At 70.2% G+C, this 912,399-nt stretch carries 891 protein-coding genes, 19 tRNA genes, 1 other RNA gene and 3 pseudogenes (2 of these 914 cut by a window edge); 494 read left to right on the forward strand and 420 right to left on the reverse strand.

The genetic code is table 11. The features are described 5' to 3' along the window. The 4 genes from CLV68_RS02110 to CLV68_RS02125 all read right to left on the reverse strand — a co-directional run. A protein-coding gene (locus tag CLV68_RS02110) for an ABC transporter permease (protein ID WP_121388926.1) crosses the window boundary here: on the reverse strand, nt 1–133 show its 5' portion. It extends 674 nt beyond the left edge of the window; the window shows 133 of its 807 coding nt (coding positions 1–133); the start codon lies at nt 131–133; its stop codon lies beyond the left edge, outside the window. Nucleotides 134–293: 160 nt separating this feature from the next. Continuing rightward, nucleotides 294–683, reverse strand: a complete 390-nt coding sequence (locus CLV68_RS02115; protein ID WP_211346415.1) for an RRQRL motif-containing zinc-binding protein — start codon at nt 681–683, stop codon at nt 294–296. Further along, nucleotides 680–949, reverse strand: a complete 270-nt coding sequence (locus CLV68_RS02120; protein ID WP_121388927.1) for a hypothetical protein — start codon at nt 947–949, stop codon at nt 680–682. The genes CLV68_RS02115 and CLV68_RS02120 overlap by 4 nt, the downstream gene beginning before the upstream one ends. Continuing rightward, a complete protein-coding gene (locus tag CLV68_RS02125) occupies nt 946–1,170 on the reverse strand; it encodes a hypothetical protein (protein ID WP_121388928.1) in 225 nt (74 codons plus the stop codon). Before CLV68_RS02125 ends, CLV68_RS02120 begins: the two co-directional genes overlap by 4 nt. A gap of 189 nt (nt 1,171–1,359) precedes the next feature. On the opposite strand from CLV68_RS02125, the gene CLV68_RS02130 reads away from it, so the two are divergent. Further along, nucleotides 1,360–2,211, forward strand: a complete 852-nt coding sequence (locus CLV68_RS02130; RefSeq protein ID WP_121388929.1) for a GntR family transcriptional regulator — start codon at nt 1,360–1,362, stop codon at nt 2,209–2,211. Next, a complete protein-coding gene (locus tag CLV68_RS02135; RefSeq protein ID WP_246009632.1) occupies nt 2,208–3,116 on the forward strand; it encodes an NAD(P)-dependent oxidoreductase in 909 nt (302 codons plus the stop codon). The genes CLV68_RS02130 and CLV68_RS02135 overlap by 4 nt, the downstream gene beginning before the upstream one ends. A gap of 56 nt (nt 3,117–3,172) precedes the next feature. Here CLV68_RS02135 and CLV68_RS33260 read toward each other — a convergent pair whose 3' ends face one another. The 3 genes from CLV68_RS33260 to CLV68_RS02140 all read right to left on the reverse strand — a co-directional run bounded on the left by CLV68_RS33260 (nt 3,173) and on the right by CLV68_RS02140 (nt 7,005). Then, on the reverse strand, nt 3,173–4,591 hold the full coding sequence (locus tag CLV68_RS33260; protein WP_147459857.1) for a hypothetical protein: 1,419 nt from the start codon (nt 4,589–4,591) through the stop codon (nt 3,173–3,175). Nucleotides 4,592–4,605: 14 nt separating this feature from the next. Beyond that, complete coding sequence (locus CLV68_RS33265) at nt 4,606–5,211, reverse strand: hypothetical protein (protein WP_147459858.1); 606 nt, start codon at nt 5,209–5,211, stop codon at nt 4,606–4,608. A 702-nt stretch (nt 5,212–5,913) separates the two neighbouring features. Continuing rightward, the gene (locus tag CLV68_RS02140) at nt 5,914–7,005 is read right to left on the reverse strand and encodes an alpha/beta hydrolase (protein ID WP_121390907.1); all 1,092 of its coding nucleotides are present in this window, start codon (nt 7,003–7,005) and stop codon (nt 5,914–5,916) included. Nucleotides 7,006–7,064: 59 nt separating this feature from the next. On the opposite strand from CLV68_RS02140, the gene CLV68_RS02145 reads away from it, so the two are divergent. After that, nucleotides 7,065–7,622, forward strand: a complete 558-nt coding sequence (locus CLV68_RS02145) for an NADPH-dependent FMN reductase (protein ID WP_121388930.1) — start codon at nt 7,065–7,067, stop codon at nt 7,620–7,622. A gap of 270 nt (nt 7,623–7,892) precedes the next feature. Here CLV68_RS02145 and CLV68_RS02150 read toward each other — a convergent pair whose 3' ends face one another. After that, entirely contained in the window at nt 7,893–9,734 is a 1,842-nt protein-coding gene (locus CLV68_RS02150; RefSeq protein WP_121388931.1) for a S9 family peptidase, read from the reverse strand. Nucleotides 9,735–9,816: 82 nt separating this feature from the next. On the opposite strand from CLV68_RS02150, the gene CLV68_RS02155 reads away from it, so the two are divergent. Further along, nucleotides 9,817–10,473 carry a hypothetical protein gene (locus CLV68_RS02155; protein WP_121388932.1) on the forward strand — a complete coding sequence of 219 codons (657 nt, stop codon included), beginning with the start codon at nt 9,817–9,819 and terminating at the stop codon, nt 10,471–10,473. 105 nt (nt 10,474–10,578) lie between these two features. After that, nucleotides 10,579–11,235 (forward strand): hypothetical protein, encoded by a 657-nt coding sequence (locus CLV68_RS02160; protein WP_121388933.1) that lies wholly within the window; start codon nt 10,579–10,581, stop codon nt 11,233–11,235. Nucleotides 11,236–11,379: 144 nt separating this feature from the next. Here the strand turns inward: CLV68_RS02160 and CLV68_RS02165 are convergent, their stop codons facing one another. Together CLV68_RS02165 and CLV68_RS02170 are read right to left on the reverse strand one after the other, a co-directional pair. Then, the gene (locus tag CLV68_RS02165; RefSeq protein WP_121388934.1) at nt 11,380–12,060 is read right to left on the reverse strand and encodes a hypothetical protein; all 681 of its coding nucleotides are present in this window, start codon (nt 12,058–12,060) and stop codon (nt 11,380–11,382) included. Nucleotides 12,061–12,368: 308 nt separating this feature from the next. Then, entirely contained in the window at nt 12,369–13,817 is a 1,449-nt protein-coding gene (locus CLV68_RS02170; RefSeq protein ID WP_121388935.1) for a catalase, read from the reverse strand. 88 nt (nt 13,818–13,905) lie between these two features. On the opposite strand from CLV68_RS02170, the gene CLV68_RS02175 reads away from it, so the two are divergent. Beyond that, the gene (locus tag CLV68_RS02175) at nt 13,906–15,135 is read left to right on the forward strand and encodes an MFS transporter (protein ID WP_121388936.1); all 1,230 of its coding nucleotides are present in this window, start codon (nt 13,906–13,908) and stop codon (nt 15,133–15,135) included. On the opposite strand, the gene CLV68_RS02180 is transcribed toward CLV68_RS02175, so the two are convergent. The 3 genes from CLV68_RS02180 to CLV68_RS02190 all read right to left on the reverse strand — a co-directional run bounded on the left by CLV68_RS02180 (nt 15,085) and on the right by CLV68_RS02190 (nt 18,196). Continuing rightward, nucleotides 15,085–15,768 carry a hypothetical protein gene (locus tag CLV68_RS02180; RefSeq protein WP_121388937.1) on the reverse strand — a complete coding sequence of 228 codons (684 nt, stop codon included), beginning with the start codon at nt 15,766–15,768 and terminating at the stop codon, nt 15,085–15,087. The genes CLV68_RS02175 and CLV68_RS02180 overlap by 51 nt on opposite strands. Before the next feature lie 98 nt (nt 15,769–15,866). Then, nucleotides 15,867–16,931, reverse strand: coding sequence for an aspartate-semialdehyde dehydrogenase (locus CLV68_RS02185; RefSeq protein ID WP_121388938.1), 1,065 nt, complete (start codon nt 16,929–16,931; stop codon nt 15,867–15,869). Further along, complete coding sequence (locus CLV68_RS02190; protein ID WP_092786160.1) at nt 16,931–18,196, reverse strand: aspartate kinase; 1,266 nt, start codon at nt 18,194–18,196, stop codon at nt 16,931–16,933. Before CLV68_RS02190 ends, CLV68_RS02185 begins: the two co-directional genes overlap by 1 nt. A 186-nt stretch (nt 18,197–18,382) precedes the next feature. On the opposite strand from CLV68_RS02190, the gene CLV68_RS02195 reads away from it, so the two are divergent. Then, the gene (locus tag CLV68_RS02195; RefSeq protein WP_246009633.1) at nt 18,383–19,600 is read left to right on the forward strand and encodes a glycosyltransferase family protein; all 1,218 of its coding nucleotides are present in this window, start codon (nt 18,383–18,385) and stop codon (nt 19,598–19,600) included. Further along, nucleotides 19,590–19,982 (forward strand): annotated as a pseudogene (locus CLV68_RS02200) (nitroreductase family protein); the annotation flags it as partial. The gene CLV68_RS02195 and the pseudogene CLV68_RS02200, both read left to right, overlap by 11 nt. A 147-nt stretch (nt 19,983–20,129) precedes the next feature. Here the strand turns inward: CLV68_RS02200 and CLV68_RS02205 are convergent. Together CLV68_RS02205 and CLV68_RS02210 are read right to left on the reverse strand one after the other, a co-directional pair. Further along, nucleotides 20,130–20,471 (reverse strand): hypothetical protein, encoded by a 342-nt coding sequence (locus CLV68_RS02205; protein ID WP_121388939.1) that lies wholly within the window; start codon nt 20,469–20,471, stop codon nt 20,130–20,132. 5 nt (nt 20,472–20,476) lie between these two features. Further along, entirely contained in the window at nt 20,477–20,773 is a 297-nt protein-coding gene (locus tag CLV68_RS02210) for a hypothetical protein (RefSeq protein WP_092786154.1), read from the reverse strand. A gap of 238 nt (nt 20,774–21,011) precedes the next feature. On the opposite strand from CLV68_RS02210, the gene leuA reads away from it, so the two are divergent. Continuing rightward, the gene (leuA, locus tag CLV68_RS02215) at nt 21,012–22,802 is read left to right on the forward strand and encodes a 2-isopropylmalate synthase (RefSeq protein ID WP_211346416.1); all 1,791 of its coding nucleotides are present in this window, start codon (nt 21,012–21,014) and stop codon (nt 22,800–22,802) included. Between the two features lie 55 nt (nt 22,803–22,857). Here leuA and CLV68_RS02220 read toward each other — a convergent pair whose 3' ends face one another. Further along, a complete protein-coding gene (locus tag CLV68_RS02220; protein WP_121388940.1) occupies nt 22,858–23,040 on the reverse strand; it encodes a hypothetical protein in 183 nt (60 codons plus the stop codon). A gap of 124 nt (nt 23,041–23,164) precedes the next feature. Between CLV68_RS02220 and CLV68_RS02225 the strand changes: the two genes are divergently transcribed. Next, the gene (locus CLV68_RS02225; RefSeq protein WP_121388941.1) at nt 23,165–26,275 is read left to right on the forward strand and encodes a hypothetical protein; all 3,111 of its coding nucleotides are present in this window, start codon (nt 23,165–23,167) and stop codon (nt 26,273–26,275) included. 52 nt (nt 26,276–26,327) lie between these two features. Here the strand turns inward: CLV68_RS02225 and CLV68_RS02230 are convergent, their stop codons facing one another. The 8 genes from CLV68_RS02230 to CLV68_RS34895 form a co-directional block, all read right to left on the reverse strand. Then, nucleotides 26,328–27,383: an ABC transporter ATP-binding protein gene (locus CLV68_RS02230; protein WP_425454811.1), complete on the reverse strand. Its 1,056-nt coding sequence runs from the start codon at nt 27,381–27,383 to the stop codon at nt 26,328–26,330. A gap of 11 nt (nt 27,384–27,394) precedes the next feature. After that, nucleotides 27,395–28,468, reverse strand: coding sequence for an ABC transporter ATP-binding protein (locus CLV68_RS02235; RefSeq protein ID WP_170224038.1), 1,074 nt, complete (start codon nt 28,466–28,468; stop codon nt 27,395–27,397). After that, nucleotides 28,465–29,478 carry an ABC transporter permease gene (locus tag CLV68_RS02240; protein ID WP_121388942.1) on the reverse strand — a complete coding sequence of 338 codons (1,014 nt, stop codon included), beginning with the start codon at nt 29,476–29,478 and terminating at the stop codon, nt 28,465–28,467. The genes CLV68_RS02235 and CLV68_RS02240 overlap by 4 nt, the downstream gene beginning before the upstream one ends. A gap of 95 nt (nt 29,479–29,573) precedes the next feature. Beyond that, the gene (locus tag CLV68_RS02245; protein WP_121388943.1) at nt 29,574–31,343 is read right to left on the reverse strand and encodes an ABC transporter substrate-binding protein; all 1,770 of its coding nucleotides are present in this window, start codon (nt 31,341–31,343) and stop codon (nt 29,574–29,576) included. A gap of 50 nt (nt 31,344–31,393) precedes the next feature. Beyond that, nucleotides 31,394–32,398, reverse strand: a complete 1,005-nt coding sequence (locus CLV68_RS02250) for an ABC transporter permease (protein ID WP_121388944.1) — start codon at nt 32,396–32,398, stop codon at nt 31,394–31,396. 280 nt (nt 32,399–32,678) lie between these two features. Continuing rightward, nucleotides 32,679–33,242, reverse strand: a complete 564-nt coding sequence (locus CLV68_RS02255; protein ID WP_342772754.1) for a uridine kinase family protein — start codon at nt 33,240–33,242, stop codon at nt 32,679–32,681. An 82-nt stretch (nt 33,243–33,324) separates the two neighbouring features. Then, complete coding sequence (recR, locus tag CLV68_RS02260) at nt 33,325–33,921, reverse strand: recombination mediator RecR (RefSeq protein ID WP_092786247.1); 597 nt, start codon at nt 33,919–33,921, stop codon at nt 33,325–33,327. A 7-nt stretch (nt 33,922–33,928) separates the two neighbouring features. Further along, entirely contained in the window at nt 33,929–34,243 is a 315-nt protein-coding gene (locus CLV68_RS34895) for a YbaB/EbfC family nucleoid-associated protein (protein WP_246009634.1), read from the reverse strand. A 98-nt stretch (nt 34,244–34,341) separates the two neighbouring features. On the opposite strand from CLV68_RS34895, the gene CLV68_RS02270 reads away from it, so the two are divergent. After that, nucleotides 34,342–35,241, forward strand: coding sequence for an N-acetylmuramoyl-L-alanine amidase (locus tag CLV68_RS02270; protein WP_246009635.1), 900 nt, complete (start codon nt 34,342–34,344; stop codon nt 35,239–35,241). A 24-nt stretch (nt 35,242–35,265) separates the two neighbouring features. Next, a complete protein-coding gene (locus tag CLV68_RS02275) occupies nt 35,266–36,198 on the forward strand; it encodes a hypothetical protein (protein WP_121388947.1) in 933 nt (310 codons plus the stop codon). Nucleotides 36,199–36,206: 8 nt separating this feature from the next. On the opposite strand, the gene CLV68_RS02280 is transcribed toward CLV68_RS02275, so the two are convergent. Next, nucleotides 36,207–38,198, reverse strand: a complete 1,992-nt coding sequence (locus CLV68_RS02280) for a DNA polymerase III subunit gamma and tau (protein ID WP_121388948.1) — start codon at nt 38,196–38,198, stop codon at nt 36,207–36,209. Nucleotides 38,199–38,272: 74 nt separating this feature from the next. Here CLV68_RS02280 and CLV68_RS02285 point away from each other — a divergent pair, with 74 nt between their 5' ends. Next, entirely contained in the window at nt 38,273–39,295 is a 1,023-nt protein-coding gene (locus CLV68_RS02285; protein WP_121390913.1) for an LLM class flavin-dependent oxidoreductase, read from the forward strand. A gap of 3 nt (nt 39,296–39,298) precedes the next feature. Here the strand turns inward: CLV68_RS02285 and ffs are convergent. Next, nucleotides 39,299–39,393: signal recognition particle sRNA small type (ffs, locus tag CLV68_RS02290), an RNA gene on the reverse strand. A 183-nt stretch (nt 39,394–39,576) separates the two neighbouring features. On the opposite strand from ffs, the gene CLV68_RS02295 reads away from it, so the two are divergent. Then, complete coding sequence (locus tag CLV68_RS02295; protein WP_121388949.1) at nt 39,577–41,913, forward strand: vWA domain-containing protein; 2,337 nt, start codon at nt 39,577–39,579, stop codon at nt 41,911–41,913. Then, on the forward strand, nt 41,910–43,169 hold the full coding sequence (locus CLV68_RS02300; protein WP_121388950.1) for an ABC transporter substrate-binding protein: 1,260 nt from the start codon (nt 41,910–41,912) through the stop codon (nt 43,167–43,169). The genes CLV68_RS02295 and CLV68_RS02300 overlap by 4 nt, the downstream gene beginning before the upstream one ends. 42 nt (nt 43,170–43,211) lie before the next feature. Here the strand turns inward: CLV68_RS02300 and CLV68_RS02305 are convergent. Continuing rightward, nucleotides 43,212–43,301: transfer RNA gene (locus CLV68_RS02305), tRNA-Ser, on the reverse strand. Between the two features lie 885 nt (nt 43,302–44,186). Then, a complete protein-coding gene (locus CLV68_RS02310; RefSeq protein ID WP_121388951.1) occupies nt 44,187–44,519 on the reverse strand; it encodes a winged helix-turn-helix transcriptional regulator in 333 nt (110 codons plus the stop codon). Nucleotides 44,520–44,609: 90 nt separating this feature from the next. Here CLV68_RS02310 and CLV68_RS02315 point away from each other — a divergent pair, with 90 nt between their 5' ends. Continuing rightward, on the forward strand, nt 44,610–45,473 hold the full coding sequence (locus tag CLV68_RS02315; RefSeq protein ID WP_121388952.1) for an NAD(P)-dependent oxidoreductase: 864 nt from the start codon (nt 44,610–44,612) through the stop codon (nt 45,471–45,473). Here the strand turns inward: CLV68_RS02315 and CLV68_RS34900 are convergent. From CLV68_RS34900 to CLV68_RS02380, 14 genes are all read right to left on the reverse strand, one after another. Continuing rightward, on the reverse strand, nt 45,435–46,556 hold the full coding sequence (locus CLV68_RS34900; protein WP_147459859.1) for a DUF2786 domain-containing protein: 1,122 nt from the start codon (nt 46,554–46,556) through the stop codon (nt 45,435–45,437). The two genes, CLV68_RS02315 and CLV68_RS34900, sit on opposite strands and share 39 nt — an antisense overlap. A 91-nt stretch (nt 46,557–46,647) precedes the next feature. Further along, nucleotides 46,648–46,785 (reverse strand): hypothetical protein, encoded by a 138-nt coding sequence (locus CLV68_RS33625; RefSeq protein ID WP_170224039.1) that lies wholly within the window; start codon nt 46,783–46,785, stop codon nt 46,648–46,650. Between the two features lie 42 nt (nt 46,786–46,827). Then, complete coding sequence (locus CLV68_RS02325; RefSeq protein WP_121390914.1) at nt 46,828–48,243, reverse strand: aminopeptidase P family protein; 1,416 nt, start codon at nt 48,241–48,243, stop codon at nt 46,828–46,830. Nucleotides 48,244–48,272: 29 nt separating this feature from the next. Continuing rightward, entirely contained in the window at nt 48,273–49,559 is a 1,287-nt protein-coding gene (locus CLV68_RS02330; RefSeq protein WP_121388954.1) for an aldehyde dehydrogenase family protein, read from the reverse strand. Then, nucleotides 49,556–50,554, reverse strand: coding sequence for a proline racemase family protein (locus tag CLV68_RS02335; RefSeq protein WP_121388955.1), 999 nt, complete (start codon nt 50,552–50,554; stop codon nt 49,556–49,558). The genes CLV68_RS02330 and CLV68_RS02335 overlap by 4 nt, the downstream gene beginning before the upstream one ends. Before the next feature lies 1 nt (nt 50,555). After that, on the reverse strand, nt 50,556–51,464 hold the full coding sequence (locus tag CLV68_RS02340; protein ID WP_121388956.1) for a dihydrodipicolinate synthase family protein: 909 nt from the start codon (nt 51,462–51,464) through the stop codon (nt 50,556–50,558). Then, nucleotides 51,461–52,741, reverse strand: coding sequence for an NAD(P)/FAD-dependent oxidoreductase (locus CLV68_RS02345; RefSeq protein WP_121388957.1), 1,281 nt, complete (start codon nt 52,739–52,741; stop codon nt 51,461–51,463). The genes CLV68_RS02340 and CLV68_RS02345 overlap by 4 nt, the downstream gene beginning before the upstream one ends. After that, entirely contained in the window at nt 52,738–52,980 is a 243-nt protein-coding gene (locus CLV68_RS02350; RefSeq protein WP_121388958.1) for a (2Fe-2S)-binding protein, read from the reverse strand. Before CLV68_RS02350 ends, CLV68_RS02345 begins: the two co-directional genes overlap by 4 nt. Next, nucleotides 52,971–54,095, reverse strand: a complete 1,125-nt coding sequence (locus CLV68_RS02355; RefSeq protein ID WP_425454837.1) for an NAD(P)/FAD-dependent oxidoreductase — start codon at nt 54,093–54,095, stop codon at nt 52,971–52,973. Before CLV68_RS02355 ends, CLV68_RS02350 begins: the two co-directional genes overlap by 10 nt. Before the next feature lie 54 nt (nt 54,096–54,149). Next, nucleotides 54,150–54,737 (reverse strand): helix-turn-helix domain-containing protein, encoded by a 588-nt coding sequence (locus tag CLV68_RS02360; protein ID WP_121388960.1) that lies wholly within the window; start codon nt 54,735–54,737, stop codon nt 54,150–54,152. A gap of 71 nt (nt 54,738–54,808) precedes the next feature. Then, nucleotides 54,809–54,898: transfer RNA gene (locus CLV68_RS02365), tRNA-Ser, on the reverse strand. Nucleotides 54,899–55,002: 104 nt separating this feature from the next. After that, on the reverse strand, nt 55,003–55,218 hold the full coding sequence (locus CLV68_RS02370; RefSeq protein WP_092786104.1) for a CsbD family protein: 216 nt from the start codon (nt 55,216–55,218) through the stop codon (nt 55,003–55,005). A 74-nt stretch (nt 55,219–55,292) separates the two neighbouring features. Beyond that, on the reverse strand, nt 55,293–55,763 hold the full coding sequence (locus CLV68_RS02375; RefSeq protein WP_121388961.1) for a nucleoside deaminase: 471 nt from the start codon (nt 55,761–55,763) through the stop codon (nt 55,293–55,295). Then, nucleotides 55,760–56,245: a tRNA adenosine deaminase-associated protein gene (locus tag CLV68_RS02380; protein WP_092786239.1), complete on the reverse strand. Its 486-nt coding sequence runs from the start codon at nt 56,243–56,245 to the stop codon at nt 55,760–55,762. The genes CLV68_RS02375 and CLV68_RS02380 overlap by 4 nt, the downstream gene beginning before the upstream one ends. 77 nt (nt 56,246–56,322) lie before the next feature. Here CLV68_RS02380 and CLV68_RS02385 point away from each other — a divergent pair, with 77 nt between their 5' ends. From CLV68_RS02385 to CLV68_RS02395, 3 genes are all read left to right on the forward strand, one after another. Continuing rightward, complete coding sequence (locus CLV68_RS02385) at nt 56,323–57,546, forward strand: M20 metallopeptidase family protein (RefSeq protein ID WP_121388962.1); 1,224 nt, start codon at nt 56,323–56,325, stop codon at nt 57,544–57,546. Nucleotides 57,547–57,576: 30 nt separating this feature from the next. Then, entirely contained in the window at nt 57,577–58,554 is a 978-nt protein-coding gene (locus tag CLV68_RS02390; RefSeq protein ID WP_121388963.1) for a prephenate dehydrogenase, read from the forward strand. 112 nt (nt 58,555–58,666) lie between these two features. Then, nucleotides 58,667–60,607: a fibronectin type III domain-containing protein gene (locus tag CLV68_RS02395; RefSeq protein WP_147459860.1), complete on the forward strand. Its 1,941-nt coding sequence runs from the start codon at nt 58,667–58,669 to the stop codon at nt 60,605–60,607. Here CLV68_RS02395 and CLV68_RS02400 read toward each other — a convergent pair. From CLV68_RS02400 to CLV68_RS02415, 4 genes are all read right to left on the reverse strand, one after another. Beyond that, a complete protein-coding gene (locus CLV68_RS02400; RefSeq protein WP_121388965.1) occupies nt 60,604–61,233 on the reverse strand; it encodes a putative glycolipid-binding domain-containing protein in 630 nt (209 codons plus the stop codon). The two genes, CLV68_RS02395 and CLV68_RS02400, sit on opposite strands and share 4 nt — an antisense overlap. Continuing rightward, nucleotides 61,230–61,430: an antitoxin gene (locus CLV68_RS02405; RefSeq protein WP_121388966.1), complete on the reverse strand. Its 201-nt coding sequence runs from the start codon at nt 61,428–61,430 to the stop codon at nt 61,230–61,232. Before CLV68_RS02405 ends, CLV68_RS02400 begins: the two co-directional genes overlap by 4 nt. A 72-nt stretch (nt 61,431–61,502) precedes the next feature. Continuing rightward, the gene (locus CLV68_RS02410) at nt 61,503–63,389 is read right to left on the reverse strand and encodes an FUSC family protein (RefSeq protein WP_121388967.1); all 1,887 of its coding nucleotides are present in this window, start codon (nt 63,387–63,389) and stop codon (nt 61,503–61,505) included. Between the two features lie 67 nt (nt 63,390–63,456). Continuing rightward, on the reverse strand, nt 63,457–64,668 hold the full coding sequence (locus CLV68_RS02415; protein ID WP_170224040.1) for a thioester domain-containing protein: 1,212 nt from the start codon (nt 64,666–64,668) through the stop codon (nt 63,457–63,459). Nucleotides 64,669–64,952: 284 nt separating this feature from the next. Between CLV68_RS02415 and CLV68_RS02420 the strand changes: the two genes are divergently transcribed. Continuing rightward, a complete protein-coding gene (locus CLV68_RS02420; protein WP_147459861.1) occupies nt 64,953–65,753 on the forward strand; it encodes a DUF8017 domain-containing protein in 801 nt (266 codons plus the stop codon). Here CLV68_RS02420 and CLV68_RS02425 read toward each other — a convergent pair. Continuing rightward, entirely contained in the window at nt 65,750–67,402 is a 1,653-nt protein-coding gene (locus CLV68_RS02425; RefSeq protein WP_121388970.1) for a DUF885 domain-containing protein, read from the reverse strand. The two genes, CLV68_RS02420 and CLV68_RS02425, sit on opposite strands and share 4 nt — an antisense overlap. Before the next feature lie 119 nt (nt 67,403–67,521). Between CLV68_RS02425 and CLV68_RS02430 the strand changes: the two genes are divergently transcribed. Further along, entirely contained in the window at nt 67,522–67,974 is a 453-nt protein-coding gene (locus CLV68_RS02430; protein WP_121388971.1) for an SRPBCC family protein, read from the forward strand. Here CLV68_RS02430 and CLV68_RS02435 read toward each other — a convergent pair. Continuing rightward, entirely contained in the window at nt 67,971–68,444 is a 474-nt protein-coding gene (locus CLV68_RS02435; protein ID WP_246009636.1) for a GbsR/MarR family transcriptional regulator, read from the reverse strand. The two genes, CLV68_RS02430 and CLV68_RS02435, sit on opposite strands and share 4 nt — an antisense overlap. Nucleotides 68,445–68,506: 62 nt before the next feature. Between CLV68_RS02435 and CLV68_RS02440 the strand changes: the two genes are divergently transcribed. Next, nucleotides 68,507–69,406, forward strand: coding sequence for an ABC transporter ATP-binding protein (locus CLV68_RS02440; RefSeq protein WP_121388972.1), 900 nt, complete (start codon nt 68,507–68,509; stop codon nt 69,404–69,406). Further along, on the forward strand, nt 69,403–70,995 hold the full coding sequence (locus CLV68_RS02445; protein ID WP_121388973.1) for an ABC transporter permease: 1,593 nt from the start codon (nt 69,403–69,405) through the stop codon (nt 70,993–70,995). Before CLV68_RS02440 ends, CLV68_RS02445 begins: the two co-directional genes overlap by 4 nt. 43 nt (nt 70,996–71,038) lie before the next feature. Here CLV68_RS02445 and CLV68_RS02450 read toward each other — a convergent pair whose 3' ends face one another. Beyond that, nucleotides 71,039–71,230 (reverse strand): hypothetical protein, encoded by a 192-nt coding sequence (locus tag CLV68_RS02450; protein ID WP_121388974.1) that lies wholly within the window; start codon nt 71,228–71,230, stop codon nt 71,039–71,041. A 134-nt stretch (nt 71,231–71,364) separates the two neighbouring features. On the opposite strand from CLV68_RS02450, the gene CLV68_RS02455 reads away from it, so the two are divergent. From CLV68_RS02455 to CLV68_RS02470, 4 genes are all read left to right on the forward strand, one after another. Continuing rightward, entirely contained in the window at nt 71,365–72,609 is a 1,245-nt protein-coding gene (locus CLV68_RS02455; RefSeq protein WP_246009637.1) for an MFS transporter, read from the forward strand. A 174-nt stretch (nt 72,610–72,783) separates the two neighbouring features. Then, nucleotides 72,784–72,984: a hypothetical protein gene (locus CLV68_RS02460; RefSeq protein ID WP_147459862.1), complete on the forward strand. Its 201-nt coding sequence runs from the start codon at nt 72,784–72,786 to the stop codon at nt 72,982–72,984. Nucleotides 72,985–73,053: 69 nt separating this feature from the next. Further along, nucleotides 73,054–73,530 carry a hypothetical protein gene (locus CLV68_RS02465; protein ID WP_121388976.1) on the forward strand — a complete coding sequence of 159 codons (477 nt, stop codon included), beginning with the start codon at nt 73,054–73,056 and terminating at the stop codon, nt 73,528–73,530. Between the two features lie 667 nt (nt 73,531–74,197). After that, nucleotides 74,198–76,120 (forward strand): family 20 glycosylhydrolase, encoded by a 1,923-nt coding sequence (locus CLV68_RS02470; RefSeq protein WP_121388977.1) that lies wholly within the window; start codon nt 74,198–74,200, stop codon nt 76,118–76,120. A gap of 199 nt (nt 76,121–76,319) precedes the next feature. On the opposite strand, the gene CLV68_RS02475 is transcribed toward CLV68_RS02470, so the two are convergent. The 3 genes from CLV68_RS02475 to CLV68_RS02485 all read right to left on the reverse strand — a co-directional run bounded on the left by CLV68_RS02475 (nt 76,320) and on the right by CLV68_RS02485 (nt 78,333). Continuing rightward, nucleotides 76,320–76,392, reverse strand: a tRNA-Arg gene (locus tag CLV68_RS02475). Between the two features lie 35 nt (nt 76,393–76,427). Then, nucleotides 76,428–76,517 (reverse strand) — tRNA-Ser (locus CLV68_RS02480). A gap of 70 nt (nt 76,518–76,587) precedes the next feature. After that, a complete protein-coding gene (locus CLV68_RS02485; RefSeq protein ID WP_425454812.1) occupies nt 76,588–78,333 on the reverse strand; it encodes a phosphatidylglycerol lysyltransferase domain-containing protein in 1,746 nt (581 codons plus the stop codon). 115 nt (nt 78,334–78,448) lie between these two features. Between CLV68_RS02485 and CLV68_RS02490 the strand changes: the two genes are divergently transcribed. Both CLV68_RS02490 and CLV68_RS02495 read left to right on the forward strand, forming a co-directional pair. Then, a complete protein-coding gene (locus CLV68_RS02490) occupies nt 78,449–79,213 on the forward strand; it encodes a CoA transferase subunit A (RefSeq protein WP_121388978.1) in 765 nt (254 codons plus the stop codon). A gap of 1 nt (nt 79,214) precedes the next feature. Next, entirely contained in the window at nt 79,215–79,868 is a 654-nt protein-coding gene (locus CLV68_RS02495; protein ID WP_121388979.1) for a CoA transferase subunit B, read from the forward strand. A gap of 31 nt (nt 79,869–79,899) precedes the next feature. Here the strand turns inward: CLV68_RS02495 and CLV68_RS02500 are convergent, their stop codons facing one another. Together CLV68_RS02500 and CLV68_RS02505 are read right to left on the reverse strand one after the other, a co-directional pair. Then, complete coding sequence (locus CLV68_RS02500) at nt 79,900–80,670, reverse strand: ESX secretion-associated protein EspG (RefSeq protein WP_170224041.1); 771 nt, start codon at nt 80,668–80,670, stop codon at nt 79,900–79,902. Further along, a complete protein-coding gene (locus CLV68_RS02505) occupies nt 80,667–81,338 on the reverse strand; it encodes a dienelactone hydrolase family protein (protein ID WP_121388981.1) in 672 nt (223 codons plus the stop codon). Before CLV68_RS02505 ends, CLV68_RS02500 begins: the two co-directional genes overlap by 4 nt. A gap of 181 nt (nt 81,339–81,519) precedes the next feature. On the opposite strand from CLV68_RS02505, the gene hisC reads away from it, so the two are divergent. Next, the gene (gene hisC / locus CLV68_RS02510; RefSeq protein WP_121388982.1) at nt 81,520–82,587 is read left to right on the forward strand and encodes a histidinol-phosphate transaminase; all 1,068 of its coding nucleotides are present in this window, start codon (nt 81,520–81,522) and stop codon (nt 82,585–82,587) included. 3 nt (nt 82,588–82,590) lie between these two features. Here hisC and CLV68_RS02515 read toward each other — a convergent pair whose 3' ends face one another. Both CLV68_RS02515 and CLV68_RS02520 read right to left on the reverse strand, forming a co-directional pair. After that, complete coding sequence (locus CLV68_RS02515) at nt 82,591–83,346, reverse strand: sulfite exporter TauE/SafE family protein (protein WP_121390918.1); 756 nt, start codon at nt 83,344–83,346, stop codon at nt 82,591–82,593. Between the two features lie 52 nt (nt 83,347–83,398). Next, complete coding sequence (locus tag CLV68_RS02520; RefSeq protein ID WP_246009638.1) at nt 83,399–84,088, reverse strand: GntR family transcriptional regulator; 690 nt, start codon at nt 84,086–84,088, stop codon at nt 83,399–83,401. A gap of 158 nt (nt 84,089–84,246) precedes the next feature. Here CLV68_RS02520 and CLV68_RS02525 point away from each other — a divergent pair, with 158 nt between their 5' ends. Together CLV68_RS02525 and CLV68_RS33630 are read left to right on the forward strand one after the other, a co-directional pair. After that, nucleotides 84,247–85,491: an MFS transporter gene (locus tag CLV68_RS02525; protein WP_121388984.1), complete on the forward strand. Its 1,245-nt coding sequence runs from the start codon at nt 84,247–84,249 to the stop codon at nt 85,489–85,491. A 74-nt stretch (nt 85,492–85,565) separates the two neighbouring features. Next, a complete protein-coding gene (locus CLV68_RS33630) occupies nt 85,566–85,721 on the forward strand; it encodes a hypothetical protein (protein ID WP_170224042.1) in 156 nt (51 codons plus the stop codon). A 52-nt stretch (nt 85,722–85,773) separates the two neighbouring features. Here the strand turns inward: CLV68_RS33630 and CLV68_RS02530 are convergent, their stop codons facing one another. The 3 genes from CLV68_RS02530 to CLV68_RS02540 all read right to left on the reverse strand — a co-directional run bounded on the left by CLV68_RS02530 (nt 85,774) and on the right by CLV68_RS02540 (nt 92,039). After that, nucleotides 85,774–88,665 (reverse strand): SdrD B-like domain-containing protein, encoded by a 2,892-nt coding sequence (locus tag CLV68_RS02530; protein ID WP_170224043.1) that lies wholly within the window; start codon nt 88,663–88,665, stop codon nt 85,774–85,776. 161 nt (nt 88,666–88,826) lie between these two features. Further along, entirely contained in the window at nt 88,827–89,726 is a 900-nt protein-coding gene (gene ypfJ, locus CLV68_RS02535; protein WP_121390919.1) for a KPN_02809 family neutral zinc metallopeptidase, read from the reverse strand. 612 nt (nt 89,727–90,338) lie between these two features. Then, entirely contained in the window at nt 90,339–92,039 is a 1,701-nt protein-coding gene (locus tag CLV68_RS02540; RefSeq protein ID WP_121388986.1) for a bifunctional metallophosphatase/5'-nucleotidase, read from the reverse strand. 109 nt (nt 92,040–92,148) lie between these two features. On the opposite strand from CLV68_RS02540, the gene CLV68_RS02545 reads away from it, so the two are divergent. Together CLV68_RS02545 and CLV68_RS02550 are read left to right on the forward strand one after the other, a co-directional pair. Beyond that, nucleotides 92,149–92,619, forward strand: a complete 471-nt coding sequence (locus tag CLV68_RS02545; protein WP_121388987.1) for a MarR family winged helix-turn-helix transcriptional regulator — start codon at nt 92,149–92,151, stop codon at nt 92,617–92,619. Between the two features lie 61 nt (nt 92,620–92,680). Further along, nucleotides 92,681–92,765, forward strand: a tRNA-Ser gene (locus CLV68_RS02550). Nucleotides 92,766–92,957: 192 nt separating this feature from the next. Here the strand turns inward: CLV68_RS02550 and CLV68_RS02555 are convergent. Beyond that, nucleotides 92,958–94,844, reverse strand: coding sequence for an SdrD B-like domain-containing protein (locus tag CLV68_RS02555; protein ID WP_121388988.1), 1,887 nt, complete (start codon nt 94,842–94,844; stop codon nt 92,958–92,960). 268 nt (nt 94,845–95,112) lie between these two features. On the opposite strand from CLV68_RS02555, the gene wsfD reads away from it, so the two are divergent. Next, nucleotides 95,113–96,522, forward strand: coding sequence for a glycan biosynthesis hexose transferase WsfD (gene wsfD, locus CLV68_RS02560; protein WP_246009639.1), 1,410 nt, complete (start codon nt 95,113–95,115; stop codon nt 96,520–96,522). Nucleotides 96,523–96,576: 54 nt separating this feature from the next. Here the strand turns inward: wsfD and CLV68_RS02565 are convergent, their stop codons facing one another. Together CLV68_RS02565 and CLV68_RS02570 are read right to left on the reverse strand one after the other, a co-directional pair. Continuing rightward, the gene (locus CLV68_RS02565; protein ID WP_121390920.1) at nt 96,577–98,151 is read right to left on the reverse strand and encodes a M28 family metallopeptidase; all 1,575 of its coding nucleotides are present in this window, start codon (nt 98,149–98,151) and stop codon (nt 96,577–96,579) included. Nucleotides 98,152–98,388: 237 nt separating this feature from the next. Continuing rightward, nucleotides 98,389–99,933, reverse strand: coding sequence for a M28 family metallopeptidase (locus CLV68_RS02570; protein WP_121388990.1), 1,545 nt, complete (start codon nt 99,931–99,933; stop codon nt 98,389–98,391). A gap of 158 nt (nt 99,934–100,091) precedes the next feature. Here CLV68_RS02570 and CLV68_RS02575 point away from each other — a divergent pair, with 158 nt between their 5' ends. Continuing rightward, entirely contained in the window at nt 100,092–101,063 is a 972-nt protein-coding gene (locus CLV68_RS02575) for an NAD(P)H-quinone oxidoreductase (RefSeq protein WP_121388991.1), read from the forward strand. Between the two features lie 31 nt (nt 101,064–101,094). On the opposite strand, the gene CLV68_RS02580 is transcribed toward CLV68_RS02575, so the two are convergent. Beyond that, on the reverse strand, nt 101,095–102,297 hold the full coding sequence (locus tag CLV68_RS02580) for a cysteine desulfurase-like protein (RefSeq protein WP_121388992.1): 1,203 nt from the start codon (nt 102,295–102,297) through the stop codon (nt 101,095–101,097). 60 nt (nt 102,298–102,357) lie between these two features. Here CLV68_RS02580 and CLV68_RS02585 point away from each other — a divergent pair, with 60 nt between their 5' ends. Next, entirely contained in the window at nt 102,358–102,891 is a 534-nt protein-coding gene (locus CLV68_RS02585) for a bacterial proteasome activator family protein (RefSeq protein WP_121388993.1), read from the forward strand. 953 nt (nt 102,892–103,844) lie between these two features. Here CLV68_RS02585 and CLV68_RS02590 read toward each other — a convergent pair. Beyond that, on the reverse strand, nt 103,845–104,504 hold the full coding sequence (locus CLV68_RS02590; RefSeq protein WP_121388994.1) for an acylneuraminate cytidylyltransferase family protein: 660 nt from the start codon (nt 104,502–104,504) through the stop codon (nt 103,845–103,847). Nucleotides 104,505–104,581: 77 nt separating this feature from the next. Between CLV68_RS02590 and CLV68_RS02595 the strand changes: the two genes are divergently transcribed. From CLV68_RS02595 to CLV68_RS02605, 3 genes are all read left to right on the forward strand, one after another. After that, complete coding sequence (locus CLV68_RS02595; RefSeq protein ID WP_211346417.1) at nt 104,582–105,229, forward strand: hypothetical protein; 648 nt, start codon at nt 104,582–104,584, stop codon at nt 105,227–105,229. After that, a complete protein-coding gene (locus CLV68_RS02600) occupies nt 105,226–105,627 on the forward strand; it encodes a hypothetical protein (protein ID WP_121388995.1) in 402 nt (133 codons plus the stop codon). Before CLV68_RS02595 ends, CLV68_RS02600 begins: the two co-directional genes overlap by 4 nt. Before the next feature lie 978 nt (nt 105,628–106,605). Beyond that, nucleotides 106,606–107,175, forward strand: coding sequence for a transposase family protein (locus CLV68_RS02605; RefSeq protein WP_211346418.1), 570 nt, complete (start codon nt 106,606–106,608; stop codon nt 107,173–107,175). Nucleotides 107,176–107,264: 89 nt separating this feature from the next. Here the strand turns inward: CLV68_RS02605 and neuC are convergent, their stop codons facing one another. Next, nucleotides 107,265–108,377, reverse strand: a complete 1,113-nt coding sequence (gene neuC, locus CLV68_RS02610) for a UDP-N-acetylglucosamine 2-epimerase (RefSeq protein ID WP_246009640.1) — start codon at nt 108,375–108,377, stop codon at nt 107,265–107,267. A 22-nt stretch (nt 108,378–108,399) separates the two neighbouring features. After that, entirely contained in the window at nt 108,400–109,437 is a 1,038-nt protein-coding gene (locus tag CLV68_RS02615; RefSeq protein WP_121388997.1) for an N-acetylneuraminate synthase family protein, read from the reverse strand. 137 nt (nt 109,438–109,574) lie between these two features. Here CLV68_RS02615 and wzm point away from each other — a divergent pair, with 137 nt between their 5' ends. The 3 genes from wzm to glfT1 are packed head-to-tail and all read left to right on the forward strand — an operon-like array spanning nt 109,575 to nt 112,163. Beyond that, complete coding sequence (gene wzm / locus CLV68_RS02620) at nt 109,575–110,462, forward strand: galactan export ABC transporter permease subunit Wzm/RfbD (RefSeq protein WP_121390922.1); 888 nt, start codon at nt 109,575–109,577, stop codon at nt 110,460–110,462. A 16-nt stretch (nt 110,463–110,478) separates the two neighbouring features. Continuing rightward, nucleotides 110,479–111,267 (forward strand): galactan export ABC transporter ATP-binding subunit Wzt/RfbE, encoded by a 789-nt coding sequence (wzt, locus tag CLV68_RS02625; protein ID WP_121388998.1) that lies wholly within the window; start codon nt 110,479–110,481, stop codon nt 111,265–111,267. After that, the gene (glfT1, locus tag CLV68_RS02630) at nt 111,267–112,163 is read left to right on the forward strand and encodes a galactofuranosyltransferase GlfT1 (protein WP_121388999.1); all 897 of its coding nucleotides are present in this window, start codon (nt 111,267–111,269) and stop codon (nt 112,161–112,163) included. Before wzt ends, glfT1 begins: the two co-directional genes overlap by 1 nt. A gap of 49 nt (nt 112,164–112,212) precedes the next feature. On the opposite strand, the gene CLV68_RS33635 is transcribed toward glfT1, so the two are convergent. Beyond that, nucleotides 112,213–112,719 (reverse strand): DUF6817 domain-containing protein, encoded by a 507-nt coding sequence (locus CLV68_RS33635; protein ID WP_170224044.1) that lies wholly within the window; start codon nt 112,717–112,719, stop codon nt 112,213–112,215. 94 nt (nt 112,720–112,813) lie between these two features. Here CLV68_RS33635 and CLV68_RS02645 point away from each other — a divergent pair, with 94 nt between their 5' ends. After that, nucleotides 112,814–113,086: a hypothetical protein gene (locus CLV68_RS02645; protein ID WP_121389002.1), complete on the forward strand. Its 273-nt coding sequence runs from the start codon at nt 112,814–112,816 to the stop codon at nt 113,084–113,086. 4 nt (nt 113,087–113,090) lie between these two features. Here the strand turns inward: CLV68_RS02645 and CLV68_RS02650 are convergent, their stop codons facing one another. Beyond that, nucleotides 113,091–113,513, reverse strand: a complete 423-nt coding sequence (locus CLV68_RS02650) for a GtrA family protein (protein ID WP_121389003.1) — start codon at nt 113,511–113,513, stop codon at nt 113,091–113,093. 77 nt (nt 113,514–113,590) lie between these two features. Between CLV68_RS02650 and dprE1 the strand changes: the two genes are divergently transcribed. The 3 genes from dprE1 to CLV68_RS02665 all read left to right on the forward strand — a co-directional run bounded on the left by dprE1 (nt 113,591) and on the right by CLV68_RS02665 (nt 119,079). After that, nucleotides 113,591–114,958 carry a decaprenylphosphoryl-beta-D-ribose oxidase gene (dprE1, locus tag CLV68_RS02655; RefSeq protein WP_121389004.1) on the forward strand — a complete coding sequence of 456 codons (1,368 nt, stop codon included), beginning with the start codon at nt 113,591–113,593 and terminating at the stop codon, nt 114,956–114,958. Further along, a complete protein-coding gene (gene dprE2, locus CLV68_RS02660) occupies nt 114,955–115,710 on the forward strand; it encodes a decaprenylphospho-beta-D-erythro-pentofuranosid-2-ulose 2-reductase (RefSeq protein WP_121389005.1) in 756 nt (251 codons plus the stop codon). Before dprE1 ends, dprE2 begins: the two co-directional genes overlap by 4 nt. Nucleotides 115,711–115,980: 270 nt before the next feature. Further along, the gene (locus tag CLV68_RS02665; RefSeq protein WP_121389006.1) at nt 115,981–119,079 is read left to right on the forward strand and encodes an AfsR/SARP family transcriptional regulator; all 3,099 of its coding nucleotides are present in this window, start codon (nt 115,981–115,983) and stop codon (nt 119,077–119,079) included. Between the two features lie 86 nt (nt 119,080–119,165). Here the strand turns inward: CLV68_RS02665 and CLV68_RS02670 are convergent, their stop codons facing one another. The 4 genes from CLV68_RS02670 to CLV68_RS02685 all read right to left on the reverse strand — a co-directional run bounded on the left by CLV68_RS02670 (nt 119,166) and on the right by CLV68_RS02685 (nt 123,004). Further along, entirely contained in the window at nt 119,166–120,092 is a 927-nt protein-coding gene (locus CLV68_RS02670) for a decaprenyl-phosphate phosphoribosyltransferase (protein ID WP_121389007.1), read from the reverse strand. Beyond that, complete coding sequence (locus CLV68_RS02675; RefSeq protein WP_245782744.1) at nt 120,089–120,571, reverse strand: phosphatase PAP2 family protein; 483 nt, start codon at nt 120,569–120,571, stop codon at nt 120,089–120,091. The genes CLV68_RS02670 and CLV68_RS02675 overlap by 4 nt, the downstream gene beginning before the upstream one ends. 108 nt (nt 120,572–120,679) lie before the next feature. Further along, nucleotides 120,680–121,897 carry a UDP-galactopyranose mutase gene (gene glf / locus CLV68_RS02680; RefSeq protein ID WP_121389008.1) on the reverse strand — a complete coding sequence of 406 codons (1,218 nt, stop codon included), beginning with the start codon at nt 121,895–121,897 and terminating at the stop codon, nt 120,680–120,682. 120 nt (nt 121,898–122,017) lie between these two features. Further along, nucleotides 122,018–123,004 carry an LLM class flavin-dependent oxidoreductase gene (locus CLV68_RS02685; RefSeq protein WP_121389009.1) on the reverse strand — a complete coding sequence of 329 codons (987 nt, stop codon included), beginning with the start codon at nt 123,002–123,004 and terminating at the stop codon, nt 122,018–122,020. Nucleotides 123,005–123,084: 80 nt separating this feature from the next. Here CLV68_RS02685 and CLV68_RS02690 point away from each other — a divergent pair, with 80 nt between their 5' ends. Continuing rightward, nucleotides 123,085–123,900: an HAD family hydrolase gene (locus tag CLV68_RS02690; RefSeq protein WP_121389010.1), complete on the forward strand. Its 816-nt coding sequence runs from the start codon at nt 123,085–123,087 to the stop codon at nt 123,898–123,900. A gap of 77 nt (nt 123,901–123,977) precedes the next feature. On the opposite strand, the gene CLV68_RS02695 is transcribed toward CLV68_RS02690, so the two are convergent. Next, nucleotides 123,978–124,334 carry a hypothetical protein gene (locus tag CLV68_RS02695; RefSeq protein WP_092785998.1) on the reverse strand — a complete coding sequence of 119 codons (357 nt, stop codon included), beginning with the start codon at nt 124,332–124,334 and terminating at the stop codon, nt 123,978–123,980. A gap of 245 nt (nt 124,335–124,579) precedes the next feature. Between CLV68_RS02695 and CLV68_RS02700 the strand changes: the two genes are divergently transcribed. After that, nucleotides 124,580–124,783, forward strand: a complete 204-nt coding sequence (locus CLV68_RS02700) for a cold-shock protein (protein WP_092785996.1) — start codon at nt 124,580–124,582, stop codon at nt 124,781–124,783. Between the two features lie 285 nt (nt 124,784–125,068). On the opposite strand, the gene CLV68_RS02705 is transcribed toward CLV68_RS02700, so the two are convergent. The 6 genes from CLV68_RS02705 to CLV68_RS02730 all read right to left on the reverse strand — a co-directional run bounded on the left by CLV68_RS02705 (nt 125,069) and on the right by CLV68_RS02730 (nt 132,767). Next, nucleotides 125,069–126,961, reverse strand: a complete 1,893-nt coding sequence (locus CLV68_RS02705) for a glycosyltransferase (RefSeq protein WP_121389011.1) — start codon at nt 126,959–126,961, stop codon at nt 125,069–125,071. Between the two features lie 70 nt (nt 126,962–127,031). Further along, nucleotides 127,032–128,933, reverse strand: coding sequence for a glycosyltransferase (locus CLV68_RS02710; protein WP_121389012.1), 1,902 nt, complete (start codon nt 128,931–128,933; stop codon nt 127,032–127,034). Nucleotides 128,934–129,164: 231 nt separating this feature from the next. Next, on the reverse strand, nt 129,165–129,614 hold the full coding sequence (locus tag CLV68_RS02715; RefSeq protein WP_121389013.1) for a DUF2304 domain-containing protein: 450 nt from the start codon (nt 129,612–129,614) through the stop codon (nt 129,165–129,167). A gap of 9 nt (nt 129,615–129,623) precedes the next feature. Then, a complete protein-coding gene (locus CLV68_RS02720; protein ID WP_121389014.1) occupies nt 129,624–130,361 on the reverse strand; it encodes a glycosyltransferase family 2 protein in 738 nt (245 codons plus the stop codon). A gap of 70 nt (nt 130,362–130,431) precedes the next feature. Beyond that, complete coding sequence (locus CLV68_RS02725; protein WP_121390923.1) at nt 130,432–131,760, reverse strand: lipopolysaccharide biosynthesis protein; 1,329 nt, start codon at nt 131,758–131,760, stop codon at nt 130,432–130,434. Beyond that, a complete protein-coding gene (locus CLV68_RS02730) occupies nt 131,757–132,767 on the reverse strand; it encodes a glycosyltransferase family 2 protein (protein WP_121389015.1) in 1,011 nt (336 codons plus the stop codon). The genes CLV68_RS02725 and CLV68_RS02730 overlap by 4 nt, the downstream gene beginning before the upstream one ends. 86 nt (nt 132,768–132,853) lie before the next feature. Here CLV68_RS02730 and CLV68_RS02735 point away from each other — a divergent pair, with 86 nt between their 5' ends. Then, complete coding sequence (locus CLV68_RS02735; protein WP_121389016.1) at nt 132,854–133,954, forward strand: UDP-N-acetylglucosamine 2-epimerase; 1,101 nt, start codon at nt 132,854–132,856, stop codon at nt 133,952–133,954. A gap of 493 nt (nt 133,955–134,447) precedes the next feature. On the opposite strand, the gene CLV68_RS02740 is transcribed toward CLV68_RS02735, so the two are convergent. From CLV68_RS02740 to CLV68_RS02755, 4 genes are all read right to left on the reverse strand, one after another. Continuing rightward, a complete protein-coding gene (locus CLV68_RS02740; RefSeq protein ID WP_121389017.1) occupies nt 134,448–135,131 on the reverse strand; it encodes an LbetaH domain-containing protein in 684 nt (227 codons plus the stop codon). A gap of 7 nt (nt 135,132–135,138) precedes the next feature. Beyond that, nucleotides 135,139–136,089: a Gfo/Idh/MocA family protein gene (locus CLV68_RS02745; RefSeq protein WP_121389018.1), complete on the reverse strand. Its 951-nt coding sequence runs from the start codon at nt 136,087–136,089 to the stop codon at nt 135,139–135,141. Beyond that, complete coding sequence (locus CLV68_RS02750; RefSeq protein WP_121389019.1) at nt 136,086–137,183, reverse strand: DegT/DnrJ/EryC1/StrS family aminotransferase; 1,098 nt, start codon at nt 137,181–137,183, stop codon at nt 136,086–136,088. The genes CLV68_RS02745 and CLV68_RS02750 overlap by 4 nt, the downstream gene beginning before the upstream one ends. Before the next feature lie 76 nt (nt 137,184–137,259). After that, nucleotides 137,260–138,951 (reverse strand): glycosyltransferase family 39 protein, encoded by a 1,692-nt coding sequence (locus tag CLV68_RS02755; protein ID WP_147459863.1) that lies wholly within the window; start codon nt 138,949–138,951, stop codon nt 137,260–137,262. A gap of 158 nt (nt 138,952–139,109) precedes the next feature. Here CLV68_RS02755 and lhgO point away from each other — a divergent pair, with 158 nt between their 5' ends. From lhgO to CLV68_RS02775, 4 genes are all read left to right on the forward strand, one after another. Beyond that, nucleotides 139,110–140,303 carry an L-2-hydroxyglutarate oxidase gene (gene lhgO, locus CLV68_RS02760; RefSeq protein WP_121389021.1) on the forward strand — a complete coding sequence of 398 codons (1,194 nt, stop codon included), beginning with the start codon at nt 139,110–139,112 and terminating at the stop codon, nt 140,301–140,303. Between the two features lie 38 nt (nt 140,304–140,341). Beyond that, a complete protein-coding gene (locus CLV68_RS02765; RefSeq protein ID WP_121389022.1) occupies nt 140,342–141,415 on the forward strand; it encodes an acyltransferase family protein in 1,074 nt (357 codons plus the stop codon). A gap of 403 nt (nt 141,416–141,818) precedes the next feature. After that, nucleotides 141,819–142,913: a helix-turn-helix domain-containing protein gene (locus CLV68_RS02770; protein ID WP_121389023.1), complete on the forward strand. Its 1,095-nt coding sequence runs from the start codon at nt 141,819–141,821 to the stop codon at nt 142,911–142,913. A gap of 420 nt (nt 142,914–143,333) precedes the next feature. Further along, nucleotides 143,334–143,882, forward strand: a complete 549-nt coding sequence (locus CLV68_RS02775; RefSeq protein ID WP_121389024.1) for a hypothetical protein — start codon at nt 143,334–143,336, stop codon at nt 143,880–143,882. A 409-nt stretch (nt 143,883–144,291) separates the two neighbouring features. On the opposite strand, the gene serS is transcribed toward CLV68_RS02775, so the two are convergent. The 4 genes from serS to CLV68_RS02795 all read right to left on the reverse strand — a co-directional run bounded on the left by serS (nt 144,292) and on the right by CLV68_RS02795 (nt 147,937). Continuing rightward, nucleotides 144,292–145,554 carry a serine--tRNA ligase gene (gene serS, locus CLV68_RS02780; protein ID WP_121389025.1) on the reverse strand — a complete coding sequence of 421 codons (1,263 nt, stop codon included), beginning with the start codon at nt 145,552–145,554 and terminating at the stop codon, nt 144,292–144,294. Between the two features lie 65 nt (nt 145,555–145,619). After that, complete coding sequence (locus CLV68_RS02785) at nt 145,620–146,090, reverse strand: DUF350 domain-containing protein (RefSeq protein ID WP_211346419.1); 471 nt, start codon at nt 146,088–146,090, stop codon at nt 145,620–145,622. 37 nt (nt 146,091–146,127) lie between these two features. Further along, the gene (locus CLV68_RS02790; RefSeq protein ID WP_121389026.1) at nt 146,128–147,291 is read right to left on the reverse strand and encodes a glutathionylspermidine synthase family protein; all 1,164 of its coding nucleotides are present in this window, start codon (nt 147,289–147,291) and stop codon (nt 146,128–146,130) included. Between the two features lies 1 nt (nt 147,292). Beyond that, the gene (locus CLV68_RS02795; protein ID WP_246009642.1) at nt 147,293–147,937 is read right to left on the reverse strand and encodes a hypothetical protein; all 645 of its coding nucleotides are present in this window, start codon (nt 147,935–147,937) and stop codon (nt 147,293–147,295) included. 131 nt (nt 147,938–148,068) lie between these two features. On the opposite strand from CLV68_RS02795, the gene CLV68_RS02800 reads away from it, so the two are divergent. Further along, nucleotides 148,069–149,022: a septum formation family protein gene (locus tag CLV68_RS02800; RefSeq protein WP_121389027.1), complete on the forward strand. Its 954-nt coding sequence runs from the start codon at nt 148,069–148,071 to the stop codon at nt 149,020–149,022. Beyond that, nucleotides 149,019–149,369 carry a metallopeptidase family protein gene (locus CLV68_RS02805; RefSeq protein ID WP_092786216.1) on the forward strand — a complete coding sequence of 117 codons (351 nt, stop codon included), beginning with the start codon at nt 149,019–149,021 and terminating at the stop codon, nt 149,367–149,369. The genes CLV68_RS02800 and CLV68_RS02805 overlap by 4 nt, the downstream gene beginning before the upstream one ends. 67 nt (nt 149,370–149,436) lie before the next feature. Here the strand turns inward: CLV68_RS02805 and CLV68_RS02810 are convergent, their stop codons facing one another. From CLV68_RS02810 to CLV68_RS02820, 3 genes are all read right to left on the reverse strand, one after another. Next, entirely contained in the window at nt 149,437–149,946 is a 510-nt protein-coding gene (locus CLV68_RS02810) for a hypothetical protein (RefSeq protein WP_121389028.1), read from the reverse strand. Continuing rightward, complete coding sequence (locus CLV68_RS02815; protein WP_121389029.1) at nt 149,943–155,783, reverse strand: RHS repeat-associated core domain-containing protein; 5,841 nt, start codon at nt 155,781–155,783, stop codon at nt 149,943–149,945. Before CLV68_RS02815 ends, CLV68_RS02810 begins: the two co-directional genes overlap by 4 nt. Nucleotides 155,784–155,859: 76 nt before the next feature. Continuing rightward, nucleotides 155,860–161,835 (reverse strand): LamG domain-containing protein, encoded by a 5,976-nt coding sequence (locus tag CLV68_RS02820; protein WP_121389030.1) that lies wholly within the window; start codon nt 161,833–161,835, stop codon nt 155,860–155,862. Nucleotides 161,836–162,171: 336 nt separating this feature from the next. On the opposite strand from CLV68_RS02820, the gene CLV68_RS02825 reads away from it, so the two are divergent. After that, a complete protein-coding gene (locus CLV68_RS02825; protein WP_121389031.1) occupies nt 162,172–162,912 on the forward strand; it encodes a DddA-like double-stranded DNA deaminase toxin in 741 nt (246 codons plus the stop codon). Beyond that, nucleotides 162,909–163,352 carry an Imm1 family immunity protein gene (locus CLV68_RS02830; RefSeq protein WP_121389032.1) on the forward strand — a complete coding sequence of 148 codons (444 nt, stop codon included), beginning with the start codon at nt 162,909–162,911 and terminating at the stop codon, nt 163,350–163,352. Before CLV68_RS02825 ends, CLV68_RS02830 begins: the two co-directional genes overlap by 4 nt. Here CLV68_RS02830 and CLV68_RS02835 read toward each other — a convergent pair. The 3 genes from CLV68_RS02835 to CLV68_RS02845 form a co-directional block, all read right to left on the reverse strand. After that, nucleotides 163,349–164,482: a macrolide family glycosyltransferase gene (locus CLV68_RS02835; protein ID WP_121389033.1), complete on the reverse strand. Its 1,134-nt coding sequence runs from the start codon at nt 164,480–164,482 to the stop codon at nt 163,349–163,351. The genes CLV68_RS02830 and CLV68_RS02835 overlap by 4 nt on opposite strands. A 198-nt stretch (nt 164,483–164,680) precedes the next feature. Beyond that, nucleotides 164,681–165,859 (reverse strand): RtcB family protein, encoded by a 1,179-nt coding sequence (locus CLV68_RS02840; RefSeq protein WP_121389034.1) that lies wholly within the window; start codon nt 165,857–165,859, stop codon nt 164,681–164,683. 42 nt (nt 165,860–165,901) lie between these two features. Further along, nucleotides 165,902–166,801 (reverse strand): AurF N-oxygenase family protein, encoded by a 900-nt coding sequence (locus tag CLV68_RS02845; RefSeq protein WP_121389035.1) that lies wholly within the window; start codon nt 166,799–166,801, stop codon nt 165,902–165,904. 138 nt (nt 166,802–166,939) lie between these two features. On the opposite strand from CLV68_RS02845, the gene CLV68_RS02850 reads away from it, so the two are divergent. From CLV68_RS02850 to CLV68_RS02860, 3 genes are all read left to right on the forward strand, one after another. Next, nucleotides 166,940–167,902, forward strand: a complete 963-nt coding sequence (locus CLV68_RS02850; RefSeq protein WP_121389036.1) for an SDR family NAD(P)-dependent oxidoreductase — start codon at nt 166,940–166,942, stop codon at nt 167,900–167,902. Between the two features lie 76 nt (nt 167,903–167,978). Next, nucleotides 167,979–168,566: a glucosaminidase domain-containing protein gene (locus CLV68_RS02855; RefSeq protein ID WP_121389037.1), complete on the forward strand. Its 588-nt coding sequence runs from the start codon at nt 167,979–167,981 to the stop codon at nt 168,564–168,566. Nucleotides 168,567–168,706: 140 nt separating this feature from the next. Beyond that, nucleotides 168,707–169,372, forward strand: coding sequence for a sigma-70 family RNA polymerase sigma factor (locus CLV68_RS02860; protein ID WP_121389038.1), 666 nt, complete (start codon nt 168,707–168,709; stop codon nt 169,370–169,372). Between the two features lie 204 nt (nt 169,373–169,576). On the opposite strand, the gene CLV68_RS02865 is transcribed toward CLV68_RS02860, so the two are convergent. From CLV68_RS02865 to CLV68_RS33640, 3 genes are read right to left on the reverse strand one after another with little or no spacing between them, the layout of a single operon-like run. Continuing rightward, a complete protein-coding gene (locus CLV68_RS02865) occupies nt 169,577–169,915 on the reverse strand; it encodes a nucleotide pyrophosphohydrolase (protein ID WP_121389039.1) in 339 nt (112 codons plus the stop codon). After that, nucleotides 169,912–170,253: a PASTA domain-containing protein gene (locus tag CLV68_RS34905; RefSeq protein ID WP_246009643.1), complete on the reverse strand. Its 342-nt coding sequence runs from the start codon at nt 170,251–170,253 to the stop codon at nt 169,912–169,914. Before CLV68_RS34905 ends, CLV68_RS02865 begins: the two co-directional genes overlap by 4 nt. A gap of 10 nt (nt 170,254–170,263) precedes the next feature. Further along, nucleotides 170,264–170,413 carry a hypothetical protein gene (locus tag CLV68_RS33640; RefSeq protein WP_170224045.1) on the reverse strand — a complete coding sequence of 50 codons (150 nt, stop codon included), beginning with the start codon at nt 170,411–170,413 and terminating at the stop codon, nt 170,264–170,266. A gap of 195 nt (nt 170,414–170,608) precedes the next feature. Between CLV68_RS33640 and CLV68_RS02875 the strand changes: the two genes are divergently transcribed. After that, on the forward strand, nt 170,609–172,309 hold the full coding sequence (locus CLV68_RS02875; protein ID WP_121389040.1) for a sensor histidine kinase: 1,701 nt from the start codon (nt 170,609–170,611) through the stop codon (nt 172,307–172,309). Then, nucleotides 172,306–172,944 (forward strand): response regulator, encoded by a 639-nt coding sequence (locus CLV68_RS02880; RefSeq protein ID WP_121389041.1) that lies wholly within the window; start codon nt 172,306–172,308, stop codon nt 172,942–172,944. The genes CLV68_RS02875 and CLV68_RS02880 overlap by 4 nt, the downstream gene beginning before the upstream one ends. Here CLV68_RS02880 and CLV68_RS02885 read toward each other — a convergent pair. Next, nucleotides 172,941–173,138, reverse strand: coding sequence for a hypothetical protein (locus tag CLV68_RS02885; protein ID WP_121389042.1), 198 nt, complete (start codon nt 173,136–173,138; stop codon nt 172,941–172,943). The genes CLV68_RS02880 and CLV68_RS02885 overlap by 4 nt on opposite strands. A 197-nt stretch (nt 173,139–173,335) precedes the next feature. On the opposite strand from CLV68_RS02885, the gene CLV68_RS02890 reads away from it, so the two are divergent. Both CLV68_RS02890 and CLV68_RS02895 read left to right on the forward strand, forming a co-directional pair. Then, on the forward strand, nt 173,336–174,217 hold the full coding sequence (locus CLV68_RS02890) for a helix-turn-helix domain-containing protein (protein ID WP_121389043.1): 882 nt from the start codon (nt 173,336–173,338) through the stop codon (nt 174,215–174,217). Further along, nucleotides 174,214–174,384: a DUF397 domain-containing protein gene (locus CLV68_RS02895; RefSeq protein ID WP_121389044.1), complete on the forward strand. Its 171-nt coding sequence runs from the start codon at nt 174,214–174,216 to the stop codon at nt 174,382–174,384. The genes CLV68_RS02890 and CLV68_RS02895 overlap by 4 nt, the downstream gene beginning before the upstream one ends. Here the strand turns inward: CLV68_RS02895 and CLV68_RS02900 are convergent. Continuing rightward, the gene (locus tag CLV68_RS02900) at nt 174,381–174,956 is read right to left on the reverse strand and encodes a DUF4232 domain-containing protein (RefSeq protein ID WP_246009644.1); all 576 of its coding nucleotides are present in this window, start codon (nt 174,954–174,956) and stop codon (nt 174,381–174,383) included. The two genes, CLV68_RS02895 and CLV68_RS02900, sit on opposite strands and share 4 nt — an antisense overlap. Nucleotides 174,957–175,095: 139 nt before the next feature. On the opposite strand from CLV68_RS02900, the gene CLV68_RS02905 reads away from it, so the two are divergent. Beyond that, a complete protein-coding gene (locus CLV68_RS02905) occupies nt 175,096–176,379 on the forward strand; it encodes an MFS transporter (RefSeq protein ID WP_121389046.1) in 1,284 nt (427 codons plus the stop codon). Between the two features lie 19 nt (nt 176,380–176,398). Here the strand turns inward: CLV68_RS02905 and CLV68_RS02910 are convergent, their stop codons facing one another. The 4 genes from CLV68_RS02910 to pheA all read right to left on the reverse strand — a co-directional run bounded on the left by CLV68_RS02910 (nt 176,399) and on the right by pheA (nt 179,847). Continuing rightward, nucleotides 176,399–177,208, reverse strand: a complete 810-nt coding sequence (locus CLV68_RS02910) for an ABC transporter permease (protein WP_121389047.1) — start codon at nt 177,206–177,208, stop codon at nt 176,399–176,401. Next, nucleotides 177,205–178,218: an ATP-binding cassette domain-containing protein gene (locus CLV68_RS02915; RefSeq protein WP_121389048.1), complete on the reverse strand. Its 1,014-nt coding sequence runs from the start codon at nt 178,216–178,218 to the stop codon at nt 177,205–177,207. Before CLV68_RS02915 ends, CLV68_RS02910 begins: the two co-directional genes overlap by 4 nt. A gap of 112 nt (nt 178,219–178,330) precedes the next feature. After that, on the reverse strand, nt 178,331–178,933 hold the full coding sequence (locus tag CLV68_RS02920) for a histidine phosphatase family protein (protein ID WP_121389049.1): 603 nt from the start codon (nt 178,931–178,933) through the stop codon (nt 178,331–178,333). Further along, nucleotides 178,930–179,847, reverse strand: a complete 918-nt coding sequence (gene pheA, locus CLV68_RS02925; RefSeq protein ID WP_170224046.1) for a prephenate dehydratase — start codon at nt 179,845–179,847, stop codon at nt 178,930–178,932. Before pheA ends, CLV68_RS02920 begins: the two co-directional genes overlap by 4 nt. A gap of 85 nt (nt 179,848–179,932) precedes the next feature. On the opposite strand from pheA, the gene CLV68_RS02930 reads away from it, so the two are divergent. The 4 genes from CLV68_RS02930 to CLV68_RS02945 all read left to right on the forward strand — a co-directional run bounded on the left by CLV68_RS02930 (nt 179,933) and on the right by CLV68_RS02945 (nt 183,528). Beyond that, entirely contained in the window at nt 179,933–180,562 is a 630-nt protein-coding gene (locus CLV68_RS02930; protein ID WP_121389051.1) for a macro domain-containing protein, read from the forward strand. 127 nt (nt 180,563–180,689) lie between these two features. Then, nucleotides 180,690–181,619, forward strand: a complete 930-nt coding sequence (coaA, locus tag CLV68_RS02935) for a type I pantothenate kinase (protein ID WP_092775810.1) — start codon at nt 180,690–180,692, stop codon at nt 181,617–181,619. A 7-nt stretch (nt 181,620–181,626) separates the two neighbouring features. After that, nucleotides 181,627–182,259, forward strand: coding sequence for a response regulator (locus tag CLV68_RS02940; protein WP_121390927.1), 633 nt, complete (start codon nt 181,627–181,629; stop codon nt 182,257–182,259). A gap of 90 nt (nt 182,260–182,349) precedes the next feature. Then, nucleotides 182,350–183,528: an acyltransferase family protein gene (locus CLV68_RS02945; protein WP_170224047.1), complete on the forward strand. Its 1,179-nt coding sequence runs from the start codon at nt 182,350–182,352 to the stop codon at nt 183,526–183,528. On the opposite strand, the gene CLV68_RS02950 is transcribed toward CLV68_RS02945, so the two are convergent. The 4 genes from CLV68_RS02950 to CLV68_RS02965 all read right to left on the reverse strand — a co-directional run bounded on the left by CLV68_RS02950 (nt 183,503) and on the right by CLV68_RS02965 (nt 190,335). Beyond that, nucleotides 183,503–184,645, reverse strand: coding sequence for a GAF domain-containing sensor histidine kinase (locus CLV68_RS02950; RefSeq protein ID WP_121389052.1), 1,143 nt, complete (start codon nt 184,643–184,645; stop codon nt 183,503–183,505). The two genes, CLV68_RS02945 and CLV68_RS02950, sit on opposite strands and share 26 nt — an antisense overlap. A gap of 13 nt (nt 184,646–184,658) precedes the next feature. After that, nucleotides 184,659–187,751 carry a thiol reductant ABC exporter subunit CydC gene (cydC, locus tag CLV68_RS02955; RefSeq protein ID WP_121389053.1) on the reverse strand — a complete coding sequence of 1,031 codons (3,093 nt, stop codon included), beginning with the start codon at nt 187,749–187,751 and terminating at the stop codon, nt 184,659–184,661. A 65-nt stretch (nt 187,752–187,816) separates the two neighbouring features. Further along, the gene (cydB, locus tag CLV68_RS02960) at nt 187,817–188,824 is read right to left on the reverse strand and encodes a cytochrome d ubiquinol oxidase subunit II (RefSeq protein WP_121389054.1); all 1,008 of its coding nucleotides are present in this window, start codon (nt 188,822–188,824) and stop codon (nt 187,817–187,819) included. 23 nt (nt 188,825–188,847) lie between these two features. Beyond that, on the reverse strand, nt 188,848–190,335 hold the full coding sequence (locus tag CLV68_RS02965) for a cytochrome ubiquinol oxidase subunit I (protein ID WP_121389055.1): 1,488 nt from the start codon (nt 190,333–190,335) through the stop codon (nt 188,848–188,850). A gap of 316 nt (nt 190,336–190,651) precedes the next feature. Here CLV68_RS02965 and CLV68_RS02970 point away from each other — a divergent pair, with 316 nt between their 5' ends. Further along, nucleotides 190,652–191,251, forward strand: coding sequence for a TMEM165/GDT1 family protein (locus tag CLV68_RS02970; RefSeq protein ID WP_121389056.1), 600 nt, complete (start codon nt 190,652–190,654; stop codon nt 191,249–191,251). A gap of 52 nt (nt 191,252–191,303) precedes the next feature. Here the strand turns inward: CLV68_RS02970 and CLV68_RS02975 are convergent, their stop codons facing one another. Genes CLV68_RS02975 through CLV68_RS02985 form a run of 3 tightly spaced genes read right to left on the reverse strand, consistent with a single transcriptional unit; the run spans nt 191,304 to nt 194,044 of the window. Next, complete coding sequence (locus CLV68_RS02975; protein WP_170224332.1) at nt 191,304–191,933, reverse strand: helix-turn-helix domain-containing protein; 630 nt, start codon at nt 191,931–191,933, stop codon at nt 191,304–191,306. Nucleotides 191,934–191,984: 51 nt separating this feature from the next. Beyond that, nucleotides 191,985–193,181 carry a fumarylacetoacetase gene (gene fahA, locus CLV68_RS02980; RefSeq protein ID WP_121389058.1) on the reverse strand — a complete coding sequence of 399 codons (1,197 nt, stop codon included), beginning with the start codon at nt 193,179–193,181 and terminating at the stop codon, nt 191,985–191,987. Continuing rightward, nucleotides 193,178–194,044, reverse strand: a complete 867-nt coding sequence (locus CLV68_RS02985) for a DUF488 family protein (RefSeq protein ID WP_281245049.1) — start codon at nt 194,042–194,044, stop codon at nt 193,178–193,180. The genes fahA and CLV68_RS02985 overlap by 4 nt, the downstream gene beginning before the upstream one ends. A gap of 94 nt (nt 194,045–194,138) precedes the next feature. Here CLV68_RS02985 and CLV68_RS02990 point away from each other — a divergent pair, with 94 nt between their 5' ends. Together CLV68_RS02990 and CLV68_RS02995 are read left to right on the forward strand one after the other, a co-directional pair. Further along, the gene (locus CLV68_RS02990) at nt 194,139–195,314 is read left to right on the forward strand and encodes a homogentisate 1,2-dioxygenase (RefSeq protein WP_121389059.1); all 1,176 of its coding nucleotides are present in this window, start codon (nt 194,139–194,141) and stop codon (nt 195,312–195,314) included. 162 nt (nt 195,315–195,476) lie between these two features. Next, nucleotides 195,477–196,037 carry a hypothetical protein gene (locus CLV68_RS02995; RefSeq protein WP_121389060.1) on the forward strand — a complete coding sequence of 187 codons (561 nt, stop codon included), beginning with the start codon at nt 195,477–195,479 and terminating at the stop codon, nt 196,035–196,037. Here the strand turns inward: CLV68_RS02995 and CLV68_RS03000 are convergent. Beyond that, on the reverse strand, nt 196,001–197,095 hold the full coding sequence (locus tag CLV68_RS03000; protein WP_121389061.1) for a hypothetical protein: 1,095 nt from the start codon (nt 197,093–197,095) through the stop codon (nt 196,001–196,003). The two genes, CLV68_RS02995 and CLV68_RS03000, sit on opposite strands and share 37 nt — an antisense overlap. A gap of 116 nt (nt 197,096–197,211) precedes the next feature. On the opposite strand from CLV68_RS03000, the gene CLV68_RS03005 reads away from it, so the two are divergent. Together CLV68_RS03005 and CLV68_RS03010 are read left to right on the forward strand one after the other, a co-directional pair. Next, nucleotides 197,212–197,997: a DUF2470 domain-containing protein gene (locus CLV68_RS03005; RefSeq protein ID WP_121389062.1), complete on the forward strand. Its 786-nt coding sequence runs from the start codon at nt 197,212–197,214 to the stop codon at nt 197,995–197,997. 10 nt (nt 197,998–198,007) lie between these two features. Then, nucleotides 198,008–198,814, forward strand: coding sequence for a CPBP family intramembrane glutamic endopeptidase (locus CLV68_RS03010; protein WP_121389063.1), 807 nt, complete (start codon nt 198,008–198,010; stop codon nt 198,812–198,814). Between the two features lie 3 nt (nt 198,815–198,817). Here CLV68_RS03010 and CLV68_RS03015 read toward each other — a convergent pair whose 3' ends face one another. Beyond that, a complete protein-coding gene (locus CLV68_RS03015; RefSeq protein WP_121389064.1) occupies nt 198,818–199,231 on the reverse strand; it encodes a hypothetical protein in 414 nt (137 codons plus the stop codon). Between the two features lie 81 nt (nt 199,232–199,312). On the opposite strand from CLV68_RS03015, the gene ligD (CLV68_RS03020) reads away from it, so the two are divergent. Further along, nucleotides 199,313–200,758 carry a non-homologous end-joining DNA ligase gene (ligD, locus tag CLV68_RS03020; RefSeq protein ID WP_121389065.1) on the forward strand — a complete coding sequence of 482 codons (1,446 nt, stop codon included), beginning with the start codon at nt 199,313–199,315 and terminating at the stop codon, nt 200,756–200,758. Further along, complete coding sequence (gene ligD, locus CLV68_RS03025; protein ID WP_121389066.1) at nt 200,755–201,666, forward strand: non-homologous end-joining DNA ligase; 912 nt, start codon at nt 200,755–200,757, stop codon at nt 201,664–201,666. The genes ligD (CLV68_RS03020) and ligD (CLV68_RS03025) overlap by 4 nt, the downstream gene beginning before the upstream one ends. Before the next feature lie 99 nt (nt 201,667–201,765). Here ligD (CLV68_RS03025) and CLV68_RS03030 read toward each other — a convergent pair whose 3' ends face one another. Continuing rightward, complete coding sequence (locus CLV68_RS03030) at nt 201,766–202,377, reverse strand: pentapeptide repeat-containing protein (RefSeq protein WP_121389067.1); 612 nt, start codon at nt 202,375–202,377, stop codon at nt 201,766–201,768. 44 nt (nt 202,378–202,421) lie between these two features. Beyond that, on the reverse strand, nt 202,422–202,994 hold the full coding sequence (locus tag CLV68_RS03035; protein WP_121389068.1) for a DM13 domain-containing protein: 573 nt from the start codon (nt 202,992–202,994) through the stop codon (nt 202,422–202,424). A gap of 169 nt (nt 202,995–203,163) precedes the next feature. Between CLV68_RS03035 and CLV68_RS03040 the strand changes: the two genes are divergently transcribed. The 3 genes from CLV68_RS03040 (at nt 203,164) to CLV68_RS03050 (ending at nt 205,774) form a co-directional block, all read left to right on the forward strand. Continuing rightward, entirely contained in the window at nt 203,164–204,345 is a 1,182-nt protein-coding gene (locus CLV68_RS03040; protein WP_121389069.1) for an arginine deiminase, read from the forward strand. 42 nt (nt 204,346–204,387) lie between these two features. Continuing rightward, nucleotides 204,388–204,954 carry a DinB family protein gene (locus tag CLV68_RS03045; protein WP_121389070.1) on the forward strand — a complete coding sequence of 189 codons (567 nt, stop codon included), beginning with the start codon at nt 204,388–204,390 and terminating at the stop codon, nt 204,952–204,954. A 289-nt stretch (nt 204,955–205,243) separates the two neighbouring features. Continuing rightward, the gene (locus tag CLV68_RS03050) at nt 205,244–205,774 is read left to right on the forward strand and encodes a ferritin (RefSeq protein WP_121389071.1); all 531 of its coding nucleotides are present in this window, start codon (nt 205,244–205,246) and stop codon (nt 205,772–205,774) included. 49 nt (nt 205,775–205,823) lie between these two features. On the opposite strand, the gene CLV68_RS03055 is transcribed toward CLV68_RS03050, so the two are convergent. The 5 genes from CLV68_RS03055 to CLV68_RS03075 all read right to left on the reverse strand — a co-directional run bounded on the left by CLV68_RS03055 (nt 205,824) and on the right by CLV68_RS03075 (nt 209,196). Then, the gene (locus CLV68_RS03055; protein ID WP_147459864.1) at nt 205,824–206,609 is read right to left on the reverse strand and encodes a hypothetical protein; all 786 of its coding nucleotides are present in this window, start codon (nt 206,607–206,609) and stop codon (nt 205,824–205,826) included. Between the two features lie 5 nt (nt 206,610–206,614). Continuing rightward, entirely contained in the window at nt 206,615–207,145 is a 531-nt protein-coding gene (locus CLV68_RS03060; RefSeq protein WP_121389073.1) for a SigE family RNA polymerase sigma factor, read from the reverse strand. Nucleotides 207,146–207,150: 5 nt separating this feature from the next. Next, a complete protein-coding gene (locus CLV68_RS03065; RefSeq protein WP_147459865.1) occupies nt 207,151–207,813 on the reverse strand; it encodes an RAD23 family protein in 663 nt (220 codons plus the stop codon). 100 nt (nt 207,814–207,913) lie between these two features. Further along, nucleotides 207,914–208,249, reverse strand: a complete 336-nt coding sequence (locus CLV68_RS03070; RefSeq protein WP_121389075.1) for a DUF952 domain-containing protein — start codon at nt 208,247–208,249, stop codon at nt 207,914–207,916. Next, on the reverse strand, nt 208,246–209,196 hold the full coding sequence (locus CLV68_RS03075; protein WP_121389076.1) for a DUF5926 family protein: 951 nt from the start codon (nt 209,194–209,196) through the stop codon (nt 208,246–208,248). The genes CLV68_RS03070 and CLV68_RS03075 overlap by 4 nt, the downstream gene beginning before the upstream one ends. Before the next feature lie 118 nt (nt 209,197–209,314). Here CLV68_RS03075 and CLV68_RS03080 point away from each other — a divergent pair, with 118 nt between their 5' ends. Then, nucleotides 209,315–210,478, forward strand: a complete 1,164-nt coding sequence (locus tag CLV68_RS03080) for a cytochrome P450 (protein ID WP_121389077.1) — start codon at nt 209,315–209,317, stop codon at nt 210,476–210,478. A 232-nt stretch (nt 210,479–210,710) separates the two neighbouring features. Here the strand turns inward: CLV68_RS03080 and CLV68_RS03085 are convergent, their stop codons facing one another. From CLV68_RS03085 to CLV68_RS34460, 12 genes are all read right to left on the reverse strand, one after another. Next, nucleotides 210,711–211,529: a DUF4328 domain-containing protein gene (locus CLV68_RS03085; protein ID WP_246009645.1), complete on the reverse strand. Its 819-nt coding sequence runs from the start codon at nt 211,527–211,529 to the stop codon at nt 210,711–210,713. A gap of 74 nt (nt 211,530–211,603) precedes the next feature. Then, a complete protein-coding gene (locus CLV68_RS03090) occupies nt 211,604–211,933 on the reverse strand; it encodes a rhodanese-like domain-containing protein (RefSeq protein WP_121389078.1) in 330 nt (109 codons plus the stop codon). A gap of 50 nt (nt 211,934–211,983) precedes the next feature. Next, on the reverse strand, nt 211,984–212,817 hold the full coding sequence (locus CLV68_RS03095; protein WP_121389079.1) for a hypothetical protein: 834 nt from the start codon (nt 212,815–212,817) through the stop codon (nt 211,984–211,986). Continuing rightward, nucleotides 212,817–213,311: a SigE family RNA polymerase sigma factor gene (locus CLV68_RS03100; RefSeq protein WP_246009646.1), complete on the reverse strand. Its 495-nt coding sequence runs from the start codon at nt 213,309–213,311 to the stop codon at nt 212,817–212,819. Before CLV68_RS03100 ends, CLV68_RS03095 begins: the two co-directional genes overlap by 1 nt. Nucleotides 213,312–213,371: 60 nt before the next feature. After that, nucleotides 213,372–215,162: a sodium/solute symporter gene (locus CLV68_RS03105; RefSeq protein WP_121389080.1), complete on the reverse strand. Its 1,791-nt coding sequence runs from the start codon at nt 215,160–215,162 to the stop codon at nt 213,372–213,374. 4 nt (nt 215,163–215,166) lie between these two features. After that, the gene (locus CLV68_RS03110) at nt 215,167–215,553 is read right to left on the reverse strand and encodes a hypothetical protein (RefSeq protein WP_121389081.1); all 387 of its coding nucleotides are present in this window, start codon (nt 215,551–215,553) and stop codon (nt 215,167–215,169) included. After that, on the reverse strand, nt 215,550–216,359 hold the full coding sequence (locus tag CLV68_RS03115; RefSeq protein ID WP_092775891.1) for a LytR/AlgR family response regulator transcription factor: 810 nt from the start codon (nt 216,357–216,359) through the stop codon (nt 215,550–215,552). The genes CLV68_RS03110 and CLV68_RS03115 overlap by 4 nt, the downstream gene beginning before the upstream one ends. A 121-nt stretch (nt 216,360–216,480) precedes the next feature. Next, nucleotides 216,481–217,350, reverse strand: coding sequence for a S49 family peptidase (locus CLV68_RS03120; protein ID WP_121389082.1), 870 nt, complete (start codon nt 217,348–217,350; stop codon nt 216,481–216,483). 56 nt (nt 217,351–217,406) lie between these two features. After that, nucleotides 217,407–218,660, reverse strand: a complete 1,254-nt coding sequence (locus CLV68_RS03125) for a GAF domain-containing sensor histidine kinase (protein WP_092775896.1) — start codon at nt 218,658–218,660, stop codon at nt 217,407–217,409. A gap of 870 nt (nt 218,661–219,530) precedes the next feature. Next, complete coding sequence (locus tag CLV68_RS03130) at nt 219,531–220,394, reverse strand: Fpg/Nei family DNA glycosylase (RefSeq protein WP_121389083.1); 864 nt, start codon at nt 220,392–220,394, stop codon at nt 219,531–219,533. 68 nt (nt 220,395–220,462) lie between these two features. Continuing rightward, nucleotides 220,463–220,900, reverse strand: a complete 438-nt coding sequence (locus CLV68_RS03135) for a DUF983 domain-containing protein (RefSeq protein ID WP_170224048.1) — start codon at nt 220,898–220,900, stop codon at nt 220,463–220,465. A 155-nt stretch (nt 220,901–221,055) separates the two neighbouring features. Next, on the reverse strand, nt 221,056–222,651 hold the full coding sequence (locus tag CLV68_RS34460; RefSeq protein WP_425454813.1) for a sigma-70 family RNA polymerase sigma factor: 1,596 nt from the start codon (nt 222,649–222,651) through the stop codon (nt 221,056–221,058). A gap of 244 nt (nt 222,652–222,895) precedes the next feature. On the opposite strand from CLV68_RS34460, the gene CLV68_RS03145 reads away from it, so the two are divergent. Further along, nucleotides 222,896–222,968, forward strand: a tRNA-Gly gene (locus CLV68_RS03145). Between the two features lie 46 nt (nt 222,969–223,014). On the opposite strand, the gene CLV68_RS03150 is transcribed toward CLV68_RS03145, so the two are convergent. Beyond that, nucleotides 223,015–224,388: a DUF2252 domain-containing protein gene (locus CLV68_RS03150; protein ID WP_121390931.1), complete on the reverse strand. Its 1,374-nt coding sequence runs from the start codon at nt 224,386–224,388 to the stop codon at nt 223,015–223,017. 191 nt (nt 224,389–224,579) lie between these two features. On the opposite strand from CLV68_RS03150, the gene CLV68_RS03155 reads away from it, so the two are divergent. After that, nucleotides 224,580–224,822, forward strand: a complete 243-nt coding sequence (locus CLV68_RS03155; RefSeq protein ID WP_246009834.1) for a type II toxin-antitoxin system Phd/YefM family antitoxin — start codon at nt 224,580–224,582, stop codon at nt 224,820–224,822. After that, a complete protein-coding gene (locus tag CLV68_RS03160) occupies nt 224,819–225,079 on the forward strand; it encodes a Txe/YoeB family addiction module toxin (protein WP_121389086.1) in 261 nt (86 codons plus the stop codon). The genes CLV68_RS03155 and CLV68_RS03160 overlap by 4 nt, the downstream gene beginning before the upstream one ends. A gap of 204 nt (nt 225,080–225,283) precedes the next feature. Here the strand turns inward: CLV68_RS03160 and CLV68_RS03165 are convergent, their stop codons facing one another. The 3 genes from CLV68_RS03165 to CLV68_RS03180 form a co-directional block, all read right to left on the reverse strand. Beyond that, nucleotides 225,284–226,663, reverse strand: a complete 1,380-nt coding sequence (locus tag CLV68_RS03165; protein WP_121389087.1) for an MFS transporter — start codon at nt 226,661–226,663, stop codon at nt 225,284–225,286. A gap of 286 nt (nt 226,664–226,949) precedes the next feature. Beyond that, nucleotides 226,950–227,852: a hypothetical protein gene (locus CLV68_RS33645; protein WP_170224049.1), complete on the reverse strand. Its 903-nt coding sequence runs from the start codon at nt 227,850–227,852 to the stop codon at nt 226,950–226,952. A gap of 53 nt (nt 227,853–227,905) precedes the next feature. Further along, nucleotides 227,906–228,718, reverse strand: coding sequence for a hypothetical protein (locus tag CLV68_RS03180; protein ID WP_121389090.1), 813 nt, complete (start codon nt 228,716–228,718; stop codon nt 227,906–227,908). Nucleotides 228,719–228,794: 76 nt separating this feature from the next. On the opposite strand from CLV68_RS03180, the gene msrA reads away from it, so the two are divergent. The 4 genes from msrA to CLV68_RS03200 all read left to right on the forward strand — a co-directional run bounded on the left by msrA (nt 228,795) and on the right by CLV68_RS03200 (nt 232,134). After that, the gene (gene msrA / locus CLV68_RS03185; protein ID WP_121389091.1) at nt 228,795–229,463 is read left to right on the forward strand and encodes a peptide-methionine (S)-S-oxide reductase MsrA; all 669 of its coding nucleotides are present in this window, start codon (nt 228,795–228,797) and stop codon (nt 229,461–229,463) included. Nucleotides 229,464–229,543: 80 nt separating this feature from the next. Next, the gene (locus tag CLV68_RS03190) at nt 229,544–230,140 is read left to right on the forward strand and encodes a hypothetical protein (RefSeq protein WP_121389092.1); all 597 of its coding nucleotides are present in this window, start codon (nt 229,544–229,546) and stop codon (nt 230,138–230,140) included. A gap of 14 nt (nt 230,141–230,154) precedes the next feature. Then, entirely contained in the window at nt 230,155–230,349 is a 195-nt protein-coding gene (locus CLV68_RS03195) for a hypothetical protein (RefSeq protein ID WP_121389093.1), read from the forward strand. Nucleotides 230,350–230,388: 39 nt separating this feature from the next. Beyond that, entirely contained in the window at nt 230,389–232,134 is a 1,746-nt protein-coding gene (locus CLV68_RS03200) for a gamma-glutamyltransferase family protein (protein ID WP_121389094.1), read from the forward strand. Here CLV68_RS03200 and CLV68_RS03205 read toward each other — a convergent pair. Together CLV68_RS03205 and CLV68_RS03210 are read right to left on the reverse strand one after the other, a co-directional pair. Next, nucleotides 232,131–232,649 carry a DUF1697 domain-containing protein gene (locus CLV68_RS03205; RefSeq protein ID WP_121389095.1) on the reverse strand — a complete coding sequence of 173 codons (519 nt, stop codon included), beginning with the start codon at nt 232,647–232,649 and terminating at the stop codon, nt 232,131–232,133. The genes CLV68_RS03200 and CLV68_RS03205 overlap by 4 nt on opposite strands. Further along, nucleotides 232,646–233,593, reverse strand: coding sequence for an oxidoreductase (locus CLV68_RS03210; protein WP_121389096.1), 948 nt, complete (start codon nt 233,591–233,593; stop codon nt 232,646–232,648). Before CLV68_RS03210 ends, CLV68_RS03205 begins: the two co-directional genes overlap by 4 nt. Nucleotides 233,594–233,692: 99 nt before the next feature. On the opposite strand from CLV68_RS03210, the gene CLV68_RS03215 reads away from it, so the two are divergent. Beyond that, nucleotides 233,693–234,682, forward strand: coding sequence for an aldo/keto reductase (locus CLV68_RS03215; RefSeq protein ID WP_211346422.1), 990 nt, complete (start codon nt 233,693–233,695; stop codon nt 234,680–234,682). Nucleotides 234,683–234,724: 42 nt separating this feature from the next. Continuing rightward, the gene (locus tag CLV68_RS03220; RefSeq protein WP_121389097.1) at nt 234,725–235,486 is read left to right on the forward strand and encodes an SDR family NAD(P)-dependent oxidoreductase; all 762 of its coding nucleotides are present in this window, start codon (nt 234,725–234,727) and stop codon (nt 235,484–235,486) included. 388 nt (nt 235,487–235,874) lie between these two features. On the opposite strand, the gene CLV68_RS03225 is transcribed toward CLV68_RS03220, so the two are convergent. From CLV68_RS03225 to CLV68_RS03245, 5 genes are all read right to left on the reverse strand, one after another. After that, nucleotides 235,875–236,888: a copper resistance D family protein gene (locus CLV68_RS03225; protein ID WP_121389098.1), complete on the reverse strand. Its 1,014-nt coding sequence runs from the start codon at nt 236,886–236,888 to the stop codon at nt 235,875–235,877. Further along, a complete protein-coding gene (locus tag CLV68_RS03230; protein ID WP_121390932.1) occupies nt 236,885–237,424 on the reverse strand; it encodes a copper resistance CopC family protein in 540 nt (179 codons plus the stop codon). Before CLV68_RS03230 ends, CLV68_RS03225 begins: the two co-directional genes overlap by 4 nt. A 12-nt stretch (nt 237,425–237,436) precedes the next feature. After that, nucleotides 237,437–238,204 carry a YcnI family copper-binding membrane protein gene (locus CLV68_RS03235; protein WP_121389099.1) on the reverse strand — a complete coding sequence of 256 codons (768 nt, stop codon included), beginning with the start codon at nt 238,202–238,204 and terminating at the stop codon, nt 237,437–237,439. Between the two features lie 61 nt (nt 238,205–238,265). Beyond that, nucleotides 238,266–238,802, reverse strand: coding sequence for a hypothetical protein (locus tag CLV68_RS03240; RefSeq protein ID WP_147459866.1), 537 nt, complete (start codon nt 238,800–238,802; stop codon nt 238,266–238,268). Between the two features lie 51 nt (nt 238,803–238,853). Beyond that, nucleotides 238,854–239,312 (reverse strand): DUF6474 family protein, encoded by a 459-nt coding sequence (locus CLV68_RS03245; RefSeq protein WP_121389101.1) that lies wholly within the window; start codon nt 239,310–239,312, stop codon nt 238,854–238,856. Nucleotides 239,313–239,406: 94 nt separating this feature from the next. Between CLV68_RS03245 and CLV68_RS03250 the strand changes: the two genes are divergently transcribed. The 3 genes from CLV68_RS03250 to CLV68_RS03260 all read left to right on the forward strand — a co-directional run bounded on the left by CLV68_RS03250 (nt 239,407) and on the right by CLV68_RS03260 (nt 242,814). After that, the gene (locus CLV68_RS03250) at nt 239,407–241,047 is read left to right on the forward strand and encodes a TM0106 family RecB-like putative nuclease (protein WP_211346423.1); all 1,641 of its coding nucleotides are present in this window, start codon (nt 239,407–239,409) and stop codon (nt 241,045–241,047) included. Between the two features lie 67 nt (nt 241,048–241,114). After that, nucleotides 241,115–242,200: an S-(hydroxymethyl)mycothiol dehydrogenase gene (locus tag CLV68_RS03255; RefSeq protein WP_121389103.1), complete on the forward strand. Its 1,086-nt coding sequence runs from the start codon at nt 241,115–241,117 to the stop codon at nt 242,198–242,200. Beyond that, entirely contained in the window at nt 242,200–242,814 is a 615-nt protein-coding gene (locus CLV68_RS03260; protein WP_121389104.1) for an MBL fold metallo-hydrolase, read from the forward strand. The genes CLV68_RS03255 and CLV68_RS03260 overlap by 1 nt, the downstream gene beginning before the upstream one ends. Before the next feature lie 739 nt (nt 242,815–243,553). On the opposite strand, the gene CLV68_RS03265 is transcribed toward CLV68_RS03260, so the two are convergent. From CLV68_RS03265 to CLV68_RS03275, 3 genes are read right to left on the reverse strand one after another with little or no spacing between them, the layout of a single operon-like run. Next, nucleotides 243,554–243,919, reverse strand: coding sequence for a hypothetical protein (locus CLV68_RS03265; protein WP_246009647.1), 366 nt, complete (start codon nt 243,917–243,919; stop codon nt 243,554–243,556). A 52-nt stretch (nt 243,920–243,971) separates the two neighbouring features. Next, a complete protein-coding gene (locus CLV68_RS03270) occupies nt 243,972–244,865 on the reverse strand; it encodes a phosphotransferase family protein (RefSeq protein WP_121389105.1) in 894 nt (297 codons plus the stop codon). 37 nt (nt 244,866–244,902) lie between these two features. Beyond that, on the reverse strand, nt 244,903–246,273 hold the full coding sequence (locus tag CLV68_RS03275) for an NsdA family TPR-like regulatory protein (protein WP_092787104.1): 1,371 nt from the start codon (nt 246,271–246,273) through the stop codon (nt 244,903–244,905). Nucleotides 246,274–246,490: 217 nt separating this feature from the next. Here CLV68_RS03275 and CLV68_RS03280 point away from each other — a divergent pair, with 217 nt between their 5' ends. The 3 genes from CLV68_RS03280 to CLV68_RS03290 all read left to right on the forward strand — a co-directional run bounded on the left by CLV68_RS03280 (nt 246,491) and on the right by CLV68_RS03290 (nt 248,076). Continuing rightward, nucleotides 246,491–246,802, forward strand: coding sequence for a hypothetical protein (locus tag CLV68_RS03280; RefSeq protein ID WP_246009648.1), 312 nt, complete (start codon nt 246,491–246,493; stop codon nt 246,800–246,802). Between the two features lie 13 nt (nt 246,803–246,815). Then, entirely contained in the window at nt 246,816–247,166 is a 351-nt protein-coding gene (locus CLV68_RS03285) for a hypothetical protein (RefSeq protein WP_092787106.1), read from the forward strand. 268 nt (nt 247,167–247,434) lie between these two features. Beyond that, nucleotides 247,435–248,076 carry a TetR/AcrR family transcriptional regulator gene (locus CLV68_RS03290; RefSeq protein ID WP_246009649.1) on the forward strand — a complete coding sequence of 214 codons (642 nt, stop codon included), beginning with the start codon at nt 247,435–247,437 and terminating at the stop codon, nt 248,074–248,076. On the opposite strand, the gene CLV68_RS03295 is transcribed toward CLV68_RS03290, so the two are convergent. Next, on the reverse strand, nt 248,061–249,293 hold the full coding sequence (locus tag CLV68_RS03295; protein ID WP_121389107.1) for an amino acid deaminase/aldolase: 1,233 nt from the start codon (nt 249,291–249,293) through the stop codon (nt 248,061–248,063). The genes CLV68_RS03290 and CLV68_RS03295 overlap by 16 nt on opposite strands. Before the next feature lie 53 nt (nt 249,294–249,346). On the opposite strand from CLV68_RS03295, the gene CLV68_RS03300 reads away from it, so the two are divergent. Beyond that, nucleotides 249,347–250,663, forward strand: coding sequence for a D-arabinono-1,4-lactone oxidase (locus CLV68_RS03300; RefSeq protein WP_121389108.1), 1,317 nt, complete (start codon nt 249,347–249,349; stop codon nt 250,661–250,663). On the opposite strand, the gene CLV68_RS03305 is transcribed toward CLV68_RS03300, so the two are convergent. The 3 genes from CLV68_RS03305 to CLV68_RS03315 all read right to left on the reverse strand — a co-directional run bounded on the left by CLV68_RS03305 (nt 250,656) and on the right by CLV68_RS03315 (nt 252,658). Continuing rightward, nucleotides 250,656–251,303, reverse strand: a complete 648-nt coding sequence (locus CLV68_RS03305) for an SDR family oxidoreductase (protein ID WP_121389109.1) — start codon at nt 251,301–251,303, stop codon at nt 250,656–250,658. The genes CLV68_RS03300 and CLV68_RS03305 overlap by 8 nt on opposite strands. A gap of 19 nt (nt 251,304–251,322) precedes the next feature. After that, nucleotides 251,323–251,949, reverse strand: a complete 627-nt coding sequence (locus CLV68_RS03310) for a hypothetical protein (protein WP_092787162.1) — start codon at nt 251,947–251,949, stop codon at nt 251,323–251,325. 626 nt (nt 251,950–252,575) lie between these two features. After that, a tRNA-Leu gene (locus CLV68_RS03315) sits at nt 252,576–252,658 on the reverse strand. A 129-nt stretch (nt 252,659–252,787) separates the two neighbouring features. On the opposite strand from CLV68_RS03315, the gene CLV68_RS03320 reads away from it, so the two are divergent. From CLV68_RS03320 to pknB, 7 genes are all read left to right on the forward strand, one after another. Then, entirely contained in the window at nt 252,788–254,011 is a 1,224-nt protein-coding gene (locus tag CLV68_RS03320) for an FHA domain-containing protein (RefSeq protein WP_121389110.1), read from the forward strand. A gap of 247 nt (nt 254,012–254,258) precedes the next feature. Beyond that, entirely contained in the window at nt 254,259–254,717 is a 459-nt protein-coding gene (locus CLV68_RS03325; protein ID WP_092787118.1) for an FHA domain-containing protein FhaB/FipA, read from the forward strand. After that, complete coding sequence (locus CLV68_RS03330; RefSeq protein WP_121389111.1) at nt 254,714–256,177, forward strand: PP2C family protein-serine/threonine phosphatase; 1,464 nt, start codon at nt 254,714–254,716, stop codon at nt 256,175–256,177. Before CLV68_RS03325 ends, CLV68_RS03330 begins: the two co-directional genes overlap by 4 nt. Beyond that, a complete protein-coding gene (locus tag CLV68_RS03335; RefSeq protein WP_121389112.1) occupies nt 256,177–257,646 on the forward strand; it encodes an FtsW/RodA/SpoVE family cell cycle protein in 1,470 nt (489 codons plus the stop codon). Before CLV68_RS03330 ends, CLV68_RS03335 begins: the two co-directional genes overlap by 1 nt. Beyond that, the gene (locus CLV68_RS03340; protein ID WP_121389113.1) at nt 257,643–259,130 is read left to right on the forward strand and encodes a peptidoglycan D,D-transpeptidase FtsI family protein; all 1,488 of its coding nucleotides are present in this window, start codon (nt 257,643–257,645) and stop codon (nt 259,128–259,130) included. The genes CLV68_RS03335 and CLV68_RS03340 overlap by 4 nt, the downstream gene beginning before the upstream one ends. A gap of 3 nt (nt 259,131–259,133) precedes the next feature. Further along, nucleotides 259,134–260,582, forward strand: a complete 1,449-nt coding sequence (locus CLV68_RS03345; protein ID WP_121389114.1) for a protein kinase domain-containing protein — start codon at nt 259,134–259,136, stop codon at nt 260,580–260,582. A 77-nt stretch (nt 260,583–260,659) separates the two neighbouring features. Continuing rightward, nucleotides 260,660–262,648 carry a Stk1 family PASTA domain-containing Ser/Thr kinase gene (pknB, locus tag CLV68_RS03350; protein ID WP_121389115.1) on the forward strand — a complete coding sequence of 663 codons (1,989 nt, stop codon included), beginning with the start codon at nt 260,660–260,662 and terminating at the stop codon, nt 262,646–262,648. Nucleotides 262,649–262,699: 51 nt separating this feature from the next. Here the strand turns inward: pknB and CLV68_RS03355 are convergent, their stop codons facing one another. Then, nucleotides 262,700–263,347 carry an aminodeoxychorismate/anthranilate synthase component II gene (locus tag CLV68_RS03355; RefSeq protein WP_121389116.1) on the reverse strand — a complete coding sequence of 216 codons (648 nt, stop codon included), beginning with the start codon at nt 263,345–263,347 and terminating at the stop codon, nt 262,700–262,702. A 155-nt stretch (nt 263,348–263,502) separates the two neighbouring features. Here CLV68_RS03355 and CLV68_RS03360 point away from each other — a divergent pair, with 155 nt between their 5' ends. Next, nucleotides 263,503–264,300 (forward strand): hypothetical protein, encoded by a 798-nt coding sequence (locus CLV68_RS03360; RefSeq protein ID WP_147459867.1) that lies wholly within the window; start codon nt 263,503–263,505, stop codon nt 264,298–264,300. Between the two features lie 36 nt (nt 264,301–264,336). Here CLV68_RS03360 and CLV68_RS33650 read toward each other — a convergent pair whose 3' ends face one another. After that, a complete protein-coding gene (locus CLV68_RS33650; RefSeq protein ID WP_092787132.1) occupies nt 264,337–264,492 on the reverse strand; it encodes a hypothetical protein in 156 nt (51 codons plus the stop codon). Next, the gene (locus CLV68_RS03365; RefSeq protein ID WP_246009650.1) at nt 264,492–265,370 is read right to left on the reverse strand and encodes a class E sortase; all 879 of its coding nucleotides are present in this window, start codon (nt 265,368–265,370) and stop codon (nt 264,492–264,494) included. Before CLV68_RS03365 ends, CLV68_RS33650 begins: the two co-directional genes overlap by 1 nt. 149 nt (nt 265,371–265,519) lie before the next feature. Between CLV68_RS03365 and crgA the strand changes: the two genes are divergently transcribed. Together crgA and CLV68_RS03375 are read left to right on the forward strand one after the other, a co-directional pair. Next, nucleotides 265,520–265,786: a cell division protein CrgA gene (crgA, locus tag CLV68_RS03370; protein WP_092787136.1), complete on the forward strand. Its 267-nt coding sequence runs from the start codon at nt 265,520–265,522 to the stop codon at nt 265,784–265,786. A gap of 134 nt (nt 265,787–265,920) precedes the next feature. Beyond that, nucleotides 265,921–266,349, forward strand: a complete 429-nt coding sequence (locus tag CLV68_RS03375) for a PH domain-containing protein (protein WP_121389119.1) — start codon at nt 265,921–265,923, stop codon at nt 266,347–266,349. Between the two features lie 19 nt (nt 266,350–266,368). Here CLV68_RS03375 and CLV68_RS03380 read toward each other — a convergent pair whose 3' ends face one another. Then, nucleotides 266,369–267,259: a rhomboid family intramembrane serine protease gene (locus CLV68_RS03380; RefSeq protein ID WP_121389120.1), complete on the reverse strand. Its 891-nt coding sequence runs from the start codon at nt 267,257–267,259 to the stop codon at nt 266,369–266,371. Continuing rightward, nucleotides 267,260–267,805 (reverse strand): peptidylprolyl isomerase, encoded by a 546-nt coding sequence (locus tag CLV68_RS03385; RefSeq protein WP_246009651.1) that lies wholly within the window; start codon nt 267,803–267,805, stop codon nt 267,260–267,262. Nucleotides 267,806–267,902: 97 nt separating this feature from the next. Here CLV68_RS03385 and CLV68_RS03390 point away from each other — a divergent pair, with 97 nt between their 5' ends. Beyond that, nucleotides 267,903–268,574, forward strand: a complete 672-nt coding sequence (locus tag CLV68_RS03390) for a hypothetical protein (protein WP_121389122.1) — start codon at nt 267,903–267,905, stop codon at nt 268,572–268,574. Nucleotides 268,575–268,629: 55 nt separating this feature from the next. On the opposite strand, the gene CLV68_RS03395 is transcribed toward CLV68_RS03390, so the two are convergent. Further along, entirely contained in the window at nt 268,630–269,175 is a 546-nt protein-coding gene (locus tag CLV68_RS03395; RefSeq protein WP_121389123.1) for a DUF2020 domain-containing protein, read from the reverse strand. A 142-nt stretch (nt 269,176–269,317) separates the two neighbouring features. Between CLV68_RS03395 and CLV68_RS03400 the strand changes: the two genes are divergently transcribed. After that, nucleotides 269,318–269,746, forward strand: a complete 429-nt coding sequence (locus CLV68_RS03400) for a DoxX family protein (RefSeq protein ID WP_121389124.1) — start codon at nt 269,318–269,320, stop codon at nt 269,744–269,746. 85 nt (nt 269,747–269,831) lie between these two features. Here CLV68_RS03400 and CLV68_RS03405 read toward each other — a convergent pair whose 3' ends face one another. From CLV68_RS03405 to dnaA, 12 genes are all read right to left on the reverse strand, one after another. Next, a complete protein-coding gene (locus CLV68_RS03405; protein ID WP_121389125.1) occupies nt 269,832–270,263 on the reverse strand; it encodes an OsmC family peroxiredoxin in 432 nt (143 codons plus the stop codon). 214 nt (nt 270,264–270,477) lie between these two features. Continuing rightward, nucleotides 270,478–270,550, reverse strand: a tRNA-Ala gene (locus tag CLV68_RS03410). Between the two features lie 35 nt (nt 270,551–270,585). After that, a complete protein-coding gene (locus tag CLV68_RS33655; RefSeq protein WP_170224051.1) occupies nt 270,586–270,723 on the reverse strand; it encodes a DLW-39 family protein in 138 nt (45 codons plus the stop codon). Between the two features lie 344 nt (nt 270,724–271,067). Continuing rightward, nucleotides 271,068–271,141 (reverse strand) — tRNA-Ile (locus CLV68_RS03415). A gap of 58 nt (nt 271,142–271,199) precedes the next feature. Continuing rightward, nucleotides 271,200–272,030, reverse strand: a complete 831-nt coding sequence (locus CLV68_RS03420) for a DUF3566 domain-containing protein (protein WP_121389126.1) — start codon at nt 272,028–272,030, stop codon at nt 271,200–271,202. A gap of 38 nt (nt 272,031–272,068) precedes the next feature. Then, the gene (gene gyrA / locus CLV68_RS03425; RefSeq protein ID WP_121389127.1) at nt 272,069–274,696 is read right to left on the reverse strand and encodes a DNA gyrase subunit A; all 2,628 of its coding nucleotides are present in this window, start codon (nt 274,694–274,696) and stop codon (nt 272,069–272,071) included. Between the two features lie 56 nt (nt 274,697–274,752). Then, entirely contained in the window at nt 274,753–276,729 is a 1,977-nt protein-coding gene (gene gyrB, locus CLV68_RS03430) for a DNA topoisomerase (ATP-hydrolyzing) subunit B (RefSeq protein WP_121389128.1), read from the reverse strand. Between the two features lie 203 nt (nt 276,730–276,932). After that, complete coding sequence (locus tag CLV68_RS34910; RefSeq protein WP_281274628.1) at nt 276,933–277,469, reverse strand: DciA family protein; 537 nt, start codon at nt 277,467–277,469, stop codon at nt 276,933–276,935. Nucleotides 277,470–277,686: 217 nt separating this feature from the next. Continuing rightward, a complete protein-coding gene (gene recF / locus CLV68_RS03440; protein WP_121389130.1) occupies nt 277,687–278,844 on the reverse strand; it encodes a DNA replication/repair protein RecF in 1,158 nt (385 codons plus the stop codon). Continuing rightward, nucleotides 278,844–279,755 (reverse strand): phosphogluconate dehydrogenase (NAD(+)-dependent, decarboxylating), encoded by a 912-nt coding sequence (gnd, locus tag CLV68_RS03445; RefSeq protein WP_121389131.1) that lies wholly within the window; start codon nt 279,753–279,755, stop codon nt 278,844–278,846. Before gnd ends, recF begins: the two co-directional genes overlap by 1 nt. A 30-nt stretch (nt 279,756–279,785) precedes the next feature. Continuing rightward, on the reverse strand, nt 279,786–280,916 hold the full coding sequence (dnaN, locus tag CLV68_RS03450) for a DNA polymerase III subunit beta (RefSeq protein WP_121389132.1): 1,131 nt from the start codon (nt 280,914–280,916) through the stop codon (nt 279,786–279,788). 1,634 nt (nt 280,917–282,550) lie between these two features. Further along, entirely contained in the window at nt 282,551–284,224 is a 1,674-nt protein-coding gene (gene dnaA / locus CLV68_RS03455; protein WP_121389133.1) for a chromosomal replication initiator protein DnaA, read from the reverse strand. Between the two features lie 450 nt (nt 284,225–284,674). On the opposite strand from dnaA, the gene rpmH reads away from it, so the two are divergent. The 8 genes from rpmH to CLV68_RS03495 all read left to right on the forward strand — a co-directional run bounded on the left by rpmH (nt 284,675) and on the right by CLV68_RS03495 (nt 289,991). Next, a complete protein-coding gene (gene rpmH, locus CLV68_RS03460; protein ID WP_018684246.1) occupies nt 284,675–284,812 on the forward strand; it encodes a 50S ribosomal protein L34 in 138 nt (45 codons plus the stop codon). A 15-nt stretch (nt 284,813–284,827) separates the two neighbouring features. Beyond that, nucleotides 284,828–285,241 (forward strand): ribonuclease P protein component, encoded by a 414-nt coding sequence (gene rnpA / locus CLV68_RS03465; protein ID WP_121389134.1) that lies wholly within the window; start codon nt 284,828–284,830, stop codon nt 285,239–285,241. Continuing rightward, nucleotides 285,238–285,561 (forward strand): membrane protein insertion efficiency factor YidD, encoded by a 324-nt coding sequence (gene yidD, locus CLV68_RS03470; RefSeq protein ID WP_092786683.1) that lies wholly within the window; start codon nt 285,238–285,240, stop codon nt 285,559–285,561. Before rnpA ends, yidD begins: the two co-directional genes overlap by 4 nt. 4 nt (nt 285,562–285,565) lie before the next feature. Continuing rightward, nucleotides 285,566–286,618, forward strand: a complete 1,053-nt coding sequence (gene yidC / locus CLV68_RS03475) for a membrane protein insertase YidC (protein ID WP_121389135.1) — start codon at nt 285,566–285,568, stop codon at nt 286,616–286,618. A gap of 60 nt (nt 286,619–286,678) precedes the next feature. Next, entirely contained in the window at nt 286,679–287,188 is a 510-nt protein-coding gene (locus CLV68_RS03480; protein WP_245782774.1) for a Jag family protein, read from the forward strand. Between the two features lie 173 nt (nt 287,189–287,361). Beyond that, entirely contained in the window at nt 287,362–288,054 is a 693-nt protein-coding gene (gene rsmG / locus CLV68_RS03485; protein WP_121389136.1) for a 16S rRNA (guanine(527)-N(7))-methyltransferase RsmG, read from the forward strand. Nucleotides 288,055–288,123: 69 nt separating this feature from the next. Further along, complete coding sequence (locus CLV68_RS03490) at nt 288,124–289,020, forward strand: ParA family protein (protein WP_121389137.1); 897 nt, start codon at nt 288,124–288,126, stop codon at nt 289,018–289,020. Then, entirely contained in the window at nt 289,017–289,991 is a 975-nt protein-coding gene (locus tag CLV68_RS03495; protein ID WP_121389138.1) for a ParB/RepB/Spo0J family partition protein, read from the forward strand. Before CLV68_RS03490 ends, CLV68_RS03495 begins: the two co-directional genes overlap by 4 nt. A 63-nt stretch (nt 289,992–290,054) precedes the next feature. Here CLV68_RS03495 and CLV68_RS03500 read toward each other — a convergent pair whose 3' ends face one another. Then, complete coding sequence (locus CLV68_RS03500; protein ID WP_121389139.1) at nt 290,055–290,999, reverse strand: D-alanine--D-alanine ligase family protein; 945 nt, start codon at nt 290,997–290,999, stop codon at nt 290,055–290,057. Between the two features lie 79 nt (nt 291,000–291,078). Then, complete coding sequence (locus CLV68_RS03505; RefSeq protein ID WP_121389140.1) at nt 291,079–292,398, reverse strand: aminotransferase-like domain-containing protein; 1,320 nt, start codon at nt 292,396–292,398, stop codon at nt 291,079–291,081. A 172-nt stretch (nt 292,399–292,570) separates the two neighbouring features. Here CLV68_RS03505 and CLV68_RS03510 point away from each other — a divergent pair, with 172 nt between their 5' ends. Then, nucleotides 292,571–293,203 (forward strand): GNAT family N-acetyltransferase, encoded by a 633-nt coding sequence (locus CLV68_RS03510; protein ID WP_121389141.1) that lies wholly within the window; start codon nt 292,571–292,573, stop codon nt 293,201–293,203. 72 nt (nt 293,204–293,275) lie between these two features. On the opposite strand, the gene CLV68_RS03515 is transcribed toward CLV68_RS03510, so the two are convergent. From CLV68_RS03515 to CLV68_RS03555, 9 genes are all read right to left on the reverse strand, one after another. Further along, nucleotides 293,276–294,418: an N-acetylmuramoyl-L-alanine amidase gene (locus tag CLV68_RS03515; RefSeq protein ID WP_121389142.1), complete on the reverse strand. Its 1,143-nt coding sequence runs from the start codon at nt 294,416–294,418 to the stop codon at nt 293,276–293,278. Between the two features lie 180 nt (nt 294,419–294,598). Then, nucleotides 294,599–294,928: a thioredoxin gene (gene trxA, locus CLV68_RS03520; protein ID WP_092786703.1), complete on the reverse strand. Its 330-nt coding sequence runs from the start codon at nt 294,926–294,928 to the stop codon at nt 294,599–294,601. A 34-nt stretch (nt 294,929–294,962) separates the two neighbouring features. Continuing rightward, nucleotides 294,963–295,958, reverse strand: a complete 996-nt coding sequence (trxB, locus tag CLV68_RS03525) for a thioredoxin-disulfide reductase (RefSeq protein ID WP_121389143.1) — start codon at nt 295,956–295,958, stop codon at nt 294,963–294,965. 192 nt (nt 295,959–296,150) lie between these two features. After that, nucleotides 296,151–296,930, reverse strand: coding sequence for a hypothetical protein (locus tag CLV68_RS03530; protein WP_121389144.1), 780 nt, complete (start codon nt 296,928–296,930; stop codon nt 296,151–296,153). Then, nucleotides 296,927–297,556: an RNA polymerase sigma factor SigM gene (sigM, locus tag CLV68_RS03535; RefSeq protein WP_092786780.1), complete on the reverse strand. Its 630-nt coding sequence runs from the start codon at nt 297,554–297,556 to the stop codon at nt 296,927–296,929. The genes CLV68_RS03530 and sigM overlap by 4 nt, the downstream gene beginning before the upstream one ends. 98 nt (nt 297,557–297,654) lie before the next feature. Beyond that, on the reverse strand, nt 297,655–299,208 hold the full coding sequence (locus CLV68_RS03540; RefSeq protein WP_170224052.1) for a protein kinase family protein: 1,554 nt from the start codon (nt 299,206–299,208) through the stop codon (nt 297,655–297,657). Between the two features lie 69 nt (nt 299,209–299,277). Beyond that, entirely contained in the window at nt 299,278–300,915 is a 1,638-nt protein-coding gene (gene murJ, locus CLV68_RS03545; protein WP_121389145.1) for a murein biosynthesis integral membrane protein MurJ, read from the reverse strand. 26 nt (nt 300,916–300,941) lie between these two features. Further along, entirely contained in the window at nt 300,942–303,116 is a 2,175-nt protein-coding gene (locus tag CLV68_RS03550; RefSeq protein WP_121389146.1) for a DUF6049 family protein, read from the reverse strand. A gap of 21 nt (nt 303,117–303,137) precedes the next feature. Further along, a complete protein-coding gene (locus CLV68_RS03555) occupies nt 303,138–303,686 on the reverse strand; it encodes an NUDIX hydrolase (RefSeq protein WP_092786713.1) in 549 nt (182 codons plus the stop codon). Between the two features lie 80 nt (nt 303,687–303,766). On the opposite strand from CLV68_RS03555, the gene CLV68_RS03560 reads away from it, so the two are divergent. Then, nucleotides 303,767–305,275: a CCA tRNA nucleotidyltransferase gene (locus CLV68_RS03560; RefSeq protein ID WP_121389147.1), complete on the forward strand. Its 1,509-nt coding sequence runs from the start codon at nt 303,767–303,769 to the stop codon at nt 305,273–305,275. Here the strand turns inward: CLV68_RS03560 and CLV68_RS03565 are convergent. Next, nucleotides 305,192–306,478 (reverse strand): MFS transporter, encoded by a 1,287-nt coding sequence (locus CLV68_RS03565; protein ID WP_121389148.1) that lies wholly within the window; start codon nt 306,476–306,478, stop codon nt 305,192–305,194. The two genes, CLV68_RS03560 and CLV68_RS03565, sit on opposite strands and share 84 nt — an antisense overlap. Nucleotides 306,479–306,786: 308 nt before the next feature. Here CLV68_RS03565 and CLV68_RS03570 point away from each other — a divergent pair, with 308 nt between their 5' ends. Then, entirely contained in the window at nt 306,787–307,359 is a 573-nt protein-coding gene (locus tag CLV68_RS03570) for a YqgE/AlgH family protein (RefSeq protein ID WP_092786720.1), read from the forward strand. Here CLV68_RS03570 and CLV68_RS03575 read toward each other — a convergent pair. After that, nucleotides 307,356–307,763 carry an SdpI family protein gene (locus tag CLV68_RS03575; protein ID WP_121389149.1) on the reverse strand — a complete coding sequence of 136 codons (408 nt, stop codon included), beginning with the start codon at nt 307,761–307,763 and terminating at the stop codon, nt 307,356–307,358. The genes CLV68_RS03570 and CLV68_RS03575 overlap by 4 nt on opposite strands. 66 nt (nt 307,764–307,829) lie before the next feature. Here CLV68_RS03575 and CLV68_RS03580 point away from each other — a divergent pair, with 66 nt between their 5' ends. Then, nucleotides 307,830–308,957, forward strand: coding sequence for an esterase-like activity of phytase family protein (locus CLV68_RS03580; protein WP_121389150.1), 1,128 nt, complete (start codon nt 307,830–307,832; stop codon nt 308,955–308,957). Nucleotides 308,958–308,960: 3 nt separating this feature from the next. Here the strand turns inward: CLV68_RS03580 and CLV68_RS03585 are convergent, their stop codons facing one another. Next, nucleotides 308,961–309,692 carry a TetR/AcrR family transcriptional regulator gene (locus CLV68_RS03585; protein WP_121389151.1) on the reverse strand — a complete coding sequence of 244 codons (732 nt, stop codon included), beginning with the start codon at nt 309,690–309,692 and terminating at the stop codon, nt 308,961–308,963. A gap of 157 nt (nt 309,693–309,849) precedes the next feature. Here CLV68_RS03585 and CLV68_RS03590 point away from each other — a divergent pair, with 157 nt between their 5' ends. Then, nucleotides 309,850–311,961: an MMPL family transporter gene (locus CLV68_RS03590; RefSeq protein ID WP_246009652.1), complete on the forward strand. Its 2,112-nt coding sequence runs from the start codon at nt 309,850–309,852 to the stop codon at nt 311,959–311,961. On the opposite strand, the gene CLV68_RS03595 is transcribed toward CLV68_RS03590, so the two are convergent. Beyond that, complete coding sequence (locus CLV68_RS03595) at nt 311,958–313,178, reverse strand: pyridoxal phosphate-dependent decarboxylase family protein (RefSeq protein ID WP_170224054.1); 1,221 nt, start codon at nt 313,176–313,178, stop codon at nt 311,958–311,960. The genes CLV68_RS03590 and CLV68_RS03595 overlap by 4 nt on opposite strands. 52 nt (nt 313,179–313,230) lie before the next feature. On the opposite strand from CLV68_RS03595, the gene CLV68_RS03600 reads away from it, so the two are divergent. Next, nucleotides 313,231–313,776 (forward strand): TetR/AcrR family transcriptional regulator, encoded by a 546-nt coding sequence (locus tag CLV68_RS03600; protein WP_121389154.1) that lies wholly within the window; start codon nt 313,231–313,233, stop codon nt 313,774–313,776. Here CLV68_RS03600 and CLV68_RS03605 read toward each other — a convergent pair. From CLV68_RS03605 to CLV68_RS03640, 8 genes are all read right to left on the reverse strand, one after another. Beyond that, entirely contained in the window at nt 313,728–314,588 is an 861-nt protein-coding gene (locus tag CLV68_RS03605; protein WP_121389155.1) for a ribokinase, read from the reverse strand. The genes CLV68_RS03600 and CLV68_RS03605 overlap by 49 nt on opposite strands. Nucleotides 314,589–314,805: 217 nt before the next feature. Further along, nucleotides 314,806–315,693, reverse strand: a complete 888-nt coding sequence (locus CLV68_RS03610) for a LysR family transcriptional regulator (RefSeq protein WP_121390935.1) — start codon at nt 315,691–315,693, stop codon at nt 314,806–314,808. 44 nt (nt 315,694–315,737) lie between these two features. Next, nucleotides 315,738–316,919 (reverse strand): glycine C-acetyltransferase, encoded by a 1,182-nt coding sequence (locus CLV68_RS03615; protein WP_121389156.1) that lies wholly within the window; start codon nt 316,917–316,919, stop codon nt 315,738–315,740. Then, complete coding sequence (gene tdh, locus CLV68_RS03620) at nt 316,919–317,947, reverse strand: L-threonine 3-dehydrogenase (protein ID WP_121389157.1); 1,029 nt, start codon at nt 317,945–317,947, stop codon at nt 316,919–316,921. The genes CLV68_RS03615 and tdh overlap by 1 nt, the downstream gene beginning before the upstream one ends. A 129-nt stretch (nt 317,948–318,076) precedes the next feature. After that, on the reverse strand, nt 318,077–318,706 hold the full coding sequence (locus tag CLV68_RS03625; RefSeq protein WP_121389158.1) for a DUF1707 SHOCT-like domain-containing protein: 630 nt from the start codon (nt 318,704–318,706) through the stop codon (nt 318,077–318,079). A 9-nt stretch (nt 318,707–318,715) separates the two neighbouring features. Beyond that, nucleotides 318,716–319,354 carry a response regulator gene (locus tag CLV68_RS03630; RefSeq protein WP_121390936.1) on the reverse strand — a complete coding sequence of 213 codons (639 nt, stop codon included), beginning with the start codon at nt 319,352–319,354 and terminating at the stop codon, nt 318,716–318,718. Between the two features lie 16 nt (nt 319,355–319,370). Then, nucleotides 319,371–320,519, reverse strand: coding sequence for a MacS family sensor histidine kinase (gene macS / locus CLV68_RS03635; RefSeq protein WP_121389159.1), 1,149 nt, complete (start codon nt 320,517–320,519; stop codon nt 319,371–319,373). After that, nucleotides 320,516–321,724, reverse strand: a complete 1,209-nt coding sequence (locus CLV68_RS03640; RefSeq protein WP_121389160.1) for an AI-2E family transporter — start codon at nt 321,722–321,724, stop codon at nt 320,516–320,518. Before CLV68_RS03640 ends, macS begins: the two co-directional genes overlap by 4 nt. A gap of 55 nt (nt 321,725–321,779) precedes the next feature. Here CLV68_RS03640 and CLV68_RS03645 point away from each other — a divergent pair, with 55 nt between their 5' ends. The 3 genes from CLV68_RS03645 (at nt 321,780) to CLV68_RS03655 (ending at nt 328,325) form a co-directional block, all read left to right on the forward strand. After that, complete coding sequence (locus tag CLV68_RS03645) at nt 321,780–324,029, forward strand: translocation/assembly module TamB domain-containing protein (RefSeq protein WP_121389161.1); 2,250 nt, start codon at nt 321,780–321,782, stop codon at nt 324,027–324,029. Between the two features lie 233 nt (nt 324,030–324,262). Continuing rightward, nucleotides 324,263–325,072, forward strand: coding sequence for a hypothetical protein (locus CLV68_RS03650; protein ID WP_147459868.1), 810 nt, complete (start codon nt 324,263–324,265; stop codon nt 325,070–325,072). Nucleotides 325,073–325,259: 187 nt separating this feature from the next. Next, nucleotides 325,260–328,325 (forward strand): beta strand repeat-containing protein, encoded by a 3,066-nt coding sequence (locus CLV68_RS03655; RefSeq protein ID WP_121389163.1) that lies wholly within the window; start codon nt 325,260–325,262, stop codon nt 328,323–328,325. Nucleotides 328,326–328,383: 58 nt separating this feature from the next. On the opposite strand, the gene CLV68_RS03660 is transcribed toward CLV68_RS03655, so the two are convergent. Together CLV68_RS03660 and CLV68_RS03665 are read right to left on the reverse strand one after the other, a co-directional pair. Next, on the reverse strand, nt 328,384–329,160 hold the full coding sequence (locus tag CLV68_RS03660; protein WP_121389164.1) for a dioxygenase family protein: 777 nt from the start codon (nt 329,158–329,160) through the stop codon (nt 328,384–328,386). A 59-nt stretch (nt 329,161–329,219) separates the two neighbouring features. After that, complete coding sequence (locus tag CLV68_RS03665; RefSeq protein WP_121389165.1) at nt 329,220–329,570, reverse strand: MarR family transcriptional regulator; 351 nt, start codon at nt 329,568–329,570, stop codon at nt 329,220–329,222. A gap of 32 nt (nt 329,571–329,602) precedes the next feature. On the opposite strand from CLV68_RS03665, the gene CLV68_RS03670 reads away from it, so the two are divergent. Continuing rightward, nucleotides 329,603–330,043 carry a MarR family winged helix-turn-helix transcriptional regulator gene (locus CLV68_RS03670; RefSeq protein WP_121389166.1) on the forward strand — a complete coding sequence of 147 codons (441 nt, stop codon included), beginning with the start codon at nt 329,603–329,605 and terminating at the stop codon, nt 330,041–330,043. 313 nt (nt 330,044–330,356) lie between these two features. Here CLV68_RS03670 and dnaB read toward each other — a convergent pair whose 3' ends face one another. The 6 genes from dnaB to CLV68_RS03700 all read right to left on the reverse strand — a co-directional run bounded on the left by dnaB (nt 330,357) and on the right by CLV68_RS03700 (nt 334,928). After that, nucleotides 330,357–331,730: a replicative DNA helicase gene (dnaB, locus tag CLV68_RS03675; RefSeq protein WP_092786760.1), complete on the reverse strand. Its 1,374-nt coding sequence runs from the start codon at nt 331,728–331,730 to the stop codon at nt 330,357–330,359. A 436-nt stretch (nt 331,731–332,166) separates the two neighbouring features. Further along, on the reverse strand, nt 332,167–332,625 hold the full coding sequence (gene rplI, locus CLV68_RS03680; RefSeq protein ID WP_121389167.1) for a 50S ribosomal protein L9: 459 nt from the start codon (nt 332,623–332,625) through the stop codon (nt 332,167–332,169). A 13-nt stretch (nt 332,626–332,638) separates the two neighbouring features. Continuing rightward, entirely contained in the window at nt 332,639–332,887 is a 249-nt protein-coding gene (gene rpsR, locus CLV68_RS03685) for a 30S ribosomal protein S18 (protein WP_054053205.1), read from the reverse strand. A 60-nt stretch (nt 332,888–332,947) separates the two neighbouring features. Next, complete coding sequence (locus CLV68_RS03690) at nt 332,948–333,484, reverse strand: single-stranded DNA-binding protein (RefSeq protein WP_121389168.1); 537 nt, start codon at nt 333,482–333,484, stop codon at nt 332,948–332,950. A 2-nt stretch (nt 333,485–333,486) separates the two neighbouring features. Further along, nucleotides 333,487–333,777 (reverse strand): 30S ribosomal protein S6, encoded by a 291-nt coding sequence (gene rpsF, locus CLV68_RS03695; RefSeq protein ID WP_092786788.1) that lies wholly within the window; start codon nt 333,775–333,777, stop codon nt 333,487–333,489. Nucleotides 333,778–333,926: 149 nt separating this feature from the next. After that, on the reverse strand, nt 333,927–334,928 hold the full coding sequence (locus CLV68_RS03700) for a hypothetical protein (protein WP_121389169.1): 1,002 nt from the start codon (nt 334,926–334,928) through the stop codon (nt 333,927–333,929). Nucleotides 334,929–335,134: 206 nt separating this feature from the next. On the opposite strand from CLV68_RS03700, the gene CLV68_RS03705 reads away from it, so the two are divergent. Genes CLV68_RS03705 through CLV68_RS03715 form a run of 3 tightly spaced genes read left to right on the forward strand, consistent with a single transcriptional unit; the run spans nt 335,135 to nt 337,709 of the window. After that, nucleotides 335,135–335,905, forward strand: coding sequence for a deoxyribonuclease IV (locus CLV68_RS03705; protein ID WP_121389170.1), 771 nt, complete (start codon nt 335,135–335,137; stop codon nt 335,903–335,905). Further along, complete coding sequence (locus CLV68_RS03710) at nt 335,902–337,323, forward strand: glycosyltransferase family 87 protein (protein ID WP_425454814.1); 1,422 nt, start codon at nt 335,902–335,904, stop codon at nt 337,321–337,323. Before CLV68_RS03705 ends, CLV68_RS03710 begins: the two co-directional genes overlap by 4 nt. Further along, nucleotides 337,320–337,709, forward strand: a complete 390-nt coding sequence (locus CLV68_RS03715) for a DUF3052 domain-containing protein (RefSeq protein WP_121389171.1) — start codon at nt 337,320–337,322, stop codon at nt 337,707–337,709. Before CLV68_RS03710 ends, CLV68_RS03715 begins: the two co-directional genes overlap by 4 nt. Here the strand turns inward: CLV68_RS03715 and rarD are convergent. Both rarD and CLV68_RS03725 read right to left on the reverse strand, forming a co-directional pair. Beyond that, the gene (gene rarD / locus CLV68_RS03720) at nt 337,706–338,614 is read right to left on the reverse strand and encodes an EamA family transporter RarD (RefSeq protein WP_121389172.1); all 909 of its coding nucleotides are present in this window, start codon (nt 338,612–338,614) and stop codon (nt 337,706–337,708) included. The two genes, CLV68_RS03715 and rarD, sit on opposite strands and share 4 nt — an antisense overlap. Nucleotides 338,615–338,671: 57 nt before the next feature. Continuing rightward, complete coding sequence (locus CLV68_RS03725) at nt 338,672–339,574, reverse strand: AraC family transcriptional regulator (protein ID WP_170224056.1); 903 nt, start codon at nt 339,572–339,574, stop codon at nt 338,672–338,674. Nucleotides 339,575–339,652: 78 nt separating this feature from the next. Here CLV68_RS03725 and CLV68_RS03730 point away from each other — a divergent pair, with 78 nt between their 5' ends. Together CLV68_RS03730 and CLV68_RS03735 are read left to right on the forward strand one after the other, a co-directional pair. Next, entirely contained in the window at nt 339,653–340,498 is an 846-nt protein-coding gene (locus CLV68_RS03730) for an NAD-dependent epimerase/dehydratase family protein (RefSeq protein ID WP_170224057.1), read from the forward strand. 31 nt (nt 340,499–340,529) lie between these two features. Beyond that, nucleotides 340,530–341,834 carry an amidohydrolase family protein gene (locus tag CLV68_RS03735; RefSeq protein ID WP_121389174.1) on the forward strand — a complete coding sequence of 435 codons (1,305 nt, stop codon included), beginning with the start codon at nt 340,530–340,532 and terminating at the stop codon, nt 341,832–341,834. 797 nt (nt 341,835–342,631) lie between these two features. Here CLV68_RS03735 and CLV68_RS03740 read toward each other — a convergent pair. The 4 genes from CLV68_RS03740 to CLV68_RS03755 form a co-directional block, all read right to left on the reverse strand. After that, nucleotides 342,632–343,309 carry an SDR family oxidoreductase gene (locus CLV68_RS03740; protein ID WP_121389175.1) on the reverse strand — a complete coding sequence of 226 codons (678 nt, stop codon included), beginning with the start codon at nt 343,307–343,309 and terminating at the stop codon, nt 342,632–342,634. A 63-nt stretch (nt 343,310–343,372) separates the two neighbouring features. Then, on the reverse strand, nt 343,373–345,445 hold the full coding sequence (locus tag CLV68_RS03745; RefSeq protein WP_121389176.1) for a PhoX family protein: 2,073 nt from the start codon (nt 345,443–345,445) through the stop codon (nt 343,373–343,375). A gap of 245 nt (nt 345,446–345,690) precedes the next feature. Next, complete coding sequence (locus CLV68_RS03750; RefSeq protein ID WP_121389177.1) at nt 345,691–346,782, reverse strand: inositol-3-phosphate synthase; 1,092 nt, start codon at nt 346,780–346,782, stop codon at nt 345,691–345,693. A gap of 85 nt (nt 346,783–346,867) precedes the next feature. Further along, nucleotides 346,868–347,410, reverse strand: coding sequence for a PadR family transcriptional regulator (locus tag CLV68_RS03755; protein WP_092782336.1), 543 nt, complete (start codon nt 347,408–347,410; stop codon nt 346,868–346,870). Between the two features lie 297 nt (nt 347,411–347,707). On the opposite strand from CLV68_RS03755, the gene CLV68_RS03760 reads away from it, so the two are divergent. From CLV68_RS03760 to CLV68_RS03775, 3 genes are all read left to right on the forward strand, one after another. Continuing rightward, on the forward strand, nt 347,708–348,103 hold the full coding sequence (locus CLV68_RS03760; protein ID WP_092782191.1) for a DUF5318 domain-containing protein: 396 nt from the start codon (nt 347,708–347,710) through the stop codon (nt 348,101–348,103). Nucleotides 348,104–348,837: 734 nt separating this feature from the next. Beyond that, on the forward strand, nt 348,838–351,162 hold the full coding sequence (locus CLV68_RS03770) for a transglycosylase domain-containing protein (RefSeq protein ID WP_121389179.1): 2,325 nt from the start codon (nt 348,838–348,840) through the stop codon (nt 351,160–351,162). Between the two features lie 241 nt (nt 351,163–351,403). Next, nucleotides 351,404–352,987 carry a glycosyltransferase family 87 protein gene (locus tag CLV68_RS03775; protein ID WP_246009838.1) on the forward strand — a complete coding sequence of 528 codons (1,584 nt, stop codon included), beginning with the start codon at nt 351,404–351,406 and terminating at the stop codon, nt 352,985–352,987. 21 nt (nt 352,988–353,008) lie between these two features. Here the strand turns inward: CLV68_RS03775 and CLV68_RS03780 are convergent, their stop codons facing one another. The 8 genes from CLV68_RS03780 to CLV68_RS03815 form a co-directional block, all read right to left on the reverse strand. After that, nucleotides 353,009–354,103: a nitric oxide synthase oxygenase gene (locus tag CLV68_RS03780; RefSeq protein WP_246009653.1), complete on the reverse strand. Its 1,095-nt coding sequence runs from the start codon at nt 354,101–354,103 to the stop codon at nt 353,009–353,011. A gap of 79 nt (nt 354,104–354,182) precedes the next feature. Next, nucleotides 354,183–354,821, reverse strand: a complete 639-nt coding sequence (trmB, locus tag CLV68_RS03785) for a tRNA (guanosine(46)-N7)-methyltransferase TrmB (RefSeq protein ID WP_246009839.1) — start codon at nt 354,819–354,821, stop codon at nt 354,183–354,185. Nucleotides 354,822–354,883: 62 nt separating this feature from the next. Next, a complete protein-coding gene (locus tag CLV68_RS03790; RefSeq protein ID WP_342772774.1) occupies nt 354,884–355,495 on the reverse strand; it encodes a hypothetical protein in 612 nt (203 codons plus the stop codon). A gap of 169 nt (nt 355,496–355,664) precedes the next feature. Then, complete coding sequence (locus CLV68_RS03795; RefSeq protein WP_121389181.1) at nt 355,665–356,414, reverse strand: hypothetical protein; 750 nt, start codon at nt 356,412–356,414, stop codon at nt 355,665–355,667. Then, nucleotides 356,411–357,361, reverse strand: a complete 951-nt coding sequence (locus CLV68_RS03800) for an ABC transporter ATP-binding protein (protein WP_121389182.1) — start codon at nt 357,359–357,361, stop codon at nt 356,411–356,413. The genes CLV68_RS03795 and CLV68_RS03800 overlap by 4 nt, the downstream gene beginning before the upstream one ends. 145 nt (nt 357,362–357,506) lie before the next feature. Further along, on the reverse strand, nt 357,507–358,232 hold the full coding sequence (locus CLV68_RS03805; protein WP_121389183.1) for a hypothetical protein: 726 nt from the start codon (nt 358,230–358,232) through the stop codon (nt 357,507–357,509). Further along, the gene (locus CLV68_RS03810) at nt 358,232–358,999 is read right to left on the reverse strand and encodes a hypothetical protein (protein ID WP_121389184.1); all 768 of its coding nucleotides are present in this window, start codon (nt 358,997–358,999) and stop codon (nt 358,232–358,234) included. The genes CLV68_RS03805 and CLV68_RS03810 overlap by 1 nt, the downstream gene beginning before the upstream one ends. Nucleotides 359,000–359,003: 4 nt before the next feature. Beyond that, nucleotides 359,004–359,948 (reverse strand): ABC transporter ATP-binding protein, encoded by a 945-nt coding sequence (locus tag CLV68_RS03815; RefSeq protein ID WP_121389185.1) that lies wholly within the window; start codon nt 359,946–359,948, stop codon nt 359,004–359,006. 250 nt (nt 359,949–360,198) lie between these two features. Here CLV68_RS03815 and CLV68_RS03820 point away from each other — a divergent pair, with 250 nt between their 5' ends. Both CLV68_RS03820 and CLV68_RS03825 read left to right on the forward strand, forming a co-directional pair. Continuing rightward, the gene (locus tag CLV68_RS03820; RefSeq protein ID WP_121389186.1) at nt 360,199–360,795 is read left to right on the forward strand and encodes a TetR/AcrR family transcriptional regulator; all 597 of its coding nucleotides are present in this window, start codon (nt 360,199–360,201) and stop codon (nt 360,793–360,795) included. Further along, nucleotides 360,792–361,703 (forward strand): SDR family oxidoreductase, encoded by a 912-nt coding sequence (locus tag CLV68_RS03825; RefSeq protein WP_121389187.1) that lies wholly within the window; start codon nt 360,792–360,794, stop codon nt 361,701–361,703. The genes CLV68_RS03820 and CLV68_RS03825 overlap by 4 nt, the downstream gene beginning before the upstream one ends. Before the next feature lie 272 nt (nt 361,704–361,975). On the opposite strand, the gene CLV68_RS03830 is transcribed toward CLV68_RS03825, so the two are convergent. Further along, nucleotides 361,976–362,632, reverse strand: coding sequence for a response regulator (locus tag CLV68_RS03830; RefSeq protein ID WP_121389188.1), 657 nt, complete (start codon nt 362,630–362,632; stop codon nt 361,976–361,978). A 21-nt stretch (nt 362,633–362,653) separates the two neighbouring features. Then, nucleotides 362,654–363,814 (reverse strand): sensor histidine kinase, encoded by a 1,161-nt coding sequence (locus tag CLV68_RS03835; RefSeq protein ID WP_425454838.1) that lies wholly within the window; start codon nt 363,812–363,814, stop codon nt 362,654–362,656. A 168-nt stretch (nt 363,815–363,982) separates the two neighbouring features. Between CLV68_RS03835 and CLV68_RS03840 the strand changes: the two genes are divergently transcribed. The 8 genes from CLV68_RS03840 to mctP all read left to right on the forward strand — a co-directional run bounded on the left by CLV68_RS03840 (nt 363,983) and on the right by mctP (nt 373,591). Further along, nucleotides 363,983–365,563, forward strand: coding sequence for a dynamin family protein (locus CLV68_RS03840; RefSeq protein WP_121390943.1), 1,581 nt, complete (start codon nt 363,983–363,985; stop codon nt 365,561–365,563). Between the two features lie 87 nt (nt 365,564–365,650). Then, nucleotides 365,651–366,148 carry a nucleotide exchange factor GrpE gene (grpE, locus tag CLV68_RS03845; RefSeq protein WP_121389189.1) on the forward strand — a complete coding sequence of 166 codons (498 nt, stop codon included), beginning with the start codon at nt 365,651–365,653 and terminating at the stop codon, nt 366,146–366,148. Next, the gene (locus tag CLV68_RS03850) at nt 366,145–367,974 is read left to right on the forward strand and encodes a dynamin family protein (protein ID WP_092782149.1); all 1,830 of its coding nucleotides are present in this window, start codon (nt 366,145–366,147) and stop codon (nt 367,972–367,974) included. The genes grpE (CLV68_RS03845) and CLV68_RS03850 overlap by 4 nt, the downstream gene beginning before the upstream one ends. 99 nt (nt 367,975–368,073) lie before the next feature. After that, complete coding sequence (locus CLV68_RS03855; RefSeq protein ID WP_121389190.1) at nt 368,074–368,799, forward strand: DUF6802 family protein; 726 nt, start codon at nt 368,074–368,076, stop codon at nt 368,797–368,799. Nucleotides 368,800–369,220: 421 nt separating this feature from the next. Continuing rightward, nucleotides 369,221–371,044, forward strand: coding sequence for a phosphoenolpyruvate carboxykinase (GTP) (locus tag CLV68_RS03860; protein ID WP_121389191.1), 1,824 nt, complete (start codon nt 369,221–369,223; stop codon nt 371,042–371,044). A gap of 160 nt (nt 371,045–371,204) precedes the next feature. Continuing rightward, nucleotides 371,205–371,423: a hypothetical protein gene (locus CLV68_RS03865; protein ID WP_147459869.1), complete on the forward strand. Its 219-nt coding sequence runs from the start codon at nt 371,205–371,207 to the stop codon at nt 371,421–371,423. 264 nt (nt 371,424–371,687) lie between these two features. Further along, complete coding sequence (locus tag CLV68_RS03870; RefSeq protein WP_121389193.1) at nt 371,688–371,960, forward strand: DUF3311 domain-containing protein; 273 nt, start codon at nt 371,688–371,690, stop codon at nt 371,958–371,960. Then, nucleotides 371,957–373,591 carry a monocarboxylate uptake permease MctP gene (mctP, locus tag CLV68_RS03875; RefSeq protein ID WP_121389194.1) on the forward strand — a complete coding sequence of 545 codons (1,635 nt, stop codon included), beginning with the start codon at nt 371,957–371,959 and terminating at the stop codon, nt 373,589–373,591. Before CLV68_RS03870 ends, mctP begins: the two co-directional genes overlap by 4 nt. Before the next feature lie 56 nt (nt 373,592–373,647). Here the strand turns inward: mctP and CLV68_RS03880 are convergent, their stop codons facing one another. From CLV68_RS03880 to CLV68_RS03890, 4 genes are all read right to left on the reverse strand, one after another. Next, nucleotides 373,648–374,106, reverse strand: a complete 459-nt coding sequence (locus CLV68_RS03880) for a hypothetical protein (RefSeq protein ID WP_147459870.1) — start codon at nt 374,104–374,106, stop codon at nt 373,648–373,650. Between the two features lie 762 nt (nt 374,107–374,868). Next, a complete protein-coding gene (locus tag CLV68_RS33660; protein WP_170224059.1) occupies nt 374,869–375,012 on the reverse strand; it encodes a hypothetical protein in 144 nt (47 codons plus the stop codon). Between the two features lie 281 nt (nt 375,013–375,293). Then, the gene (locus CLV68_RS03885; RefSeq protein ID WP_092782127.1) at nt 375,294–376,487 is read right to left on the reverse strand and encodes an ATP-binding protein; all 1,194 of its coding nucleotides are present in this window, start codon (nt 376,485–376,487) and stop codon (nt 375,294–375,296) included. Between the two features lie 112 nt (nt 376,488–376,599). Continuing rightward, entirely contained in the window at nt 376,600–377,880 is a 1,281-nt protein-coding gene (locus CLV68_RS03890; protein WP_121389196.1) for an acetyl-CoA C-acetyltransferase, read from the reverse strand. 77 nt (nt 377,881–377,957) lie between these two features. Here CLV68_RS03890 and CLV68_RS03895 point away from each other — a divergent pair, with 77 nt between their 5' ends. Together CLV68_RS03895 and CLV68_RS03900 are read left to right on the forward strand one after the other, a co-directional pair. Beyond that, nucleotides 377,958–379,289 (forward strand): 3-oxoacyl-ACP reductase, encoded by a 1,332-nt coding sequence (locus CLV68_RS03895; RefSeq protein ID WP_121389197.1) that lies wholly within the window; start codon nt 377,958–377,960, stop codon nt 379,287–379,289. After that, nucleotides 379,289–380,092 carry a MaoC/PaaZ C-terminal domain-containing protein gene (locus CLV68_RS03900; RefSeq protein ID WP_121390944.1) on the forward strand — a complete coding sequence of 268 codons (804 nt, stop codon included), beginning with the start codon at nt 379,289–379,291 and terminating at the stop codon, nt 380,090–380,092. The genes CLV68_RS03895 and CLV68_RS03900 overlap by 1 nt, the downstream gene beginning before the upstream one ends. Nucleotides 380,093–380,858: 766 nt before the next feature. Here CLV68_RS03900 and CLV68_RS03905 read toward each other — a convergent pair. Next, entirely contained in the window at nt 380,859–381,518 is a 660-nt protein-coding gene (locus CLV68_RS03905; RefSeq protein ID WP_121389198.1) for a TetR/AcrR family transcriptional regulator, read from the reverse strand. Between the two features lie 135 nt (nt 381,519–381,653). On the opposite strand from CLV68_RS03905, the gene CLV68_RS03910 reads away from it, so the two are divergent. Further along, nucleotides 381,654–382,223 carry an SCP2 sterol-binding domain-containing protein gene (locus CLV68_RS03910; RefSeq protein WP_121389199.1) on the forward strand — a complete coding sequence of 190 codons (570 nt, stop codon included), beginning with the start codon at nt 381,654–381,656 and terminating at the stop codon, nt 382,221–382,223. A 55-nt stretch (nt 382,224–382,278) separates the two neighbouring features. Further along, a complete protein-coding gene (locus CLV68_RS03915) occupies nt 382,279–382,869 on the forward strand; it encodes a hypothetical protein (protein ID WP_121389200.1) in 591 nt (196 codons plus the stop codon). Between the two features lie 13 nt (nt 382,870–382,882). Here CLV68_RS03915 and CLV68_RS03920 read toward each other — a convergent pair whose 3' ends face one another. The 4 genes from CLV68_RS03920 to pdhA all read right to left on the reverse strand — a co-directional run bounded on the left by CLV68_RS03920 (nt 382,883) and on the right by pdhA (nt 387,339). Then, nucleotides 382,883–383,527 (reverse strand): class I SAM-dependent methyltransferase, encoded by a 645-nt coding sequence (locus CLV68_RS03920; RefSeq protein ID WP_121390945.1) that lies wholly within the window; start codon nt 383,525–383,527, stop codon nt 382,883–382,885. A gap of 159 nt (nt 383,528–383,686) precedes the next feature. After that, entirely contained in the window at nt 383,687–385,105 is a 1,419-nt protein-coding gene (locus CLV68_RS03925) for a dihydrolipoamide acetyltransferase family protein (RefSeq protein WP_121389201.1), read from the reverse strand. A gap of 3 nt (nt 385,106–385,108) precedes the next feature. After that, nucleotides 385,109–386,134: an alpha-ketoacid dehydrogenase subunit beta gene (locus tag CLV68_RS03930; RefSeq protein WP_121389202.1), complete on the reverse strand. Its 1,026-nt coding sequence runs from the start codon at nt 386,132–386,134 to the stop codon at nt 385,109–385,111. After that, on the reverse strand, nt 386,134–387,339 hold the full coding sequence (gene pdhA / locus CLV68_RS03935; protein ID WP_121389203.1) for a pyruvate dehydrogenase (acetyl-transferring) E1 component subunit alpha: 1,206 nt from the start codon (nt 387,337–387,339) through the stop codon (nt 386,134–386,136). Before pdhA ends, CLV68_RS03930 begins: the two co-directional genes overlap by 1 nt. A gap of 446 nt (nt 387,340–387,785) precedes the next feature. Between pdhA and CLV68_RS03940 the strand changes: the two genes are divergently transcribed. After that, a complete protein-coding gene (locus CLV68_RS03940) occupies nt 387,786–389,207 on the forward strand; it encodes a M20/M25/M40 family metallo-hydrolase (protein ID WP_121390946.1) in 1,422 nt (473 codons plus the stop codon). Here the strand turns inward: CLV68_RS03940 and CLV68_RS03945 are convergent. The 8 genes from CLV68_RS03945 to CLV68_RS03980 form a co-directional block, all read right to left on the reverse strand. Next, nucleotides 389,204–389,923 carry an endonuclease V gene (locus tag CLV68_RS03945; RefSeq protein WP_211346425.1) on the reverse strand — a complete coding sequence of 240 codons (720 nt, stop codon included), beginning with the start codon at nt 389,921–389,923 and terminating at the stop codon, nt 389,204–389,206. The two genes, CLV68_RS03940 and CLV68_RS03945, sit on opposite strands and share 4 nt — an antisense overlap. A gap of 114 nt (nt 389,924–390,037) precedes the next feature. Further along, nucleotides 390,038–390,466 (reverse strand): hypothetical protein, encoded by a 429-nt coding sequence (locus tag CLV68_RS03950; RefSeq protein WP_121389204.1) that lies wholly within the window; start codon nt 390,464–390,466, stop codon nt 390,038–390,040. Beyond that, complete coding sequence (locus tag CLV68_RS03955) at nt 390,463–391,086, reverse strand: hypothetical protein (protein WP_121389205.1); 624 nt, start codon at nt 391,084–391,086, stop codon at nt 390,463–390,465. Before CLV68_RS03955 ends, CLV68_RS03950 begins: the two co-directional genes overlap by 4 nt. Further along, entirely contained in the window at nt 391,083–391,520 is a 438-nt protein-coding gene (locus CLV68_RS03960) for a hypothetical protein (RefSeq protein ID WP_121389206.1), read from the reverse strand. The genes CLV68_RS03955 and CLV68_RS03960 overlap by 4 nt, the downstream gene beginning before the upstream one ends. Beyond that, nucleotides 391,520–393,460: a WXG100 family type VII secretion target gene (locus tag CLV68_RS03965; RefSeq protein ID WP_121389207.1), complete on the reverse strand. Its 1,941-nt coding sequence runs from the start codon at nt 393,458–393,460 to the stop codon at nt 391,520–391,522. The genes CLV68_RS03960 and CLV68_RS03965 overlap by 1 nt, the downstream gene beginning before the upstream one ends. Continuing rightward, a complete protein-coding gene (locus tag CLV68_RS03970) occupies nt 393,457–393,765 on the reverse strand; it encodes a type VII secretion target (RefSeq protein WP_121389208.1) in 309 nt (102 codons plus the stop codon). The genes CLV68_RS03965 and CLV68_RS03970 overlap by 4 nt, the downstream gene beginning before the upstream one ends. Nucleotides 393,766–393,779: 14 nt before the next feature. Beyond that, on the reverse strand, nt 393,780–394,322 hold the full coding sequence (locus tag CLV68_RS03975) for a YbaB/EbfC family nucleoid-associated protein (RefSeq protein WP_121389209.1): 543 nt from the start codon (nt 394,320–394,322) through the stop codon (nt 393,780–393,782). A gap of 82 nt (nt 394,323–394,404) precedes the next feature. Beyond that, entirely contained in the window at nt 394,405–395,520 is a 1,116-nt protein-coding gene (locus CLV68_RS03980; protein WP_246009655.1) for an ADP-ribosylglycohydrolase family protein, read from the reverse strand. Nucleotides 395,521–395,818: 298 nt separating this feature from the next. Between CLV68_RS03980 and CLV68_RS03985 the strand changes: the two genes are divergently transcribed. The 9 genes from CLV68_RS03985 to CLV68_RS04025 all read left to right on the forward strand — a co-directional run bounded on the left by CLV68_RS03985 (nt 395,819) and on the right by CLV68_RS04025 (nt 406,070). Further along, nucleotides 395,819–396,658, forward strand: a complete 840-nt coding sequence (locus tag CLV68_RS03985; RefSeq protein ID WP_211346426.1) for an ABC transporter substrate-binding protein — start codon at nt 395,819–395,821, stop codon at nt 396,656–396,658. After that, nucleotides 396,655–397,485 carry an amino acid ABC transporter permease gene (locus tag CLV68_RS03990; protein WP_121389212.1) on the forward strand — a complete coding sequence of 277 codons (831 nt, stop codon included), beginning with the start codon at nt 396,655–396,657 and terminating at the stop codon, nt 397,483–397,485. Before CLV68_RS03985 ends, CLV68_RS03990 begins: the two co-directional genes overlap by 4 nt. Nucleotides 397,486–397,492: 7 nt before the next feature. Next, on the forward strand, nt 397,493–398,242 hold the full coding sequence (locus CLV68_RS03995; protein ID WP_121389213.1) for an amino acid ABC transporter ATP-binding protein: 750 nt from the start codon (nt 397,493–397,495) through the stop codon (nt 398,240–398,242). 58 nt (nt 398,243–398,300) lie between these two features. Further along, a complete protein-coding gene (locus CLV68_RS04000) occupies nt 398,301–400,499 on the forward strand; it encodes a translocation/assembly module TamB domain-containing protein (RefSeq protein WP_246009656.1) in 2,199 nt (732 codons plus the stop codon). Nucleotides 400,500–400,581: 82 nt separating this feature from the next. After that, on the forward strand, nt 400,582–401,004 hold the full coding sequence (locus CLV68_RS04005) for an Imm1 family immunity protein (RefSeq protein WP_170224060.1): 423 nt from the start codon (nt 400,582–400,584) through the stop codon (nt 401,002–401,004). Between the two features lie 54 nt (nt 401,005–401,058). Beyond that, on the forward strand, nt 401,059–402,873 hold the full coding sequence (locus tag CLV68_RS04010; RefSeq protein ID WP_121389215.1) for an NHL domain-containing thioredoxin family protein: 1,815 nt from the start codon (nt 401,059–401,061) through the stop codon (nt 402,871–402,873). A 70-nt stretch (nt 402,874–402,943) separates the two neighbouring features. Next, nucleotides 402,944–403,237, forward strand: coding sequence for a GroES family chaperonin (locus CLV68_RS04015; protein ID WP_092782310.1), 294 nt, complete (start codon nt 402,944–402,946; stop codon nt 403,235–403,237). Nucleotides 403,238–403,267: 30 nt separating this feature from the next. Then, on the forward strand, nt 403,268–405,163 hold the full coding sequence (locus tag CLV68_RS04020) for a VanW family protein (protein ID WP_121389216.1): 1,896 nt from the start codon (nt 403,268–403,270) through the stop codon (nt 405,161–405,163). A gap of 106 nt (nt 405,164–405,269) precedes the next feature. Beyond that, complete coding sequence (locus CLV68_RS04025; protein WP_246009657.1) at nt 405,270–406,070, forward strand: DUF1206 domain-containing protein; 801 nt, start codon at nt 405,270–405,272, stop codon at nt 406,068–406,070. Between the two features lie 22 nt (nt 406,071–406,092). Here the strand turns inward: CLV68_RS04025 and CLV68_RS33270 are convergent, their stop codons facing one another. After that, nucleotides 406,093–407,790: a hypothetical protein gene (locus CLV68_RS33270; RefSeq protein ID WP_147459871.1), complete on the reverse strand. Its 1,698-nt coding sequence runs from the start codon at nt 407,788–407,790 to the stop codon at nt 406,093–406,095. A 118-nt stretch (nt 407,791–407,908) separates the two neighbouring features. Between CLV68_RS33270 and CLV68_RS04035 the strand changes: the two genes are divergently transcribed. After that, nucleotides 407,909–410,254: a tetratricopeptide repeat protein gene (locus tag CLV68_RS04035; RefSeq protein WP_170224061.1), complete on the forward strand. Its 2,346-nt coding sequence runs from the start codon at nt 407,909–407,911 to the stop codon at nt 410,252–410,254. A 106-nt stretch (nt 410,255–410,360) separates the two neighbouring features. Here CLV68_RS04035 and CLV68_RS04040 read toward each other — a convergent pair whose 3' ends face one another. Together CLV68_RS04040 and CLV68_RS04045 are read right to left on the reverse strand one after the other, a co-directional pair. Further along, nucleotides 410,361–412,193: an acyl-CoA dehydrogenase gene (locus CLV68_RS04040; protein WP_121389219.1), complete on the reverse strand. Its 1,833-nt coding sequence runs from the start codon at nt 412,191–412,193 to the stop codon at nt 410,361–410,363. A 124-nt stretch (nt 412,194–412,317) separates the two neighbouring features. Then, nucleotides 412,318–413,031, reverse strand: a complete 714-nt coding sequence (locus CLV68_RS04045; RefSeq protein ID WP_121389220.1) for a response regulator transcription factor — start codon at nt 413,029–413,031, stop codon at nt 412,318–412,320. Nucleotides 413,032–413,310: 279 nt separating this feature from the next. Between CLV68_RS04045 and CLV68_RS04050 the strand changes: the two genes are divergently transcribed. The 3 genes from CLV68_RS04050 (at nt 413,311) to CLV68_RS04060 (ending at nt 415,717) form a co-directional block, all read left to right on the forward strand. Then, nucleotides 413,311–413,820 carry a DUF4304 domain-containing protein gene (locus CLV68_RS04050; RefSeq protein ID WP_147459872.1) on the forward strand — a complete coding sequence of 170 codons (510 nt, stop codon included), beginning with the start codon at nt 413,311–413,313 and terminating at the stop codon, nt 413,818–413,820. A gap of 2 nt (nt 413,821–413,822) precedes the next feature. After that, nucleotides 413,823–414,950 (forward strand): DNA adenine methylase, encoded by a 1,128-nt coding sequence (locus CLV68_RS04055; RefSeq protein ID WP_211346427.1) that lies wholly within the window; start codon nt 413,823–413,825, stop codon nt 414,948–414,950. A 230-nt stretch (nt 414,951–415,180) separates the two neighbouring features. After that, entirely contained in the window at nt 415,181–415,717 is a 537-nt protein-coding gene (locus CLV68_RS04060; protein WP_121389222.1) for a snapalysin family zinc-dependent metalloprotease, read from the forward strand. A 436-nt stretch (nt 415,718–416,153) separates the two neighbouring features. Here the strand turns inward: CLV68_RS04060 and CLV68_RS04065 are convergent. Next, nucleotides 416,154–416,224: transfer RNA gene (locus CLV68_RS04065), tRNA-Gly, on the reverse strand. Between the two features lie 73 nt (nt 416,225–416,297). On the opposite strand from CLV68_RS04065, the gene dcd reads away from it, so the two are divergent. Then, on the forward strand, nt 416,298–416,879 hold the full coding sequence (gene dcd, locus CLV68_RS04070; protein ID WP_121390951.1) for a dCTP deaminase: 582 nt from the start codon (nt 416,298–416,300) through the stop codon (nt 416,877–416,879). Here dcd and CLV68_RS04075 read toward each other — a convergent pair. Both CLV68_RS04075 and CLV68_RS04080 read right to left on the reverse strand, forming a co-directional pair. Beyond that, nucleotides 416,855–418,012 carry an MFS transporter gene (locus CLV68_RS04075; protein ID WP_121389223.1) on the reverse strand — a complete coding sequence of 386 codons (1,158 nt, stop codon included), beginning with the start codon at nt 418,010–418,012 and terminating at the stop codon, nt 416,855–416,857. The genes dcd and CLV68_RS04075 overlap by 25 nt on opposite strands. A 101-nt stretch (nt 418,013–418,113) precedes the next feature. After that, on the reverse strand, nt 418,114–420,348 hold the full coding sequence (locus CLV68_RS04080; RefSeq protein WP_121389224.1) for a (Fe-S)-binding protein: 2,235 nt from the start codon (nt 420,346–420,348) through the stop codon (nt 418,114–418,116). A 192-nt stretch (nt 420,349–420,540) separates the two neighbouring features. Here CLV68_RS04080 and CLV68_RS04085 point away from each other — a divergent pair, with 192 nt between their 5' ends. The 7 genes from CLV68_RS04085 (at nt 420,541) to CLV68_RS04115 (ending at nt 427,178) form a co-directional block, all read left to right on the forward strand. After that, on the forward strand, nt 420,541–421,110 hold the full coding sequence (locus CLV68_RS04085) for a TetR/AcrR family transcriptional regulator (RefSeq protein ID WP_121389225.1): 570 nt from the start codon (nt 420,541–420,543) through the stop codon (nt 421,108–421,110). 296 nt (nt 421,111–421,406) lie between these two features. Then, a complete protein-coding gene (locus CLV68_RS04090; RefSeq protein WP_170224063.1) occupies nt 421,407–422,204 on the forward strand; it encodes a DUF4097 family beta strand repeat-containing protein in 798 nt (265 codons plus the stop codon). Then, nucleotides 422,204–422,965, forward strand: coding sequence for a TetR/AcrR family transcriptional regulator (locus tag CLV68_RS04095; protein WP_121389227.1), 762 nt, complete (start codon nt 422,204–422,206; stop codon nt 422,963–422,965). Before CLV68_RS04090 ends, CLV68_RS04095 begins: the two co-directional genes overlap by 1 nt. 103 nt (nt 422,966–423,068) lie before the next feature. After that, nucleotides 423,069–424,928: a molecular chaperone DnaK gene (dnaK, locus tag CLV68_RS04100; protein WP_121389228.1), complete on the forward strand. Its 1,860-nt coding sequence runs from the start codon at nt 423,069–423,071 to the stop codon at nt 424,926–424,928. A gap of 31 nt (nt 424,929–424,959) precedes the next feature. Beyond that, nucleotides 424,960–425,580 (forward strand): nucleotide exchange factor GrpE, encoded by a 621-nt coding sequence (gene grpE, locus CLV68_RS04105; protein ID WP_121389229.1) that lies wholly within the window; start codon nt 424,960–424,962, stop codon nt 425,578–425,580. Nucleotides 425,581–425,601: 21 nt separating this feature from the next. Then, entirely contained in the window at nt 425,602–426,759 is a 1,158-nt protein-coding gene (gene dnaJ, locus CLV68_RS04110; protein ID WP_121389230.1) for a molecular chaperone DnaJ, read from the forward strand. Further along, the gene (locus CLV68_RS04115) at nt 426,756–427,178 is read left to right on the forward strand and encodes a heat shock protein transcriptional repressor HspR (protein ID WP_092782002.1); all 423 of its coding nucleotides are present in this window, start codon (nt 426,756–426,758) and stop codon (nt 427,176–427,178) included. Before dnaJ ends, CLV68_RS04115 begins: the two co-directional genes overlap by 4 nt. Before the next feature lie 807 nt (nt 427,179–427,985). Here CLV68_RS04115 and CLV68_RS04120 read toward each other — a convergent pair. The 3 genes from CLV68_RS04120 to CLV68_RS04130 form a co-directional block, all read right to left on the reverse strand. Continuing rightward, entirely contained in the window at nt 427,986–428,462 is a 477-nt protein-coding gene (locus CLV68_RS04120; RefSeq protein WP_121389231.1) for an SRPBCC family protein, read from the reverse strand. A gap of 68 nt (nt 428,463–428,530) precedes the next feature. Further along, a complete protein-coding gene (locus CLV68_RS04125) occupies nt 428,531–428,713 on the reverse strand; it encodes a hypothetical protein (RefSeq protein WP_121389232.1) in 183 nt (60 codons plus the stop codon). A 61-nt stretch (nt 428,714–428,774) separates the two neighbouring features. Then, nucleotides 428,775–429,773: a glycoside hydrolase family 76 protein gene (locus CLV68_RS04130; RefSeq protein ID WP_121389233.1), complete on the reverse strand. Its 999-nt coding sequence runs from the start codon at nt 429,771–429,773 to the stop codon at nt 428,775–428,777. Nucleotides 429,774–429,823: 50 nt separating this feature from the next. On the opposite strand from CLV68_RS04130, the gene CLV68_RS04135 reads away from it, so the two are divergent. After that, a complete protein-coding gene (locus CLV68_RS04135; protein WP_121389234.1) occupies nt 429,824–430,855 on the forward strand; it encodes a DUF4037 domain-containing protein in 1,032 nt (343 codons plus the stop codon). Here CLV68_RS04135 and CLV68_RS04140 read toward each other — a convergent pair. From CLV68_RS04140 to CLV68_RS04180, 9 genes are all read right to left on the reverse strand, one after another. After that, nucleotides 430,839–431,513 carry a TrmH family RNA methyltransferase gene (locus tag CLV68_RS04140; protein ID WP_121389235.1) on the reverse strand — a complete coding sequence of 225 codons (675 nt, stop codon included), beginning with the start codon at nt 431,511–431,513 and terminating at the stop codon, nt 430,839–430,841. The genes CLV68_RS04135 and CLV68_RS04140 overlap by 17 nt on opposite strands. Continuing rightward, entirely contained in the window at nt 431,474–431,848 is a 375-nt protein-coding gene (locus tag CLV68_RS04145; RefSeq protein WP_121389236.1) for a DUF2784 domain-containing protein, read from the reverse strand. The genes CLV68_RS04140 and CLV68_RS04145 overlap by 40 nt, the downstream gene beginning before the upstream one ends. Nucleotides 431,849–431,934: 86 nt before the next feature. Further along, on the reverse strand, nt 431,935–432,528 hold the full coding sequence (pyrE, locus tag CLV68_RS04150; protein ID WP_121390952.1) for an orotate phosphoribosyltransferase: 594 nt from the start codon (nt 432,526–432,528) through the stop codon (nt 431,935–431,937). A 61-nt stretch (nt 432,529–432,589) separates the two neighbouring features. Next, nucleotides 432,590–433,414, reverse strand: a complete 825-nt coding sequence (locus CLV68_RS04155; RefSeq protein ID WP_121389237.1) for an LURP-one-related family protein — start codon at nt 433,412–433,414, stop codon at nt 432,590–432,592. A 10-nt stretch (nt 433,415–433,424) separates the two neighbouring features. Further along, complete coding sequence (locus CLV68_RS04160) at nt 433,425–434,204, reverse strand: SDR family NAD(P)-dependent oxidoreductase (protein WP_121389238.1); 780 nt, start codon at nt 434,202–434,204, stop codon at nt 433,425–433,427. A 38-nt stretch (nt 434,205–434,242) separates the two neighbouring features. Beyond that, nucleotides 434,243–434,953, reverse strand: a complete 711-nt coding sequence (locus tag CLV68_RS04165) for a type III secretion system chaperone family protein (RefSeq protein WP_211346428.1) — start codon at nt 434,951–434,953, stop codon at nt 434,243–434,245. Nucleotides 434,954–435,467: 514 nt separating this feature from the next. Then, nucleotides 435,468–438,059: an ATP-dependent chaperone ClpB gene (clpB, locus tag CLV68_RS04170; protein ID WP_121389239.1), complete on the reverse strand. Its 2,592-nt coding sequence runs from the start codon at nt 438,057–438,059 to the stop codon at nt 435,468–435,470. Between the two features lie 370 nt (nt 438,060–438,429). Further along, entirely contained in the window at nt 438,430–438,885 is a 456-nt protein-coding gene (locus CLV68_RS04175) for a MarR family winged helix-turn-helix transcriptional regulator (RefSeq protein ID WP_121389240.1), read from the reverse strand. 77 nt (nt 438,886–438,962) lie between these two features. Continuing rightward, nucleotides 438,963–439,460 carry a pyridoxamine 5'-phosphate oxidase family protein gene (locus tag CLV68_RS04180; protein WP_121389241.1) on the reverse strand — a complete coding sequence of 166 codons (498 nt, stop codon included), beginning with the start codon at nt 439,458–439,460 and terminating at the stop codon, nt 438,963–438,965. 293 nt (nt 439,461–439,753) lie between these two features. Between CLV68_RS04180 and CLV68_RS04185 the strand changes: the two genes are divergently transcribed. Next, a complete protein-coding gene (locus CLV68_RS04185) occupies nt 439,754–440,854 on the forward strand; it encodes an FAD-binding oxidoreductase (protein WP_121390953.1) in 1,101 nt (366 codons plus the stop codon). A gap of 7 nt (nt 440,855–440,861) precedes the next feature. Here the strand turns inward: CLV68_RS04185 and CLV68_RS04190 are convergent, their stop codons facing one another. Continuing rightward, complete coding sequence (locus CLV68_RS04190; RefSeq protein WP_121389242.1) at nt 440,862–441,857, reverse strand: LacI family DNA-binding transcriptional regulator; 996 nt, start codon at nt 441,855–441,857, stop codon at nt 440,862–440,864. A gap of 12 nt (nt 441,858–441,869) precedes the next feature. On the opposite strand from CLV68_RS04190, the gene CLV68_RS04195 reads away from it, so the two are divergent. Together CLV68_RS04195 and CLV68_RS04200 are read left to right on the forward strand one after the other, a co-directional pair. After that, entirely contained in the window at nt 441,870–442,538 is a 669-nt protein-coding gene (locus tag CLV68_RS04195; protein WP_281274629.1) for a nucleoside/nucleotide kinase family protein, read from the forward strand. 81 nt (nt 442,539–442,619) lie between these two features. Next, complete coding sequence (locus tag CLV68_RS04200; protein ID WP_121389244.1) at nt 442,620–442,994, forward strand: VOC family protein; 375 nt, start codon at nt 442,620–442,622, stop codon at nt 442,992–442,994. Nucleotides 442,995–442,998: 4 nt separating this feature from the next. Here CLV68_RS04200 and CLV68_RS04205 read toward each other — a convergent pair whose 3' ends face one another. Continuing rightward, nucleotides 442,999–443,640: a DedA family protein gene (locus CLV68_RS04205; RefSeq protein WP_121389245.1), complete on the reverse strand. Its 642-nt coding sequence runs from the start codon at nt 443,638–443,640 to the stop codon at nt 442,999–443,001. 137 nt (nt 443,641–443,777) lie between these two features. Between CLV68_RS04205 and CLV68_RS04210 the strand changes: the two genes are divergently transcribed. Beyond that, nucleotides 443,778–444,356, forward strand: coding sequence for an ABC transporter ATP-binding protein (locus CLV68_RS04210; RefSeq protein WP_246009658.1), 579 nt, complete (start codon nt 443,778–443,780; stop codon nt 444,354–444,356). 393 nt (nt 444,357–444,749) lie between these two features. On the opposite strand, the gene CLV68_RS04215 is transcribed toward CLV68_RS04210, so the two are convergent. Both CLV68_RS04215 and CLV68_RS04220 read right to left on the reverse strand, forming a co-directional pair. Further along, nucleotides 444,750–447,332, reverse strand: a complete 2,583-nt coding sequence (locus tag CLV68_RS04215; RefSeq protein ID WP_121389246.1) for an MFS transporter — start codon at nt 447,330–447,332, stop codon at nt 444,750–444,752. A 115-nt stretch (nt 447,333–447,447) separates the two neighbouring features. After that, nucleotides 447,448–448,401: an alpha/beta hydrolase gene (locus tag CLV68_RS04220; RefSeq protein WP_170224065.1), complete on the reverse strand. Its 954-nt coding sequence runs from the start codon at nt 448,399–448,401 to the stop codon at nt 447,448–447,450. A gap of 85 nt (nt 448,402–448,486) precedes the next feature. Between CLV68_RS04220 and CLV68_RS04225 the strand changes: the two genes are divergently transcribed. Then, nucleotides 448,487–449,890: an FAD-binding oxidoreductase gene (locus CLV68_RS04225; protein WP_425454815.1), complete on the forward strand. Its 1,404-nt coding sequence runs from the start codon at nt 448,487–448,489 to the stop codon at nt 449,888–449,890. A gap of 138 nt (nt 449,891–450,028) precedes the next feature. After that, nucleotides 450,029–450,625 (forward strand): hypothetical protein, encoded by a 597-nt coding sequence (locus CLV68_RS04230; RefSeq protein ID WP_121389248.1) that lies wholly within the window; start codon nt 450,029–450,031, stop codon nt 450,623–450,625. A gap of 4 nt (nt 450,626–450,629) precedes the next feature. On the opposite strand, the gene CLV68_RS04235 is transcribed toward CLV68_RS04230, so the two are convergent. The 4 genes from CLV68_RS04235 to CLV68_RS04250 all read right to left on the reverse strand — a co-directional run bounded on the left by CLV68_RS04235 (nt 450,630) and on the right by CLV68_RS04250 (nt 453,488). Continuing rightward, a complete protein-coding gene (locus CLV68_RS04235) occupies nt 450,630–451,298 on the reverse strand; it encodes a DedA family protein (RefSeq protein WP_121389249.1) in 669 nt (222 codons plus the stop codon). Between the two features lie 106 nt (nt 451,299–451,404). Then, nucleotides 451,405–451,623, reverse strand: coding sequence for a hypothetical protein (locus CLV68_RS04240; RefSeq protein ID WP_121389250.1), 219 nt, complete (start codon nt 451,621–451,623; stop codon nt 451,405–451,407). Between the two features lie 9 nt (nt 451,624–451,632). Further along, complete coding sequence (gene nagA, locus CLV68_RS04245; protein ID WP_121389251.1) at nt 451,633–452,772, reverse strand: N-acetylglucosamine-6-phosphate deacetylase; 1,140 nt, start codon at nt 452,770–452,772, stop codon at nt 451,633–451,635. Between the two features lie 101 nt (nt 452,773–452,873). Then, nucleotides 452,874–453,488, reverse strand: coding sequence for a SigE family RNA polymerase sigma factor (locus CLV68_RS04250; protein ID WP_092781936.1), 615 nt, complete (start codon nt 453,486–453,488; stop codon nt 452,874–452,876). Between the two features lie 66 nt (nt 453,489–453,554). Between CLV68_RS04250 and CLV68_RS04255 the strand changes: the two genes are divergently transcribed. Then, nucleotides 453,555–453,842 (forward strand): YciI family protein, encoded by a 288-nt coding sequence (locus CLV68_RS04255; protein ID WP_121389252.1) that lies wholly within the window; start codon nt 453,555–453,557, stop codon nt 453,840–453,842. Between the two features lie 13 nt (nt 453,843–453,855). Here the strand turns inward: CLV68_RS04255 and CLV68_RS04260 are convergent, their stop codons facing one another. Together CLV68_RS04260 and CLV68_RS04265 are read right to left on the reverse strand one after the other, a co-directional pair. Beyond that, a complete protein-coding gene (locus tag CLV68_RS04260) occupies nt 453,856–454,320 on the reverse strand; it encodes a pyridoxamine 5'-phosphate oxidase family protein (RefSeq protein ID WP_121390956.1) in 465 nt (154 codons plus the stop codon). Nucleotides 454,321–454,341: 21 nt separating this feature from the next. Beyond that, the gene (locus tag CLV68_RS04265) at nt 454,342–455,265 is read right to left on the reverse strand and encodes a short-chain dehydrogenase/reductase (RefSeq protein ID WP_121389253.1); all 924 of its coding nucleotides are present in this window, start codon (nt 455,263–455,265) and stop codon (nt 454,342–454,344) included. Nucleotides 455,266–455,556: 291 nt separating this feature from the next. Here CLV68_RS04265 and CLV68_RS04270 point away from each other — a divergent pair, with 291 nt between their 5' ends. After that, nucleotides 455,557–455,790 (forward strand): hypothetical protein, encoded by a 234-nt coding sequence (locus CLV68_RS04270; RefSeq protein WP_121389254.1) that lies wholly within the window; start codon nt 455,557–455,559, stop codon nt 455,788–455,790. A 184-nt stretch (nt 455,791–455,974) separates the two neighbouring features. Here CLV68_RS04270 and CLV68_RS04275 read toward each other — a convergent pair whose 3' ends face one another. Together CLV68_RS04275 and CLV68_RS04280 are read right to left on the reverse strand one after the other, a co-directional pair. After that, nucleotides 455,975–456,913, reverse strand: a complete 939-nt coding sequence (locus CLV68_RS04275) for an aldo/keto reductase (RefSeq protein WP_121389255.1) — start codon at nt 456,911–456,913, stop codon at nt 455,975–455,977. Nucleotides 456,914–456,957: 44 nt separating this feature from the next. Continuing rightward, nucleotides 456,958–457,242, reverse strand: coding sequence for a DUF427 domain-containing protein (locus tag CLV68_RS04280; RefSeq protein WP_121389256.1), 285 nt, complete (start codon nt 457,240–457,242; stop codon nt 456,958–456,960). 83 nt (nt 457,243–457,325) lie between these two features. Between CLV68_RS04280 and fbaA the strand changes: the two genes are divergently transcribed. Continuing rightward, entirely contained in the window at nt 457,326–458,360 is a 1,035-nt protein-coding gene (gene fbaA, locus CLV68_RS04285; RefSeq protein WP_121389257.1) for a class II fructose-bisphosphate aldolase, read from the forward strand. 50 nt (nt 458,361–458,410) lie between these two features. On the opposite strand, the gene CLV68_RS04290 is transcribed toward fbaA, so the two are convergent. Further along, on the reverse strand, nt 458,411–459,547 hold the full coding sequence (locus CLV68_RS04290) for a hypothetical protein (RefSeq protein WP_121389258.1): 1,137 nt from the start codon (nt 459,545–459,547) through the stop codon (nt 458,411–458,413). Between the two features lie 104 nt (nt 459,548–459,651). On the opposite strand from CLV68_RS04290, the gene CLV68_RS04295 reads away from it, so the two are divergent. Then, nucleotides 459,652–460,062 carry a DUF3151 domain-containing protein gene (locus CLV68_RS04295; RefSeq protein WP_121389259.1) on the forward strand — a complete coding sequence of 137 codons (411 nt, stop codon included), beginning with the start codon at nt 459,652–459,654 and terminating at the stop codon, nt 460,060–460,062. Here CLV68_RS04295 and CLV68_RS33665 read toward each other — a convergent pair. The 3 genes from CLV68_RS33665 to CLV68_RS04305 form a co-directional block, all read right to left on the reverse strand. Next, a complete protein-coding gene (locus CLV68_RS33665; RefSeq protein ID WP_170224067.1) occupies nt 460,059–460,235 on the reverse strand; it encodes a hypothetical protein in 177 nt (58 codons plus the stop codon). The genes CLV68_RS04295 and CLV68_RS33665 overlap by 4 nt on opposite strands. 46 nt (nt 460,236–460,281) lie before the next feature. Continuing rightward, complete coding sequence (locus tag CLV68_RS04300; RefSeq protein WP_121389260.1) at nt 460,282–460,908, reverse strand: HNH endonuclease family protein; 627 nt, start codon at nt 460,906–460,908, stop codon at nt 460,282–460,284. A 214-nt stretch (nt 460,909–461,122) separates the two neighbouring features. Further along, nucleotides 461,123–461,800 (reverse strand): hypothetical protein, encoded by a 678-nt coding sequence (locus CLV68_RS04305; RefSeq protein WP_121389261.1) that lies wholly within the window; start codon nt 461,798–461,800, stop codon nt 461,123–461,125. 101 nt (nt 461,801–461,901) lie between these two features. Between CLV68_RS04305 and CLV68_RS04310 the strand changes: the two genes are divergently transcribed. From CLV68_RS04310 to CLV68_RS04335, 5 genes are all read left to right on the forward strand, one after another. Further along, entirely contained in the window at nt 461,902–463,188 is a 1,287-nt protein-coding gene (locus CLV68_RS04310; protein WP_121389262.1) for an adenylosuccinate synthase, read from the forward strand. Between the two features lie 432 nt (nt 463,189–463,620). Then, nucleotides 463,621–464,445, forward strand: a complete 825-nt coding sequence (locus CLV68_RS04320) for an ABC transporter permease (RefSeq protein ID WP_425454816.1) — start codon at nt 463,621–463,623, stop codon at nt 464,443–464,445. Continuing rightward, entirely contained in the window at nt 464,430–464,951 is a 522-nt protein-coding gene (locus tag CLV68_RS04325; RefSeq protein ID WP_121389263.1) for an ATP-binding cassette domain-containing protein, read from the forward strand. The genes CLV68_RS04320 and CLV68_RS04325 overlap by 16 nt, the downstream gene beginning before the upstream one ends. Then, on the forward strand, nt 464,938–465,999 hold the full coding sequence (locus CLV68_RS04330; RefSeq protein WP_121389264.1) for an ABC transporter substrate-binding protein: 1,062 nt from the start codon (nt 464,938–464,940) through the stop codon (nt 465,997–465,999). Before CLV68_RS04325 ends, CLV68_RS04330 begins: the two co-directional genes overlap by 14 nt. Continuing rightward, a complete protein-coding gene (locus tag CLV68_RS04335) occupies nt 465,996–467,141 on the forward strand; it encodes an LLM class flavin-dependent oxidoreductase (RefSeq protein WP_121389265.1) in 1,146 nt (381 codons plus the stop codon). Before CLV68_RS04330 ends, CLV68_RS04335 begins: the two co-directional genes overlap by 4 nt. Nucleotides 467,142–467,275: 134 nt before the next feature. On the opposite strand, the gene CLV68_RS04340 is transcribed toward CLV68_RS04335, so the two are convergent. Continuing rightward, entirely contained in the window at nt 467,276–468,868 is a 1,593-nt protein-coding gene (locus CLV68_RS04340; protein ID WP_092781888.1) for a Na+/H+ antiporter, read from the reverse strand. 14 nt (nt 468,869–468,882) lie between these two features. Here CLV68_RS04340 and CLV68_RS04345 point away from each other — a divergent pair, with 14 nt between their 5' ends. After that, nucleotides 468,883–469,140 carry a UBP-type zinc finger domain-containing protein gene (locus tag CLV68_RS04345; protein ID WP_121389266.1) on the forward strand — a complete coding sequence of 86 codons (258 nt, stop codon included), beginning with the start codon at nt 468,883–468,885 and terminating at the stop codon, nt 469,138–469,140. A gap of 52 nt (nt 469,141–469,192) precedes the next feature. Here CLV68_RS04345 and CLV68_RS04350 read toward each other — a convergent pair whose 3' ends face one another. Beyond that, the gene (locus tag CLV68_RS04350) at nt 469,193–470,317 is read right to left on the reverse strand and encodes a glycerophosphodiester phosphodiesterase (protein ID WP_211346430.1); all 1,125 of its coding nucleotides are present in this window, start codon (nt 470,315–470,317) and stop codon (nt 469,193–469,195) included. A gap of 788 nt (nt 470,318–471,105) precedes the next feature. On the opposite strand from CLV68_RS04350, the gene purD reads away from it, so the two are divergent. The 10 genes from purD (at nt 471,106) to CLV68_RS04395 (ending at nt 479,273) form a co-directional block, all read left to right on the forward strand. After that, nucleotides 471,106–472,374 carry a phosphoribosylamine--glycine ligase gene (gene purD, locus CLV68_RS04355; protein ID WP_121389267.1) on the forward strand — a complete coding sequence of 423 codons (1,269 nt, stop codon included), beginning with the start codon at nt 471,106–471,108 and terminating at the stop codon, nt 472,372–472,374. Between the two features lie 83 nt (nt 472,375–472,457). Continuing rightward, nucleotides 472,458–472,868, forward strand: coding sequence for a PE domain-containing protein (locus CLV68_RS04360; protein ID WP_121389268.1), 411 nt, complete (start codon nt 472,458–472,460; stop codon nt 472,866–472,868). 17 nt (nt 472,869–472,885) lie between these two features. Next, nucleotides 472,886–473,476, forward strand: coding sequence for a DUF3558 domain-containing protein (locus CLV68_RS04365; protein WP_281274665.1), 591 nt, complete (start codon nt 472,886–472,888; stop codon nt 473,474–473,476). A gap of 10 nt (nt 473,477–473,486) precedes the next feature. Beyond that, the gene (locus CLV68_RS04370; RefSeq protein WP_121389270.1) at nt 473,487–474,743 is read left to right on the forward strand and encodes a PPE domain-containing protein; all 1,257 of its coding nucleotides are present in this window, start codon (nt 473,487–473,489) and stop codon (nt 474,741–474,743) included. Between the two features lies 1 nt (nt 474,744). After that, on the forward strand, nt 474,745–475,509 hold the full coding sequence (locus CLV68_RS04375) for an ESX secretion-associated protein EspG (protein ID WP_092781869.1): 765 nt from the start codon (nt 474,745–474,747) through the stop codon (nt 475,507–475,509). A gap of 64 nt (nt 475,510–475,573) precedes the next feature. Further along, nucleotides 475,574–475,873 (forward strand): hypothetical protein, encoded by a 300-nt coding sequence (locus CLV68_RS04380; protein ID WP_121389271.1) that lies wholly within the window; start codon nt 475,574–475,576, stop codon nt 475,871–475,873. Nucleotides 475,874–475,881: 8 nt separating this feature from the next. Continuing rightward, entirely contained in the window at nt 475,882–477,030 is a 1,149-nt protein-coding gene (locus CLV68_RS04385; protein ID WP_121389272.1) for a transglycosylase SLT domain-containing protein, read from the forward strand. A gap of 46 nt (nt 477,031–477,076) precedes the next feature. Next, nucleotides 477,077–478,231, forward strand: coding sequence for a pyridoxal phosphate-dependent aminotransferase (locus CLV68_RS04390; protein ID WP_211346431.1), 1,155 nt, complete (start codon nt 477,077–477,079; stop codon nt 478,229–478,231). A gap of 91 nt (nt 478,232–478,322) precedes the next feature. Then, nucleotides 478,323–478,490: a hypothetical protein gene (locus CLV68_RS33670; protein WP_170224071.1), complete on the forward strand. Its 168-nt coding sequence runs from the start codon at nt 478,323–478,325 to the stop codon at nt 478,488–478,490. A gap of 33 nt (nt 478,491–478,523) precedes the next feature. Beyond that, nucleotides 478,524–479,273, forward strand: a complete 750-nt coding sequence (locus CLV68_RS04395; protein ID WP_121389273.1) for a potassium channel family protein — start codon at nt 478,524–478,526, stop codon at nt 479,271–479,273. On the opposite strand, the gene CLV68_RS04400 is transcribed toward CLV68_RS04395, so the two are convergent. Next, nucleotides 479,239–480,276 carry a threonine aldolase family protein gene (locus CLV68_RS04400; RefSeq protein WP_121389274.1) on the reverse strand — a complete coding sequence of 346 codons (1,038 nt, stop codon included), beginning with the start codon at nt 480,274–480,276 and terminating at the stop codon, nt 479,239–479,241. The two genes, CLV68_RS04395 and CLV68_RS04400, sit on opposite strands and share 35 nt — an antisense overlap. A 134-nt stretch (nt 480,277–480,410) precedes the next feature. Here CLV68_RS04400 and CLV68_RS04405 point away from each other — a divergent pair, with 134 nt between their 5' ends. The 9 genes from CLV68_RS04405 to CLV68_RS04445 all read left to right on the forward strand — a co-directional run bounded on the left by CLV68_RS04405 (nt 480,411) and on the right by CLV68_RS04445 (nt 487,103). Then, nucleotides 480,411–480,929, forward strand: a complete 519-nt coding sequence (locus CLV68_RS04405) for a SigE family RNA polymerase sigma factor (RefSeq protein WP_121389275.1) — start codon at nt 480,411–480,413, stop codon at nt 480,927–480,929. Between the two features lie 17 nt (nt 480,930–480,946). After that, nucleotides 480,947–481,708 carry a hypothetical protein gene (locus tag CLV68_RS04410; RefSeq protein WP_121389276.1) on the forward strand — a complete coding sequence of 254 codons (762 nt, stop codon included), beginning with the start codon at nt 480,947–480,949 and terminating at the stop codon, nt 481,706–481,708. Between the two features lie 27 nt (nt 481,709–481,735). Then, the gene (locus tag CLV68_RS04415) at nt 481,736–482,317 is read left to right on the forward strand and encodes a TetR/AcrR family transcriptional regulator (RefSeq protein WP_121389277.1); all 582 of its coding nucleotides are present in this window, start codon (nt 481,736–481,738) and stop codon (nt 482,315–482,317) included. An 11-nt stretch (nt 482,318–482,328) separates the two neighbouring features. Then, nucleotides 482,329–483,771 (forward strand): adenylosuccinate lyase, encoded by a 1,443-nt coding sequence (gene purB, locus CLV68_RS04420; protein WP_121389278.1) that lies wholly within the window; start codon nt 482,329–482,331, stop codon nt 483,769–483,771. 160 nt (nt 483,772–483,931) lie between these two features. Beyond that, nucleotides 483,932–484,729 carry an ABC transporter substrate-binding protein gene (locus CLV68_RS04425; protein ID WP_121390961.1) on the forward strand — a complete coding sequence of 266 codons (798 nt, stop codon included), beginning with the start codon at nt 483,932–483,934 and terminating at the stop codon, nt 484,727–484,729. After that, entirely contained in the window at nt 484,729–485,472 is a 744-nt protein-coding gene (locus CLV68_RS04430) for an amino acid ABC transporter permease (protein ID WP_121389279.1), read from the forward strand. The genes CLV68_RS04425 and CLV68_RS04430 overlap by 1 nt, the downstream gene beginning before the upstream one ends. Beyond that, entirely contained in the window at nt 485,444–486,172 is a 729-nt protein-coding gene (locus CLV68_RS04435) for an amino acid ABC transporter ATP-binding protein (protein WP_170224073.1), read from the forward strand. Before CLV68_RS04430 ends, CLV68_RS04435 begins: the two co-directional genes overlap by 29 nt. 18 nt (nt 486,173–486,190) lie before the next feature. Next, entirely contained in the window at nt 486,191–487,003 is an 813-nt protein-coding gene (locus CLV68_RS04440) for an MOSC domain-containing protein (RefSeq protein ID WP_121389281.1), read from the forward strand. Nucleotides 487,004–487,019: 16 nt separating this feature from the next. Further along, a tRNA-Leu gene (locus CLV68_RS04445) sits at nt 487,020–487,103 on the forward strand. Here CLV68_RS04445 and CLV68_RS04450 read toward each other — a convergent pair. The 6 genes from CLV68_RS04450 to CLV68_RS04470 are packed head-to-tail and all read right to left on the reverse strand — an operon-like array spanning nt 487,085 to nt 491,786. Continuing rightward, complete coding sequence (locus CLV68_RS04450) at nt 487,085–488,842, reverse strand: recombinase family protein (protein ID WP_121389282.1); 1,758 nt, start codon at nt 488,840–488,842, stop codon at nt 487,085–487,087. The genes CLV68_RS04445 and CLV68_RS04450 overlap by 19 nt on opposite strands. Then, nucleotides 488,832–488,972 carry a hypothetical protein gene (locus tag CLV68_RS33675; RefSeq protein WP_170224075.1) on the reverse strand — a complete coding sequence of 47 codons (141 nt, stop codon included), beginning with the start codon at nt 488,970–488,972 and terminating at the stop codon, nt 488,832–488,834. Before CLV68_RS33675 ends, CLV68_RS04450 begins: the two co-directional genes overlap by 11 nt. Next, nucleotides 488,969–490,993: an FtsK/SpoIIIE domain-containing protein gene (locus CLV68_RS04455; protein WP_121389283.1), complete on the reverse strand. Its 2,025-nt coding sequence runs from the start codon at nt 490,991–490,993 to the stop codon at nt 488,969–488,971. The genes CLV68_RS33675 and CLV68_RS04455 overlap by 4 nt, the downstream gene beginning before the upstream one ends. Next, nucleotides 490,990–491,307, reverse strand: coding sequence for a hypothetical protein (locus tag CLV68_RS04460; protein WP_121389284.1), 318 nt, complete (start codon nt 491,305–491,307; stop codon nt 490,990–490,992). Before CLV68_RS04460 ends, CLV68_RS04455 begins: the two co-directional genes overlap by 4 nt. Continuing rightward, nucleotides 491,304–491,606, reverse strand: a complete 303-nt coding sequence (locus CLV68_RS04465) for a WhiB family transcriptional regulator (RefSeq protein ID WP_246009660.1) — start codon at nt 491,604–491,606, stop codon at nt 491,304–491,306. The genes CLV68_RS04460 and CLV68_RS04465 overlap by 4 nt, the downstream gene beginning before the upstream one ends. Before the next feature lie 3 nt (nt 491,607–491,609). Then, nucleotides 491,610–491,786 (reverse strand): helix-turn-helix domain-containing protein, encoded by a 177-nt coding sequence (locus CLV68_RS04470; protein ID WP_121389285.1) that lies wholly within the window; start codon nt 491,784–491,786, stop codon nt 491,610–491,612. Nucleotides 491,787–491,930: 144 nt separating this feature from the next. Between CLV68_RS04470 and CLV68_RS04475 the strand changes: the two genes are divergently transcribed. The 3 genes from CLV68_RS04475 (at nt 491,931) to CLV68_RS04485 (ending at nt 494,238) form a co-directional block, all read left to right on the forward strand. Next, entirely contained in the window at nt 491,931–492,287 is a 357-nt protein-coding gene (locus CLV68_RS04475; protein WP_121389286.1) for a helix-turn-helix domain-containing protein, read from the forward strand. A 107-nt stretch (nt 492,288–492,394) separates the two neighbouring features. Beyond that, nucleotides 492,395–493,891, forward strand: coding sequence for a helix-turn-helix domain-containing protein (locus tag CLV68_RS04480; RefSeq protein WP_121389287.1), 1,497 nt, complete (start codon nt 492,395–492,397; stop codon nt 493,889–493,891). Next, the gene (locus CLV68_RS04485; protein ID WP_121389288.1) at nt 493,888–494,238 is read left to right on the forward strand and encodes a signal peptidase I; all 351 of its coding nucleotides are present in this window, start codon (nt 493,888–493,890) and stop codon (nt 494,236–494,238) included. The genes CLV68_RS04480 and CLV68_RS04485 overlap by 4 nt, the downstream gene beginning before the upstream one ends. Here the strand turns inward: CLV68_RS04485 and CLV68_RS04490 are convergent. Further along, the gene (locus CLV68_RS04490; protein WP_121390963.1) at nt 494,175–495,683 is read right to left on the reverse strand and encodes a helix-turn-helix transcriptional regulator; all 1,509 of its coding nucleotides are present in this window, start codon (nt 495,681–495,683) and stop codon (nt 494,175–494,177) included. The two genes, CLV68_RS04485 and CLV68_RS04490, sit on opposite strands and share 64 nt — an antisense overlap. A 209-nt stretch (nt 495,684–495,892) precedes the next feature. Between CLV68_RS04490 and CLV68_RS33275 the strand changes: the two genes are divergently transcribed. The 5 genes from CLV68_RS33275 to CLV68_RS33280 all read left to right on the forward strand — a co-directional run bounded on the left by CLV68_RS33275 (nt 495,893) and on the right by CLV68_RS33280 (nt 497,844). Continuing rightward, nucleotides 495,893–496,111 (forward strand): hypothetical protein, encoded by a 219-nt coding sequence (locus tag CLV68_RS33275; protein ID WP_147459873.1) that lies wholly within the window; start codon nt 495,893–495,895, stop codon nt 496,109–496,111. After that, on the forward strand, nt 496,108–496,347 hold the full coding sequence (locus tag CLV68_RS04495) for a hypothetical protein (protein ID WP_121389289.1): 240 nt from the start codon (nt 496,108–496,110) through the stop codon (nt 496,345–496,347). Before CLV68_RS33275 ends, CLV68_RS04495 begins: the two co-directional genes overlap by 4 nt. Nucleotides 496,348–496,350: 3 nt before the next feature. Beyond that, nucleotides 496,351–496,593 carry a hypothetical protein gene (locus CLV68_RS04500; protein WP_121389290.1) on the forward strand — a complete coding sequence of 81 codons (243 nt, stop codon included), beginning with the start codon at nt 496,351–496,353 and terminating at the stop codon, nt 496,591–496,593. A gap of 160 nt (nt 496,594–496,753) precedes the next feature. Further along, complete coding sequence (locus CLV68_RS04505) at nt 496,754–497,191, forward strand: hypothetical protein (protein WP_147459874.1); 438 nt, start codon at nt 496,754–496,756, stop codon at nt 497,189–497,191. Continuing rightward, the gene (locus tag CLV68_RS33280) at nt 497,191–497,844 is read left to right on the forward strand and encodes a helix-turn-helix domain-containing protein (protein WP_147459875.1); all 654 of its coding nucleotides are present in this window, start codon (nt 497,191–497,193) and stop codon (nt 497,842–497,844) included. Before CLV68_RS04505 ends, CLV68_RS33280 begins: the two co-directional genes overlap by 1 nt. 337 nt (nt 497,845–498,181) lie before the next feature. Here CLV68_RS33280 and CLV68_RS33285 read toward each other — a convergent pair whose 3' ends face one another. Further along, nucleotides 498,182–499,075, reverse strand: coding sequence for a hypothetical protein (locus tag CLV68_RS33285; RefSeq protein ID WP_147459876.1), 894 nt, complete (start codon nt 499,073–499,075; stop codon nt 498,182–498,184). A gap of 785 nt (nt 499,076–499,860) precedes the next feature. On the opposite strand from CLV68_RS33285, the gene CLV68_RS04525 reads away from it, so the two are divergent. Then, a complete protein-coding gene (locus tag CLV68_RS04525) occupies nt 499,861–500,103 on the forward strand; it encodes an excalibur calcium-binding domain-containing protein (protein ID WP_147459877.1) in 243 nt (80 codons plus the stop codon). Nucleotides 500,104–500,219: 116 nt separating this feature from the next. After that, nucleotides 500,220–500,786, forward strand: a complete 567-nt coding sequence (locus CLV68_RS04530; RefSeq protein ID WP_121389296.1) for a LuxR C-terminal-related transcriptional regulator — start codon at nt 500,220–500,222, stop codon at nt 500,784–500,786. Nucleotides 500,787–500,823: 37 nt separating this feature from the next. Here the strand turns inward: CLV68_RS04530 and CLV68_RS04535 are convergent, their stop codons facing one another. The 4 genes from CLV68_RS04535 to CLV68_RS04550 form a co-directional block, all read right to left on the reverse strand. Beyond that, entirely contained in the window at nt 500,824–502,437 is a 1,614-nt protein-coding gene (locus CLV68_RS04535; RefSeq protein ID WP_121389297.1) for an Eco57I restriction-modification methylase domain-containing protein, read from the reverse strand. Between the two features lie 1,908 nt (nt 502,438–504,345). Further along, nucleotides 504,346–504,927, reverse strand: a complete 582-nt coding sequence (locus CLV68_RS04540; RefSeq protein ID WP_170224077.1) for a DUF4365 domain-containing protein — start codon at nt 504,925–504,927, stop codon at nt 504,346–504,348. 161 nt (nt 504,928–505,088) lie between these two features. Continuing rightward, nucleotides 505,089–505,517, reverse strand: coding sequence for a helix-turn-helix domain-containing protein (locus CLV68_RS04545; RefSeq protein ID WP_246009661.1), 429 nt, complete (start codon nt 505,515–505,517; stop codon nt 505,089–505,091). A 466-nt stretch (nt 505,518–505,983) separates the two neighbouring features. Then, entirely contained in the window at nt 505,984–507,426 is a 1,443-nt protein-coding gene (locus CLV68_RS04550) for an aldehyde dehydrogenase family protein (RefSeq protein WP_121389299.1), read from the reverse strand. Nucleotides 507,427–507,475: 49 nt separating this feature from the next. On the opposite strand from CLV68_RS04550, the gene CLV68_RS04555 reads away from it, so the two are divergent. The 3 genes from CLV68_RS04555 to CLV68_RS04565 all read left to right on the forward strand — a co-directional run bounded on the left by CLV68_RS04555 (nt 507,476) and on the right by CLV68_RS04565 (nt 511,944). Beyond that, nucleotides 507,476–508,120 carry an MBL fold metallo-hydrolase gene (locus tag CLV68_RS04555; protein ID WP_121389300.1) on the forward strand — a complete coding sequence of 215 codons (645 nt, stop codon included), beginning with the start codon at nt 507,476–507,478 and terminating at the stop codon, nt 508,118–508,120. A 127-nt stretch (nt 508,121–508,247) separates the two neighbouring features. Continuing rightward, on the forward strand, nt 508,248–509,996 hold the full coding sequence (locus CLV68_RS04560) for a S8 family peptidase (RefSeq protein ID WP_121389301.1): 1,749 nt from the start codon (nt 508,248–508,250) through the stop codon (nt 509,994–509,996). 187 nt (nt 509,997–510,183) lie between these two features. Next, a complete protein-coding gene (locus CLV68_RS04565; protein ID WP_246009662.1) occupies nt 510,184–511,944 on the forward strand; it encodes a S8 family peptidase in 1,761 nt (586 codons plus the stop codon). On the opposite strand, the gene CLV68_RS04570 is transcribed toward CLV68_RS04565, so the two are convergent. After that, a complete protein-coding gene (locus CLV68_RS04570) occupies nt 511,941–512,771 on the reverse strand; it encodes an SAM hydrolase/SAM-dependent halogenase family protein (RefSeq protein WP_246009663.1) in 831 nt (276 codons plus the stop codon). The genes CLV68_RS04565 and CLV68_RS04570 overlap by 4 nt on opposite strands. Before the next feature lie 21 nt (nt 512,772–512,792). Here CLV68_RS04570 and CLV68_RS04575 point away from each other — a divergent pair, with 21 nt between their 5' ends. After that, entirely contained in the window at nt 512,793–513,674 is an 882-nt protein-coding gene (locus tag CLV68_RS04575; protein WP_121390966.1) for a phosphoribosylaminoimidazolesuccinocarboxamide synthase, read from the forward strand. 50 nt (nt 513,675–513,724) lie between these two features. Continuing rightward, on the forward strand, nt 513,725–514,414 hold the full coding sequence (locus tag CLV68_RS04580) for a DUF2334 domain-containing protein (RefSeq protein ID WP_121389302.1): 690 nt from the start codon (nt 513,725–513,727) through the stop codon (nt 514,412–514,414). Here the strand turns inward: CLV68_RS04580 and CLV68_RS04585 are convergent. Both CLV68_RS04585 and CLV68_RS04590 read right to left on the reverse strand, forming a co-directional pair. Further along, on the reverse strand, nt 514,400–520,108 hold the full coding sequence (locus CLV68_RS04585) for an Ig-like domain-containing protein (RefSeq protein ID WP_170224079.1): 5,709 nt from the start codon (nt 520,106–520,108) through the stop codon (nt 514,400–514,402). The genes CLV68_RS04580 and CLV68_RS04585 overlap by 15 nt on opposite strands. Nucleotides 520,109–520,231: 123 nt before the next feature. Next, nucleotides 520,232–521,221: an NAD-dependent epimerase/dehydratase family protein gene (locus tag CLV68_RS04590; protein ID WP_121389304.1), complete on the reverse strand. Its 990-nt coding sequence runs from the start codon at nt 521,219–521,221 to the stop codon at nt 520,232–520,234. Between the two features lie 111 nt (nt 521,222–521,332). Between CLV68_RS04590 and CLV68_RS04595 the strand changes: the two genes are divergently transcribed. The 4 genes from CLV68_RS04595 (at nt 521,333) to purL (ending at nt 525,329) form a co-directional block, all read left to right on the forward strand. Beyond that, complete coding sequence (locus CLV68_RS04595; RefSeq protein ID WP_121389305.1) at nt 521,333–521,875, forward strand: hypothetical protein; 543 nt, start codon at nt 521,333–521,335, stop codon at nt 521,873–521,875. A gap of 243 nt (nt 521,876–522,118) precedes the next feature. Further along, complete coding sequence (gene purS / locus CLV68_RS04600; RefSeq protein ID WP_092781753.1) at nt 522,119–522,358, forward strand: phosphoribosylformylglycinamidine synthase subunit PurS; 240 nt, start codon at nt 522,119–522,121, stop codon at nt 522,356–522,358. Beyond that, nucleotides 522,355–523,026, forward strand: a complete 672-nt coding sequence (gene purQ, locus CLV68_RS04605) for a phosphoribosylformylglycinamidine synthase subunit PurQ (RefSeq protein WP_121389306.1) — start codon at nt 522,355–522,357, stop codon at nt 523,024–523,026. The genes purS and purQ overlap by 4 nt, the downstream gene beginning before the upstream one ends. After that, the gene (gene purL, locus CLV68_RS04610; RefSeq protein WP_121389307.1) at nt 523,023–525,329 is read left to right on the forward strand and encodes a phosphoribosylformylglycinamidine synthase subunit PurL; all 2,307 of its coding nucleotides are present in this window, start codon (nt 523,023–523,025) and stop codon (nt 525,327–525,329) included. The genes purQ and purL overlap by 4 nt, the downstream gene beginning before the upstream one ends. A gap of 71 nt (nt 525,330–525,400) precedes the next feature. Here the strand turns inward: purL and CLV68_RS04615 are convergent, their stop codons facing one another. After that, nucleotides 525,401–527,491 (reverse strand): putative bifunctional diguanylate cyclase/phosphodiesterase, encoded by a 2,091-nt coding sequence (locus CLV68_RS04615; protein ID WP_246009664.1) that lies wholly within the window; start codon nt 527,489–527,491, stop codon nt 525,401–525,403. A gap of 335 nt (nt 527,492–527,826) precedes the next feature. Here CLV68_RS04615 and CLV68_RS04620 point away from each other — a divergent pair, with 335 nt between their 5' ends. The 6 genes from CLV68_RS04620 to CLV68_RS04645 all read left to right on the forward strand — a co-directional run bounded on the left by CLV68_RS04620 (nt 527,827) and on the right by CLV68_RS04645 (nt 533,100). Then, complete coding sequence (locus CLV68_RS04620) at nt 527,827–528,618, forward strand: lysozyme (RefSeq protein WP_121389308.1); 792 nt, start codon at nt 527,827–527,829, stop codon at nt 528,616–528,618. Between the two features lie 22 nt (nt 528,619–528,640). After that, nucleotides 528,641–529,555, forward strand: coding sequence for a pentapeptide repeat-containing protein (locus CLV68_RS04625; protein ID WP_342772755.1), 915 nt, complete (start codon nt 528,641–528,643; stop codon nt 529,553–529,555). A 91-nt stretch (nt 529,556–529,646) separates the two neighbouring features. Continuing rightward, nucleotides 529,647–530,165: a WXG100 family type VII secretion target gene (locus tag CLV68_RS04630; RefSeq protein ID WP_121389309.1), complete on the forward strand. Its 519-nt coding sequence runs from the start codon at nt 529,647–529,649 to the stop codon at nt 530,163–530,165. After that, the gene (locus CLV68_RS04635; protein ID WP_121389310.1) at nt 530,166–530,954 is read left to right on the forward strand and encodes an ESX secretion-associated protein EspG; all 789 of its coding nucleotides are present in this window, start codon (nt 530,166–530,168) and stop codon (nt 530,952–530,954) included. Beyond that, a complete protein-coding gene (locus tag CLV68_RS04640; protein WP_121389311.1) occupies nt 530,951–532,276 on the forward strand; it encodes an alpha/beta hydrolase in 1,326 nt (441 codons plus the stop codon). Before CLV68_RS04635 ends, CLV68_RS04640 begins: the two co-directional genes overlap by 4 nt. 5 nt (nt 532,277–532,281) lie before the next feature. Beyond that, a complete protein-coding gene (locus CLV68_RS04645) occupies nt 532,282–533,100 on the forward strand; it encodes a hypothetical protein (protein ID WP_147459878.1) in 819 nt (272 codons plus the stop codon). A 61-nt stretch (nt 533,101–533,161) separates the two neighbouring features. On the opposite strand, the gene CLV68_RS34920 is transcribed toward CLV68_RS04645, so the two are convergent. From CLV68_RS34920 to CLV68_RS04660, 3 genes are read right to left on the reverse strand one after another with little or no spacing between them, the layout of a single operon-like run. After that, entirely contained in the window at nt 533,162–533,419 is a 258-nt protein-coding gene (locus CLV68_RS34920) for a PIN-like domain-containing protein (RefSeq protein ID WP_121389313.1), read from the reverse strand. Between the two features lie 8 nt (nt 533,420–533,427). Then, entirely contained in the window at nt 533,428–533,817 is a 390-nt protein-coding gene (locus CLV68_RS34925) for a PIN-like domain-containing protein (RefSeq protein WP_121389314.1), read from the reverse strand. A gap of 30 nt (nt 533,818–533,847) precedes the next feature. Then, the gene (locus CLV68_RS04660; RefSeq protein WP_342772756.1) at nt 533,848–534,315 is read right to left on the reverse strand and encodes an SRPBCC family protein; all 468 of its coding nucleotides are present in this window, start codon (nt 534,313–534,315) and stop codon (nt 533,848–533,850) included. A gap of 115 nt (nt 534,316–534,430) precedes the next feature. Between CLV68_RS04660 and CLV68_RS04665 the strand changes: the two genes are divergently transcribed. Continuing rightward, the gene (locus CLV68_RS04665; RefSeq protein WP_121389315.1) at nt 534,431–535,279 is read left to right on the forward strand and encodes a helix-turn-helix domain-containing protein; all 849 of its coding nucleotides are present in this window, start codon (nt 534,431–534,433) and stop codon (nt 535,277–535,279) included. On the opposite strand, the gene CLV68_RS04670 is transcribed toward CLV68_RS04665, so the two are convergent. Next, a complete protein-coding gene (locus CLV68_RS04670; RefSeq protein ID WP_121389316.1) occupies nt 535,221–535,817 on the reverse strand; it encodes a type VII secretion system-associated protein in 597 nt (198 codons plus the stop codon). The genes CLV68_RS04665 and CLV68_RS04670 overlap by 59 nt on opposite strands. A 251-nt stretch (nt 535,818–536,068) precedes the next feature. On the opposite strand from CLV68_RS04670, the gene CLV68_RS04675 reads away from it, so the two are divergent. From CLV68_RS04675 to CLV68_RS04690, 4 genes are read left to right on the forward strand one after another with little or no spacing between them, the layout of a single operon-like run. After that, on the forward strand, nt 536,069–536,413 hold the full coding sequence (locus CLV68_RS04675; RefSeq protein ID WP_121389317.1) for a hypothetical protein: 345 nt from the start codon (nt 536,069–536,071) through the stop codon (nt 536,411–536,413). Between the two features lie 48 nt (nt 536,414–536,461). After that, nucleotides 536,462–537,790 (forward strand): PPE domain-containing protein, encoded by a 1,329-nt coding sequence (locus CLV68_RS04680; RefSeq protein ID WP_121389318.1) that lies wholly within the window; start codon nt 536,462–536,464, stop codon nt 537,788–537,790. Between the two features lie 23 nt (nt 537,791–537,813). Further along, the gene (locus CLV68_RS04685; RefSeq protein ID WP_246009665.1) at nt 537,814–538,602 is read left to right on the forward strand and encodes an ESX secretion-associated protein EspG; all 789 of its coding nucleotides are present in this window, start codon (nt 537,814–537,816) and stop codon (nt 538,600–538,602) included. A gap of 8 nt (nt 538,603–538,610) precedes the next feature. Beyond that, nucleotides 538,611–538,985, forward strand: coding sequence for a sterol carrier family protein (locus CLV68_RS04690; protein ID WP_121389319.1), 375 nt, complete (start codon nt 538,611–538,613; stop codon nt 538,983–538,985). Here the strand turns inward: CLV68_RS04690 and CLV68_RS04695 are convergent. Then, nucleotides 538,982–539,635, reverse strand: a complete 654-nt coding sequence (locus CLV68_RS04695) for a TVP38/TMEM64 family protein (RefSeq protein WP_121389320.1) — start codon at nt 539,633–539,635, stop codon at nt 538,982–538,984. The two genes, CLV68_RS04690 and CLV68_RS04695, sit on opposite strands and share 4 nt — an antisense overlap. 120 nt (nt 539,636–539,755) lie before the next feature. Here CLV68_RS04695 and purF point away from each other — a divergent pair, with 120 nt between their 5' ends. From purF to arfB, 6 genes are all read left to right on the forward strand, one after another. Continuing rightward, nucleotides 539,756–541,288 carry an amidophosphoribosyltransferase gene (purF, locus tag CLV68_RS04700; protein WP_211346432.1) on the forward strand — a complete coding sequence of 511 codons (1,533 nt, stop codon included), beginning with the start codon at nt 539,756–539,758 and terminating at the stop codon, nt 541,286–541,288. A 33-nt stretch (nt 541,289–541,321) separates the two neighbouring features. Next, nucleotides 541,322–542,404: a phosphoribosylformylglycinamidine cyclo-ligase gene (purM, locus tag CLV68_RS04705; protein ID WP_121389321.1), complete on the forward strand. Its 1,083-nt coding sequence runs from the start codon at nt 541,322–541,324 to the stop codon at nt 542,402–542,404. Between the two features lie 554 nt (nt 542,405–542,958). Continuing rightward, nucleotides 542,959–543,468, forward strand: a complete 510-nt coding sequence (locus tag CLV68_RS04710; protein ID WP_121389322.1) for a SigE family RNA polymerase sigma factor — start codon at nt 542,959–542,961, stop codon at nt 543,466–543,468. 60 nt (nt 543,469–543,528) lie between these two features. Further along, nucleotides 543,529–544,305, forward strand: a complete 777-nt coding sequence (locus CLV68_RS04715; RefSeq protein ID WP_121389323.1) for a hypothetical protein — start codon at nt 543,529–543,531, stop codon at nt 544,303–544,305. Between the two features lie 70 nt (nt 544,306–544,375). Then, complete coding sequence (locus CLV68_RS35570; protein ID WP_281274631.1) at nt 544,376–544,498, forward strand: hypothetical protein; 123 nt, start codon at nt 544,376–544,378, stop codon at nt 544,496–544,498. Nucleotides 544,499–544,513: 15 nt separating this feature from the next. Continuing rightward, nucleotides 544,514–544,942: an alternative ribosome rescue aminoacyl-tRNA hydrolase ArfB gene (gene arfB / locus CLV68_RS04720; RefSeq protein ID WP_121389324.1), complete on the forward strand. Its 429-nt coding sequence runs from the start codon at nt 544,514–544,516 to the stop codon at nt 544,940–544,942. On the opposite strand, the gene CLV68_RS04725 is transcribed toward arfB, so the two are convergent. Together CLV68_RS04725 and CLV68_RS04730 are read right to left on the reverse strand one after the other, a co-directional pair. Next, nucleotides 544,943–545,602: a response regulator gene (locus CLV68_RS04725; protein WP_121389325.1), complete on the reverse strand. Its 660-nt coding sequence runs from the start codon at nt 545,600–545,602 to the stop codon at nt 544,943–544,945. It lies immediately after the preceding gene. After that, the gene (locus tag CLV68_RS04730; RefSeq protein ID WP_121389326.1) at nt 545,599–547,152 is read right to left on the reverse strand and encodes a sensor histidine kinase; all 1,554 of its coding nucleotides are present in this window, start codon (nt 547,150–547,152) and stop codon (nt 545,599–545,601) included. Before CLV68_RS04730 ends, CLV68_RS04725 begins: the two co-directional genes overlap by 4 nt. Nucleotides 547,153–547,289: 137 nt before the next feature. On the opposite strand from CLV68_RS04730, the gene CLV68_RS04735 reads away from it, so the two are divergent. The 4 genes from CLV68_RS04735 (at nt 547,290) to CLV68_RS04750 (ending at nt 551,454) form a co-directional block, all read left to right on the forward strand. Beyond that, entirely contained in the window at nt 547,290–548,282 is a 993-nt protein-coding gene (locus tag CLV68_RS04735) for a Bug family tripartite tricarboxylate transporter substrate binding protein (protein ID WP_121389327.1), read from the forward strand. Beyond that, a complete protein-coding gene (locus CLV68_RS04740) occupies nt 548,279–548,806 on the forward strand; it encodes a tripartite tricarboxylate transporter TctB family protein (protein ID WP_121389328.1) in 528 nt (175 codons plus the stop codon). Before CLV68_RS04735 ends, CLV68_RS04740 begins: the two co-directional genes overlap by 4 nt. 21 nt (nt 548,807–548,827) lie before the next feature. Next, nucleotides 548,828–550,300 carry a tripartite tricarboxylate transporter permease gene (locus CLV68_RS04745; protein ID WP_211346508.1) on the forward strand — a complete coding sequence of 491 codons (1,473 nt, stop codon included), beginning with the start codon at nt 548,828–548,830 and terminating at the stop codon, nt 550,298–550,300. Between the two features lie 95 nt (nt 550,301–550,395). Next, nucleotides 550,396–551,454: an NADH:flavin oxidoreductase/NADH oxidase gene (locus tag CLV68_RS04750; RefSeq protein ID WP_121389330.1), complete on the forward strand. Its 1,059-nt coding sequence runs from the start codon at nt 550,396–550,398 to the stop codon at nt 551,452–551,454. Between the two features lie 116 nt (nt 551,455–551,570). Here CLV68_RS04750 and CLV68_RS04755 read toward each other — a convergent pair whose 3' ends face one another. Then, a complete protein-coding gene (locus tag CLV68_RS04755) occupies nt 551,571–551,753 on the reverse strand; it encodes a DUF3073 domain-containing protein (protein ID WP_092781678.1) in 183 nt (60 codons plus the stop codon). 217 nt (nt 551,754–551,970) lie between these two features. On the opposite strand from CLV68_RS04755, the gene CLV68_RS04760 reads away from it, so the two are divergent. Continuing rightward, a complete protein-coding gene (locus CLV68_RS04760) occupies nt 551,971–552,855 on the forward strand; it encodes a DUF8083 family protein (protein ID WP_121389331.1) in 885 nt (294 codons plus the stop codon). Nucleotides 552,856–553,895: 1,040 nt separating this feature from the next. On the opposite strand, the gene CLV68_RS04765 is transcribed toward CLV68_RS04760, so the two are convergent. The 5 genes from CLV68_RS04765 to CLV68_RS04785 form a co-directional block, all read right to left on the reverse strand. Next, entirely contained in the window at nt 553,896–554,837 is a 942-nt protein-coding gene (locus tag CLV68_RS04765) for an asparaginase (RefSeq protein WP_245782557.1), read from the reverse strand. Nucleotides 554,838–554,854: 17 nt separating this feature from the next. Further along, entirely contained in the window at nt 554,855–555,424 is a 570-nt protein-coding gene (locus CLV68_RS04770; protein WP_121390971.1) for an RsiG family protein, read from the reverse strand. A gap of 55 nt (nt 555,425–555,479) precedes the next feature. Beyond that, nucleotides 555,480–556,328, reverse strand: a complete 849-nt coding sequence (locus CLV68_RS04775) for a beta-keto acid cleavage family enzyme (protein WP_121389332.1) — start codon at nt 556,326–556,328, stop codon at nt 555,480–555,482. Nucleotides 556,329–556,484: 156 nt separating this feature from the next. Next, nucleotides 556,485–557,603, reverse strand: a complete 1,119-nt coding sequence (gene ygfZ, locus CLV68_RS04780; protein ID WP_121389333.1) for a CAF17-like 4Fe-4S cluster assembly/insertion protein YgfZ — start codon at nt 557,601–557,603, stop codon at nt 556,485–556,487. Then, nucleotides 557,600–557,980 (reverse strand): transcriptional repressor, encoded by a 381-nt coding sequence (locus tag CLV68_RS04785; RefSeq protein WP_170224338.1) that lies wholly within the window; start codon nt 557,978–557,980, stop codon nt 557,600–557,602. Before CLV68_RS04785 ends, ygfZ begins: the two co-directional genes overlap by 4 nt. A 107-nt stretch (nt 557,981–558,087) precedes the next feature. Here CLV68_RS04785 and CLV68_RS04790 point away from each other — a divergent pair, with 107 nt between their 5' ends. Together CLV68_RS04790 and CLV68_RS04795 are read left to right on the forward strand one after the other, a co-directional pair. Further along, nucleotides 558,088–558,930 carry an aminodeoxychorismate lyase gene (locus CLV68_RS04790; protein ID WP_121389334.1) on the forward strand — a complete coding sequence of 281 codons (843 nt, stop codon included), beginning with the start codon at nt 558,088–558,090 and terminating at the stop codon, nt 558,928–558,930. Nucleotides 558,931–559,035: 105 nt separating this feature from the next. Further along, nucleotides 559,036–559,323, forward strand: coding sequence for a hypothetical protein (locus tag CLV68_RS04795; protein ID WP_121389335.1), 288 nt, complete (start codon nt 559,036–559,038; stop codon nt 559,321–559,323). Nucleotides 559,324–559,342: 19 nt separating this feature from the next. On the opposite strand, the gene CLV68_RS04800 is transcribed toward CLV68_RS04795, so the two are convergent. From CLV68_RS04800 to CLV68_RS04835, 8 genes are all read right to left on the reverse strand, one after another. Then, nucleotides 559,343–560,203, reverse strand: a complete 861-nt coding sequence (locus tag CLV68_RS04800; protein ID WP_121389336.1) for a 5-oxoprolinase subunit C family protein — start codon at nt 560,201–560,203, stop codon at nt 559,343–559,345. After that, a complete protein-coding gene (locus CLV68_RS04805) occupies nt 560,200–560,814 on the reverse strand; it encodes a 5-oxoprolinase subunit B family protein (RefSeq protein ID WP_121389337.1) in 615 nt (204 codons plus the stop codon). Before CLV68_RS04805 ends, CLV68_RS04800 begins: the two co-directional genes overlap by 4 nt. Before the next feature lie 13 nt (nt 560,815–560,827). Continuing rightward, complete coding sequence (locus CLV68_RS04810) at nt 560,828–561,469, reverse strand: heme-binding beta-barrel domain-containing protein (RefSeq protein WP_121389338.1); 642 nt, start codon at nt 561,467–561,469, stop codon at nt 560,828–560,830. A 209-nt stretch (nt 561,470–561,678) separates the two neighbouring features. Continuing rightward, entirely contained in the window at nt 561,679–561,984 is a 306-nt protein-coding gene (locus CLV68_RS04815; RefSeq protein WP_121389339.1) for a DUF1416 domain-containing protein, read from the reverse strand. Between the two features lie 40 nt (nt 561,985–562,024). Continuing rightward, nucleotides 562,025–562,858: a sulfurtransferase gene (locus tag CLV68_RS04820; protein WP_121389340.1), complete on the reverse strand. Its 834-nt coding sequence runs from the start codon at nt 562,856–562,858 to the stop codon at nt 562,025–562,027. Further along, nucleotides 562,855–563,313, reverse strand: coding sequence for a DUF4395 domain-containing protein (locus tag CLV68_RS04825; protein WP_121389341.1), 459 nt, complete (start codon nt 563,311–563,313; stop codon nt 562,855–562,857). The genes CLV68_RS04820 and CLV68_RS04825 overlap by 4 nt, the downstream gene beginning before the upstream one ends. A gap of 260 nt (nt 563,314–563,573) precedes the next feature. Next, nucleotides 563,574–563,987 carry a thioredoxin family protein gene (locus CLV68_RS04830; RefSeq protein WP_170224082.1) on the reverse strand — a complete coding sequence of 138 codons (414 nt, stop codon included), beginning with the start codon at nt 563,985–563,987 and terminating at the stop codon, nt 563,574–563,576. Further along, entirely contained in the window at nt 563,987–564,877 is an 891-nt protein-coding gene (locus tag CLV68_RS04835; RefSeq protein WP_121389342.1) for an LmeA family phospholipid-binding protein, read from the reverse strand. Before CLV68_RS04835 ends, CLV68_RS04830 begins: the two co-directional genes overlap by 1 nt. 440 nt (nt 564,878–565,317) lie before the next feature. On the opposite strand from CLV68_RS04835, the gene CLV68_RS04840 reads away from it, so the two are divergent. The 11 genes from CLV68_RS04840 to CLV68_RS04890 all read left to right on the forward strand — a co-directional run bounded on the left by CLV68_RS04840 (nt 565,318) and on the right by CLV68_RS04890 (nt 575,504). Continuing rightward, nucleotides 565,318–566,046 carry a winged helix-turn-helix transcriptional regulator gene (locus CLV68_RS04840; RefSeq protein ID WP_121389343.1) on the forward strand — a complete coding sequence of 243 codons (729 nt, stop codon included), beginning with the start codon at nt 565,318–565,320 and terminating at the stop codon, nt 566,044–566,046. A 29-nt stretch (nt 566,047–566,075) separates the two neighbouring features. Continuing rightward, nucleotides 566,076–567,002 (forward strand): mycothiol synthase, encoded by a 927-nt coding sequence (mshD, locus tag CLV68_RS04845; protein WP_121389344.1) that lies wholly within the window; start codon nt 566,076–566,078, stop codon nt 567,000–567,002. A gap of 206 nt (nt 567,003–567,208) precedes the next feature. Continuing rightward, nucleotides 567,209–568,336, forward strand: coding sequence for a phosphate ABC transporter substrate-binding protein PstS (gene pstS, locus CLV68_RS04850; RefSeq protein ID WP_121389345.1), 1,128 nt, complete (start codon nt 567,209–567,211; stop codon nt 568,334–568,336). A 184-nt stretch (nt 568,337–568,520) separates the two neighbouring features. Then, complete coding sequence (pstC, locus tag CLV68_RS04855; protein ID WP_246009666.1) at nt 568,521–569,450, forward strand: phosphate ABC transporter permease subunit PstC; 930 nt, start codon at nt 568,521–568,523, stop codon at nt 569,448–569,450. Further along, a complete protein-coding gene (gene pstA, locus CLV68_RS04860; protein WP_121389347.1) occupies nt 569,447–570,358 on the forward strand; it encodes a phosphate ABC transporter permease PstA in 912 nt (303 codons plus the stop codon). The genes pstC and pstA overlap by 4 nt, the downstream gene beginning before the upstream one ends. An 8-nt stretch (nt 570,359–570,366) precedes the next feature. Further along, nucleotides 570,367–571,143 carry a phosphate ABC transporter ATP-binding protein PstB gene (gene pstB / locus CLV68_RS04865; protein ID WP_121389348.1) on the forward strand — a complete coding sequence of 259 codons (777 nt, stop codon included), beginning with the start codon at nt 570,367–570,369 and terminating at the stop codon, nt 571,141–571,143. Between the two features lie 297 nt (nt 571,144–571,440). Continuing rightward, nucleotides 571,441–571,983 carry a DUF3558 family protein gene (locus tag CLV68_RS04870; RefSeq protein WP_170224084.1) on the forward strand — a complete coding sequence of 181 codons (543 nt, stop codon included), beginning with the start codon at nt 571,441–571,443 and terminating at the stop codon, nt 571,981–571,983. A 98-nt stretch (nt 571,984–572,081) separates the two neighbouring features. After that, complete coding sequence (locus CLV68_RS04875) at nt 572,082–572,462, forward strand: hypothetical protein (protein WP_121389350.1); 381 nt, start codon at nt 572,082–572,084, stop codon at nt 572,460–572,462. Nucleotides 572,463–572,464: 2 nt separating this feature from the next. Continuing rightward, nucleotides 572,465–573,037: a DUF3558 family protein gene (locus CLV68_RS04880; protein WP_170224087.1), complete on the forward strand. Its 573-nt coding sequence runs from the start codon at nt 572,465–572,467 to the stop codon at nt 573,035–573,037. 19 nt (nt 573,038–573,056) lie between these two features. Continuing rightward, nucleotides 573,057–574,736 carry a hypothetical protein gene (locus CLV68_RS04885; RefSeq protein ID WP_147459879.1) on the forward strand — a complete coding sequence of 560 codons (1,680 nt, stop codon included), beginning with the start codon at nt 573,057–573,059 and terminating at the stop codon, nt 574,734–574,736. A 6-nt stretch (nt 574,737–574,742) separates the two neighbouring features. After that, on the forward strand, nt 574,743–575,504 hold the full coding sequence (locus tag CLV68_RS04890) for an ESX secretion-associated protein EspG (protein WP_121389353.1): 762 nt from the start codon (nt 574,743–574,745) through the stop codon (nt 575,502–575,504). 55 nt (nt 575,505–575,559) lie between these two features. On the opposite strand, the gene phoU is transcribed toward CLV68_RS04890, so the two are convergent. From phoU to dusB, 5 genes are all read right to left on the reverse strand, one after another. Next, the gene (gene phoU, locus CLV68_RS04895) at nt 575,560–576,225 is read right to left on the reverse strand and encodes a phosphate signaling complex protein PhoU (RefSeq protein ID WP_121389354.1); all 666 of its coding nucleotides are present in this window, start codon (nt 576,223–576,225) and stop codon (nt 575,560–575,562) included. Nucleotides 576,226–576,295: 70 nt separating this feature from the next. Beyond that, a complete protein-coding gene (locus tag CLV68_RS04900; protein ID WP_121389355.1) occupies nt 576,296–581,374 on the reverse strand; it encodes an LCP family protein in 5,079 nt (1,692 codons plus the stop codon). A gap of 230 nt (nt 581,375–581,604) precedes the next feature. Further along, a complete protein-coding gene (locus tag CLV68_RS04905; protein WP_092781593.1) occupies nt 581,605–582,537 on the reverse strand; it encodes a GGDEF domain-containing protein in 933 nt (310 codons plus the stop codon). Between the two features lie 164 nt (nt 582,538–582,701). Further along, nucleotides 582,702–583,148 (reverse strand): hypothetical protein, encoded by a 447-nt coding sequence (locus CLV68_RS04910; RefSeq protein WP_121389356.1) that lies wholly within the window; start codon nt 583,146–583,148, stop codon nt 582,702–582,704. Beyond that, on the reverse strand, nt 583,148–584,281 hold the full coding sequence (gene dusB / locus CLV68_RS04915; RefSeq protein WP_121389357.1) for a tRNA dihydrouridine synthase DusB: 1,134 nt from the start codon (nt 584,279–584,281) through the stop codon (nt 583,148–583,150). Before dusB ends, CLV68_RS04910 begins: the two co-directional genes overlap by 1 nt. A 118-nt stretch (nt 584,282–584,399) precedes the next feature. Between dusB and CLV68_RS04920 the strand changes: the two genes are divergently transcribed. Beyond that, entirely contained in the window at nt 584,400–584,696 is a 297-nt protein-coding gene (locus CLV68_RS04920) for a hypothetical protein (protein WP_121389358.1), read from the forward strand. After that, nucleotides 584,693–585,001 (forward strand): hypothetical protein, encoded by a 309-nt coding sequence (locus CLV68_RS04925; protein ID WP_121389359.1) that lies wholly within the window; start codon nt 584,693–584,695, stop codon nt 584,999–585,001. Before CLV68_RS04920 ends, CLV68_RS04925 begins: the two co-directional genes overlap by 4 nt. A 35-nt stretch (nt 585,002–585,036) precedes the next feature. Here CLV68_RS04925 and CLV68_RS04930 read toward each other — a convergent pair whose 3' ends face one another. The 6 genes from CLV68_RS04930 to CLV68_RS04955 form a co-directional block, all read right to left on the reverse strand. Continuing rightward, entirely contained in the window at nt 585,037–585,699 is a 663-nt protein-coding gene (locus tag CLV68_RS04930; protein ID WP_121389360.1) for a hypothetical protein, read from the reverse strand. Nucleotides 585,700–585,786: 87 nt separating this feature from the next. Continuing rightward, nucleotides 585,787–586,674, reverse strand: coding sequence for a phosphotransferase (locus CLV68_RS04935; RefSeq protein ID WP_121389361.1), 888 nt, complete (start codon nt 586,672–586,674; stop codon nt 585,787–585,789). Between the two features lie 8 nt (nt 586,675–586,682). Further along, on the reverse strand, nt 586,683–587,777 hold the full coding sequence (locus tag CLV68_RS04940; RefSeq protein ID WP_121389362.1) for a saccharopine dehydrogenase family protein: 1,095 nt from the start codon (nt 587,775–587,777) through the stop codon (nt 586,683–586,685). After that, the gene (locus CLV68_RS04945) at nt 587,770–588,798 is read right to left on the reverse strand and encodes a saccharopine dehydrogenase (RefSeq protein WP_121389363.1); all 1,029 of its coding nucleotides are present in this window, start codon (nt 588,796–588,798) and stop codon (nt 587,770–587,772) included. The genes CLV68_RS04940 and CLV68_RS04945 overlap by 8 nt, the downstream gene beginning before the upstream one ends. A 20-nt stretch (nt 588,799–588,818) precedes the next feature. Further along, the gene (locus tag CLV68_RS04950; RefSeq protein ID WP_121389364.1) at nt 588,819–589,643 is read right to left on the reverse strand and encodes an isocitrate lyase/PEP mutase family protein; all 825 of its coding nucleotides are present in this window, start codon (nt 589,641–589,643) and stop codon (nt 588,819–588,821) included. Between the two features lie 36 nt (nt 589,644–589,679). Continuing rightward, on the reverse strand, nt 589,680–590,606 hold the full coding sequence (locus tag CLV68_RS04955; protein ID WP_121389365.1) for a DMT family transporter: 927 nt from the start codon (nt 590,604–590,606) through the stop codon (nt 589,680–589,682). 233 nt (nt 590,607–590,839) lie between these two features. Between CLV68_RS04955 and CLV68_RS04960 the strand changes: the two genes are divergently transcribed. Next, nucleotides 590,840–590,912: transfer RNA gene (locus CLV68_RS04960), tRNA-Lys, on the forward strand. 43 nt (nt 590,913–590,955) lie between these two features. On the opposite strand, the gene CLV68_RS04965 is transcribed toward CLV68_RS04960, so the two are convergent. Then, on the reverse strand, nt 590,956–591,714 hold the full coding sequence (locus CLV68_RS04965; RefSeq protein WP_121389366.1) for a helix-turn-helix domain-containing protein: 759 nt from the start codon (nt 591,712–591,714) through the stop codon (nt 590,956–590,958). 102 nt (nt 591,715–591,816) lie between these two features. Between CLV68_RS04965 and CLV68_RS04970 the strand changes: the two genes are divergently transcribed. Together CLV68_RS04970 and CLV68_RS04975 are read left to right on the forward strand one after the other, a co-directional pair. Next, complete coding sequence (locus CLV68_RS04970; protein ID WP_121389367.1) at nt 591,817–592,227, forward strand: hypothetical protein; 411 nt, start codon at nt 591,817–591,819, stop codon at nt 592,225–592,227. Further along, on the forward strand, nt 592,224–593,147 hold the full coding sequence (locus tag CLV68_RS04975) for an LLM class flavin-dependent oxidoreductase (protein WP_170224089.1): 924 nt from the start codon (nt 592,224–592,226) through the stop codon (nt 593,145–593,147). Before CLV68_RS04970 ends, CLV68_RS04975 begins: the two co-directional genes overlap by 4 nt. Nucleotides 593,148–593,282: 135 nt before the next feature. Here the strand turns inward: CLV68_RS04975 and CLV68_RS04980 are convergent, their stop codons facing one another. Then, entirely contained in the window at nt 593,283–593,828 is a 546-nt protein-coding gene (locus CLV68_RS04980; RefSeq protein ID WP_121389369.1) for a snapalysin family zinc-dependent metalloprotease, read from the reverse strand. A 678-nt stretch (nt 593,829–594,506) separates the two neighbouring features. Between CLV68_RS04980 and CLV68_RS04985 the strand changes: the two genes are divergently transcribed. Beyond that, nucleotides 594,507–596,072 (forward strand): methyl-accepting chemotaxis protein, encoded by a 1,566-nt coding sequence (locus tag CLV68_RS04985; RefSeq protein ID WP_121389370.1) that lies wholly within the window; start codon nt 594,507–594,509, stop codon nt 596,070–596,072. Here CLV68_RS04985 and CLV68_RS04990 read toward each other — a convergent pair. Further along, nucleotides 596,069–596,668 (reverse strand): nitroreductase family protein, encoded by a 600-nt coding sequence (locus tag CLV68_RS04990; protein WP_121389371.1) that lies wholly within the window; start codon nt 596,666–596,668, stop codon nt 596,069–596,071. The two genes, CLV68_RS04985 and CLV68_RS04990, sit on opposite strands and share 4 nt — an antisense overlap. A gap of 52 nt (nt 596,669–596,720) precedes the next feature. Here CLV68_RS04990 and CLV68_RS04995 point away from each other — a divergent pair, with 52 nt between their 5' ends. From CLV68_RS04995 to CLV68_RS05005, 3 genes are all read left to right on the forward strand, one after another. Continuing rightward, nucleotides 596,721–597,575 carry an exodeoxyribonuclease III gene (locus tag CLV68_RS04995; protein WP_121389372.1) on the forward strand — a complete coding sequence of 285 codons (855 nt, stop codon included), beginning with the start codon at nt 596,721–596,723 and terminating at the stop codon, nt 597,573–597,575. Between the two features lie 142 nt (nt 597,576–597,717). Further along, nucleotides 597,718–598,434, forward strand: coding sequence for a Crp/Fnr family transcriptional regulator (locus CLV68_RS05000; protein WP_170224091.1), 717 nt, complete (start codon nt 597,718–597,720; stop codon nt 598,432–598,434). Between the two features lie 92 nt (nt 598,435–598,526). Further along, entirely contained in the window at nt 598,527–598,985 is a 459-nt protein-coding gene (locus CLV68_RS05005) for a hypothetical protein (protein WP_121389374.1), read from the forward strand. Nucleotides 598,986–599,394: 409 nt separating this feature from the next. Here the strand turns inward: CLV68_RS05005 and CLV68_RS05010 are convergent, their stop codons facing one another. Beyond that, nucleotides 599,395–602,316 carry an AfsR/SARP family transcriptional regulator gene (locus CLV68_RS05010; protein ID WP_170224093.1) on the reverse strand — a complete coding sequence of 974 codons (2,922 nt, stop codon included), beginning with the start codon at nt 602,314–602,316 and terminating at the stop codon, nt 599,395–599,397. Between the two features lie 200 nt (nt 602,317–602,516). Between CLV68_RS05010 and CLV68_RS05015 the strand changes: the two genes are divergently transcribed. From CLV68_RS05015 to CLV68_RS35945, 3 genes and pseudogenes are all read left to right on the forward strand, one after another. Further along, on the forward strand, nt 602,517–603,713 hold the full coding sequence (locus CLV68_RS05015) for a hypothetical protein (RefSeq protein WP_121389376.1): 1,197 nt from the start codon (nt 602,517–602,519) through the stop codon (nt 603,711–603,713). Next, nucleotides 603,706–604,002: a hypothetical protein gene (locus tag CLV68_RS33290; RefSeq protein WP_147459880.1), complete on the forward strand. Its 297-nt coding sequence runs from the start codon at nt 603,706–603,708 to the stop codon at nt 604,000–604,002. Before CLV68_RS05015 ends, CLV68_RS33290 begins: the two co-directional genes overlap by 8 nt. Before the next feature lie 101 nt (nt 604,003–604,103). Further along, nucleotides 604,104–604,292, forward strand: a pseudogene (locus CLV68_RS35945) (PfkB family carbohydrate kinase); the annotation flags it as partial. Nucleotides 604,293–604,354: 62 nt separating this feature from the next. Here CLV68_RS35945 and CLV68_RS35950 read toward each other — a convergent pair. From CLV68_RS35950 to CLV68_RS05035, 4 genes are all read right to left on the reverse strand, one after another. Continuing rightward, nucleotides 604,355–604,597 (reverse strand): hypothetical protein, encoded by a 243-nt coding sequence (locus tag CLV68_RS35950; RefSeq protein WP_425454817.1) that lies wholly within the window; start codon nt 604,595–604,597, stop codon nt 604,355–604,357. A gap of 360 nt (nt 604,598–604,957) precedes the next feature. Beyond that, on the reverse strand, nt 604,958–607,054 hold the full coding sequence (locus CLV68_RS05025) for a tetratricopeptide repeat protein (RefSeq protein ID WP_121389378.1): 2,097 nt from the start codon (nt 607,052–607,054) through the stop codon (nt 604,958–604,960). Between the two features lie 180 nt (nt 607,055–607,234). Next, nucleotides 607,235–607,750, reverse strand: coding sequence for an OsmC family protein (locus tag CLV68_RS05030; RefSeq protein ID WP_121389379.1), 516 nt, complete (start codon nt 607,748–607,750; stop codon nt 607,235–607,237). Between the two features lie 67 nt (nt 607,751–607,817). Continuing rightward, complete coding sequence (locus CLV68_RS05035) at nt 607,818–611,249, reverse strand: indolepyruvate ferredoxin oxidoreductase family protein (protein WP_121390973.1); 3,432 nt, start codon at nt 611,247–611,249, stop codon at nt 607,818–607,820. Between the two features lie 144 nt (nt 611,250–611,393). Between CLV68_RS05035 and CLV68_RS05040 the strand changes: the two genes are divergently transcribed. From CLV68_RS05040 to CLV68_RS05050, 3 genes are all read left to right on the forward strand, one after another. Continuing rightward, nucleotides 611,394–611,867 carry an Lrp/AsnC family transcriptional regulator gene (locus CLV68_RS05040; RefSeq protein ID WP_121389380.1) on the forward strand — a complete coding sequence of 158 codons (474 nt, stop codon included), beginning with the start codon at nt 611,394–611,396 and terminating at the stop codon, nt 611,865–611,867. Nucleotides 611,868–611,976: 109 nt separating this feature from the next. Next, entirely contained in the window at nt 611,977–612,528 is a 552-nt protein-coding gene (locus CLV68_RS05045; protein ID WP_121389381.1) for a hypothetical protein, read from the forward strand. A gap of 34 nt (nt 612,529–612,562) precedes the next feature. Continuing rightward, nucleotides 612,563–613,303, forward strand: a complete 741-nt coding sequence (locus CLV68_RS05050) for a maleylpyruvate isomerase family mycothiol-dependent enzyme (protein WP_121389382.1) — start codon at nt 612,563–612,565, stop codon at nt 613,301–613,303. Nucleotides 613,304–613,669: 366 nt separating this feature from the next. Here the strand turns inward: CLV68_RS05050 and CLV68_RS05055 are convergent, their stop codons facing one another. The 5 genes from CLV68_RS05055 to CLV68_RS05070 all read right to left on the reverse strand — a co-directional run bounded on the left by CLV68_RS05055 (nt 613,670) and on the right by CLV68_RS05070 (nt 617,179). Continuing rightward, a complete protein-coding gene (locus tag CLV68_RS05055) occupies nt 613,670–615,016 on the reverse strand; it encodes a sensor histidine kinase (protein ID WP_121389383.1) in 1,347 nt (448 codons plus the stop codon). Then, the gene (locus CLV68_RS05060) at nt 615,013–615,699 is read right to left on the reverse strand and encodes a response regulator transcription factor (RefSeq protein ID WP_121389384.1); all 687 of its coding nucleotides are present in this window, start codon (nt 615,697–615,699) and stop codon (nt 615,013–615,015) included. The genes CLV68_RS05055 and CLV68_RS05060 overlap by 4 nt, the downstream gene beginning before the upstream one ends. A 12-nt stretch (nt 615,700–615,711) precedes the next feature. Then, nucleotides 615,712–615,876 carry a hypothetical protein gene (locus tag CLV68_RS33685; protein ID WP_170224097.1) on the reverse strand — a complete coding sequence of 55 codons (165 nt, stop codon included), beginning with the start codon at nt 615,874–615,876 and terminating at the stop codon, nt 615,712–615,714. Beyond that, nucleotides 615,876–616,259 (reverse strand): hypothetical protein, encoded by a 384-nt coding sequence (locus CLV68_RS05065; protein ID WP_121389385.1) that lies wholly within the window; start codon nt 616,257–616,259, stop codon nt 615,876–615,878. The genes CLV68_RS33685 and CLV68_RS05065 overlap by 1 nt, the downstream gene beginning before the upstream one ends. A gap of 167 nt (nt 616,260–616,426) precedes the next feature. Beyond that, nucleotides 616,427–617,179 carry a transposase family protein gene (locus CLV68_RS05070; protein ID WP_121389386.1) on the reverse strand — a complete coding sequence of 251 codons (753 nt, stop codon included), beginning with the start codon at nt 617,177–617,179 and terminating at the stop codon, nt 616,427–616,429. A 678-nt stretch (nt 617,180–617,857) separates the two neighbouring features. Here CLV68_RS05070 and CLV68_RS05075 point away from each other — a divergent pair. Next, nucleotides 617,858–618,853 (forward strand): annotated as a pseudogene (locus tag CLV68_RS05075) (MFS transporter); the annotation flags it as partial. Nucleotides 618,854–618,961: 108 nt separating this feature from the next. Here the strand turns inward: CLV68_RS05075 and CLV68_RS34930 are convergent. Further along, nucleotides 618,962–619,552 (reverse strand): DUF5134 domain-containing protein, encoded by a 591-nt coding sequence (locus tag CLV68_RS34930; protein WP_121389388.1) that lies wholly within the window; start codon nt 619,550–619,552, stop codon nt 618,962–618,964. Nucleotides 619,553–619,565: 13 nt separating this feature from the next. Next, a complete protein-coding gene (locus CLV68_RS05085; protein WP_092781492.1) occupies nt 619,566–619,793 on the reverse strand; it encodes a hypothetical protein in 228 nt (75 codons plus the stop codon). Between the two features lie 226 nt (nt 619,794–620,019). On the opposite strand from CLV68_RS05085, the gene CLV68_RS05090 reads away from it, so the two are divergent. Together CLV68_RS05090 and CLV68_RS05095 are read left to right on the forward strand one after the other, a co-directional pair. Next, nucleotides 620,020–621,342: a hypothetical protein gene (locus tag CLV68_RS05090; protein ID WP_246009667.1), complete on the forward strand. Its 1,323-nt coding sequence runs from the start codon at nt 620,020–620,022 to the stop codon at nt 621,340–621,342. A gap of 11 nt (nt 621,343–621,353) precedes the next feature. Beyond that, nucleotides 621,354–622,328 (forward strand): glutamate ABC transporter substrate-binding protein, encoded by a 975-nt coding sequence (locus CLV68_RS05095; RefSeq protein WP_246009668.1) that lies wholly within the window; start codon nt 621,354–621,356, stop codon nt 622,326–622,328. Between the two features lie 213 nt (nt 622,329–622,541). On the opposite strand, the gene CLV68_RS33690 is transcribed toward CLV68_RS05095, so the two are convergent. Next, nucleotides 622,542–622,715 (reverse strand): hypothetical protein, encoded by a 174-nt coding sequence (locus tag CLV68_RS33690; protein ID WP_170224100.1) that lies wholly within the window; start codon nt 622,713–622,715, stop codon nt 622,542–622,544. A gap of 384 nt (nt 622,716–623,099) precedes the next feature. Further along, nucleotides 623,100–623,549, reverse strand: coding sequence for a hypothetical protein (locus CLV68_RS33695; protein WP_170224000.1), 450 nt, complete (start codon nt 623,547–623,549; stop codon nt 623,100–623,102). Nucleotides 623,550–623,756: 207 nt separating this feature from the next. Between CLV68_RS33695 and CLV68_RS05105 the strand changes: the two genes are divergently transcribed. Continuing rightward, nucleotides 623,757–625,955, forward strand: a complete 2,199-nt coding sequence (locus tag CLV68_RS05105; RefSeq protein ID WP_425454818.1) for a serine/threonine-protein kinase — start codon at nt 623,757–623,759, stop codon at nt 625,953–625,955. A gap of 126 nt (nt 625,956–626,081) precedes the next feature. Next, complete coding sequence (locus CLV68_RS05110) at nt 626,082–627,128, forward strand: RICIN domain-containing protein (protein WP_121389391.1); 1,047 nt, start codon at nt 626,082–626,084, stop codon at nt 627,126–627,128. Nucleotides 627,129–627,461: 333 nt separating this feature from the next. Here CLV68_RS05110 and CLV68_RS05115 read toward each other — a convergent pair whose 3' ends face one another. The 3 genes from CLV68_RS05115 to CLV68_RS05125 form a co-directional block, all read right to left on the reverse strand. Continuing rightward, a complete protein-coding gene (locus tag CLV68_RS05115; RefSeq protein ID WP_121389392.1) occupies nt 627,462–628,592 on the reverse strand; it encodes a metallophosphoesterase in 1,131 nt (376 codons plus the stop codon). A gap of 10 nt (nt 628,593–628,602) precedes the next feature. After that, on the reverse strand, nt 628,603–629,184 hold the full coding sequence (locus tag CLV68_RS05120; RefSeq protein WP_121389393.1) for a PaaI family thioesterase: 582 nt from the start codon (nt 629,182–629,184) through the stop codon (nt 628,603–628,605). 382 nt (nt 629,185–629,566) lie between these two features. Further along, complete coding sequence (locus CLV68_RS05125) at nt 629,567–630,829, reverse strand: MFS transporter (protein ID WP_121390976.1); 1,263 nt, start codon at nt 630,827–630,829, stop codon at nt 629,567–629,569. A 215-nt stretch (nt 630,830–631,044) separates the two neighbouring features. On the opposite strand from CLV68_RS05125, the gene CLV68_RS05130 reads away from it, so the two are divergent. The 5 genes from CLV68_RS05130 to CLV68_RS05155 all read left to right on the forward strand — a co-directional run bounded on the left by CLV68_RS05130 (nt 631,045) and on the right by CLV68_RS05155 (nt 634,217). Continuing rightward, nucleotides 631,045–631,497, forward strand: a complete 453-nt coding sequence (locus tag CLV68_RS05130; protein WP_121389394.1) for a PE domain-containing protein — start codon at nt 631,045–631,047, stop codon at nt 631,495–631,497. After that, on the forward strand, nt 631,497–632,702 hold the full coding sequence (locus CLV68_RS05140; protein WP_170224103.1) for a PPE domain-containing protein: 1,206 nt from the start codon (nt 631,497–631,499) through the stop codon (nt 632,700–632,702). The genes CLV68_RS05130 and CLV68_RS05140 overlap by 1 nt, the downstream gene beginning before the upstream one ends. Continuing rightward, nucleotides 632,699–632,965, forward strand: coding sequence for a hypothetical protein (locus tag CLV68_RS05145; RefSeq protein ID WP_121389397.1), 267 nt, complete (start codon nt 632,699–632,701; stop codon nt 632,963–632,965). Before CLV68_RS05140 ends, CLV68_RS05145 begins: the two co-directional genes overlap by 4 nt. A gap of 206 nt (nt 632,966–633,171) precedes the next feature. Continuing rightward, the gene (locus CLV68_RS05150) at nt 633,172–633,702 is read left to right on the forward strand and encodes a hypothetical protein (RefSeq protein WP_121389398.1); all 531 of its coding nucleotides are present in this window, start codon (nt 633,172–633,174) and stop codon (nt 633,700–633,702) included. Further along, nucleotides 633,699–634,217, forward strand: coding sequence for a hypothetical protein (locus CLV68_RS05155; RefSeq protein ID WP_121389399.1), 519 nt, complete (start codon nt 633,699–633,701; stop codon nt 634,215–634,217). Before CLV68_RS05150 ends, CLV68_RS05155 begins: the two co-directional genes overlap by 4 nt. Here CLV68_RS05155 and CLV68_RS05160 read toward each other — a convergent pair. Continuing rightward, entirely contained in the window at nt 634,210–634,974 is a 765-nt protein-coding gene (locus CLV68_RS05160) for a helix-turn-helix transcriptional regulator (RefSeq protein WP_121389400.1), read from the reverse strand. The two genes, CLV68_RS05155 and CLV68_RS05160, sit on opposite strands and share 8 nt — an antisense overlap. A 91-nt stretch (nt 634,975–635,065) precedes the next feature. Further along, the gene (locus CLV68_RS05165) at nt 635,066–636,274 is read right to left on the reverse strand and encodes a L,D-transpeptidase (protein ID WP_121389401.1); all 1,209 of its coding nucleotides are present in this window, start codon (nt 636,272–636,274) and stop codon (nt 635,066–635,068) included. Nucleotides 636,275–636,654: 380 nt separating this feature from the next. Between CLV68_RS05165 and CLV68_RS05170 the strand changes: the two genes are divergently transcribed. Next, a complete protein-coding gene (locus tag CLV68_RS05170) occupies nt 636,655–636,858 on the forward strand; it encodes a cold-shock protein (RefSeq protein WP_026425160.1) in 204 nt (67 codons plus the stop codon). 88 nt (nt 636,859–636,946) lie between these two features. Here CLV68_RS05170 and CLV68_RS05175 read toward each other — a convergent pair whose 3' ends face one another. From CLV68_RS05175 to CLV68_RS05190, 4 genes are all read right to left on the reverse strand, one after another. Continuing rightward, nucleotides 636,947–637,288 (reverse strand): hypothetical protein, encoded by a 342-nt coding sequence (locus tag CLV68_RS05175; protein WP_092781452.1) that lies wholly within the window; start codon nt 637,286–637,288, stop codon nt 636,947–636,949. Between the two features lie 325 nt (nt 637,289–637,613). Further along, nucleotides 637,614–639,827 carry a heavy metal translocating P-type ATPase gene (locus tag CLV68_RS05180; protein ID WP_121389402.1) on the reverse strand — a complete coding sequence of 738 codons (2,214 nt, stop codon included), beginning with the start codon at nt 639,825–639,827 and terminating at the stop codon, nt 637,614–637,616. Then, the gene (locus CLV68_RS05185) at nt 639,824–639,997 is read right to left on the reverse strand and encodes a heavy-metal-associated domain-containing protein (RefSeq protein WP_246009844.1); all 174 of its coding nucleotides are present in this window, start codon (nt 639,995–639,997) and stop codon (nt 639,824–639,826) included. Before CLV68_RS05185 ends, CLV68_RS05180 begins: the two co-directional genes overlap by 4 nt. An 87-nt stretch (nt 639,998–640,084) precedes the next feature. Beyond that, the gene (locus CLV68_RS05190) at nt 640,085–640,381 is read right to left on the reverse strand and encodes a metal-sensitive transcriptional regulator (protein WP_092782234.1); all 297 of its coding nucleotides are present in this window, start codon (nt 640,379–640,381) and stop codon (nt 640,085–640,087) included. A 231-nt stretch (nt 640,382–640,612) separates the two neighbouring features. Here CLV68_RS05190 and CLV68_RS05195 point away from each other — a divergent pair, with 231 nt between their 5' ends. From CLV68_RS05195 to CLV68_RS05275, 17 genes are all read left to right on the forward strand, one after another. Next, nucleotides 640,613–640,858 (forward strand): hypothetical protein, encoded by a 246-nt coding sequence (locus tag CLV68_RS05195; RefSeq protein ID WP_121389404.1) that lies wholly within the window; start codon nt 640,613–640,615, stop codon nt 640,856–640,858. A 396-nt stretch (nt 640,859–641,254) separates the two neighbouring features. Further along, nucleotides 641,255–641,327, forward strand: a tRNA-Glu gene (locus CLV68_RS05200). 29 nt (nt 641,328–641,356) lie between these two features. Next, nucleotides 641,357–641,430: transfer RNA gene (locus CLV68_RS05205), tRNA-Asp, on the forward strand. A 177-nt stretch (nt 641,431–641,607) separates the two neighbouring features. Continuing rightward, a tRNA-Phe gene (locus CLV68_RS05210) sits at nt 641,608–641,681 on the forward strand. A gap of 79 nt (nt 641,682–641,760) precedes the next feature. Beyond that, the gene (locus tag CLV68_RS05215; RefSeq protein WP_121390977.1) at nt 641,761–641,982 is read left to right on the forward strand and encodes a type II toxin-antitoxin system HicB family antitoxin; all 222 of its coding nucleotides are present in this window, start codon (nt 641,761–641,763) and stop codon (nt 641,980–641,982) included. Further along, on the forward strand, nt 641,979–642,200 hold the full coding sequence (locus CLV68_RS05220) for a type II toxin-antitoxin system HicA family toxin (protein WP_121389405.1): 222 nt from the start codon (nt 641,979–641,981) through the stop codon (nt 642,198–642,200). Before CLV68_RS05215 ends, CLV68_RS05220 begins: the two co-directional genes overlap by 4 nt. A 731-nt stretch (nt 642,201–642,931) precedes the next feature. After that, nucleotides 642,932–644,452, forward strand: a complete 1,521-nt coding sequence (locus CLV68_RS05225; protein WP_245782551.1) for a sugar transferase — start codon at nt 642,932–642,934, stop codon at nt 644,450–644,452. A 93-nt stretch (nt 644,453–644,545) separates the two neighbouring features. Beyond that, a complete protein-coding gene (locus CLV68_RS05230; protein ID WP_121389406.1) occupies nt 644,546–645,613 on the forward strand; it encodes a Gfo/Idh/MocA family protein in 1,068 nt (355 codons plus the stop codon). After that, the gene (locus CLV68_RS05235) at nt 645,610–646,620 is read left to right on the forward strand and encodes an NAD-dependent epimerase/dehydratase family protein (RefSeq protein WP_121389407.1); all 1,011 of its coding nucleotides are present in this window, start codon (nt 645,610–645,612) and stop codon (nt 646,618–646,620) included. The genes CLV68_RS05230 and CLV68_RS05235 overlap by 4 nt, the downstream gene beginning before the upstream one ends. After that, on the forward strand, nt 646,620–647,747 hold the full coding sequence (locus tag CLV68_RS05240) for a DegT/DnrJ/EryC1/StrS family aminotransferase (protein WP_246009670.1): 1,128 nt from the start codon (nt 646,620–646,622) through the stop codon (nt 647,745–647,747). The genes CLV68_RS05235 and CLV68_RS05240 overlap by 1 nt, the downstream gene beginning before the upstream one ends. Beyond that, the gene (locus tag CLV68_RS05245) at nt 647,744–649,882 is read left to right on the forward strand and encodes a glycosyltransferase (RefSeq protein WP_121389408.1); all 2,139 of its coding nucleotides are present in this window, start codon (nt 647,744–647,746) and stop codon (nt 649,880–649,882) included. The genes CLV68_RS05240 and CLV68_RS05245 overlap by 4 nt, the downstream gene beginning before the upstream one ends. A 2-nt stretch (nt 649,883–649,884) precedes the next feature. Continuing rightward, the gene (gene asnB, locus CLV68_RS05250; RefSeq protein ID WP_170224105.1) at nt 649,885–651,738 is read left to right on the forward strand and encodes an asparagine synthase (glutamine-hydrolyzing); all 1,854 of its coding nucleotides are present in this window, start codon (nt 649,885–649,887) and stop codon (nt 651,736–651,738) included. Continuing rightward, nucleotides 651,735–652,376, forward strand: a complete 642-nt coding sequence (locus tag CLV68_RS05255) for an acetyltransferase (RefSeq protein ID WP_121389410.1) — start codon at nt 651,735–651,737, stop codon at nt 652,374–652,376. Before asnB ends, CLV68_RS05255 begins: the two co-directional genes overlap by 4 nt. Nucleotides 652,377–652,446: 70 nt before the next feature. Beyond that, complete coding sequence (locus CLV68_RS05260; RefSeq protein ID WP_121389411.1) at nt 652,447–653,553, forward strand: DegT/DnrJ/EryC1/StrS family aminotransferase; 1,107 nt, start codon at nt 652,447–652,449, stop codon at nt 653,551–653,553. A 17-nt stretch (nt 653,554–653,570) separates the two neighbouring features. Continuing rightward, nucleotides 653,571–654,128, forward strand: a complete 558-nt coding sequence (locus tag CLV68_RS05265) for an acyltransferase (protein WP_246009671.1) — start codon at nt 653,571–653,573, stop codon at nt 654,126–654,128. Nucleotides 654,129–654,631: 503 nt separating this feature from the next. Next, nucleotides 654,632–658,582: a DUF4082 domain-containing protein gene (locus tag CLV68_RS05270; RefSeq protein WP_170224107.1), complete on the forward strand. Its 3,951-nt coding sequence runs from the start codon at nt 654,632–654,634 to the stop codon at nt 658,580–658,582. Nucleotides 658,583–658,600: 18 nt separating this feature from the next. After that, nucleotides 658,601–659,644 carry a glycosyltransferase family 2 protein gene (locus CLV68_RS05275; RefSeq protein ID WP_121389414.1) on the forward strand — a complete coding sequence of 348 codons (1,044 nt, stop codon included), beginning with the start codon at nt 658,601–658,603 and terminating at the stop codon, nt 659,642–659,644. A gap of 173 nt (nt 659,645–659,817) precedes the next feature. Here the strand turns inward: CLV68_RS05275 and CLV68_RS05280 are convergent, their stop codons facing one another. Both CLV68_RS05280 and CLV68_RS05285 read right to left on the reverse strand, forming a co-directional pair. Further along, the gene (locus CLV68_RS05280) at nt 659,818–660,348 is read right to left on the reverse strand and encodes a GNAT family N-acetyltransferase (protein WP_342772757.1); all 531 of its coding nucleotides are present in this window, start codon (nt 660,346–660,348) and stop codon (nt 659,818–659,820) included. Next, the gene (locus CLV68_RS05285) at nt 660,345–661,265 is read right to left on the reverse strand and encodes an XRE family transcriptional regulator (protein ID WP_147459882.1); all 921 of its coding nucleotides are present in this window, start codon (nt 661,263–661,265) and stop codon (nt 660,345–660,347) included. The genes CLV68_RS05280 and CLV68_RS05285 overlap by 4 nt, the downstream gene beginning before the upstream one ends. A 161-nt stretch (nt 661,266–661,426) precedes the next feature. Here CLV68_RS05285 and CLV68_RS05290 point away from each other — a divergent pair, with 161 nt between their 5' ends. Then, entirely contained in the window at nt 661,427–661,903 is a 477-nt protein-coding gene (locus CLV68_RS05290; RefSeq protein ID WP_121389416.1) for a glycine-rich domain-containing protein, read from the forward strand. 86 nt (nt 661,904–661,989) lie between these two features. Continuing rightward, nucleotides 661,990–662,811, forward strand: a complete 822-nt coding sequence (locus CLV68_RS05295) for a phosphotransferase family protein (RefSeq protein WP_246009672.1) — start codon at nt 661,990–661,992, stop codon at nt 662,809–662,811. On the opposite strand, the gene CLV68_RS05300 is transcribed toward CLV68_RS05295, so the two are convergent. Beyond that, on the reverse strand, nt 662,808–663,050 hold the full coding sequence (locus tag CLV68_RS05300) for a DUF397 domain-containing protein (RefSeq protein WP_121389418.1): 243 nt from the start codon (nt 663,048–663,050) through the stop codon (nt 662,808–662,810). The two genes, CLV68_RS05295 and CLV68_RS05300, sit on opposite strands and share 4 nt — an antisense overlap. An 8-nt stretch (nt 663,051–663,058) precedes the next feature. Next, the gene (locus tag CLV68_RS05305) at nt 663,059–663,919 is read right to left on the reverse strand and encodes a helix-turn-helix domain-containing protein (protein ID WP_121389419.1); all 861 of its coding nucleotides are present in this window, start codon (nt 663,917–663,919) and stop codon (nt 663,059–663,061) included. Nucleotides 663,920–664,070: 151 nt separating this feature from the next. Between CLV68_RS05305 and CLV68_RS05310 the strand changes: the two genes are divergently transcribed. The 3 genes from CLV68_RS05310 (at nt 664,071) to CLV68_RS05320 (ending at nt 665,679) form a co-directional block, all read left to right on the forward strand. Then, entirely contained in the window at nt 664,071–664,289 is a 219-nt protein-coding gene (locus tag CLV68_RS05310) for a hypothetical protein (protein ID WP_121389420.1), read from the forward strand. A 64-nt stretch (nt 664,290–664,353) separates the two neighbouring features. Further along, the gene (locus CLV68_RS05315) at nt 664,354–664,851 is read left to right on the forward strand and encodes a SigE family RNA polymerase sigma factor (RefSeq protein WP_121389421.1); all 498 of its coding nucleotides are present in this window, start codon (nt 664,354–664,356) and stop codon (nt 664,849–664,851) included. A 12-nt stretch (nt 664,852–664,863) separates the two neighbouring features. Next, nucleotides 664,864–665,679, forward strand: coding sequence for a hypothetical protein (locus CLV68_RS05320; protein ID WP_121389422.1), 816 nt, complete (start codon nt 664,864–664,866; stop codon nt 665,677–665,679). 19 nt (nt 665,680–665,698) lie between these two features. On the opposite strand, the gene CLV68_RS05325 is transcribed toward CLV68_RS05320, so the two are convergent. The 5 genes from CLV68_RS05325 to CLV68_RS05345 form a co-directional block, all read right to left on the reverse strand. Beyond that, nucleotides 665,699–666,520, reverse strand: coding sequence for a glycosyltransferase family 2 protein (locus CLV68_RS05325; RefSeq protein WP_121389423.1), 822 nt, complete (start codon nt 666,518–666,520; stop codon nt 665,699–665,701). Then, on the reverse strand, nt 666,517–668,070 hold the full coding sequence (locus CLV68_RS05330; protein ID WP_121389424.1) for an oligosaccharide flippase family protein: 1,554 nt from the start codon (nt 668,068–668,070) through the stop codon (nt 666,517–666,519). Before CLV68_RS05330 ends, CLV68_RS05325 begins: the two co-directional genes overlap by 4 nt. After that, on the reverse strand, nt 668,067–669,509 hold the full coding sequence (locus CLV68_RS05335) for an O-antigen ligase family protein (RefSeq protein ID WP_246009673.1): 1,443 nt from the start codon (nt 669,507–669,509) through the stop codon (nt 668,067–668,069). Before CLV68_RS05335 ends, CLV68_RS05330 begins: the two co-directional genes overlap by 4 nt. Before the next feature lie 2 nt (nt 669,510–669,511). Beyond that, a complete protein-coding gene (locus CLV68_RS05340) occupies nt 669,512–670,495 on the reverse strand; it encodes a hypothetical protein (protein WP_147459883.1) in 984 nt (327 codons plus the stop codon). A 167-nt stretch (nt 670,496–670,662) separates the two neighbouring features. Then, the gene (locus CLV68_RS05345) at nt 670,663–672,294 is read right to left on the reverse strand and encodes a hypothetical protein (RefSeq protein WP_147459884.1); all 1,632 of its coding nucleotides are present in this window, start codon (nt 672,292–672,294) and stop codon (nt 670,663–670,665) included. Nucleotides 672,295–672,683: 389 nt separating this feature from the next. Here CLV68_RS05345 and CLV68_RS05355 point away from each other — a divergent pair, with 389 nt between their 5' ends. Next, complete coding sequence (locus tag CLV68_RS05355; RefSeq protein WP_147459885.1) at nt 672,684–673,727, forward strand: right-handed parallel beta-helix repeat-containing protein; 1,044 nt, start codon at nt 672,684–672,686, stop codon at nt 673,725–673,727. A 67-nt stretch (nt 673,728–673,794) separates the two neighbouring features. On the opposite strand, the gene CLV68_RS05360 is transcribed toward CLV68_RS05355, so the two are convergent. Both CLV68_RS05360 and CLV68_RS05365 read right to left on the reverse strand, forming a co-directional pair. Next, the gene (locus tag CLV68_RS05360) at nt 673,795–674,760 is read right to left on the reverse strand and encodes a hypothetical protein (protein WP_121389428.1); all 966 of its coding nucleotides are present in this window, start codon (nt 674,758–674,760) and stop codon (nt 673,795–673,797) included. Next, nucleotides 674,757–675,995 carry an MFS transporter gene (locus CLV68_RS05365; RefSeq protein ID WP_121389429.1) on the reverse strand — a complete coding sequence of 413 codons (1,239 nt, stop codon included), beginning with the start codon at nt 675,993–675,995 and terminating at the stop codon, nt 674,757–674,759. Before CLV68_RS05365 ends, CLV68_RS05360 begins: the two co-directional genes overlap by 4 nt. Nucleotides 675,996–676,193: 198 nt before the next feature. Between CLV68_RS05365 and CLV68_RS05370 the strand changes: the two genes are divergently transcribed. Together CLV68_RS05370 and CLV68_RS05375 are read left to right on the forward strand one after the other, a co-directional pair. After that, a complete protein-coding gene (locus CLV68_RS05370; RefSeq protein ID WP_121389430.1) occupies nt 676,194–677,579 on the forward strand; it encodes a glycosyltransferase family 4 protein in 1,386 nt (461 codons plus the stop codon). Nucleotides 677,580–677,608: 29 nt separating this feature from the next. Continuing rightward, nucleotides 677,609–678,916, forward strand: coding sequence for a UDP-glucose dehydrogenase family protein (locus tag CLV68_RS05375; protein ID WP_121389431.1), 1,308 nt, complete (start codon nt 677,609–677,611; stop codon nt 678,914–678,916). Nucleotides 678,917–679,009: 93 nt separating this feature from the next. Here CLV68_RS05375 and CLV68_RS05380 read toward each other — a convergent pair whose 3' ends face one another. Next, nucleotides 679,010–679,819 carry a hypothetical protein gene (locus CLV68_RS05380; RefSeq protein ID WP_121389432.1) on the reverse strand — a complete coding sequence of 270 codons (810 nt, stop codon included), beginning with the start codon at nt 679,817–679,819 and terminating at the stop codon, nt 679,010–679,012. Nucleotides 679,820–680,686: 867 nt separating this feature from the next. Between CLV68_RS05380 and CLV68_RS05385 the strand changes: the two genes are divergently transcribed. Together CLV68_RS05385 and CLV68_RS05390 are read left to right on the forward strand one after the other, a co-directional pair. Beyond that, nucleotides 680,687–680,896, forward strand: coding sequence for a sigma factor-like helix-turn-helix DNA-binding protein (locus tag CLV68_RS05385; protein ID WP_092781370.1), 210 nt, complete (start codon nt 680,687–680,689; stop codon nt 680,894–680,896). Then, nucleotides 680,897–681,442 (forward strand): Clp protease N-terminal domain-containing protein, encoded by a 546-nt coding sequence (locus CLV68_RS05390; RefSeq protein ID WP_121389433.1) that lies wholly within the window; start codon nt 680,897–680,899, stop codon nt 681,440–681,442. A 65-nt stretch (nt 681,443–681,507) separates the two neighbouring features. Here CLV68_RS05390 and CLV68_RS05395 read toward each other — a convergent pair whose 3' ends face one another. The 3 genes from CLV68_RS05395 to yczE form a co-directional block, all read right to left on the reverse strand. After that, a complete protein-coding gene (locus CLV68_RS05395; protein ID WP_121389434.1) occupies nt 681,508–681,870 on the reverse strand; it encodes a VOC family protein in 363 nt (120 codons plus the stop codon). An 85-nt stretch (nt 681,871–681,955) separates the two neighbouring features. Further along, nucleotides 681,956–683,038, reverse strand: a complete 1,083-nt coding sequence (locus CLV68_RS05400; protein WP_121389435.1) for a calcium:cation antiporter — start codon at nt 683,036–683,038, stop codon at nt 681,956–681,958. A 10-nt stretch (nt 683,039–683,048) separates the two neighbouring features. Then, entirely contained in the window at nt 683,049–683,690 is a 642-nt protein-coding gene (yczE, locus tag CLV68_RS05405; protein ID WP_121389436.1) for a membrane protein YczE, read from the reverse strand. Nucleotides 683,691–683,749: 59 nt separating this feature from the next. Here yczE and yczR point away from each other — a divergent pair, with 59 nt between their 5' ends. From yczR to CLV68_RS05420, 3 genes are all read left to right on the forward strand, one after another. Then, nucleotides 683,750–685,192: a MocR-like transcription factor YczR gene (gene yczR / locus CLV68_RS05410; RefSeq protein WP_121389437.1), complete on the forward strand. Its 1,443-nt coding sequence runs from the start codon at nt 683,750–683,752 to the stop codon at nt 685,190–685,192. Nucleotides 685,193–685,958: 766 nt separating this feature from the next. Next, complete coding sequence (locus CLV68_RS33700) at nt 685,959–686,123, forward strand: hypothetical protein (RefSeq protein ID WP_170224109.1); 165 nt, start codon at nt 685,959–685,961, stop codon at nt 686,121–686,123. 364 nt (nt 686,124–686,487) lie between these two features. Continuing rightward, nucleotides 686,488–687,597: a S8 family peptidase gene (locus tag CLV68_RS05420; protein WP_147459886.1), complete on the forward strand. Its 1,110-nt coding sequence runs from the start codon at nt 686,488–686,490 to the stop codon at nt 687,595–687,597. Here the strand turns inward: CLV68_RS05420 and CLV68_RS05425 are convergent. The 4 genes from CLV68_RS05425 to CLV68_RS05440 form a co-directional block, all read right to left on the reverse strand. After that, the gene (locus CLV68_RS05425; protein WP_121389440.1) at nt 687,517–689,511 is read right to left on the reverse strand and encodes a CHAT domain-containing protein; all 1,995 of its coding nucleotides are present in this window, start codon (nt 689,509–689,511) and stop codon (nt 687,517–687,519) included. The two genes, CLV68_RS05420 and CLV68_RS05425, sit on opposite strands and share 81 nt — an antisense overlap. Beyond that, on the reverse strand, nt 689,499–689,894 hold the full coding sequence (locus tag CLV68_RS05430; protein ID WP_121389441.1) for a hypothetical protein: 396 nt from the start codon (nt 689,892–689,894) through the stop codon (nt 689,499–689,501). The genes CLV68_RS05425 and CLV68_RS05430 overlap by 13 nt, the downstream gene beginning before the upstream one ends. Next, nucleotides 689,891–690,457: an RNA polymerase sigma factor gene (locus CLV68_RS05435; RefSeq protein WP_246009675.1), complete on the reverse strand. Its 567-nt coding sequence runs from the start codon at nt 690,455–690,457 to the stop codon at nt 689,891–689,893. The genes CLV68_RS05430 and CLV68_RS05435 overlap by 4 nt, the downstream gene beginning before the upstream one ends. Before the next feature lie 255 nt (nt 690,458–690,712). Then, entirely contained in the window at nt 690,713–691,879 is a 1,167-nt protein-coding gene (locus tag CLV68_RS05440) for a pyridoxal phosphate-dependent aminotransferase (protein WP_121389442.1), read from the reverse strand. An 86-nt stretch (nt 691,880–691,965) separates the two neighbouring features. Here CLV68_RS05440 and CLV68_RS05445 point away from each other — a divergent pair, with 86 nt between their 5' ends. Beyond that, nucleotides 691,966–693,177 (forward strand): DUF445 domain-containing protein, encoded by a 1,212-nt coding sequence (locus CLV68_RS05445; RefSeq protein WP_121390981.1) that lies wholly within the window; start codon nt 691,966–691,968, stop codon nt 693,175–693,177. 86 nt (nt 693,178–693,263) lie between these two features. Here CLV68_RS05445 and CLV68_RS05450 read toward each other — a convergent pair whose 3' ends face one another. Beyond that, a complete protein-coding gene (locus CLV68_RS05450; protein WP_121389443.1) occupies nt 693,264–693,506 on the reverse strand; it encodes a hypothetical protein in 243 nt (80 codons plus the stop codon). 69 nt (nt 693,507–693,575) lie between these two features. Then, on the reverse strand, nt 693,576–694,049 hold the full coding sequence (locus CLV68_RS05455) for a CGNR zinc finger domain-containing protein (protein WP_121389444.1): 474 nt from the start codon (nt 694,047–694,049) through the stop codon (nt 693,576–693,578). Between the two features lie 87 nt (nt 694,050–694,136). Between CLV68_RS05455 and CLV68_RS05460 the strand changes: the two genes are divergently transcribed. From CLV68_RS05460 to CLV68_RS05475, 4 genes are read left to right on the forward strand one after another with little or no spacing between them, the layout of a single operon-like run. Continuing rightward, nucleotides 694,137–694,505, forward strand: a complete 369-nt coding sequence (locus CLV68_RS05460; protein WP_121389445.1) for a VOC family protein — start codon at nt 694,137–694,139, stop codon at nt 694,503–694,505. A gap of 48 nt (nt 694,506–694,553) precedes the next feature. Next, complete coding sequence (locus tag CLV68_RS05465) at nt 694,554–695,078, forward strand: PadR family transcriptional regulator (RefSeq protein ID WP_092781333.1); 525 nt, start codon at nt 694,554–694,556, stop codon at nt 695,076–695,078. Next, nucleotides 695,075–695,755 (forward strand): ABC transporter ATP-binding protein, encoded by a 681-nt coding sequence (locus CLV68_RS05470; protein ID WP_121389446.1) that lies wholly within the window; start codon nt 695,075–695,077, stop codon nt 695,753–695,755. Before CLV68_RS05465 ends, CLV68_RS05470 begins: the two co-directional genes overlap by 4 nt. Nucleotides 695,756–695,807: 52 nt before the next feature. Continuing rightward, entirely contained in the window at nt 695,808–698,120 is a 2,313-nt protein-coding gene (locus tag CLV68_RS05475; RefSeq protein ID WP_121389447.1) for an FtsX-like permease family protein, read from the forward strand. A gap of 204 nt (nt 698,121–698,324) precedes the next feature. Here CLV68_RS05475 and CLV68_RS05480 read toward each other — a convergent pair whose 3' ends face one another. From CLV68_RS05480 to CLV68_RS05495, 4 genes are all read right to left on the reverse strand, one after another. Next, nucleotides 698,325–699,017, reverse strand: a complete 693-nt coding sequence (locus CLV68_RS05480; protein ID WP_170224111.1) for a phytanoyl-CoA dioxygenase family protein — start codon at nt 699,015–699,017, stop codon at nt 698,325–698,327. A 50-nt stretch (nt 699,018–699,067) separates the two neighbouring features. Next, nucleotides 699,068–700,936, reverse strand: coding sequence for a helix-turn-helix domain-containing protein (locus tag CLV68_RS05485; protein WP_121389449.1), 1,869 nt, complete (start codon nt 700,934–700,936; stop codon nt 699,068–699,070). Between the two features lie 72 nt (nt 700,937–701,008). Next, nucleotides 701,009–702,325 carry an MFS transporter gene (locus CLV68_RS05490; RefSeq protein WP_121389450.1) on the reverse strand — a complete coding sequence of 439 codons (1,317 nt, stop codon included), beginning with the start codon at nt 702,323–702,325 and terminating at the stop codon, nt 701,009–701,011. Between the two features lie 20 nt (nt 702,326–702,345). Then, a complete protein-coding gene (locus CLV68_RS05495) occupies nt 702,346–703,113 on the reverse strand; it encodes a 3-hydroxybutyrate dehydrogenase (RefSeq protein WP_121389451.1) in 768 nt (255 codons plus the stop codon). A gap of 123 nt (nt 703,114–703,236) precedes the next feature. Between CLV68_RS05495 and CLV68_RS05500 the strand changes: the two genes are divergently transcribed. Continuing rightward, complete coding sequence (locus CLV68_RS05500) at nt 703,237–703,620, forward strand: TFIIB-type zinc ribbon-containing protein (protein WP_092781310.1); 384 nt, start codon at nt 703,237–703,239, stop codon at nt 703,618–703,620. A gap of 14 nt (nt 703,621–703,634) precedes the next feature. Next, nucleotides 703,635–704,249 carry a P-loop nucleotide/nucleoside kinase family protein gene (locus CLV68_RS05505; protein WP_211346510.1) on the forward strand — a complete coding sequence of 205 codons (615 nt, stop codon included), beginning with the start codon at nt 703,635–703,637 and terminating at the stop codon, nt 704,247–704,249. Here CLV68_RS05505 and CLV68_RS05510 read toward each other — a convergent pair. After that, the gene (locus CLV68_RS05510) at nt 704,236–704,739 is read right to left on the reverse strand and encodes a DinB family protein (RefSeq protein WP_121389453.1); all 504 of its coding nucleotides are present in this window, start codon (nt 704,737–704,739) and stop codon (nt 704,236–704,238) included. The genes CLV68_RS05505 and CLV68_RS05510 overlap by 14 nt on opposite strands. Before the next feature lie 134 nt (nt 704,740–704,873). Between CLV68_RS05510 and CLV68_RS05515 the strand changes: the two genes are divergently transcribed. The 6 genes from CLV68_RS05515 (at nt 704,874) to CLV68_RS05540 (ending at nt 708,338) form a co-directional block, all read left to right on the forward strand. Then, nucleotides 704,874–705,302 (forward strand): helix-turn-helix domain-containing protein, encoded by a 429-nt coding sequence (locus CLV68_RS05515; RefSeq protein ID WP_092781301.1) that lies wholly within the window; start codon nt 704,874–704,876, stop codon nt 705,300–705,302. After that, complete coding sequence (locus CLV68_RS05520) at nt 705,280–705,888, forward strand: hypothetical protein (RefSeq protein WP_121389454.1); 609 nt, start codon at nt 705,280–705,282, stop codon at nt 705,886–705,888. Before CLV68_RS05515 ends, CLV68_RS05520 begins: the two co-directional genes overlap by 23 nt. An 84-nt stretch (nt 705,889–705,972) precedes the next feature. Beyond that, nucleotides 705,973–706,266 carry a DUF2516 family protein gene (locus CLV68_RS05525; protein ID WP_121389455.1) on the forward strand — a complete coding sequence of 98 codons (294 nt, stop codon included), beginning with the start codon at nt 705,973–705,975 and terminating at the stop codon, nt 706,264–706,266. Then, nucleotides 706,260–706,997 (forward strand): alpha/beta fold hydrolase, encoded by a 738-nt coding sequence (locus CLV68_RS05530; protein WP_246009676.1) that lies wholly within the window; start codon nt 706,260–706,262, stop codon nt 706,995–706,997. The genes CLV68_RS05525 and CLV68_RS05530 overlap by 7 nt, the downstream gene beginning before the upstream one ends. Beyond that, on the forward strand, nt 706,994–707,533 hold the full coding sequence (locus CLV68_RS05535) for a YbaK/EbsC family protein (protein WP_121389456.1): 540 nt from the start codon (nt 706,994–706,996) through the stop codon (nt 707,531–707,533). Before CLV68_RS05530 ends, CLV68_RS05535 begins: the two co-directional genes overlap by 4 nt. A gap of 112 nt (nt 707,534–707,645) precedes the next feature. Continuing rightward, nucleotides 707,646–708,338 (forward strand): response regulator, encoded by a 693-nt coding sequence (locus CLV68_RS05540; RefSeq protein ID WP_245782543.1) that lies wholly within the window; start codon nt 707,646–707,648, stop codon nt 708,336–708,338. Here CLV68_RS05540 and CLV68_RS05545 read toward each other — a convergent pair. After that, a complete protein-coding gene (locus CLV68_RS05545; protein ID WP_121389457.1) occupies nt 708,327–709,448 on the reverse strand; it encodes an LOG family protein in 1,122 nt (373 codons plus the stop codon). The two genes, CLV68_RS05540 and CLV68_RS05545, sit on opposite strands and share 12 nt — an antisense overlap. A 43-nt stretch (nt 709,449–709,491) precedes the next feature. Between CLV68_RS05545 and CLV68_RS05550 the strand changes: the two genes are divergently transcribed. Then, nucleotides 709,492–709,926: an SRPBCC family protein gene (locus tag CLV68_RS05550; protein ID WP_121389458.1), complete on the forward strand. Its 435-nt coding sequence runs from the start codon at nt 709,492–709,494 to the stop codon at nt 709,924–709,926. Here CLV68_RS05550 and CLV68_RS05555 read toward each other — a convergent pair. The 5 genes from CLV68_RS05555 to CLV68_RS05575 form a co-directional block, all read right to left on the reverse strand. Then, complete coding sequence (locus CLV68_RS05555; protein WP_121389459.1) at nt 709,923–710,750, reverse strand: GNAT family N-acetyltransferase; 828 nt, start codon at nt 710,748–710,750, stop codon at nt 709,923–709,925. The genes CLV68_RS05550 and CLV68_RS05555 overlap by 4 nt on opposite strands. Nucleotides 710,751–710,997: 247 nt before the next feature. Continuing rightward, nucleotides 710,998–711,870, reverse strand: coding sequence for a formyltetrahydrofolate deformylase (gene purU, locus CLV68_RS05560; RefSeq protein ID WP_121390983.1), 873 nt, complete (start codon nt 711,868–711,870; stop codon nt 710,998–711,000). A 279-nt stretch (nt 711,871–712,149) separates the two neighbouring features. Further along, nucleotides 712,150–712,881 (reverse strand): MerR family transcriptional regulator, encoded by a 732-nt coding sequence (locus CLV68_RS05565; protein WP_121389460.1) that lies wholly within the window; start codon nt 712,879–712,881, stop codon nt 712,150–712,152. A gap of 66 nt (nt 712,882–712,947) precedes the next feature. Further along, entirely contained in the window at nt 712,948–713,766 is an 819-nt protein-coding gene (locus CLV68_RS05570; protein ID WP_121390984.1) for a class I SAM-dependent methyltransferase, read from the reverse strand. Nucleotides 713,767–714,927: 1,161 nt separating this feature from the next. Then, entirely contained in the window at nt 714,928–715,413 is a 486-nt protein-coding gene (locus tag CLV68_RS05575) for a DUF2505 domain-containing protein (protein ID WP_121389461.1), read from the reverse strand. A gap of 25 nt (nt 715,414–715,438) precedes the next feature. Here CLV68_RS05575 and CLV68_RS05580 point away from each other — a divergent pair, with 25 nt between their 5' ends. Next, a complete protein-coding gene (locus tag CLV68_RS05580) occupies nt 715,439–716,527 on the forward strand; it encodes a UDP-N-acetylmuramate dehydrogenase (protein WP_246009678.1) in 1,089 nt (362 codons plus the stop codon). 101 nt (nt 716,528–716,628) lie between these two features. On the opposite strand, the gene CLV68_RS05585 is transcribed toward CLV68_RS05580, so the two are convergent. Then, nucleotides 716,629–717,363 carry an SDR family NAD(P)-dependent oxidoreductase gene (locus CLV68_RS05585; RefSeq protein WP_121389463.1) on the reverse strand — a complete coding sequence of 245 codons (735 nt, stop codon included), beginning with the start codon at nt 717,361–717,363 and terminating at the stop codon, nt 716,629–716,631. Nucleotides 717,364–717,537: 174 nt separating this feature from the next. Here CLV68_RS05585 and CLV68_RS05590 point away from each other — a divergent pair, with 174 nt between their 5' ends. The 18 genes from CLV68_RS05590 (at nt 717,538) to CLV68_RS05675 (ending at nt 734,797) form a co-directional block, all read left to right on the forward strand. Then, a complete protein-coding gene (locus tag CLV68_RS05590) occupies nt 717,538–718,707 on the forward strand; it encodes a L,D-transpeptidase (protein ID WP_425454839.1) in 1,170 nt (389 codons plus the stop codon). After that, on the forward strand, nt 718,704–719,534 hold the full coding sequence (locus tag CLV68_RS05595) for an alpha/beta fold hydrolase (RefSeq protein ID WP_121389465.1): 831 nt from the start codon (nt 718,704–718,706) through the stop codon (nt 719,532–719,534). The genes CLV68_RS05590 and CLV68_RS05595 overlap by 4 nt, the downstream gene beginning before the upstream one ends. Before the next feature lie 7 nt (nt 719,535–719,541). Then, nucleotides 719,542–720,834: a D-inositol-3-phosphate glycosyltransferase gene (gene mshA, locus CLV68_RS05600; RefSeq protein WP_121389466.1), complete on the forward strand. Its 1,293-nt coding sequence runs from the start codon at nt 719,542–719,544 to the stop codon at nt 720,832–720,834. A 26-nt stretch (nt 720,835–720,860) separates the two neighbouring features. Next, nucleotides 720,861–721,361: a type III secretion system chaperone family protein gene (locus CLV68_RS05605; RefSeq protein ID WP_425454840.1), complete on the forward strand. Its 501-nt coding sequence runs from the start codon at nt 720,861–720,863 to the stop codon at nt 721,359–721,361. 75 nt (nt 721,362–721,436) lie between these two features. After that, a complete protein-coding gene (locus CLV68_RS05610; protein ID WP_121389468.1) occupies nt 721,437–722,378 on the forward strand; it encodes a DUF4349 domain-containing protein in 942 nt (313 codons plus the stop codon). Between the two features lie 553 nt (nt 722,379–722,931). After that, the gene (locus tag CLV68_RS05615) at nt 722,932–723,678 is read left to right on the forward strand and encodes a phosphoglyceromutase (RefSeq protein WP_121390985.1); all 747 of its coding nucleotides are present in this window, start codon (nt 722,932–722,934) and stop codon (nt 723,676–723,678) included. Between the two features lie 312 nt (nt 723,679–723,990). Continuing rightward, nucleotides 723,991–725,208, forward strand: a complete 1,218-nt coding sequence (locus CLV68_RS05620) for a sensor histidine kinase (RefSeq protein ID WP_121389469.1) — start codon at nt 723,991–723,993, stop codon at nt 725,206–725,208. Next, complete coding sequence (locus CLV68_RS05625) at nt 725,205–725,894, forward strand: response regulator transcription factor (protein WP_026425837.1); 690 nt, start codon at nt 725,205–725,207, stop codon at nt 725,892–725,894. The genes CLV68_RS05620 and CLV68_RS05625 overlap by 4 nt, the downstream gene beginning before the upstream one ends. 24 nt (nt 725,895–725,918) lie before the next feature. Further along, nucleotides 725,919–726,872 carry a Ppx/GppA phosphatase family protein gene (locus CLV68_RS05630; protein WP_121389470.1) on the forward strand — a complete coding sequence of 318 codons (954 nt, stop codon included), beginning with the start codon at nt 725,919–725,921 and terminating at the stop codon, nt 726,870–726,872. Between the two features lie 96 nt (nt 726,873–726,968). Beyond that, on the forward strand, nt 726,969–728,405 hold the full coding sequence (locus CLV68_RS34465; protein WP_211346434.1) for a hypothetical protein: 1,437 nt from the start codon (nt 726,969–726,971) through the stop codon (nt 728,403–728,405). Next, nucleotides 728,402–729,181 carry a sugar phosphate isomerase/epimerase family protein gene (locus CLV68_RS05640; protein ID WP_121389471.1) on the forward strand — a complete coding sequence of 260 codons (780 nt, stop codon included), beginning with the start codon at nt 728,402–728,404 and terminating at the stop codon, nt 729,179–729,181. Before CLV68_RS34465 ends, CLV68_RS05640 begins: the two co-directional genes overlap by 4 nt. Nucleotides 729,182–729,255: 74 nt before the next feature. Beyond that, nucleotides 729,256–730,182, forward strand: coding sequence for a proline dehydrogenase family protein (locus CLV68_RS05645; RefSeq protein ID WP_092781237.1), 927 nt, complete (start codon nt 729,256–729,258; stop codon nt 730,180–730,182). 62 nt (nt 730,183–730,244) lie between these two features. Further along, nucleotides 730,245–731,087 carry a thioesterase family protein gene (locus tag CLV68_RS05650; RefSeq protein ID WP_092781234.1) on the forward strand — a complete coding sequence of 281 codons (843 nt, stop codon included), beginning with the start codon at nt 730,245–730,247 and terminating at the stop codon, nt 731,085–731,087. 155 nt (nt 731,088–731,242) lie between these two features. Continuing rightward, nucleotides 731,243–732,073 carry a pyrroline-5-carboxylate reductase gene (proC, locus tag CLV68_RS05655; RefSeq protein WP_121389472.1) on the forward strand — a complete coding sequence of 277 codons (831 nt, stop codon included), beginning with the start codon at nt 731,243–731,245 and terminating at the stop codon, nt 732,071–732,073. Nucleotides 732,074–732,193: 120 nt separating this feature from the next. Next, nucleotides 732,194–732,412, forward strand: coding sequence for a helix-turn-helix domain-containing protein (locus tag CLV68_RS05660; RefSeq protein ID WP_092781228.1), 219 nt, complete (start codon nt 732,194–732,196; stop codon nt 732,410–732,412). A gap of 152 nt (nt 732,413–732,564) precedes the next feature. Beyond that, on the forward strand, nt 732,565–732,666 hold the full coding sequence (locus tag CLV68_RS05665; protein WP_018684825.1) for a 30S ribosomal protein bS22: 102 nt from the start codon (nt 732,565–732,567) through the stop codon (nt 732,664–732,666). A 143-nt stretch (nt 732,667–732,809) separates the two neighbouring features. Further along, nucleotides 732,810–733,835: an NAD-dependent epimerase/dehydratase family protein gene (locus CLV68_RS05670; protein ID WP_121389473.1), complete on the forward strand. Its 1,026-nt coding sequence runs from the start codon at nt 732,810–732,812 to the stop codon at nt 733,833–733,835. Next, nucleotides 733,832–734,797 carry a lysophospholipid acyltransferase family protein gene (locus CLV68_RS05675; RefSeq protein ID WP_121389474.1) on the forward strand — a complete coding sequence of 322 codons (966 nt, stop codon included), beginning with the start codon at nt 733,832–733,834 and terminating at the stop codon, nt 734,795–734,797. Before CLV68_RS05670 ends, CLV68_RS05675 begins: the two co-directional genes overlap by 4 nt. 46 nt (nt 734,798–734,843) lie before the next feature. Here CLV68_RS05675 and CLV68_RS05680 read toward each other — a convergent pair whose 3' ends face one another. The 4 genes from CLV68_RS05680 to CLV68_RS05695 all read right to left on the reverse strand — a co-directional run bounded on the left by CLV68_RS05680 (nt 734,844) and on the right by CLV68_RS05695 (nt 739,227). Beyond that, nucleotides 734,844–736,094, reverse strand: coding sequence for a cytochrome P450 (locus CLV68_RS05680; protein WP_121389475.1), 1,251 nt, complete (start codon nt 736,092–736,094; stop codon nt 734,844–734,846). Nucleotides 736,095–736,158: 64 nt separating this feature from the next. Continuing rightward, complete coding sequence (locus CLV68_RS05685; RefSeq protein WP_121389476.1) at nt 736,159–737,052, reverse strand: HAD family hydrolase; 894 nt, start codon at nt 737,050–737,052, stop codon at nt 736,159–736,161. Between the two features lie 71 nt (nt 737,053–737,123). Further along, nucleotides 737,124–738,428 carry a DUF5667 domain-containing protein gene (locus CLV68_RS05690; protein WP_121389477.1) on the reverse strand — a complete coding sequence of 435 codons (1,305 nt, stop codon included), beginning with the start codon at nt 738,426–738,428 and terminating at the stop codon, nt 737,124–737,126. Nucleotides 738,429–738,579: 151 nt separating this feature from the next. Next, on the reverse strand, nt 738,580–739,227 hold the full coding sequence (locus CLV68_RS05695; protein ID WP_121389478.1) for a sigma-70 family RNA polymerase sigma factor: 648 nt from the start codon (nt 739,225–739,227) through the stop codon (nt 738,580–738,582). Between the two features lie 252 nt (nt 739,228–739,479). On the opposite strand from CLV68_RS05695, the gene CLV68_RS05700 reads away from it, so the two are divergent. The 17 genes from CLV68_RS05700 (at nt 739,480) to CLV68_RS05780 (ending at nt 755,381) form a co-directional block, all read left to right on the forward strand. Continuing rightward, nucleotides 739,480–741,030 (forward strand): AMP-binding protein, encoded by a 1,551-nt coding sequence (locus tag CLV68_RS05700; protein ID WP_246009680.1) that lies wholly within the window; start codon nt 739,480–739,482, stop codon nt 741,028–741,030. After that, a complete protein-coding gene (locus CLV68_RS05705; protein WP_121389480.1) occupies nt 741,027–741,260 on the forward strand; it encodes a glutaredoxin family protein in 234 nt (77 codons plus the stop codon). The genes CLV68_RS05700 and CLV68_RS05705 overlap by 4 nt, the downstream gene beginning before the upstream one ends. A 42-nt stretch (nt 741,261–741,302) precedes the next feature. Continuing rightward, the gene (locus CLV68_RS05710; RefSeq protein ID WP_121389481.1) at nt 741,303–742,820 is read left to right on the forward strand and encodes a molybdopterin-dependent oxidoreductase; all 1,518 of its coding nucleotides are present in this window, start codon (nt 741,303–741,305) and stop codon (nt 742,818–742,820) included. 1,007 nt (nt 742,821–743,827) lie between these two features. Beyond that, on the forward strand, nt 743,828–744,496 hold the full coding sequence (locus CLV68_RS05715; RefSeq protein WP_121389482.1) for a fasciclin domain-containing protein: 669 nt from the start codon (nt 743,828–743,830) through the stop codon (nt 744,494–744,496). Between the two features lie 178 nt (nt 744,497–744,674). Beyond that, a complete protein-coding gene (locus tag CLV68_RS05720) occupies nt 744,675–745,490 on the forward strand; it encodes a redox-sensing transcriptional repressor Rex (protein WP_121389483.1) in 816 nt (271 codons plus the stop codon). Continuing rightward, entirely contained in the window at nt 745,487–746,815 is a 1,329-nt protein-coding gene (locus tag CLV68_RS05725; protein WP_121389484.1) for a glutamyl-tRNA reductase, read from the forward strand. Before CLV68_RS05720 ends, CLV68_RS05725 begins: the two co-directional genes overlap by 4 nt. Next, nucleotides 746,803–747,759, forward strand: a complete 957-nt coding sequence (hemC, locus tag CLV68_RS05730; protein WP_121389485.1) for a hydroxymethylbilane synthase — start codon at nt 746,803–746,805, stop codon at nt 747,757–747,759. Before CLV68_RS05725 ends, hemC begins: the two co-directional genes overlap by 13 nt. 21 nt (nt 747,760–747,780) lie before the next feature. Continuing rightward, on the forward strand, nt 747,781–749,313 hold the full coding sequence (locus CLV68_RS05735; RefSeq protein WP_092777417.1) for a bifunctional uroporphyrinogen-III C-methyltransferase/uroporphyrinogen-III synthase: 1,533 nt from the start codon (nt 747,781–747,783) through the stop codon (nt 749,311–749,313). A 70-nt stretch (nt 749,314–749,383) separates the two neighbouring features. Continuing rightward, entirely contained in the window at nt 749,384–750,361 is a 978-nt protein-coding gene (hemB, locus tag CLV68_RS05740; RefSeq protein ID WP_121389486.1) for a porphobilinogen synthase, read from the forward strand. Nucleotides 750,362–750,377: 16 nt separating this feature from the next. Further along, the gene (locus CLV68_RS05745; protein WP_121389487.1) at nt 750,378–750,872 is read left to right on the forward strand and encodes a hypothetical protein; all 495 of its coding nucleotides are present in this window, start codon (nt 750,378–750,380) and stop codon (nt 750,870–750,872) included. Beyond that, nucleotides 750,869–751,321 carry a hypothetical protein gene (locus CLV68_RS05750; protein ID WP_121389488.1) on the forward strand — a complete coding sequence of 151 codons (453 nt, stop codon included), beginning with the start codon at nt 750,869–750,871 and terminating at the stop codon, nt 751,319–751,321. The genes CLV68_RS05745 and CLV68_RS05750 overlap by 4 nt, the downstream gene beginning before the upstream one ends. 65 nt (nt 751,322–751,386) lie before the next feature. Further along, nucleotides 751,387–751,926, forward strand: coding sequence for a hypothetical protein (locus CLV68_RS05755; protein ID WP_121389489.1), 540 nt, complete (start codon nt 751,387–751,389; stop codon nt 751,924–751,926). 128 nt (nt 751,927–752,054) lie between these two features. Continuing rightward, complete coding sequence (locus CLV68_RS05760) at nt 752,055–752,477, forward strand: hypothetical protein (protein ID WP_121389490.1); 423 nt, start codon at nt 752,055–752,057, stop codon at nt 752,475–752,477. A gap of 26 nt (nt 752,478–752,503) precedes the next feature. Then, on the forward strand, nt 752,504–752,830 hold the full coding sequence (locus CLV68_RS05765) for a hypothetical protein (protein WP_121389491.1): 327 nt from the start codon (nt 752,504–752,506) through the stop codon (nt 752,828–752,830). 36 nt (nt 752,831–752,866) lie between these two features. Continuing rightward, nucleotides 752,867–754,186 (forward strand): glutamate-1-semialdehyde 2,1-aminomutase, encoded by a 1,320-nt coding sequence (hemL, locus tag CLV68_RS05770; RefSeq protein WP_246009681.1) that lies wholly within the window; start codon nt 752,867–752,869, stop codon nt 754,184–754,186. Beyond that, on the forward strand, nt 754,183–754,812 hold the full coding sequence (locus CLV68_RS05775; protein WP_121389493.1) for a histidine phosphatase family protein: 630 nt from the start codon (nt 754,183–754,185) through the stop codon (nt 754,810–754,812). The genes hemL and CLV68_RS05775 overlap by 4 nt, the downstream gene beginning before the upstream one ends. After that, the gene (locus tag CLV68_RS05780; RefSeq protein ID WP_425454841.1) at nt 754,809–755,381 is read left to right on the forward strand and encodes a TlpA family protein disulfide reductase; all 573 of its coding nucleotides are present in this window, start codon (nt 754,809–754,811) and stop codon (nt 755,379–755,381) included. The genes CLV68_RS05775 and CLV68_RS05780 overlap by 4 nt, the downstream gene beginning before the upstream one ends. Here CLV68_RS05780 and CLV68_RS05785 read toward each other — a convergent pair whose 3' ends face one another. Beyond that, entirely contained in the window at nt 755,382–755,888 is a 507-nt protein-coding gene (locus CLV68_RS05785) for a hypothetical protein (RefSeq protein ID WP_147459887.1), read from the reverse strand. It lies immediately after the preceding gene. 376 nt (nt 755,889–756,264) lie between these two features. Between CLV68_RS05785 and CLV68_RS05790 the strand changes: the two genes are divergently transcribed. The 5 genes from CLV68_RS05790 to CLV68_RS05810 all read left to right on the forward strand — a co-directional run bounded on the left by CLV68_RS05790 (nt 756,265) and on the right by CLV68_RS05810 (nt 762,266). Beyond that, nucleotides 756,265–756,993, forward strand: coding sequence for a GAF and ANTAR domain-containing protein (locus CLV68_RS05790; RefSeq protein WP_121389496.1), 729 nt, complete (start codon nt 756,265–756,267; stop codon nt 756,991–756,993). 63 nt (nt 756,994–757,056) lie between these two features. Then, entirely contained in the window at nt 757,057–757,827 is a 771-nt protein-coding gene (locus CLV68_RS05795; RefSeq protein ID WP_092777440.1) for a cytochrome c biogenesis CcdA family protein, read from the forward strand. Between the two features lie 47 nt (nt 757,828–757,874). After that, nucleotides 757,875–759,368 (forward strand): cytochrome c biogenesis protein ResB, encoded by a 1,494-nt coding sequence (gene resB / locus CLV68_RS05800; protein ID WP_121390987.1) that lies wholly within the window; start codon nt 757,875–757,877, stop codon nt 759,366–759,368. Beyond that, on the forward strand, nt 759,368–760,327 hold the full coding sequence (gene ccsB, locus CLV68_RS05805) for a c-type cytochrome biogenesis protein CcsB (RefSeq protein WP_121389497.1): 960 nt from the start codon (nt 759,368–759,370) through the stop codon (nt 760,325–760,327). Before resB ends, ccsB begins: the two co-directional genes overlap by 1 nt. Nucleotides 760,328–760,475: 148 nt before the next feature. Then, nucleotides 760,476–762,266, forward strand: coding sequence for a MinD/ParA family ATP-binding protein (locus CLV68_RS05810; RefSeq protein ID WP_425454819.1), 1,791 nt, complete (start codon nt 760,476–760,478; stop codon nt 762,264–762,266). Between the two features lie 9 nt (nt 762,267–762,275). Here CLV68_RS05810 and CLV68_RS05815 read toward each other — a convergent pair whose 3' ends face one another. Together CLV68_RS05815 and CLV68_RS05820 are read right to left on the reverse strand one after the other, a co-directional pair. Continuing rightward, nucleotides 762,276–762,467, reverse strand: a complete 192-nt coding sequence (locus tag CLV68_RS05815; protein WP_121390989.1) for a hypothetical protein — start codon at nt 762,465–762,467, stop codon at nt 762,276–762,278. Between the two features lie 111 nt (nt 762,468–762,578). Next, a complete protein-coding gene (locus CLV68_RS05820; RefSeq protein ID WP_121389498.1) occupies nt 762,579–762,788 on the reverse strand; it encodes a BldC family transcriptional regulator in 210 nt (69 codons plus the stop codon). 173 nt (nt 762,789–762,961) lie between these two features. On the opposite strand from CLV68_RS05820, the gene CLV68_RS05825 reads away from it, so the two are divergent. From CLV68_RS05825 to cds1, 3 genes are read left to right on the forward strand one after another with little or no spacing between them, the layout of a single operon-like run. Beyond that, nucleotides 762,962–763,420, forward strand: a complete 459-nt coding sequence (locus CLV68_RS05825) for an Lrp/AsnC family transcriptional regulator (protein WP_092777448.1) — start codon at nt 762,962–762,964, stop codon at nt 763,418–763,420. 10 nt (nt 763,421–763,430) lie between these two features. After that, nucleotides 763,431–763,700, forward strand: a complete 270-nt coding sequence (locus tag CLV68_RS05830; RefSeq protein ID WP_121389499.1) for a DUF4229 domain-containing protein — start codon at nt 763,431–763,433, stop codon at nt 763,698–763,700. Nucleotides 763,701–763,758: 58 nt separating this feature from the next. Beyond that, nucleotides 763,759–764,850: an L-cysteine desulfhydrase Cds1 gene (gene cds1, locus CLV68_RS05835; RefSeq protein WP_121389500.1), complete on the forward strand. Its 1,092-nt coding sequence runs from the start codon at nt 763,759–763,761 to the stop codon at nt 764,848–764,850. On the opposite strand, the gene CLV68_RS05840 is transcribed toward cds1, so the two are convergent. From CLV68_RS05840 to menE, 3 genes are read right to left on the reverse strand one after another with little or no spacing between them, the layout of a single operon-like run. Continuing rightward, on the reverse strand, nt 764,847–765,719 hold the full coding sequence (locus CLV68_RS05840) for a 1,4-dihydroxy-2-naphthoate polyprenyltransferase (protein WP_121389501.1): 873 nt from the start codon (nt 765,717–765,719) through the stop codon (nt 764,847–764,849). The two genes, cds1 and CLV68_RS05840, sit on opposite strands and share 4 nt — an antisense overlap. 57 nt (nt 765,720–765,776) lie before the next feature. Further along, nucleotides 765,777–766,517, reverse strand: a complete 741-nt coding sequence (locus CLV68_RS05845) for an N-acetyltransferase (protein ID WP_121389502.1) — start codon at nt 766,515–766,517, stop codon at nt 765,777–765,779. Nucleotides 766,518–766,558: 41 nt separating this feature from the next. Further along, entirely contained in the window at nt 766,559–767,689 is a 1,131-nt protein-coding gene (menE, locus tag CLV68_RS05850) for an o-succinylbenzoate--CoA ligase (RefSeq protein ID WP_121389503.1), read from the reverse strand. A 70-nt stretch (nt 767,690–767,759) separates the two neighbouring features. Between menE and CLV68_RS05855 the strand changes: the two genes are divergently transcribed. Continuing rightward, nucleotides 767,760–768,707, forward strand: coding sequence for an arylamine N-acetyltransferase family protein (locus CLV68_RS05855; RefSeq protein WP_170224113.1), 948 nt, complete (start codon nt 767,760–767,762; stop codon nt 768,705–768,707). A 25-nt stretch (nt 768,708–768,732) separates the two neighbouring features. Here the strand turns inward: CLV68_RS05855 and CLV68_RS05860 are convergent, their stop codons facing one another. Then, a complete protein-coding gene (locus tag CLV68_RS05860) occupies nt 768,733–769,644 on the reverse strand; it encodes a 1,4-dihydroxy-2-naphthoyl-CoA synthase (protein WP_092777462.1) in 912 nt (303 codons plus the stop codon). 72 nt (nt 769,645–769,716) lie between these two features. Here CLV68_RS05860 and CLV68_RS05865 point away from each other — a divergent pair, with 72 nt between their 5' ends. The 9 genes from CLV68_RS05865 (at nt 769,717) to CLV68_RS05905 (ending at nt 778,847) form a co-directional block, all read left to right on the forward strand. Then, entirely contained in the window at nt 769,717–771,042 is a 1,326-nt protein-coding gene (locus tag CLV68_RS05865) for a hypothetical protein (protein WP_121389505.1), read from the forward strand. Between the two features lie 348 nt (nt 771,043–771,390). Beyond that, entirely contained in the window at nt 771,391–773,073 is a 1,683-nt protein-coding gene (menD, locus tag CLV68_RS05870) for a 2-succinyl-5-enolpyruvyl-6-hydroxy-3-cyclohexene-1-carboxylic-acid synthase (protein WP_121389506.1), read from the forward strand. A gap of 32 nt (nt 773,074–773,105) precedes the next feature. After that, nucleotides 773,106–773,576, forward strand: coding sequence for a DUF3592 domain-containing protein (locus CLV68_RS05875; RefSeq protein ID WP_121389507.1), 471 nt, complete (start codon nt 773,106–773,108; stop codon nt 773,574–773,576). A 42-nt stretch (nt 773,577–773,618) separates the two neighbouring features. Continuing rightward, nucleotides 773,619–774,548: a 1,2-phenylacetyl-CoA epoxidase subunit PaaA gene (paaA, locus tag CLV68_RS05880; RefSeq protein WP_121389508.1), complete on the forward strand. Its 930-nt coding sequence runs from the start codon at nt 773,619–773,621 to the stop codon at nt 774,546–774,548. Then, nucleotides 774,545–774,832: a 1,2-phenylacetyl-CoA epoxidase subunit PaaB gene (paaB, locus tag CLV68_RS05885; RefSeq protein WP_092777472.1), complete on the forward strand. Its 288-nt coding sequence runs from the start codon at nt 774,545–774,547 to the stop codon at nt 774,830–774,832. The genes paaA and paaB overlap by 4 nt, the downstream gene beginning before the upstream one ends. Nucleotides 774,833–774,844: 12 nt before the next feature. Next, a complete protein-coding gene (gene paaC / locus CLV68_RS05890) occupies nt 774,845–775,729 on the forward strand; it encodes a 1,2-phenylacetyl-CoA epoxidase subunit PaaC (protein WP_121389509.1) in 885 nt (294 codons plus the stop codon). Then, a complete protein-coding gene (paaD, locus tag CLV68_RS05895) occupies nt 775,723–776,214 on the forward strand; it encodes a 1,2-phenylacetyl-CoA epoxidase subunit PaaD (RefSeq protein ID WP_121389510.1) in 492 nt (163 codons plus the stop codon). Before paaC ends, paaD begins: the two co-directional genes overlap by 7 nt. 2 nt (nt 776,215–776,216) lie before the next feature. Then, the gene (gene paaE / locus CLV68_RS05900) at nt 776,217–777,269 is read left to right on the forward strand and encodes a 1,2-phenylacetyl-CoA epoxidase subunit PaaE (protein ID WP_121390990.1); all 1,053 of its coding nucleotides are present in this window, start codon (nt 776,217–776,219) and stop codon (nt 777,267–777,269) included. A gap of 9 nt (nt 777,270–777,278) precedes the next feature. Continuing rightward, nucleotides 777,279–778,847, forward strand: coding sequence for a phosphoenolpyruvate--protein phosphotransferase (locus tag CLV68_RS05905; protein WP_121389511.1), 1,569 nt, complete (start codon nt 777,279–777,281; stop codon nt 778,845–778,847). On the opposite strand, the gene CLV68_RS05910 is transcribed toward CLV68_RS05905, so the two are convergent. From CLV68_RS05910 to CLV68_RS05920, 3 genes are read right to left on the reverse strand one after another with little or no spacing between them, the layout of a single operon-like run. Further along, nucleotides 778,815–779,567 carry an alpha/beta fold hydrolase gene (locus tag CLV68_RS05910; RefSeq protein ID WP_121389512.1) on the reverse strand — a complete coding sequence of 251 codons (753 nt, stop codon included), beginning with the start codon at nt 779,565–779,567 and terminating at the stop codon, nt 778,815–778,817. The genes CLV68_RS05905 and CLV68_RS05910 overlap by 33 nt on opposite strands. Before the next feature lie 28 nt (nt 779,568–779,595). Beyond that, on the reverse strand, nt 779,596–779,940 hold the full coding sequence (locus tag CLV68_RS05915) for a YciI family protein (protein ID WP_121389513.1): 345 nt from the start codon (nt 779,938–779,940) through the stop codon (nt 779,596–779,598). Between the two features lie 19 nt (nt 779,941–779,959). Next, the gene (locus CLV68_RS05920) at nt 779,960–780,790 is read right to left on the reverse strand and encodes an inositol monophosphatase family protein (RefSeq protein WP_092777480.1); all 831 of its coding nucleotides are present in this window, start codon (nt 780,788–780,790) and stop codon (nt 779,960–779,962) included. 177 nt (nt 780,791–780,967) lie between these two features. On the opposite strand from CLV68_RS05920, the gene CLV68_RS05925 reads away from it, so the two are divergent. The 3 genes from CLV68_RS05925 to CLV68_RS05935 are packed head-to-tail and all read left to right on the forward strand — an operon-like array spanning nt 780,968 to nt 783,921. After that, complete coding sequence (locus CLV68_RS05925) at nt 780,968–782,083, forward strand: glycosyltransferase family 4 protein (RefSeq protein WP_211346435.1); 1,116 nt, start codon at nt 780,968–780,970, stop codon at nt 782,081–782,083. 3 nt (nt 782,084–782,086) lie between these two features. Further along, nucleotides 782,087–783,196, forward strand: a complete 1,110-nt coding sequence (locus tag CLV68_RS05930) for a glycosyltransferase (RefSeq protein ID WP_121389515.1) — start codon at nt 782,087–782,089, stop codon at nt 783,194–783,196. A 35-nt stretch (nt 783,197–783,231) separates the two neighbouring features. Further along, nucleotides 783,232–783,921, forward strand: coding sequence for a demethylmenaquinone methyltransferase (locus tag CLV68_RS05935; RefSeq protein ID WP_121390991.1), 690 nt, complete (start codon nt 783,232–783,234; stop codon nt 783,919–783,921). Here the strand turns inward: CLV68_RS05935 and CLV68_RS05940 are convergent. Then, entirely contained in the window at nt 783,918–784,640 is a 723-nt protein-coding gene (locus CLV68_RS05940; RefSeq protein WP_121389516.1) for a DUF4328 domain-containing protein, read from the reverse strand. The two genes, CLV68_RS05935 and CLV68_RS05940, sit on opposite strands and share 4 nt — an antisense overlap. Before the next feature lie 112 nt (nt 784,641–784,752). Between CLV68_RS05940 and CLV68_RS05945 the strand changes: the two genes are divergently transcribed. From CLV68_RS05945 to CLV68_RS06035, 19 genes are all read left to right on the forward strand, one after another. Then, nucleotides 784,753–786,045, forward strand: a complete 1,293-nt coding sequence (locus CLV68_RS05945) for a geranylgeranyl reductase family protein (protein ID WP_121389517.1) — start codon at nt 784,753–784,755, stop codon at nt 786,043–786,045. Between the two features lie 50 nt (nt 786,046–786,095). Continuing rightward, the gene (locus tag CLV68_RS05950) at nt 786,096–786,677 is read left to right on the forward strand and encodes a hypothetical protein (protein WP_246009682.1); all 582 of its coding nucleotides are present in this window, start codon (nt 786,096–786,098) and stop codon (nt 786,675–786,677) included. A 730-nt stretch (nt 786,678–787,407) separates the two neighbouring features. Next, a complete protein-coding gene (locus CLV68_RS05955) occupies nt 787,408–787,824 on the forward strand; it encodes an NADH-quinone oxidoreductase subunit A (protein ID WP_425426283.1) in 417 nt (138 codons plus the stop codon). Nucleotides 787,825–787,840: 16 nt separating this feature from the next. Then, entirely contained in the window at nt 787,841–788,392 is a 552-nt protein-coding gene (locus CLV68_RS05960; RefSeq protein WP_092777490.1) for a NuoB/complex I 20 kDa subunit family protein, read from the forward strand. 4 nt (nt 788,393–788,396) lie between these two features. Continuing rightward, nucleotides 788,397–789,191, forward strand: coding sequence for an NADH-quinone oxidoreductase subunit C (locus tag CLV68_RS05965; protein WP_121389518.1), 795 nt, complete (start codon nt 788,397–788,399; stop codon nt 789,189–789,191). Further along, on the forward strand, nt 789,188–790,510 hold the full coding sequence (locus CLV68_RS05970) for an NADH-quinone oxidoreductase subunit D (protein ID WP_121389519.1): 1,323 nt from the start codon (nt 789,188–789,190) through the stop codon (nt 790,508–790,510). Before CLV68_RS05965 ends, CLV68_RS05970 begins: the two co-directional genes overlap by 4 nt. Then, nucleotides 790,507–791,400 (forward strand): NADH-quinone oxidoreductase subunit NuoE, encoded by an 894-nt coding sequence (gene nuoE, locus CLV68_RS05975; protein WP_121389520.1) that lies wholly within the window; start codon nt 790,507–790,509, stop codon nt 791,398–791,400. The genes CLV68_RS05970 and nuoE overlap by 4 nt, the downstream gene beginning before the upstream one ends. Beyond that, nucleotides 791,397–792,710 (forward strand): NADH-quinone oxidoreductase subunit NuoF, encoded by a 1,314-nt coding sequence (gene nuoF / locus CLV68_RS05980; protein WP_211346436.1) that lies wholly within the window; start codon nt 791,397–791,399, stop codon nt 792,708–792,710. Before nuoE ends, nuoF begins: the two co-directional genes overlap by 4 nt. Beyond that, nucleotides 792,707–795,148, forward strand: coding sequence for an NADH-quinone oxidoreductase subunit G (locus CLV68_RS05985; protein ID WP_121389521.1), 2,442 nt, complete (start codon nt 792,707–792,709; stop codon nt 795,146–795,148). The genes nuoF and CLV68_RS05985 overlap by 4 nt, the downstream gene beginning before the upstream one ends. Then, nucleotides 795,145–796,446, forward strand: a complete 1,302-nt coding sequence (gene nuoH, locus CLV68_RS05990) for an NADH-quinone oxidoreductase subunit NuoH (protein WP_121389522.1) — start codon at nt 795,145–795,147, stop codon at nt 796,444–796,446. The genes CLV68_RS05985 and nuoH overlap by 4 nt, the downstream gene beginning before the upstream one ends. After that, entirely contained in the window at nt 796,443–796,970 is a 528-nt protein-coding gene (gene nuoI, locus CLV68_RS05995; RefSeq protein WP_121389523.1) for an NADH-quinone oxidoreductase subunit NuoI, read from the forward strand. Before nuoH ends, nuoI begins: the two co-directional genes overlap by 4 nt. Next, nucleotides 796,967–797,803: an NADH-quinone oxidoreductase subunit J gene (locus tag CLV68_RS06000; RefSeq protein ID WP_121389524.1), complete on the forward strand. Its 837-nt coding sequence runs from the start codon at nt 796,967–796,969 to the stop codon at nt 797,801–797,803. The genes nuoI and CLV68_RS06000 overlap by 4 nt, the downstream gene beginning before the upstream one ends. Beyond that, nucleotides 797,800–798,099, forward strand: coding sequence for an NADH-quinone oxidoreductase subunit NuoK (gene nuoK, locus CLV68_RS06005; protein WP_121389525.1), 300 nt, complete (start codon nt 797,800–797,802; stop codon nt 798,097–798,099). The genes CLV68_RS06000 and nuoK overlap by 4 nt, the downstream gene beginning before the upstream one ends. Nucleotides 798,100–798,111: 12 nt before the next feature. Then, nucleotides 798,112–800,067 carry an NADH-quinone oxidoreductase subunit L gene (gene nuoL / locus CLV68_RS06010; protein ID WP_425454820.1) on the forward strand — a complete coding sequence of 652 codons (1,956 nt, stop codon included), beginning with the start codon at nt 798,112–798,114 and terminating at the stop codon, nt 800,065–800,067. Then, nucleotides 800,064–801,668: an NADH-quinone oxidoreductase subunit M gene (locus CLV68_RS06015; protein WP_121389526.1), complete on the forward strand. Its 1,605-nt coding sequence runs from the start codon at nt 800,064–800,066 to the stop codon at nt 801,666–801,668. The genes nuoL and CLV68_RS06015 overlap by 4 nt, the downstream gene beginning before the upstream one ends. Next, the gene (gene nuoN / locus CLV68_RS06020; protein WP_121390995.1) at nt 801,668–803,248 is read left to right on the forward strand and encodes an NADH-quinone oxidoreductase subunit NuoN; all 1,581 of its coding nucleotides are present in this window, start codon (nt 801,668–801,670) and stop codon (nt 803,246–803,248) included. The genes CLV68_RS06015 and nuoN overlap by 1 nt, the downstream gene beginning before the upstream one ends. A gap of 136 nt (nt 803,249–803,384) precedes the next feature. Further along, complete coding sequence (locus CLV68_RS06025; protein ID WP_246009683.1) at nt 803,385–804,392, forward strand: polyprenyl synthetase family protein; 1,008 nt, start codon at nt 803,385–803,387, stop codon at nt 804,390–804,392. A 146-nt stretch (nt 804,393–804,538) separates the two neighbouring features. Next, a complete protein-coding gene (locus CLV68_RS34935; protein ID WP_246009684.1) occupies nt 804,539–806,578 on the forward strand; it encodes a sunset domain-containing protein in 2,040 nt (679 codons plus the stop codon). Between the two features lie 141 nt (nt 806,579–806,719). Next, the gene (locus tag CLV68_RS06035; RefSeq protein ID WP_147459888.1) at nt 806,720–807,109 is read left to right on the forward strand and encodes a sunset domain-containing protein; all 390 of its coding nucleotides are present in this window, start codon (nt 806,720–806,722) and stop codon (nt 807,107–807,109) included. Between the two features lie 2 nt (nt 807,110–807,111). Here CLV68_RS06035 and CLV68_RS06040 read toward each other — a convergent pair whose 3' ends face one another. The 8 genes from CLV68_RS06040 to CLV68_RS06075 all read right to left on the reverse strand — a co-directional run bounded on the left by CLV68_RS06040 (nt 807,112) and on the right by CLV68_RS06075 (nt 816,238). Further along, on the reverse strand, nt 807,112–808,194 hold the full coding sequence (locus CLV68_RS06040) for a hypothetical protein (RefSeq protein ID WP_121389529.1): 1,083 nt from the start codon (nt 808,192–808,194) through the stop codon (nt 807,112–807,114). Further along, the gene (locus CLV68_RS06045; protein WP_121389530.1) at nt 808,191–810,080 is read right to left on the reverse strand and encodes a hypothetical protein; all 1,890 of its coding nucleotides are present in this window, start codon (nt 810,078–810,080) and stop codon (nt 808,191–808,193) included. Before CLV68_RS06045 ends, CLV68_RS06040 begins: the two co-directional genes overlap by 4 nt. After that, nucleotides 810,077–810,964, reverse strand: a complete 888-nt coding sequence (locus CLV68_RS06050; protein ID WP_121389531.1) for a nucleotidyl cyclase domain-containing protein — start codon at nt 810,962–810,964, stop codon at nt 810,077–810,079. The genes CLV68_RS06045 and CLV68_RS06050 overlap by 4 nt, the downstream gene beginning before the upstream one ends. A gap of 67 nt (nt 810,965–811,031) precedes the next feature. Beyond that, complete coding sequence (locus tag CLV68_RS06055) at nt 811,032–811,664, reverse strand: Crp/Fnr family transcriptional regulator (protein WP_170224115.1); 633 nt, start codon at nt 811,662–811,664, stop codon at nt 811,032–811,034. Nucleotides 811,665–811,820: 156 nt separating this feature from the next. Further along, nucleotides 811,821–812,879 carry a 2-oxoacid:ferredoxin oxidoreductase subunit beta gene (locus tag CLV68_RS06060; protein WP_121389533.1) on the reverse strand — a complete coding sequence of 353 codons (1,059 nt, stop codon included), beginning with the start codon at nt 812,877–812,879 and terminating at the stop codon, nt 811,821–811,823. After that, entirely contained in the window at nt 812,876–814,777 is a 1,902-nt protein-coding gene (locus CLV68_RS06065; protein WP_121389534.1) for a 2-oxoacid:acceptor oxidoreductase subunit alpha, read from the reverse strand. The genes CLV68_RS06060 and CLV68_RS06065 overlap by 4 nt, the downstream gene beginning before the upstream one ends. Before the next feature lie 235 nt (nt 814,778–815,012). After that, nucleotides 815,013–815,777, reverse strand: coding sequence for an enoyl-CoA hydratase (locus CLV68_RS06070; RefSeq protein WP_121389535.1), 765 nt, complete (start codon nt 815,775–815,777; stop codon nt 815,013–815,015). A gap of 11 nt (nt 815,778–815,788) precedes the next feature. After that, on the reverse strand, nt 815,789–816,238 hold the full coding sequence (locus CLV68_RS06075; RefSeq protein WP_092777529.1) for an Lrp/AsnC family transcriptional regulator: 450 nt from the start codon (nt 816,236–816,238) through the stop codon (nt 815,789–815,791). A gap of 74 nt (nt 816,239–816,312) precedes the next feature. On the opposite strand from CLV68_RS06075, the gene ddaH reads away from it, so the two are divergent. Together ddaH and CLV68_RS34940 are read left to right on the forward strand one after the other, a co-directional pair. Continuing rightward, nucleotides 816,313–817,179: a dimethylargininase gene (ddaH, locus tag CLV68_RS06080; RefSeq protein WP_342772758.1), complete on the forward strand. Its 867-nt coding sequence runs from the start codon at nt 816,313–816,315 to the stop codon at nt 817,177–817,179. Nucleotides 817,180–817,402: 223 nt separating this feature from the next. Beyond that, complete coding sequence (locus CLV68_RS34940) at nt 817,403–817,891, forward strand: GIY-YIG nuclease family protein (protein ID WP_483902889.1); 489 nt, start codon at nt 817,403–817,405, stop codon at nt 817,889–817,891. Nucleotides 817,892–818,103: 212 nt separating this feature from the next. On the opposite strand, the gene CLV68_RS06090 is transcribed toward CLV68_RS34940, so the two are convergent. Together CLV68_RS06090 and CLV68_RS06095 are read right to left on the reverse strand one after the other, a co-directional pair. After that, nucleotides 818,104–818,625: a TetR/AcrR family transcriptional regulator gene (locus CLV68_RS06090; protein WP_246009686.1), complete on the reverse strand. Its 522-nt coding sequence runs from the start codon at nt 818,623–818,625 to the stop codon at nt 818,104–818,106. After that, on the reverse strand, nt 818,622–820,145 hold the full coding sequence (locus tag CLV68_RS06095) for an amidase (protein ID WP_425454821.1): 1,524 nt from the start codon (nt 820,143–820,145) through the stop codon (nt 818,622–818,624). Before CLV68_RS06095 ends, CLV68_RS06090 begins: the two co-directional genes overlap by 4 nt. On the opposite strand from CLV68_RS06095, the gene CLV68_RS06100 reads away from it, so the two are divergent. Together CLV68_RS06100 and htpX are read left to right on the forward strand one after the other, a co-directional pair. Continuing rightward, complete coding sequence (locus CLV68_RS06100; RefSeq protein ID WP_170224119.1) at nt 820,026–820,808, forward strand: siderophore-interacting protein; 783 nt, start codon at nt 820,026–820,028, stop codon at nt 820,806–820,808. The two genes, CLV68_RS06095 and CLV68_RS06100, sit on opposite strands and share 120 nt — an antisense overlap. A 75-nt stretch (nt 820,809–820,883) precedes the next feature. Next, on the forward strand, nt 820,884–821,747 hold the full coding sequence (gene htpX / locus CLV68_RS06105) for a zinc metalloprotease HtpX (protein WP_121389539.1): 864 nt from the start codon (nt 820,884–820,886) through the stop codon (nt 821,745–821,747). On the opposite strand, the gene rfbA is transcribed toward htpX, so the two are convergent. The 3 genes from rfbA to CLV68_RS06120 form a co-directional block, all read right to left on the reverse strand. Continuing rightward, nucleotides 821,744–822,625: a glucose-1-phosphate thymidylyltransferase RfbA gene (rfbA, locus tag CLV68_RS06110; RefSeq protein ID WP_121389540.1), complete on the reverse strand. Its 882-nt coding sequence runs from the start codon at nt 822,623–822,625 to the stop codon at nt 821,744–821,746. The two genes, htpX and rfbA, sit on opposite strands and share 4 nt — an antisense overlap. A 147-nt stretch (nt 822,626–822,772) precedes the next feature. Then, on the reverse strand, nt 822,773–823,129 hold the full coding sequence (cutA, locus tag CLV68_RS06115) for a divalent-cation tolerance protein CutA (protein ID WP_121389541.1): 357 nt from the start codon (nt 823,127–823,129) through the stop codon (nt 822,773–822,775). 56 nt (nt 823,130–823,185) lie between these two features. Next, a complete protein-coding gene (locus CLV68_RS06120; RefSeq protein ID WP_121389542.1) occupies nt 823,186–823,677 on the reverse strand; it encodes a YajQ family cyclic di-GMP-binding protein in 492 nt (163 codons plus the stop codon). A gap of 158 nt (nt 823,678–823,835) precedes the next feature. On the opposite strand from CLV68_RS06120, the gene CLV68_RS06125 reads away from it, so the two are divergent. The 3 genes from CLV68_RS06125 (at nt 823,836) to CLV68_RS06135 (ending at nt 825,915) form a co-directional block, all read left to right on the forward strand. Then, nucleotides 823,836–823,916: transfer RNA gene (locus CLV68_RS06125), tRNA-Tyr, on the forward strand. A gap of 351 nt (nt 823,917–824,267) precedes the next feature. Beyond that, on the forward strand, nt 824,268–824,819 hold the full coding sequence (locus CLV68_RS06130; RefSeq protein WP_121390998.1) for an NUDIX domain-containing protein: 552 nt from the start codon (nt 824,268–824,270) through the stop codon (nt 824,817–824,819). Between the two features lie 544 nt (nt 824,820–825,363). Next, entirely contained in the window at nt 825,364–825,915 is a 552-nt protein-coding gene (locus CLV68_RS06135; RefSeq protein ID WP_147459889.1) for a hypothetical protein, read from the forward strand. A gap of 68 nt (nt 825,916–825,983) precedes the next feature. Here the strand turns inward: CLV68_RS06135 and CLV68_RS06140 are convergent, their stop codons facing one another. Then, nucleotides 825,984–827,201 carry a hypothetical protein gene (locus CLV68_RS06140; protein WP_147459890.1) on the reverse strand — a complete coding sequence of 406 codons (1,218 nt, stop codon included), beginning with the start codon at nt 827,199–827,201 and terminating at the stop codon, nt 825,984–825,986. Then, nucleotides 827,198–827,707 carry a sigma-70 family RNA polymerase sigma factor gene (locus CLV68_RS06145; protein ID WP_170224121.1) on the reverse strand — a complete coding sequence of 170 codons (510 nt, stop codon included), beginning with the start codon at nt 827,705–827,707 and terminating at the stop codon, nt 827,198–827,200. The genes CLV68_RS06140 and CLV68_RS06145 overlap by 4 nt, the downstream gene beginning before the upstream one ends. 99 nt (nt 827,708–827,806) lie before the next feature. On the opposite strand from CLV68_RS06145, the gene CLV68_RS06150 reads away from it, so the two are divergent. Further along, nucleotides 827,807–828,226: a VOC family protein gene (locus CLV68_RS06150; protein WP_121389546.1), complete on the forward strand. Its 420-nt coding sequence runs from the start codon at nt 827,807–827,809 to the stop codon at nt 828,224–828,226. Beyond that, the gene (locus tag CLV68_RS06155) at nt 828,223–829,164 is read left to right on the forward strand and encodes a winged helix DNA-binding domain-containing protein (RefSeq protein WP_170224123.1); all 942 of its coding nucleotides are present in this window, start codon (nt 828,223–828,225) and stop codon (nt 829,162–829,164) included. Before CLV68_RS06150 ends, CLV68_RS06155 begins: the two co-directional genes overlap by 4 nt. Here the strand turns inward: CLV68_RS06155 and CLV68_RS06160 are convergent. Beyond that, complete coding sequence (locus tag CLV68_RS06160) at nt 829,161–830,045, reverse strand: GNAT family N-acetyltransferase (protein ID WP_121389548.1); 885 nt, start codon at nt 830,043–830,045, stop codon at nt 829,161–829,163. The two genes, CLV68_RS06155 and CLV68_RS06160, sit on opposite strands and share 4 nt — an antisense overlap. A 32-nt stretch (nt 830,046–830,077) precedes the next feature. Between CLV68_RS06160 and CLV68_RS06165 the strand changes: the two genes are divergently transcribed. From CLV68_RS06165 to rplA, 13 genes are all read left to right on the forward strand, one after another. Continuing rightward, nucleotides 830,078–830,842 (forward strand): PhzF family phenazine biosynthesis protein, encoded by a 765-nt coding sequence (locus CLV68_RS06165; RefSeq protein WP_121389549.1) that lies wholly within the window; start codon nt 830,078–830,080, stop codon nt 830,840–830,842. A 144-nt stretch (nt 830,843–830,986) separates the two neighbouring features. Continuing rightward, entirely contained in the window at nt 830,987–833,704 is a 2,718-nt protein-coding gene (locus CLV68_RS06170) for a putative bifunctional diguanylate cyclase/phosphodiesterase (RefSeq protein ID WP_121389550.1), read from the forward strand. 76 nt (nt 833,705–833,780) lie between these two features. Further along, a tRNA-Thr gene (locus tag CLV68_RS06175) sits at nt 833,781–833,853 on the forward strand. A gap of 62 nt (nt 833,854–833,915) precedes the next feature. Continuing rightward, nucleotides 833,916–833,988 (forward strand) — tRNA-Met (locus CLV68_RS06180). Between the two features lie 162 nt (nt 833,989–834,150). Continuing rightward, entirely contained in the window at nt 834,151–834,315 is a 165-nt protein-coding gene (gene rpmG / locus CLV68_RS06185) for a 50S ribosomal protein L33 (protein WP_092777594.1), read from the forward strand. A gap of 125 nt (nt 834,316–834,440) precedes the next feature. Then, complete coding sequence (locus tag CLV68_RS06190; RefSeq protein ID WP_121390999.1) at nt 834,441–834,899, forward strand: MaoC family dehydratase N-terminal domain-containing protein; 459 nt, start codon at nt 834,441–834,443, stop codon at nt 834,897–834,899. Further along, nucleotides 834,896–835,297, forward strand: a complete 402-nt coding sequence (locus CLV68_RS06195) for a MaoC/PaaZ C-terminal domain-containing protein (protein ID WP_121389551.1) — start codon at nt 834,896–834,898, stop codon at nt 835,295–835,297. The genes CLV68_RS06190 and CLV68_RS06195 overlap by 4 nt, the downstream gene beginning before the upstream one ends. Before the next feature lie 62 nt (nt 835,298–835,359). Then, nucleotides 835,360–836,457, forward strand: a complete 1,098-nt coding sequence (locus CLV68_RS06200) for an aminotransferase-like domain-containing protein (protein WP_121389552.1) — start codon at nt 835,360–835,362, stop codon at nt 836,455–836,457. A 208-nt stretch (nt 836,458–836,665) separates the two neighbouring features. Further along, nucleotides 836,666–836,738 (forward strand) — tRNA-Trp (locus CLV68_RS06205). Nucleotides 836,739–836,799: 61 nt separating this feature from the next. Then, nucleotides 836,800–837,216: a preprotein translocase subunit SecE gene (secE, locus tag CLV68_RS06210; RefSeq protein ID WP_121389553.1), complete on the forward strand. Its 417-nt coding sequence runs from the start codon at nt 836,800–836,802 to the stop codon at nt 837,214–837,216. A 55-nt stretch (nt 837,217–837,271) separates the two neighbouring features. Beyond that, nucleotides 837,272–838,174: a transcription termination/antitermination protein NusG gene (gene nusG / locus CLV68_RS06215; protein WP_121389554.1), complete on the forward strand. Its 903-nt coding sequence runs from the start codon at nt 837,272–837,274 to the stop codon at nt 838,172–838,174. 110 nt (nt 838,175–838,284) lie between these two features. Then, a complete protein-coding gene (gene rplK / locus CLV68_RS06220) occupies nt 838,285–838,716 on the forward strand; it encodes a 50S ribosomal protein L11 (protein ID WP_092777606.1) in 432 nt (143 codons plus the stop codon). Between the two features lie 117 nt (nt 838,717–838,833). Continuing rightward, the gene (rplA, locus tag CLV68_RS06225) at nt 838,834–839,553 is read left to right on the forward strand and encodes a 50S ribosomal protein L1 (protein WP_121389555.1); all 720 of its coding nucleotides are present in this window, start codon (nt 838,834–838,836) and stop codon (nt 839,551–839,553) included. Here the strand turns inward: rplA and CLV68_RS06230 are convergent, their stop codons facing one another. Next, entirely contained in the window at nt 839,554–839,820 is a 267-nt protein-coding gene (locus CLV68_RS06230; protein ID WP_121389556.1) for a hypothetical protein, read from the reverse strand. Between the two features lie 147 nt (nt 839,821–839,967). Between CLV68_RS06230 and CLV68_RS06235 the strand changes: the two genes are divergently transcribed. Further along, entirely contained in the window at nt 839,968–840,483 is a 516-nt protein-coding gene (locus CLV68_RS06235) for a hypothetical protein (RefSeq protein ID WP_147459891.1), read from the forward strand. A 16-nt stretch (nt 840,484–840,499) separates the two neighbouring features. On the opposite strand, the gene CLV68_RS06240 is transcribed toward CLV68_RS06235, so the two are convergent. From CLV68_RS06240 to CLV68_RS06250, 3 genes are read right to left on the reverse strand one after another with little or no spacing between them, the layout of a single operon-like run. After that, nucleotides 840,500–840,943, reverse strand: a complete 444-nt coding sequence (locus CLV68_RS06240; protein WP_121389558.1) for a type II toxin-antitoxin system VapC family toxin — start codon at nt 840,941–840,943, stop codon at nt 840,500–840,502. Next, nucleotides 840,940–841,227, reverse strand: coding sequence for a toxin-antitoxin system HicB family antitoxin (locus tag CLV68_RS06245; protein ID WP_170224125.1), 288 nt, complete (start codon nt 841,225–841,227; stop codon nt 840,940–840,942). The genes CLV68_RS06240 and CLV68_RS06245 overlap by 4 nt, the downstream gene beginning before the upstream one ends. Before the next feature lie 38 nt (nt 841,228–841,265). Then, nucleotides 841,266–842,036 carry a hypothetical protein gene (locus CLV68_RS06250; protein ID WP_147459892.1) on the reverse strand — a complete coding sequence of 257 codons (771 nt, stop codon included), beginning with the start codon at nt 842,034–842,036 and terminating at the stop codon, nt 841,266–841,268. Nucleotides 842,037–842,306: 270 nt separating this feature from the next. On the opposite strand from CLV68_RS06250, the gene rplJ reads away from it, so the two are divergent. From rplJ to CLV68_RS06335, 17 genes are all read left to right on the forward strand, one after another. Further along, complete coding sequence (rplJ, locus tag CLV68_RS06255; protein WP_121389560.1) at nt 842,307–842,867, forward strand: 50S ribosomal protein L10; 561 nt, start codon at nt 842,307–842,309, stop codon at nt 842,865–842,867. A gap of 62 nt (nt 842,868–842,929) precedes the next feature. Further along, entirely contained in the window at nt 842,930–843,313 is a 384-nt protein-coding gene (gene rplL, locus CLV68_RS06260) for a 50S ribosomal protein L7/L12 (protein WP_121389561.1), read from the forward strand. 446 nt (nt 843,314–843,759) lie between these two features. Next, on the forward strand, nt 843,760–844,833 hold the full coding sequence (locus CLV68_RS06265; protein WP_121389562.1) for an ABC transporter ATP-binding protein: 1,074 nt from the start codon (nt 843,760–843,762) through the stop codon (nt 844,831–844,833). Then, nucleotides 844,830–845,618: an MlaE family ABC transporter permease gene (locus CLV68_RS06270; protein WP_170224127.1), complete on the forward strand. Its 789-nt coding sequence runs from the start codon at nt 844,830–844,832 to the stop codon at nt 845,616–845,618. Before CLV68_RS06265 ends, CLV68_RS06270 begins: the two co-directional genes overlap by 4 nt. 1 nt (nt 845,619) lies before the next feature. Then, a complete protein-coding gene (locus tag CLV68_RS06275; RefSeq protein ID WP_121389563.1) occupies nt 845,620–846,423 on the forward strand; it encodes an MlaE family ABC transporter permease in 804 nt (267 codons plus the stop codon). Continuing rightward, nucleotides 846,420–847,748 carry an MCE family protein gene (locus tag CLV68_RS06280; protein WP_121389564.1) on the forward strand — a complete coding sequence of 443 codons (1,329 nt, stop codon included), beginning with the start codon at nt 846,420–846,422 and terminating at the stop codon, nt 847,746–847,748. Before CLV68_RS06275 ends, CLV68_RS06280 begins: the two co-directional genes overlap by 4 nt. Further along, nucleotides 847,745–848,779 carry an MCE family protein gene (locus CLV68_RS06285; RefSeq protein ID WP_121389565.1) on the forward strand — a complete coding sequence of 345 codons (1,035 nt, stop codon included), beginning with the start codon at nt 847,745–847,747 and terminating at the stop codon, nt 848,777–848,779. Before CLV68_RS06280 ends, CLV68_RS06285 begins: the two co-directional genes overlap by 4 nt. Continuing rightward, complete coding sequence (locus CLV68_RS06290; protein ID WP_121389566.1) at nt 848,776–849,771, forward strand: MCE family protein; 996 nt, start codon at nt 848,776–848,778, stop codon at nt 849,769–849,771. The genes CLV68_RS06285 and CLV68_RS06290 overlap by 4 nt, the downstream gene beginning before the upstream one ends. After that, complete coding sequence (locus CLV68_RS06295) at nt 849,768–850,961, forward strand: MCE family protein (RefSeq protein WP_121389567.1); 1,194 nt, start codon at nt 849,768–849,770, stop codon at nt 850,959–850,961. Before CLV68_RS06290 ends, CLV68_RS06295 begins: the two co-directional genes overlap by 4 nt. Beyond that, the gene (locus CLV68_RS06300; RefSeq protein ID WP_121389568.1) at nt 850,961–852,133 is read left to right on the forward strand and encodes an MCE family protein; all 1,173 of its coding nucleotides are present in this window, start codon (nt 850,961–850,963) and stop codon (nt 852,131–852,133) included. The genes CLV68_RS06295 and CLV68_RS06300 overlap by 1 nt, the downstream gene beginning before the upstream one ends. Further along, the gene (locus CLV68_RS06305; RefSeq protein WP_121389569.1) at nt 852,133–853,398 is read left to right on the forward strand and encodes an MCE family protein; all 1,266 of its coding nucleotides are present in this window, start codon (nt 852,133–852,135) and stop codon (nt 853,396–853,398) included. Before CLV68_RS06300 ends, CLV68_RS06305 begins: the two co-directional genes overlap by 1 nt. Before the next feature lie 27 nt (nt 853,399–853,425). Next, entirely contained in the window at nt 853,426–853,986 is a 561-nt protein-coding gene (locus tag CLV68_RS06310) for a hypothetical protein (RefSeq protein WP_121389570.1), read from the forward strand. Nucleotides 853,987–853,997: 11 nt separating this feature from the next. Beyond that, the gene (locus CLV68_RS06315) at nt 853,998–855,041 is read left to right on the forward strand and encodes a hypothetical protein (protein ID WP_121389571.1); all 1,044 of its coding nucleotides are present in this window, start codon (nt 853,998–854,000) and stop codon (nt 855,039–855,041) included. A gap of 333 nt (nt 855,042–855,374) precedes the next feature. Further along, on the forward strand, nt 855,375–858,878 hold the full coding sequence (gene rpoB / locus CLV68_RS06320) for a DNA-directed RNA polymerase subunit beta (RefSeq protein ID WP_121389572.1): 3,504 nt from the start codon (nt 855,375–855,377) through the stop codon (nt 858,876–858,878). Nucleotides 858,879–858,977: 99 nt separating this feature from the next. Beyond that, entirely contained in the window at nt 858,978–862,874 is a 3,897-nt protein-coding gene (locus tag CLV68_RS06325; protein ID WP_121389573.1) for a DNA-directed RNA polymerase subunit beta', read from the forward strand. Nucleotides 862,875–863,195: 321 nt separating this feature from the next. Then, entirely contained in the window at nt 863,196–864,263 is a 1,068-nt protein-coding gene (locus CLV68_RS06330; RefSeq protein ID WP_170224129.1) for a glycosyltransferase 87 family protein, read from the forward strand. Nucleotides 864,264–864,421: 158 nt separating this feature from the next. Beyond that, nucleotides 864,422–865,456 (forward strand): glycosyltransferase 87 family protein, encoded by a 1,035-nt coding sequence (locus CLV68_RS06335; protein WP_170224131.1) that lies wholly within the window; start codon nt 864,422–864,424, stop codon nt 865,454–865,456. Here the strand turns inward: CLV68_RS06335 and CLV68_RS06340 are convergent. From CLV68_RS06340 to CLV68_RS06350, 3 genes are all read right to left on the reverse strand, one after another. Next, entirely contained in the window at nt 865,392–867,095 is a 1,704-nt protein-coding gene (locus CLV68_RS06340) for a DUF4082 domain-containing protein (protein WP_121389575.1), read from the reverse strand. The genes CLV68_RS06335 and CLV68_RS06340 overlap by 65 nt on opposite strands. Nucleotides 867,096–867,110: 15 nt before the next feature. Continuing rightward, complete coding sequence (locus CLV68_RS06345; RefSeq protein ID WP_170224133.1) at nt 867,111–867,959, reverse strand: DUF4082 domain-containing protein; 849 nt, start codon at nt 867,957–867,959, stop codon at nt 867,111–867,113. Nucleotides 867,960–868,275: 316 nt separating this feature from the next. Next, nucleotides 868,276–868,473: a hypothetical protein gene (locus tag CLV68_RS06350; RefSeq protein ID WP_121389577.1), complete on the reverse strand. Its 198-nt coding sequence runs from the start codon at nt 868,471–868,473 to the stop codon at nt 868,276–868,278. A gap of 144 nt (nt 868,474–868,617) precedes the next feature. Between CLV68_RS06350 and CLV68_RS06355 the strand changes: the two genes are divergently transcribed. From CLV68_RS06355 to truA, 44 genes are all read left to right on the forward strand, one after another. Continuing rightward, entirely contained in the window at nt 868,618–869,487 is an 870-nt protein-coding gene (locus CLV68_RS06355) for a helix-turn-helix domain-containing protein (RefSeq protein ID WP_246009688.1), read from the forward strand. A gap of 14 nt (nt 869,488–869,501) precedes the next feature. Continuing rightward, nucleotides 869,502–869,666, forward strand: a complete 165-nt coding sequence (locus CLV68_RS06360) for a DUF397 domain-containing protein (RefSeq protein WP_121391003.1) — start codon at nt 869,502–869,504, stop codon at nt 869,664–869,666. Further along, nucleotides 869,663–869,812 carry a DUF397 domain-containing protein gene (locus tag CLV68_RS06365; protein ID WP_121389578.1) on the forward strand — a complete coding sequence of 50 codons (150 nt, stop codon included), beginning with the start codon at nt 869,663–869,665 and terminating at the stop codon, nt 869,810–869,812. The genes CLV68_RS06360 and CLV68_RS06365 overlap by 4 nt, the downstream gene beginning before the upstream one ends. 88 nt (nt 869,813–869,900) lie before the next feature. Beyond that, nucleotides 869,901–870,041 (forward strand): hypothetical protein, encoded by a 141-nt coding sequence (locus CLV68_RS33705; RefSeq protein ID WP_170224135.1) that lies wholly within the window; start codon nt 869,901–869,903, stop codon nt 870,039–870,041. 246 nt (nt 870,042–870,287) lie between these two features. After that, complete coding sequence (locus tag CLV68_RS06370; RefSeq protein ID WP_246009689.1) at nt 870,288–876,485, forward strand: PA14 domain-containing protein; 6,198 nt, start codon at nt 870,288–870,290, stop codon at nt 876,483–876,485. A gap of 288 nt (nt 876,486–876,773) precedes the next feature. Continuing rightward, nucleotides 876,774–877,001, forward strand: a complete 228-nt coding sequence (locus CLV68_RS33295; protein ID WP_147459893.1) for a hypothetical protein — start codon at nt 876,774–876,776, stop codon at nt 876,999–877,001. A 404-nt stretch (nt 877,002–877,405) separates the two neighbouring features. Then, entirely contained in the window at nt 877,406–877,780 is a 375-nt protein-coding gene (gene rpsL, locus CLV68_RS06380) for a 30S ribosomal protein S12 (RefSeq protein WP_092777655.1), read from the forward strand. A 1-nt stretch (nt 877,781) separates the two neighbouring features. Next, the gene (gene rpsG, locus CLV68_RS06385) at nt 877,782–878,252 is read left to right on the forward strand and encodes a 30S ribosomal protein S7 (protein ID WP_026424116.1); all 471 of its coding nucleotides are present in this window, start codon (nt 877,782–877,784) and stop codon (nt 878,250–878,252) included. Between the two features lie 66 nt (nt 878,253–878,318). Next, nucleotides 878,319–880,424, forward strand: a complete 2,106-nt coding sequence (gene fusA, locus CLV68_RS06390) for an elongation factor G (protein WP_121389580.1) — start codon at nt 878,319–878,321, stop codon at nt 880,422–880,424. Between the two features lie 136 nt (nt 880,425–880,560). Then, nucleotides 880,561–881,754: an elongation factor Tu gene (gene tuf, locus CLV68_RS06395; RefSeq protein ID WP_121389581.1), complete on the forward strand. Its 1,194-nt coding sequence runs from the start codon at nt 880,561–880,563 to the stop codon at nt 881,752–881,754. A gap of 334 nt (nt 881,755–882,088) precedes the next feature. Beyond that, entirely contained in the window at nt 882,089–882,394 is a 306-nt protein-coding gene (gene rpsJ / locus CLV68_RS06400) for a 30S ribosomal protein S10 (protein WP_003938093.1), read from the forward strand. A gap of 35 nt (nt 882,395–882,429) precedes the next feature. After that, complete coding sequence (gene rplC, locus CLV68_RS06405) at nt 882,430–883,080, forward strand: 50S ribosomal protein L3 (protein WP_121389582.1); 651 nt, start codon at nt 882,430–882,432, stop codon at nt 883,078–883,080. Beyond that, the gene (gene rplD / locus CLV68_RS06410; protein WP_121389583.1) at nt 883,080–883,763 is read left to right on the forward strand and encodes a 50S ribosomal protein L4; all 684 of its coding nucleotides are present in this window, start codon (nt 883,080–883,082) and stop codon (nt 883,761–883,763) included. The genes rplC and rplD overlap by 1 nt, the downstream gene beginning before the upstream one ends. After that, nucleotides 883,760–884,059, forward strand: coding sequence for a 50S ribosomal protein L23 (rplW, locus tag CLV68_RS06415; protein ID WP_018682831.1), 300 nt, complete (start codon nt 883,760–883,762; stop codon nt 884,057–884,059). Before rplD ends, rplW begins: the two co-directional genes overlap by 4 nt. Before the next feature lie 14 nt (nt 884,060–884,073). Beyond that, a complete protein-coding gene (gene rplB, locus CLV68_RS06420; protein ID WP_092777665.1) occupies nt 884,074–884,910 on the forward strand; it encodes a 50S ribosomal protein L2 in 837 nt (278 codons plus the stop codon). A gap of 16 nt (nt 884,911–884,926) precedes the next feature. Further along, nucleotides 884,927–885,208, forward strand: a complete 282-nt coding sequence (gene rpsS / locus CLV68_RS06425; RefSeq protein WP_092777667.1) for a 30S ribosomal protein S19 — start codon at nt 884,927–884,929, stop codon at nt 885,206–885,208. Nucleotides 885,209–885,258: 50 nt separating this feature from the next. Next, nucleotides 885,259–885,687, forward strand: coding sequence for a 50S ribosomal protein L22 (gene rplV / locus CLV68_RS06430; RefSeq protein ID WP_092777669.1), 429 nt, complete (start codon nt 885,259–885,261; stop codon nt 885,685–885,687). Continuing rightward, nucleotides 885,688–886,515, forward strand: coding sequence for a 30S ribosomal protein S3 (gene rpsC / locus CLV68_RS06435; RefSeq protein ID WP_121389584.1), 828 nt, complete (start codon nt 885,688–885,690; stop codon nt 886,513–886,515). It begins immediately after the preceding gene. Nucleotides 886,516–886,518: 3 nt separating this feature from the next. After that, nucleotides 886,519–886,938, forward strand: a complete 420-nt coding sequence (gene rplP / locus CLV68_RS06440) for a 50S ribosomal protein L16 (RefSeq protein WP_092777673.1) — start codon at nt 886,519–886,521, stop codon at nt 886,936–886,938. Beyond that, nucleotides 886,938–887,183 (forward strand): 50S ribosomal protein L29, encoded by a 246-nt coding sequence (gene rpmC / locus CLV68_RS06445; protein WP_121389585.1) that lies wholly within the window; start codon nt 886,938–886,940, stop codon nt 887,181–887,183. Before rplP ends, rpmC begins: the two co-directional genes overlap by 1 nt. Next, nucleotides 887,180–887,470, forward strand: a complete 291-nt coding sequence (gene rpsQ, locus CLV68_RS06450; RefSeq protein ID WP_121389586.1) for a 30S ribosomal protein S17 — start codon at nt 887,180–887,182, stop codon at nt 887,468–887,470. Before rpmC ends, rpsQ begins: the two co-directional genes overlap by 4 nt. Nucleotides 887,471–887,541: 71 nt before the next feature. Beyond that, nucleotides 887,542–887,910, forward strand: a complete 369-nt coding sequence (gene rplN, locus CLV68_RS06455) for a 50S ribosomal protein L14 (protein WP_018682823.1) — start codon at nt 887,542–887,544, stop codon at nt 887,908–887,910. 1 nt (nt 887,911) lies between these two features. Next, nucleotides 887,912–888,229: a 50S ribosomal protein L24 gene (gene rplX, locus CLV68_RS06460; protein WP_121389587.1), complete on the forward strand. Its 318-nt coding sequence runs from the start codon at nt 887,912–887,914 to the stop codon at nt 888,227–888,229. 2 nt (nt 888,230–888,231) lie between these two features. Continuing rightward, nucleotides 888,232–888,795 (forward strand): 50S ribosomal protein L5, encoded by a 564-nt coding sequence (gene rplE, locus CLV68_RS06465; protein WP_121389588.1) that lies wholly within the window; start codon nt 888,232–888,234, stop codon nt 888,793–888,795. 3 nt (nt 888,796–888,798) lie between these two features. Then, nucleotides 888,799–888,984, forward strand: a complete 186-nt coding sequence (locus CLV68_RS06470) for a type Z 30S ribosomal protein S14 (protein ID WP_035279543.1) — start codon at nt 888,799–888,801, stop codon at nt 888,982–888,984. A gap of 120 nt (nt 888,985–889,104) precedes the next feature. Beyond that, nucleotides 889,105–889,503 (forward strand): 30S ribosomal protein S8, encoded by a 399-nt coding sequence (gene rpsH, locus CLV68_RS06475; protein WP_121389589.1) that lies wholly within the window; start codon nt 889,105–889,107, stop codon nt 889,501–889,503. Between the two features lie 12 nt (nt 889,504–889,515). Further along, nucleotides 889,516–890,055, forward strand: coding sequence for a 50S ribosomal protein L6 (rplF, locus tag CLV68_RS06480; RefSeq protein ID WP_121389590.1), 540 nt, complete (start codon nt 889,516–889,518; stop codon nt 890,053–890,055). A gap of 2 nt (nt 890,056–890,057) precedes the next feature. Beyond that, nucleotides 890,058–890,459, forward strand: coding sequence for a 50S ribosomal protein L18 (rplR, locus tag CLV68_RS06485; protein WP_170224137.1), 402 nt, complete (start codon nt 890,058–890,060; stop codon nt 890,457–890,459). Nucleotides 890,460–890,490: 31 nt separating this feature from the next. Further along, nucleotides 890,491–891,156: a 30S ribosomal protein S5 gene (gene rpsE, locus CLV68_RS06490; RefSeq protein ID WP_092777689.1), complete on the forward strand. Its 666-nt coding sequence runs from the start codon at nt 890,491–890,493 to the stop codon at nt 891,154–891,156. Between the two features lie 5 nt (nt 891,157–891,161). After that, nucleotides 891,162–891,344 carry a 50S ribosomal protein L30 gene (gene rpmD / locus CLV68_RS06495; RefSeq protein ID WP_092778305.1) on the forward strand — a complete coding sequence of 61 codons (183 nt, stop codon included), beginning with the start codon at nt 891,162–891,164 and terminating at the stop codon, nt 891,342–891,344. Further along, nucleotides 891,341–891,793 (forward strand): 50S ribosomal protein L15, encoded by a 453-nt coding sequence (gene rplO / locus CLV68_RS06500; protein ID WP_121389592.1) that lies wholly within the window; start codon nt 891,341–891,343, stop codon nt 891,791–891,793. Before rpmD ends, rplO begins: the two co-directional genes overlap by 4 nt. 288 nt (nt 891,794–892,081) lie before the next feature. After that, nucleotides 892,082–892,696 (forward strand): LysE family translocator, encoded by a 615-nt coding sequence (locus tag CLV68_RS06505; RefSeq protein WP_121389593.1) that lies wholly within the window; start codon nt 892,082–892,084, stop codon nt 892,694–892,696. Between the two features lie 207 nt (nt 892,697–892,903). Continuing rightward, nucleotides 892,904–894,205: a preprotein translocase subunit SecY gene (gene secY / locus CLV68_RS06510; RefSeq protein ID WP_121389594.1), complete on the forward strand. Its 1,302-nt coding sequence runs from the start codon at nt 892,904–892,906 to the stop codon at nt 894,203–894,205. After that, nucleotides 894,202–894,756 (forward strand): adenylate kinase, encoded by a 555-nt coding sequence (locus tag CLV68_RS06515; RefSeq protein WP_121389595.1) that lies wholly within the window; start codon nt 894,202–894,204, stop codon nt 894,754–894,756. The genes secY and CLV68_RS06515 overlap by 4 nt, the downstream gene beginning before the upstream one ends. A gap of 53 nt (nt 894,757–894,809) precedes the next feature. Then, the gene (map, locus tag CLV68_RS06520) at nt 894,810–895,580 is read left to right on the forward strand and encodes a type I methionyl aminopeptidase (RefSeq protein ID WP_121391005.1); all 771 of its coding nucleotides are present in this window, start codon (nt 894,810–894,812) and stop codon (nt 895,578–895,580) included. 181 nt (nt 895,581–895,761) lie between these two features. Continuing rightward, nucleotides 895,762–895,983, forward strand: a complete 222-nt coding sequence (infA, locus tag CLV68_RS06525) for a translation initiation factor IF-1 (protein ID WP_005166804.1) — start codon at nt 895,762–895,764, stop codon at nt 895,981–895,983. Between the two features lie 79 nt (nt 895,984–896,062). After that, nucleotides 896,063–896,176, forward strand: coding sequence for a 50S ribosomal protein L36 (gene rpmJ, locus CLV68_RS06530; RefSeq protein ID WP_018682809.1), 114 nt, complete (start codon nt 896,063–896,065; stop codon nt 896,174–896,176). Between the two features lie 178 nt (nt 896,177–896,354). Next, entirely contained in the window at nt 896,355–896,735 is a 381-nt protein-coding gene (gene rpsM, locus CLV68_RS06535; protein WP_121389596.1) for a 30S ribosomal protein S13, read from the forward strand. Next, complete coding sequence (locus tag CLV68_RS06540) at nt 896,732–896,914, forward strand: hypothetical protein (protein ID WP_121389597.1); 183 nt, start codon at nt 896,732–896,734, stop codon at nt 896,912–896,914. Before rpsM ends, CLV68_RS06540 begins: the two co-directional genes overlap by 4 nt. A 15-nt stretch (nt 896,915–896,929) precedes the next feature. Beyond that, complete coding sequence (gene rpsK / locus CLV68_RS06545; RefSeq protein ID WP_121389598.1) at nt 896,930–897,337, forward strand: 30S ribosomal protein S11; 408 nt, start codon at nt 896,930–896,932, stop codon at nt 897,335–897,337. A gap of 23 nt (nt 897,338–897,360) precedes the next feature. Further along, nucleotides 897,361–897,966: a 30S ribosomal protein S4 gene (gene rpsD, locus CLV68_RS06550; RefSeq protein ID WP_121389599.1), complete on the forward strand. Its 606-nt coding sequence runs from the start codon at nt 897,361–897,363 to the stop codon at nt 897,964–897,966. 123 nt (nt 897,967–898,089) lie between these two features. Further along, nucleotides 898,090–899,139, forward strand: coding sequence for a DNA-directed RNA polymerase subunit alpha (locus tag CLV68_RS06555; RefSeq protein ID WP_092777705.1), 1,050 nt, complete (start codon nt 898,090–898,092; stop codon nt 899,137–899,139). A 46-nt stretch (nt 899,140–899,185) separates the two neighbouring features. Further along, entirely contained in the window at nt 899,186–899,743 is a 558-nt protein-coding gene (rplQ, locus tag CLV68_RS06560; RefSeq protein WP_121389600.1) for a 50S ribosomal protein L17, read from the forward strand. 68 nt (nt 899,744–899,811) lie between these two features. Continuing rightward, complete coding sequence (gene truA, locus CLV68_RS06565; protein ID WP_246009846.1) at nt 899,812–900,585, forward strand: tRNA pseudouridine(38-40) synthase TruA; 774 nt, start codon at nt 899,812–899,814, stop codon at nt 900,583–900,585. Between the two features lie 100 nt (nt 900,586–900,685). On the opposite strand, the gene CLV68_RS06570 is transcribed toward truA, so the two are convergent. The 5 genes from CLV68_RS06570 to eccE all read right to left on the reverse strand — a co-directional run bounded on the left by CLV68_RS06570 (nt 900,686) and on the right by eccE (nt 905,086). Continuing rightward, the gene (locus CLV68_RS06570) at nt 900,686–902,332 is read right to left on the reverse strand and encodes a S8 family peptidase (protein WP_121389601.1); all 1,647 of its coding nucleotides are present in this window, start codon (nt 902,330–902,332) and stop codon (nt 900,686–900,688) included. Nucleotides 902,333–902,746: 414 nt separating this feature from the next. Next, a complete protein-coding gene (locus CLV68_RS06580) occupies nt 902,747–903,475 on the reverse strand; it encodes a hypothetical protein (protein WP_121389602.1) in 729 nt (242 codons plus the stop codon). After that, complete coding sequence (locus tag CLV68_RS35575) at nt 903,472–903,594, reverse strand: hypothetical protein (protein ID WP_281274634.1); 123 nt, start codon at nt 903,592–903,594, stop codon at nt 903,472–903,474. Before CLV68_RS35575 ends, CLV68_RS06580 begins: the two co-directional genes overlap by 4 nt. Further along, nucleotides 903,591–903,905 carry a hypothetical protein gene (locus CLV68_RS06585; RefSeq protein ID WP_121389603.1) on the reverse strand — a complete coding sequence of 105 codons (315 nt, stop codon included), beginning with the start codon at nt 903,903–903,905 and terminating at the stop codon, nt 903,591–903,593. Before CLV68_RS06585 ends, CLV68_RS35575 begins: the two co-directional genes overlap by 4 nt. After that, complete coding sequence (eccE, locus tag CLV68_RS06590; protein WP_121389604.1) at nt 903,902–905,086, reverse strand: type VII secretion protein EccE; 1,185 nt, start codon at nt 905,084–905,086, stop codon at nt 903,902–903,904. Before eccE ends, CLV68_RS06585 begins: the two co-directional genes overlap by 4 nt. Before the next feature lie 498 nt (nt 905,087–905,584). Between eccE and eccB the strand changes: the two genes are divergently transcribed. From eccB to CLV68_RS06610, 3 genes are all read left to right on the forward strand, one after another. Further along, nucleotides 905,585–907,219, forward strand: coding sequence for a type VII secretion protein EccB (gene eccB / locus CLV68_RS06600; protein WP_121389605.1), 1,635 nt, complete (start codon nt 905,585–905,587; stop codon nt 907,217–907,219). A gap of 79 nt (nt 907,220–907,298) precedes the next feature. Further along, nucleotides 907,299–907,613, forward strand: a complete 315-nt coding sequence (locus CLV68_RS06605; RefSeq protein ID WP_121389606.1) for a hypothetical protein — start codon at nt 907,299–907,301, stop codon at nt 907,611–907,613. Nucleotides 907,614–907,623: 10 nt separating this feature from the next. Further along, a complete protein-coding gene (locus tag CLV68_RS06610; RefSeq protein WP_246009690.1) occupies nt 907,624–908,859 on the forward strand; it encodes a WXG100 family type VII secretion target in 1,236 nt (411 codons plus the stop codon). Nucleotides 908,860–908,868: 9 nt separating this feature from the next. On the opposite strand, the gene CLV68_RS06615 is transcribed toward CLV68_RS06610, so the two are convergent. The 3 genes from CLV68_RS06615 to eccD all read right to left on the reverse strand — a co-directional run. After that, nucleotides 908,869–909,255 (reverse strand): hypothetical protein, encoded by a 387-nt coding sequence (locus CLV68_RS06615; RefSeq protein ID WP_121389607.1) that lies wholly within the window; start codon nt 909,253–909,255, stop codon nt 908,869–908,871. Nucleotides 909,256–909,622: 367 nt separating this feature from the next. Next, on the reverse strand, nt 909,623–911,074 hold the full coding sequence (gene mycP, locus CLV68_RS06620) for a type VII secretion-associated serine protease mycosin (protein WP_121389608.1): 1,452 nt from the start codon (nt 911,072–911,074) through the stop codon (nt 909,623–909,625). Beyond that, nucleotides 911,071–912,399: the 3' portion of a type VII secretion integral membrane protein EccD gene (gene eccD / locus CLV68_RS06625; protein WP_170224139.1), read on the reverse strand. It continues 66 nt past the right edge of the window; 1,329 of the gene's 1,395 nt are visible here — the last part of the coding sequence; the start codon falls outside the window, past its right edge; its stop codon occupies nt 911,071–911,073. The genes mycP and eccD overlap by 4 nt, the downstream gene beginning before the upstream one ends.

Consider the following 912,399-nt stretch of genomic DNA (forward strand, 5'->3'; position numbering starts at 1 on the left):
CGGACGCCTTTGGCGCACCCACCTTGAACGTCTTGATGACCCGGTTGCGAGACGGCCACTCCCCCAGGTCTGCGGCCAGTTCGCGGACCTTGTCGGCCAGGGCGTCGAGCGGGGTTGGGTAGGCGCTGGTCATCGCCGCTCCCCCTTCGTCGGGTGGGTGGAGCGGGGAGCGCTCGACGTGCAGGTGGATAGCATCAGGTCCCCACTTCCCTGGTGGTTGTTGGGCGCTCCGGGCCGGCGGGTGTTCTTGGCAGAGTGGCCGCCGGTCCGGATGTTGAGCAGGTGGGTGGACCTCATGCGGCCTCACCGCCGGTCGTGCGGTCGCAGTCCCAGCAGCGGCGGCCGTTGAACTTCGGCAGGCGGTATGGCGCGGTCTCGCCGCACTCCGTACAGGTACGCAACACCTGGTTGGCCTTCCACAGCGAGTAGAGCTGCGCGGTGGTCGCGCCCGGGGACGGCTTGGCCATGTCGAGCCGGTAGAGCGCGGCCCAGGACCTACCGCGGCGCCACTTGAGCTGCGCCACCCAGTCCTGACCGCCGGGGCAGAGCCCGGCGTTCCGCAGTTGCCGCCGGGTCACGAGTCCCGCCGGGGCGTCGCGGAAGCCGAACGTCGGAACGCCGTTGTCGACGCGGCCCGGCCAGCTCTGCCCGTTCCAAGGCAGGGTGACCACGCGCGCGCTCATCGGGAGCCCCCTGGTCCCAGCTCACCGCGGCGGCGGCGCTGGACCGGCTTGCGCGTGGGCTTGTCGTCGGTTCTCTCCGCAGTCGCGGTGATCGGGCCGGACTCGGCAACGCGCGCCTCGACGTAGACGCGAACACCGAACCCACCGCGGTTGGGGTACTGGCGCCCGTTCCCTGCGGTCTCGATCCCGGCAGCGTGGAGGACGGCCAAGAGACGGCCGATGTCTTCGGCCTCTCCCAGCAGGCGGAGATCCACGGTCCCGCTCATGCGGCCTCACCTCGGGAGACGACAACGCGCACCGGCAGCGAACGGACCTGCGCGCCCATCGCCCGGTTCATCTCGCGGCGCTCCCGCCGCGTGTCGATCTCGTGCATGGCGAACGGGGAGGTCGGCCGCTGGATGGGCTCGACCGTCGCGTCCATCTCCGCCAGCAACGCGTCAACGATCGGCCCCGTGAGGCCGTCGGGGTAGTGACTGGGGTGAGTCACTGCATACCTCGCTCTGGTCTCGCACCCTCCGACGTGGTGACCAGCGAAAGCTAACAGTTGTTTGGTTAGCGGGTCAACTGTTAGCTGACAAAAGCTGGCCATTTTGCGTCTGACCAGCATGGATGCTTCGGTGGTGGTGTTAGGTAACTGGTACGCTCACCTGACCAGCAACACACGTTTGGAGCCCGCATGGCAGGCGAACCCCCGCGCCTCTCCCGTTCCGAGTCCCTGCACCAGCAGCTGGCCCGCAACATCCGCAACGACATCGAGTCAGGACGCCTGCGAGACGGTCAGCCGCTGCCGTCCACGCGCGACCTGGCCAAGCAGTGGCAGGTCAGCGTCTTCACGATCAACGAGGCGATGAAGCTGCTCATCGACGAAGGGCTAGTCGACAGCAGGCCGCGGGCGGGTCGGATCGTGACGGCCCCGGAGCAGGCCAAGCGCGTTGAGGTGCGGACCAGCCGTCCCAAGGTGCTGTTGATCGGCGGCTACGCGGGCAGCGGGAAGACCGAACTCGGTCGCATCCTGGCCCGGGAGACCGGGTGGCCGATCCTGGACAAGGACACCCTGACCAGGCCGGTTGTCGAGGCCGCCCTTGAGTTCATCGGCTGCTCCCCGAACGACCGGGAGTCGGAGAAGTACCTGACCGCGATCCGGCCGCGCGAGTACGAAGCCCTGCGCAGTGCGGTGATGGAGAACGTCCAGTGCGGCAACAGCGCGATCGTGACCGCGCCGTTCATCAAGGAGCTGCACGACACCGCGTGGATCGACCGTACCCAAGCCACGTTCACCGCCGCCGACGCTGACGTCACCATCGTGTGGGTCTATTGCGACCTCGACACGATGCTGACCTACGTCCGCCACCGCGGCGCCGCCCGAGACGCCTCCAAACTCGACAACTGGCCCACCTACGCCGACTCGATCGACATCGACTTCCGCCCCCCTGTCGACCACATCGTCATCGACAACAGCGCCACCGGCACCCCACTCCAAACCCAGGCTCGCGAACTGATCGCCACGATCCTGGGAGCCGACACGTGACCCGACCCGTGCGCGTCCTCGTCAGCAGCGAGGAAGACGACCAGGTCGGCCACGAACTGCTGTCCCAGACCCCCGGCCTGGAAGTCATCCCCTATGACCCCAACTCCCCCGACCTGGACTCCCACCAGGCATCAGCCCACGTCCTCATCCCGCCCTACCGCAGCAGCCACCGCCCCATCCGACTATTGCCCTTGCTCCCCAACCTGCGCATGGTCCAACTGCTCTCCGCCGGCACCGACGAATGGTCACCCCACGTCCCTGACGGCATCATCCTGTCTAGCGCACGCGGCGCTCACGCAGGTCCGGTCTCGGAGTGGATTCTCTCCGCCATCCTGACCCAGTACCGCCAGTGGCCCGCCCTCGTGAGATTCCAAGACCAGGGCATCTGGGCTCACCGCAAGTTCACCGCGGACACCCTCGCCAGCAAACGCGTCCTCATCATCGGCGCAGGCAGCATCGGCATGGCCACCGCCCGCCGCCTACGGGCCTTCGACGCGCACCCCACCCTGGTCGCCCGAACAGCCCGCGACGGCGTCCACGCCACCACCGATCTACCCGCCCTCATCCCCGGCCACCAGATCGTCGTACTCACCGCCCCCCTGACAAACGCCACACGCGGCCTGGTCAACGCAGAGTTCCTAGCCACCATGGACACCGGCGCCCTACTCGTCAACGCCGCCCGCGGCCAAATCGTTGACACTGATGCCCTTATGTCCGAACTCCGGACGGGTCGACTGACAGCTGTGCTTGACGTGGTCGACCCCGAGCCAATTCCCACGGGCCACCCGCTGTGGGCACTACCTGGACTTGCCATTAGCCCACACTCCGCACGAACTGTCCCCGGAACAAACCTCCTCTGCTATGCAGCGGCGGCCCAAATAGTCAAGGTAGCCCTTCTGCGTTAGCAGGAAGGTGGTAGCTCGACATACGCTCGATGTAGTAGCAGAGGGCCGTCTAAAGGCTATATTGGAAACAGGCCCGGAGGGTTGGCCACCTCGGAGTTTTGCCGACGCAGCTCAAGAATGGAGCTGGAGTCTTCGGCATCGAGGGCCGCCAGCAAAGGCACTGCAAAAGCAAAGAAGTCCGCTAGAGCAAACTTTGCACCGGTTCGCCCGGCGGCCGTCTTGCTCTGGTAGTCACAGATCAAAGACCGTGGACCTGGCAGAGCGGCGGTGGCTCGCTGAACTAGCATGGAGTCACCCAACGAGGCTGACATAGCTTCCAGTTGCGGATCAGCTGCGATGTTTTGGGCGCTCGATTTTAGTGTAGAACCGTAATTAATCTGACGTGCCGTCGTCGTTGCAGTCATCTGAAGACTTTCCAGCGGAACGCCGTTCCCCTGCGCGCGCTCGAGAAGGTCTGCAAGAGGAATCCCGCTCGCGCGCCCTCGAAGATCCTCGGTCGCCAAGTCTCGATTCATAGCGAACCTCACGCGTGCCTGCCGACCGTCCCAGATTACCGACCTGTCGTCCACCCGCCACGAGGAGTTGGCGTCATCGGCCGAACCGGCTGCGACAATCGACTGTACCCCACAAGACTTGCCGACTATTCGATCCAGGTTAGCCGTAATTAGACGGTCTAGATTGTCAGACGACGCAGGCGAGATGGCCAAGAGCCTCTCGACTGTTAGATTGCCTCCCACGCGCCGCCAGTATTCAAGCGTGCTGTTTTGTTCGAAATCGAGGAGAAACCGGAGCGCTTCATCTGTAAGTCCGCCGGATGTTGACGACGCCGAAGGGAAGTCTGACAACATTCCGCCAGCTCCGACCCATACCGCCCGGAGAAAATCAGTTAGGCGCGCAGCAAAGATCCTGCTAAAAACCCGCTCGATCAGCAGGACAGCTGTACGGGTTTCTTCAGTTCGCAGGTTCTCGGCTCCCAAGAATCCTCGCGCCAACCCTGACGAAACTTCGAAAGCAATGCGTTCGTCAAAAACGCCACGACCGCCTTGGAGGAGCGATGGTGCGGCGAGCTTCACAACGCGACTCGACCGTTTACGTGAACCGACTTCGCTCATTCCCGCCGCATCCGTTAGCAGCGTATCGGCACGTTGAAGTGTTATGTCAGAGTCTTTCGGTGCATGACGCCCCGGTGGCACTGGGTCCAGATTGAAAATGATCGGCCGGGAACTTCCGATCTGTCGCACGTCTTCGGCGAGTTCCCCTGACGACTCATCTTGACGTACGAATAGCTGCCTTTCGATCGCGCCGCCGTTCCAAGTCAGGACCAAGTCTGGCGCGAAAGTATGATTGAAGTACTCAGTACTTCGGATTACAACCCGATCGTCCACTTCATGTATCTGATTGATAATCGCTTGCTTTACCGCGTATATGACACTGCCCGGGTTACTCTGGGAGTAAGCCTCATCCAGAGCCGACACGTAAGCCGCACTAGTCACAGTGATCCCTCCCCAGCGGCATTGCCATACACAATTGCGCGATCACTCGAAGTTATTATTAGATTCTCTTGCTGAGGTGACACAACGATTGGCGTCCACACTTTGGTGGACAACTTCGCAACTAGATCAAGATCGATCTGGGATTTAGCATCCTCCGGGTCGCAACCGAAAACGCGCCGACTCTCCTGAAGGAGACCTCGACTAATGTACTCGGGAGTGGTCAGGTTCGACCAGAGGCTAACCGAGAACGGGTGCCTTGTGAGCCACAGGTAATGATCGTGAAAGTCGGGCACGAGACTTTCGGTGACATAGCACTTGGCCAGATAGCTCCGAAATTCGGAATCCTGATGGTTGCTATGATTGTTGTAAGCTTTGCACTCGGCCAGAAAAGTGTCATTGTCAATATCGCCAGCTCGAAATATTCCGCCGAGGTCGAATGAAAAGGATTCAGGGTCCTCGGGCCACTTGAAAGTCATGCGCGAGGCGGTGCGGCCTTGAGTGTTCATCCAGACCGTCTTGACACGGGTCGTCGCCTCAAGCCAACGCTTGAATGCCTTCGCGCCGTCATCGCCCGCCTTGTGGAGGGCCTCGCCTGGCTGCACTCGCAGAGGGTACCGGTCCGTGCCCGAACCGTGCAGCGCGCCGTCGATGGCGTGATGGGTAGCAACAGCTGGACGTACAACGTCTTGCTCCCTCCGGCCTCATACCGCCTGCTCACGGGGTGTGAGCTGTGTCAACTGCACATCTGACTATAGGCCGCGCGCGTTGCGGGCGACTAGATCTGGACATGGCCTGTGGATAAGTCGTTCCCTGCTCCGTCTGGCTGGCAAAGGTGCACGTGGCTGGCCACACCGCTGCTCCGCGGATGCGCTGGGTTGGTCGGTCACCCATGTCACTGCTGTCACTCGCCGCCTTTGTCAGCCAGCTCCGCGGTCTAGGTGCCGCTGCTTGTCAATCTGCGTGACAACGCGGGCGGTTCGATGCGAACGGGTGCGGACAGCTGCGGACGGCGTGTGTGCGTTGACCTGGGCGAACGCGAGGTCGGGGGAGGTGTGGTGTGGCTTCGGGACGAAGAGGTCGCAGGTTCAAATCCTGTCACCCCGACGACCGACGGCCGACCCATGTTCGCGGAGAACGCGAACGGGGTCGGCCGTTTTTCGTTCTGGGGGGCGACCCCCCAGACCCCGACGGTGCGGTGGGCGAGCGGCGTTGATCGGCTGCGGTTTGCGGGTGAAGGCGTCGGAACAGCGCGGATTGATGCGCACGCACGGCTAGGGATGTCCGCTGCGGCGTAGGTGGGGTGGTTAGAGGGTGGGGGTTAGGGCTAGGGCGGTTTTGAGGGTGGTGGTGGCTTCGTGGAGGGCTTGGCGGAAGTGGGGGGCGGCTAGGAAGTTGATGTAGCCGTGGATGAGGTCTTGGTGGCGGGTGAGGATTGTGGGGACTCCGGCGGCGCGGAGGGCGTTGGCGTATGCCTCGCCTTCGTCGCGGAGGGGGTCGAAGCCTGCGGTGGCTATGTAGGCGGGTGGGAGGCCGGTGAGGTCTTCGGCGCGGAGGATGGAGAAGCGGGGGTCGGCTCGGTGTTCTCGTTGGGACGCGTAGTGGTTGAGGAACCAGTCGATGTCGCGGTCGGTTAGGAAGTAGCCGGTGGCGAAGAGGTCGCGGGAGCGGCGGCGCACTGTGGCGTCGGTGCCCGGGTAGAACAAGAGCTGGAACGCGGGCGAGGTGGCCCCTGTGCGTACGGCCTGGTGGGCGGTGACAGCGGCTAGGTTGCCCCCGGCCGAATCTCCGCCTACCGCGATGCGACTCGGGTCAACGCCTAGAGAGTCCGCGTTCTTAGAGGCCCAGACGTACGCGCTTAGGGCGTCGTCGGCCGCAGCGGGGAACGGGTGCTCTGGGGCTAGGCGGTAGTCGACGGAGAGGACCTTGACTTCGGCGTTCTTGGCGATGAAGCGGCAAGGGTTGTCGTGCGTGTCTAGGTCGCCGAGTACCCAGCCGCCACCGTGGTAGAAGACCAGGAGCGGGGCGCGTTCGCCGACGCCGTCAGGGGTGTAGAGGCGTGCAGGAATGCCGTCTAGGTCCAGGCTTCTTACCGCTACCGGCTCGATCTGCTCGCCCGCGATAAGACGGCTGGACCTGCGCATGTCGACGCGAGAGCGGTCGGGGTCGCGGTGGGCCATGCCGTCGCCGTTGGCCAAGCGGTTGAGAGTGAGCAGGAGTTGGGCGTCGAGAGCCAACTCCTGGCCGTCCACCCGGATGGGCTTGCCTGCGATGAGGCGGCGGATCGAGCGGGGCAGGGCGAAGACAGCCCGCACCGCGGCGGTCTGCACGTGGGTCGGGATCGCGTCGAGCAGCACCGACGACACGTTACTTGCCAGTAGTGACGTGGGCAACGCCATGTGGACCTCCACCGCGATGGAGGTCGTACCGTCACCCCCACCGGTGGAAGGATGGTCAGGTGACGGTCTCAGTGGTGGGAATCGGCGGGTCGCTGCGCGCGGACTCGCAGTCCGAGCGCGCACTGCGCATCGCACTCGCGGGTGCCGCGGAGGCGGGGGCCAAGACGACCGCCCTCTCGGGTACCGACCTGGTGCTGCCGTTCTACGACCCCGCGGTGCCCGACCGCACCGACGCCGCCCGCAGGCTCGTCGACGAACTCCGCGAGGCCGACGGCGTCATCCTGGTCTCCCCCGGCTACCACGGCACCGTGTCCGGCCTGGTCAAGAACGCCCTGGACTACGTCGAAGACCTCCGCGAGGACGAACGCGTGTACCTCGACGGCCGCGCGGTCGGCTGCGTCGCCACCGCCGCAGGCTGGCAAGCAGCCGTCAACACCCTCACCGCCCTCCGCTCGGTAACCCACGCCCTCCGCGGCTGGCCAACCCCTCTCGGCGCCGCCATCAACACCATCGGCACCAAGTTCGACGAAACCGGCGGCTGCACCGACCCCAACGTCCCCACCACCCTGCGCACCATCGGCCTCCAAGTAGCCGAGTTCGCCCTATCCCGCGCCTGACCCCCACACACTTCTCCCCACCCCCGAGGTTCCCCACTCCACCCGCGACTCGGACCGAGCGCGACACCGCCGCTCATCCACACCCGCGACTCAGACTGAGCGCGACCCGCCGCTCGCCCACCGCACCGTGGGGGTCTGGGGGGTCGCCCCCCAGAACGAAAAACGGCCGACCCCGTTCGCGTTCTCCGCGAACATGGGTCGGCCGTCGGTCGTCGGGGTGACAGGATTTGAACCTGCGACCTCTTCGTCCCGGACGAAGTGCTGGTAGGGCTAGCGGAGTTTGAGGGCTCGTAGGGCGAAGTGGACTTCGATGAGGGACTGTTTGATGGTTTCTGCTACGACGAGGGAGCCGTGGCCTGCGTCGTAGAGGTAGATCTCGTGGGGGTGGTTTCTGGCTGCCAGGCGGGTTAGGTAGTTGTTGATTTGGCGGATGGGGCAGCGGGGGTCGTTTTCGCCGGCTAGGACTAGGACGGGGGCTTGGACTTGGGCTACGTAGGTGATGGGGGAGCATTCTTCGTAGAGGGGGCCTAGTTCGGCTGGGGAGCCGCCGAAGAGGGCTCGGTCGAAGGCTCGGAGGGGTTCCATTTCGTCTTCGTAGGCGGCCAGGTAGTCGGCTACGGGGACTCCTGCGACGCCTGCGGCCCAGAGGTCGGGTTGGGTTCCTAGGGCCAGCAGGGCCAGGTAGCCGCCCCAGGAGGCGCCGTTTACTACGCAGCGGGTGGGGTCTGCGAGGCCCGTTGAGACTGCCCAGGTGTGGACGGCGGCTACGTCTGCCAGTTCCGTCAAGCCTGGTTTGCCTTCGATCGCGTCGCGCCAAGCGGAGCCGTAGCCGGTGGAGCCTCGATAGTTGACGTGGACTACCGCGAAGCCTGCGTCCAGCCACATGGCGCGGTAGGCGGAGAACCGGTCTTCATCAGCGGCGTGGGGGCCGCCGTGGAGGCTGAAGACCGTGGGCAGGGGGCCGTCCGGGGCGTCGAGGGGGCGGGCTACCAGGGCGTGGACGGTGCCGTTCTCGGTTTCGACGAAGGCGTCGGTCAAGGGGGCGCTGACTGGGGCTCGGTCGCCGGGCGGTGTAAGAAGCACGCGGTCAGTGCCGTCGCTGAAGAGGGCGCGGACGGCCGAGGGTTCCGCTGCGCTGGACCAGGAGTACTCGACGGTGCCGTCGGGGCGGGTGTGGGCGGAGCCGATCGTCCCGGGTGGAGTGTCCAAAGTGGTCAATGAGCCGGTGGCGATGTCGTAGCGGTGCAGGGTGTTGCGGGCCTGGTGCGTGTGCGCGACGAGCAGTGCGGTGCCGTCGGTGTACCAGTCGGCCTCGACCTCGCCCGGGAGGTCGAGGGCGATCTCCCGCTCGGTGTCGGACTCGACGTCCCAGATCAGGAGTTCCTCGCGGCCGCGGCGCTCGTGCAGCACCAGCAGCCTGCTGTCGCCGACCACGGGGCTGAACGCGATACCGCTAAGACCCTTGCCCTTGCCGTCCCACTTCTCGGCGACGGTAGATCCATCCGCGACAGACAGCACGCGCAGCGCCGGGTGGCGGTTGTCGCCGTGCTCGGAGTGCGCGATGGCCAGCAGCCGTTCGTCGTAAGAGAGCGCGGCAACGCCACCGTCGTGCTCGTTCTGGTAGATCACCTCGGCCTCGGCGCCGCCACGGGACAGGTAGACCGTGGTGCCGTCGTCGTCGGCGACGCCGACCACCTGCACCTCGTCGCCGATCTCCAGGCCCGCCGGGTACCCGGCCTTCGCGCCCAGCACCGCGGGACCGGCCTCGGTACCCGCCGGACGACCGGCGAACGGCTCGGCGACCCAGGTGCCGAACTCGTCGCCGTCGGTGTCGGCGAACCACCACACCTGCTCGCCGTCCGGCGACACCGTGGCGTGCAGGGTGCCGTTGGGGCGGTCGGTGACCTGGCGGTGGGTGTCGGTGGCCCGGTCCCAGGCGTAGACCTCCCACACGCCGCTGGCGTTGGAGATGTACACGGTCCGGTCCGGCGCCGACAGCGCCCAGTCGGGCAGGCTGACCCTGGCGGCGTGGAAGCGCGCCCGCCAGCGGGCCTCGGCCTGCTCGTCGTCGAACAGGCGGTCCGGTACCTCGGCGACTGGATGAGTGCTCACCCGTCCGATCCTGCCAGGCCGCTAGACTGGCGTCGCCCGCTGATCGAGCGGGAAACGCACGTGACCTGGGGGCGGTGTCGCGATGTCCGAACAACCCTGGGCGGGTCACCACGGCGGGGTCCCGCCGGTCGGGGGCCACGGCTACACCCTGACGATCCCGCCGCGGCGGCGCAGGCCGTGGCTGTGGATCGCGCTGGGGACCGTGCTCGCGGTGCTGGCGGGGACGCTGGTCTGGCTGGTGGTCGACACCGCGCCGGACGCCCCGCCCGCGGCCCGTGGCGAGGTCGGCCAGACCAAGGTCGTCACGGCCACCGACGGCCACAGCAAGCTGACCATCCCGGTCGACTGGGAAGAGCTGCCGGACGAGTACCAGGCCGAGGGCGCCACGCTGACCTACGGGCAGATCTTCCAAGAGCGCTACCTGATGATGTTCACCGACGAGAAGTCCGACTTCGACGACTTCGCCGACTACGAGGACAGCGCCGTCATGCTGATGGCGGACCTGCCCTCGGAGGCCACCAGGGTCGGCGAGCGGGAGCCGATCCGGGTCGGCGGGCTGTCGGGGGCGCGCTACGAGGTCACGGGAACCTTCGACGGCGAGCCGTGCGTGTTCTGGTTCACCCTGGTCGAGGGCGACCGCCGGTACTACCACCTGATGACCTGGACGCTGGCCGCGCGCAAGGACACCGCCGGGCCCGCGCTCGCGAAGGTGGTCGACTCGTTCCAGGAGTCGCCCTAGCCCGCCGAGCGGCTGGATCCGCCCAGGTCAGGCCGCACGATTCGAACACTTGTGTCATACCCCGGCGGTAGGATGGAGATCGACACCGACCGAGGGAGAGCCGCGATGGGCACGACGGCACAGCGGGTGGACGGACAGGCCAAGACGGTGGTGACGAGCGCGACGGCGTTCGCGGAGTACGCGGCTGGCGGTCGGGCCAGGCGCACCGAGATCGTGGTGTCGGCGCACGAGCGCGAAGGCGTTCCCGACCACTTCGGCCGGGTGTTCTACCAGCCGATCCTCGCCGCGATCGAGGTGGCGGCGCGTGCCGAGGACCCGGCCGCGGTCTTGGCGGAGGCCGTCGAGGCGGCGGAGTTGACCGGCCAGCCGCGGGCGTACGAGGAGGTCGCGGCGGGCTTCCTCGCCTGGTGGCGCAAGGCCAGGCTGGCGGCGGTGGACTGCGGCGCGACGGTGCTGCGGGTCGGCGGCGTGGAGTTGACGGTGGCGCCGCACCTGGCCGCGCGGGGGCGCTCCGGCGGGCTGCAGGTCGTGCTGTTCCACCTCAAGGAAGCGCCCTTGACCAGGGACGGGGCGAACGCGGCGCTGCGGGTGCTGGCGGTCTGCGCCGACGACCTGCTGGCAGGCGCCGAGCCGCTGGTGGTGGACCTGCGCCGGGCCAGGGAATACCGGCTGGCGCGCAACACCAATGTCGACAACCTGGACGCGTGGCTGACCGCGGAGGCCGCCGCGTACGCCTCGCACTGGCATTCCACCGCGCCCTGATGCACCAATAGCGGCGAAAATTCACCCGCCGCCGCGCTCTTTTCCGAAGGGCGTGAAATAAAGGGCCGGTAACCCGATCCGAGCGGGATCGGATTACCGGCTCTCCGTGCCACTATCGGCACACCAGTAGTACTAGCGGGTCGGTCAGTGACCCAGCAGGCCACCGACGAGCGGCAGGCCACCGAGCAGACCGGTGAGCAGGCTCGCACCCGGGATGGAGCTGGTCAGGCCGCCGAGCAGGCCACCGGCACCGCCGGGCAGACCGGTCGGCAGACCACCGGTCAGACCACCGGTCAGGCCACCCACCACCGGCAGGCCGCCCAGCAGGCCGGTGAGCGCGCCGAGACCGGGCAGGCCACCGGTCACGCCACCGACGCCGGGCAGGCCACCGGTCAGGCCACCGAGCGGGAGGCCGCCCAGCAGCGAGGTCAGCAGGTTGGTCACGGTGTTGATCAGGCCCTGCAGGCCGCTGAGGCCCGGGAGCCCACCGGGGAGCCCGCCCGGCAAGCCGCCGGTCAGGCCACCGAGGTCGGGAATCGGCAGCCCGGGCACGATGCCCTGCAACTCGCCGAGTGCGGCGTCGAGCTTGAGAGCTGTCTCGTCACCGGACTGGGCCAGCGACGAGCGGAGGTCGGCGAAGGCTACCTGGACGCCTGCGAGGTCTTCGTTGGTGACGGCCGTCAGCAGCGCGCTGTCGGCCGTGGCGATGCGCTCGACGGAGGCCGAGGAGATCGTGGCTGTTTCAGCCTGTGCCAATCCGGCACTACCGAGGGCGAGAACAGAACCCGAGACTGCCGCGGCGACGAAGCGAGCGATCTTGTTCATCGAGATTCTCCTTGTCGGTTGTCCGTGTGGACTATCAAGTCAGTACCGGGGAAATCCGACGAGAACCATCGCTGAATCGGGAAATGCTTTTTTGATCACTCAGAGCGTGAGCGGAGTGCGATTCACGTTCCGAGACGTCGGGTGACTGGGGGTGGCCATACCATGACACTGCGTTGCCGCGGCCGAGAGGTTCGGACCGGCCCGCCCCGACCGAAGGGCGGTCGTAGCCCGATCGGGGCCGATTGCGGCGGAACCCGACCTGTCGGGTGACAGATCGGGCTCCGCGGTACCGGTTGGGGCTGACAGCCCTACCCGTTCAGCCCAGTGGCGACCTTGTCGCCGAGGTTCTTGTCGACATTGCGCCAGTACTGGATCACGCGCTCTAGGACCGGCCCGCTCACGTCGGCGGAGGCGTGGCCGACGATGTTGGCCGCGAGCCGCTCGCGCTGCGCGTCGTCCATGACGTCGCGCACGAGGGCGCCCGGCTGCCCCCAGTCGTCGTCCTCGCTGTGCAGCTTGTACGCCGAGCGGATGACCTCGTCCTCGATGCCGTAGGTCGACACGGTCTCGCCCGCGTAGGCAGCGTCAGCGTGCGGGCCGCCGTAAGAGTTCGGGGCGTACACGGGGTCTGCCGGGTTGGCGTAGCGCATGGCGCCGTCCTTGGCGTAGCTGTTCACCGGGGACTTCGCCGCGTTGACCGGGAGCTGGCTGTAGTTCGCCCCGATGCGGTAGCGGTGCGCGTCCGGGTAGGCGAAGAGGCGCCCTTGCAGCATCTTGTCCGGAGAGGGGCCGATGCCCGCCACCAGGTTCGACGGCTCGAACGCGGCCTGCTCGATCTGGGCGAAGTAGTTCTCCGGGTTGCGGTCCAGCACGTACCGGCCGACCTTGATCAGCGGGTAGTCGGCGTGCGACCACACCTTGGTCAGGTCGAACGGGTTGAACCGGTAGTCGGCGGCGTCCTCGTACGGCATGACCTGCACGTGCAGGGTCCAGCTGGGGTGGTTGCCGGACTTGATCGAGGTGAACAGGTCGCGGATGTAGTGGTCGGCGTCGTCGCCTGCGAGCTTGTCGGCGTCGGCCTGGGCGAGGTAGCCGATGCCCTGGTCGGTCTTGAAGTGGTACTTGACCCAGAACTTCTCGCCGCCCGCGTTCTCCCACAGGTAGGTGTGCGAGCCGTAGCCGTTCATCTCGCGCCAGTTCGACGGGATGCCGCGGTCGCCCATCAGCCAGGTCACCTGGTGCGCGGACTCGGGCCGCAGGGTCCAGAAGTCCCACTGCATGTCGGCGTCGCGCAGGTGGTTGTCGGCGCGGCGCTTCTGCGAGCGGATGAAGTCGGGGAACTTGATCGGGTCGCGGATGAAGAAGACCGGGGTGTTGTTGCCGACCAGGTCGTAGTTGCCCTGCGAGGTGTAGAGCTTCACCGCGAAGCCGCGCGGGTCGCGCCAGGTGTCCGGCGAGCCGCTCTCCCCCGCGACCGAGGAGAACCGGATGAGGCTCTCGGTGCGGGTGCCCGGCTGGAACACCGCGGCCTTGGTGAACTGGCTGACGTCCTCGGTGACCTCGAGGAACCCGAAGGCGCCGCCGCCCTTGGCGTGCACGACGCGTTCGGGGACCCGCTCGCGGTTGAACTGGGCGTTCTTCTCGATCAGGTAGTGGTCTTGGAGCAGGATCGGGCCGTTGGCGCCGAGGGTCAGCGAGTCGTTGTCGCTACCGACCGGGATGCCGACGTTGTTCGTGGTGGGTCGCTGGGCGGTCATGGTGTCCCCTTTTCTGGAGTTAGTCCAGAAAAGCCACCGTAGTGGTTAATGGGTTGACCCGCCGGGTGGACTCGGGTGCCATCGGGGCATGCAGCAGTACCGCCGGATGCTCGGCCTACCGGGCGTTCGCGCGCTGATGGTGTTGATGCTCTTCGCCCGCATCCCGCTCGCCGCGACCTCGATGGTGTTCACCCTGCTCGTGGCGGTCGGCCTCGGCGGCAGCTACGGCGCCGCGGGGCTGGTCGGCGCGGCGAGCCTGGTCGGGGTCGCGGTCGGCGCCCCGCTGATGGGCCACGTCGTCGACCGGTTCGGCCTGCGGCCGATGGTGTTGTTGGCCACCCTGTGCGAGGGCGGCTTCTGGCTCAGCGCCCGGTTCATGTCGTACCCGGTGCTGCTCGGCACGGCGTTCTTCGGCGGGCTGCTCGCGCTGCCGACGATGTCGATCGCCAGGCAGGCCATCGCCGCGATGGTGCCGGAGGAGCTGCGGCGCACGGCGTTCTCGCTCGACTCGATCTCGGTCGAGCTCAGCTACATGGTCGGCCCCGCGGTCGCGGTGCTGCTGGCCACCCAGCTCTCCCCGCAGGCGGCCACCACGGCGCTCGGCTGCTCGGTGCTGGTCGTCGGCCTGCTCATCGTGGCGTTCAACCCCAGGGTGCGGGCCGACCACGAGCGGGCGGACACGGAGCGGATACCGCGCAAGGAGTGGCTGACGCCCCGGTTCATCGGGGTGCTGCTGGTCGGCGGCGGCGCGGTGTTCGTGCTGGCGGGCACGGACGTGACCATGGTCGCGGCGCTGCGCGAGAGCGGGCAGCTGGACTGGACCGGGCTGCTGGTGATCGTCATCTGCACCGCGTCGGCCGCGGGCGGGCTGGTGCACGGCGCGGTGCGGCGGTCGCTGCCGCAGGTCGTGCTGATGGGCCTGATGGGGCTGCTGACCATCCCGGCGGCGTTCTTCATCGGCGAGTGGTGGCTGCTCGCGCTCGCCCTGGTGCCCAGCAGCGCCCTGTGCGCGCCGACGATCGCCACCACGGGCGAGGAGGTGGCCCGGCTGGCCCCGGTGTCCATGCGCGGCGCGGCGACCGGCCTGCAGAGCTCCGCGTTCACCCTGGGGGCGTCGCTCGGCGCCCCGACGATCGGCTTCGTGGTCGACCACACCTCACCGGCCTGGGGGTTCGCCGCGGCCGGTGTTGGCGGGGTGCTCGTCGCCGTGGTCGCCGCCCTGGCAGGCAGGTCCAGCAGGCGCACCGGTCCACTCGGGACAGCTGACTCAGTCGAGGCAGCGGACGGACAGCACCAGGCGGAGGTTGCCAAACCCTGACTCCGGCACGCCGCGGATGTCGACCAGGGCCAGCTCGACCGCCCGCGACACCGCGCCGTCGCCGGTCAGGCACTCCGGCCTGCCGCCGACGTGCTTCTGCCCGGTCCGGTCGACCCACATCGGGTTGTCGAGCGGGTACTCGACCGCCACGCCGCCGCCGTCCCTGACGAAGCCGAACACCCCGCGGTCGTGGTCGACGCGCACCGCCACGCCGGACACCAGCGTCGGGTCCGGCACGCGGGCGGGCAGGGCAGCGGCGACGAACCCCATCCCGACCACGGCCACGGCGGCAGCACCGGCGACCAGCCACGGACGGCGGCGATCTGGATCGGACCGAGCGGCAAGCGGCCCGGTGGCGGTGAGGTGGGCCAGCACGATGAGCCCGACGCCGAGCGCCGCGGTGGCGGGCACCAGGTCGGGCAGGAAGCCGACGAACTGCTCCAGCAGGTTCTCGGGGGCACCGGTCGAGCGCCACAGGCCGAACCGGGCCAGCAGGAAGACCACCCAGGACGCCGCGAACACCGCGCAGCCAACGGTGAACAGGACAGCGGCCCGCTGCCCCGCCCTGATCCGGCCGATCCCGAGCCAGACGCCCGCGAGCGGGATGACCAACAGCAGCGCGCCGACAACCACGATGCCCCCGTTCCCTCAGCCGACACCGAGGAGATGACGACGGCCGGTGCCGGACGGGGGGATTCCCCGTCTGACACCGGCCGGTCGGGCGTCGACGATCAGAAGGTCTTCGCGAGGGTCTCGGCGATCTCGTAGGTGTTGAGGGCGGCACCCTTGCGCAGGTTGTCGCCGCACACGAAGAAGTCGAGCGTGTTCGGGAAGTCCAGCGCCTGGCGGACCCGGCCGACGTAGGTCGGGTCGCCGCCGACGACATCCGCGGGGGTCGGGAACTGCCCGTTCGCCGGGTCGTCGACCAGGACGATCGAGGGCTGGGCGGCGAAGATCGCGTGCGCCTGCTCGACGGTGACCGGGCGGGCGAAGGTGGCGTGGACGGCGAGCGAGTGGGTCGTCACGACCGGGACGCGCACGCAGGTCGCCGACACCTTCAGGTCCGGGATGCCGAGGATCTTGCGGGCCTCGTTGCGGACCTTGAGCTCCTCGCTGGCCCAACCGTCGGCCTTGAGCGAGCCCGCCCACGGCACGACGTTGAGGGCGAGCGGGGCCGGGAACGGCGAGTCGTCCTGCGACAGCCCGGCCGCGGCCAGCGCCTCGCGGACGTCGCCAGCGCGGTTGCCGACCTCCTTGCCAGCGACGGCGGCGTACTCGGCGTAGAGCCGGTCGATGCCGTCCTGGCCCGCGCCGGACGCCGCCTGGTAGGAGGCGACGACCAGTTCCTTCAGCTCGAACTCGCGGTGCAGCGCGCCGAGCGAGGCCATCATCGACAGGGTGGTGCAGTTGGGGTTGGAGATGATCCCCTTGGGCCGCGCGCCCACCTTGTCGTTGTTGACCTCGGGCACCACCAGCGGCACCTCGTCGTCCATCCGGAACGCGCCGGAGTTGTCGACGGCCACCGCGCCGCGCTCGGCGGCGATGGGCGCCCAGTGCGCCGACACCTCGTCGGGCACGTCGAACATCGCGACGTCGACGCCGTCGAACACCTCGGGCGCCAGCGCGAGCACGGTCAGCTCCTCGCCGCGCACGGTGATCTTCTTGCCCGCCGAGCGCGGTGAGGCGATGAGCCGCACCTCGCCCCACGGCCAGCTCTTCCTGCCGTTCATGATGTCGACCATCACGGTGCCCACGGCACCGGTGGCGCCGACCAGGGCGAGAACAGGTCCGGCCATCAACGACCACTCCCCGCGTAGACGACGGCGGCTTCCTCGCCGCCGAGCTCGAATGCCTGGTGGATCGCGCGCACCGCTTCGTCGAGCTGGGTGTCGCGGATCAGCACGGAGATGCGGATCTCCGAGGTGTTGATGATCTCGATGTTGACCCCCGCCTTGGCAAGGGCCTCACAGAAAGTCGCCGTGACCCCGGGGTGCGAGCGCATGCCCGCGCCGACCAGCGACACCTTGCCCACGTGGTCGTCGTAGAGCACCTGGGTGAAGCCGAGCTCCTCGCGGATCTTCTCCAGCGCGGCGACCGCGGTCGGGCCGTTGCTCTTGGACAGGGTGAAGGTGATGTCGGTCTTGCCGGACACGGTGCTGGACACGTTCTGCAGGACCATGTCGATGTCGATCTCGGTGTCGGCCACCGTGCGGAAGATCCGCGCCGCCACCCCGGCGGTGTCGGGCACGCCGACCACGGTCACCTTGGCCTCGGACCGGTCGTGCGCGACGCCGGTGATCATCGCCTGTTCCACGGTCAAGTCCTCCATTGACCCGGAGACGATCGTCCCCGGCTTGGTGCTGTACGACGAACGGACATGGATGGGCACGCCGTAGCGGCGGGCGTACTCGACGCAGCGCAGCATGAGCACCTTGGCCCCGCTGGCGGCCATCTCCAGCATCTCCTCGTAGGTGACCCGGTCGAGCTTCTTGGCGTCCGGGACGATCCTCGGGTCGGCTGAGTAGACGCCGTCCACGTCGGTGTAGATCTCGCAGACGTCGGCGTTGAGGGCGGCGGCGAGCGCGACGGCGGTGGTGTCCGAGCCGCCGCGGCCCAGCGTGGTCACGTCCTTGGTGTCCTGGCTGACACCCTGGAACCCCGCGACCAGCACGATGTGGCCCTGGTCGAGCGCCTCGCGCACCCGGCTGGGGGTGACGTCGATGATCCGGGCCTTGCCGTGCGTCGAGGTGGTGATGACGCCTGCCTGCGAGCCGGAGAAGGAGCGCGCCTCGGCGCCCAGGGCGCTGATGGCCATCGCCACCAGGGAGTTGGAGATGCGCTCACCGGCGGTGAGCAGCATGTCCATCTCGCGCCCCGGCGGCACCGGGTTGACCTGTTTGGCGAGGTCGAGCAGCTCGTCAGTCGTGTCCCCCATGGCGGAGCAGACCACCACCACGTCGTTGCCCGCCTTGCGTGTGGCGACGATGCGCTCGGCCACGCGTTTGATCCGGTCGGCGGATTCGAGCGAGGATCCGCCGTACTTCTGGACGACGAGCGCCACTTGCGTGCAACCTCCTCATGCCGGTGCGCGTGCTCCCGGGAGGCCCTGAGCGCGTCGCACTGCGTCTGTGCCGGTGAGCGTACCTGCGCCATCACGCGGTTTTCGGCGCTCATGTGGCCCCCGCCACTGCTCGGGCGGTGCGACTACTGTGAGCACGCCGAGCCAGTGAGTCGGGGAGGATCGCCGGTGTCCGCCACGGACGTGAGCAGCACGGCCGTCGAGGCCGATGTCGATGAGCCCGAGACCGCCGAGCGGGGGCCGGGTTGGCGGGACCGGGTCACCCCGCCCCGCCTGCTGCGGTTGCTCGCCCCCGCGCTGGTCTTCCTCGGTGTGCGCGAGGTGGGGCTGCTGGCGCTGAGCTGGATGGCCGGGCGCAACGGGTCCTCGGCCGGTGACGCGCTGCGGTCGTGGGACGGGCAGTGGTTCCTGTCCATCGCGGCCAACGGGTACGCGGGGGTGCCGGGGAACCTGGTCGACGCGTTCGGCAAGCGCAGCGCGGAGACGCCGCTGGCGTTCTTCCCCGGGTACCCGACACTGGTCGGCTGGGTGCACGACCTGGGCTTCCGGCTGGTGCCGTCGGCGTTGGCGGTGACGATCGCGTTCGGCGTGGTGTGCGCCTACGGGCTGACCCGGCTGGGGACGATCATCCGCGGTGGGTCGCGCCGGGTGGGCTTGATCCTGGTGGCGCTGTTCGCCGGGTCGCCGCTGTCGATCGTGCTGTCGATGGCGTACTCGGAGGCGATGTTCTGCGCGTTCGCGATCTGGGCGCTGGTGTTCGTGCTGCGGCGGCAGTGGCTGGCGGCCGGGCTCGCGTGCGCGGTGGCCGGGCTGGTGCGGCCGACCGCGGCGGCGCTGGTGCTGGCGGTCGGGCTCGCGGCGCTGGTGGCGATCACCCGGCGGCAGGACGGGTGGCGGCCGTGGGTCGGCGCGGCGATCGCCCCGTTCGGGCTGGTGCTGTACCTGGCCTGGGTCGGCGTGCGCACCGGGGAGTGGGACGGCTGGTTCGCGTTGCAGGAGCGCGGCTGGGACTCCGGGTTCGACGGCGGCGCGGCGACGGTGAAGTTCAGCGTGGACGTGCTGGCCGACGGCCGGTCGGTGCTGGAGGTGGCGACGGTCGGGCTGATCGTGGGCGCGTTGGCGCTGTTGGCGATCGGTGTCCGGCGCCGGGTGGAGTGGCCGCTGCTGGTCTACACCGCCGGGGTGCTGGTGATGGACCTCTGCTCGAACGGCTTGATGAACTCCAAGGTGCGGCTGATGGTGCCCGCGATCGCGTTGCTCGTACCCATCGCGTTGGCCCTGGCGAAACGGCGTCCCTCGACGGCGGTGGCCGTATCGGCGGCGTTCGTGCTGACCGGGTCGTGGTTCGGTGCCTACGCTGTGACAGCGTGGGGTTATGCGATTTGACGAGCTGCATCCCCTGATCAGGGATCGCTGGAGCCCCCGCTCGCTCGACCCGGACGGCGTGGTAACGAAAGAGGCGCTGCACCGCCTTCTGGAGGCCGCGCGGTGGGCGCCCTCTTACGGCAACACCCAGCCCGCCCGGTTCCTGGTCGGGCCGCGCGGCACCGACACGTTCGATCGAATCCTGGCGCTCCTAGTCCCGGGCAACCAGAACTGGGCGCGCAACGCGGGTGCGCTGTTCGTGGCGTGCGCGGAGACCTCGAACGAGAAGGGCGAGGTCCCCTACGCCGAGTACGGAGTGGGGCTGGCTGCCCAGAACCTTGTCTTGCAGGCCGTGGCTGAAGGCTTGGTCGCGCATCAGATGGCCGGTTTCGACACCGCGGGCGTCTCGGTGGAGTTCGGACTACCGGACTCGATCCGACCTCTTACCGCTATCGCCGTTGGGGTCCTGGGCTCGCCGGAGTTGCTACCTGAGGAGAAGCGGCTCGCGAAACCGCGCCCCGGCAACGCAACCCGATCTCGGGCACGGCGTTCACCGGTCGGTGGGGCGAGCCGTTCGGAGTCGACGGATGAGCTTGGCGACCACAGAGGACGCCACGAGCCAGAACACCGCCGCGATGCCGTAGTTGAGGAGCACACCGAGTTTGGTGTCCTCCAGGGTGAACAGGGACTTGAAGGCGAGCGCCAACACCCCGGCGACACCGCGCACCTCGGCGGTGAGCGGGTTGGCCCTGGAGGCGTCCGCCATCACCAACACGACGTGCGCGACCAGGATCGCCGCGGCGATGAGCCCCACCCACCGGACGACGCCAGCCAGGACCCCGACAGTGCGCGACCACACGTGGTGGCGCTGTCGGGTGTCCTGGCCGGACACCTCGGTCAGCGGAGCAACCGGGCGATGAACCCGGCGACGACGAGCCAGAACACGGCCGCCAGTCCATAGTTGACGATCACCGCGAGGGTGGGGTTGGCGATCGGGAAGAGACCGGGGAAGAACAGGGCGAGCGGTTCGGCCAGCGAGGCGATGAACCGCACGAACGCGTTCCCCGCGTTGGCGCCGAGGACGACCAGCAAGATGTAGACGACCTCGATGATCGCGAAGATCGCGCCGATTGCGGTGACGATCCGAGCAGCGGACCCGCGGGTGCTGGTGCCGTGCCATCTACGAGTAACCATGCCTGGAAAGTGCCCCTGACCAGGACACCTGTAACTACTCCGAACGGCCCAACCCCGCGCGCGCCCACGATGTGGACCGTGGATTCCACACGGTAGCGCGGATGTGGTTAGGCTGGCGGCGTGGCTCACGCTCTCCTGCTTCTCCGCCGCGACGGGGTCTGACCAGACCGGCTCCCCGTCGCGGAGTTCGGCGTTGCGCCGGTCGACACCCACCGTCGAACCCGGAGAACCCCTAGCGATGAGCACCCCAGACTCGATGGCGAACGGCCCCAGCCGCCTGCGCACCCCCACCCGCCCGGCCCCCGCCGAGCAGCCCGCCTGGAACACCCAGCGCGGCTCCGCCATGCCGGTGCACCGCTACCGCCCGTTCCACGAGCTGGTCGAGCCGGTGGACCTGCCCGACCGCACCTGGCCGTCGAAGCGGATCACCGCCGCCCCGCTGTGGTGCGCGGTCGACCTGCGCGACGGCAACCAGGCGCTGATCGACCCGATGTCGCCCGCCCGCAAGCGCCGGATGTTCGACCTGCTGGTGCGCATGGGGTACAAGGAGATCGAGGTCGGCTTCCCGGCCGCGAGCCAGACCGACTTCGACTTCGTGCGCGAGATCATCGCCGAGGGCGCGGTACCGGAGGACGTCCGGGTGCAGGTGCTGACCCAGGCCCGCCCCGAGCTGATCGAGCGGACCTTCGAGGCGCTGGAAGGCGCGCACAGCGCCGTCGTCCACCTGTACAACTCGACCTCGATCCTGCAGCGGCGGGTGGTGTTCCGCTCGGACCGCGCGGGCATCAAGAAGATCGCGACCGACGGCGCGGAGACCGTGCTGGCCTTCGCCGAGAAGTACGGCGAGACCGACTTCCGGTTCGAGTACTCCCCCGAGTCCTACACCGGCACCGAGCTGTCCTACGCGGTCGAGGTGTGCGCCGCGGTCGCCGACGTGTGGCAGCCGACCCCGGACCGGCCGATGATCGTCAACCTGCCCGCGACCGTCGAGATGGCCACCCCGAACGTCTACGCCGACTCGATCGAGTGGATGCACCGCAACCTGCCCAACCGCGAGTCGCTGATCCTGAGCCTGCACCCGCACAACGACCGGGGCACCGGGGTCGCCGCCGCCGAGCTGGGCTACCTGGCCGGGGCCGACCGCATCGAGGGCTGCCTGTTCGGCAACGGCGAGCGCACCGGCAACGTCGACCTGGTCACCCTGGGGATGAACCTGTTCAGCCAGGGCATCGACCCGCAGATTGACTTCTCCGACATCGACGAGATCCGCCGCACGGTCGAGTACTGCAACCAGCTGCCGGTCGCCGAGCGCCACCCGTGGGGCGGCGACCTGGTCTTCACCGCGTTCTCCGGCAGCCACCAGGACGCCATCAACAAGGGCCTGGACGCGCTGGCGGTGTCCGCGACCGCGGCCGGGGTGCCGATCGACCAGCACGACTGGGAGGTCCCGTACCTGCCGATCGACCCGAAGGACGTCGGCCGCTCCTACGAGGCGGTCATCCGGGTCAACTCGCAGTCGGGCAAGGGCGGCGTCGCCTACGTGATGAAGACCGAGCACCAGCTCAAGCTGCCGCGCCGCCTGCAGATCGAGTTCTCCCAGGTCATCCAGGCCGTGACCGACAGCGAGGGCGGCGAGGTGACGCCCAAGGAGATGTGGGACGTCTTCGCCACCGAGTACCTGGACCGGGTGTCGCCGCTGCGCCTGCGCCGCCACAGCATCTCCGACGACGGCGAGGGCCGCGACGAGATCACGGCGGTCGTCGAGGCCGAGGGCGACGCGCACGACGTGCGGGGCGCGGGCAACGGGCCCATCGCGGCCTTCGTCGACGCCATCGCCTCGGTCGGGTACGACGTGCGGGTGCTGGACTACTCGGAGCACGCCCTCACCTCCGGCGACGACGCGCGGGCGGCGGCGTACGTCGAGTGCGCGGTCGGGGAGAAGGTCCTGTGGGGCGTGGCCGTGGACAGCTCCATCGTCACGGCCTCGCTGCGCGCGGTCGTCTCGGCCGTGAACCGCGCCCTGCGGTAAGACGCGACCCACGGGCGCCGGGTGTCCTGAGTGGACACCCGGCGCTCAGTGGGGATCACCGGTAGCTGCCGATCACCGTGTAGGCGACGAGCACCGTGGTGGCCCACGCCCCACCCGCGATGGTGAGGCAGGTGGCGATCGACTTCCCCTCGAGCCTCGCGACGAAGCCCGCCACCACCGCGACGACCGTCGCCACGGCGGTGACCAGGAGCAGCAGCAGAACCTGTTCGGTTGTCATGGCCGAAGGCTCTCCGTCCACCCGGGGTGTCCGGCTACAACCGCCGAGGAAATTGGCACTGACCAGCGGATACCGTGCTGTCCAGTCGGCGGTGTCCAGCACCTGACCCCGCTAGGGTGGACAGGTGGAGATCAACTACTTCGCGCTGGCCGGGCACCTCAACACTGCCGTCACCGGCCCGTTGAAGGGGTACGTGAGCCAGAACGACCTCGCGGACAAGATCGAACGCAGCTCGAGCACCATCGCGGCGTGGCTGCGCGAGAAGGTGTTCCCCGACCGGCTGGACGACATCCTCGCCGTGGTGGCGATGGTGCGGCAGGTGGCCGAGCAGCACGGGATCACCCTCAAGGTCGACCTCGACGAGAGCACGTGGCGCGCGGCCTACGAACGGCACCGTGCCGCCGTCACCGAGCAGACGCGGGTCGCCGCACAGGCCGCGCGGGCGCGCAGGAACCTGCTGGATGACGTCGTCGGCAAGCCGGTGGCCGAGTACGCGGTGGATCCCCTGCTCCTCGGGGTTCGGCCCGCCATCGACCCCGGGCGGCGGGCCGGGGTCGACTCGCCGCTGCCGTCGTACGTGCGCAGGCGGCACGACGAGGACCTGGCCGAGGTCGTCCGAGCGGCGGTCGGTGGTCAGAACAAGATCGCGGTGCTCGTCGGGGACCCGGGAACCGGGAAGACCCGCGCCTGCTGGGAAGCCGTGCGCGAGTTGGACGACTGGCTCGTGTGGCACCCCAGCGGCGCCGACCCCGGGCAGGCGTTGGTGGCGGGCCTGCGCCAGGTCCGGCCGAACACCGTCATCTGGCTGAACGAGGCGCAGCGCTACCTGCACCACCCGGAGACCGCCGCCCGGCTGGCCGAACTGCTCGCCGACCAGTCCGCCGCCCCGGTGCTCGTCCTGGGCACCTTGTGGCCGGACCGCTGGGCAGCCCTCACCGCCGAGGCCCGCCACGACGGCGAGGACCCGAGCTTCCACACCCGGGACCTGCTCCGGGCGCGCACCATCCCGGTACCCGCCGCGTTCAGCCCGCTGGACCCGAGTGCCCTGCGCACCGCCGCCCAGCGCGATCCCCGCATCGCCCGCGCGGTCGCGGAGGCCACCGACCACGAGATCACCCAGTACCTGGCGGGTATCCCGGTGCTGGTCGAGCGCTACCGCAACGCCACACCCGAGGTGCGGGCGTTGCTCTGGGCCGCGATCGATGCGCGTCGCTTGGGCGTCGGTGAGGACATCCCGGTCGCTTTCCTGGAGGCGGCTGGTCCCGGCTACCTGTCGCCCGCCCAGTGGAACTTGGCGCGGCAGTCCGAGGAGTGGTTCCGGGCGGCACTGGACACCGCAACCGAGCCTGCGCGTGGCGTGCTGGGTCCGCTCATGCTTGACCCCGACAACGACGAGTACGTCCGCCTCGCTCCCCACCTGGAGGAACTCGGTGCCACCGAGCGCCGAGCGGCCTTACCGCCAGCGAGGTTCTGGGCAGCCAACGGACATCTCACGCCGTCCGACACGGCACGGTTGGCGTGGGCGGCACAATCGCGCGGCCTGTACCGAGTGGCGGTGCGGTTGCTGCGGGAGGCAGTGCTCGGGGGTGCGCCCGAAGACGCCTATCGCTTGCCCGGGCTTGTCAAGCGAGTCGACCCAGCGGGTGCGGCAAGGGCGCGCGAATGGCTGGCTGCCTATTTCCCGGTCGAAGGCAAGGGTTTGCGACAACTGGCGGACACTCTCCACCACGTGGGCGATGTCGAGTCGGAGTCCGCTCTCGTGCTCCGTGCTGCCCAAGAGATCCCGTTGGCCGACGCCGTCGTGACTGCGGAGATCCTCGACTACGCGACGCGGCGGGGATTCCAGGACGCGGTCGACGCCCTGCTCGACCGCGACTTGGTGGCCAACACCCGACTGTCCAAGCCGCGCAGGGTGTGCGACCTGATCTACGCGCTGATGCGCGTCGGAGAATCCGCTGTCGGCCAAGCCCGGTCGCTGGCCCAGCGGTGTCTGGGGTCGGGGTCCGACCACGACGTCCTGCTGGCGAGCCGCCCGCTGGCCGACGAGGACTGGTGGCACGAGGCCGCACTACAGGTCGTACGACAGGCGAATCCGATCGGCCTGCGGGAAAGCTGCGTTCTCCTCGGGGCGGATGACATCGCCGCACTCGACGTCGCCAACCGCGTCGACATCGCCAACGACTCCCAGACCTGCCTGGTGCTGAACCACTTCGCGGAGGTGGACGCCGAGGAACCCTTGGCGCACCTGCTGGACCGCCTCCACCGCCTCGTCCCCGAGCGGCCGCCGGAGTGGCCACTGCGGTTGCGGGACGTCGCGGTCGAGATGAGCTGCGACGACAGCGTTGTCGCGCGCCTGCCCGAGCCCCCGGATGACATCGACCTGGACCTCGACAACACCACGGTCCTGCACTGGTTCCTCAGGCGACTCACCGACGCGGACCCGGCCCAGCGGGTCGATCTCGGCGCCCGCCTGGTTTCCGCCGCGCGCGAGCTGACCAACCCGAATGTCCTCATCAGACTGCTGAGTGACCTGGAGACCAACGGGCTCGCCGCGGAAGTCGCCGCTGTGCTCGGCTGCGGCCCGGCGCTCACCGGTCTCGGTGCAGGCCACCTCGTCCGGCTGCTGGAGTATGCGCGTGACACCGGTCAGGTGGCGCAGTTCGCCGGTGTGGCGGCCACGTTGGAGATCACCGCGACCCAGGCCGAGCTGTTCGGCGTGTGGAACCTGACGAAGCTGCTCGACTTGCTGGTCGAGGCCGGGCACACCGAGGAAGCGACGACCCTGGCAACGCGGATGGCGCAGGAGTGCGACCTCGCGGATCCCGACACCGTGGCGACCCTGCTGAAAGCCTTTGGTGAGCACGGTTTCCCCGACCTGCGGAGGCGGTTGTCGGAGCGCGACCCGATCGCCTTCCCGGACGGCTTCGACCGGTTCAGCCTCAAGTACTCCGCAGCCGAACTCCTGCACATCCTCACCGAACTGGGCGAGCCTGCCCTCGCCAAGAGGTTTGCCACGAGAGTGGTCACCGACGCCGACGCGGTGGGCAAGATGGCTCGCAACACAGCGGCGGCCCTGCTGGCGATCGGCCTACCGGAGTTGGCCGAGGACATGCTGGTCAAGGCCGCCAACAGCGGCTACTACTGGGTCTTCGCCGAAGTCCACCGCGAGGACTTCCCCTACGGCCGCGAACCTTCCGGCAAGGCATCGCCCCCCTGGCGGTGGGAGGAGCGGTAGAACGCGAACGGGGCCCGCGCCGTCTCCGGCGCAGGCCCCGTCCACATCGGACTCAAGCAGCCGACCCCGTGGGGTCGATGGTCAGCTTGGTGGTGTTCTCCGGGAAGTGGCACGCGGCCTGGTGTCCCGGGGCGAGCTCGGCCAGTGGCGGCTCGGTGGTCTTGCAGACCTCTTGCGCCTTCCAGCACCGGGTGTGGAACCGGCAGCCGGACGGCGGGTTGATCGGGCTGGGCACGTCGCCGGTGAGGCGGATGCGTTCCCGGTTGTCGCGGCGCGCGGTGTCCGGGATGGGGACCGCGGACAGCAGGGCCACCGTGTACGGGTGCATGGGGCGCTCGTACAGCGAGGTCCGGTCGGCGAGTTCCATGATCTTGCCCAGGTACATGACCGCGACCCGGTCCGACACGTGCCTGACCACCGACAGGTCGTGGGCGATGATCACGTAGGTCAGGTCGAACTCGTTCTGCAGGTCTTCCATCAGGTTGACGACCTGGGCCTGGATGGAGACGTCCAGCGCGGACACCGGCTCGTCGGCGACGATGACCTTGGGGCGCAGGGCGAGCGTGCGGGCGATGCCGATGCGCTGGCGCTGGCCGCCGGAGAACTCGTGCGGGTAGCGGTTGTAGTGCTCGGGGCTGAGCCCGACCAGCTCCAGCAGCTCCTGCACCGCGCGCTTGACGCCGTGCTCGGTCTTCACCTTCTGCAGGCGGAACGGGGCACCGATGATGGCGCCGACGGTGTGCCTGGGGTTCAGCGAGCCGTACGGGTCCTGGAAGATCATCTGGATGTCGCGGCGCAGCGGGCGCATGGCCCCGCTGGACAGGTGCGTGATGTCGCGGCCGTCCAGGGTGACCTTGCCGCCGGTCGGCTCGATGAGCCTGGTCAGCAGCCTGCCGGTGGTCGTCTTGCCGCAACCGGACTCGCCGACCAGCGACAGCGTCTCGCCCCGCTTCACCGAGAAGGTGAGGCCGTCGACCGCCTGCACGGCGCCGACCTGGCGCTGCAGCAGGCCGCGCCGGATGGGGAAGTGCTTCTGCAGGTCGGTGGCGACCAGCAGGTCCTCGCCGAGGCGGCGGTCGGCCGCTGCGGTCTCAGTCTTGGTGCTCACGGCGTCCTCGCTCACAGCTTCGGCCTGATCTCGGTCTCCCAGATGCGCTGGCGGTCCTGCGCACCCAGGTGGCAGGCGATGTGGTGACCGCCGCCGACGTCGCGGAACTCCGGGCGGACCGTGAAGCTCAGGTCGCCGTTGGTGCCCGCGTACGCGCACCTGGGGTTGAACGGGCACCCCTCCGGCACGTTGATCAGGCTCGGCGGCGTGCCCTTGATGGGCTGCAGCCGTTCGGTGCGCTCCCGGTCGAGCCGGGGCATGGACCCGAGCAGGCCCCAGGTGTAGGGGTGCTGCGGGGAGTTGAAGATGTCGGCGGCCGAGCTGTACTCGACCGCGCGACCGGCGTACATGACCATGATGTCGTCGGCGAGTTCGGCGACGACGCCGAGGTCGTGGGTGATGATCACGACGGCGGAGTTGAACTCGGCCTGCAGGTCGCGGATCAGGTCCAGGATCTGCGCCTGCACGGTCACGTCGAGCGCGGTGGTCGGCTCGTCGGCGATGAGCAGTTCCGGGTCGCACGACAGCGACATCGCGATCATCGCGCGCTGCCGCATGCCACCGGAGAACTGGTGCGGGTAGTCGTCCACCCTGGACTTGGGGTTGGGGATGCCGACCCGGTCGAGCAGGTCGATGGCGTGCTTGCGGGCCACCGCCTTGCTGACCTTGTTGTGGATCCGGTACGCCTCGATGATCTGGCTGCCCACCGTGTAGAACGGGTGCATCGCCGAGAGCGGGTCCTGGAAGATCATCGCCATCCGCTTGCCGCGCAGCTGGCGGACCCGGTCCGGCGCCATGCCGACGAGGTTCTGCCCGTCGAGCAGGATCTCGCCGGTGATCTTGGCGGTGCCCTTCTTGTGCAGGCCCATGATCGACAGGCTGGTCACGCTCTTGCCGGAACCGGACTCGCCCACGATGCCGAGCGTCTTGCCCCTGTCGACGCTGAAGGACAGGTTGTCGACCGAGCGCACCACGCCGTCGTCGGTGGGGAAGTGCACGCGCAGTTCGCGGACCTGCAGGAACGCGCCGTTGTCCGCGGGGGGCCGGATCGCGGCCCCGCCGAGGGTGTCTTCTTGCTGGGTCACTTGGCACGCACCCTCGGGTCGACGACGGCGTAGAGGAGGTCAACGACCAGGTTGGCGAGCACGACGAAGAACGCCGCGAGGATCGTCACGCCCATGACCTTGGGCAGGTCGTAGTTGGTGATCCCGTCGATGGCGTACTTGCCGAGGCCCTGCAGGGAGAACGCGCTCTCGGTGAGGATCGCGCCGCCGAGCAGCAGGCCGACGTCGAGGCCGAAGATCGTCAGGATCGGGGTGAGCGCGCCGCGCAGGCCGTGCCGGACGACGACCGTCCGCTCGGTCAGGCCCTTCGCGCGCGCGGTCCGGATGAAGTCCTCGTTCATCGTCTCCAGCATCCCGGCGCGGGTGAGCCGCGCGTACTGCGCGGAGAACAGCAGCGCCAGGGTGATCCACGGCAGCAGCAGGTTGTAGGCCCACTCACCCGGGTTCTCCAGGAAGGGGACGTACGACCCGCCGACCGCGGTCCAGCCCAGGTTGTAGCTGAAGATCGACAGGGACAGCAGCCCGGTGAAGAAGATCGGGAGCGACACGCCAGCGAGCGAGATGCTCATCGCGGCGCGGTCGAAGATGGTGCCCTTGCGCAGTGCGGACAGCGTGCCGACGGCGACACCGCCGAGCAGCCACAGCACCGCGGCGCCGACGGCCAGCGACATCGTGACCGGCAGCCGGTCCATCAGGTCGGGGAACACGGGCTGGTTGTTGCGGAACGAGTAGCCAAGGCACGGCGCGGGGCAGTGCTCGACGCCGGTGCCGTAGCTGTAGTCGGCGCCGACGAAGATGCCCTTGGCCCAGTCCCAGTACTGCACGTAGATCGGGTCGTAGAACCCGAGCCGCTCGGCGGTCTCGCGGACGGTGTCGGCGGTGGCGGCGCGGCCGACGTAGCGCGTGGCCAGGGTTTCCGGCGACGCCCCGACCAGCTTGGGCATGAGGAAGAAGATCGCGAACGTCACCGCGCTGACGACGAACAACAGCACGATGGCCGCGAAAAGCCGCCTGATGATGTATGTGATCACAGTGGCCGGCAGGCGGAGAACAGGCCCGGGAGGTCGTCCCGGGCCTGTTCCCCTGTCGCCTTCACCTACCTAACGTCAACAGTCACAGGGAAGGTCTACGCAACACCGAAGGACAGGTAGTCGTACTGGCCGTACGCGGCGGAGACGAACACGTTGGTCAGCTTCTTCGGGCGGACCAGCAGCGCCTTCGCGTGCACGCCGGGCAGGATGACGGCCTCTTCCATGACGCGCTTGTCGATGGCGCCCCAGTCGGACTCGCGCTTGGACTTGTCGGTCTCGCCGATCGCCTCGTCGAGCAGCTTGTCGACGTCGGGAACGCGCACGGAGATGTTCGACGAGCCACCGGTCTCGCGGATGACCCGGCTGTCCACGATCTGCGACAGGAAGCCGAAGCCGTCCGACCAGTCCGCCTGCCAGCCGTTGAGCGCCAGGCCCAGCTTGTTGGCGACGACGTAGGGCGGGTTACCGGCGAACTGGGAGAAGTAGTCACCCTGCGGGAACGCCTTCAGCGTCAGCTTGATGCCGACCCGACCGAGGGACTGCTGCAGCGCCTCGGCGGCCGCCTTCTCCTTCGGGCGCTCGGCCCGGTAGGCGATGTTGGTCTCGAAGCCGTTGGGCTGGCCGCACTCCTGCAGCTTCGCCTTGGCCTTCTCGACGTCACCCTTGTTGTCGGCACCGGCCGGGTACAGGTCGAACTTGGTCGAGCCCGGGATCTGCGGCGGGAGCAGGTTGGTCGCGATGTCGCCGCCGGAGAACGAGCCGCCGTAAGCGGTCTGGTAGCCGGTGCGGTCGACCGCGTACTGCACGGCCTCGCGGCACGCCTTGTTGTCGAACGGCGCGACGGTCGGGGAGATGCTGGTGTACCAGAGGCGGGCCGAGGACGGGTTGTCCGCGCCTGCCTTGAGCGCCGGGTCGCCGAGCACGCGGCTCAGGGACGCGGGCTGCACGCCGGTGCCGGTGATGTCGAGGTCGAGGTCACCGGAGATGACCCGGTTGTCGATGTCGTCGGCGTTGACGTTCATGGTGACCTGGTAACCGTCCGGCAGCGCCTTGCGGTTCGGGTCGGTCGTGGCGTCCCACTGGTCGTTGCGGACCAGGGTGAAGCCCTTGTCGATCTCGTTCTTGTCGAACTTGTACGGGCCCGTCGAGATGACGTGCTCCTTGTACTTCGCGCCGGTGTCCTTGGCCTCGGGGACCGGGGCCGTCTGCGGCATCATCGCGAAGTAGTCGAACCCACCGAAGGGCTGCTTCAGGTGGAAGACGATCGTCTGGTCGTCCGGGGTCTCGATCGCCGAGTTGGTGTCGACGCCCTTGGACTTGTACGGGCCCTTGTAGCCGTCGGGCAGGTTGAGGTAGCCCTCGAAGTACGCCGGACCGTTGGGGAAGGTCTCCTTGTCGGTCGAGCGCAGCACCGCGTACTTGACGTCCTTGGACGTCACGACGCTGCCGTCCTCGAACTTGACGCCCTTGCGGATCTTGTACGTCCAGGTCTTGCCGCCGTCGCTCGCCTCGCCCAGGCTCTCCGCCAGGTCGGGCACCAGCTCGGACGAGCCGTCGCCGGGGGCGGGCTTGAACATCACCAGGGTGCGGGTGTAGGTCCTGGCGAAGTTCCAGGAGTAGCCGTAGTAGGTCTCACCCGGGTCGAGGGAGTCCCACGTACCCGCGTTGGCGACCCGGACGGTTCCGCCCTTCTTGTCGGAAGGGTTGAAGATGGTCGTCATGGCCGCGTTGAAGGCCGGGGTGTTTGTGCCCCCGTTGCCCCCGGTGCTGCCGCCGCTGGAGCTCGTTCCGCCGCCACAGGCGGACAGCCCCATCACGACAGCCGCGCCCGCGGCGACCGCGGTTACCAAGCGCTTGCTGTTCATTGTGCTGTTGCACCCTTTCTTCCAGGAGCAATTCCGGGACTACAACTCACCTATCGGGCACGGGGGTCGAGCGCGTCGCGCAGGCCATCGCCGAACAGGTTGAACGCGAGCACGGTCACGAAGATCGCGAGACCGGGCCAGAGCATGAAGTGCGGCATCGTGTAGAAGCGCGACGCGTCCGAGAGCATGCCGCCCCAGGTCGCGGTTGGCGCGTTGATGCCGACTCCGAGGAAGGAGAGAGCCGACTCGAACAGGATGTTCGTCGGGATCAGCAGCGTCGCGTAGACCAGGATCGGCGCGACGAGGTTGGGCAGCAGTTCGCGGAAGAGGATGTACGGGCCGCGCGCGCCGAGGCTGCGGGCGGCGTCGACGAACTCCCGCTCGCGCAGGGACAGGGTCTGCCCGCGCACGATGCGGCCGATGTAGGGCCAGTTGAAGAAGCCGATGATGAAGATCAGCAGGCTGATCCGGACCATCTCCGGCGAGAGCCCGAACGCGGTGTCTGGCAGCACGCCGACCAGTGCCATCGCGAAGACCAGCAGCGGGAAGGCGAGGAAGACGTCCATCAACCGGCTGATCAGCGTGTCGACCCAGCCGCCGAAGTAACCGGCGATGATGCCCATCGTGGTGCCGATGACCACCGAGAGCACGGTCGCCAGGCTCGCGATCAGCAGCGAGATCCAGGAACCGGCGAAGATGCGGGCCAGGATGTCGCGGCCGTTGACCGGCTCGATGCCCAGCGGGTGGCTGCCGGAGATGCCGCCGAAGGTGCCCAGCGGCGCCAGGGTGCCGTTCTCGGTGTCGATGAGGTCCTGGTGGAACTCGTTGGGGTGCACCACGTCGAAGACGCGGTCGAGCAGCAGCGCGGCGATCGCGACCAGGATCAGCAGCGCGATCACGATCGCACCGCCGATGGCGACCTTGTCGCGCTTGAGCCGCATCCACGCGATCTGGCCGAGTGAACGACCCTGGATCGCCTTCTTGCTCACGCCCTTGAGACTGGCCTCCGGGTCCGCTTCCGCCGCGGTTCCGGAGACGTCCGGTGGAGCCGTCATGCCGCCGACCGTCCCCGTCCGGGCGACTGCGCGACAAGTCGTGGGCGGCTGGTGTTGCCGTCCGGTCGACCGGTTCGCGCGGATCGCTGGTAAGCCATCACGCACTCCTCGTGTCCGGTTCACTGACTCCGGGATCTCACCGTGTGGTGGCCGACCATAGCCGCTCAGATCACCATCCCTTAGCTACGGGAGGTCACGATCCGGCCAACTGCCATACACAGAATCACCGGTACGCGATCAAAAAGACACTCAGAGTGAGATCAGGCCCCGATTTGTCCGCTCAACGGACGGAAGAGGTACGTGACCGGTCACACAGGACCACGATCGACGCACGGTCCCTGGTTCGGTCGACGGGGTACCAACCGGACTCGAAAGCCTGCCAGCGCACCAGTTCCGCGCGCGAGTCGGCGCCGTCGCGGGCCACCGCGCGTTCCAGGCGGCGCAGGGGGTCGGGCAGCTCGCACCAGATCAGCGCGGACAGTGACGACATGATCGACCGGCGGCCGGAGGACACCCCCTCGACCAGCAACGTCCCGGGAACCGGCACGTCGACCCAGTCCCCCGGCCCGGGTTTCCCGTTCACCCACTGTGTTCGGCGGTATCGACCGGGTCGGCCTGCCCCGAGCGGGTGGAATACCCCCGCCACCAGCCTCGGCCACCACGCGATCGGGTCGTCCCAGGTGGCGAACTCGTCGGTGGAGACGAGCCGGGAGTCGGGGATCTGCGCGGCCAACTCGGCGGCGTAAGTGCTCTTGCCCGAGCCGGATGGACCATCGATGGCGACCAAACGGACCCGGCCGAGCCGCGGTGGTGTCGCGAGAACGGCGGCGGCGACCCGATTCACCCCTGACGGGCGACCCCTGCCCCGTTCCCAGTCATCCACAGTATTGGACATGGCAGCAGTCCACCGCGTCCTTTGTGGAGGGTCAGACCGCGCGGCGGCCGGACAGCGCCCGGCCCAGGGTCAGCTCGTCGGCGAACTCGAGGTCGCCGCCCATCGGCAGGCCGGAGGCGAGCCGGGTGACGGTGAGCCCGGGGAAGTCGCGCAGCATCCGCACCAGGTAGGTGGCGGTCGCCTCGCCCTCGGTGTTCGGGTCCATCGCCAGGATGACCTCGGTGATCTCCTGGGCGGAGATCCGCGACAGCAGCTGCCGGATGCGCAGCTGCTCGGGACCGACGCCGGAGAGCGGGTCCAGCGCGCCGCCGAGCACGTGGTAGCGGCCCTTGAACTCGCGGGTGCGCTCGATCGCGAGCACGTCCTTCGGTTCCTCGACCACGCACACCGCGGTCGGGTCCCGGCGCGCGTCGCGGCAGATGCGGCAGGTGGCCTCCTCGGACACGTTGCCGCAGACGTCGCAGAAGACCACGCCCTCCTTGACCTTCTGCAGCGCGTCCTGCAACCGGCCGACATCGGCCGGTTCGGCGGCCAGCAGGTGGAAGGCGATCCGCTGGGCGCTCTTGGGACCGACGCCGGGCAGCCTGCCGAGCTCGTCGATCAGATCCTGGACCGGTCCCTCGTACACCGCGCCCTCACAGCCCCGGCAGGCCGAGGCCGCCGCCGCCGAGCCCACCGGCGAGCGGACCCATCTTCTCCTCGGCCAGGCGCTGGGCGTTGTTGCCCGCGTCCCTGACCGCGGCGATGACCAGGTCGGCCAGCGTCTCGGTGTCGTCGGGGTCGACCACCTTCGGGTCGATGACCAGGGCCTTGAGCTCTCCGGCACCGGACACCGTCGCGGTCACCAGACCACCGCCCGCGGTGCCGGTGACCTCGGCGTCGGCCAGTTCCTGCTGTGCCGAGAGCAGTTGCTCCTGCATCTTCTGCGCCTGCGCCAGGATCGCCTGCATGTCGGGTGCGCCGCCTCCGGGAAACACCGCGGCCCCTCTCGTCTCGGGTTGGTGCCATACCCAGCTTAGAGGGCCGCGCTCTATGGCATCGTGGGCCCGTGCTGAGACGACGTGCCGGGCTGGCCCTCGGCTGTGTGCTCGCGGTAGTGCTGTCTGGTTGCGGTGGGCAGGAGCCCGCTCAACCACAGACATTGGGGACGAGTTCGTCAGTCCCGACTACCACCACCACGACGACCTCGACCAGCTCCTCCACTGCGACTCCCCCACCTTCTTCTACGACGACAACCACGACCACCACCAAGCCCAAGGCGACGACCACGACCACCAAGCCGCCCGTGAAGGCGGTCCCCGGTGGGAAGGTCGTAGTGCTCGACCCGGGGCACAACGGCGGCAACGCCAGCCACGCGGCCGAGATCAACCGGCTGGTGCCAGCGGGTCGTGGTCGGACCAAGCCGTGCAACACCACCGGTACGGCTACCGCGGGCGGTTACGCCGAGCACGCCTTCACCTGGGATCTCGCGATGCGCGTGCGTGACGCGTTGACAGCCCGGGGCGTCAAGGTAGTGCTGACCAGGCCGGACAACACCGGCGTCGGCCCTTGCGTCGACCGGCGTGCGGCTATCGGGAACGACTCCGGCGCGGACGCCGTGGTCTCCCTGCACGCGGACGGATCGACGAGCGCGGGCGCGCACGGTTTCCACATCGCCTACTCCTCGCCCCCGCTCAACGACGCCCAAGGCGAGCCGTCGATGCGGTTGGCCAGGTCCCTGCGCGACGGCATGGTCGCGGCCGGGCTGGCGACCTCCACCTACATCGGCTCGCAGGGCCTGTCGGCGCGCGACGACCTGGGTGGGCTGAACCTGTCGACCCGGCCCATCGCGCTCGTCGAGTGCGGCAACATGCGCGACACCGCGGAGGCCGCGGTGCTCTCCAGCGCGCAGGGCAGGCAGCGCTACGCCGAGGCGATCGCGAACGGGGTCCTCGGGTACCTGGGCTGACCTCCCTGTGACAAGGTGGAGATCATGTCCGGGATGCGGGTGCTCGACGTCGACGAGCAGGAGCGGGTGCTGATCGCGCTGCCCACTGGTGGCGCGCGGGCCGCGGGTGGTGCACCGTCCACAGGCGGCGAGGTCCGCTTGGTCGAGGTCGACGCGAAGGGCAAGAGCCGGGAGCTGGCCGCGGTGGCGGACGCCGCCGCGGCGCGCTACCTGCCCGGTGAGCGCAAAGTCGTGGTGCAGCACGGAACCCCGGCTCGGCTGTCGCTGGTCCAGATCGGCGGCAAGCTCACGCCGCTGGTCGGTTCCGACGACCACGCCAACGAGCTCCTCGGGGTCCTGCCCGGTCGGATCGTGTACCGCACCAACAGGAAACACCGTCTGCTCTACAGCGTCGTGATCCGCAACGTGCTCGTAGGCGAGGAACAAGCCGTCTACGACCGCGGCGGTGCGGTCATAGAGTCGGCGGTCAGCCCTAACAGCCGCTACATCGCGATTCGCTTGCCGCGCAAGCTGCTCCTGGTCGACACCATGCCGGTGACCGAGGACGACCACGTCCGGCTGATCTCCGCCGAGCCCGCCGCCCGCGGTCGGGCGAACCTGCGCTGGCTGCCGGACTCGGCGCGGCTCACGGCGGTGGAGTACGAGCCGGAGTCGGCCAGGGTGGTCCGCTTCGACGTGGCCAGCGAGAGCTGGCACCCGCTGGTCGTGTCGCTCGACCCGACCGCCAGGGGCTGGACGGCGCCGGACGGCCGTCGGGTCGCGGTCGCCGTCGGCAACGAGCTCTCGCTGTACCAGACCGACAACGGGCGCTTCCTGCGATCCACCACTGTGGACGGTGAGATCGAGGACTTCCACTGGTCGCCGGACTCCCGCGCGATCGCGCTGCGCACGACGACCGGGCACGTCGCCGTGGTGCGGGCGGAATCCGCGGCCACCCGCCTGGTCCAGGTGGGCTGAGCAGGCCGCTACTCGACCGGGCGCGCGCCCAGGGTGTCGGCGAGGAGCTTGAGCATGACCGCCTCCGGGTCCTGCTGACGCGTCGAGGCGTCGTTGGGATCCGGTTTGACGGCGGCCTGGGCCATCATCTCCTCTTCGTCCTCCGGCTCGGGCGGGAGGTCGGGCTCCGGCGGCTCAGGCGGGGGGATCTCGTCCGCTGGTGCTGCCGTCGCCGGTGGGGGGACCTGACGCCGAGAAGGCTCATAGGTACGGGTGGGCTCCGGCGCCGGGCGGGACTGACGGGCGGGCTGCGCGGCCGCGGCGCCGGGCTCGGCGTGGACGCAGCGGACCTGCCACCGGCCGCCGAGGACCGAGACCAGGGCCTGGGCGATGGCGTCGGTGTTGCGCGGGTCGGCGAGCCTGCGGGCCAGCGGGGCGGCCGGGTGCGCGATCACCACCGTCTCCCCCTCGACCGACTGGACCGTCGCGTTGGTCAGCATCGCCTCGGTGCTGCGGCTGGACGAGCGGACGGCCGAGAGCAGCTCGGGCCAGACCCGGCGGATCGCCGCGGCGTCCAACCCGCCAGGGGCACTGGTCTGCTCCGCCGCAGGTTCCGAGGTGGGCTCGGGTTCGACCGCGGGAGCGGGCTCCGGCGCGGGTTCGGGAGCGCGGGTGCGCGGCGGTTCGGGAGCGTGGACCGGTTCAGGGGCTCGAACGGGCTCCGGAGTGCGCACGGGCTGCGCGGCCGGCGCGGGCTGCGCGGCTCGAACGGGCTCGCGAGCGGGTTCCGGCGCGCGCTGGGACGGTCGGGTGGCGACCGGGCGGGCGCTGGGTTCTGTGACGGGAGCCGCTGACAGCCTGCGCTCCATCTGCTCCAACCGTTGCAGGACAGCCGAGTCGGCCGCCGCGTCCGTTGGCACCGCGCCCGGTAGGAGCATCCGGGCGCACAGCAGCTCTAGCAGCAGCCTCGGCGCGGTGGCGCCACGCATCTCGACCAGGCCGGTGTGCACGATCTCGGCGTACCGCGCCAAGGTGGCAGCACCGAGCCGTTCGGCCTGGCCGACCATGCGGACCAGCTCGTCCTCCGGCGCGTTGACCAGCCCGCGGCCGGCCGCGTCCGGCACGGCGCGGATCAGGACCAGGTCGCGCAACCGGTCGAGCAGGTCGGAGGCGAAGCGGCGCGGGTCGTGTCCGGCCTCGACCAGGCGGTCCACCGTGCTGTAGACCGCCGACGCGTCGCCTGCGCCGAGACCGTCGACCATGTCGTCGATGAGCGCCACGTCGGTGACACCGAGCAGCGACACCGCGCGCTCGTAGGTGACCCCCTCGGGGCCTGCGCCCGCGAGGAGCTGGTCGAGCACCGACTGGGTGTCACGCGCCGAACCACCGCCTGCCCGGATGACCAGCGGGAAGACCGCGGGCTCGATCTTGGCGTTCTCGGCGGCGCAGTTGCGCTCCAGCAACTCGCGCATCGAGCTGGGCGGGATGAGCCGGAACGGGTAGTGGTGGGTGCGCGACCGGATGGTCGGCAGCACCTTCTCCGGCTCGGTGGTGGCGAAGATGAAGACGAGGTGCTCCGGCGGCTCCTCGACGATCTTGAGCAGGGCGTTGAAGCCCTGCGTGGTGACCATGTGCGCCTCGTCGACGATGAACACCCGGTAGCGCGAGCTGGCAGGCGCGTAGAAGGCGCGGTCGCGCAGCTCGCGGGCGTCGTCGACACCACCGTGGCTGGCCGCGTCGAGCTCGACGACGTCGACGGTGCCCGGGCCGTTGGGGGCCAGACCGACGCACGAGTCGCACACCCCGCACGGCTCGTCGGTCGGCCCCTCGGCGCAGTTGAGCGACCGGGCCAGGATGCGCGCGCTGGAGGTCTTGCCGCAGCCGCGCGGCCCGGAGAAGAGGTAGGCGTGGTTGACCCGGCCCGCCGCCAGTGCCGTGCGCAGCGGGATGGTGACGTGTTCCTGTCCGACGACCTCGGCGAAGGTCGCAGGCCGGTACTTGCGGTAGAGGGCGAGCGCCACGTCGCGACACTACCGGTCGGCACCGACAGGCCGGGAATCCGACCGCCCCCGGCTGCGTTGGTCGGTACGTGCCTATCCCGTACTCGGTCCTCGACCTCGCCCCGGTGGCCAGTGGCTCATCGGAGACCACGGCGCTGCGCAACAGCCTCGACCTCGCCAGGGCAACCGAACGGCTCGGGTACCACCGGTACTGGGTCGCCGAGCACCACAACATGCCCGGCATCGCCAGCTCGGCGCCCGCGGTGCTGCTCGCGCACATCGCGATGGCCACCGAGCGCATCCGCGTCGGGTCCGGCGGGGTGATGCTGCCCAACCACGCGCCGCTGGTGGTGGCCGAGCAGTTCGGGATGTTGGAGGCGCTGCACCCCGGTCGGGTCGACCTGGGGATCGGACGGGCACCGGGCACCGACCAGGTGACGGCGCGGGCGTTGCGGCGCACAGAGGGTTCGCTGTCGGCCGACGACTTCCCCGAGCAGCTCATCGAGTTGGCGAACTACTTCACCGGTCGTGACTCGAACGGGGTCACAGCCGTACCCGCACTGGGCAACCAGCCCACGATCTGGTTGTTGGGCTCTAGCGGCTACAGCGCCCAGGCGGCCGGGTACCTCGGTCTGCCCTTCGCGTTCGCCCACCACTTCAGCTCGGAGAACACCCTCCCGGCGCTAGAGCTGTACCGGGAGAAGTTCAAGCCCTCGGCCATCTTGTCCCAGCCATACTCGATGATCGCGGTCAACGTGGTCTGTGCTGAGGACGACGAGACGGCACTACGCCTCGCCGAGCCCGCCGCGCTGCAGTTCCTCCAGTTGCGCAAGGGGTCCCCGGGGCGCCTGCCCTCGCCGGAGGAGACCGCCGCGTACCCCTACAGCGAGCTGGACCGGCTGTTCATCGAGGAGCGGATGTCCAGCCAGATCGTCGGCGGGCCGGAGACGGTGCGCCGGAAGATCGAGGACCTGCTGGCCAAGACCGGGGTGCACGAGCTGATGATCACCACGAGCGTGTTCGAGCACGCCGACCGGGTGCGCAGCTACGAGCGGGTGGCCGAGATCGTGGGATTGGCCGCCGCGACGGTGGCGGGAGCGCCGAGCGGACCGGCGTAAGACGAAAGGGGACCCCGCGCACCTGCCAGAGCCCGCTTATCCTTGCTGCCTTCCGGCCCTGGGGAGGTTCGCGAGATGAACACCGCGCGGGGTCCTCGGTCAGTGTAGCGGGAGTCGGGCAACGCCACCCCCGGCGGGGCGGGTAGCCCTAACACCTGCGGGAACAGCCGCGAACAAGACAAGACCTGGACATCTGCCCACCAGTGGTGTGATTCAGACCACGAACTCCGCTCGTACGGCGGTACCCTGTACGCCCTGAGGCGACCTATCGGGAGCAGGGCGTGTCTCATTCCGCGGACAAGCACACGAGCATCCTGGCCGTCGACGTCGAGAGCTACGGCGACGTCCGGCGCACCGACCGACACCAGAAGGTGGTCAGAGACGGCCTCTATGCCGCTCTTCACCGCGCGCTCGATCGAGCCGAGTTGCCGTGGGGCTACCACGAGGACCGCGGCGACGGCCTGTTCCTGCTCATCCCGGACGTCCCCAAGGGTGAGTTGGTGGCGTCCCTACCGCACGAGTTGGCAGCGGCGCTGCGTGAGCACAACGCCGACCACGGGCCCGAAACGCAGATCCGGCTCAAGGTCGCCATCCACGCCGGGGAGGTCGGTAGCGACGACAACGGCAAGCACGGCACGGACCTGAACCACACCTTCCGGCTGCTGGAATCGCAGCCGCTGCGCAGCGCACTCGCTGGTTCCCCCGGCGTTCTCGCTCTAGCGGTGTCGGACTGGTTCTACGAGCACGTCGTGAAGCACCAGCCAGCCGCGAACCCGGCCATCTACCGGTCTCACACCGTGCAGCAGAAGGAAACCAAGACCACGGCGTGGATCTGCACCCCGGACTATCCCCGCCCGGTAACACCAACGCCCACTCTTCGCCTACCTACGGTGCAGTGGCCGAAACTGCCCAAGGTCCGGCTACCCAGGCCGAGATGGCAGGCGGTCGTGCTCACCGCGCTGCTGCTGCTCGCCCCCATGACCAACCTCTTGGCGGGCGCGGCCGCACCGGCTATGCGTTGCGCGAACCCCGTGCAGCTCAACGTGCTCACATCGACGGAAATGGCGCCCACACTACGACTTCTCGCGTTGAACTTCGAGCGGAAGTCCTATCAGGCCGATGAGAACCGGTGCAGGCAAGCGCGGGTGTTGGTCGTGGCCGACACCTACGGCGGCGCGGTCGACGCACTCGGACAGGGTTGGTCCGGTCGCAACGACCTGCGTGACCACGGGCCGGAGCCGCACGTGTGGATCCCCGACTCCAGTATCGACATCGACCATGTAGCCGCCAGACTGGCGCGGGTGCCGGGGATCGGCGCGACGCTGGAGCCCAGGCCGGGCATCGCGCGGTCACCGATCGTTCTCGCGGCGCCGAAGGCGATGGTCGACGCGCTACGACCCACCGACGGCAAGTGGGTCACCTGGCAGTCCATAGCGCTAGCGGCGAGCAGCGGCGATGGTTTCACCCGGCCAGACCCGCGGTCGTCGAGCGCGGGGATGCTCGCGACGATCGCGTACTACCGACACCGCTTGGAGCAACCCGAGCTCACGTCAACCGCGATGACCGGGGATTCGGTGCCACGCGTCGTGCACAGCGCGGAACGGGAGATCCCGTACGCACCCGACCTCGACAGCGGGAACCTGCTGTGCACGATTCGCAACAGGCCGGGGCAGACGGCCGCGTTGGTGTCGGAGAAGGCAGTCATCGACTACAACCGGGGCAGGCAGCTCGGGAGCGACTGCTCGGCGTCAGTGCGCCCGGAAGCGCTAACGCCGCTCTACCTCCAGACAGAGTCACCGGTCCAGGATTACCCGTTCGTGGTCGTGCGGTGGACCGACCGACCCGAGCACCACCAGCGCCATCAGGTGATCGACAGGTTCTATGAGTACCTGATGAGCCCGCCTGCCAGCGCCGACCTGCACAACTCGGGTTTCCGCCACCGGGACGGGCTCGACGGCGGACCGGTGCTGTCGACCGCCCTGCCGGTCGGCCCGGCAACCGCGTTCGACCTGATCCAGACCGCGGCGGCGGTGGGGAGCACACACCCCCGGGTGCTGTTCGCGGTCGATACCGGACTGTCGATGAGCGCGCCGTTCCAGCGCGGGACGCGGGTCCAGGCGGCGACCGAGCTGGTGCGCAGGTTGCTCCAGCAGTTCGGCGACGACGACGAGGTCGGCCTGATGACCTTCGGCACGACCACCCAGGACATCGTGCCGCTAGCACCGGACCAGACGACCGCCATCCGCAAGGCCGCGCGCCCCGACTTCCCTCTTACCCCAGGCGACTCGGACGTCTACGGCGCCATAGAGGCGGGTATGGAGCGACTTCGGGCAGACAAGAACGCCCGCGGTACCGACCTACTCGTCATCATCACTGATTCCGCTACCGCCGACGTGAGCCAGACGGACATGCCTGCGCTGAAGATGAAGGTGACCGGGCAGGACCCACGGGTTACGCGGCTTCTAGTGGTCAACCTGCTGACGGGACGGTGCGAGTCAGCTGGCCTTACCGAGCTGGCGAAGGCGGCGGCCAGCAGCTGCGTGGACCTCACCTCGGTCGAAGACGACATACCGAAGTTGTCCAACCTGGTTGCAGCTGGACTCTGGAGGCAGGAATGAACAAGCTCCTCTGCGCGGGCCTAGCGGTGGTTCTTACGGCCTCGGGTGCGTGTTCCACTCAGCCAGCAGCCGACGACCGCGTCCACGCCAGAGGTCCGATCACCTTCGTCGACGGGCGTGACACCACTCAGGACAGTCAGCTGGAACGGTTGGTGGAACGGTGGAACAACCGTCGCGGCATCAAGGAGCAGGTGACGTTCGTCGAGCAGTCGTCGTCCTCCGACTCACACCGGGCCTCCCTCGTGGCCGCGGCCCAGGACGGGGCGCTACCCGGGGCGCGAGGTAGGTGCAACGACGTCATCACCGTCGACGCGGTGTGGACCGCGGAGTTCGCCAGAGCCGGGTACCTGCTGCCGTTGAACCCGGACGAGTTCGACATCGGCAAGTTCCTACGCGTACCGGTCGAGAACGCCACTGTGGACGGCAAGCTCTACGCGATCCCGGGCCGCACGGACGCAGGACTCCTCTTCTACCGCAAGGACTACTTGGACGCGCAGGGGCTCCGTCCGCCTAAGAGCTGGGATGAGCTCATAGCGATCGCGAACAAGCTGAGGCCCATCTATGGCATAGACGGCTACGTGGGCCAGCTACAGCGGTACGAGGGTCTTACCGTCAACGCCCTAGAGGCCATCTGGTCCAAGGGCGGCAACCTGACCACGGACCACGCCATCACCATCAACTCACCCCAGGCCAAGCAAGGCGTCGAGATGCTCGCCACGGGCCTGCGCGACGGCTGGATCCCGCGCGCGGCCACCGGGTTCAACGAGGAGCGCAGCCGCGAGCACTTCCAGGCGGGCAAGGCCCTGTTCCTGCGCAACTGGCCCTACGTGTACCCGATCATGACCGCCCCCGACTCCCCCATCGCCGCCGGGGTCGGCGTCACCACCCTCCCCGGCCCCAGCGCCCTCGGCGGCTGGAACCTGGCCATCTCCCCCTGCTCCCAGCACCAGGAGACGGCCCGCGACTTCATCCGCTTCTACACCGACGAAGACCAACAACGAGAACTGTTCGCCAAGGGCGGCTTCGCCCCCACCGTCCGCAGCCTCTACGCCGATCCCGTGCTGCGCAGCAAGTTCCCCTACCTCGAACACCTGCACCACAGCCTCGACACCGCCCGGGACCGAGTCCAAACCCCCCAGTACGACCGCGTCTCCGACCTGATCCAGGAGAGCCTGCACAACGCCCTGGACCGCCCGGAAGCCGTCCCCCTCCGCCTCGACCAACTCGCCGACGACATGCGCACCACCCTGCGCTGAACGACCGAAGCGCCGGTCACCCAGGGTGACCGGCGCTTCCGGTGGCGGAGGATGGGGGATTTGAACCCCCGAGGGTTTTAACACCCAACACGATTTCCAATCGTGCGCACTAGGCCACTATGCGAATCCTCCGCCGGAGAGGATACCGGACACCAGCACAGCCAGCCAAAACGGGGGTCCACACCCACCACCACCAGCACGAACGCCGCCAACGGCTCGGCTCGCCGCAGACAGGCCGACCCCCACGTTGCCCGACTCCCGGCAGCGAGGGCACGACAACTGCTCATCCGAAGAACCTCGCAACAGGAGCAGGCGGCGATCGCGTTTCACCCTGTTCGGGCTGCGGCGCACCAATCATTGGACCGGCAACGCACAAGTGCGCAATCCTTCCCAGTCTTGGCGAGCTTTTCGCAATCGTGTTGAAGTTTGCGCAACTCAAAGTTTGATACCTACCGCCCGGGCAGGCCGCGTATACCACAGAAGGTAGACTGGGCATGCCGGAGATATCGCGGCGGAGTCGGTGTGCAACCACCGACTCCGCCGCCTGCGGTGGTGCTACTTCCGTCGTCCGGCCTGCTTAGCAAGGACCCGGAGAGCGCCCGCTAGTGGCCTTGTGCACGTGGCAAGGCCACTAGCACCGCAGATGTCGGCGACCACGCCGACCGCGTCGACCACCAGGGCACACCGTTCCAACACCTCGGGTGCGCTCGGGAACTCTCCTCGAAGGAACCACCGCCGTCGGCCTGGCATCCACATCTCCTCTTACCGTGCCCGTTCATCCCGGGTGGGACAAAACCTCGGACACGGCGACCTGAACGCCTCCGTTCGATGGGACGACCGACAGCTCCAATAATGCCACCAGCCGTGGCGGCCACTTCTAGCCCCCACCCTCTATCAACGCCACGAAATTGCCGCAATCGCAACGATTGCAATGATTGCAACTTTCGAGTGATGCCAACCCGGTCGCGATCGCGCTCCGTGGCAGCACAGCCGCGCATCCGGGCGATGGCGAACGGGCTACGCGTTGAGGACGTGGGTGGTGCCCCAGTTGCCGAGGGGGGTCAGGGCGTTGTTGAGGGCGTGGCCAGCGGGGGTGAGGGAGTACTCGACGCGGGGTGGGGTTTCGGGGTGGGCTTCGCGGTGGACTATGTGGTGGGCTTCGAGTTCTCGGAGGTGGGTGGTGAGGACCTTCTCGGTGATGCCGGGCAGGTGGCGGCGGAGTTCGCCGAAGCGGCAGGGGTGGTCCTTGAGGGCCCAGAGGATGAGCACCTTCCACTTGCCGCCGATGACGTCCATCGCCGCGTCGATGCCGCACTGGTAGGGGCCGCCGGGGCGTGGGGTCGTGGCCATGGCTCCAGGGTGCCGCAGGCAGGCTGCGGCGCGCCACGCACTTCGAAGTGCGTACTTGATCACCGGGAGGGCCCGGACCAGCCTGGGGGCATGGCAGTCACCCTTCTCGGCCTCGGCGCGATGGGCTCGGCGATCACGCGGGCCTGGCTCGCGACGGGCATCAAGCCGACGGTCTGGAACCGGACCCCCAAGGCACCCGCGGGCGCGGTCGTGGTCGATACCGCGGCAGCGGCGGTCGCGGCGAATCAGTTGGTCGTCGTCTGCCTGCTCGACGACGACTCGGTCACCGACGTGCTCGACGGCATCGATCTGGCAGGCAAGGACCTGGTCAACCTCACCACCAGCACCCCCGAACAAGCCCGTGCCCGCGCAGAGTGGGCTACCGGCCGCGGCGCGCGTTTCGTCGACGGCGGGATCATGGCCGTACCTCCGATGATCGGCGCAATAGGCGCGTTCATCTTCTACAGCGGCTCGCAGGCTCTCGTGGAAGAGCACACCACCGTGCTCGCAGCACCAGCACGCATCCACTACGTCGGCGAGGACCCCGGTCACGCGGCGCTCTACGACATCGCGCTGCTCTCTGGCATGTACGGCATGTTCGCGGGCATCACGCACGCCTTCGCCTTACTGCGTGCAGACGGCATCGACCCAGTCGCCTTCGCCCCACTGCTCGTCGACTGGGTCACTACGACCACCGCATCCGCCTACGGCATCGCCCAACGACTACACACCGGCAACCACACCACCGACGTCACGTCCAACCTGGCCATGCAGGTGGCAGGCATCCCCACGTTCCTCGACACGGCCAAGGCCCAGGGCGTCGACCCGCACCTGCTCGCCCCGTTCTTCGACCTCATGGCGCGACGCGTCGAGGCAGGCGGCGGCCAGGAGGACCTCGCGGCCTTGGTCGACCTGCTAGCTGGCCACGCGGCGGTGGGGGTGCAGGTCGGCTAGGTCGGCGGCAGCCAGGCCAGCGGTCCAGCCGGAGGGGTTGGTGGCGGTGGTGCGGCGGGTGCGGATGCCGGGGAAGAGGGCGGCGAACTTGGCGTCGACCGCGGCTTCCCGGGAGGCGAGGACCGGGACCAACGCGGTCGAGTGGGGGCGGACCTGGGCCGCGGCGTCCACCAGCCGCTGGTGGACGCGGTGGGCGTAGGCGACCAGGAATGCCTGGCGGTACGCCCGGGTGCGGCCGGGGGCGCCGGCCAGGGCCCGGGTGGACTGGGTGGCCAGGGAGGTCGCGAGCAGTTCGGTGATCTCCAGGTCGGTCTCGTGGCCGACCAGGCCGACGCAGCCCAGGCGGGGGTAGAAGACCGAGCGGCAGCGGTTGGCGCCCGCCACGGCCTCGACCAACTGGGCCTTCGGCGCCTGGTACGGCCCGCTCAGCCACAGCCTGCGGGCGGTGGCCTGCTGCGGGTGGTCGGCGGTGATGACGGCCTGTTCGAAGGCGTACCGGGACATCAGTTCCTGGGCCTTGGCCGAGAGCGCCTCGGCCTCGGCGGCGAACGGGGTGGACTCGGCCTTGGTCAGCAGGCCGCGCACCTTCGCCATCACCCGGGGGTCGACCCCGGCCGTACCGGCCCGCACCTCGGCCTCACACGGACCGGGCACCAGCCTGGGCAGCTGCGGCAGCGACATCAGCACCGCGACCAGCTCGACGACCCGGCGCAGCGCGGGGACCAGCGGCTCGGCCAGTTCAACGGGGGCGGTGTCCAGCGCGGCCAGCTGGGCACGCCACACCGGGTGCAGGCGGGCGGTCGGGTAGCGGCGGCACTCGTGCCCGATAGCGGCCGTGACCAGCGCGGTCAGCGGCTTCGGGACCGCGGCGACCGCCTCGCCGGGCAGCCAGCCGCGCTGCCAGAGCAGCTCCAGGGCCCGCGACAGCGACGCCACCGATGCGACCGTCGCCAGCTCGGCGCCCTGCGCGGCGACCTGCTGGATCCGGTCGAGAGCGGCACCCGGCCCGAGCGCGGCGGCCTCGGTCAGCCGGGCGGCGAGCAGGGCCACCGACCCGCGCGTCTCTCGATCAGGTGTTCGCATGGTGCCCATACTGCACCCTGGACACCGGTTCGTTCAAACACCTGTTCGAACCCGGGCGAGGCGCGGCGCGCGGCCGCGCCCCACCCGGCGTTCACTCGTCCTCGGGCGCCGCGTGGTCGGGCTTGCCCGGGTTCGGGTCACGGGCCAGGTCGATCAGCGGGTGCCGCTCGGCTCCCTCCGGCGCAGCGTGCTTCCCGGTCCCCTCCGGTCGATCGTCGTGGTCGGTCACGACGTCCCTCCTTCATCTCCCCTGTCTACAACGGACTCGAGGCTACCCCCGCCGCTGCCGGACCCACTCGGTGATGCCGTCCGCGGTGATGGGCAGCGCGTCGGAGATCACATCGGCGCCGGTCGCGGTGACCACCAGGTCGTCCTCGATGCGCACGCCGACGCCGCGCAGCTCCGGCGGGACGGTCAGGTCGTTCGGGTGGAAGTACAGGCCCGGTTCGACCGTCAGCGCCATGCCCGGCTCGAGGGTGCCCTCGTGGTAGGCGGCGGCGCTGGCCCTGGCGCAGTCGTGCACGTCCATGCCGAGCAGGTGGCCGATGCCGCAGACGATGTAGCGGCGGTGGTGCTGCCCGTTGAGCTCCAGGGACTTGTCGACCGACCCGGGCAGCAGGCCCCAGTCGTGCAGGCCCTCGGCGAGCACGCGCATGGCGGCGTCGTGGAACGCCTTGTACTCGCGGCCCGGCTTGACCTCGGCGATCCCGGCCAGGTGGGCGGCGTGCACCAGGTCGTACACGCGGCGCTCGGCGTCGGTGAACTCGCCTGCGACCGGGAAGGTGCGGGTGACGTCGGCGGTGTAGAGGGTGCTGACCTCGACACCGGCGTCGAGCAGCAGCAGGCCGTCCTCGGCGACCGGGCCGTCGCACCTGGTCCAGTGCAGTACCGGGGCGTGCGGACCGGCGGCCACGATGGAGGTGTAGCCGGGGCCGTTGCCCAGGGTGCGGGCGCGCCGGTCGAAGGTGCCCTGCAACCAGCGCTCGCCGCCGCCGCGCACCGCCGTGTCCAGCTCGCGGGCGACGTCCTCGAACCCGAGGTAGGTCGCGTCGACGGCCGCGCGCAGCTGCCCGATCTCCCAGTCGTCCTTGATCCGCTTCAGCTCGGCGAGCACGGTGCGCAGCTCGGGGCTGTGCGCGCCGACCAGGGCGTCGAGCAGAGGGTCGACCCCCTTGGCGGCGAGTACCTCCGGCAGTTGGCCGCGCAGCGCGCGAGGCAGCTCCTCCAGCGGGCGGCACTCGAGGCGCAGCGCGTCCGACCACTCGGCCAGGCCCGGGACGGCGCCGATCCACAGCTCGCCGTCACGGGCGCTGGCGAAGAAGTCCGGCTCGCTCGGGCCAGCGGGTTCGCGCAGGTAGAGCACCGCGTCGTGGCCCGCGCCGTTCGGGTTCATGACCAGGACGGCGGCCTCGGCGTGGCAGTTGGTGAGCCAGGCGAAGTCGCTGTCGACGCGCAACTGGTAGTCGGTGTCGTTGGACCTGGTCGGGGCGATGCCCGCGGCGAGGGCGATGCGCTTGCCGGGGAACGCCGCGGACAGCCGCGCGCGGTGCGCCTGCGCCGCCTCGGCCGCACCGGCGACGGTGTGCACCGTGCGGTCGGCCGGACCCCAGTCGTCGCGGACGAACTCGCGGAAACCCTCGGCCTCCACCAACTTCGACGGATCGCGCCGAGCCGGGCGGTCGTTCATCTGGAACACCTCTTTCACCTGGTCAGGGACTATCGGGACAGCTGGACGGTGCGGCTGAGGGTGTAGAACGCGGCGGCGGCCTTGCCCTGCTCCTTGCCGCCGTAGCCGGAGCCGCGCTCACCGCCGAACGGCAGGTGGAAGTCCACGCCAGCGGTCGGCATGTTGACCTTCACCAGCCCGGACTCGCACCGCTCCACATAGGACACCACAGCGGTCAGGTCCGCGGTGTAGAGCGAGGTGACCAGGCCGTAGTCGGTGGCGTTGGCCAGCGCGATCGCGGCGTCGACGTCGGCGACCTCGGTGAGGGTGGCGATGGGGCCGAACACCTCCTCGCGGTCGAGCCTGCTGCCGGGGCCGACCAGGGTCGGCCGGACGAACCAGCCGTCGGCGTCGAGCACCGCGCCGCCCGCCTCGACCACCCGGTCCCTGGCGGCAGCGCTGATCACCGGCCCGACGGCGGTCGTCGGGTCGGTTGGGTCTCCCACTCGCAAGGTGTCCACGGCGGATACGAGCGCTTCCCGGGTACCCGAACCCACGACTATCACCCGTTTGGTGGCCGTGCACTTCTGACCGGCGAAGCCCATGGCGGCGTACGCGATGTCGGTGGCCGCGCGGTCGAGGTCGGCGTCGGGCAGCATGATGGCCGCCGAGAGGCCGCCCATCTCGCACTGCGCCGGGATGCCCCGTCCGGCGGCGGCGATGGCCACCTGGCGACCGACGCCACCCGATCCGGTGAACGACACGACATCGGCCGAGTCGACCAGGGCGGTCCCGACCTGGGGACCGCCGGGGACGACGGCGAACAAGCCGTCCGGCAGGTGCCCCTCGACGATTTCGGCGAGCCGCAGCGCGCACGCCGTGGCGTCCGGGGACGGCTTGATCACGGCGGCGTTGCCGAAGGCGAGCGCGGGGGCCGCCTTCCAGACCGGGATGGCGACGGGGAAGTTCCAGGGCGTGATCAGACCAGCGACACCTCGCGGCCTGCGCACGGTGAAGAACAAGCCGCCGGGGTAGGTCTCGCCGATCGGGTCGTACGCCTGCTGCGCGTAGTAGCGGAAGATCGCGACAGCGCGGGCGACCTCACCCTTGGCCTCGGTGATGGGTTTGCCCACCTCCCGCACGATCAGCTGGGCCAGGTCGGACCCGGCAATCGCGTCCGCGATCGCGTCGAGAGCAGCCGCACGAACAGCGGGGCCGGTAGTCGCCCACTCTCGTTGAGCGGTACGAGCACGTGCGACAGCGCCAACGACGTCCCCCTCCGGAACGTCGATCACGACGTCGTCGGGCGACTGCGGCGAGGTGGACACGATCCTCACAGGACGAACCCCCTAGGGAACGGGTCGGTGGGGTCGAGCATGTACTGGGCTGTACCGGTGATCCAGGCGCGCCCGGTAACGGTAGGCACAACAGCTGTCGTCTCGCCCACCTTCGTCGACCGCACCAGCCTGCCGACGAAGTGGGTACCGAGTAGGGACTCGTTGACGTAGTCCTGATCGAGGTCGAGTTCGCCGCGAGCGTGGAGTTGGGCCAACCGCGCGGAGGTACCCGTACCGCAGGGAGAGCGGTCGAACCAGCCAGGGTGGATCACCATGGCGTTGCGGGAACCGCCGTCCGCGCGCGGCGCGACGAGCTGCACGTGCTTGCACCCGCCGAACGCCGGGTTCTCCGGGTGCGCGGGCCGGTTGGTGGCGTTGATCGCGTCCATGATGGACAGACCGGCGGCGAGCATCCGGTCCTTCTCGGCCCGATCGAAGGGGATACCCAGGTCGGCGATGGGCAGGATCGCGTAGAAGTTGCCGCCGAAGGCCATGTCGTAACGGACCTGGCCGAGGCCGGGTACGTCGACGGTCGCGTCCAGCTCGACCGCGAACGACGGTACGTTCTCGATGGTCACCGATTGCGCGCGGCCGTCGCGCACGGCGACCCTGGCCTCGACCAGGCCCGCGGGGGTGTCGAGCTTGATGACCGTCTCCGGCTCGGCGACCTCGACCATCCCGGTCTCCACCAGGACCGTGGCCACGCCGATGGTGCCGTGCCCGCACATCGGCAGGCAGCCGGACACCTCGATGTAGAGCACGCCCCAGTCGGCGTCGGGCCTGGTCGGCGGCTGGAGGATGGCGCCGCTCATCGCCGGGTGGCCGCGCGGTTCGTTGACCAGGAACTCGCGCAGGTGGTCGAGCTCGGCCATGAAGTGCTCGCGGCGCTCGGCCATGGTGTCGCCGGGGATGACGCCCACGCCGCCGGTGATCACCCGGGTCGGCATGCCCTCGGTGTGCGAGTCGACCGCGTGCAGGACGCGGGTGGAGCGCATGTCAGGCCGCCTGCACTGCGTCGACCGCGCGGCGCATGTCGGCCTCTAGCGCCGACAACTGCTCCGGGGAGAGCGGCCCGCGCGGCGGTCGGCACTGACCGCCGAACCGGCCGACCATGTCCATGCTGTGCTTGATGGCCTGCACGAACTCGGTTCGCGAATCCCAGCGGAACGCGGCGACCATCGGCTCGTAGAGTGCCCGCGCCTCGGCCACCTTGCCCTGGAGCGCGAGCTCGTAGAGGCGGACGGACTCGACGGGGAAGACGTTCGGGAACCCGGCGAACCAGCCGGTGGCACCCATCAGCAGCGACTCGAGGACAACGTCATCCGCTCCCGCGACCACGGTCAGGTCCGGCGCGGCCTCGCGGATCTCCAGCACCCGCCGGACATCCCCGGAGAACTCCTTGATCGCGACGACGTTGTCGATCTGGGCGATCTCGGCCACAAGAGCGGGCGTGAGGTCGACCTTGGTGTCGATCGGGTTGTTGTAGACCATGACAGGTAGACCTACCGACGCCACGGCCGCGAAGTGCTCGATGACCTCGCCGGGGTTGGCCCGGTACATGGTCGGCGGCAGGCACAAGACACCGTGAGCACCGTCTTCGGCCGCGACCTCAGCCCAGTGCTTCGCCTGGTGCGCACCGACGCCGTGCACGCCGACGACCACGATGCCGTTGTCGCCCACGGCCTCGATCGCGGTCCTGGCCACCTCACGGCGCTCGGCGTCGGTGAGCGAGGAGTACTCGCCGAGGGAGCCGTTGGGGCCGACACCCCGGCAGCCGCTCTCGACCAGCCACCGGCAGTGCTCGGCGTAGCGGTCCAGGTCGGGGCGCAGCCCGGCGGGCGCGGCGTCGTCGGGGGTGTAGGGCAGGGCGGTGGCCACGATGACGCCGTCGAGACGCTCGGTCACAGGTCCTCCTCTGGCAGGGATGCGAGTTCGGCCAGCCGCAGCGGCGTGGCGATGGGGCGGCGTTGCAGGTCAGCGGGGGTGAAGAAGGTCCGCCGGTCGCCCGAGAGGGCGGTGGCGATGTCCACGGCGGCACGGGCGCAGGTCCGGCCCTGGCACAGGCCGAGGCCGATCCGGCTGGTCAGCTTGAAGGTGCGCGTACCGGAGGCGTCGAGGTCCACGGCCGCGCGGAGGTCTTTGTACGTGACCTCTTCGCAGCGGCAGACCAGGGTGTCGTCGGTCAGCCAGGTGTGCCAACCGGAGCGGATCGGGTGGGCATCGGCTAGAGCGGCGGCGAACCTCCGGCCACTACGCACCTTGGCCAATGCCTTCGCGGGGCAGGAGCCTCTTGCGGCTGCTGCGCCAGCTACCTCACCTTCGGCAGCCGCAAGGTCGGCCCCACCGATACCGGTGACCTCACCTGCCGCGTACCAACCTGGAACTGAGGTAGCACCGGTGTGGTCCACCTGGACGAATCCGTCGGCGAGGGCGCAACCGGCGGCGACGGCCAGTTCGAGGCGTGGCGTGAATCCGTGGCCGACGCAGACGGCGTCAACCGCGACTCGCTCTTGGCTTCGGATGGTCCAATCGGGATTCAGCTTGGCCACTGTCACGGCGTTGACCCTGTCTTCACCTTGTGCGGCAACGACTGCTGTTCGGGGGCGCCACACCGCGCCTAGGCGAAGGGCATAGCCGAGCAGTTCAACGAGCTTCGCCGGGCTCGCGGCGCGCGGGCGTCCGAGCCATCCCAGACCGGTGTTGGCGTCGCAGATCCGCAGCACGTCAGCACCAACGGCTTTGAGCGACTCCGCGACCGGTAGCAGGAACGGGCCGGTGCCTGATACCACGACTCGTTGACCAATGGCGATCTTCTGGCCCTTGGCAAGCGCTTGTGCTGCCCCAGCGGTGTAGACCCCGGGAAGGTCCCAGCCCGGGAACGGCACTACGCGGTCGTGCGCTCCGGTAGCGAGAACCACGGCATCGGCGTTCAGAGTCTCGCCGGTGCGGCTTGGGCTATCCGCCGGGCCAGTGCGTACGTGCAACCGCATGCCCTCTATGGCCCAGACGGTGCTGTTGGCCAGGTGGCGGACCTTCGGATCAACCCGCTGCGGGTCACCTCGGTGGAACTGGCCACCGAGCGTCGGTTCGCTGTCGACAAGTACCGTGTACGCGCCTGCCCCGGCTGCTGCGCGCGCCGCCGCCAGGCCCGCGGGACCGCCTCCGATCACGACTACCCTCACGGCCCCTCCGTGCGGATGTCGTCGCCGTCGACCAGGAGTCGTTGGCAGGCGCGCACATCAGCGACGCCGTTGACCGTCACGAGGCAGTCGAAGCACACACCGATCCCGCAGAAGACGCCGCGCGGCCTGCCCTTGAGGCGGGTTGTCCGCCACGACGTGCGACCGGCGGCCAGCAGCGCGCCCGCCACGGTCTGCCCCGGGGCTGCCTGGCTCGGCACGCCGTCGATGGTCACACGCATTCGAGCACCCCCGGTCGGTCCACTCGGAACGGTGTCGGGTCCAGGTGCGGAGTCGCGCCGGTGAGCAGCTCGGCGAGCAGGGCACCGGTGGCGGCGGCCAAGCCGATGCCCGCGCCCTCGTGTCCGGTCGCGTGCCAGAGACCTGGGATGCGCGGATCGGCTCCGATGACGGGTAGGTGGTCCGGTGCGTAAGGGCGGAAACCGCCGTAAGCACGCATGACAGGGACATCCGCGAGCGAGGGGAACAACGCGACGGCTTTGCGCGCCAGCTCCCGTAGGACCCGGATGCGGATGGACTCGTCGAACCCGACCCGCTCGCGGCTGGACCCGATGAGGATGGTGCCCGCCGCCGTCGACTCGACGACCGTTGACGTCTGGAGGTCAGCGTCACCGCTGGCGACAGCGCCTACGTAGTCGGCGTCGTAGACCTTGTGATGGACAGTGGGCGGCAACGGCGCCGTCACAAGAACCATCCCGCGCCGGGGAGCGATCGCGATAGGCGCACCGAGTGCTCGCGAGACCTCTCCAGACCAGGGGCCGCAAGCGTTGACGACGTGGTCGCAGGCGATGACGCCCTCGGACGTGTGGACGCCCCTTGCGTCTAGACCGACAACAGTGACACCCGGGCGCAAGACGCCACCACGGCGTCGAACGTTCGATAGAAGTGCCTGCGCCGCGAGGACTGGCTGGACTTGAGCGTCCTGCGGGTAGTGGACGGCAGCGGTCACCCGTGTCGTCAGGTGCGGTTCGCGTTCCAGCGCCTCGGCCGGGGTGATCCACCGCGCGTCGACACCGGCTTCCCGCTGCACGGCGGCGAAGTGCGCCAGCGGCGCCGGGTCACCGGTGGCGACCACTAGACCGCCCTTGGGATCCCACTCGATGTCAGTGTCTCCGACAAGCGCAGGCCAGCGGCTTAGAGAGGACAGGGCCAGGTCTAGCTCCGGACCGGGTTCCTTGTCGGAGACCAGGATGTTGCCCTCACCCGCGGCACTGGTCCCGGAGGCGAGCGGTCCGCGGTCGAGCACGGTGACGCGGAGGCCGGCAGCCGACAGCGCGTCGGCACACGCGGCACCGATCACCCCGGCGCCCACCACGACCACATCCACGGCCCGCACTCCCATCGTTCATTGAAGTGAACGACCTGAGCGTAAGCAGCGCGGGCGGAGCGGTCAATCCCCGTGTACCCCGATGGCGGGCCGATCCCCGGTGGCGGGGTACTCGAGCAGCAGGATCGAGGTGACCGGACCGTCGACAGCCGAGTACACGTGCGGGCCTGCCGCCGGGAAGCACACGTAGTCGCCCGGCCCCACCTCGTACGGGTCCGTCGGCGGCCCCACGCGCAGCACACCCTCGGTAACCAGCACGTGTTCCCGCCCGGTGTGCCCAGGCGAGTACTGGGTCTCCCCCGGTCTGACCCGCTGGTCGTAGACCTCGACCACGGTGTCGGCCAGGTCGAGCCTGCGCACCATCCGCAGGTCGACGGCGGTCCCGGAGAGCACCTCGACCTCGGCGCCGCGCACCAGCACGACCTCCGACTCGGCGGGGGCGGTCAGCAGGCCGGACACCGGCACCCCGAGGGCGTTCGACAAACTGAACACCGTTTCGATGGTCGGGTTCCCGGTCCCGGACTCCAGCTGCGACAACGTCCCCTTGGCGATCCCCGACCGCCGCGCCAACTCGGACAACGACAGGCCGCCCAGTTCACGCAGTGCGCGCAGGTTGTCCGCAAGCACCTGCCCCGCCTGCCTGCTCACCACGCGACCTCCTGGACCACCTGTGCTGAGAAACGACAAGAGGACCGGTCAGTGTTGACCGGCCCTCTTAGTCTTGGCGGTGGCGGTGGGATTTGAACCCACGGACGGGGTGAACCGTCACGCGCTTTCGAGGCGCGCTCCTTCGGCCGCTCGGACACGCCACCGCGCGTGAGAGTACTAGACGCCACGATCGCGGCAAGAACGGGATCCCCGAACAAGAACAGGCCCGCCTCCCGGGGGATAGGAGGCGGGCCTGTGACCTCGGGTGTTACCGCCGGTCGCCGTTCAGGCGCTCCTTGGCGTCGTGCACTGCACCGGCCACCTTGTCGCGCGCCGTGTGGCCCGCTTCCTTCGCATGACCGCTGACCTGGTCTGCCTTGCCGGAGTTCTCCAGGTCGCGGTTGTCGGTGGCCTGGCCGAGCTTCTCCTTGACCTCGCCGATCACCTGTTCGGCCTTGTCCTTGGCCTTGTCGAACACGCTCATCGCCATTCCTCCGTTTCGCTCGCACCAGTGGGGTGTCCGTTCCCGGCGAGAACCCAACGGCAATGTGACGCAAGTCACTGCTTGCGCTTGGCGGCGAAGAACCCGGCGACCAACTCGGCGCACTCGGCCTCGAGCACACCCCCGACGACCTCCGGCCGGTGACCGAGCCGCCGGTCCCGGACCACGTCCCACAATGAGCCAACAGCGCCGGTCTTGGGCTCCCAGGCGCCGAACACCACCCTGGCCACCCTGGCCAGCACGGCCGCCCCGGCGCACATCGCGCACGGCTCGACCGTGACCGCGAGCGTGCAGCCGGTCAGCCGCCAGCCGTCGCCGTGGACGACGGCGGCGGCGCGCAGCGCGATCACCTCGGCGTGCGCGGTCGGGTCGCCGAGCGCCTCCCTGGCGTTGCACGCTGCCGCCAGCGCGGTGCCGTCCGGCCCGAACACGACCGCGCCGATCGGCACGTCGCCGGTCGCCGGGGCCGCGCGGGCGGCGTCGAGCGCGGCGCGGACGAGTCTGTCCAGGTCAGCGCCGGTGCTCACTGCAGGATGGTGTCCAGGTGCTTGGTCAGCTCCGCCGCGAACCCGCACCGCTGGGCGATCATCTGCAGCTGCTCGTCGGGGTACAGGTCGACCTCGTCGATGATCACCTGCAGCTCGGGGGCGGGCAGCCCGAGATCGGCCAGGATGTCGAGCGAGCCCTCCGGCCACACCTCGTCCTCGTCCTCCGGCGGGTCGACCCGCAGCAGGTCGAGCGCGTCGGCGGCGATGTCGTAGTCCAGCGCGGCCGCGGCGTCGGACAGCAGCAGCGCGACCCCGCCAGGGCTGGGGCGCAGGACGACGAAGAACTCGTCGTCGACGGCCAACAATCCGAATACCGCCCCGGTGGAGCGGGTCTTGCGCAGCTCGGTGATCGCGGCATCGAGTTCACGCAGGGCGATGTTGTCCATCTGATCGCACCGCCACTTGCCGTCCTCGCGGATGACAGCGACCCCGAAGCCCGGTACCGGCTCCTCTCCCGACATGCACACACCGTATTCCGCTAGGAGGTCACCCGGAAGAAGCAGTCCCCCATACCGGCGCGCGATGACACTATCGAGAAATGACGAACCAGTCTCCGTTGGCGGGCGACCCCCGGTTCAGCGGGTTGCTCGACGCCGCCCACGCGCTCCAGCCGAACACGGTCGCGCTGCGCAGACAGCTCCACCAGCACCCGGAGCAGGGCCTCGCGCTCCCGCACACCCAGGCCGCCGTCCTGGCCGCGTTGGACGGCCTCGACCTGCGGGTGCACACCGGGGACGGGCTCGGTTCGGTCATCGGCGTGCTCGACGGCGCGCGCCCGGGTCCCACGGTGCTGCTGCGCGGGGACATGGACGCGCTGCCGCTGCAAGAGGACACGGGGCTCCCCTTCGCCTCGCAGGTCGACGGATCGATGCACGCCTGCGGTCACGACACCCACGTGGCGATGCTGGCCTCGGCGGCCCGGTTGCTCGCCGACCGCCGCGACGAGTTGGCGGGCACCGTCGTGTTCATGTTCCAGCCGGGCGAGGAGGGCCACTACGGCGCGAAGTTCATGCTCGACGAGGGCGTGCTCGACGTCGCCGACCGGCCGGTGGACCGGGCGCTGGCGCTGCACATCACCTCGAAGGAGACCTCCGGGGTGCTGCGGTGCAGGCCGGGGCCGATCATGGCGAGCGCCAACTCGTTCACCATCCGGATCACCGGCAAGGGCGGCCACGCGTCCAACCCGTCCGACGCGGTCGACCCGGTACCCGCCGCCGCGGCCATGGTCGGCGCCCTGCAGACGGTCGTGACCAGGCGGATCAGCGTGTTCGAGCCGACCGTGCTGACCATCGCACGGATCACTGCGGGCACCACGTCGAACATCATCCCGGAGACCGCAGAGCTGGAGGGCACGCTGCGCACGCTGTCCGAGGCGTCGCGGGCCACGATGCTGGCCGAGATCCCGCGGGTGTGCGCGCAGATCGCGGCGGCGCACGGGTGCACTACGACCTTCGAGGTCGACGCGGGCTACCCGGTGACGATCAACGACGACGAGGTCGCCGCGCGCGTGCACGACATCGCGGGCGCCACGCTGGGGGCCAGGCACGTCAACCCCATGACGAACCCGCTCATGGGCGCGGAGGACTGGTCTTACGTACTGCAGCGCGTTCCGGGCGCGATGGCGTTCCTCGGTGCGTGCCCACCTGGGGTGGATCCGGGCGACGCCGCACCGAACCACTCCAACCGGGTCCACTTCGACGAGTCAGCGCTACCGCATGGAGTCAGCACTTACGCAGCGTTCGCTCTAGACATGCTGCGCTGACAGGTGATCCATACGGCACAATCCGGCTACATGCGATCCGTGTGCGTGGTCGGGTTGGGGCTCATCGGCGGTTCCGTCCTGCGGGCGGCCGTGGCGGCTGGGCGGGACGTGTGGGGGACAGCGGGCTCATCGGCGGACGCGCAGGGCGCGATCGCCGAGGGGTTCACCGTCCTCGACGTGGACGCGGCGCTGCGCCGGGCCGCGGAGCAGGACGCGTTGGTGGTGGTCGCGGTGCCGCTGCCCGCGGTCGACGCCGTGCTGCGCAAGGTCGGTGACCTGGCCCCGGAGAACCTGCTCACCGACGTGGTGAGCGTGAAGGGGCCGGTGGCCGACGCGGTCGCCAAGTACGCGCCGTCGACCCGCTTCGCGGGCGGGCACCCGATGGCGGGCAAGTCGGAGTCGGGGTGGCAGGCGAGCACGTCGACCCTGTTCACCGACGCGGCGTGGGTGGTGACCGCCGACGAGGAGACCGCGCTGCCCGCGTGGCGCGAGGCCGCCCAGCTCGCGCTGGACTGCGGTGCAGGCGTGGTGCCGACGACCACGCTGGAGCACGACGCCGCGGTCGCGCGGATCTCGCACCTGCCGCACGTGCTGGCCGCCGTCCTGGGCGCTGTGGGCGCCGATGGCGGGCCGCTGGCGCTCGCCCTGGCCGCCGGGTCGTTCAGCGACGGGACGCGGGTGGCGGGCAGCAGGCCGGAGCTGGTGCTGGCGATGTGCGAGGGCAACCGGGCCGCGCTGCTGGACGCGGTCGACGAGGCGCTGGGCAGGCTCGGCGCCGCCCGCGGCGCGCTGGCCTCAACGGGCGCGCTCGGCGCCACCGTGCAGGCAGGGCACGCGGGCAGGGTCACCTACGACGCGTACCGGTCGGCGGGGCGCGCGCAGGCGATGGTCGACCTGACGGGCGCGGACCCGATGGAGGAGCTACGGCTGGTCGGGGCCCGCGGTGGGCGGGTCGTCGGGTTCGACGGCGACTTGGCGGCGGTAGCGCTACCCGTGCTGGCCGACTGAGGTATCGGCTCGGCAACGAATCGGCAAGGGGCCGCTGAACGACGCCTACGTTGGGCCGGTGGATCTCCCGGGACCATTACCAACGCCGGTTCGACCGAACCGGGTGCGCCGGTTGGCGGCCATCGCGGCGGGCTTGGCCGTGCTGGTCGGGGCGGTCCTTGTGCTGCGTACGCCGCCAGAGGACAAGGCAGCACCAACGACGGTGCAGGTCCCACCGGCGCAGACGACCGTCAAGCCGTTCGCCGCCGAGGGCGTCATCGTGCCGCGTCCGGCGGAGAAGCCCAAACCCCCGGCGGCCATCAAGGTCACTCCTGGCCCACAGCGCCTCCAGCTGCGGTGGGGGCCGGATGAGCCGAAGGGCGCAGCGGGCTACGACGTGCGTTGGGGTCGCATGGGGACGATGGAGTTCACCCGCTTCGTTGCCTATACCGGCGCGCAGTTGGACGCCCTCGACAACAACACCGCCTACGACATCGAGGTCCGCACGGTCGACGCTTACGGTCAGCGGTCCGAACCGACCAAGACCAACGCGACGCCGCTAGAGGTAGCGGACGATCCGCCCTGGTCGTTCAACGATCGGTTCACCTCCCGCGTCATTCCCGACCCGGTCAAGTGGACGCTGGCCAGCAGCAACGGCTGCGGTAAGGCCACCAGCGGGGAGGGCGAGGACGGTCGACGGCTCGTGATCAGCGCGAAGTGCGGGACCGACCCGGTCGCGCTGCGGGCCCGGCCGCCGTTCCGGCTCCGGGACACCCCCGTGAACGGCGAGTACGGGCGGCTGGTGGTCGAGACCGACCACGTCGGGCTGGGCGGCGTGCTGCACCTCGACCTGGTCCCCGGCCCGGCGGACCTGATCGACGGTTCGCCGAACGGCCCCAGCGCCACACCGCACCCGGCGGGCGTGGCCACAGACGACCCGACGCTGCCGCCGGGGACCATCCGGGTGTGGATCGCGGGCCAGGGCGCCTCGACCGACGTGGGCGTTCTGGTCGCCCCCGGGACTCCGCGCACCACGCGAGGCGGCGGAGTCACCGCGCCCAAGCCGCCGGAGATCGGGTTCACGGTCCGCTGGGAAGTGGTCTTCAGTGAGTCCGGTGTGCAGGTGCTCCAAGACGGCGTTGTCGTCGGTGCGAGTGATGTGGTCCCGACGTGGCGAGAAGCTACGGCGCTGGTGGGGTTCACCGGCCCGGCCAATGTCTACGCGGCGGTCAACCTTGTCGGGTTCATCGGCGCACCTACGACCGTCCCGGTCCTCGTAGTGCCGCCACCGATCGACCCTGGTCGCATCGTCGTGAGCCCTGACGCGCCGCTGTCGACGTCCGCGTCCGGCACCCAGGTCAAGGGGACCCGCGGCGGACAAGTACGCGCGGTGCTGGTCCCGCAGAACCGTCCGGGCGACGCGACTACGGACACCTTCAGCATCGAGATCGGTGGCGCCATCTTCCCCGCTAGACCTGCCGTCGCCGGACAGCCCATGTCCCGGGGTGTGCGCTATCCGATCGTGGCTGACGTGCCGCCGGAGGCACTCGTGCTGGCCGCTGGCGGCAAGACGCTGCCTCTGCGGGTGCGAGGGCCACTCCACCAGGGCCAAGCAGCGACGAACGTCATCAACGTCGCGTTGGAGCTAACCGCGCCCGAAGGAGCTGTCTCACCTGCGGCCGGTAGCGGTACCGACCTGCCTTTGCCCCGACCCAGGCCCGCGTTGGCCGAGCCGAGCGGGACGTTCCTGGACGCGGCGGGCAAGGCGATCCCCGAGGGCACCGAGGTCCGGGGCGGGCGCGTGGTGCTGGAGGTGCGCACCGACGGGCTCGACGGCCAGCGGGTCGCCGGGCGGCTGGCGAGCCTGGCCGGGATCGAGGTGCGGCTGGACGGCCAGCGGATCGCGGGGATCCCCACCACCGTGGACGGACCCGGCGTCGGCGGCCGGTGGACGCTCGCGCTGCCTACCGGCGGGCTGAACGCCGGTAGGCACACCGTCGAGGTGAAGGCCATCGGGGTCGACGAGAAGGCGATCCCCGGGTTGGCCTACGCGTCGTTCCAACTGGCCGGTTAGACGCGGGTCGCGACACCCGGGTAGTCCAGGACCACGCCCTCGGGGTCCACCGTCAACTCGGTGCTGAACTCGCCCTGGGTGAACGCGATGACCGCGCCGCGCTCGTCGACGGAGACCGTGCGGAAGGTCTGGTCGACCAGCCTGACCTGCAGGTCGGGCAGTGACACGTGCACGACCGGGATCTCGAACTCGCCGGGGGTGCGGTGCAGCCCGAGCCGCCGGATCGGCAGCGTGGCGAAGGTGACCGCGCCCGCGACGTGCACGGTGACCGACCCGCCGAAGTTGTCCCTGGCCGAGGTGTGGCCGTGGTCGACGAGCCAGGTGCCGTCCTCGGCGCGGCTCAGCGAGATCTGCCGCTCCTGCTCGGCGGTGGTCGTGCGGAGCAAGAGCCTGCCCGCCTCCTCACCGCGGTCGAGGGATGCCTCGTAAGAGGCGCTGTACGCCTCTACGCCCGCCGAACGGTCGGCGGCGACGATGAGCCTCCCGGACGCGCGGAGCCTGCCGTCGGCGAGCAGCAACCGAACCGACTCGAGTGAGGTCGGCTCGGTGCCGTGCCAGGTGACCACCGCGGGGTTGCGCAGCCGGGCCGCGGTCTCCGCCCGCTCGGTCGAGGTGGGTGAGCTCACGCCTGGTCGCCCTGGGTCTGCGGCTTGTCCGGGATCAGGTCCTGGACCTTGTCGACGACGGCGTCGACCTGCGCGTCGTGGCCGAACTTGCCCTTGACGAACTCGCCCGCCTTCTCGACGCCCTGCTCGATCTTGTCCCCGTGCTGCTCGACCAGGTTCTCCGCCTGCTGCTTCAGCTGGTTGAAGTCGATGCCCATGTTGCTCCTCACGCCAAGCTGGAAGGTTACCCAACCGATCCAGCAGTGCCCACTGCCAAACAATCAAGATACCTACTCCGGCACCGGCGTTCGACGCCCTCTGGCAAGTACCGGTCCGCGCAGGGTGGCGTTCACCGAGGTCAGCTCGCCGACCACCCGGTCAAGCCGGTCGTCGTCGGGTAGCGCCGCCCGCTTGGGCGCCCGTTCGCCGCGCACGGCCTTCCCGGCTTCCCTGACCGCCGCGGCGATGGCCTTGGTGTCGGCATCGGCCACCGGGTCGGCACCCCGGTCGATCGCGACGGCGACGCCGGTGACCGCGTCGGTGAGGCGCTCGAGGCCGATGATCACCGGCCACCACGCGGCGGCCTGGCGGCCTGCGGCGGAAGGCTCGACGATCGACTGCTGGAAGGCAGTCCTAAGGTCGGAGAGGGCTCGGTATGCCTGCCTGCGCAAGGTGGACTTCTCATCTGTCCTGCCTGAGAGGGCGTGTTCGAGGTAGTCGGCGATGGTGTCGAGGGTCGCCGCCAGGTCCTCGCCGACTCGGGGACGTCTAGCGCCTGGCCACAGCAAGTAGCCCACTACGAGCACGATGGCGCAACCGATGGCGGTGTCCAGCAGCCGCGCACCGACCAGGCTCCACTGCCCTGCCTGGGCGATGTCCAACTGGACCAGCACCAAGGGGGTCACGAACGTGCTGAACATCCCGTAGTTGCGAACCTGGCCGATGGGCAATGCCGCCGCCGCGACCGCCATCAACCCCACTAGGACCCAACTGGGTGGGGCTAGGGCCAGCACACCTGCACCGAGCAGCACTCCGATCGCGGTGCCGATGCCGCGCAGGACGGCCCTGCCGAACACCGACCCGAAGTCGGGCTTGAGCACGATCGCCACGGTCAACGTCACCCAGTACGCGTGCTCTAGCTCCAAGAGCCGTCCGACGGCGACCGCGAGCCCCACACACAGCATCAGGCGCAGCACGACCAGCCAGGTACGCCTGCCGAGGAGAACCCGCAGGTCCAGCCGCTCGCCCTCTTGGCGCCGGTCGGTGTCGTGGTCGCCACGGCGGAACTCGGCGACCGCGCGCAGCCCGGCGTGGAGTTGGGCGACTGCGCGGCCCTCATCAGGCGGGCTCGGCGGTTCGGCCAAGGGCTCTCGGACGCGGATCCGGTAAGCGGCGTCGAGCAGGTAGGTGGCGTACTCCGGCGGCGCCTGCTTCTTGGCGTTGACCAGCGCCACGGCTGCCTCGATGACCGGGGTGGTCTCGGTGAGAAGGACGAACAGGCGTCGGTAGGACCGGTCGCGACCGGCCAGGTGAGAGCGGACGTTGAACAGGGCGTCGTAGGCGGTGTTGAGCGCGTCCGTCAGGTCCCTGCGGGCTTGTCGTGCGGCAGCGGTACCGGAGGCGGCCAGCATCACCGCGATCTGGTCGTAGACCGCCGCCACTGCGGCTCGCTCGTGCGCCGCACCCCGGACAGGCCAGGCAGCCAGCGACAGCACCAACGCGAACGCTGCGCCCAAGCCGAAGCACCGGACAGCCAGCCACGGCTCGGCGATCTGCCCGGTCCCCAGGACGGCGAACACCAGCAACTGGAGCCCAGCCATAGATGCCGTGCTGCCTATAGCGCTGACGAGAGCCGACACGCCTGCGACCAGGACTAGTACCCACACCGCTGAGCTGGCCAGATGTGCGCCTACGAGGTATCCGACGACGCCAGCGAAGGCAGCCCAACCCGTGCGCTGGAACCTATAGGGATAAGGGCCGTCTATGTCCGCGAACACGACACACAGCGCGCCGAGGGACACGAGGACCCCCAGGTCGATCCGACCCGCGGCCAACCCGACCGCGACCGGGCCCGCGATCGAGGCGGCGGCCCGCAGACCGCGCTTCCACGGCACCGGCGCGGGCTTCTGGCTCAACAGGCCCCGCAGCCAGTGCGGTGCCGCCACGTCGTCGCTCACACCGTGACGGTAAGACGCCGATGCCCTCCCCGGCGGACCAGGGAGGGCATCGGTTCAGATCAGCTGGTTACGCGGCGCGGCGGCGGTGCCGCACGTAGAGCAGCGCGCCCGCGCCGCCACCGAGCAGGCCGAGGCCCACCAGGACGGGCAGCAGGATGGAGGCACCGGTGTCCGGCAGGCCAGGGCTGGGCTGCGGGATCGGGGCGACCGTGGTCGTCGTGGTCGGCGGCACCGTGGTGGTCGACGGCGAGGTGGTCGCGGTGGTCGACGACGACGGCGGGGTGGTCGGCTTGACCTTCCAGTCGACCTTGGCCTGGACGTTCAGGTCCTTGGTCTCGGAGTCGGCGACGATCAGCGGCTGGGCCTGGTTGCCGTTGGCGTGCGTGCCGGTGAACAGGCGGCCGAGCTCGATCACCGGGGACTTGCCGGAGATCTTCACGGTGCCGTTGCCCGCGGCGGCGCCTGCCGGGACCTCGATGTAGAACTCGGTGTCGTTCTTGATGTCGGCGGCGGTGAGCACCTTGCCCTTGTCGTCGGTGATCTTCACACCGGCGGGGAGCTGGGCCTCGAGCGCGGTGACGGTGCCGTTGGTGGTCACCTTGAACGGGCCGACGCGGTCACCGGCGGTGCCGGAGAGGGAGCCCGGGTTGACCTTGAGCTCACCGGCGGACCACGGGCCGATGCCGACGTTGGCCTCGCCGATCAGGTACTTGTAGAGCGCGAGGACGTCCTTCTCGGCGTCGTCGGCCGAGTTGCCGTCGTCCGAGACCGGGTTGCTCTCGTCGAGGTTGTACCCGTCGCTGAGGTGCCAGAGCGCGGCCTGGGTGGCCGAGACGGCCTCCTCGAGCTCGATGCCGTCGGCGTTGGTGTCGAGGCCGAGCTTGTTCAGGTCCGCGAGCGAGGCGTTCGGGTAGCCGTGGTGCAGCACCCAGTTGATCTTGTCGGCGTTGGCCTTGAACGGGGCGTTCTCGTCGGGGTAGTCGCCCCACGGCACCTCGGTCATCGCGTTGGTCGCGAAGGACCACTCGATGTCGATGCCCACGCAGTAGACGCCGAGCTTCTCGCCGCCCGCGAGCTTGAAGGCGAGCAGGTACGGCTTCACGTCCTTGGTGTGCTGGCCCTTGACCATGTTCACCGAGTAACCCTGCGCGACCGCGTCCTCCAGCGGCAGGAGCGTGCCCTTGGCGGACTCAGCCGCCGCTGCGGGGATGGCGGCGAGCGACACCGATACCGCGGCGAACGACAAGGCGGCCGTGGCCACCTTCCAACGACTCCGCATTGACTCTCCTCTGCGCACGTGAACGTCGATCCGTGAACCTGGCGCGGCACCGGCCCGACACAGCCCGCCGCCACTGACGTGCATAAAGATCGACTCACTCGATTGAGGTCGAACTGACACGTCAGCGTGGGCGGACTCTACTAAGCGCTCATTTAAACCCCACGATGGGGGTGAATCTGAGTCCAAAGTGTTGTCATACGTTCACTTGAGACGGTGACATCTACGCGGAGAGTAACCAACCGAAATGGCAATTCCCGGCTCGTCGCCCGGCTATCGTTCGCCGCGTGACCGGCTGGCAGGACGACAACAGACCCCGGCGGGCGTCCCGGGTCCCCATGGCGCTCAGCGTCGTCGCGATCGTCGCCGCGGTCGCGACGGTCGTCGTGTTGGCGCTGGTCAACCGCTCATCGGGGGACACACCGGATGAGGCGGCGGTGACGTCGACCACAGGGGCCCGACCGTCCACACCCACGTCGCGGCCGCCGACCACGACCTCGAGGCCACGCCGCACATCGACCACCGCGCCGCCGCCACTACCCGGGCGCGTGATCGACAATCCCGCCGCGCACCTGTCCTATCGCGTTCCCACCAACTGGCAGGTGGACGCGACAGCAAAGCCGACCGTGGCCGGGGTGGACTTCAGCGGTACGGCTGCCTATGGCCCCTATACCTGCGGCGGCACGGGCTACAGCAGAGCGTTCGCCACTAGTGCGACCGCGCAAAACCCAGCGGACAAGGACGTCACGGCCGAGAAAACCGCCACAACTTTCACGTCCGCGTTCGGCCGGGTCTACTTCCCCGGCGCGACAGTTGCGTCACCCAACATCCGACCGCTCCAGGTCGACGGCAAGAAGGCCGTTGTGGCTACCGCCGCGGTCACGTCGACACCGGCTGACCCGAAGTGCGCGTCGACCAAGGGCGAGGTGGCTGTCTTGGCCATCGACCTGGACAACGCCACCGACACCCGTCCCCGCGGCATCGCACTGCTGGTCGTGGCGGCAGACCTGGCAGGTGGACCTGACAAGCCCGCGCCGCTGACCGAGGCCACCGTCGAGGCGATCCTGTCCGGGGCGAGCCTGCGCTAGACCCCCGGCCAGGCGGTCACGACCTCGTCGAGCACCTTCAACGGCAGCGGACCGCCGCACAGCACCAGGTCGTGGAAGGCGCGGATGTCGAACCGGTCGCCCAGCCGCTCCTCCGCCTCGGCCCGCACGCGCTGGATCTCCAGCCGACCGACCATGTACGACAGCGCCTGCCCCGGGTAGGCGATGTAGCGGTCGACCTCGTTGCCGATCTCCAGGGCGGACAGCGGCGTGTTGGCCCGCAGGTAGTCCACGGCCTGCGCGCGGCTCCAGCCCTTGGCGTGCAGCCCGGTGTCCACGACGAGCCTGCCCGCGCGCATCGAGTCCATCGCGAGCATGCCGAAGCGGGCCACGTCGTCGGAGTACAGGCCCATCTCCTCGGCGAGGCGCTCGGTGTAGAGGCCCCAGCCCTCGGCGTAGGCGTTGACGTCGGCGAGCCTGCGCAGCAGCGGCAGCTCGGTCAGCTCCATCGCGATGGTCAGCTGGAAGTGATGGCCCGGCACGGCCTCGTGGAACGCGGTGACCTCGGCGAGGAACTTGTCGCGCTCGTGCGCGCGGTCGGTGTTGGCGTAGTAGACGCCAGGACGTAGGCCGTCGAGAGAGGGCGGCATGTAGTACGCGGCAGGGCCACCGGGGGCCTCGGCCGCAGGAACCGGCTCAACCTGGCAGCGCTGTCCGGGCAGCCTGCCGAACCAGCGCGGCGCGGCCTCTTCAGCGCGTTCGATCGCGGCCCTGGCGTGGCCGAGCAGCTCGTCGGCGTCGCGCCAGCGCAGCTCGGGGTCGGTGATCAGCCGGTGGAAGATCTCGGCCTGGTCGGAGGTGCCGAAGACGCGGGACCCGAGCTCGGCGTACTCCGCGCGCAGGCTCGCGATCACGTCCAGGCCGGTCTGGTGCAGCTCGTCCGGGGTGAGATCAGTGGTGGTGTGCACACGCGAGAGAGCCGCGTATGCCTCATCGCCGCCAGGCAGGGCACACAGACCGGGCTTGTCGTCGGGCCTACCGTGCTGGGCGATCTCGTCGGCCAAGAGCGCGCGGTACGCGGCGAACGCTGGTCGGACCACTTCGGCCACTAGGCGCTCGCGCTCGGCAGCGAAGCCGTTGTCGTCACCCGCCAGCTTCTGGGCCAGCAGCGGATCGGCCTGGAGGTCGGCGCCCAGGTACCGGTCGAGGTGCGCGATGGCGGAGTCGACCAGCTTGCGCACCGGGACCCGCCCTGCCGCCACACCGGCCCGGTGCCGCGCACCGACCTGCGCGAGGTGCTTGGGGACCTCGCGCAACCGGCTCAGGTATGCCTGTCCGCGCTCGGCGTCCGGTAGGACAACCATCGGCAGGAAGGTCAGCAGCGAGGCGGCGGGGCCGACGAAGATGTCGGAGATCGTGTACTCGACCATCCGCGCGTCGACCCGGTCGACGATGGCCTCGGCCTGCTGCTTGACGACCTTGGCGGTGAGGTCGTCCGGGTACTCGCCCGCGCGGGCCGCGATGTCCACGGCGGCGGCCCGCTGGCGCAGCCCGGCCTCCTCGGAGGCGTCGGCCAGCCGGTCGTCGTACCCGGGGACCCCGAGCAGCGTGGCGCCCAGCGGCTCGGCGGCCAGCTGCAGCTCCAGCAGTTCGTCGGCGAGCGCGAGCACGCGGTCGTCGGCAGTCGTCATGCCTGGCCCCTCATCCGGTCCGAGTCGGCGAGCGCGGCTATTCGCCCGGTGGGCAGGCTACGCCGGATCCGGGGTGGAACGATTGCGGTGTCCACAGCCCCGGCACCGGGAGACCGCCCATGGTCGAGCGCCAACGCACCTTCGCCTTCGAGATCAACACGAGCAGCAGCGCCGACGCGGCCGCGCTGTTCACCCTGGTCTCCGACGGCAGGCGGTGGTCGGAGTGGGCGCGGCCAGTGGTGGCTGAGTCGTACCTCGAACGCGAGGGCGATCCTTCACCTGGTGGTGTTGGCGCTATCCGCGTGTTGGGCCGCAAACCGGTCCTAGTGCGCGAGGAGACGGTCGAGTACGAACAGGACCGTCGGCACGTCTATGTGCTCCGCTCGTCGGCGCCGGTCAAGGACTACCGGGGAGAGGTCACGTTCATCCCGCGCGACGGCGGTGGGACTGACCTGGTGTGGCGGATCAGCTTCGTGGAACGCATCCCGGGGACCGGCCCCGTCGTGCGCGCGGGCTTGCGCACGTTCATCCAGGACCTGGCCAAGCGGCTGGTGCAGGCGGCCGAGCGCTAGCGCTGGGCGCGCCACCGCTCGGTCAGCTCGTCCATCTCCCGGCGCAGGAACTCGAAGAACCGCTGGCTGGTGGCCATCCGCCTGCCCGCGGGCGAGTCGGCGCCGAGCATCTCGGCGCCGTCGGCCATGGCCGAGGACCAGGCGGCGAGCACCTTGTCCCGGTTCATGATCGCCTCGAACCACGCCTCGTCGGGGACTGCGTAGTGGTCGCGACGCTGACCAGGATCACGGCCGCGCGTGACCATGCCGACGTGTTCGAGGTAGCGCACTGCGCCCGAGATCGCCGCCGGGCTTACCTGCAGCGCTTGGGCCAACTCGGTCGCGGTGGCCTTACCGGAGTCCGTGACCAGCAGCCGCGTGAACACCCGAGAAGGCATCCTGGGCATGCCCGCGTCCGACAGGAGCAACGCGAACCGCTCCACGTAGTGCGCCAACGGGTCTTCCGCCACTGCCTCACCCTTCCGGTCCACATCACAACGTTAGCCTGTTTCGAACGTTCACAAAGTTGTGAACTAAGAGTACGTTCTGAACCATGACAACCGCAATCTCGGTGTCCGGCCTGGTCAAGACCTTCGGCCGGACCCGCGCGCTGGACGGTCTCGACCTGACGGTGCGGACCGGGGAGGTCCACGGCTTCCTCGGCCCGAACGGGGCGGGCAAGTCCACCACCATCCGCGTGCTGCTCGGCCTGCTGCGCGCCGACTCTGGCAGCGCCACCCTGCTCGGCGGGGACCCGTGGCGCGACGCCACCGAGCTGCACCGCCGTCTCGCCTACGTGCCCGGCGACGTCTCCCTGTGGCCCAACCTGTCCGGCGGCGAGGTCATCGACCTGCTGGGCAGGCTGCGCGGCGGCCTCGACCAGCGCCGCCGCGCCGACCTGCTGGAGCGGTTCGACCTGGACCCGCGCAAGAAGGGCCGCACCTACTCCAAGGGCAACCGGCAGAAGGTGGCGCTAGTGGCCGCTCTTGCCTCTGACGTCGACCTGCTCGTCTTGGACGAGCCCACGTCCGGTCTTGACCCGCTGATGGAGTCGGTCTTCCAGGACTGCGTGCGCGAGGAGCGCGACCGGGGGCGCACGGTTCTCCTGTCCAGCCACATCCTGGCCGAGGTGGAGACCCTGTGCGATCGCGTGAGCATCATCCGCGCCGGTAAGACGGTCGAGACGGGCACGCTCGCCGACCTGCGGCACCTGACCCGCACGAGCATCAGCGCGGAACTGGCGGCCCCACCCAACGGCATCGCCACGCTGCCCGGCGTGCACGACCTGGTCGTCGAGGGCAACCGGGTCAGGTTCGACGTCGACACCCGCGAGCTCGACGTGGCGCTACGGGCGCTCGTCGAGTCCGGCGTGCGCTCGCTGACCAGCCAGCCGCCCACGCTCGAGGAGCTGTTCCTGCGCCACTACCAGGACGACCAGGCGGGCGTCCGATGACGGGCACGTGGCCGCTCATCCGGCTGGCCCTGCGCCGCGACCGGGTCATCCTCCCGATCTGGATCGTGGTCCTGAGCGTGATCCCCGGGTCGACCGTGTCGGCCTACGAGAAGCTCTACCCGACCGTCGCCGCCAGGGCCTCCCTCAACGCGGGCAGCGGCAGCAACCCGTCGGTCGCCGTGCTCTACGGGCCCGCGTTCGACCTGTCCACCCCCGGTGGCTGGAGCGCGTGGCGGTACGGCTCGTTCCTCGCGCTGTTCATCGCCCTGTTCGCGATCTTCACCGTCACCCGGCACACGCGTGCGGAAGAGGACTCGGGACGGCTAGAGCTGCTTGGTTCCGCCGTAGTGGGTCGGTATGCCGCCCTTACCGCTGGCGTGATCGTCGCCGGCGCCTCCAGCTTGCTGATCGGCGTGCTCATCGCCGCAGGTATGGCGGGTGCTGGTCTCCCCGTGGCGGGTGCTCTGACCCTCGGGTTGACGCTCGCGGGCACCGGCCTGGTGTTCACCGCGATCGCCGCTGTCACCGCGCAGCTCACCGAGTACTCCCGTTCGGCCAACGGCCTGGCGACGACGGTCCTGGGTGCGGCGTTCCTGCTGCGCGCGCTAGGGGACTCGACCCCGTCGGCGAGTTGGGTGTCGTGGCTATCGCCGTTGGCGTGGCCGCAGTGGTCGAAGCCGTTCGTGAACAACGACTGGTGGGTGTTCCTGCTGGCGATCGGCGTTGCCGCTGTCGTCGCCTCTATCGCCTACCAACTGGTTCCGCGCCGGGACATCGGCGCCGGCCTGTTCCCCTCTAGGCCCGGCCCGGCAACGGCCGCGAAGTCGCTGTCGAGCCCGCTGGGGCTCGCGTGGCGGTTGCAGCGCGGGTCGCTGTTCGGGTGGACGGCCGCCGTTGTCGTCATGGGGGTGATCTTCGGCGCTATCGCCGACGGCATCGGCGGCCTCGTGGGCGACAGCGAGCAGGTCAAGCAGATCATGGAACGCATGGGCGGGACGCAGGGTCTGGTCGACGCCTACCTGTCCGCGATCGTCGGCCTGTTCGGGATGCTCAGCGCCGTCTACGCGGTGCAAGCGGGGTTGCGGACACGGTCCGAGGAGACCGCTACCCACGCGGAGTCGGTGCTCGCGACCGGGGTCAGCCGCATCCGGTGGGCAGGTAGCCACCTGGTGTTCGCGATCGCGGGCCCGGCCGTACTGCTCGCCGCCTCGGGTCTTGCCGCAGGTCTCGCGCACGGGCTGCGCTCGGGAGACCTGGGGCACCAGCTCTCGCACACGCTCGGGGCCGCTATGGCCCAACTCCCCGCGGTATGGGTGATCGCAGGTATCGCTGCCCTGCTCTACGGGGCGTGGCCCGCGCTAGCCGTTACCGGGGCTTGGGCCGTGGTCGCGGTGTCCGTGCTGCTCGCGCTGTACGGACCGGTGATCGGTCTGGCCCAAGCGGTGCTGGACGTGTCCCCGTTTGCGCACGTGCCCAAGCTGCAACCGGGCACCACGTTCACCGCGACCCCTCTGATCTGGCTGACCGGTGTGGCTCTAGTCGCGGTCGTGGCTGGTCTAGCTACCTTCCGGCGCCGCGATATCGGATAAGGGCGACCGGGGCCGGGTGCTCGCCCGACCCCGGGCTGCCACATCACACCCGATCGGAGTCGGCCTCCACCGGCAGGTTCGCCTGCTCGCGGACGATGCGTTGGGCGAGGGCGAGCCCGGCGGCCTGGCCATCGCGGTAGGACTCGTCGGCGGTCAGCTCGCGGGCATCCCGTTCGGCCTCGGCGAGCTTGGCGAGCAGGGCGATGACCTCGACGGTGTCGAACGGTTCGGACATCGGCGTTCCTTAGCTAGTGCGGGTGACCACACCCACATACCCCGTCCAGACCTGTCCCGGACAGGGAGTACCCGATTGGTTCGTCCCGGCCTATAGTTCGCAGGGCTAAGCAATGCGCGAGAGGAGTCCAGACGGTGGCAGCGATCGGACAGCGGCCATCGGCGCTCCCCCGCGAGGTGTGGGTCATCGTGGTGGCGAACTTCATCATCGCGATCGGGTTCGGCCTGGTGGCACCGGCGTTGCCCAGCTTCGCCCGCAGCTTCGACGTGAGCGTGACCGCCGCGTCCATCGTGGTCAGCGCGTTCGCGTTCACCCGCCTGGCGTTCGCACCTGTCAGCGGCAGGTTGGTGACACGGCTCGGTGAGCGCAAGGTGTACCTGACAGGGCTGACCATCGTCGCTGTCACCACCGGCTCCTGCGCGTTCGCGTCGCACTACTGGCAGTTGGTCGCCCTGCGCGGGATCGGCGGCATCGGGTCGACCATGTTCACCGTCTCGGGCATCGCGTTGCTGATCCACCTGACGCCCCCGGACGTGCGCGGTAAGGCTTCCGGGCTCTGGGGAACCAGTTTCCTGCTCGGCAACGTGGCCGGTCCACTTGTCGGAGGTGGACTGATCGGGATCTCGCTGCGCGCGCCATTCCTCGTTTACGCCACCGCGCTCATGGTGGCCGTGGGCACGGTGTGGCTGTTCTTAAGGAAGTCGACGCTGATCACGCCTGCGGGTCAGCACACCACGGATGTCATGCCGCTACGTAAGGCACTGCGCGACAGCGGCTACATCGCTTCACTTACCTCTAGCTTTGCTGGCGGCTGGGCGGTTTTCGGAGTCCGGGTCTCACTGGTTCCTTTGTTCATCACCGAGGTCTTGCACCGTGACGGCGCGTTCGCGGGAACAGCGCTCTCGGTGTTCGCCGCCAGCAACGTGGTGATGCTGATGGTGTCCGGTCGGTTGTCGGACCGGTGGGGCCGCAAGCCGCTGATCCTGTTCGGGCTGGTCGTTTCCGCGGGTGGGACCATCTGGTTCGGTTTCACCGAGACGGTCACCGAGTTCCTCATCGCCACCGTGGTCGCGGGTCTCGGCACCGGCGTGTTGACCCCGCCGCAGCAGGCCGCCGTCGCCGACGTGATCGGCAAATCCCGCGGCGGGCAAGTGCTCGCCACCTACCAGATGGCCGCGGACGTCGGCGCGATCCTCGGTCCGATCATCGCCGGGATGCTCGCCGACCGGCTGTCGTTCGGCTGGGCTTTCCTGGTCACAGGCGGTTTGACCGTCGTCGCGGCGCTGGTGTGGCTGCCCGCGCGCGAGACGCTGGACCGGTCGGCGAGCGCGGTCACCGAAGTCGTCGACGCCGAGCGACCGCGGGAGTCCGCGCGGTAGCCGTTCGGGCGAGCGATTCGTCGGTTTGCGGCCGATCACTGCTCCGTTGGGGCGGATTCCGTGCTACCTGGTGGGTAATGTGGGGTGCCCCGCTGCGTTCTGATGCGTGAGGTGGGAGCCTTTGGGGTACCCCATCCAGCGGGTTGGCAACGGCTGATGCGGAAGTGGTGACCGATGGCTACCGCACTGTGGATAGTGGCCGCGGTGGTCGCCGTGGCGATCATCGTCTGGCGACTGCGAAAGGCCGACACCACACTTGAGACGATCCTGCGCGAGGAACGCGAGCGGGTCGACCCGGTCGACGACGATCCGGACGAGATCGACGAGCCCGTCGACGAGCCGCACTCGGTCGGCAGGAGCCGTTGGCGCCGCTAGGCAAGTCCCCCGATCGGGGCTGTGGATAACTTTCTCCGCCCCTGCCGCGAAATCCCTACTGTTGCGGACATGGCATTCAACCTGGAATACACCAGCAAACGACAGGACCTCAGCTACGCGTTGACCGTGGCCGCCGATGACGACGGCGAGCTCGGTATCGACGTCATCGCCAAGGACGACCACGGCGAGGTGGTCGCCGAGGGCGCGGTGCGGCTGCCCCCCGGCGGCGCGGCGGAGACGGCGAAGCTCCTGCGGGAGGCGCTCGTCGCGATCACCGCGCTGGAGGGCAAGCGGCGCACCGTCGGCAACGCGAACCAACCCTGGTCGGCCGAACAGGACTCCACCCTGCGCGAGTCCTGGCTCAGCCACCCCCCGACCCGCTCGGCGACCGAGGTGATCCGCGAACTGGCCACCCTGCGCCAACGCTCCCCCGCCGCGATCCGCGCCCGCCTCCCCCGAGTCGGCTGCGACCCGGACGTCAGCGGCCGCCTCCTCACCGAGACCACCGCCGCCATCGTCGGCCGAGACGCGGTGATCGCCTCCTGACCCCAGCCCCTCCCCGGGCCTCTCCGTCCCCCGGTCCCCCCGGTTCCACACGAGGAGACAACCACGACCGCACCCATCTCGCGGTAGTCCCGACCAACACCGCAGCGCCGGGCAAGACTTGGCGCCACGGTCGAGCAACGCCAGCGGCGGACGAACCCGCGCTGGCGCAACCGGGACCGGGACCGGGACCGGGACCGGGACCGGGACGACGATCCCGCCGACTGCAGCGACAACGGACAGGATCGCCGCCGCGAAGTCAGAGAGCTCGCCCAGCGTCTACTCGCACGAGTAGGCACCAGCGATCCCGACGCTGGAGGCCGAGGGCGGTGTGAAGCAGTCGGGCTCAGGCCCTCCGTTGTCGCTTCTGGGGTTGCTGTTGCTGTGGTTGTCCTCGGTCGACCTCTTGGTGGGCAACAGGATGTCGTTGGTGCCGATCCACTCGGTAGTGGTTGGCAGGCTACTTGGGTTTGCTGCCAGCACATCGTGAGTTCGGCGCGGCGCGGGGAGGGTTGGCGGATCGTTGGTTGTCCAATCAGGACAAGGTGTTTCGGCGTGGGTTCGGCAGCGGGGCCCGGGCGGGCGGCTAGGCCGACCGAGTGATTGACGGGTGTGGATGGCAGTTCCTATGGTCTAGACCATATGTCCGACTTGGCCCTGGGAGGGTTCGATGCGGAGGACTTGGCGCACGGTCGTGGTCGCCGCGGTGGCGTTGGTGGCGATGCCTGCCGCGGCGGCGCCTGCGACGCCTGTCGCGAGTGTCGAACCGGGGGTGCAGCGGCTGTTGCCCCGGCCGGTCGAGGCGGTGGCTACCGGTCGGGCTCCGTTCGCCCTCGGGGAGGACAGCCACATCGTTGCCAGAGGGGCGGCCAGGCAGGTCGGTGACTACCTCGGTGACCTGCTGCGACCGGCCACGGGGTACCGGCTGCCGGTGACCGCGCGGAGCCCGCGCCGGGGTGACATCGTGCTCGACCTCGGGCCAGGCAAGGCGCCGGCGGGGCACGCGGCCGAGGGATACCGGCTGGTGACCGACGAGCGGTCGGCGACCATCTCCGCCGACACCCCCGCCGGTCTGTTCCTCGGCGTGCAGACGCTCCGGCAGCTGCTGCCCGCGTGGGCGGAGAGCCGGACCAGGGTCAGCGCGGTGTGGCAGGCGCAGGCGGCGCGGATCAGCGACTACCCGCGGTTCGCGTACCGGGGGGTCATGCTCGACGTCGCGCGCAGCTACCTCACCGTGGCGGAGATCAAGCGCTACATCGACACCGCGGTGCTGTTCAAGGTCAACACGCTGCACCTGCACCTGACCGACGACCAGGCGTGGCGGATCGCTGTCACGCCCCCCCGGGACAACCCCTCCGGGCTCGACTACGACGCGCTCACCCGGGTCGGGTCGCTGGGCGGCGCCGACATCTACGCCAACGGGAACCCGCTCGGCACCGGTCCGGCCATCCGCGGGTACTACACGCAGCGCGACTACGCGGAGGTCGTCGCGCATGCCAAGGCCAGGTTCGTCACCGTCGTGCCCGAGATCGACGGGCCCGGGCACACCAACGCCGCGCTGGCGTCGATCCCGAAGCTCAACCCCGACGGCGTCGCCAAGCCGATGAACACCACCGCCGACGTCGGCTACTCGACGCTGGACGCCAACTCGCCGGTCACCTACGAGTTCCTGCGGACCGTGTTCAGCCAGATCGCCGCGCTCACCCCCGGCCCGTACCTGCACATCGGCGGCGACGAGGCGCTGGTGACCGGGCACGACAACTACCTCACCTACCTGCGCAGGCTCCTGCCGGAGGTGGCCAGGCTGGGCAAGCTGCCGATGGGCTGGAACGAGTACGCCGCGGTCGACCTGCCGCCCGGCGCGGTGATCCAGTTCTGGCGCGGCTCGACCCTGGCCGACGTCCTCAAGCAGGTCTCGCGCGGCGCGAAGGTCGTCATGTCCCCGGCTGGCACCACGTACATCGACCAGAAGTACGACCCGAGCAGCCCCATCGGGCTGAGTTGGGCCTGCCGCAACGCGTGCGACTTCGACCGCTACTACGACTGGCAGCCGGTCCGCGACGGGCTCACCGAATCCGACGTGATCGGTGTTACCGCGCCGCTGTGGTCGGAGACGGTGCGCGGCTTGGCGCAGGCCCAGTGGTTGAGCTACCCGCGCCTGGTCTCCATCGCCGAGGTCGGCTGGACCCCGCAGGCCGACCGGAACCTCCCCGACTTCACCGCCCGCCTGTCGTCCCTCGGCAGCAGGCTCACCATCGCGGGCGTCAACTTCCGCCCCAGCCCCGCGGTCCCCTGGACCACCGACATCACCGCCCCCACCCAGCACACCCGAACCCTCCGCGGCGAGGTAGCCCGCTTCACCGCCCCCTCGGCAACAACCCCCCTAGCCACCCTCACCTACGGCGACGGCACCACCGCCGACGTCCCCGTCACCCCCACCACCCCCGCGGGCCCGCTAGCCGCCCCCGGCCTGTGGAAGGTGACCACCCCCGACCACCGCTACCCCCGACCAGGCACCTACAAGGCCACCCTCACCATCACCACCCCCACCGGCGTGGCCACCACCCACTTCACCATCCACGCCCACCACTGACCCCACCCCCCAGCCACGCGTCGGGGAGCCGCCCGCACCCGGCTCCCCGACGCCTTCCCCTGACACCGTGGGAGAACCAACGAGGTCGATCACCACGCCGGGTGGCCGTGATCACGCCACAGTGGACCGTGCCACCGGGCGCCGGACCCCATAACGACGAAGAAACCGCGGCGATGAGTCTCGCCGCGGTTTCTCGAAGTGCACCCGAAGGGATTCGAACCCCTAACCTTCTGATCCGTAGTCAGATGCTCTATCCGTTGAGCTACGGGTGCTTGTTCAGTTGTCACCCAGCGAGCTGGGTGTACAGCGGAGGCTCCGGGATTTGAACCCGGGAGGGGCGTTGAACCCCAACCGCATTAGCAGTGCGGCGCCATAGACCAGACTAGGCGAAGCCTCCCGGGGCCCCAGTGGCCGCTCGGGAGGTAAGACTACACAGGTGCCTGACCGGAGGGCAAAACGCCCCCCGGTCAGCGGCGGAGGGCGCGCAAAAGTGCTGGTGGGCGACCTCCGAAGCCCTCTGCCTCGATGGCGGCGATGGCGACTCGCGGCAGGTCGCGGACGGCGGGGAAGACCAGGAAGCGGGGGTTCCAGGTGGGGGCGAACTTGGCGTTGAAGCGGTAGAGGGTCTCGATCTGCCACCAGCGGCTGCCCAGGCGCAGTGCCCTGGCCCAGAGGCGGGCGACGGGGCCCGCGCCGATGCGGCCGCCGCGTTCGAGGGCGGCGCGGAAGACGGCGAAGTTGAGCGAGACGCGGGTGACGCCCAGATCGGGGCAGGCGGCGAGCATGTCGGCGATCATCAGTTCGTTGAGGCCGTTGTCGCCGACGGCGCGGTCGCGGCGCATCAGGTCGAGGGAGAGGCCGTCGCTGCCCCAGGGGACGAACTGGAGCAGGCCGGCGACCTCGCCCTCGCGGGACGCGGTGACCAGGACGCAGTCCGGGTCGTCCGGGCCCGCGAGCCGGGACAGGGCCATGGAGAAGCCGCGTTCGGTCTCGGTGCCGCGCCAGCGTTCGGCCAAGGTGGACAGTTCGGCGCGTTCGCCCTCGCCCAGCGCGGCTGAGCGGCGGACCTCGACGGTGTACCCGGCGCGGCGGAGCTTGGCGACCGCCTGGCGGACGCCGCGCATGGAGCGGCCGTCGAGGGTGAAGGTGGCGGCGTCGACGATGGCCTCGTCGCCCAGTTCGATCGCGTCGAGGCCGTAGCGGACCCACACCGTGGCGCCGCGCTCGGAGCAGCCGATGACCGCGGGCACCCAGCCGTTGTCGCGGCACCCGGCGAGGAACACCTCGATCGCGCCCGGCCACGCCTCGAGGTCGCCGAGCGGGTCACCCGAGGCGAGCGCCACCCCGGCGAGCACCCGGAACGGCACCGCGGCCTTGCCGGACGGGGAGAACACGACCGACTTGTCCCGGCGCAGCGCGAAGTACCCCAGCGAGTCCTCCGCGCCGCGCGCGGCGAGCAGTTCCCGCAGCCGGAACTCCTCTGCCGGCGCCAGGCCCGGCTTGGGTTCGGCCGAGCGCAGCAGGAAGTAGCCGCCGATCAGGAGCGCGCCGACGCCGAAGGACAGGCCGACGGCGGCGGAGAGGTCGTCGAGCCACGGCACCGGCTGGACCGGGCCGGACACGCCGATCAGCGCGAGCAGGGCGTGCAGCGCGCGGTCGGTGAGCGGGGCGTTGTCGGTGTAGCGCGACGGCGTCGAGCTCAGCAGCACCAGGTTGGCCAGGAACCCGGCCAGCAGGATCTGCGCGGTGACCCGCAGCGCGCGCCACTTGCCGTGCACCGGGTCGGCCTTGGCGGTGAAGTGGCTCCTGGTCGCGACCAGGGCGACGCACAGCACGAGCGCGGTGACCCCGGACCCGATGCCGTGCCGCCAGCCGAGGTGGGCCAGCGCGATGAGGCCGGTGACCCCGACCGCGACCTGCCAGGCCCTGCGTTTGCGCCTGCGCAGCGCGGTGGCGAGCATCATCAGCATGACGCCGCTGGCCAGGACCGCGACGCCGGAGGCGACGGTGGCCTCGGTCGGCAGGTCGAGCCAGCCGCCCACGGTGTCGCGCAGCCTGCGCCGCCCGACCGGGAACACCACCGACACGACCGCGAGCAGCCCCACCAGGCGCGCCGACCAGGTCAGCAGCCGCAATGTCAGTTCGTCACTCGGCCGCCACCGGCGACCGTCAGCACTGGGCCGCACCGGGCGGCCCTCTTCCTCGACACCCACCAGCACAGTGTGCTCGTCCACCGGGCCGCGGCGATTTATGGCGATCTCGAACACATCGGCAACGGCGCCCGCCCCGCTAGAGTCGCCGGTGCCACACCCAGAAGGAGGGGCACACATGGACAAAGTCGTCCCCAGCGCCGCCGCGGCGGTGGCCGACATCCCGGACGGCGCGAGCCTCGCCGTCGGCGGGTTCGGCCTCTGCGGCATCCCGAGCGCCCTCATCCAGGCGCTGCTCGAGAAGGGCGTCTCCGGGCTCCAGGTCACGTCGAACAACTGCGGCGTCGACGACTGGGGCCTCGGCCTGCTGCTGCGCGAGAAGCGGATCAGCAGGATGACCAGTTCCTACGTCGGTGAGAACAAGGAGTTCGCCCGGCAGTACCTCTCCGGTGAGCTGGAGGTGGAGCTGACCCCGCAGGGCACGCTGGCCGAGCGGTTGCGCGCGGGTGGGTCCGGCATCCCCGCCTTCTTCACCCGTACGGGGGTCGGTACGCAGGTCGCCGACGGGGGCGTGCCGTGGCGCTACGACGACTCGGGCAACGTCTCGGTGTCCTCCCCGGCCAAGGAGGTGCGGGACTTCGACGGGCACGACTACGTGCTGGAGCGGGCGATCGCCACGGACTTCGGCCTGGTGCGCGCGTGGAAGGGCGACCGGCACGGCAACCTCGTGTTCCGCGACTCCGCGCAGAACTTCAACCCGCTGTGCGCGATGGCGGGCCGGGTCAGCATCGCCGAGGTGGAAGAGCTGGTCGAGCCGGGTGAGTTGGCCCCTGGCGAGGTGCACCTGCCGGGCATCTTCGTGCAGCGGGTCGTGCTGCTGTCCCCGGACGAGGCCGCCGAGAAGCGCATCGAGCGCCGGACCGTGCGCACCAAGGAGGCGTGAGATGGGACTGACCCGAGAGCAGATGGCTGCCCGTGCGGCGGCAGAGTTGTCCGACGGCTCTTACGTGAACCTGGGTATCGGCCTGCCGACGCTGGTGCCGAACTACGTGCCCGACGACGTCGAGATCGTGCTCCAGTCGGAGAACGGGATCCTCGGTGTCGGCCCGTACCCGTGGGCGGGGGAAGAGGACGCCGACCTGATCAACGCGGGCAAGGAGACGGTGACCGTCCGCAGGGGCGCTTCCTACTTCGACTCCGCGCTGTCGTTCGGGATGATCCGCGGCGGCAAGGTGGACGCGGCGATCCTCGGCGCCATGCAGGTGTCCAAGGTCGGTGACATCGCGAACTGGATGATCCCCGGCAAGATGGTCAAGGGCATGGGCGGGGCGATGGACCTGGTGCACGGCGCCAAGAAGGTCATCGTGCTGATGGAGCACGTCGCCAAGGACGGGTCGTACAAGATCGTCGACGAGTGCTCGCTGCCCTACACCGGGCTGCGGGTGGCCCAGCGGATCATCACCGACCTGGCGGTCATCGACATCACCGGCGACGGCCTGGTGCTGCGCGAGGTGGCGCCCGGGGTCAGCGTGGACGAGGTGCGCGAGAAGACCGAGCCGGAGCTGATCGTCACCGACGTGGTGGAAGCCGCCGTCTGACGCACGCGGGGGGCGGGGTCACCCGCCCCCCTCAGCGCGGTGCGACCGAGGCGACCAGTTCGCGCAGCCGCTGGGTCAGCCGGGGCGCGTCGGCCGGGGCGAGGGTCAGCCAGTCGACGCCGTCGCGGGTGGTCGGCAGCGCCAGGTAGCGGCCCGCGGTCGTGTCGAACCAGTTGACGACGTCGGTGCGCGTGCGCCTGCCCATCCGGTCGAGGCTGTTGGCCGCGACCTGGCCGCCGCCGTGCCGCGAGTTCTCCACCAGGGTCGCGATGGTGCGCATGTCGCGGCCCGCGACCCCGCCCTGGTTGAGCATGGTCTCCAGGCCGGCGAACCCGGACTCGACGTAGGCGTCTATCGCGTTGTGGAACACCGACTTGGGCAGTGTCACCGCGGTGCCCGGGCCGGGTTCGGCGTCCGGCAGCAGCGCCATGATCTCGGCCACCACGCCGCCGCCGCGCAGCGCTCCGATGCGGATGCGTTCGCCCGTCTGCACGGCCAGCACCGTTCGGCTGCCGCGACCGGCGCCGAGCACCCGCACGTGCCGACCGAGCGAGAGCAGCCCGTCGACGCTGTAGTCGTGCTGCGCCAACAGGGTCAGCGAGTCCTCCAGGTCCCGGTCGACGTCGGTGCCGTCGTGCAGGCCGCGCGCCACGAGTCCCTCGATGACCTCCTTGCGCAGCTGCTCGCGCTCGTCGGTGGTCTCGCCGAAGGAGGGCACGTCGAGCGGGTACGGGCGGTCAGTGCGGCCGAGCGACTCCCAGAGCAGGTCGAACTCGACCAGCGTGAGCGATGCGACCTTCACCGCAGGTGCGCGTCGAACCAGTTGAGGGCGCGCTGCCACGCCTCGGGGGCACCGGGCTCCGGGCGGTAGCGGACCACGTCGGTGGCGATCTTGGCGGTGCTCGCCGCCTCGCGCAGCTTCTCGACCTGTTGCAGGATCGCCTGGTCGCTGTCGTCGCGGTAGAGGCCGAGCCACGGCACCCGCAGCTCGCCTGCGACCTCGACCAGCGCGGGCAGGCCGCTGGAGAGCGGCTCCAGGATCCCGCCGCCGGAGACGGTGACCGCGGCGCCGATGTCGCGGCTGGCGGCGACCACCAGCGCGACCGAGCCGCCCAGTTCGAACCCGATGACGCCGATCCGGTCCGCGGCCAGGCCGTGCTCGGCCAGCCAGGCGAACCCGATGTCGGTCGCGGCGAGCACCGAGTCGCCGGAGAGCTCGCTGACCTTGTCCCTGGCCTCGTCGTGGCCGACCTCCGCCGACCCGGCCTCACCCGGGTACAGGTGCGGGACGACGACCAGCCAGCCCTCGCCCGCGAGCCGGGCCACCATGGCGGTCGTGGTGTCGGTGATGCCCCTGGCCTCGTGGAGCACGACGAGACCGCCTCTGGTCACCCCGTCGGGTTCGGCGTAGGTGAGGCGCAGCGCACGGCCGTCAGCGAGCCGGAAGTCCTCAGTGCGGGTCTGGGCCATGACATACCCAACCATGCCGGGGTTAATAGCAGTCAACGTGATCACACGCTCACCCGTCCGCAGGAAAACGGCTATTTTCACCCGGTCGTCGGCGCACGGAGAACGGACAGTCGTGTCCGCTCGGTAGCATGCGGGGCAGTGCCGACGAGGTGTCGCCACTGTGGATCCACGAGGAGCCCTCATGACCGTGCGTACCCGCGCTGACCTGGACTCGCTGCCCGGCTACATCCCGGGCAAGAGCGTCGCCGGGGCGGTGAAGCTGGCCAGCAACGAGGTCTCGCTCGGCCCGCTGCCCAGCGTGGTGACCGCCATCGCCGAGGCGGCGGCCAACATCAACCGCTACCCCGACAGCGGCGCGACCGAGCTGGTGGCGGCCATCGCGGCGAAGCTGGGCGTCGACACCGGCCAGGTCACCGTGGGCTGCGGGTCGGTGACGCTGTGCCAGCAGCTCATCCAGGCCACCTGCACCGGCGGCGACGAGGTGCTGTTCCCGTGGCGCTCGTTCGAGGCGTACCCGATCCTCACCCACGTGGTGGGCGCGAGCCAGGTCCGCGTCCCACTCACCGCGGGACACGCGCTCGACATCGACGCCATGATCGCCGCGGTCACCCCGGCCACCCGGTTGGTCTACCTCTGCACCCCGAACAACCCGACCGGGACCGCGCTGCGCGAGGCCGACCTGGAGCGGTTCGTCGACGCCGTGCCCAGCGACGTGCTCGTGGTGATCGACGAGGCGTACCGCGAGTTCGTCGCCGACGACGAGGTCCCGGACGGCGTGGCGTTCGCCAAGGAGCAGTGGGCGCGCGGCCGCGACAACGTGGCGGTGCTGCGGACCTTCTCCAAGGCGTACGGCCTGGCCGGCCTGCGGGTCGGCTACCTGGTCGCGCCCGAGGCGGTCACCGACGCCGTGCGCAAGGTGTTCGTGCCCTTCGGCGTGAACGCGATCGCGCAGGTGGCGGCGCTGGCCTCGCTGGCGGCGGAGGACGAGCTGCTCGCCCGCTGCCGCGACATCGTGGCCGAGCGCGGCCGGGTGCGCGCCGAGCTGCTCGACCTGGGCTACGAGGTGCCGGAGACGGAGGCGAACTTCGTGTGGCTGCCGCTGGACGAGCGCACCGCCGAGTTCAACGAGCACTGCCTCAACCACAAGGTCGTGGTGCGCGCGTTCGCCGGGGACGGTGCTCGGGTCACCATCGGCACGCCGGAGGAGAACGACCTGTTCCTCTCGGCGGCCAAGGCGTTCGACCGCTGAGCGCTACTTCAGCAGCAGTTGCACGATCGCCGCGGTCCCGACCACGACGATGACGCCGCGCAGGACGGTGGGCGAGAGCTTCTTGCCCACCCTCGCGCCGATCACGCCGCCGATGGTCGACCCGACGGCGATCAGCGCGACCGCCCACCACGCGACGTCGGCGACGAACACGAACACCACGCCCGAGGCCAGGTTCACCACGGCGGCCAGCACGTTCTTGATGGCGTTGACCCGCTGCAGCGACTCGCTGAGCAGGATCCCCATCACCCCCATCAGCAGGATCCCCTGCGCGGCACCGAAGTAGCCGCCGTAGACGCCGACCACGAAGGTCGCGACCAGCAGGCCGATCCCGCCGTGCGGGTGGCGTTCGCCCTGCCGCTCGGCCAGTTTCCCGGCCAGCCACGGCTGGAGCACGACCAGCACCAGCGCCACGGCGATCAGCGCCGGGACGATCGCCTCGAACGCGCCGGGCGGCAGGACGAGCAGCAGCACGGCACCGCAGGCGCCGCCGACGGTGGCGACGGCGCCGAGCCGCAGCAGGATGGGGCGCTGGCCGACGAGGTGGTCCCGGTAGCCGATCGCGCCGGACACCGAGCCGAACACCAGGCCCATGCCGTTGGAGACGTTGGCGACCACCGGGGGGTAGCCGACGGCGAGGAGCACCGGGAAGGTGATCAGGGTGCCCGAGCCGACCACCGAGTTGATGCCGCCCGCGAGCACCCCGGCCACGAAGACCAGGACGCCTTCCCAGACGGTCAGCGTCACTGGACAGGTCCGATCATCCGCACCCGGTCGACCCTAGTGGCCGGACCTAGCGGTCGCTGCTGAACGCGGCGAGCATCTCGGCCCCGGCGTCGTCGAGGTACTCGTGCAGCAGGCCGACCGCGCCTTCCACGTCCCCGCCCGCCACCGCGTCGACGATGCCCGCGTTGCGGGTGAGGTACTTCTCGTGGAACGCGCGCGGGTCGCCCATCCCGTGGAAGCCCAGGCGCAGCTCGGCGGTCAACTGGCCCATCAGCTCGTCGAGCCGCGCGCTGCCGACCGAGGCGACGATCGCCTTGTGGAAGCGCATGTTCGCGGTCCCCACGCCGAGCCAGTCGTGGGCCCGCGCGCACGCCTTGCCCTTGGCGACGGCCGCGCTCATGGCGGCCCAGTCGGCCTCGCGGGAGCGGCGCAGCGCGGTCAGCTCGATCAGCACCCGGACGGTGAACAGGTCGCGCACGTCGTCGGCGGTCAGCGTGCGGACGAAGACGCCGCGGTTGACCTTGTGCTCGATCAGCTTCTCGTGCGCCAGCAGCCGGAACGCCTCGCGCAGCGTGTTGCGGGAGACCTCCAGCGGCCCGAGCAGGGACTCCTCGACCACCCGGTCGCCGGGGCGCAGACCGCCCTCCATGATCAGCTCCCGCAGGGTGTCGGCGGTGACCTCGGCCGCCGTCCCGTGCACCCGCCGCCGCAGCCCAGCCAGGTCCCGCAGCCTGCCCAACGCGTCCTCGACGCTCAACGCACCCTCCCGCACCCGTCGCCGCACCCGGCGGATCGCAGATCGTTCAACAATCCTACGGTTCACATGTCGAATCGTCCAATTGAAGTATTGTCATATTGTTGAACAATCGCCACACTGGGGGTACACAGCAGGTGAGCGACCGAGTGGGGTGAGTGATGGCGCACACGACGGAGCACGCGGCCACCATGCGGGGCCGCTGGTGGCGGGATCTGCCAGGACGCGGCAAGAAGGCCGTGGTCGGGGCGTTCCTGGGGTACGGGCTCGACTCCTACGACTTCTGGGTGCTCCCCCTCGGGCTCACCGCCATCGCGGCGACCTTCGGGCTGAACACCGGCCAGACCGGCCTGCTGTCGACAACCACCCTGGTGTTCTCCGCCGTCGGCGGGGTCGCCGCAGGCGTGCTGGCCGACCGGCTCGGCCGGGTCACGACGCTGATGATCACGGTCATCACCTACGCCGTGTTCACCGCGCTGTGCGGCCTCGCCCCGAACTACGAGACGCTGCTGGCCCTGCGCGCCATGCAGGGCCTCGGCTTCGGCGGCGAGTGGGCGACCGGCGCGATCCTGGTCGCCGAGTACGTCGGCGCCGCGCACCGGGGCCGGGCGGCGGCACTGGTGCAGAGTTCGTGGGCGGTCGGCTGGGGCCTGGCCGCGCTGGTGTCGACGCTGGTGTTCAGCGTGACCGACCCGCAGACCGGCTGGCGGGTCCTGTTCTTCACCGGCGCCCTGCCCGCGCTGCTGGTCGTCTACCTGCGCCGCGGCATAGTGGACGCGCCGGTCTTCGCCAAGGAGAAGGCCCGCGGCTCACTCAGGGCCATCTTCCGGCGGGACCTGCTGCGCCGCACGGTGTTCGCCTCGGTGCTGGCCACCGGGTGCCAGGGCGGCTACTACACGCTGGCGACCTGGCTGCCCGCGTTCCTGAGCAAGGAGCGCGGCCTCACCGTGATCGGCACCGGCGGCTACCTGGCGTTCCTGATCAGCGGCGCGTTCCTCGGCTACCTCACCGGCGGCCAGTTCGCCGACCGGTTGGGCCGCAAGGCGACCTTCCGGCTGTTCGCCGTGCTGGCCGCGGCGCTGCTGCTCGCCTACACGCAACTGCCCGGCTCGGTCGGCGGGTACGTGATGTACCTGGGCTTCCCGCTCGGCTTCTGCTCCTCGGCCATCTTCTCCGGCTTCGGCGCCTACCTGGCCGAGCTCTACCCGAGCCGCGCCCGCGGCGCCGGACCCGGCTTCACCTACAACTTCGGCCGCGCGGTCGGCGCGTTCTTCCCGGCCGCCATCGGCTTCCTCGCCCTGCGCTACGGGATCGGCGGTGCGATGGCGTTCGGCGCCCTCGCCTACGGTCTCGCCTTCGTCTCCCTGTTCTGGCTACCGGAAACCAAGGATCAGGAACTGTCCTGAGAGGAGTGTCCGTGCGGGATCCACGAAGAGGAGACGCCGTCGAGTAACACCTGACTCAACCAGGGGGTAAGACCATGTCCGACCTAGGGATGATCGCGTTCGGGGTGTTGGTGGTGTGCCTGGGCGCGCTGTGGTTGCTCGGCAAGGCCGAGCTGTTCGGCAGGTTGGCGGTGACCGGGTTCGTGCTCGGTTCCCTCGCCACGCTGTCGTTGTTCGTGATGTTGGGCTGAGAAAGCGGTGGGGGGCGGTGCCAGTCCGGCACTGCCCCCCACTGGCTCATTCTCAGGCGGTCTTGCGGCGGCGAGCGCCCATCAGCGCGCCCGCGCCCAGGATCAGCGCGACGAAGCCGAACCAACCGAGGCCGACGACACTGGCACCGGTGTCAGCGAGACCACCGCTGCCACCCGAACCGCTGGTACCGCGCGGGGTCAGGCCACCCTGCGCGACCGGCTGCCCGGTGCCGGTCGTCCCGGTGTTCGCCGCGGTGATCGGCTGCCCCGGGACCGGGACCACCTCGGCGGTGTCGGTGACGAAGACGTAGCCGTGGCTCGGCGACGAGCCGTCGGCGACCACGGCGACGCCGATCATGGCGCGAACCTTTGCGCCCCAGGGGATCTGGCCGGTCACGGTCACCGTCTTGCGCTGCCCGGGCTCCAGCGTCAGGCCGGGTCCGCCGGGACCGATCGGGTCCCAGGACGGCTGGGCCTGGAAGTCGCCCTCGGCGTGCATGCCGCGCACACCGACACCGGTGAGCCGCTTCGTCCCCTTGTTGCTGAAGGAGAACGTGAACGTGGCGGTGTCACCGGGGTGGTAGCGGTCGCGGTCGAAGGACACCGACGCGTCGAGCGACCGGTCGAGCAGCAGGTACGCCCGCACTGTGGCGTCGTGCCCGGCGCTGGGCACCGAGACGAGGTCGCGGCCCGTGCCCGACCCGCCGGGGATGGTGTAGTCCGCGTCTTCGAGGCCGTAGTGCACGGAGTAGACGGTTCCGGGGATGTCGAGGAAGGCGAAACGCCCGTCCGCGTCGGTCTGCCGGTCCATGACCCAGCCACCGCCGTACGACGACGCGGTCAGCATCACCCCGGGCAAGCCCTCACCCTGGTCGAACACCCCGTCGCCATCGCGGTCGACGTACACGACACCGGTGTAGTCACCGGTGACGGCGACCGAGGTGGCACTGACCTGGACGGAGTTGTTGCTCGCGTCCAGCTCGGCGCTGTCGGTGACGACCGACCCGCCGAACAGCACGGTGCCGCCCGCGGCCGGGGTCGCCCCGTGCAGCACGAACTCCCTGGTCTCACCGGGGGCGAGGGTGATCCCCTGGTCGGCGGACGGCAGGCCACCGGTGTCGAACACGCGCAGCTGCGAGCCGGTGGACTGGTCCCGGTTGAACCAGACCCCGGTGGCGGGCCCGTCCCCGATGTTGCGGATGGTGACCGTGGCCTCGACCACGTCGCTCGTCACGTACTCCGCCTTGTCCAGGTGCGCGGAGACCCGCAGGTCCGGGTAGTCGCCGAAGTCGATGATCACCGGGATGAACACCCGCCCCGAGGGCTTCGCGGTGATCGGGAAGGCGAACGGCGCCACCAGCAGCCCGTCGACCCGGTACGGGCCGTCGATCAGCAGCGAGTAGGTGTCGACCGGGATCCCGCTGAAGTCGATCTCCCCGGCCTCGGTGGACGTCGCGGTCGCCACGATCGCGCCGGTGACCCGGTCGCGCAGCCTGGTGGTGGCGAACCGCATCGGCTCCGGGCCGAACACGCCGTTGATCTGCAGCCTGCCCGCGCCGGTGCCCAGCACGCCGTCGACCCGCGCCTCGGCGGTGAGCTCGGCGAGGCCGGGCAGCTGGGTGGAGTTGAGGGTGCAGTCGGCGACGACGTACCCGACGTCGGCGGCGTCGGCCGGGACGACGTCGGAGATCGTGTACGTGACCGAGCGCAGGCCGGGCAGCGTCACCCCCGGGCCGCCGTCGACGAGGTCGCCCCACGCGGAACTGGTGCCCAGGCCCTGCGGGTGGCACTTGAGTGTCACGCCGGTGAGGTCGTTGGGGTAGCGGTTGTAGAGCACCACCGTCGCCTTGACCTGGTCGCCGGGGCGGTAGCTCGGCTTGTCGAACAGCAGCGAGGCGTGCACGGTGGCGAACATGTCCAGCCAGGTCCGCACCGCGATGTCGGCGAAGGCGGTGCCGGACAGGAACAGCGTCTCGGTGGCCGCGCCGGTCACGCCCTGGACGCGGAACTGGTGGTGGTTGGGCGTGTAGGTGACCGAGTAGCTGCCCGAGGGCAGGTCGCCGAAGTCGAACCGGCCGTCCGCGCCTGCCGTGCGCTCCACAGTGGACCCGTCGGCGCGCTTGGCGGTGACCTTCACGCCGGGGGCCTGCTCACCGGCATCCGGCCTGCCGTTGAGGTTGCGGTCCTCGAACGCGGTCCCGCCGAACCTCGCGGTCGGCGTCACCTCGACAGCGGCACTGGCCGTGCCGGTGTTGTCCGCGGTGTCGGTGTCGCCCTCGGGGACGATCGCGGTGACCTTGAGGTCCACCTCGCCGTTCTCGACGTCGCGGATCCGGCCGGTCAGCTGCAGGGTGCGGGTCGACCCCGGCGCCATGCCCTGGCCCCACGGGTTCAGGAACCCGCCCCAGGTGTTGGACACCGCCAGCTTGCCGCTGTAGTCGACGCGGACGCCGTTGGCGACGACCGAGCTCTTGTTGGTCAGCTTGACCGTGATGGCGACCGTCTCCGCGGGCGCGTAGCTCGCCTTGTCGAAGGACACCGACACCGAGACGTCCGCCTGCGCAGCGGCGGCCGCCTTCGCGCCGACCTCGGCGGCGGGCTGCACCGGCCGCGCACCGGGTACCGGCACCGCGGGCGCGGTCTCGGCGGGCGCGGGCGGCGCGGTCTCGGTCGGCCGGGTCGGCTCGACGGGCGGGGTGGTCTGGACCGGCTGTTCCGGAGTGGTCTGGACCGGTTCAGCAGGCGGGGTCGTTGGCGGCACCGGCGGCGTTTCCGCGGGCGCCGTCTCGGTCGGTGACGGTTCGGCAGGTGGTTCGGACGGCTGTTCGGTCGCCGCCGGGGTGGGCTCGGTGTTGTCCTGCGCGAGGGCGGACGGCACGGCGAGCGACCCGGTCAAAGCGAACGCGGCAACGACTACGCCGATGCGGGAAACCGCTCGGCGCACGGATGTGCGGCGCACTGTGGTTCGACTCTCCCCAGAATCGTTAACCGCTCGACGCCCCGATGGGTTCCCCCGAAACCCACGCCGCGCGGTGAGATCTCAACCCGCGCAGCGTACTGGTATGTCCGGTTGCTGCCGCAATCGCCTGTGTGGAAGTGCCGGTCTCAGCCCAGGTTCCTGGCGCCGAAGGTGTCGCACTCGGCCGGGTTGCCGCCGTTGATCCCGGTCAGGAACCACTGCTCGCGCTGCGCGGAGGACCCGTGCGAGAACTGGCTCTCGTCGACCTTGCCGCCGCCGAGGTTCTTCTGGATGAAGTCGTCGCCGATGCGGGCGGCGACGTCGAGCGCCCGGTTCACGTCGTCCTGGGAGATGGAGCGGATCAGCGGCTTGCCGCTGGAACTGGGCGTGGTGGTCGCGTGGTTGGCCCACACCCCGGCGTAGCAGTCGGCCTGCAGTTCCAACCGGACCCCGTCCGAGGTCGGGCCGGTGCCCTCGCGGACCTTGCCGGAGGTGCCGAGCAGGTTCTGCACGTGGTGGCCGTACTCGTGGGCGAGCACGTACGCCTCGGCGAAGGTGCCGCCCTGGGCGCCGAAGCGGGTCTGCAGCTCGCGGAAGAAGGTCAGGTCGACGTAGACCTTGCCGTCGGCAGGGCAGTAGAACGGGCCGACGTCGCTGGTGGCGCTACCGCAGCCGGTGTTGACGCCGCCGCTGAAGAACGTGGTGGTGGCCTGCTTGTAGGTGCGGCCGGAGCGGGCGAACTGGTCGGACCAGTAGCCCTGGATCGAGTTGATCAGCGCGACCCTGGCGCAGTCGGGCTTGGTGTTGGCGTCCTTGCCGGTGCGGCACTCGGTGGCGAGGTCACCGCTGCTGACGCTCTGGCCACCGCCGACGCCGTCGGTGCTCAGCGGGATGCTCGCGGGCACGCCGCCGAGCTGGGAGAGCACGAAGTACACGATGAAACCGACGATCCCGAGCCCACCGCCGCCCAGGGCCACCCGGCCGCCGATCCCCCTGGCGTCGGAAACCTGGGACGAGTCCAGCCCAACGCTGTCGTCGAACTCCACGACCACTCCCCGTGTCCCGCGCCGCCGTGCTCCGTGGGCATGAGGATAGTGCGCCGCCACCGCGTGGACCGCATGAGCGGGGTCCGCGTCGACCTGGGCGTGGCAGACGCCTGGGTGCGACCGCCTGTCGTCGGCGGTCGCACCCGGGGTCGTCACATCGCAATGGCCCACCGCTTCGGCGGTTGGCGTGGAGCCCAGCCGAGCGGATCAGGAGACGCGCCCGATGCGGGGATCAACATCGTCGAGGTGCGTGATCGACACGCGTCGCGTGCCGTGCACTCGAAGTGATCCGTCGAGCTTGCCGCCCTCATCCACGGCCAAGTCGGTTCTGTCGGCTCAGCCGCGGGGTTGCGGCAGGCGGCAGACCATTACGGGAGTTGTCTGCTTCGCCACGGCACCACCTACCCTTTCCCGGCGGGCGCGGTGACCGAATGGGTTTCGGCGTTTCGCGCGGTCTTGCCGAGCCGGCCGTCTCCTCCATGGTGCGCCTGCTGTCCCAGTAGGACAACCCCACCGCCGAACTCGAACCGGTGAACCTGGGTAACGCCGCGTCCCTGTCCCGAGAGGACGGACCGGGGCGGCTGACCACAGAGGACAGCCGCCCCGGATCCGCTACGGGACGACGGTGACCCGCGTCGACGCGGGCGGCGCCAGGTTCGGGTGCGCGGTCAGGTACGCGGCGAACGCGTCCAGGTCGACCGGACCACCGGCGAGGTTGGTGCCCTTGGCCAGCTCGGTGAACCCGTCGCCACCCGCGGCGAGGAAGTTGTTCACCGACACCCGGTAGGACGCCGCCGGGTCGACCGGCTGCCCGTTGACGGTGATCGCCGAGACCCGGTTGCCCTGGGTGCCCGACTGCGCCCAGGTGTAGTTCAGCGACGCCGACACCTGCAGGAAGCGGGTGATGGTGGTGCCGTTGGACTGCGGCTGCCACTGCTGCTCGAGCACGGTCTTGAGCTGCGCGCCGGTCAGCGTGATGGTCTGCATGATGTTGCCGAACGGCTGGACCGCGAACGCCTCGCCGTAGGTGACCACGCCGTTGCCCTCGCCCGCGGGCGAGGTGTTGTAGGTGAGGTCGGTGCGGATGCCGCCCGGGTTGGTCACGGCGATCTGCGCCTGGTTGCCCTGGGTGGCGGCGAGCTGCGCGTCGGCGATGACGTCACCGAGCGGGCTCTCGCCGGACGGGGCCGCGGCGCGGACCAGGTCGGCGGTGATGGTGCCGACCTGGCGGTTGGCGATCGGGCCCGCCTTGGTCACGGCCTCGTCGACCAGCGCCTGCACGCCCGCGTCGGGGGTGATGGTGCGGGTGACGACCTCGTTGTGCGCGACGGTCGCGGTGCGCACGACGTCGCGGGTCTTGCGGTCGATCTTGAGGTCGATGACCGAGAGCAGCCTGCCGAACGAGGCGCCCTGGATCAGCGGCCGCGGCTTGCCTGCGGGGTCGGTGACCACGCAGTTGTACTGCTGGTGGCTGTGGCCGGTGAAGAACGCGTCGATCGACGGCGAGGCGGCCGTGGCGATCTGGCGCGCCGGGCCGGGCAGGGTGCGGCAGTCGTCCGGGCCGCCGCCCTCGGTGCTGTCGCCCTGGTGCACCAGCGCGACCTGGGTGCGGATGCCCGCGAGGTCGAGCAGCCGGGAGGTGCGGTTGAGCGCCTGGACCTCGTCGCCGAACTTGAAGCCCTTGACGACCTCGGGCGTGACCACCGAGGGCAGGTCCTTGAGCGTGACGCCGATGATGCCGACCGGGATGCCGTCGACGAACTTGACGGTCACCGGGAGCACGGCGGGCAGGCCGTTGTCGAAGGTGATGTTCGCGGCCAGGAACGGGAACCGCGCGCCGCGGTAGGGCTGGTGGAACTGGCAGCCGTCGGTCGGGTGGCAGCCGCCGAACTGGACCCGCAGCAGCTCCGCGTAGCCCTCGTCCCACTCGTGGTTGCCGATCACGCTGGCGTCGGTGCCGATCTTGTTCATGAACTCGACGGTCGGCTCGTCGTGGAACAGCGCCGAGGTCAGCGGCGAGGCACCGATGTTGTCGCCCGCGGCGAGCACCAGCGAGTTCGGCGCCTGCCCGCGCAGCCGGGTCACGTGCGCGGCCAGGTACGCGGCGCCACCGGCGTCCACCGTGGTCCCGTTCGGCAACGTCACCCGACCGGACGAACCGGCGGGCGGCTGCAGGTTGCCGTGGAAGTCGTTGAAGGCGATCAGGCGCAGGTCGGTGGTGGCTGCCGGGGCAGCCGACGCGGTACCGGCAAACCCGGAGAGCGCCAGCCCGACCACGGCCGCGACGGCCGCGATCCGCTTCGTGACGATCATCAGTCCTCCGTCCAGGCACCGGGCACCCACCCGGCGCGAAGGAGGTGGAGTCTGCCGGGGACAGATGGCTAGGACCAGGGCCATCAGGTGAACGCCGTAACCTGGACGCGTGACATCAGTGCGAGCCGACCCCCGGTGGCTGGACCCGGACGAGATGCGCGCGTGGCGGGCATACGTCATCGGCAGCGAACTGCTGCGCCAGCAGCTCAACCGCGAGCTGCAGGAGAACCACGGACTGGCCCTGCCCGACTACGAGGTGCTGGTCCGGTTGTCCGAACGCGAGGGCGGCCAGATGCGGATGAGCCAGCTGGCAGGCCAGCTCGCCTCGTCCAAGAGCAGGCTCTCCCACCAGATCTCCCGCCTGGAAAAAGCGGGCCTGGTCCGCCGAGTCGGCTGCGCCGAGGACGCCAGGGGCGTCGTCGCCGAACTCACCCCCAAGGGCAGCGAGACCCTCCGCACCGCCGCCCCCGTCCACGTCGACGGCGTGCGAGCCCACCTGGTCGACCTCATGACCCCGGAGGAACAGCGCGTCATGGCCGGCCTCTTCGAACGCGTCATCGAGCACCTGGACCTCACCTAGCCACCACGCCTCACCTAGCCACCAACGAGGCCCACCAACCGACTAGGCTTGGAGCCGCACTGGAGGTGTGGCAGAGCGGCCGAATGCATCCGCCTTGAAAGCGGAAGAAGGGCAACCTTCCGGGGGTTCAAATCCCTCCACCTCCGCGGGCTCAGGGGACCCGTGTCCACGGAAAGCGTGGACCGGGTCGCCCGCCACCGACCTGGGGGGCGACCCCCCAGACCCCCGCGGTGCGGTCGCTCTCGACCCAGCGTGATCACTTGGCCTTTCGGCCATCATGGCGAAACAGAAGCGGGCGGTCCCCCATGACCAGGGACCGCCCGCTTCTCTGTTGTCCGCTATGCCTTTCGGCGGCGGCGTGCGGTGAGGGTGGTGGCGAAGCCTGCCAGGACGGCGAGGGTGCCGATGGCGGTGAGGCCGAGGACGTTCGCGCCGGTGTCGGCCAGGTCGGTGCTGGTGGTGCTGGTGGTGATGGCGGCCCGGGCCTGGGGCACGGGGTTGGTCACCGGGGTGACGACCGGCGGGAGGTTCGTGCCGGGGCGGATGGGGTCGACGTCGGTGTTGCCGTCTTCGGGGACGACTGGGCCGGGGAGGAGGCGGACCGTGGTGTCGCCGCAGTGCTGGCAGGTGCCGACGAAGGTGAAGATCATGTCGTCGTGGTACTCGTCCGGGCGCCAGGGGCCGAACGGCTTGAGGCCGTAGAGGCCGGCGGGCAGGTTCCTGACGACGATCTTGCCGTTCGCGTCGGTGCGGACCTTGGTCACGAACGCGCCGGTGAAGCCGTCGTACACGCCGATCGCCACGCCTGCGAGCAGCTCGCCGTCGTCGATGGTCCAGTCGTCGTCGCGGTCGTGGAAGAAGGACGCGCTCAGGTCGGCGGGCGGTGCCGAGACCCGTGCCACGGCGGCGGGCGACGGGAAGCCCTCCGGGTCGTCACCGGGGCCGAAGTCGCAGCCGTAGATGACCACCCCGTACTCCCCGGTCTCCGCCGAGATGGAGCCGGTGATGGTGTACGTGCGGGACTGGCCCGCGGGCACGGCCACGGTGTTGGGCCACGCCAGCGGACCCAGGTCGACGTCGCGCAGCTCGGGGCCCTCGCCGCCGCTGCGGTCGCAGCCGGTGACGATGCCGGTGAGGTCGGCGCTGCCCTTGTTGGTCAGCGTCACGCGGATCTCGGCGTGGTCACCGACGTTGTAGACGTCCTCGGTGAACTCCATCGTCGCCTCGAACCGGTCGCTGAGCGGGCGGACACCGCGCAGCTCGATGTTCGACGTCGAGTCGGTGCCGTCCACCAGGAGTTCCCGGTAGCGGTTCTCGATGGTCCAGCCGTCCGGCGAGCTCGCGGCGTTGAGCGTGTACGCCGCCAGCGGCAGGCCGGTGAAGCGGAACCGGCCCTGCGCGTCGCTGGTGGTGATCGGGGTTTCCGGCAGCCCGCCGCCCAGGCTCACCTGGACGCCCGCGAGTCCCTCACCGGCGTCGAACGAACCGTTGTCGTTGCGGTCGGCGTAGGCGCGACCGGCGACGGTGCCGCTTGCCGCGTTCGGGGCCTTGAGCGGGATCGACAGCGTGTACGCGACGTAGAGGGCCGCGTTGTCGTAGGCGATGAGCTGGATCACCGGTGCGGCGGCGTTCCAGCTGTAGACGACTCCCTGCACCGTGCGGACGAGGCTCTGCCCGGCGGGGACGGTGACCCCGGTGCCGTTCCAGCCCAGCTCGCCCCACTGGTCCGAGCCGATCGAGAAGGAGGACCCGGACACCGACCGCGAGTCCGCCTTGACCCCGGTCGCGTCGGCGTCACCGGGGTTGGCGATGGTGACGGTGACCGGGATCTGCTGGCCGACCAGGAACGGACCGGCCGCGACGGTCGCCGAGATCGAGAGCTGGGCCGCGGCGGGCGCCTGGGCCCCGTTCTCCGCCTGCTGCGGCGGCGCGGGCAGGCCGGGCGCGGTGACCTCGACCGAGTCGGTCGGGTCAGCGGGCCCGGTCGGCTCGGCGACCTCGACCGGCTTGGCCGCGGTGGCGGGCTCGGCAGCGACCTCGGCGGGTTCGTCAGCCTTGGCGGGCTCGACAGCGGGCTCGGCCGGTGCCTGCGGTGCGGGCTCGGCCGAGGTCGGTGCCGCCTCGGGCGTGCTCGCCGACGTGGTTTCGGTGGCGGTACCGGCTGCCTCGATCTCCTCGGCGTGTGCGGTACCGGCCAGGGTCGCGGTCAGCGTGAGCGCCGACACCAGAACGACCGTTCTTCGCGCAAGACGACGCGCGGAATTGCTCATCAAAGCCCCCATGTGAAAGAAGTGCGGGCACAAAGTAACCGACGCCCCCGGGAAAACCCACCGTGATACCGGTAACTGCCGACTGGGTCACGAAGTTCGGCCCCGCTGTAACGCGGCGGCATTCGCGGGCGAATACCCCGGGCCCCGCCGGGTGCTCGTTCAGGCACGGGGCGCGTTGGGGTTCGCACCGCGGGTGGTTACCCTGCTTCGAGTGTGGAAGCGCGTGAGCTTTGTCGGGACCTTCGCCCTCTGGCTCGTCGTCATCGGGGTGCGGTGGTTGGTGCCCCGGCCGGTCGGCATCGCCGACAACGGCGACGGGTGGCGGATGCTGTGCAAGCTCGGCCTCAACGACCGCGCGCGGGTGTCGGAGCTGGGCGTGCAGCTGTTCTACGCCCCGGCCCCGCCGTGCGGCAGCACCTACGTGTCGTCGCAGTTCTGGGTCGACCGGGTGGCCGTCTCGATCGGACAGTGGCTCGGCGGGCCGCCCGGGCTGAACCTGAAGCTGGTGGGGGCCATCGGCTGCGTGCTGGTGGCGCTCGGGCTGACCGTCGTGGTGCACGCGCTGCCGGTGCGGCCGTGGTACCGGGTGGCGGCGGGCGCGATCGTCGCCCTGGTGGTGCTGGACTCCGCGTTCTTCGGCTACTTCACCTCGATCATCAGTGAGGGCGCTGCCTTCGCCGGGCTGCTGCTGACCTGCGGCGGCCTGCTCCTGCTGCGCCGCGACGGCGCCGCCAGGTGGTTCGGCGCCGGTGTCGTGGTCGCGGGCGGGGTCCTCGCGGTCAACGCGAAGTCGCAGACGCTGATGGTGTTGCCGCTGCTGCTGGTGGCGCTGCTGGTGCTGGCGTTGCTCGACAAGCGCCGCGCGCGGTGGGTGGTGCCCGGGGTGGTCGCCGTGGGCCTGGTCGCGGGGACCTACGCGCTGCAGAGCACCGGTGACTTCGCCAACGAGGAATACCGGGAGATCAACGCCTACCACGCGATCTTCAACAGCATTGTCGACGGCAAGCACGACACCCAGCGCGATCTCGCCGACCTGGGCCTGCCGCCGCATTTCGCGCAATACATCGGCACCACGTGGTGGAGCCAGAAGCCTGCGCACACCGACCCGGACTACCCGAGGTACCAGAGCAGGATCAGCAACGAGAACATCATCGACTACTACCTCTCGCACCCGGTCCGCACCGCGCAGATCCTCGACCAGGCGGCGTCCGACATGCTGACCGGGCGGCCGGAGAACATGGGCAACTTCGCCCTCGGCGCTGGCCAGCCGGACAAGGCCAAGGAGTACCGGGTGCCGGTGCTGTCCGGGATCACCGGGCTGCTCGCCCCGGCCGGGCTCTTCGTCGCGGTGCCGCTGTGGCTGCTGGTCGGCTGGCTCGGCATCCGGGCGCTGCGCCGCGACCGCCGCGACCTCGGTGTCGTCGTGCTGTTCCTGCTGCTGGTCGGGATCGGCCAGGTGCCGCTCGCCGGGCTGGCCGAGGGCATCGAGGGCGTCAAGCACCAGGTGATCGCGTTGTTCGCGACCCTGCTGGCCGCCGCGTTCGCCGCGGTCAGCCTGCTGCCGACAGGGCGCGGTGAACCGGAGGAAGCGGATCGGGAACCGGCGACCGAGCAGTTCGCGATCCCCGCCTGAGAACACAAGAAGGGCCCCGCCGGGTGGCGGGGCCCTTCTTCGTCAGCGGGTGGATCAGATGGCGAGTTCGTTCACGTGGATGCAGCCTGCCCCGTGGGCCTCGGCCACCTCGTCCTCGTGCACGAGCTGGGCGCGCGCCTTGGACTTGGCGGCGACGCGGGCCTGCGCACGGGCAGCGCGCGGCGGGACGCCGTTGATGTCCTCGGTGCTGATCGCGTAGGACGCGGTCACCCAGGCGATGGCGTCGGAGTTGCGGTCGAGCGCGACGCGGTCGATGTTGCCGAGGTTGTCGCCCTTGCCGTGGTAGTTCTTGTCGTAGGCGACACCGGCGACGCCGCCCCACTTGTCGGCCTGCGCCTGGGTCTTGAGCTGCTCGGCACCGGTGAACAGGCCACCAGCCGGGATGCCGTTGGCGATGAACTCGCCGTAGTCCGAGCGGCCGGTGAAGTCGGTGCCCTCGGTCGGGGTACCGGTGGTGTTGAGGAACGAGTGGAACGCGGCCTCGATCTGGGCCGAGCCGTACGGGCCCTCACCGGCGCCGACACCGTCGGAGTTGTCGCCGTCGTAGACGAAGTAGCCGGTGTTCGGCGAGGCGATCATGTCGAAGTTGAGGTACAGCGCGATGTCGAGCTGCTGCTCGAAGGTCAGCGACTGCACGTACTTCTTCGAGCCGACCAGGCCGAGCTCCTCGGCGCTCCACCAGGCGAAGCGGACCGCGTTGTTGACCTTCGGCGAGCCGCCGAGCTGGATGGCGGTCTCCAGCAGACCCGCGCTGCCGGAACCGTTGTCGTTGATGCCGGGGCCCGCCACGACGCTGTCGAGGTGCGACCCGGCCATCACGACGTTGTTCTTGCGACCGGTCTTGGTCTGGGCGATGACGTTGTAGCTGGTGCGGTCCTCCCGCAGCGCGCGCAGCTCCAGGGTCACCGAGGCACCGTTGGCGGAGGCGGCCAGACGCTCACCGTCGGCCTTGCTGACGCCACCGGTGGGCAGCTTCGCGTTGGCCGGGTCGCTCAGCGTGCCCGCGAGCCCACCGTCGACGTTGTTGTAGATGATCGCGCCGACCGCGCCAGCGGCGAACGCGTTGGCCTGCTTGTCGGCGAACGGGCAGGCGCCGCGCTGGATCAGCGCGATCTTGCCGGTGACCCCGGCGAAGTCGGTGACCTCGCAGCCGGGGGTCGCGTCGACCGGGACGACGGCCAGCGGCGCGGTGATGCCACCGGTCGGCGTCGACAGGCTGTAGGTCATGATCGAGATCGGCACCGCGGCACCGGCCACGGTCAGCTTCTCGGCCAGGGTCTGGGTGAAGGTGAACGGGAACTCGTGCCGGGTGACGTCGAAGCCCGCGGCGACGAGCTGCGACTCCACGTACTCGGCGGACTGCCGGTGACCGGGAGTGCCCGCCGCGCGGTTGCCACCGTTCTTGTCGGCGATGCGCTGCAGGGCGATCAGGTGCCGGTTGACCCCCGCCCCGGTCACCTTCTTCGCGAGGTTCCGCGCGAGCGCGGGTCCGTCGGGGAGTTCGGCGGCCGCGGACGGCGCCGCCGAGGACGGGATGGTGGTGAACGCCAACGCGCCGGTGGCCGCGAGGATGGCGGCTCCGACCCGTAGCGTCTGACTCTTGCGCATGCAGGTCCCCTCGTTCACGGGTAGGTGCGGCCGCGAACCGTGACCACCCCGACGCGGTCCGTGTTCCGGCGTGGGCTCACCCTCGCCCGGAGGAGCACCCTGGTCAAGGGGTGTTCATTGCCAAGTTGGCCTGCCTTCGGGTACCGATCGTCCCACTACTGCGGAAAGGCCCCGTGGCGTAGTCGCCACGGGGCCTCCCGTTACTCCTAATGCAGCAATCCCGGCAGATAACGATTTCTACCGAACAGCGGCGTGTGACACCTTTGCCGCCTTGCCCTTCTTGGCCTGACCCGCGATGAGGGACTTGCGGGCGGCGGCCTTGGCGGCCTTCGCGACGTTGTTCTTCGGCGGGACGCCGTTGATGTCCTCGGTGCTGATCGCGTACGTCGCGGTCACCCAGGCGATCGCGTCGGCGTTGCGGTCGAGCGCGACGCGGTCGATGTTGCCGAGGTTGTCGCACTTCGAGTGGTAGCACTTGTCGTACGCGACCCCGGCGGTGCCGCCCCACTTCTCGGCCTGCGCGGCGGTCTTGACGCCCTCGGCGCCGGTGAAGATGCCACCGGCCGGGATGCCGTTGGCGATGAACTCACCGTAGTCGGAACGACCGTCGAAGTCGGTGCCCTCGGTGGGGGTACCGGTCTCGTTCAGGAAGCCCGCGAGAGCGGCCTCGATCTGGGTGGAGCCGTACGGGCCCTCGCCTGCGCCGACACCGTCGGAGTTGTCACCGTCGTAGACGAAGTAGCCCGCGTTCGGCGACGCGATCATGTCGAAGTTCAGGTACAGCGCGATGTCGAGCTGCTGGTCGAAGCTCAGCGACTGGACGTACTTGGTCGAACCGACCAGGCCCAGCTCCTCGGCGCCCCACCACGCGAAGCGCACGGCGTTGCTGACCTTGGGCGAGGCGCCCAGCTGAAGCGCGGTCTCCAGCAGCGCGGCGCTGCCGGTGCCGTTGTCGTTGATGCCGGGGCCCTCGTCGACGCTGTCGAGGTGGGAGCCGACCATGACCACGTTGTTCTTGCGGCCGGTCTTGGTCTCGGCGATCAGGTTCCGCGAGGGCTTGTCCTCGGTGTGGAAGCGCATGTCGACGGTGGTGGACACACCGTTCTTGCCGAACAGGGTGTCGCCGTCGGCCTTGCTGATGCCCCCGGTCGGGATGGTCGCGCCCTCACCGACGGTCACGCCCTGCAGCGGGCCGTCGGCGTTGTTGGCGACCAGGATCGCGATCGCGCCAGCGGCGGCCGCGTTGGCCTGCTTCTGGTTGAAGGTGCAGGCGCCGCGGCGGACGAGCGCGACCTTGCCCTTGACGTCGAGGCCCGTGTAGTCGGTCGCCTCGCAACCTGGGGTGGCGTCCTGCGGGACGGCCACCAGCGCGCCGGTGACACCGCCGACCGGGGTCTGCGGCGAGAGCTGCATGGCGAACGCGTCGACCTTGGTGCCGCCCGCGTTGGCGAACGCGGCGTCGGTGATCTGCACCGGGTAGGTGAACGCGGGCGTGCTGACCTCGAAGCCCGCGGTGCGCAGCAGCCCGGCGACGTAGTCGAGGCTCTGGTCGTAGCCCTTCGTGCCCGCGGCGCGGTTGCCACCGTTCTTGTCGGCGATGCGCTGCAGGGCGATCAGGTGCCGGTTGATGCCGCTCGCGGTGACCTTCTTGGCCAGGTTCTTCGCCAGCGCGGGGCCATCCGGCAGCTGCTGGGCAGATGCGGGCACCGCCGCGAACGCGAGCCCGGCGCACGCGGCGAGCACGAGCGCACCCGCGCGGACCGTTGTCCTGGGGGACGACATGGGCAAACTTCCCTTCGTGGGGGTGGAAAGTGCCGGCTCATGACGGAACCCCGACCGACCCTCGTAATCCGGCGAGCGTGACTCTTACTCGCAAATCGCCGCCGGTCAAGTGTTCCGGTTGGACTGTGACCGTCGGACAGCCGGGATACCGTTGTCGTATGCGCGCGATCACGATCAGCGAACCGGGTGGCCCCGAGGTGTTGCGGTGGACCGAGGTACCGGATCCGGCCCCGGGACCGGGTGAGGTGCTCGTCCGGGTGGCGGCCACCGCGGTCAACCGGGCGGACCTGTTGCAGCGCAAGGGCTTGTACGCGCCGCCGCCGGGCACGACCGAGGTGCCCGGGCTGGAGTGCTCCGGTGTGGTCGCCGCGCTCGGCGCCGGTGTCAGCGGGTGGCAGGTGGGTGACCGGGTGTGCGCGCTGCTCGCGGGCGGCGGATATGCCGAGCAGGTGGTGGTTCCCGCCGGGCAGCTGCTCCCCGTACCGTCCGGAGTGGACCTCGTGGCCGCGGCGGGTCTGCCCGAGGTCGCGTGCACGGTGTGGTCGAACGTGGTCCAGACCGGCAGGCTCGTCGCGGGCGAAACCCTGCTGGTGCACGGCGGCGCGGGCGGCATCGGCACGCACGCCATCCAGGTGGCCAAGGCCCTCGGCGCGACCGTCGCGGTGACCGCCGGTTCAGCCGAACGGCTCAACCGCTGCGCCGAACTGGGCGCCGACACCACGCTGGACTACCGCGAGAGCGCGTTCGAGGACGAGGTGCGCGCGGACGTCATCCTGGACAACATGGGCGCGAAGTACCTGCGCCGCAACGTCGCCGCGCTGAACCGGGGCGGGCGGCTGGTGGTGATCGGCATGCAGGGCGGCACCGTCGGCGAGGTCGACCTGAGCGTCCTGCTGCGCAAGAACGCCACGGTGTCGGCGACGAGCCTGCGGTACCGACCGGTGCCGGAGAAGGCGGCGATCGTGGCCGAGGTGGTGGCGAACGTGTGGCCGATGATCGCCTCCGGCAGCGTCCGCCCGGTGACGCACGCGGTCCTGCCGATCACCGAGGCGGGCGAGGCCCACCGGTTGCTGGACGAGGGCGGCGTCTTCGGCAAGCTGGTGCTCGCGGTGGATCGGGAAGCAGACTGAATCGGCCACGCGTTCAGGGCCTGAGTGCCGTTCAGGGCCTGAGTTCGGCGAGGGCCTCGACGAGTTGGTCCACTTCGACGGTGTTGGTGTAGTGGGCCAGGCCGACCCGGACGGCGCCGCCGACCTCGCCGACGCCGAGGGTGGCGAAGACGCCGGTGGGGGTGTCGTCGGCGAAGGCGCAGATGCCGCGCTCGGCGAGGTGGACCACGGCGTCCTGGGCTTTGACGTCGGCGACGGTGAAGGCGAGGGTGGGGACGCGGCGCATGGCGTCGCCGATGACCATGATGTGCCGCAGGCCGCGCAGGTCGCCGATGAGCCGGGACAGCAGACCGGCCTGGTAGGACTTGGCCGAGCTCAACGAGGTGACCAGGCGTTCACGGCGGGTGCCGGTGGCGGCGTCGTCGAGTTCGGCGAGGTAGTCGACCGAGGCGACCAGACCGGCGAGCAGCGGGTAGGCGTGCTGGCCGAGTTCGAGGCGCTCCGGGCCTGCCGCGCGCGGGTCGAGCGAACTGGCCGGGAGCCGGTCGAGCATCGCGGGGTCGGCGAAGGCGAGCGCGGCGACGGCGGGTCCACCCCACGCGCCCGCCGACACGGCCACGACGTCGACCCCGGCGGCCTGCATGTCGATCGGCACGAACGGCGCCGACGCGGAGGCGTCCACCACGACGACGGCGTCCTGCGCGCGGGCGAGGTCGGCGATCCTGCCGAGGTCCGGCCGGGTGCCGACCGCACCGGACGCCGAGGTGACCGCGACGACCTTCGTGCGGTGCGACACCAGGTTCTCGTACTGCCACGCGGGCAGCTCGCACGTCTCGATGTCGATCTCCGCCCACCGCACCGTCGCCCCGGCTCGCTGGGCGACGCGCAACCACGGCGCCGTGTTGGCCTGGTGGTCGAGGCGGGACAGCACGACCTCGTCGCCGATCAACCACCCGTCGCCCAGTGCTTCCGCGAGCCTGGCGAGCAGCACCGCCGTGTTCGGCCCGAGCACGACCCCGGCCGGGTCCGCGTTCACCAGGTCCGCGACCGCGCGCCGGGCGGCGTCGACGATCGCCTCCGCGCGTTGCGACGCGGGGAAAACACCGCCGGGACCGGACACCGGCGCGCGCAACGCCGTCGACACCGCGGTCGCCACCTGTTCGGGGACCTGCATGCCCGCGGGCGAGTCGAGGTGGACCCAGCCGTCACCCAGCGCGGGGAACAACCCGCGAATGCGCGCGACGTCGAAGGCCATGCGCCACACCGTACGAGAGTCCCCCCGCCCCACGCCGCGTGGGGCACTACCCTCGAACGCGTGACTCAACCCACCCCTGGCTCGGACGACGCGCACCACGTGGTGGTGGTCGGACCCGACGGTTCCCCGCTCGGCACCGCGAAGATCCCGGACAACCCCGACGCCGAGTCGGTCGGCGACATGGTCGAGCAACCCGCGAAGGTCATGCGGATCGGCACCATGATCAAGCAACTGCTGGAGGAGGTCCGCGCCGCACCGCTGGACGAGGCCAGCCGGGCCCGGCTGCGCGAGATCCACAAGCGCTCCATCGCCGAACTCGAGGACGGCTTGGCGCCCGAACTGCGCGAGGAACTAGAGCGGCTGTCACTCCCGTTCACCGAGGAGCACACCCCCTCGGACGCGGAACTGCGCATCGCCCAAGCCCAACTCGTCGGCTGGCTCGAAGGGCTGTTCCACGGCATCCAGACCGCGCTGTTCGCCCAGCAGATGGCCGCCCGCGTACAACTGGAACAAATGCGCCGCGGCCTGCCCCCCGGCACCGGCACCGAGGACCAAACCCACCTGCGCACCGGCGGCAGCGGGCAATACCTGTAGCCACCCCACGCGAAGGCAGGCACCAGGACTCCCAGGTGCCTGCCTTCCGTCATTCCCGGACGATCGCTGCCCGCGGGCGCTCCGCAGAACGCCCACTCACGGACGAACCCGACTGACTTCGCGCCAGTCCACCCGCACGCAGCCCACCGACCCGGACGGTCCTCGGCCATTCACAACCAGCTCCGCACCAGGAGCCCACACGCAAGCCACCAGACCCGAGGCAGTCCCCAGCTATTCAAGACCAATTCCGCACCAACTCCCCGCCCGCAAACCACCCGACCCCAGGCGACCTCCAGCCATTCAAGACCAGGTCCACACCAACTCCCGCACGCAAGCCAGCTGACCCGGGGCAGTCCTCGGCCATGCAAAACCAGCCCCCCACCAGCTCCCGCAAGCAAACCACCCGACCCGGGCGGTCTCCGGCGATTCAAGATCAGCTCCGCACACGCAACCCACCCGACCCGAGGCACGTCCCGACCAAGACCAATTCCGCACCAGTTCCTCGCCGCAAACCACCTGACTCGAGGCGGCCTCGGCCCAAGTCCAACTCCGCACCAACTCCCCGCACGCAGGCCGCCCGACCCGAGGCAGTCCCCGGCCTAGATCAACTCCGCGCCAGTCCGCTCACGCAGCCCACCCGCCCAGGCCCGGTCCTGCCCGCACAGGCCCGCCGCCCCAGCACGCGAGGCCGGCCGACCAAGATCAACTCCGCTCCGGGGGCCCACCCTCCCGGGGCCCGGGGCCCCATCTCTGAACGTATCGAGCTCGGCGACTTGTCAATAGGGGCCGCGGGTGGGCTGTGGATGATTGGTGGGGTTGTGGACAACACGGTCCGGCGGGGCCTGGTCGTGGGCAATGAGGGTGGACTGCGGGGGGCTGGCGAGGTCCGCGGATGCCAGAGGCTCGCGCGCCGGTGATCGACTGCGGCAACCACAGCGATCGACGGGGCGCCGTTACTGGTGGACGCGGGCGAGGTCGGCCGGGGTGTCGATGTCGATCGCGCGGTGTGGCGGGATCACCTGGGCCAGGACCTCGGGGATGAAGAACCTGCGCTGCGCACGGAGATCAGCGGCACCCACGACGTAGACGCCACCGGTCGGTCGCAGCACCGGCGGCAGGATCTGGCGCGGGGCCTCAAGATCCGACCACTCGTGCGCGGGTTCGATGCGGCCGTCGTGGACGACGCACGACTTCCACGGGTGGTGCGCCCGCACCTCGACCATCTGGACGACCGACCCGGTGCGCCGGTCGCCGTGCAGGGTCAGGCAGTCCGCGATGTCCTCGGCGGTGCGCAGCGGGGTGGTCGGCTGCACCAGCACCAGCACCGTCCCCGGGTGGAGTCCCAGGTGGTCGACGACGTGCAGGACGGCGTCGACGGAACGGCTGTCCGGACCGGACAACCCGGCGGGCCGCGCCACCACCTCGGCGCCCGCGCTCTGCTCGGCGATCGCCGGGTCGTCGGTCGTGACCACCACCCGGTCGACACCCCTGGCGGCCACCGCGGTCAGCACCGCGTGCGCGACCAGCGACCTGCCCCGGAACAGCGCGAGGTTTTTCCCGGGGAACCCGCTGGACCCACCGCGCGCGGTCACCACCGCCACGACTTCACCCATGTTGCCCCTCCCGCACTGCGGCGATCAGCCCAACACTCTAGGCTTAACAACCCAGTACACCCGACCCCCCACCGGTGATGAACATTCTTCTCCAGCGTTCGGCCGCCGTGCTCGCCGAACTGCTCGACAGCTACGCCAGCAACCACCCGCCCCGCGCCATCGCCGTGGTGGGCAACGCCCCCATGCCGCCGTGCGCGGCCCGTTCGCGTGCCATCGACGCCGCCGACCTGGTGATCAGGATGACCAGTTTCGCCGTCGACCCCGCCGCGCTGGGCACCCGCACCGACGTGGTCGTCCTGCACCGCGGCGTGATCGCCAGCCCGCACACCTTCGCCGACTACACGGCCCGGCTGTACCTGCTGGTCGAGCCCGGCAGGCTGCACTGGGAACCGGAGGCGATCCCCGACTGGTGGCCAGCCGACCTGGGGTTCGTGCCCGTGCCGAACCACGAGTTCACCGTCGCGCTCAACGACCTGCTCGGCTTCGACCCGGCAACGCCGACCTGGTCGACCACCGGGACCATGGCCACCTACCTGGCCACCGAGTTGTTCCCCGAGGCCCGGGTCCTGCTCACCGGCACCTCGATCGTCGACACCCCGGACCAGACCACCTTCCCGCACGCCTGGGGCGACCCCGTCGCGGTCACCGCCGAACACAGCCTGATCGCCGAGTCGACCCTCCTGCGCACCTGGGAGTCGACGGGCAGGATCGAGATCCTCAGATGAACCCCCTCGCCCTCCTCCGCACCCGCGTCCGCGCCCTGGCCCAACGCGAAGCCGCCGCCGCTGCCGCCGAGGTCCGCACCGAGTTAACAGCCCTGCGCGCCGAGTTCACCACGAAACTGGACGACCTGACCCCGCGCCTCACCCACCTCACCGAGACCCTCGACTGGCTCAACGGCGAACACCGCCGCATAGCCCCCCAACTAGCCGCCGTCGAATCCCGCCTGGCCACCGTCGAGCACCCCCTCCCCCGCCCCACCCCCAGCACCGACCCCACCGTCACCGCCATGACCACCCTGGTCGCCGAGATCCGCGAAGAACACTCCCGAATCCGCGCCCGCCTCAGCCTCATCTCCCGCTACGAAGAACGCCTCTCCCGCCTGGAGATCGCCTCGGACTAGCCCCACACACGCGGTGGGCTCACCCAGCCACCACCACCCCCCGCCCAGCGCCCTCCCAGTCCCAGCCCCACGCGATCAGCGCGACGAGCACCCCCAGCACCCGCGCCACCGCCAGCGTCCCGCAACGCCCCGACCAAGATCAACTCCGCTCCGGGGGCCCACCCTCCCGGGGCCCGGGGCCCCATCTCTGAACCTATCGACCCTGGTGGTTTGTCAATAGGGCTTGGCCGGGGGTTGTGGATGGTTGAAGGGGTTGTGGACAGGTACCTGCGCAGGACGATCGTCGGCTCGAAGCGGCTGGTCCGAGCTGGTGGAGACTCGGCGACGGTGGCCCCAACCCGGCCCTCACGATCGTTGGCCCAACGCGCTCCTCACAGGCGTTGGCCCCAACCCGGCCTTCACGATCGTTGGCCCACCACGCGCCTCTCTGAAACGTTGGCCCCCAAGGCGCCCCTCTACGGCGTCGGCCAACCACGCGCTCCTCGGATCCGCTGGTGCCAAGCCGGCTCGATGGGGTGGACTTGTTTTGTGTGGGGGAGCACCAGTCGTAGCGTCGTTCGCGGACAGGGCCATGCTCTTCGGCCCCTGCTTTGCGGTCCTGCCACGGCTGGTGTCGGGGCCCCGCGCAAAACAAGTCCACCGCATCGAGCTTGCTCGAAACTCGCGCCCCGGCCAATGCCGAAGGCGAGGCGTTCACCATCGACGCCGCAGGCGAGACCGAGAGCCGCCACCCCCCAGCCCAAGATCAAACCCGCCAAAGCACCCCCCGATATACAGAGGATTATTCAGGAGATTGTCTGTCCGAGTCTTGCGCGACCCCCTGATCATGTGGGCGGCGGCCCGTTTGAGAGAATTCGGTTACCACGCCAAAACTCTCACACAAACGGGCCGCCGACATGTATCATACCACTGGCCTGCGCCGGGATCAGGTGACCGATCTCTGTGCGACCATTCACCGGGAAACAGTGGATGTTCGGGGTGTCGCAGTCGACGATCAGTCGGGCGATCACCGCGATGACACCGTTGCTGGCGAAGTTGCTCGCCGAGTGCGTGCCCACCGTCGACGAACTGGATTCCCGGTCCACCTATGTCGTGGACGGCACGTTGTTGCCGTGCTGGTCATGGGTGTCGCGCGAGAAAACCTTGTACTCGGGCAAACATCGCACGACCGGGCTCAACGTCCAGGTCGCCTGCACACTTGATGGCCGGTTGGCATGGGTGTTGGACCCGTTACCCGGCAATTGGCATGACACTCGTTGCCTGACCGAGTCGGGTGTCCTCGACAGGGATGTGTCCCAGTGGATGGGAGACAAAGCCTATGTCGGCATGGGGATCCTCACCCCGATCCGCACACCCGCCCGACGCGAGTTGGTGAAGTGGGAGAGGAACCTCAACTACGAACACAACGCGATCCGCGTCCGTGTCGAACACGTCATCGCCAACCTCAAGACCTGGCGCATACTCCACACCGACTACCGGAGACCTTTCACCACCTTCGCGACAACCATCACCGCCGCCCTCGGCCTGCAATTCTACCGCCAAGCCTGAATAACCCTCACAGCTTACCGGCAGGGGCCGATAAAACGTCCAGAGCGAGCCATCGCCCTGTGGACAACTCCACCCCGGGTGGACACCCCCTACCCACTCACCACCCGATCCACAAACTCCTTATAAAGCGACGGCCCCCACAACTCATCCCCCTCAAACAACTCAATAATCCGCCGCCGAGCCCCCGGCGCCCCAAACCCATGGAACGCGCCCAACCGAGGCAACCCCACAAGCGACTCCACCGCAGCCCCAATCACCCCAGCATCAGCAGCCACATTAACCACCCCCAACGCCTCAGTCCGCCCCCGCTGGCGAGTCCCCACGTTCACCGCCCGCGTCCCCACAACCGGCGCCTCCCGCACCCCCGACGACGAATTCCCCAGCACCACATCCGCGTTGCGCATCAACGTCACAAAGTGCTCGAACCGCATAGACGGCAACCGCGCGAACCGGGGCCCCACGCACCGGTCCAACTGGAGCCGAATATCAGCACACCCTTCATCATTGTTCGGGTCGATGATCACCCAGTTCCCCGCAGAACCCAGCACCGCGTCCACCACCGACGAAGCCAACGCCCCGGTCGCCCCGGCTTCGTTGGTCACCGGGTGCATCACCAGCACTCCGTAGCGGTCGAACGGGATGTCGTACCGGGAGCGCACCGCATCAAGCGGCGGTAAGTCGGGTGACGTCAGGATATCGATCTCCGGGCTCCCCACCACGAAGATCCGGTGCGATTCCTCCCCCATCTGCTCCAGCCGCAGCCGAGCCCGGTCGTTGGCGACCAGGTGCACGTGCGCGTGCTTGGAGATCGAGTGCCGGACGGAGTCGTCGATGGCGCCGGAGAGTTCGCCGCCTTCTATGTGGATTACCCGGACGTTGTGGAGGGAGCCGACCAGGGCGGCGGCGAGGGCTTCTACGCGGTCGCCCTGGACTACTACGGCGTCGGGGCGTTCTTCGTGGACGAGGCGGGCGAGGGCTTGGACCGTGTTCGCCAGGACCAGGGCGGTGGGTTCGCCCTCGACCTGGTTGGGGATCAGGTGGAGCCGGCGCAGGCCGACGCGTTCGACCTCGTGGACGGTGTAGCCGTAGCGGCGGAGCAGGTGCATGCCGGTGACGACGACGCGGGCCGACAGGTGGGTGCTCGCCTGGACGGCCAGCATGATGTCGCGGAGCTTGCCGAAGTCCGCTCTGGTGCCGGTCACGAAGAGCACCTCGCGGCGGCCGTCAGCCATCCGCGAGGTCGCCCGGGGACAGCTGGTGGTCGGTGGGCAGCGCCACGCGGACCCGGCGGCCGAGCAGGGTCGGGTACTCGGCGGCGCGGAGTTCGCCGGTGCCGGGGCGCTTGACCCACAGGTTCGCCGCCGTCAACACGTCCCCGGCGGCGACCGGCGCGATTGTGACGACGCTGGCGTAGGCGAAGTCGATCGTGGGTTGTTCGGCGGCCAGGACTTCTTTCGTCCCACCGAGTGCGGCGTGGATCAGCCGGGAACCCGTGACCAGCTCGGCGAACTCGGCGGGCGTCGACGACACCGGGATGTCCGGACCGGGCCACCCCGGGTCCGACGTGAAGTGCCGCTCCAGCACCCGGGCCCCGAGCGGGACCGCGCCGAGGCACGGGTAGATCGACGTCGTGTGGTCGGACAACCCGAGGACCGCGTCCGGGAACGCCGCGCCCAGTTCGGCGAGAGCACCCAGGCGGACCAGTTCCGGCGGTGTCGGGTACAGCGAGGTGCAGTGCAGCAACGCGAACCCGACCCCCGCCGCCCGCAGCACCGCCACCGCCGGGGCGATGGCGGCGATGTCGTTCATGCCGGTGGACAGGACCACCGGCTTGCCGAGCCCGGCGATGTGCTCGATCAGCGGGTAGTTGTTGCACTCCCCCGAGCCGATCTTGTACGCGGCCACGTCCAGTTCGGCGAGGCGGTCGGCGGCCGCGCGGGAGAACGGCGTGGACAGGAACACCATGCCGCGCTCCTCGGCGTGCGCCTTGAGCTCGCGCTCCACCGAGGCGGGCAGCGCGCAGCGGCGCATCATCGCGTAGATGGGCTCGTCGGCGTTGCCCGGCACGACATCGTTGGGCACCATCTCGTCGTCGACCACGTGGGTCTGGAACTTCACGCACTCCAGGCCCGCGTCGGCGGCGTCGTCGACCATCCGGTGCGCCTTCGCCGGGTCGCCATCGTGGTTGATGCCGATCTCGGCGACGACCAGCGGGGGGTGGGCGGGGCCGACGGGACGGGTGCCGACGAAGAACTCGACCAAGGTGCGTCCTCCCGGATCCTCGGAAACGGCCAGTCTAGCCGCGCGCACCCCGGCCGCGCGGTGTCAAGACCGGGCACACACCGCCGGACGAACCGCCGGTAGGCTCCGGCCCCGTGCAGGTAACGAGCCCGATAGACATCCCGGAGAAACCTGTCGTGCACTCCGGTCGGAGTTCGGCGCGCGCCGCGAAGGACATCCGGGACGGGATCGCGGCCCGTGAGCTGTGGGGCCACCTCGGCTGGCAGGACATCAAGCAGCGGTACCGGCGCTCGGTCATCGGTCCGCTGTGGATCACCATGAGCATGGGTGTCACCGCCGCGGGCCTGGGATTCCTCTACTCCCAGCTGTTCGGCATCGAGGTCAACACCTTCCTGCCGTACCTGACCGTCGGGTTCATCGTCTGGGGCTTCATCCTGGGCTGCCTGACCGAGGGCTCCGACGCCTTCATCTCCAACGAGGGGCTGATCAAGCACCTCCCGGCGCCGCTGACGGTCTACGCGCTGCGCACCGTGTGGCGGCAGACGCTGATGCTGCTGCACAACATGCTGGTGTACGCCGTCGTGCTGGTGCTGTTCTTCGGCTCCATCAGCAAGGCGGGCTACGTGCTCTCCCCCGGCGGCGTCGGCCAGCCCGGGCTGAGCTGGACCATGCTGCTGGCCATCCCCGCGTTCGTGGTGCTCGCCCTCAACGGCGCGTGGGTGACGCTGCTGTTCGGCATCATCAGCACCCGCTACCGCGACATCCCGCAGGTCATCAACGCACTGACCCAGCTGCTCTTCTACGCGACGCCGATCGTGTGGCCGGTCGACATCCTCACCCAGAAGCTGGGCCCGGGGGACTGGAAGCACCTGATCGTCGAGCTCAACCCGCTCTACCACTTCATCCAGGTCCTGCGCGCCCCGCTGATCGGCAGCGAGCAGAGCTGGCACCACTGGGCGGTCGTCGGCGTCATCACGGTGGTCGGGTGGACGCTGGCCTTCGCGGCCATGCGCAACTACCGTTCCCGTGTCTCCTACTGGGTCTGAGCGAGGCAGTCACACCATGGTCAGCATCGATGTACGCAACGCCTGCGTGGACTTCCCGATCTTCGACGCCAAGACGCGCTCGCTGAAGAAGGCCGTGCTCGGCAAGGTCGGCGGCAAGATCGGCACCGAGGCGCGGGTCCCGATCATCGAGGCGCTGCAGGACATCAACCTCGGCCTGCGCGACGGTGACCGGGTCGCCCTGATCGGGCACAACGGCGCGGGCAAGTCGACCCTGCTGCGCCTGCTGTCGGGCATCTACGAGCCGACCAGGGGCACCTCCGAGATCCACGGCAAGATCGCGCCGGTGTTCGACCTCGCGGTCGGCATGGACCCGGAGATCTCCGGCCTGGAGAACATCCTCATCCGCGGCCTGTTCCTGGGCATGACCCGCAAGCAGATGCAGGACCGGGTGGAGGACATCTCCCAGTTCACCGAACTCGGCGACTACCTGCACCTGCCGCTGCGCACCTACTCGACCGGCATGCGGGTGCGGCTGGCGCTGGGCGTGGTCACCTCGATCGACCCGGAGATCCTGCTGCTCGACGAGGGCATCGGCGCGGTCGACGCGGCGTTCATGGCCAAGGCGCGGGACCGGCTGGTCGACCTGGTGCGCCGGTCGGGCATGCTGGTGTTCGCCTCGCACTCCGACGAACTGCTCTTCGAGCTGTGCAACACGGCCATCTGGATGGACGAGGGCCGGATCAAGATGCACGGCGACCTGCGCGAGGTGCTGACCGCGTACAAGGGCCGCGACCCGCTCGAAGGCATGAGCCCGGAGACCCTGGAAAGGCTCGGCGAGAAGTGATGAGGCGGTTGCCGACGGGTGCCGTGGTGGCCGTGGTGGTCACCAGGCACCGGCGAGCACTCCTGTCCGACTCCCTGAAGATGATCGCGGCGCAGACCCGGCCGCCGGACCACCTCGTCGTGGTCGACAACGGCCCGGACGACTCGGCGCAGGACGTGGTCGAGTCCTGCCCGCTGCCCACCACCTACCTGCCGTCGCACCGCAACCTGGGCGGCGCGGGCGGCTTCGCGCTGGGCATCCTGCACGCACTGGCGATGGGCGCCGACTGGCTGTGGCTCGCCGACGACGACGGCCGCCCCGCCGACGAGTCGGTGCTGGCGACCCTGCTGGACGTGGCCGAGCGGCGCGGGCTCGCCGAGGTGTCGCCGATGGTGACCAACATCGAGCACCCGGAGAAGCTGGCCTTCCCGCTGCGCCGCGGCCTGACCTGGAAGCGCGACGCCGACCAGCTCGGCGAGGACTTCCTGCCCGGCATCGCGTCGCTGTTCAACGGCGCCCTCTTCCGCGCCGACACCCTCGACGTGGTCGGCGTCCCCGACTACCGCCTCTTCTTCCGCGGCGACGAGGTCGAGATCCACCGCCGCCTGATCCGCTCCGGCCTCCCCTTCGGCACCTGCCTGCGCGCGGCCTACCTGCACCCGGACGGCAGCGACGAGTTCAAGCCCATGCTCGGCGGCAAGCTGCACGCGCAGGACCCGGACAACGCGGTGAAGCGCTACTACACCTACCGCAACCGGGGCTACCTGCTGTCGCAACCGGGCATGCGCAAACTGGGCATGCTGGAGGTCTTCCGCTTCGGCCTGTACTTCCTGGGCACCAAGCGCGACCCGAAAGCCTTCTACGAATGGCTCAAACTGGTCCGTCGAGGGCAGCAAGAGCGCTTCTTCCGGCACTAGAGCTACCCCAGCAGGCGCTAGAGCTATCCCGGCAGGGAGCCGTCCGCGTTCAGAGTCGTTCCAGGGCCTCTACTGCGGGCAGGCTCGCGTAGGCGGACCACGAGCTCAAGCGCAGGCGGAGTTCGGCGGCGTGGCGGCGGCGTAAGAGGGGGCTTTGGGTCATGACGTCGAGTTCGTTGGCGTAGGTGAGTTCGACTATGTCGCGGAGTAGGCCGTTGTCGACTTGGCTGGCGGTGCCGGTGAAGCGGTCGCGGACGATGCCGGTCAGGAGGCGGGGGTAGCTGAAGGCGCGGTCCAGGGCGCAGTAGGCGTACACGATGGCCTCGGCTTCGACGCCCACGTAGTCGACGAGGACCGGGCGTTCGTGTGGGGAGAGCAGGGAGTGCGGGAAGCCGTCGGTGCCGTAGGCGGCGTGGGCGAGGCCCGCGGTCTGCAGGGCCGGGCGGGCGCCCCAGGCCGCCAGGGCGTCGCGGGTGCGACCGAGGTGGGCGAGCAGGGTGCCGCCGGGGTGGGCGAGTTCACCTGCCCCGCGGGCGGCGAGCAACTCCTCGATCATGGTTGCCAGGCTACCCCGGCGTTTCCGCTCTCAGCGGATCCGCTACGGGTGAACTTCCCTTGCCAGGCAACGGTTGTCGTGGTGTCCTCAGCCCATGAGCGAACAGCGGCACGCCCTCGTCCTGCACCTCGTCAGCGGCGGGGAGCCCCTCATCTTCTCCCTGTCGGAGCGCAGTGCCAAGAGCCTGTCCGCGCGGCTGCCGGTGCTGATGGCCTCCGGCGGCGTCGACACCCCGGAGCTGGCGGACGGGACCACGGCGGCGGTCAACTTCGGGCACGTCGCGAGCGCCCACATGGACACGCTGCCCGCGCACGTGAAGGTCTACGGCACCCCCGGCAACCGCACCCACGGGTTCGCCAGCAACTAGCCACCTAGCGACCGGCGCGGAACACCACCGTCCGCAGCAGCACGAAGTTGATCGTGGTGCCGACGCCCTGGGCGATCACCCAGGCCACCGCGTACTCCCAGCGGAAGGTCGGCAGCACGGCCAGCATCAGCGCGTTCGTGCCCACGTTGACGAAGAACGTCACCGTGTAGAGCAGCGCGAACCCACCGGCCTGCCCGGCGCCCCGGTCCGCGGCGTCGGTGAAGGTGAACCGCTTGTTGAGGAAGTACGCCGTGGTGGTGCCCAGGATGAAGCTGAGCGCCTTCGCCAGGTGCACCCACAGGCCCGACTGCAGCAGCAGCCAGTAGGCCCCGGAGTCGACCAGCGCGCAGAAACCCCCCACCAGCACGAACCGGATGAGCTGCTGGAGCAACCCGACCCGCTGGGTGTCGTCCCGGACCTCGGCCATCTCGTCACGTCCCCTGTTCGGCCCCGACCGCGGGGACAAGTCTAGGAGCGCGCGACGGCCCGGCTACCCTGGGTCCGGTGGAGCCAGGAAAGTACGAGACGCGGAGGCTGACCGGCTGGGGGCGCACCGCGCCGACGGTTGCCTCGGTCGCCACCCCGACCACTCCCGACGACGTCATCGCCGCGATCGCCTCGGCAGGCAGGCGCGGGGTCATCGCCCGCGGCCTCGGCCGGTCCTACGGCGACCCGGCGCAGAACGCGGGGGGCCTGGTCGTGGACATGACCGGCCTCGACCGCATCCACTCGATCGACGCCGACTCCGGCATCGCCGTGCTCGACGCCGGGGTGAACCTGGACCAGCTGATGCGGGCGGCGCTGCCGTTCGGCCTGTGGGTCCCGGTGCTGCCCGGCACCCGCCAGGTGACCATCGGCGGCGCGATCGGGTCGGACATCCACGGCAAGAACCACCACAGCGCGGGCAGCTTCGGCAACCACGTGCGCTCACTCGACCTGCTGATCGCCGACGGCTCGGTCCGCACCCTCACCCCGGACGGCCCGGAGTCGGACCTGTTCTGGGCGACGGTCGGCGGCATGGGCCTGACCGGGATCATCCTGCGGGCCACCGTGGCGCTCAAGCACACCGAGTCGGCGTACTTCATCTCCGACACCGACCGCACCGCGAACCTGGACGAGACGCTGGCGGTGTTCTCCGACGGCTCGGACGACACCTACGAGTACTCGATGGCGTGGTTCGACTCGATCTCCACCGACGGCAGGCTCGGCCGCGCGGTGTTCTCCCGGGGTTCGCTGGCCAAGCTCGACGAGCTGCCCAAGAAGTACCGCAAGGACCCGCTGCGCTTCGACGCCCCGCAGTTGCTGACGCTGCCGGACGTGTTCCCCAACGGCCTGGCCAACAAGCTGACCTTCCGGATGCTGGGCGAGGCGTGGTACCGCAAGGCGCCGAGGCAGTCGCGCGGGCAGGTCATGAACCTGACCGCGTTCTACCACCCGCTGGACATGTTCGGTGAGTGGAACCGGGCCTACGGCACCCACGGCTTCCTGCAGTACCAGTTCATCATCCCGTTCAGCGCCGACACCGAGCTGCGCGCGATCATCCGGCAGATGGCCGAGTCGGGGCACGTGTCGTTCCTCAACGTGTTCAAGCGCATGGGCGAGGGCAACCGGGCGCCGTTGTCGTTCCCCCAGCCGGGGTGGACGGTCACCGTCGACTTCCCGATCGCGCCGGGGCTGCACGAGTTCTGCGCGCGGCTGGACGAGCAGGTCTTGGCCGCCGGTGGTCGGCTCTACCTGGCCAAGGACTCGCGCACGGCGCCGGAGACCTTCCACCGGATGTACCCGGGGCTCGACGAGTGGCGCAAGGTGCGGCACTCGGTCGACCCGGACGGCCTGTTCACCTCGGACCAATCGCGAAGGCTCGGACTTTGATCAACGCAGTCGGTACCCCGCAGTCCCTGCTCCTGCTCGGTGGCACGTCCGAGATCGGGCTGGCCGTCGCCGCCAACTACGCCAAGCAGCGCCCGCTCGCGGTGACCCTGGCCGCGCGGCCGTCGCCCCGGCTGGACGCGGCGGCCGAGCAGCTGCGCGGCCTGGGCGCCACGGTGCGCACGGTCGCCTTCGACGCCCGCGACTTCGACTCGCACCCGAAGGTGGTGGCCGAGGCGTTCGGCGACGGCGACATCGACGTGACGGTCGTCGCGTTCGGTGTGCTCGGCGACGCCGAGCAGCTGTGGCAGGACCACGCCGCCGGGGTCGAGGCGGCCCAGGTGAACTACACGGCGGCGGTGTCGGTGGGCATCGCGCTGGCCGAGCGGCTGCGCGCGCAGGGCCACGGTTCGGTGATCGCCCTGTCGTCGGTCGCCGGTGAGCGGGTGCGCAGGTCGAACTTCGTCTACGGCTCGACCAAGGCCGGGTTCGACGGCTTCTACCTGGGCCTGGGCGAGGCGCTGCGGCCGCAGGGGATCACCGTCACGGTCGTGCGGCCCGGGTTCGTGCACACCAAGATGACCGAGGGCCTCAAGGCCGCGCCGCTGGCCACCACGGCCGACAAGGTCGCCCAGATCGCGGTCGACGCGGTCCGGTCGCGTCGCGAACTGGTGTGGGCACCCGCGCCGTGGCGGGTTGTGATGTCGGTGCTGCGGCACGTCCCGCGACCCCTTTTCCGCAAACTTCCCATCTGATCGTTCGCCCCATCGCCCGGTGCGCGCCGGGCTAGCATCCCCACCAGGTGGCGGAGGGGGACCGATGGCGCTCGACGGGGTGTTTGCGCAGGCCGGGACGGGGTCGGCGCGGTGCCCGTTGTCGATCACCCGGCGGCGGGGCACCGGGGTCGGCGTGCGCGCCGAACGCGTCGATGCCACCGGTCACCGAGCCGCTGACGCGGTGGTGGTGACTTCCCGGACGCGACGGCCGATAGTGGTCACCAAGCACACTGACCTGGGGGTAGAGACGTGCGCATCCTGGTGCTGGGGCAGGTGGAGATCAGATCCGACGAGTCGGAGGAGCCGGTCATCGCCCTCGGCGGGGCGAAACCGAAGGCGCTGCTCGCCGCGCTGATGATGCAGCCGCGGCAGGTGGTGCCGACCGAACGGCTCATCGACCTGCTGTGGGACGACTCGCCACCGGCGTCGGCGGTGGCGCTGGTGCACACCTACGTGTCGCTGGTGCGGCGGGCGGTCACGGCGGCCGGGCGGCGGGGGTCGCTGACCACCAAGGCCCCCGGCTACCTGCTCGACGTCGACCCGACCGACAGCGACCTGGAGAGCTTCGAGAACCACCTGTACGCGGCCAGGCACGCCGAGCGCCAGCTCGACCACGACTCGGCGACCGGCCTCTACGAGCAGGCGCTGCGGCTGTGGCGGGGACCGGCGTTCGGCGGGGTCGACGCCGGTTTCGCCAGGACCCGCTCGGCGGGTCTGGCCGACGAGCGGTTGGCCGCCGAGGAGGGCCTGGCCAGGTGCATGCTGCACCAGGGCAGGGCCGGTGAGGTCGCCGCCCACCTGCGCCGCCTGGTCAACACGCACCCGCTGCGCCAGCAGTCCAGGGTGCTGCTGATGCGCGCGCTGCACGAGAGCGGCAGGCAGGGCGACGCGCTCGCGGTGTACCGCAACGGCCGCGAGCACCTGATGGCCCAGCTCGGGGTCGAGCCGGGCGACGAGCTGCGGGAGCTGCACTCGGCGATCCTCAACGGCTCGCTGCGCTCCACGGCCACCAAGCGCAGGCCGAGGTCGCCCTCGGTCGTGCAGCACACGGTGCCGAGGCACCTGCCGCCGGACGTCAGCGACTTCACCGGTCGGGCCGAGCAGCTGCACGCGATCATGGCGTTGAGCGAGGCTGGTGCGGCCGCGGCGCCCGCCGTCCTGGTGTCCGGCGCCCCGGGGACCGGCAAGTCGGCGTTGGCGGTGCACGCCGCGCACCGGCTGCGGGCGCGCTACCCGGACGGGCAGCTGTTCGCCGACCTGCGCGGCAGCGGCCGCGACCTGGGCGCGCACGAGGTGCTGAGCCGGTTCCTGGGCGCGCTCGGGGTGGCCGCTGCCGATGTGCCGACCGACTTCGCGGAGCGGGTCGAGCTGTTCGGCAGGCGGGTCGCGGACAAGCGGCTGCTGGTGGTGCTGGACAACGCCAGGGACGCCGAGCAGGTCAGGTACCTGCTGCCGCAGGCGCCGAACTGCCTGGTGATCGTGACCAGCAGGACGCGGCTGCCCGGGCTGCTCGGCGTGGTGCGGGTGGAGCTGGACCTGCTGTCCACCGAGGCGTCGATGCGGATGCTCGGCCGGGTGGTCGGGCTGAGCCGGGTGGAGTCGGAGCCGATCGCGGCCGCCACCATCGCCGAGCTGTGCGGCGGGATCCCGCTCGCGGTGCGCGCGGCCGGGGCGAAGCTGCTGGCCAGGCCGAACTGGCCGCTGCGGGCGCTGGCCGCCCGGCTGTCGGACGAGCGCGGCAGGCTCGACGAACCCGCTGGCGGCGACCTGGCCGTCCGGTGCGGGCTGCGGCTCACCTACGCCGAGCTCGACGACGTCCACCGGCACGCGTTCCACCTGCTCGCCCTGCTCGACCTGCCGGACTTCGGCTCGTGGCTGGCCGCCCCGCTGCTGGAGGTCGGCGTCGACGAGGCGGAGGACCTGGTGGAGCGGCTGGTCGACCTGCGGCTGGTCGAGGTCGCCGGGATCGACGCGATCGGCCGGGTGCGCTACCGCTTCCACGACATGGTGCAGCTCTTCGGCGCCGAGCAGGCCAACCGCGAGGAACCGGCGGACGCGGTCGCGGCCGCGGTGTGCCGCACCCTGGCGGCGTGGATGTGCCTGGTCGAGGCCGGGGCGAGCAGGCTGCCCAGGGTGACGCTGGGGCTGCGGACCACGCCGCGGGCCGGGTTGGAGCTGGACGCCAGGCTGGTCGCGGAGACCGAGCAGGACCCGTCCGGCTGGTTCCGCTCGGAGACCGCCGCGGTGGTGCGGACCGTGGAGCGCGCGCACGAACTGGGCATCGACGAGATGACGACGATGCTGATCGCCGCGCTGCTGTCGTCGCCGTTCGCCGCGCGCAACGAGTTCGACGGCTGGCAGCGCACCCACGAGGTCGCCCTCGCCGCCGCCAGGGACACCGGCGACACCCGCGCGGAGGCCACCGTGCTGACCGGGCTCGGCCAGCTGTACTACGAGAAGGACGAGTACCCCGACGCCCTGGCGCACTTCACCCAGGCGGCGGACGGCGCGAGCAAGGTCGACGACGACGCGACCCTGGCCATCGCCCTGGTCGGCATCGGGACCGTGCACCGCGACCTGGCCCAGTTCCGGCTGGCCCGCGAACACCTGGCCAGGGCCACCCAGGTCGGCGAACGCGGCGGTGATCTCGGCGTGGTCGCCGCAGCCGACTTCGGCCTGGCCTCCATCTGGCGCGACCTGGGCGACATGCCCTCGGCGGCCGCCCGCTTCACCCGCTGCGCCGACGCCTACCGGGCGCTGGGCGACCCGCGGGGTGCGGGCTTGGCGCTGCGCGGGCTGAGCCTGTGCCACCGGGCGGTGGACGAGGCGGACCTGGCCGCGACCCTCAGCGAGCAGGCCGAGGCCATCCTGCGCGGGGCTGGCGACCAGCTGGGGGCGACGTACGCGGCCCAGTCACTGGCCAAGGCCAGGATCCGGCAGGGCCGGGTGGCGGGGGTGGCCGAGGCGCTCGCGGACTGCCTGACGCTGTGCACCACCCAGGGCGACCGGTTCGGCGTGGCGCTGGTGACCAGGACGCTCGGGGAGCTGGCGCTGGCCGAGGGGGAGGCCGAGGCGGCCGTGCGGCTGCTGGCCGACGCGCTGGGGAAGTGGACGGAACTGCGGCTGCCGCTGTGGCAGGCGCGGACGCTGCGCGACCTGGCGGCGGCCGAGGCGGACAGCGACCCGGCACTGGCGGACGCGCACTGGACCAGGGCGGTGGCGCTGTTCACCCAGGTCGGCACCCGGGAGGTCGGGGAGCTGGCGGACCTCACGCCCGGGATGTGGTCGATGCGGGTCAGGCGCTGCTCGACGGTGACCGCCGAACAACGCCTGACAACGGGAACCTGAGCTTACGGACGCTGCCCCCACGCACGACAAGTTCGCCCCATCGAGCAGTGTTCGTGTGGAGGGCCTGGCCTGGAAGTGCCTGGGAACTACAGGTAGATCGACAGGGCCAGGCAGGCCACCCAGGACAGGCCGAGGACCTGGAGGACCCGGTCCTTGAGGGCGATGTCCTCCGGCGTGCCCGCGTGCCCGCCGTCGACGTCGACCGCGTAGCGCAGGACGGCGATGACGAACGGGACGATGGAGATGACCGCCCAGACCGAGTTGTGCGGGTTGCGCTCGCGGATCTCGAACGCCCACAGCGAGTAGGTGGTGATCATGACGGCGGCCGCGGTCGCCCACACGAAGCGCAGGTAGCTCGACGAGTACTTCGACAGCGACGCGCGGATCTTGGCGCCGGTCTTCTCGAAGAGCACGATCTCGGCGTAGCGCTTGCCGGAGACCATGAACAGCGAGCCGAACGCGGTGACCAGCAGGAACCACTGCGAGAGCGGGATGCCCGCCGCGACGCCGCCTGCGATCGAGCGCAGCAGGAAGCCGGAGGCGACGATGCACAGGTCGATCACCGGCTGGTGCTTGAGGCCCAGGCAGTAGCCCAGCTGCACCGCGGCGTACACCGCGAGCACCACCGTCAGCTGCCACCCGGCGAGCAGGCTCACCCCGAGCGAGCCGAGGAACAGCACGACCGCGGCGACGTAGGCCAGCCGCACCGGGACGATGCCCGAGGCGATCGGGCGGTTGCGCTTGGTCGGGTGCTCCCGGTCGGCCGCGACGTCGATGGCGTCGTTGACCAGGTAGACCGAGGAGGACACCAGGCAGAAGGACGCGAACGCGATCACGGCCGCGACCAGCACGTCCTGCTCGAAGATGCGGTTGGCGGTGAACGGGGCCGCCAGCACGAGGACGTTCTTGACCCACTGCCGCGGCCGCGCGGTGCGCAGCAGCCCGGCGAGCACGCCCGGTCGCGCGGCGGGGGTCTCCGACTCGGTCCGGTGTTCGGTCGCCTGGTCGCTCACCGCTTGCCTCCCCGCAGCTTGCGCCGCAGCAGCCCGCCGACGACGGCGCCGAGTGCGGAGCCCGCCAGCACGTCGGTCGGGTAGTGCACGCCGAGCACGAGCCGCGAGAGCAGCATCGGCGGGACGAGCACCGGGACCAGCTTGCGGCCGGTCAGCCCGGAGAACAGCACGGCTGCCGCGGTGGTGGAGGTGGCGTGCGATGACGGGAAGCTGAGCTTGCTCGGCGTGCCGACCAGGACCTGCACCGACGGGTCGTCGGGGCGGGGCCTGCGCACCACGCGCTTGATGGCGATCGAGGCTGCGTGCGCCGCGACCACCCCACCGGCGGCGACCAGCCAGTCCTTGCGCCGGTCCTTGTCGACGGCGGCACCGAGCAGGCCGAGCGCGAACCAGCCCGCGCTGTGCTCGCCGAACAGGGACAACCCCCTGGCCGCTTTCACCACCGGCGGCGTGCCGATGGCGCTCTGCACGCGGCTCAGTGCGGCGGTCTCCCGCCCGGCCGCGGACGCGCTGCGGTCCACTTGGCTTTCCTCCCAGTCGTGGTGTTCCCCCGACAGAGCATCGGGGGAGCAGCCGCGGTGTTTCGCCTAGACGTCGATCGAACCGTCGAGCGGGGCGCCGTCACGCAGGTGGGGGGCCACCTTGTTGTCGAAAACCGACAGCGCGGAGCCGATCGCCATGTGCATGTCGAGGTACTGGTAGGTGCCGAGCCTACCGCCGAAGATGACGTTCTTCGCGGCCGCTTCGCCCTTGGCCAGGTCGCGGTAGGCGGCCAGCTTGGTGCGGTCCTCGGCGGTGTTGATCGGGTAGTACGGCTCGTCGTCGTCCTCGGCCGAGCGCGAGTACTCCTTGACGATCACCGTCTTGTCGGTCGGGTAGTGGGTGCGCTCCGGGTGGAAGTGCCGGAACTCGTGCACCCGGGTGTAGGGCACGTCCTGGTCGTTGTAGTTCATGACCGAGGTGCCCTGGAAGTCGCCGATCGGCAGGACCTCCACCTCGAGGTCGACCGTGCGCCAGCTCAACCGGCCCGCGGAGTAGTCGAAGTACCGGTCGAGCGGTCCGGTGTAGACGGTCGGGGTGCCCGCCGGGACCCGGTCCCGCACGTCGAAGTAGTCGACGTCGAGGCGCACGTCGATGTTCGGGTGCGCGGCCATCTTCTCCAGCCACGCGGTGTACCCGTCGACGGGCAGGCCCTCGTAGGTGTCGTTGAAGTACCGGTTGTTGAAGTTGTAGCGCACCGGCAGCCGGGTGATGATCGACGGCGCCAGTTCCTTCGGGTCGGTCTGCCACTGCTTGGCGGTGTAGCCGCGGATGAACGCCTCGTAGAGCGGGCGCCCGATCAGCGAGACCGCCTTCTCCTCGAGGTTCTTGGCCTCGTCGGTGGCGATCTCCGAGGACTGCTCGGCGATCAGCGCTCGCGCCTCGTCCGGGGTGTGCGACTTGCCGAAGAAGGTGTTGATCAGGGCCAGGTTCATCGGGAACGAGTAGACTTGGTCCTGGTACCTGGCGAACACCCGGTGCTGGTAGTCGGTGAACTCGGTGAACTGGTTCACGTAGTCCCACACCCGCTTGTTCGAGGTGTGGAACAGGTGCGCGCCGTAGCGGTGCACCTCGATGCCGGTCTCCGGCTCGTTCTCCGAGTAGGCGTTGCCGCCGATGTGCGGGCGGCGTTCGAGGACGAGCACCCGCTTGTCCAGTTGGGTCGCCGTCCGCTCGGCGATCGTCAGGCCGAAGAACCCGGACCCGACGATGACCAGGTCGTACCCGTCGTAGTTGTCATCACTGGTTTCTGCAACCGCGCTCACGGTGGGCCAGGCTACCCGCGCACCGGATTTCGCTTGACGGCGAGGCAGGGATCACTCCCCGGGTGGGGACGGCGATCGGCCCCGGCGTCCTCCCCCGGGCGCCGGGGCCGATCGTTCCCCCTATTTCCCTCCCCCGCCTTCTCGGACGCCTGACACCCCGGACCCGTTGCCCGGGTTCGCGGAGTTGTCGGCGTCGCGGCGGGTAGCCCTACCGCCCAGCAGCGGCAGTACGTCGGCGGCGACCTCTTCGAGCACCAGTTCGCGGCCCGCGTACGGCCCGTCCGGCCGCGGCCAGTGGATGACGACGTCGGTGAACCCGGTGTCGCGGGCCCGGCTGACGTGCTCGGTGAACGCCTCGACGCTCTCCAGGGCGAACAGCGGCGAGGCGTCGACGCTGACGTACCTGTCGATGGTCGAGGGGTCGCGGCCGATCTCCTCGAGCGCCCGGTCGAACCGGGCGGCCCGCTTGGCCACGTCGGCCCACCAGGCGTCGACGGTCTCGGCGCCGCCGGGGCGACCGGTGGTCACCCAGCCCTGGCCGAAGCGGGCCGCGAGGCCCATCGCCTTCGGGCCGTTCGCGGCGATCAGGAACGGCACCCTGGGCCGCTGCACGCAGCCGGGGGCGTTCCTGGCCTCCTCGGTCCGGTAGTACTCGCCGGTGAAGGTGGTCTTCGGCCCGGTGAGCAGCGCGTCGGAGAGTTCGACGAACTCGGCGAAGCGGTCGGCGACCTGGGCCTGGGTGATGTCCTCACCGCCGTGGCCCATCGCCTGGCGGTCGTACTGGCCGATGCCGCTGGCCCCGGACCCGAGGCCGAGCATGAACCGGCCGTCGGAGATGTCGTCGATGGCCAGCGCCTGTCTGGCCAGCGGCACCGGGTGGCGGAAGTTGGGGGAGACGACGAAGGTGCCGAGCCGGATCTCGGAGGTCACCATCGCCGCCGCGGTCAGGGTGGGGACCGAGTCGAACCAGGGGCCGTCGACCAGGCTCCGCCACCCGAGGTGGTCGTAGGTCCAGGCGTGGTCGAAGCCGTATTCCTCGGCTCCGCGCCACTTCGGTTCGGCCGCCCACCAGCGATGCTCGGGGAGAATGACAATTCCTACGCGCACCAGGCGAACCTAGCGGCAGCCCGACCCGGGGGTAACGAAGGCCACCGCAACCGGGTCGACGGGTCCGGGAGGATGGGCGCGTGGACTCGCCCCGGCTCGTCGCCTCCGACATCGATGGAACGCTGCTCGGCCCGCTGGAGCGGGTGACCGACCGCACGGTGGGGGTGATCGCCAGGGTCGTCGCGACCGGGACGCCGTTCGTGCTGGTCAGCGGGCGTCCGCCGCGGTGGATCCCGCCGGTGTCCGACAGCGCGGGGCTGGACGGGTACGCGGTCTGCGCCAATGGGGCGATCATCTACGACATCGGCACCGGACATGTGGTCTCGGCACACCAGCTGGACCCGATCCAGCTGCATGACGTGGCGCACGTGCTGGACAAAGCGATCCCCGGTGCCGCGTTCGCGACCGAGCGGGTCGTGGTCGGCGGGCCGCACCTGGAGGCCCCGTACGCCGCGGAGCAGCGCTACTCGAACCCCTGGGGCGACGCGGTCGACGAGCTGACCCTCGCCTCCCGCGCCGAGGTGCTCGGGCGCCCCGCGGTGAAGCTGCTGGTGCGCCACGCGGGGATGCGGAGCGCCGAGATGATGCTCGCGGCCCGCGAGCTGCTCGGCGACAGCGTCGATGTGACGTATTCGACGAACCTGGGCCTGCTGGAGGTCTCCGCGCCGGGTGTGACCAAGGCCAAGGGGCTGGCCGAGGTGGCGGAGATCGCCGGTGTGCCCCAGGCGTCGGTGATCGCCTTCGGCGACATGCCCAACGACATCGAGATGCTGCGCTGGGCCGGGCACGGGGTGGCGATGGCCAACGCGCACGACGACGTCAAGGCCGCCGCGGACGAGGTGACGGCGCCGAACTCCGAGGACGGGGTGGCACAGGTGCTGGAGCGCTGGTTCTAGCGGTAGCCCTGGGTCCTGACGGCTGGTCCTGACGGCGGAGCCCCGTCCCGGTGGCGGGACGGGGCGGTGCCGGTGGGTCAGACCTCGCTGCCGCGGGCCAGGTGTTCGCGCAGGGCGATCGGGGCCCCTGCCAGGTCCTCGTCGTTGCAGAGCAGCTTGACGTCGTAGTACGGCCTGCCCTCGCGGTCGTCGTAGTCGAGGTGGATGGCGATCACGTCGACCGGTTCGCCGAGCCAGTCCTGGGTGCGCCGCAGCCAGGACGCCGCCCGCTCGAGCGCGGTGGGCAGGTCGTCGTCGCGGAACTCGACCGGTCGGTACGGGACGCCCTGGACCTGGTCACCCACATTGGCTGGCCTCGGCAGGTCGACGGATACGCCGACATCATCGAGGCGGAGTGCGATGGACTCGGTGTTGTCACTGGCGAGCTCGCTCACCTTGACAGCGTCTCCCAGCGGGTGGCTGGTCGCAACCCCCGGCATGCGGGTGCGCGGGTGCTGCGGTGTGTGGTTGACTGTATCCGGTCGTGAATTTTCTTGAGTACGTGTTAGATCACGCTCGCAAGAGATCGTTGCGGGCGCGCGGTTTTCCTCCAGGTCAAGCCGGAGAAGTCGCCGTCTGAAACCGACCATGGGTTTGCGCGACCGCGCAGAGCCAAGCGGTACCTGTTGAGGAGATAGACGTGGCACAGGGCACAGTGAAGTGGTTCAACTCCGAGAAGGGCTTCGGCTTCATCCAGCCGGACGACGGCGGCGCCGACGTCTTCGTGCACTACTCGGAGATCCAGGGCTCGGGCTTCAAGACCCTGGACGAGAACCAGCGCGTCGAGTTCGAGATCGGCCAGGGCCAGAAGGGCCCGCAGGCCACCGGCGTGCGCGCTCTCTGATCTTGACGCTAGCAACCTGAGGCCCGATCCCCGCTCCGGCGGAGGTCGGGCCTCAGGCCATTTCCGAACCCTTGTCGGCTCCGGTCGGCAAAATTCACCCTATTGGGCGAAAGATGTGCGCGGACACCCGGAAAGGCGCCCAGATCCGCCCTGGTGTCCCGCACCCGGGTCGACCCGGTGGCACCGCCCGATTCGCCCGTGATCGCCCGAGAAGGGCGGTGAGCGGGCCGCAAACGCACACGAGGGCGGCCCCTTGCGGGAACCGCCCTCGTCGAGGTCGTGCGACTAGTTCTCGAAGACCTTGCGCCAGGACTCGGTCGAAGTGAGCTCCGGCATGGCCGCGCGCCAGGTCTCCCTGGCGGCTGGCCACTCGGTGGCCAGGCGCCGGTAGGCAGCGGCGGCCTGCTTGGACAGCTCGCGGAAGACCTTCGGGTCGCGCCTGCGGAAGGCGACACCGCTGCCGTCGGGGTTGGAGACGGTGGCGCTGTCGAGGTTGCCGAGCAGGAACCACAACGCGCTGCTGGCCGGGACGTTGACCTGCGGGCGGTCAGCGGCCTCCGGGGCCGGGGGGCGCAGGTTGTGCAGCAGCGCCTTGGACGCCTGGGCGGCGATCTTGGCCGGGTTCACCGGCGGCCGCAGCATCCGCTCGGCGTGCACCGCGTCCAGCGACGGCGGCGGGAACTGGCTGGCCGAGGCCAGGGTCTGCGCGTCGGGGTACTGCTTGCGGATGCGCTGGATCTCCGGCAGGGCCGTCGGCAGCAGGTCGAAGAGCCGGTCGGGACCGGCCAGGAAGTCCTCGATCGCCTTGATCTCGATCGCGACCGTCGAGTACTCCATCGACAGCAGCCTGCGCAGGGTGTTGCGCATGCCCTGCTTGACCAGCACGGCGCGCTGGTCGTGCGGGCTGTGCAGCGCCGCGACCACCAGCCGGTTGCGCAGGTGGAAGTAGACCGTCCAGTCCGACAGGTCGTTCTTGTCGGTCCACGGCATGTGCCAGACCGCGGAGCCGGGCAGGGTGACCGTGGGGTACCCCTTGGCCAGCGCGCGCAGCGAGTACTCCGCGTCGTCCCACTTGATGAACAGCGGCAGCGGCAGGCCGTTGGCCTCGACGATCTCGCGCGGGAACAGGCACATCCACCAGCCGTTGTAGCTGGAGTCGATCCGCCGGTGCAGCTCTGGGGTCTCGCGCAGCGACTCCTCGCCGAAGTCGTGCTTGGTGACCGCGCCCGGCGCCGGGCGCCAGTAGCAGCTGTGCAGGTCGACGACCTCGCCCATGCTGTGCAGCTGGGCCTTCTCCTGCAGGTTGAGCATCTGCGAGCCGACGATCATCGGGCTGGTCGCCGCCCTGGCGAACGCGCTGGCCCGCAGGATCGAGTCCGGCTCCAGGGCGATGTCGTCGTCCATCAGCAGGATCTGGTCGACGTCGGAGTGCTCGATCGACTCGTAGAAGGCGCGGCTGAACCCGCCGGAGCCACCCAGGTTGCCCTGCTCGATGACCTCGAGCCTGGCCCCGAGCAGCCGGGCGGCCTCGGCGAAGCGCGGGTGCCCGGAGATCTTCTTGGTGCCCTGGTCGGCCACGTAGACCTTGGTGACCACGTCGAGGATCGCCGGGTCCTCGCCGAGGGCGAGCAGCGAGGCGACGCAGTCGTCGACCCGGTTGAACGTGGTGGTGCCGATGGACAGCTTCACCGGCGGCAGGTCGAGCTCGGTGGCCCACACCGCGTCGGCGAGTTCGAGGGTGGAGTCGTCGGTGAACAGGTCGAACCAGATCCAGCCGCCGTCCTCGAACGGGGCGAGGCTGACCCGGAACTCCGCGGTGGTCCACTCCGCGCCGGAGCGGACCGCCTGACCGGCCAGGTGCGCCTGGTCGCCGTTGGGCTTGGACCGGTACACGTCGATCCGGCCGCCACCGCGCAGGTTCACCCGCAGGATGACCTCGGTGACCTTGGTCCAGCGCTTCCAGTACCCGGCCGGGAACGCGTTGAAGAACGCCGCGAACGACACCCGCGCCGAGACCGGCACGGTCACCGCGGTGCGCGAGGACACGTGGCTGTGCGCAGTCTCCAGCTCGTCCAGGTAGAGCGGTCGCACGTCCACCGGGTCGGTGTCGCGGGGCAGGATCACCCGCTGCAGCACCACCTGGTCATCGCTCCGCTGTGCCACGTCCTGCTCGGTCACTTCGCTCCTCCAGCGAACTGCGCTCACCCGGGGCGGTGTGCTGCCCCGGGCCTGTGGGGTTGGGACCTGCTCAGCGCAGGCCGTACAACCGCTCCCAGTTGTCCTTGTCGGTCAGTGCGGGCACCGCGGCGCGGTACTCCTCCTGCAGCCTGGGGCCCTCGGCGATGATCCGCCGCGCGACCTGGGCCGCCCGCTTGGCCAGCTCGATGGTGGTCGCCTTGTCCCTGGTCCTGACCCGGACCGCGTCCTGGGCGGCGTCGGTGACGACGACCTTGTCGAACTGGGACACGTGCCACCACGCCGAGTCGACCGACGGCACCGCGCCGACCGGGTGCGTCGAGCGGCCGGTCGCCAGGTGCGCGAGCCGCTTGAGCAGCACCAGCCGGGGGCTCTTGGGCGCGGGCGCGGCCTGGATCAGCGGCACCGAGCCGAGGCCGAGCTCACCGAGCTTGCCGATCGGGTGCGCCACGGTGTCGGCGTACTCGGCGCGCAGCTTGCGGATGTCGGCCGCGGCCTGCTGGCCGCCGTCGTGCAGCGCGCGCGGGCCCTCCAGGAAGTCCTCGGCTGCCTTGATCATGGTGACGGCGAAGCCGTACTGCATGGCCAGCAGCGCGCGGGCCACCCGGGAGGTGATCACCCTGGCCACCTGCTTGGGCGGGAACGCCGAGTGCAGGGTGGCGACGATCATCGCGTTGCGGACGGCGAAGTACTCGTTCCACTTGTCGCCGTCCTTCCAGTCGAAGTCGGCGTGCCAGAGGCCCGCGCCGGGCAGGGTCACCGTGTTGTACCCGCGGGAGCGGGCCCGGTAGCCGTACTCGACGTCGTCCCACTGGAAGAACACCGGCAGCGGGAGACCCAGCTCCCTGGCGACCTCGTTCGGGATCAGGCAGGACCACCAGGCGTTGTAGTCGGCCTCGACCCTGCGGTCGCCGCGCACCGGCTGGCCGGTCGGCTCGCCGTTGCCGTCGAGCGCGGGCTCCAGCAGGTCGACGTCGTCGAGGCCGTTGTGCACGACCTGGCCGGGGATGAGCTGGTTGAAGTCGGCGTACTCGGCGCTGGCGATGAGCCGGGTGGGGTGCAGCAGCCGCAGCATCTGGCCGCCGACCAGGGTCGGGCGCTGGGTGCGGTTGGCGAACGCGGAGAGCCGGACCGCGATCTCCGGCTCGCACAGCACGTCGTCGTCCATCAGCAGGATGTTCGACTCGCCGGACTTGGTGATCTCGTACATGCCGCGGCCGAAGCCACCGGCACCGCCCAGGTTCGGCTGGCGCAGGTAGCGCAACCGGCCGCCGAGGGCGTTGTCGAGGTCGTTGAACTGGGGGCGCGACTGCACGGTGTCGGTGCCCTGGTCGACGACGTAGACGGCGTCGAGGACCTCGAGGGCGCCCTCGTCACCGGCGAGGGCACCGAGGGTGCGGGTGCAGTCGTCGGCGCGGTTGAACGTGCAGATGACCACCGAGGTCTGCCGGTAGGTCTCCGGCCCGGCCACGGTCCAGACCAGCCGGTCGACGGCCAGGCCGGTGTCCTCGGTGTCGATCTCGACCCAGAGGAAGCCGCCGTCGAGGAACTTGTCCAGCTTGGCGGTGAGGGTGACGAGCTGGTCGGTGGCGCCGCGCACGTCGGTGGCGGCCTCCGGCCTGGTCTCGCCACGGAAGTCCGAGGCGACCAGCGCGATCTTGGCCGACCCGCTGACCACCAGTTCCACGGTCACCTCGGTGACCACGGTCCAGCGCTGCCAGTGCGACGCCGGGAAGCGACCGAAGTAGGTGTCGGTGCTCACCGCGGAGAACGGCTGCACGGTGATCCGCGCCCGCTCCCGCTCGGCCGCGCCGGAGACGACGGTGGTGTAGAGCGCGTCCGGGCACACCGGGTCGGGACCGCGGAACAACCCGCGTTGGGCGACCAGCCGCGCGGCTGGGGCGGTCGGCTCTGCCTCGGGTGCTGCGGTAGCGCTGGGGGCACTGCGGGTCATGCTTGTTCGGACCTCCAGAGAGCCGCCGCGCGCGGCCGTCTCAGTCGTCGGGCCGGTCACACGACCCGCGGGTCCCGGGGGCGATGGGTGACCGGACGTGGGGTGAACCGGGCGCTGCACGGCGCCCGAGGCACTCCAAGGCTACCTGCTCGCCGCTGCCTTACCCGTTCGGCTGACCCCGAGCCCGGCCGTGGGCGGTGGGACCACGGCCGATGCCCGGTCACGCCGGGTTCAGGACCGCGCCGGGGTGGCGGCGTGCGAGCCGTTGCGCGACGGGGTCCCGGCCGGGTCCTGCGCCGGGGCACCGGGCTCGAGCTGGGCGATCCTGGCGTCCAACTCCGCCCGCGTGCGCTCCAACTCGCAGCGCAGCAGGGCGATCTCCTCGACCGCCGTGCGCGTCTCCTCCTCCAGGTGACCGACCTCACTGCTGAGGTGCAGGCTCACCGCGGCGAGGACGATGCCGGAGAGCAGGAAGGTGAAGTTGGACGCGGTCTGCACGCCGACCAGGTCGGCGAGGTCCTGCGCGAAGTCGGGGAAGATGCCGAACACCAGCACGCCGACGCTGACCAGCAACCACATGCCCGCGTACTTCTCGCGCAGCTTGCGGCGCCGCATCAACTCGACGACGAACAGCAGGACCAAGCAGGCGACGACGACGCTGAGCAACCGCCATCCGGCCATGGGGACCTCCTAGGCAGCGTCGGCCGACTCGACCGACGGACGACGGCGGACGAGCGCCAGCAGCAGGGCCAGCCCGGCCCGGAAAAGGTACACCGCGGCGCGGATCGGGGTCTGGCTCGGCTGGCCGCCGCTGCGCTCCCGCATCTCTACGGGGACCTGCCGGACGACCAGCCCGCCGCGGATGGCGAGCACGAGCGACTCGACGGTGTCACCGAGGTACTCGGCCGGGTAGTACTGGGCGAACATCTTCACCGCGCGCGGCCCGGCTGCCTTGAAGCCGGAGGTGACGTCGGTGAGCTTGGTCCTGGCCAGCCGCGAGATGACGACCGCCAGCACCCACATCGCCCAGCGGCGCGGGCCGGTGGCGCGGTAGGCGCCCTTGCCTGCGAAGCGGGCGCCGATGACCAGGTCGGCGTGGTCGAGGTGGTCGACGAGTTCCCGGACGTGCTCGGGGTCGTGCTGGCCGTCGGCGTCGACCTGGACCACCACGTCGTAGCCGTTGGCGACGGCGTAGCGGAAGCCGGTGCGCATCGCACCGCCGACGCCGAGGTTCACCGCGAGCCTGGCGACGGTGGCACCGGCCTCCCTGGCGCGGCGCGAGGTCTGGTCGGACGACCCGTCGTCCACCACGAGCACGCCCGCGTCGGGCAGCGTCTCGCGCACGTGGCGCACCACGGCGCCGACGTTGTTCTCTTCGTTGAGGGCGGGGAGCACGATGAGGATCCGCCGGGTGGCTACCTCGGCCATGGTGGAACCAATCCGTCGTAGACCTGGAAACGCGGGAAGACGATACCGCGCGGGGCGTCGGGATCCGGTGTCAGGGCCGCGCGGCCGGGTCGACCGGCATGTCCCTGGGGTCCGATTTCGCCACCGCGACCGCGGCGACCAGCAGGCCGACCGTGGGACCGACGACGAGCCCGAGCACGGCCTTGAGCACCGCGTCGCCCGGCCAGAGCGCGACGACCAGGACGGCGGCCGCGGTGACCACCGCCCAGACCGCCAGCACCTGGGTCGGCCTGACCCTGGCGACGAGCACGGCGGCCAGCAGTTGCAGCACGGCGATCAGCACCGACGACCACACCAGACCGGCGACCGCCCAGCCCGCGACCACGAAGTCGGCGCCGAAGAGCAGCGACACCACCCACGGGCCGATCAGCAGCCCGACCAGGCCACCGAGCGCGGCGAGCGCGACGGCGCCGACCGTGCCGACGGCGAGCAGCCTGCGGAGCCTGCGCAGCCCGTCGGGGCTCTGCGAGAGGCGGACCACGACCGGCACCGCGATGGCCTGGACGGCGGAGAACAGCAGCAGCGGCACCCTGGCGACGGCGAGCGCGGCGAACAGGGTGCCGAGCCGGTCCTCGTCGCCGGGCGGGACGAGCAGGCTGACCACGGCCGGGTAGCCGGTGATCACCGCGGCGGTGAGCGCCGAGCTGGCGAACAACATCAGCATCCTGGGCACGACGACGCGCGGCGGGTCGCCGGGCAGCGCCGGGTCGAGGTGGGTGCGGGTCCGCCGGGTGAACAGCACCCAGGCGAACGAGCCGAGCGCGACCGCGACGGCCAGCGGCACCATCCCGCCGAGGGCGGCGAGGACCAGGGCCACGATGACCAGCGGTCGGACGGCGGACTCGACCACGATCAGCCACGAGTAGGCGCCGACCTCGTTGTTGCCGACGAGCACCCCGCGCACCGCGAACTGCACCGCGAACGCGACCCCGGCGACCAGCACCACCACGGCCAGCCAGTACTGGCCGCGGAAGAGGCGCTCGTTGACCGTGGGGATCAACGGGATGGCGGCGACAACGGCGACGGCGACCAGCCCGGTCACCAGGGCGGTGACACCATCCGCGCCGACCTTGGTGCCACGGGCACCGGCGAGCGCGGACTGCCGGGACAGCTCTTGCTCCAACGGGGACAACGCGCTGCCCAGGCCGAACAGGAGGCCCCAGAACGTCATGAAGATGGCGTAGTCGGCCGGGTTGAACAGCCGTCCGGTGAGGATCAGGACCGCGTAGCCGAGGGCCGAGCCCGCGAGGATCGCCAGGCCCACCCGGCCGACCGACTTGCCGACGGCCGCGGTGGACTCCGGTTGCTCGTCCTGCGTGGTCGGTTCGGGTCGGGCGGCCGGGTCGTGCTCGGTGGTCACCGGCGCAGCCATGCCTTGGCGGCGAGGAAGAGTCCGCGCAGGACACCGAGGCCGAAGCCGCCCGCGAACAGCGGCAGCAGCGTGGCGACCGCGCGCGCCTCACCCGGGGTCGCGCCGCACTTGCGGACGGCGACACCCGCGGCCGCGCAGCCGACCACACCCGCGGCGATGGTCGTCTTCGGCTTGCGCACCAGCATCGCGATGGCGACCACACCGACACCGAGGGCGCCGAACAGGGCGGTGCGGGCCGGGCCTGCCGAGGTGAGGTAGCTGTCGACGTAGGTCGTGCCGCGGTAGAGCGACTGCTTGGCGAACTTCTCCAGCGTGTCGCGGCCGTTGTAGACGGCGGCGAACCCGGGCGAGATGTTGATCCGCTCGCGGTCGATGATCCAGCGCAGCACCTTGGTGTCGTCGCTGGCGAGGGAGACGTCGTCGTAGAGCGAGTCGAAGGCCATGACCGCGCCGTCGAGCATGGTCCGCGGTGCGACGAAGAAGCCGGTGCCCTTGGGGTACAGGTCGAACTCGTCGGGGCCGAAGGAGGTGAGCCTCGGGTCCGCGCAGTAGCGGCGCCACGGGATCTTGACCAGCCCGGCCATGAACCCGGCGTACGGGTTACCCGCGGAGGCGACGGTGATGTGGCCGTTCCACACCTTGCGCTCGGGGTGCTCGACGAGCTGGTCGCGCAGGTAAGTCAACGCGTCCGGCTCGACGATGACCCGGCTGTCGAGCAAGAGGACGAACTGGCCCGACGCCTCGGACAGCCCTGCCTTGCGCGCCTCGAACCGGCCGCGGTTGGACTGGGAGACGACGGTGATGCCGTGTGTCTTGGCCAACTCGGCGAGCCTGTCACCGGTGGCGTCAGTACTACCGTCGTCGACGACGACGACCTGCGCCTCCCAGGCGGCCCGCTCCAAGGACTCCACGAGCGCCGCGACGCACCGCGGCACCCAGGATTCCTCGTTGTAGACCGGGATGACGACGCTCAACGTGGGCACTGGCGCGTTCACACCGGCTGACGATACCCGGGCACGGCGGTGGCGCGGACTGCGCCTATGCTGGCCGGGCTCTGCCGTCGAGCCGAAGAGGCCAGCTGGTGATCTCCTTCATCCTCGGCACCACAGCCGAACTGATCAAGATCGCGCCGGTGTACCACGCGATCGTCAACCGGGGCACGAAGCCGAAGATCTGGTTCACCGCCCAGCACGTCGACGAGGTCTCCGAGGTGCTGGCCGACCTCCAGCTGCCCGAGCCGGACGTGTGGTTGGTGCCGCGGTCCAAGGCGCGCAACCTGGAGACCCCGGCCCAGGTCCCCGGCTGGGCGCTGACCGTCGCCCGCAACGCCTGGAACCGCCGCTCGGAACTGCGCGCGATCCTCGCCGAGGACGGCCGCCCACCGCTGGTCATCGTGCACGGCGACACCTTCACCACCCCCGGCGGCGCGCTGATCGCCAAGCGCTTCCTCGGCGCGCGGGTCGCCCACGTCGAGGCCGGGTGCCGCTCGGGCAGCCTGCTCAGCCCGCTGCCGGAGGAGATCAACCGCAAGGTCGCCGCCAAGCTGGTCGACCTGCACTTCGCCCCCAGCGCCCGCGAGGCCAACAACCTCCGCCACGCCCGCGGCGCGGTCATCGACACCGGCGCCAACACCGCCATCGACGCACTGCGGATGGCCGTGAACGGCACCTTCCCGGACCTCGACCTGCCCGACGAGTACGGCCTGGCGACGCTGCACCGGTTCGAACTGGTCTCCCGCGCGGACAAGTACCGCGAGGCACTGGAAGCCCTGCGCGACCACAGCTCGCAACTGCCGATCCTGTACATGGCGGGCGCACCGGAGCGGGAGCGCATCGAGCGGCTCGGACTGGGGAACCTGTTCGACGACAAGCGGTTCATCATCCAGCCCAAGATGCGGTACCTGCAGTTCCTGCCGCTGATGGCCCGCGCGAAGTTCGTGGTGACCGACTCCGGCGGCCTCGGCGCGGAGTGCTTCTACCTCGGCCTGCCGTGCGCGATCCACCGCGAGCGCACGGAATCACCGCAGCACATCGGCGAAACCGTTGTGCTGACCGGGATGCAGAAGGACAAACTGGCCGACTTCCTGTCCACGTACCAGAACCGCCGGGGCGCGTCCCTCGTGGACCAGTACCAACCCAGCGACATCATCGTCGACACCCTGGCCCGACTCGGCCACTGCTGATCTTTCTCATCGTCGACGGGGTGGGCACCGGCTTTCTCAGGTGCCCACCCTTTCGCTTGCGTCAACCCGTCACGTGGACTCCACCTGTGGACAAGCCGCCCGACCGGGTGAACCCGCGCCCCTGAACCACGGCCGCCCGCAGGTCGCGCCCATCCACAACACCCGAGTTGTCCACAGTTCGCGCCAACCCTCTGGCCCTGCAACCGTGGTCCGATAGAATGGAGCCGGGGCCGCCCCCCGGAGAGGGTGGGGGCTGGGGTAGGCGGGGAGGGCCTCCGGAACGGCGGCCGAGGGTGGCCGTGGCGAGCGGCGGGGGTTGGGGGCGGCTGCTGAGGCTGGGCTCACGCCTGCTGGCGGGCTCGCTGTGGTCGAGGGCTGGGGCGGCCTGGTGGAGCTGGGCTCGCTGTGGCCGGGGTCGGTCCGCTAGAGCTGGGGCCCGCGGCGGCTGGAAGGCAGGCGTGGCGGGGGGCAGTTGTCGGGCGCGGCTACCGGCTCAGCGGTTCTGCCACGCCTTGAGCAGGGCGGCGACGTCCGGGGGGAGGTCGGGGAGGGTGTCCGACTGGCCGGAGAGGGTGGGGAGGAGGTCGGCGATGGCCTCGTCGGTGCAGCCGCGGCGGGAGAGGCCGACGGTGTTGTGGCCGATGGAGCGGGCGGGGTTGCCGACGACCTTGGCGAAGGCGCCGACCTCGCGGACCACGACGGTGCCCATGCCGACCATGGCGCCGGGGCCGATCTGGGTGCGTTGGTGCACCACGACTCCGAGGCCGAGGTTGGCGCCGGTCCACACGCGGCAGTGGCCCGCGATCTGGACGCCGCTGGTGATGGTCACGTCGGAGTCGATGGCGCAGTCGTGCGCGATCCACGAGCGGCCCATGACGTAGCAGCCGGAGCCGATCGTGGTGACGCCGAACATGCCCTGGGTGATGGACACCGATTCCTTGAAGGTGTTGCCGTCGCCGATGACCACCCCGCCGCCGTCGACCTCGCCGTCCCAGCCGACCGGGTGCGGGCCGCCGCGGTAGTCGGCGGGTTGGCCGATGTCGGCGCGCGGGCCGAACCAGTTGCCGTCGCCGATGCGGGTCGGGCCGACGAGCACCGAGAACGGGCCGATGACGTTGCCGTCACCCAGTTCGACCTCGGGGCCGATGATCGCGGTGGGGTGGATCCGGTTGCCCATCAGGACATCACGACATCACGGCGGCGACCGCGCGGTGCGACGGCAGGATCGAGCGGCGCTCGGCGTCGGCGTCGACCCGGCCCGCGATCAGGTCGAGGAACCGGTCGAGCTGGGTGGCCAGCGGCTCGCGCGCGGTGACCAGCTCGGGGATCTCGATGATGCTCTGCTGGCGGTAGCCGCGGCCGTCCGGGGTGTAGGCGTCCTGCACGACGTTGCGGTACACGGTCACCGTGCGGCTGAGCAGGTCGACCTCGATGAGCCGGTCGAGCTCGTACACCGCGAGGGTGCGGATCTTGCGCTGCCCGATGCGGCTGGCCGACACGGTGGCGACGCCGGTGGTGAAGGTCAGCACCGCCTCGACGACGTCCTCCGCGCCCGGCACCGACGACGGGTGGAACTGGCCGAGGCCGGAGGACACCCGGACCGGCTCGACGCCGCGGAACACCTGCAGCGCGATGTCCACGTCGTGCACCAGCAGGTCCCACGCCACGCCGGTCTTGATCCGCGGCGCGTACGGGGAGTGCCGGGTGGCGGCGACGTGCACCGGCGCGTCGATCAGGCCGAGCGCGGTCATGACCGCCGGGTTGTAGCGCTCCAGCAGCCCGCACATGATCGGCAGGCCCGCCTGCTCCGAGAGCGCGAGGACCTCCTCGGTCTGCGGGAGGTTGGCGCACACCGGCTTCTCGATCAGCAGCGGCTTGCCCTGGCCGAGCACGTCCAGCGCCAGCTGGTGGTGCGCCTCGGTGGCGGCAGCGATCACCACGGCGTCCACATCGGACAGGTCGCCGAGCTCGGGGCGCCAGGTGGTCCCGTACTTCTGCGCCGCGGCGGTGCCGAACTCCTCGCGCGGGTCGATCACGACGGCGAGCTCGCAGTCCTGGCTCTGCGAGATGACGCGGGCGTGCAGCGAGCCCATCGTGCCGACCCCGACGAGCGCGATCCTGGGCAGTGCGGTCATGCGCCGAGCACCTCGCGAACCGTGGTGACGATGGTGTCGATGTCCCCGGCGGTCAGCTTCGGGTGCACCGGCAGCGACAGGGCCTGCTCGGCGACCTTGGCGGCGACCGGCGCGTCCGAGGCGATGACGCGCGGGTGGTCGCGGTAGCAGTCGTAGTCGAAGACGAGCTTCGGGTAGTAGGTGCCGTTGCCGATGCCGCGCTCGGTGAGCTTGGCGGCGAACTCGTCGCGGTCGACGGCGGCGTCCTCGGTGACCAGCACCGTGTACTGGTGCCACACGTGCTCGCGGCCCGGCAGCACCGCGGGGGTCTCCAGGCCGGGGATGCCCGCCAGGCCCTCGCTCAGCGCGGTGGCGTTGCGGCGGCGCGCGTCGGTCAGCGTCGCGAGCTTCTCCAGCTGCGGGATGCCGACGGCGGCGTGCAGGTCGGTCATCCGGTAGTTGTGGCCCGCGACCTCGTACTGGTACCTGGCGCGCATGCCCTGGTTGCGCAGCACGCGCAGCCGGTCGGCGAGCGCGGCGTCACTCGTCGTGATCACGCCGCCCTCGGCGGTGGTGACGTTCTTCGTGGCGTAGAGCGAGAAGCAGCCGATGCCGTAGCTACCGGCAGGGCGCCCGTCGAAGGTCGCGCCGACGGCCTGCGCGGCGTCCTCGACCAAGGCGAGGCCGTGCTCCTCGGCCAGCGGAACGAGCTTGCCCATGTCCGCGGTCTGCCCGTAGAGGTGCACGGGCATGAGGACCTTGGTCCGGTCGGTGACCGCGGCGGCGACCGAGTTCGGGTCGAGGTTGAAGTCGGTGCGGCTGATGTCGGCGAACCGCGCCGTCGCCCCGGCCTCGAGGATCGCGTTGAGCGTCGCGACGAAGGTGAACGGGGTGGTGACCACCTCGTCGCCCGGCTGCAGGTCGAGCACCTCGATGGCCGCGACCAGCGCCGTGGTGCCGTTGTTCACCGCGATCGCGTGCGGGACTCCTGCGACCTCGGCGAAGGCGTCCTCGAACCGCTTGACCATGGGCCCCTGCGCGATGACGCCCGACCGCAGCACTTCCAGGACCAGCGGCTCGGCGTCGGCGACGTCCACGACGGTGATAGGGATCATGCCTCGCTCAAGCTCCAACCTCGGGGTGGGCGGTCCGGACCGGGCCGCGCCCCCACGGTACCGGCCGCCGCCGGGGTCACTCCGTCTGGCCCGGGCGCAGCACCGGCCCGCAGTCGCGCCGGTTGGCGACGGCGTTCTCCCGCAGGACGGGCTCGACGCGGTCGTGGGTGTAGGTCCGCAGCCGCGCCAACTGGGCCTGGTCGGCGACGAGTTCCTTGCGCACCCAGAAGCCGACCCGGTTGTAGGACAGCAGGATCCCCGGCCACGGCGGCGCCGACTGGTAGACCAGGTAGTAGTCCTGGTCGAAGCGGGCGTCGGTGGTGAACCCGAGGGTGGTGTCCCAGGTGCCGATGAAGGTGATGATGCTGGGCTTGGCCTCGGTGAAGGTGTAGTCGCGCAGGCCCTGCAGGTCGGCGTCGCCCAGGTACTCGGCCATCTTGGCGTCGCCGAGCCCGGCCAGGTCGATCAGCCGCAGGTCGCTGGCCATGGACTGGCCGCCGAGGTCGATGACGCCCGCGCTGAGGCCGTCGCGGCCGAGGATGTCGGCGATGCCGTTCATGGTGCGCGCGTCGCGCTCGACCACGATGCACAGCGGGGTCTTGGCGGCCATCCGCCAGCTGCGCGCGGACGCCTCGAACTGCACGGAGGCCAGCGCGGCCGCGGCGACGAGACCGAGCGCCAACAGGGCCCTGGCGCGCAGCCGCGACGCGTCCCACACGACGGTGAGCGACACCCCGGCGATGAGGGCGCCGAGGGTCCAGATCGGGGTGGCGAACCGGTACTCGCCCATCCAGTCGGCTTGCAGCACGCAGAACGCGGCGACGGCGAGGCCGAGCGGGACGAGCAGGCCCGCCAGCTGCGCCCTGGTCGGGGTGCGGCGGGCGAGGGTGGCGGCGACGAGCCCGACGACGAGCAGCGCGGCGGCCCAGCCGACGTAGCCGACCAGCAGGCTGGGCTTGCCGAGGTCCTCCAGCGCGGGCAGCGGCTGGTCCTTGGCCACGGCGGTGTTGGGCACCAGGCGGTGGAAGGTGAACCAGCGGTAGGCCAGGTACGCCCCGAACGGCACGGCGAACGCGCCGACCGAGATCGCGCAGGCGACGAAGGTCTGCTTGATCCGGTCGCGGCGCAGGAACAGCAGCGCGACGATGCCGAACGCGCCCGCGTAGATCGCGCCGTCCGGCCTGCTCAGCGCGGCACCGGCGGCGAACACCCCGGCGAGCACGCCGGTGCGCCAGTTCAGCAGCCGGTCGGCGGCGATGGCGCGGACCAGGACGGTCGCGACCGCGGTGACGAACAGCGCGTAGACCGGGTTCTCCAGGCCGGAGACGATCCAGATGACGAACGAGGGCATGGCGGCCAGCGCGGCGCCCGCGAGCAGGGTCGCCAGCCGGGGGCGCCGGGTGAGCACCTTGGCGGCGAAGTAGAACAGCGTCAGGATCCCCGCGCAGCAGGCGATGCCCAGCGCCTTGGGGAACAGCACGTAGTCCGGGACGCCGAAGATCGTGCCGTGGTCGAACAGGCCGACCAGCGCGCCGAGGGCGAGCAGCGCCATCCAGACCGGGTTGGAGTAGCCCTCGACCGGGTCGAGCCCCGGCTGGAGCACCGGGCCGTACCCGTCGGCGACGTTGCGGGCGTAACCGAAGGTGATCGCCGCGTCGTCCATGATCCAGTGGCCGTAGACGAACCCGTGCGCGGCGATCAGCGCGGTACCGGCCGCGATCGCGGCGACGGCACCGACCCGACCGGCCAGCACTCCGCTTGGGCGCACAGGTGGGACACTCTGCTCGTCCGGGTTCGGTTCCACCACTCGGTCCTGGGAAAGAGCGACGCTCACCAGGTAGCTCGCTTTCGTCGACTACGCGTTGCTGCGCTTGGGGGCGACCTAGGTTACCGAGCGCGTTCGGCTGAGTTGGAGAGGGTTGTGTCATGGCTCGCAAGGTGACGGTCATCGGCGGCGGGATCGTCGGCCTCGCGGTCGCCAGGTCCCTGGTGCAGCGCGGGGCCCAGGTCACCGTGCTGGAGAAGGAATCCCGGTGGGGCGCGCACCAGACGGGCCACAACTCGAACGTCGTGCACGCGGGCCTGTACTACAAGCCCGGCTCGCTCAAGGCGCGGATGTCCGTCGCGGGCAACCGGTCGATGGTGGAGTACGCGCAGGCCAACGGGGTCCCGGTCGAGGTGTGCGGGAAGCTGGTGGTCGCGACCAGCGAGACCGAGTTGCCCGCGCTGGAGGTGCTCGCCCAGCGCGCCGAGGCCAACGGCGTCCCGGCCAAGACGATCACGCAGGCGCAGGCGCGGGAGTACGAGCCCGAGGTCGCCGCGGTCGCCGCGCTGCGGGTCGAGAGCACCGGGATCATCGACTTCCCCGCGGTCTGCGCCGCCATCGTGCGGGAGCTGGAAACTGCCGGTGCCGACCTGCGGCTGTCCACCCCGGCGCTGGGTATCCGCACGTCGGAGCGGGGAACGGTCGAGGTCGCCACGGGGGGCGCGATCGTGCGGTCGGACGCGCTGGTCAACTGCGCCGGCCTGCACAGCGACCGGGTGGCCAGGATGGCCGGGTTCAGCCCGAGGGCCACGATCGTGCCGTTCCGCGGCGAGTACTACGAGCTGCGGCCGGACCGGTCCCACCTGGTCAAGGGCCTGATCTACCCGGTGCCGGACCCGACGCTGCCGTTCCTGGGCGTGCACCTCACCCGGATGCTGGACGGCAGCGTCCACGCGGGCCCCAACGCGGTGCTCGCGCTGCGCCGCGAGGGGTACCGATGGGGTGATCTTTCGGTGGCCGACCTGCTGGAGACGGCCCGCTTCCCCGGCACCTGGCGGCTGGCCCGCAAGTACGCGTTCCCGGTCGGCTACGAGGAGGTGCGCCGTTCGCTGTCCAAGCGCCGGTTCGCCGCGAGCCTGGCCAAGCTGGTGCCAGCCGTCGGCGAGGACGACCTGGTCCGCAGCGGCGCCGGGGTGCGCGCGCAGGCGTTGCTGCCCGACGGTTCGCTCGTCGACGATTTCCTGGTCGAACAGGGCCACCGGCAGGTGCACGTGCTGAACGCGCCCTCGCCTGCGGCCACGAGCGCGCTGGAAATCGGCAACCACTTGGCGGAGCTGCTTTTCACCACAATGTGACCTAATGTTCCCCCGGGGGTTGATTCTCGGAGGACGCCATGCGGACGATCAGTCACGCCGACTACCTGGCCATGCGCAGGTTCGACGCGTTGGACGGTCTTCGCGCGATAGCGGCCGTATTGGTTGTCTTCTCACACTTCGCGGGACCGCAAGCCGCTTTCCTCAACGGCTACCTGGGCGTGGATCTGTTTTTCGTGATCTCCGGGTTCCTGATCACCACGCTCGCGCTGCGCGAGGAGGGCCGCAACCGCAAGATCTCGATCAAGGAATTCTACCTCAGGCGGGCCTTCCGGATCCTGCCCGCGTACTACGTGATCCTCGGCGCGATCGCGGCCATCCTGTGGCTGCGCCGCGAGTACACCGCGAGCGGCATGCCCGCGCTGATGCCGTACTACCTGTGGTTCAACCAGGAACTGGCGCCGCCGAACTGGTGGTTCGGCCAGAGCTGGACGCTGGGCATCGAGCAGAAGTTCTACATCGTGTGGCCCCTGCTGCTCGGCGCGACGTTCCTGCTGCGCCCGGCGTGGCGGATCGCGGGCACGGCCGCCCTGATGGCAGGCACGTTCTTCCTGCTGCCCTACGCCTCCCCGTACCTGATGATCATGATCGGCTGCCAGGTCGCGTTCCTGCTGCACTCGGCCAAGGGCTTCCGCCTGCTGCGCCCGCTGACCCACCCGCTGACCGCACCCCCGATCGCGGTGGCGGCGTTCCTGGTGCAGACCAACATCGCCAACATCTCGGAGTGGAAGGGCGGCCTGCTGCCGATCATCGGCTACACCGTGCTGTGCGCGATGCTGGTGGTCGCCACCCTCGGCCCCGGCCCGATGCAGTGGCTGCTCACCCTGCGCCCCATGGTCTTCATCGGCGAGCGCTCGTACTCGCTGTACCTCCTGCAGAACATCGCGGGCTTCGTCGTCGCCTCAGCCATCCCGATGTTCGCCCCGCACGGCCTGGCCACCGCAGTCGTCGTCACGGCCGTGGGAGTCCTGATGGCAGACGTGATCTACCGCCGAGTAGAACTCCCCATGATCGCCCTCGGCCGCCGGGTGATCCAGTTCCTGCGCGCCCGCAAACAGCAGCGCACCTCCCCCACCCCCGCCCTCGCCACCTGACGCCCACCCCAACCCATCCCACGGTTCTTCCCACCGGCTGACGCAGTGGGCAGGGCAGGTGTGTCACAGCGGGCACGGACCGACCCGACAAGCGGGCGGCCGACTGGGTGAACCTCGCGGTCAGTCGGGGTTGTGACGCCGGGTCACTGTCGAGTGGCGCCCGGTGGACGTCTACACCATGAGCCAAAACCCTGCCTGAGGGAGGACCACCGGTGCCGACCACGAGACCGATGAACCTGTTTCCGGTCACCAGACCGCGCTGCTCACCACCCCGCGGAACGCGCCAACCCCACGGCCACCAGCAAGCCCACCCCGATCGGTCCACCACCGACGACCAAGGCGCCAGTCGCGGTCAGGTGTCGCCCCTGCACGGGGTCACCAGGGGGAAAGGGCACGCGGGTTCATGACGGCAGCGGAGCAGCCTGACCAGGTCGACCCGGGCGTGGAACTGTTGCGCTACACCGAAGGCTTGTTCGAGGCGGAACAGCAGCGCACAGGTCATCGCCCTGGCTACCGCGAGTTGGCCAAGCGAACCAACTTCTCGAAGTCGACCCTCCAGAAGTACTACGGTCCGTTCCTGGCTCGTGCGGGCCAGAGCCCGCCCCTCAACACGGACATCCTCATGGCCATCGTCGCCGCTCTGGACGGCGATACCATCGAGGCCACACGGCTGCACCAGCGCGCGGTGGGCCACCACACGGCGACCACCACGGCAGCCGAGGATCCCCCCTCTCCACAGGGCGAGGCCGACCTCGTGACCGCGACCGCGGGGGTGTCGTGGTGGACCCGCCACCGAAGGCTCGCCCAGGCCATCTGGCTGGGTGGTGCCGCCGCACTGCTGGGGGGCGCGGTGGTCCTCCTGGTCCACGGGTCACCGGCAGGACAGGCCGGCCCTCTCCTCGCCTCGCCATCGGCTCCCGCCCCCGGCACGACAACCCGGTCGATGGAGGCGTCGCCGTCAGCGACCGTGGTCTCGCCGTCGATCACGCCCCTACCGTCATCACCGAATTGGCCATCGACGACCACGACCGCGACGCCGCGGGATCCCGGCCGACCTGAGCCCCCCACGTGGTCGACCCCCACCGTGACCAGCCCCGTCGTCACAACGGTGGTTACGGCCGCGGGCTATGTCGCCGACCCCAACAGGGAGACGTTCGGCGCGTCGAACAACCGCCCACACGTCGGCGACCCCGTCACCCTGCGGGGGATGGGGTACCCGGCCGCCGACCCCACCCTTCGACGAGGACCACAGATCAATGTCCTCGTCGAAGTCAACGGGGTATTTCGATGCATTCCAGAACCCCCGTACGCGAATGTGAACGGGGAGTTCGACACCGTGTTCACCGGTTCGGCAGTCAGACTGCGCCCCGCCGAATGCGAACCGGGAGAATCACGCATCGAAACCGTCCACCTACCGCCGGGCCCAGTGCGAATACGGGCGAGAGCACTCAGCGACCAGCGGTTCGACCAGATCATCACCCTCAACCTCCAGGGCTGACCCGCCGAGCCCACCCCACGCCCCTCGCCCTGTCCTCGCCGCTCCTGCCCGGCGGACGAGTCCGCCGGGCAGGAGCTTGCCCAGCGCGGGTGTCCGCTGGCCGCCGGACACCCGCGGACCAGCAGCACCACGCCTTTCCCTGTCCGGCGACAGCCGCCGACCCCACCAGCGGACACAGCAGGAAACGCCTGGCCCCACGGCGTCCGCGGGCCGGGCCGCGCGTCCGCCACGGAACCTGTTCGTCCGAGGACAGAACGGACACCGCGACACTGTTCCGCACCGGCCGAGAACGTGGTTGTGTGTTCCACGGAAGCGAGAAGCCCGATGACGTCTCGGGTGAAAGAAATCCTTCTCGCGACCCGAACCCGGGTGCCCGTGCAACACATCCGACCCAATCCACATCCATTCTGGAGTTCTGTCGTGGACACTATTCGGCGTATCCTCGCCAAGATCACCACCGTGATGGTGGTGCTGACCGGCTTGACTGTCCTCACCACTGCTACCAGCGCCCACGCGGCCACAGCTGCCGAGTGCAACACGGCCCGGACCAGCACCGTGTACGCCCACCTCGCCAACGACCCGACCCCCGGCCTCCGCATGGAGACCTGGTTCACCCTGGACCGCGCCACCGGGCACATCGACGCCACCACCCACGTCCACTCACTGCTGCTGGCCCGCGGGTTCACCTCCGCCACCATGGCCGTCGCGTACAACTCCTGCGACCAGGTCATCGGCGTCACCCCAGGCATGAACGCCGGCGTCGACGGCATCTGGTTCGGCAACTCCGACCGGTGGATCCAGTGGCAGCGCGACTGGGACCCCCGCATCTCCTCCCGCGTCGCCCGCATCGAGATCCAGCACCGCTGGAACCCCAACTGGTTCATCACCTACCAGCGCCTGCGCGCCATCGCCTGCACGTCCTGGACCGTGATCTCCCCCGGAACGCAGTGCCCACTACCCGCCATGTAACCCCAACCACCTGAACCACGGCAGGCCCCGCCACGCGTGCGGGGCCTGCCGTGGTTGCCGTTCGGCAGGACCGACGCAATCCGTCCGCACGGTTGTCCGACAAGGACATCGAGGTGTCCCGGCCGCCTCGAACAGTCCTGGCGCACCGGAACGGCCGGACGGCCGCCATCATTGCGGGCGCCACATTCGCGAGCGGTCAGATCGACTCCAGGAGGTACGTGTCGGGGACCGACCCGCGCAGGGCCGTTGCACGGCCAGCGGACGCTCGGTGCGCTGGTTGCGCTCGGTCCCCTCACTCACGCACAGCTCCCCGCGCGGCCACGGAGTCGGTGATCTCCGGCAGCGCACCATCGGGGCCCGGACAAGCGGAAGGCGCCTCCGGGAGGGAGGCGCCTTCTCCACGCTGGGTCTAGTTGGTCGGGCGGAGCACGTCCAGGCCGAGGAACGGGCGGAGGGCCTCCGGTACGACCACTGAGCCGTCTGCCTGCTGGTGGTTCTCCAGGATGGCGACGATCCAGCGGGTGGTGGCGAGGGTGCCGTTGAGGGTGGCGGCGGTTTGCGGCTTGTTGTTCTCGTCGCGGTAGCGGACCCCCAGCCTGCGGGCCTGGAACGTGGTGCAGTTCGAGGTGGAGGTCAGTTCCCGGTACGCCTGCTGGGTGGGGACCCACGCCTCGCAGTCGAACTTGCGGGCGGCGCTGGTGCCGAGGTCGCCGGTGGCCGTATCAATTACCCGGTAGGGGACCTCGATCTTGGCCAGCATCTGCTTCTCCCAGTCGAGCAGGCGCTGGTGTTCGGCGGGGGCGTCCTCCGGCTTGCAGTAGGAGAACATCTCGATCTTGTCGAACTGGTGCACCCGGATGATGCCCCTGGTGTCCTTGCCGTACGACCCGGCCTCGCGGCGGAAGCAGGTCGACCACCCGGCGTACCGGCGGGGGCCTGCCGAGAGGTCGATGATCTCGTCGGCGTGGTAGCCGGCGAGGGCGACCTCGGAGGTGCCGACCAGGTAGAGATCGTCGTCGCGGAGGCGGTAGATCTCGCTGGCGTGGGCGCCGAGGAAGCCGGTGCCCGCCATGATCTCGGGGCGGACCAGGACCGGCGGGATGATCAGGGTGAAGCCCGCGGCCGTCGCTTGCGCGGCGGCGAGGTTCAGCAGGGCCAGTTGGAGCTGGGCGCCGATGCCGGTGAGGAAGTAGAAGCGCGAGCCGGAGACCTTCGCGCCGCGTTCCATGTCCAGGGCGCCGAGGCGGACGCCGAGGTCGAGGTGGTCGAGCGGGGTGAAGTCGAACTCGCGGGGCGTGCCGACGTGCTCGATGACCGCGTAGTCGTCCTCGCCGCCGACCGGGGCGGCCGGGTCGACCAGGTTCGGCAGGGCGCGGTGGGCCTCGTCGAGGGCCTGCTCGGCCGCGTGCTGCTCGGCCTCGGCCTCCTTGACCCCCGCGGAGAGCTCCTTGCCCTTGGCCAGCAGCGCCTCGCGCTCGTCGCCCTTGGCCTTGCCGACCTGCTTGCCGAACAGCTTCTGCTCGGCGCGCAGGGAGTCGGCGCGGGAGATCACCGTGCGGCGCCGGTCGTCCGCGGACAGCAGTGCGTCCACGGTCGCGGGGTCTTCACCGCGGGCGCGCTGCGAGGCGCGCACGGTGTCCGGGTCTTCGCGCAGAACCTTGAGGTCGATCACAGGTGGTGAGGGTAGTCCGCACCGGCCGGGTCCCGCCTGCGGTATACCGGCCGGTGCGGGAAACCCTAGGAGATGGCGACCGCGACGATCAGGCCGAGGGCGATGTGCACGGCGGCGACGACCACGCTGGCCGGGGCGAACTTGTCGTCCTGGATGGTGGAGCCGACGTCCAGCTTGGTCACCCATTCGAGGGTGCGCACGGCGAGCACCTGCACGACGATGCCGATCAGGCCGTAGACCACCGAGGTGATCAGGCCCGCGGTCAGGTCGCTGGCCGAGAAGTAGATCGCCACCACGATGATCAGCGCCATGCTGAGCATGCCGGAGGCGGTCACGATCACCGCGTTCGGCTTGCCGGTGCGGACCAGGTCGGACAGCTTGCCCGGGGTGGTCCAGTCGATGGCGTAGAAGCCGATCAGCATGAGGACCAGGCCGATGATCGCGTACAGGGCGATCGCGCCGATGCCCTTGCCGAGGTCGGCGCCGAAGCCTGCGGGCAGGGCGATGTTCGACACCGCGGCGAGTTGAGTGGTCACGAGGTTCTCCAGGGGGAAGTGCTGAGCGGATGCCGTGTCATTGGGGGATCCTGTGCGGGACGAAGGCGGCGCCGTCGTCGGTGACCAGGCCGGCGGTCTCCCGGATGCCCAGCCCGGCGGCGTTGTCGCCGACGATCCAGGCGCCGAGCGCCGGGCGGTACCCGTCGAACTCGGGCAGCGGGTCGAACGCCTGGTAGACGAAACCCTCGGCCCCGTACACGCCGCCGGTCTGGGTCTCGTAGCCGGTGGCGACGATCTGCACGTTGGCGCCCTCACGGCCGAGCTTCGGTTTGCGCACGTACTCGGTGAGCAGGCCGGGCTCGTCGAGGAACGCGGGCAGCAGGTTCGGGTGGCCGGGGTACATCTCCCACAGCACCGCGAGGATCGCCTTGTTCGACAGCAGCATCTTCCACAGCGGCTCGACCCACAGGGTCCGCGGCAGTGACTCCACGACGCGCTTGCCGAAGTCCTCGCCGGTGACCCACTCCCAGGGGTAGAGCTTGCAGACCGTGGCCATGGTCGACTCGGCGAGGTCGACGAACCGGCCGAGGTCGGCGTCCCAGCCGATGTCCTCGATGGCCAGCCCGACGGTGTCCAGGCCGGCCTCGGCCGCGGTCTCCTGCAGGTAGGCGGTGGTCAGGTGGTCCTCACCGCTGGGGTCGGCGCCGGACCAGGTGAAGTGGACCTCCTGCGAGGGCAGCAGGTCCTTGACCTCGGTCCACCGCTCGACCAGCTTCTCGTGGATGGAGTTCCACTGGTCGTCCTCGGGGAACACGTCGGTCTTCCAGTACCACTGCACGACGGCGGCCTCCAGCAGGGAGGTCGGGGTGTCGGCGTTGTACTCCAGCAGCCGCGCCGGGCCGGAGCCGTCGTAGCGCAGGTCGAAGCGGCCGTACACGTGCGGGTCGCGGCGCTTCCACGACTCGGCGATGTGCGGCCACACCCACTCGGGGATGCCGAAGTCGCGGTACCGCTCGGTGAGCACGATGGTGTCGACGGCTTCCAGGCACATGGAGTGCAGGAGTTCGACGTCCGCCTCGACCGAGAGGATCTCGTCCATCTCGAAGGCGTAGTGCACGGACTCGTCCCAGTACGGGCGCAGGCCGCCCCCGCCGTAGCGGGCGGGGGTGCCGAACACCAGTCCCTGCGACTCGATCCTGGCCCGCCAGTCGCCGCGGGCCGGGTGACGCTCTCGGCGCAAGTCAGCTGCCCCCGCTCTTCCCACCGCTGCTGACGCCGAGACCACCGCGCTGCACGGTCTTACCGGAGTTGGTCTTGACCGTGGTGTCACTGCCCGGCGACACGTAGCTACCGCCGGTGACCTTCTGGCCGACCGAGCCGGAGCCGCCGTAGTTGTAGCGGTACGAGGAGCCGCCGATGAAGATGAAGCCGCCGCTGGAGTACCCACCGTGGCTGGACGCGTACGTCGAGTCGCAGTAGTCGTCGTCGACGATGACGCCGTCGTTGGTGGTGCACTGCGCGGTCACGTCGTCCGGTGTGGACGCGGCGTAGACCACGGCGACCAGCGCCACCACGCCGACGGTGACCCCGGAGCCGATGAGGATGCGCTTGCGCTTCTTGCGCTTGCGCTCGGCCTCCTCGTACTCCGCCTGCTCCGCCTCACGCTGGCGGCGCTGCGCGTCTCGACGGGCGCGTTGCTCGGCCACCGAGGGTTTCTTGGCCCTGGTGGTCTCGTCCTGGTAGCTGACCGACCCGCGCTTGGGCTCGTCCTCGGGCAGTGGCTCCGGGACGTAAGCGGGGACGTCGGTGCTGTTGTCGCTGGTCTTGCCGCTGGCAGGCCCGTCGGCGGGCTGCTCGGCGCCCGAGGGCTTGTCGTTGTCAGTCATGAACCACTCCCGGCGCGAACCCTAGCTGACCAGCGGCGCGGCTGTCGGATGTTTGTCACGATCGCAACCTCTCCCCCGCTGTTGTGCTCCCGTGGCCGCGTCCGCCACCGGGACACGGCATCATGGAGTAGATGTCTGGCAGCGGCGGTTGGTTTCGGTCGAACGACAACACGGCGAAAACCCGGGTCATGATGGGCGGGGCGTTCGCCGGTTCGCTGCTGCTCCTGACCACGAGCATGGTCTTCTCCTGGCCGGTCGGCGCGGGCGGCGCGGACCTGACCCCGGCCGAGGAGGCGGACCTCGCGTTCGACTCCCCCGCGGGCAGCTGTCTCACCTGGACACCCCCCGACGGCACCGACATGGCCCGGGTCGACTGCGCCAAGCCGCACCTGTTCGAGGTGACCAGCAACGTCGACATCTCGGCGGAGTACCCGGCTGACGCGCCGCCACCGGACCAGACCCGCTGGCAGGACATCGCCGAGCAGAAGTGCACCCCCAGCGCGACGTCGTACCTGGGCGGCAAGCTCGACCCGTACGGCCGGTACCGGATCAACGCGCTCAAGCCCGTCGACGCCAAGTGGCTCGACGGCGACCGCAAGGTCCGCTGCGGCCTGCAGCGCACCGCCCCGTCGGGCAGCCTGATCCCGGTGACCGGCTCGGCCGCGCGCCAGGACCAGTCCAATGTGCACGACCCGGGGACGTGCCTGGCGCTGGAGGGCCAGAAGATCGGCGACCCCATCGCCTGCGACAAGGCCCACGCGTACGAGATCGTCGGCACCGTGAACCTGGGCGCGGTCTTCCAGGGCGAGTTCCCCCAGGAGACCGTGCAGCGCGAACGGGCGATCGAACTCTGCGCCACCATCACCACCGAGTACACCGGCGGCGCGGACCTGGCCGCCAAGGGCCTGACCCCCTACCCGGACACCCTCCAGCAGGAGAGCTGGGACGCGGGATCGCGCAAGGTCGACTGCAAGGTGGGCGCCAAACTCCCCGACGGCTCCGGCCTGGCCCCGGTGACCAACAGCGTCCGCGGGACCCCTGGCACCACACCCGCACCCACACCCACGTCGACTCCCGGCGGCTGACGGTGGAGATGTCCCGGGAGCGCTTCGAGGAACTGGTGGCCGAGGCACTCGACGAGATCCCGCGCGAGCTGGCCCGGGCCATGGACAACGTGGTCGTCCTGGTCGAGGACCGCGACCCCGGCGACCCTACGTTGCTAGGGCTCTACCACGGGGTAGCGCTGACGGAGCGCACCTCGCAGTACGGCGGCGAATTACCGGACCGCATCTTCATCTACCGCTCGGCCATCCTGGACATCTGCCAGACGGACGAGGACGTGGTGGAGGAAGTCGCCATCACGGTGGTCCACGAAATAGCCCACCACTTCGGCATCGACGACGCCCGCCTGCACGACCTGGGCTGGGGCTGACACCCCCGCAACGAGGTCCGTGGGAGTCGTCCCGCCGCGATCACGGCCGGGACGACTCCCACCTCGATCAGGACTTGCCGACCACCTCGGCCCACCGCAGCGGGACGAACTCGGAGTCCCACGCCGGGGTGTCCCGGTCGATCTCCTGCCGGGACGCCTCCCCGTACGGCGGGCGCACCTCGGGCAGGCCGGGGATGTCGCCGGTCCAGAACGAGCACCGCTGGGCCTGGAGCTCGATGTCGCCACCGCCTGAGATCATCCCGAGGCTCGCGGTGACCCTCTCCCCGATCTCGAAGGCCGAGGAGACGATGAGCCGCGGCATCGGGTTCCACCGATCCCCGGGGAATTGCCAATTCAGGTTGCGAACGCCGGACAGCAGGATCAGTCCGGCACTGCCCTCGTCGAGCTGGAGGGCGCCACGGAGGTCCACGAGCAGGGCGAGGGTCGACCAGGGCAGGTCGAGCCAGGCGTCTACCAGCTCGACCTCCTGCAGCGAGTCTTGCTCAAGCAGGTAGGTGTCCTCGATGCCGCCCACGGCTCGCGCCTGGGCTCCCACGAGCAGGTCGCGGATCCTCATGATCCTCCCTCGATCGGGATGTGCCGGTACGGGTGCGACGTGGGAATACTATTGCCGGTGAGGGGGTGAATCGGGTCCCTCATCTTGTTGAGGTAGCTGACGTAACCGTTCGGGTACTGGTACTTCCCCTTGGTCACCGGTTCCATTACGCGAACGTAGAAGACCTTGGGATCAACACCAGGTGTGCCGGGCGGGATGTGGTAGATCAGGCCCTTTCCGGTATCGGACAGCTCGCCGGGGCCCATCCCGCCGGGGAGGTCTTCGCCGTTGGGGCCCTTGAACTTCCTGGGCATCGGTGTGGACTCGGCCGCCTCTTCCGCCGCCTTGGCCGCCTTCGTGCCCTTCGCCACTCTGGCGGCGTCGACGCCGACCTCGATGCCCTCCTCCGCGACCTTGGCGATCTTCGCCGCCTTGCCGAGCGGGGGCATGGCGGTGTTGAGCAGCGCCATGCCGCACGCCGAGGTGAACCCGAAGTCCTTCCCGCACTCCACGTACTCGCCGACGAAGAACTCGAGGACGTCCTTCACGGTGAGCGGTTCGGGCGCCTTCGGTGCCTGGCTGAACGAGTCAGGGCACCGCGGCACGGCGGGCGAACCGCAGGGGAAGATCTCGTGCAGCTGCGAGCGCGGGATCCCGATGTACTGACCGGTGCAGTCCAGCACCGGCCCCACCCCGCCAGGGATGGCGTTGCAGTTGCCCTCGACCGAGTAGATGTCGATGCGGACGTCGTACGACTCCCAGCTCTTGGTGTTGAAGTTGTGGTACAGGCCGCGCTTGTAAGGCCCGTGTCCCGAGTTCGCCAGCGGGTTGACGGAGTTGACGAAGGTCAGCTTCGGTCCGCCGCTCATGACCACACCGGTGACGTTCGGCTTGCCGCCGTAGCGGATCTCCTGGCCGGGGTTGTCGTAGTCGGCGATGAGACCGGTCGGGTCCGACGCGGTGACCGGCGAGTTGCCCGCGTAGGCGTAACCGGTCCACGACACGGGGTCGGTCAGGTCAAGCAGCGGGTCGACGCTGACGAACCTGCCGTTCGCCGAGTCGTACTCGCGGGCGCCGATGTGGACGAGTCCGCTCGGGTCGTTGGTCCCGCCGACGAAACCGCGTTCCCCGGCCAGCGCGGGCACGGCCGTTCCCCGTGACCCGCCGAAGGGCAACTGCCACCGCTTGGACACGGTCATCGACGAGGAGTCGACCGCGATCGAGGCGCTGCCCTGGTGGTCGCCCGCCAGCCAGGTGAGCTTGCCGCCCTGCCGCATCGCGACGACGGTGCCGTTGTGGCGGTAGTACCGGGTGACGGTCGGGGTCATCGAGCCCGCGGCCAGCCGTACCTCCTGGTCGCCCAGGTAGAGCGTGGTCGAGTCGGCGTCCTTGCGGAGCAGCCGGACGCCACCGGTGGTGTAGATGGTGGTGCTGACCTTCGGGCCCTCGGTGACCTTGGCGAGCTTGCCCTCGACGTCCCAGTCGAGGGTCTGGTCGCGCCCACCGGCCGTCCGACCGGTGGTGTTACCGACGGCGTCGTAGCGGAACGAGTCGGTGGACGTCGCACCCGCCGGGGTCGACACGGACACGGTGCTCAGCCGGTGCGGTTTGGTCGGGTCGGTGTAGTTGTAGGTGCGCGTCGTGTCGCCCGCCGCGGTATGGCCGATCTCCTTGGTGCGGTTGCCGGACAGGTCGTAGGTGTAGGAGTTCCAGTACGGCGCCGGTCCGGTCAGCGCGCTCGCGCTGGGGTTCTGCGCGCAGTCGGCGTTCGGCGTCCACGCCTCGGTGAGCCGCTGGAGGTGGTCGTAGCGGAAGCACTGCCGGTCGACCGTCCCGCCCTGCGGCTGGTCGGTGATCGACAGGATGTTGCCCGCGGCGTCCCTGGTGTAGTTGACGTCGGCCTGCGACGGACCCGCGGTCTCGGTGTCGACGATGGAGCGCCGCAGCCTGCGGGTGTCGCTCTCGTAGATCGAGGTGATCCACGCCCGGTTGTGCAGCGCCGGGTCCCCGATCTCGACCCGCTGCTCCTCGCCGTACTTGGTGTACAGCGTCGAGGAGACGATGTCGTCCACACCGGCGTTGGAGAAGCTCGCCCTGCCGAGCGCGTCGAAGTTGTTCACCACGGATTCGCGCGCGACGTTGGCCGCGGTCACCGCGGGCATGGTCTCGCTGGCGACCTGGCCGTCGAAGGTGTAGCCGTAGTCGCTGGTGTAGGTGCCCTGGAGGGGACCCTCACTGGCCGGGACCACGACGGACGCCTTCGAGATCTGGCCCATCGTGGTGTAGGAGTCCACCTGCGTGGTGTAGGCGTTGCCGTCGACGAAACGGGTCGCGGCCGCGGGCAGGCCCTTGCCGTTGACCGCCGTGTCGTAGGTGAACTGCTGGCGCAGCGCGCCCGTCAGCGATCCCTGCCGGACCTCGGTGGTGCGGCCGAGCAGGTCGTACTTGTAGGCGAGGGTCTGGTTGCGGCCGTCAGTCGACGACTCGACCTGGTTGACGGCGTTGTACGCGGTGGTCGCCGTGCCCGAGTCCGGGTCCTCCTTGCGGACGACGTTCCCGCGCGCGTCGTAGAACCACCGCCACTCGGTGCCCGCCGGGTTGCGCATCGTGGCCAGCAGGCCGTTCTTGCCGTAGGTGTAGGTGGTCGCGTCGTAGGCGCCGGTCGGCGTCGTCCCCCGGTACTGGCGGGACTCGGTGGTGCGGCCGAGCGCGTCCATGACAGTGGTGATCGGCGTGGCGCCCTGCGGCGGGGTGACGTGCACCCGGTCGCCCTCGTAGGCCGTGGTCGTGCGCCACCGCTCGGTGCTGCCCGACTTGTAGATCGAGGCGACCTCGCGGCCGACGCCGTCGAACTCGGTGAAGGTCAGCCCCGGGATGTCCACATCGGACCCGACGGACAGCGTCGTGTCGACCGCGCCGGAGTTGAAGTAGGGCTGGGTCCGCTTGTACGCCCGCCCCTGCGAGTCGTACCGGGTGTCGGTCAGCAGCCTGCCGCCGTCGGTGGGCACCTGGTGCTGCCGCTCCCGGTAGAGGCCGTCGAGGATGGAGGTGCTGACGGTGTAGAGACCGCTCGGGGTGATCGCGGACGTCGTCACCGCCGACGGACTGTCGTTGCGGACGGTGTAGGCGTACTTCACCGAGGCGCTGTTGCGAGCGCGCGGCCGGTTGGGCAGCCAGACCTGCGTCGTGCGACCGAGCGCGTCGAAGTCGGTCTCGGTGATCTCCGAGCGGGCGCCGACGGTCTTGGTGATCAGGCCGCGGACCGGGTGGAACGTGGTGGTGCTGGCCAGACCGAGCTCACCGGTCGACTTCACCTGGGTGACCGGCCCGCCGTCGGCCGGGGTGTAGGCGATGGTCGAGCGGGCGCCCTTGGGGTCCTTGAAGGTCAGCGGCCTGCCGTAGCGGTCGTAGGTGGCCTCGGTCGAGGCGGTGTAGGTCGTCGGCGCGCCTGCCGCGTGCTCGCGCAGGCCCTGCACCTGGGTCACGTTGCCGGTCGCGGGGACCGCGCCGAAGTCGGCGCCGTCGTAGGCGAAGCGGCTGTCGGACAGCGCGTCGACCGGGAACACCGGGGTGACGCCGCAGCCGACGGACACCGTCTCGACCCTGGTGGCGTAGCTGATCAGCCACTTGGTCGTGTTGTAGCCGTAGGTGGTGGTCGAGCAGGTCTCGTCGCCAGCGACCTGGGTGTCGCCGAGCGAGCTGACCCTGGTCACCTGCCCGTAGGTGTCGTAGCCGAACTCGGTCCTGGTCTTGCGCCACCCGGCGCCCAGCGCCGTCCACGCCTCCTGCGACCCGACACCGACCACGTAGGACTTGAGGCTGTCGCGGGTGGCGGTGGGCCCCTGCCAGGTCGGGGTCGAGAACGCCTTGCTGACCACGGTCTCGCTCTGGCCGAGGTGCTGCTGGGACTCGTACTCGATGCCCTGCAACCAGTCCTCGTCGACGCGGGCGGTGCCCGCCGAGTCGGTCACCGTGGCCGAGCGGGTGCCGGTGGGGAGCTTGTCGCCGTTCATGCCGCGGTAGAAGCGTTGTTCGGTCATGGTGATGGGGCTGGCGTCGTCGGCGGTGCCCTTGTGGGTGCGGACCCGGCCGTAGCCGCGGTACTCGTCCCAGGTCTTGTCGGTGTCCTTGGTGAACTCCGAGGTGTCGCGGTGCCAGGCGGCGCCGTCGAGGTACTCGTAGCGGGTCACCTGGCGCGGGTTGGCGAGGACCTGACCGGCAAGGACGCGGTCGGTGGCGGTGACCGTGTCGACGACGTACTTGTGGAAGTAGTCGGTGCGTTCGGTGAAGTCCTTCTTCGCCCACTTCGCCGGGAAGCAGCGCAGGGTGTTGGTCTCGGGGTTGGCGGGCATCGAGGTACCGGGGACGCAGTTCGGTGCCGCGTAGGCGATCTCGGTGACGCCGCCGGACTCGGCGACCACGGCGGTGACGCGGTAGCGCATCAGCGGGCCCATGCCGGAGACGGTGTCGACCCGGTTGGCCATCGGCCGACCTTCGAACACCACCGGCGGCAGGGCGATGGCCGCGGCGCCCGCGGTGGCTGCGGCGTGGCCGGTGTGCTGGACGCTGCGCAGCCAGAGGGCGGGGCGCTCGCCGTCGCCGGTCGTCGGGAACTGCTGGTCCAGCGCCCAGGAGTCGACGTCGACGAGTGCGGTGCCGTTCCAGGTGCGGGCGATGACCTTGGTCAGCATCTTGGTGGACCAGAACGTCGGCGAGTGCTTGCCCGCGCACGTCGCGGTGTCGCACTTGTCGGTCCACGGGACGTCCGGCCAGTTCGCGGGCTGGGCGGCGGTGCAGGTGCTGCCGCGCACGCAGCGGTCGGCGGTGACGAAGTCGACCACGCCGAGGGCCTGGCCGGGCAGGTCGTCGCGCAAGCCGTACTCGGCCTTGAGCAGGGTGCCGCCGCGGATGTAGGAGACGGCCGCGTTCTGCAGGTTCTGGCCGTAGGAGTTGGTCTCGGTCGCGTAGCTGTAGACGATGGCGTTGCCGCGGGGGTCGACGACCTTGTCCAGGTTCCACCGCCACGCCTGCGTGCACGACGAGGCCGCGAAGGACGAGCCGTTGCAGGGCTCCCCCGCGTCGTCGCCGTAGACCGGCACGGTCCAGGTGGAGCTCGAGGTGGGCCGGGAACCGTAGAAGTACTGGGTGCCGTCGAGCGTGGTCACCTTCCAGTACTCGCCGTTGTTGTCGCCGTTGCCCGCGCCGGTGAGCCGCTGCACCCGGCTGCCGTCGTCCTGCTGGAAGCGGAACGTCGTCTCGTCGACCTTGATCAGCACGCCGCCGGTCGCCGAGACGGCGTTGTCGCTGCGCCAGCACATGTCACCGGTCTTGGGCGGCGTCGTGCCGCCCGCGGTGTCGGCCGAACAGGGGCCGTAGGCGCGCTGGATGAACCCGACGCCGAGGTTCCACCCGTCGCCGACCCAGGACGCCTGGTTGTTCGTCGCCGAGGTCAGACCGTCCACAGCGGACGAGCGGTAGGACAGGCTCAGGCTCGGCGTCAACCCGCCCGGCACCTGGGGTACCGGCATCGGGTAGGACCAGGCGAAGTCACCGGTCTGGGTGGAGACGTTCCACGACGCGGACGCCGAGAGCGGGGTCGCGGTCGAACTGCCGCCGCCGTCAGCGCTACCGCCCGCGGTGCTCTGGTTGCCGGACAACGCGTTCTGCGTCGCCGGGTCCACCGGCCTCGCCTGCATGCCACCTGAGCTGACGGCCACCGACGGGATGTCGGGCAGCCCGACCCCGGGTGCCCCCGCCGTAGCGGGCGATGGGCCCGCTACCGCAGTGATCAGCGACGCGCCCAGCGCCACCACCGCGACCCTGGCGGTCAGCCGGGTCGTTCTCCGCGCGGAACCCACTACGCAATCCCCTCGATCTGTTGGATGACAGCGAAAACCGGGTGGCGCGCTGCCCCAGCGCGCCACCCGGCGTCGATCAGCTCGCGCGCAGCGCGATCTCGGTGTCGGGCACCATGCCCTGGTCGACCCGGACCTCGTCGACCGTGCCGATGAAGGTGTTGCCCGGCTGGCCGTTGACCTTGCCGCGGGCGACGGTCAGCGGGCCGGTCGCCGCCCAGGTGCGGGCGCCGCTCGTGACACCGGCCAGGGTTCCGTCGACGTAGATCCGGAACTGGCCGAGGCCGTGGTCGTACACACCGGTGAGGTGCGTCCACTTGCCGGTCGTCGCGGGGATCACCGACTGGGCGACGACCCATTGGGCCGCGTCCGTGTCGGTGACCGGGGCGCCGAAGACCCAGGCCCCGTCGTTCGCACCTGTGGCCCGGTAGCCCAGTGCGAAGCCGCTGGTCCTGGCGCCGTCCTGGCTGACGGCGGTGACGTCACGGTCACGGCGGTTGAGCTGCACCCAGGCGGAGACGGTGAAGCTGTCCCGGGTGCTGACCAACGGGCCGGAGGCGACCGCTACAGGACCGGTGTAACCGACCAGCGCGCGGCCCTTGGGCCCGTCGGTGTAGATGGCGCCGGTCATGGCCAGGTCGTTGCCCGCCCCGGAGGAGTCGGCACCGGAGTTGGCGTTGAAGGTGTAGGCGCCGCGTGCGAGGGGAGCCCGGTCGTCGTGCACCCGGCGGACCTCGCCCGCGGTGAGCGCCGAGCCGAAGACGCGCACGTCGTCCACGCCACCGCGGAAGAACGCGGCGAACGCGCCGTTGACCTTCGCCCGGCCGACGGTGAACGCGCCGTCGACGTCCAAGATGGACACCCCGGTGCGCGCGACCGCGAGCAGGCCGTTGACGTAGAGCCGGACCTGCCGGTTCGGCGCGTCGTAGGTGAGCGTCAGGTGCTGCCACTCACCCACCGCGGCGGTCTCGGCACCGGACACCACGGTCGTGGCCGGGTTGTCCGCGTCGGCGCCGGGAACGACGACCGCCCACTTGTCGCCCCGGTACTGCACGGCGAAGGTGCTGGTCCGGTTCGCGTCCTGCCCGAACACGGTCCGGTTCACCGACCCGGGGCTGTCTGCCTTCGCCCACGCCGAGACCGAGAAGCTGCGACTGGTCTCCACGACCGGCACCGAGCTGTGCGCGGCACCGCTGACCCCGCCGAGCACCAGGTTCGACCCGTTGACCGACGCGTCACCGTAGGCGGTCAACGTCTGGTTCTTCCCGCTGGAGTCGACCAGCGCCGTCCCCACGGTCTCGTTCAGCTGCCACGCGCCACCGTTGGCCGTGGGCAGCGTCCCGTTGGTGTTGTCCGCGACGTTGGCCGGGTAGCTCTGCCAGAGCGAGGCGACCCGGGCCTTGTCGAAGACGCCGCTGTAGAAGCGGACGTCGTCGATCTGGCCGGACCAGTAGTCCGAGGGCTCACCGGCGAACCGGCCGCGCCCGAGCACGAGGCCACCGTTGGCGCCCCAGCTCGACAGGACGGTGCCGTCGCCCTCGCGGACGCCGTTGACCCAGATCCGGGTCTTCTTCGACACCGAGTCGTAGGTGCCGACGAGGTGGACCCAGGTGCCGAAGTCGGCCGAGGCCGCGGACACCGACGCCTTGGTCACCTCGGTCTCGCCGGAGTACTCCGGCATCTCGAAGGTCCAGCGGCCGTCCGGGTTCTGCCCGTCGATGACCAGGCCGAGCCGGAACTTGCTCTTCGCGGTGTCGTCCTGGCTCACCGCGGTCCACATGCAGAAGCTCGCGGCGCACTCGGTGGCGTTGGCGGGCTTGTCGATCTTGAGCCAGCTGGCCACGGTGAAGCTCTTGTCGGTGGCGAGCGCCAGTTTCGGCGTGGTGGCGATGTCGTCGGTGCCGTCGAAGGCGGCCGCGTTGCCGACCCGGCCGGGCACGTGCCCGACCCCACCTGTCATGGTCGCGGGGAAGGACCCCACGGAGTCTGCCGCCACGGCACCGGAGGGCTCGTCGAGCCGGTAGTGGTGCACCAGCGAGGTGTCCCGCCCGGCCATGGCCCGCACCTCGTCGGAGAACAGCGACCGCGAGTAGACGGCCACGTCATCGATGGCGCCGGGGAAGTAGTCGGTCAGGTTCCCGTTGAACTTCGACCGGCCGATGGTGAACTTGCCAGCCGGGTTGGTCCACGTCTGCGGGTGCGCCGCGGAACCGGTGAGCTCACCGTTGACGTAGAGCTGCACCAGCTTGGCGTCGGCGTCGTAGACCGCGGCCAGGTGTGTCCACACACCCACCTGGATCGCGGGTCCGTAGGCGCGGTCCTGGCGGGGACCACCACCCGTGGCGTCGGCACCGTGCATCACGAACGCCCACCGGCCGTCCCAGGTGGCCTGCACCTGGAACGCGCTGGCGGTGGTGCCGTCCTGCGAGACCACGGACGGGTTGCCGCCGACGCGGTCCAGCTTGGCCCACGCGGCCACCGAGAAGCTGCGGGTGGCGTCGACCAGGTTGGGCGCCTCCACCGCGCCGGTCCCGTCCAGGCGCACGGCCAGGTCGGAGTCGGTCGGCTGCTGGCTCTGACCCGCGGTCCAGTCGACGGTGCCCACGGTGGTGCCGTGCTTGCGGTCGAGTTCGTCGCGGGCGTCGCCGTCGAACTTGTAGGACGCGAGCCGCACGTTGTCGCCCGCGACGATGCCGCGGACCTCGTTGGCGCCCAGCGCCCGGGTGTAGGCGCGGACCTCGTCGACGGAACCGGCGAGATAGTCCACCCACGAGGTGCCCCACTTGGCGCGGCCGACCTCGAACTTGCCGTCGGCGAACCACAGCGGCTTGTCGATGGTCGACTCCGAGGCCAGCTCACCGTTGACGTAGAGCCGGACCTTGCGGTTGACCGCGTCCTGCACCGCGGCCACGTGCGTCCACTCGCCCGCCTTGACCGGGGTGCTGTCGTAGGCGTAGGCGGAGGTGGCCTGGGTGTCCTTCTCGGTGGTCTTGACGTTCCACTCCGGGACCCACGTCCCGTTGCGGTTCATCCCGCGCACACCCACGATGACGCCGCTGGAGCCGGTCAGCCCGGTCTGGCTCACCACCGTCATGGCCGCGTCGCCCTCGGGCAACCTCGCCAGCTTGACCCACGCCGCGACGGTGTAGTTGCTGTCGGTGCGGACCTGCGGGGCGTAGGTCTCGGCGGCGATGTCGACACCGGTGAGCACGAGGCTGTCGCCGACGGCGCCTGGCTCGTAGGCCACCTTGGGAACGTTGCCCGCGTTGTAGCCCTGGCGCGGGATCAGCTCCTCGCCGGTGGTCACCGCGTTGGCGTTGCTCTCGTCGTCGAACTTCCAGTGCCCGGAGGTGACGTTGTCGCGCACCACGGCGCTCTTGATCTCGTTCTCGCCGACCGCGCGGTCGTAGACCTGGACCTCGTCGAACCGGGTACCACCCGCGACCACCTTGCCCGCCGAGCGCATCGCGCCCATCAGGAAGTCGCCGGTCGTGTTCCACGGGGTGTAGGGCACGGCGGTCTCACCGGCGAGGTCGCCGTTGACGTAGATGCGCAGCTTGCCCGCGGTGGCGTCGTACACGCCAGCCAGGTGCGTCCAGGTCTTGGTCTGCACCGGGACAGCCGCCTCGACGCCCCTGAGCTCGGTGCTGCTGTCGGAGACCGCGGCCCCGAACACCCACTTGCCGCCGAGGGCGGGCTGCGCCGGGTCGTTCGGCTTGTACCAGAGCGCGGCGCCGGTCTGCTGGGAAGCGGACTGGCTCAGCACGGCACTGGCGACCTTGGGGTAGCCCTCGATGCGCGCCCAGGTGGCGAAGGTGAAGCTCTCGTCCGTGCGCACGGCGTTCGGGGCGGTCAGGTTGAGGTTGCCCTGGATGGAGTGCGCCAGGCCGATCGCGCCCTGGATGTAGGTGACGTCCTGCACCGAGTTGGCCCGTGCGTCGCGGGAGCCCAGGTAGGCGGTGTCCTTGAAGTTGCCCTCCAGGGACCACTGCGCGAGCGGACCGGTGCCGGGGCGAACGTAGAAGTGGTGGGTGGTGACCGGGGAGCGGTTGCCCGCGCGGTCCACGCTCTGCACGAACAGGTCACGGGGACCGTCACCGGGCGGCGTCAACCGCACGGTGGCCGAACCACCGAGGGCCGGGGCGGCGACGAACTGGTCCGCGGGGTCGGTCCAGCCGTAGCGGTAGCCCGCGACGTCGTTGACCGCGGTCCCGCCGAAGGTGTCGGAGACGCCGTTCGAGCTGAAGGTGAAGTTGCCCGCGACGCCCGCGCCACCGTGCCAGCGGTTGTCGGCCGGGTAGAGGGTGGCGTCGATGAGCGGCGCCTTGTTCGGGATGACGGTGTCGATGTAGAAGGTCTGCGGGCCGGGTGCGTGCGCCCCGACCGAGCCCGCGGAGTCCGCGGCGCCTGCCGACCAGTACACGGACTGGCCGTGCCGACCGGCGAACGGGATCCGGTAGCTGGCCGCGCCGCCGGAGGCCACCAACGGGTTGCCGTTGTACTGCACCAGGGTGCCGTCGAAGCGGGCGTGCCACTGAGGGGACACGCTGTCACCGTCGGGGTCGGAGAAGTTCGCGATCAGGTACGCCTCGGAGCCGCCGACGTACGGGGTGCTGCCGCACAGCGCGCACGCGGTCATCGGCGGGTCGGTGCGCAGACCGGTCGGCGCGTTCGGCGGGTTGTTGTAGGTGATCGTCAGCTTGGTCATGGCCGGGTCGTACTTGCGCCACGCCAGGTCGTCGGTCTCGCTGACCGCCTGCATCATGTACGCGGTCGGGCCCGCGCCGTTGTAGACCTCGTTGACCCGCACGTCGCGGCGCCACTCGACGCCCTTGCGCCCAGCGCAGCCGGGCTCGCGCTGCGACCCGACCGCGGCGTTGCCGACCTTGAACCCCAGCGGCGGCTGGCTGTTCCAGCTGGTGCTCGGGGTGATCTGCGCCCAGGTGACCCACAGGTCGTGGCTGGCGGTGCCGCAGTCGGGGCCGTAGGCGGACGCGCTGGTGAACTGGACCAGGCTCACCGGCGCGGAGCCGATGAACGCGGTGTCGAACTGGAAGTACGACCGGGTCACCAGCTTCTGCTGGTACGCCTTGCCGACCCGCGCCGACGGGTTCGGGATCCACGGCTTGGTGTCCGGCTCGGAGTTGTAGCCGTTCCAGTGCGTGCCGTTGCGCATGCTCGTGGTGCCGTCGTCGTAGATCGTGGTCCAGCCGGAGCGGTCGAGGGTGCGCAGCGTCGGGTCGATGATGACCGGGAAGACCGTGTCGGCCGCGGTGAGCATCGCCTGGTCGGGGACCAGCGACAGCGAGTCCGCGCCGGCCTCGACACCGACCAGGGCCTTGCCGAGGCCGGGGTTGTCGGTCTCGACCCGCGGCTTGGCGTCCCACATGTACGACTCACCGGAGGCGAACACGGTTTCACCGGCGGCGTCGACACCCTCCAGGCCGCCGATGCCGACCTCGCGCAGGGTCACGCCGGTGGACTTGAGGCCGAGCTGGAGGCGGGCCAGGGCGGGGTTTGCGGCGGCCTCGCGGGTCTTGACCACGAAGTGCTGGGCGTACCCGTCGACCTGGGCGGTCATCTTCAGGTCGACGCCGGGCAGCACGTCGGCGTAGGTCGCGGTCGCGCCGTCGACTGCGGGGGCGGGCAGGACGCCCGGCCAGGTCAGCTCGACGCTCTTGTCGCCACGCCCCAGCCGCACGACCGGCTTGCCCGCGCCCCCCGTGGAGAACGCGATGTCGGCGACAGTCGCCACCGGCCGGATGACGCCACCTGCGGAGCGCAGGGTCGGGTCGGGGTCGACCCAGCCGGTGCCCCTGCGGACCCGGGTCGGGACGACGCTGAACTCGGCGCGCATCTGCCCGTCCGGCTGCGCGTAGACGGTACGGGTCTCCGCCCGCTCACCGACCACCTCGACCGGCGTGCCCTGCACCCTGGCCGCGGTCATCGCAGCCACCGCATCCGGCGCCTGCGCCACCGGCGCACCCACAACGACTTCCGGCCTACCGGACACCGCGACAACGGCCACAGCGGACAGCGCGGCAACCGACAACACGGCCCCCACACCCCGAACAAGCGCGCGCGAACGCGCCGTCGACTGACGACGAAACACCTGACCCCCAGGTCGGCTCAAACGCCGCCAGGTGTGGCGACAGAGCAGAAATGTCCAGGAAGTGAATATCAACAACAACTCCGGCCGTGCGGAAGTGGTCGAGATAACACCGATTTAACCTGTGATCCACAATGGCGTCATGCTGGGCCTACTGGGCGAACATCCGCAGCTAGAGCCCTATTTCTGCTGCGGATGACACCCCCGCAACGAGATGGTCCGTCCGGGCGATCCTGATCGAATCCTCTCCGCCGGCGTCCAAGCTCTCCTTAACCTGCCAACGTGTCGATCCCCGACCACATCAAACGGCTGCACACGACCCAAGAACGCCTCAACGGCGCGCGGCAGAACCTCACCCCGCCCACCGAGTGGGTCAGCGAGGCCGAGCAGGTCGCTGGCTACATCTTGGGCTATACAGCTAGGTACGCCCCGGTGATGGGCGCCCTCGAAGCAGCCCGACGGCAAATCGACGCCTTACGCGGCTTCCTGACCGAGGTCGAACGCGCCGTCGAAGCCGCGATAGCCCACCACACAGGGCAGATGGCCACGTCGACCCCTAGCACCTCTGGCCCGCCACCCTGGGTGGCCAATATCCATGGTGACCGCTACCCGGACCGGGTGAATCCCTATCACGATGCTCTTCCTGTTCGCGTAGTGCGAGGTAAGAAGATGCAGATCGTCGGTCTTGTCCAACTCGACGGCAGAGACTTCGGGGCGATCACGGCGACCCGGAGTGACTCGTGGGCCGACTCGGTCGCCCGACGGCTGGCAGAGTTGGGTGGCAACATGAACCTGTTCAACCACGTGGAGATGAAGACCGTGGCCATGATGCTCGAAACTGGCGCGAAACACGGGCAAGTTATCATGAACCACGCGCCCTGCGGTTCCGAACGCGGACATCCTCCAGGCTGCGAACAGGCCCTGCCCTCCTTCATCCCGGCGGGCCGTTCGCTCACGGTGCTGGGAACGGATGCCCAGGGCAATCCATTCGAGCGGACGTACCACGGAGAGGGAACCAGATGACGGATGACATTCCACCCATCACCCACCTCGGATTCATCTCCATGGACACGATCCCGACGGGAACAGATCTCGTCAAGGAGGTGCGAGCACTCAATGCGGCAGGAGTGGAGATCCCGTGGATGTGGGTGCTCACCGAGGAACGGATGGACTTCAGCGACGAGGCACAGCCCGCGCTCGCATTCGGCGTGCACAACGAGGTCGGCGCGGTGCAGTGGCAGATCGGCGGGGAGACGTTTCTTCCTGTCGGGGGCGCGAATCCCGAGTGGGTCGCTTACTGGCTGGCAGGATTCCACGAGTCTTATATGCGACCGCACACCGAAGTGACCGTCGAGACCGCGTTGAGTGCCGTGGCGGAGTTTCTGGAGACTCGGCGACGGCCGACGTGTGTGGAGTGGCGGAGAGGGGAGTCGTTGGTTGAGGCGCTGGAGGGGGCGGACTAGGTCAGGGACTCGATGATGTCGGCGGCTTTGGTGGGGCCGCCGGAGGTGTGGGTTTCGGTGCGGAAGGCGGCGAGGTTGGCGCGGATGGTGGGGTCTGTGGTGATGTGGTGCAGGTCGGACCGGAGGCGGGTGGGGGTTGCCTCTTCCATGGGGAGGTGGGTGCCCAGGCCGAGTTCGGCGATGCGGGGGGCGTTGAGGAATTGGTCTACGGCCTGGGGGACGGCGATCATGGGGACGGCGAAGTAGAGGGCTTCCATGGTGGAGCCCATGCCCGCGTGGGTGATGAAGGCGTCGGCCACCGCCAGGGCGTTGACCTGGGGGATCCACTGGACGACTTCGATGTGCGGGGGGACGGGGCCCAGGGACGCGGGGGCGATGTGCTTGCCCACCGAGAGCAGGACGTGCCAGCCGGCCAGGTCCGCGAAGGCTGTGACGCAGGTGCGGTAGAAGTCCGGGCGGTTGGTGTAGGCGGAGCCCAGGCTGATCACGAGGACCTTCTTGCCGGGTGGCGGGGTCCACTTTCCCTGGTGGGTGCGTTCGTCGATGCCGGGGCCGACGAAAGTGTATTCGGGGCCTACTGTTTCGCCGCGGATCTGCCAGGAGCGGGTGATGGTGACTATGCAGCGGCGGGGGGCGTGTTTGATTTCCTCAGTGGTCAGTGACACGCCACAAGAGGCCACGAAGGCCGAGAACTCAGCATCCATTTCGGCTATTTCGGGGTGCACCGAGGAACCCAGGCCGAAGTACTCGCGCCAGCCCTCGAACGCGACATAAGTGGGCGACAGTTGGACCGCGGGGACGCCCCACTTGGCGGCCAGGACGGGGGCGTGCCAGGCGCCGATGTCGTAGACGACCGCGTCTGGCTCGTCGCCCGCGTACAGGGCCTCCACCTGCGGGGTTACCGCCAGGAACTCGTCGTGGAACAGGCGTTGGGCGCCGACCTCGTCGTCCGGCCAGTCGGCCTCGCCGGACGGGAAGGTGGACGAGTGCGGCAGGGCCTCGGCGCCGGCGGCGGAAACCGCGTCGGTGAAGTCCTGGCGAACCGCGAAGGTGACCCGGTGGCCGCGCCGGACCAGTTCGGCGACAAGGGCGAGACTCGGGTTGACGTGACCGTGCGCGGGGACGGCCATAAACGCTACATGCACAGCGAAGCTCCTCACTCCGAAATGAACAAGGACGACGGAGGGCCGATTACCGGTACAGGAGCACAAGCAACGCTACCAGACACGCAGGCGCCCAATCCCGCGTTTTTCCAGCCGCCACTGGTAGACAGAGGGCATCCGGATGGGCAGGCAGCGAGCTGCTTCCTTACCCACCCGGATGGGGGTTCACCCCTTCACGCAGACGACCTGCTTGAGTCGGGCCACGACCTCGACCAGGTCCGACTGCGCGCGGATCACGTCGTCGATGTCCTTGTACGCCGCCGGGATCTCGTCGACGACGCCACTGTCCTTACGGCACTCGACTCCCGCCGTCTGGACCGCCAGATCCTCTGCGGTGTAAGCCTTCCGGGCCTTCGTGCGCGACATCCGACGGCCTGCGCCGTGCGACGCCGACGAGAACGAGTCCGGGTTCCCGAGCCCGCGGACGATGTAGGACCCGGTGCCCATCGACCCCGGGATGATGCCCATGTCGCCGAGCCCGGCCCGGATCGCGCCCTTGCGGGTGACCAGCACGTCCTCGCCGAAGTGGGTCTCCTCGGCGACGTAGTTGTGGTGCACCGAGATCGGCTCGTCGAACCGCACCCCGTGGAACCGCTTGCGCAGCACGTCGCAGACCAGCCGCAGCATGACCGAGCGGTTGCGCCGCGCGTAGTCCTGCGCCCAGTACAGGTCGTGCCGGTAGGCGGCCATCTGCGGCGTCCCGGCGATGAACACCGCCAGGTCGCGGTCGGGCAGCCCCTGGTTGTGCACCAGTTCCTGCGCGATGCCGATGTGGTGCTGCGCCAGGATGTTGCCGATGCCGCGCGACCCCGAGTGCAGCATCACCCAGACCTGCCCGGACTCGTCCAGGCAGACCTCGATGAAGTGGTTGCCGCCGCCCAGGGTGCCCATCTGGACCAGCGCCTTGCCGCTCTCGCGCTTCACGACCGGCGTCAGGTCACCGAACGCCTTCCAGAACTTCTCCCAGTCGGCCGCGTCGCGCGCGGTGAACGCCTCGCCCTTGTGCGACGCACGGCCCACCGGCACAGCGGCTTCCAGCGAGGTCCGAAGTGGAGCGAGCGACTCGGGCAAGTCGTTGGCCACCAACGACGTCCGGACCGCGGTCATGCCGCAGCCGATGTCGACGCCGACCGCCGCGGGCGACACGGCGCCGCGCATGGCGATCACCGAGCCGACCGTGGCACCCTTGCCGTAGTGGACATCGGGCATGACGGCCACGTGCTTGTAGGTCCACGGCAGCGCGGCGATGTTGCGGAGCTGTTGCATCGCGACGTCTTCGACCTGCTCCGGGTCTGCCCAGAGGCGGATGTCGACGTTCGCGCCGCGGATCGTGGTTGCTGCCATGCGCTGAAGGCTAAGCGAGACAACGCCTGCGGCACGACCGGATTAGCGCAGCAGCCCCGCCCGCTGCCACAGCCGCCGCGACGGCCCGCCGATCATGCCGGTCTCGGTGAGGAACTCGACGACCTTCTCCACCATCCAGCGCCGGGTCTGCTGGAAGTGCGGATTCGCCCGCGCGACCTCCCGGCCGACCCGGGGCGCGATCCCGACTGCCTTGTAGACCCGCGGGTTGACCAGGGCGTCCATCACCGCGATGGCCGTTGCCGCGGTCGCCAGCCGGTGCCACTCCAACTCGGCGCGGTTGAGGCCCGGCACGCCGCGGATCACCTCTTCGCGCGCGTACCGGACGTGCCGCGCTTCCTCGATCACGTGGATGCGGTTGACCATCCTGATCAGCGGCTGGATCGCCGTGTCGTCCATTGTGGACCGCTGCAACCGGTCCGTCGCCTCCTCGGCGACGAGCACCGCGGCGAACATCGACGGCCCGCCCGCGATGGCCTTGTAGACCCGGCCCAGGTTGTGCAACAGCCTGCCGGGGCCGTAGTTCGGCGTGCCGAAGCGGGCGATGGCCTTGGCGAACATGATCGAGTGCCGGGTCTCGTCGCCGACCTCGGTCAGCGCGTACTGGGCGTGCGGGCTGCGCGGGTCGAGGTCGTAGGCGTACCGGATGAGCAGCTGCATCAGGATGATCTCGAACCACAGCCCGACCCCGGCGATGCTGGCCATCTCGTGCTTGGACAGCTCGATCCGCTGCTCCTCGCCGAGCCCCCGCCACAGGTCGGTGCCGTAGAGCGAGACCCGCTCCATCGGCATGTACGCCTTCTCCCGGTCGAGCGGCGCCGCCCAGTCGATGTCGACGAACGGGTCGTAGGAGGTGCGCGCGGACGCGTCGAGCAGGCGGGAGCTCACCTGGTCGGCGTCCTTCGGTCGAAGTACACGAGCCATGGTGTTTCCACCCTCCGGGTCCCGAGGTCAGGAGTGTTACGTCAGGTAACAGTTACTTGTCGTCCAGGGTCACCGAAAACTGGGGGGCCTGTCAAGGAGAACCGGCGGCGGACCGGGCGCCGGACTAGCGTCGGGACCATGAGTGCGGCGACGAAGATCCTCGACACTGTGCTGGACCGGGCGGTCGTGCCGGGCTACACCAAGATCGGGTACGAACTGCGCAGCAAGTTCTGGGCAGCCGACCCGACCCCCGGCGCGCTCGAGGGGAAGACGGCCGTCGTCACCGGCGCCAACTCCGGCCTCGGCAAGGCGACCGTCGCGGCGCTCGCAAAACTGGGTGCCTCCGTGCACCTGGTCGTCCGCGACGCGGCGAAGGGTGAGCGCGCCCGTGACGAGATCGCCGAGGACGTCCCGAACGCGCACCTGGAGATCGGCGAGTGCGACGTGTCGAACCTGGCGAGCGTCCGCGAGTTCGCGAAAGCCTTCACCGCCCAGCACGGCAGCCTCGACGTCCTGGTGCACAACGCAGGCTCACTCCCGCCGAGCCGCAGCGAGACCCCCGAGGGCAACGAGGTCACCCTCGCCACGCACGTCCTCGGCCCGTTCCTGCTGACCGGCCTGCTGCGCGAACCCCTTGCCGCCGCCAAGGGCAGGGTCGTGTTCGTGACCTCCGGCGGCATGTACGCCGCGCGCCTGCACAGCGAGGACCCGCAGTACCGCCAGGGCGAGTACAAGGGCGGCAAGGCTTACGCCAGGACCAAGCGGATGCAGGTCGTGCTCGCCGAGCAGTGGGCGCAGCGGCTGGCCGACACCGGCGTCACCGTCCACAGCACGCACCCCGGCTGGGCCGACACCCCCGGCGTCAGCGGGTCGCTGCCCGGGTTCAACAAGGTCATGGGCCCGCTGCTGCGCACCCCGGAACAGGGCGCTGACACGATCGTCTGGCTCGCCGCGGCCGAGGAGCCGGGTCACTCGACCGGTGGGTTCTGGCACGACCGCCGGATCCGCCCCACGCACTACCTGCCGTGGCAGCACGACGACCCGCAGGACCGCAAGGAGCTCTGGGACCTCTGCGTCCGGGCGACCGGATTGGTGATCTAGTCACCCACAAGGCCACCAGCCACGACCGGGTGAAGGTCAGATTGCGGTGCCGCTGACCTGCGCAGACGCTCGAAGCATGGGTAAAAGACATCGCATCGCAGCCGCAGTCCTCGCCGTGACCGCGCTAGTGCTCGGTCCGGCCCAGGCAGCCGCCGCCCCGCCCGGCAAGCCCAAGACCGCGCACGCCAAGAAGCTCGCCGCGGCGTACCTCGATCGGGCGGGCCCGCTGGCCCGGGCCGTCGCGGTCGAGTTCGGCATCCCCGCGTCGGTCACCGCAGGACAGTCGATCCTGGAGTCCTCCTGGGGGCAGAGCAGGCTCGCGGTCACCGACCAGAACTTCTTCGGCTTCAAGTGCCTCGCGACCGGGCCCGGCCCCATCGCCGTGGCCTGCCACGACTACCCGACCACCGAGTGCACCCCCGACTGCCACCAGGTCCAGGCCCTGTTCCGGGTCTACGACTCGATGCTGTCGTCCTTCCGGGACTACGGCCGCGTGCTCTCTACCAGCAAGAACTACACGGCAGCCCTACCTCTGAAGCATGACCCCAACGCGTACGTGACCGAGGTGGCCAAGAAGTACGCGACCGACCCGAACTACGCGGCCAAGGTCATCCGCATCATGCAGGAGAACAACCTCTACCGACTGGACGCGCCGTCGCCCTAGGTAGTCGATCAGACACGATCGGCATCGGTACCGAGAAAGTTGCCCCCCAGACAAAATAGGGTCCCTAGTCCTGTATTTCGCGCTACCCCCCGCGCTCTGTTAGGGGTGAGAGTCAACGCCCTTGGCGCAGGAGGAACGCGATGTTGTGCACGGTGGAGCTGGACGAGGAGATCGCCGCACTAGAAGCGTCGTTTGGCCGCTGCGTGCCGCAACAGCAGGCCCGCTATGGCGTCCACTTCCCTACCGTCGCCGACCGCGACAACCTGGACCTGGTAGTCGCAGCCGCGATCGGTGGTGACAACAGCGCCACTGAGCAGCTGCTCATCTTCTTGCGCCCGCTGGTGCTGCGGTACTGCCGGGCGAAGCTGGGCAGGCTCCCGCGCTCGTTCGCGACCGCCGACGACGTCGCGCAGGAGGTCTGCGTGGCGGTGTTCCGCGCGCTGCCCACCTACCAGCAGCTGGGCAGGCCGTTCCTGTCCTTCGTGTACGGCATCGCCGCGCACAAGATCGCCGACGTGCACCGGGCCAACTCCCGGGACAAGTCGGACCCGATCGCCGACACCCCGGACACCGTCAGCCTGGAGGACGGCCCGGAGCAGATCACCCTGCGGCACGAGCTGGTCGAGCAGACCGGCGCGCTGCTGCGGACGCTGACGCCGAGGCAGCGCGAGATCCTGGTGATGCGGATCGTGATGGGCATGTCCGCGCAGGAGACCGCCGAGATCGTCGGCACCACCGCCGAGGCGATCCGCGTCGCCCAGCACCGGGCGCTGAACCGGCTGCGCAAGACGCTCGCCAGGCACTAGAGGCACGAGAAGCACTAGAGGCACGAGGGCGGCTAGAGGACTTCCGAGGGCGGGAGAACCGCCAGCCGTGGTCCGGTCGGGGGGACCGGACCACGGCTGGCGTGAGACTCGTCCGGTGTGACTCGCGGGGGGCGAGCCGCACCGGGCGTTGGGGGGAGGACCGCTGGTCGTGGCCTGTGGGGGATGGGCCACGACCAGCGGTTTTCAGCGCTCTAGGGCGGTGCGGCCGACACCCGGCGGGAACCGGGTCTCGTTCCGGTCGATCTTGGCGTTGCCCGCGGCGATGAGGTCTACATCGAGCACGTCAGCCAACCGGACCAGGTAGAGCAAGACGTCCGCCATCTCGTCTTCGATGCGGGCACGCGCATCCGGGTCAGTGGGTGCTGCCTCGGCCTCTTCCGGTGTCAGCCACTGGAAGAGTTCGTTCAGCTCCCCCACCTCCCCGGTCAAGGCCATGACCAGGTTCTTGGGGGTGTGGAACGGCCCCCAGGCGCGGGCGTCGGCGAAGGCTCGTTGCCGGGCGGAGAGTTCTTCTAGGGTCACGGGTCCGTCTTCTTCTTCGACCGGAGCAGGATCTTGTCCGACTGCGGCACGGACTTGCCCGCCGGCGGGATCTGCTCGACGACCACCCAGTTGCGGTCGACCAAGAGTTGCCTACCTTGCCCCGTTGAGTCTTCCTCGGTCAGGTAGTAGAACCCGGCTTTCTGCATGGCGTCTTGTGCTGCCTGGTGGTCCATCCCGACCACGTTGGGCACTTCGGCGTTCTTCACGGCCGAGCTCGGCGGCGCGAGGGTCGGCGGCTCGGGGATCTGGGTCGGGCCAGGACCGCAGGCCACGACGGTGAACAGGACCAGGACGGCGGTGAGCGCGCGGGTCGTCACCGTTCCATGATCAGCGATCCCGACCGGCCACGCCAGCCGCCCGCCTGCGCCTGGCCTGGTGCCACGCGTCCAACTCCACGATCGCCGGGCCGAACGCCATCAGCAGCAACAGGCTGATCCCCAGCACCGCGCCAACCCACACCAGCACCGCTACCACCATCACGCACCTCCGTTTGACGTGTTTCCCCTGCTCAACCAGCGTGCGCCTGGACCGGGGTGTCGCGAATCGGCCGGAGAGGTACGGCGCACGGGCCAAGTGGTCGGTCCTGGTCCGAGCAGGTTCGGCCGATCGGCTGATGCCCGAGCGCCGGTCGACCGAGGCGCCGGGCGCGCGAGGCGCCTACGTTTCTCAGCCATGGAGCTGCTCGCACCCACCCGCCGCTGGCTGGCGGGGCTGCTGGGGATGGCCTACCTCTTCGACGTGGTGGTCAACATCGGTAGCGGTGTACCGGCGGAGGCGCTGGTGCCGGTGCCACTCCTGGCGTTCACGCTGGTGGCGCTCGCCCGACCCGTTCTGGGGGTGGCCGGGGGCGCGCTGTGGCTGGTCGGGGTGTCCGTCGTCGCCCTGGCCACCGGCGTGGGGATCTCGAGCAGGGTCGGTGTGGAGGGCTTCCTGCTCTCCGAGACCGTGGCCATCGGCGCGCTGGCGGCGATAGCGGCCTGGCGGAGCCGGGCGGGTAACGCGGTCGCGCTGGTGGGGCTGCTGGCGACGGGAGGGGCGGTCGCCGCCCTGCTCCGGCAGTTGGCCCTGAACTACGACCCGGACATCGCGTTCGCCGAGGTGGTGCTGTCGGTCCTGAGCGGCGCCGTCGTCGTCGTAGGCGGTTGTCTAGTCGGCTACGCGCTGCGTGCACACGAGGAGCGCGGCTCGTTGACCAAGGCGGGCGACCTGATCCGGCGGCAGTGGCCGTTGGCGTTGGCCCTCGCCGTGCTCAACCTGGTCGACCTGACGAGCACGGCGCGGCAACTGGCGGGCTTCAGCCTGGTCTACATCGCGCTGTTCCTGCTCATCGCGGGGACGGCGGTGTGCGCCGTGCTCAGCCCGACGGCGCCGCTGCGCTACGCGGTCATCGCGACGGTGGCGATGCTGGCCGCCACCATCAGCCTCACGCCGATGATCTTCATCTTCGGCTACGACGACCAGTTCCCGGTCCCGATCAGCATCGCGGGCGCCCACATGGCCCTGGTCGTCTACCTCGTGCGGCACGCGAGTCGCACGGACGCGGCGGTCGGCATCGCCGCGTTGGCAGGCGTGGACGTGATCTCGGTCGTGTCCGTGGTCGGCGTGGTGGGGATGCGCCGGGAATTCCTGCTGATCGCGGCGTTCCTGCTGGTGGTGTCGATGGCGACGGGGCAGTACTTCCGGTCCCGGGACCGGGAGCGGGCGCAGACGGTGCGGGTGGCGGTCACCGGGGCGCAGCAGGCGGAGCGGATGGCGCTGGCCAGGGAGTTGCACGACGTCGTGGCGCACCACGTGACGGGGATCGTGGTCGCGGCGCAGGCGGCGCAGTTGGTCGGTGACGCCAACCCGACGGCGGCGGTGCACGCGCTGGGGCGGATCGAGGCGGCGGGCGGGGAGGCGTTGGCGGCGATGCGGATGCTGGTGGGCAGCATGCGCGGCGCCCCCGTGGCCGGGGCCGAGGGACAGGCGACGATGGACCTGGCCGCCGACCTGCGGTCGTTGGTGGACAACTTCCACGGTCCCGAGATCGACATGAGCCTGGACCTGCCGGTGTCGTTGCCCCCGGAGGCGGGCCGGTCGGTGCTGCGGATCGTGCAGGAAGCGCTGACCAACGTCGGCAAGCACGCCCGCGACGCCCACCTGGTGACGATCACCATCGGCGTGGTCGACGACGAACTGCGGCTGCGGGTCGCCGACGACGCCACCCGCGTGGAGATGCGGCCGCCCGGCGGCTCCGGCGGCTACGGTCTGGTCGGCATGCGGGAGCGCATCGACCTGCTCGGTGGCCGGTTCACCGCCGGACCGGGTGACCCGAACGGGTGGGTCGTCGACGCCGGGTTCCCGCTGCGCACCGACCGGAAGGGCTCAGCATGATCCGCGTGCTCATCGCCGACGACCAGGAGATGGTCCGGGTCGGCTTCCGGATGATCCTGGAGTCCCAGGAGGACATGTCGGTCGTCGCCGACGTCGCCAACGGCCTCGACGCGGTGTCGCGGGCCAGGGAACTGCGCCCCGACGTGTGCCTGGTCGACATCCGGATGCCCGGCATGGACGGCCTGGCCGTGACCAAGACCCTGGCCGGACCCGACGTGGTCGACCCGCTGAAGGTCGTCGTGGTGACCACCTTCGACCTCGACGAGTACGTGCACACCGCCCTGGCCAACGGCGCCAGCGGCTTCCTGCTCAAGGACGCAGGACCGGCGCTGCTGATGGAGGCGGTGCGGGCCGCCGCCCGGGGGGACGCGCTGGTGTCGCCGCAGATCACCGTGCGGCTGCTGCGGCACTTCGCCGCGCCCACCCCGACCGGCGCGAACCCGCTGACCGAGCGCGAGACCGACGTGGTCCGGGCGACGGCCAGGGGACTGACCAACACCGAGATCGGCCAGGAGCTGTACCTGTCGCTGTCCACGGTGAAGACCCACCTGGCCGCCGTCCAGGGCAAAATCGGCGCCCGCAACCGGGTCGAGATCGCCGCCTGGGCGTGGCGAACCGGCCTGATGACCGACTAGGCCGCCAACTTGTCCCTGGCCTCGGCGGCGACCGCGGCGAGCCGGTCGAGGCTCTCGCGGGTCATGACGATCTCGAAGCCCTCCATCCGCCCGCCGAAGTACACCGACATGGCCGACGGCCCATCGGGCGAGTAGCTGATTTCGCACCCGTCGTCGATCTTGGCCCAGGTGTTCATGTGGAAGCTGGAGTGCATCGCGTTTACCTCTTTCGTGAGGGAGTTGGCACGGAAAGCGTGCGGCGTGATGCAACAGGTCCGAGGGTCCGCAGCGCAAGCTTTCACCGGGGTCATTCACCCGTAAAGGCCATGACAACAGCGTTGTATTGCAGGCTGCTCGTCGGGACACTTTCACCGCGAATGCAAGATTCCCGACGAACGAGGAGCAGGCGTACGTGCGTGAGACGACAACCGGCTCGACCGTGCCGCGCAGGCAACTGGGCCGATATCTCCGCGACCTGCGCGGCCGGGCCCGCCTGACGGTCCGCGCGGCGGCGGCGGAGCTGGAGTGGTCGGAGACCAAGATCTGGCGCATCGAGACCGGCCAGACCCCCCTGCGCAGCCTGGACACCGAGGCGATGTGCAAGATCTACGGGGCGTCGGAGGAGGTGACGGAGTACCTCAAGGCGCTGTCCAAGAAGACCAAGGAGCAGGGTTGGTGGCACGGATACGGTGATGTCATCCCGGATGGTTTCGGCCTCTACATCGGGCTGGAAGAAGCCGTCTCATCGATGCAGTGCTACGAAACAGCTCTCATTCCCGGACTGTTCCAAACACCCGACTACTCGCGAATGCTAATCCGGGAGTTCAAGCCGGATTCGACCGATGATGAAATTGAACGACGAGTCGAATTGCGCACGGCACGACAGGCGCTCCTGACCAGACGGACCGCTCGCCCATCCGTTTCAGTGGTACTCAATGAAGGCATCCTCCGCCGCCCGGTTGGCGGGCCTCAAACCATGGCCCACCAGCTAATCCACTTGGCAGGTCTGGCACAATTGGATACAGTCCACTTGCGTGTCATACCGTTCTCGGTTGGCATGTACAACGGGCTGATAACCGGGCCGTTTGTCATCATGCACTTCCCAGACAGCGGAACACGGGACAGCGAGCCACCAGTGGTGTTCATCGAACACCTGGCGGGCGAACTGTTCTTGGACAAGTCCAGCGAGGTCGCCCTCTACGGCACCGTGTTCCACAACACCTGGGAGGTATCCCTGAGTGAACAAGACAGCCTGCACCTGATCCACCAAGCGGTGAAGGAGTTTCGCCAGTGAGCAAGGTCGTGTGGCGCAAGAGCAGCCGCAGCACTCCGGAGCGGAACTGCGTGGAGGTCGCGTTCGGCGATGTCCACACGGTTCTCACTCGGGACAGCAAGCAGGGCGAGGGGCCCCAGTTGCGGTTCGGCCGCAAGGACTGGGCCGCGTTCCTGCGGACCGTCTAGCCGATCGTCTTCACGGTCAGCTGGTTGCCCGGCGGGGTGCCCGCGCACCCCGTTCCCGGCAGGTCCACGAAGGTCGACTCCGTGTCGTGCGGCGGGTAGATCCGCAGCCCGCGGACCGGGGTCGGTTGGCAGACCTGCGGGTCGTAGTTCCGCACGTTCACGAACCCGACGTCGGACGTGGCCGAGGACCCCGGTTCCAGGCGGACCGGGGCACCCTTGGTGCCCACCCGGTACGCCGCCGGGCCGACCTGGTGGCCGTCGTCGCCGGTCACGTACGACACGCCCGGGAAGCCCTGGATCACGCAGGTCCGGGTACCCGCGTTGGTGAAGACCAGCTTGCGGAACACCGTCCCGGCCGCGGCGTCGCCGTCCTTCACAGCCAGCTTCAGCTCGCTGACCTTGCAGTCGTCGGTCGACGCGGGCTCGGGCGGTGTGCTGGAGTCCGTGGTCGGGGGCAGCGACACCGTGGAGGTCGCCGAGGGGATTTCCGCCTGGGGCTGCTGGGTCTCCGAGCGCTGCCCGGCGCAGCCCGCGACCAGGACGAGGACCGCCAACCCGATACCGTTTGCCACCCACCTCATATCTCCACAATGCGCCAGTTTCCCACAATCCGCCACCTGGCGGGTCTTCACACGCGCGAGTACCCCGTGGGAAGAATTGCCGCCCGTTCGGGGGTAGTTACTGGCGGGAACCGGCCAGTAGCGTCGCGGCATGGGGTCGGCACGATTACCCGGGGGCGAAGTGGCCAGGGACCGGCGACTGACCTGGCTGCTCGGCTCCAGCGCGCTGTCCAACCTGGGCGACGGCATCGGCAAGGTGGCCTTCCCACTGCTGGGCGCCAGCCTCACCCGCGACCCACTGCTCATCGCCGGGCTCTCCGCGACCGCCTTCCTCCCCTGGCTGCTGTTCGCCCTGGTCAGCGGCGCCCTGGTGGACCGGGTCGACCGGCGCAAGGCGATGCTGCTGGCGAACACCTCCCGCGCGATCATCGTCGGGGCGCTCGCCGTCCTCGTCCTCTTCGACGCGACGACCATCTGGCTGCTCTACGCCATGGCGCTGCTCATCGGCACCGTCGAGACCATCGCCGACAGCGCGGCGCAGGCGCTCATCCCCGCGGTGGTGCCGCGGTCCGGACTGGAGTCCGCGAACGGGAAGCTGCAATCCGCCGAGATCGTCGGTCAGACCTTCCTGGGCGGGCCGCTCGGTGGCGTCACCTTCGCCGCGTTCGCGGCCTTGCCGTTCGTCCTCAACTCCGCCGGGTTCGCTATCGCGGCGATCTTCCTGCTGGCCATCCGGGGGAGCTACCGGCCCAAGGTCGAAGGCCCGGCGCCCAAGCTCCGGGTGCAACTCGCGGAAGGTCTTAGCTGGGTCCGCAGCCGTCCGCTGATGGTGCAACTGGTGGCGTTCGCGGCCGCGCTGGCGTTGACCTCAGAACTCGCACAGGCCCTGCTCGTGCTCTACGCGCTAGAGGACCTCGGGCTGACCAGCGCCGCGTTCGGTGTCTTCGCCCTAGTCGGCGGCGCGGGCGGTCTCGTGGGCGCGGCGGTCGCGCCGCGGCTGACCAGGGTGCTGTCCCGGCGAGCCGTGCTGACCTCGGCCGTCGCCGGGTGCGCGATCGCGTTCGGCGTCATGGGGCTGGTCTACGAACCCGTCTCGGCGGCGCTGCTGTTCGGCGTGTTCGCCGCCAGCGTCGTGACCATGAACGTCATCATCGGCGCGCTGCGGCACGCGTTGATCCCGGAGCACCTCTTCGGCCGGGTGCTGGGTGTGTGGCGCACGGCCGTGTGGGGCGCGATCCCGATCGGGGCGCTGCTCGGCGGGGTGCTCGCGGCCTGGCTGAACACCCGTGCCGTCTTCTTCATCTCCGGCGCGCTGCAACTCGGCCTGGCCGGGGCGCTGTGGGTCGCCATGGCCAGGTTCGAGGCGGAGATCGACAGCCTCGACGCGGCGGTGGAACCGGTGTTGTCCGGGGAGAGCGCGCCCGCCGGGGCGTAGCGCACCCTCCCCGGCGCGACTACTTGCTCGCGACCTTGCGGTACTTCGACACCGCGAGCGGCGCGAAGATCACCAGGATGCCGACGCAGGCGAGCAGCGCGTAGAGCGCGGCGTGCTGCGCGGGCCACGAGTCGGACTGCCCGAGGACACCCGTGCGGGCCGTGTTGCCGAACAGGTCCCGCGCCGCGTCGGCGACCGCGGTGATCGGGTTCCACTCGGCGACGACCTTCAACGGCCCCGGCATGCTCGACGCCGACACGAACGCCGACGAGATGAACGTGACCGGGAACATCCAGATGAAGCCCGCGCTCTGCGCGACCTGCACGTTGCCCGCCAGCAGGCCGACCCACGCGCCGATCCAGGACATCGCGAAGGAGAACACCAGCAGCAGCAGGTAGCCGAGCACCGCGTCCAGGAAACTGCCCCGGATGCGCCAGCCGACCAGCAGACCGCACAGCGACATCACCAGCAGGCCGATGGCGCTGACCGCGAGGTCCGACGCCGTGCGGCCGACCAGCACCGCCGCCCTGGTCATGGGCAACGACCGGAACCGGTCGATGACGCCCTTCTCCAGGTCGGCCGCCATGCCGATGGTCGTGTACGCCGAGTTGAACGCGACCGTCTGGGCGAAGATGCCGCCCATCAGGAACTCGCGGTAGGCCGACGGGTCGTCGCCGATGCTGTTGCCGAACACGAACGCGAACAGCAGCACGAACATGATCGGCTGCAACGTGGCGCCGAGCAGCAGGTCGGGCTGGCGGCGCACGTTCATCAGGTTGCGCCAGGTGACGACCCCGCTGTCGCGGGCACCGGCGGTGATGACGCTCATCGGGTCTTGGCCTTCCTGCCCTTGGTCTTCTCGGTCTCGGTCGCCTCGACCTTCTCCTCGGCGACGTGGCCGGTGAGGGCGAGGAACACGTCGTCGAGGGTCGGCCGGTGCAGTGCCACGTCGAGCACCGAGACGCTCTCCTGGTCCAGCCTGCGCAGCGCCTCGACCAGCGCCTTCGGGCCGGTGTCGACCTTGACCTGCACCCGGCGCTGGTGGTCGTCGGTGGTCGGGGCGTCCGACCCGACCTCGGCGAGCACCCGCGCGGTCGCGGCCAACTCGGTGGCGTCGGCGACCACGATCTCCAGCCGCTCACCGCCGATCTGGGCCTTGAGCTGGTCGGCCGTGCCGCCCGCGATGACCTTCCCGTGGTCGATCACCAGGATGGTGTCGGCCAACTGGTCGGCCTCCTCCAGGTACTGGGTGGTCAGCAGGACCGTGGTCCCGTCGGCCACCAGCTCGCCGATGACCTCCCAGGTGTCGAGCCTGCCGCGCGGGTCGAGGCCGGTGGTGGGCTCGTCGAGCACGACGACGGCGGGCTGGGCGACCAGCGCGCCGCCGAGGTCGAGCCTGCGGCGCATGCCGCCGGAGTAGGTCTTGGCCGGGCGGTCCCCGGCGTCTTCCAGGCGGAACCGGGAGATGAGCTCCCGGGCCCGCTTCGACGCGTCCGCGCGGGACATGCCGTAGAGCCTGCCGACCATGTAGAGGTTCTCGTAGCCGGTGAGGTGTTCGTCGACGGCCGCGTACTGGCCGGAGAGCCCGATGGAGCGGCGGACCGCGTCCGGGTCGGCGACGACGTCGTGGCCCGCGACGAACGCGCGGCCGGAGTCGGGTTTGAGCAGCGTGGTGAGGATGCGGACGGTGGTCGTCTTACCGGCCCCGTTCGGCCCTAGCAGGCCGAGAACGGTTCCGGCTGGGATCTCCAGGTCGACACCGTCCAGGGCGCGGGTTGACCCGAAAGTCTTGACCAGCGCTTCCGCGCGCACAGCGATCGAGGACGCGGGCGGGGGCATGAGCCCTCCCTGAATAGACAGCAGTTGAGTACGCGGCGGAGGGTAGACCCACCCACCGACAACTTGCCGCGATTTTCGTCAACCGGACTTTCCCCCACTTGGCCCGGGGGCGCTACAGGTCGACTCCGGTCCACTCCAGACAGTGCCACCCGGCCTGGCGCGGCTCCAGCAGCACGTGCCCGGTGTTGGGCAGCAGTGCGGCGTTGGTCACCTGCGCGCCGACGTTGTCCGCCAGCCATTCCGCGCCGAGGCGGATGATCCCGCCGTGGCTGACGACCACGACCAGACCGCTGGGGTGGGACTCGCGAATTCGCTCGATCGTGGACAGGTAGCGCTCTCGGATCTGCTCGCCGCTCTCGCCGCCGGGCATCGCGGCCGCGAGATCACCCTGGGTCCAACGCCTGTAGACCTCACCGAAGCTGCGCAGGGCGTCCTCGTCCGAGCGGCCTTCCAAATCACCGACCTGTAACTCGTGCAGGCCCTCGACAACATCAACGGCCAACCCGTGCTGCTTCGCGACCGGTGCCGCTGTCTCCTGCGCGCGGATGGCGATGCTCGCGTAGACGGCGACCACCTCATCCACCGCGAGGCGCTCGGCTAGCGCTGACGCTTGGCGGTGGCCCATTTCGGTAAGAGACGGACCGGGCGGCCGGGAGTCGAGCGCGTGACGGAGGTTCGAGGGAGTCTCGCCGTGCCGGGCGAGCATCAGTCTCACGGCTGCTCGCCGCGGAGGAGCGCGGCCACCCACGTCCCGGACAACTCGTAGTCGGCAGCGCGATGCGGCGCAGTCACCTCTGTCGCGTTGCCCTCAGCCTTGGGATAGGAACCCAGGAACAGGACCCTCTGGCTGCGGCGGCGGAGCGCGCCTAGAGCGTCGGCGACGCGGGGCTCGGAGATGTGGCCGTCGAAGTCGAGGTAGAACCGGTACTCGCCGAAGCGGTTGCGCAGCGGGCGGGACTCGATGCGGGTCAGGTTGATGCCGCGGCTGGCGAACTCGTTGAGCACCGCCGCGAGCTCCCCCGGCTGGTGCGACAGGACCACGATCACCGAGGTGCGGTCGGCACCGGTCGCCTCGGGCAGCCGCTCGGGGCGGGCCAGCAGCAGGAACCGGGTGATCGCGTCGCGCTCGTCGGCCACGTCGGTGGCCAGCACGTCGAGCGGGTAGTGGTTCGCGGCGACCGGGGCGGTCACGGCCGCGTCGAACTCGCCGGACTGCACGCCGACCGCGGCACCGGCGGTGGACGAGGCGGGCCTGCGCGCCGCGTCCGGCATGGTGTCCTGGATCCAGCGCTCGACCTGGGCGAGGGCGTGCGGGTGGCTGGCGATCGAGCGGACGTCGGCTGCCTTGAGGCCGGGGCGCACCAGGATCGAGAACCGGATCGGCAGCAGGTACTCGGCGAGGGCGACCACCGGCGGGGCGTCCGCGGCGAGGGTGTCCATGGCCGCGGAGACCGCGCCCTCCACCGAGTTCTCGATCGGCACGCACGCCAGCTCCGCCACCCCGGACCGGACCGCGCCGACGGCGTCGGGGATGGTCGGCATGGGCAGGAAGTCGGCGCCGGGGGCGAGGGCCCTTGCGGCCTGTTCGGTGAAGGTCCCCTTGGGTCCGAAGTACGCGGTTGTCGGCACGCGGCCCACAGTACGCAGGCCCAACCGCTGTACGGGGATGTGGCGCTTGCCAAACGGCGGTTACCCCCGGTGTCCCCCGGATGACATGCTGGGAGCCGTGACCGCGGACTCGGAGACCGGCATGGTCGCGGCGCCCCGCCGCGGGCCCGGCCCCCTCGAACTGGTCCTATGCGCGGTGGGTGAATCCCTCGCGACAGCCTGGGAAACAGCCGCCGAAGGTAGGCCGCACATCCGTGTCCATCGTGGATCGGTGCTAGAGGTTCGAGCCGACGCGGTGGTGTCTCCGGCGAACTCTTACGGCTGGATGCGCGGCGGCGTGGACGCTGTCTACGCCGAGCACTTCCCCGCGATCGAGCAGCGGGTCCGTAGCGCCGTCTTGGCGTACCACGGTGGGGAGCTCCCGATCGGCGAGGCGTTGATCGTGCCTACGGGTGCCAAGCGGCCCGCGTGGCTCATCACCGCACCGACCATGAAGGAGCCCGCGCAGGCTCTCGCGGCTGAGACCGTCCACCCCTATCTAGCCGCTAGGGCCGTTTTCCGGCTCTGGCGGGACGGCGTGTTCGACAACGGCGCACCCGTGCGGGCGACAGTGGGGACGATCGCCATGCCGGGGCTGGGTACCGGTGTCGGCGGGGTGCCGCCGCACGTGTGCGCGCGCCAACTGGCCGCCGCCTGGGACGCGGTGTTCGAGCCGGGCAGTGTGGCACGAACCTGATGTTCGCGGCGACGTCATGTGCGCCACACCTGTTGTCCCCTGATCGGTGCATTCGGTCACAGCGCGAACCCCGCCCCAGCACCTACGTTGACTCCCGTACACCCGTTCCGGCGCGAGGGAGCCCGAGATGGCGCGGGTCCGTGAGCTGAGCCCCTACGTGGAGCTGCGCCGCGAGCAGTGGCGGGAGCTGCGCGAGTCGACGCCGCTGCCGCTGAACCTCGACGAACTGGTCGAGCTGCGCGGGCTCGGCGACCCGGTCGACCTGGACGAGGTGGTCGACGTCTACCTGCCACTGTCCCGGCTGATCTCGCTGCAGGTCGCGGCCAGGCAGCGGCTCTACAACACCACCGTCGAGTTCCTCGGTGAGGACAGTCCGGCCAAGGTGCCGTTCGTGATCGGCATCGCAGGCAGCGTCGCGGTGGGCAAGTCGACCACCGCCCGGCTGCTGCGGCTGCTGCTGGCCCGCTGGCCGGACCACCCGCACGTCGACCTGGTGACCACCGACGGCTTCCTGTTCCCGCGCGCGGAGCTGGACCGGCGCAACCTGATGAGCCGCAAGGGCTTCCCGGAGAGCTACGACCGGCGGGCGTTGCTGCGGTTTGTGTCCGAGGTGAAGGCGGGCGCCGACGAGGTCCGGGCGCCGGTGTACTCGCACCTGGCCTACGACATCCTGCCCGGCGAGGAGCAGGTTGTGCGCAGGCCGGACATCCTGATCGTGGAGGGCCTGAACGTCCTGCAGCCCGCCGCGAGGCTCGCCGTCTCCGACCTGTTCGACTTCTCGATCTACGTCGACGCGCACTCCGACGACATCGAGCGCTGGTACATCGACCGGTTCCTGGCGCTGCGGCACACCGCGTTCTCCGACCCGGCGTCGCACTTCCACCACTACGCGAGCCTGACCGACGCCGAGGCCGTCGCCGAGGCGACCCGGCTGTGGAAGCAGATCAACGAGCCAAACCTGGCCCACAACATCCTCCCGACCCGGCCACGCGCGACGCTGGTGCTGCGCAAGGGCGCGAACCACCGGATCAGCCGAGTTCGACTCCGTAAGCTCTAGAGCCGTGATCAGGGTGCTGCTCGTCGACGACCACGAGGTGGTCCGGCGCGGGCTGCGCGACCTGCTCGACGGCGAGGACGGCATAGAGGTCGTCGCCCAGGCTGGCGGGGTCGGCGAGGCTCTTGCGCTGACGTCGTCGTTGGCCTCGTCGCGGCCGGTTGACGTTGCCGTGGTCGACATGCGGCTGCCGGATGGGGACGGGGTAGCGCTGTGCCGGTCGCTGCGGGCTCTTGAGACGCCTCCGGCGTGCCTGGTGCTCACGGCGTTCGACGACGAGGCCGCCCTGGTCGAGGCGATCATGGCCGGGGCGGCGGGGTACCTGTTGAAGCAGGTCAGAGGGCACGACCTGGTGAAAGCGGTGCGTGAAGTCGCCGCGGGTAGGTCACTCCTCGACCCGGTGACGACGGCCCACGTCCTGGACCGGATGCGACGCAGCGTGGCGGCCGACGAACTGGCCGGGCTCACCGAGCGCGAACGCGAGGTGCTCGCCCTGGTCGGCGACGGGATGTCGAACCGCGAGATCGCCGAGCGGCTCTTCCTGGCCGAGAAGACGGTCAAGAACCACGTCACCTCGGTGCTGGCCAAGCTCGGCATGCAGCGCCGCACCCAGGCCGTCGCCTGGTTCGCCCGACGCCGCTGACCGCCGCCCCGCCCACGAAGGCGGGACTGGACAAGGGAACCCGAACGGGTCCCGTAGACTCGGTTGGCCGATTACACCTTTGGGGGCCGTGTGCGAACGCTGGACCACGCCGACTTCCTGGACATGCGGCGCTTCCCCGCGCTCGACGGGTTGCGCGCGTTCGCGGCGGTCATCGTCATCATGTTCCACTTCGCCGGGCCCAAGTACCTGTGGCTGTCCGGCTGGACCGGCGTCTACGTGTTCTTCGTGCTGTCCGGGTTCCTGATCACCACGCTGCTGCTGCGCGAGCAGGACCGCACCGGGCGGGTGTCGCTCAAGGCGTTCTACCTGCGCCGGGTGTTCCGGATCCTGCCGCCCTACCTGGTGATCCTCGGCGGGATCGTGATCTTCGTGTACCTGCGCGGCGAGTTCCGGTCCCGGTTCATGCCCGAGGTGCTGCCGTACTACCTGACCTTCTTCAACGAGTTCCTGCCCGGCGTCTACCCGACCGCGCCGGACAACTTCTTCTCCGGCTCGTGGACGCTGGGCATCGAGGAGAAGTTCTACCTGTTCTGGCCGTTCCTGCTGGTCATGGCCGGTGCGGTCGGGCTGGCGGCGGCGTGGCGCAAGCTGGCGTTCGCGGTGGGTGCGCTCGCGGTGATGATCGCGCTGGTGCCCATCACCAGCGGCTGGCTGATGCACGGCTCGCAGAAGACGCTCTACATCTCCACGATCCACTACTCGATCCTGCTGATCGGCTGCGTGCTGGCCGTGGTGATGCACCACCGGCGCACGTACGCGCTGGTGAAACCGCTGACCCACCCGCTGGCGGCCATCCCGGTCGTCGCCGTGTTCGCGGTGCTGCACGTGAACATGGAAGACCTGTGGTGGGACACCGAGAACAACCTCGCGCTGTTCCTGGTCTACGGCGTGGTCGTGGCCCTGCTGCTGGTCGTGCTGATCGCGCCGGGGCCGATGCGGTGGGTGCTCTCGACCAAACCGATGCGGTTCGTCGGCGAGCGGTCGTACTCGCTGTACCTGCTCCAGCAGCCGGTGCACTTCGTCGTGGTGCTGACCATCCCGTCGCTGGCGCAGAACCGGCTCATCACCGCGCTGGTGGTGGTCCTGGTCGGGCTCGCGATCGCCGACCTGATCCACCGCTGGGTCGAGCAGCCCGCGATCAACTACGGCAAGCGCCTGATCGCCCGGCGCCGGGCCAAGCGCGCCGAGGCCGCCGCGTTGGACGAGACCCAGCCGATCCCGGTCACGAAGGTCGCGACGCCCGCCTGATCGGGACCTCCCAGGTCACGGTGGTGCCGCTGCGCGGGGACGAGCGCACCTGGCAGTGACCGTCGACCTGCTCGGCGCGCTCCCTGAGGTTCTTCAGACCGCGCTCGGAGACCCCCTTCGGGATGCCGCAGCCGTCGTCGGCGATGGTCAGGCGGAGCGTGGTGGGTGTCCGGACGAGGTGCACCGCGACGCGCAGGGCGCCCGCGTGCCTGACGACGTTGGACAGGGCTTCCCGCAGCGCCGCACGGAGGTGGTCGGCCAGGTCAGCGGGCACGTCCGCGATGTCGCCGGTGATCTCGAAGCTCGGGTCGAACCCGAGCAACTCGCGCGCGGTGGCGACCTCCGACTCGACGGACTCGGCCAGGTCGGTCGGCGGCGCGGGGTCGGGGTTGCGCAGGGTGCGGACGACGGCCCGGACATCGGCGATGGCGGCGTCGAGCTGGTCCACGGCGTCGGTGAGGCGGGTGGCGTCCGGCTTGGGGAGCTTGCGGGTGGGGCGGCGGGCCAGGAGGTCCAGCTGCATGCCTGCGGCGTAGAGGCGCTGGATGATCACGTCGTGGAGGTCGCGGGCTATGCGTTCGCGTTCTTCATAGAGGCCGACACGTTCACTGGCGTTGCGGCCTTCGGCTAGGACTAGGACCAAGCCTGCTTGGGCGGCGAAGGCTGTCAGGACCTCTACCGTGCCGCTGGTGAAGGGCTTGCGGCCTCTACGGCGGTAGACGGTGAGGGCGCCTAGACGGGACTCGCGAGTACCGAAGGGGGCGGCGGCGAAGGGGCCGTAGGCGGTGAGTTCACGGGGGACGTAAGGGGACGTGCGCGGGTCCGTGGTCACGTCATCGGCCACGATCGGGACGCCACCTCTAGCGACCCTCGCCGCTGACGACCGCGGCGACAGAACGAGGCCGATGGGGTTGGTAGCGCGGGCCCCGTATGCCGCCTCCACAGTGAGGGAGCCGTCATCGCTACCGGCCATGACCAGCCCAAGATCCGCCTCGGCCAACTCGGCGGCAGCGCGCACTACGAGATCCAGCACCGCATCCGGGTCCTGACCGGAGAGCGCTGCCGTGGCGATCTCGGTGGAGGCGGTGAGCGTCCGCGCGGCGAGGGTGGGGTCCATGGTCACCACCAGGCTAGGCCCTCACTTGTTCCAGTTGGAGGTCGTGGCGCACCGGGTCGGCCTGGGGTGGGGCGAGGTGCACGGTGACGTCGGCGAGGGTGGCTTCTTCGGGGCGGTGGGTGATGTGGAGGACGGTCTTGCCCGCCAGTGCTTCGTGGAGGGTTGCCAGGACGCGGGTGGCGGTGGGGGTGTCCAGGTGGGCGGTGGGTTCGTCGAGCACCACGAGGTCGGCGTCGGAGAGGAGGGCTCGGGCCAGGGCTAGGCGTTGGGCTTCTCCGCCGGAGGTTGTGGTGGCGGTGGCGTTCAGGTCGAAGCCGGGGAGGGCTGCCCGGGCTAGGGCGGCCTCTAGGTCCGCGTCGGTGGCGTGGGGGGCGGCCAGTTTGAGGTTTTCGCGCACCGTGGTGGAGATGAGCATGGGGTCTTGTGGGCACCAGGCGACGGTGGGTGGGCGGGTCAGGGTGCCGGATTCCGGGGTCAGGAAGCCGAGGAGCAGTGCCGCCAGGGTCGACTTGCCCGCGCCGGATGGGCCGACGACGGCTGCGTGAGTGCCGGGGGGCAGGTGGAGGGTGAGTCCGCTCAGTGCGGGTCGCGATGCGCCGGGCCAGCGGGCGGTGACGTTCTCCAGGTGGACGGCGCCGGGGGTCCACTGCGGCGGGCTGGCGGGCGGGGCGGATTCGAGGGCGTTGATGCGGGCGTGGGCCGCGCGCAAGGCGGTCAGGTGGGTTACGGCGGGTGGCAGGAGTGCGAGGACCTCGGCCAGCGCGAGCGGGACTAGAGCCACGATCGGGATCAGAACCGGGTCGATGCCCACGGCCAGGTACGTGCTCACGACCGTGGCCGCGCCAAGGAGCAGGGTGATCAGCGCCTGACCGGCTCCCGCGCCGAATGCCTGTCGCTTGGCGCGGACTACAAGAGCAGCGTCGGCAGAGGCTAGAGCCGCGCGGTGCTGGGTGTGCCTACCGAACGCGATCAGGTCTGCCGCACAGGTGAACAGGGTGAGCACCCCGGCCGCGACGGTGCGTCGACCCTCCGACAGCGCGGTAGTGGCCCGGCGCTCGGCGACAAGAGACACCAGGGGCGCACCTAGACCGGCAAGGACCACCGCAACCGCTAGGGCGAGACCAGCGCTCGGCAGGATCGCGGTCTGCACGGCGATAGCGGCAACGCACGCGCCCAGGGCCACGAGCGGCGGCACCAACACGCGCGGGGTCAGGTCGCGGACCGTGTCGACATCGTCGACGAACCGGCGGAGCCCCTCGCCCGATCGCAGGCCGAGTGCCCGCGCGGGCCCGATGCGGACAAGCGCTTGCCACAGGCGGACCCGCAGGTCAGTGGCGGTCCGGAAGACGGCGTCGTGGACGGCGAGGCGCTCGGCGTAGCGCAGGGCGGCCCGGGCGAGGCCGAAGGCGCGGACACCGACAACGGCGATGGACAGGGTGAGGATCGGCGGCTGCTGGGCGGCCTTGGCGATCAACCAGGCCGACAGTGCGGCGAGCAGCACCCCGCACACGAGCGCCGCCGACCCCAGCGCGGCGCCGCCCAGCATGCGGCGGTTGATCAATCCCCGCAGCGAGCCGCGCCCGGCCACCACCTCGTCGGCGACGTCCACGTGCGGGCGGGCGGCGGGCTCGGCGGACGCCGCCTCGACCACGCGGTGGGTGGCCATGATGACGGCGACGCCCCGGTCTGCGGCCTTCTCGATGACCGCCATGACGGTGGCGGCAGTCGCCGGGTCGAGGTGGGCCGTCGGCTCGTCCAGCAGGAGCAGACGCGTCCCCGGTCGGGCCAGGGCCCGCAGGAGCGCCACCCGCTGCCGTTCCCCCGCCGAGAGTTCAACAATCCTACGATCCAACAAGTGAACAATCCCGAGCTCGGTCGCCAAGGCCGGGTCGCCGACCTCATCGGCTACGACAGCCTCAGCGAACTCAGGTCGCTGCGGCACCCAGGTGACGATTTGCCGCCAAATCGATATATCGACATCAGGTAGGGGAGTGCCATCGACTTCCACCAAGCCCTCGAACGGCACGAACCCGAGCAGCGCGGCGAAGGCGGTCGACTTGCCCGACCCACTGGCTGAGCTCAACCGGACGATCTCGCCCGGCCGCACCACCAACGACAGACCATCCGGCGCGTATCCACCACGTCGACGCACCCGCAGGCCATCGATCCGCAACTCCCTGAACCCATCGACCGCGCGACTCCCACGAGCAGCAACAACCGGGATCTCCGCGACCCGCCGAATCGCCTCTAGGCCGTCTTCGCTGGCGTGGTGGGCAGCCCCAGCGGCCCGCAACGGCAGGTAGCACTCAGGGACCACGATCAGCACAAACAGACCCACCGCCAAGGTGAGGTCACCGGCCACCAGCCGCACACCGATCACGACCGCGACAAGAGCCACCGACAGCGTGGCCACCAACTCCAGGGCGAACGCCGACATGAACGCCACCCGCAGGACTCCGAGCGTGCCGCGTCGATGAGCGTCCGAGACAGTCCGCACTGCCTCCGCTTGCGCTGACGCCCGCCGGAACGCCGTCAGGACCGGCAGCGCGCGCACCAACTCCAGCAGGTTGCCCGACAATCGTTCGGTCGCCGCAGCAGCAGGACCCACCCTGTCCTCGGTGTAGCGACCGATGACCACCGCGAACAGCGGGATCAACGGCACCGTCAGCGCCACCACCAGAGCAGAAGGCCAGTCCACGAACAGAATCGTTGCGCCTACCGCCAGCGGCGCCACGGCAGCGGTAACCAGCGCAGGTAGGTACACCCCGAAGTAGGCGTCCAGCGCGTCAAGCCCGCGCGTCGCCAGCGAGGTCAGCTCCCCCACTCCACGCGCGGCGATCCACTCGGGCCCTAGAGCCAGCGCTCGATCCAGGGTGATCGCGCGCAGTTCCTCCTTCGCCCCAGCCGCCGCACGCGTTGACACCACCTGCGTCGCCCAGCCCAAGAGTGACCGCGCGACCACAGTGCCAGCCAACACAGCCAACGTCCGCGACGAGAACCCAGTAAGAACCGACGCCAGCGCCCACGCTTGCACCACCAGCGCGGCCGCGTTGACGACGGCCAACCCGCCGCTCAAGGCCAACGCCCGGCGCGCCGACGGGGACAACCCCGGCAACGCGCCGAGCGGGCCCCTCCCGGACCGACTGGCGGGTCGAGGCTGTCCGGGAGGAGTCACGGGACGTGCACCGGCGGGATGTGCGCCGTGCTGACCCGCTTGCGGAACACCCAGTACGTCCAACCCTGGTAGACCAGCACGGCGGGTGTGCCGAACAGGGCGACCCAGCTCATGACCTCCAGCGTGTACGGGCTCGACGCGGTGTCCGCGACGGTCAACGAGAAGGCAGGGTCCACAGTAGACGGCAGTACGTTCGGGTAGAGCGCGCCGAACAGGGCGACGACCGTCGCCACGACCGCGACTCCCAGCGCCGCGAACGCCTGGCCCTCACGTCCCGCCGTGAGCCGCTCGAACGCCAGCGCCGCGACGACGAGGACAACGGCCACCGCCGTCCACGTCCACCACTTGCCCGACGTCAACTGCACCACCACGAGCAGCCCGGCCAGCGGCAACAGCGCCCATGGCCCAACTCGTATCGCGAACGCACGCGCCCGGTGGCGGATATCCCCATCGGTCTTGAGCGCGATGAACACCGAGCCGTGGACCAAGGCGAACCCGACCAGCGCCGCCGCCCCCAGCAGCGACTCAGCGGTGACGGCCGCGAACGGCGATCCCACGCGGTTACCGTCAGCGTCGATCGGTAGGCCCAACACCGTCGTGGCCACCAAGAGCCCGACCCCGATCGCGGCCACGAGCGACCCGGCGACGATCACCCGGTCCCACCAGCGGCGCCACCGGTCCGAGTCGACCTTCCCGCGGTACTCGAAGGCGACGCCGCGGCCGATAAGAGCGACCAGGAACAGAAGCAGCAGCAGGTAGGTCCCACTGAACAGGGACGCGTACCAACCCGGGAAGGCAGCGAAGGTGGCGCCGCCCGCGACGAGCAGCCACACCTCGTTGCCGTCCCAGACCGGCCCAATCGTGTTGATCATGACACGGCGCTCGGTGTCGTCCCTGGCCAGTACCGGCATCAGCATGCCGACGCCGAAGTCGAAGCCCTCGAGGAACAGGTAGCCGAGCCAGAGCACGGCGATCACACAGAACCAGAGGTCGGCGAGATCCACAGTGGACTCCCAGTCGATGGCGGCTAGTAGGCGAAGGCGAGGTGGTCGTCGGACGTGCCGTCCGGCTTCTCCGGCGGCATGACCCCGGCGACCCCGCCGCGCACGTACCGGGCGATGAGGAACACCTCGACCACCGCCAGCGCCCCGTACACCAGGGTCAGCGTGATCAGCGACGTCCACACCTCCCCGGTGGTCAGGCCGGACACCCCGCGCGCGGTGAACATCCACACACCGTCCACACCGGACGGATTGGGCACCACCACGAACGGCTGACGCCCCATCTCGGTGAAGATCCAGCCGAAGCTGTTGGCCAGGAACGGTGTCGCGATACCCGCGAGGGCCAGTCGGGGGAACCACTTGCCGCGCGGTATCCGCCCACGTCGGGTCACCCACAGCACCCCGACCGCGGCAAGTGCCGACAGCGCGCCGAAGCCGATCATCAGCCGGAAGCCCCAGTAGGTCACCGGGAGGTTGGGCACGTAGTCGATGGGCTGACCGGAGAGTTCACCCAGCCGGTCGTCCACCGGGTAGTTGGCGCCGTAGCGCTCGCGGTACTCCTGCACCAGGTCCTCGATGCCGCGCACCTCGCTGGTGAAGTCGTTGTGCGCCAGGAAGGACAGCAGCGCGGGCACGGTGATCGACTTGACGTCCTCGCAGTCCGGCCTGCTCACGTCCCCGATCGCGAAGACCGAGAAACCGGCGGGCTGCTCGGTGTGGCACAGCGCCTCGGCCGCGGCCATCTTCATCGGCTGCTGCTCGAACATCAGCTTGCCCTGGAGGTCGCCGGTGATCGCCAGCGCCGCGAAGGCCACCGCGCCGACCCAGCCGCCGTAGCGCACCGAGGCCCGCCACACCGGCCGGTCGCCGTCGTCGCCGTGCTGGTCGTCGCGGGTCCGCCAGAGGTGCCAACCACCGACACCGACCAGGAACGCGCCCGCCACCGCGAAGCAGCCCGCGACCGTGTGCGGGATGGCGGCCAGGGCGGTGTTGTTGGTCAACACGGCCCAGATCGAGGTCAGCCGCGGCTTCCCGTCGACCAACTCGACCCCGACCGGGTGCTGCATCCACGAGTTCGCCGCCAGGATGAAGTACGCCGAGGCGACCGTGGCCAGGCTGAACGCCCACGCGCAGGCCAGGTGCACGCGCTGGGGCAGCCGGTCCCAGCCGAAGATCCACAGCCCGAGGAAGGTGGACTCGACGAAGAACGCGACCAGCCCCTCCATCGCCAGCGGCGCGCCGAACACGTCGCCGACGAACCGGGAGTACTCGCTCCAGGCCATCCCGAACTGGAACTCCTGCACGATGCCGGTCACCACGCCCATGGCGAAGTTGACCAGCAGCAGCTTGCCCCAGAACTTGGTCATCCGCAGGTACTTCACGTCGCCGGTGCGCACCCACGCGGTCTGCATCCCGGCGACCAGCACCGCCAAGCCGATGGTCAGCGGCACCATCAGAAAGTGGTAGACGGTGGTGATCCCGAACTGCCACCGCGCCAACTCCAGAACGTCCACGGTGAACAGTGTCGACCCGCGTCGCGCGTTTCCGCAGGTCCGCGAGTCCTGTCTCGCCGGGACGTAGGTCCCGTGAGCGGACACACGTCGGTGGCCCTACCCACAGCGGTTAGGCTTACCGAGCCAGAGGGGAGTAGTTCCCGCGACCGTGCGCTTCTGCGGTCCGGCGAGGACATCGACATACTGACTCGAGTTTGAGTCCGGTGCCTCACCCGCGTCCACGCGGGCGAACGAGACCTCCGGCCGGGTAGGACCATGCCCGGTCGGAGAACGCTCGCCTTCCTCCGTCCGGGCCTCGGACGTGGAGGACTTTGCTGTGGGAAGTGCCCTTATCGCGTTCGCCAGCGCTTTCGCCCTGGTGCTCGCCGTCGAGCTACCGGACAAGACGCTGGTGGCGACCCTGATCCTGACTACGCGTTATCGCGCGCTACCTGTGTTCGTCGGGGTAAGCGTGGCGTTCGCGGTGCAGTGCGTCATCGCGGCGGCCTTCGGTGGCGTGCTCACGCTGCTGCCCGACCAGGTGGTGGCCGCCGTCGTGGCCGTGCTGTTCGCCCTGGGCGCGTTCCTCCTGCTCAAGGAGGGGTTCGCGAAGCAGGAGGAGGAGATCACCGAGGCCGAGGAGGCGACTCCGACGGTGTCGTTCTGGCGCGCCGGGCTGACCTCGTTCGGGGTGCTGTTCGCCGCCGAGTGGGGCGACGCCTCGCAGATCGCCACGGCGGGGCTGTCGGCCAGGTACGCCGAGCCGGTGTGGGTCGGCCTGGGCGCCTGGCTCGCGCTGGTGCTGGTCGCCGGGATCGCGGTGCTGGTCGGGCGCAAGATCGCCGAGCGGATCAAGCCGCAGCTGATCCAGCGGGTCGCCGGGTTCGTGTTCGTCGGGTTCGCGCTGTTCGCGACCTACGAGGCCATCTTCGGTTAAGAGCCACACCACAGCTACGACCACTGTTGGTCGTAGCTGTGGGGACGTGGGTCTAACGCAGCGACTCGGCGATGATCGCGGCAGCCGCGACCACCTTCGGGCCGACGACAGCGCCATCGAGCGGCTCGAAGGTGACAACGCCAACGCTCGCGCGCAGGTCCAGGACACCGCGCACCGGTGCCGCGATCCCGTAGGCGCCGGGCTGCAACTCCCCTACCGAGCCCAACCACCCCGAGTCGCCCGGACGCATCGTGATGGCCTTACCGGCCGCGCCCTTGTGCAACGGGTGACGGGTGCCGACGCGGTAAGCGACGTGGTAGGTCGTCCACGACGGTTCCACGACGGCGACTGCCTGCGCCTCATCGCCATCCGCGACGGTGAGATGGGCGGTAGCGCCAACAGCCTCCGCCAGCTCACGCAGCGCCGGTAGGGCCGCCACGCGAAGCTGCGGGGCGACCTTCGCGGCGAGCTGGAGCAACCCGAGCCCGAGGCGGACCTTCGACCCCTCACGGCGGACCAGCCCGCGCGACTGCAACGGCACCAACAGCCGGTACACCGCCGCGCGGCTGGCCCCGATCGCCGCCGCGAGATCGCTTATCGTCGGCGCCTCGGTGTCGGAGTCGGCCACCGCCTGGAGCAACGCCAGGCCGCGGTCGAGGGTGAGCGAGCTCTCCTTGGCCACCGGGACCGCCTGCCGGGTGACCGGCCCCGTCGACCGTATGCCAGGCACCGGTCAGTCCCCCGCGGCCAGGATCGTCCCGGCCACCTCGGACAGGCCGATGACCGTGCCGTCCGGACCCGGCGCGGTCGCGGTGATCACGATCGTGTCGCCGTCGAGCAGGAAGGTGCGCTCGCCGCCGCCGTCGAGGGTGATCTTCTCCTTGCCGCCCCAGCTCAGCTCCAGGAACGAGCCGCGCTGGTGCTTCTCCGGACCGGAGATGGTGCCGGAGGCGAACAGGTCGCCGGGGCGCACGGTGGCGCCGTTGACGGTCATGTGCGCCAACTGCTGGGCGAAGGAAAACGCCATGCCCGCGAACTCGGGCTTGCTGACCAGGGTGCCGTTCCAGAACACCTGCAGGTTGATGTCGAGGCCCCAGTGGCTGTCCTCGACGAGGTAGTCCAGCCTCGGGTGGCCGGGATCCGGCACGGGGACGCGCGCGGCCGCGAACGCCTCCAGAGGGGTGATCCAGGCGCCGATAGACGTCGCGAACGACTTGCCCAGGTGCGGGCCCAGCGGCACGTACTCCCATGCCTGGATGTCGCGCGCGGACCAGTCGTTGACCGTGACCACGCCGAACACGTGGTCCGGGGCAGCGGAGGTCGACACACGGCGGGCGACAGGGCCACCGCACACGAAACCGATCTCGGCCTCGATGTCCAGGCGGACGCTAGGGCCGAAAACAGGCCCGTTGTCGCCCTTACGTTGACCGTGCGGGCGCTCGACATCGGTGCCGGAGACGACGACCGTGCCGGAGCGACCGTTGTAGCCGACGGGCAGGTGGCTCCAGTTGGGGAACAACGCATCGCCATCGGGCCGGAAGATGCGGCCGACGTTCTCGGCGTGATTGCGCGACGAGTAGAAGTCGACGTAGTCGCCGACGGTGAACGGCAGCCGGGTCGTCGTCTCCGATAGCGGCAAGAGCACCGCACCCTCAGGCGCGGCCGTTGCCTTAACCAGCTCGATCAGCCGCGCACGCAGCGCCGACCAGGCGGGCCTACCGGCGGCCAGCAGCGGGTCGAGCGAGTCAGCGGCAACGAGCTCGGCCAGCTCCGCCGTGAACTCGTCCGCAAGGGGCCTCAGCGGCAACGCGTGGTCGCCGACGCGCACCGCGACGGCAGGACCCTCCGCGGTCTCCACGACGCCGTAGGGCAGCGTCTGGGGGCCGAAGGGCATGTCCGCAGCGAACGCGGGGTCGTCGATCCAGCTCACAGCAGGCCCAGCCCTTCCAGGTCCTCCACCGGCTCGCTCAGCGAGCACGATCCGTACGAACCGAACACCGCCCGCACCGCGTGCGCGGCCTGGTCGGTCAGCCCCTTGGCCTCCTCGGCGAGCACGGCGCCGTCGGTCTCCGACAGCGCGGCGCGCACGTCACCACCCGCGAGCAGGCGCGAGGTCGCGACCAGCAGGTTCAGGAAGCCGTGGTGGTCGAACCCGGTCTCGTGGTCGGTGTGCCGGACGGCGTTGTGCAGGCCCGCGGTCGCCTTGAACGACGCCTCGCCCCTGCTGATCACCGCCAGGAAGTCGGCCACCTCGTCGACGCTGGGGAACGCCTCGCGGCTGAGGCCACCGCAGCGGATCTTGGGCCAGCTGCCGTGGTCGACGACCCTGCGGATGCCGTCGAGCCACTCGACCCCGCCGCGGCGCGGCTCGACCACGCGGATGACGTCCTCGGGCACGAACTCGTTCACTCGCTCCAGCCACACGTCGTCGACGTCGGCCGGGGCTGGCATCTCCACCATACGCAGCGCGAGCAGCTCGGCCCGCGACTCGACGATGGACAGCGCCTTGGGCACCCCGCCCAGGCCGGTGTCGATGACCAGCGAGAGCGCCACCGGCTTGGCTGGCTTCGCCTTCACCAACTCGGTGATCAGCTCGGGCAGGCGGGAGGCGTTGCACAGGAACAGGCCCATCACGCCCGCGTTCCCGCCGTCGCGCCCGGCGAGGTGCATGCGCACCGCGTCGGGCATGGGTGCGTTGCCCGGGGGGAACAGGGCCGCGTCGTCGACAAGCCGCGCGAACAGCGGCGGGATGCCGCGCGGACCGGGGCCTGGGAGAGGAGCTGCGCTTGACACGGCTGACACGCTAGTAGCGTACCGCCAACTGAACAAAGATGTCCGGTAGGCGGACATAGCAACTGAGATTCTTGAGAGGTCTCCGGAGGAGCACATGCCGCACTACCGGCGCGTTGGGGACATCCCCCGCAAGAGGCATACCCAGTTCCGGTCGCCGGAGGGGACGCTCTACGCCGAGGAGCTGATGGGGGTCGAGGGGTTCTCCTCCGACTCGGCTCTGCTCTACCACCGCCACCTGCCGACCGCGATCGTGAACGCCGAGGTCGTCGAAGACTTCCGCGGCGCGCTGGTGCCGAACCACCCGCTCAAGCCGCGGCACTTCCGCACGCAGGGCCTCAAGTTCAGCGCGGACACCGACGCCGTGACCGGCCGCAGGACGCTGTTCGGCAACTCCGACGTGATCATCGGGTTCGCCACCGCGTCCGCGCCGAGCCCGCTCTACCGCAACGCGGTGGGCGACGAGCTGTTCTATGTGCAGGGCGGCAGCGGCACGGTGGAGACCGTGTACGGCGCTCTTGAGGTGTCCGAGGGCGATTACCTGGTCATCCCGACTTCGACTACCTACCGCGTTGTGCCCAACGGCGAGATGCGGCTGTTCATCGTCGAGGCCGCGGGGCACATCGGGCCACCCAGGCGGTACCTGTCCTCGAAGGGACAGTTCCTGGAGCACTCCCCCTACTGCGAACGCGACCAGAGGGGCCCGACGGAGCCGCTGCTCGTCGAAGGTGAGGACGTCGAGGTCCTGGTCCGGCACCGGGCAGGACTAACGCGGTTCACCTACGCCAACCACCCGTTCGACGTGGTCGGCTGGGACGGGTGCCTGTACCCGTGGGTGTTCCACATCAACGACTTCGAGCCGATCACCGGCCGCGTGCACCAGCCGCCGCCCGTGCACCAGACCTTCGAGGGCCCGAACTTCGTGGTGTGCTCGTTCATGCCGCGCAAGGTCGACTACCACCCCGACGCGATCCCGGTCCCGTACAACCACGCGAACGTCGACTCCGACGAGTTGATGTTCTACGTCGGTGGGAACTACGAGGCGCGCAAGGGCTCCGGAATCGGCATCGGGTCGCTGTCGCTGCACCCGAGCGGGTTCACCCACGGCCCGCAACCGGGCGCGGCGGAGGCGTCCATCGGGGCCGACTTCTTCGACGAGACCGCGGTGATGGTGGACACCTTCCGGCCGCTCGACCTGGGCGAGGCCGCCACCGACAGCGAGGACCCGCGCTACGCGTGGAGCTGGAGCAAGCGCGGACCGGACTGGAACTGACGTCGCGATTGGGCGGTGTTCGCATTGTGAATACCGCCCAATCGCGATCGGGCCACACCGCATTGTCCGCAAATCACCAACTGGAACCAGGGTCGCATTTGGAGGGTGGATTCCCCTAGGATCTTGGCCCTGTCCCGGTACTGGGTGGGGTAAGGGTGGGCAATGGGTTATGCGAGGGAACTAGCCGATCCGTGGGGTCTGCTCCTGGCGGCGAGCGCGGCCGGGGTCGCCTGGGCGATCCACTTACCCCCGTGGATGACGCTGGGGGTCGGCGTCGTGGTGCTCGGCGGCAAGGCGGGCATCGCCCGGCTGATCCAGGAGCCCGAGGAACCACCGGCGCCCGCGATCGAGCCTGACTCCGCCGAGGACGTCTGGCTGCGCCGCTTCCAGGCCACCCGCGCGGAGATCGACCCCAGGTTCGACGAGACCATGGACGTGCTGGACCGGGCGCTGCGGCGGTTCGCGGTCCGGGCGTCGGCGATCGTGCGGGTCGAGGTCGCCGCGGACGACGTCGCCGAACTGACCCGGCTCACCGACACCTACAACACCCTGATCAGCCAGCTGGAGGCCGTGGTCACCGCGGTCGAGGACCTGGTCGGCGCCGAGGACCCCGCCGAGGAGTTGGCCGAGGTCAGGGTGGCCGCCCTGCGGACAGAGCGGGCTACCCGCGGCTGGGGCGACGCCGGTCAAGAACCGAAATCGGCCCGGCTGAGGAACGGATAGCCGGGAATTCCCGCCACCATCTGTTTGCCCTCTCCCGGTATACCTGCCACCCAGAGTTTCCCCGTAGCGGCGACATTCGCGCGGATAGCGTGACCGGCGCGCGTTAGTTTCACCGGAACGGTTCGGCCATCTGCGAACGTGGCTTGCGCGGTCACCGTTTCCCGACCGACCCGAGTCGGCTCCGGTAGGTCTACCGCCACCGCGTTCCACGGTCCCGCTGACAGCAACTTGTCGACCTTTGCCCAGTACAGCGCCTTGTAGAGCCGCCACGCGAAGAAGCCCGCGATGATGAGCGTGCCGACGAACACGCCGATCGCCAACCCGACCTGGCTGGCCTTGATCCCGCGTTGCACCAGGTCGACGACCACGAAGCCCGCGAAGGCCAGGAGGACCACCGGCGCGACCATGTCGGTGCGCGAACGCTTGCGCGGGGCGGCGATGACCTTGGCCAGCACCGCGTCGCCGGAGGCGAGCGAGGCCCTGGCGGGGTCCGGCTGGTCCACAGTGATCTCGTACCCAGTGGACAGGTCCGCCGTGGACACCCGCGCCTGCCCCAGCGGTAGCGCCAACCCGGTCGACCGGATGGCAACCCAACCCTTGTCGTCCGGGCCTACCAGCCAGATCTTGCTGGTACGGGCAAGGATCTGCTGTGCCGCCCACGGCAGCGCCGGGGCCAAGATGCTCAACGACTTGCCGTCAGCCTCTTTGACTACCAGCCGCGCACGCGGAAAACCCTTGCTGGGCCGGTAGACCTTGACCGATGCGGCACGCCACGACTCCGCGCGCAGCAACCGCCCCGCCGGACCGATCCAGAACCCGGTGATCACCAACGCCAGTACCGAGGTCACCACGAACGCCAGCGCGGCGATGGCCAGGACCGCGATCCCGATCCAGCCACCACCGGCGACGATCAGCCAGACCGCCGGGACGGCGAAGACGACGGCGGCCAGGGGCAGGCCGATCAGCGGCAAGCGCAGCGCGGAGAGTGCCCTGGCGGTGGCCAGGTCCTCGATCGCGGGCCTGCCGGTCGGTGGTTCGACGGCGGGTGCCTCGCTCATGTGCCCTCCTTGTCGGGTGCGGCGCGGGCAGCGTAGCCAGTTCGTGGGATACCGACGCCACGACTTCCCAGCGAGCCCACCCGCAAGTTAGGGTGACCTAACTCAGGAGGTGAGTCGTGACCAGATCGGACGCACCACGTCCCCCCGCGCCGCACCCGGCCGAACGCGCGCGCAGCATCGCCGCACTCGGCGGGCGCGCGACGCTCGTCCCCGCCGCGGACCAGGCGCAGGGCGACCGGGTCGTCCCCCTCCTGCACCACGTGCACGCCGACGGCTCGGTCAGCGTCCTGCTGCCCGACGACCACGAGCTGGTCGCCACCGCGTGGCAGGCACCGCGCGGCGAGCTGGCCACGATGGTCGAGCTGGCCGACACCGCCCCGGTCCCGCTGCGCGAACCCGTCCGCGGGCTGCTGTGGATCACCGGCTGGCTGCGGGCGCTCGGCGACGACGAGGCCCGCGCGCAGGCGGTGCTGGTCGCCGAGGAGCGGCCCGACCCCCGGCTGCTCGACCTCGGCCACGGCGCGGCGCTGCTGCGGCTGATCCCCGCCTCGCTCGTGCTCGCCGACGCCGAGGGCACCCACTCGGTCGGCGTCCCCGCCTTCACCCAGGCCGAGCCCGACCCGTTCGTCACCTTCGAGGCGGGCTGGCTGCGCCACCTCGAGCTGTCGCACACCGACGTCGTCGGCTCCCTGGTCCGACACCTGCCGGAGGACCTGCGCGGCGGACACGTGCGGCCACTGGGGCTCGACCGGTTCGGGCTGCGGCTGCGGGTCGAGGCCATCGACGCCGACCACGACGTCCGACTGGCGTTCTCCCGGCCGGTGAGCGACCCGAGCGAGCTCAGCGCCGAGCTGCGCAGGCTGGTCGGCTGCCCGTTCCTGGCCAGCAGGCACACCGGGTAGGTTCGCCCGGGTGGTGAACCTGCGCGCGTGGCTCGCGCCGGAACGGCCCGGCGACGACTTGATCCACGACCCGGCGCAGCGGCGGCTGGTGTGGATCGAGCTGCTCATCGTCTTCGCGATCACGCTGGGGCTGTCCGGGCTGAGCAGCCTGGTGTCGCTGGTCGACGCGCTGCTGCAACCGGTCGCCCTGAACCAGCAGACCGTCGCGATCAACGTGCCGCAGGCCGACCTGGACCTGCTCGACTTCATCAAGCAACTGCTCGGCGCCGTCCGACTCGTCGCCTGGGGCGCGCTGGGGCTGTACCTCCTCTACCGGGCTGGAACGCGGCTGCACCAGGTCGGGCTCGACGGGCGCCGCAAAGGTCGTGACGCCGCTGCCGGGGTCGGCCTGGCGGCGGTCATCGGACTACCGGGCCTGGCGTTCTACCTGGTCGGCCACGCCATCGGGATCAGCCTCGCGGTGGCGCCGTCCACGTTGGACGACTCCTGGTGGCGACCGATCGCGCTGACCCTGCTGGCGGCGGGCAACGCGTGGGCCGAGGAGGTCCTCGTCGTCGGGTACCTGATCACCCGGCTGCGGCACCTGGGGTTCCGGGAGAACTCGTCACTGCTGTTCGCGGCGGTGGTGCGCGGGTCGTACCACCTGTACCAGGGGTTCGGCGGGTTCATCGGGAACCTGGTGATGGGCCTGGTGTTCGGCCGCGTGTGGCAACGGACCGGGCGGCTGTGGCCACTGGTCATCGCGCACACGCTGCTGGACTTCGTGGCGTTCGTGGGCTACTCCCTCCTGCGCGGCAAGGTGTCCTGGCTGCCCTAGCCCTCAGGCCGTGAGCAGGCCGATTCCGATCGAGACCACGCCCACGGCCAGGGAGAGCGCGCCGAGCCAGATCAGCGCGATGAGGCGGTTCGGTTTGGTCACCTCGCCGCGGCCCATGGAGGAGAAGAAGAAGCCCGCGGAGATCAGGGCCGCGGCGGCGGGGACGCCGATGCGGGCGATCCAGCCGATGGCGCCGTCGAGTCCTGCCGCGTCGGCCAGGAGCAAGCAGACCAGGCCGAGGGTGACGAGGACGCCCGCGTGGGCGTGGCCCGCCCGGGCGAACTTCTGCTGGAACGGGGTGAGGCGTTGGTCCCCCCGGGCGAGGCGCAGGAGGAACCAGCCGCCGAACTCGATACCGACGACGGAGAGCAGGACGGTGCCCGCGAGCAGGCGGCTGGGATCGGAGATGGTCAGCATGGCGATAGATTACAGTGTTACGTAACAGCGTTTCAATACCTTTGCCTGGCGGATCACCGCAGCTCCGGGTACGAATGGCTCATGGCGGGGCTGGGCGAGTACCGGCGCAAGCGCGACGCCGGGAAGACCCCCGAGCCCGTGCCGGTCGACGACGCCCTGCCGGTGGGCGGCGACGACACCTTCGTCATCCAGGAGCACCACGCGTCCCGGCTGCACTGGGACGTGCGCCTCGAACGCGGCGGCGTGCTGGTGAGCTGGGCGGTGCCGCGCGGACTGCCGACCGAGCCGGGCGACATCCGGCTGGCCGTGCACACCGAGGACCACCCGGTGGAGTACGCGACCTTCGAGGGCGAGATCCCCAGGGGCGAGTACGGGGGCGGCCGGATGGTGATCTGGGACCGCGGCACCTACGAGACGGTCAAGTGGAGTGACCGCGAGGTGGCCGTAGTGTTCTCCGGCTCGCGGGTGCGCGGTAAGTACACCTTCTTCCACGGGGGTAAGTCCGAGAAGGACTGGATGGTGCGCCGGTCAGAGCCACCGCAGCAGTCCGACTGGGTAGCGCTACCGGCGTCGCATGAGCCGATGCTCGCCAGTCCGGGCGCACTGCCGCCGGACGACGACGCCTGGGCCTATGAGTTCAAGTGGGACGGTGTGCGCGCCCTTGCCAGAGTGGACGGTGGACGGCTGCGACTGTTCTCGCGCAAGGGGAACGACATCACCAGCAGCTACCCGGAACTGCGCACGCTGGGTGAGGAGCTGGGTAGCACTCAGGTGTGGCTGGACGGGGAGATCGTCGCGTTCCGCAACGGGAAGCCGTCGTTCGCCGAGCTGCAGAAGCGGATGCACGTCTCCGACGAGCGGATCGCCCGGAAGCTGGCCGCGGAGACACCGGTGACGTACGTGGTGTTCGACGTCCTGCACCTCGACGGCCGCCCCTGCCTGGACCTGCCGTACACGCAGCGCCGGGAACTGCTGGTCGGCCTGGAGCTGCGCGGGGCGCACTGGAACACCTCGCCCAGCTACCCCGGCGACGGCAGCGCGGTACTGGAGACGGCGCGCGAGCAGGAGTTGGAAGGGATCATCGCCAAGCGGCTCGGCTCGCGGTATCACCCGGGCAGGCGATCACCCGAGTGGCTGAAGATCACCGACCAGCGCGCGGTGGAGGTGATCATCGGCGGCTGGCGGCCCGGCGAGGGGCGGCGGTCGGAGGTGTTCGGGTCGCTGCTGGTCGGCATGCCGACACCGGACGGGCTGCGGTACGTCGGACAGGTGGGAACCGGGTTCACCGACGAGGTGCTGCGCACGTTGACCGCGAGGCTGCACCGGCTGGAGCGCAAGACCTCGCCGTTCGGCAACGAGGTGCCGCGCGACCGGGCGCGCGGGGCGCGGTGGGTGCGGCCGAGCCTGGTGGGCGAGGTCGCGTTCCTGCACTGGACCGACGACGGGCGCATGCGCGCGCCGACCTGGCGTGGACTGCGTGCGGACAAGGACCCGTCGGACTTACCGGTGGCGGGGTGGCGCGAGTGACCGGCGAGGTGATCGTCGAGGTCGAGGGCAGGCGGCTGCGCCTGACGAACCTCGACAAGGTCCTCTACCCGGAGGACGGCTTCACCAAGGGCGACGTGATCAACTACTACAGCCGGGTCGCCCCCGCCCTCACGCCGCACCTGCTCGACCGCCCCGTCACCTTCCGCCGCTTCCCCGACGGCGTGGCCAAACCGGGCTTCTTCGAGAAGAACGCCTCCCGCCACAGCCCCGACTGGATCCGCACCGTCACCATCGAGACCCCAGGCAGCACAACCGGCGCCGAGAGCCTCGACTTCGCCCTGCTGCGCGACCTGCCGTCACTGGTGTGGGCGGCGAACCTGGCCGGGCTGGAGCTGCACGTTCCACAGTGGACTGTCGGCCCCCGTGGCGCGCGGCGCTCGCCGGACCTGCTGGTGTTCGACCTGGACCCCGGCGCACCCGCCACCGTGGTCGAGTGCTGCGTCGTCGCCCTGCGACTGCGGGACGCGATGGCGGCGGACGGCCTGGAGGTCGTCGCCAAGACCAGCGGCTCCAAAGGCATGCAGCTCTACGCCGCCGTGACCACCAGTTCCCCGACCCGAACCTCCGACTACGCCAAATCCCTCGCCGAACGCCTGGAACGCGACCTGCCCACCCTGGTCACCTCCCGAATGGCCAAAACCCTCCGCCCCGGCAAGATCTTCATCGACTGGAGCCAGAACAACCCCAACAAGACCACCATCGCGCCCTACTCGCTGCGCGCCCGCCCCGCCCCGACCGTGTCGACACCGGTGACGTGGGCGGAAGTGGAGTCGTGCACCTCGGTCGCGGACCTGACCTTCACGGCGGACGAGGTCCTGGACCGGATCGGCCACCACGGGGACCTGTTCGCGCCACTGCTCACCAAGGGCCCCAAGCTCCGGCCTTAGCCCGCTGAAGGGTTCTCGTCCGGCAAGAACCTCGACACCTGGGCAGGCACGTTCTCCTTGAACTCGACGGCACGGAAACTGCTGTACTCCAATGCCGCACTATCGCTGTCCGTGCGGATCGCGGTCGGCAGCACGACGCCGTCGAAGACCGCGAGACTGGTGAAGGTGGCACCGTCGAACCAGGCCCTGCCCGAGAAGACGGCCCTGTCGAACCACGCCATGTTTGACGAACGAGGTCTTGTCGAACCAGGCGGCACTGGTGAAAGTCGCGTCGAAGAACAGCACGTCATCGGCGAACGTGGCCCTGTTGAACCACACGTCATCAGCGAAGGTGGTGCCCCGGAACAGGGCATCGCCGATGAAGGTCGCCTCGGTGAAGTAGGCGGTGCCGATGACGCAGCGGTCGAGGTTGAACCCGATGAGCGCCTGCTGCTTCTGTTGTAGGGCGATCTCGGTGGAGCGTTGGCGGCGGTAAGCGAGGTAGAGGCCGAAGAGGCCGCCGGTGCCCAGCAAGACCGTGAGGGCGATCCGCACCAACTCCAGCTGTGTCGGGGCCTGGGCGGAGGTGCCGTCGACCAGGAGCCACAGCAGGGTCAGCAGTCCGCCCAGCGCCACCACGACCCCGACGAGCACCGCAGCGACCACCCGCTTGGAGGGCGGCTTCATCGGGGCGGGTGGTCGCTCGGGACGGGGAACCGGGGCATCCGTCATGGGGTGATGATCGCGCAGTCGCCGCCACCGGGACGGGCGTTCGGTCAGGTCAGCAGGAGCGGGGCCGAGCCGAAGGCGACGTTGAAGCGGTCGCACCAGATCACGGTGCTGCGGATGTCGGTGAGGTCGGCGTCGGCGGGGATGGGGTAGTTCTGGTTGCCGTCGGTGGCCTTGAGGTCGCCGAGGGGGACGTAGCGGATGTCGTCGTAGGCGTGCCAGTCGGCGGCGGCGGGGGTGACGGAGAGCCAGACGTGGACGTCGGGGCCGTCGGAGGTGGAGAAGTTCTCCAGGCGCAGGACTTTGGCGCCGTCCTGCTCGAGGATCCTGGCGGTGCCGCGGGTGGGGTGTTCCTGGCTGACGAAGGTGCCTTCCGCGAGGACCTTCGGGCCGGGCGGGGTCACCGGGACCGCACTGGTGGACGCAGTGGTGGTGGACGCAGCACTGGTGGACGTCGCAGCAGTGGTGGACACGGCGGTGGTGGTGAACGGGAGTGCCTCGTCCACCGAGCTGCGGGTGACCAGGCGCCAGGGCTGGAACAACCACAATCCAACGGCAATGGCCACTGTGACGGCGACAATGCCGCCCCACACCGTCTTACGGCGCAACGATCGACGCATGAAACGAGCCCTTCGGTTAACGAACCAGCTACCGGCCTGGCGATGTGTGGCGTTCTCCGCCATCATGCCCGGTCGCGGGCGGTGTTTTCCGAAGCCAGTCGTTACGCTCGGAGTCGTGACCGCCTTCCCGGATGTCCCCGATGCCGAGCAGACAGCGCCAGCGCCGCGCGTGGACAGCGAGGTCGGACCGCTGCGCACCGTGCTGCTGCACCGCCCGGGCAACGAGCTCAAGCGGCTGACCCCGCGCAACAACGACCAGCTCCTGTTCGACAGCATCCCGTGGGTCGACCGGGCGCAGGACGAGCACGACGCGTTCGCCGACGTGCTGACCGGGCGCGGGGTCGAGGTGATGCGGCTGTTCGACAGCCTGGTGGTCGCGCTCACCGACGAGCGCGCGCACGCCGCGGCCGCCGCCACCGCCGTCGACCGGCGCAGGCTGGGCACCGAGCTGGCCGACGCGCTGGGCGCCTACCTGTCCACTGTGGATGCCAAGGGCCTCGCCGACGTGCTCACCGGGGGGATGACGTTCGAGGAACTGCCCGCGGCGGAGGGCGCGTCGCTGGTGCGCAAGATGCACCACCCGCACGACTTCGTGGTCGACCCGCTGCCGAACCTGCTGTTCACCAGGGACTCCTCGGTGTGGATCGGCAACCGGGTGGCGATCGCGTCGCTGGCGATGCCCGCGCGGGCCCGCGAGACCGCGCTGCTGGACCTGATCTACGCCTACCACCCGCGCTTCCGCACCGCGGGCCGCGCGTACGGCGCCCACTCGGCACCCGTGGAGGGCGGCGACGTGCTGCTGCTGGCCCCCGGGGTCATCGCCATCGGTGTCGGCGAGCGCACCACCCCGGCGGGCGCCGAGTCCCTGGCCCGGTCGGCGTTCCGCGACGGCCTGGCGCACACCGTGCTGGCGGTGCCGATCGCGCAGGACCGGGCCACGATGCACCTGGACACCGTCTGCACCATGGTCGACCGGGACGCGGTGGTCATGTACCCGGCCATCCGCGACACGCTGCGCGCCTACACGCTGCGCCCCAGCGAGACCGGCGTCCAGGTCGACGGCCCGGCCCCGTTCCTCGACGCCGCCGCGGCCGCGATGGGCATCGACCGGCTCCGGGTGATCGACACCGGCCTGGACCCGGTGACCGCCGAGCGCGAGCAGTGGGACGACGGCAACAACACCCTCGCGCTGGCCCCCGGCGTGGTGGTCGCCTACGAGCGCAACGTGGAGACCAACTCCCGGCTGGAGGACGCGGGCATCGAGGTGCTGCGCATCAGCGGCTCCGAACTCGGCACCGGCCGCGGCGGTCCCCGCTGCATGTCCTGCCCGGTCAGCCGCGACCCGCTCTAGCCACCTGACCCCACCACACCCCGGGTGTGGTGGGGTCGGTCCATGATCAGCGACGCCGAGAAGACCTACCTGCACGACGACCTGCGCTGGATCCGCGCGGCCACGCTCGCGAAGCTCGACGGGCTGGGCGAGTACGACATCCGCCGCCCGCTCACCGCCACCGGCACCAACCTGCTCGGTCTGATCAAGCACCTGGCCGCCTGGGAGGCCAGGTACTTCGGCGAGGTCTTCGCGCGGCCGTTCCCCGAGCCGCTGCCCGAGCGCGGCACCGACATGTGGGCGACCGAGCACGAGACCCGGGCCGAGGTCATCGATCGCTACCGGCGCGTGTGCGACCACTCCGACGCGACGATCACCGCGCTCGACCTCGACGCCCCCGGCCACGTGCCGTGGTGGCCTTCCCCCGAGGTGACGCTGTTCAAGGTCCTGGTCCACTTCCTGGCCGAGAACAACCGGCACGCGGGCCACGCCGACATCCTGCGCGAACAACTCGACGGCGCGGTGGGTGACGGGGAAAGCGCTGCCAGTGGGGAACCCGCCTTCTGGGAGAACCGCCGCGCGGAAATCGAGCGGGTCGCCAAGGCGGTGGGCCAGGCCCCGACCGGTTAATTGACCCTAACTAAGGCGAGCCTATCTTTCCCCATTCACCGAACAACCGGCGTAGGGTGAACAGCGCAGCGCCGCCAAGATCATTGTTCGACGGGGTGGGTGATCTTGCCAGGAGCCGGGTCATCCCGCAGGTCAGGACCTATCCCACGATGTGGTGAAGCCAGCCGCCGGGTTAGGAATGGCTAACCTCAACAAAGGTTCGAAAGCCTTGCCTAACGTGATCGAAATAGCCCGCCAAATGGGGTTCCGGTAGCGCGGGAACACGGAAAACCGCGTACCGTCCCATGGCATGACTTCCAAGTTCCACAAGCTGCTGCAGGTGCAGATCCGCAACGAGTTCACCGCCTCCCAGCAGTACGTCGCGCTTGCGGTGTGGTTCGACGGCCAGGACCTCCCCCGCCTGGCCAAGCACTTCTACCAGCAGTCGCTGGAAGAGCGGAACCACGCGATGATGATCACCCAGTACCTGATGGACAACGACATCGCGGTGACCGTTCCCGGTGTCGACGAGGTCCGCAACGAGTTCGCGGACGCCGCCGAGCTGGTCACCCTCGCCCTGCAGCAGGAGCGGGCGGTGACCGACGAGATCGTCAACCTCGCCAAGGTCGCCCGCGACGAAGAGGACTACAAGGGCGAGCAGTTCATGCAGTGGTTCCTCAAGGAGCAGGTCGAGGAGGTGGCGTCGATGCGCACGCTGCTCACCATCGTCAAGCGCTCCAACGGCAACCTGTTCGACGTCGAGAGCCACCTCGCCCGCGAACACGTCGGCGACAGCGGCACCGACCCGCTGGCCCCCCGCGCGGCCGGTGGCGCGCTCTGACCGGAGGTGAGGCGCGGGAGCAGCCCCCAGGCCCGTTCCCGCGCCCCGGCTACCCGAAGCACATCTGCTTGTCGGTGTAGAGCACGACCTCGTCGATCTTCGAGCCGCTGCCGAAGCCGAACGAGTAGACCTTTCCCTGGTCGAGCCGCACGATCCGGTACCCGTGCTGGTCGGTGGTGGCCGCCGGGTACGCGGTGCGGAACTCGGCCTGGGTCGAGCCGTGGCCGATGCCCTCCGGGGTGCGGGCCCCGGTCGGCGGGAAGATCGCGGTGACCCCGTCGGTCGGTGAGATGCCGACACTGCCGTCCGGGTACCCCTTGAACGTGTAGCTCGCGCACTCCGGCAACCCGTTGTCCTGGAGCACCAGGTCCCCCGTGGCCTCCGCCTCGGCGATCGACATGCCGATCCGGATCTTGCCGAACCCCGCGGGCCGCAGTTCCGGCACCGCGGGCGGCTTGGACACCGAGGTGGTCAGCTTGCCGGTGGACGGGGACGGCGCGGTCGTCCTCGCGGTGTTGCCCGCCGAGTTCGACCCGGTGCGGTCCGGCAGCACGGCGACGGTGCTCGGAGTGGCCGTCACCTTGAGCGTGGCCGACATCGTGGGCACGACCTGCTGACCGGGTGGCGCGGACGAGGTGTTCGTCATCCCGCTGAGCACCACCCCGCCTGCCACCAGCGCGGCCACGGTCAGCGCACCCCCCGCCGCCGCCACCACGTGCCGCCGCTTGCGCCGCCTGCCCGCCCCGGTCACCACCGCTTCGGTCGCACCCGGGCGGACCGGGACGTCCAACCGCTCGTCGGCGAACAACCTGCGCAGCTCGTCGTCGATGTCCATGCCCATCACCTGCCCTCCGCGGACGCACCCAGCCGCGTTCGTAGTGTCGCCATCGCCTTGCTGGCCTGGCTCTTCACCGTCCCGGCGCTGACACCGAGCGTGTGCGCGATCTCCGCCTCGGAGAGCCCCTCGTAGTACCGCAGCACGACCACCGCCCGCTGCTTGGCTGGCAACGACCGCAGCGCCTGCCACAGCGGCTCGTCCTCGAAGGCGTAGCGCACCTGGTCGGCCGGGGCCTCCGGGATGTCGGGGACCAGGTTCTCCCTCCTGGCCCGCCGCCACCGGCTGACGTGCGCGTTGGCCATCGCCCGGCGGGTGTAGGCGAGCGGGTCGCCCGCCTTGCGCACCACCGACGACCACCGCGAGCCGATCTTCTCCAGCACCCCCTGCACCAGGTCGGCCGCGTCGTGGGGGTTGCCGGTGAGGGCGTGCCCGTAGCGCAGCAGACCGGGCATGGCGCCTGCGGCGAAGTCCGCGAACTCGTCCATCCCCACGCACTCCCCCTGACGACCGCGTTCCGCGACGATCTCGATCATCGCACTCACGACACGCAGACCTCGTGCTGGTTGCGCAGGGAGAACTGCACCACCTTGCCGTCGACGACGGCGAAGTCGTACCGGTTGCCCGAGTGCCCGGGCACCGCGGTCACCTGGTGCGACTCCGGCCAGCCCTGCTTCAGGTCCGGGTAGGCGCGCTTGACCTCGGCCGAGGTCGACCCGACGCCGATGCCCTCGGGCGTGTGCGCGCCGCCGTAGCCGAAGATGATCGAAACCCCGTACTGGTCGGAGATCCCCACGGCACCGGCGCCCTCGACCTGACCGGGGGCGTCGTGGGCGCGGCACTCCGGGCTGCCCCCGCCCACCGGCTCGCTCAGGATGCGGCCGGTCGCGACCGCCTCCCGTTGGGACATGCCGAGCTTGAGCGTGCCGTAGCCGTCGGGGCCGATCACCGGTCCGCGCTTGGCCTGCGGTTGCGGCCTGGTGGGAGTGCTCCCCACGGCGGTGGGCTTCGGCTGGGTCGTGGGGACGGCGGCCTGGGTCGGCGCTGGTCCTGGTTCGACCGTGGTGGTCGCGGGCGCGCTCGTCACCGCCGCGGTCCGGCTCGGCGTGGCGGCCGGTTCCTGCTCACCGGTGCACCCGGCGAGCAGGAACCCAGCAGCGGCGGAGATCAGCAAAACCCTGTGCGGCAACGACTTCCCAGACATCCGAGTTCCCCCTCGATGTGGCGACCGGCCCCACCGGTCACTGACATCAAGAGCACGCGGAGCCCGGGGCGCCGGTTGCCGTGCGTTACGCCACCGTTATCTACCGCAGCGCGAGCGCGGCCGGGAGCTCGAAGGTGCCGTCCGCGCCAGGGGGGAACTCGTGCACACCGACCACCGCCGAAGCGGGGATCGGCCCGTACACGTGCGGGAACCACGGCCCACCCGGGATCGGCGGCGACCCGGCCTCCCAGCGCAGAGGCACGCCCAAGCGGGCCGGGTCGACCTCCAGCAACAGCACGTCGGTCCGGCCTGCGAACAGGCGGTTGGCGGGCAGGTGCACGGTCCCGGGGTCGGAGCAGTGCACGAACTCGTCGCCGTCGAGCGGGGTGATCTCGTCGGCGGGCCAGGTCGCGGTGGTGACGATGTGCAGGATCACCGGATGGTGATCTGCCGACCGAGCAGGCCGTCGCGGGCGCGGCGCTCGTCGGAGGTCAGCGGCTCGTCGGCCAGGGAGGCGAGCGCGGCGTCCAAGCGGGTACCGAGCTGGTCGACTGCCTCGGTCCACTCGCGGGCGTGCGACTCGCGGTCGAGGTCCCACACCGGCACGAGCAGGCCGTGCGCGCGGAACGAGCCCGCGTACCGGGACCCCTCGCCGAGAGCGAGCTCGCCACGGGCGTGCAGCCTGGCCAGCGCGGCGAGCAACTCCTCCTCGGGCTCCGGGCGCACCCAGCGCAGGTGCGCCTTGTCGCCCGCGTCGACCCAGTAGGCGGCGGGACCGATGCGCTCGGTGGGCAGGATGGCGCTGTTGGCGCGCTCCAGCGACAGGGCGACCTCACCGCTGGGCTCGCTGCCCTCGGGCATCCACCACGAGAAGTCACCGTGCACCGAGGCTTCCAGCGGCGCGTCGAGGTCCACCAAGTCCTGCAAGCGCTCCGGCTTGTCGCCCGCGTCGGTGTCGGGGCCGACGACGGTCAGCACGTCACCCGCCTCGGCGGTCAGCGCCCACCGCACGGCGCGGGCCAGGTCGCGGCTGATGTCGCTGGACCGGGTCTGCACCTGCAACCCGACGTAGGCGACACCATCGGCGCGGACCAGCGCGGCGGCGGCCATCGGCAGCACGGTGGCGAGGGTGATCTCGCGCTCCTGGCCGACCAGCGGCAGCACAGCGGTGCCGGAGGGCACGAACTCGCGCAGCGCGATCAGCTCGCGCTCACCGGCGAGCCCCTCGAACGGCCGCGCGACGGCGACCTCGACCGCGCCACCCGCCGACCCGTGGCACGCCTTGTAGCGCTTGCCCGACCCGCACGGACACGGCTGGCGGGGACCGATGCCGGAGGCGTCCGGCGCCTTGGCCTTGCTCTTCACGGCGGATCGCCTGGACATCGGGCTGCTCCTCGTCGACCTGGGATGCGGTGTGCGCCGACGCTACCCAACCCCGTCAGCCCCCCGGCGACCACACCCCTTAGTCCTTACGCTGACTGACAGGAAGGGGTGACCAGAGATGGCGTTCGACCTGGCTGATCCGGCCTTCATCGATGACCCTTACCCGGTCTTCGCTTCACTGCGCGCCGAGAGAGAGGTCCACTGGCACGAACAGTTGGGCCTACCGGTGGCGTTGTCCCACGCGGCTTGCTCGGCGGTACTTCGCGATCGCGGGCTAGGTCGGTTGTGGAAGGACAAGGAGCCGGTGTCCGCGTTCGCGGCCTTCAACATGCTGCACCGCAACTCGCTGCTGGAGAACGAACCACCTACGCACACCCGGCTCCGACGGCTGGTGTCGGCGGCGTTCGGGCGTGGGCACACCGAGCGGCTACGCCCGATGGTGGAGGCGTTGGCCGATCGGCTGGTGGCGGACCTAGCCGCGCGGATCGCCGCCGACGGGTCGGCCGACCTGCTGGAACACGTCGCGGGGCCGTTGCCGGTCGAGGTGATCGGGGAGCTGCTGGGGGTGCCGCAGTCGGATCGCGGACTGTTGCAGCCGTGGTCGAACACGATCGTGAAGATGTACGAGTACGGGCTGCCCGCGGACCAAGCCGCGGCGGCTGAACGGGCGTCCGGGGAGTTCGCCGCGTACCTGCGCACACTGACCTCGCGCCCCGGCCTGATCAGCGACCTGGTGGCGGTGCGCGACGGGACCGACCGGCTGACCGACGACGAACTCGTCGCCACCGGTGTCCTGCTGCTGATGGCGGGCCACGAGGCCACCGTCAACGTCATCGGCAACGGCGTCCTGGCCCTGCTCCGCCACCGCGACCAGTGGGACCTCCTCGTGTCCACACCGGACCTCCTGCCCAGCGCCGTCGAGGAACTCCTGCGCTACGACTCCCCGCTGCAACTGTTCGAACGCACCGCCACCACCCCCGTCACCCTCGCAGGCCACACCGTCGCCCCCGGCACCAAAATCGCCGCCCTCCTCGGCGCCGCCGCCCGCGACCCCGCCGTCTTCCCCTCCCCGGACCGCCTCGACATCACCAGAACCCCCAACCCCCACCTCTCCTTCGGCGCAGGAATCCACTACTGCGTCGGCGCCCCGCTGGCCCGGGTGGAGGTAGCCGCGGCCCTGCGCGCTCTTGTCACGCAGCTACCGCACCTACGGTTGGCGAGGGAACCCGTGCGCCGCCCGGAGTTCGTGATCCGCGGCCTGCGCAGCCTCCTCGTCGCTTAGTCCACTGAGGACTGTTCAGCGGCTGGCAGTGCGCCACCCGAGGCACCAGCCACCGCACGCGTCCAGCGCGCCTTGAGGAGTGGGCTTCAGGTCGCCGCGCGGGCGGTGGTCGCAGCAGCGGCCATGAAGCCGCCATCAACGGGTGGCCCGCTTGATTCCCGGCGCCGCTGACCAGGCTTCTGTGGCCTCTTGGTCGTTGGCGCACGCCCTGGGCTGGGCGCAAAAGGACTGTTCAGCGGCTGGCGGTGGTGGGGCGGGGCGCGCGGGTGGGGGCGGTGGCGGTCTCGACACGGACTACGCGGAGGCGGCGGACCGACGACGGGACGATGGGGGCCAACAGGAGTGAGAGCCGGTCCACGACGCGGATGGTCAGGACGGCTGTTGCGGCGGCGGCGAGGTTGGTGGCCGCGGTGAGGAGGACGCCGTCGGCTTGGGCTTGGGCTGAGTCTTGGAGGCGCCAGAGGAGGGTGGTGGCGAAGAGGAGGCCGCCAGCGGACCAGGTGAGCCACCAGGTGGTGAGCAGGGGGCTCGGGCGGGGGCGGTCGGTGGCGGGGCGGCGGAGGATGGCGTGTTCGAGTTCCGCCAGGACCGCACCGGGGACGACCAAGTTGACGCCGGGGACCAGGATGCCGGGGACGAGGTGCCAGTCGGGGCGCGCGGGGGTGTAGCCGGCGGCCTCGGCGGCGGCGTCGCGGGCGGCGTGGAGCCACCAGATCACCGTGGTCACGCTGATGATCCCGGCCGCGATCGACAGCACCGAGCCGGTCGTGACCAGGCTGTCCGACCACTGCACCACGCCGCGCGAGAGCGCCCCGGTGCGGCTCTCCAGCAGCAGCACGTACCGCCAGATCTCCGCGCCTGCCGCGATCACGGCCACAGCGGCCAGCAACCACAGCGCCGACGCCGCGAACCGAGCCCGACCACGGACCCGTTCGACCGCGGCGGGCGCCTCCTCCGCGACCCCGACGACAGCCGTCGGCCAGCGCCAGGCCAGGGCGGGAAAACCCCACCTGGGTGGGGTGCGGTAGCGCGGCGGGCCGAGGTAGGGCAAGCGGAGACGCGGGGGCTCCGGTGCCCGCTGCGTGGGCGGTGGGGTCGCCACCCACTCGTAGCCCTGGTACACGGCTAGATGACCTGCGGGTCCTGGCCGGACGCGCTGACCACCGGCTGCCCGAGCGCCGACCAGGTCTGCATGCCGCCGTCGACGTTGACCGCGTCCCAGCCGTTGCCGTTGAGGTACTGGGTGACGCGCGCGGAGCGGCCACCGGAGCGGCAGATCACGAAGACCTGGGCGTCGGCAGGCAGCTCGTCGAGCCGGGCCGTCAGCTCGCCCATCGGGATGTGCTGGGCGGACGGGGCGTGCCCGGCGTCCCACTCGTCCTGCTCGCGCACGTCGAGCAGGACAGCGTCGGCGGGGATGGCGTCGACAGTGGCGGTGGGCACGCTGGAGGGCATCACAGTCGTTGATGCTGCCACGCCGAGGCGTAGGACGCGGGTGAAGGGCCTCACGCGGCGGCGACCCAGGCCGCGAGCTGGGCCAGCTGTGCCTCGGTCATCGGCAGCGTCGTGCGGCCGGGCAACCGCTCGGCGCCCTCGGCGGTCTGCCGGAGGTGGACCGAGCCGAAGCTGCGGACCTCCAGCACCAGCAACGTCCCGTTCGGCCGGAAGATCCGCGCGCGCATGGTCAGGGTCACGAACGGATCGGACGGCACCTCCGGGTAGACCTGCAGGACAGTGCCGTCCGCCGTGACGAGCCGCTTCGGTGGTTCGCAGTTGCTGTCGGTGAACGCCAACTCGTCGGCGAACGAGGTAGGGCTACCGGTGAAGATGGCGCTACGCACGGCGAGACTGCCCACGCCATTGGTGTCGGTGAGGTCGAGGGCGGTAACCGTGCCCGCGGTACCACTGGTCAGCGCGTCCCAGTAGCCGATCTTCGTCTTGGCCAGCACCCTGGTCGCCGCCGTGCGCGCGGTCCCCAGCACGGCGCCGGGCACCTCCCCGTAGCCGACGATCTTGGTCTCCGCGCCGACCGGGCAGACGTACCGCGGTGGATCCCCGCCGTTCCACCGCTGCGGCGTGGTCGACGGGCGCAGGTCGACCCGCGGCCAGTCGGCCTCGCTCGGCAGCAACCGCAACACCGCGGGCGGCATCGGCGCGCCCTGCAACCAGGACAACGACCCCGTGATCAAGCCGACCACCAGCACCATGATCGTGGACGTCCTGGCCGCCCGCACGTAGACCAACCGCTTGCCACGCCGGACGACCTCCTCCAGCGAGGTGGTGCCCGCGGGGGCGGGACCGGCCAGGAGGTCGCGCAGCGCGTGTTCGTCGACGGACATCAGGCGCTCCTCGTGCTCTCCGGGTAGGCGGCCCGCAACGCGGCGAGGCCCCGCGCGGTCTGGCTCTTCACGGTGCCCGGCGAACACCCGAGCGCGGCCGCGACCTCCTCGACCGGCAGGTCGGCGACGAACCGCAGCACCAGAACGGCGCGTTGCCCGGGCGGCACCCCCAGTAGAGCCGCCCGGAGAACGTCGCGCTCCGGTGCCGCGAACCCGCCGCTGACCGCCGTGTCCGGCACCTCGGCGACACTGTGCTCGCGGGCGGGCCCGCGGCGCTTGGTGTCGAGGAAGGTCCTGGTCAGGACCGTGCGCAGGTACGCGTCGGCGGTCTCCGGCCGGACCTTCGACCACCGCGCGTAGACCTTCACGAACGACTCCTGGGCCAGTTCCTCCGCCAGGGACCAGTTCCCGCACAGGGCGTGCGCGATCCGGCGGTAGGTGTCGAAGCGAGCCGAGAAGAACTCGGCGAACTCCTCGTCGCGAACCCGCAGCACCCCGCGCCCTCCCCCGGTCTCATCCGCACATACGCGGCAACCGGACCGGGGGTTGCACGGTCAGCGCCGATGTCGTCCGTTCGCCAGTCGGGTGTGCTCCTCGACGGTGCCGAACCGGGCGATGTCGCGGTCGCGGATGAAGCCGAGCCGGTCCGGGGCGTGCATGCGCAGCCTGGTGCGGTTGGTGTCCGGTGGGACGCGGCTCTGGGTGGCCTTGCTGGTGATCACGACGACCAGGAACGCGACCGGCACGGTGACCAGCGCGGGTTGCAGCAGGAACGACGGCGCCCAGCCGCCGGTGTAGCCGCTGACCGTGGTGAGCACGATCGAGGTGAGCACCATGCTGCCGCCGACGACCATGCCCGCGGCCGCCCCGACCCAGGTGATCTTGCGCCACCAGATGCCGAGCAGCAGTACCGGCGAGAACGTGGACGCGGCCAGCGCGAAGGTCAGCCCGATGCTCAGCGAGATGTCGCTCGGCCGCAGCACCAGCGCCAACGCCAGCGGCACCCCGCCCGCGAGCGCCGTGCCGAACCGGAAGTCGCGCACGCGGCCCTTGAGGATGTCGGTCGACAACACGCCGGCGACGCTGACCACGAGCCCCGACGACGTGGACAGGAATGCGGCGAACGCACCTGCCGCAGTGACTGCGCCGAGGATCTCCCCCAGCGTGTTAGGTGCGATCTTCAGCGGTAGCGCCAACACCGCCGCGTCAGTCCTACCGGCCACCAACAACTCCGGCGCGTACACCCGGGACAGAGCGCCGATCAGGATCGGGAACACGTAGAACAGGCCCAGCAGCAGCAGTACGTGCAGCGTCGTGCGGCGCGCGGCCTTGCCGTCGGGGTTCGTGTAGAACCGCACCAGCACGTGCGGCAGCCCCATCGTGCCCAGGAACAGGCCGATGATCAGCGAGTACGTGGTGAACAGGTCGCCGGTCCCGGTGACCGGCCGCAGCCAGGACGCGTTGTCGAGCACCGCGGGGTGCACCACCGGGGTCTCGCTGCCCGCCGAGAACCGCAGCTCGGTGCCCTCGTCGACCGGGTGGTCGCCGGGGCCCCAGTAGGTCGCGCCGGTGACGGCCGTGCCGTGCACCCGGCCGTTCGCCCACAGCAGCACGCCGTCCTTGACCTGGAGCACCACGTCGGTCTCGACGGTGACCACGGCGTCGCGGGTGAACCGGGGCGGCAGCGGTTCGGACAACCCGGTCGCGCCCAGGCCGCTCACCCCGCCCTGGCTGAAGAACAGCACGCACAGGATGAAGGTCGGCGCGGCGATGGCGAACAGCTTGAGCCAGTACTGGAATGCCTGCACCAGCGTCACCGCGCGCATGCCGCCGCCGAACACGTTGACGATCACCAGCACCGCGACCAGCGCCGACCCGATCCAGCTCGGCACCGACGGCAGGATCTGGTGCACGGTCAGCCCGGCGCCCTGGAACTGCGGCACCAGGTAGAGGATCCCGATGAACACCACGGTCGCGGTGGCGAGCCTGCGCAGACCGGCCGACCCGAGCCGGGCCTCGCAGAAGTCGGGCAGCGTGTAGGCACCGGAGCGGCGCAGCGGCGCGGCGACGAACAGCATCAGCACCAGGTAGCCCGCGGTGAAGCCGATCGGGTACCACAGCGCGTCGGCGCCGTCCTTGAGCACGAGCCCGGCGACGCCGAGGAACGACGCCGCCGACAGGTACTCCCCCGACACCGCCGCCGCGTTGCGCCGCGACCGCACCGTGCGCCGGGCGACCAGGAAGTCCTGGGTGGTGCTGGCCAACCGGGAACTGCGGAACCCGAGGGAGAAGGTGACGAGGCTGACCAGGCCGATCGCCACCACGGCCCACGGGTTCAGCTCCACCGCGTCACTTCTCGACCATGTCGACGAAGTCGCGCTCGTTGCGCTCGGCCACCACGTTGTACCAGTAGCCGATGGCGAACAGGACCGGGAACGGCAGCACGCCCAGCAGCAGCCAGGGCAGCGAGACGCCAGCGAACTCCACGGCGGAGAGCTCGGGGAACAGGTAGAAGGCCAACGGCAGCGCGCCGAAGAGCAGCATCGTGCCGACCGCGAACTTCACCGCGTCCTTGAACTGGGTGCGGATGAACGAGCGGACGACCTCCTCCGCCCAGCTGGTCTGCTCCTCCAGCTCGACCACGGTGCGCAGCACGGTGACCGGCGCGCGCGAGTCGGCGAGGACGACCTTCTTGCGGCGGGGTCTCGGCGCCGGTGAGTCGCCGGGCCCGTTCACGCGCCGCCGCCCCGGACGAGTCTGTCCTTGAGCTCGCGGGTGTGCCTGCGGCTGACCGGCAGCACCTTCTCCTCGTGCCCGATCACCACCGAGTAGCCGGACCCGCCCATCCGCAGCTCGGTGATCAGCGAGATCGGCACCAGGTAGGAGCGGTGGATGCGCACGAACCCGGCCTTCTCCCAGCGCTCCTCGAGCTGCGCGAGCGGGATCCGCACCAGGTGCGAGCCGTCGGAGGTGTAGAGCCTGGCGTAGTCGCCCTGCGCCTCGACCCAGCGCACCGACGCCCGCGACACCAGCTTGGTGGTGCCCGCCAGCTCGACCGGGATGACCTCGTCGTCGCGCTGCTCGGGCACCGGGTTCTGGCTGCCGCCACCGTTCTGGTGGATCTTGGCGAGCACCCGCTCCATCGCCTTGTCGATGCGCGGCTGCTCGGCGGGCTTGAGCAGGTAGTCGACCGCGCCCAGCTCGAACGCCGCGACCGCCTCGTGGCTGTGCGCGGTGACGAACACCAGGATCGGCGCTGGCTTGAACCCGGCCAGGACCTTGGCCAGCTCCATGCCGGTCAACCCGGGCATGTCGAGGTCGGCGAAGACCGCGTCGACGACCGAGAGGCCCTGGTCCTTGCGGCCAGCCAACTCCGGGTCGTCGCCGGAGAGCAGCAGCAGCGCCTCGGTGGCGTCGAACGCGGACAGGACCCGGCGCACGTGCCGGTTGCCGTTGAGCCGCTCGACCAGCACGTCCATGCCCGCCTTCTCGTCGTCGACGGCGAGGACGACGAGTCCGGGGCTGTTGTTCGCAGTACTCACGGGTCAACGCAATCTTGGCGAGTGGTCGGTGGGGGATCCATGGGCGGTGCGCCCGTCCACAGGGTGAAGCATTCCGCGCGATTGTGACAGGGCCGTCACCGTTCGCGCACCCCCGCCCGCTCTAGAGGCCGAACCTGGACCAGGTCGCCCGCTCCTCCAGGGCCTGCACCGCGGCCAGCACTCTGTCCGAAGTGGACGCCAGCACGGCCGGTCCGCCCGCCAGCCCGAGCCGGGCCAGCAGCGCCCGCTTCGGTTCGGCCACCGAGACCTCCGCCGTCGGGAACCGCTCGGCGATGACCGAGCGCAGACTGCCGAGACCGTCGACCAAGCCGAGTTCCAGCGCGCGCCTGCCGGTCCAGACCTCACCGGAGAACAGGTCGGTGTCGCCGCCGTTGAGCCGATCGCCCCTGCGCTCGCGCACCCAACCCGCGAACTGGTCGTGCAGGTCGCCGAGCTGCCCCTCCAGCCACCGGACGTCCTCGTCGCGCTCGGGCAGGAACGGGTCGAGCCGCACCTTGCGCGTCCCCGCGGTGTGCACCCTGCGCTCGACGCCGAACCGCTCGATCAGCCCCACCAGCCCGAACCCGGACGACACGACCCCGATCGACCCGACCAGCGACGACGAGTGCGCGTAGATCTCGTCACCGGCGCAGGCCAGCAGGTACCCGCCGGAAGCGGCGACGTCCTCGCAGAAGGCCAGCACCGGCACGCTCTTCTTGGCGGCGAGCTCCCTGACCCGCTCCGAGACCAGCGCGGACTGGGTCGGCGCGCCACCGGGCGAGTTCACCGCCAACGCGACCGCCACCAGCCGGTCGTGGTCGAACGCCCTGGTCAACGCCGATTCGACGGTGGTCGTGTTGATCGCCCCCCGGGCGATCGGCGACGGCGACGGGGTGATCACACCGTGCAGCCGCACCACCGCGACCACCGGTGCGCGGTCCCCGCGCTCGCCGATGCGGGGCAGCCTCGCCAGCTTCTCGGTCACGCTCATACCGCGCAACCCTACGTCCGCTCGGCTGAGAACGGCGTGTGACCAGGCCCGGGGTGTCACGGGGGCGGGAGGTGACCGTTCGGGCTGTCGTCGTCGGGGTGGTCGTCACCGGCGAAGTTGGGCAGGTCGGGCCGGACCCCGGGGAAGTACTTCGGCACCCGCAGGGTCACCTTCATCCCGGCACCCGGCGCGGTCTCGACCATCAGCGCGTAGTCGTCGCCGAACACCTGCCGCATCCGGTAGTTGATGTTGCCGACGCCGACGTGCGCCCCGCTCTTGTGCGCGTCCCGCAGGTCCTCGAACAACCGGTCGGCGTCCATCCCGACCCCGTCGTCCTCGATCGTGATCAGCGCCTCGTTCCCGTTGTCGTGCGCGAACACGCTGACCGTCCCACCCCCCGGCTTCTTCGCGATCCCGTGCCGCACCGCGTTCTCCACCAGCGGCTGGAGCACCAGGAACGGCACCACCACCGACTGCACCTCCGGCGCGATCCTGAGCCGCACGCTCAGCCGCTCGCCGTACCGGGCGCACTCGATGGTCAGGTACCGGTCGATGTTGCTGAGCTCGTCGGCGAGGGTCGCGAACATCCCGTTGGACCGGAAGGAATACCGCGTGAACGCCGCGAAGTCCTGCAACAACTCCCGAGACTGCTCGGGGTCAGTGCGGATAAGAGAGGAGATGGTGTTGAGCGTGTTGTAGATGAAGTGCGGCGAGATCTGGGCTCTAAGCGCACGCAGCTCAGCTTGGGCTAACTGCTGCTTGGACTCGTCGAGCTTGGCCAGCTCTAACTGGATGCACAGGAACCGCGCGACCTCATCCGCCGCCCGGATCATCCGCTTCCCGTCAACCCCACCCACGACGATCAACGCACCCTCGACCTGCCCGTCGATGATCAACGGCACGATGACGGCGGTCCGCATCGGACAACTACCCCGGCGCCTGCACTGCAGGTTCTCGTGCTGGACGTGCGCCCGGTGCCCCTCCCGGACCGCCTCGACGATCTGCTCCTCGAGATCGGCGTAGTGCTCGTTGGCCTGCCCGTCCCACGAGAGCAACCGCCCATCGCGGTCGGAGATCCCCACGGCCACGCACTTGAGCATCTCCAGCAGATGGGTCGTGGCCTGATCCGCCGCCTGCTCGGTGAGCCCGTTGCGCAGCTCGGGAGCCGCCTTCGACAGGCGCTGCACGGTGTCCAGGACGGCATCGTGCACCGAACCCGCCTTGCGCGGCCTGCAGAGGAAGACGAAGAGCCCGAGCACGATCAACGTCGCCACAACACCGACGAACGCGCGCTCGGTCAGGAAGTCCACCTGGTCATGCTCCCGGTTGGCCGCAGGGCGGGACAAGGACGGGGTCAAGGTACCTGGGGTGTAGGCGGCTCTCGTGCTCGCCTGCGGCGTCGACGATCAACGCCTCGCCTTCGGCATTGGCCTGGGCGCGAGTTTCGAGCTTTGCTCGATGCGGCGAACTTGTTTTGCGCGGGGCCCCTACGACACCCGGGCAGAACCACAAAGCAGGGGCCCAAGAGCAGGCCCTGCCACGGTGAGCGACGCTACGGGTGTCGTCCCCCCACACAAAACAAGTCCACCCATCGAGCCTGCTTGGCACCAGCGGATCCGAGGAGCGGTTGTCGGCCAACGTCTGAGAGGTGCGGTTGTGGGCCAACGTCTGAGAGGGCACGTTGGGGCCAACGTCGTAGAGGGGCACGTTGGGCCAACGCCTGAGAGGGGCGGGTTGGGCCAACGATCGTTAAGGCCGGGTGGAGACCATCGTCGTGGAGGGGCGCGTGGCGGCCAACGTCGCTGAGTCTTGGACTGGCCTTGACCAGCGGTTTCGCGTCGATGATCGGTCAGGACAGGTACTTGTCCACAACCCCGCCAACCATCCACAGCCAGCCGCCGAGCCCTATTGACAGAACGCCAGGGTCGATAGGTTCAGAGATGGGGCCCCGGGCCCCGGGAGGGTGGGCCCCCGGAGCGGAGTTGATCTTGAGCGGGAGGGGCGGCCGAGGCGGTCAGCCAACGCCAGCGGGGGCAGCAGCAGCGGGGGCCTGGCCCCGTTCGATTCGGGGCGCAGGGGCGCCGGGGTTCGGGGTGTAGGCCGGTTCGGGGCGCCGGGGGTGGCGAGTGCGGGGAGTGAGTGCGGAGGTGCGGCAGAGGGCGGTCAGCCAGCGGCGGGGGCTACTTGAGCAGGCGGGAGAGGCGGCGGTCGGCTAGGGGTTTGCCGCCGGTTTGGCAGGTGGGGCAGTACTGGAACGCCTTGTCCGCGAACGAGACCTCGCGGATGGTGTCCGCGCAGATCGGGCAGGGCAGGCCGGTTCGGGCGTGGACCCGCAGGCCGGAGCGCTTCTCGCCCTTGAGGCGGGCGGCGTCCTGGCCGACCGAGCGGGCGACGGCGTCGGTCAGCACTGTGCGCATGGCGTCGTAGAGCTGGTCGATCGACTCCTCCGGCAGGCGCGCCGGAGTGGCGTAGGGGGACAGCCGTGCGACGTGCATGATCTCGTCGGAGTAGGCGTTGCCGATGCCTGCGAGCACGCGTTGGCTGGTCAGCAGGTTCTTCAGGCGTTCGGTGCGGCCCTTCAGCACGGCGCCGAACTCGTCTCGGGTCAGAGCCAGGGCGTCGGGGCCGAGGGTGGCGATCTGCTCGATGGTGGCCGGGTCCTCGACGATCCAGACGGCCAGGCCCTTCTTCGTGCCTGCCTCGGTCAGGTCGAAGCCGGGGCCCTGGCCGGGCGGGCCGAGGTGCACGCGCAGCGCCAGTGGGCCCTTGCCCGGCTTGAGCGGCGTCGCCGACATGGTGTCCGCCCAGCGCAGCCACCCGGCCCTCGCCAGGTGGGTGACCAGGTGCAGGCCGTCCGCCTCCAGGTCCAGGTACTTGCCGTGGCGGGCGACGGCGGTGACCTCGCGGCCGTGCAGCGCGGTCCACGGCGGGCTGGCGGTCTTGAGGGCGCTGAGCGAGGCGACGTCCACCCGCTCCACGCGTCGACCGACGGCGTGTTCGCGCAGGTGGTGGGCTAGGGCCTCGACCTCGGGGAGTTCCGGCACAGCACCAGTCTCGCCGCTGCGGGGCGGTCTGTCATGCCCCGCAGCGGGCGGTCACCGGCCGAGCACGCTCAGGCGAGCGGCTTGAGGACGCCCTCGTAGCTGGGCTGGGTGTCCTGGCTGATCTCCTTGGCGATCCTGGTGATCTCGGTGCGCGCGCTGAAGTAGCCGCGGATCGTGCCCATCCAGCGCTCGGTCGGCTCGCCGTCGCCGTCGTCGCCGGTCTCGGCGACCAGCGTCCACGGCCGCCGCACCGCCCAGCGCGCCGGGAAGAACAGGATGGCCAGCACCAGGAGCAGCACTAACCAGCCCGGCACCACCACGTCGACGGGCATCCAGGCGACCAGCGCGACCACCAGGACCGTGATCAGCACCAACATCACCACGCCGGGGACGTACCCGGCCGCGACGTCGTGCTCGAAGTCGTCCTCGGTGGCCGGGGTGCGCCACTCGAGGGTGCCGTGCACGGTCCACAACCGACCGTTCACGTCACGTACCTGACGCGTCATCTCCTGCCCTCCGGCCGCCGGTGCGCGGCCAGCGGCACGCACCCGGGTCTGACAGCACCGAGGGGCAACGTTACCGCCTCGGCGCTGCGACCAACGGGTGAAATGCCCGACCAGCCCACGCACCGATTCTGGCACCGGCGACCCGAGTTGATCAACTACCGGGGTCGGGGGACCCCCGTCACGGTGATCGAGGAGTACGACTCCACCCTGGTCCCCTGCCGGACGGGGCGCGGGTGGCGGTAGCGGGTGTACTCCGCCTGCTTGGTCGCGACGGTGGTCTGCCTGGCCGAGTTGACCTTGGTGGTGACCCTCGTCTCGGTGACCACGTCGTAGCGGTCGTAGACCGTCCACCGCCGCTCGTAGGTGGTCTGGCTGTACACCACCAGCAGCGACTCGTCGAAGGTCGACACCTGCTGCTGGGTGTTCACCCGGCCCTGGTTGCGCGGCCTGGTCTCCTGGGGCGCCTGCTTCGGCTTCTCCACCTGGGTGTTGGGCTGCGCCTTGGGCGGGGTGGCGACCCGCACCACCTGGCTGGCCGCCTGGGGCGACTGCTGGACGGCGGGCACCTGCTGCTGGCTGGTGGGCGTCTGCTTGGCCTCACCGCCCGCGGGGGCGGTCGGCGTGGTCGACGCCCCCGGTTTGGGCTTGCCCTGGGTCGGGACGACCGTGTTCGTCGGCGCCGGGGCAAGACCACCAGCGGCGGACGGGTCCGGCTCGACGAGCAGCTCGGTCGGGCCGCCGCCGTTGAAGTCGGCGTACGCCTGCTGTTCGCCGGTCGTCCCCCACGGGACCAGGGCGAACCCGAACACGCCGACCGCGGCCGCCGAGGTCGCGGCGAGCGTGACCTGCATCTTCGCCGTCGACAGCAGTCCCTTGACCGCGCCGAGGCCGGTGACCGCGCCGGTCGCGGAGCTGGCGATGCCGATCTGCTGCCACAGCGCGATCCCGGCGATCGGGGCGGCGATGAACGCGGCGTGCGCGCGCAGACCGGAGCAGACGTCCTGGAGCTCGGCCTGCATCGACGTGCACGAAGGGCAGATGGACAGGTGCGCGCGGACCTTGCGCCGCTCGGTGCCCTTGATGCTGCCTGCCGTGTACGCGCCTAGCTTCTCCAACACGGACCGGCAGCCGGTAGAGCCACGGTCGACGGTCAGATGCGCTTGCAGGTAGGCCGCACGCAGCCCCTGACGCGCACGGCGAGCCAACGCGGCGGTGGCGTTCGGGCTGAGACCGAAGTTGCCCGCGACAACAGCGGGACGCTCGCCCTCGACCTCGACCTTCCACAGCACGCTGCGCCACCGCTCGGGGAGGCTGGTGAACGCGCGGGTGATCAGGGTTCGCTCGGTCGACTGACCGGTGTTGTCCGGGCCCGCGCCCACCCGGTGGCTGAGCTCCTCGTCGCTCACCGGGACGTCGCGCTTGCGGGCGTTCCACTCCCACGCGACCCGCCTGGTCACGATCAGCAGGTAGCCGCGCACGTTGTCCACGGGCCCCGAGCCGCGGCGGACCGCCTGCAGCACGCGGAAGAACGCCTCCGCTGCCAGGTCCTCCGCCTCGGCGCGGTCGGCGACCAACCCCAGGGCCAACCTGCGCACGGCGTCGGAGTGCCGGGAGAACAACTCGCCGAAGGCGGCGTCATCACCGGAGCGGAGGCGTTGCAGGAGTGCCAGATCTTCGCAGGCGGCCACTGACGAACCACCCTCGTCAGCGTCGCGACGCCCGCCGGAAGCAGGCCGGTGCATCCCGGTCATCCGGCCCGGTACCTCCTCCTGGCCGTCGTGACAGTGGTGAACAAGATGCCACATGGGGTTGTCCAGCGGTCGATAAACGTGAATAACGTTAAGAGGACCCCATCATCTGCACTAGCCCGTCGGGTAGATCCTGCCTGGCCCAACAGCACCCCCTCGGTCGGCGAGTGTGGGGAACGTACCCCCCGCTGCAACAGCGTGACCGGAGCCTAAGGTATAGTTCCCGTACCCAAGCAAGACTGGGTAGGCGGATGTAGCGCAGCTGGTAGCGCATCACCTTGCCAAGGTGAGGGTCGCGAGTTCGAGTCTCGTCATCCGCTCACGAATGATGGTGGGTGCTCATTGAGCACCCACCATTTTCGTTTGTCAGTCCTCGTGAAGCGCCGGGAGTTTGCCGGTGCGGACGGCGGCTAGAAGGTCTGCGTGGTCAGACTCGGTCTGATCTGCGTAAGAGGTCGCGTACTTGCCGATCGCCTCGTCCAGGTCCTCGCCGCAGTAGCCCGCCAGGAGCCTGGGGTCCACGGAGCGGGTGTGGGCGCGAGCCAACAGAGCCCCCGCGAAGCGGCCGTAGTCGTCCAGGTGGTCCCGCTCCAGCGTTGTAGGATCGATCTCCCCCTTGCGGTTCCTAAACTGCCGGACGATGTAGTGCCTACCGCCGACGGTGGTCCAACCGAGCAGGATGTCGGTCTCGGCCTGGACGAGCCGGGCGCCGTGGACGATGCGCTTGCCCTCGTGCTTGGCGGGTGCCAGCCCGAGGTGGTGCGCCAGCGCCGAGGATTGGGCTTCCTTCACCTGCAGCACCAGGGCCTCGTCGCCGTTGCCGTGCAGCAGCACCAGGTAGTTGCGCAGACCGACGCTGCCGGTGCCGACCACGCGGAACGCCACGTCGGACACCCCGTACCGCATGATCAGGTTCCGCCGGGACTCCCGCAGCGTGTCGACGTACGCGGGCAGGGCGCCGACGACGGCCTCCGCCACCTCGTCGTCGACCGAGGTGAGCACCGGCGGCTCGGTGACGAACCGCCACCGCTGGTCCGCGCCGCGCTGGGTCCACTTCGCGGCGACCCTCGCGCTGGTGTTCTTGCGGGCCTTCTTGGCCGCCTTGGCGAAGTCGTCCAGCAGCGCCTGGCCGTCGACCTTGGCCAGCACCGACTCGTCGCCCAGCGCCGACCACGAGTCGAGGAACGGCTGCTCGGCGAGGTGGTCGAGCGCCTTGCGGTAGGACCGCACCACGTCCTCGGCCGCCTCCCGGCACGACCGCTCGGAGAACCCGCCCTCCCGACCGGCCAGCACGATGCTCGTCGCCAGCCGCTTGAGGTCCCACTCCCACGGCCCCGGCACGGTCTCGTCGAAGTCGTTGATGTCCATCACGATCTGCCCGTCGGGCGTCCCGTACAGACCGAAGTTCGCCGCGTGCGCGTCCCCGCACAACTGCGCGTCCAACCCGCTGCGCGGCGTCGCGACCAGGTCGGCCGCCATCAGCCCGGCACTGCCCCGGAAGAACGCGAACGGCGACACCACCATCCGCCCGACCCGCAGCGGCACCAGGTCCTCGACCCGCCCCGCGTTGCTCGCCGCCACGAAGTCCACGATCGAGGGCCGGTCCGCCGCCAAGCGCACGTCCCGGTGCTCCTTGAGCCCCGTCCGCTCCCGCAGCGCCTTCCCCTGGGCGAACACCTCCCCAGGCTCCACCCACTGCCCCAAAGCCACCGCGGCCCGTGCCCGCGCCCGTTCACCCATGGCGCAGATCATGCCTGCTCATCGGCCCGGATTTCCCCCAACCGGCCACCACCGACTGGATCGCCCCGCCCTAGTCGGACATAGCGGGCGACCCTCCCGGGCCTGCCAGGTCACATGGGCAAACCCTTGCCCCAGCCCCGCAGTCGACGTACATTATTCTGTACGTCGAAGGGAGGGTGTCTGTGAAGACCATGAGCTACTCCGAGTCTCGCGCGAAGTACGCCGAGACCCTTGATTCCGTGGTCAACGACCGCGAGGAGGTCGTGATCACCCGCGCCGGGCACGAACCGGTCGTGATCGTGTCCCTCGACGACTACCAGTCACTCAAGGAAACCGCTTACCTGCTGCGGAGCCCTGAGAACGCGCGGCGACTGATCACGGCCATCGAGCGCCTGGAGTCCGGCGACGGCACACAGCACGACCTGGCGGAATGAAGCTGGTCTGGGACGAATACGCCTGGGCGGACTACGTCTGGTGGCAAACCGAGGACCGCAAGGTCCTCAAGCGGATCAACGACCTCATCAAGGACGTCTGCCGTCACGGCAACGAGGGGATCGGCAAGCCCGAGCCGTTGAAGCACGGCTTCCAGGGCTACTGGTCACGTCGCATCACCGATGAACACCGCCTGGTCTACAAGGTTGCGGACGACTCGGTGCGGATCGCCGCGTGCCGGTATCACTACGGTAAGTAGCACTCTCGCAACACGGTGTTGTTCGAACATTTGTGCACACTGTGGATAACTCCTGTGGATAACCTCGTTCCGGTGCCCACCCCCGGTGACTGCTGAAACAGGTTCAAAAGTTGCCCCCGAGCTGGGGAATCACCCGGTCTGGACGGTGCTTCGGGGGGCTCTGGGCGGGGTTGAGTTATCCACAGGTGGGGACAACTGGTGCGGTCAGGCGACGGCGGGGGTGGCTGTGGAGCGGCGGGTGAGGGTGAGGAAGGCGGTCAGGACCAGGGCGGTGAGGGCGGCCAGGAGCCAGAGGGAGAGGCGGAGGGCGCTGGTGTAGCCGTCGCCCTGGAGGGTGCCCGCGGTGCCGGTGGCGATGATCGAGCCGACGACGGCGATGCTGATCGTCTCGAAGGCGAGGCGGGAGGTGCCGAACATGCCGGAGGCGGTGCCCGCGCGGTCCGGTCCGGCGCTGCTCAGGGCCATGGCGTCGACCAGGCCGGTCGACAGGCCGATGCCCGCGCCGAGGGTGAGCAGCGGTCCGGCCAGCGACAGGGCGGTGCTGGCCGGGTTGATCGTGGTCAGCCAGCCAGCGCCCAGCGCCACCAGGGCGAGTGCGGCGGCGAGCACGGTGTTCTCCGAGGTCCACCTGGCCAGCGCGCCCGCGAGCAGCGGCAGCACCAGGATCGGCGCGGTCATCAGGATCAGCGTGGCCCCGGCCTGCGGCGCCGTCTGCCCGACCACCTCGGTCAGGTACGACGGCAGGTAGACCAGCAGCGGCACCATCACCGCCACGAACGCCGCCGCCGCCATCGCCGCGGCCAGGAAGCGCGGGGTGCGCAGCAGCTCGAAGTGGAACATCGGGTTCGCGACGCGCCGCTCGACCACGGCGAACGCCACCAGCAGGCCGACGCCGAGGACGAACGCGAGCAGCACCGGCGGGCTGGCCCAGCCCAGCGCGGGTCCCTCGATGAACCCGGTGATGACCAGCAGCAACCCGCCGGTGAACGTGATCGTCCCCGGCCAGTCGACGCCGGTCGCGGCCGGGTTGCGGGACTCGGGCAGGACCGGGACCAGGGCCAACGCCACCAGGCCGACCGCGGCGGGGAACCAGAACACCGCCTGCCAGCCGAACGCGCCCATGAGCAGGCTCGACACCGACGGCCCGAACGCGAGCCCGAAGCCGATCGTGGTGCCGAACAGGCTGAACGCGAGTGCCTTGGCCTTGCCGTCGAACGAGCCTGCCAGGATCGCGACGGCGCTGGTCGCGGCGGCGGAGGCACCGATGCCGGACAGGCCGCGCAGCAGGTCGAGCACCAGCAGGTTCGCCGCGACCGCGCTGAGCAGGCCACCCGCGGCGAAGATCGCGGTCCCCGCGGCGAACACCCGGCGCCTGCCCACGATGTCGGCCAGCCCACCGGCGGCGAGCATGAACCCGGCGAAGGTCGTGTTGTAGGCGTTGACCACCCACTGCACCGACGCCAGGTCACCGTGCAGGGCGGTGCGGATCTCGGGCAGGGCGATCGAGGCGCCGGTGAGCGTGATCGGGAACATCAGGACGGCGAGCAGCACGGTGGCGAGGGTGACCGCCTGGTGGGTACGCACCGGGCCAGTTTCGTTGTCAGACGAACTATGCGGCAAGAGCTTTTCCTTCCCCGAGCACCTCGTGCAGGACCGGCCGTGCCGGCGCGGTCGAAAGGTTGGGAGACGTGCTGGCCCACGCGGGCAGATGGCCGATCCTTGATCGTGTCCGCGCTCGACCTGTACGGGAGCTGCGGTTCACGGAGCTGCGGGCGCACATCGGCGCGGACAGCCAAACGCTCAGGCGCTAAGAGCCTTGGAGCGTGACGGGAGAGTCTCCCGAACGGTACCGATAACTGTGGAGTGGTCGCTAACGAGTTTGGGTGGTGCTGTCCGGGCTCGAGTAGCCCGCGCTCGCGGACTTGCTCTCGCCGACGCTCTTGCCCACGAAGAACGCGCCGGTCGCGATGCCCAATACCAGGATGATCGCGAGGATCACCAGCCACACGGTCTTGCCGCGGCCGGGCTTGGTGTCGGTGGCGAACACGTCCGCGTTCTGCGGCCACGCGGAGTTGCCCAGCTCGGGCACCTCCTCGCCCGCCCACCACGGCGGCGCGCTCTCCACCGGTCGCGGCTGGTTCCAGCCCGCGGGGACCACCGGGTGCTGCGGGGCCTGCTGTTGCTGGGGCTGCTGCTGTTGGGGCTGCGGCGGGAAGTTCGTGGTGACCGTGCGCATCTCGCTGCTCGACACGACCTGGGTGCGGTCGGCCTGCGGCTCGGCGGTGGCCGCCTGCTGCTCGGGGTTGCGCACGACCTGCGTGCGGTCGGCCTGCGGCTCCTGCGGGCGCACCGTCTGCACGGTCTGCGTCCGCTCACCGACCGGGATGCCCGGGGGGCGCGGGGTGTCCGGTGTGATCGCCGGGATGATGTTGGTCGCCTCGACCGCCGGGGTGTCGTCCTTCCACTTGAACGCGGGCGGGAAGGGGCCGTCGGCGGGCTTGTCCGCGACGACCGGCGGCGGGGGGACCGGAACCGGGGCGGAGATCGGCGCCGCGACGGGCGCGACCGGGGTGGGCGCCGGGGGCAGCGGGAGCTGGGTGATCGGCTCCGGGGCGGGCTGCACGGGGGTGGGCACCGGCTGGAGCGGCAGGCCGGTGTCGCCACTCGCGGCCTTGGCCAGCACGGCGTCCCGCCGGACGCGGTAGTCGTCAGAGGACAGGCGTCCCGCGGCCAAGTCGGCGTCCAGCTGCCTTAACTCTTCTTGCCAGGTCATCGCCGAGCTCCTCCACCGTGTGCTCGTACCCTACCCAATGTGACTCCGCGAGCTCAGCGGGCAGGTAACGCCAAGAGCGTGCGTGCTAGCACTGAGTCGAAGTAGGCCCGGAATGACACATCGTCGTCCTTCGAGGTGGCCGTGACCAGCACAGTCCAGGTTCCCGAGCGATAGACGGCGCGGTAGTGCTGTGTGCCGCCTTGGCCCGTGCGCACTATCTGTACGCCTTCTGGGGCGGTGTCGTTGGCCCAACCTGTGGCGGCGGCGTAGGCCAGGATGTCTTTAGCCCGATCAGGACCGCCGCCGTTGTCTAGAACGTTGACGGTAAGCGAGCGGGGACCGTCGGTAGAGGCGGCGTTCACGAGGCCAGAGCTGCCGACGTTGGGGACCTCCGGGCCATAGAGGCCGAGCTGGGGGCCAACGGAGACAGGTAAGACCGACGGCTGGGATCTGACCGTGCCGGGCAGCTTGGGTAAGCCCCTAGCGAGTTCGTCCGCCCGGTTGGCGGTCGGAGGAGGAGGGGCGGCTACCGGCGCGGGCTCAGTGGAACTGGAGAACCACCACACGGCCACACCGACCACCGCCGCCGCGGCCACCACACCCAGCGCGACCTTGCCCCTGCGGCCCTCCGACTCGACGAACAGCGACTCACCGTCAACGAAACGCCCCCGTTCGCCCAGCTCGAGCGCCCGCGCCGGGCTCAACTCGCGGCGCGGCAGGAACGCCGACGACGGGATCGGCACCCGCCGGGTCGTCCCCGACGCCTCGGCCAGCGCCTCGTCCCGCAACCGCCGGTGCTCGGCGGCGTCGATCTCCCCGGACGACAACCGGTCGTCGAGGTCGCGAAGGGTGTCCTGCCACTGCATGCGTTGGTCTTCCGCTCGCGGTCAGCTCGGTCCTGTCCCACCCGCACGGGTTGCCGTGGGTCTCTACAGTGGTGTCATGACGCTGTTCAGGCGGGACAAGACCCGTATTGTCGCAGCCGACCAGGCCCTGCCGGGTCGCCAGGAGCCCCTGGTGGTCCCGACGGCGCACACGGTGTACCCCGACCGGCGGATCGTGGCGCCGTTCCCCGAGGGCACACGCACCGCTGTGTTCGCCATGGGCTGCTTCTGGGGTCCCGAACGGGTCTTCTGGGCGGTCCCCGGCGTGTACTCCACCGCGGTGGGCTACGTCGGCGGGTACACCCCGAACCCGACCTACGAGGAAGTGTGCTCCGGCCTCACCGGCCACACCGAGGGCGTCCTCGTCGCCTACGACCCCGCGAAGGTCTCCTACGACGACCTGCTCAAGATCTTCTGGGAAGGCCACGACCCCACCCAGGGCCTGCGCCAGGGCAACGACCTCGGCAGCCAGTACCGCTCCGCCGTCTACTACGCCGACGACGAGCAGAAGAAGTCCCTCGAAACCTCCCTGGCCGCCTACCAGGACGTCCTCACCCGCGCGGGCTACGGCCAGATCACCACCGAAGTAGCCCCCCTCGGCGACTTCTACTACGCCGAGGACTACCACCAGCAATACCTGAGCCCCCAGAAGAACCCCAACGGCTACTGCGGCATGGGCGGCACCGGCGTCTCCTGCCCGATCGGCCTGGGCGTGCGGGAGAACTAGAACGACCCGCGCTGGGTGGTCGACGAGGCATCCCGACCACCCAGCCGATCCACCACTTTGCGTATAGGTACGATTACCGCGTGAAGTCCCAGGCGCTCCAGACCTGGCGAGTTGCTCGCTCAGCGCGACTGGACAACCTCCTCGCCGCCCACGCCCAGGTCAGTGGAGCGACTCCTGGCCGAAAGTGGGATACCGACGAGCTGAACCACGCGATCCTCCTACGCCTGGCGGCGGAGTTCCAAGGTTTCGCCCGCGACCTGCACGACGAGTGCGTTGATGCCGTCGTCGACGCTCTCGGTCTCAGCAACAGCAGGCTCGAGGACATCATCGGCATCGTCAACCTGCGCGCGAACCGCAAGCTCGACTCGGGAAACGCCAGCCCAGGCGGCCTTGGAACTGACTACGCCAGGCTCGGGCTGGCTCTGTGGGCAGACCTCCGGACCCGCTACCCGACCCGGGCCGTGAAGTGGAACCAGAAGCTGGAGTTGCTCAACACGGCGCGCAACGGCATTGCTCACGACGACGAGACAAAGCTGCAGAAGGTGCGATCCGCAGGCTGGCCGATGACGCTGCCGACCGCGCGATCGTGGCGAAGTGCGCTGGACGGCCTGGCTGGAGGCATGGACACTGTGTGCAGGACGCACCTCGACACGCTGTTGGGGCGAGCACCATGGTGACAGGAGGGTGGATCGTGGTCGACGGCATCGAAGTCGGTGGGCGGGTGATCGTGCCCTTCGGTCTGGGCGAGGTCGAAGGTGTGGTCGTGCGGGTTCGGGAGACGGGCCTCGGGGTGCGGGTGACCGTCGAACTGGTCATCGAAGGCGCCGATGAGCACCTGGTGACCACCTATCCGCGTGAGGCGATCACAGCCGTGTCGGCTGCGTGAGCGCTTCCCCGGGGGTGGGGGCGCTCGTATGTTGGGGGTGTGTTCACCACTCGGCCCGAGCTTGCGGGCACCTTCGGGATGGTTGCTTCCACGCACTGGGTGGCGTCCGGGGTGGGGATGGCGGTGTTGGAGGACGGGGGGAACGCCTTCGACGCCGTGGTGGCGGCTGGGTTTGTGTTGCAGGTGGTGGAGCCGCACCTGAATGGGCCTGGTGGGGAGGTTCCGGCGGTGTTCGCGACCGCCACCGATCCGGTGCCTCGGGTGTTGTGCGGGCAGGGGGTGGCGCCTGCGGGGGCTTCGGTGGGGTACTACCGGGGCCTTGGGCTTGATCTTGTGCCGGGGAGCGGGTTGCTGGCGGCGACCGTGCCCGGGGCGTGGGACGGGTGGTTGACGTTGTTGCGGGATCACGGGACCAAGCGGTTGCACGACGTGCTCGGGTACGCGATCGGGTATGCGCGGAACGGGTTTCCGTTGCTCAAGCAGGTGACGGCCGTCGTCGACAGGGTGCGGGGGCTGTTCACCGAGCACTGGCCGACGTCGGGGGCGTTGTGGTTGGGGGCCAAGGGGAGTCGGTTCGCGAATCCCGGATTGGCCGATACCTGGGAGCGGCTGCTCAAGGCGGCCACGGGGCCGACCCGGGAGGCCGAGATCGATGCGGCGCGGCGGGCGTGGTCGCAGGGGTTCGTGGCCGAGGCGGTGGATTCGTTCTGCCGCAATGCTTTCCGGGACGACTCCGGGCGGGACCACGCGGGAGTGCTGACCGGGCAGGACATGGCCGACTGGTCCGCCACCTACGAGCCCGCGACCACCGCCGACTTCGGCCAGTGGACCTTAGTCAAGTGCGGCCCCTGGACCCAGGGACCCGTTCTCCTGCAACAACTCCGCCTCCTGGAGAACGCGCAACTCTCCTATGTGGACGGAATCCCCACCGCCGACACCGTGCACACGGCCCTGGAGGCCACCAAGCTCGCCTTCGCCGACCGGGAAGCCTGGTACGGCGATGCGCCAGTCCCGATCGACGCCCTCCTCTCCCGCGAGTACGCCGCCGACCGCGCCAGGCTCATCTCCGACACGGCCTCGTTCGACCTGCGCCCCGGCTCCCCCAACGACCGCACCCCGCGACTCCCCCGCTACCCCACCGCCCCCGCCACCCTGTCCGGCGCGATCGGCGAACCCACCGTGCGCGCGGACGGCTCGACCAAGGGCGACACCGTGCACATCGACGTCGTCGACCGGTGGGGGAACATGATCTCGGCGACCCCGTCCGGCGGCTGGCTGCAGTCCTCGCCCACCATCCCCGACCTGGGCTTCTGCCTCGGCAGCCGGGCGCAGATGTTCTGGCTCGACGAGGGCCTGCCGAACACCCTCGCACCCGGCAAGCGCCCGCGGATCACCCTCACCCCGAGCCTCGCGCTGCACGAGGGCGTCCCCCGCCTCGCGTTCGGCACCCCCGGCGGCGACGGCCAAGACCAGTGGCAGCTGTGCTTCTGGCTGGCGCACACGGTCGGCGGGCTCAACCTCCAGGAAGCGATCGACGCCCCCGCGTGGCACTCCAACGCCGTGCCCAGCTCGTTCTACCCGCGCGACTTCGTCCCCGGCGAGGCGCACGTCGAGTCCCGCCTCGGCCAGGAGACACTGGCGGCACTCGAAGCGCGCGGCCACTCCGTGGTCGACGTCGGCCCGTGGACCCTCGGTCGCCTGTCCGCGGTGTCCCGCGACCCCGACGGCCTGATGCGCGCCGCCGCCAACCCGCGCGGCATGCAGGGGTACGCGGTCGGGCGTTAGAGCAGGTCAGCCAGCTTCGTCACGGTGTTGAAGTTGCGGGCGGTCACCACGACGCCCCACTTCTTCTCCACGACCGGGACGACCAGCGGCGCGTTGCTGATGCCGTCCGGGCACCACTGGTAGATCACCCGGTCGCCCACCCGCACCCGCTCCGGGTCCAGCGTGACCGGGTCGAACCCCGGCGATTCCGGCACCGACGACACGAACGCGGCCACCATCTTCGACCCGTTGTCGGCCTCGGCGAACGGGTTGCCCGCGAGCACCGCCCGCAGCTCATCGCCGGTGCGCACCAAGCACCGTGTCGTCAGCCCGACCTCGGCGAGCAACGCCCGCTCGACGGCCTGCTCCACGTCCGCCGCGGCCGCATCGGTGCGCAACACGGCGTTGCCGCTCTGCAACAACGTGCGGACATCCGCATAACCGAGCCCGGTCAGCACCGTGCGCAGGTCCGCCATCGGGAGCTTCGAGCGCCCGCCGACGTTCACCCCGCGCAGCAGGGCCGCGTACGCGGTCATCGCGCGGCGAGGCCGAAGGACAGCTCGGTCAGTTCCTCGCTGGTGTCCCACAGCCGCTTCGCGAGCTCGCGGTCGCGCGCCGACTCCAGCGGGTGGACCACCGTCGGGTAGCCCTTCTGCTCCTTGCGGCCGTCCGGCCCGATCAGCTGACCGCCGTCGACGTCCTGCGACACCGCGGCGTAGAGCTGCGGCAACGCGCCCATCTCGGCGTCCTGCGCGGCGAGCCGGTTGGACACCTTCATCGCCAGCTTCATGATCCCGGTCGGCCCGGCCGACTGCAGGTTCGTCGCCGCGTAGCCGGGGTGGGCGAGGACGCTGGTGATCGGCACGGTGTTGAGCCGCAGCCGCCGGTGCAGTTCGAGGCCGAACACGACGTTGGCCAGTTTCGACTGCGAGTAGTAGCCCGTGCGGGAGTACTTGTGCTCGCCGTGCAGGTCGTCGAAGTGGATGCGGCCGCGGCGGTGCAGGAACGAGGTGACGGTCACCACACGCGGGTCGGCGCCCTGCGACAGCACGTCGAGCAGCCGGGCGGTGAGCGCGAAGTGGCCGAGGTGGTTCACGGCGAACTGCAGCTCGTAGCCCTGCGCGCTGGTCGTGCGCGGCGGCATCATCACGCCCGCGTTGTTGACCAGCACGTCGACCTCGTGGATCCCGGCCGCGAACACCTCGACGCTGTCGAGGTCGGCCAGGTCGAGCACCCGCGTCTCGACGGTGGCGTCCGGGTGCTCCGCGCGGATCCGCTCGACCGCCTCAGCACCCTTCTCCGGGTCGCGGGCGGCGAGGACGACCTGGGCACCCTTGCCCGCCAGCGCGCGGCAGGTCTCGAAGCCGAGGCCGCTGTTGCCGCCGGTGACGATGAAGGTCCTGCCGTCCAACGCGGGGATGTCGGCGGCGGTCCAGCCGGGGGCGGTGACCCCCGGCTCACCCTCTGGTGTCGTGCTCATGGGCACAGCCTGCCTTACCGGGGTCACCCACACAGGGCGCGGTCCACGTTACATCCGATGTCTGGCTCACACGCGCTCTCCCGCCCTATCGTCAGCGGTGTGGAGCTCCGTCACCTGGGTGAGTCAGGACTGGTGGTCAGCGCCGTCGGTCTTGGCTGCAACAACCTGGGCCGACCCGGCACGGCCGCCGAGTCGCTGGCGGGTTCCCGCGAGCTGGTGTCCGCCGCCCTCGACGCCGGGGTGACGCTGTTCGACGTCGCCGACGTGTACGGGGCGCCGCGCGGGCGCAGCGAGGAACTGCTCGGCCAGGCCCTGATCGGGCGGCGCGAGAAGGCCGTGGTCGCCACCAAGTTCGGCCTCGACATGCAGGGCGTCAACGGGCCCGACTTCGGCGCGCGCGGGTCCCGCCGGTACGTGCGACGAGCGGCCGAGACGTCGCTGCGCAGGCTCGGCACCGACTGGATCGACCTCTACCAACTGCACCGGCCGGACCCGGGGACGCCCGTCGAGGAGACGCTGTCCGCGCTCGACGACCTGGTCCGCGACGGGCTGGTGCGGTACGCGGGGATCTGCAACGTGCCCGCCTGGCAGTTGGCGGACGTGTGCTGGACGGCGCGCACCGAGCAGGTCGGGCCGGTGGTGTCCGCGCAGACGCACTACTCGCTGCTCGAACGCGGCGCCGAGACCGAGTTCCTGCCCGCCTGCGCCCGGTTCTCGGTCAGCCTGCTGCCGTACTTCCCGCTGGCCAACGGCCTGCTCACCGGCAAGTACGCGCGCGGCGAGACCCCACCGGACGGCAGCAGGCTCGCCGGGCGGCAGCGATTACTCGCCGACGCGCCGTGGGACCGGATCGAGAAGCTGCGCGCCTTCGCCGACGAGCGCGGGATCGGCATGGCCACCCTCGCCATCGGCTGGCTCGCCGCCCAGCCCACCGTCGGCTCGGTGATCGCGGGCGCCACCACCCCCGAACAGGTGACCGCCAACGCGGCGGCCGCGACCTGGCGGCCCAGCGCGGACGACCTGGTCGCCATCGACGGCATCTGCCGCGTGCGCCACAGTGCGGTGGGGCAGGCGCTGAACGGGCGTTAACCTCAGCCGCGGAGCACACCGCACGGGCGAGAGGAACGCACAATGCAGATCGACGGGTCCGCGGCCATCGTCACCGGAGGCGCGTCCGGCCTCGGCGGCGCCACCGCCCACGCCCTCGCCGCGGCGGGCGCCACGGTGTACGCGCTCGACCTGCCGTCCTCCATCGCCGCCGCCCCCGCAGTCGACGGGGTGACCTACCTCGAGGCCGACGTGACCGTCCCGGCGCAGGTCAGCGCCGCCGTCGAGCAGGCAGCCGGTGGGTCGGCGCCGCTGCGGGTCGTGGTGAACTGCGCGGGCATCGGGCCGTCGGCGCGCATCCTGTCCAAGCGCGGACCGCACGACCTCGACCTGTTCCGCAAGGTCGTCGAGGTCAACCTGATCGGCACGTTCAACGTGGTCACCCTCGCCACCGCCGAGATCGCCAAGACCGAGCCGGTCGACGCGCACGGCCAACGCGGCATCGTGATCAACACGGCGTCCATCGCGGCCTACGACGGCCAGATCGGCCAGGCCGCCTACGCCGCGTCCAAGGGCGGCGTCGTCGGCCTCACCCTGCCCGCCGCCCGCGACCTCGCCAGCTCCGGCATCCGCGTCGTCACCATCGCCCCCGGCATCATCGACACCCCCATGCTCGCCACCGTCAGCGAGGAATTCCGCGCCGCCCTGGCCGACGGCGTCCCCTTCCCCAAGCGCCTCGGCACCGCCGACGACTACTCCGCCCTCGCCCTCTCGATCATCACCCACGACTACCTCAACGGCGAGGTAATCCGCCTCGACGGCGCCCTCCGGATGGCCCCCCGCTAGCCCTCAGGACACAGGCGCGCGGGTCAGGATGACGGCGAAGCCGAAGGCCAGGCCCATGATGGCCAGTTCGAGTCCTTCCCAGGTAACCAATGCGGCTGGAGACATCAACAGGTGACCGCCTACGAGTGCGTGTACCTGCAGCGGTAGTGGCAACTGTCCCAGCGAGTGCGGGAACGCGGGCGCGGCGCCCAATCGCGCCGGGTGAGGCGATAGCCGGGTGAGGCGATAGCGGCAGGGTCGTCGTGCACGGGTGACGGATTCGGATCGTCGGGAGGGCGGCCGCCTGCCGAACCAGCACAAGTACATGGCCGGGGCTAGCAGTTCATCGTGGGCGTTCCGTCGAGCCTTCCGCACCGTTGCGTGTTGCCCGGGCAGGCCCACGGCTAGGTCAGGACACAGGCGCGCGGGTCAGGATGACGGCGAAGCCGAAGGCCAGGCCCATGATGGCCAGTTCGAGTCCGGCCCAGGTGACCAGTGCGGTGGGGCGGTGGGCGGCGATGGCGGGCATGAGGTGCCAGCGGATCTTGGCGCCGAAGGCGGCTAGGGCTATCAGGCACGCCGTCTTGAGTAGGACGAGTACGCCGTAGCGGGTGCTGATCAGGGCTTCGAGCAGGGGGATGTTCGGGTTCACCACGAGTTCGACCGCGCCGTTGAACACGCCGGTGGCGGTGACGACGATCAGGCAGATCGTGGCGAGTTTGGAGAAGCGGGGTAGGGCGTGGGCCAGGAGGGTGCGGTTCGCGGCGAGTAGGACGGCTACCGCGCCGAGGCCGCCGGTCCAGGCTGCTGCTGACATGACGTGGAGTTCCATCGAGATCATCGTCAGGTCGTGCCAACGCCAGTTGGTGGCGTGACCGGTGACCGGTAAGGGCAACAGCGCGAACAGCGACACCGCCGCGCGTAGTTCGGCTGGCACCGACTCCCCTACGCGTACCGACCACAGAGACAAGCCGAAGCTGAGTAGGGCGAACGCGGCGACGAACAGCAGGGCCTTACCTGCGCCGACGGTGCCCACGTAGTCCCACACCGCCGCGGCTGACACGTTGGTGCCTGGCCGGAGTTCTGCGGTCTGCAACACCAGGGCAACCAGCGCGGCCACCGCCCACACCAGCGCGCTGAGCATCGCGATCCGCCGCGCGCCCGCGAGCACCGGCTCGGCCAGCTTCGGCCGGTCGAAGCCGATCAGCAGCGGCAGCAGGCAGAGCCCGACCGTCACCACCGCGGCCATGTCCAGCAAGACCCGCACGAGCGGGAGACCCACCCGGACCACCACCGCCGGATCCGGCAACCCGGGGACCGGGTCCGCCGCGGTCACCGCGAGGCCGACGAGGACGCCGACGATCGAGGAGACCACGAGGACCGCGGCGAGTCCCGGGTAGGTGGTGGTCCGGGTGGCGGTCACGTCTGGTCGCCGCCGACCCGCAGTGCGAAGAACACGCCCGCGCCGAGCAGGACGACCGCGCCCGCGATCCACACCCACACCGGGACGCCGCCGTCGTCGGAGTCGGCCGTGGCCGGGTCCGCACTGGCGGCGATCTCGTCGGCGGGTGCCGGGGTGCCGGTGCCCGCCGCGGTCAGGGTGAACTTGATCTCGCCGGAGACCGAGTGGCCGTCGGCGGAGAGGATGCGGTAGCCGACGCGGTAGTCACCGGCTGGGCCGAGCGGTCGCATCGCGACGGACACGACGTTGCTGCGGACCGCCGCCTTGCCGCTCTGCCACTGGCCCTTGCCGTCCGGGCCGACCACGACGATCGTGTTGAGGTTCTCGCCCGCCTGCACCGGCTGGTCGAAGGTCAGCTCGACCGAACTCGGGCCGGTGCCGACCGACGCCTTGTCCGCGGGGGTGCTGGACACGAGTTGGTTGTGCGCCAACGCGGGTCCGGCGAGGCTGACCGTGGCGACCAGGGCCACCGCGAGCGCCGCGAGGCCACGGCCCAGTGCGCGCATCGGCTACTTCCCCGCCTTCGCGGCGGCGACCGCCTTGCGCGCGCGGAGGGTCGCACCGGCACCGAGGCCCAGGCCGAGCGCGCCGACGACGAGACCGGCACCGCCGAGCCAGCGGGCCGTGTTGTCCGACCCGGTGGCCGACGCCGCCTCGGTGTGGCCGGTCTTGGTGTCCGAAGTGGACGCGGGGGCGACCGCCGCGTGGTCGTCGCCGCCCTCGCTCTTCTTGGTCAGCTTGATGACCGGCGCCGGGTGCTCGGGCTCCTCGGCACCGGCGGCGGGCGGCGGGGCGTCCCAGGAGACGACCTTGCCGCTGTCGTAGGTCTGGATCGCGGGGATGACCAACTGGTCGGTCTCGGGCAGCGCGCCGCCGGAGAGCTCGAACTCGGCGAACTCGCCGGGGCCGATGCGGGTGCCCGCGGCCGCGGTCCAGGTGACGGTGCTGACCGCCTCGGTGATCTCGGTGCCGTGCGAGGTGATCGGCTTGTCCAGCTTGGCCTTGGTGATCACCGCGGACCACCCGGCCTGCGGCTTGGTGCGCAGCGAGGTGATCGGGGCCTCCTGCGGGAAGCGCACCTCCAGCTTCACGGTGCCCGCGGTGGCGTCCTCGTTGGGCACCCGGAAGGTGATCTTGGTGTAGCCGCCCTGCACGGCGGGCTCGCCGATGATCTTGGCGGTCACGTGGGCCGAGGCCAGGCCAGGGGCGAGCAGGACAGCGGAACCGGCGACGGCGAGCACGACACCCGCGCGCGCGGCGAAACGGTAAGTCGACATAGCGATGTATCTCCTGAAGTGAGGTCGAGTCAACGCGACTCGTGAGGGGGTGCGGGGACTTTCAGGAGAGGACCGGGGGGCCGCGCCGTCCGCAGACGACGCGTAAGACGACCGCGAGCAGGTGGTCGACCAAGGCGGCGACCGGGATGCTCGGAAGAGGGGTGCTCGGCGCGAGGCTGACCACCAGGGCCCGCACGATGCCCGAGATCGCGGCGGCGACGGCGGTGAGCGCGCTACCTGCCACGGTAAGCAGCACGCCGTTGACCAGCGTGGCCGCGATGTGGGTGGCCAGCATCAGACCGCTGGGCACGACCGGGGTGTGCACATGTCCGTCATGCGAGACCGCGATGTCGGTGAGAAGCACGTGCAGGCAGAGCTGACTGACGCCGAGCAGTGCAAGCGTCGCGAGGAGACCACCGCGGCGGTCGGCCAATGCCGTGCCCGCCCAGGCGACCAGCGCGGTCAACGCCAAGGTGACCGCCGTGTCGGGGACCCCGCCACCGGCCATGCCGTGCGCGGAGATCGCCAGCGCCGTGCTCGACCCGGCCAGGAGCACGCCGCGCACCACGCGGGGCGGACTCACTCGACTGGGGCGCACAAACCAACAGCGTAAGCGTGGGGTCCAGAGGTCTCGACCACAGTCCGGCCGTCAGACGCCCAACGCGGTGAGCACCTGGTCCTCGAGGCGGGCCAGTTCGGTGTTCACGGCCCGGTGCGCGGCCCGCCTGCGCGCGGTCGGCATCCGCTCCGACGCCCGCACCGCGGCCGCGAGCTGGCGCAACCGGTGCTCGGCGTCCTCGGCGAACGCCCGGTCCTGCGCGCTCGCGTCGGACTTGGTCCGCAGCTCGGCGACCGCGTTGGCCGCACCGGCGATCCTGGCGTGCAGCGCGCCGCCGCGGCCGGAGTAGTGGCCGAGGTCGTCCACCGAGACACCCAGCTTGCGGGCCTTGCGCCGGTCCCAGCTGTCGCGGACCACCGCGGCCGACCGCACCAGGTACGGGGTGACCACCGGCAGGACGGCGGGCGCGATCACCTTCGCCACCGCGATCGCGTTCTTCGCCTTGCCGGGCGTGAACCGGGGCAGCTCGACCGCCTTCTTGCGCGCCATGCCCTGAACCTACTTGCCGTGCTCGACGCGGGCACGCCGACCTGCTGATCGGGCGGTACCTGGATCATCCGCTCGCGCAACTAAGCTGCGCAGTGTGACTACTACGGTGCTCCTCGACGCCGGCGTGGTGAGCCGCTGCAGGCGTCGTGTGCACCTCGAGCACGACCCGGCGATGCGCGACGCGCCGCGCGGCACCCCCGACCCCACCTCCGAGCTGCGCAAAGCCGACGCGACCGCGCACCGGCGGGCGGTCGCCGACCAGCTGGCCGCCCGGTTCGGCGAGCGCTGGCACGAGATCCCCACCGGACCGGACGTGCGCTCGGCCGAGCGCGAGGCCGCGACGCTGGCCGCGCTCACCGAGGGCCGCGACTTCATCTGGGGCCCGATGCTGCCCCGCGACCTCGTGGCTGGTCGGCGCGGGAGCATGGACATGCTGGTCCGCACCGCCACCGGGTACGTGCCGGTGCTGGTCGTCCGGCACAAGGTCACCGACCCCGGGTCCGGCGCGCGGACCTCACCGCTCGACGGGCTGGCCGATGTCGGGGGGACGCCGGACAAGAGCCGCAAGGTCCGCCCGCAGCCGCGTGACCAGCTCCGGCTCGCGCACACCCGCCGCCAACTGCAAGCCGCCGGGTTCTCCGACGACCGCAACGCCTACGCCGGGGTCATCGGCCTCGACGGCGACGCCGTGATCTGGCACGACCTGCAGGCGCCGACCTGGCCGGGCGGGCGGACCGCGCTCGCCGAGTACGACACCCGCTTCGCCGACCGCATCGCCGTCGCCACCGCCGCGGCCACCGGTGAACCCGCGCTCGCCGAGCCGTCGCGCATCGTCGAGTGCCGCAGCTGCCCGTGGTGGCCGGTGTGCGAGGCCGACCTGCTCGCGACCCGCGACGTCAGCCTGGTCGTGCGCGGCGAGGACGCCGTCATGCTGCGCGCGGGCGGGGTCACCTCGGTCGACGCCCTGGCCAGGGTCGACCCGCACGACAACGACGTGCCGCTGGTCGGGATGCCGGTCGCGGACGCGGTCGGGTTGGCGCGCGCGTGGCTGGCCGACCTGACGGTCGTGCGGCGCAGCCAGGACATCGACGTGCCCCGCGCCGACGTCGAGGTCGACGTGGACATGGAGAGCTTCGGCGACGCGGGCGCGTACATGTGGGGCGTGCTGCTCTCCGGCGCCGACATCGGGGAACCGCGGGGGTACCGGGCGTTCGTGAGCTGGGAGCCGCTGCCGACCGACGACGAGGCCCGCTCGTTCGCCGAGTTCTGGGCGTGGCTGAGCGGGGTCCGCGCGGCCGCCGCCGAGCGCGGGCTGAGCTTCCGGGCGTACTGCTACAACGAGCTCGCCGAGAACCGCTGGCTGCTGTCCTCGACCAAGCGCTTCGCCACCTTCCCCGGCGTGCCGCGCAAGCGCGAGGTGCTGTCGTTCATCGAGTCCGACCAGTGGTTCGACCTGTTCGGCAGTGTCCGGCAGTACTTCCTGTGCTCGCACGGCAAGGGCCTCAAGACGATCGCCCCGGTCGCCGGGTTCAAGTGGCGCGACCCGGAGGCGGGCGGCGAGAACTCGATGCGCTGGTACCGCGACGCGGTCGGCCTCGACGGCGGTGAGCCCGACCTGCCGCAGCGCAGGCGGCTGCTGGAGTACAACGAGGACGACGTGCGCGCGACCGCGACCCTGCGCGCGTGGATGACCTCGCCCGCGGTGCGCGAGATCCCGTACGTGGGCGACATCTGAGCACTCGCACCCGGTCGGCCGCTCGCATACGGTGGTGCGCATAAGCGAGTGGACGAGGGAGTAGTGCATGCCGCAGCAGGTCCGGGGTGTTGTCGCCCGAGGCAAGGGTCAGCCGGTCAGCGTCGAGACGATCGTGGTGCCCGATCCGGGGCCCGGTGAGGCTGTCGTCCAGGTGCAGACCTGCGGGGTCTGCCACACCGATCTGCACTACCGCGAGGGCGGCATCAACGACGAGTTCCCGTTCCTGCTCGGCCACGAGGCCGCCGGGATCGTGGAGTCGGTCGGCGATGGCGTGACCGATGTGGCGCCGGGGGACTTCGTGATCCTCAACTGGCGCGCGGTGTGCGGGACCTGCCGGGCGTGTCTGAAGGGCAAGCCCTGGTACTGCTTCAACACGCACAACGCCGCGCAGCCGATGACGCTGGAGGACGGCACCGCGCTGTCGCCCGCGCTCGGGATCGGTGCGTTCGCGGAGAAAACACTCGTCCACAGTGGACAGTGCACGAAGGTCGACCCGTCGGTGTCGCCCGCCGCGGTGGGACTGCTCGGCTGCGGTGTGATGGCGGGGATCGGCGCCGCGGTGAACACCGGCGGGGTCGGCCGCGGCGACACCGTCGCGGTGATCGGGTGCGGCGGCGTGGGTGACGCGGCCATCGCGGGCGCCAAGCTCGCGGGCGCGACGACGATCATCGGCGTCGACCTCGACGACCGGAAACTGGAGTGGGCCAAGGGGATCGGCGCCACGCACACCGTCAACGCGGGCTCGGGCGACCCGGTGGAGCAGGTGCGCGCGCTCACCGGCGGGTTCGGCGCGGACGTGGTGATCGACGCGGTCGGGCGGCCGGAGACCTGGAAGCAGGCGTTCTACGCGCGCGACCTGGCCGGCACGGTCGTGCTGGTCGGCGTGCCGACCCCGGACATGCGCATCGAGATGCCGCTGATCGACTTCTTCTCCCGCGGCGGCGCGCTCAAGTCCAGTTGGTACGGCGACTGCCTGCCCTCGCGCGACTTCCCGTACCTGGTCGACCTGTACAAGCAGGGACGGCTCGACCTCGACGCGTTCGTCAGCGAGAAGATCGGCCTGGACCAGGTCGAGGAGGCGTTCACCCGGATGCACCACGGCGACGTGCTGCGCTCGGTGGTGGTGCTCTGATGACGGTGCGCGTCGACCACGTGGTGACCTCGGGGACGTTCAGCCTCGACGGCGGCACCTGGGACGTGGACAACAACGTGTGGCTGGTCGGCGACGACACCGAGGTGGTGATCATCGACGCCGCGCACGACCCGGACGCCATCCTCGCCGCCGCCGACGGCCGCCGCGTGGTCGCCGTCATCTGCACCCACGGCCACGACGACCACATCAACGCCGCCGCAGACCTGGCCGCCCCGGTCTACCTGCACCCCGCCGACGACTTCCTGTGGCGCGCGGTCCACCCCACCACCGACTTCCACCCCCTCCACGACGGCCAACACTTCGAGGTCGGCGGCGTCTTCCTGGAGGTACTGCACACCCCGGGCCACGCCCCCGGCTGCGTCAGCATCCACGCCCCCCAACTCAACGCCGTCTTCACCGGCGACACGCTTTTCGAGGGCGGCCCCGGCGCTACTGGCCGCTCCTTCAGCGACTTCCCGACGATCATCAAGTCGATCACCGAACGGTTGCTGGTGCTGCCCGCGAACACCAAGGTCCACACGGGCCACGGCAGCACGACGACGATCGGGGCGGAGGCACCGCACCTGGAGGAGTGGATCGCGCGCGGCCACTGAGTCTCGTTCTGCCGAGAAGCCGTCTGCCCGTTGCCGGGCGGGCGGCTTCTTCGCTGACTCTTGCTCTCGCTCGCTTCCGCCGCGTTCGCCGAAGCCCTCCCCTGACGACTTCTCCCGCTGAGCCCGCCCGTACCCCAACCGTGTTGCCCCGTCGCTGGCACATCTCCAGCACGACGCCCACATCCCGCTCGAGCAGTGTCCCCCGGTTCAGCGACAGAAGTTGTCCACATCTGGATCTTCGGCGCCCTGTTTCAAGATCGTCTGTCGTGGGGTGCCGGTAGGCTGGGACCTGGGACGCCCCCCGGAGAGGGTGGGGGCTGGGGCAGGACTGGCGTGCGCGCGCGAAGCGGTTGGGGCGGGGTAAGCGGGGCGGCGTGGGGTAAGAGGTTCGGTGTGGGCTAGATGCCTGTGGTGGGCCAGGCGCTTGGCGTGGGGTAGGTGCGCGGAGTGGGGTTGATGCGCAGCACGGGGTGCGGTCGCGAGTCGCTTGCGGGTTGGGCTCCGGCGACCTGGGAAGGCAAGTGCGGCCACTGGGGCTGACCTGGGGATCTGTGCGGGTATCCCCAGTACCCCCGAGTAATCCACACCGAGTTGTCCACAGTTGTGGATGGATTGGGGTGGGTTATCCACAGGCTGGGCGGGCGTTCGTCGCGGGTTTGGGCCGTTCGGCGCCCAACTGCCGGGGTTCGGCAACCAGATGAGCGGTTCGAGGTGGGCCGAACGGGGGAACGCTGAGTGGTCAGTCCCGTTCGGTGAGGTGCGCGGCCGCGGGGTGTGGGGAGCGCAGGTGGGAGAGGCGGGCGGTGGCGATCCGGCCGCGGTTCTCCAGTTCGCGGTAGGAGATCCAGCCGCGGGCGTATGCGCGGTATGCCTGGGCGAGGGTGACCAGTTCGGCGAGGTGGTCGGCCGAGCGGCGGCGGGCGTCGTCGGGGAGGCGGGTCACGCACGCCAGTTGGCTGTCCACCGCCTGCTCGAGAGCGCGGGCGGAGGCCAGGGCGCGTCGCCGGTACCGGAACATGAGCACCTCGCGTGGGGCCGACACGGACAGTGACCAGGTGCGGTATCCGTGCACTTCATCCGGCCCGCTGACCCTGTCGTCGTTCACAATGCGCAATGCGTTACCCGCCGGGATACCGCCATCCGGTCGTAAGGGCCGCTCAGCGGTAACGCGCCCACCGCGCCGATCTATCGCCCGTGCGGAAGTCGCGCAGGCGTCTCAGCAGCTCAGGCCGCACCTCCGGACTGCTGTTCATGATCGGCAGAACGCTGGTGATGAGCTTCAACTCGCGTACTTCGCGAAGTACCGAAAAACCACTCCACAGAGTGACATCGAAGCCGTACCCCTCGGCCAGTTCCCGATACCTGGCAGCGGGCTCGCCGAACCGGCTCACCCCCACGGCCAGCGGCGTCAGGTCCCACTCGGGCGGCCCGAGGCAGCTGGAGTCGAAATCGCACAGGACCGGACCGGCCGGGGTGGGGATGAGGTTGCCGAGGTGGGCGTCGCCGTGCACCAGGCCCCTAGGCAGCGGGAAGCTCAGCGCCCGCAGCCGGTCGTCGACCTCGTCCACCCTGGCCCGCAGGAACACCAGGTCACCGTCGTCGAGGCCCTCCGCCTCGCCCAACCGCCTGCGCACGTCGTCGAGCGGGTCCCACTCCGGCAGGTCCGGCAGTTCCGGCAGCGCGTGCACCACCCGCAGCAGCCGCGCCAGGTCGGTGGCCCTCGGTCGGACGTCGTGCTCGGGCACGGCGTCCCACACGGTGGCGGCGTAGTCCCCGACGCACACCGGCTGCTCGATCCCCGGGGTCAACCGGACCGCGGGGACGCCGTTCTCGGCGAACCACTCGGCGATCCGGACCACCTTGTGCACCCGGTGCCGCAGCGCGACGGAGCCGACGATGCGGACCACCACCGGGGCGTCGGCCAGCCAGTACACCGCGTTGTTGGTGAAGCGCAGCAGCCGCGCGCCCGTCGGGTCGACCCCGACCCGCGAGCACACGGCGGCCAGCGCGGCGGCCAGGTTCTCCCTGGTGAACAACCCATCGGTGGCCATCGGTCCCCACTGCCCTGATGACCTGCCTGCACTCCGGTCAGGCCACGCTGAGGTTGATTATCTGTTCGGCCAGGTCACGCGCGTCGGCGTTGTTGCGCCGCTTGCTCGCCTCGTTGAGCAGCGGCTTGAGCCGGTCCTTCACCCTGGTCGACTTCAGCGACTCGGCGAGGTCCACCGCGGCGCGGCCGACCTTCGCGCCGTGGTCGATGTCGCCCTCGAGCATGTGGTTGGTGGCCAGCGCGCTGAGGTTGAACGCCCTGCTGCGGGCGTAGTCGTCGCCGTAGGAGTCGATCGCCTTGGTCAGCGCCGGGATGGCGAACTTGGTGTGCGTGGGGTCGGTGGTCTGCGCCAGCACCGTGTGCACCGTGCCGATCATGGCGTAGACGTCGGTCTCGTTGAAGAAGCGGACCCAGTCCTCTGCCTTGCCGTGGTCGGCGCGGGCGAACTCGTCGCGGGTCCTGCCGATCAGCTTCATGGTCTGGTCCTTGTGCCCCATCAGCGCGTACGCCCACGCCTGGTTCGCGCAGATCACCGCCACCGCGAGCTCCGAACCCGACTCCTGCGCGGCGATCTGGCCGAGCTGGAACATCTTCAGCGCGTCGTCCGGGGACTCCTTGTGCAGGTACACCCGGCCCATCCGGTACAGGATGTTGGCCACCAGCGGCTCGCTCTTGCCCGCTTTCGCGAGCTCGAGCGCCTTGCCGAAGTGGTTGCGGGCCGAGTCGGTCAGGCCGATGTCGAACGACGTCCAGCCAGCCAGGTTGTGCAGGTCGGCCAGTGCGACGTGCAGGCGTTGTTTGACGTGCTCCGGGCCGGAGGCACCGAGCATCTGCTGACCCCAGGACAGCTGCGCGACCACGGCGTCGCGGCAGAACCCGCCGCCGTACTGGTAGTCCAGCGAGCGCAGCGCTCTGGTCGCCGCCTCCACCTGGCGCACGTCGGTCATGCCGATCCGACCGGGCGCTGGGGTCTGGACGGGGTTGGCGACCCACGACCCGGAGTTGTTGCCCAGCACGTTCGCGCCCACCGTGACGGCGGCCGCGTGTGCCAGGAACTCCCGACGCTTCACCTCTTCGCTCTCCTCAGGCTGCGCGGCCTCACGTGTCACCGCCACCCGGACCGCGGTGACCTCGTCGTAGGCGAGGCCCATGTATCCCCTAGGGACACCCAGTCCGTCGGCGATCCTGGCGAGCACGTCGTAGGCCATCACCTGACGACCCTTGAGGATCTCCGACACCTCGGACTGCGACTGGCCGGTCATCGCCGCGATCTGGCGCTGCGACACACCAGTGCGGCGGAGCAACCGGTAGACGGAACTGACCTCCCGCGCGGCGAGCGCGGCCCGCATCTCGGGCTCCTCCCAGGTGTCGGAAGAAATGGGAGAACCCGATGATCCGATGGAGTTCATTCCGCCCCTCTCAGGCTCCGCCGGGCGTCAACCGCAGAGTAAGCGCACTTCACAGGCGGCGAGAAGGGCCGTTCGCCGAACCTGATCGGCCCGACCGAACTCTCCCGACCGCTCACCGTGAAACGAGCACCGATCGGCGCTGTGACGCTCCAAACCCGTTCCGCACGCATCAATGTAGTTCGTTGTAAGCGTACGAGCACGGAGGGAAACCGGGAACGTGGAACTGCTCAGGTCGGCTCCGAGCCCACTGGTGGCACCGCAGCCGAGGCGGGCGGAACACCACCTCGACGGTCCCCCCGACGGGCGCCGGGACTTCCGCGGCGAGCTGCACGGCTTCGTCGGTGAGCGCAGGGTGTGGCGGATCGCGTGCGGTGACGTGATCAACCGCGACCGGTGCCTGACCGTGCTGGTGGAGAAGAACAAGGTGGTCCTGGTCGGGCCACCCGGTGAGACGGCGGTGCTCTCCAGTGGCCAACTCGGCCAACTGCGCGACGCCCTCCGCGAAGCCGCCGAGCAGGCGGAAAGGTAACGGTGACGTTGAGGTGGACGAGATACTCGGCCAGGTCCTGCGCAGCGCCGTCTGGGAGCGGCTGGACATGCTCACCGAACTGGCGAAGCGGGCCGACGCCCCGTCGTTGCTGTCCGTCGCCCGCTCCGAGCTGCCGCGGCTGACCGAGGGCTGGCGGTCGATGCTGACCGCGCACGAGCCGGACGCCAAGGGCAACTGCCCCACCTGTTCGAGCCGGTGGCGCCAGCAGAAGGCGCCGTGCTCGGTGTGGCGCGCCGCCTACGAACACCTGGTCGCCGGGGGGCTCGCGCCCCAGCACACCACGCGCCGCAAGGCAGAGGGCGGCACGCGCAAGTCGCGCCGCCTCACCGCGAGCGCGCGCTAGGCAGGCGGTCTGGGTTCCGCCGTTCCCCCGGACGCCGCGGAGCCCAGACCGTCTATCCCGGGCGGGTCCGACCGCCCCACGCACTCCGCGGACCGGTGCTGATGTGCTTTCCTGCGTCCCCGACCGGCACCGGTCCGCGGCTCCACTCGGGTATTACCCGTCGGTAGTACCGAAACTCGCTCTCAGAAGTGGGCCCGAGGCCATTTCGCGCGTCTCCCTCAGTCGTTGGACGGGCAAGATGAACGTCTGCGATCCAGGAGGAGACGCTGTGGCAAGCCCTACCCCACTCCGCCGCCAGCCCGTGCAGCAGCGCAGTGCCAAGCGGGTGCAACGGATGCTGGAGTCCTGTGCGGAGCTGGTCGACGAACTCGGCTACGACGGGGTGACCACCACACTGATCGCCGAACGCGCCGGTGTCGCGGTCGGGTCGCTCTACCAGTTCTTCCCGGACAAACGGGCGGTCGTGCAGGCGCTGACCCAGCGCAACCTGGACCACTTCATGACCGAGATCGGCCGCAGGCTCGACGAGGCGCACCTCGAGCACTGGTGGGACGGCGCCGACCTGATCTTCGACAGCTACGTGCGGATGTACCGCGAGGTGCCGGGGTTCAGCCGGATCCGGTTCGGTGACGTGGTCGACCTGCGGCTGATCGACGGCGAGCGGGACAACAACACGGTGATCGCGGAGAACCTGGCCTCGTTCCTGGCCGACCGGTTCGCCATCCCGTTCGAGGACATCCGGCTGCCGGTCGCGGTCGCCAACGAGATCGCCGACGGGATACTGAACCTGGCGTTCCGGCGCAAGCTGTTCCCCGAGGCCGCGGTGATCGCCGAGGCGAAGATGGTGGTGCGCAGCTACCTGTCCGGTCAGATCAAGGCGGCCGGGCAGGACGGTCAACCGAAGCTGTGACCCTCGCCGCGGTAGGTGGGGAGCGCCCGGACCACGCGCTCCCCGTCGACGAGGTGGTACTCGGCGAACCGTTCGGCGAGTTCACCCGCCTTGGCGTGGCGGAACCAGACCCGATCCCCTATGCGCAGTTGATCGACCCCGGCGCCCGACACCGGGGTCTGCACCTCGCCTGCACCCTCCATCGTCAACAGGCGTAGTCCTTCCGGCAGGTGCGGCACCGGGAGCCGGTCCCGGTTCGCCGGGCCGGAGGCCAGGTAGCCGCCGCCGAGCAGGGTGGCGATACCGGGAGCGGGGCGGCGCACGACCGGGACCGCGAACAGCACCGCCGGGCTCGGGGTGAACCGGCTGTAGTGGTCGAACAGGCCGGGGCCGATCAACCCGGAACCGGCGGCGATCTCCGTGACCGACGCGTCCTGCCGGGTGAGCTCGATGCTCCCCGTGCCGCCACCGTTGACGAACTCCAACTGCCGCACCGCGTTCACCGCGGCGACGGCCGCCGCCCGCCGGGTGGTCAACTCCCGCGCAGACCCCCGCTGCACCCAGCGCAACACCCTGCCGAGCAGCGGCTTGCCCGAGGGCGCGTCGCCCATCCCGGCGATCTGGCCCTCGTAGCCCATGAGCCCGACCAGCCGGAACCCCGGCCGCGCTTCGATCGCCGCGGCCAGGTCAGCGGCCTGCTCAGGGGTGAACACCGGCGAGCGGCGCGCGCCGATGTGGACCTTGTCACTGCCGCGCACCGGTCGCCACGACACGTCGAGTTCCAGGCAGAGCCGGATCTCCGGGTGGTCGGCGCCGAGCGCGGCGTCGATGAGGTCGAGGTGCTCGACCGAGTCGACGGTCAGCGAGACCAGGCGGCGGGCGGTGTCGTCGGCGGCGAGCGCGCGCAGCGCCGAGTGGTCCGCGGTCGGGTAGGCGACCAGGATGTCGGTGTCCGCGAGGTCGGTGCCCGCCCACACCCGGGTCAGCCACAGCGCCTCCGGCAGCGCGTAGCTCATCACCCCGGCGAACCCGGGGCGGTGCAGGACCCGTTCCAGCAGCGCGCGGCACCGCACCGACTTGCTGGCCACCCTGATCGGGCGGCCGCCCGCGCGGCGGACCAGGTCGGCGGCGTTGGCGTCGAACGCGGCCAGGTCGACCACCGCGAGCGGGAGGTCGAGGTGCTCGGTGGCGGAGTCGAGTGAGTCGCGGGAGAGGCGCACCGGACAACCGTACGGCATCCGATCTTGAAATGTGAAATGGATTCACTTAGCGTGCGGCACTGGGAGGTGCGATGGCACAGAACACCCCGCCGGCCTGGCGAAACTGGGCGGGCACCGAGACGGCGACGGCGACCGAGATCCGCTCCCCCGCCGACGTCACCGAGATCAGCGCGGCGATCACCTCGGCGGCCGACCGCGGCCTGACCGTGCGGGCGCGGGGCAGCGGCCACTCGTTCACCGCGGCGGCCGCCGCGCACGGCGTCGCGCTGGACCTCTCGCACTGGACCGGGGTCGTCTCCGCCGACGGTGCCGACGTGACCGTCCGGTCCGGCACGACGCTCGCCGAGCTGAACACCGAACTCGACCGGCGCGGCCGGGCCATGGCCAACCTCGGCGACATCGACGCGCAGACCGTCTCCGGCGCGATCTCCACCGGCACGCACGGCACCGGCGCCCGGCTCGGCGGGATCGCGACCCAGGTCAGCGCCCTGGAACTGGTGCTGGCGAACGGGTCGGCGGTCCGCTGCTCGGCGACCGAGCGGCCGGAGTTGTTCGCCGCGGCCAGGATCAGCCTCGGCGCACTCGGTGTGATCAGCACGGTCACGCTGCGCACCGAACCGGCGTTCGTGCTGGCCGCCGCCGAGCGGCCGGAGCCGCTGGAGCAGGTGCTGGAGCAGCTGGACCAGAACTGCGCGGACAACGACCACTTCGAGTTCTACTGGTTCCCGTACGGGCGGAAAGCACTCACCAAGCGCAACAACCGCCTACCGGTCGGCGCTCTCCCCCGACCGCTCGGCCCGGTGCGCCAGTTCTTCGAGTACGAAGTGCTGGAGAACGGCGCCTTCGGCGCTTTGTGCAAGATCGGCCGGTTCGTACCGCAATTGGTTAGACCACTGAGCAAGCTCTCGGCGTCAGTGCTATCTCCCCGCTCTTACAGCGATGTGTCGCACAAGGTTTTCGTGACAAGCAGACGAGTCCGGTTCGTCGAATCGGAGTACGCGATCCCCCGCGAGGCACTTGCGGAGGTCCTCGCCGAACTCCGCGCCCGCGTCCCCCAACTCGCCGACCCGGTCATATTCCCGGTCGAGGTCCGCGTCGCCGCCCGCGACGACATCTGGCTCTCCACCGCCCACGACCGCGACTCGGCGTACATCGCCGTCCACCAGTACCGGGGCATGCCGTACCGCGACTACTTCGCCCTCTTCGAGTCCATCGCCGCCTCCGTCGGCGGCCGCCCGCACTGGGGCAAGATGCACACCCTCGACGCCGAGAAGCTCCGCGACCTATACCCGAGGTTCGACGACTTCGCCCGCATCCGCTCCGAAGTAGACCCGGACGGGATCTTCCGAAACCCTTACACCGACAGGGTTCTCGGCCCGATCAGCTGACGACGGCCGCGACGGACTCGACGACCGGCACGTCACCGCCGACGAGTTCCAGGGTCAACCCCGCGCTGCGCGGCTCGTCCAACACCGCCACCAGCACGGCGGCGACATCCGCGCGGCTCACCACACCCGGTGCGGTGGCGGCGCCGAGCGACACGCGGCCGGTGGGCGCGTCGTCGCTGAGCCTGCCCGGTCGGACGATCGTCCAGTCGAGATCGCGGGCCCGCAGGTCCCGCTCGGCGGCGTCCTTCGCGGCCAGGTAGGCGGAGAACACATCGTCGGCCGAGCCGCGGTCCAAGCCCATGGCGCTGATCTGCACGTATCGCCGCACTTGCGCGATCTGCGCGGCCTCCGCCGTCAACGCGGCGGCACCGCGGTCGACGCTGTCCTTGCGCGGGATGCCACTACCGGGACCGGCGCCCGCGGCGAACACCACCGCGTCCGCACCGGCGAGCACGGCCGCCACCTGTTCCACCGTCGCGGTTTCCAAGTCGAGCACGACACCGTCGCCGCCGTGGGCGCGGATGTCGTCGACGTGGTCGGGGTTGCGCACGACCCCGATGACCGTGTCGCCGCGATCGGCGGCGAGCCTGGTCAGCACCAACGCGATCTTGCCGTGTCCGCCCGCGATCACCAGCCGCATGGGACCGACCCTATAGCGATCAGCTGGTGGCTGCCGCGCCGTCGAGGATCTGGTCGTAGGCCAGTTCGCTCACCCAGCGGTAGAGGGCGTCGACCTCGGGGTAGGCGCGGTCCTGGCGGCCGGGGAGGTCGAGCTCGACCTTGGCGTCCGGCTCGGCGCTGACGATGGCGACGCCGTAGGCACGGGAACGGGGCAGGCAGTTGGCGAGGTAGTCGTGGGTGAGGACCGCGGAGGTGGGCAGGACCATCGCGGTGTCGCCGTAGCGCAGGAAGGGAACCGCGTTCGCCAGGCCGGTGCGCCAGTGGCGGGCGACGGCGATCGCGCCGACGATGCGGACGGCAGGCTCGGGGACCCGGCCGTTGAGCTCGGGCCACGCCCAAGTGGACACGCTCGCGCGGTCGGTGACCGGTTCCTGGCCCAGGCAGATCCGTTCGGCGTGCACATCGGCCTTGAGGTCGACGACCAGGCACACGCGGCGGCCGTGCAGCGTCATCTCCGGCAGCACCGTCCCGTCCCAGCCGAGCGCCGCGGCGGCGGCGACGGCGAGCTCGTGCACCCCGGCGGGCAGCTCCACCGGCGGCGTCAGCTGCGCGGGCAGTGCCTTCAGGCTCTCGGTTACCGCAGTGCGCCCAGGAATGCCGGTCACGAACTTCCGCCCTTCGCTGCCACCCCGCCGCCTGCCCGCTGCCGGGCTGACGAGGTGTTCGAATCGGTACTTCAATTGAGTACCAGTTCGGCACGGACGTTTAAGACCCCAGAACCGCCCTCCTGCGACCGGCGGCGCCAGACGGTCGGTAACCGGTCGACGACCGACATCCCGACTTCACCCCAACTATGCGGCCGTCCGGGTGACCCCCACCCAACCCCCCACCCACCTCAACTACCCACAGTCCCCCAACGAACACCCCCCACCCTGAGTTCCCCCACAATTTGATCTTCCTCCCCCGAAAACCTCGTTGAGGAAACAATTTGTTCAGGAAACCCAAAGAACAGACGTATTTTGTGGGTACCTGACCCACGACCGCGACAGGCGAAGCCTGAGTCGGTCCCCCCTAGTTCCGATGCGACGGCCGAAGGCCAAGCGAGCCCAGCTACGTCCGCCAGGCCCCCACCCCGCTACGCGCTCGCCCCTCGCACTACGCGCCCCCGTTGGCCCCCCGCGCTCCCACCAACTCCACCACCGCACCGTGGGGGCCTGGGGGGTCGCCCCCCAGATACAATGACGACCGACCCGGTCCACGCTCTCCGTGGACACAGATCGGCCGTCGGTCGTGGGCGAGGAGGGAGTTGAACCCTCACGTCCTTTCGGACACACGGACCTGAACCGTGCGCGTCTGCCATTCCGCCACTCGCCCGAGTGGTGTTGCCCCCTGCGGGACGTGGAGAACACTAGCACGGTCGAAAACCCGGTTCGCACATACCCGTGTCCTGCATGGCGCGCCCGGATACGATCGGTCCAGGAGCACGGGCGGGAAGGAGGTCCCATGGGCATCGGCCAGCGGTTGAACCGCAAGCTGGAGGACGTCGTGGGCAGCACTTTCGCGCGCGTGTTCGGTGGCAACGTGGTGCCGCAGGAGGTCGCGCAGGCACTGCAGCGCGAGAGCGAGGACAACATCCGCGAGTTGGCGGGTGGTCGGTTGTTGGCTCCCAACCACTACGTGGTGCAGTTGGGTCCTGCCGACCACCAGAACTTCGCTGGTGACGAGGACCGCATGAGGGCACTGTTGGCGGACTGCGTGGCCGAGCATCTCACCGAGCACGGATGGGATACCTACGGAGACGTCGTAGTCTCCTTGGAGCGCTCCGACGCGCTGCACACCGGACAGTTCCGAACCCGCTCGACCGTCGACCCCGACGTGAAGGCCAGTCCTTCCGGCGGCGGTGCAGGCCACCAGGCAGGCAGACGGCCGGCACAACCCCGCAACGCAGGAGACCGATCCATGAGCCAGCCCCCCGGCTACGGCCAGGCGCCTGATGGCGACCCGTACGGACAGCAGCAATACGGGTACGGCCAGGGCCAGTACGGCAACGATCCCAACTACGGTCAAGGCTACGGCCAGCAGCAGCCCCAGCAGGGCGGCGGCTACGACCAGGGTTATGGCCAGCAGCAGCAGGGTGGCTATGACCAGGGCTACGGCCAGCAGCAGCAGCCAGGTTACGGGCAGCAGCAGGCCGGTTACGACCAGGGTTACGGCCAGCAGCAGCCGGGTTACGGGCAGCAGCAGGGTGGGTATGACCAGGGTTACGGCCAGCAGGGTGGGTACGACCAGGGTTACGGCCAGCAGCAGCCCGGTTACGGGCAGCAGCAGGGTGGCTACGACCAGGGCTACGGCCAGCAGCAGCAGGGTGGGTACGGACAGGACCCGTACGGCCAGCAGGGCGGGTACGCGCCGCCCGCGGTGCAGACCGGTCCGCGGCAGCTGTCGGCGAGCCTGCAGCTCGACGACGGCTCGAACCGCAACTACTCGCTGAAGCAGGGCGGCAACGTCGTCGGCCGGGGCCAGGACGCGGACTTCCGGCTGCCGGACACCGGGGTGTCGCGCAGGCACCTGGAGATCACCTGGGACGGGCAGAGCGCGACCCTGGCCGACCTCGGGTCGACCAACGGGACGACGGTCAACGGGACGCCGGTGCAGACCTGGCAGCTCGCCGACGGCGACGTGGTGCGGATCGGCCACTCGTCGCTGGTGTTCCGCACCCAGGGCTGACGCGGTCGCGCCAGGCGCTCGTCCGGTGGTCGGGCGCCCTCGGGTCGGGGAAGCCCGAGTCGCGCGAGGCAACGAACGAGGTCGGCAGACGTCCTCTTCAGCGAGGTCGGCCAGACGTCTCACCGAGGGCTGTCCGGGGGTCACCCTGGGCAGTCCTCACGTCGAGTTGGACACTGTGCGCTGTGGCCATCCCGTGTGGCCGCGGCTCTGACGTGGACACCCCCTAGGAAGCGAGCGGTCGCAACAAGTGCCTGAGTTGGTGATGCAGCTGACCAGAGCGGGGTTCCTTGCCCTGCTCTGGCTGTTCGTGCTCGCCGCGTTGCGGGTGGTCCGTTCGGACCTCTACGCCGCGTCGGGGTTGCGTGTCGCGGTGCCCGGCTTCCGGAAGTCGACCGCGGCGAAGATGCGCGGGAAGGCGCCGAGACAACTGGTGGTGACGCACGGGGCGTTGGCGGGGACGCGGATCACCCTCGACGGACGGCCGATCATGATGGGGCGGGCGGACGACTCGACCCTGGTGCTCGACGACGACTACGCCTCGACCAGGCACGCGAGGTTGTCGCTGCGCGGGACGGACTGGTACGTGGAAGACCTGGGCTCGACGAACGGGACCTACCTGGACCGGGCTAAGGTCACCCAACCCCTCCGGGTGCCACTTGGTGTCCCGATCCGTATCGGCAAGACGGTGATCGAGCTGCGCTCATGACCCTTGTTCTTCGTTACGCGGCCCGCAGCGACCGGGGCCTGGTGCGTTCCAACAACCAGGACTCCGTGTACGCGGGCCCACGCCTGCTCTCCTTGGCCGACGGGATGGGCGGCCACGTCGCCGGTGAGGTCGCCAGCAAGGTGGTGATCGCCGCCCTCGCGCCGCTCGACGACGACGAACCGAGCGAGGACCTGCTCGGGCAGCTGCGGGAGGCGACGCTCGCGGGCAACGGCGCGATCGCCGAACTGGTGGCCAGCGACCCCGACCTCGACGGGATGGGCACGACGCTGTCGGCGATCCTGTTCGCGGGCAACCGGATCGGGCTGGTGCACGTCGGGGACTCCCGGGTGTACCTGCGCCGCAACGGCCAGTTCACGCAGATCACCCACGACGACACCTTCGTCCAGTCGCTGATCGACGAGGGTCGCATCACCGAGGACGAGGCCGCGACGCACCCGCAGCGCTCGCTGCTGCTCAAGGCGCTGACCGGGCACGAGGTGGAGCCGACGCTGACGGTGCGCGAGGCGCGCCCCGGCGACCGGTACCTGCTGTGCTCGGACGGGCTGTCCGGTCCGGTGAGCCACGAGACGCTGTCCGAGGCGATCCAGATCCCGGACCCGCAGGAGTGCGCGGACCGGATGATCGAGCTCGCGCTGCGCGGCGGTGGTCCGGACAACGTGACGGTGATCATCGCCGACGTGGTCGACGTGGACTACGGGGACAACCACCCCATCGTCGGCGGCGCCGCGGGCAACGGCTCGGACGAGACGCCGCCACCGGACTCGGCCGCCTCGCGGGCGAGCGCGATGACCACCCCCCGGCCGGAGCCGAGGAAGGTCGAGCAGCCCCCGCCGCCGGACCCGAAGGTCAAGCGGCGCAAGCGGGTGCGGCTGGTGGTCGGGCTCCTGCTGCTGCTCGTGCTGCTGGGCGCAGGCGCGGTGGCCGCCAGGATCTGGGTGAACAACCAGTACTTCGTCGGTGAGGGCGACGGCGGGGAGATCGCGATCTTCCAGGGGGTGCGCGGCAGCGTGCTCGGCCTGTCCCTCAACAGCCAGCTGCAGGGCTCCTGCGACCCGAACGTGGCCACGTGCGACAAGTTCTACGTCGACGACCTCGAGCAGTTCGGCAAGGAAGAAGTCCGCAACGGCAACAACACCTTCGGCAACATCGTCGAGGCGCGGGAGTTCGTGCGCGGGCTGCGCAGCAAGTTCGGCCTGCCCGACTGCGACTCCCTGGTGACCTCGCCGAGCACGCCGACGCCGACCACGGAGCCCGGCACCCAGCCGGGTCAGCTGACCAGCACGACGACACCGCTGGTGCCGACCTCCGACCAGGTCACCACGACCACGACCACGCCGACGCTGCCGGGTACGAGTTCGGCGCAGACGTCCGAGCAGGTCGAGCCGCGACCGGGGGTCAACTGCCGCAACCCGCGGGACGAGGACAAGGGCGGCGGCTGATGGGATCTCCGGTCCAGGGCGCGGGTGGTCCGGCGGCCGGGCAGAGCAGCGCAGGCACCGACGCCGCGGCGCCGACCAGGCGCGGCACCGAGCTGCTGCTGCTCGGGTTCGCCGCCTTCGTGGTCTCCGCCGCGCTGATGCTCGTCGAGGCCAACCAGGAGCAGCAGCTCACCCTGCGCATCTTCTGGTACGGGCTGGCGTTCCTCGGCCTGTTCGGCATCGCGCACGTGGCGGTGCGGCGGTTCGCGCCGTACGCGGACCCGCTGATCCTGCCCTGCGTCGCGCTGCTCAACGGCCTGGGCCTGGTGATGATCTACCGGATCGACCTGGCGATGACCGAGAAGGCGCTGCGCGCGGGCCGGGAGATCAACAACGACGTGCCCAAGCAGATCCTGTGGACCACGGTCGCGTTGGCGCTGTTCCTCGCCGTGCTGATCGTGGTCAAGGACCACCGCACGCTCACCAAGTACAGCTACACCTTCGGCTTGGTCGGGCTGGTCCTGTTGGCACTGCCCGCGTTCCTGCCCAGCGTCATCGCCCCGACGATCAACGGCGCGAAGATCTGGCTCAAGGCAGGTCCGTTCTCGCTGCAGCCGGGTGAGTTCGCCAAGATCCTGCTGCTGGTGTTCTTCGCCGCGTTCCTGGTGTCCAAACGCGACCTGTTCATGGCGGCCGGTCGCCGGGTGCTCGGGGTGGACCTGCCGCGGGCGCGCGACCTCGGGCCGGTCGTGCTGGCGTGGGCGGTCTCGCTCGGCGTCCTGGTGTTCCAGAAGGACCTCGGCACCTCGCTGCTGTTCTTCGGCACGATCCTGGTGATGCTCTACGTCGCCACCGAGCGCGCCGTGTGGGTCGTGCTCGGCCTCACGCTGTTCGTCGGCGGCGCGATCGTCGCCTACAACCTGTTCACCCACGTGCAGCAGCGCGTGGCGAACTGGTTCGACCCGCTGGCGACCTACGCCGACGCGGGCGGCGGCTACCAGATCGCGCAGGCGCTGTTCGGGCTCGGCACCGGCGGGGTGGGCGGCACCGGCCTCGGCGCGGGCCGCCCGGAACTGGTGCCGCTGGCCAACACCGACTTCATCGCGGCCGCGATCGGCGAGGAGCTCGGCTTCATCGGGCTCGCCGCGCTGCTGCTGGTCTACACCGTGCTGGCGCTGCGCGGCATGCGCAGCGCGCTCGCCGTGCGCGACACCTTCGGCAAGCTGCTCGGTGGCGGGTTGTCCTTCCTGCTGATCATGCAGGTGTTCGTGGTCGTCGGCGGCGTCACCAAGCTCATCCCGATGACCGGCATCACCGCGCCGTTCCTGTCCTACGGGGGTTCCTCGCTGCTGGCCAACTACGTGCTGATCGCGCTGCTGCTGCGGATCTCCGACGCCGCGCGCAGGCCGCAGACCGGCGCCAGGCCGCGGCCGGTGCCCCAGGCCCCCATCGCGGAGGCGCACACGGTGATGGTGGAGCGGCCGACATGAACACCCCGCTGCGCCGGGTCGGCCTCGCCATGCTCGGCATGATCATCCTGCTGCTGGCCAACGCCACCTACATCCAGATCATCAAGGCCGACGACTACCGCGAGGACCCGCGCAACCAGCGCGTCCTGCTGGAGGAGTACTCCCGCGAGCGCGGCAAGATCCTCGCGAGGGGCGCCAACAACCAGGCCCAGATGCTGGCCACCGTTCTGCCGACCAACGACCGGTTGCGCTACCTGCGCCAGTACACCGCCGGCCCTACCTTCGCCCCCGTCACCGGCTTCTACTCGGTGCGCTACGGCGCGGGCGGGCTGGAGCGCGCCGAGGACCAGATCCTCAACGGCTCCGACGACCGGCTGTTCGTGCGCCGCCTGTCCGACCTGATCACCGGTCGCGACCCGCGCGGCGGCAACATCGAGCTGACCATCAACCCGGCCGCGCAGACCGCCGCCTACGACGCGATGGCCAAGGCCGGGTTCGCCGGCTCGGTGGTGGCGCTCAACCCGAAGACCGGCGAGATCCTGGCCATGGTCAGCACCCCGTCCTACGACCCGAACACGCTCTCCGCGCACGACGGCGTCGCGCAGGAGAAGGCGTGGAAGGACTACAACGCCGACAAGCGCAAGCCGATGCTGAACCGGGCCATCTCGGAGACCTACGCGCCGGGCTCGACGTTCAAGCTCGTCATCGCCGCCGCCGCGCTCGAGGACGGCAAGTCCAAGGAGGACCAGGTCACCTCGACCGACCGGCTCCAGGTCGGCGGTTCCGAGCTGCGCAACTACAACCGCGGCTTCTGCAACGGCACCCCGAACGGGGTGACCATGGAGGTCGCGCTCTCGTTGTCGTGCAACACCGCCTTCGCGCAGCTGGCCAGTGACCTCGGTCCCGGCAAGGTCAGCGAGCAGGCGGCCGCGTTCGGCATCGGCGAGTCCGACCTGGCCGTCCCGATGCGCGTCGAGCAGTCGTGCATCGGCCCGTCCACCGCGTGCATGAGCGTCGGCGACAAGGCCGCGCTGATGCAGACCGGCATCGGCCAGCGCGACGTGCGGCTCAGCCCGCTGCAGAACGCGCAGATCGTGGCCACCATCGCCAACGGCGGCGAGCGGATGCGGCCGCAGCTGGTCAAGTCGGTGCTCGCGCCGGACCTCTCGGAGATCTCCCGGCTCGACACCGACAGCCTCGGCCGGGCCATGTCCCGCGACGCCGCCGGGCAACTGCGCGACATGATGGTCGCCTCCGAGGCCAAGACCGGCGGCGACGGCAAGCGCGACGGGCTGACCATCGCGTCCAAGACCGGCACCGCCGAGACCGGCAACGACCCGAAGAACACCCCGCCGTTCGCCTGGTACGTGGCCTTCGCGCCAGCCGACGACCCGAAGATCGCCATCGCCGTCGTCGTGGAGAGCCAGGACGTGGCCGCGACCGGCGGCAAGCTGTCCGCCGCGATCGGCAGGGCCACCATCGCCGCCGCGCTTGGCGGTGGCTGAGCCGTGTTCACCTCGGGCCAACTGCTCGCCGACCGCTACCGGCTCGCCCGCCGGATCGCGGTCGGCGGCATGGGCGAGGTGTGGGAGGCCGCCGACACCCGGCTCGACCGCAACGTCGCGGTCAAGGTGCTCAAGCCGGAGCTGTGCGGGGACGCCGAGTTCCTGCACCGCTTCCGCACCGAGGCGCGCACGACCGCGTCCATCAACCACCCCGGCATCGCCTCCGTGCACGACTACGGCGAGACCGCGTCCATCGTCGACGGCCCGCAGGACACCGCGTACCTGGTGATGGAACTGGTCGAGGGCGACCCGCTCGCGGCGATCCTGGCCAAGGAGGGCCGGATCGGCGCCGAGCGCACCCTCGACATCCTCGAACAGGCCGGGCACGCGCTCCAAGCCGCGCACGAACGCGGGTACGTGCACCGCGACGTGAAGCCGGGCAACATCCTGATCACCCCGACCGGCGTGGTGAAGCTGACCGACTTCGGCATCGCGAAGGCGGCCGACGCGGCACCGGTCACCCGCTCCGGCATGGTCATGGGCACCGCGCACTACATCGCCCCCGAGCAGGCGCTCGGGCACGAGGCCGAACCCGCCAGCGACGTGTACTCCCTCGCCGTGGTCGGCTACGAGTGCCTGACCGGGCGCAGGCCGTTCCTGTCGGAGAACGCGGTGACGGTCGCGATGATGCACATCCGCGACATCCCGCCGCCGCTGCCGCCGGACATCCCGCCCGGCGCGCGCGCGGTGATCGAGGCGACCCTGGTGAAGGACCCCCGGCAGCGGTACGGCAGCGGTGGCGAGTTCGCCGCCGCGGTGTCCGCCATCCGCGCGGGCCGCCCGTTGCCCGCGCCCGCCGGGTACGCCATGGCCGCCCAGCGGCACGGCCTGCGCACCCCACCGACCGGCACCCACCCCGGCCTGCACCCGGTGGTGCCACCGCCGGGACACCCGAACTCGACCGGTTTCGCGATGCGGCCACCCCCGCAGCGCTCCGGCCGGGGCGGCTTATGGGTGGCCATCGTGGTGCTGGCGATCGCGTTGATCGTCGCGCTGGCGATCGGCCTCCCCGCGATCTTCAGCTCGGACGGGCCCGAGGAACGGCCCGGCGAGCAGGCACCCCGCACCACCACCGCGGTCGTGCCCGACGACAGCGAGGAACCCGGCGGACCACCCGCGGGGCAGCAACCCACCTCGCGCACCCCGCGTCCCACCGAGGGCGAGGACGACGACACGGTCACCATCATCCCCACCCGGTACGCCAAGCGGCCCGCCGACGAGGTGGCCGCGGAGTTGACCAGGCTCGGCGCGTCACCCATGGTGCTCACCGAGGACGGGCTCGTGCCGCAGGACCCGACCGGCTGCCTGGTTGTCGAAGTCTCGCCAGTGGGCCGGGTCCCGCGCGGCGCGCCAGTCACAATCAGGTGCAGGCAGAACGGACCCGCGGGATGAGCGACGACCGGACGACGATGGTCGCCACAGCAGGCATGATGGGACAGGACATTGACTAGGAGCGGGGCAACGCACCGATGACCACACCGCGACTGCTCTCGAACCGCTACGAGATCGGTGAGACGATCGGTTACGGCGGCATGTCCGAGGTCCACCGCGGCCGCGACGTCCGGCTCAGCCGCGAGGTCGCGGTGAAGGTGCTCCGCCAGGACCTCGCCCGCGACCCGCAGTTCCAGGAGCGGTTCCGCCGCGAGGCGCAGAACGCCGCCGCGCTCAACCACCCGGCGATCGTGGCCGTGTACGACACCGGCGAGACCCGCATCGAGACCGGGCCGCTGCCCTACATCGTCATGGAGTACGTGGACGGGCGGACGCTGCGCGACATCGTCAAGTCCGAGGGACCGCTGCCCGGTCAGCGCGCCATGGAGATCATGGCCGACGTCTGCGCCGCGCTGGACTTCAGCCACCGGCACGGCATCGTGCACCGCGACGTCAAGCCCGCGAACGTGATGATCACCCGCTCCGGCGCGGTGAAGGTGATGGACTTCGGCATCGCCCGCGCGCTCGCCGACGGCCAGGTCGCGGTCACCCAGACCTCCGCGGTGATCGGCACCGCCCAGTACCTGTCCCCCGAGCAGGCCCGCGGCGAGACCGTGGACAACCGCTCGGACGTCTACGCCACCGGCTGCGTGCTCTTCGAGCTGCTCACCGGTGAGCCGCCGTTCACCGGTGACTCGCCGGTCGCCGTGGCCTACCAGCACGTGCGCGAGGACCCGCGGCCGCCGTCGGCGCTGAACCCGAGGGTCAGCCCGCAGCTGGACGCGATCGTGCTCAAGGCGATGTCCAAGGGCGCCGCGAACCGGTACCAGTCCGCGGCCGAGATGCGCACCGACATCGTGCGCGTGCTCTCCGGCCAGCGCCCCGCGGCACCGATGGTGATGACCGACGAGGACCGCACCGCGGTGCTGGGCCAGAACCGGCAGCCCGAGGTGCGCGGCCGCCACCGGCCCGAGGTGCTCTCGGACGACTACGACGATTACAACGCCTACGACGCCGAGGACGACCGCGCGCGCAAACGGCGCAAGACGTGGCTGATCGTGCTCGTCGCCCTCGTCGTCGCCGCACTGATCGCGCTGCTGTTCCTGTTGCTCAGCGGCAAGGACAAACCCGCGACCGCCGACTCGTTCGCGCTGCCCGACGTGCGCAAGCAGGTCGAGGCGCAGGCCAACGCGACCCTGGCCAACCAGGGCCTGCAGGTGGTCCGCGAGGCGGTCGCCTGCGAGCAGACCGCCGACGGCCAACCGGGTCCGTGCACCGCCGACGACATCGGCAAGGTCGTCGACACCGCACCGGCCGCGGGCGCCCAGGTGCGCAAGGGCGACCGGATCACGCTGAAGATCGGCACCGCGCCCGGCAAGGTCGCCGTGCCGGACGTGGCTGGCAAGACCCAGGACGAGGCCAAGAAGATCCTGCAGGACGCCAAGCTCGGGGTGGCCGCGGCCGTCGACGAGGTCGAGGTCGACGACGAGAAGCAGATCGGCAAGGTCGTCGAGACCAGCCCGCCGGTCGGCCAGCAGGTCAACCCCGGCACCCAGGTCAAGCTGGTGGTCGGCAAGGGCCCCGACACCGTCGAGGTGACCAACCTGGTCGGCCAGGACTACGACACGGCGTCGAAGAACCTCACCGCGGCGGGCTTCGTGCCGCAGCGCAAGGACGTGTCCTCGGACCGCCCGGCGGGCGAGGTCGTCGACCAGGCGCCCAAGGGCGGCAAGGCGCGCAAGGGCACCACGATCACCCTGAGCGTCTCCAAGGGCGACAAGGTCGACATCGAGATGCCCGACCTGGAGGGCAAGACCCGCGCCGAGGCCGAGGCCCTGCTGCGCCAGCGCGGCTGGTCCGGCCAGTTCAACGTGATCGACGAGCCGACCAACGACCCCGACCAGGTCGGCAAGATCGTCGACCAGCAGCAGCAGGCGGGCGACAAGATCGGCAAGGACACCACGATCGGGGTGCGGATCGGCAAGGCGCGCAACACGCCGACGATCCCGACCTTCCCGACCAGGTAGCCACACGGCAAAGGCCCCCACCGGCTCACCGGTGGGGGCCTTTGCCGTTTCCTAGCTGAGCGCCTTGGTCAGCTCGCGCATGCCACGCTCCAGTTCGTCGACCCGCGCCGGGGGCACCTCGAAGCCCGCGTCGGCGAGGAAGTTGGCCAGCATCCGGTGGCCGCCGTCGGTGAGCACCGACTCGGGGTGGAACTGCACGCCGTGCACCGGCAACTCCCGGTGCCGCATCGCCATCACGATGCCGCTCTCGGTCCGCCCGGTGACCTCGAAGTCGTCCGGGATGGTGTCCGGCACGATCGACAACGAGTGGTAGCGCGTCGCGGTGAACGGGTCCGGCAGGCCGCTGAGCACCCCACCCCCGTTGTGCCGCACCTGGCTCGTCTTCCCGTGCAACAACTCCGGCGCCTGCGCCACGGTCGCCCCCCACGCCACCGCGATCGCCTGGTGCCCCAGGCACACCCCCAACAGCGGCGTCCCCGCGTCGGCGCACCGCCGCACCACCTCGACACTGCGCCCCGCCCGCTCCGGCGTACTGGGCCCAGGACTCACCAGAACCGCGTCGAACCCGTCGAGCACATCGGCCCGCCCCAACTCCGCCGCGTCGTTGCGCCAGACCTCGCACTCAGCACCCAACTGCGCCAGGTACTGCACGAGGTTGTAGACGAAGCTGTCGTAGTTGTCGACCACGAGAACGCGCATGCGGGCCAACCTACCCGCCCGACCGCGCCCCCCGCGCCCGACATATCGACGGCCAGTGATCACCGCCGAGCCATCCGACTGAACTCCCCACCGCCGGGTACACGCGAACCCGCCCACGGCGATCACCCCAGTGGAACAACTCCCGAGGAGGAAGTGTGTTCAGAGCACTGGGAAGACGCAGAGCCGTCTTGCTGCTGGCGGTCGCAGCGCTCATCACCGCACCAGGACCCGCAACGGCGACAACAACCACCCAACCCCTACCCGACGGCACCTTCATCCGCGACGTCGGCGAGGGCAGCGTCTACCGCATCGCGGGCGGGGCACCCATCTACGTCTCGGCCTGGGCCGCCTTCGGCGGGCAGCAGCCGTACGTGGACATCAGCCACGCCCAACTGCTCACGCTCCCCGAGTACCCCACCGACGGAACCTTCATCCGAGGAACCGCCACCGGCTACGTCTACCGGATCGCGGGCGGCGCGCCCGTGTACGTATCGACCTGGACAGCCTTCGGCGGACCACAACCGACCACCGACGTGGACCAGGTGGCCATCCAGAACGCGGGTAGAGGTGGCAAGTGGAACCACATCCGTTACAACCCAGCCGACCAGACGTTCGTGCGCGGTACCGCTACCGGGCAGGTCTACACCTTCGCGGGCGGTGCACCGATCTACGTGTCGAACTGGGCGGCCGTGGGCGGTGAGCGGCCTGCGGTCAACGTCGACCAAGCCGCTCTGGACAACGCGGGCAGTGGGGGTCCGTACGACCACGTCCGCTACTACCCGGAACAGGGCACGCCGTTGGTCACCCTCGACAACCGGTACTGGACGGTCGGCGAGGGCGTCGCCCGCAGGATCGAGCCGGGAGACTTCAGCAGCACCCTGGTGGACCTGCTCGCCGTGCTCAACGCCGGGCAACCGGGGCAGTGGAGCCACCTGATCGGCCACGTCGCGTAGAGGAGGGTGGCGGTCCCCCTGGGGGCCGCCACCGACTCACTGGGTGGTGACCTGGTTGAACGGCAGCTTGGGCTCGACCCACGGGAAGACGACCAGCATCAGCAGGGCGATCACACCGGCGACCAGGACGACGGCGGTCAGCACCCGGACGGCGGTGGGGCCGGGGAGGTGCCGCCAGATCCACCCGTACATCAGCTGGTCTCCTTCAACTCGGGTGGCGTCTCGCCGGGCTTGGTCGGGTCCTTCGCCCACTGCTTGACCAGGACGGCGTGGACGATGAGGCGTTGGCGGTCGGAGAAGCGGGGGTGGCAGGTCGTCAGGGTCATCAGGGTGGCGCGTTCGCCGACGCTGGGGGCGCCGCCCGCCTGGCCGGGGATGGGGGCGATGACGGTGCCCTGGCTGGGGTTGACGATCTGCTGGCCGACCAGGCCGGTGTACGGGCCGCCGAGGGGGGCCACGCCCTGGCAGCGCGGGTCGGTGCCCTTGCCCGCCGCCCAGCCGTCGACCTCGTCCTTCTTGGGCAGCATGCGGTAGACGAACCAGTTGAACCTGGTCTCGACCACGATCGCGTCGCAGGAGCCCAGCAGGTCGATGTCGTTGAACGGGGCGCCCTTGCCGACCCGGTGCCCGGCGACGGCGAAGTTGCCCGGCTCGCCCGGGTACGCGGTGCCCTTGTAGTGGCCGGGCCCGATCTCCAGGGAGCGCTCGGTGGTGCCCTCGATGACGGTGAACGCGTAGTCGGCGCCGAAGGAGGGGATGTGCATCTTGGCGAACCCGGCGCCCTCACCGAGGCCGTCGAAGCGCTCGACCCGCTGCTGCTCCGGTGCCGCAGGGGCCTCGTCGTTCCACTCGGTGTCCAGCTGCGAGGTCGCCTCACGCTGCTTACCTGCGGAAACGATGTCGGTCACGTAGACCTCGTAGACCACGAACAGCAGCACGACCAGCCCGGCGGTGATCAGCAACTCGCCGATCCCGCGGACCGCGGAGCGCACCCGGTCCGGCCGCGCGGGCGGCTCGTCGGGGCTGTCGAGGTCGCCGGCAGGCGGGCCACCGGTGTCGAGCGTTGTCACGCGAGGCTCCTTCCGGCCTGCGGATCCGAACATCGTTGGCGACTGGTGATTCGCCGACCTGCTCAGCTACGTTAACGTGTTGCACCGGCGGGAGTCGTCCCAACACGAGCACGCCCGCACCCGACCGCACCACGTCAGGCGAGGACAGCATGCCGAAGTCCAAGGTCCGCAAGAAGGCCGCGTACACCCCACCGGCCGACCGTCGCACGCCTGTGAAGGTGAAGCAGGCTGGGCCGTCACACCCGATCTACATCGCCGTGATGCTCGGCATCATGGTGCTGGGCCTCGCCTGGCTGGTCGTGAACTACATCGCAGGCGAGAAGATCCCATTCATGACCGACCTCGGCAACTGGAACTTCGCCATCGGGTTCGCCCTGATGATCTCCGGTTTGCTGATGACCATGCGGTGGCGCTGAGCCGACGCACGGCGGTCACGGGTCCCCCGCCCGGCTATCACCACGCTGGGCGACGGGGACTGCTCCATTCAGCGGACAGTCACTGAACCACACGGATGTAAGTAGTCCCCAATGTGGATAACTACTGTGGATGAATGCCCGTGACACCTGAGGACAGGTCGGCGCAGTGGGCTCCCGAGCCCAAGGTGGTGGCCGTCGGCTGGCTGCTGGCGGCTGCTTCCGCGCTGGTCGCCGCCCTGGTCGACGACCCGAGGGGTGCGCTGCTGCTCATCGCGGCAGCGGGACTGCTCGGGGTCTTCGCGCTGCTCGCAACCCTGCGCAGGCCCCGGCTGACCGCGGACGCCCGGGGTATCACCCTCCGGGGGGTACGCGGCAGCAAGCAGTGGAGCTGGGGCGAGGTGAACGTGCGCCTGGTGCACACCCGCAGGCTCGGCCGCGAGTCCAGCGCCGTCGAACTCGACGCGGACAACGCGGCCGAACCGGACCTGGTCCTGCTCGGCCGCCTCGACCTCGGTGCCGACCCGCAGGACGTGGTCGAGCACCTGCTGCGCCTGCGCACCTGAGTCCCGGGCGCCCGCGCGGCTAGACCGGGTAGAGCCAGTCCAGGATCTGCGCCGTGCGGACGGCGTAGAGCCCGATGAGCGCCGCGGTCACCAGGACCACGGTGCTGACCTGCCACGTCCGCCGCTGCTGCGGGGGCGCGTAGATCATCCCGAAGGTCACCGCCGCGCCGACGGCGAGACCGCCGAGGTGCGCGAGCAGCGACACGCCCGGGACGGTCACGCTGATCGCCAGGTTCACCGCGAGCACGCCGAACACGTTCATCAGCGCGTGCTTGTCCTGCTTGAGCCGCAGCACCGCCACGATCAAGCCGCCCAGCAGGCCGTAGATGGCCCCGGACGCGCCAGCGCCCTCGACCCGCAGGTCACCGAAGACGTACGGCGCCGCGCTGCCGCCGAGCAGCGACAGCAGGTAGACGATCGCGAACCGGCCGCGGCCCAGCAGCAGTTCCATGTCCCGCAGGAACCACAACGCGACCATGTTGACCGCGAGGTGGATGGGCCCGAAGTGCAGGAAACCGCTGGTCAGCACCCGCCACCACTCGCCGTCGGCGACCAGCGGGGGGAACTCGGACAGCTCGTGGAACAACGTGGAGCTGTCGTTGTTGATGGGGTCCTTCGCCACCAGCGCGGTGATCACGAAGACCACGACGTTGATCGCGATCAGAGCGGGGACCAGCACCGGCTTGCTCTCCAGCCGGGCACCGGCCACCGTCGTCGGCTGCAACCGGACCTGACGTCCGGCGTTCACACAGTCGACGCAGTGGAAGCCGACCGATGCCTCGACGAGGCACTCGGGACAGGCGGGCCGACCACAGCGCGTGCAGCTCAACCCGGTGAGCCGGTCGGGGTGGCGGACGCAGGCGGGCAGGCCCGCCTGCGTCCCCGGGTCGGACTGGTGTGGTGGGGTCACCTAGCGCTCGATGGTGACCTTGGTGATCACGACGTCGGTGACCGGCTTGTCACCGGGGTTGGTCGCGGTGTTGCCGATCGCGTCCACCACGGTGCGCGACTCCTGGTCGGCCACCTCACCGAAGATCGTGTGCTTGAAGTTGAGCCAGGTGGTCGGGGCCACCGTGATGAAGAACTGGGACCCGTTGGTGTTGGCGCCCGCGTTGGCCATGGCCAGCAGGTAGGGCCGGTTGAACTGCAGTTCCGGGTGGAACTCGTCGGCGAACTCGTAACCGGGGCCGCCGCGGCCGGTGCCGGTCGGGTCGCCGCCCTGCAGCATGAAACCTTCGATGACGCGGTGGAAGATCGAGCCGTCGTAGAACGGGCCCGACTTCCCGCCACTGGCGTTCTCCTTGCCGTACTCCTTGGAGCCCTCGGCGAGCCCGACGAAGTTCGCGACCGTCTTGGGCGCGTGGTCCGGGAACAGATCGATGCGGATGTCACCCTGCGACGTGTGCAGGGTGGCGGTCACCTTGGTCCCGACGAGGGATGCGTTGCTGTCTGCCACCGCCCCATCGTGCCATCTTCGGCGAGATCCGCTCGGAAGGGGCAGGATTGACGGGGTCAGGAAAGGTCCCTGAGCACACGATGGACGAGGTGAAGCCATGACCCGGGCCGGAGAGACGGTGGGCAAGGCCGTCGGCACCGGCTGGCGCGCGGTCCGCGAAGGTGCGGTTCGCGCCTCAGCAGCCGGGGCGGAGGCGGCGCACGCAGCCGAGCAGAAGCTCGCCGCCAAGGGCGTCGCCCCCCAGCAGGTCGCCGAGGCACTGGCCGAGACGGCGCAGGTGGCCAGGGAAGAGGTCATCCAGACCACCCGCCGCACCCGCAAGCGCCTGGCCAAGACGGCCCAGCAGGCCCGCAAGGACCTGGCCAAGGCGGCGAAGCAGGCCCGCAAGGACGCGCTGAAGCACCCGGCGACCAAGCGGGCGAGCAAGGCGACCGGGCCGGTGCGGGCCCAGGTCAAGCAGCTGAAGAAGGACCTCAAGCCGCAGGTCAAGCACTACCGCAAGGAACTGGAGACGCAACTGCGCGCGGCCAGGTCGGCGGCGAAGCAGGCGGCCAAGGACCCGTCGGCCAAGCGCCGCAGGTGGCCGTGGCTGCTGGCGATCCTGGGCATCGGTGCCGGTGCCGCCGTCGTCCTGCGCGGCAAGTCGACGCAGGCCCCGGCCGAGCCCCAGCCGCAACGCCCGAAGCCGCCGGTCAGCGAGACCCCGACCGGTGGGGCCGAGCGCAACGGCCAGGCCAAGCCGAACCAGCCGATCAGCTCCGAGAAGTAGCTCCGCACCGAGGCGGCCGACCTGCGGGGGTCGGCCGCTTCGCCATGCCCCGGGGTCAGAGGCCGAGGTTGGTGATGACGGTCTCGGTGATCCGGCGGGCCTTGATGGTCTGCTCCTGGTTGGTGCTGACCACGACCGCCGTGCCCGCCTTCGCGACGGCGTAGACCGCGCCCTTGTCGCTGGACAGCGAACCGCCGGTCCAGCCCGCCGGGGACGACGCGGGGTTGGACGAGGCGATGGGGGCGGCCTCGTCGACCACCAGCTTCGCGATGGCCGGTTCGCCGGTGTAGACGCGGACGGTGAGCTGCACGCTCCCGTCCGGGCGGTAGTAGAAGCACGCCGGGTGGGGCTTGTCCCCGGACGTGCGCACCTTGGTCACGTGCTGCCCGTTGGCGTCGGCGACCACCGAGCTCTCCAGGTACGGGCACGGTCCGTCGGCGACCGGCTCGGGGGCCGGTGGGGCGGCGGTCGCGGCCCTGGAGGTCGACTGGGTCGGTGCGGCGACGGCGGTGGTGGACCGCGGCTGGTCGGCTGGCGGCTCGGTGCTGGTGCACGCCGCGAGCGCGAGCAGGGGCGCGGCGAGGATCACGGCTCTTCTCATGGCCGGGCAAGTCAACCAGATGGCGCCAAGTGTGGTCCCGGCCACTCATTGAACCGGATGACGGTCAGGGGCATTACAGACAGTGTGGCCTCGGCCACGGATGGATGACCCCCTGTTGTTCCGAAATGAAAGAGAGCCAGGCATGGACCTGTTCGACAGAACAAGGGACCACGTACTAGCCCTGTTCCGGATCGTCATCGGCTTCCTGTTCGCCCTGCACGGCGCGGCAACCCTGTTCGACGTGCTCGGCGGCCCCTCCTCCGGCAAGGTCCCCGCGTTCGCCCAGTGGCCGAGCTGGTGGGCCGCGGTGATCGAGCTCGTCGGCGGCGGACTGGTGGCGTTGGGCCTCGGCACCCGGTGGGCCGCGCTGCTGTGCTCCGGCACCATGGCGTACGCGTACTTCGTCGTGCACCAGAAGGTCGGGCTGTTCCCGATGGAGAACGGCGGCGAGAGCGCGGCGCTGTTCTCCTGGTCGTTCCTGCTGATCGCGGTCTTCGGCCCCGGCAAGTGGGCCGTCGACCAGGTGATCGGGCGTTCCCGCCAGGCCGAACCCGCGGGCGTCGCGGGCTGACAACGCGGTGGTGCGTCCCCCGGTCCGGACACCGGGGCCGACGCCGAGCGGGGCGGGGGACCACGTGTCCCCCGCCCCGCGCCCGTCAGCTCAACGCCGCGTCGAGGGTGATCTCGGTCCCGGTCAGCGCGGCCGACACCGGGCAGATCCGCTTCGCGGTCTCGGCGATCTCCCCGAACTTCTCCCCGTCGAGCCCCGGCACGCTCGCCCTCGCGGTCAACGCGATCCCCAGGATCGCGAACCCGTCGCCCTTCTTCCCGAAGCTCACCACCGCACTCGTCTCGATCCGCTCCGGCGGCGTCCCGTTGGCCCCCAACAACCCGGACAGCTGCATCGAGTAGCACGACGAGTGCGCCGCCGCGATCAACTCCTCCGGACTCGTCTGCCCGTTGGCCTCCTGCGCCCGCGACGGGAACGACACCGTGAACGCCGCCGCCTTCGACGTGTCCAGGCTGACCTCCCCAGCCCCCCGAGCCAAATCCCCACTCCACACCGTCGTAGCCGCGCGCTCAGTCATTCCCCAACTCCCAAGTCCGTAGGTACGCCCCATGCTCGCCCCTACCCCCCAAAGCCGCTACGCAAGCCCCCGACCCACCGCACCCACACTCCAACCCCCGCACGCATCCCCACCCCCGCAACCCCCGCACCGTGGGGGTCTGGGGGTCGCCCCCCAGATATGACAACGGGCGACCAGGTCTGCGCACTCCGCAGACACAAGTCGCCCGAACCCGTGGAGACGAGGGGAATCGAACCCCTAACCCCCGCCTTGCAAAGGCGGTGCTCTGCCAATTGAGCTACGTCCCCGAGTCGGCACGGCGGTGGGCCGTGCCGAGAAGGTCTTAAGCCTTCTTCGCACCGTTGTTGGCGGGTGCGGTGGCCTCACGCCACAGCGCTGCCTCGGCCTTGGCCGAGCTCTTGCGCTTGATGACCAGGAGGACACCACCAGCGACCGCGGCGACCGCGAGGAGCTTCTTCACGACGTATGCCTCCTTAAGGCACCAGAACCCACTTAGCGCCAGCCCACTCTCCCCAGGACCAGCCCCACCAGTCTGCCACACCCCCCACCCGCGCCCCCCAGCCCTCCCACACTCACCCCTCGCACCCCGACCGCGAGAAGGCGAAGCCTCGAGCTGGTCCCCCCAGTGCCTCCGTTGGCCCCGCGCTCGCCCTCGCGCTCCCGCCAACTCCACCCACCACGCAAGCTGCACGGGCTCCACCCACCGCAACCACCGCACCGTGGGGGTCTGGGGGGTCGCCCCCCAGAAATGACGACGGACGACCCGGTCTGCTCTCTCTGCAGACACAAGTCGCCCGAGTCCGGTGGGCCTAGGAGGACTTGAACCTCCGACCTCTTCATTATCAGTGAAGCGCTCTAACCGCCTGAGCTATAGGCCCCTGTGGGAACGCCAGAAGGTTACAGCACGGTCCTTCGGCGCCCCAAATCGGTATCCCCTCACTCACGCTCGGCGAGGGTGACCTCGAGTCCGCCCGCGAGGTCGGCGGAGACGTTGTAGACGAACGCCCCCACCGTCGCCAGGGCGCTGAACAGCACGATGTTGATCGCGCCGATGATGGCGGCGATGCCGAAGACGCGGCCCGCGCTGATCAGCGGGCCGGTGTTGCCGCCGCCGTTGGTGTTGAGGAGGTCGTTGGAGATGCCGTTGACCTTGTCCCAGACACCCATGCCGTCGAGGGCGGCGTAGAGGGCGCCGACGGCGACGAGCCAGACGAAGAACAGGGAGACGCCGAGTACCAGGGACAGCTTGAGCACCGACCACGGGTCGAAGCGCTTGATCTGCAGGTTGGCGCGGCGGGGGCCGCGGCCGGGGCGGCGCAGGGCGCTGGGGGGTGTGCTGCCGGTGCCCGCCGTGCCCGCGCCTGCGGGGCGGGCGGCGCCGCCTTCGAGGTTGACGGAGGTGCGGGGCGGGGTGGGGTCGCTGAACAGGCGCGGGACCGCGGCGCCGGTGACGACGGGGCGCTGCACCGAGATGGTGGCCTCGTCGGCGGGCTGGAACGTCGGGGTGTGGCCGTTGCCGGGGTGCGGCAGGGCCTGAGTGACGTCCGGGTCCTGGTCCTGGGTGGGGAAGCCGGGCGCCGGGGCGTCCGGCTCACCTTCCTGGGTGAGCCGGGCCCACGGCGGTGGCGTGGTCTCGTTGTCCTCGACCGCGCCACCGCCTTCCGCGGTCTCGGGCGCCTCGGCGGGCGTGACCTTGCTCGTCGCGATGACCGAAGTCCGCTCCGGTTCTTCTTGTCCGGCGGTGTCCGGCTTCTCGGGCTGTGTCACGAGCGGCTTCCCCTAGGTCTCGCGCGTCTTATTCGTCTTTACTCGGTCGGCTCTGCGCCGTCGGTCGACTCCCCGTCGACCGGTTCGACCACCGCGTCGGTGTCGGTGTCGGCGTCATCGGTGTCGATGCCGTCGACCTCGGCCGCGTCGACAACCTCGCCGTCGACGACCACACCGTCCACCGGCACGTCACCGTCACCGTCCTCGGCGGCCACCTCGGCGCTGCGGGCGATGGCGACCAGCGTGGTCCCCTCGCCCAGGTTCATCAAGCGGACGCCCTTGGTCTGGCGGCCCGCCTTGCGCACCTCCTTGGCGGTGGTGCGGATGACCCCGCCGGAGGAGGTGATCGCGTAGAGCTGGTCCTCCAGCTCCACGATGACCGCCCCCACCAGCCTGCCACGCCTGCTGTCGTGCTGGATGGTGAGCACGCCCTTGCCGCCGCGGCCCTGCACCGAGTAGTCCTCGATCGGGGTGCGCTTGGCGTACCCACCGTCGGTGGCCACCAAAACGAACGTGCCCTCCTTCACCACACCGATGGTGAGCAGCTCGTCACCGGCGTTGAAGCGCATACCCTGCACCCCGGAGGTGGCGCGGCCCATCGGCCGCAGCGCCTCGTCGCTGGCGTGGAAGCGGATGGACTGGCCGCCCGCGGACACCAGCAGCAGGTCGTCGTCGGCCGAGCACAGCACCGCGCCGACCAGTTCGTCGTCCTCACGCAGGTTGATACCGATGAGACCGCCCGCGCGGTTGCTGTCGAAGTCGACCAGCTTGGACTTCTTCACCAGCCCGTCGCGGGTGGCGAGCACCAGGTACGGGGCCGCGGTGTAGTCCTTGATCTGGATGACCTGCGCGATCGCCTCGTCCGGCTGGAACGCCAGCAGGTTCGCCACGTGCTGGCCGCGGGCGGCGCGGTTGGCCTCGGGCAGCTCGTACGCCTTGGCCCGGTAGACGCGGCCCTTGTTGGTGAAGAACAGGATCCAGTCGTGGGTGGAGCACACGAAGAAGTGCGCCACGATGTCGTCCTGCTTGAGCGTCGCGCCCTGCACGCCCTTGCCGCCGCGCTTCTGCGCCCGGTACAGGTCGGTCTTGGTGCGCTTGGCGTAGCCGGTCCTGGTGATCGTGACGACCACGTCCTCGACCGCGATGAGGTCCTCGACCGAGACCTCGCCGTCGAACGGGATGATCCTGGTGCGCCGCTCGTCGCCGTGCTTGTCGACGATCTCCATCAGCTCGTCGCGGATGATCCCGCGCTGCAGCTCCTCGCTGGCGAGGATCTCCTCGAGCTCACCGATGTAGCGCTCGATCTCGCCGAGCTCGTCGATGATCCGCTGCCGCTCCAGCGCGGCGAGGCGGCGCAGCTGCAGCTCCAGGATCGCGGTCGCCTGGATCTCGTCGACCTCGAGCAGCTCGATCAGCCCGCTCTTGGCCTCGTCGGCCGAGGGCGAGCGGCGGATCAGCGCGATGACCTCGTCGAGCATGTCCAGCGCCTTGGCGTACCCGCGCAGGATGTGCGCGCGCTCCTGGGCCTTGCGCAGCCGGTAGCGGGTGCGCCGGACGATGACCTCGAGCTGGTGGCGCACGTAGTGCCGGATGATCTGGTCGAGCCGCAGCGTCCTGGGGACCTGGTCGACCAAGGCGAGCATGTTGACGCCGAAGTTGTGCTGCAGCTGGGTGTGCTTGTAGAGGTTGTTCAGCACCACCTTCGCCACCGCGTCGCGCTTGAGCCCGATGACGATCCGCATGCCAGAGCGCGAGTTCGACTCGTCGGCGATCTCGGAGATCCCGGTGAGCTTCCCGTCGCGCACCAGCTGCGCCATGTTCTCGATCAGGTTGTCCGGGTTCACCTGGTACGGCAGCTCGGTGACCACGAGGATGGTGCGCCCCTTGGCGTCCTCCTCGACCTCGACCACCGACCGCATCCGCACCGAACCGCGACCCGTGCGGTACGCGTCCTCGATCCCTTGCGTACCAAGGATGAGCGCCTTGGTCGGGAAGTCCGGCCCCTTGATCCTCAGCAGCAGCGCGGCGAGCAGCTCGTCGTCGTTCGCCTCGGGGTTGTCCAACGCCCACACGACACCGTCGGCCACCTCGCGCAGGTTGTGCGGCGGGATGTTCGTCGCCATACCGACGGCGATACCGCTACCACCGTTGACGAGCAGGTTCGGAATCCGCGACGGCAGGACCTTCGGCTCTTCGGTCTTGCCGTCGTAGTTCGGCACGAAGTCAACGGTGTCTTCACCGATGTCCCGCAACATCTCCATGGCCAACGGCGTGAGCCGCGACTCGGTATATCTCATCGCGGCTGCCGGATCGTTGCCCGGGGAACCGAAGTTGCCCTGGCCGTCGACCAGCGGGTAGCGCATGGACCACGGCTGGGCCAGGCGGACGAGGGTGTCGTAGATGGAGGAGTCGCCGTGGGGGTGGTAGTTGCCCATGACGTCGCCGACGACGCGGGAGCACTTGACGTAGCTGCGGTCGGGGCGCAGGCCGGTGTCGAACATCGAGTAGAGCACGCGCCGGTGGACCGGCTTGAGGCCGTCGCGCACGTCCGGGAGGGCGCGGCTGACGATGACGCTCATCGCGTAATCGATGTAGGAGCTCTGCATCTCCTGCTGGATGTCGCGCGGCTCGATGCGGTCGCCGGGCGGCGGCAGGGTCTCGGTCACGACCGGACGTTCCTTTCAACGCGGGTGGGTGTGCGGCGCGGGGGGCGGTGCCCCTGCTACACGTCCAGGAAGCGGACGTCCTTGGCGTTGCGGGTGATGAACGAGCGGCGGGCCTCGACGTCCTCGCCCATCAGGACGCTGAACAGCTCGTCGGCCTGGGCCGCGTCGTCGAGGGTGACCCGCAGCAGCACCCGGTTGGCCGGGTCCATGGTGGTCTCCCACAGCTCGTCGGCGTTCATCTCGCCGAGGCCCTTGTACCGCTGGATGCCGTCTTCCTTGTTGATCTTCTTGGCCGCCGCGAACCCGGCCTCGAGCATGCCGTCGCGTTCGCGGTCGGAGTAGGCGTACTCCGGGTCGGTGCGCTGCCACTTGATCTTGTAGAGCGGCGGCTGGGCGAGGTACACGTGGCCCTGCTCGATGAGCCCGCGCATGAACCGGAACAGCAGCGTCAGCAGCAGGGTGCGGATGTGCTGGCCGTCGACGTCGGCGTCGGCCATCAGCACGATCTTGTGGTAGCGCAGCTTGGCGACGTCGAAGTCCTCTTGGATGCCGGTGCCCAGCGCGGTGATCAGGCTCTGCACCTCGGTGTTCTTCAGCACCCGGTCGATCCGGGCCTTCTCGACGTTGATGATCTTGCCCCGGATCGGCAGGATCGCCTGGAACAGCGAGTCCCGGCCCTCCTTGGCCGAACCGCCAGCCGAGTCGCCCTCCACGATGTAGAGCTCGCACTCCTCGGGCTTGGTCGAGCGGCAGTCCTTGAGCTTGCCGGGCAGGCCGCCGATGTCGAGCGCGCCCTTGCGCCGCACCAGTTCGCGCGCCTTGCGGGCCGCCATCCTGGCCTGCGCCGAGGACACCGCCTTGGTGACGATGGTCTTCGCGTCGGCCGGGTTGCGCTCGAACCAGTCGGCGAGCCACTCGTTGCAGGTCTGCTGCACGAAGGTCTTGGCCTCGGTGTTGCCCAGCTTCTGCTTGGTCTGGCCCTCGAACTGCGGCTCGGCCAGCTTGATCGACACGATCGCGGCGAGGCCCTCGCGCACGTCGTCGCCGGAGAGGTTGGCGTCCTTCTCGCGCAGCACCTTCTTCTCGCGCGCGTACACGTTGACCACCCGGGTCAGCGCGGCGCGGAAGCCCTCTTCGTGCGTGCCGCCCTCGGGGGTGTTGATCGTGTTGGCGAAGGTGTACACCGACTCGCTGTAGCCGGTGTTCCACTGCATCGCGACCTCGACCTCGACGCCGGTGCCCTTGGCCTCGAAGGCGATGACGTTCTTGTGGATCGACTCGCGGCTGTGGTTGATGTGCTTGACGAAGTCCTCGAGCCCACCCGGGTAGTGGTAGGTGCGCTCCTTGATCCGCGCGACGTGGCCCTCGACGTCGGTCTCGGTCTCGTCGTCGGAGACCCGCTCGTCGCGCAGCACGATGGTCAGGCCCTTGTTGAGGAAGGCCATCTCCTGCAACCGCCGCGCGACGGTCTCGGCGTTGTACGTGGTGGTCTCGAAGATCGCCGGGTCGGCCCAGAAGGTGATCGACGTGCCGAGCTCGCGGGTCTGCGCGCCGCGCTCGACCGGGCCGAGCGGCTTGGAGTCGCCGTAGGTCTGGGTCCACACGTAGCCGTCGCGCTTGATGACCGCCAGCAGCTTGGTGGACAGCGCGTTGACCACGGAGATGCCGACGCCGTGCAGACCGCCGGAGACCGCGTAGCTGTCGCTGTCGAACTTGCCGCCCGCGTGCAGCACGGTCATCACGACCTCGAGCGCGGAGCGCTTCTCCTCCGGGTGCTCCTCGACCGGGATGCCCCGGCCGTCGTCGTCGACCCGGACGCCGCCGTCGGCGAGCAGGGTGACCTCGACCTTGGTCGCGTGGCCTGCCATGGCCTCGTCGACCGAGTTGTCCACGACTTCCCAGATCAGGTGGTGCAGACCGCGTTCCCCGGTGGAGCCGATGTACATGCCCGGACGCAGCCGGACCGCCTCGAGGCCCTTGAGCACCCCGATGGAACCGGCGCCGTACGAGTTCTCCTGCTTGTCAGCTGCCACGTGCCCGGTGTCTCCTCGTGCGTCGGAACGGCTGCGGAGCGGGCGGCGGCCACGTTCTCGACCACCTGCGCGCACCCCTCCCGACATAGTACTGGTCGGGTCCCACAGAACGGGGTCAAGGACACCCCTGGTTCGCACACAGAGCCTCGCTTGGGAAGCGGCACGAGGTAGGACGCCACCAAGACTGTCTCGACCCGCGAGGTTCAGCCGTAGGTGTCTCGTGGTCCACGGCCGGAAACGTGCCGGGGGCCGTAGCGCCAACTGGGCGTCGACGGGCCCTGGATCTTCAACCGGGTGACCACGTCGCGGCCGACACCGGCGGCGATGCCCGCCAGGATCTGGCGCTGCAGCACCCGCAGCTGGGTGGCCCAGGCGGTGGAGTCGGCCTGCACGGTCAGCTCGCCGTCCTTGATGGCCAGCGGCTTCGCGTGCTCGGCGATGTTCGCCCCGACCAGTGTGGCCCACTTGCCGAAAACCTGCCCCCCGGCCAGGTTCTCCTGCCAGCCGCGTTCCCTCGCGATCCGCGAGGCCAGCCTGCCCAGCGGCTGCGGGTCGCGTTCGTCGGCCCCCGACGAGGACCACCGGCGGCGCTTGCGGGAGCCCGCGCCCGCTGTTCCACGTGGAACAACGCGCTTCGGGTTGCTCTTGGCGGCCTGCCGGGCGGCGGCCAGGGCGGCTCTGGCAAGATCTGATCCCCGCGGTGGCGGCGTCGACTCGCCCCCGGCATCACCCTGCGTCACGCCTGTGGATGAATCTTGGGGTTGTCCACCCCCCGATGTGGATGAAGCGCGGCGTTTCCCCGGTCCTGGTCCCCCGGATGGCCGCACGGTGACGGTGTTATCCACACTATCCACAGGGTTATCCCCAGTTGTGGGGGCGGCAACGGGCTGCTTGGTCACTCGCTGTCGTCGGGCCGGTGGCGCGGGTGTCGGCTCCAGCGCCCCACCGAACAGGTCGTCAGACACGTCGCACCTCCCCGTCCGCCACCGAGTACCTGGCCCCGGACAGCTCGCCGGGCACATCCTCCGCCACGGCCGCGGTCACCAGGACCTGTTCGGCCCCGACCGCCACCTCGGCGAGTCGCTGCCGCCTGCGCCGGTCCAGCTCGGCGAACACGTCGTCGAGCACCAGCACCGGTTCGCTGCCCTCGTCCTTGAGCAGCTCGTAGGACGCCAGCCGCAGCGCGAGCGCGAACGACCACGACTCGCCGTGGCTGGCGTACCCCTTCGCCGGGGCTTCGCCGAGCACCAGGTCCAGCTCGTCGCGTTGCGGTCCGACCAGGCTGACCCCGCGTTCCAGTTCCGCGTCCCGGCGCAGCGCCATCCGAGCCAGCAGCGCGTCGGCCACCACCTCTATGTCCGCGCGCTCACCGTCAGGCTTGCCGTAGCCGGGGGGCAGCGTCTCCTCTATCTGTGAGCGGTACGCGATGTGCACCGGACGAGACTCCGGTGCGACCCCCGCGTACGCGGCCGCTACCCGGGGCGCGAGGTCGGCAACCAGATCCAGTCGCGCCGCGAGCAACTGGGCGCCGTGCTCCGCGAGGTGGTTGTCCCACACGTCGAGCGTCGACACTGCCTCCGGATCTGCCCTCCGCGCGCGCCGGTTCGATGCCGCGCTCTTAAGGAGTGCGTTGCGTTGGCGCAGCACCTTCTCGTAGTCGGCGCGCACCCCCGCGTACCGGGGCGCGCGCAACACCAACAGGTCGTCGAGGAACCGGCGCCGCTCACCCGGGTCGCCCCGGACCAACGCCAGGTCTTCCGGCGCGAACAACACAGTGCGCAAGATCCCGAGCACGTCGCGCGTGCGGGGAACCGGGCCGCGGTTGATCCGCGCCCGGTTCGCCTTGCCCGGTGTGATCTCCAGTTCGACCGTCAGCTCACGGCCGTCGTTGACCACAGCCGCGCGGATGATCGCCCGCGCGCACCCGTGCCGGACCAGCGGCTGGTCGGACGCGACCCGGTGCGAGCCCAGCGTGGCGACGTACCCGATCGCCTCGACCAGGTTCGTCTTGCCCTGCCCGTTCGCGCCGACCAGCACCGAGGCACCGGCTTCGAGATCCAGGTCCGCGTGCTGCCACGACCGGAAGTCGCTGACCTGTAAGTGCCTTACCCGCACTAGCTCACGTCGCCGGACCCGGAGGTGGGTCCCGCCTTGTGCACCGCGTGCCCACCGAACTGGTTGCGCAGCGCGGCGACCGCCTTCATCGCCGGGGAGTCGGTCTGCCGCGAGGCGAACCTGGCGAACAGCGCCGCGGAGATGACCGGCGCGGGCACCGAGTGGTTGATCGCCTCCTCGACGGTCCACCTGCCCTCGCCGGAGTCCTCGACGTACCCGGTGATCTCGGCGAGGCCCGGGTCCTCCTCCAGCGCCTTGACCAGCAGGTCGAGCAGCCAGGACCGGACGACCGTCCCCCTGGTCCACGCCTTGAGCACCGCGGGTACGTCGGTGACCTCGCTGGCGGCGTCGAGCAGCTCGAAGCCCTCCGCGTACGCCTGCATCAGCCCGTACTCGATGCCGTTGTGCACCATCTTCGCGTAGTGGCCCGCGCCGACCTCGCCCGCGTGGGCGAAGCCCTCCTCGCGCGGACCCTCCGGCCGCAGCGCGTCGAAGATCGGCAGGGCGCGCTCGACGTGCTCCGCGTCGCCGCCGACCATCAGGCCGTAGCCGTTCTCCTTGCCCCACACCCCGCCGGACACGCCGACGTCGAGGTAGCCGACGCCCTTCTGCGCCAGCAGGTCCGCGTTGACCTTGTCATCGGTGTAGCGGGAGTTGCCGCCATCGATGACCAGGTCGCCCTCGGCGAGCAGCTCGCCGAGCTCGGCGACGGTCTGCCTGGTCGGTTCACCCGCGGGCACCATCACCCACACGACCCGGGGGGCGGCGAGCTTGCCGACCAGGTCCGCCAGCGACGCACTGTCGCTGACCTGCGCGTTGCGGTCGTAGCCGACCACTTCGTGGCCTGCCGCGCGCACCCGCTCGCGCATGTTGAAGCCCATCTTGCCCAGGCCGACGAGTCCCAGCTGCACGGTTCTTCCTCTCGCTCTGGCTTCTCGCGATCAGCCCGGGAGACGGACCGGCATGAGCAGGTAGAGGTACCCCGGGATGACGCCATCATCGCCGACCGGCTTGATCAGTGCCGGGCGGTTGGGCGTGGTGAACGACAACTCGGCGCGGTCGTTGTGCAGCGCGGCGAGCCCGTCCTGCAGGTAGCCCGGGTTGAACGCGATGGTGACCGGGTCGCCGGTGAAGTCGACCTGCAACTCCTCCTCCGCGCTCCCCTCGTCGTCGCCACCGGCGGACAACCGCAGCAGGCCGTCCTCGAACTCGAGCCGGACCTGGGTGCCGCGCTCGGCGACCAGCGACACGCGCTTGATGGCCTCGACCAACGGCGGGACGCTGATGACCGCGTTGGAGGTCTGCTCACTCGGCAGCAGTTGGCGGTACCTCGGGAACTCCGCGTCGAGCAGCCGGCTGGTGGTGCGCCTACCCGAACCCGACAGGCCCAACAGCCCGTCGCCGGGAGACAGCGCCAACTCCACCGTGCGCCCGGAACTACCCAGCGCCTTGGCCGCCTCGGCGAGGGTCCGCGCGGGCACCAGCACCGCCGCGTCCTCCACGTCGCCGGAGGGCTTCCACTCGAACTCGCGCATCGCCAGCCGGAACCGGTCGGTGGCCACGAGGGTCAGCTTGTCCCCCGCGATCTCCACCCGGACACCGGTCAGCATCGGCAGCGTGTCGTCCTTGCCCGCCGCGACCGCGACCTGGCTGACCGCCTGGCCGAAGACCTCGCCCTGGAGCTCGCCCGCGTGCTGCGGCATCGTCGGCAGCGCCGGGTAGTCGTCGACCGGCATCGTCGGGAGGCTGAACTTCGCGCTGCCGCAGGTGATCGCGACCCGGGAGCCGTCGACCGAGATCTCGACCGGCTGGTTCGGCAGCGACTTGGTGATGTCGGCGAGCAGCCTGCCCGAGACCAGGGTGCGGCCGCCGTCGGCGACGGTGGCCGGGACCTTGACGGTGGCCGAGACCTCGTAGTCGAAACCGGACACGGTCAGGCCGTCGGTGCCTTCGGCGGAGCCCGCGTCCAGCAGCACCCCGCCCAGGACGGGGACAGGGGGCCGGGACGGGAGGCTGCGCGCGACCCAGGCGACGGCGTCGGCAAGGCCGTCGCGCTCGACGCGGATCTTCATGGGAGTCCTTTCCAGGCCCGACCACCGCGCCGCACCGTGTCGTGCCAGGCCGCGCCGTCGAGCTGTCCACGCTGTAGTGCCCAACCGTAGAGCGTGTGGCGGGGACCCGTCATCCGGGGCGGGTCGGTCCCGGCCCTCCCGGCGGCACCGCGGGAGCCCGCTGTCCCCAACTTCGGCCATCCCCTGTTTCTTCTTTTTTGTTCATCTGGAAGAGAGAAGAAACAGCAGTAGTAGTAAGTCCTGTGGATTGTGTGGATGACCGTGGTCCGCGCAGGTCACACCGCGCGGCGGGCTGTGGAGAACCAGGGGCATCGATCGGTGGACAGATCGGGCCGTCGGTGGATGGTTTGCTCGCTCACCCGTTTGGTCCACAGATCGGCCGAGTTGTCCACAGAACCGTCCCCAGATGTGGGTCGAGTAGCCCCCAGGCAGCGCGGCGACTGCCCACAGGGTTGTACACAGGTCTATCCACGGTTTTCGGTGACGCAGGCCACCTGGGTTCGCTCGTTCGTGATGTTTCTGGCGGTGTGGACGGAGCCTGCACTGCCCCAGAAACCCGGCGATCCGGCGGTTCCCGCCGGGATCCGACCCGAGCTCGACCCGGTCGGCACCCCACCGCGCCCGGCGATCCGGCGCCGTCGACGGCGGTGCGGCGGCCACTCCACCGCCGCAATAAAGAGTGCGACGCGGGCGGGGGCGGCCGAACTTTTCTGCGCCTGGGGATGGGTGGGGGCACTGCCCCTGCGGGACCGAACCGGCGGCGTTCGGGCGGCCGGAGACACACGGCCGCGACGAACCTACTGCGCCGGGCGCTCACTCCACGAGTCGAGGTGGACGCGCGCGGTCAACACCCGCGCGGCGGGCGAAGCGCGACCCCGGTGTCCTGACCCTCCGGGATCCACGACCGCGCGCACCTTATTGCCCCGGTGGGCAGCCCGACGCCGCAGCAATAAAGAGGTGCGGCGGTGCGAACGCGATGACCGGCCACCCGCGGTCGGCGCCAGCCGCCCCAGTTGCCGGGGCTCGACGGTGCCGGGCACGGGTGGCGCGGTCGTCGGCAGATCGTGGGCCTGGCCCGCCCGGAGCTGCCACGCCAGGTTCGGCGCCTGCGCGCGGGACCTCAGCATCCCGGCGCGAGCGCACACGGGCGCGGGCGGCTGCTGCCAGAAACGGCGGGAAACGGGCAGGGCTGGGTCCAGGGACAGCTCAGGAGGTGTCCGACCGCTGGGAGGCGGCGCCGGGCCCACCCGACCTCGCCCCCGCAGGGGCAGTCAGGGTGTTTGTTCGCGATCGCCGCGACGGGCCAGCGGGAGCGGCCCGTGGTGTGGACGAGACCCCCCGACTGAGTTGCACGTCGGCGATACCGAGCGGGTGCTGCGCGCGCTCGGTGAGCGCGGGACGCATCGATATCGAGGAGCACGGCGAGCGCAGCGTGAAGATCACCACCTCGTGCCACCGGCTCCGCGGGCACCAACCCTCGGCTGGCGATCGACCTCGCCAAGACCAGCGCCCGCCTTCCCCTGGATGGGTCGCTCAGAGGGCTCGACCTTGCCTGGCTCGGCTGCTCACCCGGTTCCGGTGACTTGCGGGTGATCGCGCACATCCGGTCCGGCGCGCGGCCCGCGCCGGGTGGGTCAGGCGCGGGCGCGCTGCTTGATGCGGGAGGTCAGCTCCTGCACCTGGTCGTAGATGCGCCTGCGCTCGGCCATCTCCTTGCGGATCTTCTTGTCCGCGTGCATGACCGTGGTGTGGTCGCGGCCGCCGAAGGTCTGGCCGATCTTGGGCAGCGACAGGTCGGTCAGCTCGCGGCACAGGTACATCGAGATCTGCCGGGCCTGCGCAAGCGCTTTCGTCTTGCCGGGGCCGCACAGGTCGTCGATCGAGACGCCGAAGTACTCCGCGGTCACGGCCATGATCGTCGGGGCGCTGATCTCCGGCGCCTGCGAGTCGGGGATCAGGTCGCGCAGCACGATCTCGGCCAGGCCGACGTCGACCGGCTGGCGGTTGAGCGAGGCGAACGCGGTCACCCGGATCAGCGCGCCCTCGAGCTCGCGGATGTTCGCCTCGACCCTGGCCGCGATGAACTCCAGCACCTCGGCCGGGGCGGCCAACCGGTCCTGGGCGGCCTTCTTGCGCAGGATCGCGATCCGGGTCTCCAGCTCGGGGGGCTGGATGTCGGTGATCAGGCCCCACTCGAACCGGGTGCGCAGCCGGTCCTCCAGCGTCTCGAGCCGCTTGGGCGGCCGGTCGGAGGAGACCACGATCTGCTTGTTCGCGTTGTGCAGCGTGTTGAAGGTGTGGAAGAACTCCTCCTGGGTGCCTTCCTTGCCCTCCAGGAACTGGATGTCGTCCACCAGCAGCACGTCGATGTCGCGGTAGCGGCGCTGGAAGGCCACCTTCCGGTCGTCGCGCAGCGAGTTGATGAAGTCGTTGGTGAACTCCTCGGTCGAGACGTACCGCACCCGCATCCCCGGGAACAGCCGCTGGGCGTAGTGCCCGACCGCGTGCAGCAGGTGGGTCTTGCCCAGGCCGGACTCGCCCCAGATGAACAGCGGGTTGTACGCCCGCGCGGGGGCCTCGGCCACCGCGACCGACGCGGCGTGGGCGAAGCGGTTCGACGCGCCGATGACGAAGGTGTCGAACGTGTACTTCTCGTTGAGCCTGGTCTTGGAGGTCTGCGGCTGCGCGGGCGCGGTGAACGGCTGCCCGCTGGCGGGGGGCTGACCGGTGAAGGTCGGCCAGATCTCGTGGACGGTGGCGAGCGCGTCGCCCTCCTCGTCCACCTCCTCGCCGTCGTCGTCGGAGTCGTTGTGGAACGAGTTGTCGCCGTGCGGGGACTCGTACCCGTGCGCCGGGTCGAACCCGTGCGGGGAGCCGAAGCCGTTCGGCGGGTCGAACGTGTCGCTCTGCGCGTCGAGCGCGGCGACGTCGGCGGCCGGGATGGTCAGCGTGTCGCCGTCGACCTCGGCGGTGACCACCGGGGACGGCGACACGACCGGCGCGGCCACCACCTGGGACGGCACGGCCGACGCGCTCGGCGCGGTGGGCGCGGCGTCGACCTTCACCGCCAGCGACACCACCCGGCCCAGCCTGCGGGACAGGGCGTTGGTGATCGGCTCGCGCAGCGCGCGCTCGATCGCCTCCTTGGCGAAGTCGCTCGGCGCCGAGAGCAGGGCGGTCCCGTCGAGCAGGCCGATCGGCCTGGTCATCCGCATCCACGCCCGCTGCGACGGGGACAGGGTGCCCGCGGACAGCTCGCGGACGACCTGCTCCCAGACCACCCCGAGATTCATCTGGTGCTCCGACATCGGCGCCTGCTCCCCTCCCCTCGTCGGCACTGGCGGTAAGGCTGGTCCCGGCGCGTGGCCGCCGTCAAACGGGCATCCACAGGGTTGTCCACAACTGTGCACGAAAGGTACGGCGGACCCAGGGGACACCCGTGCCGGGGGGTCAAAGGTACTCAGTGGCCCGGTGGCGGCGGCGCGGCAGGGCTCCCAATCCCCGGCGCGGCCGACCAGGAGCCCGCACGGTAACAACGGATGTCGGTGGCCACAAGATACGGTCACCGCCCAGGTCGGAGCCCATCCGGCGACCCCCGGTTTGATGCCTGCCCGGGTCGGTGCGTACTCTCAACTGGTCTCCCGCTTGCGGCGGGTGAGTTCCGTGTGCCCCGCGCGCGGCGACCTTCAGTCCTCGGCCGCGTACCGGCCGGGGGCGGGCAGATCTGCTAGAGCTGATGAGTACCGGGAGAACGAGCCGTGAGCAAGCGCACCTTCCAGCCGAACAACCGTCGCCGCGCCAAGACGCACGGTTTCCGCCTGCGCATGCGGACCCGCGCGGGCCGCGCCATCATCGCTGCCCGCCGCCGCCGGGGCCGCGACAAGCTGTCGGCCTGACCCCAGTCGGTCGCCGTGCTCCCCGCGGCCTGCAGGCTGACCAACAGCGCGGACTTCCGGCTGGTGACCAGGCGCGGGCGGCGCGCCGGTCGGCCGAGGCTCGTGGTGCACGCCATCACGGCCGGGGCAGCAACAGAACCCCACGAAGCCGACCCGTCGGCGCCGAGCACCACCGCGGCGCCGAGGGTCGGTTTCGTCGTGAGTAAGGCCGTGGGCAACTCGGTCGTGCGGCACCGGGTGGCGCGCAGGTTGCGGCACGTGGTGGGCGCGCGGATCGGAACTCTGCCCGCGGGCAGTGCGTTGGTCGTGCGTGCGCTGTCCCCTGCGGCAGCGGCGACGAGCGCGGAACTGGGCCAGGACTTCGACGCCGCGATCCGCAGGCTGCGGCTGGCCGTACCGAGCAGTGCCGACGATGGCGGTGGGGCGTGAGTGGAGCGACCGCGGTGGACGACCGCGCTGCCGCCGCGCGTCCGGGACCGGTGGCCAGGGTGCTGCTCGTCCCGGTGCGGGTGTACCGGCGCTGGATCTCCCCGGTGCTGCCGCCCGCCTGCCGCTTCCACCCCAGTTGCAGCGCCTACGCCGTCGAGGCGCTGACCGTGCACGGCGCGCTGCGCGGGTCTTGGCTCGCCGCGCGCCGCTTACTCCGCTGCGGCCCATGGCACCCAGGTGGCCTCGACCCCGTGCCGCCGAGGAGAACCGAGACCGAGTCCGGGCCGAGCCCGGTTGAGCAGACAGTCGCCGAGGAGTAGTCCTGTGCTCGATTTCATCTACTACCCGGTGTCCTTCATCATGTGGTGTTGGCACTGGGTGTTCGGACACGTGTTCGGTGAATCGAGCGCGATCGCCTGGGCGCTGAGCATCGTCTTCCTGGTCTTCACGCTGCGGGCGATCATGTTCAAGCCCACGGTCAAGCAGGTCCGCTCCATGCGCAAGATGCAGGAGTTCGCGCCCGAGATCAAGAAGCTGCAGAAGAAGTACGCCAACGACCGGCAGAAGCAGGCCCAGGAGATGCAGAAGCTCCAGGCCGAGCACGGGGTCAGCCCGCTGGGCGGCTGCCTGCCGATGCTGCTGCAGATCCCGGTGTTCATCGGTCTGTTCCACGTGCTGCGCGAGTTCAAGCCGGGCAAGACCGAGAACTACTTCTTCAGCGAGCGCGGTGTCGCCTCCTACATCGACGCCGACCTGTTCGGGGCCCGGCTGAGCAACTGGATCACCCAGCCCGCCACGGAGCTGGCCAAGTTCGGCGTCGACCGGACCACCGTCGTCCTGGTCGCCATCCCGCTGATGCTGCTCGCCAGCGCGCTCACCCACCTGACCGCGCGGCACTCGGTGTCCCGGCAGAACCCGGACGCGGCCACCACGCAGACCGCGATGATGAACAAGCTGACGCTCTACGTCTTCCCGTTCGGCGTGCTCATCGGCGGCTTCTTCTTCCCCATCGGCCTGATCATGTACTGGCTGTCGAACAACGGCTGGACCCTCTGGCAGCAGCGCTTCGTCTACAAGAAGATCGACGCCGAGGAAGCCACCAAGAAGGCCGTCGCGCAGGAGAAGCGCGCCGCCGCCGCGCCCAAGCCCGGCCAGAAGCCGACCCAGCCCCGCAAGCGGCCCGCCACCCCCATCGCCCCGGTCACCCCCGAGGACGGCGCCACCGCGTCCGCCCCCGAGGCCAAGTCCGACCCGGCGAAGCCCGACGCCGCGAAGCCGACCCAGGCAGGCGCGGACGGCGACAAGGGCGGCACCCAGATTCCCGGTCTGATCTCGGACCGATCCCGTAGCAAGAAGTCAGGTCGCAAGAACCGCTGAGGCGGGCCTCGGCCTGGAGAGGAGTGAACCGTGCCGGAAACGGTGCAGGCGGCGGAGAAGATCGCCGACGGTGGTGCTGCGGCGGAGGGTGCCGCCACCAGTTCGACCGAGGAGCTGCTGGTCCAGGAAGGCGATATCGCGGGTGACTACCTGGAGCAGCTGCTCGACATCCTCGACTACGACGGCGACATCGATCTCGACGTCGAGGCGGGCCGCGCGGTCATCAGCATCGACGGCAGCGAGGACCTGGAGAAGCTCGTCGGTCCCCGCGGCAACGTCCTCGAGTCCCTCCAGGAGCTGACCCGGCTGGCGGTGCAGCAGGAGACCGGCAACCGCAGCAGGCTGATGCTCGACATCGCGGGCTGGCGCGCCGACCGCCGGGAGGAGCTGGCCGACCTCGGCCGGGCCACCGCGCAGAAGGTCGTCTCCAGCGGCGAGCGGGTCCGGCTCCAGCCGATGACCCCGTTCGAGCGCAAGGTCGTGCACGACGCGGTCGCCACCATCAAGGGCGTGCACAGCGAGAGCGAGGGCGAGGACCCCCGCCGCCGCGTGGTGGTCTTCCCCCAGTAGTACCCGCACATCCTCAGTACCCGCACTCCTCGACGCGGCCCGCCGGACTCCGGCGGGCCGCGTTTGCGTTGCCTGGCTGTTTCACGTGAAACACGACGGGCCACCGGTGCTCCGGTGGGTGGCGTCAGGGACAATCGGATCGAGCAGGTTTCACGTGGAACATCGGATGGGGTATGACCGGAGCAGAGCGGCCGCCAGTCGCAGTGGACGTGTTCGGCGACCGGGTCGAGGTGGCTGACCGGTTCGCCCGGCTGCTCACCGAGCACGGCGTCGAGCGCGGCCTGATCGGACCACGGGAGGTGGACCGGCTCTGGGACCGGCACCTCCTCAACTCCGCGGTGATCCAGGAGGTCATCCCGCCGGGGGCCACCGTGGTCGACATCGGATCGGGGGCTGGCCTGCCCGGCGTGCCGCTGGCCATCGCCAGGCCCGACCTCCGGGTGACGCTGGTGGAACCGATGGCGCGGCGGGTGGCGTGGCTGGACGAGGTCGTGGAGACTCTTGCCCTGTCCTCGGTGACCGTGCTGCGCGGTCGGGCCGAGGAGCCGGGGATCAGGTCACGGGTGTCCGGGGCGGAGGTGGTCACCGCCCGGGCGGTCGCCCCGTTGGCCAAGCTCGCCGGCTGGTGTCTCCCGCTGCTCCGGCAGGGTGGCCTGCTGGTCGCCCTCAAGGGCGCGAGCGCCGCGGAGGAAGTGGACCGGGACCGGGCCGAGGTCGCCGCTGTCGGGGGCGGTGCGCCGAGGGTCGAGAGCTGCGGTGCCGAGGTGCTCGAGGTGCCGACGACCGTGGTGCTCATCGAACGCGTGCAGTCCACGGCCGGGTCGGGCCGTCGGGCGAGGAAGGATCAGGGTGCACACCGAGGCTGAGATCGGAGCAAGGATGTTCCACGTGAAACAGGCGGCGAACACCGGAGCCGCCGGGGAGGTGCGCTGACGATGACCCAGCCCTCCCCCGCCTCGGTCGCCGGGTGGACCCCGATAGCGGAGGAAGCCGCCCGGGCCACCCGGGTGAAGCACCCCGACAAGATGTTCCCCCGCCCCACCCACCGCCGGGTCATCACCGTCGCCAATCAGAAGGGCGGCGTCGGCAAGACCACCTCGGCGGTGAACCTGGCCGCCGGGCTGGCGCTGCACGGGCTGCGGGTGCTCGTCATCGACCTCGACCCGCAGGGCAACGCCAGCACCGCGCTCGGCGTCGAGCACCGCTCCGGCACCCCCTCGGTGTACGAGGTGCTGCTCGGTGAGGTGAGCCTGGCCGAGGCCGCGCAGATGAGCGACCAGTCCGACCGGCTCTACTGCGTGCCCGCCACCATCGACCTGGCCGGTGCCGAGATCGAGCTGGTATCGATGGCGGCCCGGGAGTCCCGGCTCAAGGAGGCGCTGTCCGACGAGGCGCTGGACATGCTCGACCCGGACTACGTGTTCATCGACTGCCCGCCCTCGCTCGGCCTGCTGACGGTCAACGCGATGGTCGCCGCGCAGGAGGTGCTGATCCCGATCCAGTGCGAGTACTACGCGCTGGAGGGGCTGAGCCAGCTGCTGCGCAACATCGAGCTGGTGCAGGCCCACCTGAACCGCTCGCTGACCGTCTCCACGATCCTGCTCACCATGTACGACGGCCGGACCAAGCTCGCCGACCAGGTGACCAACGAGGTCCGGCACCACTTCGGCAGCACGGTGCTGACCACCGTCATCCCGCGCAGCGTCAAGGTCTCCGAGGCGCCGGGGTACGGGCAGTCGGTCCTCGCTTACGATCCCGGTTCCCGCGGCGCCATGAGCTACCTGGACGCCGCCCGTGAAGTTGCCGAACGAGGAGCGGAGGCGCCGCGATGAGTGGACCGGCTGGACGCAAGGGCGGGTTGGGGCGCGGCTTGGCCGCCCTCATCCCGCAGGGACCGCCGACCGGCGTGCCCACCGGTGGGCTGAAGCTGCCCAGCCCGGCGGCGCGCAACGGCGAGTCCGTCGACACCGCGTCCGCACCCCAGGTGGTGGCGGGCGCGGTGTACCGGGAGATCCCGACCGCCGCGATCACGGCGAACCCGAAGCAGCCGCGGCAGGCGTTCGACGAGGAGGCGCTGACCGAGCTGGAGCACTCGATCCGCGAGTTCGGCCTCATGCAGCCGATCGTGGTCCGGGAACTCGGCGCGGACAGCTACGAGCTCGTCATGGGCGAGCGCAGGCTGCGCGCCTCGCAGCGGGCCGGGCTGGACCGGATCCCGGCGATCGTCCGGCAGACCGCCGACGACGCGATGCTGCGCGACGCGCTGCTGGAGAACATCCACCGGGTGCAGCTCAACCCGCTGGAGGAGGCGGCCGCGTACCAGCAGCTGCTGGACGAGTTCGCGGTGACGCACGAGGAGCTGGCGAGCCGGATCGGGCGCAGCAGGCCGGTCATCACCAACACCATCCGGCTGCTGCGGCTCCCGCTGCCGGTGCAGCGCCGGGTGGCCGCCGGGGTGCTCTCCGCCGGGCACGCCCGCGCGCTGCTCGGGCTCGACGACCCGGGCAGCCAGGAGGAGCTGGCGACCAGGATCGTGGCCGAGGGGCTGTCGGTGCGGGCGACCGAGGAAGCGGTCACCCTCGCCAAGGGCGCTCCCCCGGCCCGGCCCAAGCCCGCACCGCGCAAGCCGATCCACGCGCCGGGGCTCCAGGACGTCGCCAACCGGCTCTCGGACCGGTTCGACACCCGGGTCAAGGTCGAGCTGGGCAAGCGCAAGGGCCGGATCGTGGTCGAGTTCGGCTCGGTGGACGACCTCGAGCGGATCGTCGACATGATGGCGGAAAATGGGATAAATCAGACATGAGTTCGCCGCAGGGAACCACACCAGGGCGATACGTCACGGTGACGGTTGCCGAAAACGGTGCTGTCAGCGGTTGATGGCGCGGTCGACCAACCCGGCGTAGATCGCGCCGAGTGAGCGGCCCGCCGCCTCCGCCGCCATCGGCAGCAGCGAGGTCTCGGTCAACCCCGGCGACAGGTTCACCTCGATGAAGTAGACCTCGCCGGTCGCGCTCACCACCGCGTCGGTCCGCGACACGTCACGCAGACCGAGCAACTCGTGCGCGGACACGGCGAGCTCCGCGACCTTCGCCGCGGTGGCGTCGTCGAGCCGCGCGGGGGTGTGGAAGGTCGTCAGCCCGGCGGTGTAGCGCGCGGTGTAGTCGTAGACGCCGGACGCGGGCGCGATCTCCACGGCGGGCAGTGCCTCCGGTCCCCCGGGCCCGTCGACCACCGTGAGGGCGACCTCCACGCCGTCGATGAACTCCTCGGCCAGCACGGCGTCGCTGTAGGCCAGCGACCCGACCATCGCGGTCGGCAGCTCCGCGGCCGCGCGCACGACCTGCGCGCCCAGCGCCGACCCGCCCTGGTCCGGCTTCAACATCATCGGCAGGCCCAACCGCTGCACCATCGCGTCCAGCACCGGCTGCGCCCCCAGCTCGCGGAACGCGCTCTGCGGCAGCACCACCCAGTCCGGGGTCAGGATCCCGGCCCGGCGCAGCTCCGACTTCGCGGTCGGCTTGTCCCACGCCCGCCTGCACGACCCGGCGTCCGTGCCCACGTACGGGATGTCCAGCAGCTCCAGGATCGTCTGGATGGAGCCGTTCTCGCCCTCACCGCCGTGCAGCGCGATCACCACCGCGTCCGGCCGGTGCTCCCGCAGCCGGGGCAGCAGGCCCGCGTCGGCGTCCCACTCCTCCACCGCCAGCCCGGCCTGCCGCAGCGCCGCCGACACCCGCCGCCCGGAGCGCAGGGAGACGTCGCGCTCGTGCGACAAACCCCCGGCGAGGACGGCAACCCAGCGGTCGGACACGGTGATCTCCCTTGTGGCGGCACAGCGGACGCGCGGCGGACCCGAAGGTACACGCGCGAGTGGGACCGGGTTCTGCGGTTCAGGCGGTGTCGGGTGCCGGGGTCTGCGGGCCGGACAGCGACCGGCTCGCGGTCGGGCCGAAGGTGTGCAGCAGGTCCAGCTCGTCGGCCAGCACCCCGGCCAGCCTGCGCACGCCCTCGGTGATCCGCTCCGGCGGCGGGTAGCAGAACGACAGCCGCATCTGCCTGCTGCCGAACCCGTCGGCGTAGAAGCCGGTGCCGGGCACGTAGGCGACCCGGGCGGTGACCGCGCGTGGCTGCATCGCCTTGGTGTCCACCCCTTCGGGGACGGTCAGCCAGACGAAGAACCCACCATCGGGTCTCGTCCAGGTGCACCCGGCGGGCATGTGCTGCTCGAGCCCGGCCAGCAGCGCGTCCCGGCGGTCGCGGTACATGGTCTGGAACGACTTGATCTGGCCCTTCCAGTCGTGCGTGGCCAGGTAGCGCGACACGACCAGCTGGTTCAGCGTGGGCGCGCACAGCGCGGCCGATTCCGCCGCCAGCACCAGCTTCTCCCGCACCGCGTGCGGCGCCAGCGCCCAGCCGACCCGCAAGCCGGAGGCGAACGTCTTGGAGAACGAGCCGAGGTAGATCACGTTGTCCGAGTCCATCGACCGCAGCGCCGGGTAGACCTGGCCGTCGAAGCCGAGCAGGCCGTACGGGTTGTCCTCGATGACCAGCACGTCGTGCCTGGCGCAGATGTCGAGCACCTCGGCCCGCCGCGACACCGCGAGGGTCACGCCAGCGGGGTTGTTGAAGTTCGGGATCGTGTAGAGGAACTTGACCCGCCGGTTCGCCTGCGCGGCGGCGGCCAACGCGGCCCGCAGCGCCTCGGGGACCAGGCCGTGCTCGTCCATCACCACGTGCCGCACATCGGCCTGGTAGGAGGCGAAGGTGCCCAGCGCGCCCACGTAGGAGGGGCCTTCCGCGAGCACGACGTCGCCGGGGTCGATGAAGATCCGGGTCACCAGGTCGAGGGCCATCTGCGAGCCGACCGTCACCACCAGGTCGTCCGGGTGGCCGGTGACCCCTTCCAGGGCCATGACCTCGCAGATCTGCTCGCGCAGCACCGGGACGCCGTGCGCGGAGCCGTACTGCAGCGCGACCAGGCCGTCCTCGGCGACGATCGAGGAGATCTGGTCGGCGAGGAAGTCCAGCGGCAGCGCGGCCAGGTTCGGCATGCCGCCCGCCAGCGACACCACCTCGGGGCGGCTGGCGACCGCGAAGAGTGCTCGGACCTCGGATGCCGTCATGCCCTCCGCACGGGCCGCGTACCGGCCGAGGTGCGGGTCGAGACTGCGGGCGCCCAGCCGATCGGGCGACGGTCCGGAGGTGCTCATGGGTGGCTCCCAGGGGGTGGTCCAGCGAAAACAGTGTAACCAGAGGAGTGACTTACCCCTGAGATTGCGCCCTGCGGTTCCGACGCAGGTCACATCGCCCTATTCTGGGTCGGGTCAATCGGCGTCCTCCCTGCGGGCGCGCGAGAACTCTCCGCGAGCACGGGAGGTTGGGGTGTCGCGACGCGTCGTCGGCGTCACGCTGGACAACCTGGAGCACCTCCCCAAGCACTGCCGGGGCTGTGTCTACTGGGAACTCGCGCCGCACCTCAAGGAGCAGGCGGAGGAGTTCGGCACCACCGAGCTCGAGAAGGAAGCCTGGGTCTCCAGCGTCCTGCTCGACTGGGGTTCCTGCGGCCGGGTCGTCTACAGCGACAAGCTCCCGGTCGGGTTCGTCCTCTACGCCCCGCCCAACGCGGTCCCCCGCGCCTCGGCGTTCCCCACCTCGCCGATCAGCCCGGACGCGGTGGTGCTCACCGGCTTCCACGTGCTGCCCGAGTTCCGCGGCGGTGGGCTCGGCCGGATGCTGGTGCAGGCCGTGGTCAAGGACCTCACCCGCCGCGGTGTCCGCGCGGTCGAGGCGTTCGGCGCCGCCCGCCAGGACGAGGAGCACTCCTGCGTCGTCCCGGCCGACTTCCTCACCAGCGTCGGCTTCAAGACGGTCCGCCCGCACCCCAGGTGGCCCCGCCTGCGCCTGGAACTGCGCACCGGCATCACCTGGAAGGAAGACGTCGAGGCCGCCCTCGAACGGCTCCTGGGCACCGTCTCCATCAGCACCGCATCGCCGGTCCTGCAGCGCTCGCCCTAGACGCACCTGTGCCGTCCACCGGCGGTGGACGGCACAGGGTGTGACCTGGGGGAAAGCGTTTGCGCTACTCGACTACTCGGCCTTGGCGAGTTCGTGCGCGAGGACGTCGGCGAAGGTGAAGCTGCCCGTGGGCTGGTCGTTCTCGCCGAGCAGGTAGAGGCGCTTCACGGCCACCACGATCCCCTCGGCGACGACGTCGCGGAAGGCCGGATCGGTGAGCCGGGTGCGGTCCTCGGTGTTGCTGAGGTACCCGATCTCGATGCGGACCGCCGGGCAGCGGGTCAGCCGGAGCAGCTCCCAGGTCTTCGGGTGGGTGCCGCAGTCGCGCAGCCCGGTGCGCTTGGTCAGCTCGCGCTGGATGAGCCCGGCCATGGCCTCACCGAGCGTGGAGGTCGCGGTGCCGTTGCCGGACCCGAAGTGGAAGCAGGCCAGGCCCTGGGCCAGCGGCGAGGCGTTGGCGTCCGAGTGCAGCGAGAGCACCAGGTCGGCGCCTGCCTCGTTGGCGAACTGGGCGCGGGCCGACTCGTCCGGGCACTGGTCGGGGCCGCGGGAGAGCAGCGCCTCCATGCCGGTGGCGACCATGCGGCCCTCCAGGCGGCGGGCCAGGTCCCACATCAGCTCCGACTCGTTGACGCCGTCCACCGACACACCGGTGTCGTTGGCGCCGTGGCCGGGGTCGATGACGATGCGCTTGCCGGTGAGCCGCGGCCCGGACCGGCGGACGCGCTCCTGCTCGCGCAGCAGCACCGGGCGGCCACCACGGGCCCGCGGCGAGAGCTGGCGCAGGGCGCGGATGGTCTCCGGGCCGCAGATGCCGTCCACGGTCAGGCCGTAGTCGCGCTGGAAGTTGCGGAGGGCGGCCTCGGTCTGGGCGCCGAACACCCCGTTCGCCCGGCCCGCGTCGTAGCCGAGCTCGAGCAGCCGCTCCTGCAGGGTGGCCACGTCGTCGCCGGTGATCGGCGCGGAGACGAGGTACGCCAGCGGGCGACCGCCGAGCTGGTAGGTGGCGTCACGCAGCGCGCGGTAGGTCGCCGGGCCGATGAGGCCGTCGGTGATCAGGCCGCGGTGCTGCTGGAAGGCCCGGACCGCGTGCTCGACGGCGTGGTCGAACTGGTCGGTGACCCCGTTGACCGGGGGCAACAGGCCCAACGCCGCCAGCGTGGACCGAACTTCGGCAACGGCCGGTCCCTCGTCGCCGCGGCGCAGTACCCGCATGCACCCTCGCTCTCGTCTTGGGCACCGGGTGACCGGTGCGCGACCCGACAGGTCACCCATTGTGCCTTGCCGGTGTTCGGTTCCCCCGCTGGGATGGCGGGCGGGTCGCCCCACCACGCGAGAACCGGGGCCCCTGTGTCATCTGACGAGACGCACGGACCCCGGTTCCGGGTTGCCTGCTCAGCCGAGGTAATCCTCGAGGTCCTTCACCAACGCCGACTTGGGCTTGGCGCCGACGATCGTCTTCACCGCGCGGCCGCCCTGGAAGACGATCAGCGTCGGGATGGACAGGACCTGGTAGTCGCGGGCGGTGCCCGGGTTGGCGTCGATGTCGAGCTTGGCGACGGTGACCTTCTCCGAGTACTCGGCGGCGATCTCCTCGAGCACCGGCGCGACCATCCGGCACGGACCGCACCAGGTCGCCCAGAAGTCGACGATGACCGGCTTGTCGCTCTGCAGCACGTCCTCGACGAAGGACTTGTCGGACACGGTGACGGTGTTGGCGCCCATCTGGGTGGCTCCCTCGGGGTGGGTTGGGGTGGGGTCAGTTCGTGGGGGCGTAGCCGCCGCCGACCAGCTCGGGCGCGACCTCCGCCGCGGCGGTGCCGTGCTCGGCCAACCAGCGCTCGGCGTCGATCGCGGCGGCGCAGCCGGACCCGGCCGCGGTGATGGCCTGCCGGTAGGTGTGGTCCACCAGGTCACCGGCGGCGAACACGCCGTCGACGTTGGTGTAGGTCGTGCGGCCCTCGGTGAGCACGTAGCCCTCGTCGTCGATGTCGACCTTGCCCGCGACCAGCTGGCTGCGCGGGTCGTGGCCGATGGCGACGAAGAAGCCGGACACGTCGAGCACCGACTCCTCGCCGGTGACCGTGTCGCGCAGGCGCAGGCCCTGCACCTTGCCGTCGCCGAGCACCTCGGTCACCGCGGAGTTGAGCTGCCAGCGGATCTTCTCGTTGGCCTTGGCCCGCTCCAGCATGATCCGCGAGGCGCGGAAGTCCTCCCGCCGGTGGATGATCGTCACCGTCTTGCCGAAGCGGGTGAGGAACAGCGCCTCCTCCATCGCCGAGTCACCGCCGCCGACGACGGCGATGTCCTGGTCGCGGAAGAAGAAACCGTCGCAGGTCGCGCAGGCGGAGACGCCGCGGCCGAGCAGCTCCTGCTCGCCCGGCACGTTCAGGTAGCGCGGCGCGGCACCCATGGCCAGCACCACGGCCTTGGCGGCGTAGCGGGTGCCGTGCGCGACGACGTACTTGACCGGGCCGTCGAGCTCGAGGGTGTCGACGTCCTCGGCGCGCAGCTCGGCGCCGAAGCGACCGGCCTGGGCGCGCATCTGCTCCATCAGGTCCGGGCCCATGATGCCGTCGCGGAACCCCGGGAAGTTCTCCACCTCGGTGGTGGTCATCAGCGCGCCGCCGAACTGGGAGCCCTCGAACACCAGCGGCTCGAGCTGGGCGCGCGCGGCGTAGACGGCCGCGGTGTAGCCCGCGGGTCCGGAGCCGACGATGATCAGGTTTCGGATCTGGTCCGCTTCCGCAGGCATCTGCCCTCCATTGACCTTCGCCGGACGGAGCCGCCCGGTCACACTGGTGTCAACGCGATCGTAGGCGGCGGTTGTTCCACCCCCGCGCGGTGATGGCGCGCACGGCGGCGTACCCCTTCCGCTACGGCGGCCCTGAACAGCGCGAAGCCCGCCCCGGACGCGGGAATCAGGCGTCCGGGGCGGGCTCGGGGATCAGCGGCCGATCTTGTCGTTGAACAGCTGGGTGCAGTCCGGCTGCACGACCAGCACCTGCAGGCGCCCGTTGTCGCCCGGCACCAGGAGCACGGCCATCACCGCGGCCTTGCCGTCGTAGGTGACCGGCCGGACCCCGAGCGGGGCGACCTTCGCGTCGAAGCCGTTGCTCGACAGGCACTTCTTCAGGCCCGCCTCGTCCTTGAGCGGCCCGTAGTCCTTGGTCTTGCCGGTGGTCAGCTTGCCCGCGACCTCGCCGACGTTGCCCCTGCTCACCGCGAGCGGCGCCTCGTCCGGCAGCTGCGCGGACGGCACCGGCTCGGCGATCCCGCCGGTCTCCTGGGTCTTGGGCAACACCCCGTAGCCGATGGCCACCGCCGCGGCCGCCGCAGTCAACAATCCGACACCCCACGCGGTGCGCCTGCCCCGCTTGCGGCGCGCCTCGGCCATGTCGAGCACCGGCGCGACGCCCGGTCGGGGCGGGTCCTGCACGGCGACCCCGCCGAACGCGCGCCGCGCCTCCCCGTCGAGCGCGGCGTCGAGCCGGGCGGCGAGGTGCGCGGGCATCGGCGGCGCCGGTGCTACAGCGAGTTCACCCAGTCCGGCCTGGACCGAGTTGAGCGCGTCGATGACGGCCTTGGCCTCCGGGTCCACGTTCACCCTGGCCCACAGCCGGGCGCTCTGCGCGGGGTCGAGGACACCGGCGTGCAGATCCGCCAACAGGTCGACTGACCACGGCGGCCCCTCGGGGCCCCTAGTGCCCCGATGCTCGTCGGTCATCGTCCCTCCCAGTGGCGCCTGTGCGGCACGTCTCGCCCGTCTGCGACAGCGCCACCTGGGACGTTCGCATCTGCATCGGGGTTCCGCAGATGTCCGAGAACTTTGGCCAACTTGGCCCGCCCCCGGGCGCACCGGGACTTGACGGTGCCCTCCGCGATGCCGAGCAGCTTGGCGGTCTCGGCCACCGAGTAGCCCTCGACGTCCACTAAGAGGATGGGTACCCGTTGCTCCTCGGACAACTCCGACAGCGCGGTCTGCACCACGAGCCGGGTCTCCCGCTCGGCCATCGCGTCACGCGGGGTGACCGGTTCACCCGGTCCGGCCTCCGGCAGCGCCACTGTCGGGCGGGCCTGCTTGCGGCGCACCCGGTCCAGGCAGGCGTTGACCACGATCCGGTGCAACCAGGTGGTGACCTGCGACTCGGCCCGGAACGACCCGGCGGCCCGGAAAGCGGAGATGAACGCCTCCTGCAGCGCGTCCGCAGCCTCCTCGGGATCGCGCAACGTCCGCAGCGCCACCGCCCACATCCGGTCCCGGTGTCTGCGCACCAGTTCGGCGAAGGCGTGTTGGTCTCCCGCGGCGTGCGCCGCGATGAGGTCGGCGTCCGAGCTGGCGGAGGCAGTCACCCGGACAGCGTATAGGGCGGTCGCCAACCCGCCGAACCGCACTTGGACCAGCCAAGACCCTCGTTTTTCCCATCGTTGCGCGATCAGGTGCCGTGGGGTTACTGGGCGCGCAGGAAGCCGATCTCGGTGATCTCGGAGACGTTGCCCTCGCCCAGGGTGGTGATCCAGATCAGCAGGTGCTGGGTGGGCTCGGCGCTGTCGAGCTGCAGGCGGGTCTGGCCCGGTTGCAGGGTCGCCCGGCCGATCACCTTGGTCTCGTCGAGGCCCGGCTTCTCCGACGGCGCGGTGCGGATCTCGACCACGGTGCCCGAGCTGGGCGAGTCGATCACCACCTCGGCGAAGGGCACCGGCTCGGCGAACGCGGCCATCAGCCCGACGCCGGGCTTGAGTGCCGGGAACGGCTGCTGGTACTTGTCGGTCTTCCACGAGGTCTTCGGGTCGCCGTCGGCGGCGCGGTTGGCCCGGCGCGGGCTGTCCGGCGTGCCCTTGACGTTGTAGACCTGCACGCCCGCGGCCTGGATCGGCGCGCCGGGGTTGGGCGGCTTGGGGTTGTTCTCGGCGTTGCCCGGCGCGGAGGCGACCACGGTCGGGCCGCCTGCGCTCGCGCTGTCGTCGCCGAAGAAGCTGATCAGCTGCATGCCCAACCAGGCGAGCACGCCGACGGTGGCCACGGCGAGCGCGGTGACCCCGATGGCCAGCTTGCGCCGCTTGGCCCGGTCGTTGTGCGGGCGCTTGGTCGTCCACAGCGCGCCGTCGTCGTCCTCGGCATCGGTGTCGTCGGGGACCGCGCTGATGCTCTGCGTCGCGTCCTCGTTCAGCTTCGCCCGCTCCAGCACCCGCAGCAGACCGGAGCTGGTGCGGATGCCGCCGGTCGCGTCGTCGGTGAGGCTGCGCACCGCGGCGGAGGACAGCTCGTACGGGATGTACGGGAACAGCGCGCGCGGCGGCACGACCTGGCCGTCGGGGGCGAGCGGGGCGTGCGGCAGGCCGGGGGCGTTGCGCAGCGGCCACCGGCCGGTGAGCAGCAGGTACAGGATCGCGCCGAGGCCGCGCACGTCGTCCTGCAGCGTCGCCTCGGGCAGCGGACCGGGGAAGGACAGCCGCAGCACGCCGTCCGGGGTGACCCGGACCCGCTGCGGGTGGTCGACGCCGAGCACCATGCCCGAGTGGTGCGCCAGTTCGACGGCGGCGGCCAGCGGCTCGAGCAGCCTGGCCGCGGTCGAGGGCGGCAGCGGGTGCTCGGCGATGACGTCGACCAGGTCGGTGCCCTGCGACCAGTCCGCGACCACGATGCCCAGCAGGCCCTCGGTCGGCGCGATGCCGTTGCCGGGGCCGAGCACGTCGAGCACCCGGGAGGTCCCCGGGTGGGTGATGCGGGCGGCGTGCATGGTGCGTTCCAGCATCTTGCGGGCCGCGCCCGCCGCGGTCGCGTTGGCCGGGTCACCCACCAGCAGGGTGAGGCCGACGTCGCGGCGGAGCTGGTTGTCCTGCGCCCGCCAGAGGTGGGCGTCGACCCGCTCGTCGAGCCCGAACTCCGCGAGCAACCGGTACCGACCGTCGCCGACCGCGCTGCCGGGGACCAGGAAGCCCGGCCTGGCCCGGTTGCCAGCCGCTCCCTCGCCAACGGGGTACTCGGTCCGCCTCGTCGTCACCACTCTCTCCACCTGCCGCCTCGGTTCCGAGCCTACGGGAATCCGGCCGGTCACCGGTGACGGAGCGGGTCAGCCCCTGCGCACCAGTCGGGTGATTCGGCTCGTCGCGGGCTTGAGCTCGGGAACCTTCAGCGCGACCAGCACGCCGAAGGCCACCACGCACGCCACCGGTCCCTGCACGAGCAGGTTCACCCACGCCGTGGCCAGCGAGTCGACCGCGGGCAGCGCGACCGTGCTCAACCCCCACGCCGCGCCTGCGCCGACCGCGCCAGCCAGCACGCAGACCGCGATGACCTTGACGACCTTCTTGCTGTGCAGGTTCCCCAGCCGCACCCACAGCCACATCTGGCCGAGCACCGCGCCGACCACGAAGGTCAGCGAGTTGACCAGCAGCACCGCGATGACGACCTGGTCGTCGTCGACGAGCGCGCCGCACATGTAGAGCAGCGGCACCTTCACCGCGGTCATCACGATCATGATCAGGGTGGGGGTGCGGGCGTCCTTCATGGCGTAGAACACCCGCAGCTGCAGCATCACCAGTGCGTAGGGCAGCAGGCCGAACGCGGAGAACGCCAGCGCGTGCCCGAGCCGCTGCGACTGCTCGATGCCCGCCTCGCCCGCGCCGAACAGGGCGACGCCGAGCGAGGCGCCGGTGATGGTGAGCACGGCGCTGATCGGCACCAGCATCACCGCGGAGAGCCTGCTGCCGGTGGACAGGTCGTCGACCAGCCGCTGGGTGTCGCCGTCGGCGGCCGCGCGGCTCATCCTGGGCAGGATCGCGGTGAGCAGCGAGACGCCGATGACCCCGTACGGGAGCTGGAAGAGCAGCCAGGCGTTGGAGTAGATCGTCACGCCGCCGTTCGTGGCCGCGGTGAGCACCCGCTGGGTGATGACCATGCCGATCTGGCTGATCGCGACGTAGCCGAGGATCCACAGCGCCAGGCCGCCGAACTCGCGCAGCCTGGCGTCGATCCCCCAGGTCCAGCGGAACCGGAAGCCGATGCGGCGCAGCGCGGGCAGCAGCACCACCGCCTGCACGACGATGCCCAGCGTGGTGCCGAGGCCGAGCACCAGCACCTTCGGGTCGCCCATCCGCACCGGGTCGAGCGAGATCTCGCCGGGCAGCAGCCAGAAGGTGACCAGGGTCGTCAGGATCACCAGGTTGTTGACCACCGGCGCCCACGCCGTCGGGCCGAACACGTGCTTGGCCTGCAGGATCGCCGAGAGCAGGGCGAACAGGCCGTAGAACAGGATCTCTGGCAGCAGCAGGTAGGCGAACGCGGTGACCAGGTCCGGGTTGGCGCTGTCGGTGGAGCCGTCGACGTAGATCGCGGTGAACAGCGGGGCCGCGGCGACCGCGACCACCGTGCCCACGGCCAGCCCGGTCATGCCGACGGTGAGCAGCCTGCTGGTGTACTCCGCGCCGCCGTCGGGGTCCTGCTGGGAGCGGACCAGCAGCGGGACGACGATGCTGGCCAGCACCCCGCCGAGCAGCAGCTCGAAGATGATGTTGGGCAGGGTGTTGGCGATGGTGAACGAGTCGGTGGCGACGTTGATGCCGATCAGCCAGGCCATCACCATCTTCCAGCCGAACCCGGTGATCCGGCTGACCAGCGTGGCGATCGCCATCGACCCGCTCGCCTTGGCCAGTGACGGCGTCGCCCCGCCTGCAGGCTCGTCCTTGGCCACTGCCGCCGTCCTGTCCATCGCCCGTCCCCTGCTCCGAGCCGCGCTCAGAGGTCGCTCTCGGCCGCCGCCCGCGCCCGCCCGGCCGCCCGGATCCTGCGGAAAAGCCGCAAACCGACCAGGATCACCAACACACCGGCGGCCGTTCCGGTGACCGCGATGGTGATGCTGCCGTACGAGGTGGAGTTCAACTCCAACCGGGAGGACTTACCGAGCAGGGTGCCACTGTCGGTGGTGAGCCAGATCGTGACGGTGAAGCGGCCGGAGCGGGTGACCTCGGCTGGCAGGTAGCGCGGGATGCCCGCCTGGGCCGGGATGCGGACGACGACGGCTTCCTCCGGCTTGAGCCCGGCGGTGACCCCGACGTTGATCTTCGCCCGGACGGTGACCGGCAGGCCGTTGGTGATGAACACCGGCAGCGGGCTGTCCTTGGACGCCAGCGACAGCGGCCTGCCCGGGTCGGTCACCGACACCTGCGCCAACAGCGCCTTGACCTGGTCGTCGACCGCGCCCGCGGCCCGGCGGGCGAGGTCCGGCTCGGCCCGCCACGCGGTCGACCCGGACCGGACCAGGGCGTAGCGCATCGGCTTGACCAGGTCCTTCGGGTCGACCTGGCGGGTGTCGTCCTCGAACAGCACGTTCTCCACCAGGTCCCGCTGCACCGCGTCGACCTCCGCGATCTGCGCGGTCACCGGGGCGGGCACCTCGGCCGCGCTGTCGGTCGCGGTGTACTCCAACGCGGCCGCCGTGCCCCGGTCCGGTCCGCTGACCAGGCCGTCGAGGCCGAGCGGGCGGATGAAGCCCTGGCTCTCCAGCGACCACATGGTCTGCAGGAACACCGTCAGCTCCGCCGAGGTCGCGCTCCACCGGCGCGGCGGGGCGACCAGCACCGACTGGCCGGGGGCGGACTGGAAACCGCCGCGGAAGACCAGGGTGGCCAGGCCGTTCTGGATCGAGGACGTCTTCACGCCCGCGTCGTCGACCTGGGCCTTGGGCGCCAGCGAGGACGCCACGAGCTGGTCGTACGGGATGGTCCGCAGGTTCTGGCCGAGCGTGTAGGGCAGGTCGCCCTGGGGCTCCTTGACCTTGGCCGCGTCGGAGATGACCGTGGTGCGGCCGCTCGCGGCGAGGATGGCCAGGGTGCGCTGGTCGAGCGTGCCGCCGTCCGGCCAGACCGTGCTGGTCAGCGGCTTGGTGCCGAGGGTCGCCTCGACCGACGCGGTCTCCCGCAGCGCGATGTCGACCAGCGCGCCCGCGTTCGCCCGGGTCAACGCGGCGAGGTCGACGTCGGCGTAAGGCAGCGCTATCACGCACTGGCCGCGGGTGAGTTCCTTGACCCGGTCGAGCCACAGCTGCGCGGTGTGGGCGCCGTTGCCCGGGAACACCGTCCCGTCGGCGGCGCGGACGTAGTAGCCCGCGGTCATCTCGGTGACGGTGTCGAGCAGGTCCGGGTCGATCGCGAAGCACAGCGACCGCAGCGCCGACGCGTTCGCCGCCGCCGCCGTGCGCACGGTGTCGACCAGGGTGAACAGCCGCCCGCTGGACAGCGACGCGGACAGCCCGTCGTCGGCGAAGACGGTGCGGCTGCCGTCGGACGGGGTCTGCACGCGGCGCGGGCGCTCGTCGATCAGCGGCCACAGCACGCTGAGCTGGGTGGGCTGCGCGGGCGGGACCGCGGGGCCGCCGCCGGGGACGGCGAGGACCGGCAGGAGGGTGCTCAGCGCGCCCACCCGCTCGGCGCGGCCGTAGTCGGGGACGCCGTTGAAGTTGAGCACGACCGGGTAGACGCCGCGCTTGTCCAGCTTCAGGGCGCCCTTGTCGGAGTTGACCGGCACGGTGATGGTGAACGGGACGCTCTGGTCCCGGTCGAGCGTGCCCGCGACGGGCTGGAACGCGGAGCTGATCGCGGGTCGGGTCAGGGCGTCGGTGCGTTGCGGGTCGCTGAGCGCGGTGCGCAGCCCGGCCTCGGTGTCGAGGACGTCGCCGCGCTGCAGGCGGACCTCGATCTTGTCCACCCGGCGGTCACCCGAATTGGTGATCCGGCCGCTGATGGTCACTGCTTGGGTACTCGCCTCCACGACGCGGGGGACGAGTTGGTCGATGTCGACACGGAGTCGTGCCGCCAGTTCCGCGGCGGCGGGTTGGCCGGTCATGGGCGCGCCGAGCACGGCGCAGACAGCGGCCAGCGCCGCGAGACCGGCGCGGCGCAGTCGAGTGGTCACGGCTTCTCTCCAGCCATCGGGTCAGGCCCGTCCGACTTCAGGTAGGTCTCGCTCAACCGGATCGGGTGAGAGCGGATGCTCGGAGAGTAGTTGTCGGGCCTTGCGGACCAGACGGCGCTCATCGGCATAGGCGAGTCGGTCGTCCAACTCGTCGAGTGCCACCCACGCGACCTCGGTCACCTCCATGTCCTCGTCCGACAGCTCGAAAGAGTAGGCCCGCAGCAGGAAGTGGTGGACGGTTTTGTGGATCCGCTTGGTGCCGTCGGCGACGAACCAGTAGTCGATCGTGCCGAGCGGGCGGATGACCTCCCCATCGATGCCCGTCTCCTCGGCGACCTCGCGCACCGCGGTCTGCTCCGGGGTCTCCCCCGGCTCGATGTGGCCCTTGGGCAGCGACCACAGCAGCCGCCCGCGCCGGTCCAGCCGCCCGATCAGCGCGACCGTGCTGGTCGCCGGGTCGACGACCAGCCCACCGGCCGAGGTCTCGTCGACCGTGGTCAGCCTGCGCCCGCGCCGCCGGAACCGGCGCCCGGACCGGGCACCTCGGGACCTGCCGGACGACGGGGGCATGCCCGCGATGGTAGTGCGAACGGCGCAGTCGGGGCGGGCGTGCGACCCGGGGCGTCGCGGAGCGGATACGCTCGTCCACCGTGTCCCGAACGTCCGCCACCACCAACGCCGCCCGCAACGCCGTCGTCGAACTCCTGCGGGTCTCGCCAGTCGCCGACGACCTGGCCACCCGGTTCGCCGCCGCGGGCCACAGCCTCTACCTGGTCGGTGGCAGCGTCCGCGACGCGATGCTCGGCAGGCTCGGCAACGACCTCGACTTCACCACCGACGCCAGGCCGCAGGCGATCATGAAGATCGTCACCGGCTGGGCGGACGCGGTCTGGGACACCGGCATCGCCTTCGGCACCGTCGGCGCGGCCAAGAGCGGCACCCAGTGCGAGATCACCACGTTCCGCTCGGACGCCTACGACCGGGTCAGCCGCAACCCCGAGGTCCGCTTCGGCGACTCGATCGAAGCCGACCTGGTGCGCCGCGACTTCACCGTCAACGCGATGGCCATCGACCTGTCCACCAGGCAGTTCATCGACCCGCACGACGGGCTCGACGCGCTGGCCGAGCGGGTGCTCGACACGCCCGCGACCCCGCAGGAGTCCTTCGCCGACGACCCGCTGCGGATGCTGCGCGCGGCCCGCTTCGTCAGCCAGCTCGGCTTCACCTGCGCGCCCCGGGTGCTCGACGCGCTGACCGACATGGCCGGGGAGATCACCCGGATCACCCCGGAGCGGGTGCAGGCGGAGCTGTCGAAGCTGCTCTGCGGCGCGCACCCCCGGGTCGGCGTCGAGCTGCTGGTCGACAGCGGGCTCGCCGCGCACGTGCTGCCGGAGCTGCCCGCGATGCGGCTGGAGATCGACGAGCACCACCAGCACAAGGACGTCTACGAGCACTCGCTCGTGGTGCTCGACCAGGCCGTGGCGCTGGAGACCGGCGAGCCGGACCTGGTGCTGCGGTTGGCGGCGCTGCTGCACGACATCGGCAAGCCGGACACCCGGCGGCACGTCCCCGGCGGCGGCGTGAGCTTCCACCACCACGAGGTCGTCGGCGCCAAGCTGGTCCGAAAGCGCTTGCGGGCACTGCGGTACTCGAAGGAGGTCGTCGAGGACGTCGCCCGGCTGGTGTTCCTGCACCTGCGCTTCCACGGGTACGGCAAGGGCGAGTGGACCGACTCCGCCGTCCGCCGCTACGTCACCGACGCCGACGACCTGCTCGCCCGGCTGCACAAGCTGGTCCGCGCGGACTGCACCACCCGCAACCGGCGCAAGGCGAGCGCGCTGCAGCGCACCTACGACGGGCTCGAGGAGCGGATCGCCAGGATCGCCGCCGACGAGGACCTGGCGCGGGTGCGGCCCGACCTCGACGGCAACGAGATCATGCGGCTGCTCGACATCCCGCCGGGTCCGCTGGTCGGCAGGGCGTGGTCGTTCCTCAAGGAACTGCGGCTCGACCAGGGCCCGCTGGACTACGACGACGCGGTGGCCGCCCTGCTGTCCTGGGCGCGCGCGCAGGGGCTAGGCGTGGCCGCGGCTGACGAGAGCGAAACCGCCGACGCCGACGAGGTAGCAGGCACCGGCGCCGAGGACGAGCAGCGGTGACGCGCCGTCCGGGGCGACGACCAGCGCGGCGAGCGCGATCGCGACGACCTGGGCGACGTTGAACAGGGTGTCGTAGAGGGCGAAGACCCGGCCGCGCAGTTCGTCACCGATGTCGCGCTGCACCGCGGCGTCGGTGCACAGCTTCACCACCTGCCCGGCGAACGAGATCACCAGCGCCGCGGCGAGCGTGGTCGGCATCGTCAGCGGCAGGCCGAACCCGACCACCGCGACCGCGCCGAGCAGCAGCCCACCGGCCAGGGCCCTGCGCCTGCCGATGGCGGCCACGATCCGGGCGGTGACCAGGCCCGCGACCAGGATGCCCGCGCCGAACAGGCCCGCGACCTGGCCGAGCCCGCCCAGGCCGGCGTCGAAGCGGAACCGGATGAGCAGCACGGTCAGCAGCAGCGCCACCCCGAAGGCCATCCGGTGCGCCAGCAGCGCGACGAACGCCGCGAGCACGGTCGGGGTCTTGATCGCGGCCCGGCCGCCGTCGAACAGGCCGCGCGCGACGGCGACCGCGGTCTGGGTCGGCTCGTCGACCTCGTCGGGGCCGAGTGCTCCCCTGCTGAACCGGATCGCGAACCAGGCTGAACCAGCGGAACCGATGCACGCGACGGCGGTGGTGATACCGGACCCGACGTTGTGGTCGCCGAAGATCGCCCTTAGACCTACCGCGCATCCGGCACCCAAGACCGCGATGACAGCGCCGAGGGTGGTGGCCAGGGCGTTCGCCTCGACCAGGTTCCGGACCGGGACGACGTGCGGGAGCGACGCGGAAAGCCCCGAATTGATGAACCTGCTGACGCCGATGACGACCAGGGCGAGGGTGAACAACGTCGTCCCGCTCGCGCCCGCGGCGACCGTCACGGCGGCGGCGACGATCAGCGCGCCGCGCAGGACGTTCGCCACGACCAGCACCCGCCGCCGGTCCCACCGGTCCAGCAGGGCACCGGCGAACGGGCCGATGATCGAGTACGGCAGCAGCAGCGCGGTGAACCCGGCGGCGATCGCCAGCGGGTCGGCCTCGCGCTCCGGGTTGAACAGGACCGCGCCCGCGAGTCCCGCCTGGAAGAGACCATCACCCCATTGGGCGGAGAACCGGGTGAACAGCAGCCTGCGGAAACCGCCGAGGGCCAACAGCGCCCGGGCACCGACCCGCGCGTGGTGGGCCTCGTGGTCGGATCCGGTCCTGGCCGTGGTCACGACGGCTGAGCCTATAGGGATGGGCGGCCCCCGAAAGGGCCGCCCATCCTGGCCGACACCCGGTCGCCTCACGGCGAGTTGCGCGACGTGGCTCCAGCCGAGCGGTATTCCACGAAGGCGGTTCTAGTTGAGCCCGGGGGACACGAAGGCGCCGACCGCAGTGTCCAACGCGCGGGACCGCGCCGATGTTCCCGGCGGGGCTCCTCGGGGTTCGGTAGCCCCCGATGGTGTTGTGCCGACCCCAACGGGGTTTCGGCGGTTCCCAACTCCGGTCCCGGCGATCCCCGTCCGGATGGGATCATGTCGTCGTGCCGTCCGATGTCGACGTCGAACCGGGGACGCTGCTGGTAGCGGCGCCCAGCCTGCTCGACAGCAACTTCCGCCGCACCGTGGTCTACGTGATCGACCACCGCGGTGAGGGGACGTTGGGCGTTGTCCTCAACCGACCGAGTGAAGTCCCGGTCGACGACGTCCTGCCGAACTGGGGCCCGCACGTCACCCAACCCGGTGCCGTCTTCGTCGGCGGGCCCGTCGAGCAGAAGACCGCCCTGTGCCTGGCCGCCATGCGCACCGGTGTGGCGGTGGACGGCGTCCGCGGGTTGATCGGCGTGCGCGGGCCCGTCGCGCTGGTCGACCTCGACGCCGACCCGGACGCCCTGGCCCCCAAGTTCCGCGGCCTGCGGGTCTTCGCCGGCTACTCCGGCTGGGACGTCGGCCAACTGGCAGGCGAGATCGACCGGGGCGACTGGATCGTCGTCCCCGCCCTGCCCACCGACGTCGTCGCCCCCGCGGACCAGGACCTCTGGGGTCGGGTCCTCCGCCGCCAGGGCATGCCGCTGGCGCTGCTCGCCACCCACCCGGGTGATGTTCGGGAGAACTAGGAGCGGGTGAGCACGTCGCAGGTGCCGCACTGGCAGCCCGCGCAGCCTGCCGGGAGGGCGGGCTTCGGCTCGGGGACGGCCTCGGCGGCGCGGTTGCCCAGCACGCCAGCGGCGAGGGTGATCACGACCAGGCCGATGACGGCGATGACCGAGACCGTCAGGACCGCGGCGGTGCTGGTCAGGGCGAACGCAGCCGCGGCACCGATGACGCCGACCAGGCCCGCGACCAGGGTGGGCAGGCCCGCGACCTTGTTCGCGGTGCGGAACGCCTCGGGGCTGCGCAGGGCCGCGGGGGTGCGGACGCCGCCGAAGCGGTTGCGCGGGAGGCGTTCGGTGCGGCCGAGTACGCCGATGACGAGGAGCGGGAGGCCGGCCACCAGGGGCGCGATCGGCACGAGGTTCACGTCCAGATGGTAAGAGGTCGTCGCCAGGCCACTCGGTGGACACCCTGGTGCGGTGTGCTTCCCGTCATGTCGAACGCCGCCAGAGTCGCCAGAGCAGCAGCAGTCGCCGTCGTCGCGGTCGGGGTGTTCGCCGCCCCCGCGGCCGCCCACCCGCAGCACGAGGTCCGCCTGATCGGTGTGCGGACGGTCCCCAACGCGCTGGTCTTCCAGGGCACCACCGTCGGTGGCCTCTCCGGCATCGACCGCGACCCGCGCACCGGCGGGTACGTCCTGATCAGCGACGACCGGTCCGACCGGCAGCCTGCCCGGTTCTACACCGCCCGCATCGACGTCACCGCCACCGGCATCGGCCCGGTCGAGCTGACCGGCACCCACGCGCTGCTGCGCCCGGACGGCAAGACCTATCCGCCGCTGTCCACCGGCGACGGCACGACCGCGGACCCCGAGGACATCCGGGTCGACCCGTGGACCGGCGACTACACCTGGAGCCAGGAGGGCGAGCGCCGCCCGAACCTGCTGATCGACCCGTCGGTCCGCTCGGCCAAGCGCGACGGCTCGTTCGCCCGCGAGCTGCCGCTGCCCGCGAACCTGAAGATCACCGCCGACCGGGGGCCGCGCCAGAACCTGGTCCTGGAGGGCCTGACCTACGCCGCCGCGGGCAGCCTGGTCGTCACCGCCGTCGAGGGCCCGCTGCTGCAGGACGGTCCCGAGGCCAACACCGAGCACGGCGCGCTGTCGCGGATCGTCGTGCAGACCCGCGCGGGCCGCCAGCTCGCGCAGTACGCGTACCCGCAGGAGCCGGTGTTCGCCAAGCCGAACCCCTCGACCGGGTTCGCCTCCACCGGCGTCACCGCGATCCTGGCCGTCGACCCGATCGACCCGACCCGGTTCCTGGTCGTCGAGCGCTCGTTCGTGACCGGTGTCGGCAACAAGGTGCGGGTGTTCGAGGTCGACACCTCGGGCGCCACCAACGTGGCCAACCGCGACCTGGCCGACCCGGCCGGGGTGAAGCCGGTCCGCAAGCGGCTGCTGGTCGACCTGTCCGACCTCGGGCTCTCGACCGTGGACAACATCGAGGGGATCAGCTGGGGACCGCGGCTGCGCACCGGCGAGCGGTCGCTGCTGCTGATCAGCGACGACAACTTCAGCGCCACCCAGGTGACCCAGGTCGTGGCGCTGGCCGTCCGGCTCTGAGGTCTAGAGCCCCACGTCGCGCACGAGGTCGGCCAGCATGGACTCGAACAGGGGCTCCGCGTCCGACACCGGGAACGGGAACTGGCCGAACACCTCCAGCGCGACCTGGCCGTAGAGCCGCACCCAGAACTGCAGCATGACGTAGGCGGTGCCGACCCCCAGCTGGTCGGCACCCAGGTCGACGCCGGACTCGGTGATGGTGAGCAGCAGCTCGTCGCGGAAGTGGGTCAGGTCGGCGACGAGGACGTCCGGCACGTCGTGGTCGGGCCGGGTGATGGGCAGGCCGTTGGCCAGCACCCGGCCTGCCACGGTGAGGAAGATCCGGCCGAACGAGTCCCTGACCTGCTCCTGCGCGCTGACCGGGCAGTGCACGCCAGGCGGTGACGGCGAGGCGAACACCAGGGTGAACTCCTGCGGGTGGGCCAGCGCCCAGCGGCGGAAGCCGCGGCAGACGGTGAGGACTTGGCCGATGTGGTCGGTCTCGGCCAGTGCGGACAGGCCCCCCGCCAGTTCGGCGGCGAGGTCGGCGCACACGTCGGCGCGCAGGTGCTCGATGAGGTCCTCGCGGGAGCTGTAGTACCGGTAGAGCGCGGGGGCGGTGATGCCGAGTTCCCTGGCGATGGCGCGCAGGGTGACCGCGGCGGGGCCGTCGTCGACGAGGAGCGACCGCGCCTGCTGGCGGATCTCCCGATCGGTGGCCGCCCGATCGCGCTCGCGGCGTGTGGCCTGCGTCATGTGCCTACCCCGTGCTCTTGTGAACGCCGTTAACTACACCGTAGTGTCCACGAACGAGTGAACGGTGTTAACCGGGCCTCCCGGTGGTCGCTGGACCGCCGGCGCGTTGATCCGGCGATAGCGGAGGAAGCACCCAATGTTCGCATCATGGGGATCGGTGATCCACCGTAGGCGCTGGGTCGTGCTGGTGACCACCCTGGTGGTCACCCTCGGTGGCGGTCTGTGGGGACTCGGCGTCTTCGACAAGCTGACCCAGGGCGGCTACGAGGACCCGGCCAGCGAGTCGTCGCAGGTCAACCAGATCATCGAGGACGAACTGGGCCAGAAGCCCGCCGACGTCGTCGTGCTCTACCGCGCCCCGAACGTGGACGACCCGGCCGTGGCCGACAAGGTCACCGCCACGCTCGACGCGCTGCCGTCGTCCGCCGTGGCCGCCCGGGTCGACTACTGGTCGGCCAAGGCGCCCGCGCTCGCCAATGCCGACAAGACACTGGCGATGGCCACGATCACCCTGGCGGGCGACACCTTCGACGCGCGGCAGGACGCGTTCGCCGCGATCGAGGACGCGCTGCCGGTGCCCGGGGTGCAGACCCAGGTCGGCGGGAAGGTGCCGACCGAGCAGGCGATGACCGCGCGGTCCAACGCCGACCTCGCGGTCGCCGAGGCCATCTCGCTGCCGGTCACGCTGATCCTGCTGGTGCTGATCTTCGGCAGCCTGGTCGCCGCGTCGCTGCCCGTGCTCGTCGGCGCCATGGCCATCCTCGGCTCGCTCGGCGTCCTGCGGCTGCTGAGCCTGGGGCTCGAGGTCAACACGTTCGCGGTCAACGTCGCCACCCTGCTCGGGCTCGGCATGGCGATCGACTACGGCCTGTTCACCGTCGGCCGGTTCCGCGAGGAGTTGGCCGGGGGCCGCACCCCGGCCGAGGCGGTCCGGCGGACGGTCGCCACGGCCGGTCGGACGGTGGCGTTCTCCGCGACGCTGCTGGTGATCGCCCTCGCCGGGCTGCTGGTGTTCCCGATGGACTTCCTCAAGTCGATGGCCTACGGCGGCATGTCCGCGGTCGCCATCGCGGCGGTCGTGTCGCTGACCCTGCTGCCCGCGCTGCTGGGCATCCTCGGGCACCGGGTGGACAAGCTGTCGCTGCCCTGGCGCCGCGCCGAACGCACCGAACCGCGCCTGCTCGGCCGCGTCGCCGACGCCGTCATGCGCCGCCCGCTGCTGTTCGTCATCCCCATCGTCGCGGTGCTCGTGCTGCTCGCCCTGCCCTTCGGCAACGCCCGCTTCGGCGGCGCCGACGAACGCCAACTCCCCCCTGGCGACCCGCACCGCGCCACCGCCGAGGCCATCGCCGACAACTTCCCGGCCGCGGGCAACGACACCGCCAAGATCGTCCTGCGCTTCCCCGGCACCCCGGACGAGGCAGCCATCGGCTCGTTCGTCACCGCCGCCAAGCAGGTCCCCGGCGTCGCCGACGTCGCCCCCAGCGGCGCCCGCGACAACGTCGTCCTGTTGACCGCGCCGCTGTCGGGCGAGTCGTCATCGCCCGAGGCCCGCGCGGCCATCGACGGGCTGCGCGCCCTGCCGTCGTCGGCCCAGGTGCTGGTCGGCGGGTACCCGGCGCTGGTGGCGGACTCGGTGAGCGGGATCGTCGACCGGGTGCCGTGGATGGTCGGGATCCTGGTGCTGGCCACCCTGGTGCTGATGTTCCTGGCGTTCGGGTCGGTGCTGCTGCCGGTCAAGGCCGTGGTGATGAGCGCGCTGAGCCTGTCGGCCACCTTCGGCGTGCTGGTCTTCGTGTTCCAGGAGGGCCACGGCGCCGGGCTGCTCGACGTGACCCCGCAACCCGCCCAGGCCGGGATGATGGTCCTGATCGGCGCCGTCGTCTTCGGCCTGTCGACCGACTACGAGACCTTCCTGCTGGCCCGCATGGTCGAGGCCCGCCACTCCGGCCTGTCCACCCAGGACGCCATCAGGACCGGCCTGGTCCGCACCGGCCGCATGATCACCGCCGCCGCCCTGCTCCTCGGCGTCGTCACCGGCGCCTTCGGCATGTCCTCCCTGCAGAGCATGCGCTTCATCGGCCTCGGCATGATCATCGCCCTCTTCCTGGACGCCACCATCGTCCGCATGCTCCTCGTCCCCGCCATCCTCCGCCTCTTCGGCGACGCCGCCTGGTGGGCCCCCGGCCCCCTGCGCCGACTCCAAGAACGCGCAGGTCTCTCCGAACTCGAATCCCCCGAAGACGACCGCGAACTCGAACGCGTCTAGCTGTAGCGGGCCTCGGCGCCTCGGGAGGTGCCGGGGTTCGCGGTGGCGGCGCGGAGGTCGGTGAGGAAGGTGTCGATCACGCGGTCGTGTTCCGGGGAGATCATCAGGTGCAGGGCGTCGGGGTGGTTCTGGCGGTCGAGGTGCCAGCCGAGGTCGTCGAGGCGGTCGCCGATGGGCATGATCTCGGGGGCGGTGAAGGCGATGACCGAGGCGACGGGGTTGCCGAGGATCTTGAGGTCGAGGTCGGTGAGGGTTGTGCGGATCTTGGTGGCGGTGGCGAGGATCCGGTTGACCAGGCGGGTGTAGCCGTCGGTGCCGAGGTAGCGCATGACGGACCACGCGGCGGCTATGGGGGCGGCGGGGCGGGCGCCGGCTAGGGCTAGGGAGCCGTAGAGGCCGCCGGGCCAGTCTTGGTAGAGGAAGGCTTGGTACTGGAGGACGTGGTCGCCGTTGCGGTGCAAGAGGACTGATGCGCCCTTGGTGGCGTAGCCGTACTTGTGCATGTCCGCGGACATGGTGGTGACGCCGGGGACGCGGAAGTCGAACGGGGGCGCGTCTTGCATGAACGGCAGCAGGAAGCCGCCCACGCACGCGTCGGTGTGGAACGGGATGTCGCGTGCGGCAGCCAAAGCGGCCAGCTCGGGGATCGGGTCCACGACGCCGTGCGGGTAGTTAGGGGCTGAGCCTGCGACTAGAGCCGTGCGGTCGTCGATGAGTTCCGCGGCCGCGTTGACGTCCGCGCGCAGGTCGTCGGCTAGGGGGATGTGGATGAGCTCTAGGCCGAAGTACTTGGCGCCCTTGGCGAAGGCCGGGTGCGCGGAGCGGGGCACGACGAGCGTCGGGTCGGTGACGCCGCGTTCGGCTTTCGCCCGGTCCCGCGCCACCCGGATCGCCTGCATGATCGACTCGGTGCCGCCGGAGGTCATCGAGCCGGACGCGCCCGCAGGGGCGTTGAGCAGGCCCGCGGTCATGGCGACGACCTCGCGTTCCATGTCCGCCAGGGACGGGAAGCGGAACGGGTTGAGCGCGTTCTCGTACAGGTAGAGGTTGTTGGCCTCTTTCAGCACCGCGTCGACGTCCTCGCCTGCCGGGTACACCAGGCTCCACGTGCGGCCGCCGCGCCAGTCGGCGTCGGCGGTCTTGCGGGCGCGCAGGTCGGCGAACAGCTCGGCGCGCGGCACGCCGTGGTCGGGCAGGGAGACGTCGGGCAGGTCCATGCCGCCCATCTTCGCCGAACCCCGATTTACTCGGCCGTGTTATTCTTTACTCATGCAGGTAACAGTGACCGAGGCGGCGCGCCGCAAGCAGATCACCGAGGCGGCGACCGAGGTCATCGCCGCGGACGGGTACCAGAGGGCCTCGTACGCCCGGATCGTCGAACACGCCGGGCTCAGCAGCACGCGGCTGATCTCGTACCACTTCCGGGACAAGAACGACCTGATGATGGCTGTCCTGATCGCCGCGATCGGCACCGTCGACGAGCGGATGACCGCCCGGCTGGACGGCGTCACCGACCGGGTCGGGATGCTGCGCGGCTACATCGAGTCCCAGGTCGGCCTGCTGCGCACGCACCCCGCCCAGGTCAAGGCCATCCGGGAGATCGCGCAGAACCTGCCCGACCTCGCGCCCGTGCTGGCGGACTTCCGCGTCGGCAGGCTCGCCCGGCAGTTGACGCAAGGTCAGCGGGAAGGCGTCTTCGCCGAGTTCGACGTCCGGGTCATGGCCAGGACCATCGCCAGCGGGATCGACGGGGCCGATTCGGAGGACTATGGCCGAGAGTTGGCCGACCTGTTCATCCGCGCCTGCGTGGGATAAGAGGGCTGCGCGCCAGGCAGGGTTACCGACAACGACGCGACCTTCACCGCCGCCCGCACCGCGTCCACCAGGCGTTCCCCGTTCGCTAGACCTACCGCCAGTGCGCCGGTGAACGCGTCGCCCGCGCCGGTTGTGTCGACGACGTCGATCTTGGGTGCGGGCACGGTAGTGGTGCCTTCAGCTGTGACGACATCCGCGCCGAGCGCACCTCGCGTGACCACGGCAGAACGGACCCCTAGCGCCAAGAGGTCTCCCAACCCTGCTGCCTCGTGCTCGTTGACCACCAACGGATCCAGCACAGCGAAGACATCCGGCGACAACACAGCCACCGGCGACAGGTTCACCACGGCTCTTATCCCTGCCTGCTCCGCCGCCAAGACAGCGTGCTCCACCACCGGTAGCGGTACCTCCAACGAGGCGACGACCACCCGCGCCCCGCCCAGCCGCACGTCCTCCGGCAGCAGCGCGCCGTTGGCCCCGGGCGACACGATGATCGAGTTCTCCCCGTCCGGTGTCACCGCGATGGCCGCGACCCCGGTCGGCCGGTCCACCCGCCGCACCCCACCGACGTCGACCCCGGCCTCGGTCAGCGAGCCGAGCAGCAGATCCCCGTACGCGTCCCGCCCGACCGCCCCGATGAACCGAACCGCGGCCCCGAGCCGAGCCGCCGCGACGGCCGTGTTCGCGCCCTTCCCGCCCGGCGCGACCCGGGTGTCACCCCCGAGCACCGTCTCCCCCGCCGCGGGCCGACGGGCCACCGCGACCACCAGATCCGCGTTCGCCGAGCCCACTACCACAAGAGTGCCACCCACGGCATACACCCTAGTCAGCGGCCATTGCCATTAGCGAACGTGCGCAAGTGTGAACGATCAGGTAGCCAGGCGGATCCGGAGTGCCACACTGTGCGTCAGTTGTGACGTACCCCATGAGCGGGGTGCGTAGGTCCCCGGTGAGAGCCGGGCGTGTCACCGGCGTCGGTCGCGTAGCCCCCCGAGCGACCGACGCCGGTGTCGCATCCAGACCGGCCCGCTAGATCGAGATCTCGGACAGCGCCTTGCGCACGGTGTGCAGCAGCGGGTGCGTCTCGCGGCCGCGGCGGGTCGCGGTGACCACGCGGCGGTGGGGTGGGTTCGGGGTCACCGGGATGCCGCGGCAGCCGGAGATGGCGCGCAGCGCGGTGCGGGGGATCAGCGCGACGCCGACGCCCGCCGCGACCAGGGCGGCCTGGGCGGTGAAGTCGTCGGACGTGTGGGTCACCCTGGGCGTGAACCCGGCCGCGGCGCAGGCGGCGAGCAGGACGTCGCGGCACGGGTTGCCGGGCAGCGGGACCACCCAGTCGTCGGCGGTCAGGTCCGCGATGGCCACCTCGGACCGGTCCAGCAGCGGGTGGCCGGGCGGCAGGACCGCGTCGAACGGCTCGGAGTAGAGGACGTCCCACACGATGCGGTGCTCGGTCGGGGTGTGGCCGGTGTGCATGGTGATGGCGATGTCGATCTCCCCGTCGAGCAGCATCGGCAGGCTCTCCTGCCCCTCCGCGTCCCGCACCAGCACGATCACCCCCGGCGCCGACTCCCGCAGCGCCGCGATCGCCGGTGCCACCACGTTGGTGATCGCCGACGCGAACGCCGCGATCGTCACCTGCCCCAGCTCACCGGCCCCGAACGCCGCCAGCCGCGCCTCCGCCCGGTCCAACTCGGCCAACACCGCGTCCGCGTGCTCGACCAACAACTCCCCCGCAGACGTCAACCACACCCGCCTGCCCTTACGCCGCAGCAGCTCCTGCCCGACCTCTGACTCCAACGACGCCAACTGCTGCGACACCGCCGACGGACTCAGGTACAAAGCCTGCGCAGCCGCCGTCACAGTGCCGTGGTCGGCAAGAGCCCGCAAAACCCGCAGCCGTCGAGGGTCGATCACCTGCACATAGTGCCTCAGGCGACCGACCACATCAGACAGCGCGCTCAGGCCATCTTGTCGCGGGCGGCGATGAAGGCGTCGACGGCGTGGTTGACGTCGTTGAGGGAGTGGGCGGCGGACATCTGGGTGCGGATGCGGGCCTTGCCGTGGGGGACGACGGGGTAGGAGAAGCCGATGACGTAGATGCCCTGGTCGAGGAGGAGGTCGGCCATGCGGGCGGCTTCGGCGGCGTCGCCGATCATGACGGGGATGATGGCGTGTTCGCCGTCGAGGAGGGTGAAGCCCGCCTCGGTCATCCGGGAGCGGAACAGGGCGCTGTTCTCGCGCAGCCGGACCAGCAGGTCGGCCGAGGAGTCCAGCAGGTCGAGCGCGGCGAGGGCGGCGCCGGTGATCGACGGGGCGAGGGAGTTGGAGAACAGGTACGGGCGGGAGCGCTGGCGGAGGAGTTCGACGATCTCGGCGCGGGCGGAGGTGTAGCCGCCGCTGGCGCCGCCGAGGGCCTTGCCGAGGGTGCCGGTGTAGATGTCGACGCGGTGGCCGACGCCGAAGTGCTCCGGGGTGCCGCGGCCGGTGGCGCCCATGAAGCCGACGGCGTGCGAGTCGTCGACCATGACCAGCGCGTCGTAGCGCTCGGCGAGGTCGCAGATCTCGTCGAGGGGGGCCAGGTAGCCGTCCATCGAGAACACGCCGTCGGTGGCGATCAGCCGGTAGCGCGCATCAGCCGAGTCCTGGAGCTGCTTCTCCAGGTCGCCCATGTCCCGGTTGCGGTACCGCTTGCGGCCCGCCTTGCACAGCCGGATGCCGTCGATGATCGATGCGTGGTTGAGCTCGTCGGAGATCACCACGTCCCGGTCGGTCAGCAGGGTCTCGAACAGGCCGCCGTTGGCGTCGAAGCAGGAGCTGTAGAGGATGGTGTCCTCGGTGCCGAGGAACCGGGAGATCCGCGCCTCCAACTCCTTGTGCGGTGCCTGCGTGCCGCAGATGAACCGCACCGAGGCCATCCCGAAGCCCCACTCGTCGAGCGCCTGCTTGGCGGCGGCGACCAGCGCGGGGTGATCGGCGAGGCCGAGGTAGTTGTTGGCGCAGAAGTTGAGCACCTCAGCCGACCCGCCGACCCGGACCGCGGCCTGCTGCGGCGAGGTGATGACCCGCTCGGACTTGTAGAGCCCGCCCGCGCGGATCTCGTCGATGGTCCCGAGCAGGTCTTCGCGCATCGCGCCGTACATCAGCTCTCCCAGTCGAGGATGACCTTGCCGCAGTCGCCGCCCCGTGCGGTGGCGAACGCCTCGGCGTGGTCGGTGTGGTGGAACCGGTGGGTGATCACCGGCGAGAGGTCCAGCCCGGCCTGCAGCAGCACCGACATGGCGTACCAGGTCTCGAACATCTCCCGGCCGTAGACGCCCTTGATGGTGAGCATCTTGAGCACCACGGCGCTGAAGTCGACGGCGATCTCACGGGCAGGCAGGCCCAGCATGGCGATCCGGCCGCCGTGGGTCATGTTCGAGATCATCTCGCGCAGCGCGGAGGGCTGGCCGGACATCTCCATGCCGACGTCGAAGCCCTCGGTCATGGTCAGCTCGTCGTAGACGGCCGCGATCCTGGTGGCGCTGACGTCGAGGGCGACCGTGGCACCGATCTTGCGGGCCAGCTCCAGCCGCGGCTCGCTCACGTCGGTGACGACCACGTGCCGCGCGCCCGCGTGCTTGGCGACCGCGACGGCCATCAGCCCGATCGGGCCCGCGCCGGTGATCAGCACGTCCTCGCCGAGGACCGGGAACTGCAGCGCCGTGTGCACCGCGTTGCCGAACGGGTCGAAGATCGCCGCGACGTCCAGGTCGACCTGGTGGCGGTGCACCCAGGCGTTGCCCTCGGGCAGCACCGCGTACTCGGCGAACGCCCCGTTCGTGTGCACGCCGAGGCCGACGGTGTTCGCGCACAGGTGCCTGCGACCGGCCCGGCAGTTGCGGCAGCGGCCGCAGACCAGGTGCCCCTCGCCGCTGACCAGGTCGCCGACCGAGACCTTGGTGACCGCGGCGCCCACCTCGACGACCTCGCCGACGAACTCGTGCCCGAGCACCAGCGGCGCCTTGACCGTGTTCGCCGCCCAGTCGTCCCAGGCGTCGATGTGCAGGTCGGTCCCGCAGATGCCGGTGCGCAGCACCCGCAGCACGACGTCACCGGGACCCGGGGTCGGGTCGGGCACGTCGAGCAGTTCCAGCCCGGGGCCGGGGGCTGGTTTGACCAGAGCCTTCACTTCGTCCTCCCTGCGGCGGGTGGGACACCCCCCGCGCGGGAGTCTCGCGCCGACGCCGGGGTGCGGTCCATCGGGACTTTCCGCACTGCTACGTCAGCGCACCTGCACAGTCGGCGCGCGTGGGCGGCCTCAGGTGTCCCAGCTGATCCTCCACGGCTTGCGGATGGTCAGCGACCCGATGCGGGTGTAGCTGGGTCGCCTGATCTTCACCGACCCGGCCTTGAGCCGCCCGGTCAGCACGAACACCGGCCCGCCTTGCGAGGCGCCGACCTTGTTCTCGACCTTGCCCGCGATCACCTCGACGTCGTCGGCGACGCAGCCGGAGTTCGCGGGCAGCAGCAGCTCGACCGATCCGCCGGTCACGTCGAGCTTGATCTTGACCTCGGGGTGCTGGATGACCGCCTCGGTGAAGTCGAACTCGCTGGAGCCCATCCAGTTGTGCACGACCATCTCGCGCGGCACGTGCCAGGCGCCCTCGCGCTTGATGCTCGACATCCTGGCGCGGAACTCCTGCGGCGGGATCGAGGTGGGGCTGCCCGGCTCGCGGTTGACCACGCCGGGCAGGTCGACCAGCACGGTGTTGAGGTCGGCCCTGGTCTTGGCGGCCAGGGCGATGTCGGTGCGGGCGGTGAACTCGTCGAGGGTGAGCATCCCGTGGCCGATGGCCTTCTGCAGGATGCCGACGACGTGCTCCCGTTCGGCGTCGGAGACCCGCAGGTCCCGCGGGTTGATCGGGGCGGGGAGGGATTCGGTGCTCACCGGTCCAGACTACTGCCGCGGGTCGCCGTCGAGCCCGTGTTCGATCGCGTACCTGGCCAGTTCGACGCGGTTGTGCAGTTGGAGTTTGCGCAGCGTGGACTGCACGTGGTTCTCGACGGTGCGGTGCGAGAGGACGAGCCGGTCGGCGATCTGCCGCGCGGTCAGCCCCTTCGCGACGAGCCGCAGGACGTCGGTCTCGCGGTCGGTCAGCCGGGGCGCGGAGGTCTCCTGGGGGGCGGCTGCCATCCGGCGGTACTCCCCGAGCACCAGCCCGGCGAGGCCCGCGGTGAAGACAGCGTCACCGACGGCGGTACGGCCAACTGCGTCCACTAACTCTTCCGCCGACGCGGACTTGACCAGGTAACCGGACGCCCCAGCCTTAACTGCCTCCAGTACGTCACTGTGTTCTCCGCTGGCGGACAGCACTAGAACCTTGGTCTCGGCAAGCTCGGCGGTGATCTCGCGGGTGGCGTCGACGCCGGAGCCCGCGCCCAGGTTGAGGTCCATCAGCACCACGTCCGGCCGCACCACCCGGGCGATCCGGACCGCGGACGGCGCGTCCCCCGCGGTCGCCCGCACCTCGAAGCCGCGCTCGGACAGGTCCCGCGCCACCCCGTCCCGCCAGATCGGGTGGTCGTCGACGACCATCACCGAGATCGCGCGCTCAGCCACAGTTCCTCCCCCGCATCGGGACCCGGACCTCCCACTCGGTGCCCTGCCCGGGGCCGGTCTCCAAGGTCGCGGTACCGCCCAGCTCTGCGACCCGCCCCCGGATCGAACGGGCCACGCCGAGCCTGCCCTGCGCTTCGGCGTCGTCGAGCCTGCCTGCGGCGATTCCCACCCCGTCGTCGCGCACGCTCACCACTACCTCGTCACCGAGGTCCTCTACCAAGACCCACGCTCTGGCCTCGTCGCCCGCGTGCCGGTCCACGTTCTCTAGCGCCTCACGCACCAAGTAGGCCAGCTCCGCCGCGGCGCACTCCGGCACCAGGACCGGCGTCGCAGGTACGGCTACCTGGTACCGGTCGGTCGCCAGAACCTGGATCCTCGGCCGCAGGTCGGCTTGCCCGTTCGCGGTCGACTCCAGCGGCGCGGCGGCGACCAGCGCGCGTAGCGCCACCTCCTGCGTACCCGCCAACTCGGCCAGTTCCGCAGCCTCGCCACCCAGCTCACGGCCGCGCTTGCGGACCCGGGCCAGCACCTGCAGGACGCTGTCGTGGATGGTCCGCGCCAGCCGCTCCCGCTCGGCGGTCGCCGCCTCGGCGCGCATCGCCATCGCCAGCCGCTCCGCCGACTGCTTGGACGTGGTCGAGGCCAGCCCTACCACGAACCCGACCCCGACCAGCAGCACGAAGTCCCTGGTCAGGTCCGTGTCGAAGTAGCCGCGCACGCCGTAGTTGAACGCGGAGATGACGGTGCCGAACACCGTGCCGCCGACCATGCCGGAGCGGACGGCGCCCACCGCGACCACGGCCGTCACCCAGACCGTCGGCACCAGCGGCACCACCTGGACGGTCAGCTGGTCGTGCGTGAGCACCAGCCGCGACATGCACATCACGCCGCAGCAGACGCCGAGGTCGAGCAGGGTGAACCAGAGCGCGACCTTGCTGCGCCGCAGGTAGTACACCGAGGTGGCCACCGTCCAGCAGGCCATCGCGCCGATCGTCACCCAGGCCAGGACGGTGCTGGCGTACTCCCCGGCGTGGGCGAGCACCACCCCGGCCGCGAACAGCCAGGTGATCCCCCGCAGCAGTGCGGCGGCGCGCCAGAGCGGCTTCAGCGCGTCCTTGCGCACGGCGCGGGGCGAGCTCACGGTCTCGCGGATTCCTCGTCCGCGTCCGACTCGGATTCCTCGTCGTCGTCGACCACGTTGGGTTGGGACGCGGCGTCGTCGAGCACGTCCACCTCGTCCGGATCGGTCTCGCCCTCGTTGATCAGCGACCGGACCCCGGCGTTGAGCACGGCGAGCAGCGGCACCGACAGCAGCGCGCCCGCGATGCCCGCGGCGATGAGGCCGACGCCGATGGCGAGCACGACCGCGAGCGGGTGCAGCTTCACCGCGCGGCCGAGCAGCCAGGGCTGCAGCACGTGGCTCTCGATCTGCATGATCCCGATGACGATCGCGAGCACGACCAGCGACGAGATGAACCCGTTGGCGACCAGCGCGATCAACACCGCGACGGTGCCAGCGATGAGGGCGCCGATGATCGGGATGAACGCGGTGAGGAACACCAGCGCGGCCAGCGGCACGAACAGCGGCACGCCGACGATCCACAGGCCGATGCCGATGCCGACCGCGTCGAACACCGCCACCGCCGCGGTCGCCCGCACGTAGCTGACCAGCGAGGAGAAGCCGCGCTTGCCCGCGACGTCGACCCGGTCGCGCACGATGCCCGGCACCCCGCGCACCACGAACCGCCAGATCCCGCCGCCGTCGAAGAGGAAGAAGATGAGGATGAACAGGGTCAGCAGCAGCCCGGTCAGCACCTCGCCGATGGTGGCCGCGGTGGTGATCGCGCCGGAGGTGATCGCCGACTGGTTGGCCTTGATGGTGTCGATGGCGTTCTGCAGGAACGACTTGATCTGGTCCTGGCGCAGGTGCAGCGGGCCGTTGGACAGCCACTTCTGGATCGTGTCCAGCGAGTCGTTGACCTGGCTCTGCAGCTGCGGCAGGCCGTTGGTGAACTCGGTGATCACGAAGGTGAGCACGCCACCGACCACGGCGAGACCGCCGACGAGCACGATCGCGGTGGCCAGCGACCTCGGGACCCGCCACTCGACCAGCTTGCCGACGCCGGGGGCCATCAGCGCCGCGAGCAGCAGGGCGATCGCGACCGGGATGACGACGTGGGCGAAGTAGCCGAGCAGCCAGATGATGACGTACAGCGCGCCGATGATCACCAGGAACCGCCAGGACAGCGCGGCGCTGACCCGCAGGCCCTTGGGCACGAGCGTGGTGACGTCGGAGCTGGGGAGCGTGGCGCGGTGCTTGAGACCCGCGACGCGGTTTCTGGTCATCGCCGATCACCGTAATCGGTTGAACGGGTCCTCGGGGAACAAGTTGTCTGATGTGATGGGGTCCGTGACCGCCTACGTGCCGCTGGAGGAGCTTACCGACACCGAGCAGGCGGTCAGAGAGGCTTTCGACTCGGGTTCGCGGCTCGACCTCGCGGGCCGGGACGACCGGGCGGTGCGCGGTGAGGTGCTGGCCGCGCTGCTGGTCGGGGCCTACCCGCTCGGCGTCGGCGCGATGCCCGCGCTGCGGCTGGACAACGCCACCGTCACCGGCCGGTTCGACATCGAGGGCCGCGCGGTCGGGTCGGTCATCACGTTGCAGCGGTGCGAGTTCGAGCACGCGCCGGTGCTGCGGATGGCGCGGCTGGTCGCGCTGAGCCTGCGCGGGTGCCGGGTGCCCGGGCTGTACGCGCGCAACGTCCGGGTCGGTAGTGACCTGCTGTTGGAGGCGGGCTTCACCTGCTCAGGGGTGCTCGACCTGACCGACGCGACGGTCGAGGGGACGCTGCGGTTGGCGGGTGCGGTGCTGCGCAACACCGGTGCCGCCGCGCTGCTGGGTGCCCGGCTGCGCATCTCCGGGTCGGTTCACGCGGTCGCTCTACGGGTGTTCGGCGAGCTGCGACTGCGTGGGGCGAACATCGGCGGCAGCGTTCGTCTCACCAGCGCGAGGTTGTCCCACCCGTCCGGCACGGCGTTGGAGGCCACGGGGCTCGTGGTCGCTGGAGACCTGTTCTGCGATGTGGGCGGCGGGCAGTTCGACGCGTCGGGCACGGTAGTTCTGTCTGGCGCGCGCATCGGTGGTGATGCTGTGTTCTCTGGTGCGCAGTTGCACGACGGTGGCGGTGGCGCCGGACATGTCCGGGTGCTGCCTAGAGGCACGGTCGACGACCACTACATCCTCGACGCCGACCGGCTGCGGGTCGATGGGGACGTGAAGCTCGACGAGGGGTTCACCGCGAGCGGCACCGTGGGGCTGCGCAGCGCGCAGATCGGCGGGCACCTGCTCCTCTCCGGCGCGACCATCGGGCACCGGGCCGCGGTGGCGGAGTTGGCGAAGGCGTTCGCCGAGCGGCGGGCGGTGACCAGGGTGCCGATCGCGCTCGTCGCCGACGGCATCGAGGTGCGCGGCGATGTCGAGGCCCGTGGCGCGGTCGGCGGCAAGGTCGACTCCGACGGCAACCCGGGGACCGCGCTGCGCGCTTACGGGCAGGTTCGACTCGTCGACGCTTACGTGCACGGCAGCGCGAGCCTGTCCCGCGCTCGACTGCGCGGCCCGGCCATCGACGTCCTCTTCGCCGACCGGCTGCGCGTGGGCGGCACCTTGTTCTTACGCAAGGTTCGCGCCAGCGGGTCCATCCGGCTGCAGAACGCGCACATCGGGTCCAGCCTCGACTGCTCGGGCGCGCAGCTCACCAAGCCCCGCTTACGCCCGGACGGCTCCCTTAAACCGTCGTTGGACGCGCGCGTCGCGACCGTTGGCAAAGACCTTCTCTGTAGTCATGGCTTCCGCGCGATCGGCGGTGTGCGGGTCCGGTTGGTCGAGGTGGGCAAGATGGCGACCTTCGCGGGCGCCCGACTCGGAGGACGCTCTCGCCCCGGACACCTTCTTACTGACAAGGCGCTGTCGGCCTACGGCCTGTCCGCGCAGGAGCTCGTGCTCGTCTTCCCCGAACGGCGTCCGCCGCAGGGCACGGTGATCCTGACGCGCGCGACGGTTGTGTCCGTCATCGATGGACCTGGGCTGTGGGCGGCCACCGGCGGCGTGGAGATAGAGGACTTCACCTTCACCGCTCTTACCGCCATCCCCGACGTTCCGGTCAAGACGCGGTTGCAGTGGCTGCGCAAGGTTCAGCCTGACTTCGCCCCTGGCCCCTACGAGCGACTTGCCGCTGTCTACTCCGAGGGTGGCGAGGAAGAACTCGCCCAGCAGATCCACCTCGAACGTCAGCGCCGCCGCTATGCCGAACTGCACCTGGCCGGTCGGCTCTGGGGGCGGCTACAGGACATCACCGTCGGGTACGGCTACCGGCCCTGGCTCGCGATGGTGTGGCTCGCGCTGTTCTGGCTGCTCGGGATGCTCTGGTTCAGCGACCACGTCATGGAGAAGCTCGACAACGACGTCAACCCGGTGTGGAACCCGCCGCTGCTGGCCACCGACCTGCTGCTCCCGATCATCGACCTGGGCCAGGACAACAAGTGGCGGATGGTCGGCGCGTCCCAGTGGATCTCGGGTGTGCTGATCGCCGTCGGCTGGATCCTGGCGACCACGGCGGCCACCGGCGCGACCCGGGTGCTCAAGCGCGGCTGATCCACAGCTGTGGACAGGTGCGGCCGATTCTCGCGATCACCTGCCGCAGTAGCTCAGCGTGATCTGTGGAAACACGCTGTGTTCGTCACACGATCCGGTGGGCATCCTGAGTCACGCGTGCATAACGATGCGTGTCCCTGCCAGTGTTCCCGGTGCACGGCGCCCCAGCCGTGCTCCCCCGGATCAGAAGGCGACCCCGGACAGGTATGAGTGGCTACCGCGAGGACCAGCAGGTGAGGACGGCGACCGCAGTGCGGCGCGCCGTCTCCCGCACGCTGTTCGTCCTGGGCGGCACCCTCGCCTCGACCGCGGCGGCCTGGGCCATCTCCACCGCGACCGCCGGGGCCGACGTGGCGACCGACCTGCAGCACGACCTGCGGTCGGTGGTCGACGTCGTCCCCGCGCTCGACGGCCCAGCCAAGGCGGGCCTGATCGAACTCGCCGACCGGGTCGGCGCGCTCGTCGGCGATCCGGTCGACGCCAGCCGGGTCACCCGGGTCAGCCACGGGGCGACCCACGCGGTCGAGGAGTTCGGCCGCGACCTGGCCAAGCAGTTGCCCACCCACCTCAGTGCCCCCCGGATCGAGCTGCCCACGCGCGGCACGGCCTCCGGCACCGAGGTGGCCCCCGCACCCGAGCCGACCGGGTCCACCCCGGTCCTCGGATCCCCCGTCGTCACGCAGGCCACCCCGGCCGCGACCGCCGAGGCACAGCCCGGCGCGCTCGCCACCCGGCACGAACCGGGCGCACAGCGCGCCACCGGCTCCGGCCTGTCCCAGCGCGGCTCCCCCGAGACCGCCGACGAGCGGGTCGACCAGCACGCCCCCGCCCTGCCCACCGGCCCAGCCCCGTTGGCGCCGATGAGCATGCCCGCTCCGACCAACCCGGGTAACCCCGGCGCAGGCGCGGCGGACGGGCTCGGGCACGGCTTGGTCGTCACCACCCCGGCCGACTCCGCCGACACCTCGGCCAGCGCGCCGCGCACCGCTCCGGTCGCGGCCGCCACCACCGTCGACGCGCAGCCTGGCGTCACGCCCGACTGATCCACGGCGCGGCCGGGGAGCACCGCTCCCCACGGTCACGCGCCCACGTCCGCCGTGCCAGGCCGCGTCACGCCCTGCGGGCCCAGTGCCCGCGACATACCCCCGAAATAGCGGGTGACCCCGCCTCCGACGCCCTCGCGTCGCGGTCACCCGTGCCTGCACACCCCAGATGAAGGAGAAACACCAGATGCAGACCTGGGCTAAGCGCGGATTCCAGACCGCGCTGGTCACCGGTGGCTTGCTGATGCTGGGCACCGGCATCGCCTCCGCGGACGACAACATCAACCCCGACCACACGCCGCAGTCGGCGCTGGACGCGAAGATCGTTGTCGACGGCCGCGTGCAGAACAACTCCATCGGCACGGTCCTCGGCGACAAGCACCTGCCGGAGGTCAACCGCACCATCTCCACCAGCCCGCGCGAGGTCCTCGCCGCGGTGCCCGGTGGCTCGCTGGTCACCCCGCTGGCCGAGACCGCGACCCAGCGGCTGGCCACCGACCAGAACGCCCCGCTGCGCGGCAACAAGATCGTCAGCGGCGTGGCCGTCCCGGTCGACGTGTCCGGCAACGCGATCGCCCTCGGCGGCGACTCGTCGGTCACCAACGACTCCACCCAGGAGACCTCGATCTCCCGCCCGGTCACCACGACCGGCGAGGACCGCGCCATCGCGGGCAACATCATCGGCCTCGACTACACCGCGCCGGTGCAGGTGACCGGCAACGCGGTCAGCGTCGCCGGTGACGCCGAGACCGAGAACACCGCCACCCAGAGCTCCACCGTGGACGGCGACTACACCACCAACGGCGCCGACGGTGCCATCTCCGGCAACGTCGTCGGCAGCCACGCCACCACCCCGGTGCAGCTCAACGGCAACGCGATCGCCGCAGGCGGCAACGCCGACGCCGAGTCGACCACCACCTCCGACAGCCTCGTCGGCGGCGTCGTCTACACCGACGGCACGGACAGCACCCTGTCCGGCAACGGCGGGCTCGTCCCGCTCGCCGCCCCGGTGCGCGGCACCGGCACCGCACTCGGCGTGCTCGGCCAGGCCGAGTCCGACTCGATCAACTCCACCACCGCGCAGGCGGGCCAGGAGAGCCCCGACTTCGCGGGCAACCCGGTCTACGTGCACACCAACGGCACGGACTCCACCGGCGGCGGCAACATCCTGCAGCCCGCCATCGCCTCGCCGGTCACCTCCGACTGCACCTCCGCGGTCGCGGTCGGCCAGTCCGACGCGGTCTGCAGCTCCGACCTGGTCGCCAGCGCGGGTGGCGGCAACCGCTCCGACGGCACCGACTCGGTGCTCGGCGGCGCCATCGGCGTCGTCCCGGCGTCGGCGGCGACCAGCGTCATCGGCAACGCCGGTGGCGTCATCGGCGACGCGTCGACCGACCAGAACAACGTCATCGACACCAGCACCGGTGGCACCGCGATCACCCGCGGCAACGACAGCGTCCTCGGCGGCTCGCTGATCAACGCCCCGGTGTCGGCCCCGATCGACTCGTGCGCCAACGGCGGCGTCGTGGTCGGCGACTCCGACATCGCCTGCGAGAACATCACCACCACCAGCGCGGGCGGCGACGCCGGTACCGCCGGTGACGACTCCGTCGGTGGCGGCAACTCGGGCCAGATCCCGGTGACCGCCCCGGCCGAGCTGATCGCCAACGGCGTCGGCGCCCTGGGCGACCAGGACATCTACGCCACGGAGACCAAGTTCTCCAGCGCGGGTGGCGACGCCAACACCGCGGACGACGACGCGGTGCTCGCGGCCAACCTGGTCAACGCGCCGGTCGCCACCCCGCTGCAGGTGTTCGGCAACAGCGCGGGCGCGGTCGCCAACACCACCTCGGACACCGCGCTGGAGAACCAGATCAGCGCGGGCGGCCCGTCGAAGAGCACCGGCATCGGCGGCACCGGCTCCGGCAACATCGCGCAGGCCCCGATCAGCAACCCGATCCAGGCATTCGGTGCCGGGGTCAGCGCGCTGGGCAACGGCAAGGCGCAGGCCAGCAACGTCACCAACTCCACCACCGGTGACGTCGCCACCACCGACGGCTCGGACGGCAACCTGTCCGGCAACCTGATCACCGCCCCCATCGCGGGTGCCACCCAGGCGTTCGGCGACTCGGTCGCCGTCGCGGGTGACAACGAGGCTGGCGCCACCAACGACGTCACCACCTCGGCGGGCTCGTCGGCCACCACCAGTGGCAAGGACGGCAACCTCTCCGGCAACCTCATCGGTGCCCAGGCGGGCCCGCTCGTGCAGGCGTTCGGTGCCGCCGTCGCCGGTGTCGGCGGCGACAACAAGGCGAACTCCAGCTCGGTCAGCGCGACCAACGCCGGTGGCGACCTGGCCACCAACGGCGACCACGGGTTCCTCTCCGGCACCCTGGCCGACGTCCCGGCCGGTGCCTTCGTGCAGCCGCACGGCGACGCCGTGTCCGCGGTCGGCAGCGACGCGTTCGGCATCTCGGACAACAACACCTCCGGCCAGATCGGTGGCACCTCCGACACCAGCGGTCGCGGTGGCAGCCTGAACGGCATCCACCTCACCTCGCCGGTCCGCGGCAGCGCCCCGGTCTACGACGTGCCGGTCGAGGTGGCCGCGGACGCGCTCACCTCCGCCACGCACACCAACACCGCGGTGGTCGGCGAGAACACGACCGACGAGGACGCCCCGCTGCGCCTGCCCACCGCCGGTGGCCTCGGCGTCACGGAGCTGCCCTTCGGCGGCGTGTTCGGCGGCCTGCCCACGCAGCGCTCCGCCTCGGGCAACCCGCTGGGCAGCCTGCTCGGCGGCGGCCTGTCCACCGGGAGCCTGACCGGTGGCGGCCTGCCGACCAGCAGCCTCACCGGCGGCGGCCTGCCCACCAGCAGCCTGACCGGCGGCGGCCTCCCCACCGGGAACCTGACCGGCGGCCTGCCGACCGGGAACCTCACCGGTGGCGGTCTGACCGGTGGCCTGCCCACCGACATCGCGGGCACCCTGGTCGGCGGCGGCCTGCCCACCGCGGGCAACCTGCCGCTGCACGTCTCCCCGGCTGGCCGTTCGCGCTCCGACGTCCCCGGCCTGGGCAACCTGCCGACCGACAACCTGACCGGCGCGTTCTCCGGCTCGCTGTTCCAGGCGCCGTCGCTGCACCAGCTCCCCGTCCAGACCCCGGCCCTGTCCGGCCTGGACACGACCTCCGCGCTGCCCGTGTCGTCGCTGACCGACACCCAGTCGCGCCTGTCGAACCTGTTCGGCTGATAGCCCGCTAGCTGGAACGGCCCCCCGGAGCAACTTCCGGGGGGCCGTTGCGCGTTTGTCAGCCGAACTGCCAGGACCGCTTGGCCAGCCCGTACCAGTAGCCGTCGATGACCGCCCGGTGCTGGACCTGACTGTCCACAGTGGCGCCGAGGGAGACGAACAGCGGCGCGAAGTGCTCGGTCCTGGGGTGCGCCAACCGCGCCGCCGGTGCCTTGCGCTGGAAGTCGACCAGCGCGTCCAGGTCGTGCGCCGCCACCGCCCGGTCCCCCCAGTCGTCGAACTCGCTCGACCACGACGGCGGCGTGTGCGCGGGGTCGCGACCCAGGTCGAGGCCGGACAGGTTGTGCGTGAAGAACCCGCTCCCGATGATCAGCACCCCCTCGTCGCGCAACGGCGCCAGCCTGCGCCCGATCTCCACCAGCACGACCGGGTCCAACGTCGGCATCGAGATCTGCAGCACCGGCACGTCGGCGTCGGGGAACATCTCGACCAGCGGCACGTAGGCACCGTGGTCCAGGCCGCGCGCGGGGTCGTCGGCGACCGGGGTGGCCGGGGTGCGCAGGAGCTTGCGCACCTGCTCGGCGAGCTCGGGCGCACCGGGCGCGGGGTAGCGGACCTGGTAGTAGCGCTGCGGGAATCCCCAGAAGTCGTAGGTGAGCGGCACGGTCGTCGTGGCCCCGATGGTGAGCGGCGCCTCCTCCCAGTGCGCGGAGACGATCAACACCGCCCTCGGCCTGGCCAACTCCCCGGCCCACGCCGCCAACTGCCCAGTCCACAGCCCGTCATCCGCCAACGGCGGCGCGCCGTGACTGAGGTACAACACCGGTTGCGCCATGACCTCACCCCTGATGGTTGAAACTTGAACAACCTATCACGACGTTCGGCCCGCCGCGGTTATTCCTGAGCCAGGTTCCGCACCATCCGCTCCAGCGTCCGCACCGTGGTGAGGTAGTCCTCCTCACTGATCCCGTCCGTCACGGCCTGCCGAACCCGCGCCACGCGAGCACCCAACTCCGCCCTCGCCCGCTCCCCGTCCGGAGTGAGCCGATCACCCTCCACCCACCCGCGCTGCCGCACACTCCGCAACGCCTCAGCCCCATCGAACGGCCCGGTATCCCCCGGCAACGCGTTGAGCACCTGCCACTCCCTGCGCGTGACATCCCCCAACTCCCGCTCGAACCCACGCTCGAGCCGCCCGTCCAACTCCTTGACCCAGTACCCGATCGGCCGCATGCCCAACTCCATGTCTCCTTACAAGTACATGTAAAGTAGCATGCATGGATGCCGTGTCCGAGGTCGAGCGCGCGATGATCACCATCCGCCGCCTGCAAACCCGCCGCACCCTCGCAGGCCCCCACGACCCCACCCTCACCCTGGTCGTCGACGCACTCGAGGCCGCGGGCTCCTGCACCATCACCGACCTGGCCGCCGCGCTGTCCGTAGACCAACCCCGAGCCAGCCGCCTGGCCGCCCGCGCCGTAACCGAAGGTTTAGCCCACCGAACCCCCTCCCAATCCGACGCCCGCCAAGTACTCCTCTCCCTGACCCCCGCAGGCCAAGCCCACGCCACCGCCGTCCACACCACCCGCCGCAAAGCCTTCACCCAAACCATGTCCACCTGGACCGACGAAGACCGCACCACCTTCGCCACCCTCCTCACCACCTTCGTCGACTCCTACACCCAGGTAGTCCACGAACGGTCGACCCGAAGCGACTAGCGCCAACCGCGCACGCCGGGATGATGGGCTGGTGAGTGACCCGACTGGTCCACCGGTACCTGGGCCGCCCGCGTCGGCCCCGGTGTCGTCGGGTAGCAGGCGGGTGCCTTTGGAGCCGATGCCGCGTCGGGCGATTGTGCGGGTTGCCGCGCTCATCGCGGTGGGCACTGTGGGGCTGGTCGTGTCGTTGCGGACTGCCATCGACGGCCACGAGGGCGCTTGGTACCACCTGGTTCGCACCGAGAGACAGCCGCCAGTCGACGACGGTTCCCCTGATACGAGAGGAAGCTCGGCGTCAAAGATCGACCCCCGGTCAGCCCTGGGCGAGGTCGGCGAAGCGGCTGTAGTGGAGTTGGTGGGCCACTACGACGGTGGCGGTGGGGCCTGCTCGGTGTTTGGCGAGGATGAGGTCGGCCTCGCCTGCTCTGGGGTCGTCGCGTTCCCAGGCGTCGGGGCGGTTGATGAGGATGACCATGTCGGCGTCCTGTTCCAGGGAGCCGGATTCGCGCAGGTCGGAGAGCATGGGGCGTTTGTCGGTGCGTTGTTCGGGGCCGCGGTTGAGCTGGCTGATGGCGATGACCGGGACCTCGATCTCCTTGGCCAGGAGCTTGAGCTGGCGGGAGAACTCGGAGACTTCCTGCTGGCGGGACTCGACGCGCTTGCCGGAGCTCATCAGCTGGAGGTAGTCGACGACGACGAGTTTCAGGTCGTGGCGCTGCTTGAGCCGCCTGGCCTTGGCGCGGATCTCCATCATGGTCATGTTGGGCGAGTCGTCGACGAACATGGGGGCCTCGCTGATCTCGCTCATCCTGCGGGCGAGGCGGGTCCAGTCGTCGTCGGTCATCCGGCCGCCGCGCATGTCGCCGAGGCGGATCTTGGCCTCGGCCGAGAGCATGCGCATGGTGATCTCGGTGCGGCTCATCTCCAGCGAGAAGATGACGCTGGCCATGCCGTGCTTGATGGAGCAGGAGCGGGCGAAGTCGAGGCCGAGGGTGGACTTGCCGACACCCGGCCGCGCCGCGACGATGATCATCTGGCCGGGGTGCAGGCCGTTGGTGATCTCGTCGAGGTCGACGAAGCCGGTGGGGATGCCCAGCGAGCTGCCGCCGCGGGAGGCGATGGCGTCGATCTCGTCCATGGTCGGTTGCAGCAGGTCCTCGAGCGCGACGTAGTCCTCGCTCATGCTGCGCTCGGTCACCTCGTAGATCGATGCCTGCGCGCGGTCGACGATCTCGGTGACGTCGGCGCCCTCCGCGCCCTGGTAGCCGAGCTGCACGATCCTGGTGCCCGCCTCGACCAGCCTGCGCAGGATGGCCTTCTCGGCGACGATCTCCGCGTAGTACCCGGCGTTGGCGGCGGTCGGAACGATGGAGATCAGCGTGTGCAGGTACGGCGCGCCGCCGACCTTGCGCAGTTCGGCGCGGCGCTCCAGCTCGGCGGAGACGGTGATCGGGTCGGCCGGTTCGCCCCTGCCGTAGAGGTCGAGCACGCAGTCGTAGACGATCTGGTGCTTGGGCAGGTAGAAGTCGCCCGGGCTCAGCGCCTCGACGACATCGGCGATGGCGTCCTTGGACAGCATCATGCCGCCGAGCACGCTCTGCTCGGCGCGCAGGTCTTGCGGGGGCTTGCGGTCCATCCCGTGCTCGCCGGGCTCCGGCGGCAGGGAGTGGTCGTCGGCCAGCGCCACGGACAGCCCCTCCTAGCAAGACTCGGTGGTTCGCGGACCCTAGGTCGTCGGTACGACATTCGGGTGGTGGTCTACCACCACGAGTCGGGTCGCCAGGCGACGCTAGGACCCCCGAACAGCCCCTTGCAAACCACGGTGGGGACGGTTCTGTGGACAACCTGGGGATGAACCGGGTGAGCTGCGCATAGCTACCCGGCAGGGTGTGGACAACCTGTGCACAAGTCTCCGGCTTGCCGGAGAAACCCCTGGTCAAAGCCTGTGCACAACTTGTGGAGAAGGTCGACTGGCTGTTCCCCGGCGTGTCGCGCCACCGTCGGTTTTCGGCGTGTCGCGCGACCGTTAGCTCGGTGGGGTGACCACAACCTGTGGACAACTGCGCACACGCAGATCCGCCCCACTCAGAGTGACCGAGCGGGGCGGATCTGCGGGTGGTCGATCAGTTCGCGGCGGCGACGTTGACCGTGAACGCGGCGGTGACGTCCGGGTGCAACCGGACGTTGACCGAGTGCTTGCCGACGGTCTTGATGTGACCGGCGACCTCGACGGCGCGCTTGTCCAGCACGGGGCCACCGGCGGCCTTGACCGCGGCGACGATGTCCGAGGTGGTGATCGAGCCGAACAGCTTGCCCGACCCCGAGGCGGCCTTGGCCTTGAGCGGGACGCTGCCCAGCGCGGACAGCGCGGCCTTGACCTCCTTGGCGTGGTCGAGGTTGCGGATCCGGCTGGCCTCCTGCGCCCGGCGGATGACCTGGACCTGCTTCTCGGCGCCCTTGGTCGCCAGGATGGCGAAGCCGCGGGGCAGCAGGTAGTTGCGGCCGTAGCCGTCCTTGACCTCGACGAGGTCACCAGGGCCGCCCAGGCCGCTGACGTCGGTGGTGAGGATGAGCTTCATGATCGTCCCCTCCTGATCAGCGGGCGGTCGAGGTGTACGGGAGCAGAGCGACCTCGCGGGCGTTCTTGACCGCGATGGCGACGTCGCGCTGGTGCTGGCTGCAGTTGCCGGTCACCCGACGCGCGCGGATCTTCCCGCGGTCGGAGATGTACTTGCGCAGCAGCGTCGTGTCCTTGTAGTCAATGTTGACCGGGCGGTCCTTCTTGACGTCCTTGCAGAAGACGCAGACCTTCTTCTTCGGCTTGCGGATGGGTGGCTTGGCCACGGTGAAACTCCTGAGTGGTGATGTCGAGACAAGCGTCTGGGTGTGGGTGCGTGACCCGGGTCAGAACGGCGGTTCGTCGTTGAAGCCGCCGCCGCCACCAGCGGGCGGCGCGGAGCCCCACGGGTCGTCGGGGGGCGCGGACGGGCCGTTGTAGCCACCGCCGCCACCGCCACCGCTGCCGCGACTGCCGCTGCCGCCACCGAATCCGCCGCCACCTTCGCCGCCGGTACCCCGGCTGACCTTGTTGACCTTCGCGGTGGCGTAGCGCAGCGAGGGGCCGACCTCGTCGACCTCAAGCTCCATGACGGTGCGCTTCTCGCCCTCGCGGGTCTCGAAGGAACGCTGCTTGAGCCGCCCGGTCACCAGCACCCGCGCGCCCCTGGTCAGCGATTCGGCCACGTTCTCCGCGGCCTGCCGCCAGATGTTGCAGCGCAGGAACAGCGCCTCCCCGTCCTTCCACTCGCCGGACTGGCGGTCGAAGGTGCGCGGGGTGGACGCCACGGTGAAGCTCGCGACAGCGGCGCCGGAGGGGGTGAACCGCAGCTCCGGGTCCGCCGTCAGGTTGCCGACGACCGTGATGATCGTGTCCCCTGCCATGGTCAGGCCGTCTCGCGCCGCATGACCTTGGTGCGCAGGACGGACTCCTGCAGGGAGAGCTGGCGGTCGAGTTCCTTGACCGCGTCCGGCTCGGCGTTCACGTCGAGCACCGCGTAGATGCCCTCGGCGTGCTTCTTGATCTCGAACGACAACCGGCGCTTGCCCCAGATGTCGACCTTCTCGACGTTCCCGCCCGAAGTGCGGATGACGTTGAGGAACGTTTCCAGCGACGGCGCAACGGTGCGCTCGTCCAGGGTGGGGTCGAGGATGACCATAACCTCGTAATGACGCATGAAGACCACTCACCTCCTGTGGACTCGGCGGCCGCGGACGTTCCGCGGCAGGAGGGTCTCGCCGACGGAGCGTAACAGTCGCCGCTCGCGCCCCGTGCGGCACCCGGCCGGTGACCAGTGCGGCACCGAACGCCGACAACGCAGAGTGGTCAGGCGGTGCGGCGCAGCACCCAGGTCCGGACCAGGGCGGCGGTGACCCCGGAGAGCGCGAACACGGCGAGGAGCACCGGGAGCGCGATGCCGCGGCCGAAGGGGGCGTCGAGCGCCTCCGCGTGCCCGGCCGCCTGGACCCCGTCGGCGTCGCCGGTGCCGAGGATGCCGAACTGGGGCGAGTAGCCGGGGACCGCGCCGCCGTAGCGCACGCCCGGCGAGGGCGCGAAGAGCCCGGCCTGGGCGTACGGGATGCCCGAGTAGTCGGTCATCGGCGAGCGGCCGAAGGCGAGGCCGGACCCGTAGAGCGGCAGGCCGCCGGGGGTGGTGCCGCCGATGACGGAGGTGCCCGGACCGGGGGTGCCCGGGCCGCCGGTGCCGGGGGTCTGCGGGGTGCCGCCGGTGCCCGGGGGCTTGTTCGTCCCGGGCTTGGTCGGCATGCCTGGCAAGCCCGGGAGCACCCGCGGGAGGGCGGCGGCGCCCTGCTCGACCACGCCCGCGACGGCACCCGCGCCGTCCTGGACCGGGGCGGTCACGGCGTTGACCACGGTGACGGTGATCGAGCAGCCCGCGGTCAGCGCGCCCTGGACGCCGGAGATGATGCCGCCGAGCGCGGTCCCGATCAGCGGGACCTTGGCGATCGACTCCTGGATCTTGGGCACCGCGGCCGCGGCGATGGTGCTGCCCGGGATGGTCGTGTTGGCCGCCGGGACGGCGCCGATGGGGATGTTGCCCATCGAGGTCACCGCGCCGCGCACGCCGGTGGCCAGGGTCGGGCCGAGCAGCGGGACGGCGGTGACCACGCGCAGCACCGGGTCGAGCACGGCGGCGGGGCTCAGCGAGATCGGCGTGCCGGGGGCGCCCTGGATCGTCGTCGCGCAGCTGCCCACCACGATGGGCGGCGCCGCGGCGGCCGTGCCGCTGCCCGCGAGCAGGCCCGCGGTGGTGCCGCTGAGGACCAGCACCAACCCGGCCGCGTAAGTCTTGCCACGCCGTAGCATGAAGATCCTCCGGATACCGGCGAGTAGCTTCACTGGGAGACAACGACTGTAACCCGACATGGTGACGTTGACGGGACAGGTTTCCCCGAATGTGCTTCGCGTTAGCCCGGTTGGAGCAGGCGACCCCGGTGGGCGCCCACGCGGGCGTGGAGTGACCGACCACCGAGGGGTCCCACAGTCGGAGGTGGCGACTACCCTTTCCGGCCATGAGCATCGGTGCCCACGTCCGCGATGACGACCCGCTCGACGCAGCCCGCGAACGCGGCGCCGACGTGGTGCAGTTCTTCCTCGCCGACCCGCAGGACTGGAAGGCGCCGAAGCCGCACCCGAGGGCCGACGAGCTGCTCGCGACCGAGGTCGAGGTGTTCGTGCACTCGCCCTACGTGGTCAACCTGGCCTCGACGAACAACCGGGTCCGGATCCCGTCGCGCAAGCTGATCACCCAGCACGCCGACGCCGCGGCCAAGGTCGGCGCCAAGGGCCTCGTCGTGCACGGCGGGCACGTCAACAAGGGCGAGGACCCGCAGGTCGGCATCGACAACTGGCGCAAGTTCTTCGAGCGCCAGCACGCCGAGGGCGGGTTCGGGGTGCCGATCCTGATCGAGAACACCGCGGGCGGCGACAACGCCATGGCCCGGCGGTTCGACATGCTGGCCAGGCTCTGGGACGCGGTCGCCGAGTTCGGCGCCGGCTTCTGCCTGGACACCTGCCACGCGTTCGCCGCCGGTGAGGACCTGGTCGGCATCGTGGAGCGGGTCAAGGCGATCACCGGTCGGGTCGACCTGGTGCACCTCAACAGCTCCCGCGACGAGTTCGGCTCCGCGCGCGACCGGCACGACAACATCGCCACCGGCACCATCGACGCCGACCAGTTGGTCGCCGTGGTCGCCGCCGCGGGCGCGCCGGTCGTGGTCGAGACCCCGGCCGACGGGCAAGCCGCGGATATCGCGTTCCTGCGTGAGGCGCTCGGACGGTGAGCACAGTGCCCGCCGGCGTCACCGCCGCCGCACCGGCAGGCGAGCCGGAGGGCACCCCGGCTCGGCTGGGGGGCGCCGCCCGGCTCGGCCGCGGCGCGCTCGCGGTGGTCGTGCTGCTGTGCGGGCTCACGCTGCTGCTCGGGTTCGCCAACAAGGACCGCTGCACCGGCCCGCAGTTCGACACCTGGGGCCGCAGCCAGCCCGGGTTCGACGAGCGCAAGTACGCCGACGTCTGCTACTCCGACATCCAGTACCTGTGGATCGGCCGCGACGTCGACCGGCACGTGTTCCCGTACGTGCACGGCAGGATCACCGCCGACGGCGCGCTGGAGGGCGGCACGGTCGAGTACCCGGTGCTGACCGGCCTGCTGATCTGGGCGGGCGCGCTGTTCGCGCACACCGACGCCGAGTTCCTGCTGGCATCCGCGCTGATCATGGCCCCGTTCGGGCTGGTGACCGCGTGGCTGCTCGGCCGGTTGTCCCGGTGGCGCGCGCTGATCTGGGTGCTGTCGCCACCGCTGGTGATGTACGCGTTCCACAACTGGGAGCTCCCGGTCGTGGCCTGCGCTGTCGCCGCCGTCTACGTCGTGCACCGCGGGTGGGGTAAGCGGGGTGTGGCGCGGCCGTTGGTGCAAAGGGCCACGGTTAGCGCTGTCTTCCTCGGTCTCGGCTTCGCGTTCAAGATCTACCCGGCGATCTTTGTGCTGCCGCTGATGCTCTATGTGCTGACCGGCGGTCGCGAGGGCCGCGAACTGCCCCCGGGCAAGAGCCGCGACGTCGTGGGCATGGTCCGCGTGGCGTTGGTGGCGATGGGCACGGCGATCGCGGTGAACCTGCCGTTCGCGCTGATCGGCCCGGACGGCTGGCTCGCCTCGTTCGTCTTCCAGGGGCAGCGCAAGGCCGACATCACCGCGAACTCGATCTGGTTCTGGGCGCTGCGCCCTGACTCGGACCCGCAGAACACCGCGCTGCACGACTACATCACCGCCGTCTCGCTGGTGCTGGTGTTCGCCTCGTTCGCGGTGGCCTGCATCATCGGCTGGCTCCGCTTCCAGCGCGAGGGCACCTACCCGTGGATCGCGGTGTCGGCGGCGATGCTGTGCGGGTTCCTGCTGCTGCACAAGGTCCACTCGCCGCAGTACACGCTGTGGCTGGTCCCGATGTTCGTGCTGCTGAACCTGCGCTGGGGCTGGATCGCCGCGTACTGCGTCGCCGACCTGGCGATGGGGATCGGGATCTTCCTCTGGTTCGCCCAGATCGCGGCCAAGCAGCCCTCCGGCATCTACGAGGGCTTCGCCGCGCAGGCGGTGATGATCGGCGTGTGGGGTCGCGCGGCCCTGCTGGTCGGCATGTTCGTCGCGTTCCTCAGCGCCAAGGACACCGTCGACCCCGAACCGGCCCGGCTCGTCCGGGTATGACCGCCGGGTACTCGGGCAAGCCGCTCGCCGCGAAGCTGGGCGTGAAGGAGCAGTCCCGGGTGCTCGTCACCGGCGCGCCCGCGGGGTTCGACCTCGGCGCCCCGCACCACACCCGGGCAGGCCGGGAGCCCTACGACGTCGTGCTGCTGTTCTGCCCGTGGACCGCCGACCTGGTCCGCGGGTGGGAGCCGTCGGTGTCGCGGCTCAAGGTCGACGGCGCGCTGTGGGTCGCCTGGCAGAAGAAGGCCGCGAAGGTGCCGACCGACCTCGACGAGAACGGCGTGCGGGGCTACGCCCTCGACCACGGCCTGGTCGACGTGAAGGTGTGCGCGGTCGACGCGGTGTGGTCGGGGCTGAAGCTGGTCCGCAGGCTCGTCGACCGCTAGACCAGTTCCGGCGTGGGCTCGGCCACCCGGCGCGCGCCCAGGCGGCGGCGGGCGATCAGCGACTCCGCGGTGATGATGACCAGCGCGAGCCAGACCAGGCCGAAGCCGACCCAGCGGGCCGTGGTCATCCGCTCGTGGAAGATCAGCAGGCCGATGCCGAACTGGATGATCGGCACGAAGTACTGCAGCAGGCCCATGGTGGTCATCGGGACCCTGGTCGCCGCGGCGCCGAACAGCAGCAGCGGGATGGCGGTGATCAGGCCGGTGCCCGCGAGCAGGACGGCGTTGAGCCAGCCAGCGTGGCCGAACGTCCCGCCGCCGCCCGCGTGCGTGAACACCAGGTACCCGAGGGCGAGCGGGGCGAGGATCGCGGTCTCCAGCGCCAGGCCCTCGGTGGAGCCGACGTCGGCCTTCTTCTTCATCAGGCCGTAGGTGCCGAAGGAGAACGCCAGGGTCAGCGCGATCCACGGCAGGCGGCCGTAGTCGAAGGTCAGCTCCACGACCGCGCCGAACGCGACCGCGAGGCCGATCCACTGCGCGGGCCGCAGCCGCTCCCCCATGAACACGACGCCGAGGGCGATGGTCACCAGCGGGTTGATGAAGTAGCCGAGCGCGGTCTCCACGACCTGGTTGCTGTTGACGCCGTAGATGTACATGCCCCAGTTCAGGCCGATGGTGACGGCGCCGACGCAGATGTAGAGCAGCTTCCTGCCGTTGATCGCCCGCAGGTGCTTCCAGCGCCTGCCGATCAGCACGATCGCCGCGACGACCACCAGCGACCAGCAGATCCGGTGCGCCAGGATCTCCACCGGTCCGGCCGGGGCGAGCAGCGGCCAGTAGAGCGGGAAGAACCCCCAGGCCAGGTAGGCGAGGAAACCGAGCCAGAACCCCTGTCGACTCGCCATGATCCTCCGATCATCCCACCTATTGGACCTGGTTGACAGTCTCGCACCCGCAGCCTGCTACGCCAAACGGGTAGTGCGGTAGCGGCCGGGTGGCGATCCGGTGGCACGTCGGAACGCCGTGCTGAACGCGAACTCGCTGCCGTACCCGACCTGGGCCGCGACCTGCGCGACCGACAGGTCCGGCTGCTCCACCAGCAGCGCGGTGGCCAGGTCCATCCGCCAGCGGGCGAGGTGCGCGCCGGGCCCCTCGCCGACCAGTTCGCGGAAGCGCGGCGCGAACGCGGCCCGGCTCATCCCGGCGACCTTGGCCAGCCCGGCGACCGTCCACTGCCGCGCAGGCTCGCCGTAGACCGCGGCCAGCGCCCGCCCGATCCGCGCGTCCACCAGCGCCGCCCGCCACGAGCCCGACTCGGCCGGGCGGGCCAGCTCGGCCCGGATGACCTGCAACAACACCAGTTCGACCAGCCGAGCGGCGACCACGTCCGTCGCCGGTCGGCGCTCTCGGATCTCGTCGCGCAGCGCGTCGAGGAGCGCCGCTAGATGGGGCAGGCCGGTCGGTAGGTGTACCAGCGGAGGTAAGGCTCGCAGCAGCAGCGACCTGGCCGCGCCCTCGACGGTCAACTCCGCGCAGAGCAGCACCGTCCGCGGCCCGTCGCCACCGTGGCGGCGGAACACCGAGAGCCCCTCCCCCGCGGGCCACTCCGGCTCGTCGACGAGCACGGCGCCCTGGTCGTTGCGCAGCGTGTGCCCGCCGCTGTGCAGGGCGACCAGGTCCCCGACGCCGATGGGCACGTCGTCCACCCACAGGTCCCCGTCGAGCACCAGGTGCAGCGACACGGTGTCGCGCTCGGCCAGCCGCACCCCCCACGGCGCGCCCAACTCGACCCGCCCGAACCGGGCGACACCGATGCGCACCCGCCGCAGCAACGCGGCCAGCACATCCCCTGGACCGTCTCGCATGAACTCTGGACCCCCACGCATTCCCGCCATCCGCACCGGATTCCTACCTTTGGTCTACCAGCAGAACGGGAGACCACAGTGGACATCTTCGTCACCGGGGCGAGCGGCTACATCGGTTCCGCGCTCACCAGGACCCTCATCGCCCGCGGCCACCGGGTCCGCGGCCTCGCCCGCAGCGCCGCGGCCGAGGCGGTGGTCCTAGGGCACGGCGCCGAGCCGGTGCGCGCCGCGCTGACCGACGTCGACGTCCTCGCCCGAGCGGCCGCGGACGTCGACGCGGTGGTGCACATGGCGGCCACCGACACCGCCGACCGCGCGGACGTCGACCGGGCCGCGGTGACCGCCATGCTCGACGCCGGGCCTGGCGCGTTCATCACGACCACCGGCGCGCCACGGGCCCGGTCCTCGCGGACGCCGGTCGCCGAGGACGACACCGCTCCCGTCGAGGGTCCGCTCGCCTGGTTGGCCGAGGCCGAGGCGCGGGTGCTCGACTCCGGTTCGCGCGGTGCGGTCGTGCGGCCGCCGATGGTCTACGGCGACGGCGGCGGACCGGTGTCACGCCTCGTGGCCCAGGCCGCGTCGGATGGCGTCGCCCGCTACATCGGCGACGGCGGCAACCGCTGGTCCACCGTGCACGTCCGCGACCTCGCACTCGCCTACGCGCTACTCCTGGAAACCGGGGCCACCGGCGTCTTCCACGTCTCGGACGGCCACGAGTCCATGGCCGACTTGATGGCCGCGGTCGGCGCCAAGGCAGGAGTGCCGGTCGCGTCGTGGCCGCTCGACGAGGCACTGGCCACCCAAGGCTGGGGCGCGGGTTTCCTCGCCGCCGACGCGGTCCTCGACGCGTCCCGGATCACCGCGCTCGGGTGGACCCCCGCGGTCGGACTCGGCATCCCGCGCGACCTGCTGTCCACGAGCTGAGCGGCGCGGCGGGACCTGGCAGGATCCACGCATGCCGCTTCGCCTGCACGCTCCCGTGATCCTGCCGTGCGACCCCGAGTGCGGCGTCCTGCGCGACGCCGTACTCGACATCGCCGAGGACGGCCGGATCACCCACGTCGGACCCGCCGCCGACGCGCCGGAGCACCGCGGCCCCAGCAGGCGGCTCACCGGCATCCTCATGCCCGGCTTGGTCAACGCGCACGCGCACAGCCCGATGACCCTGCTGCGCGGACTCGGCGGCGACCTCCCGCTGATGCGCTGGCTGACCGAGGTCATCTGGCCGACCGAGGCCAAGCTGACCCCGGACGACGTCTACGCGGGCATGGTCCTCGGCTCCCTGGAGATGCTGAAGGCAGGCGTCACCACCAGCGCCGAGATGTACTTCCACGGCGAGGAACTGGTGCGGGCCGTCCTCGACACCGGCGCCAGGCTGGTGCTCGCCCCCGCGATCATCGACGCCCCCGGCTGGGACTGGGCCGAGCAACTCGCGAACACCAGCAACTGGATCGACAACGACGGCCTCCGCTTCGGCCCCGGCGAACGCATCGAGATCGGCTACGGCCCGCACTCGGCGTACACCCTGTCCCCCGACGCACTCGGCCAGGTCGGCGCCGCTGCGCGCGAACGCGGTGCGCTGGTGCAGATCCACGTGGCCGAGTCCCTACCGGAGGACGTCGCGCAGCGGGAGAAGTACGGGACTGTGCCTGCACTCCTGGACCAGGTCGGGCTTTTCGGCGGGCGCGTTCTCGCCGCGCATGCGGTGCACTTGTCTGATGACGACATCCAGACGCTTAAGCGCTACGGGGTGGGGGTTGCGCATTGCCCGGGGTCCAATATGAAGCTCGCTTCCGGCATTGCTCGGCTTGCGGATTTGCGCGCTGCCGGGGTTGCGGTTGGTGTTGGGACTGATGGGCCTGCCAGCAATGACGACCTCGATTTGTGGGAGGACGTCCGGCTGGCCGGGTTGCTGGCTCGCGTGTCCACAATGGATTCCACGGTGGTGGGGGCCGCGGATCTGTTGTTGATGGCCACGCGGGGTGGGGCGGCTGCGTTGTCGCGGACGGATATCGGGGTGCTGGAACCGGGGGCCTGGGCGGACCTGGTACATGTCGGGGTTGATGACCCGGCGTTCGCTGGTGGGCTGGATATTGCTGACGAGCACCTGCTGTCGAACCTGGTGTGGGCTGCGGGGTCGCGGACTGTGTCGGATGTGTGGGTGGCTGGGGAGCAGGTTGTTGCTGGGACTGTGCCTACTGGGGTGGATGAGCATGGCGCGTTGGCCAAGGCTCGGGGGGCTGCGGGGCGGTTGGTTTAGGTGGTCTGGGGGTGTGCCCGGGTGGTTGTCCACATAGGTGGAGGTTGTCCACGGGGTGCAGATTCAGCCTTCTGGGGTGAGTGGGGGGATCGGTAGGCTGTATATCGGGGGCTGCTTTGGGCGGTTTGATCTTGCGGAGCTGGTTGTCCACAGGGAGCCCGCTCGCTCTGGCCGTTCTGTCGGTGCTGCTCGGTAAGCTGTGTTTCGGGGGGTGCTGTGGCGGGTTTGATCTTGAGCTGGGGGTGTCCGGCTCTCGGTCTCGCCTGCGGCGTCGATGGTGGACGCCTCGCCTGCGGCATTGGCCCGAGCGCGAGTTTCGAGCTTTGCTCGATGCGGCGAACTTGTTTTGCGCGGGGCCCCTGAACGACCCGTGGCAGAACCGCAAAGCAGGGGCCGAAAAGCAGGCCCTGCCGCGAACGACGCTACGGGCAGTCCTCCCCCACACAAAACAAGTCCGCCCCATCGAGCCTGCCTGGCACCAGCGGATCCGAGGAGCGGTTGTCGGCCAACGTTGTAGAGGGGCGGTTGTGCCAACGTCTGAGAGGGGCGCGTTGAGGCCAACGATTGTGAGGGCCGGGTGGGGGCCAACGTTGTTGGAGGGCGCGTGTGGGCCAACGATTGTGAAGGCCGGGTGGAGGCCATCGCCTGAGAGGGGCGCGTGAGGGTCAAGGGCTGTGGCGGGCACGTGGGGCCAACGTCTGAGAGGGGCACGTTGGGGCTAGCGCCTGGGGGGAGGGCGTCAGGGCAAGTGCCTGTGTGGGGTCAAACGTTGGTGGGGCCAGGGGTGGGGGTGGGGGTCAGGTTGGGCGGACGGTGATTTCGGTGAAGTGGGCTTCGGGGGTGGCTAGGGCGGCGGTGCGGATGGCAGCGGCTACGGATTCTGGGCGTAGGTAGTGGGTGGGGTCGTAGTCGGCGCCTTCGTCCGCTCTAACCGTGCGTTGCATGTCGGTGGCGGTGCGGCCGGGGAAGATTGTGGTTACTCGGATGCCGGAGGTGGGGGTTTCCTCGCCGCGTAGGACGTCGGCGTACGCACGGAGGGCGAACTTGCTGGCGGCGTACGGGCCCCAGCCGGGGTGGGCGTTCTGGCCTGCGCCGGAGTTGATCAGGATTACCTGGCCCTTGGTGGCGCGGAGGGCGGGGAGTAGCAGTCGGGTCAGTTCGACCACGGCGATGACGTTGACCTCGTACATCTCGCGCCAGCGGGCCGCTGTTGCTTCCGCGAGGGGGCCGACTCGGGCGATGCCCGCGGAGTGGACCAGCAGGTCGACCTCCGCCAGGTCCGCGGTGGCGGCGGCGAGGGCGGTCGGGTCGGTCAGTTCGACGGGCCACGGGTGGGCGTCGGGGAGTTCGGCGGCGAGGGAGTCCAGTGCGGCGGTGTCGCGGCCGCCGAGCAGCAGGGTGTGCGTGTCGGCGAGGGCGCGGGCGGTGGCGGCGCCGATGCCGCGGGAGGCGCCGGTGATCAGGGCGAGGGGCATGGGACCAAACCTAAGGGGTCCGTGCGCGCCGGAAAGCGCACGGACCCCCTGGTCAGATCAAGATCACTCGCCGATGCGGCAGCCGGACTTCCAGATGGCGGCGACCGCGGGGCGCGGCTGGGCGGTGCCACCGTCGGGCCAGTGCGTCAGCGGGTTGTCGGCGCTGGCGCCGTCGAGCTCGCCCGGGTGCTGCACCGAGACCAGGATGAAGTCGTCCTCGATGACCGGGCCGCAGGTCTCCGCGCCGAGCGGCACGGTGAGGAACTGCTTGAGGTAACCGCGGTAGCGGCCGGCGACCGGCACCACGAACAGGCCGTCGTTGGAGCCGAGCGCGTTGCCGTCGGTGGAGATCCACAGGTTGCCGTGGCGGTCGAAGGCGACGTTGTCCGGGCAGGAGATCGGGCTGACCTGCGTCTTGTCGTACCCGCCGAAGTAGGTGTCGGCGGTGGCCGGGTCGCCGCAGACCAGCAGCAGCTTCCAGGAGAAGGTGAGCGCCGTGTGGTCGCCGCGGCTCTCCTCCCACTCCAGGATGTGGCCGTGCTTGTTGCCGTTGCGCGGGTTGATCTCGGTCGGGCCTTCCTTGCCCGGCTTGCCGCGGTCGGTGTTGTTGGTCAGCGCGGCGTAGATCCGGCCGTTGACCGGGTTGGGCTGCACGTCCTCGGGGCGGTCCATCTTGGTGGCGCCGACCTTGTCCGCGGCGAGGCGGGTGAAGACGTACACCTCCTCGGCGGTGAAGCCGTCGACGAACGACTTGTCGCCGGAGACCAGCGGGATCCACTTGCCGGAGCCGTCGAACTCGCCGTCGGTGGGCAGCTTGCCGGTGCCGTCGAACTCGGTGGCCGGGCTGTCGCCGGTGAACTGCGCGACGTAGAGGGTGCCGTCGGAGAGCAGCTTCTTGTTGTGCGCGCGGGCCGACGGGCTGTCACCCGGGCGGTAGCGCTCCTTCGAGACGTACTTGTAGACGTAGTCGAAGCGCTCGTCGTCACCGAGGTAGGCGACGACCTTGCCGTTGCGGGCGATCTGGATGGTCGCGCCCTCGTGCTTGAACCGGCCGAGCGCGGTGTGCTTCACCGGCTTGGAACCGGGCTCGAGCGGGTCGACCTCGACGATCCAGCCGAACCGGTTGACCTCGTTGGGCTCCTTGGCCACGTCGAAGCGCCGGTCGAAGTTCTCCCACTTGCGGGTGCTGGCGGCACCGGCGAGGCCGTAGCGGGTGAGCCGGGTCTTGGTGACCGGGTCGGTCACCGAGCCCGCGTTGGCGAAGTACTGGTTGAAGTTCTCCTCGCCGGACAGGATCGTGCCCCACGGGGTGACGCCACCGGCGCAGTTGTTCAGCGTGCCGAACACCTTGCGGCCGGTCGGGTCCGCGGTGGTGCGCAGGAACTGGCTGCCCGCGGCCGGGCCGTCGACCTCGAACTCGGAGGTGACGGTGATCCGGCGGTTGTAGCGGCGGTCGACCTTGGGCAGCAGCTTGCCGGTGCGCCGCTCGCGCTCGACGACCACGACCGACAGGCCGTGCGCGGCCCAGCCGATCTTGACCTGCTCCTCGGTCGGGTTGGCCTGGCTGAAGCCCTTGAACATGGCCGACTCGGTCGTGTACTCGTGGTTGCTCACCATGAGCCAGCGGTCGTGCCCGAACGGCACCAGGCCGCAGAAGTCGTTGTTGAAGCCGAACTGCTTGGCCTGCGCCGCGGCGGTCTGGTTGTCGAAGTCGAACGCGGGCGCGCCGGGCAGCACCGGGTCGCCCCAGCGGATGACGACCGAGTTGTGGTAGCCCTCCGGGGTGACGATCCGGTCCTCGCGGTTGGGCGCCACGGCGGTGAAGTCGAGGCCCTTGGGGCCGCGCGGGCGGCCGTCGCCGCCACCGTGCCCACCGTGGTCGGGGTGCGCGGCGGCGGTGCCCGCCATGCCAGCGACACCAGCACCGGCGACGGCGAGCACCGCGCCCGCCTTCAACATGCCGCGGCGGCTGACGATCGAGCGGACGACGTCACCGAAGTAGGCGTTGTCCGAGGTGTTGGGCGCCTCGTGCGAACAGGCGTTGCCACACCGGTATTCACAGGTGATCGAGGAGCGGCCGAGCGGGTGGTCGGGCGGGAGCAGCGGCAGCGAGATGCGGCCGTCGGTGGTGGTCACGGAGCCTCCGTGGGTGGTGCGGACAGTCGGTGGGAACGGCGTGACCGTAGGAGCCCCAAACCAGTTGAAGCGGTCATCCACATGAACTGCGAGCGAACTCCTCCAGGTCCGCCTGTGTCACTCCCTCCCGCCACCCACCCCCACGTCCCCGCCCGGCATCGTTCCCGGCTGGGGTGTTCGGCCCCGACGGCCGATCGCGAACAGGCCGCCACCCGCGTGGGTGACGGCCTGTTCGCTGGTCGTGACTACCGCTCGACGTCGCCGCGGATGAAGGCTTCGACGGCCTCGTAGGCGTCGTCGTCGGAGTACTGCTCCGGCGGGGACTTCATGAAGTAGGAGGACGCCGAGAGGATCGGCCCGCCGATGCCCCGGTCCAGGGCGATCTTCGCCGCGCGCACCGCGTCGATGATCACGCCCGCCGAGTTGGGCGAGTCCCAGACCTCCAGCTTGTACTCCAGGTTCAGCGGGGTGTCGCCGAAGGAGCGGCCCTCCAGGCGCACGTAGGCCCACTTGCGGTCGTCGAGCCACGGCACGTGGTCCGACGGGCCGATGTGCACGTCGGCCTTGGCCATCTCGTGCGGGATCTGCGAGGTCACCGACTGCGTCTTGGAGATCTTCTTGGACTGGAGCCGCTTGCGCTCCAGCATGTTCATGAAGTCCATGTTGCCGCCGAAGTTGAGCTGGTAGGTCCGCTGCAGCTCCACGCCGCGGTCCTCGAACAGCTTCGCCATCACCCGGTGCGTGATGGTGGCGCCGACCTGCGACTTGATGTCGTCGCCGACGATCGGCACGCCTGCCTCGGTGAACTTGGCCGCCCACTCCGGGTCGGAGGCGATGAACACCGGCAGCGCGTTGACGAAGGCGACGCCCGCGTCGATGGCGCACTGGGCGTAGAAGCGGTCCGCGTCCTCCGAGCCGACCGGCAGGTACGACACGAGCACGTCGACCTCGGCCTCGCGCAGCGCGGCGACCACGTCGACCGGCTCCTCGTCGGACTCGGTGATGATCTCCCGGTAGAACTCGCCGAGCCCGTCGAGGGTGTGCCCGCGCCCGACGGTGACCCCCAGCGGCGGGACGTCGCAGATCTTGATCGTGTTGTTCTCGCTGGCCACGATCGCCTCGGACAGGTCGCGGCCGACCTTCTTGGCGTCGACGTCGAACGCGGCGACGAACTCGATGTCGCGCACGTGGTAATCGCCGAACTGGACGTGCATCAGCCCCGGCACCCGCGTCGTCGGGTCGGCGTCGCGGTAGTAGTGCACGCCCTGCACAAGCGACGCCGCGCAGTTGCCGACGCCGACGATGGCCACCCGCACGCTCTGGCGGTTCTCGCCCATGCCGGTTCTCCTTCTCGTTTCCCGCCGCGCGCCTGGCGCGGTCCGTTCGTCACAGGCACCCGCTGACGGCGGGCCTGCCTGTCGGTCAGTCCGATGGGTCGCGCTGCTCGCTCTGCTCGTGGGCGATCAGCTCGTTGAGCCAGCGCACCTCTCGCTCGCTGGTCTCCAGACCGAGCCGGTGCAGCTCCCGGGTGTAGCGGTCGATCTGCTCGCCCGCGCGCGCCATGGATGAGCGGAGCCCTTCCCTGCGCTCCTCGACCCTGCGCCGCCTGCCCTCGAGGATGCGCATGCGCACCTCGGCAGGCGTGCGGGAGAAGAACGCCATGTGCACGCCGAATGCCTCGTCGTCCCAGGTCTGCGGGCCCGCGTCGACGAGCAGTTCGGCGAAGTGCTCCTTGCCCTCCGCGGTGAGCTTGTAGACGCGTTTGCCGCGCCTGCCCCACGACCGGTCGCCCTCCGGCGCCTCCTCGGCGATCCACCCGGACCGCAGCAGCCGCCGCAGCGTCGGGTAGAGCGAGCCGTAGGAGAACGTGCGCAACGTCCCGAGCAGGTCGTGCAAGCGCTTGCGCAGCTCGTAGCCGTGCATCGGGGCCTCGTGGAGCAACCCGAGGATCGCGAACTCGAGCACGGGCACCCCCTTCGAACCTCGTCTTGCCGCTTTCGCACCGGTCCATTCCCACCCGGCGCACTGGTTGGGTGGGTTGACCTACTGGACACTTATATCGTGCCGATACATCGCGAGCCTCACCAACTCGCCTGCCTGTGTCAATCACCACGTACGAACCACGCCGTTGCGCGTTTGACCGCCCGCTGCCCCGTCCCGGCCAGGTCAGGACCCGCGGAGGTCACGAATCCGGCCGGCGGAGCATGTCGGCGCCGCCAATCGGCTCACCGCCGTGATAACGCGGCCGCGTAGGCTGTCGGCGTGCGAACGCAGCGGCAGGTGGTCGACTACGCGTTGCAGCGGAGATCGCTGCTCGCGGAGGTCTACTCGGGTCGTGTCGGCACCAACGAGGTGTGCGACGCGAACCCGTACCTGCTGCGCGCCGCGAAGTTCCACGGTCAACCCACCGACGTGACCTGCCCGGTCTGCCGCAAGGAACACCTGACCACCGTCAACTGGGTCTACGGCGACGAGCTCAAGCACGCCTCCGGCTCGGCGCGGGCGCCGGAGGAGCTGGTCAGGATGGCGGGGGTGTTCGAGGAGTTCACGGTCTACACCGTGGAGGTCTGCCGGACATGTTCGTGGAACCACCTGGTGCAGTCGTACGTCTTGGGGACCGGGGGAGTCCCCACCCGCAGGAGGACGGCAGCCGAGTGATGCGCTTTGCGTGACCGGGTTCCCTCGCGAGCACATCGCACTGCCGCGCGTGACCACCGAACGACGTCCCGACGCTGGGCGCCGGTCTGGGAGGCTTTTTCGTGAACGACCACAGTGACCATCGACGACGGCCGGAACCGGAGTGGCCGACCGGCGACGAGCCGGACGCGGGCCGTGCCAAGTCCGGTGGGCAACCCGCCCAGCCGGAGGAGCGCACGGGCTTCTGGAGCCCGCTGTGGGAAGAGGACGGCGACGGCGACGACAGCCGTGCGCAGCGCCAGGGTGACGAGGTGGCCGGTCCGCCCGGTGGCCGCGGCCCCGCAGGCCCGCCCGCTCCCGGCCGGGGCGGTCCCGGCGCGCCGATCGGTGGCCGCGGTCCTGGTGGTCCCGGCCCCAACGGCGGCCCTGGCCCCAAGGGTGGCCCTGGTCCGAACGGTGGCCCTGGTCCGAACGGTGCTCCTGGGCCCAACGGCGGCCATGGCCCCAACGGTGGTCCCGGTTCGCAGGGCGGACCCGGTGGCCCCGGTGGCGGTCCCGGCGGCCCAGGTCGACCGGGTGGCCCGGGTGGACCCGGGCGCCCAGGTCCTGGTGGTCCCGGCCCGCGCGGCCCCGTCGGCCCTGGTGGACCCGGCGCGACCGTGATCGTCGGCGGCCCAGGCGGCCCAGGCGGTCCTGGTGGACCTGGTGGACCCCGCAGGCCGGGCCCCGGTGGTCCGGGCCCCGCTGACCCGACCATGGCCATCGCCGCACCGAACCGCGACGCGGACCGCACCGTCGCCCTCGGCCACGGCGCCCGCCCCGATCCCGGCGAGGCGCCGACGGTCTTCATGACCAAGACGCCCGGCCAGGCCCGGTCCGAGCCCGAGCTGCTGACCCACCGCGAGCCCGAGCTCGAAGAGGGCTACGGCGACGACGACTTCGACGACGAGGACAAGGGCCCGACCGAAGAGGAACTGCGCGCCATGCGCAAGAAGAAGATCTGGCGGCGGGTCCGGCGCACCATCTACGTCGCGGCCGCGCTGATGTTCATCGGCCCGGTGCTGGCCTTCTTCATCACCTACCAGCTCGTCGACGTGGACAACCCCGAGGACGTGGCCCGCAACCAGGCCAAGGTCGTCACGCTGCTCTACAACAACGGCGAGGAGATGTCGAAGGTCGCCGGGTCCGGCGCGAACCGGGTGATGCTCAAGCCGGAGGACATCCCGGACGACATCAAGCACGCCGTGTACGCCGCCGAGGACGACACCTTCGAGACCAACTCCGGCTTCGACATCGGCGGCATCATGCGCGCGGTGTGGAGCAACGCCACCGGTGGCGGTGGTGGTGGCTCGACGATCAGCCAGCAGTACATCAAGCAGGCCAGTGGCGACGACGACCCCACGCTCAGCCGCAAGTGGGTCGAGGTCGTGAAGGCGTACAAGATGAACAAGACCTACGACAAGAAGTACATCATCACCGCGTACCTCAACACGGTGTACTTCGGTCGTGGCGCTTACGGCATCGCGGCCGCGGCGAAGGCGTACTACGGCGTCGACGACCTCAAGCTGATCACCCGGCCGCAGGCGGCGCTGCTCGCGGGCATGATCCAGACCCCGGCGAAGTCGAAGCTGCCCGAGTACCAGAAGCGGCGCTACGAGTACGTGTCCGGCCGGATGGTCGTCAACGGCTGGATGTCGGACCAGGAGCGGACCGCGGCCGCCTTCCCGACCCCGCTCGAGGCGCAGGCGGGCAAGACCGCCTCGCTGACCGGGCCGCGGGCGAAGATCCCGTTCCTCGTGCTGGAGGAGCTGGAGGACCTCGGGTTCGACGACGCCAGGCTCAAGCAGAACGGCTACAAGATCACCACGACCATCGACCCGCGCGCGCAGCAGGTCATGGAGGACTCGGTCGCCCAGGTGATGAACGGCCAGCCCGCGAACATGCACATGGGGATGGTGGCGGTCGACCCGAAGACCGGCGGGATCATCGCCTACTACCCCGGCAGTGATCCCAACGGCACGAACTGGGCCAACATCAAGCAGGAACCCGGGTCGTCGTTCAAGCCGTTCGACCTGGTCGGGCTGCTCAAGCTGGGCAAGGGCCTGCAGGAGATGTACGACAGCACGCCCAAGAGCTTCGGCGGGTCGAAGGTCGTCAAGAACGCGAGCAAGCCCAGTTGCGGGGAGTGCACGGTCGCCACGGCCATGAAGGAGTCGCTGAACGTCGTGTTCAGCGACATGGTCTACCACGACGTGAAACCGGCCGGGGTCGCCGAGGCGGCCAAGGAAGCGGGCATCACCTCGGACCTGTCCAAGGCGCTCGACCTCAACATCGCCATCGGCGGTGGCCAGACCCTGGTCAGCGCCAGGGAGATGGCCACCGCGTACGCCACCTTCGCCTCCGGCGGGGTGCGCAGGCCCTCGCACCTGGTGGCCAAGGTCGAGTACCCGGACGGCGGCGCTGCCTGGGAGGCCGCGGCCGAGCCGTCCTACGCCGAGGCGCTGGCGTTCGACCCGAACAACCCGGACACCAACTCCAAGATCGCCCGCAACGTCACCGAGTCGCTGCTGCCGATCCCGAAGTCCTCGAAGATCGAGTGCGCCAAGGACCGGCCGTGCGCAGGCAAGACCGGCACGCACCAGTACACCAACCCGCAGGGCGTGGAGACCGCCGACAACGCCAAGGCGTGGATGGTCGGCTACACCCCGCAGGTGTCGGCGGCCGCCGCGCTGAGCGCCGAGAACGGTGCCCCGCTCAAGGCGGCGGACGGCAAGACGGTCTACGGCTCCGGGTTGCCGGGCAAGGCGTGGCAGAAGTTCATGAACGCCTACCTCGCCGAAGCGCCGAAGGAGAACTTCCCGCGGTTCGTCCCCATCGGCGAGCCGGAGAAGCCGACCCAGTCCAGCGTGCCGAAGCCGACGACGACCGACAACGTCCCGCCGCCGGTGACCACGACCGACCCGCAGCCGCCGGTGACCACCACGACGACGGAGACCGACGACCCGAACCCGTCGGCGACCACCACCCGGACGAAGCCGCGACCGACCACGACGGAGATACCACTACCGGGTAACAACTAGCCGGGAGCTACTGGCTAGATCACCGAACCATCCCGGGGTCGGGGGCGCACCGCCCGCCGACCCCGGGTGTTTTTTGCCCCGCCGCCCTACCCCGTCCGCACACGGTAGGCCGTAGCATCGCCGCGTGCCAGGCGATCCAGAGCGGCCAGACGAGGCCGAGCGACCGGTTGCGGTCGAGCCAGAGCCGTCGGCCGAGTCCCCGGTCGCGGGTGACTCCCCGACCGGTGGCGATGCCCCCGTCGTGGTCGTCCCGGGGGGCGGCCAGGTCGCCGACACCGCGTCGTTGAGCGAGCTGGAGCGGGTGCGCCCGTCCTGGTCGGAGTCGATGGCGGCAGGCGCGTCCGGCCCCATCGGCGGCCCGCTCGGCAGGCACGCGGTGGTCGGCAGGCACTGGTTCTGGACGCCGCTGCGGGTGGCGCTGCTGCTGGCGGTGGTGGGGCTGGCGCTGGGCTGGTTCACCAAGGCCGCGTGCGTGCAGCAGTACAACTCGGGCGACAACCTGGAGCTGGACTGGCGGTCGAACCGGCCGTTCGTGGCGATGTGCTACTCCGATATCGTCCCGCTCTACACCGCGGAGCGGTTGGACAAGCCGGACACCTTCCCCTACAAGACGTCCTGGTACGACGACGAGGGCAAGCCGACCCAGCAGCTGCGGTACATGGAGTACCCGGTGCTCACCGGCATGTTCCAGTGGGTCAACGCCAAGCTGACCCACGGCTACCTCGAGGTCGCGAAGCAGGGCTGGCTGCCGACGGCGCTACCGGTGGTCATCTACTTCACCTTCAGCGTGCTGTGGTTGTCGCTGGCGTGGCTGGTCACCATCTGGACGACCGGCCGCACGGCTCGACATCGACCGTGGGACGCCGCGTTCATCGCGCTCTCGCCGCTGGTCGCCGTGCACGCCTTCACCAACTTCGACACCCTGGCCACGGCGTTCGCCGCCGCCGCGCTGCTGGCGTGGTCGCGCAAGAAGCCGGGGGTAGCCGGTGTCCTCATCGGCCTCGGCGCCGCGGCGAAGCTCTACCCGGCGTTCCTGCTCGGCGCGCTGCTGGTGCTGTGCCTGCGGTCCGGGCGGATGAAGGACTGGTGGAACGCCACCGGACTCGCGGCGTTCACCTGGACCATCTGCAACGCGTGGCTGATCATCCCCGAGCAGTACCGGCAGGGCTGGTGGGAGTTCTTCCGGCGCAACTCCGAGCGCGGCGCCGACCCGGACTCGCTCTACAACGTGCTGATGAAGTTCACCGGCTGGGAGGGCTTCGACGGCCAGGTGCCCTTCGGCGAGTCGCCCACCTGGCTGAACCTGGTCAGCGCGCTGCTGTTCGTCGCGGCCTGCGCGGGCATCGCGTTCGTCGCGCTGCACGCCAAGACCCGGCCGCGGGTGGCGCAGCTGTCGTTCCTGGTGGTCGCGGCGTTCCTGCTGACCAACAAGGTGTGGAGCCCGCAGTACAGCCTGTGGCTGGTGCCGATCGCGGTGCTGGCGCTGCCGAGGTGGAAGCTGCTGCTGGCCTGGATGACCATCGACGCCCTGGTCTGGGCGCCGCGGATGATGTACTACCTCGGCGAGAGCAACAAGGGCCTGCCGGAGGAGTGGTTCCTCGGCACGGTGGTGCTGCGCGACCTGGCGGTCATCGTCATCTGCGTCGTGATCCTGCACGAGATCTACCACCCCGAGCGCGACCTGGTCCGCCGCTTCCCGGGCGACGACCCGGCCGGTGGCGTGCTGGAGGGCGCCCCGGACAAGGTCGTCATCCGCTCGCGCAAGCAGGGGGCGCCGCCGCAGGCCGAGGCCCCCGAGGAGCGCGAGCCGGTCCCGACGGCTTAGCGCACTAGCGCAGGACTGTGCTCATCGAAGGAAGGCGGGCCGGTCCCGGTGGTCGCTCGCCGGGAGGTAGACGTCGGCGGAGTGCTCGATGCTGACGCCCGCCTTGTCGAACGAGTGCAGGACCGCGCGGTTGAGCTCGAGCGCCGCGCGGTCGCGCCAGAGGGTGCGCTCGCGCGTGGTGTCGAGTCCGAGCCGTTCGGCCACGAGCGCGGCCATCCCGTAGGCGGCGTCCTCGCCCAGCACGTCCTCGCCGATGGCGCGGCAGATGTAGACGCCGTTGTAGGGCGCGGCCGGGTAGTCGATGCCGCCGATGCGCAGCCGGGTGTTGGCGATGACCGGCACCGCGTGCCAGCGCAGCCCCAGCTCGGCGAACCAGGCGAGCTCCGGGTGGGTGAGCCGGACCTCGAGCACCGCGTCGCGCGGGATCGGGAACAGCCGCACCCCGTCGTCGCCGCACTCGACCACCAGCGGAAGCAGGTCGAACGCGCCGCGCGGGGTCGGCGGCCGCCACCCGAGCTTGCCGACGCCGGTGGTGAAGTCGATGTACCTGCGGTCGCCGAGCACGTGGGACAGCTCGCGGTAGCCCGCGTACCGGACCAGTTGGTCGTTGCGGATGCGCGGGCCCGGCCGCCACGGCGAGTCGGGCGCGAACACGCTGACCACCGGCCGGATGACGCCCGCGCCGGTGGCCATCCGCAGGTGCCGCACGCACTCGGCGGCGACGTCCGCCGCGGCGCGGACCTCGCGCAGGTCGCGGACCAGCAGGCCGCGCCACGGGATGCTCTCCGGGCACCAGCCGCTCTCGCGCAGCGCGAGCCGGGCGCCGTAGGCCAGTTCGGCCGGGGTGTGCCGGTAGGTGCCGGTCGCGGCGATCTCGGCGCGGACCTTGGCCAGCCGCGCGTCCAGCGGTCCCGCCTTGGGCCTGGCCTCGTGGAAGGCGCGCAGGAAGTGCTCGGCCGCCTGGTACAGCGGGTTGCCGACGGACCGTGCTCGCGCCGCGGGGGCGGGGCTGACCGGAGCCGGGCTGACCGGGGCGGTGGTGACCGTTGGTACCTCGGCGGACAGGGTGGTGCGGGGGGCGGTGGGCAGGACAGGCTCGTCGCGCAGGGCGGTCACATCACTGGATATCGGTACGCGAACCTGCGGCCTCGACTACTCGGTCGTGTGGTCCTGCCGAGAGCGATGTGACTGTCGGTCAGTCATTCACTCGTTCGAAGATGAGATCGCGACTGATTCGCCCCTCTTCCTGCGCGCGCGACTCGAACTTCGTCACCGGGCGCCAGTCCGGTCGGGGTGCCCAGCCGTCGAACCGGTTGCGCAGCAGCGGTTGCCCCGAGAGCACCTCGAGCATCTGGTCGGCGTACTCGGCCCAGTCGGTCGCCATGTGCACCGTGCCGCCCGGCGCCAGCCGCGATGCCAGCAGCGCCACGAAGTCCGGCTGCACCAACCGTCGCTTGTGGTGCTTCTTCTTCGGCCACGGGTCCGGGAAGAACAGCCGCACCGCCGACAGCGAGCCGGGGGCGGTGTGCGCGCCGAGCAGCACGACGGCGTCGCCGCGCAGCATCCGCAGGTTGGTCAGCCCCATCGCCTCGGCCCGCAGGATCAGCTGCGCGAGGCCGGGCTGGTAGACGTCGATCGCCAGGTAGTTCGTCCCCGGCTCGGCCTGCGCGAGCAGCGAGGTGGTCTCGCCCATGCCGGAGCCGATCTCCAGCAGCAGCGGCGCCTCGCGGCCGAACCAGGAGTCGGTGTCGAGCGGGCCAGGCGGCAGTTCCGGGACCTGCTTGCCCAGGCGCGGCCAGGACCGCTGCCACGCCCGGTCCTGGCCGACGGTCATGCGACCGCCCCGGTGCACGAAGCTGACGATCGAGCGCTTGCGGGAAACCTGGTCGGTCGGTGTCACCCGCCCAGGGTGCCATCCGGCCGCTGCTCCGGTCGCAGGGACTCCAGCCGGGACAGGTTCGCGCGCAGGTCCGGCAGGCCCCGCACCGGGACCGGGTCGGGCGGGCTGCCCGCGTGCACCCCGATCACGTCGATCCAGCCGGGGTGGCGGTGGGTGTGCGCCAGGGTGGTGGGCATCCCCGGCTCGGCCAGGGTGCGCTCGGAGGGCATGTACTCCCAGTAGCCCGAGTCGCCGTCCACGCCCCACGGCACGAACACCCAGCCGGGTCTCGCGTCCAGCAGCTTGGCGACCCTGTCCTCCACGGCGAACCCCTCCCGGCGGGAGCTCAGCTCGCCCGAGGCGACCGCGCGCAGCCACCACGGCGCGGGTAATGCGGGATCGGCGGCCACGACCGCGCGGTAGAGGGCGATCACCTGGGCCTCCGGCGCGCGGTGCACCCAGGCGCGGCGCGCGTCGGCCGGGGTGGCCGCGGGTGGGCCACCCGGCTGCTCCAGCGCCTCCGACCACTCCAGGCCGATCAGCGGTTCGACGTGCAGTCCGCGTTGCGCGGGCACGGCGTGGTGCCGCTCGGCGTTCGCGGCGCTGTCGTTCGTGCTGGCGTCAAGCACCGTCAAGGTCCACCTCCATGGGTTCCGAGACGGGTCCGTGAGTCCATCTGACCCCGGGAGCCGACCGAAGTCTTCCGCCTGTGCTCTGACTCACACCTACTTAACGTGGTCTTAATCCTGCTGCTTGTTGTAGGAAAATTCGGGCCCGAAGGCCAGGGTCGGAAGTCCTTCAGGCGTCGCGGCGCTGCGCCGACAAGATTCCGGCGGCCAGCACCGCGGCCGCGACGGCGGCGAAGTAGGCCAGGTAGCCCCACGGGCCCAGCGGCAGGTCCTGCGGCTGCGGGCCGCCGTCCCGCAGGCCGAGGAACCGGTCGGCGGCGAAGAACGGCAGCCAGTGCTGGATGTCGTCGCCGATCTTGGGGATCAGCCCGACCAGGCCCTCCACCAGCAGCGCGTAGACCAGCAGCACGGCGACAGCCCCCGCGGTCTGCCGGATCAGCGTGCCGACGCCGAGCGCCAGCACCGCGGTGATGCCGAAGACCAGCACCTGGCCCGCGACCGCGCGCCAGTCCTGCGCGGTGTCGAGCGCGAGCTCCGGGAACGGGTTGATCGCCTGGAACACCGCCCAGCTGCCGAAGCCGACGACGGCGCCGATGAGCATCGCCGGGACCGCGGTGACCACGGTCTTGGCCAGCAGCGCGGTGGCCCGGTGCGGCACGGCCTGGAAGGTGCTGCGGATGGTGCCGAAGCGGTACTCGCTGGTGACCGACAGCGCCGCCATCACCATCACCACCGCGCGCCCGAGGCTGGACAGCATCTGGGTGAGGTAGACCCCGTTGCCCGTGTCCTCCGGCTGGATCTGGGCCTGGCTGGCGATCAGCGCCGTCAGCCCGACCGGCAGCGCGATGGCGAGCAGCGCGCACCACCACGGCGAGCGGGTCGACAGCAGCTTGATCCGCTCGGCGTTGAGCACGCTCATGCCTGCTCCTCCTGGCTCGCGGCGACATCGGGCGCCAAGTGGCCGGTCTCCACCGTCCGGTACTCGACGCTGTCGCCGGTCAGCTGGATGAATGCCTGTTCGAGCGAGCCGACCTGCGGGCTGAGCTCGTGCAGCGTGATCTGCCGCGCCGCGGCCAGCTCACCGATCGCCGGGCTGTCCATCCCGGACACCCGGAGCGCGTCGCCGTCGTCGCTGATCCCGGCGCCTGCCGCGAGCAGGTACTCGCCGAGCTTCTCCAACTCCGGGCTGCGCACCAGGACCGTGCTCTCGGTGGCGTGCGCGATGAACTCGTCGACGGTGCCCTGGTGGATCAGCTTGCCGCGGCCGATGACGACCAGGTCCTGCGCGGTCTGCGCCATCTCGGAGAGCAGGTGGCTGGAGACGAACACGGTGCGGCCCTCGTCGGCCAGCTTGTGCATGAACTTGCGGATCCAGAGGATGCCCTCGGGGTCCAGGCCGTTGACCGGTTCGTCGAACAGCAGCACCTTCGGGTCGCCGAGCAGGGCGGCGGCGATGCCGAGCCGCTGGGACATGCCCAGCGAGAAGCCGCCCGCGTTCTTGTCGGCCACCGCGGTCAGCCCGACCAGGTCGAGCACCTCGTCGATCCGCCGCTTGGGCAGCTTGGTCGCCGCGGCCAGCCACCGCAGGTGGGCGCGCGCGGAGCGGTTGGGGTGGACCCACTTGGCGTCGAGCAGGGCGCCGACGGTGCGCAGCGGCTGGTGCAGGTCCCAGTAGTGCTGCCCGTCGATGCGCACGTCACCCGAGGTCGGGCGGTCGAGGCCGAGGATCATCCGCATCGTGGTCGACTTGCCCGCGCCGTTGGGCCCGAGGAAGCCGGTGACCTTGCCCTCGCCGACGGTGAATGACAGGTTGTCGACCGCGACGGTGCGGCCGTAGTGCTTGGTCAGACCGGTCGCCTCGATCATGCGCCCGATACTGGCACCAATCCCCCACGCCCGCAGGTCTGACCGCGAAAGTGCCGGAGCCCGGGTCGCCACGTGGGCGACCCGGGCTCCGCATCCCCGGAAGAGGTCCTGCCGCTCCCCGAATGACCGGCGGGACCGCGTTCGATCAGGCGTCTCGCTTGTTGGCGACCGCCAGGGAGGCCACCAGGAGGACGGCCGCGACCCCGGCGAAGTAGGCCAGCGAGGCCCACGGGCCCATCGGCGCGTCCGGCCCGGTGCCGTTGAGGAAGCGGCCCGCCACGGTGAACGGCATCCAGTCGTGGATGTCGTCGCCGACCCCGGGGATCAGCTGCACCAGGTTCTCCACCAGCAGCGGCCAGATGAGCAGGACCGAGATGGCCCCGGCGGACTGGCGGACCAGCGTGCCGACCGCGACCGAGATGACCGCGGCGATGGCGAAGACCAGGCCGACTCCGGCGACCATCCGCCAGTCGGCGCCGGTCGTGATCGCCATCTCCGGGCCGCCGTCGATGGCGTAGGTGGTCACCCAGGAGCCGAACGCGGCGACCTCACCGATCGCCGCGGCCAGCAGCGCCACGACGGCGGTCTTGGCCACCAGCACCGAGGTGCGCTTGGGCACCGCCTGGAAGGTGGCCCGGATGGTGGCGAACCGGTACTCGGTGGTGATCGCCAGCGCCGCCATCACCGAGACGACCATCAGGCCGAACTGCATGCCGAACTGGCTGTGCTCCACGGTCAGCGGACCGCCGTTGTGGTTGAGCCCCACCAGCGCGGCGAAGCCGATGGTGAGCCCGAGCGCGAGGAAGGCGGACCACCACGGCGAGCGGGTGGTGAACAGCTTGATCCGCTCGGTGGCGAGCAGGGTGGTCATCAGGCGTCCCTCCGGTTGGCCACGACGATGGCGATGCCGAGCAGCACGGCGGCGAAGACGGCGAAGACGCCGATCGCGGGCCACGGGCCGAGCACCGCGTCCGACGGCGGCGGCCCCTGCAGCACGTCGCGGGCCGTCGGGTCCGGGTTGCCGGTGACCAGCTTGTTGGCGACGTTGAACGGCATCCACTTGTGGATGTCGTCGCCGACCCTGGGGATGAGCTGCACCAGCGGCTCGACCAGCTGGTTCCAGATGAGCAGGACCGCGATGGCCCCGGCGGAGTGCCGGATCAGCACGCCGACGGCGACCGCGACGACCGCGGACAGCGCGTAGACGAGTCCGACGCCCGCCACCGCGCGCCACTCGTAGGCGGTGTTGATCGCCAGGTCGACGTTGGGCTTGATCGCGCCTGCGATGCCCCACGACCCGAACGCGGCGATCTCACCGACGACCGCGGCCAGCACCGCGACCACGGTGGCCTTGGCGACGAGCGTGGACGGGCGGTTGGGCACGGCGAGGAAGGTGGCCCGGATGGTGGAGAACCGGTACTCGGTGGTGATCGCCAGCGTCGCCATCACCATGACCACGACCAGGCCGAAGCCGTAGCCGAACTGGGTGGCGGCGATGGTGAGCGGGGCGATGGCCTCGTCCGAGGTGCCCGCCATGAGAGCGCCGAAGCCGATGGTGAGCACCAGGGCGATGAGGGTGCACCACCACGGCGAGCGGGTGGTGAGGAGCTTGATCCGTTCTACCGCGAGCAGCGTCATGACGTCACTTCCCCGCTGGCACGAGGGTCGCCGGGGTGGGAGCGTCGGCGATCTCGGTGTGGTACTCGACGGAGTCGCCGGTCAGCTGCATGAACGCCTCCTCGAGCGACCCGCGCTGCGGGCTCAGCTCGTGCAGCACGGTCTGCGTGCGCGCCGCCAGCTCGCCGATGTCGGCGCAGTCCATCCCGGACACGACCAGGCTCGCGCCCTCGTCCCGGATGGACGCACCGGCCTGGCCGAGCGCCGTGCGCAGGTGACCGAGCTGCGGACCGCGCACCAGGACGGTGTTCTCGGTCGCCTGGGCCACGAAGTCCTCGGTGCTGCTCTGCGAGATCAGCTTGCCCCGGCCGATCACCACCAGTTCCTGGGCGGTGAGCGCCATCTCGGAGAGCAGGTGGCTGGAGACGAAGACCGTGCGGCCTTCCTCGGCGAGCCGGTGCATGAACTTGCGGATCCAGAGGATGCCCTCCGGGTCCAGGCCGTTGACCGGTTCGTCGAACAGCAGCACCTGCGGGTCGCCCAGCAGCGCGGCGGCGATGCCGAGCCGCTGGGACATGCCCAGGGAGAACCCGCCCGCGCGCTTGCCTGCCACCGCGGTGAGGCCGACGATCTCCAGCACCTCGTCGACGCGCTTGGCGGGCAGCTTGTTCGACCGCGCCAGCCACTGCAGGTGGGCGCGGGCCGAGCGGTTCGGGTGGACCCACTTGGCGTCGAGCAGCGCGCCGACGGTCCGCAGTGGCTGGTGCAGGTCGCGGTAGCGCTTCCCGTCGATCAGCGCCGATCCCCCGGTCGGGGTGTCCAACCCGAGGATCATCCGCATCGTGGTCGACTTGCCCGCGCCGTTCGGACCGAGGAAGCCGGTCACCCGCCCGGTCGGAACCGAGAACGACAGGTTGTCGACGGCGAGCGTCTTGCCGTAGCTCTTGGTGAGGCCGACTGCCTCGATCATGGTGTGCTCCTTCTAGCGACTGTCGCTGTGCGCTCGTCCCCCAAGCGCTTCCCCCGCTGTCCGGTACCAGGGTGGTCGTCGCGGGTGTGTTCCCGCGTCGTCCTGTGGTCCCCCGGTCCGGTCAACTCACAGGCGTAGCCTCCCGCGTTCGGCAGAGCCCCGGGTATCGGTGACGACCCTGAGTGGACCCTGATCCGCGATGCCGGTCCGCCTGGGTGACACGGTTAATGAACCATGGTTCAATAATGGCGTGCCGCGCCCGAGGACCATCACCGACCAGCGGCTCCTCGACGCGGCGCACGTGGTCGTCGGCCGGGTCGGACCGGGGTTCACCCTGGCCCAGGTGGCCGCCGAGGCCGGGGTGTCGGTCGGGACGGTGGCCACCCGGTTCGGCTCCAAGGACCGGTTGGTCCAGGCCGTCTTCGACAACGCGACGGCCGAGGTCGCCCGCACGATGCGGACGGCGGCGGACGCGGCGGCGGACCCGGTCGACGGGCTGCGCGCCGCGGCGGTGGGCACCTTCATCTCGTTGGGTGACGCCGACACCGCGGCCAACCACTTGGGACAACTCGGGCACGACCTGATCGACCCGGTGCTGCGCGCGAAGCTGGCGACGCACTTCGAGGTCATGAGTGCCGAGTTGGCCCGCGCGTTCGACCGGGCGTCCGGTTCGCTGCCCGGAGCACCCGCGCCGGACGTGGCTGTCCGGGTGCTGCTGTCGCTGGTCAACGGGATCTCGATCGACTGGTCGGTCCGTCCGCACGGGACGTTGGCCGACCGGCTCGGTGCTGATGTGGACGCGGTGCTGGGGGCATGGCGCCGCGGTGACGAAGGAGGACATCGATGACGCTGCACGGGAAGGTCGCCGTGGTCACCGGGGCGACCCGGGGCTGTGGACGGGGTATCGCGGTCGAACTCGGGGCGGCGGGGGCGACGGTCTACGTCACCGGCCGCACGACCCGCTCGTCCGCGTCGCCGATGCGGCGCACCGAGACCATCGAGGAGACGGCTGAACTGGTCGACGCCGCGGGCGGCACCGGCATCCCGGTCCGCTGCGACTTCACCTCGGTGTCCGATGTGGACGCGCTGCGCGACCGGATCGCCGCCGACCACGGGCACGTCGACGTCCTGGTCGACGACGTGTGGGGCGGCGACCCGTTCGTCGAGTTCGGCACGCCCTGGTGGGAGTCCGATCTGGACAGGGGCATCGGGGTCGTGCGCAACGGGCTCGACACGCACCTGATCACCCTGCACCGGCTGCTGCCCCTGGTGCTCGCGCGGCCGGGCGGGCTGGTGGTCGAGGTGACCGACGGCGACGTGGAGGACTACCCGGGGCCGGTGGGGATTCCGTACTACCTGGTGAAGTCCGGCGTCCGCGCGATCGGGCGGTGGCTGGGCGAGGAACTGGCCGCCGTCGGCGCCACCGGGTTGTCGGTCACGCCCGGGTTCCTGCGCTCGGAGATGATGCTGGAGCACTTCGAGGTCACCGAGGCCAACTGGCGCGAGGGCGTCGAGAAGGACCCGAACTACATCATGGCCGAGTCCCCGCGCTACATCGGCCGCGCCATCGCCGCCCTCGCCGCGGACCCCGCGGTGTCCCGCTTCGCCGGACGCACCCTGGCCAGCTGGACCCTCATGCGCGAATACGGCTTCACCGACCTCGACGGCACCCGCCCCGACTGGGGCCGCTGGCACGACGAGGTCATCAAGGCGGGCATCGACCCGACCACAGTGGACGCCTCCACCTACCGCTGATTCACGCCTGTTCTCCCGTCCGGTCCATGCCCCATTCGGCTGAAGCTCCCCTGACCGCACTCAACGCCGAGGTCCTGACCTGCGCGTATGTCCATCCACAACGCCCGACTTGTCCACAGCTCACGCCAACCCTCTGGCCCTGCAACCGTGGCCCGATAGAATGGAGCCGGGGCCGCCCCCCGGAGAGGGTGGGGGCTGGGGTGGGCGGGGAGGGCCTCCGGAACGGCGGCCGGAAGTCAGCTGGGGCCGTGGGCCGGACGGGGAGGCCGGGGTCAGACGTCGCCGGGGCGGACCAGGCCGGTTTCGTAGGCGAGGACGACGGCTTGGACGCGGTCGCGGAGTTCCAGTTTGGACAGGACGCGGCCGACGTGGGTTTTGACGGTGGCTTCGGAGAGGAAGAGCTTGCGGGCGATCTCGGTGTTGGACAGGCCCTGGGCCATCAGCACCAGGACCTCGCGCTCGCGCTCGGTCAGCACGTCGAGCATCGAGGCGTCGCGGAGTTCGCCGCCGCCGGGGCCGAGGAAGCGGTCGAGCAGGCGGCGGGTGACGCTCGGGGAGACCACGGCGTCGCCGCTGGCGACCGAGCGCAGTGCGGAGACCAGGGCGCCGGGCGGGGTGTCCTTGAGCAGGAAGCCGCTGGCGCCGTTGCGCAGTGCGGACAGGGCGTACTCGTCGAGGTCGAAGGTGGTCATCACCAGGACCTTCGAGGTGCCCGCCTCGGTGATGACCTTGGTGGCCTCGACGCCGTCGAGCACCGGCATCCGGACGTCCATCAGCACGACGTCGGGGCGCAGCTTGTCGGCCAGCTCGATCGCCGCCCTGCCGTCGCCCGCCTCGCCGACGACCTCCATGTCGTCCTGCGCGCCGAGCACCATGCGGAACCCGACCCGCATCAGCTCCTGGTCGTCCACCAGCACAACCCTGATCACGCGACCCAAGGTAGCCCTTCCCTAAGCGGTCGTTACGGGCAGCACCGCGCGCACCCGCCAGCCGCCGTCGGTGTGCGGCCCCGCCTGCAGGGTGCCGCCGAAGACGTTGGCGCGTTCGCGCATGCCGATGAGGCCGTTGCCGCCCGCGGTCAGCCCGTGCCGGGGGATGCCGGGGCCGATGTCGGTGATGTCCAGCTCGACCCGGTCGCCGACCCGGCGGACCTCCACCGCGGCCTTCGCGCCGGGGCCCGCGTGCTTGATCGTGTTCGTCAGCGCTTCCTGCACGATCCGGTAGATGCCGAGGCCGACACCGGCTGGCAGGTCGTCCAGCTCGCCCGCCAGGTCGAGCCGCACCGGGACACCGGTGGCGCGCACCCGCTCGGCGAGGTCCGAGATGGACTGGGTGCCCGGCTGCGGGGTCCGGTCGGTCTCGCCCTCGTCGCTGCGCAGCACCCCGAGCAGGCGGCGCAGCTCGGTCAGCGCTTCGCGGCCGGTGGCGGAGATGGTGTGGATGGCCCGCTCGGCCACCTCCGGGTTCGAGCGCACCGCGTAGGCGGCGCCGTCGGCGTGCACCACGATCACGCTCACCGCGTGCGCCACCACGTCGTGCAGTTCGCGCGCGATGCGGGCCCGCTCCTGGCCGACCGCGATCCTGGCCTGCTGGTCGCGTTCGGTCTCCAGCAGCGCGAGCCGCCGCTCGACCTCCAGGTGGTAGGCCCGCCTGGCGCCGGAGAACTCGCCGAGCACCCAGCAGAACGCGAAGATCACCACGATCACCAGGGTCGGCAGGATCGACTGCGGCAGGTCCATCCGCCACGACGCCCACGCCGCGGTGCCGATGGTCAGCCACACCACGTACAGCGCGCCCTGCCTGCGGCCGACGTAGGCGACGGTCGTGTAGAGCGCGATGCCGAGCGCGATGTCGGCGACCCGGATCCTGACGTCCACCCCGTCCGCGCTCGGCCCGTGCGTGAGCAGTTGGGCGAAGCCCGCCGCGAGGATGAGGTACGCCGCGAGCAGCGGGTCGCGCCTGCGGATCACCAGCGGGCCGAGCAGACCCAGGCCGACCAGCCAGTACGCCACCGGGTGCACCCCGCCGACGTGGGCGAACAGCGAGATCGACTCCAGGGCCGCCAGCATCGCGGCGATGATGACGTCACCCGCCATCGGGTGCGCCTTCATCCACAGACTGAGCCTCCGCACGGTGACGAGAGTAGGCACAGCCGGTTGCCGCTCGCGTCAGCCCGGCGTCGCATCGTGGTCTCCGCCCGCAGGCTGAGCGAGGAGTTCGCGGACGGCGGCGGTGCGCGCATGGCACGATTCGCGGGGCGTACTGGGTGAGGAGTGGGTTTGTCGAGCGCGACCGAGCAGCAGCACCTCGCCGGACCGTTGTCGGCGTCGGTGGCCAACCTGTGCCAGCGCCTGCAGCCGCAGGTGTCCGCGCGCACCGCGGCCGGGTTCCGGGAGGTGCTGCGCAGGCTGTCCGCCCCGCTGCAGGTCGCGGTGGCTGGCCGGATCAAGTCGGGGAAGTCGACGCTGGTCAACGCCTTGATCGGGCGCCGGATCGCGCCGACCGACGTCGGGGAGTGCACCCGGCTGGTCACCCGGTTCCAGTACGGCACGGTCGACCGGGTGGAGCTGGTGTTCTTCGACGGCACCAAGCAGGTCCTGCCGTTCGAGGTGGGCGGCATGATCCCGGCCGACCTGGAGGTGGACTTCGACAAGGTCTCGCACCTGGAGGCGTACCTGACCAACGCGGTGCTGCGGGACCTGACGGTCATCGACACCCCGGGCCTCGGGTCGCTCGACCTGGCCTCGGTGAAGCGCACCGAACTGCTGCTCGGCGCGGCCAAGCACCGCAAGGAGGACGGCGAGGAGGTCGAGGACGACGGTGACGACGAGCTCGACGACACCTCGCGCAACGCCGTCGCCGGTGCCGAGGCCGTGCTCTACGTGGTGACCCAGGGCGTGCGGGCCGACGACCAGCAGGCGCTGGCCGCGTTCACCGCCGCGACCGCCAGCCGCGAGGCCGGTCCGGTCAACGCGATCGCCGTGCTGAACAAGGCCGACACCATCACCCCGGAGTCGGTCACCGGCAGCGGCGGCGACGTGTGGAAGGCGGCGACGCTGCTGGCCGAGAAGCAGGCGGCCACCCTCAAGCCCAGGGTCGCCGACGTGATCCCGGTGATCGGCCTGATCGCCGAGTCGGCCGAGTCCGGCGGGTTCACCTCGGCCGACGCCGACGCGCTGCGGCTGCTGGCCCGGCTCGACGACGCCGTCTGGGAGACGATGCTGATCTCGGCGGACATCTTCACCTCGTGGGAGTGCGACGTGCCGACCGGCACCAGGGTGCGCCTGCTGGAGAAGCTGGACCTGTTCGGCATCCGCCACGCCGTCGACGCGCTGCGCGCCGACCCGGACCTCACCGCGGGCGCGCTGCGCCGCTCCCTGCTCGACGCCTCCGGTCTGGCCGGGGTCCGGTCCAGGTTGGACGCGGTGTTCCGCGCCCGCGCCGACGGCATCAAGGCCGCCGCGGCGCTCGCCTCGGTCACCGCGCTCGCCCACGCGTCCGGGGATCCCGGTGAGCGCCAGCGCGTGCACGACGCCATCGAGGTCCTGCTCGCCAAGCCCGAGGCGCACCAGCTGCGCCTGCTCGAGGCGCTGACCCTGGTCACCTCCGGCGCGGTCGACATGCCCGACGACCTCGGCGAGGAGGTGCTGCGGGTCGGCAGCAACGCCGACATCGGCGAGCAGCTGGGCATGAAAGGCCGACCGCACAACGAACTCGCCGCGTACGCGCTCGAGCGCGCTGGGTGGTGGCGCTCCTTCGCCTCCTTCGGCGCGACCCCCGCGCAGGGCCGGGTGGCGCACGTGGTGCACCGCGCGTACTTCCTGATCTGGCAGCAGCTCAAGGCCCAGACCGCGAGCTGATCCCGCTGTGGGCGAACACCGCTGCCCGCGCCGTGGCCGGCTATACGATTCGGCGGCACACGGGCGCCGACAGGCTGGGTGAGGCGGATGGCTTCCTGGTTCAAGAACAAGCGCAAGGACGAGGACTCGACGATCGAGGTCAGGGCCGCGGTGATCGCCGAGGTCGACCGCGAGGCGGACCGGGTCGTCGAGCAGGAGGGGGACGCAGTGCCGCAGGAGGAGCTCAGCGACGACTTCCGGGTGGAGCCCGCGTTGGTGAGCATCGCGCCGGAGGTCTACGACCAGGCCATCGCCGAGCGGCTGTCGCTGGTGTCGCTGTGCCTGTACGCACACGACCGGGCGCGCAGTTCCGGGGTGGCCGAACGGATCGAGGAGGGGTTGGCCGCGGTCGGGGTGCGGGCGGTGCGGCCGGACGGCGACCGGTTCGACCCGGCGTTCCACGAGGCGGGCGGCACGCTCGTCACCGAGGACGCCGCGTTGCAGGGCACCGTCGCCGAGACCGAGGTGGTGGGGTTCAGCGACCGCGGCCAGCTGCTGCGGCCGCCGATCGTCACCGTCTACACCGGCCGGGTCGGCACCGCATGACCCAGCCCAAGGTCTCGCTGCCCAAGCAGGTCGCCCAGACCAGGGAGCAGCTGCTCACCCTGCTCCGCGAGGCCGCGCCGGAGTCGGCGCAGTGGGTGGAGCAGGTCCGCGCGCGCAGGCGCAAGAAACCGTCGGTCGTGGTCGTCGGTGAGACGAACCGGGGAAAGAGCTCCCTGGTCAACGCCATGATCGACACGCCTGGCCTGTCCCCTGTGGACGCCGACGTGGCCACCGCGACCTACCTGGTGTTCGGCCACGCGGAGCAGTGGGAGGCGCGCGCCTGCTACCCGGGGCAGCTCGCGCCGGTGCCGGTGGACATCGCCGAGCTGGTCAACTGGGTGTCGGCGGCGCACGAGCTGCCCGACGGGGAGCTGCCGCCGCGCTACGTCGAGGTCGACGGTCCGGTGCCGCTGCTGGAGAAGCTGGTCGTCGTGGACACCCCCGGGGTGGGCGGGCTCGACTCGGCGCACGGCGAGCTGGCGATCGAGGCGGCCGCGTCGGCCACCGCGCTGCTGTTCGTCGTCGACGCCTCGGCTCCCTTCACCGTCGGCGAGCTGTCGTTCCTGGCCGGTGTCGGCGACCGGGTGGAGACCGTGGTCTTCGTCCTGTCCAAAGTGGATGCCTACCGCGGCTGGCGGCAAGTCCTCGAGGCGAACCAGGCCCTGTTGGCAGAACACGCACCGCGGTTCAAGGACGCCACCTTCCACCCGGTCTCCTCGCGGATGTTCGAGCTGGCGGGCAAGGCACCCACCCCCGAGGCGGCCGCGATGCTCAAGGAGCGCTCCGGCATCGCCGAACTCGTGGAATCGTTGCAGGGCTTGCTGGTCGGCCGCTCGGCGATGCTCGGCGAGGCCAACACCCTGCGTGCGCTGTCGTCCGCGCTCGGTGAGCTGAAGGTGACCCTGGAGAACGAGCGCCGCGCGCTGACCACCGGTGAGGCCGAGGCGGAGGCGTTGCGCGCCCGCAAGGACGAGCTGACCGCGGAGCGCCGCTCGTCGACGAGGGGCTGGCAGGTCAAGCTGCGCAGCGAGGTGCAGCGCGCCCGGCTGGAGAACGCGCACGAGGTCAGCCGCCAGATGCGCGACCTGCAGTCCTGGTTCCGCCAGGCCATCGACGCCGCCGACCGCGACCAGCTCAGGGGGCTGCCCGCGCACGTCGACGCCGCCATGCAGATGGTCAGCGGCAAGGTGTCGGAGTCGGTGGGCGGCAGGCTCAACCAGGTGGCCGACTCCGTCCTCAGTGAACTCTTCAGCGCCGACGAGCTGGAGGTGATCCGCGGCCAGTTCGCCCGCGCCGGTACCTCGCAGGTGGTGCTGCGGGCCGCGGAGAAGCGGCTGCCGACCGCCGAGGACAAGCTGCTGGTGTTCATGGGCGTCTCCGGCGGCATCGGCGCGGGCAAGATGGCCGTCATCCCGTTGGCAGGCGCGATCGCGGCGCCGATCCTGTTGGTGCCCACCATCGTCATCGGCCTGGGCGCCGGGTGGTGGATCGCGCGCACCCGCAAGCACACCGCGGACAAGCAGCACATGAAGCTGTGGCTCAACGACTCCATCGCCGACGCGAGGTCCACATTGGACCAGTTGGTGTCCGAGCAGTTGATCGACGCGGAATCCCAGCTCTCCCTTGCCCTCGACGAGGCGCTCGGCAAGCGGATCAGCGGGATCGAGGAGCAGCTGCGCGAGGTCGACAAAGCATTACGACTTGACGTGAGCGAGCGGCAGAAGCGCGTCACCGTGGTAAACAAGCGCCTGACAGACGTGGTCGCCGGGCGAGAACGGGCGGAGCGGCTCCTTGCCGGTATCCGGTCCGTTCGCGACAAGAACTAACCGCGTAACGGCGGGAACCAGCGGGGCGAAGCGTCAGTCATACCGCCAACAACAAGCCATTGAGCATCCCGCCAAGGGATCAGCCAGAGGGGGCTACCCGTGTACGTTGACGAGACCGGCGCCGACGACACCGCGACCGACACCACGGCCGACGCGGGCCACGACGAGTTGACCGTCGAGGTCGGTGGCGAGGAGTACGAGGTTCAGGAGAACTTCGACTACGACCAGGACGGTGACAACGACACCGCGGTCGTGCAGACCGAAGAGGGCTACGTCGCCTTCGCCGACACCGACGGCGACGGCACCGCCGACACCGCGATCCAGCTCGACGAGCAGGGCAACGTGCTCGCGGCCGCCGAGTACGACGAGGCGTCCGGCGAGTGGACCGAGGCCAACTCCGGTTCCGTCGAGGCCCCCGGCGGCGACGGTGCGGACGAGCACGGCGGTGCCAAGTCCGGCAGCGACGACGACGCCGCCACCCCGGTGAACAACGGTGGTCACGGCGGGGACAACATCACCGTCGACACCAAGTCCGGTGACGTCGACGCGGGCGAGGCGCAGTACGACGCGGACGGTGACGGCACCAACGACACCGCCGTCGTGACCGACGACCAGGGCAACACCTACGTGTTCACCGACAGCGACGGTGACGGTGGCGCCGACGAGGCCGTCGTCATCGAGGCCGACGGCGACGTGACCGTGGCCCAGCACACCGGTGAGGACGAGTGGAGCACCGTCGAGACCGGCCACATCAACGCCGACGGCTCCTACGAGTCGGACTCCGCTGGCAAGACCTCCGGCTCGGACGCCAACTGGCAGGGCTGAGTCCCGGCGTTACGACCAGCGGGCGAGATGATTCCCACCCGCTGATCGCAGACCACGTTCGGTGAGATCCCGGTGCGCCCACGCGTGCCGGGATCTTGCTTTTCCGGCCCCGTTTGCCCAGGTCAACCGGGTGCGAGCTCACTGTGGGTCACGACTGTCCGGTATCCGGACGTCCGATCGGTCGATTTAGCGGCTCGCAAGTGGGTACTGAATCGATTCCCTTATCGTTCTTGTGAGAGAACCGACAGGCAAGGTATCGGTTACCTCGCCGTCACCCCGCTAGCCTCATATGCATTCCTTCACGGCACGCACCCGCTCCACATGGGCGGGGGCTCAGCCATTCGGTTAGGACGTCGCCGTCCCGGTCAGCTCGGTGGCGTCCTGATCGGCATTTCGGCGTTCAGTCAGGAGACGAGGCGAGATGACGGCAGTGACAATCCCTGGCGTTGACCAGGCACCGACGACGCACAAACGACTCCTGGCGTGGGTGCGCGAGGTCGCCGAACTGACCGCCCCCGAGCAGGTGGTCTGGGTCGACGGGTCCGAGGAAGAGTGGACCCGGCTCACCGACAAGCTGGTCGACGCGGGGACCTTCACCCGCCTGGACAAGAAGCCGAACTCGTTCTACGCGGCCTCCGACCCCAACGACGTCGCGCGGGTCGAGGAGCGCACCTACATCTGCTCGGTCGACGAGGCCGACGCCGGTCCCACCAACAACTGGATGGACCCGGCGGAGATGAAGTCGACCCTCACCGAGCTGTACCGGGGGTCGATGCGCGGTCGCACCATGTACGTGATCCCGTTCTGCATGGGTCCGCTCAACGCCGACAACCCGATGCTGGGCGTGGAGATCACCGATTCCGAGTACGTCGTGGTCTCGATGAAGATCATGACCCGGATGGGCACCAAGGCGCTGGACCGGTTCATCGACGCCGACGGCACCGAGCGCGACTTCGTGCCCGCGCTGCACTCCATCGGTGCCCCGCTCGAGCCGGGCCAGGCCGACGTCGCGTGGCCGTGCAACGACACCAAGTACATCGTGCACTTCCCGGAGGAGCGGCTCATCTGGAGCTACGGCTCCGGTTACGGCGGCAACGCGCTGCTGGGCAAGAAGTGCTACTCGCTGCGCATCGCCTCGGTCATCGGCCGTGACGAGGGCTGGCTCGCCGAGCACATGCTGATCCTCAAGCTGACCTCGCCCGAGGAGAAGGTCTACTACGTCGCGGCGGCGTTCCCCAGCGCCTGCGGCAAGACCAACCTCGCCATGCTCGACCCGACCATCCCGGGGTGGAAGGTCGAGACCATCGGCGACGACATCGCCTGGATGCGGTTCGGCGCGGACGGTCGCCTCTACGCGGTCAACCCGGAGAACGGCTTCTTCGGCGTGGCGCCGGGCACCGACTACCACACCAACCCGAACGCGATGCGCACCATCGCCAAGGGCAACTCGCTGTTCACCAACGTCGCGCTGACCGACGACGGCGACATCTGGTGGGAGGGCATCGGCGAGGCGCCGGAGCACCTCACCTCGTGGAAGAAGGCCGATTGGACCCCTGAGTCGACGGAGAAGGCGGCGCACCCGAACTCGCGCTACTGCACCCCGATCGACCAGTGCGACACCAAGGCCGCCGAGTGGGACGACCCGCAGGGCGTGCCGATCTCGGCGATCTTCTTCGGCGGCCGCCGGGCCACCACGATCCCGCTGGTGACCGAGTCCCGCGACTGGCAGCACGGCACCTTCATGGGTGCGACGCTGTCGAGCGAGACCACCGCGGCCGCGGTCGGCGCGGTCGGCGTCGTGCGCCGCGACCCGATGGCGATGCTGCCGTTCATCGGCTACAACGCCGGTGACTACTTCAACCACTGGATCGAGACCGGCAAGCGCGCCGACGCGACCAAGCTGCCGAAGATCTTCTACGTCAACTGGTTCCGCCGCGGCGACGACAAGCGCTTCCTGTGGCCCGGGTTCGGCGAGAACAGCCGCGTGCTCAAGTGGGCCATCGAGCGCATCGAGGGCAAGGCGGCCGCGCGGGAGACCCCGATCGGCTGGGTGCCCACCGCCGACGAGCTCGACCTGGACGGCGTCGAGGGCGACCGCGCCGACATCGAGGCCGCGCTCGAGGTCTCGGCCGAGGAGTGGCGCGCGGAGCTGCCGCTGATCGAGGAGTGGTTCGACAAGATCGGCGACAAGCTGCCGACCCCGCTCCGCGACGAGCTGGAGTCGCTCAAGCAGCGGTTGGGCTAAGAGCCAATACACAGAACCGGCCCTCACCACTTCACGTGGTGGGGGCCGGTTTTGCGTGGGCGCTGTTCTGTGGGTCACAGCCGAGTCGTGCCCGATCTGGGACAGTGTGCGCCGTTCGCCCGAGGTTGGACAGGTGAGCCAGGACTGGGAGGTGTGTTCGATGCCGGAGCAGCGTTGGCGCTGGCAGCGGTCCGGGTACGACGACCGCGTGCACGCCTTCCCCGCCGGGGAGCGGCCCGCGAGCTTCGTCGAGGCCGCCTGCGCGCACACCGTCCCGTACGCCAAGGTCACCCGGTCGCATGAGGGTGCCCGGTGCCTGCCGTGCCTGCTGATCGTCGCCGACCAGCTCGCCACCCGGGTGCCCGGAGCTGTGGACTGACCGGGGATCGACCTGGGGACAGCTCGGCGCGGGCCCGGACCTACTCGTTGGTCCCACACGTCACAGCCGTCGCAGAGTTGTCCACAAGCTGTGGACAGGGTTGTGCACAGCCTGTGGAGAGCGGTGGACAGCCGCCTGCGGGCTGGCGCGATCGGTCGCCAACAAACGGCCAAATGGACTCACAGCGAGTTACCTGGTGACGAAACGGCCGCTCGGGCCTTAGTGTGTCGCGGCACCACTCCCGTCACGGAGAGCGAGACACCGATGACACAACCCGGCCACTCCGGCATCCGCTGGAGTTCGTGGAACCTGCTGCTGCTGCTGCTCCCACTCGGACTGCTCATCACGCCGATCTTCAACCGCACCGGCCCCGAGCTGTTCGGCATGCCGTTCTACTACTGGTTCCAGCTGGCGGGCGTCGCCGTCGGCGTGCTGGCCACCGCGATCGTCTTCGTCATGACCAAGGACAAACCCACGACTCCCGCACCGGGACCGGACCGCGACGTGGACACCCTGGACGAGGGGGCAGGCCGATGAGGTGGACCGAGCTCGTCGTCTTCGTCGTGCTGTTCGGCGTGGTGACCGTCCTGGGGTTCGTCGCGGCCAAGTGGAAGGCGGGCGCCACCCTCGACCACCTCGACGAGTGGGGTCTCGGCGGCCGCAAGTTCGGCTCGTGGATCACCTGGTTCCTCATCGGCGGCGACGTCTACACGGCCTACACCTTCGTCGCGGTGCCCGCGCTCATGTTCAGCGCGGGCGCGGCGGGCTTCTTCGCGCTGCCCTACACGGTGATCCTGTACCCGCTGGCGTTCATGCCGCTGCTGCGGATCTGGTCGGTCTCGCGCGCCCGCGGGTACGTCACCCCAGCCGACTTCGTGCGCGGCCGCTACGGCTCGTCGGTGCTGGCGCTGCTGGTGGCGATCACCGGGATCGTGGCGACCATGCCCTACATCGCGCTGCAGCTGGTCGGGCTCGAGGCGGTGCTGCGCACGTTGGGGCTCAACGGGTCCGGCATCGTCGGGCACCTGCCGCTGCTCATCGCGTTCGTGATCCTGGCGGTCTACACCTACCAGTCCGGGCTGCGCGCGCCCGCGCTGATCGCGTTCGTCAAGGACATCCTGGTCTACCTCGTGATCATCGTGGCCGTGGTGTACCTGCCGATCAAGCTCGGCGGCTGGGGCGCGATCTTCGACGCGGCCGACGCGAAGTTCAAGGCGACGCCTGCGCCGGGCGACGGGCTGCTGCTCAACGCCAACAACCAGTTGCAGTACGCGACCCTGGCGCTGGGGTCCGCGCTCGCGCTGTTCCTCTACCCGCACTCGCTCACCGGCGTGCTCGCCTCGCGCGGCCGCAAGGTGATCAAGCGGAACATGTCGGCGCTGCCCGCGTACTCGTTGCTGCTGGGGCTGTTGGCGCTGCTGGGTTTCGTGGCGATCGCGGCGGGCACCAAGCCGTTGATCAACCAGGCCACCGGCAACCCGGACACCAACACGATCATCCCGAACCTGTTCGCCGGTCAGTTCCCGGCCTGGTTCGCCGGGATCGCCTTCGCCGCCATCGGCATCGGCGCCCTGGTGCCCGCGGCGATCATGTCCATCGCGGCGGCGAACCTGTGGACCCGCAACATCTACAAGGAGTACATCCGCCGCGACGCCACCCCGAAGGACGAGGCCAAGCAGGCCAAGTTCGCCTCGCTGGTGGTCAAGTTCGGCGCGGTGGCCTTCGTGCTGTTCATCGACCCGCAGTTCTCCATCGACCTGCAGCTCATCGGCGGCGTGATGATCCTGCAGACGCTGCCTGCGGTGGCGATCGCGCTCTACACCCGGTGGTTCCACATCTGGGGGTTGATCGGCGGCTGGATCGCGGGCATGGGCTGGGGAATGATCATGCTCTTCAACATCCCGAGCGCTGACGGCAAGCGCAAGCACTTCGGCGCGTCCGCGCTCAAGCTCGGTGAGCTGAACCTGTTCGGCTGGCACCCGTTCGGTGGGTCGACGGTGCAGATCTACGTCGGCTTCGTTGCCCTGGTGACAAACCTGGTGGTGGCCGTGCTGATCACCCTGGTCGCCAGGAAGCTCAAGGTGTTCAACGGCATCGACCAGACCGAGCCAGCCGACTACCACGTCGACGAGGACTCGGCGGAGCTGCGGCCGGTCGCCGCGCACTAGGACGGGCGAAGGGGCGGGGTCCGGTGGTTGTCCGGACCCCGCCCCTTCGGCATCGATCAGCGGCGCATCGCGGCGATGGCGACGAGCAGTCCCGCGCTCAACAGCGCGGGCACGATCCCGGCCAACACGGCGAGCACGACAAGACCGGCGCTGACGCAGGCGAGCAGGAGCATCGCCAGGTGCAGCGTCGGCGCCCAACTGCCGAGCAACCGCTCGGCGAACACCATTGCCCGCGCGTGCGGGCTCAGGCGGCGCACCGGCGCGGCCGCGGTCTCGACCACAGGGGTCTCGACCTGCTCGGCGGCGTCAGTGCTATCGGCGGTGGGGACCTCGGTAGTGCTGCCGACCCGGTTCACGGCGTCGGCCAACTCGACCCGGTGGACGGTGTTGACCCGGCCTGCCTTGCCGACGACGTCGGCTCTGGCCCGGTCCACCGCCCGGCGTGGCACGGGCCGTGCCGGGAGTGCCGGGTCTTCGAAGGTGAGGTGCAACGTGCGACGGACATCCGTGCCCACGGACTCCGTTCCTGTCACGGCCAAGGTGTCAGGCTCCTTCGTGGTACTGCGACTACCGACCAGTTTCGCGCTTGAGCGTTGACGGGTAGGTAACTACTGGCTAGTAGACGATAAGCGGAGCGTGTTCGTCGGTGAGCGGCATCCTTGTGATCCCCCTCACCTATCGGGTGATGTCCTGACCCACTGCTACTGCGGATGGCCTACGACAACCGCCATCAGTCGGCTGTAGAACTGAACGGGTGGAGTAGTGCCGACGCGGTCGGCCCAATCGAGGTCATACCCGGCAATCCAGGCGGAGCAACGTGACGACGCTCGGTGCCCGTGTCCACTTCATCCACACGGCGCAATCCCACGGTGACAGGTGAAATCCGGTCACGCTCCGTTGGTCGTGCGCGGCCGACACTTGATCGACGGCAAACGGTCGACCGGCGAGCGGACGGGTGAACTCCGCGGCGGGGTGGCGGTGCCGTTCGCCGATGGGCGAACCGGGCCACTTCCCGGCGGGGTGTGCGACGCGCGGTGTCCCGGCGGCCGGACCCGGTCCAGTGCCGCGGCGCTCCGACGCCCGTCGGGCGGAGCGGTGATCGCGGCGGGAACCCCAGGTCGCGGCGAGAGCCTTGGGACATAAGGAAACCCCGTAGTGCTGCCAGGTCGGGGGTCCGCCAGCACTACGGGGTCAACCGGAACATCGTGTAGCGCCCCGGCCTTGTTACAACGCACCGGAGATGTGCCCTGCATCACACCTCCGGTGCTCGCTTGTGGTTAGCGCCAGACGTTCTGCGTCTGCGCGAGAGCGATCAGCTCGTGGCGCATCGCGGGCGTGGCGGCCTGGTCGATCGCGCGGTTCACGGCCTTGCGCGTGCGGGCCTGGGCGCGGCGGGCTCGGATCTTCGCGGTCACGTTCATTGCGCTTGCTTCCCCTCTGAGGTCCTGCTAACCGCTCTGGCTGAGTGGCATGGCTCAAGTATGCACCTTCTGGCCGAGGAAAGCACGCATCTGTCCGGTGAACTGGCGCACACGCCGATGAATCATCGGTAGTGACCTGGAGCTCACCGGATAGTGTCCGGTTTCTTGTGACCTGGCGAACAACGTGCTAACGCGCGCGAGCACGCCGCGAGGGTCGATCGCGGTGTATAGAGATATCTAGGATCTGAGCTAGATAGTGCGAGAGTGCGCCAGAAGCGGCGTCACTCCTCCATGCCCAGCAGGTAGCGGCCGAAGTGCGGCACGGTGAAGGCGATCCGGCCGCGCTCGGCGGAGTAGACCAGGCCCTTCTTGATCAGGCTGTCGCGCGCGGGCGAGAGCGACGACGGCTTGCGCCCGAGGAACACCGCGATGTCCGAGGTCCCGGCGCTCTCGTCCTTCCCGTCGGTCAGCTCGGCCATCGCCCGCAGGTACTCCCGCTCGGCCGGGGTGGCCCGCTCGTAGCGCGAACCGAAGAACCCGACCGCCAGTTCCACCTCCGCCTCGGGTGCCGCGACGAGCACGTCCTCCGCGGTGATCGGGTCGGCGGGCGCGGCGTCCCAGGCGGCCTTGCCGAACGCCTGGATGAAGTAGGGGTAGCCGCCGGAGCGCTCGAAGAGGGCGGCCAGGGCGTCCGGGGTGATCCCGGCCTGCTCCCGGTCGACCGGGACGAGCACGGCCTGGTCGGCGTCGGCGCGGTCGAGCCGGTCGATGCGCACGTACCGGAACAGCCGCTCCGAGTAGGACTTGCTCGCCGAGAGCAGCGCGGGCAGGTGCGGCAGGCCCGCGCCGACCACGACCAGCGGCGCGCCGGACTGCGACAGCTCGTGGCAGGCGGCGCACAGCGCGGAGATGTCGTCGGCGCCGATGTCCTGCATCTCGTCGATGAGCACCGCGACCCCGGTGCCGACGTCCTGGGCCAGCTCGGCGACCTCGGTGAACAGCTCCACCAGGTCGATCTCGATGTCGCCGGAGTCGGCCCGGCCCTGGGTGGCGGGCACATCGATGCCCGGCTGCCACCGCTCGCGCAGCTTGGCGCTGTCCGGGTTCGACTTGAGCGCGAACGCCTTGAGCACGCCGAGCACCTGCTCCACCCGCTCCGGCGCCCGGTGGCGCACGGCGAGGTCGCGGATCGCCCGGTGCAGGGCAGCCGAGAGCGGGCGGCGCAGGTCCGCGTCCGGCCTGGCCTCGATCTTGCCCGCGCCCCAGCCGCGCCGGACGGCCATCGACCGCAGCTCGCCGAGCAGGACCGTCTTGCCGACCCCGCGCAGGCCGGTCAGCACCAGGCTGCGCTCCGGCCTGCCCCTGGCGACCCGCTCCAGCACGACCTCGAACGCCTGGAGCTCCTTCTCGCGGCCCGCGAGCTCCGGTGGGCGCTGACCCGCGCCGGGGGCGAAGGGGTTGCGCACCGGGTCCATCCTGCGACGGTATCGGGGTGTCTAGTGCCAGCCCGATATTTCCCTCGGCGTGCCCGGCCGCTTGACGTGTGTCGGGCTCTCTAGAGCTGGTGGTAGATAGCCGTAGAGTCCGCTACTTCTCCAGGATCGCGGTGACGCCCTGGCCGCCCGCCGCGCAGATCGAGATCAGGCCGCGGCCGGACCCGCGCTCGTGCAGCAGCTTCGCCAGGGTCGCCACGATCCGGCCGCCGGTCGCGGCGAAGGGGTGCCCCGCGGCCAGCGACGAGCCGTTCACGTTGAGCTTCGACCGGTCGATCGCCCCAAGAGGCTCGGCGAGCCCCAACCGGTCCTTCGCGAACTCGACGTCCTCCCACGCGGCCAGCGTCGCGAGCACCTGGGAGGCAAACGCCTCGTGGATCTCGTAGTAGTCGAAGTCCTGCAAGGTGAGCCCGGCGCGGGCCAACATCCGCGGCACGGCGTAGGCGGGCGCCATCAACAGGCCCTCGTCGCCGTGGACGTAGTCGACCGCGGCCGTCTCGCTGAAGGTCAGGTAGGCCAGCACCGGGAAGCTGTGCTCCTTGGCCCACTGCTCGCTGGAGAGCAGCACCACGGAGGCGCCGTCGGTGAGCGGGGTGGAGTTGCCCGCGGTCATCGTGCCGTTCTCGCCGCCGAAGGCGGGCTTGAGCTTGGCGAGCTTGTCGGCCGTCGAGTCCGGGCGGAGGTTCTGGTCGCGGGTCAGGCGCTGGTAGGAGGTCACCAGGTCGTCGAAGAAGCCGCGGTCGTAGGCGGCGGCCAACTTCTGGTGGCTGGCGGCGGCCAGTTCGTCCTGCGCCTCCCGGCTGATCCCCCACCGCTGGGCGGTCAACGCCGCGTGCTCCCCCATGGACAGGCCGGTGCGCGGCTCGGCGTTGCGCGGGATGTCCGGGACGATGTGGCCGGGGCGGATCTTGGCGAGCAGCCGGAGTCGTTGACCCACGGACTTGGCGCTGTTGAGCGAGATCAGGATCCGCCGGAGGTCCTCGTTGACCTGGAGCGGAGCGTCGCTGGTCGTGTCGACGCCGCCCGCGACGGCCGAGTCGACCTGGCCGAGGGCGATCTTGTTCGCGACCTGGACGATGGCCTGGAGGCCGGTCCCGCATGCCTGCTGGACGTCGTAGGCGGGGGTGTCGGCGGAGAGCCTGCTGCCCAGCACGCACTCGCGGGTCAGGTTGAAGTCCCGGCTGTGCTTGAGCACGGCGCCCGCGGCGACCTCGCCGAGCCGCTGCCCCTGGAGGCCGAACCGGGCGACCAGACCGTCGAGCGCGGCGGTCAGCATGTCCTGGTTCGACGCGCGCGCGTACGGGCCGTTGGACCGGGCGAACGGGATGCGGTTCCCGCCGAGGACCGCCACTCGGCGCACGGGACTCGGGGCCATGGCGTCCTCCTGAACGAGGGGTCGGGATTGCGCTACGATCCTAACCTACTCAAGAGTAGTTTAGGAGGCGCGCCCCGATGGCAGACCGGTACCAGCGGTTCAGCAACTCCGGCCTCGGCCGGGTCCTGGTCAAGCGGCTCGGCCTGCCGAACCCGACCCCGCTGCGCAGGCACCGCCCCGGCGACCCGGTGCTGGACGGTCCCGCGCTGCTCGGCTCCGCCCCCGGCGGCCGCCTGACCGAGCACGTCGCCGCCGTGTGCCAGGCCGCCGGGGTCGAGGTCCGGACCGACGCGGATGTCTACGGCGCGCTCGTCTTCGACGCCACGGGGATCACTCTCGTAGAGCAACTCCGGGAGCTGTACGACTTCTTCAACCCGGTGCTGCGGTCGGTCGGGACGTGCGGGCGGGTTGTCGTGCTGGGGACGCCGCCGGAGCGGATCGCCGACGCTGAGGAGCTGATCGCCCAACGCGCCCTGGAGGGGTTCGTCCGCTCGGTCGGCAAGGAACTCGTGCGCGGCGCGACGGTCCAACTGGTCTATGTGGAGCCAGGTGCTGAGGGGGACATCGCGTCGACCCTGCGGTTCCTGCTGTCCGGCAAGTCCGCGTACGTCGACGCGCAGGTGATCCGGATCGGCGCTTTCGGTGGCACAGCGGTGGAACCGGACGACTGGACGGTGCCGTTGGCGGGCAAGGTCGCCCTCGTGACCGGTGCGTCCCGGGGCATCGGCGCCGCCATCGCCGAGGTACTGGCCCGCGACGGCGCCCACGTGGTCGCCCTGGACGTCCCCACCCAGGGCGACGCCCTAGCCGAGGTCGCCAACCACGTCGGCGGCTCGACCCTCCAACTGGATATCACCGCCCCCGACGCCCCCGCCCGCCTCGCCGACCACCTGCTCACCCGCCACGGCGGCGTCGACATCGTGGTCCACAACGCGGGGATCACCCGGGACAAGAAGCTGGCCAACATGAAGGACACCGCCTGGGACGCGGTGCTTTCGGTCAACCTGGCCAGCCAACTACGGGTCAACACCGCACTCCTGGCAGGCGTACTCCACGACGGCGGCCGCATCATCGGCGTCTCCTCGATCGCCGGAATAGCGGGCAACACCGGCCAATCCAACTACGCCACCAGCAAGGCAGGCGTCATCGGCATGGTCAACGCCCACGCAGCGGCATTGTCGGAACGCGGCATCACCATCAATGCGGTAGCTCCCGGCTTCATCGAAACCAAGATGACCGCCGCAGTACCCCTGGTCATCCGCGAAGCAGGCCGCCGCATGAACAGCCTCGCCCAAGGCGGCCTCCCGGTCGACGTCGCCGAAACCATCGCCTGGTACGCCAACCCCGCCTCAGGCGCCCTCTCGGGCAACACCGTCCGCGTCTGCGGCCAGAGCCTGCTGGGGGCGTGATGTCTTCTGGGCTGGGCGGCCTCTACCTCAAGGCTTTAACCGGATTCACCAAGCGCGGCGGCGAGTTGCCTGCTCGGGTCTATGAGCGGGTCGGTGTCGCGGTGGACGCGGGGCACTTGGCTTCGTACAGCCAAGTCTGCGGATTTCGACTGAGCGACGAACTGCCTGCGACTTACCTGCACGTGGTGGCTTTTCCCTTGCAGGTCAGGTTGATGACGGATGCCGACTTCCCGTTCCCGCTGATCGGGTCGGTGCACGTGGCCAACCGGATCGTGCAACACCGCCCGGTGGGGGTTGGGGAGCGAGTTGACCTGCGGGTGCACGTGGAGAACCTGCGGCCGCACCCCAAGGGGACGCAGTTCGACATGATCAGTTCTGCCGCGGTGGACGGGGCTGTAGTGTGGCACGGGACGAGCACGTACTTGCGTCGTGGGCCTGGCGCTGGGAGTCCCGTTCAGGATTCGGTGCCGTTGCCTGGTTCGCGTTGGAGCGTTCCTGGAGATATCGGGCGGCGGTATGCGGCGGTGTCGGGTGATCGCAATCCGATCCACCTGCATCCGTTGGCTGCTCGGGCTTTTGGTTTTCGTCGGGCGATCGCGCATGGGATGTGGAGCAAGGCGCGGTGTTTGGCTGCGTTTGAGGGGCGGTTGCCTGGTGGGTTTGAGGTGGATGTTCGGTTCAAGTTGCCGGTGATGTTGCCTGCGGTGGTGGGGTTCTACGCAGACCACGGGACTGGGCGGTTTGGGCTGACTGATGTTGGTGGGACTCGGCCTTATCTGAGTGGGGTTATCAGTTCGCTCTGATGGTGGGTGTCCACATGGGGTGGGGCTGTCCACAGGGGCTGGGTTGGGTGTTCCGGTGGGGTGGGGTGGTTCGTTAGGCTGGAAAACGGGGCTGCTTGGGGTGGTTTGATCTTGTGGGCGGAGGTTGTCCACAGGGGCTGGTTCGCTCGGCCCGGATTGTCGGTGTGCGCCGGTAAGCTGTATATCGGGGGGTGCTTTGGCGGGTTTGATCTTGGGCTGAGGGGATCCGGCTCTCGTGCTCGCCTGCGGCGTCGATGGTGAACGCCTCGCCTTCGGCATTGGCCTGGCGCGAGTTTCGAGCTTTGCTCGATGCGGCGAACTTATTTTGCGCGGGGCCCCGACAGCACCCGTGGCAGGACCGCAAAGCAGGGGCCGAAAAGCAGGCCCTGCCGCGAACAACGCTACTGGTACTGCTCCCCCACACAAAACAAGTCCGCCCCATCGAGCCGGCTTGGCACCAGCGACTCCGAGGAGCGCGTGTGGCCAACGTCTGTGAGGGCCGGGTGGTTGGCGAACGCCTGAGAGGGGCGTGTGGTTGGTCAACGTTGTTCGGGGGCGCGTGGGGGTCAACGTTGTAGAGGGGCACGTAGGGGCCAACGACTGCGACGGGCGTGTGTGGGGCCAACGTCGTAGAAGGGCACGTTAGGGCCGACGCCTGAGAGGGGCGGGTTGGGGCCAACGCCTGAGAGGGGCGTGTGGTTGGTCAACGTTGTTCGGGGGCGCGTGGGGGTCAACGATCGTGGAGGCCGGGGGGCCAACGTAGCGCCTACTCGCCGGTCGGGGTCCAGACCGCGCCGTCGACGAGGTTGCCGAGGCCCATCCAGACCAGGTTCATCAGCCAGGAGGCGACGACCTTCTCGGGGACGTCCGGGTGGTCCAGCCACCAGTCGGCCAGGGACTCGCCCGCGCCCACCAGGGCGGCGGCCAGGGCCTCGGTGGACTTCGTCGCGGTCTCGTCGAGGCCGCGGCTGGTGGCGGAGCGGACCAGTAGTGCGTCGACCAGGGTGATCGCCCGGCTGCGCATGGCCAGGAGCTCTTCGCTGAACGGGCCGCCCTGGGAGGTGGCCTGGCGGTGCAGGACGCGCCAGCTCTCGCGCTGGTCGCCGACGAAGCGGAAGAAGGCGCGCAGGCCGTGCCACAGCTGCATGTCCGGCGGGGCCTCGGCGCGCACCCCGCCCGCGATGGCCTCCATCAGCTGCGACGCCTCGCGCCGGATGCAGGCGGCGAACAGGTCTTCCTTGTGCCCGAGGTAGGCGTAGATCATCGGCTTGGAGACCCCGGCGACGTCGGAGATCTCGTCCATCGACGCGTTGTGGTAGCCGTGCCGGGAGAACACGGTGACCGCGGCGTCGAGGATCTGCCGCTCCCGGACCTCCCGGGGCAGCCGCTTCGCGCGCGCCGGTCGACGCTCCTCGTCGACGCTCACGCCGGACCTCCCGCTGCTCTTGCCGACCTACCTACCCGCCCGTAGCCTACCGTTCAGTAGATACGGGAGGTGTCCACTGCGGGATGGTATCGGTCGGGCGATCACCCCGCGCCGGGTTGACGACCCCCGGCGCCGATGAGCAGGCGGCGGCGCTGGAACCGGCTGCCCCCGGTGACCGTGGTCGACCTCGACGGCCTCGCGGACGCCGTCGACCCCGCGCGGCTCACCGCCGAGCAGTTCGTGCAGCTCATCGAGGTCCTGCACGTGCTCGGCGACGCGGGCACCGGCATCGACCTGGCCGCCATGCGCACCGAGACCTTCCTGCGCTTCCTCGGCCGCGCCTCCCGCGAGCAGGTCGACGCCCTGGTGGCCCACCCCGACCTGCGGCCGGTCGTGTTCGCCGAGCTGTTCCGCCGGATGGCCGAGCACCTCGCCGCCGACGACCTGCGCGCGGTCGTCCACTGGCGGTTCACCGGCCCCGACGGCGAGGACCGGTTCGAGACGGTGATCGACCGCGGCCGGTGCACCTCCGGCCCCGACCCGACCGCCGACCCCCGGGTCACCATCACCATCGACCCGGCCGACTTCCTGCGCGCCGTCACCGGTGCCGCGGCGCTACCGGTGTTGTTCCTGTCGGGCCGGGTGAAGGTCAAGGGCGACATCGCCTTCGCGGCCGGGCTCCTCGGCCACTTCGACCTGCCGTGACCTGTTCGGGGGACGCCGCGTGACAGCCAGGCGCCGAACCCGGACCATGCGACCCGTGGCGGTTTGCGGCAGCACAAAGACCGACGACGGCGAACCCTGCGGCGCCCCGGTGTCCCGGCGCGGCAAGCGCTGCCGCGCCCACACCTGGCTCGGCCTGCTGTTCGCCACACCGGCACCCCCGGCCGTCCCCCGGCAGACGACCCGCGCACCCCGCACCCCGATGCGCGCCGCGACCAGGACCGAGGGCGTCCGGATCGCCACCGAGCAGTGGCAGGCCGTCGTCGCCGCCCGCGCCCGACTCGCCATCCCACCCGACACCTGGCAGGCCCTCACCGGCTCCGACGCCTCGTCCACCTGCACCCGCTTCGCCCAACTCGCCGCGACCGACGACGCCGCGACCCGCGCCCAAGCCCCCGGCCCGGTCGCCATGGAGGTCACCCGGCACGTCGCCCGACGGCACAGCGACTTGGGAACCGACGACCTGCTGCCCCGCTCCCTGCGGGTACTCGGCGTCTACCTGTGCGCCGCCGAAGGCCGCGACCTGGGCGACTGCCGTTGCCTGCGCGACCTCATCGACGACGACGGCCTCGCCGAAGCCAAACGCGTCCTGCAAGCCGCCATGTCCGACCTCGCTGCGACCCGGTGAGCGGGCGCCGACCTCAGGCGGGGCGGCGTGCGAAGAGAAGTGCTTGCGGAACTTGTTCGTCCGGGCCGCACAGCCAGTGGGCCTCGATCTCGAACCCGGCGTCGCGCAGCCAGGCAGCCACCTCGTCCGGCCTGCGGCGGTGCACGTGGACCGCCATCGGGTGGCCGCCGTAGCCCTCGGTCTTCACCCGCGAGGTGTCACCGACGTGGAACCCGAGCTGCAGCGGTCCGCCTGGGCGCAGTACCCGGTGGAAGTGCGCGAGGACCGTCGGTACCTCGTCGTCGGGGATGTGGATCAACGACCACCAGGCGAGCAGGCCCGCTACCGAGGCGTCGCGCAGGGGCAGGTCGGTCATCGAGCCCACCTCGAACCGCAGGTCGGGGCGGGCCCGCCGGGCCACGTCGATCATCCCCGGGGAGAGATCGATGCCGAACGCGTCGACACCGAGTCCTTGCAGGTGGGCGGTGACGTGTCCGGGGCCGCAGCCGACATCCGCCACTGGCCCCCCACCCGCGGCCCGGACTTGGTCGGCGAACACCGCCAGAGCGGCGCGGAGGTAGGGGTCCCCGGCGATGGCGTCGCGCAACTGGTCGGCATAGCTGACCGCGACCGTGTCGTACGAGGCTCGCGTGTCGGCCAACCAGTCATCCGAGGTCACGACCGGCACGGTATTCCATGATCACAACCTCGTCTGCCGCCGACGTGGAGCGGCAGGCCGTGCCGGCACCGATCAGGCAGGCAGCAGGCTCGTTGCCGGTGAACGACGCGGGGCCGTGGGAGGTGACTCCCACGGCCCCGCGCTGTCAGAACTTCGGACTCAGTACGTGATCGCCAGTGCCGGGTCGGCCAGGAGGGCGCCGACCGCGGCGAGGAACTCCGAGCCCTGTTGGCCGTCGACCAGGCGGTGGTCGAAGCTCAGGGCCAGTTGGCAGACCTTGCGGATGGTGATCTGGCCGTCGACCACCCAGGGGGTGTCGCGGATGGCGCCGAAGGCCAGGATCGCGGACTCGCCCGGGTTGATGATCGGGGTGCCGGTGTCCACACCGAACACGCCGACGTTGGTGATCGTGATGGTGCCGTTGACCATGTCGGCAGGCGGGGTCTTGCCCTCCCGCGCGACGGTGGTCAGCGACTCCAGGGCCACCGCGAGCTCGCGCAGCGACAGGGTGTCGGCATCGCGGATCTTCGGCACGATCAGGCCGCGCGGTGTCGCCGCCGCGATGCCCAGGTGCACGTAGTCCTTGAAGACGATCTCCTGCGCGGCCTCGTCCCAGCTGCTGTTGACCTCCGGGGTCCGCTTGATCGCGGTCACCAGTGCCTTCGCGCAGAACACGAGCGGGGTGAGCTTGACGCCGCGGAAGTCCGGGTGGTCCTTGAGCTTGGCGCGCAGCTCCATCATCGGCGTGACGTCCACGGTCAGGAACTCCGTGACGTGCGGCGCGGTGAAAGCGCTGGCGACCATGGCCTGCGCGGTGACCTTGCGGACGCCCTTGATCGGCACCCGCCGCTCGCCGCGCTCCCGGACCGGGCCACCGACCGGTGCCGGCTCCGGCACGACCGAGCCGTTGGTCGCGGCCCGTTCGACATCGGCGCGGGTGATCACGCCGCGGTCACCGGTACCGGCGAGCTTGCGCAGGTCGACGCCCAGGTCCTTGGCCAGCTTGCGGACCGGCGGCTTCGCCAGCGGCACGTACCCGCCGGGCAGGTCCACCAGCGCGGCCGGGCTGTCCGGCACGACCGGGATGGCGGGCCGCACCGGGGTGCTCGGCGGCGGGCTGTCCGGCACCGGGCCCTGGTGGTGCTCGAACGCGGCCGCCACCGTGCTCTGCGCCGCGGCCGCGGCGGCCTCGACCGGGACGGCGGGACCCTTGCGGGCGCGCCGCTTGGCGGTGACGGTCTTGGCGCCGTAGCCGACCAGCGGCTTCATCTCCTCCTCGTCGGCCGCGGCCGGAGCCGGGGTCGACGAGGGAGCGGGCGCCGCCACGCCGCCGGGGTCGACGTCGATGGTGAGGATCGGCGTGCCGACGTCCACCGTCTGCCCCGGCTGGACGTGCAGCTCGGTGACCACACCGGCCCACGGGCAGGGCAGCTCGACGGCGGCCTTGGCGGTCTCGATCTCGACGATGATCTGGTTGACGGTGACCGTGTCCCCCGGCTGGACGTGCCAGTTCAGGATCTCGGCCTCGGTCAGCCCCTCCGCGGTGTCGGGCAGCGGGAAGCTCTTGAAGTCAGGCACGGGTCACCAGGCCAGTGAGCGGTCGACGGCGTCGAGCACCCGGTCGAGGTCGGGCAGGAAGTCTTCCTCGAGCTTGGCCGGGGGGTACGGGGTGTCGAACCCGGTCACCCGCAGCACCGGGGCCTGCAGCGAGTAGAAGCACTCCTGCTGCACCCTGGCGGCGATCTCCGAGGTCAGCGACGCCTCCGACGGCGCCTCGCTGACCACCACGAGCCGACCGGTCCTGCGCACCGACTCGAACACCGGTTGCAGGTCCAGCGGGGACAGCGACCGCAGGTCGATGACCTCCAGCGAGCGCCCCTCCTCCTCGGCCGCGGTCGCCGCGTCGAGCGCGACCTTCACCGACGGCCCGTAGGCCACGACGGTCGCCGTGCTGCCCGCGCGCACCAGGCGCGAGGCGAACAGCGGGTCGGGGGTGGCGGTGGTGTCGACCTCGGCCTTCATGAACCCGGAGTGGTAGTACCGCTTGGGTTCGAAGAACAGCACCGGGTCATCGCTCTGGATCGCCTGCTGGATCATCCAGTAGGCGTCGACGGCGTTGGAGCAGGCCACGACCTTCAGGCCCGCGGTGTGCGCGAAGTACGACTCCGGCGACTCGGAGTGGTGCTCGACGGCGCCGATGCCACCGCCGAAGGGCACCCGGATCACCAGCGGCACCCGCACCCGGCCCAGGGTCCGCGCGTGCAGCTTGGCCACCTGGGACACGATCTGGTCGAAGCCGGGGAAGATGAACCCGTCGAACTGGATCTCGCACACCGGCCGGAACCCGCGCACGGCCAGGCCGACCGCGGTGCCGATGATGCCGGACTCCGACAGCGGCGTGTCCAGCACGCGGTGCTCGCCGAAGTCCTTCTGCAGCCCGTCGGTGATGCGGAAGACGCCGCCGAGCTTGCCGACGTCCTCACCCATCACGATGACCTTCGGGTCGGCCTCCATGGCGGTGCGCAGCCCGAGGTTGAGCGCCTTGCCCAGGGTGAGCGACTGGGTGGTCGCGGACCCGCTCGGCTTGCTGATCACGGGTGCGGCCATCAGTGCTCACCTCCGGCGAAGTTGGCCTGGTAGGCCAGGAACTCGTCGCGCTGGGCGTCGACGAACGGGCTGGCCTCGGCGTAGACGTGGTCGAACATCTGCCGGACCGGCGGCTCGGGCATGGTGAAGCAGAACTCGCGCAGGTCGGCCGCCAGTGCGTCCGCGTCGGCCTGGACCGAGTCGAAGAAGTCCTGGTCGGCGTGCTCGTGCCGGACCAGGTTCACCCGGACCCGCTCGATTGGGTCCTTGAGCTTCCACGCCTCCAACTCGTCGGAGTGCCGGTAGCGGGTGGGGTCGTCGGTCGTGGTGTGCGCGTCCATCCGGTAGGTGAACGCCTCGATGAGCACCGGGCCGTTGCCGTGCCTGCACTCGTCGAGCGCCCACCGCGACACCGCGAGGGTCGCCAGGACGTCGTTGCCGTCGACCCGGATGCCGGGGAAGCCGTAGCCGCGGGCGCGCTGGTAGAGCGGGAGCCGGGACTGGCGCTCGGTCGGCTCGGAGATGGCCCACTGGTTGTTCTGGCAGAAGAACACCAGCGGCGCGTCGTAGACCGCCGCCCACACGAAGCCCTCGTGCACGTCGCCCTGGCTGGTGGCGCCGTCGCCGAAGAAGACCATGGTCGCTTCGCTGTCGCTGTCGCCGACCTTGCCCTCGAACCGCTGCCCCATCGCGTAACCGGCGGCGTTGAGCACCTGGTTGCCGATCACGATCGTGTAGGGGTGGAAGCGCTTGGCGTTGGAGTCCCAGCTGCCGTGGTCGGTGCCGCGGAAGATGCCCAGGATCTCCTTCGGGGAGATGCCCCGGCACCAGGCGACGCCGTGTTCGCGGTAGCTGGGGAACACCATGTCGGTGTCGCGCAGCGCGCGCCCGGCGCCGATCTGCGCGGCCTCCTGGCCCAGCAGCGGGACCCAGATGCCGAGCTGGCCCTGGCGCTGCAGCGCGTTGGCTTCCCGGTCCGCGCGGCGCACCAGGACCATGTCCCGGTAGAGCGCACGCAGGTCCGCTGCCGTGACATCGGCGACGTACCGGTCGAACTCGGGGTTCTCGACCCGCTCGCCCTCCGGCGTCAGCAGTTGGACCAGTTCCGGTCCACCCTCACTGGTCGCACGCAAACCCGCGATCACCTGCTCTGCTGACGGGGCCGCTGCCGTTGCGGCAGGCCCTTCCCGGGGTTCCGGGTGCGTCCACTGTTCTGGGGACGACATGCGCGTTCTCCTCGTGTCTGTGCCGCGCAGTCGCTCGTGGCGACGGCGGACGGCCGCGCCGGCCGGCCACCACCGCCGTTGGGTTGGGGCGTTGGCCGCCGTCGGCACTGACGGCGTTGCTCTCACATCCTGACACGGGAGAGTGTGCAGCAGTGAGCCCGCGCACGCCCTGATTTGTCCACAGGGTGTCGTTGAGCTGCGAAAACGCTTGGACCACCGACCGTAGGGGGTCCCAGGAGAGGGGGGTCGCGGCAGCTCACGTGGACGCGGTTGACACGCCCGCGACCGGCACGTGACCTGCCGGTGACCTGTGTCACATGTGGGGCGCGCGGCGCGGTGCGGGAACTGATCCGGCCGCGCGCCGACCCCGACCCTGCCCGACCCAGCCTGATGAACCCCTGAGACGACCGGCGGTGATGGGGTCGGCCGCCGGTTCTGGTGGCAGTATCGCGACCGTGGACAAGACAGCCGTGCAGCAGACCGTCCGGGAGTTGTGGGAGGCAGAGATCCTGCCCAGCCTGTCGGACTTCGTCGCGATACCCGCCCTCTCGCCGCACTTCGACGGTAACTGGGCCGCCAACGGGCACCTCGACGCCGCCGTCGAGCACCTGCGTGGCTGGATCACCGCGCGCGACATCCCCGGTGCGCGCGTCGAGGTGGTCTCCCTGCCCGACCGCACCCCGGTGCTGCTGCTCGACGTCCCCGCCACCGGTGACGACAAGGGCACCGTGCTGCTCTACGGGCACCTCGACAAGCAGCCCCCGGTGGGCGGGTGGAGCGAGGGCCTCGGACCGTGGCAGCCGGTCTTGCGCGACGGCAGGCTCTACGGGCGCGGTTCCGCGGACGATGGTTACGCCGGGTACGCGGCCACCGCCGCGATCGAGGCCGTTCGCGCGGGCGGCGGTTCGCACAGCAGGTGTGTGCTTCTGCTGGAGACCGGCGAGGAGTCCGGTAGCCCTGACCTGCCCGCTTATCTCGAACACCTCTCCGACCAGCTCGGTCAGGTCTCCCTGGTCGTGTGCCTGGATTCCGGCGGTAGTGACTACAAGCGCCTGTGGCTGACGACCTCGCTACGCGGACTCGCGTCGGTAGACCTGACTGTGCGTGTTCTGGACGCGGGTCAGCACTCCGGCCTGGCCAGCGGGATCGTGCCGAGCTCGTTCCGGGTGATCCGCAGGCTCCTCGACCGCATCGAGGACAGCGAGTCCGGCGAGATCCTGATCAAGGAGATGCACGTCGACATCCCGGACGACCGGGCCGACGAGGCCGCGCAGTCGGTGGCCGCCGCGCCTGGCACGTTCCGCACGGTGTTCCCCCTGCACGCCGACACCCAGCCGGTGGACCAGGACGAGGTCGAGCTGGTCCTGAACAACGGCTGGCGCCCGACGCTGTCGGTCATCGGCGCGGACGGCTTCCCGGTGCCGGTCGACGCGGGCAACGTCCTGCGCCCGTTCACCACGCTGACGCTGAGCTTCCGCCTCCCGCCGACCGCGGACTCCGCAGCCGCCCTCGAAGCCGTCCGCGACTCCCTGACCTCGGACGTCCCCTACGGCGCCACGGTCGAGCTGTCGCGCACCGAGGCCGCGGACGGCTGGAACGCCCCGCAATTGGCGCCGTGGCTGCGCGCCAGCCTGGACGCGCTGTCCGACGAGGTCTTCGGCAACCCGTGGCAGACGGTGTCCCTCGGCGGCTCCATCCCGTTCATGGGCCTGCTCGCCCGGCTCTACCCGGACGCCCAGTTCGTCATCACCGGCGCCCTCGGCTCGGACAGCAACGCCCACGTCCCGGACGAATGGCTTCACGTGAAACAAGCCGAAAAAGTCACCGAGGCGGTCGCGCACATCCTCGACGCGCATGCCAGGTCCTAGCTCCGCGCCAGGTGGTCCGCCTGCCGGGTCGTCTCCGGCAGGCGGTACCGCGGCGCGAGGGTGAGCACCAGGTCAGTGGCGGTGTCGAGGTCCACCAGGTGGCCGACCGACACGAACACCGGCTTGACGTTGTCCTGCGTGCGCAACGCCCGCCCGACAACCTCACCGCCGTCAGTCAGCGCTGACCAGTCGCCTCTACGCGGCCCCGGCTGCTCGAAGTCGCCCAGCGCGTTCTTGCCCACGCCTAGAGCCGGGATGCCCGTGAGCACGCCCGCATGACAGGCCAACCCAAACCGGCGCGGATGAGCCAACCCCTGGCCGTCGCAGACAAGGACTTCCGGTGGGGTTGTCAGCTTGTCCAGGGCTCGCAGCAGCAGCGGAAGCTCGCGGAACGCGAACAGACCTGGGACGTACGGGAAGCTCTCAGGCCCCTGGCAGGTAGCCGAGTCGACAAGCTCCAACGTCTCAAGGTCGACCGTGCACACCGCAGCGACGAGGACGTCGGTGTAGTGGACATCCAGGCCCGTCGCCGTCCGAGGCCGGAATCCCGCGGGCGTCGCGGCCCGAACCCGCCCCCGCAACCGCTCCTGCACGGCGATGGCCTCGACCTCGGTCCCCGGCCAGTCCCGCCCGAAGTCGTCCCCGACCCTGCCACTATCCCCGACCCTGCCACTATCCCCGACCCCGCCACTATCCCCAACCCCGCTGTTGTCCACAGCCCCTCCACCCGCGCCCGGTTCCTGTCGCCCCTGCCCGCAAGGCTGTAGATCGGGGGCTGCTCAGCACGGGATGATCTTCACCCACGCCCCGCCGCGCAGAATCCCCGCTGGTCAGGGCCGAGAAGGAGCCTGGTCGAGCCAGGTCGGGAACAGCAGGTCGGCGTGGTGTTCGCGGAAGTTGGTCAGGTCGCCCACCTGGGTGTTCTTGGCCCACGTGCCCGGGTCGATCTGGACGAACCCGTCCGCGGCGGCCTGGGTCTTGTCCGGGCCCAGGTAGTAGAGCCCCGCCGACCCCTCGGGCGAGATGCCGACCACCAGGCAGTCGTGGCCGAGGTGTTCGGCGCGGGTGGTGACCTCGTCCAACCGGTCCAGCACGTCCAGCGTCACCACGAACTCCCAGCCGCCTGCGGTCTGGGTGAAGCGCGGGTCGACCGGGTCGGTCGGGCTGGTGAGGGTGACCTCGCCACCTTCGACGCCTGCCGGGTACTCGCGGCCGTCGAGTACGGCGATGATGCCCGTGCGGGGGCGCTGGTAGGTCATCGAGGGTCCAAGGGAGTCCAGGTGGACGCTGTCCACAGGGCGACCGGGTGGGGTCCGCGCGGTGTGTAAGCCACGATGCGCGCGCCTCTAGGGATCACGCCAGGCTGCTTCCACCACTCAGGTAGCGCCAACGGCCCGCCCGCGGTGAGTCCCGTACCGGTGAACGGCCAAGGCGCGAACTCAGTGCGGACAGAGTTAGGGTCCACGCCCGCGGCTAGAGCGGCGGCGGTCATCGCGTAAGCAGGTTCGCGGGGGCCGGTCGGGGCGCCGAAGGGCACGACGTAGCGGTCCGGGGCGCCCGCGGTGAACTCCATGGTGTGCAGGACTGGCATGTCCGGGTGGAACGGGCTGCCCGCGTAGTCCAGCCGGAACGCCTGGTGGAAGTCGCGCGGGGTGCGGAGGTTGCCGCAGTCCTGCAGGCGGCCGACGGTGCCGCTGACCAGCCGGTAGTCGAACGGCGGCTGCGAGCCGACCGCGCCGGGCGACACCTCGTGCCGCAGGTAGCGCTCAACCGACCACGGTGCAAGGACCTTGACCAGCCACGTGTCCGGCGCCAGCGTGACGATGGCGTGGACCCGCGCGGTCAACGCCCGCTCGTGGTCGCTCAGACTCCCCGTCACTCGAACGTGCTCTCACGCCACCGGGTGAATCCCAGGTCCCGCTGCTCCTCGTGCACGTCCCCGAGCTCGGCGGCGGGCACCTCGCGGCGGTACTCGTACCGGTCCACCTCGGCGAAGCCGTTCTCCGCGGCCCAGCCGCCGTTCGAGTCGGCGTAGGTGACCGTCGCGACCCCGTCCACGACGGACTCGACGGCCACCCGGTGCCCCTGCCACCTGCCGAACGACCTGGCCGAGTAGACCCGGTCGCAGTCGGTGGAGGTGAGGTCGGCGACCCAGCCGCCGTAGCGCTCGTGCCAGGAGAACAGCGTCGCGTCCGGGTTGTCGGCCTGCTGGGTCTTGAGCACGACCCGGTCGTTGTTCGGCGAGTACGTGCACGGGTGCGTCACCCCGCGCACCACGGCGAACTCACCGGACCGCGGCCCGGCGTACCTCATCACGGCTTCACCCACCCGAGCACACTGTCATACACCGCGACGACGGTCTTGTTGCCCGCCGCGTCGAACTGGTTGATGGTCGCGCCGTCCGGGATCGGCATCCGGCTCGACATCTGGAACTCGGGCACCCCCATCGTCGGGTGCGCGGTCACGCCTGCGCCGGTGTAGGGCCACTGGTTGATCGACGGGCTGTACCGGTCCGGCGGGACGCCCGCGTTCTGCACGGCGTTGACCATGTCGTCGCGCGCGGCCAGCACCTTCGGGTCGGTCGCGCCGAGCCCGCCGGGCACCGCCGGGTCGACCGAGGGCGCGCCGACCGGCGTCCGGTACAGCGACGCGTCGGAGGCGGGGAACTCGATGGTGTGGATGGTCGGCTGCTTCACGTCGTACGGGGTGCCGGTGTAGTCGAGCCGGTTGCCGTTGATCAGGTCGGCCGGGGTGTTGAGCACGCCCGCGTCCTGGTGGCGGGCCACGAAGCCGCCGACCTCGGTGTACTTGCCGTTGAGGTAGTTGGCGACGTCGGCGTCCGGGATCACCTTCTGCATCAGCGTGCCGTTGGTGACCTCGACCTCCTTCATCGCGCGCGCCATCAGGTCCCGCTCGTGCGGGGTGAGCTGGCCGGACCCGGGGACGTCGCCCGCCTTGGGGTCGGCGCCGAGCTTGTCCATGGCCTTCTTGAAGTCGGCCCACTCGGCGTCGGTGAACTTGCCGCGCACGGTGTCGGTCCAGTGCGGACCGGACGAGCCCGGGGTGGTCGGCTTGACCGGCGGAGTCCCGCTACCGCCACCGGTAGTCGAAGGCGTGGACGATCCACTCGGCACGGTTGACGATGACGGCGTGACCGTGGGGGTGGCCGACGACGGTGTGGTTGACGGCGAGACAGAACTGCTGGGCACGGTCGACGACGACGGCGTGACGGTAGGCGTAACCGACGACGGTGTGGTCGACGGCGAGGACGTGCCGCTGGGCGCCGTAGTAGTAGAAGGCGTGGGCGGCGCGCTGCTCGTTGTCGTCGTCGGAGCCGATGACCCGCTCGGCGCAGTGGACGTCGACGGCGCGTTCGTCGTGTTGGGAGTGGTCAGGTTCGGTTGGCCTGTCGTCGACGGCGGGTCGACGTGCGTAGGAGCCTGGCGAACGGCATCCGGCGCGGATGGGGTGTCGGCGCCGCGCGGGGTGGTGCGCAGACCGCGCAGCCCCGACTTGATCGCCTCCCAGATCTCGCCCAGCTTCGCCAGGATCGGCCGCAGCTTCTCCACCGACCGGATCAGCTTGGTGATCACCTCGGTGATCCGCCCGACCCACTTCGACACCAGCGCCCCGACCGAGGCGACGATGTGCGGGGTGGCCAGGCCCAGCGTCAACCCGGCCTCGGCCAGCCACTGCGGCAGCCGCAGCAGCAGCGTCGAGATGCACTCGGCCACCAGGTCGCGCACGATGCCGCGGACCACGCCGACCAGGGCACCGACCACCTCGACGACGGTGCCGATCGTCCCGGCGCCCGAGGCGGCCGCGGTGATGTGCTGGCCCTGCGCCGCGGTGTTGGCGCGGTAGGCGTCGGCGGCCGGACCGGTCCACCCGGAGGTGCCGTTGGCGACCTCGGTGCCGAAGTCGGTGGCGACCCCGCCGACCGCCTGCGACACGTTCTTCCAGGTCGTGGCGTACGCGGCGATCTGGTCGGCGTCGCCTGCCAGCCAGTTCAGCGCGTCGCGCAGCGGGGCGACGTGCTCGATCACCCACGAGATCGCGTACTGCCCGAGTGTGCCGATCGGGTCGAGCGCCAGCGACAGGACCTCCAGGCCGCCGCCGAGCGCGCCGAGCCCGCCCTCGACCCAGGACCCGTTCTGCACGCCGTTGTAGATGTCGGCCGCGGACTCGACCAGGCCGATGCCCGTGTAGCTCTTGGTGGAGTCCTCGCGCGCGGCGACCAGGGGGTTCGTCACCTGGCACCACCGGAGAAGGGCTGGGTGTTGGCGCGCTCGGTGTTGCTGTAAGAGCCCGCGGTCTCGCGAACGCCGTTCGCGGTGGCCTCCACGGTCGTGGCCGTCTCGCGGATCGAGTCGACCGCGGGCTGGCTGACCGCCTGCACGATCGGCACGAAGAACTGGCAGATCACCCCGTACGCCGCGCTGCCGAGGTGCACCTGGTTGGCCGCGTCGAACGCCTGCTCCAGCCGGTCGTTGAGCGCGTCGAGCCTGCCTGCGTGCGCGCCCAGCTCATCTGTGAGGACGCCGTATCCGTCGGGCACCGCTGGACTCCTTCTCAGCGCAGGATCGAGGGTCCGCCCCAGTCGTCGTCCGGGTCGTCGGTGCTCGGGCGGGTCGTCCGGGTCGGTCGCTGTCTCGGTGGTTCGTCACCGTCCTCGACCCGCCCCAGGCGCATCTCGTCGACGGTGCTCGCGGTTGGACGCTCGGGCTCGGGCTCCGGTTCCGGGAACCTGTCCCGATACGACCCGACCACGGCGGCCACGGTCTGCGGGTCGTCGCCGACGGTCCGCTCCATGACCTCGGCCACCGCCCCGGTGATCCGGGACTGGGCCGACCGCATCGTGCGCAGCACCAGCGCGGACAGCTCGGCGCCGCTGATCTCGCGGGCCTGCTCGCTGATCACCAGGTCGGTGACCACGCCGGTGGCGTCGACGGTCACCGTCACCACGCGGTCGCGGTCGGACTCGGAGACCGACACGCGGGCGACCTCGGTCTGCATGACCTGGTAGCGCTCCGCCTTGGCGGCGACGCCCGCCGACCAGCGGCGCAGCTCCTGCTCGGTCTGGAATCCGTCCCCGCCGAACGACGGCTGGCTCACGCGTGGCTCCCGGGCTTGCTCGGTGGCGATGGCGCGGCCAGTGTCCCCGACCGCGCCCGGCTTGTCAGTCCCTTCCGCGCACTCACCAGGCCGGGTAGCGCTCCCGCCAGCCCGCCTGCTCCAGCGAGTTGGTCGGGCTGAACTCGATCAACGCGTCGCGGCCCAGTTCCTCGATGACATCGCGCAGCTCCAGGTCGGCGAGCCACTCGGCGGGCAGCGCGCCGACGCCCTGCGCGGCGCCGAGCAGGTTGCCGCAGATGGCGCCGGTCGAGTCGCTGTCGCCGGAGTGGTTGACCGCCAGCAGCAGGCCGTCGGGCAGGTTGTCGGCCACCAGCGCCGCGCACAGCCCGATGGCCAGCGCCTCCTCGCCGACCCAGCCGCCGCCGAGCTTGGCCAGCGTCTCCGCGCTCGGCCTGCCGCGCCCGGCCATGTCCACCGCGTCGTCGATGGCGTCGACGGTCTCGGCGGACTCCTCCCAGGTGATCAACTCGGCCCGGACCTCGGCGATGGCGGTGGGCAGGTCGGTGCCGTCGAGCAGGCGGTGCACCAGGAACGCCAGCGCACCCGCGGTGAGGTAGCCGCTGGGGTGGCCGTGGGTGAGGGCGCCGGACTGGGCGGCCACGACGAACGAGTCGAGCGGGTCCTCCGACCACAACGCGCACGGCGCGGCGCGCATGACCGCGCCGCAGCCCTTCGAGTCGTTGATGCGGTGCGAGAGGGTGCCCCGGTCGTTGCCCGCGGCGAAGCCCTTGAGCGAGGTAAGAACCGTGGCCCCGGGAGCACGGCGGTGGTAGAGCCCGCGCTCACGGATTAGCCAACCGTCCGGGTCGGCCTCCATGGCGTAAGAGCCGCCCGCTTGGTGCCACGGGGTGCCCTGCGTGTGGTACCAGCGCTGGTAGGCGTGCTGGATCACCGACGCGGGCTGCTGCTCGAAGAACATGAGGCGTCTACCGAGGTGACCGCGGATCATCGCCTCTAGCGTGAAGAGGGCCATCTGCGTGTCGTCGGTGATCCGGCCTCGGCCACCGTATGCCTCCTCATAGCCGGTTACCCCCGCCTCGCCGAAGCGACCACGGATCTCGTCTATGGAGAGGAACTCGATCGGCGCGCCCAATGCGTCGCCGACCGCGCCGGCCAGCAGGGAGCCGAGCCACCGGTCAGCGGGAATCACGCGCTCGTAGGGCAGATCACCGTCCACGTATGGGAAGCGTAGTGGCATCTGGTGACGAGCACCCCTGGCGCCATCTGTTCGCGATCTGTTGCGATGCGGACTCGAAGGGAGAGCTCACACCGCCGCCTCTGCTCGACTCCAGCGGTCCGGATGCCGCGCATCTTTCGGCAAGAAGGCTCGGAGGCGGGAAAAAGTGCGTCCGGCGTCTCGTCTACGCAACAAATAGGATGCGTACATGTGACAAACCGACGAGTAGTGCACAGTTTCGGCACTGGATGGCAGTATGCGTCCCACCTCGCACCTGAGATGAATGAGGAGTGACACCGTGGCGCGTCGATCCAAGCTGAAGGTGCTCGCCCTGCTGCCCGCGCTCGCACTCGCGGTCGCGGCCTGCGGCAGCTCCGACGGCGGCACCACCGGTTCCAGCGGCGGCAACACCGCGGCGAACGGGGTCAAGCTCGTCGAGGCAGGCAAGATCAAGACCTGCACGAACCTGCCGTACCCGCCGTTCCAGTTCAAGCAGGGCGACAAGACCGTCGGCTTCGACGTCGACATGGTCGACCTCGCGGCCAAGAAGCTCGGCGTCACCCAGGAGATCGTCGACATCCAGTTCGACGTCATCAAGAGCGGCGCCGCGCTGAACTCCGGCAAGTGCGACGTCGCCGCCGCGGGCATGACGATCACCGACGAGCGCAAGCAGAACCTCGACTTCACCAACCCGTACTTCGACGAGGTCATCGCGCTGCTGGTGCCCAAGGGCTCCGGCATCACCAGCCTCGACCAGCTCAAGGACAAGAAGATCGGCGTGCAGCGGGGCACCACCAGCCTCGACTACGCCACCGAGAAGGGCTTCACGCCGACCGAGTTCGAGGACTCCGGCAAGCAGCTGCAGGCGTACCAGGCCGGTCAGGTCGACGCGGTGCTGCAGGACCTGCCCGTGGTCAACGAGTGGCTCAAGAAGCAGGGCCTCGGCGAGAAGTTCGAGATCGGCGCCGAGATCGAGACCGGCGCGCAGTACGGCATCGCGGTGAAGAAGGGCGGCAACCCCGAGCTGCTCAAGACCCTCAACGACGCGCTCGACGCCGCCATCAAGGACGGCACCTGGGCCAAGTCGTACGAGCAGTGGATGGGCTCCAAGCCCAAGTCGACCCCGTCGGGCAAGTGAGCCACGGCCAGGAGGCGGGCCCGGCACCCCGGGCCCGCCTCAGCCCGCGCAAGCGGCAGCGGATCGCCCGCAGCGTCCAGTACGCCGTGTTCGCCGCGGTCGTGCTCTTCGTCGTCCTCTCCGCCGACTGGAAGGCGGTGGTGGAGAACTTCGCCGACCTCGAGGTCGCGAAGCAGGCGTTCCCCGAGCTGATCACCATCGCGCTCAAGAACACGATCATCTACACGCTGTCGGCGTACGTGGTCGGGTTCGTGCTGGGCCTGGTCGTGGCGCTCGCGCGGCTGTCGTCGATCGCGGTGTACCGGGGCTTCGCGCTGGCCTACATCGAGGTCTTCCGCGGGCTGCCCGCCCTGGTCGTCTTCCTGATCTTCGGCTTCGGCCTGCCGGTGGCCTTCCCCGGGATGAAGTTCCCGTTCGACCAGTACGGCACGGTCGCCGTCGCGCTCGGGCTGGTGGCCTCGGCGTACATGGCCGAGACGTTCCGCGCGGGCATCCAGGCGGTCCCGCGCGGGCAGACCGAGGCGGCCCGCTCGCTGGGCATGTCGCACACCAGGGCGATGGTGTCGATCGTCATCCCGCAGGCGCTGCGGATCGTGATCCCGCCGCTGACCAACGAGCTGATCCTGCTGTTCAAGGACTCCTCGCTGGTGTTCGTGCTCGGCGTGACCTCGCTGACCACCGAGCTGTCGAAGTTCGGCGGCGACCTGGCGACCGAGTACGCCGACTCCACCCCGCTGGTGCTGGCCGGTGCCGCCTACCTGGTGATCACCCTGCCGCTGGGCTACGTGGTGCGCCGGTTGGAAGCCAAGCAACAGAAGGCCAGGTGAGCCCCCGATGAGCGCTGTCCAGATCCTCGGCCTGCACAAGTCGTTCGGCGACCTCGAGGTCCTGCGCGGCATCGACGCGACGGTCGAGACCGGCGAGGTGGTCTGCGTTATCGGACCATCCGGCTCCGGTAAGTCCACCTTGCTGCGTTGCGTCAACCTCCTCGAACAGCCCGACGGCGGCAAGATCGTGGTCAACGGTGTCGAGATCACCGACCCCGACTGCGACATCAACGCCGCCCGCCGCCGCGTGGGCATGGTGTTCCAGCAGTTCAACCTGTTCCAGCACCTCACCGTGCTGGACAACCTCACCATCGCCCAGCGCAAGGTGCTCAAGCGCGACAAGGCCGACGCCGAGCGGACCGCGATGGAGAACCTGGAGAAGGTGGGCGTGGCCGACAAGGCCCGCGCCTACCCGGCCACCCTCTCCGGCGGCCAGCAGCAGCGCGTGGCCATCGCCCGCGCGCTGTCGATGGGGCCGGAGGTCATGCTGTTCGACGAGCCGACCTCCGCGCTCGACCCGGAGCTGGTCGGCGAGGTGCTCGGGGTGATGCGCACGCTCGCCACCGAGGGCATGACGATGCTGGTGGTCACGCACGAGATGCAGTTCGCCCGCGAGGTCGCCGACAAGGTCCTGTTCATGGACGGCGGCGTCGTGGTCGAGCAGGGTCCGCCGTCGCGGGTCATCGCGGCACCGCAACACGAACGGACCAAGACGTTCCTCGCCCGGGTGTTGGATCCGATCAACCGCGTGGAGTAATCCCCCGGGAACGAAGCGTGACCGGTGTGCGTTCACCCTTCTGAGGGGAGGGGACGCCGTGGCCGGACGCGAGACCGACGAGGTCGGGGGTGTGCTGGACCCGCACTCCCCCGACCCGCCCGAGTGGGCCGTCATGCAGGCTCTAGATGTTGTGCGCCGCGTGGACCCGGAGAACGGCGGGGTGCTGCGGCGGCGTAGACCGACGACGGTTCCGGTAGTCAGCGTCAGTGACCGCTACCTGGTCGGTCCGCTCGATCTACGCGCGGTCGAGTTCCCCTACCTGCTGGAGTTCGTCCGCTGCCGGTTCGAGCAGCCGCCGGACATGCGGCAGGCCCGCCTCGCCGGGGTCGAGTTCCGGAACTGCTGGCTGCCCGGGCTCCAAGGCCGCAACCTGCGCAGCGACAACGACCTCCAGTTCGTCGGCGGCACTGTTATCGCGGGCAGCCTCGACCTGACCGACGGCGAGATCCACGGCACCCTCGTGCTCACCGGCGCCACTCTTGCCCCGACCAAGGGCCCCGCCCTGCACGGCGACCGGTTGCACCTGGCGGGCGCGTTGCTGGCGTCGAACCTCGTCGCGAGGGGCGAGGTCCGCATCCCCGGCCTGCGCAGCGGCGGCAACCTCAACTTCGCGGGCGCCCACCTGGACAACCCGCGCGGCATCGCCATGAACGGCAACGGCCTGCAGGTCGGCGGCAACCTGCACCTCACAGCCGACCCCCGCACCGGCGCCCGGTTCCGCTGCGACGGCCAACTCTTCCTGCCCAGCGCCCGCGTCGACAGCGACTTCTCCCTGCGCGGCGCCCGGCTCACCCCGCGCACCGAGCACTCCCGCCCGGTCCCCCCGGACGACCCGTTCTTCGACCCCAACGCCACCCTCGTCGCCGACCGGTCCAGGGTCGACGGCAACGTCAACCTCGACCGCGACTTCAGCAGCACCGGCACCGTCCGCATCGTCAACGCCCACATCGGCGGCTCCCTGCGCCTGTCGCACTCGCGGGTCGACCTGTCCGGCGGGCGGGAGACGTTCGTCGAACAGGCCGGGGCGCCCGGGCCGTACGCCGATCGCGCACTGCACCTGGACGGCACCGAGGTCCGCGGCGGCATCGACGCCCGTGACGCGCGGGTCGCGGGGCAGATCCGGCTGGTCGACGTCAAGGTGCAGGGCAGCGTGCTGTTCGACCGGGCCGTGCTCAGCAACCGGCACGGCGACGCCGTGGAGGGGCGCCGGTTCTCCGTCGGCGGCAACCTCGACGGCCGGTCGCTGCTGGTGTTCGGCTCGGTGCTGCTGCCGGGCGCGAAGGTCGGCGCGAACCTGGACCTGCGCGGCAGCCGGTTCGTCGCACCGGGCAGCTACGCGCGGGACTCGTCACCGAAACCGTCGCTCGACCTGCGCGTGTCCCACATCGGCCGCGACCTGATCTGCGCCGAACCGTTCGCCGCGCACGGCGAGATCCGCATGCGCCGCGCGGAGATCCTGCGGGAGACCAACTTCCACGGCGCCGAACTCGGCAACGACCACGACCTGGTCGCCCTCAACGCCTTCGGCATCCAAACCCAGGAACTCCGCCTCGACGTCGCCACCGCACCCCGCGGCCGCATCGACCTGCGCCACGCCCGCTGCGCCTTCCTCGCCGACAACGAGATCTTCTGGCGCGCCCAGGGCGGCATCGAACTGGAAGACTTCCGCTACGACGCCCTCACCGTCCCAGTCGAACTCGACGACGACGCCGAGATCGAACGCCGACTCCACTGGCTCCGCGAAAGCATGCGCGACGTCTACCGCCCCGGCCCCTACGACCAATTCGCCCACATGCTCCGCGCCGCGGGCAACGAAGAACACGCCGCGACCGTACTGGTGGAAAAACAACGCTGCCGCTACAACGCACTGGCAGATGGAGCCCGCCTGGCCGCCCCCGGCATCCGCCTCTGGAGCAGGCTCCAACGCTGGATGGTCGGCTACGGCTACCGCCCCACCCGAGCCCTGGCCTGGCTCTTCGGCTTCCTCATCGCCGGAACCCTCTGGTTCGCCCTGATCCCAACCCCCCACGAGTCCAACACCGACGACCATCTCGTCTGGAACCCCGTCCTCTACACCCTGGACCTCCTGGTCCCCATCGTCGACTTCGGCCACAAGAACAAATGGACCGTGGACGGCCCCTCCCAATGGATCTCCGCCGTCTTCATAGCCCTCGGCTGGATCCTCGCCACCACCGTCGCCGCAGGCGTAACCCGCATGCTCCGCCGAACCTCCTGACCTTATGTTGGAGCCGGACGCCGCCGCTCTTGTCCGCTACGGCGAGGCGAGAACGGTCCTAACCCCGCCGCTGAGGAGTGGGATGAGCTTCAGGGCTGCCTGGGAGATCTGCGATCCCCAAGAACTTCCTGCCGACGGCACGCTCGTCGCCCACACCCCAGACGACGTCGATCGCCTGGTAGCCCTGCTATCCGACCCACGCGCCGATCCAGCGATGGTCTTCCACCTGGACCGCCCCTCCGTCATCTCGGAGTTCAGCGGCAAGTCAGTCCCCGACCACCTGCTCTGGGCGCTAGTCCACCGCGGATTCGGTTACCTGTCCCACTACTGCCCGACGCACCCCTTCAGCCTCCCCATCGGCGATCCAACGTCCCCAGCGCGCCACTACGACCACACGGACTTCGAAGCAGGCACCGGACTCGCCCTCGACCTGTTCACCCATGCCCTCAAGGAGTTCCTGGCCACCGCCGCCCGTCCCACCTGCGTCCGGTGGCGGCAGCTCTAGCCCACATCCTGGGCCCAGGAACAGACTGCAACCGCCAGCGTGTTGGATCCACCCGTGAGCACAGCACAACCCCGTCGCCTGTCCCGCGCTGCCGAACTCATCGGGCGCGGTTGGCTGAACACCGGTGACAAGGACCTGCACCTCGGTGACTTCCGCGGCAAGGTCCTGCTCCTGGACTTCTGGACCTTCTGCTGCATCAACTGCCTGCACGTCCTCGACGAGCTCCGTCCCGTCGAGGAGGAGTTCAAGGATGTCCTGGTGACCGTGGGGGTGCATTCACCGAAGTTCGTGCACGAGGCGGATGAGCTGGCGTTGAGGGCGGCGGTTGAGCGGTACGAGGTGCACCACCCCGTGCTCGACGACCCCGATCTGACCACCTGGCAGGCGTACGCGGTCAAGGCGTGGCCGACGTTGGTGCTGGTCGATCCCGAGGGTTATGTCGTGCACGTCGCCGCGGGTGAGGGGCATGCGGAGGCGCTCAAGCGGGTGATCGCCGAGGTTGTGGCCGAGCACGAGGCGAAGGGGACGCTGCACCGCGGCGATGGCCCGTACGTGCCTCCGCCGCCCGCCGCGACGGAGTTGCGGTTCCCGGCGAAGGCGACGGTCACCAGCAAGGGCACCGTCCTCGTCGCCGACACCGCGCACCACCGGATCGTCGAGCTCGAGGACGACACCGTCGTGGCCACCTACGGCACTGGCGCGCGCGGCAGGCAGGACGGCACCGAGCCCACCTTCTCCGAGCCTTCCGCCGTCGCCGTGCTGCCCGAGCACGTAAGAGTGGGCTACCACCTCGTAGTCGCAGACACGGTCAACCACCTCCTGCGCGGCATCAACACCGACACCGGCGAGGTCACCACCATCGCGGGCACCGGTCTGCAATGGCGCAATGGCCCGACCGACGGCCCCGGTCTCGAGATCGACCTGACCAGCCCGTGGGACCTCGTCTGGTGGGAGCCCGCGCAAGGTCTGGTGATCGCCATGGCGGGCAACCACACGCTCGGCCTGTTCGACCCCCGCACCGGCCAGGTCAGCCGCTTCGCGGGCACGACCGTCGAGGGTCTGCACGACGGCCCCGCCGACCAGGCTTTCTTCGCCCAGACCTCCGGCCTCGCCGTCGACGGCGACAAGCTCTGGCTGGTCGACTCCGAGACCTCCGCGCTGCGCTGGATCGACGCCGACCGCACCGTCCACACCGCGATCGGCAAGGGCCTGTTCGACTTCGGCCACCGCGACGGCCCCGCCGACCGAGCGCTCTTGCAGCACCCGCTCGGCGTCACCGTCCTGGCCGACCACTCCGTCGCCATCGCCGACACCTACAACGGCGCGATCCGGCGCTACGACCCGGCCACCGACGAGGTCAGCACCCTCGCCACCGGCCTCGCCGAGCCTTCCGGCGCCGTGCTGCTCGACGGTGACCTGGTCGTCGTCGAGTCCGCCGCGCACCGGCTGTCCCGCCCGGTCGCCGCGGCGCACCTGGTCGACGGCGAGGCGCACCAGGTCCGCAGGCCGCCGACCGACATCGCCGCCGGGGTGCTCGACCTCGCCGTCGTGTTCACCCCGCCGCCCGGGCAGAAGCTGGACGAGCGGTACGGCCCGTCGACCCGCCTGGAGATCACCTCGTCGCCGCCGGAACTGCTGGCCGACGGCGCGGGTGTCGGCACCGACCTGACCCGCAAGCTGACCGTCGCCGCCGGTGTGACCGAGGGGGTGCTGCACGTCGTCGCGCAGGCGGCCAGTTGCGACGACGACGGCACCGAGCACGCCGCGTGCCACCTGACCAGGCAGGACTGGGGTGTCCCCGTCCGGGTGACCGACACCGGCGCGCACCGGCTGCCACTGGTCATGGGCGGGCTCGACGAGCAGCCCTGACCACGCCGGAAGCCCACCCCGAGCAGGCGGTTACCATTCCTCGGTGTCGGAACTGAAGCTCGAGGTCCAGATGCTGCACGACCGGGTCCTCGTGCGGCTGACCCCCGAGGAGGGGGAGCGGCGCAGCACCGGCGGCATCGTCATCCCGGCCACCGCGCAGGTCGCCAAGCGGCTCGCGTGGGGGGACGTGGTGGGGGCGGGGACGAACGTCCGCACGGTGAAGGTGGGCGACCGGGTGCTGTTCAACCCCGAGGACCAGTTCGAGGTCGAGGTCCACGGGCAGGCATACCTGGTGATGCGTGAGCGGGACGTGCACGCCGTGGCGAGCGAGCGCACCGAACACGGGACCGGGCTGTACCTCTGACCGGGGTACCTCTGAGGGGAAAGGTGAACCGTGCCGCAGGACCAGGACTGGCCTGACGGGGCCAGATGGCCGGAGTCGCACAGCGAGCAGACCGACCTGCTGCCCCGGGTGCCGCAGCACGTGGGACCGCAGGCGGTGGGGTCGCCGTTGGACGGTCCGACCGAGAAGCTCGGCACGTCGCAGGACCAGGGGCACGACGAGGAACCGGCCAAGCGCGGGGGTCTGCGCAAGCCCGCCGTCATCGCGGGCGCGGTGGTCGGCGCGTTGGCCGTGCTCTACGGCATCGACCTGGCGATCAGCAGTGGTGACGTGCCGCGCGGGACGACCGTGGCGGGCGTCGAGGTCGGCGGGCTGTCGCAGGTCGACGCCGAGCGCGAGTTGCGCAACAAGATCGAGCCGCGGCTCACCCAGCCGGTGTCGCTCAAGATCGGCTCCGTCGAGGAGAAGCTGGACCCGACCAGGTCCGGGTTGACGCTGAACTGGGGCGCCACCCTGGAGCAGGCTGGCGACCAGCCGCTCAACCCGTTCACCCGGCTCTCGTCGCTGTTCGGCGGTACCCGCGAGGTCGGCGTGGTCACCGCGACCGACGACGCGGCGCTGACCGGTGCGATCGATCGGCTCAAGGCAGCGGGCACCCGCGCCCCGGCCGAGGGCGGCATCCGCTTCGACGGCGCCACCCCGGTCGCGGTCGAGCCGGTCGCGGGCCAGGAGCTCGACGCCGCGAAAGCCAAGTCGATCATCGTCGACGGCTGGGTCGCGGGCGGGTCGCTGACCCTGCCGGTGACCTCCACCCCGGTGAAGACGACGACCGAGGGCGTGCGGGCCGCGTTCGAGCTCGCCAAGGTCGCGGTGTCCGGGCCGGTCGTGGTCAAGGGCGAGGGCAAGGACGCCAGGATCGAGCCAGCGGTGATCGCGTCCGCGCTGGTGTTCGAGCCGGTCGACGGCGGCGGCCTGAACCCGAAGCTCGACCTGGTCAAGGTCACCGACGCGGTGAAGCCGCAGCTCGCCCCCACCGAGAAGGAGGGCAAGGACGCGCAGGTCGTCTTCGAGAGCGGCGCGCCGACGGTCACCCCCTCGGTCGACGGCACCGGGGTCAAGTACGACACCGCGTTCGCCACCCTGCTCGACGTGCTGAAGAAGCAGGACGGCCGCGAGCTCAAGGTCGAGTACACCAAGACCCCGGCGAAGGTGACCACCGAGCAGGCGAACCAGCTCGGCATCAAGGAGGTCATCGGCGAGTTCAGCACCAAGGGCTTCGCCGCCGACTCCGGGATCAACATCCGCACCGTCGCGGCGAAGGTCAACGGCGCCATCGTCAAGCCGGGCGAGACGTTCAGCCTCAACGGGTTCACCGGCCCGCGCACCGCGGTCCAGGGCTACGTCGAGGCGGGCGTGATCAAGGACGGCGCACCGGGCCGCGAGGTCGGCGGCGGCATCTCGCAGTTCGCCACGACGCTGTACAACGCCTCGTACTTCGCCGGTCTCAAGGACGCGGGCCACAAGGAGCACAGCTACTACATCAGCCGCTACCCGGCCGCCCGCGAGGCGACGGTGTTCCAGAACCACGACGGCAGCAGCGTCATCGACCTGAAGTTCACCAACGACGCGACGACCGGCGTGGCCATCCAGACCATCTGGACCTCCGGCTCCATCACGGTGAAGATCTGGGGCACCAAGCGCTACTCGGTCGAGTCGATCACCGGCGGCCGCTCCGCGGAGACCACCCCGCAGGAGAAGCCCGGTCCGACCACCGGCAAGTGCACCCCCAGCAACGGCGCACCGGGCTTCACCACCTCCGACACCCGCGTCCTGCGCGACGCGGGCACCGGCCGCGAGGTCCGCCGCGACACCCGCACGGTCCGCTACAACCCGCAGCCCAAGATCGTGTGCGCTCCTGCCCCGCAGGTGCCGCCCCCGCCAGCCTGAGTCTGCTTGTCGAGGCCCGGTGACCACGTGCGGTCACCGGGCCTTTCACGTTTGAGCAACCCGATCAGGTGACACCTCCTCCCCGGACCGTGACCGAGGAGGCCGCATGACCAGCGCAGTGCACAGCGCGCACCACAACGACGTGGTCAAGGGGTTGGGCCGCGCGGGCATGGCCTGCTACGGGGCGGTGTACGTGATCATCGCGTACCTGGCCCTGCAGGTCGCCTTCGGCAGCGGCGGCCAGGAAGCCGACCAGACTGGCGCCCTGCAGGAGATCGCGAGCACCCCGTTCGGCGCGGTGATCCTGTGGGTCCTCGCCATCGGCTTGCTGGCCTTCGGCGTGTGGCAACTGCTGATGGCCGCCGTCAGCTACCAGTGGCACGACGGCAAGAAGCGCGTCTTCAAGCGCTTGGGCGCGGCCGTGCGCGGCATCGTCGGCATCTCCCTCGGCATCGCCGCCATCCGCATCGCCACCGGCAACGGCAGCCAGAGCGGCGACCAGAAGCAGAAGGAGATGACCGCCCGCCTGATGGAACTCCCCGCAGGCCGCGTCATCGTCGGCTTGGTCGCCCTGGTGGTCATCGGCGCAGGCATCGCGAGCATCGTCTCCGGCTTCCGCAAGTCCTTCATGAAGGACCTCGAAACCACCAACCTCCCCAAACCCCGCGTGGTCGAACGCCTCGGCCAGATCGGCTACACCGCCAAGGGCCTCGGCATCGCCATCGTCGGCGTCCTCCTGGGCATCGCCGCCCTCGACGCCAACGCCTCCGAAGCAGGCGGCCTCGACTCAGCCCTGCGCACCCTCGCCAACCAACCCTTCGGCACCGTGCTGCTGATCGTCGTAGCCTTCGGCTTCGCCGCCTTCGGCACCTACGCCATCGCCGCCGCCAAGGCCCACCGCACCTGAGTCGACTCGTCGGATCCAGTGCTCAGTGTTCGTCGCTGGTCATCGAGCCGATCCACACCGCCGCGGCGACCAGCAAAGCTACTGGGTCGGTGCCGAGGTGGATGGTCGGTTCTCCGTCCATCCACCTCAGTACGCGCCGAACTAGCACCTCGCCGCCCCATGATCGAGCCATCTCGATGGTCTGAGCTCGTGTCTCCGCGGTCTTGCCGAACTCGTCCAAGTGGGAAGCCTGTGCTTCGAGGAAGTCAGCTAGGTCAACCAGTTCATCGGTTGTGGATGCAGTCGCGTCGTCGATGAGTGTGATCACTTCTGTCGCCAACTCTGGGTCGTCGACGATGCTGCGAACTAGTAAGATATTGGAGAGGGCCTTCATCTTCCCGAACTCTGCGTCGAGGTCGGGAACCTCGGTATCGGGGTTCGTTGAAACATATCGATCGACCGCCTCTTGCCAAGCGCGTCGGTCTCCGGCTGTGTGGAAAGAATCGAGCGAGGCTGGAAGCAAGTCCTCAGTCTCAAAAGCGCTGATAATGGCCGGATGCACTTCGAAGCTATGCAGAGCGTTGACCGTACCTTGTTTGGCCAATTCGGGATCTACTCCGAATATCAGATCGCCTGGTGCTGGTGGATGTTCGAAACTATCCTTCGCTCGCCTCAATTGCGCGGCCATGATGGGGCTGAGCGCTACCGTCTTGTAGTCCGTGAAGATCGCTCGCGTGTATCCCAGGCTCAATGCTATCTCAGTCATTTCTGGCCCAGGTGAACGATTCCAGGAGCGGGTAGCCATGTCCACCGGCTCAAGAAACTCGGGTAGCGTCAGCAGTCTTGCCAGCGTGTCAACGGTTGTCAAGCTCTCTGCTGATGCGACGAGGATGGTGTCCAGGACTCTGCTCAGTGGTGACGAGTAGTCGAAGCTGAGGGCCCAAGCCTCAGCGGGCTCGACCAAGTCGAGCAGGTCGTCGACCTGGTAGGCGGCAACGCCGGTGTAGAGCACCACCAGGAGCACCATGGGATCTGTGTCCGTCGGGGCTCCGGCGCGATCGAACAGCCACAGTGCATCTCGCAGTGTGGTTGCATAACTGTCTGGCAAATCAATATCGGCAGACAGGTCTGCCAGGTACTCTTCGGCTAGAAGGACTGACTCGGCCGTCGCCTCTGGTAACTCGAAGTCGGTTGAAGGCCCACATGCGAATCGAGCGTTGGCGAGGAGCGCTTCGGGCCTCAGTGAGGCGGGCAATCGCCGCCTGTTCAGGCCCGCGTCTTCCAGGTGGTTAGCCAATGTGTAGAGCAGTTCGCCGCTATCCAAAGCTAGGCCGGTATCACGACTTAAGTCCATTGCGACGGATACGAACTTCTCTATATCGCTCCAATGTGTCGTGCTGCGGAGTTGTTGAAGCCACGCGGCCCTGGTGTTGGAGAACTCGTAGCCGTTTCTGAAGTTCTTCCCGAATGTCATCCCAAGTATGATCAGATCAAGCGGATTTGTATCGTGTATCCAATCGGGCGTTGTGTCCTCGATCTGGTGGATCACCAGAGAGCCGTAGCCAAGGGCGTAAGCCTCCGCGAGGCTTTGTCGGGCAGCGCCAGCCCTGCGGCACAGCCTGGCAAGCGCGGCGTCAGCGGCGTCCCGCTCGTTCGAGACGTCTGACTTGATGGCTGAGCTAACCCGCGCTTTGGCTGCTTGACCGCGTCCGTCGCGCTTGTTCCGGCGTGCCTTGCCCACGGGGTGGTCCTCCTGTCGAGGCGATGTGCTCTACCAAAGGTAGGACTCCCGCTATGGTTGCCGCCAAGTAGGAGAGTCCGACGTGGTGCGTGCGCCCTACAGACTGATGGAGTGCGACATGACGCCCGACGGCAAGCAGAACACCCCGCCAGAGGGGGTGTGGAATGAGGCCCGGGGTGTTCGTGACAGTCGGATCGTGCAAGTCGGGCATGCGACGATCAATGTGGTCTCGACACCATCAGGAGTCGCGCAGATACCCGATCCCCACTCCTGGCCGCTCGTCAGCGGGTGGACGCCCTTGGCTTCCGGTGTGCACCGGGCCAAGGAGTTGCCTGGCGGGGACATCGTCCCGCCCTACGTCGAACGCGATGTCGACGCCGACCTGCGAGAGAAGATCTCGAACCTCGGCGACGGTGGCGGCTGGGTGCTGCTGCTCGGCCATTCGGCGACAGGCAAGACCAGGGCGGCGTTCGAGGCGATCCGGGCGGTATTGCCGCAGCACCGCGTCGCGACCCCACTCGTCAGTGCGGATCTTGCGCCGATCCTGGACGCTGTCACCCGGTCAGGATTTCGCTGTGTTCTGTGGCTCGATGACCTCGACGAATCGCTTCTCGGGCCAGGAGGGCTGAACGAGAACCTGCTCACCGAGTTCCGGCGTCAGCATGTCGTGGTGGTCGCGACTATGCGGATCCAGCGCCTGAAGACATTCGCTCCTAGTGGGCACGTGGGCATCAGCCCATCGCTGACGCAGGCGGTGAGGCTTGGCGCGCGTGTGCTGGAGATGGCGGAGGCCATCGAGGTCCCTCGACTCTGGAGCGGTGACGAACTGCGGCGCGCTGGTGAGCACTCCGATGAGCGGATCGTCGACGCCGTCGCACACCACGGCATCTACGGCGTTGCCGAGTACCTCGCGGCAGGGCCCGCGATCTGGGCCGAGTGGCGTCGGGCCATCGATGTCGAAGGGCAGCCAAGAGGAGCGGCCTTGGTCGCGGCCGCAGTCGACCTGGAGCGATGCGGGTTGCCAGGCCCGTACCACGAACGCCTGATCACCGGTCTCCACGAGCACTACCTGGAGGCGTACGGCGGCCACGTCCTGCGACCCGAGCCGTTGCCAGACGCTTGGGAATGGGCGGCGAAACGCCGCTACGGAGTGACGAGCCCCTTGCTCCCGGTGTCCCCGACCCACTGGAAAGTCTTTGACTACCTGGTGGACAGCGTCGAGCGGATCACGCCGAGTCCTGCGGTGCCAGACGTGGTGTGGGACCAAGCGGTCGAGCACGCGACCGGTGATCAGCTGATGAACATCGCCGTCAAAGCAGCGGAGACCGGGACCGAGTTCTCGCGTCAGATCGCGGAAGCCATCTGGAGGCCGATGGTCGCCGACAGCCTCGACGGCGCACTGGCGACCTACAACCTCGGCGTGCTCTGCATGGAAACCAGCCGTGCGGACGAAGGCAGGGAGCTGTTTGTCCAGGCTGCCGCTGCGGGTGAGCCAATGGCTGCCTACAACCTCGGTGCGTTGCACGAAGAGGACGGTGACAAGGCCAGCGCGCGCAAATGGATCCTGCAGGCCGTGCAGATGAACTACCCGCCTGCATTCTTCTCTCTCGGATTCGACCTTGAAGAGCAAGGGAAGATTGAGGAAGCAGAGATCTGGTACCGGCGTGGAGCCGAACTGGGCGAGCACCGATCGGCCACCAACCTCGGAAAGATCCTTTCCAGTGCAGGCAGGGTGGACGAGGCGATGCCGTGGTTCATCCTCGCGCATGAAGCGGGGGATCGATATGCTGCTTTCAACATCGGGTTGTTCCACCACGAGGCTGGGCGCTACGAGCGTGCCGAGCACTGGTATCGAGTGGCACTCGAGCGCGGCGTCGCCGAGGCGGCAATGAGCTTGGGCACTCTCCGAGTCCGGGTGGGCGACAGGGCGGGTGCCGAGGAGTGGTTCACGCAGGCTGCCGATGCGGGCGTTCAGGCCGCTTTCGGCAGTGCAGGGACACTGTCCGCCGTATCCGGTGACCTGGGGAAGGCCGAAGCCTGGTTCCGTGCGGGAGCCGAGCACGGAGACCTCACGAGCATCAGGGGGATGGGATTCCTGCTCAACGACGCAGGCCGGTTCGAGGACGCGGCACTGTGGCTTGAGCGGGGCGCTGCGCTTGATGATCACGTCTCCATCGACGCTCTCGGGCAGGTCCTGCACTCTCTAGGTCGGGTAGACGAGGCTATTCCGTACCTGGAAAAGGCGGCCGAAATGGGTGTTGCCAGTGCGATGTTCAACCTTGGCGTCATCTATGCGAATCGGAGGGATCTCGCGGAATCCGCTCGTTGGTACCGGATGGCGGCTGATAGTGGTGATGCTGAAGCTGCCATCAACCTAGCTGATGTCATGTTCCACGACGGCCGCGTGGCATCGGCTGTGTGGTGGGCTCGCCGATCCCGTGTCTTGCGTGCCGAAGCCGGATAGATCGAGAGAACCAGTGTGGACATGTCCATCATGGACAGTAGATGTCGTCCCGGATGATGCCGATGGCCCGCCACCACGGGGGTAGCGGGCCATCGAAAGCGAGTTCCTAGAACGCGGCTTCGTCGACGTCCATCAGGTCCAGGTCCGCGGCCTCGACGATCTTGCGGGCCGCTGACAGCTCAGGCAGCACGTTCTTGGCGAAGAACGACGCCACCGCCACCTTGCCCTCGTAGAACGCCTTGTCGCGCCCGCTGACGCCAGCGTCCAGTCGGGCCAGGGCGATCTCCGCTTGGCGTTGCAGCAGCCATCCCACCAGCAGGTCGCCGGTCGCCATCAGCAGGCGGACGCTGTGCAGGCCGACCCGGTAGATGCTGCGTGGCTCCTCCTGCGACGCGGTCAGGTGGCCGACCATCGCGCCGAGGATGCCCTGGACGTCTTCGAGGGCCTGCTTCAGGAGTTCGCGTTCCCGCTTGAGGCGACCGTTGCCGCTCTCCGACTCCAGGAACTTGCTGATCTCCCCCGCGACGAACGCCAGCGCCTGGCCCTTGTCGCGGATGATCTTGCGGAAGAAGAAGTCGAGGGACTGGATCGCGGTGGTGCCCTCGTAGAGGGAGTCGATCTTGGAGTCGCGGATGTACTGCTCGAGCGGGTAGTCCTGCAGGAAGCCGGAGCCGCCGAGGGTTTGCAGGGATTGCACCAGTTGCTCGGTGGCGCGCTCGGAGCCGACGCCCTTGACGATCGGCAGCAGGAGGTCGTTCACCCGTTCGGCGAGCTTCAGGGATTCCTCGTCGCCCTCGCGGGTCCACAGCTGGTCCTGGAAAGTGGCGTTGTACAGGTACAGCGACCGCAGGCCCTCGGCGTACGCCTTCTGCAGCATGAGGCTGCGGCGCACGTCCGGGTGATGGGTGATGGTGACCCTGGGTGCGGACTTGTCCAGCATGTTCGGCAGGTCGGCGCCCTGGACCCGCTCCTTGGCGTACTCCAGCGCGTTCAGGTAGCCGGTGGACAGCGTCGCGATGGCCTTGGTGCCGACCATCATCCTGGCGTACTCGATCACCTGGAACATCTGCGCGATGCCGTCGTGCACCTCGCCGAGCAGCCAGCCCCTGGCCGGGGTGCCGTGCTGGCCGAAGGTGACCTCGCAGGTCGTCGACACCTTCAGGCCCATCTTGTGCTCGACGTTGGTCACATACGCACCGTTGCGCTCGCCGAGGTCGCCGGTCTCGGTGTCGAAGTGGAACTTGGGCACCAGGAACAGGCTCAAGCCCTTGGTGCCGGGGCCGTGGCCCTCGGGGCGGGCGAGCACCAGGTGCATGATGTTCTCGGTCAGGTCCTGGTCACCCGAGGTGATGAACCGCTTCACCCCGTCGATGTGCCAGGAGCCGTCCTCCTGCTTGACCGCCTTCGTGCGGCCCGCGCCGACGTCCGACCCGGCGTCCGGCTCGGTGAGGACCATCGTCGCGCCCCAGCCGCGGTCGATCATGAGCCGGGCCCAGCGCTTCTGCTCCTCGGTGCCGTTGTTGTGCACCACCATCGCGAAGTTCGGCCCGGCCAGGTAGATGAACAGCGCCGGGTTCGCGCCGAGGATCAGCTCGGAGGCCGCCCACTGGACCGTCGGCGGCAGGCCGAGGCCGCCCAGCTCGTTGGTCAGGCCGAGCCGCCACCACTCGCCGTCCCACATCTGCTGGTACGACTTCTTGAACGACTCCGGCAGCGTGGCGCTGAAGGTCTTCGGGTCGTACTCCGGCGGGTTGCGGTCGGCGTCGACGAAGGACTCGGCCAGCGGACCCACGGCGAGCTTGTTCAACTCGCTGAGCACGCCCCGCGCGGTCTCCTCGTCCGACTCCGCCAGGACCCCCTTGCCCAACCGGTCCCCGACGGCGAACACCTCGAACAGGTTGAACTCGAGGTCGCGGACGTTGCTCTTGTAGTGGCCCATCTCGTCGCTCCGTGTGTCACGCTCGTGAGCAGCGGCTACTCATCGGTAACTTGAGTCTATTACCGGCTGGTAGGAGCGGCAAGGCGCGGGGGGTGCTTCACCCGGTCGGTGGTCGAGATCCCGCTCACGTGCCGGTGCGCGGCCTGCGGGCGGGAGCGATGAGCACACCCGACTTGAACGCCACGGCCACCGCGTGCGTGCGGTCCCTGGCGCAGAGCTTGCGCAGGATGCTCTTGACGTGCGTCCGCACGGTCTCCACCGAGACGAACAGGACCTTGGCGATCTCCTGGTTCTCCAACCCGTCGGCGATCAGCTGCAGCACCTGGAACTCCCGGCGCGACAGCGGCAGCTGCTCGTCGGACACCCCGGCCAGTCGGGCGCGCGGCGCGGCCACGGTGCTCGCCAGCCCGGGGTCGAGGTAGCGGCGGGTCTCGTGGACGGTCCGGATCGCCTCGACGACCTGCGGTGGCTCGACCGAGCGCTGCAGGACGCCGTGCACGCCCGCGGTGATCGCGGCGGCGACGTACTGGGTGGTCCGGTGCGCCTCGCGGACCAGGATCACCACGGCGAGGGCGGGGCACGCCGCGCACAGCGAGGTCGACAGGTGTCCGCGCGGGTCGAGGCCGGAGTCGATCAGGGCGACGTCGGGGCGGAACCGCTCGACGAACCCGAGCGCGCCCTGCGGTGTATCGGTCGCGCCGAGCCAGCGCAGGCCGGGGGTGCGCAGCACGAGCGCGGACAGCCCCTCCCGGAACAAGGGGACGCCGTCGACGAGCGCGACCGTTGGGCCTACCTCCCCGGGCCTGCCGACGAAGGCCCGGTGGGTACTGCGCGGCATGTGTGGCTCCTCCAGCTGTTCACCCGTCCGTGTAGGTGCGACGACCCGATCCGCCACCCGTGACGTGCGGTTTCGATATTTCCGGCCATTTCCGCGACAACCTCACCCACACGGGTGAGAACGCCTGTGTGATCTGTGTTACATACATCGCCGGTTGGTCGCGGTGTGTGTCGTCATCACCTGATGGTGGTTGGCGACCAGGTCACGAACCGGGGTGAGATCGGTGAATGGGTAGGAACGCCGCGGTCCGCCGGATAGGGTCAGGGGAGTACTCCGCCAGTGACCAGTCGGATGCCGAGCGTGGGCGGCCTGACCCAAACAGGGGGCTACGTGGAAGCGGGCGCGGTGCGCAATGCGGACGAGTGGTTCCGGCTGATGGTCGAGACCGGACTCGCCCCCGGCTTGCGGGCGTTGGGCCTGTCCGGCAACGGCAGGCACTTCCGGGTGATCGAGAACGCCCACGTCGGGCAGATCTCCATCCTCCAGTCGGCCAAGTCGAGCACCTACTCCACCCGCTTCACCCTGTCGTTGAGCGTCACCGCCACCGACGAGTGGGCCTCCCAGCTGCGCATCCGGCCGTACACCCGCGCCGCGGGCCACACCGGCCCGGGCTGGCAGGAGCGGATCGGCAACCTGATGCTGGTCGGCTCGGGCGTCCCGATCGGTGACCTGTGGTGGAAGATCGAGGCGGGCCGCCCGTTCGCGAACCTGTCGGCCGAGGTGCTGACCGCCGTGCGCGAGTTCGGCCTCCCGGCGATCCGCGGCCAGATCCGCGCCCGCGTGCACTGAGTGTGGCCGAGGAGAACCCGGACTACCCGCGGACCCAGCTGATCACGTACCTCGGTAACAAGCGCGGCCTCTTAGCCCCGATCGACGCGGCAGTCCGAGCGGTCCGCGAGTACCTCGGTCGTCCCTTACGCATCCTGGACGCGTTCTCCGGGTCTGGTGTCGTGTCCCGTGCTCTCAAGCAGCACGCGTCGACGCTGGTGGTCAACGACATCGAGGACTACGCCCGCGTGGTGAGTGAGTGCTACCTGACGAACGCGGACGAGGTAGACCTACCGGCGTTGGAGGAGGTCGTACGAGACCTCAACCGCCGGGTAGACCTCTCCCCCGGCGACGGGTTCATCCGCAAGCTCTACGCCCCCGCAGACGACGACCACATCCAGCCCGGCGAACGCGTCTTCTACACAACGAGCAACGCCCGAAGACTCGACAGTTACGCCTGTCTGATCCGCCAGGCCCCACCGCACTTACAGCCCCTCTTACTTGGGCCACTGCTGTCGGCGGCATCGATACACACCAACACCGCGGGCCTCTTCAAGGGCTTCTACAAGGACAGAACCACCGGCGTGGGCAGACTCGGCGGCAGCGGCAAAGACGCCTTGTCCCGCATCAAGGGCGAGATCAGGTTGAGCACCCCGGTGCTGAGCACCTTCTCCAGCGCCGTCACCGTCTTGCAGCAAGACGCCAACACCCTGCCCGACGTACTCGACGAGTTGGACCTGGCCTACCTGGACCCGCCGTACAACCAGCACCCCTACGGCTCCAACTACTTCATGCTCAACCTGCTGGTCAACTACACCGAGCCGATGGACATCAGCCCGATCTCCGGCATCCCCACCACGTGGCGCCGCTCCGCGTACAACATCCGCAAGCGCGCCCCCGCCCTGCTGGCCGACCTCCTGGCCCGCATCCCCGCCCGCTTCATCCTCATCTCGGCCAACAACGAGGGCTTCATCTCCCCACCCGCCATGCACCACCTCCTGCGCGAAGCGGGCACGGTCACCGAGTTCACCACCCAGTACAACGCCTTCCGCGGCAGCCGAAACCTCCACTCCCGCACCCTTCACGTAACCGAACACCTGTACCTGGTGGACAAGTCCCGCGAAATCCAACCCGTCGCCGCCCGGGACTGAGTGCGCGACACCAAGGCGAATTCACCCAACCGGATCAGATGGGACATTTCGGCAACCTGCATGGTGAATGGGAACTATTCGGTCGCGCTGGGGTCGACCGCATCCGCGCTGGTTGGGGCGTTGCGGGCGCGGTATAGGCGATGCCTATGTTTCATTGGCATGTACCGCAGATGAAAGGACATCGTCACTGTGAACCTTGTCAATCGTCCCAATGACAAGGAGTTCTCCAGATGTCCGTCAAATCCCTGTTCGTCGGCGCGGTCGGCGTCGCGGTTCTCGTAATGCCGGTGATCGCCGGCTCCGCGTCCGCCGAAACGTCGAGTGCGGCCGCCGCCAAGACGGTCTGCGTCAGCACCTCTGGCGCGCCGCAGTTCCGCCAGTACATCATCGCCGGGCTCGGCAAGTGGAACGAGGCCGTGCGCAACGTCCAACTGAAGGAGTGCGCGGGCGCCACGCTGAGGTACGTCGAGGGCAGTTACGGCCAGCAGGGCTCGCACGCGGTGACCAACGGCCATGGCCAGGGCACCATCTACATCGACTTCCAGCAGATGGCCAAGTACGACAAGGTCCGCATCACCGCGCACGAGACGGGCCACGCACTCGGTCTCAAGGACCACTACCAGGGCCCGTGCTCAGAACTGATGTCCGGCGGCGGCGCCGGGACCTCCTGCCACAACGCCAGCCCGAACGCCCAGGAGCGCCAGTCCATCGAGCGCATGTGGGCCAACGGCTACACCGCCCCCGAAGTCTGGTCCATCCAGCAGTAACCCCATTGCCGGCCGGTCCGGGGAGCCCACCCTCCCCGGGCCCCGCCCATTGCCACACAACCAAACAACGCCATATCCGGAGTGATCACACCGCACGCGATAAACCCATCGGCCACATACTCGATGTGCGGGCCGAAGGTTCAAGCGAATCCCCGCTGGTTCCGCCGCCAACCGCCCCGTAGGCGACAAACCCATTGGTCACATACTCGACGCGAGGGGCCGTCAGCCCCGAACGAGCAACGCTGGTTCCGCCGCCAACCGCCCCGTGGGCGACAACCCTATTGGTCACATACTCGACGTAAGGGGCCGTCAGCCCCGAACGAGCAACGCTGGTTCCGGCGCCAACCGCCCCGTGGGGGCCTGGGGGCTCGGCCCCCAGATGCAATGGCGAAACCACAAGGTCCAAGCATTCCTTGGACATGGGTAGCCCTGGTTGAGCGGATGACGGGAATCGAACCCGCGTATTCAGCTTGGGAAGCTGATGTTCTACCATTGAACTACATCCGCAGTGAAGATCGCCGTCAGCCTACACGGCCCGGGTGGGCGCGTCACGGGGAGGTGGCGCGGTTAGGGTGTGGGGGTGTTGCTGAGCGATCGTGACCTGCGGGAAGAGTTGGCCTCGGGGCGGCTGGGGGTGGAGCCGTTCGAGCCGCTCATGGTGCAGCCGTCGAGTGTTGACGTGCGGTTGGACCGGTTCTTCCGGGTGTTCAACAACACGCGGTACACGCACATCGACCCGCGGCAGCAGCAGGACGACCTGACGTCGTTGGTCGAGGCTGAGGACGATGAGCCGTTCGTGCTGCACCCCGGGGAGTTCGTGCTGGGGTCGACGTTCGAGGCCGTCACGTTGCCGGATGACCTGGCTGGGCGGCTGGAGGGGAAGTCGTCGCTGGGGCGGTTGGGGTTGTTGACGCACTCGACGGCGGGGTTCATCGATCCGGGGTTCACCGGGCACATCACGTTGGAGCTGTCCAATGTGGCGAACCTGCCGATCACGCTGTGGCCGGGGATGAAGATCGGGCAGCTCTGCCTGTTCCGGCTGTCGTCCGCCGCCGAGTTCCCCTACGGCTCGAAGGAAGCCGGGTCGCGCTACCAGGGGCAGCGCGGGCCGACGCCCTCTAAGGCATACCTGAACTTTCACCGGGTCGAGACCAAGCGCTGACCCACCGGGGTGATCAGGGCGGCGGCCAGAGGTAAGGCTGCCGCCAGGGACAGGGCTAACGGCCAGCCGAAGGCGGTTACGACTACCGCGAACAGCGGGGCGATGGCCAGTGCCATGGCGTTCTGACCGGTGTTCTGGATGCCCAGCGCGCGCCCTGCCCAGAACGGGCCCGCTAGTTCTGCCGTGGCGGTGAACGCCAGTCCGTTGTCGGTCACCGAGATGACCAGCACCGCGACAAGCCCCACCACGGCCACCCACGACGACCCGCCGAACGCCCAGATCATCAGCGCCGCCGCCACGGCCACCGCGATGATCCGCATCGGACGCATCCGGCTGCCCACCCGGTCCGACCACACCCCCGCCCCGATCCGGCCCGCCGCGCCGAAGATCTGGACGATGGCCAGTACGACCCCGGCCGTAACCGCGCTCCACCCGTGTTCCGTGACCAGGTAGGTCAACGCGAACGTGCTGGAGATGAACTGGGGCCCCACTAGCAGCGCGCTAGCGGTGTGCACCCGCCACAGCGTCAGAGTCCGATAGGGCGACCGGGTCTCGGTGGCGGTGCGCGCTGCCGTGCGTGGCGGGTCCACCAGCCACAGGGCAACGACGATCGCCAAGGCCAGGCATAACGCCGCAGGTACGAGCAGCGCCGCGCGGTAGCCCCAAGCCTCTCCCGCAGCCGGTAGGACTAGAGCGGCGAAACCGACGCCGATAGGTGTGCACGTCTGCCGGATCCCCATCGCCAGCCCGCGTTCGGACGCCTCGAACCACCCCAGCACCGCCCGCCCGCTGGCCGAGGTGATCGACGCCGAGAACACCCCGGCCACGATCATCAGCACGACCAGCCCCACCACCCCGGTCGTCGACGCGGCGGCCAGGCCCGCGAGCCCGGTGCCCGCCATGCCGATGCCCATCACGAGCCGCTCGCCGAACCGGTCGGTCGCCGCGCCCCACGCGATCAGCGCGACGAGCACCCCGAGCACCGGTGCCACCGCCAGCGTCCCGCCCTCGGTCAGCGACAACCCCAGTTCGGCCCGCAGTTGCGGCAGCATGAAGGGCAGCCCGTAGACCAGACTGGTCACCGCGGCCTGCGCGGCGACCGCGATCGCGAGGATCCACCAGCGTCGTCCCATGTAGTTACCGTAGCTAAATGTTCCTGGATAGCGGAACAACTTTCCCGCGATACGAGAAGCGCCCCCGACCTGGGCAGGTCGGGGGCGCTGTCAAGGACCGGCTACTTGTCCTCATCCGGCAACGGCGTCCCGGTGCCGACCTCGTCGGTCGGGGTGTCCAGCGGCTCCTTGCCCCGCCGCACCGCCGACAGCAGCAACTGCGCGACGTCCACCACCTCGACGTGCTGCCCCGCGAGACCGTCCGCCTGCCGGGCGGTGACCCCGTCGGTCAGCATCACGCGGCAGAACGGGCAGCCAGTCGCGATCTTCGACGGTGCGGTCCCGAGAGCCTCGTCAACGCGGTCGATGTTGATGCGCTTACCGATGCGCTCTTCCATCCACATCCGCGCACCGCCCGCACCGCAGCACATGGACCTATCCGCGTGCCGAGGCATTTCGCGCAACCGCGCACCGGAAGCGCCAACGAGTTCGCGCGGCGCTTCATAGACCTTGTTGTGCCGCCCCAAGTAGCACGGGTCGTGATAGGTGACGTCCTCCGTAACCGGTGCCACCGGAACCAGTCGACGCTCGCGCACCAACTTGTTCAACAGCTGCGTGTGGTGCAAGACCTCATAGTTGCCACCGAGCTGCGGGTACTCGTTCGCGATCGTGTTGAAGCAGTGCGCGCAGGTCACCACGATCTTGCGCTTACCGGCCTCGCGCCCCTCGAACACCGCGTTGATGACCTCGACGTTCTGCTGCGCCAGCATCTGGAACAGGAACTCGTTGCCCGCCCGCCGCGCCGGGTCGCCCGTGCAGGTCTCCTCCGGCCCGAGGACCGTGTACTTCACCTCGGCGGTGTGCAGCAGCTCCGCGACCGCGCGCGTCGTCTTCTTGGCCCTGTCCTCGAACGCGCCCGCGCAGCCGACCCAGAACAGGTACTCCGTGTCGTCGGCCAGTTCGCCGTCGAACACCGGCACCTCGAAGTCGAGGTCCTCGGTCCAGGCCAGCCGGTCCTTGGCGTTCTGACCCCACGGGTTGCCCTTGTTCTCCAGGTTCTTGAACATCCCGCCGAGCTCGGACGGGAAGTTCGACTCGATCAGCACCTGGTAGCGGCGCATGTCGACGATGTGGTCGACGTGCTCGATGTCCACCGGGCACTGCTCGACGCAAGCGCCACAGGTAGTGCAAGACCACAGCACCTCAGGATCGATGACCCCGCCGTCGTCCCCGATAAGAGCCCGCTCGGACTCGGCGATAGCCAGCACATCGATGCCCGCGTACGGGTTGTCCCCGGTTAGACCTACCTCGTCGCCCGCCATGTCCCTGCTCCCGCCCGCGAGCAGGTAAGGAGCCTTGGCGTACGCGTGGTCGCGCAGCTGCGTGATGACCAGCTTCGGCGACAGCGGCTTGCCGGTGTTCCACGCCGGGCACTGCGACTGGCAGCGGCCGCACTCGGTGCAGGTCGTGAAGTCCAGCCAGCCCTTCCAGGTGAAGTCCTCGACCTTGCCCGCGCCGAAGACGTCCTTCTCCGGGTCGGCTTCCTCGAAGTCGAGCGGTTTGCCGCCGGACATCATCGGCCGCAGCGGGCCGAGCGCCACCCCGCCGTCGTCCTCACGCTTGAAGTAGATGTTGAAGAACGCGCTGAACCGGTGCCAGGCCACGCCCATGGTCATGTTCTTGGCGACCACGTACACCCACACCATGGCGCCCATCAGCTTGATGAACGCCAGCGCGGACACCAGGTCGGGGCTCGCCGGGAGGAGCTGCCCGAGCGGGTTGGTCACGAACGCCGCCCAGGTCGGCAGCTCGTGCGCGCCCAGCGCCGCCTTGCCCGCGCGCACGCCGAGGATGCCGACGCCCTCGAAGATCACCACGGCCTCGACGAAGTACGCCTGCCACTGGTTCGACCCCTGGAACCGCGACAGCCGGTCGGCGCGGCGGGGGTGGTTGCGCTGCCTGATGATCGCGAGCGCCACACCGCCGACGATCGTGCCGACGCCCAGCAGCTCCATCAGCAGGTGCCACAGGTTCCAGTGGTCGAGGACCGGCCAGCCCCAGGTCGGCACGAACACCTCGCCGTACGCCTCGAACAGCGCGGCCGACCCGATCAGGAAGCCCCACATCACCAGCCAGTGCCAGGGCCCGACGTGGCGGAACTTGTTCATCCGGGTGTGCGCGGCGAACTCCGCGACCAGCGTCTTCATCCTCGGCACGAACGGCCCGTTGCGGGTCGCGTCGGGCTGGCCGAGCCGGATGACGGCGACCATCCGCGCCACGGTCCGCACGAACATGCCCCACGCGACCAGGCTGACCGCGACCGCGACCAACCCCAGTGCCAGCTGCACGGCGCCCATGTGGTGGTGCCCTTCCGTCGTCGGGGTGCGGGTGGGTGGACCCTACGCTTTCTTACTGGCCGGTAACCGACTTTGAGAAGCCTAAGTCGGTCAAGTGTGGCGCACACCTCGGTAACTTCCTGGACACCTGTTCAGGTAGTTTGGCCCGGTGCCACCGCCCATCCTCCCCGCGATCACCCGGCTCGGCCCGCTGTGAGGACCTACCGCAGGGTCGACGGCCGCAGGACCAGGGGCGACCGGCGCAAGCGCGAGATCATCGGGGCGACGCTGCTGGTGGTCGAGCGCGACGGCGTCGCCGGGGTGTCGCACCGGTCGGTCGCGGCGGCGGCGGGGATCCCGCCCGCGTCGATCACCTACCACTTCGCCGCGCTCGACGACCTGCTCGTCGCCGCCCTCGTGCACTCGGCGGAGGAGTTCGCGGCGCGCACCAGGGACCTCATCGAGTCCAGCCGGATCAAGGGCAGCGGCCCGGCTGGCGCGGTCGCCGAGATGCTGGCCGACGCGCTCGGACCCCGGCGCGGGCAGACCAAGGCGCAGTTCGAGTTGTACCTGCTCGCCGCCCGCCGCCCGGAACTGCGACCGGCCGCCCGGCTGTGGATCGACGTGCTGACCAGCCTCGGCCGCCAGCCGGACGAGGTCGGCTTCCGCGCCTTCCTCGCCGCGCTCGACGGCATGCTCACCCAGGGCCTGATCGACGACGAGCCGCCGACCGCGGCCGAACTGCTCCCGGTCGTGGAGCACCTGCTCGCCCCGCTGCGCTGAAGCCGCCTAGGACCAAAGTCTTACCCGAACCAAGACCCGGGTCCGATGTCGGCGCACACCGGGGACCCTAGTCTCGGGTGCGGGTAGTCGGGGGACGCTGACCAGCGGAAACGGGACGGTGTACCACCTGGGGGTAGGGACAACTTCAGGGCAGGGTCGGGGGCGTCCCGGATCCCGGCAACCGGTCTGCGGTCCTAGCGTCGCGGTAGCGGTTTCTCCTGGTGATGTGCGGTTCCGGTGGGGGTGTCATGGCAAGCGGTGTGGTGGCGGGGCGGTCACGACGAGGGGTGCTGGGGGTGACCGCCGTGGGGGTGGCGGTCCTGCTCTCCTCGTCGGCCGCCTGCGGTATCGCGACGAAGCGGTTCAGCGATGACGCCGCGGTCGGCGAGACGATCCGGGCGGTCCGGATCGAGGGCGCCGCCGGGTCGGTGCGGTTGCGGGTCGGCCCGTCGGCCAGCGTGCACCGCACCGTGTCCTACCTGGACGGCAGGCCGGGGGTGACGCACCGGGTCGAGGGCGATGTGCTGGTCCTGCGGGAGTGCGAGGTGCGCAACTGCTGGGTCGACTACGAGGTGGTCGTGCCGGAGGGCGTGACCGTCTCGGGGGGCCTCGACTCGGGTTCCGTCGACGTCGAGGGGGCGTCGACGGTCAACCTGCGGGTCAGCTCGGGGGAGGTGAAGGTGCGCAGGGTGTCCGGGGCGGTGAACGTCAAGGCCGAGTCCGGTTCGGTGGACCTGGTCGACGTCAAGGGGAAGGTCGCCGTCGAGGCCGAGTCGGGGGACGTCTCGGCCCGTGACGTCGGTGCCGCCACCCTGCGCGCCGAATCCGGCTCGGTCACCGCGCAGGGGGTCGACGGCGCGGTGGACGCGTCGGCGCAGTCGGGCAGCGTCACCGTCCGGTTGACCAAGGCCGCCGGGGTCAAGGCGACAACCAACAGCGGGTCGGTGCAGGTCACCGTCCCGAAAGGGGAGTACCGGGTGAGCGCGCACACCGACAGCGGGGATGTCGACAACGGCATCGGCGACTACCGCGACTCGCCGAACCACCTCGAACTCAACGCGGACAGCGGCGACGTGACGGTGAGGTTCGGCTGATGGCAGAGCAGGTTCTCGCAGCGCAAGGGGTCAAGGGCGAGCCGGGGTCCGGGGTCGGCGCGGTGATCCACGAGCGGGCCGACGCGGCGCGCAACCGGCGGCGCATCCTGGTCGCCGCCCGCGCGCTGTTCGCCCAGCGCGGGGTGGACAAGGTGACGATGGACCAGATCGCCGCGGCGGCCGGGGTGGGCAAGGGGACCCTGTTCCGGCGGTTCGGCGACAAGTCGGGGCTGGCCGCCGCGCTGCTCGACGACGGGGAGCGCGGGCTGCGGGCGCGGGTGGCCGAGGGGGCGGCGCCGCTGGGTCCGGGGGGAGACCCGGCGGCGCGGCTGGTGGCCTTCTTCGACGCGTACCTGACCTTCCTGACCGACCACCTCGACCTGGTGCACCTCGCCGAGACGGCGCGCCCTGGCACCCGGTACCGGATCGCGGCCTACCGCTACTGGCACGGCCACGTCGCCGCGCTGCTCACCGAGGCGGAGGCGGCGGGCGACCGCGACGCCCTCGCACACGTGTTGCTGGCGAGCGTCGCCGCGGACCTGCAGCGCGCCGTGCGGGCTGAGGTGACCGCGGCCGGGATGCGCGCGTCGGTGCTGCACGTCGTGGACACGGTGGTGAACGCGCAGGTCAGCGCACCGGAGTCGGTCGAGGTCAGTGCCGAGCCGGAGCCCGAGCAGCCACCGTCATCACCCGGTTCAGTGGTGGCGCTCACGCCGGGAACAACCGACCGGGGTGCTTCGTTGCGGGTGCAGGAAGGTTGAGCGGGCCGGACTCAAGTTAGGAACTTCAGTCCGGTAGGCTCAACTTTGCCCGGCCCCGCAGTGGGCCGGACACCACAGGCGAAGCACCAAGCAGGAGGAAACCATGGCGCGAGCGGTCGGCATCGACCTGGGGACGACCAACTCCGTCGTCGCCGTCCTCGAGGGCGGTGAACCGACGGTGATCGCCAACTCGGAGGGCTCGCGGACGACCCCGTCCATCGTGGCGTTCGCGAAGAACGGCGAGGTCTTGGTCGGGCAGCCCGCCAAGAACCAGGCCGTCACGAACGTGGACCGCACGGTCCGCTCGGTCAAGCGCCACATCGGTACCGGGTGGAAGACCGACGCGATCGACGACAAGGCGTACACCGCGCAGGAGATCAGCGCCCGCGTGCTGATGAAGCTCAAGCGCGACGCCGAGGCGTACCTCGGCGAGACCATCACCGACGCGGTGATCACCGTCCCCGCGTACTTCGAGGACGCCCAGCGCCAGGCCACCAAGGAGGCCGGGCAGATCGCGGGCCTCAACGTGCTGCGGATCGTGAACGAGCCGACCGCGGCGGCACTGGCCTACGGCCTGGACAAGGGCGCCAAGGAGCAGACCATCCTGGTCTTCGACCTCGGCGGCGGCACCTTCGACGTGTCCCTGCTCGAGATCGGCGACGGCGTCGTCGAGGTCCGCGCGACCAGCGGCGACAACCACCTCGGCGGCGACGACTGGGACCAGCGCATCGTCGACTGGCTGGTGGAGAAGTTCAAGGCGTCGGCAGGCATCGACCTGACCAAGGACAAGATGGCCCTGCAGCGCATCCGCGAGGCGGCCGAGAAGGCGAAGATCGAGCTCTCCAGCTCGAACAGCGCCAACATCAACCTGCCCTACATCACCGTGGACGCGGACAAGAACCCGCTGTTCCTCGACGAGACGCTGACCCGCGCGGAGTTCCAGCGGATCACCGCCGACCTGCTCGACCGCACCAGGGCCCCGTTCAACAACGTGGTCAAGGACGCGGGCGTCTCGGTCGGCGAGATCGACCACGTGGTGCTGGTGGGCGGCTCCACCCGGATGCCCGCCGTCGCCGAGCTGGTCAAGGAGCTGACCGGCGGCCGCGAGCCGAACAAGGGCGTCAACCCCGACGAGGTCGTCGCGGTCGGCGCCGCGCTGCAGGCCGGTGTGCTCAAGGGCGAGGTCAAGGACGTCCTGCTGCTCGACGTGACCCCGCTGTCGCTGGGCATCGAGACCAAGGGTGGGGTGTTCACCAAGCTCATCGAGCGCAACACCACCATCCCGACCAAGCGCTCGGAGATCTTCTCCACCGCCGACGACAACCAGACCACCGTGGGCATCCAGGTGTTCCAGGGCGAGCGCGACTTCGCCGCGGACAACAAGAAGCTCGGCACCTTCGACCTGACCGGCCTGCCGCCTGCCCCGCGCGGGGTCCCGCAGGTCGAGGTCACCTTCGACATCGACGCGAACGGCATCGTCCACGTCAACGCGAAGGACCTCGGCACCGGCAAGGAGCAGTCGATGACGATCACCGGTGGCTCCGCGCTGCCGAAGGACGACATCGACCGGATGGTCCGCGACGCCGAGGCGCACGCCGAGGACGACCGCAAGCGGCGCGACGAGGCCGAGGTCCGCAACCAGGCCGAGTCGCTGGTCTACCAGACCGAGAAGTTCGTCAAGGACAACGACGAGAAGATCCCGGCCGAGGCCAAGGAGAAGGTCGGCGCCGCGCTCGCCGAGGCGAACGAGGCGCTCAAGGGCACCGACATCGCCGCCATCAAGGCCGCGATGGAGAAGCTCGCCGCCGAGTCGCAGACCATGGGCTCCGCGCTCTACGCCAACTCCGGCGCGCCCGCCGGTGGCGCCGAGGACGCGGGCCAGGGTCAGGGCCAGGCCAAGGCCGACGCCGCGGACGACGTGGTGGACGCCGAGATCGTCGACGAGGACAAGGACAAGAAGTGACCTCGACCCCGATCGCAGGTGAGGTGACCGCGTGAGCGAGCAGCACCAGGGCGACCTCCCCGAGGAGCCCCAGGTCCCGGCGCAGGACGCTCGCCAGGAGGCCGACGCGCCCGCGGGCACGCACGCCCCGTCCACCCCGGAGGCCGAGCCCGGCCAGGTCGTCGACGGCAGCGTCGACGGCGTGGTGGAGCCGGAGCTCGACCCGACCGCGGCGCTGAAGGTCCAGCTCGACGAGCGCACCGCGGACCTGCAGCGCCTGCAGGCCGAGTACGCGAACTACCGCAAGCGGGTGGAGCGGGACCGCGAGCAGGTGGTCACGTCGGCGAAGGCCGCCGTGGTCACCGACCTGCTCTCCGTGCTCGACGACGTCGAGCGGGCCGCCGCGCACGGCGACCTGACCGGCGCGTTCAAGGCCGTCGCGGAGAAGCTGACCAGCTCGCTGCAGAAGACGGGCCTCGAACCGTTCGGCCACGAGGGCGAGCCGTTCGACCCGTCGGTGCACGAGGCCGTGCAGCACAACACCTCCACGGAGGTGTCCGGCCCCACGGTGACCGGGGTGCTGCGCCGCGGCTACCGGATCGGTGACCGGGTCGTGCGGGCCGCGCTGGTCGCGGTCACCGACGCGGAAGCCGCACCCGCGGCGCAGGGCTAGCACGAGAGGAGGGGACGTCCGGTGAGTGCCAGGGACTGGATCGACAAGGACTTCTATCGCGAGCTGGGCGTCTCCTCCGACGCCTCGGACGCCGAGGTCAAGAAGGCGTACCGCAAGCTCGCCCGCGAGCTGCACCCCGACGCGAACCCCGGCAACGCCGACGCCGAGGCCCGGTTCAAGTCGGTGTCCGAGGCGTACGGGGTGGTCGGCGACCCGGAGAAGCGCAAGCAGTACGACGAGGCCCGCTCGATGTTCGGCTCCCGCGGCGGGTTCGGCGGCGGCGGGTACGACTTCGGCGACGCGTTCGGCGGCCAGCAGGGCGGGTTCGGCGGCGGTGGCGGCGGGCTCGGCGACCTGTTCGGCAACCTGTTCAACCGCGCCAAGAGCGGGAGCGCCGGTGCCACCAGGCCCCGCCGCGGCGCCGACGTGGAGACCGACGTCCGGCTCGACTTCGTCGAGGCGGTCAGGGGCGCGACAGTCCCGTTGCGACTGTCGAGTCCGTCCACTTGCGACACCTGCCACGGCTCGGGCGCCCGGCCGGGCAGCAGCCCCAAGACCTGCCTCACCTGCGGTGGCGTCGGTCTGGTCAGCCGCAGCCAGGGCGCGTTCGCCTTCAGCGAGCCGTGCCGCGACTGCCGGGGCACCGGCCGCATCATCGACGACCCCTGCCCCGACTGCGGCGGCGAGGGCGTCAACACCAAGACCCGCACGCTGACCGTGCGTATCCCGGCAGGCGTCGAGGACGAGCAACGCATCCGCCTCGCAGGCCAGGGCGAACCGGGCCGCAGCGGCGCGGCGGCAGGCGACCTGTACGTCCGCGTGCACGTCTCGCCGCACCCGGTGTTCGGCCGCAGCGGCAACGACCTGACGCTGAAGGTCCCGGTCAGCTTCACCGAACTGGCCCTCGGCACCACGCTCACCGTGCCCACCCTCGACGGCGTGGTCTCGCTGAACGTCACCCCCGGCACCGCGTCCGGCCGCGTCCTGCGCGTACGCGGCAAGGGCGTCCAACGCCGCGACGGCCAGTCCGGCCACCTGCTGGTGACCCTCCAGGTCACCGTCCCGAACGACCTCGACGACGACGCGAGGGCGGCCCTGGAGACCTACGCCAAGGCCACCGCCGACCTCGACCCCAGGCCGGAGTTGACCGCACTGGTCCAGAAGGCGAGGCAGTCGTGAACCCGTTCCCCCCCGGCACCGACGAGGACACCCCCGTCTTCGTGATCTCGGTGGCCGCCCAACTCTCCGGCCTGCACGCCCAAACCCTCCGCAGCTACGACCGCCAGGGACTGGTCTCCCCCGGTCGCACCTCGGGGGGCGGGCGGCGCTACTCGATCCGCGACATCGCGCTGCTGCGCGAGGTGCAGCGGTTGTCGCAGGAGGCTGGGGTGAACCTGGCCGGGATCAAGCGGATCATCGAGTTGGAGAACGAGGTTGACGCACTGCGGGTGCGGGTGGCTGAGTTGACTGAAGAGTTGGCTTCGGCTTATGCGGCGGCTGAGCAGGCTGCTGCTGCGGTGCACAAGTCGTATCGGCGGGATCTGGTGCCGGTGCGGCAGCAGACGGCGTTGGTGGTGTGGCGGCCGCAGAAGCGGTAGGTGGGTGGGTGGTGGAGGCCGGTCCCGGTGGGGGTCGGCCTCTTTTGTGTTTGGGGGGTGTCCACATGGGGCGGAGTTGTGCACAGGTGCTGTGCTGGGTGTTCTGGGGTGGTGGTGTGCGGTCGTAGGCTGTGTGTTGGGGGGTGCTTGGGGCGGTTTGATCTTGTGAGGTGGGTTGTCCACAGGGCGGTGGCTCGCTCTGGGCGGTTTGTCAGCCCCTGCCGGTAAGCTGTATATCGGGGGGTGCTTTGGCGGGTTTGATCTTGGGCTGGGGGGTTGCGGCTCTCGTGCTCGCCTGCGGCGTCGATGGTGAACGCCTCGCCTTCGGCATTGGCCTGGCGCGAGTTTCGAGCAAGCTCGATGTGGCGAACTTGTTTTGTGCGGGGCCCCGGCAGCACCCGTGGCAGGACCGCAAAGCAGGGGCCGAAGAGCATGGCCCTGTCCGCGAACGACGCTACGGGCACTGCTCCCCCACACAAAACAAGTCCGCCCCATCGAGCCGGCCTGGCACCAGCGACTCCGAGGAGCGGTTGTCGGCCAACGTTGCAGAGGGGTGCGTAGTTGGCCGTTGCAGAGGGGCGCGTGGTTGGCCAACGTCTGTGAGGGCCGGGTGGTTGGCGAACGCCTGAGAGGGGCGCGTGGTTGGCCAACGTCGTAGAGGGGCGTGTGGTTGGCCAACGTTGTTTGGGGGCGCGTTGGGGCCAACGTTTGTGAGGACCATGACGGCCAGGTTGGGGTGTCCGTCACAGCACCGAGCCCCCTTGGGCGACTGCCCAGGGGGGCTCGGGGTCTAGCTGTTACAAAGTCTTACAGTGGCGGCGGGGTTTGGGTGGGTGCTGCTACGTCGCCGCGCCAGGCGCCGGATTCTGTGCCTTGGGTTTCGATGAAGTCTTTGAAGCGCTTGAGGTCTGACTTCACTCGGCGGTCGATGATGCCGAGTTTGTCGGCGACGTTCTCGGCGAAGCCCTCGGGGTCGATGTCCATCTGGGCCGTGACGCGGGTTTCGCGGTCGTTGAGGCGGTGGAAGGTGATCACGCCTGCGTGCTCGGGGCCGTCGACAGACTTCCAGGCGACGCGTTCGTCGGGGATCTGTTCGGTGATGGTGGCGTCGAACTCGCGGGTGATGCCGCCGATCTTGGTGACCCAGTGGGTGTTGCGGTCGTCGACCTGGCGGATCTGCTCGACGCCCTCCATGAAGGCGGGGAAGGATTCGAACTGGGTCCACTGGTTGTACGCGGTGGACACGGGGACGGCGACGTCAACGGTCTCGATGATCGTGCTCACACTCGATCAGCCTCCTCGTGCTTCGTCGGGTTCTCCCAAGGCATACCCGAGGGGGCGGGGCCTACACATCACGCGGCGCGGTGGTGCTCACGTTTGCCGCCGATCTCGGCGGAGAGGCCGAGCATGTCGAGCAGCATCGCGCACTCGGCGGCGTCGGCCGCGATGCCCGCGACCACCCTGGCGGCGCGGCGCTGCTTGTCCTCGGGGACGGACGTGTCCAGGTCACCGGTGAAGCCGAGGTCGTCGGACATCGGGTCAACTCCTCCCAACGGGGGCGGCAAGTGGCCCCGACATACCCGCGATCGGGCCGGATCACACCCCGTTCGGCGAAGCTCCGCCCGCGCGGGCGAGCAGCGCGGCCGCCTCCAGGGTCATCCAGGCCGACAACTGCACCGACAGGTCGCGCTGCTGGCCGCTGCGAGTGGTCCAGTCGGTGCCGAACAGCGGCCCGTCGGCGGTGATCACCCGGTGGCGCCAGAGCGCGTCGGCCGAGGCGAAGACCAAGCGGCGGGCGGTGTCCGCCTCGGCGGTGGGCAGCCGGAGCGCGGACTGGGCCAGGTAGCGGGCCAGGATGCCCGCGAACAGGCCGCCGTCGCCGGTGCCCTGCCCGGGGAGGACGTGCGCGGTGGCCACGTGCCTGCGGACCGCACGGATGGTGCGTGCCGCGAGGTCCGGTGTGGACAGTTCGACGGCGGCACCGATGAACACGCCCTGGCAGTAGGTGTAGATCGTCTCCACCACCTCGCCGCCGACCCGGACACCGTCCCAGAGCAACCCGGTCTCGGGATCGACCAGCGTCCGGTCCATCCAGTCGAGCGCGGTCCTCGCCCAGGCGTGGTCACCCCGCCGGGCCAGGAAGATCGCGGCGGGGCCGTTGGCGGGGACATTCTTGAACGTGTCCCCCTTCCGCCACCAGATCCCACCGCCCAGGTCGTCTGTCCACCCTGAACGCAACCTGGCCTCGATGGCGGCTAGAGCCCGCTCCGACCCACCCGCCCGCTGTAGCGCCAACCCGAGCCAGGCTATGTCGTCGTAGTAGCGGTTGGTCCACGCTCCGAAGTTGCGCACGTGGATACCCCGCACCAGCGCCGCGATCACCTTGTCCCGCTCGGCCTCTGGTTCACGCAACCTGGCATCGACAAGGCAATCAAGCAGATGCGCCTGCCACCAGTAGTTCCACCGCAGGTGCAGACGGCCACCGACGCGCGGCAGCCCCAACCGCGTCCCAGGCAGGGCGAAAACCCGCCGCAGGAACCGCGCCCGAACCGCATCCTCCGCAATTCCCGCGCGTGCCGCCCACAGCCCAGCCATACTCCATGGTGCGTCAGCCACCGGCCTGATCGCCACACGCAGGGGGATCTGTGATCAAGGGGCTCGATCTCGCCCGGCGCTTCTACCAAGAGGCGGTAGCGCCGACACTCGACGTGCCGCACTCCGCTGGACGGCTCGGCAGCGGGTCGGAAGTCCTCGGCTTCGACACCGCGATCTCCGCCGACCACGAGTGGGGACCGAGGTGCCAGATCCTCGTCGCGGACCCCGCCGAAGCCGAACGCATCCAGGACGACCTGTCGCACACGCTGCCCAAGACCTTCCTGGGCTACCCCACGCACTTCGACGCCAACCCCCTCGGTTCGATGGCGGTGACCGACGGCCCCGTCAACCACCGCATCGACGTCGCCGAGACCGGCACGTGGGCCGTCCGCGCTCTCGGGTTCAACCCGCTGGATGGCGTCACCACCTTCGACTGGTTGTCCACGCCGACCCAGGCGTTCGCCGAGATCACCGCAGGTGCGGTCTTCCACGACGGTCTCGATGTCCTGCACCCGCTACGCGCCGCGATCGCCTGGTACCCCGATGACGTCTGGCGCTATGTCCTCGCCTGTCAGTGGCAGCGGTTAGCGCAAGAGGAAGCGTTCGTCGGACGCGCCGGTGAGGTGGGGGACGAACTCGGGTCCGCTGTCGTCGCCGCGAGGCAGGTCCGTGAGCTGATGCGGCTGTGCCTGTTGCTGGCCAAGCGGTATCCGCCGTACAGCAAGTGGTTGGGTAGTGCCTTCGCGCAACTCCCGCATCCCACGCTTCAGGTGACGCTAAGAGGCGTGCTCGCCGCACAGGACTACCGCAGCCGTGGCGAGCTCTTAGCGGATGCCTACGAGGCCGTGGGAGCCCTGCAGAACGCCACCGGCCTCACCGACTCGGTAGACCCGACGCGGCGTGACTACTACGAGAGGCCGTACCCCGTCATCCGGGCCGATAGGTTCGTCGACGCGCTGCGCGACTCCCTGGATGCCGAGCTGAGGAACCTGCCGCTGACCGGCGCTGTCGATCAATGGGTGGACAGCACGGACTTCCTGATGAGCGCGGCGCTGCGGCGGGCGGCTACCAGGCTTGGGTGAGGTCGGCGTGTTCGCGGACCCAGGCGTGCATGACGATGCCCGCCGCGACGCCCGCGTTGATGGAGCGGGTCGAGCCGAACTGGGCGATGGACACCAGCAGGTCGGCGCCCGCCCGTGCCTCGTCGGTGAGGCCGGGGCCTTCCTGGCCGAAGAGCAACACGCAGTCGCGGGGCAGGGACGCGGTCTCCACCGGGACCGAGCCGGGGGTGTTGTCGACGCCCACGACCGCCAGGCCCATGCGGCGGGCGGTTTCCACAAAGGACTCGACGGTCGGGTGGTGGTGGATGTGCTGGTAGCGGTCGGTGACCATGGCGCCACGGCGGTTCCAGCGCTTGCGGCCGACGATGTGCACCGCGCGGGCGGTGAAGGCGTTGGCGGTGCGGACCACGGTCCCGATGTTGTGGTCGTGCTGGAAGTTCTCGATGGCGACGTGGAAACCGTGCCTGCGCCGGTCGAGGTCGGCGACCACCGCGTCGCGGCGCCAGTAGCGGTAGGCGTCGACGACGTTGCGGCGGTCGCCGTCCGCGAGCAGGTCGGGGTCGTAGTGCGCGCCCGCAGGCCACTCACCCGGCCACGGGCCGACCCCGACCGGCTCGCCGAACACCCACTCGGTGGGGCCTACTTCACCGGCACCATCAGGCTTTTCCGATTCCGCCACAGCAGATACGCACCCACATACGAGAAGACGAGCACCAGTAGGGCGACAGCGGCCACGAGGTCGACGTGCCCCTCGGGGACCAGCGTGCCGTAGACGTAGAACTCGTTGAAGCCACCCGGAAGCGGACCGAGTCCCTGCTTGGCGCGGAAGTAGTTCTCCACCGCCGTCAGCGGGCACTGGACCGGGGTGGAGTTGACGAGCACGCCCCAGATCGCGAAGAAGACGTGTACGAAGATCGACTTGGGCCACTTCCAGGCGAGGAAGCCGCCGAAACCGATGTAGAGCAGTGCCGCGAAGTGCACGACGACCGTCGCGGCGGCGAGCAGACCGAACACCGGGCCACCTCCCCAACCACCGAGAACTCGGCGAGCACTTCCCACGGTACCCGGAGTTGGGGGAGATCAACCGGAATTAACCCTGGTCAGTCACCGTCGACCAGGCCGAGATCGGCCAGGCCCAACAGGGACCGGTAGGGCAGCCCGCGCGCCTCGATGGCCTCGCGGGCACCGGTGTCGCGGTCGACGACGGTGGCCACGCCGATCACGACGGCACCGGCCTCGGTCAGCGCGTCGACGGCGGTGAGCACGCTGCCCCCGGTGGTCGAGGTGTCCTCCACCGCCAGCACGCGCTGACCGGCGACCTCGATGCCCTCGATCCGGCGCTGCATGCCGTGCGCCTTCGCGTCCTTGCGGACGACGAACGCGTCGAGCACCTCACCGGCGGACGCGGCGGCGTGCATCATCGACAGCGCGACCGGGTCGGCACCGAGGGTGAGGCCACCGGCGGCGACGTAGTCCCAGTCGGCGGTGAGTTGGCGGAGCAGGCGCCCGATGAGCGGGGCGGCGGCGTGGTGCAGGGTCGCCCGGCGGAGGTCGACGTAGTAGTCGGCCTCCTTGCCGGACGAGAGCGTGACCTTGCCGTGCACGACGGCGAGTTCGGTCACCAGGCGGGCTAGTTCGCCCTGGGCAGCGGGGTCGACAGACGGAGCGGTTCGCACGAGGCGCAAGCCTCTCATGCCGACCCGGTCCACTGACAACGCTCCCGGACCACGGGCTCCCCCGACCGCGCGGTGGTGATCAGCCGAAGCCCCTGCTGTCCTGCTTGAGCGCGGTGTCGACGGTCAGCGCCGAGGCGACGACCATGCTGATCAGCGGGTCCTGCAACTGCCGGTGGATCTGCAGCACGTAGTTGTCCGCGCTGGTGAACATGGTCTTCGCGATGCCCTCGAAGGTCTTGGTGATGCGCGCGATCTCGGCGCCGGTGTGGTCGAGCACGGCGAAGTTCCACGCCCGCCAGTTCTCCGCCTGGATGCCGCCGATCTCGTGGCCGCCAGCCAGGAACGAGAAGCGGATCTTGCCGAAGACGTTCTGCTGGACGATCTCGCCGACCGGCGTGCCGTCGCCGCGCTCGACGATCATCCGGGACTTCACGAACTTGGCGGGCCGGGTCAGCCGCAGCACCGTCTGGTGGTTGGCGTCGCGGACCTCGAGCTTGTGGGTGAAGAACTGGTCGTAGCTGCCCAGGAACCGCACGGCCTTCTTCAGCGCGCTCTGCCCGACCTGGGCGACCGAGCCGATCTGGCGGCCGTGCTGGTCGAACACCGAGTACTCGTTGCTCATCTCGATGAGCTTGACCTTCTGGTTGACCACCAGCACCGGCTCGCTGAACAGCGTGCCGCCGCCTTGGCCCGCCTGGCCGACCCCGGCCCTGCGCTGCTGGTCCCTGATCTTGTTCGGGTCGGTCGGCCCCTGGCCGAGCGGGATCTCCCAGCCGCTGGCGTCGCTGCGCGGCTGCTGCGGCGGGGCCTGCTGGGTCTGGTTGGTCCACTGGTTCCCGTCCCACCAGCGCAGGGACGTTGAGCCGGGGCCATCGGGGTACCACCCGGGCTGCGGATTCGTCATGGCGGGGAGCCTAACCCCGGTCGCGACCCGCCGACGCGCGTTGCGACAGGAACCGCAGCAGGCCCCTGGGCAGGAGTTTCGTCACACCCAGCAGCGTTTTGTACTGGATGCCCGGAACTGACCGGTCGCGGTTGTGCCGGAGGTCGGCCAGGGCGTCCGCGACGACTCTGTCGGCCTCTAGCCATAAGAACTCGGGGAACCCGTCTATGTCGTCACCGGCGCGCTCGTGGAACTCGGTGCGGGTGAACCCGGGGCACAGCGCCACTACGCGCACGCCCGTGCCCGCGAGGTTGGCGGCCAGGCCCTCGGACAGGGCCGTGACGTAAGCCTTCGTCGCGCCGTAGGACGGGCCGGTGACCGGGAAGAACCCGGCGATGCTGGACACGTTGATCACCCCGCCGTGCCCGCGCTCGATCATCCCGGGCAGCGCCGCCCTGGTCAGCCGCATGACGCTGGTCACGTTCACGTCGAGCTGGTTCTGCAGCCAGTCCGGGTCGGCCTCGGCGAAGGCGCCCCTGGTGCCGAAGCCCGCGTTGTTGACCAGCAGGTCCACCGGCCGCTCCGGCTCGGCGAGGCGCGCCTCGACCCGCTTGCGCGCCCTGGTGGTCGACAGGTCCGCGGTGAGGGTCTGCACCGACACCCCGGTCGCCCTGGTCAGCTCGGCCGCGACCTGCTTGAGCCGCTCGGTCGTCCTGGCCACCAGCACCAGGTCGTACCCGTCTGCGGCCAGCCGCCTGGCGAAGGCGGCGCCGATCCCTGCGGTGGCCCCGGTGATGAGCGCGGTAGGCATGCGATCAACCTACTAAGTGGTAACCGGGGTCGGAACCGCTACTGGTCGGTCGGCTTCCCGCTCGGCTGCGGCTCGTCCACCTGTCGGTCCTCGACCGCGTGCGGCACCTCGGGCGTGTCGAACGGGTCCACGACGTCGGCGATCTCGCCGATCCCGCGCAGCAACCGCTCCAACCGCGACGGGCTCGACCCCGGCGCCGCGGCGGCGAGCACCCAGCCCGCCTCGATCCAGGCCACGGCGATGTCCTGCCCGATGTCCTCGGTCGCGTCGACCAGGTCGGGGGTGATCAGCGCGCGCGCCGCCCCGATGTCGGAGACGAACGCGTACCGCTGGCCGACCGGGCCGAGCAGCTCGGGCATGTGCTCCCGCTGGAACGGGGTGCTCGGCACCCACAGTTCCAGCACCACAGGGTGCGTCCTGCGGCACTGCACGGCCACGATCACCACGTTGACCCGGCCACCGGCCTCGAGGTCGAACACGGCGACCTTGCGCCTGCCGTCCGCGGTGAAGGTCGTCCCCACCACGACGTCCCTGGCCGTGCCGTCGCCGTAGTAGGCGACCGCACCCCCGGACCACTGCCGCGGCAACTCCGGATCCGTCTCGGCGAACTGCCACCCGCGCAGGGCGGCCCAGCGGCGCCGCTCCCGGTTCCGGGAGGTCAACACCGCCCGATCGCGCATCAGGAACAGGCCGCCCGCGACACCCGCGACGACCGCGACACCGAACCACACCCACGCGGGAACGCCCACGTAGGGCAGCGTAGTCGCCACAGCCCCGTCTTCAAGATCACGGGCCAACTTGGCCCGGGGTGTCGCAGAAACCCGCCCCGCCGCCCCGTCCCCCCGCCGTTCCGGAGGCCGTCCCCGCCTACCCCGGCCCCCACCCTCTCCGGGGGGCGGCCCCGGCTCCATTCTATCGGGTGACGGGTGCAGGGCGGGCGGAGTGGCGGGAGTTGTGGACAAGTCGAGCATTGTGGACAGAGGAATCCGCAGGTCGGGCCCTCGGGGAATGCAGGGGCTGAAGTCGGATTCAGTCGAATGGGGCATGGTGGGGCGACTATCCCGGGGCCGGTGCAAGCGGGATTTACCCGTGCCGGGCCGGAGCAATTCGCGGGCGCCCCGGATCGACGATGGCGACCCGATCGACGATGGCGGTGCCGCGAATCCGATCGTCCATTCGGTACGGCCGAGCGAGTCGAGCGCAAAGCCCGGAAACGGCACCAGCCACCCCGGGAAGCCCGAGGTGGCTGGTGCGGGAAAGGGATCAGGCCGTGCTGGTGACCGTCAAACCCGAGTTGTCGCCGATCGCGTCCACGGTGACCGTGTCGCCGTCGCGGATGTCGCCCGCGAGCAGGGATTTGGCGAGTTGGTCGCCGATGGCTGTGGCGACCAGGCGGCGCAGGGGGCGGGCGCCGTAGATGGCGTCGAAGCCGTTGAGGGCGAGCCACTCGCGGGCGGCTGGGGTGACCTCCAGGGTCAGCCTGCGGTGGGTGAGGCGGCGGGCGAGCTTGGCGACCTGGATGTCGACGATGGCGGTGAGTTCCTCTGTGGCCAGTGCGTGGAACACGACCACGTCGTCGAGGCGGTTGAGGAACTCGGGCTTGAAGTGCCGCTGCACCACGGCCATCACCGCGTCGTGGCGGCCGCGGTCGTCGAGCGCCGGGTCGGTGATCGACTGGCTGCCCAGGTTCGAGGTCAGCACCAGGATCGTGTTGCGGAAGTCCACCGTGCGGCCCTGGCCGTCGGTGAGCCTGCCGTCGTCGAGGACCTGGAGCAGCACGTCGAACACGTCCGGGTGCGCCTTCTCCACCTCGTCGAGCAGCACCACCGTGTACGGGCGGCGGCGGACCGACTCGGTGAGCTGGCCGCCCTGGTCGTAGCCGACGTAGCCGGGCGGGGCGCCGACCAGCCTGGCCACCGAGTGCTTCTCGGAGTACTCGCTCATGTCGACCCGGACCATCGCCCGCTCGTCGTCGAACAGGTACTCGGCCAGCGCCTTGGCCAGTTCCGTCTTGCCGACGCCGGTGGGCCCGAGGAACAGGAACGCGCCGGTCGGGCGGTCCGGGTCGGACACCCCGGCGCGGGCCCTGCGCACCGCGTCGGACACCACGCGCACCGCCTCGGCCTGGCCGATGACCCGCGCGCCGAGCTCCTCCTCCATCCGCAGCAGCTTCTGCGTCTCGCCCTCCAGCAGCCGCCCGGCCGGGATGCCGGTCCACGCGGACACGACCTCGGCGACGTCGTCCGGCCCGACCTCCTCCTTGAGCATCACGGCCTGGTCGGCGGCGGCGGTCGCCGCGGTGGCGGCGTCGAGGTCCTTCTCCAGCGCCGGGATCCGGCCGTACCGCAGCTCGGCGGCCCGGCCGAGGTCGCCGTCGCGCTCGGCCCGCTCCGACTCGCCGCGCAGCGCCTCCAGCTGCTCCTTGAGCTGGCGGACCCGGTCGATGGAGCCCTTCTCGTTCTGCCAGCGGGCGGTCAGCGCGGAGAGCACCTCGCGCTTCTCGGCCAGCTCGGCGCGCAGCGCGGACAGCCGCTCCTTGGAGGCGAGGTCGTCCTCCTTGGACAGTGCCATCTCCTCGATCTCGAGCCTGCGCACCGCCCGCTCGACCCCGTCGATCTCCACCGGCCGCGAGTCGATCTCCATCCGCAGCCGGGACGCGGCCTCGTCGACCAGGTCGATGGCCTTGTCCGGCAGGAACCTGGCGGTGATGTAGCGGTCGGACAGGGTGGCGGCGGCGACCAGGGCGCTGTCGGTGATCCGCACGCCGTGGTGCACCTCGTAGCGCTCCTTGAGCCCGCGCAGGATGCCCACGGTGTCCTCGACGGACGGCTCGCCGACCAGCACCTGCTGGAAGCGGCGCTCCAGCGCGGCGTCCTTCTCGATGTGCTGGCGGTACTCGTCGAGGGTGGTCGCGCCGACCATCCGCAGCTCGCCGCGGGCCAGCATCGGCTTGATCATGTTGCCCGCGTCCATCGCGCCCTCGCCGGTCGCGCCCGCGCCGACGATGGTGTGCAGCTCGTCGATGAAGGTGACCACCTGCCCTGCGGAGTCGGTGATCTCCTTGAGCACCGCCTTGAGCCGCTCCTCGAACTCGCCGCGGAACTTGGCCCCGGCCACCATCGACCCCAGGTCGAGCGAGACCACCCGCTTGCCGCGCAGCGACTCCGGCACGTCACCGGCGATGATCCGCTGGGCGAGGCCCTCGACGATGGCGGTCTTGCCGACGCCGGGCTCGCCGATGAGCACCGGGTTGTTCTTGGTGCGCCGCGAGAGCACCTGCACGACCCGGCGGATCTCGGCGTCGCGGCCGATCACCGGGTCCAGGTCGCCCTTGCGGGCCCGCGCGGTCAGGTCGACCCCGTACTTCTCCAGCGCCTGGTAGGTGCCCTCCGGGTCGGGGCTCGACACCCTGGCCGAGCCGCGGACCTTCGCGAACGCCTCGCGCAGCGCGTCCGGGGTGGCGCCGTGCCTGCTCAGGAGTTGGGCGACGTCACCGCCCTCGGCGGCCAGGCCGACCAGCAGGTGCTCGGTGGAGACGTACTCGTCGCCCATCTCGGTGGCCAGCTTCTGCGCGTGCGTGATCGCGCGCAGCGCCTGCTGCGAGAGCCCCGGCGAGGACACCGTGGCGCCGGTGGCCGAGGGGAGGGACCTGGTGAGCGGCTCGAGCTCCTTGCGGACCACGTTCGGGTCGACGCCGACCGCGATGAGCAGCGGGGTGGTCAGGCCGTCGCCCTGGTCGAGCAGGGCGGTGAGCAGGTGCACCGGCCGGATGTCGGGGTTGCCCGCCGCCGACGCCGCCTGCGCGGAGGTCGAGATCGCCTGCTGGGTCTTCGTCGTCGGGTTGAACGCGTCCATCTCCCACCTCGGGGTCTTCACCAACGCCTGTTGCTGTCACCGTGCACAACGTCAGAAAAGTTGAGCCAGTTCCGCTCAAGTACATCTTGACCCAGATCACCCCGCGCGGGTGAACGCCAGGCGTACGACAACCCGAACGCGCACCCGCATCGCCCGGTAGGGCCGTCACCCACATGTCGCAGTGCGGCTATCCACACAAGTAATCCACTTATCCACAATCCCCAGGTGCTTGTCCACAGGCGACCACCGGATCGGTCCACTCCGCGGCTCACCCCGCCGGGGCAGCGGCCGCGCGGGTGGTGACCAGCGGCTATTCGATCACCGCGTGCGGTCGGTCAGGTCGGGTTAACAACGGGCTACGAGACGGCGGTCACAGGTCGCTGTTGAGCCTGCCGAGCAGCCGGGAGAACTCCTCGATGTCGACCGTCGACCAGTCGGCCAGCGTCGCCCGCAGCTGCCTGCGCCGGTCCTCGCGCACCTCGGCCAGCCGCGCCGCGCCGGTCCCGGTCAGCTGCACCAGCCGCGCCCTGCCGTCGGACGGGTCGGCCACCCGCTCGACCAGTGCCAGCTCCTCCAGCCGCGCGATCTGCCTGCTGACGGTCGACTTGTCCAGCCCGGTCAGCTCCACCACGTCGGCCGCCCGCACCGGCGCTATCCCGCTCAGGTGCACCAGCAGCGCGTACGAGGCGCTGTCCAACCCCGGGTGCACCCGCGCCGCGAAGGTCAGCGAGAGGCTGCGCGCCCGGCCGAACAGCTTCGACAGCTCGCGCTCCAGGTCCTGAGCAGCGGTTTCCCGCCCTTCGGTACCCGCACCGACCTCCGACACGCGCGTCCCTCCCTCGAACCGGCCAGCAGCACGCTAACCGGACATCCCCGGCACCGGGGCCGCGTGGCTCAAGGGTCTCATCCAGCGAACGGCCCGGCGTGCAGGTATGCCTCATCGACCAGCACGACGACCCACCGCGAACCCGCGAAGCGCGGCGGCAGGCAAGGGTGCGCGGCCCGCAGCCACGTGTCGTCGACCACCCCGGCGTGCCCGTTCACGTGCAGCCCGCGCCGCCCGTCGACCAGGACGACGCTGATCCGGGGGTTGGCGGCGAGGGTGGCCAGCCGCGGCGCCTGGTCGAGCAGCGCGCAGGCCAGCCGCCGGTCGTCGAGCACGTGCACGAACCCCGGCGGCCCGGCGCACAGCGCGAAGTCGCACTCGCCGTCGGCGTCGGCGGTGGCCAGGAACGCGCGGTCCATCCGGGTGATCAACTCCACCATCGGGGTGGTGAGCCGGTCGAGCACCGGTTGGCGCGGCCGGACCGGCTCGCGCGGTCGGTCCTCCGGCGGGGTCGCGGGCGGCGGTTCGGCGAACCCGAGCCGGAGCAGGTCGGTGGGGTATTGGTCGGTGGACACAGGGCACCACGGTGGCACGCCCGCGCGGCATTGCGTAGAGCGCTCGGACGATGTACCCCATTGGAAGGAGAGGCCAGTACGGGGAGTCAGCGAGAATGACACGAAGGTGTGATCTCCGCGTTCAACCAGCCAAATCCGGTCTACTGTCGACACCGTCGGGGGATGGGATGCACGAGTACCGTGGTGAAAGCCCGAGAGGTGGAGTCGACACCCCGATCATGACAGCCAACGCAGTGGTGAGCCCCATTCCGGCCTCGCAGTACCGAATCGAGTCGCCCACCGCCGTCAGCCACATGGTGCGGTTGGTGCGGCAGAGTTTCGCGGCGGTGGAACCGCAGGCCGATCAGGTGGCCCAGTTCTTCTACGGGATGCTGTTCAGCATCGAGCCAAGCGCGCGGGAGATGTTCCCGGCGAACATGCAGGTGCAGCGCTCCAGGCTGCTGCGCGCCTTGGTGCACGTGGTGCAGATGGTCGACCGCCCGGACGACCTCGCGCCGTTCCTGAACCAACTCGGACGCGACCACCGCAAGTTCGGTGTGGTCAGCTCCCACTACGAGGCGGTCGGCAGCGCGCTGATCGGCGCGGTGAAGCGCTTCTCCGGTGAGGCGTGGACCGACGAGGTCGAGCGCGCGTGGGCCGAGGCGTACACGATCATGGCCCGCGCCATGCTCGACGCCGCGGCCGCCGACGACGGCCCCGCGTCGTGGCCCGCCCGCATCGTCGACCACGAGCGCCTCGGCTGGGACCTCGCGGTGGTGCGCGTGCAACCGGACTTCCCCGTGCCGTACCACCCGGGGCAGTACGTGAGCGTCGAGGTGCCGCAACGGCCCCGCCTGTGGCGCTACTTCACCCCGGCCAACGCCCCGCGCTCGGACGGCATCCTCGAGTTCCACATCCGCGGCGTGGAGAACGGCTGGGTCAGCCGCTCGATCGTGGCGCACGCCAAGGTCGGCGACACCTGGCGGATCGGGCCGCCGATGGGCCGCATCAGCGTGGACCGCAAGGCGGGCCGCGACATCCTGATGATCGCCGGTGGCACCGGCATCGCGCCGATGCGCGCCATCGTCGAGGACCTGGCCCAGTGGGGCGACAACCCCCGGGTCCACCTGTTCAACGGCGGCCGGGTCCGCAGCGACCTCTACGACCTGCCGCACCTGCAGAACATCGCCGCGTCCAACCCGTGGTTGACGGTGACCCCGGTGCTCGAGCAGGAGCAGGCGGTCGGGTTCGAGCAGGGCACGCTGGCCGACATCGTCACCAAGCACGGCACCTGGGAGGACCGCGAGGTCCTGGTGGCAGGCTCGCCGACCATGATCCGGTCGACCGTGTCGCGGATGCTGGTGGCGGGCACGCCGCTCGACCACATCACCTACGACCCGTTCACCCTGGACTGAGCGCCGGTCAGGCTGCCCGGCAGCCGCAGGAGGACCGGTGGTTGAGCGTGGGCGCCAGCAGGATCGTCTCCGGCGCCCTGGTGGGGTCTTGCAGCCGGGCCAGCAGCAGGCGGACGGCGGTGCGGCCGATCTCGTCGACCGGGTGCGTCATGGTCGTGATGGCCGGGCTGACCAACTCGGCCCAGTCGACCTCGTCGTGGCCGGTGATCGCGAGGTCGGTGCCGATGGTGAGGCCGTGCGCGCGGGCCTCCCGGTAGGCGCCCGCGGTCATGGCGCCGTTGCCGGTGATGACGGCGGTGGGGCGCTCGGGCACGGTGAGCAGGCGGCGCATGGCGAGGACGCCGTCCTCGTGGGAGGCGCCGCCGCCCGCGACGAGGTTGGAGTCCCAGCGCAGGCCCGCGCGGCCGAGGCCGAGGCGGTAGCCCAGCGTGCGCTCCTCGCTGGCGCTCATCCACTCGACGCCGCTGATGAAGGCGATCCTGCGGTGCCCCGCGGTGGCCAGGTGCTGCACGAGGGTGGAGGTGGACTGGATGTTCTCCGGGCCGACCTGGTCCAGTTTGATCTTGTGCGACACCCGGTCCACCAGCACGGCAGGCACCCCGGTGCGGGCCAGTTGCTCCAAAGTGGACGTGTCGCCGGGTGCCGGGGTGAGCAGCATGCCGTCCACCCGGCGGGCCTGCAGCTTGCGCACGGCCGCGCGCTCGCCGTCCTCGGCGTCGAGGGTGTCGCCGAGCAGCACGGTGTACCCGGCCGCCGTGGCCTCGGCGTCGATGGCGTGCATGAGCTGCGGCAGGTGCGGGTTGGCCAGCAGCGACATCGCCACCCCGATGGACTTGGTGCCGCCGGTGACCAGGGAGCGGGCGATGGCGTTGCCGGTGTACCCGGTCGACTCGATGGCGGCGAGCACCCGCTCGCGGGTCGCCCCCGCCACCGGTCTGGTCTCGTTGACCACGTGTGAGACGGTGCTGATCGAGACCCCCGCCAGCTTGGCGACGTCCTCCATAGTGGCCACTGCGTGCACGCTCCAGCTCGGGGGGCAAACGCTTGCGGGCACACTACATACCGGGAGGTAGCGCCCATGCACTGGGATGCGCTAGTGGCCCGTGCCACCGCTCTCGCGGTGCCCGGCCACCGCAGGATCCTCGGCATCGCCGGTGGACCGGGCGCGGGCAAGTCGACCCTGGCGCGGCGGCTGGTCGACGCGCTCGGCTGGCGGGCCGCGCTGGTCGGCATGGACGGCTTCCACCTGGCCCAGGCCGAGCTGGAGCGCCTCGGCCGCGCCGACCGCAAGGGCGCCCCGGACACCTTCGACGCCGACGGCTACGTCCACCTGCTGCGCCGGTTGCTGGCCAACACCGACCCGGTCGTCTACGCCCCCGAGTTCCGCCGCGAGATCGAGGAGCCGATCGCCAACGCCGTCCCGATCGGGTGTGATGTTCCCCTCGTGGTGACCGAGGGGAACTACCTGCTGCTGTGGCCGGGGGTGCGGCTGCTGCTGGCCGACGCCTGGTTCGTCGACCCGGGCGATGACGTCCGCCGGGACCGGCTTCGAGCACGCCATATGGCCTACGGCCGGACCCCGGCGGAGGCGACGGCGCGCACGGGCGGTTCGGACGAGCGCAACGCGCGGCTCGTCGCCGGGACCACCTCGTTGGCAAACCTCGTTGTTCGAAAGGTCGACTAAGCAGTAGCCAAGGCGTCACCCGGCTGGGGCACTATGGCGGACGGCCCGCCCCCGAACGGGTCAAGGAAGGACGGATAGTCGATGTCCGCGTTGACCGGCGTCCACCACATCGCCCTGACCGTCACCGATGTGGACCGCAGCGTCCCCTGGTACGAGCGCGTGCTCGGGTTCGCCACCGAGAGCCGCACCGACCACGACGGCGGGCAGAGCACGGTCCGGCTGCGGGGTCTCGGCGTCACCCTCACCCTGGTCCAGCACCCGCACGGCGCGCACGCCCCGTTCGACGAGTGCCGCCCCGGCCTCGACCACCTGACCTTCTCCGTGCCGGACACCGGGACCTGGCCCGCGCGCCTGACCGAGTACGGGGTCCCCTACTCCGACACGCCGGACGGCGTCGCACTACGCGACCCGGACGGCATCCGCCTCGTCTTGGCCTGCCCTGCCGTGGTGGGGTAACCGGCTATTCCGTGACTGACACCGTGTCCACGGGCCTGCGCATCTCCTGCCGGTAGCGCCAGATCCCCCACACGGTCCCGCCGACGAAGAACGCGATACTGCCGACCACCGCCACCGTCTGGAGCCAGGGCAGGTCTTCCAGCAGGCCCGCCGCGTAGTAGCCGAGCAGCACGAGGGTCGGCACCCAGGCGATGCCGCCGACCGTGGTGGCGAGGGCGAAGCGGCGCGCGTCCATCTTCGCCGCGCCCGCGACCAGCGGGGCCAGCGTGCGGATCCACGGGATCCAGCGGGCGACCACGATGGCGAAGAAGCCGCGCCGGTCCAGGAAGTCGCGGGCGCGGTCGAGGTTGTGCTGGTTGAGCACCCGCCCACCGACCCTGGTGATGATCGCGTGGCCCGCCTTGGCGCCGATGTAGTAGCCGAGCTGGTTGCCCGCGACCGCGACGACGGTCGCCGTGCCGGACAGCCACCACGCCTGGTGCTCGTGGTCGTGCTGGGCGAGCACCACACCCGCGGCGAACAGCAGCGAGTCGCCGGGCAGGAAGAGGCCGACGATGAAGGCGCACTCGGCGAAGACGAATCCGAGCACGATGGCCCACACCAGCAGTGGGCCTGCCGATTCGAGCACGCCGAGTGCGGTGTTCACGGCCGTAGGGTACGGCGGCGAACGGCTACCGCGCAGACGATCCACGCCGTATTCACCGACCCTTGGCTGAGGCGAAACGCCAGCGGTACTCACTCGATGGTGCGGAACCCCGCGGTGCGCCCGGACGTTGCCCCGGTGTGTCGGATGTGATCGTTTCCGCCAGGGGGATCGGCGTGCTCGTCGGCGACGAGCGGTGGCTTTTCCGCGACCTCGACCTCGCCGTCACCCGGGGCAGCTGCCTGGCGTTGACCGGGGAGAACGGCTCGGGCAAGTCGACCCTGCTGCGGTGCCTCTACGGCCTCCAAGACCCGACCGAGGGCACGGTCGAGGTCGCGGGCCACACCCCGGACGAGACCGACGTGGCGTTCCGCCGGGATGTCTCGGTCCTGCTCGACGACTCGGCGCTGTTCGACGAGTTCACCCCCGCCCAGCACTTCGACCTGCTCGGCGGCGGTCAACCCGCCCACGACCTGCCCGAGGTGCCCGCCCGGGGGCTGTCGGCGGGACAGCGCAGGCGGTTGCTGCTGCTCGGCGCGCTCACCAAGCCGCACAAGGTGTTGCTGCTCGACGAGCCGGAGCGCGCGGTGGACGCCGCCGGGCGGGACTGGCTCAAGCAGATGGTCAACGCCGCCAAGGGCGCCGGGTCGGCGGTGGTGCTGGCGAGCCACTTCCCACCACTGGTCAACGCGGTCGCCGACGAGGTCATCACCCTGTGAGGCGGCGGCTCTCCCGCCTGTCCGACTCCGCGCTGGTCCTGCTTGTACTACTCGGCCTGACCTGTCTGGACCAACCCCGCCCAACTCGCGTGGGACGACCACCACGATCGTGATCGGCTGCCCCGTCGCCGGTTGCTGGGTAGAGCTATGGGGACCGTTCCTACTGGCCCTAGCAGAGTTCTGTTCGCCGGACCGGTAGCGCTGAAGGCTGTCTTGGCGGTTCTTGTTGTCGCCGCAGTCCCTAACACCCGGGCGCTCAAGTTCGCCGTGCTGACCGTGGCCGCCGCGTTGTGGGCGACCACGGTCGTGCTGTTCGGTCTCCCGTTCGTCTCGCTCGCCGTTCCCAGTGCTGCGCGGTCCCGACCTGCTGCTGTTCGGCCTGCTCGTGCTCGGCTACTTCCACTCGTCGTAGCCGAGGACCACGTCGCGGGTGCCCGCGTCGCCGCGGCGCAGGCTCACCTCGTGCGCTGATGGTGAGTACCCGCTGGCGATCACCGTGTAATCGCCCTCGGCCAGTGCGTCGATCGAGTACCAGCCGGACTCGTCGGTGTTGGTCACCGCGACCACCTCGCCGGAGGAGTCGAGCACGGTGATCCGGGCGTTCGGCACCACGGTGCCGTCGCCGGTGCGCGCCATGCCCTCCAGTGCCGCGGCGCCGACGAGTTCGACGTCCTGGCGCAGCGGTCCGGAGTCCGGGACGGCCAGCGGGATCGCGGCGGGCTGGAACTCGTCCGCCACCACGACCAGGGTCGCCTCGCCCTGGCGCACGCCGACGAACCGGAAGCTGCCGTCCGATGCCGTCGACTGGGTCTCCACGACCTCGCCGAGCGGGTCGGTCAGCGTCACCTGGGCCAGGCCGACCGCGGTGTGCCCGTCCGCGGTCATCACGAACCCGTGCACCACCGTGGCCCCGGCCAGCACGACGTCCAGTGTGGACTGTCCGGATCGGACCTTGACGGTGGTCGCCTTCGGCTGGTGCTCCGGCGCCGAGGCGATCAGCACGTACGACCCCGGGTTCGGCGCGTCCAGCAGGTACTCCCCCGTGCCGTCGGACCCGACCCGGCTGACCTGCCTGCCGCCCGGGTCGAGCAGCGTCAGCGCCGCACCCGCCACCACCGACCCGTCCGGGTGGCGGACCTGCCCGCGCAACCCGACCAGCTCGCCGCGCAGCGCGGTCGGCTCCGACGCGTGGTACCCGTTGTGCCCGTTGGACTCCGCGCTCCCGTTGGTCTCCGGCTTGGCGTCGACCTCGGGCTCGTCCTCCTCGACCGAGGCCAGGCTCTCCTTGGCCTCGTCCGGCAGCAGCGCCTCGCCGCCCTCCATGATCGCCGCGGGGGAGGCGCCGGTGCGCAGCGGGATCTCCTTGATGAACACCGAAACCAGGAACGCCAGCACCATCACGCCCGCGCCGACCAGGAACACCAACTGGATCGACTCGACGAAACCCTCCTGGAACGGCCGCGCCAACCGGGGGTCGATCTGCTGCAGGAACGACGAGTCCTGCAGGACGCCGCCGCCACCCCCGCCGCGCAGCGCCGCGAACACCGGGTCGTTGACCGGGTTCGCGCGCACCGCCGGGTCGGCCAGCGCCGCCTGGAACTGCGGGTTCGCCGCCGCCGAGCGGAACGCGTTGGCGATGTTGTCGGCGACCGTGCTGAACAGCAGCGACAGGAACACCGCGACACCGAGCGTGCCACCGAGCTGGCGGAAGAACGTGATCGCCGCCGTCGCGACACCCATGTCGCGCATCTCCACCGAGTTCTGCGCGGCCACCGTCAGCGTCTGCATGCAGAAACCGAGGCCGAGGCCGAACACCACCATGTAGACGATCGGCTGCCAGATCCGGGTGTCCACGTCGACGAGGTGGAACAGCAGCAGCCCGGCGATCAGCAGCAGCGACCCGATGATCGGGAAGACCTTGTAGCGACCGGTCTTCGAGGTGATCTGCCCGGACACCACCGAGGCGAACATGATGCCCAGCATCAGCGGCACCATCATCAGCCCGGCCTCGGTCGGGGTGAACCCGCGCACGATCTGCAGGTACTGCGGGATCATGGTGATCCCGCCGAACATCCCGATGCCCAGGATGGTGCCCGCGATGATCGTCATGGCGAAGGTGGAGGTGCGGAACAACCGCAGCGGGATCAGCGCCTCGTCCTTCATCGCCCGTTCCACGAGCAGGAACCCCACCAGGCCGACGAAGCCGATGCCGTAGCAGAGCAGCGAGCGCTGCGACTCCCAGCCCCACTCCCTGCCCTGCTCGGCGACGATCAGCAGCGGCACCACCGCGACCGACAGGAACACCGCGCCGAAGTAGTCGATGCGGTGGTCGTGGCGCTCGTGCGGGACGTTGAGCACCTTCATCACCACGAACAGCGCGATGATGCCGATCGGGACGTTCACCAGGAACACCCAGCGCCAGCCGGTGATGCCCAGGATCTCGCCCTGGCCTGCGAAGAAGCCGCCGATGACCGGGCCGAGCACGCTGGAGGTGCCGAACACCGCCAGGAAGAAGCCCTGGTACTTGGCCCGCTCCCGCGGCGGCACGATGTCGGCGATGATCGTCAGCGCCAGCGACATCAGACCACCGGCGCCCAGGCCCTGGAACGCCCGGTACGCGGCGAGTTCGTACATCGAGGTGGCCAGCGTGCAGGCCAGCGACCCGATGATGAACAGCGAGATCGCGGTCAGGAAGAACGGCTTGCGGCCGTAGATGTCGGACAGCTTGCCGTAGAGCGGGGTGGAGACGGTCGAGGTGATCAGGTACGCCGTGGTCGCCCACGCCTGCAGGCTCAGCCCGTTGAGGTCGTCGGCGATGGTCCTGATCGAGGTGCCGACGATGGTCTGGTCCAGCGCGGCGAGGAACATGCCGAGCATCAGCCCCGACATGATCACCAGAATCTGCCGGTGGGTCAGACCTGCCCCGGTCGGCGCGGCGTGCTTGGCCGGGGTGTTCTCGGCCGTCGCTGCGGTCATGCTGGTTCCCCTAGCTGGTGTGCTGCTGGTGGGCCCGCCTGGCGGCGGGCAGCCCTGATCGACACAACTGGTTGCGGTGGCCAAGCATGTTCCTGCTCGGCCCGAGGTGCAACTCTCAGGCGGCGAGGGTCCTGACCAGGGCCCCGCGCAGGAACTCGCCCGCCTGCCGCAGCGCCACCCGGCCCTCCGGGACGATCGGGTAGAACGCCGGGAACACGTGCACCTGGCCCGGCCACACCCGCAGGTCGCAGTGGGCGCCCGCCGACGCCATCGCGTCGGCGAGGCGGCGCGCGTCGGCTAAGAGGCACTCCGCGTCCCCCACGTGCACCAGCGTCGGCGGCCAGCGCCGCATCGACCCCCGCAGCACGTCCAACCGCGGGTGGTCGACACCCAGGTCGCCCGCGTAGATCGCGGCGACCTCGCGCGCGCGGTCCGGCGGGATGTACGGGTCGCGGCACAGCGCGTCCTGCTCGTCGAGCCGCGCGCAGGTCAGGTCCAGGAACGGGGAGAGCAGCACGACCGCGCCGGGCATCGCCGCGCGTTCCCTGGTCAGCGCCGCGAGCAGGCCCGCGGTCAGGTGCCCACCCGCGGAGTCGCCAGCCAGCACGATCCGGTCCGCCGAGTAGCCCTGGTCGAGCAGCCAGTGGAACGCGGCGAGCGCGTCGTCGGCCGCGGCGGGGTACGGGTGCTCCGGGGCGCGCCGGTAGTCCAGCAGCAGCACCGGCAGGCCGCTGGTCTGCGACAACGCCGCCGCGATGTGCCGGTGGCTGCGCAGCGACCCGAGCACGAACCCGCCGCCGTGCAGGTACAGCACCACCCCGGCCCGCTCATCGGCGTCCCGCGCGGTCAGCATCAGCCCGGTCACGTCGCCGTAGCCGTGCGGCTCGGACACCGCGCGGACCCGGGTGCCCCTGGGCAGCGGGGTCAGGCCGATGGTGTCGAATGCCTCCCGCACCACCCGCAGTTGGCCGCCCCGCAGGCGCAGCCGCTCGGCGACCGGGCGCGCGCAGGTGCGCAGGTACCGCGCCAGCGCCCTGGCCTGCACACTCGGCCCCGGTAGCTCGGCCATCCCACACCCCCGACCCGGCATCGACAGTGACACCCAACACATCAACTGTAGGTCAGCGGTAGGACGATCGCCTACGGTTGCCGATGTGCACGCCTCGGTGACATCCACGGAGTTGCTTGCCCGGCTCCGGTCGGTCCTCGACCACGACGGGGTGATCACCGACGCCGACGTGCTGCCCGGCTACGAGCGGGACATGATGCCGCTCGCCCCCTTCGGCACACCGCTGGCGGTGGTGCTGCCCAGGACGACCGAGCAGGTCCAGGCCGTGGTCCGGGCGTGCGCCGAGCACGGTGTGCCGATCGTCCCGCGTGGCGCTGGCAGCGGGCTCTCCGGCGCGGCCAACGCCATCGAGGGCTGCGTCGTGCTGGTGATGACCCGGATGAACGCGATCCTGGAGATCGACCCGGACAACCGGCTCGCGGTCGTCGAGCCCGGCGTGGTCAACCTCGACCTGCGCGCCGCGGTCGAGCAGCACGGCCTGTTCTACCCACCAGACCCGTCGAGCTACGACTGGTGCACCATCGGCGGCAACGTGTCCACAAACGCGGGCGGCCTGTGCTGCGTGAAGTACGGGGTCACCACCGACTCCGTGCTCGGCCTGCGGGTGGTCCTCGCCGACGGCGAGGTCCTCGACACCGGCCGCCGCACGGTCAAGGGCGTCGCGGGCTACGACCTGACCAAGCTGTTCGTCGGCAGCGAGGGCACCCTCGGCGTGATCACCCGGGCCACCCTCGCGCTGCGCCCGCTGCCGCAAGCCCCCGGCACCCTGGTCGCGGCCTTCGACACCACCTCGGCCGCGGGCACCGCGGTCACCCGGGTCGTGCGGGCGGGGATCGTCCCGTCGCTGATGGAGATCATGGACGCCACCTCCATCGCCGCCGTCGAAGCGCACCTCAAGACCGAGCTCGGCTCGGGCCGGGGCAGCGCGGCCCTGCTGATCTGCCAGTCCGACGCCGGTGGCGACGCGGCGGCGCAGGAGCTGTCGGCCATCGAGCGGATCTGCCTCGACGCGGGCGCCACCCTCGCGCACACCACCGTCGACCTGGCCGAGGGCGCGCTGCTGCTGACCGCGCGGCGGGCCGTGCTCACCGCGCTGGAGACCTACGGCGCCTGGCTCACCGACGACGTCTGCGTGCCGCGCACCAGGATCACCGACCTGATCGCGGGCTGCGAGCGGATCAGCGCCGAGGTCGACCTGCGCATCGCCGTCGTCGGCCACGCAGGCGACGGCAACATGCACCCCACGATCGTCTACGACCCCGCCTCGGCCGACGAGTTCGCCCGCGCCGAGCGCGCCTTCGCCGACATCCTCGACCTCGGCCTGCGCCTGGGCGGCACCATCACCGGCGAGCACGGCGTCGGCAAGATCAAGCGCGAGTGGCTCGCCCGCGAGATCGGCCCGGTGGCCTTGCGCGCGCACCGCGCCATCAAGGCCGCGCTCGACCCGGGGAACCTGTTCAACCCCGGCTCGATGTTCGACTTGGGCTGAAGGGCTGACGACGGCCCGATGACGCCCTGCGCGGCGGCCGCTCTCACTACAGTTGTCCGGACCTCGGCGTCTCACCTCGGGGGGCGGGTGACCGAGTTCGACCACGGCCCGGACAACGAGAAGTGACGGTTCGACACGATGGACCAACCCCAGCACGCCACTGCCACCGAGGTGTGCCGACGCCTCTCCGGCAGGCTCACCGACGACGTCGTCAGCGTCGTCCAGTCCCAGTTCTTCGCAGGCGAGGAGGAGATGGCGCGCTCCTCGCTGCTGCTGAACCTGCAGTACGAGGGGGTCGGCATCACCGAGGAGGAGGCCGACCTGATCCGCCGCCTGCTCGACGACCCCCACGACCCGGAGCTGGCCGAGGTGGCCGTGGTGGCGACCGCGCCGCCACCCGCCTACCAGTTCAGCCCCACCGGACCAGCCGACGCACCGGACCCCACCGGCGCCGACCGGGTCATCGCGGGTGAGGCCGCGGGCACCGGAGGGCGCGGGGTGCGCCGGGTGTGGCGCGAGCCGCTGCCCGACGCCGCGAACCCGGCGACCTGGGTGTACCTGGTGCAGGTGCCACCCGGCGCGGACGAGCTGCGGGCGCACAACGCGATCAGCTCGCGGCTGTGGGTGTCCCGGCAGGAGAAGTGGCCGATCGAGGTGGTCCAGGAGGGCAGGCCGCTGCCGCCTTACCAGGCCGCTGCGGTGACCGCCGCCCAGCACGTGTGGGCGGCGGTGTAAGCCGCTAGTTGCTCGGGCCCGCTGCGTGCTTCCGTTCGCGGCGGGCCTTGAGCACCTCGAAGATGATCGGCAGCACCGAGATCAGCACGATGAGGACCAGCATCGCCTCGAGGTTGTCGTGGATGAACTGGATCTGGCCGAGGAAGTAGCCGAGCACGGTCAGGCCCGTCGCCCAGATCACGCCGCCGATGGCCGAGTAGGTGAAGAACTTGCGCTGGTCCATCCGGCCGACACCGGCGACGGCGGTGATGAAGGTGCGCACGACCGGCACGAACCTGGCGAGCACGATGGCCCGCGGGCCGTACTTCTCGAAGAACACGTGCGTCTTGGCCACGTGCTCCTGCTTGAACAGCTTGGAGTCCGGCTTGTTGAACAGCGCGGGACCCACCTTGTAGCCGATGTAGTAGCCGACCACGTTGCCGAGGAACGCGCAGGCGGTGAGCAGCACGCAGATCAGCCACAGCGGGGTCGGGATCTTGTCGATCGCCACGAACAGGCCCGCGGTGAACAGCAGCGAGTCGCCGGGCAGGAAGAAGCCGAGCAGCAGCCCGCACTCGGCGAAGATGATCAGGCAGAGCACCGGCAGCAGGTACGGACCGAGGCTCGTGAGGATGACCTCCGGGCTCAGCCAGTCCGGTAGCAGTGCCTGGTTCACGGGGAGGTCTGCGCGCACTCGGACAAGGTACAGGGCAGGTCTTTGAGCAGGCTGTGCCGGGTTTGTCCTGGCAGGGCCGCCGATCACGCACAGTGTCGTTCGCGGGATCGGCGGTACCGGTGGGTCAGCGCAGCAGGGTGAGGAAACCGACCAGCGACCCCGCGGCGAGCCCGAGCAGCAGCGCGAGCCCCAGCACCCACCACGCCCGGGGCGGCAGGTCCTGCTCGGCCCGGGCGGCGGCGAAGATCTCGGTGTCGTCGTCCACCACGTCGGCCATCGGCGTCCTGGCCGCCTGCGCGCGCAGCGCGTCGGTGAGCAGGCGTTCCGGGTCGGCCGCGGTCATGCCGCGACGTTAACCCACCCAGGAGCCCCTGCGCATGACCGAGTCGACGTGCAGTCCCGCGTTGAGCACGACCAGGTCGGCGGACATGCCCTTGGCGAGCTTGCCGGTGGTGTCGGCCAGGCCGAGCAGCGCCGCCGGGCGGGTCGACGTCGCGGCGACGGCCTCGGGGACCGACAGGCCGCAGCCCTGCACGAGGTTGCGGAAAGCGACGTCCATGGTGAGCGTGCTGCCCGCCAGCGAGGTCCCCCCGGCCAGCGTGGGCACGCCGTCCTTGACCACGACCTCCAGGCCGCCGATGTCGTAGGACCCGTCGCCGACGCCCGCCGCGGCGATGGCGTCGGTGACCAGCACGGTCCGGCCGAGGCCGGCGTGCTTGGCGGCCAGCCGCACGATGGTGGGGCTCAGGTGCACCAGGTCGCAGATCAGCTCGACGGTCACCCGCTCGTCGTCGAGCAGCGCCCCGATCGGGCCGGGTTCGCGGTGGTGCAGCGGGCGCATGCCGTTGAACAGGTGGGTGGCGACGGTGGCCCCGGCGTCGACCGCGGGCATGACCTGGGCCTCGGTGGCGTCGGTGTGCCCGATCGCCGCGATCGAGCCCGCGTCGAGGAGTTGGCGGACCGCGTTGACGGAGTTCTCCAACTCGGGGGCGAGGGTGACCATCCGGACCGCGCCCCGGCCCGCGCGCAGCAGGGTCGCCACCGAGTCGGTGTCCGGTGCGCGCAGGATGTTCGGGTCGTGCGCGCCGCAGCGGGCCGCGGACAGGAACGGGCCCTCCAGGTGCACGCCTGCCAGCAGCCCGTCCTCGACCAGCTCGCGCAGCGCGCAGATCTGCTCGACCAGCTCGTCCACCGGGCGGGAGACCAGGCTGGCCAGCAGCGTGGTGGTGCCCCTGCGGGCGTGCGTGTCGACCGCGACCCTGGCCCTGGCCGGGTCGGTGCTCATGAACGGCTCGCCGCCGCCGCCGTGGCAGTGGATGTCGACGAAACCGGGGACCACCCAGGCGCCGTCCGCCTCGACCGTCTCGTCGGCGCGCGGACGCTCACCGCTGCCGAGGGCGGAGATGTAGCCGTCTTCGACCAGCAGCCAGCCGTCGTCCACCACGCCTTCCGCGGTGACGAGTCTGCCTCCTGCGATGAGCCGTCCTGCCATTTGATGGTCCTCCGAGCGTCCGTGCACGCGACAGTGCACAGTGGCAGTGTATTGGTCTATACCGCAATGGTCTAAACCAACTTCGCCCAGTAGGAGTACGCCTACGGCGTGTTCATGATCTTCTGCAGCGCCTCCAACGCCCGGCTGGCGGTCGACTTCACGGTGCCCTTGGAGATACCGGCCGCCTCGGCGATCTCCGCCTCGGTGAGGTTCCCGTAGTAGCGCAGCACCAGGACCTCGCGCTGCCGCGGCGGCAACTGGGACAGCGCCCGCACGACGCTCTGGTGCTCCGCGGTCAGCATCGCAAGGCTCTCCGCCGACCGCGCGTTGACCGCGTGCGGCGGGGTGTACTCGCGCGCCGTCTTGCGCCTGCGCAGCACGCTGCGCGAACCGTTGACCACCGCCGTGCGCAGGTACCCCACCGCGGCGGCCGAGTCGCGCAGGCCGCCCCAGTTGCGGTGCAGCCCGGTGAACGCCTCCTGCACCACGTCCTCGGCCGTCGCGGGCTCGTCGACCAGCAGCAACGCCAGCCGGATCAACCGCATCCGGTGCGTGCGGTACAGGTCCTCCAGCGTCAGCGGGGCGTCCGGCCGCGGTGGCGGCGTGCCCTTGGTGTCGATCGCCCGCAGCCGCGTCAGGGTCTGTTCGACCGTCTGCTCCGCGCCGCCTTGCCCCGTCGACTGCGGGGCACCTGCCTGGTTGTCTTCCCCTGCCACGGGCTGACCTTACCGGGCCGAGACCCGCGGGCACACCGTCCGACCTGCGCTTGCGATGATGGCGCCATGACCTGGTTCACCGTGGACACCCGCTACGCCGACGACGCCGCCCGGCTCAACGCCGCCCGCCCGGCCCACCGCGACTACCTGCGGTCGATGGTCGAGTCCGGGCAGGTGCTGGCGGCGGGACCGTGGGCCGACGGCACCGGCGGGTTCGTGGTGCTGCGCGCCGCCGACCGCGCTGAGCTGGACGAACTGCTCGCCGTCGACCCGTACACGCTCCAGGGGGTGGCCGAGTCGCGGGTCATCCGGGAGTGGAACATCGTGCTCGGGACGCCCGCCGCGCTCGACTAGCTAGCTCGACTAGCTAGTAGGTGCCGCCGAGCTTGCGGTGGTCCCAGGACGTCACGTGGGTCGGGGTGAACCGCAGCCCCACCCGCTTGGTGGCCTGGGTCCGGATGAACTGGCCCGCCGCGACCGCGACCTCCGGGTTCCCGGCGTACCGCTCGGTGATGGCGCCGCCGATCCGCACGACCCCGTCGGCCTCGGTGATCACCTCGACGTCGCACTCCATGAGCACGCCGCGCAGCTCCTCATAGGACTCGCCCGCCTCCACGAGCACGCTCGCCTGGGCGAGCCTGCGCAGGTTGGCGACCTTCTGCGAACTCTCGTAGGTCCACGCCACCAGCGCGCCGCCCTCGGGCACGAACCACAGCGGCACGACGTGCGGCCGGTTGTTGCGCCCGATCGTCGCCACGTTCGCGGTCCGCTGCCCGTCGAGGAACTCGGCGATCTCGGCCGGGGTCATCTTGATCTGCTCGCGCCTGGACACGGCGGCCACTCTGCCGGCTGACTACCTGGCCCGGACCGCCGCCGCGCCGCCAGCGCCGACCGGCCGCGAAGAGACCTCCGCCCCGCGCGCGGCGATGTCGGCCAGCGCCGCCTTGTCCGCCTTGGCGACCATGTTGCCGGTGAGCCGCCCGCCGATCTCGATGATCGGCGGCAGGAACGCGCGGAACAGCTTCAGCAGACCGACCCAGCCGGGCACGTGCACGGTCCTGTCCCGGCGCAGCACCCCGGCCTCCAGCGCGTCCAGCGCCACCGACACCGGGTAGGTCTTGCCGATCGGACCGGGCATGCCCGCGCGCAGCGGGCCGAAGACCGGGTGCTCGTCGGCGCCGCTGACCAGGTCGGTCGCGATCCAGCTCGGGTGCGCGACGCCGACCTTGACGCCCAGGTGGCGCACCTCGGCGCGCAGGCTGTTGGTGAACGCCTCCACCCCGGCCTTGGCGGCGGCGTAGGCGGCCATCGCCGGTGCGTGCGCGATCGCGGCCATCGACGACACCACCAGCACGTAGCCCTTGCGCTCGATGACGTGCGGCAGGGTCACCCGGACGGTGCGCCAGACCCCCAGCAGGTCGACCTCGATCGTGCGCTCGAAGGCGACCGGGTCGATCGACCGGACGAACCCGGCCGCGGCGATGCCCGCGTTGGCGATGACGATGTCGATCCCGCCGAAGCGCTCCACGGTGCCCTTGGCCGCCGCCTCCAGCGCGACCCAGTCGGTCACGTCGGCCTCGAACACCGCGGCGTTGGGCCCGCAGTCGGCCGCGACCTTGGCTAGCTCCTCCGGTTCCAGCCCGACCAGGGCGACCTTGGCCCCCGCAGCGGCGAACCGGCGGGCAAGACCGGCGCCGAAGCCCCGGGCGGCGCCGGTGATCAGGATGACCTTCCCCGCGACGCTCTGCGCGCGGGCAAACAGGTTCGTCACGCCCATGGGTGCCTCCAAGACCGAGTTCCGGCAGCGACCGTACCGCAACCTACCCAGAGTAAGCTACCGCGAGTAACAGGTATTTCGCCATGCCGGTAACCCCCGACCGGGGTCCGTCGATGTGATGGTCGATGCGCTGAGAGTGAGCGGCCGACTCACCTGCCAAGCCGGGGACGATGCCGGGCGGGGACGAGGGGGCGGGTGGCGGGAGGAGTGTTACCAGTGTCGGTGGAGTTGGTCGTCACTGCGCTATTGGCCGGTGCAGCGGCTAGTACGTCGACCACTACGACTGCGGCTGTGGACGCCTACGCCGCGCTGACCGCCGAGATCAGACGGGTGCTGCGCCGCCGCGAGGAGGACTTCGTGGTCGACGCGGAGGTCGCTGAGGATGTGCATGTGCCCGAACAGCGCGCAGACCTGACCGCCACCCTGACGGCAACGGGCGCGGGCGACGACCCGGAGGTCCTCACCCGCGCCCGCCACTTGCTCGTAGTACTCGGATACCGCTCGATGCTCGAAGTCTCCGACTGAGCTGGTCAGGCCCGGGCGGGTCAGCTCGATGCGGCGAACTTGTTTTGCGCGGGGCCCCTGCACCCTCCTGGGAAGAGCACAAAGGCGGGGCCTGAAGAGACGGCCCTCCCCCGCGCGGCGAGCTTACGGAGGGTGCCACCCCGCGCAAAACAAGTCCGCCCCATCGAGCAGGCGTCTCGACCTGTCAGGCGTCGGCTGCTGCGGTCAGCTTGTCGACCTCGTCAGAACCGAGCCTCAGGTCCACCGAGGCGATCAGGTCGGTCAGTTGCTCCGGTGTGCGGGCGCTCGCGATCGGCGCCACCACGTTCGGCTGGGCCGTCAGCCACGCCAGCGCGACCGCCGCCACCGAGGTCTCGTGCGCTGCGGCGACCTCGTCCAGCGCAGCGAGGACCCGGCGGCCGCGGTCGTCGAGGTAGGCCGAGGCCGCACCCGCGCGCGGGCTGTCGACCGCGGAGCCGCCGTCGCGGTACTTGCCGGTGAGGAAGCCGCGTGCCAGCGACCAGTACGGCAGGACGGCCAGGTCCTCCTTGGCGGCCAGGGCGGCGTACTCGGTCTCGTAGCCCGCGCGCTCGATCAGGCTGTAGTGCGGCTGCACCGCCACGTACCGCGCCAGGCCCTCGCGGTCGGAGATCGCCAGCGACTCCTCGATCCGCGCCGCGGAGAGGTTCGACGCGGCGATGTGGCGGACCTTGCCCTCGCGCACGAGCGCGTCGAACGCGGTCAGGGTCTCCTCGATCGGAGTGCTCTCGTCGTCGTAGTGCGAGTAGTACAGGTCGATGTGGTCGGTGCCAAGCCGCTTGAGGGAGCCTTCCGCGGCGGCCTTGATGTTCGCCGCGGAAAGCCCTTTAAAGCCCTCAAGTGCCGACAGCTTCGTCGCCACCACGAACTCGTCGCGCCTACCCCGGGAGGTGAGCCACTCGCCGATGATGGTCTCCGACTCGCCGCCGGAGTTGCCTGACGCCCACTGCGAGTACATGTCGGCGGTGTCGACGAAGTTGCCGCCCGCCGCCGCGTAAGCGTCCAGGACGGCGAACGACGCCGCCTTGTCCGCGGTCCACCCGAACACGTTCGTGCCCAGGTTGAGCGGGTAGACCTCGAGTTCCGTGGTGCCGATTCGCGTCATGCGGCGAACCTACCCCGATTCGGTTCGCCGGTCAGCGAACTATCTCAGCCGGTGATCTCGACGCCCTTCCAGAACGCCACCCGGCCCTTGATCTGCGCCGCCTCCGGCTTCGGCTCGGCGTAGTACCAGACCGCGTCCGGGTTGTCCGCACCGTTGACGTGCAACGTGTAGTAGTTGGCGGTTCCCTTCCAACCGCACTCGGTTGTGGTCTCCGAAGGGCGCAGGAAGTGCTGGTGCACCGACTCGACGGGGAAGTAGTGGTTGTCTTCGACGACGACGGTGTCATCGCTCTCGGCGATGACCTCGCCGTTCCAGGTAGCCGTGGCCATGGCACCAGTCTGCCCAACACGGGAGGGCCCCGCTGCTCGTAGGATGCGCCAGAACGGCGCAGGCCACCCCGAGGAGGAGCACGATGCCCATCGCCACACCCGAGGTCTACGCGGAGATGCTGGACCGGGCCAAGGCGAACGAGTTCGCTTACCCCGCCATCAACGTGACCTCGTCGGAGACGCTGAACGCCGCGCTGCGCGGGTTCGCCGAGGCCGAGAGTGACGGGATCATCCAGGTCTCGACCGGCGGCGCCGAGTTCGCCTCCGGCACCAAGGTCAAGGACATGGTCACCGGCGCGGTGGCGCTCGCCGAGTTCGCGCACGTGGTCGCGGCCAAGTACCCGGTCAACGTCGCGCTGCACACCGACCACTGCCCCAAGGACAAGCTCGACGGGTTCGTCCGCCCGCTGATCGCCATCAGCCAGGAGCGGGTCGACAAGGGCGAGAACCCGCTGTTCCAGTCGCACATGTGGGACGGCTCCGCGGTGCCGCTCGAGGAGAACCTGCAGATCGCCGCCGAGCTGCTGGAGAAGGCGGCTGCGGCGCGGATCGTGCTGGAGATCGAGGTCGGCGTGGTCGGCGGCGAGGAGGACGGCGTCGCCAACGAGATCAACGACAAGCTCTACACCTCGGCCGAGGACTACCTCAAGACCGTCGACGCGCTCGGTGTCGGCGAGAAGGGGCGCTACCTGCTCGCGGCGACCTTCGGCAACGTGCACGGCGTGTACAAGCCGGGCAACGTGAAGCTGCGCCCGGAGATCCTCAAGCAGGGCCAGGACGTCGTCGCGCAGAAGCTCGGCCTCGGCGCCGACGCCAAGCCGTTCGACCTGGTCTTCCACGGCGGCTCCGGCTCGCTGCTCGAGGAGATCCACGAGGCGCTGACCTACGGCGTCATCAAGATGAACATCGACACCGACACCCAGTACGCCTTCACCCGGCCGATCGCGGCGCACATGTTCGCCAACTACGACGGTGTGCTCAAGATCGACGGCGAGGTGGGCAACAAGAAGGTCTACGACCCGCGCAGCTACCTCAAGGCAGCGGAGCAGGCGATGGCCGCGCGCATCACGCAGGCGTGCGAGCACCTCAAGTCGGCGGGCCGCATGATCGCGGGCTGACCCTCGGCGAAAGGCCCTCTCCTCGTTCCAGGAGAGGGCCTTCTTGCGTTCTAAGCCTGTTGGCGCAGCCTCTGTGCGATAGGGCGGCCTGCCGCCCACAGCACGGCGACGCCTACGAGCGCGATCGGCGCCGACCACCAGGCCGTCGGAGGGGCGGCCAGGAGTTGCTCTTGCGCGTACAGGGCGCCGTAGCCGAGTGCGGTAACCGCGACAGCACCGGCGGCAGCTTCACCTAGGTGCGGTAGGCCAAAGCGGCGGACGAGGTCGATGCCGAGGCCCACGAACACCAAGTAGAACGGCACCGCGGAAGGCGGGAAGTCTGCCGCGACCAACATCGGCCAGATCACCGCGCGGTAGGCGACATAAGCGCCCGCGACAGCGGTAGCCGCCCACGTCTTACCGATCGTCTTCGCCGCGACCGCCAGCACCAACGCCGCGACACCGATGCCCCACAACGGGTAGACCCACGAGGGGATCGGCAACGCGAAATGCTCGATGGCCGTGTAGTCCACCGGTCGACCGAGCTGCTGCGCGGCGAACTCGAGCAACTCCCGCTCGGCGTAACACCTGCTCGGGTCCAACACCCCGTTGGGCGTGCAGGAGGCCATCTCCAGCGAGCCGTACTCCTGCTGCCCGTTCGGGAACAGCGTGTTCTCCAGGAAGAACACCCACAGCGTGCCCAGCACCAGCGTCCACCCCGCGCCGCGCGGACCGCCTGCGAACCAGCCGTCGATGAGACCGGCGATCATCAGCGCGGTGCCCAGGTAGAGCAACGCGTGCGACGGGCTCCACGCGGTCAGGTCCAGGCCGTTGATCCGGTGGTTGATCACGTCGAGCGGCGCGGCGATCAGGAACACCGCCAGCCCGGCCTGCACCACCCGCTGCGCCCGCCTGGTGGTGGCCATCCCGGTGAAGGTGTGGATGGCCACCAGCACCACCGCGATCCCGGTGCCGACGCTGTTGATCAGGTGCGGCGGGGCCAGGTCGTCGCGCAGGAACTTGAAGTGCCACGACTCGTCCCAAGAGGACCCGAGCAGCTTGAACAGCAGCGCCAGCAGCCAGGTGCGGTACGCGAAGTGCCACACCCACTCCGGCGTCTCGCGCCCGGCGGCGCCCCTGGTCCAGTGCAACCGGAAGAACGCCTTGAACTGCGCGACCGGTCCGCCGATCTCCACACCCTGTCTCACCGGGCCATGATGACCCCGGTTGGCCACCCGAGGTAGTCCGGGTGTCCGATCCGGCCGCGGGTAGTCACCCGATCACGCACCGTCCGGTACGGCAGGATGGCGGCATGCACGGAAACCTCCTCGGCCCAGAGCCGACGCTGCTGCCCGACCGCGCCGAGCCCCAGGCCGCGCTCGACGGCGGCACCTCCCCGGTCGAGGTCGCCACCCGCTGGCCGGACTTCAGCGAGGCGTGGGCCACCCTCGCCGAGGGCGCGCTCGCCGCCGGTGAGCCGATCGCCGCCTACGCCTACGCCCGCACCGGCTACCACCGCGGTCTGGACCAACTGCGCCGCTCCGGCTGGAAGGGCTTCGGCCCGGTGCCGTGGTCGCACCGCCCCAACCAGGGCTTCCTGCGCGCCCTCGCCGCCCTCGCCCTCGCCGCCAGGGAGATCGACGACACCGAGGAGTACGAGCGCTGCTCCACCTTCCTCGCCGACTCCGACGCGGCGGCCCCCGCAGCGCTCGGCCTGGTCTAGCCGCACTCGGTCGGGGCGTCGTCCAGGCTCCCCGACCGGCACTCCGGGTCGGTGATCAGCGGAACCAGCACCCCGCGCTTGGCGGGCTCGCACGCCATCGAGAAGCTGTAGTCGGCGGCGAACGCGTCCCCCCAAGGGATCAACGGTGCCGAACCGGCAACTTTAGTGATCACCCAGGCCGGGAGACGGGTGGGGCAGGGGCGCCCCACCCGTCGTGGCTCAGCAGCGGTCGAGCATGCCCAGCAGCGCCGACTTCTCCGCGGAGTTCACGCTCAGGCTGTAGCTGTACTTCACGCGGGTCCACATCTTCGCGTAGGTGCACCAGTAGCCGGTCGTCGGCGGCTTCCAGCTCTCCGGGCTCTTGTCGCCCTTGGCCTGGTTGACGTTGTCGGTCACCGCGATCAGCTGCGGGCGGCTCAGGTCGTTGGCGAACTGCTGGCGCTGGCTGGTCGACCAGCCCGAGGCGCCGGAACGCCAGGCGGCGGCCAGCGGCACGACGTGGTCGATGTCCACATCGGACGCCGCGGACCAGGTGGCGCCGTCGTACGGGCTGAACCAGCTGCCCGAGGTCGCCTGGCACGAGGAGTTGGTGACCACGCCGCTGCCGTCGCGCTTGAGGACGGTCTCGCGGGTGTCGCAGGCGCCCGAGATGGTCACCCAGTGCGGGAACTTGTCGCGCGAGTAGCCGGTCATCGAGCCGTCCGCGCGGACGGTCAGCGCGGCCAGTTCGGCGCGGGCGGTCGCCTCGCTCGGGATACCCGGTGGGGTGGCGCCCGCCGGGGTGGCGAGGGCGAACACGGCGATCAGCGCGGCGAGCAAGGCGGCAACGCGGGTCTTCGTCGACATCGTTTCCTCCGGTCGGCAGGGGGAGGGCCGTCCCTCACCGTGGTGCGACGAGATGGCCCGCGTCACACCCGTGGGTGACAGCACGAGGACGGACAGTGAAAGAGCTGGGTCGGGCCCGGTGCTGGGGGCAGGGGGCACTGCCCCCAGTAGCCCTCGTGATCGCTACGGGGTGGCACCGGGACTGCACGCTGAGTCAACAGCAGTGCACGCTGGGTCACACGACGCCGCGCGCCACCCGCAGGTCCTCGGTGTGCCGGTACCAGGTCCACTTGGCGACGTCCTTGGTCACGCCGTCGCGGGTCAGCAGGGTGCGCACGCAGCCGATCTGGAACGCCCGGCCGGTCAGCGCGGTCACCTTCTTGCCGAACCAGCCGGTCACGACCCGCGCCACCAGGCCGGTGCCGCCGTCCGGGTCCGGGGTCACCTCGATCCGCTTCGCCCGGCCGCGCAGGGCCACCGCGTCGTCGCAATAGGCCACACCCTGCGGCTGGTCGATCACCCCGAGGCCGACCAGCACCCCACCCGCGTCGTCGCGGATCAGCGGGAACGGGTCGATCTCCCCGCCGAGCGCGACCTCGACCAGCGCGGCCGGGTCCCGGGGCAACCCCCACAGGTCCGGGATCGCGGACGCGCCGGGGTCGACCGGCACGTACCCGATCGGGGTGTCGGCCAGCCGGTCGAGGCGCATCACCCGCTGCACCACCGCGGCCAGGTCGGCGTCGGTGCCCACGACCACGACCCGACCCCCGCCGGTGGCCTTGAGCAGCGGGTCCACCTCCGCCCGGCCGGGTGTCGCCGCCACCGGCCGCCAGCTGATCCCGTCACGCTCGGTGAGCGCGGGCGGGCGGGCGGTGTCGGCCGCGTTTCCGCAGGCCAGCACGAGTGCGCTCACTGCTGTCTCCTGGTCTAGTCTCAGTCACCGGCATTCGCCCGAGGCAGCACGGGTACGGGTGTCCAAGGGTTTCTCCACACTGCCAACACCTGGAGTTTCACATGCCGGCAATCGTGCTGATCGGCGCCCAATGGGGCGACGAGGGCAAGGGCAAGGCGACCGACCTGCTCGGCGACCGCGTTCAGTGGATCGTGCGGTACCAGGGCGGGAACAACGCGGGACACACCGTGGTGCTGCCCGACGGTCAGAAGTTCGCGCTGCACCTGATCCCCTCGGGCATCCTGAGCCCCGGCGTCACCAACGTCATCGGCAACGGCGTCGTCGTCGACCCCGGCGTCCTGCTCACCGAGCTGTCCGGCCTCGACGAGCGCGGCGTGGACACCTCGCGCCTGCTGATCTCCGCCGACGCGCACCTGATCATGCCCTACCACGTGGCCATCGATAAGGTCACCGAGCGCTACCTGGGCAAGGCCAAGATCGGCACCACCGGCCGCGGCATCGGCCCCGCCTACCAGGACAAGGTCGCCAGGGTCGGCGTCCGGGTGCAGGACGTGCTCGACGAGAAGATCCTGCGGCAGAAGGTCGAGGCCGCGCTGGACGTCAAGAACCAGATGCTTGTCAAGATCTACAACCGCAAGGCGCTCGACGCCAACCAGGTCGTCGACGAGGTGCTCGCCTCGGCGGAGAAGTTCGGCCACCGCATCGCCGACACCCGCCTGCTGCTCAACCAGGCCCTCGAACGCGGCGAGACGGTGCTGCTGGAGGGCTCCCAGGGCACCCTGCTCGACGTCGACCACGGCACCTACCCGTTCGTGACCTCGTCCAACCCGACCTCCGGCGGCGCGTGCGCTGGCTCGGGCATCGGCCCCACCCGGATCACCGGCGTCATCGGCATCCTCAAGGCGTACACCACGCGCGTGGGCTCCGGCCCGTTCCCGACCGAGCTGACCGACGACATGGGCGAGCGCCTGCGCAAGGTCGGCGGCGAGATCGGCGTCACCACCAAGCGCCTGCGCCGCACCGGCTGGTTCGACGCCGTGATCGCCCGCTACGCCGCCCGCGTCAACGGCATCACCGACTACTTCCTCACCAAGCTCGACGTCCTCTCCGGCCTGGACACGGTCCCGATCTGCGTCGGCTACGAGGTCGACGGCCGCCGCGTCGACGACATGCCGATGACCCAGACCGACGTCCACCACGCCATCCCGGTCTACGAGGAACTCCCCGGCTGGTGGGAGGACATCACCCACTGCCGCACCTACGAGGAACTGCCCGCCAACGCCCGCGCCTACGTGGAACGCCTCGAATCCCTCTCCGGCGCCCGGATCTCCGCCATCGGCGTAGGCCCTGGCCGGGACCAGACCATCGTGCGCCACGACATGGCCTGATCGACCCCAGGCCCCCGGATCAACGACGCTCCGGGGGCCGACCCGGGCCTCCTGTTCTCCGCGCGCAGTTCTCTGCTTTCCGCCCACCGGCCGCCGCGCAAGCCGCCGCCGGGATGAATCGGCCCTTCATTTCGCGCTGAAACCACATCGGCGCCCTCGGCACTCGTCCGACCTCGCAGAATTCGGCGGTTTCCGCACCATTCGCGATGCTGGTTTCCAGGATTCGGGACGCCCCGTCCGAGCGTTGACTTCGCCCGCGCGCGCTCCAAGACTCAGGACCATGAACGGCGGCGAACCCCTGGTGTACCGCCTGCACGTCGACCTGCGGCGGCAGGCCAGCGCCATCTGTCCGGCCTGACGTCCCGCCTCGGCCGTCAGCGGCCGGCCTCCTGCGCGCGCGGCGCGCGGTCCCCACCCCACCGGGAGACACCCGTGTCCGTCTCGACCCTGGGCGCCCCCGCGCGTGCGGAATCGGCCCCGGAATCATTATCCGTCAAGAAGTCCCGCCGAAGAGTGCCGGATCTGCGCCGGTGGATCAGCCCGTTGGCGATCGTCGCGCTGTGGCAGATCGCGTGTGAGACCGGTGTTCTGCCGCCGGACAAGTTGAGTTCGCCGTGGACGGTGTTGCAGGCCGGGATCGAGTTGGCGGGCACCGGTGAGCTCGGTGACGCGTTCGTCGTGTCGACGACCAGGGTCGGCATCGGGTTCGGCATCGGTGCGCTGATCGGGATCGTGCTCGGCATCGTTGCCGGGCTGTCCCGCTGGGGCAACTACCTGGTCGACCCGCCGGTGCAGATGCTGCGGACGTTGCCGTTCCTCGGGCTGATCCCGCTGTTCATCCTCTGGTTCGGCATCGGCGAGGAGCCGAAGATCGCGCTGGTCGCCCTCGGCGTCGCGTTCCCGTTGTACCTCAACGTGCACTCGGGCATCCGCAACGTCGACGACCACCTGGTCGAGGCGACGACCGCGCTCGGTTTCACCCGCACCGAGCGGCTCGTGCACGTCGTGCTGCCCGCCGCGCTGCCCAACACCCTGGTCGGCCTGCGCCAGTCCCTCGGCGTCGCCTGGTTGTCGCTGATCGTCGGCGAGCAGGTCAACGCCAGCAGCGGCCTCGGCTACCTGATCAACAACGCCCGTGAGTTCCTGCGCACCGACGTCATCGTCGTCGGCTTGGTCGTCTACGCCGCCCTCGGGCTGGTGACGGACGCGATCGTGCGCCTGGTCGAGAGGAGGGCACTGCGGTGGCGAGCAGCCTGACCGTCGAGGTTCGCGGTCTGACCAAGGAGTTCGGCGACCGCGCGGTCCTCCGCGAGCTCGACCTCGACATCGCGCCGGGCGAGTTCGTCGCACTGTTGGGCCTCAAGGCGCTGGACGAGGTGCGGCTGGCCGATCACGCCGAAGCGTGGCCGCGCACCCTCTCCGGCGGTGAGGCGCAACGGGTGTCGCTCGCCCGCGCCCTTGTCCGCGAACCCGAGTTGTTGCTGCTCGACGAGCCCTTCGGCGCACTGGACGCGTTGACCAGGATGGCGATGCACCGCCTGGTGGAGACGTTGTGGCAGCAGCACAAACCGGCCGTCCTGCTCGTCACGCACGACGTCGACGAGGCACTCCTGCTGGCCGACCGCGTCCTCGTCCTCGACGAGGGCCGTATCGCCAGTGAATACATCTTGGGCCACCCGAGGCCGAGAGAGCTATCCGACCACATTGACGTCCGCGCACAGGTGTTGCGCGATCTGGGAGTGAACGAACGTGCGACTGCGTAACCTGATCCCCTTCGCTGTAGCGGCGTTGGCTTTAACGGCGTGCGGTAGCTCCGACACCCCCAGCGCGGCGGTACCTGAGTCCGTCAGCGCTGCCGACCTCGCCAAGGTCACCCTCAAGGTCGGCGACCAGAAGGGCGGCCAGAAGTCGTACCTAGAGGCGGCAGGTCTGCTCAAGGACCTCCCCTACAAGATCGAGTGGTCGACCTTTACCAGTGGCCCACCGCTGCTAGAGGCCGCTTCCGCGGGCGCGATCGACATCGGCTCCGTCGGCAACACCCCGCCCCTGTTCGCCGCTGCCGCCAACGCCAAGATCGCGGTCGTGTCCGCGCAGAAGGGCGACGTCTCCAGCGACGCCCTCCTCGTGCCCGAGGACTCGCCGCTGCGCAGCATCGAGGACCTGCGCGGCAAGACCATCGGCGTCGCCAAGGGCAGCTCCGCGCACGGCCTGATCCTCACCGTGCTGAACGCGGCCAAGCTGACCCCCGCCGACGTCACGCTCAGCTTCCTGCAGCCCTCGGACGCGTTCGCCGCGTTCACCCAGAAGAAGCTCGACGCGTGGTCGATCTGGGACCCGTACACCACCCAGGCGCTCCGCGACACCAAGGCGCGCGTGCTCATCGACGGCACCGGCACATCCGGCGGCGGTAAGCCTAACACCGAAGCAGGCCCGGATTCCCTCGCCAGCGGCTACGGCTTCCTCGTCGCTGGTAAGGCTGCCTTGGCCGATGCGGGTAAGAACGCCGCCCTGCGCGACTACGTGGTCCGCTACGCCAAGGCCCTCAACTACGCCAAGACTCACGTCGAGGAGCGCGCCACCGCCTGGTCCAAGGAGACCGGCCTCAAGCCCGAGGTAGCGCTAGAGGCCGCGCAGCGAGGTCTCGACCGGCCGATCAAGCTCGACGACACTGTGATCGCGGACGAGCAGAAGCTGGCGGACGCGTTCGTGGCCGCCAAGGTCCTGCCGACCAAGTTCACCTTCGCCGATTTCGTCGACAACCGCTACGCAGCCGACGTGGCCGCGGTCGCTGAGTCTGGAGCCCAGAAATGAGCGTCACCCTGCACTGGTTCCTCCCCACCTCGGGCGACGGCCGCAACGTGGTGGAGCGGTTCCACGCCGAGCGCGCCGAGAGCTCCGCCCGCCGCGCACCCGACATCGACTACCTGGCCCAGGTCGCGCGGGCCGCCGAACAGCTCGGCTTCACCGGCGTGCTGACCCCCACCGGCACCTTCTGCGAGGACGCCTGGCTGATCACCGCCGCGCTCATCCGGGAGACCAGGACGCTGAAGTTCCTGGTCGCGTTCCGGCCCGGGGTCATCTCGCCGACCCTGGCCGCCCAGATGGCCTCGACCTACCAGCGGGTCTCCGGCGGCAGGCTGCTGCTCAACGTGGTCACCGGCGGCGACTCCGTCGAGCAGGAGCGCTTCGGCGACTTCCACGACCACGACAGCCGCTACGCCCGCACCGACGAGTTCCTCACCGTCGTGCGCGGCGCCTGGTCCGGCGAGCCGTTCTCCTTCGACGGCGACCACATCACGGTCGTCGGCGCGACCACCGTCGCCGCGCCGGACCCGATCCCGTCCGTCTACTTCGGCGGGTCGTCGGACGCGGCCATCCCGGTGGCCGCCAAGCACGCCGACGTCTACCTGACCTGGGGCGAGCCGCCCGCGCAGGTCGCCGAGAAGATCGCCGAGGTCCGCGCGCAGGCCGAGGCGCTCGGCCGCACACCCCGCTTCGGCATCCGCCTGCACACCATCTCCCGAGACACCTCCGAGGCCGCCTGGGCCGAGGCGCAGCGGCTGCTCGACGCGCTCGACCCGACCCAGGTCGCCGAGGCGCAGGCGCAGCTGGCCAAGAGCCAGTCGGTCGGCCAGCAGCGGATGCTGGAGCTGCACAAGGGCGCGCTGGACAAGGGGGTGCGCGGCCTGGAGGTGTACCCGAACCTGTGGGCGGGCATCGGCCTGGTCCGCGGCGGCGCGGGCACGGCGCTGGTGGGCAGCCACACCGAGGTCGCCGACCTGATCGAGGAGTACCACGGCATCGGGATCACCGAGTTCGTCCTCTCCGGGTACCCCCACCTGGAGGAGGCGTACTGGTTCGGCGAGGGCGTGCGACCCGAGTTGGCCAGGCGCGGCCTGCTGGCAGGGCAGGAGATCGCGCCCGCGTCAACGCTCCGGGTCGCCGCGTCCTAGTCGCCTAGGGCCGACCGGGACCGCGGTCGGCCCTAGGCGCGGTCCCCGAATTGGTGCCGTCTGGGACCTTCCGGCCGGACACGTTGGACCTACCGCGCCGTCGAACCCCACGCTCCAGACACACCAGGTAGCGCTTACTCGCGGTCCAGTGCCGCTTCCTCCAAATCCAGCTCGCGCTGCACGCGCCGCAGGATCTCGTCGTCGATCTCGCCCTGGTCGCGCGCGGTCACGAACACCTCGCGCTCGGCGGCCAGCATCCCGCGCCGGAGCCTGCGGAACGCCGCGGCCGGGCTCTCCTGCTCCTGCCGCCCCAGTCGCTCCCACGCCGCGTTGCCCCGGTGCTCGGCGATCGCCCGCAGCTTGTGCGCCAGGTGCTCGGGCACGTCGTCGTCCACCAGCTCGTCCAGCCGGTCGACCGCCGCCCGCGCCGCCGAGTTCTGCACCTGCGCCTCGGCCAGCACCCGGTCCTGGCCGTCCTCCGCCCGCACGCCCAGCTTCCTGATCAGCACCGGCAGCGTCGTGCCCTGCACCAGCAGCGTCCCCACGGTCACCACGAACGTCAGCAGCAGCACGACCTCGCGCCCCGGCATGTCCAGCGGGATCGCGGCCGCGGCCGCCAGCGACACCACACCGCGCATCCCGGCCCAGGAGATCACCGTCAGGTGGCGCCACCTCGGCGCGGGCTCGCGGCGGCGGATGTGCGGGAACAGCCACCGCGGGATGTGCGCGGCGGGGAAGACCCAGACGAACCGCACCGCGATCACCGCGACCAGCACCAGCACCGCGGCGGTGACCAACCCGGTGTCCAGGTCGGCGGCGGACACGATCGTGCGCATCTGCAGCCCGATCAGGGCGAACACCAGCGACTCCAGCAGGACGTCCACCGACTTCCAGACCGCGGTCTCCTGCAGCCGGGTCGAGTAGCCCGCCGCGGGGGCGTTGTGGCCGAGGTAGAGGCCCGCGACGACCACCGCGAGCACGCCGGAGGTGTGCAGCTCCTCCGCCAGCAGGTACGCGCCGAACGGGACGAGCATGCCGAGCGCGCTCTCCAGCACGCCGTCGCCGAGGCGGAGCCGGATCTTGTGGATGACCACGCCGAGCACCAGGCCGACCAGCACACCGCCGACCGAGGTGACCAGCAGCGTGACGATGCCGTCGGACCAGGAGAACGCCGCCACGCCCGTCGCTGTCGCTACCGCGACCTTGAACGCGGTTAGCGCTGTCGCGTCGTTGCCGAGGCTCTCGCCGGTCAGCAGGGTCATAGCGCGACGCGGCAGTCCTAGCTTCCGTCCGATGGACACCGCCGCCACCGCGTCAGGTGGCGCTACCACCGCGCCTAGGACCAGCGCCGACGCCAAAGGAAGGTCCGGTAGGGCCATGTGAGCGACAACACCAACGACCGCTGTCGACACTAGAACCAGGCCGACCGCGAGTAGTCCGATCGGCCGGATGTTGGCCTTGATGTCCAGGTAAGAGCTGTCCAACGCGGCCGAGTAGAGCAACGGCGCCAGCACCAGGACCAGCACCAACTCCGGGTCCAACCGGAACTCGGGCACCCCCGGGATGAACGACACCGCCAGCCCGACCGCCACCAGCACCAACGGCGCGGGCCAGTCGACCCGTCGTGACAGCGCGGCGACCGCCAGTGACCCGGCGAACAGCAGCAGAAGTTCCACACCCGCCTCCTCGTCCTCGTGCGCAAGGATTGCCCATGCGAGTTGCCGCATGAAAGGAGCGGGTCATGACCTGCGAACACATCCAGGCCCTGCCCACCGGCGTCACCGCCGACGCCGACGTCTGCCAGGACTGCGTCGCGGCGGGCAACCGGCACTGGGTCCACCTGCGCCGCTGCCTGACCTGCGGGCACGTCGGCTGCTGCGACTCAAGCCCGCTCAAGCACGCCACCGCCCACCACAAGGCGACCGACCACCCGGTCATCCAGTCCCACGAGCCGGGCGAGGACTGGCGCTGGTGCTACGTGGACAACCGGATCGTGTGAGAAAGGGCGGTCCGCCACCCCCTGCCGGTGGCGGACCGCCTTGGTCAACGGGTCAGCGGCGCGGGAAGGTCTCCGCCCGCGACGCCACCGCGATGTCCGGGTTGTCGCTGAACACACCGTCCACGCCTGCCGCCCAGAACGCCGACAGCTCACCGAACAGGTCGCCGTACTCGGCGGGCACGGCCGAGGAGCGCAGGTTCGCGGGCAGGAAGACGTTCTCCGCGCGGAACGTGTACGGGTGCACCTTCAAACCGGCCGCGTGCGCGTTACCCACGAGCGCCGTCGGCTGCGCCAGGTTGCCCGCCGCGTCCCGCGGGATGACCTGGTCCTTGGCCGGACCGATGCCGTAGGCGTACTTCGCGACCCCGCGCAGGCCCGCCGGGGTCAGCAGGTCGGCGTAGGTCCGCTTGTCACCACTGGCGACGAAGTCGTACGGCGCGCCGGAGGCCGAGGTCAGCTGGATCAGCGGCACCCGCAGCTTGCGGCTGAGCTCCTGCAGGTTCGTGACCTCGAAGGACTGCACGAACACCTTCGCCCCGGGCCGGTTGAGCCCGTTGCGGTTGAGGGCGTCGACGACCTTCGGGTTCAGGTCCAGACCCAGCTTCTGGAAGTACGTCGGGTGCTTGGTCTCGGGGTAGATGCCGACGTCGCGGCCCAACTCCCGGGACAGGCGCTTGCTCAGGTCGATGACCTCCTGGAAGGTCGGCACCTGGAACCGGCCGTTGTAGATCGTGTTCCGCTGCCGCACGTCCGGGATCCGCTCCACGGCCCGCAGCGTCTTCAGCTCGGCCAGGGTGAAGTCCTCGGTCCACCACCCGGTCACACTCACCCCGTCGAGCACCTTCGTCGCCTTGCGCGCGGCGAACTCCTGGTGCTTGGCGACATCGGTGGTCCCACCGATCTCCGGCTCGTGCCGGGCGACCAGCACCCCGTCCTTGGTGGAGACCAGGTCCGGCTCGATGTAGTCGGCACCCATCCGCGCCGCGAGCTCGTAGCTGGCCAGGGTGTGCTCGGGCCGGTACCCCGAGGCACCCCGGTGCCCCAGCACGAGCGGGCTGGCCCGGTGCCCGTGCCGGTCGTCACCCTGGTCGGGGGTGGCGCTAGCCGTGCTCATGGTCGCGACCCCCAGCAGAGCGAGCGCGGACACGGCAACGCCGATGGTCCGAGTAGCAGGCATTCTTCCTCCTCATAGCCCGCGAACTGACCCGCGCAACCCTCGCCCCACCCCACGAAATCGGAACCACCCCCCGGCGAAACCTGCCCCAAGCACGGATGAACGCCCAACACCACCCTCCCCTCCGCCATCCACATCCCGCCCACCCATCCACAGCCCCCAGGTTCACCCTGGCCTCCCACCCCGCACCCCGGAAGGCTTGAAACGGGGGCTGCTCAGCACCGCTCCGCTCCACCGCCCACGCCTCCCACCGCGTGGAACGACTCAAGTCCCCACCCCGCCGCAGCCACCCCGCAGGTCACCAGCCCCTCGACCAGCCACCCGCCAGCCCACGCGACCACTCACGCCCAGCTGTCCCCATGCACCCCACCCATCCACAGCCCGCATGTTCACCCTGGCCCCGCGCCTCGTCCCCCGGAAGGCTTGAAACGGGGGCTGCTCAGCACGGCCTGCCACACGGATGAGCCCGCCCAGCACAGCCCCGGCCACACGCCTCCCATCACGCGGACCGCGCAGCACAGCCCCGGCCGCCAGCAACACCCTCGCCAGCCCAACGTCAGCCGAGCAGCCCCCCACTCCCACCTGTCCACATGCACCCCACCCATCCACAGCCCGCAAGTTCCCCTGGCTCCCCCGCATCCCACCCTGGAAGGCTGGAAAACGGGGGCTGCTCAGCACGACCCACCCACTCCCGCCCCAGCCGGTGATCAACTCCCCACCCCGCTCCCCGTGTTCCCAGTTCACAGGGGTGGCGGCGGGAGGGGCCGAGCGGGCATCTACCCTGGCTGACCGTGCGAGTCCTGGTGGTCGGGTCTGGTGCCCGCGAACATGCCCTGGTCCTGGCCCTCTCGAAGGACCCGGAGGTGGTCGCGCTCGCGTGCGCCCCGGGTAACGCGGGTACGGCGTCGCTCGCCGAGACCTACGGGGTCGACGCGGTGGACGCGGAGTCCGTGGTCGGGTTGGCGGGGCGGTGGAAGGCCGACCTGGTGGTGATCGGGCCGGAGGGTCCGCTGGTCGCTGGCGTGGCCGACGCGGTGCGGGCGGCTGGGTTCGCCTGCTTCGGGCCGGGGGCCGACGCCGCGCGGATCGAGGGGTCGAAGGCGTTCGCGAAGGACGTCATGACGACCGCCGGGGTGCCGACGGCGCACAGCGAGATCGTCGACAACCCCGCGCGCCTCGACGCCGCCCTCGCCCGGTTCGGCCCGACCTGGGTGGTCAAGGACGACGGCCTCGCGGCGGGCAAGGGCGTCGTGGTCACCACTGACGTGCACGCCGCCCGCGCGCACGCCATGACCCTGCTCGACGACGGTCACCCCGTGCTGCTGGAGTCGTTCCTCGACGGCCCCGAGGTGTCGCTGTTCTGCGTGGTCGACGCCGAGGGTGCCGTGGTGCCGCTGCTGCCCGCGCAGGACTTCAAGCGCGTCGGAAACGGCGACTCCGGCCCGAACACCGGCGGCATGGGTGCGTACGCGCCGCTGCCGTGGGTGCCGGACGGCCTGGTCAGCGACGTCGTGGCCCGCATCATCGAGCCGGTCGTCGCCGAGATGGCCCGCCGCGGCACCCCGTTCTCCGGCCTGCTCTACGCGGGTCTGGCGCTGACGTCGAACGGCCCCGAGGTCATCGAGTTCAACTGCCGCTTCGGCGACCCGGAGACCCAGTCCGTCCTGGCGCTGCTGCGCAGCCCGCTGTCCCGCCTGCTCCTCGCCGCCGCCCAGGGCCGCCTCGCCGAGCACCCCCCGCTCGAGTGGGCCGACGGTTCCGCCGTCACGGTCGTCATCGCCGCCGACGGCTACCCCGGCCGCCCCCGCACCGGCGACACCATCACCGGCGCCGAGGCCGACGGCGTCCTGCACGCGGGCACTCGTCGCCGCGACGACGGCGCCCTCATCTCCGCAGGCGGCCGCGTCCTCGCCGTGGTCGGCACCGGCGACACCCTCCCCGCCGCCCGCGACGACGCATACCGCAAGGTCACCGCCGTCCACCTCCCCGGTTCCCACCACCGCACCGACATCGCCCTGCGCGCCATCAACGGCGAGATCGGCGTCCCGGTCACCAACTAGTCCTTTCTCGCGAACTCACGGTGACCACCGCACCCGCATTGGTAACCTCGAACGGGAGACAACGACCCAGGGGGTACCCGGCCATGACCGACGCCACCCACTCCGGCGCGCTAGCAGCGGTAACCGCCAACGCCCGCATGGCCGCCAACTCCCTGCACCACCCCACCGCCACCTCAGCAGGCCAGTTCCTCATCAACCACGACAACGTCCTGGCCGCCGCCAAGGTCATCCAGACCCAGATCGACTCGTTGCAGGGACGTCTACGCGGCGCCTTGTCCGAACTCACCATCGCCGCGCCGGGTGAGGACGACGTCAGCCACCAGGTGGCGAAGGAGTGGAACGATCGGCTCGTCCAGCAGCCCGGCTCCTATCGGGAAAGGGTTCTCGAGTACGTGGACTCCCTGCAAGACTTGGTGGATCAGCTGCAGGAAAGCGCGAAAACATATGGTTACACCGAAGGTGAGATATCAAGCGCGATCGGAACGCGCGGGTGACTAAACGTCTCGCGGTTGTGTTTGCCGTCGTTGCGGCACTTTCTGCCTGCACGAAATCGGAACCAGGTGTACCTGCTTCGTCGCCCGAGGTGGGTGAGACCACGACTGGATCAACGGGTTCCACCGAGCCATCGGCCAAACTCCCCACCAGACCTCGTGACTTGAAACTCGACGTCGTCGAGCCGTGCAAACTGCTCACCACCCCTCAGTTGGACCAGCTCAAGGTCGAGCGGGTGCACCCCTGGACCTATGACCAGGAGACTTATCGTGGCGCCAAGGGATGTGTTTTCGATGTCTCCGAGGCGAGTCGTCGGTATGAATACAGCGTCCTCTTGGTGACCACAGAGGGCGTTGAGGCTTGGCTGACCGGTAAGCGCAACGTCGAATTGAAGGCCATCGAAGTGGATGGCTATGGAGCTGCTCGATATCGGCTCTCGGGCGATGGCCCTAATAGTGCTCCCTGCACGACCACGATCGACGTCGCCCAGGGGCAGCAGCTCCAGGTCACGACGTCGACCATGGGCAAGGATTTCACCCAGGACGAGGTCTGCCGGATGAGTGAGAAGGCGGCCGGTCTGGCGTTGACCACGTTGAAGACGCTGGTGTGAGGGGCTGACGATGGCGGAGAACGGGCTGGCTGACCTGCGGTTCGAGGGTTATGGCTATGACGCGTTGGCTGATCAGGTTGATCGGTTGCGGCAGGGGCCTGGGTCGGAGAGCTTGTTCAAGGCCGTGCGGGCGTTGATGCAGATCGCGGACGGGTTGGCCGATACCGATCGGGCGTTGCGGGAGGAGCTCGCGAAGATCGGCGTCGAGTGGCAGGGTGCCGCCGCCGACGGGGGTGTCGAGGCGACTAAGCAGTCGAGTGTGTACGCGGCGGACGCGGTGCCGACGGTGGCGCATTCGGCTGGTGGGGTCAGTGAGCAGGGGGACACGTTCTCCACGACCCGCAACAGTGCGCCCGACGGGAGCCAGTTGCGCGGCGCCACCCAGATGAACATGTGGGACAAGGGGATGGGCCTGGTCGGTCACACCACCCCGCATGCGGCCGAGGTGCAGCGCACGCAAGCAGCGCGCCAGCAGGCCATCGGGTCGATGAACGACTACGCCCGCGGTAGCCAGAACGCGCTCGGCAACTTCCAGAACCTCCCTGTCCCGCCCGCGGTAGGAGTCGGAACGCAGCAGCCCGGCACAAAGGGCACTACTGGCGTCCAGAGCTTCCACAGCGGCCAGGACCCGTTCACCCCCACCGGCGGCGGTAGCGCCAACCGCCCGCAGGTAGGGACACCGCTACCCGGCAACTTCTCCGGCGCTGGCCCGATCCACTCCGGCCCCGCGCCCACGGTCGGGCTCAACCCCGTCCCGGGCACCTCCCAGCTCCCCGCCCTCGGCCGCGTCTCCGGCATCGGCCCGGTCCTGCCGCCCATGGGCGGTCTCCCGGTCGCCACCAACGCGCTGAACGTCTTCCGCACGGGCTTCTCCGGCCAGCTGATGGGCGAGATCGCGACCGCGGCGGGCATCGCCGGGGCCGGTGGCGCGGGTGCGGCGGCAGGCTCGGCGTTGGAGAAGGACAGGGTCGTCCGCGGCGGCAATGCCCAGGGCGGCCAAGGGCAGCAAAGCGGTCAAGGCAAGCAGCGGCCCGTTAGCCCTATCGCAGGCGCACCGGAGGAAGAGGCGCGTGCGGCTCGAAGTGCGGAGAAGATCGGCGGCAGTAAGAGCGGCAAGCCCGCTTCGTCGCTGATGCAGCCCGCAGCGGGTGCGGCGGCCAACGGTGAGGACGACGAGGAGCACGTGCGCAAGTACGGCATCGACTCCGAGGACCTCTTCGGCGACGACCGCCTGGTGATCGCCCCCGTTCTCGGCGAAGACGACTGAGTTGTCCGCCAGCATCGTCCTGTCCGCCCTCGAGTTCGACGTCCTCTGGGAGTCCGAGCGGCTCCCGCTGCGGCACGTGGCCATCGACGTCCCCAGCCCCGGTAAGACCCACACCGAGCGCGCCGATCTCGTCGCCGCAGCATTCCGCGACCTGGAACGTCGTGGTCTAGCCGCACGCGGCCGCGCGGAGCCGGAGTTGGCAGACAGGCTTAGCCTCCTCGCGCACGCCCAGGTCAGTGTTGATGTCTGGGTGTGGACCGACCGCGAGATCAAGGCACTCGCGGTGGCATCCGGCGATCAGGCAGGTCTAGCCGTAGTCGACAACGATCAGGTCTGGCTCATCCCGGCGCGTACGACCGCACTGGCCGAGGCAGCGGTATCTGTGGCAGGTGAGGCTCCCGCTGGCCCTGGCCGTTCGGTGAGCCTCTTGCGGGATGTCCTCATCGACGCCGATAGGCGTGCCGGGGGCGAACCGCACAATCTGGTCACCCCGCTCCAACGCGCTGGCCTGCCGCTCTATGAAGCGCAAGCCATGGCGCTGATGTTCTCGGGCATCGGCGTACGCGGTCAGTTCGGCCTAGAGCGTGTCGGCCGCGACCAACGCAAGCAGCGGGCAGACAGGGTTGTCGCCTTCCATGACACTCATCAAGGCCGGTACGTGCACGTCGCTAAGAACAGCAACGACGGCCAGGTATGGAGCACGGTCGCCCCCGCCGACAACGCTCGACTCGCCGCTGCGGTCTGGGACCTCCTCAACGACGCGTGATCGACTGGAACCGGCGCACCGCCCCCGCCGTCTGAGTCGAGCACCGATTTGCCAAGGGGGAGCTGTGGCTGGCGCTGACTACAACCTGCAAGCCATCGAGCAGTGCCGGGCCGCCGTCGCGGGCCAGGCCGGGCCGGTCGCCGCCGCGGGCGATGCCCTGCCGCGCGAGGCCGATGGCGGCGTTTTCGGCACTTTGCCCAGCTCTGTGGCTCTCGCGACCGCCGTCCGCGCCCTCGCCAGCAGCGGGAGCGATGAGCTGGACCGGGCCGGTGCCGTGCTCGGATCCGTCGACCGGGCGCTGGACGCCATCGGTACGACGGTGGCCAACAACGAGCAGGCCGCCGCGCGGTCGCTGACGGTCTGAGGGGCGACGTGACCGCGAGGGATTCCGCCGCGGGCCTCGGTGGCATCGCCGCGGAACTGGCCGAGAGCGCGAACAAGGTCTACTCGGCGCAGGCTGGTGCCATCAACGACTTGGCCGCCAAGTTCACCCAAGCCGCCACCGGTAGCGCTGACTCCGTCGGCAAGGTCGACAGCTCGGTCAAGCAGCTAGATGGCGCGTGGCAAGGCACCTCTGCCGACGGATTCGTCGCCTACATGGCCAACTTCACCAAAGCGGGCCAATCGCTCAACGAGGCTCTTACCGCCGCCGCATCAGAGTTACGTACCGCCGCCACGGGACTCCAGGCAGCCCGAGACACGCTAGAAGGCATCTTCGGCGAGCTATACGACAACGCCACCTCTTGGTTCAACGCCAACCCGGATGCGACAGAGCAAGAGAAGCGCAGCTATGTCGATGGACTGGCCAGCGGTTACCGAGGCCGTGTCATCGCGCAGATCGACCACGCCGAACAGGCAGTCTCAACGGCGGCATCCGCGCTGAACGCCCACAAGCCGAGCCCGAAGTTCTCCGAACTCCCCGACCCCAACACCCAGGCATTCACCCCCGCGCCAGGCAAGCGTGTCGAGTGGACGCCAACCGTCGCCGCGACCTCGGCGCAGTCCACTCCGGACAGCCCCACGAAGGCCCCGCAGGCACCAGGTAGCACTACCGGCGGCCCCAGCGACAGCGGCGGACAAGGCCACAGCGGAGGTGGCCACAGCGGCGGCGGTGGCGGAGGTGGCCTGGGTTCCAGCGGCGGCCCGCCTAGCAGCCCTCCCCCCGGCAACGTCCAGGAGTGGATCCGCCAGGCCATCGAGCTGCTGCGCGCCAGGGGCATCAACGTCACCGAGGCCGACGCCCAGCTCATCTGGGAGATCATCCAGCACGAGTCGGGCGGCAACCCGAACGCGATCAACAACTGGGACTCCAACGCCGCCAAGGGCACGCCGTCCAAGGGCCTCATGCAGACGATTGACCCGACCTTCAACTCTTACGCCTTACCCGGCCACAACAACGTCTGGAACCCCGTCGACAACATCTGCGCGGGCGTGAACTACGCGGTCTCGCGCTACGGCTCGCTGTCCAACGTCCCCGGCATCAAGGCCACGCACGGTGGTGGCGGTTACGTCGGCTACTGAGCGTCGCTGGTTCGTCGCGACTGGCGCTCGTCACTAGGCTGGCCCCATGCACGCGCTGCTCAAGGTGGCCGACCGCGCCGCCGTCCCGCCGTTCCACGTGATGGATGTCGTGTCGGCAGCCAACGTCCGCCAGCGCACCCACGGCGACATGATCTCGCTCGCCGCGGGTCAGCCGTCCAGCGGCGCCCCGCAGGCCGTGAAGATCGCCGCCGCGGAGGCCCTCGGATCGCAGCCACTCGGTTACACCGAGCAACTGGGCATCCCCGAGCTGCGTGAGGCGATCGCAGGCCACTACGCGAACCGGTACAACCTGGACGTCTCGTCGCAGGACGTCGTTGTCACTACCGGCTCCTCCGGCGGCTTCCTGCTGGCCTTCCTGTCAGCGTTCGACGCGGGAGACAGGGTCGCCCTCGCCCGTCCGGGCTACCCGGCGTACCGCAACATCCTCACCGCCCTGGGCTGCGACGTCATCGAGCTCCCTTGCGACGAGCAGACCCGGTTCCAGCCCACGGTCGACATGCTCGACGAGATCGGCTCCATCGACGGCCTGGTCATCGCCAGCCCGGCCAACCCGACCGGCACCGTCCTCGCGCCCGCCGAGCTCGCCGCCATCGCGGGCTGGTGCGCCGAACGCGGCGTCCAGCTGGTCAGCGACGAGATCTACCACGGCATCTCCTACGGCGCCGAGACCGCGTCGGCCTGGCAGTTCTCCCGCGAGGCCGTGGTCGTCAACTCGTTCTCCAAGTACTTCGCGATGACCGGGTGGCGCCTCGGCTGGCTGCTCGTCCCCCAGCGCCTGCACCGCGCGGTCGACTGCCTCACCGGGAACTTCACCATCTGCGCCCCGGCCATCGCCCAACACGCGGGCGTCGCGGCGTTCGACCCAGAGGTCTACACGGAACTAGACGCCCACGTCGCGCACTACGCCGCCAACCGCACGCTCCTGCTGGACGGCCTAACTGCCGCAGGCATAACCCGAGTGGCCCCCGCCGATGGCGCCTTCTATGCCTATGCGGACGTCTCGCACCTGACCCATGACTCGATGAGTTTCTGCCAACGCCTACTCGCCGAGACTGGCGTCGCCATCGTCCCCGGCATCGATTTCGACCCGGAAACCGGCGGCAACTACGTCCGCTTCTCCTTCGCGGGCGCCACCCACGACATCAAGGAAGCCTTGGCCCGCCTGACCGCCTGGCTCTAGCGGACCGGGGTCCAAGAGAACCCAGGTCCGTTGGGAACGACCACCCCCACCCCCGCGTTGACCTGGTAAGAACCCCCGAAAGGCGGCGGACATGCTCCTCAAGATCATCGGCGCGATCATCGTCATCTGGATCGCGTTCAGCGTCATCGGCTTCCTCTTCAAGGCCGTCGGCACGCTGCTCATCATCGCCGCGGTGGCCACGGTGGGCATCGCCGCGTACGGGGCGATCAAGGGCAAGTCCCGCGGCCAGATTCGCTAGCCACGGCTAGCCCGTTCGGGTGAGGATGTCGGGGTGTCCAAGAACCCCGACGAGGCGCGGCTGTCCGCTTGGGAAGCCCGCACCGAGTGGCCGTTGACCGGTCTCGCGGTGGCCTTCCTGGTGGCCTACGCCTGGCAAGTGCTGGGTACCGCCAACTCGCCGCGGGTGCAGTGGTGGCTAGAGGTCTGGTTATGGGTGGTCTGGGGCGTGTTCGCTGTGGACTACCTGGTCCGGTTAGGACTGGCCAAGCGGAAGTGGCGGTTCGTCGGCAGGCACCTCTTCGACCTGGTCGTGGTAGCGCTACCGATGGTGCGGCAGTTGCGCGCGCTGCGGCTGGTCACCGTCTTCAAGGTGATCAACCGCAGGCTCGGCAGCGGGCTGCGCGGGCAGGTCGGCGTCTACGTCGGCGGCGCGACGCTGATGGTCGCCTTCGGTGCCGCGCTCGCCGTCCTGGACGCGGAGCGCAACGACCCGAACGCGACCATCACCAGCTTCGGCGACGCCCTGTGGTGGACGCTCACCACGATCTCCACCGTCGGCTACGGCGACCGCTACCCCGTGACCACCGAGGGCCGCCTGGTCGCGGGCGCGCTGATGGTCGGCGGGATCGCCCTGCTCGGTGTGGTGACCGGTGTGATCGCCTCCTGGTTCGTGGAGAAGATCGCGGGCGCCGAGGCGTCCATCGAGGCTTCCACCCGGTCCGAGGTGCAGGCGCTGCGCGAGGAGATCGCCCTGCTGCGGGTCGAGCTCACGCGGCCGGAGCCGGACTCCGCGCCGCGCTGATCCGCCGCAGCGCCTCGGCCACGTCGAGTTCCGGTGCGTCCCGGTGCGTCACGAACCGCACACCCCCCGGCACCGCCGTGGCCAGCACGTCGACCCGGTCCAGCCCGGCCAGCGCCGCCGCCGTGTCCGGCACCGCGGCGATGACGATGTTGGTCTCCGGCTTGCCGACCTCCCAGCCCAGCTCGGCCAGCCCCTCGGCGAGCATGGCCGCGTTCGCGTGGTCGGCCGCCAGGTCGTCGATCCGCTCCAGCGCCACCAACCCGGCTGCCGCGAGCACACCGCCCTGCCGGATCCCGCCGCCGAGCATCTTGCGCACCCGACGCGCCTCTTGCACGAACGACCGCGACCCGGCGACGACAGACCCCACGGGGGCACCAAGCCCCTTGCTCAAACAGACCTGCACGGTGTCCACGCCCACTGTCAACGCCGCCGGAGGGACCCCAAGCGCCACGGACGCGTTCCACAACCGCGCCCCGTCAAGGTGCACGAGCAGACCGGCCTCACGCGCTGCGGACACCAGCAAGGCGTGCTCGTCGGGCGGCGTAACCGTTCCGCCCGCGAAGTTGTGCGTGTTCTCCAGGCAGAGCAACCGAGTCGTGAGCGCGTAGTAAGGGGACGACTGCGACGCGTGCGCCCGCACGTCCTCCGCGCTGATGCGACCGGGCCCGACCTTCCACTCCAGCGGGTGCGGCATCCCCCCGGCCAACCACGCCGAACTACCCAGCTCCGCCTCCAGCACGTGCGCCGCCCGCGGCGCCAGGAACCGGTCGCCGCGGCGCAGGTGGATGACCATCGCGATGACGTTGCCCATGGTCCCGCTCGGCACCCACAGCGCCGCCTCCATGCCCAGCCGCGCGGCGGTCTCCTCCTCGAGCCTGCGCATCGTGGGGTCGTGGTCCAGCACGTCGTCGCCGACCTGGGCGGAGGACATCGCCACCCGCATGGTCTCGTCCGGCTGGGTAACCGTGTCCGAGCGGAGATCGATCCGGCGCGCGTAAGTCACGATCCGATCACACCACAGCGTCGTCCATTCGGCTGGTGGTGGGGGTGGCGTATGTCTCTGCGGTGTCGCGTGCAACCGTTAGCGGGGGCACGTCCGTCCCCTACCCGTAGACAAGACGAGCGGAGAGCGTCCGCGTGGACCAGCGCGAGGAGCAGGAGTTCGCGGAGTACTTCACGGCAAGGCGTGACGCCGTGCGAAGAACCGCGTACTTGCTCTGCGGTGACTGGCACCGGGCGGACGACCTCACCCAGACGGCGTTCGTCGCGTTGCACCGCAGGTGGCGCAAGATCCGGGACCGCGGGGCCCTGGACGCTTACGTCCGCAGGTCGGTGCTCCGCGCGATGATCGACGAGACCAGGCGGCCGTGGCGGCGGGAGCGCCACGTCGACGCGGTCCCCGAGCAGGCCACCACCGCCACCGACGTCGGTGAGTCGGTGGCGACCCGCTCGGCGCTGGTGGACGGTTTGGCCAAGGTGCCGCCACGGCAGCGGGCCGTGCTCGTCCTGAGGTTCCTCGAAGGGCTCGACGTCGCCTCCACCGCGGAGGCGCTGAAGTGTTCGGAGGGGACCGTGAAGAGCCAGACCGCCCGGGGGCTCGCGACGCTGCGCGAGGTGCTGGGCGACTCGGTTGACGACCTTCGGTCGACTTCGTGACGGGGAGGTGGATGTAGGTGGACGAGCGCAAGATCTCCGAGGTGTTCACCGCCGCGGTCGGTGACGTGCCGCCGCCGTCGTTCGAGCACGGTGACGTCCTCGCCCGGTCGGCCAGGTTGACCCGAAAGAGGAACAGCCTGGTCGCCGGTTCGGCGCTAGGCTTCGCTCTGCTGGTCGGCGGGATCACCGCCGGGGTCGGGCTCTGGTCCGGACCATCCGGTGGATCGAATAACGATTCGGCCGCAGCCCCACCCGCCCCGGCGCTGGAACGTAACACGAATCCGGTTCCGAACGAGGTATCCACTGACAACAACCCGCGCATCGCCGAGGCGGATCCAGGCTCTCCGTCGTCGACGCCCAAGCAGGGGGGCTCGACGAGTGGAGATGTCGGCCCTAGTGCCGACGGCACCCCTGGCGGGTGCGGAACGGTGGACGGGGAGCTCGCTGCTGCCCTCGCGGGCGAGCTCCCGTCCGCCGTTTCCCGCGGCAAGGACCGCTCCGCGCCGCTGAGCTGCCCCACCGGGTCCAGGTCGGCCGCCTTCGAGGTGACCGAGGGCCCGCTGCGCGGCCTCGTGTCGATCATGCTGACCCCCGCCGGTACCGGCCAGATGCTGCAACCGCCGTGGGGCGACCGCAGCGGGGCGACCGGCTCTGTCAGCGCCACCAAGTCCGGTGCGACGCTCGTGCTCAGCGTCGAGGGCGTGTCGGGTTCCGCGGCGCCGCCGATCACCGAGGACGACCTCAGGTCCATCGCCGGGAAGCTGGCTACCCGGTACTGACCGGGCGGTCGGCGGCACAATCCCCCCATGACCACCGCCAGCACCCCCAAGGGCGAGCGCCGCAGGCACGCACTCGTCGCGGCCGCCGTCGAGCTGCTCATCGAGGGCGGCTTCGACGCGGTCCGCCACCGCGCGGTCGCCGAGCGCGCGGGGTTGCCGCTGGCGTCGACCACCTACTACTTCGAGTCCCTCGACGAACTCATCGGCGCCGCCATCGAGCAGCACGGTCGCGCCGAACTGGCCAGGGGCCGAGCGGTGCTAGCGGCGATGACAGAGCCACCGCGCGGCGTTGACCACCTCGTCGAGCTGGTGATCGACCAGCTCCTCGGCCCGGTTAACGCCAACGACGCCGAGGCTGTGCTGCTGCGGTACGAGCGACTTGTGGCCACCGGCCGTCGGCCCTACCTGCGCCCGTTGATGCTTGAGCTGGGCGCGGATCTGCGCACGCTTCTTATGGACACCTGCGTGCGCGCAGGCGCGGAACTCGACCACGTCCGCCTAGAGCAGCTGATCGCGTTGGTGGACGGCGCGGTGGTCAACGCGCTCATCGAGGTCAACCCGGATCCGCGCGCGGCGGCGAAGCGAATGCTGCGCGACGCCCTCGCGTAAGCTGGGCAGACGTGACCGCAGCTCAGCAGAAGCCCAGCATCCCCAACGTCCTCGCCGGCCGCTACGCCTCGACCGAGCTGGCCGCGCTGTGGTCACCGGAGGCGAAGGTCACCCTCGAACGCGAGCTGTGGCTGGCGGTGCTGGCCGCCCAGGCCGAGCTGGGCATCGAGGTCCCCGCCGGTGTCGTCGAGGACTACCGGCGCGTGCTCGACCAGGTCGACCTGGTGAGCATCGCCGCCCGTGAGCGGATCACCCGGCACGACGTGAAGGCGCGCATCGAGGAGTTCAACGCGCTGGCCGGGCACGAGCACGTGCACAAGGGCATGACCTCCCGCGACCTCACCGAGAACGTCGAGCAGCTGCAGGTCCGCCGGTCGCTGGAGCTGATCCGGGTCCGGGTCGCCGCGGTGCTGGTCCGGCTGGTCCGGCTCGCCACCGAGCACGCGGACCTGGTGATCGCGGGCCGTTCGCACAACGTCGCCGCGCAGGCCACCACGCTCGGGAAGCGGTTCGCGACCGCAGCCGACGAACTACTGGTCGCGTTCGTTCGCCTTGACGAGCTGATCGCGCGCTACCCGCTGCGCGGCATCAAGGGCCCGGTCGGCACCGCGCAGGACATGTTGGACCTACTCGGCGGTGACCAGGACAAGCTGGCGCGGTTGGAGCAGACCGTCGCCGGTCACCTGGGCTTCGAGGAGCACTTCGTCAGCGTCGGGCAGGTCTACCCGCGCTCGCTGGACTTCGACGTCGTCACGGCTCTAGTCCAGGTCGCCGCCGCGCCGTCGAGCGTGGCCAAGACCATCCGGCTGATGGCGGGGCACGAACTGGTCACCGAGGGCTTCAAGCCGGGCCAGGTCGGGTCGTCTGCCATGCCGCACAAGATGAACACGCGCTCCTGCGAGCGGGTCAACGGCCTCGCGGTCATCCTGCGCGGGTACGCGTCGATGACCGGCGAGCTGGCGGGCGACCAGTGGAACGAGGGCGACGTGTCCTGCTCGGTGGTGCGCCGGGTCGCCCTGCCGGACGCCTTCTTCGCCATCGACGGTCTACTTGAGACGTTCCTCACCGTGCTCGACGAGTTCGGCGCCTACCCCGCGGTGATCGCCCGCGAGCTGGACCGCTACCTGCCGTTCCTGGCCACCACCAAGGTGCTGATGGCCTCGGTGCAGGCGGGCGTCGGCCGGGAGACCGCGCACGAGGCGATCAAGGAGCACGCCGTGGCGGTCGCGCTGGCCATGCGCGAGCGCGGCGCGGCCGACAACGACCTGCTCGACCGGCTCGCCGCCGACGACCGCATCCCGCTCGACCGCGCCGCGCTCGACGCCCTGCTCGCCGACCGGCTCCCGTTCACCGGGGTCGCCGGTGCGCAGGTGGCCGAGGTCGCCAAGCGGGTCGAGGCCGTGCTGGCCCGGTTCCCAGAGGCTGCGGCCTACGCGCCCGGCGCCATCCTGTAGCCGGCATCACCCGATAGCGGTCCCGGTATGTGAGAGATTCGCCCGATTTTGGCGCACGCCCGGACACGTGCATACCGTCGGTGACGAACGGGGGCGGGGATCAGACCTCCCCGCCCCCGTGAACCTGTTGTGCGACAAGCACATGAACGACGGAAGACGGATGCGAACCTCATTGCTGCGCGTAGTCGCGCTCGCCGTTGCCGGTATCACCGCCACGACCGCGCTGACCGGGTGCGGCTCGTCCTCGGACGCGGCCCAGGGTGGCGCCCAGACGCTGCGGGTCGGCACCCTCGGCGACGCCCCGCCGAACGTCTACCAGGAGAACGGCGTCTACACCGGGTTCGACAACGAGCTGTTCAAGGCCGTCGCCGACAAGGCCGGGTACAAGGTCGAGTTCGTCGGCACCGACTTCTCCGCCCTGCTCGGCCAGGTCGCCAACAAGACCTACGACGCGGGCTCGTCGGCCATCGCGCAGACCGAGGAGCGGCGCAAGACCGTCGACTTCACCGACCCGTACAACTACGAGTACATCTCGATCCTGAGCAAGGACAAGGGCATCACCGACGCCAAGCTGCTCGACGGCAAGCGCGTCGCGGTGATCCAGGCCACCGTCGGCGACAAGTACTTGGGCGCCAACGTTCCGGGCGCGCAGATCGTCCGCTTCCCCAGCTACGACACCGCGATCGCGGGCCTGCGCAACGGCAACGCCGACGCCTGGGTGGTCGACCTGACCATCGCCGAGAAGTACGCCAAGGACGACCCGACCCTCGCCGTCACCGCGACCATCGAGGCCAACGACCTGCCGCACGGGTTCGCCGTCCGCAAGGGCAACGACGACCTGCGCGGCAAGCTCAACGACGGCCTGCGCGCGGTGATCGCCGACGGCACCTGGCAGAAGCTGCACGACAAGTTCATTCCGAGCGTGCCGGTGCCGGACAAGTTCAAGCCCAAGTCCTGATGTCCGACCTGCTCGACACGTTCCTCAACTGGGACTACATCGCCGAGGTCCTGCCGGACCTGCTCAAGACCGGCCTGGTCAACACGCTGGTCCTGGCGGGGTTTTCGGCGGTGCTCGGCACGGTCCTGGGGCTGGGGCTCGCACTGCTCGGCCTGTCGCACCGGCGGTGGCTGCGCTGGCCGGCGCGGGTGTACACCGACATCTTCCGCGGCCTGCCCGCGATCGTGACGATCCTGTTGGTAGGACAGGGTCTCGCGGTCGTGGCCAGGCCGCTGTTCGGGACCAACCCGTACCCGCTCGGCATCCTGGCGCTGAGCCTGATCGCCTCGGCCTACATCGGCGAGATCTTCCGCGCGGGCATCCAGAGTGTCGACAAGGGACAGTCGGAGGCGGCGCGGGCGCTGGGCATGACGCACACCGCCACGATGGCCCGTGTCGTTGTGCCGCAGGGGATCCGGCGGGTGCTGCCCGCGCTGGTGAACCAGTTCATCTCGCTGGTCAAGGACTCCAGCCTGGTGTACTTCCTCGGGTTGCTCGCCTCGCAGCGGGAACTGTTCCGCATCGGGCAGGACCTGGCGGCCAACACCGGCAACCAGTCGCCGCTGGTCGCCGCCGGGCTGGTGTACCTGGCGATCACGGTTCCGCTGACGCACCTGGTGAACTCCGTCGACCGCCGCCTGCGCGAGGGTCGACCGGTGCGGGGAGGTGACACCCTTGACGAACTCGAGCCTGCGCGTGGCTGACCTGCACGTGTCGTTCGGCACCCTGGAGGTGCTGCGCGGAGTGGACCTGGCGGTGCCGAGCGGGTCCACGACGTGCGTCATCGGGCCGTCCGGCTCGGGCAAGTCGACCCTGCTGCGGGCGATCAACCAACTGGAACGGCCCTCGCGCGGGGACGTGCTGCTCGACGAGGTCAGCGTGGTGCGCGGCGACCCGGACGCGCTGCGGCGGCGGATCGGGATGGTGTTCCAGCACTTCAACCTCTTCGCGCACCGCACTGTGCTGGACAACCTGGTGCTGCCGCTTCGGTCCGTGCTCCGGCTGTCCAAAGAGGAGGCACGTGAACGGGCGCTGGGGCACCTTGGCGACGTCGGGCTGGCGGACAAGGCGCCGTACCGGCCGTCGGCGCTGTCGGGGGGCCAACGGCAACGGGTCGCGATCGCGCGGGCGCTGGCCATGCGCCCGGAGGTGATGCTGTTCGACGAGGCCACCAGCGCGCTGGACCCGGAGCTGGTCAAGGGCGTGCTGGGGCTGATGGCCGAGCTGTCGGCCAGCGGCATGACCATGGTGGTGGTGACGCACGAGATGGGCTTCGCGCGGTCGGTCGCCGACCAGGTCGCGTTCATGGACCACGGCCGGGTCGTCGAGGCCGGGGCGCCGGGGCAGGTGTTCGGGTCGCCGTCGAGTCCCAGACTGCGGAGGTTCCTGGACCAGGTGCTCTGATTCGGTAAAGTCGGGGCTGTGGCGAGAGTGTCCGGTTTGGCGTACTACCCGGTGAAGGGCTTCCGAGCGGTCCCGGTGACCAGCGCGGACGTCGTGGAGACCGGCCTGGTCGGCGACCGCCAGTACATGGTCGTCGACGCGGCGGACGGCAGCTTCATCAGCCAGCGCAAGGTCCCGGCCATGGCCGCGGCCCGCGCGGCCCTCGTCGACGGCGGCCTGCTGCTGTCGCTCGACGGCCTGGACGACCACCTGGTCGAGGTGGTGCCAGACGGTCCGGTGCGCGAGGTCAGCATGTTCAACAAGTGGTACGGCCACGGCATCGACCAGGGCGACCTGGCCGCCAAGTGGTGCAGCCAGGCCCTCGACCGCGAAGTCCGCCTCGTCCGCTTCCCCCCAACCCAAACCCGCGACGGCTGGGGCCTGCACCCGGGCAAGGTCGCCTTCGGCGACGCCCACGCCATCCTGCTGATCACCGAGGCGTCCCTGGCGGACCTCAACACCCGCATCACCGCCACCGGCGAACCCCCGGTCCCCATGGACCGCTTCCGCCCCAACATCACCCTCACCGACTGGCCAGCCCACGCCGAGGACAGAGCCATCCGCCTCCGCATCGGCCAGGTAGAACTCGGCTTCTCCACCCGAGCCATCCGCTGCGCCGTCCCCACCGTCGACCAGCGCACCGGCGAGAAAAAAGGCCCCGAACCCACCCGCACCCTAGCCACCTACCGCCGAGACCCAGACCGCCCCGGCCTCTCCTTCGGCGCCAAGTACGCCGTCCTCACCCCCGGCCCCCTCCACCTCAACGACGAAGCCACCGTGGTCGAGGGGTAGACTGTCCGCACACCTGGTCCGGGTGGCGGAATGGCAGACGCGCTAGCTTGAGGTGCTAGTGCCCTTAACGGGCGTGGGGGTTCAAGTCCCCCCTCGGACACGCTTACTACCCCTACCTGCGGACCGGATGCTGACGTCAAGCATCCGGTCTTCTGCGTTGTAGAGCAGCTCCAGGTCAAGAGCGGTGTACAGCTCTTGCAACCTGACAGGGCTCGCGTCGTTGACCTGGCGGCCGATGGAGTCGAGGTAGTCGATCATGGCGTCCACCTCGGCGGCGCTGGTAGCCCGCCCGGCGGGCAGGGCGTCGAGTTCGATGCGGGCCGCGTCCCGTTCGGCCTCTGCGCGGTTGAGTGCGTCGACCAGGGCGGTCGGGTTGGCGCCTGCTTCGATGGCGGCTTGGAGCCTGCGTAGCCGGGTCTCGGCGTCCTTGATGCGTTGCCGCAGAGGTTCGGTGCGGGTGTGGGCTGTGGCGCCGGGTTGGGCGCCGATCAGGGCCGCCACGGTGGTGTCGCGGTTCTTGGGGGCGAGTAGACCGCTGATCCAGTCGTTGAGGTGCGGGAGTACTGCGCTTTCAGGGAGATAGATGTTCTTCGGATGGGTGGCCAGGATCGGTGAGCCTGGCACGATCGAACGCGCGGCGCAGCGGTAGTAGATGCGCGCCTCTCGCGGGGTTCCTTCCATGCGGCGCTCGCAGTGACCACACCGCACACGGCCACGCAGCGCATAGACCCGCTTGGTCGCCTTCGGGCCGCGTTCGAGCTTGGCGCGTGATTCAAGGCCGCCAGCACCCTTGGAACGGCGCAATAGCTGAACCTCGGTGAACGTCTCAACCGACACGATGGCCGGGTGCGCCTGGGTTCGGGACCGAACGATGCGGTCGGGCGATGCGCGGCGGAACTTGGTGACGTGTCCGGCTGCGACGTCATCCGGGTCGGCTAGGACTTCCTGTTTCACCCAGCGGCCGAACACGGCATATCCGGTGTAGCGGGGGTTCTCCAGGATCGCCCGGATGGCGCTGGCCTGCCAGCCATCGGCAAGCCGGTGTCGGTTCTGCTCCGGGCGTGCAGCGGATGGGCAGGAGATGCCATCGCGGTTGAGGCTGTTCGCGATGGCGCGGTCACCGTTTCCGTCGAGGTAGGCGGCGAAGATCCGACGGACGACCTCGGCGGCTGGTTCGTCGATCACCAGGACCCGCAGGTGGAAGCCCTCGGCTGCCTTGCGTGGGTTCGGGTGGACACCGCCATTGACGGTCACGTAGCCGTAGGGAGCCCGGCCGCCTTGGTGGCGGCCCTCGTTGACCACTTGGGCGTCCATCGCCGCGCGGACCCGGGCCTGGACGTGCTGGCGCTCGGACTCGCTCATGCCACCGAGCACGCTCATCAGCATCTTGTGCGACGGGTTGCGCGGGTCGTACTTGCCGCCCAACTCTGGCACCCACAGGTCCACCCCGTACGCCTCGAACCGAGGTGCGATCAGGGAGAACTGGTTGCCGAACCAGCACCGGGTGCCCTCGCCCACCACCACACCTGTCCAGGTGCGGGCAGGGTCCTTGAGCGCGGCCAGCAGGCGCGAGCCCTCGTCACGGCGCTCCCACGGCACCGATCGGGACTGGCCGATGTCGAAGAAGTCGGCCACCAGCCGCCCGCCGAGTGGGCCGACGAATTTGTTCGCGTTGCCGCGTTGCCAACCGTGGGAGGTCTCCGGGTCTTGGTTGTCCTCGGTAGAGCAGCGGCCATAGAACGCCAGGTCGCCGATCCCGTCGTCGACCAGGTCGGCGACCTCGATACCCATCAGATCGTCCAGGGTCGACCACAGGTCTCGGCTGATTTCAAGAGTCATCGTCGACCTCGTTCGGTGGTTCCACGGTGGTCAGCTCGACCAGTATGGCAAGAAGTGCTCGACAAGAGCGCTGGTTCAGCGCAGTTAGGTCAGCCGGGAAGCGCACGACCAGGCCATCGGCGCCGTTCACGACTCATCACCTGATGAGCTGAAATCACCAGACAGGGCGGCGGCGCGGATGCCTGCGGTGAGGTAGCCGCGGACGCGCCTGACTTCGCCGTCCTCCATCGGAGTGCGGTTGCGCACCGGCCGACAACCCAGAGTCGCCATCTGCCGAGCGAACGCCGTCGGCTCGACGTCAAGCGCGTCCACCAACTCCGACGTGGGGACGAACTCGCGCGAGTCCAGGTCGTCCCCGAGGTAGCCCACGACCGCGTCCAACGGTTCCGGCAGCCCGTCCGGCCGCCACACTGGCCCCGCACCCGAGCCGATCGCTTTGGCCGCTGCCGCGTGGTCCAGGACCAGCGTGGTGTCTTGCCCTGCGGCGTGACCGGTCAGGGTGCCTTCGGCCTCCCGTAGCTCCCGGCCACGCGCGCAGATGGTTCGCCAGTCCTCGTTGGGCAGGTAGTAGGTCCGCACCGTGACCGCGAGCCCGTCCGTCTGCGTCTCGCCGTCCGGGCGGAGGATGCCCACGCCCTTGTGCGCGGCGAGCAGGCGGCTGCTGTCGTACCCACGGGTGTTCATCTGTTCCCCGAGCACGATGTTCGAGTCTCGCCAGTCCATCACCCGCAGTGCGAACCGCGACCCCAGCACCGCCCGCAGCCCGGACGGGATGGTCTTGGAGTCCGGTCGCTGCGTAGCCAACACCAGTACGAGCCCCGCAGCTGGCCCCTTCTTCGCCAACCAGGTCAGCAGTTCGCCGATGTACTCGCCAGCCGTGACCCGCCGGTCCTGCACCTTGATCTGCGTTCGGTCCTCCAGCGGCACTTGGACCTCATCGACGAACAGCGCGGTGATCGCGAACCCCGGGTCGCGCGACATCGCTGGAGTCACCTTCGACTCGGGGCACATCACGTCGTCCAGCGCCCGCATCCGCCGATACCGGGCCTGCACCTCGCCGACCAACTCGATCAACCAGCCGACCAATGCCACGACGTGCTCAGCTTCATCGCCAGACATGAATCGGTGCGCGACCTGCCCAGCGGCGTCCCAGTCCTTACCGGCCTTAAAGTCCGCCACGTACAGCCGGGTGTGCGGGTCCAGGATCAACCCGGCCGCAGCGAGTCGAGCCGCGAACGTCTTACCCTGGCGCGGAATCGCGCCCACCAGAAGCGATGTCCACACCAACGGCAAGTCCACCCGCCGGTCCCGCGCGTCCCGTCCGAACGGGACCGGCCGCCACGCGTCCCACCGCTCCGCCTCCAAAAGCGGAGTCCGCGCCGGCGGAGTCGCGTACGGGTCCGCATCGGCAACCCACATCGCCACCCGACCCGCGTGCCCGCCGTTGCCGCGCACCCGTTCCACGCTCAACTGGACCTCATCCACCGCCAGCGCCGACGCCAACGCGTCCCGATTCCGGACCACGTCCGCCGCCTTGCGCGTCGCGGGCAGATCGACCGTCACCGCCCACCCGGCCCCATCGCGCCGCGCCCGCTCGACCAGCCGCAACGACTCGTCCTTGCCGATGAGCTTGGCGTCCCGGAACGCATCGATCAGCACCTGCGGGTCCATCGTCCACGTCAACGCCCGCGGCCCCGACAACACCGCCCGCCGCCCCGGACTCCCCTCACGACGCCGCCCCAGCACCGCCAACCCCACGGCAACCGCGGCAACGATCTCCCACAACACCCCATAGACCAGGTCCAACACCGCCACCGGAACCGCGCCTGCGACGACCACAGCCGCGGTGACCTTCCAGCGAAACAGCGTCAACGCCCGGATCGGCTCGAACTTGTCCGCCAGCTTCTCCGACGATTCGGCAGCCTCCCGGTAGTCCCGCACCGTCACCCACCGGCGCCACCACCGGCCTACCGCGATCAGCCCCCGCACCACGGCGCCCACGAACCGCCACGGCGCGACCAACACCACCGCAAGGAAGTCCCGCCAGCTCTTGAGCCACACCGGCACCCAGGTCGACCGCCGCCACCACGACACCCGCCGGACCGGCAGCAACTCTCCGTCCAGCACTACCCGCTCTAGTTCCCGGCTCATCGGCGCCGCCTCGACGTGTCCACCGTTGTCACCGTCAGCGCCCTGGTCAGCGCATACGCAGCGAACAACGCAGGCAACCCAAGCACCGCCAGCAGCAGCCACGGACTCCCCGGGTGCGTGATGACCACCCACTGAACGGCCACGATCAGCCCGGCGTTGAACAACACTCGCCCGACCAGCGACACCAACCGCGCCCCGCTCCGGTTCGCCTCAGCCGCCGCCCGAGCCCGCCGAGCACCAGCCCGCCACACCCCGAACAACACGAGCAAGCCGCCAGCAGCAGCGACCACGTGCAGAGTCGTGAACTCGATCATGTCAGCGGCTCCCGCTCGACCCGCTCCCCGCGCCGCAACCAGTGCGGATACAGCGCCCGCCGGTCCTCATCCCCGAGCCCGCCGAACACCCCCGCCGTCGCCTCACCGGCCGTGCGCAACTCCAACTCCAGGCACTCATCCCGCACCGGGCACTCCGCGCACAGCCGCGCCGCGACCTCCCGATCCGTCCCCGACCAGTCCGGTTCCTTCATGTCGCCATCCCGGCGCACCACCGCGTCCAACACCGACGTCGGAACCCACCGCAACCGGTCCAACCGCCACGCGATCCCGTCAACCACCGCTCATCGCTCACGGCGCACCCCCACCGCGTCGAACCAGCGCACAACCTCATGCGACGGCACCATCAGCCGCCCGCGCCGGTGCACCGCTGGCAATGTCCCCAGCCGGACCGCGCGCCGCACCCGCCACAGCGGCGCACCGAGAATCCAGGCCGTCTCACGAATCGAGTAGAACAACATCAGAAGCTCCAGGAATGATTTAAGTCCACCCAGAAGTGAGAAATCATCTGCCCGATAGGCATGATCGTCCGCCGCGTCCGATGAGCGGCGCGTTAAGAGGTCAAGGCACTAATGTCGGGCAGGAGGCGGAGCACGGAGGAATGCGTGGCGGAAGACTGGGCGGCAGTCGCGAGGGTCATCAACGAGCGCGCGGACGCCCTCGGCCTGCGTCAACGCGAACTCGCCGAACGCTCGCAGGTCTCCCAGGCCATCGTCCGCGAACTGCAACTCCACATCGTCGAGCGCCGCCGCAGCGCGAGGACCCTCGAAGCGCTGTCGGTGGCACTCGGCCTGCACCCGCAGCACCTGGATGCTGTCCTCAACGGACAGACACCACCGGCACCCGATCCCGTCGTCACCCGGCTCGACAACCTCGAACGACGCGTCACCGAGATCGCCGGCGTTCTCGACAGCATTCAGAACGACTTGCGCACGGTGCTGCGCAATACCGGCGGGCAGTGAGTTCGAGGTGATTTCCACACCACCGATTCAAGGCCGAAACGGCGCTCGGTCCCATGCACAAGCACCGCACAACCACTGCAACAACACCGCAGAAACCAGAGAACCCGATGCGTAGCGCGTGGACTGGCCGCACCGCCGTCACGCTCCAGGCTGCCCTACGGCTGAGCCAAGAGGCATTCGCCGCTTACCTCGGCATCTCCGCGCGCACAGTCGCGGCCTGGCACCAGAAACCCACGGTCAAGCCGCAGTCGGAGATGCAACAACTCCTCGACACCGCCCTAGCCCAGGCCGCCCCAGACGCTCAGGCTCGCTTTGCGGAACTCACCCGACCCGTGGCCGATGACCGGCTCCAACTCGACCCGCACATCGTCGCCGCCCTCGACTGGGTTGACAGCCAAGCGGGATGGAGTCCCGGCACCGCGCGAACCCACGTCGCTGCCCGCGCCGCGCAGCTCGACAGCCACCAGCTCCAGGACCGCAGCCACCACCGTGCCCGCGTCAGCCAACGCGACATCGCCGACGCGCTCACCGCCTACTACGGCCCCACGCCCCTGTACCGCGCCCGTTTCGGCAACCAGCTCCTCGCCACCAGCATCGTGACGCGCCCCGAGTGGCTCGACCTCGCGTGCCCGCTGGACGTCAGCCATGACCGCCTCCGCGCCACGACCACCCCCAGCGCCGCCGTCACCCTCGACCACGACGCCGCCGTCAACCGGCTCGCCGAAACGCTCACCCTCGGGACCCGCCTGGTGAACGCGCCCCTCTACAGCCTCACCAGCCTTGATGTGGGGTCGGGACGCATCGCGGGCACGGTCGGTATCGCCTCGTTCGTCGAGTACGCCCTGACGCTCGACCTCCTCGAAGCCGAGTTGATCGACGCGATCACCGCAGGCCGCGTCACGCTGCCACTGCGAGACCGGTTTCTCCCCGACCTGGGCACGGTCCTCGATGTCGCCGACCGCCTGTGCGCAGGTGGAGCCCTGGCCCTCACCGCGATCGCCCGCCCCGCCGACCCGTACCGCGGCCCGGCCGACTTCCTCCTGTTGATCCAGGAACGATCCGGCCACGTCGTCAACGCCGCCCGCCGCCTGGCCGTCATCCCCAAGGGCTTCCACCAGCCGGTGACCGACATCCGCGCGGATGCCCAGGTCGGTGCCACGCTGCGCCGTGAGCTGGAAGAGGAACTGTTCGGGCGCGCCGACATCGACAGCACCTTGGGAGACCAGCGCAGCGCCGACCCCATGCACCCGAGTCGCCTGTCCGAGCCGTTTCGCTGGCTCCTCGCCGAGCCCGGCCGCCTCCGCATGGAGAGCACGGGGTTCGGGTTGAACCTGGTCAGTGGGAACCACGAGTTCGCCAGCCTGATAGTCATCCACGACGAAGATTTCTGGCCACGATTCGGCGGAATGGTCGAAGCCAACTGGGAATCGTCCAGGCTGCACCGCTATTCCACACAAGACCCGGACATCATTGGCGAGCCACTGGCTGATGTAGCGTGGAGCAACGAAGGACTGTTCGCCATGCTCCAAGGCTTGCGGCGCCTCGCCGAAGTCGACCCGGACCGGGTCAACCTTCCACCCCTCGACTGGGAGATCACCGAGTGACCACCGGCTGGTCGAGCGGCAACGCCGCCGACGACACCACCAACACCCGCGGCTGGCTGGTCGGCCACTTCATCGACCCCGCTCAGGGCATCCGCGCTTCCAAGGACGTTGAGGTCAAGTGGGGCACCCACCCCGAGGGCGACAAGCGCCCCGAGTGGACCTCGGATGATCAGCGCACCACCCTGGTCGTACTGGTCAGCGGCCACTTCCGCGTTGACCTCACCGAGGGCGGCCACACCATGACCCGCCCCGGCGACTACGTCATGTGGGGACCCGGCATCGATCACTCCTGGGAGGCTCTGGCCGCCTCCGTGGTCATGACTGTGCGCTGGCCTTCCGCCGCCTGACCCACCCGCCACTCGATCGGCGGCAGGCTCACCCGCTCGCCGCCGATCTCCCGCAACCGGCGCAGCCCCTGCACCATCGCGAACACGCCTTCGTTGCTCCACGAGTCATCCGCGATCAGCTTTTCGAGCGATTCCCCATCGCGGGACGAATACTGCCGCAGGCCGTCAGATTCCCAGTTCGCCTCGATCTGGCCGCCGAACCGCTGCCAGAACTCCTCATCTTCGATAACGACCAGGCACGCGAACTCGTAGTTCCCGCTGACAAGGTTCAACCCGAACCCCGTGCACTCCATCCGCCACCGCGCCGGGTCCTCACTCAGCCATCGCATCGGCTCTGACAGCCGCGCACGGTGCATCGGGTCCGCCGCCCGCATCGGCCCACCCGTGACGTCGACGTCCCCGCGCCCGAACAGCTCCTCTTCGAGCTCCCGCCGCAACGTTGCCCCGATCCGGCTGTCCGCTCGCACGTCGTTGAGCGGCCCGTGGAACCCCTTTGGGATCACCGCCAGTCGCCCCGCCGCGTTCACCACCTGGCTGGACCGCTCCTGCACCAGCAGCACATAGTCAGCCTCACCGCGGAACGGGTCCGCCGGTCGCGCCGCCGCGAACAACGCCAGCGCCCCACCCGCACACAACCGCCCCCGCAGGTCGAACACCGATTCCAGGTCCGGCATCCACGCGTCCCTTAGCGGTAGCTCATCCGGCGACTCCGCTAGCTCCCGCTCCAGCAGATCCGCCGTCAACGCGTAGTCGAAGAAGGAGGCCACCTCTACCTGACCGCGCACCACTCCCACCTCTGGCATGACCTCCACCAGCCGGTACACCGGCGCATCCGTCAGCCGCGCGCCCTTGACCACCGCGTCCGCGAGCCGCCTTGTCGCTGTCAGCGCTGCCCGCTCGCTCATCGCCCACCGGGCTTCCGCACCAACGCTGAGTTCCAGCCGATCCCCGGTCGGCGACAGCTCACACCGCAGGTCCAGCCACTCCGGCCGCGTCACCACGCTGGTCAACACCTCTGTCGACCCAACCCGTGCGCTGAACACGCTGCTCCCGCCGTAGTACCGGGCAAGCCGGTTAGCGACCTCCGCGCGCCCCACCGCCACCCGTGGCAGCACGTCCGCCAGCCCCTCGCCAACCTTCCGGCGACTCGTCCCCCGATCCCACCCCGCCACCCGGTCCAACCACGAGAACACCGCGTCAAGGTCCGGCCGCCCGAACTCGACCACCTTCGGCTGGCCACTGAGTAGCTCGTCCAACTCTCCCGGCGACCGCTCCAGCAACTGAGCCAACCGCGGCCGGACGTGCGGCATCGGCGCGTGGCTCCCGGCTTCCCACGTGATCACCGTGGTCCGGTCGACCCCCAGCGCCTCCGCCAACGACTCCTGCGTGAACCCCGCCCCACGCCGCACAGCCGCCAACTCAACCCGACGACGCCCAGTCCCCATGCGGACCACCTCCGGTATCAGCACCGCAACCGTACAGCCGAAAACAATCCCGCCGCCGGTTCTCGCAGACCTCCCACACGCCTCCCACCCGGGTTCTCTGTCCCCGGCCGCGTGCATGCCCTTGACTAGGTACTACACCCGCTCGACCCCAGGCCAATGCCCTCACCGCACCGGTCGAGCACCCACCAGCACCCGAGGAGGCGCCGCCGATGAGAGCCCTCGCCCGCGCCATCGTCGCCAAGCTGATATCAGCCCTTCCCGCGCGATGTCAGCCCCGCCCCGCCAGCGTCCCCTACCTCTCCAAGGACCTCGACGAACTCACCCGCTGCGTCCAAGCCGTCGCCACCGCGGTCGAACAACACCGCCTAGGCCACAGCCCCAGAGTCGCCACCTCGCTCCGCTGGCTGACCCGCCACCCCCGCCGATGACCACCGACCCGACCTGGCGCTTCGACGAATCCATGGTCACCGACCTCAACGCCACAGCCGCAGCCCTCAGCCAGTACGTCCTCGACTCCATCCGCGCCCAAGACGGCAGCGCACCTGCACCCACCCTCGACGCCCAGAAAGAACTAGTCAGGGCGACCTGCACCGCCGTCTACCGACTCATCGAACACACCTACGAACGCCACGTACTCCACTCCGCCCTACCCGACGAAAGCTGAACCATGACCGCACCGCTCAAAGTCATCACCTGGGTAGCCATCCGCGACACCTGCGAGATGACCGCCACCCTGCACCCCACCGAAGACCAGATCGACTTCCTCATCGGCCCCACCACCGACGCCTTCGAATTCGGCTTCGACCGCCCCAGCCTCCGCCGCTTCATCGACCTCGCCCAGACCTCCCTAGCGAGGCTCGACGCGGGCCAGGCCAGCTCATCGGCTCAGTCCAGCGCCGCACAGGGCTGACCCAAGCCACCTCGGGACGGCTTGCCGCCCCCTGTCCCAGCCGAGAAACCGCAGGTCACGTATCTAGTCAGGCCGTCCCGCCGCGACAGTCAACCTGTCCCGCCCAGGACAACCCGCGGCCACCCCAAACCCGGTGTTCCTCACCATCAAGGGCCGACCCATGCCACCACGCGGACGCTCCCCAGCCGACTCCCTCATCGTCCGCCACGGCCCGATCTACGACCACTTCGCCCACCGCTGGTGCCTCAAAGCCCAACTCCCCAACGGCGCCCCCGCGACCACGATCTTCGACCTAGCCCCCGACCTCCGAACCGCCCTCATCCACCCGGCGGCTATCCCCACCTACAGCGTCGCCCTCGTCGCCCGCGACACCCATCACCTCGCCGACGTCTGCCGAAGGTCCGGCCAGAGCGCCACCTTCACCAACCCCGGCGCAACCCTCACCGCCTCCCACACCCCAGACGGCATCACCATGACCAGCACCGCCCACCACCAACAACTCACCCTCGCGTACCGCCACCACACCGCCGCGGCCCTAGCCATCGTCACCGCCGAACTCCGCGACATGCTCCCCGCACACCACAAGGCGGCCTCCTGATGCCCGACAACTGGCAGGCAGTCGGCCAAGCCATGTCCCAACGCCGGGAGCAACTACGCCTCAAACAACACCACATAGCCAAACGCTCCGGCGTCTCCCAAGCCATCATCCGAGAACTCGAATACAACACCGTCGAGCGACGCCGCAGCTACCGAACCCTAGAAGCCCTCTCCACCGCCCTCGAATGGCCTGCCGGTCACCTCACCGCTATCCGCGCAACCTCCCCCACCACCACATCACGCACCCCGGCAACACCCATCCCGCCACTCCAGCCCGACACCGACCCGACCGCCGGATACCCCTTGCCTGGAACCCCAGCAAGCACAAGCCGAACCCTCATCGGCGAGGCCATCACCACCCTCGCCAACGCCCTCGACACCCACCTGACCACCTACTCACTCCCCGCCCCCAGCCGCGTCGAACTCTTCGTCCAAGCCAAGCCCAGCGACCACATCACCCTCACCATCGAATCCGACAGCTTCAGCATCACCGCCGCCACCATGCTCCACTGGGCCAACACCCTCCTCATCCCCCAAGCCCGCCTCACCGGCGAAACCACCAACGACGTCGCCGAAGTCCAGATCTACGGCAAACTAGAAGATCGCGTAACATCACCATCAACGCGCATCCTGAAGAGCGAGCCAGCAACTTAGCCGAGAAGACCCTCAACCACGAGCAGACGATCCTCTGGCTACACAGGCAAGCTGTGGGCGTCTTGCAATGATTCAGGGCTTCAAGTCACCCACACCCTGACTGTTGCCACCGCAACTCGTTCCAACTTCCCCCGGCCAGTACAGGTCTGCGTTGTCGATCAACTCCCCTTGCCGATTTCACGCCGTGAACCGAAACGGTCAGCCAGCCCGAATCGATGACAGCGGAAGGCTCACCTTGCCATGGCGCTCAACCCCCGCCCGGTTGAGACATCCAGGAGTTCAGTAGGTTGACGCAGCCTCGATGGTGGCGCGAAACTGGCGGAGCAGCGTCACAGCCTTAAGGCTTCTGGGAAAGATCGAAAGTGTCTGCCGAACCCTCAATCTTTGCCGCACTCATCGATTGATCCGAAAATGAGACCGAAAATCCCGCACCGCTGGATCGTATAATTCGGCGATCAAATCGCTCATTTGAAGGTATTGGCCGTCCGCCGAAATGGCTGATACCTTCTTCGTCCCGCCAAACAAAAATCTCGGATTCCCCCCTCTGGTATATACATGAAATCTGAGGAACGCCGCCCACGGTGCGTACTTCCGGATCTGAAATAAGTTCGAGCATAACTTCTAGCGGTTCCCAGTTTAAGAACGAACCCTTCGCCTCTTTCGCGGCGTCGAAACAGTCGCGAGCAGGGGGGTACATCCCGCGTTCTCGAAGCACCTCGTCTAGACGGCGCTTCGCCACCTTCCCGGCATCTCCAAGAAAATGGACGCCGTAGCGAGCGTCTTCGTCCAGTCGATCCAGTCGTCGCATATTAAGAGTGCCAAACGAATCATATTGATATGCGTATCCTTCGAATCGAAGTCGACGCCAGGACCATCCGCACAGCATGACGTCAATCTCTGGAACATCTGGATTCTCCTGACCAACAGGAAGATCGGTAATATGTCTACGTAGGTCGCTATATACGGCGTGGATCTTTTTGGCGACATAGCCAATATCGGCACGACCCGAAAGGTTCCCGTCGTGCAGAATGCACGTATTGATGGCTTGCATCACGAAGGGCGTAGCTTCTGCGGCTAGTCCGGACCAAGCTATGACGGCACCCGGTCGAGGTAGAACAAGAACTTTCGGGTAAACATTCCAACTTTCACCGCCGCTGACGCGCGAATCGGAGCACACAACTAGCTGCTGAAGGGTTTCATGTCGCTGCACCCAGGCCGCGAGCAACGTCATTTCGTCTACCTCACCTTCTATTTCTGGATGCAACAATATCTGGGTCTCTCTACAGGAGGGAGAGTCGTAGGAATACTATCTCCTGGCCAACGTTGCAACAGCGTGTGGCGGAAGCGCTATGCGGCGAACCGCTCTCGGACACCTGGGTGCAAGTCCCAAAGGTGTCACGGTAGGGGTAGCACGGGGATGGCTCCTCGGACACGCACACTATTCACCCGTGGAGCGGCCGTCATCTCGACGGCCGCTTTGTTGTTGAGTTACTTGATCTCCACACTCACTGTGCACAGCGGACGCCAGGGCCAAGTCCGGTTGGCACCTCCGTGTGCGAGGTCACCCGGCTGGCCACGGCCATCGATACCGTCCGGTGGTGGCTAGGCAACACGACTCGAGTCGCCAGGGTGATCTCGTGTCTGGGCTGCACGGCCGCCGCTGACGCGGTGTCATCCGGCGGTAACGCGACGCCCGCTTGGCCGATGCAACGGGGGCGTATGTCGTACAGCCGCTGGGAGTGCACAATGATCGTCCCCCGGAGAATCAAGGTGGCGGCCCGCCACATGGGACTACTTGCCGGAGCTTTCCTTCTTACCCTGACCGCTTGTGGTTCCCCCACCGCAAGCCAGCCGACGGTCTCGCCTACCTCGACGACCACCACAACCAAGACGACTACCACGACCACAACGCCGGTCACGACCACCACCACGACGACCACTGTGGTCCCCCCGCCACCGCCGCCGCCCGCCCCAGTGCCCGCGCCCGTAGTGACCACCGCGGTGAAGAAGCCCGCAGTGACAACAACAACCGCGCGCCCCGCGCCCAAACCGGCGCCCCCCAAGCCCACGACGACGGTGGCCAAGTCCGCGTCGAACTGCAACCCGAACTACTCGCCGTGCGTTCCCAACGCGAGCGACGTCGACTGCGCGGGCGGCTCCGGCAACGGTCCCGCGTACGTCAAGGGCCCCATCCACGTCATCGGCTCCGATCTCTACCGCCTCGACAACGACGGCGACGGCATCGCCTGCGAGAAGTAGACCGGCTCTCCTGAGCACCAGAACGTAACCACTCCTGGAAAGGGAGCGATTACCGACGGTGAGCCGATCAGGAAGGGCGGGGACGTGATCGCGGTAGCCGCTGTTGACGACACCCGATGCTGCTGCGGGGGTTGAGCAGCTACCTGGCCGAACACGCCACGGACATCGAGCTGCGCGAGGTCTACCCCCGCGTCAGGGCCTACGTCGACGCGGATCTGCCTGCGCCGTCGGTGATCTTGCTCGACATCCACATCCCCGGCGAGAACGACGTCGGTGCGAACGTGCGGAAGATCAGGAGCACCGGCGCGCAGGTCGTCCTCTACACCGCGGAGTCGCGGGCAGGTGTAGTGCGTGAGGCCATCGACGCAGGCGCCCTCGGGCTTGTGCTCAAGGGCGATCCCGAGGACCGGTTGGTGGAGGCGATCCGCGCGGCCGATGCCGGTGAGCACTTCACGTCGAGCAGGTTGGCGCACACGATCGTCACCGATCCGCGGGCGATGGTCCGGCTCACCAAGCAGGAACGGGAGGTGCTGACCCTCGCGGCCAAGGGGCAGCCCTACCGGCTCATCGCGCGCAAGATGCGGATCAGCGAGAAGACCGTGCCGACCTACCTCGCGCGGGCGAGCAAGCGCTACGCCGAGGCGGGGGCGCCCGACGGCCGGGTACCGGGGGTGTCGGTGTGACGTTGTGGGACAACGCCTAACGCCTTAGAGGCAAGCTCTAGAGGCCGAACGCCCTCTCCACCAGGCCATCGACGGCGGTTGGGTCGCCGCGGCCCTCGATCAGCTCGCTTACCGTGTTCACAAGCTCTTGTGCTGCCGCGGTTCTCGGATCAGGTAGAGGGAACCGCTCCACGTACTGGGTGATCCACCGCCGTCGGCCTGAGTAGAGGCGGTTACCGCAGACCTCGTCGTAGAACCTGAGGCCCAGGGCCGAGTTGGCCACTCCCAGCATGAGGTAGGCCAACCGCTCGTCTCCTATGTCCGCCAACGAGATCCAGTAACAGTCCCCGTTCACGACCACACCGGACCGGTCGTACGCGAACCGCGCGCGCTCACTGATGTCCGGGAACACCACCTTCGGCACCGCCCACAGCCCGGGCCGCTGCGGCACCCAGATCTCCCACCACAGCCTGCCCGCGTCGGTGACGTACTTGCGCCCCTTCAGGCGTTCCGCATGGGACTCCAGGTAGGCGGTGGTCTTCGGGAACTTGGTCAGGTCTACCGGCGTCCGTCGGACCTGACTGAGGTCGTACGGGTAAAGGACCTTCGTCCGCGGTTGCCCTACCTGCCAAGGCGTGACGTCTTCGTGGGTCACCAGCGGTAGCACCAACTCCGGCTCCACGTCAGGCCAGCCTTCGCGGATGAACACGGCGTCGGCGGTGGTCTTGACTCCGACCCGGATCTTGCCGACCGCGCCGAAGGTCTTCCAGGTCGCCGCCTCCACGCGCGCCAGCCAGTCGTGATCGTGCTGGCTGAACCGCCACGGCTGCGCGGGGTCGTCCCGTTCGGCGAGCTCCCCGACCCGCACCGCCACCGGCTTCCCACCGTGCTCGACCACGCTGTCGACATCGGCCCGCAGCGCCTCGAACAGCGTGTCGCCGCTGGTGCGCGCCGCGCCCTCCGCCCGGTACGCCGACACGAACCGGCAGGTCACCGGCCCGCACTCCGCCGTGGCGATGACGATGGCAGGCAGCACGGCTGCGGCGAACAACCTGGTGTCACCCAGGTCGTACACCTCGACCGGCGTCAACGACCCGCCCAGCATGCCGCGCACGTTCGCCCCGGCCCTCGTGCTGAGGAACCGGTTCGAGCACAGCAGCCCCATCACCCCACCGGCCCGCAGCAACCTGGGGAACGTGCTGATGAACGGGTGCGTGAGGTCGATCCGCCCGACCAGGTTGAAGTCCCGAGCCAGAACCCGAGCCACCGCAGCCCCCAACTGCTGCGTGCGCACATACGGCGGATTCGTGATGACCACGTCGAACGACCCACCGGGGATCTCCCCCGCCACCGCCACGAAGTCCCCCTCGCGCCAGTCCCCCACCACCCCCCGCTCCGCCGCCCGCTTCCCCGCGACCCCCAACGCCTCCCCATCGACGTCGAACCCCGTCACCTCGACCACCACCCCCGGCCGAACCCGCCCCAACACCTCCACAATCCCCAACAACAACTCCCCATCCCCACACGCCGGGTCCAACACCCGCACAACACCCCCCACCGGCAGGTGCCGCACCACGCCCGCCGCCAAGAACCCCGCCAACCCCACCGGCGTGTAGTGCCTGCCCTGGCGCTTGACCACGGCCGCGCCCGCCCGGTCACGCTCACCAGACATCCCGAATGCTCCCGCCAGTCACCACCCGATGCCGTCATCCGTGATTGTGCCCCAGCCGCGCCCGCACAGACGGCCCGGCGAACGAGCGGCCTGGACGACAGAGAGCTGACAATTGCCCGACAGTTCCTGCGTCGACTTGGTTTGATGGGCGATTGACAACCGGGCATCGCTATCGTCCCGGCCATGAACCGCCCTCCGGTTGCGGATGATGAAGCCTTGTCGATCTCGATGGCGGATTTGACGCCGCAGTTCTCCTGCACCTTCTTGCGCTTCGTCGGCAAGAATCCGGAGAGTTCGTTCAGCGACTTGGTCAAATTCGTCCGCAGGACGGCGGAAACGGTTGGGCGAGCGAACGAGGTGGACGTGCGGTTCGAGGTCAGCCTCACCGCGGACGACACGGTCGACGACATCGGCAGCCTTGCTGACTCGGGTGTCGACAACCTCTATTGCCTGGTGCGCGAGGCTGTCCGTACTGCGACGTGGATCCCCAAGGATGCCGGGGTGGTGGACGTCGTGAACGAACTGGTTCTTGTCGTCCGCCGCGGCGACCTCGTCGTGGTCCACGGGCCGACGCCGACGACCAACCAACTCCGCAAGTGGGTCGAACGGCAACTGGCTCCTTATCGGTTCCTCCCACCCGACGTCATCACCGCGACGTTCAAGGGTGACGGAAAGGCCGTGTGGATGCGCGGCATCCATCGGCGCCGGTCGACCAAGGCCGACACCAAAGCACTCAGCGGAATCAGGCTGCAGGACACCATCAACCCGATCGAGGACAGCACCTACCTGATGAACGCCGCAAAGATCGACTTCCAGCCCGACGACGACACCAACGTCGTCCGTGACCAGGTCACTCTCTCGCCGTTGAGATCACGAATCTCCTGGAAGCGAACCCTCGACCTCGAGATGTTCTTGATCGCGGCCGCCGAGATCTGCGACCTTCTGGAGAAGTCCCTGGTCGACGCGAGCGTCGCCGAACCGCTGTTCCCCAATCTGGCGGAAAGGGAGGCAGACCTGACCCGGGTGCGTGGCGCGTATGAGATCGCCGTACTCGACCCCGACATGCTGCGCGGCGACCCCGATGTCGACGAAGAGGAAGTCGCACGGGCAGAGGTGCTGGTGGACGTTGTGCTTGAAGTCCGCCCGGGGCAAGGGGTTGCCGCGGAGGTGGACGTCGGCTACAACGGTGCAAAGGCCGGGACGCTGGTACTGAAACCGCTCCAGGCTCGGTCCGATGTCACCCTGGATGTGCGGTTCACCGGCGATGCTTCCCATAGCCAGGTGCTGACACAGATAGCCGAGGACATGAGGGAAAGCGCCGCGCTCGCCGTGTACTACGAGTCCGGGCACGTGTACCGGAATCGTCTGGTACTAAAGGAGAGGGTGACCAGCACGCCCTTCCACCAGGTGGAGTTCGCCGACTTCAGCGGATTCGTCATCAGCCGGGAGAAACCGCGGCAGAAGGACGGCCAGACACTCCACGACGCCATCGGCGCGCCCGGAGACGACTCGTTGTTCGCCTGGGTGGTCCAGCGGTACGCGACGGGCTGGCTGCTCTGCGATGACGGTGCGGGCGAGGTCGCGGACTTCCTGCACCTGTCCGACGCGGGGGTGCTGACGGCCATCCACGTGAAGGCGGCCGGAAACTCCACCGGTGACCGTGGGATCGCGGTCGCCCGGTTCGAACAGGTCGTCAGCCAGGCGGAGAAGAACATCGGCTACCTCAACAACGATGTCTTGGTCGACCACCTGATTTCGCGCCCCACGCAACGAGCGAGCTGGTACGACGGTGAACGCGCCAACGCCGACGAGTTCGTCGACCAACTCCGCCTGCGGGTCGCGTCGGACCGCACCTATGTCGTGATCGTCCAGCCCCACCTGCTGGAATCGGCCTACAAGGCCGCTCGATCAGCCGCTGACACCGGTGCTCCCACGATCGACTCCCGCCGACTCGCCCTGCTCGACAACCTCCTGCACAGCACCCGCCGGAGCATCACCGGACGCTGCGACGACCTCAAGGTCATCGGCGCCACCTAGACGACCGCCTGCTCCAGCGATGTACCGACGCATGCGCTGGACGAACGCCGCCACGGAAGCCGCGTCCAGCACGTCCGTGCGTCGGACCTCGATCGACCTGCGGTCGCGGGCATACCGGAGCTGCTCGGACGCGTTCGCCCAGCACAAGAGGTCGGTGCCCGGGTCGTAGACCACGCACACCACCGGCGCGTTGGCCCTCCGCCATGATTCGCCGTGCTGCTTGACCCGCACCCGGTACCCGCGTGCACTCCGGTATGACGAACCACCCTTGACCTGCACCGCAATGGTGCTGCCGGTGGGACGGCGGGCTTCGTTGAAGCTGACGTAGATGTCTTCCCCGAAGTCGTTGTGCCCGTCGATCTTCTGGACCACGTGACCGCTCTCCTGGAACAGCGAGGTGACCCGGGCGACTGCCCGGTCCGCCAGGATTCGCCGGGGATCGGCGTGGTTCATGCCCGCCCCCGGTAGTGGGCACCCCGATTGGGAGCGGTCGAGACGAGCTGATAACGGCGCCATCTAGCTGATGTTTTGAGCAGGTTCATGGCTGGCATCCAGTTCATACCGGTAACGACGACGGCAAGTGCTGGTGCCAGCTAAGCGCGGCGGGCCGATATTTAGCCAGGCGGTTGCCCTCGATCGATCGGGGGTTGACTGGAGTCGCCCCCTGCGCTAATTGCCATGCGTGCGAGGTTGAACAGGTGGGTCTGGATGTCGTCCAAGCGCTTGAGAATCTCGTTGAGCCGCGTGTCCAACCCGTCGAGCCGCGACTGGAGCTGATCTTCTTCCGATGCGGTTTCATCCGGGAGCGACAACGGAACCCGTCCGTGCAGCACGGCACTCAAGTGGTCGGGGTGCAGCTCAAGTGCGACCGACAGCGCCTCGAGCGTGCGCGCACTCCTGCGGCGCACCACGGTGTGGTACTGCAGTTCACGGATGATCGCCTGCGAGACCTGCGCCCGCTTGGCCAGCTCCCGCTGCCGCCACCCGCGCGCCCTCAGCCGCTCGGTAATGGCCTTCCCAACCGAAGCCCAGTCTTCCGACACCCACCCCTCCGCACATCGTCGTCACACCGAGATTAGTCCCAAAATCGGCGCGATTTAGCTCAAATCAGCGCGTGTCGATCAAGTGGGGAGAAAAAGCCAATATTGGCCCAGTAAAAGCTGAAATCGCAATTCTCGGCCATAACCGCCATTGGTGATGTTAGAAAAGCCGTTGGAGTAATCCGCTCTAGATAGCACCTACTCTGCAAGGTAGTGCTACCGGCGAGACTGAGCCCTAACGTCTAGCAAATAACATCTGTGCCTATTGCGCGTCGGCAAGACTGGTTCGACCCGCCGCCAAGGACGCGCTGGCGTACTTCGTGAACACCACAAGTGCTAAGCGCCGCACTCTCCGGGGCCAGTGCCTGCATGCAGCGCTGCCTGCTCGGCGACCACAGCATGGGCGCGCCGCTGCGCCTCGTGCACTGGATCGGCTGTTCCCGCGACCCCTGACAGGGGACGGGTGGATTCAGCGGCGGCCGTGCAGGAGGGTGATCAGTTTGGCCACTCGGGTGTCGGTCTTCGCCGGGCGGGTGAAGGTGGTGAGGGTCAGGGGGGCGCGGAAGCGTTGGTGGGTGATGGCTTGGGGGCGGGCGAACTCGCGGAGGCCCTCTGGGCCGTGGATTCGGCCGAAGCCGGAGTCGCCGGTGCCGCCGAAGGGGAGGGAGGGGATGCCGGCGAAGCTGATCACCGAGTTGACGGAGACCATGCCGGAGCGGAGGCGGCGGGCTAGGGCTGCGCCGTTGGTGCGGGAGAAGACAGCGCCGCCTAGGCCGTAGCGGGTGTTGTTGGCCTTAGCGATTGCTTCGTCCATGGACGAGACCTTGGTGACGGTAAGAGTCGGGCCGAAGGTCTCTTCCTGTACCGCCGCAGCGTCTTCCGGTACGTCTACCAGGATCGTCGGCTCGACGAACCTGCCTGAGCCGTTGCCGCCAACGAGTGCGCGGGCGCCACGAGAGAGAGCGTCGGCGATGTGGCCGCGGATGATGTCGACCTGGCCGGGCATGGTGATCGGTCCGATCTGCTTGCCCACTTCGACAGCCTGAGCCTTGGCCACCACAAGGGATACAAACTGGTCATAGACGTCCGCGTGCACATAGACCCGTTCGATGCCAACACAGGTCTGCCCGGCGTTAGAGATGCCGCCCCACACGGCTGCGTCGGCGGCGGCTTCGACATCCGCGTCGGAGTCGACGAGCAGCGCGTCCTTGCCGCCTGCCTCGATCAGCACCGGGGTCAGCGTTTCCGCGCACGCGGCCATGATCTTCTTGCCCGTCCCGGGCGACCCGGTGAACGCGATCTTGTCCACCCCGGACCGGCACAGCGCCGCCCCCGTCTCGCCGAACCCCGTGACCACCTGGAACACCGGCTGCTCCGGCACCACCGACGCGAACGTCTCCGCCAGCCACTGCCCGACGCCGGGTGTGTACTCGCTCGGCTTGAACACGACAGCGTTACCCGCGGCGAGTGCGTAAGCGATCGACCCCATCGGCGTGAACACCGGGTAGTTCCACGGCCCGATCACCCCGACCACGCCCAGCGGCAGGTACTCCACCGTCGCCGACTGGTTGGCCATCAGCAGGCCGGCCGGGCGGCGCTTGCGGCCGAGGACCTTCGGCGCGTTGCGCGCGGCCCACGCCGTGTGGTCGATCGCCAGGATGATCTCCAGCATGGCGTCCGCGTGCGGCTTGCCGGTCTCCGCGCTGACGACCGCGGCGAGATCCGTCGCGCGCCTGGTCAGCACGCCCTTCCACCTGGTCAGCCGCTCGGCCCGACCGGCGAACCCGAGGTCGGCCCACCAGCCGGCCGCGGTCCGCGCGCGGGCCACCGCCGCCTCGACCTCGGCCGGGGAGTGCACCGGGTGCGTGCCGACGACCTCGTCGGTGGCCGGGTTCAGCGACTCGAACGTCATACCGGGAAGCTACCGGTCAGTACGTCACCCTGGCGATACCCTGGCCGACGTGAAGGTGACTCATCTCGGCCACGCGTGTGTGCTGCTGGAGACCGGGTCCGCCCGGTTGCTGATCGACCCGGGCGTCTGGTCGCACGGCTTCGAGGACCTGCGCGACCTCGACGGCGTGCTCATCACCCACCAGCACCTCGACCACTTCGACCCCGAGCGGCTCCCCGCGCTGCTGGCCGCCAACCAGCACGCGGAGTTGGTCATCGACCCCGGCACCGCCCCCGAGGTCGCCAAGCTCGGCCTCCAGGCCCGCACCGCGAACCCCGGCGACGTCATCACCCTCGGTGGTACCGCCGTGACCGCGGTGGGCGGCGTGCACGCGCTCATCCACGCCGACATCGTGGTCCCGCCCAACATCGGCTACGTGGTCGACGACGGCGCTTTCTACCACCCCGGCGATTCGCTTTTCGTGCCCGACCAGGAGATCTCCATCCTGGGATTGCCGGTCGACGCGCCATGGCTGCGGCTCGGTGAGGCGATCGACTTCTACCGCGCCGTCGCGCCGAGGATCGCGGTGCCGATCCACGACCAGACCGCCAGCCAGAAGGGCGTCGACATCGCCCATTATCGGTTCAGCACGCTGGGGCCTGCGAACTCCCGGTTCGAGGTCCACCCGGTGGGTACAACGATCGAGTTGAACTAAGCCCCGTTCGGGTAATTTCTTCCGGTCAGGCGTCCCATTGGCATGACAATCTCCTCCTGTGTGGGTGAAGGGTTCACCCTGCACCCGGTCATCGGCGACCGGGTCCCTTCACCTGTGGAGGAAAGCCGTGTTCCTGCGTTCACACTCCCGGCTCCGCCGCGCGGCCGTCGCCGCCGCGGTCGGGGCCTGCGCCGTGGTCGGCCTGGCCGTCCCGGCGACAGCAGTCCCCGCTGCCCCTGCCGCACCCGCCGCGGCCCAGGCCGGTCTGCGCTCTTACCTCGTCATCACCGCACCGAACAACACCGCAGGCGCCAAGTCGGCGGTAGCGACCAACGGTGGCACTGTCTTCGCCTCTTATGACGTCATCGGCGTCATCGTGGCGCACTCGACCGCCACCGACTTCGCGACCAAGATGCGCGCGGTCAGCGGTGTCCAGCAGGTCGGCGCGACCCGGACCAGCGACCTGCCCGCGCAGGTCAGCAACCCGCCGATCCCGGCGTCCCCTACCCAGACCACCCCCACCGCGGCCGAGACGAACCGGGTCGACATGACCCAGATCAAGGCCGACCAGGCGTGGGCCGTCACCACCGGGTCCCCCTCGGTCACCGTCGGTGTCCTCGACACCGGTGTCGACGACCAGCACTACGACCTCAAGGCGAACTTCGACGCCTCTAAGTCGGCATCGTGCGCTTACGGCAAGCTCGACACCCGCGTCGGCTCGTGGCGGCCCGAGGGCACCCACGGCACGCACGTCGCGGGCACCATCGCCGCGGCCAAGAACGGCAAGGGCATGGTCGGTGTCGCGCCGAGCGTGAAGATCGCGTCGGTCCGGATCGCCGAGGCGCCGAGCGGCCTGTTCTTCGCCGAGAACACCATCTGCGCGTTCGTGTTCTCCGGCGACCAGGGCTTCAAGATCACCAACAACAGCTACTACACCGACCCGTGGCTGTTCAACTGCCCGAGCAACGTCGACCAGGCCGCGATCCTGGAGGGCGTCAAGCGCGCCGCCGCCTACGCCGAGGGCAAGGGCGTGCTCAACGTCGCCGCCGCGGGCAACGAGAACTACGACCTGGCGAACAAGACGACCGACTCCACCAGCCCCAACGACTCGACGCCCGCGAACCGCCCGGTGACCAACGCCTGCCTCGCGGTGCCGAACGAACTGCCGAGCGTGCTGGCCGTGTCCTCGATCAACTCCTCGAACGTGAAGTCGTCGTTCTCCAACTTCGGCACCGACAAGATCGTCGTCGCCGCCCCGGGTGACAACGTGTACTCGACGCTGCCCGGTGGCACCTACGGCAACTCCTCCGGCACCTCGATGGCGTCCCCGCACGTCGCCGGGGTGGCCGCGCTGATCCTCAGCGTGAACCCGTCGCTGACCCCGGCCCAGGTCCGGGCCCGGCTGGCGGGCGACGCCGACGACCTGGCCTGCTCCGACAGCCGCTGCGCGGGCACCACCGCGAAGAACAACTTCTACGGCGACGGCCGCGTCGACGCCAAGGACGCGGTCGGCGGCGGCACCACCCCCGGCGGTTCCTTCGAGAACCCGACCGACGTGCAGATCCCGGACGGCGGCGCCGCGGTGACCAGCCCGATCACCGTCACCGGCATCCCCGGCAACGCCCCGGCGACCCTCAAGGTCGACGTCAACGTGGTGCACCCGTACCGCGGCGACGTCGTGATCGACCTGGTCGCGCCGGACGGTTCGGTGTACCGGCTCAAGAGCTCGTCGACGAATGACGCCGCGGACAACGTCATCGCGACATACACCGTAAACGCTTCCACCGAGGTCGCGAACGGCACCTGGAACCTGCGCGTCCAGGATATCTACCGCTCCGATGTCGGCTACCTGAACTCGTGGAAGTTGACCTTCTAAGCACCCGCGCTACCTGGTAATACCCTGAAGGCCGTCCTGTTTGTCCCAGGACGGCCTTCTGTTTTTTCCACCTTCTCTGGGCCGTTCGAACCCATTTTTCGCCAAGGATTCTTCCGGCGGGTGTTTGTGGTCATCATGGCGCGCACAGGGTCTCCCTGCCCCTGATCGAAACGCCCCGGAGGACATCGTGTTCCTGCGTTCCCGCGCCGGACTGAGGCGGACGGCGATCATCGCCGCGCTCAGCGTCGGCCTGATCACGCCCATGGCGGGTGTCGCCGCCGCGGGTCCCGGTAAGCCGGGCACCGGCAAGTCGGTCGCCGCGGCGGCGGGCCTGCGCGCCTACCTGGTGATCACCGCCCCCAACAACACCAGCGGCGCCAAGTCGGCCGTGAGCACCAACGGCGGCACGGTGTACGCCTCCTACGACGCCATCGGCGTCATCGTGGCGCACTCGACGGCCACCGACTTCGCCTCGAAGATGCGCTCGGTCTCCGGTGTGCAGCAGGTCGGTGCCTCCCGCACCTCCGACGTGCCCGCCGCGTCCTCGAACCCGGCGATCCCCGCCTCGCCGTCGCAGACCACGCCGACCGCGGCCGAGACCAGCCGGGTCGACATGACCCAGATCGGCGCCGACAAGGCATGGGACGTCACCACCGGTAGCTCTAACGTCCTCGTGGGCGTCGTCGATACCGGCGTTGACGACCAGCACTACGACCTCAAGCCGAACTTCGACGCCTCTAAGTCGGTCTCCTGCGCTTACGGCAAGGTCGACGCGCGCACCGGCGCGTGGCGCCCGGTCGGTGACCACGGCACGCACGTCGCGGGCACCATCGCCGCGGCCAAGAACGGCAAGGGCATGGTCGGCGTCGCGCCCGGCGTCCGCATCGCCTCTATCCGCGTCGCCGAGCCGACCAGCCAGCTGTTCTTCCCGGAGAACGTGGTCTGCGGCCTCATGTACGCGGGCGACAACGGCTTCGCGGTGACCAACAACAGCTACTGGACCGACCCGTGGTGGGCCAACTGCCCCAACGACGTCGACCAGGCCGCGATCCTGGAGGCGGTTAAGCGGGCCGCCGATTACGCCACCGGCAAGGGCGTGCTCAACGTCGTCGCCGCGGGCAACGAGAACACCGACCTGGACAACAAGTCCACCGACACGCTGAGCCCGGACGACTCCACGCCGTCCAGCCGCCCGGTGACCGCGTCCTGCAAGATCGTCCCGGGTGAGCTCGAGTCGTCGCTGACCGTCGGCTCGATCACCAGCAACAACACCAAGTCGTCGTTCTCCAACTTCGCCAACAAGGTCAACGTGGCCGCCCCCGGCGACAACGTGTACTCGACCATGCCCGGCGGCAACTACGGCCAGATGTCGGGCACCTCGATGGCCACCCCGCACGTGGTCGGCGTCGCCGCGCTGATCAAGAGCGTCAACCCGAGCGCCACGGTCGACCAGATCAAGGCCAAGATCGCCGAGCAGGCCGACGACCTGGCCTGCGGCAGCGACAGCCGCTGCAAGGGCACCACCGCCAAGAACACCTTCTACGGCGAGGGCCGCGTCGACGCGCTGGCCGCGGTCCAGGGCGGCACCCCGCCGCAGCCCGGTGGCCCGTGGGAGAACACCGACGACGTGCAGATCGCCGACAACGGTGCCGCCGCCACCTCGACCGTCACCATCGACGGCCGCACCGGCAACGCCCCCGCGGCCACCAAGGTCGACGTCAACATCGTGCACACCTACGTCGGTGACCTCGAGCTCAACCTGATCGCGCCGGACGGCACCAGCTACTCGCTGCGCCGCGCGAACCCCGGTGACGGGTCCGCGAACCTGACCACCCAGTTCACCGTGGACCTCTCCAGCGAGGTCGCCAACGGTGGCTGGAAGCTGTCGGTCCGCGACACCGCCACCTACGACACCGGTTACATCAACTCCTGGAAGGTCACCTTCTAGGACCTAGCGGGCGGTGCTGGGGCGGCTGCCAGCAACAGCACCGCCCGGTCACCGGGTCGCGGCAAGAGGATCTCGGCGGCGGAACCCCCGTTGACCGCGATCGCGACCCGGCCCGCCGAGTCGAGCAGCACCACGGCGTCGCCCGCGCGGGCGTCGGCGAACGTGCGGCCGACCACGGCTTCCAACGACCGGTCGCCGACCTGGGCATGGACCACCGTGCCCGGGTCGGCGACCAGGTCTTTGACGGCCAGTTGCACGTTCCCGAAGCTGTCTGCCCCTAGAACCTCGGTAGTGACCCGCCCTGGCTCGATGTGTGTGACCGGCTCAGGTAGGCGTATCAGCGCATCGAGGTCGACAGCAGGGCCGAGAGCGTTGGGGTTGACGCCGTTGGCTACCTGCGCGGCGGCGGGGGCGAACACATCGCGGCCGTGGAAGGTCGCGGAGATGGGTTCCAAGTGGAACTCGGTGATCTCATACGCCGCGATGGCCCCACCGAGCACTTCCGCCGCCGCCGGGAGCAGCCCGTTGTCCGGCCCGATGAGTACCCCTTCGGGTGACACGATCGCGACCGGTCTGCGCGCCGTCCCGACCCCCGGGTCCACCACGGCGAGGTGCACCGCGCGCGGCAGGAAGGGCACCGACCGCACCAGCAGGTCGGCCCCGCCGCGCACGTCCTGGCGCGGCACCTCGTGGCTGACGTGCAGCACCCGCGCGTGTGGCGCGGTGCGGGCGATGACGCCTTCGCAGACGGCGGGGAAGCCGTCGGCTCGGCCGTAGTCCGTGGTGAAGCAAATCCAGTCGTACCCCACGTCCGGAGTGTGCGGCACGAATCCGTAGGCTGCACAAACGTGGCCACGCTCGAGGATTACCCGAAGATCGCCGCGGGCAAGGTCCGCGAACTGCACGCCATCGACGACGACCACCTGCTGCTGGTCGCCTCGGACCGGATCTCGGCGTACGACTTCGTGCTCGACTCCCCGATCCCGGACAAGGGCCGCATCCTCACCGCGATGAGCGTGTTCTGGTTCGAGCTGCTCGGCGACCTCGTGCCCAACCACCTGGTGGCCTGGGACGACCCGCGCATCCCGGCCGAGGTCCGCGGCCGCGCGCTGGTCGTGCGCAGGCTGGACATGCTCGCCGTTGAGGCCGTCGCCCGCGGCTACCTGGCCGGGTCCGGCACCCTCGACTACAACCGCACCGGCGCGGTCTGCGGGATCACCCTGCCGCCCGGCCTGGTCGAGGGCTCCAAGCTGCCAGAGTCGATCTACACCCCGGCCACCAAGGCCCCGCTGGGCGAGCACGACGAGAACGTCACCTTCGACGAGATCGCCGAGGTCATCGGCACCGAGCACGCCACCACCGTGCGGGAGCTGACCCTGGCCGTCTACCGCCGCGCGGCCGAGCACGCCGCCGAGCGGGGCATCATCCTCGCCGACACCAAGTTCGAGTTCGGCCTGCTCGACGGCCGGATCGTGCTCGGCGACGAGGTGCTCACGCCGGACTCCTCCCGCTACTGGCCGCTGGAGAGCTACGAGCCGGGTCGGGCGCAGCACTCGTTCGACAAGCAGTTCGTCCGCGACTGGCTGACCTCGCCCGCCTCCGGCTGGGACCGGGCGTCCAACACCGCGCCGCCGCCGCTGCCCGACGAGGTCGCCCAGGCCACCCGCGGCCGCTACGTCCAGGCGTACGAGCAGGTCACCGGCCGGAAGTTCGCCGACTGGATCGGCTGAGAGACCACCGGCGACACCTGGTAGTCACCCGGTGGCGCTGTGCTGGTGCGATGACGGCTCGACTGCTGGTCTCGCTGTCCGGGATCGACGTCCGGACCCTGCACCACTGCGCCGATCTCGCCGAGCACCTGGGCAGGCGCGGGGTGCCGCTGTCCCTGTTGGTAGCCCCCCGACTGGCCGGTGCGGCCGTGGACTGGGTCCGCGCCCGCCGCCTCGCAGGCGACGACGTCCTGCTGCACGGCTTCGACCACACCCGGGAACCCCGTGGTCGCACCGTGTCGATGCGCCGCCCCGAGTTCGCCTCGTTGCCCGCCCACGAGGCAGGCTTGCGCCTCACCGCGGCTATGTCCGCGATGGAGCGCGCGGGCCTGCACACCACCGGCTTCGCCCCACCCCGGTGGCTGGCTTCTCGCGGCACGTTGATCGCTCTGCAACGCAAGGACTTCACCCTGTGCGCGGATCTTGCCTCGATCCACGACTTGCGCACCGGCGGGTCGCTGCGCGCCCGGGTGCAGAGCCTTAGCAGCCACGAGCGGGCCGAGACATGGCGCTGTTTCGCCCTGGTCTTGGCCGCTACCCGTGTCGCCCGCCGCGCGGGCACCCTCCGGCTCGCCGTCGACGCGGTAGACCTAGCTCGACCGGCCCACCGCGCCGCCTACTTCGACGCCATCGACTCTGCCTTGGACAACGGCGCCACCCCGACGACCTACCGTGCTGCGACGGCGCTATCCGCGGCCTGACCTCTCAGGCTGCCTGCGCGTGGCCAAGAGCAGGGTCGCTCCGGTCACCACGAGCAGGAAGCCCAGCCAGACCACCCTGGGTGACTTCGGCCCGGTGTCGGCCAGCGCTGGACCTATTGCCAGCTCGACGGCCACGGGGGTCGTGGACCGCACGATGACCCGGGTGGCTGCGGAGGCGTCACCGGATGCCGGGTCGACGGCGGTGCAGGAGTAGACGCCGTAGGGCAGCTGGGGCAGGTCGAACGCGCCCGCTGTGGTCGCTGTGGCGGCCATCAGGACGTCGTCGGGGGTGTTGAGGGCCTCGTCCAGCCCGACCCAGCGGCAGCTCACCTGGGCGCCTGAGATGGGCGCCTGGGTGTTGCCGGTGAGGACGGTCCCCCTGATGGTGCCCTGTCCAACGCCCGCGAAGTCGATACCGGTGACGCCGGAGCCGGTGACGATGATCGCGGCGGACCAGTCCAGGTCGGATGTGTAGGCGAACCCGTCCTTCGGGTAGACGGCCGCGATCGTGTACGCGCCAGGGGAGACGTCGGCGAAGGCGTAGTGGCCATCTGTTCCGGAGGTGGCGTGAGCGGCGGATTCGGCGATGGCCATCCGCTGGCTGGTGGTGCTGGTCAGGGATACGCGGATGCCGGGGAGTGGCCATTCCCCGGCTTGGAATCGGCCGTCGAGGTTTCGGTCGAACCACACGGCGCCGGTGACTCGGGCGGACGTGGGTGGCTCGGTCGTCGTGGGCGGCTCAGTGGTCGTAGGCGGTTCGGTGGTCGTCGTGCTCGTGGTCGGTTCGGTCGTAGTTGTGGTTGTGGTCGGTTCGGTTGTGGTCGTCGTCGTAGGTGGTTCCGTGGTCGTGGTCGTGGTCGTGGTCGTGGTCGTGGTCGTGGTCGTGGTCGTGGTGGTGGTGGTTGTCGTTGTGGTTGGCGGGGCTGACAGGGGGGTGGTGGTCGAGTCGGTCGCGGTCAAGGGGAGCGCGGTGCCGGGCGCAGTGGCGCTAGCTGTGCCATTGCTGGACCAGAAACTTGCCTGGATGTCGGTAGGGGTGACAGCGTGCGTCCCGGTGCATGGCACCTGTGCGTTCGGTAGCACCGACGTGGCCGTGCAGCTCAAGACGGTGCTGTCAGTGAGAGTTACGCCTACCGACGTCAGTGTGGTGTTGCCGGTGTTGTCCACCGTGTAGGTCACGGTGATGTAATCGTTCGCCAGTGAGGCCGTGGCATTGACGTCCAGCCCGGGCACGCGTGCGAGCGGGATGGTGGTTTCGTCGAAGCCGGATGCCGGGCCGCCCGTGCTGTTCGCTGTGACGTCGATGCGCTTGGTCAGCTGTCCCGCATTGACCTCTGATTGGCTCACCGTGTGGTTGACGGTGCACACCAGGCTGTCTCCGACGGCGAGCGTGGTGGCCGCGCAGGTGGCACCCGTGGGCGTGATACCGGTAAGACCGACGTTGCCTATGTTGGCCACGGTCCATGACCAGGCAAGCACATCACCTGCATGCGGTTGGCTTCCCGCGCTGGGTGGCGTTGCCGTCACACTCAAGGCGGGTACTGCTACCGGCAGAGCGACTGTGATGTCCACACTGGCCTCTACCCACAGCTGCGACACGGGGTCCGTGAGGCGGTAATTGAAACTGTCCGACCCGATATAACCCGGTGCCGGTGTGTACCGGAAGCCGCTTCCGTCGTAGTCCACGTCGCCTTGGTTCGCGGACGAGCGGATGAGCAGCGTGCAGCCGGGGCACGAAACGGTGGCAGGGGGCTGGACCGCGACGTCCTGGTCGATGGTGGTGTTGACCGGGAACGGCGGCGGGGTCACCAGGAGCCGCACGGTCGAGGAAACGACCTGGGACCCGTCCCCCGCCGTGTAACCGAAGGTCGCCAGACCGGCGAAATCAGCGGGCGGTGTCCAGCCGACAGCGTTGCCCTCGTTGATCGAGGTCCCGTACGTGGCCGGGGTGACCGAGGTGATCGTGCAGCCAGCGCACAGGTCGTTCGCGAGCACGTCCAGGCCCGTGACGTTCGCGCCTGCTGCGACGGTGATCGCGTCCGGCTGGGCGTTGTTGACCTCTATGGTCAGCGTCGCCGTGGTCGTAAGAGCCGTGGCTGGGTCGGTCGCGGTGTACTCCACGGTCGCGATACCGGTCCACTGGGTGTTCGGAGTTACCTCTACCTTCCCGGCGACGATGTTCGCGACTACATCCCCCGTTGTCGTGTCCACTGCCAGCGTGCACGTCTTGCACGCGTCGTTGGCCAGCACGTCAACGGTGATCGGTACCTCTACCGGCGTGATCGCGCTGTCATCGTGCGCGACTGGGGAAACTGTCACCGTGACCGTCTCCCTCGCGTGGGCACCCGTGCTTGGGGCTGTTGCGGTGTAGGTGAAGGAGTCGGTCCCGCTGAACCCGGGCGCGGAGGTGTACCCGACCTGGCCCTGCGCGTCGAACGTGATCGAGCCGTTCAGCGGGTCGCTGGCCACGGTCACCACGCAGCCGGGGCAGGTGTCGTTGGACAGCACCGAGATCAGCGCGAGCTGGCCGGAGGCGACGGTGCTCGTGTCGGCGGCCAGCACCGGCGGGTCCACAACGGTCACCGTGACGGTGCCGGTCGCAGTGTTGCCGGATCCGTCTTCCGCGTCGTAGGTGAAGGTCGCTGTCCCGCTGCCGGACGGGCTGAAGGTGACGACGTTGCCGTTCTGCTGCAGCGAACCGGATGTCGGTGTGCCCAGGGAGGTGATGGCGCAGTTGGCGCAGAGGTCGTTCGCCAGTGGTACGACGTCGACGGTCTTACCTGTAACCGCGATGGCCGTGTCGGCGAGGGCGAGCGGGGTGACGGTGACGGTCACGACGGCGGTGCTGGTGACCGCGCCCTGGATGAGGGTGTAGGTGAAGGTCGCCCTACCGGAGAAGTCGGGCCCCGGTGTGTATCGGACCATCTGGCCGTTGACCACTGCGGTTCCCGAGTTGGGGCTGCCTACAGCGGACAGTGTGCACGACGCACAGGGGTCGTTAGTGCGTATGGCGATGTCGACGGGGGTGTTCGGGGCGGTGCTATCGACGTCGTTGACCGCTCCTCGGACGGTTACGGTCACTGTGGCGTCGTCGCTGACCGATCCTGATACCGAACTGTTGACGCGGTAGGTGAAGGTGAACGTGCCGATTGCTGACCCAGGCGTGTACGTGTAAGTGCCGTCGTTGTTGAAGACGACTGTGCCGGAGGTGGGGTCGGTCAGCTTGGTGCGTGTGCATGTTGCCGGGCAGGCGTCGTTGGTGGACACGTCTCCGTTCAGCGTTGCACCCAGCAGCACTGCATCCGAGTCGTCTTGGGCCGACGGGCCAACGGTGACGTCTACGAGCCCGAGGACTCGCAGACCGCTAGCGGGGTCTTCCATCGCGTAGGTGTAAGCGTCTATTCCTAGGTAGCCGACCTCCGGCGTGAAGGTAGACGTACCTGTCGTGACGTCGATGGTGACCGCGCCATGTGTGGCAGGGGAATCCAGCGAGTACACGCACCCGGTGCAAGATCCGCCCGCCGGAAGCTGCGCTACAGCAGCAAGACCGTAGGTGGTCTCGAGAACCGCTGCCGGCGGTTCGGTCATGATCGTGACCGGGGTGGATGTAGTGCCTGTTGTGGTCCCGTAGGTGAAGCTATCGAGTCCCCATAGCCCTGTGGCCGGGGTGTACGTGACAGTTACCGGGCTGCTGCCGGAGTACGTGACTGTCCCCCGGCTGCCGTCTGTGTCAGCTTGTGGCTCGCAGCCGCTCAAGCACCCGGCGTCGTTGTTCTTGACCGGTACTACGACGGGATCGTCGTAGTAGGTCGTCCTGAAGTCCGGTGCTAGATCACCGACATAGATCGTGACGATGCCGTCGCCGCTGTTGCCCGCGTTGTCCGTTGCGCTGTAGGTAAAGGTGACTGGACCTGTCGTGTTGCTCGCCGGGACGTAGGTGAAGGTACCGTCGGTAGCCATCGTGGCGATGCCGGTCGCTGGTGGGCTCACTAGGGACGTGTTCGCCGTGCAGCCGCCGCAAGCGTCATTGGGCAGTACTGAGGCCGCGAAGAGTGTGGTGTTCTCGCCTGTGCTGTAGACGTCCTGGGCCAGGACAGGCGTCACAGTTAGCACTACCGTCGCACTGGCTGATGAGTAGCCGTCGGTCGCGGTGTAGGTGAAGCTGTCCGTGCCCGAGGTACCAGGCGCTGATGTGTAGGTGACCGAGTTGTTTGCGGCGAGTATCGCGTTGCCCCGGTTCGGTGGGCTGAGCGAGGTGATCGTCAGCGGTAGACCTGACGGCGAGGAGTCGTTGCCCAACGCCAGCACGCTGACTGAGGTACCTGACGGAGTGGTGGCCGCGTCGTCGACCAAGGTGACGGGCGATGACCCGACCACGGTGACCGTCGTTGTGGCAGGCGCGGAGTCGGTCACGTCAGCCGTGGTGTCGAGCGTCGCCTGCCCGAACCTTGCCGTCGCCGAGTTCGTGTGCGGTCCGGGGGTCGCGCTGAGCTGTGCTGAGTAGGTGAGCTCGGTCGCTCCAGTTGCCGGTACCGCTATCGGGCCTGGGACGGTCAATACGCCGTTGTTGATTAGAGGGTCGAGTATTGGCCGCCCGTCGAGGGTGAGGCTGCCGGACGAGTACAGGGCATCGGTCGGCAGCACGTCGGACACCCAGTCGACCGTGCGCCTGGTTGCGCTGGAATTGACCAGGCGCACGGAGTAGGTCGCGGTACCTCCCGCGCCGGGCAACACGCCGTCCGCCGGTGACGTAACCGCCTTGGTCACGGTCACCGCCGCGATGTCTGACACCGTGGGAAGCGATCCGGCCGTTGAAGCCCCCGTGTTCGTGTGCTTCACCTGGGTGCCGTTCGCGATGTACTGGATCGGCCGCACCGACGCCGATACCGCTGTCGGACCGATCGCGCGGAAGGTGTACCGCGCGGTGTAAGAGCGAGTTGGCCCCGTCGCGCCTGTGAGCGTCAGACCGTCCATGTAGGTCACTGGAGAGGCAACGCCGTCGGGTGAGATCACCAGTTCCGTGTGCTCTAGCCGCCACGCGGTGACCGGGAAAGTCGACAGCGCGTTGGGTGCGTAGGACAGCACGCCTGGGTCGCTCGCTGGGCCTGCGCCGACGGTGCCTGTGTGGCCGTTGACAGTAAGAGTGACCGTGTCGCCAAGCGTGGCTTGTCCGGTCGCTGTAGAGGTGACGCTGTCGACCTTGTTGGCCACCAGCTTGATCGTGTCAACGACATCGGCGTAGGTGAAAGTCCTCTTGCACACGATCACCCCCACGCCCGGCGGGCCGGTGTAGACGGTGACCGTGTGGGACTGCGGGACCGTGGTCGTGGTCGACGCGGTCAACAGCAGGTACCGCGCCACCCCGGCCTCGGTGAGGTCAGGAACCGGGACCGTGGTGGGCTGGGCCGTGGCGGGCGCGACCACCCCGCCGGTGAAGCCGCTGACCCCTAGCCACAAACCACTGCGCGCGGTCGAAGAGGCGACCCGGTAACCCGCGTACCCCGACAGCAGTTGCGCGTTGCTGTCCACATAGAAGTGACTGCTGTGCAACGCGACAACCGAGGGTGTCCCAGGCCCACCGCACCGAGGTGGCGCTGCCTCAGCCGGTCCGCCGAGCCCGGGAACCGCCACCAGCGCCACGAGCAGCACGACCAAGAGGCGGGCGACGGCGCGCCCGGGCTTCCCGTGGCGCATTCGTTCTCCCTCGGACCGACAACCGGACACCATCCCGCGCTCGCCATCGGCTGACCGGACCGGTCAGCTTGAGCACAAGCACCTGTTCGGTGCCGGTGATCCCGCCGTCGGGTGACGCGACCGCTACCCAGCGAGGATCTCGGCCTCGTCCTCGGGAGTCAGCCCGGCCTTGCGCTGACGGTCGACGCCGAGGGTGCGTTCGTGGTCCAGCGCCCCCGCGAGCGCGTCGGCCAGCGAACGCGGCGTCAGCCCCGCGGCCAGGGCGGGACCGGCATCGCGGGAGCCCATGTACATGTGCGACGCGGGCAGCCACAACGGCAGCGAACGGGGGCCGGACCAGGGCGCGACGCCGCGCTCCAGCAGCTCCTCCTCGCTCACCCGCACGAACTCGACGTTCGCCCCCAGGGTGTCGGCCATCGCGGTGAGCAGCGCGGGCAACGGCGTCGACGGGCCGATCCCGTCGAACACCCCGGTGATCCCCTGCTCGGCGCCGTCGATGAGCCACGCGGCCAGGTCGCGCACGTCGATGTACTGGATCTCGTGGCCGACATCGGGCACCACCACCCGACCACCCCGGACCAGGCGCTGCGGCCAGTAGCCGAACCGGTCGTGCTCGTCACCCGGCCCGGTGATCAGACCCGCGCGCACGATCAACGCCTTGTCACCGACCGCCGCCGTCACCGCCTGCTCGCTGGCCACCTTCACCGAGCCGTACAGGTCGGGGTCGTCCTTCATCGCCTCCCGGGTCCCGTGCACGGCCTTCGGCGGCAACAACCGGTCACCCACCCCGCTCGGCGGCGACCCCGGCTCGGCGTACGCGCTGATCGACGACACGAACGCCCAGTGCCCCACCCCGTCCCCGAACGCCGCCAACGCCCGCCGCACCCACTCGTACGAGATCGTCGCCACGTCCACCACCGCGTCGAACCGCTCCCCCACCAGCGGCGCCAACCCGTCCTCCAGGTCCCGGTCGACCCTCACCAACCGCGCCCCCACCGGAACCCGCCCAGCCTCCCCCCGCGCCGCGCACACCACCTCGTGCCCGCGCCGCACCCCCTCAGCCGCCACCGAATACCCGACAAACCGCGTCCCGCCCAACACCAGAATCCGCATACCCCACCCTCACCCGCCCCCAGCCCCAACGCCACCCTTCTCGCCACCGGCGAACATCGAACACCCGTTCAGGTAGTCCAGCCGGACGCGATCACCGCCGATCTGTCCAAGGTGACCTTGCACGCCTTCGTCGACGAGTCCCGTCGCAACGACCAGTACCTGCTAGCGGCGGCCGTGATTGATCCGCGCAACCTCCGACCCCTGCGGAAGTTGCTCACGGGGATGCTCATGCCCGGGCAGCGCGAACTGCACTTCAAGAAGGAGACCCCGACGCGCCGCAAGGCGATCATCTCCCAGCTCGCCGGGGCAGACGCGGCCGTTTTCGTCTACATCTCCTCGTGCAGGCGAGGTGAGGAGCGTGCCCGGCGGCAGTCCCTGGCACAGTTGGTGGACAACCTGGTCGATCTCCAGGTGAGCAGGCTCGTGTTGGACAGCCGTGAGGTGCGCGATGCCGATGACAAGCTGGTCATCCGGCGGGTTCTCGGCGAGCGGTCCGCAGACACCGCACTGGTCTACGAGCATCTGGACAGCACCCAGGACGCGCTGATGTGGATCGCGGACGCGGCGGCTTGGTGCTACGGGGCAGGTGGCGACTGGCAGCGCCGGATCGGTCCGCTGCTCACCAAGGTGGTCGACCTGCGCGACGTGCGCTAGACAGCGCGAAGCCCGGCTGCCGACCGTCCGGACGGGAACCGGGCTCACTTCCCTGGCTTACGGGCCAGAGCTACACCGAGAAGACTAGCCGCGCCCACCCGACTCGCCAAGTGGCAATCAGCCGGTTCACACGATCGTGGGAGCCGGGCGGGGTGTCGCAGGTCAGCGGGGGCGGTGGGGTGAACTCCCAGGTCAGGTAGGCTTCCGGGGTATTGGCCTCTCGAACTCGAGGAGTAGCCCGCCGTGGCCCGAGTTGTCGTTGACGTCATGCCCAAGCCGGAGATCTTGGACCCCCAGGGTCAGGCGGTGGCCCGTGCGCTGCCCCGGCTCGGGTTCGACGGGGTGTCCGATGTCCGGCAGGGGAAGCACTTCGAACTCGAGGTCGACGACTCCGTCGACGACGAGACGTTGGCCAGGATCGCCGAGGGCTTCCTGTCGAACCCGGTGGTCGAGGACTTCGTGGTGAGGCGGGTGCAGGCGTGAGGATCGGCGCGGTCACCTTCCCCGGGACACTCGACGACAGCGACACCATCCGGGCGATCACCGCGTCCGGTGCCGAGGCGGTCGCGCTCTGGCACGGTGACGCCGACCTCAAGGGGGTCGACGCGGTCGTCCTGCCCGGTGGGTTCTCCTACGGCGACTACCTGCGCGCCGGTGCCATCGCCCGGTTCGCGCCGGTGATGGGCAAGGTCATCGACGCCGCGCGCGGCGGGTTGCCGGTGCTGGGCATCTGCAACGGCTTCCAGGTGCTGTGCGAGGCCGGCCTGCTGCCCGGCGCGCTGCTGCGCAACGCGGGCCTGCACTTCGTCTGCCGCGACCAGTGGCTCAAGGTCGAGAACGCGGGCACCGCGTGGACCAGCCGCTACGACGCCGGTGCCGAGATCATCATCCCGATCAAGAACATGGACGGCCGGTTCGCCGCCCCGAAGTCCGTCGTGGACGAACTGGAGGGCGAGGGCAGGGTGGTGTTCCGCTACACCGGGCTCAACCCCAACGGCTCCACCGACGACATCGCGGGCATCAGCGACCCGACCGGCCGCATCGTCGGCCTGATGCCGCACCCCGAGCACGCCATCGACGCGCTCACCGGACCGTCCGACGACGGCCTCGGCATGTTCCTGTCCGTCCTCGACTCGGTGGTGGCCGCGTGATCGACACCGTTGACAACGCCAAGGCGACTCCCGAGCAGGAGCAGCCGTTCCGCGAGCTGGGGCTCAAGGAAGACGAGTACAGCCGGATCCGCGAGATCCTCGGCCGCCGCCCCACCGACGCCGAACTGGCGATGTACTCGGTGATGTGGAGCGAGCACTGCTCGTACAAGTCGTCCAAGGTGCACTGGAAGCACTGGTCGGCCAACACCACGCCCGAGATGAAGGCCAAGATGTTGGCCGGGATCGGCGAGAACGCCGGTGTGGTCGACATCGGCGACGGCTGGGCGGTCACCTTCAAGCTCGAGTCGCACAACCACCCGTCCTATGTGGAGCCCTACCAGGGCGCGGCGACCGGGGTCGGCGGCATCGTGCGCGACATCATGGCGATGGGCGCCCGCCCGCTCGCGGTGATGGACCCGCTGCGCTTCGGTGCCCCCGACCACCCCGACACCAAGCGCGTGCTGCCCGGTGTCGTCGCGGGTGTCGGCGGCTACGGCAACTGCCTCGGCCTGCCCAACATCGGCGGCGAGGTCGTGTTCGACGCGTCCTACCAGGGCAACCCGCTGGTCAACGCCCTGTGCGTCGGCGCGATGCGCACCGAGGACCTGCACCTGGCGCACGCGTCGGGCACCGGCAACAAGGTCATCCTGTTCGGCGCGCGCACCGGCCTCGACGGCATCGGTGGCGTGTCCGTGCTGGCCAGCGAGACCTTTGCTGGTGATGAGGGCGGCACTGCATCAACGCTCGACCCTGCGAGCAGGTCTTCGGCGCGCAAGAAGCTGCCCGCGGTGCAGGTCGGCGACCCGTTCACCGAGAAGGTGCTCATCGAGTGCTGCCTGGAGCTGTTCGCCGAGGGCATCGTCGTCGGTATCCAGGACCTCGGCGGCGCGGGCCTGTCCTGCGCGACCAGTGAGCTGGCCAGCGCGGGCGACGGCGGCATGCTGGTCCAGCTGGACCGGGTTCCGCTGCGCGCCACCGGGATGACGCCTGCCGAGGTGCTCTCCAGCGAGTCGCAGGAGCGGATGTGCGCGGTCGTCGAACCGTCCGATGTGGACGCGTTCATGCGGGTGTGCGCCAAGTGGGACGTGATCGCCACCGAGATCGGCGAGGTCACCGACGGCGACCGGCTGGTCATCACCTGGCACGGTGAGACCGTGGTGGACGTCCCGCCGCGCACCGTCGCGCACGAGGGCCCGATGTACGAGCGGCCCATCGCGCGCCCCGACTACCAGGACGCCTTGCAGGGCAACGGACCCGAGCAGCTCGCCCGTCCGTCCACTCCGGACGAGTTGCTGGCCGAGATCGTGCGGATGGCGGCCAGCCCGAACCTGGCGTCGCGCCGCTGGGTCACCGAGCAGTACGACCGCTACGTGCGCGGCGGCACGGTTCTCGCGCAGCCGTCGGACTCGGGCATGATCCGCGTCGACGAGCAGACCGGCCGCGGCGTGGCGCTGGCCACCGACTGCAACGGCCGCTTCGTCAAGCTCGACCCGTACACCGGCACCCAGTTGGCCCTGGCCGAGGCGTACCGCAACGTCGCGGTCACCGGCGCCACCCCGCTGGCGGTCACCAACTGCCTCAACTTCGGCTCGCCGGAGGACCCGGCGGTCATGTGGCAGTTCGAGCAGGCCGTGCGCGGTCTCGCCGAGGGCTGCAAGGAGCTCGGCATCCCGGTCACCGGCGGCAACGTCAGCTTCTACAACCAGACCGGCACCACCGCCATCCACCCGACCCCGGTGGTCGGCGTCCTCGGCGTCATCGACGACGTCCGCCGCCGCATCCCCACCGGCATCGGCGCGGAGGCGGGCGAGTCCCTGATCCTGCTCGGCGACACCCGAGACGAGTTCGGCGGCTCGGAATGGGCGCACGTCGCCCACGGCCACCTCGGCGGCCTCCCGCCGAAGGTCGACCTGGCCCGCGAACGCCTCCTCGGCGAGATCATCCTGGCGGGCTCCCGCGACGGCATGGTCTCCGCCGCCCACGACCTGTCCGACGGCGGCCTCGCCCAGACCCTGGTCGAGACCTGCCTCATCGGCGAGGTCGGTGCCCGGATCTTCCTCGACCAGGACCAGGACCCGTTCGTCCAGCTGTTCAGCGAATCCGCGGGCCGAGTCCTGGTCGCGGTCCCCCGCTCCGAAGAACTCCGCTTCACCGAGATGTGCACCGCCCGCGGCCTCCCCTGGCGCCGCACCGGCGTCGTCGACCCCGACTCCCACTCCCTGGAAATCCAAGGCGTCGGCGACCTCCCCCTCGCCGAACTCCGCGAGGCATGGGAAGGCACCCTGCCCGCCCTGTTCGGCTGACATGGAAGTGCGGTCCCGGCTCACGTCGCCGGGACCGCACTTCGTCGAGCCTCTGGGGTATCGGGCAGGCGCTACTTCTCCAGCCAGCGTTCGATTTCCTCGGGGCGGCCGGGTTTGGCGAAGAGCCAGCCCTGGGCGCTGTCGCAGCCGAATTCGCGGAGGCGGTCGGCTTGTTCGGGGTCTTCGACGCCTTCGGCGATGACTACGTGGCCGAGGGCGTGGGAGAGGGCGACGAGGGTGGTGACGATCTGGGCGTCGGCGGGGTCGGCGGTCGGGGAGTCGCGGAGGCCCTCCATGAACGAGCCCGCGAGCTTGATGGCGTGGACCGGCAGGTGCCGCAGGTAGGCCAGGTTCGAGTAGCCGGTGCCGAAGTCGTCGATGGCGATGCGGATGCCGAGGTCGGCCAGGTCGCGCAGGGTGCGCAGCGGGCCGCCGGTGGTGCTCATGATGGCGCTCTCGGTGAGCTCCAGTTGGATCGTCGACGGTGGGACGTTGGCGGCCTTGATGATGGTGGCGACGTCGGCGACGAGGGTGGGTTCCTCGGTTTGGCGGGCGGCGAGGTTGACGCTGACCATCGGGGCGCGGTCGCCGTAGGCGTCGTGCCAGCGGCGGGCCTGGCGGGTGGCCTCGCGCAGCACCCACCGTCCCAAGGGGACGATCAGGCCGGTTTCCTCTGCCAGGCCGATGAACTGGTCCGGGCCGAGCCTGCCGAACTCCGGGTGCGCCCAGCGGACCAGGGCCTCGACGCCGATCAGGTGGCCGTCGCTGAGGCGCACGATCGGTTGGTAGTCCACATAGAACTCTTCGCTCTCCACCGCGGCGGGCATCCGCGCCGACAGCGTGAAGCGGGCGACCTCGCGGGCGTTGCGGTCCGGGTCGTAAGCGGCCCAGCGGTTCTTGCCGTCGGCCTTCGCCCAGTACAGGGTCACGTCGGCGTCGCGCATGGTCTCCGCCGGGGTCGCGTCGACAACGGACCGCTCGACCAGGCCGATGCTGGCCGACACCGCGAGCCGGTGCCCGCCGATCGGGAACGGTTCGGCGAGCGCGGCCAGGATCCGGTCGGCGAGGTCGACCAGTTCGGCGCGGCCGGAGCTGCGCTCGACCAGCACCACGAACTCGTCGCCGCCCATCCTGGCCACGATCCGGCCGGGCGCGGTGACCAGCCGGTCCAGCCTGGCCGCCACCGCGACCAGCAGTTCGTCGCCGATGTCGTGGCCGAGGCTGTCGTTGATGACCTTGAAGCCGTCCAGGTCCAGGTAGCAGACGCCGACCCTGGTGTCGTCGTCGCAGCCGAACGCGGTGGTGAGCCGCTCGGTGAACCTGGCCCGGTTGCCCAGGCCGGTCAACGGGTCGTGGTTGGCCTGGTGGCGCAGCCGCTCCTCGAGCAGGTGCCGGTCGGTGATGTCCTCGATCATGCCGACCAGGTACTGCGGTTCGCCGGTCTCGGTGCGCACCAGCGACACGGTGACGTCGGTCCACAGCGGCTTGCCGTCGGCGCGGCGCAGCAGCCGCTCCATCCGGTAGTGGTCGCGCGCGCCGGAGCTGACCTCGTCGAACGGCCTGCGCATGGCGGCTGGCTCGTCCGGGAAGCGCAGGTCGTCGACGTTCATCCCGCGCAGCTCGTCGACCTGGTAGCCGAGCATGTCGGCCAGCGCGGTGTTGACCTCCAGCAGGGTGCCGTCCGCGTCGCCGATGGCGATGCCCACCGCGGCCTGGTTGAACATGGCCCGGAACCGGTTCTCGCTGGCCAGCAGCGCCACCTCGGCACCGCGGCGCGCCTCGAGCGCTGCCCTGCGGATGGTCTCCTGGTCCCGGAAGATCTTCTCCTGCATCGCGGTGGCGAACCCGGCGGCGAACGCCCCCTGCACAGCGGGCAACAGCTCGGCCCGCAGTTCACCCGCCCCAGTGACCCGCAACAGGTCGGCGCCGATCAGCAGCAGTGACGCTCGGAGGGTCTCCGGTCCGGCCAGCCGCATGCCGACCAGCCCGGCGCCGACCCGCTCGACCGGCTCCGGCGCGAACCGGTCCGACCGCAGGCCCGCCAGCAGCACCTCGGTGTACTCGCGCATCTGCTCGACGAGGCCGCGGCGGTCCATGGCGACATAGCCCGTCTCGGTGAGCACGGCCGCCCACATGCGCGCGAACGCGTCGGGTCCGCCCACCACTCTCCCTTCCCCGCCCACCGTCAACGCAAAGTCTCACCTGTTCAACGCCAGGTAGCCAGCCCGGATGCGGCCCCAATCGCCCCGGGAGTCCTGAGTTGACATAGCGCACTCGGGCGACTACGGAAAGCGTCCGTTCGGTGTGGACCGTGCGGTTCTTTCCCACCACCGCTGACCGGGATCACCCCAGTTCACCCCTGCTCTGGTGAATCCTTCACGCTTAAGCGTGACAAGTGGATGGTTATCCGATCACAATCGACGCACGGGCGGCTACCCCGAGTATCCGCGCCGACTTCCTTGATCATTGTGGGGGCACTCGGAAAGGACGATCAACCATGTCCATTGTCCTCGGGGTCAGATCCGCCGCGGCGGCCGTCCTGTGCGTCGTCGCGGCGCTGGTGGCGGCCCTGCCCGCCGCGGCGGCGCCGGTGCCGACCGACCACCCGCTCGGCTCGCAGATCCGCAAGCACGAACCGGTGCGGCGGATGGTCTCCGCGCCGCCGGTCGCCCTGGCCACGGTGTCCGGCATGGACGTCGCCAGCTACCAGGGCAACGTCGACTGGAACTACTGGTGGGGCCAGGGCAAGCGGTTCGTGTACGTCAAGGCCACCGAGGGCACCGGGTACAAGAACCCCTTCTTCACCCAGCAGTACACCGGCTCCTACACCGTCGGCATGATCCGCGGCGCCTACCACTTCGCGCTGCCGGACCGGTCCACCGGCGCCGCGCAGGCCGCCTACTTCGCCACCAACGGCGGCGGCTGGTCCCGCGACGGCAAGACCCTGCCGGGCGTCGTCGACCTGGAGTACAACCCGTACGGCGCCACTTGCTACGGCAAGACCCAGGCCGCCATGGCCGCCTGGATCCGCGACTTCACCACCACCTACCGCACCCGCACCGGCCGCGACGCGGTGATCTACACGAGCACCAGCTGGTGGTCCCAGTGCGTCGGCAACACCTCTTTCGCCACCGCGAACCCGCTGTGGGTCGCCAGGTATGCCTCGGCCGTCGGCACCCTGCCGTACAACTGGCCGTACTGGACGTTCTGGCAGCACACCTCGTCGCCGCTGGACCAGAACTACTTCAACGGCACCACCGACCGGCTCAGGGTGCTCGCGAACGGGTGACGGTCGGGTAGGTTCACCCGCCGTGGGCCTGGGCTTCCTGATCACCGGACTGGTCGTGTTCGCGGCGGGCGTCGCCGTCGGGATCGGCTCGGTGCTCGGTCGGGGCGCGCCGAGGGAGCGCTGGTGGCTGCTGGCCGTCGTGCTCGTGTCGATCGGCCTGCTCGGCGCGGTGTCCGGCTGGCTGCTCACCGAGCCGAACGCCAACCGGGGCGAGGCGCTCAAGACCGGCGGTCTCGCGGGCGGCGCGGTCGTCGCCCTCTACGCGCTGTGGCTCAACGACCGGCGCCGACGGGTCGAGGAACGCCGCCAGGACATCGAGCGCCAGCGGCACGACCTGGAGAGCGACCGCACCGAGTTCGACCGCGAGCGCGTCGCCGACGAGCGGTTCGCCAAGGCCGTCGAACTGCTGGGCAACAGCGCCGACCAGGTCCGCATCGGCGCGCTGCACGTGCTGCACGGCCTGGCCCGCTCCCGCCCGTACTACACCCAGACCGTCCTCGACGTCTTCTGCTCCTACCTGCGCATCCCCTACGAGCGCACGGCCGACGGCGACAGCGAGGCCCAGGTCCGCAAGACCGCGCAGAGCCTGATCTCGGCCCTGCTGCCGCCCGCCGAGCACCCCGGCCCGCACTTCGACCTCGACCTCACCGGCGCCGACCTGGAGTACTTCGACCTGTCCGGCCGCGCCATCGGGGTGCTGAACCTGCGGTGGGCGCACCTGCACCGGTCGAACGCGCTGTGGGGCTCGCAGGTCCACGGCGACGCCTGGTTCACCAAGGCCGTCAGCCACGGCATGCTGCACGCCAATGACGTGGTCTTCCACCAGCGCGCCTGGTTCAGCGGGACCAGGTTCGAGGGGCCGCTGCGGGTCGAGCGCACCGAGTTCCGCGGCCGCACCACGTTCAAGGGCGCGCGGTTCCTGGAGTGGGTCCGGTGAACAGTTGACCAAGTCGCCCCCGCGCGGGAACCGCCCCGTCACCGGGGACGTCTGACGCGGGCGAAGGGTTGGCCCACAGCTGGGGGTGGACATGTCGTTCTACGGCGATCCCGACGAGCTCGACCGGCTCGCCGGGCGGATCGAGCGGCACGCGGACGAGGTGCGCGCGCACGGTTCGACCATGGTGCGCCAGGCCCAGGCCATGCGCTGGAAGTCCATCGCCGCCGACCGGTGCCGCGAGACCGTCGACGGCGACCGCAAGGCGCTCGACGCGGTCGCCACCAAGCTCGACGAGGCCGCCGCCGCGCTGCGCGGGCACGCCCAGCAGGTCCGCGAGCTGATCGCGGCGATCAAGCGGATCGGCGAGGCCGTGGTCACCTGGTTCAACGGCGCCATCGACCGGTTCAACCGGGCCGTCGACCGCTTCAACCAGGTCATGCGCGACATCGCCAACGCGGTCGCCTCGGGCCTGGGCATCAGCGGGTCGCCGCCGCAGCCGCCCCGGCCGCCGTGGGAGGGCTGGCAGTACCAGCCGCACTCCCTGCCCCCGGCAGGCGACAAGCAGTGGCTCGACGTCGGCAAGTTCATGCAGGCGCGGGGTGTCGCGTAGATGAGCGCCCCAGCACCGCGCCGGCTCACCCTCACCGCGGCCGAGTACGCCTACGTGGTGACCGAGCTCGACGCGAACATGCCGCCGGACTGGAAGCCCGCCCCCGACATCGCGGCCGTGGGTGACCTCGCCGCCAAGGGGGTCCTGCGCGACGGCGAGATCCACCCGTCGGTCGCCGCGAACATCGGGGTCATCGCCGCGCCCCGGGTGTTCCTGGAGACCACGGCGACGGCGGGTGCGCGCGGGTCACGCAGCCTGCACGCGGTCGCCGGTGAGCTGGGTGCCTCCCTGTTCCTGCTGCCGGACGCGGGCGTGGAGCTCTCACTGTTCGCCGCGGTCGAACTCGGCCGCGAGCTGGTCCGCGCGGTGCCGAGCGAAGAGGCCGCCGGGATCGGTGCCGCGCTCGACGCCGACGACGAGGTCGAGCCGCTGCACGGTGTCGTCCCGTTGGCCGCACTGCACGAACTCGGCGTCGCCGACCTGCTGCGCGAGGCCGACCCGGACGCGCCGGGGTACGTGCTGGCCGAGTTGAAGCTGCCCAAGGACGAGGCCGAGTTCGCCCTCCAGGTCGTGCGCCGCACCGACGGCGTGCTGACCTGCCTGGTCACCGGCGTCGTCGACGGATCCGTGCGCAGCGCGCGGGTCTACTGGCTGCACAGCGACACCGGCTGGGTCGGCGTCCAGCCCGCCGCGCACGGTGGCGGCCGCCAACTGGTCGAGCTGACCCCGGTCGGACGCGATGAGCTCGGGGTCTGGGTGACCCCCTACCTGGCGGAGGCCCTGGCATGAGCAACCCCGTGACCAACCTGACCGTCGGCGGCGGCGCGGGCGGCACCGAGGCGTTCTACGAGGACCTCGCGGCCATGGGGGACCTCACCGACGACATCGCGGGCGAGACCCTCGGCATCGCCGTCACCAGCCACCGCTACCTGGCCGACCCCGACCTGCTCGCCTCGGCCGTGCTCAACCCGGTCGGCGCGGCGCGGTTCGAGTTCGCGATGCTCGGCGCGCTCGACGGCCCGTCCGGGCTGACCGCGACCTCGGCGGGCATCGGCTTGCGCGGCATCACCTTCCAGGCCACCAACCAGGCGTACCACCTGGTCGACGACCTCAACGCCAAGGCGCTGGAGGCGGGCCGCTGGCTGGCCGGTGCCGCCGCGGTCGCCGCGCCGGGTGCCGCGATCGGGGTGGGGGCGTTCATCGGCGCCGACATCCTGGTCAACTACGACGGCGACTGGCAGCGGTGGCTGGTCGAGCACCCCGGCATGGTCGACGACCTGCTGGGGATGACGCCAGGTGCGTTGTCCGCCTTGGGTTTCCCGTCGAACCTGGCCACGCTGACCGACCTGGTCGCCGCCACCTACCCCGACGGCGACCCGGACGTGACCTACGCGGGCCGGGACACCAGCGACATCGCCGCCGACCCGCCGGACAACCTCGCCGAGCTGTTCAACGGCCTCGACCACCGCAACGGCACCGACGCCAACATCGACATCCGCGCGGTCACGCAGGCCGACGGCACGGTCGCCTACATCGTCGACATCCCCGGCACGAAGGTGTGGAACCTGCCCTTCACCAACGACCAGGGCAGCGCGAACGACATGGGCACCAACGTCGACGCGATCGCGGGCAACCCGACCGTGCTGCAGGAGGGCATCCAGCAGGCGCTGATCGATGCCAAGGTGCCCAAGGACGCGCCGCTGATGCTGGTCGGCCACAGCCAGGGCGGCATCGTCGCGGCCCGCTCGGTCGACCCGTTGCTGGCCAGCGGATACAACATCACCCACGTGGTGACCGCCGGGTCGCCGGTGGGCGGCATCCCGATCGACGAGCGCGTGCAGATGCTGTCGCTGGAGAACAACGGCGACATCGTCCCGCACCTCGACGCCGCCGAGAACCCCAACAGCGACAACCGGACGACGGTGAAGTTCGACCACCAGACCGGCACCGCGGGCGGAAACCACGCCATCAACGGCAACTACACCGAGGCCGCCAGGCAACTGGACTCCAGCACCGACCCGTCCGTGGTCCGCTTCCGCGACAGCGCGGGGGTTTTCTTCGGCGGCGAGTCCGTGACCACCGAACAGTACAAAGTGGTGCGACAGCGTTGAGGTTGGTGGCACTGGCTTTTGCCGTCCTGCTGGTGGCGGGGTGCGCGGAAGCCAAGCCGACGTCGGTCAGCCCGCAGTTCCAGGACGCGGTCACCGCACTGGTGCGGGCGGCCGGGGGGACGGCGGATCCCTCGTTCACGGCGATGACCTGCGGCAGCATCTTCGACGGCGACCCGGACGCCAGCGTGGCCATGTGGGGCGACGTGGACTTGGCCGCCTCCCCGGATGACCTGCTGACCGCGGCTGTTTCCCTTGGCTGGCAACCACAGGTCCCGGTCGACGACTGGTCGGTGCTCCTCGTCGGCCCGGCGGACGCCCGGGTCGGCCTGCGTCGGGGTCACCTGCGCGCGGAGAAGGCCAAGTGCTCCATCTCGGGCCGCCACCAGGACCTCACCATGCCCCTGCGCCCCGACCTGACCGACGCCCAGCGGGCCATCCTCGGCCCCAGCTTCGCCCGCGCCACCACCGCCGCCCGCAAGATCTCCACCGCCGCGAACGTCCCCGCCGACGAGGACGCCTTCCCCACCGCGGGCACCCTCAGCACCGCCGTCCTCCACACCTGCGCCACCCCCACCACCAACGGCGCCCAATGGCGAGCCACCAGCAAAACCCCCCTCACCCCCGACGCCGACCTCCCCACCATCAAGCGCGCCGCCATCGACGCCCTGACCGGCTGGAAGATCGACCCCCGCCCCACCCAACCCGAGTACTTCACCGCCACCCGCGACGACACCACCCTCTCCGCCATGATGACCAAGTCAGGCGACGGCGTCCTGGAACTCACCCTCACCGCCACCACCACGACCTGCGCCCCGGTGAAGTGATCCCCGCTCGGGCCCACCGGAGCGGGTGCGGTCGAGGCTGCGGATAGTCGTTTGCCTCCGGTCAATCCGTCGCATGCCGAGCGCGCTGTATCCGGCGGATATCCGCTGTGATGTCCGCGATCCGCGGCCCCCTGCGCTCACCGCCTTCGAGGCGCCACCAGTCCTCTTCGGTGTCGCTGGTGACGAAGAGGACGTCCAGACCGCGGGTTGTGGCCTCCAGCAACGTCTGCTCCCAGACCAGGTAGTCCCCGACCGCGTTGACGTCGTCCTTCTTCCTGTCCTTGTACCCGGGTGGTTCCGAAGCCCGGATGCGGCGCAAGCCCTCGGCTACCGCGGCCCTGCGTCCTGGGTCGTGTCGCGGTGGAACCGGTGACTCGAGGAGAAGTACTGTTCGGTTGTCACGGACTCGCCGCCGAAGAAAACCCCTGCGCTGTCCCGGAAGCGGACCACTGACGGGTCCGTGGTTTCCCGGTTGCGCCAGAACTCGGTGAGCACCTGGTGCGGCACCCAGAGCGTCTCCAGCTTCTCCAGCGCCCTGAGCAGGGTGTCGCGCGCGGTGGCGGTGTAGCGGTAGAGGTTGAGCAGCAGGTTGGTGTCCGGCACGACGATGCCCGAGGTCAGCACTCGTCTGAGTTCTTCCGGTGTGGGGCTGCGGTAGCCCTCGAAGCCCGCGTACAGCCCGCCGCTTCCGTTGTGGTCCGCCATGTTCGCGGGCATCGCGGTGGGTGAGGATCTTGTCACGGGCGGCTAGGGCGTCGAGTCCAGCGCGCCTGCGACGCGGGTCATGATGGATTGCCAGTGGTCGCGTTGGCGGGATCGTTCGGCGGGGTTGGCGAGCCATTCCTGGTGGAAGCGGAGCAGGGTCTGGTTGCCCTTGGCGGAAACCGTGACCTGGATGGTGGTGAGGTGGTCCCAGCCGGGTGGGCGGCAGGTCACGCGGATGCGGTCGCGTTCCCGGTAGCCGCGGACATCGCCCACCGCGCCGTCGCGGGTCGTGTACTTGGTGCCCCGGGTCGGCGACAGGGTGGCGCCGGGGCCGAGCCAGATGGACAGGCCGGTTGGGCCGCTGATCAGGTCCCAGACCTTGGGCAGTGGGTGCGGCACGGTGCGGGAGACGCCGATCTGCCAGCCCGCGTCCTGGGTGAGGCCCGGGTCGTTCGACGCGATGGGGTCGTTGCGGGTCCAGGCGTCGGCGCGGCGGAGCGGGTCGGTCACGGTCCGACTATAGGTCGGGTGACCAGCGGGAACGGCAACTATCCACCAATCGAGCACGTTGCGGCGGCGTCAACCGGGTCTCCTTGCCGACGGGCAACATGAGACCCATACGGACATGGATAAACGCGAGCCCACGATCCGGGCCAGGGAGTTGGGCGAGAGCATGCGGCTGGCCATGGTGCGGGCCAACCTCAACGGGGTGCGCGCGTGCGCGCTGCTCGGGTGGTCCAAGAGCAAGCTGTCCCGGATGTTCCTCGGCACCCGCGGCGTCTCCCACGCCGACCTCGTCGACTTCCTGCGGGTCTGCGCCGTCTCCGGGGGCGAGCGGGACCGGCTGCTGGCGATCTGCGCCGAACTGCGCGCCCCCGCCTGGTCGCGCGAGCAGGCGGGCCGGTTGCCCAGGCACCTGCACGCGCTCATCGACCACGAGGAGCAGGCCGTGGCCATCCGCGGGCTGGACCTGCTGGTGGTGCCCGCCCCGCTGCAGACCGACGACTACGCCAGGGCGCTGGTCGCCGCCGATGTGACCGTGCCGCCCAACGAACGGGACGCGCGGGTGGTGGCGAAGCTGACCAGGCGCCAGTTCGTCAAGCGGGACCTGCCGCCAACGTGCGTGTTCCACATCCACGAGGCGGCGCTGCGGCTGCCCATCGGCGGTCCCGAGCTGCGCGCCGACCAGGCCCGTGACCTGGTCCGGATGTCCGACCGGCGCAACATCACCATCCGGGTCGTGCCGACCGAGCGCGGGGTCACGGCGTCGGCGGCCGGGCCGTTCCGGCTGCTGGAGTTCGCCGACTTCAAGCCGGTGGTGTGCGTGGAGAGCGAGACGTCCTGCCAGTTCATCGAGGGCAACGAGGAGGTCGCCGGGTACCGGGCGGTGCTGGCCGCGCTCGCCGAGTCCGCGCTCACGCCCGATGAGTCGCGGGCTTTTCTCGTCGCGCTCGCCGAGGGGACGGCCGGGTAGCCGCCAGGTGCGCTGCGGGCACGACGGCGGTGATCGGGCTCTCCGGGTTGACCACCAGGGGGTGGCCGCCGAGCAGGGCGGCCACCTCGTGCCCGCGCACCTCCCGCCACGCGGGCCAGGCGGGTGGCACGTGCGTCGCCGAGGTGCAGGCGGGCACCATCACCGTGCCGTCCCTGGCCGGGAATCCGGTGATCCCCGCGTCGTTCGACGACCGAGCAAAGATCAACAATGTCGCGTCGTGCAGCTCCGGCAACAAATCCGCCTGCGGGCGGTATCTGGTGTGGATCAGCTGCAACACCTTCTCCAACCGGTTCGCGGGCACCGGCATCCGCAACGCCGTGGGTGACGGCCGGTAGTCGCGGTTGGCCCGGAACCGCTCGCCGATCTGGCCGCGCTCGTCGACCGGGTAGGCGCCGACGACCCCCCACGGCGGCACGTCCTCGTGCCTGCTGAACTCGGGGTCGATCACGTACAGCCAGCTGTCGGGGTTGGAGCGGGCGCTGGCCCGCATCTCGAGGGTGATCTCCGGCTGGTCCATCGTCGCCTCCTTGGCGCGGAGGCGGTACCTCCTTGGCGCGGGGTGGGTGCGCGTCATCCTAGAGCGAGTGCTCACTTCGCGTGATCGGACGGGCGCCCACCGCCACCGCGCGAGGAATTCCCCACGAAGTCGACCAATAACGCGGGAACCGTTCCACGACGTCGGTCATCAGAGATAGAGTCGTCGCAAATGCACAGGACCAGGGGGTCAGGACGGTGTTTCTAGCCGATGGCGGTGGGGGTTCCCTCCCGGTGGAGCCCGCGTACGCCGGAACCCAGACACTGCGCGTCGAGCCCTCCGCCATCCCCGGTGCGCTCGCCGCGTTCCGCGAGGCGCACGCCAGGGTGTCGGAGAAGGTCACCGTGCTCGACGCGCTGCGGGTGCCGGAGTGGGCGAACGACCCGGTGAGCGGCACGACGGCCACCGAGTTCACCCAGCGCACCAACGGCGGCGGCGACGACTCGGCGAGCAAGTGCCTGCGCGGCTACCAGGAACAGCTGCAGCGGGCGATCACCGCGCTCGAGCAGGCCGAACGGGGCTACCTGGCCACCGAGGGCACCAACTCCGCGATGTGGGGCAAGACCCACCAGGCGTGACCAGCTCCCCCCTGATCCCAGCAGCTGTCTACCGAGGGTGATCCGAACATGGCAATGCACCGGTGGCGCGGGTACGACCACCCCACCCTGCACACGATGATCAACGGCGGCCCCGGTCCGGCCGCGTCGACCCCGCAGACCGAGTACTGGGACTCGCTGCAGACCGAGCTGGCCGAGATCGACGCCGACCTCAACGCCAAGCTCGGCACCCTCGCCGCGAGCTGGGAGGGTGGCGCGGCCGACCAGGCGCAGACCGGTCTGACCCCGTTGCAGGCGTGGGCCTGCGACGCGCAGACCGGTGCGTCGGGCATGCGCGCCTCCACCGAGTACCAGGCCGACATCGTCGGCCGGGCCCGCGCCGAGGTGCCGGAGCCGGTCGAGGTCACCACGCCCGCGCCGTCCGGGTGGTCGAAGCTCGCGGCGGGTGCCGCGTTGCTCACCGGCAACCCCGGCCCGGCCGCGGTGGTCGTGAACCAGGCGCAGGACCACGAGGCCCAGGAGGCCGCGCAGGACGCCGCCTCCCAGAAGGCCGTGGACGCCATGGACAGCTACCAGTCGAGCAGCCGGTTCAACACCAACACCCTCGGCGAGTTCGTGCCCCCGCCGGACGTCGTGGTCTCCACCCCGGAGCCCTCCGGCGGCACCGGTTACGCCGCCGGGCACTTCGTGTCGAACTTCTCCGGCGCCAACGGCGACACCGGCACCAACACCGCGAGCTACAGCCCGGGCACCGTCGGCCACTTCGGCGGCGGCAGCTACACCGCGCCCGGCCACGGCGGCGGCAACGCGCAGTTCACCCACCCCGGCGCCCTCCCCGGCTCGAACACCCCGTCCGGCTTCACCAGGCCGAACGGCTGGACCGCGCCGTCCGGCTACGTCCCGGTCACCGGTGGCGAGGGCCCGAACCTGAACCACAACCAGTTCTCCAACAACCTGAACACGGGTGGCGGCGACGCCAGGTTCAACCAGAACAACAACTTCACCGGGAACTTCAACGGCTCCCTCAACCCGACCGGTGGCGTCAACGGCGCTGAAGGCCCCAAGTCCGGCGGTGGCGTCAACGGCAAGGGTGGCGCGGGTTCGTCCATCGGCACCCCTGGCGCGACCGGTGAGAGCGCGCGGCAGAGCGGTCAGCTCGGTCGTGGCGGTATGTCCGGCAGCGGTGGCTTCGGCGGCGCGGGCGACAACGTCATGGGCTCGCGCTCCAACGGTGCGGTCGCGGGCAAGGGCGGACTCGGTGGCCCTGGCGGCCAGAACCGGGCCAACGGCGAGGACGACGAGGAGGAGTTCGAGACCGCGAGCTACCTCGTCGAGACCGATGACGTGTTCGGCGACGAGCGAGCGGTGTCGCAGGCCGTCCTCGGCGCCGACGAGTGACCACGTTCGGCATAGTGGCTGAGGTGACGAGCACCCCTGTGTCGCTCTCCGCGCTGGAGTTCGACGTGCTGTGGGAGCACCTGTCCCCGGGGACCATGCCCCTGGTGGTCAAGGTGCCCTCACCGGGCAAGACCTACGAGGAGCGGGCCCGGATCGAGGACGAGGTCTGGGCCGGACTCGAGCAGCGCGGGCTCGGCCGCAAGGTCGACCTGCACCCGGAGGTCGAGCACCTGCTGCGGCTGCTGGCCCGGCCCGACCGCGAGGTCGACGGCCGCACCTGGGTCGGCCGCGGCGTGCGGTTGCTGGCGTGCTCGGCCGGGCGCGACCAGGCCGCGCTCGCGGTGCTCGGCGACGACCGGATCACCCTCAGCCGCACCTCGCCCGCAGGACTGGCGAGCGCGGCGGTCGGCGTGCTCCCAGCGCTCCAGGCCGGTCAGGGGCGGTCGATCACCCTGCGCACGGACGACTTCGAGGCCGCGGCCAAGAGCACCGACGGGACGCAGAAGAGCTTCGAGCTCGCCCTGCACGCCCGGGGTGTGCGCGGCGAGGACGCGACCGCGCTGACCGAGATGATCGGCGACGTGCACGGCACCGGGAACTTCGGCGCCGCGGCGCGGGACCGGCTCGGCCGCCGGGTCCGCGGCGACCGGGTCGTGTCGTTCTTCGACACCGACGGCGGCCGCTACGTCCAGGTCCGCCGGGCTTCTCCGGACAAGACGCTGTGGACGACGATCTCGCCCGCGGACAACCGCAAGCTGGTGCACCTCGTCGAGGAAGTCCTCGACGACGTGGTCAGGGACATCGAGGGCTAGCCGGACCCGTGCCGCGCAAGGCCATCGACCCCGCCGAGCTCCGCGCCGCCGTGGCAGCCACCCTCCCGTGGCTCGACGGCGGTGACCAGCCCGCCCGACCGGTGCTCGCCGCCGCCGTCCGGCTGAGCCTGCGCACCCTGGAGCAGGACGCGCCGGGGCACAGCGTCGAGGTGCGGGTGCCGCCGTTCGCGGCCGTGCAGTGCGTCGAAGGCCCCCGGCACACGCGGGGGACGCCGCCCAACGTCGTCGAGATGGATCCGCGCACCTGGCTGGACCTGGCGGTCGGGCGGGTGCGCTGGGACGACGCGGTGACCGATGGGCGGGTGGCCGCCTCGGGGGCGCGCGCGGATCTGTCCGCTTTGTTGCCCCTGCTGAGGTTCTAGGCGTCGACCAGTTCGCGTTCCGGCTTGGTGCGGCGCATGACCAAGGCGAATCCGATGGCGCCTACGACCGCCAAGACCGCGTAGACGGCCAGCAGCGCGGGCGGCGTCGTGCCGGTGAGGGCGTCACCGAGGAAGACAGCCGCCGCCGTGCCGGGGAGGCTGCCCAGGAACGTGCCGACCAGGAACGGCCGCACCGGGATCGTCGACAGGCCGCAGCAGTAGTTCATCGGCGCGAACGGGATCATCGGCACCAGCCGCAGCGAGGTGATCGCGCCCAGCCCGCCGCCCGCGAGCCGCGAGTTCACCACGCGCACCACACCGAGCTCCATGTGCGGCTCGACCCACCGCCGCCCCAGGCCCCTGGCCAGCGAGAACGCCACCGCCGACGCGATCGTCGTCGCCACCATCGCGACCACGAACCCCACCACCCCGCCGAGCAGCAGACCCGCGGACAGGTTGAACACGGTGCGCGGGATGGGTGCCACCGTGAGCAACGAGTACGCGACCAGGAAGATCACCGGGGTGGCCCAACCGAGCCCTTCCGCCCACACCCGGACCTGCGCGGGGCTAGGGATCGGGGTGAGAGATCCGGCCACGACAAGGATCACGAGTACGGCTAGCAGGAGGAGTAGGGCTCGACGACCGGGCACTCCACCAAGGTAACGGCAAGGACTGCCGGGTGACGTGCGCCACCGTGCGGTGGGCTTGGGTGCGCCGAGCAGCGCTTACACTGGGGTGCAGCCCTCACTCCACCCCCCAGGGAGCGCTTGGTGGCCGACCAGTTCACGACTGGCCCTATCCCCACTTTCGACCAGCCCGAGCCAGAGCCCCGCGAGGAATGCGGTGTCTTCGGCGTCTGGGCCCCAGGCGAGGAAGTGGCGAAACTCACCTACTACGGTCTGTACGCACTCCAGCACCGTGGGCAGGAGGCGGCGGGCATCTCGGTCGCCGACGGCAACCAGATCGTCGTCTTCAAGGACCTCGGCCTGGTCAGCCAGGTGTTCGACGAGCAGGTCCTGTCCTCGCTGCGCGGCCACGTCGCCGTCGGGCACTGCCGGTACTCGACCACCGGGTCGACCACCTGGGAGAACGCCCAGCCGACCTTCCGCACCACCGCCACCGGCAGCGGGCTCTCCCTCGGCCACAACGGCAACCTGGTCAACACCGCGGAACTGCGCGACCGCGCCACCAAGCTCGGCGTGACCTCCCGCAACGGCGCGACGACCGACTCCGACATCATGACCGCCCTGCTCGCGGCGAGCGCCGCCGACAAGGGCCTGGAGCAGGCCGCGCTGGAGGTCCTGCCGACCATCCGCGGCGCGTACTGCCTGGTCTTCTCCGACGAGTCGACCCTCTACGCCGCCCGTGACCCGCACGGGGTCCGGCCGCTGGTGCTCGGCCGCCTCGAACGCGGCTGGGTGGTGGCCAGCGAGACCGCCGCGCTCGACATCGTCGGCGCCTCCTTCGTCCGCGAGGTCGAGCCGGGCGAGCTGATCGCGATCGACACCGACGGCCTGCGCTCGTCGCGGTTCGCCAGCCCGGAACCCAAGGGCTGCCTGTTCGAGTACGTGTACCTGGCCAGGCCGGACACCACGATCTCCGGCCGCTCGGTGCACGCGACCAGGGTCGAGATCGGCCGCCGCCTCGCCATCGAGCACCCGGTCGAAGCCGACCTCGTCGTCCCGGTGCCGGAATCGGGCACGCCAGCGGCCATCGGGTACGCGCAGGGCAGCGGCATCCCGTTCGGCACCGCGCTGGTGAAGAACGCCTACGTCGGGCGCACCTTCATCCAGCCGTCGCAGACCATCCGCCAACTCGGCATCCGGCTCAAGCTCAACCCGCTGCGCGAGGTCATCCGGGGCAAGCGGCTCATCGTGGTCGACGACTCGGTCGTGCGCGGCAACACCCAGCGCGCCCTGGTCCGGATGCTGCGCGAGGCCGGTGCCCTCGAGGTGCACGTGCGGATCGCGTCGCCGCCGGTGCAGTGGCCCTGCTTCTACGGCATCGACTTCGCCTCGCGCGCCGAACTGGTCGCCAACGGCCTCGACCTCGACGGCATCCGCCGCTCCATCGGCGCGGACTCGCTCGGCTACGTCTCGCTCGACGCGCTGATCGCCGCGAGCGACCAGCCCAAGACGCGGCTGTGCGCGGCGTGCTTCACCGGCGAGTACCCGATCGAACTGCCCGACGACGCCCTGATCGGCAAGCACCTGCTCGAGGGCATCGAGAAGGGCGTGGCGGGCTCCGCCGCGCCGCTGCAGCCAGCCGGGTACGGTGCCGAGGACGCCCTCCGGCGCCCGTGACCCGTGTCCCGACCCTCCGACCTGATTCGAGCCATGACTGAGACCAGCTCACCCGAGTCCAACGCCACCTACGCCGCAGCAGGCGTGAGCATCGAAGCAGGTGACGAGGCGGTCGAGAAGCTCAAGCCATGGGCGGCCAAGGCCAACCGGCCGGAGGTGCTCGGCGGCATCGGCGGGTTCGCCGGCCTGTTCAAGCTCAAGCTGGACCGGTGGAAGGAACCGGTGCTCGCCTCCTCGACCGACGGCGTCGGCACCAAGATCGCCATTGCCCAGGCGCTGGACATCCACGACACCGTCGGCGTCGACCTGGTCGCCATGGTGGTCGACGACCTGGTGGTCTGCGGCGCGGAACCGCTGTTCCTGCAGGACTACATCGCCGTCGGCAAGGTCCTGCCGGACCGGATCGCGGCGCTGGTCAAGGGCATCTCCGAGGGCTGCGTCCAGGCGGGCTGCGCCCTGCTCGGCGGCGAGACCGCGGAACACCCCGGCCTGATGTCGGACGGGGCGTACGACCTGTCCGCCACCGGCGTCGGCGTGGTCGAGGCCGACCAGATCCTCGGCCCGGACCGCGTCCGCCCCGGTGACGTGCTGATCGGCATGGGCTCTTCCGGCCTGCACTCCAACGGCTACTCGCTGGCCAGGCACGTGCTGCTGCAGATCGGCCGCATCCCGCTCTCGGGCCACGTCGAGGAGTTCGGCCGCACCCTGGGCGAGGAACTGCTGGAACCGACCCGCATCTACGCCAAGGACTGCCTGGCGCTGGCCGCCGAGACCGAGGTCCGCACCTTCGCCCACATCACCGGCGGCGGCCTCGCGGCCAACCTGGCCAGGGTCATCCCCAACGGCCTGCACGCCACGCTCGACCGCGGCACCTGGACCCCGCAGCCGGTCTTCTCCCTCATCGCCCAGCGCGGCCGGGTGGCCCGCGAGGAGATGGAACGCACCTTCAACATGGGCGTCGGCATGGTCGCCGTCGTCGCCCCCGAGGACGTCGACCGAGCCCTCGCCGTCCTCACCGCCCGCCACGTCCCCTCCTGGATCCTCGGCGAGGTCCGCCCCGCCGAAGACCCCACCACCCCCCGCGCCACCCTCACCGGCGACCACCCCCGCTTCTAAGCCCTACCCCGTTTCTCAAGCCCACCTCGAAGGCCCGGCCGCGCCCCAGCGCCGCCGGGCCTTCGCCGTACCCGCAGCCATCCCCCGGAAGCTCTTACCCCGCCCCAGCCGCTTCGCGCGCACGCGGTCCCGACCCGGCCCAGCCCCCACCCTCACCGGGGGGCGTCCCAGGTCCCAGTCTACCGGCACCCCCCGACAGTGGATCTTGAAAGCACCTCTCCCAAGATCCAGATGTGGATAACTTCTGTCGCTGAACCGGGTGAACCTGGGCCAGCAAGGTCAGCGACGCGGCGACGCGGCGACGCGGCGACGCGGCGACGCGGCGACGCGGCGAGGCTGGCGGGGGCCAGCAAGGCCGGAGAGGGCCGGCGCGAGGGCCAGCAAGGACAGCAAGGCGGCGAGCTGGCGAGGGCTAGCAAGTGGCGGGGGAGCAGGGGCGGCACGGGACTGTGGGGTTGCTGTGGGTTCGCCGCCAGGGGTGGAGATGACCATGGGGGGCGGGGCAACCTGCTGGGGTGTCGGCTCGTACTACTGGGCGACCTTGGGAGGTACTCGTGCCGGACCGGGACGCGGAGTTCGGGGAGTACCTGGACAGCCGGGCCACTGTCATGCGCCGGACGGCCTTCCTGCTCAGTGGGGGTGACTGGCACCGCGCGGAGGACCTGGTGCAGACGACGCTGGCGAAGATCTACGTGGCGTGGCCGCGGCTCAACCGCGAGGGCGGGGTGGACGCCTACTCGCGCAAGGTGATGGTGCGGTCGGCGATCGACGAGTCGCGGCGGGCGTTCCGGCGGCGGGAGAACGTGGTCGAGCGGTTGCCCGAGGTCGGGGTGGAACCGGCGGGTGTGGCCGACGCGGTGGATGTGCGGCGGGCGTTGGCGCTGCTCCCGGCCGGGCAGCGGGCGGTGGTGGTGCTCCGGTACTGGGAGGACCTGAGCGTCGCCGAGACCGCGCAGGCACTGGGCAAGAGCGAGGGGACGATCAAGAGCCAGGCGGCGAAGGGGTTGGCTGCGCTGCGCAAGCTCTTGGCGGACGGCCGGGTCCTGGTCGAGGGGCAGCGGTGAGCGGGACGGGATCGGGAGGCGTGCGACGGAGGGTGGCCGTGATCGGGTGGAGGGGCTGTTGTGACCGACGAGGTGCGTGACCTGCTGGGTCGGGCGTTCGGTGACGAGCCGCCGCTCGGCTTCGACCGGGACGGGGTCGTGGCGAGCGGGCGGCGGCGGTTGCGGCGGCGCAGGGCGGCGGCGACCGGCGGGGTGGCGGCCGCGGTGGCGGTGGCCGTGTTCGGCGCGGCCGTGCTGTCCAGTGGCGCGCTCGGGCTCAGCGGGCCTTCCGTCCTGCCCGCGGCGCCCTCGGGTCCGGCGCCCACGGCGTCGCCCGAGCCCCTGCCGACGTCCCCGGTGTTGCTGCCCGGTGCGCCGACCGAGACACCGAAGACGGCGGTCACGACCCGGTCCCCGGAGCGGTCGTACTCCGCGCTGCGCGACTCGGCCCTGCCCTGGCCCGCGGGGGTGCGCCCGGTCGCCACCACCGCCGGGCGCGAGTGGTACGAGTTCGACGGCGGTGAACTCAAGGTCGTCCTGGAGACCCCCAAGGGCGATCGCCTGCTCCAGATCAGCGTCTACTTCACCGCGGCGCTGACGCACATGATGGACTGCGTCAACGCTGCGTCCGGCAAGCCGCTGCCGCACTGCGCGACCTCCGTCGTCGGGACCGCGAAGGTGCGCACCAGCAGGGACTTCCCGGACAACGGTCCCGCCGTGGTGCAGGTCGTCGCCGACCGGGCTGACTCGGTGACGGTCGAGGTCACCGAGACCGCGGGCACGTACGGGCGCCCCGACCAGGTGCTGCCCGACTCGATGCTGGTCAAGATCGCGACGCTGCCCGGCATCGCCCCCTGAGCCCGCGGGTCCGCGCGCGTTGACAGGTGACCATATGGTCGTTCCGTCCGAGCTTGAGTCCGATGTGGATATGACCCGACTGACCTACGAGATCGCCGAGGGGGAGAACGGCGTGTGCTCGCTCACCCTCACCCACGACGTCGAGGGCGGGCACCGGTTTGTACTCCTGAGCGGAAACCCGTTTGCCCGCTAAGGCATCCTGGTACGCGTGCCTGATGAGTTGGTGGTGTCCGCGACGCTGGTCGTACCGGCGGGTGAGCTGCGTGAGCGGTTCTCCCGCTCGTCCGGTCCCGGCGGTCAGGGCGTGAACACCGCCGACAGCCGGGTGGAGCTGTCGTTCGACGTCGCCAGGTCACCGTCCATTCCGGACGCCCTGCGCGGCAGGATGCTGGCCAGGCTCGGCAACCGGCTGGTGGACGGGGTGCTGACCATCGCGGCCAGCGAGTACCGGGCGCAGTTGGCCAACCGCACCGCGGCCCGCGAGCGCCTGGCCGCCCTGCTGCGCCAGGCCGCCGCTCCGCCGCCCCCGTCCCGCCGCGACACCAAGCCCTCCCGCGGTTCCCGCGAGCGCCGACTGACGGCCAAGAAGCAACGCTCCCAGACCAAGCAGACGCGCAAGCGCCCGCCGGACGAGTAGTCAGCGCGGGCGGTACCGGCGTTCGGGTCGGCCGGTGCCGCCGTAGCGCAGGCGGACCTCGGCGCGGTTGGCGTCGACGAAGTGCTCCAGGTAGCGGCGGGCGCTGACCCGGGAGATGTTCGACCGCGCGGCGCACTCGGCCGCGGAGACGTCCGGGTCGGCGGCGCGCAGGACCTGCTCGACCAGGGCAGCCGTCTGCTCGGTGAGCCCCTTCGGCAGTGCGGAGCGCGGCCGGGCGCCGAAGACCTCGTCGATGGCGGCCTGGTCGGCGCTGATCAGCTCGCCGAGTCTGGTGTGGACGGTGGCGAAGTGGCGCAGCTGGTCGTGCAGCGCGGTGTAGGAGAACGGCTTGACGAGGTAGTGCAGCACGCCGCCGCGCAGGGCGCCCCGGACGGTGTCCACGTCGGTGGCGGCGCTGATGACGATGACGTCCGGCTGGGCCTGGCCGTTGCGCAGCTCCCGCAGGACTTCCAGGCCGCCCATGTCCGGCAGGTAGATGTCGAGCAGGACGAGGTCCGGGCGCAGCCGGGTGGTCAACGCCAGCGCCTGGGCGCCGGTGTGGGCTACACCGGCCACGGTGAAGCCCGGCGTGCGCTCGATATATCCACAGTGGACTCGTGCCACCATGAAGTCGTCGTCCACCACGAGAACGCTGATCACGCGGGCACCTCCGGCAGCCGGGCGGTGAACACGGCGCCGTCGACCTCGATCGTGCCGCCGCGGCTCAGGCAGGTCTGGCGGGTCAGCGCGAGCCCCAGGCCGCGTTGGCCGCCTTCTTCCGCCGCCTTGGTGGTGAACCCGTGCCGGAACACCTCCGAGGCGAGATCCGGTGCCACGCCGGGTCCCGAGTCGCACACGACCACCAGCACCACCCCGCCCTCGTGGGTCAACGCGACCTCGATCCAGCCGCCCCCGCCGCGCACCGAGTCCAGCGCGTTGTCGACGAGATTCCCCAGCACTGTCACCAGATCCGCCGACAGGTGCTCGTCGACGGCGCCCAAGCGGCTCGACGGCGCCAGCCGCAGACCCACGGCCTGCTCCGCGGCCAGGCTCGACTTCGCCACCAGCAGCGCGGCCACCGCCGGGTCGGCCACGTGCGAGCTGACCTCGGACTGCCAGGCCGACCTGGTGTGGCTGACCCGGTCGACGAAGCGCCGGACCTCGTCGTACTCGCCGAGCTCGATCAGGCCGGCGATGGTGTGCAGCCGGTTGGAGAACTCGTGCGCCTGCGCGCGCAGCGTGTCCGTGGTAGCGCGGTTGGCGTCCAGTTCGTGCCGCAGGGCGACGATCTCGGTGCGGTCGCGCAAGGTCACCACCGACCCGACGCCGCCGTCGCCACCGCCGATCGGCATCCGGTTCATGATCAGCACCCGGCCGCGGCGCAGCACGATCTGGTCAGCGCCCTCGGCCCGGCCGCTGAGCACGTCGAGCGCGCGGTCGTTGAACTCGAAGTCGGTGACCGGCCGCCCGACCGCGTCGTCCGGCAGCGACAGCAGCACCCTGGCGTGGTCGTTGACCAGCGTCACCCTGCCCTGCTGGTCGAGGCCGACGACGCCCTCCTTGATCCCGTGCAGCATCGCCTCCCGGTGCTCGACCAGCCCGGCGATCTCAGTCGGCTCCAGCCCCAGCGTCTGCCGCTTCACCCGCCTGGCCACCAGCAGCGACCCGCCGACGCCGAGCACCGTCGCCACCCCGAGGATCAGCAGCGCCTCGCCCGGCGAGTGCACCACACCCGCCACGAACGAGGGCCGGTCCGCCTCGGCCGCGACGATCCCGATCACCGTGCCGTTGTCGCCGATCACCGGCACGTGCGCGACCAGGTACGGCCCCACCTCGCCGACCCACGACCGTCCTGACTGGACAGTGCTGTCGCCGATCGGGAGCTGGCCACCGACCTGTGTCGGGTCTGGTGAGGTCAGCACCCGCAACGCGGGCAGTGCGATCAGCACCCCGTCCGCGCCGGAAAGGCTCCGCGCGCTCTCCGCGAACGGCGGGAGTTGGTGGTAGCGCAGCGGGTCGGCCAGCGCGGCCCGCACCCCCGGGGTCGCGGCGACGTCTTCGGCCACCGACAGCATCCTGCGGCCCTCGGTGGTCTGGAACGCCGACCGCGCCTGGACCGCCGAGAACACCGCGACGGCCGCGAGCAGGGTCACCACGATCACCACCTGCCAACCGAGCAGTTGGCGCGCCAGCGAGCCCCGTCCAGCCATCGCACCAGTGTGCCCTGGCGAGCCCGACTCAGCCTGTGAACACAAGGACCACAACGACCGCTGTGGCCGCAACGCGACAGGTGCCGTAACTCGGGGGCAACATGCTTGCATCAACGAAATGAGGGGCGGGTCACCGTATGAAAGGCACAGTGCGCGTATCCCCGCTGGTGGCCGCGCTGTCAGCCCTGGCCGCGGTGCTGCTGGTCCCCCCGCTGCTCAGCTCGGGTGACTCCGACAGCACCGGTGTGCGCGGCCTGCGCGTGCTGGTGCCGAACTCGCCAGGCGGTGGCTACGACATCACGGCGAGAACCGCGGTCAAGTCGATCGAGGACAGCGGTCTGTCCAGCGGCATCGAGGTGTTCAACCTGCCTGGCGCCGGTGGCACTGTCGGCCTCGGGCGGCTGGTGAACGAACGTGGCAACGACAAGCTCATCATGTCGATGGGCCTGGGCGTCGTCGGCAGTGTTTACACGAACAAGTCGCCCTCGTCGCTGGCCGACACCACCCCGATCGCCAGGCTCATCGAGGAGCCGGACATCGTGGTGGTGGCCAAGGACTCCCCCTACACCGACCTTGCCGGCCTGATCGCGGCCTGGAAGGCGACCCCCGGCGCGGTCCCGGTCGGCGGCGGCTCGTCCCCCGGCGGACCCGACCACCTCGCGCCGATGCTGATGGCCAAGGCCGTCGGGCTGGCGCCGAGGGACGTCAACTACGTGCCCTTCGACGGCGGCGGAGAGCTGCTCGCCTCGGTGCTGGGCGGCAAGGTCGCCTTCGGTGTGTCCGGCATCGGCGAGTACCGCGACCAGATCCAGGCGGGTGAGCTGCGCGTCCTGGCCGTCACCAGCGGCAAGCGGATCCCCGGCGTGGACGCCCCGACGTTGCGGGAGTCCGGTGTGGACGTCGACTTCACCAACTGGCGCGGCGTCGTCGCCCCGCCCGGCATCACCGACACCGCGCGCGACCGGCTGGTCAAGCTGCTCACCGACCTGCACGGCTCCGGCGCGTGGCAGGAGTCGTTGCGGCGCAACGGGTGGACCGACGCGTTCCAGACCGGCCCGGAGTTCGGCCGGTTCCTCGCCGCCGAGAACGCCAGGGTCGCCGACGTGCTCAGGGAGTTGGGGCTGGCATGAGCACCCGAACCGAGAACCGACCGCGGTTCGACCGGCAGTGGCTGCGCGAGCACTCCGAACTGGGCGTGTGCGTGGTGCTCGCCGCGCTCGGCGTCCTGGTGCTCACCGACGCGCTGAGCATCCCCACCGACTTCGCCCAGCGCGGCCCGGTCGGCCCGAAGGCGGTACCCGTGCTGGTCGGCGGCCTGTTGCTGCTGGTCGCCGCCCTGCTGGCCAGGGATGTGCTGCGCGGCGGCAAGGGCGAGGCGGAGGCGGGCGAGGACGTCGACCTGTCCGAGCCGGGCGACTGGAAGACGGTGCTGCTGCTGTCCGGGGCGTTCCTGGCCAACGCCGCGCTGATCGGGCTGCTCGGGTTCCCGATCTCCGGCACGGTCCTGTTCTGGGGCGCCGCCTACGCGCTCGGCAGCCGCGAACTGGTGCGCGACCCGCTCATCGCGGCGGGCATGTCGCTGGTCACCTACGTCGTGTTCGACAACCTGCTCGGGGTGCCCCTGCCCGGCGGACCGCTGATGGGGGTGTTGTGAGTGGAATCCCTCGACCTGCTCATGTCCGGGTTCGGCACCGCGCTGACCCCGACGCACCTCATGCTCGCCGCGATCGGCGTGCTGCTGGGCACCTTCATCGGTGTCCTGCCCGGCATCGGCCCGGCCATGGCGGTCGCGCTGCTGCTCCCGGTCACCTACGGCCTCGAACCGACCGGCGCGTTCATCATGTTCGCCGGGATCTACTACGGCGGCATGTTCGGCGGCTCGACCACGTCCATCCTGCTCAACACCCCCGGTGAGAGCGCGGCGGTGGTCGCGGCCATCGAGGGCAACCCGATGGCCCGCAAGGGCCGCGGCTCCCAGGCGCTCGCGGCGGCCGCCATCGGGCACTTCGCCGGTGGGCTCATCGGCACCACCCTGCTGGTCCTGCTCGCCCCGACCGTCGCCTCGCTCGCGGTCGGCATCGGCGCACCCGACTACTTCGCGATCATGGTCCTGGCCTTCATCGCGGTGACCTCGGTGCTGGGCACCTCCCGGGTGCGCGGGTTCGCCGCCCTGCTGATCGGCCTGGTCATCGGCCTCGTCGGGCTCGACGAGATGACCGGGCAGCAGCGGCTCACCTTCGGCTCCCTGCAACTGGCCGACGGCATCGACGTCGTCATCGTCGCGGTCGGCCTGTTCGCCGTCGGTGAGTCGCTGTGGGTCGCGCTGCACCTGCGCCGCCGCCCCGCCGAGCCGATCCCGGTCGGCCGGGCCTGGCTCGGCCGCGACGACCTGCGCCGTTCGTGGAAGCCCTGGCTGCGCGGTCCGCTGATCGGGTTCCCGTTCGGGGCACTGCCCGCGGGCGGCGCCGAGATCCCGACCTTCCTGTCCTACGCGGTGGAGAAGCGGCTCGCGAAGGACAAGGGCGAGTTCGGCCACGGCGCCATCGAGGGCGTCGCGGGACCGGAGGCCACGGCCAGCGCGTCCGCCGCCGGGACCCTGGTGTCGATGCTGACCCTCGGCCTGCCGACCACGGCTGTCGCGGCGGTCATGCTGGCCGCGTTCCAGCAGTACGGGATCCAGCCGGGGCCGCTGCTGTTCCAGCGGGAGCCGACCCTGGTCTGGGGGCTGATCGCCAGCCTGTTCGTCGGGACCGTGCTGCTGCTGGTGCTGAACCTGCCGCTGGCCCCGGTGTGGGCGAAGCTGCTCAAGATCCCCCGGCCGTACCTGTACGCGGGCATCCTGTTCTTCGCCGCGGTCGGGGCCTACGCGGTCAGCGGGCAGGTGGCCGACCTGCTGGTGCTGTTCGTGATCGGCGTGATCGGGCTGGCCATGCGCCGCTACGGGCTGCCGGTGCTGCCCGCGGTGCTCGGGGTGATCCTCGGGCCTGCCGCCGAGCAGCAGATGCGCCGGGCGTTGCAGCTCTCCGACGGCTCGCTCACCGGGCTGGTCAACACGCCGTTCTCGATCGTGGTCTACGCGGTCGTCGCCGTCGTGTTGCTCTGGCCCGCGGCGAACGCGCTGCGCAAGCGCCGGGCCGCGCGGGTGTGACCAGGAACCCGGGTGGGAACAGACCGGGGGTGGGGCGGGCTTACTAGGGTCGACGTGGAAGTTCGTCACCGAGCGAACTGATTCCTGGAGGACCCGTGAGCCTGCTCTTCTCCCCGCTGACCATCCGGTCGGTCACCCTGCCCAACCGGATCGTGGTCAGCCCGATGTGCCAGTACAGCGCCGAGGACGGCCTGCCGGACAACTGGCACCTGGTCCACCTCGGGTCGCGGGCGGTCGGCGGCGCCGGCCTGGTGTTCGCCGAGGCCACCGCGGTCGACCCGGCCGGGCGGATCAGCCCGCAGGACACCGGCATCTGGTCGGCCGCGCACGTCGAGGCGTGGCGGCCGATCACCGCGTTCATCAAGGCGCAGGGCTCGGTGCCCGGGGTGCAACTCGGGCACGCCGGGCGCAAGGCGTCGGTCTACCGGCCGTGGGACGACGGCGACGGCTCGGTCGCCGAGGGCGGCTGGCAGACCGTCGGACCCACCGACCAGCCGTTCAGCGCGAGCTACCCCGTCCCGCAAGCGCTTGCCCCGACGGAGGTCGAAGCGCTCGTCGAGACCTTCGCCCAGGCCGCGCGCAACGCCGTCGCGGCGGGCTTCGAGGTCGTCGAGGTGCACGCCGCCCACGGGTACCTGCTGCACCAGTTCCTGTCGCCGCTGAGCAACACCAGGACCGACGAGTACGGCGGCGACCAGGCCGGACGGCTGCGCTTCCCACTCGCCGTCGTCCGCGCCGTGCGGGCCGCGGTCGGACCCGACCTCCCGGTGTTCGTCCGGGTGTCGGCCACCGACTGGACCGAGGGCGGGCTGACCGTCGACGACACCGTGGAGATCGCGCGCGCACTCGCGCACGCGGGCGCCGATGTGATCGACGTGTCGACCGGCGGCAACGTGGCCACCGCGCGGGTCCCGGTCGGGCCGGGCTACCAGGTCCCCTTCGCCGACGCCGTGCGCCGCAAGGCCGAGGTGGCCACCGCGGCGGTCGGCATGATCACCGACCCGCACCAGGCCGAGCAGGTCCTCGCGGACGAGGCTGCCGATCTGGTGCTGCTGGCCCGTGAGCTGCTGCGCGACCCGTACTGGCCGAGGCGCGCGGCAGCCGCACTGGGTGCGGAGGACACCCCGCCTGCCCAGTACGCGCGGGCGTTCTGAGCGTGCCACGCGGCTGTCCCACCATCCGGGAGTACCGGGGCGTGGGGCAGCCGCACGGGGCAGGTGAGGGGGTAAGCGGGGTCAGGGGTCCAGCACCGGGGCACTGGACCCCGGATTCACCGCCGGTAGTCGTCGTACTCGTCGTCGGACGAGTCGTCGAACCGGTCACTGCTCTCGTGACCGTCCTCTTGGCCGCCCGACAGCTCGCGCTGCAGGGCGTCGAAGTCCGTGTGGTGTGAGCTGTACTTGAGCTCCCGGGCCACCTTCGTCTGCTTGGCCTTAGCTCGGCCGCGCCCCATGGCTCGACCCCCTCGCACAGTGACGGGGCGGCCGGGGGAACGGCGGCCCCGTAGATGTCGACAGTTGATTCCTGCTAACTACCGTACCGTGCCGAAGGGGTTCGATGCGACGCGGCACGGTGTGCAGAACCTGACATCGCCGCGAACGCCGCCCGGATCACCACCCGTTCACCTTCCTGGACGCCGCCGCGGTAGCGGTCCGTGAAACGATGGGCTGGTGCCTCGTCCGTTCGTCGCCTACCTGCGGGTGTACGAACCGTTGTCCTCGTTCGACGAACCCCTCGCTGACCTGCTGAGAGCCGCGATCGAGGCGGGCCCGGTCGACCGGCTGGACGCCCCGGTCCGGGAGCGCGAGGTATGGCTCAAGTCACACCAGATCGGAGCAGCCCTCCCGGGTGAGTCGCGCGACGGCCGACCCTCCCCGAGCGCCCTGCGAGACCTCCTGGTGATCGACCCGGCCGAGGTCCCCACCGGCGAGGCGACCTGCGGCCCCGGCCCGCTCGTCTGCCCACTGGACCTCCGCGCCCGCTCCGCCGCCGCCATGGTCGGCTTCCTCGCCACCGCGGGCCCCGCCCTCCGCGACGCGGTACTGACCGCGTCACCCGACCGGGTAAGGCAGCAGGCCACCCGAGTCCTCGCCAACCTCCCCAGCGGCGCCGTCCACGTCGTCTCCACCACCTGGACCGTCCCCCTGCCGTGGTTCGCCCTCTTCGACCCGACCCAACGCCACATCGTCCTCGCCCCCCGCGAAGACCCCCGCCGCCAGCTCTACTGGCGCTCCAGCCACGGCGACGCCCTCCGCCGGGTCGAGCGCGCGCATGATCTCGCGGTGCAGACCTTCGGTGAGACTGGTCCTACGAAGGTTCTGGCCGATACGGCTCGGTGGCTGGAGAACTTCGATGACGGGTCGGCGGTGGAGCTCGACTACGGGGGGCTGGTGCAGCTGCTGTCGGATGAGGAGCTGATGGAGGACACGTCGGCTGAGGATGTGCACGCGATCTTGGACGCGATCGAGGCGTCGGATCCGGGGCCGGTGGGGGAGCGGTTTGATCGGTTGCGGGCGTTTTGGTCGGGGTTGGCGCAGCGGGAGCAGCGGAACTGAGGGGGTCCGTGGTGGGTGGGGTGTCCACTGTGGGTTGTCCACAGGGGGCTGAGCCGCTCTGGGCGTTTTGTCGGCCCCTGCCCGTAAGCTGTATATCAGGGCTGCTGTGGCGGGTTTGATCTTGAGCTGAGGGGTTGCGGCTCTCGTACTCGGCTGCGCCATCGACGGTGAACGCCTCGCCTTCGGCATTGGCCGGGGCGCGAGTTTCGAGCAAGCTCGATGCGGCGAACTTGTTTTGCGCGGGGCCCCTACAACAACCGTGGCAGAACCACAAAGCAGGGGCCCAAAAGCAGGCCCTGCCGCGTGAACGACGCTACGGCTGCTGTCCCCCCACACAAAACAAGTCCACCCCATCGAGCCGGCCTGGCACCAGCGGATCCGAGGAGCGGTTTCGGGCCAACGTCCGTGAGGGGCGCGTTGCGCCAACGCCTGCGAGGGGCACGTTAGGGCCAACGTCTGTGAGGGGCGCGCGAGGACCAACGCCTGTGGCGGGCGCGTTGGGGCCAACGCCTGAGAGGGGCGCGTGGTTGGCCAACGATCGTGAAGGCCGGGTGGAGACCATCGTTGTAGAGGGGCGCGTGGGGGCCGACGCCTGCGAGGGGCACGTTAGGGCCAACGTCTGTGAGGGGCGGGTTGGGGCCAACGCGTGAGAGGGGCGCGTGAGGACCAACGCCTGTGGCAGGCGCGTTGGGGCCAACGATCGTGAGGGCCGGGTGGAGACCACCGTCGTAGAGGGGCGCGTGGGGGCCAACGATCGTGAAGGCCGGGTGGGGGTTAACGTCGCTGAGTTTTGGACCGGCCTGGATCGGTGGCTTCGCGCCGATGAATGGGGCAGAACAAGTACTTGTCCACAACCCCGCCAACCATCCACAGCCGTCGGCCGAGCCCTATTGACAGAACGGCGGGGGCGGTAGGTTCAGAGATGGGGCCCCGGGCCCCGGGAGGGTGGGCCCCCGGAGCGGAGTTGATCTTGAGCGGCGGGAGGCTTGCGCTGAGAGGGGGGCCGCTGAGGGTGGGGGCGCGGGGCTTGGAGGCGGGGGCTAGACGAGGGTGTCTAGTAGGCCGTCGGTTAGGCGGGCGGCGCCTACGGGGACTCCGCCGCCTAGGACGTCTCGTTCGGCTTTTTCTTCTAGTTCGGGGGCGTCGTAGCCGAGGGCTCGGAGGACGCCGACGAGGATCGGGGTTCTGGGGCGGGGGGCGCCGTCGTCGATTTTCATGGACATGGCGGTTCCGTCGGCCAGGACCATGGCGTGGACGCCTTCCGCGCCGCCCTTGACCAGCAGGCCGGGGATGGCCTGCATCAGCTCGGTGTCGTCGCGGTCGGTGCCGCCGACCAGGTGGGGGTGGGCGCGCATGGCGTCGGCGACGCGGCGGCGGCGGGTGCCGGGGGCGGCGGTGACCAGGCGGGTGTAGCCGGTGGCCAGGCCGCGCAGGGTCAGCGCGAACAGGGGGGCGCCGCAGCCGTCGACGCCGATGGAGGTGATCCGCTCGCCGGTCATGTCCTCGACGGCGTCGGCGATGGCGGACTGGGCGGGGTGGTCCGGGTCCAGGTAGTCGAGCACCGACCAGCCCTGCTGCGCGGCGGTCGCGACCATCGCGGCGTGCTTGCCGGAGCAGTTCATCGCCGCCGCCCGCTTGCCGCCGCCGCCCGCGATCACCCGGTTGCGGGCCGCCTGGTTGAGCGGCCAGTCCGGCGGGCAGCCCAGGTCGGACTCGGCGAGCCCGTTCTTGGCCAGGATCCCCAGCACCTGCTCGACGTGCTCGGCCTCACCGCTGTGCGACGCGCAGCCGACCGCGAGATCGGCGTCGTCGGGCAGGTCCAGACCGGCCCGCAGCAACCCGAGGGCCTGCAACGGCTTGTTGCACGAACGGGTGAAAACGGGCTCGTCGACCTCACCGAGGGCGAGCCGGACCCGGCCGTCGGGGTCGAGCACCACCACCGAGCCCCGGTGGATCGACTCGACGAAACCGGACCGCAACACCTCGACCAGGACGGGGTTCAGCGCTGCTCTCCCTTGCCGCGCTCAGCGGCGAGCAGGTCGTCGACCGACGCGCTGCCCGCGCGGTACCGGCCACCGATCTCGTCGTTGAGCAGGTCCATCACCTTCTGCACCTCGCGCCTGCGCTGGGAGACCGACGCCTCCTCCTGCTGGTAGGTCAGCAGCGCCAGCGCCAGCCGGTCGTCGGCGAGCGCGCCGACGTCGGACAGGTCCGCGTCGGACACCAGCGCCTCCACGTGCCTGCGGTGCGCCTCCGCCCGCGACGGCTCCATGGTCTGGTAGCGGCCGGAGCCCGTCGCCGGGCCGACCGCGTTGTCGGCGAGGATCACCGCGAGCTGGTCGACCACCGAGGTGGACTCGCCGTTGGCCCGGCGCCGCTGCTCGGCGCGCACGATGTCGATCCGGCCGTGCAGCAGCCTGCGCAGGTAGGACAGGTCGGTCTCCTCCTGCGCGGCGTCGTCGCGGCGCGCGCGGACCTCGACCAGGCCAAGCCCGGCCAGCCCCTCGACGTACTCAGGCGACAACACCCTGTCGATGCGCCTGCGCCCTCCAGGGCGGACTTCGATCACGGGCACATCCTCCGCCACTCGGTGCTCGATCGCCATATCTTGACGACTACCGCGTTCAGCTCGCCACCCCCAGAAGTACCCTCGACTCTTCCGGACCAACCGGCGGCCGCTGCGCGATCTTGGCCAGCCCGGCCGCCCTGGCGACGAGCTGGGCGTTGTCCCGTACCCGCTCGCCCCTGGCGTAGGACAGCGTGTCCTCCATCCCCACCCGCACGTGGCCACCGGCGGACAGGCTCGCCAGCAGCACCGGCAGGCTCGCCCGGCCGACCCCGGTCGCGGAGAACGTCGCGCCCTCGGGGATCAGCCGCAGCGCGGCGGCCAGCGTCTCGGTGTCGCCCGGCATGCCGCCGGGGACGCCCATCACCAGGTCGAGGTGGACGTGCCCGCCCGCGGGGAGGCCGTGCTCGTCGATGAGCCTGCGCAGCGAGGTCAGCTGGCCGAGGTCGAAGATCTCGTACTCCGGCACGATGCCGCGCTCCTGCATGCCCTTGTGCAGCGCGACGATGAACTCCCAGCGGTTGAGGAACACGTCGTCGCCGAAGTTCACCGTCCCCATGGTGCACGACGCCGAGTCCGGCATGGCGTCGAGCACGGCCAACCTGGCCGACTCCGGGTCGGTCACCGCACCGCCGGTGGACAGCTGCACGATCAGCCGGGTGTTCTCGCGGACCGCGGCCACGGTCTCCTTGAGCCGCCCGAGGTCCAGCGTCGGCTCGGCGTCGTCGCCCCGGACGTGGATGTGGATCATGGCGGCGCCGACCCGCTCGCAGTCGCGCGCGGTGCGCACCAACTCCTCCAGGGTGACCGGCAGGTTCGGCACATCCGCCTTGCTGTGCTCGGCCCCGGTGGGGGCGACCGTGATCAACGTGCCGGAGCTGCCAGGACGGGGCGTCGACGGTGACATGGCGCGATACTGGCACAGCCGCCCGGCCCACCCACAACCCTCGTGGCGTCCGGACCGGGCACTCTCACCCGGCTGCCGCGAAGCCCCGATACCCGGTGCTCGATGGGTCGGACTCGCTTTGTGCGGGGGCGGCGTCCGCAAGCTCTCCGCGCCGAGTCAGCCGCGTAGACCCTGTGCGGCTTTGCGACCCAGGGCGGGCGTGTCGTCGGGCACGGAGTCGGGGTCGATCGATGCCTGGGTGGTCTCCTCGCCGGTGCCGACCACCAGGTCCGTGCCCGGCTCGACCGACCGCTTGATCAACGCCAGCGCGATCGGGCCGAGCTCGTGGTGGTTCACCACCGACCCGATCCGGCCGACCGCGCGCTCACCGGCGTGGACGACGGCGCCGGTGTCCGGCAGGACGTCGGTGGCGCCGTCGAGGTGCAGCAGCAGCATCCGGCGGGGCGGGCGGCCGACGTTGTGCACCTTCGCGACCGTCTCCTGGCCCCGGTAGCAGCCCTTGGCGACGTGCGCGGCGACGTGGATCCAGTTCACCTCGTGCGGGATCGTCTTCTCGTCGGTGTCCACCCCGAGCTGCGGCCGCAGCGACTCGACCCGCAGTGCGTCGAAGGCCAGGCTGCCCATCGGCCGGGCGCCCGCCTCGGTCAGCCGGGTCCACCACGCCACCAGTTCCGCCCTGGGGACCAGGAGGTCGACCGCGTCGTGGCCGGGCCACGGCATCCGGCGGACGATCACGTCGTGGGCGATGGCCACCCCGTACGGCGCCGCGGGCACCGGGAGGTCCACTGTGGCCAGCAGGTCCGGCGTCTCCGGGCCGACCAGGGTCAGCACCGCCCGCTCCGCGGTGGCGTCCCGGGGCTCCACTTTGGACCAGAACACCATCTGCAGCAGGTACTCCAGCAACCGCATCGGCTCACCGCGCACCCCACTGGCCTTCGCGCCGGGCTCGGTGTCGAGCCAGACCGTGCCGTCCACGTGCGCCAGCAGCATGTGCGCGTCCACCCGGCCCTGCCCGTCGAGCACCAGCGCCTCGGTGCCCGCGCCGTCGGCGAGGTCGGTCACGTGCTGGGAGATCACCAGGTGCAGCCAGGTCAGCCGCTCCTGGCCGGGCACCGCGATCACCTCGCGGTCGGAGCGGTCCACCACGGCGACCTTGCGCGCCGCGCTGCGCTGCTCGGCGAACGGGTCGCCGAAGTGCCACGGCACCGCCGACGCCGCGCTCTCGGGGGCCGGGACGGCGCCCTGCTGGTCGAGGATCGGGGAGCGGTCGGTCACGGGGTCTCCTGGGAGCAGGTCTGGCACGTTCCGGACAGCGCGAGGTGGCTGGCATCCAGCTCGAACCCGTGGGTGGCCCGCAGTGTTCCGCACAGCTGGTCCATGACCGCTTTCGGCGACTCGACGACGTGGCCGCAGCGGTGGCAGACGAGGTGGACGTGCTGGTGCTCGTGCACCGAGTAGGTCGGCGCGCCGTGCCCGAGGTGGGTGTGCCGGACCAGGGCGAGACCCTCCAGCAGCTCCAGCGTGCGGTAGATCGTGGTGATGTTCACCGTGGGGGTCGCGCGCTGGACGTGCGCGCAGACCTGCTCGGGGGTCGCGTGCTCCAGCACCAGCAGGGCGTCGAGCACGAGTTGGCGCTGCGGTGTCATCCGCATGCCGCGCTCGTGCAGGGTGGCCCGCAGGTGCGCGCGTCGGTCCTCCAGCGAGTGGGCGGTGTCCACCTGTTCGATGTTAGGGCCTGCGCCCGCGTAGGGTTCGCCGCATGCGCGTGCTGGCGATGCTCGACGGAACCCTCGCCGACCCGGGTGCCCCGCACATCAGGGTCGACGACCTGGGCCTGACCAGGGGCGACGGGGTGTTCGAGACCGTGCTGGTGGTCGACGGGCAGCCCAGGGAACTGGGCCCGCACCTGGCCAGGTTGGGCCGGTCCGCGGCGATGCTGGAGCTGCCCGCACCGGACCTCGCGGCCTGGGAGCGCCTGGTCGGGGTCGTGATCGGCGCGTGGACCGAGCCGGGCGAGATGGCGGTGAAGCTCGTCTACACCCGCGGCCCCGAGTACAGCGGCGGCGGTCCGACCGGGTACGCGATCGGCCTGCCCATCGGTGGTCGGGCGGTGCGCAACCGGACCTCGGGCGTCACCGCCGTGACCCTGGAGCGCGGGTTCGACCCGGCCGTCGTCGAGCGCGCCCCGTGGCTGCTGCTCGGCGCCAAGACGCTGTCCTACGCGGTCAACATGGCTGCCATGCGGCACGCCGAGAAGCTGGGCGTGGACGAGGTGATCTTCGTCGGCGACGACGGGACCGTCCTGGAAGGACCGACTTCCACGGTGGTCGTGGCGAGCGGCGGCACGCTGCGCACCCCGCCGCCGTCGAGCGGCGTCTTACCCGGCACCACCCAGGGCGCGCTGTTCCGCGCCGCCGAGCGGGCGGGGTGGTCGACCAAGGTCGAGCCGCTGCGCGCCGACGAGTTGGCCACCGCCGACGGCCTGTTCGTCGTCTCCAGTGTCCGCAAGGTCACCCGCGTGCACACCCTCGACGGCGCCGCGCTGCCCGACGCGACCGACCTCGGCACCACGCTGAACGCGCTGTACGAGGCCGAGTACTGACGTCCGGCCCAAATTGGTTCAACCAATCAGGCGATGTGCGGCCGAGGTCCGCCTGCTGTGCTGGAACAGCCCCGGAACGGGGTCCCCGGCGAGAGGCGGAGATTCGTGAAACCCAGCAAGATCCTCGGACTCGTGTGCGCTGCCGTGTTCGCGGCCACCACGCTGTCCACGCCCGCGAGCGCGGCCGAGTACAGATGGTCGTGCCGCACCGTGCCCGCCGGCTACACCTACGTCATGGTGCGGGCCGACGTGGGCTGTGAACCGCTGTACTACGTGACCCTGCCCGAGCCCGGGCTCTGGGCCTGTCGCGTGCCAGCGGGCTGGACCTACACCGCGACGAGGCCCTCGTCCAACTGCTGGTGGAACGACCAGTACCTGCTCGCCAGGGCCTGATCGGCCAACGCGCCACCCGTCAGCCGCGGAGCCTGATCCGCGTACCTGGCCTGGCCTGGGCCAACGCGGCCAGGTATCGCTCGGGGACCACCCCCACCACCGGGTACCCGCCGGTGGTGGGGTGGTCGGCGAGGAAGACCACCGGACGGCCGTTCGCCGGGACCTGGATCGCGCCGGTCACCACACCCTCGCTGGTCAGCTCCCTGCCGTCGAACCCGGGCGCGCGCCGCAGCGGGTCGCCGAGCAGCCGCAGCCCCACCCGGTTGCTCTCCGGCGACACCGACCACACGGCCGCCGCCAGGTGGGCGCCCGCGTCGGCGAACCAGTCGTCGCGCGGACCGAGCACCACCGGCACCGCCAGGAAGTCGGCCGGGCTCGGCGGCGGCACCGCGTCCTCGCCGATCGGCGGCCCGACCGGGTCGCCCACCGGCAGCACGTCCCCCACTGCCAGCGGCGCGGGGCCGATCCCGGACAGCAGGTCGGTCGAGCGGGACCCCAGTTGCGGCGGCACGGTGATCCCACCGGAGACGGCCAGGTAGTTGCGGACCCCGGACAACGGCGTGCCCAGCGCCACGACGTCATCGCCGCGCAGGTGAACCGGCGCGTGCGAGTCGACCAGCCGCCCGTTGACCCGCACCGGCACGCTCGGCCCGGTCACCGCCACCGTGCAGGACGACCCCGCGCGCAGCGAGAGTCCACCGAGGACGCACTCGATGCCCGCCGCGTCCTCCGGGTTGCCCGCCAACCGGTTCGCCAGGCGCAGCGACGGCACGTCCAAGGCGCCGGACGGGGGTACGCCGAGGTGGGCGTGGCCGGGTCTGCCGAGGTCCTCGATGAGGGCTAGTGGGCCGGTGGCGAGCACGGTCAACACGCGGCTCACGACACCACCTCGAAGCGGACGCGATCGCCCGGGGACAGCAGCGCGGCCGGTTCACGGGTCGGGTCGAACAGCGCGGCAGCGTCATCGGCGAGTCTTGCCACCAACCGCCATCCGCCCGGCGACGAGCGCGGGTAGATGCCGGTGAACTCCCCGGCCACGCCAACGGATCCGGTCGGAACGCGCGTGCGGGGGCTATCGAGCCGAGGCTGTTGCAACAGCTCGGGTAGGCCCGTCAGGTACGCGAAGCCGGGAGCGAAACCGCAGAAGGCCACGGTGTAGTCCGCGCCCGAGTGCAGGGCGATCGTCTCATCGACGCTCAGCCCCGCCGTCTCCGCGACCAACTCCAGATCAGCACCGTCGTAGACCACCGGCAGGGTCACGTCACGGGCGTCACCGACCGGCGCGGCCGAGAGATCAGCCTGCTCCAACACCGCCTGGACCTGCCGCAACCCGGGCGAACCCGGCTCGAACGACACCAGCACCGTCCGCGCCGCGGGGACCAGCTCGACCAGACCAGGCAGCCCGGCGAGAGCGGCCCGGGCAGCGGCCACCTCGCCCAGCGAGTCGACCTCGACCAGCACCGCGTCCGGCCCACACCGCCGCAGCCGCATCCGGGTGCTCGGGTCAGCCGACCACGCGGCGCAGGTACGCCGAGGTGTGCGGCTGCAACTCCTGGCCGACCATGGCCCGCTCCTCGACGTAGGCCAGGTCACCGCCGTTGACCAGCCCGTAGAGCCGCTTCGCCGCGTTGACCTCCTTCGCCGAGGAGGTCCGCAGCACCACGTCGGTGTCCAGCTCCCACGAGGTCTGCGTGCGCGGCGAGCCGTAGTAGATCTCCGAGACGCCGGTGGCGTGCACCAGCAGCACCTCGATCGTGTCGTCGGCCTGCGGGCGCCAGAACCCGGTCTCCCGCGCGGCGGGCCGGATCACCTTGCCCTCGTCGTCGAGCAGCCACGCGCGCGCCTCGTAGTGCAGGAACGGGCGGCCGTCGTGGGCGAAGGTGATCTGCTGGCCGTACTTGAACGGCCCGCCGATGGTCGGGTAGACGACCTCGCCCTCCCCGCGCCACACCCCGACCAGCGGCAACAGCGCCAGGCAGGCGTCGTTGAACTCGGGGCCCTCGCGCAGGTTCGCGGTGTCCGCCGGGATCGGCAGGTCGTCGAACTGGGGGATGTTGCGGTGCCCGGTGACCCCCGCGCGCTCCGCGGCCGCCTGGATCGCCGCGTCACCGCTGCCGGGCACCGGCCCGGTCGCGTCAGCGGGCATCAACGCTGGTCGGCGTAGAGGCGGTAGACGACGTACCCGGCGAACCAGGTGGTCAACAGGCCCACCAGGACCAACAGCGAGGTGAAGAAGATTTCCACGGGCAGAGGATACCGCCCGGCGGCCCGGTCCACGCGTGGCGCTGGTCCCACGGGAAAGGCCCCGGGCACTGCCCGGGGCCTTTCCCGCACCACTACTAGCCAACGGCTTGTCTAGCCAACAGACACGGCGACCTTGTGCAGCCCGGGGCCGTCCGCGCTCACCTTGACCTCGCCGTTGCCGCTGCGGTGCAGCGCGCGCACGGTCCACTCACCGGGCGCGGCGAAGAACCGGAAGTCGCCCCCGGCGGAGGACACGACCTCGGCGGTGAACTCCCCGCTGGCGTCGAGCAGGCGCACGAAGGCGCCTTCGACCGGCGTGTCACCACTGGTCACCTTGCCGTCGAGCACGACCTCCTTGCCCGCGTCCACGTTCGCGGGAAGAGCGGTGCCCTGCTCCGGTGCTCCACAAGAGCTCATGACTGTCCTTTCCGTCCCGACCGGTCTGGTCGGGAAGTGCTTAGGCGCCGACCTCGACCGGCACGCCGACCAGGGAGCCGTACTCGGTCCACGACCCGTCGTAGTTCTTCACGTCCGAGTAGTCGAGCAGCTCGTGCAGCGCGAACCAGGTGTGCGACGAGCGCTCGCCGATGCGGCAGTAGGCGATGGTCGCCTTGCCCTCGTCGAGGCCCGCGTCCTTGTAGAGCTCGCGCAGCTCGTCGTTGGACTTGAAGGTGCCGTCCTCGTTGGCCGCCTTGCTCCACGGCACGTTGATCGCGGTCGGGATGTGGCCCTTGACCTGCGCCTGCTCCTGCGGCAGGTGCGCCGGGGCGGCCAGCTTGCCGGAGAACTCGTCGGGCGAGCGCACGTCGACCAGGTTCTTGGTGTTGATCGCGTCGACCGCCTCCTGGCGGAACGCGCGCAGCGAGAGGTCCTGCTCCTGGGCGGTGTAGGTGGTCGCCTCGCGGGTCACCGCGTCGGCGTCGAGCGGGCGGCCGTCGAGCTCCCACTTCTTGCGGCCACCGTCGAGCAGCTTCACGGACTGGTGGCCGTAGAGCTTGAAGTACCAGTACGCGTACGCGGCGAACCAGTTGTTGTTGCCGCCGTAGAGGATCACGGTGTCGTCGTTGCCGATGCCGCGCGCGGAGAGCAGCTTCTCGAAGCCGGCGCGGTCGACGAAGTCGCGGCGGACCGGGTCCTGCAGGTCGTTGCGCCAGTCGATCTTCACCGCGCCCGGGATGTGCCCGGTGTCGTAGGCGCTGGCGTCCTCGTCGATCTCGACGAACACCACCCCCCCTGCGGTGAGGTTCTCCTCGGCCCACGCGGCCGAAACCAGCACGTCTTCGCGGCTCATCGGGCGGTTCCCACTTTCCGTTGCTTGATGGACAGGCGGTTGATCAGCAGATATGCCTCGCAGCCGAGGCAGAACCCGAACGCGGCGTTGAGGAACGCGGCCACCAGGGCGAACGCGGTCGCCACGATGCCGAGGGGGGCGACCCCGAGCGCGTACCCGAGCACGCCGACGACGGCGAAGCCGAACCCGACGCTCTGCGCGAACCGCACCGGGGCGGCGTCCTCGCGCTCGTCGGTCGGCTTCAGCCTGGGCGCGACGAACGCCCGGTACAGCGCCGCGTACGGGGAGTGGCGGAGCCCGGCGAAGCCGCCGAGCGCGAACACCACGGCCTGGGCCGCCAGCAGCGGCCACCAGCCGGTGGTCAGCACGACGACGAGCACGGCGCTGGTCAGCCAGGCGGCGAAGCGCGGACCTCGGGGGTCGACGCTGGGCCGGGGATCTCGGGGTGTGGGCATGTGGCCTCCTGACCTGCACACGGGTGGGGTCCGGTGAGGGCGGCCACGGGCGCGTCGGCGCCGCGGGTGGATCGCCCGGTCAGTCGCTCCGACACAGGCTGCTGTGCACGCGGCAGAAGTCCACCGCGCGGCGCCTGGTCAGGATGCTGCACACGGCGGCGAGAGTACCCGCCGCCGACCCGGGCATGAGAAGGCCCGTCCAGTGGGTGGGACGGGCGAAGTCGGCATTGCGCTCGGCGTAATCGCAGGTGGCGGCTGATCTAGGCGGGCAGGTGCGGCCGCAGCGAGGTGAGCAGCACTTCACGTTTCGGGATCCCACCGACGCGCAACAGCTCGGCCCCCGAGGCGCCCACCGCGATGGTGGTCGGCGTCCGCAGCACCGCCAGCCGCTTGGCCAGCTCCGGCTGCTCGGTCAGGTCGACCTCGGCGTGCGCCAGGCCCGCGGTGCCGTCGGCGATCTCGGCCAGCAGCACCCGCGTCTGCTTGCACGTGCCGCAGAACTCGGTGGACAGCTGCACCAGGGTCACCGCGGCACCCGGGTCGAGCACCGCGCGCAGCTCGTCGGGCACCGCGCCCGCGGTCGACGGCCTGGCCCGACCGCCCAGCGTCCGGACCAGGAACCCGAAGACCATGGCGACGGCCACGGTGCCCAGCGCGACATACAGACCCGTCATCAGCGGCCCAGCACCAGGTTCTCGGCCTTGCCCTTGACCGACAGCACGCCCCGCTCGACGGTGACCGAGGTCGGCGTCACCTTGAACGGCAGGCTGCCCGGGTCGAGGCGCCGGGTGAACAGCTGCAGCACCTTGCCCTGGATGGCCGTCGGCAGCTTCACGTCCGACCCGCCGTTGCGCAGCTCCAGCCGCTTCGGGGCGATGGTCACCGCGCCGCCGTCGAGCGAGACGATCGAGAACACGCACAGCTCGGTCTCCTGGCCCGCGATCGCCACGGTGCCGCACAGCTTCACCCCGGCGGTGGTGCCCTCCTGGTCGGCGACCTCCGCGCCGTCCTCCTCGGTCTCCTCGCCCTCGGCTGGCGCGGTGTTGACCGCCTTCTCGCTGACCGGGTCGATGGTCAGGTTCGTGATGGCGGACACGACCTCGTTGGAGTTCTCCTGGATGGCCCGGTTCACGTCGGCGGCCTTGATCCGCACCTGGCCCTCGACCTCGCGGATCGGCACCTGGGTCAGCGACCCGCTCACCAGGTCCGACAGCGGCGCCTGCACCCCGCGCAGGTCCGCGTGCACGTCGACATCGCGCAGGGTGTCCTTCACCGGGACCCCCTTCGCGTCGATGGTCACCAGGTCGTACTCGCCTGCGGCGGCCTGCAGCAGGAACGAGAACCCGCCGACCTTCACCGACGGGTGGTCGCGCAGGTCGAACTGCTGCTGGGCGCGCTTGGACACCTCGTGCTCGAACACCGCCGCGGCGCCGAAGTCGGCGGCGACCAGCAGCGCCACCAGCACCAGCAGCGCGATGACGAGCCTGCGCACCGCCTTCGAACGGCGTCGGGGGGCCGCGGACGGCCCACCCGTGTTCGCGCCGGAGTTCGTCATCGTCGTCATCCCGTCACCCGTCTTGTCACGTCTCGTCCACTGCTACCTACCCGCTGGGCGCCGGTACGGCACGTCCCCCATGATTCCGCAGCCCGCTCCGGCTGCTCCGGACGCGTCGCCAAGTGGACGTGCCGGGCCCGCGCCGCGTTGCCCGCCGCGGTGATCGGCGCGGTAACGCCGCATTCACAAATCGAATTCCGACCCGCTCGCTAATCCGGCGATCGCGGGTGACGCACTGGTGGACGCAGGATTTACGACGCCGTAACACGACCGCCCTGAGCTGCGCGTCCACCCCGGTGACCGCTGGTCGGCGTGTGACGCGGGCGTCACGGGCACGACATTCGCCTCGACCCCGGGTTATTGTCCTGACCAGCCGAAAACGCCACCCCGACCCTGGGGCCGCACCCCAACGCCGCGGCGCGGAATCACGCAAGAGAGGCGGACTCGTGATGAGCCTCGACCTGCTGCTGCTGACCGCCGACCCCGAGCCCGCGACCGTGGTGCCGTCGCTGATGCTCCTCCCGCACACCGTGCGCACCCAGGCCCCCGAGGTCACCGCCCTGCTCGAAGCGGGCTCGCGCGACGCCGTGATCGTCGACGCGCGCACCGACCTCGCCGCGGCCAAGAGCCTGTGCAGGCTGCTGACCAGCGGCGGCGACAGCTGCCCGGTGCTGGCCGTTGTCACCGAGGGCGGCCTCGTCGCGATCAACAGCGACTGGCGCGTCGACGAGATCCTGCTGCCCACCGCCGGACCGGCCGAGGTCGACGCCCGGCTGCGGCTGCTCACCACCCGCGGCGCCGCCGGTGCCCCGGTGGACGGCGCGCTGCGCCTCGGTGAGCTCGTCATCGACGAGGCCACCTACATGGCCCGGCTGCGCGGCCGCCCGCTCGACCTCACCTACAAGGAGTTCGAGCTGCTCAAGTACCTCGCGCAACACGCGGGCCGGGTGTTCACCCGAGCGCAGCTGCTGCAGGAGGTCTGGGGCTACGACTTCTTCGGCGGCACCCGCACCGTCGACGTGCACGTCCGGCGGCTGCGCGCCAAGCTCGGCGTCGAGCACGAGCAGCTCATCGGCACCGTGCGCAACGTCGGCTACAAGTTCGTCCAGCCGCCGAAGGCCGGCGCCCGGCGCGAGCTGTCCCACGACGCGGACCGCGGCAGGCGCGTGGACGCCTAGGCGCCCTCGATCTGGGTAGGTTCGGTGGTGTGACCGACCTGACCTGGCGCCCAGACAGCCCCGACGCCGCGGCTGAGATCCGCCCGCTGCTGCGCGCGGTCGCCGCGGTGGATGGCAGACCCGAGGTCGCGGAGGGCGGTCCGCTGCCGCGCGAGTTCCGGGGCGGCGAGCACCTGCTGGCCACCGACGGGATCGAGCTCGTCGGCTACGCCCACCTCGACACCGACGGCGACTCGTTCGGCCGCCAGGTCGCGGAGGTCTTGGTGCGGCCGGACGCCCGCCGTCGCGGGGTCGGTTCCGCCTTGGTGGACGCGGTCATCGCCCGTGCCGCCGAGGGGACCCGGTTCTGGGCGCACGGCGACCACCCCGGGGCGGCCCGGATCGCCGGGTCGCGGGGGTTGTCACGGGTTCGCGAGCTGCTGACGATGCGCATCGACCTGACCGCCGCCGAGCTGCCCGAGCCCACGTGGCGCGAAGGCGTGCGGGTGCGGACTTTCGAGCCCGGGCGCGACGAGGCCGCCGTGGTCGAGGTGAACAAGCGGGCCTTCGACTGGCACCCCGAGCAGGGCGCGTTGACCGTCGCCGACGTCGAGGCGGCCGAGGCCGAGCCGTGGTTCGACCCGGCCGGGTTCTTCCTGGCAGTGGCCCCGGACGACGCGCTGCTCGGCTTCCACTGGACCAAGGTGCACCCCGGTGGCGTCGGCGCAAAGGGGCGGGAGGGCGGGAGAATCGGGGAGGTGTATGTCGTCGGCGTCGACCCCGGGGCGCAGGGCGGGGGGCTCGGCAAGGCGCTCACCCTCGCCGGTCTGGCGCACCTGCGGTCGCTCGGGCTGGGCGAGGTCATCCTCTACGTCGAGTCCGACAACGCCCCGGCGGTTGCTGTTTATAGCCGATTGGGGTTCACCCGTTCGGCCGCCGACGTTCAATATGCACGTGCAGAAGCACCGAGCGTCTAGCCGGTTACTCAGCGCATACGTACAGGTCACGACAAGGCCACGACCAGGCGACGCACGTATCGCAACGGTCACGAAAACGGGCTTGTTCACCCTGCGTTTACCCCGTCAAGGGCATTCGTCCACTAGTGCTGCCTAGCGTCGCGGCGAGGCGGCGGACGTAGGGTCACGTCGCGACCTGATAACACTCCTGCCTGGAGGAAATAACCGTGATCAGCAAGCGGCCAGTGTCCGTGCTCGGCCTCGTGGCGGCGGGCGCCCTCGCCCTCACCGCCTGTGGCAGCGACAGCAACACCACGCCGGGTGGGAACAACTCCGCTGCTCCCGCCCCGACTGCCAAGGCCCCCGTGGAGTGCGGCGGCAAGAAGGACCTCGTCGCCGAGGGCTCCAGCGCGCAGAAGGGCGCCATCGAGGCGTTCGTCTCCGCCTACGGCGCGAAGTGCTCCGGCCAGCAGCTGGCCTACACCCCGTCGGGCTCCGGCGCCGGTGTCAAGCAGTTCAACGCGGGCATCGTCGACATCGGCGGCTCCGACTCGCCGCTGAACAAGGACAAGGGCGAGGTCGACAAGGCGGCCGAGCGCTGCAAGGGCAACCCGGCGTGGAACCTGCCGCTGGTCTTCGGCCCGGTCGGCATCGCCTACAAGCTCGACGGCGTCACCAGCCTGACCCTCACCCCGGAGCTCGCCGCCAAGATCTTCAGCGGCGCGGTCACCAAGTGGAACGACCCGGCGGTCGCCGCGGCCAACACCGGCGCCACCCTGCCGGACAAGGCCATCACCGTCATCTACCGCGGTGACGAGTCGGGCACCACCGACAACTTCCAGAAGTACCTCAAGGCCGCGGGCAAGGGCGCGTGGACCAAGGACGCTGGCAAGAAGTTCAACGGTGGCGTCGGCCAGGGCGCGCAGGGCTCCGCAGGTGTCGCGGACGCCATCGCCGCCGGTGACGGCACCGTCGGCTACATCGAGTGGTCCTACGTCCAGGACAAGAAGCTCACCGCCGCCAAGATCGACAGCGGCTCCGGCGCGGTCGAGCTCGGCGCCGAGGGTGCCGCGGCGGCCATCAAGTCCGCCAAGGTCAAGGGTTCCGGCAACGACCTGGTCCTCGACCTCGACTCCCTCTACGCCAGCAACACCGCGGGTTCCTACCCGCTGGTGCTCGCGACCTACGAGATCGTCTGCTCGAAGGGTTACGACGCCGACACCGCGAAGGCCGTCAAGGCGTTCCTGACCGTGGCCGCCACCGACGGCCAGAGCGCGCTGGCCGCCGCGGGCTACGTCCCGCTGCCCGACGAGTTCCAGGTCAAGCTGCTCGACGCCATCAAGGCCATCGCGTAAGTCCACCTGGCACACTGCGAGCCGAGAACGACGACCGAACATGAGCGATTCCGACACGGTCGGACGCCCCGGGGCCCCTGGTTTAGCCAGGGGCCCCCGGGGCGGCGCGGCGCCCGACACCGCACCGGAGGCACCGATTTCCACTCCGAAGGGTTCTGGTGGGACACCCGCCCAACCCCCCAAGGTGATCACCCGTCCGGGTGACAAGATTTTCAAGGCGTTGACCGTCGGTTCCGGCGTGTTCGTCGTCGCCATGATCGCGCTCATCGGGATCTTCCTGCTCATCCAGGCGATCCCCTCGCTCGCGGACAACCAGGCCAACTTCCTCTTCGGCCGGGACTGGGACGCCGACCCCGAGGGCGGCCTCGCCTTCGGCGTGCTCGACCTGCTCCTGGTCACCGTGTTCAGCGCGGTCTTCGCGCTGGTCATCGCGATGCCGGTCTCGCTGGGCATCGCGCTGTTCCTCACCCAGTACGCCCCGCGCAGGCTGGCCAGGCCGTTCGCCTACCTGGTCGACCTGCTCGCCGCGGTCCCCTCGATCATCTACGGCCTGTGGGGCGCCTACGTGCTGGCGCCCGCGTTGTCGCCGATCAGCACCTGGCTCAACGAGAACCTCGGGTTCATCCCGCTGTTCGCCACCGGCACCTCGAACCTGGCGATCGGGCAGACCATCTTCACCGCGGGCATCGTCCTGGCGGTCATGCTGCTGCCGATCATCACCGCGATCAGCCGCGAGGTGTTCGACCGCACCCCGCCGATGCAGGTCGAGGGCGCGCTCGCGCTCGGCGCCACCAAGTGGGAGGTCGTGCGGACCACCGTGCTGCCCTTCGGCCGCGCGGGTTACATCAGCGCTTCGATGCTCGGCCTGGGCCGCGCGCTCGGCGAGACCATCGCGGTGCTGATCATCCTGAGCTCCACCACCTCGCACTTCGGCTTCAGCCTCTTCGACGGCGGCGACACCATCGCCTCCAAGATCGCCCGCGCCGCGCAGGAGTTCAACGACCCGCGGGGCGCCGGTGCCTACATCGCGGCCGGTCTGGTGCTGTTCGTGCTGACCTTCGTGGTCAACGCGTTCGCCCGGTCCATCATCTCCGGTCACAAGGAGTACGAATGAGCACCGCGACCGACCTGAACCGGCCTGCGGCGCCCCCCGCGTTCCAGGAGATCAACGCGTCCCGCCGGTTCAAGAACCGGCTCGCCACGATCCTGGTCGGCGGCACCTTCGTGCTCGCCCTCGCGCCGCTGGTGTGGCTGCTGATCACCGTCATCGCCAAGGGCTTCCAGTACGTGCTCAACGCCGACTGGTGGCAGAAGTCGCTGGCCGGGCTCACCTCCCGCCAGTTCGGCGGCGGCGTCTACCACGCGATCATCGGCACCCTGCTGCAGGGCCTGATCTGCGCGGTGATCGCGGTCCCGATCGCCATCCTGGTCGCGGTGTACCTCGTCGAGTACGGCAAGCGCTCCCGGCTGGCCAAGGCGGTGACCTTCACCGTCGACATCCTCTCCGGTGTCCCCTCGATCGTCGCCGCGCTGTTCATCTACGCGCTGTGCATCACCACCCTCGGCATGCCGCGCAGCGCGTTCGCGGTGTCGCTCGCCCTGGTGCTGCTGATGATCCCGGTCGTGGTGCGCACAACCGAGGAACTGCTCAAGATCGTCCCCGACGAGCTGCGCGAGGCCGCCTACGCACTCGGCGTGCCCAAGTGGAAGACCATCGTCAAGATCGTCATCCCGACCGCGCTCTCGGGCATCATCACCGGTGTCTCGCTGGCCATCGCCCGCGTCATGGGTGAGACCGCGCCGGTGCTGGTGCTGGTCGGCTACACCACGTTCATCAACTACGACCCGTTCGGCGGCTCGATGGCGTCGCTGCCGCTGCTGATGACCTCGGAGCGGTTGACCACCAACGAGGTCGGCGAGGCAAGGGTCTGGGGCGCGGCGGTCACGCTGATCCTCATCATCACCGTGTTCAACCTGCTGGGATCGCTGATCTCGCGGCTGACCTCTCTGAAGACGAAGTAGGCGGGACAATGGCCAAGCGCATCGATGTCAAGGACCTGAACCTCTTCTACGGCAAGTTCCACGCCGTCGACGGGGTGTCGCTGGCGGTGCCGCCGCGCAACGTGACCGCCTTCATCGGCCCGTCCGGCTGCGGCAAGTCCACCGTGCTCCGCTCGCTCAACCGCATGCACGAGGTCATCCCCGGCGCCCGCGCCGAGGGCAAGGTCCTGCTCGACGGCGAGGACATCTACGCCTCCACCGTCGACCCGGTCTCCGTGCGCCGCACCATCGGCATGGTCTTCCAGCGCCCCAACCCCTTCCCCACCATGTCCATCCGCGACAACGTCGTGGCCGGGCTGAAGCTGGCAGGCGAGGGCGACCGCAAGAAGCTCGACGAGGTCGCCGAGCAGGCCCTGCGCGGCGCCAACCTCTGGGCCGAGGTCAAGGACCGCCTCAACCGCCCCGGCGGCGGCCTCTCCGGCGGCCAGCAGCAGCGCCTCTGCATCGCCCGCGCCATCGCGGTGCAACCCGACGTCCTGCTGATGGACGAGCCCTGCTCCGCCCTGGACCCGATCTCCACCCTGGCGATCGAGGACCTCATCCAGGAGCTGAAGAAGGACTTCACCATCGTCATCGTCACCCACAACATGCAGCAGGCCGCCCGCGTGAGTGACCAGACCGCCTTCTTCAACCTCGCAGGCGTAGGCCAACCCGGCCGCCTCGTCGAACTCGACGACACCGAGCGCATCTTCTCCAACCCCAGCCAAAAAGCCACCGAAGACTACATCTCCGGCCGCTTCGGCTGATCACTTTTGATGGCGAGGGGCCGGGCGCACACAGCGCCCGGCCCCTCGCCATTTCTTGTCTGTGCTTCTACCTAGGGTCAACAACGTTTGGCCCCAACTCGCCCCATCGAGCAAAGCTCAAAACTCGCGCTCCTCTGCAATGCCGAAGGCGAGCCGACCCCCCGCGATGGCGCAGCCGAGCAGTCCCCCCGTACTGGCCCAGACGGGCGACTTCCCAGCTCCCCCCACCACCACCCCACCCACATTGATACCGTCCCCAACGGGGTCCGCTCACCGTCAACACCGTTGGGGAGATCAGTGAGCCGTCCTTGGCATGTCCCGGCCGCCCTGCTGGTGGTGCTCTGCGCCGCCTGCACGACGCAAACCGGGGGTATCGCCCTCCCCGCCCCGGGCGCGCCGACCGGCAGCACCCCGACCAACGGCCGCCCGCTGCCCGACCCCGGCGCCCTGCGGGCCGCCCAACCCTGCGACCTGCTCCCCGCCGCCGCCCTCCGGCCCCTCGGCGTGACCGGCGCGGGGAAGCCCGCGAGCACCTCCAAGGCCCGCCAGTGCGAGTGGCGGGTCGACAAGGGCACCGTCGCGGAGAGCTACACCATCGCCGTGGTCATCCACGAGTCCACCGGCGTCGCCGACATCAAGACCGACAAGGAGATCGAGTACCTCAACGTCGGCGCCCACTCCGCCGCCCGCTTCTTCACCCGCGGCACCGCGGGCTGCGCCCTCGGCCTGGAGATCACCCCCACCTCCCGGGTGGACGTCCAGGTCACCGGCGAGGACCCCGAGGCGCTCTGCGGCCCGGCCCTCGAGGCCGCCAAGCAGGTCGAACCCGCCCTGCCCTGACGGAACCGCCACCCACCCCGGATGCGTCACAACCAGGACGCGCCCGCGGGGCTGTTGGTACGGTGCCCTCGGAGTCCGAACGGCATTCGGGGGCAACGATGTACATCGACGAAGGGCCCAGCGCCCCGCTCAGCGCCATTGGCCGCGCCATGGACGACTTCGCGGGCAACGCCGCCTCCGGCCGCTTCTCCCTCAACGAACGCGGCGGCGAGTCCCTCCTGGCCGCCATCCGCAACATGGCCGAATGGGTCGACAGCCAGCAGTTCGGGTTCGACCTGCTCCTGCAGTCGCCCAAGCTCGGTAGTTCGAACAACGCCGAGGTCATGAAGCCTTTCCTGCAGCTGGTCGCCGGCGACGAGCAGGGTTTCGTCACCCAGTTGAAGCAGTTCAGGGAGTCGCTGGTGAAGGCCGAGGAGGGCATCAAGCAGGCGATGGCCAACTACCGTGCCACGGACGACTCGAACGCGACCAAGTACTGAATGTGCGCGAACTCGAAGGGTGTAGGGGCCTAGTGAGAAAGACGTTGTTGCTCGTTCCGACGGCTGCACTGGTGTTAGCCGTAAGTGCTTGCACGAGCGCTGAGGGTGGCAGTCCGGTGCCGAGCGGAGACGCTGGTCGGACGGGGGCGCCGACCACCTCCAGGACGACTACTTCATCGTCACCTGTCGATTCGCTCAAGCCGTGCGAACTGCTCACCTCGTCGGCGGCGTCGACACTCGGCATCACCGGGGCGGGAAAGGCGAAGAGCGGGTCGACCCCGACCTGTGAGTGGCGAGTCGACAAGGGGAGCATTGCCGACAGCTACCTGGTTGGCATCGCTGTCCACGACGATGTCGGCTTGGATGACGCTGTGTCCTCTGGGGCCGTTGAACGGATCGAGGTCGGTTCCCGAAAAGCCGCCCGGTTCCTCGGCCCGAGCAAGGTGAGTTGCTTCATCGCACTCGAGTTGGGTGCCAAGTCGAGGGTCGACGTGGTCGCCACCGGTGGTGATGGGCAGAAGTTGTGCGCGCCCGCGTTGGACGCGGCGAAGCTTGTTGAACCTGAATTGCCCTGAGGTAGCTGGGAGGTAGGTCATGCCTGGTCAGGCGCGGACGGCGTACACGCCGCACCGGGGGGATCCGGGGACGGTGGGCGTCTCCGATCCGAGTAGTCCGGACTACGACCCCGGGGCGTCCGGGTACGACCGGACCTACGACAGCAGCAGTGAGTTCTACATCGACCGCAAGGGCACGTCCGATTCCAGTGCGGACGTGCACGACCGGGCCGAGCAGCAGGTCGACCAGGACATCGATGACGCGGCGTTCTGGCCGGGGTTGTGGAAGCGGTTCAACCGCAACAGCGATGTGGAGCAGCAATACAACCAGGACATGTCGGCGCAGGCGCGGGAGTTGGCCGCCGGGGTGGACACGCGGCAGCCGCCGGGGATGCAGTGCACGAACTACGCCAACTTCGCGCACGGGGACCTCAAGCCGATGGTGACCCAGGACGTCGACCCGGACCAGGTCGGTGAGATGGGTGAGCTGTACCTGAACGCGGGCAACGCGATGACCCGGTTCCAGTCCGAGGTGGCGTCGGCGGTCAACGACAGCCAGGCGGACTGGAAGGGCGAGGCGGGGGACTCGGCGCGGTTGTTCATGGTCGGGATCGGCAACTGGGTGGGCACGGCTGGTCAGAGCGCGCAGTTGGCCGGGACCCAGGCCGGGTTGCAGTCGACGGCGTTGGCGGACGCGAAGAACTCGATGCCCGACGAGGTGCCGTTCGACGCGGCGGCGGCGAGCCGGGACCTGATGACGACCACGAACCCGCTTGACCTGGTCCGCAAGTCGGCGATGTACGCGAACGACTACCGGGAGAGCCACAACGCGCGCGAGGAGGCGGCCAGGGTCGTCACCTCCTACGACAGTTCGCTCGGCACGTCCTCGACGATGCCCGCTTTCGCCGCCCCGCCGCAGATGGGCGACTCGACCGGCGACGACGCGAAGACCCTCGACGACGGCAAGGGCGTCAAGGACCCCGGCAGCGAGGACGTCAACGTCCGGAACAACGGCAAGGACAGCCCGACCGGTGGCTACCGCCCCACCGGCGGCGGCAATGGCAACGGCAACGGTGTCTCCCCGGTGCCAGGTGGCGGCTTCCAGCCCGGCACCGGCCCCGGCGGCGGCACGACCCCGGGTGGCTCGACCCCGGGTGGGACGAACCCCGGCGGCACGAACCCCGGCAACTGGACCCCAGGCGACCCGGGCACCAACCCCGGCAGGCCGTTCCCCAACCCGAATCCGAACCCCAATCCCAACCCGAACCCGACCCTGCCCGGCGGCTTGGCGCCCATGCCGGGTGGCTCCTTCGGCGGCGGTGACGACATCACCCGCCGTGGCGGTGGTTTCGGCGGCGGTCGCGGACCCGGTGGCGGTGGCGGCTTCGGCGGCGGAGCCGGTGGTGGTGCGGGCGGAAGCGGTGGCGGCGCGGGCGGTGGTGGCGGTGGCCTCGGCGCCCGGTCCGGTGCTCTCGGCCCCGGCATGGGTGCCGGCGCGGGCGCGCTCGCCGCGGAGCAGGCGGCGATGGGCCGTGGCGGTGCCGCGGGCGCGGCCGGTCGCGGTGGCGGCGCGGGCATGGGTGGCGGGATGGGTGGTGGCGGCCGTGGTCAGGGCGGCGAGGACGAGGAGCACACCCGTCCGTCGTACCTGGTCGAGGCCGACCCGGACGAGGTCTTCGGCACCGACGAGATGACCGCGCCACCGGTGATCGGCGGATAGCGCTCGATGCCGCGTTCGTTCACGTTGTCGCTGGCCGCGGTGGACACCCTCGGCCAGGTGCTCGGGGTCAACCCGAGGCTGTTCCCGTTCGAGGTGCCCAGCTTCGGCAGGCTGTTCGACGACCGCGCCCGCATCGCCAAGGCGGTGTTCACCGACCTCTACGGGCGTGGACTCATCGGCCGGGACGAGGTGGACACCGATGTCGAGGCGGCGCTGCGGATCACCAGCGAGCACGACGTCGGCATCGGGGTGATGGGCACTGTCGAGAAAGACCGTCCGATCAGGGCGCGGGCCGCGATCCTCGGCACCACAGCGGTTCTCGCTGTCCAAGAGGGACAGACGATCCGGTTCGACCTGATGGCGCCGAGCTCGGTGGCCAAGGCGCTGGTCGACCTGTTGCCCAAGGCGCAGGCCGGTCCCGGCCAGTCGGTGATGGTGACCGAGGTCTTGCAGGCGCAGGAAAGCGGGTACGTGCGGCCGGTCCGCGCCGCGAGGTCCACTTCGGACACCCAGCTGCGGCTGGCGGCGACCATGCTGGAGCGCCCGCGCACCGGTTTCGGGTTCTACGCGGTGAGCGGGAAGGGCCGCCACGGCCGCGAGGTCGAGGCGGGCACGGTCGGCTGGATCGACACCGAGTCCGGCCGCTACCTGTCGGTGACCAGGCCCCAGCCCGACGGCGCCATCCGCGCGACGTACTCCCCCGCCGACGCGACCAGGCTGACCCGCCAGCTCGACGAGCTGATCACCACCGCGACACCGAGGCGGTGACGCGAGACCGCCCCGCTCGGGCGAACCCGGGCGGGGCGGTGGGGACTTGGGGGTCTTACAGGTCGTCGCCGGTGAGCGAGCCGGGCATCCGGCCGGTCACCACGAACACCACGCGCTTGGCCACCGAGACCGCGTGGTCGGCGTAGCGCTCGTAGAAGCGGCCGAGCAGGGTGACGTCCACAGCGGAGGCGACGCCGTGCTCCCACTCCTTGTTCATGATCACTGTGAACAGGTGCCGGTGCAGGTCGTCCATCTCGTCGTCGGCGTCCTCGATGGCGCGCGCCGCGGCGACGTCCCTGCTGTGGATGACCTCCTCGGCCTTGCGCGCGAGGGCGACCGCGATCCGGCCCATCTCGGCGAAGTAGCCCTGCACCTGCTCGGGGAGCACGGGGGCCGGGTGGCGCCTGCGGGCGACCTTGGCGACGTGCAGGGCGAGGTCGCCCATCCGCTCCAGGCTCTCCGCGGCGTGGATGACGGCGAGCACGGTCCGCAGGTCGGTGGCGACCGGCGCCTGCAGTGCGAGCAGCGCGTACGCCTGCTCCTCGCACTCCGAGCGGGCGTCGTCGATCGCCTCGTCGCCGCTGATGACCTGCTCGGCGATGCTCAGGTTCGCCTCGAGCAGCGCGCGCGTGGCGAGCTCCATCGCTTCAGCGACCTTGGAGCACATGCCCGCGAGTTTGGTGGCCAGCTGACCGAGTTCGAGATGGTAGGCCTCACGCATGCGCACAGCCTAGAGGCACGTTCGCGGAGATGCGCCATCCCCAGGTGAAGCGAAGGTGAACGAGGCGGGTCTAAGCGCACTTCACATCGGAGCCGTTGACCGTGGACAGGTCGGGGAGCGGCTTCGGGGTCGGCGTGGGCGTCGGCCCGCCGGGCGTACCGGGGGCGACGACCTGGCCGGTGAACTCCGGGCCGATCACCAGCACCAACGCGGCGGACATCGACGGGTCCTCCTGCATCGTGGCGCTCGGGATGGTGGAGGCGAGGGTCTGCGCGGCGGCCTCGTGGCCCTTGCCGTAGCGCACCACGGTCCGCGTCACGGCGGCCGTCGGGTTGACCTGGACCACGGTGAAGCCGAAGCCCTCGAGCTTCTCGGCGGTGCGCTTGGCGATGCCGCCGGTCTCGTTGCCGCCGTTGAGCACCTGGACCTTGAGCGTCTTCGGGTCGACCGGCTCGCGCAGCGGCGCCGCCTGCTGCTGGGTGCCGCCGTTGTCGGTCGCGGGCGGCGGCGGGGCCTCGCCGCTCAGCGGCTCCTTGTTGATGATCGCCCGGAACAGCCGGTCGGCGTCGTCCTTGCGCAGCACCTCGTTGCCGCGCGAGTTCGACGTGCCGACGGTGGGCACGGTGATGAAGGTGACCCGGCCCGCCTCCAGGTTCTGCAGCGACTGGCCCAGCTGCATCAGCGAGTCGACGCCGATGTTGTCGCCGAAGGTGGACTTGGCGACCTCGCCGGTGAACGAGGTGAGCTTCGACGGGTCGAGCAGCACCTGGCCGGACATCGCCTTGCGCAGCAACGAGGACAGGAACCGCTGCTGGCGCTTGATGCGGCCGTAGTCGGAGGTCGGGTCGCCGCGCACGTGCCTTGCCCGGACGAAGTCGAGGGCCTGCTCGCCGCGCAGCACCACCTCGGTGCCCGCGTCCTTGACGATCCACTTGTTGAGCTTGGTGTCGAACATCGGCTTCTCGACGCAGACGTTGACCCCGTCCACCGCGTCGACCATGCCGCGGAAGCCGGTGAAGTCGATGCCGACGAACCGGGTGATCTGCAGCCCGGACAGCTCCTGCACGACCTTGGTCACGCACAGCGGCCCGCCGACCTGGTAGGCGGTGTTCATCTTCGCGTTCTTCTTCGGCTCGACCTGGTGGCCGGTGTACTTGGCCGCCTTCGAGTCGAACTGCTCGCAGCCGGGCCGGTTGATCTCCAGGTCGCGCGGGAACGACACGATCACCACGCGGCTGCGGTCGGCCGGGATGTGCGCGATCATCACGGTGTCCGAGCGGGCCCCCGGCACGTCGCTGGAGTTGCCGACGCCCTCCTCGGCGTCGGCGCCCTCGCGGGAGTCGGACCCGACCAGCAGGAAGTTCTCGTCGCCGCGCTGCCCGGCCGCGTTCTGGATGGACTCCGACCCCGGGTCGAGCGCGCGCACCTGCTCGATGGAGTTGTCGGCCCACTGCTTGATGCCCCAGCCGACCCCGGCCGCGGCGAACACGACCACGGCGGCCGACCCGGAGAACACCTTCGCCAGCAGCGACCACCGGCCGCGCTTGGGCTTGTCGTCCTCGTCGCCACCGGTGTCGGCGTCGGGCCCGCGGTCGACCGGTTCGACCACCACGGTCGGCTCGGCGGGCATGGCCGCCAGCTCGTCGAGCTTGTCGTCGAGCTCGGCGGCGTCGGAGCCCCACGGGGTCTTGATCCGCTTGGACTTCTTGGCCTTCTCCTCGGCCCGCATCTCGTCGTGCACCTTGGAGAACCGCGCCAGCGTCTGGTCGACCCGCCGCCGCTTCTGCACGGCCTCGCCGATCGGCTCCATCTCGGTGGTGAGCCCGACCAGTTCCTGCGGCGACACCCCGGACGGCGGCGTCAGCTTCCCGTCCGGGGCGGGCGGCATCGACGACTGCCCCGGCGGCTGCTGGTTGGGGATCCGCGGCTTCGGCTGCCCGTCGACGACCGGGTGCCCGCCACTGGACTCACCGCGGCCGGGAAGCGGGTGGCTCCCAGTGCCCTGCGGGCCGGGGATGGGGTGGCTGCCGGTGCCGTGCGGGCCGGGGATCGGGTGGCTGCCGGTGCCGTGCGGCGAGTCGAGCCTGCGCCCCTGCTCCAGCGGCTCACCGCGACCGGGGACCGGGTGGGAGCCGGTGCCGTGCGGGCCGTCGACCGGCCCACCGCGGAAACCGGGCCGCTGCGCCTGGTCGCCCTGGATCGGGGCGCGGTTCTGCCGGACGTCCGGACCGGGCACGGGATGCGCACCGGTACGACCGGGGCCATCGTGCTCGGGGTGACGCGCGTCAGGACCGGGGATCGGGTGAGCGCCAGTGCGGCCGGGCAGGTCTTGATCAGGACCGGGTCGGCGGGCGTCCGGGTGGCCGTTGCGGGCGACGCCGTCGTGGTCGGGTCGGCGTGCGTCGGGACCGGGGATCGGGTGCGCGCCGGTGCGGCCGGGCAGGTCCTGACCCGGGCCGGGCTGACGGGCGTCCGGGTGGCCGTTGCGGATGACGCCGTCGTGGTCGGGTCGGCGTGCGTCGACGCCGGGGATCGGGTGGGCGCCGGTGCGAGGCACACCGGTGCGGGCCTCGTGCTCCGGACCGGTACGGCGGGCGTCCGGGCTCGGCAGGGGGTGCGACCCGGTCCGACCGGGCAGGGGATGCGCACCGGTGCGCACGTCGGGTTCCTGGCGGCGCGCGTCCGGGTGGACCCCGTTGCGACCCGGCAGGTCGCGTTCGGGCTGGCGCGGGTCCGGGTGGGCCCCGTTGCGCGGATCGACGCCAGGGCCGCCGTTGCGCCCGGTTGCGTCCTGCTCCGGGCGGGACCGACGCGGATCTGGCCGACTGCCGCTGCCAGGGATGTCCGGCCCGGTAATCGGGTGCACACCGTTGCGGCCAGCAGCGTCAAACCCCGCTCGGCGCGGATCCGGATGCCCGTTGCCCGGGACGTCATTCTCCGAGCGGCGTGCGTCGACCCCGGCAGCCGGATGCCGACCAGCGGCGTCGGGCTCCTGGCCACCTCGGCGCGGGTCCGGTCGACCGTTGCGGCCTGCCGCCTCGTGCTCGGTGAACCGACCATCAGCGTCGTTGCGCCCGGCGGGGTCGTACTCCTGGCCGGTCCGGCGCGGGCCTGGATGGCCGTTGCGGCCGGGAAGGTCCTGTTCGGCGAACCGGGCATCCGCGCGACCGGCCGCGTCGTGGTCCTGACCTGGCCTGCGTGGGTCCGGGTGGCCGTTGCGCTCGGCGGCGTCGTGCTCCAAGCCGGGGCGGCGCAGGTCTGGACGGCTGGTGCGGCCGGGCACCTCGCGCTCGGCGTACCGGGCGTCCGCGGCGTGTTCCTGGCCGGTTCGGCGCTGGTCTGCGCGGCCGTTGCGTCCGGGCACGTCGTGTTCGGCGAAGCGGGCATCCGCGCCGTTGCGCCCGGCTGGGTCGGGCTCGTGGCCCGGTCGGCGCGGGTCGGGGTGGCCGTTGCGGCCAGGGAGGTCCTGTTCGGCGAATCGGGTATCCGCACGACCGTTGCGGCCGGGCATGTCGTACTCGGCGTCGTGTTCCTGGCCGGGGCGGCGGGTGGCCGGGTGACCGGACATGTCCTGGTCCGGGAGCGGGTGGGCTCCCGTGCGGCCGGGGACCTGGTGCTGCGGGGGCAGCCGACCGGGGACGTCGTGTCCGGGGACCGGGTGCTGGCCGGTCGGCGCGGGCCCGGGGCGGCGCCCGGGGGACGGGTGGGAGCCGGTGCCGCGCGGTGACTCGAGCGGGTGGTCGAGGTCGCGGGGCCTGCCCGGTGCCGGGTGCGAGCCGGTGCCCTGCGGTGCGTCCAGCGGACCTTCGGCAACGCGGCCGCCCGGCTGACGGCGGCCCAGCGGCTCCTGCGGTCCGCGGCGCCCGGGGGACGGCGGCCGGTTCTCCGAGAACGGCCGACCCACCTGCCGGTCGTCGAGCGGGAAGTCAGGCGTGCCGACCGGGTGCGCCGGGCCGCGCCGCTGCGGTTCCGACCGGGACGGCTCGCCGAGCGCCGAGCGCACGGGCTCGGACCGGTTGGGCTCGTTCAGAGCCGACTCCGGTAACCGGCGGTCGGGTCGCGACGAGTCGGGCAGTGCGCGGCTGTACCGCTCGGAGAGGGTCGGCTCGCTGGGAACCGAGCTGGGTCGACGCAGTGGTTCACCGGCTGGCTGGCGGTGCCGGTCGGACCGCGTCTGCTCGTCCAGCGCCGATTCCGGCCTGCCCCGGCGCGGGTGTCCGCTCTGCTCGGGGGACTCGGCGAAACCGGAGTCGGGCCTCGTGCGGCGGAAGGCGTCGGGGATCCCGCGGCGCGGCTCGGGGCTGGGGCGCGACTCGGAGGGCGTGGCCTCGTCGAGCGCCGCGTCCGGCCGCGCGCGGGGCGACGGCTCGTCGACAACCGGGTCCTGCCTGGCGCGGCGGCCGGTGGCGGGCTCGTCGGCGTGCCGGGCGACCGGGGGCGGCGGGTTGCCCGGCAGCGAGCGCCTGGCGTCGGCGCGGCCGCGGCTCGCGGACTCGGCGAACGTCTCCTTCTTGGCCCGCTTCCCGGTGCTCGCCGCCGGGCCGAGCAGGTCGGCGACCGAGGTGGGGCGCTCGTCGTCGTCCCGCTTGGGCCGGGGCGCGCGCTCGACGGGCTGGCCGGTGGACTGCGCGAGGATGTCGGCGGGGACCGCGTGCGTGGCGGTCCGGCTGCGGCGCGACTCCGGCCGCGGCGGCTCGGCGCGCGGCGGTTCCTGGCGCGGCGGCGGCGGGGGTTCCGGCGCGGGGAGTTCGGGGGCGCTGCGGCGGCCGCCGGAGCTGATGACGTTGCGGTGCACGTCCGGCTCGGCACCGTCCGCGGCGTGCCCGCGGGCGGCGAGGTCCTGCGCGCCGCGCTCGTGGGCGGCCAGTTCCTGGGCGGCGAGTTCTTGGGCGGCGGAGTGCCGGGAGGCGGGCTCCTGGGCGGCGCGGCGGCCGCCCTGGTGTCTCGGTACCTCGTCCGGCTCGTCCGCCTCGGGTATCGGCATCAGGTTCGACCGGGAGCCGCTGTGCCGCTCGACCAGGTCGGAGACGCTGACCCCGCCAGCACCCTCCATCGACCGGCGCCTGCGTCGCGGCTGCTCGGCTGGTTCCGGGGCGCGGCGCTTGCCGCCGGAGGAGGAGCCAGGGGCGCGGTCGTGGTCGTCGGACACCCGTGCTCCATTCCCTCGAGAGGCTCCGCTGTGTGCGAACCGTTGTCGGTTGGTTATCAACACGTTGCCGTGCCGCGTTCGGTTGCCTACCCGATCGTGTCACGCTGCCGGAGCGATAGTACGGATGGCTGTCCCTCGTGACGATGGCAGACCGGGTTTCGTTCACTATCAGTACGGAGTTCCGCGCATGGCTCTAGCCCGATCAGGGTAGCCCCGGTCGGGCGAGGTACTTATCGCGCTGAGGCTCGTGGTGTGACGATCGCGCGCCTGCCCGCCGCCGCTCCGGCCAGGTGAGCGGTGCCCTCCAGCAGATATGCGACGGCGTTGCGCCCGGACTGCTTCGCCGTGTAGAGCAGGGCGTCGGCCTCGCGGAGCTGACGCTCCGGAGCCGCCGGTGTGTTGTCCGCCACTCGGATGGCCGGTTCGTGCGCCAGTCCGATGCTCACCGTGACCCGCAGCCCCAGCACCAGGCTCGACCACGGGTACCGCTCGACCCGACCGCGCGCGGCCTCGGCGATCTCGACCGCGGCGTTCTGGTCGATCCCGGGCAGCACGAGCACGAACTCCTCGCCGCCGTAGCGCGCGCAGAACCCGCCGTCGGGCAGCCCGTCCTGCAGCAGTTCCACCACGCGCTGCAGCACGCGGTCGCCGACCAGGTGGCCGAAGGTGTCGTTGACCTGCTTGAACCAGTCCAGGTCGACCAGCGCGACGGCGAGCCCGTTCGCGGTGCCCTGCTCGGCGACCAGGTCGACCAGCCGCTGGTCGAGGTAGCGGCGGTTGTAGCTGGCGGTGAGGCTGTCGCGGATGCTCTGCTCGTGCGCCTCGGCGTGCTCGCGGCGCAGCCGGTCGACCTCGCGGCGGAACTGCTCGGGGATCTGCGGCGGCGCGCTCATCTCCGACATCAGGTCGAGCGCGGAGCGCAGGTGCTGGTACGCCTGCCGGTACTGGCCGCGGGAGGCGAGCAGCGCCGCGATCGACTCGTGCAGGCTGACCAGGTTGGCCGTGTCCGCGGGCGGGTCGTCCGGGTTCTCGGTGCGCTCGGTGATCGCCGGGTGGCGCAGCGGCACCGTCGGCTCGCTGACCCGGTGGTCCCGCCACGGGCTGTCCCGCTGGTCGGGCTCGGGCTTGGCGACGCCTCGTCCCAGAACGGCCACCGCGGTCACCTCCCTACGTACGTGTGTGTCGTCCGGAATGACGCCGCGCTTGAGCGACCGGGACGCATGGACGCAGGAATTCCCCCTACTGGTGGACCCCACACTGCTCCAAACAAGTGACTGACCAGCACGGCGGTCGCGATCCGCACACGCTCGGTATCACCCGTTCGGAGTCACCGGGTCGGGCAGGGAGTGAAGCCGTACGCCTTGCCGTCGAGCACCACGACCCGTTGCGACCCGATCTGCTCGGCCAGGGTCGCGCTGTCGCGCCGGATCCGCACCGACACGCCCACGACGTAGACGGTGCCGCGCGGGGTCTTGGTGGACTTCTCCGGCTTCCACTTCGGGTCGGTGCGCAGGGTCGAGAGCGCGGGCTCGATCCGCAGTGTCAGGTTCCCCAGCTCGCACTGGGAGTCGAAGTCGGGGTGCTGGGTGCGCCGCAGGAAGTCCCGCTGCGCGCTCGCCCCGTCGGCACCGGCCTCGTTGAGCTCGGTGAAGTACTCGCTGACCACGTCCCGCCCGGAGGTGACCCCCGTCGCGGGCACCGGCGTCCCCTCGACCGTGGTGGCGCACCCGGCCGCGGCGAGCAGGACCAGGAGGACGCCAGGCAGCGCGCGCATCAGCCCCCCGAGTGCATCAGCTCGGCACCCTCGGGCACGGCGGCGTCCTCGGGGTCGTCCAACCAGCCCTCCGGCAGCACCACCCGCCCCGGCGACCCCTGCCGCCCGCGCGGCCCCTCGGCCTCGGCCGGGTAAGGCGCGTCGTGGTCGAGCTTGCCCAGCAGGTCCGCCAGCTCGGCCAACCCGGACACCATGGCGAACGCCCGGCGCAGGTCGGCCCCGATCGGGAAGCCCCGCAGGTACCAGGCCATGTGCTTGCGCAGGTCGCGCAGGCCCTTCTCCTCGCCGATGTGGTCGGCGAGCAGCACGCCGTGCCGGTGCAGGATCGCCGCCACCTCCCCCAACGACGGCCCCACCGGGACCGGCTCCCCGGTCAACGCGGCGTGCAACTCCCGGAACAGCCACGGCCTGCCCAGGCACCCCCGCCCGACCACCACCCCGTCGCACCCGGTCTCCCGCATCATCCGCAGCGCGTCGTCGGCACTGAAGATGTCGCCGTTGCCCAACACGGGGACGCCCGTCACGGCCTCCTTGAGCCGCGCGATCCGCGACCAGTCAGCCTCCCCCGAGTACCGCTGCGCCGCCGTCCGCGCGTGCAACGCGACCGCCACCGCCCCCTCGGCCTCCGCGATCCGCCCCGCGTCCAGATAAGTGAGGTGCTCGTCGTCGATCCCCACCCGGAACTTGACCGTCACCGGGATGTCCCCCGCCGCCCGCACCGCCGCCCGCACGATCTCCGCGAACAACCGCCGCTTGTAGGGCAGCGCCGCGCCACCGCCCTTGCGGGTCACCTTGGGCACCGGGCAGCCGAAGTTCATGTCCAGGTGATCAGCGAGCCCCTCCGCCGCCACGATCGTCACCGCGTCGGTGACGTTCTTGGGGTCGACGCTGTAGAGCTGCAACGACCTGGGGTACTCGTCCGCCCCGAAAGTCATCATCTCCATCGTCTTGGAGTCCCGCTCGACGATCGCCCGCGCGGTCACCATCTCGCACACGTAGACCGAGGTCGGACTCCCGAACTCCCGGCACAACTGCCGGAACGCCACATTCGTGATCCCCGCCATCGGCGCGAGCACCACCGCCGGACTCACCACGTACGGCCCGATCCGGAACGAGGAGACAACAGCAGACACAGGCCCAGGCTAGCTGGCCGCAGAGGGGGTCGACGCGAAGCTCCAGCCGCGCCGTGGGAAAGTGGGTATTGCCCACATTGACTCGCCGGGGTACCGTGGTTCTCGAAGGAGGTGCGCCATGACGATGCTCGATGACTTCAGGCCGGTTGCCGAGGTGACAGCCGACGAGCGCGGCAGGGTCGCCGTGGGTAAGGCGGGAGTGGAGAAAGATGCTCGCTACGCCGTCTCGATGAACGCTGACGGGGCCATCTTGTTGACGCCTCTGGTGAGCATCCCCAAGCGTGAACTGCTCGTCTGGGAGAACGACGAGTTGCGGGCTTCGTTGTTCCGCGGTCTCGCGGACGCGGCGGAAAGCAAGGCGCGGTCGCTGGACTGGGTGACCGCTGCGGATGACGAGGATGACGACGACGCGTGAGCGCTCCACCCTTTGCGCTGCTCTACACCCGTGAGGTCGAGCAGGTCCTGGAAGACCTGCGTGCCAAGCAGCAGTACGCGGCCAAGTTGAAGAAAGTCCGCAAGGCGCTTCGGTTGCTTGAGCAAGTCGGGCCAGGACATCCCGGACTGCACTCGCATCGCTATCAGTCGGTTCCCGGCCCCGGTGGCGCTGCGCTGTGGGAGTCTTACGTCGAGAACAAGACACCGTCAGCCTGGCGGGTGTGGTGGATCCACGGACCGCGTGACGATCAACTGACGATCGTCACGATCGGACCTCATCCCTGACTGGCCCCGTCCCCGGGTGGGACAGGGCCCGCTGGTCAGGACAGTTCGGAGTACCAGTCCGAGACGGTGGCCTCCGAGGAGTCGTCCGGCGAGCACGAGTCGTAGCCGTCGTCCAGGCCGGAGTCGTCGAGGCCGGTGCCGTTCGGGTCCTCGTAACCGCCGTCCGAGGTCGAGTCGTCTGAGGTCGGGTCATCGGCGGTCGAGTCGTCGACGGTGTTGTCGTCGGGGCCGCTGCCGTCTTCCACGGCGGTGTCGTCGGCGGGCTGGTTCTCGAAGCCGCCGTCCTCGATGTCGGTCGAGTGGTCGTCGGTCGTCGGGTGCGCGGGCGGCAGGTCGGCGCCGTCGTCCGGGACGTCGCTGGGCACGTCCTGCGTCTGGTCGTTCGCTGGCGCGTCCGGGGTGGTCGGGTGCGTGTCCGCCTCGTCGCCGCCGATGCCCTTCTCGTTCCAGGTGCCCAGCCCGGTCGGGTCGTTGTAGGCGGACTCGGCGACGCCGTCGTCGTTGTAGTCGAGCAGCGCGGTGTCGGCGACGCCGTCGCCGTCGGAGTCCCACATGCGGTCGTCGTAGCGGCCGTCGCCGTCGAAGTCGACCGCGATGGCGTCGTTGGTGCCGTCGCCGTCCACGTCCGAGTCCGCCTGGCCGTGGTGCACGTTCGGGGCGCTCTCCCCGGTACCGAAGCGGTATTCGATGTCCGCCATGTCTGCCCCCTCTGGGTCGAAGTCATCGGGATAGACGGCCATCCCCCCGACCCGGTTCCGCGCCGTCGCCGGGATCGTAGTGGCGAATCAGTCGAAAAAGGACGGTTTCGCCAAGGCAACCAGGTGGGCCCGTGGCGCGTCGGCCCACGGCCCGCCGTGCCCGGCGAGGGCCCGGTGCCAGGTCAGCGCCCTGGCGATCTTGCCGACCCGGCAGGCCAGCGCCAGGTCCGCCAGCAGGTCGGCCCGTGGCGCGAGGTCGGTGAACGCCTCCAGGTACGCGTCGCGGCCCCGGTCGCCGTCCGCGCCGAGCAGCGACAACGGCACCAGCATCGAGGCGAACGAGTGCGCGACCACGCTGTCGCCCCAGTCGTAGAACCGCCCGTCCCGCAAGAAGTTCCCCGCGTGCAGGTCATTGTGGTCAATGCTCACCGGCACCGGTGACTCGGCCAGACGGGCGCACCACTGGGCGATCTGCGGCCCCATCGCGGCGATGTCGGGGGGCACGTCGTCGATCACCGCGAGCGCCTCGGCGAACCGCTCCGGCATCCGCGACGGCCGCATGTCGGGCACCCCGGCGGCGAGCACGGCGTCGGTGTGCGGGGCGAGGTCGCGCTGCATCTGCCCGTACGCGGGCAGGTAGTCGACCATCTCGCTCATCTCCGCCAGCGTCGGCCCGCCGTCGGGCAGCACGAGCCACCCGCGCGCCGGGTCGGTCGCGATCGGCGCCAGCACCCGCTCCGGCACGGCCGCGTGCAGCACCTCGTAGAGCTGGACCTCCGCCGCCATGTGCGGGTTGGCTGCCTTGAGCCACACCGGACCCGCCGTGGTGGGGGCCGTGAACACCCCGGCCCACGACCGCACCTTGCGCTCGGTCAGCGGGCCGACCCGGGTGATCCCCGCGTCGGCCAGCCGCTCGTCGAGCCAGTCGACGGCGCTCGCCTGCCAGGCCGCCGACTGCCATGTCTCGATGTCCACCCGGGAACCTAGCGGGCGCCGATCCCCTGCCGCGCCAGGATTTCGAGCCACCGCCTGGCCGTGTCGACGCTCTCCGCCGCCCGGTGCAGCCCCGGTTCCAGTGCCCCGGCGAGGATGTCGGTGATCCCGGCGGCCAGCGGCGTCGACACCAGCCGCGCCATCGCGCTGTCGTTGTCGTCGCCCACGACGTCGAGCACGTGCTCGCCGGACCACTCCGTGCCGTCGTCGCCGCGCACCGTCAGTGCCACGGCCAGCACGACCCGGTCCCGGTCGGTCTCGGTCGTCGGGTAGCGGGCGGCCAGGTCCGTTGCCAGCGCGGTGATCCGGTCGGGATCGGGGTCGCGCAATTCGGCGAATACCGGTTCCCACGCCTGGAGCCAGCCGTCGAGCCGCAGCGTCCCGCGCACGAACCGCTCCAGCCGCCACTGGCTCGGCAGGTGGTACTGCTGGACGAACGGCAGGCTGTCGCGGTTCGGGTACGCCTCGAACCGCTCGCCGCGCAGCACGTGCCCGGCGGTCGCCTCCCACGGTCGCTCGGCCACGGTCTCGACGCCGCCCTCGATGTAGCGGGCAGGCGAGAGCAGCGCGGTCAGCACGCCCCGGGGCGCCCAGCTGAACCGGTACCGGAACTCGTTGGGCACGGCCGGGATACCGCCGCAGTACGAGGTGAACGTGGCTGTCGCCGGTCCTTCGACCTCGGCGCGCGCCACCAGGTCGTGCGCCAGCAGGTGGTCGATGCCCGGGTCCAGCCCGGCCTCGGTGAGCAGCACGACCCCGGCGTCCCTGGCGGCGTCGGCGTACCCGGCGATCTCGTCCGAGACGTAGCTGGTGTTGGCGTAGTGGGAACCGTTGGCCAGGCTCAGCTTCAGCAGCCGCACGTGTTCCGTCGCGGGCAGCATCGACACGACGACGTCGCCGCGGCCCGGCTCCAGTTCGTCGAGCGCGCGCGGCGTGACGCGGCCGGTGAGCCCGAGCCGGTCGACGCACGCGGCCGCTTTGTCCCTCGTCCGTCCATAGAGGACGACATCGGTGGTGTCGGCGAGCACGCGGACGCCGCCGCCGGTGGACAGGCCGGTGCCGACCCAGTGCACGGTGTCAGCCATTGATGGCCTCCTTCGCCACGCCGGTGCGGAAGTGCTCCAGCGCCCGCGCCCACTCGTCGCCGTGGTCGAGGTCGCGCAGCAGGGGCGCCAGGTCAGCGGAGAACGCCACGCTCGCCTCCCTGGGCAGCAGCGACGGCAGGTTGTCGATGGCGATGATGTCGACCGGGTTGTCGGTGCGCAGCCGCCGCGCCGGTTCGTCCCAGTCGGTGATCCGGTCGTACACCGGGAGCACGTTGCAGTCGGAGGTGACGTCGCAGGTCACGTCCGAGATCACGGCGAGCCTGCGACCGGGGGTGTCGAGGTCGGCGTCGGTGACGAACGGCGGCACCGGCGTGGTGGTGAGCACGGTGTTGACCAGCAGGTCGTGCGCCAGCAGCGCGGGCTTGTCCAGGTCGCGGGTCTCGGCGAGGTCCCACGCGGTCGCGTCGAGCCCGGCGACGGCCAACGCGTCGCGCGCGCCGCGACCGCTGCGGCCGAGCGCGCCGACCACGATGGCGCGGATGTCGTCGGCGCCCCGCAGCGCGGCGTCCAGTTCGTCGCGGGTCTGCGGGCGCAGCGGGGTGTCGAGGGTTCCGCGCAGGTGCAGGACGGCGAGCGCGGCGCCGATGTACCCGGCCCAGTAACCGAAGGCGGCCAGTCTGCGGCCGTTCGCGTCGGTCAGGTACTCGAGGTCGAGCAGCGCGCCGCCGCCGGAGGTGAACCGGTCGAGCAACGCGGCCGCGCCGTCCTGGCCCTTGTAGGCGTGTCCGAAGTAGACGTGGCGGTGCCGCAATTCGCTTGGTGCGTCGGGCAATTCCTTGAGTCCGACCACGAACACGTCGTCCGGGGCGTCGACCCAGGACCCCGCCTCCGCGGTGGCGCACCCGGCGGCGGCGTAGTCGTCGGTGGCGAACACGCGCTGCGGGGAGTCCTCGACGGTCACGGTGATCCCGGCGTCGACCAGGGTTCGCGCGTCGTCGGGCACGACCGGGGCGCGGCGTTCGGTGGGTCGCACCTCGTGCCGCATCCACAGGTGGGTCATCTGGTGTCCTCCGTGGCTGGTCAGTCGATCAGTTCGTCGGCCTGGGCGTAGCTCATGGCACCGGTGGTGAGGGTGAAGGTGCCCGACTCGGCGATCTCCTGCGCGGCCAGCACGGCTGCGGTCAGCGCGGCCCTGGGCAACGCCGAGCCGAGGCTGATCCGGCGGGCGCCGAGTTCGCCGAGCTTGGTGACCGAGCAGCGCGCGGCCGGTCCGGCGGCCAGCACGTTGACCGGCTTGTCGACCGACGCGCACACGGCCCTGATCGCGTCGAGGTCGGGCAGGCCGGGGGCGTAGAGCACATCGGCGCCCGCGTCGGCGAACGCCTGGAGCCTGCGGATGGTGTCGTCGAGGTCCGGCCGCCCGTTGAGGAAGTTCTCCGCGCGGGCGGTGAGGGTGAACGGGAACGGCAGTGCCCTGGCGGCCTCGGCTGCGGCGGCGATCCGCTCGACGGCCAGCCCGAAGTCGTAGACCCGGTCGTCCTCGCGCCCGGTCGCGTCCTCGATCGACCCGCCGACCAGACCTGCCGCCGCGGCCAGCCGGATGGTCTCAGCGGTGTCCTCCGGCCGGTCGCCGAAGCCGTTCTCCAGGTCGGCGGACACCGGAAGGGAGGTGGCCGCGATGATCGCCGCGGCGTTGGCCAGCGTCTCGTCCCTGCTCACCTGGTTCGCCGCGTCCGCCCTGCCCAGCGCGAACGCCAGTCCGGCGCTGGTCGTGGCCAGCGCGCGGAAGCCGAGCCCGGCCAGCAGCCGCGCGGTCCCCGCGTCCCACGCGTTGGCCAGCACGAAGGCGCCAGGCCCCCGGTGCAGCTGGGCGAACGCCTCGGCCCGATCGAGCTGGGTGGACATCGGTGCCCCTCTCCGGTGGCTGGGTGGGTGCTCAAGCTAGATCACATCGCCATCCGGGCGCGTTCGCGTGAGCCGAACGGGTGAGCGGTCCGCCCGGGGCTTGCTCCTGGCGACCGCGACACCGGCCAGGCAGAGCGCGCCACCGGCGAGGGTCAGCGCGGTGGGGACCTCGCCGAGGAACAGCCACGACATGAGCAGGACCATGGCGGGCACGACGTAGGTGGTGGCGCCCATCCGCCCGGCCGTGGTCCTCGAGAGCGCGTACGCCCAGGTGTAGAACGCCAGCGCGGTGGGGAACAGGCCCAGGTAGACCATGCCGACGATGGAGCTGGTGGGGGCGGTCTGGAGCCCGTCGACGAGCTGCCCGGAGAACGGGAGCGTCGCCACGGCGCCGATCACGCAGCCGAAGGTCGTCACCTGGAGGGCGGACCCGTGCCGCAGCGCGGGCTTCTGCAGCACCACCCCACCCGCGTAACTGATCGCCGCCGCCACGCACAACACGATCCCCAACACCGACGCGGTCCCGGATTGCGAAGTGGAAACCCCCACCACGATCGCGCCCGCGAATGAAATCGCCATCCCCACGACCAACCGCGGCGGGAATCCCTCGTGCAACAGCCACCCGCCGAGTACCGCGATCAGAATGGGCCCGATGTTGACCACCATAGCCGCGGTCCCCGCGTCGACCAGTTTCTCCCCCCAGTTCAAAATGACCATGTACCCGCCGAACCACAACAGCCCCGACCCGATGATCCCCGGCCACGCCCCCCGCCCCGGCAGCCCCTCACGCTGCACTACCAGGAACAACACCAGCGCCAACGCCCCGCTGACCAACCGCCCCTGCGCCAACGCCCCCGCCGAGAAATGCGGAGCAGCGTCCCTGATCACCACAAAAGCAGAAGCCCACAAAACCGCGGAAACCCCTGCCGCCCACCCAGCCCGCCGATCCACAACGCCTCCCATTTACCCCAGTTTCGGCGAGCCTCCCACCCCCTCCCAAACCCGTCAACCAGCTTATTCACACCCCTGTCCGAATTGGCAGAATCCACACCCCCGCCTGCTGCTTCTCCCACCCCCGATCACTCTCCAGCAACACCCGACTCCCGCCCGTACCCACCTGTGACCCACACCACCCCGCACACCCCGGTCGTCCACCCACCCACCACGCCCACCCCAGCCGCTACACTCGGCCCCCTGGGCCGTTAGCTCAATTGGTAGAGCTGCGGACTTTTAATCCGTAGGTTCTGGGTTCGAGCCCCAGGCGGCCCACTTCTCGCAGGTCACTGGCGGTTCGGCGGCGAACTGCACGCTTTTATGCCGAGCAGCGCAGCAAGGTTGCGGTGGGTTCGTCCGCCGGGAGAAAGGCTTCCAGGCGTAGTTCCGCGACAGTCACGTCCACCGCTGTGGCGAAGTGCGTGAGTGTCGTCAGCAGGTGCAGGTCACCACCGGCCGTTCGCAAGTGGAGTGGCGTGGCGAACCCGAGGCTGGATGTGGTCGGCCGCGCGGGTGCGTACGACATCAGTTCGGCTATCAGTGCGTCCAGTTCCGCGTCCGGTGTGCGGGCGGCCTGGGTCCTGAGTGCGTCGATGACGTGCCAGGACCATTCGGGGAGGTTGGTGATGGTGGGGGCCAGGCCGGTGGGGTGGAGGAGGAGGCGGGGGATGTTGGTGGGGGGCTGGAGAAGGCCGGGGGCGGCGGCGCTGGTCAGGGAGTGGAAGGCGTTGTTGGCGGAGATCAGGTTTCCGTGGCGGTTGACGACGATGGCCGGGTACGGGTTGTGGGCGTGCAGGATCTGGTCGACGGCGGCGCGGATGGGGGTCAGCCGGTGGTCGTCCCACGGGGTTTCCGGGTAGGCCGGGGCATAGCCCGCGGAAAGCAGCAGGACGTTCCGTTCGCGCAGGGGGATGTCCAGCGATTCGGCGAGGCGGATGACCATGCCGCGTCCGGGGGTCGAGCGGCCGCTCTCGATGAAGCTGAGGTGGCGTTGGGTGGTGCCCGCGCGCAGGGCCAGGTCGATCTGGCTGATCTTGCGGCGGAGGCGCCATGAGCGCAGGTCGTCGGCGAAGCGCACAGTGTCCTGTGTAGTCCTCCGGGGACCGCTCGGCTATTCCTCGCCGGGAATTGCCCGGCCGCGGGCATCGCGGGCACGGTGACCGCGAACCGAGGAGGAGCCTTGTCCGATCTCATCGAGCTGGCCGACCGCTACGTGGCGGTGTGGAACGAACCCGACCCGGACGCGCGGAGCGCTGCCGTCGCCGGGCTGTGGGCGGTAGGCGGTCGTCACATCCTGCAGCCGCCGCAGGAGGTGGTGCGGGTGGCGGCGGACCTGGGCCTCAGCACCACTTTCGAGGCGCAGGGGCACGGCGAGCTCACCGAGCGGGTGCGGCTCGCCTACGAGGAGTTCGTGGCGCCCGGGCTGTACGCGTTCCGCCGCAGGGACGACGTCCGGCGCCTGCGTGACCTCGTCAAGTTCACCTGGGAGATGGTGGCCGCCGATGGCGCGGTGGCGGGTGTCGGCACCGAGGTGCTCGTGCTCGACGCCGAGGGCCGGATCGTCGCGGACTACCAGTTCATCGAATCGTGAGCGCGAGCTTCGGCTACCTGCTGCCCACCTTCGCGCAGGCGAGCATCGACGACCTGGTCGAGCTGGGCGGGCAGGCCGAGCGACTGGGCCTCGACGCCGTCTGGGTGCCCGACAGTCCGCTGGTCTACGGCCTGCCGGACCCGCTGGTGCTGCTCTCCGCCCTGGCCGCGACCACCGAGCGGATCACCGTCGCCACCGGGATGCTGCTCGGCGCCCTGCGCCACCCCGTGCTCCTCGCGCACAGCCTCGCGACCCTGGACCGCCTGGCCCGCGGGCGCTTGGTCGTCGGACTCGGTTCCGGCTTCACCGATCCGGCGACCGAGCGCCAGTTCGCCGCCCTCGGCGTCGCGTTCCGCGACCGCGGTGAGCGGTTGGCGGAGTCGATCGCCGTGCTCCGTTCCCTGTGGACCGGGGAGGCCATCACCAAGGCGGGCAAGCACTTCACCTTCGACGACGTCACGCTCTCCCCGGTCCCGCACGCCGCACCGGGCCCGCCGATCTGGCTCGCCGGGTCCGGCGCGCGGGCCGAGGCGCGGGTCGGCCGCCTGGCCGACGGGTGGTTGCCGTATCCGCCCACAGTGGACAGTTTCGTCGACGGGTGGCGACGCGTCCGGGCCGCGGCCGAGTCCGCAGGGCGTGCCGACCCGCCCGTGCCGGGGTTGTACGCCACGATCGCGGTCGACCCGTCTGCCGACAACGCCCAGCAGCGCCTCCGGACCGTGGTCGAGCAGTGGTACGGCTACCCGTTCGACGCCGTGTCGGCGCTTCAGGCCATGTTCGCGGGCACGCAGGCCGGGGTGCGCGAGTGGTTGGAGCCGTACCTGGAGGCAGGCGTGCGCACGGTCGTCCTCCGGGTCGCCGACACCCAACTGCGGCGTGGGCTGGAGACTGCGGCCGCCGTGCGCGCGCTGTTCGTCTGACGCTTCACCGGTTGCGGGGGTGGGAACGTGGTGGGAGCGGGTCCGCGCCGGGTGGTTCTGTTGTGCGAGCCCGCTCCTCGGGGAAGCGGGTGTGCCACAGGAGCGGGTCGCCTGCCCGCTCCTGTGGCCGGGGGGTCACGCTGCGGCGAAGACGGCGCTCTCGACGGGAGCGGGCGCGGGGGCGGCCACGCGGCCGGTCCAGAACCGCTGGACGGCGGCCAGTTCCGCGGTGCTCGGCTGGGCGTTGGAGCAGCGCCCGCCCGCCATGACCTTGGCGCAGTTGCCGATGTCGGAGGGGTGGTTGAGGCTGAGGATGTGGCCGAACTCGTGGACCACCACGCGCAGGGAGCTGGCGCCGGAGCTGGTGATCTGGTTGCGGTAGAAGTAGATCTGGCCCCGGGTGCAGCCGACGCAGCTGGCGGTGCCTGGCGCCGAGCCGTTCTGCGCGGTGGTGATCGTGATGCCGCCGGTGCCGCGGACGAGCTTGACGCTGGTGACGCCCGCGTTCCAGATCTGCACGGCCTGCTCGACGGTCGAGGCGAGCTCGGCGGCGCGGCTGGAGTCGTAGTAGATGGTGCGGACGAGGGTCTGCTGGGGCGCCGCGGTCGCGGCGGGCGGGGCGGCCAGCGCGACGACGGCGAAGACGCCGAGGACCGCGGCCAGGAACCTGCTTCGGGACATGGGGAAAAGCTCCTTCGACGTTCCCGTGGGACGTGGAACACTGTGCGGGGTGTGTTCCCGGGTCTTCCCAACCTAAAGGCGGACCAGCGGAGCGGGGACCCAACAGGGCGGCATAACTCTTCCCATTGTTCGCGCCCAGGCGTGCGCACACGTGCTTGGCCCGACCGACTCGTGCCTGCTCAGGGCATCACCGGTTGCGCTTCATCTGCTTTTCCGTGGGCAGATACGCGCGGAGGCATCACCACTCCCGCGCCATCCATAGCATTTTTCCATAGGAAACCCCACTGGCCGGTCACATTTCCCTCGCCTGAATCACCACGAACTGCGCCATCTGTCCACAACCCCGTGGGCTGTCCACAGCCCTGGCCAACCCCCTATTGACAAGGTGCCCGGCTCGATAGGTTCAGAGATGGGCCCCCCGGCCCCGGGAGGGAGGGCCCCGGCCGCGGAGTGGATCTTGGTCGCCAGTGGATCTCGGTCGGCCAGTGGGTCTTGGTCGGCGAGCCAGGCGGTGCTGTGGGGGAAGGGCCGAGGCGGGGGTGGTCGGCGGGATGGCGAGGGGTTGAGGTGTACACAGCGTCACGGCCCGTTGCCCCATCCGGGCGGCCCGCAGGCGAAACCTTCAGCTCGCGCCCGCCGGTGCCAATACCTCCGGCACGTGTACCGAGAGGGAGTGTCATGAGCCTGAGCATCCGGTTTCGCCTGCTGATGATGGCGGGCGTCGGCGTTGCCGCTCTCGGGGCGATGGCCGGTGTCGCGGCCAACGCCACCCACGACCAGTCGGACGCGACCAACCAGTTGGCGGGTGTCAGCGCGGCGATGAGCGCGCAGTGGAACGCGGACATGATGCACGACGCGATCCGCGGTGACGTCATGGCCGCGATCGCCGCGCAGAGCGCCGCCGACGTCGCGGACTTCGGTGCCGGGGAGGTCGCGGAGCACGCTGAGACGATGGTGGCGAAGTTCGACGCCGCCACGGCCGGGGCGCCGGACGACCTGAAGACCGGGTTCACCCAGACGCGGGCCGCGGTGCTGGACTACACCGCCAAGGCCGGGGACATCGTCGCCGCGGCGACGACCGACCCGCAGGCGGCCAGGGCGCTCGTGCCCGCCTTCTTGGACGCGTTCAGCCAGCTCGAGGACAAGCTCGGCTCGCTCGACGACCAGCTCTCCGCCGCCGTCGAGCAGCAGCGCGCCGACGCTGGCTCGGTCGCCACCACCAACCTGCTGCTGATCCTGCTCTGCGGGCTCGCCGCCGCCGTGGCGTTCGTCGCCATCTCGGCGTGGACGATCCGGGCGATCCGGGGTCCGCTGATGACCATGGTGCGCGCGCTCAAGTCGATGGCGGCCCGCGACCTGACCACCCGCGTCGACCTGGTCCGCGGCGATGAGCTCGGCGAGATGGCCGAGGCGTTCAACGCGACGGCGGCGTCCATGAGCGAGGTGCTGACGTCGATGGGCGAGGGCACCGCGACCCTGCTCGCCGCTGGCGCCGACCTGGACCAGGTGTCCGGCAGGCTGGGGACCGCCGCCGCCGAGACGCTGGCCCGCACGAACGAGGTCGCCGAGTCCGCTGGTCGGGTGACCGCCACCATCACCGAGATCGCGGCGGCGTCGGCGCAGATCGGGTCGTCGGTGGACAGCGTGTCCAAGGCCAGTTCCGACGCCCAGTCGGTGTCCGCGCAGGCCGTGCGGGCCGCCGAGGACACCGCGAACGGGGTGCAGCGGCTGCGCGCGGCGAGCAGGGAGATCGACGAGATCGTCCGGGCGATCACCTCGATCGCCGAGCAGACCAACCTGCTCGCCCTCAACGCCACCATCGAGGCCGCCCGGGCCGGTGCCGCGGGCAAGGGCTTCGCCGTGGTCGCCAGCGAGGTCAAGGACCTGGCGCAGGAGACGGCGCAGGCCACCGAGAACGTCAAGACCAAGATCGGCGTGATCCAGGTGATGACCGGTGAGGCGGTCGAGGCGATCGACTCCATCCGCTCGGTGATCACCAGGATCAACGACGGTCAGCAGGAGATCGGCACCGCCGTCGACGAGCAGACCCGCACCACGCAGGGCATCACGACCAGCGTCGGCGAGGTCAGCCGCACCACCGGGCAGATCAGGGAGTCGCTGGACGGGATCTCCAGCAGCGCCACGTCCACCGCGGACGGCGCGGCGGCGACCCAGCGGTCGGCCGCGACGCTGACCGCGACCGCCCGTCAGGTCAACGACCTCATCGGCACCTTCTCGTACTAGTGCTTACCCCACTGCCCGCGGTGGATGACCTCACCGGCGCCACGCCTGCGTTCAGCGATACGAGCGGGCTGGTCCGGTAGGTCTGCCGCGCGGTAGCCGACGGTGATGGCGCCGATGGGGTGGTACTCGGCGGGGATGCCGAACTCCGTGCGGACGTGGTCGAGGTTCTCGGGCATGATCCCGAAGAAGCACGCCCCGAGGCCCTCGTCCACGGCTGTCAGCAGCATCAGTAGCGCTGCCATGCCGGTGTCGATGTGCCAGTAGGGGGCGGGCCAGCGGCTCTCCGCGCGGTCTTCCCAACCCTTGTCCGGTTCGGCGTACCGCTCCAGGTAGGTCTGCTTGTGTGCGAGTGGGACAACGACCAGCGGCGCGTCTTGCATCGTGGGCGTCTGTTCCACGCGCGTGGGCACGTACGGCCAGAACCGCGCCCTGTCCGCAGGGTTGGTAAGAGCCAGGAACGCCCACCCTTGGGAGAACCCGGCCGATGGTGCGCGCAGCGCGTTGGACAGAACGCGGTCGATGACCTCAGGGGCGAGCGGTTGGTCTGAGTAGTGGCGCACCATCCGACGTCGTCGGACCACCTCGGAGAACTCCATACGCGTCAACGTACTCGCGCAGCGCGGCCTGGCTAGGGCTAACGTGGGCCGGGTGCGCGTGGCGACTTGGAACGTGAACTCGGTGAAGCAGCGGCTGCCCAGGTTGCTGCCGTGGCTGGACGAACGGTCACCCGACGTGGTGTGCCTGCAGGAGACGAAACTCGCCGATGAGGCGTTCACGAAGTTGCTGAGTGAGCCTCTCGCGGAGCGCGGGTACGAGATCGCGCTCAACGGTGAAGTGCAGTGGAATGGCGTGGCCATCCTGTCACGAGTAGGCATAGAAGATGTAGTGCGCGGAATCCCTGGTGGGCCAGGATTCCCCGATCCGGAGGCGCGCGCTGTTTCCGCTACCTGTGGCGGTGTGCGCGTCCACTCCGTCTATGTGCCCAATGGACGCGAGCCCGACTCCGACCATTACCACTACAAACTCGCCTGGCTCTCCGCGCTTCGGGACGAGATTGTCGCCGGACCGGATGAGGTCATGGTGTGCGGTGACATCAACATCGCGCCAACCGACGCGGATGTCTTCGATCCGGCGGCGTATGTCGGCCACACCCACGTAACTCCGCCAGAGCGCGCTGCCCTCGCCGAATTGCTCAACGCCGGGCTACACGATGTTGTCCGCGACAGGTGGCCTGACAGCAGGTTCTTCAGCTACTGGGATTACCGCGGAGGCATGTTCCACCGGGACCTCGGCATGCGCATCGACCTCGTGCTGGCAGGCTCACCGGTGGCCGGTAGGGTTGCCGCCGCTTGGGTTGATCGTAAGGCGCGTAAGGGAACTGGTCCCAGCGACCACGCACCGGTGATCGTCGACCTCGACGTGGCCCCTGACGGTGACATCGGTCCGGTAGTGCCACCGCCGTCTGCACCGGGTAAGACAGCCAAACTCCCTCAGTCTCAATAGGGACACGCGGAGTGCGCGTTTCCCCGGTCATCGTGGGCTGATCCGGGATACCCGCGCGGCATCGGGGTGACAGCTCAGCGCTGCTTCGACGTGCCCGGTGCGTTCGTTCTTACCGTCTTGCGTACGACAGACGGGAGACGACGTGGGTGCTGATTCCGACTGGCCGTCGACAACCCTGCTCGGGTCGCTCTCGGAGCGCACGCGGGCCGCGCTGCTCGCGGCGGGCTCCGAGATCCGTTACCCGCGCAACCACTACCTGGTGCGCCAGGACGAAGAGGGGGACATCGCCTTCCTGATCATGGAGGGTGCCGTGAAGGTGTTCGTCGAGACCGCGAGCGGCACGAAGAGCTTGCTGGGCATCCGCGTCGCCGGTGACATGGTCGGCGAGATGGGCGCGATCGACCCGGAGGCCCGCCGCTCGGCCACGGTGCAGGCGGCGACCGCGCTGGTGGTCCGCTCGGTGCACCGCAACCGCTTGCGCGCCCTGCTCTCGGAGTTCCCCGACCTGGGGATCGAGGTCAGCCGGATGATCAGCTCCCGGCTCAGGTGGGCCAACCGCCGCCGGGTGGACGCCACGATCAAGGACGGCCGGGTGAAGCTGGCCAGGCTGCTGGTCGAGTTGGCCACCTACTACGGCGAACGGGTGGGTGACCACTGGGAACTGCGCATCCAGCTCACCCAGCACGAGCTCGGCTACATGGCCGGACTGGCCAACCGCACGGTGGAGAAGGCCCTGGCCGACCTGGAACAAGAGCAGGTGATCAGCAAGGCGTACCGCCGGATCAGGATCACCGACCTGCCGCGGCTGAGCCGGATCGCGGGCTGGGGCGAGAATCCGCCCCCGTGCGTAGTGCCCTAGCCTCAAGTGCCGGAGAGTGTCGATCGCATCCGTTGGCGACACGAAAGGCTCAATCCATGGCACCGATCGGCGGAGAGGTTCCACGACTCTGCGTGGCTGCCGTCGGGTCGTGTGCGCCGGACGCCGAGAAGGTCGTGACCACGGCCGTCGACACCGCCGGGCTGACCGTCCGCTGGCAACCCGGCCCGCCGCTCAGCGGCACCCTCGCCGCCTCGGGCCCGGTCCCCGGCGGCGTGGACCGCTTCCTCCGCGCCGTCGACGTCGAACTGGCCGAGCACAACGCCCACCGCTCCCGCCTCCGCCTCCGCATCGCCCTGCACTTCGGCGACCCCGCGACCACCCGGGCCCTCCTCGCCCTCCCCGCCCTGGCCGACGCCCTGGACGAGGCCCCGGACGCCACCCTCGCCGTCCTCGTCTCCGACCAGGTCCCCAGAACCGCCCGCCCCACCCCGGCCTTCCACAGACTCCACCGCCACACAACCTCGCGCTGGCTCTGGGTCCCAGGCTGGCGCCCAGCGCACCGACAGTCTCCCACGCCTGTCTGGCGGTGAACGTCGCGTTCACGGCGTGCCTGCGGTCCCACCATTCGCTTGCATTCTGCACAAGTGCAAGTTCAAGTTAATCTTGCCGGTACCTGCGGATTCATCCCCCTCAACGGGTGACCGCCTGGCTGTTGGGGGCCTGCTTGGTCACTGGCCGAAGCCAGACCCTCGATTAGTGGACACCTGTCCTGCTTACCCGGCTGCGTCCCTGTGATTGGCATATGCATAGGATGTCGCCGGGCGGCGGAATGATTTGCCGCCCTGACGCGCAATTTCCAGCTGAGCAGGGGCATCCAGTGGTGCAACACGCAATGCTTAACGTCCTGCAGGGAGACCTGCTGGTGACCGTGAAGGTGGTCGGGGGAGCCGTCCAGTGGCTCCTTTCCCGGTGGATCGATATGTCCTAGGACACTGGAGATCAGCGGGGCAGCGGGCGCGTCGGCTCGGCGGTGTCGTCGAGATGAGTGGACGCCCGTGGGTCCGGGACAACTCCGGCACTACGTGCCTGAGCTGCGCGGACCCACCCACTCACCCTGCGCGCCCGCGCCTCGTCCACCGACGCCACCAGTTCAGCGCACTCCTGCCACACTGCGGCGGCCCGTTCGTGGGCACCCGCCGAGCTGTGACAGCGACCGAGAACCTCCAGCGCGTCCGCTCGCCCGTGCTGGTCGTGCAAGTCCTGGTAGACGCTCGCAGCGGCCTCTGCCTCGACCGTGCCGCCGCCTTCGAGACCGAGTCGGGCCTCCGCGAGCACGAGCAGCGTCGCTGCGGTGCCCGCGCGGTTGCGCACCTGTTCGTGCATCGGCAGTGCCGAGGTGCCGTAGTCCACGGCAGTCGCGAACTGCCCGGTGCCCAGGTGCAGCCGGGCCAACGCGGTCACGGTGGTCGCCGCGCCGCCGGTGTCGCCGATGTGCTTGGCCAGCCCGAGAGCCAGGTGGTACTGCACCCCGGCCTCGTCCGGGTTGCCCAGGTGGATCGACATGTCCCCCAGCCGGTGGTGCACCTTCGCGATGGCCCATGGCTTGCCCTCGTCCCGTTCGAACAGCGCGAGGCTCCGCCTGAAGTGCGCGTCCGCCTCGCCGTACCTGCCGCCCTTCATCGCCAGGGTCGCGATGTTGTGCCTGCACGCGGCTTGTCCGTAGACGTGTCCGATGGAGACGAATAGGTCGTGCGCGCGCTCGTACTGCCGGGTTGCCTCGGTGTCGTCGCGCAGGATCTCGAAGATCCGGCCGAGGTTGTTGATGCTGCCCGCTTGCCCTTCGACGTCGCCGGCCGCCTCGGCCGCGCTGATGCCGAGCCTGCTGGCGGCCATCGCGTCCGGCAGGAACCCGAGCCTGCGGATCGGCTCGTAGATCGCCCCCGACAGGCGCCACACGTGCGCGCTCATGCCGGTTCGCGCGGCGAGCCGGATGACCTCCATCAGGTTCAGCCGCTCTTCAAGGAACCAGCTGAGCGCGGTCTCACCGTCGGGGAAGTGCGCGGGTACCACCGAGGTCGGCACCTCGAGTTCGGGGACGTCGTTGTCGTCGGGGGTCGTCTGGTGGCGGGCGGCGTTGGCGGACAGGACGTACCAGTCGACCATCCGCCGCTGCGCCTGGTCGTGTTCGGCGTGCGCGGCCGCGCGCTCGGTGGCGAGCATGTGCAAGAGGTCGTGCATCCGGTAGCGGTCAGGGTCCTCCTGGCTGAGCAGCCGCGCGCCGATCAGCCGGTCGATCGCGTGCGTGGTGCTCACCAGGTCGGTTCCGTTGATCGCCGCCGCCGCCGAGCGGCTGAACCGGGCCAACGGGTGCACGCCGAGCAGGTCGAACAGCCGCCGCTCGGCGGGGGCGAGGCAGGTGACCGAGCAGAGCAGCGCCGAGCGCAGCGAACTGTCCTCGGCGCCACCCGCGTCGAGGATGCGGTTAGCCTCGCGCAGTTGGGTCACCAGGTCGGGTAACCGCACCGATGGTCGGGCCGCGACGTACTCCCCCACGATCAGCAGTGCCAGCGGCAGGCCGCCGGTGAGCGCGGCGAGCTTGGCCGCCGCCTCCGGGTCCTCGGCAATCCGCGCGCCGAGCCGGGTGCCGAGCAGCGCGCGTCCCTGCTCGTCGTCGAGCGGGTGCAGGCTGATCGGGTACGCGTTCTCCGACCGCACGAGGCTGGTGAGGGGCAACCTGCTGGAGATGATCACCGGGCACAGCCTCGTCGCGGCCAGCAGAACTCTGGCGTGCTCGGCGTCGCTCACGTTGTCCAGCACCACGATCAGCCGCTTGCGGCTGATCAATTGCTGCACCATCTCACCCCGCTCCGCGGCGAGCGGCACCTCGGCGCGGGGCGTCCCCAGGCGCACCAGGAAGTCGGCTAGCACATCGTCGGACGCGAGGGGCGCGGCCGAGTACCCCTGCAAGTCCTTGTAGAGCACACCGTCGGGGAAGCGGTCGTACCTGGCGCGCGCCCAGTGCACGATCAACGTCGACTTCCCGATGCCGGACGGCCCGTCGATGGCGACGAGCGCGTCGGGGCGGGCGGTGGCCTCGTCGAGCCTGCGCAACGCGTCCTCGCGGCCGATGAAGTACGGGGTGTCCCTCGGTAGGTCCGCGAGTGCGAGACCAGTCGGTGCGTCGACAACCTGGGGACCGTTCGCGACCAGGTCGTCGTGGAGCTTGCGCAGCGTCGACTCGGGTTCGCGGTGGTGTTCAGCCGTGTAGCGCTGGACGAAGGCGCGGTGAAAGTCCGGGATGTCCCTGGTGCGCCCGGCGGCGTGCAGCGCCCGCATGTACTGGCCCGCCAGGTGTTCGTCGTGCGGGCGCTCCTCGCGGACGCCGGGTGACTCGCGCAGGACGTACTCATGATCGCCGATGGCCAGCTTCGCGTCGAACAGTGCTCGGTAGGCGGGGATGAGCTCGCCACCGATCAGGGTGTCGCGCACGACCTTGGCGTAAGAGGTCTTGCTTTCGCCTAGCGGGTGGCCGCCCTCCCACAGCGCCACCGCGTTTTCCAGCAGCTGTGCGACCTCCGCTTGGTCGTCGGTTGTCTCGCTCTCTGCCACGAGCGCGCGGAACCGGTGGTAGTCAACGCGATCAGCGTCGATCTCCAAGGAGTACCCGGTGCGGGTGGACAGGATCCGAGCACCCGCGATGGCGCGTTCGAACGCCCGCTTGGCCCGCGATATGTAGATGGCCAGTGTCTGGCGGGCCTCTGCCGGGCAGTCGTCGTCCCACAGGTATTCGATCATCCGGTCCCTGCTGACCTGCCTGTTCGCGTTGATCAACAGCAGGGCCACCAGGCTGCGCGGTTTGAGGTGCGTCGCCGTCCAGACCCGTCCGTGCAGCCGGATGGGACCAAGGATGCGGATGTCCACCGGCGTCCTCCTCCGGCGCGGCCGGGGCTGGTGAAAGCCGAGTGTCGCGCGACTGTGACCGGGGTCGCACCGCACGGCGGCGGCGTTATTCAATCGTTACTGGGGTGTCCGCTGGTCCGCAGTCCGACTGAAAGGGAACTGTCCGGTCCTGGCCCCACTGTTGACCAGGTGAGTCCTTTGACCACAGGGGGTGGGGAAGGGTGGAAGAGATCGAATGGGCCTCGGTGCCCGTGGGGATCGACGCGGGGCGGTGGCGGACTGTGCGGACGCGGTGCACTGTCTTGGTGGTAGTGCACACCGTGGTGTCCGGTCAGCGGTTGCTCGACGTCGTGGGGTTGGTCGAGTCGGACCCGAGGGTGCAGGTGGTCTACACGCGGGCGCCGGACGTGTTCGGTGGGGGTGTTGACCGGCTTCTGGCCGAGGCGGGGGCTTTTCGGATCCCGTGGGCGCAGGCGGTGCGGGAGCGGTTCGACCTCGTGCTCGCCGCGGCGGGTGGTGGGGTCGAGCGGGTGCACGGGCCGCTGGTGTTGTTGCCGCACGGTGCGGCGTATGGCAAGAGGACCGGTGCGGGTGGGCCGGTCTACGGGCTCGACGCGGCGCGGTTGGTGCGGGACGGGCGGGTTCTGCCGTCGGTCCTGGTGCTGTCGCACGAGCGGCAGCGCGAGGTGTTGCTGGACCAGTGCCCGCAGGCGGTCGACGCGGCGCTGGTGGCCGGGGACCCGTGCTACGACCGGATGATCGCCAGTTCCGGTCTGCGCGCGCGGTACCGGGCGGCGTTGGGGGTGCGGCGCGGGCGGGAACTCGTCGTCGTGGCGTCCACCTGGGGGGCGTCTTCCTTGGTCCAGGAGCAGTTGCCGCTGTACGCGCGGTTGACCCAGGAGTTGGACCCGCGGCGGTACCAGGTCGCCGCGACGGTGCACCCCGCGGTGTGGTTCGGCCACGGGCAGCGGCAGTTGCGGTCCTGGCTGTCGCGGCCGTTGGCGCGCGGGATGCTCCTGGTCGAGCCGGAACAGGACTGGCGGCCCGCGGTGGTCGCGGCGGACCACGTCATCACTGACCACGGCTCGACGGGGGTGTACGCGGCGGCGATCGGCAGGTCCGTGCTGATCACCGGCAGCCCGGCGGACGGGCTGGACCCGGACTCGCCGCAGGCGTTGCTCGCGGACGCGGCACCGAGGTGGGAGCCGTGTCGCCCAGTGGGACAACAGTTCCAGCAAGCGGACCCGGACCTGGCGGCCGCCGTGGCCGCCCGGCTCACGTCCCGACCGCGCGCCACGCACCGCGTGCTCCGCGACCGGCTCTACGAGCTGCTCGGCCTCCCGGTCGAGGGCAAGCACCGGGGGCCAGAGCCGATCCCGGTCCCGGACCAGGTCTTCGAGGGGAGGAACTTTGCCTAACCGCACCGGAGTCGTGCTCGTCCACTGGGCGAACGCCAGCCGCGCCGCGCGGCAGAGCGCGGACGTGCTGTTGTCCGAGCGGCAGGACCGGGAACAGGCGCGCCAGTGGGTCGAACGGGCCCTCGCCGAGTTCCCCGGTTGCCTGGTCGCCGCCGCCCGCCACGACGGCGGGCTCGTCGCCATCGCGAGACTCCATAGTGGACGTCCGTTGTGGATGGAGCTGACCGGGCCCGTCGACACCGACCTGGCGTCGGCGGCCGCCACCGCGTTGGGCGAGGTGGTCGCGTGACCGCCAAGATCGCGGTCGCAGGCGTGGTCACCGCGGGCGCCGCCTGCCTCGTCCCGTCGTTCCCGGTGCCGCTGGTCTCCAGCAGGCGGCTCGCGGGAGGGGTGCACTTCCGGCTCTCCGGCACCGGGTACACGGTGGCGAAGACGGCGGCGCTGCTCGGTTCACAGGTCGCGTTCGCCACCTACGTCGGGTCCGACCTGCTCGGTGCCATGGCCGCGCAGGACCTGCGGGAACGGGGGCTCTACGGTCCCGGGGTGCAGGTGTGCGCGGAGCAGCCGAGGTCGGTGACGCTCTTCGACTCGACCGGCGTCAGGTCCGGCACCACCGACCTGCGCGGCACCCCCGGCCTGGGCTACCCGGTCCCGGTGTTCGACGACATGCTCGACGGCTGCGCGCTCGCCGTGCTGTCGAACATCGCCTTCACCAGGCCGCTCATCCGGGCCGCCGCCGCCCGCGGTGTCCCGTTCATCACCGACACGCACGTGGTGGACACAGTGGACAGTCGACACAACCGCGAGTGGATGGCGTCGGCGCACGTCGTCGCCAGCTCGCACGAGGGACTGCCGCACGGCCCGGTCGCCTGGGTAGAGGACATGTGGCGCACGCACCGCACCCCGGTCGTCGTGGTCGGCTGCGGCGCCGACGGCTCGGTGATCGGCCTGCGCGACCGCCGCCGCATCTGGCAGGTCGCCGCGGTCACACCCCGCGGCATCCGCTACCAGAGCGGCGCGGGCGACACCCTGGTCGGCTCCTTCGCCCACCACTACGCCACCACCGGCGACGCGGTGACCGCCCTGCGCCACGCGGTTCTCGGCGCGGGCTGGGCGATCGGGGGTGATCCGGACAGCGAACGGTCGCCCACGGCAGCGGTGCTGGAGGAGTTGGTGGCCGCTCTCGGGCTCCCCGCCGTCCGCAGGCTCCGGTAACACCTACCCGTCCCGGGCGGGGCTGATCGTCAGGCCCCGCCCGGGACGGGTGGGGCCTGACTGTGGCCGAGGAGCACCCAGGCCCGCTCGGTGTGCCGTCGTTCGTCGTCCACCGCGCCGCGCTCGCGGGAGAGCATGGCCAGGGCCTGGTGCGTCACCGCGGCGTCGTGGCGGGCTTCGTAGGTCTCGAACACGTGGAGTGCCGCAGTCAGCAGCTCGGTGGCGGCATCGTGGTCACCGAGGGCGAGCCGGGCCCGGCCGAGTTCCCTGCGGGCGCGGGCGGTGTTGTACGGGTCTGGCTCGACGAGGGCTTCCAGCGCGGCCACCGCCTCCGTCAGGTGGGAGATCGCGCCCTCCGTCAAGCCCGCTGCGATCTCGCTGGTGCCGAAGTCGGTCAGCAGCAAGCCGAGCGAGCGCCGTGACGCCGACTCCCGCATCAACGCCAGCGTCGTGGCGAACTCCGCGATCGCGTCCTGGTGCGAACCTCGGGCGTGGTGCAACAGGCCCAAGCTCTTGTGCGTGCTGATCAGAGCCCGCCGATCGCCCCGCTCCTCGGCGTCGCGCAGGGACACCGCGATCTCGCGTTCCGCGCTGTCGTGGCGACCGGTGTTGGTGTACAGCCGGGCCAGCCTGCGGCGCATCCTCGCCACCGAACGATCGTCCCCCTTGACCTCCGCCGCGGTCTTGGCCAGTGCGCAGACCTCGATGGCCGCCATCAACTGCTTGTTCAGCGTGAACAACGGCTGCAGCGCGTGGCCGAGCAGGTAGGTGGCGTCCGGCCACCCGCGGTCCAGGCAGGTGCGCATCACCACGGTGACGTCGCCGTGCACGCGTTCCAGCCAGGCCACGGCTCTGGCCTGGTCGTGCACGGCGTCCGGGAGGGTGATCCCCACCGCGCCCGGCCAGTTCGGCAGCGGGCGGTTGGGCATGAGCGTGGCACTCACCGCCCTGGTCGCGGCCAGGTACCAGTCGACGACCCTGCGCAATACCGCCGCCGCGTCGTCGCGGTCGGTCGCCATCGCCTTGGCGTGCACGTGGACGAGGTCGTGCGGCCGGTACCAGCCCTCGTCCAGCGCGTCGACGAGACCGGCGTCGACGAGGTCCTCGATGGCGGCGCCCGCGTCGTCGACCGTCGTCTCCATCGTCCAGGCAAGCAGTTCCGCGGCGACCGAGCCGCCTGGGCTGAGGCCGAACGCCCGGTAGGCGGCGGCGGCGCGGGGTGGGAGGTCCTGGTAGGCGAGGTCGAAGGCGGCACGCACGGAGTAGTCCTCCTCGGTGGAGAGCACGTCGAGTCGGCGGTGTTCGTCGCGGAGGCGGTCGACCATCCAGGCCAGGGAGCGGCGGGGGCGGGCGGCGATGAGCGCGGCGGTGACGCACAGCGCGATCGGCAGGCCGCCGCACATGCGGGTGAGCAGCTTCGCGTTGGGGCGTTCGGCGTCGACCCGGTCGCGGCCGACGAAGGCGGCGAGCAGCCCGAGGGAGCGGTCCTGGTCCAGCGGGTCGACCCGGACCGCGACGGCGCCGGTGGCGGCGAGGGCGATCAGCTGGCGCCTGCTGGTCACCACGACCAGGCTCCCCGGCGCGGCGGGGATCAGCACCCTGGCCTGCGCCGCAGAAGTGGCGTCGTCGAGCAGCACGGCCAGCCGCTTGCCCGCCGTCAGCGACCGGTACAGCGCGGCCCGCTCGGCCAACGACGGCGGGATCGACCCGGCGGGGACGCCCAGCGCGCGCAGGAACCGGCCGAGGACGTCCTCGACCGGGATCGGTTCCCCGGTCGGCTGGGTGAGTTCGGCGAACAGCTGCCCGTCCGGGTACCGGTCGGCGATCGTCGCCAGCCACCACAGGGCGAGCGCCGTCTTGCCCACCCCGCCGACCCCGCGCAGCACGACGACCCTGGGCGCGTTCGAGTCCTCGCCGCTGATCGAGTCGCCGAGTTCGGTCAATTCCCTCGGCCGGGGGACGAAGTGCGCAGGCGGCGGGTGCAATTGCCTCGGCACGATCGGCGCGGGCGCAACCGGGCCGAAGTAGACGTCGCCGTGGATGTGTCCGGCTTGGACAGTGGGACCACCAGCAGAACCGGAGATGGTGTTCCCGGTCTCAGGTCTATCGTCGTCCCGTCGTCCCATCCAGCCCCCCGGCTGTCAGCGGAAAACCGAGCGTAACGCAGCAGGATCGCGTGGTGGTGGTGGAATGGTGTGAACTGGGCCGCGTTCTTCCGGTGCTGCGACGGCGATTCCGCTCACTCGGGGGAGCGGCGTTGGTGCCGTCGGCCCAGTGGAACCGCTGAGCGGGTGATTCGTGGGCCGCTAGGCCAATTCGACCGACACGGGTACGGCGCTACCCAGGGTGTGCCCGACGGGTGAGGACGCGATCACCTTCTGGTGCAGCGCCGCGATGTCCTCGGCGGGCGCGGGCGAGGAGATGCGGACCTTCGCGGTGATCGAGTCGAATCCGGCGTGGCCCGGCTTGAGGCCGAGGAACACGTGCAGGTCGATGTCGCCGCGCAGGTCGATGGCGACCGAGTCCAGCGGGATCCCCGCGACGGTGGCGTTCGCCGCGTAGCCGACGGCGAGGCAGTTGCCCAGTGCGCTGAGCAGTTGCTCGACCGGGTTGGGTGCGGTGTCCTGGCCGCCGAGGGTGGGCGGTTCGTCGGACGGGGTCTCGGCGAACCCGCGCACCCGGGCGGTCGACTGGAAACCGCCCTGCCACCGCACGTGCGACGCCCAGGTCGTCCTGGCCTTGGCGCTGTCTTCGGTGATGGCGGCGACGAGGGCGCCGACCGCTTCGATGTTGACGTCGTTGAGCCGGGTTTCCACCGTCATCGTCACTCCCCGAGGTAGGTGACGACAGCGTCCGGCGGTGGGGAACCCGGCGCAACCGCGGACCGCGTTATGGGACGGCGGGTTCTCCGGTTGACACGGCGTCGAGCTGGGAAAGCAGCTGTGCCAACCGTTCGCGATAAATCTCCACGTTGGCCAGTTTGATCTCCTCGTACCCGCGCACCACGTCCGGCAGCCCGGCGATCTGCACCGCGAGGTCGTAGCGGTCCACAGCGGACACCAGCCTCGGCACGAGCGCCACGTACTCGGTCACCAGTTCCCGCTCCACCTTGCGCAGGTGCGCGTGCCCGAACGGGTCGACGGCCGTGCCGCGCAGCCGCCGCATCGCCCGCAGCACCCCGAACGCGGGACGGGCCGTGCGCTTGAGGGTGATCTTGCGGCGCATCCCCATCGCCCGCAACATCGGCGGGTGCAGCGCGAAGCCGACCTGGGTGCCCGCGCCGAACTTCGCCTCGACCTCGGCCTGGGCGGCCAAGTGCAGCCGCGCGACCTCGTACTCGTCCTTGTAGGCCATCAGCTTGAACAGGTTCCGCGCGACCGCCTCCGACAGCGCGGTCGGAAGCCCCGCCGACTCCTCGGCCTCGGCCACCCGCCGCACGACGCCGAGGTAGCGCTGGGCGTACGCCTCGTCCTGGTAGGCCACGAGTTCCGGCAGCCGCACGTCCAGCAGCCTGCGCAGCTCACCGGAGAAGCCCTCGGCGAGCGGGTGCGCCGGGACGAAGTCCGGGGTCGATCCGTCCAACCAGGACGGATCGAGCACCGCCTTGCGGCCCGCGCGGAACGCCTGCGTCGTGGTCGCCACGCCGACGCCGTTGATCTCGATGGCCTTCTCGATGGCCTCGGCGCTCAGCGGCAGCACCCCGAGCTGGTAGGCAGCGCCGATCACCAGGAAGTTCGCCGCCGCCGTGCCGCCGAAGAGCCGCTCGGCCAGGTCGAGCGCGTCGAAGGCGCGCAGGTCGCTGGTCTTCGCGGCGATCTTGGGCACCAGGTCGCCGGGGAAGGCGACGGTGTGGTCGACGACCATCCGACCGGTCGGGACCTGCGCGGTCGACACCACCGCGACCGTGCGGTCCGGCGCGCACCGCGACAGGTTGGCCTCCGTCGTCGCGGCCAGCGCGTCGAACACCAGGTACCCGTCCGCCGCGCCCGCCGGGACCAGGCCGGGCAGCTCGTCGCGCACCGGCGAGATCCGCAGGTGCGACACGACCGCGCCCGCCTTCTGGCTCAGCCCGGTCTGGTCGAGCGCCCGCGCGTCCATCCCGCTGATCAGCGCGGCAGTGGCGAGCACCTGGTTCGCGGTGACCACGCCCGTGCCGCCGATACCGACCATGACCAGTGCCGCCGACGTCGGCCGGGACGCGGGTTCCGGCAGGTCAGCGGGCAGTTCAGTGCGGTTGGCCGTCTTCTTCTGGCCGTCGCCGGGGACCACGGTCATGAACGACGGGCAGTCGCCGAGCAGGCAGGAGTAGTCCTTGTTGCACGAGGTCTGGTCGATCTGGGTCTTGCGGCCGAACTCGGTCTCCACCGGCTCGACGCTCAGGCAGTTGGACTTGCGCCCGCAGTCGCCGCAGCCCTCGCAGACCGACTCGTTGATGTGCACCCGGGTGACCGGGTCCGGCGCCAGGCCCCGCTTGCGCTTGCGCCGCTTCTCCGCGGCGCACTCCTGGTCGTAGAGGATCACCGTGACGCCCGCGGTGTCGCGCAGCTCCTGCTGGACCTCGTCCAGGTCGTCGCGGTGGCGGACCCGCACCCCGGGCGCCCACGACGTGCCGCGCGGGTACTTGCGGGGGTTGTCGGTGACCACGACGGTCTTGGCGACGCCCTCCGCGTGCAGCATCCGGGTGACCGCGACCGGGTCGACCGAGCCGTCCGCGTGCTGGCCGCCGGTCATCGCCACGGCCGCGTTGTAGAGCAGCTTGAAGGTGATGTTCGTGCCCGCCGCGATGGCCTGGCGCACGGCGAGGCTGCCGGAGTGGAAGAAGGTGCCGTCGCCGAGGTTCTGGAAGAAGTGCGGGGTGTCGGTGAACCGCGCCGCGCCGACCCAGCTGACCCCTTCGCCGCCCATCTGGGTGAAGCCGACGCTGCGGTCCATGAAGGTGGTCAGCGCGTGGCAGCCGATGCCCGCGCCGGCCAGCGACCCGTCGGGGATCTCGGTGGACCGGTTGTGCGGGCAGCCGGAGCAGAAGAACGGGGTGCGGTTGACCACCGTCAGCGCGATCTGGGACCGGCTCTTGCGCTGCGGCAGCCGCACGTGGTCGCTGCCGAGCCGGTCGGCGAGCAGGGGGCCGAGCACGGTGATCAGCCGGTCTGCCTCCAGGGCGCCGGTGACCGGGATGAGCGCCTTGCCGTCCGGCCCGCGCTTGCCGTAGACCCTCGGCCGCACGGCCCGGTCGAACAGGGCCTCCTTGACCAGGGTCTCGATGAACGCGCGCTTGTCCTCGACCACCACGACCTCGTCCAGGCCGTCGGCGAACTGGCCGACCAGGGCCTCGTCGAGGGGGTGCACCATGCCCAGCCGTAGCAACCGCACACCGCGCCGCTCCAGCTCACCCTCGGTCAGGCCCATCCGCCCCAGGGCGTCGCGCAGGCTGGCGTAGGTGTGGCCGGAGGCGATGAGGCCGATCCGGGCGTCCCTGACCGCGCCCTCGATCCGGTTCAGGCCGTTCGCGGTGCCGAACGCGACCGCTGCGGCGAGCCTGCCCTCGAGCACCTCCCGCTCCAGGGCCAGCGCCTCGGGGATGCCGACCCCGGCCTTGAACGTCGGCTTCCACGGGCGGCCGTTCCACTCGAACTCCGGCACCACGATCTCCGGCACCGCGCCGAGGTCGACCACCTCGTAGGCGTCGCCGATCGCGGTGACCACGGTGAACGCCGTCCACGCGCCGCTGAACCGGGACATCTCGAAGCCGAACCGGCCCAGCCGCAGCACGTCGGCCACGTCGACCGGCGCCAGCACCGGCATGTACGACTCGGCCAGCGCCATGGTCGAGTTCGACGGCAGCGACGACGACTTGCTCGCCGGGTCGTCACCGGCCACGACCAGCACGCCGCCCTTGGGGGTGGTGCCCATCCAGGTGCCGTGCTTGAACGCGTCGACCGAGCGGTCCACGCCGGGGGCCTTGCCGTACCAGAGGCCGAAGACGCCCTCGAAGCGCGAGCCGGGCAGCTGCGGGGCCAGCTGGGAGCCGTAGACGACGGTCGCGCCCAGCTCCTCGTTGACGCCGGGGATGAACTCGATGTCGTGCGCGGCGAGCAGCTCGGCGTTGCGGTCCAGGACCAGGTCGAGCCCGGCCAGCGGTGACCCGCGGTAGCCCGATACCAGCCCGGCGGTCTTCCAGCCGCGCCCCTGGTCGGCCCGGTGCTGGTCGACCAGCAGCTTGCCGAGCGCCTGGACCCCGGTCATCGCGCCGCGCCCGCTGTCCCGGCTGACCACGTCACCCGGTCGGTAGTCGCTGGCCAGCTCGGGGAGCAACCCGGTCATCGCGTCCACACCTCTTCCGTGCGCCCTGCGCGCATCTGGCAAGGAGACGGCTCTCTATGAGCGCTGTGCAAGAGTCTGCCCCGATACTTGAGCGGATCGCTCAAAAGCAAGTCGCTCGACAGGGGAAGGTTGCGCATCGTGGGCATGGTGAACCGACTCGACCTGCGGGTCATCCGGGAGCTCGTCGCGAACCCGCGGATCGGCATCACCGAGCTGGCCGAACGCCTCGGCATCGCGCGCAACACCGCGCACGCCAGGGTCGGCAGGCTGGAGCGCCAGGGCGTGGTCGGGACCAGGGGCCGCGCGGTCGACTACACCCAGATCGGGGTCGAGGTGACCGCGTTCGTCACCGTGCAGGTCGCCCAGGGGCGGCTGGTGACGGCGATCGAGGACCTGGTCGCGGTCCCGTTCGTGCTGGAGGCGCACGGCATCGCGGGCGACGGCGACCTGCTGGTCCGGGTCGCCGCCCGCAACACCAGGCACCTGCACGAGGTGATCAACGCGGTGCTCGCCTGCCGGGGCGTCATCCGCAGCACGACCGCGGTCGCGATGACCGAGCAGATCCCGTTCCGGGTGGCGCCCCTGCTCGACGCGGTCGAACGCGCCACCGACGAGTGAGCGCGGGTGTCCCCTGTGGTCACATCCGGATATCGTTCGGCAATTCCCCCGGCGGGTTCCGTTCGGCTCCAGTAGGTTTTCGAGCCACATCCGGCGAAGGGATCCGCCTGTGGACCGTCTCCTGGTCGCGGCTTTCAGCTTTCCTGCAGTCGTTTTCACGTTCCTCCTCGTGGTGGTCGCCGGGTACTGGCTGTTGGTCGCACTAGGAGTGTCCAGTGTGGACGCCGTTGGCGCCGCGGACCCGGAGGCGTTCGGCCTGGGGCGGGTTCCGCTGAGCGTGGCGCTGTCGATGGTGACCGCGCTCGCCTGGGTGGCCAGCATGCTGGGAGATGTGGTGCTCGGTTCCGCGGAACCGTCGCCGCTGTTTCCCGGGGTGGTCGTTCTCGTTGTCGCATTGGCGGCCGCGGTAATCGGAACCCGATTCGCGATTCCGGTGCTGAACGCGCTGCTGCCGGTGCGGCTCGACCTCGTGGGAACGGATTGTGTCGTGCGCACCGGGCGGGTCGACGGCAGCTTCGGCGCGGCCGAGGTGACCACGGCGGACGGTCGGACGGTGCTGGTCCAGGTGCGGCAGGCGGGCGACCGGCCGCTGCGCACCGGGGCGCGGGCGCGCATCGCGGAGTACGACCGGCGCGGCGGGTTCTTCTGGATCACGGCGTAGCGCGGGTGTCGGTGCGGCGTGGTTGAGTCGCGTCATGGATCACGCCACGTACCTCGCCCACCTGCGGAAGGACACCGCCAAGCTGCGCGCGGCCGCGTCGTCGGCGCTCGCGGAGCCCGTCCCCAGTTGTCCCGGCTGGACCGGCGCCGACCTGCTCGACCACGTCGCCGAGGTCTTCCTGGAGAAGGCGCAGATCCTGCGCCTGGGTGCCTACCCGCAGCCGTGGCCGCCGGACCTGACCGGCAAGGACCCGCTGGCCACCTTCGACGCCGCCGCCACCGAGATCATCGCCGAACTCGGCGGCCGCGACCCCGCCGACCAGAGCCTGACCTGGTACGACCCGGACCAGACGGTCGGCTTCTGGGGCAGGCGGATGGCCCAGGAAGCGGTCATCCACCGCATCGACGCCGAACTCGCCGCGGGCGTCGAGTCCGCCCCCGTCCCGGTCGACCTGGCCACCGACGGCGTCGACGAGGTCCTGATCACCTTCCTCGCCTTCGCCTCCTCCGCCTACCCGGCAGGCTTCGACGGCGCCCTCGACACCCTCGACGGCCGCACGGTCCGCGTGGAGGCGGGCGCCTCCTCCTGGTACGTCACCCTCGCCCCCACGATCACCGTCACCCCCAACGGCACCCCCTCCGCCACCGTCCGCGGCGAACCCGAGGCCATCCTCCGCTGGCTCTGGCGCCGCGCGGACGACGAGAACATCACGATCGAAGGCGACAAGACCCTCGTGACGACCCTGCACGACCTGCTCAAGTCGGCCACCCAGTAGCTGGCCCCCGGCGCCGCCGGCTGTCGAGTTCACCCGGTTCAGCGACAGAAGTTATCCACATGTGGATCTTCGAGGCCCTGTTTCAAGATCGACTGTCGGTGGGTGCCGATAGACTGGCACTGGGACGCCCCCCGGTGTGGGTGGGGGCTGGGCAGGGTCGGGACCGCGTGCGCGCGAAGCGGCTGGGGCGGGGCTAGAGGGTGGGTTCGGCTCTAGAGGGCTTCTGGGGTCTAAGAGCGTTTGGGCGAGCCTGTCGCGGTGGGTGGTGTTGCGTGCTCGGGTGGAGGAGTGCGTGCGCGAGACGGTCTGGGTCGGATGGGCGGCGAGGTCGTTGCCGTGCCTGGCGAGCGGCCGGGTGGGTCTCGGCTACTGGGTGGCCAGTCGCACGGTGAAGGCGGCGCCGCCTTCGGGGGAGGGGGAGGCGGTGATGGTGGCGTTCATGCGGGTCACCAGGCCGTGGACGAGGGCCAGGCCGATGCCGGTGCCGACGGGGCGGGTGCTGGCGTAGCGGGCGTTGAGCAGGCCGCGTTCGAAGGCGATCGGGTACTCGTCCGGTGCCAGCCCCGGGCCGCCGTCGCGTACCTGCAGGACTGCCTCGGCGGCGGTGCTCGTGAGGGACAGGACGATGGGGCGCCCGGGTGGGGTGGCGCGGAGGGCGTTCTCGGCGAGGCCGTCGACCACCTGCCGCAGCCGCCTGGGGTCGGTGGTGACCCAGACCGGGGTGGGCGGGGAGTCGACGGCGAAGCGGACCCCGGCCGTGGTGCAGCGGGTCGACCACACCTGGGCGGACTCGGCGACCAGCGCGGTCAGGTCCACCGGGACCAGGTCGAGGCGGAAGTCGTCCGCGCCGAGGCGGGCGAGGTCGAGCAGGTCGCTGACCAGGCGGTCCAGGCGGTCGGCTTCCTGTTCGATGGTGCGCCCGGCCGCGGTCGCCGCCTGGCCGGTGACGACCCCGTCGGCCAGCGACTCGGCGAAGCCCTTGACGGCGGTCAGCGGGGTGCGCAGTTCGTGCGACACGGACAGCAGGAACTCCCGCTGCCGGGACTCGCTGCGGTGCAACGCGTCGGACAGGTCGTTCACCGCGGCGGCGACCTCGGCCACCTCGCGCGGACCGTCGACCGGCGCGCGCAGGTCGCGGCGGCCGTGGGTCATCGAGTACGCGACAGCGGCGGTCCGGCTCAGCGGCCGCGCCAGGCGCCTGGCCAGCACCAGGCCCGCGACCGCGGCGACGAGCAGGCCGATGCCCAGCGCGACGACGATGTTGCGGATCAGCTTGCGGCCCGACCCCTTGACCGTCTCCGCCTCCCGCACCAGCGCGATCGCCCCCCGCGCGTCGGCGGGACGCAGCTCCACCAGCAGCGTCCGGTTGCCCACCTCGACCACCCGGTGCGCGGGCCCGGTCAGGTCCAGCAACCCGGCCTGCCGCGCCGCCTTCTCCGCGGTCGCGTCACCGGTGACGACCACCCCGTTCGGCCTGGCCTGCACCACGGCCACGCCCTGCCCGTTGAGCACCTCGACCATCCGGCGCAGGCCGATGCGGTTGTCGGCGAACTGGCTGACGAACACGTCGGCCTGGTCGGACAGGGTCTGCTGGGTCACCTCGCGCGCGGTGGTGACGACCAGCCGCGCCGAGATGAGCCCGCCGACCACCGCCACCACGCCCGCCACCGCCAGGCAGAGCGCGGTGACGCGGACCGCGAGCGTGCCCCTCACCCGCGGTCCGCCGCGTAGCCGACCCCGCGCACCGTCCGAATGGGACTACCCGCCCCCAGTTTCGCCCGCAGCTGCGCGATGTGGACGTCCACCGTCCGCGTCCCGGCCGCCGCCGCGTACCCCCAGACGGCGCTGAGCAACTGCGCGCGCTCGAACACCTGCCCCGGTCGGCGCATCAGGTGCGCGAGCAGGTCGAACTCGGTCGTGGTCAGCGCGACCTCCGCGTCCCCGCTCCACACCCGCCGCTGCCCGAGGTCGAGCCGGGTGCCGCCCGCGCGCAGGACCTCACCGCCGACCGGCCCGCTCGCCCTGCGCAGCACCGTCCGGACCCTGGCGACCAGCTCGCGCGGGCTGAACGGCTTGGTGATGTAGTCGTCGGCGCCCAGTTCGAGCCCGAGCACCCGATCGACCTCGTCATCGCGCGCCGTCACGAACAACACCGGCGTCCAGTCATCGGCGGCCCGCATCCTGCGGCACACCTCCACCCCGTCCACCCCGGGCAGCCCGATGTCCAACACCACCGCGACCGGCCTCAGCCGCCGCGCGGCCGCGATCGCCCCCAGCCCATCCACCTCGACGTGCACCCCGAACCCGTCGCGCCGCAGGTAGAGCGTCACCAACTCGGCAATCGCCCGATCGTCCTCGACGACGAGCACCAGCCCACGTCCCGGATCGGCGGTCATGCGCGCACCGTACTAGTCCCCCGCCAACTCGGACTCGACGCTGTCCAGTGTGGACTCGATCCCACCCAACTCCTGCTCGACCGACCCGCTGCTCCCGGGTCCGGTACCCGCAGGCCCGGCGTCCTGGCAGGCCACACACCCGAGCAGCAACACGGCGGCCACGACCGCTCGCCGCATCACTTGGACCCGCAGTACTTGCCCTTGAACTCCTCAGCCCGCTGCTTGACCTTGGTCAGCTGATCCACCCGACCCGCCCGCCGCTCAGCCCGCTCCCGCAACAACTCAGCCGAAGTCTCCCGCCCGGCAGCCTGCTCCTTGTCGGCCCTCGCACGCAGCCATGCCGGTGAGCCCTTGACCTCGGCGCCGCCATTGATCCGGTCGAGGAGCTTGGCGGTCCGCTGCTCGATCTTGGGGATCCGCTTCTGGCAGATGTTCGCGACCTGCTCTGGGCTCAGCGTGATGGTCACGGGGGTGCTGGGTTGGGCTGCTGCCGTCCCGGCTCCGGTGAGCCCGACCCCGACCGTGATGGCGACGACGATGGCGGCTGACTTGGCTCGCATGTGGGTCCTCCCGTTGTGGTGATGGGGATGACCTTGGTGGGTGGCGGTTAAGGGTGGTGGGGGTGCGAGGTTCGGGTTGTGTAAGGGGGCGGCGGGAGAGTTGTCCACAGGGTGGGTGCTCGGTTGGGGCGTTTTGTCGGTGGTGCTCGGTAGGCTGTGAGGGTTATTCAGGCTTGGCGGTAGAATTGCAGGCCGAGGACGGCGGTGATGGTTGTGGCGAAGGTGGCGAGAGGGCGCCGGTAGTCGGTGTGGAGTATGCGCCAGGTCTTGAGGTTGGCGATGGCGTGTTCGACGCGGACGCGGATCGCGTTGTGTTCGTGGTTGAAGTTCCTCTCCCATTTCACCAACTCGCGGCGGGCGGGTGTGCGGATCGGGGTGAGGATCCCCATGCCGACATAGGCTTTGTCTCCCATCCAGTGGGAGACATCCCTGTCGAGGACACCCGAGTCGGTCAGGCAACGAGTGTCATGCCAGTTGCCGGGTAAGGGATCCGACACCCACGCCAACCGGCCATCAAGCGTGCGGGCGACCTGGACGTTGAGCCCGGTCGTGCGATGTTTGCCCGAGTACAGGGTCTTCTCGCGCGACACCCATGACCAGCACGGCAACAATGTACCGTCCACGATGTAGGTCGATCGGGAGTCCAACTCGTCGACGGTGGGCACGCACTCGGCGAGCAACTTCGCCGGCAACGGTGTCATCGCGGTGATCGCCCGACTGATCGTCGACTGCGACACCCCGAAGGTCTCGGCCAACTCCACCTGAACCCTGTTCCGGCGCAGATACGTCAATGCCACCACCACCGAGGTGAACAACCCCAGACACGGCGGCCAACGCCGATCCACATCCACTGTTTCCCGGTGAATGGTCGCACAGAGATCGGTCACCTGATCCCGGCGCAGGCCGGTGGTATGATACATGTCGGCGGTCCGTTTGTGTGAGAGTTTTGGCGTGGTAACCGAATTCTCTCAAACGGGCCGCCGCCCACATGATCAGGGGTCGCACAAGACTCGGACAGACAATCTCCTGAATAACCCTCTGCATATCGGGGGCTGCTGTGGCGGGTTTGATCTTGAGCTGAGGGTGTCTGGCTCTCGTGCTCGCCTGCGGCGTCGACGATCAACGCCTCGCCTGCGGCATTGGCCGGAGCGCGAGTTTCGAGCTTTGCTCGATGGGGCGAACTTGTTTTGCGCGGGGCCCCTGAACAACCCGTGGCAGAACCGCAAAGCAGGGGCCAAAAAGCAGGCCCTGCCGCGAACGACGCTACGGGCCATTCTCCCCCACACAAAACAAGTCCGCCCCATCGAGCCGGCCTGGCACCAGCGGATCAGAGGAGCGCGTGGTCGGCCAACGTCTGAGAGGGGCGGTTGTGGGCCGACGCCTTAGAGGGGCACGGTTGGGCCAACGATCGTGAAGGCCGGTTGGGGGCCACCGTCGTGGAGGGGAGCGTTGGGACCGAAGATCGTGAGGGCCGGGTGGGGACTGAGACTGTGAGGGGCGTGCTCGGGCGATGACTGTGGTGGGCGTGCTCGGGGGCCGACGTCGCCGAGTCTTTGTCGGGCGTTGACGGGGGCGAGAGGGGTATTTGATACTCGCCCATGTCTTCTCGGTGGCCGGTTGTGGTTGCGTTTGCCGCGCTCGGTGTGGCTACGCAGGTGAGTTGGTTGGCTTATGCGGCCACCACGACTGTTGCCGCGCGGCATTTCGGGGTGTCCGAGGAGGCTGTCGGGTGGTTGGCGAATCTGTTCCCGTTGCTCTTCGTGGTGCTCGCGGTGCCGACCGGGATGGCGCTTGATCGGGCGCTCAGACCAACGCTCGCGGCAGGGGCGGTGCTCATTGCTGCGGGCGCGGCACTGAGGGTCACCCAAGACGCCTATTGGGCCGCACTAGTAGGGCAGACATTGGCCGCGATTGCGCAGCCGATCCTGGCGAACGCGATCACCAGGGTCGCTGCCGCGTACCTCAAGCCGGAGCACCGGCCGCTGGGGATTGCGATCGGGGCCGGGGCCACCTACCTCGGCATGATCATCGCCATCGGGGTCGGCACGGCCATCCCGTCCGATGTGCCCGCTGTCGTGGCGGTTGGTGGGGTGATCTCGGTGGTGGCGGCTGTCGCGGGTCTGTTCGCTCTGCGGGTTGTGCCCCCGTGGCGTCCCGAGTCCGAGGTCTCGCCGCTCAGGGTGGTTCGTGAGCCTGGGGTGCCCGTGTTGGCCGCGATCGTGTTCCTCGGGATGGGGATCTTCGTCGCGCTTGCGACCTGGTTGGAGCCGTTGCTCGCTCCCGCGCACATCAGTGCCGACACCTCGGGGCTCCTGCTGCTGGCCATGCTGGTCGCGGGAGTGGCGGGGTGTGTCCTCGTGCCACCATTCGCCGCGCGCAGGGCCGTCGAGCCGCGTGCGCTGCAACTGGCCGGTTTCGTCACCGCGCTCGCATGCGTGGTGCTCGGCTTCGCCCCGACGGCCGGGATCGCCGCCGGCCTCCCGCTCGGGTTCTTTCTCCTGTCCGCGCTCCCGGTCGCCCTGGCCATGGTCGAACGCGCTGACCCGGCCACAGCGGGGCCGGTCACGTCCCTCATCTGGATGACGGGCAACGCGGGCGGCGTGGTGGTGTCCCTAGCCGTCGGTGCCCTGCTCGACCGTCCCGTCCTGGCGTTCGCCCTGCTCGCGGCGCTCGGAGTCGGTGCAGCGTGGTTGGCCAGGGGGCTACAGCAGCACGAAGATGACGTACCCCGTCCCGAGGGCCATCACGAACTGGCAGGCGGCGGCGACGCGGCCGTCTGTGAGCAGACCGGCACCTCGGTCACCGCGCAGGACCGCGGGTCCCAACCGGACGGCCTGGATGGCGAAGAACGCCACGAAAGCCCAACCGAGTGCGGGTAGCGCCGCCGAGCCCGTGTGCGGACCCGTCCACGAGACGGACATCGAGTGCGCTGTGTGGGGGACCGCCAGCAGCATGTAGAGCATGCCGAGACCGGCGACGGCGTGCTGCCAGTCAGGGCCGTGCCAGCCGATCGGGGCGCGGTGGCCACGCAGCAGGGTCGCACCGAGGAACCAGGCGGTCACCAGCGTGAACACAGCCTGCCACCCGGCGGCGGGCAGCGGGCCGCCGACCGGGGAGCACATCACCGCCATGCCGAGGGCCATGGTGGTGTGGGCGGTGTCGACCGCCCGGTGGCAGCCCCGGTAACCGGCGGCGGGCAGCCGCGCCGCGACGACCAGCCGGGCAACGCCGTACCCGGCGATCGCGAGGAACGCCGCGGTGAGCAGCCAGCCGAGCCATACCGGGTCCGCCACGTCGTCCGGCCGGTTACCTGCCCGCCACCAGCACCTGGTCGACCACGCCGTTCTTGACGTCGTCGACGAGGTCGCTGAGCTGGCCCAGGCTCATCTGGATGCGCTGGCCGAAGTCGTCGGTGATCACCACGCGGCGTTCCTCCGGTGCGTCGGGGTCGATCCACAGTTCGGGACAGCCGCAGTTGCACTGCCCGCAGAACGTCGCGATGTGCTTCATGCTGTGCTCAGTGTTCCCGTTCATGCCAGTCACGGTCCCACCAGGGCGGACGGCGATCCAGACAGCAACCGAGCGACTACCGCGCGCACAAGTGGGACCCCCCGGTGACCGCCTGTGTCCACCCCCGCCGGATCACGACCTGGTCGCCGACATCGCCGACTTGGTGGCTCGGGGCATACCGCTGCACTAAGTTCGACTCGACCGGGCAGCGGAGGGAAGGCGGCGGGGACGTGCGGTTGGGTGTGACCCCGTGGTGACGGCGGCGCCGCAGCGGTCGGCGGGTCCCTCGGCGCTCGGGCGGGTGACCCGCTCGGCGAACACCACCCCCGGGCGGCTGTCGCTGGTGGCCGTCGCGCTGCTCGTGCTGACCGCGATCACCGGGATCGTGGCCGCGCTGACCGCGCAGGCCAAGCGCGACACCCTCGACGACCTGGTCGCCCACCGCGAGCCGTTGGCGACAGCGGCCCAGCAGATCTTCCGCTCGCTGTCCGACGCGGACGCGACGGCGGCGAGCGCGTTCCTCTCCGGCGGCGTCGAGCCCGCCCCGCTGCGCACCCGCTACGAGTTCGACATCTCGCAGGCGGGCACCGCGCTCGGCAAGGCGTCCGCCGACGTCGGCGGTGACCTCAAGGCCGCCGCGCAGGTCGAGATCCTGTCGCAGCAGTTGCCCGTCTACGCCGGACTGGTCGAGACCGCGCGGGCCAACAACCGGCAGGGCTTCCCGGCCGGTGCGGCCTACCTGCGCGAGGCGTCCGGGCTGATGCGGTCCAAGCTGCTGCCGGCGGCCGAGCAGCTCTACGAGATCAACTACGACCGGTTGCAGGCCGAGCAGGAGTCGGCCAGGTCGATCCCGCTCGCGCCGATCCTGCTGATGGCCGCGCTGCTGGTGGCCCTGGTGCTCACCCAGCGGTACCTGACCCGCCGGACCAACCGGCTGCTCAACATCGGCCTGGTCGCGGCGACCGCGGCGGTGGCGCTCACCATGATCTGGGGCACCATCGCGATGATCGTCCTGTCCAGCCACGTCGGTGACGCGGAACGCGGTGGCGCCCAACAGGTCGACGTGCTGGTGCAGGCCAGGATCAACTCGCTCAAGTGCCGCGCGGACGAGACGCTGACCCTGGTGGCCCGCGGCGACGGCCCCGGCTACGAGCAGGAGTGGCAGCAGTTGGCCGCGTCCATCACCGGCGACGGGCCGGGGAACCTGTTGCGCCAGGCCAAGGACCTCGCCTCCAGCGACGCCATGGCAGGCGAGGTGCAGCTCGCCGTGCAGAACGCGCAGGCGTGGGCCGACGCGCACCGCAAGATCCGCGAGCTCGACGACGGCGGCCAGTACGAGGAGGCGGTCAAGGTCGCCATCGGCGACGCGCCCGACAGCGCCGCCGCCGCGTTCGGCAAGCTCGACAAGAACCTGATCACCGCGCTCAACGCCGGGCGCGAGGAGTTCTTCACCCAGACCACGAGGGCGGGCAACGCGCTCACCGGCCTGGTGCCGGGTATCGCGGTGCTCGCCGTGGTCGCGGCCGCCGGGATCACCTTCGGCATCCGCGAGCGGCTGCGGGAGTACCGATGAGGGGCACTGCGATGAGGGGTGTCCTGCTCACCCTGGTGTTGGCGTTCGGCGCGACGGCCTGCGCCTCGTCCGGCAGGCCGGTCGACCTGGCCATCGTGTCCTCAGTGGACAAGCCGCAGCCGGTCGGGGTCGAGGTGAACCCGCCGACCACCACCGGCGCGGCCACCCAGGTCCCGCCGTGCGACCCGACCGCCAGCCTGCGTCCCGGCACGACGACGCCGCAGCCGGGCAACATGCCGACCGGCTCGACCATGCGCGCCATCCAGGACCGGGGGCGGCTCATCGCGGGCGTCGACCAGAACACCTTCCTGTTCGGCTTCCGCAACCCCACCAGCAACGCGCTGGAGGGCTTCGACATCGACCGGGTGCGCGACGTCGCCGCCGCCATCTTCGGCGACCCGAACAAGGTGCAGTACAAGGTGATCACCTCGGCCGAGCGCATCGACGCGCTCAAGAAGGGCGAGGTCGACATCGTGGTCCGGACCATGACCGCCACCTGCTCGCGCTGGGTCGACATCAACTTCTCCACCACCTACTACGTGGCGGGCCAGCGCGTGCTGGTCGACCGCGCGTCGCCGATCACCGGCATCGACCAGTTGGGCGGCAAGCGGGTCTGCGCCAGCAAGGGGTCCACCTCGATCGCCCGGCTGCGCGAGTCGCCAGCCCCGCCGGAGATCGTGGCGGTGGACAACTGGTCGGACTGCCTGGTGATGCTCCAGCAGGGCCAGGTCGTCGCGGTGTCCACAGACGACACCATCCTGGCCGGGATGGTCGCCCAGGACCCGAACGTGAAGATGGTCGGCCCCCGGTTCACCGAGGAGCCCTACGGCATCGGCATCCCCAAGCAGTACGAGGACATGACGCGGTTCGTCAACGGGGTGCTGGAGCGCTCGGTCACCAACGGCTCCTGGGTGTCGAGCTACACCAAGTGGCTGGCCCAGGCAGGCGACCGCGCCGCGCCGCCGCCCGCCAGGTACCGGGACTGAGCGGAGGTGCCCCCGATGACGCACAGGACCGCGCCGGGCGAGCCGGAACCCACCCCCAAACCGGCCCGCTGGAACTTCGACACGCCTGCCCGCGAGGAGTCCCCCATCGACGACCCCGCCCCACCAACCCAGGTCGTCCGCCCCTCCCCGGTCTGGCAGGCCCCCGCCGACCAGATCGCGATCGGGCGGCCGGTTCCGCTGACCGAGCTGGACTCACCCCCGGACGCGAAGGTGCAGGCAGACGAGCAGGCGGGGGAGCAGCTCCAGCCAGCAGGGCACGACCAACCCGAACAAGCCGACGAGCAGGTCGCGCTGGAGCAGCCGCACGCCGTTGGCGACGCCCAGCAGGTGGACGGGCAGCCCCGGCCACTCGCATCGGCTGAGCAATCACCGTCGCGGCCCCAGCCAGAACCCACCGGTCACCAACCCGCCCCGGGGGATGCCTCCCAGCTCCAGCAAGTGCTGCCCGAGGCGCAGGGCGTTCAAGCCTGGCAACCCGCGTCTGCTGAGCAGCCTCAGTCGGATTTGACTGGTCAACAGTCTCAGCAGGCTGCCCCTGGGGAGCAGTCTCAGCCGGTCGCTCAAGTCCAGCAGGGACAGGGCCATCAGGCGTGGCAGCCCGTGGCTGGTGAGCGGTCCGAGTCGGATCGGGCTGGTCGGCGGTCTCGGTCGTCTGCACCGGGTGAGCAGCCCGAGTCGGTGTCCCAGTTCCAGCAGGTGGGGCCAGAGGCTCAGGGCCATCAAGCGTGGCAGCCCGTGGTCGGCGAGCAGTCACAGCCGGATCGGGCCGGGCAGCAGTCTCGACCGCCCGCACCGGGTGAGCACGGTCAGGCGGTGTCCCAGTTCCAGCAGGTGCGGGTGCAGCCCGAGGCGTTCAGCGATCACTTGCGGCAGGTCGCGCCGGTCGAGCAGTCGGCGCGGGGAGGGCGGCAGTTCCGGCCGTCCGCGCCCGGTGAGCAGTCGCAGCCGATGCCGCAGGTTCAGCCGGGACAGCAGTTCCGGCCGCCCGCACCGGGTGAGCCGTCGCAGCCGACCCCGCCTGGGCAGACGGGTCCCCGGTCCCGGCCGTCGCCGAGCCCCCGGCAGCCCGCCCCGTACCCGCCGGGTGGTCAGTCCCAGCCGCCGCCTGCGCGGCGGCCGGGTCGTCACGCCGCACCCGGTGGGCAGTCGACCGGGCCGCACGCGTTCCCGCAGCCGGGCCAGTTCTCCAGTGGTCCGCACCCGTTCCCGCCCAGGCCCGGTTCGCGGACCGGTCCGCACCCCATCCCCCCGCCGCCCGGTGTCCACTCAGGACAGTTCGCCCGTCCGCAGGCCGGTCCACCGCCCGCCCGTCCGCGCCCCAGGCCGGACACCAGCGCGGCCGACGTCACCGATCGGCACTCCATCCCGGACGACGCGAGCCCGTTCGCCCCGCCGGACGACTCACCGTTGACCAGTGTGCTGGCCGAGACCACGCTGACCCAGAGCATCGTGCCGCCGAAGCCGGAGGACGAGCAGGAGCCGCCCAAGACCGAGCTGCTCACCCGCTCCGACACCGGGTCCGGTTCGTTCCCCGGCACCGGCCGCCGGACCGGTTCGCGCGCGTCCGGCCGGGGCCGGTTGGGCGCCGGTCTGGTCGAGGTGCCGGTCGTCCCGGTGAAGGACCCGGCCAGCGCGGTGCTGGAGAACCCGGTCGTCGCGGAGAACAAGCGGTTCTGCACCAACTGCGGCGCCCAGGTCGGCCGCGGTGTCGACGGCGAGCCCGGCGTGGCCGAGGGCACCTGCGCGACCTGCGGGCAGGACTTCAACTTCCGGCCCCGCCTGTTCCGCGGCGACCTCGTCGGCGGCCAGTACGAGGTGCTCGGCAGCATCGCCTACGGCGGTCTCGGGTGGATCTACCTGGCCAAGGACCACAACGTCAGCGACCGCTGGGTCGTGCTCAAGGGCATGATCGACACCGGTGACGCGACCTCGATGGCCTCGGTGGTCGCCGAGCGCCGGTTCCTGGCCGAGGTCGAGCACCCGAACGTCGTCAAGATCTACAACTTCGTCGAGCACCCGGACCCCAACACCGGCTCGATGGTCGGCTACATCGTGATGGAGTACGTCGGCGGCCAGTCGCTGCGCCAGCTCGCCCTCGAGCACCACCGGCAGACCGGGCGGGCCGAGCCGCTGCCGATCGGCCAGGTGATCGCCTACGGCCTGGAGATCCTGCCCGCCATCGGGTACCTGCACAGCATCGACATGCTCTACTGCGACCTCAAGCCGGACAACGTGATCCAGGCGGGCGAGCAGCTCAAGCTCATCGACCTCGGCGCGGTGCGCAAGACCGACGACTACGAGAGCCCGCTGTTCTTCACCGCCGGGTACGCTGCTCCCGAGCTGGCCGCCGAGGGCGCCACGATCGCCTCCGACATCTACACCGTCGGCAGGACCCTGGCCGTGCTGTCCATCGAGTTCGCCGGCTACACCACCCGCTACAAGCACACCCTGCCCGGCCCCGACGCCGAGCCGCTGTTCGCGTTGTTCGGCAGCTACTACCGGGTGCTGCACCGCGCCACCCACGCCGACCCGGCCCGCCGCTTCACCTCCGCCGAGGAGATGGCCGACCAGCTGACCGGCGTGCTGCGTGAGGTGATGGCGCTCGGCAGCGGGAAACCGCGCCCCGGACTGTCCACTGTGTTCGGTCTGGAGACCAGGACCTTCGGCGCCTCCGACGCGCTGCCGGTGCCCAGCCCGGCGGAGGTGGCCACCGTGCTGCCGCTGCCGCTGGTGGACGCCGACGACCCGGCCGCGGTGGCGCTGGCGAGCATCACCGCCACCGAGCCCGCCGAGCTGGTCGCCGCGCTGGCAGGCGCGCCGCAGGACTCGATCGAGGTCCGCCTGCGCATGGTGAAGGCCCGGCTCGACCAGGGCGACCTGCGCGCGGCCGGTGCCGAGCTGGACGCGGTGCGCCGGATGCCGAGGTCCCCGGCCGACTGGCGGCCCGACTGGTTCCACGGCCTGCTCGCGCTGGCCAACAACGCCCCGAAGGCGGCGCGGGAGGCGTTCGCGCGGGTCTACGACGCGGTGCCGGGTGAGATCGCGCCGAAGCTGGCCCTCGCGGTCAGCGCCGAACTGGCTGGCGACCACTTCGCCGCGGCGCGGTTCTACGAGCTGGTCTGGCGCACCGACCACTCCTTCGTCAGCGCCGCGTTCGGGCTGGCCAGGGTGTACCTCGCGCAGGGCGGCCGGGCCGGGGCGATCGAGGTGCTGGAGGCGGTGCCCGACACCTCCAGCCACCACGTCGCCGCGCAGGTCGCCGCGATCAAGGTCAAGGCGCGCGGCCACGAGGTGGAGCGGGTCGTCGAGCACGAGCTGCACGACGCCGCCAAGCGGCTGGAGCGGTTGGCGCTGGACGCCGAGCGCAGGACCCGGCTGGCGGCGGAGGTGCTGGAGGCCGCGTACGGCTGGGTGAAGGCGGGCAAGCCGGGCGCCAACCCGTCCAACGCGCAGCGCACCGTGCTGGGCTGCGAACTGTCCGAACGGGAGCTCCGGTTCGGCCTCGAACGCTGCTACCGGGCACTGGCGCGGCTCGCGAGTTCACCGGAGCAGCGGCATGCGTTGGTGGACAAGGCGAACGCCATCCGCCCGCGAACGCTGACCTGATGTTCCCCGCAAGGTGGGCGCTGTAGCTAGAAGAGGTGGTTCAGCGACCCTTCCCGGGGATTGCTGCCCCGCCTTGAGGAGCCCACGATCGGAAGTCCGGATAGGACAACCGAAAGCGGGTCGGCCATGCGCAGACTGGCGATGCTCGTGCTGCTCGTCCTGGTGGCGGCGGTCATCACCCCCACGGCGGCATCGGCGACCCCGGTCGGGTGCGCGTCGCCGGGGTCGCTCAACTGCTTGCAGTTCACCAGCGCCGCGTTCGGCGGTGGGCTCGACATCGAGGACCCCGGCGACGCGCACTCCTACCTCCAGTTCGGCGGCGCGCTCGGTGACCGGTCGTTCTGGAAGGTCGAGCAGAACGCCGACTTCACCTTCCGGATCCGCAACCTGGCCAGCGGCAACTGCGTCGACGTCTGGCGGACCAACGACTACCTCGACCAGTGGGAGTGCGTCGGCCAGAGCAGCCAGCGCTGGGTGCTGGTGCCGTTCGCGAACGACTTCTCCAGCTTCTTCGTCAAGCAGGTCGACACCGGCTCCTGCTGGACCCTCGACGACGAGGGCTACGTCTACGTCGACGGCTGCGCGGCGGGCAACGCGCTGCAGTCCTTCAAGATCGGCGTGACCAGCACCCTGCCCGGCACCAAGACCCTGGCCGTCGAGTACGCCATGGCCCGCTGCGACAAGGACCCGCGGACCTGCGGCTGGAAGGAGGACAAGACCAAGTACCCGGCCTACCTGGAACCCGCCGCCTGCGTCAGCCAACTGGTCAAGAACGGCACCCCGAACAACGCCACCTACTCGCGCGCCTGGAACCAGACCGTCGGCTGGCAGAACACGGTGGGCGGCACCGTGACCGTGGGCGTCCAGGTCGGCGTCGACCTCGGCATCAAGGCAACGGTGACCACCCAGATCCAGGCGAACTACGCCCACAGCTGGATCGGCTCGGAAGCCACCACCGACACCGTCACCATCACCCTCAAACCAGGCGAGTACGGCTGGGTCACCCGCGCCGCCCTCGTCAAGAAGGTCACCGGCACCTGGACCCTCGACACCGGCGGCCAAACCTGGACGCAGAAGGCCACCATCGTCATCCCCGCCAAGGACGGCACCGACTCGAAGCTCAGCTCGATCGTGCTGAAAGCAGCCAAGACACCCCCGACCGACTGCAAATAGCCCACCCGGCTCCACGACCAACCCCGCCGACCGGGCTCCAGAGAGCCTCTCGTCGAGGGTGCGCCTCTCATCGACGGGCGCCGATCGCCGCCAACCAAGATCCACTCTGCCGACCGGGGCCCACCCTCCCGGGGGCCGGGGGCCCATTCCTGAGATTATCGGGGTCGGCGATGTGTCAATAGGTTCGCGCGGTGGGCTGTGGATGGTTCGGGGGGTTGGGGATAAGTGGGCGCCAGACCGACTCTGCTCGGCCGCATGCTGGGCACTGTTCGGTCTCAGCTGCCGCTGAGTTGCCCGCCGAGAGGGTCACTCGCGAGCACGCAGCCGGGGTGCTCAGGAACCGGGAGTCAGCTCGACCACGGAGATGTCCGGCTCGGCGCCGACGCGGACGGGTGGGCCCCAGGAGCCTGCGCCGTTGGTGACGTACAGCCAGGTGTTGTCCACTTTGGAGAGACCGGACACCGCGGGTTGGGCCGCGCGCACGACGTAGTGGAACGGCCAGAGTTGGCCGCCGTGGGTGTGGCCGGACAGTTGGAGGTCGACGCCGAGTTGGGCGGCCTGCGAAACCTGGACGGGTTGGTGGGCTAAGAGGACGGTCGCGCCTGCCTTGCCTGCCACGGCTTTCTTCATGTCCGGGCCGTCGTCGAAGGTCTTGCCCGTCACGTCGGTCACGCCCGCGAGGGTGAAGGCGGTGGCGTTGTGGACGATCTGGGTGTTCTCGTTGTGCAGGTAGTTCAGGCCGAGCCGTTCCAGTTCGGTGATCCAGGGCTGGTAGCCGGAGTAGTACTCGTGGTTGCCGGTGACGAAGTAGGTCGGCGCGGCCAGGTCGCCGAGCGGGGCCGCGGCACCGCCCAGTTCGGCGACCGTGCCGTCGGCGAGGTCGCCGACCATCGCGACCAGGTCCGGCTGCGTCTCGTTGATCATCCGCACGATCCGCTCGGTGTGCGCGCGGCCCATCAGCGGGCCGAGGTGGATGTCGCTGACCACCGCGATCCGGAACCCGCGCAGCCCGGGCGCCAGCCCGCCGATCGGCACCGCCACCCGCTTCACCGTCGGCGGGCCCAGCGCCGACACGGTGCCCGCGCCCACGATGCTCGCCGACGCCGCACCCGCCACCACGCCCGCCGCGCGCGCCAGGAACAGCCGCCTGCTCTCGTCGGTCTCGCCGTTGGGCTTGGTCCACTTCCGCAGCGCCAGGCGGGGCAGTTCCAGCACGGCCAGCAGCAGGAGGAGGTAGAAGAACACCGCCAGCCACAGGTAGCCCGGCCACGCGAACCACTCCGCGACCGCGACCCCCACGAACCGGGGCAGCACCAGCGCGGCGACCGCCAGCAGCGCGAACACCCCGAGCACGACCGTGCCGACCCGCCTGGCCCGCGCCGTCCTGGTGGTGTCGCGCACCAACCGCTTCCACAGGTAGAGGTGCAGCGCCAGCACACCGAGCCCGACCACGGCCATGAACATGCTGCCCAGCCTACGGATTGAGCTCCACCGGCCGTGACCCGAGCAGGCTGGGGTCGGCGGCGACCGCCCGCAGGTCCTCGGCGCGCCCGTTGTCGATGAAGTGCTTCAACTCCACCAGCACGAACAACGCCCGCGCCCGCACCGCCACCGGACCGTCCTCGGCGTCGATCCGGCCCTCCGCGCTCACGTAGACCTTGCGCCCCGCGACCCCGTCGAGCCGCGCGTCGATCACCAGCGTCGTACCCACCGGGACCGGCCGCAGGAAGTCCGTCTCCAACCGTCCGGTCACCGCGGGCCTGCGCAGCAGATTCCCCACGGTTGTGCCGAGCGCCTCGTCGAACGCGCAGGCCAGCAGCCCGCCGTGGGCCAGCCCCGGTGCGCCCTGGTGGGCCTCGGTCACGGTGAACCGGGACCGGATGCGCTGCCCCTCGCCGACCGATGCCCGCAGGTGCAGCCCGTCCTCCTGCCGATCACCACACCCGAAGCAGTACGCGTAGTGCGGCGGCAGGTCCGTCCCCGGCGCCGGGGTGTCCTCATGGCGTTCCGGCAACTCCACCGCCACGGGCGGCCACACATCAGCGGTTCGACTCATTACCGAAGAGTAGGCAACGCCCCTGCTGTGGCCGCGCACACGCCCCGGCCGGGAGGCAAAGCTGCCGCGCCACCGCTTCGGCGTGCTCACGACGGGTGTTCATCGCATCTGTCCCGAGCAGACCCCATCGGATCCGCGGCGGTCGAGTCCGACCGGGATCGGCGCAGATGCACGCGTGGAGAGGTGGAGCTTCCGCGTGTCGCTCATCGAGGTCGTGCGGTGCCCGGCGTCGGAGGATGCCCGATGTTGAGATCGACGCCTGTGACCACGCGTGTGCCGAACACGAGCCGATCGCCTATTCGTGCCTGGCTGCGCGCTTACCGCTCTCCGACCGCGATGTTGCCGCGTAAGCGCCCCTGCCCCGCTGTGGCCGCGCACACGGTCAGCGGGTCCGCACCGGGGCCGGGTCTTCGTCGAGGGCGCGCAAGGGTTTGCCTGCGGTCTCGGGCAGCAGGTAGATGGGCACGGCGGCGATCAGGGCGGCGCCCATCAGGTAGTACGCGGGGACGAGTTGGTCGCCGGTGGCGTCCACCAGCTTGGTCACGATGTACGGCGCTGTCCCGGCGAACAGGGCGGTCGACAGGTTGTAGCCGATGGCGAACGCGCCGTAGCGGACGCGGGTGGGGAACATCGCGGGGAGGACGGAGGGGATGGTCGCGAGGAGGAACGTCAGTGGCAGCGCGATCAGTGCCAGGCCCGCGACGAGGGCGGTCGTGCTGCCCGCGTCCATCAGCGTGAAGGCCGGGATCGGCAGGACCAGGAAGCCGGCGCACGCGGCGTAGAGGAACGGTTTGCGGCCGAGGCGGTCGGTGAGGGCGCCGACCGGGCCGACCAGGGCCATCATCCCCACGATCACGGCCATGATGACCAGCAGCGGTGTCCGACCGGACAGTCCCAACGTGGTGGTCAGGTAGGACTCCATGTAGGTCAGGACCACGTAATCGGCGATGTTGAGCAGCACGATGTAGCCGATGAGGTGCAGGATCGGCCGCCACTGGGTGCGCAGCACGGCCTTGAGCGGCGACGCCTCCACCTGGTGCTTGGCGGTGATCTCGGCGAACAGCGGGGTGTCCTCCAGCCGGGTCCGCAGGTACAGCCCGACCAGCCCGAGCGGACCGGCCACCAGGAACGGGATCCGCCAGCCCCAGTCCGCCATGGCCGCGTCGCCGAGCGCGATGGTGCACGTGGTGACCACGCCCGCGCCTAGCAGGTACCCGCCAAGCGAGCCGAACTCCAGCCAGCTGCCGAGGAACCCGCGCCGCCGGTCCGGGGCGTACTCGGCGATGAACGTGGCCGCGCCGCCGTACTCACCACCCGCCGAGAAGCCCTGGACGAGCCGGGCGAGCACCACCAGGATGGGGGTCAGCACACCGGCCGTCTGGTACGAGGGGAACAGTCCGATCGCGAACGTCGACCCGGACATCAGCACGATCGTCGCCGCCAGCACCCTGCGCCTGCCGATCCGGTCGCCGAGCGGGCCGAACACGAACCCGCCGAACGGCCGGGCGACGAAGGCCACCGCCAGCACCGCGAAGGTGCCCAGCACGTTCTCCGTCGGGGTGGCGGCGTCGAAGAACACCGCGCCGAGGACGGCGGGCATGAACCCGAAGACGCCGAAGTCGTACCACTCGATGCAGTTGCCCATCGCCGACGCCGCCACCGCTCGGCGCACCGCAGGGGGTCCCGGCTTCTCCTTCGTGCCTGATTCACTCACTCGTGGAGGGTAACGTCACCGTTTAACCGGCGCTGATGACCGTGTGAGCGCCGGACGTGCCCAGTTGTGCACAAGGGCCCGGGTTGGGTAGAACGCGGGATCACGGTCGGTCACGCTGGTGGTGGAGAGGCGGGTGGAGGAAAGACATGACGTGGGTCCACAACGCGCGTGAGGCCGAGGCGCTTCGCGCCCAGCTGAAGCCGGTGACGCGGGCGGAGCTCGTGGTCGACGTGGTGGCCGGTCCCCAGGGGGACTTCACCATCACGGGATCGGGCACGGACGGGCTGGAGGTCGACTACGCGGCGCTGCAGCGGGCCGAGACCGACCTGGCCGCACTGCAGAAGGACCTCGTCGCCCAGTTGCGGGCCGCCGAGGACCTCGGGGAGCCGCTCGCGGCGGGTGCCGGTCCGGTCGCCGCGGCGATGTCGCGGACGTTCCTCGGGCGCGCCGACACCACCGACGGCCTGCGCAAGGTCCTGACCAACTACCTGGAGGAGCTCGCCGAGGTGCGCGCCACCATCAGCGCGACGCTGGCCGCCTACCGCGGCGTCGACGAGCACGCCGAGAACGCGATCCGGCACGCGGGAGGTGCGCTCTGATGGCGGATCACCACGCGTACGCCGACGACCACGGACACACGGCTGCCCAGCTGCGGGACAAGGCGGGCCGCGCGCGCAACCGGGAACTCGACGACCTCAACCAGGTCAACTGGGACCACTACGACCACGCGGGCCTCTACAACATGGTCATGAAGGCGCGGCCGGGTCTGCTGGGTGAGCGCGCCGAGCAGTGGGCCGCGCTGTCCAAGCAGATCGCGGGCACCACCGGCGAGGTGCAGGACATCCTGCAGAACCTGCTCGGCACCTGGCGCGGTCCCGCCGCTCGCAACGCGGCCGAGTCCAACACCCGGCTCACGCAGTGGGCTGGCGAGGCCGCGCACACCACCGACCGCATCGGCGAGGGCCTGTCGAACTTCACCGACGCCGTGGTCCACGCGCAGAAGACCATGCCGGAGCCGGTGTTCTACTACGCGAGGCAGCACTTCGACGCGGGCTACGACATCAAGGTCGACCGCGACCCGAGCGACGCGATCCTGCTCAAGGCGCTCACCGACGACCAGCAGCCCAAGCAGGCGGCGCACGACAACGCCAAGGCCGAGGCCGTGCGCGTGATGAACACCTTCGCCGCGCACAGCCAGCAGGTGCGGACCGCGCTGCCGGACTACACCGCCGCCGCCCCCGCCCCGCGCCCCGGCGACAACCAGGTCCCGAAGATCAACTACACCCCGATCCACCAGCCCACCCCGTGGCCGCCGCCGACCACCGGGCCCAAGAAGCCGCCGGTCCCGCCGGTCCCCCCAGTCCCATCACCGAACCCGCCCGAGCCGAACGGTCCGGACAGCGGGACCGATGTGTCCAACTACGCGCCGCCCTCGACCACGGGCTACGGGCCCAACACGTCGTCCGGCTACGGCCCCGGCGCGACTGGTTACGGCCCTGGTCAGGCTGGCGGTGCGTACGGCGGCGGCTTCGGGCCCGGCTTCGGCGGGGCGCGGACCGGCAGTGACGCAGTGCCGCGTGGCGGCGCTTTCTCCGGCACGGGCGGACTCGGCGGTGGCCGTGCCGGCGGCGGTCTAGTTGAGGGCACGCCTGGGCGTGCGGGGGCCGCGGGTGGGATGTACCCGCCGATGGGCGGCGCAGGCGCCAACGGCGAGGACGACCTCGAACACAAGAACCGCTACATGGAGGGCATGGACTTCTTCGACGACCTGCCCCCCGCCTACCCCGAGGTGTTCGGCGCATGACCGGCTACACCGTCGACCCCGGCGAACTCACCACCGCGACCACGATCCTGCGAGACGCCACCACCTCGCTCACCGACATCCGCCTCGACCACGTCCACGCAGGCCCCGGCAGACTGAACACGGTCGTCGCCGCCCTCACCGCCGACACCCAGGACGCCCTGACCGCACTCGCGTCAACACTCGGAGACACCGCCGACGCCGTCACGGCAACGAGAGATGGCTACCTGCGAGACGACACCAACACCACAAACCGCCTGCGATGAGCACCTACCCGGGTTTGGGGTTCGATCCGGCTGCTGGTGATCCGGAGGCTGTCGCTGATCTTGCCCGGGGGTACCTCGCGGCGGCGGAAGCTTTGGAACAGGCGGATTCGGCTGTTGAGCGGGGGCGCGAAGCGGCCTCCGGGTGGACCGGTGCGGCGGCTTCGGGGTTCGCCGATCGGCTGCGGGGTGGTGATATCGCGGCGCGGGTGGGTGTGTTGCGCGAAGCGGCGACCGTCCTCATGGGATGGGTGCAGACCCTGGTGGCCGCCAAGGTGGCGGCCGAGCGACTCGACCGCGAGGCCACGGCGCTGCGCCGTCGGATCGCGAGCGTGGAGGACGATGTGGACCGTTGGCGTGACGAGGTCGATCTCACCCGGTCTGCGGACGCCGCCGCTCGGCACGCTGCGGCCGAGTCCACGCTTGGTGACCTCAAGGATCGCCTCGACGCCGTGCTCCGTGCGGCGCGGACCCTGGCCGCTGACCACGAACTGGCGGCCGACCGGGTCGCGGATCAGCTGGATTCCTTGCGCGGCAACGTGATCGAGTCCGCTCCCGCTGTACGGTCCATCGCGGACCTGTTGCACCGGATGTCCACCACCTCGGCGGCGATGGCGGGTCTGATCGCGGCTCCCGCGAGCGCGGCACGACCGACCGGGGCCGTGGGTGCGTTCGCCGCCGGGCTGCGGTCGGCGCCGCAGGCGGGCGGGACGATCACCGTCGTCGAGCGACCGCGGTGAGACTGGCCGCGGTCGAGGGGATCACGCCGGTCACGCTCGCTTCGGCGGAGCGCACCGCCGCCGAACTCACCGCGCTCATGCTCGCCACCCGCGGCCGGGAAGCCTGCCACGACCCGGGTGTCGCCCAGTCCGCCCGGGAAGCCGCCGACCTCGCGCACAGCAGCGGCGCCGGACTGGTCGCCACCGTCACCCACCCGGCGGCCGACCCGGCCGTCCTCACCGCGCTGCTCACCACCACCGATGCGCCAACGGCTTCCAGCACCGCCGCCGACCTGTGCGCCCACCTCGGCCAAGACGACATCCCCGACGTCACCGAGTCCTGCACCGAACGCGGCTATCCGGTGGTGGTGGTCGAGCGGATCACCGCTTCTCCCGGCTGCCAACTCCAGGCCGTCGTGCTCGACCCGGGAACCCGCCGGGTCGCGGTGTTCACCCTGCACTCGGCGACGGGGCGGGGTTGGTGGGAACTGGCTGGGCTCCTCGGCCAACTGGTGACCTCGTTGGAGTTCACCTGAGCAGTTTGTCCCGGTAGTCGCTGGGGGACTCACCGACGGTTTTGCGGAACGTCCGCGAGAAGTGGGCCGCGTTCGCGAAACCGCACTGCCGTGAGATCTCGCCGATCCCGCGAATACCCTGCGCCGGGTCGGCCAGCAGTTCCCTGGCCCGTTCGATCCGCATCGCGCGAATACGACCGGAGACGCCGTCGCCGTCGTCGAACAGTTGGTAGAGCCTGCGCCGCGAGATGAACAGGGCATCGGCGATGCGGTCGGCGGCGAGCGCCGGATCGGACAGGTGCTCGCGGATGTAGTCCACCGCGGCCCGGCGCCGGGTCGCCAGCGCGTCGGCCCGGTCGAGCTCGGTCCGCAAGGCACTGCGCAACACCAGCTCCGCCAAGCCGACCACGTACGCCCGGGCCCCGTGCGGATCCAGCGACCCCGACGCCGCCACCAGGTGCCCCACCGAGGCCGCCACCAACGCCTGCAACCCCCGCGCCAACGGCACGGGCTGGAACAACAGCGGCCGCAACTCCCCGAACCCGATCGACAACTTCCCCGCCGCCACCGAGATGAGCACCACCCCACCCCGCACCCGGACCGAACACTCCCCGAACCCCAACGCCACCCCCGCCGCAGGCACCCGCCCCACCCCAGCCCGCAACAGAACCTGCACCTGCTGCGGCTCTCCCCGCCCCCGCCCCTCGATGGCCATCACCGCCGCGACCGCCCCAGAAGCCCGCACCACCAACTCCCCGGCAGCAACCTCAGCCTCCATGCCGAACAACCTAGCCGCCCGACCAGCACCGGCCCCGCACACGCGACGGGGGTGGCTTCCGCAGTGGAAGCCACCCCCGGGTCCTGCTGGGTCAGTTCGCGGCGCCCGACATCGAGGTCCACTTGTCCCAGGAGAGGGCCCAGTCGTAGTAGTCGCCGTCGGCCTTGCCCAGCTGCTGGGTGCTGCCGGTGATCTCGACCGGGTCGCCGACGAGGGCGGAGTCGTAGTAGATCTTGGCGTTGGCCGGGGCGAGGTTGACGCAGCCGTGGGAGACGTTGCGCTTGCCCTGGTCGGGGATGGAGCCCGCGTAGCCGTGGACGAACTCGCCGTTGTTGGAGACGCGGACGGCCCAGGGGACAACGACGTTCTCGTAGCCGTACTTGGGGTTGGTCATGCCGTAGGTGGCGTGCTTGCTCATCACCACGTGGGTGCCGGACTTGGTGACCCGGCCGGGGTCGGACTCCAGGCCCATCGAGGCCGGGAAGTCCTGGGTCTTCACGCCGTCGCGGTAGACGAGCATCCGGTGGGTCTTGGTGTCGGCCTTGACGACCTGGGCGCGGCCGATGGTGAACGCCGAGGTCACGTCGTCGCGGCCGTAGGTGCCGCCGCCGAGGTCGACGCCGTAGATGTCGACGGCCACCTCGACCTTGGTGCCCGGCTTCCAGTACTCCTTGGGGCGCCAGTGCGCGGTGCTGTCGTCCAGCCAGGCCCACGCGCCCTCGTTGACCGGGGTCGTGGTGACCGTCATCGCCTTCTCCACGGCGGCCTTGTCCTTCACCGGCGCGTCGAACACGACCGCGACCGGCATCGCGATGCCGTAGGTCTGGCCGTCACCGGTGTTGAGGCTCGCCTTGGCGGTCCGCTTGGGCTTGACCGTGGTGAACGAGCCCGCGAGGGTGGCGCTCTTGCCGTCGGTGCCCAGCGCGGTGCCCGCCCAGGTGTAGGTCTTGCCGTAGCCGAGGTGCTCGGTGACCGCCCAGGTCTTCTTGTCGGCGGCCAGTTCTCCCTTGACCTGCTTGCCATCCGGGTTGGTCAGGGTGACCGCCTCCAGCGCGCCGTCGGCGACCGCCACGGTGATCGGGCCGCCCGGGCTGACGTCCTTGGCGTCGGCGGCGGGTGTCGCGGTGAACTTCGCGGACGGCTTCGCCGGTGCCTGGGTGGTCTGCTCGGCCGCGCCGGGTCCCCCCGTCGCGGCGATCGATTCCCCCGACGTGCACCCGCTCAGGCCGAGCACGGCCACCAGCGCCGCGCCGACCAACCCGACCACTGGCCCCCGCCGTCGTCCGCTCCACGCACCCATCGCGACTTCCCTTCCCCCACAAGCCATTCGAACACTGATAACGACGCCGCGGCGGGGAGGATCGTTGACCGGAACAAGTGTGACTCGTGTCACTTTCCATTGCCGGACGGTCGAATCCGGAGAGCGATGCGACCACTTCGGAGCGTGCTGGAGCAGATCACCCGCTTGGGCTAGCCGAGCGCCCGTCAGGCAGTAGTGCGGCCCCTGCCGAGCCGATACGCTTTCGTTTGCAGGCCGTGGTTTCTGTGTTCGTGCGATTCACGCTCGCGGAACGACTACGCGGGCGCGCTGCTTTTCCGCTGAGGTAGGCGGGAGTATCGCCCGAGGGCGGCCCGGGGTTGCACGGTGCAGCCCCATGCTCCTGCGATGGAGGCAGGTTTATGGCACAGGGCACTGTCAAGTGGTTCAACTCCGAGAAGGGCTTCGGCTTCATCGCGCAGGACAACGGCGGCGCCGATGTCTTCGTGCACTACTCGGAGATCCAGAGCAAGGGTTTCCGCACCCTTGAGGAGAACCAGCGGGTCGAGTTCGAGGTCGGGCAGGGCACCAAGGGCCCGCAGGCGACGAACGTCGTCCCGCTGTAGTTCACCGCGCTGGACAACGGACAGGCCCCGAACCCGTGCGGGTTCGGGGCCTGTCACCGTCGGGGTTCCGTGGTGGGTGGTCCGGGGGCTAGCGGCGCTGCAGCTGCTGCGCCTCCCACTCGAGGCGCTGCATGACCCACTCCTGGGCCAGCGCCATCGGGGAGGTCTGGCGGTAGGCGGCCAGCTCGCGCAGCTGCTCGGTCGCCATCAGCGACAGCCGCAGCTGGAAGACCTCGGCGGAGCCGAAGCGGCGACCGGAACCGGTGGTCTCGGCGTCGGAGTCCGGGGACAGCGCCGCGAGGTAGGACTCCAGTTCGTGGTCGGGCAGGGTGTCCTCGACCTGCTGCTGCCCCACCGTGCGGTGGCGCCCGGTGCTGGTGCCGACCGCTTTGAGATCGGTCCGGCTGCGTCCGAAAGAGGGAAAAGGCACCGGGACACGATAACGTTTCGGTCGCGAGGCCGCAGCGGGTGTGACTGGCGACACAGCAACCTTCGCGGGGCCAGCGCGTTGACCTGCGGGTATGGAGAGGCCCCCGCGCCAGGGGGAGGAACGCGGGGGCCGGAGGGGATCTCCACAGGTGCTGACCGGGGGTGTGTCAGCGCCACGATTGTTGCACGCGCACCGGTCTCCACGGGAGGGCTCGGTGCGAAAATTTGCCGGCAATGTTCACCTGATGTTCGCCTTGCCTGGTGGCCTTCCCACCGGTAGTGACCTGCGGAAATGATCTTCCGGCGGCACCGGCCGACCCCTGCTGTCACTCCGCCACCGGGCGGAATCCGCGCAACCGCAGGCTGTTGGCGACCACGAAGACACTTGACAACGCCATCGCCGCCCCCGCGATCATCGGGTTGAGCAGCCCGAGGGCCGCCAGCGGGATGCCCGCGACGTTGTAGGCGAACGCCCAGAACAGGTTGCCCTTGATCGTCGCGAGGGTCCGCCGCGACAGCGCGATCGCGTCGGCGACCAGCCGCGGGTCGCCGCGCACGATGGTCAGGTCCCCCGCCTCGATCGCCGCGTCCGCGCCGGTGCCCATGGCCAACCCGAGGTCGGCGGCGGCCAGCGCGGGCGCGTCGTTCACCCCGTCGCCGACCATCGCGACCACGGCACCCCCGGCCCGCAACCGCTCGACCTCGGCCACCTTCTGCGCGGGCAGCACCCCGGCGACCACGTCGGTGATGCCGACCTCCGCCGCGATCGCCCGCGCGACCCGCTCGTTGTCACCGGTCAGCAGCACCGGCCGCAACCCGAGCGCGCGCAGCCGGGCGACCGCCTCCGCGCTGGTCGGCTTGACCGTGTCGGCCACCGAGACCAGCCCGAGCGCCACGCCGTCCGCACCCGCGGCCACGACCGTGCGGCCACTCGCCTCCGCCTCGGCCATCGCCGACACCAGCACCTCGGGCAGCTCGATCCCGTGCCGCGCCAACAACCCCGGCCGCCCCACGACGACCCGACCGCCGTCGACCACGCCGGTCACCCCGAGGCCCTCGGCGTTGCGGAACTCCTCGACCCGGGCCGTGCTCGCCGCCCTGGCCGCGATCGCCTGGGCGATCGGGTGCTCCGAGGCCGACTCGACGGCCCCGGCCAGCCGCAGCAGCCGCTCGACGTCGACCCCGGGCGCGGGCACCACGTCGACCACCGACATCCGCCCGGTGGTGATCGTGCCGGTCTTGTCCAGCACCACGGTCGTCACGCGCCGGGTCGACTCCAGCACCTCGGGACCCTTCACCAGGATCCCCAGCTGCGCGCCCCGCCCGGTGCCGACCAGCAGCGCCGTCGGCGTCGCCAGCCCGAGCGCGCACGGGCAGGCGATCACCAGCACCGCGACCGCGGCGGTGACCGCGTTGTCCGCCGACGCGCCCGCGACCAGCCGGCCCGCCAGGGTCAGCACCGCGATCCCGAGCACCACGGGCACGAACACCGCGGAGATCCGGTCCGCCAGCCGCTGCACCTGGGCCTTGCCGGTCTGCGCCCGCTCGACCAGCCGCGCCATCCTGGCCAACTGGGTGTCCCCGCCGACCCTGCTCGCGCGCACCACCAGCCGACCACTCGTGTTGACCGTCCCGCCGACCACGGCCGCGCCCGGCCCGACCTCGTCCGGCACCGACTCCCCGGTGACCAGCGACCGGTCCACCGCGGACGAGCCCTCCTCGACCACCCCGTCCGTCGCGACCTTCTCCCCGGGGCGGACCACGAACAGCTCGCCGACCCGCAGGTCGCCGACCGGCACCCGCACCTCGACCCCGTCGCGCAGCACCGCAACGTCCTTCGCGCCGAGCGCCAGCAACGCGTGCAGCGCCGCACCGGCCCGCCGCTTCGAGCGGGCCTCCAGCCAGCGACCCAGCAGCAGGAAGGTGGTGACGCCGACGGCCACCTCGAAGTAGATGTCCGCCCGGCCGTGGTCCGCGGGCAGGAAGCTGAACTCGTGCGTCATCCCCGGCACGCCCGCGCCACCCCAGAGCAGCGCGTACACCGACCACAGGAACGCGACGCCCACGCCCATCGACACCAGCGTGTCCATCGTCGCCGCGCCGTGCCGCAGGTTGACCGCCGCCGCCCGGTGGAACGGCCACGCGCACACCAGCACCACGACGTACGACAGGGCGAGGGCCGCCCACTGCCAGGTCGGGAACTGCCAGGCCGGGACCATCGACACCGCGATCACCGGCGCGCTCAAGCCCGCGGACAGCAGGAACCGCAGCCTGGCGTCGTCGACGCCGGTGCCCTCCGCCGCGGGCTCGTCCGGCACGGGGCTGGCCTGGTACCCGGCGTTGCTGACCGTGTCGACCAGCGTGGTGGTGGGGTACCCGGGCGGGACCTCGACGGTCGCGCGCTCGGTGGCGTAGTTGACCGAGGCGCGCACCCCGTCGAGCTTGTTCAGCTTGCGTTCGATCCGACCGGCGCACGCGGCGCAGGTCATCCCCCCGATGGCGAGCTCGACCCGCTGGGGCGGCCGCTCCACGGTGGTCATGTCAGCTGGTACCCCGCCTCGGTCACCGCGGCGGCGATGGCGCCCCGGTCGAGCGCGGCGGCGCTGGTCACGGTGACCGCGCCGGTGGCCAGGTCCACCTCGACGCCGGAGACGCCGCCGATCGCGGTCAGCTCCTCGGTGACCGACGCGGCGCAGTGGCCGCAGGTCATCCCGGCAACGGTGTAGGTGGTCTGCTCGGACACTTCGGTGTTCCTCCCCGTAGGACTCTTCTGTCTGGAGCGCTGCTGCCCGCGGCGCTAGGACTTGACCAGGCGGGCGATCGCGTCGGCCGCCTCCCTGACCTTCGCCGCGGCGGCCTCGTCGCCCTGGCGCGCGGCGTCGACCACGCAGCCGGCCATGTGCTCCTCGAGCAGTTCGAGGGCGAACGCCTGCAGCGCCTTGGTCGCGGCGGAGACCTGGGTGAGCACGTCGATGCAGTAGGCGTCCTCGTCGACCATCCGCTGCAGGCCGCGGACCTGCCCCTCCACCCGGCGCAACCTGCGCAGGTGGGCGTCCTTCTTGGCGCTGGGGCGGTGCGTGTGCTCGTGCTCCATGCCGTCGAGGATACCCATAGGGGGTAGGGGTGGGTGGCGGCTGTGTCGATCATCTCCCGGCAACCCCCGGTCGGGTGGTCCGCCGTGGTCAACTCCTGGCGGTCGATCGACCGCTGTCGGAAAAGATGTCACGGACGGCTACCGAGGGTGCACTGCGGTTCACTCCTCGGGGGGCTGTGTGCGCGGCGACTTGTCTCATAGCCTCACGCCAAACAAAAGCGGGGAGGCACCATGAGCGGGTCACTCGAAGTGCGCAGTTTCCTTCTCCAGCAAGACAGCCTTGGAGGGTCGAACCAGTTCTCGACCGGCGTCCCGGCCCCCCGTTCGGGGGAAGGCGCACGCGTCTCCGAGGAGCAGGTCCACCGCGCCCGTCTGGCCGTGGCGATGGGCGCCCAGTCCGTTGAGGACTGCCGTGAGCTGCTGGAAATGCTCGGCCTCGTCGACGGCGACGACGGCACCCCCGCCGTCTGCCGCTGACCGTTATCCGTACGGTTTCCAAGATCGGATCCGACCGTCGGTAAATGACCCCCGGGTGCCGCCGAAGATCATTTACCATCAGCACCGCGAACCGGGTCCACCCGTCCGCTCGGTGCGATTCCCCGGAATCGCGCAATTCGATCAAGCAGGTAACCCAGCGTGACCCTCGTCCGGTGCCGCGGACGGGGGTCGACCACCCCCGCTGGAGACGATCTCCGCCGGTGCTCGCGGCGAGATCGACTGCGGCGGTGTTCGTGCAGGTAGAGCCCTGTTGAGGGGGGCCGTTTTGGAGGACCGGGGTACGTGCCCTAAGCTATCGGTGCTCCCAGAGGAACCGGGTCGGTAGCACCGGGGAACCTGGAAGCGCGGTCGATCGGTTCGCCCGGAATTGGTCGGGCTCCCATCGTCTAGCGGCCTAGGACTCCGCCCTTTCAAGGCGGCAGCGCGGGTTCGAATCCCGTTGGGAGCACGTAGTACGGTAGTGAAGTAGTGACGCAAGGCCCTGTGGCGCAGTTGGTTAGCGCGTCGCCCTGTCACGGCGAAGGTCGCGGGTTCGAGTCCCGTCAGGGTCGCGAGCTTCGGCGTGCCCTTGTCCACGGAAAGCGTGGACTTGGGCGCTCGCCATTGCTTCTGGGGGGCGACCCCCCAGACCCCCACGGTGCGGTACGTGGCGGATCCAGCGTGGTCGGTTCTTTGTGGCTGCTGCCGGTGTGCCTCTTGCCGGTGCTGGTGGGGGTGTTGTGTTACTTGGCCAGGTAGCTCAGTTGGTACGAGCGACCGCCTGAAAAGCGGTAGGTCGGCGGTTCGACCCCGCCCCTGGCCACGGACGACGGCCGGTGGTGTTCGCGGAGATCCGCAAGCATCACCGGCCTTCTTCGTGTTGGGGGTGCGACACTGTGGGTATGAGTGAGCTGCGGACGTTGACGGCTGCGGTGCACCAGGAAGAGGACTGGTTCATCGCACAGTGTCTTGAGGTGGATGTGGCCAGTCAGGGGGCGAGCATCGCCGAGGCGTTGGGCAACCTCCGGGAAGCGGTGGAGCTGTACCTGGCCGAGGTGCCCGAGGCCGAGGTGACCGCCACGCCGCTCGTGACCTCTTTCCAGGTTCCCGGGACTGCTGCGTGAGCCCTGCCCTGTCGGACCTCTCCGTCCGCAAGGTCACCCGTGTCCTCGAGTCGCTCGGGTTCGAGCACGTTCGCACCAAAGGCAGCCACGCCGTCTACCGCCGTGCCGACGGTCGCACCGTGATCGTGCCGATGCACGGCACCGTCAAGCGCGGAACCCTCGCTTCCATCGTCCGGCAGGCCGGGCTGACGCCTGCCGAGTTCCTCGAGGCGCTCTAGGGCCTGGACGTTCCCCTGTGTTTCGGGTTGGGGCTTCGTTGGGAGTGGTATGGGGCTGGGTGTGGTAGCGGGGGTTGGGCGGGTTGGGGGAAGTTGATGTGTGAGGCGGGACACAGATAGGTGTTGCCTATAAGGGGAGTGGTATGGAACACCCCCTGGGGCGACGCGTTGCCGGTACGTTGCGTGATCGTTGAGCTGGGTGTCGGCTTTTTGCGATTGGGCAGGTCACGGCGGTAATTGACCCGGTGAGGGTTATCCGCGTTCGCGATTGGTGCAAAGGCGGTGCGGCTGGACGGCGGCAGGCGGGGGACGTTGCCTGTGTCACGCTGGACGGCTGGGAACTCACTCGCTGGTGCGAATTCACCAGTCAACTGGGGCGTGGGTTATACGCTCTGTCACCTGCCTGGCTGTCCAGCGTGGACTGTCCCATGTGCTCACGGGACGTAACCCCACCTGCGACGGAGACCAGTTGCAGGTCACGGCTGTGCATCAGCGATTGCTACGCGCTGTGTAATCGGTTGCCTACACACCAGAGACCACGCCGAACGGGTTACATAAGAACTAACCCTCCGTGTAACGGCCCCGGGTAACCAAACGAATGAGCTATCGCAGCCACGCCCCAGATCGCCGCAGCTCGGGGGCCAGCTCACCCCTCTTCAAGACCACCGCAACGAGACACGGGATGCCCCGTGCCCGTGCATGCCCGATCCACCCACAACGGGGGATACACGATGCGTGACCAAGTCGGCCTCCCGCGCCGCAGAACGTCCCTCTGGCCAGCGCCAGGCGGCCAGCGCCGTGGCACCAAGCCGCGTCGCAGCCTGCCTGCGGGCGAGCCCTCGTACCCGCCCGTGGCGGGATGGGAGCCTCGCTACCGCACCGGCGTCCTGCTGTCGGACCTGTTCTCCGTGCTGTTCGGGGTTCTGGTCGTCGGTGGATTCGTCACCTACCGGGTCGACCCCACCAGCCCGCTCCTCACACCGACTGCTGTCGTCACCTTCGGCGTCCTGGTCGTGTCCCTGATGGTTAACCGGGTGTGGAATCTCGCAATCCTGGGTCAGGGTGCCGAGGAGTTCCGCCGCCTCGGCCGCGCCTTCGTGGCCGCGTCCGTGGTGCTGGCCCTCGGCGGGCTGCTCTTCGACATCACCCGCATCCGCCCGTGGGTGTTCATCGTGGTCCCGGCGACCGCGCTGCTCGTCTTCCCGATGCGCTACGTGCTGCGCCAGTTCCTGCACCGCGCCCGCCGCGAGGGCCGCTGCCTGCTGCCGGTGATGGCCGCGGGCAACGTCGAGACCATCCGCGACCTCATCACCCGCACCCGCGGCGCCACCCACCTGGGCTGGCGGGTCGCCGCGGTCTGCACCACCGACGGCATGGGCGAGGACGTCACCGAGATCGACGGTGTGCCCGTGGTCGGTCAGCTGCGCGACCTGGCCACCCACGCCCGCCGTGGCGGCTACCGCATCGTCGCGGTGACCCCGGACGCCTACTGGACCCCCAAGCGCCTGCAGCAGCTCGCCTGGAAGCTCGAGGGTTCCGGCGCCGAGATGGTCGTCGCCCCCGTGCTCATGGAGGTCGCCGGTCCCCGCCTGCACGTCGACGCCGTGCTCGGCATGCCGCTGCTGCGGGTGTCGGCCCCCTCGTTCACCGGCGTGCGCCGCGTGGTCAAGGACGTCTTCGACAAGGTCGGCGCCGCGCTCCTGCTGACGCTGCTCTCCCCGGTGATGATCGCGGTGATGCTCGCGATCGCCATCGACACCCGCGGGCCGGTGTTCTACAAGCAGCGCCGGGTCGGCAAGGACGGCCGCGAGTTCACCATCATCAAGTTCCGCACCATGGTCGTCAACGCGCACAAGCTGGTCACCCAGCTCGCCGAGCAGAACGAGGGCCACGGCCTGCTGTTCAAGATGCGCAAGGACCCGCGCGTCACCCGGGTGGGTGCGATCCTGCGCCGCTACTCCATCGATGAGCTGCCGCAGCTGTTCAACGTGCTCGCAGGCCCGATGTCGCTGGTCGGGCCGCGCCCGCCGCTGCCGGAGGAGAGCGCCCGCTACGCCCCCGACGTGCGCCGCAGGCTGCTGGTCAAGCCCGGCCTGACCGGGTTGTGGCAGGTCAGCGGCCGCAGCGACCTCCCGTGGGAGGAAGCGGTCCGACTGGACCTGCGCTACGTCGAGGATTGGTCCTTGGCGCTGGACGCGGTCATCCTGTGGAAGACGTTCCGGGCCGTGTTCACCGGCCAGGGCGCCTACTAACACCCCCCGCGACCCGGGGATCCAACTCGACACGCCCGCACCGGCGCAGGGGCCGGTGCGGGTGGGAATCAGCACTGACTAAGGGGATTCAGCGTGGGAACCATCGGGCTAGCCGTCATCGGCGCGGGGTACTGGGGGCCGAACCTGGTGCGCAACGCGCAGGCCACTCCCGGCCTGCGGTTGCAGTACCTGTGCGACCTCGACGCGGGCCGGGCGCGCAAGGTGCTCGGCGAGTACTCCACCGTCGCGGTGTCCGACTCCCTCGACGAGGTCCTCGCCGACCCGGCGGTGGACGCGGTGGCCATCGCGACCCCGGCCGCCACGCACCTGCCGGTCGCCATGAAGGCGCTCGAGGCCGGTAAGCACGTGCTGGTCGAGAAGCCCCTCGCGGCGACCTACGACGAGGGCAGGCTGCTGGTCGAGGCCGCCGACAAGCGCGGCCTGACCCTCATGCTCGACCACACCTACTGCTACACCCCGGTCGTGGAGCACCTGCGCACCCTGGTCCGCGGCGGCGGCATCGGGTCGGTGCAGTACCTGGACTCGGTGCGCATCAACCTGGGCCTGGTCCAGCCGGACGTGGACGTGCTGTGGGACCTCGCCCCGCACGACCTGTCGATCTTCCTGTCGATCCTGCCCGATGGCGTGCGGCCGATCGCGGTCGCCGCGCACGGGTCGGACCCGATCGGCGCCGGTCGGGCCTGCGTCGCGCACCTGACCATCGAGCTCACCGGCGGGGCCATGGCCCACGTGCACGTGAACTGGCTGTCGCCGACCAAGGTCCGCACGATGATCATCGGCGGCTCCTCGCGCACCGTGGTGTGGGACGACCTGAACCCGGCCCAGCGCCTGGCCATCTACGACCGCGGCGTCGACCGCAAGGACGCCACCGAGATCGGTGAGCAGACCCGCGCGCAGACGATGGTGTCCTACCGGACCGGCGACATGGTCGCCCCCGCGCTGCCGGAGAAGGAGGCGCTGCGCGCGGTGATGGCCGAGTTCCGCGACTCGATCACCCAGAGCCGCCCGCCGCTGACCGACGGCCGCTCCGGCCTGCGCGTGCTGTCCATCCTGGAGGCCGCGTCCGCGAGCCTCGCCAAGGGCGGGGTCTTCCTGCCCATCCGCTCTGTCGAAACCAGCACCGAGGGAGTCAACGCATGAGCGCGCAGCCGATCGAGGGCCAGCGCATCCTGGTCACCGGCGGGGCGGGGACCATCGGCTCGTCCGTGGTCGACCAGCTGGTCGCCGCCGGTGCCGCCGAGGTGACGGTGCTGGACAACTTCGTGCGCGGCCGCCGGGAGAACCTGGCCGACGCCGCTGCCGCCGCAGGTGAGCGGCTCAAGGTGGTCGACGGCGACATCAACGACCGCAAGCTCGTCGGTGACCTCACCAAGGGCGTCGACCTGGTGTTCCACCTGGCCGCCATCCGCATCACCCAGTGCGCCGAGGAACCCCGGCTGGCGCTGGAGAGCCTGGTCGACGGCACCTTCACCATCATCGAGGCCGCCGCGGCCGAGGGCGTCAAGAAGGTCATCGCGTCCAGCTCGGCGTCGATCTACGGCCTCGCCGAGACGTTCCCGACCGACGAGCGGCACCACCCGTACAACAACGACACCTTCTACGGCGCCGCGAAGGCGTTCAACGAGGGCATGCTGCGCAGCTTCAAGGCCATGCAGGACCTGGACTATGTCGCGTTGCGTTACTTCAACGTATACGGTCCGCGTATGGACGTGCACGGCCTCTACACGGAGGTGCTCATCCGCTGGATGGAGCGCATCGTCGACGGCAAGGCGCCGCTGATCTTCGGTGACGGCGCGCAGACGATGGACTTCGTGCACGTCCACGACATCGCCAGGGCCAACCTGCTCGCGGCCCGCGCGGACGTCACCGACACCGTCTACAACATCGCCAGCGCGTCCGAGACCAGCCTGCTCGGGCTGGCCGAGGCGCTGCTCGCCTCGATGGGCTCCGACCTGGGTGTCGAGCACGGCCCGGAGCGCAAGGTCAACGGCGTGACCCGCCGCCTCGCCGACATCAGCGCAGCCGAGCGCGAGCTGGGCTGGCGCCCGGAGATCAAGCTCGACGACGGCCTGCGCGGCCTGGTCGAGTGGTGGCGCGCCGAGAAGGTCGCCGCTGAGCAGGCTGTCGCCGTGGGGGGAACCGCCTGATGGCCATCCCCGTGATGAAGCCGCTGCTCGGCGAGGAGGAGGCCCTCGCCGTCGCGGAGACCGTCCGGTCCGGCTGGGTGGCGCAGGGGCCGCGGGTCGCCGCGTTCGAGAAGGCGTTCGCCGAGCGGGTCGGCGCGGCGCACGGCGTCGCCGTGTCCAACTGCACCACCGGCTTGCACCTGTGCCTGCACCTGCTCGGTGTCGGCCCCGGCGACGAGGTCGTCGTGCCGTCGCTGTCGTTCATCGCGACCGCCAACGCCGTCCGCTACTGCGGCGCGACCCCGGTGTTCGCCGACATCGACCCGCTGACCGGCAACCTGACCGCCGAGACCGTCGCGGCCGCGATCACCCCCGCGACCAAGGCGATCATGATCGTGCACCAGGGCGGGGTCCCGGCCGACGTCAAGGCGATCCGCGCGATCGCCGGTGACGTGCCGGTCGTCGAGGACGCCGCCTGCGCCGCCGGGTCCACTCTGGACGGGAACCCGGTGGGCACCGGAGCGCTGCTCGCGGCGTGGTCGTTCCACCCACGCAAGCTGCTCACCACCGGTGAGGGCGGCATGATCACCACCGATGACGCCGAGTGGGCCACCCGGCTGCGCAGGCTGCGCGAGCACGGCATGAGCATGTCGGCCGCCGACCGGCACGCCGCAGGCGGCGCGGTCGTCGAGTCCTATGTGGAGACCGCGTTCAACTACCGGATGACCGACATCCAGGCCGCCATGGGCCTGGTGCAGCTCGGGCGCCTGAACGGGATCATCGAGCAGCGGCGCGCGCTGGCCGCCCGCTACCACGAGCTGCTCGCCCCGCTCGGCCTGCGCGCGGTCACCGACCCGGCGCACGGCACGACGAACTACCAGTCGTTCTGGGTCGCGCTGCCCGACGGCGCCCCCGACCTGCTGGTGGTCCTCGGCAAGCTCGCCGAGGCCGGGGTCTCCGCCCGCCGCGGCATCATGGCCGCGCACATGGAGCCCGCGTACGAGGGTCACCCGCACGCGGCGCTGCCCGGCACCGAGGAACTGGCGACCCGCTCGCTGATCCTGCCGCTGCACCACGAGATCACCGACGCCGACCAGAAGCACATCGTCGGCGCCCTCGCCGACGCCCTGGGCCTGGTGGCGTCATGACTTCCGCTCGGGGCGGTGCTGGACTCGACCCGCCCTCCCGCCCTGTCGCTGTCTCCACCCAGCCCTCCCGCCCAATCGCGATCGTCATCGTCACCTACAACAGTGCCGAAGTGATCGCGGACTGCCTACGCGCCCTGCCCGCCGCCCTTGAGGGCGCGGGCGAGTCGCGGATCATCGTGGTCGACAACGCGTCCCAGGACGGCACCGCCGACGTGGTCGCGTTGACCGACAACGAGGTCAAGGTCGTGCACCGGACGGGCAACGACGGCTTCGCCGCCGGCGTCAACACCGGGTTCGCCCACGCCGACGGCTGCGACGTGCTGGTCCTCAACGCCGACATCCGGCTCGCGCCCGGCGCGGTCAAGGCGCTGCGCGCGGCGGTCAAACCGGGTGTCGGGGTCGTCGCGCCGAAACTCACTGAGCCGGACGGCAGCATCCAGCACTCGCTGCGCCGCACCCCCACGGTCTTGCGGACCCTGGGCGAGGCCGTCCTCGGCGGCCGCAGGGCCGGTCGGTTCGGCCCGCTCGGCGAGACCGTCACCAAGCCCGCCGCTTACGAGCGCGCGGGCTTCGTCGACTGGGCGACCGGTGCGGCGTGGCTGGTCACCCGCGAGTGCATCGAGGCCATCGGCCCCGTCGAGGAGCGCTACCTGCTCTACTCCGAGGAGACCGAGTTCATGCTCCGCGCGGGGGCCAAGGGCTTCAAGACCTACTACGAGCCCGCCGCGCGCGCCGTCCACCTCGGTGGCGAGTCCGGCACGTCGCCGCGCCTGTGGTCGCTGCTGGTCACCAACAAGGTCCGGCTGCACCGCGAGCGGCACGGCAAGGTCGCCGCCGCCGGTATGTGGGCCGCGTCCCTGCTCAACAGCCTGCCCAGGGCACTGCGCGGTTCGGCGACGCACAAGGCCGCGGTCAAGGCGCTGCTGACCCAGCGCGCCTGGCCCGCGCCGTTGTCGGCACCCGCGAAGCCGGTGAAGGACGCCCCGCCCTACGTCTGCTTCTCCGCCCAGGACTGGTGGTACCACAACCAGGCCCACTCGGACTTCCAGCTGATGCGCCGGGTCGCCGAGCACCGCAAGGTCCTGCTGGTCAACAGCATCGGCCTGCGGATGCCGACGCCGGGCAAGAGCACCCAGTTCGTCCGCCGCATCCTGCGCAAGGCGGGCAGCGTCGCCAAGCTGGTGCGCCGCCCGCTGCCCGACGTCCCCGGCTACTACGTGATGACCCCGCTGCCGCTGCCCTTCTACGGCAGCGAGCGGGTCCGCGCGCTCGGCGCCAAGCTGGTCCGCGCGCAGGTGCGGGCCGTGTGCGCGGTGCTGCGGATGCCCAACCCGATCGTGGTGGCGACCATCCCGACCGCGTGGGACGTGGTGCAGGGCTTCGAACACCGGCGGCTGGTGTTCAACCGCTCCGACCGGCACTCGGCGTTCCCCGAGGCCGACCAGACCACGATCGCCGCGCTGGAGGACAAGCTGCTCGCGGGCAGCGACCACGTCCTCTACGTCAGCCGTCAGCTCCAGGGCGAGGAGTCCGGGCTCACCCAGGACCGGGCGCACTTCCTCGACCACGGCGTCGACCTGCAGCACTTCCGCCGCCGCGCGGAGCTGCCCGCCGACATCGCGAGCATCCCCGGCCCGCGCATCGGGTTCTTCGGCAGCCTCGACGACTACCTGGTCGACTTCGACCTGCTCGAGCGCCTCGCCCAGGAGTTCCCCGATGCCTCGCTCGTGCTCATCGGCGACGCGACGCTGTCGATGGAGCGCTTCGCCAAGTACTCGAACGTGCACTGGCTGGACTTCCGGCCGTACGCCCAGATCCCGGCCTACGGCACCGGCTTCGACGTGGCGATCATGCCGTGGCTGGACAACGACTGGATCAAGCACGCGAACCCGATCAAGATGAAGGAGTACCTGGCCCTCGGCCTCGCCGTGGTCAGCACCGACTTCCCCGAGGTGCACCAGTACCCCGAGCTGATCAGGATCGCCCAGGGCCACGACGCGTTCGTCGAGGCCGTCCGGCAGACTCTCACCGACGGCGGCTTGTCCACTGTGGAGGGCAGGCGGGAAGCCGTGCTGCCTGCCTCGTGGGACTCGCGGGCGCGGCAGCTGATGGACCTGGCCGAAGGGCAGCGGTAGCGATGTGCGGAATCGCCGGAGTGCGCAGGCTGGACGGGACGCCGGTGGACCCGGCCGTGCTGGTCGAGATGGCCAGGCGGTTGCACCACCGCGGCCCGGACGACGCGGGGACCTGGATCGAGGGGTCCACCGGCTTCGCGCACACCCGGCTCTCCATCATCGACCTGGGCGCCTCGGTGCAGCCGATGGCGACCCCGGACCGGCACAAGGTGATCGCCTTCAACGGCGAGATCCTCAACTACCGGCAGCTGCGCGACCAGCTGGACTACCCGTTCCGCACCAGCGGTGACACCGAGACCCTGCTGGCGCTCTACGACAAGCACGGCGTCGAGAGCGTCACCAAGCTGCGCGGTCAGTTCGCCTACGCCATCAGCGACGCCGACACCGGCGAGCTGCACCTGGTGCGCGACCGGCTCGGCATCCTGCCGCTGTACTACTACATCGACAACGAGGTCTTCGCCTTCGCCTCGGAGATCAAGGCCCTGCTCCCGGCGATCGGGCAGCGCGGTGTCGACGTGGCCAGCCTGCACGACTACCTGGCGCACCGGTCGGTGCCCGCCCCGTACACGCTGGTCGACGGCGTCCGCAAGGTCCCGCAGGGCCACCGGCTGACCCTCGGTCGCGACGGGCAGGTCCGGCTGCGCGCCTACTGGCAGATCCCGGCCGACGCCGCGCACCGCGACGTCACCCCGGAGGCCGCCGTCCGGCTGGTCGCCGACGCGCTCGACGCGTCCATCGCCGACGCGCTGGTCGCCGACGTGCCGGTGGGCGCCTACCTGTCCGGCGGCATCGACTCCAGCCTGATCTCGGCGCTGACCGCCAAGGCCAAGCAGGGCGAGGGCCTGCACACCTTCTCCGCCGGGTTCGGCGACCCGAGGGTCGACGAGCTCAACTGGGCGCGCAAGGTCGCGGACCTGGTCGGCAGCGAGCACCACGAGGTGATCGTCACCGCCGAGGACTTCAAGGACAACTGGCACAAGCTCAGCTGGCACCGCGACGCGCCGCTGTCCGAACCGGCCGACGTCGCGGTGTTCAAGCTGGCCGAGTTGGCCCGCACGCAGGTCAAGGTCGTGCTGTCCGGCGAGGGCAGCGACGAGCTGTTCGGCGGGTACCCGAAGTACCGCTTCGCCCAGGCCACCCGCTGGGCCGGGTTGATCCCGGCGCCGCTGCGCGGTCGGATCCTGCCCCGGTTGGAGCGGGCGCTGCCCGCGTCCCAGTCGCGGCTGGGTGTCGCGGTGCGGGCGATGGGTGAGGGCAGTTCCGCCGAGCGCATGCGCGGCTGGTTCGCCCCGTTCACCGAGCGCGAGCGCGACGGACTGCTGGGCGGGCCCGCCGTCCGCAGCGCCATCGCCCCGTACCAGCGCGGTCGCGGCGACGCGCTGAGCCGGATGCTCTACGCCGACTCGCACGCCTGGCTGGCCGACAACCTGCTCGAGCGCGGCGACCGGATGTCCATGGCCGCCTCGCTGGAGCTGCGGCCGCCGTTCCTGGACCACCGGCTGGTGGAGTTGGCGTTCTCGTTGCCCAGCTCGGTCAAGGTCCGCAACGGGGTGACCAAGTGGGTGGTCAAGGAGGTCGCCAGGGCGCACCTGCCCGGTGACGTCGTCGACCGCGCCAAGTCCGGCTTCAAGGTGCCGCTGGACGCCTGGTTCCGCGATGGCCTGCGCGAGATGGCCAACGACCTGCTCACCGGCCCGTCGTCGTTCGTCGCGGGCCAGCTCGACCCGGCCGCGGTGCGCAAGCTGCTCGACGAGCACCACGCGGGCACCCGCAACGAGCAGCCCCGGCTGTGGACGCTGCTCTCGCTGGAGGTCTGGCACCGCGAGTTCGCCAAGGCGTCCCAGGTCGGGGCATGAGCCAGTCGCTCCTGCTCGTCGGCGCCGGTGGTCTGGCCAGGGAGGTGCTGGCCGCCGCGCGCGCGTTGCCCGGCGAGTTCACCGTCCGCGGCCTGCTCGACGACGACCCGGCCCGGCACGGCTCCGAAGTGGACGGTGTGCCGGTGCTCGGCCCGTCCGACCTGGTGCACGAGCACACCGACGACCAGGTCCTGGTGTGCGTCGCCTCGCCGGGTCGACCGGAGGGCCGGGCGAACGTGGTCCGCAGGCTCGACCTGCCAGCCGAGCGCTACGCCACCCTGGTCCACCCGGCGGCCTCGGTCGCGTACGGCGTGGAGTTCGGTGAGGGCACCGTGCTGCTCGCCGGGACCGTCATCACCGCGCCCCAGCGGGTCGGCGCGCACGTGCTCGCCATGCCGCACGTGCTGTTCACCCACGACGACTTAGTCGGCGACTTCGCCACCTGCGCCGGGCGGGCCACGCTCGCGGGCGGTGTGGTGGTCGCCGAGTCGGCCTACCTGGGGGCGGGGTCCCTCGTCCGCCAGGGCGTCCGCATCGGCTCCCGCGCCGTGATCGGCATGGGTGCCGTCGTGCTGGCCGACGTGCCCGACGGCGAGACCTGGGTCGGGGTTCCGGCCAAGCCGCTCGTCCAGTCCTGACCACCCCGTTCGGCTTCCCGACCGCGGTTCGATCGACCAAACACCCTTTCGCACCTGAGGAGAGCTCACCATGACCGGCCCAATCCCCCTGGTCGACCTGGCCGCCCAGCACGCCGCCGTGGCGGACGAGGTGGCCGCGGGCTGGGCGGCCGTGCTCGCCAAGACCGCGTTCGTCGGCGGCCCGCAGGTCACCGCGTTCGAGGGCGAGTACGCCGCGTTCGCCGGGGTCGAGCACTGCATCGGCCTCGGCAACGGCACCGACGCGCTGGAGCTGGCGCTGCGCGCGCTGTCGATCGGCACCGGCGACGAGTGCATCGTCCCGGCCAACACCTTCATCGCCACCGCCGAGGCCGTCGCCCGGACCGGGGCGACCCCGGTGCTGGTGGACTGCGACCTCGACACCGCGCTGATCGACGTCGACGCCGCCGCGGCCGCCGTCACCACCCGCACCCGCGCGGTGCTGCCGGTCGACCTCTACGGCCAGGTCGCGCCGATCGAGAAGCTGCGCGCGGTGCTGCCGACCAACGTCGCCATCGTCGAGGACGCGGCCCAGTCGCAGGGCGCCACCCGCAACGGACAGACCGCCGGGTCGTTCGGCGACATCGCCGCCACCAGCTTCTACCCAGGCAAGAACCTCGGCGCTTACGGCGACGCGGGCGCGGTCACCACGTCGCGCGCCGACCTGGCCGAGCGGGTCCGGCTGCTGGGCGCGCACGGCTCGCCCCGCAAGTACGAGCACCCGGTCCTGGGCTTCAACTCCCGGCTCGACACCCTCCAGGCCGTGGTCCTGTCGGCCAAGCTGCGCAGGCTCGCGGGCTGGAACGCCGCCCGCCGGGTCGCCGCCGACCGCTACACCGCGTTGCTGTCCGATGTGGATGGTGTGACCACCCCGGTCGTCGCCGCGGGCAACGTGCCGGTGTGGCACCTCTACGTGATCCGGGTCGCCGACCGCGACGCCGTGCTGGGCAAGCTGCACGCCGAGGGCATCGGCGCGGGCATCCACTACCCGACGCCCGTGCACCTGACCGGGGCGTTCGCCGACCTCGGGCTCGGCGCGGGCGCGTTCCCGGCCAGCGAGCGGCTTGGCACCGAGATCCTGTCCCTGCCGCTGTTCCCGGAGATCACCGAGGCGCAGCAGGAGCGGGTCGTGTCAGTGCTCTCCGAGGCCGTGCGGTGACCGCGGTGTCATCGAGCGTGTTCGTCCACGAGCGTGGACTGTGCGAGAGCGACGAGGTCGGCGCGGGCACCCGGGTCTGGGCCTTCGCGCACGTCCTGCCCGGCGCGCGCGTCGGCGAGGACTGCAACATCTGCGACGGGGCGTTCGTCGAAACGGGCGCCGTCCTTGGCGACCGCGTGACGGTCAAGAACGGCACGCTGGTCTTCGGCGGGGTCACCTGTGAGGACGAGGTCTTCCTCGGCCCCAATGTGCTGTTCACCAATGACTTCCGGCCCCGCGCGCACATCCGCAAGGGCCCTGACCAGCTGATCGGCACCACCGTCAGGCACAACGCGACCCTTGGCGCGGGCACCGTGGTGGTCTGCGGGATCGAGATCGGCGCCTTCGCTTTCGCCGGTGCGGGCGCGGTCGTGACCAAGGACGTCGAGCCGCACGCCTTTGTCGTGGGCAACCCCGCGACCCGCAAGGGCTGGGTTTGCGAATGCGCAGCCCGGCTCGACGAAGATCTGCATTGCGCCGAGTGCGGGCTGGACTTCCGCAGCGCGGGCGCGGGCAAAGGTCTGACCCGAGCCTGACTTTTCACGTTTCGCCCAATGGCCGCCGATCACCATCGGCGGCCATTCGGGTTTTCCGGGGGTGTTGCCGAGCGCCATCCTGTGCGCCGATCAGGTGATTACCGGTCGAGGACCGTCGGTTGGTGACCGGCCTCACCGGACAGTCGACCGGGTAACGGATTCCCCAAAGGACACTGGGTGTTCGCTGGGAGCGGGCCTGCGTCACCCGTGGCGACAGATCCACTCGGGACGGTGAACAACCCGGTTGCTGGCTGGACTTTGGCTGGCTCTACCCCAGATGGGGGTAACGGTGTCATCGTATGTGACGATGTGCAGGTAAATAGGAACCGCGAACCCTGTCGCGCGTCCCCTATTCGGTGCCAACTTCAGATTTTACCTAACAGCGGTTACTCACCGTGGAGGCTCGGATGGACCGTGCGAGGCTAGCCGCACGCGCTCGGGGTCGGGCAGGGCGCACTGTGCGCGCTGCCCTCGCAGGTTTACTTGTCGTTGTCGGACTCCCCGTGCTCGTTGCGTCACCGGCTGCCGCCGGTCCGTGCGACGCACCGGTCAACCCCATTGTTTGTGAGAACTCCAAGCCGGGCACGCCCCGCGCCGACTGGTTCATCGAGAGCCACTACGGCGACATCGAGGGCTACGCGACCGCGCCGAGCATCCAGCCGGGCGAGCGCCTCGACTTCAAGGTCAAGACCCCCAGCACGGACTACCAGATCGACATCGTGCGCCTGGGCTACTACGGCGGTACCGGTGGTCGCCTCCAGCAGACGCTGGCCCCGACCGCGCACCTGCCGCAGACCCAGCCCGCGTGCCTCTACCAGTCGACGACCGGCATGGTGGACTGCGGCAACTGGGGCGTCTCGTCGTCCTGGTACGTGCCCACCACCGCGGTCCCCGGCTTCTACGTCGCGAACTTCATCCGCAACGACGGCAACGGCGCGGGCCAGTACCCGTTCGTCGTGCGCAACGACTCCTCGACCTCCGACATCGTCGTGCAGACCTCCGACCAGACGTGGCAGGCGTACAACAAGTACGGCGACAAGGAAGGCGTCAACGAGTACAACCTGTACGAGGGCGGATTCTCCGGTTCGCCGGACGGTCGTGCGTTCAAGGTCAGCTACAACCGGCCTTACCGCAACGCGGGCACCTCGAACTTCCTCAACGCCGAGTACCCGATGATCCGGTTCCTGGAGCGCAACGGCTACGACGTCAGCTACCTCACCGGCGTCGACATCACGCGCAACCCGAACCTGCTCAAGAACCACAAGGTGTACCTCTCCTCGGGCCACGACGAGTACGTCAACGCGACCCAGCGCGCGGGCATCGAGGCGGCCAAGGCCGCTGGCGTGAACCTGTTCTTCTCCACCGGTAACACCATGTTCTGGAAGACCCGGTTCGAGAACTCGATCGACTCGTCGAACACCGCGCTGCGCACGATGGTCTGCTACAAGGAGACCAAGGCGACCGGTGGCGCGAAGATCGACCCGAGCCCGCTGTGGACCGGCACCTGGCGCGACCCGCGCCAGTCGCCGCCCTCCGACGCCGGTCGCCCGGAGAACGAGCTCGTCGGCACGCTGTTCAACGTCAACGGCTACCGGGCCGACTCCATCGAGGTCCCGTCCTCGTTCGGTCGCAACCGGTTCTGGCGCGGCACCTCGATCGCCTCGGCGACCAACACCACCGTGCTGCCGCAGGGCACCCTCGGCTACGAGTGGGACGGCGACCCGGACAATGGCTACCGGCCCGCGGGCTCGGTCCCGCTGTCGGACACCACCGTGACCGTGGACAACGGGCAGTTGCTGCTCGACTACGGCCACATCTACGGCGGTGGACCCGCCAACCACAAGCTCATCATCTACCGGGACCAGGTCAGCAAGGCGCTGGTGTTCTCCGCGGCGACCGTGCAGTGGTCGTGGGGCCTCGACGCCGACCACACCTTCCCGGCCGGTGCCCCGGCGACCGCGCCGACCAGCACCGCGATGCAGCAGGCCACAGTCAACCTCCTGGCCGACATGGGCGCGCAGCCCAAGACGCTGATGGCGGGCCTGAGCCTGGCCACCAAGTCGACCGACACCACCGGCCCGGCCGTCACGATCAGCTCGCCCGCGGCGGGTTCGACCGTCCCGGCGGGTACCCCGCGCACCATCACCGGTACCGCGGTCGACTCCGGCGGCGGCAAGGTCGGTTCGGTCGAGGTCTCCGTCGACGGCGGCGCCACCTACCACCGCGCCACCGGCCTGGACACCTGGTCGTACGCCTGGACCCCGAGCACGCTCGGCCCGGTCTCGATCAAGGTCCGCGCCTCCGACGACGGCGCCACCCTCGGCGCCACCGTCACCCGCGACGTGACCGTGGGTTCGCAGCAGTGCCCGTGCACCATCTTCGGCACGCAGACCCCGAGCACCGTCGACGGCGGCGACGCCGCGGCCATCGAGGTCGGCACCAAGTTCACCACCTCGGTCAACGCCACGGTCACCGGTGTCCGCTTCTACAAGGCGGCCACCAACACCGGCTCCCACACCGGCAGCCTGTGGACCTCGGCGGGCCAGCAGCTGGCGACCGGCACCTTCTCGGGTGAGTCGGCCTCCGGTTGGCAGACGCTGACCTTCGGCACCCCGCAGCAGATCCGCGCCGGGCAGACGTACGTGGTGTCCTACACCGCGCCCAACGGCCACTACTCGGTCGACCCCGGGTTCTTCAACACCAAGGGTGCGGGCATCGTCCCGCTGACGGCACCGGCGACCGGGAACACCCCGGGCGGCAACGGCCTGTTCCGCTACGGCTCGGGCTTCCCGAACAGCTCCTACAACGGCGGCAACTACTGGGTCGACGTGGTCATCACGACCGACGGCGCGGACAACACCCCGCCGGTGGTCAGCTCGACCTCGCCGACCTCGGGCGGCACCGGCGCCTACCGCGACGGCAGCGTCTCGGCGACCTTCAACGAGGCCGTCGACCCGGGCAGCGTGCAGTTCACCGTCCAGGCCAACGGCACCCCGATCCCGGGCACCGTCAGCGTGGACGACAAGAAGGTCACCTTCAGCCCGACCGACCTGCTGCCCGCCAGCACGGTGCACAACGTGACGCTCAACGCGACCGACGGTTACGGCAACGCACTCGCCGCGACCAAGACGTGGAGCTTCACCACCGGCACCACGCTGCAGCCGTGCCCGTGCAACCTGTTCGGTTCACGGACCCCGGCCACCGCCGACGCTGGCGACGCCAGCGACGTCGAGCTGGGTGTGAAGTTCACCGTGGGTGCCAGCGCCAAGGTCACCGGCGTCCGGTTCTACAAGAACTTCAACAACACCGGCACGCACACCGGCTCGATCTGGACCACGAGCGGCCAGCGCATCGCCAACGGCACCTTCACCAACGAGACGGCGACCGGCTGGCAGACGCTGACCTTCGCCGACCCGGTGCAGATCCAGGCGGGCCAGACCTACATCGCCTCGTACCGGGCGCCAAGCGGGCACTACTCGGTCGACACCGGCTACTTCGCCAACCAGGGCGCCGGCCGCGGTGTGCTCACCGCCCCCAGCTCCCCGGCGGCGAACGGCAACGGCGTGTACGTCTACGGCGGTGGCTTCCCGAACAGCAGCTACAACGCCAACAACTACTGGGTCGACCCGGTCGTGGACACCTTCGGCGCCGACACCACCGCGCCGACGGTGAGCTCCTCCACCCCGGCGGCCAACGCCACCGGCGTCTCCACCGGCACCGGCGTCACGGCGAACTTCTCCGAGCCGATCAACCCGGCCACGCTGCAGTTCAGCGTGACCCGCAACGGCACCACGGTCCCGGGCACCACCCAGATCGCCGCGGACAACCGGAGCGTCACCTTCGCCTCGACCGACGTGCTGGCTGGCACCACGCAGTACGTGGTGAGCGTGCGGGCCTCCGACGCCTGGGGCAACCAGATGGCGGCCCCGTACACGTGGAACTTCACCACCGGTGCCGCGGGTCAGTGCCCGTGCAGCCTGTTCCGCCCGACCGACGCCCCGGCGAACTCCGCCTCGGACGCCACGGTCGAGCTGGGCATGCGGATCACGCCGAGCCAGAACGGCTACATCCGCGGGGTCCGGTTCTACAAGCCCGCGGGTGACCCGGGCACGCACACCGGAACCCTGTGGACGAACGCGGGCGCCCAGTTGGCCACCGGCACCTTCGTCGGTGAGACCAGCAGCGGGTGGCAGACCCTGACCTTCGACACCCCGGTCCAGGTGACGGCGGGTACCACGTACGTGGTCTCCTACTGGGGTTCGGCGGGCCACTACGGCTACACCGCGCAGTACTTCACCACCGACCGGACGAACGGGCCGCTCACGGCGCCCGCGACCACGGAGGCAGCGCCCAACGGCGTCTACCGTTACGGCAGTGGGGGCCTGTTCCCGAACGGCTCAGGTAACGGAACCAACTACTGGGTCGACGCAGTGTTCGCTACTACTCCGTCCTAGTACTAGGGAGCTAGCCAAGTGGCCAGCGTTGACGTGGTGATCCCGTGCTACAAGTACGGGTCGGTCCTACCGACCGCCGTGCGCAGTGTTCTCGACCAGCCGGGCGTGGACGTCCGGGTGCTCGTGATCGACGACTGCTCCGGTGACGGCAGTGCCGATGTGGCCCGCGAACTGTCCGCACAGGACAGTCGGGTGAGCGTTCTGGAGCACGAGCGGAACAAGGGCCACATCGCCACGTACAACGAGGGCTTGATGGACTGGGCGAGCGCGGACTACTGCGCTCTCCTGTCCGCCGACGACGCACTGACCCCGGGTGCGCTCCTGCGGGCCGCACGCCTGCTCGACGCGCACCCGGAGGTCGGCTTCGTCTACGGCCGCCCCCTGCACTGGGACGGCAGCACCCCGCTGCCGCAGGCCCGCACCGAGGACCAGGGCTGGACCGTCTACAACGGACCTTCCTGGTTGCGCCGCCGCTTCGCCCTCGGGGAGGGCTGCATCACCTCCCCGGAGGTGGTCGTCCGCACCACCCTGCAGAAGAAGCTGGGTGGCTACGACCCCGAACTCCGCCACACCGGCGACATCGAGATGTGGATGCGCTTCGCCCTCCACGCCGATGTGGGGTACTTGAAGGGCGTGGACCAGGCGTACTACCGCGTCCACGGCAACAACATGTCGGCCGCGTACTACGCGTCCGTGGTCGCCGACCTCCGCCAGCGCTTGGCCGCGTACACGGCCATCACCACCCGCCCGGACAACAACCTCGCCGACCGCCTCGACATGGACCGCTCCGTGCGCAGGGTCCTGGCCCGCGACGCCCTCCGGCGTGCGGGCCGAGCCTTCGACAAGGGCCGCAGCGAGTCGGACCCGGTCGAAGAACTGATCGACTTCGCCCGTGAGTCTTATGGCGAGATCGAGGGACTGCCCGAGTGGCACACCCTCCGCCTCCGCCAACGCCTCGGCGCCAGGAGGTCTCGTGCGTTGTCGCCGCTGGTGCTGACAGCACCTGCCCGACGCATCCGCCAACACGCACGAGTCCTGAAGTGGCAGCGCGAGGGCATCTAGTTTGACGACAGGGCGGCCCACGGGCCGCCCTGTCCGCGTCAGCGGTAGAGGGCTGCGTGGCCCGGTCGGCATGATCGTGGTGTGGCCAAGTCGCGCTGCACCTGGCCCAGCGGCGGCTCTTCACCACCGATGTGGATGAGCTCGACCAGCCCAGCGCACTCCCCTGAGGCTGCTCAGTCGTCGGCGAGCCTGGAGAACAGCACGGAGTCGCGCCAGGCACCGTTCGTGTGCACGTGATCGCGGAGCACGCCCTCCCGGCTGAACCCGCATCGGCGCGCGACGGCCAGGCTGGCGGCATTCTCCGGTCCGATGGCGGCGGTGACGCGGTGGAGCCCTAGTGGTCCGAAGGCGAAGTCCACCATCGTACGCACCGTGTCGGTCGCATAACCCTTGCCTTGGTGCGCGTGGGCGACTGCGTAGCCCAGTTTCGCCGCTCGCACACCGCTGAGCGCCAAGCGCCCGAACCCCACAAGTTCGTCAGCTTCGAGCGGGGTCGAGGCCAGGTAGAACTCCGTGCGTGGAACCTGTGTTGCGCGCTCGACGATCCCGGACAGCATGGCCGCCGCCTGCTTGCGGGTGCGGGAGCCGAACGAGAGGTACCTGGTCACGCGGTCATCGCCGACGATGTCGTGCACGCCGTCGAGGTCTGCGGGGGTGAACTCGCGAAGCCGGACGCGATCGCCGGTCAGGTTCAGGTCGGTCACGAGGGGATCGCCATTCTGCGGGTGGTGAAGTCGCGCAGTCGATCGGTCAGTTCACTGCCCGCGCTCCCGCCCGCCACGATGGCGAGCGCGCGTTGGACGTGGCCGACCGAGGTGACGATCCCGTAGGTCCGCTGGGCGGGCGGCATGTCCAGCACGGTTGCCACGGCGTGCGCGGCCCCTTCGACGTCGCCGCGGCTGATCCGGGTGATCGCCAGCGCACAGCGCGTTCCGGCGTGGTCCCCGAAGGCCCGAGCGGCCTCCGGAACGACCGCGTAGGCGTCCACGGCAGCAACGGCCCGTGCTTCTGCCTGGTCGGCTTCGGCTGCCGACCAGGCCAGCGCGTCGGCGGCGTAGTAGAGCTGCCGAGCGCGAGTGAACGTGCACAGCCCGCCCAAGTCGTCCAACTCGTCCCCGGTGGCGTGGTCGCGTGACTTGTTGGCCCGGTCTACGGCGGAGTGAACCTCGGACCAGTGGCCGAGCGCGGCGAGCGAACGCGCTTCAAGGGAAGCCAGCCACACGGCCGCGGTGCTCGGAGTGCGGGACGCGGCCGGGGTACCGCGTTGGGAGTAGCTCACCGACTCCGCCGGGTTCCCCGCCCAGTAGGCGATCAGGGCCTGGAGACCGCGCGCCCACGTTCGCAGGCCGTCGTGCCCGGCGTTGTCGGCGCAGGCGTAGGTCGCCCGCGCCTGGGTCATCGCTTCCCGCGATGCACCCAGGTCATGCGATGCCCTGGCCATGAGACCGGAGGCCACCCCGGCGAGCAGGTACAGCTCCCGCGTTCGCGCCGCGGGATGACGACCGTTCAACAACGAGAACGCCTGCGCCTGGGCGAACCTGCGCCGCAAGTCGTCGACGGTCCAGTGTCGTCGCTGGAGGAGTTCCTCCAGGCGTGTCCTTGGCTGCTCGGATGCGGGCATCAGCCACCCCTTGGTGATCGTCGGGACTCACCTTAGGTGGCCTGGTGAGCCAACGAGGTGGTGGAACGGGAGAAGTCAGGAGAAGGCAGTGGCCGCGACATGGTGACGTCAGCGGAGGTAAGGGGAACGTCGGGTGCTGTCAACGACACGAAGGAGTTCAGGTGACCGTTGTGATGAGCGAGCACGCGACGGGGCGTTCGTTGGTGTCCGAGGGATTGTTCGACCGGCTGGCCCGTCGAGTTGTCGCCGAGGAAGGCGTGGACCGAGCCATGGCTGAGCGGATTGTGGACCAGGCGTTGGCATTTGTGGCGGTGTGCGGGTCGAACAGCGCTATGCCCCTGTCGCCGAGTGCGGCGGTCGACATCGGTTGGCACGCGTTCATCCTCCACACGAAGGAATACGCCGACTTCTGCGACCGGGTCGCGGGTCGGTTCGTCCATCATGTGCCCACCGCGGAGGAGGACCGGGGTACTCGCGGCGAAGCGGCCCGTGCCACGCTGGTGCGCACTGTCGAGGCGGTAGGACGCAGGTATGTCATCGACGCGCAGTTGTGGCCGTTGACCGACATCGGGTGTCAGAAGTGCACCGGTTGCCACAACGGGTGCCACGATGATCCGCCGCCCCCGCCAGGGGCCTGACGTACGGGAGAACTGTGGCCCGCCGCTCTTGGGACGATCTACCGACCGCCGTCCGTGCGGCTGTTGAGCGCGAAGCGGGTCCGGTTGTGCGCGCGGACATCCCGGTGGCGGGGCGCAACTCCGACTTCTCGGCTGTTCTGCACCTCGCGGACGGGCGGCTGTTCTGCAAGGGGATCGCTGAGGCAGGTGGCAGGCGAGGGCGGATGCACCGGCATGAGGCCGAGGTCAACGGCTGGCTGCCCACCGCGATCGCACCGCGCCTGCGGTGGTGCGTCGAAGTGGACGACTGGGTGCTGCTCGGGTTCGACCACGTCGACGGCCACCACGCGGATCTCTCGCCCGGCTCGGCCGACCTGAACCTCGTCGCCGACCTGGTGACCGTGGTGACCCGTGACCTGGCCCGCTGCCCCGCACCGGCTCCACGCCTTGCCGAGCAGTGGGCCAGGCTCGCAGCCTGGCGACGGTTGGCCGAGGACATCCCCGACGACCTGGACCCGTGGGCGCGGGTGCACCTGAAGGCGCTCAGCGGCTGGGAGCAGCGAGCGGTCGAGTTGGTCGACGGGGACGACCTCGCCCACACCGACCTGCACCCGTTGAACATCCTCGTCTCGGACACGACCGCGCGAGCTGTCGACTGGGCCTGGTCGCGCCGGGCCAACGCCGCCGTTGACGTGGCGTTCCTCATCACGCGGCTGGTTGACGCTGGGCACACTCCCGCGGCGGCGGAGCGGTGGGCCGAGAACGTGCCGGTGTGGCGGGAGGTACCGCAGGACACGGGCACGGCATTCGCGGTGGCGATCTGGGGGATGTGGGAGTACCTGCAGCGCGATCAACCACTCCCGCACCGGGCAGCGCTGACCGCGGCCGCGCGGAGTTGGGCGCGTACCCGGCTGGGGCTATCCGACTAGCCCAGGGACGCGACCAGCGCGGTCAGGCTCCGGGCGGGCAGGATCACGATGGGGCCATTGGGGTTCTTGGAATCCCGCACCGCCACCCGCTCGGCGGCGAACGCCACCTCCACACACTGGCCGTTTGCGCTGCTGGCACTGCTCTTGCGCCACACGTAGGCGACTTCGACGCATTCGCCGTTGCCGCTGCTGAAGCTGCTCTTGCGCCACTCCGCGCGCGAGATGTCAGGCGTGGTCATGTCTTCTCCTACCTCATTGAATCGGCAAGATCGGCGAGCAGTTGCGCGGAGGCGCTTGGGCTCAACGCGACTGCGCGAAGGTTGTCGAACATCGTTGTGTAGCGCTGGATGTCCTGCTCCGATTCCAGGAACAGGTCGCCTGCCATGCTGTCCAGGTAGATCAGGTCTGTGTCCATCGGATCGGCGAAGTCGAGGATGACAAACGAGCCAGGCATGCCTGGGTGTGCGCCGACAGCGAATGGGACTATCTGCAAGGTCACCCGGGGTTGGCTAACTGCCTCGATCAGATGCTTGTACTGCTCGGCCATCACTGCTGTGCCGCCAACCATCCGGCGCAGTGCTGCCTCGTCCACGATCGCCCAGAAGCTCAGCGGCGGTTCCCTCGTGAGCAGGCCCTGTCGAGCGAGTCTCGCCTGCACCCTGGCTTCGGCATCCGCCTTCGGGATGTTCGGCTCGACGCCTTGAACAACAGCTCGGGTGTAGTCCTCGGTCTGCAGCAAGCCGGGCACGAACAGCGATTCGTAGTTGCGCATGGAACGCGCCTCGGCCTCGAAGCTGATGTAGGCCGTGTACTCGTCCGGCAGCTCCGAGTAGAACGGCTGGTGCCAGCCCTGTTTGGTCGCGTCCTTCGACAGGGCCACCAACTGCGCCCGGGTCTCCGCGTCCACCTCGTACAGGCTCAACATCGCCGCCAGTGTCCTGCCCTGGGGTCGGGCCTTGGCCGACTCGATCCGGTACAGGGTGACGCTGTTGATCCCGGTCTGCTCCGACACCTCTTCCCGGGTCATCCCGACCTCGCCGCGCAGCCGCCGGAGTTCGGCGGCCAGGCGGCGGAGCCGGACCGTGGGTGTCGTCTTGCGTTGTGCCACGGGGTCCAATCTTTCCGCACTCCTCCCACACCCAGCAAACGCATCACTTGATTATGCAGGGTTGCGTACCCAGTCAAGCTCCTGCATGCTTGTGTTTACACCCCGCTCCGTCACCCTTTGTAGTCGGGGCACCGAAGCCAAGGAGTCGCCCGTGGACATCACCAAGACCGCCAAGTACGCCTTCAACGGCGCCTACGACATGGACTACGTGGTGCGGAACCCGCACGACATCGAGCTGACCTTCGGCAAGCCGGGCGAGACCCCGGTCTTGTCCGTCCGCGTCGACGACATCTCCCGTGTTGCGATGTTGGCCGTCAACGCGACCAGCGACGTGCACATCCTGCTGAACCTCCCGCCGGACCAGGACTGAGTGCAACCCTGTCGGTGGGTCCGGGCGTGAGTACTGGGTAGCTACAGGTTGGCCAGGGGGTTCGATGAGCGATCGAGATCGCGACTTCGCTGAGTACTTCGCGGCGCGGTCGACCAGCATGCGCGGCACGGCGTACCTGCTGTGCGGCGACTGGCACCGGGCAGAGGACTTGGTGCAGACCGCGTTCGTCAAGCTCTATCGGGTCTGGGACAGGATCGCCGAGCGCGGGAAGCTCGACGGTTACACCAGGCAGATCCTGGTCAGGTCGTTTCTCGATGAGACCCGTCGTGGGTTCTTCAAACGGGAAATGGTGACGGAGGACCCCGGTGACCACGCCTCGCCCAGCGGCGGGAGCGTGGAAGACCGGGTGGTCCTGTTGCGGGCACTGGCCAGGGTGCCCGCCCGGCAACGTGCCGCACTGGTCCTGCGGTACTGGGAAGACCTCTCGCTGGAGGAGACCGCGCGGGTCATGGGCTGTTCCGAGGGCACGGTGAAGAGCCAGGCCGCTCGGGGGCTCGTGAACCTGCGCGGCCTGCTCCCCGCCCCCACCGCGACTTTCTGACGAAGGACCACAATGGACGAGCACTCCCTGCGCACCGCGCTGCACGAGGTCATGAACGGCACCCCGACGCCGCCCGCGATGGACGGCGACGAGGTACTCCACGACGCGCGCCAGGCCAAGCGGGCGCACCGGGCGAGGCTCGCGGGCCTCGCCTCGGCCGCCGCCGTTGTCGTGGTCGCCGTGGGTGCCTTCGCCCTGCCCGGGCTGGGTGGCCGCGGCGACTCCATCACCGTGGGCAGCGGCAACAGCAGCACCCCGACCGTAACGACCACCGGCCCGACGGCCTCCGACACCGGGCCGAAGCTTCCTGAGGGCCAGACCGACCGCACCCAGACGAGCGGACCGCAGGCCGACCTCGGCAAGAACCTGCTCGCCCGGGTCCTCGCCGTCGTGCCCGGCGGCTACTCCGCCCCCACCGAGGTCGCGGGCAGCGACATCCCGGCGCGGGCGCACCAGGCTCAGGTCGTCGACGACAACGCCGAGCAGTGGGAGTACACCGCTTACGCGGCCATCGGCAAGGACGACCGCTGGGGCAGGCTCGTGGTCGAGGTGATCCCCTCGTTCCGGGGCGCGGTCGGGTGCGACGTCCCGCGCGAGGGCATGGAAGCGTCGTGCGTGACCACCAAGGTCGGCGACCACTACCTCCCGGTCTACACCGCGACCGGCGGGGCCTACCAGTGGGCGTCCTTCCTGCACCCGGACGGCGTGCGGGTGATCGTCACCCAGGCCCAGGAGTTCACCCCGGCGGTCAAGGCGCTCACCGCCTACCCGCTCACCCCGGAGCAGTTGGCCGCCCTGGCGATGGACCCCAGGCTCACCCTGCGCTGACCGAGGACCCCCGCCTGGCTCAGGCGGGGGTTTCCGGCGTCCAGGCCGTGTAGTAGCTGTCCTCGTTGACCAGGTACCGCACCGTCGGCTCCGGCACGTGCTGCACGACCCGGGTGCGCGCCATCCGGTGCACGAACTCCCAGTCCTCCTTGGGCAGCGTCTTCTTCACCCGCGGGATCCGGCTGAACAGCACGTCGTCGCCGCGCCGCAGGACGATCGAGTTCGAGTCCACGTACGGCGAGTCGTCGACCATGGTGCGCCGGTCGAACTCCTCGGACAGCACGTCGAGCACCGACCCGTCGGCCCTGCGCCGCTCGACCGCGGAGTACACCAGGTCCGCGCCGCGGTTCAGGGTGGCGAGGGTCTGCTCCAGGTGGTCCTCGCGCCAGGTGTTGTCGTCGTCGAGGAACGCCAGGTACTTCGAGCGGGTCAGCCGGATGCCGACGTTGCGCACCAGGCCGAGCACCGCCGAGTTCCGCGACAGGCTCACCGCCACCAACCGCGGGTCGGACGGCAGCGCGGGCAGGCCCGCGCCGTCGTCGACCACGATGACGACCTGGTCGTCGACCGTCTGCGCCAACGCCGACTCGACGGCAAGCGGCAGCAGCTTGGGCCGCTTGTAGGTCGGCATCACGGTCGCCACCAGCGCTTCGGGGCGCGAACCGACGGCCGACCGCAGCCGCGCCACCTCGCCGTCCTCGAACTTGCGCAGCGCGGGCACCTTGCGTCCCAAGTGGACTTTCGTCTTGGCCTCGTGCATCGGCCACAGCCCGAAGGTGTCGCGGAGGGCGCGGCGGACCGTGGCGGACACGCCGTTGCGGTCCTTGAGGGGGGCGGTCACGCGGCCACCCCCGAGCGGCCGGGGAGCATCTTGCGCATCGGGTACACCACCGGGAGGTAGACGATTGCGGCCACGAGGCCGCCGATCAACATCTGCGCGTACACGTTGTCGAACACCCCGCGCACCAGCACCGCGGAGCCCACCAGCAGCACGCCGCCGAGCAGCGGCCGCACGCAGGCCCGCAGCGAGGGCGCGAGCCGGATCCCGCGCCGCGCCACCATGGACGCGAAGGCGGGCAGCACGATCAGCACCGCGACCGCCGCCTGGGCGATCGCCGCGCCGCGGATCCCGTCGAGGTAGGTCCCGACGAACAGGGCGGGCACGACCGCGCCGAGCCACAGGCCCTGCAACCCGATCAGCACCCGGTTGCCGTCCAGCGCCACCATCAGGTCGTAGCCGATGAACAGCAGGATCCTGGCCAGGCCGAGGATCGCCAGGAACTGCAGCGCCACCGAGCCGGGCACCCACTTGGCGCCGTAGATGATCTCCAGCATCGGCGCCGCGTAGCAGGCCAGCAGCGCGCACACCGGCAGCGCCGCCGCCATCATCAGCCCGACACCGCGGGCGAGGGCCTGTTCCAGCTGCCGCTTGTCGTCGGCCATCCGGGAGAACCCGGCCAGCGACACCCGGCGCGCGGCCTCGGAGAAGATCTGCAGCGGCAGGCTCGACTGGTTGAACACCATCAGGTACAGGCCGAGCGCCGCCGCGTCCATGATGCCGCCGACCACCAGCTTGTCGACCTGGGTGACCGACAGCGTCAGCAGGCTGGCCGCGGCGAGCGGCAACCCGAAGTTGATCAGCTCCTTGGCCACCACCGGGTCCCAGCCCGGCCGGACCCGCACCGGGCACAACCACAGGTAGCAGCTCATCGACACCAGCGCCCCGGCCACCTGCCCGATCGAGAAGCTCATCGGGCCCGCGCCGGACGCGCCGAGGGTGATGGTCAGCGAGGTGACCACGACGAACGACGCCGCGTCGCAGAAGAACCTGGTGCGCTGCAAGAACTCGCGGTTGAGGATGGTCGCGGGCACGATCGCGATGCCGTCGATCACCACCGCCAGGCAGAGGATGTTGACCACGGGCACCGCTTCGGGGTTGCCCATCAACTCGCAGTACCAGGGCGCCAGCACGAACAGCAGGCCGTAGATCAGCAGCGAGTTCAGCACGGCGATGGTCATCGCGGTCGGCGCGAACTCGCGCACGTCGCGCTCCCAGCGCACCACGGCCAGGCTCACGCCCAGCTCGTTGAACGCCTGCAGCACGGTCAGCGCGGTCACCGCGATCGCGAACACGCCGTAGTCGGCGGTGGTGAGCAGCCGGGCCATGACGATGCCCGCCATGAAGATGCCCAGCCGCAGCACCACGGTGTTGAGCAGGCTCCACATGATGCCGCGGCCGACCTTGCTGCCGACCGTCGGTTCGGACAGGGCGGGCTCGCTCGACAGCGCAGGCGCGGCCGGTCCCAACTCGGTCGCCACCGCTCTGGCCGCGGGCGGGTCCGACTGGTTGCCGGACGGCGGGTGCGGCGCCTTGGGGGCGTCACCGGTCACGCGGACACCTCAGGTCTCTTGTCAGGTCGTGTGCGGGGACGATCAGGTCCCGACCGGGTGGTCGGCCCGCCCCGGTCTTGTCGTCGTCGCAACCGCCCCGGGCGTTGCGCCGGAGCCGTCAACAGTGGCGGAATCCCACCCGGCTGCTCCTGCACCGTCCGCCACAGCGCCCCGGCGATGCCGATCAGCAGGAACGTGTAGCCGGTGGCGACGGCGAACCCGATCAGGTCGAAGGTCGCCGAGGAGATGCCCGGCACCGCGATGCACGCCGCGAGCGTGACGCCCAGGTCCTTGATCCGCGGGTCCTTGCTGGCCAGCCGCGCCCGGAACGCGCAGTACATGCCAGCCAGGTACAGGAAGATCAGCAGGGCCAGCCCGATGGCGCCGTTCTGCACCAGCGTGCCCAGGTACTGGTTGTCCAGCCAGCCGTACTTCTCCGGCAGGTACGTGCCGAGACCGCGGCCGAGGAACAGGTGCTCGGGGATCTCCTTGCCCGCCCGCTCGACCGCGCGGCGGCGGCTCTCGGCGCTCGGGTCGACGCTGATGCTGGTGAACAGGCTCAGCAGGGTGCCGACCAGACCGGGCACCATCAGCCGCATCGCGATGAGGAAGCCGAGCATCCCCCACAGGGCCTTGACCCGGCGCTTGGGCGCCATCGCCGGGATGATGAAGATCGCCGCGATGGCCAGGCCGAGGATCGCCGACCGCGACAGCGACTGCATCGAGGCGACGGCCAGGATCGCCAGGCACAGCCACCACCGCTTCGTCTGACCGCCGTGGTCCACCCCGCGCAGCGCGTAGTGCAGGGCCAGCGGCACGGTCATCGCGCAGACCACGCCGAACTCGATCGGGTGACCGGATGTGCCTGCGGGGCGGCGGAAGTTCGACCGCTCCAGCACGTAGGACATCGAGCCGTTGGCGCGCAGGCCGGGCAGCACCAGGTACTGGGTGATGTCCAGGGCGGCCATGAACTGCAGGATGCCGACGAACGCCATGAAGGTGGCGCCGACGATCATCGCCTTGAGCACCCGGTCGATCCTGGCCAGCCCGCGCACGCCGTCGGTGACCGCGATGCCGACCGCGACCACCGCCATCACCGTGATCAGCGTCCGGTCGGCCGCCGCCAGCTCGTCGCCGGGCAGGTAGCCGTAGGTCGCGTAGCCGTAGGTCGCCAGCTGCGAGCAGACGAACAGGAACAGCGCCGTGCGCGCCGCGTTGCGGCCCTTGGCCACGCCCAGCGTGCTGACCATCTGGGCGAGGAACCACAGCACGCCCATCAGCAGGCCGATCGCCACCCCGGGGGTCAGCGACATCGGCAGGCCCTTGATCACCAGGGCGGCGGGGATGACGGTCATCGCCAGCGCGTAGACGCAGGCGATGGTGGCGCCGTCGAACCGAGCCTTGCCCCCGGTTTGGTCAGGCAGCTGGTCGGCCGACACGGTCAGCCACGCGGTTCTTGCGGTGCCTGCGCGGGCTTGACGCGGACGGTCGGGGGTTCGCGGTACTCCTCGGGCGAGCGGTTGCCCTGCCCGGGGCGGCGGTTGGAAGCGCTACCGGGCGCGGGCAACTGCCCGCTCTTGGTACCGGTCGTCGGCGCACCGTTGGCCGGGCGGCCGTTGGGCGTGCTCGTGGTGCCGGGCTCCACTTGGGCCGGACGCAGCATCTGGGTCCGCTCGGACGCCGACGACCCCAGCGGCTGCGGGGTGCGGGTCACGGGCGGCAGGTTCTGGCGCGGCGGCTCGGGCTCCCGGCGAGCCGGTCGGGCAGGCTCGCCGCGGTCGTCCTCGGGGTCGAGGTCGTCGTCGAACTCGTCCTCGTCGGGGTTGTCCTTCAAGCGCTTGCGCTCCCGGCGCGTCTCCAGGAAGTAGACGACGGTGAGGCTCGCGGCGAGGCCGAGCACCAGGGCCACCGCGGCACCGCGCAGCTTGCCGCCGCGCAGGGGCTCCGGCTTGGTCGGCGGGACGACGTCGTCGACGCCGATGAACGTGCTCGGCGGCGCGTTGAGCGCCTGCTGCCGCTTGGCCAGCTCCGCCTTCACCCGGTCGAGGACCTTCACCGCGAGCTCGCGGGCACCCGGCTCGGACGCGCTCTCGGTCTTGACCGTGATGAACGGGCCGCCGTCGCCGCCACCGGTCAGCACGAACTTGTGGTCCGGGGAGTCACCGCCGAGGGACTTGACCACCTCGGGGGTGTTGATGCTCTGGATCACGATGGCGGCCGAGATGGTCAGACTGGTCTCGAACGCCAGCAGCGGGTTCGTCTGCCCGGGCACCTTGTCGGTGACGCTCGTCGCCCCGCCCGCGGGCGAGGTGAGGACCATCGTGCCGACCGACTCGTAATGCAGCGGGATCGCCACGTAAGCGCCCCCGGCGGCGCCGACGGTCACGGCGAACACCGGGAGCGCGATGTACCACCGCTTCAACATCAGCAGCAGTGTCTTGAAGAAATCCATCATCTGCGCCCCAACACACGACGTGACACGAGCTACCGGTCCGGTCGCCTACTTGTAGGTTCATCGCTATGCGAAGAAAGTCGTTACTCCAGGTGATGCTACGCGTGCACCTGCTCCGCTGAACGGTCTAAGCGACCGATCTACCGGTTCAGGTTCACCTCGTACCTCCACACCCGGTAGGACGTACCGTCTGCCACCGGGGTTGTAAGCAACAGGTCTTTATCGCAGACGACTATGTCTACCTTCGTCCCACCACCCTGTTGCGGCTCGGTGAACCGAACGCAACCCGGGTTGTTCTCGTCCGGTGTGCCCGGATCGTTGTCCCCACGCGCGTAGAGGGCGACCCCCCGCGTGGCGAGGAAGTGGTGCACGGTGCCGTTCTTGAGGGCGTCGAGGTACTCGGCCGAGTTGACCAGCCCTTCCAAGTGGACCACCGGTCGGTGCAGGTGGTAGCCCACGCTGCCCGCGCGGTCGCCCATCGCGATGGGCTCCCCGGCAGGCGCGAGCGCGTCGATCTGCGCGGCGACGGCGGGTCCGGCCTCGATGAACGCGGAGCGGGCCACGCCGCCCTTGCCGGAGCGGACCGCGTTGGCACCGACCGCGGCGACGACCACGAGCACCAGGGCGAGCGCGCCGACCTTGCGCGCGGGCACCCACTTCGCCCATTTGTCCACAACGGCCGGTCCGGCGAGCGCGACGGCGAGTGGCGCGGAGGAGAAGTACCAGGGCCACAGCTGCCAAGAGGAGGTAAACGCGTAGTAACCGACCGTGAGTACACCGCCCGCGAGGACGACGGCGCCGAACCGGGCCGCGAGCCCGATCCCGCCGGTCGCCCTGGCCACCAGCGCGCCGATGACGACGGCCAGCCCGATGGCGCCGAGGTAGGTCGACTGGCCGAAGAGGACCGGCGAGGTGAGGAACTGCCCGATCGTGTCGGTGTTGAACCCGCTGCTGCCGATCGCCTTGGCCTGTCCGGACACCGGCAGGGGTGTGTGGAACAGCGCCTGGTTGACCACCAGGTAGGCCACCAGGGCGGCGGCGGGCACGGCGGCCATCGACAGGCCCAGCCGCAGCCAGGGCTTGCCCGCGCGGTTCCAGGAGACGACGGCCACGACGGCCAGCACGGCCATCGGGAAGACGGTGTCGAGCCGGGCGAGGATCGCGATGGCCACCAGCACGCCCACCTTGCGGGCGGCGGCCGGGCCGAAGTCGGCCGCGGTGAAGCCGTCGGTGCGCAGGTAGGTCGCGGCCAGCCAGAGCAGGGCGAAGAGAAGTAGGCCCGTCTCCATGCCCGAGTACCAGAACGAGGGACCCGCCGCGCCGACCACCAGGAGCGGGGTCGCGCAGAGCGTGACCACGACCGGACGGCCGGTGATCACCCCGATTCGGTCAATCTGCCGTCCGGAGGCAATCGCCAGCACCGATGAGACCAGCGTCACAGCAACCAGCGCGGCCTTACCGTTCGTGATCGAAAACACCGGTACGAGGACCAACAGCCACAGAGGGTGATATCCGTTGGTCGGGTCGAGTCCGTTGAAGGTCGAACCGTCGCCAGCGGCGATATGTCCGGCTACGCCGAAGTAGTAAAAGGCGTCGTCGTCGAACAGGCCCACCGCGGTCGAGTACGGGGTGACCGCGACCACCACGATCCGGATGACGGCGAGTACGCAGGCCACCGCCGTGGCGGTGAGCCACACGGGCGATCGCGTGCTGGCCCCTGGCCCGGCCGCGAGCCGGTTCGGGGCGGGTGTCGGTCGGGCGCTCGTGCGCATCCCAGCTCCCGGCTGCCTGGTGGGGGGTGAGCAGATGTGCTCGGTGCAGGCATCGCGTGCCGGGCGGAATCGTTACGCAGCGTCGCCTCGCTCGGACGAGTGATGGATCCCACGCTTGGTAATCAAGACCCGCCCGGCTTCGTGACTCCATTGTGATCTGGCGGTGGATGTGCCTAGAGTTCCAGCGGCTCCGGGGCACCTGGTCCCGAGCTGAAACCCTTGTCCTGTAACGGGGGCGACTTGTTGCCAACCGGAAGGATCTCATGTCCGCTCGACATCACACGTCTGCGGAGTTAGGCAAGCGGCACGGTCTCAGACGGGCGCGTGACATCGCCCTGACGACCGGACTGGCCCTGGGGGCGCTGGTCCTGGCATCCGGGTGCAAGCCCGTGGCCGGGAAGCCCGCTCCGCCCGTACCGACCATCCCGACGAGTTCGACCATCCCGGCGCCGACCTCCGCGCCGACGTCGACCGAGACGCCGACGACCACGAGTGCTCCACCGTCCAGCACGACGGTGTCGAGCGCCCCACCGACCGCCTCGTCGACCCTCAAGCCATCCACCCCGAAGCCCACGGCCCCGCAGCCGGGCACGCCACCGCCCAACGGCTCGGCGCCCCAAGCGGGCCAGGTCGGCTTCCGGGGCGACCGGGCGAAGCTCAAGGTCGTCGACGGCCCAGGCTCAGCCCCGCCCGGCACCACGTGGAACTCCGGCGCGCTGCGCTTCAGCGGCAACGTCACCCTGGAGAACGTCTACGTCAAGGGCGGCATCGAGTACAACGGCAAGGGCACCCTGACCATCAAGAACTCGGTCATCGAGGGCAACCACAACAGCTGGGCGCCCCTGCTGGGCAACAGCGGCCACATCAACGTGAGCGACACGACGATCACGTACAAGGACGACCAGTGGCCCGGCCCGCAGTGGGGCAACGGCGCCATCCACGGCGACGCCACCGTCACCGTCCAGCGGTGCGACATCTCGGGCACGCCCGACGGCATCCAGAACGGCCCCGGCAACAGCACCATCGAGCAGAACTACATCCACGACCTGCTCCGCTCCGGGACCTACCCGAACAACACCCACAACGACGGCATCCAGTCCTACGGCGGCCCGAACACGGTGATCCGGTTCAACCGGATCGACATCAGCGCGGACGGCAAGGCGTACGACGGAACCCACCAGAACGCCGCCGTGTTCATCATGGAAGGCGACGCGGGCCAGACCACCGGCCTCCAGATCGTCGGCAACTACCTCGCAGGCGGCGGCTACATCATGCGAGTAGGCGCCTCAGCCCGCGCGGCCATCATCACGGACAACAAGTTCGGCACCACAGCAGGCGGCTGGGGTGAGGCGTTCGTCGACAAGGGCGCCACCATCGCCGCCTGGTCGAACAACGTGAGCTCGTCGAACAAGCAGATCAACAAGCCCAGCTAGTCCGGGCTCGCAAAAGGCCGCCGTCACTTTCCCCCGGGTGACGGCGGCCTTTCTGCTGCTAAGGGACTTAGGCGACCGGCCCCGGTGAAGAAGCGGCTGCGACCAGTTCCCGTGGTTGACCCGACCCATCCGCAGCGGATTCGTAAATCGTGGGAGCGCCGCCCTGCTGCACCTTCGCGTAAGCCAAGGTGGTCGGGTTCAGCCAGGCAGCCTGGTCGTCCACCCCGTCGGACCCGGGAAGCTGTGTCTCCTTGCCCGACGCCAAGTCGAGTACGAACAGCTGCCAAGTCCCCAGCCGCCCGCCGCGCTTCTTGTACGCGACCCGCGTCTGGTCCGGCGACAGCGACGGGCACTCGGCGGACTGCCGGACGGTCTCCATCGACCGCGCCTTGAGGTCGCCCTTGATCAGCCAGGTGGTGTTGCTCGACCCCAGGGTCGCGTAGAACGTGTTGTCGTCCGAGGCCACGGTCACGCCCCAGTAGTTCTCGTTGAGCCGCTTGTCCGGCACGCCCTCGATCGTCATCGCGAAGGTCTCCAGCGACTCCACCAGCTCGCCGGTACGCAGGTCCAGCACCCCGGTGCGCGTCGAGAACCCGCCCGGCGCCAGGTAAGAGTCACCGGTCACGAACACGGTCCACGACACGATCTTGCCGGACGCCGACACCCGCGCGCGCGAAGGCGTACCGGGCAGTGGCACCGTCCGGACCTCCTTGCCGTCGACGTACACCGCGGCCTCGTACGCGCCAGGTAGGCCCATTCGCAGGCAGACGGTCGTACCGGCAGCCGTGTACACGCGTAGACACTTCAGCGACCCCGGCGTCCTCTTGCCGGAAGCGTCCAATGTCGACACGAGGTTCTGGCCCCCGCCGTTGTCGACGAAGGTCAGGCCGCTGTCCACTGCGGCCCCGGGCTGCGTCGCCGCTGCCTGTTGGTCGCGCACCGTCGCCACCACGTAGACCACCCCGAGGGCGATCACCACGACCATCGCGATCACCCCGACCACGATCCGGTTCCGTACGAACCAGTCCTTCACCGCGAGACCTCCGGGCGGATGAGCAGGAACACTCCGACCAGTGCGATCGTCATCGTGCTGATCGAGATGAGCACCGCCGTGCTGAAGGCGAAGCTCGTCAGGAACAAACCGAAGCACACCGACGAGGCGAACCGCGCGAGGGCCTGGCCGGTCTGCACGATCGACAGGCCGCTGGCGCGCAGGTGCTCGGGCACCAGGGTCGCCCCGTGCGCCATCAGCACGCCGTCGGTCGCAGCGTAGAACAGCCCGTGCAGCGCGACGGTGACCAGCACCAGCGGGACCCCGGAGATCGGCCCGAGCAGCAGCAGGTACACCCCGAGCAGCAGCACGTGCCCGGCGAAGAACATCCGCCAGCGCCCGGCCCGGTCGGCCAGCTTGCCCAGCGGGGTCGCGGCCAGCAGGAAGGTCAGCGCGGTGCCGACCGGCATCAGCGCCAGCCAGGTCGGCGACACCCCGGACACCTGCTGGAGCACCACGAACACGAACGCGTCGGAGATCGTCGCCAGGCCGAGCAGCCCGGCGGCGATGGTGGTCCGGCGCATGCCCTTGTTGCGCAGCAGTTCCGCGGTGGCACGCAGGGTGACCACCTTGCCGGGGACCCGCTCCAGCTTGGGCTGGCGGACGAAGAAGATGAGCACGATCACACCGAGCGCGGCGAAGCAGAAGCTGATCATGAAGATCGGGTCCGGCCTGGTGGTCACCCAGCTCAGCAGCGCGAAGGTCGCGAGTGGACCGAGCAGCGCGCCGATGGTGTCCATCGTGCGGTGCACGCCGAACGCCTCGCCGAGCCGTTCCCTGGGTGTGACCAGGGAGATGAGTGCGTCGCGGGGGGCGGTGCGCAGCCCCTTGCCCGCCCGGTCGACCGCCAGCACGCCGCCGAGGCCGACCGAGGACGCGCCGATCGCCGGGAAGGCCAGCTTGGTGACCGCCGACATGCCGTACCCGACGACCGCGACCGCCTTGTGCCGGTGCACCCGGTCGGAGATGTGCCCGCCGACCAGCCGCAGCACCGCGGTCGCGCCGGTGTAGATGCCGTCGAGCAGGCCGAGCTGCAGGTAGCTCATCTGCAGGTTGAAGATCACGTAGATCGGCAGGAACGCCGTCACCATCTCCGAGGAGATGTCTGTGAGCAGGCTCACCGTGCCCAAGAGCACAACGGTGGTCGGCACCCGGCTCGGCCGCACTCCACCGTCCGACGGCGACCCCTTGGTCTGCCTGGTCGACGCAACGTACACCCGAACACCTCCGCAGCTAGACCGCTTCGCCGCGGCGCCTCGACCCGCGTATCGGAAAACGACCACGGTGTGTAACAAGGTGCCGAACTGGACCGAATCTTTGGTGGGTAGTCGCGCGGTCAACTCGCACCGCCGGTAACCGATATCCCCGATCGAGCGAACTCAGCTGTAGTACGTCCATCCCAGGAAGAGGTCCCCGTGAGCCGTCAGAGGGCCCCGCACGTCCTGATCATCGTGCAGAACCTGCCCGTCCCGCTAGACCGGCGGGTGTGGTTGGAGTGCAAGGCGCTCAGAGCCGCGGGCTACGAGGTGTCGGTCATCTGCCCGAAGGGGCCGGGTGACCCGGCGTACGCCGTGCTCGATGGCGTCCACCTCTACAAGTACGCCCCGCCCAAGCAGGCCGACGGCGTCGCCGGGTACGCGTGGGAGTTCGTCTACTGCTGGCTGCGCACCGCGGCGCTGAGCCTCAAGGTCCGCCGCCGCGCCCGCTTCCACGTGATGCAGGCGTGCAACCCGCCGGACACGTACTGGGCGCTCGCGCTGCCGTGGAAGCTCGATGGGGTGAAGTTCGTCTTCGACCACCACGACCTCAACCCCGAGGTGTTCCGGTCGCGCTTCGGCGAGCCGACCAAGCTCGCTGGCAAGGTCCAGCTCGCCATCCTCAAGTGGCTGGAGCGCCGGACTTTCCGCACGGCCGACCGGGTTATCTCCACCAACACGTCCTACCAGGACATCGCGGTCAACCGCGGCGGCGTCAAGCGCGAGCACACCACCGTCGTGCGCTCCGGCCCCGACACCTCCGTCATGCGGCCCGTGCACGCCGACGAGGACCTCCGCCGCGGCGGCAAGCACCTGGTCGCCTACCTGGGCATCATGGGCCCGCAGGACGGCGTCGACGGCGTGCTGCTGGCCGCCGACCGGATCGTGCACCACCACGGCCGCCGCGACTTCCGCTTCGTGCTGCTCGGCTTCGGCGACTGCCTCGACGAGCTCAAGCAGCAGAGCACCGACCTCGGCCTCGACGACTACGTTGAGTTCACGGGCCGGGTCGGCCCGGAGAAGATCGCCAGCTACCTGTCCGCGGCGTCGGTCGGCCTCTCGCCGGACCCGCGCAGCCCGCTCAACGACGTGTCCACGATGAACAAGACCATGGAGTACATGGCGTACGCCCTACCGGTCGTCGCCTACCGCCTGACCGAGACGGTCGTCTCCGGCGGCGAGTGCGCGGTCTACGTGGAGCCGGGCGACAGCGACGGCCTCGCCGACGCGGTCCTCGAACTGGCCGATGACCCCGAGCGCCGCGCCGAGCTGGGCAGCGCGGGCCGCCGCCGGGCCGAGCAGGTGCTGGACTGGCGCCCGCAGGCGCAGGCGTACGTCGGGGTGTATGACGAACTTCTCGGCTTCCCGTCGGCGGGGCCCTTCCCGGACGGCTGGCCGAGCGTGGACCGCAGGTCCGGGAGCACGACAGACGAGCTGCGCGACCAGTGGGGCAACCAGCTCGTCGACCTGCGGGACGACGCGGCGTTGCGCGAGTTCGCCGCGACTCGCATCATCGCGACCGAGCCGGTCCGCGGCCAGAGCTGACTGCGCACCAGCGCAGGGGAGAGGTACTGATGTTCGTACGACGGATCGCCGTGATCGGCACCGGGTATGTGGGGCTGACCACGGGGGCCTGCCTGGCCTCCCTCGGCCACGACGTGGTGTGCGCCGACGTCGACGCCGACAAGGTCGCCCGGCTGACCCGCGGTGAGGTCGACATCCTGGAGCCCGGCCTCGCCGACCTGGTCGCCGAGGGCATCGCCGCCGGTCGGCTCACCTTCGTGCTCGGCGCGGCCTCGGCCGTGCGGCACGAGCCGGAGGTCATGTTCCTGTGCGTGCCCACCCCGATGGGCGTGGGCGGCGTGGCGGACCTGAGCATCGTCGAGTCGGTGATCGAGGAGGTCCGCGCGCTGCTGCCCGCGGACTGCGTGGTGGTCAACAAGTCCACCGTGCCGGTCGGGACCGCGGACCGCACCGAGGAGCTGCTCGACCGCACCGACGTGGCCGTGGTGTCGAACCCGGAGTTCCTGCGCGAGGGCAGCGCGGTCTTCGACTTCCTCAACCCGGACCGCATCGTCGTCGGCGGCAGCAAGCAGGACGCCGCCGAGCGCGTGGCCGCCCTGTACGCCAAGCTCGGCGCGCCGACGGTGCTGACCGACGCCCCCAGCGCCGAGCTGGTGAAGTACGCGGCCAACTGCTTCCTGGCGATGAAGCTGTCCTACGTCAACGCGGTGGCCGAGCTGTGCGACCGGCTCGGCGCGAACATCACCGACGTCACCGAGGGCATGGGCTACGACAAGCGCATCGGCCAGGCGTTCCTGCAGCCCGGCCCGGGCTGGGGCGGGTCGTGCCTGCCCAAGGACACCTCGGCGATGCTGCAGCTCGCGGACGCCGCCGACTTCGAGTTCCGGCTGATCAGGGCCACCATCGACACCAACACCCGCCAGCGCCAGCGGATGGTGGAGAAGGTCAGGATCGCGGTCACCGGCAAGCGCAACGGCTCGCTGTCGCGCCGTAGGTTGGCACTGTTCGGCCTGACGTTCAAGGCGGGCACCGACGACCTGCGCGACTCCCCGGCCCTGGCCGTGGCCGCGCTGCTCCGCCAGGCGGGCGCCGACCTGGTCGGCTACGACCCGTCCCTGCGGCCGGACACCCAGAACCCGGACCTGTCCTCGGTCACCGTGTCGGACGACCCGTACCAGGCGGCGAAGGACGCGGAGGCCGTCATCGTGCTGACCGAGTGGCCCGAGTTCCGCTCACTGGACTGGCAGCGGCTGGCCGAGTCGGTCCGCAACCCGATCGTCGTGGACACCAGGAACCTGCTGGACCCGGCCGTGGCGCGCCGCGCGGGCTTCGAGTGGATCGGCCTGGGCAAGCCGTAGGTCTGCTGAACTGCACTGTCCTGCTGAACAGCTCTCTCGCTCCGGACCGCCGAGACCTCCCCCCTCGGCGGTTCGGCCTTTTCCCGGGTGCTCCTAGAAGGAGATGACCACCAGGGCCTGGTCGTCGTGCGGCTTCGGCCTGGGCCACTTCAGGCCCTCCGGGTCCTCCCGCTCCGCGTCCCGCACGGCGTCCAGGACCGACTGCGGGCCCGCGCTGGTGGCCAGGTCGAGCACCTGCTCCCACCCGAACAACCGGTAGTCGTCAACTCCGCACGACACCCCGTCACTGGCCATGAGCACCGACCGCACGTCCTGCCGCGGCCATGACCGCCGCACCGCCCGGTGCGCCGCCGCGGGCACGGCCTCTGCCACCCAGTACCCACCCTCTTGGTTCCGCAACACCGACGTCTTGCGCGCCGACGCCCGCACCGCGGCCACGTGGTCGGCCGAGTACCCGCCACCCCCGCGTAATCGATCGCGGTAGCTCCCACGCGGCACGTGCCGTAATCGGGTATCGGCCAAGACGTCCAGCTCAGGCGCGAACGCCACAACCGGACTATCAGCCAACACAAGCGCCTCGACCACGTCGTCGTCCCACCGGACAATCGCCACAGTGCTACACGGACTCTCCCCCGGCGTGAACCCATTCCCGCGCGCGACTGACCGAATGGCCCCCGCCAACAGATCCCCCAGATCCAACTCCGGCGCGGCCGCCATCCGCGCCACGACCTGAGCCCCGAGTTCCCCCGCGAACACACCCCCACTGGGCAGGTCATCCCGCATCGAAGTGGCCCCGTCCAACAGGACCACCGCATCCGGCATCACCAACACGACGTCCTCACTGGGCCGCCACTCGCCACCCAGCCCCACACCCGCCGCCTCCGCCACCGCGATCTCCGGCATACCCCCGATGCTCCCACCATCTCGATCACCCCGCCCAACACCCACCCCGAGATCAACACCTCCCACCCACGCCAACCCTCCATTCGGTCCATCCCCACCCCGCCGCGCAACCTCCAACGCGGCTCCCGAGGCCGCGGGTACCCGCGCCCACTCCACAACCCCCTGGCTCCTCGCAGCGACCGCTGCCCGCTCCCGGCGCACCACCTCCACCCCGGCTCCGAGCCCACGACATCCGCGCCCCGTCGTCGCACCACCTCCACTCCCACTCCGGACGAGCGGCATCCTCCCCGCCGCGCCGCCTCTACTCCGGCCCCGAGCTCGCGGTATCCGTGCCCCCCGGCGCACCACCTCCACTCCTGCCCCCGGTACCCGTCGCACGACAACCTCCAATCCAGCCTCAAGCCCGCGCATCCGCGCTCGCCGCGCAACCTTCAACGCGGCTCCGAGCCCCGCGGTACTCACGCCCCGCCGTCGAACCACCGCCATTCCAACTCCGGACGCGCGGCATCCCCCCGGCCGCATCGCCTCCACTCCAACTCCGGACACGAGGCATCCACCCCGGCCGATAGCCAGCTGACTCCGGGCATGCGGCGACCCCCGACGTCCCTCGGCCGCGTTCCCTGACCAAGACGCGCCCCAACCGTGGTCCAGACGTGTGCACCACCCGCCCGCGCGCCCCCGACTCCAGCCGCTCCCCACCCCGCAGCCCAACCCGGCTCCAGCCGCGCGGGCATCACCTGACCCCGCTCCAGACGCGCCCTCACTCCAGGCGTGCCCTCCCACCACCACCGCCGCCCAGGGGCGCGGCTCGACCCCAGACGTCAACCGTGGTTGACAAGCGGGCTGCCGTCAACCTATGTTGACGGCATGGCTGAAGCGACACAGTTGGCCAGCGCTGCTGGTGATCGGGATCCCCGGGTGGGGCTCCGTGCGGTTGCCGCACTGCGGAAGCTGCTTGAGCAGTTGGAGGCGGTGCAGGTGCGTAGCGCGCGGCTCAATGGGTGGTCATGGCAGGAGATCGCGGCCGAGCTCGGTGTGAGCAAGCAGGCCGTGCACAAGAAGTACGGGAGGAATTAGATGTTCGAGCGGTTCACCTCAGCAGCCAGGGTTGTTGTGCGGGACGGGGTCTACCTCGCCGAGCAGGACGAGGCGGCGCGGATCGAGCCAGAGCACCTACTGCTCGCGCTCCTCAAGCAGGACGGCAGTCGCGGCACCGACGTCCTCACCCACCACGCCGTGACCACGGCCTCGGCCAAGGCGGCGATCGACACCATCCGCAGGCGCGGCGGGTTGTCCGAGGCAGACGCGGCCGCCCTCGGCGAGTTCGGCATCGACGTCGAGGCGGTCGTCGCCGCGGTCGAGGAGACCCACGGCGCTGGTGCGCTCAGCGGCACGCCCAAGCGCCCCCGGTCGATCGGCCCCCGGTGGCGGGTCCCGTTCTCGCGCGACGCCAAGCGCGTCCTGGAGTTCAGCCTCCGCGAGGCATTGGCCCGCGGCGACAAGTCCATCGGCGACGAGCACGTCCTTCTCGCCCTGCTCAAGGCAGGCGGGGTCGCCGCGGAAGCACTGACGTCCCTGGGGGTCACCCATGACAAGGTCAGCGCCTACCTCAGCACCACCTGACCCGGTCGCAGCCATCCCCAGCGGCAGGGGGAAGCGAGAACCGGCGCGCCACAGCTCCAGTTGCGCTAGACCTCCAGTACCGACAGGACGTTGCCCGCCGGATCTGTGAACCACGCGATCGGTGGCCCATACCCCCGCATGATCCCCCGCTCATCAGTGCTCTCGTACCGCTCGAACCGCACCCCCTTCCCCACCAGTTCGTCCACAGCGGACTCGACGTCGGCGACCGGGAAGTTCAGCACGGTGAACGTGGCGGGCACGTGGTTCGGCTTCGGGTACACCAGCACCGTGCCGCCACCGCCCAGGTGCAGGGTCAGCATCCCGTTCTCCTCCGTGACGCGCAGGCCGAGCGTGCTGCCGTAGAACAGCTCCGCGGTCGGGATGTCGTCGACGGAGAAGCCGCTGAATGCCTTGGTCTCGGTGAACATCGTGATCTCCTCGCCAGTCGTGGTGTGTCGAGTCCGAGTCTCCACGAGTTTTGTCAAGCCCGTGTTTTTCTGTCCACAGGCATGATCACGGGGTGATGGCGAGGAACAGGAACGCGCTGAACACCGTCAGGTGCACGGTGCCCTGCAGCAGCGTCGCCCGGCCGGTGACCAGGGTCAACATGCTCACCAGCAGGGTCAGCACGAGCAACACCAATTCCTTGGGCCCCAGGCCGAGCGTCAGCGGCCCGCTGAGCCAGAGCGACGCGACGGCGATCGCCGGGATGGTCAACCCGATGCTCGCCAACGCCGAGCCCAACGCCAGATTCAGGCTGACCTGGAGGCGGTTGCGCAATGCGGCCCGGACAGCGGCAACGGTCTCCGGCAGCAGTACCAGCAATGCGATGACGACTCCGACAAACGACACCGGGGCGCCAGCAGATTCCACTGCGGCTTCTAGCGTCGGCGATACCGTCTTAGCCAATCCAACGACCGCAACAAGGCAGGCCAAGAGCAAAACCAGACTCGAAATTGCCGTGCGCGAGGTAGGCGCTTCCGCGTGGTCTTCCTCGGTCACGCTCGTCTTAGGCAGGAAGTAGTCCCTGTGCCGCACGGTCTGAATGAACACGAAGACCCCGTACAGCACCAGCGACGCCACACCCGCGAACGCCAACTGCGACCCCGAGTACGTGGGCCCTGCCGTGCTCAGGGTGAAGGTCGGCAGCACGAGGCTCAGCGTCACCATCGCCGTGATCACCGCCAACGCGCCACCGGAGGCGTGCGCGCGGAACTCCTGCACGCGGTGCCGCAGCGAGCCGACCAGCAGCGCGAGGCCCACGATCCCGTTGGTGGTGATCATGATCGCCGCGAACACCGTGTCCCGCGCCAGCGACGCCGCCTTCTCGCCGCCGGAGACCATCAGGGTCAGGATCAGCGCGACCTCGATCACCGTCACGGCGATGGCCAGGATGAGCGTGCCGAACGGCTCGCCCACCCGGTGCGCCACCACCTCGGCGTGGTGCACCGCCGCCGTGACGGCCACTCCCAAGCCGAGGCACACCAGGGTTATCAGTACCGGCCCGAGGTCGCGGCCGTAAGAGAACAGGAGGATCAGTAGCGCGATCGGTGGAACGGCCAGACTCCAGCGCGGCAATGTGGGAGCGGTGGTCATACCGCTGACCCTAGTGTCCGATTTTGGCCTCGGCCTGCGGACGCCACGTCACCAGCGGGAGGAACGCCTGCGCGAGCGGTCCGATCGCGAGGCCGTAGAGCAGGGTTCCGACGCCGACAGTGCCACCGAGCAGCCAACCCGACGCGAGCACGATCACCTCGATACCGGTGCGCACCCATCGGATCGAGTAACCGGTCTTACTCGCGATCCCGGTCATGAGCCCATCACGCGGCCCGGGTCCTAGTCGCACGCCGATATAGGCCGCGGTAGCGAGCCCGTTGAGCACAACGGCGACGACCATCAGCACGATTCGGGTGGCCATATTGCTCGGTGTTGGCGCCAGCCACAGCGTGAGGTCAACCGAGCTCGACACGAGTAAGACGTTGGCGACTGTCCCCAGGCCGGGGCGTTGTCGGATGGGGATCCAGCACAGCAGGACCAAGAGGCTCGCGAGCGCGGTGACCGTGCCGAAGCTCAACCCGGTGATCTTGTGCAGTGCCTCGTGCAGCACATCCCACGGCGATAGGCCGAGGGCCGCCTCGATCTGCAGGCCGGTGCTGATGCCATAGACGACGAGACCCACGAACAGTTGCGGTAGGCGTCTGCCCGGGCTGATGCGCACGGGGATGGGGGACAGGTTGGTGGGGGCCATGCGCCCATCGTTGCCGAAGATTGGCCCCCTATCGAGAGCCAATCTGCGATAATTGGCCCATGCTTCCTCCTGGAGGACGGGTCTCAGCTGCGAGATTGGTCCGCATGCTCGGCGAGTGGCGTGACCAAGGCAACAGGGCCGGCTCTGCCGGTCTTGCCGCCGGGATCCGTTTACTGCTCTTCGACGGTCAGCTCGCGCCCGGCACGACACTGCCCGCCGAGCGCGAACTCGCCGCCGCGCTCGGCGTCAGCCGGACCCTTGTCGCCTCTGCGTGGGACCAACTCCGGGAGGAAGACCTCATCGTCAGCAGGCGGGGCTCTGGGTCGCGCACAACGCTGCCTGCCGCCCCCGCCAACGCGCCCTTCCCCGAGCGTCTACAGCCTCTGGATCTAGCCACGGCCGCGCCCGGTGCGCTGCCCGGTGTGGGGCTCGCTGTTGACGCTGTGCGTGGGGCGTTCGCGTTGGAGCTATCTCGCCACGGCTACATGGGCTACGGCGTCGAGATCCTGCGTGAACGACTAGCTGAGCGCTTCACCGCTCGTGGCCTCCCTACGACGCCGGATCAGATCCTGGTCACCAACGGCGCCCACCACGCCCTCGCGTTGGTCCTGCGGGCGATGACGGTGCCGGGAGACCGCGTCCTGGTGGAGCAGCCGACCTACAACAACTCGCTTGAGGCGATCCGTTCCGCTCATGTCATGCCGGTCCCCGTACCCATGCCGGAGCAGGGATGGGACCTAGAGGGCGTCGAGGTCGTCCTTCGGCAGGCCACGCCCCGGTTGGCCTACCTCATCGTCGACTTCCAGAACCCCACCGGACGCAGGTTGGACGCCGAGGGCCGGGAGCGGTTGGCCGCGATCCTGCGCCGGGCGCGCACACCTGCGGTAGTGGACGAGACCCTCGTCGAACTCGACCTCGACGGGGACCCCATGGACGGCCCCCCACCCATGGGGTGCTTCGAGGCGGACCTGGTCATCACCGTCGGCTCGGCGAGCAAGTCGCACTGGGGTGGCTTGCGACTGGGCTGGGTGCGGGCGTCCGAGGAGGTCATCGGGCGGCTGGCGGCGTCGCGGCGGGCGTTCGACCTCGGGTCGCCGGTCTTCGAGCAGCTCGTGCTCGCCCATCTCTACGCCGACCCCGAGCCGATGCTGCGGGAGCGCCGCGCGGAGATGGCGGCCACCAGGTCGGTGCTGGTCAACGCCCTGCGCGAGTACTGCCCGGACTGGTCCTTCGAGGTGCCGCGCGGCGGTCTCAGCCTCTGGTGCGAGCTGCCCGCGGCGATCGGGACCAGGATCGCCGTGGCGGCGCAGTCGGTGGGGGTCCGGGTGGCGCCCGCGTCCCGGTTCAGCGTCCACGGTGGCCTCGAACGCAGGCTCCGGCTGCCGTACACGCTACCGGCGCCGTCCCTGGTCGAGGCCGTGCGCAGACTGGCAGCAGTGGCCGCCCGTGTCACCGGATCGCCTGGAACGCTCGGTTCCGACGGTCTAATCCCGGTCGCCTAGCTGGCCTCGGTGGTGCCGAGGCGGTACAAAGCCAATGCGCTGGATGGTGTAGTTGTTTGGACCTTTCGCCACCACCCGCGGCTCGACCTCGGTAGCACCCCAGTGGTCGGCACAGCCCCGCGTTGTGCCGACCACCAGGGGTGGCCGAGGGGGGAGCCCCGGCGCCGCGGGGGCATCGCGGCGCCGGGGCCAGGTCCCGATCTGACCGGGCGCGGTCGGCAGATCGGGTTTGGGAATGGCTCTTGCGGCGGGTGGACCGCCTGGGGGATGACCGGTCGTGGACAGACCAGTCCTGTGGGACCGACTGGGTCAGTCGGGTGAGGAGCTGAGCAGGCCGGTGACATCACCGGGGGCCTGCGTCACGCTCGCCGTCGCCACGCCGGTCGCGTAGGGCGGCTGTACTCGCGCACGATCGCCCAGAACGCCTAGCAGCGCCCTGCCGTGACCGCTGTTGTCGAATGTCGGTGACGCTGCCGACCCCGGAGCTGCCGGACACGCTGGCGCTGGTGGGGTGGGTGGCTTGGGCGTCTTCCCTGACTCTGCCTGCGGCCCATCAGCGGGTACCGGAGGCTTGACAGGCGGTGCCGCCTGAGGTGGTGGCACCGCGCTGGGTCTACGCGCGACAACGGCGCGTGGCGCCTTGGTGGCGTGCTTGTGCGTCTTCGCGCTCTTACGTGCGGGCGCGACCTGTGGCTTGACAGGTTCGGTAGCCGCAACAGCGGGAGGCGTGGAGGGAGGCAGGACGACGGCCTCTACCGCTAGTGGCGTGAGCGCGGCCGGGTTGGAGACCGTGCCTGCCAGGTCGGTCGGCTTGGACGACACACTCGCGGTGGACCCCGCGCTACCGGACATGCTTATCGGGCGTGGCCTGGTAGAGGAACTCGTGACGGCACCGGAGTGGGTGGACCCGATGTCGACCGAGAGCGGGTAGATCTCCACACCCGTGTCGGCCGCCGCGGTACCCGCCAAGAGCACGGTCATCACCCACGCGGCCACCATCAGCCCACCGGTGATGGCGAGCCGGAGCAGCAGCCGAGGCCAGCGGAGTGACCGCGCCACGTGCATCACCGCCATCCCGGTTCCCATCGTCGAGCCGCCACCGACCGGTGTGACCAGGCCACTATCCAGTACCGGGTCGTCCTTCTGCACCCTAACCGCGTGTGTTCCACCCGGAAAGACGGTGCGCGGCGCCAGCTGTGCCGAACCCACCATCGCGTTGATCACCCACGGTGGATTCCACCGGACCGGGTGAACGTGGCGCCTCTTCCGTGCGGGTGCGCCGGTACGACGTCACGGTGTCCGTTGTGCACACCGACCGCGGCGCGCGGGCACTGTCCCGTCTGGCCGAACGCGAACACGATTTGGTCTTGCACGATCCGGATGGCCCGGGCGAATGCTTGCTCCGTCGGGGTCAACTCATTGTCCCCCGCGCGTCCCTGTCGGCCGCCGTTCGGGCGCTCGACCGCTGGATCGAGTCCGTCGACCCCAGCGAGCACGCCGTTGTGCGACTACGCGCGGGTGTCGACTGCGTCCAAGTGGCCGCTGACATGGCCGATCGCGTTCCGGTGTCGGTCAACCACGTCCACACGGTCCTGACAGGAGCACCTGTCCTGCACGGCACGGGAGCAAATGCGATTCCGGTAGACCTACCGGCGGAACCCCCACGACAGACGTGGGCGAAACAGGCGACTGTGCTCATCCTCGATAGCGGTATCGATCCCCATCCGTGGTTCGTCGGGCGCTCCTGGTTCGGCCAATGGGGTCTAGAGGTGCTTGATGGCGATGGTGACGGGATCGCCGATCGGCAGGCTGGTCACGGCACGTTCGTCGCGGGCGTCCTCCTGGGACACGCCCCTGGCGTGACGATTCGCCAGTACCCAGTCCTGTCGGCACATGGTCTAACCGATGACCGGACCGTGGCGGCCACCTTGCGTAGAGCGCGCTACCTGGCAGCGGCCCGGGGAGAGCGCATCGACGTACTGCTGATCAGCGCGGGTTGCCATACGGCTGACGATCGTTGTCCACCTGTCCTGGCCGAAGAACTCGCCTTTTGGCCCACTGTCGTGGCCGCAGCGGGCAACTCCAGCACAACGAGGCCGTTCTGGCCCGCCGCGTTGCCGTCAGTGACAGCGGTAGCCGCAACAGGTCCAGATGGCAGCATCGCACCGTTCTCCAACTGCGGTGAGTGGGTTGATCGCACAGCGCCCGGCGTCGACATCGTCAGCGCCCATGTGCGGCTCGTCGACGGCGAGCGCGTCTACGGAGCCGCCAAGTGGAGCGGGACGTCCTTCGCCGCGCCCAGGGTCGCCGCCGAGTTGGCCATGTCAGCGGCCGATCACGACGAACCCCAGCCCGGGGTGAGCGGCCTGGGCGCCCGCCAGCGCGCTCCCGGTGTCGGCTCCTAGGACGAGTCGCCCGTGCAGGTCGGTGACCAGTTCGGCGACCCGCTCGTCGGCGACCGGCAGTGTGCTGGCTACGACGGAGCGCGTGCCGTTGTCGAGGAACACCCTGGGCAGGTCGAGCGCGGACTCACAAGCTGACAGCACAACCCGCGCAGGTAGACGACCCAACCTGGCGATGTGATGGCCGTACAACGGCCCGTCTGCAAGCTCTAGCGCCGAGAACAGCGGCGCCCCCGGCTTATGTACGCAATGTGCGGCGATGTGCGCTGTGCCTGCCTCGGCGATAGCGGCCAGTACTGCGTCAACCGTGGCGTCGTTGCCAGTGAGGAGAACTCCGCCGTACTCGTCGTGCAGTGCTCTGGCCTCGGTCTCCGCATGCTTGAGCCGCGGCCCTGCCACCCACAGGCGCCCCTCCGGGACTGGTCCTTCAACGTCTAGCCAGTGGGCAGCTGATGGGGCAGTCGTCACGGGGACACCCTGCAACGACGGTAGGGCTGACCAGGGCGTTTGATGAAGATCCCGCGTCAGGATCACCACTGGACGACGAGGAAGGTCGATCTTCGAGAAGAGCTGCTCGTCCAGGGCGCGGAGCGCGTGACCAGCCGCGACCTGCCCCTGGTTCGTAGTCGCGACGAGCGTCAATGCAGCTCGGACCGCCGCTAGGTCTACCTGACCAAGCTCGTACGTTGTGAATCGGCCGCCGACGATGGCAACAGCAGATGTAAGTCCATCGTGGATGTAGAAGCTCACCAGGGAGTTGTCGCCAAGAGCCCCGGCTACCTCTGTTGAGGTTGGCACGCGATCGGTGTTGTCCGACGCTGCGCGTTCCCGCTCGACCCACGTGAATACCGCCCGCGGGCTAGTGGCGGCAGAGCGACCTGTCCGCGCTAGCTCTACCGACCTCGGATTGGATCTGAGGCCCGCTCGACATGCGGCTAGTACGGCGCCTCTCGTCTCAGCCAATTGCGCTTGTGCCAGCCAGCCCAGTGCGCGGAGTTGTGCGTGCCGTGAGAATCGCTTGGGCGCGACGAGTTCCGGTTTGGCCGCTGCCAAGCGCAGACCCGCCGCGACCACTGGTTCGCACCTCTTGGCGATTGCGTCGATGTCGACTGCTTCCCCCGCCGCGATGCGTGCATGCGCGTCGAGTGCGCTTGCCTCCGGCAGGTCGATCATGCTTGCCGCAGTCCGAGCGGCTGCCGGATTCCCTGCTCGCAGGCAGTACCAGCCATAGGTGAGCATTGCGTCGGCATACGCGGGACCGCGCCCTGCGGCGCCCAGAAGTCTGCCTGCTTGCGTTAGGGCTACCCCTGCTTCTCGCAGTAAGCCGCTGTCCAGCAAAGCCTTCGCGCGGTCGACAAGTACCTCGGGCCGTCGGGTTTCGTCTATGGCCGCTGCGTCATAGAGCTCCAGCGCCCGTGGCAGATCGCCAGCCTCTGCCGCGGCGAAGCCTTGGTTGTGCTTACAGGTCGCGGCACGCTCAAGCTCGCCGAGTCCTCTATAGATCTCGTAGGCACGCTCCAGTGCTTCATCAGCCATCGCGAAGTTGCGGAGGAAGATGGCTGAGACGCCCAACCCGACGAGCGCGTTCGCCTGCCATCGGAGGTCCAACTCGGGGTCGGCGATCGCAGCCTCTAGCACCGGTATCGCCGCCGCGTGATTGCCGTCGTGGCACAGGAGCAGCCCCCGAAGGCAGTCCGTACGTCGGTCGCGAACATCGAGGACTAGCCGCGCGCTCGTGGCTCGATCGCCGAGCTGATGACATACCCACGCCAAGGTCAGCCGTGACTCGTTGCGTTCATCGTCACTGCTAGCGGCGGAGATGGCTGCTTCGGCTACGCGTCTTGCCTCTCGTGTCTTACCGGTCTCGTGCAGCGCTACCGCCGAGGTCTGGAGGGCCCTCCAGGTCACCTCAGCCATGGCGACACAAGGGCCGTGGCGTTCGAGCGGTGCAAGACGAGACGAACCCGGCCATCGGGCAGGTCCGCCGAGAAGGTGCCGATCGGGTCGGGGCGCAGCAGTGTCGAACCGTCGCGGGAGTGCAGTTCGATGTGGGAGACACCCAGGTCGTGGTCGACGAGGCCCGTGATCCGGGTGCCCAGTTCGACCACCACGCCGTCGCCCCGCCACACCTCGCCGCTGCCGCGCACCAGCACGCGCTCGGCGGCGAACAGCTCCAACTCGGCCCAGTCGATTCCCAGCAGCGCGCCTGCGGCGATGGCCGCTTCGCGTACCCGCGCGGGCATCGGGTCCAAGCGGTCCAGCAGCGCGCGCAGCTCTGCCAGCAGGTCGTCGTCGCTCACCCGGCCACCTCGTCGGGCAGCCCGATGATCGCCAGCTTGCGGCGCAGGACGTCCAGGCAGCGGGCACGGGTCGTGCTCACACTCGTCCCGGCAACCCCAACAGCTTTCGCCAGCTGTGCGTAGCTGAGTTCAGGGGCGAACGCCATTAGCCCTAGCAGGCTGCGGCAGCGTTGACTGAGTTGTTCGAATGCTCGCCACAAGAAGTCGTCGCGATCAGAGCGCAGAACAGCGGCCTCGGGCCCGTAGTCGTCTTGTCGAGCTATCCATTCGACTTGATCCGTGCTGATTTCCCGCGTACGAGCCCCGAGCACCCGCAGGCATTCGCGTCGTGCTGTGGTCGCCAGCCATGCTCCCAATCGCTCCGGGGTGCGGATGGTTCCTGCCTTCTCGGCGAGGGTGATCCACGTGTTCTGGCTGACGTCCGCCGCATCGGCCGGGCTCAACCGGTGCGCCCTGGCGACTTGCCACACCAGCGGTGCGTAGCGGCCGACGAGTTCCCGCCACGCGGTCTGCTCCCCGGCCAGCGCGTCACGCAGCAGGTCTGTAGTGGACAGTGCATCCATGCTGCTCTCCCTCCTGAAGTGAGCCGTTCGCCGCTTCAGACGGGGTGTCGCTCGTGGTCGCTCCCGCAGACCCTCGAAGGTGTGAAACGCGCAGGTAGCGCTAACCGTGATGGTTAGCGCTACCTGTGATTAATCGTGCGCCCGAAGATTCTCTCCGGCCTCAGGAAAAAGCGATCCCCACCCCATCGAGTGATGACGTACTGGCCGTTCCATGGCTTCCTGGTATCAGCGGCAGAAAGGAAAGGTGATGCCCTGTCAACGAAGAAGGTGCAATCGGGAGATCGCCTCGTCGAGCACCTCGTCGCGCTTGCAGAAGGCGAACCGGACGATGTGGCGCCAACGGTCCGGGTTGTCGGTGAACACCTGCACCGGCACGGCGGCGACGCCGATCTTGTCGGGCAAGGCGCGGCAGAACTCCAGACCATCGGTGAACCCGAGCGGGCGGACGTCTGCGCACACGAAGTAGGTGCCTTCGGCGGCGCGCACGCCGAAGCCCGCTTCGGCGAGACCGGCCGAGAGCCGGGTGCGCTTGTCCGCCAGCGACGCCCGCAGGTCGGCGACCCAGGCCGACTCCGACCGCAGGGCGTGGGCCACCGCGGGCTGGAACGGCGCACCTCCGACGAAGGTGAGGAACTGCTTGGCCGCGCGCACCGCCGCCACCAACTCGGCGGGGCCGCACACCCACCCGATCTTCCAGCCGGTGCAGTTGAAGCTCTTGCCCGCACTGGAGATCGTCAGGGTCCGCTCGGCCATCCCGGGCAGCGACCCCAGTGGGACGTGCTCGCGGTCGTCGAACAGCAGGTCCTCGTACACCTCGTCGGTGATCGCGAGCAGGTCGTGCTCCTGGCACACCTGCGCGACCGCGGTCAGCTCGGCGCGGGTCAGCACCGTGCCGGTCGGGTTGTGCGGGGTGTTGACCAGGATCGCCTTGGTCCTGGGGGTGACGGCGGCGCGCAGGGCGTCCACGTCGAGGCCGAACCGGCCGGACGGCTCCTCGACGAGCGGGACGACCCGGCGCTGCCCACCCGCGAGGGCGACCGAGGCCGCGTACGAGTCGTAGTAGGGCTCGAACAGGATCACCTCGTCGCCGCTGTCGATCAGGGCGAGCAGGGTCGCCGCGATGGCCTCGGTGGCGCCGACCGTGACCAGGATCTCGGTGTCCGGGTCGAAGTGGGTGCCGTACCGGGCGCGCTGCTCGGCGATGGCCGCGCGCAGCTCCGGGCGGCCGGGGCCGGGCGGGTACTGGTTGATCCCGGTGGCGATGGCCTCCTGGGCCGCGGCCAGCATGCCCGCGGGGCCGTCGGTGTCCGGGAAGCCCTGCCCGAGGTTGACCGCGCCCGCGCGCACGGCCAACGCGGTCATCTCCGCGAAGATCGTCGAGGTGAACGGCTGCAGGCGGGGCACGAGGCTGGTTCGGGGCACGGTAGGCAATCCTCACGGAGAATGGGGGTGTGGAGCAACTGGCACCGGTCCCCGGTGAGGCGGAGAAGCGGCTCGCGCTGCGTCGGATGAAGCTCGTCGCCCTCGCCTTCCTCGGCGCGGCGACGGCCATCTTCTTGGTCGCGACCTTCTGGCAGGCGGCGGGCGCGCCCGGCTGGGTGGGCTACCTGAAGGCGGCGGGGGAGGCGGGGATGGTCGGCGCGTTGGCGGACTGGTTCGCCGTCACCGCGCTGTTCCGCAGGCCGCTCGGCCTGCCGATCCCGCACACCGCGATCATCCCGACCCGCAAGGACGCGCTCGGCGACAGCCTGGGTGAGTTCGTCGGCACCAACTTCCTGTCCGAACAGGTCGTGCGCGAGCGGTTGCGCAGGATCGGGGTCGCGGCCCGGTTCGGGGAGTGGCTGGCCAGACCGGACAACGCCGACCGGATCACCTCGGAACTGGCGACCGTGATGCGCGGGGCCGTCACCGTGCTGCGGGACGAGGACGTGCAGGCCGTGGTCGAGCAGGCCGTCGTGTCCCGCATCGTGGGCGTGCCGTGGGGGCCGCCGCTGGGCAAGCTGCTGGAGGGGGCCTTCGCCGACGGGTCGCACCACAAGTTGGTCGACCTGATGTGCGACCGCGCCTACGACTGGGTCAAGGACAACCACGACCAGGTCATGAACGTGGTGTCCGACCGGGCGCCGTCGTGGTCGCCGAAGTTCTTCGACTCGATGGTCGCCGACAAGGTCTACGGGGAGGTGCTGAACTTCGCCTGGGCGGTGAAGACCGACGTCAACCACCCGATGCGGCTCTCCCTGGACACCTTCCTGCGCGAGTTCGCAGGCGACCTGCAGCACGACCCCAAGGCCATGGCCCGCGCCGAGGCGGTCAAGCACCAGGTCCTCGACCACCCCCAGGTGCAGAACCTCATCGGCTCCACCTGGTCCACCGCCAAGAAGATGCTCCTCGACGCCGCCGAGGACCCGTCGAGCGAACTGCGGACCCGGGTCCGCTCCGGCCTGGTCTCCCTGGGCACCAAGCTGGCCACCGACGACGCCCTGCGCACCAAGGCCGACAGCTGGCTGGAAGGCGCCGCCGCCTACATCGTCCTCAACTACCGCGACGAGATCACCACCCTGATCACCGACACCGTCCAGCGCTGGGACGCCGACGAGACCGCGCACAAGGTCGAGCTCCAGGTCGGCCGCGACCTGCAGTTCATCCGCATCAACGGCACCGTCGTCGGCGCACTGGCCGGTGTGCTGATCTACGCCGTGGCCCAGCTCATCGGCGGTTAGCCCGCGCCACCCAGGCCGACCGAATCGGACGGTGGACGCGGACCTACCGGTCGCCGTCCCACCGCCCCCGACCTGGGCGATCCCGGTCAGCCACACCCGCACGAGCCGCGCGGCGGGCTGCTGGGCGGCGACGGGGGCGCCGCGCCCGATTGGGCGGATCGTCGGCGTGTGGCCGACGGGACCTTGACCGTCTCCTCCAGGTCGAGCGCGGCGATGTCCTCGACCGCCGCGTGCGTCGGCCCGGTCGGGGCGGGCGGCGGGGCCGAGAGCGCGCCGGACACCCGCACGGTCTCGTCGACGTTCGCGACCCGCGGGATCGGCACCCGCATGGGTTGATTCCGCGCGGGGCGGGTGGTGACGACGCCAGTCGCCCCGAGCGGGATCGGTCCTGGGTGTGTTCAGGCGAGTTTCGCGCGCTCGCGCCAGGTGCGGGCCTTCTCCCGGTTGCCGCAGACGCGCATCGAGCACCAGGTGCGCGAGCGGTTGCGGGACCGGTCGAAGAAGGCCCAGCGGCAGTCGTCTGCTGGGCAGATCTTCACCCGGTCCCACTCGCCCAGCACGGCCAGCCGGGTGGCGGCTGCCAGCACCGCGCCGGTGGCCGTGCAGGCGACCAGGGTGGGGATCCCGGCGACCAGTTGGATGTGGACGGTCGCCGGTGGTGCGGGTGGTGCGGCGCGGCAACCGATCGCGGCGCGGATGCCGTCCCGGGTGGCGCGGGCGTGCTGGTCGTCGGCGAGGGCGCGGGTGGCGAGCCACCCCTGCCAGCCAGCGGGGTCGTCCAGCACGTCGGTGTGCAGGTCGAAGTCGACGGTGTTCAGGAAGTCGAGGACCAGCGCCGCATCGGCCGCGCTGCTGTCCTCAGCACTACTCACGACACCACTGTAAGTCGAATACCGGTTGCTCCGGCCGGGGTCGACTCACATACTCGCCTCGCTGGTTGCGCCGTCCCTGGAGGATCCATGTCGACCGCCATTCCCCGGTTCTTCGCCGTCGTGCTCGACTGCGCGGACCCGATCGCGCTGTCCGGCTTCTACGCCGACCTGCTCGACTGGCCGAGGGACGCCAAACCCGCCGAGGACAACTCCTGGTCCACCATCGAGGGCACGGGCGGCAGGCTCGACTTCCAGCGGATCGACGACTACCAACCGCCCACCTGGCCGCACCCGGAGCGCCAGCAGATGCTGCACCTGGACCTGCAGGTCGACGACCTCCAGGCGGGACACGACCGCACCGTCGCGCTCGGGGCCGCGGTGCTGGACCAGTCGAGCACATCGTTCTGGGTCTACGCGGACCCCGCAGGCCACCCGTTCTGCCTGCTCAGGAGCTAGCAGTCCGGCTATTCTTTGAGTGTATACACGTGCGGTACAGTCGCTCCCATGTCAATCGGACACGCGTTGCTCGGCCTGCTGGAGACCGGCCCTCGGCACGGGTACGACCTCAAGCGCGTCTACGACGAGCGCTTCGGGCACGACCGGCCGTTGGCCTACGGCCAGGTCTACTCGACGCTGTCGCGGTTGCTGCGCAACGGACTCGTCGAGGAGAGCGGGGTTGAGGCAGGTGGGGGACCTGAACGCAAGCGGTATGCGATCACCGACGCCGGGGTCACCGACGTCTCGGAGTGGCTCGTGACCCCGGAGAGCCCGCAGATCTACCTGCAGAGCGCGCTCTACACCAAGGTGGTGCTCGCGCTGATGTCCGACCGCGACGCCGAGGAGGTCCTCGACACGCAGCGGTCGGCGCACCTCACCGCCATGCGCGAGCTGACCGCCCGCAAGCGCGACGGTGACCTCACCGACCAGCTGATCTGCGACCACGCGCTGTTCCACCTCGAGGCGGACCTGCGCTGGCTGGAGCTGACCGCGGCCCGGCTGTCCGACCTGGCGAAGCAGGTGGCCGGGTGAGCGAGGTCCTGCTCAGCGGAACAGACCTGATCAAGTCGTTCGGCCCCACCGGCGCGCTCGAGGGCGCCTCGATGCTGGTGCACGAGAACGAGATCGTCGCGATCCTCGGCCCGTCCGGCTCCGGCAAGTCCACGCTGCTGCACTGCCTCGCGGGCATCGTGGCACCGGACAAGGGCACCGTCTCCTTCCGTGGGCGCGACCTCGCCGGGATGACCGACAAGGAGCGGAGCGCGTTGCGGCGCACCGACTTCGGCTTCGTCTTCCAGTTCGGCCAGTTGGTCCCCGAGTTGTCCTGCCTGGAGAACGTCGCCCTCCCGCTCCGGCTCGGTGGCGCGCGGCGCAAGGACGCGGAGGCCACGGCGCGGGAGTGGATGGACCGGATCGAGGTGGGTCACCTGACCGGCAAGCGGCCGGGCGAGATCTCGGGTGGTCAGGGTCAGCGGGTCGCGGTCGCCAGGGCGCTGGTGACCGGCCCGAAGGTGATCTTCGCCGACGAACCGACCGGCGCACTGGACTCGTTCAACGGCGAGCAGGTGATCCGGCTGCTGGTGGACACCGCGCGCGACACGGGCGCCTCGATCGTGCTGGTGACGCACGAGGCCAGGGTGGCCGCCTACTCCGACCGCGAGGTCGTCGTCCGCGACGGCAAGACGCGCCAGGTCGCGTTAGCCCACTAGGTCGGGACGGGGAGCACCGGCGGCAGAACCCGGTGCCTGGCGAGGGAGTGACGTGGTACGCGCCTGGGTGAACGACTTCCGCATCGGTGTCCGGCTGGCCATCTCGGGTGGCCGGACCTCGCTGGCGCGGTTCGTGCTCAGCACCATCGGGATCGGGTTGGCGGTGGCGGTGCTGCTGCTCGCCTCCTCGGTCGGGCCGATCCTGGAGGCCAGGGCCGCCAGGGAACTGGTCAACACACCCAACACGGACGCCGTCGTCGGGGTGAAGCCGACCTTGCGGCTGGGCACGACGTCCGCCTTCCAGGGCCAGGCCCTCGACGTGATCTACCTGCGCGGCACCGGCGACACCTCCCCGGTGCCCGCTGGGATCCCCCGCCTGCCGGAACCCGGCGAGATGTACGTGTCGAAGGCATTCGCCGCGCTCCTGGCCGACCCGCTGCTGCGGGAGCGCTTCAGCGAACGGGTCATCGGCGTCATCGACCCGGCCACGATCCGGGACCCGAGGGAATCGGTCGCCTACGTCGGGAGCTCCGACCTGCGGATCGACACCGCGACCAGGACCGAGCCTGCCTACTCGTTCGGTACGCCGCTCTACGAGACCAGGAGCCTCGACCCCGACGCCCTGCTGCTGTTGCTGCTCGGCGCCCTCGCCGTGCTCATCCCGGTGTTCATCTTCCTGGTCTCCAGCACCCGGATCGCCGGTGTCGACCGCGACCGCAGGCTCTCGGCGCTGCGGTTGGTCGGCTGCGACAACCGGCAGATCCGCCGGATCGCCGCCGCCGAGTCGCTGGTCAGTTCGCTGTCCGGCCTGGTGCTCGGCACCAGCCTGTTCCTCGTCGGGCGGCAGCTGGCCGACAGCGTCACCCTGTACCGCGCCAGCGTCTACCCGCGCGACATCGTGCCGGTGCCGTGGATGGCAGCGCTGGTGGTGCTCATCGCGCCGCTGATGGCCGTCTTCGCCGCCCAGTTCGCCTTGCGGCGGACGATCATCGAGCCGCTGGGCGTCGTCCGCTACAGCAAGCCGACCAAGCGGCGGTTGGCCTGGCGCTTCGCCGTGGTCGCCCTCGGCGTGGCGATCCTGAACTTCCACGGCAACAACAGGACGGTCTACGGCGTCGGCAGGGGCGACGACATGTGGGCGATCAGCATCGCCATCGGCGTCGCGCTGGTCCTGCTCGGTGTTCCCGCGCTGCTGCCGTGGGTCGTCGAGCACGTGGTGGGCCGCATCCGGGGCGGTCCGACGTCCTGGCAGTTGGCGGTGCGCAGGCTCCAGCTCGACAGCGGCACGTCGTCGCGGGTCGTCAGCGGGGTCGCGGTCGTGCTCGCGGGCGCCATCGCGTTGCAGGCGACCTTCGCCTCGATGGCCGAGGGGCTCGCGATCAGCATCCAGTACAACGACTCCAGCTACGCCTCCGCCACCGTGTACGCCACGCGGTCCACCATGGCCGAGACCGAACGCACGCTGGACACCGTCCCCGGCGTGAACGCGTGGAGCCTGACCCGGTCGGTGGAGATGCGCGCGGGCCAGGACGTGATGCTCGCCGAGGTGATGAACTGCGAGCTGGCCACGCTCAACCGCCTCATCACCGACTGCGTCGACGGGAAGGTCTACGTCGAGCACGACATCAACCTGATCGCCTTCCCCGCGGGCAGGCAAACCACCATCTACCTCCCCAGCGGAGACCGCGAGTTCGGTGACCTCCAGCCCGCGGGCGGGTGGGTGGTCCCGCAGGGCGTTCAACGGCTCGCCGAACGCGGCCAGTGGGAGAACCGGATCCCGGGCATGGTCCTGGTGACGCCGGGGGCGATCCCCCAGCTGCCCGCGATCAAGGTCGCCGCCACCTACGTCCTGAACCTGGACCGGTCGAAGCCCGACACCGGGGACCGGCTGCGCATGGCGCTGGCCCCGTTGGGTTGGCACACGCGGATCACGACCACGGACCGCGCGTCCCTCACCCGTGAGCAGGACACGTTCCTGAGCATCCGCCGGGGCCTGCTGATCGGGGCGGTGTTCACCCTGCTGCTCGCCGGGTTGAGCCTGCTCGTGCTGGCCGTCGAGCACATCCGGGAACGCAAGCGCCCCTTGGCCGTGCTCGCCGCGAGCGGGGTGCCGACCGGGGTGCTGGCCAGGTCCCTGCTCTGGCAGATCGCCATCCCGATCGCGCTCGGCGTGCTGATCGCGGTCCTGCTCGGCATCGTGCTGTCGGTGGAGACGATGCTGATCATGCAGGGTCCGCTGGTCGTCGACTGGGCCAGCGCCGTGATGATGGCGGGTGCCGGTGCCGGTCTCGTGCTCCTCGTCTCGCTGCTCACCCTCCCGTTCCTGCGCAACGCCACCAGGTTGGACTCGCTGCGGACCGAGTGAGCCGGTCCGCGTGGCAGGGACTGCCACTGGGGGTCGGCCCCTGCCACGCGGACCTCTCGGCGCACGTGCCGCCGCGATGGCACGGCGGACGGTGGTGACCAGTCGCCTGAGCAGCCCGGGCATGGTGTTCCTCCTGCGTCTTCCGTTGGGATGCATACCGTCGCAGAGAACGCAAGACCGGGTGAGAAACTGTCCACAGGGGGGCTACATCAGCAGGTAGGCGGCACTTCCGAGGCGTTCGATGGCGGAGTCGGCCGGCCTCGGGTCGAACCCGGAGGTCCCGCAGCGGCGGCCGAATCCGGTGAAGACCGCGTGGCGCGCCGAGGAAGAGCGGTTCACCGTGCTCGAGTGCCAGAGGTGCGAGTTGACCAGCCACGCCGTGCCCGCCTGGCCGACCAGCAGGGTCTGGTCGGGGTGGTCCTCGTGCGCAGGCGGCGGGACGAAGCCGTAGTCGAGGTGTGATCCGGGGACCACGCGCGTCGCGCCGTTCTCCCTGGTGAAGTCGACCAGGGCGACGATGGCCGTGCAGACCCGCCAGCGGACCGGTCCCACGCGGTCGGCCGCGTCGCCCGGCCGGACCTGGCCGTGGTCCGGGCGACCGGCCCGGTAGGTCATGGCGCTGATCCGGAACTCCGGTCCGAGCAGGTGGCGGACCGCGGCGAGCAGGTTCGGCCGCAGCCACAACGGGTCGAACACCGGCCCCGTCTCGAGCAGGTCGGTGAGCCGGAGCGTGCCGGTGCCGGGTGCCAGCGGCTCGATCGTGCCCAGCGCGGCGCTGATCTGCGCCGGGACGAGGAAGTTGTCGAACCGGCAGTAGCCCAGCTCGTCGAGTTCGCTCAGTTGTTGCGGCGCGAGCAAGTCCGCGCGGACGCCCAGTTCGTCGAGGACCTCGTACACGTCTCCAGATGTAACCCAGCCGTGGCGTGCCCGCCACCGAAATCGCTTGGCTACGCGGAAGTAAGTCGGAACAACCGGAGTGCGAGCTGGATCTCCAGTGCTCGTTGCGGGGTCTGCCAGTCCGCGCCGAGCAGGGAGCCGATCCGCTCAAGCCGTTGCACGACCGTATTCACGTGCACGTGCAGCAGCTCTTTGGCCCGTGTCAGGTTGGCTCCCGCCGTGAAGTACGCCTCCAGGGTGCGCAACAGTTCGGTACCGCGCCGGTCGTCGTACTCCAGCACTGGGCCGAGTGTGCTGTGAACGTAAGCCTCTAGATCTGCCTCGCCGAGCAGAAGGCCGACGAAGCCTAGATCGGACATCGTGCCACCCGAGCCGGTACGCCCAAGTGCTAGCAGTGACCGCACGCAGCGCACGGCCTCTGCGTGAGCTGCGACCAAGCCTTCCACGCCAGAGACCGGTCCGGCAGCGCCGACAGTCACAGGTGAGTCCATAGTGGAACTAAGTGACTCGGCGATCCTTGCCGCTAGACCGCTTGGATCCTCTGAGCGCGCAAGTAGGACTACCTGGTCTGCGTGCACACCCACCAGCACGGCGAAACGTCCAGCGGCAGTGAGAAGTCGGCGTCGCGATACCTGTTCCGCAGTGACGACAAGAACCGCGTATTCCTCGGCTAGGTCCACGCCCAGACGTTGTCCACGCGCCAGGAGCGCGGCCGGATTGCGATCGGGCGAGGTGAGCAGATCCGTCAGAAGCTCGCCACGCACCTCGTCCTCGGCCTGCGCGACAGACCGGCGCAGCATCAACAGGAGAGCCGTGACGACGCCCGCGCGCTCGAAAAGTCTCCGATCCGCGTCTGCCAGGTCAGGCCGATCAGTCAATATGAGGCTGCCGAGAAGCTCTTGCCCTGCCTGCACCGCACAGACCCAACCATCTTTTGTGGACACAGCGCGCCCAGAACCTCTAGCGCGGGTGACGGCATCTTCAGTTGCCGATGCGTGGCTATTCCCCACGCGAGCCAACTCGGTTCCGGTCGCGTCGAAGACAGCGATACCGCCGTGGAGCACGTCGGCCACCGCCGCGGCGACTTCCGGCAGGTCACCACCACGGAGGATGAGGTCGGTCAGCCGGTCGTGGGCTTCCTCGGCGCGCCGCATGGCTTCGTTGTGGCTGCTGATCGTGGCGTTGGCGACGTTCAGGTCGGCCAGCGCCAGTCGGGTCTCGTCGAGCAGCCCGGCGTTCTCGATCGCGATGGCCGCGTGGTTCGCGAGGGAGGACAAGAGCGCGACCTCGTCGGGGGAGAAGTCCCTAGCCGAGCGGTCTGCGGCGAACAGGACGCCGATGACCTTGCCGCCCACGGCGAGGGGTACACCGAGGATGGCGGCAAGACCCTCGTCGTGCACCGACGAGTCGATGGGAGTCGTATGGCGAAAGCGGGCGTCGGCGAAGTAGTCGCGAGTGGCGTAGGGCCTGGCCGTCTGCGCTACCAGGCCGCCCAGACCTTCACCCATACCGAGGGTGACCTGCTGGAACAGTGCGGACGCCGACCCATCCGTGACCCGCATGTAGGTCCGGCCCGCGTGCTCGTCGTTGAGCGTGAGGTATGAGACGTTCACCCGTAGCAGCGTCCGGGCGCGTCGCACTATCGACCGCAGTACCGCGTCCGTGTCACGTAGTCGCGCAAGATCGCTGGCGGTGTCGAAGAGCGCCGTCAGCTCTGCCTCGCGCCTCCGGTGCGCGGCAAGGGTCTGCCTGACCTTCAGCGCGTGCTCTGCCGCGCGGTCGACCGCGGTGAGCTCGTCGGCGGGCATACCGGAGGCCCGCGCGGCCACCGCGACCTGCGCCAACTGCTCCCCGCTCGCCCCGGCGGCGAGCAGGCCGAGTAGGTCGCGCACGGCGTCGTGTGCCCTCACGGGGGTCATGGTCGCACCGATTCCCGCCGAACGCGTGGACGGTTCGGGACCGACCGGGTCGCGGCCGGTCCCGAACCGGGCTCACCTGCCCGCGGGTACCGGGCTGTCGACGGTCTCGGGCTCGGCGAGCGAGCGGCCCCGGGTCTCCCGTGCGGCCAGGATCGCGATGATCGTGATCGCGCACATCCCGACCAGGTAGAGCGACACCGGCAGCGTGCTGCCGTAGTGCTGGAACAGCGCCGTGGCGATGAGCGGTGCTACCGCGCCCGCAGCGATCGAAGACAGTTGGCCACCTACAGACAGGCCCGTGTACCGCACTCGCGTGGGGAACTGCTCGGAGAAGAACGCCGCCTGCGGTCCGTACATCGCTCCGTGCAGCGTTAGACCTACCGCGGCCGCCACGATGATGAGGCCCGGAGAGCGGGTGTTCAGGAGTGCGAAGAACACGAACGCCCACACGGCCATCGCCACGGCGCCGAACAGGTAAACCGGTCGGCGCCCCAGTCGGTCGGACAATGCTCCCCAGAGCGGAATGCTGATGAAGTGGATCGCGGACCCGATCATCACCGCGTTGAGACCGACAGTCTTGGCCATGCCCAGTCCGGTCGTCACATAGACCAGGATGAACGCCGTGATGATGTAGTAAGACACGTTTTCCGCCATGCGCGCGCCGATAGTCACCAGCACCCGCTGCCAACTGTTGCGGAAGACCTCCACCACCGGCACGTGCGGCTCTGCACGTTCGGCGGCCTTGGCCTGCGCGGCCAGGAAGACCGGCGACTCGGTGACGGACAACCTGATCCACAGCCCGATGAGGACAAGAACGCCGGACAGCAGGAACGGGACCCGCCACCCCCATGCAAGGAAGGTGGCGTCTGACTGCACGGCTGCCAACAGGGCGAGTACACCGGTGGCCAGCAGGTTCCCGCCCGGGGCCCCGCACTGAGGCCACGACGCCCAGAACCCCCGCCGCTCGGGTGAGCCGTGCTCGGACACGATCAGCACGGCGCCGCCCCACTCGCCGCCGAGCGCGAACCCTTGGACCAGTCGTAGAGCCGTGAGCAACAACGGCGCACCCACGCCTATAGCCGCATAGGTGGGTAGGAGGCCCATCGCGAAGGTCGAGCCGCCCATGAGTAAGAGGCTCAACACGAGCAAACGCTTGCGGCCCACTCTGTCGCCGTAGTGGCCGAAGACGAGCCCGCCGATCGGCCGTGCGATGAACCCGATGGCATAGGTCAAGAACGCCAGCAGGGTCCCGGTGAGCGGGTCTGCCGTCGGGAAGAACAGCTTGTTGAACACAAGAGCGGCGGCAGAGGTGTAGAGGAAGAAGTCGTACCACTCGATCGTGGTCCCGATCAGGCTCGCTCCGACGATCCGCACGAACGGTTTGGACATGGCGACTCGCTCCGATCCGACTAGTTGGCTGTCCATCCGCCGTCGACCGGGATAGAGCTGCCGGTGACGTTGGCTGTGTGGGGACCGCATAGCCACAACACGGTGGCGGCTACGTCCTCGGGCTCGACCAGTCGCTTGATCGGCGACCGGTCCAAGAGCACTTGTTCGACCACTTCGTCCGCTCCGACCCCATGCGCACGGGACTGCGCCTCGATCTGGTCGGTTACCAGGGGCGTACGCACGTAGCCCGGACTGACGCAGTTGCTCGTGACCCCATGTGGCGCCCCCTCGATTGCTGCGACCTTCGACAGGCCCTCTAACGCGTGCTTGGCGGTGACGTACGCGGCCTTGTAGGCGCTTGCGCGTAGTCCGTGGACGCTGGAGATGTTCACGATCCGGCCCCACTCGCCCGCGTACATGTGCGGAACCAGGCGCCGGACGAGCAGGAACGGCGCCGTGACCATCACCCGCTGGATCGTGTCGAACCGTTCCGGCGGGAACTCGTGCAGCGGCGCCACGTGCTGCAGTCCGGCGTTGTTGACCAGGACATCGATGTCGGTGGGCAGCGCGTCGACGAAGGTCGGGTCCGCGAGGTCGACGACGTGCGCCATCCCACCCACCTCGGCGGCGAGTTCCTCGGCGGCGGGTCCCGCGCGGTCGACGACGTGCACCTTGGCGCCTGCCGAGGCCAGAACGCGCACACACGCGCGGCCGATCCCGCTCGCGCCGCCGGTCACGAGCGCGGTGCGACCCCGCAGGTCGCCGTTGTGATCCGGACCACTCTTCATGGCAGATGACGCTAGGTAGTGCGAGCTCGGCGGGCCATGTGCACGGGGCCTACAACCTGGCACGAGTGGGTGTTGATCACGGCTATGCCGACATGCGCACCAGTAACTGCGTAGTCTGACCTAGTGATTTGTCCGAAGTGCCAAAACGTGATGCGCACCGTCGACCGCCTCGGCGTGCACATCGACCAGTGCGATGGGTGTCGGGGGATCTTCCTCGACCGTGGTGAGCTCGAGCAGATTGCCGCAGCTGAGCAGCGCCACTACACAGCGGCGGCACCACCTCCGCCGTACCAGGGCGCGCCGCCGCCTGCCGCATATCCGCCCGCGCCCGCCGGGTACCCACCTGTGGCCGCGCCGTACCCGCCCCAGGGCTACGCGCACGGTCACCGCGACTCGCCCCCCGGGTACCGCGACTCGCCCCCCGGATACGGCCACCACGGCAGCCACGGTGGTCATTACGGCCACAAGAAGCGCCGTAAGAGCTTCCTCGAAGACCTCTTCGACTGATCCCGTTGAACCCGATGATCTGCGCGGCCTGCGGAGAGTGGGCCGACGCACCTCGGGTCGACGGCGATGTGCTGGTCTGCGGGTTCTGCGGACATCGGGAGCCGTTCGCGCGGCTCCCGATGTTCGCCCTGACCGGACCGAGCGGCACGGGTAAGTCCACCGTCTGCCGTGGTCTTGGCGCGCTCTTGGGCGACCACGCCGTCGTGGTGGAGCAGGACGTGCTGTGGATCGGCGCCTTGCGCGACCCGGAGGACGACTACGGCGCGTTCCGGCAGACCTGGCTGCGGATGGCGGCCATGATCAACCAGAACGGCCGTCCGACCGTCCTGTGCGGCACCGTCGCCCCGCCTCAGTTCGAGCACCGTCCTGAACGTGTCCTCTTCGCCGATATCCACTACCTCGCGCTGGTAGCCGAAGACGACGTGTTGGCCAAGAGGCTGCGAGCCCGCCCTGCCTGGCGTGGGTGGGCCGATGAGCAGCGGATCTCAGACATGCTCGCGTTCAACTCCTGGATCAAGACGACGGTCACCGAACCGCCGATGCGGCTGCTGGACACCACCTCTGCCGCGGTACAAGAGACCACCAAGGCTGTGGCCGACTGGATCCTGGACCTCCTCAAGGCCCGGTAGTGCCGTCGATCGCCTCTCGCAAGAAGTCGGCGTGCCCGTTGTGCCGCGCGTACTCGTGGATGAGGTGCAGCATCACCAACCTCAGCGACACGTCTGACTCCCACCGTGGGAAGTAGCCGGTCACATCCAGCGATAGCGCTGCCTGCTCGATGTCGCGCGAGTGCGCCACCTCCTGCTCCCAGACGGCCACCGCCTCACTGACCGTGGCACCCTCTAGAGCGAACGCCTGCTGGTAGTCACCGCTGTCCGACCACACAAGCGGCAGGTCTTCGCCGTTGATGACTCTTCTGAACCAGGTCCGCTCGACCTCGGCCATGTGGCGCACCAGCCCCAGCAAGGTCAGTTCCGACGGTGGCGAAGCGCGGCGGCGCATGTCCTCCGCCGAGACGCCGTCGCACTTCATCGCCAGCGTCGCGCGGTGGAAGTCGAGGAACGCGCGCAGGGTCTCCCGCTCGCCGCCGGTCAACGGCGGACTGATCCGTTCGGTCATGCCACCAGCCTCCCCTTCCGCCGGGACCGCGCTTCAGCCGCTGTGATCGACCGCACTGACCTGCGCAATCAGTGCGCTTGCAGTTGCTAGCACTCGGGCGTACCGTCGGTCGTGGCACGAGGAGGCGGTACCCGGTGGACGACAACGAGGCCAGTGCGATCGACAAGGTCGCCGACCTCGGCCGCGGGATCGGCGAGTACATCAAGCAGCAACGCAACAACGCCGAGATCTCGCTGCGCCAACTGGCGCGGTTGGCCGGGGTCTCCAACCCCTACCTCAGCCAGATCGAACGGGGCCTGCGCAAGCCGAGCGCCGAGATCCTGCAGCAGATCGCCAAGGGGCTGCGGATCTCCGCCGAGGCGCTGTACGTGCAGGCCGGGATCCTCGACCTCCCGGCCGGGGGTCCGGTCACCGACGCTGTCCGCGCCGACCGTGACCTGACCGAGCGGCAGAAGCAGGTGCTGTTGGACGTCTACGAGTCCTTCCGCCGCGAGAACGCTGCCGCCAAGTCCACTGTGGAAGGCCACCAGAGGAGTGACGATGACGCTGCCCAAGACCGATGACGTCCGCAAGGCCGGTACGCACGCGGTGAACACCGCGATCGAGCAGGCCCGTACCCCGCTTCTAGCCGCGCTCGGCGCAGGTGACCTTGCCGCCAGGGCGGTCGTGGAAGCCGTGAACAAGGCCAAGGCGCGTGCCGAGGCCACCCCGAACGAGTTGCGCGGCAAGTTCGACCCGGCTGAGCTGCGCAAGCTCGTCGAGGAGTACACCGCCGCCGCGTTCCGGCTCTACCAGGGCCTGGCCGAGCACGGTGAGGGTGCGCTGGACAAGCTGCGCGCGCAGCCGCAGGTCAAGAAGCTGGAGGAGGCCATCGAGGCCGCGCAGGTCCGGGTCGGTGTTGCCGCGGGCGACGCCAGGACCCTGGCCGAGGACGTGCTGGCCAAGGTGACCGGCAAGACCCGTGAGGCGGGCGAGAAGGCCGCCGAGACGGCCGAGACCGTCGCCGCCGAGGTCGCCGAGGCCGTGCTCGACGCGGGCGACGAGGTGGCCGAGGAGGCCCGCAGCGCCACCCGCCGGGTCGCCAACCGCACCGCCCCCGCTGGCAAGCCCGCCGTGCGCAAGCCCGCCACCAAGCCGACCACGAAGTGACCCGCCTGGACCCCGCGCGCCTCCCCCGGGTGAGCGCGTGGGGTCTTGTGGTGGATTCGGGCGGATCGCACGTAGGCTGACAGGGTGCCGGAGACCGCGTACTGGATCCTGAAGGTCATCGACTGGGCCGCCGTGCCCGTCGCGGCCTTCGCGTTCATCCACGCGCTGATGCAGCGGCCGGATGCCTACTCCGCCGCCGAGCGCCTCACCAAGCCCGCGTGGGTCGGCATCACCGCGGGGGCCACCGCCGCTCTGCTGCTGTTCAGCTTCGCGAGCACCGGCTGGATCCTGTGGACCGCCGGTCTTGTGGCCGCGCTCGTGTACATCGTCGACGTGCGCCCGAAGCTGATCGAGGTGCAGCGCGGCCAACGGTGGTGATTGCCCGGGCCTACGGCTCGGGAGATCCGCGCACGGTCGTAGTCCCAGGGCTGGGTGCCACCGCTGGTGAGGCCCGCATCCCGGCGTCAGGCATACCGGGCACCCGGATCGTGTTGACCCTTCCGTCGCACGCTGACGCCGCCGACGCGCCCGGCGATTACTGGCGCTACCCGACGATCGCCGATGACGTCGCCGGGGCGCTAGATGGGGCCAGGCAGGCCGTAGGCGTCTCGTTGGGGGCGGGCGCACTCAGCAACCTCGTCTCTCGCTCACCTGACGCGCTTGACCGTCTTGTGTTGATCCTGCCCGCCGCTCTTACCAAGCCGCGACCGTCAGCATCCGCAGAGCACGTGTTGGAGATGTCCACGGCGGCCCTCAACGCAGACAGGGCTAGCTTGCGAGCTCTTGTCGCGGCCGACGCACCAGACGGCTTGGATGACTACGTCGATGACCGCACAGACGCGCTTCTCCGATTGGGCCCTGCTCTAGATGCCGTCGCAACACAAATCCCGGTACCTGATCCGTCGGCTCTAATGCACGTCACCGCCGAGATACTTGTTGTTGCCGCAACTGGTGACCTATTGCATCCCGCTGAGACAGCGCGGGAGGCCGTGGCCGCGTTCCCGAAGGCGACCCTCGTCCAGTTCGATTCGGCCGCGCCAATGGTCACCCATCGGCGGGAGTTGCGCGCATTGTTGGTCGACTTCCTCGGCGTACGCTCTGCCGGGTGAACTGGACCATCGCCGGAACCCTCACCGTTCTCCCTGCCGCGGATCACCCCGAGTTGCTCGCAGACCCCGTGGTCAAGGCTCTAGCCGCGCTCGACGTCGACCGCGTCGGGGTGGCCGAGATCGATCCGGAACTCGCCGACACCGCGGCGTTCTGCGAGCACTACGGCTCACCGCTGAGTGCCTCGGCCAACTGCGTGATCGTGCTCGGCAAGCGTGGTGCCGAGGAGCGGCTCGCCGCGTGCCTGGTGCTCGCGACCACGCGGGCTGATGTCAACGGTGTGCTGCGCAGGCGCCTGAACGTCCGCAAAGCCTCATTCGCGCCGATGGACCTCGCGGTCGAGCAGAGCGGAATGGCCTACGGCGGCATCACCCCGGTCGGTCTGCCACAAGAGTGGCCGCTGTACGTAGACGCTGCCGTTGCCGCCGCTCCTGAAGTCGTGATCGGTAGCGGTATCCGGGGCAGCAAGTTGCTCGTGCCAGGGGATTTGCTGGCCGCGCTACCCGGCGCCGAGGTGGTCGAAGACCTCGCCCGGTAGACCGAACGAGGGGCGTTGGCCCCGACGATCGTCGGGATGACGCCACATTCCCTGTTCCACCACGCTTTCAGTGTGCTTGCATACGCCCCGTGAGCAGGAGAGGGGCTATCACGTGACTACGCAGACCGAGATCGACGGGACAGTCATCGAGCGAGCGGTGATCCGGGTGGGGATCGTCGACGACGAGCCGATGGCACGCGCCTTCGTGTCCAAGATCCTGGGCGCTGCCGCGGACGTCGCGGTCGTCGCCGAGGGGGCTGACGGCGCCGACGCGCTGGAACTGGTGCGGACCACCGAGCTGGACGTGCTGCTGCTCGACCTGCGCATGCCCAGGATGGACGGGCTGGACGCGCTGCGCGAGCTCAGGAGACAGCCGAGAGTGCCCGCGGTCGTGGTCCTCACGACCTTCCACGCGGACCAGGCGGTCGCCACCGCGCTGCGGCTTGGCGCAAAAGGTTTTCTGCTCAAGCACATCGAGCCTGCCGAGCTGATCCGCGCCGTTCGCGTGGCGGCCAACGGTGGCGCTGTCCTCGACCCGACGTTGACCAACGACCTCATGGGGCACCTGGCCAGCCACCACCTCGACCGCATCGGTGCCGCGGCCGAGGTCACCCGGCTCTCCGCCCGGCTGCGCGACGTGCTCCGCCTGGTGGGGATGGGGCGCAGCAACGGCGAGATCGCCGAGGAACTGCGCCTGTCCGACTCCACCGTGAGGGGCTACGTCTCGGAGATCCTCGCGGCCACCGGTTGCGCTAACCGGGTCACCGCGGCCGTACTCGCACAGCGAGCGGGGCTACTCGACTGAGCCGTAGGAGTTGAGGAACGCAACAGCCTCGGCGGCGTCATCGGTGACCAGGATCCACTGCTCCGCGGGACGCCCCTTGGCCAGTTTGCGCACTAACGGCGCGGCCGGGACCTCCTCGGTCCAGAACCGCTCGCCCAGGAACACCATGGGCGCAGCGGGCCCCACCGAGCCGTAGTGGTTCTGGGTGTAGTCCTGGAACACCTCCTGGACGGTGCCCGCGCTGCCCGGCGTGTAGATGATGCCGCCGGTGGCCACGGTCAACAGGCCCTCTTCGCGTACCGAGTTCTCGAAGTACTTCGCGTGCAACTCGCAGAAGGGGTTCGGCGGCTCGTGCCCGTAGAACCAGGTCGGGATCCCAATGGTTCTCGGGCGGTCTCCGGTCGGCAGGTCCACGGCCAGGCCCGCGGCCAGCCACCTGCCGATCTCCGCAGGGTCGACCGACCGGCCGCTGGCGAACCTCGGCGCCGACGCCAACACCGCCAGGGCGTCATCCACACCGGACTTGTCGGCGAGCCGAACGCCGAGCGGTACGGCCTCCATCGCACCAGGGCCGCCGCCGGTCAACACCGTGAACCCGGCTTGGCCCAACTGCACGCCTAGCTCTACCGCCCCTCGGTAGCCCTCAGAGTCACGGGTCAGCGCGTGGCCACCCATGACGGCGACCGGCATCCCGGTGAGTACCTCGTCGAGTGCCTCGCTGATGCCGTGGTCGTGCAGCCGTTCGGCCAACGCGTGCAGCGGGTCCGGCGGGTGCCCCTGCTCCTGGGTGTGCTGGTAGATCCGGGCGTCAGGGGTGATCGCGTAGGACTCCGGTCGGCTTGCGTCGAACCCCTCGAACAGCTCATCGGGGGTGTAGAGACGCGAGCGGTACACCTCGTACGGCAACCCGGGTACAGCCGGGAAGAGGAGAGCGCCGGCGGCGTGGGCACGCCGTTGGGTCTCTGGGCGGAGAGTGCAGCCTAGGAACAGGGCGCCGTCGAGGGACGTCCTCAGCAGTGAGTCGTCGTCCGGATCTGTCAGGTCTAGCCCGACCAGGACGGTCCTACGTAGGTCCAAGCCGTTCTCGCGATGCTTACGCAGGCTTGGCAATTCGGCGATCTCGATGCGCACGCCGGTAGCCTAAGCATGCCCGGTTGCCGACGTATGGAGAATGATGAACCAGGTCCAGGCGCTTGCCGAACGGACGATCGCCGCGCCTGTGGACCGCGTGCGCGCCGCTGTGGCCGACTACCGGGAGACCCGGCCGCGGATCCTCACGCAGCACTACAGCGAGTACGAGGTCCGCTCTGGCGGGGTCGGCGCGGGCACTGTTGTGCACTGGCGGTTCCAGGCCACGAGCAAGAGGGTCCGTGACTGCCTGCTGGAGGTCAGTGAGTTGACCTCGGGCGCCCTGGTGGAAGCGGACCGGAACTCCACTCTGGTGACGACGTGGACCGTCGACGGCAACGCCACCACTTCGACGGTGCGCATCGCCACTACCTGGGAAGGTGCCAACGGCGTCGGAGGGTTCTTCGAGCGCCTCTTCGCGCCTGCCGGACTCAAGCGCGTGCACGACGAACTGCTGGCGAACCTCGCCGCCGCGCTCTAGCCCAACGCCTGCATGAACGGCGCGTGAACGCCTTGGCGGTCGCCCGGGAGCGGGCGACCGCCAAGGGTCATCAGGTCGCCGTGGAAGGCCGGTGCGAGACCTCGCTCGGACAGCCAACTCCCCAGTTCTGGGTGCTTGTCGTCGATGTCGACCCTCACCTGACCGTCCGCGCCTACCGCTAGGTCCGTGATGAGCGTGCGGGCGTCGACAGGATTAACGGCGATGACAGGTCCAACGATGGTGGTTCCCATCTCGCTGCCTGGGCGCCAACGTGCCGCGTAGCCGACTAGTTGGCCGCCGCGCTCTATCACGCGTACCTCGTCGGCGAACGTGAACAGTCCGGACAGGACATTGGACCGGTCCGCGCCGAAGACCACCGTGTCGAGAGCCAGGATGGCCGCCAGGTCCCCCTGGTCGGCCACCCTCGTGCAGTCACTCAGGTCCGCTTCGAACGTGCCCGTGTACGCGTCTACCTCGGCCAGTGAACGGAAACCGAGGCGCTCATAGAGCGGGCGCCCCAGTGGCGTCGCGTGTAGGTGCACGGTCGACTCGCCCGCCTCGGCCAGCGCGTGGCTGACCAGGCGGGTACCCAGGCCCTGTCGGGCGTGTTGGGCGGCCACCAGCACCATGCTGATGGCCGCCAGATCGCCGGAAGTGGTCAGGATCGTGGACGCGACCAGGCCCCCGCGCTGGTCGACGATCCCGTAGCCCTGCCCGACATCGAGCAGGTACTCCCACTTGCGGTCCTCGTAGGGCCACTCCCGGTCCGCTGCCAGCGCGAGGCAGGGTCCGAGGTCGGTAGTGGACAGCGTTCGTACTCTCATGGTGCCAACCTCCCCAGTGGTCACACGAGAATCGTGCCGCGTGTTTGCCTTGTGCGGCAACCGAATTAGCGTGCATACCCGGAAAGTCCCAGTTCGTCAAACGGCTACCCCGAGTTGTCCCCACGCCATCGTGTCAATGACGCCGCCCCGCCGCCGGGCTTACCTTGGAGATCGGAAGCCAATCCGACTCACCGAGGAAGACGTTGTGCGACACCACGTTCGCGGCACCGACCGGAGCCGATCCCGCTCAGAACACCACGGTCTTGTTGCCGTGCAGCAGGATCCTGCCCTCCAGGTGCGCCCGCAGGCCGCGTGCCAGCACGACCTTCTCGATGTCGCGCCCCTTGCGGACCATGTCCGCCACCGAGTCCGCGTGGCCGACCCGGATCACGTTCTGCTCGATGATCGGACCCTGGTCCAGATCGGCGGTCACGTAGTGGCAGGTGGCGCCGATCAGCTTGACCCCGCGCTTGTGCGCCTGGTGGTAGGGCCGCGCGCCGATGAACGAGGGCAGGAAGCTGTGGTGGATGTTGAGCGCGCGCCCGGCCCAGTCCGCGCACAGCTGCGCGGGCACCACCTGCATGAACCGGGCCAGCACGATCGCGTCCGGGGTGTGCGCGTCCACCAGTTCGCGCAGCTCGGCGAAGGCGGCCGCCTTGCCGTCGGGGTCGGCGGGGAAGGGCACGTGGTGGAACGGGATGCCGTGCGCGCGGGTGATCGGGGCCAGGTCGGGGTGGTTGCCGACGACCGCGCGCACGTCGACGTCCAACTCCCCGCTGTGCACCCGGCCGAGCAGGTCGTAGAGGCAGTGCCCCTCCTTCGACACCAGGATCACCACCCGGCGGCGCACCCCGGTGTCGATCACGCTCCAGTCCGCGGCCGGGCTCAGCTCGCCCGCCACCGCGGCGAACCGCTCGCGCAGCTCGTCGATCCCGAAGTCGATCGACTCGGCCCGCACCTCCTGCCTGGTGAAGAACCAGTTCGTCGCCGGGTCGGTGTGGTAGGCCGCCTCGACGATCCACCCCCCGGCATCGGCCAGGAACCCGGAGATCCGCGCGACGATGCCGGTCCGGTCCGGACATCCCAACCTGATCACATAACGACGCTCGTTCGACGGCACGGGCCAATCCTCGCAGCTGCTGTCCACTTGGCAGTCCACCCCGTTCGATCCCGCCTGCGGGCGTGGGCGGCTGCCGCGTGGTCATGCGGGTACCGGCTGTGGTGTCTCGTCGTTCGAGTGGTTCTGGGGGTCGTCCGGTGGTGCCGGTCGAGGGTTCTCGCGGTCGGTCCGGACAGGAGGGTCCGCTTTGGTCAACGGTTGTGGCCGATCGCGATGTGGCGCGCTCTCGTTGCCGGAGCGGGTGGCCGGTCGCGTGGTGCGACCGGCCACCCGGGGGGACTACGACAGCCTGGTCTCCGCGTACTCCGTCATCGCCGCGCGCAGGAACTCGGCGAGCCGGGGGTCGCTCTTGTCGAAGTTCGCGCGGAACCGGGGGTCGTCGGCATAGACATCCGCCAGGCCCCGGTACGACTCGCGGTTGGGCTGCCAGAACGCCTGGATCCAGCGGTAGTGGCCGTCGATCGTGGTCTGCACCTGCGCGTCCTGCGGGGTGCGACCCGCGTCGATGTGCGCGACCAGTGCCGTCACCATGGCCGCCCACTCCTCGCCGTGGCCCTGCTGCCAGGTGCCGCCGCCGTCCACCGCCGCGGAGCCCCAGCGCTCCCTGGCTTCCTGCTGCAACTGCTCCTGGGTGGCGGCGTCGAACCCCTCGAACCAGTGGTCGGTCTTCGTCATCGTCGTTCCCTCCTCGACATCGGTGATGGTCCTGGAGACGGTCCTGGCCAGCCGGTCGAACCGGTCGCGCTCGGCGAGCAGCCAGCGGTGGTGCATGCGCAGCACCGCCACCCTGTCCTGGCCGTCGCGCACGATCTCCGCGATCGCGTCCAGCCCGAGCCCCAGCTCCCGCAGCACGAGGATCTGCTGCAACCGCAGCAGTTGGTCCTGTTCGTAGTAGCGGTAGCCATTGGCCCCCACCCACGCGGGCGGCAGCAGGCCGATCGCGTCGTAGTGCCGCAGTGTCCGCGACGTCACCTTCGACATGCGGGCCACCTGTGCCGTCGACCAAGCCATCCGAACCTCTCCTACCTGGGCTTTTCCTGCCCGACACCTACGGTAGAAGTTGACGCGACGTCACTGTCAAGCCGAGTTCGGCGCCACGGCCGACCACGAAAGGGTGACTTCGCCCAGCCGCCACCGGCGACGGGTGTCCAGCACCGGCCACCCCTCGGCCGCCAGCAGCCGCACGGCCTCCACCCAGCGGGCGCGCGGGCCGAAGGGGGCGAACGGTGCCGCCGTCGCCCAGCACGCGTCCAAGGCGCGCAGCAGGTCGAACACCGGCTCGCCGGGCACGTTGCGGTGGATCAACGCCTTCGGCAGCCGTTCGGCCAGGTCGGACGGGCGGTCCAGGTCCGAGGGCAGGCACGCCAGCGTGAAGGTGCGCGGGCCGTCGGCGTCGAGCAACACCCACGCGCAGCGCCTGCCGATCTCGTCGCAGGTGCCCTCCACCAGCAGGCCGCCCGGCGCGAGCCGCGACAGCATCGTCTCCCACGAGCGCGCCGACTCCTCCTCGGCGTACTGGCGCAGCACGTTGAACGCGCGCAGCAGCACCGGTCGCGCACCCGCCAGTTCGAACCCGCCGCGGCGGAAGTCCAGCCCGGGCGGCTCCGCCACGGCCTTGCCCGCCGCGACTCGCTCGGGGTCGATCTCCAGACCGAGCACCCGGACGCCCGGGTGCACCGCGCGCAGCCGCGCTGCCATCTCGATCGTGGTCACCGGCGTGGCCCCGTACCCCAGGTCGACCACCAACGGATCCGGACTGTCCAAGGCGGACCGAACGGCTGCCGTGCCGGTCAACCAGCGATCCACTCGACGCAGCCGATTCGGGTTGGTCGTCCCCCGAGTCGGCACCCCCAGCGCGCGAGCACGCCCCGCCGCCAACCGCGGTGCTTTAGCCATCACCACCACACCTCGACTCCACGGCGGGCACCTGCCCTCGACCGGGCGCTGGCCTGCTGCGGCCAATTGTGTTGCTCGTCCAACCGCGGCGTCTCGCCCATCGCGACCGAGTGGCTCACCGCCACGCTTGTGCTCCTCCAGGCCCGGTGGCTCAGCGCCATGCCGCTGTTCTTCTCGGGTCGGCAGTTCACCGGGAGACCTCTGCTCTTCATGGGCCGGTGCTTCGTCACCGACGGCCAATGCTGCGCCGCCGCTCGACCCTCCGCGGCCTCCCGGCGTCTATTGGCCTGTGGACGCCGCACTGGCTGCCGCCTCCGCACGAGCCCCCGGCTCGCTGAGCCTGGATGGTGTGCCGCCGTCTCCAGATGCACCAAGACCGGCGTGCGCACCGCGGGCCAGCCATTCGCCGCAGACTCTAGACGGACCGCGGTCTCCGGGCATTCGCCAACCTGTTCGCGCCTCGCACACTGCCGACTCGGCGGGAACCCTCCGCTGCCTGCAACCTCGTCTGCTGACTGCGGGTGCGCCACGGCCGGTCGGTGTGCTGCGGGTTGGTCACTTGCCGCGAACTCTCGACGTGCTGCGGGTTTCCGCCACTCGGCGGTCCGTTGGTGCGCACCTGGCTGTGGGTTCAGCGTGGACGCTTGGCGCGCTGGAGTTCGGTGGTGTGCTTTCGGGTGCGCCGTTGCCCGTCGGTGTGCTGCGGACTGGCTGCGTGCCGCTGGGTCCCGGCACTTGACCCGGGGGTGCGGTGCCAGTGGGTTCCGTACCGAGGTTGGGCTCCCGGCGATGTGGTGGTCGGCTGTGGTCTCTTGGGTCGCCGCCCTCTGTCGGTGTGCCAGCGGTCTGGTTGCCGTTGGTTCTCGGCGCGGTGCGGCTTGGCGGTCTTCTGCCGCCATCCGGTGTACCTCGGCCCGCCGGTGTGTTGCTGGGTGGTGGTCCGTCGCTTGCGGTTGGTGGGACGCCAGCTGTTGGTGGTCCGCCGTCCGCGGGAACAGTCGGGCGCCGCCGGGGAGTAGGTCCTTGGCGGCCGCCGCTGGGAGGTTCTGGCCTGCGGGGTGGGGTCGCTTCATGGTGTGGGGGCGGGTCGTGGGACGCGTCCGTGGTTGCGAGTGGGGCATCGGTGAATGGGTGTGGAAAGGAGAGGAGGTGGTGTGCGGGTCACTGCGACTCGGCGAAGGCGGCCTCTGCTGCGAGGAGGTCGCGGACGTGGGTGGCGATGACTGACTCGATCTTGCCGCCGATCAGGGGGATGCGGACCTTCACCTCGGCCGCGGTGCGCAGTTCGCTGCCGGACGGTGTGTTGGTGAGGGTGTAGGTGCCGGTGATCTCGGCGGGGACACCCGCGACGGTGGCCTTGGTCGTGCCGGTGAAGCCCGGGGAGTCGGGGTGCCAGGTCTCGGTGCGCTCGACCACCAGGTCGCCCTTGAAGACAGTGCGGACGGCTGAGGGGAGTTTGGCTGAATCGATGCCCTGGCGCAGGCGGTAGCGCACTGTCTCGCCGGTGATCTCGTGGTCCACGAGGGTCGCGTCCTTGCCGCCGATGGCGCGCAGGCGGGACTCCAGGAACGCGCGGTCGACCAGTCGTGCGTGCACGGTTGCGGCTGGGATGGTGAACGCGGCGCGGTGCTCGATACGGCTGGTCATGAGCGGGAGGTTACCGTTGGTGCCCGTGACCAGCCTTCCCCTCGGCGCCGACGTTCGTTCCGGTGTCCCGCTCTCCGGTTACACCACGCTGCGGCTGGGTGGACCTGCGGCCAGATTCGTCACCGCGGCCTCGGCCGCGGAGGTGGTGGACGCCGTCAAGGCCGTCGATCGGAGCGGGGAACCGCTGCTCGTGCTCGGCGGCGGGTCCAACCTGGTCATCGGGGATCTCGGGTTCGACGGGACCGTCGTGCTGGTGGCCAACCGCGGGAGCAAGATCGACTGCGTTCAGCCTGGGCGGGTCCAGTTGACCGTCGAGGCCGGTGAGGACTGGGACACCGTCGTCGCGGGCACGGTGGAGGCCGGGTTGGGTGGGCTGGAATGCCTGTCCGGGATCCCCGGGCTCGTCGGTGCCACCCCGGTGCAGAACGTCGGGGCGTACGGGGTCGAGGTGTCGCAGGTGCTCGTGTCGGTCGACCTGCTCGACCGGGCCACCGGGGACGTTCGGACGTTGCGCACCGACGAGTTGGGGTTGGACTACCGGACCAGCATCCTCAAGGGCACCGACCGGGCTGTCGTCCTGCGGGCGCGGTTCGAACTGTCCGACGACGGGCTGTCCGCGCCGATTCGGTACACCGAGTTGGCCAGGGCGCTCGGGGTGCGGCAGGACGACCGGGTGCCGGTGGCCGACGCGCGGGCGGCGGTGCTGGACCTGCGGCGGGGCAAGGGCATGGTGCTCGACGCGGCTGATCACGACACGTGGAGTGCCGGGTCGTTCTTCACCAACCCGATCGTCGCGCTCCCGGCGGTGGACGACGTCCTGGCCAGGATCGTCGCCGTGGTCGGGGCGGACACCGCCGTCCCCCGCTATCCGGCTGGGCCGGGGGCCGCCAAGCTGTCCGCGGCCTGGCTGATCGAGCGCGCCGGGTTCGGCAAGGGCTTCACCCGGGGCAACGCGGGCCTGTCCTCCAAACACACCCTCGCCCTCACCAACCGCGGCTCCGCCACCACCGCGGACCTCCTGGGCCTGGCCCAACAGGTCCGCGACGGCGTCCACGACGCGTTCGGGGTGGTCCTGCACGCCGAACCGGTCCTGGTCAACTGCGCCCTGGCGTGACCGAACCACCCGAGCCCGGGTGAAACCCCTTGCCGGACTGGAAGAGGCCGGGCGGGGAGGGCACGGTGGTCAGGTGGTGCCGTGGTCAGGTTGTGCGGTGGTCAGGTTGTGCGGTGGGCGCGGGTCGCTGAAGCCTGGGCTCGGGGCTTGAGGACGATCTGGTCCAGGTTGACGTGCGGTGGGCGGGTGGTGGCGAAGGCGATCACCTCGGCCACGTCGTCGGGTGTCAGGGGGGTGATGCCCTCGTAGACCTTGGCGGCGCGGGTGGTGTCGCCGTTGAAGCGGACCAGGGAGAACTCGGTCTCGACCATGCCGGGGAGGATCTCGGTGAAGCGGACGGGGTCGCCGAGGTGTTCGCCGCGGAGGGTGCGGTGGAGGGCGGACTGGGCGTGCTTGGCCGCGGTGTAACCGGAGCCGCCGTCGTAGAGCTCGATGGCGGCGATGGACGTGACGGTCACCACGTGGCCGTTGCCGGAGGCGATCAGCTTGGGCAGCAGGGCCTTGGTGACCCGCAGCGTGCCGAGCACGTTGGCCTCGTACATCCACCGCCAGTCGTCCTCGACCGCGGCGTCGACGCGCTCGAGACCCTTGGCGCCACCGGCGTTGTTCACCAGCACGTGGCACTCTGGAACCCGGTCGGCGAACGCCTCGACCGAGACCGGGTCGGTGACGTCCAGTTCGATCGCGTCGCCGCCGACCGAGTCGGCGACCTCGGCAAGCCGGTCCAGCCGCCGGGCGCCGAGCACCACGTGGAAACCGGCCGCGGCGAGGTGGCGGGCGGTGGCCGCCCCGATGCCCGCGCTCGCCCCGGTGACTACTGCGATTGGCTTGTTCACGGTTGTCGATCCTGCCCCGCGGCCGGGGCCAGGACCGGGCACGGGACTATGAGCACTGTCACACCCGACGTGGCGCACCCCATCGCCACCCGGGCGTCCTACATCGGTGGGGGAAGACTCGACACTGGAGGTTCCACGGTGAGACGACCGGCTTCGACGACCAGGACCAGCGGCATCATCGGTGCGCTCGTCGTGGTTCTCGCGCTGCTCGCCGGCTGCACCTCGGAGGAACCGGGGACACCTGGCGGCGGCAGCGGCGGCGGTGGGGACAGCGGCCAGCAGCAGCAAGCGGACGCGCCCAAGGCCAAGCTGACCGCCAGTCTCGCCACGGACGCGGCCGACGTGCCGCCCGGCGACCCGCTCAAGATCAGCGTGACCGAGGGCGCCATCGACTCGGTCGAGGTGCTCAGCCCGGAGGGCAAGCCGGTCAAGGGCGCCGTGGCGCAGGACAAGCTGACCTGGGCGTCGGCCGAGGTGTTCGGGTACGGCAAGAAGTACACCTACACCGCCGCGGCCACCGGCTCCGATGGCAAGAAGGTCGAGCTCAAGGGCGCGTTCACCACGCTCAGGCCCGCCAAGACCCCGCGCGCGACGATCAACCCGGCGGACAACGCCACCGTGGGCGTCGGCATGCCGATCAGCGTGAAGTTCCCCGAGGGCAAGGTCACCGACAAGGCCGCCGTGGAGAAGGCGCTCGTCGTCGACACCTCGAAGAAGGTCGAGGGCTCCTGGGCGTGGCTCAACGACCAGCAGGTCGACTGGCGGCCCAAGGAGTACTGGCCGTCGGGCACCAAGGTCACCGTCACCGCGAAGCTCTACGGGCTGGCCTACGGCGGCGGCGCCTACGGCAAGGCGGACCTGAGCACCACGTTCACCGTCGGCCGCAACCAGGTGGTCAAGGTCAACACCCCGGACCACAAGATGAACGTCTACCGCGACGGCGTGCTGGCGGCCAGCTACCCCTCCAGCAACGGCAAGGACGCCGACCCGAACCTGAACACGCCCAACGGCACGCTGATCGTCATGCAGAAGGACCCGATCGGCGACTTCTCCAACCCGCGCTACGGCTACACCAACGTCAAGAAGAAGTGGGCCGTGCGGATCTCCAACCACGGCGAGTTCATCCACGAGAACGAGGAGAACCGCGGCAACATCGGCAAGGCCAACACCTCGCACGGCTGCGTGAACCTGCTCGAGTCCGACGCCAAGACCTACTTCGACTCCGCGCTCATCGGCGACCCGGTGGAGATCACCGGCTCGAAGGCGAACATGCCCACCAGCTCCGACGTCTTCGACTGGCTGATCCCGTGGAGCCAGTGGCAGAAGATGTCGGCGCTGCGTTGACCCATACCGTGCTCGGTGCGGGCGGCGCCACGCTGGCCGTCCGCACCGCCGGGGATCGCACCGCGCCGCCGATTGTCTTCGTGCACGGGTGGGCGCAGTCCAGCCGCTGCTGGGCCGCCCAGTTCGCTGATCCGGTGCTCGCCGCCGCGCACCACCTGATCGCCGTGGACCTGCGTGGGCACGGCGAATCGGACATCCCCGACACCGGCTACGACGACCCGGCCGTGTGGGCCGAGGACCTGGCCGCCGTGCTGGCGTTCGCCGGTGCCCCCGCGGTCGTCGTCGGCTGGTCCTACGGCGGCCTGGTGATCACCGACTACGTGCGCGACCGCGGCTGCGCCGACCTGGCCGCCATCGTCCTGGTCGGCGCCATCACCGAGATCGGCAAGGGCCACCCCGGTGGGCGGCCGGGCCCCGCGATGGTCGCCGCGCTGCCCGCCGCGTTCGCCGAGGACCTCGCTGTGGCCGTCCCCGCTGTCGCGTCCCTCACAGTGGCCATGACCGCCGAGCCCGCCCCCGGCGCCCTCGCGCAGGCATGGCTCGGGGACACGCTGCGGGTGCCGCCCGCGGTCCGGAAGGCTTTGTTCAGGCGGGATGTGGGCAGCGGCGACGTGCTCGCGGGGATCACCGCGCCCACCACCGTCGTGCACGGGACCGCCGACGTGGTGGTCGAACCTGCCGGTGCCGAGTACGCGGCCGGGAAGATTCCCGGTGCCACACTGCGTTGGTTCTCAGGGGTCGGGCACGCGCCCTTCGCCGAACGGGTCGACGAGTTCAACGGTGTGCTCCGCCAGGCCGCCCTGGCCGCGGAGGGCCGGAAGGGGTGAATCCGGGGTGACTCCCACGCAGCTGCGCAGCCCTCGCCGCATCGCGGTCCTGTCGGTGCACACGTCCCCGTTGGAGCAGCCCGGCACGGGGGACGCGGGCGGGATGAACGTCTACATCACCGAGACGACCACGCGGATGGCCCAGCGCGGCATCGCGGTCGAGGTGTTCACCCGGGCCACCGCCTCCGACCTGCCACCGGTCGTCGAACTGGCCCCCGGCGTGCTGGTCAGGCACGTCTCCGCAGGCCCGTTCGAGGGGTTGCAGCGCGCCGAGCTGCCCAGCCAGCTGTGCCCGTTCACCGCGGGCGTGCTGCGCGCCGAGGCCAGGCACGAGCCGGGCCACTACGAACTGGTGCACTCGCACTACTGGCTCTCCGGCCAGGTCGGCTGGCTGGCCCGCGAGCGCTGGGGGGTGCCGCTGGTGCACACCGCGCACACCCTGGCCAAGGTCAAGAACGCCGCGCTCGCCGACGGCGACACCCCGGAGCCGCTCGACCGCGTGCTCGGCGAGCAGCAGGTGGTCGACGAGGCCGACCAGCTGATCGCCAACACCGCCGTCGAGGCCGCGCAGCTGGTCGACCTGTACGACGCGGCGCCGGAGAAGGTCAGGACCATCGCCCCCGGGGTCGACCTGGACCGCTTCCGCCCCGGCGACCGGGCCGCGGCCAGGGCCAGGCTGCGGCTGCCGCAGGACGCCGTGGTGGTGGCCTTCGTCGGCCGCATCCAGCCGCTGAAGGCGCCGGACGTGCTGCTGCGCGCCGCCGCCGAGCTGATCGCCAGGGGCACCGTGGCCAGGGACAAGCTCGTCGTCCTGGTCGCCGGTGGACCCTCCGGCACCGGCCTCGACCAGCCTGCCGCCTTGCAGGACCTGGCCGTCGCCCTGGGCATCGCCGACGTGGTGCGGTTCCTGCCGCCGCAGTCCGGTGCCGCGCTGGCCACCGTCTACCGCGCCGCCGACGTGGTCGCCGTGCCCAGCCACAACGAGAGCTTCGGCCTGGTCGCCCTGGAGGCGCAGGCATGCGGCACCCCGGTGGTCGCCGCCGCCGTCGGCGGGTTACCGGTCGCGGTCGCCGACCGGGTGTCCGGCCTGCTCGTCGACGGCCACGCCACCACCGACTGGGCCGACTCGCTCGGCCGCCTGGTCACCGCGCCCGGCCTGCGGGCCGAGCTGGGCGCGGGCGCGGTCCGGCACGCCAGGGCGTTCTCCTGGGACCGCACCACCGACGCCCTCATCGCCGCCTACGTCGAGGCCGACCACGTCCTGCGGTACGCCTCCGCGCGTGCTGAGGTGGCCGTGTGACCGATGCGCATTCACTCGACCAGGTAATCGCGGACGCGCTCACCGAGCGGGAGTTGGACTACGAGCGGCCCCAGCAGGGCCGGTTCCACGTCACCCTCCCCGGGATCAAGAAGCAGCGCACCAACTGCTGGCTCATCCTGGGCAACCACGCGCTCAGCGTCGAGGCGTTCGTGTGCCGCAAGCCGGACGAGGCGCACGAGGAGGTCTACCGCTTCCTGCTGCGCCGCAACGCCCGGCTCTACGGCGTGCACTACACCGTCGACCGGTTGGGTGACATCTACCTGGTGGGCAAGGTCAGCCACGCCGCGGTGACCGCCGACGAGCTCGACCGCCTGCTCGGCCAGGTCCTCGAGGCGGCCGACGGCGACTTCAACACCCTGCTGGAGATCGGCTTCGCCTCGGCCATCCGCCGCGAGTGGGACTGGCGGACCTCGCGCGGCGAGTCGCTCGCCAACCTCCAGGCGTTCGCCCACCTGCTCGAACCCGCCGGGCAACGGGGCCGTGTCGCAGACGAGGCCGACTCGTGATCACCCCGCCCGCAACGCCCTGACCCGCGCACCCCGTCTGCATGTCAGACGAACAGCGCGAGAGGGGAGCTCGACATGGTGATCCGGAGAGCCGGGTTAGCCGGGGTGCTGCTGGTGGCGGGGGCCTTGGCGGCGGGGTGCACGTCGACGGACAGCATGTCGTCGGGTGGGGCGCCTGCCGCGCCCGTCCCCGCGTTGCAGCAAGAGGTGGGCGGGCCGGGCGACAGCACCGACGTCGCCACCGGGACGGGCGCCCGCTCCGGGTCGTCGCCCACCGAGGCGAACAAGGAGCCAGCGGAGCAGCCACGGGTCAACCAGCCGGGCGTGGACCGCAAGCTCGTCCGCACCGCGAGCGTGGAGCTGACCGCGGGCAAGGTGTCCGACGCCGCCGACCAGGTCCGCGACGCGGTGACCTCCGAGGGCGGGTTCTCCGGGCAGGAGCAGGTCAACGACCGGTACGCGACGCTGACCCTGCACGTGCCGTCCGACCGGCTGGACAAGGCGCTGGAGAAGATCACCGCGGCCGGGCAGGTGCGCAACCGCTCGCAGACCGCGCAGGACGTCACCGAGCAGGTCGTGGACGTGGAGAGCCGGATCGAGACCCAGCGGGCCAGCCTGGGCAGGGTGCGCGCACTGCTCGACCGCGCGGGCACCATCTCGGAGATCGTGCAGCTCGAGGGCGAGGTCACCCGGCGCGAGGCCGAGCTGGAATCGCTGCTCAAGCGGCGCGAGGTGCTGGCGGGCAGCGTGGCGCTGTCGACGGTGACCGTGCGGATCAGCCTCGACGGGGCCGCCCCGCCGGTGGCCGAGGAGGACGACTCGTTCCTCGGGGCGCTCGCGACCGGGTGGCGGGCGTTCCTGGACGCGGGGTCGTTCGTGCTGCGCGTCGTGGGCACCGTGCTGCCGTTCGCGGTGGTGCTGGGGATCCCGGCCTACCTGCTGTGGCGCGCTCGTCGGCGCAACCGCACCGCGGTGACCCCACCGCCCGCGGTAGCAGCACCTGTCACTGAGAGCTGACGCTGTCGCGTTCCCGAACCGGGCTTGTGAGTGGCGGGGTGGTTCGAGCGCGTGGGTGCCGTCGCGTTCCCGAACCGGGCTTTGAGTCGCGGGGCGGTTCGAGCGAGGGGGAGTCGCGTTCCCGAACCGCCCCGCGCCAGCCCGCTGCATCCCGTGGCGGGGGGCACCCGGGAGCCTCGCGGGTCGGCGGCTCGGCAGGGGAGTCGAGCCGCGCGGGACGCCACCCGGACCAGGGAGTGCGTGGGAGCTGACCCGGGGCGCCTATAGGTCAACTTGTCAGATGCTGGACGCCCGCACAAGGCCGACAACTACGCCATTCGTGTCTGTCGCAGACTGTTAGTAACTATTCGATCACGGAAGTCGGTGATCCGACAACTATCTGTGCCTTTGGCGGCGTTTGGGGGTACAAGCTGGGCCAAATCGGGTGTCACCCGGTGGTGGCTGCTGCTGAGCGGCGCAACCGGCTCACCCCTTCGGGCCACGGCGACCATCGGGGCCACCGGTGAGCAGTGGCACACCCCGGGTGAGCTCACCGTTCTGGCAGGCTTTCGCCATGGCCATCGGAACCCTGGTGTTGCTCCGCCACGGCGAGAGCGTCTGGAACGCGCAGAACCTGTTCACGGGCTGGGTGGACGTCGCCCTGTCCGAGAAGGGGGTCGCCGAGGCGTCCCGGGGTGGGTTGCTGCTGCGCGAGGCGGGCATCCTCCCGGACGTCGTGCACACCTCGCTGCAGCGCCGCGCGATCACCACCGCCCACCTCGCCCTCGACGCGGCCGACCGGGTGTGGATCCCGGTGAAGCGCGACTGGCGGCTCAACGAGCGGCACTACGGCGCGCTCCAGGGCAAGAACAAGAAGCAGACGCTGGCCGAGTTCGGCGAGGAGCAGTTCATGCTCTGGCGCCGCTCCTACGACACCCCGCCGCCGCCCATCGACCCCGGCGACGAGTTCAGCCAGGACGGCGACCCCCGCTACGCGCACCTCGGTGCCGCCGCCCCGCGCACCGAGTGCCTCAAGGACGTCGTGGTCAGGCTCGTCCCGTACTGGGAGCAGGAGATCGTGCCCGACCTGCGCGCGGGCAAGACGGTGTTGGTCGGCGCGCACGGCAACTCGCTGCGGGCGCTGGTCAAGCACCTCGACGGCATCTCCGACGGCGACATCGCGGGCCTGAACATCCCCACCGGCATCCCGCTGCGCTACGACCTCGACGAGGCGCTGAAGCCGACCAACCCCGGCGGCACCTACCTCGACCCGGACGCCGCGAACGCCGCGATCAGCGCGGTGGCCAACCAGGGCCGCTAGTCCCTAGTGGACTGACGGATCGGACGAAGTGGACGCCCAACCGGTCGTTGGGGTGTCCACTTCGGCCGGTCCGGTGCCGCCGACACGGCCGGGAGTCGTCGACCCGGGTGTGATCCCCCCAACGGCTGGTTTCGCTCCGACGGCGGTGTTGCCCGAACGCATGGAGTGCGATGGTTACCGGCCAGTAGGACACGATCGAGTGAACGGGGCTTGGCCGAGTGGGGAACAAGCACGCGCGGGGGTGTCGGCACGGTCACCAATGCCGTTCCCGGGCTGGTCAAACCACTGGGGCGCCTGCCTACGATCCTCGGTGTGGCCGCCCCGGTCTGTCTCGCGCTGTCGTTCGGCACCCTGCTGATCGGCCTGTTCGTCGGCTTCCTCCTCGGTCGGTCCCGCACCGGCGGCACGGGGCGGGCCCCGGACGGCCCCACGGTTGCCGACCTGGTCCAACGGATCATCCAGTCCACCCACACCGGTGTCGTCGTGCTCAACCGGTTCGGTGACGTGGTGATCCACAACCCCAGGGCGGAGGAACTCGGCCTGGTCCGCAACAACCGCGTCGACGACCGGGCCCGCAAGGCCGCCGAGGTGGTCGTCGAGACCGGCGACCCCATCGAGGTCGACCTCTCGCCGCTGGAGTCGCGCGTCGGGCGCACCCCCGAGGCCGTGCTCGGCGAGGTCCGGCCGCTCGGCGACGGGTTCACCGCCGTCGACGCCGACGACCAGTCCGAGGCGGTCCGGCTGGAGGCCACCCGGCGCGACTTCGTCGCCAACGTCAGCCACGAGCTCAAGACCCCGGTCGGCGCGATGGCGCTGCTGGCCGAGGCCGTGCTCGACGCCGCGGACGACCCGGTCGAGGTGCGCCGGTTCACCACCAAGATCCTCAACGAGGGCAACCGGCTCGGCACGCTGGTCACCGAGTTGATAGCGCTGTCGCGGTTGCAGGGCGCCGAGCGGCTGCCCGAGATGCACACCGTCGAGGTCGACGCCGTGCTGCGCGAGGCCATGGGCCGCGCCCGGCTGGTGATGGAGTCCACCGGCATCGACGTCACCACCGACGACGACAGCGGCCTGCTCGTGCAGGGCGACCGGACGCTGCTGGTCACCGCGCTGTCCAACCTGCTGCAGAACGCGCTCGCCTACTCCTCGGCCGGTAGCCCGGTCTCGGTGAGCCGCAGCGTGGCCGACGGCTTCGTGGAGATCGCCGTCACCGACCGCGGCATCGGCATCCCGGAGGACGAGCAGCAGCGGGTCTTCGAGCGGTTCTACCGCGTCGACCGGGCCCGCTCCCGCGCCACCGGCGGCACCGGCCTCGGGCTGGCCATCGTCAAGCACGTCGCGGCCAACCACGGCGGCGAGGTCCGGCTGTGGAGCAAGCCCGGCCTCGGCTCGACCTTCACCCTGCGCGTCCCGGCCCAGGCCGAACCCCGGGACCAGACCACGAACGGTGCGGAGCCCACCCTGGTGGGCGGCCGCGCGACCGCTCCGTCGAAATCCGACGGCGCCGCGACCGATGGAGGAATGGCATGACGAGAGTGCTGATCGTGGAGGACGAGGAGTCCTTCGCCGACCCGCTTGCCTTCCTGCTGCGCAAGGAGGGCTTCACCGCCGCCGTGGCCGTCACCGGCCAGCAGGCGCTGGAGGAGTTCGACCGCAACGGCGCCGACATCGTCCTGCTCGACCTGATGCTGCCCGGCATGAGCGGCACCGACGTGTGCAAGGCGCTGCGCCAGCGCTCCGCGGTGCCGGTGATCATGGTGACCGCCCGCGACAGCGAGATCGACAAGGTCGTCGGCCTCGAGCTCGGCGCGGACGACTACGTCACCAAGCCGTACTCGGCGCGCGAGCTGATCGCCAGGGTGCGCGCGGTGCTGCGCCGCGGCGGCGAGGCCGGTGGCGACGGCGAGCTGCTGCCCCAGGTGCTCGCGGCCGGACCGGTGCGAATGGACGTCGAGCGGCACGTGGTCACTGTGGACGGCACCGACGTCCCGTTGCCGCTCAAGGAGTTCGACCTGCTCGAGTACCTGCTGCGCAACGTCGGCAGGGTGCTCACCCGCGGCCAGCTCATCGACCGGGTGTGGGGCGCGGACTACGTCGGCGACACCAAGACCCTCGACGTGCACGTCAAGCGGCTGCGCTCGAAGATCGAACCCGACCCGGCATCGCCGCGCCACCTGGTGACGGTGCGCGGTCTGGGTTACAAGTTCGAGTCCTGATCGTCGCCCCGGTACGGTGCCCCAGTGCGCCTAGGTGTGCTCGACGTCGGGTCCAACACCGTCCACCTGCTCGTGGTGGACGCTCGTCGGGGTGCCCACCCCACGCCCGCGCGGTCTGAGAAGACCGTGCTGCGGCTGGCGGAGCGGATCACCCCGACCGGTCAACTGTCCAAGGTGGGCGCCGACGAGCTGGTGCGCACCGTCGCCGCGGCCAAGGAGTCCTCGGTGCGGCTCGGCTGCGCCGACCTGATGGCCTTCGCCACCTCCGCGGTGCGCGAGGCAGGCAACTCGGCCGCGGTGCTGCGCCGGGTGCACAAGGAGACCGGGGTCGAGCTCAAGGTCCTGTCCGGTGAGGACGAGGCCAGGCTGACCTTCCTCGCCGCCCGCCGCTGGTACGGCTGGTCGGCTGGCAACCTGCTGGTGCTCGACATCGGCGGCGGCTCGCTGGAGATCGCCGCCGGGATCGACGAGGACCCGGACTTCGCCTGGTCGCTTCCGCTGGGCGCCGGTCGGCTGACCCGCACCCGGTTCACCAGCGACCCGCCCGGCCGCGACCAGGTCGAGCGCACGGTCGGCTGGCTGGCCGAGCAGCTCGCGCCGGTGGCCCGCCGGGTCGCCAAGTACGGCACCCCGGACCGGGCGGTCGCGACCTCCAAGACCTTCCGCACCCTGGCGCGGCTCACCGGTGCCGCGCCGTCCTCGGACGGACCACGGGTCCGCAGGGTGCTGACCGACACCGCGCTCAGCCAACTGATCGCGTTCATCACCCGCATGTCGGCCGCTGACCTGGCCCAGTTGGACGGGGTCAGCCCCAGCCGGGCGCACCAACTGGTAGCCGGTGCGCTGGTGGCGCAGGCCACTATGCGAGCGTTGTCACTGCCCGAGGTGGAAATCGGGCCGTGGGCGCTGCGCGAAGGGGTCATCCTGCGGCGGCTGGACCAGACGAATGGTGAGGACCACACTGTTCACTCGGATTGACGAGATCCGGGTGGCCCCCGACCCCGAGGGGCCGGTGTCGCCCGCTGCGCGGGTGGGCACTGGACGGATCGGCCTGCACGGGGCACGGTGGAGTGGATGAGTCAAGAAGGTGGTTCGGAGCGCACGCAGCGCACCGTGGCCGAGTTGCTGGCCAAGTACGGCGGCTCCCCTGGCGACGGCGCGCCGCGCAGGCGCCGCCGCAAACCGGACGACGCCTCGGAGACCGCGCCGCAGGCGATCATCGACCGGGTGATGTCCGACAGCGGCAAGCTGCTGCCGATCCGCGAGGACCAGCCGCCGCACGAGCGCGCCTCGCACCGGCAGGACCGCGGCCCGGCCGCGCCGCCGCCGCAGGCCCCGCCCCCGGCGCAGCAGGCTCCGCAGCTGCCCAGGCGCACCCGACCGGACCAGCCGCAGGCCAGGGTCGACCAGCAGCCGCCGACCCAGCAGCACCCGCCGGTTGCCCCGCCGCGCCGCGAGCCCCAGGTGGACCCCCGCCAGGCCGCGCGCCCGGTGGTCGAGCCCCGGCTGCCCGAGCCCCCGCGCCAGCCGCAGCGGCCGGACGACCCGAGGCCGCCCCAGGGCAGGCCAGACCAAGGCAGGCCGGACCAGGGCAGGCCGGAGCAGCCCGAGCAGCGCCACCCGCAGGCGCCCCCGCCGCCGCACCCGCGCCCGGTCGACCCCCGCGAGCAGCACGGACCGCAGGCAGCGGCCAGGCCGAGGCCGGACGCGGCCGAGCCGCTCACCGAGCAGTTGCCCAGGGTCCCCGCCGACGACCAGCTGCCTGACCCGGGCGAGCCGCCCGCGGGTCTGGGCAAGGCGCCGAACCGGGCGCCGCTGCCCAGGCGCGCGCCGTCGGGTGCTCGGCGCCCGCCGCAGGTCTCGCAGCCGTTGCCGGTCCCGCCGCAGGCGTCCCAGCCGCTGCCCGTCCCGCAGGTGTCGCAGCCCCTGCCGGTACCGCCGCGCCAGCCCGGGTACCGCGAGTTCGCCGGTGACTCGGCCGAGACCGCGGTCGACCCGACCGGGCCGCCGCCGGAGTTCCGCGAGGAGTTCACCGGCTTCGACGACAAGGCCGCGACCCGGTTCACCGGCTACTCCGCGCACGACGAGTTCGCCGACCGGCTCGACGACGACCTCGACGACCGCTTTGACAAGGACCGCTTCGACCAGGACCTCGACGACCGGTTCGACGAGGACGACGAGCCGGATCGCGCCCGCGACGACCTCGACGACGACGAGGACGAGCCGGACGCCGAGGCGGAACCGCGCTCGGCAGGCCGCGAGTGGCTGATCATGGTCGGCCAGCTCGGTCTCGGCGTGGTCGGCGGCGCCGTGGTGTGGCTGATCTTCAACTGGCTGTGGCGGGTGCTGCCAGCCGCGGCGCTGGTCGGCGCGCTGGCGGTGATCGTCGGGCTGGTGCTGATCGTGCGCAAGGTGCGCCGGGCGGAGGACCTGCAGACCACGGTGCTCGCGGTGCTGGTCGGGTTGTTGGCGACGGTCTCCCCGGCGGCATTGTTGCTGCTCGGCCGGTGATCCCGGTCGGTCTCTCGACCGCGTCGGTGTGGCCGAGGACCGCGTCGACGGCCTTCACCCTGGCCGCCTCGCTGGGCTACGACGGGGTCGAGGTGATGGTCTGGGCCGACCCGCTGAGCCAGGACGTGCCCGCGCTGGCCCGCCAGTCCCGCCGCAGCGGGGTCCCGGTGCTCGCCGTGCACGCGCCCTGCCTGCTGGTGACGCAGCGGATCTGGTCGCCGGACCCGGAGGTCCGGTTGCGCCGCGCGGTGGAGGCCGCGCAGGACCTGGGGGCGCCGACGGTGGTGGTCCACCCGCCGTTCCGCTGGCAGCGCGGGTACGCCGAGCGCTTCGCGGACCTGGTCGCCGGTCTGGAGGACGGCAGCGGCGTCGCGGTCGCGGTGGAGAACATGTTCCCGGTGCGCCGCGGCTCGGTGGAGATCAGCGCGTTCCGCCCCTCGATCGACCCGACCGAGGTCGGGCACCGCAACTACACCCTGGACCTGTCGCACACCTCCGCCGCGCATGTGGACGCCATGGCGCTGGCCGAGCGGATGGGTGCCGGGCTGCGGCACGTCCACCTGGCGGACGGCACCGGACTGGCCAAGGACGAGCACCTGGTGCCGGGCCGAGGTGGTCAGCCGTGCGCGCGGGTGTGCAGGTGGTTGGTCGAGACCGGGTTCGCCGGGCAGGTCGTGGTGGAGATCAGCACCAGGCGGGCGCGCACCTCCGGGCAGCGCGAGGCGGACATCGCGGCGGCGTTGCGGTTCGCACGGTCCCACTTGGTCGGAGAGTAGACAGTTCGGCGCAAACATAGGACGACCGGATGGCTGTCTTGGCTCGATAGGACACGAGCCGTACAGTTCCCCCCGTGAACCCGTTGCGTTCCTTGATCCTGGCCGCCGCGCGAAACGGCACCATCCGCCGCCTGGTGGCCACCGCTCCCGTCAGCAGGGACGTCGTGCGCCGCTTCGTCGCGGGCGAGACCACGGCGGAGGCCGTCGCCGTCACCCGGCAGCTGGTCGACTCCGGTCTCACCGTCACCCTCGACTACCTCGGTGAGGACACCACCGACGCCAAGCAGGCCGAGCACACCGTCCTGGCGTACCTGGAGCTCCTCGACCAGCTGCACGCCGACGGCCTGTCCGACCGGGCCGAGGTGAGCGTCAAGCTCTCCGCCGTCGGGCAGATGTTCGACGAGGACCTCGCGCTGGCCAACGCCAAGCGGATCTGCGCCGCGGCCGAGGCGGCGGGCACGACGGTCACCCTCGACATGGAGGACCACACCACCACGGACTCGACGCTGCGCATCCTGCGCGAGCTGCGCCAGACCTGGCCGTGGGTCGGTGCCGTGCTCCAGTCCTACCTGCACCGCACCCTCGACGACGTCAACGCCCTGTCCGGGTCCGGCTCGCGCGTGCGGCTCTGCAAGGGCGCCTACAAGGAGCCCGAGACGGTCGCCTTCCAGGAGGCGGTCGAGGTCGACAAGAGCTATGTCCGCTGTGCGAACGCGTTGCTGGCGGGCGACGGCTACCCGAAGTTCGCCACCCACGACCCGCGCCTGGTGCGGATCATCGGGGAGCGCGCCGAGGCCCACGGCCGCAAGCCGGGCAGCTTCGAGCACCAGATGCTCTTCGGCATCCGACCCGACGAGCAACTGCGGTTGGCGCAGCTCGGCCACACCGTGCGGGTGTACGTGCCCTACGGCGGGGAGTGGTACGGCTACCTGATGCGCAGGATGGCCGAGCGCCCCGCGAACACCGCCTTCTTCCTGCGCGCCCTGGCGACCCGGGGCTGAGAAGAACGCCGATCCGTGGCACAGCGCAAAATCGCGGACGCGGGCGTGGCAGGCTATCGCCCATGAGTAGTGCTGCAGGGCACGGCGACGTCCGGGCGGCTGGTGGGGCGTTCGCCGCGGCGGTCAGGGTGCGGCCGCTGGGGGACGGCACCTTCACCGCCGACCTCCCCGCCCCGTGGACCGTCGGCGGGCGCCCGCACGGGGGATTCCTGATGGCCTTGTTGGCCAAGGCCGCGGTGGCAACGCACAGCGGCGCCGGTGCGCCGCTGGTCGACCCGCTGACGGTGAGCGCGCAGTTCCTGCGCCCACCCGGGGTCGGGCCGGTGCTGCTGCGCACCGACGTCCGCAAGTCGGGGCGGCGCACCACGGTCGTGGCGGTGCACCTCGAGCAGAGCGGGCACAGCTGCGTCGAGGGCGTGGTCACCACCGGTCGGCTGCCGCGCGAACGCGCCGCCTGGACGGATTTACCCAACCAGTCGGCGGAACCGCCCGGCAACGCGATCGACCTGTCCACGGTGCCGTCGGCCTCGGTGTTCAAGCTGAGCGAGGTCTGCGACGTGCGGCTCGACCCCAACGGGGCCGGGTTCCTGCACGGGCACATCGGCGACCCGTTGCGGTTGCGGTTGTGGGCGCGGCCCAGGGGTGAGCACCCGGACCCGCTGTTCGCCTTGGTGGCCGGGGACATCTCGATGCCGGTGACCTTCAACCTCGGCAGGCTCGGCTGGTCGCCGACGGTCCAGTTGACCGCGCACCTGCGGTCGCGGCCCGCTCCGGGGTGGCTGCGGATCCAGGTGGAGTCGAAGGCGGTGCACGGGGTCTGGTTCGACTCCGACGCGACCGTGGTCGATTCCACCGGCAGGCTTGTCTGCCAGGCGCGGCAGTTGGCGCTATCGGCTGCCGGTTAGAACTTCACCGTTTTCGCCCTCTTTTTCACTGTTTTCCACAAAGTGCGGGCGGATGGTCTGGACCACCTATTCCGGCGCGCCCGCATTCGTCCCCGCCGCACCCGATCGGGGACCGCTACCGGGAAAACCGGGAACGAGTGGCTAGCCTGTCGGCCATGACTGAGGCGAACGCGCGGCCGGTGATCGCCGTGCTCGGCGCAGGCAAGATCGGCGAGGCACTGCTGTCCGGGCTGCTGCACGGCGGCAGGCAGGCCGACGAGCTGCTGTTCACCGAGCGCTCCGCAGGCCGCTCCGCGCAGCTGACCGACACCTACGGCATCGACGCCGTCGACGTGCCCACCGCGGCCAAGACGGCCGACGTGCTGGTCATCGCCGTCAAGCCGCAGGACATCGACCCGCTGCTCGACGACCTGGCCGGTTCGGTCAGCGCCGACACCCTGATCGTGTCGCTGTGCGCGGGCCTGCCGACCGCCCTGTTCGAGCGCAGGCTGCCCGCGGGCATCCCGGTGGTCCGGGTCATGCCGAACACCCCGATGCTGGTCGGCGAGGCGATGAGCGCCATCTCGCCCGGCAAGCACGCCACCTCGGCGCACCTGGCCACCGTCGAGGAGCTGCTCGGCGTCGTCGGCAAGGTCGTGCGGGTGCCCGAGTCGCAGCAGGACGCGGTGACCGCGCTGTCGGGCTCCGGCCCGGCCTACTTCTTCTTCCTGGTCGAGGCCATGATCGACGCCGGGATCCTGCTCGGCCTGCCGCGCGCGGTGGCTGAGAAGCTGATCATCCAGTCCGCGGTCGGCGCGGCGGCGATGCTGGCCGAGACCGGCGAGCACCCGGTGACCCTGCGCGAGGCGGTCACCTCGCCCGCTGGGACGACGATCATGGCGATCCGGGAGTTGGAGCGGCACGGGGTGCGCGCGGCGCTGCTGGCGGCCATCGAGGCGGCCAGGGACCGGTCCCGCGAACTCGGCCGCGCGCACGACGCAGATTGAACCCGAAGTGACGTCGCACTTGTCACACGTGTCCCGCTACTCTCGATCGGTACACGTGCGTGTCGAATCCGTCGGTGGGGAAGCCGACGGCGCGACGCGTGGTTAAGGACGCGGTGGATCATGCCTGCGAGCAAGCGCGACTCCGATCCGCCCGGCCTCCCGCAGGTGCAATTCCTGACGGTGGCCGAGGTGGCGGCCCTCATGCGGGTCTCGAAGATGACGGTGTACCGGCTGGTGCACGGCGGTGAGCTGCCCGCGGTGCGGGTCGGCAAGTCGTTCCGGGTTCCGGAGAAGGCGGTGCACGACTACCTGCAGAACGCCTACTTCGACGCTGGGTGAGCGGGCTTGTCCCCGCCCGCCCGCGAGCTCGCCGAGGCGGCCAGGTAGGCTGGCCAGCCGTTGTGCCTGGTGTCTTGGCGCGCGTCGTTGACGTGTCCGCCGCACCGGAGCGCCGGACACCTGGAACGACCTAGAAACACGTAAGGACACACATGGGCTCGGTCATCAAGAAGCGTCGCAAGCGCATGTCGAAGAAGAAGCACCGCAAGCTGCTCCGCAAGACTCGCGTCCAGCGTCGCAAGCTCAAGAAGTAGTGTCTGCCCGCGGCGTCCGCTCGCGCGGACGCCGCTGGTAACACCCTGTGTGACCTGCGTTAACAGTGCGTTGCCCAGCCGGGGGACGCCGGTGGGCGCGAGTAGGCTCGGACCTCCAAGCGCCCACTCCCCCCGGGGGTCTCATGACACCACGGACCGTCCTGGTCACCGGTGTCGGCGGCTACCTGGGTGGCCACCTGGCCGCCCGGCTGGCGGCGAACCCGGCCATCGATCGCGTGCTCGGCGTCGACACCGTCGGCCCGCACCGCGCGGTCGCCGGTCTGCCGGGTCGCGTCGAGTTCGTCCGCGCCGACATCCGCAACCCGCTCATCGCCAAGGTGATCACCTCGGCCGAGGTCGACACCGTCGTGCACGCCTCGCTGACCGCCAACCCGCCCGGCCCGTCCCGGCGCAGCGCGGTCAAGGAGATGAACGTCATCGGGGCGATGCAGCTGCTCGCCGCCTGCCAGCGCGCCCCGTCGGTGCGCAAGCTCGTGATCAAGTCCACCGCCGCCGTCTACGGCGCCGGGGCCCGGCTGCCCGCGGTGCTGACCGAGGACGACCCGCCGCGCGAGCTGTCCTCCAGCGGGTACGCCAAGGACGCCGTCGAGGTCGAGGGCTACGCCCGGGCGTTCGCCCGCCGCCGCCAGGACGTCGAGGTCACCGTGGTCCGGCTGAGCAACCTCATCGGCCCCAGCGTCGACACCGTGCTCACCCGCTACTTCGCGCTCCCGGTCGTGCCCACCGTGCTCGGCTACGACCCGCGCATCCAACTCCTGCACTCCGAGGACGCGCTCGCCGTGCTGGAGCGGGCCGCGACCAGCCCGGTCTCCGGGGTGTTCAACGCGGGCGGCGACGGGGTGCTGCTGCTCTCGCAGGCCGTCCGCCGCGCCGGTCGGGTCCCGTTCCCGGTGCCGCGCGCGGCGATGCCCACCGCGGGCAGGCTGCTGCGCGGTGCCAGGGTGGTCGACTTCTCCGCCGACCACGTCCGCTACCTCAACCACGGCCGGGTGCTCGACACGACCCGGCTCCGCACGGTCCTCGGGTTCACCCCGCGGTGGACCACCCGCCAGGCGTTCGACGACTACGTCCACGGCAGCGGGTTGCGACCGGTCCTCGATCCCACGGTCATCGAGCGTCTTGAACGCCGCTTGGTGGGTACCCGATGAAGGTGACGCGCGTGCAGCAGGCCCAGGTCATCCCGTTGGACCGCGCGGAGCGGCAGCGCAAGCCTGCGCAGGAAGGCCCACCGGTCGAGCCGACCCCCTTACGCCCGCCTCCCGCAGAGGAGCCTGTCACCGGTCTCCGTGGGGCCGTGGCGGATGCCCTCGGCTTCGCCCGTAGGCGGCTCTCGGGTGACTACACGGTCGACCAGTTCGGGTTCGACCCTGAACTCACCGACGCCGTGCTGCTGCCCCCGCTGCGTGCGGTCTACCGCAAGTGGTTCCGCGTTGAGGTGACGGGCGCGGAGAACCTACCGGCCTCCGGTGGGGCACTCGTGGTGTCCAACCACTCCGGCACGCTCCCGTGGGACGCCCTGATGACGGCGGTGGCGGTCAAGGACAACCGGGACCGCTACCTGCGGATGCTCGGCGCGGACCTCGTCTTCCAGACCCCGCTGCTGGGCGCCTTGGCCCGCAAGTCCGGGCAGACACTGGCCTGCAACCCCGACGCCGAACACCTGCTGCGCTCCGGTGAGCTGGTCGGCGTCTGGCCGGAGGGCTTCAAGGGCGTCGGCAAACCCTTCGCCGACCGCTACAAGCTCCAGCGCTTCGGCCGCGGCGGCTTCGTCTCCGCCGCCCTGCGCACCGGCGTCCCGATCGTGCCGTGCTCGATCGTCGGCGCCGAGGAGATCTACCCCAAGATCGCCGACCTCAAGCCGCTGGCCCGCCTGCTCGGCCTGCCCTACTTCCCCATCACCCCGTTCTTCCCGCTGCTCGGTCCACTCGGGCTGATCCCGCTGCCGTCCAAGTGGCACATCCACTTCGGACCCCCGGTGTCCACCGAGGAGCACACGGCCGCCGAGGACGACCCGGCTGTGGTGTTCGCCTTGACCGACCAGATCAGGGAAACCATCCAGCAGACGCTCTACCGCATGCTCAACCAGCGCGGGAACCCGTTCCTGGGCTAGGACCGCGACCTGGTTCCTCCGCTACCGCATACTCAGCGCGGCGGGGCTAGGGCCGTAACCACAACGCCCGCGGCCCCCGGATCACCGACGTCGACCGCCACTTCGGCGCCGCGGCGACGGTGATCCTGGGTAAGGCGTCGGCCAGTGCCCGCAGCGCGACCTCGCCCTCCAGCCGGGCCAGTGGGGCGCCGACGCAGTAGTGGGCGCCGCTGGAGAAGGCCAGGTGGTCGTTGTCCCGCGCGCGGCCGATGTCGAACTCGTCGGGCTGCTCGAACGCCGCCGGGTCCCGGCCCGCCGAACCGATCAGGGCGATGACCATGCTGTTCTCGGCCACCGGGACGCCGGAGATCTCGGTGTCGTGGTGCGAGATCCGCGCGGTCATCTGCACCGGCGCCTCGTAGCGCAGCACTTCCTCGACGGCCGGGCCGAGCAGGGTGTCGTCGCCGCGCAGCCGGTCCCACTGGTCCGGGTTGGTCGCGAAGGACCACACGGCGTTGCCGATCAGGTTCGTCGTCGTCTCGAAGCCCGCGAGCAGCAGCAGTTCGCAGGTCGTCGCCAGTTCCACCTCGGTGAGCTCGTCCGAGGCGGCCAGCGCGCTGATCACGTCCTCGCCCGGGTCCACCCGGCGTTCGGCGATGAGCCGGGTGAACAGCCCGCGCAGCTCCCGGTTCGCGGTCCGGACCTGCAGCGCGTGCCGCACCGACTTCACCCCGTCCAGCGACGCGCCGAGCACCCGGCCGTAGCGGGCGAACACGTCGGCGTCGACGTCCGGGATGCCGAGCAGGTCGCTGATCACCGCGATCGGCAGCGGCGCGGCGAAGTCGGCCACCAGGTCGAACCGGTCCTTGGCCACGGCCCGCGCCAGCAGCCGGGCGGTCGCGTTCTCGACCCCCGCCCGGTACCCGGCGATCTTGGCCGGGCTGAACGCGGGCCTGGCCAGCGCCCGCAGCCGGGTGTGGTCGGGCGGGTCCAGCTCCAGGAACGACGGGATGACCTCGACATCGCCCGGCAGCCCGGACGCGGTGAACGGCGGCGGCTCGGCCCCGTCGGTGGTCCGGACCCCGAAGGTGCGGTCGCGCAACAGCTTCGAGCACAACGCGTGCGAGGCCACCACCGTCAACCCGGTGGCGCTGCGCCGGACCCCGGCGCCTTCCCGCAGCCGCGCGTAGATCCCGTACGGCTCACCCCGCCACGGCGCGGACACCAACCGCGCCAACCCGTCGCCCCGCGCCGCCATGGCCCACAGCGCCGCGCGTTGCACGCCCAACCGCGCGCCCAGCCCCAGTTCTGCCTTCACGGTCCCCCCGACCTCGTCGTACCTGTCCGTTCGTCGCTGTGCCGGATCTCCACGGGGGCCGAGGTCAGATGATGCGCTTGCGGTACGCCAGGCCCGCGGCGACGGCGCCTGCCAGGGCGCCCGCGCCCAGCACCGACGGCACACCGATCTTGGCCGCCTTGCGCCCGGTGCGGAAGTCGCGGATCTCCCAGCCGCGCTTGCGGGCCACCTCGCGCAGGCCCGAGTCCGGGTTGACGGCCACCGCGGTGCCCGCAACCGAGAGCATCGGGATGTCGTTGGACGAGTCCGAGTAGGCGGTGCAGCGGCGCAGGTCCAGGCCCTCGCGGGCGGCCAGCGAGCGGACCGCGTGCGCCTTGGCCGGGCCGTGCAGCATCTCGCCGACGAGCTTGCCGGTGAACACGCCGTCGGTGCTCTCGGCGACCGTGCCGAGCGCGCCGGTCAGGCCGAGCCTGCGGGCGATGATCTCGGCCAGTTCGACCGGGGTCGCGGTGACCAGCCAGACCCGCTGGCCCGCGTCCAGGTGCATCTGGGCCAGCGCCCTGGTACCCGGCCAGATCTTGTCCGACATCAGCTCGTCGAAGATCTCCTCGCCGAGCGCGCTCAGCTCGGCAACCGTGTGACCGGCCACAAAGGACAGCGCCTGCTCCCGGCTGCTGCGGATGCCGTCGGCGCTCTCCTTGCCGCCGATGCGGAACATCACCTGCTGCATCGCGAACTTGGCCAGGTCGGAGTTGGAGAAGAACTTGCGCGCGGCCAGTCCCCTGGCGAAGTGGAAGATCGACGCGCCCATCATGATCGTGTTGTCCACGTCGAAGAACGCCGCCGCGGTCAGATCGATCGGCACCGGGGTGTCGGACTGTTCGATCGCGACGGAAGCCGCCTCGGCGCTCGCCTCGCCCGCGAGCGCGGCGAGCCGCTCGAGTTCGGGGTTGTTCCTGTCCCCACGCCGCACGAACACCGCACGCCTCCCCGCTGGATCCCACCTGTCCCCACCAGGGTAGCGAGCCGCCGCCGGGTTCGGTGCCCGCCTCAGCCGATCCGGATCGGCCCGATACCCAGCAGCGGCGGCAGCTCGATGGTCGGCAGCGGCAACGGCAGCGGCACCGACACGCCGGGGGCCGGTGTGCTGGTGCCGGAGGTCGGGCTGGGGGAGCCGATGATGGGTGGCAGCTCCACCAGTGGTGGTGGCGTCGTTGTCCGCGGCGCCCCCGGTGTCGTCGTCACCGACTGCCCCGGTGGCTGCCCGGTCGGCTGCGGCCCGGTGGTCGGCGTGCGCGGGTCCGCGGTGGGCTCGTTGCCCGCCTGGCTGCCCGGTGTCGACGTCAGGACCCTCGGCGCGTCCGGGCGCACCTGGCACGCCGCGGTCGCGGGCAGCGCGCCGATCTCGTCGAGGTCGCCCGAGGTGACCTGGTAGCACCGCATCCTGGCCAGCAGCGCGGCCGCGCGGTCCTCGACCTGGTCGAGCAGCGCCAGCGACGCCGAGAGCCTGCTGTCGGTCGCCGAGGGCAGCCTCGGGCGCAGCGCGGCGAGCCGGGCGCCCTGCTGGTCGGCCCAGGTGCGCAGGGTGGTGAGCTGGCTGCCGTCGCCGGAGGTGGCCACCGAGGTGAGGCCGCGGCTGCCCGCGGTGGCGTCGTTGTCGAAGTCGCCGAGCGCGTCGAGGTACCCGCCGGTCGGCGCGCCGTCCGGGTCCGCGTTGCGCAGGGTGAGGGTCTCGATCTCGCCGATCCGGGCGGTGGCGAACTCCAGGTGCTTGAACGCCTTCTCCTCCTGCCCGAAGGTCAACCCCAGGGCGGCGGCCTCCCCGGTCCGCTTCACCCCGTAGAGGGCGTCGCCAGGCAGTGCGTCGCGGGCCAGCAGCAGGCTCATCCCGGCCAGCGAGAACACCAGGGCGAGCGCGGCGACGGCGGCGATGGTGAAGCGGGCGCGGGCCGATCCGCGCGGGGTGGGCGACGGGCGGGGAGCTGGCGCTGAGTCCGGGTCGCGCCTGCTGCGCGGTGCCCGGCCGGAGCGCTGCGGTCTGCCCGGTCGCGACTCGCCCGCGCGGCGCGGGGTCGGCGACGGGTGCGGCTGCTCCACGCGGGGCTGCTCGGCGCGGTCGGGGTGGATCGGGTCGGCGACCAGGCTCGCGGTGACCTTCGCCCGCATCCTGGCCCTGGCGTCGTCCTCGGGTGCGGTGTCGCGGGCGAGCGCGGCCAGCAGTTCGACGATGGCGTGGTCGTCGTCGGTGAACTCGGGTCCCAGCTCATCGACCAGACCGGGGTGCGCGCGGCCCGCGCGCGGTCTGCCCGCCCGCTCGCCCTGGGGTCCGGTCGACCCGGTTCCGCTGTCCACCATCCCGCTCCGACTCCTGTGGGTCTCGCTGTGGATGAAACGACTGGCCTTCCTCCGGGTTACGGCCCGGCCACGTGGCACATATCGATTGACCCCAACGGGTCAACGCACACTCTCCCACCGCCACGCACCGGATCCGGCCGAACCCGCCGGATCACCGCAGCTCGGTGGGCAACAACTGGGCCAGCCTGCGCACCGCGCGGTGCTGCAGCGCCTTGACCGCGCCCTCGTTCCGGTTCATGATCTCCGCCGTCTCGGCGACGGACAAGCCCTGCAGGAACCGCAGGACGATGCACTCGCGCTGGTCGTCGCCGAGCTGGTCGACGCAGCCGAGCAGCGCCTCCCTGGTGACCTTGGACATCACCTGCTGCTCGGGACCGGCCTCGACCCGCTCGGAGTCGCGGATCTCCGGGGTGCTGACCTCGAGCCGGAACCGGCTGGACTTCACGTGGTCGAGCACCAGGTTGCGGGCGATGGTGACGAACCAGGCACCGACGTCGCGGCCCTGGTAGGTGACGGAGGTGATGCGGCGTAAGGCCCGTAAGAACGTCTCGCTGGTGACGTCCTCGGCCAGTTCCCGGTCGCCGACGCGGAACAGGACGTACCGGTAGACCACGTCGACGTACCGGTCGTAGAGCTGCCCGAAGGCCACCGTGTCACCCTGCTGCGCGGCGTGCACGAGCGCCCACGACTCGCTGTGCGCCTGGTCCGGCACCGCCCCGTCCTGCCCGGCGCCGTCGGTGCCCGCCCGTGCCGACGGCACGTTCCTGCTGGTCGGGTCGGATCGCGTCTGGCGGGTCATCGGACGGCCGCACACTCCCTCGGGACCCGGCGGTCGCGCCACCGCCGGGGCATCGCAGCTTCACTTGGTGTTACTTGTCGGTAGTGCCGGTGGGTGGGCCAGGATGGGGTCGGAAAGGTAGTTAACCGTGACGTGGGTGATGCGTGCCACACTGCGGCTTGCTTGCTGGATATGACAGGGGCTTGCTTGCAGAGGTGACTGCGGCTTGCTTGCTGGTGTGGCTGCGGTGCTGCTGCTTGGTGGTCGAACGGGATGGGATCGAACGAGGGGGGTCCGCCGATGGCCGACGCGCTGACCGGCAACGTCGCCGACCTGGTGACCGCGGCGAGCGAAAACGTACCCGCCCACCTCGGGCTGGTCGACGTCCCCGACGGGCGTTCACTCAGCTGGCAGCGGGTCGAGCCGGCGGTCGGCCGCTACGCGAACACGCTGGCCGGACTGGGGGTCGCCCCCGGTGACCGGGTCGCGCTGGTGATGTCCAACAGCCTCCAGGCGTGTGTCGTGCTGTTCGCGGTGCTCCGGGCCGGTGCGGTGGCGGTACCCCTCGGTACTGACGCGGTGCCCCGGGAGGTCGAGCGGGTTCTCGACCACGGCGGTGTGTGTTTCGCTTTCGGCGTACCCAGGGTTACCGATCGCACCGGCGGAGTCGTCACCGCCCTCCCCGATCCGGTGTTGGACGACGCCCCCGAGGTCGAATCGCGGTTTTCGGCCATCGGCGGCGGCGAGGACCTGGCGCTGCTCTGCTACACCTCCGGCACCGCGGGCACCCCGCGCGGCGTGATGCTGTCGCACCGGGCGCTGCTGGCCAACGCCGCGCAGTGCGCCGCACTGCGACCCGCTCCGGTCACCCCGACCGACCGGGTGCTGCTCGCCGTCCCGCTCGCGCACGCCTACGGGCTCTCCGGCCTCTGGCAGGTCGCGTCAGCAGGCGCCACGGGCGTGCTGACCGGCAGATTCGGCATCGAGACCGCCCTCGACGCGTGCCGCGACCACCGCGTCACCACCCTCGTCGGGGTGCCCGCGATCTACCAGGCGCTGGCCACCGCGGGCCGCGACCGGCTCGGCGAGGCGCTCGCCACCGCCAGGATGCTGACCTCCGGCGCCGCCCCGCTCGACCCGCGCACGCTCGCCCTGTTCCGCCAGGAGACCGGCCTGTCGATCTTCGAGGGCTACGGCCTCACCGAGACCGGCCCGGTGCTCACCTCCACCCTGGTCGGCGGCTTCGCCAAGCCGGGGTCGGTCGGCCGGGCCATCCCGGGCGTCGAACTGCGCCTGGTCGACGCGGACGGCACCCCTGTCGCGCCCGACGCCCCAGACGACGAACCCGACTTCGGCGACGACTCCGACACCGGTCTCGTCGCCGCCCGCGGCCAGAACCTGTTCAGCGGCTACTGGCCCGACGGCGACGGCGGCCCGGACGCGCGGGGCTGGTTCCGCACCGGCGACGTCGGCTACCTCGACGCCGACGGCGACCTGCGGCTGGTGGACCGCGCCAACGACCTGATCATCGTCAACGGGTTCAACGTGTACCCGCACGAGGTCGAGCAGGTCGTCGGCGAACTGCCGGAGGTCGCCGAGGTGGCCGCGGTCGGGGTGCCGGACGAGCGCGCGGGGGAGCGGGTGAAGCTGGTCGTCGTCCCGAGGGCAGGCGTCGAGCTGACCCGCGAGCGGCTGCTGGAGCACTGCCGGGTCAACCTGGCCCGGTTCAAGGTGCCGACCGTCGTCGAGTTCGCCGAGGAGCTGCCGCACTCGGTCACCGGCAAGATCCGGCGGGCCGGGCTGCGCGATAACGTCCAGCCATGAGCAGGGTGACGGTGATGACCAGGCAGGGCTGCCACGCGTGCGAGGTGGCCGAGTCCGATGTGGCGCGCATCTGCGCCGACCTGGGCGTCACCTGGTCCGCCGTGGACGTCGACGGTGACCCGGAGCTGCGCGGGGAGTACGGCGATCGAGTGCCGGTGATACTCGTGGACGACGCCGAACACGGGTACTGGCGGGTCGAGGAAGACCGCCTGCGCGCGGCACTCACCTGATCAGGTCCCGATCCGCGCGGCGATCGGCTCCGAAGCCCTGGTGTGGACACTTCCGCCAGGCTCGGTAAGCGGGTCGCCGCGCTCGTCGGTGTTCTCGCCGTCGCCGCCGCCCTCGCCGCCGGTCACCTCGTCGCCGGGCTCGTCGGCCCCAACGCGTCCCCCTTCCTCGCCGTCGGCAACACCGCGATCGACCTGACGCCCTCGTGGCTGAAGAACTTCGCGGTCCGCACCTTCGGCACCTACGACAAGGTCGTCCTGCTCGGCGGGATGGGTCTGACGATCCTGCTGTTCGCCGTCGTCGCCGGTCTGCTCTCGCGGCGGTCGCCGGTGCCGGGGCTCGTGCTGGCGGGCGTGCTCGGCCTGCTGGGCGTCGCCGCCGTGCTGAACCGGCCCGACCTGGGCATGATCGCCGTCCTCGCGCCGCTCGCGTCCCTCGTCGCAGGCGTCGTGGTGTTCCGGTTCCTGCACAACGCCGCCCGCGACCGGGCGACCAGCGACGAGTCCCGCCGCTCGTTCCTGCGGCTCTCCGGCGGGATCGCCGTCGGTGCAGGCGTGCTGGGCGGCTTCGGCCAGTTCCTGTCCGGCCGCGTCGACGTCGAGGGCTCCCGCGCCGCGGTCGGCAAGCTGACCCCGGCCACCCCCGCGCCCGCCATCCCCCGCGGCGCCGAGTTCCCCGGCAACCCCACCTTCATCACCCAGAACCGCGACTTCTACCGCGTCGACACCGCCCTGACCGTCCCCCGCCTGCGCGCCGAGGACTGGCACCTGCGCATCCACGGCATGGTCGACACCGAACTCAACCTCGACTTCGGCGACATCCGCGGCAGGCGGCTCGTCGAACGCACCATCACCATGACCTGCGTCTCCAACGAGGTCGGCGGCCCCTACATCTCGACCTCCAACTTCATCGGCGTCCCCCTGCGCGACCTGCTGCTGGAAGCCGGGGTCAACCCCTCGGCCGACCAGGTCTACTCGTCCAGTGTGGACGGTTGGACCACCGGAACCCCCCTCGACGACGTCATGGACGAGAAACGCGGCGCCCTTCTCGCGATCGGCATGAACGGCGAACCGCTGCCCCTCGAACACGGCTTCCCGGCGCGGATGGTGGTGCCCGGGCTGTACGGGTACGTGTCGGCCACGAAGTGGGTGGTGGACATGGAACTGACCCGGTTCGGGGAGAAGCAGTTCTACTGGGAGGAGCGCGGGTGGGCCGCTCGGGGGCCGATCAAGACGCAGTCGCGGATCGACGTACCGCGCGGCTTCGCGACCGTGCCCGCGGGCACGGTGACCATCGCCGGGATCGCTTGGGCGCAGACGGTGGGCATCGCTCGTGTCGAGGTCCGCATCGACGGCGGGGCCTGGCAGGAAGCCGAGTTGGCGGTTGAGGTCAACGACCAGACTTGGCGGCACTGGCAGACGACTTTCCCGTTGGCCTCGGGCAGTCACCGGGCTGAGGTACGGGCGACTGACCGCGGGGGGATGACGCAGACGGACGTCCGGGTGCCGCCGATCCCTGATGGGGCAACGGGGTGGCACTCGTCTCTGTTCACTGTGGAGTGATCGGGATCTTGGCTTGGGGGTTCACCCGGTTCAGGGACAGAAGTTGTCCACATGTGGATCTTGGGTGGCTTGTGTGAAGATCGTTTGTCGGTGGGTGCCGGTAGACTGGCACTGGGACGCCCCCCGGAGAGGGTGGGGGCTGGGGCCGGACTGGCGTGCGCGCGCGAAGCGGTCGCTGTGGGGTGTGGGGGCCGCTGCGGGGTAAGAGTTCTCGGTGGGGCCGGGGGGACTTGCTCGGGATGGACGGCTCCCGGTTGACACCCCCGCAGGACTGCGCGCCACAGGCGACTCGGGATGAATGGCTCGCATTCCTTGACGCCCCTCAGGGTTGCGCGTCACAAGCGACCCGAGACGGGCGACTCCCGCCCTTGGCGCCCCTCAGGACTGCGCGTCACGAGCGATGGGTCCACGGAGTGCCGACGCGCCCAACCGTGCCACTCCGACCGTCGGGGCGCGACACCTCACAGTCCACTGTGGACGCTCGCCGGCATCTCCCGGCCCGAGTCGATCTCCACCAGGACGACTTCCCTCCACGCCGCCGCCCCGATCACGCCCACACACCCCCGACCAGGCGTTTCCCTGCCGACCCCGCCGCCACATTCACCCGTCCCAGCGACAGAAGTTATCCACATCTGGATCTTCAGCCCCCCGTTTCAAGATCCACTGTCGGTGCCCCCCGATAGACTGGCACTGGGACGCCCCCCGGTGTGGGTGGGGGCTGGGCGGGGGTCCTCGCGGGCGCGTGCGCGAAGCGGGATTGGGGCGGGGCTGCGGGCTGGGGTGGGGTGGGGTTAGAGGGTTCGCGGCGGTTAGAGGGCTTGTGGGTGTGGGGGTGGCTGGGTGCGGGGGGCTCGGCTGTTGGGGGGCTGGGCTGTAGGGCGCTAAAGGGTGATTGGTCGGCGGGGGATGTCACTCGAACGTGGAGTGGAAATCCTTGTGTGGAGCCAAACCGGGAGCAGGCGCGGCTACGAACCACTCGGACTGTCCACTCTCTCAAGGAGATTCTGGTGAGCAATCTCAAGCCGGTCCTCGGTGTCGCTGTCGTCGTGGCGAGTTTGGTGCTGTCGGCGTGTAGCAGCAAGGACTCCGCGGGCGGCGCGTCGACTGCTGCGGCGGCGACGACCACTGCCGCTGCTCCGTCGTCCCAGGCCGGGGCCATGGCGGCTTCGGATGGGGTGACCACGGCGGCTGACACGTTCGGGCCGAACTGCAAGGACCTGCCGCAGGGGGACGCGGCGGGTGGGTTGACGTCGATGGGGCCGCAGCCGGTGGCCACCGCTGCCAGCACGAACCCGTTGTTGACCAAGTTGGTGGCCGCGGTGAAGGCGATCCCCGGGTTGGTCGACACCCTCAACACCACCGACAACCTGACCGTGTTCGCGCCCGCTGACCCGGCGTTCGCCGCGCTCGGGGACGCCAAGTTCGCGGAGTTGGCCGCCAACCCGGCCGCGCTCGCGCCGATCCTGCAGTTCCACGTCATCCCGAAGCGCTACGACCGCGACGGCCTGGTTGCCGCGGGCACCGTCAAGTCGCTCAACGCGGCGGGCGGCGACATCAAGATCGAGGGCACCGGCGACAACATCACCATCAACGGGGCCAAGGTCCTGTGCGGGAACATCCCGACCAAGAACGCGACCGTGTTCGTCATCGACACCGTGCTCACCCCGAAGGGCTGAGCCGGGCTGATCGACGCAGGTGGGCGGGTGCGAACCCGCCCACCTTTCGTCTGTCCGGAGCAGTCGCGGCGGTCACGGTGTGGGCTTGGTCAAGCCGCTGGCCACTGACTTTGTGCACACGTTCACAAGCGGTACCGTAATGGCGACCCGGAGACGAAAACCCTCGAGGAGCTACAGCGTGGCGGCACAGCGAGGCCAGCGGAACGGCGTCGGCGTCACCCCGCCCGCCCCCACCGCCGCGGAGATCACCACCCCCATCCCGAGGATCACCGAGGTGCCCGCCGCCCGGGAGCGGGCGCGGGCGATCCCCGAGGCCGCGGTCGCCAGGCTGGCCGTCTACCTGCGGGTGCTCTCCGGCATGCAGGAGCACGGCGCGGGGACCGTCTCCAGTGAGGAACTCGCCGCCGCCGCTGGCGTGAACTCGGCCAAGCTGCGCAAGGACCTCTCCTACATCGGCTCGTACGGCACCCGCGGCGTCGGCTACGAGGTGACCGTGCTGATCGAGGAGATCGAGCGGATCCTCGGCCTGACCCGCAAGCACAGCGTCGCGGTCGTCGGAATCGGTAACCTGGGACACGCCCTGGCCAACTACGGGGGCTTCCCAGGACGGGGGTTTCCCGTGACCGCGCTGTTCGACGTCGACCCGGACCTCGTCGGCGTGCCCGTCGGCGGCCTGCCGGTCGAGCACATCGACGACATCACCCGCGTGTGCTCCGAGCGCGAGGTCTCCATCGGCGTGATCGCCACCCCGCCGCCAGCCGCGCAGGCCGTGTGCGACCGGTTGGTCTCCGCCGGTGTGCAGTGCATCCTCAACTTCGCCCCGGTCGTGCTGCAGGTGCCCGACCACGTCGAGGTCCGCAAGGTCGACCTGGCCGTCGAGCTGCAGGTCCTCTCCTTCCACGTCGCGCGCCGGGCCGATAACGCCGCGGTGCTCGCCGAGGCCAACGCCAGGTCGGCGAACGGTCGGGCGGTGGACGGGTTGGTGGTCTCGTGAGCGTGATCGCCGTCGGCATGTCGCACCGCTCGGCGGAGGTGCGGCTGCTCGAGCGCGTCACCGTCGCCGCGCCGGACGTGCCGAAGCTGCTCGACGAGCTGCTGCGGTGCGAGAACGTGTCCGAGGCCGTGCTGGTCTCCACGTGCAACCGGGTCGAGGTCTACGCCGTCGTCGACGCGTTCCACGCCGGGCTGGCCGACATCGCCGGGGTGCTGTCGCGGCACTCGGGCACCGACGTCGCCGCCCTCTACGACCACCTCTACGTGCATTACGCGGCCGCTGCCGCCCAGCACCTGTTCACCGTCGCCGCGGGCCTGGACTCGATGGTCGTCGGCGAGTCGCAGATCCTGGGCCAGGTCCGGCTCGCCTACGGCGCCGCCAAGGACGCGGGCACCGTCGGGCGCACCCTGCACGAGCTGGTCCAGCAAGCGCTGCGGATCGGCAAGCGGGTGCACACCGACACCGGTCTCGACCAGGTCGGCGGCTCGGTGGTGTCCGAGGCGCTCGCCGACGCCGACACCGCACTCGGCGGCCTGGCCGGGCGCCGGGCGCTGATCGTCGGCGCAGGGTCGATGGGCGGGCTCACCGCGGCTGCGCTGCGCCGCGCCGGGATCGGCGAGGTCGTCGTCGCCAACCGCTCGCAGGCCAACGGGGCGCGGCTGGCCGCGTCGCTGGTCGAGCAGGGCGTGCCCGCCACCGCGACCGGCCTCGACCGGCTCGCCGAGCTCGTCGCCGCTGCCGACCTGGTGGTTTCCTGCACCGGTGCCGTCGGCGCGGTCATCACCGAGGACACCGTGCCCCCGCGCGCCGGGCGAGCGCTGGTCATCTGCGACCTCGGCCTGCCGCGCGACGTCGCCGAGGGCGTCGGCGAGCTGGCCGACGTGCGCGTGGTCGACCTGGACAGCCTGCAGCGCAGGCTGGCCGAGGCCCCCAGCGGCACCGACACCCGGCTGGCCACCGAGATCATCGCCGATGAGGTGCGCGGCTACCTCGCCGCGCAGCGCTCGGCCGAGGTCACCCCCACCGTGACCGCGCTGCGCCGCCGCGCCGCCGAGGTCGTCGACGCCGAGCTGCTGCGCCTGGACGCGCGGCTGCCCGAGCTGGACGCCCCGGTGCGCGAGGAGCTGGCCCGCACGGTCCGCCGGGTGGTCGACAAGCTGCTGCACACCCCCACCGTCCGGGTCAAGGAACTGGCCTCGGGACCGAGGGGAACCGGGTACGCCGAGGTGCTGCGCGAGCTGTTCGCGCTCGACCCGCAGCACCCGGCGGCCGTCACGACCCCGCACGAGTCTCCTGTGGACGGTGGTAAGCCATGGACCGAGTGATCAGGATCGGCACGCGCGGCAGCGCGCTCGCCCTGACCCAGACCCAGACCGTGGCCGACGTGCTCGAACGCGCGGGCGCCAAGGTCGAGATCGTCACCGTGTCGACCCCGGGGGACCGCTCGTCGGCCCCGATCGCCGAGATCGGCGTCGGGGTGTTCACCTCCGCGCTGCGCGACGCGCTCGCCGAGGGCGCCATCGACGTCGCCGTGCACTCCTACAAGGACCTGCCCACCGCGCCGGACCGGCGGCTCTCGCTGGCCGCGGTGCCGCAGCGCGAGGACCCGCGCGACGCGCTGATCGCCCGCGACGGCCTCACCCTCGGTGAGCTGCCGCCCGGGTCGCGCATCGGCACCGGGTCGCCGCGCCGCGCCGCGCAGTTGCGCGCGCTGGGCTTCGGGCACGAGATCGTGCCGATCCGGGGCAACGTGGACACCCGCATCGCGATGGTCACCGCTGGCGCGCTGGACGGTGTCGTCCTCGCCCGCGCGGGCCTGTCCCGGCTCGGCAGGCTCGCCGAGATCACCGAGACCCTCGACCCGATCCAGATGCTGCCCGCGCCCGCGCAGGGCGCGCTGGCGGTGGAGTGCCGCGTCGACGACGTCGACGTCGAACACCTCCTCCAGTCCACAGTGGACGACGAAGCAACCCGGGTGGCCGTCGCGGCGGAGCGGGCGATGCTCGCGGCGCTCGAAGCAGGCTGCAGCGCGCCGGTCGGCGCGCTGGCCGAGGTAGTGGAAGACCTCGACGCCGACGACAGGGTGGTCTTCCGCCTGTCGTTGCGCGGGGTCGCCGCCGCGTACGACGCCAACGACCCGGCCGTGGTCGTCGACATCATGCGCGCATCGGCAACCGGTGACCTGACCGCAGGAGAGCAGCTCGGTCGCGCGCTGGCCGCCGAGCTGCTGGAACTCGGGGCCGGGGTGCTCTCCGGTCCCGAGGCGTAGTTGATGGGAAGTGGCCTGACAATGACCACCCGTGCACGAAAGTCCCCCGGACGCGTCGCTTTCGTCGGCTCCGGCCCCGGCGACGCGGGACTGCTCACCGTTCGCGCGAAAGAGCTGCTCCAACGCGCGGAGCTCGTGGTGACCGACCCCGACGTCCCCTCCGGCGTGCTCGCGCTCGCCAGGGCGGGCGCCGAGGTGCGGCCCGCCGTCGGCGAACCGGCCGACGTCGCCAAGGACCTCGCAGGCGAGGCCAAGGCGGGCCGGGTCGTGGTCCGCCTCGTCGCTGGCGACCCGCTGACCCACTCCGCTGTGGTGGCCGAGGCCCAGGCCGTGGCCCGCACCAGCGTGGTGTTCGACGTGATCCCCGGCGTCTCCGCCGCCACCGCCGTCCCCGCCTACGCGGGCATCGCGCTCGGCTCGACCCACACCGAGGTCGACGTGCGCGGCGACATCGACTGGGCCGGTCTTGCCGGGGTGCCGGGGCCGCTGGTGCTGCACGCCAGCGCCAGCCACCTCGCCGAGGCCGCGTCCTCGCTGGTGGAGCACGGCCTGGCACCGCAGACCCCGGTCGCGGTCACCGCGGACGGCACCAACACCAGCCAGCGCACCATCGACACCACGCTGGCCTCGTTGGCCGCCGACGCCGGGGAGATCTCCGGGCACCTGGTGGTCACCGTGGGCGCCGCGGTGGCGCAGCGCTCGAAGCTGTCCTGGTGGGAGTCGCGGGCGCTCTACGGCTGGCGGGTCCTGGTGCCGCGCACCAAGGACCAGGCCGGTGAGATGAGCGACCGGCTGCACCTGCACGGCGCGATCCCCAGCGAGGTGCCGACCATCTCGGTCGAGCCGCCGCGCAGCCCGGCGCAGATGGAGCGCTCGGTCAAGGGGCTCGTCGACGGCAGGTACCAGTGGGTGATCTTCACCTCCACCAACGCGGTGCGCGCGGTGTGGGAGAAGTTCGCCGAGTTCGGCCTGGACGCCCGCGCGTTCTCCGGTGTGAAGATCGCCTGCGTCGGTGAGGCGACCGCGGAGAAGGTGCGCTCGTTCGGCATCAACCCGGAACTGGTGCCCTCGGGTGAGCAGTCCAGCGAGGGCCTGCTCGCCGACTTCCCGCCCTACGACGACATCCTGGACCCGGTCGAGCGGGTCCTGCTGCCGCGCGCGGACATCGCCACCGAGACCCTCGCCGCCGGTCTGCGCGACCGCGGCTGGGAGATCGACGACGTGACCGCGTACCGGACCGTGCGCGCGGCGCCGCCGCCCGCCGACACCCGCGAGATGATCAAGACCGGCGGGTTCGACGCGGTGTGCTTCACCTCGTCGTCCACCGTGCGCAACCTGGTCGGCATCGCGGGCAAGCCGCACGCGCGGACCCTGGTGGCCTGCATCGGCCCCAAGACCGCGGAGACGGCACGGGAGTTCGGGCTGCGGGTCGACGTGCAGCCCGAGCAGGCCACCGTGCCCGCCCTGGTGGACGCGCTCGCCGAGCACGCCGCCAGGCTGCGGGCCGAGGGCGCGCTACCCCCGCCGCGCAAGACCAAGCGCGCGCGACGATAGACAGGACAGCGGGCGGTGTGCACAGCACGCCGCCCGCCTGCTTTTCCGGCTATGCCTTGAGAGGTCTGTGATGTTCCCGAACCACCGCCCGCGCAGGCTCCGCCGCACGCCCGCCCTGCGCCGCCTGGTCAGTGAGACCGAGGTCCGGCCGAGGCAGTTGGTGCTCCCGATGTTCGTCAAGGAAGGCGCCACCGAGCCGACCGCGATCGCGAGCATGCCCGGCGTCGTCCAGCACACCAGGGACACGCTGCGCAAGGCGGCGGTGGAGGCGGTGCAGGCCGGGGTCGGCGGGATCATGCTCTTCGGCATCCCGCGGACCCGCGACGCCGTCGGTTCCGGCGGTGTGGACCCCGACGGCGTGCTGAACGTGGCGCTGCGGGACCTGCGCGCGGAACTCGGCGACGACACGGTGCTCATGTCGGACCTGTGCCTCGACGAGTTCACCGACCACGGCCACTGCGGTGTGCTGGACGACAACGGCAACGTCGACAACGACGCCACCCTCGCCGTCTACGCCGACATGGCCTTGGCGCAGGCCGAGGCGGGCGCCCACTACCTCGGCCCGAGCGGCATGATGGACGGCCAGGTCGGCGTGATCCGCGAGGCGCTGGACTCCGCCGGGCACGGCGACACCGGTGTCCTCGCCTACTCGGTGAAGTACGCCTCCGCGTTCTTCGGCCCGTTCCGCGACGCGGTCGAGTCGCAGCTCACCGGCGACCGGATGACCTACCAGCAGGACCCGGCCAACGTCCGCGAGGCGCTGCGGGAGACCGCGCTCGACCTCAACGAGGGCGCCGACCTGGTCATGGTCAAGCCCGCCCTGGCGTACCTGGACGTGATCCGCGCGGTGCGGGACATGTCCGACGTGCCGGTCGCCGCGTACCAGGTCTCCGGCGAGTACGCGATGGTCGAGGCGGCCGCCGCCAACGGCTGGCTGGACCGGCGGCGCACCGTGCTGGAGTCGCTGCTGGCGATCCGCCGCGCGGGCGCCGACGTCATCCTCAGCTACTGGGCCACCGAGGCCGCGGGCTGGCTCGACCGGGGCTGACCGGTATGTTCGCGCCGTGACGGTGCCCGAGGAACCCCCGGTCATGCCCACCGCGGACGAGGCGGTGGTCCGGACCGACCCGCCGATCGCGGTGCGGACGTCGTTCTGGCTGTGGGCGCTCGCCGGTCTGCTCGGCGTGGTCGGTGCCGCGCTGTTCTTCGCGCTGCGCGATGACTGGGCGCTGCGCCAGTACGAGCGGCTGCGCGCGGCGGGCGACGCGGTGGTCACCGCGGGGCAGGTGGCCGAGACCGCGGCCGGGCTGTCCTGGTGGCTGCTGGTCGGCTCGGTGATGTTCCTCGGCTTCTTCCTGCTGCTGGCCTACCAAGCCCGGCGCGGGGTGCGCAAGGCGCGGACGTTGCTGTTGGTGCTGGCGGTGTTCGGCGCGCTGTTCCAGTACTCCGTCGGCCGGGTCACCATCTACGGCCTCGGCAGCGCGTTGGTGATCATCGTCGCCATCGGCCTGCTGTTCACCAGGAGCGCCCGCCGGTTCTTCCCCGTCCACGACCGGTGACGGACCCGGACGAGGGTCCTGTCCTCTACGCCGAACCGGGTTCGACGTGGTGGCCGGTGTTGTGGGGGCCGCTGTTCAGCGCCGTGGGCGCCGGTGTCGAGGCCATCAGCGGGCCGGTGCACTGGTTCGCGTGGGCGATGGTCGGGCTGGTGTTGTTCGCGATGGCCGCGGGCTGGGTCAGTGCCCGCCGCAAGATCTGCCGGGTCGTGCTGACCCCCGCCGCGCTGCACCAGGGCCGGGAGTCGTTGCCGGTGGCCAGGATCACCTCCTGCACCGGTGTCGGCACCCCCGTCGGCGCCCGCCCACTCGGCGGTGGCTGGACCGTGCCGAAGAAGACCACCGAACTGCCACTGGAACTCGACGACGGCTCCGTCGTGCTCGCCTGGGCCGCCGACCCGGCCGCCCTCGTCGCCGCGCTGGCACCGCTGGTCAAGCGTCCACCCGGGTGAACGGAACGGCGACATCTCGGCTAACAATCGTGCGTTCGCACCCGGGGTCCAATAACTTCCCACACATGACAAGTGGACCCGATCCCCAGAACAACCCTTACCAGCCGCTGCCTTCCGCGCCGCCGGTCGACGCGGGGTACGGCCAGCCGGTCGCCAGGCCCGCCTCGGTCGAGAACTCCTTCAAGCTGTGGGTGCTCAACGCGCTGCTCGGCGTCGTCGGCTTCATCCTGACCCTGCTGCTCGGCGTGGACGCGCTGCGGGAGAACGCCGCGCGGGAGATCGCCAAGCAGAACACCACCGGTGTCGACGTCGACACCGTCGTCACCGCGGGCCTGGTCTTCGCCGGTGTGCTCGCGGTCGGCTTCTTCGCCCTCTACCTGCTGTTCGCGTTCAAGATGCGGGCCGGGCGCAACTGGGCCCGGATGACGCTGGCGATCCTGGGCACCATCGGCATCCTGCTCTCCGTGCTCGGTCTGCTGACCGAGACCGCGGCCCCGGTCGACATGGTGATCAACGTGATCCAGGTCCTCATCGTCGGCACCGCGATCTACTTCATGTTCACCGCCGAGGCCAAGGCGTACTTCGAACCGCGGCGCGCGAGCTGAGATCGGCCATCGCGGCGTCCTGACCTGGGTACACCTGTCCGAGAGGGCGGGAACCCGGATTCGGGACGCCGCTGCCGACGTGGCGAGCGCCTCGTAACACCGGGATGGGCTGGGGCTACATAACTCCCGTGACCGAGCCGAGCACCACCCCGGACCCGGACAACACCCCCGACAAGACCGCCCGCAGGCCGCAGGCGGTGACGCTCGCGGTCTGGGGTGCCGTCGTCAGCGCGGTGCTCACCGGGGGGCTGCTGGTCTCCGGTGACCGGCCACCCGGCTACCTGGGCTTCGGCGCCGGGCTGTCCGCCGTGGCCGCGCTCGTGCTGGCCTGGCCGGTGCGCGCGGGCAGGCCGTGGGCCCGGTTCGGCCTGATGGTCACCGCCCTGGTCGGCGCGCTCGGCGCCCCGGCCGCGGCCAACGCGCACGCCACCTCGTCGCTGGCCTTCCTGCTGTTCGTGCTCATCGTCATCATCTGGGTGACCGTGGTGACCCTGCTGCTGCGGGTCGACACCAGGACCTACTTCACGCCGCTGCCCGTCGGCGAGGCGTAGACCACCGGGCATGAGAGGCTGAGCGGGTGAGCACACCGCAGACCTCGGAGCCGGAGGCCGTCGGGCTCGGCTGGCCGCAGCAGGCGGGCGCGCTGAACCAGCCGCGCCGCGCCGCGGTCGCCGCCGTCGAGCTGGTCCTGGTAGCCGCGCTGGTGTGGTTCGCGCTGTGGGCCTACGACAGGGGCACCGTGCAGCTGGCCCCGGTCGCCGAGCGCCCCGACCTCGACTTCCAGCACTACGCGGGCAACTGGATCGGCACCGCCGTCGCCGCGGGCACCCTCGCCGCGCTGCTGCTGCTCGACGCGGGTCGCCAGCTCGCCCTCGCGGTGCGCACCAGGTCGCGCCGGGCGTGAGCGCGGCCACCCGACCGGGTTTGCGAGACTGGTCGGGTGACAGCGCAGGAGCAGGCACACGTGCGCGGCTCTGCCGCCCTCTTCGAACGCGCCAAGGCGGTCATCCCCGGTGGGGTCAACTCGCCGGTGCGGGCCTTCAACGCCGTCGGCGGCACACCGCGGTTCATGGTCAGCGGACTCGGCGCGTACCTGTGGGACGCCGACGACAACCGCTACGTCGACCTGGTGTCCTCGTGGGGTCCGATGATCCTGGGGCACGCCCACCCGGCGGTCGTGGACGCGGTGCGCACGGCCGCCACCAGCGGGCTGTCGTTCGGCACCCCGACCGCGGGGGAGATCGACCTGGCCGAGGAGATCATCCGGCGGGTCGAGCCGGTGCGGCAGGTGCGGTTGGTCAACTCCGGCACCGAGGCCACCATGAGCGCGATCCGGCTGGCGCGCGGGTTCACCGGCCGCAAGCGGATCATCAAGTTCGCCGGCTGCTACCACGGCCACGTCGACGCGCTGCTCGCCGAGGCGGGCTCCGGTGTCGCCACGCTCGGCCTGCCGACCACGCCGGGGGTCACCGGCGCGCAGGCCGAGGACACGCTGGTGCTGCCCTACAACGACCTCGACGCGGTGCGCGCGGCCTTCGCCGAGCACGGCCCGTCGATCGCCGCGGTGATCACCGAGGCCGCCGCGGGCAACATGGGCGCGATCGCCCCGGTCGAGGGGTTCAACGCGGGGCTGCGCGAGATCACCCGCGAGCACGGCGCCCTGCTGGTGATGGACGAGGTGATGACCGGCTTCCGCGTGTCGGCGAGCGGGTGGCACGGCATCGATGGCGTCGAGGGCGACCTCTACACCTTCGGCAAGGTCATGTCCGGCGGGCTGCCCGCCGCGGCCTTCGGCGGTCGCGCCGACATCATGGGCCACCTCGCCCCGGCCGGACCGGTCTACCAGGCGGGCACCCTCTCCGGTAACCCGGTCGCGGTCGCCGCCGGCCTGGCGACGCTGCGGGCCGCCGACGCGGACGTCTACCGAGCACTCGACGAGAACGCGGCCAGGCTCGGCACCCTGCTGGGCACCGCGCTGTCCGAGGCGGGCGTGGCGCACCGGGTGCAGTTCGCGGGCAACCTGGTCAGCGTGTTCTTCACCGAGGACCCGGTCACCGACTACGCGGGCGCCAAGGCCGCGCAGACCTGGCGGTTCCCGCCGTTCTTCCACGCCATGCTCGACCACGGCGTCTACCCGCCGCCGAGCGCGTTCGAGGCGTGGTTCGTCAGCGCCGCCCTCGACGACGCGGCGTTCGAGCAGATCGCCGCCGCACTGCCCAAGGCGGCCGCGGCGGCCGCCGCCGCGAAGGAGCCAGCGTGACCAAGACGATCGTCCACCTGCTGCGCCACGGCGAGGTGCACAACCCCACCGGCGTGCTCTACGGCAGGCTCCCCGGCTTCCGGCTGTCCGACACCGGCAAGCGCCAGGCGCTCACCGTCGCCGAACACCTCGCCGACCACGACATCGTGCACGTCGTGGCGTCCCCGTTGCAGCGGGCGCAGGAGACGGCCAACCCGATCGCCGGCTCGCACCGGCTGGAACTGGCGACCGACGAGCGGCTGATCGAGTCGTCGAACGTGTTCGAGGGCAAGAAGGTCTCCGTCGGCGACGGCGCGCTGCGCTCGCCTGCCAACTGGCCGTACCTGCGCGACCCGTTCACCCCCTCCTGGGGCGAGCCGTACCTGCGGATCGCGCACCGGATGCTCGGCGCCGTGCACCGCGCGCGGGCGGCGGCGGTCGGGCACGAGGCGGTGTGCGTGTCGCACCAGCTTCCCGTGTGGACGGTGCGGCGCTACCTGGAGGGCAAGCGGCTCTGGCACAACCCGAGCAAGCGGCAGTGCTCGCTGGCGTCGTTGACCAGCCTCGTGTTCGAGGACGAGGAACTGGTCGGGCTGCGCTACACCGAGCCCGCGGGCACCAGCGACCCGAAGAACACGGGCGCCTGATGCGGGTCGTCGCCGGGGTGCTCGGCGCGCTGCTGCTGCTGTCCGGGTGTTCGGCGTCGAAGGACGCCGTCGCAGGCGGCACCGAGTTCGTGTTCGTGTCCCCCGGCGGGAAGACCGACATCACCTACGAGGGCGCCGACCGCAAGCTGCTGCCGGACATGTCCGGCCCCTCCCTGATGGACGACTCGCGGATCTCCCTGTCGTCCTACCGGGGCAAGGTCGTCGTGCTCAACATCTGGGGCCAGTGGTGCGGTCCGTGCCGGGTCGAGGCGCCGCAGCTGCAGCTGGTGCAGGACCGCTACCGCGACCAGGTCCAGGTCGTCGGCGTCGACGTCCGCGACAACCAGCGCGACGCCGCCCAGGACTTCCTGCGCGACCGCGGCCTGACCTACCCCTCGATCTACGACCCGCCCGGGAAATCCCTCATCGTGCTCAAGGGCTATCCCCGGGCGGTCGTGCCCGCGACTTTCGTACTCGACAAACAGGGCAGGGTCGCCGCCGCATTCATGCGCGACCTGCTGGCCGAGGACCTGACCCCGGTGCTCGACCGGCTCATCGCCGAGTCCTGACTACTCTATGTTGATTGCCTGGAATGTCCTGACCTCGTATTTCTCCCGCGCCCGGCGGCGCACCGAGCGCAATGCCCGGTCCACCTCGGGGATGGACCTCCCGGACACATCGGCGATTTCCTGCCTGCGGTACCCGGCGCTGACCATGTCGAGCATCCAGACGTCCGGCTCGCGCAGCACCCCGCTGTGCCGCAGCAGCCACTGGGCGTGCACCCGCTCGACCACCAGCTCCGCGTGGTCCCCGGTCGGCGCCGGGCGCAGCGCGGCGTGCCCGAGCAGCCGCTGCCGTGCCGCCTCGCTCGCCGCGATGACCAGGCAACGCCGCCACACCACGGTCTCCAGCAGCGCGTCGAACCCGTCCGGGTAGAGCCTCGGCATGGTCATGACCGCGACGAACGCGTCGTGGACGACGTCGTCCACCTGGTCGTCGAGGCCGAACCGGACCACCATCCCGCTCAACCGGTCGCGGCGGCCGACGCAGCGGTCCCACGCTTGGCGCGCGGTCAACACCGACCCCTCAGCCATTCCCGTCGCACCGGCCACTGGGTGGTCGCGGCCGCCGGTGCGGGCAGTGCGGGGCATTTCCCGGTGAATACCCACTGCGCTGATCAGACGCCGAGGACGAGATTGCCGCGCTCAAGGCACCCGATGTGATCGCGGTCATAGTGGTCTCCTGGCGTGGTGGTGAACCGACGCCGGGGTCCGGAGCGCACCCCGAACTATTCCCCGGACCGGAACAACCCGCCACGCGCGCCACTCGAAGGGACCAGTGCCGCGAGGACGATGGGGTCCACTTGCCGGGACTAGGGTGTTGGGGTCGTGCTCACCGGGTGCGGAGATGACTCGCTCGACAGGAAGACCCCGACACCGGAGATGAGTCCCCGTGAAGCAGCAACGGCTCGTCGAGACCCTCGTCGAACTCGCGGACACCCTCATCGACGACTTCGACGTCCTGGACTTCCTGCAACTGCTCGTGGACCGCTGCGTGGAGCTGCTCGCCATCGACGCGGCGGGGATCCTGCTCGCCACCGTCGACGGCGAGTTGCACATGGTCACCAGCTCGAGCGAGGCGGTGCGCAGGCTGGAGCTGTTCCAGCTGCGCCACGACGAGGGGCCGTGCCTCGCCGCCTACCGAAGCGGCTTGCCGGTCTCTCGGCCGGACCTCACCCGGGTCGACGCCACCGACGCGCGGTTCGCCTCGGCTGCCATCGCCGACGGCTACCAGGCGGTCTTCGCCCTGCCGATGCGCCTGCGGTCGGAGACGATCGGCGCGCTCAACCTGTTCCGGGCGACCCCGGGGGATCTCGACGACCTGTCCTGGCACACCGCGAAGGCGCTGGTGGACGTCGCCACGATCAGCCTGCTGCAGGCCAGGGCGGTCCGCGACCACGCGCTGCTCAGCGAACAGCTGCAGGAGGCGCTCACCAGCCGGGTGATCATCGAGCAGGCCAAGGGCGTGCTCGCCGAGCGGCTCGGGCTGGACATGGCCGCGGCGTTCGACGTGCTGCGCGGGCACGCCCGCGACACCAACACCAAGCTCAGCGAGCTGGCCAGGGTCGTGGTCACCGAGACCGGCTGGACGCCGTCCGAGTCCCGCCGACCCCCGGTGTGACCCACGCCCCGCGGGTGCACCACCCGAGATCGGCCCTCAGGACCGCTTCCCTACGCTGACCGGGTGGACCCGACGCAGCTAGCCATTTCCGGGCCGCTGCTGGTGGCGGCCGGTCTCTCGCTGCTGGCCGGGTTCCTCTCCTTCGCCTCCCCGTGCGTGGTCCCGCTGGTGCCCGGCTACCTCGCGTACCTCGCCGCGCTCGTCGGCGCCGAGGCGCCCGCCGTGAGCGACCAGGAGGAGCGCAAGAAGGGCCGCTACCGGGTGCTCGGCGCGGTCGGGCTGTTCGTCCTCGGGTTCACCGTGGTGTTCGCCGCGACCGTGGGCAGCGTCGTGTGGCTCGCGGACGCGCTGCTGCTCAACGAAGAAGTGCTGCAACGCGTCGGCGGGGTCATCACCATCGCGATGGCCCTGGTGTTCATCGGCCTGGTTCCCGGGCTGCAGAAGGACATCCGCATCCACAAGACGCCGCGGTTCGGCCTGGCGGGCGCGCCGGTGCTCGGCGGCATCTTCGCCCTCGGCTGGACGCCGTGCCTGAGCCCCACCCTCACCGGCGTGATGACCATCGCCGCGTCCACCGGTGGCAACGCGGCCCGCGGGTTCCTGCTGGTGGTCGTCTACTGCCTCGGCCTCGGCATCCCGTTCCTGGTGATCGCGCTCGGCGCGCGGTGGGCGGTGCGAGCGACGGCGTGGCTGCGCACGCACTCGCGCGGCATCCAGCTCTTCGGCGGCGCGCTGCTGCTGGTGGTCGGCGTCCTGCTCGTCACCGGGCTGTGGGGCGACCTGGTGTCGTGGCTGCGCAACATGGTCGTCACCGACTTCGAGTTGCCGCTGTGAGCGGGGCGCTGGCGTTCGTGCGCAACACCTGGCGCGGCCTGACGTCCATGCGCACGGCGCTGACCCTGCTGTTCCTGCTCGCCCTCGCCGCCATGCCCGGCGCCCTGCTGCCGCAGCGGTCGCTGAACCTGCCGATGGCGCTGGACTACATCGAGGCGCACGGCTGGTGGGGCACCCTGCTCGACCGGCTGCAGTTCTTCGACGTCTACGCCAGCGTCTGGTTCTCCGCGATCTACCTGCTGCTGTTCATCTCCCTCGTCGGCTGCCTGGCGCCGCGCACCGTCGAGTACGCCAAGGCGCTGCGCACCAAGCCGGTGCTGACCCCGCGCAACCTGACCCGCATGCCGCACCACCAGACCGCCGAACTCGACGCCACCCCCGAGCAGGTCATGGCCGACACGAGGGCGCGGCTCAAGGGGTGGCGGCTGGTCGAGCGCGAGGAGGCCGACGGCGCCCGCAGCCTCAGCGCCGAACGCGGCTACCTGCGCGAGGCGGGCAACCTGGTCTTCCACTTCGCCATGCTCGCGCTGATCGTGGCGCTGGCGATCGGCAAGATGACCAACTACGAGGGCCAGGTCATCGTGCTGGCCGACGGCTCCCAGTTCTGCAACTCCGGCACCCTCGGCTACGACTCGTTCCGGCCGGGACTGCGCGTCGACGGCACCGACCTGAACCCGTTCTGCGTGCGGGTCAACACCTTCGACGCCACCTACCTGCCCAACGGCCAGGCCGAGCAGTTCGCCGCCAAGATCGACTACCAGGCGGGCGACGACCTCGACACCGACACCTGGCGGCCCTACGACCTGCGCGTCAACGACCCGCTGCGGGTCGTCGGCGACCGCGTCTACCTGCTCGGCCACGGCTACGCGCCCACCTTCACCGTCACCTTCCCCGACGGAAAGAAGCGCACCCAGACCATCCAGTGGCGGCCGGTCGACACGCTGACCCTGCTCTCGGAAGGCGCCACCAAGTTCGACCCGCCCGGCGTCACCGACCCGGCCGAGCGGCGCAAGCGGCAGATCGCGGTCACCGGCCTGTTCGCCCCGACCGCGCTCGTCGAGGACAAGGTCATGACCTCCAGCCACCCGCGGCTCTCGGACCCCGGGGTCGCGGTGGACGTCATGCGCGGCGACCTGGGCATCGATTCCGGCCGCGGCCAGTCCATCTTCCAGATCGACCAGTCCCTGGTCGACAGCGGCAGGCTCACCAGGGTCGCGCGGCAGAACCTCACGCCGGGCGAGTCGCTGACCCTCGACGACGGCACGAAGATCAGCTTCGACGGGGCGGTGCCGTGGGTGTCGCTCCAGGTCTCGCACGACCCGACCCAGGTGTGGGTCCTGGTCGCCGCCACCGCCATGTTCCTCGGCCTCGGCGTCTCGCTGACCGTGCGCCGCCGCAGGCTGTGGGTCCGCGCGACCCCCGGCGACGGGGGACGTACCGTGGTGCGCGTCGGCGGCCTCGCCCGGACCGACCAGGCGGTATACGGCGAGGAGTTCCACCGGCTCGCAGCGCAGCTGCTCAGGTCCAAAGGGAGTGTCTGATGCCCGTGAACGACACGCTGGCCACCTACAGCGACTGGCTCTACCGCGCGGCCGCGCTGGTCTACGTGTTCGCGATGGTGTTCTACACCGTCGAACAGGCTTTCACCCGCAGGGCGAAGAAGTCCGAACTGGCCAGGGAACTGGTCGGCTCGGGTGCACCGACCACACCGGAAACCCCCATCATCGGCCGCATCGATGAGCCGTCGGGCGTCGGCAGGCCGGAGCGGTTCGGACGGATGGCCGTCGCGCTGACCGTCCTCGGCGCCCTGCTGCACCTCACCTCGATCGTGCTGCGCGGGGTCGCCACCGGTCGCGCGCCGTGGGGCAACATGTACGAGTACGGGGCCGCCGCGATGCTGGTCGCGGTGGTGACCTGGCTGGTGCTGGCCCGCAAGTTCGACGTGCGCAGGCTCGGCGCGTTCGTGCTCACCCCGGTCGTCATCCTGATGTTCCTCGGCGGCACCGCGCTCTACACCCCGGCCGGTCCGGTGATGCCCGCGCTCCAGTCGTACTGGCTGGTCATCCACGTCTCCGCGGCGATCATCTCCAGCGGCCTGTTCCTGGTCCCCGGCGTGGTCAGCCTGCTGTACCTGGTGAAGGTCCGCAACGACGCCGACCCGGCGCGCTTCGCCAGGCTCGGGCCGAGGCTGCCCGCCGCCGACTCGCTCGACCGGCTCGCCTACCGCACCACCATCTTCGCCTTCCCGATCTACACCTTCGGCATCATCTGCGGCGCCATCTGGGCCGAGGCGGCCTGGGGCCGGTTCTGGGGCTGGGACCCGAAGGAGACCGTCGCGTTCGTCGCCTGGGTCGTCTACGCCGGGTACCTGCACTCCCGGGCGACCGCGGGCTGGCGCGGCACCAGGGCCGCGGTGATCAACTCGGTCGCCTTCGGCATGGTGGTGTTCAACCTGTTCTTCATCAACCTGGTCATCGCCGGACTTCACTCGTACGCCTGATCTTCTGCGGACCGCTGCTCCCCGCGGGCCACGCCAAGCCTCCGACCTGCGCTTGCTTGTGCACACCGCGTTACCCCCTTCGGTGGGTGGCGCGGTGAGCGACTACCGTCGCCACCACAGGGTCGGACGTTCGTGGGAGGGCGCAGGGGTGACTGGACGCCATGACGAGTCCGAGGCGGCTTGGCGGCCGCCCGTGACCGGGGGAACCGACACCGGCACACCCGACTTCGGTCCTGACCCCGAGCTGGCCGAGGCGCACCTCGCCGCCGCCGTGGTGGCGCAAGAGCAGCCCGCGACCATCCAGGCCGAGCTGTACGCGCCGCCGAACCCGGCCGCCGACGCCGCGCTCGGCACCCAGCCGGTGACCGCCCAGTCGGGCGCGCAGCACGTGGCCCAGCAGCAGGCCGACCACCAGTCCGGTCCGCAGCACGCGCGGGCCCAGCAGGACCCGGCCCAGTCCGGTGCGCCGCAGCCGATCCCGCAGCAGGCCGTCTCCCAGCAGGCTGGTCCCCAGCAGGCCGCGCCCCACCACGCGGTGCCTCAGCAATCGGTGCCCCAGCAAGCGGTGCCCCAGCAGGCCGTGTCACCGCAGGCGGCGCCCCAGCAGGCCGTCGCCCAGGCGGTGCCACAGGAGCCGAACCCGAACGAGACCCAGATCGTGCGCAACCCGGGGCACCCGAACCCGGCGCACCAGGGCCAGCAGGCACCCGCCCGCCAGGTCCCGGTGCAGCAGCAGGTCCACCCGGGCCAGCACCAGCAGCACCCCCAGCAGGCGCAGCACCAGCCGCAGCAGCGCCAGCAGGTCCCCGCGCAGCCGATCCAGCCCCAGCCCATTCAGCCCCAGCCCGGTCAGCCCCAGGGCAACCCGTTCGCGCCGCAGCAGCAGTTCGGCGCACCGCAGCACCCGTTCGCGCCGAACCCGGCGGTCACCGGGCCGCACCCGGTCGGCCAGGCCGGGTACTACACCGACCCGCAGCAGGGCTACGGCCAGCAGCAGGGGCACGGCGGTGAGGAGCTGTCCTCGGCGCGGCTGCTCAAGCAGTCCAAGCGCGCGCCGCAGTCCGGCTGGCGCAAGGCCGTCTACGTCGCCACCGGCAGGCTGCTCAACGTCGGCGAGAGCCCGGCCGAGATCCGCAGGCGGGAGCTGATCGCGCGGGTCAACCAGCCGCTGCGCGGGTGCTACAAGATCGCGATGCTCAGCCTCAAGGGCGGCGTCGGCAAGACCACCACGACCACCACCCTCGGCTCGACGTTCTCGTCGCTGCGCGGGGACCGGGTCATCGCCGTTGACGCCAACCCCGACCGCGGCACGCTGAGCCAGAAGATCCCGCTGGAGACCACGGCCACCGTGCGGCACCTGCTGCGCGACGCGGGCCGCATCCGCCGCTACAGCGACATCCGCGCGTACACCTCGCAGGGGCCGTCGCGGCTGGAGGTCTTGGCCAGCGAGCAGGACCCGGCGGTGTCGGAGGCGTTCAGCGAGGACGACTACCGGCGCACCGTGTCGCTGCTGGAGCACTTCTACAACATCGTGCTCACCGACTGCGGGACCGGGCTGATGCACTCGGCGATGAAGGGCGTGCTCGACGTCGCCGACTCGCTGGTGATCGTCTCGTCCGGCTCGGTCGACGGCGCCCGCAGCGCCTCGGCGACGCTGGACTGGCTGGACGCGCACGGCTACCGGACGCTGGTCGCCCGCTCGGTCGCGGTGATCAACTCGGTGCGGCCCAAGTCCGGCTCGGTCGACCTGGACAAGCTGGCCCAGCACTTCGGCGCCCGGTGCAGGGCGGTCTGCCGGATCCCGTTCGACCCGCACCTGGAAGAGGGCGCGGAGATCGAGTTGGAGCGGCTCTCGCCGGAGACCAGGCTGGCCCTGCTGGAGATGGCGGCCACGGTGGCCGACGACTTCGCCAGCGGCCCGCGCCCCAGGATGGCCTGACCGCGGGCCCTACGCGGGCGGCTTGTCCTCGCCGTCGGGCTTCTCGCGGAACTTGTCGAGCCCCCGCAGGAACTCGGGGTCGTCGTCCGGGGCGATCACGTGCCTCGGACGCTGGGCGACCTCGGCAGGCTGGACGCCGAACGCCCGCCACAGCAGCACGCCGACGGTGATAGCGCCGACCGCGGCGAGCAGGTACAGCATGCGGGCCACCTTTCGAACGTTGGGTGTTCGAGGTTAGCCGGTTTGTCGGGTTGGTGGTGAGCCACTGGCCCGGGGGGCCGACCAGGTGGGGCGTGGTCGGCCCTGGCCGGGTCAGCTGGCGTGCTCGATGGCCTCGGTGGTGAGCTCGGCGAGCAGGGTCTTGACCTCGGACTCGCGGAAGCGGCGGTGCCCACCCGGCGTGCGGATGGAGCCGATCCGGCCTGCCGTCGCCCACCTGGTCACCGTCTTGGGGTCGACCCGGAACAACGCGGCGACCTCTCCCGGGGTCAGCAGCCGCTCTCCGACGTGCGCCACAGTCATGGCAGCCTCCTTGGACTCGGTCGATCGGGGGTACCCGTCGATCGGGGGTAAACCAGGAGCATCGTGGCACTTCGACCATCGGGTACTCGAACGGTTGGGTGATGGTAAAGAGGTAGTAAGGGACAAATCGGCCGGTTCGGACACCGGGTGCGCACGCCGTACGCTTCCGTCCCGTGGACAACGTCGATCGCCGCATCATCGCCGCGCTGCGCACCAACGGTCGGGTCACCTACGCCGACCTGGGCCGACAGGTGGGGCTCTCCGCCTCCGCCGTGCACGAGCGGGTGGGCAAGCTGGAGTCGTCCGGGGTGATCACCGGCTACCACGCCCAGGTGGACCCGCGCGCGGTCGGTCTCGGGGTGACCGCGCTGGTGGGGATCCACCCGACGGACACCGCCGACGACGAGGAGGTCGCCGACGCGCTGGGCGAGTTGGTCGAGGTCGAGTCCTGCTACCGGGTGGCCGGTGACGAGGCGTTCGTGGTCAAGGTCAGGGTCGCCACGGTGGACGACCTGGAGCGCGCGCTCGGCCGCCTGCGCCGGATCAAGGGGGTCGCGCGGACCCGGTCGACGGTGGTGCTGTCCACCCGGTTCGAGGGCAGGCCGAACACCGTGGACGAGGACGACGAGTAGCCTCGGGGCCGTGGACAAGCCCGACAGCACCCTGGGTCGTGACCTGGCTCTCTACACCGCGTTGCGCCTGGTCCTGGTGGCCGTGGTCGCGGTGGCGCTGGTGCTGTTCGACGTCCCGCTGCTGGTCTCGATCGCGGTCGGCCTCGTCGTCGGGTTCCCGCTCGGGCTGCTGCTGTTCCGCGGTCTGAACACCCGGGTCACCGCCGGTCTCGCCGAGCGGCACAAGGGCCGCAACGCCGAGCGCGCGCGGTTGCGCTCGCAGTTGCGCGGCGACGCCTGAGGTATCCGCCACCCGTTGGGGTCCTGGTAAAAGCGCTGCTAGGCGATAATGTTGGTACATGACCGCCGTGGACAGGTGCAGCGACAAGACCCGGGCCTGGGTGTGCGAGGCCGTGCGGATCATCGAGGCCGACGCCAACCGCAGCGCCGACACCCACCTGCTGCCGTTCCCGCTGCCGGACGAGTGGGGTGTGCGGCTCTACCTCAAGGACGAGTCAACCCATCCCACCGGTTCGCTCAAGCACCGGTTGGCGCGGTCGCTGTTCCTCTACGCCCTGTGCAACGGCTGGATCGTGGAAGGCACCCCGGTGATCGAGGCGTCGTCGGGGTCGACGGCGGTGTCCGAGGCGTACTTCGCGCGGATGCTCGGGCTGCCGTTCATCGCGGTCATGCCGCGCACCACCAGCCAGGAGAAGGTCGAGCTGATCGAGCGGCAGGGCGGCCGGTGCCATTTCGTGGACGAGCCGAGTCAGCTCTACGCGGAGTCGTACCGGCTGGCCGCCGAGCTCGGTGGGCACTTCATCGACCAGTTCACCCACGCCGAGCGGGCGACGGACTGGCGGGGCAACAACAACATCGCCGAGTCGGTGTTCGACCAGATGGCGCTGGAGCCGCACCCCGAGCCCGCCTGGGTGGTCGTGGGCGCCGGGACCGGCGGCACCAGCGCGACCATCGGCCGCTACATCCGCTACCGCAGGCTGGGCACCCGGCTGGCCGTGGTCGACCCGGAGAACTCGGTCTTCTTCGACGCCTGGCGCGACACCGAGCCGGGGCTGACCGGCTGCCGGGGGTCGCGGATCGAGGGCATCGGCAGGCCGAGGGTGGAGCCGTCGTTCCTCGGCCAGGTGATCGACCGGATGATCAAGGTGCCGGACGCGGCGTCGGTGGCGGTCGTGCGGCGGGTCGAGCGGGTGCTCGGGCGCCGGGTGGGCGGGTCGACGGGGACGAACCTGTGGGGCGCGTTCGAGATCGTCGCCGAACTGGTGGCCGCCGGGGTCGCCGGTAGCGTCGTCACGCTGCTCTGCGACGGCGGCGAGCGCTACTCGCACACGTACTACGACGACACCTGGCTTGCCGCGCAGGGGATCGACCCGGAGCCGCACAACGAGGTGCTGGACGTCTTCCTCGCCACGGGCGTCTGGAACGGCTAGGACAGCCCGACGGCGACAGCGGTGACCACGGCCCAGGTCAGCATCGCCAGGCCGGTCTGCTTCAGGACCGGGATCAGCTTCAAGCCCGTCTCGCCGCTCGCCACGCGGCGTGCCGCAGGGACGATGAAGACAGCGGAAACCAGGCCGACAAGGGCAACGGGCGTCGCGAACGCTGCCGCCACAGTCACGACGAACGGGATGACGACCAGAATCTGGTAGAGCACACGGGTACGCGCCTCGCCCAGCCGTACCGCCAGGGTGTTCTTACCCGCGACCCGGTCGGTGGGGACGTCGCGCAGGTTGTTCGCGACGAGCACCCCGGCCGAGAACGACCCCATCGCGACCGCTCCCGCGGCACCGAACCAGCTGACGCGGTCTGTCTGCACGTACTCGGTCCCCAGCACGGCGATGACACCGAAGAAGAGGAAGACGGCCACCTCGCCCCAGCCCGAGTAGCCGTAGGGCTTCTCGCCACCGGTGTAGAACCACGCCCCCGCGATGCAGGCAGCGCCGACGGCCAACATCCACCACTGACCGGACAACGACACCAACGCCAAACCTGCGAGCGCGCCGAGCCCGAAACACGCGAAAGCCGCTGCCTTCACGGCGCCGGGCGAAGCCACTCCCGAGCCCACTAGGCGCAACGGGCCGACCCTGTCGCTGTCGGTGCCTCTTACGCCGTCGGAGTAGTCGTTGGCGTAGTTCACCCCGACCTGTAGTGCCAGGGCCACCAACAACGCCAACGCCGCTCGGGCCAAGGAGAACGCGCCTATCGCGGCCGCGGCCCCCGAGCCGACGAGGACCGGCGCGACCGAGTTCGGCAACGTGCGAACCCGCGCGCCCTCGATCCACTCCGCGACTGTCGCCATCGGTCCATCTTCACCGATCACGTGCCCGCGGGTGCTGAGGGAGAGCTGAGTGAATGGTCACGTCTTGTGTCGGACCCACACATTCGGCTCCACGTACACCGCGTAGCCGTGCTCCACATCGCAGAGGACCGGCACTAGAGCGCCAGGTACGAGCACCTGTCCCGAGCGGTCGAACGGCAGGCCAGTCCACTCCCGCCACTCGACCAACGTCCCCGCGATCGTCATCGACCGCACCGCGACCGCCTCGATCACCCCACCCGCCCGCACGTGCACCCGCAACCACGGGTCCACCGGCAGGCCGTCCGCCCTGGTCCACCCCGCGTACTCGCCGGTGGGCACCTCGGGGTGCGCGGGCTTCCCATTGGGCCGCACCGGCGCGACCAGCGTCTCGTAGCCGAGGGCGCGCACCGAGTCCCGCATCGCCCCCAGCATCACCGACGACAGACCGGAACCGCGCAGATCGGTCTGGACGTTGATCTCGATCGCCGAGACCAGGTTCGGCTCCTCACCGTTCGCCCGCCCGATCGACGCCCGCTGGATCACCCGATCCCACCCACCCGGCGGCAACACGTCCTCGGTCCACCGGAACGGCACGCTGTAGCCCTTGGCCACCAACCGCTCGGGGTGGTCGCGGTCGAACGCCATCAGCACGTGCTCGGGGTAGTGCAACCCGGCCACCCCGTAGTACATCCCCGACGCGGGGTCGTGGTGCATGAACTCGGGCCAACTGTCCGGAAACTCCTCAAGCAACGGCGCCAGATCAGGCCGCTCCGCAAGCGAGACGATGACGAGGTCCACGATCCGGACGCTACCCGCCCCCCATCCCCGCCTCCACCGGTTTACCCACGCCTCGGCGCCTCGTTCAAGAGCCGTGCGACAGCTGCGCGGTCTACCTTGCCCGGGCCGCGTAGAGGCAGCTCCGCGATCACCTGAACCTGCTTGGGCACGGCGTGTGCGCCAAGAGCGTCTCTGACGGCCTCGCGGAGAGCGGCTAGGTCTACCTCACCGTCAGCCATAAGTGCGGCCGCGACTCGTTGGCCCCATTCCGGGTCCGGTAGGCCCACCACGCACGCCTCGCCTACCCCGGCTTGAGCAGTCAGCACGCGCTCCACCGCTGTCGGTGCGACCTTCTTGCCGCCGGTGTTGATCACGTCGTCGGTGCGGCCCAGGACTTCCAGTCGACCGTTGACCAGTCGTCCGAGGTCGGAGGTGTGGAACCAGCCAGCTGCGAAGGCGGGGTTGTCTGGGTCCAGGCGGTAGCCGTGCGCGAGGGTCGGCCCGCTCAGGTGGATCACGTCGTCCTCTAGGCGCACTCGCACGCCGTCTAGCGGGACGCCGTCGTACACACACCCGCCTGCTGTTTCCGTCATCCCGTAAGTGGTGACTACCTTGATCCCCGCGTCGCTAGCCCTAGACAGCGTGAGAGGGCTTGTCGCCGCGCCTCCGACTAGGACTGCGTCGAACGAACGCGCGGCTGCCAAGGCGTCGCCACCTTCAGCCAACAGTCGTGTCAGCTGTGTTGGCACCAGCGCGGTGTATCGCGGACCGTCAGCGGCCAGCACGTCCGATGCCGCCTCCACGAACTGCCGACCGCGAAATCCCCCGGTCGGGAGCACCGCCAGCGGCGTTCCGGCGAGCAGGGACCGCACCACGACCTGCACCCCGGCGATGTGGTGCGCGGGCATCGCCAACAGCCAAGTCCCAGCCCCACCGAGCCGCGCGTGCGTCGCCGTCGCCGAGGCCCGGAGCGCGGCCGCCGACAGCAGGACCCCCTTGGCCGCGCCGGTCGACCCCGAGGTGTGCACGATCAGTGCCGTCCCCGCCTCCACCGGCAGGTCCGGCCGGATCGGTGTCTCGCCCGGGGCCAGCGGCAGCACCGCGGGGCCGTCAGCCCCATCCAGCAGCGGCCGCAGGGCGCGGGTGAGGGCCCGGACCGCTGCCTCGGTGCCGTCGAGCGTGACGGGGTGCATGGCGCCATCCTGGCAGCCTGTCGGTGGCGGTGCTTACGCTCGCCGCAAGCGATGGAGAGGAGCGGTGACTGTGTCCACAGCGCGACAGAAGGTGACAGGGCCGCTCCCGTTGGACGACCCGAGGCGCGCGGACAGGCTCTGGCGCCGCCCTGTCGACATCGAACTCCGTGACGCCTACCTGCTCCGGTTGGGCTGGTCGGCGCCGCCCAAGCCGACTGTGGACACACTCATCGCCCTGCACCAGGCACAAACCGCGCTGGTGCCTTACGAGGTCGTGTGGATCGCCCTGGGCGAAGAGCGCACGGTAGAGCCGCTCGACTCGGTCCGGTACGTGGTCGCTGGGCGCGGCGGTTACTGCTACCACCTCAATGGTGCGATGGCGTGCCTCTTGGACTGGCTCGGGTTCGACGTCCACTGGCGCGTGGGCGGTGTCCAGGGTCCACAGAAGGCCGGTCCCGTTGGCGCCAACAGCAATCACTTGACCATCGAGGTTCACGGCCTGCCGAGTCCCGCTTCCCCGGACGGGGTGTGGTTGGTCGACACCGGGATCGGTGACGCACTGCACGGGCCGCTGCCTCTTGTGGCGGGCAAGTACCGGCAGCATCCGATGGAGTTCGGACTACGCCCCTCCGACGTCGTCCCCGGCGGTTGGCGCTTCGACCACGACAAGTGGGCGCGCTGCCCGGGTATGGACTACGCGCCCTATGAGGCCACAGTCGAGGACTTCCTCGTCGAGCACGAGAACCAGTCCACGAGCGCTGAGTCAGGGTTCGTGCGCGTAGTCGCCCTGTGTCGACGCGACGGAGACAGCGCCACCGTGTTGCGTGGTCTCCGGTTGCTCCACCACAGCGCGGAAGGCGACGAGCAGCGCGACATCGGCAGCGCGGCGGACTACTTCACCACGCTCGCCGACGTCTTCCACCTACCGCTGTCCGATGTGGACGACGACCGCAAGGCGGCTCTCTACCGCGAAGTGGTCGCGAAGCACGAGGAGTTCCTGCGGCAGTCCACCCAGTAGTAGTACGGCTCAGGAGTGGTGCGGCTCAGTAGTAGTACGGGAAGCGGGACCAGTCCGGGTCCCGCTTCTCCAGGAACGAGTCCCTGCCCTCGACGGCCTCGTCGGTCATGTACGCCAGCCGGGTCGTCTCACCGGCGAACACCTGCTGCCCGATCAGGCCGTCGTCGATGGCGTTGAACGCGAACTTGAGCATCCGCTGCGCCGTCGGCGACTTGCCGTTGATCTCCCGCGCCCACTGCAGCGCGGTCTCCTCCAGCTCCGCGTGCGGCACGGCCTCGTTGACCGCGCCCATCCGGACCATGTCCTCGGCGCTGTAGGTCCGGCCGAGGAAGAAGATCTCCCGCGCGAACTTCTGGCCGACCTGCCTGGCCAGGTACGCCGAGCCGAACCCGCCGTCGAAGCTGCCGACGTCGGCGTCGGTCTGCTTGAACCGGGCGTGCTCCAGGCTCGCCAGCGTCAGGTCGCAGGTCACGTGCAGGCTGTGCCCGCCACCGGCGGCCCAACCCGGCACGACGGCGATGACGACCTTCGGCATGAACCGGATCAGCCGCTGCACCTCAAGGATGTGCAACCGGCCCGCGCGCGCGGGGTCCACCGTCTCCGATGTCTCCCCTGACGCGTACTGGTAGCCCGTACGACCACGGATGCGCTGGTCCCCACCAGAGCAGAACGCCCACCCGCCGTCGCGGGGCGATGGCCCGTTGCCGGTCAGCAGCACACAACCGATGTCGGAACTCATCCGCGCGTGGTCGAGCGCGCGGTACAGCTCGTCGACGGTGTGCGGTCGGAACGCGTTGCGCACCTCGGGCCGGTCGAAGGCGATGCGCACCGCGCCGGTGTCGACCGCCCGGTGGTAGGTGATGTCGGTGAAGTCGAACCCGTCGACAGCACGCCACCGGGCCGGGTCGAACAGTTCGGAAACCTCGGGCTCAGCCACGCCGTCGAGGATGCCGGCGGGCCTGTGGACAGTCGTTCGCGGGGTTGGCCGTCGCCGTGTCAAGCTGGACTCGTGCACGACCTGGACTCGGCCCTGGAGGTCATCCGCGCGCGTGATGACACCGCCGCGAAGCACGCGCACGCCCTCTGGCACGTCATGCGGGCCACCGCGGCCCACCCCACCAAGGTCACCCGCTACGACGTGCAGCAGATGGTCTGGGGCACGCTCCCGCAGGCGCACCGCAGCCCGGGCGGCCAGGGCGCCTTCGACGACCTGCACCAGACCTGCGAGTCCTTCGCCGAGTTGCTCGCCCTGCTCGGCCACGACGGGTACGCCGAGGTCTGCCGGGCGCGGGAGACGCACACGATCCTGGACGCGGCCGAGGACGAGGAGCGCTACCGGCGGCTGGTGGCCGCGGCGTGGCGCGCGTCCGGGGTGTGGCCGCCGGACACGCCGCTGATGACCTGGTCCGAGCACGGCGGCCCGATCGAGACGGCGCTGCACGCCGCCGCGGGCAGGCTGCTCGAAGAGGCGGTCGACGCGGGCACGCTGCCGGTCGGCGGTGGCGACGCGATGCGGGTCGGCCTGGTGATGCGGCTGCTGACCAGCCCGGAGAACGAGGGCGACGAGACCTGGTTCGTCCGGCTGCTCGACGAGCGGCTCGACGAGTGGACCCGCGGCCACGGCAGCCAGACCCGCCGCGAGCTGATGGTCCGGCTGCGCCCCGAGGTGCGCCGCGCCCCCGACAGCGACGGCGCGCAACTGCCCGCGTTGAGCTACCTGCTGGCCCAGTGCCGCGAGCAGGGCGCCAGGCTGACCAGCAGCGGGTACCTGCCGACCACGCTGGTCAGCGAGCTGGTCGACCTGATGCCGACCTGCGCCGAGGTGGCCGCGACCGGGCGCAGCGAGTCGCAGTGGCCGCCGGTGAAGCTGCTGCGCGAGCTGTCCGCCGACTTCGGGCTCACCGCCCGCCTCGGTGCCCGCCTGCGGCTCACCGAGCAGGGCGCCGCGCTCGTCGACGACTCCGACTCGCTGCTGATGACGGTCGGCGAGCGGCTGGTCTCGCTGGAGCGCTCCGCGCTGGGCGCGGTGCAAGAGGTGGTCTTCGCGGCGTTGCTGCTGGAGGACCGGATGTCGCCGAGCCGGGTCTTCGAGAAGGTGGCGTACGTGCTGGCCGAGGAGGGGTGGTCCGAGGGCGGTGGAGCCGACTTCGGGCCGACCAGGGCGGCCGAGGTGGGGTCGTGGTTCTTGCGCAGGCTGCGGGTGCTCGACGCCGTCGACGCGGACTGGAACGCCCGCCGGGTAGGGCTGACTGACGCAGGCCGCGCTATCGCCCGCTGGAGCCTGCGCGCGCGGGTCTTGTTCCGGCACCGTCCCGATGATCTGACCCTCGTATGAGCGAGGGGTCGAGTCCGACGCCCAGGCCACCTGGGCGCGGGACCGGTGGTGGGGTGGTCGCGCTCCCAGTTTCCTTGCGCGCGCAAGGAAATCCGGCCGATCTTCGCCTACTTGGCGGGCGCCGGTTGCCCGTCGGGGCGGCAGCGGTGAAGGGTCGGGAGGCGGGTGGGTCGCCCGGCGTGCCGGTCGGGGGACCTCGGGCGGGTGACCGCCCACGGCGCGGTCCAGACGGGACGTGGCCGGGTGTGACGGTGTGGGGAGAGGTGTGCCGGTGGGGGATGTAGCCGAACGGGAGTCGGTCGTGGGCGGGTGCGCGGTGGACGGTGCCGCCGCCGGGATCGGGGTCCGGTGAACCCGTCCACCGCGATGGCCACCGTCGTGGTCGACGAGTTGGTGCGCAACGACGTGCGGCAGGTCGTGCTGTGCCCCGGGTCGCGCAACGCGCCGGTCGCGTTCGCGTTGTTCGAGGCGGCGAACCGCGGTGAGCTGACCCTGCACGTGCGGGTCGACGAGCGGTCCGCCGGGTACTTCGCGCTCGGGCTCGGGCGCGCCTCCGGTAGACCGGCCGCGGTGGTCTGCACCTCTGGGACCGCGGTGGCGAACCTGCACCCGGCGGTCCTGGAGGCGCACCACTCGGGGGTGGGTCTGCTGCTGATCACCGCCGACCGGCCGCCGGAGCTGCACGGCACCGGCGCCAACCAGACCATCGATCAGCGCGGCATCTTCGGCAGCGCGGCGGTCACCGTGGACTTCCCGGTCGCCGAGCGGCGGGCCGGGCTGAACCCGGTCTGGCGCGGCCTGGTGTGCCGCGGTGTGGCCCGCGCCGAGACCGGGCGCCCGGTGCAGCTGAACATCCCGTTCCGCGAGCCGCTGGTGCCGACCTTCGGCGACGAGTGGCCGGACCAGCTGGTCGGCAGGCCGGGGGGCCTGCGCTGGACCACGTCGTCGGCGGCCCGCACGGTGCCGGGCAACCGGGTCGACTTCCCGCTGCCCGCGCGGACACTCGTGGTGGTCGGCAGCGGCGACGCGGCCAGGGCGACCTCCGCCGCGAGCGTGGCCGCGAAGGCCGGGTGGCCGGTCGTCGCCGAGCCGGTCGGTGCCGCCGCGGCGATCGCGGGCGGCGCCCACGTGCTGCGTGGCGGTCCGCTGCTGCTCGGCACCGGGGCCCTGCCCGAGTCGCTGCAGCCGGACGCGGTGGTGGTCGTCGGCAGGCCGACACTGTCGCGCGGGGTGCGCGGGCTGATGGACCGGGTCCCGGTGTACGGCATCGGCGACCATCCACAGTGGACCGACCCGCAGTTCGTCGCCACCCACGTGCGCGGCTGGCTCGACCAGGACGACCTGGTCCACGTCACCGGGCACGACCAGGGCTGGCTGGCCGGGTGGCAGGACGCCGAGGACGCCGCGGCCCAGGCGGTCGCCGCGCTGCTGGCCGCCGAGCCGTGGCCGACCGGCCTGCACGTGGCCCGCGACGTGGTCGCCGGGCTGCCGCCGGGCGCGACGCTGTTCCTCGGCTCGTCCAACACCGTCCGCGACGTCGACCTGATCGCCCGGCACCGGGTCGACCTCGCCGTGCACGCCAACCGCGGCGTCGCGGGCATCGACGGGAACCTGTCCACCGCGGCCGGGGTGTCCCTCGGCGGCGGCGCCCCCACGTACGCGCTCGTCGGCGACCTGACGTTCCTGCACGACGCGAACGGCCTGCTCATCGGGCCCGGTGAGCAACGCCCCGACCTGACAATCGTGGTGCTCAACGACGACGGCGGCGGCATCTTCTCGCTGCTCGAACAGGGCGCGGCCGAGCACAGGGCGAGCTTCGAGCGGGTGTTCGGCACTCCGCACGGCGTCGACCTCGCCGCGCTCTGCCGGGCGCACGGCGTCAAGCACACCGAGGCCGCCACCGCCGCCGACCTGCGCCAGGCGCTGGCCCCGGAGCCCGGCCTGCGCGTGGTGGAGATCAAGGCGACCAGGGAAGGGCTGCGCGACCTGCACGCCCGGTTGCGCGCCGCGGTCAGCACCGCGATCGCCTGACGCCCGTGACCGGCCCGGATACCCTCCACCCCGTGGACGACCAACTCACCCGCCCGCAGCGCCGCCGGGCGGTGGCCGCGCTGGTGGCCATCGTCGTGGCGGGGTTGACCGCCGCGCTCGGGGTGCTCCTGGTGGTGGCCGCGGTCACCGAGGACGCGGCGATCGAGCGCTACACCGGCAACGCGAACGCCGACGTGGTGAGCGTGTCGTTCAGCCGGACCCTGGTCCGGTTCCAGACCCCGGACGGCGCCGAGCACCTGCCCAGCGTGGGTGTCCTCTACCCGGAGGCGCTGGCGGAGGGTCAGGTCGTGCGGGTCGAGTACGACCAGCGCAACCCGGACCTGGTGCGGGTCGCCGGGCGCGGCGCCGCGCTGACGATCCTGCCGGTCGGCACGGCCGTGTTGGGCGTGTGGGTGGTGGCGGGCGGGTTCCTCTACTGGCTGCGACGGCAGGGTCCCCTGAACGTGCGGCGGCTGCGCCCCCGGCGGCGGATCCGGCTATGACACTTCTCCGCGATTTCGGCGTTCAGGTGTAACATCGGCGGTGTGCAGAGCCGAGAGCTGGACCAGTTCGAGCAGACCGTGGCCGCCGACCACCGGGTCGAGCCGCGGGACTGGATGCCGGACGGCTACCGGGCCACCCTGGTCCGCCAGATCGCCCAGCACGCGCACTCCGAGATCATCGGCATGCAGCCGGAGGGCAACTGGATCAGCCGGGCGCCCTCGCTGCGCCGCAAGGCCATCCTGCTGGCCAAGGTGCAGGACGAGGCCGGGCACGGCCTCTACCTCTACGCCGCCGCCGAGACGCTGGGCGCCGACCGCGAGGAGCTGACCGAGAAGCTCATCGCCGGGCGGCAGAAGTACTCCTCGATCTTCAACTACCCCACACTGACCTACGCCGACGTCGGCGTCATCGGCTGGCTGGTCGACGGCGCCGCCATCTGCAACCAGGTACCGCTGTGCCGCACCTCTTACGGCCCGTACGCGCGCGCGATGATCCGGGTCTGCAAGGAGGAGTCCTTCCACCAGCGGCAGGGCTACGAGCTGCTGATGACCATGATGAGCGGCACCGAGCAGCAGCGGGCGCTGGTGCAGGAGTCGGTCGACCGCTGGTGGTGGCCGTCGCTGATGATGTTCGGCCCGCCGGACGCGGAGAGCTCCAACACCGAGCAGTCGATGCTGTGGCGGATCAAGCGGCACACCAACGACGAGCTGCGCCAGCGGTTCGTGGACATGTCGGTGCCGCAGGCGGCGAAGCTGGGCGTCACGCTGCCCGACCCGCACCTGGTGTGGAACGCCGAGCGCGGCCACCACGACTTCGGCGAGATCGACTGGACCGAGTTCTGGCAGGTCGTGAAGGGCGACGGACCGTGCAACGCGCAGCGGGTCGAGCACCGGCGCAGGGCGCACGAGGACGGCGCGTGGGTTCGCGAGGCCGCGACGGCGTACGCGCGTAAGAAGGAGCAGGCGGCATGACCAGGTCTTCCTGGCCCCTCTACGAGGTCTTCGTGCGGGGTAAGCGCGGGCTGAACCACGTGCACGTCGGTTCGCTGCACGCCCCCGACGACGAGATGGCACTACGCAACGCACGCGACCTCTACACCCGGCGCAACGAGGGCGTGAGCATCTGGGTGGTGAAGGCGGAGTCCATCACCGCCTCTAGCCCGGACGAGAAGGACCCGTTCTTCGCCCCCAGCGGCGACAAGGTCTACCGCCACCCCACGTTCTACGCGATCCCCGAGGACGTCCCGCACCTCTAAGAACGGAACCGCATGGACAACGCCTACGACGGCCTCACCGATGCGGGCGAGGAGAAGCACTGGGCGTTCGGCACGGGCTTCACCGACGCCCTCACCGGCGTCGGCCGCGACATCCCCGCCGTCGACCGGGAAGCCCTCACCGCGTACTGCCTGATGCTCGGCGACGACGCGCTCATCTACTCGCAGCGCCTCGCCGAGTGGTGCTCGCGCGCGCCCGAGCTGGAGGAGGACGTCGCGCTGGCCAACATCGCCCTCGACCTGCTGGGCCAGGCCAGGCTGCTGCTCTCCCGGGCCGCCGAGGTCGAGGGCGCAGGCCGCGACGAGGACGCGCTGGCCTACCTGCGCGACGAACGCGCCTTCCGCAACGTCCGCCTCGCCGAGATCGACTGCGGCCCGGGGCCCGGAGGCGACTTCGGCACCACGATCGCCCGGCTGCTGGTGTTCTCGACCTGGCGGCTCGCGCTGTTGCAGCGGCTGGTGGGGTCGGCGGACCCGGTGCTGGCCGCCGTCGCCGCCAAGGGCGTGAAGGAACTGGCGTACCACCGCGACCACGCCGCCCAGTGGGTCCTGCGGCTGGCGGGGGGCACGGAGTACTCGCGCGAGCGGATCGTCGAGGGCCTGGCCACGGTGTGGGCGTTCACCGACGAGCTCTTCGCCACGCATCCCGTCGAGGCCGCCTTGCCCGGTGTCGCGGTCGACCCCGCCGCGCTCCGCGCGGAGTTCGACCAGGTCATCGGCACCGTGCTGACCGCGTCCGGCCTTGAGCGCCCCGAGACCAGGCAGGTCGCCCCCCTCGCCGGGCAGTCCGGCCGCGACGGCATCCACACCGAGGCGATGGGCTTCCTGCTCGCTGAGATGCAGCACATCGCCCGCTCGATGCCGGGAGCGGTCTGGTGAGCGCGCGCCAGGTGGCCGAGCAGGTGCTCGACCCCGAGCTGCCGGTGCTGACGCTGGCCGACCTCGGGGTGCTGCGCGACGTGCGGGAGGACGGTGACCGGGTGACGGTGACGATCACCCCGACCTACTCCGGCTGTCCCGCCATGGACGAGATGCGCGCTGACCTGGTGTCCCGGCTGGCCGCGGCCGGGTACGCCGACGTCGAGGTCCGCACGGTGCTGCACCCGGCGTGGACGACGGACTGGATCAGCGAGGACGGGCTGCGCAAGCTGGCCGACCACGGGATCGCGCCGCCGCAGCGGATCGGACCGCACGCGGTGGGGCCGGTGCCGCTGAACCTGGAGCCGCCGTCGCGGCGCGTGCCGTGCCCGCTGTGCGGATCGATGCGCACCACTGAGCTGTCGCGGTTCGGGTCGACCGCCTGCAAGGCCCTGCGCCGGTGCGAGGACTGCCGGGAACCGTTCGAGCAGATCAAGGAACTGTGACCGTGCGCGCCTTCCACTCCCTCCCGGTCGCCCACGTCGACCGGCTCTGCGACGACGCGGTCGCGATCACCTTCGCCGTGCCCGCAGAGCTCGGCGACCGGTTCGCCTTCCGCGCGGGCCAGTACCTGACGCTGCGCCAGGACGTCGACGGCCGCGAGGAGCGCCGGTCGTACTCGATCTGCGCACCGGTCGGCGCCGCCCCCAGGATCGGCGTGCGCCGGGTCGAGGGCGGCCTGTTCTCCGCGCACCTGGTCGACTCACTCACGGCGGGCGACACGCTGGAGGTCCTGCCGCCGCAGGGCACCTTCACCCCGGTCGTCGAACCGGGCAGCCACCACGGTTTCGTCGCCGCCGGATCGGGCATCACGCCGGTGCTGTCGATCGCGGCCACCGTGCTCGCCGACCCGACCACCCGGGTCACCCTGCTCTACGGCAACCGCCGCAGCGACACCGTGATGTTCGCCGAGGACCTCGCCGACCTCAAGGACCGCTACCCGGACCGGCTCCAGTTGGTGCACGTGCTGTCCCGCGAACCCGGCGACGTCGAGCTGTTCTCCGGCAGGCTCGACGCGGCCCGGCTCGGCGAGCTGTTCGACCGGGTGGTGCCCGCGCGCGACATCGACCACTGGTGGCTGTGCGGCCCGTTCGGCCTGGTCCAGGACGCCTCCGCCCTGCTGACCGCCCGGGGCGTGCCCACCGACCGCGTGCACCGCGAGCTCTTCTACGTCGACGAGCCCCCGCCGGAGCCCAAGCGGGTCGAACAGGGCGTCGATGGCCCTACCGCCTCGGTCACCGTGATCCTCGACGGCCGCGAGACAACCCTGTCGCTGCCGTATGACGAACCCATCCTCGACGCCGCACAACGCATCCGCGCCGATCTTCCGTTCGCTTGTCGCGGTGGGGTGTGTGGCACCTGCCGGGCGAAGGTAGTCACCGGCGAGGTGCGGATGCGCCGCAACTACGCCCTAGAGCAACACGAACTGGACGCCGGCTTTGTCCTGACCTGCCAGGGCCTACCGGAAAGCGACACCGTCACGGTGGACTTCGACGCGTAGGTTGGCTGGGTGAGCACTCGTCGGGGGATTGGTGCCAGCCCGGGTGTGGCGACGGGGCCGGTGGCGCGGTTCGGGGCGCGGCCGGTGCTGCCGACGACCGCGCCCGGTCTCGGGCCGGACGAGCCAGGTCGCGCTGCCGCCGCGCTTGAGCACGTCGCCGCCGAGCTGGACCGGCGGGCCGAGCGGACCGGGTCCGACATCCTGGCCGCGACCGCGATGATCGCCCGCGACCCGGGCCTCGCCGACCGGATCGCCGACCTGGCCCGCACGCAACCCGCCGCCTGGGCCGTCGACAGCGCGATCGGCGAGTACCGCGCGCTGCTCGCCTGCGGCTACCTGGCCGAGCGCACCACCGACCTCGACGACATCCGCGACCGCGCGGTGGCCTGGCTCCTCGACCGGCCCGTGCCCGGCCCGCCGTCGCCGGGGCACCCGTACGTCCTCGTCGCCCCCGATCTCGCGCCCGCCGACACCGCGCTGCTCGACCCGGCCCAGGTGCTGGCCATCGTCACCGAACGCGGCGGCCCGACCAGCCACACCGCGATCCTGGCCAAGGCGCTGGGCATCCCGGCCGTCGTGGGCTGCGCCGGGTCCTTCGTGGACGGACAGGTGGTGCAGGTCGACGGGGACGCCGGGGTGGTCCGCACCGACCCGGTCCCGGTCACCGCGCGCACCCTGCTCGACATCGGCCCCGGCCGCACCGCCGACGGGCACCGGGTCGAGCTCCTGGCCAACATCGGCGGCCCCGACCCGGTGCCCGGTGTCGAAGGGGTCGGGCTGGTCCGCACGGAGTTCCTGTTCCTCGGCCGGTCCCGCCCACCGACCGTGCGCGAGCAGCAGGCCGCCTACCGGGAGGTGCTGGCCCCGCTGGTCGGCCGCAAGGTCGTCGTCCGCACCCTGGACGCCGGGTCGGACAAGCCGATCCCGTACGCCGCGACCGGGTCCGCGCTGGGCATCCGCGGCTTCCGCATCGCCCGCGCCCGCCCCGACCTGCTGCGCGACCAGCTGGAGGCGCTGGCCCGCGCCGCGGCCGACACCGGCGCCACCCCGTGGGTGATGGCCCCGATGATCACCACCGCCACCGAGGCCGCCGCGTTCGCCACCGCGGCCCGCGAACACGGCCTGAGCACCGCGGGCGCCATGATCGAGGTTCCTGCCGCCGCCCTCCGCGCAGGTGACATCGCCGCCGAGGTCGACTTCCTCAGCATCGGCAGCAACGACCTGGCCCAGTACACCTTCGCCGCCGACCGGCAGCTGACCGACCTGGCCGACCTCCTCGACCCGTGGCAACCGGCCCTGCTCGACCTCATCGCCCACGTGGCGACCATCCCCAAGCCCGTCTCCGTGTGCGGCGAGGCGGCCGCGGACCCGTTGCTGGCGCTGGTGTTCGCGGGCATGGGGATCGGCGCGCTGTCGATGGCTCCGGTCAGCCTGCCCGCCGTCCGCACCGCGTTGGCCGCCCACACGCTGCCCCAGTGCCGCGAACTGGCCGCCGCCGTCCGCCGGGCCACCACACCCGCCGAGGCTCGTGCGACGGCCCGGCGGCTAGCCGAAGAAGCGGGCCAACTCCGGGGCTAGGACCTGGATGTCGACATTGTGGGTTTGGTCTGGGAGGGAGACCGCGGTCGCGTTGGGGAGGGCCGCGGAAAGGGTCTTAGCGGCGTTGCGGAGGAAGGGCGGGCTGGCGTCGCCGTCTACGACGAGGGTGGGGGTAGCGAGTGTGGTGAGGGCGGCGGTCGAACCACGGGCGACGATGTGGGCGTCGTAGGAGAGCGTGTGGGCTAGACCGACGAGGTAAGGCCATGCCGGGCCTTGGCGCATGTTGTCGATCGCCTGAGGTGGCATGCCGGTGGTGGTGAGGAAGACTTCGACGGCCTCGTCGCGGTTGCCGGACGCGGCCCGGGCGGCTTGGGCGTTGGCGAAGTCCTCGGAGGGGTCGTCGTTGAACGGCGGTTCGTAGACGGCGGCGCGGGTGATGGAGAGCCCGTGGTGGGCGGCCAAGAGGGCCAAGATGCCACCGGATGACATGCCGTAGACAGCACTACCGCCCACGGCAGCGAGTACGGCCGCCAAGTCCTCGATCTCCCGCTCGACCGCGTACGGCTGCGTGTCGGTGCTGCCGCCCCGACCCCGCCGGTCATAAGAGACAGCCGTCAAGCCTGCCTCCGCCAGCAACGCCCCCAATCCCGCAGTCGAGTTGCGGTCGTTGAAGGCGCCACCGACCAGCACCACCGGGGTACCGCTACCTACGGCCTCGTACGCGATAGCCGTGCCGTCCGACGAGTGAACTGTCTGCATGTGTCTCTCCCATTGAGTCCGCGTCTCGTCAGGACGACGAACGAGTCGAGCGGGAACGGACACCCAGCATCCTCTTAGTCAGAAACCGCCGCTCAACATCCGTCGACGCCACCTCGACCGCCTCGTCCAGGTCGGCGCACTCCAGGAGCGCGTACCCGCCGATCTGGTCCTTGGTCTCGGCGAAGGGGCCGTCGGTCCGCAGGACGGCGTCCCCGCGGGCCCGTACCGTGGTGGCTTCCGCGGCCGCCACCAGCCCTTCGCAGGCCAGCAGCACGCCGCGGCGGAGCATGTCGTCGCGCCAGGTCGGGCAGTCGGACATGTCGGCGGTGGCGTAGTCCGCTGCTTGGCCCGCGATGAGCATCAGGTAGCGCATGCCCCATCCCACCACCAGGTCAGACGGCGGTCTCCTGCCACCACGACAGGACGGTCTCCGCCACGCCCGGGGCGGCCACCAGCAGCCCGTCCACCGGCAGCGGGGCGTCCTCGCCGCGTCGGTCGAGCACCGCCGCACCGGACTCGAGCGCCAGTGCGACCGCGCCTGCCACGTCCCACTCGTGGTAGCTGTGCAGGACCGCCGCCGCCGCGTGGCCGAGGGCCACCTGGGTGACCGCGAGCGCGGCCGAACCCAGGACCCGGACTCCGGCGTGTGCGGCCGCGGCCCGCTCGATGAAACCGCCCATACCCGGCCACGGGCCGGTCTTGGCCAGTTCGGTGCACACGATCGTGCCCGCCGTGGACGTCCGGTCGGTCAGTTGGACGCGCACCCCGTTGGCCCGTGCACCCCGTCCGCGCGCCGCCGCGTAGATCTGGCCTCTATACGGGTCGGCCACTACACCGACGACCGGACCTTCGGCGTCGACGAGCGCGAGGCTGTAAGCGCACCACGGGACCCCGGCGATGTAGTTGGCGGTGCCGTCGACCGGGTCCACCACCCAGCGGTACTCGGACTCGTCCGAGCCGAGGTCGGCGCCGAACTCCTGGCCCACCACCGGGATGCCGGGGAACTCGGCGGTCAGCACCCGGCGGGTGTGCCGCTCCAGGATGCGGTCGGTGTCGGTCACCCAGTCGAACGGCGAGTCGAGCACCACCGGTCTGGCACCGCGGCCCGCGGTCGCGGTGATCACATCGGTCGCGTCGTTGGCCAGGCGGCCCGCGATCTCCAAGGCTCGTGAGAGCAGCCCCGGCTCCACCGGCTTGCGCGAGCGGGAGGACAAGAGCGTCATGCCAACCTAGAGTGACCACACCGTGTGGCCGGGGCGCGTCCGGAACATGAAAAGCCGGGTAGCGCCAGGCCAAGGTTGGTCATTCCGGCGGTACCCACCCGCTGTTCCGGTGTCGTTCGCCGCGCCGTCACGCGGTCGCCCACCCCGATGACGGCGCGGGGTGCGACGGTCGCTCCCGTGCGCGTCGCCATCGTGACCGAGAGCTTCCTGCCCCAGGTGAACGGCGTCACCAACTCCGTCCTGCGGGTGCTCGAACACCTCGACCAGCGCGGACACCGGGCGATGGTGATCGCTCCCGGTGCCGGACCGGACCGCCACCTCGGCGCGGACGTCGTCCGGGTCCGCGCGGTCGACCTGCCAGGGATCACCTCCCTGCCGATAGGTCTACCCACGCCCAAGGTGCTGACTGACCTGGCCGAGTTCGACCCGGATGTCGTCCACTTGGCGTCACCGTTCGTGCTCGGCGCAGGGGGGCTGTGGGCGGCTAAGAGGCTCGGGGTGCCTACCGTCGCCGTCTATCAGACCGATGTCGCCGGGTTTGCCGCGTCCTACGGCTTGAGTCGCGGGTCGCGGGCGGCGTGGCGGTGGATTCGTAGGCTGCACTCGGGTGCGGACCGGACCCTGGCGCCGTCGTCCGCCGCTGTGGCTGACCTGACCAGACACGGTGTGCCCCGCGTGCACCGTTGGGCGCGTGGCGTCGACATCCGCCGGTTCGCCCCGGAGCACGTCGACCGCTCGCTGCGCTCCCAGCTAGCCCCTAACGGCGAACTCCTGGTCGGCTACGTGGGACGGCTCGCGCCAGAGAAGCGGGTCGAGCATCTAGCCGCGATCGACGCGCTGCCTGGGGTGCGGGTCGTGGTCGTAGGTGACGGGCCCGAGTCGAAGGCGCTGCGAGAGCGGATGCCCAACGCAGCGTTCCTCGGCTTCCGCGACGGCTCTGACCTGGCTGCCGCGTACGCGAGCCTGGACGTGTTCGTGCACACCGGCCCACACGAGACGTTCTGCCAGGCAGTGCAAGAGGCGATGGCGTCCGGACTGCCGGTGGTCGCGCCTGACGCTGGTGGCCCGCGTGACCTGGTCGACCACGGCCGTACCGGCTTCCTGCTCGACCCGGACCACTTCGCCGAGCAGCTCGTCCCCGTCGTCGGCAGGCTCACCGACGCGTTGTTGCGCCGCCGGATGGGGGCGGCAGGCAGGGCGGCGGTGCTCAGCAGAACCTGGAGCGCGGTGTGCGAGGAACTCCTCGGGCACTACGACGCGGTGGCGCTGGGAAGAAGGTCGAAGGCCGCGTAAGCCATGCGGATCGTGCAGCTCGCCAACTTCTACGGCCCACGCTCAGGCGGCCTGCGCACTGCTTTGCACCACCTCGGCGCGGGTTACGTGGCCAGCGGGCACGAGGTCGTACTGGTCGTGCCCGGTAGGCGTACCGGCGACGAGTGGCTGTCGACCGGGGTCCGCCGGATAACCCTGCCTGCTCCGCACATCCCCGGCACCGGTGGTTACCGCGCTGTGGACCCACTCCGTGTATCGGCCCTCCTGGCCAGGCTGAAACCGGATCGGCTGGAGGTGTCAGACAGGCTCACCTTGCGCGGTATGGGCCGGTGGGCCGCTGAGCGTGGGATCCCGAGCGTGGTCATCTCCCACGAACGGCTTGATCGGCTACTGCAGCAGTTCCTGCTCCCTGGCGTGGTAGCTCGGTCCGTCGCGGATGCCGCTAACCGACGCATGGCCGCCAACTACGACACCGTCGTATGCACCACGGGGTTCGCCCGAGCCGAGTTCGACCGTATCGGCGTGACCAACGTCGCCCGCGTCCCGCTCGGCGTCGACCTGACGACGTTCACCCCCACCCGCCGCGACAGCGCCCTTCGCTCAGAACTCGCAAGAGGCGCTGACGCCCTGCTGGTCCACTGCGGCCGCCTCTCCCCGGAGAAGCACGTCGACCGCAGCATCGACGCCCTGGCCGAGCTGCACGCCACAGGTACGAAGGCGAGGCTCGTAGTGGCTGGTGACGGCCCGAAGATGGCGTCGCTGCGCAGGCGCGCGGCAGGTCTACCGGTGACCTTCCTGGGCTTCGTCGCCGACCGCGCTGACGTCGCCCGTCTACTCGCTACCGCCGACGTCTCCCTGGCCCCTGGTCCGCACGAGACGTTTGGGCTGGCCGCTCTAGAGGCCCTTGCATCCGGCACGCCTGTCGTGGTGTCCGAGTCGTCAGCGCTACCGGAGATCGTCAGGCCCGACTGTGGTCAGGCCGTTTCCGACGACGCGCCCGCGTTCGCTGGCGCCGTCGAGGGCCTCTTATCCCTGCCGGAACAGGACCGGCGCGCGGCAGCCAGGGCACGCGCGGAGCAGTTCGGCTGGCCCAGCTCCGTGCGGGGGATGCTCACCGCATTGAGCCTGGCATGACGCGATTGCACAGAGCCTCGTAGTCTGCGCACATGATGGCTCGCGCCGGTTTGGACAAGGACCCCCGCGACATCGCCGTGATGTTCGACGGGGTCGCCAAGGGGTACGACCGCACCAACACGGTGATGACGATGGGCTTCGACCGCCGCTGGCGCGAGATCACCCGCCAGGTGCTCGACGCAGCGCCGGGGGAGAAGGTGCTCGACCTCGCTGCCGGGACCGCCGTGTCCACGGTGGAGTACGCCCGCTCCGGCGCCTGGTGCGTCGCGGCCGACTTCTCCCTGGAGATGCTGCGCGGCGGCGCCGACCGGGGCGTGCCCAGGGTCGCCGCGGACGCCTTCCACCTGCCGTTCGCCACCGGCGCCTTCGACGCGGTCACCGTGTCCTTCGGCCTGCGCAACATGAACGACACCGTCGCCGCCCTCACCGAGATGCGCCGCGTGGTCCGCCCTGGCGGCCGCCTCGTCATCTGCGAGGTCTCACAGCCCCCACTACGCCCCCTGCGCTGGCTCTACCGCAACACAGTCCTGCGCGGACTCCCTCTGATCACCAAGCCGTTCTCGTCCAACAGCGAGGCTTACTCCTACCTCGCCGAGTCAATGCGCGACTGGCACGACCAACGCTCCGTAGCCCAACTCATCGCCACCGCAGGCTGGCACGACGTCGAATGGCTGAACCTGACCTTCGGCGTCGTGGCACTGCACCGCGCGACCAACCCGGCCTAGCGGATCATCTCGCGGTCGTGCTGCCAGCGGTCCACGCGGCGCATGACGATCAGGATGGACAGGGCGGTCAGGACGGCGAGGGCGCCGCTGATCGAGTTGGCGAAGAAGACGGACTCGAAGGTGGTCACGGAGCTGTCGCGGGTGAGGAGGTTCACCGCGAACAGGTCGACGGCGTGCATCAGGACGAACAGCGCCCACCAGATCGCGATCAGCTTGCTCGGGGGAACTTTCCGCAGGTCACCGCCTCGCGCGGGGGTGTCCGGCCTGCTCGCGCGCCAGACGTCGCCCACGACCATCTGCGGGAGCCACAGGTTGCCGATCGGGACTACCCAGGCCAGGACGGACCACCGGATGCGCAGCCGCTGCGGTGCGTCGCAGATGCGGGCCGAGTTGATCCGTGCTCGCCACAGCCACGCCAGGAAGGCGATGCCGGACAGCGCCACCCCGGCCAGCCAGGCGTAAGACAAGATGTTGGTGCGTTCGGTGGCCACCCGAAGTTGCTCCTCGGTGACCGTTGGCACTACCGAGTACACGTCCCTGACCAGCCAATACGACCGCCATGACTGCCACGCCGTTAAGAGGGCCACGGCAGTGCTGAGCAGGATAAGAGCGGACGCGACGAACCGGGCGGCGCGCGCGGGTTTCGCTCGGGGAAGATCTGGTGGGAGCTGCACCACGGGGATGCCGAACGCCGGGGTGGCCTGGTCTGGATCCGTCATCGGTGGCCTCTCCTGGTCCCTGCGCGTCCCCGGTGGATCGCTGATCACAGTCCGGGCGTTTCAGTTCCCTCTAGACTCGACCGGGTACGTGAAGGCTTTCACAAGGAGCGCGATGAGCACGACTGTCGGCCGCCGCAAGGCTGGCGAGGACGCTGAGGTCATCGTGGTCGGCGCCGGTCCCGCCGGGTCCACCGCGGCGACCTACCTGGCCAGGGCCGGGCTCGACGTGCTGCTGCTGGAGAAGAGCACCTTCCCCAGGGAGAAGGTCTGCGGCGACGGGCTGACCCCGCGCGGGGTCAAGCAGCTCATCGACCTGGGCATCGACACCCGCGAGGAGGCGGGCTGGCTGCACAACCGCGGCCTGCGCGTCGTCGGCGGTGGCGTCACCCTGGAGCTGGACTGGCCCGACCTGGCCACCTTCCCGCCGTACGGCGTGGTCCGGCCCCGCCAGGACTTCGACGAGATGCTCGCCCGCACCGCCCAGCGCGCCGGTGCCCGGTTGCTGGAGCAGACCACCGTGACCGGCGCGATCGTCGAGAACGGCCGGATCGTCGGGGTCAGCGCCAAGGCGGGCCCGGACAAGGCGCCGGTGACCTACCGCGCGCCTCTAGTGCTGGCCTGCGACGGTGTGTCTGCCCGGTTGGCGCTGTCGGTGGGCATGGAGAAGACGGACAGCCGCCCCATGGGGGTCGCGGTCCGCCGCTACTACGCCTCGCCGCGCAGCAAGGACGACTACCTGGAGTCCCACCTGGAGCTGTGGGACCGCTCCGACCCGGAGAACCCGGTGCTGCTGCCCGGGTACGGCTGGATCTTCGGCATGGGCGACGGCACGGTCAACGTCGGCCTCGGCATCCTGTCCACCTCTAAGGCGTTCGGCAGCACCGACTACCGCCAGCTGATGCGCTCCTGGCTCGACGGCACCCCCGAGGAGTGGGGCTTCCGCGAACCCAACGCCATCGGCAAGGTCGGCGGCGCCGCACTGCCCATGGGCTTCAACCGCACCCCCCACTACCGCGACGGCCTGCTCCTGGTCGGCGACGCGGGCGGCATGGTCAACCCGTTCAACGGCGAGGGCATCGGCTACGCCATGGAATCGGCCCGCATCGCCGCCGAGATCGTCGTCCAGGCCCTGGCCCGCGCGGAGGGCCCGGCCCGCGAACGCGCCCTGGAGGGCTACCCGGTCGCGATGAAGCAGGCCCTCGGCAGCTACTACCGCCTCGGCAACACCTTCTCCCGCCTCATCGGCAACCCCACCGTCATGAGCATCGCCACCAAGTACGGCCTGCCCCGCAAAACCCTGATGAAGCTCGTCCTGAAGCTCCTCGCCGGCCTCTACGACCCCAAAGACGGCGACGCCTACGACCGCATCATCACCGCCGCCACCCGCCTCACCCCCAGCGCCTGACCCGTATGCCTCGATCGGGTGAGGAGTTGTCGAGTCCCTAGCCTTACTCGGTGCTCCCCACCCCCCAAGCCTTCGCCGACGAGTCCTTCCTTGAGACTGATGAGGGTGGCTTCTACGTTCTCGCGGCTGCCCTGTTCGAAGCAGGCCGTCTTGACGAAGCGAGACACGGGCTGGTGCGACTTCGGGGCCCCAGGCACGCAAAGAAGCTGCACTGGCACCAGATGGATGGTCGCCAACGACTCCGGGCCGCAGCCGCAGTTCATGACCTGGGCGGACTCAACCTCGTTGTCGTCGGCGCGCCGGTCCCCCGCAAGAGGCACGAGCGGGCTCGTGCCAAGTGCCTGGAGCGACTTGTCACAGAACTGCACGGACAGGGTGTTTCCGAGTTGTTCGTGGAGAGCCGAACGCCTGTGCTGAACCAGCGTGACGTGCAGACCGTCGTAGGGGCGCGCTTCAATCTTCCCAAGAGGGCCGCTTTCCGGGTCGCGCATGTGCCCGGCGCCGAAGAGCCGCTGTTCTGGGCGGCTGATGTGGTCGCTGGCGCGGTTCGCGCTCATCTCTTGGGTGACCACGCGTGTCGAGACCTGCTGGCGTCGCGCATCAAGGAGTTCGAGGTACTCACAGGCTGCTGAACCAACGCAGGACATGCGTAAGGCCAGGGTCCCGGTTTGCCCCAGGTGCACCTGGCCTTGCGACTCGCCCACCGCCCACGACGCTGGACTCTCGTGACCAGCGTACCAAACGCCAGTCCTCTCCGGAGTTACCCGGAAGAGTGGTTGCGCAGGGCCAGGGTCCCGGTATACCCCGGTTGCACCTGGCCTTACGACTCGCCACCCGCCCACGACGGGAGACTCCTCTGGTGCGCGTGGTCAGGGTCCCGGTCTGCCCCGGGGAGCACCTGACCGCACGGCTCGTCCGCCGCCCACGGCGCCGGACTCTCGGCGGTCAAGCTACTGGGTCGGGTGGGTATTCCGCGTGTCGAGTTCGGCTCTATCACTCGGTTGTGTGGCTGGACTGCGCGATTCCGTACTGCGCACCAGAATTCATTCGCAGAGTTCTCGAATTGGTCTGTTAGCTGGTGCAAGCGGTGTGTTAGCGCTGGTCAGGGCAGCGGGAAGGATCATCGAGTGTTCACGGAGAGTTGCCGAGGGGGTCCGGTTTCCGGCTGTGAGCAAGGTCCTACACTGGCCCCGATGCCTGTGAGGCCGTTCACAACTCCGAGCCGAGCTTGTGAATGTTTTCACAAGCTCGGCACACCGTGGGTTAGGCAAGCCTAACAAACGGTGGTCGGAACCGGGGACCATAGGGTTCCGGCCGAGGACGCGGGAAAGGACGACGAGGGTGCCCACGCTTAGGCCATTGCTGACGGAGCTAGCCCAGACGCCGGTGGCGCAGCCGCCGGATGTGGTGTCCAACCTGGGCGTTTACCTGCCCTTGGTGGTCATGTTCGTGCTGGCCGCAGGCTTCGCCGTGTTCTCCGCGCTGCTCGGGCCGCTGCTCGGGCCCAGCCGCTACAACCGGGCCAAGGTGGCCGCGTACGAGTGCGGCATCGAGCCGTCGCCGCAGCCGGTGATCGGTGGTGGCCGCGTCCCGGTCGCGTACTACCTGACCGCCATGCTCTTCATCCTCTTCGACATCGAGATGGTGTTCCTCTACCCGTTCGCGGTGTCGGCGGACTTCCTCGGCCTCTTCGGCCTGGTCGAGATCTTCTTGTTCATCGCGACAGTCGGCTTCGCCTACGCCTACGTGTGGCGGCGCGGCGGGCTCGACTGGAACTGAAAGGGGGCGGACGGACATGGGTATCGAGGAGAAACTGCCCAACGGCATCATGTTGGCCAGCCTGGAGAAGCTGGTGAACTGGGGCCGCAAGAACTCGCTGTGGCCCGCGACGTTCGGCCTGGCCTGCTGCGCCATCGAGATGATGACCACCGGCGGCCCGCGCTACGACATCGCCCGGTTCGGCATGGAGGCGTTCCGGGCCTCGCCGCGCCAGGCGGACCTGATGATCGTGGCCGGTCGGGTGACCAACAAGATGGCCCCGGTGCTGCGCCAGATCTACGACCAGATGGCCGAGCCGCGCTGGGTGCTGGCGATGGGCGTGTGCGCGTCCTCCGGCGGCATGTTCAACAACTACGCCGTGGTGCAGGGCGTCGACCACGTGGTCCCGGTGGACATGTACCTGCCCGGCTGCCCGCCGCGGCCGGAGATGCTGCTCGACGCGATCCTCAAGCTGCACGCCAAGATCGGCGACGAGCCGATCAACGCGACCCGCGCCGCGATCCGCGCGGCCAGCGGTGCCCGCACGGAACTGATTGCCTCATCCGTGAAGTTCGCCAAGAAGAAGTGACCTGATGGCTGACAACCCCACCACACCGGAAGCCGACGCGGGCAAGGAGACGGGCGCAGCGCACTCCAGCGCCCAGCAGCCCGCCGAGGGGCTCAACGACCCCACCGCCGTCGCCGGGCACACCAACGCGCCCGCCGAGCCGGTCCAGGCCGGTCGCACCCGCAAGGGCATGTTCAACGTCGCGGGCACCGGCGACACCTCCGGCTTCGGCGGTCTCGTGCTGCCCGCCTACAGCCCGGCCCCGGCCGAGCGCCCCTACGGCGGCTGGTTCGACGAGTTCACCGACGACCTCACCGCCGCCATGGCGACCCGCGAGGTCCCGGCCGAGGCCATCCAGCAGGTCACCGTCGACCGCGGCGAGATCACCTACTACGTCCACCGCGACCACCTGCTCGCGCTGTGCCGCCTGCTGCGCGACGAGCCGGCGCTGCGCTTCGAGCTGTGCAGCTCGGTGTCCGGTGTGGACTACGGGGTGGACGTGCCACAACGTCTCCACTCGGTCTACCACCTCACGTCGATGACCTACCGCCGCCGCATCCGGCTGGAGGTCGCCGTCGACGTGGACGACGCGCACATCCCCTCGGTGGTCGAGGTCTACCCGACCGCCGACTGGCAGGAGCGCGAAGCCTGGGACATGTTCGGCATCGTCTACGACGGCCACCCGGCGCTGACCCGGATCCTCATGCCGGACGACTGGGACGGCCACCCCCAGCGCAAGGACTACCCGCTCGGCGGGATCCCGGTGGAGTACAAGGGCGCGGAGATCCCTCCGCCGGACCAGCGGAGGTCGTACTCGTGACCACCAGCGAGAACATCCAGGATGCGAGCTCGAGGGACACCACCGAGGGCCGCGTCTACACGGTCACCGGCGGCGACTGGGACACCGTCCTCGAGGACGCCATCCACGACGAGCGCATCGTCATCAACCTCGGCCCGCAGCACCCGTCCACGCACGGCGTGCTGCGGCTGGTGCTCGAGCTCGAGGGCGAGTCGGTCACCCAGGCCCGCAGCGTGATCGGGTACCTGCACACCGGCATCGAGAAGAACTGCGAGTACCGGACCTGGACCCAGGGCGTCACCTTCGTGACGCGGATGGACTACCTGGCGCCGCTGTCCAACGAGGCCGCCTACTGCCTCGCGGTGGAGAAGCTGCTCGGCATCGAGGCGCCGCGCCGGGCGCAGGTCATCCGGGTGCTGCTGCTGGAGATCAACCGCATCTCCTCGCACCTGGTCGCGCTGGCCACCGGCGGTATGGAGCTGGGCTCGCTGACCGCGATGACCTCCGGCTTCCGCGAGCGCGAGGAAGCGCTGCACGTGCTGGAGTTCATCACCGGCCTGCGGATGAACCACGCGTTCATCCGCCCCGGTGGCGTGGCCCAGGACCTGCCGGACGGCTACGAGGTCAAGGTCAAAGAGTTCCTGCAGACGATGAACAAGCGCCTGCCGGACTACGACAAGCTGCTGACCGGTCAGCCGATCTGGCGCAACCGGCTCAAGGACGTCGGCTACCTCCCGGTGGACGCCTGCCTGGCGCTCGGGGTCACCGGCCCGATCCTGCGCTCCGCGGGCCTGCCGTGGGACCTGCGCAAGACCGAGCCGTACCTGGGTTACGAGGAGTACGACTTCGAGGTCCCCACCTCCAACGACGCCGACTCCTTCGCCCGCTACCTGCTGCGCGTCGAGGAGATCCACCAGTCGCTGCGGATCATCAGCCAGGCGCTCAAGAAGCTCGAGCCGGGCCCGGTGATGGTCGAGGACCAGAAGGTCGCCTGGCCTGCCAAGCTGACCATCGGCCCGGACGGCATGGGCAACTCCCTCGAGCACGTCCGCAAGATCATGGGTCAGTCGATGGAGTCGCTGATCCACCACTTCAAGCTGGTCACCGAGGGCTTCCACGTCCCGGCAGGCCAGGTGTACGTGCCGGTCGAGTCCCCGCGCGGCGAGTTGGGCTACCACCTGGTCTCCGACGGCGGCACCCGGCCGCTGCGCGTGCACGTGCGCGAACCCAGCTTCGTGAACCTGCAGTCGATGCCCGCGATGTCCGAGGGCGGCCAGGTCGCCGACGTGATCGCGGCCGTCGCCTCGATCGACCCCGTGATGGGAGGGTGTGACCGTTGAGCAGCACCGGTTCCACATACGGTGGCTCCAGCGTCGGCGCAGGCCGGACGCACCAGGCGTCGGTGGGTGACACCGACGTGCTGGCCGTCTCCCCGGTCGAGGCCGAGCACCTGGTCACCGACACCGCCGAGGACCTCGGCGTCTTCGACGCGCTGACCGTCGAGCGGGCGCAGGCGATCATCGCCCGCTACCCGCAGGCGCGCTCGGCGCTGCTGCCGATGCTGCACCTGGTGCAGTCGGTCGAGGGCAGGGTCAGCCAGGCGGGCATCCAGTTCTGCGCCCTGCAGCTGGACCTCAGCGCCGCCGAGGTCAGCGCGGTGGCGACCTTCTACACCATGTACAAGCGCAAGACCTGCGGCGAGCACCTGGTCAGCGTCTGCACCAACACCCTGTGCGCGGTGCTGGGCGGCGACGAGATCTACCAGAAGCTCGGCGAGCACCTCGGCGAGGGCGGCAAGCGCGTCGGCCACAACGAGACCGCGGGGGAGCCCGGCGCGCCCGGCTCCATCACCCTGGAGCACGCCGAGTGCCTGGCCGCCTGCGACCTCGGTCCGGTCATCCAGGTCAACTACGAGTTCTACGACAACCAGACCCCGGAGAAGGCCGTCGCCCTCGTCGACGCGCTGCGCAACGGCGAGAAGCCCGCGCCGACCCGGGGTGCCCCGCTGCGCGACTTCCGCACCGCGGAGTTGGAGCTGGCCGGGTTCTGGCCTGCGGACGAGTCGGGCTACCGGGCCTCTGTGGACGGTCCGTCGGCCGCGGTGGAGACCCTGCGCGGCGCCAAGCTGGCCGAGGACCGCGGCTGGACCGCGCCCGCCATGCCGAACCCGCCCCTTCCTGCCGAAGAACCGCGTGCGGGTTCGAGTATTGCTGGAGGGGAGAAGAAGTGACGACTCCGGTGAACAAGCCCGCCCCGGTGACGCCGGTGCTGACCAAGCGCTGGCTGTCCCCGACCTCGTGGTCGATCAAGACCTACGAGCAGCTCGAGGGCTACACCGCGCTGCGCAAGGCGCTCGCGGGCACCCCAGAGCAGCTCGTCGAACTCGTGAAGGCGTCCGGGCTGCGCGGCCGTGGCGGCGCGGGCTTCCCGGCGGGCATCAAGTGGTCGTTCATGCCCCCCAACGAGGACAAGCCGCACTACCTGGTGATCAACGCCGACGAGGGCGAGCCGGGCACGTGCAAGGACATCCCGCTGATGATGGCCGACCCGCACTCGCTCATCGAGGGCTGCGTCATCGCCTCCTACGCGATGCGGTCGCACCACTGCTTCATCTACGTGCGCGGCGAGGCGCTGCACTGCATCCGCCGCCTCAACGCGGCGGTGCGCGAGGCGCACGAGGCGGGCTACCTCGGCAAGGACATCCTGGGCTCCGGGTTCGACCTGGAGATCACCGTCCACGCCGGGGCTGGCGCCTACATCTGCGGTGAGGAGACGGCGCTGCTCGACTCGCTGGAGGGCCGTCGTGGCCAGCCGCGGCTCAAGCCGCCGTTCCCCGCCGCCGCCGGTCTCTACGCCGCGCCGACCACGGTGAACAACGTCGAGACCATCGCCAGCGTGCCGTTCATCGTCAACGGCGGCTCGGACTGGTTCCGCACCATGGGCACCGAGAAGTCGCCCGGCCCGAAGATCTACTCGATCTCCGGGCACGTCACCAACCCCGGCCAGTTCGAGGCGCCGCTGGGCACCACGCTGCGCGAGCTGCTGGAGCTGGCCGGTGGCATGAAGGACGGCGTCCCGCTCAAGTTCTGGACCCCGGGCGGCTCGTCCACCCCGATGTTCACCGCCGAGCACCTCGACGTCCCCCTGGACTTCGAGGGCGCGGCCGCCGCGGGCTCCATGCTGGGCACCACCGCGGTCATGGTCTTCAACGAGACCGTGTCCGTGCCGTGGGCGGTGATGAAGTGGACCCAGTTCTACGAGCACGAGTCCTGCGGCAAGTGCACCCCGTGCCGCGAGGGCACCTACTGGCTCACCGGGATCCTGGAGCGGATGGTGGACGGCAAGGGCACCGAGTCCGACATCGACACCCTGCTCGACATCTGCGACAACATCCTCGGTCGGTCGTTCTGCGCGCTCGGTGACGGCGCGGTCAGCCCGATCACCAGCGGCATCAAGTACTTCCGCGACGAGTTCCTGGCGCTCTGCGACCAGAACCGCGCCGCGCAGGACTCCCCGGCTTACGCAGGAGCGCAGTCATGACCATCGCGCCCGAGAACCCCACCACGACCAGGCCGGTGCCCGAGGGGCACGTGCGCCTGGTCGTCGACGGCCACGAGGTGGACGCCCCCAAGGGCGAGCTGGTCATCCGCACCGCGGAGCGCCTCGGCATCCAGATCCCGCGGTTCTGCGACCACCCCCTGCTCGAACCGGCTGGCGCTTGTCGCCAGTGCCTGGTCGAGGTGGAGATGGGTGGGCGGCCGATGCCCAAGCCGCAGGCGTCCTGCACCATCACCGTCGCCGACGGCATGGTGGTCAAGACCCAGCTGACCTCGCCGGTGGCGGACAAGGCGCAGCAGGGCGTGATGGAGCTGCTGCTCATCAACCACCCGCTGGACTGCCCGATCTGCGACAAGGGCGGCGAGTGCCCGCTGCAGAACCAGGCGATGGCGCACGGCCGCACCGAGTCCCGGTTCGTCGAGACCAAGCGCACCTTCGCCAAGCCGATCCCGGTGTCCACCCAGGTGCTGCTCGACCGGGAGCGCTGCGTGCTCTGCCAGCGCTGCACCCGGTTCTCCGCGCAGATCGCCGGTGACCCGTTCATCGAGCTGCTCGAGCGCGGCGCCCAGCAGCAGATCGGCATCGCCGAGGAGAAGCCGTTCCAGAGCTACTTCTCCGGCAACACCATCCAGATCTGCCCGGTCGGCGCGCTCACCAGCGCGGCGTACCGGTTCCGGTCCCGCCCGTTCGACCTGGTGTCCACCCCGAGCGTCTGCGAGCACTGCTCGTCGGGCTGCGCGGAGCGCACCGACTGGCGGCGCGGCAAGGTCATGCGCAAGCTGGCAGGCGACGACCCCGAGGTCAACGAGGAGTGGCTCTGCGACCGCGGCCGGTTCGGGTTCCGCTACAGCACCCAGCCGGACCGGATCACCCGGCCGCTGGTGCGCGACGCGGGCACCGGTCAGCTCGTCGAGTCCAGCTGGACCGAGGCGCTGCAGCTGGCCGCCGCCGGCCTCATCCGGGCCCGTGACGGCAAGGGCGTCGGTGTGCTCGCGGGCGGTCGGCTGACCGTCGAGGACGCCTACTCCTACGCCAAGTTCGCCCGGATCGCGCTGGGCACCAACGACATCGACTTCCGGGCCCGGCCGCACTCGGCCGAGGAGCTGGAGTTCCTGGCGTCCACAGTGGTCGGCACCACCCCGGAGACCGGGGTGACCTTCACCGGCATCGAGCACGCACCGGCCGCGCTGCTGGTCGCGCTCGACCCGGAGGAGGAAGCGCCGATCGTCTTCCTGCGGCTGCGCAAGGCGGCCCGCAAGAACCGGACGAAGGTCTTCCACCTCGGGCAGTGGACGACGCCGAGCGTCACCAAGACCAACGGCACGCTGCTCGCCTGTGTTCCCGGCAGCGAGCCCGCCGCGCTCGACAGCCTGGCCGCGCACGCCCCGGACGTCACCGAGGCACTCGGTGCCGCCGGGTCGGTGATCCTGGTCGGCGAGCGCGCCGCCGGGGTGCCCGGCCTGCTCAGCGCGGTGCTGCGGCTGGCTGGCGAGACCGGCGCCAATGTGGCCTGGATCCCGCGGCGGGCCGGTGAGCGCGGCGCGCTCGACGCCGGTGCCGCGCCGAACCTGCTGCCCGGTGGCCGCCTGGTCACCGACGACGCCGCCCGCGCCGCGGTCGAGCAGACCTGGGGCCTGGCCGCCGGTTCGCTGCCCGCGACGCCGGGCCGCGACACCGACGCGATCCTCGCCGCCGCCGACAACCACAAGCTCGACGGCCTGGTGGTCGGCGGGGTCGACCCGTACGACCTGGCCGACCCGGAGCTGGCGCTGCGCGCGATCGCCGAGGCCGGGTTCGTGGTGAGCCTGGAACTGCGGCACAGCGCGGTCACCGCGCTGGCCGACGTGGTGCTGCCGATCGCCCCCGCGGTGGAGAAGTCCGGCAGCTACCTCAACTGGGAGGGTCGCCGCCGCGAGTTCGGCAACACCCTGGAGGGCACCGGCGCGCTGCCCGACGGCCGGGTCCTGGACTCGCTCGCCGTCGAGATGGACGTCGACCTGTTCACCCAGACCCCGGCCGCGAGCGCGGCCGACCTGGCCAGGCTCGGTTCGGTCGCCCGCTCGGCTGGCGCCCCGCGGGTCGCGGCCGCCGCGGCCCCGAGCGCCGGTGCCGGGCAGGCCGTGCTGGCCAGCTGGCGGCAGCTGCTCGACCTCGGGTCCGGGCAGGACGGCGAGCCGAACCTGGCCGGTACCGCCCGCCAGGTCTACGCCCGGCTCTCGCTCAAGACCGCGACCGATCTCGGTGTCGCGGGCACCGCCACGGTGGCGTCCGACCGCGGCGCGGTCACCGTGCCGGTGCAGATCGCGGACCTGCCCGACGGCGTCGTCTGGCTGCCCGGCAACTCCGCGGGCTCGACCGTGCGCAGGACCCTCGGGGTCGGCCACGGTGCCGTGGTGACGGTGACTGGAGGCAATTCATGACCAGGGCCCAACTCCTGGCCGACGACCCGATCTGGCTCATCCTGATCAAGGCGGTCGCGCTGCTGCTGCTCGGCGCGGTGGCGACGATGGCCATGATCATCCTGGAGCGCAAGATCGTGGCCAGGATGCAGCACCGACCCGGTCCCAACCGGGTCGGTCCCAACGGCTGGTTCCAGTCCATCGCCGACGCGATCAAGCTCCCGTTCAAGGAGCAGATCATCCCGGACACCGCGGACCGGAAGGTCTACTTCCTGGCCCCGATCATGTCCACCATCCCGGCGTTCCTGGCGCTGTCGGTGATCCCGTTCGGCCCGGAGGTCTCGATCTTCGGCGAGCGCACCGTGCTGCAGCTGGTCGACCTGCCGGTCGGCGTGCTGGTGGTGCTGGCCTGCTCGTCGATGGGCGTCTACGGCATCGTGCTCGCGGGCTGGGCCTCCGGCTCCCCGTACCCGCTGCTGGGCGGTCTGCGGTCGGCGGCGCAGGTGATCTCCTACGAGATCGCGATGGGACTGTCCATCGTGGCCGTCATCCTCTACTCGGGATCGCTGTCCACCGGCGACATCGTCGACCGGCAAGCCAGCGGGTGGTACTTCTACCTGCTGATCCCCAGCTTCCTCATCTACTTCATCTCGATGATCGGTGAGACCAACCGGGCGCCGTTCGACCTCCCCGAGGCCGAGTCGGAGCTGGTCGGCGGCTTCCACACCGAGTACAGCTCGATGAAGTTCGCGCTGTTCTTCCTCGCCGAGTACGTCAACATGGTCATCGTCTCCGCGTTCTGCACCACGCTGTTCTTCGGCGGGTACATGGCGCCGTGGCCGATCTCGCTGATCGACGACAACTACTTCAACACCGGCTGGTGGCCGCTGTTGTGGTTCTTCGGCAAGACCTGGATCTTCCTGTTCGTGTTCATCTGGCTGCGCGGCACGCTGCCCCGGATGCGCTACGACCAGTTCATGCGGCTGGGCTGGAAGGTCCTCGTCCCGGCCAACCTGGTCTGGATCGTGCTCGTGGTCGGCATGCGCGCGCTGCGCAACGAGAACGACATCTCCTCCAGCACCGTCCTGGTCACCATCGGCATCGCGCTCGCTGTCCTCGTCGGCGTGGTGTTCCTGCTGCCGGAACGCGCGCCGAAGTCGGACGGCCCGGTCGTCCCGGTCACCGGTGGCGGGTACCCGGTCCCGCCGCTGGACTTGAAGGTCCCGGACAAGGCCGACCTCAAGCCGAGGGTCCGCCGCAGGCGGGAGAAGGCCGCCGTCGGTGCCGCAGCGGGTGCCCAGAAGGAGACTGAGCAGTGAGCATCTTCGACCCCTTGAAGGGCTTCGGAGTCACCTTCTCGACCATGTTCAAGAAGGTCGTCACCGAGGAGTACCCGGAGAACTTCCCGGGCACCGCGCCCCGCTACCACGGTCGCCACCAGCTCAACCGGCACCCGGATGGGCTGGAGAAGTGCGTCGGCTGCGAGCTGTGCGCGTGGGCCTGCCCGGCCGACGCGATCTTCGTCGAGGGCGGCGACAACACCGACGACGACCGCTACTCCCCGGGTGAGCGCTACGGCGCCGACTACCAGATCAACTACCTGCGCTGCATCGGCTGCGGCCTGTGCATCGAAGCCTGCCCGACCAGGTCGCTGACCATGCTCAACGACTTCGAGCTGGCCGACGACGACCGGCAGCGGCTGATCTACACCAAGGAGCAGCTGCTCGCGCCGCTGCTGCCCGGCATGGAGCAGCCGCCGCACCCGATGCGGCTCGGCGACAACGAGCAGGACTACTACGTCAACGGCCCGCAGCTGGCCCGCAACGCGGAGGCGGCCAAGTGAGCGCGCTGCTGCTGGCCCAGACGGCGGCCACCCACGTCACCACCGGTGAGGCGATCGCGTTCTGGGTGCTCGGCCCGCTCGCCCTCGCAGGCGGGCTCGGCATGATCTTCGCCCGCAACGCGGTGCACTCCGCGCTGTTCCTGGTGCTGACCATGCTCAGCCTCGGTGTCATCTACATGGTCCAGCAGGGCCCGTTCCTCGGCTTCGTGCAGATCATCGTCTACACCGGCGCGATCATGATGCTGTTCCTGTTCGTGCTGATGCTGGTGGGCAGGGACTCCTCGGACTCGGTGGTCGAGGTGCTGCGCGGCCAGCGGCTGTGGGCGACGGTGTTCGGCGTCGGCCTCGCGGTGCTGATCGTGGCCGCCGTCGCCCGCGCGCTCACCGACGTCCGGCCGGTCGGGCTGGCAGGCGAGACCGCCAACGGCGGCCAGGGCAACGTCTACAACATCGGCAAGGCCCTGTTCACCGACTACGTCTTCCCGTTCGAGCTGACCTCGGCGCTGCTCATCACCGCGGCCGTCGGCGCGATGGTGCTCGGCTACGTCGACCGGCACGTGCGCGGCCGCAAGACCCAGAAGGAACTGGTCGAGGCCCGCTTCCGCGGTGAGCACGACCGGCCGTCGCCGCTGCCGGGTCCCGGCGTGTTCGCCACGTCCAACTCGGTCGCCACCCCGGCGCTGCTGCCGGACGGCTCCGTCGCCGAGGAGTCGCTCTCGCGGCTCATCGACGCGACCGCCTCGGCCAAGCTCGACGAGGAGCGCAAGGCCGTCGCGGGCACCCTGCCCGGCCCGGACGCCCGCGCGCTCGCCCCAGGCAAGGAGGAGTCGTGACCCCGACGTACTACCTGCTGCTGTCCGCGCTGCTGTTCACCATCGGCGCCGTCGGCGTCCTGGTGCGCCGCAACGCCATCGTGGTGTTCATGTGCGTCGAGCTGATGCTCAACGCGGTGAACCTCTCGCTGGTGACCTTCGCGCGGATCAACGGCAGCCTCGACGGCCAGATCATGGCGTTCTTCGTGATGGTCGTCGCCGCGGCCGAGGTCGTGGTGGGTCTGGCGATCATCATGTCGATCTTCCGGACTCGCCGGACCGCGTCGGTCGACGATTCCAACCTGCTGAAGTACTAAGGGGAACCTCCGGTGACGGGAACCATCAACCTGGCGGCTGAGGTGCAGCAGGCCACCGGGATCGCCAACCTCGCGTGGCTGCTGCTCGCGCTGCCCGCACTCGGCGCGGCCGTGCTGCTCATCGCGGGCCGCCGCGCCGACAAGTGGGGCCACCTGCTCGGCAGCGCCACGGTCATCGCCGCGTTCGTCTACGGCCTGCTGCTGTTCTTCGACACCACGTCGTTGGCGGCCGACGACCGCACGCGCGAAGCGCACCTGTTCGACTGGATCTCGATCCACAGCCTGAACGTCGAGTTCGGACTGCGCATCGACCCGCTGTCGCTGACCTTCGTGCTGCTGATCACCGGGGTCGGGTCGCTGATCCACATCTACTCGATCGGCTACATGTCCGACGACCGGGACCGGCGGCGGTTCTTCGCCTACCTGAACCTGTTCATCTCGGCCATGCTGCTGCTGGTGCTCGGCAACGGCTTCGTGACCCTCTACTTCGGCTGGGAGGGCGTCGGCCTCGCCTCCTACCTGCTGATCGGCTGGTACCAGGGCAAGGACTTCGCGGCCACGGCGGCGAAGAAGGCGTTCCTGATGAACCGGGTCGGCGACGTCGGCCTGGCGCTGGCGATCTTCCTGATGTTCAAGAACATCGGCAGCACCCAGTACTCGGTGGTGTTCGACAAGATCGGCGAGCAGTCGACCGGCGTGATCGTGGCCATCGGCATCCTGCTGCTGCTCGGCGCCTGCGGTAAGTCGGGCCAGTTCCCGTTGCAGGCGTGGCTCCCGGACGCGATGGCGGGCCCGACACCGGTCTCCGCGCTGATCCACGCCGCGACGATGGTGACCGCGGGCGTCTACCTGATCGCCCGCTCCAACCCGCTGTACTCGTTGCCGCAGGCGGAGGACGCCCGACTGGTCGTGATGATCGTCGGCGCGGTGACGCTGCTGATCGGGTGCGTCATCGGCTGCGCCTACGACGACTTCAAGAAGGTGTTGGCCTACTCGACGGTCAGCCAGATCGGCTACATGGTCCTGGCCGTCGGCCTCGGCCCGGCCGGGTACGCCTTCGGCATCCTGCACCTGCTCACGCACGGCTTCTTCAAGGCCGGGCTGTTCCTCGGTGCAGGCTCGGTCATGCACGGCATGAACGACGAGGGCGACATCCGCCGCCTCGGCGGGCTCGCCAGGAAGATGCCGATCACCTTCATCACCTGGACGCTGGGCTACCTGGCGCTGATCGGGTTCCCGTTCCTGTCCGGCTACTTCTCCAAGGACGCCATCATCGCCGCGGCGTTCAGCGAGGGCGGCAGCCGCGGCTGGATCTTCGGCGGCATCGCGCTGCTGGGCGCGGGCCTGACCGCGTTCTACATGACCCGCCTGCTGATCCTGGTGTTCCTGGGCAAGCCGCGCTGGGAGAACCTCAAGAGCGAGGACGGTCGGGCCTACCACCCGCACGAGTCCGGCTGGACCATGACGCTGCCGATGATCGTCCTGGCGGTCGGCTCGGTCGGCGCGGGCGCCGTCCTGTCCGGCATGCTGCCCGAGTGGCTGTCCCCCACGCTCGGCGAGCTGGTCGAGGAGCACGGTCCGCTCTCGCACACCGTGATCGCGATCCTGACCGTGGCCATCTCGGCCATCGGCGCGGGAATCGCCTTCGCCCTGTTCGGTCGCCGCGAGCAGCCGGTCACCCGGCCGCAGCGGGTGTCCTTCCCGGTCCGCGCCGCGCGCGCCGACCTCTACGGCAACCACCTCAACGAGGCGCTGTTCGCCCGCCCCGGTGTCTGGCTCACCAGGTTCCTGGTGTTCGTCGACAACCGCGGCGTCGACGGACTGGTCAACGGCATCGCGGCAGGTCTGGGCGGTAGCTCGGGTCGACTGCGCAGGCTGCAGACCGGCTTCGTCCGCTCGTACGCGCTGTCCATGCTCGGAGGGTCGATCCTGGTGATCGCCGCACTGCTGATGGTGAGGTTCGCATGAGCACCTCCTCGACCGGGTCCTGGCTGCTGGCGGCGTTGCTGCTGCTGCCGGTGGTCGGCGCCGCCGTCGTGGTCGCGTTGCGCGGCAACGACAAGACCGCCAAGTCGGCCGCGCTGGCCTTCTCCCTCGCGGAGTTCGTCCTCGCCGTCGTGGCCTGGGTCCAGTTCGAACCGGGCGGCGCTCGGCTCCAGCAGGCGTTCTCGTTCGACTGGATCCCCGCCTTCGGCGTGCACGTCTCGTTCGCCGTGGACGGCATCGCCCTGGTGATGATCGCGGTCATCGGCCTGCTGGTGCCGCTGGTGATCGGCGCGGGCTGGGTGGACAAGCTGCCGGAGGGCCGCACCAAGGGCGGCTTCTTCGCGCTGATCCTGCTGGAGCAGGCGCTGACCGTCGGCGTGTTCGCCGCGACCGACGTGTTCCTGTTCTACGTGCTGTTCGAGATCATGCTGATCCCGATGTACTTCCTGATCGGCTCCTACGGCGGGGCGCGCAGGCAGTACGCGGCGGTGAAGTTCTTCCTGTACTCGTTCCTCGGCGGCCTGATCATGCTGGCCTCGGTGATCGGCTGCTACGTGCTCGCCGTCGAGCAGAACGGCACCGGCACCTTCGAGTGGGCCGAACTGGTCAAGGTGGTCAGCACCGCGCCGCTGGAGACCCAGGTCTGGCTGTTCCTCGGCTTCTTCGCGGCGTTCGCGATCAAGGCGCCGCTGGTCCCGCTGCACACCTGGCTGCCGGACGCGACCGCCGAGGCGCCGATCGGGGTGGCCGTCCTGCTGGTCGGCATCCTGGACAAGGTCGGCACCTTCGGCTTCCTGCGCTACCTGCTGCCGATGTTCCCCTTGGCCAGCAAGGAACTCGCGCCACTGGTGCTCGTACTCGCCGTCGTCGGCGTGATCTACGGGTCGATGCTGGCGACCGGGCAGCGCGACATCAAGCGGTTCCTCGCCTACGTCTCCATCGCGCACTTCGGCTTCATCGCGCTCGGCATCTTCGCCTTCAGCTCGCAGGCGATGGTCGGCTCGGTCACCTACATGGTCAACCACAGCATCGCCACCGGGATGCTGATCCTGGTGGTCGGCATGGTGATCGCCCGAGGCGGCTCGACCAGGGTCGCCGACTACGGCGGCATGGCCAAGCTGACCCCGGTGCTGGCGGCCATGCTGCTGATCGCGGGCCTGAGCTCGATGTCGCTGCCGGGCACCAACTCGTTCGTCAGCGAGTTCCTGGTGCTCATCGGCTCCTTCCCCAACGCACCGGTCTACACGATCATCGCCACGGTCGGCATGGTCCTCGCCGCGCTCTACGTGCTGTGGCTCTACCAGCGGATCATGCAGGGCCCGGTGCGCGGTGACGCCCTGGTCGGCGCCGCGGGCGGGCCGGGCACCATGGTCGACCCCGCGGTCGGCGCGAAGAAGGCGATCGCCGACCTGAGCGGTCGGGAGAAGCTGGTCCTCGCCCCGCTGGTCGTGCTGATCGTCGGGCTCGGGTTCTTCCCGAAGCCCGTGCTCGACGTCGTGACCCCGGCCGTGGACGCCACGATGTGCCAGGCGGCCCTGGCCGACCCGGTCCAGTCTGGAGAGAGGCAGTTGCAGTGTCGGTGATGTCCTCCGTGCTCCTGCTCGCCCAGGAGCAGGCGCCCGCCCCCACCAGGGCCGAGGCGCCCCCGCTGACGGCGATCTGGCCGATCCTCATCGTGCTCGGCGCGGCGTGCCTGAGCGTGCTGTTCGAGGCCCTGCTGCCCAAGCACCTGCGCTGGCCGGGCCAGGTCGTGCTGACCCTGCTGACCATCGTGGCCGCGGGCGTCAAGCTCGTCACCTACGTCTCCGGCGCCCCGGCGGCCGGGGAGACCGCGATGTTCGGCACGCTGGCGGTCGACCGGCCCGCGCTGTTCCTGTGGGGGACGCTGCTCGCGCTCTCCCTCGGCGCGGTGCTGCTGATCGCCGACCGCTCGGTCGAGCCGGGCGGCGCGTTCGTGGCCACCGCGGCGATCCGCCCCGGCACCGTGCAGGACCGCGCGCAGGTCGCCTCGACCGGCATGCAGACCGAGGTCTTCCCGCTGACGCTGTTCGCGCTCGGCGGCATGATGGTCTTCTGCGCGGCCAACGACCTGCTGACGATGTTCGTCGCGCTGGAAGTGCTGTCGCTGCCGCTGTACCTGATGTGCGGCCTGGCCCGCCGTCGCCGCCTGCTCTCGCAGGAGGCCGCGGTCAAGTACTTCCTGCTCGGCGCGTTCGCCTCGGCGTTCTTCCTCTACGGCGTCGCGCTGCTCTACGGCTACGCCGGTTCGGTCCGCCTGGCCGACATCTCCGAGGCCGCAGCGGGCAGTGACCGCTCCGACACGCTGCTGTTCGCGGGCATGGGCCTGCTGGTGGTCGGCCTGCTGTTCAAGGCGGCCGTCGGTCCGTTCCACACCTGGACCCCGGACGTCTACCAGGGCGCGCCGACCCCGGTCACCGCGTTCATGGCCGCCTGCACCAAGGTCGCCGCGTTCGGCGGGATCCTGCGCGTGCTGCAGGTCGCGCTGGAGTCGACCCAGTGGGAGTGGCGCGGGGTGCTCTGGGGCGTGGCGATCGTGTCGATGGTCATCGGCGCCGTGCTCGGCCTGACCCAGACCGACGTCAAGCGGATGATCGCCTACTCCTCGGTGGCGCACGCGGGCTTCCTGCTCATCGGCTCCATCGCGGTCACCGAGAAGGGCCTGTCCAGCACGCTGTTCTACCTGCTCACCTACGGCTTCACCACGATCGCCACCTTCGGCGTGATCAGCCTGGTGCGCGACTCCTCCGGCGAGGCGACGCACCTGTCGCAGTGGGCCGGGTTGGCGAAGCGGTCGCCGCTGCTGGCCGCGGTGTTCACCTTCCTGCTGCTCGCGCTCGCGGGCATCCCGCTCACCAGCGGGTTCGTCGGCAAGTTCGTGGTGTTCGAGGCCGCGCTCGCCGACGGCATGGGCCCGCTGGTCGTGGTGGCGCTGGTCGCCTCCGCGGTGGCCGCGTTCTTCTACCTGCGGGTGATCGTGCTGATGTACTTCAGCGAGCCCGCCGCGGACGGTCCCACGGTCACCGTGCCGGGGGCGTTCACCACCGCCGCGATCACCCTCGGCGTCATCGTCACGCTGCTGCTGGGCATCGCCCCGGCCTTCGCCCTGGACTGGGCGTCGAGCGGTGTGTTCGCCATCCGGTAACCCGAGATCGGTTGTCCTGTCACGAAGGCCACCTCCCACCCGGGGGGTGGCCTTCGAGACATCCGGGCCTGGTCACGACGGGATGCCAAGTAGGCTCGGCACTCCACAGCCACAGCTGATCAGGAGTGCCGCCGCCGTGACCACCACCGAGAACTCCGGCATCCCCGCGTTCCTGGGGCTCGACGACGCCGACCCGGCACTCGTCGGCACCGTCACCGCCGGGCTGGCCAAGGTCGAGTCGCTGCTGCGCCAGGTCGTGCACAGCGACTTCGAGTTCGTCGACGAGGCCGCGCTGCACCTGGTGAAGGCCGGGGGCAAGCGCTTCCGCCCGCTGTTCACGCTGCTGTCGGCCCAGTTCAACCAGGGGAGCACCGAGCACGTCATCACCGCGGCCGCCGCGGTCGAGCTGGTGCACCTGGCGACGCTCTACCACGACGACGTGATGGACGAGGCCACCATGCGCCGCGGCGACGCGAGCGCGAACGCCAGGTGGAACAACTCGGTGGCCATCCTCACCGGCGACTTCCTGTTCGCGCACGCCTCGATGCTGGTCGCCGACCTCGGCGCCGACGCCACCAGGGTGATCGCCGAGACGATGCGCGAGCTGGTCACCGGGCAGATGCGCGAGACCGTCGGCCCCGGCGACAGCGACCCGATCGAGCACTACCTGTCGGTGATCGCGCAGAAGACCGGCTCGCTGATCGCCACCTCCGGCCGCTACGGCGCCATGTTCTCCGGCGCCTCCCCGGCCGAGGTGCACGCGCTGTGCCGCTTCGGCGAGATCATCGGCGCCGCGTTCCAGATCTCCGACGACGTCATCGACATCGCCTCCCCGGCCGACGAGTCCGGCAAGACGCCGGGCACCGACCTGCGCGAGGGCGTGCGGACGCTGCCGATGCTCTACGCGCTCGCCGACGGCGGCGACGCCCGGCTGCACCAGCTGCTGGCCGCGCCGATCACCGACGACGCGGAGGTCGACGAGGCGCTGGAGCTGCTGCGCCGATCGGGTGGTCTAGACCGCGCCCGCCGGACGCTGGACTCGTACGCGGACCGCGCGTACGCGGAGTTGGCTGCTCTGCCGGGGTGCGCCGCGCGCGACGCACTCGAGCTACTGACACGTTATGTAGTCGCCCGAACCCGATGAGGCACCCTGGCGCGTACCGAACTGTGACGTAGCGGCTAATTGCGCGGCATGCCGCCGATGGTCCGACGCGTCGCAGTAACCTCCCCTAGGCTTGAGCAACCGTATGCCGCGTCGACCGGGACGCGACCGGGAGGGAGACATCGGCGATGCCGTTCTTCGGGCAGGTGTGGGTCTGGAGCCTCGCCGGTTTCCTGGTCGGAGCGGTGCTCTGCTGGCTGCTGATCGCCCTCCCCGCCCGCAAGCGCGTCACCGAGCTCGAGGGCAGGCTCACCGCGGTCCGCAAGCGCGAGGCGCGGCTGGCCGCCGAGGACAGCGGCTACACCTCGGCGATCGTGCCCGGTCTCACCGACACCCGCGACGACCTCGGCTTCGTCCAGCCGCGGCGCACCGGTGAGGACTCCATCCGCCGCGGGCTGCTGACGCTGTCGGACGAGGACGAGAACGGCCTGCGCTCGATGCCCGCCCCCGCGGTCGACGGGCACACCGACTACGACCACCAGCACGACGCGGGTCGCGACGACGAGCACGACCGGGTCGAGAGCGCGGACCGGCACGAGGGCGTCGACGACCGCGAGGACGCCGAACGGGACCGGGACCCCGCCGAGCGGGACTGGGACCGCGAGCCGGAGCACACCGCCGCCGAGTTGACGCAGTACATCCCGCCCGCCACGGAGTCCGGCACCGACTACCGCGAGGAAGCCGCCGAGTACCGCGACGACTCGGGTGCCGATCCGCGCGAGGACGCCACCGCCGAGTACCGCGAGGGCACCGCGGGCGAGTACCGCGAGGGCGCTGCCGAGTACCGCGAGGGCACCGCTGAGTACCGCGAAGGTGCGGGCGAGTATCGCGAAGGTGCCGCGGGGGAGTACCGCGCGGACGGCGCAGGCGAGTACCGCGAGGGTGTCGAGGCCGACTACCGCGAGGGCTTCCGGGCGGCCGCCGAGCAGGACGACGACCGCGACTGGTTCGACCGCGACCGGCCCGACCGGCTCGTGGACGACCTCGACGAGACCGCGGACACCGAGGCCGAGGCCGAGTACTACGCCGACGACGACCGGGCTGACCGGGCCGACCGGGTTGTTGGCGAGACCGCCGACGAGCACGCGCTGCCCGCCGCCGAAGACGACCGCGACGACGACACCGGCACGATCTTCACCCAGCACACCACGCCGATCCCGGCCGAGCTGATCCGCCGGATCGACGCCGAGGGCAAGGCGGATGCCGACCACGCCCCGGTCAACGGGACCTCGCTGACCGACGACGCGCTGGTCGACGACCTCGACGACGAGCCGGACCTCGACCGCACCGGCTACCTCGACCCCGGGGCGGTCGCCCGCTACGGCGACCACGCGGCCCGCGGCGACCTCGCCGACGCCGACGCGCACCACGACAGCGACGCGCACCACGACAACGACGGTCCCACCGAGTACGACCACGACGAGGAGACCCGCGCCGCCGAACGCCGCGCTGACGACCCCGCGATCAACACCGTCGACGCGACGCAGTTCGTCGTGCCGGTCGCGCGGGTGGAACCGGAGCACGTCGAGCCGGAGCCGGTGGTCGAGGTCGAGCGGCAGCCCGCGCACGCCGCGGTGGAGCCGGTCGGGTTCGTCGAGCAGGAACCCGCACCGGCGGTGACCGACCAGCCCGGGTTCCAGCAGCCGATTCAGCCGACGCCCGCCTACGCGGAAGCGCTGCCGGAGAGGAACTCGAGTTTGTTGCCCAAGCGGATCCCGTCGAAGCCGCAGAACCGGTTCCCCTTCGGTGTGCAGACCTCCACCACGCCGACCGTGTCTGTCCCGGCGCCGGTGGTCGCCGAGCCGGTCGCCGCGAAGCAGACCACGCCCGACCGCGAGCGGTCCCTGTTCGAGCCGGTCCTGCCCGCTGGCGACGCCGAGGCGGCCAAGCCCGCGCCCCCGCCGCCGAACCGCCTGCGCGGCGCCAGGACCCTGCAGCAGACCCCGTCCGGCGTCGACCCGTTCGTCCCGCCCGGCCCGTTCGGCCCCGGCTCGGCGATGCCGCTGCCCGGCGGCCGGTCCCCGTCGAGCGAGTACACGATCAAGGCCAGCGTGACGGCCCTGCGCTACTGCGCCCCCGACTCGGCCAAGTTCGACCGCACGGTGGCCGAGGTGTGGTTCCGCTCGGTCGCCGACGCCGAGCGGGTCGGCTTCCGCCCCCTCGGCTGACGTCACCCGAAGGTGTCCGGTCCGGGCACCGTCCGGCCGCGCCTAGGTGGCAGCTGTCCACCCAGAGTGATACAAGGGGTGTCTGGCTGTAGCACAACGGCGAACCCCGGTTGGGCACGACGGCGCGCGAGGAGGCATCCGGTGAGGCGACCGGTTCTGTGGTGCGTGCTGTCCTTCCTGCTGGGCGTGGCCCTCACCTGGCGCTACCTCACCCGCACACCCCCACCGCGTCCCCCGTGGGTCATCCCGACCCCCAAGGTCCGCATCCCCCTGCAATCCCCCACCACCCCCGACGACGAGTTCACCCACGTCTCCGGCACCCTCGACGACGCCTTCACCGCCCCAGCCGCCCCTGCGGGCCCCGACGGCATGGCCCCCTCCACGGACTACACCGTCAAAGGCACCCACGGCGTCTTCCACACCACAGAATCCCCCGCCTACCCCACCACCACAGCCACCGTCTGGTTCCGCACCGTAGCCGACGCCGAACGCGCAGGCTTCGTCCCCTGGACCACCACCAGCGACCGGTAGCCCTAGCTCGCCTGGTGCTGGTCGGCATCGCCAGGGGTTGGGTCAGCCGAGGACCAATCGTCGACGCCGTAGTGGTCGCGGGCCCTGGCGGCCAGGTCCGGGTGGTCGTGCCGGACCAGGAGGTCGACCAGATCGCGGCCGAACAGCGCATGGCGCTCGTCCGCCGGATCCGGCAGCAGGTCCAGCACCCCGCCGGGGCCGGTCACCACCGCGGAACTGTCCACGACGGACAGACCGGGCCCCGAGAATCCTTTGTCCCCAGGTGTTTCGTGGTCCGCATGGGCCGCGGGGCGGAGGTGTTCTGGCACCAGGGCGCGGAACGCCTCGTCCACCTCGGTGTCCCTGGCCGCCGCCGAGAGCCTGGCGAGCGAGCCGATCAGGTCGACGGTCTCCTTGACCTTGGACTTGTCCCTGGCCAGCCACCACACCACCGTGCTCCCGGCGCTGGTGAGCACCTCGTCGTTCAGGTACTCGCGCACGAACCGCTCGTTGGCGATCTCCAGCTTGGCCAGGTGCTGCTGCCTGCGCAGCGCGGCCATGTCGCGCAGGTAGGCGCGGTGTTCGTCGTTGACGTAGACCCGGACCTCCGCGGCCCAGGCGCGCACGGTGTTCGTGCTGTCCGTCGCGGGGTGGCTGAGGGTGGCGGCGATGGCGTGGACCGCGCCGGTGTCCTCCGGGTGGTGGGACCGGGCGGCCTGGTGAGCGCGGTGCAGTACGGCCTGCACGGCGAGCACTCCCGGATCCGGGTGCCCGTGTGCCTGTTGGTACCACTGCACGGTGCAGCTGAGGGTGAACGGGATGTCCCCCTCCGAGCTCGGCAAGCGCACCGAGGTCACCTCGCGGCTCGCGGGCGGCGGGGGTTGCGGCGCGGGCACCGGCTCCGGCTCGGGCTGCTGCCGCGGTGGTGGGACCGGCCTGCTCTCCCGGCGAGCCGGACCTCGCGTCGCCAGCACCCCGGTGCCGACGATCAGGACCACCGCGAGCACGACGTTGACCCAGTCCGCCCACTCGAGCAGAGTGCCCGCGGTGAGTGCCAGCGCCAGCGCTGCCCCGCCGGTGAGGACCACCCTCGTGTCCCTGGTCATGCCCGTCCGCTCCGTTCGCTGGTGTCCAGGGCCGCGTCGATGAGCGGCAGCAACTTCTCGGCACGGGCGATGGCCGCCTGCCGTGCCTGGGCTTCCTGTGCTTGCCGGACCTGCGCCCTGGCGAGCACGAAGAGTTCGTTGAGCAGTACGGACCTGCCCGCACACGCCCGCACCACCAGCGCCGGATCGGTCCCGATCCACCGCCACAGGTCATCCGGTGGGACGACGCGGGTGGTGTCGCGCAGCAGCGCCTCCCACAGCTGGACCTGGTTGTCGCGCGTGCGGGTCTCGGTGGCCATGTGCCGGGGCAGGTCGAGTGCGAGCAGGATGGCGCGGTTGGCTGAGTCCATCCGCTGGTCGAGCAGCCGGTCGAGCAGCCACCGGTGCAGGCCGTGCTTGCGCACCAGCCCGACGAGGGCGTCGAGTGCCGCGCTCACCACCTTGGTGTCCCGGTGCCGGGTGAAGTGGTGCAGCCGCACGAGGGCCTGGAACGGCCTGGTCGGTGCGATGTCCTCCACGCACGCGTCGACGAGCACCCTGGCGAACGAGGTCGGCAGGGAGTGGTCCGTCGCTCGGTGGTAGACGTATCGCCTGGCCGCCGTGGAGGACCGGTTGTCGCGCAGTCCGATCGCGACGGCCTGGGCTGCCAGCGCGACCCCGCGCCGGTGGTCCGACCAGGTGCGGGCCAGTGCCAGCAGCGGTTCCGGCGCGCCGGTGGTGAGTTGGAGTTCCGCGTACCGGTCCACCAGGTCGGCGGCGGCCTCGTAGGGCATGTCCTCGGACACGGCGACCGTGCCGACCCACTCGGCAACCTCCGCGCGCAGACCGGGGAAGTAGGTCCAGAAGTGCGTGCGCAGGGCCGAGTCCAGCGCGAAGTCGGTGAACTCCACGGTGCGGCAGCCGTCGGCGCGCAGGTGCGCGGTCGCCATCCGCTCGGCCAGGTGGGTGCCGTCGAGGACGTGCTCGTCGGCCGCGGGGATCTCGATCTCGCGGTGCAGCGCCTGCTCCGCGGTGGCCAGCGCCTCGACCGGGGCGCCGGGCAGGAACGCGGCGGCGACGAGCAGGGCCCGGCGAGCGGCCTGCTGATCGCCGGAGAACAGCTTCTGCGCCTGGACAGCCCGCTCGAACCGCGCCGCCATCGCCGCCGCGAGCCAGGTGTCGATGGTCTTGCCCTGGCCGGTGTCCCTGGCCTTGACCACCACCCTCGCCAGATCGGCGATGCGCCCCACCGGGTCGGACCGCAGGCAGTCCGCCAGCCTGGCCACCGGCGGCGGCGGGTCCGGAAGGCGGATGCCCTCCGGGACCAGGTGCGCGCGCAGGACCTCCGCGCCGTCCGGGCGGTCGACGTCGACCCGGAGCGCGGCGAGTGCGTCGGCGAGCAGGGAGACCTGGTCCGGCCGCACGAGCAGGACCAGCCGCGCCTGTTTGCGCGTGACCTCCGCCTGGTACGCCTCCAGGTCCGGCTGCATGGCCCGCACCCGGTCGTCGTCGGTCGCGCACAGGTCGAGCAGCAGCCGTTCACCCGCTTTCAGCTGGGTGGTGTCGAGTGCCGGGTCTTCGTCGTCGCTGCGGTCGTCCAGCACGCGGAGTTCGTCGAGATGGCTGTTACCGCGCGCTGTCAACAACATCAGCGCCGTAGTGCGCGCGCCAGACTCGCTGGTGCCGGATAGCACTACCGTCGACGACCGGGTGAACGCCGCGAACGGGAAACCCGCGGGGGCGACGAACCGCTCGGCTCGCCTGCGGATCTCCTCGGCCGCGATGAACCGCAGGCTGCGCCTGACCCGCTGCCGCGCGTGGTAGTGGTTGTTGGTGACGTTGGTCTGGTTGCCAGAACCAGTGTTGACGTTGGCCGTGTCGTCGAACTTGAAGCCGGTGGAGGTCATCGGGTACCGCGGTTGTCGTGGTACTGGGCGTTGTCGCCGTTGAACTGGTTGCCGGAACCGGTGTTGACGTTCGCCGGTTCCCGGAAGCTGAAGTTGTTGGTCGCCTGGTTGACGTCACGGCCTGCCTGGACCACGTCGCCGCGCACGTGGTGGGCGGTGTTCCCGGTAGAGCCCGCGGCGTGGTCGACGACCTCGGGTGGTTGCTCTGCCTGGGTCACTGGCGGTAGGAACCCGTGGCGCAGCAGGTCGCCCGTCGGCACTGGAACCCGCAGGTAGGCGAGGTCGCCGTAGGACTTGACCGCGACCGGGGCCTGGACGTAGAGCTCCGGCGGTTCGCCGCTGTAGCCGGTCAGGACGGCGTCGGTGAAGGCGCGCCCGGACACGATCGCCGCGACCCGGGTGCTCGGTCCGGAGCGGGTGAGCAGGTCCCTGACCGGTGCGGAGTCGAGCAGCCGGTGCGCCTCGACCCGCGCCACGCCACTGCCCTCGCTGAGCAGCTCACGGCCGGAGTCGGTGACCGGGCCGACGTGCACGCTGACCCGCATCCGCAGGGGCGCCGCGTCGGCGGCGACCCGGTCCCAGAACTCCAACTCCTCGTGCAGCGCCCGCAGGAACGGGGTGAGCAGCAGTGGGAGCACCTCGGCGGGGAACCCGGCTGCGTAGCCGTCACCGGTGCTGAACCCGAACCGCCTGCCCTCCCACACGTCGGTGAGCCCGCACCGCTCGAACGCTGCCTTGAGCACCGAGGGCACCCGGTCGGTCACCTCGGCGTGGTGGCGGCCGAGCAGGCCGCTGAAGTCCCGGATGTCGACCACCAGCAGCGCCCGGTACGGCGGCAGCCGGGTAGCCCTGCGCTCGGGGTGGTCGGAGTTGTCGTCGGTCACCCGACGAGCTTGGCCAGACGCGGGGCGCCGAACTGTCCGCCATCGGACAAGTCGACTGCGAGCTGGGTCACAGCCCGGCGAACGTCCGCAGCAGGCCGGGATCGGCGACGACGAGGTGCCCGTGGTCCTGCCGCAGCGCGCCGCTGTCCTTGAGCCGCGACAGGTGCTGGGAGATGGTGCTGCGGACCACCCCGAGCGAGTTGGCCAGTTCCTGCTGGGAGAACGGGACCCGGTACCGGTCGGTGACGGCCTCGTCGGCGAGCGCCACCACCTCGAGCAGGAGTCGGGCGATCTTGCGCTCGGGGCTGAAGTGCACCAGTTCGACCTGGTAGGGGACGGTCTGCGACAGCTTCGACAGCGAGTAGTCCGCCAGTGCCGCCTGCCCGTTGTGCTCCTCGAGGAAGGTGTTGAACCGCTCGGCTGGCACCACGCTGACGGTGCACCGGTCGATCGTCTCCACGGTCGCCGTGCGCCGGGAGGCCGACCGCGCCGCGATCTCCCCCAGCAGGTCACCAGCCCCGCGCAGCGCCAGCAGCAGTCGACCGCCGTCCGGCTCTGTGCCGAACACCTTCACCCGACCGGACAGCAGCACCAGCACCGTCGTCCCCGGATCGCCCTGCCGCAGCAGCGGGACCCGGGGGCCGTGCACGCGCGGGACGCCGAGCTCCAGCAGTCGTGCCCACTTCGATTCCCCCACCATGCCGCGGAATCCCCGCGCACCCTTGTTCACGCTGGATGAATAGCGCATTGCTGAACGTGACTGTGGTTCGCCGGTCGACGATCACCCGTTTGCCCACCGGGAAATGAAGCGAGCCCCCACCGGTTCGGTGGGGGCTCGGTTCGGCAGAGCGGGGACCTAGGCGATGACGGTCCAGGTGTCCTTGCCGCGGAGCAGGGTGTCGAGGTCTGCCGGGCGGGTGGCCTTGGCGTCGTCGACCTGGGCGCGGGCCTGGTCGTCGTAGGTGGGGCGGGTGACCGAGCGGAAGACGCCGGTGACGGTGTGGCTGAGGTCCTGGGTGGACAGGCGGGAGAGTGCGAAGGCGTAGGACGGGTCCTCGGTGTGCGAGTCGTGCACGACCAGGGCGTCCTCGCCGACCTCGCTGACCTTGGCGACGGCCAGCGACCCGAAGCCGGAGCGGATGACCCCGTACTCGCCTTCCGCGCCGAAGCGGATCGGCTTGCCGTGCTCAAGCGGGATGAGCCTGCGCTCGGCCTCGCCCGCTTCCTTCAGGACGTCGAACGCGCCGTCGTTGAAGATCGGGCAGTTCTGGTAGATCTCGACCAGTGCCGAGCCGCGGTGTTCGGCGGCCTGGCGCAGGACCTCGGTGAGCCCGGCGCGGTCGGAGTCCAGTGCGCGGCCGACGAACGTGGCCTCGGCGCCGAGCGCCAGCGACACCGGGTTGAACGGGTAGTCCAGCGAGCCCATCGGGGTGGACTTGGTGACCTTGCCCGGTTCCGAGGTCGGCGAGTACTGGCCCTTGGTGAGCCCGTAGATCCGGTTGTTGAACAGCAGGATCTTGAGGTTCACGTTGCGGCGCAGGGTGTGGATCAGGTGGTTGCCGCCGATGGACAGCGCGTCGCCGTCGCCGGTGACGACCCAGACCGACAGGTCGGGGCGGGCGGTGGCCAGGCCGGTGGCGATGGCCGGGGCGCGGCCGTGGATGGAGTGCATCCCGTAGGTGTTCATGTAGTACGGGAAGCGCGACGAGCAGCCGATGCCGGAGATGAAGACGATGTTCTCGCGGCGCAGCCCCAGCGACGGCAGGAACGACTGCACGGCGTTGAGCACCACGTAGTCCCCGCACCCGGGGCACCAGCGGACTTCCTGGTCGGACTTGTAGTCCTTGGCCTTCTGCGGTTCGTCGGTGGTCGGCACCCCGGCGAGTCCGGGGAGCCCCAAGTCGATCGTGGTCATCCCGCATCGACCCCCTTCACGATGTCGGTGAGCACGTTCTGCAGTTCCTCGGCCTTGAACGGCAGGCCGGCGACCTTGGTGTAGCTGACGACGTCGACGAGGTACTTGCCCCTCAGCAGCAACGCCAGCTGCCCCAGGTTCATTTCCGGCACGACGACCTTGTCGTAGGACCGCAGCACGTCGCCGAGGTTGGCCGGGAACGGGTTGAGGTTGCGCAGGTGGGCTTGGGCGACCGAGTGCCCGAGCTTGCGCACCCGCCTGCACGCGGCGCCGATCGGCCCGTACGACGAGCCCCAGCCGAGCACCAGCACCCGCGCCTTGCCGGTCGGGTCGTCGACGGCGAGGTCGGGCACCGGGATGTTGTCGATCTTGGCTTGCCGCAGCCGGACCATCCGGTCGTGGTTGTCGGGCTCGTAGGAGATGTTGCCGGTCCCGTCGGCCTTCTCCAGCCCGCCGATGCGGTGCTGCAGGCCGGGGGTGCCGGGGACGGCCCACGCGCGGGCCAGCGTCTCCGGGTCGCGCAGGTAGGGCCAGAACGTCGACCCGTCGGGGGAGTTGGGCTCGGTCGCGAACTCCACCGTCAGGTCGGGCAGGTCGGCGGCGTCGGGGATCAGCCACGGCTCGGAGCCGTTGGCCACCGCGCCGTCGGAGAGCAGCAGCACCGGGGTGCGGTACTTCAGCGCGATGTGCGTCGCCTCGATCGCGGCGGCGAAGCAGTCGGCAGGCGACTGCGGGGCGATGATCGGCACCGGCGACTCGCCGTTGCGGCCGTACATCGCCTGCAGCAGGTCGGCCTGCTCGGTCTTGGTCGGCAGGCCGGTCGACGGGCCACCGCGCTGCACGTCGATCACCAGCAGCGGCAGTTCGGTCATCACGCCGAGCCCGATGGTCTCGGACTTGAGCGCGACGCCGGGGCCCGAGGTCGAGGTGACCCCGAGCGCGCCGCCGTAGCTGGCGCCCAGTGCCGCGCAGATGCCCGCGATCTCGTCCTCGGCCTGGAAGGTCGTGATGCCGAACTGCTTGTACTTCGACAGCTCGTGCAGGATGTCCGACGCAGGCGTGATCGGGTACGTGCCCAGCAGCACGGGCAGCTTCGACTGCTGCGCCGCCGCGACGATCCCGTACGCGAGCGCGGTGTTGCCGGTGATCTGCCGGTAGGTGCCGGGGGCGAGCTTGGCCGGAGCGACCTCGTAGGTGACCGCGAACGCCTCGGTGGTCTCGCCGTAGTAGAAGCCCGCGCGGAACGCGAGGACGTTGGCCTCCGCGATGTCCGGCTTCTTGGCGAACTTCTCGCGCAGGAACCGTTCGGTGCCCTCGGTCGGCCGGTGGTACATCCACGAGAGCAGCCCGAGCGCGAACATGTTCTTACACCGCTCGGCGTCCTTCTTACCGAGGCCGGTGTCGGCAAGAGCGCCCTGGGTGATCGTGGCCATCGCGACCTGGTGCACCTGGTAGGCGGCGAGTGAGTCGTCTTCGAGCGGGTTGACCGCGTAACCGACCTTGGTCAGGTTCCGCTTGACGAACTCGTCGGTGTTGACGATCAGCGTGCCGCCCGCGGGCAGGTCGGCGATGTTGGCCTTGAGCGCGGCCGGGTTCATGGCGACCAGCACGTCGGGGCGGTCGCCGGGGGTCAGGATGTCGTAGTCGGCGAAGTGGACCTGGAAGCTGGAGACGCCGGGGATGGTGCCCTGGGGGGCGCGGATCTCCGCCGGGAAGTTGGGCATGGTGGAGAGGTCGTTGCCGAAGGCAGCGGCCTCCGAGGTGAAGCGGTCGCCGGTGAGCTGCATGCCGTCACCGGAGTCACCGGCGAACCGGATCACCACTCGGTCGAGTTTGGTGACCGCGGCCGCCCGCGGGGTCCCGGTGGCGGCAGTACCACCGTCCACACCTGTGCTCATGAGCTGCCGATCCCTCTCTCCTGACACCCGACTGGCTGGTCGTGTCGCGTTCAACGGTAGGCATCGCCGGACCACGGACCCGAGCAACGCGTTGCAGATCACAGTCCCGCGCGAGCCCCCGATCAACGGTATCGGGTAAGGGCCTGGTGCGGTCCCGGTTTGAGTGTAACCGGCGGTTACACTTATCCCGGATGATGGGCACCGGATTCCGGACCCGTGGGATGCCGCGAACAGCTTACGGGGTCGGCGCGGACGAGATCCGGGCCTTCATCTCCGCCAGGAGCTGGGCGAACGCGGAGGAGTCCATCGACGTCAACTGCGCCGCGAGTTCGGTCTCGATCGCGTCGTCGTGGCAGCTTTGCGCCGCGGTCGCGCGCATCGACCTTTTGATCGACAGCACCAGGTCTTTAGGCGCTTTGGCGGTAGCCGCGGCGAGGTCGACGGCCGCTTGGACCAGCGCGTCGTGGTCACCGTCGACCGTCGTGAGGGTCAGACCGACGCGCTGCGCCTCCGCCGCGTCCGGGACGTGCCGGAACAGGGTCATCGCGGTCGCGGTCTGCGGGCCAACGAGCCGCTGCAGCATCCACGTCATGCCGCCGCCGGGGTGGATGCCCAACTGGAGGAACCGCGCGTCGAACCGGGCCCGCGGTCCCGCGATCCGGACGTCCGCGGCCAGCGCCAGGTTCAACCCTGCCCCTACCGCCGCCCCACCGACGGCCGCGATCGTCGGCAGTGAACACCGCGCAACGGCCAGGAACCCCGCGTAGATGCCGCGCAGCCCCTCCTCGCGCGACTCCCCGAGCACCGTTAGGTCTGCCCCGGCGCAGAACGCGGGGGGCGTACCGGTCACTACGACCGCGGCCGTGTCCGGGTCGGCCTCGCACTCAGCGACGAGCTCCGCGAGTCGGGCCGATAGGGGCAGGGTCAGGGCGTTGCGTCGCTCGGGGTCGTCGAGGGTGATCACGGCGACGCCGTCGCGCCGCTCAAGCAGGACGGTCATGTCCGCGCACCCTAGCCGGGCTCGGGCGCGGGCGGACGCTCCAAAAGGGTGGACAGGACGACGGTGGAGACGGTCCTGGAGACCATGTCGACCGCGCGCAGCCGCTCCAGGGCGTCCTCCAGGTGGTGGATGTTGGCCGCCCGCAGGTGCACGATCGCGTCGGCCGACCCGGAGACGGTGTAGGCGGCCACCACCTCGGGCAGCGGTTCGAGCCGCTGGCGGATCCGGTCGGGGGACACGTTGCCCTGGCAGTGCACCTCGACGAACGCCTCGGTGCCCCAGCCGAGCGCCTCCGGGTTGACCACGGCGGTGAACCCGCGCAGCACACCGGTCTCCAGCAGCCGGTCCACCCGCCGCTTGACCGCGGGCGCGGAGAGCGAGACGGCCTTGCCGATCTCGGCGTAACTCGACCGCGCGTCGGCCACGAGCTGTGAAATGATTCGCTGATCAATGACGTCCACACGCAACATTCTGCATGTTCGAGGGCGTCTTAGCGACATTGATGACTGCTTTCCGGGGCTCTACATTTCGATCCATGACCTCGGCACCCGTGCGGCAGCCCGCGACCACCCGCCTCGCCACGACGCGGCGGTACCTCATGTGCTCGCCCACGTACTTCGCGGTCGAGTACTCCATCAACCCGTGGATGGACCCCACCCGCCCGGTCAGCACCGAGGGCGCGGTCGCCGAGTGGACGGCGCTGAAGGAGACCTACGAGCGCCTCGGCCACACCGTCGAGACCATCGCCCCCCAGCCCGGCCTGCCGGACATGGTCTTCTCCGCCAACTCGGGCACCGTCATCGACGGCGTGGTGCTGGGGTCCCGCTTCCGCGCCCCCCAGCGCGCCGCCGAGGCCGACTTCTTCCGCACCTGGTTCCTCGACCGCGGCTACCGCGACATCGTCATGCCCGAGAAGATCAACGAAGCCGAGGGCGACCTCACCTGGACCGGCGATCTGTTGCTCGCGGGCACCGGCTTCCGCACCGACCCCGGCGCCCACGCCGAAGCCCAAGAAGTCCTAGGCGTCCCAGTGGTGTCCCTGCACCTGGTGGACCCCCGCTACTACCACCTGGACGTCGCGCTGTTCGTGCTCACCGAGGCCACCCCCACCTCCCGAGCCCACATCGCCTACTACCCCGCCGCCTTCTCCCCCGGCACCCAACGCCTACTCCGCCGCCTCTACCCCGACGCCATCCTCGCCACCGAAGAAGATGCCGCCTGCCTCGGCCTCAACGCCGTATCCGACGGCCGCAACGTCATCCTCCCCAAGGAAGCCACCACCCTCACCACCCAACTCCACACCCACGGCTACACCCCCCACCCCGTAGACATCACCGAACTCCGCAAATCCGGCGGCGGCCCCAAGTGCTGCACCATGGAACTTCGCGATCGGACGCTCTAAAGAGGGGTGCTGGCCCGCTTCAGCTCGGTAGGTTCGACTCTGGAAGGTAGGGCTACCGGGCTGGGGTGGAGTCGTGGGTGATGATGAGTATGAGGACTTACTGAGGCCGTTGCTCCTGCCTCAGCGGACGTACTCAAGGGACGACGTTCTTCTTGGGAAGCCGTGTCCGGTGCCTGCTGTGGCGGGGTTGTATGGGTGGTTCTTTGATGAGGTTCCGCCGGTGGTGCCGTTGCCGGAGGGGTTGGCTGGGGCGCCGTGGAAGTTGCTTTATGTGGGGATTGCGCCGAAGCCTGCGCCCCTGAATGGGGCGCGGCCGAGTAAGCGGACGATTCGGCATCGGGTGAGGGAGCACCTCAAGCGGAATGCGGAGGCGTCCACGCTCCGGCTGACGCTGGGGTGCCTGCTCGCCGACCAGCTGGGGTTGGAGCTGCGTCGCGTCGGGAGTGGGAACCGGTTGACCTTCGTGCACGGTGAGCAGGTGTTGAACAAGTGGTTGGACGCCCACGCCCGGGTGTCCTACCTCGCGGTGGAGTCGCCGCGGGAGGTGGAGAAGGCGGTGATCGAGCGGGAGTACCTGCCGCTGAACCTGAGCGACAACCGGCACAACCCGTTCTTCGAGGAGCTCACCCGCATCCGGAAGGACGCCAAGGCCGCGGCCCGCGCTCTCCCGGTGCTCCCAAACCCGTCAGGCCGCGGCACCGCCAAGCGCTGAACTGTCGTACCCCGGTGGTCCACTTTGGGGGAGGCCGTTACAGCTCGGCGGTTGCTGGGCACTTCTGGGCCGACAGTGGATTGTGGGAGGACTGATGAGTGTGAACGTGCGTCCGGTGAAGCCGCAGGTGCCGGTGTTTCGTAGTGGGGTCGCTGTTGAGCAGCCGCGGGTTGTGGTGCCGGTGCAGCGGGTGTCGGTGGGGAATCCGGTGTTCAGTGCGGCGAAGGGCTGACGAGCAATAAGAGGGCGTTGGCGATCTCGGGGGGTGTGCCGGTGGCTAGGTGGCGGAGTTGCATGCCTGCTACTAGAGCCACGACGGGGCCGGTTAGGTGTTCGGGTGAGGGGATGCCGAGGGCTGTGAGGACTGTTAGCGCCAGCGCGTCGTAGGCGGCGAAGCAGCGGGAGGTGGCGTCGCGTAGGGAGGGGTTGCGGGCGGCGTGGAGGTAGAGCTCGAACGGGGCTAGTTCGGACGGTAGGTTCTCCACGACCTGTTGGACCAACGCGGCCGCTTGTTCCAGAGTCGCCGGTAGTTCGAAGGTCGCTAGTCGGGTTGTTTCCTCGTGTACGAACAGCAGCAGGCTCTCGCGCAGCAGGTCGGTCTGGGTCGCGAAGTGGTACGTGATCGACCCGAGTGAGACCTCCGCCTCCCGTGCGATCCGCCGGTTCGTCACCCCGGCGACGCCTTCGTCGGCGATCACCCGCAGGGTCGCGCGCAGGATCCGGTCCCGGGTCACGACGGCCACCTCTGGTCCCAGCGCTCGACGGACTCCAGTTGCGCGGCAAGGGAAATCAGCTGTCGCTCGCTGTCAGCGCGTCCCAGCAGCTGCGCGCCCACCGGCAGCGGCACAAGCCCCGCGGGCACGTTCACGGCAGGCCAACCGAGCACGTTCCACGGCCACGCGTACGGGCACGCGCGGATGATCGCCTGATCCGTCTGCCACCCGCGTAGTCCGTCGATAGCGCCAACAGGCAGAGGTAGGGAAGCCGTCGTCGGTGTCAGGAGTACGTCAACGCGGTCGAACACCCGACCCACTCGACGTTGGAACAGCCGCAAGGTGGCGTTAGCGGTGCGCAATCCACGCCCGCGCAAGAGGGCCCCGAGACGCCCGTTGCTAAGAGTGCGCGTATCGAGCAAGAGCGGATCCGGGACGCGGCCATGCCAGTCGTGGACGCCGCCTAGGGAGCGGGGGAGGAAGTTGAGTCCAATCAGGCCGTAGTCGGGGTTCGCGACGACGATCTCGTGCCCCAGTGACCGCAACACCCGTGCGAGCCGCACAACAGCCGTACGCACCAACGGGTCCAGCGCAACCCGCACGCCAGTGAACGCGGGCCGCAACGACAGTCCTATCCGCAACCTGCCCGGGTCCGCATCAGCCGCGTCCCGGAACGGCGCGCCAGCAAGCACCTCTAGCAACAACGCCGCATCCCCGACGGTACGGGCCAACACGCCGTCAGTCGTGATGCCGTGAAACAGGTCCGGATTGGACACCCGCCCCCGCTGCGGCTTGACCCCCACCAGATGCGTCCACGCCGCCGGAATCCGCACCGAGCCGGCACCGTCAGACCCAACGGCCGCAGGTACCAACCCAGCCGCGACAGCAGCAGCCGAGCCTCCAGAGGACCCGCCAGGCGTTCGCCCTAGATCCCAAGGGTTCCGGGTTACCCCAAACGCAGATCCCTCGGTTACCGGCCACTGGCCAAACTCAGGCGTGTTGGTCTTACCGACGATGACAGCGCCAGCCGCCTTGAGCCGCCCAACGAGCGCGCAGTCCGCTGTAGCCGCAGGAAAGTCACCCGGACAACCGAACGCGGTGGGCTCACCAGCGATGTCGACGTCGTCCTTGATGGCGACCGGTACGCCCAACAGTGGCAACCGCTTGCCCGCACCAAGAGCCCGGTCTGCGGCCGCAGCATCAGTGAGCGCTACCTCCCGGACACTGCGAAAGGCGTTCAGCGTCGGTTGGCTCTGCCTGATCGAGTCCAGGACCTCGGTCGTCAGCGCTATCGAGGTCGTCGACCCGGCAGCGAGGGCCCGAGCGTTGGCCTCCAGTCCGAGCACGGCGACCTCCCTGTTCGTTCGAACGAACGGTAGCCGGTTCACGCCGCCAGGACCACGGGCGCGAGGATGGGGGAGATGAGCACGCAACCCGAGGCCCGCAGGCGCTCCCGCAGGCAAGAGACCCGGCTGTGGCGCGTCCCGGTCACCCGGGTCGAGCGCGTCACCCCGCACATGGCGCGGGTCACCGTCCAGCACGAGTCGCTGGCGAGCCTGGCCGGGGCGAGCACCGACCAGAACGTGATGCTCTACCTCTACCCCGAGGACACCGTGCTCCCCGAGCCGTTGACCCTGGAGTCGGCACGCGGATTGTGGGCCCAGGTCCGGCCGCTCACCCGCACGTACACCATCCGCAGGCACGACCCCGCCACCAACGAGGTCGACTTCGACTTCGTGCTGCACGGCGACGCGGGCCCGGCCTCGGCCTGGGCGTCCAGGGTCCAGCCGGGCGACGACGTGATCTTCGTCGGCCCATCGCCCGCTTACCAGCCCGACCCGACCGCGGACTGGTACCTGCTCGCGGGTGACGAGACCGCGATCCCCGCCATCTCCGCGATCCTCGCCGCGTTGCCGCAAGACAAGCGGGTCTTGGCCTTCATCGAGGTGGCTAACGCCGCGGAAGAGCAGCCACTCGAAGGCGTCACCTGGCTCTACCGCGACGGCGCCCCGGCAGGCCAGAACACGGTCCTGGTCGACGCCATCAGGGCTGCGACGCTGCCGGAGGGGCTCCCAGAGGTCTGGATGGCGGGCGAGCGGTCGGCGATGCTCGCTGTGCGGTCACACCTGCTCGACGACCGCGGCTATCCCCGCCAGCGCGTGCGCCCCACGACCTACTGGCGCCTCGGCGAGAGCGGCAACTGATCGACTGTCCGGTTGGAACTTCTCACCCCGGGCGCTCGTTGGACTCCCGGGCCTGCGAGAACCGAGGAGGCGAGGGTGCACGGACATGTCAACGGCGTGCGGACCGCGCTCCTGCTGGGCGGTCTCAGCGCGCTGATCGTGCTGGTCGCCTCGTTCTTCGGCCGCACGGCGCTGATCATCGGGGTGCTGGTCGCCGCCGGGGTCAACGGTTACGCGTACTTCAACTCCGACAAGCTCGCCCTGCGGGCCATGCGCGCGCGGCCGGTCTCGCAGGCCGAACAGCCCGCGCTGTACCGGATTGTGCGCGAGCTCGCCACCGCGGCCCGGCAGCCGATGCCCCGCTTGTACGTCAGCCCCACGGCCGCCCCGAACGCGTTCGCCACCGGCCGCAACCCGCGCAACGCCGCCGTCTGCTGCACCACGGGCCTGCTGGACCTGCTCGACGAGCGCGAGCTGCGCGGCGTCCTGGCCCACGAACTCGCGCACGTCTACAACCGCGACATCCTCATCTCCTGCGTCGCAGGAGCGCTGGCGACCGTGGTCAGCCTCTTGGCCAACCTCGCGCTGTTCGCGGGCATCTTCGGTGACGACGACGATGACCGCGCCAACCCGTTCGCCATGCTGCTGATCGCGATGCTCGGCCCCATCGCCGCGGTCATCGTGCAGATGGCGGTCAGCCGCTCCCGCGAGTACCAGGCCGACGAGTCCGGCGCCCGGCTCACCGGCGACCCGCTCGCCCTGGCCTCCGCGCTGCGCAAACTCGACGAGGGCACCCGCGCCGCGCCGCTGGCCCCCGAGCCCGCGGTCGCCGCGCAGTCGCACCTGATGATCGCCAACCCGTTCCGCCCCGGCGACGGCATCTCCCGGCACTTCTCGACCCACCCGCCCATCGCGGACCGCATCGCGCGGCTCGAACGGATGGCGATGGAGCAGTCCTAACCGGTGGCGCCCGCGGCCTTCGCGACGCTCATGACGTACTCGCCGTAACCGGACTTCGCCAGCTTGGTCCCGAGCGCGTAGCACTCGTCCGGGGTGATGAAGCCGCGGTCGAGGGCGATCTCCTCGAGGCAGGCGATCCGGACGCCGGTGCGGTGCTCCAGCACCTGGACGAACTGGCCCGCCTCCAGCAGCGAGTCGTGCGTGCCGGTGTCCAGCCAGGCGAAGCCCCGCCCGAGGTCGAGCAGCCTGGCCCGCCCCTGCCGCAGGTACTCCAGGTTGACGTCGGTGATCTCCAGCTCGCCCCGCGCCGACGGCGACAGGCTCTTGGCGATCTTGACGACGTCGTTGTCGTAGAAGTACAGCCCGGTGATCGCCCGGTTCGACTTCGGCTCGGCAGGCTTCTCCTCGATGGACAGCAGTCGACCGTCCGCGTCTACCTCACCGACGCCGTAGCGCTGGGGGTCCTTGACGGGGTAACCGAACAAGACAGCGCCATCGAGGTCCGCGATGTTGGCCTGCATCATCTGCGAGAACCCGAGACCCCAGAAGATGTTGTCGCCGAGCACCAGCGCCACGGAGTCGTCGCCGACGAAGTCCTCACCGATGATGAACGCCTCGGCCAGGCCGTTGGGCTCCGCCTGCTCGGCGTAGGAGAACGCGACCCCGAACTGGCTGCCGTCGCCGAGCAGCCGCTGGAAGTTCGGCAGGTCGGTGGGGGTGGAGATGATCAGGATGTCCCGGATCCCGGCCAGCATCAGCACCGAGAGCGGGTAGTAGATCATCGGCTTGTCGTACACGGGCAGCAGCTGCTTCGACACCGCCTGCGTGATCGGGTGCAACCGGGTCCCACTACCCCCAGCGAGGACGATGCCCTTCATCACGGCTCCTGTCGTGTTCACCAATCCGAGGCTACCCACGTAAGAGCCGCCCGCATCCCCTATCGAGCGGCGACTCCCCGACAATGCATCGCCACTAGTGCACGCTGGGTTACCAGTGATGCCGGACACCACGCCCTGATGGGCTGGTCACCCGGTCGGCTCGACACCGAGCGTGTCGTAATCGGCAGCTTCCCTGGTCTGGCTGATGATCCACGCCAGGTACGCGGGATTGCCTGCCTGGATGGGCAGCGCGAACACGCACGGGACGTCGTACGGGTGGTCCCGGTCGGCGCGGGCGACGATCTCCGGGACCAGCGACAGCCGGGTGTGCAGGGCCACCCGCGCCTCCAGGTCGTCCTGGATCGCGCCGTCCCACCGGTAGACGGACCTGACCGGACTGATGTGCTGCCCGCACGCGACCAGCCGCTCGGCCACGAGCGCGCGCGTGAAGCCGACCAGCCACTCGGCGTCGGCCGCGGTGATGACGACCTCGCAAGCCTGCACAGGTCCACCTCCCGGGAGGTGGTGGGCCGGGCACAGGGCCAACCCACCACCGGGCGTCAGCGGTAGTTCGTGAACTGCAGGGCGATGCCGAAGTCGCCGGTCTTGAGCAGGGTGATGACGTCCTGCAGGTGGTCCTTCTTCTTGCCGGAGACGCGCAACTGGTCGCCCTGGATCTGCGCCTGGACGCCCTTGGGGCCCTCGTCGCGGATCTTCTTGGCGATCTCCTTGGCCTTCTCCGCCGAGATGCCCTGGACCAGCGTGCCGGTCACCTTGTGCACCTTGCCCGACGGCGCGGGCTCACCGATGTCGAACGCCTTCTGGGAGATGTTCCGCTTGACCAGCTTCTCCTTGAAGACCTCGATCGCGGCGGCGCAACGCTCCTCGGTCTCAGCCTCGAAGGTGATCGCCTCCTCGCCGGACCAGGCCACCTTCGCCCCGGTGCCGCGGAAGTCGAACCGGGTGGCCAACTCCTTACCCGCCTGGTTCAGCGCGTTGTCCACCTCCTGCCGGTCCACCTTGCTCACCACGTCGAATGACGGGTCCGCCACGTGCCTCGCACCTCCGCTGTACAGGGGTAGTTCAGGTCGGCACGGATGGTACCGCCGCCACCACCCACCAGGGGGTCGCCGCGCAGAGGGGGTACCCGTTGGAACTCCCCCCACCCCATTCGGTATGGTTCCCGACGTCCAGCAGCACCGGACACCCCGGCGGGTTGCCCGAGCGGCCAATGGGAGCGGACTGTAAATCCGTCGCGAAAGCTACAGAGGTTCGAATCCTCTACCCGCCACAGACTCAGGCGACCTGTGCCCACGGAATGCGTGGGCCTGGTCGTCTGTCGTCGTTTCTGGGGGGCGACCCCCCAGGCCCCCACGGGGCCGGGGGCCGTAGCGCGAGGGACGAGTGCGTAGGGGCCCGTTGGGTGGGGCGCGAGGGACGAGTGCGTGGGGCCTGTTGGGTGGGGCGCGAGGGACGAGTGCGTGGGGCCTGTTGGGTGGGGGCGCGAGGGGCGAGTGCGTAGGGGCTAGTGGGGGTGGGGCGGGGCCGTCGAGATCCTCGCTTCGTGGAGGTCCGAGCGACGTCCGAAGTCATGGTCGACACGTAGTCCGCAACTGGGGTTACGTCGGTAGTGTGTTCGTCGGTGAGCGACGAGCGCGGTGCCTGGACGGTCTTCGGTGAGCGAACCGTCTATGACAACCGGTGGGTTCGGGTAGGGCTTGCTGACGTCGAGGCGCCCAATGGCGAGCGGTGGGACTACCACGTCGTGCACTTGGCGCGGATCGCCATCGCGCTGATCGTGAACGAGCGCGACGAGGCGTTGATGCTCTGGCGCTACCGCTTCCCGACCGACCAGTGGGGTTACGAACTGCTGGGTGGGCTGGTCGATGAAGGCGAGGATGCCGCTGCGGCTGCCGCGCGTGAGGCAGCGGAAGAGAGTGGTTGGCGGCCAGTCGGGGAGCCGGAACATCTGGTCACCTTTGAGCCGTTGCCGGGGCAGGTGACGGCTCCGGTGGATGTCTACCTCTGGCGTGAGGCCGAACGGCTCGGTGATCCGACCGACACCGAGGAGGTGGGTCGGGTCGAGTGGGTTCCGCTCGATCGAGTCAACGAGTTGATGCAGCGCCAAGAGTTGTTGGGCTCTGGGACCCTCGTGTCCTTGCTGTACTACCTGAACTCACGTCGGCAGGACTAGGTGGCTGAGGCGGTCGGTGGTGTGGGTGTCCGGTTCGTGGGTGGGTGACTTGGTCGCCTTTGTGGGCGATGTCTAATCGGGTGTCCTGTGGCTTTTCGGTTCGGTGGCTTTGGTGGTGGCCGATTGAACCGGGGCGTCTGCGGCGGGGGAAATAAGTGGGACCGGCCACACCCCTGCACAGTGTGGCCGGTCCCTGGCGTCCGCATCGCGCGCGAGGGCGGCGCGATGGGGACGCTATTTCCGCGGGGGAGCCAACCCGGCGGAAAATCTTTGTTCACATATACCCAGAATAGGAGTGGGGCGGGGTGCACCTGGGCTGGACCAGGCGGGGGTGGCTGCCGGTAATTAACAGAATAGCGGGGCTGCGCCGAACGGGGGGCTTGGCTGGTCCGGGCGGCGAGCGGTGGTGCTGCCATCTGCTTCATTAGGCATGGGCAACGGCCTATTTACGAGGGGTGTCACCCGAACGCCGGACGTGCGGTGGTTGGTGCACTGGCTAGCTTTCCTTTCCTGTCTTCTGGGTACTAGTAACGGGGGTTAGCCCATGTCTTCGATAAAGCGTTTCGGTGTGGTCGCGCTGGTGATAGTGGCGATGGCGACGGCGGCTGGTCAGGTCGTTGCCGAGCCGGGGGACAAGAACGGCGACCGGGTCGAAGTCGCCAAGCAGACCGATGCGCGACCAAGCAAGGACGCGCCGCTCGTACCGCTGGTGCCCGATGACGGGGCCGACCGGCCGACCGGGCAGGGGGTGGGCGCCCAGGCGGTGCCGTTGCCGTTCACCTTCAACTTCGACTTCACCTCGTCGCTGGCCTCGCGCACGTTCTGGCCGACCAGCGCGGGCCGGACCTGCGTGAGCCTGCGCGGCACGGGTGGGAGCGATCCCATCTACTTCGGCAAGGAAATCAAGATCGAGATGTGGAACGCCTACGGCACCGACACCAAGGTCGGGCCGACGGTGCGCTACTCGCTCAACGGCAACTCGTACGGGTACTGCTGGACCGGCCTCTACCCCTACCACGAGCACTACTTCCGCCTCATCAAGGACTGGAGCCCGACCGTCCGCGTCTGGGGCACCGGCTGGGCGTCGGCCAGCTGACCCGAGCGGGCGGGCCGCCGGGCGGGACGACCCACGTCGTCCCGCCCGCGTCCTGCCGACCGGCCCGTTCACTTGCCCCCGATCCGCAACGCCGAGGTCGCGCCGACGACGCCGGGGACCCTGGTGACGAGCCAGCCCTGGTCGTTGGTGTGCAGCGTGCCCAGGTCGAACGCCAGTTCCGGCCGGTTCCAGGCCAGCAGCTGCAGCCGGTTCCCGTCGGAGATCAGCCCGTCCGCGGTGGGTTCGAACACCACCCCGCCGGTGCCGTCGACGAGCCTGCCCGGGATCGTTGAGGTGGAGGTCTGGACCTTGCCGATGGTCCCGAGCGTGGTCAGCCGGGTGTCGACGGTGCCGTCCGGCGCGCTGACCACCCCGATGACGCCGTCCGGGGTGGCGATGAGGTCGCCCTGCCGCACGCCTGCGCCGCTGGCCCGGACCACGCCGTTGCCCGAGCGCAGGGACACGTGCTCCACCACCGGGTCGCCGATGCCCGCGGCGATCGGGAACCGCTGCCGGTGGTCGCCGGGGGTCCGCAGCACCAGTTCCGCGTTCCACGCCCCGGTGCCCTGTTCCGGCGCGGGCCACACGACCCCGGCCGGGATGTTGGTCTGCCGCGCCTGGTCGAGCACCAGCGGGGTGCGGACCTCGATCTCGGCCAGTCCCGGCGCGGTCAGCGCGACGCCGATCGCCCCGTTGCTGCTGACCGGTTCGTCGGCGGGGACCCTGGTCGTCGACAGGAACCCGACCGCCCGCTGCCCGTCCGGCACGGTCGTGACCGCGCGCAGCACCAGCTGGGTCTGGTCCGGCTTGCCGGAGATCGAGATCGGCGTCGTCACGAACGCGACCTGTTCCGCGGACCCCGCGGTGTCGGCGACCAGCACGACCAGGTCGAAGCAGGCCGAGATGTTGGGCGAGCGCCCGGCGAACACGGCACGCACCGGTGCGGTGGGCGGGTACGGCGAGGTCTTCCACAGGTGTTCCGCGCGGCGCACCAGGTCGGCGTTGCCCGCGAGGTCGCCGCGCAGCTGCCACTGGGTGACGGCGGCGACGGTGTAGGTGTCCGGCTCGTGGCCGGGGTTCGCGGTGACCACGAACGCCCCGGCCACCGCGAACACCACCACGGCGACCGCCGTGAGCATCTGCACCCGCTGCTGGCGCTGCGCGCGCCTACGTCCGTGGACGTGCTTGAGAACCCGGTCGACGTGGTCCGGTGTGCTCGACAGCCGCATCCCGTCGAGCTCGTCGCGCAGCCGGGCGGCGGCACGGTCCTCCTCTTCGGCGATCACGCCCGCCTCCTTCCCTGCGACGCGGGCGCCTGTGCCGCCCACAACTGCCTGACCCGAGCCATCCCCCTGCTGGTCAGCGACTTGACCGTGCCGACGGAGCAGGCGAGTTCCACCGCCGTCTGCGCCTCGGACAGGTCGAGCACCACCCTGGCCACTACCGCCGCGCGCTGCCTCGGGGGCAGCTGTTGCAGTAAGACCAGCACGTGTTCGCGTTCGACTACCGCGCCGGTGAAGTCGTCCAGGTCGAGTTGCTCGGCCAGGTCGTCCAGCGACACCTGCGGCTTCCGCTTCGCTACGCGTAAGAACTCGTGATAGACGGCCTTACGTGCGTACGCGAGGGCGTTGTCCGCGGGCACACGACGCCAACGGCGCAGGCAGCGCAAGAGCGCTTCCTGCACGATCTCTTCGGCGTCCCATTTGCGGCCGGTGAGCATGACGGCGTAGCGCAGCAGTTGGTCGTACCGGTCTCGGACAAACTGGTCGAAACCGGGTTCACTGCCGGGCAAGCCGTCACCTCCTCTCGCTGTCACTCACCCCCTAGACCGCGCCGGGTCCCGGAAAGGTTGCCAACCCGCCGAGAAATTTCTGGCGGTACCGTCGACGCCATGACCAGGCCCGCGTTCCACCTCGCCATCCCGGTCGACGACTTGGCCGCCGCCCGCCGCTTCTACGGCGAGGTGCTGGGCTGCCCGCAGGGCCGCGACGCCGACACCTGGGTCGACTGGGACCTGGCCGGGCACCAGGTCGTCACCCACCTCGCCCCCGGCACCCGGGGCGACGCCGCGACCAACCCGGTCGACGGCCACGGTGTCCCGGTGCCGCACTTCGGGCTGGTGCTCGACGTCCCCGACTTCCACGCGCTGGCCGACCGGTTGCGCGCGGCGGGCACCGAGTTCGTGATCGAGCCGTACGTCCGGTTCGCGGGCCTGCCCGGCGAGCAGTGGACCATGTTCCTGCGCGACCCGGCTGGCAACGCGCTGGAGTTCAAGGCGCTGGCCGACCCGAGCAGGTTGTTCGCCAGGTGAGCCTGGTCGCGCGCACGGTCGCCAACGGCCTGGCCGGTCCCCGGGCGGTCACCGTCGTGGACGCGGTGCGCCGGGTGGTCGGGATCCAGTCCCAGGACGTGCGCCCGGCCCGGCTCGCGGTCCGGGTCAGGACCGAGGGCCTCGTCCGGTCCGATGTGGACAGAGCGGTCGCCGACGGCGACGTGGTCAGGACCTGGGCGATGCGCGGGACGCTGCACATGGTCGCCGCCGAGGACGCGGGCTGGTTGGTGCACCTGCTCGGCCCCCGCTTCGCGCACGCGGCCAGGGGCAGGCGGCTCGGCCTCGGCATCGACGACGCGCTGGCCGAGGCCGGTGCGGAGATCATCGCGACCGACGAGCCGCACAACCGCGCCGAACTGGTGGCCCTGCTGGCCGACAACGGCATCGCGCTCGACGCCAAGACCCAGGCACCCGCGCACATGATCGCCTACGCCGCGATGACCGGCCGCGTCCGCCGCGGCCCCGACCGGTCCGACACCGAGCCCACCTACGTCCGCTTCGACCCCGGCGACCCCGTCGACGAACCCGCCGCCGTCGCCCGCCTCGCCGAGCGCTACCTGACCGGCTACGGCCCCGCCACCGCCGAGGACTTCGCCGCGTGGTCCGGTCTCCCGCTCGGCAAGGCCCGCGCGGGCCTCGGTGATCGGCAAGCCGCACCAGTGGCCGACCCCGGTCCCACGACCCGCCTGCTCGGCCACTTCGACACCTACCTGTTGGGCTACAAGTCCCGCGACGGCGTCGTCCCGCCCGAGTTCGCCAAACGCGTCCAGGCGGGCGGCGGCTTCATCATGCCGACCGTCCTGCGCGACGGCGTCGTCATCGGCACCTGGCGCCTGGAGAAGAACGAGGTCATCGCCGACCCCGGCCTGGACGTCGAGGCCGAGGCCCAGGACATCGCCCGCTGGAACCGCGGCTAGCGCAGGACCGGTCGTCGGAGCCAGGTTGTCCAGAGGGGGCGGTAACCGTTGCGGTACCAGAAGGGGGTGGAGCGGGGGTTCGGCAGCGCGTGGTGCAGTAGTACTGCCGGGACCCCGGCTCCGTCGGACCGGCGGTGGGCGTGGGCGACCAGCACCGAGCCCACCCCGGAGCCGCGGTGGTCGGCGCGCACGCTGAGGCTCGCCAGGTAGCCGACGCCCTGCGCGGCCGAGTAGCGGTCGCACCAGGAAGAGGCCGGGGGGAGTTGCAGTTGGAGAAGGCCGAGCACCTCGTCGCCGCGGCAGCCGAGCCAGATCTGGTCCAGCGACGCGGCCAGCTGTGACCGCAGGGCGGGGATGACCTCCGGGCGGGGCGTGACCTTCCCGAACGGCGCGTCGTACTCGACCACCGCCATCGTCAGGTCCAGCACGACGTCCAGGTCCTCAGGTCCCGCAGGACGCACCGTCACATCGGATGGTCCGACCACTGGTCCACGCCCGGGCAGCCGCACCGCGATCACACTGGACGCGGTGAAACCCCGGTGCACCAACGCGAGCACCCCCTCGGTGTCGCGACTGGGCACCTCCACCACGGCCGCGCAGTCCAGGTCACCCGGCACGACCGAGCTGTGGATCAGGTCGAACCACGAGTCGAGCAGGCCACCGAGAGCGGCTGGGTCCGCCAGCCGGACCTCGAGCAGGTGCTTGCGCAGCGGGCTCCACGGATCGCTCGCGGGCGTCTGCTGCGACCAGGCGATCCCCGCGCCCCCGGGCACGGTCAGCAAGCGCCCGGTCCCGGGAGCCAGCGGCGGCGGCACCGGCAGGAGCGGGTCGAGCGCGGCGACTCGCGCGGCGTGCCCGGTCTCGATCTCTGACACGTCCATCCGGCCATCCAACCGCAGTACGGTCGACAGCCATGGACGTTTATGTCGTCGACTCCTTCACCGACCGCCCCTTCCGCGGCAACCCCGCGGGCGTCGTGCTGCTGACCGAGGACCGCTCCGCCGAGTGGATGCAGTCGGTCGCCGCCGAGTTGAACCACTCCGAGAGCGCGTTCGTCGACGTGCGTGGAGACGACCCGGTCCCGCTGCGCTGGTTCACCCCCGTCGCCGAGGTAGACCTATGCGGCCACGCGACCCTCGCCGCCGCACATGTGCTCGGCGGGGACCGCCGGTTCACCACCCGCAGCGGCGTCCTGACCGCCACCGCGACCGCCACCGGCATCGAGTTGGACTTCCCCGCCGACCCGCTCGAACCGGTCGAGCCGCCCGCCCCGCTCGTCGCCGCGCTGCCCGGCGTGACCGTGCTCGAGGTGCACCGCGGCCGGGAGGATTTCCTGGTTCGGGTCGCCTCTGCTGCCGAAGTGCGCGCGGTGCGGCCTGATCTCTCTGCGTTCGTCCTCGACTCGTCCAGAGGGGTGATAGTCACCGCACCCGGTGATCAGGGCGCCGACTTCGTCAGCCGCTGCTTCTACCCCGCCGTCGGCATCGACGAGGACCCGGTGACCGGCTCGGCGCACTGCACGCTCGCCGCCTACTGGAGTCCCGTGCTCGGCAAGACGTTGTTGCTGGGCAACCAACTCTCGGCCCGCGGCGGGACCGTCGAGGTCCGGGTGGACGGCGACCGGATCCGGTTGATCGGGCAGGCGGTGACCGTGCTGGCCGGTGTTCTCACCTGCTGAACGGTCGCTGAACTTGGTGGCCGCGGGTAACTAGCACACGTGCCTCTTTCGCCTGATCGGGGTACAGTCAGCGGGCCGTCGGGGTCCCGCCATGCGCCGGGAAGGTCACCAGGGCCACCGCCCGCGGCCGTTGGAGGAGGTTGCATGCCGGACCATCCTGGAGCGGCCGAACCGGGCACCGAGCCTGCACACGGCAGCGTTCTGCCGCACGCCGGACCGGCTCACCCCGACCTGGCCGACCCCGAGCTGAGCAGGGACCAGGCGTGGCAGGCCGAGGAGCAGGCGCCCGACCGCCGCTTCCTCTTCTTCTCCATCCTGGTGCTGGTCTCCGGTCTCGTCGCCGCCGGCCTGGTCTCCTGGTGGCTACCCGCCCGCGACACCCCGAACGTTGTCGTGGTCGGCCTGCTGCTGGCGCTCGGGTTCCTGGTCGCCGAGCAGTTGGCGATCAACATCGACGTGCGCACCGGGGTCTCCTGGTCGATCTCCTTCTGCGAGATCCCGCTGGTCATCGGGTTGTTCGTCGCCCCGTTCGAGGTCGTGCTCGCCGCGCACCTGCTGGCGGGGGTCGGCACCCTGCTGGTGCGCAAGGTCCAGGACCGGATCCTCTACAACGCGGGCGCGATGATCTTCGAGATCACCAGCGCGTTCGCCGTGGCCACCTGGGTCAAGGACGTGCTCGGCGCCTTCGGGCCCGCCTGGGCCGGTGTGCTGGCAGGCGCGTTGGTCGCGCCGCTGTCGAGCACCCTGCTCGCCCTGGTCTGCGTGCGCGTGCTCGGCCGCACCATGCGCCTCAACGCCGCCGTCAGGCTTGTGTTGCGCACCTTGGTTCTTGGCCTGGTCAATGCGTCTATGGGTGTAGTCGGCTACCAGGTCGTCGCGCACGCGGAGGCCGGGTGGCCGCTGCTCGTGCTTGCCCTCGCCGGTTTGTCCGCGCTCTACATCGCTTACTCCGGCCTGCTCCGCGAACAGCGCGACCTGGAAGCGCTCGCCGAAGTCAGCCTCATCGTCGCCCGCTCCGGTCACCAGGCCGCGGCTAAACCCTCGCTGGGTCGCACCGAACCGTCGGACCTCACCGAGATAGCCGACAGCGACGAGTGGCAGACCATCGCCGACCGCATCAAGGACCAGCTCGGCGCGGGCAGGGTCGTGCTGCGGCTGCGCTTCGAACCGCAACTCCCGCTGCACACCGTCGTCTCCGGCGACGAGCTGCCGCCCGAGTCGCACGACGTCGAGGCCACCGGCTCCCGCGCCGACGCACTGCTGCGCCTGCCCGGCTCGCACGTGCGGCACTTCCGCCGCGGCGACGCGACCCCCGAGATCCGGCACGCCTTGCTCCGCCGGGCCGCCGACGAGGCGCTCGTGGTGCCGCTGCGCAGCGCCAGCCACCTGCTCGGCGTGGTCGAGGCGCACGACAAGCTCTCCCGCTGGCGCGGCTTCGGCCAGGCCGATGTCCGGCTCATCGGCACCATGGCCAGCCACCTGGCCACCGCCATGGACAACCGGCGGCTGCTGGCCACCCTGCGCCACGACGCCTACCACGACCCGCTGACCAACCTGCTCAACCGCCCCGGCTTCCGCCGCGCCGCGGGTGACCCGCTGCGCCGCCACCACGACTCGGTCGTGCTGCGCGTCGACCTCGACGTCCTGTCCACCGTCAGCGACGCCCTCGGCTACGCCTGGAGCGACCGGATGGTCGTGGCCGCCGGGCGCCGACTGCGCGACGCGCTCGGCCCGGAGGTCGCGCTGGCCAGGCTGGAAGGCGGCCAGTTCGCCGCGCTGCTGCTGGACACCACACCCGAGCAGGCGCACGGGATCGCCGAGCGGTTGCGCGCCGAACTCGCCGCCCCGTACCCGGTCGACCGGCTCACCGTCGAGGCCAACTCCGTCGTCGGCTACTCCGGCCCGCGCTGCGGCGAGCACGAGGGCGCCCCGCTGGAGACCGACGTCGACGCCCTGCTGCAACGGGCCGACGTCGCACTGCGCGCCGCCCGCTCCAGCGGCGACACGGTCAAGGCGTACCTGCCCACCATGGGCCAGATCTTCCTGCGCCGCTTCCAGCTGGTCACCCAGTTCCGCCAGGCGCTGGAGACCGGCCAGGTCAAGGTGCACTACCAGCCCAAGGTCGCGCTGCCGAGCCGCCAGGTGCTCGGCGTCGAGGCCCTGGTCCGCTGGCGCCACCCCGAGTTCGGCAGGCTCGACCCGGACGAGTTCGTCCCCGCCGTCGAGGCCGCTGGCCTGGTCGACGCGCTCACCACGTTCGTCATGGACCAGGCCCTGATCCGGGTCCGCAAGTGGATGGACCGGGGCCTGCGCATCGCCGCCGCGGTCAACCTGTCGGTCCGCAGCCTCGACGACCCCTCGTTCCCCGACCGGGTCGCCGAGGCGCTCGACCGGCACGGGGTGCCGCCGGAGCTGCTGACCCTGGAGCTGACCGAGTCCGGCGTGATGGCCGACCCGCAGCGCGCCCTGCCGGTGCTGCGCCGCCTGCACACCCTCGGCGTCGTGCTCGCCGTCGACGACTTCGGCACCGGCTACTCCTCGCTGGCCTACCTGCGCCAGCTCCCGGTGGACGAGGTGAAGATCGACAAGAGCTTCGTGCTCGGCATGGGCACCGACCTCGGCGACCTCGCCGTGGTCCGCTCCATCGTCGAACTCGGCCACTCGCTCGGGCTCACCGTGGTCGCCGAGGGCGTCGAGGACGACGCCGCGCGCGACCAGCTGGCGGGCATGGGCTGCGACGTCGCGCAGGGCTACTTGATCTCCCGGCCGCTCTCGGAGAGCAGGCTGGAAGCGTGGCTGCAGGCCAGGACGATGCAGGCCAGGGGCATGCGCGACGAGACCGTGCTGACCCTGCTGTCCTAGATCGACCCCCCGTTTTGGAGCTTCCAGCAGGGCTGTGTAAAGTACTCCACGTCGCCAGGGGCAGCCCGGGGGACAAGCCCCTTTAGCTCAGTCGGCAGAGCGTCTCCATGGTAAGGAGAAGGTCTACGGTTCGATTCCGTAAAGGGGCTCGACGGTTCGGCCGCGGTACACCGAGAAGATCGGCGGTGTGGCGCGGCTTGATCCATGTCAGAGCGGTGTAGCTCAGTCGGTAGAGCAAGCGACTCATAATCGCTGTGTCGCCGGTTCAAGTCCGGCCATCGCTACGCGATGGGTGACGTGTGCCAAGTGAATGCCTTGGCCTTGTCGCTTCGCCATTGTCTCTGGGGGCCTGGCCCCCAGGCCCCAGCCGGGGGTGAACCCCCGGACCCCCGCGGGCGGGCTGGTCCTGCTGCGGGGTTTGTTGATCTTGTGAAGGGCTGGTTGTTGTGGCTTCAACTGACGTGCGGCCGAAGATCACGCTCGCGTGTGAGAGCTGCAAGCACCGCAACTACATCACCAAGAAGAACCGGCGCAACGACCCCGACCGGGTGGAGCTGAAGAAGTTCTGCCCGAACTGCAAGACCCACAAGCTGCACAAGGAAACCCGCTGACGACGACCGGTTCGCTGGCGCTCACGGTCGTGGGCACGCCGGTGTTCGGTTGGGTCCAGTAGGAACGATGAGGCCATCCCACCTGTGTGGGGTGGCCTTTGTCGTGGGTGGGTAGGGTTGTGGGCGTGGCGCTGGAGCAGTCGTTCGTGGGGCGTGAGTATCCGCCGGAGTCTGTCTACGAGGTCGGGCGGGAGAAGATCCGGGAGTTCGCGGAGGCGATCGGGGACCCGCGGCCGGAGTACCTGGACGTCGAGGCCGCCAAGGCCCTCGGGTTCGCCGACGTGGTGGCGCCGCCGACCTTCACCACCATCGTGAACCTGGCGTCGATCAACCGGATCGTGAACGACCCCGAGCTGGGACTCGACTACAGCCGGATGGTCCACGGCGACCAGAGCTTCACCCACCACAGCCCCGTCGTCGCGGGCGACCGGCTCGCGGTGACCACGGTCGTGGAGAGCATCTCCCGGCGCGCGGGCAACGACTTCATCACCCTCAAGGCGGAGATCCGCACCGACGCGGGCGAGCCGAGGGTCACCACCCGGGCCCTGCTCGTGGTGCGCGACGCCGAGGAGGAGCAGGCGTGAGCGAGATCGCCGTCGGCGACGCCCTGCCCGAGCTCGAGGTCCGCGTCACCAGGGCCGACCTGGTGCGCTACGCGGGCGCGGCGCTGGACTTCAACCCGATCCACTGGAACGAGGCGTTCGCCAAGGGCGTCGGCCTGCCCGACGTGATCGCGCACGGCATGTTGACCATGGCGCTGGCCGGTCGTGTCGTGACCGCGTGGGGCCTGGGCACGCTCGTCGACTACCAGGCCCGCTTCACCCGGCCCGTGGTCGTCCCCAACGACGACACCGGCGCGCTGGTAGAGCTAAGCGGCAAGGTGGGCGCGATCCTGGAAGACGGCACTATCCGCGTCGACCTGTCGGCCAAGTTCGAGGGCCGCGCTGTGCTCGGTAAGGCCATCGCGATCATCCGCCCGTAGGACCTACCGGGCGTGGTCGACCCCATCGGCCAGGCCACGCCCGGTTCATCTAGATTCCACGCGTGACGGCTTCAGAACTCATCTCCTTCGCCCGCGGCGCCCCCTCCCTCGACATCATCGACGTGGACGGCCTCAAGGCCGCCGCGGACGCCGCACTCACCAAGGACCCCGGCGCCGCGCTCGGCTACGGCACCGCGGTCGGTTACCTCCCGCTGCGCAAGCACCTCGCGGACCTGCACGGCGTCGCGGAGAACCAGGTGCTGGTCACCAACGGCTCGATGCAGGCCGACGCGTTCCTGTTCGACCAGTTGGTCACCGCGGGGCAGCCCGTGGTCGTGGAGCGCCCGACCTACGACCGCACCCTGCTCGGCCTGCGTCAGCGCGATGCCGACGTGCGCCCGGTCTCGCTCGAGGTCGACGGCATCGACACCGAGGAACTGGCCGCGCTGCTCGCCGGTGGCCTGCGCCCGACCTTCGCCCACATCATCCCCAACTTCCAGAACCCGGCGGGCTACACGCTGAGCCTGGCCAAGCGCAAGCGCTTGCTGGAGCTGGCCGAGCAGTACGACTTCCTCATCTTCGAGGACGACCCGTACGTCAAGATCCGCTTCGCCGGTGAGCCGCTGCCGACGATGCTGGAGCTCGACGAGGGCCGCGGCCGCGTGGTCTACGCCAGTTCTTTCTCCAAGACGGTCGCCCCCGGCACCCGGGTCGGCTACCTGGTCGGCACGCCCGAGCTGATCGACAAGGTGCGCGTCGCCGCCACCAACACCTACATCTCGCCGAACATGCTGGCCCAGGCGATCGTCCACCAGTTCGCCATCAGCGGCCGGTTCGACGACGCGGTGGCCACGGTCAACGCCGCGCTGGCCGAGCGGGTGCGGGTGCTGTGCGACGCGCTGGCCGAGCAGTTGCCCGAGGCGAAGTTCACCGCCCCCGAGGGCGGGTACTTCATGTGGGTCGAGCTGCCGGACGGCGTGGACGTCGCCAAGCTCCTGCCCGCCGCCGAGGAGCGCGGGGTGACCTTCGTGAAGGGCACCGACTTCCTGCTCGAGGGTGGTCGGTCGACCATGCGCCTGGCCTACTCGGGCGTGCGGGTCGACCAGATCCCCGAGGGTGTCGCCCGGCTCGCTGACGCGGTCCGCTCGCTGGGTGCGTGAGCCCGGCCCCGCCGGTTCGCCGTGTTCTTGATCACCATGGCGAACCGGCAGGTCAGGGCCTTGATCGGGGCTCGGTTTAGGAGCGTGGGAGCGGGTACCGTATGCTCTCGTGCTTGGAACGACTTGACCGTCCCCCTCGGGTTTCCGGTGGGGATAGTGGAGTGCGTCCGAACGCGGTCCGCCGGTAGAGTGGCCGGTAGGAGTGCGAAGGGGTGTAGCTCAATTGGCAGAGCAGCGGTCTCCAAAACCGCAGGTTGCAGGTTCGATTCCTGTCGCCCCTGCGTTGAACGTCCGGCCCGGCTGACCCCGCGCAGGACTGGGTAACCATCGAGCGGAGGAAGCGTGGCCGAGGACCAGGAGCGGGAAGAGGGGCAGGAGCGCCCTTCTCGTCCGTCCACCGCCGCTGCCCGGCGCGAGCGCCGCGGTGCGGCTCGACCGGCCGCGCGCAAGGACGCTGACGGCAAGGCGGAACCGAGGAGCAAGGCGCGGCCGGACAGCGCGGCCAAGGCCGACTCCGCCGACCGCAAGGGCCGCCCGACGCCCACCCGCGACCGCAAGGACGACAAGGGCTCGATCTTCGCCAGGACCTCGCGGTTCCTGCGCGAGGTCGTCTCCGAGCTGCGCAAGGTCATCTGGCCCACCCGCAAGCAGCTGATCGGCTACACGGCCGTCGTGCTGGTCTTCGTCACCTTCATGGTGGCGCTCGTGGCGGGCCTCGACGTCGGCCTTGGCAAGGGCGTGTTCTGGCTGTTCGGCTGAGTCCACGCCGCAACCGCCGCGAACACGTGCTGCACGAAAGGAAGCGAGACCTACTGTGACCTCCGAGAACGGCGCGGCCCAGGGCAGCGACCTGACCGGCCTCGTCGCCGATGACGGCGTCGACCACGTCGGGCCCGCCGACGAGGTCAACGCCGACGAGGTCGTCGAGGCCGCACCCGACACCGACGAAGCCGACGCCGAGGACACCTCCGACGACGACGCGTCCGATGAGGACTCGTCCGACGAGGATTCGGACGACGACGCGGACTCGGATGACGACGAGGACGCCGATTCGGCCGAGGCCGAGACCCCGGCCGAGGTCGACGCCACGCCGATCGACGCCCCCCCGGCCGACCCGGTCGCCGAGATGCGCGACGCGCTGCGCTCGGCCCCCGGCGACTGGTACGTCGTGCACTCCTACGCCGGCTACGAGAACAAGGTCAAGACCAACCTCGAGACGCGCATCCAGACCCTGGACATGGAGGAGTACATCTTCCAGGTCGAGGTGCCGACCGAGGAAGTCACCGAGATCAAGAACGGCCAGCGCAAGCAGGTGCAGCGCAAGGTGCTGCCCGGCTACATCCTGGTCCGGATGGAGCTCAACGACGGGTCCTGGTCCGCGGTCCGCAACACCCCCGGCGTGACCGGGTTCGTCGGCGCGACCTCGAAGCCCTCCCCGCTGACCATCGACGAGGTGCTCAAGTTCCTCCTCCCGCAGGTCGAGGAGGCCAAGCCCGCGGCGGCCAAGGGCTCGTCGGCAGGCGGCGGTCGCGGCGGCACGGTCGAGGTGGACTTCGAGATCGGCGAGTCGGTCACCGTCATGGACGGCCCGTTCGCCACGCTGCCCGCCACCATCAGCGAGGTCAACGCCGACGGGCAGAAGCTGAAGGTCCTGGTGTCGATCTTCGGTCGGGAGACCCCGGTCGAGCTGTCGTTCACCCAGGTCTCCAAGATCTGACGGTCCGGCCACCGGACCGGCAGGCACGGCCGCGCGCAGCCATTCGCGCGGTCCGTGTCCTCGGCGGTGCTCCGCGCGCCGCATACTGGAAGCACTGAAGGAAGCCCGACATGCCACCCAAGAAGAAGAAGCTCGCAGCGATCATCAAGCTGCAGATCAAGGCGGGCCTGGCCAACCCGGCCCCGCCGGTCGGCCCCGCGCTGGGCCAGCACGGCGTCAACATCATGGAGTTCTGCAAGGCGTACAACGCCGCGACCGAGTCGCAGCGGGGGACCGTGGTCCCGGTCGAGATCTCCGTGTTCGAGGACCGCTCGTTCGACTTCAAGCTCAAGACCCCGCCCGCGGCCAAGCTGCTGCTCAAGGCCGCCGGGATCGAGAAGGGCTCGGCAGAGCCGCACAAGACCAAGGTCGCCAAGGTCACCTGGGACCAGGTCCGCGAGATCGCCGAGACCAAGAAGACCGACCTCAACGCGATCGACATCGACCAGGCCGCCAAGATCATCGCGGGCACCGCCCGGTCGATGGGCATCACGGTCGAATAAGCACCACCCGCGAGGCACGTGTGGGAGGGCCAGGCGCTGGCTCGCACCACAACTGATCCACGCGGCCACCGGTTGCTTCCCGACCGGCCGCGCACACATCCGTTAGAAGGAACAGCAATGGCAAAGCGCAGCAAGGCATACCGCCAGGCCGCCGAGCTGATCGACCGCGAGCGGCTCTACACCCCGCTCGAGGCCGCGCAGCTGGCGAAGGAGACCTCCAAGGTCAAGCTCGACGCGACCGTCGAGGTCGCCATCCGCCTCGGCGTCGACCCCCGCAAGGCCGACCAGATGGTCCGCGGCACCGTCAACCTGCCGCACGGCACCGGTAAGACCGCCCGCGTCATCGTCTTCGCGACCGGCGACAAGGCCGCCGAGGCCGAGGCCGCCGGTGCGGACGCGGTCGGCTCCGAGGACCTGATCGAGCGCATCCAGGGTGGCTGGCTCGACTTCGACGCCGCCATCGCCACCCCGGACCAGATGGCCAAGGTCGGCCGCATCGCCCGCATCCTCGGCCCGCGCGGCCTGATGCCGAACCCGAAGACCGGCACGGTGACCCCCGATGTCACCAAGGCGGTCAACGAGATCAAGGGCGGCAAGATCAACTTCCGGGTGGACAAGCAGTCCAACCTGCACCTGGTGATCGGCAAGGTCTCGTTCGAGCAGACCAAGCTGGTGGAGAACTACGCCGCGGCCCTCGACGAGGTCCTGCGCGCGAAGCCGTCGGCGGCCAAGGGCCGGTTCCTGCGGAAGATCACCTTCTCCACCACCATGGGCCCCGGCATCCCGGTCGACCCGGCGAAGCTGCGCAACCTCCTCGAAGAGGACGTGCAGGCGTAGTCAGCTCCTGTGGAAGAGGCCCCGCTCCGGCGGGGCCTTTTTCGTTGAGCCGACCCGCTTCTTGGCCCGGTCGAGCAGTTCCAGCAGCGCCACGCACACGACCAGGGCCGCGCCTGCGACGATCCACCACAGCGGGTCGGGCAGTCGCAGCGGGAACGCCAGGAACGGGTCCCAGTCGAAGATCTTGGACACGAACGGCAGCAGCCCCTCGTAGATCCCGGCCAGGAACACGACCGCCTGCAGGCCGTCGTAACCGCGCTCGTCCATACCCGCGACGGTAGGGCCGACGGGGGTGCAGGCGAGTCATGCCACGGGGTGGGGCTCGCGTCGTTCTCCGGGGGTAGTTCACCCGACCTGGTGAGTCAGCGGACTTGGCCGGGCGCGGGGTGGCCCGGGTCCGAAACGATCTGCCGCATGAAGACTTCTCGGGTGTTCGCCGCCCTCGTGCTCGCGTTCGGCACCCTCCTCGCCCCCGTTCCCGCGTCCGCCACCGCCGCCGCGCCGCTGACCGTCGCCGAGCCGCACTGCGGTGACTGGGTCGACTACAACGGCAACGAGAACCGCCGGATGAAGAGCTGGCTGTGCTTCTACGACTCCGGCGACGGGGGCGTCTACCCGATGCTGTGGACCGAGTGCGGCTGGCTGGCCCTGTTCGGCATCGGCTGGGAGAAGCTCCCGAACGGGTGCCGCGTCTGGGAACCCAGCTACTACGAGATCACCTTCCCGGACGGCACCAAGACCACCGACAAGACCTTCCCCGGCGCCTCCGGCTCGAACACCGCAAACTCCGCCGCCGAGGCGTACCCCTGCCAGACGGGCCCCTGGCGCCTCTACTCCTACTACGGCGTCCAGATGAAGGACGTCCTCGGCAACTGGGGCAGCAGCATCGCCGCCACCCACGAGGTCACCGTCGAGGTCACCTGTCCCTGACTGGGCGACCCTCGGACTAGGCGACCGCGATCCCCAGCTCGGCCGCGACCCGCAGCTGCTGCCGGTCGCGGCTGACCAGGACGATGTCGTCGCCGCTGGCCAGGCTGGTCGCCGTGGTGAGCAGGACCGCCAGGTGCAGGGCGTCGAGGGTGCGGATCGCGTGCTCGGTGACCAGCCGCCTCGCGGTCGGCAGGACCGACTCCGGGACCAGCCGCAGCACGCTGACCGGGCCACCCTCGGCGCAGTCGGCGGTGAACCGGGCGATCAAGCGGTGCGGCTCGTCGACCCGGCCCGTCCTGGCCGCGGCGGAGACCGCGCTCGCGAACTCCACCGTGGTCAACTCGCTGGTGACCACCGGGTCCGGCCCCTCGAACAGCAGGGCGCGCAGGGTCTCGTGGTCGGTCTCGCCCACGGCGTAGGCGCGCACGACGGCGCTGGTGTCGGCGTAGAGGAGGGTCACCGCGCGGAGCGTTCCTCGTCCAGCGCGGAGCTGATGGCGTCGCCGCTGTCCCGGGTCGCGGCGATGACCTCGTCGCGGGTGTCGACCGGGCCGGTGACCTCGGGGACCACCAGCAGACCGGCCGCCCTGGCCCGCTCGCGGACGGCCCTGCGGTTCTCGCCGCCGTCCAACACCGCCACCAGGGCCTCGACGACCAGGTCGTTCACGCTGCGGTTGGTGCCTGCCGCGCGCGCCTTCAGCCTGGCGTGCAGACCGTCGTCGACCCGGGTGATCAGCTGCTTCACCCCACGATGATAGCACTCGCGGCGAGATGATAGCAGGGTCAGCCGGTGGGCTGGACAGCCTTGGCCGGGCACGGGGTCGGCTCGTCGTCGTGGCGGGCGATGGTCCACTGGTCGCCCCGGGAGCCGGGGATGACCTTGACGATGAAGCGGCCGAGGCGGGGGCCGTCGTAGACCTCCATCTCGCACGAGCTGATGACCACGGTGCCGTCGGTGCGGGGGGTCAGGTCCATCGACAGCGGGAAGCGCGGCTCGGCGTAGTCGTTGGCGCGACCGACCTCGGCGTGCAGGCGCTTGACCGCGGTCTCGCAGTCGGGGGCGTTGAAGTGGCGCGCGAACTGGTCCTCGACCTCCTTGGTCTCGAACCGGGTGCACGCGTCAGGCAGGACCTCTTGCGCGACGTTGTCGTAGAAGGCGCGGACGGCTTCCTTGGCAGAGGTCGCGAACAAGACCGTCCTGGTTGTCTTACCGCCGCCGGTCTGCGACGCCGGGAGGTCTTCGTCGGGGTTGCCCAGGTAGTGCTGATAGGCCCAAGAGAGCGCCAACAGCACGACCAGCAGGTAGATCAACCTGCGGAACCACTTCGCCAGCAGCACCCGCAGCCACAACGGGCGGCGCCTGGGGCCGCTCGGCGGCGGGGGGAGCGTGCCGTCGGCCTGGCCGCGCTGGAACTCCTGGAACCGTTGGAACTCCTGGAACTGGCGCCACTGCTCGTCGTCCGGCATCGGCACCGCGGGGGGCTGCCCTGGCGGGCGGATCGCGGGTGGCCCCGCCGGTGGGTTGTCGCGGTCCGGCTGCTCCTGGTCGGCCATGGTGACCATCATGCCGTGCCGGTCGACCCCGGTTTGGTTCGCCGAGGGACTGGGGTTAGTCTTGTCCCTGGTTCACCGAAGACCGCTGGTCCCTGTCGTGCGAACGGCAGGCGAAGGCCCCACCGACCGTGGGCGGCCCGCGCAGGGGGACATGGATAGTGCTTCCGGGTGCGTCACGCACCCTGCCGCGCCCCGTGCCGCCTTTGCGCCGGGGCGTTTCCTCGTTCTCGGGGGTCGACCAGCGACACCGAACACGAGAGGAGGCGACCCATGGCGAAGCCAGAGAAGGTGGGCGCAGTCGCCGAGATCGCGGACAAGTTCCGCACCAGCTCGGCCACTGTCGTCACCGAGTACACCGGCCTCTCCGTGGCCCAGCTGACCACGCTGCGTCGCGCTCTCGGCACTGGCACGACCTACCGTGTCGCGAAGAACACCCTGGTCAAGCGGGCTGCCGCTGACGCGGGTGTGGAGGGCCTGGACAGCCTGTTCATCGGCCCGACCGCCATCGCCTTCGTGCAGGGCGAGCCGGTCGACGCCGCGAAGGCCATCCGCGACTTCGCGAAGGACAACAAGGGTCTGGTCATCAAGGGCGGCTACATGGAGGGCCGCCCGCTCACCGTCGAAGAGGTCGCGCAGATCGCCGACCTCGACAGCCGTGAGGTGCTGCTCGCCAAGCTGGCGGGCGCGATGAAGGGCAACCTCGCCAAGGCCGCCGGGCTGTTCAACGCCCCGGCCTCGCAGATCGCCCGCCTTGCCGCGGCGCTGCAGGAGAAGAAGGCGGCCGCCGAAGGCGGTGCCTCCGCTCCCGCGGACGACGCAGCCGAGAGCTGAAACACCCCACCCGGAAGAACCGCGCCCGCTAGCCCGGGTGTGTTAGTGAAAGGACCGCCACCATGGCGAAGCTCAGCACCGACGAGCTGCTCGACGCGTTCAAGGAGATGACTCTCCTCGAGCTCTCGGGCTTCGTGAAGCAGTTCGAGGAGACCTTCGAGGTCACCGCCGCCGCCCCGGTCGCCGTCGCCGCCGCCCCCGGCGCCGCCCCGGTCGAGGCCGCCGAGGAGCAGGACGAGTTCGACGTCATCCTCGAGTCCGCCGGTGACAAGAAGATCCAGGTCATCAAGGTCGTCCGCGAGGTCGTCTCCGGCCTGGGCCTCAAGGAGGCCAAGGAGCTCGTCGAGGCCGCCCCCAAGGCCGTCCTCGAGAAGGTCGCCAAGGAGGCCGCCGAGGCCGCCAAGGAGAAGCTCGAGGCCGCAGGCGCCAAGATCTCCGTCAAGTAGTTCCCGCTCTCCCGAAGAGCCCGGCACCCCCACGGTGCCGGGCTCTTCGGCGTCTTGGCGCCCGAGTCGGGTGGAGACTCGGCGACGGTGGTCTCCACCCGGCTTTCACGATCGTTGGCCAGCCACGCGCCCCTCTACATCGTTGGCCAGCCACGCGCTCCTCGGATCCGCTGGTGCCAGGCCGGCTCGATGGGGCGGACTTGTTTTGTGTGGGGGAGCGGCACCCGTAGCGTCGCTCACGCGGCAGGCTCCCTGTGGACAACCCCACCACCACGAAGAGTCACTCCCGGTAACCCATAGTTCCCCTGTGGCCAATCTCATAACCCGGTTGAGCGAACAGGGAGGGATCCGAGTACTTTTCCAACTCGGCAGTAACTTCGCTAGTAACCCGGCTGGGTCGCCCTCGTTGCACTGGGGTGAACGGGCCGTGCGGGTCGGGAGGGTTGATGGGCGCCGAGGTGGTGGTCGAGGGGCTGACGAAGTCCTTCGGGAGTCAGGCCATCTGGCGGGACGTCACGCTCACGCTGCCGCCGGGGGAGGTGTCGGTGATGCTCGGGCCTTCGGGGACGGGGAAGTCGGTGTTCCTCAAGTCCATGATCGGTCTGCTGAAGCCGGACCGGGGGCGGTGCGTGGTCAACGGGGTGGACATCGTCACCTGTTCCGAGGCGAAGCTCTACGAGGTGCGCAAGCTGTTCGGGGTGCTGTTCCAGGACGGCGCGCTGTTCGGGTCGATGAACCTCTACGACAACGTGGCCTTCCCGCTGCGGGAGCACACGCGCAAGTCCGAGGCCGAGATCAAGCGGGTCGTGCTCGACAAGTTGGAGTTGACCGGGCTGCAGGGCGCTGAGCGCAAGCTCCCCGGGGAGATCTCCGGCGGGATGCGCAAGCGCGCCGGACTCGCCCGCGCCCTGGTGCTGGACCCCGAGATCATCCTGTGCGACGAGCCGGACTCCGGGCTCGACCCGGTGCGGACCGCCTACCTGAGCCAGTTGCTGATCGACCTCAACGCGCAGATCGACGCGACCATCCTGATCGTCACGCACAACATCAACCTCGCCAGGACCGTGCCGGACAACCTGGGCATGCTCTTCCGCAAGGAACTGGTCATGTTCGGCCCGCGCGAGGTGCTGCTGACCAGCGACGAGCCGGTGGTCGAGCAGTTCCTCAACGGCCGCAGGATCGGGCCGATCGGCATGTCGGAGGAGAAGGACGCCGCGCAGATGGCGCAGGAGGCGGCGCACGCGGCGGCCGGGCACTCCGACGGGTCGTCCGAAGAGGACCTGCGGGGCATCGTGGCGCAGCTCGAACCGACCCCCGGACTGCCGGAGCGCAAGGCGGTGCGCAGGCGCAAGGACCGGGTGATGCAGGTGCTGCACTCCCTGCCCACCGCCGCCCAGGAAGGCATCATCGCCTCCCTGACCCACGAGGACCGCCTGCGCTACGGCCTCACCGCCCCGAGCCCGCGCCCCGCCCACGACGACACCCAGGAGATCCCGGTCTGGCCGGGCGGTCGACCATGACGGCCGCGACCAGGTCCTTCCCCGGCGCCGGTGCGCTGCGCGAGACCGGCAGGCTGTGCGCGCTCGGCATCGACGTCGTGGTGAACACCTTCCGGCGGCCGTTCCAGACCCGCGAGTTCATCCAGCAGTGCTGGTTCATCGCCAGCGTCACGATCCTGCCGACGGCGCTGGTCGCCATCCCGTTCGGCGCGATCGTGGCCCTGCAGCTGGGCACGTTGATCGTCCAATTGGGAGCGCAGTCGTTCACCGGCGCCGCCAGCGTTCTCGCGATCATCCAGCAGGCCGCCCCTCTCGTCACCGCGCTTCTAGTCGCGGGCGCGGGCGGTAGCGCGATCTGTGCCGACATCGGTTCTCGCACCATCCGCGAGGAGATCGATGCCATGGAGGTGCTGGGGGTCTCCCCGGTGCAGCGGTTGATCGTCCCCAGGGTCCTGGCCGCGATGCTCGTCGCCGTCCTGCTCAACGGCCTGGTCAGCGTCGTCGGGGTGATGGGCGGCTACTTCTTCAACGTCGTCCTGCAGGGCGGCACCCCGGGCGCGTACCTGGCCAGCTTCTCCGCGCTCGCGCAGCTGCCGGACCTGTGGATCAGCGAGCTCAAGGCGCTGATCTTCGGCTTCATCGCCGGTGTCGTCGCGGCCTACCGGGGGCTCAACCCCAAGGGCGGCCCGAAGGGCGTGGGGGACGCGGTGAACCAGTCCGTCGTCATCACGTTCCTGCTGCTGTTCTTCGTCAACTTCGTGCTGACGGCGGTGTACCTGCAGGTCGTCCCGGCGAAGGGCAGCTGACATGGGGCCACTGAAGACCCTCGACCAGCTCGGGGACCAGCTCTCCTTCTACGTGCGCGCCATCGCGTGGATCCCGCGCGCGCTGCGCCGCTACACCCGGGAGACGCTGCGCCTGCTCGCCGAGGTCAGTTTCGGCAGCGGCGCGCTCGCGGTCATCGGCGGCACCGTCGGGGTCATGGTCGGCCTCACCGTCTTCACCGGCGTGGTCGTCGGCCTCCAGGGTTACGCCGCGCTCGACCAGATCGGGACCGCCGCGTTCTCCGGGTTCGCCTCCGCCTACATCAACACCCGCGAGATCGCGCCGCTCGTGGCCGGTCTCGCCCTCTCCGCGACCGTCGGTTCCGGCTTCACCGCGCAGCTCGGTGCGATGCGGATCTCGGAGGAGATCGACGCGCTGGAAGTCATGGCCGTGCCGAGCCTGCCGTTCCTGGTGACGACCCGGATCATCGCCGGGTTCATCGCGGTCATCCCGCTCTACATCATCGGCCTGCTGACCTCGTACCTCGCGTCGCGCACCATCACGGTCCACTTCTACGGCCAGTCCGCGGGCACGTACGACCACTACTTCAACCTGTTCTTACCCCCCGAGGACGTCTTCTGGTCCTTCGGCAAGGTCCTGATCTTCGCGATCATCATCATCCTGTCGCACTGCTACTACGGCTACACCGCCAGCGGTGGCCCGGCCGGGGTCGGCATCGCGGTCGGCCGGGCGGTGCGGACCACGATCGTCACCGTGGCGCTGGTCAACTTCTTCATCGGCTTCGCGATCTGGGGTACCACGACGACGGTGAGGATCGCGGGATGAGCGCGACGATCCGGCGCAGGCTCAACGGGGTGCTGTTCCTCGTGGTGGTGGCGGCCCTCGTCGGGCTCAGCATCGCCATGTACAACAAGGCGTTCACCCCCGTCGCGGCCGTCACGCTCACCACGGACAAGGTCGGCAACCAGCTCGCGGTGCACTCCGATGTGAAGGTGCGCGGCCTGATCGTGGGCGAGGTCCGCCGGATCACCCCGACCGCGACGGGCGCCGAACTCGACCTGGCGCTGGACCCCGAGAAGATCGACGTGATCCCGGCCAACGTCTCCGCCCGGTTCCTGCCCAAGACCCTGTTCGGCGAGCGCTACGTCTCGCTGCAGATCCCCGACGACGCCGCGACCACCTCGCTGGCCGCGGGCGACCGGATCACGCAGGACACCTCGGTGCGCGCCGTCGAGCTGGAGCAGGCGTTCGAGAGCCTGCTGCCGGTCTTGCAGGCCGTGCAGCCGCAGAAGCTGTCGAGCACCCTCACCGCCATCGCGACCGCGCTCGAAGGCCGCGGTGAGGACCTCGGTAAGACCCTCGCCGACCTGGGTGAACTCGTCGGCGAGCTGAACCCGCACCTGCCGCAGTTGCAGAAGGACCTGCGCACCCTGGCCACGGTCGCCGACACCTACAGCGACGCCACGCCCGACCTGGTGGCGACGCTGACCGACCTGACCGCCACCTCGAAGACCATCGCCGACCAGCGCGCGAACCTCGACGCCCTCTACGCGACGACGACCACGGCCGCCCGCGACCTCGACGCCTTCCTGCGGGTCAACAAGAACAACCTGATCCAGCTCGCCGACACCTCCCGCCCCACGCTGGAGACGCTGGCCCGCTACTCCCCCGAGTACCCGTGCCTGTTGCAGCTGATGGCCGAGGCGGTGCCGGAGCTGGACAAGGCGTTCGGCAAGGGCACCAACAAGCCCGGCCTGCACGCGACCATCGAGATCACGGTGAACCGCGGCCCCTACCGGCCGGGCAAGGACGAGCCGCGCTACGAGGAGAACCGCGGCCCGCGCTGCTACGACTTCACCCAGTTCCCCTCGCCGTTCCCGCAGTCCCCGCCGGATGGCCCGCTGCGCGACGGCGCCACCAACCCGCCGCCCGCCCGGTCCGTCCAGGATGGACTGCTGCCGCCCGGCAACACCACGCCCAACGCCGCCGGTGGTGGCGCGGATATCGGCATCGCGAACTCCCCGCAGGAAGCCGCGTTCCTGGCGCAGATCATCGCCCCCGAACTGGGCACCACCCCCGGGGGAGTCCCCGGCTGGTCGACGATGCTGCTCGGCCCGGCGTTCCGCGGCGCGGAGGTGAGGTTCCAGTGAGGAGTCTCGTCGCACCCCTGGTCAAGCTGGCCGTGTTCATGGTCGTCACCGTCGCGGCCACCGCCGTGCTGGCGATCAGCATCGCCAACGTCGACCTCAGCTCGACCAACTCCTACCAGGCCAGGTTCACCGACGCGACGCTCCTGCTGCCCGGTGACGACGTGCGGATCGCGGGCGTGCGGGTCGGTCAGGTCGAGGGGGTGGCGGTCGCCGACCGGACCCAGGCGCTGGTGACGTTCTCCGTCGCCGCCGACCGCAAGCTGCCCGCCTCGGTGACCGCGCAGATCAAGTTCCGGAATCTGGTCGGCCAGCGGTACGTGTCCCTGGGCCAGGGCGCGGCCGAGGACCCGAACGCGGTGCTCAACCCCGGCGACACCATCCCGGTGCAGCGGACCAAGCCCGCGCTGGACCTGACACAGCTGTTCAACGGGTTCAAGCCGCTGTTCCAGGCGCTGTCGCCGGACGAGGTGAACAAGCTGTCCTACGAGATCATCCAGGTGCTCCAGGGCGAGGGCGGCACGGTCGAGACGCTGCTGTCGCACACGGCGTCGCTGACCAGCACCCTCGCGCAGAAGGACCAGGTCATCGGCGAGGTGATCACCAACCTCAACACGGTGCTGACCACCGTCAACGCCCACGGCGACCAGCTGTCCACGGTGATCACCCAGGTGCAGCAGCTGGTCAGCGGGCTGGCCGAGGACCGGGTGCCGATCGGGCAGGCGGTCGACGCCCTGGGCGGCCTGACCACCACGACCGCGGGCCTGCTCGACGAGGCCCGCGCGCCGCTCAAGCAGGACATCGCCAACCTCGGTGGCCTGGTGCGCACGCTCAACGAGAGCGAGCAGACCGTGGAGCACTTCATCCAGTTCCTGCCGACCAAGACCGCCGCGCTCACCCGCACGGTCAGCTACGGCTCGTGGTTCAACTTCTACCTCTGCGAGGCATCCGGCGAGGTCAGCGTGCCCGGCCTGATCAGCACCCCGCTCGACATCCCGGTGCTGCCTGCCAGTCAGCCGAGGTGCCTGCGATGAGCCGGTCGTTCCGCTCCCGCAACCCGGTCCCGATCGGGTTGGTCAGCCTGCTCACCATCGCGCTGGTGCTGCTCGCCGCGATCTACTCCGACGACCTGCCGATCATCGGCGGCGGCACGACCTACAGCGCCGAGTTCAGCGAGGCGGCGGGCATCCAGGCCGACGACGAGGTGCGGATCGCGGGCATCAAGGTCGGCTCGGTGTCCGATGTGGACCTCGACCGGGACCGGGTGGTGGTGCGGTTCAAGGTCAAGGACGCCTGGGTCGGCGACCGGACCAGGGCGGAGATCAAGATCAAGACCCTGCTGGGGCAGAAGTTCCTGTCGCTGGCGCCCGAGGGCACCGAGGTGCTCGACCCCGGCACCCGCATCCCGCGCGAGCGCACCACCGCCCCCTACGACGTGCTGGAGGCGTTCCGCGGCCTGGCCGACACGGTCAACGAGATCGACACGACCCAGCTGGCCCGCAGCATGGAGGTCATCGCCGAGACCTTCGCCGACACCCCGGACGACGTCCGCGGCGCGCTCACCGGGCTCCAGTCGCTCTCGCGCACCATCTCCTCCCGCGACGAGCAACTGGCCTCGCTGCTGGACAACACCAGGCAGATCTCCACCACGCTCGCCGACCGCGACGCGCAGGTCGCCAAGATCCTCTCCGACGGCAGCCTGCTGCTCACCGAGCTCAACAACCGCAAGAACGCCATCTCCGCGCTGCTCACCGGTACCAAGGACCTGGCGACCGAGCTGCAGGGGCTGGTCGACGACAACAACGCCCAACTCGGCCCGGTGCTGCAGAGCCTCGACCAGCTCTCCTCGATGTTGCAGCGCAACCAGGACTCGCTGGCCGAGGGCATCCGCAAGTTCGCCCCGTTCGTGCGCCAGTTCAACAACGCGATCGGCAGCGGCCGCTGGTTCGACAACTACATCTGCGGCCTGCTGCCCCCGTCCATCGGCCCGGTCAACCAGCCCGGCTGCCTGGGGGAGGCCCGATGAGCACCTTCGCCACGAAGAACCGCCGCGACGCCGCCAGGGTGCTCGCCCTGATCTGCGTGCTCGGCCTCGTGGTCGCCGCCGCGCTGTGGTGGCTGCTGCGCGAGCCGAACACCAAGCGGTACACAGCCGTGTTCGCCGGGGTCGTCGGGCTCTACGAGGACAACGACGTGCGGGTGCTCGGCGTGCGGGTCGGCACCGTCGACAAGATCACGCCCAAGGGGGACCGGGTCGAGGTCGAGATGCTGGTCGACCGGACCGTCGAGGTGCCAGCCGAGGCGAAGGCGGTCATCGTGGCGCCGTCGCTGGTGTCCGACCGGTACGTCCAGCTCACCCCGGCCTTCACCGGCGGCGAGGTCATGGCGACCGGTGCGGTCATCCCGCGCGATCGGACCGCGACCCCGCTGGAGGTCGACGACCTCTACGCCAGCCTGGCCAGGGTCAGCGAGACCCTCGGCCCGAACGGGGTCAACAAGGACGGCGCCCTGTCGGACCTGCTGATCGCGCTCTCGCGCAACCTCGACGGCAACGGCCAGGCGGTCAACGACACCGTCACCCAGCTCGGCAAGCTCAGCAGCACCCTGTCCGGCAACTCCGACGACCTGTTCGCCACCATCACCCAGCTGCAGAAGTTCACCAGCACGCTGGCGGCCAACGACGAGCACGTGCGCACCTTCACCACGGAGCTGGCCGAGGCGTCGAAGTTCCTCTCCGCCGAGCGCGGCAACTTGGCGGCCGCGGTGGACCAGCTCGGCATCGCGCTGGGCACCGTGCAGAAGTTCATCAACGACAACCGGGGCCACCTCAAGTCCAATGTGGACAAGCTGGCCTCGGTCACCCAGGTGCTGGTCGACCAGCGGGCCGCGCTGGCCGAGACGCTCGACATCGCGCCGCTCGCGCTGAGCAACGTGATCAACACCTACAACGCGTCGTCGGGCACCCTCGACGCGCGGGCCAACATCAACGAGCTGACCCAGCCGCCGATCGTGACCGTGTGCAAGCTGGTCCGCCAGGGCACCGCGCAGCCGTTGCCGCAGACCCTCGCCGACCTGTGCGACCAGCTCGCGCCGGTGGTGCAGGGCGCGGTGCCGTTGCCCTCTCCCGCGCAGGTCATCGAGGGCATGCGTAGCGGCAAGCTGCCCACGTTGCCGCTACCAATCGCCGGTGACGCTTACTCGTTGGGGGGCCGCTGATGGCCCGCGTGAAGATCGCCGCCATGCTCGCCGCTGCCGCGATGGCCCTGTCTGCCTGCGGTTTTACCGGCATCTACGACCTTCCCCTGCCAGGTGGCGCTGACTTGGGCGACCACCCTTACCGGGTCAAGGTGCAGTTCAAGGACGTCCTGGACCTCGTGCCGCAGTCCGGGGTGAAGGTCAACGAGGTCACGGTCGGCCGGGTCGACGAGATCACCCTCGCCCAGGACGGCTGGACCGCCGAGGTCACCGTCCTGGTCAACGGCGGGGTCGACCTCCCGGCCAACGCGCTGGCCAAGCTGCGCCAGTCCAGCCTGCTGGGGGAGAAGTACGTCGAGCTGAGCAGGCCACCGGCCGACCAGGGCAGCGGCAAGCTCACCGACGGCGCCCTGATCCCGGTGGAGCGGACCAACCGCAACACCGAGGTCGAGGAGGTCCTCGGCGCGCTGTCGCTGCTGCTCAACGGCGGTGGTGTCGAGCAGTTGCAGACGATCACCAAGGAGCTCAACAACGCCACCGCGGGCAACGAGACCGCCCTGCGCGCCCTGCTCGACAACGTCAACACGATGGTCACCACCCTCGACGCGGGCAAGTCCGACATCACCCGCGCCCTCGACGGCGTCAACCGGCTCGCCAGCACCCTCAACGCCCAGAAGGACCAGCTCGTCGGGGCCATCGACGACATCGGCCCCGGCTTGCAGGTGCTCTCCGACCAGCGCCGCCAGTTGGTGACGATGCTGCAGAGCCTCGACACCCTGTCCGACGTCGCGGTGGACACGGTCAACAAGAGCCAGGCCGACCTGGTCGCCGACCTCAAGGCGTTGACCCCGACGCTGCGCAAGCTCGGTGAGGCGGGCGCGAACCTGCCCAGGTCGCTGGAGCTGATGCTGACCTTCCCGTTCACCGACCAGGCGGTGAAGGGCGTGCAGGGCGACTACTTCAACCTCTACGCCAAGATCGACCTGAACCTGCAGAGCGTGCTCGACAACCTCAGCCGCAGCCGCCAGAACCCGCTCCAGGACATCCCGATCATCGGCGCCGCCACCAACGGCACCCCGGGCGTCCCCACCAACGCCCCGGCCCCGTTGCCGCTGCCGGTCCTCGGCTCGCCCAACCAGCAGCAGCCCAGGCTGCCCAGCCTCTTCGACATCCTGCTGGGAGGCGGTTCCTGATGCTGACCAGGAAGGTCCGCCTCCAGCTCGTCGCGTTCTTCCTGATCGCGGTCGTCTCCGTGGTCTACGCCGCGTTCCGGTTCACCGACGTCGGCCGGGTCTTCGGCGCCAACGGCTACCGGGTGACGCTCCAGCTCACCGACTCCGGCGGCATCTTCACCAACGCCGAGGTCACCTACCGCGGTGTGAACGTGGGCCGGGTCGGCGACATCCGGCTGACCCGCGCGGGCATGGACGTCGACCTCGACATCGACCCGTCCGCCCCGGAGATCCCCGCCGACCTCGACGCCGTGGTCGCCAACCGGTCCGCGGTCGGCGAGCAGTTCGTCGACCTGCGCCCGCGCGCCGACGGCGGCACCCGGCTCGCCGAGGGCACCGTCATCCCCGCCGACCGCACCACGACCCCGGTCAGCACCGACACCGTCATCCGCGACCTGGACACCCTGGCCAACTCGGTGCCCACCGACGCGCTGCGCACCGTGGTCGACGAGCTGGACAAGGCGTTCGCGGGCACCGGCGACGACCTGCGGGTGCTGATCGACACCACCGGCGAGTTCACCCGGGCGGCCAAGGAGAACCTGCCGCAGACGATCAAGCTGATCGACGACGGCGCGATCGTGCTCGGGACCCAGGCCGCGCAGTCGGGCAACATCAAGTCCTTCGCCGCGGACCTGCGCGACCTCTCCGCCCAGCTGCGCACCTCGGACCCGGCCATCCGGCAGCTCATCGCCGCCACCCCCGGCGCGGCCGATGCGGTCACCGGGTTGCTGCGCGAGTCCGGCCAGGGCATCGGCTACCTCACCGCGAACCTGCTGACCACCTCGAACATCCTGGTCACCCGGGTCGACGGCCTCGAACTCGCGCTGGTCGCCTACCCCGTCGTCGCGGTCGGCCCCAAGACGGTCGTGCCCGGCGACGGCACCGCGCACCTCGGCCTGGCGCTGAACCTGTTCGACCCGCCCGCCTGCACCCGCGGCTACGAGGGCACCCAGCGCCGCGCGGGCAACGACCTCACGCCGGTCCCGGAGAACGCGCGGGCCTACTGCGCCGAACCGGTCGGCAGCCCCATCGCCGTGCGCGGGTCGCAGAACGCGCCCTTCGGCGGCAAGCCCGTGCAGCCGACCGCGCAGGACCTGGCCGCCAACCGCGACCGCCCCGCCCAGCAGCTCGCCGACATGGCCCAGAACAGCATCCCCGGCACCCTCACCCAGCCCGGTCTCGGCGGCCTCGCCAGCCTCGCCGGGTTGCTCGGCCTCGGGGGCTAACCTACCTCCGGGTAGAGAAGGAGCGCGATGACTGCCGACACCAAGCCGCGGCCCGCGGGCGGGCGACAGCGGGGCAAGGCCGCCTGGACGCTGGTGGTCGCACTGGGCGTCGTCGTCCTGGTCGCGGTCGGGTTCGCCGTGTGGTTCGGCATCGCCTGGGCGCGCGCGGGCACCAACGACGACCTGGACCTGGCGACCACCCGCGACGAGGTCTCCCGGGTCGCGGGCGCCGCGCTGGTCACGGTGAGCACCCTGGACTTCCGGCACGTCGACCAGGACCTCGACCGCTGGGTCAACGCCTCGACCGGCCCGCTGCGCGACGAGTTCGAGACCAGGCGCGCCGCCAGCAAGGGCGCGCTGGAGCAGGCCAAGACCGTCACCACCGCGACCGTCCTCAAGATCGCGGTGACCGACCTGCGCGAGCGCGAGGGCAAGGCCGAGGTCATCGCCGCGGTGCGGGTCGACGTCACCCCCGACGGCAAGCAGGCCACCCCCAAGTACCTGCGCCTGCAAGCCGCGCTCGACCGCACCGACCAGGGCTGGAAGCTCAGCGGTGTCACCCCCGTGCCCTTCACCCCGGCAGGCTGAGAGGACACCCCGTGCCGACCCCACCCCGCCGCCGGACCCCCGCCGCAGGCCCCGCCCGCCGCCCCCGCGTCGCGGGCCTGCGCAAGCCGACCGCCCCCGCGCCCGCCGGGGACGACCAGCAGCCGCTGCCCGGGGCCACCCCGGACCCCGGTGATCACGGCACCACCGTCGCCCCGGAACCCGCCGCACTGACCGGACCCGAGTCCGCTGACCTCCCGCCCGCCGAGCCGGGGCACCAGGGCGTGCCTGCCGAGGCCGAGCCGGACGACGCGGACGGGGCCGACCAGGAGCCGCCGGAGAACGTGCTCGGCCAGCCCCTCGACATCGCCGCCCCCGCCCGCGCGGTGCCTGCCCCGATCGACCCCGACCCCGCTGACCACCGCGAACAACTCGTCGCCGACGGTGTCATCGGTGCCGACGAGCCGGTCCGCCCGACCGGCAAGCCCAGGCTGAGCGGCACCCCCGTCCCCGCCGCGGTCCCCGTCGTCGAGGATCCCCCGGCCGCCCGCTCGCGGCTGGGCGGGACCGCCCTGCTGCTGCTCCTGCTCGCCGTGCTGTTCGCGGGCGCGGGCCTGTTCTTCAAGGGCAAGTACGACTCGCTGACCTCCAGCGTCGACAGCGGCAACACGGCCCTGGTCGACGCGGCGGCCACCAGCGAGGTCACCGGCAGGCTCACCGTCGCCGTCGAGCGGACCCTCTCGTACAGCTACACCGACCTCGACGCCAACGCCACGGCCGTGCGGGAGACCCTGGCCGGGACCGCCACGTGCGAGTACGACAAGCTGTTCGGGCAGGTCCGCAAGCTGGCCCCGGAGCAGAAGCTGGTGTTGACGACGAAGGTCCGCAAGATCGGCGTCACCCGGCTCGACGGGGACCGGGCGGACCTGCTGGTCTTCGTCGACCAGTCCACCACGCGCGCCGACCAGGCCCAGACGACCGCCAGCGGGGCGGTGTTCGGGGTCCGCGCGGAGCGGCTCGGCGGTGCGTGGAAGATCACGGATTTCGACATGCTCGACCAGGCCCTGCCGGGCGGCCAGAGCACCGCCGGGTGCTGAGCGCGAACGGGGTAGCAGCTGCGTTTGCGCAGGTCAAGCGTTGATCGGTGAGCGGATGTGCACTGCTGCAAAAGTGGTCTGGTTCGCGTGGCATCTTGACTACGGGACCGGCCGGGGTCAGTCTGTTACCCAGCACGTACTGAGCGGGAGGACCGATTGAGCGGCGGGCCTCGACAGTCGCCTCTATAGTGGCTAGACTGCCCCTTTGCGCTGCCCACTTTCCGCACGCCCTTTGCCAAGAGCTAGGATGTTGGGCACGACGGCACCCTTGACAGACGCGTTGTCTCTTGCTAGCGCGGCTGTCAACCGCTCATAGTCCTGGAAGGACGCATCTTGGCAGTCTCCCGCGCGACCAAGGCCACTGCTGCGACCAACTCCACCCCCTCGAACTCGGGCATCCCGAACGCCCCCCGCCGGGTCTCGTTCGCCAAGATCCGCGAGCCCCTGGGTACCCCCAACCTGCTGGACCTGCAGATCCAGTCGTTCGAGTGGTTCACCGGCGCCGAGGCGTGGTTCCAGCGCCGCGTCGACGCCGGTGACGAGAACCCGGTCGGCGGCCTTGAGGAAGTCCTCAACGAGATCTCCCCGATCGAGGACTTCTCCGGGTCCATGTCCCTGTCCTTCTCCGACCCGCGCTTCGACGAGGTCAAAGCCTCGGTGGAGGAGTGCAAGGACAAGGACATGACGTACGCGGCCCCGCTGTTCGTCACCGCGGAGTTCACCAACAACACCACCGGCGAGATCAAGAGCCAGACGGTGTTCATGGGCGACTTCCCGGTGATGACCAACAAGGGCACGTTCATCATCAACGGCACCGAGCGTGTCGTGGTCTCGCAGCTGGTCAGGTCGCCCGGTGTCTACTTCGACACCAACATCGACAAGACGACCGACAAGGACGTCTTCAGCGTCAAGGTCATCCCGAGCCGGGGTGCGTGGCTGGAGTTCGACGTCGACAAGCGCGACACCGTCGGCGTCCGCATCGACCGCAAGCGCCGCCAGCCGGTCACCGTGCTGCTCAAGGCGCTCGGCTGGACGACCGAGGCGATCCGCGAGCGGTTCTCCTTCTCCGAGACGCTGCTGGCGACCCTGGAGAAGGACCACACCGCCGGTACCGACGAGGCGCTGCTCGACATCTACCGCAAGCTGCGCCCGGGTGAGCCGCCGACCAAGGAGTCCGCGCAGACCCTGCTGGAGAACCTGTTCTTCAAGGACAAGCGCTACGACCTCGCCAAGGTGGGCCGCTACAAGGTCAACAAGAAGCTGGGTGTCGCGCTGCCGGTGCAGACCGGGGTGCTCACCGAGGACGACATCGTCACCACGATCGAGTACCTGGTGCGCCTGCACGCCGGTGACACCAACATGACCGTCGGCAAGGGCGAGAGCGCCAACGAGGTGCCGGTCGAGGTCGACGACATCGACCACTTCGGCAACCGCCGCCTGCGCACCGTGGGTGAGCTGATCCAGAACCAGATCCGGGTCGGCCTGTCCCGCATGGAGCGCGTCGTCCGCGAGCGGATGACCACCCAGGACGTCGAGGCGATCACCCCGCAGACCCTGATCAACATCCGGCCGGTCGTCGCCGCGATCAAGGAGTTCTTCGGCACCTCGCAGCTCTCGCAGTTCATGGACCAGACCAACCCGGTCGCCGGTCTCACGCACAAGCGGCGCCTGTCCGCGCTCGGCCCGGGTGGTCTGTCCCGGGAGCGCGCGGGCATGGAGGTCCGCGACGTGCACCACAGCCACTACGGCCGCATGTGCCCGATCGAGACCCCGGAAGGCCCGAACATCGGCCTGATCGGCTCGCTGTCGAGCTACGCGCGGGTCAACCCGTTCGGCTTCATCGAGACCCCGTACCGCAAGGTCGTCGAGGGCCAGGTCACCGACCAGATCGACTACCTGACCGCGGACGAGGAAGACCGGCACGTCATCGCCCAGGCGAACGCGCCGCTCGACGACCAGAACCACTTCGAGGAAGAGCGCGTGCTCGTCCGCAAGAAGGGCGGCGAGGTCGAGTTCATCGAGCCGTTCGACGTGGACTACATGGACGTCTCGCCGCGGCAGATGGTGTCGGTCGCGACCGCGATGATCCCGTTCCTCGAGCACGACGCGGCCAACCGCGCGCTGATGGGCGCCAACATGCAGCGCCAGGCGGTGCCGCTGCTGCGCAGCGAGTCGCCGCTGGTCGGCACCGGCATGGAGCTGCGCGCCGCGGTCGACGGCGGCGACCTGGTGGTCGCGGCCAAGAGCGGTGTGGTGGAGGAGCTCTCCGCCGACTTCGTCACGATCATGGCCGATGACGGCACCCGGCAGACCTACGGGATGCACAAGTTCCGCCGGTCCAACCAGGGCACCTGCATCAACCAGAAGCCGATCATCGCCGAGGGCGACCGGATCGAGGCAGGCCAGGTCATCGCCGACGGTCCGTGCACCGAGGACGGCGAGATGGCCCTCGGCAAGAACCTGCTCGTGGCGATCATGCCGTGGGAGGGCCACAACTACGAGGACGCGATCATCCTGTCGCAGCGCCTCGTGCAGGACGACGTGCTCACCTCGATCCACATCGACGAGCACGAGATCGACGCCCGCGACACCAAGCTCGGTGCCGAGGAGATCACCCGGGACATCCCGAACGTCTCCGAGGAGGTGCTCGCCGACCTCGACGAGCGCGGCATCATCCGCATCGGTGCCGAGGTCGGCGCCGGGGACATCCTGGTCGGCAAGGTCACGCCCAAGGGCGAGACCGAGCTGACCCCGGAGGAGCGGCTGCTGCGCGCGATCTTCGGCGAGAAGGCGCGCGAGGTGCGCGACACCTCGCTGAAGGTGCCGCACGGCGAGACCGGCAAGGTCATCGGCATCCGGGTGTTCTCCCGCGAGGACGAGGACGAGCTGCCCCCCGGCGTCAACGAGCTGGTCCGGGTCTACGTCGCGCAGAAGCGCAAGATCCAGGACGGCGACAAGCTCGCGGGCCGCCACGGCAACAAGGGCGTCATCGGCAAGATCCTCCCCGTCGAGGACATGCCCTTCCTGCCCGACGGCACCCCGGTCGACGTCGTGCTGAACACCCACGGTGTGCCCCGTCGTATGAACATCGGGCAGATCCTGGAGTCGCACCTCGGCTGGATCGCCAAGCAGGGCTGGCAGATCGAGGGCAGCCCCGACTGGGCCTCGAAGCTGCCGGAGGACCTCTACGACGTCGAGCCCGACACCAACACCGCGACCCCGGTGTTCGACGGCGTCAAGGAGAACGAGCTCTCTGGTCTGCTCGCCTCCACCCGGCCCAACCGCGACGGTGAGCGGATGGTCAAGGAGGACGGCAAGGCGCAGCTGTTCGACGGCCGCAGCGGCGAGCCGTACCCGTACCCGGTCTCGGTCGGCTACATGTACATCCTCAAGCTGCTGCACCTGGTCGACGACAAGATCCACGCCCGCTCGACCGGCCCGTACTCGATGATCACCCAGCAGCCGCTCGGTGGTAAGGCGCAGTTCGGTGGCCAGCGCTTCGGTGAGATGGAGTGCTGGGCCATGCAGGCGTACGGCGCCGCCTACACGCTGCAGGAACTGCTGACCATCAAGTCCGACGACGTCCTGGGCCGCGTGAAGGTCTACGAGGCGATCGTCAAGGGCGAGAACATCCCCGAGCCGGGCATCCCGGAGTCGTTCAAGGTGCTCCTCAAGGAGCTCCAGTCGCTGTGCCTGAACGTGGAGGTCCTCTCCAGCGACGGTGCCGCGATCGAGATGCGCGACGGGGACGACGAGGACCTGGAGCGCGCCGCGGCCAACCTCGGCATCAACCTGTCCCGCAATGAGTCCCCGTCCGTCGACGACGTGGTGAATTAACCTCGCTGCCGCCGCCGGGACGGCTCGGAAAACCGTCCCGGCGGGCAGGCGCTGATCCCCCATTTTCGTGCTGTAACCAAGAAGGGGAGAAGAACAGACGTGCTGGACGTCAACTTCTTCGATGAGCTCCGCATCGGTTTGGCCACTGCTGACGACATCCGCCAGTGGTCCTTTGGTGAGGTTAAGAAGCCCGAGACCATCAACTACCGGACGCTGAAGCCGGAAAAGGATGGGCTGTTCTGCGAGAAGATCTTCGGTCCCACCAGGGACTGGGAGTGCTACTGCGGCAAGTACAAGCGCGTGCGCTTCAAGGGCATCATCTGCGAGCGCTGCGGCGTCGAGGTCACCCGCGCCAAGGTGCGCCGCGAGCGGATGGGCCACATCGAGCTGGCCGCCCCGGTCACCCACATCTGGTACTTCAAGGGCGTCCCGTCCCGGTTGGGCTACCTGCTCGACCTGGCCCCCAAGGACCTCGAGAAGATCATCTACTTCGCCGCCTACGTGATCACCTCGGTGAACGCCGAGCTGCGGCACAACGACCTGCCGACCCTCGAGTCCGAGATGGGCGTCGAGCGCAAGCAGGTCGAGAACAAGCGCGACGCCGACATCGAGGGCCGCGCGCAGAAGCTCGAGGCCGACCTCGCGCAGCTCGAGGCCGAGGGCGCCAAGTCCGACGTGCGCCGCAAGGTCAAGGAGGGCGGCGAGCGGGAGATGCGCCAGCTCCGCGACCGCGCCCAGCGCGAGCTCGACCGGCTCGACGAGATCTGGACGACCTTCACCAAGCTCGACATCAAGCAGCTCATCGCCGACGAGATGCTCTACCGCGAGCTGATCGACCGCTACGGCGACTACTTCACCGGCTCGATGGGCGCCGAGGCCATCCAGACCCTGGCCCGCGACTTCGACGTCGACGCCGAGGCCGACATCCTGCGCGAGACCATCCGCAGCGGCAAGGGCCAGAAGAAGCTGCGCGCGCTCAAGCGGCTCAAGGTCGTCGCCGCGTTCCAGGCGACCCGCAACTCGCCGATGGGCATGGTCCTGGACTGCGTCCCGGTCATCCCGCCGGACCTGCGGCCGATGGTGCAGCTCGACGGTGGCCGCTTCGCCACCTCCGACCTCAACGACCTGTACCGCCGCGTGATCAACCGCAACAACCGGTTGAAGCGGCTGATCGACCTCGGCGCGCCCGAGATCATCGTCAACAACGAGAAGCGGATGCTGCAGGAGGCCGTCGACGCGCTGTTCGACAACGGCCGCCGCGGTCGTCCGGTCACCGGCCCGGGCAACCGGCCGCTGAAGTCGCTGTCCGACCTGCTCAAGGGCAAGCAGGGCCGGTTCCGCCAGAACCTGCTCGGCAAGCGCGTCGACTACTCCGGCCGTTCGGTCATCGTCGTGGGCCCGCAGCTCAAGCTGCACCAGTGCGGCCTGCCCAAGGCGATGGCGCTCGAGCTGTTCAAGCCGTTCGTGATGAAGCGCCTGGTCGACCTCAACCACGCGCAGAACATCAAGTCCGCCAAGCGGATGGTCGAGCGCGCGCGCCCGGCCGTGTGGGACGTGCTCGAAGAGGTCATCACCGAACACCCGGTGATGCTCAACCGCGCACCCACCCTGCACCGCCTCGGCATCCAGGCGTTCGAGCCGCAGCTCGTCGAGGGCAAGGCCATCCAGCTGCACCCGCTGGTCTGCGAGGCGTTCAACGCGGACTTCGACGGCGACCAGATGGCGGTCCACCTGCCGCTCTCGGCCGAGGCCCAGGCCGAGGCCCGGATCCTGATGCTGTCGTCGAACAACATCCTGTCCCCGGCCTCGGGTCGCCCGCTGGCGATGCCGCGACTGGACATGGTCACCGGCATCTACCACCTGACCCGCCCCAAGGAGGGCGGCCTCGGTGAGGGCCTGGCGTTCTCCTCCCCGGCCGAGGCGATCATGGCCTTCGACCGCAAGGTCATCGGCCTGCAGTCGGCGGTCAAGATCCGCATCCACGACCGCTACCCCGGCCCCGGCATGCAGCCGGAGGGCTGGACCCCCGGCCAGCCGTGGCTGGCCGAGACCACCCTCGGTCGCGTGCTGTTCAACGAGCTGCTCCCGGCGGACTACCCGTTCATGAACGAGCCGATGCCCAAGAAGCGTCAGGCCGCGATCGTGAACGACCTCGCCGAGCGCTACCCGATGGTCACCGTGGCGCGGACGCTGGACAAGCTCAAGGACGCCGGCTTCTACTGGGCCACGCGCTCCGGTGTCACCATCGCCATCTCCGACGTCGTCGTGCCGCCCGCCAAGCAGGGCATCCTCGACGAGTACGAGAAGAAGGCCGACACGGTCGAGAAGCGCTACCAGCGCGGCCAGCTCTCCGCCTCCGAGCGCAACAACGAGCTCGTCAAGGTGTGGTCGAACGCGACGGAGGACGTCGCGCGCGCCATGGAGGAGAACTTCCCCGACGACAACCCGATCCCCACGATCGTGAAGTCCGGCGCCGCGGGCAACATGACCCAGATCCGCCAGCTCGCAGGCATGAACGGTCTGGTCACCAACCCGCGTGGTGAGTTCATCCCGCGTCCGATCAAGGCCAATTTCCGCGAGGGCCTGTCGGTGCTGGAGTACTTCATCGCGACGCACGGTGCCCGAAAGGGTCTCGCCGACACCGCGCTGCGCACCGCCGACTCGGGTTACCTGACCCGGCGCCTGGTGGACGTGTCGCAGGACGTCATCGTCCGCGAGGTCGACTGCGGCACCTCGCGCGGCATCCTGATGAAGCTGGGCGAGCAGGCTGGCGACAAGGTCGTGCGCGCCCAGTACGTGGAGACCGGCGTGTACGCGCGCTGCGTCGCCGGTGAGGTCAAGGACTCCGACGGCAACGTCATCCTCAACCGCGCCGACGACCTGGGCGACCCGGCCATCGAGCGGCTGCTGTCGTCGAACGTCACCGAGGTCAAGGTGCGCTCCGTGCTCACCTGCGAGGCCCAGGTCGGCGTCTGCGCGACCTGCTACGGGCGCTCGATGGCGACCGGCCAGCTGGTCGACATCGGTGAGGCCGTCGGTATCGTCGCGGCGCAGTCCATCGGTGAGCCCGGCACCCAGCTGACCATGCGTACGTTCCAGCAGGGTGGCGTCGTCAACGACGACATCACCACTGGTCTGCCGCGTGTGCAGGAGCTCTTCGAGGCCCGCGTGCCCAAGGGCAAGGCGCCCATCGCCGACGTCGACGGCCGCGTCCGCATCGAGGACGGCGACCGGTTCTGGAAGATCACCCTCACGCCGGACGACGGCAGCGAGGAGATCATCTTCGAGAAGCTGTCCAAGCGCCAGCGGCTCGCGGCCACCCCGGACGGCCCGCTGTCCGACGGCGACCACGTGGCGGTCGGCCAGCAGCTGCTCGAAGGTACCCGGGACCCGCACGAGGTTCTGCGCGTGATGGGCCCCCGCGAGGCGCAGCTGCACCTCGTCGACGAGGTCCAGAAGGTGTACCGCGCGCAGGGCGTGTCGATCCACGACAAGCACATCGAGGTCATCGTCCGGCAGATGCTGCGCCGGGTGACCATCCTCGACAGCGGTGCCGCGGAGTTCCTGCCCGGAGCACTCATCGAGCGCGCCGAGTTCGAGTCCGAGAACCGCCGCGTCGTGGCCGCCGGTGGCGAACCCGCCTCCGGCCGCCCGGTCCTGATGGGCATCACCAAGGCGTCGCTGGCCACCGACTCGTGGCTGTCGGCGGCCTCCTTCCAGGAGACCACCCGAGTCCTCACCGACGCGGCCATCAACGGCCGCTCGGACCGACTCGTGGGCCTCAAGGAGAACGTCATCATCGGTAAGTTGATCCCGGCGGGCACCGGCATCAACAAGTACCGCAACATCCAGGTCCAGCCCACCGAAGAAGCCCGGGTAGCCGCCTACGCGATCCCGTCCTACGACGACGGCTACTACACCCCGGACGTCTTCGGCACCGGCACCGGCGCCGCAGTCCCGCTCGACGACTACGACTTCGGTCGCGACTACCGCTAGACACTTCACCACCAGAACGCCCCCGGCCTCCTCGGCCGGGGGCGTTCTGCTATTCCCCGCACAGAGCCTCTCTTGCGCGGCGGAGGTTCTGGATAGCCAAGTCCGGGCCGAGGGGGGGGTTGGGGCGCGGCGTTCTGTAGTGGTGATGGGCGCTGGCAAAGGTGGTGTGGAAGACCCTCGGGGTAGGGCAACCGCGGTGGGGGTGGGGTCGTATTGATCTTCGGCGGTCGCCCGGGGGTGCTTGGTGGGTGACCGGCTGTCGATCGGTTCCCTCACCAGAGGACGCATGTGGTTCACCTCTTAGGCCGGGTCGTGCCCGGTGTGTTCGCTGTGTTGGTCTTGGTGCTCGCGGTGCGCGCGGAGGCCGTCGATCTCGCGGTGTACCGGGCGGGTGCGGAAGTCGTGCTGTCCGGCGGGAGGCTTTACGCGGCACCGGTTTGGCGTGATCTGGCGTTCACCTATCCACCGTTCGCCGCGCTCGTCTTCACGCCACTTGCGTTGGTGCCGCCGCTGACGGCGAAGGTGTTCGCGGTGGTGGGCAACAGTGCGTTGCTGGTGTTCATCGTGCGGCGTTCGTGGCGTGCAGCAGGCGGCCGACCGGTTGTCGCGGCGGTTGTCGGGTTTGTGCTGCTCACGGAATCGGTGCACGCGAGCATCTACGTGGGTCAGGTCAACCTGTTGCTCGTCGCACTGGTGCTGGGGGATCTCACTGGTCGCGGCCGCGGGATCGGAGTGGGCATCGCCGCCGGCCTCAAGCTGACGCCGCTGCTGTTCGTGGTCTACCTCGTCGCCGTCCGTCGATTCCGGGATGCCGCCGTGACCGTGGCCGTCGCGGCGGCCACCGTGGCCCTGGGCTTCGCTGTCCTGCCCGCCGACTCCGCGGCCTACTGGCTGGACGGCATGTTCGCCGACCCCGCCCGCATCTACGCCGACCTCACCTCCAGCCACAACCAGTCCCTGCGCGGCCTCCTGCTCCGCGCGGACCTCCCCGCGCTCTGGCCGTGGACCGCCGCCTTGGTCTGCCTGCTCACCCTCGTCGCCGCCTGCCGCTGCGACCGCCTTCTCGCGACGACCCTGGTCGGACTCTGCGCGGCCGCGATCTCGCCCTGGTCGTGGGGCCACCACTGGGTGTGGATAGTCCCGCTGACCGTCGTCGTCGCCGACCGGGTCTTCCGCCGTCGCCACTGGGTCTGGCTCGCCCCAGGCGTGCTCCTGGTGGCGACCTCGCCGTGGGTGCTCGCCCTGGCCGACCCGCCCGACGCGGCCGGTCCCGCGGTGCTGACCTCCGGCCCGCTGTGGTTCCTCGTGGGCAACCTGTACCTGGTGCTGTTCGCGACCGTGCTGGGCTTGGCGCTGTGGACGGGCCGTTCCGTGCGCGGCGAGCGCTGATCCAGGATGGGAACCTATCGCGGAAATCGGACTGTGGGAGGATTTCCGGGACTGGGGATCGGTGCCTGACTGGTGGGTATTCTTTGCTGCGAAGGTGGCTTCTTTGTGTCCTCGCGGGCCTGGTGACCTGCGGGATCTTGTTCCAAGCGACCAGAGCCGTGCCTGTTGACCTGGCTGTTTATCGCGCAGGTGCGGAATTCGCCAGGGCCGGGATCGATTTGTACGCGGGCCCGGTCGCCACTGGGCTGCTGTTCACTTATCCGCCGTTTTCCGCCATTCTTTTCCTGCCGTTGACGGTGCTGGGCCTGGATGTGGCGCAAGTGGCCGTGGTGGCGCTCAACGGTGGGTTGCTCTGCTTCATCGCTCGGCGGTCCGCGGCGCGGTGGTGGCCGGTGGTGGTTGTGGCCGCGTTGTGCACGGAGGCGGTGCACACGAGCGTCAACCTGGGGCAGGTCAACCTGGCGTTGGTGGCGCTCGTGCTGGCGGCGCCGAGGGTTGGGGTGGGGGTCGCGGCGGGGGTGAAGTTGACGCCGTTGATCTTTGTGGTGGGGATGGTGGTGCGGCGGGAGTTCACGGCGGCCGCGGTGGCGGTGGGGGTGGCGGCGGGGACCGTGGGGGTCGGGTTCCTCCTGCTGCCACAGGACTCGGTCGACTACTGGCTGGGCGGCCTCTTCGCCGACTCGGGCCGCGTCTACGCCGAGCCCGGGTCGTCGCACAACCAGTCGCTGCGCGGCCTGTTGCTGCGGCTGGGCGTGGAGTCGCCGGTGGTGTGGCTCGCCATCGCCGCCGCGGTGGCCGCCGGGGCGTTCGTGCTGGCAGCCAAGGCTGATCGCGTCCTCGCCGTCGCCATCGTGGGCATGACCGGGGCCGCGGTGTCACCCTGGTCCTGGGGCCACCACTGGGTCTGGGTGGTCCCGCTCATCGCCGTCGTCGGCCGCGAACTCGCGGCCAAGCGGTGGATGTGGCTGTTACCCGTGCCGTTCCTGCTCGGCACCCTCCCACCGGTCCTGGCAACAGCGAACCCACTGGGAGCCGGGGCCGTTCCCGTACTCACCAGCGGGCCGCTGTGGCTCCTCGTGAGCAACACCTACCTGCTGCTCTTCCTCGCCACCCTGCTGTCCATCGCTCTTAGCCGAAGACAGGCGTCACGAGGTAAGAGCTGCTTGCGAAGCTCTCGGTCGGAACTTCCTTAGACCCGTCGTCCGCGTATCGGTAGACGCCTGCGTTAGGGGCGGTCACGAAGGGGGCTTGGACGACGGCGGCGGTGAAGTAGTTCTCGATCACCGGGTAGCGGCCCCACGGCGTGTAGTGGGTGGCCACGTAGGTGATGCCCGGTTGGACCGGGATCGGGGTCGTGAAGGTGAACTCCCACAGCGAGGTCTGGGTCGACTGCACCTCTCCGAGGAGCTGCCCGTCCGCGGTCCACAGCCGGACCGCGCGGGTGCCCTCGGCGGGGTAGTGCCGGTTGTCGGCGCGGATGCCCGTGATGACGCCGGGCCGGTCGACCTGGAAGCGGGTGCCGACCTCGACTGGGCGTGGGTCGGCGGCGGTGTCGGTGAAGGTGGTGTCGGCGCGGCCGGGCAGTGTCAACGCGCAGCTGGTGCAGGGCAAGAGGGCTTGCGGGCCCTGCCCGATCCAGAAGTGCTGTTGCGGGAACGGCGCGGGCTGGACGTCGGACGCCGAGGATGCCCGGGTGAGCACGGATGCCAGGCCGGGGCTGGTGAAGGTGTGGGTGGTGCTCCACGTGGCCTGGGAGAACGACCCGCGGACGGCGGCGCTCTCCCAGGTCTGGCCCGCGTCGAAGGACACGTCGACGCCGGTGATCTGCTTCTCGGGGGCGCTCGACCACGTGCGATAGCTCGCGGAGCCGGCGACCAGCACGGGTGAGCCGAGCGGGAGCACGTTGTTCGGCCCTGGCGAGCTGATCGACGACTGCACCCTGTCCTGCGCCGGGACCCCGGCCGGGGAGGCGAAGACGGGCGTGACGGAGTAGTGGCTGTTGGCGTACGACTCGGTGGGGACGCCCTCGCTGCCGTCATCCGCGTACCGGTACACCCCCGCGCCCTGCCCGACGACGAACGGCGCCTGGACGACGGCGGCCGCGAAGTAGTTCTCGGTCACCGGGTAGTGGCCCCACGGGACGTAGTGGCCCGCCACGTAGGTGACGCCGGGCTGGACCGGGATCGGCGTCGGGAAGGTGAACGTCGAGCTCCAGGGGTAGGCCAGTGTGGCCTCGCCCAGGAGTTCGCCGTCCGCGGTCCACAGGCGGCCGAGGCGGACGCCCTCGCCCTGGTCGTAGGCGTTGTAGCTGTCGACGCCGGTGATGAAGCCGGGGCGGTCGACCTGGAACCGGGTGCCGAGCTCGACCGGGCGCGGGTCCGGGTCGACGGCGGTGAAGGTCGTGTCGACGCGGTTGGGCAGTCGCAGCGAGCAGGTGGTGCAGTTCAGCGGTGCTCGCGGGCCCCGGCCGACCCAGAAGTGCCGCTGCGGGAACGGCGCAGGCTGGACCCCGGTGGCGGTCGACGCGCGGGACAGGACGGCCACCGGGCCCGGGGTGGTGAAGGTGTGGTCGACGGCCCACCAGGTGTCGCTGGTGGTCGCGCTCTCCCAGGTCTGGCCACCGTCGAAGGAGAGGTCGACGGCGGTGATCGGGGCACTGGAGCGGGCGGTGCCGGTGATCAGCACGGGCGTGCCGAGCGGGAGCACGCTGTCCTGGTCGGGGCTGCTGATCGCGGATTCCGGCTGGCCCGGCAGCGGCGCGGCGGTGGCGGGGGACGCGGTGGCGGGGATGAGCAGGGCGGCCGAGAGCAGGGCGACGAACCTGCGGAGCACGAGACCCTCCAGGGCTCAGGCGAAGACGGGGGACACCCAGTAGTTGCCGCCGTTGTAGGTCGAGCGCGGGTACGCGCCCGCCTGCCCGAACAGGCCGGGGGCGGAGTGGGGGAACGGCTCGTAGTTGTCGTAGTGCGCGGTGATCGGCGGGATGCTGATCCGCTGCGTGAAGTAGCCCGGCGTGGCGTAGTAGACGCCGTTGGGGGAGGTGTAGCTGACGACGTATCCGGCGAAGGGGTCGACCGGTACGGGGGACGCGAAGTTGAGCCGCGGGTAGTTGGCGTGCTCGGTAGTGCTGGCGAGGAGCGTCCCGTTCAGCGTCCAGAGGTGGGCGGTAATGCCCTCAGCCCACGGCAGGCCCGCCGCGAGTTGGACGCCGGTGACACTGCCGGGGCGGTCGACGAAGAAGCGGAGGCCGAGCTCTAGCGGTGCTCGCTCGTTGTAGAGCCTGCCGGTGCCTGGTGGCTCGAACACACACGGGCATACGGCGGAAGGGCGTTGCAGGTCCGCGATCCGCAGGTGCAGCACCTCGGTGGTGGTGGACTGCCGACTGTCGAGGACAACGCGGGCGAACACGGTCAGCGGCCCGATCTGCGGCTCGCTGGGGGTGAACGTGTACTCCCAGTCGGTCTGGCCCGCGCCCGCGATGACGATGAAGTGGTTCTGGTCGTGCAGAGCCAGCTCGGTGAACTTGACGCCGTCGCCCGGGAGCCCGGCCGAGTGACCGCGGAGGGTGACGGGCTGGCCGACCGGCACCTGCGCGTTGTCCGCGGGCAGGTCGACCCAGACCCGGGGGCTGTCCGCCCACGCGGTACCGGCGGTGAGCAACAGCAAGCCGAGAACGAGCGCGACCAGACGGCGCACAACGCCCTCCCCTCGGTCGGAGCGATTGCGCGCCAACGTATCCGAGCAGGTCACGGCGGGGACGCGGCCAAGCGGGTGACTCGCGCCGCTCGGGTCATGACCACTGCGCCAGGTGGTGGCCGACACCCCGAGTGGGCGTGTTGGGCTAGTCGCGGGGCTGGTGCCGGGATGGTGCCGGGATGGGTGGTCGGTACCCCGGGTGGGCGAGGTGGCCCCGGTCGGGGGACGATGCGGGGGGTGGGCCGGTCGCCCGGTCCGTCCACAGAGGACGCGGTCCCCGGGTGCTGAGACCATCCGGGGACCGCGTCGTCCTGGCCTACCTGGCGGCCAGGGCCTCGGTGGCGACCGTGATCAACCGCCGCAGGCTCTCCGGTCGGTAGACCATCTCGACGCCGTCCCGGTCGCCGAGGACGATGGCGATGCCGTCCTCGCCCGCGTTGAAGCTGCGCATCGGGCAGTCGTCGGCCACCTCCAGCCCAGCGCTGACCCGCACCTCGGTGGAGCTCGTGTACATCCGGACCCTCCTCGTGGAGTGCTGTTTCCGGTGCTCAGCGTATAGCTAGCAACCAAGCTGCATCTATAACACTATCGAGTGATATCGCGGAGGGTGATCGGTGCGGCACACTGGGCGGCCTCAACGAGTACGGGGAGCGAGATCGTGGAACGTGTTGACCCCTCGGCGCTGCGCTGGCTGATCGGTGTCGAGCTGACCAACTACCGCAAGCAGGCGGGCGCGTCGCAGGCGGAGGTCGGCAAGGCCCTGAAGATATCGGGTGGCATGGTCGCCCACTTCGAGGTCGGACGGCATTTGCCCTCACCGCAACAGATAGATGTCATGCTCAGCCACTACGGCGCCCCCCGCTACGACATCGACCGGCTGAGCTACCTCGCGGGCCGGGCCGACAAGAGCAGCTGGCTCGCCCGCTGGAACGACGTCATCCCCGACTGGCTGCGCACCTACATCGGCCTGGAGGGCCTGGCCTCCCACGTCGTCACCTACGCACCCCTGGTCCTCAACGCGCTGACGCAAACCCGCGACTACTCGGCAGGCGTGACCGCTCCTAGTTCGCGAGTACGACCAGATCAGGAAGAGCGCTTGGTGAGTTTGCGCATGGAGCGCCAGTTGCGGGCCCTTGCCGACGAGAACCCGTTGCACCTCACGATGCTCCTCGAAGAGTCCGTGCTCGACCGGCCCATCGGCGGGACGCCGGAGGTCATGCGAGGGCAGTTGGAGCATCTGCTGGCGCTGGCGGAGCGTGACAACATCGAAGTCCTGGTGCTGCCGACGGCCATCGGTCGTCACGATGGCTTGGAAGGTCAGTTCAGCCTGCTCCACTTCCGTGACGCGGAGGACAACCTCCAAGCGCAATCCGTTGTCTACGTAGAGATCCCGGATGACGCGATCTACATCCAGGAGCAGCGCCAGGTGGCCCAGTACACTCGTAACGCGGACCAGCTACGCGAGGTGGCTCTCTCACCGGCAGAGTCCGCCACCGCGATCCGAACCCGGCTGGCCGCGTTCGAGTGATCCCGGAGGCCCTGATGCAGAACCACACCTGGCGCAAGTCCACCCGCAGCAGCAACGGCAGCAACTGCGTCGAAGTCCGCAACGACCTCACGGCCGTCCGCGACTCCAAGAACCCGACCGGGCCTACCCTGTCCGTCGACTTCCAGGCCCTGGTCCGTCACCTGAGGGCGGAGTCATGACCTGGCGCAAGTCCACCCGCAGCAACAACGGCACCGACTGCGTCGAAGTCCGCAACGACCTCACGGCCGTCCGCGACTCCAAGAACCCGACCGGCCCAGCCCTGCCGGTCGACCTCCGGTCGCTGGTCCGCCACCTCAAGGGCTGAGCCCGACACCCGTGGGGCCCCGGTCGACTCGACCGGGGTCCCACGGCGTCGCCCGCTGCGGTCGGTGACGCTTCTTGGCCTCGTGGTCGTGACCGTCGTTCTGGTGGAGCTGACAAGCAAGACGCTGCTACTCGGCGTCGCCGTCGGCAGTGGTGTGGCGGTGGCGGGGCTGCTCGGGCAACGGTGGCGTGCCGAAGACCTCAAGAACTCGGAGGACGGCTCCGACTGAGGGTGGCGCTCGTCCCGGCTCGCACCAGCGGCCTGCCGCCTTCGGTCCCGTGGAACGAGTGGACCTGACGTTGTCCACCGGGCCTCGACGCCCTCCAGGTGAACTTCCGGTATGTCCGATCAGGCAGTTTCGGCAGTTATGCCCCTCATACCCGAATGGCGTATCGCCGAGTCAGCGGGTTTTGGACACGCTGAACGGGTCTCGCTGGTGCGGTTGTCGGGGACCGCCTGAGCACTGGGGTAATACGTGAAACGTCGCTATAGCGGCGCGCGCGAACGCGTGCGCCTGATGAAGGCTGCCCGGGTACTGGGGGCTGCCCTGTCCTTGGCCGTGGTGGTGTCCGGGGTGACCGCAGTCACGCCTGCCGCCGCCGCGGCACCCAAACCTGGTCCCTCTACTGCCGTTGATGTACGGACGCTGCCGCTGGCCGATGCGCCTGCCGCGGCGGAGAAGCGTGCGCCCGCGCCGCGGGTGGACGCGGATTTCGCTCCGCTCACCAGGGCGGCTGACCCGGGTTCGCGGTTCGACCCGGCGCGGTCGCGGGTGGTGTCGCGGTCGCAGTTCGTCGAGGAGTACGTGAACCCGGATGGGTCGCGCACCACCAAGCAGTCCGCGGAGCCGTTGAACGTCAAGGATTCCGCGGGCACCTGGCAGCCGATCGACGCTTCGTTGGAGGTCGACGGAACCGGTCGGGCGAAGGCCAAGCGCCACCCGCTCAACGCCTCGCTGGCCGCTGCCGCTGATGATCCGTCGTTGGTCGCGATCGAGGTCGACGGCGCGAGGGTGTCGCTCGGCATGGACGGTGTCGCGAAGGGTCGCAAGGCGAAGGTGGCGGGCAAGAACGCCGACTACGCCGATGTCGCGCCGGACACGGACCTGAAGTACGAGGTCACGGCGAGTTCGGTGAAGGAGACGATCGTCGTCCGCAAGCCGGGCCGTTCGTCCTGGAAGTTCACCCTGGACACCGGTTCGCTGACCCCGCGCCTGGCGGGCGGTGGCATCGAGCTGGTGGACGCCAAGGGGGTTGTGAAGGCGTTCATGCCGCCGGTGGAGACCTGGGACTCCGCTGGTGACGGCAAGGACAAGGCGCCTGCGCAGACCGGTGGCTGGTACGGGCTGGAGCAGGTCAAGGGCAAGTGGGTGCTCACGGTCTCGGTCGACGAGACGTGGCTGAAGGACCCGAAGCGCGTGTACCCGGTGAACGTGGACCCGACGTTCAGCTTCGCGGCGGACAACTCGTGGGCGTACAAGTCCGATGGTTACAGCTGCCAGCACTGCGGTGCGCGGGTCGGCAACTCGCAGTCGGGCCCCAGTGGTGGTGACACTTACTGGCGTTCGGCGTTCCACTACAACTTCTCGTCGCTCTCGGGCCAGAACGTGGTCGGCGTGCGGATGGATGTGTCGCGCGCGAACGGCGGTGGCTACAACAAGGCGTGGAGCACGAACCTCTACGACCTGAACAACTTCAGCTTCAACGGCCCCGGCCCGCACCTGGCGGCGTCCATCGTCGGTGACGTCGGCAGCTTCCAGAGCACCACGTTGACCAACTTCGTGAAGAACGCGGTCAACACCAACAACTGGAACTACTGGTTCATGCTCGTGGGCACCGAGACCCCGGGTGTCTACAGCTACAAGAACCTCACCGCCACCATCTACGTCGACACCGGCAACGCCCCGCCCGCACCGGTTCTCTCGGCACCGGCGGACAACAGCGTGCTGACTTCGTTGACGCCGACGTTGGCGGTCAACTCGGTCACCGACGCCGATGGCGACGCGGTCAAGTACTGCTTCACCGTCGCCACCGGCACGGATGGCAAGTCGGGTCAGGTCGTGGACTCGGGTTGCGTGACGACTCCGACGTGGACGATCCCCGAGGGTGTGCTGACCGACGGTGCGGCGTACACGTGGAAGGCCACCACCGCGTCGGGTTACAGCTTGACGCCGTCCGCTTGGGTCGGGCACTTCAAGGTCGACCAGCGCATCGGTGACCACGGTCCGTCCCCTGTGGACACTGTGGGTCCGGTCACGGTGAACCTGGCCAACGGCAACGTGTCCACCTCGGCGTCGTCGCCGACGTTCACCACGGTCGGTGGAACCGCCGGGCTCAGCTTCACCTACAACTCCCAGCAGCCCGTCGCGACCGGCGTGAAGGCGTCCTACTTCGACGATGTCTCCCACGCTGGTCTGATCAACGACGGCCAGGTCCCGGTCCTGACCCGGAACGAGCCGCAGATCAACGCGGACTGGGGTACCAGCTCCCCGCACTCACCCGCCTTGGGCGCCGACTGGTGGCTGGTCCGGTGGGAGGGCTGGTTCATCCCGCCGGTGACCGGCACCTACCAGTTCGCCGGTCTGCACGACGACGGCCCGGTCGTCTGGATCAACAACGCCAAGGTCTACGACGTGGCCACGCCGCGCGCCACGCTCGACTGGGCCGCGGCCACCGGTGTCGCGCTGACCCAGGGTGTGGCTGTGCCGATCAAGGTCGAGTTGCAGGAGATGACCGGCAACGCCTCGATGAAGCTCTACACCCGCACCACCTCCGGTGGTTCGGTGCCGGAGCAGATCGTTCCCTCGGCCTGGCTCGCGTCCACCGACAGCCCCGCCCTGCCCAAGGGCTGGACCCTGTCGGCTGACCTTGACGGCTCCGGGAGCACCTACACCGAGGCGAAGGTGGTCGACCAGACCATCGTCGTCACCGACGCCACCGGCGCCAAGCACACGTGGACCAAGAAGTCCGCTGGTGGGTACGCGCCGCCGGAGGACGAGGACGGCACACTCGGCCTCGACAACACCGGCCGCATCACCCTCACCCAGGGCGCCGACGTGTTCGTCTTCCGCACGGACGGCAAACTCGACACACAGTCCAATGTGGCCGATTCGCGCAAGCCCGCCGCATTGCAGAACCTCTACAACGGCACGCCGTCGCGATTGGTCCAGATCAAGGACCCGGTCTCGAACAGGTTGCACCAGCTGTACTACAACCGCCCGGGCGAGGACTGCTACGGCGGCGCCTCGGTTCCCTCCGGCGCGGACGCGCTGCCCCCGGCCCAGATGCTGTGCCGCATCGTCTACTGGGACGGCACCACGTCTCGCCTCTGGTACAAGGCGGGGCAGCTGTTCCGGATCGAGGACCCGGGCAGTGAGATCACCGACTACACCTACACCAACGGCATCCTCACCGGCGTACGCGATCCCCTCGCCGCCGACTGGGTGGCGGTGAACCCTGGTGTCCGCGACACCGCGGCGACCTACACCGCGATCGGCTACGACAACACCGCCGCGGTCAAGCCGGTGGCCACCTCGGTCACCAGCCCGGCACCGTCCATCGGCGCGTCGCGACCCGCGCACTCGTACCGCTACGACCGCCCCAACCGCATCGCCTACACCGATATCGCCGGGATCAGCCCGGCGATCGGGTTCTCCAGCAAGGTTACCTACGACGACGCCGACCGTGTTCTGTCCACAACAGATGCCAATGGCAAGGTCTCGTCCCAGACGTGGAACGTCAAGGACCTCAAGCTGACCTCCACCGACTCCGCGGGCCGGGTCTCGACCACGGTCTACGACGCGCAAGACCGACCGATCGACAACTACGGTCCCGCACCGGCGTCGTGCTTCACCGGCCAACTCCCGACCGTGGCCTGTGCGAGCACCGTACCCCGCACCAGCACCGGCTACGACGAGAACATCAACGGCCTGTCGGTGTCCTGGTACGACAACAACACCTTGTCCGGTGCGCCGAAGGTCTACACGACCGGTTTCGGTGACCCCACCGGCAAGCTCCAGCAGACCTGGCCTGGGATCCCCACCACCGGTATCCCCGCCGACTTCTACTCGCTCCGCGCCACCGGCGACATCGTGTTCCCGGCCGCGGGTACCTACAACCTGCGCCTGTTCGCCGACGACGGCATCCGCGTGTGGATCGACGATGAGTTGATCATCGACAGCTGGATCGGCACCTTCCCCCTCTGGCGCAACGCCAACGTCGTCAGCACTGCGGCGGGGCAGAGCAAGAAGATCCGCATCGACTACTTCGAAGTAGACCTCGGCGCCCAACTCGAACTCCACTGGACCACCCCGGCAGCCGTCCAGGAAGTTGTGCCGGGATCAGCACTGCGCCCCAAGCACGGCCTGACCACCTCGACCACCACGTTCGAGTCGGCCGGCGTTCCGGACAAGTCCAGCACCACCCGCTACGACCAGGGCGGCATGGACCCCACCTACGGTCAGGCCAGCTCGACCACGGTGGGCGGGCTCACCAGCTCCTCGACCTACGAGGCGCCGGGCACGGCATACCTGCGCAAGACGGCCAAGACCATGCCCACGAGTGCGCAGACCACCTACGAGTACTACGGGGACACCGAAACCCGCGACGACCCGTGCGTCGCCGGTGACAACCAGGTCAACCAGGGCGGTCTGGCCAAGAAGACCACCCTGCCCACCCCCGCCTCCGGTACGGCACGGGTGGACGAGCAGATCTACGACGCCTCCGGCCGGGTAGTGGCCAAGTCCACTGCTGGTGACTGGACCTGCACGAGCTACGACGTGCGTGACCGCGCGGTCTCCGTGACGATTCCCGCCAACGCCTCGGCGGGCGCGCGCACCACCACCCAGAACTTCGCGGTCGGGGGCGACCCGCTCACGACCTCGGCGACCGACTACAACGGCACGATCACCACCCAGGTCGACCTGCTCGGCAGGCTGGTGGCCTACACCGACGCCAACGGCGTCCGGACCGAGACCAGCTACAACCAGGCGGGCCGGGTGACGCTGGAAAGGGTCGTCCCGGCGAACGTGACCGACGCCGTCCAAGACACCACCAACACCTACGACGACACCGGTCGGGTGCTCACCACGTCGCTCGACGGCACGGTGCTGGCGACCGCCACCTACGACGCCGCGGGTGAACTGGCGTCGGTGACCTACGCCAATGGCAGTTCGCTCAACGCCACGGGCAAGGACACCGCGGGCAGGCTCACGTCGTTGACGTGGAAGACCAGCAACAACGCCACAGTCGCGTCAACGGTGACCCGTACTCGTGCGGGCACGATCATTGACGAATCGCTCGGCGGCGTGGACGCGAGGCCGGGCCTGCCGAACTTCGACTACGACGCCGCGGGTCGGCTCACCGATGCCTGGGTGACCGACCACCACTACGGCTACGACTTCACCTCCACCGCACCTGCGGCGTGCCCGAGCGGGAAGCAGGCCAACGCCGGTCTGAACACCAACCGGGTGTACCTGTGGGACGAGACCACCAGCGGCACGGATGACACCGGGTACTGCTACGACGCGGCGGACAGGCTCATCGCGACCGTGGGCACCAACCCGGTGACCGGGATCCAGTACAACTCCCACGGTTCCACCACCCAGTACACCCAGAGTGGGGCGACCACGGTGTTCGGTTGGGACAACGCCGACCGCAACATCCTGATCACCACCACCGGCTCGGACCCGGCGGCGGTGTCCTACACCCGGGACGCCAACGACCGGATCACCCGGCGCCAGACCACGCAGGGCGACACCGCCACCGACATCCGCTACGGCTACACCTCCGACGGCGACACCGCTGACTACGCCCTCAACGGCGCGGACAAGAAAATCATCACGCGCAGCATCCTCTTGCCCGGTGGCGTGTTGCACACCTGGAAACCGGTCGCGGCGGACCGCACCTGGGACCACCCCACCGTGCGCGGTGACCTGTCGTTGACCACCACCAACGCCGGTCTGCAGTCCGGTTCGCTGCGTGCCTTCAGCCCGTACGGCGAGCCTATCGGCACCGTGAACGACGGTGTCCCCGACAACCAGCCCGGGCACTTCGACAACGGCTGGCTCGGTCAGCACCAGCGCCCGTACGAGCACGCGGGGTCGTTGTCCATCATCCAGATGGGCGCCCGGCCCTACAGCCCGGCCCTGGGGCGGTTCCTCTCCGTCGACCCGGTCGAGGGCGGCGGGTCGAACGACTACGAGTACGTCGGCGGCAATCCGATCAACACCACCGACCTCGACGGTAGGTGCTGGATCTGCCGCAAGGCCAAGGCCGTGGGCAACTGGGCCTGGAAGAATCGGGGTACGGTTGCCACGTGGGTCGCGGTCGGGGTGTGCATCGGGTCGATCGGAACCGGTTGCGCCGTGATGTCGGGCCTGGCACTCGCCGCCCGCCAGCACCAGAAGTACACCGAAGGCAAGTTCACCTGGCGGGGCGCTGCCGCGGACACGGTGAACACGGTCCTCGGCTTCGGGTTGAACCGGGCAGCGGGTCGGGCGTTCCCCGGAACCGTTCGGCTCGGACTGCGCGGCGTGTTCCGCGCACTGGGTTCGAAGATCTTCCGGCCGACATTCGTGAAGGCAACGCTGGGTTCGCTCACGTACAGCCTGCCCGGCGCGGCCATGAACCTGGGTTGCTCGCTATCCAAGAAGCGGTACCAGTCCTTCTGCTAACAACGTCGAGAAACTGACACTGGGGGGCGCGAGTAGCGCCCCCCAGTGCACGTCGCGGGAGATGTCTTGGTTGTCGTGTCGAGGTCCTGGGCGCTGACCGCGTATTGGTGCCTCCTAGGTGCGGTTCTTCTCCTCCTCGCTGCCGCGGGGTTCGGTTCGTCGGGGTTCCGCGGCGATTTCGGGAGTGTCTCGGGCCTCCTGCTCGCGGTCCTCTTCCTGGGTATGGCGCTCTGGTGCGGTTCAGCGGTGGTGGACCTGGGCCCGGTGCGCATCGTTGGTGGGCGGCTTGTGTTCAGGGAGCGGGGCAGGCGCTGGTCGCTGGCTCCTGGGGACGTGCGGGTGTGGATCTGGTTGTCGGACGGGAGTCCGATGGGGCAGGTCCTGCGGCTCCAGTACTTGAAGCTCAGGCTGACCGACGGGCGGGTGATCCGGCTGCGCAAGCGCTTGGTCAGCCGCAGGCGGTTGAAGGCGCGGAAGACCAAGCAGGCGCTGGCCGACTTCTTCGGCTCCGCCTGACCCGCGGGTCTCGGTAGCTGAGAGCTGCACCACACCACCGGGTGCTTTCGGGTACCCCTTCGGGTGGACCAACCGCGCGGCTGCTTGGGTACCCCCGTTTTGACCTCCCCGTCACGACCAAGGTATCTTTGCTACTCGTGCCCGACCCATGTCGGGTCGGTCCGTGTGCCTGTGCCGCGCGGTCCACGACGAGGGCGTCCACCTGGATGTCGTCGGCTGGACTCCTGCCAGTCACGCCGGAGTTCCTCCCGAACCCCGCTGGGATGGTTTTCTTCCCGTGCGGGTGCCGCGAGAGCGGGCGACACGCCCGACCTCGGGGGGCGGGCGGAAGAGCAGGAACCGCAAGTACACAGTGCCTTCGGCGCCCTCGCGGGGGTGTCGAGAGTGAAAGAGAAAGCCGGTCTATGCCCACGATCCAGCAGCTGGTCCGCAAGGGCCGCCAGGACAAGGTCGCCAAGCAGAAGACTGCGGCTCTCAAGGGGAGCCCGCAGCGGCGTGGCGTGTGCACGCGCGTGTACACCACCACCCCGAAGAAGCCCAACTCCGCGCTCCGCAAGGTCGCTCGCGTCAAGCTGACCAGCGGCATCGAGGTCACGGCGTACATCCCTGGTGAGGGCCACAACCTGCAGGAGCACTCCATGGTGCTCGTGCGCGGCGGTCGTGTGAAGGACCTCCCGGGTGTTCGCTACAAGATCATCCGCGGCTCGCTGGACACGCAGGGCGTGAAGAACCGCAAGCAGGCGCGCAGCCTCTACGGCGCGAAGAAGGAGAAGAGCTGACATGCCCCGTAAGGGACCGGCCCCGAAGCGGCCGCTGATCTCCGACCCGGTGTACAGCTCGCCGCTGGTCACCCAGCTCATCAACAAGGTGCTCAAGGACGGCAAGCGCTCGGTCGCCGAGCGCATCGTCTACGGCGCCCTCGAGGGTGCCCGCGACAAGACCGGCACCGACCCGGTTGTCACGCTCAAGCGCGCCCTCGACAACGTGAAGCCGACGCTGGAGGTCAAGAGCCGCCGCGTCGGTGGTGCGACCTACCAGGTGCCGATCGAGGTCAAGCCGGGTCGCTCGACGACCCTGGCGCTGCGCTGGCTGGTGTCGTTCTCCCAGGCCCGCCGCGAGAAGACCATGATCGAGCGGCTGATGAACGAGCTTCTCGACGCCTCCAACGGTCTTGGCGCCAGCGTCAAGCGCCGCGAGGACACGCACAAGATGGCTGAGTCCAACAAGGCCTTCGCCCACTACCGCTGGTGATCACGGGCGTCCGCCATCCGGCGGACGCCTCAGCGGCGCCGTAGCTCAAGGACAGGGGAAGAACCCGTGGCACTCGACGTGCTGACCGACCTGGCCAAGGTCCGCAACATCGGGATCATGGCCCACATCGACGCGGGCAAGACCACGACGACCGAGCGGATCCTCTTCTACACGGGGATCAGCTACAAGATCGGCGAGGTGCACGACGGCGCCGCGGTCATGGACTGGATGGAGCAGGAGCAGGAGCGGGGCATCACGATCACCTCGGCTGCCACCACCTGCTACTGGAAAGACCACCAGATCAACATCATCGACACCCCCGGGCACGTCGACTTCACCGTCGAGGTGGAGCGGTCCCTGCGGGTGCTCGACGGTGCCGTCGCGGTGTTCGACGGCAAGGAAGGTGTCGAGCCCCAGTCCGAGCAGGTCTGGCGCCAGGCATCGAAGTACGACGTCCCGCGCATCTGCTTCGTCAACAAGATGGACAAGCTCGGCGCGGACTTCTACTTCACCGTGCGCACCATCTCCGAGCGCCTCGGCGCCAAGCCGCTGCCCATCCAGATCCCGATCGGCTCGGAGGGCGACTTCATCGGTGTCGTCGACCTGGTCGAGATGCGGGCGCTGACCTGGCGCGGTGAGGTCAAGAAGGGCGAGGACTACACGATCGAGGCGATCCCGGAAGACCTGCTGGAGACCGCGCAGGAGTACCGGGACGCCCTGATCGAGGCGGTCGCCGAGACCGACGACGAGCTCATGGAGCTCTACCTCGGTGGCGAGGAGCTGACCGTCGCGCAGATCAAGTCGGGCATCCGCAAGATCGTCACCGACGCGACCGCGTACCCGGTGCTCTGCGGTTCGGCGTTCAAGAACAAGGGCGTGCAGCCCATGCTCGACGCCGTGATCGACTACCTGCCGTCGCCGCTGGACGTCCCCGCCGTCGAGGGCACGCTGCAGGACGGCGAGACCAAGGTGACCCGCAGGCCCAGCGTGGAGGAGCCGTTCTCCGGGCTGGCCTTCAAGATCGCCTCGCACCCGTTCTTCGGCAAGCTGACCTACGTCCGCGTCTACTCGGGACGGGTCGCCTCCGGTGCCCAGGTCATCAACTCGACCAAGGACCGCAAGGAGCGCATCGGGAAGCTCTTCCAGATGCACGCCAACAAGGAGCAGCCGGTCGAGGAAGCCATCGCCGGGCACATCTACGCCGTCATCGGGCTCAAGGACACCACCACCGGTGAGACCTTGTCCGACTCGGCGAACCCGATCGTGCTCGAGTCGATGACCTTCCCGGACCCGGTCATCCAGGTCGCCATCGAGCCCAAGACCAAGGCCGACCAGGAGAAGCTGGGCACCGCGATCCAGAAGCTGGCCGAGGAGGACCCCACCTTCAAGGTCAACCTGGACGAGGAGACCGGCCAGACGATCATCGCGGGCATGGGCGAGCTCCACCTGGACATCCTGGTGGACCGCATGCGCCGCGAGTTCAAGGTCGAGGCGAACATCGGCAAGCCGCAGGTGGCCTACCGCGAGACCATCCGCAAGACGGTCGAGAAGCTGGACTACACCCACAAGAAGCAGACCGGTGGGTCGGGCCAGTTCGCGAAGGTCGTCATCAAGCTCGAGCCGCTCGACACCTCGACGAGCGACGGCGTGCTCTACGAGTTCGCCAACGGCGTCACCGGTGGCCGCGTGCCGCGCGAGTACATCCCGTCGGTCGACGCCGGTGCGCAGGACGCCATGCAGTACGGTGTTCTGGCCGGTTACCCGCTCGTCGGGCTGAAGTTGACGCTGCTGGACGGTGCCTACCACGAGGTGGACTCGTCCGAGATGGCGTTCAAGGTCGCCGGTTCCATGGCGCTCAAGGAGGCCGCCCGCAAGGCCGGTCCCGTGATCCTGGAGCCGCTGATGGCGGTCGAGGTGACCACGCCCGAGGACTACATGGGCGATGTCATCGGCGACCTGAACTCCCGCCGCGGCCAGATCCAGGCCATGGAGGAGCGCAGCGGGGCCCGCATCGTCAAGGCGCTGGTGCCGCTGTCTGAGATGTTCGGGTACGTGGGCGACCTGCGGTCCAAGACCCAGGGCCGCGCCAACTACTCGATGGTGTTCGACTCCTACGCCGAGGTTCCCGCGAACGTGGCGAAGGAAATCATCGCCAAGGCGACGGGGGAGTAATCCCCTACCCGCGTAAGCGGGGCCACCTCGGCCCCGCGGCCCGCAACAGACCCAGATAGCCGCCTCCGTGCCGGGCAGATAATGTCCGGCACGGAAGTGGAACAGAGCAGCAGATCCAGTCCAGGAGGACAGTCCAGTGGCGAAGGCCAAGTTCGAGCGGACCAAGCCGCACGTCAACATCGGCACCATTGGTCACATCGACCATGGCAAGACCACGCTGACCGCGGCCATCTCGAAGGTCCTGCACGACAAGTACCCCGACCTGAACCCCTTCACGCCGTTCGACGAGATCGACAAGGCGCCGGAGGAGAAGCAGCGCGGTATCACCATTTCCATCGCGCACATCGAGTACCAGACGGAGAAGCGCCACTACGCGCACGTCGACTGCCCGGGTCACGCCGACTACGTGAAGAACATGATCACCGGTGCCGCGCAGATGGACGGCGCCATCCTGGTGGTCGCCGCGACCGACGGCCCGATGCCGCAGACCCGTGAGCACGTGCTGCTCGCCCGCCAGGTCGGCGTCCCCTACATCGTCGTCGCGCTGAACAAGGCCGACATGGTCGACGACGAGGAGATCCTGGAGCTCGTCGAGCTCGAGGTCCGCGAGCTGCTGTCCGCTCAGGACTTCCCGGGTGACGACCTCCCGGTCGTGCGCGTCTCCGCGCTCAAGGCCCTCGAGGGCGACGCCGAGTGGGGCGCCCGCCTCATCGAGCTCATGGACGCCGTGGACGAGAGCATCCCGGAGCCCGAGCGCGACGTCGTCAAGCCCTTCCTCATGCCCGTCGAGGACGTCTTCACGATCACCGGCCGCGGCACCGTCGCGACCGGTCGCATCGAGCGGGGCATCGTCAACGTCAACGAGGAGGTGGAGATCGTCGGCATCAAGGAGAAGGCGCAGAAGAGCACCGTCACCGGTGTCGAGATGTTCCGCAAGCTCCTCGACCAGGGTCGCGCTGGCGACAACGTCGGTCTCCTGCTGCGCGGCATCAAGCGCGAGGACATCGAGCGCGGCCAGGTCATCGTGAAGCCGGGCACCACGACCCCGCACACCGAGTTCGAGGCCCAGGTCGTCATCCTGAGCAAGGACGAGGGCGGTCGTCACACCCCGTTCTTCAACAACTACCGCCCGCAGTTCTACTTCCGCACCACCGACGTGACCGGCGTGGTGACCCTCCCCGAGGGCACCGAGATGGTCATGCCGGGCGACAGCACGGGCATGACGGTCAACCTGATCCAGCCCATCGCGATGGACGAGGGTCTGCGCTTCGCCATCCGCGAGGGTGGCCGCACCGTCGGCGCAGGCCGGGTCGTCAAGATCCTCAAGTAGTGCCACCGGGGGGTCGGACCACGCGGTCCGACCCCCCGATTTGGATCGTCACACCTGCGTGTGGCATCCTTCATGGGTTGCTCGTCGCGGGGCGGCCGGGGTTGTACACACCGGCCGCCTCCGCGTGGGGGCCGGGGTGTCAGCACCCCTCTAGACAACAGATGCTCGGCTTGCCCAAGGATTTCGTCCAAGGGACCGCCATGCGACTCGGGCGCGACACGCCCGACCGCGTGGACCGGGAGCCGCGGGATCGCAGCATGTGAACAGGGAAGCGGCGCGGTTCGGCCTGACAGGTCTGCCGACATCGCAACGACAAGAGGAACGGCAAGCCACCATGGCGGGACAGAAGATCCGCATCCGGCTCAAGGCCTACGACCACGAGGCGATCGACGCGTCCGCGCGAAAGATCGTGGAGACCGTGACGCGCACCGGCGCACGGGTCGTGGGGCCAGTGCCGCTGCCCACGGAGAAGAACGTCTACTGCGTCATCCGCTCGCCGCACAAGTACAAGGACTCGCGCGAGCACTTCGAGATGCGCACGCACAAGCGTCTCATCGACATCCTCGACCCGACCCCGAAGACGGTCGACGCGCTCATGCGCATCGATCTGCCTGCGAGTGTCGACGTCAACATCCAGTAAGCGTGCGGCGCTGAGCGGCGGAGAGAAACACAGTCATGTCTGACAGGCAGATGAAGGGAATCCTGGGCACCAAGCTCGGGATGACCCAGGTCTTCGACGAGAACAACCGGATCGTCCCGGTCACCGTCGTCAAGGCGGGGCCCAACGTGGTCACGCAGGTGCGCACCCAGGACAGCGACGGCTACGTCGCCGTCCAGCTCGCGTACGGCGCCATCGACCCGCGCAAGGTGAACAAGCCCGAGACCGGGCACTTCACCAAGGCCGGTGTCACCCCGCGCCGCGTGCTCGCTGAGCTGCGCACCACCGACGCCGCGTCCTACGAGCTCGGTCAGGAGATCACCGCTGAGGTGTTCGAGGCCGGTCAGGTGGTCGACGCGACCGGTACGACCAAGGGCAAGGGCACCGCTGGTGTCATGAAGCGCCACGGCTTCAAGGGCCTCGGCGCCTCGCACGGCACCCAGCGCAAGCACCGCTCGCCCGGCTCCATCGGCGGCTGCGCCACCCCGGGCCGCGTCTTCAAGGGTCTGCGCATGGCGGGCCGCATGGGCCACGTGCGCGTGACCACCCAGAACCTCACGGTGCACCAGGTGGACGCCGAGTCCGGCCTGATCCTGCTCAAGGGTGCCGTTCCCGGCCCCAAGGGCGGTCTGGTGTTCCTCAAGACTGCCGCGAAGGGCGGTGCCTGATGAGCAGCGTTGACATCAAGGCCCCGGGCGGCAAGACCGACGGCAGCGTCGAGCTGCCCGCCGAGATCTTCGACGTCCAGGCCAACGTGCCGCTGATGCACCAGGTCGTGGTGGCCCAGCTGGCCGCGGCCCGCCAGGGCACGCACTCCACCAAGACCCGCGGTGAGGTCTCCGGCGGTGGCCGCAAGCCGTACCGCCAGAAGGGCACCGGCCGCGCCCGCCAGGGCTCGACCCGCGCACCGCAGTTCGTCGGCGGTGGCGTGGTCCACGGCCCGCAGCCGCGCGACTACTCGCAGCGCACCCCCAAGAAGATGAAGGCGGCCGCCCTGCGCGGTGCCCTCTCCGACCGGGCGCGCGCGGGCCAGGTGCACGTGGTGACCGGCCTGGTGGACGGGGACACCCCGTCGACCAAGACCGCCCGCCTGCTGCTGGAGTCGATCACCAGCGCCCGGCGCGTGCTGGTCGTGCTGACCCGCGACGAGGACGTCGCCTGGGTGTCGGTGCGCAACCTGCCGCACGTGCACGTGATCGCGCCCGACCAGCTCAACACCTATGACGTGCTGGTCAACGACGACGTGGTGTTCACCAAGGCCGCCTACGACGACTTCCTGTCCCGGCCGGTCAAGGTCGGCAAGGCCAGGGCCACCTCGGCCGAGGCCGCGAAGTCCGAGGAGGACAAGTGATCCCCGACCCCCGAGACATCCTTCTCGCGCCGGTGATCTCCGAGAAGTCCTACGGGCTCCTCGAGGAGAACAAGTACACCTTCGTGGTGCACCCGGACGCCAACAAGACCGCCATCAAGATCGCGGTGGAGAAGGTATTCGGCGTCAAGGTCGTCAGCGTCAACACGTTGAACCGCAACGGCAAGCGCAAGCGGACCCGCACCGGGTACGGCAAGCGCAAGGACACCAAGCGGGCAATCGTGACGCTGTCCGCCGAGAGCAAGCCGATCGAGATCTTCGGCGGCCCGGCCGCGTAAGGGACTGAGCAGACATGGGTATCCGCAAGTACAAGCCGACGACCCCGGGTCGTCGCGGCGCCAGTGTCTCGGACTTCGCCGAGATCACGCGGTCGACGCCGGAGAAGTCACTGATCCGTCCGCTGCACGGACGGGGCGGTCGCAACGCGCACGGCAAGATCACCACCCGGCACAAGGGTGGCGGTCACAAGCGCGCGTACCGACTGATCGACTTCCGGCGCAACGACAAGGACGGTGTGCCTGCCAAGGTCGCGCACATCGAGTACGACCCCAACCGCACCGCGCGCATCGCGCTGCTGCACTACGCCGACGGCGAGAAGCGCTACATCATCGCGCCGAACAAGCTGTCGCAGGGCGACCCGATTGAGAACGGCCCCCGCGCCGACATCAAGCCGGGCAACAACCTGCCGCTGCGCAACATCCCGGTCGGCACCGTGATCCACGCGATCGAGCTCCGCCCCGGTGGCGGCGCGAAGATCGCGCGGTCCGCGGGCACCAGCGTGCAGCTGGTCGCCAAGGACGGTCCCTACGCGCAGCTGCGCATGCCGTCCGGCGAGATCCGCAACGTCGACGTGCGCTGCCGCGCCACCGTCGGCGAGGTCGGCAACGCCGAGCACTCCAACATCAACTGGGGCAAGGCGGGCCGGATGCGCTGGAAGGGCCGCCGCCCGACCGTCCGCGGTGTCGCGATGAACCCGGTCGACCACCCGCACGGTGGTGGTGAGGGCAAGACCTCCGGTGGTCGCCACCCGGTGAACCCGGCAGGTAAGCCCGAGGGCCGCACCCGCAGCCGCAAGAAGGCCAGCGACAAGATGATCGTCCGCCGCCGCCGTACCGGCAAGAAGCGCTGAGCAGGAGGTTAAGACAATGCCACGCAGCCTGAAGAAGGGCCCGTTCGTGGACGACCACCTGCTCAAGAAGGTGGACGTGCTCAACGAGTCCGGCAAGAAGACCGTCATCAAGACCTGGTCCCGTCGCTCCACGATCATCCCCGACATGCTGGGGCACACGATCGCGGTGCACGACGGCCGCAAGCACGTCCCGGTGTTCGTCTCCGAGGCCATGGTGGGGCACAAGCTGGGCGAGTTCGCCCCGACCCGCACCTTCAAGGGCCACATCAAGGACGACCGCAAGGCCCGTCGCCGCTAGTCGGCGGCTCGATCACCAGAGCAAGCTAGAAGAGAGCAAGGGAAGCAGCGATGAACGCCCGTAACGATGCCGAGGCGCAGGAAGAGTTTCCGCGCGCCGTGGCACGGGCTCGCTACGTTCGCGCCACGCCGATGAAGGTGCGCCGCGTCGTCGAGCTCATCAGGGGACGTAGCGCCAGCGAGGCCCTGGCCGTGCTCCGGTTCGCGCCGCAGGCAGCCAGCGACCCGGTGGCCAAGGTGCTCGCGAGCGCCGTCGCCAACGCAGAGAACAACCTCAACCTCGACCCCGACACCCTGTGGGTGGCCGTGGCGTACGTGGACGAGGGCCCGACGCTGAAGCGGTTCCGGCCGCGCGCCCAGGGGCGGGCGTACCGGATCCGCAAGCGCACGAGCCACATCACGGTCGAGGTGGAGTCGCGTCCGGTGGTGGCCAAGCAGGCGCCCAAGCGCCGGACGAGCACGAAGGGTGGTGCCCGCTAGATGGGGCAGAAGATCAACCCGCACGGCTTCCGACTCGGCATCACCACCGATTGGCGGTCGCGCTGGTACGCGGACAAGCAGTACGCGGAGTACGTCGCTGAGGACGTGAAGATCCGCAAGCTGCTGTCCAAGGGCATGGAGCGCGCGGGCATCTCCCGCGTGGAGATCGAGCGCACCCGGGACCGGGTCCGCGTCGACATCCACACCGCCCGCCCGGGCATCGTCATCGGTCGCCGCGGCGCCGAGGCCGACCGGATCCGCGGCGAGCTGGAGAAGCTCACCAAGAAGCAGGTGCAGCTCAACATCCTCGAGGTCAAGAACCCCGAGGCCGACGCGCAGCTGGTCGCCCAGGTGACCGCTGAGCAGCTGTCCAACCGGGTGTCCTTCCGCCGCGCGATGCGCAAGGCCATCCAGTCGGCCATGCGCTCCCCGCAGGTCAAGGGCATCCGGGTGCAGTGCGGTGGCCGCCTCGGTGGCGCCGAGATGTCGCGCTCCGAGCACTACCGCGAGGGTCGCGTCCCGCTGCACACGCTGCGCGCCGACATCGACTACGGCTTCTTCGAGGCCCGCACCACCTTCGGCCGCATCGGCGTCAAGGTGTGGATCTACAAGGGCGAGGTCGTCGGCGGTCGTCGCGAGTCCGACACCCGCTCGGCCGCGCCGGACTCCCGGCGCGAGCCGCGCCGCGAGCGCCCGAACCGCGCTCGGCGCTCCGGTGCCACCGGCACCACTGCCACCAGCACCGAGGCGGGGCGTGCCGCCGCCGAGGCGCAGACGAAGTCGGAGTCCGACGCTGCGTCGAGCTCCGCGGGTAACGGGGAGGGCTGACCCATGCTGATCCCGCGCAGGGTCAAGCACCGCAAGCAGCACCACCCCAAGCGGGCCGGTGCGGCCAAGGGCGGAACCAAGGTCACCTTCGGCGAGTTCGGCATCCAGGCGCTGGAGCCCGCTTACGTGACCAACCGGCAGATCGAGTCCGCTCGTATCGCCATCAACCGGCACATCCGCCGTGGTGGCAAGGTGTGGATCAACATCTTCCCGGACCGCCCGCTGACCAAGAAGCCCGCCGAGACCCGCATGGGTTCCGGCAAGGGCTCCCCGGAGTACTGGGTGGCCAACGTCAAGCCGGGTCGCGTCGTCTTCGAGATGAGCTTCCCGAACGAGCAGGTCGCGCGCGAGGCGCTGCGTCGCGCCATCCACAAGCTCCCGATGAAGTGCCGGATCGTCACGCGTGAGGGTGGTGACTTCTGATGGCGGCGGGAACCACGTCCTCGGACCTGCGCGAGCTGACCGACGAGGAGCTGGTGCTGCGGCTGCGGGAGGCCAAGGAGGAGCTGTTCAACCTCCGCTTCCAGATGGCCACCGGGCAGCTGGACAACAACCGCAGGCTGCGGGTCGTCCGGCAGGACATCGCCCGGGTCTACACCGTGATGCGCGAGCGCGAGCTCGGCCTCTCGGCGTCCCCGGCCGCGACCAGCAATGAAGGTGCTGCATGAGCGAGAACGAGACCGTGACCGAGACCGCGACCGACGTGCGCAACAACCGCAAGGTCCGCGAGGGCCTGGTCGTGTCCGACAAGATGGACAAGACCATCGTCGTCGCGCTCGAGGACCGCAAGAAGCACCCGCGCTACGCCAAGGTCCTGCGCTCCACCACCAAGGTGAAGGCGCACGACGAGGCGAACACCGCGGGTGTCGGTGACCGGGTCCTGCTGATGGAGACCCGCCCGCTGTCGGCGACCAAGCGCTGGCGGCTGGTGCAGATCCTCGAGAAGGCCAAGTAAGGGAAGACAGCTAGGCCGAGCCTGTCAGGTCGGAAATCTGGCAGGCCACGAATGGTCAGGGAGTTGAGCACGTGATCCAGCAGGAGTCGCGGCTGCGCGTCGCCGACAACACCGGTGCGAAGGAAATCCTTTGCATCCGTGTTCTCGGTGGCTCCGGCCGCCGCTACGCGGGTATCGGCGACATCATCGTCGCCACCGTCAAGGACGCGATCCCCGGTGCCGGTGTGAAGAAGGGTGACGTCGTCAAGGCGGTCATCGTCCGCACCGTCAAGGAGCGTCGCCGTCCGGACGGTTCCTACATCCGCTTCGACGAGAACGCGGCCGTCCTCATCAAGAACGAGGGCGAGCCCCGCGGGACCCGCATCTTCGGCCCGGTGGGCCGCGAGCTGCGCGACAAGAAGTTCATGAAGATCATCTCGCTCGCACCGGAGGTGCTCTGACATGAAGATCAAAAAGGGTGACACCGTCGTGGTGATCTCCGGCAAGGACAAGGGCGCGAAGGGCAAGGTCATCCAGGCCTACCCGACCACGAGCAAGGTCCTCGTCGAAGGCGTCAACCGGATCAAGAAGCACACCCGGATCTCGCAGACCCAGCGGGGCGCGCAGTCCGGCGGCATCGTGACCCAGGAAGCCCCGATCCACGTCAGCAACGTCATGCTGGTGGCCGACGGCAAGGCCGTCCGGGTCGGGTACGCGTTCAACGACGACGGCCGCAAGGTCCGCGTGGCCCGCGGCAAGGGCAACGGGAAGGAGATCTGATCATGACTACCACTGAGAAGGTCATCCCGCGGCTCAAGACCCGCTACCGCGAGGAGATCGTCACCACCCTGCGGGGCGAGTTCGACTACTCGAACATCATGCAGATCCCCGGCGTGGTGAAGGTCGTCGTCAACATGGGTGTCGGCGACGCCGCCCGCGACGGCAAGCTCATCGAGGGCGCGGTCCGCGACCTGGCCACCATCACCGGCCAGAAGCCCGAGGTCCGCAAGGCCCGCAAGTCCATCGCGCAGTTCAAGCTGCGCGAGGGCATGCCGATCGGCGCGCGCGTGACGCTGCGCGGCGACCGCATGTGGGAGTTCCTCGACCGCCTGCTGACGATCGCACTGCCCCGTATCCGCGACTTCCGCGGCCTCTCGGGCAAGCAGTTCGACGGCAACGGCAACTACACCTTCGGTCTCAACGAGCAGTCCATGTTCCACGAGATCGACCCCGACTCCATCGACCGGCAGCGCGGCATGGACATCACCATCGTGACCACCGCGACCAACGACGAGGAGGGCCGGGCGCTGCTCAAGCACCTGGGCTTCCCCTTCAAGGAGCAGTGATCCATGGCTAAGAAGGCTCTGGTCGCCAAGGCAGCCCGCAAGCCCAAGTTCGCGGTCCGCGCCTACACCAGGTGCAACCGGTGCGGTCGCCCGCACTCGGTGTTCCGCAAGTTCGGGCTGTGCCGGATCTGCCTGCGGCAGATGGCGCACCGCGGTGAACTCCCCGGCGTGAGCAAGTCCAGCTGGTAAGAGAACCACTCGGGCCACTCCTGATCGGGAGTGGCCCAGTGGTGCCTCACCGGCTTGTATCCCCCAGTTCGCCGTAGGCCCTCCCCTGGGAACCCCGGCGAGAAAGGTTGACAGGTCACCATGACGATGACCGACCCGATCGCAGACTTCTTGACTCGTCTGCGCAATGCCAACTCGGCGTACCACGACGCCGTCGTGCTGCCGCACAGCAAGCTCAAGGCGAACATCGCCGAGATCCTCAAGCGCGAGGGCTACATCGCGGGCTACCGCGACGAAGACGGCGAGAAGGGCAAGAACCTCGTCGTCGAGCTGAAGTACGGCCCGAACCGCGAGCGGAGCATCGCCGGTCTGCGACGGGTGTCCAAGCCCGGCCTGCGGGTGTACGCGAAGTCGACCAACCTGCCCAAGGTCCTCGGCGGCCTCGGCGTGGCCATCATCTCCACGTCCGGCGGCCTGCTGACCGAGCGCCAAGCCGGTAAGCAGGGCGTGGGCGGCGAAGTCCTCGCGTACGTCTGGTAAGGGGGAAACAGAATGTCTCGCATCGGAAGGCTTCCGATCCCCGTCCCAGCCGGGGTTGACGTCACCATCGAGGGACAGAGCCTCAGCGTGAAGGGCCCCAAGGGCACCCTGGCGCTGAACGTGTCCGAGCCGATCACCGTGGAGCGCGCCGAGGACGGCACCCTCCAGGTCACCCGGCCCAACGACGAGCGGCAGAACCGGGCCCTGCACGGCCTGACCCGCTCGCTGGTCAACAACGTCGTGATCGGCGTCACCGCCGGTTACGAGAAGAAGATGGAGATCCACGGCGTCGGTTACCGCGTCGTGGCCAAGGGCTCCGACTTGGAGTTCGCGCTCGGCTACAGCCACCCGGTCAAGGTCACCGCCCCAGACGGCATCACCTTCGTGGTGGAGAGCCCGACCAAGTTCTCCGTCTCCGGCATCGACAAGCAGCGCGTCGGCGAGGTCGCGGCCAACATCCGCAAGCTGCGCAAGCCCGACCCGTACAAGGGCAAGGGCGTGCGGTACGCGGGCGAGAAGATCCGCCGCAAGGTCGGAAAGACGGGTAAGTGATCATGAGCGACTCCACAGTCACCAAGCGCAAGCCGGTGGGCAAGGACATCTCCACCCGGCGCCGCGTCTCCAAGACCCGCAGGCACTTCCGGCTCCGCAAGAAGGTCGCGGGCACCGTCGAGCGCCCGCGCCTGGTCGTGCACCGGTCGGCGAGGCACATCACCGCGCAGGTCATCGACGACCTCGCTGGGCACACTCTGGTCAGTGCGTCCAGTCTGGAAGCCGATGTCCGCTCGGTCGATGGCGACAAGAAGGCCCGCGCGGCCAAGGTGGGCGCTCTGCTCGCCGACCGCGCCAAGGCCGCTGGCATCGCCAAGGTCGTCTTCGACCGGGGCGGCAACAAGTACACCGGCCGGATCGCGTCGCTGGCCGACTCGGCCCGCGAAGCGGGGCTGGAGTTCTGATGATGGTTCTGCACAAGGGAAGGAACGCCTGATGCCGGGACGTACGCGGCAGTTCGGCGGCCAGGGCCAGGGCGGCCCCGGCGGCGGCCAGGGCGGCAACGACCGCGGTGAGCGCCGCGACCGGCGCGACCGGCGCGACGGTGGCGGCCGCGGTGCCGCCGCGGAGAAGACCCCGCACCTCGAGCGCGTGGTCGCCATCAACCGGGTCGCCAAGGTCGTGAAGGGCGGTCGTCGCTTCAGCTTCACCGCCCTGGTCGTGGTCGGCGACGGCGACGGCATGGTCGGTGTCGGCTACGGCAAGGCCAAGGAGGTGCCCGCCGCGATCGCGAAGGGTGTCGAGGAGGCGAAGAAGAACTTCTTCCGCGTCCCCCGCATCGGCGGCACCATCCCGCACCCGATCCAGGGTGAGAAGGCGGCTGGCGTGGTGCTCCTGCGCCCGGCCAGTGCCGGTACCGGCGTCATCGCCGGTGGCCCGGTCCGCGCCGTCCTGGAGTGCGCGGGCGTGCACGACGTGCTGTCGAAGTCGCTGGGTAGCGACAACGCCATCAACATCGTCCACGCGACCATGGCCGCACTGCGCGGCCTGCAGCGCCCGGAGGAGGTCGCGGCCCGCCGCGGCCTGCCGCTGGAGGACGTGGCACCCGCTGGCATGCTCCGTGCCCGCGCCGCCGCGGCCACCGCCGGGACGGGGGCGTGACGACGATGGCACAGCTGAAGGTCACGCAGGTGCGCAGCTCCATCGGCACCAAGCGCAACCACCGTGAGTCCCTCCGCACGCTCGGACTGCGCAAGATCCGGCAGTTCACCGTGCGCGAGGACACGCCAGAGGTGCGCGGCCTCATCCACACCGTCCGCCACCTCGTCACCGTCGAGGAGGTCGACTGATGGCCATCAAGATCCACCACCTGCGGCCAGCCGCTGGCGCCAACAAGGCCAAGACCCGTGTCGGTCGTGGTGAGGGCTCCAAGGGCAAGACCGCTGGTCGAGGCACCAAGGGCACCAAGGCGCGCAAGAACGTCCCCGCGCGCTTCGAGGGCGGCCAGATGCCGATCCAGATGCGGCTGCCGAAGCTCAAGGGCTTCAAGAACCGCTTCCGGGTCGAGTACCAGGTCGTCAACGTCGGTGACGTCGCCACGTCGTTCCCCGACGGCGGCGACGTCAGCATCGCCGACCTGGTCCACGCCGGTCTGGTCCGCAAGGGCTCGCTGGTCAAGGTCCTGGGCAACGGTGACGTCAACGGCGTCAAGCTCAACGTCACGGCGGACAAGTTCTCCGGCTCCGCGTCGGAGAAGCTGACCGCCGCCGGTGGCACCGCCACCCTGGCGAGCGCGTAAGCACTGCTCTTCCCGAAGGGCCCCGGACCACGCGTCCGGGGCCCTTCGGCGTCTCCGGTGCCGAACAGCCCCGAGTCGAGCAGCCCCCGAATCGATTCTTCCAGCGGGCGGCGCCGGGGCGGGAGTACTCGGTCGCCGCCTGTGGACAACCCGCTCCGGACTGTGGACACCTCGGCTCGATCTGTGGACAGCTCCGGTCCGGTGTGGACGACCGGCGACCGGGCAACTCTGGTGATTTCCCGGTTTAAGCCCTTGGCCGGGGCAACCATCGGATGATAGGACTCCGCCATGTGGGTCCTCGTGTTCCTCGGTGCGGCGTTCCTGGTGGCCATGACGCCAGGGGCGAACAACCTCCTCGGCATGCACCACGGCATGCGCTACGGCCCGGCCCGCGGGGTCACCGCGCTGTTCGGGCGGCTGACCGGGTTCGCGCTGCTGATCACGGCGGTGGCGGCCGGGCTGGGCAGCCTGCTCGCCGCCTCCGAGATCGCGCTCACCGCCGTCAAGTGGGCGGGTGTGGCCTACCTGGTCTACCTGGGCGCGAGGATCCTGCTGACCAGGCAGGTAGCGGAAGAGGCGCCGGAGGAACCGGTCGCGCCGAACCTGATCAGCCTGGCGCGCAAGGAGTTCCTGGTCGCGGTGACCAACCCCAAGGCGGTGCTGATCTTCACCGCGTTCGTGCCGCAGTTCGTCGAGCCCGACCGCGGGCCGGTGACCGTCCAGGTCCTGCTGCTCGGCGCGCTCTACCTGCTGGCCGAACTGGTCGCCGGGAGCATCTACGTCGGGGTGGGCGCGGTGGTGCGGGCGGTGCGGATGAGCAGGCGCGCGCACCGGCGGTTGGACCAGGGAACCGGCGTCATCCTGCTCGGAATGGCCGCGCTGTTAGCCACGTCACCCCGCTGAAGCCCGTTGTCCGGCAGGATCTCGGTACCTCGGGGTGCTGGAGGCCACGGGCGTGCTGTTAGAGTCGAGAGCACGCTTCGAGGTCAGTTGCCCCGGAGCGCCCCTGGCCTGCCAATACCTGGCAGGCCGACCCTGTACCCGCCGGCGCAAAGCCGGTTCAGCCGTTCACCGGTAATGAGCTGCCGGTGACGCCGAGGAGGTTCTTGCGTGTTCAGCGCCTTCCGCTCGGCTCTCGCGACGCCGGACTTGCGCCGTAAGATCCTTTTCACGCTCGGGATCATCGTGGTCTACCGGATCGGTGCCTTGCTGCCGTCGCCGGGCGTGTCCTACCCGAACGTGCAGAAGTGCCTCGACCTCGTCGACAACAGCGGCATCTACGGCCTGCTGAACCTGTTCAGCGGCGGAGCCCTGCTCCAGTTGTCGGTGTTCGCGCTGGGCATCATGCCCTACATCACCGCGAGCATCATCATCCAGCTGTTGACGGTGGTGATCCCCCGCTTCGAGCAGCTGAAGAAGGAAGGCCAGGCGGGCCAGGGCAAGCTCACGCAGTACACCCGCTACCTCACCATCGCGCTGGCCGTGCTGCAGGCGACCGGCATCGTCGCGATGGCCGACCGCAAGCAGCTGTTCGGCAACTGCCCGGACGACATCATCCCGAACAGCAACATCTTCACGCTGTCCGTCGTGGTGATCACCATGACCGCGGGCACCGCGCTGATCATGTGGTTCGGTGAGCTGATCACCGAGCGCGGCATCGGCAACGGCATGTCGCTGCTGATGTTCGTCAACATCGCCGCGCGCATCCCGTCCGAGGGCATGAACATCCTCAAGCAGAACGGCGGCGTGGTCTTCGCCATCGTCTGCGTGTTCGGCCTGCTGATCATCGCCAGCGTCGTGTTCATCGAGCAGGGCCAGCGCCGCATCCCGGTGCAGTACGCCAAGCGCATGATCGGTCGCCGGATGTACGGCGGCACCTCGACCTACCTGCCGCTGAAGGTCAACCAGGCCGGTGTCATCCCGGTGATCTTCGCGTCCTCGCTGCTCTACCTGCCGGACCTGATCTCCCGGCTGGTCGGCCAGGACAGCTCGGCGTGGCAGCGCTTCATCGCCGACCACATCGTGAACCAGGCCAGCTGGGTGCACATCGGCATCTACTTCGCGCTGATCATCTTCTTCACCTACTTCTACATCACCATCACGTTCAACGTGAACGAGCGTGCTGACGAGATGAAGAAGTTCGGCGGGTTCATCCCCGGCATCCGCCCGGGCCGCCCGACCTCCGAGTACTTGAGCTTCGTGTTGAGCCGCATCACGCTCCCCGGCTCGATCTACCTCGGCATCATCGCGGTGCTGCCGAACTTCTTCCTCGAAGTCACCGGTCAAGGCCAGAACCAGAACTTCCCGTTCGGCGGTACCGCCGTGCTCATCATGGTGGGCGTCGGCCTTGACACGGTGAAGCAGATCGAGAGCCAGTTGATGCAGCGCAACTACGAAGGGTTCCTCAAGTGACGCGTGTTGTTCTCGTTGGACCGCCCGGAGCGGGCAAGGGCACCCAGGCGACAGCGCTGAGCGAGCAGCTCGGTGTACCGCACATCTCCACCGGGGACCTGTTCCGGGCGCACATCGCGAACAACACCGAGCTCGGCCAGGACGTCCGGCGGTACCTGGACTCCGGTCAGCTCGTGCCGGACGAGGTCACCAACGAGATGGTCCGCGAGCGGCTCGACGAGCCGGACGCGCGGGCGGGCTTCCTGCTCGACGGGTTCCCGCGCAACGTCGGCCAGGCCGAGGTGCTCGGCAAGATCCTGAGCAGCACCGGCCAGGCGATCGACGCGGTGGTGGAGTTCAAGGTCGACGAGGACGTCGTGGTCAAGCGGCTGCTGGCCAGGGGCCGCACCGACGACAACGAGGACGTCATCCGCCGCCGCCAGGAGATCTACCGCTCCGAGACCGCGCCGCTGCTGAGCTACTACGGCGACTCGGTGATCACCGTCGACGCCGTCGGCGAGGTCGGCGACATCACCGAGCGCGTGCTCTCGGCGCTGCGCGACCGGACGTGACCGGTGGTCTGCTCGGCGGTCTCCGGCTCACCATCGCGTCCTGGAAGTCGCGGATGATCGAGATCAAGACACCGGCCCAGCTCGACGCCATGCGCGCCGCGGGCCTGGTGGTGGCCAGCGCCCTGGCCGCGGTCGCCGAGGCGGCCAAGGCCGGGGTCAGCACCGCCGAACTCGACGAGCTCGCCGAGCAGACCATCCGCGACGCCGGGGCGGTGCCCTCGTTCAAGGGCTACCACGGCTTCCCGGCCAGCATCTGCGCCTCGGTCAACGAGCAGATCGTGCACGGCATCCCCTCGCGCGGGCAGGTGCTGGCCGACGGCGACCTCATCTCCGTCGACTGCGGCGCCATCCTCGACGACTGGCACGGCGACTCGGCGGTGACGCTGTTCGTCGGGTCGGTCACCGACGCCGAGCAGGCGCTCTCGGACGCCACCCGCGACGCCATGCGCGCGGGTATCGCCGCGGTCACCCCGGGTGCCCGGCTCACCGACATCTCCCACGCCATCGAGACCTCGGTTCACGCGAGCGAGCGAGCGCACGGTCGCCAGTACGGCATCGTGCGCGAGTACGGCGGCCACGGCATCGGCAGCGCCATGCACATGGACCCGTTCCTGCCCAACTACGGCAAGCCCGGCAAGGGCCCCCGGCTGCGCGTCGGGATGGCGATCGCCATCGAACCGATGCTCACCCTGGGCGTCGAGGAGACCGTCGAGCTCGAGGACGGCTGGACCGTGGTCACCGCGGACGGCTCGCGCGCCGCGCACTGGGAGCACACCGTCGCGGTCACCGACGACGGCCCCTGGGTGCTGACCGCTCCCGAGTAGGTCGTCCCCCGGCCGATACCCCCCGATTTGGGGCCGGTCTCCCCACGCGCGTACACTTGACCGCTGGCGCTGTATTGCGCCGATTCCGTCGTGCGTGTCACCCGGGTGGGGGTCGTTCTGGCCACCCCGTGCGTCCGGCGGTAAGCCGAAGCTACACCCACCGTCACGAAACGCGGAGGACATGGGCAAGAAGGACGGGGCCATCGAGGTCGAAGGCCGCGTGGTCGAGCCACTCCCCAACGCGATGTTCCGCGTCGAGTTGGAGAACGGCCACAAGGTGCTGGCACACATCAGCGGCAAGATGCGGCAGCACTACATCCGCATCCTGCCCGAGGACCGGGTTGTCGTAGAGCTGTCGCCCTACGACCTGTCCCGCGGCCGCATCGTCTACCGCTACAAGTGACGTTCCCGGCCGACCAGCCGGGAAGCCACTATCGGTGCCCCCGCACGGGGGCACGCGGCCGAAGCAGGAGAAGACAGACGTGAAGGTCAACCCGAGCGTCAAGAAGATCTGCGACAAGTGCAAGGTGATCCGCCGCCACGGCCGGGTCATGGTGATCTGCGAGAACCTGCGCCACAAGCAGCGCCAGGGCTGAGCACGCTCACCGCCTAGCCGGTCGCCGAGCTACGCGACAGCAAGGAAGAGGACCTCCCGCCACCTGTCGGGTCACTCGGACCTGACTCACCCCCGGACTCCAGGCCGGGGCCTGGGTAAGCCACCCAGGGCGGTGCGGGAGAAGACCTGGGGATCACTGACGAGGAGATACCGCCAGAATGGCACGTGTCGCAGGCGTAGACCTCCCCCGCGAGAAGCGGATGGAGATCGCGCTGACCTACATCTTCGGTATCGGTCGGACCCGCTCCAAGGAGCTGCTGACCGCCACCGGGATCAGCCCGGACCTGCGGGCCAAGGACCTGTCCGATGAGGACGTCGTCCGGCTCCGGGAATACATCGAGACCAACTTCAAGGTCGAGGGTGACCTCCGCCGCGAGGTGCAGGCCGACATCCGACGCAAGATCGAGATCGGCTGCTACGAGGGTCTGCGGTGGCGCCGCGGTCTTCCCGTCCGCGGCCAGCGGACGAAGACCAACGCCCGTACCCGCAAGGGGCCGAAGAAGACCGTCGCCGGCAAGAAGAAGGCCGGAAAGAAGTGACCAAGAGCTGCGAGACCGTGGCCGCCGTCGTTCCCCAACGGCGGCGGGGTCGGGCCTTCATGGCCCTCACCGTCGCGCCCAGGTGCGCCCGCCCGGCAGCACTGCGCGAGCTCTACACGGACGCCGGATCAATCATCCGCAACGCAGCTCCTGAGATCACCACCTCGCGCACCAGCTAGGAGAAACCCGCAGACATGCCACCGAAGTCGCGTACCGGCGCCGGAGTCAAGAAGGTCCGGCGCAAGGAAAAGAAGAACGTCTCGCATGGGCACGCCCACATCAAGAGCACGTTCAACAACACGATCGTCTCCATCACCGACCCGACCGGCGCCGTGATCGCCTGGGCGTCCTCCGGTCACGTCGGCTTCAAGGGCTCGCGCAAGTCCACGCCCTTCGCCGCGCAGATGGCAGCCGAGAGCGCCGCCCGCAAGGCGGCCGAGCACGGCATGAAGAAGGTCGACGTGTTCGTGAAGGGCCCCGGCTCCGGCCGGGAGACCGCGATCCGCTCGCTGCAGGCGGCGGGCCTCGAGGTCGGCACCATCCAGGACGTGACGCCTCAGCCGCACAACGGCTGCCGCCCGCCCAAGCGGCGCCGGGTCTGAGGAACGGGGAGGACTAGAAAGAAATGGCACGTTACACCGGCCCAGCCACCCGTATCTCGCGGCGCCTCAAGGTCGACCTCGTCGGCGGCGACCAGGCGTTCGAGCGCCGTCCCTACCCGCCCGGCCAGCACGGCCGCGGTCGGAGCAAGGACACCGAGTACCTGCAGCAGCTGCAGGAGAAGCAGAAGGCGCGCTACACCTACGGGATCCTGGAGCGGCAGTTCCGCCGCTACTACGAGACCGCCGCGCGCCGCCAGGGCAAGACCGGTGAGGTCCTGCTCCAGCTGCTCGAGTCCCGGCTCGACAACGTGGTCTACCGCGCAGGTCTGGCCCGCACCCGCCGCCAGGCCCGCCAGCTGGTCAGCCACGGGCACTTCATCGTGAACGGCAAGAAGGTCAACATCCCCAGCTTCAAGGTGTCGAAGTTCGACATCATCGACGTGAAGCCGAAGTCGTTGCCCACCCTGCCGTTCGTCGCGGCCAAGGAGGCCCACGGCGACCGCCCGATCCCGGGCTGGTTGCAGGTCGTCCCGTCGACCCTGCGCATCCTCGTGCACCAGCTGCCCGAGCGCGCGCAGATCGACGTCCCGGTCCAGGAACAGCTCATCGTCGAGTACTACTCGAAGTAGGCCGTTCGGGGGCGGTGGCGCCGAGTGCCGCCGCCCCGGCCGCGGTACCCACCCGGGTACCGCGGCCGTCCCAGTCACCACCGGCGTCAAATAGCGGGCGCCCCGGGAAGGAAGAACTCAGAAGTGCTCATCTCACAGCGTCCTGGCCTCGCCGAGGAGCCGGTCAACGAGACCCGCTCCCGCTTCGTCATCGAGCCGCTCGAGCCAGGTTTCGGTTACACCCTGGGCAACTCGCTGCGGCGGACCCTGTTGTCCTCGATCCCCGGTGCCTCGGTCACCAGCATCCGCATCGACGGGGTGCTGCACGAGTTCACCACCGTGCCGGGGGTCAAGGAGGACGTCACCGACATCATCCTCAACCTCAAGGAGCTCGTCGTCTCCTCGGAGGAGGACGAGCCGGTGACGATGTACCTGCGCAAGCAGGGCCCCGGTGAGGTCACCGCCGGTGACATCGTGCCGCCCGCCGGCGTCACGGTGCACAACCCCGACCTGCACATCGCGACCCTGAACAGCAAGGGCAAGCTGGAGATCGAGCTCGTCGTCGAGCGCGGTCGCGGCTACGTCCCCGCTGTGCAGAACAAGCAGGCGGGCGCGGAGATCGGCCGGATCCCGGTCGACTCGATCTACTCCCCGGTCCTCAAGGTCACCTACAAGGTCGAGGCCACCCGCGTCGAGCAGCGCACCGACTTCGACAAGCTGATCCTCGACGTCGAGACCAAGCCGTCGATCACCCCGCGCGACGCCGTCGCCTCCGCGGGCAAGACGCTGGTCGAGCTGTTCGGGCTCGCCCGCGAGCTCAACATCGACGCGGAGGGCATCGAGATCGGCCCGTCGCCGCAGGAGGCGGACACCATCGCCGCCTACGCGATGCCGATCGAGGACCTCGACCTCACCGTGCGCTCGTACAACTGCCTCAAGCGCGAGGGCATCCACACCGTTGGCGAGCTCGTCTCGCGCAGCGAGGCGGACCTGCTGGACATCCGCAACTTCGGTGCCAAGTCCATCGACGAGGTCAAGATGAAGCTCGTCGGTCTGGGCCTGGCGCTCAAGGACAGCCCGCCCGGGTTCGACCCGACCGCGGCCGCGACCGACTTCGCCGCGGACACGTGGACCGACAGCCCGGACACCGGCACCGATGACGGCCAGGACTACGCAGAGACCGAGCAGCTCTAGTCCTGACTGGACTTCGTGAGCAGCGGATTTCCCCAAGGAGCAAGCAATGCCCACCCCAACCAAGGGCGCCCGCCTCGGCGGCGGTCCGGCTCACGAGCGGCTGCTGCTGGCCAACCTGGCCACCGCGCTGTTCGAGCACGGCCGGATCACCACCACCGAGGCCAAGGCGAAGCGGTTGCGCCCCTACGCCGAGAAGCTCATCACCAAGGCGAAGGTCGGTGACCTGCACAACCGCCGCGAGATCATGAAGGTGATCCGCGACAAGGACGTCGTGCAGCGCCTGTGCACCGAGATCGGCCCGTTCTTCAGCGACCGCAACGGTGGCTACACCCGGATCACCAAGACCATGCCGCGCAAGGGCGACAACGCCCCGATGGCCGTGATCGAACTGATCCAGGAGAAGACGGTCACCGCCGAGGCCGAGGCCGCGCGCAAGACCAAGTTCGCCAAGGACGCCAAGAAGGACGAGGCGCCCAAGGCCGAGGAGACCACGGTCGAGGACAAGGTCGAGGACGCCCCCGAGGCGACCGACACCGAGGCCAGCACCGAGGCCCCCGAGACCACCTCGGACAAGTCCGAGGACAAGGCCGAGGACAAGTCCTGACAGCTCAGCACCACGACGAGCCCGCCGAACCCACTGGGACCGGCGGGCTCGTCCGCGTTCGGCTCGACATCGCCTACGACGGGGCCGACTTCTCCGGGTGGGCGGTCCAGCCGGAGCGCCGCACGGTGTGCGGGGTCCTGGAGGAGTCGCTCTTCCACGTGCTGCGGCGCAAGGTCCGGCTGACGGTCGCCGGTCGCACCGACGCCGGTGTGCACGCCACGGGGCAGGTCGCGCACGTCGACGTCCCCGCGGACGTCCAGCCGCAGGAGTTGGTCTTCCGGCTGGCGCGCGCGTTGCCCGCCGACGTCCGGGTGACCGGCGCCCGGGTCGTCCCACCGGAGTTCGACGCCCGCTTCGGCGCGCTGCGCAGGCACTACGCCTACCGCGTGTGCGACGCCCAGTGGCGCGCGGATCCCTTGCGCCGCAACCACGTCGTCACCTGGCCCCGGCCGCTGGACCTGGACCTGCTCAACGCGGCGTCCGCCATGCTGGCGGGCGAACACGACTTCGTCGCCTTCTGCAAGCGCCGCGCGGGCGCCACCACCATCCGCGAACTCCAGCGCCTGGAGTGGACCCGCGAGGACGACGGCACCCTGGTCGCCTGGGTCTCGGCGGACGCCTTCTGCCACTCGATGGTCCGCAGCCTCGTCGGCGCCCTCCTGGCCGTCGGTGAAGGCCGCAAACCCGTCGACTGGCCCGCGTCCATGCTCACCGCCACCGAACGCCCCAGCGCCATCACCGTCGCCCCCGCCCACGGCCTCGCCCTGATCGCCGTCGACTACCCCCCGGACGACGAACTCGCCGCCCGCGCCGAGCAGACCCGGCGGGTTCGGACACTGTAGACAGTCCCTTGTGGACGAATATGGCACGGCGAGAACCCCCGGGGCGACTTCCCTGTCGCCCCGGGGGTTCTCGGTCGTTCAGCAGTGCCTAGCGATCAGCTCAGACGTCGAGGGTCCAGCTGTTCAGGTAGCCGACGTCGGCCTTGTAGCCGTCCTTGACCGAGAGCTTCCAGATGCCCGCGGCGTTCTTCGCGGACAGGTTGACCGTGTAGGTCTCCTTGATGTTGTCCGCGGAGTCGCTGGTCGAGGTGTTCTTCAGGCGGTAGGTGGTGCCGTCCGGCGCGATGAGGTCGATGCTGATGTCACCGCGGTAGGTGTGGATGACGTCGACGGTGACCTTGCTGGCCACGTCGGCCTTCCCGGTGCAGTTGACGGTGACCTGGCTGGTCACGGCAGCGCCCATGTCCGGGATGTTGACCTTGCCTGCCGCGGTGACCGCCGCGCAGCCGACCGGGGTCGGCGTCGGGGTGGGGGTGGGCGTCGGGGTCGGGGTGGGCGTCGGGGTCGGGGTGGGGGTCGGCGTGGTGGTGGGGGCCGCCACGACCTGCAGGAGCTTGTTCGGCGAACCGGCGCCCTCGTTGGTGACCTTGCCGGTGGCGGCCGCGCCGAGCAGGGCGGTGGCGACCTGGGCCGGGGTGGCGTTCGGGTTGGTCGCCAGGTACAGCGCGGCCACACCCGCGACGTGCGGGGAGGCCATCGAGGTGCCGCTGATGGTGTTCTTGGCGGTGGTGCCGCCGATCCACGCCGAGGTGATGCCCTCACCCGGGGCGAAGATGTCGGTGCAGGTGCCGTAGTTGGAGAAGCTGGCACGCGCGTCGGTCTTGGTGGTGGCGCCGACGGTGATCGCCTCCGGCACGCGGGCCGGGGAGTAGCTGCACGCGTTGGCGTTGGAGTTGCCACCGGCCACCGCGAAGGTGACGCCAGCGGCGATCGAGCGCTGCACGGCCTGGTCGAGCGCGGTGGAGGCGGCGCCGCCGAGGCTCATGTTCGCCACAGCGGGCTTGACCCGGTTCGCGGTCACCCAGTCGACACCGGCGATGACGCCGGAGGTGCTGCCGGAGCCGTTGCAGTCCAGCACGCGGACGCCGATCAGCTTGGCGGCCTTGGCGACGCCGTAGGTGGAGCCGCCGATGGTGCCCGCCACGTGCGTGCCGTGGCCGTTGCAGTCGGTGGCGTTGTTGTCGTTGTCGACCTTGTCGATGCCGCTGACCGCGCGGCCGCCGAAGTCGGCGTGGGTCAGGTTGATGCCGGTGTCGATGACGTAGACGTTCACGTTCGACGCGGTGGTGGCGTAGGTGTACTTGTTGTTCAGCGGCAGCGCGGCCTGGTCGACGCGGTCGAGGCCCCACGACGGCGGGGTCAGCTGGTCGACGGTCGCGGCGACCTTCTGGTCGGCCTCGACGTAGGCGACCGACGGGTCGGCCGCGGTGCGCTTGGCCTGCTGCTCGGTCATCTTCGCCGAGTAGCCCTTCACCGTCTGGGAGAAGCGCTGCTTGATGGTGCCGCCGAACTTCTGGGTGATGCCGTCCGAGGTCGAGGTGGCCGCCTGGGCGGACACCCCGTCCTTGAGGACGACGATGTAGCTGCCCGCGATGGCGGTCGGCTTGTCGGCGCCCAGGATCGGGCCCTCCGCCGCGGTCGCCGAGTGCGAGAGGCTGAAACCAATGGCCGCGGTAGCGACGGTCGCGGTGACCGCGAGGCCGACTCCGCCGATTCGCCGCATCCGTGCGGCGCGAGACATACCCATTCCTTGGACTCCTTTACAGGAGGAACACCGTGCGGCCCGGCCCCTTTCGCCACAACGGCCACCGAGGAGAGAACCGGCGCGCGGAAACGACGCCTTTCCCACCCCAGTGGTCTCGCTGCACGAAGGTGGGAACCGACCCGTTCGTGTGCCTGAGACCGACAGTCACGGAGCTCTCGGTTACCCGTGAACTCCGCTCGGGTCTGTCAGTTCGGCCGATCGGGGCCACTTCTGAGGAGTCGCGATTGCGGAGAGTGTGATGGACGCCGTGGGTCGCTGCTCAAGGACACCGGGTGTTCGTATTCGGAACCGGTGCGCGACGGTAGCGGGACAGTAGCGCCGGGAAAAGGGCCGGAAAAGGCACGGGACGCACCCGGGCGATTACCGTCCGCTTACCGGAACGCTCCCGGTGTGACCTCAGTCGCCGCGGCGGACCGGGCCGAGGATCTGCTGTTCCTGGGGGGTGGTGACCAGGCGCAGCGGCCGCCACAGGTTGCGGCCGAGCGCCACCACCTGGTCGTCGGCGAGCGTGGTCAGCTGCTGGACCATCGGCGGCGGCAACCGCCACACCCTGGCCGCGAGTTGCGCCTGCCCGACCGGGAGGCGCTGCAGCAGCACCAGGTCGGCCGCGTTGGCGGTCGCCCCGGCCTGCGGGTGCATGTAGGGCAGCACGTACACCGTGGTCTGCCACGGCGACCGCGGCGGGAACAGCTCCTGCGGCGTCGGACCACCGTCGTGCACCACCAGCAGCGGGCTGTCCTCCGACGGTCGGGGCAGCTCGACCGGGCTGAGCCTGCGGATCTGCACCAGCGGCGCCTGCCGCCCGTCCGGCCCGGCCCCCGCCGCCTTCTGCAACACCTGCCACGCCGCGGGCCGCCCGGTGGCGACCACCACCCACGCCCCCACCGCCATCGCCCGCAACGCGACCTGCCTGGCCAGGTACAACCCACCCACCAGCACGATCCTGGTAGGCGCGGGCCGCAACGCCGAGATCGTCAGCGGCTCACCCTGCAACCCCGACCCCAGCACCATCCCGCCCCGGTCCCCGGACGGACTGACCGCGTCCAACATCTCCGGCGAAACCAAGAACTCCGGCGCGATCCCCCCGGCCCCACCCTTGGTGTCGAGCAACCGACTCGAGCTCATGCCTGCCCTCCCAGCGGCAAGGTGGCGGCCAGGCCCGCGACCTGGAGGCCGCGCAGCGGGGTGAGCGTGCCCCGAGGTCCGGCGTTGTTCCTGGTGTCGAGCAGCCGACTCGAACTCATGCCTGCCCTCCCAGTGGGAGTGTGGCGGCGAGGCTGGCGACCTGGAGGCCGCGCAGTGGCGTAAAGGCAATGCCGAGGCGATCGGAGATGGGGTCGAGTGGCGTGGCGCCGTCGTGCGTATCCGCGCTGACCAGGTGAGGGCCGCGACGTCCGGCATCGTTCCTGGTGTCGAGTAGGTGGCTCGGCCTCGTGCCTGCTCTCTCCAGCGGGAGTGTGGCGGTGAGGCCCGCGACCTGGAGGCCGCGCGGCGGGGTGAGCGTGCCGCGAGGTTCGGCGTTGTTCTTGGTGTCGAGCAACCGACTCGAGCTCATGCCTGCCCTCCCAGCGGCAAGGTGGCGGCCAGGCCCGCGACCTGGAGGCCGCGCAGTGGGGTCAGAGTGATGCCGAGGCGGTCGGAGATGGCGTTGAGGCGTTCGTCGGCGTGGCTGAGTTCGTCCGGGGTTCTGGCGCTGACCCGGACCAGGCCGCGCAGGCCGACCTGGCCCTCGTCGGCGCCGGGGGCGATGGACATGGCGACGGTGGCGGAGAGGGCGCGGACGCCGGTGAGGGCGTTGAGGCTGGTGGCCGCCTTGCCCTGGGGCCAGCCGGTGATCGCGTAGCTCGCGTGGCCGATGCCCGCCGCGGTGACGCCGGTCCAGCGCTCCCGCAGTCCGACCGGGGTGTTCGAGCCCGCGACGGCCGTCAGCTCCGCGGAGGCGATGCCCGCCTTGAGCAGCTCGTCCGGGTCGAGCGGGCGGGTCGGTACGCCGCGTGACTCCAGGGCGTTGCGGACCCGCGACAGCGCGCCGATCAACGCCCGGTGCGCGCCGACGACACCGCCGCCGCGTTCACGAACCGCCGCCGGGCAGCGCCTCGGGTCCAGCCGCACCGCGACCCACGTGGTGCGGCGCGCGGCGGCCGACAGCGGGCCGAGCACCTCCAGGTACGACGCCAGGGCGGGGGAGTTGGGGGGGAGCGACGCGCTCCCGGGGTAGCAGTGCCAGATGACCTGGATCGCGTCGAGCACCACACCGCGGTCCTCCAGGCAGGGCGCCAGCGCGCCGAGCGGCAGGCTCGGCGTCGACCCGACCTGGCTGACCAGCGCGGGCGCCGGGTCCACCAGCAGCACCGCGGTCCAGGTGCCCTCGTGCCAGGCCATGCCCAGCGGCCTGCGCTCGTGGTCGACCCCGTGCGCGACGACCAGGTCCGGCACCGCCAACCGCAGCAGGCTGACCCTCGGGTCGTCCGGCCCGGTCACCGCGGAACCGTCGGCGGCGGCCAACTCCTCGATGCTGACCGGCGCGGCCGGCTTGCTGACCCGCGTGTGCGAACGGACCGAGTAGCGGACGGTCACCCCGACCCACTGGGTGAACCACCGGCCGCGCCACCGCAGGAATGCCACCACGAGCGCCACCGCGGCGACCCCGATCGCGACGTAGACCAGCGTGGTCGAGATCGCCAGCAGCACCAACCCGATCGCCACGCCCACCTCGAGCACCACCAGGTTCGCCACCGGCAGCGCGCCGAGGCTCGCCCCCCGGTTGCGCCGCCGCGCGGCGACCCGGGTCGCTGGCTTGGCCGGTTGCGCGGGCTGCCCACCGGGGACCTGCCCACCAGGAACCTGCCCAGGCGGCGGACCACCAGGCGGACCGGCCGGTGGCTGACCACCCGGCTGCCCCCCGGGCGGACCCGGCGGCTTGGCCCCGGGCGGGGGGCCTGCGGCAGGCGGCGGTCCCGGCGGCTGGGCGCCCGGCGGGGGACCGGGCGGGGGGCCAGGCGGGCGGCCGGGACCACCCGGTCCCGGCGGCATGCCACCGGGGCGGGGGGGCTGACCAGGGGGTGGCGTGCGGCCGTGCCGTCCAGACGTGCTCACCGACATCCGCTCGTTCTCTTCCCCTCGTTCCGGCCACCGCGCGAGTTGTCCACAGGTTTGCCGGAGACCCGCGTCCGGCCGACACCGTACGGCTATCCTGCGGAACCGTACCGCGACGGGGAGAGCAGCAGGCCGAGAATGCCATCAACACCGACTACCAAGTCCCAGGTCCAGGCGTACCGCTTCGTGCTGCGGCGGATGCAGTCCGCCCTGGTGCGCAAGGACGCGGTCATGCTGCACGACCCGATGCGCACGCACAGCAGGGCCACCATCGTCGGCGTCTGCATCGCCGCGGTCGGCATGGTCGGCTTCCTGGTCTACGGGCTGCTCAGCCCGGCGCCGAAGCTGCCCAGCGAGTCCGGGATCATCATCGCCAAGCCCTCGGGCTCGGTGTACGTGCTGCTCACCAACACCGAGAAGGGGAAGGTGCTCATCCCCACCTTCAACCTCGCCTCGGCCAGGCTCCTGCTGCTGGCCCGCACCAACCCGGGTGCGCAGGGCCAACCCGGCAGCCAGACCGACGCCGGTGGCACCACCGAGGCCGTGCAGGCCGAGGTCATCCCGGACGACAAGCTGGTCGACATCCCGCGCGACCGGCTCACCGGCATCCAGGACGGCCCGCAGTTGCTGCCCGAGGCCGCGCAGCGGGTCAGCGGCGACTGGGCGGTGTGCGACGAGTACAAGCTCGAGCAGAGCCTGAACAACCCGGCCGCCGACAACAAGATCGAGACGACGGTGGCAGGCGGGGTGCGCGACCTGGGTCCCGAGCTCGCCCTCACCGAGGCGCTGCTGGTCAAGTCGGCGACCAAGGACACCTACCTGGTCTACCGGACGCCGCCGACGGCCAACATCAAGAACGCGGGCACCGTGCGCGCCAAGGTGGACATGAGCAAGGGCAACATCCTCGCCGCGCTCTCGCTGTCGGAGGGGTCGGTGCGCCAGATCACCACCGGCCTGCTCAACGCGATCCCCGAGGCGCCCGAGCTGACCCCGCCGACCATCCCCAACCGGGGCGAGCGCGGTCAGGTCGACATGAACGGGCTGCCGGTCGGCTCGGTCGTGCAGGTCGAGCGCGCCGGGCGGACCGACTACTACGTGGTGCTCGTCGACGGCGTGCAGCAGATCAAGAAGACCACCGCCGACCTGATCCGGTTCACCACCACCGAGGGCGGCGCGGCGATCACCAAGGTGCGCCCGGACCAGATCCCGACCGTGTCCGCCAAGCAGGGCATCGAGGACAAGACCTTCCCCGAGGTGGTGCCCGAGGTGCTCAGCCCGGTGAACTACCCGGTCGCCTGCCTCGGCTGGACCATCGTCGGTGACGGGCCGTCGGCCGACCAGCACACCAAGGTGCACATCGGCAAGGACCTGCCGCTGCCGCGCAGCCAGACCGGCAAGGCCGCGTCCGTGCGGATCAGCACGCCCAGCGCCGACGGCCAGCGGCTCGACTACTTCTACATGCCGCCCGGTCGCGCCGCCGTCGTGCGCGGCGCCACCTCCCGGCAGGACTTCGCCACCGGCCCGATCTACCTGATCTCCGACCGCGGCGTGAAGTTCGGCATCCCGGACCAGCGCACCGCCGCCGCGCTCGGCCTCGCCACCCAACTGCCCGCGCCGGACGCCATCGTGCGGCTGCTGCCCAACGGTGCCTCGCTCAACACCCGCGACGTGCTCCAGACCTACGACACGGTGCCGGTCGGGGCGGGCCAGTTCCCGTCGACGACCCCGGCGCCGCTGCCCCCAGCGACCCAGCAACCGCCCGCGACGCCCTAGATCCCCCTTCCCAGCCGGGAACCGAGCGGGGAGCATCGACGTCGAACCGGCACCGGACTCGACGACCGGGAGGTCAGCCATGGCTGCAATCGAGGTAGATCCCGCCTGGATCAGCGGGTACGCCACCACCGTCGGCGCCGCCGCCGACGAACTCGCCAAGGGCGCGGACGTCCTGCGCACCGCGCCGCTGACCCCGGAGTCCTTCGGCTCCCTCGGCAAGCAGACCAGGGTCACCGACTCCTACACCCGCGCGGCCGACCTGCTGCGCTCCCAGTTGACCAGGGGGGTCGAGGCGCTGGAGGCGGCGTCGGCCGCGCTCGGGCAGATCGCGGACAAGCACAAGGGCTCCGACGACGACGGCGCCCAGTCGATCAAGCGCAGCGGTCAGGGCTGAGGGGGTCGTGGTGCGGCGAGCGGACGAGGACGAGAGCTGGGACTGGGCCCCGGTGGTCAGCACCACCGAGGACTGGACGCCCGCGCCACCGCGCGAGGCGGCGTTGGCCACGGCCGAGCCGGACACCGCGGCGGCCGCCGAGCCGCGGTGGGGGCAGCCGGAACTGGCCTCCGCCGCGCCCGCTGTCCCGGCGCAGGGCGGCCTCGACGGGCTCGACCTCCAGTCGAACTTCAGCACCTACCTGGACTTCCTCAGCCGCCTGTGCCGCGAGCTCGGCATCCCCGACCCGGTCGAGGAGTACTTCGCGCCGGTCGTCGGCCGGTGGAGCGAGCTGCACGCCGAGGCGGGCCGCTGGCGCGCGGTCGGGGCGTACTCCGAGGTCGTGGTCGGTGAGCTGACCAAGCCGCTCGGCGGGCTCGACGCGGCGTGGCAGGGCGCGGACGCGGACTCGTTCATCGAGTACATGAACCGGGTCGGCCTCGCGGGCAACGACATGTCCGACGCGATGATCGCCATGGGCGAGGTGCTCGACCTGACCGCGGACGGGTTGCGCGAGATCGTCACCGAGATGGCGGGCCTGCTCGCCGAGGTCGCGCACAACACCTCGCAGGCGATGGCCCAGCCGGGCCGGGGCGAGGACCGCAGCCGCCAGTACGTCGACGCGATGAACCGGCCGACCCGCCAGCTGTTCGAGGCGGTCCGGCAGATCATGGAGGCGCTGGTCCGGCTGTGCGACGGGATCGACGGGTCGAAGGTGTTCGAGCCGATCACCATGGCGCACACCTTCCCGGCCGAGAACTGGTCGGTGCCCGAGGTGCCGTCGGTGACGGTCCCCGGCGGTCCCGGCACGTCCGTCCCGTCGTCGTCGGGGTTGGCGGCCGGGCTGGGCTCGTCCGGCCTCGGTGGCGGTGGACTCGGCGGTGGTGCGGGCGGGTTCGGCGGCGGGGCCAGTGGTCCCAGCGCCACCCCGGCGACGCCGCCGGGACCGGGTGGGTACGTCTCGGTCGGTGAGGCGCTGCCGAGCCAGCCCGCGGGCGGCATGTCCGGGGCGGGTGCGGCGGGCGGTGGCGGCAAGGCCGGTGGTGCGGGCGGGATGATGGGCGGCGGCATGCCGATGGGCATGGGTGGCATGGGCGGTGGCGGTTCCGACTCGGAGCACAAGCGCCGCACCCGGGTCACCGGCGACCCGGAGGAGATCTTCGGCAAGCCCACCAAGTCGTCGCCGCCGGTCATCGGCGACGACTGACCACCCGGGTCAGATCCGGCGCAGGCACAGCACTACGCCCAACTCGGTGCGCGTGGGATGGGTGTGGACACTAGGAGTGTCCTTGCCGCACTTGTCGCCGTCGACGGTGCCGTAGTGCTTGGCGGAGACGGTAAAGCTGCCTGGCTCGCAGTCGCTGGGGATCGCGCCGTTCTTGGACGTCAACACGACGCACGCGCCGACCGCGAGATTGCCCGTGCCGTGCGGGTAGCGGTACCGCAGGCACAGCGTCGAATCCGGTGACCGCACCAGCCAGTTCGCGCGCTCGTCCACCCAGCACGCCTCGCTTTCCGCCGCGGCCGGGAGTCGCCGTAGGAGCTCGTAGGTGCCGTCCGCGCAATCGGCCAACGCGAAGTCGTGCGACTCGCCGGTGCTCATGTCCTGGAGGCAACTACCCACTCGGGCGTCTTGTAGATCGTCCGGTTTGGCCGCGGTCGTCGCAGGGATGGGTTCGACTACGTGCCGCGGCGGTTCGGCTGACTGTGTTGTGGTTTCAGGTAAGGCCGTGGGTTTGTCCTCGGGCGCGCGCATCAAGACAGCGGCCACGAGTAAGACTCCCGCGACAGGCCATATAGCGACCGAAGTCGACCGCGCCGGTGGCTTGGTGCGGGGGAGAGGGCGGATTCGCGGTCGGCGAGCCACAGCACCTCCTGCCTTGGGACAGAAGGGCAGGGTAGGTCCAGTTGGCCCGAAGTGATTCCGCACCACTGCGGAATCGACCACGAACTGGTGACGCGAACAACCCTTATGCCGAGCCGCGAGCCTCTCGCTGTGTGCCTGTACGGGTGCGGCGGACCGTGTGCACCACGAACAGCGTCAGCAACAAGAGCAGCACGCCACCGGCAGCGCCGATCAACGCTACCTGTGTGGGGGCCCAGTTCTTGATCTGCGGAGCGGGTAGCGCTGCCTTGACGTCGAGCGCCTTGTCGTCCGCGACGCCCTGCTCGCTCGGGATCAGCGTGGTGAGCGCGCCGATCGGGTTGATCATGCCGTGGCCGACCAGGTTGTCCCTGCCCTCCGGGGCCGCGGGGTGCGAGGCGGTCACCTTGATCCGGTTGGCCACCTCGGCGGCCTTGAGGTTGGGGAACCGCTGGCGGATCAGCGCGGCGAGACCGGCGACGTACGGCGCGGCGAAGCTGGTGCCCTGGATGGAGGTCTGGTCCCCGTTCGCGAGCACCTGCAGGTTGGCCAGGCCGTTGGTGGCCGGGTCGAGGGAGATGATGTCGGTGCCCGGCGCGGCCACGGTGACCCACGGGCCCTGCACCGAGAACGTCGCCGGGTCGCCGTTGCGGGACATGGCGGCCACGGAGATCACGTAGTCGGCGAACCACGGCGGGGTGACGATGTGCGTCGGCTTGTACGGGTCGACGCCGTTGCGCTGGTCGGGGCAGCCCTTCTCGCCGGTGTTGCCCGCCGAGGCGACCAGGACGACGTCCTTCTGCTCGTAGGCGTAGCGCAACGCGGCCTGCAACTGCCGCTCGGCGTTGGTGATCGGACCCTCGGCGACCCCGCGGCAGTTGTCCACCGACATGTTGATCACCCGAGCGCCCTGGTCCGCGGCCAGCACCACGGCCTTGGCCAGCGTCTCCAGGGTGCCCGCTGGCAGGTCCTCGCCCTCGGGGCGGGCCGCGGTGACCCGCTTGCCCTTGTAGTTGCCGCTGGACTGGCGGATGGACAGGATCCTGGCCTCCGGCGCGATACCGCGGAAGCCGATGTCGCTGTTCGCGGGCGGGTTGGCCGCGATGATGCCCGCCACCTCGGTGCCGTGCCCGTCGCAGTCCTCCATGCCCTGCTTGTCCTTGATCACGAAGTCGCCGCCCGGCTGCACCCGACCGCCGAAGAACGGGTGCGCGCGCACCCCGGTGTCGATCACCGCGACCAGGACGTCCTTGCCGGTGGCGAACTGGTGCAACTCGTCGAAGCGCAACTGCGTCTGGCCCCACGGCTTGTTCTTCAGGTCCGTGGTGCCCTGGTTGAGCGAGCCGATGCAGTTGCTGACCAACGAGTACGGGGTGTCCGGGTCGGCACCGCTCGGCACCGGGAAGTCCGCGGGCAACGGCGGCGGCTCGGCCATGTACTTGATCCGCTCGGCCTTCTCGGCGGCCGACGGCGCCTGCTGGGCGGACGCGGGGATCGGCAGCGCTATCGCCAACGCGGCCGCGCCGACCGCCGCGGCGACCCGGGTTGCCGTCCTCATCCGAAGCTCACGCCGCGCAGCGTCGAGTACAGGTCCATCACCGCCAGCGCGATCGGCAACACCACCGCGATGCAGATCGCCTCGATGATCTCCACGGTCCGCCGCAGCGGCGGGGAGAAGCGCTGCTCGGGGAACACCACACCGAGCACCAGCGCGCCTGCCGAGAGCAGCACCAGCGTGCCGAACACCCACAGCAGCCTGCCGAAGGTGTCGGCGGAGAACAGCCAACCGAGCAGGATGCCCGCCGCGGCCAGCATCCCGGTCGCCAGCAGCGCGATCGCCTGGCTGCCGTTGGCATAAGTCCGCGCGCGCAGCAGCAGCACCAGCGTCGCGACGACACCGAGCAGCACACCCCACAGACCGGGCGCCCCCGCCGAGACGACCGCGCCGATCGCCGCGGCCGACCCGCAGCCGATGATCATGCCGGTCATGTACTCGTGGGCGAGACCCGCGCGGCGCTCGATCGAGCGGTAGTCCGGGAAACCGGTGTCCTCCTTGAGGTCCTCGGCGTTGCCGGGGACGTTCGGCAGCGGCAGGCGTGCCAACTGGATGGTCAACCTGGGCAGCACGGACAGCGCGCCGAGCGCCACCGCGACCGTCCCGGCCGCGATCCCCGCCGCGGGGTGCGCGATCAACGTCGCCACCGCGAACGCGATGACCCCGAGCGCCGCGGCCGTGCCTGCGGCGACGAACGTGGTGATCCCGGCACCGATCACCATGATCGACGCGGACGACACGATCAGCACCAGCGCCGACGCCAGCAGCAGGCTCGGCCTGCCCGGCTCACCCGGCACGATCGACAACCCGCTGACGAACGCCAGCGGCAACCCACCGGCCGCCGCGATCAGCACCCCGGTCGTGCGCGCCTGGTACACCCGCGCGAACACCGCCCCGAGCACCACCGCGACCACCGCGCCGGTCCCACCCGCGACCGCGGGCCCGATGTTGCCGCCACCCCACAGCGGACCGGCCATCAGCACCGCGAACGCCGCCGTGAGCAACGCCAGCGCGCCCGCGATGTGCCCGATCCGGTTCGCCGTCTCCTTGGTCCACGGCCGGTAGCTGTCCGGCGTGGACTCCGCGATGGCGTCCACCACGTCGTCGTACAGCGGCGGCGGCGGGTTCTCCGCCCGCTTGCGCAACTGCAGCATGTCCCCGTCGACCACCCCGAGCGACCCCAGCGTCCGACTCGGGTCCAGCGGGTTGTCCCCCAGCTTCGCCAGGCACCACCCCCCGTGCCGCGCCCCACCGTCCGGCGTGGTCTCCCCCGCCATCTCCAGCAGCATCGGCAGCAGGTCGGCCACCGACACGTCCGCCGGGAGCGC

Source organism: Actinokineospora cianjurensis, from assembly GCF_003663795.1.
Classification (GTDB): Bacteria; Actinomycetota; Actinomycetes; order Mycobacteriales; family Pseudonocardiaceae; genus Actinokineospora; species Actinokineospora terrae.

Excerpts from the sequence above, each read along its gene's own strand:
- CLV68_RS02115 (WP_211346415.1), bottom strand. The coding sequence starts at position 683 with ATGAGCGCGCGCGTGGTCACCCTGCCTTGGAACGGGCAGAGCTGGCCG.
- CLV68_RS02120 (WP_121388927.1), bottom strand. The coding sequence starts at position 949 with ATGAGCGGGACCGTGGATCTCCGCCTGCTGGGAGAGGCCGAAGACATC.
- CLV68_RS02130 (WP_121388929.1), top strand. The coding sequence starts at position 1,360 with ATGGCAGGCGAACCCCCGCGCCTCTCCCGTTCCGAGTCCCTGCACCAG.
- CLV68_RS02140 (WP_121390907.1), bottom strand. The coding sequence starts at position 7,005 with ATGGCGTTGCCCACGTCACTACTGGCAAGTAACGTGTCGTCGGTGCTG.
- CLV68_RS02155 (WP_121388932.1), top strand. The coding sequence starts at position 9,817 with ATGTCCGAACAACCCTGGGCGGGTCACCACGGCGGGGTCCCGCCGGTC.
- CLV68_RS02160 (WP_121388933.1), top strand. The coding sequence starts at position 10,579 with ATGGGCACGACGGCACAGCGGGTGGACGGACAGGCCAAGACGGTGGTG.
- CLV68_RS02165 (WP_121388934.1), bottom strand. The coding sequence starts at position 12,060 with ATGAACAAGATCGCTCGCTTCGTCGCCGCGGCAGTCTCGGGTTCTGTT.
- CLV68_RS02170 (WP_121388935.1), bottom strand. The coding sequence starts at position 13,817 with ATGACCGCCCAGCGACCCACCACGAACAACGTCGGCATCCCGGTCGGT.
- CLV68_RS02175 (WP_121388936.1), top strand. The coding sequence starts at position 13,906 with ATGCAGCAGTACCGCCGGATGCTCGGCCTACCGGGCGTTCGCGCGCTG.
- CLV68_RS02185 (WP_121388938.1), bottom strand. The coding sequence starts at position 16,931 with ATGGCCGGACCTGTTCTCGCCCTGGTCGGCGCCACCGGTGCCGTGGGC.
- CLV68_RS02210 (WP_092786154.1), bottom strand. The coding sequence starts at position 20,773 with ATGGTTACTCGTAGATGGCACGGCACCAGCACCCGCGGGTCCGCTGCT.
- leuA (WP_211346416.1), top strand. The coding sequence starts at position 21,012 with ATGAGCACCCCAGACTCGATGGCGAACGGCCCCAGCCGCCTGCGCACC.
- CLV68_RS02220 (WP_121388940.1), bottom strand. The coding sequence starts at position 23,040 with ATGACAACCGAACAGGTTCTGCTGCTGCTCCTGGTCACCGCCGTGGCG.
- CLV68_RS02245 (WP_121388943.1), bottom strand. The coding sequence starts at position 31,343 with ATGAACAGCAAGCGCTTGGTAACCGCGGTCGCCGCGGGCGCGGCTGTC.
- CLV68_RS02250 (WP_121388944.1), bottom strand. The coding sequence starts at position 32,398 with ATGACGGCTCCACCGGACGTCTCCGGAACCGCGGCGGAAGCGGACCCG.
- CLV68_RS34895 (WP_246009634.1), bottom strand. The coding sequence starts at position 34,243 with ATGCAGGCGATCCTGGCGCAGGCGCAGAAGATGCAGGAGCAACTGCTC.
- CLV68_RS02275 (WP_121388947.1), top strand. The coding sequence starts at position 35,266 with ATGTCCGGGATGCGGGTGCTCGACGTCGACGAGCAGGAGCGGGTGCTG.
- CLV68_RS02300 (WP_121388950.1), top strand. The coding sequence starts at position 41,910 with ATGAACAAGCTCCTCTGCGCGGGCCTAGCGGTGGTTCTTACGGCCTCG.
- CLV68_RS02310 (WP_121388951.1), bottom strand. The coding sequence starts at position 44,519 with ATGGCCACGACCCCACGCCCCGGCGGCCCCTACCAGTGCGGCATCGAC.
- CLV68_RS02315 (WP_121388952.1), top strand. The coding sequence starts at position 44,610 with ATGGCAGTCACCCTTCTCGGCCTCGGCGCGATGGGCTCGGCGATCACG.
- CLV68_RS34900 (WP_147459859.1), bottom strand. The coding sequence starts at position 46,556 with ATGCGAACACCTGATCGAGAGACGCGCGGGTCGGTGGCCCTGCTCGCC.
- CLV68_RS02325 (WP_121390914.1), bottom strand. The coding sequence starts at position 48,243 with ATGAACGACCGCCCGGCTCGGCGCGATCCGTCGAAGTTGGTGGAGGCC.
- CLV68_RS02335 (WP_121388955.1), bottom strand. The coding sequence starts at position 50,554 with ATGCGCTCCACCCGCGTCCTGCACGCGGTCGACTCGCACACCGAGGGC.
- CLV68_RS02350 (WP_121388958.1), bottom strand. The coding sequence starts at position 52,980 with ATGCGTGTGACCATCGACGGCGTGCCGAGCCAGGCAGCCCCGGGGCAG.
- CLV68_RS02370 (WP_092786104.1), bottom strand. The coding sequence starts at position 55,218 with ATGAGCGTGTTCGACAAGGCCAAGGACAAGGCCGAACAGGTGATCGGC.
- CLV68_RS02380 (WP_092786239.1), bottom strand. The coding sequence starts at position 56,245 with ATGTCGGGAGAGGAGCCGGTACCGGGCTTCGGGGTCGCTGTCATCCGC.
- CLV68_RS02385 (WP_121388962.1), top strand. The coding sequence starts at position 56,323 with ATGACGAACCAGTCTCCGTTGGCGGGCGACCCCCGGTTCAGCGGGTTG.
- CLV68_RS02390 (WP_121388963.1), top strand. The coding sequence starts at position 57,577 with ATGCGATCCGTGTGCGTGGTCGGGTTGGGGCTCATCGGCGGTTCCGTC.
- CLV68_RS02405 (WP_121388966.1), bottom strand. The coding sequence starts at position 61,430 with ATGGGCATCGACTTCAACCAGCTGAAGCAGCAGGCGGAGAACCTGGTC.
- CLV68_RS02415 (WP_170224040.1), bottom strand. The coding sequence starts at position 64,668 with ATGCGGAGTCGTTGGAAGGTGGCCACGGCCGCCTTGTCGTTCGCCGCG.
- CLV68_RS02425 (WP_121388970.1), bottom strand. The coding sequence starts at position 67,402 with ATGACGACTGCCGACGACCGCGTGCTCGCGCTCGCCGACGAACTGCTG.
- CLV68_RS02430 (WP_121388971.1), top strand. The coding sequence starts at position 67,522 with ATGGTCGAGCGCCAACGCACCTTCGCCTTCGAGATCAACACGAGCAGC.
- CLV68_RS02440 (WP_121388972.1), top strand. The coding sequence starts at position 68,507 with ATGACAACCGCAATCTCGGTGTCCGGCCTGGTCAAGACCTTCGGCCGG.
- CLV68_RS02445 (WP_121388973.1), top strand. The coding sequence starts at position 69,403 with ATGACGGGCACGTGGCCGCTCATCCGGCTGGCCCTGCGCCGCGACCGG.
- CLV68_RS02450 (WP_121388974.1), bottom strand. The coding sequence starts at position 71,230 with ATGTCCGAACCGTTCGACACCGTCGAGGTCATCGCCCTGCTCGCCAAG.
- CLV68_RS02460 (WP_147459862.1), top strand. The coding sequence starts at position 72,784 with ATGGCTACCGCACTGTGGATAGTGGCCGCGGTGGTCGCCGTGGCGATC.
- CLV68_RS02465 (WP_121388976.1), top strand. The coding sequence starts at position 73,054 with ATGGCATTCAACCTGGAATACACCAGCAAACGACAGGACCTCAGCTAC.
- CLV68_RS02470 (WP_121388977.1), top strand. The coding sequence starts at position 74,198 with ATGCGGAGGACTTGGCGCACGGTCGTGGTCGCCGCGGTGGCGTTGGTG.
- CLV68_RS02490 (WP_121388978.1), top strand. The coding sequence starts at position 78,449 with ATGGACAAAGTCGTCCCCAGCGCCGCCGCGGCGGTGGCCGACATCCCG.
- CLV68_RS02495 (WP_121388979.1), top strand. The coding sequence starts at position 79,215 with ATGGGACTGACCCGAGAGCAGATGGCTGCCCGTGCGGCGGCAGAGTTG.
- CLV68_RS02505 (WP_121388981.1), bottom strand. The coding sequence starts at position 81,338 with ATGGCCCAGACCCGCACTGAGGACTTCCGGCTCGCTGACGGCCGTGCG.
- hisC (WP_121388982.1), top strand. The coding sequence starts at position 81,520 with ATGACCGTGCGTACCCGCGCTGACCTGGACTCGCTGCCCGGCTACATC.
- CLV68_RS02525 (WP_121388984.1), top strand. The coding sequence starts at position 84,247 with ATGGCGCACACGACGGAGCACGCGGCCACCATGCGGGGCCGCTGGTGG.
- CLV68_RS33630 (WP_170224042.1), top strand. The coding sequence starts at position 85,566 with ATGTCCGACCTAGGGATGATCGCGTTCGGGGTGTTGGTGGTGTGCCTG.
- CLV68_RS02540 (WP_121388986.1), bottom strand. The coding sequence starts at position 92,039 with ATGATCGTCACGAAGCGGATCGCGGCCGTCGCGGCCGTGGTCGGGCTG.
- CLV68_RS02565 (WP_121390920.1), bottom strand. The coding sequence starts at position 98,151 with ATGCGCAAGAGTCAGACGCTACGGGTCGGAGCCGCCATCCTCGCGGCC.
- CLV68_RS02570 (WP_121388990.1), bottom strand. The coding sequence starts at position 99,933 with ATGTCGTCCCCCAGGACAACGGTCCGCGCGGGTGCGCTCGTGCTCGCC.
- CLV68_RS02575 (WP_121388991.1), top strand. The coding sequence starts at position 100,092 with ATGCGCGCGATCACGATCAGCGAACCGGGTGGCCCCGAGGTGTTGCGG.
- CLV68_RS02580 (WP_121388992.1), bottom strand. The coding sequence starts at position 102,297 with ATGGCCTTCGACGTCGCGCGCATTCGCGGGTTGTTCCCCGCGCTGGGT.
- CLV68_RS02590 (WP_121388994.1), bottom strand. The coding sequence starts at position 104,504 with ATGGGTGAAGTCGTGGCGGTGGTGACCGCGCGCGGTGGGTCCAGCGGG.
- CLV68_RS02595 (WP_211346417.1), top strand. The coding sequence starts at position 104,582 with ATGAACATTCTTCTCCAGCGTTCGGCCGCCGTGCTCGCCGAACTGCTC.
- CLV68_RS02600 (WP_121388995.1), top strand. The coding sequence starts at position 105,226 with ATGAACCCCCTCGCCCTCCTCCGCACCCGCGTCCGCGCCCTGGCCCAA.
- wzt (WP_121388998.1), top strand. The coding sequence starts at position 110,479 with ATGGTCAGCATCGATGTACGCAACGCCTGCGTGGACTTCCCGATCTTC.
- glfT1 (WP_121388999.1), top strand. The coding sequence starts at position 111,267 with ATGAGGCGGTTGCCGACGGGTGCCGTGGTGGCCGTGGTGGTCACCAGG.
- CLV68_RS33635 (WP_170224044.1), bottom strand. The coding sequence starts at position 112,719 with ATGATCGAGGAGTTGCTCGCCGCCCGCGGGGCAGGTGAACTCGCCCAC.
- CLV68_RS02645 (WP_121389002.1), top strand. The coding sequence starts at position 112,814 with ATGAGCGAACAGCGGCACGCCCTCGTCCTGCACCTCGTCAGCGGCGGG.
- CLV68_RS02650 (WP_121389003.1), bottom strand. The coding sequence starts at position 113,513 with ATGGCCGAGGTCCGGGACGACACCCAGCGGGTCGGGTTGCTCCAGCAG.
- CLV68_RS02710 (WP_121389012.1), bottom strand. The coding sequence starts at position 128,933 with ATGACCCGCAGTGCCCCCAGCGCTACCGCAGCACCCGAGGCAGAGCCG.
- CLV68_RS02715 (WP_121389013.1), bottom strand. The coding sequence starts at position 129,614 with ATGGCCGGATGGCGGTTGCTCAGCGTCGTCGTCGCCTGCTTGGTCCTG.
- CLV68_RS02720 (WP_121389014.1), bottom strand. The coding sequence starts at position 130,361 with ATGGCCGAGGTAGCCACCCGGCGGATCCTCATCGTGCTCCCCGCCCTC.
- CLV68_RS02740 (WP_121389017.1), bottom strand. The coding sequence starts at position 135,131 with ATGGGCAACCGGATCCACCCCACCGCGATCATCGGCCCCGAGGTCGAA.
- CLV68_RS02745 (WP_121389018.1), bottom strand. The coding sequence starts at position 136,089 with ATGACCGCACTGCCCAGGATCGCGCTCGTCGGGGTCGGCACGATGGGC.
- CLV68_RS02750 (WP_121389019.1), bottom strand. The coding sequence starts at position 137,183 with ATGATCCCTATCACCGTCGTGGACGTCGCCGACGCCGAGCCGCTGGTC.
- lhgO (WP_121389021.1), top strand. The coding sequence starts at position 139,110 with ATGGCTCGCAAGGTGACGGTCATCGGCGGCGGGATCGTCGGCCTCGCG.
- CLV68_RS02765 (WP_121389022.1), top strand. The coding sequence starts at position 140,342 with ATGCGGACGATCAGTCACGCCGACTACCTGGCCATGCGCAGGTTCGAC.
- CLV68_RS02770 (WP_121389023.1), top strand. The coding sequence starts at position 141,819 with ATGACGGCAGCGGAGCAGCCTGACCAGGTCGACCCGGGCGTGGAACTG.
- CLV68_RS02795 (WP_246009642.1), bottom strand. The coding sequence starts at position 147,937 with ATGACTGACAACGACAAGCCCTCGGGCGCCGAGCAGCCCGCCGACGGG.
- CLV68_RS02800 (WP_121389027.1), top strand. The coding sequence starts at position 148,069 with ATGTCTGGCAGCGGCGGTTGGTTTCGGTCGAACGACAACACGGCGAAA.
- CLV68_RS02810 (WP_121389028.1), bottom strand. The coding sequence starts at position 149,946 with ATGAGGATCCGCGACCTGCTCGTGGGAGCCCAGGCGCGAGCCGTGGGC.
- CLV68_RS02830 (WP_121389032.1), top strand. The coding sequence starts at position 162,909 with ATGACGGATGACATTCCACCCATCACCCACCTCGGATTCATCTCCATG.
- CLV68_RS02835 (WP_121389033.1), bottom strand. The coding sequence starts at position 164,482 with ATGGCCGTCCCCGCGCACGGTCACGTCAACCCGAGTCTCGCCCTTGTC.
- CLV68_RS02840 (WP_121389034.1), bottom strand. The coding sequence starts at position 165,859 with ATGGCAGCAACCACGATCCGCGGCGCGAACGTCGACATCCGCCTCTGG.
- CLV68_RS02845 (WP_121389035.1), bottom strand. The coding sequence starts at position 166,801 with ATGGCTCGTGTACTTCGACCGAAGGACGCCGACCAGGTGAGCTCCCGC.
- CLV68_RS02850 (WP_121389036.1), top strand. The coding sequence starts at position 166,940 with ATGAGTGCGGCGACGAAGATCCTCGACACTGTGCTGGACCGGGCGGTC.
- CLV68_RS02855 (WP_121389037.1), top strand. The coding sequence starts at position 167,979 with ATGGGTAAAAGACATCGCATCGCAGCCGCAGTCCTCGCCGTGACCGCG.
- CLV68_RS02860 (WP_121389038.1), top strand. The coding sequence starts at position 168,707 with ATGTTGTGCACGGTGGAGCTGGACGAGGAGATCGCCGCACTAGAAGCG.
- CLV68_RS33640 (WP_170224045.1), bottom strand. The coding sequence starts at position 170,413 with ATGGTGGTAGCGGTGCTGGTGTGGGTTGGCGCGGTGCTGGGGATCAGC.
- CLV68_RS02875 (WP_121389040.1), top strand. The coding sequence starts at position 170,609 with ATGGAGCTGCTCGCACCCACCCGCCGCTGGCTGGCGGGGCTGCTGGGG.
- CLV68_RS02880 (WP_121389041.1), top strand. The coding sequence starts at position 172,306 with ATGATCCGCGTGCTCATCGCCGACGACCAGGAGATGGTCCGGGTCGGC.
- CLV68_RS02885 (WP_121389042.1), bottom strand. The coding sequence starts at position 173,138 with ATGCACTCCAGCTTCCACATGAACACCTGGGCCAAGATCGACGACGGG.
- CLV68_RS02905 (WP_121389046.1), top strand. The coding sequence starts at position 175,096 with ATGGGGTCGGCACGATTACCCGGGGGCGAAGTGGCCAGGGACCGGCGA.
- CLV68_RS02910 (WP_121389047.1), bottom strand. The coding sequence starts at position 177,208 with ATGAGCGTCATCACCGCCGGTGCCCGCGACAGCGGGGTCGTCACCTGG.
- CLV68_RS02915 (WP_121389048.1), bottom strand. The coding sequence starts at position 178,218 with ATGCCCCCGCCCGCGTCCTCGATCGCTGTGCGCGCGGAAGCGCTGGTC.
- CLV68_RS02930 (WP_121389051.1), top strand. The coding sequence starts at position 179,933 with ATGCTGGGAGCCGTGACCGCGGACTCGGAGACCGGCATGGTCGCGGCG.
- coaA (WP_092775810.1), top strand. The coding sequence starts at position 180,690 with ATGGCGCGGGTCCGTGAGCTGAGCCCCTACGTGGAGCTGCGCCGCGAG.
- CLV68_RS02950 (WP_121389052.1), bottom strand. The coding sequence starts at position 184,645 with ATGGACCCCACCCTCGCCGCGCGGACGCTCACCGCCTCCACCGAGATC.
- CLV68_RS02990 (WP_121389059.1), top strand. The coding sequence starts at position 194,139 with ATGCCGCACTACCGGCGCGTTGGGGACATCCCCCGCAAGAGGCATACC.
- CLV68_RS02995 (WP_121389060.1), top strand. The coding sequence starts at position 195,477 with ATGGGTTATGCGAGGGAACTAGCCGATCCGTGGGGTCTGCTCCTGGCG.
- CLV68_RS03000 (WP_121389061.1), bottom strand. The coding sequence starts at position 197,095 with ATGAGCGAGGCACCCGCCGTCGAACCACCGACCGGCAGGCCCGCGATC.
- CLV68_RS03015 (WP_121389064.1), bottom strand. The coding sequence starts at position 199,231 with ATGCTGACCATCTCCGATCCCAGCCGCCTGCTCGCGGGCACCGTCCTG.
- ligD (WP_121389065.1), top strand. The coding sequence starts at position 199,313 with ATGGCGGGGCTGGGCGAGTACCGGCGCAAGCGCGACGCCGGGAAGACC.
- CLV68_RS03030 (WP_121389067.1), bottom strand. The coding sequence starts at position 202,377 with ATGACGGATGCCCCGGTTCCCCGTCCCGAGCGACCACCCGCCCCGATG.
- CLV68_RS03035 (WP_121389068.1), bottom strand. The coding sequence starts at position 202,994 with ATGCGTCGATCGTTGCGCCGTAAGACGGTGTGGGGCGGCATTGTCGCC.
- CLV68_RS03045 (WP_121389070.1), top strand. The coding sequence starts at position 204,388 with ATGATCAGCGACGCCGAGAAGACCTACCTGCACGACGACCTGCGCTGG.
- CLV68_RS03050 (WP_121389071.1), top strand. The coding sequence starts at position 205,244 with ATGACTTCCAAGTTCCACAAGCTGCTGCAGGTGCAGATCCGCAACGAG.
- CLV68_RS03055 (WP_147459864.1), bottom strand. The coding sequence starts at position 206,609 with ATGGACATCGACGACGAGCTGCGCAGGTTGTTCGCCGACGAGCGGTTG.
- CLV68_RS03060 (WP_121389073.1), bottom strand. The coding sequence starts at position 207,145 with ATGATCGAGATCGTCGCGGAACGCGGTCGTCAGGGGGAGTGCGTGGGG.
- CLV68_RS03065 (WP_147459865.1), bottom strand. The coding sequence starts at position 207,813 with ATGTCTGGGAAGTCGTTGCCGCACAGGGTTTTGCTGATCTCCGCCGCT.
- CLV68_RS03075 (WP_121389076.1), bottom strand. The coding sequence starts at position 209,196 with ATGTCCAGGCGATCCGCCGTGAAGAGCAAGGCCAAGGCGCCGGACGCC.
- CLV68_RS03080 (WP_121389077.1), top strand. The coding sequence starts at position 209,315 with ATGGCGTTCGACCTGGCTGATCCGGCCTTCATCGATGACCCTTACCCG.
- CLV68_RS03090 (WP_121389078.1), bottom strand. The coding sequence starts at position 211,933 with ATGCCCTCCAGCGTGCCCACCGCCACTGTCGACGCCATCCCCGCCGAC.
- CLV68_RS03095 (WP_121389079.1), bottom strand. The coding sequence starts at position 212,817 with ATGTCCGTCGACGAACACGCGCTGCGCGACCTCCTGGCCGGTCCCGCC.
- CLV68_RS03120 (WP_121389082.1), bottom strand. The coding sequence starts at position 217,350 with ATGAGCGTGACCGAGAAGCTGGCGAGGCTGCCCCGCATCGGCGAGCGC.
- CLV68_RS03135 (WP_170224048.1), bottom strand. The coding sequence starts at position 220,900 with ATGACGCGTCAGGTACGTGACGTGAACGGTCGGTTGTGGACCGTGCAC.
- CLV68_RS34460 (WP_425454813.1), bottom strand. The coding sequence starts at position 222,651 with ATGACCGGGATGCACCGGCCTGCTTCCGGCGGGCGTCGCGACGCTGAC.
- CLV68_RS03150 (WP_121390931.1), bottom strand. The coding sequence starts at position 224,388 with ATGGGTGAACGGGCGCGGGCACGGGCCGCGGTGGCTTTGGGGCAGTGG.
- CLV68_RS03155 (WP_246009834.1), top strand. The coding sequence starts at position 224,580 with ATGAGCTACTCCGAGTCTCGCGCGAAGTACGCCGAGACCCTTGATTCC.
- CLV68_RS03160 (WP_121389086.1), top strand. The coding sequence starts at position 224,819 with ATGAAGCTGGTCTGGGACGAATACGCCTGGGCGGACTACGTCTGGTGG.
- CLV68_RS33645 (WP_170224049.1), bottom strand. The coding sequence starts at position 227,852 with ATGACCTGGCAAGAAGAGTTAAGGCAGCTGGACGCCGACTTGGCCGCG.
- CLV68_RS03180 (WP_121389090.1), bottom strand. The coding sequence starts at position 228,718 with ATGCAGTGGCAGGACACCCTTCGCGACCTCGACGACCGGTTGTCGTCC.
- msrA (WP_121389091.1), top strand. The coding sequence starts at position 228,795 with ATGACGCTGTTCAGGCGGGACAAGACCCGTATTGTCGCAGCCGACCAG.
- CLV68_RS03205 (WP_121389095.1), bottom strand. The coding sequence starts at position 232,649 with ATGACCGCGTACGCGGCCCTGCTGCGCGGGGTGAACGTCGGCGGGCGC.
- CLV68_RS03210 (WP_121389096.1), bottom strand. The coding sequence starts at position 233,593 with ATGAGCACGACACCAGAGGGTGAGCCGGGGGTCACCGCCCCCGGCTGG.
- CLV68_RS03220 (WP_121389097.1), top strand. The coding sequence starts at position 234,725 with ATGCAGATCGACGGGTCCGCGGCCATCGTCACCGGAGGCGCGTCCGGC.
- CLV68_RS03235 (WP_121389099.1), bottom strand. The coding sequence starts at position 238,204 with ATGTCGACTTACCGTTTCGCCGCGCGCGCGGGTGTCGTGCTCGCCGTC.
- CLV68_RS03245 (WP_121389101.1), bottom strand. The coding sequence starts at position 239,312 with ATGGCGCGCAAGAAGGCGGTCGAGCTGCCCCGGTTCACGCCCGGCAAG.
- CLV68_RS03255 (WP_121389103.1), top strand. The coding sequence starts at position 241,115 with ATGCCGCAGCAGGTCCGGGGTGTTGTCGCCCGAGGCAAGGGTCAGCCG.
- CLV68_RS03260 (WP_121389104.1), top strand. The coding sequence starts at position 242,200 with ATGACGGTGCGCGTCGACCACGTGGTGACCTCGGGGACGTTCAGCCTC.
- CLV68_RS03270 (WP_121389105.1), bottom strand. The coding sequence starts at position 244,865 with ATGGCCACCGATGGGTTGTTCACCAGGGAGAACCTGGCCGCCGCGCTG.
- CLV68_RS03275 (WP_092787104.1), bottom strand. The coding sequence starts at position 246,273 with ATGAACTCCATCGGATCATCGGGTTCTCCCATTTCTTCCGACACCTGG.
- CLV68_RS03295 (WP_121389107.1), bottom strand. The coding sequence starts at position 249,293 with ATGCCGTACGGTTGTCCGGTGCGCCTCTCCCGCGACTCACTCGACTCC.
- CLV68_RS03300 (WP_121389108.1), top strand. The coding sequence starts at position 249,347 with ATGGCACAGAACACCCCGCCGGCCTGGCGAAACTGGGCGGGCACCGAG.
- CLV68_RS03305 (WP_121389109.1), bottom strand. The coding sequence starts at position 251,303 with ATGCGGCTGGTGATCGCGGGCGGACACGGCAAGATCGCGTTGGTGCTG.
- CLV68_RS03320 (WP_121389110.1), top strand. The coding sequence starts at position 252,788 with ATGGGCATCGGCCAGCGGTTGAACCGCAAGCTGGAGGACGTCGTGGGC.
- CLV68_RS03330 (WP_121389111.1), top strand. The coding sequence starts at position 254,714 with ATGACCCTTGTTCTTCGTTACGCGGCCCGCAGCGACCGGGGCCTGGTG.
- CLV68_RS03335 (WP_121389112.1), top strand. The coding sequence starts at position 256,177 with ATGGGATCTCCGGTCCAGGGCGCGGGTGGTCCGGCGGCCGGGCAGAGC.
- CLV68_RS03340 (WP_121389113.1), top strand. The coding sequence starts at position 257,643 with ATGAACACCCCGCTGCGCCGGGTCGGCCTCGCCATGCTCGGCATGATC.
- pknB (WP_121389115.1), top strand. The coding sequence starts at position 260,660 with ATGACCACACCGCGACTGCTCTCGAACCGCTACGAGATCGGTGAGACG.
- CLV68_RS03355 (WP_121389116.1), bottom strand. The coding sequence starts at position 263,347 with ATGCGCGTTCTCGTGGTCGACAACTACGACAGCTTCGTCTACAACCTC.
- CLV68_RS33650 (WP_092787132.1), bottom strand. The coding sequence starts at position 264,492 with ATGTACGGGTGGATCTGGCGGCACCTCCCCGGCCCCACCGCCGTCCGG.
- crgA (WP_092787136.1), top strand. The coding sequence starts at position 265,520 with ATGCCGAAGTCCAAGGTCCGCAAGAAGGCCGCGTACACCCCACCGGCC.
- CLV68_RS03375 (WP_121389119.1), top strand. The coding sequence starts at position 265,921 with ATGCCCGTGACACCTGAGGACAGGTCGGCGCAGTGGGCTCCCGAGCCC.
- CLV68_RS03390 (WP_121389122.1), top strand. The coding sequence starts at position 267,903 with ATGACCCGGGCCGGAGAGACGGTGGGCAAGGCCGTCGGCACCGGCTGG.
- CLV68_RS03395 (WP_121389123.1), bottom strand. The coding sequence starts at position 269,175 with ATGAGAAGAGCCGTGATCCTCGCCGCGCCCCTGCTCGCGCTCGCGGCG.
- CLV68_RS03400 (WP_121389124.1), top strand. The coding sequence starts at position 269,318 with ATGGACCTGTTCGACAGAACAAGGGACCACGTACTAGCCCTGTTCCGG.
- CLV68_RS03405 (WP_121389125.1), bottom strand. The coding sequence starts at position 270,263 with ATGACTGAGCGCGCGGCTACGACGGTGTGGAGTGGGGATTTGGCTCGG.
- dnaN (WP_121389132.1), bottom strand. The coding sequence starts at position 280,916 with ATGAAGATCCGCGTCGAGCGCGACGGCCTTGCCGACGCCGTCGCCTGG.
- dnaA (WP_121389133.1), bottom strand. The coding sequence starts at position 284,224 with ATGTCGGAGCACCAGATGAATCTCGGGGTGGTCTGGGAGCAGGTCGTC.
- rsmG (WP_121389136.1), top strand. The coding sequence starts at position 287,362 with ATGACCGGAGCAGAGCGGCCGCCAGTCGCAGTGGACGTGTTCGGCGAC.
- CLV68_RS03490 (WP_121389137.1), top strand. The coding sequence starts at position 288,124 with ATGACCCAGCCCTCCCCCGCCTCGGTCGCCGGGTGGACCCCGATAGCG.
- CLV68_RS03495 (WP_121389138.1), top strand. The coding sequence starts at position 289,017 with ATGAGTGGACCGGCTGGACGCAAGGGCGGGTTGGGGCGCGGCTTGGCC.
- CLV68_RS03505 (WP_121389140.1), bottom strand. The coding sequence starts at position 292,398 with ATGAGCACCTCCGGACCGTCGCCCGATCGGCTGGGCGCCCGCAGTCTC.
- CLV68_RS03515 (WP_121389142.1), bottom strand. The coding sequence starts at position 294,418 with ATGCGGGTACTGCGCCGCGGCGACGAGGGACCGGCCGTTGCCGAAGTT.
- trxA (WP_092786703.1), bottom strand. The coding sequence starts at position 294,928 with ATGGGCGCCAACACCGTCACCGTGTCCGACAAGTCCTTCGTCGAGGAC.
- trxB (WP_121389143.1), bottom strand. The coding sequence starts at position 295,958 with ATGCCTGCGGAAGCGGACCAGATCCGAAACCTGATCATCGTCGGCTCC.
- CLV68_RS03530 (WP_121389144.1), bottom strand. The coding sequence starts at position 296,930 with ATGACCGACGAGCATCGGGGCACTAGGGGCCCCGAGGGGCCGCCGTGG.
- murJ (WP_121389145.1), bottom strand. The coding sequence starts at position 300,915 with ATGGACAGGACGGCGGCAGTGGCCAAGGACGAGCCTGCAGGCGGGGCG.
- CLV68_RS03555 (WP_092786713.1), bottom strand. The coding sequence starts at position 303,686 with ATGCCCCCGTCGTCCGGCAGGTCCCGAGGTGCCCGGTCCGGGCGCCGG.
- CLV68_RS03580 (WP_121389150.1), top strand. The coding sequence starts at position 307,830 with ATGTCGAACGCCGCCAGAGTCGCCAGAGCAGCAGCAGTCGCCGTCGTC.
- CLV68_RS03585 (WP_121389151.1), bottom strand. The coding sequence starts at position 309,692 with ATGACGCAGGCCACACGCCGCGAGCGCGATCGGGCGGCCACCGATCGG.
- CLV68_RS03595 (WP_170224054.1), bottom strand. The coding sequence starts at position 313,178 with ATGGACCTGCCCGACGTCTCCCTGCCCGACCACGGCGTGCCGCGCGCC.
- CLV68_RS03600 (WP_121389154.1), top strand. The coding sequence starts at position 313,231 with ATGCAGGTAACAGTGACCGAGGCGGCGCGCCGCAAGCAGATCACCGAG.
- CLV68_RS03615 (WP_121389156.1), bottom strand. The coding sequence starts at position 316,919 with ATGTACGGCGCGATGCGCGAAGACCTGCTCGGGACCATCGACGAGATC.
- CLV68_RS03630 (WP_121390936.1), bottom strand. The coding sequence starts at position 319,354 with ATGGTCGTCGACGACCACCCGATCTGGCGGGACGGGGTGGCGCGGGAC.
- CLV68_RS03640 (WP_121389160.1), bottom strand. The coding sequence starts at position 321,724 with ATGACCAGAAACCGCGTCGCGGGTCTCAAGCACCGCGCCACGCTCCCC.
- CLV68_RS03645 (WP_121389161.1), top strand. The coding sequence starts at position 321,780 with ATGGGGTCCGTGACCGCCTACGTGCCGCTGGAGGAGCTTACCGACACC.
- CLV68_RS03655 (WP_121389163.1), top strand. The coding sequence starts at position 325,260 with ATGCAGACCTGGGCTAAGCGCGGATTCCAGACCGCGCTGGTCACCGGT.
- CLV68_RS03660 (WP_121389164.1), bottom strand. The coding sequence starts at position 329,160 with ATGGCGCAACCGGTGTTGTACCTCAGTCACGGCGCGCCGCCGTTGGCG.
- CLV68_RS03665 (WP_121389165.1), bottom strand. The coding sequence starts at position 329,570 with ATGGAGTTGGGCATGCGGCCGATCGGGTACTGGGTCAAGGAGTTGGAC.
- CLV68_RS03670 (WP_121389166.1), top strand. The coding sequence starts at position 329,603 with ATGGATGCCGTGTCCGAGGTCGAGCGCGCGATGATCACCATCCGCCGC.
- CLV68_RS03690 (WP_121389168.1), bottom strand. The coding sequence starts at position 333,484 with ATGGCAGGGGACACGATCATCACGGTCGTCGGCAACCTGACGGCGGAC.
- rpsF (WP_092786788.1), bottom strand. The coding sequence starts at position 333,777 with ATGCGTCATTACGAGGTTATGGTCATCCTCGACCCCACCCTGGACGAG.
- CLV68_RS03700 (WP_121389169.1), bottom strand. The coding sequence starts at position 334,928 with ATGCTACGGCGTGGCAAGACTTACGCGGCCGGGTTGGTGCTGGTCCTC.
- CLV68_RS03705 (WP_121389170.1), top strand. The coding sequence starts at position 335,135 with ATGAGCATCGGTGCCCACGTCCGCGATGACGACCCGCTCGACGCAGCC.
- CLV68_RS03715 (WP_121389171.1), top strand. The coding sequence starts at position 337,320 with ATGACCGCCGGGTACTCGGGCAAGCCGCTCGCCGCGAAGCTGGGCGTG.
- rarD (WP_121389172.1), bottom strand. The coding sequence starts at position 338,614 with ATGGCGAGTCGACAGGGGTTCTGGCTCGGTTTCCTCGCCTACCTGGCC.
- CLV68_RS03725 (WP_170224056.1), bottom strand. The coding sequence starts at position 339,574 with ATGCGAGACGGTCCAGGGGATGTGCTGGCCGCGTTGCTGCGGCGGGTG.
- CLV68_RS03735 (WP_121389174.1), top strand. The coding sequence starts at position 340,530 with ATGCCGCTTCGCCTGCACGCTCCCGTGATCCTGCCGTGCGACCCCGAG.
- CLV68_RS03740 (WP_121389175.1), bottom strand. The coding sequence starts at position 343,309 with ATGCCCCTCGCCCTGATCACCGGCGCCTCCCGCGGCATCGGCGCCGCC.
- CLV68_RS03750 (WP_121389177.1), bottom strand. The coding sequence starts at position 346,782 with ATGGGCGAGAACCGCCAGAGCGTGCGGGTGGCCATCGTCGGCGTCGGC.
- CLV68_RS03770 (WP_121389179.1), top strand. The coding sequence starts at position 348,838 with ATGGCCATCGCCGCACCGAACCGCGACGCGGACCGCACCGTCGCCCTC.
- trmB (WP_246009839.1), bottom strand. The coding sequence starts at position 354,821 with ATGACCGTCGGCCAGGACCGGGCGTGGCAGCGGTCCTGGCCGCGCCTG.
- CLV68_RS03795 (WP_121389181.1), bottom strand. The coding sequence starts at position 356,414 with ATGAGCGTGCTCAACGCCGAGCGGATCAAGCTGCTGTCGACCCGCTCG.
- CLV68_RS03800 (WP_121389182.1), bottom strand. The coding sequence starts at position 357,361 with ATGATCGAGGCGACCGGTCTGACCAAGCACTACGGCCGCACCGTCGCG.
- CLV68_RS03805 (WP_121389183.1), bottom strand. The coding sequence starts at position 358,232 with ATGACCACCCTGCTCGCCACCGAGCGGATCAAGCTGTTCACCACCCGC.
- CLV68_RS03810 (WP_121389184.1), bottom strand. The coding sequence starts at position 358,999 with ATGACGCTGCTCGCGGTAGAACGGATCAAGCTCCTCACCACCCGCTCG.
- CLV68_RS03815 (WP_121389185.1), bottom strand. The coding sequence starts at position 359,948 with ATGATCGAGGCAGTCGGCCTCACCAAGAGCTACGGCAAGACGCTCGCC.
- CLV68_RS03825 (WP_121389187.1), top strand. The coding sequence starts at position 360,792 with ATGACGCTGCACGGGAAGGTCGCCGTGGTCACCGGGGCGACCCGGGGC.
- CLV68_RS03835 (WP_425454838.1), bottom strand. The coding sequence starts at position 363,814 with ATGAAGGCGCACCCGATGGCGGGTGACGTCATCATCGCCGCGATGCTG.
- grpE (WP_121389189.1), top strand. The coding sequence starts at position 365,651 with ATGGCTTCCTGGTTCAAGAACAAGCGCAAGGACGAGGACTCGACGATC.
- CLV68_RS03850 (WP_092782149.1), top strand. The coding sequence starts at position 366,145 with ATGACCCAGCCCAAGGTCTCGCTGCCCAAGCAGGTCGCCCAGACCAGG.
- CLV68_RS03860 (WP_121389191.1), top strand. The coding sequence starts at position 369,221 with ATGACGGCAGTGACAATCCCTGGCGTTGACCAGGCACCGACGACGCAC.
- CLV68_RS03865 (WP_147459869.1), top strand. The coding sequence starts at position 371,205 with ATGCCGGAGCAGCGTTGGCGCTGGCAGCGGTCCGGGTACGACGACCGC.
- CLV68_RS03870 (WP_121389193.1), top strand. The coding sequence starts at position 371,688 with ATGACACAACCCGGCCACTCCGGCATCCGCTGGAGTTCGTGGAACCTG.
- mctP (WP_121389194.1), top strand. The coding sequence starts at position 371,957 with ATGAGGTGGACCGAGCTCGTCGTCTTCGTCGTGCTGTTCGGCGTGGTG.
- CLV68_RS33660 (WP_170224059.1), bottom strand. The coding sequence starts at position 375,012 with ATGAACGTGACCGCGAAGATCCGAGCCCGCCGCGCCCAGGCCCGCACG.
- CLV68_RS03885 (WP_092782127.1), bottom strand. The coding sequence starts at position 376,487 with ATGGACCCGGTGCGCAACCCCTTCGCCCCCGGCGCGGGTCAGCGCCCA.
- CLV68_RS03890 (WP_121389196.1), bottom strand. The coding sequence starts at position 377,880 with ATGGCCCCGAGTCCCGTGCGCCGAGTGGCGGTCCTCGGCGGGAACCGC.
- CLV68_RS03895 (WP_121389197.1), top strand. The coding sequence starts at position 377,958 with ATGGCAGACCGGTACCAGCGGTTCAGCAACTCCGGCCTCGGCCGGGTC.
- CLV68_RS03900 (WP_121390944.1), top strand. The coding sequence starts at position 379,289 with ATGTCTTCTGGGCTGGGCGGCCTCTACCTCAAGGCTTTAACCGGATTC.
- CLV68_RS03910 (WP_121389199.1), top strand. The coding sequence starts at position 381,654 with ATGAGCAGGCGGCGGCGCTGGAACCGGCTGCCCCCGGTGACCGTGGTC.
- CLV68_RS03930 (WP_121389202.1), bottom strand. The coding sequence starts at position 386,134 with ATGGCCGCACCCGTGATCAGCAAGCCGAGCGGGTCCGCGACCACCCAG.
- pdhA (WP_121389203.1), bottom strand. The coding sequence starts at position 387,339 with ATGTCGTCCCCAGAACAGTGGACGCACCCGGAACCCCGGGAAGGGCCT.
- CLV68_RS03950 (WP_121389204.1), bottom strand. The coding sequence starts at position 390,466 with ATGACCTACCAGCGCCCCCGCACGGGCATCATCGCCGTACTCGACGGC.
- CLV68_RS03960 (WP_121389206.1), bottom strand. The coding sequence starts at position 391,520 with ATGAGGTACGCCGGGCCGCGGTCCGGTGAGTTCGCCGTGGTGCGCGGG.
- CLV68_RS03995 (WP_121389213.1), top strand. The coding sequence starts at position 397,493 with ATGAGCGCTGTCCAGATCCTCGGCCTGCACAAGTCGTTCGGCGACCTC.
- CLV68_RS04005 (WP_170224060.1), top strand. The coding sequence starts at position 400,582 with ATGAGCTTCAGGGCTGCCTGGGAGATCTGCGATCCCCAAGAACTTCCT.
- CLV68_RS04015 (WP_092782310.1), top strand. The coding sequence starts at position 402,944 with ATGCTGCACGACCGGGTCCTCGTGCGGCTGACCCCCGAGGAGGGGGAG.
- CLV68_RS04025 (WP_246009657.1), top strand. The coding sequence starts at position 405,270 with ATGACCAGCGCAGTGCACAGCGCGCACCACAACGACGTGGTCAAGGGG.
- CLV68_RS04035 (WP_170224061.1), top strand. The coding sequence starts at position 407,909 with ATGACGCCCGACGGCAAGCAGAACACCCCGCCAGAGGGGGTGTGGAAT.
- CLV68_RS04040 (WP_121389219.1), bottom strand. The coding sequence starts at position 412,193 with ATGGGCCACTACAAGAGCAACGTCCGCGACCTCGAGTTCAACCTGTTC.
- CLV68_RS04045 (WP_121389220.1), bottom strand. The coding sequence starts at position 413,031 with ATGCCGCGCAGTACCCACCGGGCCTTCGTCGGCAGGCCCGGGGAGGTA.
- CLV68_RS04060 (WP_121389222.1), top strand. The coding sequence starts at position 415,181 with ATGTCCGTCAAATCCCTGTTCGTCGGCGCGGTCGGCGTCGCGGTTCTC.
- CLV68_RS04075 (WP_121389223.1), bottom strand. The coding sequence starts at position 418,012 with ATGGGACGACGCTGGTGGATCCTCGCGATCGCGGTCGCCGCGCAGGCC.
- CLV68_RS04080 (WP_121389224.1), bottom strand. The coding sequence starts at position 420,348 with ATGGGCGCCGTGCAGCTGGCACTGGGGTTGGTCGCGGTCGCGGTCAGC.
- CLV68_RS04095 (WP_121389227.1), top strand. The coding sequence starts at position 422,204 with ATGGCAGAGCAGGTTCTCGCAGCGCAAGGGGTCAAGGGCGAGCCGGGG.
- dnaK (WP_121389228.1), top strand. The coding sequence starts at position 423,069 with ATGGCGCGAGCGGTCGGCATCGACCTGGGGACGACCAACTCCGTCGTC.
- CLV68_RS04125 (WP_121389232.1), bottom strand. The coding sequence starts at position 428,713 with ATGTCCGACGACCTCGGCTTCACCGGTGACCTGGACACGTCCGTCCCC.
- CLV68_RS04130 (WP_121389233.1), bottom strand. The coding sequence starts at position 429,773 with ATGGCTGGGCTGTGGGCGGCACGCGCGGGAATTGCGGAGGATGCGGTT.
- pyrE (WP_121390952.1), bottom strand. The coding sequence starts at position 432,528 with ATGAGAGGCTTGCGCCTCGTGCGAACCGCTCCGTCTGTCGACCCCGCT.
- CLV68_RS04155 (WP_121389237.1), bottom strand. The coding sequence starts at position 433,414 with ATGACGAATCCGCAGCCCGGGTGGTACCCCGATGGCCCCGGCTCAACG.
- CLV68_RS04160 (WP_121389238.1), bottom strand. The coding sequence starts at position 434,204 with ATGCCTACCGCGCTCATCACCGGGGCCACCGCAGGGATCGGCGCCGCC.
- clpB (WP_121389239.1), bottom strand. The coding sequence starts at position 438,059 with ATGGACGCGTTCAACCCGACGACGAAGACCCAGCAGGCGATCTCGACC.
- CLV68_RS04185 (WP_121390953.1), top strand. The coding sequence starts at position 439,754 with ATGGTGCGGTTGGTGCGGCAGAGTTTCGCGGCGGTGGAACCGCAGGCC.
- CLV68_RS04190 (WP_121389242.1), bottom strand. The coding sequence starts at position 441,857 with ATGGAGGACGTCGCCAAGCTGGCGGGGGTCTCGATCAGCACCGTCTCA.
- CLV68_RS04200 (WP_121389244.1), top strand. The coding sequence starts at position 442,620 with ATGTCCGCGTTGACCGGCGTCCACCACATCGCCCTGACCGTCACCGAT.
- CLV68_RS04215 (WP_121389246.1), bottom strand. The coding sequence starts at position 447,332 with ATGACCGCAGCGACGGCCGAGAACACCCCGGCCAAGCACGCCGCGCCG.
- CLV68_RS04220 (WP_170224065.1), bottom strand. The coding sequence starts at position 448,401 with ATGGCCGAGCTACCGGGGCCGAGTGTGCAGGCCAGGGCGCTGGCGCGG.
- CLV68_RS04230 (WP_121389248.1), top strand. The coding sequence starts at position 450,029 with ATGGACCAACCCCAGCACGCCACTGCCACCGAGGTGTGCCGACGCCTC.
- CLV68_RS04240 (WP_121389250.1), bottom strand. The coding sequence starts at position 451,623 with ATGACCGCGGCCGACCCGGAACGCCTGCTCACCGACGCGCTGCGCGCG.
- nagA (WP_121389251.1), bottom strand. The coding sequence starts at position 452,772 with ATGGCAGGACGGCTCATCGCAGGAGGCAGACTCGTCACCGCGGAAGGC.
- CLV68_RS04255 (WP_121389252.1), top strand. The coding sequence starts at position 453,555 with ATGACCTGGTTCACCGTGGACACCCGCTACGCCGACGACGCCGCCCGG.
- CLV68_RS04265 (WP_121389253.1), bottom strand. The coding sequence starts at position 455,265 with ATGGGCGTGACGAACCTGTTTGCCCGCGCGCAGAGCGTCGCGGGGAAG.
- CLV68_RS04275 (WP_121389255.1), bottom strand. The coding sequence starts at position 456,913 with ATGACGCGAATCGGCACCACGGAACTCGAGGTCTACCCGCTCAACCTG.
- CLV68_RS04280 (WP_121389256.1), bottom strand. The coding sequence starts at position 457,242 with ATGGCCACGGCTACCTGGAACGGCGAGGTCATCGCCGAGAGCGATGAC.
- fbaA (WP_121389257.1), top strand. The coding sequence starts at position 457,326 with ATGCCCATCGCCACACCCGAGGTCTACGCGGAGATGCTGGACCGGGCC.
- CLV68_RS04295 (WP_121389259.1), top strand. The coding sequence starts at position 459,652 with ATGCACGGAAACCTCCTCGGCCCAGAGCCGACGCTGCTGCCCGACCGC.
- CLV68_RS04300 (WP_121389260.1), bottom strand. The coding sequence starts at position 460,908 with ATGTCGACGAAGACCCGCGTTGCCGCCTTGCTCGCCGCGCTGATCGCC.
- CLV68_RS04310 (WP_121389262.1), top strand. The coding sequence starts at position 461,902 with ATGCCGGCAATCGTGCTGATCGGCGCCCAATGGGGCGACGAGGGCAAG.
- CLV68_RS04335 (WP_121389265.1), top strand. The coding sequence starts at position 465,996 with ATGAGCGTCACCCTGCACTGGTTCCTCCCCACCTCGGGCGACGGCCGC.
- CLV68_RS04340 (WP_092781888.1), bottom strand. The coding sequence starts at position 468,868 with ATGCGGCAACTCGCATGGGCAATCCTTGCGCACGAGGACGAGGAGGCG.
- CLV68_RS04345 (WP_121389266.1), top strand. The coding sequence starts at position 468,883 with ATGACCTGCGAACACATCCAGGCCCTGCCCACCGGCGTCACCGCCGAC.
- CLV68_RS04350 (WP_211346430.1), bottom strand. The coding sequence starts at position 470,317 with ATGCCTGCTACTCGGACCATCGGCGTTGCCGTGTCCGCGCTCGCTCTG.
- CLV68_RS04360 (WP_121389268.1), top strand. The coding sequence starts at position 472,458 with ATGACCGACGCCACCCACTCCGGCGCGCTAGCAGCGGTAACCGCCAAC.
- CLV68_RS04370 (WP_121389270.1), top strand. The coding sequence starts at position 473,487 with ATGGCGGAGAACGGGCTGGCTGACCTGCGGTTCGAGGGTTATGGCTAT.
- CLV68_RS04390 (WP_211346431.1), top strand. The coding sequence starts at position 477,077 with ATGCACGCGCTGCTCAAGGTGGCCGACCGCGCCGCCGTCCCGCCGTTC.
- CLV68_RS33670 (WP_170224071.1), top strand. The coding sequence starts at position 478,323 with ATGCTCCTCAAGATCATCGGCGCGATCATCGTCATCTGGATCGCGTTC.
- CLV68_RS04415 (WP_121389277.1), top strand. The coding sequence starts at position 481,736 with ATGACCACCGCCAGCACCCCCAAGGGCGAGCGCCGCAGGCACGCACTC.
- CLV68_RS04425 (WP_121390961.1), top strand. The coding sequence starts at position 483,932 with ATGCGAACCTCATTGCTGCGCGTAGTCGCGCTCGCCGTTGCCGGTATC.
- CLV68_RS04430 (WP_121389279.1), top strand. The coding sequence starts at position 484,729 with ATGTCCGACCTGCTCGACACGTTCCTCAACTGGGACTACATCGCCGAG.
- CLV68_RS04450 (WP_121389282.1), bottom strand. The coding sequence starts at position 488,842 with ATGACTCTTGAAATCAGCCGAGACCTGTGGTCGACCCTGGACGATCTG.
- CLV68_RS04455 (WP_121389283.1), bottom strand. The coding sequence starts at position 490,993 with ATGAGCCGGGAACTAGAGCGGGTAGTGCTGGACGGAGAGTTGCTGCCG.
- CLV68_RS04460 (WP_121389284.1), bottom strand. The coding sequence starts at position 491,307 with ATGATCGAGTTCACGACTCTGCACGTGGTCGCTGCTGCTGGCGGCTTG.
- CLV68_RS04470 (WP_121389285.1), bottom strand. The coding sequence starts at position 491,786 with ATGTTGTTCTACTCGATTCGTGAGACGGCCTGGATTCTCGGTGCGCCG.
- CLV68_RS04480 (WP_121389287.1), top strand. The coding sequence starts at position 492,395 with ATGCGTAGCGCGTGGACTGGCCGCACCGCCGTCACGCTCCAGGCTGCC.
- CLV68_RS04490 (WP_121390963.1), bottom strand. The coding sequence starts at position 495,683 with ATGGGGACTGGGCGTCGTCGGGTTGAGTTGGCGGCTGTGCGGCGTGGG.
- CLV68_RS33275 (WP_147459873.1), top strand. The coding sequence starts at position 495,893 with ATGAGAGCCCTCGCCCGCGCCATCGTCGCCAAGCTGATATCAGCCCTT.
- CLV68_RS04495 (WP_121389289.1), top strand. The coding sequence starts at position 496,108 with ATGACCACCGACCCGACCTGGCGCTTCGACGAATCCATGGTCACCGAC.
- CLV68_RS04500 (WP_121389290.1), top strand. The coding sequence starts at position 496,351 with ATGACCGCACCGCTCAAAGTCATCACCTGGGTAGCCATCCGCGACACC.
- CLV68_RS04505 (WP_147459874.1), top strand. The coding sequence starts at position 496,754 with ATGCCACCACGCGGACGCTCCCCAGCCGACTCCCTCATCGTCCGCCAC.
- CLV68_RS33280 (WP_147459875.1), top strand. The coding sequence starts at position 497,191 with ATGCCCGACAACTGGCAGGCAGTCGGCCAAGCCATGTCCCAACGCCGG.
- CLV68_RS33285 (WP_147459876.1), bottom strand. The coding sequence starts at position 499,075 with ATGACGTTGCTCGCGGCCTGGGTGCAGCGACATGAAACCCTTCAGCAG.
- CLV68_RS04530 (WP_121389296.1), top strand. The coding sequence starts at position 500,220 with ATGCTGCTGCGGGGGTTGAGCAGCTACCTGGCCGAACACGCCACGGAC.
- CLV68_RS04535 (WP_121389297.1), bottom strand. The coding sequence starts at position 502,437 with ATGTCTGGTGAGCGTGACCGGGCGGGCGCGGCCGTGGTCAAGCGCCAG.
- CLV68_RS04540 (WP_170224077.1), bottom strand. The coding sequence starts at position 504,927 with ATGAACCACGCCGATCCCCGGCGAATCCTGGCGGACCGGGCAGTCGCC.
- CLV68_RS04550 (WP_121389299.1), bottom strand. The coding sequence starts at position 507,426 with ATGACGTTCGAGTCGCTGAACCCGGCCACCGACGAGGTCGTCGGCACG.
- CLV68_RS04580 (WP_121389302.1), top strand. The coding sequence starts at position 513,725 with ATGACGGCTCGACTGCTGGTCTCGCTGTCCGGGATCGACGTCCGGACC.
- CLV68_RS04585 (WP_170224079.1), bottom strand. The coding sequence starts at position 520,108 with ATGCGCCACGGGAAGCCCGGGCGCGCCGTCGCCCGCCTCTTGGTCGTG.
- CLV68_RS04590 (WP_121389304.1), bottom strand. The coding sequence starts at position 521,221 with ATGCGGATTCTGGTGTTGGGCGGGACGCGGTTTGTCGGGTATTCGGTG.
- CLV68_RS04620 (WP_121389308.1), top strand. The coding sequence starts at position 527,827 with ATGTCCATTGTCCTCGGGGTCAGATCCGCCGCGGCGGCCGTCCTGTGC.
- CLV68_RS04630 (WP_121389309.1), top strand. The coding sequence starts at position 529,647 with ATGTCGTTCTACGGCGATCCCGACGAGCTCGACCGGCTCGCCGGGCGG.
- CLV68_RS04635 (WP_121389310.1), top strand. The coding sequence starts at position 530,166 with ATGAGCGCCCCAGCACCGCGCCGGCTCACCCTCACCGCGGCCGAGTAC.
- CLV68_RS04640 (WP_121389311.1), top strand. The coding sequence starts at position 530,951 with ATGAGCAACCCCGTGACCAACCTGACCGTCGGCGGCGGCGCGGGCGGC.
- CLV68_RS34925 (WP_121389314.1), bottom strand. The coding sequence starts at position 533,817 with ATGCCCGCGAACATGGCGGACCACAACGGAAGCGGCGGGCTGTACGCG.
- CLV68_RS04665 (WP_121389315.1), top strand. The coding sequence starts at position 534,431 with ATGGATAAACGCGAGCCCACGATCCGGGCCAGGGAGTTGGGCGAGAGC.
- CLV68_RS04670 (WP_121389316.1), bottom strand. The coding sequence starts at position 535,817 with ATGGACCAGCCGGAGATCACCCTCGAGATGCGGGCCAGCGCCCGCTCC.
- CLV68_RS04680 (WP_121389318.1), top strand. The coding sequence starts at position 536,462 with ATGGCAATGCACCGGTGGCGCGGGTACGACCACCCCACCCTGCACACG.
- purM (WP_121389321.1), top strand. The coding sequence starts at position 541,322 with ATGACTGAGACCAGCTCACCCGAGTCCAACGCCACCTACGCCGCAGCA.
- CLV68_RS35570 (WP_281274631.1), top strand. The coding sequence starts at position 544,376 with ATGACCCGACTGACCTACGAGATCGCCGAGGGGGAGAACGGCGTGTGC.
- CLV68_RS04730 (WP_121389326.1), bottom strand. The coding sequence starts at position 547,152 with ATGGCTGGACGGGGCTCGCTGGCGCGCCAACTGCTCGGTTGGCAGGTG.
- CLV68_RS04735 (WP_121389327.1), top strand. The coding sequence starts at position 547,290 with ATGAAAGGCACAGTGCGCGTATCCCCGCTGGTGGCCGCGCTGTCAGCC.
- CLV68_RS04740 (WP_121389328.1), top strand. The coding sequence starts at position 548,279 with ATGAGCACCCGAACCGAGAACCGACCGCGGTTCGACCGGCAGTGGCTG.
- CLV68_RS04745 (WP_211346508.1), top strand. The coding sequence starts at position 548,828 with ATGTCCGGGTTCGGCACCGCGCTGACCCCGACGCACCTCATGCTCGCC.
- CLV68_RS04755 (WP_092781678.1), bottom strand. The coding sequence starts at position 551,753 with ATGGGGCGCGGCCGAGCTAAGGCCAAGCAGACGAAGGTGGCCCGGGAG.
- CLV68_RS04775 (WP_121389332.1), bottom strand. The coding sequence starts at position 556,328 with ATGTCACCGTCGACGCCCCGTCCTGGCAGCTCCGGCACGTTGATCACG.
- CLV68_RS04785 (WP_170224338.1), bottom strand. The coding sequence starts at position 557,980 with ATGCGGATGACACCGCAGCGCCAACTCGTGCTCGACGCCCTGCTGGTG.
- CLV68_RS04790 (WP_121389334.1), top strand. The coding sequence starts at position 558,088 with ATGCGCGTGCTGGCGATGCTCGACGGAACCCTCGCCGACCCGGGTGCC.
- CLV68_RS04805 (WP_121389337.1), bottom strand. The coding sequence starts at position 560,814 with ATGCGGCTGCGGCGGTGTGGGCCGGACGCGGTGCTGGTCGAGGTCGAC.
- CLV68_RS04810 (WP_121389338.1), bottom strand. The coding sequence starts at position 561,469 with ATGCCCGCTGACGCGACCGGGCCGGTGCCCGGCAGCGGTGACGCGGCG.
- CLV68_RS04815 (WP_121389339.1), bottom strand. The coding sequence starts at position 561,984 with ATGAGCTCTTGTGGAGCACCGGAGCAGGGCACCGCTCTTCCCGCGAAC.
- CLV68_RS04820 (WP_121389340.1), bottom strand. The coding sequence starts at position 562,858 with ATGAGCCGCGAAGACGTGCTGGTTTCGGCCGCGTGGGCCGAGGAGAAC.
- CLV68_RS04825 (WP_121389341.1), bottom strand. The coding sequence starts at position 563,313 with ATGCCCACACCCCGAGATCCCCGGCCCAGCGTCGACCCCCGAGGTCCG.
- CLV68_RS04830 (WP_170224082.1), bottom strand. The coding sequence starts at position 563,987 with ATGACGGGTCTGTATGTCGCGCTGGGCACCGTGGCCGTCGCCATGGTC.
- CLV68_RS04835 (WP_121389342.1), bottom strand. The coding sequence starts at position 564,877 with ATGACGACGATGACGAACTCCGGCGCGAACACGGGTGGGCCGTCCGCG.
- CLV68_RS04840 (WP_121389343.1), top strand. The coding sequence starts at position 565,318 with ATGAGCCTCGACCTGCTGCTGCTGACCGCCGACCCCGAGCCCGCGACC.
- pstA (WP_121389347.1), top strand. The coding sequence starts at position 569,447 with ATGAGCACCGCGACCGACCTGAACCGGCCTGCGGCGCCCCCCGCGTTC.
- pstB (WP_121389348.1), top strand. The coding sequence starts at position 570,367 with ATGGCCAAGCGCATCGATGTCAAGGACCTGAACCTCTTCTACGGCAAG.
- CLV68_RS04875 (WP_121389350.1), top strand. The coding sequence starts at position 572,082 with ATGTACATCGACGAAGGGCCCAGCGCCCCGCTCAGCGCCATTGGCCGC.
- CLV68_RS04885 (WP_147459879.1), top strand. The coding sequence starts at position 573,057 with ATGCCTGGTCAGGCGCGGACGGCGTACACGCCGCACCGGGGGGATCCG.
- CLV68_RS04890 (WP_121389353.1), top strand. The coding sequence starts at position 574,743 with ATGCCGCGTTCGTTCACGTTGTCGCTGGCCGCGGTGGACACCCTCGGC.
- phoU (WP_121389354.1), bottom strand. The coding sequence starts at position 576,225 with ATGCGTGAGGCCTACCATCTCGAACTCGGTCAGCTGGCCACCAAACTC.
- CLV68_RS04910 (WP_121389356.1), bottom strand. The coding sequence starts at position 583,148 with ATGCGCGCGCTGCCTGGCGTCCTCCTGGTCCTGCTCGCCGCGGCCGGG.
- CLV68_RS04920 (WP_121389358.1), top strand. The coding sequence starts at position 584,400 with ATGACGATGCTCGATGACTTCAGGCCGGTTGCCGAGGTGACAGCCGAC.
- CLV68_RS04930 (WP_121389360.1), bottom strand. The coding sequence starts at position 585,699 with ATGGCGGACATCGAATACCGCTTCGGTACCGGGGAGAGCGCCCCGAAC.
- CLV68_RS04940 (WP_121389362.1), bottom strand. The coding sequence starts at position 587,777 with ATGGCTGACACCGTGCACTGGGTCGGCACCGGCCTGTCCACCGGCGGC.
- CLV68_RS04945 (WP_121389363.1), bottom strand. The coding sequence starts at position 588,798 with ATGACCCACCTGTGGATGCGGCACGAGGTGCGACCCACCGAACGCCGC.
- CLV68_RS04950 (WP_121389364.1), bottom strand. The coding sequence starts at position 589,643 with ATGTCCACCCAGCTCGATCGGGCCGAGGCGTTCGCCCAGCTGCACCGG.
- CLV68_RS04955 (WP_121389365.1), bottom strand. The coding sequence starts at position 590,606 with ATGGGAGGCGTTGTGGATCGGCGGGCTGGGTGGGCGGCAGGGGTTTCC.
- CLV68_RS04980 (WP_121389369.1), bottom strand. The coding sequence starts at position 593,828 with ATGTCCCGAAGCAGGTTCCTGGCCGCGGTCCTCGGCGTCTTCGCCGTC.
- CLV68_RS04985 (WP_121389370.1), top strand. The coding sequence starts at position 594,507 with ATGAGCCTGAGCATCCGGTTTCGCCTGCTGATGATGGCGGGCGTCGGC.
- CLV68_RS04990 (WP_121389371.1), bottom strand. The coding sequence starts at position 596,668 with ATGGAGTTCTCCGAGGTGGTCCGACGACGTCGGATGGTGCGCCACTAC.
- CLV68_RS35950 (WP_425454817.1), bottom strand. The coding sequence starts at position 604,597 with ATGTCCTCTACCCAGGCGACCGGGCCGTGCGGCAGTCCCTCGTGCGAG.
- CLV68_RS05025 (WP_121389378.1), bottom strand. The coding sequence starts at position 607,054 with ATGGGACGACGGGACGACGATAGACCTGAGACCGGGAACACCATCTCC.
- CLV68_RS05030 (WP_121389379.1), bottom strand. The coding sequence starts at position 607,750 with ATGACGGTGGAAACCCGGCTCAACGACGTCAACATCGAAGCGGTCGGC.
- CLV68_RS05035 (WP_121390973.1), bottom strand. The coding sequence starts at position 611,249 with ATGACCGGGTTGCTCCCCGAGCTGGCCAGCGACTACCGACCGGGTGAC.
- CLV68_RS05040 (WP_121389380.1), top strand. The coding sequence starts at position 611,394 with ATGGTGAACCGACTCGACCTGCGGGTCATCCGGGAGCTCGTCGCGAAC.
- CLV68_RS05050 (WP_121389382.1), top strand. The coding sequence starts at position 612,563 with ATGGATCACGCCACGTACCTCGCCCACCTGCGGAAGGACACCGCCAAG.
- CLV68_RS05060 (WP_121389384.1), bottom strand. The coding sequence starts at position 615,699 with ATGACCGCCGATCCGGGACGTGGGCTGGTGCTCGTCGTCGAGGACGAT.
- CLV68_RS33685 (WP_170224097.1), bottom strand. The coding sequence starts at position 615,876 with ATGCGGCGAGCGGTCGTGGCCGCCGTGTTGCTGCTCGGGTGTGTGGCC.
- CLV68_RS05065 (WP_121389385.1), bottom strand. The coding sequence starts at position 616,259 with ATGCGAGCCAAGTCAGCCGCCATCGTCGTCGCCATCACGGTCGGGGTC.
- CLV68_RS05070 (WP_121389386.1), bottom strand. The coding sequence starts at position 617,179 with ATGTATCATACCACCGGCCTGCGCCGGGATCAGGTGACCGATCTCTGT.
- CLV68_RS05085 (WP_092781492.1), bottom strand. The coding sequence starts at position 619,793 with ATGAACGGGAACACTGAGCACAGCATGAAGCACATCGCGACGTTCTGC.
- CLV68_RS05095 (WP_246009668.1), top strand. The coding sequence starts at position 621,354 with ATGAGGGGTGTCCTGCTCACCCTGGTGTTGGCGTTCGGCGCGACGGCC.
- CLV68_RS05110 (WP_121389391.1), top strand. The coding sequence starts at position 626,082 with ATGCGCAGACTGGCGATGCTCGTGCTGCTCGTCCTGGTGGCGGCGGTC.
- CLV68_RS05115 (WP_121389392.1), bottom strand. The coding sequence starts at position 628,592 with ATGTTCATGGCCGTGGTCGGGCTCGGTGTGCTGGCGCTGCACCTCTAC.
- CLV68_RS05120 (WP_121389393.1), bottom strand. The coding sequence starts at position 629,184 with ATGAGTCGAACCGCTGATGTGTGGCCGCCCGTGGCGGTGGAGTTGCCG.
- CLV68_RS05125 (WP_121390976.1), bottom strand. The coding sequence starts at position 630,829 with ATGGGCAACTGCATCGAGTGGTACGACTTCGGCGTCTTCGGGTTCATG.
- CLV68_RS05130 (WP_121389394.1), top strand. The coding sequence starts at position 631,045 with ATGACGTGGGTCCACAACGCGCGTGAGGCCGAGGCGCTTCGCGCCCAG.
- CLV68_RS05140 (WP_170224103.1), top strand. The coding sequence starts at position 631,497 with ATGGCGGATCACCACGCGTACGCCGACGACCACGGACACACGGCTGCC.
- CLV68_RS05145 (WP_121389397.1), top strand. The coding sequence starts at position 632,699 with ATGACCGGCTACACCGTCGACCCCGGCGAACTCACCACCGCGACCACG.
- CLV68_RS05160 (WP_121389400.1), bottom strand. The coding sequence starts at position 634,974 with ATGGAGGCTGAGGTTGCTGCCGGGGAGTTGGTGGTGCGGGCTTCTGGG.
- CLV68_RS05165 (WP_121389401.1), bottom strand. The coding sequence starts at position 636,274 with ATGGGTGCGTGGAGCGGACGACGGCGGGGGCCAGTGGTCGGGTTGGTC.
- CLV68_RS05170 (WP_026425160.1), top strand. The coding sequence starts at position 636,655 with ATGGCACAGGGCACTGTCAAGTGGTTCAACTCCGAGAAGGGCTTCGGC.
- CLV68_RS05180 (WP_121389402.1), bottom strand. The coding sequence starts at position 639,827 with ATGACCACCGTGGAGCGGCCGCCCCAGCGGGTCGAGCTCGCCATCGGG.
- CLV68_RS05185 (WP_246009844.1), bottom strand. The coding sequence starts at position 639,997 with ATGACCTGCGGCCACTGCGCCGCGTCGGTCACCGAGGAGCTGACCGCG.
- CLV68_RS05190 (WP_092782234.1), bottom strand. The coding sequence starts at position 640,381 with ATGGAGCACGAGCACACGCACCGCCCCAGCGCCAAGAAGGACGCCCAC.
- CLV68_RS05195 (WP_121389404.1), top strand. The coding sequence starts at position 640,613 with ATGAGCGGGTCACTCGAAGTGCGCAGTTTCCTTCTCCAGCAAGACAGC.
- CLV68_RS05215 (WP_121390977.1), top strand. The coding sequence starts at position 641,761 with ATGAGTGAGCTGCGGACGTTGACGGCTGCGGTGCACCAGGAAGAGGAC.
- CLV68_RS05225 (WP_245782551.1), top strand. The coding sequence starts at position 642,932 with ATGCGTGACCAAGTCGGCCTCCCGCGCCGCAGAACGTCCCTCTGGCCA.
- CLV68_RS05235 (WP_121389407.1), top strand. The coding sequence starts at position 645,610 with ATGAGCGCGCAGCCGATCGAGGGCCAGCGCATCCTGGTCACCGGCGGG.
- CLV68_RS05240 (WP_246009670.1), top strand. The coding sequence starts at position 646,620 with ATGGCCATCCCCGTGATGAAGCCGCTGCTCGGCGAGGAGGAGGCCCTC.
- CLV68_RS05245 (WP_121389408.1), top strand. The coding sequence starts at position 647,744 with ATGACTTCCGCTCGGGGCGGTGCTGGACTCGACCCGCCCTCCCGCCCT.
- asnB (WP_170224105.1), top strand. The coding sequence starts at position 649,885 with ATGTGCGGAATCGCCGGAGTGCGCAGGCTGGACGGGACGCCGGTGGAC.
- CLV68_RS05255 (WP_121389410.1), top strand. The coding sequence starts at position 651,735 with ATGAGCCAGTCGCTCCTGCTCGTCGGCGCCGGTGGTCTGGCCAGGGAG.
- CLV68_RS05260 (WP_121389411.1), top strand. The coding sequence starts at position 652,447 with ATGACCGGCCCAATCCCCCTGGTCGACCTGGCCGCCCAGCACGCCGCC.
- CLV68_RS05285 (WP_147459882.1), bottom strand. The coding sequence starts at position 661,265 with ATGCCCGCATCCGAGCAGCCAAGGACACGCCTGGAGGAACTCCTCCAG.
- CLV68_RS05300 (WP_121389418.1), bottom strand. The coding sequence starts at position 663,050 with ATGACCACGCCTGACATCTCGCGCGCGGAGTGGCGCAAGAGCAGCTTC.
- CLV68_RS05315 (WP_121389421.1), top strand. The coding sequence starts at position 664,354 with ATGAGCGATCGAGATCGCGACTTCGCTGAGTACTTCGCGGCGCGGTCG.
- CLV68_RS05320 (WP_121389422.1), top strand. The coding sequence starts at position 664,864 with ATGGACGAGCACTCCCTGCGCACCGCGCTGCACGAGGTCATGAACGGC.
- CLV68_RS05340 (WP_147459883.1), bottom strand. The coding sequence starts at position 670,495 with ATGTTGAAGCGGTGGTACATCGCGCTCCCGGTGTTCGCCGTGACCGTC.
- CLV68_RS05345 (WP_147459884.1), bottom strand. The coding sequence starts at position 672,294 with ATGCGCACGAGCGCCCGACCGACACCCGCCCCGAACCGGCTCGCGGCC.
- CLV68_RS05375 (WP_121389431.1), top strand. The coding sequence starts at position 677,609 with ATGTTCGTACGACGGATCGCCGTGATCGGCACCGGGTATGTGGGGCTG.
- CLV68_RS05380 (WP_121389432.1), bottom strand. The coding sequence starts at position 679,819 with ATGCCGGAGATCGCGGTGGCGGAGGCGGCGGGTGTGGGGCTGGGTGGC.
- CLV68_RS05385 (WP_092781370.1), top strand. The coding sequence starts at position 680,687 with ATGGCTGAAGCGACACAGTTGGCCAGCGCTGCTGGTGATCGGGATCCC.
- CLV68_RS05390 (WP_121389433.1), top strand. The coding sequence starts at position 680,897 with ATGTTCGAGCGGTTCACCTCAGCAGCCAGGGTTGTTGTGCGGGACGGG.
- CLV68_RS05395 (WP_121389434.1), bottom strand. The coding sequence starts at position 681,870 with ATGTTCACCGAGACCAAGGCATTCAGCGGCTTCTCCGTCGACGACATC.
- CLV68_RS05400 (WP_121389435.1), bottom strand. The coding sequence starts at position 683,038 with ATGACCACCGCTCCCACATTGCCGCGCTGGAGTCTGGCCGTTCCACCG.
- yczE (WP_121389436.1), bottom strand. The coding sequence starts at position 683,690 with ATGGCCCCCACCAACCTGTCCCCCATCCCCGTGCGCATCAGCCCGGGC.
- yczR (WP_121389437.1), top strand. The coding sequence starts at position 683,750 with ATGCTTCCTCCTGGAGGACGGGTCTCAGCTGCGAGATTGGTCCGCATG.
- CLV68_RS05425 (WP_121389440.1), bottom strand. The coding sequence starts at position 689,511 with ATGGCTGAGGTGACCTGGAGGGCCCTCCAGACCTCGGCGGTAGCGCTG.
- CLV68_RS05435 (WP_246009675.1), bottom strand. The coding sequence starts at position 690,457 with ATGGATGCACTGTCCACTACAGACCTGCTGCGTGACGCGCTGGCCGGG.
- CLV68_RS05445 (WP_121390981.1), top strand. The coding sequence starts at position 691,966 with ATGAAGCTCGTCGCCCTCGCCTTCCTCGGCGCGGCGACGGCCATCTTC.
- CLV68_RS05450 (WP_121389443.1), bottom strand. The coding sequence starts at position 693,506 with ATGCGGGTGCCGATCCCGCGGGTCGCGAACGTCGACGAGACCGTGCGG.
- CLV68_RS05460 (WP_121389445.1), top strand. The coding sequence starts at position 694,137 with ATGTCGACCGCCATTCCCCGGTTCTTCGCCGTCGTGCTCGACTGCGCG.
- CLV68_RS05465 (WP_092781333.1), top strand. The coding sequence starts at position 694,554 with ATGTCAATCGGACACGCGTTGCTCGGCCTGCTGGAGACCGGCCCTCGG.
- CLV68_RS05485 (WP_121389449.1), bottom strand. The coding sequence starts at position 700,936 with ATGACCCCCGTGAGGGCACACGACGCCGTGCGCGACCTACTCGGCCTG.
- CLV68_RS05490 (WP_121389450.1), bottom strand. The coding sequence starts at position 702,325 with ATGTCCAAACCGTTCGTGCGGATCGTCGGAGCGAGCCTGATCGGGACC.
- CLV68_RS05495 (WP_121389451.1), bottom strand. The coding sequence starts at position 703,113 with ATGAAGAGTGGTCCGGATCACAACGGCGACCTGCGGGGTCGCACCGCG.
- CLV68_RS05505 (WP_211346510.1), top strand. The coding sequence starts at position 703,635 with ATGATCTGCGCGGCCTGCGGAGAGTGGGCCGACGCACCTCGGGTCGAC.
- CLV68_RS05510 (WP_121389453.1), bottom strand. The coding sequence starts at position 704,739 with ATGACCGAACGGATCAGTCCGCCGTTGACCGGCGGCGAGCGGGAGACC.
- CLV68_RS05520 (WP_121389454.1), top strand. The coding sequence starts at position 705,280 with ATGACGCTGCCCAAGACCGATGACGTCCGCAAGGCCGGTACGCACGCG.
- CLV68_RS05550 (WP_121389458.1), top strand. The coding sequence starts at position 709,492 with ATGAACCAGGTCCAGGCGCTTGCCGAACGGACGATCGCCGCGCCTGTG.
- CLV68_RS05555 (WP_121389459.1), bottom strand. The coding sequence starts at position 710,750 with ATGAGAGTACGAACGCTGTCCACTACCGACCTCGGACCCTGCCTCGCG.
- CLV68_RS05565 (WP_121389460.1), bottom strand. The coding sequence starts at position 712,881 with ATGGCTTGGTCGACGGCACAGGTGGCCCGCATGTCGAAGGTGACGTCG.
- CLV68_RS05570 (WP_121390984.1), bottom strand. The coding sequence starts at position 713,766 with ATGGCTAAAGCACCGCGGTTGGCGGCGGGGCGTGCTCGCGCGCTGGGG.
- CLV68_RS05575 (WP_121389461.1), bottom strand. The coding sequence starts at position 715,413 with ATGACCAGCCGTATCGAGCACCGCGCCGCGTTCACCATCCCAGCCGCA.
- CLV68_RS05610 (WP_121389468.1), top strand. The coding sequence starts at position 721,437 with ATGGTGATCCGGAGAGCCGGGTTAGCCGGGGTGCTGCTGGTGGCGGGG.
- CLV68_RS05615 (WP_121390985.1), top strand. The coding sequence starts at position 722,932 with ATGGCCATCGGAACCCTGGTGTTGCTCCGCCACGGCGAGAGCGTCTGG.
- CLV68_RS05625 (WP_026425837.1), top strand. The coding sequence starts at position 725,205 with ATGACGAGAGTGCTGATCGTGGAGGACGAGGAGTCCTTCGCCGACCCG.
- CLV68_RS34465 (WP_211346434.1), top strand. The coding sequence starts at position 726,969 with ATGAGTCAAGAAGGTGGTTCGGAGCGCACGCAGCGCACCGTGGCCGAG.
- CLV68_RS05650 (WP_092781234.1), top strand. The coding sequence starts at position 730,245 with ATGAGTAGTGCTGCAGGGCACGGCGACGTCCGGGCGGCTGGTGGGGCG.
- proC (WP_121389472.1), top strand. The coding sequence starts at position 731,243 with ATGACTGAGGCGAACGCGCGGCCGGTGATCGCCGTGCTCGGCGCAGGC.
- CLV68_RS05660 (WP_092781228.1), top strand. The coding sequence starts at position 732,194 with ATGCCTGCGAGCAAGCGCGACTCCGATCCGCCCGGCCTCCCGCAGGTG.
- CLV68_RS05665 (WP_018684825.1), top strand. The coding sequence starts at position 732,565 with ATGGGCTCGGTCATCAAGAAGCGTCGCAAGCGCATGTCGAAGAAGAAG.
- CLV68_RS05670 (WP_121389473.1), top strand. The coding sequence starts at position 732,810 with ATGACACCACGGACCGTCCTGGTCACCGGTGTCGGCGGCTACCTGGGT.
- CLV68_RS05675 (WP_121389474.1), top strand. The coding sequence starts at position 733,832 with ATGAAGGTGACGCGCGTGCAGCAGGCCCAGGTCATCCCGTTGGACCGC.
- CLV68_RS05690 (WP_121389477.1), bottom strand. The coding sequence starts at position 738,428 with ATGGTGGACAGCGGAACCGGGTCGACCGGACCCCAGGGCGAGCGGGCG.
- CLV68_RS05695 (WP_121389478.1), bottom strand. The coding sequence starts at position 739,227 with ATGACCCGCCAGACGCGATCCGACCCGACCAGCAGGAACGTGCCGTCG.
- CLV68_RS05700 (WP_246009680.1), top strand. The coding sequence starts at position 739,480 with ATGGGATCGAACGAGGGGGGTCCGCCGATGGCCGACGCGCTGACCGGC.
- CLV68_RS05705 (WP_121389480.1), top strand. The coding sequence starts at position 741,027 with ATGAGCAGGGTGACGGTGATGACCAGGCAGGGCTGCCACGCGTGCGAG.
- hemC (WP_121389485.1), top strand. The coding sequence starts at position 746,803 with ATGGACCGAGTGATCAGGATCGGCACGCGCGGCAGCGCGCTCGCCCTG.
- CLV68_RS05735 (WP_092777417.1), top strand. The coding sequence starts at position 747,781 with ATGACCACCCGTGCACGAAAGTCCCCCGGACGCGTCGCTTTCGTCGGC.
- hemB (WP_121389486.1), top strand. The coding sequence starts at position 749,384 with ATGTTCCCGAACCACCGCCCGCGCAGGCTCCGCCGCACGCCCGCCCTG.
- CLV68_RS05755 (WP_121389489.1), top strand. The coding sequence starts at position 751,387 with ATGACAAGTGGACCCGATCCCCAGAACAACCCTTACCAGCCGCTGCCT.
- resB (WP_121390987.1), top strand. The coding sequence starts at position 757,875 with ATGCGCACGGCGCTGACCCTGCTGTTCCTGCTCGCCCTCGCCGCCATG.
- ccsB (WP_121389497.1), top strand. The coding sequence starts at position 759,368 with ATGCCCGTGAACGACACGCTGGCCACCTACAGCGACTGGCTCTACCGC.
- CLV68_RS05815 (WP_121390989.1), bottom strand. The coding sequence starts at position 762,467 with ATGCTGTACCTGCTCGCCGCGGTCGGCGCTATCACCGTCGGCGTGCTG.
- CLV68_RS05820 (WP_121389498.1), bottom strand. The coding sequence starts at position 762,788 with ATGACTGTGGCGCACGTCGGAGAGCGGCTGCTGACCCCGGGAGAGGTC.
- cds1 (WP_121389500.1), top strand. The coding sequence starts at position 763,759 with ATGACCGCCGTGGACAGGTGCAGCGACAAGACCCGGGCCTGGGTGTGC.
- CLV68_RS05840 (WP_121389501.1), bottom strand. The coding sequence starts at position 765,719 with ATGGCGACAGTCGCGGAGTGGATCGAGGGCGCGCGGGTTCGCACGTTG.
- menE (WP_121389503.1), bottom strand. The coding sequence starts at position 767,689 with ATGCACCCCGTCACGCTCGACGGCACCGAGGCAGCGGTCCGGGCCCTC.
- paaB (WP_092777472.1), top strand. The coding sequence starts at position 774,545 with ATGACCAGGTCTTCCTGGCCCCTCTACGAGGTCTTCGTGCGGGGTAAG.
- paaC (WP_121389509.1), top strand. The coding sequence starts at position 774,845 with ATGGACAACGCCTACGACGGCCTCACCGATGCGGGCGAGGAGAAGCAC.
- CLV68_RS05910 (WP_121389512.1), bottom strand. The coding sequence starts at position 779,567 with ATGCAGACAGTTCACTCGTCGGACGGCACGGCTATCGCGTACGAGGCC.
- CLV68_RS05915 (WP_121389513.1), bottom strand. The coding sequence starts at position 779,940 with ATGCGCTACCTGATGCTCATCGCGGGCCAAGCAGCGGACTACGCCACC.
- CLV68_RS05920 (WP_092777480.1), bottom strand. The coding sequence starts at position 780,790 with ATGACGCTCTTGTCCTCCCGCTCGCGCAAGCCGGTGGAGCCGGGGCTG.
- CLV68_RS05930 (WP_121389515.1), top strand. The coding sequence starts at position 782,087 with ATGCGGATCGTGCAGCTCGCCAACTTCTACGGCCCACGCTCAGGCGGC.
- CLV68_RS05935 (WP_121390991.1), top strand. The coding sequence starts at position 783,232 with ATGGCTCGCGCCGGTTTGGACAAGGACCCCCGCGACATCGCCGTGATG.
- CLV68_RS05940 (WP_121389516.1), bottom strand. The coding sequence starts at position 784,640 with ATGACGGATCCAGACCAGGCCACCCCGGCGTTCGGCATCCCCGTGGTG.
- CLV68_RS05945 (WP_121389517.1), top strand. The coding sequence starts at position 784,753 with ATGAGCACGACTGTCGGCCGCCGCAAGGCTGGCGAGGACGCTGAGGTC.
- CLV68_RS05960 (WP_092777490.1), top strand. The coding sequence starts at position 787,841 with ATGGGTATCGAGGAGAAACTGCCCAACGGCATCATGTTGGCCAGCCTG.
- CLV68_RS05965 (WP_121389518.1), top strand. The coding sequence starts at position 788,397 with ATGGCTGACAACCCCACCACACCGGAAGCCGACGCGGGCAAGGAGACG.
- CLV68_RS05985 (WP_121389521.1), top strand. The coding sequence starts at position 792,707 with ATGACCATCGCGCCCGAGAACCCCACCACGACCAGGCCGGTGCCCGAG.
- nuoH (WP_121389522.1), top strand. The coding sequence starts at position 795,145 with ATGACCAGGGCCCAACTCCTGGCCGACGACCCGATCTGGCTCATCCTG.
- CLV68_RS06015 (WP_121389526.1), top strand. The coding sequence starts at position 800,064 with ATGAGCACCTCCTCGACCGGGTCCTGGCTGCTGGCGGCGTTGCTGCTG.
- nuoN (WP_121390995.1), top strand. The coding sequence starts at position 801,668 with ATGTCCTCCGTGCTCCTGCTCGCCCAGGAGCAGGCGCCCGCCCCCACC.
- CLV68_RS34935 (WP_246009684.1), top strand. The coding sequence starts at position 804,539 with ATGCCGTTCTTCGGGCAGGTGTGGGTCTGGAGCCTCGCCGGTTTCCTG.
- CLV68_RS06040 (WP_121389529.1), bottom strand. The coding sequence starts at position 808,194 with ATGACCAGGGACACGAGGGTGGTCCTCACCGGCGGGGCAGCGCTGGCG.
- CLV68_RS06045 (WP_121389530.1), bottom strand. The coding sequence starts at position 810,080 with ATGACCTCCACCGGCTTCAAGTTCGACGACACGGCCAACGTCAACACT.
- CLV68_RS06055 (WP_170224115.1), bottom strand. The coding sequence starts at position 811,664 with ATGGTGGGGGAATCGAAGTGGGCACGACTGCTGGAGCTCGGCGTCCCG.
- CLV68_RS06060 (WP_121389533.1), bottom strand. The coding sequence starts at position 812,879 with ATGACCACGATCGACTTGGGGCTCCCCGGACTCGCCGGGGTGCCGACC.
- CLV68_RS06065 (WP_121389534.1), bottom strand. The coding sequence starts at position 814,777 with ATGAGCACAGGTGTGGACGGTGGTACTGCCGCCACCGGGACCCCGCGG.
- CLV68_RS06070 (WP_121389535.1), bottom strand. The coding sequence starts at position 815,777 with ATGACCGTCCTGCTTGAGCGGCGCGACGGCGTCGCCGTGATCACCCTC.
- ddaH (WP_342772758.1), top strand. The coding sequence starts at position 816,313 with ATGACCTCGGCACCCGTGCGGCAGCCCGCGACCACCCGCCTCGCCACG.
- CLV68_RS06100 (WP_170224119.1), top strand. The coding sequence starts at position 820,026 with ATGAGCACGCAACCCGAGGCCCGCAGGCGCTCCCGCAGGCAAGAGACC.
- rfbA (WP_121389540.1), bottom strand. The coding sequence starts at position 822,625 with ATGAAGGGCATCGTCCTCGCTGGGGGTAGTGGGACCCGGTTGCACCCG.
- CLV68_RS06135 (WP_147459889.1), top strand. The coding sequence starts at position 825,364 with ATGTCTTCGATAAAGCGTTTCGGTGTGGTCGCGCTGGTGATAGTGGCG.
- CLV68_RS06150 (WP_121389546.1), top strand. The coding sequence starts at position 827,807 with ATGACCAGGCCCGCGTTCCACCTCGCCATCCCGGTCGACGACTTGGCC.
- CLV68_RS06160 (WP_121389548.1), bottom strand. The coding sequence starts at position 830,045 with ATGGACGTGTCAGAGATCGAGACCGGGCACGCCGCGCGAGTCGCCGCG.
- CLV68_RS06165 (WP_121389549.1), top strand. The coding sequence starts at position 830,078 with ATGGACGTTTATGTCGTCGACTCCTTCACCGACCGCCCCTTCCGCGGC.
- CLV68_RS06170 (WP_121389550.1), top strand. The coding sequence starts at position 830,987 with ATGCCGGACCATCCTGGAGCGGCCGAACCGGGCACCGAGCCTGCACAC.
- rplK (WP_092777606.1), top strand. The coding sequence starts at position 838,285 with ATGCCACCCAAGAAGAAGAAGCTCGCAGCGATCATCAAGCTGCAGATC.
- rplA (WP_121389555.1), top strand. The coding sequence starts at position 838,834 with ATGGCAAAGCGCAGCAAGGCATACCGCCAGGCCGCCGAGCTGATCGAC.
- CLV68_RS06230 (WP_121389556.1), bottom strand. The coding sequence starts at position 839,820 with ATGGACGAGCGCGGTTACGACGGCCTGCAGGCGGTCGTGTTCCTGGCC.
- CLV68_RS06235 (WP_147459891.1), top strand. The coding sequence starts at position 839,968 with ATGAAGACTTCTCGGGTGTTCGCCGCCCTCGTGCTCGCGTTCGGCACC.
- CLV68_RS06250 (WP_147459892.1), bottom strand. The coding sequence starts at position 842,036 with ATGGCCGACCAGGAGCAGCCGGACCGCGACAACCCACCGGCGGGGCCA.
- rplJ (WP_121389560.1), top strand. The coding sequence starts at position 842,307 with ATGGCGAAGCCAGAGAAGGTGGGCGCAGTCGCCGAGATCGCGGACAAG.
- rplL (WP_121389561.1), top strand. The coding sequence starts at position 842,930 with ATGGCGAAGCTCAGCACCGACGAGCTGCTCGACGCGTTCAAGGAGATG.
- CLV68_RS06265 (WP_121389562.1), top strand. The coding sequence starts at position 843,760 with ATGGGCGCCGAGGTGGTGGTCGAGGGGCTGACGAAGTCCTTCGGGAGT.
- CLV68_RS06270 (WP_170224127.1), top strand. The coding sequence starts at position 844,830 with ATGACGGCCGCGACCAGGTCCTTCCCCGGCGCCGGTGCGCTGCGCGAG.
- CLV68_RS06275 (WP_121389563.1), top strand. The coding sequence starts at position 845,620 with ATGGGGCCACTGAAGACCCTCGACCAGCTCGGGGACCAGCTCTCCTTC.
- CLV68_RS06280 (WP_121389564.1), top strand. The coding sequence starts at position 846,420 with ATGAGCGCGACGATCCGGCGCAGGCTCAACGGGGTGCTGTTCCTCGTG.
- CLV68_RS06290 (WP_121389566.1), top strand. The coding sequence starts at position 848,776 with ATGAGCCGGTCGTTCCGCTCCCGCAACCCGGTCCCGATCGGGTTGGTC.
- CLV68_RS06295 (WP_121389567.1), top strand. The coding sequence starts at position 849,768 with ATGAGCACCTTCGCCACGAAGAACCGCCGCGACGCCGCCAGGGTGCTC.
- CLV68_RS06300 (WP_121389568.1), top strand. The coding sequence starts at position 850,961 with ATGGCCCGCGTGAAGATCGCCGCCATGCTCGCCGCTGCCGCGATGGCC.
- CLV68_RS06305 (WP_121389569.1), top strand. The coding sequence starts at position 852,133 with ATGCTGACCAGGAAGGTCCGCCTCCAGCTCGTCGCGTTCTTCCTGATC.
- CLV68_RS06310 (WP_121389570.1), top strand. The coding sequence starts at position 853,426 with ATGACTGCCGACACCAAGCCGCGGCCCGCGGGCGGGCGACAGCGGGGC.
- CLV68_RS06350 (WP_121389577.1), bottom strand. The coding sequence starts at position 868,473 with ATGTACACGAGCTCCACCGAGGTGCGGGTCAGCGCTGGGCTGGAGGTG.
- CLV68_RS06360 (WP_121391003.1), top strand. The coding sequence starts at position 869,502 with ATGCAGAACCACACCTGGCGCAAGTCCACCCGCAGCAGCAACGGCAGC.
- CLV68_RS06365 (WP_121389578.1), top strand. The coding sequence starts at position 869,663 with ATGACCTGGCGCAAGTCCACCCGCAGCAACAACGGCACCGACTGCGTC.
- rpsL (WP_092777655.1), top strand. The coding sequence starts at position 877,406 with ATGCCCACGATCCAGCAGCTGGTCCGCAAGGGCCGCCAGGACAAGGTC.
- rpsG (WP_026424116.1), top strand. The coding sequence starts at position 877,782 with ATGCCCCGTAAGGGACCGGCCCCGAAGCGGCCGCTGATCTCCGACCCG.
- rpsJ (WP_003938093.1), top strand. The coding sequence starts at position 882,089 with ATGGCGGGACAGAAGATCCGCATCCGGCTCAAGGCCTACGACCACGAG.
- rplC (WP_121389582.1), top strand. The coding sequence starts at position 882,430 with ATGTCTGACAGGCAGATGAAGGGAATCCTGGGCACCAAGCTCGGGATG.
- rplD (WP_121389583.1), top strand. The coding sequence starts at position 883,080 with ATGAGCAGCGTTGACATCAAGGCCCCGGGCGGCAAGACCGACGGCAGC.
- rplB (WP_092777665.1), top strand. The coding sequence starts at position 884,074 with ATGGGTATCCGCAAGTACAAGCCGACGACCCCGGGTCGTCGCGGCGCC.
- rpsS (WP_092777667.1), top strand. The coding sequence starts at position 884,927 with ATGCCACGCAGCCTGAAGAAGGGCCCGTTCGTGGACGACCACCTGCTC.
- rplV (WP_092777669.1), top strand. The coding sequence starts at position 885,259 with ATGAACGCCCGTAACGATGCCGAGGCGCAGGAAGAGTTTCCGCGCGCC.
- rpsC (WP_121389584.1), top strand. The coding sequence starts at position 885,688 with ATGGGGCAGAAGATCAACCCGCACGGCTTCCGACTCGGCATCACCACC.
- rplP (WP_092777673.1), top strand. The coding sequence starts at position 886,519 with ATGCTGATCCCGCGCAGGGTCAAGCACCGCAAGCAGCACCACCCCAAG.
- rpmC (WP_121389585.1), top strand. The coding sequence starts at position 886,938 with ATGGCGGCGGGAACCACGTCCTCGGACCTGCGCGAGCTGACCGACGAG.
- rpsQ (WP_121389586.1), top strand. The coding sequence starts at position 887,180 with ATGAGCGAGAACGAGACCGTGACCGAGACCGCGACCGACGTGCGCAAC.
- rplX (WP_121389587.1), top strand. The coding sequence starts at position 887,912 with ATGAAGATCAAAAAGGGTGACACCGTCGTGGTGATCTCCGGCAAGGAC.
- rplE (WP_121389588.1), top strand. The coding sequence starts at position 888,232 with ATGACTACCACTGAGAAGGTCATCCCGCGGCTCAAGACCCGCTACCGC.
- CLV68_RS06470 (WP_035279543.1), top strand. The coding sequence starts at position 888,799 with ATGGCTAAGAAGGCTCTGGTCGCCAAGGCAGCCCGCAAGCCCAAGTTC.
- rpsH (WP_121389589.1), top strand. The coding sequence starts at position 889,105 with ATGACGATGACCGACCCGATCGCAGACTTCTTGACTCGTCTGCGCAAT.
- rplF (WP_121389590.1), top strand. The coding sequence starts at position 889,516 with ATGTCTCGCATCGGAAGGCTTCCGATCCCCGTCCCAGCCGGGGTTGAC.
- rplR (WP_170224137.1), top strand. The coding sequence starts at position 890,058 with ATGAGCGACTCCACAGTCACCAAGCGCAAGCCGGTGGGCAAGGACATC.
- rpsE (WP_092777689.1), top strand. The coding sequence starts at position 890,491 with ATGCCGGGACGTACGCGGCAGTTCGGCGGCCAGGGCCAGGGCGGCCCC.
- rpmD (WP_092778305.1), top strand. The coding sequence starts at position 891,162 with ATGGCACAGCTGAAGGTCACGCAGGTGCGCAGCTCCATCGGCACCAAG.
- CLV68_RS06505 (WP_121389593.1), top strand. The coding sequence starts at position 892,082 with ATGTGGGTCCTCGTGTTCCTCGGTGCGGCGTTCCTGGTGGCCATGACG.
- map (WP_121391005.1), top strand. The coding sequence starts at position 894,810 with ATGATCGAGATCAAGACACCGGCCCAGCTCGACGCCATGCGCGCCGCG.
- infA (WP_005166804.1), top strand. The coding sequence starts at position 895,762 with ATGGGCAAGAAGGACGGGGCCATCGAGGTCGAAGGCCGCGTGGTCGAG.
- rpsM (WP_121389596.1), top strand. The coding sequence starts at position 896,355 with ATGGCACGTGTCGCAGGCGTAGACCTCCCCCGCGAGAAGCGGATGGAG.
- rpsK (WP_121389598.1), top strand. The coding sequence starts at position 896,930 with ATGCCACCGAAGTCGCGTACCGGCGCCGGAGTCAAGAAGGTCCGGCGC.
- rpsD (WP_121389599.1), top strand. The coding sequence starts at position 897,361 with ATGGCACGTTACACCGGCCCAGCCACCCGTATCTCGCGGCGCCTCAAG.
- rplQ (WP_121389600.1), top strand. The coding sequence starts at position 899,186 with ATGCCCACCCCAACCAAGGGCGCCCGCCTCGGCGGCGGTCCGGCTCAC.
- CLV68_RS06570 (WP_121389601.1), bottom strand. The coding sequence starts at position 902,332 with ATGGGTATGTCTCGCGCCGCACGGATGCGGCGAATCGGCGGAGTCGGC.
- CLV68_RS06580 (WP_121389602.1), bottom strand. The coding sequence starts at position 903,475 with ATGAGCTCGAGTCGGTTGCTCGACACCAAGGGTGGGGCCGGGGGGATC.
- CLV68_RS35575 (WP_281274634.1), bottom strand. The coding sequence starts at position 903,594 with ATGAGTTCGAGTCGGCTGCTCGACACCAGGAACAACGCCGGACCTCGG.
- CLV68_RS06585 (WP_121389603.1), bottom strand. The coding sequence starts at position 903,905 with ATGAGCTCGAGTCGGTTGCTCGACACCAAGAACAACGCCGAACCTCGC.
- eccB (WP_121389605.1), top strand. The coding sequence starts at position 905,585 with ATGCCATCAACACCGACTACCAAGTCCCAGGTCCAGGCGTACCGCTTC.
- CLV68_RS06605 (WP_121389606.1), top strand. The coding sequence starts at position 907,299 with ATGGCTGCAATCGAGGTAGATCCCGCCTGGATCAGCGGGTACGCCACC.
- CLV68_RS06615 (WP_121389607.1), bottom strand. The coding sequence starts at position 909,255 with ATGAGCACCGGCGAGTCGCACGACTTCGCGTTGGCCGATTGCGCGGAC.
- mycP (WP_121389608.1), bottom strand. The coding sequence starts at position 911,074 with ATGAGGACGGCAACCCGGGTCGCCGCGGCGGTCGGCGCGGCCGCGTTG.